Source organism: Kribbella sp. NPDC031520 (assembly GCF_055580825.1).
This window is the reverse complement of record NZ_JBVIKS010000001.1, coordinates 112998-1006265: the sequence shown is the minus strand read 5'-3', so window position 1 is coordinate 1006265 and position 893268 is coordinate 112998. Positions and strand designations below refer to the sequence as shown.

The 893268-nt window shown below is 68.5% G+C and carries 888 protein-coding genes, 5 tRNA genes and 3 pseudogenes (2 of these 896 running past the window's edge); 491 read left to right on the top strand and 405 right to left on the bottom strand.

What is annotated here, in order from left to right; all coding sequences use genetic code 11:
* On the bottom strand, positions 1-111 hold the beginning of the coding sequence (locus ACZ5BU_RS04985; protein ID WP_465695636.1) for a class I SAM-dependent methyltransferase. The gene continues 1059 nt to the left of window position 1, outside the view; only the first 111 of its 1170 coding nucleotides appear in the window; the start codon lies at positions 109-111; the stop codon falls past the left edge of the window.
* A gap of 9 nt (positions 112-120) precedes the next feature.
* Positions 121-702: a peptidoglycan-binding domain-containing protein gene (locus tag ACZ5BU_RS04980; RefSeq protein ID WP_465695635.1), complete on the bottom strand. Its 582-nt coding sequence runs from the start codon at positions 700-702 to the stop codon at positions 121-123.
* Between the two features lie 214 nt (positions 703-916).
* On the opposite strand from ACZ5BU_RS04980, the gene groES reads away from it, so the two are divergent.
* The 9 genes from groES (at position 917) to ACZ5BU_RS04935 (ending at position 9693) form a co-directional block, all read left to right on the top strand.
* Positions 917-1213 (top strand): co-chaperone GroES, encoded by a 297-nt coding sequence (gene groES, locus ACZ5BU_RS04975; protein ID WP_133782216.1) that lies wholly within the window; start codon positions 917-919, stop codon positions 1211-1213.
* A gap of 123 nt (positions 1214-1336) precedes the next feature.
* On the top strand, positions 1337-2956 hold the full coding sequence (gene groL, locus ACZ5BU_RS04970; RefSeq protein ID WP_465695633.1) for a chaperonin GroEL: 1620 nt from the start codon (positions 1337-1339) through the stop codon (positions 2954-2956).
* Between the two features lie 120 nt (positions 2957-3076).
* Entirely contained in the window at positions 3077-3541 is a 465-nt protein-coding gene (locus tag ACZ5BU_RS04965; protein ID WP_465695632.1) for a GNAT family N-acetyltransferase, read from the top strand.
* Between the two features lie 57 nt (positions 3542-3598).
* On the top strand, positions 3599-4276 hold the full coding sequence (shbA, locus tag ACZ5BU_RS04960) for an RNA polymerase sigma factor ShbA (protein WP_465695631.1): 678 nt from the start codon (positions 3599-3601) through the stop codon (positions 4274-4276).
* Positions 4269-5732: a hypothetical protein gene (locus ACZ5BU_RS04955; RefSeq protein WP_465695629.1), complete on the top strand. Its 1464-nt coding sequence runs from the start codon at positions 4269-4271 to the stop codon at positions 5730-5732. Before shbA ends, ACZ5BU_RS04955 begins: the two co-directional genes overlap by 8 nt.
* Before the next feature lie 134 nt (positions 5733-5866).
* Entirely contained in the window at positions 5867-7381 is a 1515-nt protein-coding gene (gene guaB / locus ACZ5BU_RS04950) for an IMP dehydrogenase (protein WP_465695627.1), read from the top strand.
* A gap of 27 nt (positions 7382-7408) precedes the next feature.
* Entirely contained in the window at positions 7409-8515 is a 1107-nt protein-coding gene (locus ACZ5BU_RS04945; protein ID WP_465695625.1) for a GuaB3 family IMP dehydrogenase-related protein, read from the top strand.
* Positions 8512-9240, top strand: coding sequence for an acyl-CoA thioester hydrolase/BAAT C-terminal domain-containing protein (locus tag ACZ5BU_RS04940; protein WP_465695623.1), 729 nt, complete (start codon positions 8512-8514; stop codon positions 9238-9240). Before ACZ5BU_RS04945 ends, ACZ5BU_RS04940 begins: the two co-directional genes overlap by 4 nt.
* A 51-nt stretch (positions 9241-9291) precedes the next feature.
* Positions 9292-9693 (top strand): hypothetical protein, encoded by a 402-nt coding sequence (locus ACZ5BU_RS04935; RefSeq protein WP_465695621.1) that lies wholly within the window; start codon positions 9292-9294, stop codon positions 9691-9693.
* Positions 9694-9696: 3 nt separating this feature from the next.
* Here the strand turns inward: ACZ5BU_RS04935 and ACZ5BU_RS04930 are convergent, their stop codons facing one another.
* Together ACZ5BU_RS04930 and ACZ5BU_RS04925 are read right to left on the bottom strand one after the other, a co-directional pair.
* The gene (locus ACZ5BU_RS04930) at positions 9697-10602 is read right to left on the bottom strand and encodes a TIGR03086 family metal-binding protein (RefSeq protein ID WP_465695620.1); all 906 of its coding nucleotides are present in this window, start codon (positions 10600-10602) and stop codon (positions 9697-9699) included.
* 97 nt (positions 10603-10699) lie between these two features.
* The gene (locus ACZ5BU_RS04925; protein WP_465695618.1) at positions 10700-12148 is read right to left on the bottom strand and encodes a hypothetical protein; all 1449 of its coding nucleotides are present in this window, start codon (positions 12146-12148) and stop codon (positions 10700-10702) included.
* Between the two features lie 91 nt (positions 12149-12239).
* Between ACZ5BU_RS04925 and ACZ5BU_RS04920 the strand changes: the two genes are divergently transcribed.
* From ACZ5BU_RS04920 to ACZ5BU_RS04880, 9 genes are all read left to right on the top strand, one after another.
* Positions 12240-13832: a succinic semialdehyde dehydrogenase gene (locus tag ACZ5BU_RS04920; RefSeq protein ID WP_465695616.1), complete on the top strand. Its 1593-nt coding sequence runs from the start codon at positions 12240-12242 to the stop codon at positions 13830-13832.
* Positions 13829-15529 carry a GMC oxidoreductase gene (locus tag ACZ5BU_RS04915; protein WP_465695615.1) on the top strand — a complete coding sequence of 567 codons (1701 nt, stop codon included), beginning with the start codon at positions 13829-13831 and terminating at the stop codon, positions 15527-15529. The genes ACZ5BU_RS04920 and ACZ5BU_RS04915 overlap by 4 nt, the downstream gene beginning before the upstream one ends.
* Positions 15530-16147: 618 nt before the next feature.
* Positions 16148-17143 (top strand): biotin synthase BioB, encoded by a 996-nt coding sequence (bioB, locus tag ACZ5BU_RS04910; RefSeq protein WP_465695613.1) that lies wholly within the window; start codon positions 16148-16150, stop codon positions 17141-17143.
* Positions 17140-17310 carry a biotin synthase auxiliary protein BsaP gene (bsaP, locus tag ACZ5BU_RS04905; protein WP_465695611.1) on the top strand — a complete coding sequence of 57 codons (171 nt, stop codon included), beginning with the start codon at positions 17140-17142 and terminating at the stop codon, positions 17308-17310. The genes bioB and bsaP overlap by 4 nt, the downstream gene beginning before the upstream one ends.
* On the top strand, positions 17310-18599 hold the full coding sequence (locus ACZ5BU_RS04900) for an adenosylmethionine--8-amino-7-oxononanoate transaminase (RefSeq protein ID WP_465695610.1): 1290 nt from the start codon (positions 17310-17312) through the stop codon (positions 18597-18599). The genes bsaP and ACZ5BU_RS04900 overlap by 1 nt, the downstream gene beginning before the upstream one ends.
* Positions 18599-19720 carry an 8-amino-7-oxononanoate synthase gene (locus ACZ5BU_RS04895; RefSeq protein WP_465695609.1) on the top strand — a complete coding sequence of 374 codons (1122 nt, stop codon included), beginning with the start codon at positions 18599-18601 and terminating at the stop codon, positions 19718-19720. Before ACZ5BU_RS04900 ends, ACZ5BU_RS04895 begins: the two co-directional genes overlap by 1 nt.
* A complete protein-coding gene (gene bioD / locus ACZ5BU_RS04890; RefSeq protein WP_465695607.1) occupies positions 19717-20373 on the top strand; it encodes a dethiobiotin synthase in 657 nt (218 codons plus the stop codon). The genes ACZ5BU_RS04895 and bioD overlap by 4 nt, the downstream gene beginning before the upstream one ends.
* Positions 20374-20388: 15 nt before the next feature.
* Positions 20389-20643, top strand: coding sequence for a hypothetical protein (locus ACZ5BU_RS04885; RefSeq protein ID WP_465695605.1), 255 nt, complete (start codon positions 20389-20391; stop codon positions 20641-20643).
* A 45-nt stretch (positions 20644-20688) separates the two neighbouring features.
* Positions 20689-21759 carry a cytochrome P450 family protein gene (locus ACZ5BU_RS04880; RefSeq protein ID WP_465695603.1) on the top strand — a complete coding sequence of 357 codons (1071 nt, stop codon included), beginning with the start codon at positions 20689-20691 and terminating at the stop codon, positions 21757-21759.
* On the opposite strand, the gene ACZ5BU_RS04875 is transcribed toward ACZ5BU_RS04880, so the two are convergent.
* A complete protein-coding gene (locus ACZ5BU_RS04875) occupies positions 21731-22396 on the bottom strand; it encodes a hypothetical protein (RefSeq protein WP_465695602.1) in 666 nt (221 codons plus the stop codon). The genes ACZ5BU_RS04880 and ACZ5BU_RS04875 overlap by 29 nt on opposite strands.
* Positions 22397-22595: 199 nt before the next feature.
* On the opposite strand from ACZ5BU_RS04875, the gene ACZ5BU_RS04870 reads away from it, so the two are divergent.
* Positions 22596-22793 (top strand): hypothetical protein, encoded by a 198-nt coding sequence (locus ACZ5BU_RS04870; RefSeq protein ID WP_465695600.1) that lies wholly within the window; start codon positions 22596-22598, stop codon positions 22791-22793.
* Positions 22794-22802: 9 nt separating this feature from the next.
* Positions 22803-24353: a glutamine-hydrolyzing GMP synthase gene (gene guaA, locus ACZ5BU_RS04865; protein ID WP_465695599.1), complete on the top strand. Its 1551-nt coding sequence runs from the start codon at positions 22803-22805 to the stop codon at positions 24351-24353.
* A gap of 27 nt (positions 24354-24380) precedes the next feature.
* Here guaA and ACZ5BU_RS04860 read toward each other — a convergent pair whose 3' ends face one another.
* The gene (locus tag ACZ5BU_RS04860) at positions 24381-25145 is read right to left on the bottom strand and encodes a TetR/AcrR family transcriptional regulator (RefSeq protein WP_465695597.1); all 765 of its coding nucleotides are present in this window, start codon (positions 25143-25145) and stop codon (positions 24381-24383) included.
* 68 nt (positions 25146-25213) lie between these two features.
* Between ACZ5BU_RS04860 and ACZ5BU_RS04855 the strand changes: the two genes are divergently transcribed.
* The 3 genes from ACZ5BU_RS04855 to ACZ5BU_RS04845 are packed head-to-tail and all read left to right on the top strand — an operon-like array spanning position 25214 to position 27676.
* Positions 25214-26053: an SDR family oxidoreductase gene (locus ACZ5BU_RS04855; protein ID WP_465695596.1), complete on the top strand. Its 840-nt coding sequence runs from the start codon at positions 25214-25216 to the stop codon at positions 26051-26053.
* Between the two features lie 8 nt (positions 26054-26061).
* Positions 26062-26628 carry a DinB family protein gene (locus ACZ5BU_RS04850; RefSeq protein WP_465695595.1) on the top strand — a complete coding sequence of 189 codons (567 nt, stop codon included), beginning with the start codon at positions 26062-26064 and terminating at the stop codon, positions 26626-26628.
* A 31-nt stretch (positions 26629-26659) separates the two neighbouring features.
* The gene (locus ACZ5BU_RS04845; RefSeq protein ID WP_465695593.1) at positions 26660-27676 is read left to right on the top strand and encodes an Rv2578c family radical SAM protein; all 1017 of its coding nucleotides are present in this window, start codon (positions 26660-26662) and stop codon (positions 27674-27676) included.
* Positions 27677-27693: 17 nt separating this feature from the next.
* Here ACZ5BU_RS04845 and map (ACZ5BU_RS04840) read toward each other — a convergent pair whose 3' ends face one another.
* Entirely contained in the window at positions 27694-28461 is a 768-nt protein-coding gene (gene map, locus ACZ5BU_RS04840; RefSeq protein WP_465695591.1) for a type I methionyl aminopeptidase, read from the bottom strand.
* 100 nt (positions 28462-28561) lie between these two features.
* Between map (ACZ5BU_RS04840) and ACZ5BU_RS04835 the strand changes: the two genes are divergently transcribed.
* Together ACZ5BU_RS04835 and ACZ5BU_RS04830 are read left to right on the top strand one after the other, a co-directional pair.
* A complete protein-coding gene (locus ACZ5BU_RS04835) occupies positions 28562-29692 on the top strand; it encodes a CapA family protein (protein WP_465695589.1) in 1131 nt (376 codons plus the stop codon).
* Positions 29693-29752: 60 nt separating this feature from the next.
* The gene (locus ACZ5BU_RS04830) at positions 29753-30295 is read left to right on the top strand and encodes an rRNA adenine N(6)-methyltransferase family protein (protein WP_465695588.1); all 543 of its coding nucleotides are present in this window, start codon (positions 29753-29755) and stop codon (positions 30293-30295) included.
* 30 nt (positions 30296-30325) lie between these two features.
* Here the strand turns inward: ACZ5BU_RS04830 and ACZ5BU_RS04825 are convergent, their stop codons facing one another.
* Positions 30326-32062 carry an ABC transporter ATP-binding protein gene (locus ACZ5BU_RS04825; protein WP_465695587.1) on the bottom strand — a complete coding sequence of 579 codons (1737 nt, stop codon included), beginning with the start codon at positions 32060-32062 and terminating at the stop codon, positions 30326-30328.
* Positions 32059-33780, bottom strand: coding sequence for an ABC transporter ATP-binding protein (locus tag ACZ5BU_RS04820; RefSeq protein ID WP_465695585.1), 1722 nt, complete (start codon positions 33778-33780; stop codon positions 32059-32061). The genes ACZ5BU_RS04825 and ACZ5BU_RS04820 overlap by 4 nt, the downstream gene beginning before the upstream one ends.
* 87 nt (positions 33781-33867) lie before the next feature.
* On the opposite strand from ACZ5BU_RS04820, the gene ACZ5BU_RS04815 reads away from it, so the two are divergent.
* Positions 33868-34470 (top strand): lysoplasmalogenase, encoded by a 603-nt coding sequence (locus ACZ5BU_RS04815; RefSeq protein WP_465695584.1) that lies wholly within the window; start codon positions 33868-33870, stop codon positions 34468-34470.
* Between the two features lie 63 nt (positions 34471-34533).
* Positions 34534-35499 carry a glycerophosphodiester phosphodiesterase gene (locus ACZ5BU_RS04810; protein WP_465695582.1) on the top strand — a complete coding sequence of 322 codons (966 nt, stop codon included), beginning with the start codon at positions 34534-34536 and terminating at the stop codon, positions 35497-35499.
* Here the strand turns inward: ACZ5BU_RS04810 and ACZ5BU_RS04805 are convergent.
* The gene (locus tag ACZ5BU_RS04805) at positions 35489-36028 is read right to left on the bottom strand and encodes a hypothetical protein (RefSeq protein ID WP_465695581.1); all 540 of its coding nucleotides are present in this window, start codon (positions 36026-36028) and stop codon (positions 35489-35491) included. The genes ACZ5BU_RS04810 and ACZ5BU_RS04805 overlap by 11 nt on opposite strands.
* A 216-nt stretch (positions 36029-36244) precedes the next feature.
* Here ACZ5BU_RS04805 and ACZ5BU_RS04800 point away from each other — a divergent pair, with 216 nt between their 5' ends.
* Complete coding sequence (locus ACZ5BU_RS04800; RefSeq protein ID WP_465695579.1) at positions 36245-36442, top strand: hypothetical protein; 198 nt, start codon at positions 36245-36247, stop codon at positions 36440-36442.
* A 400-nt stretch (positions 36443-36842) separates the two neighbouring features.
* Here the strand turns inward: ACZ5BU_RS04800 and ACZ5BU_RS04795 are convergent, their stop codons facing one another.
* Positions 36843-37178 carry a PspC domain-containing protein gene (locus tag ACZ5BU_RS04795; protein WP_465695578.1) on the bottom strand — a complete coding sequence of 112 codons (336 nt, stop codon included), beginning with the start codon at positions 37176-37178 and terminating at the stop codon, positions 36843-36845.
* Between the two features lie 136 nt (positions 37179-37314).
* On the opposite strand from ACZ5BU_RS04795, the gene ACZ5BU_RS04790 reads away from it, so the two are divergent.
* From ACZ5BU_RS04790 to groL (ACZ5BU_RS04770), 5 genes are all read left to right on the top strand, one after another.
* Positions 37315-38088, top strand: coding sequence for a PASTA domain-containing protein (locus tag ACZ5BU_RS04790; RefSeq protein ID WP_465695577.1), 774 nt, complete (start codon positions 37315-37317; stop codon positions 38086-38088).
* Between the two features lie 56 nt (positions 38089-38144).
* Entirely contained in the window at positions 38145-38636 is a 492-nt protein-coding gene (locus tag ACZ5BU_RS04785) for a SigE family RNA polymerase sigma factor (RefSeq protein ID WP_465695576.1), read from the top strand.
* The gene (locus ACZ5BU_RS04780; RefSeq protein WP_465695574.1) at positions 38633-39448 is read left to right on the top strand and encodes a PASTA domain-containing protein; all 816 of its coding nucleotides are present in this window, start codon (positions 38633-38635) and stop codon (positions 39446-39448) included. Before ACZ5BU_RS04785 ends, ACZ5BU_RS04780 begins: the two co-directional genes overlap by 4 nt.
* Before the next feature lie 36 nt (positions 39449-39484).
* Entirely contained in the window at positions 39485-39820 is a 336-nt protein-coding gene (locus ACZ5BU_RS04775; protein WP_465695573.1) for an MmcQ/YjbR family DNA-binding protein, read from the top strand.
* Between the two features lie 223 nt (positions 39821-40043).
* Complete coding sequence (groL, locus tag ACZ5BU_RS04770) at positions 40044-41669, top strand: chaperonin GroEL (RefSeq protein ID WP_465695571.1); 1626 nt, start codon at positions 40044-40046, stop codon at positions 41667-41669.
* 119 nt (positions 41670-41788) lie between these two features.
* Here groL (ACZ5BU_RS04770) and ACZ5BU_RS04765 read toward each other — a convergent pair whose 3' ends face one another.
* Both ACZ5BU_RS04765 and ACZ5BU_RS04760 read right to left on the bottom strand, forming a co-directional pair.
* Entirely contained in the window at positions 41789-42739 is a 951-nt protein-coding gene (locus tag ACZ5BU_RS04765; RefSeq protein ID WP_465695570.1) for a glycoside hydrolase family 6 protein, read from the bottom strand.
* 45 nt (positions 42740-42784) lie between these two features.
* Positions 42785-43183, bottom strand: coding sequence for a guanyl-specific ribonuclease (locus ACZ5BU_RS04760; RefSeq protein ID WP_465695568.1), 399 nt, complete (start codon positions 43181-43183; stop codon positions 42785-42787).
* A gap of 214 nt (positions 43184-43397) precedes the next feature.
* Here ACZ5BU_RS04760 and ACZ5BU_RS04755 point away from each other — a divergent pair, with 214 nt between their 5' ends.
* The 4 genes from ACZ5BU_RS04755 (at position 43398) to ACZ5BU_RS04740 (ending at position 46349) form a co-directional block, all read left to right on the top strand.
* The gene (locus ACZ5BU_RS04755; protein WP_465695567.1) at positions 43398-44327 is read left to right on the top strand and encodes a GNAT family N-acetyltransferase; all 930 of its coding nucleotides are present in this window, start codon (positions 43398-43400) and stop codon (positions 44325-44327) included.
* 74 nt (positions 44328-44401) lie between these two features.
* The gene (locus ACZ5BU_RS04750) at positions 44402-44857 is read left to right on the top strand and encodes a hypothetical protein (RefSeq protein ID WP_465695566.1); all 456 of its coding nucleotides are present in this window, start codon (positions 44402-44404) and stop codon (positions 44855-44857) included.
* 25 nt (positions 44858-44882) lie between these two features.
* Positions 44883-45458: a Crp/Fnr family transcriptional regulator gene (locus tag ACZ5BU_RS04745; protein ID WP_465695564.1), complete on the top strand. Its 576-nt coding sequence runs from the start codon at positions 44883-44885 to the stop codon at positions 45456-45458.
* A 45-nt stretch (positions 45459-45503) separates the two neighbouring features.
* Positions 45504-46349 (top strand): NADP-dependent oxidoreductase, encoded by an 846-nt coding sequence (locus ACZ5BU_RS04740; protein WP_465695563.1) that lies wholly within the window; start codon positions 45504-45506, stop codon positions 46347-46349.
* On the opposite strand, the gene ACZ5BU_RS04735 is transcribed toward ACZ5BU_RS04740, so the two are convergent.
* The 12 genes from ACZ5BU_RS04735 to ACZ5BU_RS04680 all read right to left on the bottom strand — a co-directional run bounded on the left by ACZ5BU_RS04735 (position 46346) and on the right by ACZ5BU_RS04680 (position 60022).
* Positions 46346-47128, bottom strand: coding sequence for an FHA domain-containing protein (locus ACZ5BU_RS04735; RefSeq protein WP_465695562.1), 783 nt, complete (start codon positions 47126-47128; stop codon positions 46346-46348). The genes ACZ5BU_RS04740 and ACZ5BU_RS04735 overlap by 4 nt on opposite strands.
* Positions 47125-48402 carry a vWA domain-containing protein gene (locus tag ACZ5BU_RS04730; protein ID WP_465695560.1) on the bottom strand — a complete coding sequence of 426 codons (1278 nt, stop codon included), beginning with the start codon at positions 48400-48402 and terminating at the stop codon, positions 47125-47127. Before ACZ5BU_RS04730 ends, ACZ5BU_RS04735 begins: the two co-directional genes overlap by 4 nt.
* Before the next feature lie 16 nt (positions 48403-48418).
* Complete coding sequence (locus ACZ5BU_RS04725; protein WP_465695559.1) at positions 48419-49495, bottom strand: PP2C family protein-serine/threonine phosphatase; 1077 nt, start codon at positions 49493-49495, stop codon at positions 48419-48421.
* Positions 49480-51843: a serine/threonine-protein kinase gene (locus tag ACZ5BU_RS04720; protein WP_465695558.1), complete on the bottom strand. Its 2364-nt coding sequence runs from the start codon at positions 51841-51843 to the stop codon at positions 49480-49482. Before ACZ5BU_RS04720 ends, ACZ5BU_RS04725 begins: the two co-directional genes overlap by 16 nt.
* Complete coding sequence (locus ACZ5BU_RS04715; RefSeq protein ID WP_465695556.1) at positions 51840-52955, bottom strand: hypothetical protein; 1116 nt, start codon at positions 52953-52955, stop codon at positions 51840-51842. The genes ACZ5BU_RS04720 and ACZ5BU_RS04715 overlap by 4 nt, the downstream gene beginning before the upstream one ends.
* Positions 52952-53929: a transporter substrate-binding domain-containing protein gene (locus tag ACZ5BU_RS04710; protein ID WP_465695555.1), complete on the bottom strand. Its 978-nt coding sequence runs from the start codon at positions 53927-53929 to the stop codon at positions 52952-52954. Before ACZ5BU_RS04710 ends, ACZ5BU_RS04715 begins: the two co-directional genes overlap by 4 nt.
* Positions 53926-55254, bottom strand: a complete 1329-nt coding sequence (locus tag ACZ5BU_RS04705; RefSeq protein WP_465695553.1) for a hypothetical protein — start codon at positions 55252-55254, stop codon at positions 53926-53928. The genes ACZ5BU_RS04710 and ACZ5BU_RS04705 overlap by 4 nt, the downstream gene beginning before the upstream one ends.
* A complete protein-coding gene (locus ACZ5BU_RS04700) occupies positions 55251-56720 on the bottom strand; it encodes an AAA family ATPase (RefSeq protein ID WP_465695552.1) in 1470 nt (489 codons plus the stop codon). Before ACZ5BU_RS04700 ends, ACZ5BU_RS04705 begins: the two co-directional genes overlap by 4 nt.
* Positions 56717-57358 carry a hypothetical protein gene (locus ACZ5BU_RS04695; protein ID WP_465695551.1) on the bottom strand — a complete coding sequence of 214 codons (642 nt, stop codon included), beginning with the start codon at positions 57356-57358 and terminating at the stop codon, positions 56717-56719. The genes ACZ5BU_RS04700 and ACZ5BU_RS04695 overlap by 4 nt, the downstream gene beginning before the upstream one ends.
* A 25-nt stretch (positions 57359-57383) precedes the next feature.
* Positions 57384-58658 carry a toxic anion resistance protein gene (locus tag ACZ5BU_RS04690; RefSeq protein ID WP_465695549.1) on the bottom strand — a complete coding sequence of 425 codons (1275 nt, stop codon included), beginning with the start codon at positions 58656-58658 and terminating at the stop codon, positions 57384-57386.
* Between the two features lie 120 nt (positions 58659-58778).
* Positions 58779-59234: a dihydrofolate reductase gene (locus ACZ5BU_RS04685; protein ID WP_465695547.1), complete on the bottom strand. Its 456-nt coding sequence runs from the start codon at positions 59232-59234 to the stop codon at positions 58779-58781.
* Positions 59231-60022 carry a thymidylate synthase gene (locus ACZ5BU_RS04680; RefSeq protein WP_465695546.1) on the bottom strand — a complete coding sequence of 264 codons (792 nt, stop codon included), beginning with the start codon at positions 60020-60022 and terminating at the stop codon, positions 59231-59233. The genes ACZ5BU_RS04685 and ACZ5BU_RS04680 overlap by 4 nt, the downstream gene beginning before the upstream one ends.
* Before the next feature lie 33 nt (positions 60023-60055).
* Here ACZ5BU_RS04680 and ACZ5BU_RS04675 point away from each other — a divergent pair, with 33 nt between their 5' ends.
* Positions 60056-60763, top strand: coding sequence for an aminoacyl-tRNA hydrolase (locus ACZ5BU_RS04675; RefSeq protein ID WP_465695545.1), 708 nt, complete (start codon positions 60056-60058; stop codon positions 60761-60763).
* Here the strand turns inward: ACZ5BU_RS04675 and ACZ5BU_RS04670 are convergent.
* From ACZ5BU_RS04670 to ACZ5BU_RS04625, 10 genes are all read right to left on the bottom strand, one after another.
* On the bottom strand, positions 60742-61332 hold the full coding sequence (locus tag ACZ5BU_RS04670; RefSeq protein ID WP_465695543.1) for a dihydrofolate reductase family protein: 591 nt from the start codon (positions 61330-61332) through the stop codon (positions 60742-60744). The two genes, ACZ5BU_RS04675 and ACZ5BU_RS04670, sit on opposite strands and share 22 nt — an antisense overlap.
* A gap of 2 nt (positions 61333-61334) precedes the next feature.
* Positions 61335-61940 carry a dihydrofolate reductase family protein gene (locus ACZ5BU_RS04665; protein WP_465695542.1) on the bottom strand — a complete coding sequence of 202 codons (606 nt, stop codon included), beginning with the start codon at positions 61938-61940 and terminating at the stop codon, positions 61335-61337.
* 2 nt (positions 61941-61942) lie between these two features.
* On the bottom strand, positions 61943-62413 hold the full coding sequence (locus ACZ5BU_RS04660) for an SRPBCC domain-containing protein (protein ID WP_465695540.1): 471 nt from the start codon (positions 62411-62413) through the stop codon (positions 61943-61945).
* A complete protein-coding gene (locus ACZ5BU_RS04655; RefSeq protein WP_465695538.1) occupies positions 62410-62739 on the bottom strand; it encodes an ArsR/SmtB family transcription factor in 330 nt (109 codons plus the stop codon). The genes ACZ5BU_RS04660 and ACZ5BU_RS04655 overlap by 4 nt, the downstream gene beginning before the upstream one ends.
* Positions 62740-62808: 69 nt before the next feature.
* Entirely contained in the window at positions 62809-64323 is a 1515-nt protein-coding gene (locus ACZ5BU_RS04650; protein ID WP_465695537.1) for a multicopper oxidase domain-containing protein, read from the bottom strand.
* A gap of 2 nt (positions 64324-64325) precedes the next feature.
* Positions 64326-64754: a hypothetical protein gene (locus tag ACZ5BU_RS04645; protein WP_465695535.1), complete on the bottom strand. Its 429-nt coding sequence runs from the start codon at positions 64752-64754 to the stop codon at positions 64326-64328.
* A complete protein-coding gene (locus ACZ5BU_RS04640) occupies positions 64751-65107 on the bottom strand; it encodes a hypothetical protein (protein WP_465695534.1) in 357 nt (118 codons plus the stop codon). The genes ACZ5BU_RS04645 and ACZ5BU_RS04640 overlap by 4 nt, the downstream gene beginning before the upstream one ends.
* A gap of 57 nt (positions 65108-65164) precedes the next feature.
* Positions 65165-65509 (bottom strand): hypothetical protein, encoded by a 345-nt coding sequence (locus ACZ5BU_RS04635; protein WP_380198127.1) that lies wholly within the window; start codon positions 65507-65509, stop codon positions 65165-65167.
* Between the two features lie 115 nt (positions 65510-65624).
* Entirely contained in the window at positions 65625-65837 is a 213-nt protein-coding gene (locus ACZ5BU_RS04630) for a hypothetical protein (RefSeq protein WP_465695532.1), read from the bottom strand.
* A gap of 73 nt (positions 65838-65910) precedes the next feature.
* On the bottom strand, positions 65911-66948 hold the full coding sequence (locus ACZ5BU_RS04625; RefSeq protein ID WP_465695531.1) for a LacI family DNA-binding transcriptional regulator: 1038 nt from the start codon (positions 66946-66948) through the stop codon (positions 65911-65913).
* 110 nt (positions 66949-67058) lie between these two features.
* Here ACZ5BU_RS04625 and ACZ5BU_RS04620 point away from each other — a divergent pair, with 110 nt between their 5' ends.
* Complete coding sequence (locus ACZ5BU_RS04620; protein WP_465695529.1) at positions 67059-67763, top strand: copper homeostasis protein CutC; 705 nt, start codon at positions 67059-67061, stop codon at positions 67761-67763.
* The gene (locus tag ACZ5BU_RS04615) at positions 67760-68026 is read left to right on the top strand and encodes a DUF4031 domain-containing protein (RefSeq protein WP_465695528.1); all 267 of its coding nucleotides are present in this window, start codon (positions 67760-67762) and stop codon (positions 68024-68026) included. The genes ACZ5BU_RS04620 and ACZ5BU_RS04615 overlap by 4 nt, the downstream gene beginning before the upstream one ends.
* Positions 68027-68125: 99 nt before the next feature.
* Here ACZ5BU_RS04615 and tuf read toward each other — a convergent pair whose 3' ends face one another.
* The 4 genes from tuf to ACZ5BU_RS04595 form a co-directional block, all read right to left on the bottom strand.
* On the bottom strand, positions 68126-69313 hold the full coding sequence (tuf, locus tag ACZ5BU_RS04610) for an elongation factor Tu (protein WP_465695527.1): 1188 nt from the start codon (positions 69311-69313) through the stop codon (positions 68126-68128).
* Between the two features lie 349 nt (positions 69314-69662).
* Positions 69663-72044, bottom strand: coding sequence for a hypothetical protein (locus tag ACZ5BU_RS04605; RefSeq protein ID WP_465695526.1), 2382 nt, complete (start codon positions 72042-72044; stop codon positions 69663-69665).
* Positions 72045-72248: 204 nt separating this feature from the next.
* Complete coding sequence (locus ACZ5BU_RS04600) at positions 72249-74498, bottom strand: outer membrane protein assembly factor BamB family protein (RefSeq protein ID WP_465695524.1); 2250 nt, start codon at positions 74496-74498, stop codon at positions 72249-72251.
* 67 nt (positions 74499-74565) lie between these two features.
* Positions 74566-74877 (bottom strand): ArsR/SmtB family transcription factor, encoded by a 312-nt coding sequence (locus ACZ5BU_RS04595; protein WP_465695522.1) that lies wholly within the window; start codon positions 74875-74877, stop codon positions 74566-74568.
* Positions 74878-74965: 88 nt separating this feature from the next.
* On the opposite strand from ACZ5BU_RS04595, the gene ACZ5BU_RS04590 reads away from it, so the two are divergent.
* Positions 74966-76153 (top strand): MFS transporter, encoded by a 1188-nt coding sequence (locus tag ACZ5BU_RS04590; RefSeq protein ID WP_465695521.1) that lies wholly within the window; start codon positions 74966-74968, stop codon positions 76151-76153.
* Here the strand turns inward: ACZ5BU_RS04590 and ACZ5BU_RS04585 are convergent.
* The 4 genes from ACZ5BU_RS04585 to ACZ5BU_RS04570 form a co-directional block, all read right to left on the bottom strand.
* A complete protein-coding gene (locus ACZ5BU_RS04585) occupies positions 76134-78149 on the bottom strand; it encodes a HelD family protein (protein WP_465695519.1) in 2016 nt (671 codons plus the stop codon). The two genes, ACZ5BU_RS04590 and ACZ5BU_RS04585, sit on opposite strands and share 20 nt — an antisense overlap.
* A 70-nt stretch (positions 78150-78219) precedes the next feature.
* A complete protein-coding gene (locus ACZ5BU_RS04580) occupies positions 78220-79107 on the bottom strand; it encodes a carbohydrate ABC transporter permease (RefSeq protein ID WP_465695518.1) in 888 nt (295 codons plus the stop codon).
* On the bottom strand, positions 79104-80048 hold the full coding sequence (locus ACZ5BU_RS04575) for an ABC transporter permease (protein WP_465695517.1): 945 nt from the start codon (positions 80046-80048) through the stop codon (positions 79104-79106). Before ACZ5BU_RS04575 ends, ACZ5BU_RS04580 begins: the two co-directional genes overlap by 4 nt.
* Complete coding sequence (locus ACZ5BU_RS04570; RefSeq protein ID WP_465695515.1) at positions 80048-81670, bottom strand: type 2 periplasmic-binding domain-containing protein; 1623 nt, start codon at positions 81668-81670, stop codon at positions 80048-80050. Before ACZ5BU_RS04570 ends, ACZ5BU_RS04575 begins: the two co-directional genes overlap by 1 nt.
* Before the next feature lie 47 nt (positions 81671-81717).
* Between ACZ5BU_RS04570 and ACZ5BU_RS04565 the strand changes: the two genes are divergently transcribed.
* From ACZ5BU_RS04565 to ACZ5BU_RS04550, 4 genes are all read left to right on the top strand, one after another.
* Entirely contained in the window at positions 81718-82761 is a 1044-nt protein-coding gene (locus tag ACZ5BU_RS04565; RefSeq protein WP_465695514.1) for a sialidase family protein, read from the top strand.
* Positions 82762-82771: 10 nt separating this feature from the next.
* Entirely contained in the window at positions 82772-83707 is a 936-nt protein-coding gene (locus ACZ5BU_RS04560; protein ID WP_465695513.1) for a dihydrodipicolinate synthase family protein, read from the top strand.
* 28 nt (positions 83708-83735) lie between these two features.
* The gene (locus ACZ5BU_RS04555) at positions 83736-84446 is read left to right on the top strand and encodes a FadR/GntR family transcriptional regulator (RefSeq protein WP_465695511.1); all 711 of its coding nucleotides are present in this window, start codon (positions 83736-83738) and stop codon (positions 84444-84446) included.
* Positions 84447-84988: 542 nt separating this feature from the next.
* The gene (locus ACZ5BU_RS04550; protein ID WP_465695510.1) at positions 84989-85162 is read left to right on the top strand and encodes a hypothetical protein; all 174 of its coding nucleotides are present in this window, start codon (positions 84989-84991) and stop codon (positions 85160-85162) included.
* Positions 85163-85267: 105 nt separating this feature from the next.
* Here ACZ5BU_RS04550 and ACZ5BU_RS04545 read toward each other — a convergent pair whose 3' ends face one another.
* Complete coding sequence (locus ACZ5BU_RS04545) at positions 85268-86908, bottom strand: DNA repair helicase XPB (RefSeq protein ID WP_465695509.1); 1641 nt, start codon at positions 86906-86908, stop codon at positions 85268-85270.
* A gap of 90 nt (positions 86909-86998) precedes the next feature.
* Between ACZ5BU_RS04545 and ACZ5BU_RS04540 the strand changes: the two genes are divergently transcribed.
* Complete coding sequence (locus tag ACZ5BU_RS04540; RefSeq protein ID WP_465695507.1) at positions 86999-87661, top strand: hypothetical protein; 663 nt, start codon at positions 86999-87001, stop codon at positions 87659-87661.
* Here ACZ5BU_RS04540 and ACZ5BU_RS04535 read toward each other — a convergent pair.
* Positions 87658-89943: a helicase-associated domain-containing protein gene (locus tag ACZ5BU_RS04535; RefSeq protein ID WP_465695506.1), complete on the bottom strand. Its 2286-nt coding sequence runs from the start codon at positions 89941-89943 to the stop codon at positions 87658-87660. The genes ACZ5BU_RS04540 and ACZ5BU_RS04535 overlap by 4 nt on opposite strands.
* 79 nt (positions 89944-90022) lie before the next feature.
* A complete protein-coding gene (locus ACZ5BU_RS04530) occupies positions 90023-90805 on the bottom strand; it encodes a GNAT family N-acetyltransferase (RefSeq protein ID WP_465695504.1) in 783 nt (260 codons plus the stop codon).
* 108 nt (positions 90806-90913) lie between these two features.
* Between ACZ5BU_RS04530 and ACZ5BU_RS04525 the strand changes: the two genes are divergently transcribed.
* Complete coding sequence (locus ACZ5BU_RS04525; RefSeq protein ID WP_465695502.1) at positions 90914-91681, top strand: alpha/beta fold hydrolase; 768 nt, start codon at positions 90914-90916, stop codon at positions 91679-91681.
* Here ACZ5BU_RS04525 and ACZ5BU_RS04520 read toward each other — a convergent pair.
* Positions 91671-92021 carry a DUF427 domain-containing protein gene (locus ACZ5BU_RS04520; RefSeq protein ID WP_465695501.1) on the bottom strand — a complete coding sequence of 117 codons (351 nt, stop codon included), beginning with the start codon at positions 92019-92021 and terminating at the stop codon, positions 91671-91673. The genes ACZ5BU_RS04525 and ACZ5BU_RS04520 overlap by 11 nt on opposite strands.
* A 68-nt stretch (positions 92022-92089) precedes the next feature.
* On the opposite strand from ACZ5BU_RS04520, the gene ACZ5BU_RS04515 reads away from it, so the two are divergent.
* Positions 92090-92959, top strand: coding sequence for a LysR family transcriptional regulator (locus ACZ5BU_RS04515; RefSeq protein ID WP_465695499.1), 870 nt, complete (start codon positions 92090-92092; stop codon positions 92957-92959).
* A gap of 87 nt (positions 92960-93046) precedes the next feature.
* Positions 93047-93229: a 4-oxalocrotonate tautomerase DmpI gene (gene dmpI, locus ACZ5BU_RS04510; RefSeq protein WP_465695498.1), complete on the top strand. Its 183-nt coding sequence runs from the start codon at positions 93047-93049 to the stop codon at positions 93227-93229.
* 12 nt (positions 93230-93241) lie between these two features.
* Here dmpI and ACZ5BU_RS04505 read toward each other — a convergent pair whose 3' ends face one another.
* From ACZ5BU_RS04505 to ACZ5BU_RS04485, 5 genes are all read right to left on the bottom strand, one after another.
* Positions 93242-94009 carry a metallophosphoesterase gene (locus ACZ5BU_RS04505; protein ID WP_465695496.1) on the bottom strand — a complete coding sequence of 256 codons (768 nt, stop codon included), beginning with the start codon at positions 94007-94009 and terminating at the stop codon, positions 93242-93244.
* A gap of 19 nt (positions 94010-94028) precedes the next feature.
* Positions 94029-95264 carry an Nramp family divalent metal transporter gene (locus tag ACZ5BU_RS04500; RefSeq protein ID WP_465695494.1) on the bottom strand — a complete coding sequence of 412 codons (1236 nt, stop codon included), beginning with the start codon at positions 95262-95264 and terminating at the stop codon, positions 94029-94031.
* A gap of 60 nt (positions 95265-95324) precedes the next feature.
* Positions 95325-95927 (bottom strand): SIMPL domain-containing protein, encoded by a 603-nt coding sequence (locus ACZ5BU_RS04495; protein WP_465695492.1) that lies wholly within the window; start codon positions 95925-95927, stop codon positions 95325-95327.
* 201 nt (positions 95928-96128) lie between these two features.
* Positions 96129-96758 (bottom strand): nucleotidyltransferase domain-containing protein, encoded by a 630-nt coding sequence (locus ACZ5BU_RS04490; RefSeq protein ID WP_465695490.1) that lies wholly within the window; start codon positions 96756-96758, stop codon positions 96129-96131.
* A 56-nt stretch (positions 96759-96814) separates the two neighbouring features.
* The gene (locus ACZ5BU_RS04485) at positions 96815-98278 is read right to left on the bottom strand and encodes a restriction endonuclease (protein ID WP_465695489.1); all 1464 of its coding nucleotides are present in this window, start codon (positions 98276-98278) and stop codon (positions 96815-96817) included.
* A gap of 186 nt (positions 98279-98464) precedes the next feature.
* Here ACZ5BU_RS04485 and ACZ5BU_RS04480 point away from each other — a divergent pair, with 186 nt between their 5' ends.
* Positions 98465-100087: an AMP-binding protein gene (locus ACZ5BU_RS04480; RefSeq protein WP_465695487.1), complete on the top strand. Its 1623-nt coding sequence runs from the start codon at positions 98465-98467 to the stop codon at positions 100085-100087.
* Here ACZ5BU_RS04480 and ACZ5BU_RS04475 read toward each other — a convergent pair whose 3' ends face one another.
* Positions 100088-100966 carry a LysR family transcriptional regulator gene (locus ACZ5BU_RS04475; RefSeq protein WP_465695485.1) on the bottom strand — a complete coding sequence of 293 codons (879 nt, stop codon included), beginning with the start codon at positions 100964-100966 and terminating at the stop codon, positions 100088-100090.
* Between the two features lie 89 nt (positions 100967-101055).
* Between ACZ5BU_RS04475 and ACZ5BU_RS04470 the strand changes: the two genes are divergently transcribed.
* Positions 101056-102222 carry an MFS transporter gene (locus ACZ5BU_RS04470; RefSeq protein ID WP_465695484.1) on the top strand — a complete coding sequence of 389 codons (1167 nt, stop codon included), beginning with the start codon at positions 101056-101058 and terminating at the stop codon, positions 102220-102222.
* Here ACZ5BU_RS04470 and ACZ5BU_RS04465 read toward each other — a convergent pair.
* From ACZ5BU_RS04465 to ACZ5BU_RS04455, 3 genes are read right to left on the bottom strand one after another with little or no spacing between them, the layout of a single operon-like run.
* Entirely contained in the window at positions 102196-103146 is a 951-nt protein-coding gene (locus ACZ5BU_RS04465; protein WP_465695483.1) for a R2-like ligand-binding oxidase, read from the bottom strand. The genes ACZ5BU_RS04470 and ACZ5BU_RS04465 overlap by 27 nt on opposite strands.
* A complete protein-coding gene (locus tag ACZ5BU_RS04460) occupies positions 103143-103736 on the bottom strand; it encodes a TetR/AcrR family transcriptional regulator (RefSeq protein ID WP_465695482.1) in 594 nt (197 codons plus the stop codon). Before ACZ5BU_RS04460 ends, ACZ5BU_RS04465 begins: the two co-directional genes overlap by 4 nt.
* A 55-nt stretch (positions 103737-103791) precedes the next feature.
* A complete protein-coding gene (locus ACZ5BU_RS04455; protein WP_465695480.1) occupies positions 103792-104721 on the bottom strand; it encodes a TauD/TfdA dioxygenase family protein in 930 nt (309 codons plus the stop codon).
* 111 nt (positions 104722-104832) lie between these two features.
* Here ACZ5BU_RS04455 and larE point away from each other — a divergent pair, with 111 nt between their 5' ends.
* Together larE and ACZ5BU_RS04445 are read left to right on the top strand one after the other, a co-directional pair.
* Positions 104833-106308: an ATP-dependent sacrificial sulfur transferase LarE gene (gene larE / locus ACZ5BU_RS04450; protein WP_465695479.1), complete on the top strand. Its 1476-nt coding sequence runs from the start codon at positions 104833-104835 to the stop codon at positions 106306-106308.
* 127 nt (positions 106309-106435) lie between these two features.
* Positions 106436-106819, top strand: a complete 384-nt coding sequence (locus tag ACZ5BU_RS04445) for a cold-shock protein (protein ID WP_465695478.1) — start codon at positions 106436-106438, stop codon at positions 106817-106819.
* 6 nt (positions 106820-106825) lie between these two features.
* Here the strand turns inward: ACZ5BU_RS04445 and ACZ5BU_RS04440 are convergent, their stop codons facing one another.
* Complete coding sequence (locus ACZ5BU_RS04440; protein ID WP_465695476.1) at positions 106826-107557, bottom strand: TetR/AcrR family transcriptional regulator; 732 nt, start codon at positions 107555-107557, stop codon at positions 106826-106828.
* A gap of 122 nt (positions 107558-107679) precedes the next feature.
* Here ACZ5BU_RS04440 and ACZ5BU_RS04435 point away from each other — a divergent pair, with 122 nt between their 5' ends.
* Positions 107680-109230: an MFS transporter gene (locus ACZ5BU_RS04435; protein ID WP_465695474.1), complete on the top strand. Its 1551-nt coding sequence runs from the start codon at positions 107680-107682 to the stop codon at positions 109228-109230.
* A gap of 67 nt (positions 109231-109297) precedes the next feature.
* On the opposite strand, the gene ACZ5BU_RS04430 is transcribed toward ACZ5BU_RS04435, so the two are convergent.
* The gene (locus ACZ5BU_RS04430) at positions 109298-110968 is read right to left on the bottom strand and encodes an MFS transporter (protein ID WP_465695473.1); all 1671 of its coding nucleotides are present in this window, start codon (positions 110966-110968) and stop codon (positions 109298-109300) included.
* Between the two features lie 508 nt (positions 110969-111476).
* Between ACZ5BU_RS04430 and ACZ5BU_RS04425 the strand changes: the two genes are divergently transcribed.
* Positions 111477-112259, top strand: coding sequence for a DUF3027 domain-containing protein (locus tag ACZ5BU_RS04425; protein WP_465695472.1), 783 nt, complete (start codon positions 111477-111479; stop codon positions 112257-112259).
* 330 nt (positions 112260-112589) lie between these two features.
* Here ACZ5BU_RS04425 and ACZ5BU_RS04420 read toward each other — a convergent pair whose 3' ends face one another.
* Entirely contained in the window at positions 112590-112901 is a 312-nt protein-coding gene (locus tag ACZ5BU_RS04420) for a DUF2530 domain-containing protein (RefSeq protein ID WP_465695470.1), read from the bottom strand.
* A 267-nt stretch (positions 112902-113168) separates the two neighbouring features.
* On the opposite strand from ACZ5BU_RS04420, the gene ACZ5BU_RS04415 reads away from it, so the two are divergent.
* Positions 113169-114641, top strand: a complete 1473-nt coding sequence (locus ACZ5BU_RS04415) for an NCS2 family permease (RefSeq protein WP_465695469.1) — start codon at positions 113169-113171, stop codon at positions 114639-114641.
* A 5-nt stretch (positions 114642-114646) separates the two neighbouring features.
* Complete coding sequence (locus tag ACZ5BU_RS04410) at positions 114647-116716, top strand: prolyl oligopeptidase family serine peptidase (protein ID WP_465695467.1); 2070 nt, start codon at positions 114647-114649, stop codon at positions 116714-116716.
* Here the strand turns inward: ACZ5BU_RS04410 and ACZ5BU_RS04405 are convergent.
* Entirely contained in the window at positions 116643-117740 is a 1098-nt protein-coding gene (locus tag ACZ5BU_RS04405) for a hypothetical protein (RefSeq protein WP_465695466.1), read from the bottom strand. The two genes, ACZ5BU_RS04410 and ACZ5BU_RS04405, sit on opposite strands and share 74 nt — an antisense overlap.
* 82 nt (positions 117741-117822) lie before the next feature.
* On the opposite strand from ACZ5BU_RS04405, the gene ACZ5BU_RS04400 reads away from it, so the two are divergent.
* Together ACZ5BU_RS04400 and ACZ5BU_RS04395 are read left to right on the top strand one after the other, a co-directional pair.
* Positions 117823-118272: a MarR family winged helix-turn-helix transcriptional regulator gene (locus tag ACZ5BU_RS04400; protein WP_465695465.1), complete on the top strand. Its 450-nt coding sequence runs from the start codon at positions 117823-117825 to the stop codon at positions 118270-118272.
* Entirely contained in the window at positions 118269-119570 is a 1302-nt protein-coding gene (locus ACZ5BU_RS04395; protein ID WP_465695463.1) for an MFS transporter, read from the top strand. Before ACZ5BU_RS04400 ends, ACZ5BU_RS04395 begins: the two co-directional genes overlap by 4 nt.
* On the opposite strand, the gene ACZ5BU_RS04390 is transcribed toward ACZ5BU_RS04395, so the two are convergent.
* Positions 119567-120268: a DUF4429 domain-containing protein gene (locus ACZ5BU_RS04390; RefSeq protein WP_465695462.1), complete on the bottom strand. Its 702-nt coding sequence runs from the start codon at positions 120266-120268 to the stop codon at positions 119567-119569. The two genes, ACZ5BU_RS04395 and ACZ5BU_RS04390, sit on opposite strands and share 4 nt — an antisense overlap.
* Before the next feature lie 64 nt (positions 120269-120332).
* Between ACZ5BU_RS04390 and ACZ5BU_RS04385 the strand changes: the two genes are divergently transcribed.
* Entirely contained in the window at positions 120333-121736 is a 1404-nt protein-coding gene (locus tag ACZ5BU_RS04385) for a mycothione reductase (RefSeq protein WP_465695460.1), read from the top strand.
* Positions 121737-121913: 177 nt separating this feature from the next.
* On the opposite strand, the gene ACZ5BU_RS04380 is transcribed toward ACZ5BU_RS04385, so the two are convergent.
* Together ACZ5BU_RS04380 and ACZ5BU_RS04375 are read right to left on the bottom strand one after the other, a co-directional pair.
* Complete coding sequence (locus tag ACZ5BU_RS04380) at positions 121914-123374, bottom strand: LLM class flavin-dependent oxidoreductase (protein ID WP_465695459.1); 1461 nt, start codon at positions 123372-123374, stop codon at positions 121914-121916.
* A 20-nt stretch (positions 123375-123394) separates the two neighbouring features.
* Complete coding sequence (locus ACZ5BU_RS04375) at positions 123395-124564, bottom strand: MFS transporter (RefSeq protein WP_465695458.1); 1170 nt, start codon at positions 124562-124564, stop codon at positions 123395-123397.
* A 204-nt stretch (positions 124565-124768) separates the two neighbouring features.
* Here ACZ5BU_RS04375 and thpR point away from each other — a divergent pair, with 204 nt between their 5' ends.
* The 4 genes from thpR to efeB (ACZ5BU_RS04355) are packed head-to-tail and all read left to right on the top strand — an operon-like array spanning position 124769 to position 128628.
* Positions 124769-125347, top strand: a complete 579-nt coding sequence (gene thpR, locus ACZ5BU_RS04370) for an RNA 2',3'-cyclic phosphodiesterase (RefSeq protein ID WP_465695456.1) — start codon at positions 124769-124771, stop codon at positions 125345-125347.
* A gap of 30 nt (positions 125348-125377) precedes the next feature.
* Positions 125378-126226, top strand: a complete 849-nt coding sequence (gene efeU, locus ACZ5BU_RS04365; protein ID WP_465695455.1) for an iron uptake transporter permease EfeU — start codon at positions 125378-125380, stop codon at positions 126224-126226.
* Positions 126227-126241: 15 nt separating this feature from the next.
* Complete coding sequence (gene efeO / locus ACZ5BU_RS04360; protein WP_465695454.1) at positions 126242-127381, top strand: iron uptake system protein EfeO; 1140 nt, start codon at positions 126242-126244, stop codon at positions 127379-127381.
* Positions 127378-128628: an iron uptake transporter deferrochelatase/peroxidase subunit gene (gene efeB / locus ACZ5BU_RS04355; RefSeq protein ID WP_465695452.1), complete on the top strand. Its 1251-nt coding sequence runs from the start codon at positions 127378-127380 to the stop codon at positions 128626-128628. Before efeO ends, efeB (ACZ5BU_RS04355) begins: the two co-directional genes overlap by 4 nt.
* 120 nt (positions 128629-128748) lie before the next feature.
* Here the strand turns inward: efeB (ACZ5BU_RS04355) and ACZ5BU_RS04350 are convergent, their stop codons facing one another.
* From ACZ5BU_RS04350 to ACZ5BU_RS04335, 4 genes are all read right to left on the bottom strand, one after another.
* The gene (locus ACZ5BU_RS04350) at positions 128749-129588 is read right to left on the bottom strand and encodes a carbohydrate ABC transporter permease (protein WP_465695451.1); all 840 of its coding nucleotides are present in this window, start codon (positions 129586-129588) and stop codon (positions 128749-128751) included.
* Entirely contained in the window at positions 129581-130546 is a 966-nt protein-coding gene (locus tag ACZ5BU_RS04345; RefSeq protein ID WP_465695449.1) for a carbohydrate ABC transporter permease, read from the bottom strand. The genes ACZ5BU_RS04350 and ACZ5BU_RS04345 overlap by 8 nt, the downstream gene beginning before the upstream one ends.
* Positions 130547-130548: 2 nt before the next feature.
* Positions 130549-131865, bottom strand: coding sequence for an ABC transporter substrate-binding protein (locus ACZ5BU_RS04340; RefSeq protein ID WP_465695447.1), 1317 nt, complete (start codon positions 131863-131865; stop codon positions 130549-130551).
* Positions 131866-132002: 137 nt separating this feature from the next.
* Complete coding sequence (locus ACZ5BU_RS04335) at positions 132003-133088, bottom strand: LacI family DNA-binding transcriptional regulator (RefSeq protein WP_465695446.1); 1086 nt, start codon at positions 133086-133088, stop codon at positions 132003-132005.
* 107 nt (positions 133089-133195) lie between these two features.
* Here ACZ5BU_RS04335 and ACZ5BU_RS04330 point away from each other — a divergent pair, with 107 nt between their 5' ends.
* Positions 133196-134752: an acyltransferase gene (locus ACZ5BU_RS04330; RefSeq protein WP_465695444.1), complete on the top strand. Its 1557-nt coding sequence runs from the start codon at positions 133196-133198 to the stop codon at positions 134750-134752.
* Between the two features lie 180 nt (positions 134753-134932).
* Positions 134933-136015 carry a hypothetical protein gene (locus ACZ5BU_RS04325; RefSeq protein WP_465695443.1) on the top strand — a complete coding sequence of 361 codons (1083 nt, stop codon included), beginning with the start codon at positions 134933-134935 and terminating at the stop codon, positions 136013-136015.
* Here the strand turns inward: ACZ5BU_RS04325 and ACZ5BU_RS04320 are convergent.
* Together ACZ5BU_RS04320 and ACZ5BU_RS04315 are read right to left on the bottom strand one after the other, a co-directional pair.
* Complete coding sequence (locus tag ACZ5BU_RS04320) at positions 135963-137222, bottom strand: MFS transporter (protein WP_465695441.1); 1260 nt, start codon at positions 137220-137222, stop codon at positions 135963-135965. The genes ACZ5BU_RS04325 and ACZ5BU_RS04320 overlap by 53 nt on opposite strands.
* Positions 137219-137803: a helix-turn-helix domain-containing protein gene (locus tag ACZ5BU_RS04315; protein WP_465695439.1), complete on the bottom strand. Its 585-nt coding sequence runs from the start codon at positions 137801-137803 to the stop codon at positions 137219-137221. Before ACZ5BU_RS04315 ends, ACZ5BU_RS04320 begins: the two co-directional genes overlap by 4 nt.
* 174 nt (positions 137804-137977) lie before the next feature.
* Here ACZ5BU_RS04315 and ACZ5BU_RS04310 point away from each other — a divergent pair, with 174 nt between their 5' ends.
* The 5 genes from ACZ5BU_RS04310 to ACZ5BU_RS04290 all read left to right on the top strand — a co-directional run bounded on the left by ACZ5BU_RS04310 (position 137978) and on the right by ACZ5BU_RS04290 (position 147035).
* Positions 137978-138370, top strand: a complete 393-nt coding sequence (locus ACZ5BU_RS04310) for a hypothetical protein (RefSeq protein ID WP_465696711.1) — start codon at positions 137978-137980, stop codon at positions 138368-138370.
* A 633-nt stretch (positions 138371-139003) separates the two neighbouring features.
* A complete protein-coding gene (locus ACZ5BU_RS04305; RefSeq protein WP_465695438.1) occupies positions 139004-139702 on the top strand; it encodes a hypothetical protein in 699 nt (232 codons plus the stop codon).
* Positions 139703-139951: 249 nt separating this feature from the next.
* On the top strand, positions 139952-145210 hold the full coding sequence (locus ACZ5BU_RS04300; protein WP_465695436.1) for an RHS repeat-associated core domain-containing protein: 5259 nt from the start codon (positions 139952-139954) through the stop codon (positions 145208-145210).
* On the top strand, positions 145174-145596 hold the full coding sequence (locus tag ACZ5BU_RS04295; RefSeq protein WP_465695435.1) for an SCO4402 family protein: 423 nt from the start codon (positions 145174-145176) through the stop codon (positions 145594-145596). The genes ACZ5BU_RS04300 and ACZ5BU_RS04295 overlap by 37 nt, the downstream gene beginning before the upstream one ends.
* Before the next feature lie 1052 nt (positions 145597-146648).
* Positions 146649-147035, top strand: a complete 387-nt coding sequence (locus tag ACZ5BU_RS04290; protein WP_465695434.1) for a hypothetical protein — start codon at positions 146649-146651, stop codon at positions 147033-147035.
* A 1084-nt stretch (positions 147036-148119) separates the two neighbouring features.
* On the opposite strand, the gene ACZ5BU_RS04285 is transcribed toward ACZ5BU_RS04290, so the two are convergent.
* Positions 148120-148350: a type II toxin-antitoxin system Phd/YefM family antitoxin gene (locus tag ACZ5BU_RS04285; RefSeq protein ID WP_465695433.1), complete on the bottom strand. Its 231-nt coding sequence runs from the start codon at positions 148348-148350 to the stop codon at positions 148120-148122.
* Between the two features lie 717 nt (positions 148351-149067).
* On the opposite strand from ACZ5BU_RS04285, the gene ACZ5BU_RS04280 reads away from it, so the two are divergent.
* Together ACZ5BU_RS04280 and ACZ5BU_RS04275 are read left to right on the top strand one after the other, a co-directional pair.
* Positions 149068-150159 carry a class I SAM-dependent methyltransferase gene (locus tag ACZ5BU_RS04280; RefSeq protein ID WP_465695431.1) on the top strand — a complete coding sequence of 364 codons (1092 nt, stop codon included), beginning with the start codon at positions 149068-149070 and terminating at the stop codon, positions 150157-150159.
* Entirely contained in the window at positions 150156-151256 is a 1101-nt protein-coding gene (locus ACZ5BU_RS04275; RefSeq protein ID WP_465695430.1) for a hypothetical protein, read from the top strand. The genes ACZ5BU_RS04280 and ACZ5BU_RS04275 overlap by 4 nt, the downstream gene beginning before the upstream one ends.
* 212 nt (positions 151257-151468) lie before the next feature.
* On the opposite strand, the gene serC is transcribed toward ACZ5BU_RS04275, so the two are convergent.
* Together serC and ACZ5BU_RS04265 are read right to left on the bottom strand one after the other, a co-directional pair.
* Complete coding sequence (serC, locus tag ACZ5BU_RS04270; protein WP_465695429.1) at positions 151469-152593, bottom strand: phosphoserine transaminase; 1125 nt, start codon at positions 152591-152593, stop codon at positions 151469-151471.
* A 97-nt stretch (positions 152594-152690) separates the two neighbouring features.
* Positions 152691-153545, bottom strand: coding sequence for a phytanoyl-CoA dioxygenase family protein (locus ACZ5BU_RS04265; protein ID WP_465695427.1), 855 nt, complete (start codon positions 153543-153545; stop codon positions 152691-152693).
* A gap of 127 nt (positions 153546-153672) precedes the next feature.
* On the opposite strand from ACZ5BU_RS04265, the gene ACZ5BU_RS04260 reads away from it, so the two are divergent.
* The gene (locus ACZ5BU_RS04260; protein ID WP_465695426.1) at positions 153673-154401 is read left to right on the top strand and encodes a helix-turn-helix domain-containing protein; all 729 of its coding nucleotides are present in this window, start codon (positions 153673-153675) and stop codon (positions 154399-154401) included.
* Here ACZ5BU_RS04260 and ACZ5BU_RS04255 read toward each other — a convergent pair.
* Entirely contained in the window at positions 154398-155510 is a 1113-nt protein-coding gene (locus ACZ5BU_RS04255) for a citrate synthase 2 (RefSeq protein ID WP_465695424.1), read from the bottom strand. The genes ACZ5BU_RS04260 and ACZ5BU_RS04255 overlap by 4 nt on opposite strands.
* Before the next feature lie 156 nt (positions 155511-155666).
* Here ACZ5BU_RS04255 and ACZ5BU_RS04250 point away from each other — a divergent pair, with 156 nt between their 5' ends.
* The gene (locus tag ACZ5BU_RS04250; protein WP_465695423.1) at positions 155667-156227 is read left to right on the top strand and encodes a hypothetical protein; all 561 of its coding nucleotides are present in this window, start codon (positions 155667-155669) and stop codon (positions 156225-156227) included.
* A 16-nt stretch (positions 156228-156243) separates the two neighbouring features.
* A complete protein-coding gene (pdxH, locus tag ACZ5BU_RS04245) occupies positions 156244-156882 on the top strand; it encodes a pyridoxamine 5'-phosphate oxidase (RefSeq protein WP_465695422.1) in 639 nt (212 codons plus the stop codon).
* Here the strand turns inward: pdxH and ACZ5BU_RS04240 are convergent.
* Positions 156834-159011 carry an MMPL family transporter gene (locus tag ACZ5BU_RS04240; RefSeq protein ID WP_465695420.1) on the bottom strand — a complete coding sequence of 726 codons (2178 nt, stop codon included), beginning with the start codon at positions 159009-159011 and terminating at the stop codon, positions 156834-156836. The two genes, pdxH and ACZ5BU_RS04240, sit on opposite strands and share 49 nt — an antisense overlap.
* A gap of 112 nt (positions 159012-159123) precedes the next feature.
* Here ACZ5BU_RS04240 and ACZ5BU_RS04235 point away from each other — a divergent pair, with 112 nt between their 5' ends.
* The 3 genes from ACZ5BU_RS04235 to ACZ5BU_RS04225 all read left to right on the top strand — a co-directional run bounded on the left by ACZ5BU_RS04235 (position 159124) and on the right by ACZ5BU_RS04225 (position 161367).
* Entirely contained in the window at positions 159124-159828 is a 705-nt protein-coding gene (locus ACZ5BU_RS04235) for a TetR/AcrR family transcriptional regulator (protein ID WP_465695419.1), read from the top strand.
* 271 nt (positions 159829-160099) lie between these two features.
* Complete coding sequence (locus ACZ5BU_RS04230) at positions 160100-160390, top strand: hypothetical protein (protein WP_465695417.1); 291 nt, start codon at positions 160100-160102, stop codon at positions 160388-160390.
* Positions 160390-161367, top strand: a complete 978-nt coding sequence (locus tag ACZ5BU_RS04225; RefSeq protein WP_465695416.1) for an SPFH domain-containing protein — start codon at positions 160390-160392, stop codon at positions 161365-161367. The genes ACZ5BU_RS04230 and ACZ5BU_RS04225 overlap by 1 nt, the downstream gene beginning before the upstream one ends.
* Before the next feature lie 12 nt (positions 161368-161379).
* Here the strand turns inward: ACZ5BU_RS04225 and ACZ5BU_RS04220 are convergent, their stop codons facing one another.
* The gene (locus ACZ5BU_RS04220) at positions 161380-162090 is read right to left on the bottom strand and encodes a hypothetical protein (RefSeq protein WP_465695414.1); all 711 of its coding nucleotides are present in this window, start codon (positions 162088-162090) and stop codon (positions 161380-161382) included.
* 238 nt (positions 162091-162328) lie between these two features.
* Between ACZ5BU_RS04220 and ACZ5BU_RS04215 the strand changes: the two genes are divergently transcribed.
* The 5 genes from ACZ5BU_RS04215 to ACZ5BU_RS04195 all read left to right on the top strand — a co-directional run bounded on the left by ACZ5BU_RS04215 (position 162329) and on the right by ACZ5BU_RS04195 (position 166935).
* Positions 162329-162982 carry a TetR/AcrR family transcriptional regulator gene (locus tag ACZ5BU_RS04215; RefSeq protein WP_465695413.1) on the top strand — a complete coding sequence of 218 codons (654 nt, stop codon included), beginning with the start codon at positions 162329-162331 and terminating at the stop codon, positions 162980-162982.
* A 127-nt stretch (positions 162983-163109) separates the two neighbouring features.
* Positions 163110-164060: an ROK family protein gene (locus ACZ5BU_RS04210; protein WP_465695411.1), complete on the top strand. Its 951-nt coding sequence runs from the start codon at positions 163110-163112 to the stop codon at positions 164058-164060.
* Entirely contained in the window at positions 164057-165187 is a 1131-nt protein-coding gene (gene nagA, locus ACZ5BU_RS04205; protein ID WP_465695409.1) for an N-acetylglucosamine-6-phosphate deacetylase, read from the top strand. The genes ACZ5BU_RS04210 and nagA overlap by 4 nt, the downstream gene beginning before the upstream one ends.
* Positions 165175-166089: a 1-phosphofructokinase family hexose kinase gene (locus ACZ5BU_RS04200; RefSeq protein ID WP_465695407.1), complete on the top strand. Its 915-nt coding sequence runs from the start codon at positions 165175-165177 to the stop codon at positions 166087-166089. The genes nagA and ACZ5BU_RS04200 overlap by 13 nt, the downstream gene beginning before the upstream one ends.
* 9 nt (positions 166090-166098) lie before the next feature.
* Positions 166099-166935, top strand: a complete 837-nt coding sequence (locus ACZ5BU_RS04195; protein WP_465695406.1) for a class II fructose-bisphosphate aldolase — start codon at positions 166099-166101, stop codon at positions 166933-166935.
* On the opposite strand, the gene ACZ5BU_RS04190 is transcribed toward ACZ5BU_RS04195, so the two are convergent.
* On the bottom strand, positions 166932-167294 hold the full coding sequence (locus ACZ5BU_RS04190) for a hypothetical protein (protein ID WP_465695404.1): 363 nt from the start codon (positions 167292-167294) through the stop codon (positions 166932-166934). The two genes, ACZ5BU_RS04195 and ACZ5BU_RS04190, sit on opposite strands and share 4 nt — an antisense overlap.
* Before the next feature lie 44 nt (positions 167295-167338).
* On the opposite strand from ACZ5BU_RS04190, the gene ACZ5BU_RS04185 reads away from it, so the two are divergent.
* The 3 genes from ACZ5BU_RS04185 (at position 167339) to ACZ5BU_RS04175 (ending at position 169817) form a co-directional block, all read left to right on the top strand.
* Positions 167339-167896 (top strand): hypothetical protein, encoded by a 558-nt coding sequence (locus tag ACZ5BU_RS04185; protein ID WP_465695402.1) that lies wholly within the window; start codon positions 167339-167341, stop codon positions 167894-167896.
* A 75-nt stretch (positions 167897-167971) separates the two neighbouring features.
* Positions 167972-168496: a hypothetical protein gene (locus ACZ5BU_RS04180; protein WP_465695401.1), complete on the top strand. Its 525-nt coding sequence runs from the start codon at positions 167972-167974 to the stop codon at positions 168494-168496.
* Between the two features lie 127 nt (positions 168497-168623).
* The gene (locus ACZ5BU_RS04175) at positions 168624-169817 is read left to right on the top strand and encodes an APC family permease (RefSeq protein WP_465695400.1); all 1194 of its coding nucleotides are present in this window, start codon (positions 168624-168626) and stop codon (positions 169815-169817) included.
* On the opposite strand, the gene ACZ5BU_RS04170 is transcribed toward ACZ5BU_RS04175, so the two are convergent.
* The 3 genes from ACZ5BU_RS04170 to ACZ5BU_RS04160 are packed head-to-tail and all read right to left on the bottom strand — an operon-like array spanning position 169783 to position 172108.
* Complete coding sequence (locus ACZ5BU_RS04170) at positions 169783-170838, bottom strand: ABC transporter permease subunit (RefSeq protein ID WP_465695398.1); 1056 nt, start codon at positions 170836-170838, stop codon at positions 169783-169785. The two genes, ACZ5BU_RS04175 and ACZ5BU_RS04170, sit on opposite strands and share 35 nt — an antisense overlap.
* Positions 170835-171716 carry an ABC transporter ATP-binding protein gene (locus ACZ5BU_RS04165; RefSeq protein WP_465695397.1) on the bottom strand — a complete coding sequence of 294 codons (882 nt, stop codon included), beginning with the start codon at positions 171714-171716 and terminating at the stop codon, positions 170835-170837. The genes ACZ5BU_RS04170 and ACZ5BU_RS04165 overlap by 4 nt, the downstream gene beginning before the upstream one ends.
* Positions 171713-172108 carry a GntR family transcriptional regulator gene (locus tag ACZ5BU_RS04160; protein WP_165546354.1) on the bottom strand — a complete coding sequence of 132 codons (396 nt, stop codon included), beginning with the start codon at positions 172106-172108 and terminating at the stop codon, positions 171713-171715. Before ACZ5BU_RS04160 ends, ACZ5BU_RS04165 begins: the two co-directional genes overlap by 4 nt.
* A 100-nt stretch (positions 172109-172208) precedes the next feature.
* Here ACZ5BU_RS04160 and ACZ5BU_RS04155 point away from each other — a divergent pair, with 100 nt between their 5' ends.
* From ACZ5BU_RS04155 to ACZ5BU_RS04125, 7 genes are all read left to right on the top strand, one after another.
* Positions 172209-172922: a metal-dependent transcriptional regulator gene (locus ACZ5BU_RS04155; protein WP_465696710.1), complete on the top strand. Its 714-nt coding sequence runs from the start codon at positions 172209-172211 to the stop codon at positions 172920-172922.
* A gap of 75 nt (positions 172923-172997) precedes the next feature.
* The gene (locus tag ACZ5BU_RS04150; RefSeq protein ID WP_465695396.1) at positions 172998-173774 is read left to right on the top strand and encodes a class I SAM-dependent methyltransferase; all 777 of its coding nucleotides are present in this window, start codon (positions 172998-173000) and stop codon (positions 173772-173774) included.
* 17 nt (positions 173775-173791) lie between these two features.
* A complete protein-coding gene (pabB, locus tag ACZ5BU_RS04145; protein WP_465695394.1) occupies positions 173792-175141 on the top strand; it encodes an aminodeoxychorismate synthase component I in 1350 nt (449 codons plus the stop codon).
* Positions 175134-175832, top strand: coding sequence for an aminotransferase class IV (locus ACZ5BU_RS04140; RefSeq protein ID WP_465695393.1), 699 nt, complete (start codon positions 175134-175136; stop codon positions 175830-175832). Before pabB ends, ACZ5BU_RS04140 begins: the two co-directional genes overlap by 8 nt.
* A gap of 87 nt (positions 175833-175919) precedes the next feature.
* On the top strand, positions 175920-176834 hold the full coding sequence (locus ACZ5BU_RS04135; protein WP_465695391.1) for an SPFH domain-containing protein: 915 nt from the start codon (positions 175920-175922) through the stop codon (positions 176832-176834).
* Positions 176835-176846: 12 nt separating this feature from the next.
* Positions 176847-177056 (top strand): type II toxin-antitoxin system antitoxin, encoded by a 210-nt coding sequence (locus tag ACZ5BU_RS04130; RefSeq protein WP_465695389.1) that lies wholly within the window; start codon positions 176847-176849, stop codon positions 177054-177056.
* On the top strand, positions 177049-177777 hold the full coding sequence (locus tag ACZ5BU_RS04125) for a GOLPH3/VPS74 family protein (protein ID WP_465695387.1): 729 nt from the start codon (positions 177049-177051) through the stop codon (positions 177775-177777). Before ACZ5BU_RS04130 ends, ACZ5BU_RS04125 begins: the two co-directional genes overlap by 8 nt.
* A 481-nt stretch (positions 177778-178258) precedes the next feature.
* Here ACZ5BU_RS04125 and ACZ5BU_RS04120 read toward each other — a convergent pair whose 3' ends face one another.
* The 4 genes from ACZ5BU_RS04120 to ACZ5BU_RS04105 form a co-directional block, all read right to left on the bottom strand.
* Positions 178259-180913, bottom strand: a complete 2655-nt coding sequence (locus ACZ5BU_RS04120) for a glucosidase family protein (protein WP_465695386.1) — start codon at positions 180911-180913, stop codon at positions 178259-178261.
* A gap of 41 nt (positions 180914-180954) precedes the next feature.
* A complete protein-coding gene (locus ACZ5BU_RS04115) occupies positions 180955-181962 on the bottom strand; it encodes a LacI family DNA-binding transcriptional regulator (protein ID WP_465695384.1) in 1008 nt (335 codons plus the stop codon).
* A gap of 72 nt (positions 181963-182034) precedes the next feature.
* On the bottom strand, positions 182035-182811 hold the full coding sequence (locus tag ACZ5BU_RS04110) for an LLM class flavin-dependent oxidoreductase (protein WP_465695382.1): 777 nt from the start codon (positions 182809-182811) through the stop codon (positions 182035-182037).
* Between the two features lie 40 nt (positions 182812-182851).
* The gene (locus ACZ5BU_RS04105) at positions 182852-183592 is read right to left on the bottom strand and encodes an SDR family NAD(P)-dependent oxidoreductase (protein WP_465695381.1); all 741 of its coding nucleotides are present in this window, start codon (positions 183590-183592) and stop codon (positions 182852-182854) included.
* Between the two features lie 143 nt (positions 183593-183735).
* Between ACZ5BU_RS04105 and ACZ5BU_RS04100 the strand changes: the two genes are divergently transcribed.
* The 7 genes from ACZ5BU_RS04100 to ACZ5BU_RS04070 all read left to right on the top strand — a co-directional run bounded on the left by ACZ5BU_RS04100 (position 183736) and on the right by ACZ5BU_RS04070 (position 191073).
* Entirely contained in the window at positions 183736-185262 is a 1527-nt protein-coding gene (locus tag ACZ5BU_RS04100; RefSeq protein WP_465695379.1) for an AlkA N-terminal domain-containing protein, read from the top strand.
* A 12-nt stretch (positions 185263-185274) separates the two neighbouring features.
* Positions 185275-185829, top strand: coding sequence for a GNAT family N-acetyltransferase (locus tag ACZ5BU_RS04095; protein ID WP_465695377.1), 555 nt, complete (start codon positions 185275-185277; stop codon positions 185827-185829).
* Positions 185826-186317 (top strand): methylated-DNA--[protein]-cysteine S-methyltransferase, encoded by a 492-nt coding sequence (locus tag ACZ5BU_RS04090; protein WP_465695376.1) that lies wholly within the window; start codon positions 185826-185828, stop codon positions 186315-186317. Before ACZ5BU_RS04095 ends, ACZ5BU_RS04090 begins: the two co-directional genes overlap by 4 nt.
* A gap of 26 nt (positions 186318-186343) precedes the next feature.
* Positions 186344-186901: a YdeI/OmpD-associated family protein gene (locus tag ACZ5BU_RS04085; RefSeq protein ID WP_465695374.1), complete on the top strand. Its 558-nt coding sequence runs from the start codon at positions 186344-186346 to the stop codon at positions 186899-186901.
* 80 nt (positions 186902-186981) lie between these two features.
* Positions 186982-187524 carry a PadR family transcriptional regulator gene (locus ACZ5BU_RS04080; protein ID WP_465695372.1) on the top strand — a complete coding sequence of 181 codons (543 nt, stop codon included), beginning with the start codon at positions 186982-186984 and terminating at the stop codon, positions 187522-187524.
* Positions 187521-189527, top strand: a complete 2007-nt coding sequence (locus ACZ5BU_RS04075; protein WP_465695370.1) for an oxidoreductase — start codon at positions 187521-187523, stop codon at positions 189525-189527. The genes ACZ5BU_RS04080 and ACZ5BU_RS04075 overlap by 4 nt, the downstream gene beginning before the upstream one ends.
* 313 nt (positions 189528-189840) lie before the next feature.
* The gene (locus ACZ5BU_RS04070) at positions 189841-191073 is read left to right on the top strand and encodes an FAD-dependent monooxygenase (RefSeq protein WP_465695369.1); all 1233 of its coding nucleotides are present in this window, start codon (positions 189841-189843) and stop codon (positions 191071-191073) included.
* Here ACZ5BU_RS04070 and ACZ5BU_RS04065 read toward each other — a convergent pair.
* Entirely contained in the window at positions 191023-191613 is a 591-nt protein-coding gene (locus ACZ5BU_RS04065) for a TIGR03086 family metal-binding protein (RefSeq protein ID WP_465695367.1), read from the bottom strand. The genes ACZ5BU_RS04070 and ACZ5BU_RS04065 overlap by 51 nt on opposite strands.
* A gap of 134 nt (positions 191614-191747) precedes the next feature.
* On the opposite strand from ACZ5BU_RS04065, the gene ACZ5BU_RS04060 reads away from it, so the two are divergent.
* The gene (locus ACZ5BU_RS04060) at positions 191748-191903 is read left to right on the top strand and encodes a hypothetical protein (protein WP_465695365.1); all 156 of its coding nucleotides are present in this window, start codon (positions 191748-191750) and stop codon (positions 191901-191903) included.
* 12 nt (positions 191904-191915) lie between these two features.
* Here the strand turns inward: ACZ5BU_RS04060 and ACZ5BU_RS04055 are convergent, their stop codons facing one another.
* Positions 191916-192494 (bottom strand): HhH-GPD-type base excision DNA repair protein, encoded by a 579-nt coding sequence (locus ACZ5BU_RS04055; RefSeq protein WP_465695363.1) that lies wholly within the window; start codon positions 192492-192494, stop codon positions 191916-191918.
* Between the two features lie 121 nt (positions 192495-192615).
* Here ACZ5BU_RS04055 and ACZ5BU_RS04050 point away from each other — a divergent pair, with 121 nt between their 5' ends.
* From ACZ5BU_RS04050 to ACZ5BU_RS04040, 3 genes are read left to right on the top strand one after another with little or no spacing between them, the layout of a single operon-like run.
* Positions 192616-193629, top strand: coding sequence for a GntR family transcriptional regulator (locus tag ACZ5BU_RS04050; RefSeq protein ID WP_465695362.1), 1014 nt, complete (start codon positions 192616-192618; stop codon positions 193627-193629).
* Positions 193626-194060, top strand: a complete 435-nt coding sequence (locus ACZ5BU_RS04045; RefSeq protein ID WP_465695361.1) for a hypothetical protein — start codon at positions 193626-193628, stop codon at positions 194058-194060. The genes ACZ5BU_RS04050 and ACZ5BU_RS04045 overlap by 4 nt, the downstream gene beginning before the upstream one ends.
* A 44-nt stretch (positions 194061-194104) precedes the next feature.
* On the top strand, positions 194105-194980 hold the full coding sequence (locus ACZ5BU_RS04040; protein ID WP_465695360.1) for a hypothetical protein: 876 nt from the start codon (positions 194105-194107) through the stop codon (positions 194978-194980).
* Between the two features lie 87 nt (positions 194981-195067).
* Here the strand turns inward: ACZ5BU_RS04040 and ACZ5BU_RS04035 are convergent, their stop codons facing one another.
* Positions 195068-196027 carry an NAD-dependent epimerase/dehydratase family protein gene (locus tag ACZ5BU_RS04035; protein ID WP_465695358.1) on the bottom strand — a complete coding sequence of 320 codons (960 nt, stop codon included), beginning with the start codon at positions 196025-196027 and terminating at the stop codon, positions 195068-195070.
* 177 nt (positions 196028-196204) lie between these two features.
* On the opposite strand from ACZ5BU_RS04035, the gene ACZ5BU_RS04030 reads away from it, so the two are divergent.
* The 4 genes from ACZ5BU_RS04030 (at position 196205) to ACZ5BU_RS04015 (ending at position 199819) form a co-directional block, all read left to right on the top strand.
* Positions 196205-197668, top strand: coding sequence for an LCP family protein (locus ACZ5BU_RS04030; protein ID WP_465695357.1), 1464 nt, complete (start codon positions 196205-196207; stop codon positions 197666-197668).
* An 88-nt stretch (positions 197669-197756) separates the two neighbouring features.
* Positions 197757-198134: a YciI family protein gene (locus ACZ5BU_RS04025; protein WP_465695355.1), complete on the top strand. Its 378-nt coding sequence runs from the start codon at positions 197757-197759 to the stop codon at positions 198132-198134.
* 35 nt (positions 198135-198169) lie between these two features.
* Positions 198170-198979 (top strand): alpha/beta fold hydrolase, encoded by an 810-nt coding sequence (locus ACZ5BU_RS04020; protein WP_465695353.1) that lies wholly within the window; start codon positions 198170-198172, stop codon positions 198977-198979.
* Between the two features lie 213 nt (positions 198980-199192).
* Positions 199193-199819, top strand: coding sequence for a superoxide dismutase (locus ACZ5BU_RS04015; RefSeq protein WP_465695351.1), 627 nt, complete (start codon positions 199193-199195; stop codon positions 199817-199819).
* Between the two features lie 90 nt (positions 199820-199909).
* Here ACZ5BU_RS04015 and ACZ5BU_RS04010 read toward each other — a convergent pair whose 3' ends face one another.
* Positions 199910-200692 (bottom strand): alpha/beta fold hydrolase, encoded by a 783-nt coding sequence (locus tag ACZ5BU_RS04010; protein WP_465695350.1) that lies wholly within the window; start codon positions 200690-200692, stop codon positions 199910-199912.
* Positions 200693-200842: 150 nt separating this feature from the next.
* Between ACZ5BU_RS04010 and ACZ5BU_RS04005 the strand changes: the two genes are divergently transcribed.
* Both ACZ5BU_RS04005 and ACZ5BU_RS04000 read left to right on the top strand, forming a co-directional pair.
* A complete protein-coding gene (locus ACZ5BU_RS04005; RefSeq protein WP_465695348.1) occupies positions 200843-201295 on the top strand; it encodes a phage holin family protein in 453 nt (150 codons plus the stop codon).
* Positions 201292-201696, top strand: coding sequence for a DUF3618 domain-containing protein (locus tag ACZ5BU_RS04000; RefSeq protein WP_465695347.1), 405 nt, complete (start codon positions 201292-201294; stop codon positions 201694-201696). Before ACZ5BU_RS04005 ends, ACZ5BU_RS04000 begins: the two co-directional genes overlap by 4 nt.
* Before the next feature lie 3 nt (positions 201697-201699).
* Here ACZ5BU_RS04000 and ACZ5BU_RS03995 read toward each other — a convergent pair whose 3' ends face one another.
* From ACZ5BU_RS03995 to ACZ5BU_RS03985, 3 genes are all read right to left on the bottom strand, one after another.
* Positions 201700-202956, bottom strand: a complete 1257-nt coding sequence (locus tag ACZ5BU_RS03995) for an RNA polymerase sigma factor (protein ID WP_465695345.1) — start codon at positions 202954-202956, stop codon at positions 201700-201702.
* A gap of 240 nt (positions 202957-203196) precedes the next feature.
* Positions 203197-204156 (bottom strand): methyltransferase, encoded by a 960-nt coding sequence (locus ACZ5BU_RS03990; protein WP_465695343.1) that lies wholly within the window; start codon positions 204154-204156, stop codon positions 203197-203199.
* Positions 204157-204275: 119 nt separating this feature from the next.
* Positions 204276-205196 (bottom strand): TIGR03564 family F420-dependent LLM class oxidoreductase, encoded by a 921-nt coding sequence (locus tag ACZ5BU_RS03985; protein WP_465695342.1) that lies wholly within the window; start codon positions 205194-205196, stop codon positions 204276-204278.
* Positions 205197-205286: 90 nt separating this feature from the next.
* Here ACZ5BU_RS03985 and ACZ5BU_RS03980 point away from each other — a divergent pair, with 90 nt between their 5' ends.
* The 7 genes from ACZ5BU_RS03980 (at position 205287) to ACZ5BU_RS03950 (ending at position 214803) form a co-directional block, all read left to right on the top strand.
* Positions 205287-205823, top strand: coding sequence for a TetR/AcrR family transcriptional regulator (locus ACZ5BU_RS03980; RefSeq protein ID WP_465695340.1), 537 nt, complete (start codon positions 205287-205289; stop codon positions 205821-205823).
* 34 nt (positions 205824-205857) lie between these two features.
* Complete coding sequence (locus ACZ5BU_RS03975) at positions 205858-208866, top strand: glycine--tRNA ligase (RefSeq protein WP_465695338.1); 3009 nt, start codon at positions 205858-205860, stop codon at positions 208864-208866.
* Positions 208863-209834, top strand: coding sequence for a pyridoxal-phosphate dependent enzyme (locus ACZ5BU_RS03970; RefSeq protein ID WP_465695336.1), 972 nt, complete (start codon positions 208863-208865; stop codon positions 209832-209834). Before ACZ5BU_RS03975 ends, ACZ5BU_RS03970 begins: the two co-directional genes overlap by 4 nt.
* Positions 209827-210735, top strand: a complete 909-nt coding sequence (locus ACZ5BU_RS03965; RefSeq protein WP_465695335.1) for a ribonuclease Z — start codon at positions 209827-209829, stop codon at positions 210733-210735. Before ACZ5BU_RS03970 ends, ACZ5BU_RS03965 begins: the two co-directional genes overlap by 8 nt.
* 101 nt (positions 210736-210836) lie before the next feature.
* Positions 210837-211958, top strand: a complete 1122-nt coding sequence (locus ACZ5BU_RS03960) for an EfeM/EfeO family lipoprotein (protein WP_465695333.1) — start codon at positions 210837-210839, stop codon at positions 211956-211958.
* A complete protein-coding gene (efeB, locus tag ACZ5BU_RS03955) occupies positions 211958-213151 on the top strand; it encodes an iron uptake transporter deferrochelatase/peroxidase subunit (RefSeq protein ID WP_465695331.1) in 1194 nt (397 codons plus the stop codon). Before ACZ5BU_RS03960 ends, efeB (ACZ5BU_RS03955) begins: the two co-directional genes overlap by 1 nt.
* A 23-nt stretch (positions 213152-213174) precedes the next feature.
* Positions 213175-214803, top strand: coding sequence for a phospholipase C (locus ACZ5BU_RS03950; protein WP_465695329.1), 1629 nt, complete (start codon positions 213175-213177; stop codon positions 214801-214803).
* Positions 214804-214839: 36 nt separating this feature from the next.
* On the opposite strand, the gene ACZ5BU_RS03945 is transcribed toward ACZ5BU_RS03950, so the two are convergent.
* Both ACZ5BU_RS03945 and ACZ5BU_RS03940 read right to left on the bottom strand, forming a co-directional pair.
* Entirely contained in the window at positions 214840-215652 is an 813-nt protein-coding gene (locus ACZ5BU_RS03945; protein ID WP_465695327.1) for an alpha/beta fold hydrolase, read from the bottom strand.
* Positions 215653-215668: 16 nt separating this feature from the next.
* Positions 215669-216613 carry a helix-turn-helix transcriptional regulator gene (locus tag ACZ5BU_RS03940; protein ID WP_465695325.1) on the bottom strand — a complete coding sequence of 315 codons (945 nt, stop codon included), beginning with the start codon at positions 216611-216613 and terminating at the stop codon, positions 215669-215671.
* A 61-nt stretch (positions 216614-216674) separates the two neighbouring features.
* On the opposite strand from ACZ5BU_RS03940, the gene ACZ5BU_RS03935 reads away from it, so the two are divergent.
* Positions 216675-217817, top strand: a complete 1143-nt coding sequence (locus ACZ5BU_RS03935; protein WP_465695323.1) for an epoxide hydrolase family protein — start codon at positions 216675-216677, stop codon at positions 217815-217817.
* 33 nt (positions 217818-217850) lie between these two features.
* Here ACZ5BU_RS03935 and ACZ5BU_RS03930 read toward each other — a convergent pair whose 3' ends face one another.
* Positions 217851-218681, bottom strand: a complete 831-nt coding sequence (locus ACZ5BU_RS03930) for an oxidoreductase (RefSeq protein WP_465695321.1) — start codon at positions 218679-218681, stop codon at positions 217851-217853.
* A gap of 97 nt (positions 218682-218778) precedes the next feature.
* Between ACZ5BU_RS03930 and ACZ5BU_RS03925 the strand changes: the two genes are divergently transcribed.
* From ACZ5BU_RS03925 to metH, 5 genes are all read left to right on the top strand, one after another.
* Entirely contained in the window at positions 218779-219333 is a 555-nt protein-coding gene (locus tag ACZ5BU_RS03925; RefSeq protein WP_465695319.1) for a TetR/AcrR family transcriptional regulator, read from the top strand.
* 81 nt (positions 219334-219414) lie between these two features.
* Positions 219415-221058 (top strand): S1C family serine protease, encoded by a 1644-nt coding sequence (locus tag ACZ5BU_RS03920; protein ID WP_465695317.1) that lies wholly within the window; start codon positions 219415-219417, stop codon positions 221056-221058.
* 200 nt (positions 221059-221258) lie between these two features.
* Positions 221259-222656, top strand: a complete 1398-nt coding sequence (locus tag ACZ5BU_RS03915; protein WP_465695315.1) for an MFS transporter — start codon at positions 221259-221261, stop codon at positions 222654-222656.
* A complete protein-coding gene (locus ACZ5BU_RS03910) occupies positions 222653-223186 on the top strand; it encodes a TetR/AcrR family transcriptional regulator (protein ID WP_465695313.1) in 534 nt (177 codons plus the stop codon). The genes ACZ5BU_RS03915 and ACZ5BU_RS03910 overlap by 4 nt, the downstream gene beginning before the upstream one ends.
* Positions 223187-223354: 168 nt before the next feature.
* Positions 223355-226957 (top strand): methionine synthase, encoded by a 3603-nt coding sequence (metH, locus tag ACZ5BU_RS03905; RefSeq protein ID WP_465695311.1) that lies wholly within the window; start codon positions 223355-223357, stop codon positions 226955-226957.
* On the opposite strand, the gene ACZ5BU_RS03900 is transcribed toward metH, so the two are convergent.
* The gene (locus ACZ5BU_RS03900; protein WP_465695309.1) at positions 226857-227678 is read right to left on the bottom strand and encodes a hypothetical protein; all 822 of its coding nucleotides are present in this window, start codon (positions 227676-227678) and stop codon (positions 226857-226859) included. The two genes, metH and ACZ5BU_RS03900, sit on opposite strands and share 101 nt — an antisense overlap.
* Before the next feature lie 278 nt (positions 227679-227956).
* Here ACZ5BU_RS03900 and ACZ5BU_RS03895 point away from each other — a divergent pair, with 278 nt between their 5' ends.
* Positions 227957-228808: an HAD family acid phosphatase gene (locus ACZ5BU_RS03895; protein ID WP_465695308.1), complete on the top strand. Its 852-nt coding sequence runs from the start codon at positions 227957-227959 to the stop codon at positions 228806-228808.
* Here ACZ5BU_RS03895 and ACZ5BU_RS03890 read toward each other — a convergent pair.
* On the bottom strand, positions 228796-229470 hold the full coding sequence (locus tag ACZ5BU_RS03890) for a TetR/AcrR family transcriptional regulator (protein ID WP_465695306.1): 675 nt from the start codon (positions 229468-229470) through the stop codon (positions 228796-228798). The two genes, ACZ5BU_RS03895 and ACZ5BU_RS03890, sit on opposite strands and share 13 nt — an antisense overlap.
* 100 nt (positions 229471-229570) lie before the next feature.
* Here ACZ5BU_RS03890 and ACZ5BU_RS03885 point away from each other — a divergent pair, with 100 nt between their 5' ends.
* Positions 229571-230497 (top strand): SDR family oxidoreductase, encoded by a 927-nt coding sequence (locus ACZ5BU_RS03885; RefSeq protein ID WP_465695305.1) that lies wholly within the window; start codon positions 229571-229573, stop codon positions 230495-230497.
* Positions 230494-231270, top strand: a complete 777-nt coding sequence (locus tag ACZ5BU_RS03880) for a class I SAM-dependent methyltransferase (protein WP_465695304.1) — start codon at positions 230494-230496, stop codon at positions 231268-231270. Before ACZ5BU_RS03885 ends, ACZ5BU_RS03880 begins: the two co-directional genes overlap by 4 nt.
* On the opposite strand, the gene ACZ5BU_RS03875 is transcribed toward ACZ5BU_RS03880, so the two are convergent.
* Positions 231218-231775, bottom strand: coding sequence for a GNAT family N-acetyltransferase (locus ACZ5BU_RS03875; RefSeq protein ID WP_465695302.1), 558 nt, complete (start codon positions 231773-231775; stop codon positions 231218-231220). The genes ACZ5BU_RS03880 and ACZ5BU_RS03875 overlap by 53 nt on opposite strands.
* Positions 231776-231835: 60 nt before the next feature.
* On the opposite strand from ACZ5BU_RS03875, the gene ACZ5BU_RS03870 reads away from it, so the two are divergent.
* Complete coding sequence (locus ACZ5BU_RS03870; protein ID WP_465695301.1) at positions 231836-232129, top strand: YciI family protein; 294 nt, start codon at positions 231836-231838, stop codon at positions 232127-232129.
* Positions 232130-232136: 7 nt separating this feature from the next.
* Here the strand turns inward: ACZ5BU_RS03870 and ACZ5BU_RS03865 are convergent, their stop codons facing one another.
* Positions 232137-232676: a dihydrofolate reductase family protein gene (locus ACZ5BU_RS03865; protein WP_465695299.1), complete on the bottom strand. Its 540-nt coding sequence runs from the start codon at positions 232674-232676 to the stop codon at positions 232137-232139.
* Between the two features lie 195 nt (positions 232677-232871).
* On the opposite strand from ACZ5BU_RS03865, the gene ACZ5BU_RS03860 reads away from it, so the two are divergent.
* The gene (locus ACZ5BU_RS03860; protein ID WP_465695297.1) at positions 232872-233738 is read left to right on the top strand and encodes a hypothetical protein; all 867 of its coding nucleotides are present in this window, start codon (positions 232872-232874) and stop codon (positions 233736-233738) included.
* On the opposite strand, the gene ACZ5BU_RS03855 is transcribed toward ACZ5BU_RS03860, so the two are convergent.
* Complete coding sequence (locus ACZ5BU_RS03855; protein ID WP_465695296.1) at positions 233696-234451, bottom strand: SDR family oxidoreductase; 756 nt, start codon at positions 234449-234451, stop codon at positions 233696-233698. The two genes, ACZ5BU_RS03860 and ACZ5BU_RS03855, sit on opposite strands and share 43 nt — an antisense overlap.
* A 156-nt stretch (positions 234452-234607) precedes the next feature.
* Between ACZ5BU_RS03855 and ACZ5BU_RS03850 the strand changes: the two genes are divergently transcribed.
* The 3 genes from ACZ5BU_RS03850 to ACZ5BU_RS03840 all read left to right on the top strand — a co-directional run bounded on the left by ACZ5BU_RS03850 (position 234608) and on the right by ACZ5BU_RS03840 (position 236776).
* Positions 234608-234985, top strand: a complete 378-nt coding sequence (locus ACZ5BU_RS03850) for a YciI family protein (RefSeq protein WP_465695295.1) — start codon at positions 234608-234610, stop codon at positions 234983-234985.
* A 123-nt stretch (positions 234986-235108) separates the two neighbouring features.
* Positions 235109-235690 (top strand): adenylate kinase, encoded by a 582-nt coding sequence (locus ACZ5BU_RS03845; protein ID WP_465695293.1) that lies wholly within the window; start codon positions 235109-235111, stop codon positions 235688-235690.
* A 36-nt stretch (positions 235691-235726) separates the two neighbouring features.
* Positions 235727-236776, top strand: a complete 1050-nt coding sequence (locus ACZ5BU_RS03840; protein WP_465696708.1) for a lipoate--protein ligase family protein — start codon at positions 235727-235729, stop codon at positions 236774-236776.
* Here the strand turns inward: ACZ5BU_RS03840 and ACZ5BU_RS03835 are convergent.
* The 3 genes from ACZ5BU_RS03835 to ACZ5BU_RS03825 are packed head-to-tail and all read right to left on the bottom strand — an operon-like array spanning position 236760 to position 238364.
* Positions 236760-237581 carry a PhzF family phenazine biosynthesis protein gene (locus ACZ5BU_RS03835; RefSeq protein WP_465695292.1) on the bottom strand — a complete coding sequence of 274 codons (822 nt, stop codon included), beginning with the start codon at positions 237579-237581 and terminating at the stop codon, positions 236760-236762. The two genes, ACZ5BU_RS03840 and ACZ5BU_RS03835, sit on opposite strands and share 17 nt — an antisense overlap.
* A 4-nt stretch (positions 237582-237585) precedes the next feature.
* Complete coding sequence (locus tag ACZ5BU_RS03830) at positions 237586-237783, bottom strand: hypothetical protein (RefSeq protein ID WP_465695290.1); 198 nt, start codon at positions 237781-237783, stop codon at positions 237586-237588.
* Positions 237780-238364, bottom strand: coding sequence for a helix-turn-helix domain-containing protein (locus tag ACZ5BU_RS03825; RefSeq protein WP_465695289.1), 585 nt, complete (start codon positions 238362-238364; stop codon positions 237780-237782). Before ACZ5BU_RS03825 ends, ACZ5BU_RS03830 begins: the two co-directional genes overlap by 4 nt.
* A gap of 55 nt (positions 238365-238419) precedes the next feature.
* On the opposite strand from ACZ5BU_RS03825, the gene ACZ5BU_RS03820 reads away from it, so the two are divergent.
* On the top strand, positions 238420-238803 hold the full coding sequence (locus ACZ5BU_RS03820; RefSeq protein WP_465695288.1) for a VOC family protein: 384 nt from the start codon (positions 238420-238422) through the stop codon (positions 238801-238803).
* On the opposite strand, the gene ACZ5BU_RS03815 is transcribed toward ACZ5BU_RS03820, so the two are convergent.
* The 7 genes from ACZ5BU_RS03815 to ACZ5BU_RS03785 all read right to left on the bottom strand — a co-directional run bounded on the left by ACZ5BU_RS03815 (position 238791) and on the right by ACZ5BU_RS03785 (position 243203).
* Positions 238791-239444 carry a DUF1707 SHOCT-like domain-containing protein gene (locus ACZ5BU_RS03815; protein WP_465695286.1) on the bottom strand — a complete coding sequence of 218 codons (654 nt, stop codon included), beginning with the start codon at positions 239442-239444 and terminating at the stop codon, positions 238791-238793. The two genes, ACZ5BU_RS03820 and ACZ5BU_RS03815, sit on opposite strands and share 13 nt — an antisense overlap.
* A complete protein-coding gene (locus tag ACZ5BU_RS03810) occupies positions 239441-240160 on the bottom strand; it encodes a PadR family transcriptional regulator (protein ID WP_465695284.1) in 720 nt (239 codons plus the stop codon). The genes ACZ5BU_RS03815 and ACZ5BU_RS03810 overlap by 4 nt, the downstream gene beginning before the upstream one ends.
* A 75-nt stretch (positions 240161-240235) precedes the next feature.
* A complete protein-coding gene (locus ACZ5BU_RS03805) occupies positions 240236-240946 on the bottom strand; it encodes an LmeA family phospholipid-binding protein (RefSeq protein WP_465695283.1) in 711 nt (236 codons plus the stop codon).
* Positions 240936-241844 carry an NAD-dependent epimerase/dehydratase family protein gene (locus ACZ5BU_RS03800; protein WP_465695282.1) on the bottom strand — a complete coding sequence of 303 codons (909 nt, stop codon included), beginning with the start codon at positions 241842-241844 and terminating at the stop codon, positions 240936-240938. Before ACZ5BU_RS03800 ends, ACZ5BU_RS03805 begins: the two co-directional genes overlap by 11 nt.
* A gap of 77 nt (positions 241845-241921) precedes the next feature.
* A complete protein-coding gene (locus ACZ5BU_RS03795; protein ID WP_465695280.1) occupies positions 241922-242458 on the bottom strand; it encodes a P-loop nucleotide/nucleoside kinase family protein in 537 nt (178 codons plus the stop codon).
* A gap of 1 nt (position 242459) precedes the next feature.
* A tRNA-Arg gene (locus tag ACZ5BU_RS03790) sits at positions 242460-242535 on the bottom strand.
* Between the two features lie 14 nt (positions 242536-242549).
* The gene (locus tag ACZ5BU_RS03785) at positions 242550-243203 is read right to left on the bottom strand and encodes a TetR/AcrR family transcriptional regulator (protein ID WP_465695279.1); all 654 of its coding nucleotides are present in this window, start codon (positions 243201-243203) and stop codon (positions 242550-242552) included.
* 43 nt (positions 243204-243246) lie between these two features.
* Here ACZ5BU_RS03785 and ACZ5BU_RS03780 point away from each other — a divergent pair, with 43 nt between their 5' ends.
* Both ACZ5BU_RS03780 and ACZ5BU_RS03775 read left to right on the top strand, forming a co-directional pair.
* Complete coding sequence (locus tag ACZ5BU_RS03780) at positions 243247-243684, top strand: nuclear transport factor 2 family protein (protein ID WP_465695277.1); 438 nt, start codon at positions 243247-243249, stop codon at positions 243682-243684.
* Entirely contained in the window at positions 243681-244526 is an 846-nt protein-coding gene (locus tag ACZ5BU_RS03775; RefSeq protein ID WP_465695276.1) for an SDR family oxidoreductase, read from the top strand. Before ACZ5BU_RS03780 ends, ACZ5BU_RS03775 begins: the two co-directional genes overlap by 4 nt.
* Positions 244527-244532: 6 nt before the next feature.
* Here the strand turns inward: ACZ5BU_RS03775 and ACZ5BU_RS03770 are convergent, their stop codons facing one another.
* The 5 genes from ACZ5BU_RS03770 to ACZ5BU_RS03750 all read right to left on the bottom strand — a co-directional run bounded on the left by ACZ5BU_RS03770 (position 244533) and on the right by ACZ5BU_RS03750 (position 249154).
* Positions 244533-245822 (bottom strand): chymotrypsin family serine protease, encoded by a 1290-nt coding sequence (locus ACZ5BU_RS03770; protein WP_465695275.1) that lies wholly within the window; start codon positions 245820-245822, stop codon positions 244533-244535.
* A gap of 92 nt (positions 245823-245914) precedes the next feature.
* Positions 245915-246523 (bottom strand): META domain-containing protein, encoded by a 609-nt coding sequence (locus ACZ5BU_RS03765; protein WP_465695273.1) that lies wholly within the window; start codon positions 246521-246523, stop codon positions 245915-245917.
* On the bottom strand, positions 246520-247014 hold the full coding sequence (locus tag ACZ5BU_RS03760; RefSeq protein WP_465695272.1) for a SigE family RNA polymerase sigma factor: 495 nt from the start codon (positions 247012-247014) through the stop codon (positions 246520-246522). Before ACZ5BU_RS03760 ends, ACZ5BU_RS03765 begins: the two co-directional genes overlap by 4 nt.
* A gap of 94 nt (positions 247015-247108) precedes the next feature.
* On the bottom strand, positions 247109-248395 hold the full coding sequence (locus ACZ5BU_RS03755; RefSeq protein WP_465695271.1) for an alpha/beta hydrolase: 1287 nt from the start codon (positions 248393-248395) through the stop codon (positions 247109-247111).
* A gap of 141 nt (positions 248396-248536) precedes the next feature.
* Positions 248537-249154: a hypothetical protein gene (locus ACZ5BU_RS03750; protein WP_465695269.1), complete on the bottom strand. Its 618-nt coding sequence runs from the start codon at positions 249152-249154 to the stop codon at positions 248537-248539.
* Between the two features lie 328 nt (positions 249155-249482).
* On the opposite strand from ACZ5BU_RS03750, the gene ACZ5BU_RS03745 reads away from it, so the two are divergent.
* The 4 genes from ACZ5BU_RS03745 to ACZ5BU_RS03730 are packed head-to-tail and all read left to right on the top strand — an operon-like array spanning position 249483 to position 251583.
* Positions 249483-250271 carry a hypothetical protein gene (locus tag ACZ5BU_RS03745; RefSeq protein ID WP_465695268.1) on the top strand — a complete coding sequence of 263 codons (789 nt, stop codon included), beginning with the start codon at positions 249483-249485 and terminating at the stop codon, positions 250269-250271.
* A gap of 37 nt (positions 250272-250308) precedes the next feature.
* Complete coding sequence (locus tag ACZ5BU_RS03740) at positions 250309-250449, top strand: hypothetical protein (RefSeq protein ID WP_465695267.1); 141 nt, start codon at positions 250309-250311, stop codon at positions 250447-250449.
* Positions 250446-251066: an alpha/beta fold hydrolase gene (locus tag ACZ5BU_RS03735; RefSeq protein WP_465695266.1), complete on the top strand. Its 621-nt coding sequence runs from the start codon at positions 250446-250448 to the stop codon at positions 251064-251066. The genes ACZ5BU_RS03740 and ACZ5BU_RS03735 overlap by 4 nt, the downstream gene beginning before the upstream one ends.
* Positions 251067-251070: 4 nt before the next feature.
* Entirely contained in the window at positions 251071-251583 is a 513-nt protein-coding gene (locus ACZ5BU_RS03730) for a GNAT family N-acetyltransferase (RefSeq protein WP_465695264.1), read from the top strand.
* Between the two features lie 31 nt (positions 251584-251614).
* Here ACZ5BU_RS03730 and mscL read toward each other — a convergent pair whose 3' ends face one another.
* The 3 genes from mscL to ACZ5BU_RS03715 all read right to left on the bottom strand — a co-directional run bounded on the left by mscL (position 251615) and on the right by ACZ5BU_RS03715 (position 253134).
* Complete coding sequence (gene mscL / locus ACZ5BU_RS03725; RefSeq protein ID WP_465695263.1) at positions 251615-252001, bottom strand: large conductance mechanosensitive channel protein MscL; 387 nt, start codon at positions 251999-252001, stop codon at positions 251615-251617.
* A 119-nt stretch (positions 252002-252120) separates the two neighbouring features.
* Positions 252121-252738: an SAF domain-containing protein gene (locus ACZ5BU_RS03720; protein WP_465695262.1), complete on the bottom strand. Its 618-nt coding sequence runs from the start codon at positions 252736-252738 to the stop codon at positions 252121-252123.
* A 57-nt stretch (positions 252739-252795) separates the two neighbouring features.
* Complete coding sequence (locus ACZ5BU_RS03715) at positions 252796-253134, bottom strand: FmdB family zinc ribbon protein (protein ID WP_465695260.1); 339 nt, start codon at positions 253132-253134, stop codon at positions 252796-252798.
* A gap of 187 nt (positions 253135-253321) precedes the next feature.
* Here ACZ5BU_RS03715 and ACZ5BU_RS03710 point away from each other — a divergent pair, with 187 nt between their 5' ends.
* Positions 253322-255868 (top strand): penicillin acylase family protein, encoded by a 2547-nt coding sequence (locus ACZ5BU_RS03710; protein WP_465695259.1) that lies wholly within the window; start codon positions 253322-253324, stop codon positions 255866-255868.
* Positions 255869-255871: 3 nt separating this feature from the next.
* Here the strand turns inward: ACZ5BU_RS03710 and ACZ5BU_RS03705 are convergent, their stop codons facing one another.
* From ACZ5BU_RS03705 to ACZ5BU_RS03695, 3 genes are read right to left on the bottom strand one after another with little or no spacing between them, the layout of a single operon-like run.
* Positions 255872-256927: a serine hydrolase domain-containing protein gene (locus ACZ5BU_RS03705; protein ID WP_465695257.1), complete on the bottom strand. Its 1056-nt coding sequence runs from the start codon at positions 256925-256927 to the stop codon at positions 255872-255874.
* Positions 256927-257802 (bottom strand): aminoglycoside phosphotransferase family protein, encoded by an 876-nt coding sequence (locus ACZ5BU_RS03700; protein WP_465695256.1) that lies wholly within the window; start codon positions 257800-257802, stop codon positions 256927-256929. The genes ACZ5BU_RS03705 and ACZ5BU_RS03700 overlap by 1 nt, the downstream gene beginning before the upstream one ends.
* Positions 257795-258355, bottom strand: a complete 561-nt coding sequence (locus tag ACZ5BU_RS03695) for a 5-formyltetrahydrofolate cyclo-ligase (RefSeq protein WP_465695254.1) — start codon at positions 258353-258355, stop codon at positions 257795-257797. The genes ACZ5BU_RS03700 and ACZ5BU_RS03695 overlap by 8 nt, the downstream gene beginning before the upstream one ends.
* A 107-nt stretch (positions 258356-258462) precedes the next feature.
* Here ACZ5BU_RS03695 and ACZ5BU_RS03690 point away from each other — a divergent pair, with 107 nt between their 5' ends.
* The 8 genes from ACZ5BU_RS03690 to ACZ5BU_RS03655 all read left to right on the top strand — a co-directional run bounded on the left by ACZ5BU_RS03690 (position 258463) and on the right by ACZ5BU_RS03655 (position 264266).
* Positions 258463-259848, top strand: a complete 1386-nt coding sequence (locus tag ACZ5BU_RS03690; protein ID WP_465695253.1) for a UTP--glucose-1-phosphate uridylyltransferase — start codon at positions 258463-258465, stop codon at positions 259846-259848.
* Positions 259845-260330, top strand: a complete 486-nt coding sequence (locus ACZ5BU_RS03685; protein WP_465695252.1) for a GNAT family N-acetyltransferase — start codon at positions 259845-259847, stop codon at positions 260328-260330. Before ACZ5BU_RS03690 ends, ACZ5BU_RS03685 begins: the two co-directional genes overlap by 4 nt.
* Before the next feature lie 57 nt (positions 260331-260387).
* Complete coding sequence (glp, locus tag ACZ5BU_RS03680; RefSeq protein ID WP_465695250.1) at positions 260388-261614, top strand: molybdotransferase-like divisome protein Glp; 1227 nt, start codon at positions 260388-260390, stop codon at positions 261612-261614.
* Positions 261611-262126, top strand: coding sequence for a cyclic pyranopterin monophosphate synthase MoaC (moaC, locus tag ACZ5BU_RS03675; protein ID WP_465695248.1), 516 nt, complete (start codon positions 261611-261613; stop codon positions 262124-262126). The genes glp and moaC overlap by 4 nt, the downstream gene beginning before the upstream one ends.
* On the top strand, positions 262123-262611 hold the full coding sequence (locus ACZ5BU_RS03670) for a MogA/MoaB family molybdenum cofactor biosynthesis protein (protein WP_465695246.1): 489 nt from the start codon (positions 262123-262125) through the stop codon (positions 262609-262611). Before moaC ends, ACZ5BU_RS03670 begins: the two co-directional genes overlap by 4 nt.
* Positions 262611-263228: a GNAT family N-acetyltransferase gene (locus ACZ5BU_RS03665; protein WP_465695245.1), complete on the top strand. Its 618-nt coding sequence runs from the start codon at positions 262611-262613 to the stop codon at positions 263226-263228. Before ACZ5BU_RS03670 ends, ACZ5BU_RS03665 begins: the two co-directional genes overlap by 1 nt.
* Before the next feature lie 97 nt (positions 263229-263325).
* A complete protein-coding gene (sepX, locus tag ACZ5BU_RS03660; RefSeq protein WP_465695243.1) occupies positions 263326-264120 on the top strand; it encodes a divisome protein SepX/GlpR in 795 nt (264 codons plus the stop codon).
* A gap of 73 nt (positions 264121-264193) precedes the next feature.
* Positions 264194-264266: transfer RNA gene (locus tag ACZ5BU_RS03655), tRNA-Ala, on the top strand.
* Positions 264267-264589: 323 nt separating this feature from the next.
* Here ACZ5BU_RS03655 and ACZ5BU_RS03650 read toward each other — a convergent pair.
* The gene (locus ACZ5BU_RS03650; RefSeq protein ID WP_465695241.1) at positions 264590-265162 is read right to left on the bottom strand and encodes a TetR/AcrR family transcriptional regulator; all 573 of its coding nucleotides are present in this window, start codon (positions 265160-265162) and stop codon (positions 264590-264592) included.
* An 85-nt stretch (positions 265163-265247) separates the two neighbouring features.
* Here ACZ5BU_RS03650 and ACZ5BU_RS03645 point away from each other — a divergent pair, with 85 nt between their 5' ends.
* The 3 genes from ACZ5BU_RS03645 to katG all read left to right on the top strand — a co-directional run bounded on the left by ACZ5BU_RS03645 (position 265248) and on the right by katG (position 268845).
* The gene (locus ACZ5BU_RS03645) at positions 265248-266129 is read left to right on the top strand and encodes an SDR family oxidoreductase (protein ID WP_465695239.1); all 882 of its coding nucleotides are present in this window, start codon (positions 265248-265250) and stop codon (positions 266127-266129) included.
* Between the two features lie 63 nt (positions 266130-266192).
* On the top strand, positions 266193-266609 hold the full coding sequence (locus ACZ5BU_RS03640; protein ID WP_465696706.1) for a Fur family transcriptional regulator: 417 nt from the start codon (positions 266193-266195) through the stop codon (positions 266607-266609).
* Positions 266610-266646: 37 nt separating this feature from the next.
* Complete coding sequence (gene katG / locus ACZ5BU_RS03635; RefSeq protein ID WP_465695237.1) at positions 266647-268845, top strand: catalase/peroxidase HPI; 2199 nt, start codon at positions 266647-266649, stop codon at positions 268843-268845.
* Positions 268846-268898: 53 nt separating this feature from the next.
* Here katG and ACZ5BU_RS03630 read toward each other — a convergent pair whose 3' ends face one another.
* Together ACZ5BU_RS03630 and ACZ5BU_RS03625 are read right to left on the bottom strand one after the other, a co-directional pair.
* The gene (locus ACZ5BU_RS03630; RefSeq protein WP_465695235.1) at positions 268899-269537 is read right to left on the bottom strand and encodes a hypothetical protein; all 639 of its coding nucleotides are present in this window, start codon (positions 269535-269537) and stop codon (positions 268899-268901) included.
* Positions 269534-270019 carry a hypothetical protein gene (locus ACZ5BU_RS03625; protein WP_465695234.1) on the bottom strand — a complete coding sequence of 162 codons (486 nt, stop codon included), beginning with the start codon at positions 270017-270019 and terminating at the stop codon, positions 269534-269536. The genes ACZ5BU_RS03630 and ACZ5BU_RS03625 overlap by 4 nt, the downstream gene beginning before the upstream one ends.
* A 172-nt stretch (positions 270020-270191) precedes the next feature.
* On the opposite strand from ACZ5BU_RS03625, the gene ACZ5BU_RS03620 reads away from it, so the two are divergent.
* Together ACZ5BU_RS03620 and ACZ5BU_RS03615 are read left to right on the top strand one after the other, a co-directional pair.
* On the top strand, positions 270192-271631 hold the full coding sequence (locus ACZ5BU_RS03620) for a GuaB1 family IMP dehydrogenase-related protein (RefSeq protein WP_465695232.1): 1440 nt from the start codon (positions 270192-270194) through the stop codon (positions 271629-271631).
* Between the two features lie 321 nt (positions 271632-271952).
* Complete coding sequence (locus ACZ5BU_RS03615; protein ID WP_465695231.1) at positions 271953-272936, top strand: helix-turn-helix transcriptional regulator; 984 nt, start codon at positions 271953-271955, stop codon at positions 272934-272936.
* 13 nt (positions 272937-272949) lie between these two features.
* On the opposite strand, the gene proS is transcribed toward ACZ5BU_RS03615, so the two are convergent.
* Positions 272950-274359, bottom strand: coding sequence for a proline--tRNA ligase (gene proS, locus ACZ5BU_RS03610; RefSeq protein ID WP_465695230.1), 1410 nt, complete (start codon positions 274357-274359; stop codon positions 272950-272952).
* A gap of 134 nt (positions 274360-274493) precedes the next feature.
* Between proS and ACZ5BU_RS03605 the strand changes: the two genes are divergently transcribed.
* Together ACZ5BU_RS03605 and ACZ5BU_RS03600 are read left to right on the top strand one after the other, a co-directional pair.
* Positions 274494-274838, top strand: a complete 345-nt coding sequence (locus ACZ5BU_RS03605) for a metallophosphoesterase (RefSeq protein ID WP_465695228.1) — start codon at positions 274494-274496, stop codon at positions 274836-274838.
* The gene (locus ACZ5BU_RS03600; RefSeq protein ID WP_465695227.1) at positions 274835-275506 is read left to right on the top strand and encodes a hypothetical protein; all 672 of its coding nucleotides are present in this window, start codon (positions 274835-274837) and stop codon (positions 275504-275506) included. The genes ACZ5BU_RS03605 and ACZ5BU_RS03600 overlap by 4 nt, the downstream gene beginning before the upstream one ends.
* 49 nt (positions 275507-275555) lie before the next feature.
* Here the strand turns inward: ACZ5BU_RS03600 and ACZ5BU_RS03595 are convergent, their stop codons facing one another.
* From ACZ5BU_RS03595 to ACZ5BU_RS03585, 3 genes are read right to left on the bottom strand one after another with little or no spacing between them, the layout of a single operon-like run.
* A complete protein-coding gene (locus tag ACZ5BU_RS03595; RefSeq protein ID WP_465695225.1) occupies positions 275556-277772 on the bottom strand; it encodes an NADP-dependent isocitrate dehydrogenase in 2217 nt (738 codons plus the stop codon).
* Positions 277773-277823: 51 nt separating this feature from the next.
* Positions 277824-278486 carry a pentapeptide repeat-containing protein gene (locus tag ACZ5BU_RS03590; RefSeq protein ID WP_465695224.1) on the bottom strand — a complete coding sequence of 221 codons (663 nt, stop codon included), beginning with the start codon at positions 278484-278486 and terminating at the stop codon, positions 277824-277826.
* 40 nt (positions 278487-278526) lie between these two features.
* On the bottom strand, positions 278527-279363 hold the full coding sequence (locus ACZ5BU_RS03585) for an ROK family protein (RefSeq protein ID WP_465695223.1): 837 nt from the start codon (positions 279361-279363) through the stop codon (positions 278527-278529).
* A gap of 115 nt (positions 279364-279478) precedes the next feature.
* Between ACZ5BU_RS03585 and ACZ5BU_RS03580 the strand changes: the two genes are divergently transcribed.
* From ACZ5BU_RS03580 to ACZ5BU_RS03515, 14 genes are all read left to right on the top strand, one after another.
* Positions 279479-279994 (top strand): hypothetical protein, encoded by a 516-nt coding sequence (locus tag ACZ5BU_RS03580; RefSeq protein ID WP_465695222.1) that lies wholly within the window; start codon positions 279479-279481, stop codon positions 279992-279994.
* 48 nt (positions 279995-280042) lie between these two features.
* Positions 280043-280708: a YcnI family copper-binding membrane protein gene (locus ACZ5BU_RS03575; RefSeq protein WP_465695220.1), complete on the top strand. Its 666-nt coding sequence runs from the start codon at positions 280043-280045 to the stop codon at positions 280706-280708.
* A 2-nt stretch (positions 280709-280710) separates the two neighbouring features.
* Entirely contained in the window at positions 280711-281220 is a 510-nt protein-coding gene (locus ACZ5BU_RS03570; protein ID WP_465695219.1) for a copper resistance CopC family protein, read from the top strand.
* Entirely contained in the window at positions 281217-282236 is a 1020-nt protein-coding gene (locus ACZ5BU_RS03565; protein WP_465695218.1) for a copper resistance D family protein, read from the top strand. Before ACZ5BU_RS03570 ends, ACZ5BU_RS03565 begins: the two co-directional genes overlap by 4 nt.
* Positions 282237-282274: 38 nt before the next feature.
* The gene (locus ACZ5BU_RS03560; protein WP_465695216.1) at positions 282275-282757 is read left to right on the top strand and encodes a MarR family winged helix-turn-helix transcriptional regulator; all 483 of its coding nucleotides are present in this window, start codon (positions 282275-282277) and stop codon (positions 282755-282757) included.
* 118 nt (positions 282758-282875) lie between these two features.
* The gene (locus ACZ5BU_RS03555) at positions 282876-284399 is read left to right on the top strand and encodes an ABC transporter substrate-binding protein (RefSeq protein ID WP_465695214.1); all 1524 of its coding nucleotides are present in this window, start codon (positions 282876-282878) and stop codon (positions 284397-284399) included.
* Positions 284400-285338, top strand: a complete 939-nt coding sequence (locus tag ACZ5BU_RS03550; RefSeq protein ID WP_465695212.1) for an ABC transporter permease — start codon at positions 284400-284402, stop codon at positions 285336-285338.
* A complete protein-coding gene (locus ACZ5BU_RS03545; protein WP_465695210.1) occupies positions 285335-286162 on the top strand; it encodes an ABC transporter permease in 828 nt (275 codons plus the stop codon). Before ACZ5BU_RS03550 ends, ACZ5BU_RS03545 begins: the two co-directional genes overlap by 4 nt.
* Positions 286159-287676 (top strand): ABC transporter ATP-binding protein, encoded by a 1518-nt coding sequence (locus ACZ5BU_RS03540; protein ID WP_465695208.1) that lies wholly within the window; start codon positions 286159-286161, stop codon positions 287674-287676. The genes ACZ5BU_RS03545 and ACZ5BU_RS03540 overlap by 4 nt, the downstream gene beginning before the upstream one ends.
* Positions 287673-288713 carry a pyridoxal-phosphate dependent enzyme gene (locus ACZ5BU_RS03535; protein ID WP_465695207.1) on the top strand — a complete coding sequence of 347 codons (1041 nt, stop codon included), beginning with the start codon at positions 287673-287675 and terminating at the stop codon, positions 288711-288713. The genes ACZ5BU_RS03540 and ACZ5BU_RS03535 overlap by 4 nt, the downstream gene beginning before the upstream one ends.
* Positions 288710-289504, top strand: coding sequence for a Rossmann-like domain-containing protein (locus ACZ5BU_RS03530; protein WP_465695206.1), 795 nt, complete (start codon positions 288710-288712; stop codon positions 289502-289504). Before ACZ5BU_RS03535 ends, ACZ5BU_RS03530 begins: the two co-directional genes overlap by 4 nt.
* Positions 289501-290700 (top strand): MFS transporter, encoded by a 1200-nt coding sequence (locus ACZ5BU_RS03525; protein ID WP_465695204.1) that lies wholly within the window; start codon positions 289501-289503, stop codon positions 290698-290700. The genes ACZ5BU_RS03530 and ACZ5BU_RS03525 overlap by 4 nt, the downstream gene beginning before the upstream one ends.
* 237 nt (positions 290701-290937) lie before the next feature.
* Positions 290938-291609 carry a DUF1707 SHOCT-like domain-containing protein gene (locus ACZ5BU_RS03520; protein ID WP_465695202.1) on the top strand — a complete coding sequence of 224 codons (672 nt, stop codon included), beginning with the start codon at positions 290938-290940 and terminating at the stop codon, positions 291607-291609.
* Positions 291610-291654: 45 nt separating this feature from the next.
* Complete coding sequence (locus ACZ5BU_RS03515; RefSeq protein WP_465695201.1) at positions 291655-292110, top strand: GNAT family N-acetyltransferase; 456 nt, start codon at positions 291655-291657, stop codon at positions 292108-292110.
* Here ACZ5BU_RS03515 and ACZ5BU_RS03510 read toward each other — a convergent pair.
* Complete coding sequence (locus ACZ5BU_RS03510) at positions 292094-293656, bottom strand: dolichyl-phosphate-mannose--protein mannosyltransferase (protein WP_465696704.1); 1563 nt, start codon at positions 293654-293656, stop codon at positions 292094-292096. The two genes, ACZ5BU_RS03515 and ACZ5BU_RS03510, sit on opposite strands and share 17 nt — an antisense overlap.
* Positions 293657-293851: 195 nt before the next feature.
* Here ACZ5BU_RS03510 and rsmI point away from each other — a divergent pair, with 195 nt between their 5' ends.
* From rsmI to ACZ5BU_RS03450, 12 genes are all read left to right on the top strand, one after another.
* Positions 293852-294694 carry a 16S rRNA (cytidine(1402)-2'-O)-methyltransferase gene (gene rsmI / locus ACZ5BU_RS03505; RefSeq protein WP_465695200.1) on the top strand — a complete coding sequence of 281 codons (843 nt, stop codon included), beginning with the start codon at positions 293852-293854 and terminating at the stop codon, positions 294692-294694.
* 29 nt (positions 294695-294723) lie between these two features.
* Positions 294724-296289: a methionine--tRNA ligase gene (gene metG / locus ACZ5BU_RS03500; RefSeq protein ID WP_465695199.1), complete on the top strand. Its 1566-nt coding sequence runs from the start codon at positions 294724-294726 to the stop codon at positions 296287-296289.
* 88 nt (positions 296290-296377) lie between these two features.
* A complete protein-coding gene (locus ACZ5BU_RS03495) occupies positions 296378-297295 on the top strand; it encodes an NADP-dependent oxidoreductase (RefSeq protein ID WP_465695197.1) in 918 nt (305 codons plus the stop codon).
* A gap of 81 nt (positions 297296-297376) precedes the next feature.
* Positions 297377-297793, top strand: coding sequence for an SRPBCC family protein (locus ACZ5BU_RS03490; RefSeq protein WP_465695196.1), 417 nt, complete (start codon positions 297377-297379; stop codon positions 297791-297793).
* Positions 297794-297838: 45 nt separating this feature from the next.
* Positions 297839-298753, top strand: coding sequence for a TatD family hydrolase (locus ACZ5BU_RS03485; protein WP_465695195.1), 915 nt, complete (start codon positions 297839-297841; stop codon positions 298751-298753).
* The gene (locus ACZ5BU_RS03480; RefSeq protein WP_465695193.1) at positions 298747-299637 is read left to right on the top strand and encodes an ornithine cyclodeaminase family protein; all 891 of its coding nucleotides are present in this window, start codon (positions 298747-298749) and stop codon (positions 299635-299637) included. Before ACZ5BU_RS03485 ends, ACZ5BU_RS03480 begins: the two co-directional genes overlap by 7 nt.
* Positions 299638-299748: 111 nt before the next feature.
* A complete protein-coding gene (locus tag ACZ5BU_RS03475; RefSeq protein WP_465695192.1) occupies positions 299749-300057 on the top strand; it encodes a hypothetical protein in 309 nt (102 codons plus the stop codon).
* Between the two features lie 21 nt (positions 300058-300078).
* Complete coding sequence (locus ACZ5BU_RS03470; protein WP_465695191.1) at positions 300079-300693, top strand: nitroreductase family protein; 615 nt, start codon at positions 300079-300081, stop codon at positions 300691-300693.
* 217 nt (positions 300694-300910) lie between these two features.
* Positions 300911-302032: a ubiquitin-like domain-containing protein gene (locus tag ACZ5BU_RS03465; protein WP_465695190.1), complete on the top strand. Its 1122-nt coding sequence runs from the start codon at positions 300911-300913 to the stop codon at positions 302030-302032.
* Positions 302033-302051: 19 nt separating this feature from the next.
* Entirely contained in the window at positions 302052-302924 is an 873-nt protein-coding gene (gene rsmA, locus ACZ5BU_RS03460; protein ID WP_465695188.1) for a 16S rRNA (adenine(1518)-N(6)/adenine(1519)-N(6))-dimethyltransferase RsmA, read from the top strand.
* A 10-nt stretch (positions 302925-302934) separates the two neighbouring features.
* Positions 302935-303867, top strand: a complete 933-nt coding sequence (locus ACZ5BU_RS03455; protein WP_465695187.1) for a 4-(cytidine 5'-diphospho)-2-C-methyl-D-erythritol kinase — start codon at positions 302935-302937, stop codon at positions 303865-303867.
* 146 nt (positions 303868-304013) lie between these two features.
* Positions 304014-305897, top strand: a complete 1884-nt coding sequence (locus tag ACZ5BU_RS03450; protein ID WP_465695186.1) for a GTP-binding protein — start codon at positions 304014-304016, stop codon at positions 305895-305897.
* On the opposite strand, the gene ACZ5BU_RS03445 is transcribed toward ACZ5BU_RS03450, so the two are convergent.
* Complete coding sequence (locus ACZ5BU_RS03445) at positions 305881-306729, bottom strand: fructosamine kinase family protein (RefSeq protein ID WP_465695184.1); 849 nt, start codon at positions 306727-306729, stop codon at positions 305881-305883. The two genes, ACZ5BU_RS03450 and ACZ5BU_RS03445, sit on opposite strands and share 17 nt — an antisense overlap.
* A 213-nt stretch (positions 306730-306942) precedes the next feature.
* Between ACZ5BU_RS03445 and ACZ5BU_RS03440 the strand changes: the two genes are divergently transcribed.
* The gene (locus ACZ5BU_RS03440; RefSeq protein ID WP_465695183.1) at positions 306943-308769 is read left to right on the top strand and encodes an ABC-F family ATP-binding cassette domain-containing protein; all 1827 of its coding nucleotides are present in this window, start codon (positions 306943-306945) and stop codon (positions 308767-308769) included.
* A 376-nt stretch (positions 308770-309145) separates the two neighbouring features.
* Here the strand turns inward: ACZ5BU_RS03440 and ACZ5BU_RS03435 are convergent, their stop codons facing one another.
* The gene (locus tag ACZ5BU_RS03435; RefSeq protein ID WP_465695181.1) at positions 309146-309637 is read right to left on the bottom strand and encodes a MarR family winged helix-turn-helix transcriptional regulator; all 492 of its coding nucleotides are present in this window, start codon (positions 309635-309637) and stop codon (positions 309146-309148) included.
* Positions 309638-309735: 98 nt separating this feature from the next.
* Here ACZ5BU_RS03435 and ACZ5BU_RS03430 point away from each other — a divergent pair, with 98 nt between their 5' ends.
* A complete protein-coding gene (locus ACZ5BU_RS03430; protein ID WP_465695180.1) occupies positions 309736-310515 on the top strand; it encodes a methyltransferase domain-containing protein in 780 nt (259 codons plus the stop codon).
* 3 nt (positions 310516-310518) lie between these two features.
* Positions 310519-310866 (top strand): VOC family protein, encoded by a 348-nt coding sequence (locus ACZ5BU_RS03425; RefSeq protein ID WP_465695178.1) that lies wholly within the window; start codon positions 310519-310521, stop codon positions 310864-310866.
* A gap of 40 nt (positions 310867-310906) precedes the next feature.
* Here ACZ5BU_RS03425 and ACZ5BU_RS03420 read toward each other — a convergent pair whose 3' ends face one another.
* The 6 genes from ACZ5BU_RS03420 to ACZ5BU_RS03395 all read right to left on the bottom strand — a co-directional run bounded on the left by ACZ5BU_RS03420 (position 310907) and on the right by ACZ5BU_RS03395 (position 317882).
* Positions 310907-313372: an ABC transporter permease gene (locus ACZ5BU_RS03420; RefSeq protein WP_465695176.1), complete on the bottom strand. Its 2466-nt coding sequence runs from the start codon at positions 313370-313372 to the stop codon at positions 310907-310909.
* A gap of 1 nt (position 313373) precedes the next feature.
* Positions 313374-314153, bottom strand: a complete 780-nt coding sequence (locus tag ACZ5BU_RS03415; protein ID WP_465695174.1) for an ABC transporter ATP-binding protein — start codon at positions 314151-314153, stop codon at positions 313374-313376.
* A gap of 98 nt (positions 314154-314251) precedes the next feature.
* Entirely contained in the window at positions 314252-314920 is a 669-nt protein-coding gene (locus ACZ5BU_RS03410; protein WP_465695172.1) for a response regulator, read from the bottom strand.
* Positions 314921-316099: a sensor histidine kinase gene (locus tag ACZ5BU_RS03405; protein ID WP_465695171.1), complete on the bottom strand. Its 1179-nt coding sequence runs from the start codon at positions 316097-316099 to the stop codon at positions 314921-314923.
* A gap of 74 nt (positions 316100-316173) precedes the next feature.
* Entirely contained in the window at positions 316174-316815 is a 642-nt protein-coding gene (locus ACZ5BU_RS03400; protein ID WP_465695169.1) for a TetR/AcrR family transcriptional regulator, read from the bottom strand.
* 71 nt (positions 316816-316886) lie between these two features.
* Positions 316887-317882, bottom strand: a complete 996-nt coding sequence (locus ACZ5BU_RS03395; RefSeq protein WP_465695168.1) for an acyl-CoA desaturase — start codon at positions 317880-317882, stop codon at positions 316887-316889.
* A gap of 122 nt (positions 317883-318004) precedes the next feature.
* On the opposite strand from ACZ5BU_RS03395, the gene ACZ5BU_RS03390 reads away from it, so the two are divergent.
* A tRNA-Gln gene (locus tag ACZ5BU_RS03390) sits at positions 318005-318076 on the top strand.
* 16 nt (positions 318077-318092) lie between these two features.
* On the opposite strand, the gene ACZ5BU_RS03385 is transcribed toward ACZ5BU_RS03390, so the two are convergent.
* Together ACZ5BU_RS03385 and ACZ5BU_RS03380 are read right to left on the bottom strand one after the other, a co-directional pair.
* The gene (locus ACZ5BU_RS03385; protein WP_465695166.1) at positions 318093-318557 is read right to left on the bottom strand and encodes a hypothetical protein; all 465 of its coding nucleotides are present in this window, start codon (positions 318555-318557) and stop codon (positions 318093-318095) included.
* Between the two features lie 42 nt (positions 318558-318599).
* Entirely contained in the window at positions 318600-319055 is a 456-nt protein-coding gene (locus ACZ5BU_RS03380; RefSeq protein WP_465695165.1) for a hypothetical protein, read from the bottom strand.
* Between the two features lie 391 nt (positions 319056-319446).
* On the opposite strand from ACZ5BU_RS03380, the gene ACZ5BU_RS03375 reads away from it, so the two are divergent.
* Entirely contained in the window at positions 319447-319854 is a 408-nt protein-coding gene (locus ACZ5BU_RS03375) for a hypothetical protein (protein WP_465695164.1), read from the top strand.
* Between the two features lie 165 nt (positions 319855-320019).
* On the opposite strand, the gene ACZ5BU_RS03370 is transcribed toward ACZ5BU_RS03375, so the two are convergent.
* Entirely contained in the window at positions 320020-320181 is a 162-nt protein-coding gene (locus tag ACZ5BU_RS03370; protein ID WP_465695163.1) for a hypothetical protein, read from the bottom strand.
* 156 nt (positions 320182-320337) lie between these two features.
* Between ACZ5BU_RS03370 and ACZ5BU_RS03365 the strand changes: the two genes are divergently transcribed.
* A complete protein-coding gene (locus ACZ5BU_RS03365) occupies positions 320338-320685 on the top strand; it encodes a hypothetical protein (RefSeq protein ID WP_465695162.1) in 348 nt (115 codons plus the stop codon).
* Positions 320686-320756: 71 nt separating this feature from the next.
* On the opposite strand, the gene ACZ5BU_RS03360 is transcribed toward ACZ5BU_RS03365, so the two are convergent.
* Genes ACZ5BU_RS03360 through ACZ5BU_RS03350 form a run of 3 tightly spaced genes read right to left on the bottom strand, consistent with a single transcriptional unit; the run spans position 320757 to position 323168 of the window.
* Positions 320757-320999 carry an NUDIX domain-containing protein gene (locus tag ACZ5BU_RS03360; protein WP_465695161.1) on the bottom strand — a complete coding sequence of 81 codons (243 nt, stop codon included), beginning with the start codon at positions 320997-320999 and terminating at the stop codon, positions 320757-320759.
* Complete coding sequence (locus ACZ5BU_RS03355; RefSeq protein WP_465695159.1) at positions 320999-321961, bottom strand: threonine ammonia-lyase; 963 nt, start codon at positions 321959-321961, stop codon at positions 320999-321001. The genes ACZ5BU_RS03360 and ACZ5BU_RS03355 overlap by 1 nt, the downstream gene beginning before the upstream one ends.
* A 10-nt stretch (positions 321962-321971) precedes the next feature.
* Positions 321972-323168 carry an MFS transporter gene (locus ACZ5BU_RS03350; protein WP_465695158.1) on the bottom strand — a complete coding sequence of 399 codons (1197 nt, stop codon included), beginning with the start codon at positions 323166-323168 and terminating at the stop codon, positions 321972-321974.
* 163 nt (positions 323169-323331) lie between these two features.
* Between ACZ5BU_RS03350 and ACZ5BU_RS03345 the strand changes: the two genes are divergently transcribed.
* Complete coding sequence (locus ACZ5BU_RS03345) at positions 323332-324147, top strand: phosphotransferase family protein (RefSeq protein ID WP_465695157.1); 816 nt, start codon at positions 323332-323334, stop codon at positions 324145-324147.
* Here the strand turns inward: ACZ5BU_RS03345 and ACZ5BU_RS03340 are convergent.
* The gene (locus tag ACZ5BU_RS03340) at positions 324137-324463 is read right to left on the bottom strand and encodes a VOC family protein (RefSeq protein WP_465695153.1); all 327 of its coding nucleotides are present in this window, start codon (positions 324461-324463) and stop codon (positions 324137-324139) included. The genes ACZ5BU_RS03345 and ACZ5BU_RS03340 overlap by 11 nt on opposite strands.
* A 72-nt stretch (positions 324464-324535) precedes the next feature.
* Here ACZ5BU_RS03340 and ACZ5BU_RS03335 point away from each other — a divergent pair, with 72 nt between their 5' ends.
* The 3 genes from ACZ5BU_RS03335 to ACZ5BU_RS03325 all read left to right on the top strand — a co-directional run bounded on the left by ACZ5BU_RS03335 (position 324536) and on the right by ACZ5BU_RS03325 (position 327791).
* Positions 324536-324832 carry a putative quinol monooxygenase gene (locus ACZ5BU_RS03335; protein ID WP_465695152.1) on the top strand — a complete coding sequence of 99 codons (297 nt, stop codon included), beginning with the start codon at positions 324536-324538 and terminating at the stop codon, positions 324830-324832.
* Positions 324833-325288: 456 nt separating this feature from the next.
* On the top strand, positions 325289-326776 hold the full coding sequence (gene glmU, locus ACZ5BU_RS03330) for a bifunctional UDP-N-acetylglucosamine diphosphorylase/glucosamine-1-phosphate N-acetyltransferase GlmU (protein WP_465695151.1): 1488 nt from the start codon (positions 325289-325291) through the stop codon (positions 326774-326776).
* Between the two features lie 34 nt (positions 326777-326810).
* Entirely contained in the window at positions 326811-327791 is a 981-nt protein-coding gene (locus ACZ5BU_RS03325) for a ribose-phosphate diphosphokinase (protein WP_465695149.1), read from the top strand.
* Between the two features lie 51 nt (positions 327792-327842).
* Here the strand turns inward: ACZ5BU_RS03325 and ACZ5BU_RS03320 are convergent, their stop codons facing one another.
* Complete coding sequence (locus ACZ5BU_RS03320) at positions 327843-328322, bottom strand: hypothetical protein (protein WP_465695148.1); 480 nt, start codon at positions 328320-328322, stop codon at positions 327843-327845.
* 132 nt (positions 328323-328454) lie between these two features.
* On the opposite strand from ACZ5BU_RS03320, the gene ACZ5BU_RS03315 reads away from it, so the two are divergent.
* The 7 genes from ACZ5BU_RS03315 (at position 328455) to ACZ5BU_RS03285 (ending at position 347436) form a co-directional block, all read left to right on the top strand.
* The gene (locus ACZ5BU_RS03315; protein WP_465695147.1) at positions 328455-329216 is read left to right on the top strand and encodes a DUF1932 domain-containing protein; all 762 of its coding nucleotides are present in this window, start codon (positions 328455-328457) and stop codon (positions 329214-329216) included.
* Positions 329217-329754: 538 nt separating this feature from the next.
* Positions 329755-330399, top strand: a complete 645-nt coding sequence (locus tag ACZ5BU_RS03310) for a 50S ribosomal protein L25/general stress protein Ctc (protein ID WP_465695146.1) — start codon at positions 329755-329757, stop codon at positions 330397-330399.
* Positions 330400-330444: 45 nt separating this feature from the next.
* A complete protein-coding gene (gene pth, locus ACZ5BU_RS03305) occupies positions 330445-331020 on the top strand; it encodes an aminoacyl-tRNA hydrolase (protein WP_465695144.1) in 576 nt (191 codons plus the stop codon).
* Positions 331017-334646, top strand: coding sequence for a transcription-repair coupling factor (gene mfd / locus ACZ5BU_RS03300; RefSeq protein ID WP_465695143.1), 3630 nt, complete (start codon positions 331017-331019; stop codon positions 334644-334646). The genes pth and mfd overlap by 4 nt, the downstream gene beginning before the upstream one ends.
* Positions 334647-334674: 28 nt before the next feature.
* A complete protein-coding gene (locus ACZ5BU_RS03295; RefSeq protein WP_465695142.1) occupies positions 334675-335301 on the top strand; it encodes a SurA N-terminal domain-containing protein in 627 nt (208 codons plus the stop codon).
* Between the two features lie 9 nt (positions 335302-335310).
* Positions 335311-336300 carry a nucleoside triphosphate pyrophosphohydrolase gene (locus ACZ5BU_RS03290; protein ID WP_465695140.1) on the top strand — a complete coding sequence of 330 codons (990 nt, stop codon included), beginning with the start codon at positions 335311-335313 and terminating at the stop codon, positions 336298-336300.
* A gap of 144 nt (positions 336301-336444) precedes the next feature.
* Entirely contained in the window at positions 336445-347436 is a 10992-nt protein-coding gene (locus ACZ5BU_RS03285) for a hypothetical protein (RefSeq protein ID WP_465696703.1), read from the top strand.
* A 49-nt stretch (positions 347437-347485) separates the two neighbouring features.
* Here ACZ5BU_RS03285 and ACZ5BU_RS03280 read toward each other — a convergent pair whose 3' ends face one another.
* Entirely contained in the window at positions 347486-348073 is a 588-nt protein-coding gene (locus tag ACZ5BU_RS03280; protein ID WP_465695138.1) for a dihydrofolate reductase family protein, read from the bottom strand.
* Positions 348074-348189: 116 nt separating this feature from the next.
* Here ACZ5BU_RS03280 and ACZ5BU_RS03275 point away from each other — a divergent pair, with 116 nt between their 5' ends.
* The 6 genes from ACZ5BU_RS03275 to ACZ5BU_RS03250 all read left to right on the top strand — a co-directional run bounded on the left by ACZ5BU_RS03275 (position 348190) and on the right by ACZ5BU_RS03250 (position 355399).
* The gene (locus ACZ5BU_RS03275; protein WP_465695137.1) at positions 348190-351039 is read left to right on the top strand and encodes a helix-turn-helix transcriptional regulator; all 2850 of its coding nucleotides are present in this window, start codon (positions 348190-348192) and stop codon (positions 351037-351039) included.
* A 42-nt stretch (positions 351040-351081) separates the two neighbouring features.
* The gene (locus ACZ5BU_RS03270) at positions 351082-351924 is read left to right on the top strand and encodes a phosphotransferase enzyme family protein (RefSeq protein ID WP_465695135.1); all 843 of its coding nucleotides are present in this window, start codon (positions 351082-351084) and stop codon (positions 351922-351924) included.
* 176 nt (positions 351925-352100) lie between these two features.
* Positions 352101-353381 carry a phosphopyruvate hydratase gene (gene eno / locus ACZ5BU_RS03265; RefSeq protein ID WP_465695133.1) on the top strand — a complete coding sequence of 427 codons (1281 nt, stop codon included), beginning with the start codon at positions 352101-352103 and terminating at the stop codon, positions 353379-353381.
* A 17-nt stretch (positions 353382-353398) separates the two neighbouring features.
* Positions 353399-354004, top strand: a complete 606-nt coding sequence (locus ACZ5BU_RS03260) for an FtsB family cell division protein (RefSeq protein WP_465695132.1) — start codon at positions 353399-353401, stop codon at positions 354002-354004.
* Entirely contained in the window at positions 354001-354483 is a 483-nt protein-coding gene (locus ACZ5BU_RS03255; protein ID WP_465695130.1) for a DUF501 domain-containing protein, read from the top strand. The genes ACZ5BU_RS03260 and ACZ5BU_RS03255 overlap by 4 nt, the downstream gene beginning before the upstream one ends.
* Positions 354476-355399: a Ppx/GppA phosphatase family protein gene (locus ACZ5BU_RS03250; RefSeq protein ID WP_465695128.1), complete on the top strand. Its 924-nt coding sequence runs from the start codon at positions 354476-354478 to the stop codon at positions 355397-355399. Before ACZ5BU_RS03255 ends, ACZ5BU_RS03250 begins: the two co-directional genes overlap by 8 nt.
* Before the next feature lie 7 nt (positions 355400-355406).
* Here the strand turns inward: ACZ5BU_RS03250 and ACZ5BU_RS03245 are convergent, their stop codons facing one another.
* On the bottom strand, positions 355407-355979 hold the full coding sequence (locus ACZ5BU_RS03245; RefSeq protein WP_465695127.1) for a TetR/AcrR family transcriptional regulator: 573 nt from the start codon (positions 355977-355979) through the stop codon (positions 355407-355409).
* 132 nt (positions 355980-356111) lie between these two features.
* Between ACZ5BU_RS03245 and ACZ5BU_RS03240 the strand changes: the two genes are divergently transcribed.
* The 4 genes from ACZ5BU_RS03240 to ACZ5BU_RS03225 all read left to right on the top strand — a co-directional run bounded on the left by ACZ5BU_RS03240 (position 356112) and on the right by ACZ5BU_RS03225 (position 359908).
* A complete protein-coding gene (locus tag ACZ5BU_RS03240; RefSeq protein ID WP_465695125.1) occupies positions 356112-357542 on the top strand; it encodes an MFS transporter in 1431 nt (476 codons plus the stop codon).
* A gap of 74 nt (positions 357543-357616) precedes the next feature.
* Complete coding sequence (locus ACZ5BU_RS03235; protein ID WP_465695124.1) at positions 357617-358462, top strand: uracil-DNA glycosylase; 846 nt, start codon at positions 357617-357619, stop codon at positions 358460-358462.
* Positions 358463-358511: 49 nt separating this feature from the next.
* Entirely contained in the window at positions 358512-359255 is a 744-nt protein-coding gene (locus ACZ5BU_RS03230) for a hypothetical protein (protein WP_465695123.1), read from the top strand.
* Complete coding sequence (locus ACZ5BU_RS03225) at positions 359252-359908, top strand: DUF4190 domain-containing protein (RefSeq protein WP_465695122.1); 657 nt, start codon at positions 359252-359254, stop codon at positions 359906-359908. The genes ACZ5BU_RS03230 and ACZ5BU_RS03225 overlap by 4 nt, the downstream gene beginning before the upstream one ends.
* A 17-nt stretch (positions 359909-359925) precedes the next feature.
* Here ACZ5BU_RS03225 and ACZ5BU_RS03220 read toward each other — a convergent pair whose 3' ends face one another.
* Positions 359926-360651 carry an SDR family NAD(P)-dependent oxidoreductase gene (locus ACZ5BU_RS03220; protein ID WP_465695120.1) on the bottom strand — a complete coding sequence of 242 codons (726 nt, stop codon included), beginning with the start codon at positions 360649-360651 and terminating at the stop codon, positions 359926-359928.
* Between the two features lie 105 nt (positions 360652-360756).
* Between ACZ5BU_RS03220 and ACZ5BU_RS03215 the strand changes: the two genes are divergently transcribed.
* Both ACZ5BU_RS03215 and ACZ5BU_RS03210 read left to right on the top strand, forming a co-directional pair.
* On the top strand, positions 360757-361125 hold the full coding sequence (locus ACZ5BU_RS03215) for a LysR family transcriptional regulator (RefSeq protein WP_465695119.1): 369 nt from the start codon (positions 360757-360759) through the stop codon (positions 361123-361125).
* Positions 361125-361652 carry a LysR substrate-binding domain-containing protein gene (locus ACZ5BU_RS03210; protein ID WP_465695117.1) on the top strand — a complete coding sequence of 176 codons (528 nt, stop codon included), beginning with the start codon at positions 361125-361127 and terminating at the stop codon, positions 361650-361652. The genes ACZ5BU_RS03215 and ACZ5BU_RS03210 overlap by 1 nt, the downstream gene beginning before the upstream one ends.
* Here ACZ5BU_RS03210 and ACZ5BU_RS03205 read toward each other — a convergent pair.
* Positions 361649-362233, bottom strand: a complete 585-nt coding sequence (locus ACZ5BU_RS03205; RefSeq protein ID WP_465695115.1) for a hypothetical protein — start codon at positions 362231-362233, stop codon at positions 361649-361651. The genes ACZ5BU_RS03210 and ACZ5BU_RS03205 overlap by 4 nt on opposite strands.
* A gap of 418 nt (positions 362234-362651) precedes the next feature.
* Between ACZ5BU_RS03205 and ACZ5BU_RS03200 the strand changes: the two genes are divergently transcribed.
* The gene (locus ACZ5BU_RS03200; RefSeq protein ID WP_465695114.1) at positions 362652-363017 is read left to right on the top strand and encodes an AAA family ATPase; all 366 of its coding nucleotides are present in this window, start codon (positions 362652-362654) and stop codon (positions 363015-363017) included.
* Between the two features lie 49 nt (positions 363018-363066).
* On the opposite strand, the gene ACZ5BU_RS03195 is transcribed toward ACZ5BU_RS03200, so the two are convergent.
* From ACZ5BU_RS03195 to ACZ5BU_RS03185, 3 genes are all read right to left on the bottom strand, one after another.
* Positions 363067-363149, bottom strand: a tRNA-Leu gene (locus ACZ5BU_RS03195).
* A 21-nt stretch (positions 363150-363170) separates the two neighbouring features.
* Positions 363171-363713 (bottom strand): peptide deformylase, encoded by a 543-nt coding sequence (gene def / locus ACZ5BU_RS03190; protein WP_465695113.1) that lies wholly within the window; start codon positions 363711-363713, stop codon positions 363171-363173.
* The gene (locus ACZ5BU_RS03185) at positions 363710-364216 is read right to left on the bottom strand and encodes a glycine cleavage system transcriptional repressor (RefSeq protein WP_465695112.1); all 507 of its coding nucleotides are present in this window, start codon (positions 364214-364216) and stop codon (positions 363710-363712) included. Before ACZ5BU_RS03185 ends, def begins: the two co-directional genes overlap by 4 nt.
* An 88-nt stretch (positions 364217-364304) precedes the next feature.
* Here ACZ5BU_RS03185 and ACZ5BU_RS03180 point away from each other — a divergent pair, with 88 nt between their 5' ends.
* Complete coding sequence (locus ACZ5BU_RS03180; protein WP_465695110.1) at positions 364305-365414, top strand: sensor histidine kinase; 1110 nt, start codon at positions 364305-364307, stop codon at positions 365412-365414.
* Positions 365411-366070 (top strand): response regulator, encoded by a 660-nt coding sequence (locus ACZ5BU_RS03175; RefSeq protein ID WP_465695109.1) that lies wholly within the window; start codon positions 365411-365413, stop codon positions 366068-366070. The genes ACZ5BU_RS03180 and ACZ5BU_RS03175 overlap by 4 nt, the downstream gene beginning before the upstream one ends.
* Here ACZ5BU_RS03175 and ACZ5BU_RS03170 read toward each other — a convergent pair.
* Positions 366067-366528, bottom strand: coding sequence for a nitroreductase/quinone reductase family protein (locus tag ACZ5BU_RS03170; protein WP_465695108.1), 462 nt, complete (start codon positions 366526-366528; stop codon positions 366067-366069). The genes ACZ5BU_RS03175 and ACZ5BU_RS03170 overlap by 4 nt on opposite strands.
* A 114-nt stretch (positions 366529-366642) precedes the next feature.
* Positions 366643-367950, bottom strand: coding sequence for an NAD(P)/FAD-dependent oxidoreductase (locus ACZ5BU_RS03165; RefSeq protein ID WP_465695107.1), 1308 nt, complete (start codon positions 367948-367950; stop codon positions 366643-366645).
* Between the two features lie 252 nt (positions 367951-368202).
* Between ACZ5BU_RS03165 and ACZ5BU_RS03160 the strand changes: the two genes are divergently transcribed.
* Positions 368203-368970: a DUF4118 domain-containing protein gene (locus ACZ5BU_RS03160; RefSeq protein ID WP_465695105.1), complete on the top strand. Its 768-nt coding sequence runs from the start codon at positions 368203-368205 to the stop codon at positions 368968-368970.
* Between the two features lie 16 nt (positions 368971-368986).
* On the opposite strand, the gene ACZ5BU_RS03155 is transcribed toward ACZ5BU_RS03160, so the two are convergent.
* Positions 368987-369898: an NADP-dependent oxidoreductase gene (locus ACZ5BU_RS03155; protein ID WP_465695104.1), complete on the bottom strand. Its 912-nt coding sequence runs from the start codon at positions 369896-369898 to the stop codon at positions 368987-368989.
* A 66-nt stretch (positions 369899-369964) separates the two neighbouring features.
* Between ACZ5BU_RS03155 and ACZ5BU_RS03150 the strand changes: the two genes are divergently transcribed.
* Positions 369965-370354, top strand: coding sequence for a winged helix-turn-helix transcriptional regulator (locus ACZ5BU_RS03150; RefSeq protein ID WP_465695103.1), 390 nt, complete (start codon positions 369965-369967; stop codon positions 370352-370354).
* 121 nt (positions 370355-370475) lie between these two features.
* Positions 370476-371300 (top strand): Bax inhibitor-1/YccA family protein, encoded by an 825-nt coding sequence (locus ACZ5BU_RS03145; RefSeq protein WP_465695101.1) that lies wholly within the window; start codon positions 370476-370478, stop codon positions 371298-371300.
* Between the two features lie 53 nt (positions 371301-371353).
* On the opposite strand, the gene ACZ5BU_RS03140 is transcribed toward ACZ5BU_RS03145, so the two are convergent.
* Both ACZ5BU_RS03140 and ACZ5BU_RS03135 read right to left on the bottom strand, forming a co-directional pair.
* Positions 371354-372385: a DUF2252 family protein gene (locus ACZ5BU_RS03140; RefSeq protein ID WP_465695100.1), complete on the bottom strand. Its 1032-nt coding sequence runs from the start codon at positions 372383-372385 to the stop codon at positions 371354-371356.
* Positions 372382-373533, bottom strand: a complete 1152-nt coding sequence (locus ACZ5BU_RS03135) for a cation:proton antiporter (protein ID WP_465695098.1) — start codon at positions 373531-373533, stop codon at positions 372382-372384. Before ACZ5BU_RS03135 ends, ACZ5BU_RS03140 begins: the two co-directional genes overlap by 4 nt.
* 115 nt (positions 373534-373648) lie before the next feature.
* On the opposite strand from ACZ5BU_RS03135, the gene ACZ5BU_RS03130 reads away from it, so the two are divergent.
* Positions 373649-374623, top strand: coding sequence for a VOC family protein (locus ACZ5BU_RS03130; RefSeq protein WP_465695097.1), 975 nt, complete (start codon positions 373649-373651; stop codon positions 374621-374623).
* Between the two features lie 54 nt (positions 374624-374677).
* On the opposite strand, the gene ACZ5BU_RS03125 is transcribed toward ACZ5BU_RS03130, so the two are convergent.
* On the bottom strand, positions 374678-374908 hold the full coding sequence (locus ACZ5BU_RS03125) for a DUF4287 domain-containing protein (protein ID WP_465695096.1): 231 nt from the start codon (positions 374906-374908) through the stop codon (positions 374678-374680).
* Positions 374909-375044: 136 nt separating this feature from the next.
* A complete protein-coding gene (locus tag ACZ5BU_RS03120) occupies positions 375045-376076 on the bottom strand; it encodes an SGNH/GDSL hydrolase family protein (protein WP_465695094.1) in 1032 nt (343 codons plus the stop codon).
* A gap of 78 nt (positions 376077-376154) precedes the next feature.
* Between ACZ5BU_RS03120 and ACZ5BU_RS03115 the strand changes: the two genes are divergently transcribed.
* Positions 376155-377528 carry a cystathionine beta-synthase gene (locus ACZ5BU_RS03115; protein WP_465695093.1) on the top strand — a complete coding sequence of 458 codons (1374 nt, stop codon included), beginning with the start codon at positions 376155-376157 and terminating at the stop codon, positions 377526-377528.
* 409 nt (positions 377529-377937) lie between these two features.
* On the opposite strand, the gene ACZ5BU_RS03110 is transcribed toward ACZ5BU_RS03115, so the two are convergent.
* Entirely contained in the window at positions 377938-379275 is a 1338-nt protein-coding gene (locus ACZ5BU_RS03110) for a helix-turn-helix domain-containing protein (protein ID WP_465695092.1), read from the bottom strand.
* Positions 379276-379444: 169 nt separating this feature from the next.
* On the opposite strand from ACZ5BU_RS03110, the gene ACZ5BU_RS03105 reads away from it, so the two are divergent.
* The 4 genes from ACZ5BU_RS03105 to ACZ5BU_RS03090 all read left to right on the top strand — a co-directional run bounded on the left by ACZ5BU_RS03105 (position 379445) and on the right by ACZ5BU_RS03090 (position 381422).
* Positions 379445-379633 (top strand): hypothetical protein, encoded by a 189-nt coding sequence (locus ACZ5BU_RS03105; protein WP_465695090.1) that lies wholly within the window; start codon positions 379445-379447, stop codon positions 379631-379633.
* A 249-nt stretch (positions 379634-379882) separates the two neighbouring features.
* On the top strand, positions 379883-380143 hold the full coding sequence (locus tag ACZ5BU_RS03100) for a hypothetical protein (RefSeq protein ID WP_465695089.1): 261 nt from the start codon (positions 379883-379885) through the stop codon (positions 380141-380143).
* Between the two features lie 65 nt (positions 380144-380208).
* A complete protein-coding gene (locus ACZ5BU_RS03095; RefSeq protein WP_465695088.1) occupies positions 380209-380946 on the top strand; it encodes a DddA-like double-stranded DNA deaminase toxin in 738 nt (245 codons plus the stop codon).
* 8 nt (positions 380947-380954) lie between these two features.
* Positions 380955-381422, top strand: coding sequence for an Imm1 family immunity protein (locus ACZ5BU_RS03090; protein ID WP_465695086.1), 468 nt, complete (start codon positions 380955-380957; stop codon positions 381420-381422).
* A gap of 158 nt (positions 381423-381580) precedes the next feature.
* Here ACZ5BU_RS03090 and ACZ5BU_RS03085 read toward each other — a convergent pair whose 3' ends face one another.
* The 3 genes from ACZ5BU_RS03085 to ACZ5BU_RS03075 are packed head-to-tail and all read right to left on the bottom strand — an operon-like array spanning position 381581 to position 384892.
* Entirely contained in the window at positions 381581-383032 is a 1452-nt protein-coding gene (locus ACZ5BU_RS03085) for a flavin-containing monooxygenase (RefSeq protein ID WP_465695085.1), read from the bottom strand.
* 35 nt (positions 383033-383067) lie between these two features.
* On the bottom strand, positions 383068-384294 hold the full coding sequence (locus tag ACZ5BU_RS03080; RefSeq protein WP_465695084.1) for a lactate racemase domain-containing protein: 1227 nt from the start codon (positions 384292-384294) through the stop codon (positions 383068-383070).
* 13 nt (positions 384295-384307) lie between these two features.
* A complete protein-coding gene (locus tag ACZ5BU_RS03075) occupies positions 384308-384892 on the bottom strand; it encodes a TetR/AcrR family transcriptional regulator (protein ID WP_465695082.1) in 585 nt (194 codons plus the stop codon).
* A 77-nt stretch (positions 384893-384969) separates the two neighbouring features.
* Between ACZ5BU_RS03075 and ACZ5BU_RS03070 the strand changes: the two genes are divergently transcribed.
* Both ACZ5BU_RS03070 and ACZ5BU_RS03065 read left to right on the top strand, forming a co-directional pair.
* Complete coding sequence (locus ACZ5BU_RS03070; protein ID WP_465695081.1) at positions 384970-385692, top strand: SDR family oxidoreductase; 723 nt, start codon at positions 384970-384972, stop codon at positions 385690-385692.
* A gap of 72 nt (positions 385693-385764) precedes the next feature.
* Complete coding sequence (locus ACZ5BU_RS03065; protein ID WP_465695080.1) at positions 385765-386904, top strand: FAD-binding oxidoreductase; 1140 nt, start codon at positions 385765-385767, stop codon at positions 386902-386904.
* On the opposite strand, the gene ACZ5BU_RS03060 is transcribed toward ACZ5BU_RS03065, so the two are convergent.
* The 5 genes from ACZ5BU_RS03060 to ACZ5BU_RS03040 form a co-directional block, all read right to left on the bottom strand.
* Positions 386867-387616: a hypothetical protein gene (locus tag ACZ5BU_RS03060; protein WP_465695078.1), complete on the bottom strand. Its 750-nt coding sequence runs from the start codon at positions 387614-387616 to the stop codon at positions 386867-386869. The genes ACZ5BU_RS03065 and ACZ5BU_RS03060 overlap by 38 nt on opposite strands.
* 89 nt (positions 387617-387705) lie before the next feature.
* Complete coding sequence (locus ACZ5BU_RS03055) at positions 387706-388728, bottom strand: NADPH:quinone reductase (RefSeq protein WP_465695077.1); 1023 nt, start codon at positions 388726-388728, stop codon at positions 387706-387708.
* Between the two features lie 10 nt (positions 388729-388738).
* A complete protein-coding gene (locus ACZ5BU_RS03050) occupies positions 388739-389245 on the bottom strand; it encodes a GNAT family N-acetyltransferase (protein WP_465695076.1) in 507 nt (168 codons plus the stop codon).
* 87 nt (positions 389246-389332) lie between these two features.
* Positions 389333-391063 carry a sialidase family protein gene (locus tag ACZ5BU_RS03045; RefSeq protein WP_465695074.1) on the bottom strand — a complete coding sequence of 577 codons (1731 nt, stop codon included), beginning with the start codon at positions 391061-391063 and terminating at the stop codon, positions 389333-389335.
* A 213-nt stretch (positions 391064-391276) separates the two neighbouring features.
* Complete coding sequence (locus ACZ5BU_RS03040; RefSeq protein WP_465695073.1) at positions 391277-392101, bottom strand: alpha/beta fold hydrolase; 825 nt, start codon at positions 392099-392101, stop codon at positions 391277-391279.
* Positions 392102-392263: 162 nt separating this feature from the next.
* Between ACZ5BU_RS03040 and ACZ5BU_RS03035 the strand changes: the two genes are divergently transcribed.
* The gene (locus ACZ5BU_RS03035; RefSeq protein WP_465695072.1) at positions 392264-392785 is read left to right on the top strand and encodes a DinB family protein; all 522 of its coding nucleotides are present in this window, start codon (positions 392264-392266) and stop codon (positions 392783-392785) included.
* Positions 392786-392975: 190 nt separating this feature from the next.
* Positions 392976-394937: a heparinase II/III domain-containing protein gene (locus tag ACZ5BU_RS03030; protein WP_465695070.1), complete on the top strand. Its 1962-nt coding sequence runs from the start codon at positions 392976-392978 to the stop codon at positions 394935-394937.
* Here the strand turns inward: ACZ5BU_RS03030 and ACZ5BU_RS03025 are convergent.
* Positions 394922-395110, bottom strand: a pseudogene (locus tag ACZ5BU_RS03025) (phosphotransferase-like protein); the annotation flags it as partial. The gene ACZ5BU_RS03030 and the pseudogene ACZ5BU_RS03025 sit on opposite strands and share 16 nt — an antisense overlap.
* A 73-nt stretch (positions 395111-395183) precedes the next feature.
* The gene (locus ACZ5BU_RS03020) at positions 395184-395543 is read right to left on the bottom strand and encodes a YciI family protein (protein ID WP_465695069.1); all 360 of its coding nucleotides are present in this window, start codon (positions 395541-395543) and stop codon (positions 395184-395186) included.
* Positions 395544-395718: 175 nt separating this feature from the next.
* On the opposite strand from ACZ5BU_RS03020, the gene ACZ5BU_RS03015 reads away from it, so the two are divergent.
* Positions 395719-396480, top strand: a complete 762-nt coding sequence (locus tag ACZ5BU_RS03015; RefSeq protein ID WP_465695068.1) for a class I SAM-dependent methyltransferase — start codon at positions 395719-395721, stop codon at positions 396478-396480.
* A gap of 24 nt (positions 396481-396504) precedes the next feature.
* Here the strand turns inward: ACZ5BU_RS03015 and ACZ5BU_RS03010 are convergent, their stop codons facing one another.
* A complete protein-coding gene (locus tag ACZ5BU_RS03010; protein ID WP_465695067.1) occupies positions 396505-398787 on the bottom strand; it encodes a CDP-alcohol phosphatidyltransferase family protein in 2283 nt (760 codons plus the stop codon).
* On the opposite strand from ACZ5BU_RS03010, the gene ACZ5BU_RS03005 reads away from it, so the two are divergent.
* The 3 genes from ACZ5BU_RS03005 to ACZ5BU_RS02995 all read left to right on the top strand — a co-directional run bounded on the left by ACZ5BU_RS03005 (position 398788) and on the right by ACZ5BU_RS02995 (position 401301).
* Positions 398788-399972 carry a lysylphosphatidylglycerol synthase transmembrane domain-containing protein gene (locus ACZ5BU_RS03005; RefSeq protein WP_465695065.1) on the top strand — a complete coding sequence of 395 codons (1185 nt, stop codon included), beginning with the start codon at positions 398788-398790 and terminating at the stop codon, positions 399970-399972.
* 391 nt (positions 399973-400363) lie between these two features.
* Positions 400364-400534 carry a hypothetical protein gene (locus ACZ5BU_RS03000; protein ID WP_465695064.1) on the top strand — a complete coding sequence of 57 codons (171 nt, stop codon included), beginning with the start codon at positions 400364-400366 and terminating at the stop codon, positions 400532-400534.
* Positions 400531-401301: a hypothetical protein gene (locus tag ACZ5BU_RS02995; RefSeq protein WP_465695063.1), complete on the top strand. Its 771-nt coding sequence runs from the start codon at positions 400531-400533 to the stop codon at positions 401299-401301. The genes ACZ5BU_RS03000 and ACZ5BU_RS02995 overlap by 4 nt, the downstream gene beginning before the upstream one ends.
* A gap of 63 nt (positions 401302-401364) precedes the next feature.
* Here ACZ5BU_RS02995 and msrA read toward each other — a convergent pair whose 3' ends face one another.
* Positions 401365-402012, bottom strand: coding sequence for a peptide-methionine (S)-S-oxide reductase MsrA (msrA, locus tag ACZ5BU_RS02990; RefSeq protein WP_465695061.1), 648 nt, complete (start codon positions 402010-402012; stop codon positions 401365-401367).
* A 284-nt stretch (positions 402013-402296) separates the two neighbouring features.
* A complete protein-coding gene (yczR, locus tag ACZ5BU_RS02985) occupies positions 402297-403736 on the bottom strand; it encodes a MocR-like transcription factor YczR (RefSeq protein WP_465695060.1) in 1440 nt (479 codons plus the stop codon).
* Positions 403737-403799: 63 nt separating this feature from the next.
* Here yczR and yczE point away from each other — a divergent pair, with 63 nt between their 5' ends.
* Positions 403800-404459 carry a membrane protein YczE gene (gene yczE / locus ACZ5BU_RS02980; protein ID WP_465695058.1) on the top strand — a complete coding sequence of 220 codons (660 nt, stop codon included), beginning with the start codon at positions 403800-403802 and terminating at the stop codon, positions 404457-404459.
* 202 nt (positions 404460-404661) lie between these two features.
* On the opposite strand, the gene ACZ5BU_RS02975 is transcribed toward yczE, so the two are convergent.
* Positions 404662-406458: a hypothetical protein gene (locus ACZ5BU_RS02975; protein WP_465695057.1), complete on the bottom strand. Its 1797-nt coding sequence runs from the start codon at positions 406456-406458 to the stop codon at positions 404662-404664.
* A gap of 7 nt (positions 406459-406465) precedes the next feature.
* The gene (locus tag ACZ5BU_RS02970) at positions 406466-407047 is read right to left on the bottom strand and encodes a hypothetical protein (protein ID WP_465695056.1); all 582 of its coding nucleotides are present in this window, start codon (positions 407045-407047) and stop codon (positions 406466-406468) included.
* 179 nt (positions 407048-407226) lie between these two features.
* Here ACZ5BU_RS02970 and ACZ5BU_RS02965 point away from each other — a divergent pair, with 179 nt between their 5' ends.
* The 3 genes from ACZ5BU_RS02965 (at position 407227) to ACZ5BU_RS02955 (ending at position 411141) form a co-directional block, all read left to right on the top strand.
* Positions 407227-408381 (top strand): cystathionine gamma-synthase, encoded by a 1155-nt coding sequence (locus ACZ5BU_RS02965; RefSeq protein ID WP_465695054.1) that lies wholly within the window; start codon positions 407227-407229, stop codon positions 408379-408381.
* Positions 408382-408551: 170 nt separating this feature from the next.
* Positions 408552-409919, top strand: a complete 1368-nt coding sequence (locus ACZ5BU_RS02960; RefSeq protein WP_465695053.1) for a glutamate mutase L — start codon at positions 408552-408554, stop codon at positions 409917-409919.
* 22 nt (positions 409920-409941) lie between these two features.
* Positions 409942-411141, top strand: coding sequence for an AI-2E family transporter (locus ACZ5BU_RS02955; protein WP_465695052.1), 1200 nt, complete (start codon positions 409942-409944; stop codon positions 411139-411141).
* 62 nt (positions 411142-411203) lie between these two features.
* Here the strand turns inward: ACZ5BU_RS02955 and ACZ5BU_RS02950 are convergent, their stop codons facing one another.
* From ACZ5BU_RS02950 to ACZ5BU_RS02925, 6 genes are all read right to left on the bottom strand, one after another.
* A complete protein-coding gene (locus tag ACZ5BU_RS02950) occupies positions 411204-411938 on the bottom strand; it encodes a hypothetical protein (protein WP_465695051.1) in 735 nt (244 codons plus the stop codon).
* 10 nt (positions 411939-411948) lie between these two features.
* Positions 411949-412530: a hypothetical protein gene (locus ACZ5BU_RS02945; RefSeq protein WP_465695049.1), complete on the bottom strand. Its 582-nt coding sequence runs from the start codon at positions 412528-412530 to the stop codon at positions 411949-411951.
* A 170-nt stretch (positions 412531-412700) separates the two neighbouring features.
* Positions 412701-413009 carry a hypothetical protein gene (locus tag ACZ5BU_RS02940; protein ID WP_465695048.1) on the bottom strand — a complete coding sequence of 103 codons (309 nt, stop codon included), beginning with the start codon at positions 413007-413009 and terminating at the stop codon, positions 412701-412703.
* Positions 413006-413599 (bottom strand): hypothetical protein, encoded by a 594-nt coding sequence (locus tag ACZ5BU_RS02935; protein ID WP_465695047.1) that lies wholly within the window; start codon positions 413597-413599, stop codon positions 413006-413008. The genes ACZ5BU_RS02940 and ACZ5BU_RS02935 overlap by 4 nt, the downstream gene beginning before the upstream one ends.
* Before the next feature lie 173 nt (positions 413600-413772).
* Positions 413773-415380: an MDR family MFS transporter gene (locus ACZ5BU_RS02930; RefSeq protein ID WP_465695046.1), complete on the bottom strand. Its 1608-nt coding sequence runs from the start codon at positions 415378-415380 to the stop codon at positions 413773-413775.
* Positions 415377-415982, bottom strand: coding sequence for a MarR family winged helix-turn-helix transcriptional regulator (locus ACZ5BU_RS02925; protein ID WP_465695045.1), 606 nt, complete (start codon positions 415980-415982; stop codon positions 415377-415379). The genes ACZ5BU_RS02930 and ACZ5BU_RS02925 overlap by 4 nt, the downstream gene beginning before the upstream one ends.
* Before the next feature lie 154 nt (positions 415983-416136).
* Here ACZ5BU_RS02925 and ACZ5BU_RS02920 point away from each other — a divergent pair, with 154 nt between their 5' ends.
* A complete protein-coding gene (locus ACZ5BU_RS02920; protein ID WP_465695043.1) occupies positions 416137-416865 on the top strand; it encodes an SDR family oxidoreductase in 729 nt (242 codons plus the stop codon).
* Here ACZ5BU_RS02920 and ACZ5BU_RS02915 read toward each other — a convergent pair.
* Complete coding sequence (locus ACZ5BU_RS02915) at positions 416847-418427, bottom strand: amidohydrolase family protein (RefSeq protein ID WP_465695042.1); 1581 nt, start codon at positions 418425-418427, stop codon at positions 416847-416849. The two genes, ACZ5BU_RS02920 and ACZ5BU_RS02915, sit on opposite strands and share 19 nt — an antisense overlap.
* A gap of 57 nt (positions 418428-418484) precedes the next feature.
* On the opposite strand from ACZ5BU_RS02915, the gene ACZ5BU_RS02910 reads away from it, so the two are divergent.
* Genes ACZ5BU_RS02910 through ACZ5BU_RS02885 form a run of 6 tightly spaced genes read left to right on the top strand, consistent with a single transcriptional unit; the run spans position 418485 to position 423995 of the window.
* Positions 418485-419282: a MerR family transcriptional regulator gene (locus ACZ5BU_RS02910; protein WP_465695040.1), complete on the top strand. Its 798-nt coding sequence runs from the start codon at positions 418485-418487 to the stop codon at positions 419280-419282.
* Positions 419283-419292: 10 nt separating this feature from the next.
* Positions 419293-420231, top strand: a complete 939-nt coding sequence (locus ACZ5BU_RS02905; protein ID WP_465695039.1) for an ABC transporter ATP-binding protein — start codon at positions 419293-419295, stop codon at positions 420229-420231.
* 1 nt (position 420232) lies between these two features.
* A complete protein-coding gene (locus tag ACZ5BU_RS02900; RefSeq protein WP_465695038.1) occupies positions 420233-421015 on the top strand; it encodes an ABC transporter permease in 783 nt (260 codons plus the stop codon).
* Positions 421015-421818, top strand: a complete 804-nt coding sequence (locus tag ACZ5BU_RS02895; RefSeq protein WP_465695036.1) for an ABC transporter permease — start codon at positions 421015-421017, stop codon at positions 421816-421818. Before ACZ5BU_RS02900 ends, ACZ5BU_RS02895 begins: the two co-directional genes overlap by 1 nt.
* 36 nt (positions 421819-421854) lie before the next feature.
* Positions 421855-422904 (top strand): hypothetical protein, encoded by a 1050-nt coding sequence (locus ACZ5BU_RS02890; RefSeq protein ID WP_465695035.1) that lies wholly within the window; start codon positions 421855-421857, stop codon positions 422902-422904.
* Between the two features lie 56 nt (positions 422905-422960).
* Positions 422961-423995 carry a hypothetical protein gene (locus tag ACZ5BU_RS02885; RefSeq protein ID WP_465695034.1) on the top strand — a complete coding sequence of 345 codons (1035 nt, stop codon included), beginning with the start codon at positions 422961-422963 and terminating at the stop codon, positions 423993-423995.
* A 35-nt stretch (positions 423996-424030) separates the two neighbouring features.
* Here ACZ5BU_RS02885 and ACZ5BU_RS02880 read toward each other — a convergent pair whose 3' ends face one another.
* A complete protein-coding gene (locus tag ACZ5BU_RS02880; RefSeq protein ID WP_465695032.1) occupies positions 424031-425146 on the bottom strand; it encodes an aminoglycoside phosphotransferase family protein in 1116 nt (371 codons plus the stop codon).
* 48 nt (positions 425147-425194) lie between these two features.
* Positions 425195-425650, bottom strand: a complete 456-nt coding sequence (locus tag ACZ5BU_RS02875) for a MarR family winged helix-turn-helix transcriptional regulator (protein WP_465695031.1) — start codon at positions 425648-425650, stop codon at positions 425195-425197.
* A gap of 118 nt (positions 425651-425768) precedes the next feature.
* On the opposite strand from ACZ5BU_RS02875, the gene ACZ5BU_RS02870 reads away from it, so the two are divergent.
* Both ACZ5BU_RS02870 and ACZ5BU_RS02865 read left to right on the top strand, forming a co-directional pair.
* Positions 425769-427232: an MFS transporter gene (locus tag ACZ5BU_RS02870; protein WP_465695029.1), complete on the top strand. Its 1464-nt coding sequence runs from the start codon at positions 425769-425771 to the stop codon at positions 427230-427232.
* A gap of 131 nt (positions 427233-427363) precedes the next feature.
* A complete protein-coding gene (locus ACZ5BU_RS02865; RefSeq protein ID WP_465695028.1) occupies positions 427364-428407 on the top strand; it encodes a PT domain-containing protein in 1044 nt (347 codons plus the stop codon).
* Here the strand turns inward: ACZ5BU_RS02865 and ACZ5BU_RS02860 are convergent.
* The 3 genes from ACZ5BU_RS02860 to ACZ5BU_RS02850 form a co-directional block, all read right to left on the bottom strand.
* Positions 428394-429638 (bottom strand): MFS transporter, encoded by a 1245-nt coding sequence (locus ACZ5BU_RS02860; protein ID WP_465695026.1) that lies wholly within the window; start codon positions 429636-429638, stop codon positions 428394-428396. The two genes, ACZ5BU_RS02865 and ACZ5BU_RS02860, sit on opposite strands and share 14 nt — an antisense overlap.
* A 158-nt stretch (positions 429639-429796) precedes the next feature.
* A complete protein-coding gene (gene greA / locus ACZ5BU_RS02855) occupies positions 429797-430309 on the bottom strand; it encodes a transcription elongation factor GreA (RefSeq protein ID WP_465695025.1) in 513 nt (170 codons plus the stop codon).
* Between the two features lie 210 nt (positions 430310-430519).
* Entirely contained in the window at positions 430520-430960 is a 441-nt protein-coding gene (locus ACZ5BU_RS02850) for a DUF4307 domain-containing protein (protein WP_465695023.1), read from the bottom strand.
* A gap of 58 nt (positions 430961-431018) precedes the next feature.
* Between ACZ5BU_RS02850 and mca the strand changes: the two genes are divergently transcribed.
* From mca to ACZ5BU_RS02825, 5 genes are all read left to right on the top strand, one after another.
* Positions 431019-431882 carry a mycothiol conjugate amidase Mca gene (mca, locus tag ACZ5BU_RS02845; RefSeq protein WP_465695022.1) on the top strand — a complete coding sequence of 288 codons (864 nt, stop codon included), beginning with the start codon at positions 431019-431021 and terminating at the stop codon, positions 431880-431882.
* Between the two features lie 31 nt (positions 431883-431913).
* Positions 431914-432204 (top strand): hypothetical protein, encoded by a 291-nt coding sequence (locus ACZ5BU_RS02840; protein WP_465695021.1) that lies wholly within the window; start codon positions 431914-431916, stop codon positions 432202-432204.
* Between the two features lie 126 nt (positions 432205-432330).
* Entirely contained in the window at positions 432331-433356 is a 1026-nt protein-coding gene (locus ACZ5BU_RS02835) for a CopD family protein (protein ID WP_465695019.1), read from the top strand.
* 79 nt (positions 433357-433435) lie between these two features.
* Complete coding sequence (locus ACZ5BU_RS02830; RefSeq protein ID WP_465695018.1) at positions 433436-433993, top strand: type IV toxin-antitoxin system AbiEi family antitoxin domain-containing protein; 558 nt, start codon at positions 433436-433438, stop codon at positions 433991-433993.
* Positions 433994-434041: 48 nt separating this feature from the next.
* Positions 434042-434848, top strand: coding sequence for a nucleotidyl transferase AbiEii/AbiGii toxin family protein (locus tag ACZ5BU_RS02825; protein WP_465695017.1), 807 nt, complete (start codon positions 434042-434044; stop codon positions 434846-434848).
* 12 nt (positions 434849-434860) lie between these two features.
* Here the strand turns inward: ACZ5BU_RS02825 and ACZ5BU_RS02820 are convergent, their stop codons facing one another.
* Entirely contained in the window at positions 434861-435388 is a 528-nt protein-coding gene (locus ACZ5BU_RS02820; RefSeq protein WP_465695015.1) for a nitroreductase family protein, read from the bottom strand.
* A gap of 44 nt (positions 435389-435432) precedes the next feature.
* On the opposite strand from ACZ5BU_RS02820, the gene ACZ5BU_RS02815 reads away from it, so the two are divergent.
* Together ACZ5BU_RS02815 and ACZ5BU_RS02810 are read left to right on the top strand one after the other, a co-directional pair.
* Complete coding sequence (locus ACZ5BU_RS02815) at positions 435433-437454, top strand: thioredoxin domain-containing protein (protein WP_465695014.1); 2022 nt, start codon at positions 435433-435435, stop codon at positions 437452-437454.
* Between the two features lie 290 nt (positions 437455-437744).
* The gene (locus tag ACZ5BU_RS02810) at positions 437745-439289 is read left to right on the top strand and encodes a M4 family metallopeptidase (RefSeq protein WP_465695012.1); all 1545 of its coding nucleotides are present in this window, start codon (positions 437745-437747) and stop codon (positions 439287-439289) included.
* Positions 439290-439405: 116 nt separating this feature from the next.
* Here the strand turns inward: ACZ5BU_RS02810 and ACZ5BU_RS02805 are convergent, their stop codons facing one another.
* Together ACZ5BU_RS02805 and ACZ5BU_RS02800 are read right to left on the bottom strand one after the other, a co-directional pair.
* On the bottom strand, positions 439406-439873 hold the full coding sequence (locus tag ACZ5BU_RS02805; RefSeq protein ID WP_465695011.1) for a hypothetical protein: 468 nt from the start codon (positions 439871-439873) through the stop codon (positions 439406-439408).
* Positions 439874-439963: 90 nt separating this feature from the next.
* On the bottom strand, positions 439964-441121 hold the full coding sequence (locus ACZ5BU_RS02800) for a phosphotransferase (RefSeq protein ID WP_465695010.1): 1158 nt from the start codon (positions 441119-441121) through the stop codon (positions 439964-439966).
* A gap of 54 nt (positions 441122-441175) precedes the next feature.
* Here ACZ5BU_RS02800 and ACZ5BU_RS02795 point away from each other — a divergent pair, with 54 nt between their 5' ends.
* A complete protein-coding gene (locus ACZ5BU_RS02795; protein ID WP_465695009.1) occupies positions 441176-441631 on the top strand; it encodes a MarR family winged helix-turn-helix transcriptional regulator in 456 nt (151 codons plus the stop codon).
* 214 nt (positions 441632-441845) lie between these two features.
* Here ACZ5BU_RS02795 and ACZ5BU_RS02790 read toward each other — a convergent pair whose 3' ends face one another.
* From ACZ5BU_RS02790 to trhA, 3 genes are all read right to left on the bottom strand, one after another.
* Positions 441846-442781, bottom strand: coding sequence for a nucleotidyl transferase AbiEii/AbiGii toxin family protein (locus ACZ5BU_RS02790; RefSeq protein WP_465695007.1), 936 nt, complete (start codon positions 442779-442781; stop codon positions 441846-441848).
* Between the two features lie 90 nt (positions 442782-442871).
* The gene (locus ACZ5BU_RS02785; RefSeq protein WP_465695006.1) at positions 442872-443558 is read right to left on the bottom strand and encodes a type IV toxin-antitoxin system AbiEi family antitoxin domain-containing protein; all 687 of its coding nucleotides are present in this window, start codon (positions 443556-443558) and stop codon (positions 442872-442874) included.
* 234 nt (positions 443559-443792) lie between these two features.
* Positions 443793-444491 carry a PAQR family membrane homeostasis protein TrhA gene (gene trhA, locus ACZ5BU_RS02780; protein ID WP_465695005.1) on the bottom strand — a complete coding sequence of 233 codons (699 nt, stop codon included), beginning with the start codon at positions 444489-444491 and terminating at the stop codon, positions 443793-443795.
* 261 nt (positions 444492-444752) lie between these two features.
* Here trhA and ACZ5BU_RS02775 point away from each other — a divergent pair, with 261 nt between their 5' ends.
* From ACZ5BU_RS02775 to ACZ5BU_RS02765, 3 genes are all read left to right on the top strand, one after another.
* A complete protein-coding gene (locus tag ACZ5BU_RS02775) occupies positions 444753-445532 on the top strand; it encodes an isoprenyl transferase (RefSeq protein WP_465695004.1) in 780 nt (259 codons plus the stop codon).
* A 1430-nt stretch (positions 445533-446962) separates the two neighbouring features.
* Positions 446963-448294, top strand: coding sequence for a PhoH family protein (locus tag ACZ5BU_RS02770; RefSeq protein WP_465695002.1), 1332 nt, complete (start codon positions 446963-446965; stop codon positions 448292-448294).
* A gap of 172 nt (positions 448295-448466) precedes the next feature.
* Positions 448467-449171 (top strand): aggregation-promoting factor C-terminal-like domain-containing protein, encoded by a 705-nt coding sequence (locus ACZ5BU_RS02765; protein WP_465695001.1) that lies wholly within the window; start codon positions 448467-448469, stop codon positions 449169-449171.
* Here ACZ5BU_RS02765 and ACZ5BU_RS02760 read toward each other — a convergent pair whose 3' ends face one another.
* The 3 genes from ACZ5BU_RS02760 to ACZ5BU_RS02750 are packed head-to-tail and all read right to left on the bottom strand — an operon-like array spanning position 449172 to position 453446.
* A complete protein-coding gene (locus tag ACZ5BU_RS02760; protein WP_465695000.1) occupies positions 449172-450719 on the bottom strand; it encodes an alpha-L-fucosidase in 1548 nt (515 codons plus the stop codon).
* Between the two features lie 7 nt (positions 450720-450726).
* Complete coding sequence (locus ACZ5BU_RS02755; RefSeq protein WP_465694998.1) at positions 450727-453039, bottom strand: glycoside hydrolase family 3 C-terminal domain-containing protein; 2313 nt, start codon at positions 453037-453039, stop codon at positions 450727-450729.
* Complete coding sequence (locus tag ACZ5BU_RS02750; protein ID WP_465694997.1) at positions 453036-453446, bottom strand: hypothetical protein; 411 nt, start codon at positions 453444-453446, stop codon at positions 453036-453038. Before ACZ5BU_RS02750 ends, ACZ5BU_RS02755 begins: the two co-directional genes overlap by 4 nt.
* Before the next feature lie 131 nt (positions 453447-453577).
* Between ACZ5BU_RS02750 and ACZ5BU_RS02745 the strand changes: the two genes are divergently transcribed.
* The 6 genes and pseudogenes from ACZ5BU_RS02745 to ACZ5BU_RS02720 all read left to right on the top strand — a co-directional run bounded on the left by ACZ5BU_RS02745 (position 453578) and on the right by ACZ5BU_RS02720 (position 458431).
* Complete coding sequence (locus ACZ5BU_RS02745) at positions 453578-454786, top strand: sensor histidine kinase (RefSeq protein ID WP_465694996.1); 1209 nt, start codon at positions 453578-453580, stop codon at positions 454784-454786.
* 4 nt (positions 454787-454790) lie between these two features.
* Positions 454791-455450, top strand: a complete 660-nt coding sequence (locus tag ACZ5BU_RS02740; RefSeq protein WP_465694994.1) for a response regulator — start codon at positions 454791-454793, stop codon at positions 455448-455450.
* Positions 455450-455980, top strand: a pseudogene (locus ACZ5BU_RS02735) (spermine/spermidine synthase domain-containing protein); the annotation flags it as partial. The gene ACZ5BU_RS02740 and the pseudogene ACZ5BU_RS02735, both read left to right, overlap by 1 nt.
* A 168-nt stretch (positions 455981-456148) precedes the next feature.
* On the top strand, positions 456149-457549 hold the full coding sequence (locus ACZ5BU_RS02730) for a class II fumarate hydratase (RefSeq protein WP_465696701.1): 1401 nt from the start codon (positions 456149-456151) through the stop codon (positions 457547-457549).
* Positions 457546-458211, top strand: coding sequence for a DUF402 domain-containing protein (locus tag ACZ5BU_RS02725; RefSeq protein ID WP_465694993.1), 666 nt, complete (start codon positions 457546-457548; stop codon positions 458209-458211). Before ACZ5BU_RS02730 ends, ACZ5BU_RS02725 begins: the two co-directional genes overlap by 4 nt.
* A 58-nt stretch (positions 458212-458269) precedes the next feature.
* Entirely contained in the window at positions 458270-458431 is a 162-nt protein-coding gene (locus tag ACZ5BU_RS02720) for a hypothetical protein (protein WP_465694992.1), read from the top strand.
* Here the strand turns inward: ACZ5BU_RS02720 and ACZ5BU_RS02715 are convergent.
* Both ACZ5BU_RS02715 and ACZ5BU_RS02710 read right to left on the bottom strand, forming a co-directional pair.
* A complete protein-coding gene (locus tag ACZ5BU_RS02715; protein WP_465694990.1) occupies positions 458428-460089 on the bottom strand; it encodes a fumarate hydratase in 1662 nt (553 codons plus the stop codon). The genes ACZ5BU_RS02720 and ACZ5BU_RS02715 overlap by 4 nt on opposite strands.
* Positions 460090-460188: 99 nt before the next feature.
* Complete coding sequence (locus ACZ5BU_RS02710; RefSeq protein ID WP_465694989.1) at positions 460189-460497, bottom strand: hypothetical protein; 309 nt, start codon at positions 460495-460497, stop codon at positions 460189-460191.
* A 92-nt stretch (positions 460498-460589) separates the two neighbouring features.
* Between ACZ5BU_RS02710 and ACZ5BU_RS02705 the strand changes: the two genes are divergently transcribed.
* Genes ACZ5BU_RS02705 through ACZ5BU_RS02695 form a run of 3 tightly spaced genes read left to right on the top strand, consistent with a single transcriptional unit; the run spans position 460590 to position 461998 of the window.
* Positions 460590-461288, top strand: coding sequence for a DUF1707 SHOCT-like domain-containing protein (locus ACZ5BU_RS02705; protein WP_465694987.1), 699 nt, complete (start codon positions 460590-460592; stop codon positions 461286-461288).
* Between the two features lie 55 nt (positions 461289-461343).
* Positions 461344-461697 carry a type II toxin-antitoxin system RelE/ParE family toxin gene (locus tag ACZ5BU_RS02700; RefSeq protein ID WP_465694985.1) on the top strand — a complete coding sequence of 118 codons (354 nt, stop codon included), beginning with the start codon at positions 461344-461346 and terminating at the stop codon, positions 461695-461697.
* A 1-nt stretch (position 461698) separates the two neighbouring features.
* A complete protein-coding gene (locus ACZ5BU_RS02695) occupies positions 461699-461998 on the top strand; it encodes a helix-turn-helix domain-containing protein (RefSeq protein ID WP_465694983.1) in 300 nt (99 codons plus the stop codon).
* Here ACZ5BU_RS02695 and ACZ5BU_RS02690 read toward each other — a convergent pair.
* Positions 461995-462504, bottom strand: coding sequence for a hypothetical protein (locus ACZ5BU_RS02690; RefSeq protein ID WP_465694981.1), 510 nt, complete (start codon positions 462502-462504; stop codon positions 461995-461997). The genes ACZ5BU_RS02695 and ACZ5BU_RS02690 overlap by 4 nt on opposite strands.
* A 172-nt stretch (positions 462505-462676) precedes the next feature.
* Here ACZ5BU_RS02690 and ACZ5BU_RS02685 point away from each other — a divergent pair, with 172 nt between their 5' ends.
* Positions 462677-463207, top strand: a complete 531-nt coding sequence (locus ACZ5BU_RS02685) for a hypothetical protein (protein WP_465694980.1) — start codon at positions 462677-462679, stop codon at positions 463205-463207.
* Here the strand turns inward: ACZ5BU_RS02685 and ACZ5BU_RS02680 are convergent.
* Together ACZ5BU_RS02680 and ACZ5BU_RS02675 are read right to left on the bottom strand one after the other, a co-directional pair.
* The gene (locus tag ACZ5BU_RS02680) at positions 463149-463937 is read right to left on the bottom strand and encodes an ABC transporter ATP-binding protein (RefSeq protein WP_465694979.1); all 789 of its coding nucleotides are present in this window, start codon (positions 463935-463937) and stop codon (positions 463149-463151) included. The two genes, ACZ5BU_RS02685 and ACZ5BU_RS02680, sit on opposite strands and share 59 nt — an antisense overlap.
* Complete coding sequence (locus tag ACZ5BU_RS02675) at positions 463925-465253, bottom strand: 2-isopropylmalate synthase (protein WP_465694977.1); 1329 nt, start codon at positions 465251-465253, stop codon at positions 463925-463927. The genes ACZ5BU_RS02680 and ACZ5BU_RS02675 overlap by 13 nt, the downstream gene beginning before the upstream one ends.
* A 294-nt stretch (positions 465254-465547) precedes the next feature.
* Between ACZ5BU_RS02675 and ACZ5BU_RS02670 the strand changes: the two genes are divergently transcribed.
* Positions 465548-466216, top strand: coding sequence for a FadR/GntR family transcriptional regulator (locus ACZ5BU_RS02670; RefSeq protein WP_465694976.1), 669 nt, complete (start codon positions 465548-465550; stop codon positions 466214-466216).
* 6 nt (positions 466217-466222) lie between these two features.
* Here ACZ5BU_RS02670 and ACZ5BU_RS02665 read toward each other — a convergent pair whose 3' ends face one another.
* From ACZ5BU_RS02665 to glpX, 3 genes are read right to left on the bottom strand one after another with little or no spacing between them, the layout of a single operon-like run.
* Positions 466223-466699 (bottom strand): hypothetical protein, encoded by a 477-nt coding sequence (locus tag ACZ5BU_RS02665; protein ID WP_465694974.1) that lies wholly within the window; start codon positions 466697-466699, stop codon positions 466223-466225.
* Positions 466700-466701: 2 nt separating this feature from the next.
* On the bottom strand, positions 466702-467646 hold the full coding sequence (locus ACZ5BU_RS02660; RefSeq protein ID WP_465694973.1) for a carbohydrate kinase family protein: 945 nt from the start codon (positions 467644-467646) through the stop codon (positions 466702-466704).
* The gene (gene glpX, locus ACZ5BU_RS02655; protein ID WP_465694972.1) at positions 467643-468677 is read right to left on the bottom strand and encodes a class II fructose-bisphosphatase; all 1035 of its coding nucleotides are present in this window, start codon (positions 468675-468677) and stop codon (positions 467643-467645) included. Before glpX ends, ACZ5BU_RS02660 begins: the two co-directional genes overlap by 4 nt.
* Before the next feature lie 69 nt (positions 468678-468746).
* On the opposite strand from glpX, the gene ACZ5BU_RS02650 reads away from it, so the two are divergent.
* Both ACZ5BU_RS02650 and ACZ5BU_RS02645 read left to right on the top strand, forming a co-directional pair.
* Positions 468747-469382 carry a DUF4245 domain-containing protein gene (locus tag ACZ5BU_RS02650; RefSeq protein ID WP_465694970.1) on the top strand — a complete coding sequence of 212 codons (636 nt, stop codon included), beginning with the start codon at positions 468747-468749 and terminating at the stop codon, positions 469380-469382.
* Positions 469383-469502: 120 nt separating this feature from the next.
* Positions 469503-470150: a nucleotidyltransferase family protein gene (locus ACZ5BU_RS02645; RefSeq protein ID WP_465694969.1), complete on the top strand. Its 648-nt coding sequence runs from the start codon at positions 469503-469505 to the stop codon at positions 470148-470150.
* Positions 470151-470291: 141 nt separating this feature from the next.
* Here ACZ5BU_RS02645 and ACZ5BU_RS02640 read toward each other — a convergent pair whose 3' ends face one another.
* Together ACZ5BU_RS02640 and ACZ5BU_RS02635 are read right to left on the bottom strand one after the other, a co-directional pair.
* Entirely contained in the window at positions 470292-470612 is a 321-nt protein-coding gene (locus ACZ5BU_RS02640) for a DMT family transporter (protein WP_465694968.1), read from the bottom strand.
* A complete protein-coding gene (locus ACZ5BU_RS02635) occupies positions 470612-471205 on the bottom strand; it encodes a flavodoxin family protein (RefSeq protein ID WP_465694966.1) in 594 nt (197 codons plus the stop codon). Before ACZ5BU_RS02635 ends, ACZ5BU_RS02640 begins: the two co-directional genes overlap by 1 nt.
* Positions 471206-471247: 42 nt before the next feature.
* Here ACZ5BU_RS02635 and ACZ5BU_RS02630 point away from each other — a divergent pair, with 42 nt between their 5' ends.
* Positions 471248-471874, top strand: a complete 627-nt coding sequence (locus ACZ5BU_RS02630) for a TetR/AcrR family transcriptional regulator (RefSeq protein WP_465694965.1) — start codon at positions 471248-471250, stop codon at positions 471872-471874.
* An 8-nt stretch (positions 471875-471882) separates the two neighbouring features.
* Here the strand turns inward: ACZ5BU_RS02630 and ACZ5BU_RS02625 are convergent, their stop codons facing one another.
* From ACZ5BU_RS02625 to xseA, 3 genes are all read right to left on the bottom strand, one after another.
* Complete coding sequence (locus ACZ5BU_RS02625; protein WP_465694964.1) at positions 471883-472806, bottom strand: hypothetical protein; 924 nt, start codon at positions 472804-472806, stop codon at positions 471883-471885.
* A gap of 80 nt (positions 472807-472886) precedes the next feature.
* Positions 472887-473081, bottom strand: coding sequence for an exodeoxyribonuclease VII small subunit (locus tag ACZ5BU_RS02620; protein WP_465696699.1), 195 nt, complete (start codon positions 473079-473081; stop codon positions 472887-472889).
* A gap of 14 nt (positions 473082-473095) precedes the next feature.
* Complete coding sequence (gene xseA, locus ACZ5BU_RS02615) at positions 473096-474313, bottom strand: exodeoxyribonuclease VII large subunit (RefSeq protein WP_465694963.1); 1218 nt, start codon at positions 474311-474313, stop codon at positions 473096-473098.
* Positions 474314-474561: 248 nt separating this feature from the next.
* On the opposite strand from xseA, the gene ACZ5BU_RS02610 reads away from it, so the two are divergent.
* Positions 474562-475578 carry a 4-hydroxy-3-methylbut-2-enyl diphosphate reductase gene (locus ACZ5BU_RS02610; RefSeq protein ID WP_465694961.1) on the top strand — a complete coding sequence of 339 codons (1017 nt, stop codon included), beginning with the start codon at positions 474562-474564 and terminating at the stop codon, positions 475576-475578.
* On the opposite strand, the gene ACZ5BU_RS02605 is transcribed toward ACZ5BU_RS02610, so the two are convergent.
* The 3 genes from ACZ5BU_RS02605 to ACZ5BU_RS02595 form a co-directional block, all read right to left on the bottom strand.
* Complete coding sequence (locus ACZ5BU_RS02605) at positions 475571-476212, bottom strand: hypothetical protein (protein ID WP_465694960.1); 642 nt, start codon at positions 476210-476212, stop codon at positions 475571-475573. The two genes, ACZ5BU_RS02610 and ACZ5BU_RS02605, sit on opposite strands and share 8 nt — an antisense overlap.
* Before the next feature lie 3 nt (positions 476213-476215).
* Positions 476216-476740, bottom strand: a complete 525-nt coding sequence (locus tag ACZ5BU_RS02600) for a SigE family RNA polymerase sigma factor (RefSeq protein ID WP_465694959.1) — start codon at positions 476738-476740, stop codon at positions 476216-476218.
* Between the two features lie 177 nt (positions 476741-476917).
* On the bottom strand, positions 476918-477271 hold the full coding sequence (locus ACZ5BU_RS02595) for a winged helix-turn-helix transcriptional regulator (RefSeq protein ID WP_465696697.1): 354 nt from the start codon (positions 477269-477271) through the stop codon (positions 476918-476920).
* 88 nt (positions 477272-477359) lie between these two features.
* Between ACZ5BU_RS02595 and ACZ5BU_RS02590 the strand changes: the two genes are divergently transcribed.
* Positions 477360-477974: an NAD(P)-dependent oxidoreductase gene (locus ACZ5BU_RS02590; RefSeq protein WP_465694957.1), complete on the top strand. Its 615-nt coding sequence runs from the start codon at positions 477360-477362 to the stop codon at positions 477972-477974.
* 212 nt (positions 477975-478186) lie between these two features.
* On the opposite strand, the gene ACZ5BU_RS02585 is transcribed toward ACZ5BU_RS02590, so the two are convergent.
* The 8 genes from ACZ5BU_RS02585 to ACZ5BU_RS02550 all read right to left on the bottom strand — a co-directional run bounded on the left by ACZ5BU_RS02585 (position 478187) and on the right by ACZ5BU_RS02550 (position 485033).
* Positions 478187-479302, bottom strand: a complete 1116-nt coding sequence (locus ACZ5BU_RS02585; protein WP_465694956.1) for an aromatic ring-hydroxylating oxygenase subunit alpha — start codon at positions 479300-479302, stop codon at positions 478187-478189.
* A 7-nt stretch (positions 479303-479309) separates the two neighbouring features.
* Positions 479310-479759, bottom strand: a complete 450-nt coding sequence (locus tag ACZ5BU_RS02580) for an SRPBCC domain-containing protein (RefSeq protein ID WP_465694955.1) — start codon at positions 479757-479759, stop codon at positions 479310-479312.
* Positions 479756-480094: an ArsR/SmtB family transcription factor gene (locus tag ACZ5BU_RS02575; protein ID WP_465694953.1), complete on the bottom strand. Its 339-nt coding sequence runs from the start codon at positions 480092-480094 to the stop codon at positions 479756-479758. The genes ACZ5BU_RS02580 and ACZ5BU_RS02575 overlap by 4 nt, the downstream gene beginning before the upstream one ends.
* Before the next feature lie 41 nt (positions 480095-480135).
* Positions 480136-481302, bottom strand: a complete 1167-nt coding sequence (locus ACZ5BU_RS02570) for a glycoside hydrolase family 64 protein (protein ID WP_465694952.1) — start codon at positions 481300-481302, stop codon at positions 480136-480138.
* Between the two features lie 95 nt (positions 481303-481397).
* Positions 481398-481940 (bottom strand): DinB family protein, encoded by a 543-nt coding sequence (locus ACZ5BU_RS02565; RefSeq protein ID WP_465694951.1) that lies wholly within the window; start codon positions 481938-481940, stop codon positions 481398-481400.
* Between the two features lie 79 nt (positions 481941-482019).
* On the bottom strand, positions 482020-483189 hold the full coding sequence (locus tag ACZ5BU_RS02560; RefSeq protein WP_465694949.1) for a DNA recombination protein RmuC: 1170 nt from the start codon (positions 483187-483189) through the stop codon (positions 482020-482022).
* Positions 483190-483291: 102 nt separating this feature from the next.
* Complete coding sequence (locus ACZ5BU_RS02555; protein ID WP_465694948.1) at positions 483292-484092, bottom strand: polysaccharide deacetylase family protein; 801 nt, start codon at positions 484090-484092, stop codon at positions 483292-483294.
* Between the two features lie 74 nt (positions 484093-484166).
* Positions 484167-485033: a DUF817 domain-containing protein gene (locus tag ACZ5BU_RS02550; RefSeq protein WP_465694947.1), complete on the bottom strand. Its 867-nt coding sequence runs from the start codon at positions 485031-485033 to the stop codon at positions 484167-484169.
* A 67-nt stretch (positions 485034-485100) separates the two neighbouring features.
* Between ACZ5BU_RS02550 and ACZ5BU_RS02545 the strand changes: the two genes are divergently transcribed.
* Positions 485101-485622 carry a GNAT family N-acetyltransferase gene (locus ACZ5BU_RS02545; RefSeq protein ID WP_465694945.1) on the top strand — a complete coding sequence of 174 codons (522 nt, stop codon included), beginning with the start codon at positions 485101-485103 and terminating at the stop codon, positions 485620-485622.
* A 45-nt stretch (positions 485623-485667) separates the two neighbouring features.
* Positions 485668-486744, top strand: coding sequence for a redox-regulated ATPase YchF (gene ychF, locus ACZ5BU_RS02540; RefSeq protein WP_465694944.1), 1077 nt, complete (start codon positions 485668-485670; stop codon positions 486742-486744).
* A gap of 23 nt (positions 486745-486767) precedes the next feature.
* Here the strand turns inward: ychF and ACZ5BU_RS02535 are convergent, their stop codons facing one another.
* Positions 486768-487601 (bottom strand): RCC1 domain-containing protein, encoded by an 834-nt coding sequence (locus ACZ5BU_RS02535; protein WP_465694943.1) that lies wholly within the window; start codon positions 487599-487601, stop codon positions 486768-486770.
* A 5-nt stretch (positions 487602-487606) separates the two neighbouring features.
* Complete coding sequence (locus ACZ5BU_RS02530) at positions 487607-487867, bottom strand: helix-turn-helix domain-containing protein (RefSeq protein ID WP_465694941.1); 261 nt, start codon at positions 487865-487867, stop codon at positions 487607-487609.
* Positions 487868-487912: 45 nt separating this feature from the next.
* Between ACZ5BU_RS02530 and map (ACZ5BU_RS02525) the strand changes: the two genes are divergently transcribed.
* A complete protein-coding gene (gene map, locus ACZ5BU_RS02525; RefSeq protein WP_465694940.1) occupies positions 487913-488683 on the top strand; it encodes a type I methionyl aminopeptidase in 771 nt (256 codons plus the stop codon).
* Positions 488684-488692: 9 nt separating this feature from the next.
* Here the strand turns inward: map (ACZ5BU_RS02525) and ACZ5BU_RS02520 are convergent, their stop codons facing one another.
* On the bottom strand, positions 488693-489628 hold the full coding sequence (locus tag ACZ5BU_RS02520; RefSeq protein WP_465694939.1) for a helix-turn-helix transcriptional regulator: 936 nt from the start codon (positions 489626-489628) through the stop codon (positions 488693-488695).
* A 62-nt stretch (positions 489629-489690) separates the two neighbouring features.
* Between ACZ5BU_RS02520 and ACZ5BU_RS02515 the strand changes: the two genes are divergently transcribed.
* The 4 genes from ACZ5BU_RS02515 to ACZ5BU_RS02500 all read left to right on the top strand — a co-directional run bounded on the left by ACZ5BU_RS02515 (position 489691) and on the right by ACZ5BU_RS02500 (position 493057).
* On the top strand, positions 489691-490659 hold the full coding sequence (locus tag ACZ5BU_RS02515; protein ID WP_465694937.1) for an ABC transporter ATP-binding protein: 969 nt from the start codon (positions 489691-489693) through the stop codon (positions 490657-490659).
* Entirely contained in the window at positions 490656-491411 is a 756-nt protein-coding gene (locus ACZ5BU_RS02510) for an ABC-2 family transporter protein (RefSeq protein WP_465694936.1), read from the top strand. The genes ACZ5BU_RS02515 and ACZ5BU_RS02510 overlap by 4 nt, the downstream gene beginning before the upstream one ends.
* Positions 491408-492187, top strand: coding sequence for an ABC transporter permease (locus ACZ5BU_RS02505; protein WP_465694935.1), 780 nt, complete (start codon positions 491408-491410; stop codon positions 492185-492187). The genes ACZ5BU_RS02510 and ACZ5BU_RS02505 overlap by 4 nt, the downstream gene beginning before the upstream one ends.
* A gap of 147 nt (positions 492188-492334) precedes the next feature.
* On the top strand, positions 492335-493057 hold the full coding sequence (locus ACZ5BU_RS02500) for a class I SAM-dependent methyltransferase (protein WP_465694933.1): 723 nt from the start codon (positions 492335-492337) through the stop codon (positions 493055-493057).
* On the opposite strand, the gene ACZ5BU_RS02495 is transcribed toward ACZ5BU_RS02500, so the two are convergent.
* The 3 genes from ACZ5BU_RS02495 to ACZ5BU_RS02485 are packed head-to-tail and all read right to left on the bottom strand — an operon-like array spanning position 493044 to position 495335.
* Positions 493044-493931 (bottom strand): aminoglycoside phosphotransferase family protein, encoded by an 888-nt coding sequence (locus ACZ5BU_RS02495; RefSeq protein ID WP_465696696.1) that lies wholly within the window; start codon positions 493929-493931, stop codon positions 493044-493046. The two genes, ACZ5BU_RS02500 and ACZ5BU_RS02495, sit on opposite strands and share 14 nt — an antisense overlap.
* A gap of 45 nt (positions 493932-493976) precedes the next feature.
* Entirely contained in the window at positions 493977-494651 is a 675-nt protein-coding gene (locus tag ACZ5BU_RS02490) for a hypothetical protein (RefSeq protein WP_465694932.1), read from the bottom strand.
* A 33-nt stretch (positions 494652-494684) separates the two neighbouring features.
* The gene (locus ACZ5BU_RS02485) at positions 494685-495335 is read right to left on the bottom strand and encodes a LysE family translocator (RefSeq protein ID WP_465694931.1); all 651 of its coding nucleotides are present in this window, start codon (positions 495333-495335) and stop codon (positions 494685-494687) included.
* A gap of 146 nt (positions 495336-495481) precedes the next feature.
* Between ACZ5BU_RS02485 and ACZ5BU_RS02480 the strand changes: the two genes are divergently transcribed.
* The 6 genes and pseudogenes from ACZ5BU_RS02480 to ACZ5BU_RS02455 all read left to right on the top strand — a co-directional run bounded on the left by ACZ5BU_RS02480 (position 495482) and on the right by ACZ5BU_RS02455 (position 501101).
* Positions 495482-495658, top strand: coding sequence for a DUF5302 domain-containing protein (locus ACZ5BU_RS02480; RefSeq protein WP_465694929.1), 177 nt, complete (start codon positions 495482-495484; stop codon positions 495656-495658).
* 79 nt (positions 495659-495737) lie between these two features.
* Positions 495738-496439: a GntR family transcriptional regulator gene (locus ACZ5BU_RS02475; RefSeq protein WP_465694928.1), complete on the top strand. Its 702-nt coding sequence runs from the start codon at positions 495738-495740 to the stop codon at positions 496437-496439.
* Between the two features lie 192 nt (positions 496440-496631).
* On the top strand, positions 496632-497726 hold the full coding sequence (locus tag ACZ5BU_RS02470; RefSeq protein ID WP_465694927.1) for a TIGR03364 family FAD-dependent oxidoreductase: 1095 nt from the start codon (positions 496632-496634) through the stop codon (positions 497724-497726).
* Positions 497723-498355: pseudogene (locus ACZ5BU_RS02465) on the top strand (HAD family hydrolase); the annotation flags it as partial. The gene ACZ5BU_RS02470 and the pseudogene ACZ5BU_RS02465, both read left to right, overlap by 4 nt.
* Before the next feature lie 50 nt (positions 498356-498405).
* The gene (locus tag ACZ5BU_RS02460; protein WP_465694926.1) at positions 498406-499413 is read left to right on the top strand and encodes a 2-aminoethylphosphonate ABC transporter substrate-binding protein; all 1008 of its coding nucleotides are present in this window, start codon (positions 498406-498408) and stop codon (positions 499411-499413) included.
* Positions 499410-501101 (top strand): ATP-binding cassette domain-containing protein, encoded by a 1692-nt coding sequence (locus ACZ5BU_RS02455; RefSeq protein ID WP_465694925.1) that lies wholly within the window; start codon positions 499410-499412, stop codon positions 501099-501101. The genes ACZ5BU_RS02460 and ACZ5BU_RS02455 overlap by 4 nt, the downstream gene beginning before the upstream one ends.
* A gap of 4 nt (positions 501102-501105) precedes the next feature.
* On the opposite strand, the gene ACZ5BU_RS02450 is transcribed toward ACZ5BU_RS02455, so the two are convergent.
* Both ACZ5BU_RS02450 and ACZ5BU_RS02445 read right to left on the bottom strand, forming a co-directional pair.
* Positions 501106-501525, bottom strand: a complete 420-nt coding sequence (locus ACZ5BU_RS02450) for an SRPBCC family protein (RefSeq protein ID WP_465694923.1) — start codon at positions 501523-501525, stop codon at positions 501106-501108.
* Entirely contained in the window at positions 501515-501832 is a 318-nt protein-coding gene (locus ACZ5BU_RS02445) for an ArsR/SmtB family transcription factor (RefSeq protein ID WP_465694922.1), read from the bottom strand. Before ACZ5BU_RS02445 ends, ACZ5BU_RS02450 begins: the two co-directional genes overlap by 11 nt.
* A gap of 54 nt (positions 501833-501886) precedes the next feature.
* On the opposite strand from ACZ5BU_RS02445, the gene ACZ5BU_RS02440 reads away from it, so the two are divergent.
* From ACZ5BU_RS02440 to ACZ5BU_RS02430, 3 genes are all read left to right on the top strand, one after another.
* Positions 501887-503068 carry a cytochrome P450 family protein gene (locus ACZ5BU_RS02440; RefSeq protein ID WP_465694921.1) on the top strand — a complete coding sequence of 394 codons (1182 nt, stop codon included), beginning with the start codon at positions 501887-501889 and terminating at the stop codon, positions 503066-503068.
* Between the two features lie 64 nt (positions 503069-503132).
* The gene (locus tag ACZ5BU_RS02435) at positions 503133-503762 is read left to right on the top strand and encodes a DedA family protein (protein ID WP_465694919.1); all 630 of its coding nucleotides are present in this window, start codon (positions 503133-503135) and stop codon (positions 503760-503762) included.
* Between the two features lie 75 nt (positions 503763-503837).
* A complete protein-coding gene (locus ACZ5BU_RS02430; RefSeq protein ID WP_465694918.1) occupies positions 503838-504995 on the top strand; it encodes a polysaccharide deacetylase family protein in 1158 nt (385 codons plus the stop codon).
* Here the strand turns inward: ACZ5BU_RS02430 and ACZ5BU_RS02425 are convergent.
* The gene (locus ACZ5BU_RS02425) at positions 504990-505814 is read right to left on the bottom strand and encodes an acyltransferase domain-containing protein (protein ID WP_465694917.1); all 825 of its coding nucleotides are present in this window, start codon (positions 505812-505814) and stop codon (positions 504990-504992) included. The genes ACZ5BU_RS02430 and ACZ5BU_RS02425 overlap by 6 nt on opposite strands.
* Positions 505815-505864: 50 nt before the next feature.
* Here ACZ5BU_RS02425 and ACZ5BU_RS02420 point away from each other — a divergent pair, with 50 nt between their 5' ends.
* Both ACZ5BU_RS02420 and ACZ5BU_RS02415 read left to right on the top strand, forming a co-directional pair.
* Entirely contained in the window at positions 505865-506698 is an 834-nt protein-coding gene (locus ACZ5BU_RS02420) for a helix-turn-helix domain-containing protein (RefSeq protein ID WP_465694915.1), read from the top strand.
* 10 nt (positions 506699-506708) lie between these two features.
* Entirely contained in the window at positions 506709-507056 is a 348-nt protein-coding gene (locus tag ACZ5BU_RS02415) for a VOC family protein (RefSeq protein ID WP_465694913.1), read from the top strand.
* 54 nt (positions 507057-507110) lie between these two features.
* On the opposite strand, the gene ACZ5BU_RS02410 is transcribed toward ACZ5BU_RS02415, so the two are convergent.
* A complete protein-coding gene (locus ACZ5BU_RS02410; RefSeq protein WP_465694912.1) occupies positions 507111-508355 on the bottom strand; it encodes a glycosyltransferase in 1245 nt (414 codons plus the stop codon).
* A gap of 38 nt (positions 508356-508393) precedes the next feature.
* Between ACZ5BU_RS02410 and ACZ5BU_RS02405 the strand changes: the two genes are divergently transcribed.
* Positions 508394-508912 carry a MarR family winged helix-turn-helix transcriptional regulator gene (locus tag ACZ5BU_RS02405; protein ID WP_465694911.1) on the top strand — a complete coding sequence of 173 codons (519 nt, stop codon included), beginning with the start codon at positions 508394-508396 and terminating at the stop codon, positions 508910-508912.
* Here ACZ5BU_RS02405 and ACZ5BU_RS02400 read toward each other — a convergent pair.
* The 9 genes from ACZ5BU_RS02400 to ACZ5BU_RS02360 form a co-directional block, all read right to left on the bottom strand.
* Positions 508860-509930 (bottom strand): WD40/YVTN/BNR-like repeat-containing protein, encoded by a 1071-nt coding sequence (locus ACZ5BU_RS02400; RefSeq protein WP_465694909.1) that lies wholly within the window; start codon positions 509928-509930, stop codon positions 508860-508862. The genes ACZ5BU_RS02405 and ACZ5BU_RS02400 overlap by 53 nt on opposite strands.
* A gap of 75 nt (positions 509931-510005) precedes the next feature.
* Entirely contained in the window at positions 510006-510293 is a 288-nt protein-coding gene (locus tag ACZ5BU_RS02395; RefSeq protein ID WP_465694908.1) for a 4a-hydroxytetrahydrobiopterin dehydratase, read from the bottom strand.
* Between the two features lie 4 nt (positions 510294-510297).
* Positions 510298-511683: an MFS transporter gene (locus ACZ5BU_RS02390; RefSeq protein WP_465694907.1), complete on the bottom strand. Its 1386-nt coding sequence runs from the start codon at positions 511681-511683 to the stop codon at positions 510298-510300.
* 34 nt (positions 511684-511717) lie between these two features.
* The gene (locus ACZ5BU_RS02385; RefSeq protein WP_465694905.1) at positions 511718-513745 is read right to left on the bottom strand and encodes an ABC1 kinase family protein; all 2028 of its coding nucleotides are present in this window, start codon (positions 513743-513745) and stop codon (positions 511718-511720) included.
* Positions 513746-514050: 305 nt separating this feature from the next.
* A complete protein-coding gene (locus ACZ5BU_RS02380) occupies positions 514051-514800 on the bottom strand; it encodes a succinate dehydrogenase/fumarate reductase iron-sulfur subunit (protein WP_465694904.1) in 750 nt (249 codons plus the stop codon).
* A 76-nt stretch (positions 514801-514876) separates the two neighbouring features.
* Positions 514877-516754: a fumarate reductase/succinate dehydrogenase flavoprotein subunit gene (locus ACZ5BU_RS02375; RefSeq protein ID WP_465694903.1), complete on the bottom strand. Its 1878-nt coding sequence runs from the start codon at positions 516752-516754 to the stop codon at positions 514877-514879.
* A 7-nt stretch (positions 516755-516761) separates the two neighbouring features.
* Entirely contained in the window at positions 516762-517562 is an 801-nt protein-coding gene (locus ACZ5BU_RS02370; RefSeq protein WP_465694901.1) for a hypothetical protein, read from the bottom strand.
* Positions 517562-517849 carry a hypothetical protein gene (locus tag ACZ5BU_RS02365; protein WP_465694900.1) on the bottom strand — a complete coding sequence of 96 codons (288 nt, stop codon included), beginning with the start codon at positions 517847-517849 and terminating at the stop codon, positions 517562-517564. Before ACZ5BU_RS02365 ends, ACZ5BU_RS02370 begins: the two co-directional genes overlap by 1 nt.
* 108 nt (positions 517850-517957) lie before the next feature.
* The gene (locus tag ACZ5BU_RS02360; protein WP_465694899.1) at positions 517958-518584 is read right to left on the bottom strand and encodes a hypothetical protein; all 627 of its coding nucleotides are present in this window, start codon (positions 518582-518584) and stop codon (positions 517958-517960) included.
* Positions 518585-518632: 48 nt separating this feature from the next.
* Here ACZ5BU_RS02360 and ACZ5BU_RS02355 point away from each other — a divergent pair, with 48 nt between their 5' ends.
* From ACZ5BU_RS02355 to mshB, 3 genes are all read left to right on the top strand, one after another.
* Positions 518633-519001 carry a (deoxy)nucleoside triphosphate pyrophosphohydrolase gene (locus ACZ5BU_RS02355; protein ID WP_465694897.1) on the top strand — a complete coding sequence of 123 codons (369 nt, stop codon included), beginning with the start codon at positions 518633-518635 and terminating at the stop codon, positions 518999-519001.
* A gap of 138 nt (positions 519002-519139) precedes the next feature.
* Positions 519140-519436, top strand: a complete 297-nt coding sequence (locus ACZ5BU_RS02350; RefSeq protein WP_465694896.1) for a response regulator transcription factor — start codon at positions 519140-519142, stop codon at positions 519434-519436.
* A gap of 49 nt (positions 519437-519485) precedes the next feature.
* Positions 519486-520397 (top strand): N-acetyl-1-D-myo-inositol-2-amino-2-deoxy-alpha-D-glucopyranoside deacetylase, encoded by a 912-nt coding sequence (gene mshB / locus ACZ5BU_RS02345; RefSeq protein WP_465694895.1) that lies wholly within the window; start codon positions 519486-519488, stop codon positions 520395-520397.
* Here the strand turns inward: mshB and ACZ5BU_RS02340 are convergent.
* Positions 520336-521280, bottom strand: a complete 945-nt coding sequence (locus ACZ5BU_RS02340; RefSeq protein ID WP_465694893.1) for a DMT family transporter — start codon at positions 521278-521280, stop codon at positions 520336-520338. The genes mshB and ACZ5BU_RS02340 overlap by 62 nt on opposite strands.
* Positions 521281-521372: 92 nt before the next feature.
* Between ACZ5BU_RS02340 and ACZ5BU_RS02335 the strand changes: the two genes are divergently transcribed.
* Together ACZ5BU_RS02335 and ACZ5BU_RS02330 are read left to right on the top strand one after the other, a co-directional pair.
* Positions 521373-521891: a flavin reductase family protein gene (locus ACZ5BU_RS02335; protein ID WP_465694892.1), complete on the top strand. Its 519-nt coding sequence runs from the start codon at positions 521373-521375 to the stop codon at positions 521889-521891.
* Between the two features lie 99 nt (positions 521892-521990).
* Entirely contained in the window at positions 521991-523742 is a 1752-nt protein-coding gene (locus ACZ5BU_RS02330; RefSeq protein WP_465694891.1) for a VanW family protein, read from the top strand.
* Here ACZ5BU_RS02330 and ACZ5BU_RS02325 read toward each other — a convergent pair.
* Positions 523739-524170 (bottom strand): type II toxin-antitoxin system PemK/MazF family toxin, encoded by a 432-nt coding sequence (locus ACZ5BU_RS02325; RefSeq protein ID WP_465694889.1) that lies wholly within the window; start codon positions 524168-524170, stop codon positions 523739-523741. The genes ACZ5BU_RS02330 and ACZ5BU_RS02325 overlap by 4 nt on opposite strands.
* Before the next feature lie 32 nt (positions 524171-524202).
* Entirely contained in the window at positions 524203-525129 is a 927-nt protein-coding gene (locus ACZ5BU_RS02320) for a GNAT family N-acetyltransferase (protein ID WP_465694887.1), read from the bottom strand.
* Positions 525130-525246: 117 nt separating this feature from the next.
* Here ACZ5BU_RS02320 and fdxA point away from each other — a divergent pair, with 117 nt between their 5' ends.
* Complete coding sequence (gene fdxA, locus ACZ5BU_RS02315) at positions 525247-525573, top strand: ferredoxin (RefSeq protein ID WP_012923087.1); 327 nt, start codon at positions 525247-525249, stop codon at positions 525571-525573.
* Between the two features lie 52 nt (positions 525574-525625).
* On the opposite strand, the gene ACZ5BU_RS02310 is transcribed toward fdxA, so the two are convergent.
* From ACZ5BU_RS02310 to dapD, 3 genes are all read right to left on the bottom strand, one after another.
* Complete coding sequence (locus ACZ5BU_RS02310; RefSeq protein ID WP_465694885.1) at positions 525626-526141, bottom strand: hypothetical protein; 516 nt, start codon at positions 526139-526141, stop codon at positions 525626-525628.
* Positions 526142-526184: 43 nt separating this feature from the next.
* Positions 526185-527162, bottom strand: a complete 978-nt coding sequence (locus ACZ5BU_RS02305) for a VldE C-terminal domain-containing protein (protein ID WP_465694884.1) — start codon at positions 527160-527162, stop codon at positions 526185-526187.
* A gap of 88 nt (positions 527163-527250) precedes the next feature.
* Positions 527251-528180: a 2,3,4,5-tetrahydropyridine-2,6-dicarboxylate N-succinyltransferase gene (dapD, locus tag ACZ5BU_RS02300; protein WP_465694883.1), complete on the bottom strand. Its 930-nt coding sequence runs from the start codon at positions 528178-528180 to the stop codon at positions 527251-527253.
* A gap of 53 nt (positions 528181-528233) precedes the next feature.
* Here dapD and ACZ5BU_RS02295 point away from each other — a divergent pair, with 53 nt between their 5' ends.
* Together ACZ5BU_RS02295 and ACZ5BU_RS02290 are read left to right on the top strand one after the other, a co-directional pair.
* Entirely contained in the window at positions 528234-529082 is an 849-nt protein-coding gene (locus tag ACZ5BU_RS02295; protein ID WP_465694881.1) for a phosphotransferase family protein, read from the top strand.
* Positions 529079-529972, top strand: a complete 894-nt coding sequence (locus ACZ5BU_RS02290; protein WP_465694880.1) for a Rossmann-fold NAD(P)-binding domain-containing protein — start codon at positions 529079-529081, stop codon at positions 529970-529972. Before ACZ5BU_RS02295 ends, ACZ5BU_RS02290 begins: the two co-directional genes overlap by 4 nt.
* 313 nt (positions 529973-530285) lie before the next feature.
* On the opposite strand, the gene ACZ5BU_RS02285 is transcribed toward ACZ5BU_RS02290, so the two are convergent.
* From ACZ5BU_RS02285 to ACZ5BU_RS02275, 3 genes are all read right to left on the bottom strand, one after another.
* Complete coding sequence (locus tag ACZ5BU_RS02285) at positions 530286-531287, bottom strand: LacI family DNA-binding transcriptional regulator (RefSeq protein ID WP_465694879.1); 1002 nt, start codon at positions 531285-531287, stop codon at positions 530286-530288.
* 69 nt (positions 531288-531356) lie between these two features.
* Positions 531357-532289: a ribokinase gene (locus ACZ5BU_RS02280; RefSeq protein ID WP_465694878.1), complete on the bottom strand. Its 933-nt coding sequence runs from the start codon at positions 532287-532289 to the stop codon at positions 531357-531359.
* The gene (locus tag ACZ5BU_RS02275) at positions 532286-532948 is read right to left on the bottom strand and encodes a KpsF/GutQ family sugar-phosphate isomerase (protein ID WP_465694876.1); all 663 of its coding nucleotides are present in this window, start codon (positions 532946-532948) and stop codon (positions 532286-532288) included. The genes ACZ5BU_RS02280 and ACZ5BU_RS02275 overlap by 4 nt, the downstream gene beginning before the upstream one ends.
* A 200-nt stretch (positions 532949-533148) precedes the next feature.
* On the opposite strand from ACZ5BU_RS02275, the gene ACZ5BU_RS02270 reads away from it, so the two are divergent.
* From ACZ5BU_RS02270 to ACZ5BU_RS02255, 4 genes are all read left to right on the top strand, one after another.
* Complete coding sequence (locus tag ACZ5BU_RS02270; RefSeq protein ID WP_465694875.1) at positions 533149-534510, top strand: ABC transporter substrate-binding protein; 1362 nt, start codon at positions 533149-533151, stop codon at positions 534508-534510.
* A 65-nt stretch (positions 534511-534575) separates the two neighbouring features.
* A complete protein-coding gene (locus ACZ5BU_RS02265) occupies positions 534576-535463 on the top strand; it encodes a carbohydrate ABC transporter permease (RefSeq protein ID WP_465694874.1) in 888 nt (295 codons plus the stop codon).
* Positions 535453-536250, top strand: a complete 798-nt coding sequence (locus ACZ5BU_RS02260) for a carbohydrate ABC transporter permease (protein WP_465694872.1) — start codon at positions 535453-535455, stop codon at positions 536248-536250. The genes ACZ5BU_RS02265 and ACZ5BU_RS02260 overlap by 11 nt, the downstream gene beginning before the upstream one ends.
* A 12-nt stretch (positions 536251-536262) precedes the next feature.
* On the top strand, positions 536263-538296 hold the full coding sequence (locus ACZ5BU_RS02255; RefSeq protein WP_465694871.1) for a DUF4185 domain-containing protein: 2034 nt from the start codon (positions 536263-536265) through the stop codon (positions 538294-538296).
* A gap of 54 nt (positions 538297-538350) precedes the next feature.
* Here the strand turns inward: ACZ5BU_RS02255 and ACZ5BU_RS02250 are convergent, their stop codons facing one another.
* On the bottom strand, positions 538351-538587 hold the full coding sequence (locus tag ACZ5BU_RS02250) for a maleylpyruvate isomerase N-terminal domain-containing protein (RefSeq protein WP_465694870.1): 237 nt from the start codon (positions 538585-538587) through the stop codon (positions 538351-538353).
* A gap of 68 nt (positions 538588-538655) precedes the next feature.
* Between ACZ5BU_RS02250 and ACZ5BU_RS02245 the strand changes: the two genes are divergently transcribed.
* From ACZ5BU_RS02245 to ACZ5BU_RS02220, 6 genes are read left to right on the top strand one after another with little or no spacing between them, the layout of a single operon-like run.
* Positions 538656-539120, top strand: coding sequence for a CGNR zinc finger domain-containing protein (locus ACZ5BU_RS02245; protein WP_465694868.1), 465 nt, complete (start codon positions 538656-538658; stop codon positions 539118-539120).
* Positions 539121-539130: 10 nt separating this feature from the next.
* Positions 539131-539817, top strand: coding sequence for a VOC family protein (locus ACZ5BU_RS02240; RefSeq protein ID WP_465694867.1), 687 nt, complete (start codon positions 539131-539133; stop codon positions 539815-539817).
* The gene (dapE, locus tag ACZ5BU_RS02235; protein ID WP_465694865.1) at positions 539818-540885 is read left to right on the top strand and encodes a succinyl-diaminopimelate desuccinylase; all 1068 of its coding nucleotides are present in this window, start codon (positions 539818-539820) and stop codon (positions 540883-540885) included.
* 37 nt (positions 540886-540922) lie between these two features.
* Positions 540923-541768 (top strand): LOG family protein, encoded by an 846-nt coding sequence (locus ACZ5BU_RS02230; protein WP_465694864.1) that lies wholly within the window; start codon positions 540923-540925, stop codon positions 541766-541768.
* A 54-nt stretch (positions 541769-541822) separates the two neighbouring features.
* On the top strand, positions 541823-542584 hold the full coding sequence (locus ACZ5BU_RS02225) for a DivIVA domain-containing protein (protein ID WP_465696694.1): 762 nt from the start codon (positions 541823-541825) through the stop codon (positions 542582-542584).
* Entirely contained in the window at positions 542581-543141 is a 561-nt protein-coding gene (locus ACZ5BU_RS02220) for a DNA-3-methyladenine glycosylase I (RefSeq protein ID WP_465694863.1), read from the top strand. The genes ACZ5BU_RS02225 and ACZ5BU_RS02220 overlap by 4 nt, the downstream gene beginning before the upstream one ends.
* Positions 543142-543348: 207 nt before the next feature.
* On the opposite strand, the gene ACZ5BU_RS02215 is transcribed toward ACZ5BU_RS02220, so the two are convergent.
* Both ACZ5BU_RS02215 and ACZ5BU_RS02210 read right to left on the bottom strand, forming a co-directional pair.
* Positions 543349-544140, bottom strand: coding sequence for an enoyl-CoA hydratase/isomerase family protein (locus tag ACZ5BU_RS02215; protein WP_465694862.1), 792 nt, complete (start codon positions 544138-544140; stop codon positions 543349-543351).
* 43 nt (positions 544141-544183) lie between these two features.
* Positions 544184-545002: a PaaX family transcriptional regulator gene (locus tag ACZ5BU_RS02210; protein WP_465694860.1), complete on the bottom strand. Its 819-nt coding sequence runs from the start codon at positions 545000-545002 to the stop codon at positions 544184-544186.
* 167 nt (positions 545003-545169) lie between these two features.
* On the opposite strand from ACZ5BU_RS02210, the gene ACZ5BU_RS02205 reads away from it, so the two are divergent.
* Entirely contained in the window at positions 545170-545337 is a 168-nt protein-coding gene (locus tag ACZ5BU_RS02205) for a DUF3117 domain-containing protein (protein ID WP_012923066.1), read from the top strand.
* A gap of 142 nt (positions 545338-545479) precedes the next feature.
* Complete coding sequence (locus ACZ5BU_RS02200; protein ID WP_465694859.1) at positions 545480-546994, top strand: leucyl aminopeptidase family protein; 1515 nt, start codon at positions 545480-545482, stop codon at positions 546992-546994.
* A 16-nt stretch (positions 546995-547010) separates the two neighbouring features.
* Here the strand turns inward: ACZ5BU_RS02200 and ACZ5BU_RS02195 are convergent, their stop codons facing one another.
* Positions 547011-547985 carry an alpha/beta hydrolase gene (locus ACZ5BU_RS02195; RefSeq protein ID WP_465694857.1) on the bottom strand — a complete coding sequence of 325 codons (975 nt, stop codon included), beginning with the start codon at positions 547983-547985 and terminating at the stop codon, positions 547011-547013.
* Positions 547986-548048: 63 nt separating this feature from the next.
* On the opposite strand from ACZ5BU_RS02195, the gene ACZ5BU_RS02190 reads away from it, so the two are divergent.
* Positions 548049-548600 (top strand): TetR/AcrR family transcriptional regulator, encoded by a 552-nt coding sequence (locus tag ACZ5BU_RS02190; protein WP_465694855.1) that lies wholly within the window; start codon positions 548049-548051, stop codon positions 548598-548600.
* Between the two features lie 53 nt (positions 548601-548653).
* Here ACZ5BU_RS02190 and ACZ5BU_RS02185 read toward each other — a convergent pair whose 3' ends face one another.
* The 4 genes from ACZ5BU_RS02185 to ACZ5BU_RS02170 form a co-directional block, all read right to left on the bottom strand.
* On the bottom strand, positions 548654-549508 hold the full coding sequence (locus tag ACZ5BU_RS02185) for an oxidoreductase (protein WP_465694854.1): 855 nt from the start codon (positions 549506-549508) through the stop codon (positions 548654-548656).
* Positions 549509-549579: 71 nt separating this feature from the next.
* Positions 549580-550818: a dienelactone hydrolase family protein gene (locus tag ACZ5BU_RS02180; RefSeq protein ID WP_465694853.1), complete on the bottom strand. Its 1239-nt coding sequence runs from the start codon at positions 550816-550818 to the stop codon at positions 549580-549582.
* A 69-nt stretch (positions 550819-550887) separates the two neighbouring features.
* Entirely contained in the window at positions 550888-552045 is a 1158-nt protein-coding gene (gene glgA / locus ACZ5BU_RS02175) for a glycogen synthase (RefSeq protein WP_465694851.1), read from the bottom strand.
* A gap of 19 nt (positions 552046-552064) precedes the next feature.
* Complete coding sequence (locus tag ACZ5BU_RS02170) at positions 552065-552613, bottom strand: GNAT family N-acetyltransferase (protein ID WP_465694850.1); 549 nt, start codon at positions 552611-552613, stop codon at positions 552065-552067.
* Positions 552614-552677: 64 nt separating this feature from the next.
* Between ACZ5BU_RS02170 and glgC the strand changes: the two genes are divergently transcribed.
* Genes glgC through ACZ5BU_RS02130 form a run of 8 tightly spaced genes read left to right on the top strand, consistent with a single transcriptional unit; the run spans position 552678 to position 560599 of the window.
* Positions 552678-553937, top strand: a complete 1260-nt coding sequence (glgC, locus tag ACZ5BU_RS02165) for a glucose-1-phosphate adenylyltransferase (RefSeq protein ID WP_465694849.1) — start codon at positions 552678-552680, stop codon at positions 553935-553937.
* Positions 553934-555169, top strand: a complete 1236-nt coding sequence (gene kynU, locus ACZ5BU_RS02160; RefSeq protein ID WP_465694847.1) for a kynureninase — start codon at positions 553934-553936, stop codon at positions 555167-555169. The genes glgC and kynU overlap by 4 nt, the downstream gene beginning before the upstream one ends.
* The gene (locus ACZ5BU_RS02155) at positions 555166-556464 is read left to right on the top strand and encodes an FAD-dependent oxidoreductase (RefSeq protein WP_465694846.1); all 1299 of its coding nucleotides are present in this window, start codon (positions 555166-555168) and stop codon (positions 556462-556464) included. Before kynU ends, ACZ5BU_RS02155 begins: the two co-directional genes overlap by 4 nt.
* Positions 556465-556514: 50 nt before the next feature.
* Positions 556515-557963, top strand: a complete 1449-nt coding sequence (locus ACZ5BU_RS02150) for a 2-hydroxymuconic semialdehyde dehydrogenase (protein WP_465694845.1) — start codon at positions 556515-556517, stop codon at positions 557961-557963.
* Positions 557960-558373, top strand: coding sequence for a RidA family protein (locus ACZ5BU_RS02145; protein ID WP_465694844.1), 414 nt, complete (start codon positions 557960-557962; stop codon positions 558371-558373). The genes ACZ5BU_RS02150 and ACZ5BU_RS02145 overlap by 4 nt, the downstream gene beginning before the upstream one ends.
* The gene (locus tag ACZ5BU_RS02140; RefSeq protein WP_465694842.1) at positions 558373-558888 is read left to right on the top strand and encodes a 3-hydroxyanthranilate 3,4-dioxygenase; all 516 of its coding nucleotides are present in this window, start codon (positions 558373-558375) and stop codon (positions 558886-558888) included. Before ACZ5BU_RS02145 ends, ACZ5BU_RS02140 begins: the two co-directional genes overlap by 1 nt.
* Positions 558885-559880 carry an amidohydrolase family protein gene (locus ACZ5BU_RS02135; RefSeq protein ID WP_465694841.1) on the top strand — a complete coding sequence of 332 codons (996 nt, stop codon included), beginning with the start codon at positions 558885-558887 and terminating at the stop codon, positions 559878-559880. Before ACZ5BU_RS02140 ends, ACZ5BU_RS02135 begins: the two co-directional genes overlap by 4 nt.
* On the top strand, positions 559877-560599 hold the full coding sequence (locus ACZ5BU_RS02130; RefSeq protein ID WP_465694840.1) for an alpha/beta hydrolase family protein: 723 nt from the start codon (positions 559877-559879) through the stop codon (positions 560597-560599). The genes ACZ5BU_RS02135 and ACZ5BU_RS02130 overlap by 4 nt, the downstream gene beginning before the upstream one ends.
* 8 nt (positions 560600-560607) lie before the next feature.
* On the opposite strand, the gene ACZ5BU_RS02125 is transcribed toward ACZ5BU_RS02130, so the two are convergent.
* Entirely contained in the window at positions 560608-561297 is a 690-nt protein-coding gene (locus tag ACZ5BU_RS02125; protein ID WP_465694838.1) for an O-methyltransferase, read from the bottom strand.
* Between the two features lie 148 nt (positions 561298-561445).
* The gene (locus ACZ5BU_RS02120) at positions 561446-562228 is read right to left on the bottom strand and encodes a DeoR/GlpR family DNA-binding transcription regulator (RefSeq protein WP_130384025.1); all 783 of its coding nucleotides are present in this window, start codon (positions 562226-562228) and stop codon (positions 561446-561448) included.
* A gap of 101 nt (positions 562229-562329) precedes the next feature.
* Between ACZ5BU_RS02120 and ACZ5BU_RS02115 the strand changes: the two genes are divergently transcribed.
* Positions 562330-563214: an SIS domain-containing protein gene (locus ACZ5BU_RS02115; protein WP_465694836.1), complete on the top strand. Its 885-nt coding sequence runs from the start codon at positions 562330-562332 to the stop codon at positions 563212-563214.
* A gap of 10 nt (positions 563215-563224) precedes the next feature.
* On the opposite strand, the gene ACZ5BU_RS02110 is transcribed toward ACZ5BU_RS02115, so the two are convergent.
* Positions 563225-564382, bottom strand: a complete 1158-nt coding sequence (locus tag ACZ5BU_RS02110; RefSeq protein ID WP_465694834.1) for an MFS transporter — start codon at positions 564380-564382, stop codon at positions 563225-563227.
* An 89-nt stretch (positions 564383-564471) separates the two neighbouring features.
* Between ACZ5BU_RS02110 and ACZ5BU_RS02105 the strand changes: the two genes are divergently transcribed.
* The 5 genes from ACZ5BU_RS02105 (at position 564472) to ACZ5BU_RS02085 (ending at position 569245) form a co-directional block, all read left to right on the top strand.
* A complete protein-coding gene (locus ACZ5BU_RS02105) occupies positions 564472-565002 on the top strand; it encodes a CGNR zinc finger domain-containing protein (RefSeq protein ID WP_465694833.1) in 531 nt (176 codons plus the stop codon).
* Positions 565003-565244: 242 nt separating this feature from the next.
* Positions 565245-566618, top strand: a complete 1374-nt coding sequence (locus tag ACZ5BU_RS02100) for an extracellular solute-binding protein (RefSeq protein ID WP_465694831.1) — start codon at positions 565245-565247, stop codon at positions 566616-566618.
* Positions 566619-566652: 34 nt separating this feature from the next.
* Entirely contained in the window at positions 566653-567495 is an 843-nt protein-coding gene (locus tag ACZ5BU_RS02095; RefSeq protein ID WP_465694829.1) for a carbohydrate ABC transporter permease, read from the top strand.
* Positions 567492-568385: a carbohydrate ABC transporter permease gene (locus ACZ5BU_RS02090; RefSeq protein ID WP_465694827.1), complete on the top strand. Its 894-nt coding sequence runs from the start codon at positions 567492-567494 to the stop codon at positions 568383-568385. Before ACZ5BU_RS02095 ends, ACZ5BU_RS02090 begins: the two co-directional genes overlap by 4 nt.
* Positions 568382-569245, top strand: coding sequence for an NAD-dependent epimerase/dehydratase family protein (locus ACZ5BU_RS02085; RefSeq protein WP_465694826.1), 864 nt, complete (start codon positions 568382-568384; stop codon positions 569243-569245). Before ACZ5BU_RS02090 ends, ACZ5BU_RS02085 begins: the two co-directional genes overlap by 4 nt.
* On the opposite strand, the gene ACZ5BU_RS02080 is transcribed toward ACZ5BU_RS02085, so the two are convergent.
* The gene (locus tag ACZ5BU_RS02080; protein WP_465694824.1) at positions 569218-570216 is read right to left on the bottom strand and encodes a LacI family DNA-binding transcriptional regulator; all 999 of its coding nucleotides are present in this window, start codon (positions 570214-570216) and stop codon (positions 569218-569220) included. The two genes, ACZ5BU_RS02085 and ACZ5BU_RS02080, sit on opposite strands and share 28 nt — an antisense overlap.
* Before the next feature lie 100 nt (positions 570217-570316).
* On the opposite strand from ACZ5BU_RS02080, the gene ACZ5BU_RS02075 reads away from it, so the two are divergent.
* The 7 genes from ACZ5BU_RS02075 to ACZ5BU_RS02045 all read left to right on the top strand — a co-directional run bounded on the left by ACZ5BU_RS02075 (position 570317) and on the right by ACZ5BU_RS02045 (position 577780).
* Entirely contained in the window at positions 570317-573082 is a 2766-nt protein-coding gene (locus ACZ5BU_RS02075; RefSeq protein WP_465694823.1) for a sugar-binding protein, read from the top strand.
* Between the two features lie 87 nt (positions 573083-573169).
* Positions 573170-573391: a biotin/lipoyl-binding carrier protein gene (locus ACZ5BU_RS02070; protein ID WP_465694821.1), complete on the top strand. Its 222-nt coding sequence runs from the start codon at positions 573170-573172 to the stop codon at positions 573389-573391.
* 150 nt (positions 573392-573541) lie between these two features.
* Positions 573542-574195: an RNA polymerase sigma factor SigE gene (gene sigE / locus ACZ5BU_RS02065; protein ID WP_465694820.1), complete on the top strand. Its 654-nt coding sequence runs from the start codon at positions 573542-573544 to the stop codon at positions 574193-574195.
* Positions 574192-574794, top strand: a complete 603-nt coding sequence (locus tag ACZ5BU_RS02060) for an anti-sigma factor family protein (protein ID WP_465694819.1) — start codon at positions 574192-574194, stop codon at positions 574792-574794. The genes sigE and ACZ5BU_RS02060 overlap by 4 nt, the downstream gene beginning before the upstream one ends.
* 3 nt (positions 574795-574797) lie before the next feature.
* Positions 574798-575850, top strand: a complete 1053-nt coding sequence (locus ACZ5BU_RS02055; RefSeq protein WP_465694817.1) for a sigma-E factor regulatory protein RseB domain-containing protein — start codon at positions 574798-574800, stop codon at positions 575848-575850.
* Positions 575851-575934: 84 nt separating this feature from the next.
* A complete protein-coding gene (locus ACZ5BU_RS02050; RefSeq protein WP_465694816.1) occupies positions 575935-577383 on the top strand; it encodes a S1C family serine protease in 1449 nt (482 codons plus the stop codon).
* 58 nt (positions 577384-577441) lie between these two features.
* On the top strand, positions 577442-577780 hold the full coding sequence (locus ACZ5BU_RS02045) for a sec-independent translocase (protein WP_465694815.1): 339 nt from the start codon (positions 577442-577444) through the stop codon (positions 577778-577780).
* Between the two features lie 28 nt (positions 577781-577808).
* Here the strand turns inward: ACZ5BU_RS02045 and ACZ5BU_RS02040 are convergent, their stop codons facing one another.
* The 6 genes from ACZ5BU_RS02040 to ACZ5BU_RS02015 all read right to left on the bottom strand — a co-directional run bounded on the left by ACZ5BU_RS02040 (position 577809) and on the right by ACZ5BU_RS02015 (position 583043).
* The gene (locus ACZ5BU_RS02040; RefSeq protein ID WP_465694814.1) at positions 577809-578954 is read right to left on the bottom strand and encodes an Mrp/NBP35 family ATP-binding protein; all 1146 of its coding nucleotides are present in this window, start codon (positions 578952-578954) and stop codon (positions 577809-577811) included.
* A 205-nt stretch (positions 578955-579159) separates the two neighbouring features.
* Positions 579160-579723: a PspA-associated protein PspAB gene (gene pspAB, locus ACZ5BU_RS02035; RefSeq protein WP_465694812.1), complete on the bottom strand. Its 564-nt coding sequence runs from the start codon at positions 579721-579723 to the stop codon at positions 579160-579162.
* A 4-nt stretch (positions 579724-579727) separates the two neighbouring features.
* Positions 579728-580627: a zinc metalloprotease HtpX gene (htpX, locus tag ACZ5BU_RS02030; protein ID WP_465694811.1), complete on the bottom strand. Its 900-nt coding sequence runs from the start codon at positions 580625-580627 to the stop codon at positions 579728-579730.
* A gap of 42 nt (positions 580628-580669) precedes the next feature.
* Positions 580670-581230, bottom strand: coding sequence for a DUF1003 domain-containing protein (locus ACZ5BU_RS02025; RefSeq protein ID WP_465694810.1), 561 nt, complete (start codon positions 581228-581230; stop codon positions 580670-580672).
* Positions 581220-582503, bottom strand: a complete 1284-nt coding sequence (locus ACZ5BU_RS02020; protein ID WP_465694808.1) for a magnesium transporter MgtE N-terminal domain-containing protein — start codon at positions 582501-582503, stop codon at positions 581220-581222. The genes ACZ5BU_RS02025 and ACZ5BU_RS02020 overlap by 11 nt, the downstream gene beginning before the upstream one ends.
* Before the next feature lie 30 nt (positions 582504-582533).
* Positions 582534-583043, bottom strand: a complete 510-nt coding sequence (locus ACZ5BU_RS02015) for a hypothetical protein (RefSeq protein ID WP_465694807.1) — start codon at positions 583041-583043, stop codon at positions 582534-582536.
* 125 nt (positions 583044-583168) lie between these two features.
* On the opposite strand from ACZ5BU_RS02015, the gene ACZ5BU_RS02010 reads away from it, so the two are divergent.
* Positions 583169-584131 carry an HpcH/HpaI aldolase/citrate lyase family protein gene (locus ACZ5BU_RS02010; protein ID WP_465694806.1) on the top strand — a complete coding sequence of 321 codons (963 nt, stop codon included), beginning with the start codon at positions 583169-583171 and terminating at the stop codon, positions 584129-584131.
* Positions 584132-584137: 6 nt separating this feature from the next.
* Here ACZ5BU_RS02010 and ACZ5BU_RS02005 read toward each other — a convergent pair whose 3' ends face one another.
* Together ACZ5BU_RS02005 and ACZ5BU_RS02000 are read right to left on the bottom strand one after the other, a co-directional pair.
* Complete coding sequence (locus ACZ5BU_RS02005; protein ID WP_465694804.1) at positions 584138-584743, bottom strand: VOC family protein; 606 nt, start codon at positions 584741-584743, stop codon at positions 584138-584140.
* A 40-nt stretch (positions 584744-584783) separates the two neighbouring features.
* Complete coding sequence (locus tag ACZ5BU_RS02000) at positions 584784-585434, bottom strand: peptidylprolyl isomerase (RefSeq protein ID WP_465694803.1); 651 nt, start codon at positions 585432-585434, stop codon at positions 584784-584786.
* Between the two features lie 120 nt (positions 585435-585554).
* On the opposite strand from ACZ5BU_RS02000, the gene ACZ5BU_RS01995 reads away from it, so the two are divergent.
* Together ACZ5BU_RS01995 and ACZ5BU_RS01990 are read left to right on the top strand one after the other, a co-directional pair.
* Positions 585555-587000 carry a serine/threonine-protein kinase gene (locus ACZ5BU_RS01995; protein WP_465694802.1) on the top strand — a complete coding sequence of 482 codons (1446 nt, stop codon included), beginning with the start codon at positions 585555-585557 and terminating at the stop codon, positions 586998-587000.
* 105 nt (positions 587001-587105) lie between these two features.
* Positions 587106-588296: an acyl-CoA dehydrogenase family protein gene (locus ACZ5BU_RS01990; protein ID WP_465694801.1), complete on the top strand. Its 1191-nt coding sequence runs from the start codon at positions 587106-587108 to the stop codon at positions 588294-588296.
* A gap of 72 nt (positions 588297-588368) precedes the next feature.
* Here the strand turns inward: ACZ5BU_RS01990 and ACZ5BU_RS01985 are convergent, their stop codons facing one another.
* Both ACZ5BU_RS01985 and ACZ5BU_RS01980 read right to left on the bottom strand, forming a co-directional pair.
* Positions 588369-589409 (bottom strand): ArsR/SmtB family transcription factor, encoded by a 1041-nt coding sequence (locus ACZ5BU_RS01985; RefSeq protein ID WP_465694800.1) that lies wholly within the window; start codon positions 589407-589409, stop codon positions 588369-588371.
* A 117-nt stretch (positions 589410-589526) separates the two neighbouring features.
* A complete protein-coding gene (locus ACZ5BU_RS01980) occupies positions 589527-590633 on the bottom strand; it encodes a magnesium and cobalt transport protein CorA (RefSeq protein WP_465694799.1) in 1107 nt (368 codons plus the stop codon).
* Between the two features lie 77 nt (positions 590634-590710).
* On the opposite strand from ACZ5BU_RS01980, the gene ACZ5BU_RS01975 reads away from it, so the two are divergent.
* Positions 590711-591241 (top strand): YflT domain-containing protein, encoded by a 531-nt coding sequence (locus tag ACZ5BU_RS01975; protein ID WP_465694797.1) that lies wholly within the window; start codon positions 590711-590713, stop codon positions 591239-591241.
* A gap of 91 nt (positions 591242-591332) precedes the next feature.
* Positions 591333-591839 (top strand): MaoC family dehydratase, encoded by a 507-nt coding sequence (locus tag ACZ5BU_RS01970; protein ID WP_465694796.1) that lies wholly within the window; start codon positions 591333-591335, stop codon positions 591837-591839.
* Here ACZ5BU_RS01970 and ACZ5BU_RS01965 read toward each other — a convergent pair whose 3' ends face one another.
* From ACZ5BU_RS01965 to ACZ5BU_RS01945, 5 genes are all read right to left on the bottom strand, one after another.
* Positions 591840-592127, bottom strand: a complete 288-nt coding sequence (locus ACZ5BU_RS01965) for a hypothetical protein (protein WP_465694794.1) — start codon at positions 592125-592127, stop codon at positions 591840-591842.
* A gap of 142 nt (positions 592128-592269) precedes the next feature.
* Positions 592270-593568 (bottom strand): alpha-L-fucosidase, encoded by a 1299-nt coding sequence (locus tag ACZ5BU_RS01960; RefSeq protein ID WP_465694793.1) that lies wholly within the window; start codon positions 593566-593568, stop codon positions 592270-592272.
* Positions 593569-593590: 22 nt separating this feature from the next.
* Positions 593591-594436 carry a carbohydrate ABC transporter permease gene (locus tag ACZ5BU_RS01955; protein ID WP_465694792.1) on the bottom strand — a complete coding sequence of 282 codons (846 nt, stop codon included), beginning with the start codon at positions 594434-594436 and terminating at the stop codon, positions 593591-593593.
* Complete coding sequence (locus tag ACZ5BU_RS01950; protein ID WP_465694790.1) at positions 594429-595376, bottom strand: carbohydrate ABC transporter permease; 948 nt, start codon at positions 595374-595376, stop codon at positions 594429-594431. Before ACZ5BU_RS01950 ends, ACZ5BU_RS01955 begins: the two co-directional genes overlap by 8 nt.
* Positions 595376-596644 (bottom strand): ABC transporter substrate-binding protein, encoded by a 1269-nt coding sequence (locus tag ACZ5BU_RS01945; RefSeq protein WP_465694789.1) that lies wholly within the window; start codon positions 596642-596644, stop codon positions 595376-595378. Before ACZ5BU_RS01945 ends, ACZ5BU_RS01950 begins: the two co-directional genes overlap by 1 nt.
* Positions 596645-596822: 178 nt before the next feature.
* On the opposite strand from ACZ5BU_RS01945, the gene ACZ5BU_RS01940 reads away from it, so the two are divergent.
* Positions 596823-597584 (top strand): FadR/GntR family transcriptional regulator, encoded by a 762-nt coding sequence (locus ACZ5BU_RS01940; protein ID WP_465694788.1) that lies wholly within the window; start codon positions 596823-596825, stop codon positions 597582-597584.
* Here ACZ5BU_RS01940 and ACZ5BU_RS01935 read toward each other — a convergent pair.
* The 6 genes from ACZ5BU_RS01935 to ACZ5BU_RS01910 are packed head-to-tail and all read right to left on the bottom strand — an operon-like array spanning position 597490 to position 604983.
* Complete coding sequence (locus ACZ5BU_RS01935) at positions 597490-599289, bottom strand: GH39 family glycosyl hydrolase (protein ID WP_465694787.1); 1800 nt, start codon at positions 599287-599289, stop codon at positions 597490-597492. The genes ACZ5BU_RS01940 and ACZ5BU_RS01935 overlap by 95 nt on opposite strands.
* Positions 599290-600846: a glucoamylase family protein gene (locus ACZ5BU_RS01930; protein ID WP_465694785.1), complete on the bottom strand. Its 1557-nt coding sequence runs from the start codon at positions 600844-600846 to the stop codon at positions 599290-599292.
* Between the two features lie 10 nt (positions 600847-600856).
* Positions 600857-601669, bottom strand: coding sequence for a carbohydrate ABC transporter permease (locus ACZ5BU_RS01925; protein ID WP_465694784.1), 813 nt, complete (start codon positions 601667-601669; stop codon positions 600857-600859).
* A complete protein-coding gene (locus tag ACZ5BU_RS01920; protein ID WP_465694783.1) occupies positions 601669-602610 on the bottom strand; it encodes a carbohydrate ABC transporter permease in 942 nt (313 codons plus the stop codon). The genes ACZ5BU_RS01925 and ACZ5BU_RS01920 overlap by 1 nt, the downstream gene beginning before the upstream one ends.
* Entirely contained in the window at positions 602610-603905 is a 1296-nt protein-coding gene (locus ACZ5BU_RS01915; protein WP_465694781.1) for a sugar ABC transporter substrate-binding protein, read from the bottom strand. Before ACZ5BU_RS01915 ends, ACZ5BU_RS01920 begins: the two co-directional genes overlap by 1 nt.
* Before the next feature lie 19 nt (positions 603906-603924).
* Complete coding sequence (locus tag ACZ5BU_RS01910; protein WP_465694780.1) at positions 603925-604983, bottom strand: LacI family DNA-binding transcriptional regulator; 1059 nt, start codon at positions 604981-604983, stop codon at positions 603925-603927.
* Between the two features lie 104 nt (positions 604984-605087).
* Here ACZ5BU_RS01910 and ACZ5BU_RS01905 point away from each other — a divergent pair, with 104 nt between their 5' ends.
* Positions 605088-605663, top strand: coding sequence for a histidine phosphatase family protein (locus ACZ5BU_RS01905; RefSeq protein WP_465694778.1), 576 nt, complete (start codon positions 605088-605090; stop codon positions 605661-605663).
* 5 nt (positions 605664-605668) lie between these two features.
* On the opposite strand, the gene ACZ5BU_RS01900 is transcribed toward ACZ5BU_RS01905, so the two are convergent.
* Both ACZ5BU_RS01900 and ACZ5BU_RS01895 read right to left on the bottom strand, forming a co-directional pair.
* Positions 605669-606625, bottom strand: coding sequence for a hypothetical protein (locus ACZ5BU_RS01900; protein ID WP_465694777.1), 957 nt, complete (start codon positions 606623-606625; stop codon positions 605669-605671).
* A 142-nt stretch (positions 606626-606767) separates the two neighbouring features.
* Positions 606768-607322 (bottom strand): TetR/AcrR family transcriptional regulator, encoded by a 555-nt coding sequence (locus tag ACZ5BU_RS01895; protein WP_465694775.1) that lies wholly within the window; start codon positions 607320-607322, stop codon positions 606768-606770.
* 89 nt (positions 607323-607411) lie between these two features.
* On the opposite strand from ACZ5BU_RS01895, the gene ACZ5BU_RS01890 reads away from it, so the two are divergent.
* Positions 607412-607819, top strand: a complete 408-nt coding sequence (locus ACZ5BU_RS01890) for a DUF4267 domain-containing protein (RefSeq protein ID WP_465694774.1) — start codon at positions 607412-607414, stop codon at positions 607817-607819.
* Here the strand turns inward: ACZ5BU_RS01890 and ACZ5BU_RS01885 are convergent.
* Positions 607783-608544, bottom strand: coding sequence for a GNAT family N-acetyltransferase (locus tag ACZ5BU_RS01885; protein WP_465694773.1), 762 nt, complete (start codon positions 608542-608544; stop codon positions 607783-607785). The two genes, ACZ5BU_RS01890 and ACZ5BU_RS01885, sit on opposite strands and share 37 nt — an antisense overlap.
* Positions 608545-608560: 16 nt before the next feature.
* Entirely contained in the window at positions 608561-609367 is an 807-nt protein-coding gene (locus tag ACZ5BU_RS01880) for an NAD(P)H-binding protein (RefSeq protein WP_465694771.1), read from the bottom strand.
* 86 nt (positions 609368-609453) lie between these two features.
* Between ACZ5BU_RS01880 and ACZ5BU_RS01875 the strand changes: the two genes are divergently transcribed.
* Positions 609454-610155, top strand: coding sequence for a helix-turn-helix domain-containing protein (locus ACZ5BU_RS01875; RefSeq protein WP_465694770.1), 702 nt, complete (start codon positions 609454-609456; stop codon positions 610153-610155).
* Here ACZ5BU_RS01875 and ACZ5BU_RS01870 read toward each other — a convergent pair.
* Entirely contained in the window at positions 610152-610550 is a 399-nt protein-coding gene (locus tag ACZ5BU_RS01870) for an NUDIX hydrolase (protein ID WP_465694768.1), read from the bottom strand. The two genes, ACZ5BU_RS01875 and ACZ5BU_RS01870, sit on opposite strands and share 4 nt — an antisense overlap.
* A gap of 68 nt (positions 610551-610618) precedes the next feature.
* Here ACZ5BU_RS01870 and ACZ5BU_RS01865 point away from each other — a divergent pair, with 68 nt between their 5' ends.
* The 7 genes from ACZ5BU_RS01865 to ACZ5BU_RS01835 all read left to right on the top strand — a co-directional run bounded on the left by ACZ5BU_RS01865 (position 610619) and on the right by ACZ5BU_RS01835 (position 616761).
* Positions 610619-611539 (top strand): PHP domain-containing protein, encoded by a 921-nt coding sequence (locus ACZ5BU_RS01865; RefSeq protein ID WP_465694767.1) that lies wholly within the window; start codon positions 610619-610621, stop codon positions 611537-611539.
* Positions 611536-612153: a MarC family protein gene (locus ACZ5BU_RS01860; RefSeq protein ID WP_465694766.1), complete on the top strand. Its 618-nt coding sequence runs from the start codon at positions 611536-611538 to the stop codon at positions 612151-612153. The genes ACZ5BU_RS01865 and ACZ5BU_RS01860 overlap by 4 nt, the downstream gene beginning before the upstream one ends.
* A gap of 14 nt (positions 612154-612167) precedes the next feature.
* Positions 612168-613037, top strand: a complete 870-nt coding sequence (locus tag ACZ5BU_RS01855; protein ID WP_465694764.1) for a RecB family exonuclease — start codon at positions 612168-612170, stop codon at positions 613035-613037.
* Positions 613038-613113: 76 nt separating this feature from the next.
* Positions 613114-613953, top strand: coding sequence for an alpha/beta fold hydrolase (locus ACZ5BU_RS01850; protein WP_465694763.1), 840 nt, complete (start codon positions 613114-613116; stop codon positions 613951-613953).
* 248 nt (positions 613954-614201) lie between these two features.
* Positions 614202-614999 (top strand): ABC transporter permease, encoded by a 798-nt coding sequence (locus ACZ5BU_RS01845; protein ID WP_465694762.1) that lies wholly within the window; start codon positions 614202-614204, stop codon positions 614997-614999.
* Complete coding sequence (locus tag ACZ5BU_RS01840) at positions 614992-615807, top strand: ABC transporter permease (RefSeq protein WP_465694760.1); 816 nt, start codon at positions 614992-614994, stop codon at positions 615805-615807. Before ACZ5BU_RS01845 ends, ACZ5BU_RS01840 begins: the two co-directional genes overlap by 8 nt.
* Positions 615808-615810: 3 nt before the next feature.
* The gene (locus tag ACZ5BU_RS01835; protein ID WP_465694759.1) at positions 615811-616761 is read left to right on the top strand and encodes an ABC transporter ATP-binding protein; all 951 of its coding nucleotides are present in this window, start codon (positions 615811-615813) and stop codon (positions 616759-616761) included.
* A 9-nt stretch (positions 616762-616770) separates the two neighbouring features.
* On the opposite strand, the gene ACZ5BU_RS01830 is transcribed toward ACZ5BU_RS01835, so the two are convergent.
* From ACZ5BU_RS01830 to ACZ5BU_RS01810, 5 genes are all read right to left on the bottom strand, one after another.
* A complete protein-coding gene (locus ACZ5BU_RS01830) occupies positions 616771-617700 on the bottom strand; it encodes a hypothetical protein (protein WP_465694758.1) in 930 nt (309 codons plus the stop codon).
* A 14-nt stretch (positions 617701-617714) separates the two neighbouring features.
* Positions 617715-618632: a hypothetical protein gene (locus tag ACZ5BU_RS01825; RefSeq protein ID WP_465694756.1), complete on the bottom strand. Its 918-nt coding sequence runs from the start codon at positions 618630-618632 to the stop codon at positions 617715-617717.
* A gap of 122 nt (positions 618633-618754) precedes the next feature.
* Positions 618755-619036: a hypothetical protein gene (locus ACZ5BU_RS01820; RefSeq protein WP_465694755.1), complete on the bottom strand. Its 282-nt coding sequence runs from the start codon at positions 619034-619036 to the stop codon at positions 618755-618757.
* Positions 619037-619069: 33 nt separating this feature from the next.
* Positions 619070-619381 carry a hypothetical protein gene (locus tag ACZ5BU_RS01815; protein WP_465694754.1) on the bottom strand — a complete coding sequence of 104 codons (312 nt, stop codon included), beginning with the start codon at positions 619379-619381 and terminating at the stop codon, positions 619070-619072.
* Positions 619378-620178 (bottom strand): hypothetical protein, encoded by an 801-nt coding sequence (locus tag ACZ5BU_RS01810; RefSeq protein WP_465694752.1) that lies wholly within the window; start codon positions 620176-620178, stop codon positions 619378-619380. Before ACZ5BU_RS01810 ends, ACZ5BU_RS01815 begins: the two co-directional genes overlap by 4 nt.
* A 198-nt stretch (positions 620179-620376) precedes the next feature.
* On the opposite strand from ACZ5BU_RS01810, the gene ACZ5BU_RS01805 reads away from it, so the two are divergent.
* Together ACZ5BU_RS01805 and ACZ5BU_RS01800 are read left to right on the top strand one after the other, a co-directional pair.
* Positions 620377-620883, top strand: a complete 507-nt coding sequence (locus ACZ5BU_RS01805; protein ID WP_465694751.1) for an RNA polymerase sigma factor — start codon at positions 620377-620379, stop codon at positions 620881-620883.
* A gap of 16 nt (positions 620884-620899) precedes the next feature.
* On the top strand, positions 620900-621958 hold the full coding sequence (locus tag ACZ5BU_RS01800) for a hypothetical protein (RefSeq protein ID WP_465694750.1): 1059 nt from the start codon (positions 620900-620902) through the stop codon (positions 621956-621958).
* Between the two features lie 3 nt (positions 621959-621961).
* Here ACZ5BU_RS01800 and ACZ5BU_RS01795 read toward each other — a convergent pair whose 3' ends face one another.
* On the bottom strand, positions 621962-622837 hold the full coding sequence (locus tag ACZ5BU_RS01795) for an alpha/beta fold hydrolase (protein ID WP_465694749.1): 876 nt from the start codon (positions 622835-622837) through the stop codon (positions 621962-621964).
* Between the two features lie 72 nt (positions 622838-622909).
* Between ACZ5BU_RS01795 and ACZ5BU_RS01790 the strand changes: the two genes are divergently transcribed.
* Positions 622910-623662 carry a ParA family protein gene (locus ACZ5BU_RS01790; RefSeq protein WP_465694747.1) on the top strand — a complete coding sequence of 251 codons (753 nt, stop codon included), beginning with the start codon at positions 622910-622912 and terminating at the stop codon, positions 623660-623662.
* On the opposite strand, the gene ACZ5BU_RS01785 is transcribed toward ACZ5BU_RS01790, so the two are convergent.
* On the bottom strand, positions 623656-624567 hold the full coding sequence (locus ACZ5BU_RS01785; RefSeq protein WP_465694746.1) for a DUF4349 domain-containing protein: 912 nt from the start codon (positions 624565-624567) through the stop codon (positions 623656-623658). The two genes, ACZ5BU_RS01790 and ACZ5BU_RS01785, sit on opposite strands and share 7 nt — an antisense overlap.
* Positions 624568-624682: 115 nt before the next feature.
* Positions 624683-627442 (bottom strand): DEAD/DEAH box helicase, encoded by a 2760-nt coding sequence (locus ACZ5BU_RS01780; RefSeq protein ID WP_465694745.1) that lies wholly within the window; start codon positions 627440-627442, stop codon positions 624683-624685.
* A 315-nt stretch (positions 627443-627757) separates the two neighbouring features.
* Here ACZ5BU_RS01780 and ACZ5BU_RS01775 point away from each other — a divergent pair, with 315 nt between their 5' ends.
* Entirely contained in the window at positions 627758-628438 is a 681-nt protein-coding gene (locus ACZ5BU_RS01775) for a ferritin-like fold-containing protein (RefSeq protein WP_387651857.1), read from the top strand.
* A gap of 183 nt (positions 628439-628621) precedes the next feature.
* On the opposite strand, the gene ACZ5BU_RS01770 is transcribed toward ACZ5BU_RS01775, so the two are convergent.
* The 6 genes from ACZ5BU_RS01770 to ACZ5BU_RS01745 form a co-directional block, all read right to left on the bottom strand.
* Positions 628622-628897: a GlsB/YeaQ/YmgE family stress response membrane protein gene (locus ACZ5BU_RS01770; RefSeq protein WP_465694743.1), complete on the bottom strand. Its 276-nt coding sequence runs from the start codon at positions 628895-628897 to the stop codon at positions 628622-628624.
* A 171-nt stretch (positions 628898-629068) separates the two neighbouring features.
* Positions 629069-629296, bottom strand: coding sequence for a DUF3107 domain-containing protein (locus ACZ5BU_RS01765; protein ID WP_465694742.1), 228 nt, complete (start codon positions 629294-629296; stop codon positions 629069-629071).
* 120 nt (positions 629297-629416) lie between these two features.
* The gene (locus tag ACZ5BU_RS01760; protein WP_465694741.1) at positions 629417-630046 is read right to left on the bottom strand and encodes a TetR/AcrR family transcriptional regulator; all 630 of its coding nucleotides are present in this window, start codon (positions 630044-630046) and stop codon (positions 629417-629419) included.
* Positions 630047-630207: 161 nt separating this feature from the next.
* Positions 630208-630423 carry a hypothetical protein gene (locus tag ACZ5BU_RS01755; protein ID WP_465694739.1) on the bottom strand — a complete coding sequence of 72 codons (216 nt, stop codon included), beginning with the start codon at positions 630421-630423 and terminating at the stop codon, positions 630208-630210.
* Between the two features lie 16 nt (positions 630424-630439).
* A complete protein-coding gene (ligD, locus tag ACZ5BU_RS01750; RefSeq protein ID WP_465694738.1) occupies positions 630440-631369 on the bottom strand; it encodes a non-homologous end-joining DNA ligase in 930 nt (309 codons plus the stop codon).
* A 42-nt stretch (positions 631370-631411) separates the two neighbouring features.
* Positions 631412-631858, bottom strand: coding sequence for a hypothetical protein (locus tag ACZ5BU_RS01745; RefSeq protein ID WP_465694737.1), 447 nt, complete (start codon positions 631856-631858; stop codon positions 631412-631414).
* Between the two features lie 40 nt (positions 631859-631898).
* Between ACZ5BU_RS01745 and ACZ5BU_RS01740 the strand changes: the two genes are divergently transcribed.
* From ACZ5BU_RS01740 to ACZ5BU_RS01725, 4 genes are all read left to right on the top strand, one after another.
* Entirely contained in the window at positions 631899-632831 is a 933-nt protein-coding gene (locus tag ACZ5BU_RS01740; RefSeq protein WP_465694735.1) for an alpha/beta fold hydrolase, read from the top strand.
* A 37-nt stretch (positions 632832-632868) separates the two neighbouring features.
* Complete coding sequence (locus ACZ5BU_RS01735) at positions 632869-635622, top strand: Calx-beta domain-containing protein (protein WP_465694734.1); 2754 nt, start codon at positions 632869-632871, stop codon at positions 635620-635622.
* A gap of 121 nt (positions 635623-635743) precedes the next feature.
* A complete protein-coding gene (gene moeZ, locus ACZ5BU_RS01730; RefSeq protein ID WP_465694732.1) occupies positions 635744-636934 on the top strand; it encodes an adenylyltransferase/sulfurtransferase MoeZ in 1191 nt (396 codons plus the stop codon).
* Between the two features lie 82 nt (positions 636935-637016).
* The gene (locus tag ACZ5BU_RS01725; RefSeq protein ID WP_427889793.1) at positions 637017-637283 is read left to right on the top strand and encodes a DUF2277 domain-containing protein; all 267 of its coding nucleotides are present in this window, start codon (positions 637017-637019) and stop codon (positions 637281-637283) included.
* A gap of 162 nt (positions 637284-637445) precedes the next feature.
* Here the strand turns inward: ACZ5BU_RS01725 and ACZ5BU_RS01720 are convergent, their stop codons facing one another.
* Positions 637446-637634: a hypothetical protein gene (locus ACZ5BU_RS01720; protein WP_465694731.1), complete on the bottom strand. Its 189-nt coding sequence runs from the start codon at positions 637632-637634 to the stop codon at positions 637446-637448.
* 627 nt (positions 637635-638261) lie between these two features.
* Between ACZ5BU_RS01720 and ACZ5BU_RS01715 the strand changes: the two genes are divergently transcribed.
* The 4 genes from ACZ5BU_RS01715 to ACZ5BU_RS01700 all read left to right on the top strand — a co-directional run bounded on the left by ACZ5BU_RS01715 (position 638262) and on the right by ACZ5BU_RS01700 (position 645947).
* Complete coding sequence (locus ACZ5BU_RS01715) at positions 638262-639101, top strand: TIGR03560 family F420-dependent LLM class oxidoreductase (protein WP_465694730.1); 840 nt, start codon at positions 638262-638264, stop codon at positions 639099-639101.
* A gap of 31 nt (positions 639102-639132) precedes the next feature.
* Entirely contained in the window at positions 639133-639429 is a 297-nt protein-coding gene (locus tag ACZ5BU_RS01710) for an MGMT family protein (protein ID WP_465694728.1), read from the top strand.
* 78 nt (positions 639430-639507) lie between these two features.
* Positions 639508-642726, top strand: coding sequence for an ATP-dependent helicase (locus ACZ5BU_RS01705; RefSeq protein ID WP_465694727.1), 3219 nt, complete (start codon positions 639508-639510; stop codon positions 642724-642726).
* Positions 642726-645947, top strand: a complete 3222-nt coding sequence (locus ACZ5BU_RS01700; RefSeq protein ID WP_465694726.1) for a UvrD-helicase domain-containing protein — start codon at positions 642726-642728, stop codon at positions 645945-645947. Before ACZ5BU_RS01705 ends, ACZ5BU_RS01700 begins: the two co-directional genes overlap by 1 nt.
* 23 nt (positions 645948-645970) lie before the next feature.
* Here the strand turns inward: ACZ5BU_RS01700 and ACZ5BU_RS01695 are convergent, their stop codons facing one another.
* The 7 genes from ACZ5BU_RS01695 to ACZ5BU_RS01665 form a co-directional block, all read right to left on the bottom strand.
* Positions 645971-646513 carry a Uma2 family endonuclease gene (locus ACZ5BU_RS01695; protein ID WP_465694724.1) on the bottom strand — a complete coding sequence of 181 codons (543 nt, stop codon included), beginning with the start codon at positions 646511-646513 and terminating at the stop codon, positions 645971-645973.
* A 125-nt stretch (positions 646514-646638) separates the two neighbouring features.
* A complete protein-coding gene (locus ACZ5BU_RS01690; RefSeq protein WP_465694723.1) occupies positions 646639-647136 on the bottom strand; it encodes a Uma2 family endonuclease in 498 nt (165 codons plus the stop codon).
* A 253-nt stretch (positions 647137-647389) separates the two neighbouring features.
* Positions 647390-649075: an IucA/IucC family protein gene (locus ACZ5BU_RS01685; protein ID WP_465694722.1), complete on the bottom strand. Its 1686-nt coding sequence runs from the start codon at positions 649073-649075 to the stop codon at positions 647390-647392.
* Complete coding sequence (locus ACZ5BU_RS01680; RefSeq protein ID WP_465694720.1) at positions 649075-649662, bottom strand: GNAT family N-acetyltransferase; 588 nt, start codon at positions 649660-649662, stop codon at positions 649075-649077. The genes ACZ5BU_RS01685 and ACZ5BU_RS01680 overlap by 1 nt, the downstream gene beginning before the upstream one ends.
* Before the next feature lie 88 nt (positions 649663-649750).
* A complete protein-coding gene (locus ACZ5BU_RS01675) occupies positions 649751-651316 on the bottom strand; it encodes an acyl-CoA synthetase (RefSeq protein ID WP_465694719.1) in 1566 nt (521 codons plus the stop codon).
* Positions 651316-652440 carry a DUF5938 domain-containing protein gene (locus ACZ5BU_RS01670; RefSeq protein ID WP_465694718.1) on the bottom strand — a complete coding sequence of 375 codons (1125 nt, stop codon included), beginning with the start codon at positions 652438-652440 and terminating at the stop codon, positions 651316-651318. The genes ACZ5BU_RS01675 and ACZ5BU_RS01670 overlap by 1 nt, the downstream gene beginning before the upstream one ends.
* Positions 652440-653246: an SDR family NAD(P)-dependent oxidoreductase gene (locus ACZ5BU_RS01665; protein ID WP_465694716.1), complete on the bottom strand. Its 807-nt coding sequence runs from the start codon at positions 653244-653246 to the stop codon at positions 652440-652442. The genes ACZ5BU_RS01670 and ACZ5BU_RS01665 overlap by 1 nt, the downstream gene beginning before the upstream one ends.
* 156 nt (positions 653247-653402) lie before the next feature.
* On the opposite strand from ACZ5BU_RS01665, the gene ACZ5BU_RS01660 reads away from it, so the two are divergent.
* The gene (locus ACZ5BU_RS01660) at positions 653403-654038 is read left to right on the top strand and encodes a TetR/AcrR family transcriptional regulator (protein ID WP_465694715.1); all 636 of its coding nucleotides are present in this window, start codon (positions 653403-653405) and stop codon (positions 654036-654038) included.
* Between the two features lie 4 nt (positions 654039-654042).
* Here the strand turns inward: ACZ5BU_RS01660 and ACZ5BU_RS01655 are convergent, their stop codons facing one another.
* Together ACZ5BU_RS01655 and deoD are read right to left on the bottom strand one after the other, a co-directional pair.
* Entirely contained in the window at positions 654043-654447 is a 405-nt protein-coding gene (locus ACZ5BU_RS01655) for a hypothetical protein (protein ID WP_465694714.1), read from the bottom strand.
* Between the two features lie 161 nt (positions 654448-654608).
* Entirely contained in the window at positions 654609-655322 is a 714-nt protein-coding gene (deoD, locus tag ACZ5BU_RS01650; protein ID WP_465694712.1) for a purine-nucleoside phosphorylase, read from the bottom strand.
* 39 nt (positions 655323-655361) lie between these two features.
* On the opposite strand from deoD, the gene nudC reads away from it, so the two are divergent.
* Positions 655362-656285: an NAD(+) diphosphatase gene (nudC, locus tag ACZ5BU_RS01645; protein ID WP_465694711.1), complete on the top strand. Its 924-nt coding sequence runs from the start codon at positions 655362-655364 to the stop codon at positions 656283-656285.
* Here nudC and ACZ5BU_RS01640 read toward each other — a convergent pair whose 3' ends face one another.
* Positions 656286-658643, bottom strand: coding sequence for a Vgb family protein (locus tag ACZ5BU_RS01640; protein WP_465694710.1), 2358 nt, complete (start codon positions 658641-658643; stop codon positions 656286-656288). It lies immediately after the preceding gene.
* A gap of 89 nt (positions 658644-658732) precedes the next feature.
* Positions 658733-658972: a mycoredoxin gene (locus tag ACZ5BU_RS01635; protein WP_465694708.1), complete on the bottom strand. Its 240-nt coding sequence runs from the start codon at positions 658970-658972 to the stop codon at positions 658733-658735.
* Positions 658973-659072: 100 nt separating this feature from the next.
* Between ACZ5BU_RS01635 and ACZ5BU_RS01630 the strand changes: the two genes are divergently transcribed.
* From ACZ5BU_RS01630 to ACZ5BU_RS01615, 4 genes are all read left to right on the top strand, one after another.
* Entirely contained in the window at positions 659073-661190 is a 2118-nt protein-coding gene (locus tag ACZ5BU_RS01630) for an ATP-dependent DNA helicase UvrD2 (protein WP_465694707.1), read from the top strand.
* Positions 661191-661545: 355 nt separating this feature from the next.
* A complete protein-coding gene (locus ACZ5BU_RS01625; RefSeq protein ID WP_465694706.1) occupies positions 661546-661743 on the top strand; it encodes a hypothetical protein in 198 nt (65 codons plus the stop codon).
* A 151-nt stretch (positions 661744-661894) separates the two neighbouring features.
* A complete protein-coding gene (locus tag ACZ5BU_RS01620) occupies positions 661895-662182 on the top strand; it encodes a WhiB family transcriptional regulator (RefSeq protein WP_131285495.1) in 288 nt (95 codons plus the stop codon).
* Positions 662183-662215: 33 nt separating this feature from the next.
* The gene (locus ACZ5BU_RS01615; RefSeq protein WP_465694705.1) at positions 662216-662434 is read left to right on the top strand and encodes a hypothetical protein; all 219 of its coding nucleotides are present in this window, start codon (positions 662216-662218) and stop codon (positions 662432-662434) included.
* 60 nt (positions 662435-662494) lie between these two features.
* On the opposite strand, the gene ACZ5BU_RS01610 is transcribed toward ACZ5BU_RS01615, so the two are convergent.
* Positions 662495-663016, bottom strand: a complete 522-nt coding sequence (locus tag ACZ5BU_RS01610; RefSeq protein WP_465694703.1) for an NUDIX hydrolase — start codon at positions 663014-663016, stop codon at positions 662495-662497.
* A 19-nt stretch (positions 663017-663035) separates the two neighbouring features.
* On the opposite strand from ACZ5BU_RS01610, the gene ACZ5BU_RS01605 reads away from it, so the two are divergent.
* Positions 663036-663200, top strand: a complete 165-nt coding sequence (locus tag ACZ5BU_RS01605) for a hypothetical protein (protein ID WP_465694702.1) — start codon at positions 663036-663038, stop codon at positions 663198-663200.
* Positions 663201-663267: 67 nt separating this feature from the next.
* Positions 663268-664731: an MFS transporter gene (locus ACZ5BU_RS01600; RefSeq protein WP_465694701.1), complete on the top strand. Its 1464-nt coding sequence runs from the start codon at positions 663268-663270 to the stop codon at positions 664729-664731.
* Here ACZ5BU_RS01600 and ACZ5BU_RS01595 read toward each other — a convergent pair.
* The gene (locus ACZ5BU_RS01595) at positions 664718-666031 is read right to left on the bottom strand and encodes an ABC1 kinase family protein (RefSeq protein WP_465694699.1); all 1314 of its coding nucleotides are present in this window, start codon (positions 666029-666031) and stop codon (positions 664718-664720) included. The two genes, ACZ5BU_RS01600 and ACZ5BU_RS01595, sit on opposite strands and share 14 nt — an antisense overlap.
* A 160-nt stretch (positions 666032-666191) precedes the next feature.
* Positions 666192-666350 (bottom strand): DUF5679 domain-containing protein, encoded by a 159-nt coding sequence (locus tag ACZ5BU_RS01590; RefSeq protein ID WP_012922897.1) that lies wholly within the window; start codon positions 666348-666350, stop codon positions 666192-666194.
* A 524-nt stretch (positions 666351-666874) separates the two neighbouring features.
* On the opposite strand from ACZ5BU_RS01590, the gene ACZ5BU_RS01585 reads away from it, so the two are divergent.
* Together ACZ5BU_RS01585 and ACZ5BU_RS01580 are read left to right on the top strand one after the other, a co-directional pair.
* Entirely contained in the window at positions 666875-667411 is a 537-nt protein-coding gene (locus tag ACZ5BU_RS01585) for a YgjP-like metallopeptidase domain-containing protein (protein ID WP_465694698.1), read from the top strand.
* Positions 667412-667609: 198 nt separating this feature from the next.
* Positions 667610-669811 (top strand): MMPL family transporter, encoded by a 2202-nt coding sequence (locus ACZ5BU_RS01580; protein ID WP_465694697.1) that lies wholly within the window; start codon positions 667610-667612, stop codon positions 669809-669811.
* Positions 669812-669883: 72 nt separating this feature from the next.
* On the opposite strand, the gene ACZ5BU_RS01575 is transcribed toward ACZ5BU_RS01580, so the two are convergent.
* Complete coding sequence (locus ACZ5BU_RS01575) at positions 669884-670480, bottom strand: CGNR zinc finger domain-containing protein (protein WP_465694695.1); 597 nt, start codon at positions 670478-670480, stop codon at positions 669884-669886.
* 118 nt (positions 670481-670598) lie between these two features.
* On the opposite strand from ACZ5BU_RS01575, the gene ACZ5BU_RS01570 reads away from it, so the two are divergent.
* Positions 670599-671762 (top strand): MFS transporter, encoded by a 1164-nt coding sequence (locus ACZ5BU_RS01570; protein ID WP_465696692.1) that lies wholly within the window; start codon positions 670599-670601, stop codon positions 671760-671762.
* A 7-nt stretch (positions 671763-671769) separates the two neighbouring features.
* The gene (locus ACZ5BU_RS01565) at positions 671770-671997 is read left to right on the top strand and encodes a hypothetical protein (RefSeq protein WP_465694694.1); all 228 of its coding nucleotides are present in this window, start codon (positions 671770-671772) and stop codon (positions 671995-671997) included.
* Positions 671998-672002: 5 nt separating this feature from the next.
* On the opposite strand, the gene ACZ5BU_RS01560 is transcribed toward ACZ5BU_RS01565, so the two are convergent.
* Complete coding sequence (locus ACZ5BU_RS01560; protein ID WP_465694693.1) at positions 672003-674255, bottom strand: FdhF/YdeP family oxidoreductase; 2253 nt, start codon at positions 674253-674255, stop codon at positions 672003-672005.
* Positions 674256-674401: 146 nt separating this feature from the next.
* On the opposite strand from ACZ5BU_RS01560, the gene ACZ5BU_RS01555 reads away from it, so the two are divergent.
* The 4 genes from ACZ5BU_RS01555 (at position 674402) to ACZ5BU_RS01540 (ending at position 678810) form a co-directional block, all read left to right on the top strand.
* Positions 674402-675130 carry a 3-hydroxybutyrate dehydrogenase gene (locus tag ACZ5BU_RS01555; protein ID WP_465694691.1) on the top strand — a complete coding sequence of 243 codons (729 nt, stop codon included), beginning with the start codon at positions 674402-674404 and terminating at the stop codon, positions 675128-675130.
* 176 nt (positions 675131-675306) lie between these two features.
* A complete protein-coding gene (locus ACZ5BU_RS01550; protein WP_465694690.1) occupies positions 675307-676608 on the top strand; it encodes an MFS transporter in 1302 nt (433 codons plus the stop codon).
* Between the two features lie 3 nt (positions 676609-676611).
* Positions 676612-678378, top strand: a complete 1767-nt coding sequence (locus tag ACZ5BU_RS01545) for a helix-turn-helix domain-containing protein (protein ID WP_465694688.1) — start codon at positions 676612-676614, stop codon at positions 678376-678378.
* A gap of 39 nt (positions 678379-678417) precedes the next feature.
* Positions 678418-678810 (top strand): hypothetical protein, encoded by a 393-nt coding sequence (locus ACZ5BU_RS01540; RefSeq protein WP_465694687.1) that lies wholly within the window; start codon positions 678418-678420, stop codon positions 678808-678810.
* Between the two features lie 15 nt (positions 678811-678825).
* Here the strand turns inward: ACZ5BU_RS01540 and ACZ5BU_RS01535 are convergent, their stop codons facing one another.
* Together ACZ5BU_RS01535 and ACZ5BU_RS01530 are read right to left on the bottom strand one after the other, a co-directional pair.
* Positions 678826-679260, bottom strand: coding sequence for a hypothetical protein (locus ACZ5BU_RS01535; RefSeq protein ID WP_465694686.1), 435 nt, complete (start codon positions 679258-679260; stop codon positions 678826-678828).
* Between the two features lie 29 nt (positions 679261-679289).
* Positions 679290-679475, bottom strand: coding sequence for a hypothetical protein (locus tag ACZ5BU_RS01530; RefSeq protein ID WP_465694684.1), 186 nt, complete (start codon positions 679473-679475; stop codon positions 679290-679292).
* Between the two features lie 382 nt (positions 679476-679857).
* Between ACZ5BU_RS01530 and ACZ5BU_RS01525 the strand changes: the two genes are divergently transcribed.
* The 10 genes from ACZ5BU_RS01525 (at position 679858) to ACZ5BU_RS01480 (ending at position 689834) form a co-directional block, all read left to right on the top strand.
* Entirely contained in the window at positions 679858-680619 is a 762-nt protein-coding gene (locus ACZ5BU_RS01525; protein ID WP_465694683.1) for an AAA family ATPase, read from the top strand.
* A 48-nt stretch (positions 680620-680667) separates the two neighbouring features.
* The gene (locus ACZ5BU_RS01520; protein WP_465694681.1) at positions 680668-681018 is read left to right on the top strand and encodes a type IV pilin protein; all 351 of its coding nucleotides are present in this window, start codon (positions 680668-680670) and stop codon (positions 681016-681018) included.
* Between the two features lie 85 nt (positions 681019-681103).
* The gene (locus ACZ5BU_RS01515) at positions 681104-682198 is read left to right on the top strand and encodes a type IV pilus twitching motility protein PilT (RefSeq protein WP_465694680.1); all 1095 of its coding nucleotides are present in this window, start codon (positions 681104-681106) and stop codon (positions 682196-682198) included.
* Positions 682195-683832 carry a GspE/PulE family protein gene (locus tag ACZ5BU_RS01510; protein WP_465694679.1) on the top strand — a complete coding sequence of 546 codons (1638 nt, stop codon included), beginning with the start codon at positions 682195-682197 and terminating at the stop codon, positions 683830-683832. The genes ACZ5BU_RS01515 and ACZ5BU_RS01510 overlap by 4 nt, the downstream gene beginning before the upstream one ends.
* Before the next feature lie 3 nt (positions 683833-683835).
* Complete coding sequence (locus ACZ5BU_RS01505) at positions 683836-685041, top strand: type II secretion system F family protein (RefSeq protein ID WP_465694677.1); 1206 nt, start codon at positions 683836-683838, stop codon at positions 685039-685041.
* Positions 685038-685496 (top strand): type IV pilus modification PilV family protein, encoded by a 459-nt coding sequence (locus ACZ5BU_RS01500; protein WP_465694676.1) that lies wholly within the window; start codon positions 685038-685040, stop codon positions 685494-685496. The genes ACZ5BU_RS01505 and ACZ5BU_RS01500 overlap by 4 nt, the downstream gene beginning before the upstream one ends.
* The gene (locus tag ACZ5BU_RS01495) at positions 685490-686131 is read left to right on the top strand and encodes a PulJ/GspJ family protein (RefSeq protein ID WP_465694675.1); all 642 of its coding nucleotides are present in this window, start codon (positions 685490-685492) and stop codon (positions 686129-686131) included. Before ACZ5BU_RS01500 ends, ACZ5BU_RS01495 begins: the two co-directional genes overlap by 7 nt.
* Positions 686128-688245 (top strand): hypothetical protein, encoded by a 2118-nt coding sequence (locus tag ACZ5BU_RS01490; protein ID WP_465694673.1) that lies wholly within the window; start codon positions 686128-686130, stop codon positions 688243-688245. The genes ACZ5BU_RS01495 and ACZ5BU_RS01490 overlap by 4 nt, the downstream gene beginning before the upstream one ends.
* A complete protein-coding gene (locus ACZ5BU_RS01485; protein WP_465696690.1) occupies positions 688242-689021 on the top strand; it encodes a prepilin peptidase in 780 nt (259 codons plus the stop codon). Before ACZ5BU_RS01490 ends, ACZ5BU_RS01485 begins: the two co-directional genes overlap by 4 nt.
* Before the next feature lie 147 nt (positions 689022-689168).
* Positions 689169-689834: a response regulator gene (locus ACZ5BU_RS01480; RefSeq protein ID WP_465694671.1), complete on the top strand. Its 666-nt coding sequence runs from the start codon at positions 689169-689171 to the stop codon at positions 689832-689834.
* On the opposite strand, the gene ACZ5BU_RS01475 is transcribed toward ACZ5BU_RS01480, so the two are convergent.
* The gene (locus tag ACZ5BU_RS01475) at positions 689831-690754 is read right to left on the bottom strand and encodes an NADP-dependent oxidoreductase (protein WP_465694670.1); all 924 of its coding nucleotides are present in this window, start codon (positions 690752-690754) and stop codon (positions 689831-689833) included. The two genes, ACZ5BU_RS01480 and ACZ5BU_RS01475, sit on opposite strands and share 4 nt — an antisense overlap.
* A 104-nt stretch (positions 690755-690858) precedes the next feature.
* On the opposite strand from ACZ5BU_RS01475, the gene ACZ5BU_RS01470 reads away from it, so the two are divergent.
* Positions 690859-691263 carry a winged helix-turn-helix transcriptional regulator gene (locus ACZ5BU_RS01470; RefSeq protein WP_465694669.1) on the top strand — a complete coding sequence of 135 codons (405 nt, stop codon included), beginning with the start codon at positions 690859-690861 and terminating at the stop codon, positions 691261-691263.
* Positions 691260-691868 carry a DUF2064 domain-containing protein gene (locus ACZ5BU_RS01465; protein WP_465694667.1) on the top strand — a complete coding sequence of 203 codons (609 nt, stop codon included), beginning with the start codon at positions 691260-691262 and terminating at the stop codon, positions 691866-691868. Before ACZ5BU_RS01470 ends, ACZ5BU_RS01465 begins: the two co-directional genes overlap by 4 nt.
* A 449-nt stretch (positions 691869-692317) precedes the next feature.
* Here ACZ5BU_RS01465 and ACZ5BU_RS01460 read toward each other — a convergent pair whose 3' ends face one another.
* Positions 692318-692863: an NUDIX hydrolase gene (locus tag ACZ5BU_RS01460; protein ID WP_465694666.1), complete on the bottom strand. Its 546-nt coding sequence runs from the start codon at positions 692861-692863 to the stop codon at positions 692318-692320.
* A gap of 42 nt (positions 692864-692905) precedes the next feature.
* A complete protein-coding gene (locus ACZ5BU_RS01455; protein ID WP_465694665.1) occupies positions 692906-694207 on the bottom strand; it encodes a zinc-dependent metalloprotease in 1302 nt (433 codons plus the stop codon).
* A 304-nt stretch (positions 694208-694511) separates the two neighbouring features.
* Between ACZ5BU_RS01455 and ACZ5BU_RS01450 the strand changes: the two genes are divergently transcribed.
* From ACZ5BU_RS01450 to ACZ5BU_RS01430, 5 genes are read left to right on the top strand one after another with little or no spacing between them, the layout of a single operon-like run.
* Complete coding sequence (locus tag ACZ5BU_RS01450; protein ID WP_465694663.1) at positions 694512-694937, top strand: molybdenum cofactor biosynthesis protein MoaE; 426 nt, start codon at positions 694512-694514, stop codon at positions 694935-694937.
* Between the two features lie 30 nt (positions 694938-694967).
* Entirely contained in the window at positions 694968-695240 is a 273-nt protein-coding gene (locus ACZ5BU_RS01445) for a hypothetical protein (RefSeq protein WP_465694662.1), read from the top strand.
* Positions 695237-696274, top strand: coding sequence for a YlbL family protein (locus ACZ5BU_RS01440; RefSeq protein ID WP_465694661.1), 1038 nt, complete (start codon positions 695237-695239; stop codon positions 696272-696274). Before ACZ5BU_RS01445 ends, ACZ5BU_RS01440 begins: the two co-directional genes overlap by 4 nt.
* A gap of 43 nt (positions 696275-696317) precedes the next feature.
* On the top strand, positions 696318-696935 hold the full coding sequence (locus tag ACZ5BU_RS01435; protein WP_465694660.1) for a PPA1309 family protein: 618 nt from the start codon (positions 696318-696320) through the stop codon (positions 696933-696935).
* Entirely contained in the window at positions 696932-699916 is a 2985-nt protein-coding gene (locus ACZ5BU_RS01430) for a UPF0182 family membrane protein (protein WP_465694658.1), read from the top strand. The genes ACZ5BU_RS01435 and ACZ5BU_RS01430 overlap by 4 nt, the downstream gene beginning before the upstream one ends.
* 85 nt (positions 699917-700001) lie before the next feature.
* Here ACZ5BU_RS01430 and ACZ5BU_RS01425 read toward each other — a convergent pair whose 3' ends face one another.
* Positions 700002-700571 carry a hypothetical protein gene (locus ACZ5BU_RS01425; protein WP_465694657.1) on the bottom strand — a complete coding sequence of 190 codons (570 nt, stop codon included), beginning with the start codon at positions 700569-700571 and terminating at the stop codon, positions 700002-700004.
* Positions 700572-700689: 118 nt separating this feature from the next.
* On the bottom strand, positions 700690-701655 hold the full coding sequence (locus ACZ5BU_RS01420; protein ID WP_465694655.1) for a GNAT family N-acetyltransferase: 966 nt from the start codon (positions 701653-701655) through the stop codon (positions 700690-700692).
* 104 nt (positions 701656-701759) lie between these two features.
* On the opposite strand from ACZ5BU_RS01420, the gene ACZ5BU_RS01415 reads away from it, so the two are divergent.
* From ACZ5BU_RS01415 to ACZ5BU_RS01405, 3 genes are all read left to right on the top strand, one after another.
* Positions 701760-701833 (top strand) — tRNA-Met (locus tag ACZ5BU_RS01415).
* Positions 701834-702005: 172 nt separating this feature from the next.
* A complete protein-coding gene (locus ACZ5BU_RS01410; protein ID WP_465694653.1) occupies positions 702006-702233 on the top strand; it encodes a hypothetical protein in 228 nt (75 codons plus the stop codon).
* A gap of 4 nt (positions 702234-702237) precedes the next feature.
* Positions 702238-703464 carry a M20 family metallopeptidase gene (locus tag ACZ5BU_RS01405; RefSeq protein WP_465694652.1) on the top strand — a complete coding sequence of 409 codons (1227 nt, stop codon included), beginning with the start codon at positions 702238-702240 and terminating at the stop codon, positions 703462-703464.
* Here ACZ5BU_RS01405 and ACZ5BU_RS01400 read toward each other — a convergent pair.
* On the bottom strand, positions 703450-704295 hold the full coding sequence (locus ACZ5BU_RS01400) for a M55 family metallopeptidase (protein WP_465694650.1): 846 nt from the start codon (positions 704293-704295) through the stop codon (positions 703450-703452). The two genes, ACZ5BU_RS01405 and ACZ5BU_RS01400, sit on opposite strands and share 15 nt — an antisense overlap.
* A gap of 272 nt (positions 704296-704567) precedes the next feature.
* On the opposite strand from ACZ5BU_RS01400, the gene ACZ5BU_RS01395 reads away from it, so the two are divergent.
* The 11 genes from ACZ5BU_RS01395 (at position 704568) to speB (ending at position 720670) form a co-directional block, all read left to right on the top strand.
* Complete coding sequence (locus tag ACZ5BU_RS01395) at positions 704568-706040, top strand: PucR family transcriptional regulator (RefSeq protein WP_465694649.1); 1473 nt, start codon at positions 704568-704570, stop codon at positions 706038-706040.
* A gap of 148 nt (positions 706041-706188) precedes the next feature.
* Positions 706189-707742 carry an ABC transporter substrate-binding protein gene (locus tag ACZ5BU_RS01390; RefSeq protein WP_465694648.1) on the top strand — a complete coding sequence of 518 codons (1554 nt, stop codon included), beginning with the start codon at positions 706189-706191 and terminating at the stop codon, positions 707740-707742.
* A complete protein-coding gene (locus ACZ5BU_RS01385) occupies positions 707739-708701 on the top strand; it encodes an ABC transporter permease (protein WP_465694646.1) in 963 nt (320 codons plus the stop codon). The genes ACZ5BU_RS01390 and ACZ5BU_RS01385 overlap by 4 nt, the downstream gene beginning before the upstream one ends.
* 143 nt (positions 708702-708844) lie before the next feature.
* Positions 708845-710575, top strand: coding sequence for a dipeptide/oligopeptide/nickel ABC transporter permease/ATP-binding protein (locus ACZ5BU_RS01380; RefSeq protein ID WP_465694645.1), 1731 nt, complete (start codon positions 708845-708847; stop codon positions 710573-710575).
* A gap of 101 nt (positions 710576-710676) precedes the next feature.
* The gene (locus ACZ5BU_RS01375) at positions 710677-711402 is read left to right on the top strand and encodes an ABC transporter ATP-binding protein (protein WP_465694644.1); all 726 of its coding nucleotides are present in this window, start codon (positions 710677-710679) and stop codon (positions 711400-711402) included.
* Positions 711399-714710: a serine hydrolase gene (locus ACZ5BU_RS01370; protein ID WP_465694642.1), complete on the top strand. Its 3312-nt coding sequence runs from the start codon at positions 711399-711401 to the stop codon at positions 714708-714710. Before ACZ5BU_RS01375 ends, ACZ5BU_RS01370 begins: the two co-directional genes overlap by 4 nt.
* A complete protein-coding gene (locus ACZ5BU_RS01365) occupies positions 714707-715501 on the top strand; it encodes a GNAT family N-acetyltransferase (RefSeq protein WP_465694641.1) in 795 nt (264 codons plus the stop codon). Before ACZ5BU_RS01370 ends, ACZ5BU_RS01365 begins: the two co-directional genes overlap by 4 nt.
* A gap of 2 nt (positions 715502-715503) precedes the next feature.
* Positions 715504-716643, top strand: coding sequence for an o-succinylbenzoate synthase (gene menC / locus ACZ5BU_RS01360; RefSeq protein WP_465694640.1), 1140 nt, complete (start codon positions 715504-715506; stop codon positions 716641-716643).
* A 1-nt stretch (position 716644) separates the two neighbouring features.
* Entirely contained in the window at positions 716645-718186 is a 1542-nt protein-coding gene (locus tag ACZ5BU_RS01355; protein WP_465694638.1) for a GMC family oxidoreductase, read from the top strand.
* A gap of 41 nt (positions 718187-718227) precedes the next feature.
* A complete protein-coding gene (locus ACZ5BU_RS01350) occupies positions 718228-719655 on the top strand; it encodes an aldehyde dehydrogenase family protein (RefSeq protein WP_465694637.1) in 1428 nt (475 codons plus the stop codon).
* 34 nt (positions 719656-719689) lie between these two features.
* Positions 719690-720670 carry an agmatinase gene (gene speB, locus ACZ5BU_RS01345; RefSeq protein WP_465694636.1) on the top strand — a complete coding sequence of 327 codons (981 nt, stop codon included), beginning with the start codon at positions 719690-719692 and terminating at the stop codon, positions 720668-720670.
* Positions 720671-721225: 555 nt separating this feature from the next.
* On the opposite strand, the gene ACZ5BU_RS01340 is transcribed toward speB, so the two are convergent.
* Positions 721226-722299 carry a serine hydrolase domain-containing protein gene (locus ACZ5BU_RS01340; protein ID WP_465694635.1) on the bottom strand — a complete coding sequence of 358 codons (1074 nt, stop codon included), beginning with the start codon at positions 722297-722299 and terminating at the stop codon, positions 721226-721228.
* Positions 722300-722488: 189 nt separating this feature from the next.
* On the opposite strand from ACZ5BU_RS01340, the gene ACZ5BU_RS01335 reads away from it, so the two are divergent.
* Together ACZ5BU_RS01335 and ACZ5BU_RS01330 are read left to right on the top strand one after the other, a co-directional pair.
* The gene (locus tag ACZ5BU_RS01335; protein WP_465694633.1) at positions 722489-722902 is read left to right on the top strand and encodes a pyrroline-5-carboxylate reductase family protein; all 414 of its coding nucleotides are present in this window, start codon (positions 722489-722491) and stop codon (positions 722900-722902) included.
* Positions 722903-722950: 48 nt separating this feature from the next.
* A complete protein-coding gene (locus ACZ5BU_RS01330) occupies positions 722951-723289 on the top strand; it encodes a pyrroline-5-carboxylate reductase dimerization domain-containing protein (RefSeq protein WP_465694632.1) in 339 nt (112 codons plus the stop codon).
* A 17-nt stretch (positions 723290-723306) separates the two neighbouring features.
* Here the strand turns inward: ACZ5BU_RS01330 and ACZ5BU_RS01325 are convergent, their stop codons facing one another.
* Positions 723307-723756, bottom strand: coding sequence for an Lrp/AsnC family transcriptional regulator (locus tag ACZ5BU_RS01325; RefSeq protein ID WP_465694631.1), 450 nt, complete (start codon positions 723754-723756; stop codon positions 723307-723309).
* A 158-nt stretch (positions 723757-723914) separates the two neighbouring features.
* Between ACZ5BU_RS01325 and ACZ5BU_RS01320 the strand changes: the two genes are divergently transcribed.
* On the top strand, positions 723915-727544 hold the full coding sequence (locus tag ACZ5BU_RS01320) for an indolepyruvate ferredoxin oxidoreductase family protein (RefSeq protein ID WP_465694629.1): 3630 nt from the start codon (positions 723915-723917) through the stop codon (positions 727542-727544).
* Positions 727545-728036: 492 nt separating this feature from the next.
* Here the strand turns inward: ACZ5BU_RS01320 and ACZ5BU_RS01315 are convergent, their stop codons facing one another.
* The 6 genes from ACZ5BU_RS01315 to ACZ5BU_RS01290 form a co-directional block, all read right to left on the bottom strand.
* Positions 728037-728450 carry a PIN domain-containing protein gene (locus ACZ5BU_RS01315; protein ID WP_465694628.1) on the bottom strand — a complete coding sequence of 138 codons (414 nt, stop codon included), beginning with the start codon at positions 728448-728450 and terminating at the stop codon, positions 728037-728039.
* Positions 728447-728671: a type II toxin-antitoxin system VapB family antitoxin gene (locus tag ACZ5BU_RS01310; RefSeq protein ID WP_465694626.1), complete on the bottom strand. Its 225-nt coding sequence runs from the start codon at positions 728669-728671 to the stop codon at positions 728447-728449. Before ACZ5BU_RS01310 ends, ACZ5BU_RS01315 begins: the two co-directional genes overlap by 4 nt.
* Before the next feature lie 374 nt (positions 728672-729045).
* The gene (locus ACZ5BU_RS01305) at positions 729046-729792 is read right to left on the bottom strand and encodes an ATP-binding cassette domain-containing protein (protein ID WP_465694625.1); all 747 of its coding nucleotides are present in this window, start codon (positions 729790-729792) and stop codon (positions 729046-729048) included.
* The gene (locus tag ACZ5BU_RS01300) at positions 729789-730397 is read right to left on the bottom strand and encodes a hypothetical protein (protein WP_465694623.1); all 609 of its coding nucleotides are present in this window, start codon (positions 730395-730397) and stop codon (positions 729789-729791) included. Before ACZ5BU_RS01300 ends, ACZ5BU_RS01305 begins: the two co-directional genes overlap by 4 nt.
* Positions 730394-731668, bottom strand: coding sequence for a hypothetical protein (locus ACZ5BU_RS01295; RefSeq protein ID WP_465694622.1), 1275 nt, complete (start codon positions 731666-731668; stop codon positions 730394-730396). Before ACZ5BU_RS01295 ends, ACZ5BU_RS01300 begins: the two co-directional genes overlap by 4 nt.
* 31 nt (positions 731669-731699) lie before the next feature.
* Positions 731700-732131 carry a hypothetical protein gene (locus ACZ5BU_RS01290; RefSeq protein ID WP_465694621.1) on the bottom strand — a complete coding sequence of 144 codons (432 nt, stop codon included), beginning with the start codon at positions 732129-732131 and terminating at the stop codon, positions 731700-731702.
* A gap of 196 nt (positions 732132-732327) precedes the next feature.
* Between ACZ5BU_RS01290 and ACZ5BU_RS01285 the strand changes: the two genes are divergently transcribed.
* The 3 genes from ACZ5BU_RS01285 (at position 732328) to ACZ5BU_RS01275 (ending at position 734589) form a co-directional block, all read left to right on the top strand.
* Positions 732328-732756 (top strand): hypothetical protein, encoded by a 429-nt coding sequence (locus tag ACZ5BU_RS01285; RefSeq protein WP_465694619.1) that lies wholly within the window; start codon positions 732328-732330, stop codon positions 732754-732756.
* Between the two features lie 45 nt (positions 732757-732801).
* Positions 732802-733233: a hypothetical protein gene (locus ACZ5BU_RS01280; RefSeq protein WP_465694618.1), complete on the top strand. Its 432-nt coding sequence runs from the start codon at positions 732802-732804 to the stop codon at positions 733231-733233.
* A 585-nt stretch (positions 733234-733818) separates the two neighbouring features.
* Positions 733819-734589: an SDR family NAD(P)-dependent oxidoreductase gene (locus ACZ5BU_RS01275; protein ID WP_465694616.1), complete on the top strand. Its 771-nt coding sequence runs from the start codon at positions 733819-733821 to the stop codon at positions 734587-734589.
* Between the two features lie 22 nt (positions 734590-734611).
* Here the strand turns inward: ACZ5BU_RS01275 and ACZ5BU_RS01270 are convergent, their stop codons facing one another.
* The 7 genes from ACZ5BU_RS01270 to ACZ5BU_RS01240 all read right to left on the bottom strand — a co-directional run bounded on the left by ACZ5BU_RS01270 (position 734612) and on the right by ACZ5BU_RS01240 (position 740446).
* Positions 734612-734944: a putative quinol monooxygenase gene (locus tag ACZ5BU_RS01270; protein ID WP_465694615.1), complete on the bottom strand. Its 333-nt coding sequence runs from the start codon at positions 734942-734944 to the stop codon at positions 734612-734614.
* A 49-nt stretch (positions 734945-734993) separates the two neighbouring features.
* Entirely contained in the window at positions 734994-735950 is a 957-nt protein-coding gene (locus ACZ5BU_RS01265) for a proline racemase family protein (RefSeq protein WP_465694614.1), read from the bottom strand.
* A 78-nt stretch (positions 735951-736028) separates the two neighbouring features.
* On the bottom strand, positions 736029-736226 hold the full coding sequence (locus ACZ5BU_RS01260) for a hypothetical protein (RefSeq protein ID WP_465694612.1): 198 nt from the start codon (positions 736224-736226) through the stop codon (positions 736029-736031).
* Positions 736227-736565: 339 nt separating this feature from the next.
* Positions 736566-737201 carry a nucleoside/nucleotide kinase family protein gene (locus tag ACZ5BU_RS01255; protein WP_465694611.1) on the bottom strand — a complete coding sequence of 212 codons (636 nt, stop codon included), beginning with the start codon at positions 737199-737201 and terminating at the stop codon, positions 736566-736568.
* 37 nt (positions 737202-737238) lie between these two features.
* The gene (ligD, locus tag ACZ5BU_RS01250; RefSeq protein ID WP_465694610.1) at positions 737239-738201 is read right to left on the bottom strand and encodes a non-homologous end-joining DNA ligase; all 963 of its coding nucleotides are present in this window, start codon (positions 738199-738201) and stop codon (positions 737239-737241) included.
* A 34-nt stretch (positions 738202-738235) separates the two neighbouring features.
* Complete coding sequence (locus ACZ5BU_RS01245) at positions 738236-739372, bottom strand: branched-chain amino acid aminotransferase (RefSeq protein ID WP_465694608.1); 1137 nt, start codon at positions 739370-739372, stop codon at positions 738236-738238.
* Positions 739373-740446 carry a helix-turn-helix domain-containing protein gene (locus ACZ5BU_RS01240; RefSeq protein WP_465694607.1) on the bottom strand — a complete coding sequence of 358 codons (1074 nt, stop codon included), beginning with the start codon at positions 740444-740446 and terminating at the stop codon, positions 739373-739375. It abuts the gene before it with no gap.
* 166 nt (positions 740447-740612) lie between these two features.
* On the opposite strand from ACZ5BU_RS01240, the gene ACZ5BU_RS01235 reads away from it, so the two are divergent.
* The 6 genes from ACZ5BU_RS01235 to ACZ5BU_RS01210 all read left to right on the top strand — a co-directional run bounded on the left by ACZ5BU_RS01235 (position 740613) and on the right by ACZ5BU_RS01210 (position 748568).
* Positions 740613-740981, top strand: coding sequence for a hypothetical protein (locus ACZ5BU_RS01235; RefSeq protein ID WP_465694606.1), 369 nt, complete (start codon positions 740613-740615; stop codon positions 740979-740981).
* 144 nt (positions 740982-741125) lie between these two features.
* Positions 741126-743540 (top strand): Ig-like domain-containing protein, encoded by a 2415-nt coding sequence (locus ACZ5BU_RS01230; protein WP_465694605.1) that lies wholly within the window; start codon positions 741126-741128, stop codon positions 743538-743540.
* Positions 743541-743627: 87 nt separating this feature from the next.
* Positions 743628-746477, top strand: coding sequence for a S8 family serine peptidase (locus ACZ5BU_RS01225; RefSeq protein ID WP_465694603.1), 2850 nt, complete (start codon positions 743628-743630; stop codon positions 746475-746477).
* A gap of 57 nt (positions 746478-746534) precedes the next feature.
* Positions 746535-746789 (top strand): hypothetical protein, encoded by a 255-nt coding sequence (locus ACZ5BU_RS01220; protein ID WP_465694602.1) that lies wholly within the window; start codon positions 746535-746537, stop codon positions 746787-746789.
* Between the two features lie 94 nt (positions 746790-746883).
* Complete coding sequence (locus tag ACZ5BU_RS01215) at positions 746884-748107, top strand: MFS transporter (protein ID WP_465694601.1); 1224 nt, start codon at positions 746884-746886, stop codon at positions 748105-748107.
* Entirely contained in the window at positions 748107-748568 is a 462-nt protein-coding gene (locus ACZ5BU_RS01210; protein WP_465694600.1) for a winged helix-turn-helix transcriptional regulator, read from the top strand. The genes ACZ5BU_RS01215 and ACZ5BU_RS01210 overlap by 1 nt, the downstream gene beginning before the upstream one ends.
* Positions 748569-748610: 42 nt before the next feature.
* On the opposite strand, the gene ACZ5BU_RS01205 is transcribed toward ACZ5BU_RS01210, so the two are convergent.
* Positions 748611-749387 carry a class I SAM-dependent methyltransferase gene (locus tag ACZ5BU_RS01205; RefSeq protein WP_465694598.1) on the bottom strand — a complete coding sequence of 259 codons (777 nt, stop codon included), beginning with the start codon at positions 749385-749387 and terminating at the stop codon, positions 748611-748613.
* A gap of 184 nt (positions 749388-749571) precedes the next feature.
* On the opposite strand from ACZ5BU_RS01205, the gene ACZ5BU_RS01200 reads away from it, so the two are divergent.
* Positions 749572-751233, top strand: coding sequence for an FAD-dependent oxidoreductase (locus ACZ5BU_RS01200; RefSeq protein WP_465694597.1), 1662 nt, complete (start codon positions 749572-749574; stop codon positions 751231-751233).
* Complete coding sequence (locus ACZ5BU_RS01195) at positions 751233-752699, top strand: ATP-binding protein (RefSeq protein ID WP_465694596.1); 1467 nt, start codon at positions 751233-751235, stop codon at positions 752697-752699. The genes ACZ5BU_RS01200 and ACZ5BU_RS01195 overlap by 1 nt, the downstream gene beginning before the upstream one ends.
* Here the strand turns inward: ACZ5BU_RS01195 and ACZ5BU_RS01190 are convergent.
* The gene (locus ACZ5BU_RS01190; protein ID WP_465694595.1) at positions 752696-753598 is read right to left on the bottom strand and encodes an alpha/beta hydrolase family protein; all 903 of its coding nucleotides are present in this window, start codon (positions 753596-753598) and stop codon (positions 752696-752698) included. The genes ACZ5BU_RS01195 and ACZ5BU_RS01190 overlap by 4 nt on opposite strands.
* 55 nt (positions 753599-753653) lie before the next feature.
* Here ACZ5BU_RS01190 and ACZ5BU_RS01185 point away from each other — a divergent pair, with 55 nt between their 5' ends.
* Positions 753654-754184 (top strand): helix-turn-helix domain-containing protein, encoded by a 531-nt coding sequence (locus ACZ5BU_RS01185; RefSeq protein ID WP_465694593.1) that lies wholly within the window; start codon positions 753654-753656, stop codon positions 754182-754184.
* Positions 754185-754187: 3 nt separating this feature from the next.
* Here the strand turns inward: ACZ5BU_RS01185 and ACZ5BU_RS01180 are convergent, their stop codons facing one another.
* The 6 genes from ACZ5BU_RS01180 to ACZ5BU_RS01155 are packed head-to-tail and all read right to left on the bottom strand — an operon-like array spanning position 754188 to position 759151.
* Positions 754188-755129 (bottom strand): sugar kinase, encoded by a 942-nt coding sequence (locus ACZ5BU_RS01180; protein ID WP_465694592.1) that lies wholly within the window; start codon positions 755127-755129, stop codon positions 754188-754190.
* A gap of 12 nt (positions 755130-755141) precedes the next feature.
* Entirely contained in the window at positions 755142-755762 is a 621-nt protein-coding gene (locus ACZ5BU_RS01175; RefSeq protein ID WP_465694591.1) for a bifunctional 4-hydroxy-2-oxoglutarate aldolase/2-dehydro-3-deoxy-phosphogluconate aldolase, read from the bottom strand.
* A 32-nt stretch (positions 755763-755794) separates the two neighbouring features.
* Positions 755795-756574 (bottom strand): hypothetical protein, encoded by a 780-nt coding sequence (locus tag ACZ5BU_RS01170; protein WP_465694589.1) that lies wholly within the window; start codon positions 756572-756574, stop codon positions 755795-755797.
* Positions 756568-757713: a galactonate dehydratase gene (gene dgoD, locus ACZ5BU_RS01165; protein WP_465694588.1), complete on the bottom strand. Its 1146-nt coding sequence runs from the start codon at positions 757711-757713 to the stop codon at positions 756568-756570. The genes ACZ5BU_RS01170 and dgoD overlap by 7 nt, the downstream gene beginning before the upstream one ends.
* The gene (locus tag ACZ5BU_RS01160; protein WP_465694586.1) at positions 757710-758417 is read right to left on the bottom strand and encodes a FadR/GntR family transcriptional regulator; all 708 of its coding nucleotides are present in this window, start codon (positions 758415-758417) and stop codon (positions 757710-757712) included. The genes dgoD and ACZ5BU_RS01160 overlap by 4 nt, the downstream gene beginning before the upstream one ends.
* 11 nt (positions 758418-758428) lie before the next feature.
* Positions 758429-759151, bottom strand: a complete 723-nt coding sequence (locus ACZ5BU_RS01155; RefSeq protein WP_465694585.1) for an SDR family NAD(P)-dependent oxidoreductase — start codon at positions 759149-759151, stop codon at positions 758429-758431.
* A gap of 180 nt (positions 759152-759331) precedes the next feature.
* Between ACZ5BU_RS01155 and ACZ5BU_RS01150 the strand changes: the two genes are divergently transcribed.
* Genes ACZ5BU_RS01150 through ACZ5BU_RS01130 form a run of 5 tightly spaced genes read left to right on the top strand, consistent with a single transcriptional unit; the run spans position 759332 to position 765781 of the window.
* Positions 759332-760675, top strand: coding sequence for an ABC transporter substrate-binding protein (locus tag ACZ5BU_RS01150; RefSeq protein WP_465694584.1), 1344 nt, complete (start codon positions 759332-759334; stop codon positions 760673-760675).
* Positions 760676-760700: 25 nt separating this feature from the next.
* On the top strand, positions 760701-761597 hold the full coding sequence (locus tag ACZ5BU_RS01145; protein ID WP_465694582.1) for a carbohydrate ABC transporter permease: 897 nt from the start codon (positions 760701-760703) through the stop codon (positions 761595-761597).
* Complete coding sequence (locus ACZ5BU_RS01140) at positions 761597-762517, top strand: carbohydrate ABC transporter permease (RefSeq protein WP_465694581.1); 921 nt, start codon at positions 761597-761599, stop codon at positions 762515-762517. The genes ACZ5BU_RS01145 and ACZ5BU_RS01140 overlap by 1 nt, the downstream gene beginning before the upstream one ends.
* Positions 762518-762541: 24 nt before the next feature.
* A complete protein-coding gene (locus ACZ5BU_RS01135) occupies positions 762542-764530 on the top strand; it encodes a glycoside hydrolase family 2 protein (protein WP_465694580.1) in 1989 nt (662 codons plus the stop codon).
* A gap of 3 nt (positions 764531-764533) precedes the next feature.
* On the top strand, positions 764534-765781 hold the full coding sequence (locus ACZ5BU_RS01130; protein ID WP_465694578.1) for a cellulase-like family protein: 1248 nt from the start codon (positions 764534-764536) through the stop codon (positions 765779-765781).
* Here ACZ5BU_RS01130 and ACZ5BU_RS01125 read toward each other — a convergent pair.
* A complete protein-coding gene (locus tag ACZ5BU_RS01125; RefSeq protein ID WP_465694577.1) occupies positions 765771-767354 on the bottom strand; it encodes a beta-N-acetylhexosaminidase in 1584 nt (527 codons plus the stop codon). The genes ACZ5BU_RS01130 and ACZ5BU_RS01125 overlap by 11 nt on opposite strands.
* A 69-nt stretch (positions 767355-767423) precedes the next feature.
* Here ACZ5BU_RS01125 and ACZ5BU_RS01120 point away from each other — a divergent pair, with 69 nt between their 5' ends.
* A complete protein-coding gene (locus ACZ5BU_RS01120; RefSeq protein WP_465694576.1) occupies positions 767424-768098 on the top strand; it encodes a GAF and ANTAR domain-containing protein in 675 nt (224 codons plus the stop codon).
* On the opposite strand, the gene ACZ5BU_RS01115 is transcribed toward ACZ5BU_RS01120, so the two are convergent.
* The 7 genes from ACZ5BU_RS01115 to ACZ5BU_RS01085 all read right to left on the bottom strand — a co-directional run bounded on the left by ACZ5BU_RS01115 (position 768099) and on the right by ACZ5BU_RS01085 (position 776414).
* Positions 768099-769469 carry a GH1 family beta-glucosidase gene (locus tag ACZ5BU_RS01115; RefSeq protein ID WP_465694574.1) on the bottom strand — a complete coding sequence of 457 codons (1371 nt, stop codon included), beginning with the start codon at positions 769467-769469 and terminating at the stop codon, positions 768099-768101.
* Positions 769470-769479: 10 nt separating this feature from the next.
* Positions 769480-770478: an ABC transporter ATP-binding protein gene (locus ACZ5BU_RS01110; protein WP_465694573.1), complete on the bottom strand. Its 999-nt coding sequence runs from the start codon at positions 770476-770478 to the stop codon at positions 769480-769482.
* On the bottom strand, positions 770475-771506 hold the full coding sequence (locus ACZ5BU_RS01105) for an ABC transporter permease (protein ID WP_465694571.1): 1032 nt from the start codon (positions 771504-771506) through the stop codon (positions 770475-770477). Before ACZ5BU_RS01105 ends, ACZ5BU_RS01110 begins: the two co-directional genes overlap by 4 nt.
* A 1-nt stretch (position 771507) precedes the next feature.
* Entirely contained in the window at positions 771508-772488 is a 981-nt protein-coding gene (locus ACZ5BU_RS01100; RefSeq protein ID WP_465694569.1) for an ABC transporter permease, read from the bottom strand.
* Positions 772485-773498, bottom strand: a complete 1014-nt coding sequence (locus ACZ5BU_RS01095) for an ABC transporter ATP-binding protein (protein WP_465694568.1) — start codon at positions 773496-773498, stop codon at positions 772485-772487. The genes ACZ5BU_RS01100 and ACZ5BU_RS01095 overlap by 4 nt, the downstream gene beginning before the upstream one ends.
* A 57-nt stretch (positions 773499-773555) precedes the next feature.
* A complete protein-coding gene (locus ACZ5BU_RS01090) occupies positions 773556-775238 on the bottom strand; it encodes an ABC transporter substrate-binding protein (protein ID WP_465694566.1) in 1683 nt (560 codons plus the stop codon).
* 150 nt (positions 775239-775388) lie between these two features.
* Complete coding sequence (locus ACZ5BU_RS01085) at positions 775389-776414, bottom strand: LacI family DNA-binding transcriptional regulator (RefSeq protein ID WP_465694565.1); 1026 nt, start codon at positions 776412-776414, stop codon at positions 775389-775391.
* A 225-nt stretch (positions 776415-776639) separates the two neighbouring features.
* Between ACZ5BU_RS01085 and ACZ5BU_RS01080 the strand changes: the two genes are divergently transcribed.
* On the top strand, positions 776640-777815 hold the full coding sequence (locus ACZ5BU_RS01080; protein ID WP_465694563.1) for an ROK family transcriptional regulator: 1176 nt from the start codon (positions 776640-776642) through the stop codon (positions 777813-777815).
* On the opposite strand, the gene ACZ5BU_RS01075 is transcribed toward ACZ5BU_RS01080, so the two are convergent.
* Positions 777812-779038 (bottom strand): lectin, encoded by a 1227-nt coding sequence (locus ACZ5BU_RS01075; RefSeq protein WP_465694562.1) that lies wholly within the window; start codon positions 779036-779038, stop codon positions 777812-777814. The genes ACZ5BU_RS01080 and ACZ5BU_RS01075 overlap by 4 nt on opposite strands.
* A gap of 224 nt (positions 779039-779262) precedes the next feature.
* Here ACZ5BU_RS01075 and ACZ5BU_RS01070 point away from each other — a divergent pair, with 224 nt between their 5' ends.
* Genes ACZ5BU_RS01070 through ACZ5BU_RS01055 form a run of 4 tightly spaced genes read left to right on the top strand, consistent with a single transcriptional unit; the run spans position 779263 to position 783690 of the window.
* Positions 779263-781119, top strand: a complete 1857-nt coding sequence (locus tag ACZ5BU_RS01070) for a lectin (RefSeq protein ID WP_465694560.1) — start codon at positions 779263-779265, stop codon at positions 781117-781119.
* Positions 781116-782477, top strand: a complete 1362-nt coding sequence (locus ACZ5BU_RS01065; protein WP_465694559.1) for a lectin — start codon at positions 781116-781118, stop codon at positions 782475-782477. The genes ACZ5BU_RS01070 and ACZ5BU_RS01065 overlap by 4 nt, the downstream gene beginning before the upstream one ends.
* Positions 782478-782520: 43 nt before the next feature.
* Positions 782521-783336, top strand: coding sequence for a MerR family transcriptional regulator (locus tag ACZ5BU_RS01060; protein WP_465694557.1), 816 nt, complete (start codon positions 782521-782523; stop codon positions 783334-783336).
* Between the two features lie 6 nt (positions 783337-783342).
* Positions 783343-783690 carry a VOC family protein gene (locus tag ACZ5BU_RS01055; protein WP_465694556.1) on the top strand — a complete coding sequence of 116 codons (348 nt, stop codon included), beginning with the start codon at positions 783343-783345 and terminating at the stop codon, positions 783688-783690.
* Here the strand turns inward: ACZ5BU_RS01055 and ACZ5BU_RS01050 are convergent.
* Positions 783687-784436 (bottom strand): AlkZ-related protein, encoded by a 750-nt coding sequence (locus ACZ5BU_RS01050; RefSeq protein WP_465694555.1) that lies wholly within the window; start codon positions 784434-784436, stop codon positions 783687-783689. The genes ACZ5BU_RS01055 and ACZ5BU_RS01050 overlap by 4 nt on opposite strands.
* A 119-nt stretch (positions 784437-784555) precedes the next feature.
* Between ACZ5BU_RS01050 and ACZ5BU_RS01045 the strand changes: the two genes are divergently transcribed.
* Positions 784556-785179 carry an antibiotic biosynthesis monooxygenase gene (locus ACZ5BU_RS01045; RefSeq protein WP_465694553.1) on the top strand — a complete coding sequence of 208 codons (624 nt, stop codon included), beginning with the start codon at positions 784556-784558 and terminating at the stop codon, positions 785177-785179.
* 56 nt (positions 785180-785235) lie between these two features.
* On the opposite strand, the gene ACZ5BU_RS01040 is transcribed toward ACZ5BU_RS01045, so the two are convergent.
* The gene (locus ACZ5BU_RS01040) at positions 785236-785979 is read right to left on the bottom strand and encodes a 6-phosphogluconolactonase (RefSeq protein WP_465694552.1); all 744 of its coding nucleotides are present in this window, start codon (positions 785977-785979) and stop codon (positions 785236-785238) included.
* Positions 785980-786094: 115 nt separating this feature from the next.
* Here ACZ5BU_RS01040 and ACZ5BU_RS01035 point away from each other — a divergent pair, with 115 nt between their 5' ends.
* Complete coding sequence (locus ACZ5BU_RS01035) at positions 786095-786715, top strand: DedA family protein (protein ID WP_465694550.1); 621 nt, start codon at positions 786095-786097, stop codon at positions 786713-786715.
* 59 nt (positions 786716-786774) lie between these two features.
* Positions 786775-787380, top strand: a complete 606-nt coding sequence (locus ACZ5BU_RS01030) for an NADPH-dependent FMN reductase (RefSeq protein WP_465694549.1) — start codon at positions 786775-786777, stop codon at positions 787378-787380.
* On the opposite strand, the gene ACZ5BU_RS01025 is transcribed toward ACZ5BU_RS01030, so the two are convergent.
* From ACZ5BU_RS01025 to ACZ5BU_RS01015, 3 genes are all read right to left on the bottom strand, one after another.
* Complete coding sequence (locus ACZ5BU_RS01025) at positions 787377-789839, bottom strand: ABC transporter permease (RefSeq protein ID WP_465694548.1); 2463 nt, start codon at positions 789837-789839, stop codon at positions 787377-787379. The two genes, ACZ5BU_RS01030 and ACZ5BU_RS01025, sit on opposite strands and share 4 nt — an antisense overlap.
* A complete protein-coding gene (locus ACZ5BU_RS01020) occupies positions 789836-790621 on the bottom strand; it encodes an ABC transporter ATP-binding protein (protein WP_465694546.1) in 786 nt (261 codons plus the stop codon). Before ACZ5BU_RS01020 ends, ACZ5BU_RS01025 begins: the two co-directional genes overlap by 4 nt.
* A gap of 187 nt (positions 790622-790808) precedes the next feature.
* Positions 790809-791405 carry a TetR/AcrR family transcriptional regulator gene (locus tag ACZ5BU_RS01015; RefSeq protein WP_465694545.1) on the bottom strand — a complete coding sequence of 199 codons (597 nt, stop codon included), beginning with the start codon at positions 791403-791405 and terminating at the stop codon, positions 790809-790811.
* A gap of 108 nt (positions 791406-791513) precedes the next feature.
* On the opposite strand from ACZ5BU_RS01015, the gene ACZ5BU_RS01010 reads away from it, so the two are divergent.
* The 6 genes from ACZ5BU_RS01010 to ACZ5BU_RS00985 all read left to right on the top strand — a co-directional run bounded on the left by ACZ5BU_RS01010 (position 791514) and on the right by ACZ5BU_RS00985 (position 797349).
* Positions 791514-792515 (top strand): ABC transporter permease, encoded by a 1002-nt coding sequence (locus ACZ5BU_RS01010; RefSeq protein WP_465694544.1) that lies wholly within the window; start codon positions 791514-791516, stop codon positions 792513-792515.
* A 190-nt stretch (positions 792516-792705) separates the two neighbouring features.
* Positions 792706-794109, top strand: a complete 1404-nt coding sequence (locus ACZ5BU_RS01005; RefSeq protein ID WP_465694542.1) for an extracellular solute-binding protein — start codon at positions 792706-792708, stop codon at positions 794107-794109.
* A 96-nt stretch (positions 794110-794205) separates the two neighbouring features.
* Positions 794206-795051 carry a carbohydrate ABC transporter permease gene (locus ACZ5BU_RS01000; protein ID WP_465694541.1) on the top strand — a complete coding sequence of 282 codons (846 nt, stop codon included), beginning with the start codon at positions 794206-794208 and terminating at the stop codon, positions 795049-795051.
* Positions 795048-795875 carry a carbohydrate ABC transporter permease gene (locus ACZ5BU_RS00995; RefSeq protein WP_465694539.1) on the top strand — a complete coding sequence of 276 codons (828 nt, stop codon included), beginning with the start codon at positions 795048-795050 and terminating at the stop codon, positions 795873-795875. The genes ACZ5BU_RS01000 and ACZ5BU_RS00995 overlap by 4 nt, the downstream gene beginning before the upstream one ends.
* A 328-nt stretch (positions 795876-796203) precedes the next feature.
* Positions 796204-796737, top strand: coding sequence for a helix-turn-helix domain-containing protein (locus tag ACZ5BU_RS00990; protein WP_465694538.1), 534 nt, complete (start codon positions 796204-796206; stop codon positions 796735-796737).
* Positions 796738-796749: 12 nt separating this feature from the next.
* Positions 796750-797349 (top strand): PIN domain-containing protein, encoded by a 600-nt coding sequence (locus ACZ5BU_RS00985; RefSeq protein ID WP_465694537.1) that lies wholly within the window; start codon positions 796750-796752, stop codon positions 797347-797349.
* A gap of 208 nt (positions 797350-797557) precedes the next feature.
* Here the strand turns inward: ACZ5BU_RS00985 and ACZ5BU_RS00980 are convergent, their stop codons facing one another.
* Together ACZ5BU_RS00980 and ACZ5BU_RS00975 are read right to left on the bottom strand one after the other, a co-directional pair.
* A complete protein-coding gene (locus ACZ5BU_RS00980) occupies positions 797558-798211 on the bottom strand; it encodes a hypothetical protein (protein ID WP_465694536.1) in 654 nt (217 codons plus the stop codon).
* Positions 798208-799419 carry an MFS transporter gene (locus ACZ5BU_RS00975; RefSeq protein WP_465694535.1) on the bottom strand — a complete coding sequence of 404 codons (1212 nt, stop codon included), beginning with the start codon at positions 799417-799419 and terminating at the stop codon, positions 798208-798210. The genes ACZ5BU_RS00980 and ACZ5BU_RS00975 overlap by 4 nt, the downstream gene beginning before the upstream one ends.
* Positions 799420-799540: 121 nt before the next feature.
* On the opposite strand from ACZ5BU_RS00975, the gene ACZ5BU_RS00970 reads away from it, so the two are divergent.
* The 3 genes from ACZ5BU_RS00970 to ACZ5BU_RS00960 all read left to right on the top strand — a co-directional run bounded on the left by ACZ5BU_RS00970 (position 799541) and on the right by ACZ5BU_RS00960 (position 802220).
* Positions 799541-800899 carry a sensor histidine kinase gene (locus ACZ5BU_RS00970; protein WP_465694533.1) on the top strand — a complete coding sequence of 453 codons (1359 nt, stop codon included), beginning with the start codon at positions 799541-799543 and terminating at the stop codon, positions 800897-800899.
* Positions 800893-801540, top strand: coding sequence for a response regulator (locus tag ACZ5BU_RS00965; RefSeq protein WP_465694532.1), 648 nt, complete (start codon positions 800893-800895; stop codon positions 801538-801540). The genes ACZ5BU_RS00970 and ACZ5BU_RS00965 overlap by 7 nt, the downstream gene beginning before the upstream one ends.
* A 254-nt stretch (positions 801541-801794) precedes the next feature.
* Complete coding sequence (locus ACZ5BU_RS00960) at positions 801795-802220, top strand: CBS domain-containing protein (RefSeq protein ID WP_465694531.1); 426 nt, start codon at positions 801795-801797, stop codon at positions 802218-802220.
* Positions 802221-802271: 51 nt separating this feature from the next.
* Here ACZ5BU_RS00960 and ACZ5BU_RS00955 read toward each other — a convergent pair whose 3' ends face one another.
* Together ACZ5BU_RS00955 and ACZ5BU_RS00950 are read right to left on the bottom strand one after the other, a co-directional pair.
* Positions 802272-803618, bottom strand: a complete 1347-nt coding sequence (locus ACZ5BU_RS00955; protein ID WP_465694529.1) for a M16 family metallopeptidase — start codon at positions 803616-803618, stop codon at positions 802272-802274.
* A complete protein-coding gene (locus ACZ5BU_RS00950) occupies positions 803615-804901 on the bottom strand; it encodes a M16 family metallopeptidase (protein ID WP_465694528.1) in 1287 nt (428 codons plus the stop codon). Before ACZ5BU_RS00950 ends, ACZ5BU_RS00955 begins: the two co-directional genes overlap by 4 nt.
* Before the next feature lie 115 nt (positions 804902-805016).
* Between ACZ5BU_RS00950 and ACZ5BU_RS00945 the strand changes: the two genes are divergently transcribed.
* On the top strand, positions 805017-805364 hold the full coding sequence (locus tag ACZ5BU_RS00945; protein WP_465694527.1) for a YciI family protein: 348 nt from the start codon (positions 805017-805019) through the stop codon (positions 805362-805364).
* A 29-nt stretch (positions 805365-805393) separates the two neighbouring features.
* Positions 805394-806548: an RNA polymerase sigma factor gene (locus tag ACZ5BU_RS00940; protein WP_465694525.1), complete on the top strand. Its 1155-nt coding sequence runs from the start codon at positions 805394-805396 to the stop codon at positions 806546-806548.
* Here the strand turns inward: ACZ5BU_RS00940 and hisN are convergent.
* A complete protein-coding gene (gene hisN / locus ACZ5BU_RS00935; RefSeq protein WP_465694524.1) occupies positions 806532-807311 on the bottom strand; it encodes a histidinol-phosphatase in 780 nt (259 codons plus the stop codon). The two genes, ACZ5BU_RS00940 and hisN, sit on opposite strands and share 17 nt — an antisense overlap.
* 134 nt (positions 807312-807445) lie before the next feature.
* Between hisN and ACZ5BU_RS00930 the strand changes: the two genes are divergently transcribed.
* Positions 807446-807925, top strand: coding sequence for a DUF2231 domain-containing protein (locus tag ACZ5BU_RS00930; protein WP_465694522.1), 480 nt, complete (start codon positions 807446-807448; stop codon positions 807923-807925).
* 41 nt (positions 807926-807966) lie between these two features.
* Here ACZ5BU_RS00930 and rsgA read toward each other — a convergent pair whose 3' ends face one another.
* Genes rsgA through ACZ5BU_RS00910 form a run of 4 tightly spaced genes read right to left on the bottom strand, consistent with a single transcriptional unit; the run spans position 807967 to position 811700 of the window.
* Positions 807967-809010 carry a ribosome small subunit-dependent GTPase A gene (gene rsgA, locus ACZ5BU_RS00925; protein WP_465694521.1) on the bottom strand — a complete coding sequence of 348 codons (1044 nt, stop codon included), beginning with the start codon at positions 809008-809010 and terminating at the stop codon, positions 807967-807969.
* Positions 809010-810281 (bottom strand): 3-phosphoshikimate 1-carboxyvinyltransferase, encoded by a 1272-nt coding sequence (gene aroA / locus ACZ5BU_RS00920; protein ID WP_465694520.1) that lies wholly within the window; start codon positions 810279-810281, stop codon positions 809010-809012. Before aroA ends, rsgA begins: the two co-directional genes overlap by 1 nt.
* Positions 810282-810331: 50 nt before the next feature.
* Positions 810332-810910 carry a DoxX family protein gene (locus tag ACZ5BU_RS00915; RefSeq protein ID WP_465694518.1) on the bottom strand — a complete coding sequence of 193 codons (579 nt, stop codon included), beginning with the start codon at positions 810908-810910 and terminating at the stop codon, positions 810332-810334.
* Positions 810911-810968: 58 nt separating this feature from the next.
* Complete coding sequence (locus ACZ5BU_RS00910) at positions 810969-811700, bottom strand: DsbA family oxidoreductase (RefSeq protein ID WP_465694516.1); 732 nt, start codon at positions 811698-811700, stop codon at positions 810969-810971.
* Positions 811701-811782: 82 nt separating this feature from the next.
* Between ACZ5BU_RS00910 and ACZ5BU_RS00905 the strand changes: the two genes are divergently transcribed.
* The 5 genes from ACZ5BU_RS00905 (at position 811783) to ACZ5BU_RS00885 (ending at position 817526) form a co-directional block, all read left to right on the top strand.
* Positions 811783-812631: an aminoglycoside phosphotransferase family protein gene (locus ACZ5BU_RS00905; protein ID WP_465694514.1), complete on the top strand. Its 849-nt coding sequence runs from the start codon at positions 811783-811785 to the stop codon at positions 812629-812631.
* 42 nt (positions 812632-812673) lie between these two features.
* Positions 812674-814971 (top strand): ATP-binding protein, encoded by a 2298-nt coding sequence (locus tag ACZ5BU_RS00900; protein WP_465694513.1) that lies wholly within the window; start codon positions 812674-812676, stop codon positions 814969-814971.
* A gap of 93 nt (positions 814972-815064) precedes the next feature.
* Positions 815065-815505, top strand: a complete 441-nt coding sequence (locus ACZ5BU_RS00895) for a hypothetical protein (protein ID WP_465694511.1) — start codon at positions 815065-815067, stop codon at positions 815503-815505.
* Between the two features lie 113 nt (positions 815506-815618).
* The gene (locus ACZ5BU_RS00890) at positions 815619-816281 is read left to right on the top strand and encodes a DUF4097 family beta strand repeat-containing protein (RefSeq protein WP_465694510.1); all 663 of its coding nucleotides are present in this window, start codon (positions 815619-815621) and stop codon (positions 816279-816281) included.
* Positions 816282-816299: 18 nt separating this feature from the next.
* Complete coding sequence (locus ACZ5BU_RS00885) at positions 816300-817526, top strand: serine hydrolase domain-containing protein (protein WP_465694508.1); 1227 nt, start codon at positions 816300-816302, stop codon at positions 817524-817526.
* A 44-nt stretch (positions 817527-817570) separates the two neighbouring features.
* On the opposite strand, the gene ACZ5BU_RS00880 is transcribed toward ACZ5BU_RS00885, so the two are convergent.
* From ACZ5BU_RS00880 to ACZ5BU_RS00870, 3 genes are all read right to left on the bottom strand, one after another.
* A complete protein-coding gene (locus ACZ5BU_RS00880) occupies positions 817571-818275 on the bottom strand; it encodes an alpha/beta hydrolase (RefSeq protein WP_465694507.1) in 705 nt (234 codons plus the stop codon).
* 115 nt (positions 818276-818390) lie between these two features.
* Positions 818391-820925, bottom strand: a complete 2535-nt coding sequence (locus ACZ5BU_RS00875) for an ATP-binding protein (protein WP_465694506.1) — start codon at positions 820923-820925, stop codon at positions 818391-818393.
* 12 nt (positions 820926-820937) lie between these two features.
* Entirely contained in the window at positions 820938-822161 is a 1224-nt protein-coding gene (locus ACZ5BU_RS00870) for an ArgE/DapE family deacylase (protein ID WP_465694504.1), read from the bottom strand.
* Positions 822162-822284: 123 nt separating this feature from the next.
* Here ACZ5BU_RS00870 and ACZ5BU_RS00865 point away from each other — a divergent pair, with 123 nt between their 5' ends.
* The 4 genes from ACZ5BU_RS00865 (at position 822285) to ACZ5BU_RS00850 (ending at position 826237) form a co-directional block, all read left to right on the top strand.
* Positions 822285-822722: a hypothetical protein gene (locus tag ACZ5BU_RS00865; RefSeq protein ID WP_465694503.1), complete on the top strand. Its 438-nt coding sequence runs from the start codon at positions 822285-822287 to the stop codon at positions 822720-822722.
* Positions 822723-822825: 103 nt separating this feature from the next.
* On the top strand, positions 822826-823950 hold the full coding sequence (locus ACZ5BU_RS00860) for a COG1470 family protein (RefSeq protein ID WP_465694501.1): 1125 nt from the start codon (positions 822826-822828) through the stop codon (positions 823948-823950).
* Between the two features lie 2 nt (positions 823951-823952).
* Positions 823953-825041: a hypothetical protein gene (locus ACZ5BU_RS00855; RefSeq protein WP_465694499.1), complete on the top strand. Its 1089-nt coding sequence runs from the start codon at positions 823953-823955 to the stop codon at positions 825039-825041.
* Positions 825041-826237, top strand: coding sequence for a hypothetical protein (locus ACZ5BU_RS00850; RefSeq protein WP_465694497.1), 1197 nt, complete (start codon positions 825041-825043; stop codon positions 826235-826237). Before ACZ5BU_RS00855 ends, ACZ5BU_RS00850 begins: the two co-directional genes overlap by 1 nt.
* On the opposite strand, the gene ACZ5BU_RS00845 is transcribed toward ACZ5BU_RS00850, so the two are convergent.
* The 3 genes from ACZ5BU_RS00845 to ACZ5BU_RS00835 all read right to left on the bottom strand — a co-directional run bounded on the left by ACZ5BU_RS00845 (position 826230) and on the right by ACZ5BU_RS00835 (position 830881).
* Entirely contained in the window at positions 826230-827078 is an 849-nt protein-coding gene (locus tag ACZ5BU_RS00845) for a phosphotransferase family protein (protein WP_465694496.1), read from the bottom strand. The two genes, ACZ5BU_RS00850 and ACZ5BU_RS00845, sit on opposite strands and share 8 nt — an antisense overlap.
* Positions 827078-828361, bottom strand: coding sequence for an aspartate--tRNA(Asn) ligase (gene aspS / locus ACZ5BU_RS00840; RefSeq protein WP_465694495.1), 1284 nt, complete (start codon positions 828359-828361; stop codon positions 827078-827080). The genes ACZ5BU_RS00845 and aspS overlap by 1 nt, the downstream gene beginning before the upstream one ends.
* Positions 828362-828610: 249 nt before the next feature.
* Positions 828611-830881 (bottom strand): sigma-70 family RNA polymerase sigma factor, encoded by a 2271-nt coding sequence (locus ACZ5BU_RS00835; RefSeq protein ID WP_465694493.1) that lies wholly within the window; start codon positions 830879-830881, stop codon positions 828611-828613.
* Between the two features lie 302 nt (positions 830882-831183).
* Here ACZ5BU_RS00835 and ACZ5BU_RS00830 point away from each other — a divergent pair, with 302 nt between their 5' ends.
* The gene (locus ACZ5BU_RS00830) at positions 831184-831996 is read left to right on the top strand and encodes a hypothetical protein (protein WP_465694492.1); all 813 of its coding nucleotides are present in this window, start codon (positions 831184-831186) and stop codon (positions 831994-831996) included.
* Between the two features lie 88 nt (positions 831997-832084).
* Here ACZ5BU_RS00830 and ACZ5BU_RS00825 read toward each other — a convergent pair whose 3' ends face one another.
* From ACZ5BU_RS00825 to ACZ5BU_RS00810, 4 genes are read right to left on the bottom strand one after another with little or no spacing between them, the layout of a single operon-like run.
* A complete protein-coding gene (locus ACZ5BU_RS00825) occupies positions 832085-833083 on the bottom strand; it encodes a D-alanine--D-alanine ligase family protein (RefSeq protein WP_465694491.1) in 999 nt (332 codons plus the stop codon).
* Positions 833084-833111: 28 nt separating this feature from the next.
* A complete protein-coding gene (locus tag ACZ5BU_RS00820) occupies positions 833112-833585 on the bottom strand; it encodes a universal stress protein (RefSeq protein ID WP_465694489.1) in 474 nt (157 codons plus the stop codon).
* A 4-nt stretch (positions 833586-833589) separates the two neighbouring features.
* Positions 833590-834024 carry a MarR family winged helix-turn-helix transcriptional regulator gene (locus ACZ5BU_RS00815; RefSeq protein ID WP_465694488.1) on the bottom strand — a complete coding sequence of 145 codons (435 nt, stop codon included), beginning with the start codon at positions 834022-834024 and terminating at the stop codon, positions 833590-833592.
* A gap of 51 nt (positions 834025-834075) precedes the next feature.
* Complete coding sequence (locus ACZ5BU_RS00810) at positions 834076-834822, bottom strand: SOS response-associated peptidase (protein ID WP_465694487.1); 747 nt, start codon at positions 834820-834822, stop codon at positions 834076-834078.
* A 60-nt stretch (positions 834823-834882) separates the two neighbouring features.
* Here ACZ5BU_RS00810 and ACZ5BU_RS00805 point away from each other — a divergent pair, with 60 nt between their 5' ends.
* The 3 genes from ACZ5BU_RS00805 (at position 834883) to rsrA (ending at position 836548) form a co-directional block, all read left to right on the top strand.
* Positions 834883-835524 carry an alpha/beta hydrolase family protein gene (locus ACZ5BU_RS00805; RefSeq protein WP_465694485.1) on the top strand — a complete coding sequence of 214 codons (642 nt, stop codon included), beginning with the start codon at positions 834883-834885 and terminating at the stop codon, positions 835522-835524.
* A gap of 104 nt (positions 835525-835628) precedes the next feature.
* Positions 835629-836273, top strand: a complete 645-nt coding sequence (locus ACZ5BU_RS00800; protein ID WP_465694484.1) for a sigma-70 family RNA polymerase sigma factor — start codon at positions 835629-835631, stop codon at positions 836271-836273.
* Positions 836270-836548, top strand: coding sequence for a mycothiol system anti-sigma-R factor (gene rsrA / locus ACZ5BU_RS00795; RefSeq protein ID WP_465694483.1), 279 nt, complete (start codon positions 836270-836272; stop codon positions 836546-836548). The genes ACZ5BU_RS00800 and rsrA overlap by 4 nt, the downstream gene beginning before the upstream one ends.
* Before the next feature lie 10 nt (positions 836549-836558).
* Here the strand turns inward: rsrA and ACZ5BU_RS00790 are convergent, their stop codons facing one another.
* Together ACZ5BU_RS00790 and ACZ5BU_RS00785 are read right to left on the bottom strand one after the other, a co-directional pair.
* Complete coding sequence (locus tag ACZ5BU_RS00790) at positions 836559-839027, bottom strand: ATP-binding protein (RefSeq protein WP_465694481.1); 2469 nt, start codon at positions 839025-839027, stop codon at positions 836559-836561.
* A 283-nt stretch (positions 839028-839310) separates the two neighbouring features.
* The gene (locus tag ACZ5BU_RS00785) at positions 839311-839385 is read right to left on the bottom strand and encodes a 50S ribosomal protein bL37 (protein ID WP_369759046.1); all 75 of its coding nucleotides are present in this window, start codon (positions 839383-839385) and stop codon (positions 839311-839313) included.
* Positions 839386-839645: 260 nt separating this feature from the next.
* Here ACZ5BU_RS00785 and ACZ5BU_RS00780 point away from each other — a divergent pair, with 260 nt between their 5' ends.
* Complete coding sequence (locus tag ACZ5BU_RS00780; RefSeq protein WP_465694480.1) at positions 839646-841007, top strand: HD-GYP domain-containing protein; 1362 nt, start codon at positions 839646-839648, stop codon at positions 841005-841007.
* On the top strand, positions 841004-842284 hold the full coding sequence (locus ACZ5BU_RS00775) for an HD-GYP domain-containing protein (RefSeq protein WP_465694479.1): 1281 nt from the start codon (positions 841004-841006) through the stop codon (positions 842282-842284). The genes ACZ5BU_RS00780 and ACZ5BU_RS00775 overlap by 4 nt, the downstream gene beginning before the upstream one ends.
* Here ACZ5BU_RS00775 and ACZ5BU_RS00770 read toward each other — a convergent pair.
* The 4 genes from ACZ5BU_RS00770 to ACZ5BU_RS00755 all read right to left on the bottom strand — a co-directional run bounded on the left by ACZ5BU_RS00770 (position 842246) and on the right by ACZ5BU_RS00755 (position 845999).
* A complete protein-coding gene (locus ACZ5BU_RS00770) occupies positions 842246-842893 on the bottom strand; it encodes a DUF5317 domain-containing protein (protein ID WP_465694477.1) in 648 nt (215 codons plus the stop codon). The two genes, ACZ5BU_RS00775 and ACZ5BU_RS00770, sit on opposite strands and share 39 nt — an antisense overlap.
* A gap of 150 nt (positions 842894-843043) precedes the next feature.
* A complete protein-coding gene (gene mctP / locus ACZ5BU_RS00765; protein ID WP_465694476.1) occupies positions 843044-844690 on the bottom strand; it encodes a monocarboxylate uptake permease MctP in 1647 nt (548 codons plus the stop codon).
* On the bottom strand, positions 844687-844953 hold the full coding sequence (locus tag ACZ5BU_RS00760; RefSeq protein WP_387651420.1) for a DUF3311 domain-containing protein: 267 nt from the start codon (positions 844951-844953) through the stop codon (positions 844687-844689). Before ACZ5BU_RS00760 ends, mctP begins: the two co-directional genes overlap by 4 nt.
* Before the next feature lie 143 nt (positions 844954-845096).
* Positions 845097-845999 (bottom strand): DUF2785 domain-containing protein, encoded by a 903-nt coding sequence (locus tag ACZ5BU_RS00755; RefSeq protein WP_465694475.1) that lies wholly within the window; start codon positions 845997-845999, stop codon positions 845097-845099.
* Between the two features lie 105 nt (positions 846000-846104).
* Between ACZ5BU_RS00755 and ACZ5BU_RS00750 the strand changes: the two genes are divergently transcribed.
* Positions 846105-847583: a sensor histidine kinase gene (locus ACZ5BU_RS00750; protein ID WP_465694473.1), complete on the top strand. Its 1479-nt coding sequence runs from the start codon at positions 846105-846107 to the stop codon at positions 847581-847583.
* A 51-nt stretch (positions 847584-847634) separates the two neighbouring features.
* Here the strand turns inward: ACZ5BU_RS00750 and ACZ5BU_RS00745 are convergent, their stop codons facing one another.
* On the bottom strand, positions 847635-847886 hold the full coding sequence (locus ACZ5BU_RS00745; protein ID WP_130383822.1) for a WhiB family transcriptional regulator: 252 nt from the start codon (positions 847884-847886) through the stop codon (positions 847635-847637).
* 463 nt (positions 847887-848349) lie between these two features.
* Between ACZ5BU_RS00745 and ACZ5BU_RS00740 the strand changes: the two genes are divergently transcribed.
* Complete coding sequence (locus ACZ5BU_RS00740) at positions 848350-848685, top strand: hypothetical protein (RefSeq protein ID WP_465694472.1); 336 nt, start codon at positions 848350-848352, stop codon at positions 848683-848685.
* 12 nt (positions 848686-848697) lie between these two features.
* Here ACZ5BU_RS00740 and ACZ5BU_RS00735 read toward each other — a convergent pair whose 3' ends face one another.
* From ACZ5BU_RS00735 to ACZ5BU_RS00700, 8 genes are all read right to left on the bottom strand, one after another.
* Positions 848698-849477, bottom strand: coding sequence for an RNA polymerase sigma factor SigF (locus ACZ5BU_RS00735; protein ID WP_465694471.1), 780 nt, complete (start codon positions 849475-849477; stop codon positions 848698-848700).
* Positions 849474-849866, bottom strand: coding sequence for an ATP-binding protein (locus tag ACZ5BU_RS00730; protein ID WP_465694470.1), 393 nt, complete (start codon positions 849864-849866; stop codon positions 849474-849476). Before ACZ5BU_RS00730 ends, ACZ5BU_RS00735 begins: the two co-directional genes overlap by 4 nt.
* A gap of 95 nt (positions 849867-849961) precedes the next feature.
* Positions 849962-850732 carry an amino acid ABC transporter ATP-binding protein gene (locus tag ACZ5BU_RS00725; RefSeq protein ID WP_465696688.1) on the bottom strand — a complete coding sequence of 257 codons (771 nt, stop codon included), beginning with the start codon at positions 850730-850732 and terminating at the stop codon, positions 849962-849964.
* A gap of 5 nt (positions 850733-850737) precedes the next feature.
* Positions 850738-851715, bottom strand: a complete 978-nt coding sequence (locus ACZ5BU_RS00720) for an amino acid ABC transporter permease (RefSeq protein ID WP_465694468.1) — start codon at positions 851713-851715, stop codon at positions 850738-850740.
* 5 nt (positions 851716-851720) lie between these two features.
* The gene (locus ACZ5BU_RS00715) at positions 851721-852632 is read right to left on the bottom strand and encodes an ABC transporter substrate-binding protein (protein WP_465694467.1); all 912 of its coding nucleotides are present in this window, start codon (positions 852630-852632) and stop codon (positions 851721-851723) included.
* Positions 852633-852807: 175 nt separating this feature from the next.
* Positions 852808-853557 carry an amino acid ABC transporter ATP-binding protein gene (locus ACZ5BU_RS00710; RefSeq protein ID WP_465694465.1) on the bottom strand — a complete coding sequence of 250 codons (750 nt, stop codon included), beginning with the start codon at positions 853555-853557 and terminating at the stop codon, positions 852808-852810.
* Positions 853557-854372 (bottom strand): amino acid ABC transporter permease, encoded by an 816-nt coding sequence (locus ACZ5BU_RS00705; RefSeq protein WP_465694464.1) that lies wholly within the window; start codon positions 854370-854372, stop codon positions 853557-853559. Before ACZ5BU_RS00705 ends, ACZ5BU_RS00710 begins: the two co-directional genes overlap by 1 nt.
* On the bottom strand, positions 854369-855208 hold the full coding sequence (locus ACZ5BU_RS00700) for an ABC transporter substrate-binding protein (RefSeq protein ID WP_465694462.1): 840 nt from the start codon (positions 855206-855208) through the stop codon (positions 854369-854371). Before ACZ5BU_RS00700 ends, ACZ5BU_RS00705 begins: the two co-directional genes overlap by 4 nt.
* 200 nt (positions 855209-855408) lie before the next feature.
* Between ACZ5BU_RS00700 and ACZ5BU_RS00695 the strand changes: the two genes are divergently transcribed.
* The 4 genes from ACZ5BU_RS00695 (at position 855409) to ACZ5BU_RS00680 (ending at position 858562) form a co-directional block, all read left to right on the top strand.
* Positions 855409-856611 carry an NAD(P)-dependent malic enzyme gene (locus ACZ5BU_RS00695; RefSeq protein ID WP_465694461.1) on the top strand — a complete coding sequence of 401 codons (1203 nt, stop codon included), beginning with the start codon at positions 855409-855411 and terminating at the stop codon, positions 856609-856611.
* Between the two features lie 71 nt (positions 856612-856682).
* Positions 856683-857651, top strand: coding sequence for a zinc-binding dehydrogenase (locus tag ACZ5BU_RS00690; protein ID WP_465694460.1), 969 nt, complete (start codon positions 856683-856685; stop codon positions 857649-857651).
* On the top strand, positions 857652-858155 hold the full coding sequence (locus ACZ5BU_RS00685) for a GNAT family N-acetyltransferase (protein WP_465694458.1): 504 nt from the start codon (positions 857652-857654) through the stop codon (positions 858153-858155).
* Between the two features lie 107 nt (positions 858156-858262).
* The gene (locus ACZ5BU_RS00680) at positions 858263-858562 is read left to right on the top strand and encodes a WhiB family transcriptional regulator (protein WP_465694457.1); all 300 of its coding nucleotides are present in this window, start codon (positions 858263-858265) and stop codon (positions 858560-858562) included.
* Positions 858563-858608: 46 nt separating this feature from the next.
* On the opposite strand, the gene ACZ5BU_RS00675 is transcribed toward ACZ5BU_RS00680, so the two are convergent.
* Positions 858609-859838 (bottom strand): sodium:proton exchanger, encoded by a 1230-nt coding sequence (locus tag ACZ5BU_RS00675; protein ID WP_465694455.1) that lies wholly within the window; start codon positions 859836-859838, stop codon positions 858609-858611.
* A 114-nt stretch (positions 859839-859952) separates the two neighbouring features.
* On the opposite strand from ACZ5BU_RS00675, the gene ACZ5BU_RS00670 reads away from it, so the two are divergent.
* A complete protein-coding gene (locus ACZ5BU_RS00670) occupies positions 859953-860303 on the top strand; it encodes an ArsR/SmtB family transcription factor (protein ID WP_465694454.1) in 351 nt (116 codons plus the stop codon).
* An 89-nt stretch (positions 860304-860392) separates the two neighbouring features.
* A complete protein-coding gene (locus ACZ5BU_RS00665) occupies positions 860393-861184 on the top strand; it encodes an alpha/beta fold hydrolase (RefSeq protein ID WP_465694453.1) in 792 nt (263 codons plus the stop codon).
* Between the two features lie 3 nt (positions 861185-861187).
* Here the strand turns inward: ACZ5BU_RS00665 and ACZ5BU_RS00660 are convergent, their stop codons facing one another.
* Together ACZ5BU_RS00660 and ACZ5BU_RS00655 are read right to left on the bottom strand one after the other, a co-directional pair.
* A complete protein-coding gene (locus tag ACZ5BU_RS00660) occupies positions 861188-861364 on the bottom strand; it encodes a DUF6104 family protein (RefSeq protein WP_387651354.1) in 177 nt (58 codons plus the stop codon).
* 1 nt (position 861365) lies between these two features.
* The gene (locus ACZ5BU_RS00655) at positions 861366-865172 is read right to left on the bottom strand and encodes a multifunctional oxoglutarate decarboxylase/oxoglutarate dehydrogenase thiamine pyrophosphate-binding subunit/dihydrolipoyllysine-residue succinyltransferase subunit (RefSeq protein WP_465694451.1); all 3807 of its coding nucleotides are present in this window, start codon (positions 865170-865172) and stop codon (positions 861366-861368) included.
* Positions 865173-865643: 471 nt separating this feature from the next.
* Here ACZ5BU_RS00655 and ACZ5BU_RS00650 point away from each other — a divergent pair, with 471 nt between their 5' ends.
* From ACZ5BU_RS00650 to ACZ5BU_RS00635, 4 genes are all read left to right on the top strand, one after another.
* Positions 865644-866315 carry a FadR/GntR family transcriptional regulator gene (locus tag ACZ5BU_RS00650; RefSeq protein ID WP_465694450.1) on the top strand — a complete coding sequence of 224 codons (672 nt, stop codon included), beginning with the start codon at positions 865644-865646 and terminating at the stop codon, positions 866313-866315.
* 16 nt (positions 866316-866331) lie between these two features.
* Positions 866332-866538, top strand: a complete 207-nt coding sequence (locus ACZ5BU_RS00645) for a DUF6343 family protein (RefSeq protein ID WP_465694449.1) — start codon at positions 866332-866334, stop codon at positions 866536-866538.
* Between the two features lie 149 nt (positions 866539-866687).
* On the top strand, positions 866688-868268 hold the full coding sequence (locus tag ACZ5BU_RS00640; protein WP_465694447.1) for an ABC-F family ATP-binding cassette domain-containing protein: 1581 nt from the start codon (positions 866688-866690) through the stop codon (positions 868266-868268).
* A gap of 87 nt (positions 868269-868355) precedes the next feature.
* On the top strand, positions 868356-870536 hold the full coding sequence (locus ACZ5BU_RS00635; RefSeq protein ID WP_465694446.1) for a heavy metal translocating P-type ATPase: 2181 nt from the start codon (positions 868356-868358) through the stop codon (positions 870534-870536).
* Here the strand turns inward: ACZ5BU_RS00635 and ACZ5BU_RS00630 are convergent.
* Entirely contained in the window at positions 870513-871055 is a 543-nt protein-coding gene (locus ACZ5BU_RS00630; protein ID WP_465694445.1) for a TetR/AcrR family transcriptional regulator, read from the bottom strand. The genes ACZ5BU_RS00635 and ACZ5BU_RS00630 overlap by 24 nt on opposite strands.
* Before the next feature lie 54 nt (positions 871056-871109).
* On the opposite strand from ACZ5BU_RS00630, the gene ACZ5BU_RS00625 reads away from it, so the two are divergent.
* On the top strand, positions 871110-871406 hold the full coding sequence (locus ACZ5BU_RS00625; RefSeq protein ID WP_465694443.1) for a DUF2218 domain-containing protein: 297 nt from the start codon (positions 871110-871112) through the stop codon (positions 871404-871406).
* A gap of 12 nt (positions 871407-871418) precedes the next feature.
* Here the strand turns inward: ACZ5BU_RS00625 and ACZ5BU_RS00620 are convergent, their stop codons facing one another.
* Together ACZ5BU_RS00620 and ACZ5BU_RS00615 are read right to left on the bottom strand one after the other, a co-directional pair.
* Positions 871419-871943: a DUF305 domain-containing protein gene (locus ACZ5BU_RS00620; protein ID WP_465694442.1), complete on the bottom strand. Its 525-nt coding sequence runs from the start codon at positions 871941-871943 to the stop codon at positions 871419-871421.
* Between the two features lie 141 nt (positions 871944-872084).
* The gene (locus tag ACZ5BU_RS00615; RefSeq protein ID WP_465694441.1) at positions 872085-872504 is read right to left on the bottom strand and encodes a DUF6153 family protein; all 420 of its coding nucleotides are present in this window, start codon (positions 872502-872504) and stop codon (positions 872085-872087) included.
* Positions 872505-872585: 81 nt separating this feature from the next.
* Here ACZ5BU_RS00615 and ACZ5BU_RS00610 point away from each other — a divergent pair, with 81 nt between their 5' ends.
* The 6 genes from ACZ5BU_RS00610 to ACZ5BU_RS00585 all read left to right on the top strand — a co-directional run bounded on the left by ACZ5BU_RS00610 (position 872586) and on the right by ACZ5BU_RS00585 (position 880637).
* Positions 872586-873935, top strand: coding sequence for a purine-cytosine permease family protein (locus ACZ5BU_RS00610; RefSeq protein WP_465694439.1), 1350 nt, complete (start codon positions 872586-872588; stop codon positions 873933-873935).
* A gap of 12 nt (positions 873936-873947) precedes the next feature.
* Positions 873948-875519, top strand: a complete 1572-nt coding sequence (locus ACZ5BU_RS00605; RefSeq protein WP_465694438.1) for a hydantoinase/oxoprolinase N-terminal domain-containing protein — start codon at positions 873948-873950, stop codon at positions 875517-875519.
* Between the two features lie 160 nt (positions 875520-875679).
* Entirely contained in the window at positions 875680-876753 is a 1074-nt protein-coding gene (locus tag ACZ5BU_RS00600) for a DUF917 domain-containing protein (protein ID WP_465694437.1), read from the top strand.
* Positions 876750-877859 (top strand): DUF917 domain-containing protein, encoded by a 1110-nt coding sequence (locus ACZ5BU_RS00595; RefSeq protein ID WP_465694435.1) that lies wholly within the window; start codon positions 876750-876752, stop codon positions 877857-877859. Before ACZ5BU_RS00600 ends, ACZ5BU_RS00595 begins: the two co-directional genes overlap by 4 nt.
* Positions 877860-878043: 184 nt before the next feature.
* Complete coding sequence (locus ACZ5BU_RS00590; RefSeq protein ID WP_465694434.1) at positions 878044-879114, top strand: DUF917 domain-containing protein; 1071 nt, start codon at positions 878044-878046, stop codon at positions 879112-879114.
* Between the two features lie 155 nt (positions 879115-879269).
* Positions 879270-880637, top strand: a complete 1368-nt coding sequence (locus ACZ5BU_RS00585) for a PucR family transcriptional regulator (protein ID WP_465694433.1) — start codon at positions 879270-879272, stop codon at positions 880635-880637.
* Here ACZ5BU_RS00585 and ACZ5BU_RS00580 read toward each other — a convergent pair.
* The 3 genes from ACZ5BU_RS00580 to ACZ5BU_RS00570 are packed head-to-tail and all read right to left on the bottom strand — an operon-like array spanning position 880627 to position 883648.
* Positions 880627-881589, bottom strand: coding sequence for an aldo/keto reductase (locus ACZ5BU_RS00580; RefSeq protein WP_465694431.1), 963 nt, complete (start codon positions 881587-881589; stop codon positions 880627-880629). The two genes, ACZ5BU_RS00585 and ACZ5BU_RS00580, sit on opposite strands and share 11 nt — an antisense overlap.
* Positions 881586-882338 carry an SDR family NAD(P)-dependent oxidoreductase gene (locus tag ACZ5BU_RS00575; RefSeq protein ID WP_465694430.1) on the bottom strand — a complete coding sequence of 251 codons (753 nt, stop codon included), beginning with the start codon at positions 882336-882338 and terminating at the stop codon, positions 881586-881588. The genes ACZ5BU_RS00580 and ACZ5BU_RS00575 overlap by 4 nt, the downstream gene beginning before the upstream one ends.
* Positions 882335-883648, bottom strand: a complete 1314-nt coding sequence (locus ACZ5BU_RS00570; protein WP_465694429.1) for an L-fuconate dehydratase — start codon at positions 883646-883648, stop codon at positions 882335-882337. The genes ACZ5BU_RS00575 and ACZ5BU_RS00570 overlap by 4 nt, the downstream gene beginning before the upstream one ends.
* A gap of 183 nt (positions 883649-883831) precedes the next feature.
* Between ACZ5BU_RS00570 and folP the strand changes: the two genes are divergently transcribed.
* Genes folP through ACZ5BU_RS00545 form a run of 5 tightly spaced genes read left to right on the top strand, consistent with a single transcriptional unit; the run spans position 883832 to position 887684 of the window.
* The gene (gene folP / locus ACZ5BU_RS00565; protein ID WP_465694427.1) at positions 883832-884707 is read left to right on the top strand and encodes a dihydropteroate synthase; all 876 of its coding nucleotides are present in this window, start codon (positions 883832-883834) and stop codon (positions 884705-884707) included.
* A complete protein-coding gene (locus ACZ5BU_RS00560; RefSeq protein WP_465696686.1) occupies positions 884707-885432 on the top strand; it encodes a pyrimidine reductase family protein in 726 nt (241 codons plus the stop codon). Before folP ends, ACZ5BU_RS00560 begins: the two co-directional genes overlap by 1 nt.
* A 3-nt stretch (positions 885433-885435) precedes the next feature.
* On the top strand, positions 885436-886119 hold the full coding sequence (locus ACZ5BU_RS00555) for a class III extradiol dioxygenase subunit B-like domain-containing protein (RefSeq protein ID WP_465694426.1): 684 nt from the start codon (positions 885436-885438) through the stop codon (positions 886117-886119).
* A complete protein-coding gene (locus tag ACZ5BU_RS00550; protein WP_465694425.1) occupies positions 886116-886712 on the top strand; it encodes a TetR/AcrR family transcriptional regulator in 597 nt (198 codons plus the stop codon). Before ACZ5BU_RS00555 ends, ACZ5BU_RS00550 begins: the two co-directional genes overlap by 4 nt.
* Positions 886713-886745: 33 nt before the next feature.
* A complete protein-coding gene (locus ACZ5BU_RS00545) occupies positions 886746-887684 on the top strand; it encodes an alpha/beta hydrolase (protein WP_465694423.1) in 939 nt (312 codons plus the stop codon).
* Here ACZ5BU_RS00545 and ACZ5BU_RS00540 read toward each other — a convergent pair.
* Positions 887681-888325, bottom strand: a complete 645-nt coding sequence (locus ACZ5BU_RS00540) for a hypothetical protein (RefSeq protein WP_465694422.1) — start codon at positions 888323-888325, stop codon at positions 887681-887683. The two genes, ACZ5BU_RS00545 and ACZ5BU_RS00540, sit on opposite strands and share 4 nt — an antisense overlap.
* A gap of 61 nt (positions 888326-888386) precedes the next feature.
* Here ACZ5BU_RS00540 and ACZ5BU_RS00535 point away from each other — a divergent pair, with 61 nt between their 5' ends.
* On the top strand, positions 888387-888803 hold the full coding sequence (locus ACZ5BU_RS00535; protein ID WP_465694421.1) for a hypothetical protein: 417 nt from the start codon (positions 888387-888389) through the stop codon (positions 888801-888803).
* Here the strand turns inward: ACZ5BU_RS00535 and ACZ5BU_RS00530 are convergent, their stop codons facing one another.
* Positions 888804-889796 (bottom strand): ABC transporter substrate-binding protein, encoded by a 993-nt coding sequence (locus ACZ5BU_RS00530; RefSeq protein ID WP_465694420.1) that lies wholly within the window; start codon positions 889794-889796, stop codon positions 888804-888806.
* 73 nt (positions 889797-889869) lie between these two features.
* Between ACZ5BU_RS00530 and ACZ5BU_RS00525 the strand changes: the two genes are divergently transcribed.
* The 4 genes in view from ACZ5BU_RS00525 to ACZ5BU_RS00510 are tightly spaced (at most 3 nt apart) and all read left to right on the top strand, a layout consistent with a single transcriptional unit that may run on beyond the window.
* A complete protein-coding gene (locus tag ACZ5BU_RS00525; RefSeq protein WP_465694418.1) occupies positions 889870-890931 on the top strand; it encodes a FecCD family ABC transporter permease in 1062 nt (353 codons plus the stop codon).
* Positions 890928-891956, top strand: coding sequence for a FecCD family ABC transporter permease (locus ACZ5BU_RS00520; protein ID WP_465694417.1), 1029 nt, complete (start codon positions 890928-890930; stop codon positions 891954-891956). The genes ACZ5BU_RS00525 and ACZ5BU_RS00520 overlap by 4 nt, the downstream gene beginning before the upstream one ends.
* A gap of 3 nt (positions 891957-891959) precedes the next feature.
* Positions 891960-892733 (top strand): ABC transporter ATP-binding protein, encoded by a 774-nt coding sequence (locus ACZ5BU_RS00515; protein WP_465694416.1) that lies wholly within the window; start codon positions 891960-891962, stop codon positions 892731-892733.
* On the top strand, positions 892730-893268 hold the 5' portion of the coding sequence (locus tag ACZ5BU_RS00510) for a (2Fe-2S)-binding protein (protein ID WP_465694414.1). Its footprint extends 121 nt past the window's final position; only the first 539 of its 660 coding nucleotides appear in the window; the start codon lies at positions 892730-892732; the stop codon falls past the right edge of the window. Before ACZ5BU_RS00515 ends, ACZ5BU_RS00510 begins: the two co-directional genes overlap by 4 nt.

Here is an 893268-nt window from a genome sequence, read left to right as displayed (position 1 = left end):
CTGGCGCCTGAGCTTCTCCACGAGCTGTAGCTCGTTGCCCGGGCGGAACTCGGTGCAGGCCGCGGCCAGCACCTCGGCGCCCGGCCCGTCCAGCAACGCGGTGACAGTCACGCGGCAACTTTAGAGGGGGCTGGAACAGCCCCCGCTCCAGCTGCGGGTTGCCATCGAGTACAGGCGCCAGTTCATCGCGGAGCGGGTCTTGGGACCGTAGATGCCGTCCACCACGAGGTGATGCTTGCTCTGGACCGCCTTGATCGCTGCCCGGGTCTTGCTGCCGTAGATGCCGTCGACGGCGAGTTTGGTGCCGTAGCAGAAGTTCAGGTTGCGCTGGAGGACCAGGATCGCGGTCTCGGGGTCGCCTGTGCGGTTGGATCCGCGGAACGGGTCGTCGCCATACATGAGGTTGCACGTAGTGCTGGAGCTGCCGAGAAGCGACGGCACCGGGATGCCCCAGCTGCGGTTGACCGGTACGAGCCTCGCCGACCTGCACTGCGGTAGCGCGGCTGCTGCCTTCAGCTCGGCCGCGGTCGCGTCGTGAGAGACGGGCTGATCCTTCTGAGGCGTGCTCGGTGCTGCCGCAGGCGCGCCGGACGCAGCGGGGGACTCGTGCTTCGAAGCGTTGGCTGCGACGGCTCCCACAGCGACCGCACCGACCGCCGCGAGCACGGCGATGGTCTTACCGGACAGCTTGGGTAGCCGCATAGCAACATTCTGTACTGGTGCCGTCACCCGGGCCAGTACGTCCGCTGCTGAGATTCCTTTGGCACTCGAGTTGACCGAGTGCTAATCGCGGCCTAGATTCGGTGTTGGCACTCTCGGTGTGAGGGTGCCAGCGGTCCGGCCTCTGACCCCCGCGACGGCAGGGGAGCGCGACCACATGCCACAGACAAGCGAAATCGACCGTGGAGGTCAGCAAGTGTCGGTCACGATCAAGCCGCTCGAGGACCGTGTCCTCGTCGCGCCGCTCGAAGCCGAGCAGACCACGAAGTCCGGTCTGGTGATCCCGGACACCGCCAAGGAGAAGCCGCAGGAGGGCGAGATCCTCGCCGTCGGCCCGGGCCGGATCGACGACAACGGCAACCGCGTCCCGCTGGACGTTTCCGTCGGCGACAAGGTCATCTACTCCAAGTACGGCGGTACCGAGGTCAAGTACGACGGCCAGGACTACCTGATCCTGGGCGCCCGCGACATCCTCGCAGTCGTCAGCAAGTGACGTCCGCCCGCTGTTCCTGACTGACACCGCCCCGGGGCCTCTGGCACCGGGGCGGAGTGGGTCCGGGGCGGAGTGGGTCCGAGCCTGCAACGAGAGATATTCAGAAAAGGACTGGTTTTCTTCATGCCGAAGATCCTCGAGTTCGACGAGAACGCACGGCGCGCGCTGGAGCGCGGCGTCGACAAGCTCGCGAACACGGTGAAGGTGACGCTGGGGCCCAAGGGCCGCTACGTCGTCCTGGACAAGAAGTGGGGCGCCCCGACCATCACCAACGACGGTGTCACCGTCGCCCGTGAGGTCGAGCTGGACGACCCGTTCGAGAACCTTGGTGCGCAACTGGCCAAGGAGGTCGCCACCAAGACCAACGACATTGCCGGTGACGGCACCACCACCGCGACGGTGCTGGCGCAGGCACTGGTGCACGAGGGCCTGCGGGCGGTCGCCGCCGGGGTCAACCCGATGGGCCTGAAGAAGGGCATCGAAGCGGCCATCGAGGCCGTGTCGGCCAAGCTGATCGAGACCGCCCGGCCGGTCGACGACAAGGGCGACATGGCCCACGTCGCCACCATCTCCGCCCGGGACGCCGAGATCGGCACCCTGATCGCGGACGCCTTCGACAAGGTCGGCAAGGACGGTGTGATCACCGTCGAGGAGTCGAACACCTTCGGTACCGAACTCGAGTTCACCGAGGGGATGCAGTTCGACAAGGGCTACATCTCGCCGTACTTCATCACCGACGCCGAGGCCGGCGAAGCGGTGCTGGAGGACCCGTACATCCTGATCCACCAGGGCAAGGTCTCCGCGATCGCGGACCTGCTGCCGCTGCTGGAGAAGGTCGTGCAGTCCGGCAAGGCGCTGCTGATCATCGCCGAGGACGTCGAGGCCGAGGCGCTGTCCACCCTGGTGGTGAACAAGATCCGCGGCAACTTCACCTCGGTCGCCGTCAAGGCGCCGGGCTTCGGTGACCGCCGCAAGGCGATGCTGGAGGACCTGGCCGCGCTCACCGGCGCTCAGGTCGTCGCCCCCGAGGTCGGGCTGAAGCTCGACCAGGTCGGCCTCGAGGTGCTCGGTTCGGCCCGCCGGATCGTCGTCTCCAAGGACAACACGACCGTCGTCGAGGGTTCCGGCAAGGCCGAGGACATCGAGGGCCGGGTCAACCAGATCAAGTCCGAGATCGAGCGCACCGACTCCGACTGGGACCGCGAGAAGCTGCAGGAGCGGCTGGCCAAGCTGGCCGGTGGCGTCTGCGTGATCAAGGTCGGCGCGGCCACCGAGGTCGAGCTGAAGGAGAAGAAGCACCGCATCGAGGACGCCGTGTCGGCGACCCGTGCGGCGATCGAGGAGGGCATCGTCGCCGGTGGCGGCTCCGCCCTGGTGCACGCGGCAGCCGTGCTGGACAAGGGCCTGGACCTGGAGGGTGACGAGCTCGCCGGTGTCCGGATCGTCCGCAAGGCGATCGTCGAGCCGCTGCGCTGGATCGCCGAGAACGGCGGCTACGAGGGGTACGTCGTGACCGCCAAGGTCGCGGAGCTCGAGTCCGGCAGCGGCTTCAACGCCGCCACCGGTGAGTACGGCGACCTGCTGGCCCAGGGCGTGCTGGACCCGGTCAAGGTGACCCGGTCCGCGCTCGCCAACGCCGGCTCGATCGCCGCACTCCTGCTGACCACCGAGACCCTGGTGGTCGACAAGCCCGAGGATGAAGAGCCCGCCGCAGCCGGCCACGGCCACGGCCACGGTCACTGACCCTCAGGGCAGTAGTTCCACAGCACCCCAGCACCGCCCGGCAGCCCCGCTGCCGGGCGGTGCTCTGCATGTACGGTCCCGGCTTTGGGTGTGCGGGGTGGGATCTGGTGGGATGGGTGGGTGCTGATTCGTGAGCGGCGTGACGGCGACCTGGCGGTGTGTGTCGAGCTCTTGCGCTCCGTACACGAACGAGGCGGCTATCCGATCAACTGGCCGGCTGAGCCGGGGCGGTGGTTGACGCCGGAGGATGCGCTGGGGTGCTGGGTTGCGGTCGACGGGGAGCGGGTTCTCGGGCATGTGGTGTTGACTGCTGTCGGGGAGCGGGCTGAGGTGGAACGACTGTTCGTGGATCCGGAGCTGGGCCGGCGGGGGATCGGGCGGGGATTGCTCGAGCATTGCGTCCGTACGGCGGCCGAGCTCGGGCGGGAGTTGTCGCTCGAGGTGGTGGACAACCGCGGGCCCGCGGTACAGCTGTACCGGCGGGCCGGGTGGGCCGAGGCCGGTCGTACGCCGATCGACTGGGGCGGCGAATCCGCCACCGAGCTGATCCGATTTACGGCACCGGCGAACCTGACTCGTCAGTAGTGACAGATTGTGATCAAAACAAGGGTTTGACCATGGTTCTCCACTAGGCAAGGAGAGTTGAGCGCTGTACCGTCTGTCAGGCTGACCGGTCTGAACACGAGGGGGCGAGGGGTGACAGAGGTCAAAGTGCCTGACACCCACGACCGGGTCGAGCTCAGGGATCTTGCCGCGCTGGCCGGCGACGGGGACCGCACAGCTCTCAACGACCTGCTCACGAGGGTGCGCGCTGTGGCGCACCGTTACGTACGGTCCCGTCTGTGGACCTATCCCGGCGGCGCCGACATGGTCGACGACGTCGCGCAAGAGGTTTGTGTCGCGGTGTTCGGCGCGCTCGGCCGGTATCGTGACGAGGGGAGGCCTTTCGAGGCTTTCGTCTACGGCATCGCGGCCCGCAAGGTCGCCGATGCCCAGCGTGCGTTCGCGGTGGCCGACGTCTCGACGCCGGACCTGCCGGACGGCGCGGACGAGTCACCGACGCCGGAGGAACGTGCGGTTCGGCAGTCCGAGGTCCAGCACATCTGGGGCCTGATGGACAAACTGCCGGAGAAGCTGCGCGAGATCCTCCGTCTTCGCGTCGTTGCGGGGATGTCAGCCGAGGAGACCGGCCGGGCACTGGGGATGACACCGGGGGCGGTGAGGGTCGCACAACATCGGGCGTTGAACACGCTCAGGGGGTTTGTGGGGCATGAAGCACAATTGGAACGAGGAGCAGCTGGGGAGGGGCATCATGGCTGACCGTTTCGATCTCGACGCGATCGAGGCCGATGACGCACTGCTCGATCTGCTCGCTGCCGGTGGGGAGTCCGCCCGCGCGGCGGGCGAGCACGACCCGGCCCTCGCGTTGCTGGCCGAGCTACGGCTGGCCGTGGAGGTCGAGGACGAGCTCCCGGTGGAAACCATCGACGATCCGGAGAGTTTCCTGGCCCGGTGCGCCGCACTGAACCCGATCACCGACCCGTTCGCCCGCAAGGTGGCGACGCGTGGTCTGGCGTTCGGGGTCGCCGCGGTCGCCGCGCTGTCGGTCTCCGGGGTGGCAGCGGCGGTCAACGGTGACCCGCTGTCGCCGTACGAGAAGGTCATCGAGAAGATGGTCGACGCGGTCCGCCCGCAGACCAGCTTCCCGAAGGAGGACCTGGACGGCCTGCCCGTGGTCGACCGGTCGAAGATCGTCAAGGTCGGCAAGGACTTCGAGAAGAAGGCGAAGTCCGGGGAGCTCGGGACCGACGACTCGAGCGACGGCCCCGGTGACACGCCGCAGGCGCGGAAGGTCGTCACACCGCCGGCGGTGTACCCGCCGGTCGGGGACAAGCCGCTGGTGACCCAGCTGCTCCCGACGCAGCCGGACAAGACGCAGGAGCCGACCGGCACCAAGTCGACCGAAGAGCCGACGAGCGGCACGACGACGCCGCCGGACACCAAGACGACGGAGCCGCCGCCGACGACGCCGACGGAGCCGCCCGCCACGACTCCGACCGATCCGCCGTCGACGCCGACCGACGATCCGACCAGCACCACCACCACGACGCCGCCGTCGGATCCGACGACGGATCCGACGACACCGCCGGCGGTGGAAACCGGGACCGACAACGGTACGCAGACGGACCCGAGTGCGGGCAACCCGACGTCCGCGCCGGCCGGCGACTCGAACGGTTCGACGGACTCGACCGGCTCGGGTAACGGCGGCGAGACCACAGCGCCGACGGACGGTGGCACCGCCAAGCCGCCGGCCGATGACACGGGCTCGACCACCGGGAGCACCACGGGATCGACCACGCCGGGTGACCAGACGCCGACGGGCGACGCCACGGCGGTCCAGACTGTCGTCGACAACCTGCTCGCGCTGACGCTCGACTCGGTCGCGAACCAGGTCGTGCTGCCGACGCCGACCGGTGAGCCGGCCCAGTCGGCCACCGCCGAGCAGTACGTCGGCAAGCCCGCGCCGGCCGTTCAGCCGGAGGCGGTCAAGGCTGCGAAGGGCAAGTCGGCCGCGGCGAAGCATGCCGGGAAGCACTCGAGCGGCAACGTCAGCACGGGCTCGGTCCGCAAGACGTACGCCAAGGGCAAGCACTCCACGGGCGCCTACCCGGAGGGCAAGCACGCGGCGATCGCCCGGACCCACGGTTCCACCGACGACGTGAGCCTGCTCACCATCCTCAGCATCCTCAACGCATCGATCGACCCGAACAAGTAACAAGGTCCTGTCACCGACCGCCCGCCGCGAGGTTCGTGGCGGGCGGTTGCCTGTGGACGGCGGATTCGGGGCCTGGTAAGGGCGCGGATAGGATGGGGTTCCGTTCTCGCCGTACAAAGGTGCTCGTTTTCCCCATGGACATCACCCCCGCTGGAGTTCCCGACAAGTTCGCCGTCCTCGGCCTCACCTTCGACGACGTCCTGCTGCAGCCGAACGAGTCCGACGTCATCCCGTCCGAGGCGGTCACCCGGTCCCGGGTGAGCCGCAACGTCTGGGTCAACATCCCGCTGGTCTCCAGCGCGATGGACACCGTCACCGAGGCCCGGATGGCGATCGCCATGGCCCGGCAGGGTGGCCTCGGCGTCCTGCACCGCAACCTCTCGCTCGAGGACCAGGCCCAGCAGGTCGACCTGGTCAAGCGTTCCGAGTCCGGGATGATCGCGCAGCCGATCACCATCGGCCCGGACGCCAGCATCGGCGAGGCCGACGCGCTCTGCGGCCAGTACCGGATCTCCGGCGTCCCGGTGGTGGACGACGCGGGGGTCCTGGTCGGCATCGTGACCAACCGTGACATGCGCTTCGAGACCGACCTGACCCGTCCGGTCCGCGAGGTGATGACCAAGCAGCCGCTGATCACCGGCAAGCAGGGCATCGCCGCCGACGACGCGATGGCGCTGCTCAGCAAGCACAAGGTGGAGAAGCTGCCGCTGGTCGACGAGGCCGGCAAGCTCACCGGCCTGATCACGCTGAAGGACTTCGTCAAGCGCGACAAGTTCCCGCTGTCCACCAAGGACGCCACCGGCCGACTGATGGTCGGCGCCGCGATCGGCTTCTTCGGCGAGGCGTACAAGCGGGCCATGACCCTGGTCGAGGCCGGCGTCGACGTGCTGGTCGTCGACACCGCGCACGGGCACTCCAAGGCGCAGATCGAGATCATCCGCAAGCTCAAGGCCGACCCGGCGACCCGCGGCGTGGACATTGTCGGCGGCAACGTCGGCACCCGGGCCGGCGCACAGGCGCTGGTCGACGCGGGCGCCGACGGCGTGAAGGTTGGCGTCGGCCCGGGGTCGATCTGTACGACGCGGGTCGTGTCCGGTGTCGGCGTACCGCAGGTGACCGCGATCTACGAGGCCTCGCTGGCGTGCAAGCCGGCCGGTGTCCCGGTGATCGGCGACGGCGGCCTGCAGTACTCGGGCGACATCGCGAAGGCGCTCGTCGCCGGTGCGGACACGGTCATGCTGGGTTCGCTGCTCGCCGGGTGCGAGGAGTCGCCGGGCGACCTGGTGTTCATCAACGGCAAGCAGTTCAAGGCGTACCGCGGGATGGGTTCGCTCGGTGCGATGTCCTCGTCCGGCGGCCTGCGCAAGTCGTACTCGAAGGACCGCTACTTCCAGCACGACGGCGGGACCGACGAGAAGCTGATCGCCGAGGGCGTCGAGGGCCAGGTGCCGTACCGCGGCCCGCTGTCCGCGGTCGCCCACCAACTGGTCGGCGGCCTGCGCCAGTCGATGTGGTACACCGGCGCCCGCACCATCCCCGAGCTGCAGGAAAACGGCCGCTTCGTCCGCATCACCTCCGCCGGCCTCCAGGAGTCCCACCCCCACGACATCCAAATGACAGTAGAAGCCCCGAACTACTCCGGCCGCTGACACCGTCTGCACCAGAAGAGGAACCAGATGACCGAGATCGAGATCGGCCGCGCGAAGCGGGGGCGGCAGGCGTACGCGTTCGACGACATTGCGATTGTGCCGTCGCGGCGGACGCGGGATCCGGAGGAGGTCTCGGTCGCCTGGCAGATCGACGCGTACCGGTTCGAGTTGCCGATCCTGGCCGCGCCGATGGACTCGGTGATGTCGCCGGCGACCGCGATCGCGATCGGCAAGGCCGGCGGTCTCGGGGTGCTCAACCTCGAAGGGCTCTGGACGCGGTACGAGGACCCGACCAGCCTGCTCGAGGAGATCACCGGCCTCGACCAGAAGCAGGCCACGCACCGCCTGCAGGAGATCTACGCGGCGCCGATCAAGCCCGAGCTGATCTCCCAGCGGGTGCAGGAGATCCGCGACTCCGGCGTGACCGTGGCCGGGGCGCTGTCGCCGCAGCGCACCAAGCAGTTCGCCAAGCACGTCGTGGACGCGGGCGTCGACCTGTTCGTCATCCGCGGTACGACGGTGTCCGCCGAGCACGTGTCCGGGCAGGCGGAGCCGCTGAACCTGAAGCAGTTCATCTATGACCTCGACGTACCGGTGATCGTCGGTGGCTGTGCGACCCATCAGGCGGCGTTGCACCTGATGCGGACCGGCGCGGCCGGCGTCCTCGTCGGGTTCGGCGGCGGCGCGGCCCACACCACCCGCAAGGTGCTCGGCGTTGCCGTACCGATGGCCAGTGCGGTGGCCGACGTGGCGGCGGCGCGGCGCGACTACATGGACGAGTCCGGTGGACGGTACGTGCACGTGATCGCGGACGGGTCGGTCGGCCGGTCCGGTGACGTGGCGAAGGCGATCGCCTGCGGCGCGGACGCGGTGATGGTCGGTTCGCCGTTGGCCCGCGCGAGCGACGCGCCCGGCGGCGGGTACCACTGGGGTGCCGAGGCCTGGCACCAGGACCTGCCCCGCGGCGAGCGCGTCGAGGTCGGCGTGACCGGCACGATGGAGCAGATCCTGTTCGGGCCGTCCTGGGTCCCGGACGGCACGATGAACTTGGTCGGCGCGTTGAAGCGGGCGATGGCGACCACCGGCTACACGGAGCTCAAGGAGTTCCAGCGGGTCGAGGTCGTCGTCGGTTGAGTACGGGCGTACTGCTCCTGCACGGTTCGAGCGGTACGCCGGACCTCGAGCGTGCTCGGCTGATCGAGGCCGAGGGGTACGACGTGGTCGCGCCGCAGTGGTTCGACGGGAAGATCAGCGAGATCCCGCTGGAGTCGTTCCCGCTCGGCGGCCTGACCGCGCGACATGATCGGGTCGTGGTGATCGGCGTCTCCCGGGGCGCCGAGGCCGCGTTGCTGCTCGGCACCGTGGACCCGCGGATCGACGCGGTGGTCGCGATCTCGCCGAGCGCGTACGTCTGGCCGTGGATCGAGGACGAGCTGCAGACGTCGGCCTGGACCTGGAAGGACCAGCCGCTGCCGTACGTACCGTTCGACCTCGCCTGGGAGCCGGACGACGACCCGCCGAGCTACACCGAATTCTACCGGCAGAGCCTGTGGGCGTACGGCGCGGACGTGGAGACCGCGCGAATCCCGGCGGAGCGGTTCGCGGGCGAGCTGCTGCTGATCGCGGGTGGCGACGACCGGGTGTGGCCGTCGGCCGATTTCGCCGAGGAGATCGCCGACGCCCGCGAGGACCTGCCGACCCGGACGATCACGGTCGCGGCCGCCGGGCACCGTCCGCTGTTCCCGGGCGAGCAGCCGAAGACCGGCGGGCAACGGATGGCCCGCGGCGGTTCGGAGGCCGCCGACCGCGAGCTGGGTGAGCTCGCCTGGCGCGACATCCTCCGGTTGCTCGCCGGCTGAGCGACTGGCCGAGAGGGCGCCCGGTTTGAAGGGTTCTGGAAGGATTGCGGCATGGGATGGTTCAGCCGACGGAGCAGCAGCCAGGACACGGACAATGTTGCCCTCGCCGCGGCGCGAGGTCAGCTGTCCCCGGACGACGTGGACCAGGTGCGCTTCCTGATCACCACCAAGAAGGCCGTACATGCGGTGAAGCTCATCCGTGACCGCACCGGCCTCGACCTGAAGCAGTCGAGGGAGCTGGTCGACGACATCCGCCTGGGCCGGTACGTGCCGCCGACAACCGGCACGCCTCTGGTGCGCCGGCCGGGCACGAACCTGGCCGAGCGTACGCGTGCTCTCAAGGCGGCCGGCGAGCTCCACCAGGCGACCGCCCTGGTCGTCTCCGAGACCGGCATGACCGAGGCCGAGGCCGGCCTGTTCGTCGGCGCCCTCCGCACCGACTCGACCGAGTGAGTTCTAACCCTTCACGTAGGACAGTTTTTCCGCGATCTTCCCGTCCCGGAGCCGGAAGATGTCGACGCCGCGGATGTGCCCGCGCTCGCCGGACGGCTCCGCCCACGAGTACCGCCACCGCACCAGGGCGCGTTGGCCGAGCATCACGGTCTCCTCGACCTCGAACTGCGGGCCGGTGGTCTCCGCGAGGATCCTCGTCCACTCCGCCCGGACGGCGTCCGCACCCTCGAAGCGCCCACCGTCCGGCGGAGCCGTCGATTCGAACACGATGTCGTCGGTGACGAGCGACATCACGGTGTCCAGATCCCCCGCGGCGAACGCGTCCCCGAACCGCTCGACGACCGACAGCTCCGGCGTCCAGTGCGGATCCCGGCCGGAGGCGGCGAGCAGTGCGTCGGCGGGTTCGGTGTACCCGTCGAGGTGCTCGCCGATGATGCCGGCCGAACGGTAGAGCTCCTCGCGCTGCGCGAACCACGTCCCGACCTCGTCCACCAGTTCCGGTTCCAGCCGCGGCGGTACGCCGATCGCGACGGCCAGGTCCCACCCGTGGATCAGGTGATCCGCCGCCAGCTGGCGCAGGTACTCAGCCGGGTCCTCGTCGCCGTACGACAGGTGCACCTTCTCGACGGCCAAACCCGCCGCGCCGGTCGCCTCGCGGGCCGCGGACGACGCCGCGGCGGCCGGGTCGTCCCCGAGCAGATCGCCGTCGAGGGCGTCCCCGACCTCGGCGATCGTCTTGCCCTCCATCAGCGGCGTCGTCCAGCGCTCCTCGCCGACGACATGGTTCACCAGCGCGCGGACGTTCCATTCCGAGCACGGCGTCGGCCCTGACCATTGATCGGTTGCCACCCCGGATACCAGCTCCGCGAAGTTCGCGACCGTGCGGTTGTGTAGTTCAACGACATCCATGACCGCACCCCCTCCCAGCCGCCAGCGTCCGTCGCCGGGAAGGGCGCGTCAAGCGCGAGCACCCTTACCGTCCTTCAGCGGCCGACCCGCCGGTACGTCAACGGCCGAGCTGGAGTTGTTCCGCGGCCTCGTGGGCGTGGTACGACGCGGCCAGGTCGCCGGTCGCGGCGAGCAGGTTGCCGTGGTGCCGGTAGCAGGCGCCGGCCAGGTCCTTCATCTTCTCGTTGTCGTCGGCGTACGGGATCAGCGCGGTCGCGACCTCCGCGCACCAGCCGCCGAGGTCGAGCGCGATCTCCATCCGGCCGGCCTGGAAGTACGCCTCGGAGATGTCCAGCAGCAGCTGCGCCCAGATCGGTACGTACGTCGCGGTCTGGAACCGCATCTTGTGCGATTCGCGCTCGGACGAGATCGCGAACAGGTAGTGCGCCTCCAGCCCGAGCGTCAGCGCGGTCTCGCCGTCCTGGGTCAGCAGCGGACGGACCAGCTCGGCCAGCTCGGTCGCCCGGACCGCCGCCGACTCCGGGTCGGTGCGGCCGGACACGGTGGCCAGCGTCATCCCGGGCGCGGGCTCGCTCAACGCGACGAGCCGGTAGTACTGCTCGAACGGCCCGAGCTTGATCTCGGCGTTCTCCAGCGCCGCCACCAGCGTCAGCGGCAGGCCCCGGTCGAGCTCCTCGACCACGCGGGCCGCCGTCTCGGCGTCGGTGTCGTATGCGGTTCGCAGACAGGCCTCCCCTTCGAGACGGCCGACGCTGCCGAGGTGTTTGCCCTTGCGGACCAGCGCGGCGACGAGCGTACGCATGTCGGTCGCGGAGTCGGAGTCGGCGAGGGTGTCGGCCGTGGTCAGCCCGATCTCGTCCGCTTCGAGTGCGAGGTCCATCCGGCCCTCGGCGGCGTGGACGTCGGCGGACACGGCGGTCGCCGTACACAGGTAGCGGGCGTACGACAGCGACTGCGGGCTCTCGTTGATCTGGTCGGCGAGCTGCAGGAACAGCTGTGTCGCGGCGTCGGCGGACGCGACCGCGAGCGCGGGGTCGCCGTACCGGCGCAGGATCAGCGCGTTCATCGCGAGCACCCGAGCGAAGTCCGGCTGGTGCTTCAGCCCGTCCTCACCGCCAACGAGCTGGCCGTACGCGATCACCGCGCCGTCCATCTCCAGTACGGCGGTTGCGCCGTGACCCCGGTGCGCCTGGGTCATGGCGCGGCGCGCGCGGACGTCGGCGAGGAAGCAGGTGGCGTCGAGCACACCGGCGTCCTGGAGTTCGGTGTAGCCGAGCTGTGCCTCGTGCAGTGCGGCCAGTGCTTCCTCGTGCCGGCCGGACGCGTTCAGCGAACCGGCCAGCTCGTACTGCGTCGCGGCCATCAGGTGCTTGGCCTCGTAGTGGTTCGGGCGTGCTTCGGCACGCTCCCTGGCCAGCTCGATGACGCGCTGCTGGTACGGCCCGGCTTCGTCGGCACGGCCCTCTTCGATCAGCACCTGGGCTGTCTGCAGTGCCTCACCGAGCTCGTCCTCAGGAGGCGTCCAGAGCCCCCCGCTGTCCACCATCTTTACTTTCCACCCCTTCGCAGGTTCAGCGGATCAGCTTAACCATTCTCTGATACTGACAGCGGCTATTACCGGCAGGTAGCCTTCGAGTATGAGCGAGCAGACGTCGATTCCCGCGGATCCGGAGCTCGACCCGACCGCGTCGTACGCGACCGACCAGTCGGTCATCCGCCGGTTGTCGGGGTTGCTGCGCGCGACGGCCGGCACCCGGACGTCGTACGCACCGGCCACCGGGCAGCCGATCGCGGACCTGCCGACCTCCAGCGAGGACGACGTGGTCGCGGCCGTCCGGGTGGCCCGGAAGACCCAGCAGACCTGGCGCCGGGTGCCGCTCGAGGAGCGCGCCGCGATCCTGCTGCGGTACCACGACCTGGTCCTCGACCACCGGCACGAGCTGGTCGACCTGATCATCCGCGAGTCCGGCAAGGCCCGGAAGCAGGCGTTCGAGGAACTCGCGCACGTCGCGCTGACCGCGCGGTACTACGGCCGCAAGGCCTTCGAGCTGCTCGAGCCGCGCCGCAAGCTGGGGATCTTCCCGGTACTGACCCGGGCCGAGGAACGCTTCGTCCCGAAGGGTGTCGTCGGCATCATCTCGCCGTGGAACTACCCGCTGACGATGGCGATCTCGGACGGTCTGCCCGCGATCCTGGCCGGCAACACGGTCGTCCACAAACCCGACAGCCAGACCCCGCTGACCGCGCTGCGCGGTATCGAGCTGCTGTACGAGGCCGGTCTGCCGCGGGAGGCGTGGCTCGCGGTGAACGGCGACGGCCCGACCGTCGGCGGCGCGCTGATCCAGAACGCCGACTACATCTGCTTCACCGGCTCGACGAAGACCGGCCGGCTGGTCGCGAAGCAGGCCGGTGAGCGGCTGATCGGCTGCAGCCTCGAGCTCGGCGGCAAGAACCCGATGCTGGTGCTGCGGGACGCCGACATCAACCGCGCCGCCGAGGGTGCGGTCCGCGCTTGTTTCGCGAACGCCGGCCAGCTGTGCGTCTCGATGGAACGGCTGTACGTCGCCGACCAGGTGTACGACGCCTTCGTCACCGCCTTCGTGGACCGGGTGAAGAAGCTCCGCCTGAGCGCCGGCACCGGCTGGGACGTCGACATGGGCTCGCTGATCTCGAAGGCGCAGCTGGAAACGGTCACCCGGCACGTCGAGGACGCCCGCTCTCGCGGTGCGACTGTTCTGGCCGGTGGGAAGCCGCGTCCCGACATCGGTCCGCTGTTCTACGAGCCGACAGTGCTGTCCGGCGTCACGCCGGCGATGGAGTGCTTCGACAACGAGACGTTCGGCCCGGTCGTCTCGATCTACCGGTTCTCCGACGAGTCCGAGGCGATCCAGCGCGCGAACGAGGGCGAGTACGGCCTGAACGCGAGCGTGTGGACCCGGGACGGCCGGCGTGGTCGTGCGGTCGCCGCGCAGCTGATGGCCGGCACCGTCAACGTCAACGAGGGGTACGGCGCGACCTTCGGGTCGATCGACACCCCGATGGGCGGCATGCGTTCGTCCGGTCTCGGCCGTCGGCAGGGCGTCGAGGGCATCCGCCGGTACGTCGAACCGCAGGCGATCGCGACCCAGCGGCTGATCCCGATCGCGGCCTCGCACGGCATCTCCGACGAGAAGTTCGCCGAGCTGATGACCGGCGCACTCCGAGTACTGAAGAAGATCGGCCGCCCGTGAGTTTCGACTACGACGTCGTCGTCATCGGGTCCGGCTTCGGTGGGTCGGTGTCGGCTCTGCGGTTGACCGAGAAGGGGTACCGGGTCGCCGTACTCGAGGCCGGTGCGCGGTTCGACGACGCGTCGTACGCGAAGAACTCGTGGGACACCAAGCGGTTCCTGTTCGCGCCTCGGTTGGGGATGTACGGGATCCAGCGGATCAGCGCGCTGCGGGACGTGATCATCCTGTCCGGCGCGGGCGTCGGCGGCGGCAGCCTGGTGTACGCGAACACCTTGTACGAACCGCTGCCCGCCTTCTACACAGACCGCGCCTGGTCGCACATCACCGACTGGAAGGCCGAGCTCGCGCCGTACTACGACCAGGCGAAGCGGATGCTCGGCGTCACGACGTACCCGGGGTTCACGCCGGCCGACAAGGTGATGAAGCAGGTCGCGGAGGACATGGGCGTGGGGGACACGTTCCACCCGACGCCGGTCGGCGTGTTCTTCGGTGAGCCCGGTGTCGAGGTCGACGATCCGTACTTCGGTGGCGCCGGACCGCGGCGTACCGGCTGCATCGACTGCGGTGAGTGCATGACCGGCTGCCGGCACAACGCGAAGAACACGCTGACGAAGAACTACCTCTACCTGGCCGAGAAGTCCGGCGCCGAGGTCTACTCGCTGACCACGGTCACGTCGGTCGAGCCGCTGGCTGACGGCGGGTACGCGATCGACACCCGCCGTACGACTCATCGGAAGGTGACCCGGCGCTTCACCGCTCAGCAGGTGATCTTTGCGGCGTCGGCTCTCGGTACGGCGAAGCTCCTGCACAGGCTGCGCGACGAGGGGAAGCTGCCCAAGCTGTCGGACCGGCTCGGCCTGCTGACCCGGACGAACTCGGAGTCCCTGCTCGGAGCGATCTCGCGGGAGACCGACGTCGACTACACGCGCGGCGTCGCGATCACCTCGTCGTTCCACCCGGACGACATCACCCACATCGAGCCGGTCCGGTACGGGAAGGGCAGCAACGCGATGTCGCTGCTGCAGACCGTGCTGACCGACGGCGACGGCGACAAGCCGCGCTGGCGGACCTGGCTGCGCGAGCTGGGCGTGCAGCGGAAGAACATCCGCCGGCTGTACGACCTCAAGCACTGGTCCGAGCGGACCGTGATCGCGCTCGTCATGCAGACCGCGGACAACTCGATCACGACGTACGGCAAGCGGGACCGGCTCGGCCGCTGGAAGCTGACGTCCAAGCAGGGCCACGGCGCCCCGAACCCGTCCTGGATCCCGGTCGCGAACCAGGTGGTCCGGCGGATGGCCAAGCTGATGAACGGGACCCCGGGCGGCACGATCGGGGAGCCGTTCAACGTACCGATGACGGCGCACTTCATCGGCGGCTGCGCGATCGGGGACTCGGCCGCGACCGGTGTGGTGGACCCGTACCACCGCGTCTACGGGTACGACGGCCTGCACATCGTGGACGGGTCGACGATCTCCGCGAACCTCGGCGTCAACCCGTCGCTGACGATCACTGCCCAGGCCGAGCGGGCGCTGTCGTTCTGGCCGAACAAGGGCGCGGCGGATCCGCGGCCGGCGATCGGTTCGGCCTACCAGCGGATCCAGCCGGTGAAGCCCGAGCGTCCGGTCGTACCGGACGATGCGCCGGGGGCGTTGCGGCTGCCGATCTTTCCGAAGCAGGCTGTGACGGAGTCGTAACAGAACGGCGGAATTCGACGCAAATGAAAAAGCCTCAGCAGTAGGTTGCTGAGGCTTTCCGAATTGCCCCAGGCTCTTCTGAAAAGGTTCAGAAAAGGGAGCAGGTCCCTCGGGAACGTTTCCGCCCAAATCGTTTCCCGAGGGACCCACTCAAGCCGGGGTGAGGCGCCCGGCGCTTTGGGATCGGGTCACCAACCACAGCTGGCGACCCGAGCTCTTGGTCACTACCTTACATCCGATTTCCAGGGGCTTCGGGCCTTGTGACCACTCTGCGTGCTGATCGTAATGATCGGCCTTTGTAGCTCTTGGTAATCGGGTGGCGGTCTTCCTTGCGGTAACCGCCTCTGCACACATCAACGAGCCCATCTACGGGGGGTTACGAGGTTCCACAGAAAAATCCAGAAACTTTTCCGGGGGAGTGCGGAGAGTGGCGGTGATGCACTTCGGCCGGATGTGTTCCACGTGACGCCCGCCGCAGTACCCGCGTACCCGGTTGTCCTACTGTGAGCCGGACCGTTCTGATGAGGCAGGAGAACTCGTGAGCGAGCGAAGCGAGCGAACAAATAGCAGAGTCGAGCTTCTCGGTCACGCCGGAGCCGAGCGAAGCGAGGCGGAGGCGTGAGCGAGATCCTGGACGTGGCGCGTGAGCAGGTTCTGGAGCAGGGCATCGGGCTGAGCCAGGAGCAATTGGTCTCGGTGCTCGGGCTGCCCGACGAGCGGCTGCCGGAATTGCTCGCGCTGGCGCACGACGTCCGGGTGAAGTGGTGCGGTGAGGAGGTCGAGGTCGAGGGGATCATCTCGCTGAAGACCGGCGGCTGTCCCGAGGACTGCCACTTCTGCTCGCAGTCCGGCCAGTTCACCTCGCCGGTCCGCGCGGTCTGGCTGAACATCCCGGAGCTGGTCGAGGCGGCCAAGGAGACCGCGAAGACCGGTGCCACCGAGTTCTGCATCGTGGCCGCGGTCCGCGGGCCGGACGAGCGGCTGATGTCCCAGGTCAAGGCCGGGATCGACGCGATCAACGCCGAGGTCGACATCAACATCGCCTGCTCGCTGGGCATGCTCACCCAGGCGCAGGTCGACGAGCTGAAGTCCTGGGGTGTGCACCGCTACAACCACAACCTCGAGTCGGCTCGGTCGTATTTCGGGGATGTCGTCACCACGCACTCGTTCGAGGAGCGCTGGGAGACCTGCCTGATGGTGCGTGAGTCCGGGATGGAACTCTGCTGCGGCGGTCTGGTCGGGATGGGCGAGTCCTTGGAGCAGCGCGCCGAGTTGGCCGCGCAGCTCGCCGAGCTCGACCCGCACGAGGTCCCGCTGAACTTCCTCAACCCGCGGCCGGGGACCCCGTTCGGCGATCTCGACGTGATGGACGGCAAGGACGCGCTGCGTACGATCGCCGCGTTCCGGCTGGCAATGCCGCGGACGGTCCTGCGGTACGCCGGCGGCCGCGAGCTGACCCTCGGCGACCTGGGTACCCGCGACGGCCTGCTCGGCGGCATCAACGCGGTCATCGTCGGCAACTACCTGACCACCCTGGGCCGCCCGGCAACCGCCGACCTCGACCTGCTCGCCGAGCTGAAGATGCCGGTGAAGGAGCTGCAGAAGACCCTATGACGTACTGCGGACGATGTGGGCTCGAGGGGCGTCACGAGGTGTGCGTCCAGGCCTTGGCGTTGGAGCCGCCTCGGTACTGCACGGAGTGCCGGCGGCGGATGATCGTCCAGGTGCATCCGATGGGGTGGACGGCCCGCTGTTCGGTTCACGGTGAGGTTGCCTCCTGATGTCCGACCTGCTTGCTCATGACGCGGAGCTGCTCTGGCATCCGTACTCGTCGCTGAGCTCGCCGTCGCCGGTGCAGCTGGTCACGGGCGCGTCCGGCGTACGGCTGCAGTTCGACGGCGGAATCGAGGCCATCGATGCGATGGCTTCGTGGTGGTGCATGATCCACGGTTACCGGCATCCGGCACTCGACTCTGCTGTGAAGCGGCAGGTGGACTCGTTCAGTCACGTGATGTTCGGTGGGCTGACCCACGAACCGGCTATCCGGCTCGCGGAACGGCTGGTCGAGATCACGCCTGCACCCTTGCAGCATGTTTTCTTCTGCGACTCGGGCTCGGTCTCGGTCGAGGTCGCGATCAAGCTGGCGCTGCAGTACCAGGTCGCCCGCGGCCGGGTCGGGCGGACGCGGATGCTGACCGTACGCGGCGGGTATCACGGCGACACCTTCGCCCCGATGAGCGTCTGCGACCCGGTCAACGGCATGCACTCCCTCTTCACCGGCGCGTTGAAGGATCAGGTCTTCGGCCCTCAGCCGCCGGGCGACTTCGATCGGCCGCCCGATGATCCGGAACTGGTGGCGTGGGCCGACGCGATGGCTGCGCTGGCCTCGTCGCATTCGGATGAGATCGCGGCAATCATCGTCGAGCCGGTGTTGCAGGGCGCCGGCGGCATGTACCCGTACAGCCCCGCCTGCCTCCGCGTACTCCGCGAACTCGCCGACCGCCACGGCTTCCTGCTCATCTTCGATGAGATCGCGACCGGCTTCGGGCGGACCGGCACCTTGTTCGCGTCCGAGCACGCAGGCGTCGACCCGGACATCCTCTGCGTCGGCAAGGCCCTGACCGGCGGCTACTTGTCGCTGGCCGCGATGCTCTGTACGTCGGACGTCGCTTCCGCTGTTTCGAACGGTCCCGGTGGCGCACTGATGCACGGGCCCACCTTCATGGCCAACCCGCTCGCCTGTGCTGTCGCCCTCGCTTCCCTCGATCTTCTGCTCTCCCAGGACTGGGCTGCTCGGGTTCGTTCTATCTCCGCGGGGCTTTCGTCGGGGTTGGCTGCGGCGCGGGAGTTGTCCGCGGTGAAGGATGTGCGGGTGATCGGCGCGGTCGGCGTCGTACAACTGAACGGACCGGTGGACCTACCAACGATGACTGCTGCGGCTCTGCGGCGCGGCGTGTGGGTGCGGCCGTTCCGCGACCTCGTCTACACGATGCCGCCGTACGTCTGCACCGACGACGACATCACCACCATCGCCACCGCAATCACCGGCGCGGTCGAGGAGGCCGGCTGATGCTCGAGGACTGGCTCGCTCCGAAGGCCGCGGCTCTGGAAGCCCGCGGCCTGACGCGCCGGCTCCGCGCCCGGGCCGCCGCAGACGACCTGATCGACCTGGCAGGCAACGACTATCTCGGGCTCGCCCGCGACCCACGCGTGATCGAAGCGGCTGCCGAGGCAGTCCGCACCTGGGGGACCGGATCGACCGCGTCCCGCCTGGTCACCGGTACGACGGAACTCCACGAGCAGCTCGAATCCGCGCTGGCGGCGTACGCCGGGCAGGAGTCGGCGCTCGCGTTCTCGTCCGGGTACCTCGCCAACCTCGGCGTCGTCACTGCCCTCGGCGGCCCCGGCACCCTGCTGATCTCCGACGAACACATCCACGCCTCGCTCGTCGACGCGTGCCGGCTCTCCCGGTCCCGCGTCGAGGTCTTCCCGCACAACGACGTCGGCGTGGTCGAGAAACTCCTTGCCGAACGCAACGAACCGCACGCCCTGGTGATGACCGAGTCGGTCTTCTCCGTCCTCAGTGACGAGGCCCCGCTGACCGCGCTCGCCGCCACCGCCGCGGCCCACGATGCCGTACTCCTCGTCGACGAGGCCCACGGTCTGGGCGTGACGGGCGACGGCCACGGCTCGGTCCACGCGTTGGGCCTGGCCGGCCTCGACCACGTCATCGTTACCATGACCCTCTCGAAGTCGATGGCTTCGCAGGGTGGCGTCGTACTCGGACCGTCCCTGCTGCGCGACCACCTGATCAACCGCTCGCGTCCGTTCATCTACGACACCGGCCTCAACCCAGCCGCCTGCGCCGCCGCCCTCGCCGCCCTCCAGATCCTCGCGGCCGAGCCCGACCGCCCGTCCCGCATCCACGCCGCGACCGCCCGCCTTGCTGATGCGACGGGCGTCCCGCCTGCCGCGGGGCCTGTCGTCTCGATCCCGATGCCGGGGCCCCGCGAGGCGGTGGCCGCGGCCGAGGTGTGCTTCGGCAACGGTGTCCGGGTCGGCAGCTTTCGCCCGCCCTCAACCCCCGACGGCGTCAGCCGCCTCCGCCTCACCGCGCACGCCGGGTTGTCAGCAGCAGATCTCGATCGCGCCGTGGCCGTGATCGTCGATGCGATCGGTCAGGTTTCATGATCACTTTCGTCACCGGTACGGACACCGGTATCGGTAAGACGGTCGTCACTGCCGCGCTCGCGGTGCTGGCCGGGGATTCGGTCGCGGTCGTGAAGCCGGCGCAGACCGGCGTGGCGCCGGACGAACCAGGTGACCTCGCCGAGGTCGAGCGGCTCAGCGGCGTGACCACGTTGCACGAAGGCGTCCGGCTGCCGGAGCCCCTGGCGCCGACCACCGCGGCCCGGCGGGCGGGGATCGACCTGCCGTCGGTCGAGCAGTGCGCCGCGTCGATCGACGAACTGGCCCGCAGCTACGACACCGTGCTGGTCGAGGGCGCCGGCGGCCTCCTCGTCGGCCTGGATGCCGACGGCAACAACCTGGCCGACCTCGCGGAACACCTCACCAACCCGTTCCGCTTCGTGGTCGTGACCCGGGCCGGCCTCGGTACCCTCAACCACACCGGCCTGACCGTCGACGCGCTGCGATCCCGCGGCCTCCCTGTCGAGGGCCTCGTCATCGGCTCCTGGCCGGCAGCCCCCGACCTGGCCGAACAGTGCAACCTCGAAGACCTCCCCGCCACCTCCGGAGCGCCCGTCCTCGGCAAGATCCCCGCCGACGCCGGAAAGTCCTCCCGAGAGGAGTTCCGCTCCGCCGCCCCAGGCTGGTTCGAGTGAGCCCTTCCAGGCGGGATGAGCGTGGCCGAGCCGTGGCGGGTGCTCGCGGAGCCTGCGTACCGGCCGCGCGGGCCGCACACCTGCGACCACCGCCTGCGCGAGCAACACACCCGCAGCGACCGGCTGCGCGGGCTGCAACCCGCGGCGACCGGCTGTGCGGGCTGCGCACCCGCGGCGACCGGCTGTGCGGGCTGCGCACCCGCGGCGACCGGCTGTGCGGGCTGCGCACCCGCGGCGATCGGCTCGGGGTGCTTCGGTGAGCCGGTCTGAGTGCGGTCTTGGTGTGCACGCCACGGCGGGCCTGGGGTGGCTTGCGTGAGTGGGTGTCCGGCCCGGTTCGACGAGGGGCTCGGGTATTGGGTGGTGGAGGATCCCGTGGTGGTGCGGGACGTGCTGCTGCAGCCGGAGCTGTTTCGGCCGGACAACGCCGTGCTGGCTCATACTCCGCTGTCGGTGAAGGCTCTCCGGGTGCTGTCGTCGGTCGGGTTTGCGTTGCCGCCGACGCTTGCGAACAACGCGGGCGCGTCACACCGGCCGATCCGCGCGGCCGTTGCCCGGTTCTTCAGCCCGGCCCGGGTCGCCGCTGTCGAGCCCCTGGCCCGCGAGCTCAACATGTCCCGCGTCACCGCCGCGGCCGAGGCTCTCGCGACCGGCGCCGAGGTCGACCTCGTCCAAGCGATCGCCGCCGAGCCGCCGGCCCTCGTACTGCTCCACCTCCTCGGCCTCGAGAATGTCGACGTACCAGCCCTGAAAGCCTGGAGCCTCGACTCCCTCGAACTCTTCTGGGGGACTCCCGGCGATGACCGCCAGCTCGAGCTAGCGCACAGCGCCGCCGAGTTCTACGCCTGGCTCCGAACCCGTACGACGGCCGCCCGCCAAACCGCCACCGCCGACCTGTTCGGCGTACTCGTCCAGCTCGGCCTGACCGACGAAGAGGTCTGCGCCGTCGGCTACTTCCTCCTCATCGCCGGCCAGGAGACGACCACCCAACTCATCTCCACCGCCTTCCACCACGCCCTGGGCAAACCGATCACCCCGGTCGAGCTCGTGGAGGAAGTCCTCCGAACCGCCTCCTCTGTCCCCACCTGGCGCCGAACCACCGCCACCCCCACCACCCTCGGCGAGGTCGACCTCCCCGCCCAGGCGCCCCTCCTCCTCACCCTCACCAAACAGGGTGGCCCAGCCGACCTAGCCTTCGGCCTAGGCATCCACCGCTGCCTGGGCGCCGCCCTGACCCGCCTAGAAACCCGAGTCGCCCTGGAATGCGCCCAACACCTACTACCCGACCTGCACCTGACAGAGCCCCCACCACTGATCGACCTGCTGTCCTTCAGAGCCCCCAGGCGCCTCCGAGTGACTAAGGCTTCGCCTTCAGCATCGTCGTAACGCGCTGCCGCGACACGAACCACGTCTCGAGCACCGGGTCGATCGCGAGGAGCACAGTCCGCATCCGCCCCAGCCGATCGGCGACCATAGCCGAGTTGAGCAAGGGCTCGAGATGGGCAACGCGGTTGCGCAGCTTGTAGATGTGGTCGACGTGGTCCACCAGATCCGACGGGACGCCGGCCAGGCGCGGGAACGCGGCCGCCAGCGCCTTGTTCCACAGATGCTGTCTGCCCGGATCGTTGTCGGGGAGCAGGAAGCGCCAGGTGCCGAAGCTCAGCTGCGCGAGTACGTCGGGGTGCCCGGGTGCCCTGCCTGTACCTCGGAGTGCGGTGTGCGCCCGCCGGGTCGCTTTGCGGATGTCGTCGCCGGCCAGCCGGCGGAGCAGGCGTGCTGGGTCCAGCAACCAGTCGGCCGAGTGTGTCCGGCCGGTCTCCCGATCGCGTTGAGCGGAGTTCCAGCTGCAGAGTTGTTCGTCGAGCGCGTTGCGCACCACGACCTCGAACCGGTGCAAGCACTCGTACACCGCACCGGACAGCTCGACGCTCCATTGGTACAGAGTCAGCGCCCGGCGGACGTTGTTGTCCGTCGCCGCCAAGTACGGCGCGAGACGTGGGGTACTCAGCTTTCGGGCGACCACCGTGTGATCGCGGGGGGTTTGATTTGCAGGGGGCATGTTCCTAAACTTCTTCGTGAAGGCGGAGGCAGGTCTCTCCGTTACATGAACACCTGAGGGCTCGTCGGTCTGCACCGACGGGCCCTCAGCATGTTTCGTAGTGTCTCAGGGTTGTAACCGGCGGTAACACTGGGGACAACTGGCGTCGCTAGCGTCTGGGGTCGTGAGCTCTTCCTCTCGGCGCCGGGTGCGGCTGTGGTTCGGGCCGAACCAGATTGCGGACTACATCGGCGAGCCGGCCTCGGCTGCCCGGCACGAGGCGAAGATGCGGCGGCGGTTTCCGGGGCTGGAGGTGACCAACGAGCCGCTGCCGGTGAGTGCGCGTCCGGCGGATTACAGCCCTGCTGACCTGCACCGATAGGCTTTGGGCGTGGCGGAACATGAGCTGGTACTGGTTGTCGACTTCGGGGCGCAGTACGCGCAGCTGATCGCGCGGCGGGTGCGCGAGGCGAAGGTGTACTCCGAGATCGTGCCGCACTCGATGCCGGTCGAGGAGATGCTGGCGAAGGGCCCGAAGGCGATCATCCTGTCCGGCGGGCCGCAGTCGGTGTACGCCGAGGGCGCGCCGCGGGTCGACTCGGGGCTGTTCGAGGCGGGCGTTCCGGCGTTCGGGATCTGCTACGGGTTCCAGGCGATGGCGCAGACGCTCGGCGGGGAGGTTCGCCGTACCGGGCTGCGTGAGTTCGGCCGTACGCCGGTCACCGTCAGCACGGCGGGGACGCTGCTCGCGGGCATCCCCGAGGACCTGAACGTGTGGATGTCGCACGGTGACGCCGTCCACGCCCCGCCCGCCGGTTTCGCCGTACTCGCCGGGTCCGAGGGTGCGCCGGTCGCGGCGTTCGAGGACCTGGACCGCAGGCTCGCCGGGGTGCAGTGGCACCCGGAGGTCCTGCACTCGCAGGCCGGGCAGACCGTGCTGGAGCACTTCCTGTACGAGATCGCCGGCTGCAAGGGCGACTGGACGACGACGAACGTGGTCGACGAGCAGGTCGCGCTGATCCGCGAGCAGGTCGGCGACAAGCAGGTGCTGTGCGCGCTGTCCGGCGGCGTCGACTCAGCGGTGGCGGCCGCGCTGGTGCACAAGGCGATCGGCGACCAGCTGACCTGCGTGTACGTCGACCACGGCCTGCAGCGGGCCGGTGAGTCCGAGCAGATCGAGAAGGACTTCGTCGCCGCGATCGGGATCCGGCTGGAGGCGATCGACGCGGAGGACCAGTTCCTGACCGCGCTCGCCGGCGTCACCGACCCAGAGCAGAAGCGGAAGATCATCGGCCGCGAGTTCATCCGGACCTTCGAGGCGACCGCGCGGAAGGTGGACGCCGAACGGCACATCGAGTTCCTCGTTCAGGGCACGCTGTACCCGGACGTCGTCGAGTCCGGCGGCGGCGCCGGCGCGGCCAACATCAAGTCGCACCACAACGTCGGCGGCCTGCCGGACGACCTGCAGTTCAGCCTGATCGAGCCGCTGCGGACGCTGTTCAAGGACGAGGTCCGCGAGCTCGGCCTGGCGCTCGGGCTGCCGGAGACGATGGTCTACCGGCACCCGTTCCCGGGCCCCGGCCTGGGGATCCGGATCATCGGTGAGGTCACCCGCGAGCGCCTGGACATCCTGCGCGCCGCGGACCTGATCGCCCGTACCGAGCTGACCGCGGCCGGGCTGGACCGGGACATCTGGCAGTTCCCGGTCGTGCTGCTCGCCGACGTCCGCTCGGTCGGCGTCCAGGGCGACGGCCGCACGTACGGTCACCCTGTCGTACTGCGCCCCGTCACCAGCGAGGACGCGATGACCGCGGACTGGGCCCGCCTGCCGTACGACGTGATCGAACGCATCTCGACCCGCATCACCAACGAGGTCGACGAGATCAACCGGGTCACCCTCGACGTGACCAGCAAGCCCCCGGGCACCATCGAGTGGGAGTGATGCGTCGCAGCTTGTTGCTGTGACGGGCTAGGGCTGGATGCCGTCGAGCAGACGGTCCAGCCCGTACCGGTACGCGTCGTGGGCGGTCGACTTGTACCCGTTGGCGTGCCAGATCGTCGTCATCGCGGGGTGCTGTTCGACGTCGAAGTACGTCTCCCACAGGTCGTTCCGCTCGTACCACCAGGCGTCGTTGGTCTGTCCGGTCGCCTGCTCGACCAGTCGGCTCTCTGCCTCCAGGCTGGCCGCTGAGTCGACGTACGTCGTGATCGCCAGCGCTGCCGTGTTCGTCTCGGCCGGTGTGAGTCCTAGACCGAGCAGCACGGACAGGAGGTACTCACGGCCCGCCAGCATGCCCGGGCCGACCGGAGGGCGGATCGTGGAGACCTGCGACAGCCACAGGTGCTTCTGGAACATCTGACGGGTCTCGACGGAGTACACCTCGACTTGCTCGCGCCAGTCCTCCGGCCGTGGTTCGCCCGGGCCGGGCAGACGGCGCTCTCCGAGCACCTGGTCGACCATGAGGTCCAAGAGCTCTTCTTTGGACGGTACGTACGTGTAGAGCGTCATCGTGCCGACGCCGAGCTCCTTCGCGAGCCCACCCATCGACGCCGCCGCGAGACCTCGTTCGTCCGCGAGCCGGATACCCGCCTGGATGACGTCGTCGATGTTCAGCGACGGGCGGCGTCCGGCACCACGTTTCCGCTCCGGGTCCGCGGCCGGTTGACGGTGGTTGCGCCACAACAACGCCAGCGTCCGGTCCGGCTGCCCCTCACCACTGCGCCGCTCACTCACCCGGCCTACGATAGGCGCTCAGTTGAATTATCGTATACCCTACGAGAATTCTTCGAGAGGAGCTGGGCATGATCTTGGTGACGGGTGCGACGGCGAATGTCGGACGATTGCTGGTCGACGAGCTGGTCGCGGCTGGGGCGCCGGTGCGGGCGCTGACGAACGATCCGGTGCGGGCGGCGCTGCCGGAGGGCGTGGAGCTGGCCCGCGGGTACCTCGGGAAGCCGCGGACGCTGCCCGCGGCGCTCGCCGGTGTCGACACGGTGTACCTCGCGCCCCTTCCGGCGTACGTCGACGAGTTCGTCCGCTGCGCGCGGGACGCCGGCGTGCGGCGGGTCGTCGTACTGTCGGGGGAGCCGGCCGAGTACGAGGCGCAACAGGATCCGGCGACGTGGCACTACTACCGGCTGGAGCGGGCGATCGAGGCCGGCGGTTTCGAGTGGACGTTCCTGCGGCCCGGGCAGTTCATGAACAACACGCTCGGCTGGGCGCCGTCGATCAAGGCCGAGGGGGTCGTACGGGCGCCCTACCCGAACGCCGTCCAGACGCCGATCGACCTCGCCGACATCGCCGCGGTGGCGCGAGTGGTGCTGCTGTCGGAGCGGTACGGCGGGCAGAAGATCGTGATGAGCGGTCCGGAGGGGATCACGCCGCCGGAGCAGGTTGCGCAGATCGCGGCGGCGATCGGGCGGGAGGTGCGCTTCGAGGAGCAGACGCCGGCTTCATACCTGGAGGCGTTGGCGCCGGTGATCGGGTTGGAGACCGCGCGGTGGCTGCTCGACGGCTTCCGGATGATGGCGGAGCACCCGATGAAGCCCGAGCCGGCGGTCTTCGAGCTGACCGGTCGTGCGGGCACGACGTACGCCGAATGGGCGAAGGCGAACGTGGAGGCCTTCCGTGGACTGGCATGATCGCGGATGTGAAGGATCTGATGCACGACTACCTCCGCAAGGTCCGCGAGACGATGCTCTGGAAGCTCGACGGGCTCGGTGAGTACGACATCCGGCGGCCGCTGACGCCGACCGGGACCAACCTGCTCGGGCTGGTCAAGCACCTGTCGATCGTCGAGGCCTGGTACTTCGGCCAGACCTTCGACCGCCCGTTCCCGGAGGAGATGACCTGGTGGGACGACGACGCGGAGCCGAACGCCGACGCGTGGGTCACCGCGGACGAGTCCCGTGCGGACATCGTCGGCCTGTACCGGCGGGTGTGGGCGCATGCGGACGCGACGATCGAGGCGCTGCCGCTGGACGCGCCTGGCGTGGTGCCGTGGTGGCGGAAGCCGGACACGACGCTGCACGGGATCCTCGTCCACGTGATCGCGGAGACGAACAGGCATGCCGGTCACGCGGACATCCTGCGTGAGCAGCTCGACGGCGCGGCCGGGATGAGTGCCGGGAACTCGAACCTGCCGGAGCAGGACGCCGAGTGGTGGGCGGCGTACCGGGCCCGGGTGGAGGAGGCTGCGCGGGCTGCCGCGGTTTGACCGTGGATCGAACATGTGTTCGACTATAGACATGAGATGGGCGGGTCAGCAACTCGATGTGGAGACCCCGGGCACGTTGCCGGGGCTCGGGTCGATCGCGGGGCTGGTCCGGTCGGTGACGACACCTGAGTTCCAGGGGATCACGTTCCATGAAGTGCTGGCGCGGTCCGCGCTGAACTCGGTCCCTGGTACGGCGCTGCCGTTCAACTGGACCGTGAATCCGTACCGCGGTTGCACGCATGCCTGCCGGTACTGCTTCGCCCGCCCGACCCACAAGTACCTTGAGCTCGACGCCGGGCAGGACTTCGACCGGCAGATCGTTGTGAAGACCAACGTCGCCGAAGTTCTGCGCCGCGAACTCGCCCGCCCGTCCTGGTCCCGCGAACCGGTTGCCCTTGGCACCAATACGGATCCGTACCAGCGCGCCGAGGGGCGGTACAAGCTGATGCCCGGCATCATCGTGGCGCTCGCCTCCTCCGGCACGCCGCTGTCCATCCTCACCAAAGGCACACTGCTCCGCCGCGACCTCGGTCTGCTGTCCGCCGCCTCCGCTGATGTGTCGGTAGGCATCGGCGTCTCGCTGGCGCTGGGAGACGAAGTGTTGCGCCGGCGGTTGGAGCCCGGCGTACCGTCGGTCCGCGGCCGCCTCGACTTCATCCGCACCATCCGCGACGCCGGCCTACCATGCGGCGTGATGGTCGCCCCCGTCCTCCCCTGGCTGACCGACTCGACCGAGCAACTCGACCACCTCCTTGGTCTGCTGTCCGAGGCCGGCGCCACCGGCGTCACCCCACTGGTCCTCCATCTGCGTCCCGGGGTGAAGGAGTGGTTCATGAAGTGGCTCGCCTACGACCACCCCGCCCTGGTCTCCCGCTACGAGTCCCTCTACGCCCACGGCTCGTACGCCGCCCCGAGCTACCAACGATCCTTCGACACCAAGGTCCGTCCCCTCCTCACCAAGCACGGCTTCGCCCGCCGCTCCCCCCACCGCTCCGAACCCATCCGCGGAAGGCACCCAACACCCCCACCCCAAGACCCATTGTTCTGAAGGGGGTTGGCGCTGGTTTACGGGAGGGTGAGGATTTGGGGGCCGTTCGGGGTGATGGCGACGGTGTGTTCGGCGTGGGCGCCTCTGGTTTGGTCAGCTGAGCGGAGGGTCCAGCCGTCTTCGTCTATGCGGTAGGTGGAGCTCGGGCCGGTCCAGAACCAGGGCTCGATTGCGAAGACGTGGCCTGGTTCGAGTCTGAGGCCTCGGCCGGGGCGGCCGTTGTTGGGGATGTGGGGGTCCTGGTGCATGCGGCGGCCGATGCCGTGGCCGCCGAAGTCGAGGTTGGTGCCGACGCCGGCTTGCCGGCCGACTCGGCCGATGGCGGCGCCGATGTCGCCGATGCGGTTGCGGGGGACGGCGGCCGCGATGCCGGCGGCGAGGGCCTGCTCGGTGGTTGCGATCAGCTCCAGGTCCTCCGGGCGCGGCGTACCGACGCAGAAGCTGATCGCCGAGTCCGCGCACCAGCCGTCGACGGACGCGCCGCAGTCGACGTTCAGCAGGTCGCCGTCCTGCAGGCGCAGCTCGTTCGGCAGGCCGTGGAGTACGGCGTCGTTCACCGACGTACAGATCACACCGCGGAACGGCGATGTCGCGAACCCGGGCTGGTACCCGTCGAACAGCGACACCGCCCCGGCGGACCGCAGTACGTCCCGGGCCACCTCGTCGAGCTCGAGCAGTGAGACACCGGCCGTGGCGTGTTTCTTCACGGTCTGCAAGGCGGTCGCCACGACGCGTCCGGCCGCGCGCATCTGTTCGATCTCCGCGGGCGTCCTCAGCTCGACCATGGCTCACTTCCTACCACAAGACCTTTGGACACGATCAGATCTCTGTCCCAACCAACGTGGCGAATCGGGCGTCTTCAACGACGACAAAGGGGGCTGGGGAATGGCTGTTCGACGACGCGCGGTACTCGGGGGAATGCTCGCCGGAGCAGCGGCGCTGGCGACGACCGGTTGTATGGCGGACACCTACGCCGACACCGGCGATCGACCCACCGAGGCGCCGAAGCAGGGCAAGAAGGCCGACCGCGTCACAGTGGTCGCGACCGGCGACGTACTGCTGCACGAACGTCTCTGGACCACCGCGAAACGCGACGGCAACGACGGGCAGTGGGACTTCGCGCCGCTGATGGCGAGCGTCAAACCCCTTGTGCAGAAGGCGGATCTCGCCATCGCGCACCTCGAGACCCCGCTCGCGAAACTCGGCGGTCCGTACCACGGCTACCCGCTCTTCCAGGGTCCGCCGCAGATCGCGACTGCGCTCAAGCAGACCGGCTACGACCTGTGCACCACCGCCAGCAACCACAGCTTCGACGGCGGCGCGGCCGGTGTGGACCGTACTCTCGACACCCTCGACAAGGTCGGTCTCAGGCACGCGGGTACGGCGCGGACGCGGTCCGAGGCCGAGGGGGTCACGATCGTCGACGTACACGGCGTGAAGGTCGCGTCGCTGAGCTTCACGTTCGGGTTCAACGGGCTGCCGTACCCGAACGGCGAGACGTGGCGGGCCGGCAAGATCAGCACGAAGTCGATCCGGCTCAAGGCGCAGGACGCCCGCGACCGGGGCGCCGACCTGGTGATCGTCAGCTGCCACTGGGGTACGGAGTACTCGGACAAGCTGAACGACCAGCAGCGCGAGGTCGGTCCGGAACTGCTTGCCGACAGCAACGTCGACCTGGTGATCGGGCATCACGCGCATGTCGTGCAGCCGATGCAGGAGATCGACGGGAAGTGGATCGCGTACGGGCACGGCAACCTGGTCGCGGCGCATCGGGAACCGGACAGCACCAAGTCCGAGGGACTGCTGACGCGCTTCACCTTCACGCGGAACGGCGGCGGCTGGACGACCCAGGCCGAGTACGCGCCGCTGTTGATGACCGACGACCTGCCCGTGCGGGTTCTCGACGTACGGCGCGAGCTCGCGAAAGGCACCGCTCGGCGTCAGCGGCTCGAGTTGGCGCAGCGTCGTACGACCGAGACCGTGACCGCGCTGGGGGCTTCGCCGAAAATGCTTTGAGCCGGACGGGTACGCGGTTCTAGGGTCGTCGCATGATTACGTACTTCGTGATGGTCCGTCGTGCCCGCCTCCGGGCAGGCGCGGGGTGCCTGGGGATGGCATCCGCTCGATAGTCGTTGGGCCCAACGGGTTGTGGACGCGGCCGGGATCGAACCCGGCGAACTCGTCCTCGACGTCGGGGCCGGACTCGGTGCGCTGACCGCACCGCTCGTCCGGGCCGGCGCCCAGGTGGTCGCGGTCGAACTCCATCCTGGTCGTGCCGACCGGTTACGCCGGCGGTTCGCGGACGCGCCGGTGACGGTGGTCCGGGCCGACGCCGGTGACCTTCGGTTGCCGTCGCGGCCGTTCCGGGTGGTGTCGAGCCCGCCGTACAACATCTCTACGCTGTTGCTGAAACGCTTGCTGTCACAGGGCTCTCGCCTGGTGTCGGCTGATCTGGTGCTGCAGCGACAGGTGGCGAACCGGTGGGTCCGCGGCGAAGCACCCGGTGCGAACCGGTGGCTGCGTCACTACACCCCAACCCTCGGCCTACGCCTTCCGCGCGAAGCTTTCACCCCACCACCCCACGTAGATTCCGCAGTCCTCCTACTACGCAAACGCTAAGAGAACCCCCACCAACCGGTGGGGGTTCTCTTAGCCGTGCCAGGAGTTCCACAGGGCGGCGTAGGAGCCTTGGCGGGCTACCAGTTCGTCGTGGCTGCCCAGTTCGGTGATGCGGCCGTCTTCTACTACGGCGACGCGGTCCGCGTCGTGGGCGGTGTAGAGGCGGTGGGCGATTGCTATCACCGTGCGGCCCTCTAGTACTGCGGCCAGGGAGCGCTCCATGTGTCTGGCGGCTCTCGGGTCGATCAGTGAGGTTGCCTCGTCCAGCACCAACGTATGCGGGTCAGCCAGCACCAGCCGGGCCAGTGCGAGTTGCTGGGCCTGTGCAGGTGTCAGCGACACCTGCCCCGACCCGACGCGAGTGTCCAGGCCGTCTGGCAAACCCTCCGCCCACTCGCGGGCGTCTACTGCGCCCAGCGCATCCAGCAACTCCGCATCGGTTGCAGAGGGACGTGCCATCGACAGGTTGTCCCGCAGCGTCCCCACAAACACATGGTGCTCCTGCGTCACCAGAGCGACCTGCTTGCGCAGCTCGTCCAACGGGAGCTCCGTCATGCCCACACCGCCGACCGTCACCGACCCGGTGCGCGGCGGGTGAATCCCCGCGACCAACCGGCCGAGCGTCGACTTGCCCGCGCCCGACGGCCCGACCATCGCGATCCGCTCACCCGGCCGGATCGTCAGGTCGACGCCGTGCAGCACGTCGCGACCCTCGACGTACGAGAACCGTACGTCCCGCGCCTCGACGAGCTCACCGGCAGGCGCCTGCCCGGACGGCGTGCGGTCGTCGGGTACGTCGCTGATCCCGAGCAACCGGGCGAACGCCGCACCACCCGATTGCAGCTCGTCCAGCCAGGACAGCAGCCGGTCGACCGGGTCGATCAACTGGTTCACGTAGAGCACTGCCGCGGTCACGGCGCCCAAAGACGCGTGTCCGTTGAGATGCAGCCAGCCACCGAACAGCAGCGTGCCCACGACCGGTACGAGATACCCGAGCTCAGCCGCCGGGAAGTACACGGTCCGCAGGAACAACGTGTACCGCTCGGCCAGGAAGCTGCCGCGGATGTCCTCGTCCCCGCGCCGCACGCGGTCGTCGTACCGCCGGAGCGCCTCGACCGTCCGCGCACCTTCGACCGTCTCGGCGAGCGAGCTGGTCATCTGCGCGTACGCCGCGTTCTCCCGCAGGTACCCGTCCTTGGCGCGACGCAGGTACCACTTCGTGCTCAACCACAGCAACGGCACCATCGCCACCAACGGCACGATCACCCACACTCCGACCAGCAGCGTGGCGACGGCGGTGAACACCACGGTCACGAACGCGATGATCGTCTCGGGTACGGCGAACCGCACCGTGCGCGACAGCGTGTCCACGTCCCGCGAGGTCCGCGACAGCAGGTCACCGGTGCCGGCCCGCTCGACTGTCCCGATCGGCAGTGCGAGCGCGTTGTCGACGAACTCCTCGCGCAGCTCGGCCAGCACCTGCTCGCCGAGCGCGAACGACTTGTACCGCGCCCAGCGGGTGAGCAGCGACTGTGCGACGATGAACCCGGCGATCACGACGATCACCAGGTTGACCTTGACGGCAGTCGTTCCGTGCTGGACGTCCTCGACGAGATTGCCGATCAACCGCGGCGCCGCGAGCCCCGACACCGCCGCGAGGCCGTGCAACAGCAGCGCGACCAGCAAGGTCCGCGGGTGGCGCCGCGCGAGCCTCCGGGCGTGCCGCCGGATCTCTACCGGCCCGGCCACGGGCAGGATCTGCCTCATCGCAGGACCTCCTCTGCTTCGGTCTGGCGGGTGACGGTCCGGCGGTACGCCGGGGTGGACGCGAGCAGCTCACGGTGCTTGCCAGCGGCAACGACCCGCCCGGCGGCGACGAAGATCACCTCGTCGACGCGGTCGAGCAGCAGCGGGCTGGCGGTCAGTACGACGGTGCTCCGGCCGGCCCGGTGGTCGCGCAGCCGGTCCGCGATCCGCGCCTCGGTGTGCGCGTCGACAGCGGACGTCGGCTCGACCAGGACCAGTACGGACGGGTCCGCGAGCAGGGCCCGGACCAGTACGAGCCGCTGCCGCTGGCCGCCGGAGAACGACCGTCCCTTCTCCTCCACCTCGGAGTCGAGCCCGTCCGGCAGCGCGATCAGCACGTCCTCGGCAGACGCCGTACGAATCGCGGCCATCAGCTCGTCGTCGGTGTGGCGGCCTGCTGGATCCAGCTCCGTACGCAGCACGCCCGTGAACAGCTGGGCGCCGGTGTCGCTCACGAGGATCCGCTCGCGGATGTCGGTCCGGGTAGCGCTCGCCAGCGTCACGCCGCCGTACCTGACCTCGCTCGCGTTCTCGTAGCGACCCAGACGGTCAGCCAGTGCGCCGTAGCTGTCCGGCTCGGCGGAGACGATCGCTGTGAGCAGCCCGTCGCGGGCGCGGACGCCGGAGACGGGGTCGACCAGGTCGCCGTGCTCCGGCAGCCGTACGGGCGTCTCCGGGTCGGTGACGTCCGGCTCCAGCTTCAGCACCCGGATCACGCGCCCGGCGGCAACGAGGCCGCGCATCAACTGGTTCGCGAACTCGGTCGCCGTCCGCAGGGGCAGCACCAGGAACGTCGCGTAGCCGTAGAACGCCACCAGCGAACCCGCGCTCAGATCGCCGCGCAGCGCGAAGTGCGCGCCCAGCCCGACGACGAGTACGACGAAGACGCCCGGGAGCAGCACTTGCGCCGCGTCCAGCACCGACTGGATGCCCGCGACCCGCACACCGGCCTTCCGTACCTGCTGCGACTCGCTCCGGTACCGCCGGGAGAACGACTCCTCGCCGCCGATCCCGCGCAGCACCCGCAGACCGGCCACGATGTCGGAGCCCAGCGAGTTCAGCTCGCCGACCGCCTCGCGCTGCGCGGACTGGCGCTTGTGCAGCGGCCGCAGCATCGGGCCGAGCGCGAACAACATCACCGGTACGCCGATCAGCACCACCAGGCCGAGCACGGTCGAGGACGACAGCAGGATCACCGCGACCACGAAGAACGCGACGATCGCGCCGGCGAACCGGGCCGAGATCTCCATCAGGTTGCCGATGTAGGACAGGTCGCCGGCGCCGATGCTGACCACCTCACCGGTGGCCAGCTGCTTCGGCAGCGTCGCACCGAGGTCGGCCGACTTCCGGATCACCGCCTGGACCGTCCGGTACGCCGCGGTCAGCCAGTTGGTGACCGCGAACCGGTGCCGCATGATGCCCGCCGTCGCCTGCACCACGCCGACCACGAACAGCAGCGCCGTCCAGCGCAGCAGCCGCTCGCCGTCCCGCGCCGCGATGCCCTCGTCGATCGCCCGCCCGAGGATCGCCGGGATGAACGCCTGCGCGGCCATCCAGAGGATGCCGAACGTCATCCCGCCGGCGAGCGTGCGGGCCTGACCGCCCGCGACCCACCACAGGTAGCGGGTCGGTGAACGGTGATCCGGGACGCCGGGGTCGGCGAGGGGCAGTTGTCTCATGGCTCACTCAGGCTAGGTCCCCGCTCCGACAGTTCGCATGCGAATTAATCGCACCTGTGGACCCTCCGAACCGGCACCATCTACGACATGAACAGGGGACGGGGCTGGCTGATCGCGTACGCCGTACTGACCGTGGTGCATCTGGTCACGATCGCGATCGGTGAGACGTGGTCGCAGCTGATCACCAAGGTGCTGCTGATGCCGGTGCTGGCCGTGTGGGTACGGCTGAACCGCGGTCCGGCGACGCTGTTGGTCGCGCTGGTCGCCTCGTTCGCCGGGGACTTCCTGCTGCAGGTGGACCAGCTTCTACCGGGCATGGCTGCGTTCGGTGTGGCTCATGTCTGCTACGTGATGCTGTTCGCCCGCCGTGCGCGTAAACGGTCGCTAGTAGTCGTAGCGGCGTACGGCGTGGTCTGGCTGGGGGCACTGGTCCTGCTGTGGCCGGGTCTGGGCGACAACCGGATCCCTGTGGCTGTCTACTCGTTGCTGGTCACTGCGACGGCTGTCACGAGTGCCTGGAACGGCTGGCGCGCCGGGGTGGGCGGAGCGCTGTTCTTGATCTCGGACGGGCTGATCGGCGCAGGTTTGGCAGGATATGACTTCGCGGGACGTGACTATCTGGTGATGGCGACCTACTGCGTCGCGCAGTACCTGCTCTCCAGCGGCGTGCTGCGTGGTGACAGACGGTAGACCTTCACCTTGCGTTGGGCAACGGGTTCCCGTCGGGCAATGTCCGACCCCTGTCCTGGATCCATGTTCGTGATCGCGCATCGGGGAGCGAGTGGCTACCGCCCGGAACACACACCGGCGGCCTACCGGCTGGCCGCGGTCCAGGGAGCCGACTACCTGGAGCCGGACCTGGTCGCCACGCTGGACGGCGTCCTGGTGTGCCGGCACGAGAACGAGATCTCCGGTACGACGGACGTGGCGGAGCACCCGGTCTTCGCGGACCGGAAGATCACCAAGATCGTCGACGGGACCGCTGTCACCGGCTGGTTCGTCGAGGACTTCACCTACGCCGAGCTGCGTACGTTGCGGGCCCGGGAGCGGATGCCCGCGCTCCGGGCGAACAACACGGCCTACGACGGGCTCGAGGAGATCCCCACGTTCGACGACGTGGTTGCGCTGGCGCGCCGCGAGTCGGCGCGGCTCGGCCGGCCGATCGGGGTGATCCCGGAGATCAAGCATCCGGCGTACTTCCGGCGGCTCGGGCTGCCGCTGGAGGAGCTGCTCACGGAGCGGATTCTGGAGCTGCGGCTGCGCCCTGAGGAGATCATGGTGCAGTCGTTCGAGCCGACGAGCCTGCGGCGGCTCGCGGTGATGGCACAGGTCCCGCTGGTGCAGCTGGTCGATTCCGAGAGCGCACCGAACGACTTCCTGCGCACAGGGGACGGCCGTACGTACGCCGACCTCATCGAGCCGCGGGGGCTCCGGGAGATCGCGACGTACGCACAGGTGCTGGCGCCGCACAAGGACCTCGTCGTACCGCGTACTGCGGATGGCTGCCTGGGTGAACCGACCCATCTCGTCGACCATGCGCACCGCGCCGGGCTGGAGGTTCAGGTGTGGACGTTCCGCGCAGAGCGTCGCTTCCTGCCGACTGCGACCGACTTCGCGACGGAACTGACCCGCTTCGCCGCACTGGGGCTGCAGGGCGTCTTCACCGATCACCCGGACCAGGCGGTCGCCGCACTCCGCAAGCCGGCACTCAACGTGTAGCTGCAGCAGCCCGTGCGAAGACGTGGCGGGCGAGATCGGCCAGTTCGCGGTCGATGGCCTGGCTCTGGGCAAGGGACAGGGTCACCCGTGGCGCGGTCGCGGGCCTGGTACGGAGGAGTTTGGTACGCAGGTAGGTCGGGGGATGGGTGGAGTCGGTTCGCGTCTCGCGGGACCGGCTTGCGCGGACCCGGCGTTCGATCTCCCGCGCCGGGACCTCGGTGACCGCCCGCCGTACCGCTTCCAGCGGCTCGATCCCGGCGGGCCGGCGCAGCGCGCGTTCCATCGCGCGATACGCGGTGTCCGCCAGCAGAGTGCGCTCCAGGGCCTGCGCCGTCGGCTCCGAGCCGGCGATCTCGGCTGCCGCCAGGTCGGCGAGGTACTCGGCGCGCTGACTGCTCCGCAGGTACAGCCGCTCGTGTAGCCAGCCGACCGCGCGGACCAGTGCACCGACCACGAAGTTGAGCATCCGGCTGACGAGCGTCGTACCGCTGCGATCGCGGCGGCCGAGTTGGCGCCGCAGCCGGTCCAACGGCTGCTCGCTGAACGTCCCCCCAGCTCGTCGAGGACAGACTGCGCGCTCCGGATCAGCCAGCTACTCGCCACGTCTCCGTGCCGCCCGTGCCCGAACTCATGAGCAAGGATCGCGACCCGCTCTTGCGGGGACAGACCGGTCCACAGCGGCAGCCCGAGGCCGACGACCGGACGTAACCGCCAGCCGACCTGCAGATACCAGACGTTGGCCGCTGTGGTGACAGCGACGGCAGTGACCCGCTTCGTCCCGACTGCGTCGGCCAGCTGGTCGAGTACGGCGTACAAGACCGGAGCCTCGGGCGGGCGCAGCACGTGGATGTCCGGCGACAGGCGCGGCACCCGCGGGCGGAGCAGCAGCGCGAGGCTGAAGGCGACCACCGAGAACACGATGCTGAGCCAGAGCGGCCGGTAGAAGACGAGCAGAGCGATTCCGCCCAGGAACCCGAGAACCGGCAGCAAGAGGATCAGAACAGAGAGGGCATGCGCACCGACACGCGCGGCGTCCCAGCGCGGTGGGCGTACGGCGCCCTTCGCAAGCTCGCCGTACAGGGACTCGGCGAGGCGGTGCTCGATGCGGAGCCGCCAAGCCGGTGTCTGGTCGTTAGGGGGCGATGGGTCGACGTTCCAGTCGCACTTGTCGCACCAGGTGACGTAGCGGCGGTCGACGGGGATCACGTGCCCGCAGTGGGGGCAAGAGGTGCTCTCCTCGGTGCTCTGCACGGAAGCAGTGTGGCACTGCGGCGGCGGCAGGGCGACGGAGCGTCACCCTGCCACCGGGTCCGGGCGGCTGCGCCAGTCGGGCGCAGTGCGAATCACGCCGCCGGGGGCTTGTTGTTGGTGTCGTCGTAGATGCGGGAGGCGATGTCGTGCTCGGTGGTGTCCTGGTTCTGGTTCACCGAGTGCTGGACGTTCTGCCAGACGGCCTTGCCGTCGGACTCGGGGATCACGATCCAGGCGACCGCGTACCCGATCAGCGCGGCGCCACCGGTGATCAGCGTGAGGCCGACCCAGCCGAGACGGACCAGGGTCACGTCGACGTTCAGGTATTCGGCGATGCCGCCGGAGACGCCCGAGAGCATCCGCTGGTTCGAGGAGCGACGCAGGGTCTTGCCGGAGAGGTTCTGGAACGGTGCGTTGGAGTTCGTCATGGCTCTACTGTCCCGTTCCGGCACCTCTCGGCACATCAGGATCGGTACCGACCGACCCCTGACCCGCCCCTGACGACTTTCGTGGGCACCGGTGGTCGCGGGCATCAGAAGCGCCCAGACTGTAAGGGTCGACGAAGTGCGAGATGCGATGGAGATCCTCGAGCGCACCAGTGCCCCCAGACCGCCCGGCCGCGTCCGTGAGCGGCTGGCGACGGCTGCGGCTGTGGCCACAGTGGTGGCCGCGATCGGCGTGACCAACGTCCTGACGTCCGGCCGCGGCTCAGGGACCGGCCCCTTGCCCGGCCCCGAGCCGGCCCCGATCGTGATGCGGCTGGTCGGCTACGGGCACGCGGCGATCTCCGTACCGAAGGTGTGGGGCACGAACGTCAGCCGCTGCGGGGTTCCGCGCCGGGACACCGTCCTGATCGACGATCCGAGCGCCGTGGGGGACTGTGACCTGCCCCGTCCGACAGGCGTCAGCAGTGTGGAGCTGGACACTGCGCCACCGGTCGGTTTCCGCGACGACGAGACGTTCACCATCAACGGCGTACCGGCGGAGCGCAGCTGGACCGAATGCGGTGACGACGACGTGTGCTGGGGCGCGGTCGGCCTGCCGTCCCTGAACGTCTGGTTCCGCGCCTCCTCGTCCAAGAGCGCCGCCGACGTCGACCAGATCCTCACCCGGATCGAGATCCTGCCGGACCGGGTCGGCGTACCCAGCACCCGATCGCTGGACGAGGCCAGGGACGGCACGGCGTACGCAGTCCTCCTGCAGCGGCTGGGTCTCGAGGTGGAGTTCCGCAGCCGTACGTCGGTCGTCTACAGGCCGGGCCGTGTCGTCAGCGTTTCGCCTGGCCCCGGGACCGTGCTGCAGCCTGGCGACACTGTCACCCTCACGGTAATCAAGTAGACCTACCGGGAACCTCGCCCACCCGCCAGCCTGTCTCTAAGGGTGTGGAGGGGGACATGGACGAGTTCACCGAGTACGTCACCGCGCGCTGGCCAACACTCGTGCGGTCGGCCGTGCTGCTTGGGTGTACGCCGTCCGAAGCGGAGGACCTCGTGCAGTCCGCGCTGGAGCGTTGTCTGCTCAAGTGGAACCGGGTGCGTGTGGCTGAGGACCGGGACGCGTACGTTCACCGCGTACTGGTCAACTGCTTCCGCTCCTCCCGCAGACGTCGCTGGCATGGGGAGCTGCCGTCTGAGTCTCTCCCGGAGACCACGGGCACCGACCAGACCACAGGAGTCGACGACACCGACGCCATGATGCGCGCACTGGACAGACTGCCCGGCGACCAGCGCACAGCCGTCGTACTGCGGTACTACGCGCACCTGAGCGAACAGCAGATGGCAACCGTACTGGGAGTAGCCGCAGGCACAGTCAAAAGCCGCCTGTCCCGCGCCGTGAAGGCCCTCTCCCAGGACCCGCACCTGGCAGAACTGCGAGAACCCCGATGACCGACCTGACGGACCTCCTGGAACGCACCGCCGCGAAGACCCCCGTGGGCCCACCCCCACTGGAAGCCCTTCACACGGGCGCCACGAGACGCCGCAGACGCCGTACTGCGGCGTTCTCGGGCCTCGCCGTAGCAACAGTCGCGGCTGCGATCGGTGCGACCACACTCCTCGCACCTCACCCACCGACTACGCCCGCCGCGCCACCCCCGACCCGCTTGGCAGGCTTCGGCCACGCCGCGATCGCGGTCCCAGCGGACTGGCCGCTCAACAAGGCGGGCTGCGGCACGCCCAGCCAGGACACCCTCCTGATCGACGACCCGAGCGCTGCGCACCTCTGCCTGAGCCCCAGGCCCGACGGTGTGGACAGCGTTCAACTGAGCGGAACACCGACCATCGAGTTCCACGCCGACAAGACGGTCGTCATCGACGGAGTGCAGGCTCAGCGTCAGCAAACGAGCTGCGAGAGCCGGCAGGAGAACAGAGTCTGTGTCGGTGCGGTAGGCATCCCGTCGCTCAAGGTGTGGTTCCGTGCGGAGTCGTCCGCTGGTCCAGCTGAGGTCGACCGAATGCTCAGCTGGATCCGGATCGTGCCGGACAAGTCCGGCGTACCCAGCTACTTCGCGTTGGGTGGCGCGCCGACTGGCCCGGTCGTGGGCGCCTACACGCCGCGACTGACGGCTGTCGGACTCAAGGCGCAGACCAAGCGGGTGAAATCGCCTAGCTATCCGGCCGGGACGATCCTGGGTGTCTCGCCGGCGGTCGGGACGATGTTGCCGGTCGGCGCGACGGTCACGGTGACGGTTGCGGGATGAGGAAACTGTCGGTGGGGGTGCTTAGCGTTCTTGGGTATGGATGCGGCGGCGGTGGTGAAGGTGATGCTGGGGTTGCCGGGGGTGGAGGAGCAGGAGGGGTGGGCCGGGCAGCCGGTGTTCAAGGTGCGGAACAAGAGTTTTGCGTACCTGTCCGAGGACCAGAGCCGGATGCACCTGAAGGCGCTCCGTGAGGAGCAGGAGGCGCTCGTCGCTGAGAACCCCGAGGTCTACGAGCCGTCCTGGGAGAGCGGCCGCTTCGCGTGGCTCCACATCCAGCTGGAGCTCGCCGACGACGAGGAGCTGAGCGAGCTGATCACGGAAGCCTGGCGGTTGACGGCGCCGAAGTACCTGATCGCGCAGCTCGACGGCTGACGGGGGGCTGGCTTGCACTCGTTTGGGGCGAGTGCTAATACTTGGTTAGCACTCCAAGGGCGAGAGTGATAAGTGTTCGCGCCCGGCCGGGGTGTGCAAGAAGACGGCCTCGATGAGGTGCCTGGCAGCGGCGGGACATGAGCGTCGCGGTCCAGGTGCCGTCCGTCGCGGGCATCGGAGCCGGCTGAACCACCAGAACTCGACGCGGGAGGACTCGCGGAGAATGCCCAAGCTGATTGCTTTCGATGAAGAGGCGCGCCGCGGCCTCGAGCGGGGAATGAACACCCTCGCCGACGCCGTCAAGGTGACGCTCGGCCCGAAGGGCCGCAACGTCGTGCTGGAGAAGAAGTGGGGCGCACCCACGATCACCAACGACGGCGTCTCCATCGCCAAGGAGATCGAGCTCGAGGACCCGTACGAGAAGATCGGGGCCGAGCTCGTCAAGGAAGTTGCCAAGAAGACCGACGACGTCGCGGGTGACGGTACGACCACCGCCACCGTGCTGGCCCAGGCTCTCGTCCGCGAGGGGCTGCGCAACGTCGCCGCCGGCGCCAACCCGATGGGCCTGAAGAAGGGCATCGAGAAGGCGGTCGAGGCGGTCAGCGAGCAGCTGCTCAAGCTGGCCAAGGACGTCGAGACCCGCGAGCAGATCGCGTCGACCGCGTCCATCTCGGCTGCCGACAACCAGGTCGGCCAGATCATCGCCGAGGCGATGGACAAGGTCGGCAAGGAAGGCGTCATCACCGTCGAGGAGAGCAACACCTTCGGCCTCGAGCTCGAGCTCACCGAGGGTATGCGCTTCGACAAGGGGTACATCTCGCCGTACTTCGTGACCGACACCGACCGGATGGAGGCCGTCCTCGACGACCCGTACATCCTGGTCGTGAACAGCAAGATCGGCAGCATCAAGGACCTGGTCCCGGTGCTGGAGAAGGTCATGCAGACCGGCAAGCCGCTGGCGATCATCGCCGAGGACGTCGAGGGCGAGGCCCTGGCCACCCTGGTCGTCAACAAGATCAAGGGCACCTTCAAGGCCGTCGCCGTCAAGGCGCCGGGCTTCGGTGACCGCCGCAAGGCCATGCTGGTCGACATCGCGGTACTGACCGGCGGCGAGGTGATCTCCGAGGAGGTCGGCCTGAAGCTGGACACCGTCGACCTGGAGCTGCTCGGCCAGGCCCGCAAGATCGTCGTCACCAAGGACGAGACGACCATCGTCGAGGGCTCGGGCGACGCCGACCAGATCACCGGCCGGGTGAACCAGATCCGCGCCGAGATCGAGAAGTCGGACTCCGACTACGACCGCGAGAAGCTGCAGGAGCGGCTGGCCAAGCTGGCCGGTGGCGTTGCGGTGATCAAGGTCGGCGCGGCCACCGAGGTCGAGCTGAAGGAGCGCAAGCACCGCATCGAGGACGCCGTTCGGAACGCGAAGGCGGCCGTCGAGGAGGGCATCGTCGCCGGTGGTGGCGTCGCGCTGCTGCAGGCGTCCGTCGCGGCGTTCGAGAAGCTTGAGCTCGAGGGTGACGAGGCGACCGGTGCGCAGATCGTGCGGCACGCCGTCGAGGCCCCGCTGAAGCAGATCGCCGTGAACGCCGGCCTCGAGGGCGGCGTCGTGGTGGAGAAGGTCCGCAACCTCGAGCCGGGCTGGGGCCTCAACGCCGCGACCGGTGAGTACGTCGACCTGATCAAGACCGGCATCATCGACCCGGCCAAGGTGACGCGCTCGGCGCTGCAGAACGCGGCGTCCATCGCGGCCCTGTTCCTCACCACCGAGGCCGTCATCGCCGACAAGCCGGAGAAGGCCGCGGCCGCTCCGGGCGGTGCGCCCGACATGGGCGGCATGGACTTCTGAGTCAGTAGTCCGTTGGTTCGACAGCACAAAAGCAACAAACACAAAGGTCCCGGGCCGACGCCCGGGACCTTTGTGTTTGTGGAGGGGAGCCCAGCAGCCGGCGGTACGGGGCGGTTGGTTCAGGTGCCGGTGATTAGGTGGTGGGCCAGGAGGGGGGAGAAGGTTCTGGTGGGGAGGGTGGGGGTCAGGCCGCAGGGGCCGTCGGATTCGCCGGGGGTGCGGAGCCAGAGGTGGAGGTCCACCGGGGCCTGAGCAGGCGCGGGCGGGGTGCCCAGTTTGCGGGCGGGTGGGTTGCAGGAGCTGCCGTCGGAGCCGTTGCCGTTGCGGCTGGTGTCGACGACGTAGTGGCTGCCGCCGCCCAGCGCGGCCAGGATCTCGTTGCCGCGAGCAACCGACTGCTCGGTGCCGAAGTAGTTCGCGGTGTTCAGCGCGAACCCACGGATCTTCCCCACGTCCGCGAGCCGCAACCGCCGGGCGATCTCCTTCGCGTCACCGGATCCCACGTTCCCCGCGTCGAGGTACGTCCAGGTGTTCGGGTTCTTCGCCGCCAACAACCCCACCGCATACTTCACCAACGCGATCCGCCCGTCCCACTCCGACGTCGGATAGCAGTCCAGCCGGGCCAGCGCATCCGGCTCCAGCACCACGACCGCCGGCCGCGCCGCGATCCCGTCCGACACCGCGGAGATCCAGGTCCGGTACGCCTCATCCGACGCGGCCCCGCCACCGATCCCGCACTGCCGCCCCGGGAGGTTGTCCGTCACGAGCGCAGGCAACTTGTCCGCCTTAGCGGCGGCCGTCGTGTACGCCGTGACGCCCGCCTTCACGTCCCCGCTCCAGGACCCGACCCAGCGCGCCGACGCCTGCGCGGCGATCGTCGACGCCAGCGCGGTGTCCTCGGGATGACGTCGTACGTACGCCGCCACGTCCGAGGCGGGATCGACGTACAGCCCGTTCGTCAGCTTCAGCGGGTCGCCGGTGGCTTCGGCCAGCCCGGACTCGGGCCGGCCGAAGACCAGCAGTGCGGCGGTCAGCAACAGGCCGGCGGTCACCGGACGCAGGGTCGGCATCGCGAACAATCCTCCCGATCACTCAACGTGCCGACCACACTACCCTCAGCTGTTCTCGTCGACCTCGCAGAACGAGGCGTAGTGGTCGCCGGTGTAGTAGACGTGGACGGGCGTGGTCTTCGCGCCGCCGCCGATCAGCCGGCGGGCGCCGCGGTCGGGGGAGCCGGGCGTGATCACGGTGTACTCGTGGTAGTAGCCGGAGGACTCCGACGGGAGGATGCCCTCCCGGTTGGAAAAGACGGTGCCGTCCTGCCGGTACGGGAACGGGCCGCCGGAGTGGATCAGGTCGAGGGTGTCGGCAGCCTGCGACGGCAGCGAGCTGAGCGCGCAGGTGTCGATCGCGGTTGCGCTGTAGGGCGCAACGTAGGTGGTTGGGGCGGCGTACGCCGTGGACCCGAGGACAGCGGTGGATGCCAGGGTCACGGCAGCGATGAGGATTCTCATGCCCGGTACCTTCCCCGCCGGAACCAGCGCGGTACATCCCAGCTGTGAATAACAGCTGGACTATGACCCCGCCGTTCCTCTAATGTCTGGCGCGGCGAGAAGGATCCCGGAGCGGAAGGAGCGACCGATGAACACACACACCTGTTTCCCGGCGCGTCCGATCCGCTCGCACAACTCGCACTGAGCGGAGCTCGCGCCTCCTGCTGGAGGATTCGTGAACATCCGCACCACCGTCGAGGCCGACCTCGACACCATCTTTGCTCTGATCGAGCAGAAGTCCGTCAACACCGTCACCGCCGAGCGGTTCCGCGAGTACGTTGCCGCCGGCTACTACAAGCACGACTGGATCTGGGTCGCCGAGGAGAACGGCGAGATCCGGGCGCTGGCGATCTGGTGGGGCGTACCGGGTGAGCAGCACCCGTACAGCATCGACGGCCTGTACTACGTCGGCGACGACGACCCGGTACCGACCTGGACCGAGTTGCTGAAGCACGCCGTCGCGTCCCGCCCGGACGGCCAGGAGCCGCCGGAGTATCACTTCTTCCTGGACAGCGACTGGGAGGATCACCCGGACGTGGCCGCGGCGCTCGAGCCGCGGATGCGGGCGGCGGCCGCGGTCGGGCTGACCGAGATCACCGACCGGCTGCGGTACGAGTGGAAGCCGGCGTACGGTCTGCCGTCGCGCTCCACCCGGCTGCGGTTCGAGCCGGCTGACGACGAGGCGTTCGTCGGTGTGTTCATGCAGGTCAGCCAGGGCAGCCTGGACGCCGGGACCGCACGTGAGATCTCGCGGGTCGGGGTCGAGGGTGCGGCTCGGGAAGAGCTGGCGATCTACAAGTCGATGCCGGGCGACCGGGACTTGTGGCGGCTCGCGTACGACGGCGACGACCTGGTCGGGTTCGCGATACCGTCGGCGAACGCCGGCGGGCCGGTCGTCGGGTACCTCGGCGTTGTACCGGAGCACCGTGGGCGTGGGCTGAGCGACGACCTGCTGGCCGAGATCACGCACCTGCTCGCGGAGACCGGCGCCGAGCAGATCCGGGCCGACACCGACTTCGGGAACGTCCCGATGGCGAAGTGTTTCGAGCGTCTCGGGTACCGGAGGTTCGCCGTCCGCCGGGTGCTGTCGTTCCCGGAGAACTGACCGGCCCGAACTAGAGACGTGCAGGACGGAACTCCCTATGCTCCCTGACATGTCAGGGAGGCCCCGGGGTTGCGATGCGTGACATCGCGCTGATCCTGCACGTCTTCGCCGGTCTCGTCGCCGTCCCGTTCGGTCCGTTGGCGATCGTGCTCACGCTGCGCCGCCGCGGGCTGAACTGGGCCGGCGAGGTCTACCACTGGTCGATCGCGGTGGTGTGCCTGACCGCCCTCGTGATGGTCCCGTACGACTGGGCCCGGCTCTGGTACTTCTGGCCGATCACGATCGCCTCGTACCTGTTCGTGTACTTCGGCCAACGCGCAGCCGAGGCCCCCGGCGGCCTCTGGTACCGCGGCGTACTCCGCGGCTACGGCGGCGGCTGGGTGGCCCTGTGGACCGCAATCGCCATCGTCATGCTCCCCGAAACCCCTTGGGTGTGGGCGATCCCGGTAGTCGTAGGCCTCGCCCTGATCGAATGGCTGTGCGTACACCCGTCTCCCGGTTGGACCCAACAACCCCAGCCCGGCGGGTGAGACGTACTGCGGCGACAATGGGCGGGTGAGCGAGTTCGAGCGCTTCCTGCAGCAGTTGGCCCCCGAGGAAGCTGAGCGCGCCCGGCGGCTGTTCCGGCCGGTGCGGGTCGAGCGCGGCGAATTGTTCGTACGGCAAGGGGATCCACCGAACCGGGTCGCGCTGATCGAACACGGGCTGTTCCGCCTGTTCGGCAGCGACGACGCCGGGAACGAACGGACGCTGGCGTTCCGCGCCGAAGGCGAACTCGTCTGCTCGTACAGTGCCGCGCTCCGGCAGGAACCGTCGCGGATCGCGATCGAGGCACTCGAGCCGTCCGCGCTGATGGTCGCCGAGCGGCCGGCCTACGACGTTCTCGTCGCCGAGAACCCCGGCTGGCAACAGCTGATCGCGAAGCTGACCGAGGCGCTGTACCTCCGGCTGGACCAGCGGCAACGCGAACTCCTGCTCGACGACGCGAGCACCCGGTACCAGCGCTTCCTCGCCGACCACGGCGCGCTGGCCTCGCGGCTCACGCAGCGGCACATCGCGTCGTACGTCGGTGTCACGCCGGAGGCGATCAGCCGGATCAGGAAACGGCTTGCGGCGCTTCCGGTGGATTGATCTCGATCAACGACAGCCGGTCCGGCGCCGCCTAGCGTGAAGCGCATGACGACGATGCGAGCGATGGCGACCGATCGGGTAGGCGAGGGGGCGACGCTCCGGGCGCACGAGCTGCCGGTACGGGAACCGGGTGCCGACGAGGTCCTGATCAAGGTGATGGCGGCGGCGATGAACCCGGCCGACGTCGGCATGGTGGCCGGGAAGTACCGCTGGTACGACGAACTGAGGCTGCCGCTCGTGCCCGGGTACGACGTGGCCGGTGTGGTCGAGGCGGGTGCGCTCGAGCCTGGTACGGCGGTGATCGCGAGCACCGGGCACTCGCGGACCCAGATCGGCGGGTACGCCGAGTACGTGACGCTGCCGGCGTCGTACGTCGCGCCCGCGCCCGCGAACCTCGACTGGGCCGAAGCGGCCACCCTTCCACTCGCCGGTCTGACAGCTCACCAGGCGCTGGAGTTGCTCGATCTGAAACCGGGCCAGTCCCTTCTGGTGAACGGCCCGCGCGGCGCTGTCGGCCGATTCGCCGTGGAACTCGCCCGCGCCTCGGGCATCACTGTGACCGAGACAGGCCCGGTCGATGCGGCGCTCGACGTCGTCGGTGGGCCGAGGGCGCGGCAGGCGTTCACTGCTGTACGTGACGGTGGCATCTACGTCACCACGGTTCCGGAGTTCTGGGTGCCCGGCGGACAGTTCACGGCCGCGCGCGGCATCACCCCGCAGCTCGTCCGCGCCGAGCCGAGCGGTGCCCGGCTGGCCGCGCTCAGCCGCGCGGCGGAAGCCGGTGAACTCACCGCCAGCGTCGGCAAGACCCTGCCTCTGACTGACGCGCAGCAGGCGCTCGACCTGCTCGCTGCCGGTGGTGTCAGAGGAAAGATCGTGCTGCTGCCCTAGGCCTGGCCGGCGAGTTCCTCGGGCGTGGCTCTGCGGACCACCAGGCGGGTCCAGGCGCCGACGTAGATGCGGTCGTCCGGGTTCAGTTCCTGACGTTGGCCGGGGATGATCGGGGTTTCCGGGAGCGGGCCGGCGGCGGAGGCGACGTACGTACCGTTGGACGACTGCAGGTCCTCGACCCACCAGCGCTGGCCGTCGGTGGTCAGCTGGGCCTGACGGCGGCTGACGCCGGTGTCGTCGCCGCAGTCCACCTCGGGCGAGATGCCGCGGCTGCGCGACGGGCGCCCGATCAGCAGGCTCTTCTCCACCAGCGGGATCACGGCCGGCAGACCGGGCGACGGACACGGGTCGTCACTCTGCTGTACGGCGTACCAGTCCGGGTCGACCCAGCGCTCCACCACCCACTCGGCCGTCGCCGCCGGCGCCGGCGGGGAGGGCGGAGCCGCGGCCGTACCGGGCAGATCGAGCGAGGACGCGGCCCGGGGCATGGTCCCGGTGGTGAAGTCATACCCACAGTTCTCACAGAACAACGCGTCGGCCGACGCAGGGTCTGAGCAGTTCGGACAGGTCTGACCAGCCACGGTGCCGGGGATCGGGGCGTCCGGAGCGCCCGGCGTCGGACCGCCCGGGGTGCCGGGAGCCGTCGGCCCCGGAGCCGGAACGGCGGGAGCCGGCATCGCCGAGCCGGCGGGCGTGGCCGCGGCGCCGATCGGGAGGCCGCAGACATCGCAGTAGTCGGTGGAGGTGGAGGGGTGTCCGCTGGGACAGTTCACGGTCATTTGCGTACCCGGGTCGTCTTGGTGGAGGCCGTGTCGAGGGCCATCTCGTCGGCTTTCTCGACGGTGCGCTTGAGCCGCACCGTACCCGTTTCCTGGTCGTCGATGTCGACAACCTTCCGGAGCCGGGTGGTCGCCTCCTCGTTCCCGGTCGCGGCGGCGAGCTGCACCGCGCGGCCGAGCTTGGTCGTCGCGGTCGCCGTGTCGCCGGCGGCCTTCGCGGCCAGGCCGTCCTGGATCGCCTGCGCCAGCTCGGTCTGCCCGGTGTAGTGCGCGACCTCCGGGCTGATCCGCGTGGTGAGCGCGTCGTCCGCGGACCACAGCGCCTTCACCAGGCCCTGCGCGACCGTGTCGTTGCCCAGTACGAGCTGCACGCGCGCGGCGAGCTGCTCCTGTCCGATCGCCTTCGCGGCCAGCCGGATCGCGACGTGGTAGTCGCGGGACTCGTCACCCCAGGACCCGGTCGGGTACGACCCGGTCAACGGGTTGACCGCCGTCCGGCGGGACGTCAGGTCCTCGACCGTCGGCGCGACCTGCCGGACGAACAGCACCTCCGCGCCCTGCGGCGCCCACACCCGCAGGTCCGCCTGCGCGACCCCCCGGCTCATCGCGTTCTGGATGAGCTTGGCGAACTCGGCGGCCAGCTGGTCCGGCGCCGGGATGATGTCGACGGTACCGAGCAGCGCCTGCGCGATCCGCCGTACCTCGTCCACCTGCCAGGCCACGCCGACGCCGCGGGTGTCGCACTGGAACTGGCCGGTGACCGACTCGATCGCCTGGGTCAGCGCCTCCGGCGTCTCGTGCTGGTTCTCGCCGTCGGTCAGCAGGATCGCGTGCTTCTGCGACAGCGACGGTACGGTCGCGAACACCCGCGACGCCAGCCGCAGCCAGGTGCCCATCGCGGTACCGCCGTCGGCGTAGAACCGGGACACGGCGTCCTTCGCGGCCTGCCGGGTGTACGGGTCCATCTTGACCATCACCGGCTCCGCGGACGGCGGGAACGCCAGCTGCGCGCGGTCGTTGCCGGAGATGACCGCGAACCACACCCCGTCGAGGATCTGGTCGAGCGCGGTCTGCGCGGCGTACGCGGCGGCCTGGACGCCGTCGCGGCCCATCGAGCCGGAGGTGTCGACGATGATGATCTCGCCCGCGTCGCCGCTACCGGTCTGTCCGGCGGCGCCGGCGCCCGTGCAGGTCACGGTGACGATGGCGTGTACGTCGGTCCCGCCGTCCGGCAGGAACTCGTTCTGGTAGACGGTGGCGGTGAAGTCGGCCATCTCGGGTTCCCTTTCCTCAGATCCGTGCGAGCGCGACGGTGATGTTGTCCTGGCCGCCCTGGGCGTTGGCCCAGTCGACCAGGGCGGACGCGGTGGCCTTCGGCTCGCCGGTGTGGTCCGCAGCTGTCTGACGTACGAGGTCGGCCAGCGGTGCCGCCTCGGAGCAGTAGTTCCACAGGCCGTCGGAGCAGACCAGCAGCCAGCCCGGCCCGGCGACCTCGAGGGTCGTGGTCCGCGGCGTGTGGTCCGGCGCGTCCTTGCCGAGCCAGCGGGTGATCGCGTGCGCGTGCGGCCCGGACTCGGCCTCCTGGCGCGACACCCCGCTGGCGATCAGCTCGGCTGCCCATGAGTCGTCCGTGGTCAGCGAGACCGGTTCACCCGCGTCCGGGAACCAGTACGCACGGCTGTCGCCGACGTTGCCCGCGACCAGCAGCCCCTCCTCGAGCACCGCTGCCACGAACGTGCAGGACGCAGGGTTCGGGCTGTCCGGACTGGTGCTGTCGAGTACGGCGTCACTCGCGGCGTCGGCCGCCGCCCGGAGCCGCGCCGCGATCGCCCCGGCCCGGGACGACTCGGTACCCAGACCCTGCGCGTGACCTGCCACCAGCACCTCACGCGCAGCCCGGGCCGCCGCCAGCGAGGCGACGTCGGAGTCGAGTGAGGAGCTGACGCCGTCGCAGACCACGAGCAGCGCGCGGCTGCCGGGCTCGGCGTCGGCACCCAGCGCCATCGCGTCCTCGTTGCGGCTGTGCCGGATGCCGCGATCGCAGACGCCGGCCACCCATGGAGCAGGCTGCTCGGCGAAATGGTCCCGGGGCTTGGCGGCCTTGGTGCCGCAGGTCTCGCAGTACCCGTCGGCGCCGACAGTGCCGCCGCAGGACGCGCAGGGACCGACGTACTCACTGCCCGGGCTGGTCACCGCGGTGATCTCCACGGTCGGCTCGGTGTCGGTGTCCAGCGCGGGGGTGGCCGGTGTCGCGGCGGCTGGTTTCAGCGAGGCGCCGCAGGCCTCGCAGAACAGGTCGGCCTCGGCCACCGGCCCGCCGCAGCTGGGGCAGGCCGTGTCGGTCGTACTCGTCATCGCAGCGTCCATCCTCGAACCTCGTTGGCCTGGTCGACCAGGGCGATCCGTTCCGGCCGGGTCTGGGCCTGGTCGGCCAGCAACCGGTAGGTGGCCTCGAGCCCGTCCCGCAGGGAGGCCTCGGTGGCTGCCCGTCCGTCGATCCGCAGAGCCTCCTGCGGACCGGTCTGCCGGACCTCGGTCAGCGCGGTCCGGAACACGTTCGCGGCCAGGTTGGCCCGGTCCACCGGGTCGATGGTCAGCGTCGCGATGCTGTTCATCGCCTCGGCGAGCGCGGGGAGGCCACGCCCCGATCCTGCCAGCAGTCCGGCTCGCTGGCGACGAGCACGTACGTACTCACCGCTCGTTCGTGGTACCAGGTCGAGCGCGTTCAGCGCTCCGTCGAGGTCGTTGCGCTGGCTCCGGATGTTCGCCAGACCGAAGGCGGACGGCGCTATGTAGTTGGCGTCAGTCCGGGCGCAGGCCAGGTAGAGGCCCTCGGCAACGTCGAACTCACCGCTGTGCTCACAGGCGATCGCCAGGGCGAGTTTTGGTGCCAGCTCACCCGGGACCTGGCCGTAGACAGCGTTGAACGCCGACTGCGCGCTACGGAAGTCACCGCGGGCAAGAGCCACCAGACCGGACATCCAGACCGCTCGCCATTCCCACGGGTCCGCGCTGAGCAGGTCGTTCACCGCGGTGTCGACCAGGTCGTAGCGCTCCGGCCCGACCTCCAGTGCGGCCTCGGAGACCTCCAGCAGCGTCTGAGCGGACTGCTCGGGCGCGTCGACCAGCAGTTCCAGCCGCTTGGCCGGGTCCGGCACGCTCACCGTCTTCAGCCAGCCGGCCATCTTGTCGCCGTCGTCCGGCGCCAGCGACGGGAGCTGCTGCCACGGCGCGGCCGCCTCGCCCAGCCCGGCCGCCCTGTCGCCCGGGGAACCGAAGAGCAGCGACGACGCCGAGTGCTGCGCCGCCTTGACGCCCTGCTTGTCTGCCACAACCTCACGCAGTACGCCGAGGAGCTGCACGCGGAACTCGTCCGCCGTTTGGAAACGGTCCGCCGGGTCCTTCGCGCACGCCTTCGCGAGCAGGCGGTACACCGCGTCGTACTGCTGGAAGAGCGGTACCTCGCTGACCGGCGGCAGCGAGTCGACGTACCGGCTCTGGTACCCGCGGAACTCCATCGCGAGCACGCACAGCGTCCGGCCGAGCGTGTAGATGTCGGACGCGATCGACGGGCCGACCTCGGCGACCTCGGGAGCCTGGAAGCCGACCGTGCCGTAGATCGCCGAGTCGAGGTCGTCGGTCCGCCGGACGCCACCGAGGTCGATCAGCTTGACCGCGTCGCCGACCTGGATGATGTTGTCCGGCTTGAAGTCGCAGTACACCAGGCCGAGGTCGTGCAGGTACGAGAACGCCGGCAGGATCTCCAGCAGGTACGCGATCGCCTGGTCGATCGGGAGCGCGTCGTACCGGCCGTTGTTCGCCGCCATCCGCTGCTTGAGCAGGGACTTCAGCGACGTACCGCCGACGTACTCCATCACGATGTAGCCGGCGCCGTCGTGGGTGACGAAGTTGTAGATCTCGACGATCAGCGGGTGCTCGACGCGGGCCAGGAACTGCTGCTCCGCGATCGCCGCCGCGACCGCGTCCGGGTCTTCGGAGTTCAGCAGGCCCTTCAGGACCACCCAGCGGTCGGACACGTTCTTGTCCTGGGCCAGGTAGATCCAGCCGAAACCACCGTGGGCCAGGCAGCCGCGGACCAGGTACTGCCCGCCGACCAGGTCGCCGTCCTTCAGCTTCGGCGCGAACGAGAACCGGCTCCGGCAGTTCGGGCAGAAGCCTTCGGTACGGCCCGGCTGGCCGTTGCGCGACCGGCCGACCGAGTGACCGCAGCTCGGGCAGTTCCGGCGGTCCTCCGGGACCATCGGGTTCGCCAGGATCGCCTTGCTCGCGTCGATCGCGGGGATCGACGGGACGTGCGTCAGCCCGGCGCCGAGGCGGGCGCCGCGCAGCCGGGTGGACGACGTTCCGAGCTTGCGGGTCAGCTTCGAACCGGCCTGCGCGGCGCGGGCCGAGCCGAGCGGCGTGGACGCGAGCCTGTTCGACGCGCGGGAGACGGTCGACACCGTGCTGATCGGGTCCGCCTCGTGGACGACGGCCGGCGCTCCGGTGATGGCCGACCGGCTGCTGGTGCCGTCGGGCGCCGGCGATCCGCAGACGTCGCAGTACCCGTCGACGTACGTGCCGGTGCAGCCTGGCTGGGTGCAGGCGCCCGCTGTCGTGGCGGACGGAGCGCTCGCGGCCGCGGGGGAGCCGCAGACGTCGCAGTACCCGTCCACGATCGAGCCGGTGCAGCCCGGCTGGGTGCAGGTCGTCATCTCGTTCCTTCCAGGTAGGCCTGGTAGGCCGCTACCAGTGCACCGAGGCGAGCCAGGTCCACCGGCTCGGTGTCGATCACGGCTCGGCCGCGCCGGTACAGCTCGGCGAGATCTTCGTTGCCTGCGGCAACACTTGCCGCCTTCACCTGATAGGCGTCGAGCAGTTGCGCGAGTTCGTCCCGGCGGCCGAGCGCGGCGCCGTACGCCGCCTGCGCCTGTCCGAGCGCCCGCCGTACGGCGTCCAGCCGGGTCAGGTACTGCGCCAGCTCGGCCGAGGTGTTCGGCACCGGCCCGAGCGCGGTGACATCCGGTACGGCGAGCCGCGGGGCCGGAGTGACCGTGCTGACGGCTTTGTCCGCGAGGGCGCGTACCGCCGTACCTTGTGCCTCGAGCTCACCGCGCAGGGTGTGGGCGCGGGCCACGTCGGCGGCACGCTCCTTGCGGGTGGCGGCGCCGACGATCAGGTCACGTTCCGCTTTCGCGGCGTCGAGTTCCAGCGGACCGATCAGACCGCCGATGTCGGCGCCACGTTTGTTGCGGTCGGCAATATCCACCAGGCGCCGGTCGAGGTCGTGGTGCTTGGCGAGCGCGTCGTTGCGTACTCCTGCCGGCTCCTGCTTGACCAGGTCGCTGATCCGCTCCACCTGCGCCCGCAGTTGCCGGAGCCTTGCGGCGAGGTCCGCGTCACCGGGTTCGAGCGCAAGCTTCGCCCGCAGGCTGGATGCCAGCGCATCCGACAACTTGCATGCCTCCGGCAACGAAACGGCGAGGGAGCCGCCCGCGCCGCCCGCGTCCAGGCCGCCCCAGATCAGGCTCGAGATCCGCTCGAGCTCCTGCTGCCCGACCCGCCCGGAGTCCCAGGTGACGAGAATCAACTCGTACCGATCCGAAACTGCCTTCCAGACCGTCATGCTGAGCACGACGTCCGGACTCAGCGCGTCCCCGTCGGCCGAATGCAGCGCAGCCTGATCGAGCTCGTCCAGCTCCGCCTTTCGCCGATCCCGCCACTCCCCGAGCGCGCTGAGGAACGAGAGCAGTTCCGTCGCCGGAACACTGCTCCCCATCTTCCCCGGCGGCGCCGGAGCCGACACCGTCGGCGTACGAACGGTCATTGGCGGCCGTACTCAGGTGCGGGCGGTGTCTTCAGCGGGCCGAGAGCCTTGCCCAGCCAGTTGTTGTAGGAGTTCATCCATTCGGACGTCCCGTCGGCCTTGGGCTGCTTCATCTGTGCCAGCACGCCGTTCACGAACCGGACGAAGTCGATGTTCTCCTTGTTGATGCCCAGACCGTACGGCTCCTCGCTGAACCGCTCCTTCGGAATCACCTGGGCGTAGGGATCCTGCGCGGCGTCCCCGGCCAGCACGGTGTCGTCGCCGGAGATCCCGTACGCCTTGCCCTGCTGGAAGAGGACCAGGCAGCCGGTGTCGGTGTCGGCCGTGATCGGTTTGACCGCCGGGTTCTTCTTCATCAGGTTCGCCAGGCTGGTCGATCCGGCCGGAGCGCAGATCGTCTTGCCGGACAGTTGCATCACGCTGGTTTCCTTGGCGTCCCGCGGTACCAGCGTCTTCTGGCCCGAGCGGTAGTACTCGGCGGAGAACGCGATCAGCTTCCAGCGGGCGCAGTTGATCGTCATGTTGCGGGCAACGATGTCGACGCTGTTGTTCTGCAGCGACGGGATGCGCTGCGGGCTGGAGATCACCCGCAGCTCAAGGTGGCCTCTCCAGGTGCCGAAGATCGCGGTGGCGACAGCCTTGACCATGTCGATGTCGAAGCCCTCGATCTGACCGTTCAGCGGGTTCCGCGACCCGAGGTGCAAGCTGTCCGCGGAGACGCCGGCGACCAGGCGGCCCCGTTTCTGGATCTTGTCCATCGTCGTATTTGCGGGCATCGCTCCGGGCGCCGGCAGCGGACCCTGGGGCGCGTACGACTGCAGCTCGGTGGTCTTGTCGCACGGCTCCGCGGGAGCTGCGGGGGATGAGGTTGTGGGTGCCGGCTCGGGCGGGATCTGGGTGGCCGCGTAGTTGCCGGAGCTGCAGGCTGTGAGGAGTAGGGCCGTCGCGACGGCGAATGGGATCAGCTTCTTCATCGGTACTCCTCCAGGCGCTGCGACATTCCCCAGGCAACCAGCAGGGCGGCGGCGATGCCGATCGGTATGCCGAGCCAGCCGATCGGTGGCAGGCCGTCGCGGGCGCTCTTCAGTTGACTCTGTACCGCGCTACTCGTCGTGGTCAGCTGCTGGTTGGACGAGTTGTCGAAGGCGCCGAACGTGTCGACCGAGTTGTTGGTCTTGTCATTGCCGACGGCCATCGCCACGGCACCGTCCCAGTTGCCGTCGACACCGTCGGTCTTCCGGACCTGGGCGTGGACTGCCTGGTAGTTGGTCCACTGCTGCTCCAGCTCGGCGCCGTCGGTGCCGAGCTTGCCGAGTTGATGGACGACTTCGTCGGCGGCATCACCGTACGCCTTGTCGAACGAGGCGCCGGAGCCGCGGGCGATCAGGGTGAGGCTTTCGTTGGAGCGGGCGTCGTACGCGGCGATGCGGGCGCGGGAGAGGGCCAGCGTACGTTCGTACTCAGAGTTGCGGGTGTCCTTCGCGGAGCCGGAGGCGCTGGCCAGGGCGATGCCTCCGACGACGGTGGTCAGGAGGACCAGTACGGCTCCGGCGGCGATCGGGACGTTGAGGTAGCGGTGCGTACGGCGGGCCAGCCAGCGGAGGGTGATACCGAAGAGGACCAGGGTCAGGAGGCCGCCGACGACCACCCAGATCGTGCCGTAGCTGATCCCGTCGAACTCGGTGTCGACGCGCTTCTCGTTCGCCTCGACGAGAGCCTTCACCAGCGGGAGCGAGTCGTCCTGGAGGACCGAGTTCGCGTCCTTCAGGTACTGCGAGCCGATCGGCAGGCCCTGGCGGTTGTTCGCGCGGGCCTGCTCGATCAGGCCCTCGTACGTGATCAGGGTCTTGTTGAGCGCGCCGAGTACGTCGCGGTCCGCCGGCTGGGCGGTCGCGGCCTCGGCGATCAGGCCGGCGGCCGCGGCCATCGAGTTGACGAAGTGGGCACGCTGCTCCGGCGGTTCGAGGCCACCGACCAGGAAGGCATTGGTGGCGTCTGCGTTCGCGCTGACCAGGTTGGTGTGGATCGCCTGGATCCGGACCAGCTGGGCGGCGTTCGCCTGTGCCCGTTCGAGGGCGCCGCCGGACTGGCTGAAGCCCTGCGCGGCGGCCACGCCGAAGACCACGCTGATCGCCGCGGCCACGATCAGGAACGCGCGCATCCGGCCCGGCGTACCTTCGAACCACTGCGCGATCGCGCCGCGCCGGGTCGGCGCGTGCCCGGCCGGTGGCTGCAGCGCCGTACCGGATGCGGCGGCCGGCGCCAGGGCGGCGGGCGGCGCACTCTGAGTCTGGGTCACGCCTCTACTCCGTCCTGCTCCTGAGCTACGTCGTCAGTTAGGTCCTCTGAGAGGATCTGACGCAGTTGGTCGGTGGTCGGTGCCGTCACGTCGCGCAGCCGCCAGGCCTGCCGGCCGATCGCGGCTTCCAGTACGTTGCGCGCGAACCGCCCGTTGCCGAAGGAGCTGTCCCGTGGGGTGTCCGCGAGGATGCCTTGGAAGGCGTCCAGCGCGTCCGGTACGAGTTCGTAGTCCGCGGCTTCGGCGAGCCCGGTGAGGATGTCGGTCAGCTCGTCGTCGGTGTAGTTCTCGAACTCGATCGTGGTCCGGAACCGACTGGCGAGTCCGGGGTTCGCGGCGATGAACGCCCGCATGGGTTCGGGGTAGCCGGCGACGATCACGACGAGGTCGTCGCGCCGGTCCTCCATCTCCTTGACCAGTGTGTCGACGGCCTCGCGTCCGTACTGGTCGGCACCGTTGTCGCCGGCGGTCAGGCTGTACGCCTCGTCGATGAACAGCACGCCTCCGGCCGCCGACGCGACCACCTCGGCGGTCTTCGTCGCGGTCTGGCCGAGGTACCCGGCGACCAGTTCCGACCGGTCCACCTCGATGAGCTGCCCCTTGGAGAGCAACCCGAGCGCCTTGTAGATCCCACTCACCAACCGCGCAACGGTCGTCTTCCCGGTCCCCGGATTCCCCACGAACACCAGATGCCGGGTGATCGTCGCACTCTTCAACCCGGCCTCGGCCCGCAACTTCTCCACCCGCAGAACCGCAACCTGCCGATGCACTTCCCGCTTCACCCGGGCCAACCCCGTCAGCTCATCCAACTCCGCCAGCAATTCCTCCACCGACTTCGCCGGCTCCGCCGCAGCAGCAGCCGAGGCGGCGGCAGCAGCTGCACCCGCCGCACCCGCCGTACCCACGCCTGCGTCCGCCGCACCCGGGCCCGTCGCACCCGGCCCGGCGCCGGTCCGGCCCGCAGCGCCGCCCCGGTCCGCAGTAGCGGTCCGGTCGGCGCCGGTGGCGGCCCAGGGGTCGTCGGCCGACGGCCTGGCTGGTGTTCTGGGATCGCCGACCTGCAGCGTCCGCACCCCCGCGGCTTGCAGCTGCGCAGCAGCTGCCACCGAGGCGTTCCCGATGACCCGCATCGTCGGCTCACCGAGCGTGCAAGCTGCTGACGCGAGTTCCGCGAGGGCTTCGGCGTACGGCGCCTTCTCGGGGGAGCCGTTGGCGATGAGCTCGGTGAGTACGGCGGTGGGGGCGCCCCGCCAGCGCCGGCCGCGAACGGCTGCGTCGAAGAAGTCCTGGGTTGTCCCACCCGGGACTGCTTTACCCCAGTCGGCTGGTGCGCCTGGTGCGGACTCGGCCAGTGCGGCTGCCAACGCGAGCGCCTCGGACCGGGCGGTTTCCTCGGCGACACCGGCGCGAGCGGCGACGGTGAGCAGCGCCGACAGCGCTTCCGGTAGTCCCCCCGTGCCGCTCATGACCCTCCTCGTCCAGGTGGTGGTGTAAGTGGCCCCGCGGTGCCGGTGCTCGGGCCTGCCGGGCCGGTGCCGGTGCTCGGGTGCGGCGAAGTGGTGTCTGTGGTGGGCGACGGGGGTGGCGTTGACGGGGTCGGGCCGAGGGCCAGGGTGCCGCCGGTGGAGGCGGTGCCGAACTTCTCCTGCAGGAATCTGCCGTGGGTGATCAGCGCCGCCGCGTCGGCCCGGTTCACCGCGTCGAACACCTTGTCCATCGTCGCGGCCAAGAGGTCCAACTGGTCGATCAGGATCATCAGCGACGTCTTGCCCCGGTCCACCGGCCGGGTGTCCGCCCACTGCCGCGGCAACCGCAGGTACCCACCGATCGCATCCGGCAGATAGTCCGTACACGTCGCCATCACCGAGTACGCCTGAGCGCTGCCGCCGAGGTTCCCGAGCCGCGGAATCGTCTCCCGTACGACCCGAACCACCCGCCCGACCCGCGACGCGACCACCGCCGGTACGGCTCCGCCCGCAACCAGCTGCTCGACCCGGACGAGCGCCGCCAACAGGTCGTCGTTGGTCGGCGGCGCAGGCACCGGGGCAGGCTCGGGCTCCTCCTTGCGGCCGGTCAGCCGCGCGAAGAAGTCACCGAGCGCCATGCAGTCCCCCGTCTCCAGGTGTGGGTCAGCGACCCAGGTTCAGGTCGAGGCTGCCGTGCACGACCTGCTGGTTCTGCTGGGCGACGCGGTCCAGGTACGAGCGGGACTTGGTCACCTCGGTCTCCAGCGTGCCGATCGTGGCGGCCATGTTGTCCAGGGCCTCGCTCTTGAACGTGTCGATCGCGTCCATGGTCGCGTAGATGTTCGCGAACGCGGCCTGCAGCTGCGGCAGCCCGATGGTCGCCGACGCGGCCTGCTGCTGGATCGCGACCGAGTTGTCCTTCAGCATCTGCGAGGTGCGCTCGATCATGCCGCTGGTGGTGCTGTTCAGCGCGGTGATCTGGTCGAGTACGAGCTTCTGGTTGCCGAGCGCCTGCGCGACGATGACCGCCGTACGCAGCGCCGACACCGTGGTGGTGGACGCGCGGTCGACACCCTTGATCAGCTCGATGTTGTTCTTGATCACGATGTCGATGGCCAGGTAGTTCTGAATCGACACGGCCAGCTGGGTGAGCAGGTCCTGGTGCTTCTGCCGGACGTAGAACAGCACGTCCTCACGGAACGCCTTCGCCTTCTCCGGGTTCGTCGCGTCCAGCTCGGCGATCGCCGCGGACAGCCGCGCGTCCAGGCGCTCGGCGACGTACACGTACTGGTTGAGCCGGGTCATCGCATCCCAGAGCTGCTGCTTCTCCAGGTTCAGCGCGGCGTTGTCCTTGCCGAGCTCGTCCTGGCCGTTGCGCAGGCTGTGCAGGATGCCCTCGAGGTGACTCTGCGCGGTCTGGTACTTGCGGAAGTAGTCCTCGATCTTGTCGCCGAAAGGGATCATCCCGAGCAGTTTCTTCGGCCCGGTGGCTTCCTTCGGGTCGAGGTCCTCGACGGTACGGCGCAGTTCGAGCAGCGTCTTGCCGACCGTCGAGCCCTCCGACAGGCCACCGCTCTGCAGCGCCCGCACCGGCGACTGCAGCAACCGGTTCGAGCTCTCGGCGGCGGCGCGGATGTCGACGTCACCCATGCTGCGTACGTCGGCCGCCCGGGTGGCGAACTCCGGCGAGCGCGGCTCGGCCGCCATCAGCGAGGTCAGGAACGTGTCCACCTTGCTGTCCAGCCCCGGCAACGCGGCCGGGTCGACGGCCGGCGCCATCGTCGGAGCCGCGGTGGCCGCAACAGGCTGTGACGGCGGCGGGGCGGTCAGTATCAACCCCGGTGCGGTCGCCGTCGGGGGCTGCAGCGGCATCGCCTGCGCTGCGGGCTGCGCGCCTGCGGCGCCCGCTCCACCTGCTGCGTTGTCTGCTTCGGTCATCGTCGTTCCCCTCCGGTGGCGTCCGCGAGGCGTCCCCTCGCCGCGCGCTGTCTCCTCCGTGACGCGCGCCCAATCTAGTCGGTTCCAGGTCCCCACGGGGTCCCTGTTCCCTACTCGTTGTTAGCTGCGACGGTAACCAACGAAGTCAAAGCCGTCGTGGGGTTCGCGGGCTGTCTCGGTCCAGTCGGCCGGGGTGATCTTCGGGAAGGTGACGTCGCCGTCAGGGGACTGGTGGACCTCGGTGAGTTCGAGGGTGTCGGCGTACGGGAGGGCCTGGCGGTAGATCTCGCCGCCGCCGGCGACGTACAGGGTGCCGTCGTACTTCAAGGCGTCCTCGAGGCTGTGGACGACCTCGACGCCGTCCGCGGACCAGTCGGTCTGGCGGGTGACGACGACGGTACGGCGGCCCGGCAGCGGGCGGCCGATCGAGTCGTACGTCTTGCGGCCCATCACGAGCGTGTGGCCGAGGGTCAGCTGCTTGAAGTGCTGCAGGTCCTCACGGATCCGCCAGGGCAGGTCGTTGTCCCGCCCGATCACACCGTTCCGTCCGACCGCGGCGATCAGAATCACGCTCATACCGCGATGGGCGCCTTGATCCCGGGGTGCGGGTCGTACCCGACCAACTCGACGTCGGCGATCTCGTAGCCGTCGATCGAGTCGCGCTTGTTCAGCTGCAGCGTCGGCAGCGGGCGCGGATCGCGGGTGAGCTGCAGGCGGGCCTGGTCCAGGTGGTTCAGGTACAGGTGCGCGTCGCCCAGGGTGTGTACGAAGTCGCCGACCTCGAGCCCGGTCTGCTGCGCGACCATGTGGGTGAGCAGCGCGTACGACGCGATGTTGAACGGCACACCCAGGAAGATGTCCGCCGACCGCTGGTACAGCTGGCAGGACAGCCGGCCGTCCGCGACGTAGAACTGGAACATGGTGTGACACGGCGGCAACGCCATGTCGTCCACGTCCGCGACGTTCCACGCGCTGACGATGTGCCGGCGCGAGTCCGGGTTCTGCTTGATCGACTCGATCAGCTTCGCGATCTGGTCGACATGCCGGCCGTCCGGAGTCGGCCAGGAGCGCCACTGGTACCCGTACACCGGGCCGAGCTCGCCGTCGGCGTCGGCCCACTCGTCCCAGATCGAGATGTTGTTCTCGTGCAGCCACTTGATGTTGGTCGAGCCGCTGAGGAACCAGATCAGCTCCCCGATCACCGACCGCAGATGCAGCTTCTTCGTCGTCACCGCCGGGAACCCGTCCCGCAGGTCGTACCGCGACTGGTACCCGAACACACTCAGCGTGCCGGTCCCGGTACGGTCACCCTTCTCCGCCCCGTTGTCCAACACATGCCGAAGAAGGTCCAGGTACTGCTGCATGGTGCCAACCTACAGCCCTGGCAGACTCGCGACGTGGAACAAGTGCTTACTCTGGTGGTGCGAGTCGAGAAGAACGCGCGACCCGCGCAGACCGATGCGCTGGAGACGGCGGCTCGTGCGGTGCTGGCGATCCTGGCGGACGAGCGTTCGTACGGCGAGGGCGAGTGGGCCGAGGCGATGGCGGCCTGGCAGGACAACCGCATCCGGAAGATCGCCAAACGCGCCCGCGGTATCGAATGGCGCCGCGCCGAGGCCCTCCCGGGCATCACGATGACCGGCACCGGCGCGGGCGCGCAAGCCGGCGAGGACCGGGGCGAGGAAGCGGGCGCGGGGGCGGTGCGGGCCGAGGTGCGGGTGTTTCCGCCGACGGCGGTGGACGACGTACCGGTGGAGCTGTTCAAGCTCCAGGTCAGCGGCACCGACTTCGAGGACACCGAGGAGCTCCCGCCGCTCGAACCCGGCGTACCCGTCCTCTGGATCAACCCGGAACTGGAAATGTCCAGCGGCAAAGCAATGGCCCAGTGCGGTCACGCCGCCCAGCTGGCGTGGTGGGCCCTCCCTGACGAGGCCCGCAAGGAATGGCAGTCAACCGACTTCGCCCTGGCAGTCCGAACGGCCACCCCCACGGACTGGGCCACCCTCCTGAAGACGAACCTTCCGGTGGTCCAGGACGCCGGCTTCACCGAAATTGCCCCCGGCTCCAAGACCGTGATCGCCGATCACCCTTTGCTGACGCGGTAGTGCAGGTGGGTGACGCGGTCACCTTCGACGACGCGCGGGTTGTCGAGGAGAACCTCGGGTCCCACGTAGTCGCCGAAGAAGGGGCGGCCGCTGCCGAGCAGGGCGGGCACCAGGCTGTAGGCGATCTCGTCGACCAGGCCCGCGGCGATCGCCTGGCCGGCGATGTTGCCGCCGGTGATCGTGACGTTGCCGTCACCGGCGTGTGCCTTGGCCTGTGCGACCGCGTCCTCGACCCCGTCGACGAAGGTGAACGGCGCGTCCGGGAACGGCCAGTCCGTGGGCGGCTCGTGGGTGACGACGAACACGTGGTCGCCGACCGCCGGCACGCCGTTCCAGCCATTGGTGAGGTCGAACAGCCGCCGGCCGATGACGCAGGCGCGGATCTGCGGCCAGGTGGACTTCATGTACTCCGCACTCGCCTCGCTCACGTGGAACGGGCGGCCCTGGTCGGTTCCGTACACCTCGACCGGCCCGTTGTTGTACCAGTCGAACAGCGGCCCGACCTGGTCCTCGGTGTCCGCGACGAACCCGTCCAGCGACACCGCGGCGGCGACGACAACGTTGCCCATGGCTACTTCTCCTTCAAGACTCGATAGGTGAGGTGCTGCGCCGCCGGAGTGGACACGGCCTCCGCGAGCTCCACTGCGAACCCGGCGGACGGCCCCGGCGGGAACAGCGGTGTGCCGTCTCCGAGTACAACGGACGCGACGTGCAGCCGCAGTACGTCGGCGAGGCCTTCGGTCAGTACGGCGTGGCAGATCTGGCCACCGCCCATCACGACGACATCCTTGTCTCCGGCAACTTCCAGTGCCTGGGCGACCGCCTCGGCGGGAGTGCCGACGAAGTGGAAGCGATCACCGAGCCGAGTCTGCGACGGCGGCGTATGCGTGACGACGAAGATCGGCGGATTGACCTCACCGGTCGGCTTGGCGCCGTACCCCATCTCGTCGCTCCACCCGCCCGGCCCGTCGATGACATCGAAGAGGTTCCGCCCCTGGACGACAGCGCCGGTCGCGTCGAAAGAGGACTCCAGCACGGCCCGGTCCGCGTCCGTTCCGTTGAACACCCAGTCGTGCACCGGCTCGCCGCCGTCCCCGAGCCCGTTGCCGACGCCGGCGTTGGGCCCGGTGACGTAGCCGTCCAGCGACACCGAGATGTCGACGACGACCTGGCTCATGATCAGGACTCCTTCGCCAGCAGTTCGGCCAGGCGGTCCATCGAGTCGTGGATGCCGCTCTCCATGCCGTGCTCGATCGACTGGTCGCGGGCCTCGACCGACGGGAACACTGACCGCGTGTGCAGCCGGACGCCCTTCTCGGTCGGTTCGAGCGTCATCTTCTCGATGCACACCTCGCCCGGCGCGCCCTCCCACTCGAACGTCTGGATGACCAGCTTGTCCGGCACGACGGTGTGGAAGACGCCGCGGAACGCGGCCTCACCGAAGTCGCCGCGGTGGATGTAGCGGTACTTTCCGCCGGTCCGTACGTCGTACTCCTCGACGGTCGCCTCCAGGTCGCGCGGGCCGAGCCACTGGGCGACCAGGTCGCGGTCGGACATGATCCGGAACAGCTGCGCCGGGGTGGCCTCGAACTCCCGTGTCACCTCGACGAACGGGGTCCCGGCCGGTGTGTTGATGGTGGTGCCAGTCATTTCGTCTGCTCCTTCAGTAGTGCTTCCATCCGGCGGAAGCGGCGTTCGGTCTCGAGCCGGTACTCGTCGATCCAGCTCGTGAGGGCCTCGAGGGCGGCCGGTACCAGGTGGCACGGGCGGCGCTGGCCGTCCCGGGTCCGGGTGATCAGCCCGGCGGCCTCGAGCACCTGGATGTGCCGCGACACCGCTTGCTTGGTGATCGGGAAAGGCTCGGCCAGCTCGTTGACCGTGGCCGGACCGCGCGACAGCCGCGCGATCATCGCCCGCCGGACCGGATCGGCCAGCGCCGCGAACGACCGGTCGAGCTGATCCTCGTCAACCGTCATCTTTATCAACCATTCCCTTGATCAACCGATGTGTTGACTATAGGAACGGCTCGCCGCCGGCGTCAAGGGTCAGATCGTTTCGAAGCCCGCCATCATCGCCATGTCCTCGTGCTCGAGGTTGTGGCAGTGGATCAGGTACTTGCCCTTGTGCGCGCTGAACCGGACCAGCACCTCGACCACCTCGGCCGGCCGGATGTCCACGGTGTCCTTCCAGCCGTGGTCGTACTCCGAGAGCTTGCTCTTCCCGCCGCGGCTCAGCACCTGGAACGGCGCGAGGTGGACGTGCACGGGGTGGTGTACGTCGGTCACGAACGTCCAGATCTCGTACTGGCCGAGCGGCACCTGGGCCTGCATCACCGTCGGGTCGAACGCCTTGCCGTTGATCGTCCAGCCGCGATGGTCGCCGGCGCTCCCGCGGCGGAACCGCCACTCCCGACGGACGGCGCCGCTCGGCCGCGGCGTCACGGCGTACGACGAGAGCTTCGCCGGGATGTTGGTGTCGTCGACGGCCTTGCGCGCGATCTTGAAGCGCATGACGTTGGCGTTGCCATCAAGTTTGTCGACGAGCGTGACCTCGTCGCCCGGCTGGTACGGCGAGAAGTCCACGACGACGTCGAAGCGTTCGGCCGGGGCGATGACGAGCGTCGTGTGGTCGATCGGCTTGTCCAGCAGGCCGCCGTCGCTGCCGATCTGGACGAACTTCGCCGGACCCTTGTCGAAGACAAGCTCGTACCGGCGGGCGTTGCTGGCGTTGAGGATGCGCAGGCGGTACCGGACCGCGTCGACCTCGTGCACCGGCCACGGTGCGCCGTTGACGAGCGTGACGTCCGCGATCACGCCTTCCATGTACGTGGACTCGACGCCGGGTCCGTCCTTCGCGGCCGGGTACAGGAAGGAGCCGTCCGCGTCGAAGGCGCGGTCCGCGATCACGAGCGGGATCTCCCGATCGCCCTTCGGGAGCGGGAGGTTGTCCTCCTCGTCGTCCCGGATGAGGTGCAGTCCGAACAGGCCGCGGTACACCTGTGGCGCGGTGTAGTCCATCGTGTGGTCGTGGTACCAGAGGGTCGCGGCGCGTTGGGTGTTCGGGTACGTGTACGTGCGTTTGCCCATCGCCATATCGCCGCCGCCCATCATGTGGTGACCACCGTGGTCGCCATGTGCGGGCATGATCAGGTCGAGCGGCCAGCCGTCGCTCGGGGCAGGCGTGTGGCCGCCGTGGAGGTGTACGACGGTGGACACGTCGAGCTGGTTGACCTGTTCGACGATCGTGGTGCGTCCGCTGCGTACGTCGAAGGTCGGTCCGGGGAGCAGGCCGTCGTACCCCATGACCTCGGTCTTCAGGCCAGGCAGGACCTCCAGGCTCGCGTTGCGTTGGATGACTTGGTAGTAGTCGGCTTTCGCGTCGGATCTGTGTGGCTTCTTGGTGGGCGGGATCGGGAGCGGGACCTGGAACGGCGGCGGGAGTTTCGCCTTGCTGCGAAGGAGTTCTCCGGCTTGGGCGGGCTTGGCCTCCTGGCCGCAGCTGGTCAGGGTGAGTGCGGCACCGGTGCCTCCGGCAACGGCCAGGAATCCTCGGCGGGACATCGTCATTTCTTCGCCTCCCGGCGGTTCAGGCGTGCGGACTTGCGGAACGACCAGACCGTCATCCAGGCGACGGTGCCGACGATCGCGGTGCCGAGCGGGACGTGTACGGCGAAGTTCTGCAGGTAGCCGAAGGTGAGCTGGACGAACTCGGCGACCACGAGTACGGCGGACAGGATCGCGGGCCAGCCGCGGCCGCCGCCGACGATCGCGTAGCAGGTGGCGACGATCGTCTGCAGGAACGCGATCATCCAGACGGAGCCGCCGATCGTCGCGTGGATGTCGTTCATCGCGTCGACGTTGCCGGACAGGAAGTAGCCGGCCGCGATCGGCTGGGCGACGACGAGGAGCGCGTGCAGGACAAGGGTTATCCGGAGCGCGTACAGGCTGAGGCGCGGCCGCCGTACGGCGGTCTCCGGCTCGAGGGTGATCATGCCGGCCTCCGGTTGACCCAGAAGGCGAAGCTCACCGTGCCGGCGACGAGCGCGACACCGAGTGGGATGTGGATCGCCAGTTGACGGCTGTAACCCATCGAGACCTGGACGACCTCGCCGGCAACGATCAACAGGCTCGCCGCAGGTGCGGCCCCGCGACCACCGGTGCGCCACCAGAACGTTGCTGCCAGCAACTGTGCGAGGCCGAGAAAGACCAGCGCCAACCCGGTCGGCTCATGTAGCCGCATCCCGGCCGGGGAGCCGTTCAGGTAGACCCCCGCGAACACCGGTTGCAGACAGATCGCCACCGCGTGCAGCCAGGCCGTGGCTCGGAGTGCGTAGATAGCCTTCATGTAGACAGACAATAGTAGGCTGCCTACATGTAGCTCAATCAGGTATCCCCCGGAGGGTCAGGTAAGGCCTCCCAGGGGTGCGACGGAGATGCCGGCTCGTTCGCAGACCCAGTGGGGGTCGGGGCCCAGTTCGGGTTCGATGCGGAGTTCGTGGTCGTGGAGGTCGTCGCAGGCGGTGCAGCGGGGCCAGCGGATCCTGTTGTCGACCAGGCGGTCCTGGACGTCCTGGGCCACCAGGCCGGCGATGTGTTCGGCGCCGTCGGGCCATTGGTCCAGCCACCATTGGCGCTCGGCGATGGCGTCCTCCAGCAACGACACCATCGCCGCGTCGTTGAAACCGCGCGCGGCGAGGTCGTGGAGCACCATCGCCCGCGCGGTCAGTAACACCCCTGGCTCGTTCATCGTCCTTCAGAGTGCCAGACCGCGCCGACAAAACCACGCCCGCCGAAGCGATCTTTGAGTACCCACCAACCAGATTTCCTTCCCGGAAACGGTTGGTGGGTGCTCAAAGTGTGGCTCAGCCGCAGCTGGGGGTGGGGTCGATGCGGTTGGCGAGGCGGACCTCGCGTTCGGCGGCGGAGCGCAGTACGGCGCCGATCCGGGCGCGGACGGCGAAGGGCCGGCGCGGTGCGGGCTCGTCGTACGGCTGCTGGGGAGCGTTGGGGAGGGCCGACTGGCTGAGGCTGCGGGCGTTGTCTACCGCGGTGTTGGTGGCGATGAAGTACGTCATGATCTGCTCCCTCCTGAGAGCGTGGTCGAGCGACCCGGGAACCGAATGCGCCCGGGTGAGTGTGTGTGAGTTGTCAGTGCCGCGGAGCGGGACCGCTGGTGGAGCGGACGATCAGCTGGGTCGGCATCAGTTGCTGGCGGACGGTCGTGGCCGGATCCAGCAGGATCCGTCCGACCGCGCGTCCTTTGTCCTTGATCGGTTGCCGGACCGTCGTCAGCCCGGCGGCGGCCGCGGCCGGGATGTCGTCGAAGCCGGCCAGTGACAGATCGCGACCGGGGGTCAGTCCCCGGACCTTCATCGCTTCGAGTGCGCCGAGCGCCTGTACGTCGCTCAGCCCGACGATCGCCGTCGGCCGGTCCTGCGAGTCGAGCACGTACTCGGCTCCGCGTAGTCCGGAAGCGAAGGCATTGTGCCCGCCCGAGACGATCCGGAGCCGGGCGTCGGGCATCGCCTTCTGCAGGCCCTGGATCCGCAGTTCGCAGTCGGTGTAGCCGACCTCGTCGATGCTTAGTTCCACCGGCCGTCCGCCGGCGGCCTGGGCGTTGTCGACGAGTACGACGACGTCGCGGTGACCGAGCCGGGCCAGGTGTTCGCCCAGTTGCGCGGCCGCCTCGACCTCGTCGATCGCGACCCAGGACAGGTCGGGGTGGTCGCCCCGGTCCGTGGACACCGCGGGGATGCCGCGGTTCGCGAGGATCTCCAGTGCCGGGTGGCCGCCCGGCACGCAGAAGATCGCCGCCGCGTCGATGGCGGCCTGCTGTACGGCGTTGCTGCCGCCGGTGATGTCGGTGGAGCTGAGCGGCATCAGCAGCAGGCTGGTCGAGAACTCCTCGGCGACCTCGGCGAGACCGGCGAGGAAGCCGACCGCGTACGGGTCCGAGAAGGCGTAGGCCAGCTTGTCGGTGAACAGCACCCCGACTGCGCCGGCCTTCCCGCTGCGCAGGGCGCGGGCGGAGGCGTCGGGTCCCGCGTACCCGAGCTCCTGGGCGGTGGCCAGGATGCGCTCGCGTAGCGCGGTGGAGAGCTGGTCGGGCTTGTTGTAGGCGTTCGAGACCGTCGACGGCGACACGCCCACGGCCTTCGCCACGGTCTTCAGCGTCACGCCCGCCATCTCTCCCACCTCTTCTGTATCGTTCTTCTAAATCGTTCTAGAAAAACGATACAGAAGCCATCCGTGGAGCGCAACCCGAATTGGGACGCGAGTGCGAGAAGATGTACGGCATGGGTTCGTTGCTGGAGATCATCGCGTTGCATCCGGCGGATGCGGAGGCGGCTCAGGAGGGTGGGGCGGACCGGCTGGAGCTGTGCGCCTCGATGGAGGCGGACGGCCTGTGCCCGTCGGTGTCGACGGTCAGCGCGATCCGCCGGGTCACCGACCTGCCGCTGCGGGTGATGCTGCGGCTGGAGAACTCGTTCACCACGAACGGCGCCGACCTGAACCGGCTGACCGCGATGGCGCAGTCGTTCCTGGCCGCAGGGGCCGACGGGTTCGTCCTCGGGTTCCTGACCCCGGACAACCAGGTCGACGTCGACTCGGTCACCCAGCTGGTCAGCACCTTCGCCGGTACGCCGTGGACGTTCCACCGCGCCATCGACGCCGTACTCGAGCAGCAGCCCGCCTGGCGCGCACTCCGTACCCTGCCCGGCCTGGACTGCGTACTCACCGCGGGCTCGTCCATCGGCGTCAGCCACGGCCTCGACGACCTGTGCAGGCTCGCGAAGGACGACCCCGCAGTGGCCGGCGTGATGATGGCGGGCGGCGGCCTGCAGCCGGAGCACGTCCCGTGGCTGTACCAGAGCGGCGTACGGCGTTTCCACGTCGGTACGTCGGTCCGCCAGGACGGCTCGTGGACGAAGGCGTACGTCAACTCGCGGTTCGTCCGCTCCTGGCGCAACCTGCTGGACGCGCAGGACGCCCGCGAATGATCCTCATCGATCCGCCCGCCTGGCCGGCCTGGAACCGGATCTGGTCGCACCTGGTCAGCGACGAGTCCTACGAAGAACTCCACGCGTTCGCGAAGGCTGCCGGCATCCCGGCCCGCGGCTTCGACCGCGACCACTACGACGTTCCCAGCGACCGGTACGACGACCTCGTGAAGGCCGGCGCCTTACCGGTCTCCAGCCGCGAGCTGGTCGAGCGGCTGATCGCATCAGGCCTCAGACACAGGAAACGGCCCTCAACGGGTTGAGGGCCGTTCCTGATAAGGCCCTGTCTGGCAATCCATCGCCTGCTGCGGGGCACTCGGCACGGCACCTCCTCGCTACGGCGCTGGATTACCAGACAGGACCTAGTCGAGCAGTTCGGTCACGGTGCCGGCGGCGACCGTGTGGCCGCCTTCGCGGACCGCGAAGCCGAGGCCGACCTCGATCGCGATCGGCTTCTCCAGCTCCACCCCGAGCTCGATCGTGTCGCCGGGCATCACCAGGGCGATGTCACCCAGGTCGATCCCGCCGGACACGTCCGTGGTGCGGAAGTAGAACTGCGGCCGGTAGTCCGCGGCGAACGGCGTGTGCCGCCCGCCCTCGGCGGTGGACAGCGCGTGCAGGTTCGCCCGGAACCTCCGGTGCGGCCGTACGCTGCCCGGCAACGCCACCACCTGGCCGCGACGGACCTCGTCGCGCTTCACGCCACGCAGCAGCACCGCCGCGTTGTCGCCCGCGTCCGCGGACTCCAGCGACTTGCCGAACGTCTCCATCCCGATCGCCGTACTCGTCACCGTCGGGCCGAGGCCGACCACCTCGACCGCGTCGCCGAGCTTCAGCGAACCGCGCTCGACCGCGCCGGTGACCACTGTGCCGCGGCCGCTGATCGTGAGCACGTTCTCGATCGGCATCAGGAACGGCTCGCCGAGCTCGCGGTCCGGTACCGGCACGTAGTCGTCGATGGCGTCCAGCAGCTCGCCGATCGCGGCGGTCCACTGCGGGTCGCCCTCGAGCGCCTTCAGGCCGGACACGCGCACGACTGGTACGTCGTCGCCGGGGAAGCCGTACTCCGAGAGGAGTTCACGGACCTCCAGCTCGACCAGGTCGAGCAGCTCCGGGTCGTCGACGGTGTCGGACTTGTTCAGCGCGACCACGAGGTACGGCACACCGACGCGGCGCGCGAGCAGTACGTGCTCCCGCGTCTGCGGCATGGCGCCGTCCTGCGCGGAGACGACCAGGATCGCGGCGTCCACCTGGGCGGCGCCGGTGATCATGTTCTTCACGTAGTCGGCGTGCCCGGGCATGTCGACGTGCGCGTAGTGCCGGGTGGCGGTCTCGTACTCGACGTGCGAGATGTTGATCGTGATCCCGCGCTGCATCTCCTCGGGAGCCCGGTCGATGCCGTCGAAGGCGACGAAGCGGTTCACGTTCGGGTCGCGCTCGGCGAGTACCTTGGTGATCGCGGCGGTCAGGGTGGTCTTGCCGTGGTCGACGTGACCCATCGTGCCGATGTTGAGGTGCGGCTTGGTCCGCACGAACTGGCTCTTGGCCATCAGAAATCCCTTGCCTGTCAGAAGATCGGTGTGAGCCAGGACCCTCCGGCAAGCCCTCACAGCGCTGTCACCGCGTGGAGGGGGCCGGTTCGGGCCACCCTCCTCCGCGGGTCCTGCTGAGCAGGAGGAGGGTCAGCTTCGAGCGCCGGTGCAATCGACTGACGGTGCCCACGTGGGAGCGCCCGTCAGGCCCTTGCCTGACAGGTCGAACTCGAAAACCACGCGGAACATGCGAATCACGGTAGGTAGTAACCGAGCGAGGAGCAACAGAATTCCCGCGCTGCGCGCGGGGAAGGGAAGGAAGGAAAGAGGGGTGGGAGGGGGTGGGGCAACGGAATTCCCGGCGTGCTCAGTTGAGGGCGAAGAGCCGGGAACCGTCGGAGAAGATCGGCCGCGCGGCGGCCACGGTGACGGCCGGCCGGTCGCAGGTGACCGCTTCGGACTTGGCCACCGTCTGAGTGTTTCCGCCGGACAGGATCGGCCGCGACTGGATGCCCGTGGACCCGATCAGTACGGGTGAGCACCTCCCGTCGGTCTGCGGCATCAGTGTGACGACCCGGCCGTCCGGCAGCAGCCCGAACCCGTCCCGCGGGTACTCCGGGTGCTGCAGCTTCGGCGGTACCTGCAAGAGGTGGTGCCACTGCGGCGTACCGTCCGCGGGGCTCGACGAGGAGACGTCGTACGTCTGCGGCTGTCCGGAGTCGTTGCCGGTCCGGCAGGCGATCAGTACGAGCGAGGCGTGCGTGGCGGCGAGCTGTGCGTCGCAGGACGAGGAGCCGAGGCGTGGCCGTGGTGTACCGGGCAGAGGCGTCGTCCAGAGGACGTTGCCCGTGCCGGTGTCCACCGACCACTGGTAGAGCGTGCCGCCGGCGGCGCCGGTCCAGATCAGCCCGGAGACCTCACGGGTGTCCGGTACGGTGACCAGCTCGCCGACCCACGTCGCCGGGTCCAGCTCCGCACTCAGGTCGATCCTGGCACCAAGATCAACCTCCCACTTCTGTGCGCCGGTCTTGAGGTCGAGACCGCGTACGACGGCGCTGTTGCCGGCGCAAGCGTCGACGACGACGGCCTGGTCGCCGACGAGCTGGCCCTGGGTCACCGTGCAGCGCACCTGGGTTCGCCAGTGCGTGGGACTGCTCACGCCGTGCGAGACGATGTAGTTCCCTTCAGCCACGAGCAGCTGGTCGGAGTCGACGGCCAGCGCGGTGCCGTCGGTGTCGACCTCGGTCAGCACCTGTCCGGTCACGGCGTTCAGTACGGCGTACGTCGGCAGGCTGATGCCCGCCGGCTCGCGGTACTCGGACCGGGGGAGGTGTGCAGCGAGGATCTGGCCGTCCGCCGACACCACGAGGCCCCGAGAGCCGCTGGAGTCGGCGTCCTGTACGTCGGCCCGCGAGTACCGCCAGCGGATCTGGCCGGTGGCCGCGTCTGACATCACCACACCGTCAGGGCGCAGCTCCGCGACGCCACCCGCCGTACCGGTGATGGCGCCCATCGCCGGGACCTCACGGCTCCAGGCGAGCGTTCCGTCGAGCTGCACCGGCTGCTGCGTCGGCTGGATCGTAGTGGTCGTGCTGACCGTGTTCGCCGTCTCCAGTCGAGCCTGTACGAACGGCTCACCAGCAGAGACCACGATCCACGCCAGCAGGGCTCCACAGATAGCAGTCGCGCCAACACCCAGCCAGCGCGGAGGAGCCTGTGCGTACGGCGGCGCGAGTCGTAGCCGCCGCGCCAGCGCCAACAGCGCACCGGCGAGTACCAGGGCTACCGAAGCGAGCAGGAGGTACGGCCAGCGTTCTGACATGGCTGCGCCGGGCTGTGCCGCCGGCCAGCGCCACCAGCACACACCGATTGCGATCAGGCCGACAGCCGCGAAGACGATCGCAGGGATCGTCACCAGCCGCTGCTGCGATCTGCGGAACCAAGCGCAGGTCAGAGCGGCCGCCACCGCAGTGCCGGCGATCGGGGCCCATGCGGGAAAGCCGCTGATGTCGGACGGTTCGGCCGGCCACTTCGCGGCGGCGCCGAGACCGCGGCCGAGCAGGACGGACGACGCGACGATCGCACCGAGGGAGGCTCCGAAGTAGATGACCGGGATCAGCCCGCCGATCTTCCGGGCCGCCCTAGGGCCCAGGGAGCCGACCTCCCGCGTGAGATTGTCCCGGGCAGGACTCTCCCACTCCTCATGACCTCTGGGCGTCACGTACAACCGCGTCTCGCTCAGCGTCTGCAGGAACGACATCCGGCCACGGGCGAAGTCCCGGTCGGCGACGTGCTCGTACTCCTGCCGGATCCCGGCCGCGTATTCGTCGTACCGCGCCTGCGGCAGGCTGAGGATGCGCAGGTCGGCGTCGCACAGCACGGCGCCGTTGCGGTCGTCCTCGGCGCAGTTGTGCTTGGCGGTCAGCCGGACCAGCCGCCCGATCTCCGCGACCCGGTCGGCGTCCACGCCGTACGCCGCCAGCTCGAGCTCGGCCAGCTGGGCCGAGACCTCCTCGTTCTCGCCGGGGTCGGCCCGCGGATCGTAGATCGCGTCGTGGAACCAGGCCGCCAGCCGGACGTTGTCCGCGTCCTCGGCGTACTCGGCCAGCTCGTCGATCGTGGTCAGCACCTCGGTGAGGTGCTGCTGGTCGTGATAGTGGCGATGTTGCTCTGCGTAACGACCCAGCAGGTCCTCGCCCAACGGCTGCGCGTGCGGCAGCAGGCGATTCCACTGGTCGCGCAGGTCCATGGCTATGGAGTCTGGCACCCGTTGGGAGCCTGGACGGACGGATCGGGCATTCCCGGATCGGTCCGTGGCCAAAGGGTTATCGGCTCGTCACCTGACTGCCAGGACCGGTGCGTTCCGCAACGAATTGCAGCCATGGAACTGCGGTCCATGTCACACTCCGGCGTCAATCGCCAGGCGCTGCCACACCCTGACTACGGGGCGTCACTAGCGGAGGGCGATCACCGTACCGGCGCCGGACGTCAGGACCAGGTTGCCGACGGCCCGCGGGTCGCGGCCGCAGACGATGCCGGTCGGTAGCCGGACCTGGCGGTAGCCGGCGCTGCTGATCACGTTCACGGCGCAGCCGGTGGCCGCACTGCTGAGCGAGATCACCCGGCCGTCGGCCGTCACCGTGACCTTCGTCCGCGGGTTCACCGGCGCGACGGTCTGCCAGGCGGTCAGCCCGGTGTTGGCGTCGATCGCGGTGACCACGGTCTCGCGGTTCTCCCGGCTGCTCGGCCCCGGACAGTCCACGACGATCAGGTACTTCCCGGCCGCGTTGAGCAGCGTGCGGCACGCCCAGGACGCCGGCACCTTCCAGGTCCAGCGGATGTCGCCCGTACGGGGCTCGATCGCGGTCAGCGCCGCCGGTACGTCGGAGTCGCCGCCGGGCTCGGCCACGACGACCAGGCCGGCCACGACGACCGGGCGGCGGTAGCTGGTCGTGGAGGTCCTCGTCCACAGCTCCTTACCGGTCTGGACGTCCAGGGCGGTCAGCTCGTCCGGCTGTTCGTCGCAGGTGTGGGTGACGAAGGCGAGCACGGTCTCGGCGGTGGCGATCGCGCCCAGGTCGGTGCAGGCTCCGGACTCGTACGTCCAGCGTTCGTGGCCGCTCGGGTCGACCCCGTGCAGCTTGCCGTCGCGCTCGCCGGTCAGCAGCGGCATGGACTGCTGGACGAACCTGTCCCGCGCACGGCTGGGCCAGGCGGCCTTGCGCTGACCTGTGTTCGCGTCGAGCAGCAGGTACCCGACGTCAGCGAACAGGGCGAGGACGTACTCGCCGCTGCCGGTCGCGGTGATCACCGGCTTCTCGTCGGAGTCGGAGCGGCTGTAGCGCCACCGCAGCGCGCCCGTGGCCGCGTCGAGCATCTCCACGACCCCGTCCGGGCGGGGGATCGCGATGCCGTACGCCGTACCGATCGCTTCCTCTGCGCCGCTACCGACGACCGAGTCGCTCACCCAGGCGACCGTACCGTCGAGAACCGACGGACTGGCCCGGCCGGCGTCCCGGGGCGCCCCTTCCACGCGTTCGTTGGAGGAGAGCACGTAGCCGCGTGAGAGCGGCTGGACGATCAAGAGGAGCGCGAGAGCGATAGCAACCGGCGCCGCGAGCCATGCGAGTTGCTGGCCCAGGTTCCGTGCCGGCAGGAAGCGAGCGGTCCGCGTACGCAGGAGAGAAGCCACGAGAGCGGCCGCGCTGGCTACCAGCAGCAGGATCAGTGCCGAGATGACCAGCGGCACCCGGAGGCCCACGCCGACGGCTTCGTTCGTCTTGGGCGTTTGAGCCCAGGCAATGAGCAGTCCGGTAACGGCGATAGCCAGGACTGTGCCTGCGATCAAGCGAGCGCGCTGGCTGGCGCTGCGGGCGCAGCGGAACAGCACTGGTGTGCTGAAGAACGAGACAACGGCCAGAGCGACAGTCGGCCAGCCGGCCTCATCCTGTGCGGCTGGTATCTGCCAGGACGCACCGGAGGCGGCTATCGCGACCACAGCGGCCGAGATGGCAGCGAACGTGGCCGTTGCGGTCAGACCGGCCTGCTGCCAGCCTCGCCACGGTGCGGGCAGCTCGCTGTCCAGTCCGGCGAGCTCTGATTCCAGGTTGAGCCGTGCGACCTGGCCGAGTCGCTGACGTGCCAGTTGAGTGCGGTACAGGTGACCGTCGAGGAGGTCGCCCACCTCGTCGTACCGGTGCTCGAGCGCGGCCTTCCGCTCGCCGGCGTCGCGCCGTACCTCGGCCGTGTGAACGGCGTACCGGGTCGGGTCGGAGGCGAGGATCGCGTTCACGGCGTCGAGCAGTACGTCGCCGTTCGCGTCGCGGCGGGGCGGCGCGTAGGAGTCGGGCGGGGGTGCGGCGAGGTCACCGGTCAGGCGGATCAGCCGCGCGACCTCGGCGATCCGGATCGACGGCACGCCGTACTGCGGGAGCAACTGCTCGGCCAGCCGGGCGGAGGCCTCCGCGTCCTCGGGCGGGGTGCCGCCGGGTTCGTGGACGGCGCGATGGAACCAGGCCGCCAGCCGGACGCTGGTCGGGTCGGTGGACAGCTGGATCAGCGAGTCCAGCGCGGTCAGGACGATGTTCAGGTACTGGTCCCGGTACGCGCGCCGGTTGCGGTCGACGTACCTGCTGACCAGGTCGTCGGCCAGCGAGGCAGACCCGGGCAGCAGGTCATCCCAGCGCGCCCGAAGTTCCACCACCGCTTCAGTCTGCCAGCCGCACTACTGCAACCGGCCCACGATCACCCCACCGCCACCTTGCGGTTCGCTACTGCTTGGCTGACAGCACCCCGGTGAGCAGGCCCGGGTACAGGTCCTCGAGGTCGTCGCGGCGGAGCAGGCTGACCCGGCGGGTGCCGTCGGTATGGGTGGAGATCACCCCGGCCTCGCGGAGAGTCTTGAGGTGATGGGCCCGGGTGGAGGCGGTGACCGGGAGCTCCAGCTCGCCGCAGCAGACGCCGGCCGGGTTGTCGGCGAGCGCACGGACGATGATCAGTCGGACCGGCTCGCCCAACGCCTGCAGAACCGCGTCGACGCGGATCTCGTCCCGCTCCGGCTGCGGGAGAACCTTGGTGGCCATGGATCCATAGTACGACGCTTGTCGAAGTTCGATGAACTTCGTAGTACGATAACCGTCGAACTACTGATCCTCTCCGGAAGGCTCTTCGATGTCCGCACGGATCTACCTGCTCGGCGCCGGCGCGTTCGCGGTCGGCACCAGCGCGTACGTCGTGTCCGGGGTGCTGCCCGACGTCAGCTCCGAGCTGCACGTCTCGCTGACCGCCGCGGGCCAGCTCGCCACCGCGTTCTCCCTGTCGTACGCGATCGGTGCGCCGATCCTGTCCACGCTGACCGGCCGGTGGGAGCGTCGTACCCTCCTGATCGCCGCACTGGTCCTGGCCGCGCTCGGCAACCTCATCGCCGCGTTGGCCGTCAACTACCCGATCCTGATCGTCGGCCGCGTCGTGGCCGCGTTCGGCGCCGCCGTGTACACCCCGGCCGCCACACTGTTCGCCACCAGCCTCCTGCCTGAAGAACGAGGCAGGGCAGTAGCCATTGTCTTCGGCGGACTCACGTTCGCCCTGGTTCTCGGCGTGCCCGCAGGCACGCTGCTAGGACCGACACTCGGCTACAAGGGTGTCTTCGCACTCATCACTGCTGTAGCTGTACTGGTCGCGATCGTCGAGCGGGCGGCACTGCCGAAGGTCGACGCACCACCCGTGGTCAGCCTGCGTGAGCGCTTCGCCGGGGTGACCGACCGGCGCGTGCAGATCGTGCTGGCGATGACAGTGCTGGCCGTACTGGCTGCGTTCAGCGTGTACATCTACATCGTCCCGCTGCTCAAGCACACCGCTGGCCTGACCGGCAACGTCACCGGCCTGCTCCTATTGCTGTACGGGGTGGGCGCTGTCATCGGCAACTTCCTGGGCGGTCGTATCACCGACCGGTTCGGCAGCCTGCGCACGCTGGTAGTGCTGATGCTCGGCATCACCGCGGTCCTGGCCACGCTCGACCTGACGCTGACGACTGAGGTCGGCGCCGGAGCAGCTCTGGTCGTGTGGGGCATGCTGACGTGGGCCTTCAATCCGCCGATCCAGAACCTCCTGCTCGAGCTCGGCGGTGGCCTGTTGATCTCGCTCAACGCCTCTGCGATCTACCTGGGCGCCGGCCTGTCCGCGGTAGTCGGCGGGCTGGTCATCCAGACGCTCGGCGTCGGCTACCTCCCCGTGCTGGCGTCCGCGCTCTCCCTGGTCGTGCTCGGCCTCGTCTACGTGCTGTGGCGCGACCCCTCGCTCCAGCGGGTGGAGGAACTCGAGGGGGACGAGGACATCTACCTCACAGCTGCGGCTGACTGAGGACCGCAGGAACGTCCTCACTGTGCAGCACCACCAGTGAGGTCACAGCACGAGTCAGACAGACGTACAGGCGCCGGAGCCCGGTCCGCTCGTCGGCCTCACCGGCCACGATCCCGGCGGGCTCCACGAGCACCACGTGGTCGAACTCGAGACCCTTCGCCAAAGAAGCCGGTACGACGTCGAGGTGCGCCTCCACGTCGTCCTCATCGCCCAGCACCGAGAACGCGATGCCCTGCAAGGCCTTACGAGTCGCGGGTACCAGTGCATCCGGCACGATCAGCCCGATCGACCCGAGCCGCTCTGACACCTCCCGTACGGCGGTCACCGCAGCAGCCAGGCTGTCCGGTACGCGGGTGATGGTCAGCTCACCACGTGCCCGCCGTACCGCTGTGGGCGGTTTGAGGTGTGGAGCGATCGACGGGAGCAGACGGGCCGCGTACTCGATCACCTGACCCGGGACACGGAAGCCCGCGGTCAGCTCTTCGGTGTGGGCGCTGGCCTTGCCCAGGTGCTTCAGGGCCTCGTCCCAGGACGGTGTGGACCACGGTGTGGTGCCCTGCGCGATGTCACCGAGCACGGTCATCGAACCGGTCGAGCAGCGCCGCCCGACAGCCCGTAGCTGCATCGCTGACAGGTCCTGTGCCTCGTCCAGCACCACGTGTCCGAGGGACGGCGTACGGTCGACCAAGTCGGCGATCTCGTCGATCAGCGTGGCATCAGCAACGGACCACTTGGCCGCGCCCGCGGACCGCGGCACCTTCTCCCAGAGCAGCAGCGCCTGCTCTTCTTCAGTGAGGATGCCCTCGGCGTGCGCCGCCAGCAGTTCGGGCTCGGTGAAGAGGCGGAACAGCAGCTTGGCCGGGTCCACAGCCGGCCAGAGCGCCTCGGCGTACTGCTTGACCGGACGGCTCCTGGCCACCGAGTCCTGGACGCGGTCGTCGGGGGAGTCGCCGGCCGCCTCCATCCGGAGCAGCACCGCGTGGGCCAGCCGTTGCGGCAGCATCGCGCGGCCGGCGCCGTACCGGATGCCACGCGTCCGCAGCTCGTTGACGAGCTCTTCGGCCTGGTACGTCGGTACTCGCCAGCGGTGTGCCCCGCGCGGTACGACGAGCGCGTGGCCGGGCTGCCGTACGTGCGCCCACACAGCCCGGTGCAGAACCTCGGCCATCCGGGCGTCGCCCTTGAGTACGTCGACCGGCGCGGAACCCGGCCCGGCGATCTTGACCCGCCCGACGAGCTCCTCGACCGTCGTCTGCTTCGCCTCGATCTCACCGAGCGCCGGGAGGACGTCCCCGATGTACCGCAGGAAGCTGGCGTTCGGACCGACCACGAGGACACCGGCCCGGCTGAGCTGGTCGCGGTACGCGTAGAGCAGGTACGCCGCCCGGTGCAGCCCGACCGCGGTCTTACCGGTACCGGGGGCGCCCTGGACGCAGATGGTTTCGTCGACGCCGGCCCGGACGATCACGTCCTGCTCCGGCTGGATGGTGGCGACGATGTCGCGCATCGGGCCCGAGCGCGGGCGTTCGATCTCCGCGTCGAGGATGTCGCTGTGCTGTTCGACCGCACCGCCCGCGGTCAGGTCCTCGTCCTCGAAGGCCGTCATCTCGCCGTGCGTGAAGCCGAACCGGCGGCGTACCCCCACGCCCATCGGCTCGGTCTTGCTGGCCCGGTAGAACGGTACGGAGATGTCTGCTCGCCAGTCGACCACCAGCGGCTCACCCAGCGCGTCGTTGACGTGCCGGCGACCGATGTGGAACGTCTCCTCGGTCGGCTCGAGGTAGTCCAGCCGGCCGAAGAACAGCGGTACGTCCGGGTCGTCCTCCAGCTCCTTCATCCGCTGGAAGATGGCGGCCTGCAGGAACTCCTGGTTGACCCGGTCCGCGCTGTGGATCTCCAGCGCACCGGTCTTCTCCCGCATCAGCGCCAGCGCCGCCCGGGAGGCCTTCAGGTAGTCCTTCTCGGCCTGGAGGGTGTCGGACGTGTCTGAGGGCATGCTGAAACCTCCGGCGAGTAGGGGGAGCCCAGCCACGTTACTTGATCACCTTCCGTGACGGAACCGAATTTCATCCCTTCACCGCGCCGGTCAGTACACCCTTCGCGAAGTGCCGCTGCAGGAACGGGTAGACGATCAGGATCGGCACGATCGACACCACCAGGATCGCCATCTGGATCGACGCCTGCGGTGGCAGCAATTCGGTACCGAGTTCCGCGCTGCCCAGCTGCGTGTCGTTGATGACGTACGTCCGCAGTACCAGCTGCAACGGCCACAGCTTCGAGTCGTTGAGATACAGCAACGCGGAGAAGAACGCGTTCCAGTACGCCACCGCGTAGAACAGGCCGATCACCGACAGTACGGCCTTGGACAGGGGCAGCACGATGTACGAGAACGTCATCAGCTCACCCGCTCCGTCGATCCGGGCGCTCTCGGTGATCTCGTTCGGCAGGTTCATGAAGAACGCCCGCAGTACGACCACGTTGAACGCGCTGATCATCGTCGGCACGATCAGCGCCCAGATGCTGTCCAGCAGCCCGACGCCCTTGACCGTGAGGTACAGCGGGATGATGCCGGGGGAGAACAGCATGCTGAACAGCACCACCAGCAGGATCGGCCGGCCCGCCGAGAACCCGGGCCGCGACAGCGCGTACGCCAGCAGGCACGACACGGTCAGGCTGAGCAGTGTGCCGACGACCGTGACGAAGATGCTGACGAACAAGGCCCTGGTCACCACACCGCCGGCGAACAACGACTCGTATGCCCGGAAGTTGACCGACTTCGGCAGCAGCACCAGCCCGCCGGACTCGTTGATCTGCTTGTTCGGCGCGACGCTGGTCGAGATCACCCCGACGAACGGGACGATCACGACCGCGCAGAAGACCAGGAGTACCAGTCCCTTGAAGATCCGCATCGGCCAGCCGGGCATCGGTACGCCCTGAACGATCTTGCGACTCATCGCTGGTACACCCCCTGCTCGCCGAAGATGTGCGCGACCTTGTTCGCGGTGAGTACGAGGATCACACCGACGATGCCCTTCACCAGGCCGACGGCCGCCGCGACACCCCAGGCGCCACCGAGTACGCCGTTGTTGTAGACGTACGTGTCCAGTACTTCGCTGACGTCCCGCCCGACCGCCTGCTGCTGCAGGATGATCTGCTCGAACCCGACCGTCAGCGAATCGCCCAGCCGCAGGATGAACAGCAGGATGATGATCCCGCGCAGCCCCGGCAACGTGACGTGCCAGAGCTGACGCATCCGGGTAGCGCCGTCGACGCTCGCCGCCTCGTACAGCTGCGAGTCGATCTGGGACAACGCGGCCAGGAACAGGATCGTCGCCCAGCCGGTGTCCTTCCAGATGATCTGCGACGTCAGCAGTACGTGGAACAGCTCGGAGTTCCCGATGATGTTGATCGTCGACAGGTCGTGCGAACGCAGGTAGTTGTTCAGCAGCCCGCTGCCGCCGAGCATCTGCTGGAACAGCGCGACCACGATCACCCACGACATGAAGTGCGGCAGGTACAGGATGCTCTGTGCGATCCGCTTGATCCGCTCGGAGAACAACGAGTTCAGCAGCAGCGCGAGCAGGATCGGCGCCGGGAACACGAAGACCGACTGCAGGCTGGTGAGGATGAGCGTGTTCTTCAACGCCCGCAGGAACGCCGGGTCCCCGTTGAAGATCACACTGAAGTTCTCCCACCCCGACCAGTCGCTGCCGCCGATCCCGAGGAACGGCTGGTAGTCCTTGAACGCGATGATGTTCCCCAGCAACGGCACGTAGTGGAACGCGATGATCAACGCGGTCCCCGGCAACGCGAACAACAGCAGCACCCGGTCCCGCAGCAGCCGCCGGCCGAGGCTCAACCGCTGCTTCGGACGCTTGGAAGACCTTTGCAGCATTACTTTCCTGCCGTGTCGGAGTGCGCCTGCTCGAGTTCGGCGCGCATCTTGTCACCGCCGGACGACTTCCAGGTCTGTACCGCCGCGGCCCAGTCGGACACCGGCTTCTTGCCCTGCACGATCTGGTTCTCCAGGTCGTCCATCGTCTTCTTCAGCTGCGTCTGCTTCTTCGACGCAGTGTCGGAGTAGAGGCCGTACGACGCGTCGTACACCAGGCGCTTCGCGATCTTGTCCTGGATCGCGTGCTGCTTCTGCGGAACGTCCGGCTTGCCGGCCCAGTACAACGCGAGCGTCGAGTCGCTGATGTACTGCAGGCCGATGCCGGTCTCCACGGTGCCGGTCTTGGTCGGCACGGGATCCGTGCCCTGCAACGTGTAGTGCCGGCCGGCGACACCGTACTTGCGGAACATGTACTCCTCGGTGCCGAACGGCGCTGCCATCCAGTTCGCGATCTTCAGCAGCGTCTCCGGCGTGTGTTTGCTGTCCTTGTTGAAGGACGTGACGTTGTTGAGCGCCGCCCCCATCCACGGGGCGCCCTCGCCGCCGTCGAAGCCCGGTACGTCGAGCATGTTCACCGCGAACGCGTCACCGGCGGTGTTGTCGGAGTAGTACTGGTTCCAGGCCACGAAGCTGTCGTAGTCGAAGGCGGCGATGCCACCGTTGAACCACTGCTTCCGGGCGCTGGCCTTGTCGTTGAAGGCGTCCGGGTTCACCACACCGGCGGCGACCATCTTGCGGCCGGCCTCGAGGGCCTGCTGCTGCGCCTCGTGCTCGTACATCGAGGTGAACTTGCCGCCCTCCTCCTTCCACACGTTCGGGATCCCCAGCATCATCCGGATCGTCGACATCGGCACCCGCGTCCAGGCCCACCTGTTCTGCTTGGCGGCGGTCATCTCCTTCGCCAGGTCGAAGAACTCCTGGAAGTTCTTCGGCGCCGGGTTCTTGATGCCCTTCGCGGCGAGCAGATCCTCGCGGTAGAGCGCGAGCGACGTACGGGACATGCCGCGCGGGACCGGTACGCCGTAGATCGCGCCGTTGAAGACGCAGCCCTTCCAGAACTCGGTCGGGAGGTTCGCGAGGAACGGGTACTTGTTCACGGCGTCGCCGGACAGGTGCTCGGTCAGGTCCATGCACTTGGACTTCACCAGGCCCGGGATCTGCGGTGTGTCGGGCGGGATGTTCAGGATGTCGGGCAGGTCACCGCCCGCGATCCTGGTGGCGAACTTGTCCTTGTACTCGTCGTTCGACGCCATGCTGATCTGCAGCTCGGAGCCGAGGCGTTTGTTCACTTCCTGCCAGAACTGGTTCTGGTCGGCGGCGGGCGGGATCGCGCCGGGGATGTTGGTCATGAACGTGATCGGCTTGCCGTCGCCGGGGACTTCGGTGATCGCCTTGACCGGGTTCGCCGGGTACTTCAGGAAGCCGTCCAGCACCACGTCGGTGCCGGGCAGGTCGGGTTTGATCTCGCCGTACTTCGTGTACGTCGGCAGCTTGACGGCCGCGTTCGCCGCGGCGGTGTTCTTCTTGCCGGACGCGCACCCCGCCAGCAGCGGCGTACCCGTGACCGCGACAGCGGCGGCAGCCAGACCGCCGCCGAGGAATGTTCTTCTGCTGACCGGCATGAGGCCTCACTTCCATCGGAGGCCCACACCATGACATAGTACGTCCTATGTCATCAAGGGTCGGCGCTCTGGAAATCTTCGATCCGGCGGGGAGCGGCTATCACACGTTCCGCATTCCGTCGGTGCTGGCGCACGGCTCTTCGGTGCTCGCGTTCTGCGAGGGCCGGCGGCACGGAGCCGGTGATACCGGCGAGATCGAGGTCGTCCTGCGGCGTTCGCTCGACGGCGGGCGGACCTGGCTGCCGTTGCAGGTGGTGTCTGCGGCGCCGGGCAAGACCTGTGGAAATCCGGTGCCGTTGGTCGATCCAACGTCTGGCGACATGGTGCTCCTGACGGTGCAGAACGGCGCGGACGCAGGCGAGCTGTCGCTTGCCCGAGGCACCGATCCGGTCGACGGGCGGCGGGTGTTCGTGCAGCGTTCGTCCGACGACGGGGCTTCGTGGAGTGCTCCTGTGGAGATCACTTCGCAGGTGAAGCCGGCGGACTGGGGCTGGTACGCGACGGGTCCGTGTCACGGCGTCACGCTGCGCTCCGGGCGTCTCGTCGTACCCGCCAATCATTCGTACGTACCGGCGGAGGGTCTCAACGGTGGCCACTGCATCTACAGCGACGACGGTGGTGGCTCCTGGTCCGTCGGCTTCGTGGATCGCAACGATGGTGATGAGATCAACGCCAACGAGACCACCGTGGCCGAGTTGCCCGACGGACGGTTGTACTTCAACGCCCGCAACCACCAGGGCACCGGGCAGGCTCGCGTGCACGCCTGGTCGTCGGACGGCGGCCGCACGCTCGATGCCCCGTACGCCGGGATTCCCGAGATCACCGCACCGGGGACCCAGGGCAGCGTGCTCTGCCTGCCCGACGGGCGGCTGCTGCTGTCCACGCCGGTGAACCCCACGTCCCGCCGGGAAATGACCGTTCTCGTGAGTTCCGACGACGGTGCGTCATGGAAGCCGGCTCTGGTCGTCCACGAGGGCATGGCCGGGTACTCCGATCTCGTACTTCTCGCCGACGGCTCGGTCGGGATCTTCTACGAGGCCGGTGAGACCTCGTCCTTCGCGACCCTGCGCTTCGCCACATTCGCCCTATAGAGGAGCTGTTTTGACCGAGTCCGCCCACCTGACCGGCGTCGTACCGCCGCTGGTCACACCGCTGACCTCGTCGTACGACGTCGACACCGCATCGCTGGCCCGGCTGATCGAGTACCAGCTGACCGGGGGTGTGGACGGGGTCTTCGTACTCGGCACCTCCGGCGAGGGCACCTTCCTGACCGACGACCAACGCCAGGCCGTCCTGGAGACGACGGTCGCCACCGTGGCCGGCCAGGTACCGGTCCTGGCCGGGGTGATCGACACGTCTACCAACCGGGTCGCCTCGCACATCTCAGCTGCGTTGAAGGCCGGTGTGGACGCACTCGTCGCCACAGCTCCTTTCTACGCAGCCACGCACCCCGCCGAGATCGAGCGCCACTTCAAGCAGTTGGCAGCTCACGCGGACGGCACACCCCTGTACGCCTACGACATCCCTGCTCGGGTGGGCACCAAGCTCCCCGCCTCTCTCGTCACCTCCCTGGGCGAACAGGGTGTGATTGCCGGCGTAAAAGACTCGTCCGGGCAGGAACCGTCGCTCCGGGAACTGGTCATCTCCCGCCGCGAGAATCAACTATCGAACTTCGCGATCATGACCGGCTCCGAGGTGACGGTCGACTCCTCGCTGGCCTTCGGCGTGGACGGCGTCGTACCCGGACTGGGCAACGTGGACCCGGCCGGCTACGCGCGGCTGTTCAAGTCGGCTGTGGGTGGTGACTCGGCGGCTGCGCGGGCGGAGCAGGACAGGTTGTTCCGCCTGTTCGACATCATCAACGTGGCGGACCGGTCCCGGATGGGGGCCAGCTCGGCCGCACTGGGCGCGTTCAAGGCCGGCCTGTACCTGTTGGGCGTGATCGCCTGCCCGCTCACGGCGTACCCCAGCATCGCCCTGAACGACGCGGAGATCGCCGCGGTCCGTCCGCTGCTGGACCGCGCCGGATTACACTGAGCGATCCGACAAAAGGGGGAGGCCGGCAGTGACAACGGGTGGGCTCAGCCGGGCACGCGGTGCGGCGGGGAACCAGTCCTTCATCCGCGACGCGATGAAGTCGTACATCCTGGAACGCGGACTGAAGGCGGGCGACCCGCTGCCGAACGAGCAGGAGCTGATGGCTCAGCTGGGCGTCGGCAGGCACCCGCTCCGCGAGGCGATGAAGGCGCTGCAGGCGGTCGGCATCATCGAGATCCGCCACGGCTACGGGACGTACGTGGGCGACGTGAACCTCCAGTCCCTCGAAGACGGTCTCGCCTTTCGCATGTCCCAGTCGATGGCCGGTGACCTCCGCGACGTCCAGAACGTCCTCGAGGTCCGCCAGGCCATCGAGGTGGGCCTCGCCGACGACGTGGTCCAGTACTTCAAGCAGCACGGGTACGACGCACTGGAACCCATCGTTGGACGGATGGAGGCGAAGGCCGCCGAAGGCCAGTACTTCCCCGAAGAAGACTGGGCTTTCCACCAGGCGCTCTACGAGCCGTTGGGCAACGCCCTGGTGATCGACCTACTGTCGGTCTTCTGGAGAACCTTCGCCCAGGTCGACGCCCGCCTCCCCGGCGCCCGCTATACCCCTTCGGACGCCGCCGCGTGGCACCGAGACCTCCTGAACGCCCTCGAGTCAGGCAATCCCACCACCTACGCCACCTCGATGAAGTCCCACTTCAACGGCATCCACACCCGCCTCGGCGACTAGCTGTCTGCAGCTCGACAGGACGTATACGTACACCGTCACATGTCTGCGGCCTCGGCCACGCGGGAAGCCGGTTAGCGGAGGGCCATACCTCCTGTCGAGCTGCAGCCTGTGGATGAACAAAAGCACCATATGGCTCGATGAGGCACCATCCCTTGGTGCAAAGAGTCGAGCAGGTCCTGGCTCTCCGGGGTGGTTGGTCTACTGCATCCGAGCTGACAGGCCTCACGTCGCGACACGCAGTCGCGAAGGCGCTCGCTCGTGGTGAGATCCAGCGGATTGCCCTAGGAATCTACGCTCTGCCCGGTCTGCCGGCTGATACGACGGCGGCACTCGCCTATGACGGTGTCCTGTCGCACGTGAGCGCTGCGGCGGCTCGTGGCCTACCTCTGTTCGTGCGCCCCGAGAAACCTCATGTGATCGTCCCGCCGAAACGGCGTCCACGCCCAGGCCCACCTGCTGTTCTGCATTGGGCCGAGGTCAGTACCGCGGAGCGCCGCGACCGGATCACGTCCGTTCCCCGGACGGTTCTCGACTGTTCGCGGATGCTTCCGTTCGCTGAAGCTCTGGCTGTTGCCGATGCGGCCCTCGCCACCCGCCGGCTGCTTCCGGAAGAACTGCTGTCCGAGGTGACGGCAATGCGGGGCGCGATCATCGGCGATCCGGCCTGGGTGGTTGCCACCGTCCGAGCCGCCCTGGCCCAGCGGCTCGTCGGCTGAAGCCCTGCAGCCCGACAGGACGTATACATCCACTTCGCCCGATCCGCCCCGCCGCTGAGCGTGGCCGTGCGACCAGTGGGGATATATGTCCTGTCGAGCTGCAGATTAGGCGAACAGGTTTTCGGCGTCCACGATGGTGTAGGCGTAGCCCTGTTCGGCCAGGAAGCGTTGGCGGTGGGCGGCGAATTCGGCGTCGATGGTGTCGCGGGCGACGATCGAGTAGAAGCGGGCGGTCCGGCCGTCACTCTTGGGGCGGAGGACCCGGCCGAGGCGCTGGGCCTCTTCCTGGCGGGAGCCGAAGGTGCCGGAGACCTGGATGGCGACCGACGCCTCGGGCAGGTCGATGGAGAAGTTGGCGACCTTGCTGACCACCAGACGGTTGATCTCGCCGTGCCGGAAGGCGTCGAACAACCGCTGGCGTTCGCGGACGGTGGTTTCGCCCTTGATCACCGGGCATTCGAGGCGTTCGCCCAGTTCGTCCAGCTGGTCGATGTACTGGCCGATGACGAGCAGTGGTTCGCCGGCGTGGTGCTCGGCGATCCGCCGTACCAGCTTGGACTTCGCCGGTGTGGACGCGGCCAGCCGGTAGCGGTCCTCGGGTTCGGCTGTCGCGTAGACGAACCGCTCGGTCTGCTCCAGGTCGACCCGGACCTCGACGCAGTCGGCCGGCGCGATCCAGCCCTGCGCCTCGATGTCCTTCCACGGCGCGTCGTACCGCTTCGGTCCGATCAGCGAGAACACGTCGCCCTCGCGGCCGTCCTCGCGGACCAGCGTCGCGGTCAGGCCGAGCCGCCGGCGGGTCTGCAGGTCGGCGGTCATCCGGAAGATCGGCGCCGGCAGCAGGTGCACCTCGTCGTACACGATCAGGCCCCAGTCGCGGGCGTCGAACAGCTCCAGGTGCGTGTACACACCCTTCCGCCGCGTCGTCATCACCTGGTACGTCGCGATCGTCACCGGCCGGATCTCCTTGCGCGAACCGGAGTACTCGCCGATCTCGTCCTCGGTGAGCGTCGTACGTCGGAGGAGCTCGTCCTTCCACTGCCGCGCGGACACCGTGTTCGTGACCAGGATCAGCGTGGTCGCTGACGCCTGCGCCATCGCGGCTGCGCCGACGATCGTCTTGCCGGCGCCACAGGGGAGTACGACGACACCGGAGCCGCCGTGCCAGAACGAGTCGGTCGCCTGCTCCTGGTACGGCCGTAGCTCCCAGCCGTCCGTCACCAGCTCGATCTGGTGCGCCTCACCGTCGACGTACCCGGCCAGGTCCTCAGCGGGCCAGCCCAGCTTCAGCAGGGTCTGCTTGAGGTGTCCGCGCTCGGAGGGGTGCACCAGAACGGTGTCGTCGTCGATCCGTGCGCCCAGCATCGGCTTGACCTTGTTGCTGCGCAGCACCTCCTCCAGCACCGGCCGGTCGGTCGTCACGAGAACCAGCCCGTGCTGCGGGTGCTTCTCGAGCCGCAGACGTCCGTACCGGTCCAGGGTCTCCGCGATGTCGACCAGCAACGAGTGCGGAACCGGGTAGCGGCTGTAGCGCAGCAGTACGTCGATGACCTGCTCTGCGTCATGCCCCGCGGCCCGGGCGTTCCACAGGCCGAGCGGGGTCAGCCGGTACGTGTGCACGTGCTCCGGCGCTCGCTCCAGCTCAGCGAACGGCGCTATCGCCTTCCGGCACTCGTTGGCGTCCGCATGCGCCGTCTCCAACAACAAGGTCTTGTCCGACTGCACGATCAGAGGACCGTCCGTCACTACAGCTCCTATCCACGACACCCGACCCTCCATTGTGCCTGTTCCTGCCAAATACTGTCCGTTGCTTCGGCAAACCCCTACCGTGACCGCATGGAATGGTTGCTGGCCGCGCTGGGCGGCGGCGGGATCGCTGTGCTCGGGCGGTACGTGTGGGACCGCCGGGCGGCCCGCCGCGGGCAGTTGGAGGAGCTTCGCCAGATGAAGACGCTCCTGGACGAGGACATCACGCTGCTCGGCGAGGAACTCACCCGGCTCGGGGAGCAGGCAGACGGAGCTGCGTTGCCCGCTGAGACCCGCCAGGACTACCAACGGGCGTTGGATGCGTACGAGTCCGCCCAACGTGCCGTACCGGGTATCAAGGCGCCGGATGCGATCACCACAGTCGCGGACACGCTCGCAACAGGCCGCTACGCCATCGCCTGCGTACGAGCACGCCTGGCCGGTGAGCAGGTCCCGGAGCGCCGGGTGCCGTGCTTCTTCAACCCGCAGCACGGCCCGTCAGTCAAGGACGTCCTGTGGAATCAGCCCGCCTACGGCACCCGCAAGATCCCTGTCTGCGCCCAGGACGCCGCACGCTTGGCCGCAGGCGACGAGCCCGCGGTCCGCTACGTAATCCTGGGCAACCGCCGCCTCCCGTACTGGGAAGCAGGTAGAGCCGTGGCCCCCTACGCCCACGGCTACTTCCCCTCCACCGAATCCACGAGGGCCGTACTCGACGCCCAGACCAAGAAGCTCCGCAACCTAGGGCTCTAGTCCTGCACCGGTCGGGCGGCTGAGATGCGGTGCAGGGCGTAGGTGCGCGGGGTTTCGGTGGTGTCGTCGTAGGCGGTGAGCCAGCCGTCGGCTACTCGGGCCGGTTCTACGATACGTTCGGAGGAGTGGCCGTTGTGGTCCACGTACGCGATCCACGTGCGGGTGTGGGCCTCGGCTGCGTTGGTGAGTACGGCGATGGTCGCGGCGGGGGCGGCTGGTTCGACCAGCCCTTCCTCGCCAGGGCGTTCGGCGGCTATGCGATCGCCGGCGCGGACCTTTTCGATGACGGCCTTCACCTGGTCGTCGGTGAGGTCGAACGCGCTCTCGTTGAAGTCCCGGCTGGTACGGCGGCGTGGCGCCTCACCGCGACGCGGCGTACCCGTCACGTGCAGCGCACCGTCGAACGTCTCCGCCAGCGGCGCCAACCCCGCGTCGCGTAGCCGGCTGAGCACCATGTCCGGCGGCGACGGCGACACGACGACCGTCGGCGCCAAGCGGCGGAAGCGCACGCCGGGCAGGTTCGAGCTGAGGAGCTGGGTCAGTACGTCCTCGTCGTCACACCGCAGGTACGTCGACGCCGTACCGAGCCGCAGTACGCCGTGCCTGCGGGCCACGTCGTCGATGAGGTACGCCAGCGGCTGCGGGACTGGAGTACGCGAGTGTTCCGCCAACCACGTGTGCAACTGCTCCGCGGTACGTCCCAGGTCGAACGCACGTCGTACTGAGCTCTCGCTGAACCTGTAGACGCCGGCACCACCGTCCGACTCCACGTCGGCCATCGCTGACAGCTCGTCCTGTACAGAGCGCACCAGCGGACCAGGAGCAACCGCGGTGAGGTCAGCCTGCAGCAGCACCTCTGACACCGGCTCCGGCATCAGCGGGCTGATCGCCTCGGCCAACTCATCAGCCGTCGGCTCAGGACCCAGCAACGGCTGCGCGTGCTTCGCCAACGCACCAAGGCCGGTCAGCCCGAGCAGAGCCGCCTCAGACACGCTCCACTCGACCAGGTCGTCCCGGAACTGCCCGCCGCGTCGCGGACGATGCCACGCAACCCACGTCACCACGGTCTCCGGAGCAGGCGCCGTACCCGTACCGGCCTCCGCCAGCGCCCGCAGCGCCAGCAGCCGGATCTCCGGCGCCAGCAACCGCTCCAGGTCCGGCGACAACGCGTTGATCAGCCGCTCGCGCGCGGCCGCCGTACTGCCGGTGCTGTCCCGCCGTCCGATCAGCCCGATCGCCCGGAGCCCTGAGAACCACGCCATGACCAGCTGAGCCCACCGGTGCGCAAGATCATGTTCCAGCCAGTCGTCGTAGGCACTGGTAGGCAGCCACAGCTCAGTGGTACCAACCTCGACCGCAGCAACCAGTCCGGCCGCGTACGCGATCTCCAGCACAGCGGCAGCAATCTGCTCGTCCGCACCGATCTTCCCGGCGAGGCTGCGCAGCTCACGAACACCAACACCACCGGTGCGCAGCACAGGCGGCGGCTCGGTCCCCAGCTGTTCCAGAGCACGGTCCACAAGCCGCACCATGTCCAGCGCCGCGCCGGCCGCGGCCCGCTCGGCGATCGCGGCAGACACCTTCTTCCCGTCGAGCGGCGGCGGGGCCGGCCGCGTCGACGGCAGCACTCGTCCAGCCCGCAGATGCAGCCCGATCTGCCGTGGCAGTACGACGGTGTTCGCGTCCTTCGGTACGACGAGTCCGCGCGCCAGCAGGCGTTCCACCGGAGTACGCGCGGAAGCGATCGTCACCGGCCGGTCCGCCTTCTCCACGGACCCTGTCGGCGGACCCCAGGTCAGCTTGTCGAGTACAGCACGTGCGTCCGGACCCGCCTCTTCGATCAGCTTGTCCAGATCGCCGAAGTGCCGCGTGGTACTCGGACCGAGCCCGGCCGGAGTCGGACCGAGCAGCTCGTGTACCGCGCGGATCAGCCGCAGGTCGTCCTCGGTCCCCCACACCAGAGCGAGCTCCAGCAGCTCGGCGATCCGCGGCCGGACCACCTCCTGCGGCTGGCCGACGCCTTCCGCCAGCGCTTCGAGGTCGACCGGCTCGGGCAGCGCGGACAGCGCCTCCAGCAGGTCCACGCCGAACTCGTCCAGCCGGTTGATCGCGCGTGCCGCCGACGCGTTGCTCGTCGCTCGTGCCGCCAACTGCCCCGTGTCGGCAGGGATCGGCAGCGCGAGATCGGGCCGCCGGCGGAGCAGTTCGCCGAGCGCGGCGTCGCCCCATCCCCGTAACGCCTCGGCGAGGGTACGGGGGCGGATCGGCTCGGTCGTGCTCATCCCTCCAACGGTACGGGATCCCGCCCGAGGTCGCTCAGGATCCGCCCCACGGTCTCGCCCAGCGTGCAGCCCGGCTCGGCTACTCGGCTGCTCCGGCGCTTCCGATTCGGTGGAAGCCGACGCGTTCGTAGACGGCGGCTACGGCGTCGGACTCGGCTGAGAGCAGTACGAGGTCCACACCGTTGTCCAGGGCGTGCTCCACGAGTGCAGAGGTGACCGCGGCGCCAAGACCGCGCCGCCGCATCGCGGGCAGTGTGCCGACGCCGACGATCTCTGTGACCGAGTCAACCGGCTGGTGCGTACCACCCGCGACCACGCCGTCCTCTGTGAACGCACCGGCGTTCACGGACACACCACGGCGCATGCGGTCCAGCAGCGTCGCCACCAGGTCGTCAGCCAGCTCAGCGGCCGCAGTGTCTCTCTCAGCCGGTCCTGCGTTGCCAACAGCAGTACCGGACTCACCGAACGCCAGGTTGACCACCGCGCGCGACTGCCGGATCACGGCTTCGTCGGCCGGCAGGATCTCGCAGCGAGCGTCAGCCACGGCAGGACGGAAGTCAGCGCGCTCAAGCACCAGCAGCGGATGCTGGACCACGGAGAGACCAGCCGCCTCAGCAGCCGGACCTAGCGACGGGCAGGTCTCCACGACCCACTCGAAGCTCAGTGGGATCTCCAGCTCGGCGCAGCGTTTCCGCACGAGCTCTACGTCGCTTGGCTCGATCGTGACCCCCGCTCCGGGCACGGGGCGCGCGTAGTACGGCCAGATCGTCGTACTGCGGAACAACGTGAACGGACCGACCTCTTCAGCTACCGAACCGGAAAGCGGCACGCTGTGGAGGTAGTCGTCGACTCTGGTAATCATCGCCAAGCAGTGAACCACCCTGACGGGTCGTCTGCCACCGGTTATGTCGAAGTACCGCATTTGGTTCCGACATCCCGTCCGACAGCAGCAACCGACAAGGAGTCCCAGATGGAGACAGTGACGTCCGCGGACGGTACGACGATCGCCTACGACCGCCTCGGCAGCGGCCCGACGGTGATCCTGGTCGGGGGAGCACTGTGCGACCGCAACTCGTTCCGCCCGCTGGCCGACGCGTTGGCGGACCAGTACGACGTGATCACGTACGACCGCCGCGGCCGCGGCGACTCCGGCGACACGCCGCCGTACAGCGTCCAGCGGGAGGTGGAGGACATCGCCGCGCTGCTGAACGCAATAGGAGGTACGGCGGCCATCTACGGGCACTCGTCCGGCGCAGGGCTCGCTGTCATCGCCTCCAACACGCTCCCGTTCACCAAGGTGGTGCTGCACGAGCCGCCGTACGGACCTGACGACGTGGACCCGTCGGACGACGGCGAGCAGGTGCTGGAGCGGATCCGTGAGGGCAAGAACCAGGAGGCGGTCGAGCTGTTCCTGCTGATGACGGGCATGCCGAAGCAGGACGCGCTACAGGTCGCCGCGACGCCTGGCCTGGCGGACCGCGCCCCCACCTTGCCCTACGACTTCGTGGTGATGGAACACGGCCTTGACCAGGGCGCGACACCAACAGCACTGCTCCGGACCGTCACGCCGGACACGCTCGTCCTGGCCGGGACCGCCACCGCGCCGTTCTTGATCGACACCGCACACCGCATCGTGAAGATCCTGCCCAACGCGACCTTCACGGAGCTCCCCGACCAGGCCCACGCCGTACCGGCCGAGGTGCTCGCCCCGGTCGTCACCGAGTTCCTCAGGCGATGATCTCGATCGACACCTTGTCCGGGTAGAAGGCGACGTGATCGCGGATGTCCGCGACCGCGTCGTACGGCTGCTCGTACGTCCAGACGGCGTTCTCCGCGTCCGGGAGCACGGTGTAGTAGGAGGCGTCGCCCTTGTACGGGCAGTACGTCTGGTGATCGGTGCGCTCGAGCTGCGTGAAGTCGACGTCCTCGCGCGGGATGTACTGCACCGCGGGGTAGTTCGCCTCCTGCAGCGACAGCGCGTCCCGGGTGTCCGCGATGACCCGGTCACCGACCTTCACGACGACACGGTCCGGGTTCTTCATCACGGTGATCGGGTGGTCCGGCCCAGGAATCTTCACAGTCTTCTCCGCCATAACCAGGCACAACCCCACGCGGCCGCGCACCATTCCCGCGCGATGATCGAGGCATGGAGTTACGCCAGATCCGGTACTTCGTCACGGTCGCGGAGGTACTGAACTTCGGCCGCGCCGCCGAGCAGCTCGGTATCGGCCAGCCCGGTGTCAGTCAGCAGATCGCCCGCCTCGAACGCGAGCTCGGCGTCCAGCTCTTCGACCGCTCGGCCCGCGCCATCCGCCTGACCGAACCCGGCCAACGCTTCCTCCCCGCCGCCCGCGCCGTGCTGGCCTCCGTGGAAACCGCCCGCGCCGCAGCAACCGGGCCGAACCGAACACTCCGTCTCGGCACCAGCACCGGAATGGGTGAACGGCTGGAGACGGTGGTGGCGGAACTCTCCTCCGAAGGCCTGCAGGTGGAGCTGGTCAGTACGTCGACCCGCGCCAGGCTCGACCGCGTACGGGCCAAACAACTCGACGCCGCCTTCGTCCGTGGTACCGACGAAGCAGCCGGCCTGGAATTCCTCCCGGTCTGGGAGGACGCCCTCCTGATCGCCCTCCCCAGAACGATCGCCCCGGACGGCGACGTCCCTCTCAAGGACCTCGAGCAGCTCCCACTGAGAATCACCCAACGCCGCACCAATCCGCCACTCGTCGATCTGGTCATGTCCGCCTGCACCGCCGAGGGCTTCGAGCCGGTCCTCGGCCCCCGCTCCGGCAGCCTCCACGACACCCACGCCGCGATCGGCGCCGGCGACCCGAGCTGGACGGTCATCTACGAATCGCACGCCCGCCTGCTTCGCGAGGGTCGCGTGGTCTTCCGTCGGCCACGCCCGCGGCTGGCGCTGACGACCAGCCTCGCGGTCCGCGCAGGTACGACGATCGGCGGCGATCTCGTCGTACTCCTGGCGGCTTGCCGGAAGGCGTCCGATCAGTTCGAGTGATGGGAGCAGATCGGAACTGCGTCTCGTTCGCCGCGACCGCAACGGCTGGAATGGGGTCAGAACCCCAACGAACGAAAGGAAATCCCGATGCCCATCGTCACCGTCCTGCAAGGCCCGCGGACTCCGGAGCTGAAGCGCGAACTGGTCCAGAAGGTCACCGACGCGTTCGTCGACAGCCTCGGCGTACCGGCCGAGTCTGTACAGGTGTGGATCCAGGAAACCCCACCGGAGAGCTGGGCGATCGGCGGCACCCTCACCGCCGACAAATAACCGCCCAGGTATTTAGTCGGCCGAGACGTCGGCGACCAGGCACGGGCCGCCGTCGAAGGTGCCGCCGTCGATGCCCAGGACCAGGCCGTCGGCGTACAGGTGGGGGCTGGTCAGGAACTGGGGATCGATGTGCAGCAGGTCGGCGATGATGCTGTGGCCGTGCACGATCCGCCGGCCGCCGAGATGCTGGAGCATGATCCGGGCGACCTCCGGGCCGCTGTCGCCACGGAACGCGTACCGCGACGTCATCCGGCGCCAGATCTCCCACCACACCTCGATGTCGTCGGAGTGCAGCTCGGCCCGTGCCGCGGTGTTGATCTGGTCGAGCGTGTCGCCCCACTCGACGTACTCCGCGGTGTCGGAGTGCATCAGCAGCTGGTCCGCGTCCAGGGCGAGCAGCGGCTGGTCCAGCAGCCAGGCCACGTCGTCGTCGGTGAGCAGCTCCTGGTCGCGGTCCTGGCCGCCGTTCAGCGCCCACGACCGCTCGAAGCTGCGCAGCGTGATGCCCTCGTGCGGGACGAACGTGTCGCCGAACTTGTACATCCCGAGCGCGAGGATCTCGTGGTTGCCGAGCAGCATCCGGATCGCCCCGTCCGGTGCCTGCCCGATCAGCTTGCGGACATAGCGCAGTACGCCGATACCGTCCGGGCCGCGGTCGAAGAAGTCGCCGAGGAACCACAAGCGGGCGTCCGTACCCGTCCAGTTGCCGTCGGCATCGGTGAGGCCCGCCGTCTGCAGCGCCGGGATCAGCTTCTCCAGGTGGCCGTGGATGTCGCTCACGGCGAACACCCGGGTCACGTCATCCCCGAACGGTCAGCACGATCAGTACGACGTTGAGGGCCGTGACGGCGGTCGCTACCAGGCATGCCGTGAGAGTAGTCGCACGGCGGTTGACGAAGTCGCCCATGACGCGCCGGGATGCGGTCAATCTCACCAGCGGCCACAGCGCGCACGGGATGCCGAAGCTCAGCACCACCTGCGAGACCACCAGCGCCCGGCTCGGGTCGATGCCGATCGCAAGCACCAGCAGCGCGGGCACCAGCGTGACGAGCCGGCGTACGGCGAGCGGGACCTTCTTCTGCCAGAAACCGTCCAGGATGACGGATCCGGCGTACGTCCCGACCGAGGAGGAGGCGAACCCGCTGGCCAGCAGGGCGAGCGCGAACAGCAGCGCCGGGAGCTGGCCGAGCCGGTCGCCGATCGCGAGATGCGCCGCGTCGAGCGAGTCGGCACCTGTGCCCTTCAGGGCAGCCGCGGCCAGCACGACCATGGCCAGGTTGACCGCGCCGGCCAGCGCCATCGCCACGGCGACGTCCAGCCGGGTGGCCCGCAGTACGCGGGATTTCCCACCGTCGGAGCGGATCGTCTTCCAGTGCCGGTCGGTGACCAGGGCGCCGTGCAGCCAGATCGCGTGCGGCATCACGGTCGCGCCGAGCATGCCGGCCGCGAGGACGAGCGACTGCGCGCCGTCCAGGTGCGGTACGAGACCGCCGAGCACGCCGGCCGGCGACGGATCGGACTTCGCGGTGGAGACGACGAAGCCGATCAGGACGACCGCGAGCAGGCCGATGATCGCCGCCTCGAACGGCCGCTGGCCGCGCTTCGACTGGTAGATCAGCAGCCCGAACGAGACCGCGCCGGTGATCGCGCCGCCGAACAGCAGCGGCACGTGGAACAGCAGGTTGAGCGCGATCGCCCCGCCGACCACCTCGGCCAGGTCGGTCGCGATCGCCACCACCTCGGCCTGTGCCCACAGTCCGGTCGAGGTCGACCGTTTGAAGTGGTCACGGCACAGCTGCGGCAGGGTCCGCCCGGTCGCGATGCTCGCCTTGGCCGCCAGGTACTGCACCAGGACGGCCATCAGATTCGCGCCGACGACCACCCAGCACAGCAGGTAACCGTACGTGGCACCGGCCGCGATGTTGGTCGCGAAGTTGCCCGGATCGACGTACGCGACCGCCGCAACGAACGCCGGTCCGAGCAGTAACAGCCCGGACCGGTTCAGTTGCCGCCGTAGCGGAGCCGGTGCGTACATGAGAGAAGTCTCTCTGCCTGTACCCACCGCGCAACCCCTGTGCAAGATTTGAGACACGCATTACGCCCAGGCGAAGTTCACCTGGAGGGAAACCTCGACCGTGTGCTCACCTGGTGTGAGGTTCAGGTTCGACTCGTAGGGCTTCGACGCCAGCATCCGGACCCCCGGGATCCCGTCCGCGCTCTGGGTTTCGGAAACCGCTGTCACCCCGCCGAGGGAGTACCCGGCGAGTGCGGCCAGGTGCGCGGCCTTGGTCCGCGCCTGCTGGAACGCCAGCTCGCGCGCCTGGGCCAGCAACTCGGCCTTGTCCTCGATGTCGAACTGCACCCCGTGCAACCCGAGGCTGTTGCCCGCGGCACCGACAGCCGCATTCAGCAACACACCGAACCCGGTCAGGTCCTTCGACTCCAGCTGGATCGTGTGCGCAGCCCGATACGCCGTCGGTGCGCCCGGCTCCCGGTAGTCCTGGTAGACGTTCACCGCACTGGTCGCCAGCTGCGACCTCTCAACGCCGTTTGCCCGCAGTGCTGCGATCACTGCGTCCGTACGCTCGCCCACCGTCGCTACAGCAGCCGCGACGTCCGGCCCACCGTGCTCCACCGTGAACGTCACCCGCAGCACGTCCGGCGTACCACTGACCTGCCCCGACCCGACAACACTCACCCCTGTATCCATAACGGCCAGTCTGGCAGCACCAGCAAGTCACTTGGACGACAACAACACTCAAGGAGTCGTCACGCCTACCCGAGGTGACGGCGTTTGACGCCGCGGCGTTGTAGAGCTGGAGGTCATTGGTCAATTCGGCGGCCTCGAGAAACTCCCGGGCCTTCGCCAGGTGCGCCCGGGCGTCGTCGAGTGCGGGCACTAGCCGGCCTTTCGGTTGAGGAGTTGTCGGGGTGTGCTGCCTGCGATGGGAACGGCGTCGCGCCGTAGTTCGGCTACCAGGCGTTCGCCGTGGCTGATGAGGTCGCGGACCTCTTGATCGCTGTATTCGACGACCTCGCACGAGTTGCCCGACCACAGGCTCGCGTGTGCAGACAGGGTTTCGAGCTGTTCCAGCCAGCGCGGGTCGGAATCGTCGACGTCGTCAGGCCGGACGATCAGCAGGTCGAGATCGCTGTCCGGCCCGCCCTGACCGCGTGCCGAAGACCCGAACAGCCAGATCGCCTTCGCCGGAACTGCCCAGGACTTGGCCTCGGCCTTGATGCGATCGAGCAACAGCTCCCGAAGTCGCGCGAGCTGGTCGATCGCCTCGTACGCCACGTGCTGCCTGTTGAGGGTGTACAGCCGGGCTCGGCCGGCAGGCTCCGCAACCACTACGCCGTTGGTGACAAGGTCGTCCAGCACCCTCTGCACGCCGCTCGGACTCGCGGGCGAACGCAGCAGCCCCGCGACGGCTCGTCCGGTCAGCGGGCGTTCGGTGCGCGCGAGCACGCCGAGGACGCGACCGTGCAACCCTGGAACGACGCTCGACACCGGCTCCGGGAACTCCACCACGAACACCTCCAATGCCCACTATAACAGGCATATGCCCATTTTTCAGAACATAGTCAGCTCGCTCTCGGGATGATGCGGGCCGGGATGTTGTGGTGGTGGCAGAGGGAGAGGAGGGCGGTGCCGTCGATGAGTTGGAGGGGTTTGCCGTTGGCGAACTGGTAGCTGGTGGGGCCGAAGCCGGAGGTGGTGATGAGGATGCCCTTGGTGGCTCCGGCGTCGACGACGGTGCCGAAGAGGTCGCGGACGGCCGACGGTGGGACCGTACGGGTCCAGAGCTTGGCCTGTACGACGAACTTGCCGCCGGTGATCGGACGGGGATCGTAGGCGACGCAGTCGATGCCGCCGTCGGTGCCTCGGCGGAACAGCCTTGTTTCCAGGCCCATTCTGGTGAGCAGGTTGTGTACCAGGTGCTCGAAGGACTCGGGGCTGAGGTCCAGCAGGTTCGGGCGGGCGTCGATCTCGCTGATCACGTCTACGGCCTCGACGATGCGTGGATCGGTCAGATCGAACTCGAGAACGGGCTCCACGGGCTGCAGTTCCTCCGGGTGCCGCGAGACCTCCGCGGCGAAGTAGTGCCGTACGCAGGCCACCGGGTCGAGCTGATCCAGTACGAGTGCCTGGTACTGCTCCCGGGTCGCCCGCAGGGTGATCAGACACGGCCGTACGGTCTGGCCGGTCGTGAGGTCCACCGACTCCACCATGCCGTTGAACACGACCGTTTCGACCACGCCGTACCTGTCGCTGCCGAACACGAAATGCAGCGCCCGCAGCGCGAGCTGAGCGACCAGCTGCTGGTACAGCCGTCGCAGCTCCATCGGGTCCCGCGGTACGGCTTGTACGGCGTCAAGCGCGCGGTCGTACCGGGCCGATTCCTCGGCCGGTACGACGCTGACGTCGGGCAGGTCCCATTCGAGCGCGAGCAATGTCGACTCGGGCACGTACCCGACCTTGCGCCGCTGCGGGAAGTCCAGCGGCTCCGGGAACCGGTCCAGCGCCTTCGTGAAGTAGCGCGTCACGGCCGCCCGGTCGCGGTTCTCCACCGCCAGTTCGTAGGCGTCGATCCGCGCGTGCTGTTCCGCGGTCGCCTCGTCGAGCCGGCGCTGTTGCTCCGCCTGCTCCCGCAGCGCCTTGGCCACCCGCTCGCGGCGGGTCTCCTCGACGGCCCGGTGCCGTTCGATCGCCTCCGCGAACCGGTCCTCCGCGTCGGCGAGTCGACGCGCGAACCTTCGCTCGGCACCCCACCAGCGGAACGTGCCCGGCGGCTGGGGCACGAACGCATCCCAGACAGGTCCGGGATGCGCCTCGAGATCGGCCGGCGACACCGTCGGCGGAGCCCGTCGCGGCGCCCGTTTCAGGGTCTGCAGGTCGGTGCCGTGGACATCCGTCGCCAGGGCGTCGGCCAGGAGGTTCTCCAGAACCAGGACGTGTTCCTGCACCGCAGCGGTACGTTGCGCCGCCTCGGCAGTGCGCCCGGGCGGTCGGTCGCTGCGGCCATGACCTTCGAAAGATCGGCCCATCGCCTCACACCTCTCCGATCCAATGTAACGGTCCAAACACGCTGTGCGACCGAATGTGACGGAGAGTTGGTAAGGACATTGCTTGCCGTCCACCCCCTGTTTCCTGCTGCACGTGCAGGTTCACAAGTGGTTGACGGGCCGCGCGTGGTCTTGCCGGTGCGGGCCGGTCGCGTGACGATGACAGGCATGAGCCTTCCGTCGTACGCATCCGGGGTGTCCGAGGTTGCCTTGCTGGGGGAGACGATCGGCGCGAACCTGAGACGGACGATCGCGACGTACGGCGACCGCGAGGCGCTGGTGGAGGTCCAGACCGGAAGGCGCTGGACGTACGACGAGTTCGGCGCCGAGGTCGAACTCGTTGCCCGCGGCCTGATTGCGCGCGGCATCGCGAAGGGCGACCGGGTCGGGATCTGGGCACCGAACCAGGCCGAGTGGACGATCACGCAGTACGCCACCGCGCTGATCGGCGCGATCCTGGTGAACATCAACCCGGCGTACCGGACCCACGAACTCGCCTACGCGCTGAACCAGTCCGGCGTCCGGCTGCTCGTCTCCGCAACCGCCTTTAAAACAAGCGACTACCGGGCGATGGTCGAGGAAGTGAAGCCTGACCTTCCGGCGCTAGAGGAGATCGTCTACCTCGGCACCGGCGACTGGGACACGCTCCGCGACGACGCGGCCCGGGTCAGCGTCGACGAGCTGAACGCCCGCGAGGCCGAGCTGTCCTTCGACGACCCGATCAACATCCAGTACACCAGCGGCACGACGGGATTCCCGAAGGGCGCGACGCTCAGCCACCACAACATCCTGAACAACGGGTTCTTCGTCACCGAGACGATCGCGTTCACCGCCGACGACCGGCTCTGCATCCCGGTGCCGTTCTACCACTGCTTCGGCATGGTGATGGGCAACCTCGGCTGCACCACGCACGGCGCCTGCATGGTGATCCCCGGGCCGGCGTTCGACCCGGCGGCAACGCTCAAGGCTGTCCAGGACGAGCGGTGCACCGGGCTGTACGGCGTACCGACGATGTTCATCGCGGAGCTCGGCCTGGCGGACTTCGCGTCGTACGACCTCACGAGTCTCCGGACCGGCGTGATGGCCGGCTCGCCGTGCCCGGTCGAGGTGATGAAGCGGTGCGTCGCGGACATGCACATGGCCGAGGTCGCGATCTGCTACGGAATGACCGAGACGTCGCCGGTGTCGACGCAGACCCGGCGCGACGACGACCTGGACCGCCGTACGTCGACCGTCGGCCGGGTGATGCCGCACGTCGAGGTGAAACTCGTTGACCCGGCCACCGGTCTCGTCGTCGAGCGCGGCGAACCCGGCGAGCTGTGCACCCGCGGGTACTCCGTGATGCTCGGCTACTGGGACGAGCCGGAGAAGACCGCCGAGGCGATCGACCAGGCCCGCTGGATGCACACCGGCGACCTCGCGACGATGCGCGACGACGGGTACGTGAACATCGTCGGCCGGATCAAGGACATGGTGATCCGCGGCGGCGAGAACGTGTACCCGCGGGAGATCGAGGAGTTCCTGTACACGCACCCGTCGATCGCCGACGTCCAGGTCGTTGGCGTCCCCGACGAGAAGTACGGCGAGGAGCTGTGCGCCTGGATCAAGCTGAAGTCGGGCGCCGAGCCCCTCGACGCGGACGGCGTACGGGCCTTCGCGAACGGCAAGCTCGCACACTTCAAGATCCCGAAGTACGTCGTACTCGTCGACGACTTCCCGATGACGGTCACCGGCAAGATCCGCAAGATCGAGATGCGCGAGAAGTCCGTCGAGCTCCTCGGCCTGAGCTGACTAGCTCTTCAGGTGTTCGGCGAACGCCCGTAGCGCCGGGGTTTCCTCGCCGCGGCGCCAGACCAGGCCGAGTGCCGAGTCGGGGAGCCCGGTGATCGGGATGTTGACGATGCCGTTCCAGCCGTTGCGCTCGGCCGTGGGACGGCAGATGAGCATGGCGCCACGCCCGGCGGCGATCAGGGACAGGCCTTCCTGCAGGGTCCGGACGTCGGGGCCGCGACGGATCAAGGCGCCCGCGGGCGTCTGGGTCGGCGCCTGGGTCTGGCGCCAGTAGCCGGGAGCGGGTCCGGCGATCGCGATCAGGGTCTCGCCGGCCAACTGCTCGGCGTCGATCGACGAACGGGAGGCGAGCCGGTGACTGGAGCAGACCGTCAGCGTCTGCTGTTGGTGTGAGAAGACGGGGCCCAGGACCAGGTCGTCCTCCGCGACCGGCAGCATCACCACGGCGGCGTCGACGCTGTCGCGGCGAAGCGCGCCGAACGGGTCGTTGAGCGGAAGTTCACAGACGTCGATCAGGCAGTCCGGATGCCGGGCCTGGAAGTCCGCCACCGCGCGCAGGACGGTGTCGTTCGCGGCTCCCTGAAACCCGATGCGCAGTCGCCCGGCAGCGCGAGCGGCGTACTCGCGGGCGTTCTCGACAACCCGCTCCAACGCCGCGTACGCCGGCCGTAGCGACGTCAGGAACTCCTTGCCCAGAGGGGTCAGCGCCACCCGCCGGCTGGTGCGTTCGAACAGCGGTCCGCCGATCCGCCGCTCCAGCGACTGCAGCAGTTGGCTGACCCGGCTCTGCGACAGGTAGAGCCGCTCCGCAGTACGTCCGAAGCGCAGCTCGTCGGCAAGGACGAGGAAGCACTCGAGTTCCCGGATCTCGACGGCCATGCCTCCAACCATGATCGATTAGCTCAGCTAATACAAGGATGATCAGATCGCCGTTGTTCGGGACCACTGCGCAGACGCTCACTGGTGACATGACAACGATCTGCGCCGACCAGCCGGCCACCACCGATGCGCGGGCCTGGGCCGCTTCCGTCACCATGGCGGCCACGGTCTTCGCGGTGGTCACCGCCGAGATGCTGCCGGTCGGCCTACTCACTCCGATGGGCGAATCCCTCCACGTGACGGAAGGAACCGCGGGCCTGGCGCTGACAGCAACGGGCGTGGTCTCAGCAGTTGCGGCGCCAGTCCTCCCGTTGGTGCTGGGCCGGCTGGACCGCCGGACAGTCCTGGGCGGGCTGATGGTGCTGCTGGCTGCGGCTGCGTTCATCGCCGCTGTCGCAGCGGTCTACTGGATCCTCATGCTTGCTCGCGTTTTGATGGGTGTCTCGATCGGCGGCGTCTGGTTGCTCACGGTCAGTTCCGCCCGCCGGGTCGTGCCGCAGTCTGCCGCCGGACCGGCCACCTCGCTCATCTTCTCCGGCATCGGAATCGCTTCTGTACTGGGGATTCCCGCCGCTGCGTACGTGGGTGAGCTAGCAGGCTGGCGCTGGGCGTTCGCCGGCGTCGGCGTGCTCGCGCTGGCGCTGGCCGTTGCCCTCAGCATCTTCCTGCCGAACCTCCCACCGGAGCAGGCCGTACGACTGCACGACGTACGAGAAGTCCTGAAGATCCACCAGGTCCGCGTAGGGCTGGTCCTCGTCGCGCTGATCGTGACCGGCCACTTCGCGGCGTACACGTACGTCCGTCCGCTCCTCGAGCCGCACGTCGCTCCCGCGTTGATCGGTGCCTTCCTGCTCGCGTACGGGGTAGCCGGTGTCCTCGGCAACTTCCTCACCGGCGCCCTCCGCCCGCACCGAGCCCTGACTGCCATTGCAGCAGGGATCGCCCTCACAGCATTGGCGATGCCCACAATCGGCGCCACCGCAGCAGGAGCCCTTGTCCTGCTGGTGATCTGGGGTCTGGCGTACGGCGGCACGACGGTCAGTACACAAGCCTGGCGGCGTGACGCAGCGCCCAATGCCCCCGAGGCGTCGTCGGCTGTCCTCGTCGGAGTGTTCAACGGATCGATAGCACTGGGCGCCTTCACCGGCGGCCAGGTCGCCGACCACTTCGGTACGGCAACCGTCACCTGGGTCCCCGCAGTACTCGCAGCGGCAGCTCTCGTCGTACTGCTAACGAACCGCCGCCAGGGCGGCTGAGTCCTCGTCGCCGAAGTCGTCCTCGAGTTTCTCCGGGGAGTAGTCGAGGTCGATACCGGCCACGTCCGCGCCGACCGCCGACTCGATCGCGCCGAGGCGGCGGGTGGCGCGGTCGCCGGCGTACGTCATCAGTGCCGTCGGGTTGATCTCCGGCGGGAGTTCGGGGGAGTTGTCCATGGCCCACTGGATCTGCGTCAGCGCGTGCGGGAGGAGCTCCTCCATCGTGTCGGTGACGACCTTCCAGTTCGACTCGTCGGCGGCGACGTGCCGGCGGCAGGTGAACGTACCCCAGGCCATGTGCCGGCGTTCGTCGTCACCGATCCGGCGGATCAGCTCCTGCATGCCGGGCAGTACGCCGCGGGACGTGCAGAGCAGGTTCCACGCGTGGTAGCCGGTGAGCGCCAGCGTTCCCTCGACGACGTGGTTGTACGTGATCGAGGCGCGGACCTGATTCGACGGCGACGGGTCGTCGGCGAGCGACTTCAGCGCGACCGGCAGCGCCTCGTAGAAGATCGCGCGGTAGCCGGGGTTGTTCTCGACGTACCGGTGCAGGTCCTCGGTGACGCCGACCGCGTCCAGCCAGAGCCGGAAGACCGCGGTGTGCTTGGCCTCCTCGAAACAGAACTGGGTCAGGTACATCTCGTCACCGAAGCGCCCCTCGGCAGCCATCGCCTGCAGGAACGGCTGCAGGTCCTCGGTCACCGCCTCCTCGCCCGCGATGAACTGCGAGCAGAGCATCAACGCGTTCTCCTTGTCGTTGTCGCTCAGCTCCTGCCAGTCCTTGGCGTCCTGGCTGAAGTCGAGGTCGCGCGGGTTCCAGAACTTGCGGTTGCCCTTGTCGAACAGCCGCAACGGCAGCGCGTCCCAGTTCAGCCCGCCGGCCTTCAGTGAGCTGAAGCCCTGGCGGTGTAGGGGATTCGTCATACGCGCAGCCTCCTGGATTCGCTGAGGAAGGGTGAGAGGACGCGAGCCAGCTGCGCCGCCACCACCGCCGGGGGAGGGCCCGGGGTGACGATGTGGCTGATGACGACGCGCAACGCGACGTCGACGCAGCTGGTCGCGTCCTCTGCTGGAACCTCCGGCCAGTACTCCCTGACATGGGCATCCAGCCGGAGGTGTGCCAGCTCCAGCACCTGCTGCCCCCGTGTCGTCAGCAGCTGGCTGGCCTGGTCGGATCCCGGCTGGCTCAGCGCGGCCTTGACCAGCGGACTCTCCGCGGCCAGCGTGAGCGCCCGCTCGACCGCGGCCCGGAGGCCGTCGATCGGGTCGGACTGCTCGGCGAGCGCTGCGTTCACATCCAGCAGGAACCGCTCGGTCTCGCGCCCCGCGACGGCCTCCAGTACGCCCCACTTGTCCCCGAACTCGTTGTAGACGGTCTGCCGGGACACCCCGGTCCGACGAGCGACCTCGGCCATCCGAAGCCCGTCGTACCCACCTGTTTCGACGGCGTCCTGTGCAGCGTCCAGCAACTCGTCACGAAGCCGGCGTTTGGTCCGATCGGCAAACGAGTCCATGCCGATGAGGGTTTACAAAATGACTCCGGATGTCAAGAGCTCGGACATCGTGTCCTCAACTGTCAAGTGCGGAGAAGTGTGACGCGTCCCCGGTACGTGGCGTACTGCGGACGCCGTCGACGCTGATCGGTACGTCCCCGGCAAGCGTGATCCGGTGCAACCGGCGAGGCAGGTCGTCGTAGTCGGCGACGCCGTAGTGCTGGGTCGCGCGGTTGTCCCAGATCGCCAGGTCGCCCGGCTGCCAGTGCCAGCGGACGGTGTTGTCCGGGTTGGTCACCCGGTTCTGCAGCAGCTGGAACAGCGCGGTCGTTTCCGCGGAGCTCAGGCCGACGAACCGCCGTACGAAATGACCGAGTACCAGCGAGCGCTCGCCGGTCTCGGGATGTACGCGGACCACCGGATGCTCGGTCTCGAACAGCCTCGACACGAACTGCTTGCGGTGCTCCTCGACCTTCACGTCGACCCCGCCGATCCGCCCCTCGTCCGCGTGGCCGGCATAGTCGTACTTGTTGCTGTGCACCGCCCACAGCCGATCCACCAGCGCCTGCAACGCCTGGGGGAGATTCGCGTACGCCCTCACGGTGTTCGCCCAGGTGGTGTCGCCGCCGTACGCCGGAAGCGTGACCGCCCGGAGCAGGCTGATCGCGGGGATCCGGTCGACGAACGTCACGTCGGTGTGCCAGCTGTTGGCCTTGCTGTAGTCGGAGTCGATCGGTAGCATGTTCGCCGCGCCGTCGAGGCTCTTCGAGGTCGGGTGCGCGAGCGTCGGCGTACCGAGCAACTTCGCGAACGCGAGCTGCCCGGCGTCGTCCAGGTGGTGCTGCTCACGGAGGAAGATCACCTTGTGGTCGAGCAGGGCCTGACGGATCGCGGCGACGGTCTCCGGCGCCAGGTCGCCGCCGAGGCGGATGTTGCCGATCACCGCGCCGATCGCGCCGCCGGCCTTGCTGGCGGTGATCTCCGGTGCTTGCAGTTGCGCTGTCATGACAGCTCCTTCACGGTCGGTTAACTTCTATAATCCGACTGAATTAGTAGACTTTGGGGTTGTTTCGGGATGCGAGACCGGCCGGCGCGCGGGTCACGTAGGGTTGGGGACGTGTCAACCGCCGCTCTTGAACCCGCCCCCGATACCGCCGACGTGCCGGAACTGGTGGTCGGGTTCGACCTGGACATGACGCTGATCGACTCGCGGCCGGGGATCCAGGCCGTCTGGGACCTGCTGGCCGCGGAGACCGGCGTCGAGATCGACACCGACCTGGTGGTCAGCCGGCTGGGGCCGCCGTTGACCTGGGAGATGGCGAACTGGTTCCCGCCCGAGCAGGTCGACGCGATGGTCGCGCGGTACCGCGAGCACTATCCGTCGCACGCGATCGGCGGCAGCCTGCCGCTCCCGGGCGTGGCCGAGGCCCTGGCCGCGATCCGGGCGCTGCGCGGGCGGACGATGGTCGTGTCGGCGAAGTACACGCCGTCGGTCCGGCTGCACCTCGAGCACCTCGGCCTGGACGTCGACGAGCCTGTCGGTGACCTGCACGGAGCCGAGAAGGGTACGGCGCTGCGCGAGCACCACGCGACGGTCTTCGTCGGCGACCACACCGCGGACATCGACGGTGCGCATGCAGCGGGCGCGGTCGCGGTGTCGGTCGCGACCGGTCCGTTCACGGCGGACGAGCTGCGCGCGTACGGCGCTGACGTCGTACTGAACGACCTGACCGAGTTCCCCGCCTGGCTCGAGGAGTACGTGCTCGAACAGCGGCTCGAGGCGCTCATGCGGCGGCTCTCGTCGTACGACAAGATGGTCGTCGCGTTCAGCGGCGGCGCCGACTCGGCGTTCCTGCTGGCGGCCGCCGCGCGGGCGATCGGGCCCGCGAACGTGATCGCCGCGACCGCGATCTCGCCGTCGCTGCCGGCGGCCGAGCTGGAGCCGGCGTCGCGGTTCGCGGACAGCCTCGGCGTCCGGCACGTCACCCCGCACACGCACGAGATGGAGCGCGAGGGGTACCAGGCCAACTCGGGTGCCCGGTGCTACTTCTGCAAGGCCGAACTGATCGAGACGCTGCAGCCGATCGCCGACGAGTTCGGCATCACCGCGATTGCCACCGGGACCAACGCCGACGACGCGATCGCCGGCTTCCGCCCCGGTATCAAGGCCGCGTTCGAACGCGGCGCGCTGACCCCGCTGCGGGACGCCCGCCTGACCAAGGCACAGATCCGTACCGCCTCGCGCAGCTGGGGCCTGGAGACGTCGGACAAGCCGGCCGCGGCGTGCCTGTCGAGCCGGATCGCGTACGGCATCCGGATCACCCCGAACCTGCTCGCCCGGGTCGACCGCGCCGAGCAGGCGATCCGCGCGACGTTGTCGTCGTACGGCGTCGAGAACGTCCGTGTCCGCGACCTGGGCGACAGCGCCTCGATCGAGATCGACGCCGATCTGCTCGATCGCGTCGACCAGCAGGAACTGGTCGCCGCGGTCGTGGCCGAAGGGTTCGCGACCGCGCAGGTCGACCCGCGCGGTTTCCGCTCCGGCTCGATGAACGAACGCCTCACCCAACCGGAGAAGTACCGGAACCTCTGAGGGGTGCGGAGAGGCTGCCCCATCAGGTAGTTTCCCGGAGGCGCCGTCGCGCGGTGTCACGTACGCTGGGTTTCCTGATCGGGCTTCACGGCCTGATTGCTTCCGACGATCGACTGAAGAGGTTCCCGTGCCCGTTGGCAAGGTGAAGTGGTATGACTCCGACAAGGGGTTCGGATTCCTCAGCAAGGAGGAGGGCGGGGACGTCTACGTCCGCGCCGAGGCCCTGCCGTCGGGCGTGACCAACCTGAAGCCGGGTCAGAAGGTCGAGTTCGGCGTCGTCGAGGGCCGCAAGGGCGAGCAGGCCCTGCAGGTCCGGCTGATCGACCCGCCGCCGTCGGTGGCGAAGGCGATGCGCCCGAAGCCCGACGAGATGCAGGTCGTCATCGAGGACCTGATCAAACTCCTCGACCGCCTCGGCGAGGGCTACCGTCACGGCCGCCAGCCCGACAACAAGTCCGCCCGCCAGGTAGCAACCGTCCTCCGCGGCGTAGCCGACAAACTCGACGTCTGAGGTCGCTCAGTCCTCCAGCCGATCGATCCGGGACGCGATGCCGTCCAGGACGGTGTCCAGGCCGAAGGCGAACTCGGCGGCGTCGAAGTCGCCGGCGTACGTCTCGTCCTCGGGTACGAGTGTGGCCGCGATGCCGGGGAAGCGGTCCGGGGTCGCGAGCATCGTCAGGCGCTCGGTGTACAGCCGGTCGCCCGCGCGGATCTCGTCCGGCTCCGTAGGCATGTTCGCCGTGAGTTGCGTCGTTCCGCGGATGTAGATGTTCACCAGCAGCATCGCGGACAGCTTCTCGGCCGGGCTCAACGGCGTACCGTCGAACGCCGACAGCCCGGCCTCCATCCACGCCAGCTGGTTCGGTGACAGCGGCGGGTCGACGACCGGGATCTGCAGTACCCACGGGTGCCGGCGCAGCCCGTCACGGAACGCCGTCGCCCAGGCGGAGACCCGTTCGCGCCAGCTCTGCGCCGGGTCGAGCACGGGCGGTTCGGCGAAGGCGTGCTCGAGCATCACGACGTACAGGTCGTCCTTGGCGTCGATGTACCGGTAGAGCGACATCGTGGTGAAGCCGAGCTCGGCCGCCACCTTGCTCATCGAGACCGCCGCCAGCCCGCCCGCGTCCGCGAGTTTGATCGCGGCCCGCGCGATGTCGCTGATGTGGAACGCCGGCTTCGGCCCCGGCCGGCTGCGCCCCTCCACACCCCACAGCTGCTGCAACACCCTCGGCAGATCGTGCTCGTCCATGGACACCATCCTCTCCTCATCTTTCTTCGACCTTATCTGTTTACAGCATAGACAGTCTCGTCTATGGTTTGTGTATGGCGCATACAGTGTGCGGCATAGACAGATAAACCGGAGGGGTTGTCATGGGTCCGAACGAACGGGCGGGACGCAAGGAGTGGATCGCGCTCGGCGTGCTCGCGCTGCCGCTGCTGCTGGTCTCGATGGACGTGTCGGTGCTGTACTTCGCGGTCCCGTTCATCAGCGCGGACCTCGGCGTGAACGCGACCGAGCAGCTGTGGATCTTCGACATCTACGGGTTCGTGCTCGCCGGTCTGCTGATCACCATGGGTTCGCTCGGTGACCGGATCGGCCGCCGCCGGCTGCTGCTGATCGGTGCGATCGGCTTCGGGCTCGCGTCCGTCGCCGCGGCGTACGCGCAGAACCCGGAGCAGCTGATCGCCGCCCGCGCCGTACTGGGGATCGGCGGCGCGACCCTGATGCCGTCGACCCTGGCGCTGATCCGGAACATGTTCCACGACCCGAAGCAGCGGTCGAAGGCGATCGCGTTCTGGAGCGCGGTGATGATGGGCGGGATCACCCTCGGGCCGGTGCTCGGCGGGTTCCTGCTGGAGCACTTCTGGTGGGGTTCGGTGTTCCTGATCAACACCCCTGCGATGGTGCTGCTCCTCGTCCTCGCGCCAGTGCTGCTGCCGGAGTTCAAGGCGCCTGTGCGCGGGCGGTTCGACCTGCTGGGCTCGGTGCTGTCGCTGGCCGCCGTACTGCCCGTCATCTGGGGGATCAAGGAGCTGGCCGCGAACGGTTGGTCGGTGCTGCCGGTGGTGGCGATCGTGGTGGGCCTGGTGTTCGGAGTGCTGTTCGTACAGCGGCAGCGGACCGCGGAGCACCCGATGGTGGACCTGTCGATGTTCCGCAACCGTGCGTTCAGTGGGTCGCTGGCGGCGAACACCATCGGCACCCTGGCGCTGGTCGGCAACGCGGTGTTCCTCACCCAGTACCTGCAGCTGGTCCACGGGCTCTCGCCGCTGAAGGCCGCGCTGTGGTCGCTCGCTCCGTCGGTGCTGGTCGGCGGCGCCGCTCCGCTGGCGACCGCGCTGGCCGGGAAGTTCGACCGCGCTTACGTGATCGGTGGAGCGTTCGTCCTCGCGGCTTCCGGGTACGGCGTACTCACCCAGGTCCGGGTCGACTCGTCGCTGGCCGTACCGCTCGTCGGAGCCGGCCTACTGGCCGCCGGCCTGGTGATGGTGATGACCTTGGTGACCGAAGCGGTTGTCGGCTCGGTCGCCCCGGAACGAGCCGGCTCGGCGTCCGCGGTGATGGAAACCTGCTCGGAGTTCGGCGGCGCCCTGGGAATCGCCGTACTGGGCTCGATCGGCACCGCGGTCTACCGGTCGGACGTCCCGTCGACTCTCCCAGCCGGCGTCGCAGCCCCCGTACGCGAAGGCCTCCCCGCAGCCACCGCCGCAGCCGCCCACCTCCCCACCCAACTGGCCGACGCCGTCCTGACCACAGCCCGCCACGCCTTCACCCACAGCATGAACGCGGTAGCCCTGGTAGGCACCCTCCTCCTGCTGGCCACCGCGGTAACCACCACCTTGGTCCTCCGCGGCACCACCCCGGCAGCTCCGGCGGAGGAGCCCACCACCGAGGGGGCCGACTTAGTTCCTGCAGCGTGAGAGCTGAGGTGGGGAGGACTTCTTCCCGATCCGGGACGAACATCCTCCCCAGGTTGGGCGGAGCAGCTCAGCGGGGTGGGCGGCGGGGGTTGCCGGGGCGGCGTTTGAAGGGGGAGGGGTTGCGTTCCTCGGTGGGTTCTTCGGACCAGGGCGCCGGTTCTTCGGTGGTGTTCTCGTCGTCCTCGGTCTGGCCGCTCCACCAGCGGCCTACGGGTTGTTCCGGGGGAGTGGGGCCGCCGGAGCGCCACTCGACGGTTGGTTCGTCGTGAGTGTTGGAGCGGCCGGCCCGGTTGGCGCGCTGTTCGGCGACGCTGAGGATCGTCCGGGTGGTGCTCTCGGAGGGCCGGTCGTACGTCGGCCTGCGGTCCGGGTCGCCCGCGTGGTGTGGGTGCTGCCCGCCGGCGCGTGGGCCGCCCAGTCCGCCGGGACGCAGCGGCCCCTGGGTAGGACGTGGCGCCGGGCGCATCCGCAGTACGAGGAAGACCACGATCAGCAGCACACCCGCGAGGAAACCGAAGCCGAGGCGCGGGATCAGCGGCAGTACGATCCCGCACCCGCCACCGAGGACCCACGCGAGCTGCAGCACCGTCTCCGAGCGCGCGAACACCGACGTACGTACGGATTCCGGGACGTCGCGCTGGATCATCGCGTCCAGCGACAGCTTCCCGAGCGAACTGCACAACCCGGCCACCAGGCCGAGTGCCACGAGTATCGGCAACCCGTAGAGCACCGCGACCGCAACCGCCACCGCGGCGTCGGCGAGCAGTACGACCAGTACGACACCTTCCGGTTTACGTGCCTTGAGCAACGATCCGAGCAGGGTGCCGAGGCTGTTCCCGATGCCGGCCGCGGCGACCACCGCGCCGGCCGCGACCGCGCCCTTCACCCCGCTCACCGGCTGGTCACGCAGCAGGAACGCCAGGTACATGGTGAGGAATCCGGACACGAACCGCAGCCCGAGGTTGCATCGGATCCCGCGCGACACCGCAGCCGTGATCGCCCGGCGCCGCGCGTCACGTCCCGCCGTACCGGTGACTTCCTCGTCGGCGGGGGAGTCGACCGCGCTCGGCAGCCGGATCGCCAGGATCAGGCCGACGATGTACACCACCGCGGCCCAGCGCAGCGACCACTGCGGGCCGATCGCGGCGAACGCGCCCGCGATACCCGCGCCGATCGTCGCACCGGCGACACCCGCGAGCGAGATGCGCGAGTTGGCGGTGACGAGCGTGATCTGTCTGGGGAGCAGACGTGGTACGGCGGAGGCGCGCGTGACGCCGTACGCCTTGGAGGCCACGAGGCAGCCGAGCGCGGCCGGGTAGAGCCAGACCGAGTTGTGGCTGGTGACCGTGGACGCCAGCCCCCAGACGAGGAACGCGCGGGCGCCGAGCGTCGCGCCGATCGCCCAGCGGCGGCCGTGCCGGAACCGGTCGAGGATCGGGCCGATGAGCGGCGCCATCAACGCGAACGGCGCCATCGTCAGGAGGAGGAACAGCGCGACCCGGTCCCGCGCCTGGCCGCTCGGAACGGTGAAGAACACGGTGCCGGCCAGCGATACGGCGAACGCGGTGTCGCCGGCGGCGTTGACCGCGCCGAGCTCGATCAGCCGCGACAGGCCGGACTCGCCAGCCCCTTGCGCGCTCGTGAGCCCCCGGATCCGCCGCCCGGTCGCCCGGCCGAACCGCCCCCCGACCTCAGCCGCCTTCCGCGAAGCCGACGCCACCCCTTCAGCACCGACCATCGAAGCGTGCCCGACCTTCTTACTCGCGCTCCCAACCTTCTTACTCGCGCTCCCAACCTTCTTGCTCGCGCTCCCTACTTTCTTCCCCGCACTACCAACCCGCTCCCGAGCCTCCCCCAACCGCTCCCCGGCCGACTTCCCCTTCCCCCCAGCCCCATCGGCAGCCCCAGCACTCGTCTGCCCGCCCCGTGCACCGCCGGCCGAGGGCGCGCCGAGTCCGTTCCGTGGTGCGCCGGTTGGTTGTCCGCCACCCCGTACGTTCTTGTCCCCCACCTCACCACCTGACCGCTCGCCACCGGCGTGACCGCCCGGCGTACCGCCGTTTCCCGGGTCCTGTCCACGACCGGCGGACGCGCCGCGGTTCTCGCGGGCGTTCGGGTCGGACGGGTCGGGGGAGTGCATGCAACCATCCTGCCTCTTACCGGGGACAGACCGCAGGTACCGCGCGTACGAACCTCCGCCCAGGGCGGTTCGGCGTACGGCGGGAGGCGTGCGAGAATGGGCGATTGTGACTCCCGTCAAAGCACCGGAACCGGTCCGCGCGAAGCCCGACGCCCTCTGCGTCGCGGCAGTCGAACCGGCGCGGGAGGCCGCGATCGCCGAGGCCGGCGCCGCACAGATCGGCGAGCACCTCGGTCACTTGGTCGAGGGCGAGCGCCTCGTCACGCACTATTTCGCGTCGACCCACCCCGGGTACCGCGGCTGGCGCTGGGCGGTCACGCTGACCCGCGCCTCCCGGGCGAAGACCGTCACGGTGAACGAGGTCGTCATGCTGCCCGGCGACGACGCGGTCGTCGCGCCGGAGTGGGTCCCGTGGTCGGATCGCGTACAGCCCGGCGACCTGCGTCCGGGCGACCTGTTCCCGACGCTCCCGGACGACCCGCGGCTGGAGCCCGGCTACACCGACACCGCCGACGCTCCCGAGGACGTACTCACGGTCGTCGAGGAACTCGGCCTCGGCCGCGAGCGGGTGCTGTCGCCGTTCGGCCGCGAGGACGCCGCCGAGCGCTGGTACTCCGGCGACTTCGGCCCGTCGTCCGCGATCGCCCAGGCGGTCCCGTACAAATGCCACTCCTGCGGCTACTGGATCCGCCTCGCCGACAGCCTCGGCCAGGCCTTCGGCGTCTGCGCCAACGAAATGGCCCCCGGCGAGGCCCGCGTCGTCGCCTACGACTACGGCTGCGGCGCCCACTCCGACGCCACCATCGAATCCCCCGACCACCCCACCTCAGAACACGCCTTCGACACCACCGGCTACGACACCCTAGAACTGGCCCACCCCGAGGACTGACCCCGCCTCAATCGGACACCGCCTTGGCGGCGGTGGCAGTTCTTCGGAGCCTCGCCGTTCACGCAGGCACGTCTTCCGCCGCCTTCGGCGGACCCGGTCTGGTACCACGGGCCGAGCTCACCGCCGCGGAAGGCGGCGCGGGCGTCGGGCCGAGGCTGCAGCGCGGGTGTCTGGCCGAGGTCGTGGTGCGGGTGCCGATGTCTGGTTCGGCTACGTGGCAGCGCCGGCGTGGGTGGGCGGTATCGGGGCCCGCCGGAGGCGGTCAGGGGGCTGTGGCCGCCGGGGAGGGGATTGTCGTCGCCGCCGGCGAGGCAGGTGCGATCGGGTAGGTCAGTCTTCAGTGGCGGGGCGGTGGCCGGCTTGGATGGCGGTCCAGCGGCGTTTGCAGTACCAGAGGCCGATCAGACCGAGGGCGAAGCCGGCGACGGGGACCCAGAGCCACCAGTCGAGGCCGTTGTCGGTGAGGCGGCCGCGGAAGAGGAACAGGACCACGCCGGCGACGACCCACAGCACGATGCCGGTGATCACGCTGGGGATGCCGGACAGGTCGAGCGGCTTGACCTCCGCGTGCACCAGTTCACCGCGTGCCAACTGGCTCGTCGGGTCACTGCGCTTGCGGGATACCCCCTGCTCCTCGGTCACGGACCTAGCTTAAGACATACCTCCCGGCCCCACGCCTGCTGCGCGGCACTCGCCCCGGCACCTCGCTCGCACGGGTGCAACGGCCACGATGCTCCGAGTCCTTCGCCCCGCATGCCGACGCACCGCGCCGGCGTCTGTTCGCGGTGGTGGCGATGCGTCGTGCCGGGGTCTGCTCGCGGGCGGCCGCGGCGGGAGATATGACTGAGCGGGCAACGGTTTGGCGTAAGTGCTCGCACGGGGCTGGTGGGAACTGGCACTATGCGGGGCATGAGCTCGTCCCAGGCCGCTCCGGCCCGCTCCCTGCACGGTCCGCTGGACTCGTTCTTCAAGATCACCGAACGCGGATCCACGCTCGGCCGTGAGATCCGTGGTGGTCTGGTCACGTTCTTCACGATGGCGTACATCGTCGTGCTGAACCCGTTGATCATCGGCACCGTGAAGGACGGTGCCGGCCAGTTCGTCGGCGGTGGTACCGATCCGGCGGCCGCGATCGCGAAGATCGCCGTGGCCACCGCCCTGGTGGCCGGCGTGGTCACGATCCTGATGGGTGTGGTCGCGAACTTCCCGCTCGCGCTCGCCACCGGCCTCGGCCTGAACGCGTTCCTGGCGTTCTCGGTCGCGACCAAGATGACCTGGGCGGACGCGATGGGCCTGGTGGTGCTGGAGGGCCTGATCATCCTGGTCCTGGTGCTGACCGGCTTCCGCAAGGCGGTCTTCGAGGCCGTACCGCTGCAGCTGAAGGTCGCGATCAGCGTCGGCATCGGCCTGTTCATCGCGTTCATCGGTGTGATCGACGCGGGCTTCGTACGGCGTCCCGCCGCGCTCAGCGGCCCGCCCGTCGAACTCGGTGTCGGCGGCAACCTCCGCGGCTGGCCGGTACTGGTCTTCGTGTTCGGCCTGGTCCTGATCGTCACGCTGTACGCCCGGAAGGTGAAGGGCGCGATCCTGATCGGCATCCTGGCCGCGACCGTGGTGGCGATCGTGATCGAGTCGATCGCGAACATCGGCGCCCGGACCGACAAGAACCCGGGCGGCTGGGGCCTGAGCGTGCCGAAGCTGCCGGACCAGTGGTTCACGAAACCGAACCTGGACACGATCGGCGAGTTCAACCTGTTCGGCTCGTTCGGGAAGGTCGGCGTGGTGTCGGCGATCCTGCTGATCTTCACGCTGATGCTCGCGGACTTCTTCGACACGATGGGCACGATGACCGCCATCGGCGCCGAGGCCGGCCTGAACGACAAGGACGGCATCCCGCCGAACTCGCAGCGCATCCTGATCGTGGACAGCCTCGCGGCCGCGGCCGGTGGCGCCGCGTCGGTGTCCAGCAACACGTCGTACATCGAATCCGCGTCGGGCGTCGGTGAGGGCGCGCGCACCGGTCTGGCCAGTGTGGTGACCGGGATCTGCTTCCTGATCTCGATGGTGGTCGCGCCGCTGGTCACCCTGGTGCCGTACGAGGCCGCGACGCCGGCGCTGATCCTGGTCGGCTTCCTGATGATGACGCAGGTCAAGGGGATCGACTTCGACGACCTCGAGCTCGCGTTCCCGGCGTTCCTGACGATCGTGCTGATGCCGTTCACGTACTCGATCTCGGCCGGCATCGGCGCCGGGTTCGTGTCGTTCGTGATCCTGAAGCTGGTCCGCGGCAAGGCCCGCCAGGTGCACCCGCTGATGTGGGTCGTCTCGGCGCTGTTCGTGGTGTACTTCGCGATCGGCCCGCTGACCGACTGGCTAACCTGAGCAGAGTGGATCTGATCGAGGACTTCCCGGCCCAATCCGCCCGTACCGGCCGCTTCACCCACGGCCTGCCCAGAGCCTTCACCCTCGGTACCGAGCACGTGCTGTTCCTCCGGACCACCGGCCCGGAGGACCGCACCAGTTGCCTGTGGCAACTCACCGCGGACGGCACGGAGGAGCTCGTGGTCGCGCCGGAGGACCTCGATTCCGGCGGTCCGCTCCCGGAGGCGGAGCGAGTACGGCGGGAACGCGGCCGCGAGCGTACTTCGGGAATCGTTGCCTACTCGACCGACCGGTCCGCCCGCCAGATCGTCTTCGCGCTTCAGGGCGTGCTGTACCACCTCGACGGTCCGGAGGCGCTGCCGCGCGAGGTCTGGACCGCCGGCCGGGTGGTCGACCCGCGCATCGACCCGACCGGGCGCCGGGTCGCGTACGTCACCGGCCGGCAGCTGCACGTCGTCGACCTTGCCAGCGGCAACAACCGGGCCGTTGCCGTGGACGACGATCGCGAGGTCAGCTGGGGCCTCGCCGAACACGTGGCCGCCGAGTCCATGGGTCGTACCCGCGGGCACTGGTGGTCCCCGGACGGTACCCGTCTGCTCGCCGCCCGCGTCGACCAGACCCCGGTGCAGCGCTGGTGGATCGCCGACCCCGCGAACCCGGAACGACCGCCCCGCGAGGTCGCGTACCCGGTCGCGGGTACGGCGAACGCGATCGTCACGCTGCACGCGTTCGACCTCGACGGCGGCGCGGTCGAGCTGCGCTGGGACCGTCCGGCGTACGAGTACCTGACGGCGGCGACGTGGGATACGCACGGCCCGCTGTTCGCCGTACAGTCCCGCGATCAAGGCACCGTCCAGGTGCTCGCGGGCGATCCCGACACCGGCGAGACGAAGCTGTTGCACGAGCAGCGGGACCCGGCGTGGGTCGAGCTGATCCACGGCACCCCGGCCCGGACCGCGTCCGGCAAGCTCGTGCACACCGCCGACGTGGGTGAGACCCGGCACCTGACGATCGACGACGTACCGGTTACGCCCGAGGGTCTGCAGGTCCGCGGCGTACTGCAGGTCGACGGCGAGGCGATCCTCTTCGAGGCGAGCGACGAGCCGACCGAGAAGCACCTCTGGCTGTACGACGGTGAGCTCCGCCGGCTCACCGACGAACCAGGTACGCACAGCGGGGCACGCGCCGGCGACGCATTCCTCCTCGAGTCGAACACCGAGGCCGGCCGGTCCTTCGTCGTACGCCGGACGGGCCAACCTGATCGGACCGTCGAGTCCCGGGCCGCTGAGCCGGTCGTCACGCCGCGGATCACCTGGCTGCGCGCGGGCGACCTCGAACTGCGGACCGCCGTACTCCTCCCGTCCTGGTACGAAGAAGGCAAGCTCCCGGTGCTGATGGCACCGTACGGCGGCCCTGCGGCGCAGCTCGTGATGCGGCAGACGAGTGGCGCGTTCGCGGCCGCGCAGTGGTTCGCCGAGCAGGGGTTCGCGGTCGTGATCGCGGACGGTCGCGGTACGCCGGGACGCGGGCCTGCGTGGGAGAAGACCGTGTATCTCGACTCGCTGACGGCGCCGCTCGAGGACCAGGTGACCGCGCTGCACGCCGCCGCCGAACAGACCGGCGCGCTCGACCTCAGCCGGGTCGGGATCCGCGGCTGGAGCTTCGGCGGACTGCTCGCCGCGGCCGCCGTCATGCTTCGCCCCGACGACTTCCACGTCGCCGTCGCAGGCGCCGCACCGGCCGACCAGCGGCTCTACGACACGCACTGGCGCGAGCGCTTCCTCGGCCATCCCGGCAAGAACCCTGAGGTGTACGACCGCCTGTCGCTGATGACGTACGCCGCTGACCTCCGCCGGCCGCTCCTGCTGGTCCACGGCCTCGCCGACGACAACGTCTTCGCCGCTCACACCCTGAGGCTCTCCGCCGCCCTGACCGCGGCCGGCCGCCCCCACCAGGTCCTGCCGCTGTCGAACGTCACCCACATGGCAGACACCTCAAGCCTTACGCACTACGAGTTGGGTTTCCTGTCAGCCCACTTGACTCCCGCAGCGCCAGGTACTCCCTCCGTGCGGTGAAGAGGTCGCGGAGTTCCGCACTGACGTTGTCGAGGAAGTCGGTGCGGAACGTCGAGTCGGTGAGCAGCGCGATCGAGTAGTACAGGCCGGTGAAGTTCGCGATCCCGATGGTGACCTTGACGAGCGACGCGCTGAGGACGAGTGGGTGGTGCAGCAGGGTGAAGTTGTACGACCAGGAGCCGGGCGTGACGCCCCACTGGTCGTAGACGTGTTTGCTGATCGCAAGCATCCCGAACCCGATGAAGAACAGGCCGACGCCGGCGCTCACCACCAGGACCTGCATCCACTGGCGGATCACCAGGCTGATGCTCAGGTTCATCCGTTGGCTGCGGCGCAGCGGCGGCCCGGAGCCGGCGTCGCGCTCGATCGCGTCGACCTCGCGCGGCAGCCGGAGCAGCAGGAACAGTGTGCTCAGCGCGGTGAAGGCGACCATCGAGAGCACGATGAACGATGTCGGCATCCCGGCGAAGACCTGCCACATGTCCGCGGTCACGAACAGTACGAGTGAGAAGACCAGCAGCAGCGGGAGGGCGCGGACCAGGCTGGCCACCGAGTTCCCGAGCTCGCTCGCCAGTCGGCGCACACCCCAGTACGTGGTCGCGATCAGGCCGTAGCCGATTACCGCGTACACAATGCCGACCAGCACCAGGTTGCCGATCGCGATGCCGAAGAACTGGCGGAGCTGGTCCTGCGTGACCACCGGCAGCAACGCCGGCAGGAACACGAACACGGCCAGCTCGGGGATCCCGAAACGGGTCGGCAGCGAGAAGAACGGCCGTCCGCGGAACCTGTTCAGCAGGCCGAACCCGACGACCAGCGCGACCAGCCCGCCGAGCGCGGCCAGCAGGTTCTGCCACCAGTGCCAGTCGAGTGAGGTCGCGCCGAGCATCTCGATCAGGAACACCACCACGAGCAGCGGCGCCGCCCGCGTGAAGATGTCGTGCGTCGGCGAGAAGTCCTCGATGAACAGCGGCAGCCCCGCCCGCCGGAACCGCTGCTCGTACCGCTCCAGCTGCGCACTCATGCGCCGAACTCTAGCGACCCGCGGAATACCAGCCCGTGGTCGGCGGTTTTAGTTAGCAAAGGTAATGAGTTAAGGTAAAGACATGCCCGAAGTCGTAGCCCAGCAGGTGAAGAGTGACGTCGGGCTGGCCAGCGCCCTCAGATCGTCGACCCTGCGGCTGTCCCGGCAGATCCGCCGGCAGCGCGAACCCGGTCACGACCTGACCGCGAACCAGCTCAGCGTGCTCGGCGCGCTGTCCAAGCACGAGGCGATGACGATCGGCGAGCTGGCCGCCCACGAGCAGGTCAAGCCGCCGTCGATGACGCGGATCGTGACCAACATGGAGGAGGCGGGCCTGGTGGTCCGCCGCCCGCACCCGACCGACAAGCGGCAGATCGTGGTCGAGCTGACCGAGCGCGCCGACGAGCTGATCCTGGCCAACCGGCGCCGCCGCGACGAGTGGCTGCAGACCAAACTGAAGCAACTGACCCCCGAGGAGCGCGACATCCTGCGCAAGGCAGCACCTGTTCTCGAACGACTGGCGGCTCGATGAGCCCCACCTTCCGCGCGTTCAAGGTCCGTAACTTCCGGCTCTACGCCTCCGGTGCGATCGTCTCGAACGTCGGCACCTGGATGCAGCGGGTCGCCCAGGACTGGCTGGTCCTGGAGCTGACCCACTCCGGCGTCGCGCTCGGTATCGTCACCGGCCTCCAGTTCCTCCCTGCACTTCTCCTCGGTCCGTACGCGGGCCTGCTCGCCGACCGCCTCTCGAAGCGCCAGCTGCTCACCTACACCCAGGTCGCGATGGGCTCCGTCGCGCTGGTCCTCGGCGGCCTCACGGTCGCCGGGGTGGTGCAGCCGTGGCACGTGTTCGTGCTCGCCCTGCTGTTCGGTGCCGGTACGGCGTTCGACGCGCCCGCGCGGCAGGCGTTCGTGGTCGAGATGGTCGGTCGTGACGAGCTGGCCAACGCGGTCGGACTGAACTCCGCGTCGTTCAACGCTGCCCGCCTGTTCGGCCCGGCGCTGGCCGGTGTGCTGATCAGCTGGATCGGCACCGGCCCGGTGATCATGATCAACGCCTTCACCTACATCGCGGTGATCGTGTCGCTGCGGATGATGCGGGTCTCCGAGCTGTACACGCCGAAGCCCGCCGCCCGGGAGAAGGGCATGATCCGGGACGGTATGCGGTACCTGTGGCGCCGGCCGGAGCTGATGATGGTCCTGGTCACGGTGTTCTTCGCCGGGACCTTCGGGCTGAACTTCCAGATGACGTCGGCGCTGATGGCGACCGAGGCGTTCCACAAGGGCGCGGGGGAGTACGGCCTGCTCGGGTCGGTGCTCGCCGTCGGGTCGCTGTCCGGCGCACTGCTGGCCGCCCGGCGGGTGCGGATCCGGGCCCGGCTGGTGATCGGCGCGACGATCCTGTTCGGCCTGTTCGAGATCGTCAGCGCGCTGATGCCGACGTACCTCACGTTCGCGCTGGTGCTGCCGCTGGTCGGGCTGACCTCGCTGACCATGCTGACCTCGGCGAACGCGACCATGCAGCTGAGCATCGAGCCGACCATGCGCGGCCGGGTGATGGCGCTGTACATGACGCTGCTGATGGGTGGTACGCCGATCGGCGGCCCGTTCATCGGCTGGGTCGGCCAGGAAATGGGCGCGCGCTGGTCGCTGATCGTCGGCGGCGGTCTGACCGTGCTCGGCGCGGTCGGTTCGGTGCTGTACTTCTCGCACAAGCGCGGCCTGGCGATCCGTCCGCGGCTGCTCCCGCGCCCGCACCTCGAAGTACTGCCCCAGACCGAGCTGCTCGCCGACAAGGCAGCCGTCGACGCGAGCCCTCGCGTTGCTTAGGGCTTGATCCGGGTCAACAGGCGGGCCGCGAAGAACAGTACGTCGACGTCGGCGTTCCGGGCGCTGACCATCGCGGCCGGGTCGTGCTTCGGCTTCGGGCGGTCGAGCGGGGTCCGGTCCGTACTGATCCGCAGGTAGCCGCGGCCGCCGATCCCGCCGTGCTCGGGGCGCCACTCCACGTCGAGGATGGTGTCCAGCGGCACCGACCACGGGTTGCCGTACGCCTTCTTCCGGCGCCCGGCGCGCGGTTCGTAGCTGAACGTGAGCTGCCCGTTCGCCACCGACAGCGTCGCGTCCCGCCCGGCGATCCGGTCCGGCGCGGGCGGTGGCGCGAGCAGCCAGCGCGCGGCGGCCGCCGGTACGTCGCGGCGGGCGAGGGTACGGCGGATCTCCCCGGCGACCTGCTCCGCGAGCGCCGGGTCGACGCCCGGGAAGTCGTAGAGGTCACCAGGGACGTCGACGCCGGTCACGGCGAGCAGGGGATCGGCCCCGTCACGGAGCACCAGCCCCAGGCCGCCGTCGTACACCTCGACCGACTGCAGCGCCTCCACCGGCAGGATCCGTTCGCCCAGCCGGGTCCGCAACGCCGCGGTCAGCGGATCGAGCCCCGGCTGCGTCCCGTCGTACCGGATCCGCAAGGTCCCGACGCCGTCCCAGACCACCGTGCTGTTCGCGCTCGCCAGCTCACCACCTGCCACCCACCTATCCTCCCTGGTGACCAGGTCCACCGCAGGTTCTGGGGGGTAACGCGCACAATGGGGTGTGACCAATTACGACCTCGTCGTCATCGGGACCGGATCCGGGAACACGATCGTGAACCGGCGGTTCGCGGACTGGAAGGTGGCGATCGTCGAGCGCGGGACGTTCGGCGGCACCTGCCTGAACTTCGGCTGCATCCCGACCAAGATGTTCGTGCACGCCGCCGACGTCGCCGCCACCCCGTCGGTGAGCTCGCGGTACGGCGTCGACGAGCAGCTGCTCGGCGTCCGCTGGACCGACGTCCGGGACCGGATCTTCGGCCGGATCGACCCGATCTCCGCGGGCGGATCGGAGTACCGGCACCACAACGCGGACAACGGCAACGTGCACATGTACGACGGCACCGGGCGGTTCACCGGGTTCAAGGAACTCACGGTGGACAACAAGGACGGCTCGACCAGCGTGTTCAGCGCCGAGCGGTTCGTGATCGCCACCGGCAGCCGGCCGATCGTGCCGCCGATCCCGGGGCTGGAGGAGACCGGGTACCACACCTCGAACACGATCATGCGGCTCGACGAGCTCCCGCGCCGGATCGCGATCATCGGCAGCGGGTTCGTCGCGGCCGAGTTCGCGCACGTGTTCGCGGCGTTCGGCGTCGAGGTGACGATCGTGGCCCGGTCGAAGGAGCTGCTCCGGCCCGAGGACGGCGCGATCGCGGCCCGGTACACGGAGATCGCGCAGGACAAGTACGACGTACGCCTGCAGCACGAGACGGTCCGGGTGGCCCGGCGCGACGACGGCTCGATCCTGGTCGCGATGCTGAACCCGGGCGGCGCCGACGAGCTGATCGTCGACGAGATCCTGGTCGCCGTCGGCCGCGAGCCGAACTCGGACCTGCTGAACCTGGACGCCACCGGGGTCGAGGTCGATCGCGACGGCCGCGTGGTCGTGGACGCGTACCAGCAGACGAACGTCGACGGCATCTACGCGCTCGGCGACGTGACGAACCCGCACCAGCTGAAGCACGTCGCGAACCACGAGGCGCGGGTAGTCAAGCACAACCTGCTGAACCCGGACGACCGGATCGAGGCCGACCACCGCTTCGTGCCGCACGCGGTCTTCAGCTCGCCGCAGATCGCCTCGGTCGGCCTCACCGAGGAGGAGGCGCAGGAGCGCGGAATCCCTTATGTGGCGGCGGTTCAGGCGTACGCCGACATCGCGTACGGCTGGGCGATGGAGGACACCACCGGGTTCGCCAAGGTACTCGCGGACCCGGAGACCGGGCAGATCATCGGCTGCCACGTCATCGGCCCGCAGGCGCCGACCGTGATCCAGCCGGTGATCCAGGCGATGAGCTTCGGGCTGGACGCGTACACGATGGCGCGCGGGCAGTACTGGATCCATCCCGCGATGCCGGAGCTGATCGAGAACGCCCTGCTCAAGCTCGACCTACACCCTGAACGCTGAGGGGAGATCGAGAAACCGCGCGTGGGGAGTATTTCTTGCCGATCCGGGCGGGAAATCCTCCCCAACCCTGCCGTGACCGACGGCGTGACCGCCGAGTCGTGGCGAACGGCTGCAGACCGGTTCGCCGAGTCGTGAGAGGTGGCTGCCGTAGACCGCCAGAATCCACGACTCGAGGACTTATACCCTGAAGGCTGAGATCACGTCGGCGACGGTGTCGATCGTGTCGGGGTCGGGGAGGCTGAGCATCACCTCGGTCACCCCGGCCTCGGAGAGTTCGCGGAACCGTCCGACGTGATCGTCCACCGTTCCGGCGTTGACTGTTGCGGCGTACTTCTCCGGGTTCACGTTCCGCGGACGGAGGGTCCGAATCAGCTGGTCGAGTTGCTCGCGGTCCTTTCCCACAAGGGTTGTGGAGAGGTGCGTGACCTCGAGCGGCCTTGAACTCACCTGCCGCAGGTACGCTGTCCGCTCACGTACTGCTGTCATGTCGCCGAAGACGTTGACCGCGTCCGCATACCGGCCGGCCAGGCGGAGGGTTCTGCGACCGCTCCCGCCCACCAGTAACGGCAAGTGCTCCTGCAGAGGTCGTGGATAGCAGGTGGTGTCCGGTACGTCGAGGACCTTGCCGTGGAACGGTTTGTTGCCTGGTCCCCATAAAACCGGCAGCAACTGAAGAGCGTCCTCCAGTAACGCATACCGTTCGTTGACGGGAGCAAACGGCCACCCGTACGCCTTGTGCTCGGCCTCGAACCACGCCAGCCCGATCCCACACACGGCCCGCCCGCCACTCAACACGTCAAGCGTCGCCGCGATCTTCCCGAGGTGGGCAACGTTGCGGTACGTGATGCCGGACACCAACGTGCCCAAGCGGACGCGAGTCGTGCAGGAGGCCAGGTACGCGAGCGTGGTCCAGCTCTCCAGGAAGTCCTCCCACGCCCGACCCACCTGCGGGATCTGCCGGAAGTGATCCATCACGTAGAGGGAGTCGAAGCCAGCCGCCTCCGCCCGCTCCGCCACTTCCCGGAGCCACGCCGCCGTCGCCGCCCGGCCGCCGGGATGCGTGTAGCTGCTCACCTGCAGCCCGAACCGCAGCCCCACTGGAGCCTCCGACTGACGGGTCTGCGCCGCAGTCGACTCGACGAACGCGTTCGGCACCACCCGAGCAGCAGCCGGCTCGAGTACGTCGTCGTACCCCTCATCGGCCAGCTCCTCCTTCACCCGCCGCCAGGCCCTGAGCTGAGCCGTCAGAGCATCAGCCGGAATCCGCTTCGCCGCCCGCTCCCGATTGCGCCGCCGGCACTCCTCGGCCGGCGTGTCGAACCCCACCGCGACACAAGCCATCCCAGCCTCACGCGCCGCCGCCAACCACCGCAGCCGCCGCTCGCGGTCCAGCCCGAGAGTATCGATGACAGTCGTCAACCGGCGGCCGATCCGTTGCCGCACCACCACATCCAGCAAGGCAAAGGCATCCGTACTGGCCGCGATGTCGTCCTCGCCGGAACCCACCAACGCCCGCAACCGATCACTCGAAACGATCAGGTCGGCGCCGAAGTGCTCCGCCGCCCAGGTCGACTTCCCGGCCGCACCGGGGCCTACCAGTACGACGACACAAGGCGACGGCAGCTTCAGCTCGGACACAACGGCAGTCTGACCTGACATCAACCGAAGACGGAAGGCACCCGCCGCCGGACCACCACAACCACCCCCGCGGCGAGCCCGACCGCGACCGGCGGTAACGCGAACGCGAGCACCGGTCCACCGCGGTCGACCAGGGCCCCGCCCGCCCACGCTCCGACCGCGGTGCCGATCGCCAGACCCGTCGACTGCCACGCGAACGCTTCAGTACGGCACTCGGCAGGCGTCGTCCGCTGGATCAGCAGGTACGCCGACGTGGCCAGCGGAGTCGCCAGCAGACCGGTACCGGCCAGCGTGATCGCGAGCCCGACCAGCCCGGCCGGCGAGCCGATCGCGCCGAACAGCGAAAGCGGGACCAGACAGCAGGCGAACCGCGTCAGCAGCCGGAGATAGGCCGCGGGTCGGTGGAACATACTGCCGATCACCCCGCCGAGCGTCAGCGTCGCCTGGACGACTCCGGCCGCGGTCGGCGCACCGGCCCGGGTCGCCGCCGCCACCAGCGCGATCGGGAGTACGCCGTACGTCAGGCTCTGCAGCAACGTGGTCGCGCACAACACCCGTACGGCGGGAATCCGAAGCGCACCACGGCCGCCGCCGCTCTGCCGGGACCGTCGGACCGGGCCGGCCGCGACCACGACGCCAAAGGTGCCGCCGGCAACCAATGTGGCGGCCGCCGCCGCGGTCAGTGCAGGCGTGGTGAGCGAGATCAGCCCGGTGGCCAGCAATGGTCCGACGAGGAAGAAGCTCTGCTGCAGAAGGGCTTCCATCGCGAACGCGACCGGCATCCGATCGTCCGGGACCAGCTCCGCGAGCCGCGCCTTCACCGCCCCCGAGATCGGCGGTACGCCGAGTCCGGCCGCGACAGCCAGCAGGCAGAGTGTGGTCGGTGAGCCGGTCACGAGCATCCCGAGGGTCGCCGCCACGTGCAGGACGGCGATCGGGACCAGCACCCGCGCGTACCCGAACCGGTCGACCAGTCGCCCCTGCCAGGGAGCTGTCAGCGCGTCACCCAGCGAGAACAGTGCGGTCACGGTGCCGGCGAGTGCGTACGACCCCGTCTGCCGGCTGATCAGCAGCACCAGCGTCAGCGGCATCATGCCCTTCGGGAGCCGGGCGAGCAGCGAACTCACGGCCAGTGGGCGGACGCGGGGCAGCGCGAGAACGGAACGGAACGCGGAAACAGCACGGAACATCGGGCATCACCTCGGGCGTTCGACGGCACGGTCAAGTGCGCCGACGTCGCCCTACCAGGCTTTTGCCCCTTCAGATGCCCACCGTCGCGGTGGGTCGTGGCGCTCGGACCAGCCCACCCGCAGGTGGCGGAACCCTAGCCACGTCCAGTCGATCGACCTCAAATTAGCACGCAGGGTGCCTCCGCGACCCTCTAATCTCGGGGGATGCGATTGTTCGTGGCTGTGGTGCCGCCAAGTGACGTTGTGGAGGATCTGAGCAAGTTCGTCGAGCCGCGCCGGGAGCATCCGGACGACGACATCCGCTGGGCGGCGGACGACCACTGGCATCTGACGCTGGCGTTTCTCGGCGACGTACCGGACTGGAAGACCGAGGAACTCGAGGAGCGGCTGGAGCGGGCCGCCAAGCGGCAGAAACCGTTCGAACTGCAGCTCAGCGGGGCCGGCGCGTTCCCCGGCGTGCCGGACGCCCGGGTGCTGTACGCCGGAGTCCGTGACGACACGGAGGCACTCAAACACCTGGCGATGACGACCCGCGCTGCGGCCAACCGGGCCGGGATCGAGGTCGAGGGCCGCAAGTTCACACCGCATGTGACGCTGGCGCGGTTGCGGCGGCAGATGGACGTCACCAAGTGGGTGCGGATCTTCGAGAACTACCAGAGCCCGCCGTGGACCGCGGGCAGTCTGCAGCTGATCGAGTCCCGGCTCGGCGAGGGCCCGGGGCACAGTGCGGCGTACGTCACGATAGGCGAATGGGACTTCTTAGGCTACCCTCATCAAGGTTAGCCGTACCTAAGAAGACGAAAGTGTCCCGCCATGCTCGCGAACTATCTGATCGGACTCCGTGAAGGACTCGAGGCATCGCTGGTGGTCAGCATCCTCGCGACGTTCCTGGTCAAGTCCGGGCATCGGGATCGGCTCAAACTGGTCTGGATCGGCGTCGCGACCGCCCTCGCCGTGGCGGCCGCCGCCTGGGGTCTGCTGCAGTTCGTCACCGCGCTGACCGCGAAGTCGTTCACCACGCAGGAAACCGTCGGCGGCGTGATGTCAATCCTCGCGGTCGGCTTCGTCACCTGGATGATCTTCTGGATGCGTAAGGCGTCCCGCAGCATCGCCAAGGAGCTGCGCGAGCGGATGGGCCAGGCCCTCGAGGTCGGTTCCCGCGCGGTGGTGATCCTGGCGTTCCTCGCGGTGTTCCGGGAGAGCATCGAGACCGCGTTCATCGTGTACGCGTCCGCGGCGACGGCGACCACCGCCGTACCGCTGGTCGGCGTACTGCTCGGCCTGGCGACCTCGGTGCTGCTCGGCGTCGCGATCTACAAGGGCGCGGTGAAGGTCAACCTCGCGGTGTTCTTCAAGTGGACCGGCGCGGTGCTGGTCCTGGTCGCGGCTGGCATCTTCGCGTACGGCTTCCACGACCTGCAGGAGGCCGGCATCCTGCCCGGCATCGGTCACCTCGCGTTCGACATCTCGCACGTGATCCCGCCGGCCAGCTGGTACGGCGTACTGCTGAAGGGCATCTTCAACTTCAACCCGGCGCCGACCGTGCTGGAGGCGACCGCCTGGGCCGTCTACCTGGTCCCGGTGCTGTTCCTGTACTTCCGCCCGGTGAAGGCTTCCACCTCGCCTGCCGTGCCGGCGACGACCGCCCACAAAGCGGCCTGAATCCCAGGAGAAACATTGTCTGCGTCACTCGGCCGCAAGGCCTCAATCGTTGGTGTCGTCATCGGTCTCGCCGCTTTGGCTGCTTGTGCGAAGGACGAGCCGGCTGCCACGGGCGACGGCACCGGGCCGGTGTCGGTGAAGGCGACCGACTCCGGCTGCGACCTGAGCCGCCGGGACGTGAAGTCCGGCACCAGCACGTTCTCGGTGTCGAACGGTGGCAGCAAGGTCACCGAGTTCTACGTGTACGCCGACGGCGACCGGGTGATGGGTGAGGTCGAGAACATCGGCCCGGGTCTGAAGCGGGACCTGATCGTCGAGCTGCCGACCGGGAAGTACCAGGCGGTCTGCAAGCCGGGGATGGTCGGCGACGGGATCCGCGGGGATCTCACCGTCACCGGCGACGCTCCGTCGCAGACCTCCGAGGACGCGCTGCTGAAGCAGGCGACCGAGAGCTACCAGCGGTACGTGAACTCACAGGCGGTCGCGCTGGAGCAGAAGACCACCGAGTTCGTCACCGCGGTGAAGGCCGGCGACGTCGCGAAGGCGAAGGCGCTGTACCCGGTGTCGCGGACGTACTGGGAACGGATCGAGCCGGTCGCGGAGTCGTTCGGCGACCTCGACCCGAAGATCGACGCCCGCGTGAACGACGTCGAGGCCGGCACCGAGTGGACCGGGTACCACCGGATCGAGCAGGCGCTCTGGGTCTCCAACTCCACCAAGGGCATGGAGAAGTACGCCGACCAGCTGCTCACCGACGTGAAGACGGTCGTGGCGAAGGCGAAGGTCGTGAAGCTCACGCCGCTGCAGCTCGCGAACGGCGCGAAGGAGCTCCTCGACGAGGTCGCCACCGGCAAGGTCACCGGCGAAGAGGACCGCTACTCGCACACCGACCTCTGGGACTTCGAAGCAAACGTCGAAGGCTCCCAGGCCGCCATCCAAGCTCTTCGCCCCGCGCTCCAGACCCGCGACGCCGCGCTCGTCACGACGTTGGACACCCAGTTCAAGGCCGTCTTCGCCGCCCTGGACAAGTACCGCGTAGGCGACGGCTTCAAGCCCTACACCGCCACTGAACCCGAGAAGAAAGCCCTCGGCTCAGTAGTAGACGGCCTAGCCGAACCAGTCAGCCAAGTAGCCGGAGCAATCGCCAAGAAATGACTGAACGCAAAGGGATCTCACGCCGCGGCCTGTTCGGGGCCGCGGGAGCTGCGGTTGCCACTGGGGTAGCCGGATACGCCGCGCACTCGGCTCTGGCAACTGAGCCGTCGCAGGCGGCTGATGACAACGGGCCGGTCGACTTCCATGGGGTGCATCAGGCGGGGATTACTACGCCGGTGCAGGATCGGCTGCACTTTGCTGCGTTCGATGTGACGACGACGAAGCGCGAAGAGCTGGTCGCGCTGTTGAAGGAGTGGACGGCCGCCGCCGCGCTCCTCACCGCCGGGCGGGACATCGGGCAGTACGGCGCGGTGAACGGACCGGACGAGGCTCCGCCCGAGGACACCGGTGAGGCGGTCGGGCTGCCGCCGGCGCGGCTCACCATCACGGTCGGGTTCGGACCGAGCCTGTTCGACAAACGGTTCGGCCTGGAAGCGAAACGGCCCAAGGCGCTGGTGGATCTGCCGCACTTCATCGGCGACGACCTGGAGGAGGCCCGCTCCTACGGCGACATCGCCGTACAAGCGTGCTCCGACGACCCCCAGGTCGCCGTCCACGCGATCCGCAACCTGGCCCGGATCGGCTTCGGGCGGGTCGCCGTACGGTACTCCCAGCTCGGCTTCGGCCGTACGTCGTCCACGTCGCGCGCGCAAGCCACGCCGCGGAACCTGTTCGGCTTCAAGGACGGTACGAACAACCTCAAGCTCGAGGACGCCGACAAGCTCGAGCAGCAACTGTGGGTGCAGCCCGAGGACGGCCCGGACTGGATGGTCGGCGGCTCGTACCTGGTGTCGCGCCGGATCCGGATGCACATCGAGACCTGGGACCGTACGTCGCTCGGCGAGCAGGAAGGCGTGATCGGCCGCGGCAAGGGTACCGGCGCCCCGCTCGGTAAGGCCGACGAGTTCGACGCGATCGACTTCGCCGCCAAGAACTCCGACGGCGAGCCGAAGGTGCCGACCCGCTCGCACGTACGGCTGGCGCACCCGCAGTTCAACAACGGCGCCGAACTGCTCCGCCGCGGCTACAACTTCGTCGACGGCTCCGACGGTCTCGGCCGCCTCGACGCCGGCCTGTTCTTCCTCGCCTACCAGCGCGACCCGCGCAAACAGTTCATCCCGATCCAGACCCAACTGGCCAAGAACGACAAGATGAACGAGTACATCCACCACGTGGGCTCCGCCATCTTCGCCTGCCCACCCGGCGTAACCCCCGGCTCCTACTGGGGCGAAAAACTCTTCAGCTGACCGGCGGCGGACCGCCACCACTCACCAACCTCGGCTCTGGACCCGACCACACGCTCAGCAAGCCCCCCGACCGGCGTCCCCGCCGGACTTGGTGAGTGGTGCAGGTCCACCTAGGGCGTCCTATTTGACCGCACCGGCGGTGACACCGGCGACGAAGTGTCGTTGGGCCAACAGGAAGCCGATGACGACCGGGACGCTGACGACCAGCGCGGCGGCCATGATCTGGTTCCAGTAGATGTTGGTCTGCGTGGAGTACTGACGCAGACCGACCGACAACGTGCGGTTGGCCTCGGTCGTCATCACCGAAGCGAACAGCACCTCGCCCCACGCCGTCATGAACGAGTAGATCGCGACCGCGATCACCCCAGGCCGGGCAGCGGGAAGTACGACCCGCCACAGCGCGCCCATCGGACCGCACCCGTCCACCAGTGCGGCCTCGTCCAGCTCCCGCGGAATGCTGTCGAAGTACCCGGCCAGCATCCAGATCGAGAACGGCAGGCTGAACGTCAGGTACGTGACGATCAACCCGAGCCGCGTCCCGACCAGCTGCAACCCGAACGAGTTGTTGATGTTCACGAAGATCAGGAACAACGGCAGCAGGAACAGCACCCCCGGGAACATCTGCGTCGACAGCACCGTCGTCGTGAACACGGTCCGCCCACGGAACCGGAACCGCGACACCGCGAACGCGGCGAGGATCGCGATCGCCACCGAGAACACCGTCGCGGACACCGACACGATCGTCGAGTTCACGAAGTACTTCGCCAGCGGCACCGTCTTCCACATGTCCACGAACGGCGCCAGCGTGAGGTTCGACGGCCACCAGGTGAACGCGCCCTGCACGTCCTTCAACGGTTTCAGCGACGACGTCGCCATCACGTACAACGGGATCAGTACGAACAGCCCGAGCACCGTCAACGTCACACCGCGGTAGATCTTGAAGCCTCTGGTCTCACGCACGACGGGACCTCCTTCCGGTGACGAGCAAGTACGCGCCGGTGACGATCATCAGGAAGATCAGCAGCAGTACGGACATCGCCGCACCGGTGCCGAAGTTCCAGGTCAGGAACGACGCGTTGTAGATGTGGAACGTGATCAGGTCACCGGCCGGCGGCTGCGCCGTACCGAACAGCACGTACGGCGTGTTGAAGTCGCTGAACGTCCACAGGAACAGCACCAGCACCAGCACGAGGTTCACCGGACGCAGCGACGGCAGCGTGATGTTGCGCCACTGCCGGATGTTGCCGGCGCCGTCCACCGACGCGGCCTCGTACAGGTCCCGCGGAATGCTCTGCATACCCGCCATCAGCGTGAGGAACGCGAACGTCCACAGCTTCCACCCGGCCACCGTGATCAGCGAGACCAGCGCGTTGCCGCCGATCAGCCAGAACGTCTTGCCGTCGCTGAGGTGCAGCTGGTTCAGCACGTGGTTCACCGCGCCGGTGTCGCGCTGCAGCATGAAGTTCCAGGTCAGGATGCCCGCGTACGCCGGGAGCGCGTACGGCACCAGGAACAGCGTCCGTACGATGCCCCGCCCGCGGAACTCGGGCTGCAGCGCGACCGCGGCCGCCATCCCGAGTACCCACGAGAAGGCGACCGTGATCAGCGAGAACGCGACCGTGACCCCGAACGACTTCAGCAGGCCCTGTCCGACCGCGTTGTCGAAGTCGAGCGCGACCTTGTAGTTGTTCAGCCCGGCGCCGGGCGCGGCGGACCAGTTCGCGATGAAGAACTTCGTCAGCTTCACGAAGCTCATCCAGATCCCGACCAGCATCGGGACGATGTGGATGAGCAGTTCCAGCAACACCGCCGGGGCCAGCAGTGCGTACGGCAACCACCGGTTCAGCCCGGGCCGGTGCTCGGGGCGGCCCCGGCGCTTGGTGGGCGCCGGAGCCGCGGTTTCGGTTGCGACGGCCATCGTCAGCTGCTCGCCGCCACCTGGTCCTGGGCGGTCTTCAGTGCGGCCTTCACGTCGTCGGCGGTCACCGTCCCGCCGGTCGCGATCTTGGCGAACATCGCGTTCATCGCCTTGCCGACGGTGCTCTCGAACTGGTCCTCGGCCGGCACCAGCGGCAGTGGCTTGGACTTGGTGTTGTAGACGTCCTGGAAGGTCGCGGCCTCGGTGGCGTCGGTGGTGAAGTTCGGCTTCGCGTCCTTCAGTACCGGCAGCGCGGCGAACGGCTTGTCCAGCGTGCTCTGGGTCTCCGCGGACGTCATGTACTTGACGAACTTGAGCGCCGCGTCCTTGTGCTTGGTGTTCTTGAACACCGACAGGTTGATACCCGCGACGTGGCTGGCGACCTGCTCGCCACCGGCCGGTGCCGGGAACGGTACGACGCCGTACTCGCCGGCCTTCATGCCGTTGGCAACGATCGAGGAGTCGGCGTTGTTCTGGTTGATCACCATCGCGACCTTCTTGGTCGCGAAGTCGTTCACGGACTTGGTGCCGTTGTCGTACTGCGCGTTCGACGGGTTCGCGACCTTGTCCTTCTGCATCAGGTCGAGGTACCGCAGCACGCCCTGGACGTTGCCGTCACCGGTGAAGGTCGGCTTGCCGTCGCCGCCGAACCAGTCGGCCTTGTTCTGCGCGCCGTTGATGAACGCGAAGTGCACGTTCTCGGTGTAGCTGCCGGCCGCGATCGCCATCCCCCACTGCTTCTTCGCCGGGATGGTCAGCTTCTTCGCGTCGGTGACCATTTCCTCCCAGGTCTTAGGCGGCTGCAGACCGGCCGCGGCGAACATCGCCTTGTTGTAGTACAGGCCGTACGCGAGACCGTAGAGCGGGACGGACGTCGGGTCGGTCCCTTCCTTGCCGCCGGTCGCCAGAGCCGTCGGCACGAACTTGTCCTTGCCGCCGATCGCGGTCATCGCGTCGCCGTCGAACGGCAGGAACGCGTCGGTGGCCTGCAGCGAGGCTGCCCAGGTGTTGCCGATGTTGACCACGTCGGGCGCCTGGCCGGAGGTGATCGCGGTCTGGATCCGGGTCTGCAGGTCGTTCCAGCCGATCACCTCGAGGTTGACCTTGATGCCGGTGTCCTGGGTGAACTTCTGCAGGACCGGCGTCAGCACCTCCTTGTCGTTGTCCAGGCTGGTGCCCTGGTTGCTGGCCCAGTAGGTCAGCGTCTGGTCCCCGGAACTGCCGCCGGAGGAGTCGTTCTTGTCGCCACCACCACAGGCGGCGAGGCTGATTCCCATGGCGGTCGCAGCCACCGCGGCTACAAGCGATCGCAGTCTCACGTCGGACTCCCTCGTCCCGTTTCGAGCCCCCGCGGACCTGCGGGGGCGGATCGGGCCCATCCTGACCTAACCGGTTAAGTTTCGAAACCCTAACCGGTTCAGTAACAGCCTGTTCGTTACGAGGATGTGATCTGTGGTCAGCTGCGCGCGGGGCCGGACGACTCCCGCGGGCGGAGCTCGCCGGCAGGCGCCTCCTCGTGCACGACGGTGCCGGCGGTGACGATCCGGAGCAGCAGGTCGGCGGCCGCGCGCCCGCGTTCCATCGTCTTCTGGTCGACCGCGGTGATCCCGGGGCGCGCGAGTTCGCACAGCGGCGAGTCGTCCCAGGCGATCACCGACACCTCGCCGGGTACCGCCGTACCGAGGTCCATCGCGACCCGCAGCGCCGCGACCGCCATCAGGTCGTTCCCGAGCACGATCGCGGTCGGCGGATTCGGCCCGGTCAGGAGCCGGCGGGTCAGTTCGGCGCCGTCGTCGTACCGGTACGTGCCCTCGAGGTGCCGTACGGCGATCCCGCGCCGCTCGGCCTGCTCGCGCAATGTCTGGACGCGCAACCGCTCGTGGATGAACGTGAACGGCCCGCTGACGTGCGCGATGTCGGTGTGCCCGAGCTCGGCGAGGTGATCGAGCAGCAGTTCGACGGTCTCCGTCGGCGAGCTGATCAACCGTCCGACGGTGTCGTCCAGTTCGTTCGAGCTGACCACCACGCACGGCACCCCGAGCTCCTCGAGCAACGGGATCCGCGGGTCGTTCTCGAGCTCGTCGAACAGGATGAAACCGTCCACGCGACCTTGGCGCGACCAACGACGCAGTACGTCGAGATCCTCGCCGTGCTCACCCGTCAGCCGGAGCAGCAGCGACGAGTCGACCTCGTTCAGGTACTGCTCGATGCCGACCAGCGTGCGCATGTAGAACGCCTCGGTGGAGATCAGCGTGGGGTCCCGCGCGATCACGATGCCGATCGTCCGGGTCCGGCTCGCGGACAGCGCGACCGCGGCGGAGTTCGGGTGGAAGCCCAGCTCTTCGGCCAGGTCGAGGACGCGTTGCCGGGTCTCCTCGCTGACACCGGCGCGGCCGTTCAGGGCGTACGAGACGGAGGCCTTCGAGATGTGCAGGCGGCGCGCGAGGTCGCTGATCGTGACCCGATGGGTTCGGCGCGTGCCGCCCGGGCCGTCGTTGTCCCCGCTGTCGTCGCCGTCTGCCACCGGTCCGCTCGTGGTCATCGCCCGGCCGCCCCTCGCGCCGACGAAAAAGTGTTCATGTCAGACGGGAGGTTAGCAGCGGCTTCCCGGGGCTAGCCTGAGTGGCGAGATTTGGATAGCGTTTTCCCATGTTGCCGAACGAGCCGTTGCGCCTCGATTTCCTGCCGTGGGAGTACAAACGGACCGCGTCGGAGGAGGAGCGCGAGCGGCAGGCCGAACGGCAGGCGCGGCTCGGCGGGTCGGTCGAGCTCGCGGACGACGTGTACGTCGCGGAATCGGCCGCGGTGTACTGCGACGAGCTCCGGATGGGCGAGCGTTCCTACATCGCCGCCCACGCGTACGTCACCGGCCGGATCACGCTCGGTGCCGACTCCACGATCAACCCGTTCTCCGCCGTGCGGGGCGTGGTGACGATCGGCGACGGCGTCCGGATCGGCGCGCACACGTCGCTGCTCGCGTTCAACCACGGCACCGCGCCGGGCAAGCCGATCTTCACGCAGCCGCACACCGCGCTCGGCATCACGATCGGCGACGACGTCTGGATCGGCTCGAACGTCACGATCCTCGACGGGGTGACGGTCGGCCCGCACACGATCATCGGCGCCGGCGCGGTGGTCACGAAGGACGTTCCGGCCAATTCGGTGGCAGCCGGCAACCCCGCCCGCATCCTCCGCTCGCGGACAGGAGCCTCCGTGTCAGGTGACCTTCGGACCCAACTGGCCGACTTCGCCGCGAAGGCCCGCGGCCAGGTGGACGACGTACTCGCGCGCTGCTGGGACGGTACGCGGTTCGTCGACCGGCCCGGCCTGGACCGCGAACCGGAGATCCGGCCGTGGTGCGACGCGATCGAGATCGCGGACCTGCTGGTACGCCGTACGCCGGCGGGTCATACTCGCGACGACCTGGTCCACTTTCTTCGCTCATCGTCAGGTCGAATCACTGTGCTGGAAGGCCCTACGAGCTATCACGTTCTGTGCGTCGGCTATGCGCTCCAGCTCCTCGGCAGCAGCTTCTCTTCTCCGATCGACACCTCCTTCGAGCTTGCCGAGCTCGACAAGTTGCCCTGGGCAAGAAGGGCGTGGTCGGCGGGCGCCGGAATCGATGCTCTCGGTACGGCGCTCGCTCTGCAGGACGGTGGCGATCCGGGTCAACTGGAACTGCTGCTGGGCTGGCTGCTCACGCACGTCGATCCCGCGACCGGGATGTGGGGTACGCCGCATCCCGACGACGGACTGCTGCAGGTCGTGAACGGCTTCTACCGCCTGACCCGCGGCACGTACGCGCAGTTCGGCCTGCCGCTCCCGTACCCCGAACAGGCCGTCGCCACGGTTCTTGCCCACAGCAACGACCGCCGGATGTTCAGCGGCGACAACTACAACGCCTGCAACGTTCTCGACGTCATCCACCCGTTGTGGCTGGCCCGCAAGCAGACCTCGTACGGCGAGGCGGAGGGGCGCCGGTGGGCCGAGGAGCGGCTGCGCGCGATCCTGCCGCGCTGGGTCGACGGTTCCGGTTTCGCCTTTGCGCCCGACGGTACGGACGACAGCGCGGTCCCCGGCCTGCAGGGTACGGAGATGTGGTTGGCGATCATCTGGCTGCTGTCCGACTACCTGGGCGTATCCGACGCACTCGGCTACCGCCCCCGCGGCGTACACCGCCCGGAGCCACTCGTCAGCTTGCGCTGACCCACGCTGAGGTACAGCTCCGAGGAGGTTTGGGTAGGACCCCGATGGCACCTTCGTGGGGAACTTCGGCCTACCCTGGCCACGTGGATCCCCGCACGCGCCGCCTGGTGACCTCCCTCGTACTGGCCGCCCTGGTCGTCATCGTCGTGGTCGCCGCCTTCTTCCGCTAACGTCTGGCGTATGACCGCCGCCGGTGAACGTTCGTCGTACCTGATGCGGGCCGGGATGGTCCGGAACGTGCGGTCGGGGGAGCACCTGACGACGTTCGTGGTCTCCGGGGTGGCGACGGTGCTGCTGACGCGGCTGATCCTCAGCCTGAGCGGGTACCCGCAGATCGGCGGCAAGGGTCTGCACATCGCGCACGTGCTGCCGGGCGGCCTGCTGATGTTCATCGCGATCTCGCTGCTGCTCGGGTACGTCGGCCCGGTGGTGCGGCCGGCCGCGGCGACGATCGGCGGGATCGGGTTCGGGCTGTTCATCGACGAGGTGGGGAAGTTCGTCACCTCGGACAACAACTACTTCTACAAGCCGACCGCGGCGATCGTGTACATCGTCTTCGTACTGATCGTCCTCGGCTTCCGCTTCCTCACCACCAGACGCCCGATCGACCCGCGGGAGGAGCTGGCCAACGTCATCGACCATGCAGTCGAGGGCGTCTCCGGCGGCCTGTCCCGCCGGCGCCGGGCCGAGGCCTCGGAGCTGCTGCGAACCGTACCGCCGGACGTGGGTGGACGGCGTGAGACCGCCGAGCTACTGGCTGCCTGCCCGCCGGACGAGGTCGAACTGGCCGCTCCGGTCGACGCGGCCTGGCAGGCGATCCAGCGCGGGTTCGAACGGCTTGCCACGCACCCGAAGGCGCCGACGGTCGCGGTCGCCGTACTGGCCGTTCAGGTCGTCGGTGAGCTGGTCATCGCCGCCGTACTGGGCGACGGGCTGAACCACCTGCCGGTGATCGGCGTGACCGCCAGCAGCTTGCTGTCGGCAACCTTCACGGTGCGGGGCGCACTGGCGTTGCGGAAGGGCAACCGGGCCCGTGCGGTCCGGCTGTTCGAGCTGGCTGTGCTGGTGTCGTTGCTGATGACCCAGGTCTTCCAGTTCGCCGCCACGCAGTTCGCTGCTGCCGGCGGCATGCTACTGGACCTGGTGATGCTGGGCCTGCTGCGCGCGGAGCGGGAGCGCATGCGTACCGCACGGGATGCTGCTGCGAAGGCTAAGACGCACGGACTGCCTCCCGAGCCGTCGTTTCCGGAGAAGCCGGCGTAGCCTTCCAGCTCTCGTGGCGACCGATCAGCACTGGTGACATGGTCGCGATGAGGTAGATCGCACCTCCCGCGAGCAGTGCAGGCGCGAGACCGATGCCGGCGATTGCTGCACCGGCTACGACGCCTCCCAGTGGTACGCCGGTCCAGCAGGCCGCGTTCGACAGCGAGTTGACCCGGCCGAGCAGGTGACCGGGGATCCGCTCGACGCGGATCGCACCGAGCACGGGGTTGATGAAGCCCGCGCCGATGCCGCCGACGGCGTACACCGCCATCAGCGCCCAAACCGGCACGTCGGTCGCCATGGCGATGAAGCGCGGAGCTCCCGCGATCAAGAACGCCACGGTGAAGACCAGCTTGCGCGGGATGCGGTCGCCGATGGCCGACGCGAGCAGGGCGAACGCGGTGGCGGTCACGCCGAACGACGTGAGGATCAGACTGGTGTGGCCGGGGCCGTAGCCGTGTTCCCTGATCCAGACGGGCAGCAGTACTGTGCCGATCGCGGCGTCGAGCAGGTTGGTGACGGCGATCATCGCCACGAGCGGGAGTAGGAGCCGGTCCTGGCTCAGGAAGTGCCAGCCCTCGCGAAGCCGGTGGCCGTAGCTCTCCTCGCTCTCGTTGTGCGTCGGTTGCCTGTCCTGCTTGGGGATCCAGCGGGCGATCAGTACGGCGCAGACGCCGAACGACGCTGCGTCGATCCAGAGCGCGTTGACTGCTCCTACCAGCGTGATCAGTCCGCCGGCGAGTGCGTACGCGAAGAAGCCGGCCAGGCGTTCCGTCGTACTCTCGAGGCCTGTCACTCGTTCGAGCGGGACCTTGGCCGCTCGGGCGATGTCTGGGATCAGGGTCTCCTTCGCGGAGTCGCCTGGTCCGCGGAGTGCGCCGGCGATAGCTACCAGCACCAGCAGGGTGGGGAAGTGCAGTAGGCCGAGGGTGTGCAGGAGAGGTACGAGCGCGACGATGCCGGTGCTGGCGGTGTCTGCCAGGACGCTGATGCGACGGGCGCCGACCTTGTCGATGAGCGGGCCGCCTACGGCCTTCACGATGACCAGGGGCGCCATCTCGGCTAGTGCGACCAGGCCTGTTTTTACGGGGGATCCTGTGGTGATCAGTACGAACCAGGGGATGGCGATCGCGCTGACCTTGGTACCGCAGATCGAGACGACGTTCGCGACCAGGAACGCGACGAGCGGGGCGCGATTCCTGGTCATCGTGTCTCGCGAGGAAAAGCCTGGATCTGCACGGTGACCTGCTCGGCGCCTTCCGGCAGGGGAGCTGTCAGGTCGTCCGTCTTGTACTTGTCGAGCACCGCCATCACCTCGTGCATCATCGCGTCGAGCTGATCTGCCCGCAGGTGAAAGAAGTAGTCGGACAGCACGCTGGCGTCCCGCCAGTCCTCAGGCATCGTCTGCATCGCGTCGATGAACGCGAAGATGTTCTGGGCGTACGTCTGCCCGACCCCGTGCAGGAAGCCCAACGCCAGCTCGGGCTCCTGGTCCAACAGCTCGGCCTTGTCGAACTCGGTCCCCTGGTGCGCCGCCTTCCACCACCGGTCGCGTGCGTTTCCCCGGCTGTCGTCCTCGACAACCAGCCCCGCCTCCGCCAACTGCCGCAGGTGGTAACTGGTCGCTCCCGTATTCACCCCGAGCCTGCCGGCGAGTGAGGTCGCCGTCTGCGGCCCGTACACCCGCAGCAACCCCAAGATCCGATTCCGCATCGGATGCGCCAACGCCCGCACCAGCTCCCGATCCAGCCGGACTGTACGCGATTGGTTGCTGCTCTCGTCGCTCATGCTGTCGATCTTAGGACTGCACACGCTCTTTGCAAAGACTCTTTGCAAACAATCTGTGCGATCAGTTGTCCACAGATCCCAAGTCGCCGCGCGGCGGCGGGCCGGATCGCGGCATCTTCTCTGTCGACCACAGGTCCATACCGATGGAAGCGAGAACCAACGATGATGCGAGTGATGCTCGACGAGGCCGACTACTGCGACGTCCCCGCCGACCTGATGACCTTCGACGATGGCGCAGTGATCTTCTGGCAGAAGGGCGAAGAGGTAGGCCGGCACCGCCAGTCCCGGATCCGCTCCCTGGAGCCCATCAACCCCAACTCCATGACCCGGCGAATCCAGAAGGCCCGTAGAACCGCCCCGAACGCCTTCCGCCGCTGGACCCCCGAAGACGAGCAGCTCCTCATCGAGGGCTTCCACAACGGCACCCCCTACGACGACCTCGCCGCATCCCTGGGCCGCCAGGAAGGCGGCATCATCAGCCGCCTGAGAGACCTACGCCTCCTGGACGAAGACTCAAACCCAACCACCCCCGACCCAGAAGACCCCGACCCCACCGACCAACCCTGACCCGCCCACCGCAAGCACGCACAAGGGCCGCCACCTGGTGCGCTGGGCTTGCCGTCGAACGTCAAGCGCTTGCGGCCTGACCGGAGCGGCGCCGGTGTTGCTGGCCGCCTTCGGCGGCGCGCGGGGGGTGTTGGGGGGTGCGGGTGCCGGCGAAGCTGAAGGTGGTTCGCGGAGTGCGGGTGGAGAGGCCGCCGCCTGGTGTGCGGGCCTGTCAGAGAGGTGAGGTGCTTGTGGGGTGACGGCCGCGGCGACTGTATTGCCGGTTCGAATGCAAGCCGGCCGCGGCGAACCTTCGTCACCCGGCCCGCCTACGACGACATGACAACCTGGTGTACGCGCAGTCGAACAGCGATCGCGCGCGGCCGCTGGTACGACCTTCAGGGAGGCTGCGGAGTGTCCGAAGAGGTTACCTATACTGATGCGATATGCGGCGAAACGATCTCATTAGCAGACGACTATCTCCTGCTCACGGTGTCGCGAAAAGGTAAAGGCGGTGGACAGGAATTCGTCGTCCATCGCGATTGTCTTGTCCGTGTCTTGCGCCCAGGAACGCAACTCGGTGAGGTCTTCGACATATAGGCTGGGCCTTTCCGTGGATCCGGATACAGCGATCGGGTTTCGATGCTCGTTTCCGTGACGAATCCCCGGGTTCGCTGTGGTGCTGCCGGGATTATGTCGGCCCGTCGGCGTCTGGGCAGCCAGCTGCGACGCTGCCCGAGGTGTCAGGCCACCTACAATCAGCGGCAGTTCCCATCTGGCACGCTCTACGACCGCTCGGTCCCGGGAGAATCGATGGCAGAGATATCGGAGTCCCCTGACTGGGGTGGGCTGCGTTCGGTGGTGGGTGGAGCTGACTTTGTACCAGCAGCAGTGACGCGATTGGTGAATGCGGCAACCGCAGAAGAAGCAACCTCGGCATATTGGGAACTCGACAACCGTGTGGTCGTGCAGGGGCAGCTGTTCGAGTCAGCGATGTGGACAGCAAGGGTCGTCTCGTACGCCATCTGTGATGGCGAGCCGTCCGAGTTCGGTCTGAGCGGAGCACTCGATCTCCTGGTAGAAATCGCGGCGGGCGAGTCGGACCAATCCGAGTTGGCTCTCGGAAACAAGGACCTCGGCGATATATGCCGACGTGAGCTCAGGCGATTCCTGCCCTGCTTTCGTGGGTTGGCGGGAAGCGACATCGATCAGATCTTGCTCGGAGTATTGGATCTCCTGGACCTTCTCGAGGTCGAGCGTGAGCAGGTGCGTGAGATTGCCAGGGCCATCCTCGAGCGGACAGTCGGTCCAGCGGTCGAGCGGCGTGCTCGCGAACTGATCGGAAATGATTGAGCTGCCGGCTAACCCAAACCTGGCGGCGCTCAGTCGTCGTGTGTGTTCTCCGCCAGGGGAAGCGGCCAAGTTGTTCTGGGAGCACCACGAGAGTGGCTGGAGCTCTGAGGTACTTAGCCCCGGCCGCTCGACCTCTGACCTGGGGCACTCACTCACTCCCAGTTCTGGGTTGACGAGGTCCCGGTCTGTGGGCCAGTCGGTGTCGGCGCGGGTCGAAGGACGCTGGCTATCTCGTCGAACTGTCGCCAGGTGTCTGCGCCGCTGGGTGAGGACACGCGTCAGCCGCCAACTGCAGGCACAACGCAGCAGTGGCCGGATCTCACCGGATATGGGGACCGCACCTACACCCACGACGACACCGGCCAGCTCATCGGAGTGACCAGCGAGTCGGGTGGTGAGGTCACCATGAAGTACGACGATCGCGGCAACGTGACGCAGACGACGACGTGCCGCGGCGCCGGGGGAACGGACTGCCATACCGCGTACAACACCTACTTCGCGAACGCCTCCTGGCCGGCCTTGGACCCGCGATGGGACAAGCCCTGGGAGACGCGTGACGCTCGCTCGTCGGGTCCGACCGACGACACCTACAAGGTGAACCGGAATCTGACGGTCTCCGGTGATGTGGCCTCCGAGTTCAGCCCCAACGGCGGGTTGAAGACCTACACCTATACCGACGGTGTGCAGACGGGCCCGGACGGGCAGCCGATGCCGCCGGGGTTGTTGCAGGCCGAGTCGGTGAAGGTGAATGCGTCGACGACGGCGGTGACGCAGTACTTGTACGACCAGTACGGCGATCTTGTGCAGACGACCGCGCCGTCCGGACTGGTGACGAAGTACACCTATGACGAGGTGGGGCGGAAGAAGACCGAGACGCAGATCTCGGACACCTACCCGAGCGGTGTGACGACGACGTACGACTACGACAAGATGTCGCGCGTCACCGCGGTGACAGGCCCGGTGACGACGGATGCTGTGACGGGTGAGCAGCACCAGCAGAAGGCTGAGCTGGAGTACGACGCCGACGGCAACGTGGTGACGGCAACCGCGCGGGATCTGAAGACGTCGGACGAGCCGCGGGTCACGACGATGACCTACGACGACCGGAACCGGCTGGCGTCGACGGTCGATGCCGATGGCAAGGAGTCGCAGCAGGGGTACGACGAGTTCGGGAACCGGACGTGGTCCGAGGACGCGAACGGGAACCGGTTCGAGTACAAGTACTCCGACCTGAACATGCTGACCGAGGTCTGGGACATGAACCTCCCGGCCGACCCGAACAATCCGCCGACCGACGGGCCTCGGGAGGGGATCGACTACGCGGTCCGTTCGAAGACGCAGTACGACCCGGCCGGCCGCAAGGTCGCCGAGGTCGACGCGATGGGCCGGGTCGTCAGCTACGTGTACAACCTGGACGACACGCTAAAGACCAAGACGCTCGCAGCATTCCATAACCCGGACGGATCCACGCGGCCGTACGTGCTGGAGGACAACACCTACGACGGCGCCGGGAACCGGACCCAGTCCAAGACCGACAACAGCAAGACCACGACGACGTACACGATCGACGCGGCTGGCAGGGTCTCGGCCCAGGTGGTCGACCCGGCAGGTTTGCAGCGGACGACGACCTACGACCACGACCTGGCCGGCAACGTCACCAAGCAGACGGACACCGGCAAATGGTCGAACGCTGACATCGCCGGACCGACGACGGTCACGGACACGACCAGTTATGTGTTCGACGCTTCCGGGCGACGGGTGTCGCAGACCGTCGAGAACCCGTCCGGGGCGATGACGACCTCGTGGACGTACGACCAGCGGGGTCTGGCGACGTCGATGACAACGCCGCGAGGTAACGCGAGCGGTGCGGTCAAGGCGGACTTCACCACGAGCTATGTGAATGACGAGCTCGGCCGGCTGGTGAAGACGGTCGCGCCGAAGGTGAAGGCTGAGCAAGACGGCGGTACAGCGACAGACGTGCAGCCGACGGCGGCGGTCGGGTACGGCGCGTTCGGGCAGGCGACCTCGTCGAAGGATGCGCTCGGCAATGTCACCAAGTCGACGTTCGACAAGCTTGGCCGGACCACCGAGGTGACTGCGACTTCGTATACGCCACCGGGTGGTGCAGCGCTGACGCCCAAGACGAGCTTCAGCTACGACGCGGTCGGCAACCTGTTGCAACAGGTCGACGAGCGCGGCAACACCACCAACTTCACCTACGACCACCTCAACCAGCAGGTGCAGGTCGACGCACCCGGCACGACGAACACGGAGCGGGCGATCACGAAGATCACCTACACGCCGAACGGGGATGTCGCCTCGACGACCGATCCGTTGGGTGCGGTGAAGCAGTACACCTACGACGACCTGGACCGGGTTGTCACCTCGACGGACGTCGAACGCAAGCCGACCGCGGCGAACTTCGTCACCCGGCTGGCCTACGACGACATGGACGACGTGGTGACCGCGCAGACGCCGTCGGGTGCGGTGGCGCTGAGCAGCTATGACTCGCTCGGACAGCTGACCAAGTCCACGGACCCGAACAATGTGGTCACCCAGTTGGGCTACGACTACGCGGGCCGTCAGGTGGTCTCTACCGACGGCATGGGACGCAGCAGCGTCGCGGCGTATGACCAGGCCGGGCAGTTGGTCGCGTCGAAGACGCTGAACGCGTCGAACGTCGCGCTCGGCACCACTGCGCTCGGGTACGACCTGGACGGCAACCTGGTCTCGTCGAGACCCGCATCGGGGAACCGCGCATCGACGTACACCTACGACGCGCTCGGCCGGCTGATCACGCAGACCGATCCGGTGTCGGCGACCGATCGGGTGAGCATCTCGTACGGCTACGACGCCGCGGGCAACCGCACCCGCTACACCGACGGCCGCGGCAACTCGACCACCTACACGGTCAACACGCTCGGCCTGCCCGAGAAGGTCATCGAACCCTCCACGACAGCTCATCCGGTGCTGACGGATCGGACCTGGACCGCGTCGTACGACGCGGCCGGGAACCCGGTCTCGCTGCTGTCGCCGGGCGGTGTCACGCGCACCCGGACCTTCGATGCGGCCGGACGGCTCCAGACCGAGACCGGCGCGAACGCGGAAGCGCCGACCGCGACCCGCAACCTGACCTACGACCTCGACGGACGGCTCGCGACCTCGAGCACGATCGACACTGCCGGCACAGCTGGCAGCTCCAGCGGGGTCAACACCTACACCTACAACGACCGCGGAATGCTCCTGCGCGCCGACGGCCAGTCCGGCACCTCGACCCAGGGCTATGACCCCGACGGTCAACTCACCCAACGCATCGACGCCGCCGGCACCGCCGACTTCACCTACACCAACGGCAGGCCGGCAACGGTCACCGACCCGGTCACCCGCGTCCTACAGACCCTCGGCTACAACGCTGCCGGGCAGCTCGCCTCGATCGACTACGGCTCCGGCCGGGTCCGCACGATCGGGTACGACGCCTACGGCCGGATGAACTCCGATGTGCTGAAGGCAGGCACGACCTCCGTGTCGTCCATCACCTACGGCTACGACGCAGACAACAACATCACCTCCAAGAACACCACCGGCGTCGCAGGCGCCGGCAACAACACCTATGCCTACGACCAACTCGGACGGCTCACGTCCTGGATGAAGGGAACTGCGACCACCACCTACGGGTGGGACGCCGACTCCAACCGCACCAAGGTCACCACGACCGCCGGCACGAAGCTCGCGTCGTACGACGAACGCAACCGGCTCCTGGACGACGGCACCTCCACCTACACCTACTCACCCCGCGGCGCGCTGCTGACCCAGACCACCGGGACAACCACCGAAGCGTTCAGCTTCGACGCGTTCGACCGGATGATCACGCGCTCCGCCCGCGACTTCACGTACGACGCCCTTGACCGCCCGGTCCAAGCCGGCACCGCGCGGATGCGCTACGACGGGTTCAGCGACGAGGTCGTCTCCGACGGCACCCAGTTCTTCGGCCGCTCCGCCTCCGACGGACTCCTGGCAGTCAGCTACGACACCACCAAACGCCTCGTCCTGGCCGATCGCCACGGTGACGTCTTCGCCGGCTTCGACCCCACAGACACCACCCTGTCGGCAGGCCTACCCGACTCCCGCACCTACGACCCGTTCGGCAACTCCACCAGCGCCACCGGCCTGAAGTACCGAGTCGGCTACCAAGGCGACTGGACCGACCCCCGCTCCGGCGACGTCAACGAGGGCGCCCGCTGGTACAACCCCGGCACCGGGAGCTTCAACTCCCAAGACTCCGTCAACGCAGCAGCAGGAGCCTCCAGCTCGGTGCTCAACCTGTACGGCTACGCCGGTGGCAACCCCCTCACCTACAACGACCCCGACGGCCACAGCCGCGTCGACCCCGAAGGCCCGAGCTCCAGCCACTGCTACCACGACCCGAAGAAGCCGATCACCGGCCCCGAGATCGACCCGCGCTACGGCATAACCTGCGACCCGCCACCAAACAAACCGAAGTGCACCAAGCCCGGCGGCGGAAAAGACTGCCCGCCGAAGCCCGACCCTTACTGCAAGCGGCACCCGAAGAGGTGCGATGGCGGGGGACATGACGGCGGTGGCGGCGGTGGCTGCAAGAAGAACTGCAACCCGCCATGCAAAACGCACCACTGCGGTCCCAAGCCCCCGCCCCCGCCGGTCTGCGACCCTCAGTGTCAGCTCAACAAGAAGATCAAGGCAGAACACGACGATCTTGAGCAGAACGCCAAGACGGTCGTACAACCACCACCTGGCAACCCTGCCTGCGCTAGCGGCAACCCTCTCTGCCCAGGCAACCCAGCCCAGCCGGCCACCGTCGTCACCTCTGGCGGCGACCTCACCGACGAAACGTCCGCCTGGTCCAACCAGCAGTACGAAAACGCCCTCAACTCCGGCGCCTCCGTCATCCAAGACGTCACCACAACCGGCACCTATAACTGGTTCACGCTTCCCATGGCAGATAACGGCCGGACCGGCAGCGTCGGCGGCGTCGGCGGCGGCGGCGGCGGTATCCCGGCGAGCGGCGGTTGGGGCATCACGCTAGGCGACCTGATCAGGGGCGGCATCGGGATCACAAGTCTTACTGGCATCCTGGTGACACTCGGCAACGATAAGACTGACGACGGAGAGAATGCGTCCTCCAGCGGGAGTGGCGAAGAATCATCAGATCCTGCCAGTTGGCTTGATGACCCTGACGCGCGAGGTAAGGTTCCGGAATCTTGGGGTGCGGGGCAGCCGAACAAGAAGGGGATCGGAACACGATGGGTTGATCCCGAAAACAAGAAGGGTAATTCAATTCGGATTGATAAGGGCGATCCCAATAACCCACAAGAAGCTCAGCAGCAGGATCATGTAGTGATTAGTCATGATGGCAAGCAGATTGGTCGGGACGGAAAGCCGTTGCCGGGCAGTTTGAAGGATAACTGGGAACAGGGTCACATTCCTCTCGATGAGTGGAAGACGTGGAAGAATTGGTGGAGCCCAAATTGAGTGAAATTCAGTTTCCGCGTATGCGACGTGACGTGATGGATACGCTTGCAGTCTTGTCGGACACTGAGTATCAAGAGCGGGCGTGGATTCGCAGGGAGGGTTTCCGGCCTGGGCAATACGACACTTTCGACTACCATGTTCACGTCTTGTATGACGATGCGGCCGTCCTCCCGGATCCGTCTGACTCTGTTGGGACCATCCTGCTCTCCGGTGATGAGATCGAGCGCCTTCGTGCTCTCGATCGAGTGCTAAATGTTCTACTTGATGATCATGGCGATGTCGGGCCTGAGATCTTCATGACCGACCCGCGATGGTCTGAGGTTGTGCGCTTAGCGGCGCTCGCGCTGTCCTCGATGGTTCGTCGCTGGGGTTTCGATATTCCGTAGGTCGATTCGGGTCTGCCAACGACGGGCATTGATGGCCGGAGTGAGTGTGCGGGACATCGTTCGACGCCTACTCGCTCACCCACGCAGTAACTATGAACGGCCGGGTTCATAACGAGGTCAAGGATGCGGTCATGCCACCGCGGGAGGTGATTGTGCAGCGCCTGTCGCTGCTCGACGGTGTGCAGCGTTATGTTTGAGCCTAGGGGGCTGCCGGGGGGCGCCGTTCGATCGGGTTGATCTTGCGGTTTGGCTGCGGGAGTAGATCCAGGTGGCCGGTTCGGCGGACGGGATGACGGTGGAGGTCCGTCGGGCCGAGCAGTCGGGACGCGGCATTACATCGTCGGCCGCGGCGCGTGAGGCTTCGGGTCCGGCGGTCGAGGTAGTCATTCCCTCAGACTGTTATCAGGTGCGGGTGTCGTCGTTCGAGGTGGTTTCTGCGGCGGAGGCCGCTGAGGTTTTCGGCCAGTACTACGAGACCGGCCAAGTCCCGGATGCTTTCCACCTCCGACAACTGTTTCTCTAGACACTGATCAGCTGCGATTCGTCCCTCGAGCTTCCGCGAGGAATGCATATTGGCTGGCCGTCGTCAAGAGGGTTGTCGTCGGGCTGCTAAACCCCAACCACGACAGACTCGCCGTTCTTCACTCAGATGGCAGCAGTTGGTACATGGCGGCTGGGCGCGGGCGATATCTGGAGTAGCCAGGCTCGACGTCGCTGACCCGCTCCGGGGTGGCTTCACAGAGGCGATCCGTCCACGCCTCGGCAAGCAGGTTCCGATCTGCCCGAGGTTTCAGGCCATCTAGAACCAGTGGCAGGTTCCCACTTGGCACGATCTACGACCCGCTCGGGCCCTGGGAGGATCGATGACAGAGATACCTGAGTCGCCTGAGTCGCCTGAGTCGCCTGAGTCGCCTGAGTCGCCTGATTGGAGTGGTCTGCGTTCGGTGGTGGGTGGAGCTGACTTTGTACCAGCGGCAGTGACGCGATTGGTGCATGCGGCAACCGCAGAAGAAGCAACTTCGGCATATTGGGAACTCGACAACCGTGTGGTCGTGCAGGGGCAGCTGTTCGAGTCAGCGATGTGGACAGCAAGGGTCGTCTCGTACGCCATCTGTGATGGCGAGCCGTCCGGGTTCGGTCTGAGCGGAGCACTCGATCTCCTGGTAGAGATCGCGGCGGGCGAGTCGGACCAATCCGAGTTGGCTCTCGGAAACAAGGACCTCGGCGATATATGCCGACGTGAGCTCAGACGATTCCTGCCCTGCTTTCGCAGGTTGGCGGGAAGCGACACCGATCAGACCTTGCTTCGAGTATTGGATCTCTTGGACCTCCTGGAGGTCGAGCGCGAGCAGGTGCGCGAGACGGCTAGGGCCATCCTCGAGCGGAGAGTCGGTCCAGCGGTCGAGCGGCGTGCTCGCGAACTGATCGGAAGTGATTGAGCTACCGCCTAACCCGCAACTTTGCCGGCGCTCAGATGCGCTCTTCGGGGGCATAGTCGCGCCGCGAGCTATCGATCAGGACTGTCGTTCTGCCTGGCGCTGGCCGTGACTTTCCGAAACAGCAGTCAAGGCTTCGAGATTGTTGGTAGAAGGCAACAAGGGTAACCAGAGTTCGGTAATCGGTAGCCTGACGGAACTGTATAAGAGGTGAACATTGTATACGAGAGATGGTCATGGTTTTCGGCTGCGGCTACTGCTTGAGGATGGAGAGTCGCCTGAATCGGTCTGCAATGTTGATGGGTGGATAGATACTTCAGATCGCGGATCGTGGGCTGCAACGTTCCTAACTTTGGCCGAGGTTGGCCGTCTGATGGAGCGATGGAGAGAAACGGGCGAGAATGCGTCCGGCGCCTACTTCGCCTGTGTCGATGGCATTATTATTCGTGAACCCGGAGTGGAAACGATAATGGCTGCTGCGCAGGACCTGGTGACCACCGGTGACTTTGAAACCTTTCTAATACGGTCTGAGGATGTTGAATTGTGAAATGGGCGGTGATTGAACGTTGGAACATCGCCGAGTTAGATGACCTACTCAATCGCCTCTTCACTTTCTTCTTATGCTCGCCGTCGGGGATCCGTAGTTCGTCGACACAACTCGGTGGTGGCTTGACGACTCGGTGATGTCGCCGCGGAGGTGGCTGAGCGTCGTCTCGACTTCGTCGACGGTGTGGTTCGGTACTCGGCGAGCCTTCGGAGTCCGTCTGAGGTCCCGTTCGATCGGAGCACCTCTGCGGTTCTGGCTGCGGGAGTGTATTCAGATGGCCGCCTCGGCGGACGGAAGACGGTGGGCGTTCGGTCGGTCGGAAGAGTCGGGCTGGGTCACTGCGTAGTGGGTCGAGCGGTGCGCGACGCGTTGCGTTAGCCGATGGACGTTGTGGTTCCCTGGGGGACGCTACGGCTGCGGGTGGCGTCGTGTGAGGTGTTCTCCGCAGGGGAAGCGGCCAAGTTGTTCTGGGGGCACCACGACAGCGGCTGGGGCTCTGAGGTGCTTAGCTCCCTCTGGCTCGACCTCTGACCTGGGCACTCACTCCCAGTTCTGGTCGATGAGGTCCCGGTCTGTGGGCCAGTCGGTGTCGGCGCAGGGTCGTAGGACGCTCGCTACCTCGCCGAAGTGACGCCAGGGGCTCTGCGTCGGTGGGCCGAGGACGGCTGCCGGCCTTCCGGCGACTGTGATTGTCAGTTGTTCGCCGGCCTCGGCTCGGCGGAGCAGTTCGTGGGCGTGTTGTTGGAGCTCGCCAATGTCCACGCTGGTCATGTCCCCAAGGTCGCACGAAGATCGCCGCCACCGTCAGGCGCCACGCCATCAGTCGGCTCACGCCCGACCGAAGGCCCGGAGGTCCGCTGACCCCACGGCGCGGTGAGGACGATCGCGGGGTTTGTAGATCGTCGAGTCGTGGGGATTGGTTCTGGTTTCGTCGTTTGAGCGGCCAATTTTCACGACTCGGCGGGAATCGGGCCGGGCAGCAGGCCTCGGGCGCGTCGGTCGAGCGGGCAGGCCGTGGGGTGAAGCTGGGCGAGCGGGGCTGGGCTGGGCCGGGAGTGGCGAGCGGGGCTGGGCTAGGCCGGGCGTGCGGAGGGGGGGCGGGCGTGGGAAGCGAGGTATTGGCAGCGGGCTGGAGAACGGCGGGTGGAACGGGGTGGAGAAGATGGAGTGCGTCTGGCCGGCGTTGCGGGGGTGGGCGAGACCCTTTTGTGATCTCGGGTGGGGGTCGGGGACAATGGCGCGGTGCAGGAAGAGGTGCGGTCGGGTGAGCCGGCGCGGCCGGAGGAGTCCGGGGCGCTGGATGTTGTGCGTGGTGCGTTGCTTGATCGGGGTGGTCTCGTACGGGGGCTGGCCTCGGGGCGGCGGCGGGGGAGTGGGGCGCCGGGGTACCTGCGGGTTGAGGTGCGGTATGTGGATTTGAAGGGGGAGCGGCACCTTCAGGTCACGGAGTTTGATGAGCGGCAGGCTCATACGCGGAATGTGCCGGACGTGGGCGTCGAGAAGGTTGTCGACGAGCTACTGGGTGCGGGGTACGGGTCTTGGCATGTCGAGACTACGAGTGAGACGTTGCGGCTGCGGTACACCAAGAAGGGTAAGGAGCTGCTGCACCGGCAGGATGATGTGCGGGAGCAGGAGACTGGTCACGATCGGGTGAAGCAGCGGGTGCTTGATCCTGCGGCGCCGTTCTTGATCGAGCTGGGGATCAGTGATCACCAGGGGCGGGTGAAGCCGTCTCGGCAGGCGAAGTACAAGCAGATCGAGGAGTTCTGCAAGCTGCTCGCGCCCGCGGTCGACGAAGCGATCGCCGCACGGCGGATCGTCGTCGAGAGCGGGTCTGCAGGCGGCAGCGAGCGTGCGTCCGCGGGTGGCGATGAGCGTGGGGCTGCGGGCGGCAGTGAGGGTGACGCTGGGGGTGGGCTGGGGCGGCCGTTGGAGGTTGTGGATCTGGGGTGTGGGAATGCTTATCTGACGTTGGCGGCGTATCACCTGTTGACGGCGCGTGGGTATGACGTGCGGATGACTGGTATTGACCACAATCCGGCGGCGCGGGCGCGGAATACGCGGGTGGTGGAGGCGCTCGGGTGGCAGGAGCATCTGCGGTTCCTGGATGCGACCATTCAGGGTGCGGAGCTGGACGTGCAGCCGGATGTCGTACTGGCGCTGCACGCCTGCGACACCGCGACCGACGATGCGCTCGCGCGGGCCGTGGGATGGGAGGCCGCGCTGGTTCTCGCGGCTCCGTGTTGTCATCACGACATCCAAAAGCAGCTGAAGAGCGTCACACCACCGGCGCCTTATGCGCTGATGACGAGATATGGCATCGTTCGTGAGCGGTTCGCCGACGTCCTGACGGATTCCCTGCGGGCGGCGGTGCTCCGACAGGTCGGTTACCGGGTGGAGGTGGTGCAGTTCGTGGACAGTCAGCACACGCCGCGCAATCTGCTGCTGCGCGCTGCGCGGACCGGTGCCAAGCCGACCGCGGAGTTGCAGGCCGAGTACCAGGCGATGGTCACCGAATGGCAGGTGACGCCGCGGCTGGCGCAGCTCCTGCTCCCCCGAGGTGCTGAGGTGGTTTCGTGAGACAGCTCCGGACGGTAGTCGCCCTGCTGGGTGCGACGCTCTGCACCCTGGCGGGTGTCGCACTGCCCGCCTCGGCGAGCGGCAGCGCGGACCCGGCGTCGCCGGCGCCGCAGAAGCTGTTCTCGATCAAGGACGACCGGATCCATCAGCCGACCGGGCTGGCCAAGAGCGCCAAGCACCAGGGCACTTATTGGGCTGTGAGCAGCTCTGGGGACACCGGGCGGGTGTTCGCACTCGACTCGTCCGGCAAGGTGCAGGCCGTGTTCAGGTTCGGCGCGAAGGTCAAGGACGTCGAGGCGCTCGGTATCGACCGGAACGGCACGCTGTACATCGCCGACATCGGTGACAGCCAGGCGAGCCGGGACCAGATCGAGATCTACACGATCCCGGAGCCGGAGAATCTGCAGGACTCGTCCAACGTGAAGTACCACCAGTACGACTTCAAGTACCCGGACGGCGCGCACGACGCCGAGACGCTGCTGATCGATCCCGAGACCAGCCAGCTGTACGTCGTGACGAAGTCGTCCAAGGGCGCCGGCGCGATCTACTCCGCGCCGGCCTCGCCGACCCGGCAGGGCACGAACGATCTCAGCAAGCTCGCGCCGGCGCCGACCGGCGTGATCACCGACGGTACGTTCCTGCCGGACGGCCAGCGCGTGGTACTGCGGACCTCGACCGACCTCGCGACCGTGGCCTGGGGTGACGACCCGAACGCCATCGCCCGCAGCGCCGCGCTGCCCGGCGAGGGCGACAGCATCGCGCTCGGCGGCACCGCCGGCACCGTGGTCTTCGGAGTGAGCGGCGCGAACCCGGGCGTCTACCAGCTGGCGGTGCCCGCCAAGGCGACGACCGGTACGAAGACGCCGACGGCCGGCGCCACCCCGAAGGGCGCGACGACGAACGACAGCAACAACTCGGACAGCTCCGGCAAGAGCCACAACCTGATGTGGATCATCATCGGCGCTGCCGTGTTCGCGCTGATCGTCACGATCTTCACGTTCCCGCCGGGCCGCCGCGAACGCCAGGACCGTCAGGCCGAGAACGACCGCCTGACCGGCCAGTCCCCGCCCACCCCGCACCGCCGCCAGCACTCCTGACCCCGCTCCCCGGTCCGATCCCGCTCCCCGGTCCGACCCGATTTGCTGGGTCGGCCAGGCAAATTGCTGGGTCGGCAAGGCAAACGCGGGGTCCCGGACCCGGATACGGGGTGGGGAACCCACAAGCTCGCTGGCTTACCCAGCAAATTGCGGGGCGCGGATGAGCGAGAACAGCCGCCGCCCCAGGGGACGGCGGCTGCGGACGGGGCGGGTTACTTGAGGTTCTCGACCACGTAGTCGATCGCCTGGGTGAGCTTCTCGACGTCGTCCGGGTCGACCGCCGGGAACATCGCCACCCGGAGCTGGTTGCGGCCGAGCTTGCGGTACGGCTCGGTGTCGACGATGCCGTTCGCGCGCAGCGTCTTCGCCACCGCGGCCGCGTCGATCGAGTCGTCCAGGTCGACGGTGCCGATGACCAGCGAGCGGGCGTCCGGGTCGGTGACGTACGGCGTCGCGTACTCGGACTTCTCGGCCCACGTGTACAGCCGGTTGCTGGAGTCCGTCGTACGTCCGACGCTCCACTCCAGGCCGCCCTGGCTGTTGATCCAGTCGGTCTGCTCGGCCATCAGGAACAGCGTCGACAGCGACGGCGTGTTGTACGTCTGGTTCTTGCTGGAGTTGTCGATCGCGGTCGCCAGGTCCAGGAACGCCGGGATCCAGCGGCCGGACGCAGTGATCTCCTCGACCCGGGCGAGTGCCGCCGGGCTGAGCAGCGCGATCCACAGGCCGCCGTCCGAGGCGAAGCACTTCTGCGGGGCGAAGTAGTACGCGTCGACCTCGTTGAGGTCGACCGGCAGGCCGCCGGCGCCGGAGGTGGCGTCGATCGCGACCAGCGAGCCCTCGTCGGCGCCCTCGACCCGCTTGGCCGGCGCCATCACACCGGTGGAGGTCTCGTTGTGCGGCCACGCGTACAGGTCGACGCCGGCCTCCGCGACCGCGACCGGGCGGGTGCCGGGGTCGGCCTTCACGATCGTCGGGTCACCGAGGTGCGGCGCCTGCTGGGCGGCCTTGGCGAACTTCGAGGAGAACTCACCGAAGCTCAGGTGCTGGCTCTTCTCCCGGATCAGCCCGAACGTCGCGATGTCCCAGAACGCGGTCGACCCGCCGTTGCCGAGCACGACCTGGTACCCGTCGGGCAGCTGGAACAGCTCGGCGACGCCCTCCTGGAGCCGCTTCACCAGGTTCTTCACCGGCGCCTGCCGGTGGGAGGTGCCGAGCAGCTTCGCGCCCTCGGTCGCGAGCGCGGCGACGGCTTCGGGGCGGACCTTCGACGGACCCGCGCCGAAGCGGCCGTCACGAGGCTTGAGCTCTGCAGGAATCTGAATTTCGCCGGTCACCAGCGCATTCCCTTCGTCGTCTGCATTCAGAAAGCCGACGACGCTGTCAGCGCGTTCTATCCTCGCACACCCCGTCCAACCGACACGCCGGGGTGTCTCATTCGTGCTTCCGGATGGTTCGTTCGGTGCCGGTCAGGAGGGCAACGGGGCCGTCGGCGGTGTCGGTCCACTCGCCGCAGGCGCCGCCGCCCTTGGCAACCTCCAGCACCAACTCGGTGCCGTCCATCCGCAGCGCCGGGTGGTAGTACTGCGCGACGCGCTCCGCCTCGCCCTGGATGTAGTGGCCTATCAGTGCCCGCCGGAAACGGTCGGTCGTCACGTTCGGGTTGCTGCCGTGCACCAGTGCGCCGTGGAAGAACAGCACGTCGCCGGGTTCCATCTCGATCGGTACGGCGGCCTCGGCCGGCGGCAGCGGTACCGTCACGTCGGTGAAGCTGACGGTGGTGTCGGCCTTCTCCGTGCACAGGATCGGCCAGCGGTGCGAGCCCGGTACGACCTCGAGGCAACCGTTCGCGACGTCGACGTGGTCGAGCGCCATCCAGGCCGCGACGCACGTACCGGGGTCGGCCTTCAGGTAGAAGTTGTCCTGGTGCAGCGCCTGCCCACGCGAACCGGCGGGCTTGAAGTAGACCATCGTCTGGACCGCGTACGGCGACCTGCCGAGCAGCGCTGTCAGCACCTCGTCGATCCGCGGGTCGATCAGCCACCGCAGCGACGCGTCGTCCCAGCGGTGCATCTGCGCCATCCGCGGGTACCGCTTCAGCGGGTCCCGGTCGGTCGAGTCGAGGCCCGCGAAGTCGTGCGACCGCGGCCCGCGCTGCCGAACCTCCATGTAGTGGTCGCGCAGCCGCTCGGCCTCGTCGGTGGAGAACAGCCCGCGAACCAGCGTGTACCCGGTCTGCTCGAACTCGTCCCGGCGCAACTCGGCGTCCAGGTTGTATGAAACGCTCATGCACGACTCCCGCGTAGGTGCTCTAGGCTGTCAACAACCTCAATTTTCCTGCCAACCAACCGCGCAGGACCACGGACGATTCACGCGAGGACTTGAACTTTTGTTGCACCCAGTCGACCTCGAACGGATGTCCGCCCCGACCTTCTGGCGGTGCGAACCGAGCTGGTCCTGGACCTCGCCACGGCTCGCGGACCACCTGCTCTGGTGCGTCGTCGACGGGCGCGGCGCCCTCGAACTGGACGGCCGCCGCCAGGAGCTCCGTCCCGGCGTCTGCGCCGTGTTCCAGCCCGGCGACGCGCCCCGGGCGACCCACGACCCGCACCGCCGGCTGCTCGTCTTCGGCATGCACTTCGTGACCACGCGGACGGTCGCGCCGGAGCCGCGCTGGGGTGAGGTGATGGATCGCGAGCTGCTCGGGGTCCTCGCCCGCACCAGCGATGCGGCGTACCGGCGCGGTGATCCGATCGGGCGGCGGCAGGCCGAACTGTGCCTCGAGCAACTGATCGCGCTGGTCTGGGACGCCGTCCACAACCCCGGACGTGGTGGCACCGACGTGGCGGTCGACGAGATCGCCCGGCAGCTCCGGGAGGACCCGGGCCGCGACTGGACCGTCAGCCAGATGTCACGCGGCGCCGCGCTCAGCCGGGCGCAGTTCACCCGCCGCTTCGTCAAACAGTTCGGGATGTCGCCGGCGCAGTACCTGATCCAGGCCCGGATCGACCGCGCGCACCAGCTTTTGACCGAGAGCGGCATGACCGTCACCGAGACGGCCACCGCCCTCGGCTACACCGACGTCCCGTACTTCAGCCGCCAGTACAAGCAACGGACTGGGCGAAACCCGAGCCAGGACCGTTAGGCCCAGGATGGGTTCCAGCCCTCGATCGAGTCGGCGGGGCGGGAGGCCGGGCCGGAGTAGATCGCGGACGGGCGGATCAGCCGGCCGGTGCGCTTCTGCTCCAGGACGTGCGCGCTCCAGCCCGCGGTCCGCGCACAGGTGAACATCGACGTGAACATCGGCGGCGGTACCTCCGCGAAGTCCAGTACGATCGCCGCCCAGAACTCGACGTTCGTCTCCAGTACGCGGTCCGGCCGGCGCTCGCGCAGCTCGGCCAGCGCGGCCTGCTCCAGCGCCTCGGCCACCTCGTACCGCGGGGCGGCCAATTCACGCGCCGTACGGCGAAGGACCCGGGCGCGCGGGTCCTCGGCCCGGTACACGCGGTGCCCGAAACCCATCAGCCGCTCGCCCGCGTCCAGCAGACCCTTCACGTAAGACCGTGCGTCACCAGATCGCTCGACACCCTCGATCATCGTCAGCACTCGCGCCGGCGCACCGCCGTGCAGCGGACCCGACATCGCGCCGACTGCGCCCGACAACGCCGCCGCCACATCCGCACCGGTGGACGCGATCACCCGCGCGGTGAACGTCGACGCGTTCATCCCGTGCTCGGCGGCCGACGTCCAGTACGCATCTACCGCGCGGACGTGCTTCGGGTCGGGCTCGCCGCGCCAGCGGATCATGAACCGCTCGGTGATCGTGTTCGCCTTGTCCACCTCACGCTGCGGCACCATCGGCTGCCCGATCCCGCGGGCCGCCTGCGCGACGTACGACAACGCCATCACCGCCGCGCGGGACAGGTCGTCACGGGCCTGCACGTCGTCGATGTCGTACAGCGGCCGCAGACCCCAGGCCGGTGCCAGCATCGCCAGCGCGGACTGTACGTCGACCCGAATGTCGCCGGTGTGCACCGGCAGCGGGAACGGCTCGGCCGGCGGCAGACCGGGTGTGAACGCACCGTCGACCAGCAGGCCCCACACGTTCTCGAACGGCACCCGGCCGACCAGATCCTCGATGTCCACACCGCGGTAGCGGAGGGCCGAACCTTCCTTGTCCGGCTCGGCGATCTGCGTGTCGAACGCGACCACGCCCTCCAGCCCGTGCTGCACCTCGGTCCTCGGATCAGACATACGGCTCCCTTGTCCAAATGGTCAGGGCGCAGGCTCACCAGGAGAGCCGGCGCACCTGGGCGCTCAGGCAGCATAGTTCTCCGCGCCGACGACCGGACAGATTTGTGACCGGTTCGGCCGGCCGCAATGCACCGGACAGGGGTCTAGTCTCGGTGCATGGCAAAGCCCCTCCCCGCCCTTGGGCTCGTGATCGGCGTTATCGCCACCTACGTCGCACTCGGCACTTCGTCCTACGCGACGTCCCGGCTGATGCTGCGTCTTCAGCTGTATCGCAACGACCTCGGACACTCGCTGCCTTGGCTCGCGTTGCTGATCGCGATCGCGGTCGTGCTCGGGTTGCTGATGATGGCGCCCGTGATCGGCGCAGGAGTGACGACGGGGACGGGCCTGATGCTGACCGTCACTGGATTGGCAGTCATGGTGCTGCCGCTGCGGCAGACGTTCGATCTGGTGAAGCTGTTCGAGTTCCCGGGGTCGCGCTATGGCGCGTCATACCTGTTGTTCGACGGGTCGATCGTGTTGTTGGGCATACCACTGTTGCTCGTGGGTATTCGCCGGTGGGCGCAGGACGCCAAGCTGGCCAAGGGGTTGCCAGGGCCGCAACAACCGCAGCAGTGGGGCGGCTACCCGGGCCAGCAACCGTTGCCGCCATGGCCGGACCACCAACAGCAGCAGTACCCGCCGCCGCAGTACCCGGGCCAGCAGCCGCCTCGGTGACACGTAGGCTCGGCCTGTGGATCTAGGCGAGATGCGGGAGACGTACGGCCTCGGGGAGCTGCTCGAGAGCCAGGTGGATGCCGACCCGTTCGTGCAGTTCCAGACCTGGCTGGAGCAAGCGCGCCAAGCCGGCCTGGCTGAGCCCAACGCGATGGTGCTGGCAACGGCCGATGCGAACGGTCGCCCGTCGGCTCGGACCGTGCTGCTGAAGCGCCTGGACGAGCGTGGCTTCGCGTTCTACACCAACCAGCAGTCCCGCAAGGCGGAAGACCTTGCCGCGAACCCCCTCTGCGCTCTGGTGTTCCCCTGGCATGCCATGGAGCGACAGGTTCGCGTAGAAGGCACCGTCACCAAGCTCCCCACGGACGAGGTCGACGAGTACTTCGCCAGCCGTCCCCGTGGTTCGCAGCTAGGGGCCTGGGCCTCACAGCAGAGCCAGCCGGTCGAGTCGCGCGAAGAGCTCGACCTGCAGTACGAGTCGTACGAGCGGCAGTGGCCGGACGGCACCAAGATCTCCACCCCGTACTTCTGGGGCGGCTACCTCGTCGCCCCGGAGGTGTTCGAGTTCTGGCAGGGCCGTACCGGCCGGCTGCACGATCGCCTGGCCTACCGCCGTACCAACTCGTCCTGGGTGCTCTCCAGGCTCCAGCCCTGATCGTCGGACTCCCGGAAGCCGTGCCTCTTCCACCAGCGCACCAACGGCCGCGGCGCCCACCAGTTCGCGCGGCCGAGTAGCCGCATCGTTGCCGGTACCAGCAAGGCCCGTACGATCGTCGCGTCCAGGGCGATCGCGATCACCAGCCCGACGCCGATCATCTTCACGAACACGATGCCCGACGTAGAGAACGCGGCCACCACGATGATCAGCAGCAACGCCGCGCTGGTGATGATCCCGCCGGTGCGCTGCAGCCCGAGCGCGACGGACTGGGTGTTGTCGCCGGTCCGGTCGTACTCCTCCCGGATCCGGCTGAGCAGGAACACCTCGTAGTCCATCGACAACCCGAACAGTACGGCGAACAGCAGCACCGGGTTCGTCGCGTCCAGGAACCCGGCCGGGGTGAACCCCAGCAGCCCGGACAGATGTCCGTCCTGGAAGATCCAAACCATCGCCCCGAACGCCGCGGACAGCGACAGTACGTTCATCACCAAGGCCTTCAAAGGCAACGCGAAGGAGCCGAAGGCAACGAACAGCAGCACGAACGTGACGATCACGATGAACCCGGCCATGTACGGCGCGCGCTCCTTCAACACGTGCAGCAGATCGATCACGGCCGCTGTCTCCCCACCGACCTGCACGCTGGTGCCGCTAGGTGCAGGCACCGCCCGCACCCCGTGGACGACGTCCCGCGCCGGCAACTCCTGCCCGGTGTAATGCGTGTGTACGACGACCGACGCGACACCGTGCGCATACCCACCGAGCCGCACGTCCTGCACGTCCCGCACCTGCCTCAAGCCGGCGATGTACGGCGCCAACGCCGCGGACGGATCTGCCGGAGGAGAAGAGAACTGTACCGCCGCGTAGATGTCGGAGCCGCCCGCACCCGGGAAGTCCCGCTGCAGGGTCTCGGTCACGGTCCGCGAGGTAGCGCCCGCAGGCAACGACCGGTGGTCCACTCCGCCGAGTTGCGCGTTCAGGAACGGGATACCCAGCACGAGCAGTACCGGGACCAGGATCACGACGTACCGCACCGGCCGCTGCATCACGCTGTGTGCCAGGCGGTACCAGGCACCATGCCCGGAAGCGGAAGCCTTGCGGGGCTTGAAGATCCGCAGGTTGTTCACCCGGTGCCCGAGCACCGCGAGCAGGGCGGGCAGCGCCGTCAACGCCGCGACCATCGCGATCGCGACCGCCGCCGCGCCGCCGTACGCCATCGACTTCAAGAACATCACCGGGAACAGCACGAGGCTGCTGATCGCGACGCCGACCGTCACCCCGGAGAAGGCCACCGTGCGTCCGGCGGTCGCCATCGTCGCGGTCAGCGCCGTCTCGACATCGTTGCCGTGCGCAAGCTCCTCACGGAACCGGGTGACGATGAACAACGCGTAGTCGATCGCGAGTCCGAGCCCGATCATCGTGACGATGTTGATCGAGAAGATCGACACGTCGGTGATCGCCGACAGCCCGCGGAGCAGGACGAACGCGCCGAGGATCGCGAGCGCGCCGACGAACAACGGCAGCGACGCGGCGACCAGACCACCGAAGACGACGACCAGCAGCACCAGCACGATCGGCGTCGAGATCGACTCGGCCTTCACGATGTCGTGCTCGGTCTGCGTGTTCACCTCGTCGAAGACGGCCACCTCACCGCCGACCTTGGTGTCCAGTCCGTGTGCCTGTGACCGGAGTTGCTCAGAGACTTTGTGGAAGGTCGTCAGTCGGTCTTCCTGCGTCGCGCCGGCCAGCGTCAGTACGGCGTACGTACTGTGCTGGTCCTTCGACACGAACGCCGGCGACTTGGTGCTCCAGTACGTCGCAACGCCGGTCACGTCGGCGGACGGCAGGCCGGACAGGTGCTGCTCGACCGACTGCCGGAACGCCGGATCGGCGACGGTCGACGACGGGCTGCGGTAGAGCACGATCACGTCGGTGCCGGTCCGGCCGACGTTCTGCTCGATGGTCTTGACCGCGTTCGCGGCCTCGGTGTTCGGCGCGTCGAAGCCGCCGTTCGCCAGCGAGCCGAACACCCCGGTGCCCCAGGCGAGGCCGAGGACGACGAAAACTCCGGTGAGGGCGAGCACCAGCCGGCGCCGCCGGTACGTGAAATGGCCGAGCGTCTCGAACACGAGCTCTCCCGAAGGGCGTAGATTGAGCGGAAGGCGTCAAGTGAACAGTGTTAACTGTTAACGGTGTTCACTCTAGGCGTCGCCCCCATGCCTATGTCAAGGAGTGTTCGGAGTGGAGAGCCGGGACCGGCGACGTGCGGCAACGCTGGCGGAGATCAAGACGGCCGCCCGGCGGCTGCTGATCTCGGGTGGTACGCCGGCCGTCGGCCTGCGTGCGGTCGCCCGCGAACTCGGCCTCACTCCGCCGGCCCTGTACCGGTACTTCCCGAGTCACGAGGCGCTGATCAGCGCGCTGATCGCGGACCTGTACGACGAACTCACGACCGCGCTGATGAGCCTGCAGACCGGCGACATCGACCTGGGCAACCGGCTGTTCCTGCTCGCGAACGGGCTCCGGGACTGGGCGCTCGCGCATCCGGCGGAGTTCGGGCTGGTGTTCGGCACCGCCGTACCGAATCCGGACGACGAGGACCACGAGGCGACGCCCGGGCATCAGGCGGCGATGCGGTTCGGAGGACTGTTCAAGGAACTGGTCGCGCAGATCTGGCACCAGCAGCCGTTCCCGCATCCGGCCGACGAGGACCTTGGGCCGGCGCTGGCCGAGCAGCTGGCCGCCGAGTCGGAGCACTTCCACGGGATGCCGCCCGGCGCGATCTACCTGTCGCTGAACTACTGGACCAGGCTGTACGGCCTGATCTGCATGGAGGTCTTCGGCCAGCTGCACTGGGTGCTGCCGGACGCCGCCGCGTACTTCGAGGCGCAACTACGGGAGATCGGCGAGGCGCTCGGGCTGGACTGCCCGCCGCCGGAGGAATAAGGAAGCCCGCGGGCGCTTCCAGAGACACGACCGGGTGGCCGAACTCAGGGTCAGGCGGACTACCTGACTGCCCGCGGGCCCGGTGGCTGGCGTTATATTGGCCGACCACTTGCCCCACTTAACTGTGGTTGGCGGGTTAGCCCGCCGCCACCTCACGAGTCCGATAGCAATTCATGCGTTGGACCACCTCCCTTCGCGTGTACCAAAAACCTATCGCCGGGCGGATCGCCGTTCAACCCGTTTTCGCCCAGGGATGAACGAGAATCGGGACATGATCGAACTGGGCCTGATTCCGCTGCTGCTGCTGATCGGAACCGGCTGGATCGCGTGGGCGTCGTACCGCCGGGCGGACCAGGCCGAGCGGGCGCTGGCCGCGGCCAACGCCGAGCAGCGGGCGCTGATGCAGGAGGTCAGAGCGCTGGAGCGGGCGGTCGCGGCGGCCGAACAAGGCCTGCGTACGCTCAGCTCGCATCCATCGGTGCCGCGTGACGTCGCGCTCACCGCAGACCTGACCATCGCCGACGTACGGCGAATAGTTGATCGCAAGGAGACCGACGACTGATGGCAAAACTGGGGAACGCTGCGGCGGCGATCAAGCCCAAGGGGGGCGGCAGCGTCAAGGTGAAGGTGATCGGGGGGCTGATCGTCGGTGTGATCGCGCTGATCATCCTGTTCAACGTCTTCAACTTCGCGAACACCGACACCAACCGGATCGGCCTGCACTACGGCGGCGGTGTGATCGAGGACAAGAAGTTCAAGTCGATCATCCCGCCGGGTTCGACGAACAAGCTGATCGGCCCGGGCGACACCGTCTACACGTACCCGATCGACCAGCGCTCGTACATCATCGGCGGCGACGGCGCCGACACGGATGCGGCCGACGAGGTCACCGTGGTCAGCAAGGACAACGTCCGCCTCGGGGTCCGCGTCCAGGTGTACTTCACGCTGAACCGGGACAAGGACGTGATCAAGTCCTTCCACGAGCGGATCGGCCTGAAGACCGAGGCGTACGAGGAGCGCGGCTGGAAGGACATGCTGCAGAGCTACTTCCGTCCGCAGATCGACCGGGCGCTGTCTGCGGTCGCGACCAACTACGGCTGGGCGGAGCTGTACAACAACGAGGCGAAGAAGTCCGCGTTCCAGACCGCCGCGGCCAAGGAGTTCACCCGGCTGCTGCCGGCCGCGGTCGGTGGCGACTACTTCTGCGGCCCCGGCTACAACGGCAGCAACGACTGCGGCGAGCTGTCGTTCACGATCCAGAAGCCGATGCCGCTGGACAAGGGCATCATCGACGGGCTCGAGGCCAAGCAGCGCGCCGAGCTGGCGAAGGCCACGCAGGAGCAGAAGAACCAGCAGGTCCAGGTCGAGCTGCAGTCGGTCCAGCAGCAGGTCAAGCTGCTCGGCGCGAACGGCTACCTGCTGAAGTCCGCGATCGAGTCGGGCAAGATCCAGTTCATGGTGATCCCGCAGGGCGGCAACGTCAGCATCCCGGTGCCGACCACGGCACCGACGACCCAGCCGACCGAGCCGGCCAGGTAACTTCGGGAGCGCCTAGTTGAAGGCACCTGGATCGACCGTGATCCAGGTGTGCTTCGCGCGGGCGAGCACGCGGCCGTCGGCGTCGTACAAGGTGCTCGCGGTGAACGTCTTGCGGCCGTCCTCGCCGAGGTAGCGGCCGAGCGCGACGCATTCCTCGCCGACCTGCGGGCGTGCGTCGATGCACGCGGTCAGCTGGCCGAGGACGGACGGGCGTCCTTCGAGGTCGATCGTCCAGCCGCCGGGGCAGTCCAGCGCCGCCCACAGGAACACCTCGTCGACGAGCCCGTCGGTTGCGAGCTCCGCAGCGGGCCGCCAGGTGCACGCCGTACGGCCGCTGCCGATCGGTCCCGGCTTCAACTGCAGGCCGCGCTGGTTCGCCGGTCCGCAGACGAAGCAGGCCGGGAACGGGTGGTCGTGCAGCCCGCGGTACGACGCCTCGGCGGCGCGTGCCTCTTCGGGCAGTACTGGATCGATCGTCGCGTCGGCCAGGAACTCGTCGTCGACCGCAACGCCCTCAGCCACCACAACATCACCGTCCGTGAGCTTGCCGGACGTGAGTTCGAGGTCCTTCTCCAAGGGCGGCGGCATCCGCAAGGTCACCTTCGGCACCTGCGATCCGTCCAGTTCCGCGGCCACCGCCGTCCCGACCAGACCGGCGACGTACCCGCCGTTGCCCGACCGCTCCGGCCCCCGGAACTGCCGCTCGACCCGCACCAAAGTCATGGCTCGCGAGCCTAACCCACTAACGGATTTCACCCGTTCGCGCACGGCCTGTGGTGGAGGTGTGAAAGGAGAGGTCGATGGGAAGGAAAGGGTTTCAGGGAAATCTGAGGATTTCTCGGAGATAACCGAGCTGAGCCCTCTCGTTCAAACGACCGTTTGAACTATGCTGACTGCAGGCTACTGCGCGTGAGCAGGTGGGGTGCCTGCGCGTGCGGTAGCCGGGGGGAAGGAGAACTCTGTGGAAACACCGGTCGAAACGACCAGGGAGAGGTTGCTCAACGTCGCCGAGCAACGGTTCGGCGAAGGGGGCTACGAGGGGACGTCGCTGCGCGCCATCACGGTCGCGGCGGCCGCGAACATCGCGGCGGTCAACTACCACTTCGGCTCGAAGGAAGCCTTGCTGCGCGCCGCGGTCGGGCGCGCGATGGCGCCGGTCAACACCGAACGGCGGCGCCGGCTGGACCAGTTGGAAGCGGGCGGCGAGCCGACGCCCGAGGAACTCATCCGGGCGTTCGTCGAGCCCGGGCTGGAGCTGGTACTGCGTCGTGGTGAACGCGGCGCGGTGGTGGCACGCTTCATCGGCCGGATCGCCTTCGATCCGAGCCGCCGGATCCGGGAGCTGTATGCGGCCGAGTCGGATCCGGTCGAGAGCAGGTACCTGGCCGCGCTCCGCAAGGCGCTGCCGCAGGCGTCACCGGAGGCGGTCGCCTTCGGGTACGTCAACATGCAGGGCCTGCTGGCACTGCACCAGTCCCAGGCCCTCTCCCCGCCGCCGGGTGCCGCCGGCCCGGGGAACCCGGGAAGCCTGGGCAGCACTGAGGACCCGAGCAAGCTCGCCGAGAACCTGGTGGCCTTCCTGGTCGCCGCGTTCGACCGCGGTCTGCGCTCCTGACGTCTGGAAACCGTGGATTCCCTGCCCACGGTTCTCAGGCCGCACCGCGCAGTGGTCCGGGTGAGTTTTGTCCGTGTTTTGCTCATGGATGTTCGGACCCAGGGGTAACGCTGCATAATGGCGCTCCGTGGACCCCTGTGAAGTCGTGGTTGCCGTCGACCTCGGTGGAACCCGGATGAAGTGCGGCCTGGTCGCCGCCGACGGTGCCGTGCTGCACCGCGAGACCAGGCCGACGCCCCGGGCCGATCCGCGGGACGGCGGCCGCGCCGTGCTCGACGCCTTGCTGGAAACCGTCGTCGAGCTCGGCCAGAAGGCGACCGCCGAGGGCCACCGGGTGCGCGCGATCGGCGTCGTCGTACCGGGCGTGATCGACGCCGAGCACGGCACCGTCGGCGCCGAGAACCTGGAGTGGGTCGGTACGCCGGTCCTCGCCTCGTTGCAGGCAGCGGTGGCCGAGGACGTGCCGATCGTGCTGGCCCACGACGTCCGCGCCGGCGGGTACGCCGAGTTCCGCCAGGGCGCCCTGGCCGGGACCACGAACTCGATGTTCCTCCCGCTCGGTACCGGGATCGCGGCCGCGATGATCGTGGACGGATCGCTGGTCAGCGGCGACGGGTACGCCGGTGAACTCGGTCACTCGAAGTTCGTCCACGGCGACGCCGCCGAACTCTGCGCCTGCGGCCAGTGGGGCTGCCTCGAAACCGTGGCCTCGGCCGCGGCACTGGCCCGCCGGTACGCGGCCCGCACCGGACGGACCGTGGACGGCGCCCGCGAGGTGATGGAGTTGCTCGCCGCCGGCGACCCGGACGCCGCGTCGGTGTGGAAGGACGCGCTGACCGCGCTGATCGACGCCTTGGTGCTGTACACGACACTGGTGGCGCCGACCCGGATCGCCATCGGCGGCGGCCTGATCGGCGCCGGCGAGACGCTGTTGCAGCCGCTCCGCGAAGGTGTGCACGCGCGGCTGACGTTCCAGCGCGAGCCGGAGATCGTGGCGGCCGTGCTGGGCGAGGAAGCCGGCATGCTCGGCGCCGCGCAGATGGCCTGGGACCGCGCGCACGAGGAGGAGGCGGTATGACGACCTATCGGGTGGGCCGGGTGGTGACGCCGGACGACGTACTGGAGAACGCCTGGATCCAGGTCGAGGGGGAGGACATCCGGGCGTTCGGCCGCCGGTCCGAGGGGATGCCCGCCGACGGCAAGCGGCCCGAGGACCTCGGCAATGTGACCGTCGTACCGGGGTTCGTCGACATCCACACCCACGGCGGCGGCGGGTCCACGTACTCGACGACCGACCCGGAGGAGGCGCGCAAGGTCGCGGCCTTCCACGCCAAGCACGGTACGACGACCACGATGGCGAGCCTGGTGACCGGGCCGCTCGACGAGCTGGTCGCGCAGACCGCGTGCCTCTCGGAGCTGATCGAGGACGGCGTGATCGCCGGGGTCCACCTCGAAGGACCGTTCCTGTCCGAGGCGCGCTGCGGTGCGCATGAGCCGACGCTGCTGCGGCCGCCGCTCAAGGACGATGTCGCGACGGTGCTCAGCGACGCGGTGAAGATGGTGACGATCGCGCCCGAGCTGGAGAACGGGCTGGACGCGATCCGCCAGGTGGTCGACGCCGGCGCGGTCGCGGCACTCGGGCACACCGACGCGACGTACGAGCAGATGGTCGCCGGTGCCGACGCCGGCGCGACCGTCGCCACGCACCTGTTCAACGGGATGCGGCCGTTCCACCACCGCGACCCGGGACCGGTCGGCGCCGCGCTGAACGACGAGCGCCTGCTGCTCGAGGTGATCAACGACGGCATGCACCTGGACCCGCAGGTCGTCCGGGTCGCGCTCGCCGCGGCCGGAGTGGACCGGATCGCGCTGATCACCGACGCGATGATGGCGACCGGTATGCCGAACGGCCGGTACCACATCGGCAGCCTCGAGGTCGACGTCAAGGACGGCCTCGCGACCCTCGCGCACGGCAGCCACTCGATCGCCGGGTCCACGCTGACCATGGACGTCGCGTTCCGGAACGCGGTCAACGCCGGCACCTCGCTGGTGGACGCGTCCCGGATGGCGTCGACGACTCCGGCGCAAGCGTTCGGCTGGTACGACGTGGGCTCGATCGAGACCGGGAAGCGGGCGGACCTGGTGCTGCTCGACGACTCGTACGCCGTCCAGAAGGTGATGCGGGCGGGGTCGTGGCTGGACTGATCGGAACCGTCACTCTCAACCTCGCGCTGGACGTGACGTACGAGGTCGACGAGCTGCGGGTCGGCGGGAGTCATCGCGTCGACCGGATCCGGCGGCGCGCCGGCGGCAAGGGCGTGAACGTGGCGCGGGTCGCCGCGACGCTCGGGCATCAGGCGCTGGTGCTGGGCTTCGTCGGTGGCGTGACGGGCGAGCTGGTCGCGGAGGAGCTGTTCGACGCGGGGCTGACCGCGCTGCTCACCCCGATCGCCGGCGAGACCCGCCGTACCGTTGCCATCGTCAACGATGTGGACGGGGATGCGACGATCTTCAACGAGGCCGGGCCTGTAGTGAGTGCCGACGAGTGGCGGGCCTTCGGCGATCGGATGCCCTGGGGCCGGCTCGGAGTGCTCGCGTGTTCGGGGAGTCTGCCGCCGGGGATCCCGGCCGACGCCTATGCGGAGCTCGCGGTGCGGGCGCGGCATCACGACGTACTGTCCGTGATCGATGCCGGGGGAGACGCGCTGAAGACCGCGGCCGGTGCCGGCGCAGTGGTGCGGGCAAATGCGGCCGAACTGCGTGCTGCCGTTGGGGATCTGGACGTCGAAGACGGCGCGGCGGAGCTCGTCGCGCTCGGTGCGACCGCGGCCGTGATCACGGACGGACCGCGCGGGATGGTTGCTGCCAGCAAGAAAGGCGTCTGGCGGGCGATGCCGGTCGAGACCGTGCGCGGAAACCCCACCGGTGCAGGGGATGCGTGTACGGCGGTGGTCGCGGCTGCTGTTGCAGAAGCGCCCGAGCCGGACTGGTCCGTCGTACTCAAATCTGCTGTCGCGGCATCCGCTGCCGCCGTTCTGACGCCCGTTGCCGGAGACATCGATCTCGCTGCGTACCGGCGTTGGCAGCCTCAAGTGACCGTAAATTAAGGAGTTCTCATGCCGTTGGTTTCCGGTGCCGAGGTTGTCTTGGCTGCTGCGAAGGCCGGTCGTGGGGTCGGTGCGTTCAACGTGATCCAGCTGGAGCACGCGACCGCGCTGATCGCGGGCGCCGAGCAGGCCGGTGCGCCGGTGATCCTGCAGATCAGTGAGAACGCGGTGAAGTACCACGGCGCGCTGAAGCCGATCGGGGTCGCAACGCTGGCCGCCGCGGCCGCCGCGTCCGTGCCGGTCGTCGTCCATCTCGATCACGCGATGGACCGCGACCTGGTGACCGAGGCGGTGTCGCTCGGGTTCACGTCGGTGATGTACGACGCGTCAAAGCTCGAGTACGCCGACAACGTTGCGGCGACCACCGAGGTGACGGCGTTCTGCCACGACCACGGGGTCTTCGTCGAGGCCGAGATCGGCGAGGTCGGCGGCAAGGACGGCGTCCACGCACCGGGCGCGCGAACCCGCCCCGACGAGGCCGTCGCGTTCGCCGAAGCCACCGGTGTGGACGCGCTCGCGGTTGCGGTCGGCTCGTCGCACGCGATGACCGAACGGACGGCGACGCTCGACTTCGACCTGATCACCCGGCTGCACGAGGCGGTCGCCGTACCGCTCGTCCTGCACGGCTCGTCCGGTGTCGCGGACCCGGACCTGACCCGCGCGGTCGAGGCCGGCATGACCAAGGTGAACATCGCGACTCACCTCAACAACGTCTTCACCGACCGGGTCCGCCAGGTCCTCGCGGACAACCCGAAGCTGGTCGACACCCGCAAGTACCTCGGCCCCGCACGAGACGCCGTCGCTGTCGAGGTGGCCCGCCTGCTCGCCGTACTGAAGGCTGTCTAAAGCGTCGCGGCGCCGCGGATCCAGTGGGCGCGGAGGTTGTCGCGGGCGCGCTGGACCTGCTCGCGGGCGGCCGGGTCCGGTACTTCGAAGTCGTCGATCAGGCGGGTGAGCGCGAGTTCGAGCGCGGCGACCAGCGCGTCCTCTTCGGAGAGGTCGGACTCGGCTACTCCGCGAAGGCCGGCGGCGAGCGCGGTCAGCCCGGCCCGCTCATGCTCGGTGAACTGCATCCGCACCTCGGTCTTGTCCGCGCCATCGACTCCGCCCCGCACTCGCCCGTCCACTCCGCTGTCCTCCCCGACTGTCAACTGCACCGGCTGGTCCGCCGAACACTCCGACGTCTTCAATGTTGGTACAGTCATGGTGCAGTGCAACGACCGTGTTGCACAAGAGTGAGGTGTCGCGGATGACGGTGGCGATGGACGAGGCCCTGCGTACGGCGACCATCGCCGTACTGTCCGAGCACGGCTGGAGCGGCGTGACGCTGGAGCGGGTCGCGGAGAAGGTCGGCCGGTCCCGGGTGACGTTGTGGCGGCAGGGGCTGACCGTCGAGTCGTTGCTGAGTTCGTTGCTCGACGCGCTGGCGGACGACTACCGGGACACGATGTGGCCGGTGCTGGCCGGCTCGGGGACCGGGCGGGACGGCCTGGTCCGCACGCTCGAGGCGTTGTTCGACGTGATCGACCGGCATCTGCCGTTGATGTTGTCGTCGGACCTGGTCTTCCACCAGGAGCAGGCGCGGAACGGGCCGGTGTCGTTCCTCGATCCGTTCGAGCGGTTCCTCCGGGAGGGGGAGGCGGACGGGACGCTGCACCCGCACGGCCGGATCAGCGACGTCGCCGAGGTGCTGTTGGTGTCGGCGGCGTTCACGTACGTCCACATGCGCGGGCGGCACCACTGGTCGCGCTCGCGGGCGCGACGGTTGACCCTCGACCTGGTCCTTCGCGGGGTCGTCGAAGTTTGAAACATGCCTGTTGCATTTTCTGCAACGGACGTGTTTCACTGACGGCATCATCACCGTCTTGCGCAGGAGATCGCCATGACCCTTCCGTACGCCGAACCGCTGGTCGTCCTCGAGCCGCAGCCCCGGGTCGTTCCCGAACCGCCGCGCGTCGGCGAGCCCGGCGGCGCACCTTGCGGCCTGTGTGACTGGCTGGCCGACTTCGAACAGTCCGAACACGATGCGCCGCTCTGGTACGACGACAACTGGGCGCTGTGCCGGGCGACCGGCGTCACCATCCCCGGCGTGGTCTGGCTGACCAGCCGGAGCCACCACGACTCGTTCGCCGATCTGCCGGACAAGCTCGCGCAGAGCTACGGCCCGGTGGTCGGCCGCATCGAGCGCGCCATCCTGGGACTCGGCGACATCGCCCGCGTCCACGTCTACCGCTGGGGCGACGGGAACGCTCACTTCCACGTGTGGTTCTACCCCCGCCCGCTGGGCATGCTCGAGGCCAAGCGCGAGATGCTGGCCGTGTGGGCGAACGTCCTACCCGAAGCCCCCAAGGAGGTCGTCGCCGATGCCGAAGCGAAGATCGCCGCGGCCATGGCGGAGAGCAACTGACATGAATGAACCCGACCCGACCGCGCCGACAGGTGGAGCAGGCGGCGCAGCCTCCCCGCGCTCTGCTTCGCCGTCGCCCGTCCCCGTAGGGGGCGGGTTGGCGCGGCGGTTGGGGGTTGGGGATGCGGTGGTGATCGGGCTCGGCTCGATGGTGGGGGCCGGGGTGTTCGCCGTCTGGTCCCCGGCTGCTCGGGCTGCTGGTTCCGGTCTGCTCGTGGGGTTGATGATTGCCGCGGTTGTTGCTTACTGCAACGCGGTTTCCTCAGCTCAGCTGGCTGCTGTGTACCCGGTGTCGGGTGGGACATATGTGTACGGACGGGAGCGCCTGGGGGAGTGGTGGGGGTTCGCGGCCGGGTGGTGTTTTGTCATCGGCAAGACCGCCTCCTGTGCCGCGATGGCGTTGACGTTCGCGACCTATGTGGTACCGAATCACTGGGCGCAGCGGGTGGTTGCGTTGGCCGCGGTTGTGGTGTTGGCGGGGGTCAACTACCGAGGCGTGACGAGGACCGCGCGGCTCACCAGGATCCTGGTCACCTGCACCCTGGTAGTGCTGGCGCTCGTGCTCGTCCTGCTCTACTCGGCTCCGTCGAGCCACCACACGACAGCGAGCACCTCGGCGTACGGCGTGCTGCAGTCCGCCGGGCTGCTGTTCTTCGCCTTCGCCGGCTACGCGCGGATCGCCACCATGGGAGAGGAGGTCCGTGAACCCGCCCACACCATCCCGCGCGCCATCGGCATCGCCCTGGTGATTGCCATCGGCATCTACCTCGCGGTCGCCTTCGCGCTCCTCAGAACGAGCGATCCCGCGTCGACCGCGGCGCCCCTCGCGTCCGCGGTCGACGGGGCCGGTGCGGCCTGGGCGGTCCCGGCGGTCCGGATCGGTGCCGCCCTGGCCAGTCTCGGTGCGCTGCTCGCGTTGATCGCCGGCATCGGCCGGACGACGCTCGCGATGGCCCGCAATCGCGACCTGCCGTCCTGGCTGGCCGCCGTACATCCCCGCTTCCAGGTCCCGCACCACGCCGAGCTCGCGCTCGCCGTGGTGGTCGGGATCCTGGTCCTGACCACCGATCTCCGGGGAGTGATCGGCTTCTCCTCGTTCGGTGTCCTGCTGTACTACGCGATCGCGAACGCCTCCGCGTTCACCCAGCCGGCCGACCAGCGCCGCTGGCCCCGCGCCGTCAACGTCCTCGGCCTCACCGGCTGCGTCGTCCTCGCGGTCTCGCTGCCATGGACGTCCGCGGTGGTCGCCGCGGCCGTCCTCGCCGCCGGCCTGCTGGTACGCCGGTTCACGACAGGTCGCGCCGGATCCGCCAGAAACTGAACCCGGCCAGCAACGACGCGAGTACGAAGAAGAACCCGAACTCCCGCCACTGCAACGCCCAGAACCGGTCCGCTGTGAAGTACTTCAGGCGCTGGCGATATCCGTCGCCGGCCAGCCGCTGGTAACAGGCGGCAGCCTTCGGCGACACGTTGCCCTGGAAGGAGACCCTGTCGCTGCCCGGAGGCGGAGCTGCCGGGGCGCAGTCGATCACCCAGTCCGGCAGCGAGCTCACCGGTTTGCCGGCCTTGTCGACTGTCCGGTCGTAGAACTTCCAGGCGCCCACCGCCCCGGATGCCACCTCTATCTGCAGGATCCTGCCGTTCGGGCCAGTCATCCCGAAGCCGCGGATGTTGTCCTGCGACACGGTGAGGTACGACTCCGTCGGCGCCAGCAGATGCGGCCGGATCAGCGACGGCGTCAGGATCTCCACGAGGATGACCACGGTCAGCGTGACTGCGAGGGCGACCACAGTACGGCGAACGACGAGGCCCATCGCGACACCGAAAGCGAACGCGAAGGCGGCGTAGCCGACCGGGACCAGGCCGCGCGCACCGAACGGCAGCGGGAACATCCGCGGCATGTAGGTGTTCGAGTCCTGACCGGCGTTGATCGCGTCGTCGATCGGGGCCGACCACTTGGTTACGGCGAAGCTGAGCAGACCGGCGATACCGACCGCGGCCAGGCCGGTGAGGCCCAGCTTGGTGGCCAGCCAGCGCCACCGGGAGATGCTCTGACTCCACACCAGCCGGTGAGTGCCGGTCTCAAGTTCGCGGGCGATCAGCGGCGCGCCCCAGAAGGCGCCGATCACCGGCGGTACGGCGTACAGCAGCACGATCCCGACCTGGTACAGCAGGGGATTCAGCCGCTGGTAGCCAAGGTTCTGGAGGAAGCCGGTGGTCCACCGGTGGTAGTCGTCGAGCAGTCCGGGACCGGTTGCGGCGAAGAAGATCGCGGCGGCCAGGATCACCGTCGCCACGACCAGGAACTGGACGCGGAACTGCCGCCAGGTCAGCCAGATCATCGTTGCACCTCCAGTGCCGGGCGCTCGGCCGGCTGCACGTCGCGGCCCATGTAGGCCAGGACGAGGTCCTCGAGCGTGAGTTGGGAGACCGTCCAGGCCGGGTCGTGAATCGGCTGTTCGGTCCGGATCAGGTATGTCGACTGCCGGTCGGTATGGCTCGCGGTCACCACGTGCTGATCTCGCGGCAGGTCCTTCGGATCGCGCCGTGGACCGACCAGACGGAAGTGCGTCGCCAGCAGGTCGTCGATCTCGCCGCTGACCTGAACCCGGGAATCGACGAGCACGATCAGGTAGTCGCACGCGCGTTCCACATCGGACACGAGATGCGAGGACAGTACGACGCTGAGCTCCTGGTCGGCGACGGCCTCCATCAGGTCCTGCAGGAACTCGCGCCGGGCCAGCGGATCCAGTGCCGCCACCGGCTCGTCGAGGATCAGCAGCTCGGGCCGTTTCGCCAGCCCGAGGGTCAGCGCGAGCTGTGCCCGCTGACCTCCGGACAGCCGCCCGGCCCGCTGCTTCAGGTCCAGCTTCAGGTGCTGAACCCGTTGCTGTGCAAGGGATTCGTCCCACGCCGGGTTGAGCCGCGCACCGAGCTTCAGATGGTCGCCGACGCTCAGTCGTCCGTACGTCGGCGTGTCCTGCGCGACATATCCGACCTTCGCCTGCTGCGTCCCGGCCGCCGCCCCGAGCACCTCGACGGACCCCGCACTCGGCGACAGCATGCCGACGGCGAGATTCAGGAACGTACTCTTGCCGGCCCCGTTCGGCCCGACAAGCCCGACCACGTGCCCGGCCGGAACCTCCAGATCACAGTCGGTCAACGCCCAGCGCCGCCCGTACTTCTTCCCCAACCCGTGGGCCTGCAGAACGCTTGTCATGCTATGTGCTCCTCCTGAGAGGCGGACCGAAAGGTGGTCAGGAACAACGCCTCGATGCTCTCGTCGTCGAGGCCTGCCTTGCGGGCCTTCGCCAGCCAGCGGCGGAGGTCCTGGCGGAGCGGGCCGTGGGCGGCCAGCGTGTTGTCGGTGAGGGTGCGGGTGACGAACGTGCCGCGCCCGGGGCGGGCCTGCACCAGCCCTTCGTGCTCGAGTTCGCGGTACGCCTTGAGCACGGTGTTCGGGTTGATCGCCAGCGCAGCGACGACGTCCTTCACGGTCGGCAGCTGGTCCCCCTCACGCAGCAGTCCGAGCCGCAACGCGTTCCGGACCTGCTGCACGATCTGCTGGTACGGCGAGACCCCCGACCGGCCGTCCAGATGGAACTCGATCATCAGTTACCTCATTCATCTAGGTAACTAGCACTATAGAGCTATGGACCAAGCGGCCGTCAAGAGGCCGGGAATTGGGTAAGGCTTGCCTACATAGGTGAGAATGGTTGTCGTGAGCGACCTGATCGATACCACCGAGATGTACCTGCGGACCGTCTACGAGCTCGAAGAAGAAGGCATCGTGCCGCTGCGGGCGCGGATCGCCGAGCGGTTGCACCAGTCCGGTCCGACGGTCAGCCAGACGGTCGCCCGGATGGAGCGGGACGGTCTGATCAAGGTGGAGGGCGACCGCCACCTGGAGCTCACCGACGTCGGCCGCAAGCAGGCGGTCCGGGTGATGCGCAAGCACCGCCTGGCCGAGCGGCTGCTGGTCGACGTGATCGGGCTCGAGTGGGAGGACGTGCACACCGAGGCCTGCCGCTGGGAGCACGTGATGAGCGACGCGGTGGAGCTGCGGCTGCTGCAGCTGCTCGGTAACCCGACCGAGTCGCCGTACGGGAACCCGATCCCCGGTCTGGAGGAGCTGCAGAAGGACCACCAGGTCAGCGACATCGGGGAGTTCCGGATCGGTGTCGAACCGCTCGACCAGGTGCTCGACGCCGCGACCGGGGAGAGCGTACGGGTGCTCGTCCGCCGGATCGCCGAGCCGGTGCAGACCGACGACGGCGCGATGGCGGTGCTGCGGAAGGCCGGGGCCCTGCCCGGTCGCGAGGTGGACTCGACCCTCGACGCCGAGGGTGTGCTGGTCGGCAGCCGCGAAGCCGGCGGCGTGATCAGCGACGAGACCGCCGGCCACATCTTCGTCAGCCGCGTCTGACTGACTTCAACTCTGCGTTAACGCACCGCACCCGATGCGGTACATCGGGTGGTCTGCCGGTAGCGTCGGTCCGCGATGTCTGAGAATCCTGTCGATTGGCCGCAGTACCTGCGGGAGTTCCATACCGCCGCACCCGGGAGCACGGAGGCGTTGCTGTCCCGTGCGGTGGCGGGCGATCACACGCCGTACCGCTGGCTGGTCCGCGCGGTGTCCGGCGAGGCGCGCCGGATCCTCGACCTGGCCTGCGGCAACGGGCCGGTCGCGCGCGAGCTGTACGGGCGCTGGGTGGTGGGGGTCGACAACAACGCGGCCCAGCTCGACAGTGCGCCCGGTCCGAAAGTGCAAGCCGACGCTCTGCACCTGCCGTTCGCGAACGAGGTCTTCGACGTCGTTACCTGCTCGATGGGGCTGATGGTGCTGCAGCCACTGCCGGACGTGCTGCACGAGGCGGCCAGGGTGCTGCGGCGAGGCGGCGTACTGGCCGCGATCGTGCCCGCCGTACGGCCACTGCGGCGCGGGGACATCCGGACGCTGAGCGGGCTCACGACACGCCTGCGGTCGACGCCGCAGTTCCCGGCCGGTGGCGAGATCACCGAGCTGAAGGACCAGCTCAAGCACGCCGGGTTCGACGTGATGGAGAGCCAGCGCGAGCGGTACGTGTACATGATCCGCAGCCGCGACGACGCGCTCCGGCTGGTCAACGCGCTGTACCTGCCCGGTACGCCCGGCGTACGGCGCGACACCGCCGCGGCCTGGCTCGCGGACCGTGCCGAATCCAAGGACGGCCTCGAGGTGGCGATCCCCATCCGCCGGATCACCGCAATGCGAACCAAGGTGGCCCTGACAGTCTGAGTCGGTAACGTGTGCATGTGAGTGCGCTGCGCTGGTCTGTCCGGACGCTCGACCGGGCGCTCGACGGTGAGACGGTCTACCGCGAGCTGCTGGCCGCTGAACCGGTCGCGTACTGGCTCGACGGCAGCCTGACAGACCGCTCACCCCGCCGCGTCTCAGTTCTCGGTACGACGGCCGATGCCGAGGTGATGGTTCGCGACGTCGCCGACGGTGACGTGTTCGCCGAGCTGAACGACCTGCTCACGGAGCGCGCCGCGGAGCCGCCACCCGAGCTCGACGGGCTCTTCTGCGGCGGCTACGTCGGGTACTTCGGCTACGAGCTGAAGGCCCTCACCGGGGGCGTGGCCGCGCACCAGGCCCCAACACCCGACGCGCTGTGGATCTGGGCGAACCGGTTCGTCGTCATCGATCACGACCGCGACCGCACCTACCTGGTGGCGCTCGACGGGTGCGAGGACTGGCTGGACCGCGCCGAGGAGGCAGCGTCGAACTGGTGGATGGGGTGGGTCGACGCGCCCGCGATCGCCCGGCTCGACCTCGAGGCGCACCTGGAGCAGGACCGTACGACGTACCTCGCCGGCATCGCGCGGATCCTGGCCGAGCTCGAGGCGGGGGAGACGTACGAGGTCAACCTGACGAACCGCGTGCGGCTGCCCGCCGTACCGGATCCGTTCGAGTTCTTCCGCTGGCAGCGGTCCGCGAACCCGGCGCCGTACGCGGCCTTCCTCCGGTACGGCGACCTCGCGGTGGCGAGCTCCTCGCCCGAACGGTTCCTGACCGTGGACGCCGACGGGTGGGCCGAGTGCCGTCCGATCAAGGGCACCGCACCGCGGGACCCGGACCCGGTGCAGGACCAGCTGGCCGCGAAGGCGCTGGCCGAGGACGACAAGACCCGCGCCGAGAACCTGATGATCGTCGACCTGATCCGCAACGACCTCGGCCGAGTGAGCGAGCCCGGGACCGTGAACGTCCCGCAGTTGATGCAGGTCGAGAGCTACCGGACCGTGCACCAGCTGGTGACGACGGTCCGCGGCCGGCTGCGGGACGGGGTGACCGCCGTGGACGCCGTACGGGCATGTTTCCCGCCGGGGTCGATGACCGGGGCGCCGAAGATCCGCACCATGCAGATCATCGACGAGCTCGAGTCGAGTGCGCGCGGGGTGTACTCGGGGGCGCTGGGTTACCTGACCGTGGACGGGCGGGCGGACCTGAGTGTGGTGATCCGGACGGCGGTGCTGACCCCGGACGCGACCGTGATCGGGGCCGGGGGTGCGATCGTGCTCGACTCGGACCCGGTCGCGGAGTACGACGAAATGGTGCTGAAGGCAACGGCTGCCGTCGGCGGAAAGGCTGGGGGAGATGGTTGACCTGCTGGTGGCGGACTCGTTTCTGGTTGCCAATGGCAAGGTTCGGGGGCTGGAGCTGCACCGGGACCGGTTCGTCCGGTCGTGCGCCGCGGCCGGGGTGGCGGCGGAGCGGTTCTGGGACGACCAGGTGACGCGGCTGCCTGGCTTCGGGCGGTGGTTCCCGCGGTTCGAACTGCGTGCGTCGGGCGAGCTGGCGGTGCAGCTGCGGCCGGCGCCACCGATCGGCGGGCGGGTGCGGGTCGCCGTACACGACGGTCCGGATCCGCGGACCGCGCCGCGGGTGAAGGGGCCGGATCTCGAGTTGCTCGGCAAGCTTCGGGAGAGCGCTCCGGACCGCGCGGACGAGATCCTGCTCCTGGACACGGACGGCACGGTCCTCGAGGCGGCGTACTCCGCCGTCGCCTGGTGGGAGGACGACACCCTCTGCTTCCCGGCGTCCGACCGCCCGATCCTCCCGTCCGTCACCGCGAACCTCCTGCGCCGGATCGCCGGCGCCCAGGGCGTCGAGGTCTCCGAACACCCGATCACCCCGGCGGCCCTGGAGAACTCCACCGAAGCCTGGCTCCTCAACGCCCTGCACGGCATCCGCCCGATCCACGCCTGGGGCCCGTCCCCGATCGACCCCCTCCCCAACTCCCACTCCACCGACTGGCAGTCCCACCTCGAAGCCCTGGCCACCCGCCTCCCCTGACCCACCTCACCCTGGCACTTGTGCGGGACGGGCTTGCTAAATATGATATCACTTTGCTACCTTGGAGCTATTCGAGAGGAGCTTGTGATGGCGGATGTCGTAGTGGAGATGCCGGCGCCGAAGGTGACCGAGCGGGCCGGCTGGGAGCGGAACGGGTGGCCGTTCGCGGTGCTGGCGTTCGTGCTGGCGGTGGCCGGGGTGGTCGTGTTCGTTCTCGCCGCCCGCGCCGGGAACGGGTGGATCGTCGGCCTCGGGATCCTGGTGTTCATCGCCGCGGTGATCGTCGCCGGCGGGCTGACCGCGGTGTCGCCGGGCCGCGCCCGGGTGCTGCAGCTGCTCGGTCAGTACTCCGGAACCGTCCGGACCACCGGTCTGCGCTGGGTGGTGCCGATCGCGACCCGGCGCGAGGTGTCCACCCGGATCCGCAACCACGAGACGGCCGTTGCCAAGGTCAACGATCTTGACGGCAACCCGATCGAGATCGCCGCGGTGGTGGTGTGGCAGGTGGAGGACACCGCGCAGGCGATGTTCGAGGTGGACGACTTCGTCGAGTTCGTCGCGATCCAGACCGAGACCGCGGTCCGGCACATCGCGAACAGCTACCCGTACGACGTGCACTCCGAGGAGGAGGAGGAGGAGGTGCTGTCGCTGCGGGACAGTACGGACGAGATCACCGAGAAGCTGTCCGCGGAGATCGGTGCCCGGGTGCACGCGGCCGGCGTACGGGTGATCGAGTCCCGGATCACGCACCTGGCGTACGCGCCGGAGATCGCCCAGGCGATGCTGCGCCGTCAGCAGGCGGGTGCGGTGGTCGCGGCCCGGCAGCGGATCGTCGAGGGTGCGGTCGGCATGGTCGAGCTGGCGCTGGACCGGTTGTCCGAGCACGAGGTGGTCGAGCTCGACGAGGAGCGCAAGGCGGCCATGGTCAGCAACCTGATGGTGGTGCTGTGCGGCGATCGGGACGCGCAACCCGTCGTCAACACCGGCTCGCTGTACCAGTAGGCGCGGTCCGACGTGGCCGTCGAACGGAAGAAGATCCTGCTCCGGCTGGATCCCGCGGTGCACGACGCGCTCGCCCGCTGGGCGAACGACGACCTGCGCAGCACCAACGCCCAGATCGAGTACCTGCTCCGCCGTGCCCTGGCAGAAGCCGGCCGGCTCCCGACCGGCGTCACCAGACAACGCCGCCCGGGCCGCCCGTCCAAGGAGGAAGACGATGCGTAGAGCTGTGGTCACGCCGCTGCGGCGGCCGGAACGCTCGACGCCGGCCAGGCAACCCGCCCGGCCGCGCAAGACAGTTGCACTCGGCAACGCAACTGCCCCGGAGTCCTTGGCAGCAAGGGTTTTCCTGTTGGCGTACGACCCGGAACGGTCCCAGCTGACGGCTCGTTCCAAGCTCGGGAAGGTGTTGCGGGCGGCGATCCTCGTGGACCTGCAACTGGGTGGGAACATCGTGGATGACGCCGGCCGGGTCCGGGTGGCGGCTGGGGTGGTGCCGGGGGATCCGGTGGTTGCCTCAGTATTCGAGGAGTTGCGGGCGGTAGGCCCGCGGCGGTGGCGGCACTGGATCGATCGCCGAGGTGGCGCGACCGTACGGCAGGTACGCGACGAGCTGGCCCGTGATCGGCTCATCAAGGTCGAGCCGCACCGCGTACTCGGCGTCTTCCCGGCCGACCGCATCACGCTCCGGCAACCATTGGTACGGCGTCAGCTGCTGCAGAGTGCGCGTGACACCCTCAGGCCGTCGCGTCTCGTGTCCCGGGTCGACCTCCGCGACGCGTCCGTCGTCGTCCTCGCGGCGACCGCCGACCTCCGGACCGTCGTCACCAAGGAGCAGCGCACCCGCCACAAGGATCGCCTCGCGCAGCTCGCGGTCCGCGTCGGTCCGGCTGTACCGGCCCTGAAGAAGTCACTCCAGCAGTCCCAGTACTCCGCCGCGGGATGATCGCCCCGGTCATCGGTGCACCCGGTCTGTACGCCGGCTGTCGCATCCTGCAACCGTTGGGTACTCAAACCACCTGAGGACTAAGAGACCTTATACACACCCCCTGTGCATAACCGAGGCCATTCCTGTGGATGGTTGGGCGATCTGTGTGGACGACCGAATCTGTTGCCTGGAAAGGCTTGTGCCGACCCTATCGGCGGCGGTAGAACTGGCGACACGCTGCTTCGGATCGGGGCGGCGGGTCGAACGGAAACCGAGAGCCCTCGCGGTGGGGATCCCCACCGAGGTAGACCGGTGACGGGGTCTGCCGGCCTCTACGGACCCGTATCGGGAAGCTGGAGACGTCACTTTCCTTCAGCTGCGCGGGCCCCTCCGACTCATACTCGGAGGGGCCCGCCCTTCTGTGTTCAGCGGAACTGGTGAGTGCAGAAAGCAGAACCCCGAGGACGCGGAGCGACCTCGGGGTTCTGGTGGGGATCTCTCAGCCGAGCATGATCTTCAGCTCGGTCTGAGAGCCTGTACCGGCCACCTGCACCTGCGTGCCGCGGCTCGTGCTGACCAACTTGTACTGCGCCGCGTGACCGTTGACCGTCACGCTCTTCACCGTCGTGCCGGACGGCAGCACCGCACCGACCGTGAGCGCCGCACGGACGCCCTTGATGGTCACGTCGGTCGACAACGCCTTACCTGCAAGGCGTGCGGACACGTCGACGGCACCGCCGCCGACCCGGATGTTGCTACCGGCCACCTTCGGCTGGCCGGCCGGGAGCTGCGGTACGACGGAGATCCGCCCGTGGCCCAGGTCCGGGTCGACGCCGAGCTGCTGGTGGATCACCGGCCAGAGGATGCCGTACGTACCCCACGCCTGGAGCGCCATCGAACGGTCGTAGAACGCCCGGCCGATGTTCGCGGGGGAGTCCGGCGAGGGGGCGATCTCCGGCATCGCGCCGGGCACCTCCCACACCGACGGGTCGAGCTGGATCCGCGCGTTGCCGGTGGTGTAGACCCGCTGCTGGTTCGCACCCAGGCGGCCGAAGTTGCCCTCCGCAACCGCCATGATCGACGTGTTCAGGCCGAAGATGCTGCGTTCGCTCGGCACCTGCGACACCACTGCGTCACAGGACGGGCCGGGGTTGCCCTTCGGGTCCGAGGTCGGCCCGGTACCGGTGTGGAAGAGGCCGAATTCGCTTGTGTAGCAAGGCTTCTCGCGCTGGTCGAGGGCGATGTTCGCGTGTTCGGTGGACGCGAGTGGCGACGTCCCGTCCGGGCGGGTCAGCTCGGCCTCCATCGGCGTCACGCCGGTCCAGTGCCGTTGGAAGATCGGGGTGTTGTCGTTCGCCGGGTCGGCCGGGTCGTCGATCGAGTCGGCGTACCCCATCGCCTGCGGTACCCACCACTGCGTCTCGAAACGGGACTCGAGGTCGTTCGCCTTACCGGTCGCCCACTTCTCGATCTTGGTGTCGTGCTTCGACGCGGCGAGGTCGGCCAGGTCTCGTAGTCCGCGGATGAGATAGACCGTGTTGTCGAGCTTCTCCACGCCCATCCCGGACCGCTCGACGTTCCCGAGGCCCTCCGGCCAGCCGTCGCCGTCCTTGTCCAGCGTCTTGTAGACGTACTGCAGGTTCCGTACGGAGAAGTCGTACATCTCGTCGCGGAACTTGTTGTCACCTGTCCAGCGCCACAGCAGCGCGACTGTACTCGGGAACTTCACGGTCTCGTCGGTGTTGCCGGCGCTCTGGTTCGAGCCGAAGTACACGTCGCCGGTCGGCGTCACCTCGTGGGCGACCTTGCCGCTGTGGTTGTTCAGGAGATCGCTGACGTCGCGGAGTGCGCGCAGGTGCGCCTTCACGGTGTCGAACTGACCGGCCGCGACGGCCGCGAACGCGGTGTACTCGCCGTCGGTCGCGAACAGCCACGGGTAGTCCGGGAAGCCCGCCCCGAACCAGCGGGCGGTCGGTACCGTCCCGACCGGTGCCGGGTAGTCCTTGCCTTCGTTGACGTCGCGGATCCGCAGGTTGTTCGCCTGCTGCACCGAGTCGGCCAGGTTCTGCTTGCTCCACTCGACGCTCTGCTGCAGCAGACGGTCACCAGGAAGGTCCACTGCGGACTGCGAGTCGATCTGCTGCCGCGCCGCTGTCTTTGCCCGCAGCAACATGTCCGGGTCGCTCAGTGCCTTGCGGTACTCGCTCTCGGCGGCCTCGCTGCCCTGGTCCGACCCGGCCACGGCGAACCAGATCGTCTTCTGCTCGCCGGCCTTCAGCGGTACGTCGTACGTGAGTCCGCCGCCGGTGCCCTTACCGGTGAGGGAGTCGTCGCAGCGGGCGGGCGTCGTACCGTCCTTGGGACAGATCACCGGCGGGCTCTGCGGGCCGCGGTGGTCCGCGCCGGGCTGGTAGCTCGCCGGATGCAGGGACGATCCGACGAAGGCGGCGAAGTCGTGCGGCTTCGCGTTCGGGTATGACGGGGTGCCCTGCTCGCGGAACCGGAGCGCGCCGTCCACGAAGTCGCCGGTGTCGGGCAGGTTGGCGTCGATCGCGTTCGGGGTGGTCCAGTCCCACGGGTACGGCTGCATCAGCTCGGAGTGCGCGTCGACGTTCAGCTTGACGGTCTTCGTCGTACTCGATCTGAACGTGAGGCCGACGAGTGTCGCGCGGATGCCGTCCGGGACGAAGTCGGTACGGCGTACGTCGACCGCGCCGGGGTAGTCGATCCGGCTGTAGCCGTGGCCGCTGGTGTACTTCGCGGCCGGGACCTGCGTGCCGAGCCAGTTCCCGTCGAGGCCGAACCAGATCCCGTCGAGCAGCTTGATCGGCTGTGACCAGAACCCGCCCATCTCACCACGCACATGCCAGCCGGCGGCGGGATACAGGCCGGTCTCGTCACCCATCGCGTACGCACGATCGCCGACGACCAGCGACCGCCGATCGGCCAGCCGAGTGGTCTCGGAGAGCTCGGACGGTGCGGTTGCCGTCGTCGACGTGCTGGTGGTTGTCGACGTGCGGGTGGTTGTCGACGGACCTGCGACGGCCGACGCGGTGCCGGCCAGGACGGTTGCGGTGGCGAGCAGCGCGACGCCTGCGGTACGTCGTGCTCGCCGGCGTGGGGGCTTGGTACTTCGGGTCGGATAGGGAGTCATGGCGGTTCCTCCTTCTCGCGGCGCCGGGGGGAGCGCCGAAATCAGCCAGGGGCGGAGCTGCCCCTGATCACCAGTTCTGGCAGCAGCAGGCATTCGGCCGGGGAGCCGTCGCCGGGGCCGCCGGTGAGGATCGCGATCAGTTCCTCGGCGATCCGGTCCATCGGTTGCCGGAGGCTGGTCAGGCCGGGCGAGACGACCTCGGCGAGCGGCGAGTCGTCGTACCCGACGACGCCGATCTGCCCGCCGGCGGCGATCCCGCGGGCGGTCAGCTCGCGGAGCGCGCCGAGGGCGAGAATGTCGCTCAGGGCAACGATCCCGTCGATGTCCCGGCCGGAGTCGAGCAGCCGCGCGGTGGCCGCGGCGCCTTCGTCGATACTGTCCGCACGGCAACGGACGGACAGGCCGACGGTCGGCAGATCGAGGCTCTTGCAGGCGTTCCGCCAACCGGCGAGGCGGTCCTCGGCGAGACCGGACGACTTCGGCCAGCCCACGAAGGCGATCCGTCGGCGGCCGGTCTCGTACAGGTGCCGGACCGCGATCGCGGAACCGGTCGCGCCGTCGACGTCCACCCACGGGCCCGGCTGCGTGGACTCCTTCCACACCCGGCCGAAGCTGACGAACGGGATGCCCTGTTCCTTCAGCCACCCGTGCCGCGGGTCGTGCGTCTCGGTCTGCGACAGGACGAACCCGTCGACCATCCGGCGGGCGTGCAGATCGTCGTACGTCGGCATACCGTCGACACCGGGCGGTGCGGTGAACAACAGGATGTGCCGGCCGCTCCGTTCCGCGGCGGCGCAGAGCGCGTGCAGGAACTGGTCCATCACCAGGTGCGTCTGGTTCGGCCAGTTCGGCACGCAGTACCCGATCAGCTCGACCGCACTGGTCCGCAGACTGCGGGCGTTACGATTGGGCCGGTAGTTGAGCAGTTCGATCGACCGGTTCACCCGCTCGAGCGTGTCCGCCCGCAGCCGATGCGGTGCGTTCAACGCGTTCGACACGGTCTGCACGGACACATCAGCGTGGGCGGCCACCTGCTTCAACGTAGCCATCCGACCTCCCACGGGGTTTGAACGTTCAAATCCCCCGCAGTCTCTCCCCACCCCCGTCGCCCTGTCAACGGTTCAGCACACCGGCGGGCCCTGCCGCACGATCGCCAGCGTGTCTTCGGCCGGACCTGGTGGGATCCACCGGCCCCACCAGGTAGCACCTGCTTCGGCGAACGCAGCGGGGTCGCCCCCGCTCACCTTCACGTCGAGCTCCCGCGCGTCCCGCAGCCGCCGTACATCCTCCGGCATGATCTGCTGCGGCGCATCCGTGCTGCCTTTGTACGCACACGATCCGTCCCAGCGCAGGATCCTCCGACGGACCGCAGGAACCAGCATGTCCCCACCCACCCAGACCGGCACCCGCGGCCGCTGCACCGGCCGCGCCGTGAGCTGTGCGTTGTCGAGCGTGTAGTGCTTGCCGTGGAAGGTGACGGGCTGCCCGGTCCACAGCTGGTCGATGATCGCCAGCCCTTCGTCGAGCATCTCCGCGAGCACCCGCGGACTCCGGCTTTCCATGAACGGATCCCCGGGGTCGCCGATCCCGACGCCGAGGATCATCCGCCCGTTCGACAGCTGATCGAGCGCAACCACCTCGGCCGCCACCTTCCACGGCCTTCTGCGCGGGAGCGGGGTCACCGTGGTCCCGAGCCGGATCCGCTCGGTCGACATCGCCATCGCCGCCTGGCAGATCCACGGGTCGTACGTCGGCTCGCTCGCATCGCCCTGGTAGACGAGGTAGTCCTCCAGGAACATCCCGTCCCACCCGGACTCCTCCACTATCCGCGCCAACTCCGCCAGCCCACGCGGATCGCGGCCAACACCCACCGCCCCTACCGTCACCGAGAACTTCATGTGTTGACGGTAGGGGCGGTGTCGGACAGTTTCAGGCGGTTCAGGCGGTGTGGCCGCCGTCTATGGTCAGTTCGGTGCCGGTGAGGTACGACGCGTGGGGGCCGGCCAGGTAGGTGATGGCGGCTGCTACCTCGGTGGGGGTGCCGAAGCGTTGGATGGTGAGGTTGGTGAGTTGGGGGTCGGCGCCGGGGCCGTCGGCGGGGTTCATGTCGGTGTCGGTCGGGCCGGGCTGGACGACGTTCGAGGTGATGTTGCGGGGGCCGAGTTCGCGGGCGAGGGCCTTGCTGAGGCCGGTGAGTGCGGACTTGCTCATCGCGTACAGCGTCATGCCGGCGAACGGGACCCGCTCGGCGACGCAGCTGCCGAGGTGGATCAGTCGCCCGCCGTCGGACAGCAGTGGTACGGCGGCCTGTGTGGTCGCGTACACGCCCCGGACATTCACCGCGAGGACCCGGTCCACGTCCTCGAGCGACAGGTCGCCGATCGGTGCGATCGCGCCGACACCCGCGTTGTTGACCAGGATGTCCAATCCACCAAGGGTTTCCGCGGCCCGTCGTACGCCGTCCCCGGCCGCCACCGCGTCACCCGCGTCGATCGCGAACGCGTACCCGCGCCGCCCCAATCCCTCGATCTCCTTCACCACTGTCGCCGCGGCCTCCGCGGACGTGCTGTACGTGATCGCGACATCAGCCCCACGTTCCGCGAGTGCGATCGCGGTCGCCGCGCCGATCCCGCGGCTGCCACCGGTCACCAATGCCTTCTTGCCAAGTAGTTCGTTCATGTTTCAAGTTCACCGGCCCGGCAACGACGAAGCTGGCGAGAATCCGCCACCGGATCCTCCCGTCGCAAACCCGCGAATCCCGCCCCACCTCCATGTCGTAAAACCGCTAGTGATTGTCGGTGGCGGCAGGGATGCTGGAGGGCGTGTACGAGTGCAGGGAGCGGTGTGTTCGCGCGGTCCAGTCGAAGGACGCGCGATTCGACGGATGGTTCTTCACGGCGGTGCTGACGACCAAGATCTACTGTCGGCCCAGCTGTCCGGTGGTGCCGCCGAAGGTCGAGAACATGCGGTTCTACCCGAGCGCCGCGGCCGCTCAGCAGGCCGGGTTCCGGGCCTGCAAGCGGTGCCGGCCGGACGCGAGTCCTGGGTCGCCGGAGTGGAACGATCGCGCGGACCTCGTTGCCCGGGCGATGCGGCTGATCGCAGACGGCGTGGTCGACCGGGACGGTGTACCGGGGCTGGCCGCGCGGCTCGGGTACAGCGTGCGGCAGGTGCAGCGGCAACTGCTTGCCGAGCTGGGTGCCGGTCCGCTCGCGCTCGCCCGCGCGCAGCGTGCGCAGACCGCGCGCCTGCTGATCGAGACGAGTGAGCTGCAGATGGCGGACGTCGCGTTCGCCGCCGGCTTCTCGAGCGTCCGTACGTTCAACGAGACCGTGCAGGAGGTCTTCGCGCTCGCCCCGACCGAGCTGCGCCGCCGAGCCCGCAGAGGTACGACGTCCGCCGTGCCCGGTACGATCTCGCTGCGCCTGCCCTTCCGTGCGCCGTTGACGCCGGACAACCTCTTCGGCCACCTGATCGCGACCGGCGTACCAGGTGTGGAGGAGTGGCGCGACGGCTATTACCGCCGTACGCTCCGGCTCCCGCACGGCCACGGTGTCGTCGCGCTGAAGCCGATGCCGGACCACATCGCCTGCCAGCTCTCGCTCACCGACCAGCGCGACCTTGCGATCGCGATCAGCCGCTGCCGCCGGATGCTCGACCTGGACGCGGACCCGGTCGCCGTCGACGACCTGCTCGGCTCCGATCCCGTACTCGCACCGCTGATCGCGAAAGCACCCGGCCGGCGCGTACCGCACACCGTCGACGGCGAGGAGTTCGCCGTACGCGCCGTCCTCGGTCAGCAGGTGTCGACCGCGGCCGCCCGCACCCACGCGCATCGACTGGTCCTGCAGCACGGCGAGCCGATCGAGGACCCGGCGGGTGGACTCACGCACCTGTTCCCGACGATGCAGGCGCTGGCCGGGCTCGACCCGGAGGCGCTGGCGTTCCCGAAGTCCCGCCGTACGACGTTCACCACGTTGATCGGCACGCTGGCGAACGGCGACATCGACCTCGGCGCCGGCGCCGACTGGGACCGGGCCCGCGAGCAACTGACCGCGCTTCCCGGCATCGGTCCGTGGACCGTGGAGTCGATCGCGATGCGCGCGCTCGGTGACCCGGATGCCTTCGTGGCCAGTGATCTCGGTATCCGCTACGCCGCGCGTGACCTAGGCTTGCCCGAGGCCCCCAAATCACTGACCGTCCACGCCCGCGCGTGGCGGCCTTGGCGTGCGTACGCCGTGCAGTACCTGTGGGCCATCGGCGACCATCCGATCAACAAGATCCCGGCTGCCGACGACGTGACGTATCAGGTGATCCAACCTCCCGCGAAGCGGGCACAAGAGAACTGACGCGGAGTGAGTATGACTGAGCTGTCCACCGACCGTCTCCTGCTGCGCCAATGGCGTGATTCCGACCGCGAGCCCTTCGCCGCGCTGAACGCGGATCCGGCGGTGATGGAACACTTCCCGGCGCCGCAGACCCGGGAGCAGAGCGACGCGCTGATCGACCGGAACCTGCCGCTGATCGACGAGCGGGGCTGGGGGCTGTGGGCCCTCGAGGTGAAGGAAACCGGTGAGTTCATCGGCTTCACCGGTCTGTCGGTGCCGAGCTTCGAGGCGCACTTCATGCCGGCCGTCGAGATCGGCTGGCGGCTCGCGAAGGGGGCCTGGGGCAACGGGTATGCGACCGAGGCGGCCCGGGCGGCGCTCGCGCACGGGTTCGGCCCGGCCGGGCTGGACGAGATCGTCTCGTTCACCACGACCACGAACGTGCCGTCGCAGCGGGTGATGCAGCGGATCGGCATGTTGCACGACGAGGCCGGCGACTTCGACCACCCGCGGATCGAGGACGGGCACCGGCTGAAGCGGCACGTGTTCTACCGGATCGACCGCGCGCAGTGGGAGTCCACTCAGTGACGTACGCCGTCGTCGACAGCCCGGTCGGTCCGCTCACGCTCGTGGGCACCGACGCGGGCGAGTTGACCGGGCTGTACATGGACGAGCAGCGGTACCGCCCCGATGAGGCGACGTTCGGCGATCGCGACGACACGGTCCTGCCCGCGGTCGCGGAGCAGTTGGACGAGTACTTCCACCACGGGCGGACCACGTTCGACGTACCGCTGCACCTGAACGGGACGGCGTTCCAGCGGCAAATCTGGACCGCGCTGCAGGACATCCCGTACGGCGAGACCACGACGTACGGCGGGCTCGCCGACGCGCTCGGGTTGAAACCGCAGTCGGCGCGCGCGGTCGGGCTGGCGAACGGGAAGAACCCGATCAGCATCATCGTCCCGTGTCATCGGCTGGTCGGGTCGACCGGCAGCCTCACCGGGTACGGCGGCGGGATTGAACGCAAGCGCGCGCTGCTTGATCACGAAGCTGGGGACAAACTGCTCACTTGGTGAGCACTTGTCAGGCGCATGCTGGGTCCATGAACGACGACGACGCGCTGATCTGCGCCGGGGTGGACGAGTGGCGCGACTGGCTGGAGGCGAACGGGCGGCGTGAGCGGTCCGTCTGGCTGGTCGTGCACCGGGAGCCGGACGGGTTGAACCTCGAGGCGGCCACGGAGCATGCGGTGTGTTACGGCTGGATCGACAGCAAGACGGTACGGCGGGACGAGCGGACGACGTACCAGTGCTTCACGCCGCGGAATCCCCGGAGTACGTGGAGCAAGTCGAACCGGGAGCGGGTGGAACGCCTCGCCGCGGCCGGGTTGATGCGACCGGCCGGGGAGGAGCTGGTGGCGGAAGCCCGGCGTACCGGTGTGTGGGACCTGCTGGCCGACGCCCAGAACCTGATCGTCCCGCCCGACCTGCAACTCGCCCTGAAGAACGAGCCCCAGGCCGACGAGAACTTCCGCGCCTTCCCACCCTCCACCCGCCGCACGATCCTCGAATGGATCACCCTCGCCAAGCGCCCCGAAACCCGCGCCCAGCGAATCGCCGACACCGTCACCCAGGCGGCCCGCGGCGAGCGGGCGCGCTGAGCGCGCACCGCCCCGGCAAACGATGTGACGTGGGATGCAATCAGGTGCAGTGCAACGAGTTGCATAGGTAGGCTCCGGTTATGGCGCTGGAGCACGCGATCCTGGTCTCGTTGACCGAGCGGGCCGGTTCCGGGTACGAGCTGGCCCGGCGGTTCGACCGTTCGATCGGGTACTTCTGGCCGGCCACCCATCAGCAGATCTACCGGGTGCTGCGGCGGATGGACGAGGCCGGTTGGGTGAAGCACACCGAGATCGCGCAGTACGGCCGCCCGGACAAGAAGGTGTACCGGATCGCTGCGGCCGGCAAGGCGGAGCTGACCCGGTGGCTGGCCGAGCCGGAGGACCCCGCGGTACTGCGCGACGGCCTGGGCGTGAAGCTCCGCGGCGCCTCGATCGGCGATGTCGATGTCGTACTCAAAGAGGTCGAGCGGCACCGGGCCGAGCACGCCATGCGGCACGAGGTGTACCGCGGCATCCAGAAGCGCGACTTCCCGAAGCCGGCCACGCTGCACGGCCGCGACCTGCACCAGTACCTCGTACTGCGCGGCGGCATCCGCGCCGAGGAGTCCTTCGTCGCCTGGTGCGACGAGGTGATCCACGCTCTCCGGAAGGACAACCGATGACCGCGTATCCGCACCTGTTGGAGCCGCTCGACCTCGGCCATGTCGTGCTGCCGAACCGGGTGATCATGGGGTCGATGCACACCGGGCTCGAGGACCGGTTGAGCGACCTGCCCAAGCTCACGGCGTACTTCGCCGAACGGGCGCGCGGCGGCGTCGGCTTGATGGTCACCGGCGGCTACGCGCCGAACTGGCAGGGATGGCTGACCCCGTTCGGTTCCAAGCTGACCAGCAGCCGGCAGGCACGCGCCCACCGGCAACTGACGGACGCGGTCCATGCCGAAGGCGGCCGGATCGCGTTGCAGATCCTGCATGCCGGCCGGTACTCGTACCACCCGTTCAGCGTCTCGGCCTCCGCGCTCAAGGCCCCGATCAACCCCTTCAAACCGCGTGCGCTCTCGGATCGCGGCGTGCTGCGGCAGATCGAGGCGTACGTCGACTGTGCGGCGCTCGCCCGCGACGCCGGGTACGACGGTGTCGAGATCATGGGCTCCGAGGGGTACTTCATCAACCAGTTCCTGTCCGAGCGGACGAACAAGCGCACCGACCGCTGGGGCGGTAGCCCGGAGAACCGGCGCCGGATCGCGGTCGAGATCGTCCGGCGCACCCGCGAACGCGTCGGCCAGGACTTCCTGATCATCTACCGGTTGTCGATGGCGGACCTGGTCGAGGGCGGTCAGAGCTGGGACGACGTGGTTGCGCTGGGCAAGGAGATCGAGGCGGCCGGGGCGTCGATCATCAACACCGGGATCGGCTGGCACGAGGCGCGGGTGCCGACCATCGTGACCTCCGTACCGCGGGCTGCCTTCACGTCGGTGACCGCCGCGTTCAAGCCGCATGTGAGCATCCCGGTCGTCACCTCGAACCGGATCAACCTGCCGCAGGTCGCCGAGGAGGTGCTGGCCCGTGGCGACGCGGACCTGGTGAGTATGGCCCGCCCGCTCCTGGCCGATCCGGAATGGGTGCTGAAGGCAACGACAGACCGGGCCGACGAGATCAACGTCTGCATCGCCTGCAACCAGGCGTGTCTCGACCACGTGTTCGCGAAGCAGAAGGCGAGCTGCATGGTCAACCCGCGGGCCGCGCGCGAGACCGAGCTGCAGTTGCTGCCGACCCGCCGTACGAAGAAGGTCGCAGTGGTGGGGGCCGGTCCGGCCGGGCTGGCGGCCGCGGTGACGGCGGCCGAGCGTGGGCACCGGGTCGAGCTGTTCGAGGCGGCGGACGAGATCGGCGGGCAGTTCGGGATCGCGCAACGGATCCCGGGCAAGGAGGAGTTCGCCGAGACGGTCCGGTACTACCGCCGGCGGCTCGACCTCACCGGCGTGAAGCTGCACCTCGGCCGGAGGGCAGGCGCCGAGGACCTGGCCGGGTTCGACGAGATCGTGCTCGCGACCGGCGTCGTACCGCGGGTGCCCGCGATCCCAGGAATCGACCACCCGAAGGTGCTCTCGTACGTCGACGTGGTCCGCGATCGCAAGCCCGTCGGGGATTCCGTCGCGGTGATCGGGGCCGGCGGGATCGGAGTGGACGTCAGCGAGTTCCTGACCACCACGTCGCCGGATCTCGCGGCGTGGAAGGCGGAATGGGGTGTCGGCGATCCGACCCAGCTGCCCGGCGGCCTCGCCGTACCGCGGCCCGAGCCGTCGCTGCGGAAGGTCTACCTGCTGCAACGCAAGCCCGGCAAGATCGGCGCCGGCCTCGGGAAGACGACCGGTTGGGTGCACCGCGCCGCCCTCAAGAACAAGCAGGTCGAGCAACTCCGCGGCGTCAACTACGAACGCATCGACGACGAAGGCCTGCACATCACCTTCGGCCCGAAGCGCGAGAAGCCGCAGGTCCTCCCGGTCGACAACGTGGTGATCTGCGCAGGCCAGGAGCCGCTCCGCGAGTTGGCCGACGCCTTGACTGGCCGGCCGGTGCACGTCATCGGTGGCGCGGACGTGGCGGCCGAGCTGGACGCCAAGCGCGCGATCGAGCAGGCGACCCGGCTCGCGCTCACGCTCTGAGGCGGACCTGCACCACTCACCAACCGGCGGGCTGCACGCCGCCTCACGCTCAGCGCCGGCTCGAAGGCTGCCGGGTGCCGGGGTTGCTGAGTGCTGCAGGTCCGGCCGGCCCGGATCCCCAGGCCATCACAATCGGCTGTCCGCGGGCGCCGCGAGCGGGCGATCCGCCCGGAGGGCGCGATTGTGATGGCCTGGGCGTCCGGCCCCCCGTCCTAGTGCACCTCGACGCGGTGCACTAGGACGCGCTGGCGCGCACCCCTCGACCTAGTGCACCGTGTACGGCGTACGCGCACTAGTCATGAGGGAGTGAGAGATGAAGACTGTGTTGATCTCCGGTGGTGGGATTGCCGGGCCGGCGTTGGCGTTCTGGTTGCGGCGGTTCGGGTTCGTGCCGACGATCGTCGAGGTCGCGCCGGGGCCGCGGCCGGGTGGGCAGACCGTGGACCTGCGTGGGGTGTCGCGGGTGGTCGCCGAACGGATGGGGTTGATGCCGGCGGTCGCCGAGCGGCAGGTGCACGAGCGGGGGCTCGCGTACGTGAAGGCCGACGGGCGGACGGCCTCGGCGATGCACATGGAACTGCTCGACGGTGCCGGACCGGTCGCCGAGATCGAGATCCTGCGCGGCGACCTCGCCGAGATCCTGACCGCGGCGGTGAGTGATGTCGAGTTCGTGTACGGCGACTCGATCGCCGCGCTCGAGCAGGACCCGGACGGCGTCGACGTGACGTTCGCGAGTGGCACGCGGCGGCGGTTCGATCTGGTGATCGGGGCGGACGGCGTGCACTCCCGGGTCCGGCGGCTCGCGTTCGGGCCGGAGGAGGAGTTCGTGCAGCACCTCGGCGGCTACACGTCGTACTTCACGATCGAGACGCCGGAGAACCTCGACGACTGGATGAAGATCTACACCGCGCCCGGCGGTCGCTGGGTCGCGCTGCGGCCGGATCGCGACCCGCGGTACGCGAAGGCGCTGCTGAGCTTCCGGTCGCCGATCCTGACCTACGACCGGCGCGACGTCGAGGCCCAGAAGCGGATCGTCCGCGAGCGGTTCGAGGGGCTCGGCTGGCACACCCCGCAGGTCCTGAACGGCCTCGACGCGGCGGACGACTTCTACCTCGAGACCCTCAGCAAGGTCGTCGTACCGCAGTGGTCGCGCGGCCGGATCGCCCTGGTCGGCGACGCCGGGTACTGCGGTTCGCCGATGGCCGGCCACGGTACGGCGCTGTCGATCGTCGGGGCGTACGTCCTGGCGGGGGAGCTGGCCGCCGCGGCGGGCGATCACGTCCAGGCGTTCCCGGCGTACCAGCGGCGGATGCAGGCGTACGTCGCGCAGCGGATGGAGCTGCCGCCGGGCGGGATCAAGATGGCGATGCCGATGTCCGCGTTCGGGATCGGGTACCGCGACTTCGTGCTCCGGGTGATGACGTCGAAGATGATGTCCGGTGCGCTCAAGAAGATGGCGGGCGGTACCCCGGACAAGATCGAGGTGCCGGACTATTCAGTCCAGCGGGGAGACCCACTCCGGGTTGCGGCCGAGGAGGCCGAGTAGCTGGTCCAGGTCAGGAGCTGTGCCGGAGACCTTGACGCTGCGCTCGAACGCGTACCCGGGGCCGCGGTTCGCGTCGGTGTCGGGGATCCGGCGGGCCAGCGTGAGCGCCATCTCGACCATGTCCGGCGGCGGGTTGTACGGGACGTCGATCGCGCGGGCCAGGTCCCAGGCGTGCACGACGCAGTCGAGCTGGTGGAAGGTCAGCGCGATCCGGCGCGGGAACGAGCCGAACTCCCGGACCTCCACCAGCCGGTCGAGCGCACCGCCGTCGGCGAAGGCGTCCGCGACCCGCACGTTCGAACGGCGGTACGCACCGGCCGGGTTGTCCGCGAGCCGGCCGCCGTTCCAGGCGTGCACGGAGGCGGACCCGTTCAGCGCGGCCGCGGCCAGGCCCTCGTTCTGGCTGACCAGGTGGCGCATCAGCCCGCGTACGGTCCAGTCCGGGCACGGCGTCGGAAACCACAGGTGCTCGGGCCGCACCTGCATCACGACCTCTCCGAGCACCGCCCCGGCCCTGCGATCCAGATCCCGGATGTCCATCCGCGGCTCCTCCCGTGACCTGTAGCAACCATAAGGCGGTACGACAGACTTCGCAGGGAATCGCTGGAGCACAAGGGACATCCCGCACGGTTGTCGGGCACACTGGTGTCCTGCCCGTACCCGTTGGAGGTCCGATGGACGAGTCCCGTGATCACAGGTTCCGTAAGCTCCCTGAGCCGATCCGGCTCGAGGACACGGTCGTGTCCGTCCCCGCGAGTACGCCGGACGACCCGGAGGCCGGTCGGAACGTCGCCCAGGATCAGGCCGTCGGCGTCCGCGAGACCACCTGACCCGCGGCTCGGTCAGGCCTTGGCGGCGGCTTTCGCGGCCTTCTTGAAGTTGCGGACCTGCTGCAGCGACGCGGCATCGGTGACGTCGGCGATCGAGCGCCGGGAACCGCGGTCGCCGTAGTTGCCCGCGGCCTCACGCCAGCCCTTCGGGGCCACGCCGCGCTGCTTGCCGAGCAGGGCCAGGAAGATCTTCGCCTTCTGCTCGCCGAACCCCGGCAGTGCCTTCAGCCGCTTCAGCACCTCGGCGCCGTCCGGCTTCGGGCGGCCGGAGAGCCAGATGTTCGCGACGTCGCCGTCGTACTTCTCGATGATCTCCTGGGCGAGCGCGTGCACCCGGCGGGCCATCGAGCCGCCGTACCGGTGGATGGCCGGCGGGGTGACGCAGAGCTCGACGAACGTCTCCAGGTCGGTCGCGGCGATCTTGTGCAGGTCGAAGCCGTCCATCCGGTTCGCGATCTTCAGCGGCCCGGAGAACGCGTGCTCCATCGGGTACTGCTGGTCGAGCAGCATCCCGACCAGCAGGGCGAACGGGTCGTCGTTCAGCAGTTTGTCGGCGTCCGGATTGCCCGTGAGTTGCAGTTCGCGCAGCATGGCGCCCATCTTGACACGGGCCCGGCGCGCCGGGCACCGGTTCGGAGAGCTGCTTGCCGGTGGCAACAGCGCGGTGGTACTAGTGCGCGTACGATGTACGTGCACTAGCTAGGAGGGGTGGATGAGCGAGGCGCCGTACCAGGTGATCGCCGCGGAGTTGCGGCGGCGGATCGAGGTGGGGGAGCTGCTGCCGGGGGATCGGGTGCCGTCGACCCGTGCGCTGGTGCGCGACTTCGGGGTCGCGATGGCGACCGCGACGAAGGCGTTGCAGGCGCTGCAGGCCGAGCGGCTCGTGCACGCCTCGCCCGGGGTCGGGACAGTGGTCGGCCCGCCGCCGCGGTCGCGCCGTACGGCCACCGCAGCACCGAACGGGTCGCGCAACGCCGCGGCACCGGGCCGGTCGCGCAATGCCGCTACTGGAGTGCCGAGCGGGTCGCGCCGTGCTGGTGCCGGCGTACCGGACGGGTCACGTGGTGCCGCGGCTGTACCGGACGGGTTGGACCGGGACGAGATCGTCCGGATGGGGATCGCGATCGCGGACGCCGAAGGGCTCGCGGCCTTGTCGATGCGGCGGATCGCGAGTGAGCTCGGGGTGTCGACGATGGCGCTCTACCGGTACGTCGGCGGCAAGGAGGCGCTCGTCGTACAGATGGTGAACGAGGCGATCGGGGAGTTCCCGCTCGGGGAGATTCCGGAGCACTGGCGGGATGCGGTGGCGTTGGTCGCGCGGGTGCACTGGGCGGCGTACCGGCGGCATCTGTGGCTCGCCAGTGCGATCAGCTTGAGCCGGCCGCAGTTGGTGCCGCGGTTGTTGCCGCATACCGATGCGGTGCTCGGGGCGCTGCGGGGGTTCGACAAGGGTGCCGCGCTGTCGACGATGATCAGCCTGTTCGCGTACGTGCGGGGGATCGCGTTGGTGATGGAGGCCGAGGCGCAGGCCGAGCAGGACACCGGCGTGACCGCGGACGAGTGGGCGACGCAGCAGGGCGAACAGTTGGCGGCGATGATCGCGGCCGGCAACCTGACCGCGTTCCGGGAGTTGCTGGCGGACGGGTTCGACTACGACTACGACCTGGACCAGTTGTTCGAATTCGGGCTCGGCGTGTTTCTCGACGGGCTGGAGGCGCGGCGGTGAACCCGACGCGACCGGTCGCCGGTACGGCCGTCGTGCAGCAGCGGCTGCGGAGCTTGAAGGGTGCGAAGAAGCGGCGGCTGGACGACTTCGGGTACCCGGTGGAGCGGCTCGCCGAGCTGGCCGGGCGGGGTGATGCGGACGCCGATCGGGTCGATGCCTTGCTGGCGATCGTACTCAACCGGGCCGGTTACACGCATGACGACGATGACGTGGCGGCGGCCGAGAAGGTTGCCCGGAAGGTCGGTGCCCGGATGACACCGCACGCGTATCTGGTGGCTCGGCACAAGACGAAACCGTGGCCGGTCGTCTACGGGCGCTTCAGCAGCCCGCCGGGGGTGAAGCCGATCTCCTGGCTCGGGGTGGCGGGGGTCTTCGGGTTCGTGTTCGGGGTGATCGTGCTGGTTGCGGTGATCGCCGTACTGGTGCGCTGATCCACCCACTACGCTGAGTGCTGACGACTTCTCCGGAGGTGGCGATGGAGCCTGTGTTCGCGCCGGGTGTGCCTGCTGGCGTACGGCGGTTGTACGAGCGCAGGCCGGAGTTGTTCGTGTCCGCCGACGCGCCGCGGCCGAAGCGCGAGACGTCGTGGTCGGTGGCGCCGGGGAACACGTTCGGCACGTTGCTGGTGTGGATCGCGGTGTGCGTCGGCGGGTGGATCCTGGCGCTGATCGTGTTGGCGGCGACGTTGCCGACCGCGGTGGCGGCGTGGGCCGCGCTCGTGCTGGCCGGCGTCGCGGTGGTGGCGACCGGCGGGATCCTGGCGAAGACGATGGGCGAGGACCGCGGTCACAAAGCGGTCCGCCGGCAACACGGGAAGTACCTGCTGCCGGAGGACTTCGACAGCGAGTCCGGGCGGTTGCTCGGTCGGGCGCAGCGCGCAGTGAAATCGGTGCTAGAGGCAACGGTCACCAAGCGCGGGCTGCTCGACGAGGTGAAGAACGAGCTGGTCCTCCCGGAGCAGCTGTGGGACATCGCGCAGGTGCTTCGCGAACAGACGGTACTGCGGGCGCGGCAGAAGGACATTGCGCGTGGTACGAAGTCCGCCGAGCTGGACGTGGTACTCGGTCCGCAACGCCGGGCGCTGGCCCTGTCCGTCGAGGCGATCAAACGCAAGGTGGACCTGTTGGACCAGTACGCCGACCGGGTCCGCTCCGCCGACGCCGCCCTCCGGGCCGAGGCCGCCCTCGAGGACGGCGACCGCTACATAGAACTCCTCGCCCGCACCGAACCGGCCGGCGACACCTCAGTAGTACAAGGCTTCACCGACGAAGCCACCGCGCTGAAGGACACCCTCACGCGCTCCATCAACGCAGCCCGCGACGCCGGCAGAACACTCGCCCTACCCGAGTAGCCCACCCCGACCGCATTTGGTGGGTAAGCCAGGCGAATGGGGGGTCCTACACCCGGAGTCACGGTGTAGAACCCCTTACTTGATGGGTCAGCCAGGGAAATCGTGCTTGGCGAGGAGAGTGGTCTCCTGGTCGGGGGTGAGGCCGATCTTCAGGTCCGGCTCGCCGCGGAGTTTGTCCCAGTGGAGGACGTCTTCGACTGTTGTGCGGAGCGGCGTTACCGGCATGCCGGCGGCGCGGGACTTGGTGGGGTTTCGGCGGCGTTCGCCCCATTCGGACTCGGGGTCGATGAGGGGGAAGCGGGGTGGGACGGCGTCGAACGGGACGGGGACGAGGTCGACCGTGGTGCCGGAGAGGTCGGCGGCGGTACGGATGAGTTCGGCGATGGTGCTGTCGGGGCCGACCGCGTTGAACGCGCCCGAGCGGTCGTCGGCGACGAGCTGGGTGATGAGGCGGGCCACGTCGCGGCTGTCGATCAGCTGGAGCGGCGCCTCGGGCTTGGTCGGGAGGGCGACCCGCCCGCCGCGGGCGCCGCGGCGGATCCAGTAGAGCGCCGTACCGGACGAGTTACCGGGGCCGGTCACGCGCCCGGGACGGATGAGCGTCGCGCGTTCGCCGTACCGTTCGACGACCGCGTCCTCGCACGCGACCTTGCACGGGCCGTACGTGTCGTTCGTCAGTACGTCGGCGTCCCGCATCGGCTCGCGCCGCGGCGCGCTCTCGTCCGTCCCGGCGGGCAGGTCGCGCACGTACACCGCGTGACTCGACACGAACACGTACCGCCCGATCCGGTCCCCGAGGACGCCCATCGCCTGCTCGACTTCGCGCGTCCGGAACCCGCTGGTGTCGACGACCGCGTCCCACTCGCCACTCCTGAGCGCCGAGTAGTCACCCGCAGTACGATCCCCGACGAGCTGCGTCACATCGGGCGGCAGCGGCGTACCGCTCACCCCGCGACTGAACGACGCGACCTCGGCGCCTCGCGACAGCGCGTCGTCCACGACCGCACGCCCGACAAACCCGTTCCCGCCCAGCATCAGAATCCGCACAACCGCCCAACCTAGCCGCGTCCAGGCCCTGCCGCGACCGGATTGTTCGACAACCGATTGAGCCTGTAACACGTCTGAACAGATAACGGCGCGGGTACTTGACGCACACTTGAATCAAGCGGGGTGACAGGGGGCCACATGGGGAGTGCGCGCGCGACGGTGAGGCGGCCGCGGTCGATGCCGAAGTTGCTGGGGTTCACCCTGTTGGGTGCACTGCTCCCAGGACTCGGGCTGATCGTCGGCGGGCGCCGGAAGATCGGTGCGTTCGTCCTCACGGTGTTCCTGGCGCTGGCCGGCCTCGGCGTGTACGTCGGTCTGACCCGGCGCGACGAGGTGCTTGCCGCGGCCGTCGTACCGAGCCGGCTGCTGATCACGTCGGTCGTGATCGGCCTGCTCGGGTTCCTCTGGATCGTGGTGATCGTTGCCTCGCACCGCTCGTTGCGCCCGGCAACGGGTGGGGCCGGCGGGCGGGTGGCCGGCGCGCTGCTGGTCGGCGTGCTGTGCTTCGCGATCGCGGCCCCGTCGGCGATCGGCGTACAGACCGTGCTCGCCCAGCGGACCCTGGTCCAAGACGTGTTCCAGGGGCAGAGCGAGAGCAAGAGCGCGACCAGGCCGACGACCGTCAACGTCAAGGACCCGTGGGAGGACCGTCCGCGGCTGAACCTGCTGCTCCTCGGCGGCGACGACGCGCCGAGCCGCGAGGGGGTCCGTACCGACACCGTGATCGTCGCGAGTATCGACACCAAGACCGGCAACACCGCGTTGATCTCGATGCCGCGGAACCTGACGTTCATGCCGTTCCCGGCGGACTCGCCGCTGCACAAGATCTACCCGGACGGTTTCGGCAAGGAAGGGCTGAGCCTGGACGGACGGCTGGAGTGGATGCTGACCGCGATGTACCAGAACATCCCGGACGCGCATCCCGGCATCCTCGGCCCGTCGGACAACGAGGGCGCGGACGTGGTCAAGCAGTCGGTCGGCGAGGCGACCGGGCTGAAGATCGACTACTACCTGCAGGTGAACCTGACGAGCTTCCCGGAGATCGTCGACGCGCTCGGCGGGATCACCGTGAACGTGAACGAACGCGTCGCGATGGGCGGCATCAGCAGCGCGGGCATCCCGCCGAAGGAATGGATCGAGCCGGGTCCGAAGCAGCACCTGGACGGGCGGCACGCACTGTGGTTCGCGCGCGGGCGGTACGGCGCCGACGACGACCAGCGGCAGATCCGGCAGCGGTGCGTGATCAAGGCGATGGTGGACGCCGCGGACCCGCAGACGCTGATGACGAAGTACAAGGCGATCGCGACGGCGGGCCGGCACCTGCTGCGGACCGACATCCCGCAGGAGCTGCTGCCCGCGCTGGTCCAGCTCGCGCTGAAGGTGAAGTCGGCAACGGTCTCGAACGTCACGCTCGACACGCAGAAGCTCCGCCTCAAGTACCTGCATCCCGACTACGAGGCGCTCCGCGAAACCGTCCAGAAGGCCCTCGACGCCAACCCGGCCCCCGCGACCACACCGGCCCCCACGCCGGTCACCACCCGCAAGCCGACCACGACCACAACCACGACCCCGCCCCCAGGCCCCACGCAGAACCTCGCCGACGCCTGCGCCTACAACCCCTCGGGCGACCAACCGAACTAGAAATGTTCTGACCCAGGGTGTCGATCCGGTGGTGACCCGCTCGACGTGAGAGTAAGTGATCGACCGACACGACGAGGGAGCAGCAGCGATGCGCTACATGATCATCAACAAGGCCGACGCCGACAGCGAGGCGGGGAAGTTCCCGCCGCCGGAGGTCGGTGAGGCGGTCGGCCAGGTCATCGAGGACCTGTCGAAGGCCGGCGTACTGCTGTTCGCCGAAGGCGTGCACCGCAGCGCGCTCGGCGCCCGGGTGAAGGTCGACGGCGGCAGGCGGACGATCACCGACGGCCCGTTCGCGGAGACCAAGGAGCTGGTCGGCGGCGTGATAGTCGTCGAGGTCCGGAACCGCGACGAGGCGATCGAGTGGGCGGCCCGGCTGGCCGAGGCGCTCCGCGACGAGGTCGAGGTACGGCGGGTCGTCGAGGAGGCCGACTTCGGCCCGGACTCGGACGTGTTCACGAGCTGATGTCCATACCTGCCCCTCCCGTTCGTGGGAGAGGCATGAACAACACCCTGAAGGTTTCCGACGCAGAGCTGTACTACGAAGTGCGCGGCCACGGACCGCTGGTGGTCCTGGTCGGCGCACCCATGGACGCGGACTCGTTCGCCCCGCTGGCCGACCTGCTGGCGCCGGGCTACACCGTCCTGACGCTGGACCCGCGCGGCGTGAAGCGCAGCACACTGAACCCGGGCGGTACGTCGCGACCCGACCAGCGCGCCGACGACCTGGCCGCGCTCATCCGGCACGTCGACGCCGGGCCGGCCGTCGTCCTCGGATCGAGCGGTGGAGCGGTCAGCGCGCTGGCGCTGGCGCAGCACCACCCCGAGGTCGTACGGGCCGTGATCGCGCACGAGCCGCCGCTCGACCGGCTGTTGCCGGACGCGGACGAGCTGCTCGCGCTGGCCGAGAAGCAGATGGCCGACTACCTGGCCGGCGACGTGATCGGCGCCTGGAAGCAGTTCTTCCGCGGCGCGAACATCCCGATCCCCGACCAGGCCGTGGAGATGATGTTCGGCGGCGACCGGGACCCCGTCCAGGTGGCGGCGGAGCGGTTCTGGTTCGGCCACGAGATGCGCGAGACCATCACCTGGCTCCCGGACCTCGACAAGCTCCGCGAGGCCGACGTGGTGGTCGGTATCGGCGAGGAGTCCACCGGCCAGCTCTGCGACCGTACGTCGACCGCCCTCGCCGACCGGCTGGGCATCGAACCGACCCGCTACCCCGGCGGCCATACCGGCTTCGCCGACGTCCCGGAGGCGTTCGCGAAGGTGTTGCAGGCCGAGCTGGAAGTTATCTACAACGCGAGGTGAGACTCGCGCGTGGGTCGTCGGGTGGAGTATGTGAAGCTGGGGGTGTTCGGTGGGTGCGCGGTGGTTCGACGCGGTCGCACCGGGCACCGGGCAAGTGCCGCGTCGCCCGCGTGGCTACTTGACCTCAACCGTGGTTGAAGTTTCAAGCTGGTGTCGCTGACTTGGGCATCGGAGATATCGGCCCCCGGGCGGGGCCCCGACGAAGGAGCAGAGTTGACCACGTACACGCTTCCCGATCTTCCTTACGACTACAGCGCGCTCGCGCCGAGTATCGCCGGCGAGATCATGGAGCTGCACCACGACAAGCACCACGCGACCTACGTGAAGGGTCTGAACGACACCCTGGACAAGCTGGCCGAGGCCCGCGACAAGGGTGACTTCGGCGCGATCGTCGGGCTGGAGAAGACGCTGGCCTTCAACCTCGGCGGGCACGTCAACCACTCCATCTTCTGGAAGAACCTGTCGCCGGACGGTGGCGACAAGCCGGACGGCGAGCTGGGCGCGGCGATCGACGAGTTCTTCGGCTCGTTCGACGCCTTCCAGGCCAACTTCACCGCGAGCGCGACCACCATCCAGGGCTCCGGCTGGGCGATCCTCGGCTGGGACGCGCTGGGCGGCAAGCTGCTGATCCACCAGCTGTACGACCAGCAGGGCAACCTGCCGGCCGGGCAGATCCCGATCGCGATGCTGGACATGTGGGAGCACGCGTTCTACCTGCAGTACAAGAACGTGAAGCCCGACTACGTCAAGGCGTGGTGGAACGTAGTGAACTGGGCCGACGCCCAGGCCCGCTTCGACGCGGCCCGCTCCGGCGCCGCCGCGCTCATCGCCGGCGCCTGACAGCGGTTCTGCACGCCATCGCAATCACTCGCGCCCGCCCGGTTCCCGCTCACGCGGGGCGGGCGGGCGCGATTGTGATGGCGTGGCGGTTCACTTGCACCAGTCCGCGATCACCGGAGCGATCGCCGACGCCTTGATCACGTGGTTCTGGCCCGGGACCTCGGTGTGCTGCCCGCCCGGTACGGCGTCCGCGAGCGCGCGGGTCGAGGTCTTCATCCAGCCCGGGCTCTTCCCGCCGTTGACCACCAGCACGGGCTGGTCGATCGGCGCCCACTGCGCCGCGTCCATCGGGTCCCCGAAGCAGTTCGTGCCAAGCACCTGAGCGTCGTACGGCAGCGTGTGCGCGATCGCCTTCATCGGCTTCCAGGCCGGCATCAGCTTCATCATCGTGACGAACGCCGCCGGCAGCCCGATGCCCTTGGTGAAGAAGTACTTGATCGCGGCGGCCGGCTCCAGCGCCTGCAGGTCCGCGACCCAGGTCCGCGGGATCTGCTTGCGGCTGTCGTCGACGACGTACGGCGGCTCGAACGCGACCAGCTTCTCGATCGGCAGCCCGGCCGCGGTGGCCCGGAGTGCGAGCGCCGCACCGGACGACGAGCCGTAGACGTACGCCGAACCGCCGGCCGCCTCGATCACCGCCGCCAGGTCCTCGATCTCGCGGTCCACGGCGTACTCGCCAGTGTCGCCGGAGTCGCCGCGTCCGCGCCGGTCGTAGTTGTACACGGTGAACCGGTCCGCGAGCGCCTCGGCGAGCTCGGGCATCGGTCCCTGTGCGCGGGAGCAGAGCGCCCCGTCGACCAGGACCAGGGCGGGGCCCTCGCCACGCCGGTCGTACGCGATCGTCGTGCCGTCCTTGGAAACCACTGTGTTCATTTCGTGCCTCCTGTCGAAGTGTTCACCCGTGCGTCGACTGTTCCGGGCACCCCTCGACATGGTGTGACCCAGATCACTTCGATTCGTACACTCGCGCGTGCCGGAACGTGATCTGGGTACCGGGCGTGAAGCCGAGCACGGGAGGCGGTCATGACGACACGTCCGGAAGTCGTCCGGCACCGGGCCGGACCGATCGAGGAGAGTACGCACGCGCACGTCGGAGCGCTGGTTAGTCAGGCGACCAGCGACCTGAGCCGACTGGTTCGTGACGAGCTGGAACTCGCCAAGGTCGAGCTCAAACAGAAAGGCAAGGAGGCCGGCGTCGGCGCCGGGTTGTTCGGTGGAGCCGGCACGCTGGCGCTGTACGGCCTCGGCGCGCTGATCGCCGCCGCGATCCTCGGGCTCGCGACCGCACTGCCCGGCTGGCTGTCGGCGCTGATCGTGGCCGCCGTCCTCTTCGCCGCCGCGGCCGTGGCGGCGTTGCTCGGCAAGCGGCACGTTTCGCGTGCCACTCCGCCCGTTCCGCAAGGTGCCGTCAACGGCATGCACGAGGACCTCGAAGCACTCAAGGGACACCAGTCGGAAGGGAAGGTCATTTCGTGACTACCACCAAGAACGGAGCGCACCGCGAGCCGATGTCGGAGAGTGAGACCCTTCGGGTCGACCTCGAACAGACCCGGCAGCACCTCGCCGAAACCGTGCAGGAACTCAGTCGGCGCCTCGACGTACCGCACCGGATGAAGGAGACCGCAGGTCACGCCGGGCAGGCGGTCAAGCAGATGCCTGCCGCGATGAAGGAGACTGCGGGTCACGCGATGGAGCACATGCCTGCCGCGATGAAGGAGAGCGCGGGGCACGCCGGGCAGGCAATGAAGCAGATGCCTGCCGCGATGAAGGGCCTCCCGGCGGTCGGCAAGCGGCACCCGAAGGCAACCGCCGCCGTCGGTGGTGCGGTCGCTCTCGGCGTCGGAGCGGCGGCCTGGATGGCGCGCCGCCACAGGTAGCAGTCAGCAGGCGGCGGCGCGTTCGAGGAGGAGTTTGCGTTCGCGCTCGTTGCGGGTGAGCGCGGCGGCCTTCTCGAACTCGGCGCGGGCCTCGTCCAGGCGGCCGAGCTTGAACAGCAGGTCGCCGCGGACGCTCGGGAGCAGGTGGTAGTCCTGCAACGACGGGTCGTCGGCGAGCAGGTCGACCGCCTGTAGTCCGCGTTCGGGGCCGAACGCCATCGAGATCGCGACCGCCTGGTTGAGTTCGACCACCGGCGACGGCGTGACCTGTGCGAGTACGGCGTACAGGCCGGCGATCCGGGCCCAGTCGGTGTCCTCGGGGTCGGCGGCGCGGGCGTGACAGGCGGCGATCGCAGCCTGCAGGAGGTACGGGCCGGGTGGTTTCTCCAGGGCCCAGGCGCGGTCGATGCCTTGGAGGCCGCGGCGGATCAGCAGGCGGTCCCAGCGGCGGCGGTCCTGTTCGAGGAGCAGAACCGGTTCGCCGTCGGGGCCGGTGCGGGCGTTGGCTCTCGAGGACTGCAGTTCCATCAGGGCGAGCAGGCCGAGTACCTCGGGTTCGGTCGGCATCAGCTCGACCAGCAGGCGGCCGAGGCGCATCGCCTCGTTGCACAGCGCCGGGCGCATCCAGTCGTCGCCGGCGGTGGCGGAGTACCCCTCGTTGTAGATGAGGTACACGACTTCGAGGACGGACTGGAGGCGGTCGAGCAGGTCGGGGCCGGACGGTACTTCGAACTCGACGCCCGCCTTCGCGAGGTTGCGCTTCGCGCGGACGATGCGCTGGGCGATCGTCGCTTCCGGGGCGAGGAACGCGCGGGCGATCTCGTCGGTCTTGAGGCCGCCGAGCAGCTTGAGCGTCAGCGTCACGCGGGCGTCCATGGTGAGGACCGGGTGACATGCGGTGAACACGAGCCGGAGCAGGTCGTCCTCGATGTGGTCCTCGAGAATCGCTTCGACGTCGTCCTCGACGGAGTCGCCGTCGATCTCGAGTTCGTGGCCCAGCTCGGCGAGCTTGCGCTGGTACGTCTCCTTGCGCCGGATCAGGTCGATCGCCCGCCGCTTCGCGATCGCCATCAGCCAGGCGCCCGGGTTCTTCGGCACACCCGATTCCGGCCACTGCTCCAGCGCCGCCACCAGCGCGTCCTGAGCCAGTTCCTCCGCCAGCCCCACGTCCCGCACGATCCGCGCCACACCCGCGACAATCCGCGCCGACTCGATCCGCCAGACCGCGTCGACGGCCCCACCCGCGTCAGTAACCGTCACCCGCCGATAGTAGACACCAAGGCGGCGGACACGCCCCACTCACCAACCAACCCAGCGGCGAGCGCCGTACCCGCGCTCCCCGCGGGGATCCGTCCGGACTGGGTGGCGATGTGGCGGATGGTGAGTGGTGGTGGTCCGCCAGGCCATCACAATCGGCGGCACGGCCGCTTCCCGGGCGGGAGCCGGCGTCGGATCCGCGGTTGTGGTGGCCTGGGCGTCCGGTGCCGACGTCGGCCGGGGCTACTGCAGGCGCCAGAGGGAAGTTGTTTCCCGGGCGCGGGCTCGGGGGTGGTGAGGTGTCGTGTTGGTGCGGCCCAGCACCTGCAGTCCGCCGGATCGGATCAGCTCCAGCAACTGGTTCCGGGATCGCAGCTCGAGGTGCTCGGCCAGGTCGGACAGGATGAGCCAGACCTCGCCGCCCGGCCGGAGGTGCCGACGGGCGGTCGCGAGGAAGTCGCAGAGCATTCGGCTGTTCTCGTCGTAGACCGCCCGGTCGAGCGGCGTGAGCGGCTTGGCGGGGATCCACGGTGGGTTGCACACGATCAGATCCGCCGCACCCGGCGGAAACAGATCGGTCTGCAGCACCTCGGCGTTTAGTTGGAGGCGCTGCAGGTTCTCGCGGGCGCAGGCGACTGCTCGTGGGTTGTTGTCGGTGGCAATTACCTGCGGGACGCCCCGCCGGGCGAGGATGGCGGCCAGTACGCCGGTACCGGTTCCGATGTCGAAGGCGGTGCGGGCCGGTGGGAGCGGCTGTTGTGCCACCAGGTCGGCGTACTCCGATCTCGTTGGGGCGAAGACGCTGTAGTGCGGGTGGACGCGGTCGCCGAGGGCGGGGACGTACACCCCGCGGAGGCGGAGTTGGTGGGCGCCGACGACGCCCAGCAGTTCCCGCAGCGGCACCCAGCGAGTACCGGCCGGTGATCCGTAGGCTTCCGCACACGCCGCGCGTACGTCCGGCGCTCGCCGCAGGGTGATTCGGTGATCGGTCAGCGGGATCAGAAGTGAGTTGAGGACTCGGGTGCGTTCGGCCTGTGCCCGGCGCTGAGCTTGGAAGGTGCCGGTTCGGTTGGGTGGGAGCCGGCGGCCGAGCGCGGCCAGGAGCTGCTTGGCGTTGTGATAGTCGCCTTTCCAGAGAAGGGTGGTGCCGCGGTTGATCAGGCGTAGCGCGTGGTCCGCGGAGATCGTGTCGTCGACATGCATAGGTCGTCCCTGCCGGGTGTTGACGAAAGATGGGCAGCACGGCTCGACCCGTACGCCGGGAGCGGCGCCGGGGAGCGGACGACGGAACTAGCGAACTACAGCCGCATGTCTGGGCGAGATCACCGGACCACTGTAGACAGGAACTCGGTCGTACGACGTTGCTCGTCTGCCGTCCCGACCGGTGCCAGCATCGCGTCCGTGGCACCGGTGTCGCGGATCTGGTCGAGCTGCTTGGTGATCGCCGTCTCGTCTCCGGCCAGCAGGACGTCGGCCGGCCCGGTGACACCTTCGCGGTCGAGCATCGCGCGGTATTCGGGTACCTGCCCCGCCAGCGCGAACTGCTCGGCGAACCGGGCCCGTACGCCTTCCTCGTCTGACGTCAGGCACACCGCGAACCCGGCCACGACCCGCGGGACCCGCCCAGCGGCCGCGCGGGTGATCGACGGCACCACGTGGTCGCTGAGCGTCCGCGGCCCGGTCATCCAGGTAATCGTCCCGTCCGCCAGTTCGCCCGCCGCCTTCAACATCACCGGCCCGAGCGCCGCCACCAGGACAGCTGGAGCTCTTACACCCACGGAGATGCTGCCGACGGCGGTGTAGTACTCGCCGTGGTGGTCGACCGGTTCGCCTCGGAGGAGCGGTCTGAGTACTTCGAGGTACTCGCGGAGGCGACGGGCCGGGTGGTCGGTGGGAAGGCCGTACATCGTGCTGACCATCCGGCCGATGCCGGCGCCGATGCCGAGGGTGAGGCGACCGCCGACCGCGGCCTGCGTGGTGAGAGCCTGGCGGGCGAGCTGTAACGGATGCCGCTGGGGGAACGGGACAACCGCGGTGCCGAGCTCGATCCCCGACGACGCTGCGCCGAGCGCAGCCGGTGACGGCGGGCCGACGGCGGCGAGTGCGGTCAGGGCGTCCCAGCCGACCCCGTCCGAGATCCACGCGGACCTCACCCCGGCCGTGGCTGCCTCGTGGATCTGCCGGGTGATCTCGGGTAGCGGGCTCGGTCCTCGGACATCCCCGAATGCCATGCCGATGCGCATCGAACAGTCTCCTCAGCTTAAGTGGGGTGGCACCCCGTTTACCTCCGCTAAAATATGGGGGACCACCCCACTTAGGCAAGGGATCCGAGTATGCGAGCCGACGCGCAGCGCAACCGGGAACGCCTGGTCGCGGTCGCGGCCGACGTGATCGGGGAGTCCGGCGCGGATGCCTCGCTGGAGGAGATCGCCCGGCGCGCCGGCGTCGGTTCGGCGACGCTGCACCGGCACTTCGGCGGCCGGATCGCCCTGCTGGAGGCGGTCTTCCGGAGCAGTATCGACACGGTCTGCGCACAGGCGACCGAGCTGCTCGACGACCCGGATCCCCTGCAGGCGTTGACGACCTGGCTGCACGCGATGGTCAGGCACGCGACCAGCAGCCGCGGTCTGGCGACGGCGCTGGTGATGAGCGGGGACTGCGGTTCGGACGCCCACGCCCGCCTGCTGACCGCCGGCCGAAAGCTCCTCGACCGTGCTCGGAACGAGGGCGCCGTACGAAGCGACACCCGGATCGAGGACCTGCTCAAGCTGGTCAACGGCATCTCGCTGGCCAGCGGCGAGGACCCGGCACAGGCCGCCCGGCTGCTCACCCTGGCGATCCGGGGAATAGCACCAGCACGGAGCGAATAGACTTCGTGACCGGAAACCCCCCTTGGACGATGGCATGAGGTTTGCTGTGCTCACCATGCAGGACGCGCTGCTCGCGCTGACGAAGTACTGGACCGATCGGGGCTGCATGGTCGTGCAGCCGTTCAACACCGAGGTCGGTGCCGGGACCCTGAACCCGGCGACGATCCTGCGGGTGCTCGGTCCCGAGCCGTGGCGGGTCGCGTACGTCGAGCCGAGTGTCCGGCCGGACGACAGCCGCTACGGCGAGAACCCGAACCGCCTGCAGACGCACACGCAGTTCCAGGTCGTACTGAAGCCTGACCCGGGCAACCCGCAGGAGCTGTTCCTGGACAGCCTCGAGGCGCTCGGGATCGACATCGACGCGCACGACGTACGGTTCGTCGAGGACAACTGGGCGAACCCGGCGACCGGGTCCTGGGGGCTCGGCTGGGAGGTCTGGCTGGACGGCCTGGAGATCACCCAGTTCACGTACTTCCAACAGGCCGGCGGCATGACGCTGGACCCGGTGTCGGTGGAGATCACCTACGGCATCGAGCGGATCATGATGGCGCTGCAGGGCGTCTCGCACTTCAAGGACATCGCCTACGCGCCGGGTATCTCGTACGGCGAGGCCTTCGGCCAGGCGGAGTACGAGATGAGCCGGTACTACCTCGACGACGCGGACGTGGAGTCGCAGAAGCGGCTGTTCGAGGAGTACGCGAACGAGGCGCGCCGGATGATCGACGACCGCCTCCCGGTGCCGGCGCACATCCAGGTGCTCCGCTGTTCGCACACGTTCAACGTCCTCGACGCCCGAGGTGCCGTCAGTACGACGGAACGCGCGAAGGCGTTCGGCCGGATGCGGACGCTGGCGCGCGAGGTGTCGCGGCTGTGGGCGGAACGCCGCGCGGAGCTGGAGCATCCGCTGGGTCTCGCGGAGCTGCCGCCGGCCGCGCCGGAGCCGACCGAGTTCCCGGTGATCAACGGCACCCGGCAGCTGACCTTCGAGATCGGTACCGAGGAGATGCCGCCGTCCGAGGTCACCAAGACGGCCGCGGCCGTGCAGGCCGCGCTGGAGGAGAAGCTGGCCGCGACGCGGTTAGAGCACGGCGCGATCACCACGTACGCGACTCCGCGCCGGGTGGTTGCGTTCGTCGCCTCGGTCCACGCCGGTGAGCCGGACGCGGAGCGCGTCGTCCGCGGTCCGCGCAAGTCGGCTGCGTACGACGCCGACGGCAACCTGACGAAGGCCGCCGCCGGGTTCGCCCGCGGGCAGAAGGTCGACGAGAGCGAGCTGCACGACCTGGAGGTCGACGGCGTCGAGTACGTCGCGGTCACCAAGCCGGACCCGGGTCGCGGCGGGGCCGAGGTGCTCAGCGGCGTACTGAGCGAGATCGTCGCGGGCTTGCGCTCCGACAAGAACATGCGGTGGAACGACGCCAAGCTGTCCTTCACCCGGCCGATCCGCTGGCTGGTCGCGCTGCTCGGCGACGAGATCGTCCCGGTTTCCGTGTCGAGCTTGGCCGCCGGCCGGACGACGCGGGTGCACCGGACCGCCGCGCAGCCGAAGGTCGAGATCGCGTCCGCCGAGGGGTACCTGGACCTGCTCCGGATCCACGGCATCGAGGCCGATCCGGCGCGCCGCCGCGCGACGATCGTGGAGGCGGCGGCCGACCTGGCCGCGAAGGTACAGGGCACGGTCGACGTGGACGGCGAGGCCGCGCTGGTCGACCAGATCGTCAACCTGATCGAGGAGCCGACCCCGATCCTCGGCGGGTTCGCGCCGGAGTACCTCGACCTGCCGAGCGAGATCCTGACCACCGTGATGCGCAAGCACCAGCGGTACCTGCCGGTCCGGGACGCGGACGGGAAGTTGCTGCCGCACTTCGTTGCCGTGGCCAACGGTTCGGTGGACGAGGACCTGGTCCGGGCGGGCAACGAGGCGGTACTGCGGGCCCGGTACGAGGACGCCGCGTTCTTCTGGCGGGCCGACCTCGAGACGCCGCTGGAGTCGATGAAGGGCGAGCTGGAGAAGCTGGCGTTCGAGGAGCGGCTCGGCTCGATGGCCGACCGGGCGGGGCGGATCGGGCGGATCGCGCTTTCGCTGGCTGCCGAGGTGGAGTTGGACGCCGACGAGCTGGCCACGTTGAAGCGGGCCGCCGAGCTGGCGAAGTTCGACCTCGGGTCGCAGATGGTGGTGGAGCTGACCAGCCTGGCCGGCACGATGGCGCGCGAGTACGCCAAGCGTGCGGGGGAGAGCGACGCGGTCGCGCAGGCGCTGTACGACATGGAGCTGCCGCGGTCGGCCGGTGATCCGGTCCCGTCGACGACTCCCGGTGCGCTGCTGGCGCTGGCGGATCGGTTCGACCTGCTCGCCGGGCTGTTCGGTGTCGGTGCGAAGCCGACCGGTAGCTCGGACCCATTCGCGCTGCGGCGGGCAGCGGCCGGTGTGGTCGCGATCCTGCGGGAGCACCCGGGGCTGCGGGTGATCACGCTGCCGGTCGGGTTGCGGGCGGCCGCGGACGAGATCGGTGCCCAGGGCATCGACGTACCGGCGGAGTCGCTCGACGAGGTCGTCGAGTTCACCGTACGGCGGTACGAGCAGCAGCTGCTCGACCGTGGGGACGACCACCTGCAGGTGGCCGCGGTGTTGCCGCTGGCAACTGCTCCGGCGGCCGCCGACGAGACGCTGAAGGCGTTGCAGGAGCTCGTCGGGAATGATGAGTTCGCCGGCCTGGTCGCAGTGCTGCAGCGGGTTCGTCGGATCGTGCCGGAGGGCACGGAGGCGGAGTACGACGCGAGCAAGCTGACCGAGCCCGCCGAGGTCGCGCTGCACGAGGCCGTACAGAAGGTCGGCCAGGCGCCGGCGGGTCTGTCCGACTTCGTCACCGCCACGTCGGTGCTGGTCGACCCGGTGAACGCGTTCTTCGACGACATCCTCGTGATGGCGAAGGAGCCGGACCTCCGGGCAGCCCGCCTCGGCCTGCTCGCAACCATCAGCCAACTCGCGGCTCCGGTCCTCGACTGGCAGGCCCTGGGCACCAGCCTGAGCCCCACGGAATGACCAGTCCCGCAGAGGTTGCCGAACGGGCCGAGCACCTCGCGCCGGCCCTTCGGCAGCATCTGACGTTGACACCGTTCGTCCGGTACGACGCGTTCAGCGAGGCCGTCGGTGCCGAGGTGCTGGTGAAGTGTGAGCATCAGCAGCGGACCGGGTCGTTCAAGGCACGTGGGGCGATGGCGAAGGTGCTCACGCTGACCGACCAGCAGCGCTCGACCGGCGTGGTGACTGCGTCTACGGGTAACCACGGGCTCGGGGTCGGGAATGCGTTGGCGACGCTCGGTGGGCGGGGGATCGTCTATCTACCGGAGAACGCGGCCCCCGGAAAGGTCGCCGCGCTCAAGCGGTTCGGGCTCGAGCTGCGGGCCGAGGGCAACGACACCGGTGCGCTGGAGTTGAAGGCTCGCGCGTACGCCGCGGAGAACGGGCTGACGTACGTGCCGCCGTACAACGACCCGGAGATCGTCGCCGGGCAAGGAACCGTCGGTGTCGAGATCGTCGAACAGCTCGCGGGACAGCAGTTGGACGCTGTCGTGGTCTCGGTCGGTGGTGGCGGGCTGATCAGCGGTGTCGCCGCGGTGCTGAAGAAGCACCTACCGCAGATCAAGGTGTACGGCGCCCAACCAGCCGTCGACGATGCGATGGCGGCGTCGGTGAGGGCCGGCAAGGTCGTTCAGGTCGATGCCGAACAGACCTTGTCGGACGGTACGGCGGGCAGTGTCGAGCCCGGGAGCATCACCTTCGACCTGTGCCGTGAACTGGTCGACGACTGGGTCCTGGTCACCGAGGACGCGATCCGCGAAGCGCTCCGACTGGTGATCGACACCGAACACCAGTTGATCGAGGGCGCCGCCGCGCTGGCATTCGCCGCCGCGTGCGAACGCCGTACCGAACTCGCCGGGAAGCGGGTCGCGGTCGTGTCCTGCGGCGGCAACATGTCCTCCTCGACCTTGGTAGCAGCGCTTGCGTGAGCTCGTCGTACTCGGGACCGGCAGTCAGGTGCCGTCCCGGGAACGTACCCAGAACGGGTACTTCCTGCGCTGGGACGACGAGGGGTTCCTGTTCGATCCGGGCGAGGGCACTCAGCGGCAGATGATCTTCGCCGGCGTCTCGGCCGGTGCGATCACCCGCCTGTGCGTGACGCACTTCCACGGCGACCACTGCCTCGGCGTACCGGGCGTGGTGCAGCGGCTCTCGCTCGACGGCGTACCGCATCCGGTGCACGCGCATTACCCCGCGTCCGGGCGGACGTACTTCACCCGCCTGCGGTACGCCGCGTCGTTCTTCGAGCGGGCCGAACTGCTCGAGGAGCCGGTGGAGGAGGACGGCCTGCTCTCGGTCGGCTCGTTCGGCCAGCTCTGGGCGCGGCGTTTGGAGCACCCGATCGAGTCGTACGGGTACCAGCTGGTCGAACCTGACGGCCGGCGCATGCTCCCCGACAAGCTCACGGAGTACTGCATCACTGGCCCGGACGTCGGGCGGTTGCAGCGGACCGGGGCGATCGAGGTCGGCGGACGGACTGTACGGATCGAGGACGTCAGCGAGGTACGCCCCGGCCAGCGGTTCGCGTTCGTCATGGACACGCGCCTGTGCGAGAACGTACTACGCCTGGCAGACGGCGCCGACCTGCTGGTGATCGAGTCGACGTACCTGTCCACGGAAGCGGAGCTGGCGCGCCGGTTCGGGCACCTGACGGCCCGGCAGGCGGCGCGGGTCGCGGCCGAGTGCGGCGTACGGAAGCTGGTTCTCACCCACTTCTCGCAGCGCTATCTCGAGCCCGAACGCTTCCACGAAGAAGCGGCCGCGGAGTTCGGCGGAGAGGTCGTCGTGGCCTCGGATCTCAGCAGAATCTCAGTTCCAACCCGTCGCTAGCGAACATTGCGTGACAGGCTCGCGAACAGGGCTGCACCCTGGCAACGGCAGGATTAGCATTGCCCGCGGATACAAACCGCCGACCCCAGGAGCAAGTTCTCGTGCGCACTCCCCGTCTGTTGCCGGCGGCAGTGGCACTGGTTGTTCTCGGCGTGGCCGCAACGGTGACGGTGTGGCGCCCCTGGGAAGGCCCGGCCGACGCCGCCGGGGGACCGACCGGTATCAGCGTGTCCCGCAGTCAGTGCGGTCAGGGCTGGACCAACGCCAAGACCGGGCGGCAGACGCTCTACCTGCACAACACCGGTGACGCCGCCGCGGAGGTCGACCTGGTCGATGTCGCCGGCAACAAGGTGTACGGCGAGATCGAGGGCCTCGGGCCGAACACGACGGCCCCGATGGACGTACAACTCGGCGCCGGCAAGTACGCGATCCGCTGCCTGATCGAGGACACCGACCCGATCACCGGGCCGACCGTCACCCTGACCGGCACCGACCAGGGCGGACCGGCCGTGGTCGCCGTGACCAAGAACGACCTGCTCCCACTGGTGAAGAAGTACCAGGCCGGCATTGCCCGCGGGGTCGCAGACCTCGCCGCGAAGACGGACAAGCTGAACGCCGACGTTGCCGCCGGCAACCTGACCGCCGCGCGCACCGACTGGCTGGCCGCGCACCTGGCGTACAACTCCCTTGGTGCGGCCTACGATGCGTTCGGCGACTTCGCCGACAAGATCGACGGCTCCGACGCCGGGTTCCACCCGCTGGAGAAGGGCTTGTGGCACAACGCGTCCGCCGCGACCCTGAAGCCGATCGCGACCCGGTTGGCGGCCGACGTACACGCCCTGCAGAAGGATCTGCCGAACGAGCAGATCGATCCGAACGACCTCGGCCTGCGCGCCCACGAGATCATGGAGAACGCGCTCCAGTTCGAGCTGACCGGCGAGAACGACCAGGGCAGCGGTACGTCGCTGAACACCGCGCTGGCCAACCTGAACGGTACGGCAACCGTCCTCGCCATCCTCGACCCGGTGCTGAAACCGCGGTACGCCGACCTGCCGCAGGTGCAGAAGTGGGAGACCCGCGTCCGCGTGCTGCTGACCGCGCACCAGAACACGCCTGTTGACAAGCTCGACCGCACCACGCGCGAACAGCTGAACGGCGCGGTCGGTGAACTGCTGGAAAACCTCGCGCCGGTGGCCGCGATCTGCGAAGTCCGGAGGTCCTGATGAGTGGTTTCGACAGGAGATCCTTCCTTCGCGGTACGCTCGCCGGCGCCGGCGCGGCGGCCGTGACGGGTCTGACGTTGAACGCCGATGCGGCAGAGCCGACCTCCGTACCGTTCCACGGCGTACATCAGGCAGGTATCGACACACCGCAGCAGGCGCAGGCGATCTTCGCGTCGTTCGATGTGATTGCCGTAGGCAAGAATGAGCTGACCGACCTGTTCAAGACCCTGACCGAACGAGCGCGGCTGCTCACCACCGGCGGCGCGTTGCCACCGTTGGGGATCACGGCCCCGCCGGCCGACTCCGGCGTACTCGGGCCGGACATGCCCGGCGACGACCTCACGGTCACGGTCGGCGTCGGCGCATCGCTGTTCGACGACCGGTACGGCTTGAAGTCACTCAAGCCCGCAAAACTCACGCCGATGAAGACGTTCCCGAACGACAGCCTCGACGAAGCCTTGTGCCACGGGGATCTGAGCCTGCAGCTGTGCGCGACCGAGACCGACACCGTGCTGCATGCATTGCGCGACATCGCCCGGCACACCCGCGGTGCGATGCAGCTGCGCTGGCGGGTCGACGGGTTCCGGAGCAAGCCGCGGCCGGCCGGTGCGCCGCGCAACCTGATGGGCTTCAAGGACGGAGTCGTCCGCCCGGCGTCGGCCGATCACGACAAGCTCGTGTGGGTCGGCGAGGGCAACGGCGAGCCGGCCTGGACCGAAGGCGGCAGCTACCAGGTACTGCGCCAGATCCGGATGCTGGTCGAGTTCTGGGACCGGGTGTCGGTCGGCGAGCAGGAGAACATGTTTGGCCGCCGCCGGGACTCCGGCGCGCCGCTGGACGGCAGCAGCGAGACCGACCTGCCGGACTACCCGGCCGACCCGACCGGCGCGGCGATCCCGCTGACCAGCCACATCCGCAAGGCGAACCCGCGGACGCCGGACACCGCGTCCAGCCAGTTCCTGCGCCGCGGCTACAACTACGACAAGGGCACCGACGCGGTCGGTGACCTGGACATGGGCCTGTTGTTCTGCGCCTACCAGCAGGACATCGCCCGGCAGTTCGAGGCCGTCCAGACCCGGCTGACCGACGAGCCGCTCGTCGACTACATCCGGCCGGTCGGTGGCGGCTATTTCTTCACGCTTCCCGGTGTACGGGACGGCAACGACCACTTCGCGCGGTCGTTGCTCGCATGAGGTATTCATCAGGAGGAGAAGGCATGCGCGCAAGACTCCCTGTCGCCGCCACGGCCGTTGCGGCCGCGACGGGCTTGTTGCTGGCCGCCTGTGGCGCGCCCGGCGCCGCCCAGCGGGTGACCAACGCCGGTGCGGCGTTCACGGCGACCGACGCCGCGTCGTACCGTCCGGCTGGGACGACCACGCCGATCAAGCACGTGGTGGTGATCTTCGGCGAGAACATCTCGTACGACCACTACTTCGGTACCTACCCGAAGGCCGCCAACACCGACGGCACGCCGTTCCAGGCCGCGCGGCACACGCCCAAGGCGAACGGTCTGACCAACGAGCTGTTGACGAACAACCCGAACGTGTACAACCCGAAGCGGCTGTCGCCGTCGCAGGCCATGACGTGCGACCAGAACCACGGCTACTCCGCGGAGCAGAAGGCCGTCAACGGCGGCAAGGACGACAAGTACGTCGAGTTCACCGAGACGTCCAAGTGCACCGGGCAGCCCGTCCTGTTCGGTGAGCCGGGTCTGGTGATGGACTACTACGACGGCAACACCGTCACCGCGCTGTGGAACTACGCCCAGCACTACACGATGAGCGACAACTCGTACGGCACGGTGTACGGGCCGTCCACCCCGGGCGCGCTGAACCTGATCTCCGGGCAGACCCACGGCGGCCAGGCGTACGACCCGAAGACGGGGCAGCCGACCACCGACGCGTACGCCGTACAGTCCCCGGACGCGAACGGCATCGGGACGATCACCAACGACCCCGACCCGATCTACGACGACTGCTCGAACGGCAACGGCAAGTCCAGCAACAACCTGGCGGGCATGCACGGGCAGAACATCGGTGACCTGCTGAACCGGCAGAACGTCACCTGGGGCTGGTTCCAGGGCGGCTTCAAGCCGACCTCCTCGGCCAACGGCAAGGCTGTCTGCGGTGCGTCGCACACCAACGTCGGCGGCAACACGGTGAACGACTACAGCCCGCACCACGAGCCGTTCCAGTACTACAAGTCGACGGCGAACCCGAAGCATCTGCCGCCGTCGTCGGTGGCCGCGATCGGTCACACCGACCAGGCCAACCACCAGTACGACACGTCGGACTTCGACGCGGCGCTCGCGGCGAACAACCTGCCGGCGGTCAGCTTCCTGAAGGCCGGCGAGTACCAGGACGGCCACGCCGGGTACTCCGACCCGCTGGACGAGCAGGCGTTCATCGTCAAGGAGATCAACGCGCTGCAGAAGTCGCCGGAGTGGAAGTCCACCGCGATCGTGCTGGCCTACGACGACTCCGACGGCTGGTACGACCACGTGACGCCTCCGAGCGTGAACGGCTCGAACGACGCGGCGCTCGACCAGGCCGCGCTGTGCGGTCAGAAGCCCGTCGCCGGTGGGTACGCCGACCGGTGCGGCTACGGCCCGCGGCAGCCGCTGCTGGTCGTCTCTCCGTACGCGAAGACCAACCACGTCGATCACGCGCTGACCGACCAGACCTCGATCCTGAAGTTCATCGAGGACAACTGGCGGACCGGCCGGATCGGTGACCACTCGTTCGACGAGCGGGCCGGCAGCCTGAACAGCATGTTCAGCTGGTGGGCGCACCCGAACTGCAAGCCGCTGATCCTGGACCCGAAGACCGGGGCCGTCGTCAGCTGACCACCGCACACCCCGCCGAGCGAAGCGAGGCGGTGCTTATTGAATGCCTTGATCGGCGAGGAAGTCGTCGATCAGGGCATTCACCTCGTTGGGGGACTCGAGCGCCGCCAGATGCGCGGATTGTTCGAGTACGACGAAGCGCGCATCGGGGATCGAGTCGGCCATCTCCTCGGTCTCGGCGACGGGGAACGTCTTGTCCTCGGCGCCGGCGACGACCAGCACGGGCGTCCGGATGCGACCGAACAGCGCACGTTGGTCGGGGCGGCTCGGGACCACGCTGGTGACGGCGTGCATGCCGGAGCGGATGTTCACCCGGCTCGCCAGTTCGTTGACCTTGGCAACGGCCTCGGGTTTCTCGCGTTTCGCCGTCGGGCCGAGGAACGCGTCCCGGACCGGGCCCTTGAGCGGCCCACGGATCCCGCCGAGCAGTCGGGCAGCTTGCACGAGCATGCCGTACTCGAACTTCTGCCGGCGCCCGGCCGGTGACGCCGTCGCGTTCAGCAGTACAGAGATCCCGACCCGCTCCGGGTGCAGCGCCGCGAACGTGCCACCGATCATCCCGCCCCAGCTGTTGCCGATGACATGTACTTTGCCGACCTTCAGCTCGTCGGCAATCTGATCGATCACCTCGGCGCACTGCTCGAAGGTGAAGGGTCCCGTCAGCGGCTCGCTCGCGCCGTGTCCCGGTGGATCGACGATGATCACCTGGAAACGGTCCTTGAAGTGCGCGGCCTGGGCCGACCAGAGGGTGCCGTCCATCAGGAGGCTCGGCCAGAAGAGCATCGCGGGACCCGACCCGTCGACACGCAACCGGATCCGGCCCAGCACGGTCTCGACGTAGCGATCCATGTCTGAACGGTAGCGGTCAGGGCGTCGCGATCGCGGCGTTGAGGCGCGTCGCCAGCGCACGGATCGCGTCGATCAGCTCGGGCGGGTCCTGCACCTCGAACGGCAGCCCGAGCAGGCCGAGGTGCGCCGCGATCTGGTCGAGCGAGTGTGCCCCGGTCTCCACCAGCGTGCTCGCCGCGTCGATCGGTGTCACCGACGCGACGTTCGGGCCGAAGCGGTCGGCCACCTCCTCGGCCGGAGCGTGGACGAGGATGCGTGCCTGGTAGCGGTAGCCGCCGTACGCGACCCCGCGGTTCGTGGAGGCCAGCTCGGGTACCTCGCGCGGTGTGAACCGCGGCCCGGTGGGGATCCGGGGGTGGAGGCGGTCGACGCGGAACGTACGCCAGTCGTCGCGGTCCAGGTCCCACGCGACCAGGTACCACCGGCGCCCGGTGTGCACGAGCCGGTGCGGCTCGGTCGTCCGCGTGGTCGTCGTACCGTCGTGGTTGCTGTAGTCGAAGCGCAGCCGGTGGTGGTCGCGGCAGGCCGCGGCGACGGCCAGCAGTACGTCGGGCTGCACGGACGGGCCGCCTGCGGGAGTGACGGCGACCTGCTGGAGCAGCTCGATCCGGTAGCGGAGATGGGACGGCAATACCTGCTCGAGCTTGGTCAGGGCTCGTACGGACGCCTCTTCGGTGCCTGCGACGGTGCCGTTGGCCGCGGCGCGCAGGCCGACCGCGACGGCGACGGCCTCCTCGTCGTCGAGCAGCAGTGGTGGGAGCGCGGCGCCGGCGCCGAGGCGGTAGCCGGCCACCCCGGGTACGGCGTCGACCGGGTAGCCGAGGTTGCGCAGCTTGTCGACGTCGCGTCGTACCGTCCGGACCCCGACGCCGAGCTCGCCGGCCAGGGCGGCACCGCTCCACTCCTTGGGTTGCTGCAGCAGGCTGAGCAGCTTGAGCAGTCGTGCGGACGTCTCGATCATCTTCTGATTCTGGCATTTGGTTAGGACCGAAGCTGTCCTAGTTGATGCTCAGACTGGAGACATGATCAAGGAATTCAGCATCGACATCCCGCAGAGCACCCTCGACGACCTCGCCGTGAAGCTGGCGAGCGCCCGGTTCCCCGCCCCGCTGCCGGGCGACGACTGGGACACCGGAGTCCCGGTCTCGTGGCTGTCCTCGCTGGTCGAGTACTGGCGGACGTCGTACGACTGGCGGGCGGCCGAGAAGGAGCTGAACTCGTACCCGCAGTTCACCGCGGAGATCGAGGGGCAGCGGATCCACTTCATCCACGTTCGCTCGGCTTCGCCGGACGCACTGCCGCTGCTGCTGACGCATGGCTGGCCGGGTTCGATCGTCGAGTTCCTGGACCTGATCGGGCCGCTGACCGATCCGGTGTCCTATGGCGGGCAGGCTTCGGACGCGTTCCACGTGGTGATTCCGGCGCTGCCCGGGTTCGGGTTCTCCGGGCCGACCGCGGACGACGACTGGACGTTCGAGCGGATCGGGCGGGTGTGGGCGGCGCTGATGGACGAGCTGGGGTACGAGCGGTACGGCGTCCAGGGTGGGGACCTGGGTGGATCGGTGTCGCCGGAGGTGGGGCGGGCGGCGCCTTCGCGTGTCGTCGGCGTGCACACGAACGGCGGGACGAACCTGCCGCCGTTGCAGATGTCGGAGGAGGAACTGCAGACACTGACGCCGTTGGAGCAGGACAAGATGGCGCGGATCGCGCAGTTCATGAAGGACGAGTTCGGCTACATCTCGATCCAGTCGACCCGGCCGCAGACGCTGGCGTACGGACTGGTCGACTCGCCGGTGGCGCAGCTCGCCTGGATCATGGACAAGTTCAAGGCCTGGACCTGGCCGGCCGATACGTTGCCAGAGGCAATCATCAGCAAGGACCGGCTGCTCACCAACGTGATGATGTACTGGCTGACCGGCACCGGCGGGTCGGCCGCGTACATCGGCTACGCCCAGCCACGCTCGTGGGCGCCCCGCCCGAACTCCGGCGTCCCGACCGCTGTGTTGGCGGCCGCCCACGACGTCGCGATCCGCCGCTACTGCGAAACCTCCAACAACATCACCCGCTGGACCGACCTCGACCACGGCGGCCACTTCGCCGCTCTCGAGGTCCCAGAGGAACTGGTGGCAGACGTCCGCACCTTCTTCCACGACCTGCGAGCCTGATCCGTCGCTTCTCGGATGCCCACCCGCCAGTTGTCAGCTGTAGTCGGTTGACCTGGTGAGGTAGGCCCAAGCGGCCGCCTCGTCGGCGCGGGAGCGCGAGGAGCTCTCGGCCAGGGCCAGTGCGTCGCTGCCGAGTAGTAGGCGCAGTGGCGGGTTCTCGAGGTCTACCAGCGCGAGGATTGCCTGCGCGGCCTTGGTCGGGTCGCCGGGCTGCTGGCCGTCCATCTCGAGCCGGCGGCGGTGCATCTCGCCGACCGTGGCCTCGTAGTCGGGGTGCACCTCGTGGAGCTGCATCGACGAGCCACCCCAGTCGGTGCGGAAACCACCCGGCTCGACGATCGTCACCTTCACGCCGAACGGCCGGACCTCGTTGTTCAGCACCTCGGAGAACCCTTCGACGGCGAACTTCGCGGTCTGGTACGCACCCATCCCCGGCGTCCCACCCGCCCGTCCACCGATCGACGAGAACTGCAGGAAGTGCCCGCCACGCTGCTCCCGGAAGACCGGTAGCGCGGCCTTCGTCACGTTGACCACCCCGAACAGGTTGGTCTCGATCTGCGCCCGGAAGTCCTCGTCCGGCATCTCCTCGATCGACGCACTGTTCGCGTAGCCGGCGTTGTTCGCGACCACGTCCAGCCCACCGAACTCCTCGACAGCCGTCCGTACGGCGGGACGCGCCGCGTCGGCGTCCGTGACGTCGAGAGCGACCGCCCGGAGTTGGTCGCCGTACTTCGTGACCAGGTCGTCGAGCTGCTCGGGCTTGCGAGCCGTGGCGACCACACGGTCGCCGGCCGCCAGTACCGCCTCGGTCAACGCCCGGCCGAGGCCGCGCGAGCTGCCGGTGATCAGCCAGATCTTGCTCATCTTCAGTTCCTAACTAACCGTTTGGTTGGATACGACTTCTATCTAACCAACCAGTTGGTTAGAAATCAACCAACCGGTTGTTTGGTAGGCTCAAGGCATGGAACGGAACGCAGACCGGACCCGGGCGCGGATCCTGGAGGCGGCCACCGAGGAGTTCGCCGCCCGCGGGATCGGCGGCGCGCGGGTCAGCCGGATCGCCGAGGTGGCCGGGTGCAACAAGGCCATGCTGTACGCGTACTACGGCAACAAGGACGAGCTGTTCGACGCGGTGTTCAGTGCCTCAGTGGACAAGTACCTCGTCGAGGTCGGGTTCGACGTCGACGATCTCCCGGCGTACGCGGGGCGTGTGTTCGACTACTTCGAAGCGCACCCGGACCGGCTCCGGCTGTCGGTCTGGTACCGGCTGGAGCGGCCGGACGGACAGCCGCTGGAGGCGATCGTCGCGGTCAACCAGCGGCGGCTGGAGGCGATCCGGCGGGGAATGCGGCGGCGGGCGGTGCCGCGCGACTTCACGCCGGTCAGCCTGTTGTCGCTGATCCAGGCGATCGCGACCAGCTGGTCGTCGATGAATCCGGAGTACGGCGTGGTGCTACCGGCCGCGAGTCTGCGGCGACAGGCCGTGGTGCTGGCGGTGGAGCGGATTCTCAGCTGATTCATTGGTTGGCCGGATGGAGTTCTCAGTCTGGCGCGCTCTACTCGTAGGCAGAGGGAACTGGCCGAGGAGGGCAACGCGATGAACGAGAGCGCTGGAGCGGGACCGAACAACGGTGACCAGGCGGAGCAGCCCGCTGCACAGCCGCAGCAGGCTGCGCAGTACCAGCAGGCTTCGCAGAACGAGCAGGCCGCCGCCGGTCCGCAGTACCAGCAGGCTTCGCAGAACGAGCAGGCCGCCGCCGGTCCGCAGTACCAGCAGGGGCAGTTACAGCACGGGCCGCAGTACCAGGCGGGGCCGTACGGGCCGCAGTACCAGGCGGGCCAGCACGGGCCGCAGTACCAGGCGGGGCCGTACGGGCCGCAGTACCAGGCGGGCCAGCACGGGCCGCAGTACCAGCAGGGGCCGCAGTACCAGGCGGGACCGTACGGACCCTACGGGCCGCAGTATCCGTTCGGGATGCAGCCGCAGCCGCCGAAGAAGCGTGGGCGGCGGTTGCTGGGTGCGGGAGCGCTCGGGCTGGCTGCGGTGCTCGTCGCCGGATCGGTTGCCTGGGGCATCGACCAGCGGCACGGCGGGAGCAACTCGACGCTGTCCCAGACCGCGTTCGCCCCGTCGTCCGTCGCGGCGAAGGTGTCGCCGGGGCTGGTCGACGTGAACACGGTGCTCGGGTACGAGAACGCGCGGGCCGCCGGTACCGGAATCGTGCTCAGCTCCGACGGCGAGGTACTCACCAACCACCACGTGATCGAGGGCGCGACGTCGATCACGGTCACCGATATCGGCAACGGGAAGACGTACACGGCGAGCGTCGTCGGGTACGACGAGTCGCACGACCTCGCCGTACTGAAGCTGAAGGACGCCTCCGGGCTGCAGACCGCGAAGACCGGGAACTCCGACCAGGTGAAGCTCGGCGACCAGGTCGTCGGCGTCGGGAACGCGGGCGGCACCGGCGGTACGCCGAGCTACGCCGCCGGCAAGGTGACCGGGCTGAACCAGTCGATCACCGCGACCGACGAGAACGGGCAGGACCCGGAAAACCTGGCGAACCTGATCCAGACCGACGCGAACATCCAGGCCGGCGACTCAGGTGGGCCGCTGGTGAACGCCAACGGCGAGGTCGTCGGTGTGGACGTCGCCGGGAACGGCGGGAGCAACGGCGGCCAGGGCCGTCCGGGGCAGACCGCGACCTCCACCGCGTCGGCGGCCACGGCGACCCTCGCGGGCTGGGGCGACGGGAACTGGAATGGGAACGGCGACGGCAACGGCTTCCCGTTCGGCAACGGCGACGGCTCGGGCAACGGGTCCGGTGACGGGTCGGGCAACGGGAACGGCGGCGGGTCCGGGAGTGGGGTCACGACCGAGGGGTACGCGATCCCGATCAACCAGGCGCTCGGCATCGCCAAGGACATCGAGAACGGGAAGTCCTCGAGTACGGTGCACATCGGCGACTCGGCGATGCTGGGGATCTCGGTCGTCAGCAGCACCGGGACCAGCGGCGCGGTTGTCGGCGACGTGGTCGCGAACGGTCACGCGGACGAGGCCGGCATCCAGCCCGGCGACGTGATCACCTCCTTCGCCGGACACGCGGTCACCTCACCCGACACCCTCTCCGAACTGCTGAACAAGCAGCACCCCGGCGACAAGGTCGACGTCGGCTGGACCGACCAGTTCGGCCAGACCCACAAAGCCACCATCGAACTCATCACCGGCCCGGTCCGCTAGTTCCAGCGCACCCCCTCGCAACTGGCGGACCGCCCGATCGGGCCCGCGCGCTCCCTCCCCCTCGAGCGCCGGGCCCGATCGCCTTGCCCGCGGCACGAACGCTTCAGGGTCGCCGAGTCGCGAATCCATTTCCGGTGGGGTGAACAAGCGTTTACGATGCCTGGGTAAACGGCCGTTCACCCACCCCTGTGAGGCTCCGCTTGATTCCCCGCCCGCGTCTGATCCTGTTCGCGCTCGCGTTCTGTGGCGTGCTTGTCTCGATCAGTCAGACCATCGTCGTACCGCTGCTGCCCGCGCTTCCCGCGATCACGCACAGCCCGCCGTCCGACGTCAGCTGGCTGATCACCGTGACGCTGCTGACCGGCGCGGTCTTCACCCCGCTGCTCGGCCGGGCCGGCGACATGTACGGCAAGCGCCGGGTCCTGCTCATCGCGCTGTCCTCGATGATCATCGGCTCGCTGCTCTGCGCGACCAGTTCGGACCTGACTGTGCTGATCGTCGGCCGCGCGTTCCAGGGTGCCGCGGTGGCCGTCGTACCGCCCGGCATCAGCATCCTCCGCGACGAGCTCCCGCAGCGCCGGGTGATCCCGGCGATCGCGATCATGAGTTCGACGCTCGGCATCGGCGCGGCGTTCGGTATCCCGGCCGCGACGCTCGTGGTCGAGTACGCGAACTGGCACACGATGTTCTGGATCAACCTCGGCCTCGGCCTGCTCGACGTCGTCCTGGTGCTGCTGATCGTCCCGGAGTCCGCCGTCCGGACCAGCGGCCGCTTCGACGTCGTCGGCGCGCTCGGCCTGAGCGCGTTCCTGGTCTGCCTGCTGCTCGCGGTCTCGAAGAGCAGTGCCTGGAGTACGCCGACCCTCGCCGTTCTGTACGGCGTCGCGGTGCTGCTGGTCCCGATCTGGGGGTGGTACGAGCTGCGCACCGCCGGCCCGCTCGTAGACCTCCGGGTATCGGCGCGGCCGGCCGTACTGTTCACGAACCTCAGTGCGTTGCTGATCGGGTTCGCGTTCTACGCCAATTCCTTGTCGACGGCGCAGTTGGTCCAGGAGCCGACGTGGACCGGCTACGGGCTGGGCGAGTCCATCGTGGTCAGCGGACTGTGCCTGCTGCCCGGTGGCATCGCGATGGTCCTCCTCTCGCCGGTGTCCGCGCGCATCTCCGGGGCGCGCGGGCCCCGGTTCACGCTCGGGATTGCATCGCTGATCATGGCGGCGGGGTACGTCGTACGGCTGTTCACGAGCGGGAGCGTCGCCGGAATCGTGATCGGGGCGACGGTCGTCAGCGCCGGAACGGCCGTGGCGTACTCGGCGCTGCCAGCCCTGATCATGCATGCTGTGCCGGTGACGGAAACCGCCGCGGCCAACGGGCTGAACACGCTGATGCGGACGATCGGGCAGGCGATCTGCAGCACGATCGTCGCCACCGTGCTCGCGAACGTGACGATCGCCCAGGCCGGCAAGATCGCGCCCGCGCTCTCGGCGTACCTGATCGTCTTCGTGATCGCAGGCGTCGCTGCTCTCGCCGCTGCCGGGTTCGTGCTGTTCATCCCGGTACGGCGGCCCGCGCCGGCGTACGAGGTGACGACGACGTGATCGATCCGGGGCGGACCGCGATCCTCCGCGCGGCCCGGAAGGCCTTCGCGCGCGAGCCGTACGACGCGGTCACGCTCCGCGGGGTCGCCGCGGACGCGGGCGTCAGCGCCGCCCTGATCGTCAAGCACTTCGGTGGCAAGGAAGCGCTCTTCGAACGGGTCGCCGACTTCACCGAGGCGGCCCAGCTGCTGCTCGCCGCCCCGAACGAGCGACTCGGCGAGCATGCCGTCCGCACCCTGGTCGATTACCGCCGCGAGAACGACCAGGACCTGCTTGTCCGGGTCGTTTTCGCGGTCGGCAAGGGCGACGAACGCGCGCTGATCCGCGAGCACTTCCGCGATCAGGTGACCCGCGCCTTCGCCGCCCGCCTGACCGGACCGGACGCCGAGTTGCGCGCCGGCCTGATCACGGCCCAGCTCCTCGGCCTCGGCGCCGTGCTCGCGATCGACAAGACCGGACCGATCGCCACCGCGGCCCCGGACACGGTCGTCGCCCTCTACGCCCCAGCGATCCAAGATCTTATCCACTGATTGAACACCTGTCCTAGAATGTGGACGGAGGGCTTGGCTCAGGATGTGACGCCACTAACATGGAGCATCCAGGCCGAGAGGCGCTGCAACGGGCCCAGGTCCGCCACGCTCGACCTGGGCACCGACTGCAAGGGCGCCTCCGGAGAGTCTTTCTGGAGGGGTTGGCAGATGAGTGAAACCGCGCTGCGGGAGCTGCTGGATCAGCGGATCGCAATCCTCGACGGTGCGTGGGGCACGATGCTGCAGGGAGCGAAACTGCAGCCCGCCGACTTTCAGGGCGACCGCTTCGGCGACCACACGCACGATGTCACCGGCGACCCGGACCTGCTCAACCTGACCCGTCCGGACCTCATCCTCGACGTCCACCGGCAGTACCTGGCGGCCGGTGCGGACATCACCACCACGAACACCTTCACCGCGACCAGCATCGGGCAGGCCGACTACGGCCTGCAGGAGTACGTCCGGGAGATGAACCTGGCCGGCGCCCGCTTGGCCCGCCAGGCCGCGGACGAGGCCGGCAACAAGTTCGTCGCCGGTTCGATCGGCCCGCTGAACGTGACGTTGTCGCTGAGCCCGCGCGTCGAGGACCCGTCGTACCGTGCGGTGTCCTTCCAGCAGGTGAAGGACGCGTACGCCGAGCAGATGGCGGCGCTCGCCGAGGGCGGCGTCGACCTGCTGCTGATCGAGACGATCTTCGACACGCTGAACGCGAAGGCGGCGGTCGCCGCGGCCCGTGAGGTCGCGCCGCACCTGCCGCTGTGGATCTCGGTGACGATCGTCGACCTGAGCGGCCGGACCCTGTCCGGGCAGACCGTCGAGGCGTTCTGGAGTTCGGTCGAGCACGCCGACCCGCTCGTCGTTGGCGTCAACTGCTCCCTCGGCGCCGCCCAGCTCCGCCCGCACGTGGCCGACCTCGCGCGGTTCGCCGGCACGTACGTCGCCTCGCACCCGAACGCGGGCCTCCCGAACGCGTTCGGCGGGTACGACGAGACGCCCGAGGAGACGTCGGCGCTGCTGCGCGAGTTCGCCGAGTCCGGCCTGGTCAACATCGTCGGCGGCTGCTGCGGTACGACGCCCGCCCACATCGCGAAGATCGCCCAAGCGGTGCACGACCTGCAGCCGCGGACCGTCGTACCGGACGATCACACCACCCGGTTCTCCGGGCTCGAGCCGTTCAAGATCGGCGCGGACACCGGGTTCGTGATGATCGGTGAACGGACGAACGTCACCGGGTCGGCGAAGTTCCGCCGGCTGATCGAGGGCGACGACCACCAGGCCGCGGTCGACGTGGCGCTGGAGCAGGTCCGCGGCGGCGCGAACCTGCTGGACGTGAACATGGACGCCGACCTGCTGGACAGCGAGCAGGCGATGACCACGTTCCTGGACCTGATCGCGACCGAGCCCGAGGTGGCCCGGCTCCCGATCATGATCGACAGCTCGAAGTGGTCGGTACTGGAGACCGGCCTGAAACACGTGCAGGGCAAGGGCGTGGTCAACTCGATCAGCCTGAAAGAAGGCGAGGAGGAGTTCCTCGAGCGCGCCCGGCGGATCCGGGACTACGGCGCCGGCGCGGTCGTGATGGCGTTCGACGAGCAGGGCCAGGCGGACACCGTCGAGCGCAAGGTTGCGATCTGCGGCCGCGCGTACGACCTGCTGACGGGCATCGGGTTTCCGGCCGAGGACATCATCTTCGACCCGAACGTACTGGCCGTCGCGACCGGGATGTCCGAGCACAACAACTACGCGAAGAACTTCATCGACGCATTGCCCTTGATCAAGCAGCGCTGTCCCGGCGTCCATATCAGTGGCGGCATCTCGAACCTGTCGTTCTCGTTCCGGGGTAACGACATCGTCCGCGAGGCGATGCACTCGGCGTTCCTGTACCACGCGGGTAAGGCCGGGCTGGACATGGGCATCGTCAACGCGGGCCAGCTCGCGGTGTACGAGGACATCCCGAAGGACCTGCTCGAGCTCGTCGAGGACGTGATCTTCAACCGGCGCGACGACGCCACCGATCGGCTGGTCTCGTTCGCCGAGAACGTGAAGGGCAAGGGCACACAGCGCGAGATCGACCTGACCTGGCGCGAGGGCTCGGTCGAGGAACGGCTGTCGCACGCGCTCGTGCATGGGATCGTCGACTACATCGAGGACGACACCGAGGAGGCACGGCAGCAGTTGCCGCGGCCGCTGGACGTGATCGAAGGCCCGTTGATGGACGGGATGAAGGTCGTCGGCGACCTGTTCGGCGCGGGCAAGATGTTCCTCCCGCAGGTGGTGAAGAGCGCGCGGGTGATGAAACGCTCGGTCGCCTACCTCGAGCCGTTCATGGAGGCGGAGAAGGAGCAGGCCCGTCGCGAAGGCCGCGCGGAGATGGTCCGCGGGCAGGGCAAGGTCGTACTCGCCACCGTGAAGGGTGACGTGCACGACATCGGCAAGAACATCGTCGGGGTGGTGCTCGGCTGCAACAACTACGAGGTGATCGACCTCGGCGTGATGGTGCCGGCGGCAAGGATTCTCGACACCGCGGTCGCCGAGGGCGCGGACGCGGTCGGGCTGTCCGGGCTGATCACGCCGTCGCTGGACGAGATGGTGTCGGTGGCCGAGGAGATGCAGCGGCGCGGGCTGAAGCTGCCGTTGCTGATCGGCGGCGCGACCACCTCGAAGCAGCACACCGCGGTCCGGATCGCCCCGGCGTACGAGAACACCACCGTGCACGTGCTGGACGCGTCCCGGGTGGTCGGCGTGGTGTCCGACCTGCTCGACGACGACCGTGCCGAAGAGCTTGCCAAGAGCAACAGTATCGAGCAGGAGCGGCTCCGCGAGCAGCACGCGAACAAGCAGCGCGCGCCGATGCTGACGCTGGAACAGGCGCGCGCGAATCGGGAGCCGGTGGAGTACGGCGAGCTGCCGGTGCCGGCGTTCACCGGAATCAAGCGGGTGTCACCGAGTATCGAGACGCTGCGCGAGATGATCGACTGGCAGTTCCTGTTCCTGGCCTGGGAACTGAAGGGGAAGTACCCGGCGATCCTCGAGCAGCCGGTCGCGCGGGAGCTGTTCGACGACGCGAACGCCTTGCTGGACGAGATCATCGCGAACGGGTCCTTCACCGCCGAGGGCGTGTACGGGTTCTGGCCGGCGCACAGTGATGGCGACGACATCGTCCTGGACGGGCTGGACCGGTCGTTCCCGATGCTGCGGCAGCAGACCGAGAAGCCGGCCGGACGGCACAACCGCTGCCTGGCCGACTACATCGCGCCGTCGGGCGACCATCTCGGTGGCTTCGGCGTCGCGATCCACGGTGCCGAGGCGCTGGCGAAGTCGTACGAGGAACTGGGCGACGACTACAAGGCGATCATGGTGAAGGCGCTGGCCGACCGGCTGGCGGAGGCGTTCGCGGAGTGGATCCACCTGGAGGCCCGCCGCGCCTGGTTCGAGCCCGACGTACAGCCCGTACTGGAGGACCTGCACGCGGAACGCTTCCGCGGCATCCGCCCGGCGCTCGGCTACCCGGCGAGTCCGGACCACACCGAGAAGAAGGACCTCTTCGAGCTGTTGGAAGCGGACAAGGTCGGCCTGGCCCTCACGGAGTCGTACGCGATGACGCCGGCCGCCGCGGTGAGCGGCCTGATCTTCGCGCACCCCGCGTCCCGCTACTTCAGCGTCGGCCGCCTCAACCGCGACCAGATCGAAGATTACGCAGTGCGCCGAGGACTCCCGACTTCCGAGGTCGAACGCTGGCTCCGTCCGAACCTGGCGTACGACCCGCAGTAACCGCCTCGGGCGGCGCCATCGCAGGATCGCGGTTGGCGTTGCGCTCGCCGGTCCAGCCGTTGGCCTTGGCGGCCTTCTGGATCTCGGCCGCCGTCCTCCGGACCGCCTGGGCGGCGGCCGACTCGGGGGCCATGGCCGGCCAGCGATCCTCTGGCGGCAGGTCGATGAGCTCGACGGACCGTGCGGCGAAGTCCTCGCGACCCGGATCCCGGCCTTCCTGGCGGGCGAACTCGGCGAAGGTGTCGCGGGTTGTCGAGGTCGCCGGATCCCCAGTGAGCGCGGGGTTCTCCGGAGGCTCGTCGGTGTTGAGCAGCTCGGCCGCACCGCTCGCCCGCCAGACGTCGGTACGGCGGGCTTGGGTCCAGGCGCCACCCAGCCCTGCGTTGAAATCGGCCTCCGGCTGCTGGACGGCGCCGAAGTTGTTGTAGACCGGTCCGGCCATCGGGAAGGCTTGAACCGCGAGGAGATCGGTTGCCTCGGCCAGTTGTGCCGGGTCGACCTGCTCGTGCGCCGTGGCCCGCACGATCACGTCCGCGTGGGCGCGGGTCGTGATCAGCGGATCGAACGCGGAGAGCAGCGGCTCGTGCCGGCGCGGCGGCATGCGATCCTGGATGCGGACCGGGTACCGGTAACGCTCCAGCGGGCGGTTCGCGAGATTTTCGACGGAATCGACAACCTTCAGCGCGAACTGTACGACAGCGTCCTCGGGTTCGGTGGCCATGACTCCTCCATCGGCGGCGGCATCAGCGTAGGGGCCTGGCGGGTCTTAGGCAGACCGCATGACGGTGAGGCCTGGCGGTTCTACGAGCGGAACGGCTGGCGCGACGGCGGTGCGTTCGACTATCCGGCGTCGGTCGGCGACGGAACGTTGCCCGTTCCGTGCCATCGCTACCTGAAGCAGGTGTGAACACCCGCAGGATTCCCCTTGACCTGCAGCCGAACAGCCGGTGACGGGGTTAGCGTGCCCTGGCAAGCATTCCTGTTCCGAAGGGGTCACCCATGGCATTCCGTTCCTGGCGCCGGCCGTCCCGCCGGATGGTTCTGACCGGCGTCGCCGCGGTCGCGATGACATCGGTCGTCGGCGGGGTCGCGTACTCAGCCGGTGCCGCCACCCAGCAACCCGCGATCCAGACGTCCACCCCGAACCGCGCGGACGACGTCACAAACATCGACGTACTGCGGCAGCAGCTGCGCAACTACTACGGCGACCCGCTCGGCACCGGCACCTTCGCTGCCGACAGCAACTACGCGAAGGAGGCGCAGAAGGTCGCCGCGGCCGGCACTCGCTGGCTCTCGGTCCCGCACCACACCGGCAAGCAGAAGGCGATCCTGCTGGACGTCGACGACACGTCGCTGGCCACCTGGAACTACGAGATCGCCAGCAACTGGGCGTACAACCCGACCTCGAACGCCGACTACGTGCTGAACCAGAAGTTCCCGGCCGTGCCCGGCATGGTCGACATGGTGAAGGTCGCCGAGCGTGAGGGGTATGCGATCTTCTTCCTGACCGGCCGCGGTGCCGCGCAGGAGCAGGCGACGCTGGGCAACCTGACCGCCGACGGTGTCGGCGTCGACGCCGGCTTCCCGAAGCCGACCGCGCTGACCAACGGTGAGGACGGCCTGTTCACGAAGCCGGACGTCGCCAACTACCCGGACTACCTGAAGCAGGCCTGTGCGGACGATCCGAACGGCAAGTGCACGACGATCCACTACAAGTCGGCGACCCGCGCCCACATCGAGTCCCTCGGCTACGAGATCGTCGCGAACTTCGGCGACCAGTTCTCCGACCTCAAGGGCGGTTTCGCCGACCGCACCTTCAAGCTCCCCAACCCGAACTACTACCTGCCCTGATCCCGCGGCATCTCGCCGTACAGCAGGGTCCGTAGGCCGTCGGTCAGCGACGGCTCGAAGTTCATCCTGATCGCCTCGAGGGACGGGTCGGCCTCGTAGGCGGCCAGGATGGCCGGTACCGGATGGGAGTGGGTCCAGATCGCGCCCGCGAGCAGGCTCGCGGCCGCGATGAAGCGGCCCGCCCCGTCCCGGCCGAGCTCCGGCAGGACGCCGGCCACCACCTCGATCATCTCCTGGTACGCGACCGCGGCCGAGCGCTTGAAGGCCAGCGCGGTCTCCGTCGTGATGTTCCGCTCCAGCACCGCCGCCTGCGCACTCAGCAGGTCGCAGAGCACCGGCCGCTCCGCCAGCGTGCCGACGACCGCGGTGATCAGCCGTTCGCCGCGCTCCGCACTCGGCAGCGCCGGTGAGATCCCGGACAGGGCCGCGGACAGGTCCTGCACCCACGCCGACAGCTCGCTGCCCGACAGCTCGAGCAGGACGGCCTCGCGGGAGTCGAAGTAGTTCAGCACGTTCGACTTCGCCAGGCCGACCCGGCGGCTCAACTCGTTCAGGCTGACATCGGCGACCGGCATCTCGGTCAGCATCGTGGCCGCGGTCGCGAGGATCGCCCGCCGCCGCTCGGCCCGCTGCTCGGCGCTCCGGGCGCGCTTGAAGTTCATCTCACCCATTCTACAGACCGACGGTCTGTTGTTATCGGACCGCTGGTCTGATAACGTCGGAGCCATAACAGACCACCAGTCTTTTAACGGAGAGTGCAGCATGTACGACGTCCCCGACCAGACCGGCAAGCTCGTCGTCGTCACCGGCGCCAACAGCGGTACCGGCAAGGAGGCCGCCAAGCGCCTCGCCGCCGCCGGAGCCCGCGTGGTGATGGCGGTCCGCACCCCGTCCAAGGGCGAGGCCGCCCGCGCGGAGATCCTCGCGGAACACCCGGACGCCCAGCTCGAGGTACGCCGGATCGATCTCGCCGACCTCGCCTCGGTGCAGGAGTTCGCCGAGCAGCTGTCCGCCGACGAGTCGCACCTCGACGTGTTGGTGAACAATGCCGGCGTGATGACGCCGCCGAGCCGGCTGACCACCAAGGACGGCTTCGAGTTGCAGTTCGGGTCGAACTACCTCGGCCCGTTCGCGCTCACGGTCCGGCTGCTGCCGCTGATCCTGGCCGCCCCGGCCCCGCGGATCGTGACCATGTCGAGCGGCGCGGCGTACCTGGGCAAGATCGGCTTCGACAACCTGCAGTGGGAGCGGGGCTACCGTCCGACCTCTGCCTACGCGCAGTCCAAGCTCGCCGACCTGATGCTCAGCAACCACCTCGCGAAGCTCTCGGTCGACCACGGCTGGGGCCTGGTCAGCGTCGCGGCTCACCCGGGCTACACCCGCACCAACCTGCAGACCGCCGGTGCTTCACTGGGCCCGCAGTCGTCGCTCAACAAGTTCTTCATGCGCCACAACCCGCTGCCGAAGCAGGACGTGGAGACGGGTACGGAGCCGCTGCTGTTCGCGGCCGCCGACCCCGCGGCCAAGTCCGGTGAGTACTACGGACCGAACGGGATCTTCGGCCTGGTCGGCAAGACGACGCTGGTCCGCAACCCGAAGAGCGCCACCGACCCGGCGACCAACGCCCGGCTCTGGCAGGTTTCCGAGACATTGACGGGAGTCGCGCTGCCCGCCACCCTGCGAAAGTGACTGAGTGGTCGAGCGGGGGAATCTACGAGTCGTACGTCGGCCGCTGGAGCCGGCTGGTCGCGGCCGAGTTCATCGACTGGCTGGACCAGCCGCCGGGGCTGCGCTGGCTGGACGTCGGCTGCGGTACGGGCGCACTGACCAGCACGATCCTGCGGACGGCTTCGCCGGCATCGGTGCTCGGGGTCGACCCGTCGGAAGGCTTCGTCGGGTACGCGAAGCAGGCCGTCGACGATCCGCGGGCCGCGTTCGAGGTACGGTCCGCCGCGGAGCTGCCGGACGGTCCGTACGACGCCGTGGTCGCCGGCCTGGTGCTGAACTTCGTCCCGGAACGGGTCGCGGCGTTGCGCCGGATGCGGGAGATCGGGACCACGGTCGCCGTCTACGTGTGGGACTACGCGGGCGGCATGCAGCTGATGCGGTACTTCTTCGACGCGATGCTCGACGTACGTCCGCAGGACCGTGAGGTCGACGAGGGCCGCCGGTTCGCGTTCTGTACGGCGGAAGGCCTCGACGGGCTGTTCCGCGAGGCCGGGTTCGCCGACGTGCGGACCCGGGAGATCGTCGTACCGACGGTGTTCTCCTCGTTCGACGACTACTGGCAGCCGTTCCTCGGCGGGCAGGGCGTGGCGCCGGCGTACCTGCGCGGTCTGGAGCCGGCGGACCAGGACGCGATCCGGAACGCCGTACGGGAACGGTTGCCGATCGAGGCGGACGGGTCGATCAGGCTGACGGCGCGGGCGTGGGCGGCTGCTGCCGGTCGCGGTGCGGGTTGAGGTACCCGTACAGCAGGTCGTCGGTCCACTCGCCCTTGATCCACGTGTGCGAAAACCGCAGCCCCTCGCGGGTGAAGCCGACCCGTTCGAGCAGCCGAGCCGACGCGGTGTTGCGGGCGTCGCACTCCGCGGACACCTTGTGCAGTTGGCGATCCACGAACAGGTGCTGGAGCAGCCCGCGGACCGCCTCGGACGCGTAGCCCTTGCCCTGGTACTCGGCCGCGAGCGTGAACCCGAGCTCAGCCTGCATCAGGTTCTCGTGCAGGTTCAGCCCGAGGTCCCCGATCAGTACGTCGTCCAGCGCGACGGCGTACTGGAACCAGCCGGGCGCCTCCGGATCGCCCGCCGCGAACCGTTCGACCGTCTCGTACGCGTCGGCGAGCGCGAACGGAGCGGTCCAGGACTGGAAGCGGGCGACGTCCGGATCCGAGCGGTACGCCGCGAACCGCTCGGCGTCCGCGGCGGTGAAGCGGCGCACGCTCAGCCGCTCGGTACGTACGAACATCGGCCCATCATGTCAAAACCCAGGCCTCGGCTCCGTCTTGTTGACGAGAGGAGAGCGCCGATGAAGTTCCTACTGATCCTGCAGGGGGCCGGTGACCCACGCCTGCCCCGCGACGAGTTCGAACGCACCGCGCGCGACGCGGGCGAACTGGTCACCGGTGAGCTGCTCGCCGACGCCCAGCTGTCCGTCCAACTCCCCGCGAGCGAACCGGCGCGGATCGACGGCTACTACGTGATCGACGTCGAGAGCCGCGACCGCGCCGTCGAGCTCGCCCGCCTGCTCCCCGACGCCCGAGCCGCCGACCGCTCCGTCGAGATCCGCGCCCTGATGCATCCGGCCGCCGCCGACTGGTGAGACAGTCCTACACCACGTCGAACCACAGGCTGGTCGCCAGTGGGGTCGGGGTGACGCTCTTGCGGTGGAGACGGACGGTGCGGCCGCCTGGATGCTCGAAGAGGCGCGTGCCGTCGCCGAGCATCACGGGGGCGTAGAGGACAAGGACCTCGTCCAGTTCGCCCGCCTCGATGCACTGCTTGGCGATGCTCGCGCCCATCACGTTGACGTACTTGTCGCCGGCCGACTCCTTTGCGGCGGCCAGGGCCTTGGTGAAGTCGTCGACGTATGTGACGCCGGGGGACGGGTCGATCGGTGGGTGGTGCGTGACGACGTACTCCGGTCCGTCGAAGCCGCCGCCGAACGCCTGGCCCTCGTTCGGGTCGCCCTTGTGCGGGTCGTCGCCGTCGTGGGTCCGGCGGCCGACCAGGATCGCGCCGATCCGCGGGACCAGCTCGTCGACCTCCGGGTTCGGTCCGAGGTACGGGCGCATCCACTGCATGTCGCCGTTCGGGCCGGTGATGAAGCCGTCGACGGACATCGTGACCGAGTACAGCACTTTCGCCATGGTGGTTCCTCCTTTCCTGTTGAGACGAGCGAGCCCGGAAAAACTCATCGCCATCCGCCAACCGCCCGGCGATGATGGGTTGCATGTCCGCTGCTCCGGCTGCTGCCGCTTACTGATCGCACCGCTCGCGTCCGATCAAGCCCGTCGTCCTCGACGGGCCCAGAAGTGTGCAGTTCTTCAGCTTTTGGAGCTTTGATGACCTTTGAGATCGCCTGTGACGAGTCGGGGTTCTCGGGAACGAATCTGCTCGATCCTGCCTCGCCCGTGATCACCCATGCCAGCACCGACCTCGACGTACCGGCGGCCGCCGACCTGATCGGCGTACTACGGCACCGCTTACATCGGCGTACGGAGTACAAGTCCAACCAGTTGTTACGTCCCGAGCAGCGGCCGGCGCTCGAGTGGTTGCTCGGGGAGCTCCGCGGGCATGCCCACGTTCATGTCATCGACAAGACCGCGTACGTCGCCGCGCGTGTGTTCGAGCTGTTCACCGAGGAGCCGTCGTACGGCTGGGGTACGAGCCTCGGGACGGACCACTTCGAGGCGGTCCAGCTGCTGCGGCACCGGACCGGGTTCCTCGCGGCGTTCGTGGACCTGACGCGGACGAAGCGGGTGCGGCTGATGGATCACGCGGCCGTGGACCGGTTCTTCGCGACGATGCCGGCCGACGTACCCGCGCTACGGGCGCTGACCCGACGCCGGGTCGAGGAGGTGATGCAGCGGCTGATCGACGAGGATCCGGAGCTTCCGCCTCCGCTGGAGCCGCTGGTACCGGCGCTCGCCGCCACGGTTCTGCAGTGGAGCGCCGGTGGTCGTTCGGTCGCCGTGGTGCACGACGAGCAGAGCGCGCTGACGCCCGGCCGGGTCGCGCGGCTCGGCGTGTTCCTGGCAGCGCGGCTGGACCCGCCGCCGCTGCGGTCGTTCGTCCAGGTCGATTCGCGGGACGATCCGCGGGTGCAGGTCGCCGACTTCCTGGCCGGGATCGCCCGCCGCCGTACGCCGGACCTCGATGAGCTGCTTCAGCCCTTCACCTGCGCGGCGACGAACTCGTCCCAGGTGTGAGTGCCGACCGTGGCGCCGGACAGCGTCAGGTTGCCGCCCGCCCGGTACACCTTGCCCGCCTTGCCGGGTACGCGGATCGGGAGCGACAGCCGGCGCTTGCCGGTGGCCCGCAGGTAGTCGTGGGCCAGCTCCGCCAGCGTGTAGACCTTCGGCCCGACCAGGTCGGCGACCAGGCCCTGCGGCTCACCGAGCGCGAGTTCGGCGAGCCGCGCGGCCACGTCGCGGCGGTCGACCGGCTGGAACCGGATCCCGCCCGGCACCGGCAGCACCGGCAACTTGGCCATCACCCGCACCGTGTTCCAGGCGAACTCGTTCAGCTGGGCGACCCGCAGTACGGTCGACGGAACTCGTGCTCCGAGGACTGCTTGTTCCGCGCCGAGCTTGGATCTGAAGTAGGTCAGCGGCAGTTTGTCGACCGCGGTCACCGAGATGTGCACGAGGTGACCGACCTTCGCCTGCTCGGCGGCCGCGACCAGGTTGCGGGTGCCGACGTCGTCGCCCTTCGGACCGCCGGCCAGGTGCAGGATCACGTCGACGCCCTCGACCGCCGCGTCCAGCCCGTCGCCGTTCAGCAGGTCGACGGCCAGGTACTCGACACCGTCGCCGCGGTCGCCCGGGTGCCGACTGAGGACCCGGACCTTCGCGCCGGCTTCCTGCAGTAGCGGGACCACCTCTCGGCCGATCGTTCCGGTACCGCCAGTCACCAGAATCATGAGGTTCGCTCCGTTCTTGGGGTTCTGTAGCGCTGACGGAGCCCGGTGGGCTGAGTGTGACCGGATGTGAGCTGGAATACATCGAGGGAAAATGTCGAGGGCCCGCGAGCGCCTCCGACGTCCGGGGTGTATCCGCACAACACAGGAGGTTCTGAGATGAAGTACGTGGTCCTGATCCACTCGAACCCGCAGCCGTGGGGGCACCCGACGATCGACTTCACCGAGGTCGGCCGGGCGATCCCGGCGGACGAGCGGGCCGCGATGGGCAAGGAGTTCGACGAGATGCTCGCCGAGCTGTCCGCGTCCGGTGAGCTGGTCAGCGGGCTCGCGCTGGACGCCCCGTCGACGTCGCGGGTGTTCCGTTGGGAGGGGAAGAAGCCGGTCAGCACGGACGGCCCGTACGCCGAGTCCAAGGAGCAGCTCGCCGGGTTCTTCGTCCTCAACTGCGCGACCCAGGCCCGCGCGGAGCAGCTGGCCGCCAAGTTCGCCGGTCCGGGTGATGTGATCGAGCTTCGTCCGGAGATGGAATTCTGACCGCGCTTGCGGACAGTTCTGCGCGGATGTGACATACGTCCGGGAACTGGAGTGATGTACGCCGTACCGCAGCGGCGGAAGGTCCCATAATCTATGGTCCTTACCGAGAGTCAGGAGTGCGCCGTGACGACTGTCTTGCTGATGGGGCCGCCCGGAGCGGGTAAGGGCACGCACGCGGGCCTGCTGGCCGGACATCTCGGAGTACCCGTCATCTCCACCGGTGACCTTTTCCGCCGGAACATTGCGGAAGGGACCGAGCTCGGGCGGACCGCGCAGCGCTACCTCGACGCCGGTGAGTACGTACCCGACGAGGTCACCAACGACATGGTCCGCGACCGCCTCGCGGCGCCCGACGCCCGTCCGGGCTTCGTCCTGGACGGGTACCCGCGGACCCTCGACCAGGCCGGCGTCCTGGACGACATCCTCAGTGCTCAAGGCCGTTCGCTGGACGCGGCCGTCGTCCTTCAGGTGCCGGTCGACGCGCTCGTCGACCGGCTGCTGAAGCGCGCCGAGATCGAGCACCGCAGCGACGACACCGAAGAGGTCATCCGCCGGCGGTTCGAGGTGTACCACGAGCAGACCGCGCCGCTGATCCACTTCTACCTCGAACGCGGTATCCACCACGAGGTCGACGCCTCACCCGGCATCGAAACGGTCCGCGCCCACGTCCAGCGCGTCGCCGTACAGCTCAAGCTCGCCGCCTGAGGAACAACCGCGGCCCGGCACCGGTTGTCGGTGGATATGCATGGTGAGTACAAGGTTCCCGGCGGGAAGCTCGTCGTAGCCGATCTGGACGTCGTGGACGACCGGGTGCGGTCAGCGCAGATCTCGGGGGACTTCTTTCTCGAGCCGGACGATGCGCTGGAACGGATCAACGGCGCGCTCGCCGGGCTTCCGGTCGGCACCGCGGCGGCGCAGCTCGCGGCCCGGGTGCGTGGTGCGCTCGGCGATGGCGTCGAGATGCTGGGGTTCTCACCCGAGGCCGTCGCGGTCGCCGTACGGCGTGCGCTGACCGGGGCGACCGGTTGGCGCGACCACGAGTGGCAGTTCGTGCACGACGTCCCGCGGGAGCCGGCGCTGCAGATGGCGCTCGACGAAGTACTGACCGAACAGGTGGGTTCGGGGGAGCGGCCGCCGACGCTGCGGGTCTGGGAGTGGGCGTCGAACGCGGTCATCATCGGCAGCTTCCAGTCCGTCCGCAACGAGGTCGACCTGGACGGCGCGGCCCGTCACGACGTCACCGTGGTACGGCGGATCAGCGGCGGCGGCGCGATGTTCGTGGAGCCGGGCAACACGATCACGTACTCGCTGTACGTCCCGGAATCGCTCGTCTCCGGGTTGTCGTTCGTCGATTCGTACGCGTTCCTCGACGACTGGTTCGTTGGTGCGCTCAACGATCTCGGGATCGCCGCGACGTACCAGCCGATCAACGACATCACCTCGCCGGCCGGCAAGATCGCCGGCGCCGCGCAGAAGCGGTTCGCCGGCGGCGCCGTCCTGCACCACGTCACGATGGCGTACGACATGGACGCCTCGAAGATGCTCGAGGTACTGCGGATCGGCCGGGAGAAGCTGTCCGACAAGGGCACCACGAGCGCGAACAAGCGGGTCGACCCGCTGCGCAGCCAGACCGGCCTCGAGCGCGCGGACGTGATCTCGCGGATGGTCGGGACCTTCCGGAACCGCTACGGGCTCACCGACGGCACGATCTCCGCGGACACGGTCGCGCTGGCCGAGGAGCGGGTGGCGGCGAAGTTCGGTACGGAGGAATGGCTCACGCGGGTGCCGTGATCGGTACGGCCGTACCGCTCACCCGCACGCGCCGGTCGTCCGGTCGCAGTTCGACCGTGATCAGGCTCGGCCGGCCGAGGTCGTCGCCCTGGTGCAGCGTGATGGTCGGCTGGTCCTTGCCGAGCTCACGCAGGTACGCCCCGAACGCGGCCGCGGCGGCACCCGTCGCCGGATCCTCGACGACGCCACCGACCGGGAACGGGTCGCGTACGTGGAACACCGTAGGCGACTCCTGCCAGACGAGCTGCAACGTGATCAGGTCGAGGTCGAGCATGTACGCGAGCAGACCGTCGAAGTCGTAGTCCAGGTCCGCCAGTCGTTGCCGCGTCGACGTACTCAGGACGAGGTGGCGCGCACCGGCGTACGCGATCCGCGGCGGGAGGTCCGGGTTCAGGTCGTCGGGGGACCAGCGCAGGATCTCGAGAACGTGGCCGACGTCGCCGGCGTCCTCGACCGACGGCTCGACGCTCGTCAACGTCGCACGCAGGTCGTCGTCGACGCTCACCGGAACCAGACCGGCCTGCGTCGAGAACACGATCTCGCCCGGACCGTTGCGCTCGGCAAGCGCCACCGCGGTCGCGACCGTCGCATGCCCACAGAACGGGACCTCGGCCTGGGGCGAGAAGTACCGCACCGGCTGCACGTCGGTCGCCTTCGTCAGGAACGCGGTCTCGGAGTATCCAACCTCCGCCGCGATCGCCTGCATCACAGCATCGTCGAGCCCGTTCGCGTCCAGAACCACCCCGGCAGGATTACCGCCAGCCGGATCGGACGTGAAGGCCGCATAGCGGAGCACGGTCGTCATACCCTCATCCAATCATCACGCCCAATCCAGCTGCGCCTCGGGAATCCGCAACCCCCGCCCGGAGATCGTGCAGGGCGAGATACGAGCCGCCGACCACGACCAGGCGGCAGACCTGCTTCCGGGCTGCGAGCTCGTCGGCCACCTCGCGCAGATAGCCGAGGATCTGGCGCTTGCCGAGGACGGTAGGTCCGAGCTGGTTCATGCAGCGTTCCGCCAGAGGTCGTGCTCGGCCAGCCAGATGTTCCGGGCGGCCAGTTGGGCAGGAGCTTGCGCGCGGGCGCGCCGGACGCGCGTCGGCGTACCGGGCGCTTCCCATGGAACTGGTGCGGGTGGCACAGACCTGGTCCACCTGGGCCGGCGGATCCCGGCGTCGTCGGCAAGCTTCTCGGCGATGCCGGCCAGCAACGCGTCGAACGCGGCGTCACCGGTCCGGCGCGGTGGTGACTCGATCGCCTCGGCCGTGAGCTCGGGATGGGTCAGTAGCTGGTCGAGGAATCCCCGCAAGTGTGACCAGTTGACCTTTCGCACCTGGTTGCCCGGGGCGTAGGCCTCGGTGAGGTCTTCGATCGCCGGTCCGTGCGACGGTGCGGCGGCCGTGACTGTGACGGACAGCTGACGGCCCGTGGCCGTAATCAAGCGAGCCAGCATCGTCAGAGTCGGATCGGTCGTCCCCGCCTCGATGCGCGAGACGGTTGACGTCGGAACGCCGGCCCGGGCCGCGAGTGCGCTGCGCGACAAGCCGGCGTCCTGTCGCGCGCGGCTCAGCATCTCGCTCGCATCCATGACTTGTAGCATATATGCAACACCCGCTGGCGGCAATCGGCGTAGCCTCCGGTGGATGGAGATCGGGTACGTCATCTTGTATGTCGGTGACCTCGGCGTGTCGGTGGGGTTCTACCGGGACGTGGTCGGGTTGGCGTACAAGTTCACGGATGCGGGGTATGCGGAGTTCGACGCGGGTGGGGTGCGGTTCGCGTTGTACGAACGGCGGCGGGCGGAGTGGTTGGTCGGGCGTGAGGTGACGCCGGGCGCGGGTGGTGAGGTGGTGGTGACGGTGCCGGACGTGGACGCGGTGTTCGCGCGGTTGCGGAGCGCCGGCGTGGACGTGCTGAGCGGGCCGGTGGACCGTCCGTGGGGACACCGGACGGTCCACGTCGCCGACCCGGACGGGTTCGTCGTGGAGTTCGCGGAGGAGATTCCGCGGGCTCGTCAGCGGCGGTAGTACCAGCGGCGGCGGGAGATGCCGCTGACCATCACGACCCAGAACACGCCCCAGAGCAACCACGGCGCGGCCAGCGCGACCGAGCTGATCACCAGCCCCATCATCAGGAACGGCGCGATCATCATGAACGCCGGCGGAGGACCTGGTCGGCGCCTCAGCTGAGCGCTTGGCACCGGCTGCAGTTCGCGAGAGGTCGGCAGGTCGTCGAAGAGCGGCTCGAACTCGTCCGAGTACCGCGCCTTGGTCGCCTGCTCACTCCGCTCCTCGAACTCCGCCTGCGTCAGCCGGCCGGCGACGAAGTGATCACTGAGCTGCGAAACCGCCTGATCCCGCTCCGCGTCACCGATCCGCACCCGCTTCCGCGGTACGTCGCCCCGCGCCGAGCCCCCGCCCGAGGAGGGCCGACCGTCGTACGAGGAGCCGGTCCGTCGGTCGTCCCACGAGTTGCCGTCGGCCTCGTTCCAGGCGGCGGCTCGCCAGTCGCCGCTCCAGCCGCGGGCGTGCCAGTCGCCGCCCCAGTTGTGCCGGCGGGAACGCGGGTCGTCGTACCAGCCTTCGTTCCAGTTCGGGCCGTTCCAGCCCTGCCAGTCGCGACGGCCGGCGGAACCGGCGCGCCGCCGGCGGTCCCGGTCGGTCGTCATGACTGGTCCTGTTCGGTGCCGTCGTCCTCCTCGGCGAGGATCCCGTACAGCTTCCGGCGCAGGTCGGCGACCGCGTCCCGCGCCTTCGCCTGCTGCTCCGGCGTACCGCTCGCCATGATCTGCCACATCGCCGTCGCGACCTGCCCGAACAGCGGCTTGAACCCGTTCTCGTCCTCACCGGCCGGCGGCGCGCTCATCGCCTCCCACGGCGCGGACACCTCGTCCTGGTGCTCGGCGACGTACGTACGTCCCTCGTCGGTCAGCCGGAACGTCCGCCGCCCGACCTCCGCGTCCGCCGTCACCAGGCCCTCGTCCTCGAGCTGCTGCAGCGTCGGGTAGATCGAGCCCGGGCTCGGCTTCCACCCGCCACCGCTGCGCTCGGCGATCTCCTGGATGATGCCGTACCCGTTCATCGGCTGCTCGGCGAGTACGGCGAGGATCGCCGCACGGACGTCGCCGCGCCGAGCCTTCGGCCCCCGCCACTTCGGCGGCGGCGGGCCCCACGGCGGCGCGAACATACCGCCGCCACCGAACATCCCCCACTGCGGCCCGAAGTGCTGCTGGGACCTGCCCTGGTGCCCGCGGCGGCCGGTCATCGCCGCGCGCAGCTCTTCCTTGATGTCGTCGAAGGCGGCACAGTTCCGCCCGAGCTGCCGCTCGAACTGCCGCACGAAGTCCTGCCACGGAAACCCCGCGGTGTACGCCGATCCGGTCATCTCGACCACCCGTCCCTACGAAAGTGATTGCGATAGTTCGACGATATATCGCGAACTACCGCAACCCAAGGGCCGTCAGTGGTTGAAGGAGAGCTCCGGCACGGTCGCCGCCAGCACGACCGCGTTGTCCTGGATGTCGACCGACGTGAGCTGGGCGTTGAACGGCAGCTGTGGCAGCTCGACCCCGCTCGCGAGTTGGGACTTCAGCGCGCTCGGCATCGAGCCGGACAGCTCGCCGATGTCCAGCGAGACCTTGCCGTCCTGGAGCTTCGGCACCACCGGTACGTCGAGGTTGATCCCGTTCGCCGCGTACTTCACGTGCAGCTTCCCGCCGACGACCTCCATCGACAGGCCCTGCAGCCCGGTGGTGTTCTTCACCATGAGCCTGCCGAGTTCCCGCGGCGACAGCCGTACCTGCATGTCGGTCTTGTCGACCGTGACCGTGCCCGACTGCTTGAACAGCAAGGACCGCGGCACGTGTACGTCGGTCATGTCGACCTTCAGGTTCTCGCCCGGGACCTTCGAGAACGCGGGCTTCCCCATCGTCAGCGTGACCTTGGAGAACTTCTCGTTGAACAGCTGCGGGAAGAACCCGAACCCGCCGATCTTCACCGACGTGTCGGCGGAGCGTACCTGGTACTTCGCCGCCTCCTTCTGCGCCATCGACGCGAGCTGGTTCTGCGCGACGGCGGCCGCGATCCGGTCGGCGGCCACGGCCAGGAACGCCAGCACCAACAGCGTCACGATCAGCCGGCGCAAACCCCGGCCCTGCCTGCTAGGACTCATTACTGCCCTTCCCGATCATTTCCTTGAGTGCGTCGTCGGTGGCCGCCGGTTCGAGGCCGAAGGCAACGGTCGCGGCGGAGGAGTCGACGACGAACGGACGCTGCCACTGGTACTGCATCTCCACCATCTCCCGGGCCGCCGGATCGACCAACCCGGCCAGCCGGAGTACAGCCTTGGGCATCGCTGTCACCCGTGCGGGCGGGGCGCCGGCGAGTACGGCGGCCCGCGTCGCGAGCTGGCGGACCGACAGCGGTTCCGGCGTCGGCACGTGCCACGCCCGGCCCCACGCCTTCTCGTCGTCGGCGACCGCGATCAGCGTCCGCGCGACGTCCCCGACGTACGTCCAGCTGTGCGGCGCGTCGAGTTCACCCGGCATCATCCCGCGCTTCCCGGCGATCACCTTCGGTAACACGGTCACGCTGAACGGCGACACCGCGCCCGCGCCCAGGTAGTCGGACCCGCGTACCTCGGCCGTCCGGATCCGCCCCGCCTCGTGTGCCTGCAGAGCTTCGTTCCACAACCTGGCCCGGACCTGCCCCTTGACCGTGTTGGGCTGCAGCGGCAAGTCCTCCGTCATCACCCCGTCGACCGGCCCGTACGCGTACAGGTTCCCCGTGGTGACGAGCACTGCGCCGGACGCCTCAGCCGCCGCGATCAGCGCGGCGTTCAGCGGAGGCCACTCCGTAGTCCACTTGTCGTACGCCGGTCCCGCACACGAGTAGATCGCCGTGGCGCCCTCGACGTACTCCACCAACCCCGCCTTGGCGTCGGCCGCAACACGGTCCGCCCCGTCCGGCCCAGCACCGGACCGGGTGATCACCCGAACCTGCTCACCCCGCTCGAGGAGTAGCCGAGCAACCACACTGCCCACCGCACCAGCACCCACGACGACGTGCACGCGCTTCCTTTCGAGCTGACCAGCCCACCACAGTACAGATCAAATGGCTTTGCGCATCTCGCAAGCTGAAGACGCTCTCAGCTGACCGCCGGTGGCCACCGCCAAGCGATCCACTCGTGCCAGTCGGTGAACCCCTCGGGCGGATCCTCGATCGGTCCACTCCCGTCGACCTCACCCTCGGTCGGTACGTCGAACCTGGCAGCCCACGAGTCGAGTTCCGCGTCGGAAATCGGCCAGGTGTCGTGCGGCCGCTCCGCCAGCCGCGTGTCGAGCCGCCGCCGCTGCTCGTCCCGCGGAAGTTCGCAGTACAGCATCACGACCGTCGCCCCGACGTCCGCCCCCGCCCAGCGCAGGGCCGACCGCTCTTCCCGGCTCCACAGCCCGAAGTCGATGACGACGTTCGTACCGAGTTCGAGGGCACGCAACCCGATCCGGATCAGCCGCCCCTCGACCACCCAGGACACGTCCGTCGGATTCTCTCGCCCGTACAGGGCTTTCATCCACTCGTCCTTGGTCAGCCGCAGCGCCCCGACCTCAACCTCGACCCGCCGCGCCGCCGTCGTCTTCCCAGTCCCCGGCAACCCGACCGTAAGGAACAACGTAGGCCTGTTCATCTGGTGCCCCCGGCAGGATTCGAACCTGCGACGCACGGTTTAGGAAACCGACGCTCTATCCCCTGAGCTACGGGGGCGCACGCGGGACAGCTTAGCGGAGGTCGTGGTCGAGCAAGGCGGCGGCGAGGGCGGTGGAGATGAACTCGCCGTATGCCGGGAGTTCCCAGCCAGACTTGAGTACGAGGAGCTCGTAGAGCTCTGCCGAGGTGTAGGTCCACAGGATGTCGGTTGCTCGGTCGACCTCGAGGCCGGGCCTCAGCCAGCCTCGGGCTGCGAGGCGCTCGGCGTTGTGGCGCATGCGGTCGCGGCGCTGCTGATCCACCTCGGCGAGCAGTGCCGTCAGTTCAGGGTGGTGAGCGGTTGCGTCCCTGATCAGCAACGCGATCGGGGAAACCTCCGGGGAGACCTCCGCCGCGAGTCGCCCCCAGCCGAGAAGAAGGGTCCGCGGGTCCTGCTCGGTGGCGCTGAGCCGGTCGCTGCGGTCGGGCGCCGGCTCCGGCCCGCGACCGGCGAGGCCGCGTTCCCAGAGCGCCCGGACGAGCGCGGGCTTCGGCCCGAAGGCCTTGTACACGGTCTCGTTGGAGACACCGGCCGCGCTGGCGATCGCGGGCACCGTGGTCTTGGCGTACCCGTGCTCGACGAACAGCCGCTGGGCGGCGTTCAGGACCGCCTGGCGGTTTGCCTCGGCCTGTCGGCGGCGGGCCGACGAATCGTAGCTACGCGAGGTCTTGACGTGTCGTGGCATTCGGTTCCATAGTCCTGTATTGAATACGAAGTAGTGTAACCAAATGGGGCGGGCGATGGAAACCATCGCAGGGAGGTTCGTCGCCGAACTCGTCGAGGCGGTCAACCGCCACGAGTTGGACACGCTGACGGGGCTGTTCGCTCCCGACTACGTCAATGAGACGCCGGTGCATCCGGCGCGCGGCTTCACCGGCAACGATCAGGTACGCCGCAACTGGACGTCGATCTTCGCGGCCGTCCCGGACCTCGCCGCCGAGGTCACGGCGCTCGCGGTCGCGGGCGACACCGTGTGGACCGAGTGGAAGATGGACGGCACGCGTCGCGACGGCGCCGAGCATCACATGCGGGGCGTCGTTGTGTTCACCGTCGACAGCGGCCGCGCGACGGCGGCCAGGTTCTACCTCGAGCCTCTCGATACCAGCAGCGCAGACGTCAATGCCGCGATTGCCTCGGCGCTGCGATCGCCCGGGGAGCCGTCGTGATACTCGTTGCCGGAGGCACCGGTCGGCTCGGCTCGGTCCTGGTGCGGCGGCTCGCCGATCGCGGTGAGCAGGTCCGGGTCCTGAGGCGCGGCCCGAGTTCCACGCCGGCCGATCACGAGGAGGTCATTGGCGACGTACGTTCGCGTACGGCTGTCGCTGCGGCCCTCGAGGGCTGCGACACCGTCGTGTGGTGCGTCCATGGTCTGCTGGGCGGACGCGGTGCCGGGCCGGACGCGGTCGATCGGGAGGCGTGCATCGCGACGATCGACGCCGCGCGCCAGGCGGGAGTCCGGCGCTTCGTCCTGGTGTCGATCAAAGACGCGGCGCCCGATCACCTGTCGTCGTTGTTCCGGGCGAAGTACGCCGCCGAGCAGCATCTGCGCGCCACCGACCTGGACTGGACGATCCTGCGGCCCGCGTCCTTCCTCGAGTTGTGGCTCGAGGTCGTGCGCGGCAAGCTCGACAAGCGTGGACCGGCGGTCGTACTCGGCCGCGGTGAGAACCCGATCAACGTCGTGTCGGTGGCCGACGTCGCGGCCGTCGTTGACTACTGCCTCGTCGAACCGTCGACGATCGGCCAAGTGCTCGATGTGGCAGGCCCGGAGAACGTCACCCTCGTCGAGTTGGCTCGCGCGCAGGGCGCGACCGCGATCAAACGGGTGCCGCTCGGCGTGCTGCGGGTGATGCGCTATCTCGCCGTCCCTGTGGCTCCCGCCTTCGCGCGGCAGGCGGCACTGGGCGTGATGCTGAACACGCACGATCTCACGGCGACGGCGAGCCCCAGCGAATGCCTTCCCACGCGGACCGTGCACGCGGTGCTAACCGATCAAGCCATGCACTGAAGGGGATCAGCCGGTCAGGGCGGTGACGCCGAGGTGGCCGGTGATGGAGTTGTAGCGTTCGGCGTAGAGGGTGGTGCAGCGGGAGGCGGCGCAGCCGGCGCCGGCGAAGGCGATGCCGCGGATGGTGGCGGAGCTGCTGCCGCGGCGGCTGTAGACGGGGCCGCCGGAGTCGCCGCCGATGATCGCGACCAGGCCGTCGCGGGTGGCGCGGATGACGTACGTCGTGCAGCCGTCGGCGTCGCAGTACTTCGCCGACGTCGAGCGGACCGTGAGGCCGCACGTCGACGTACTGAAGCTGCCCGACTGACAGACGACCGTACCGACGCCGGGGTCGCCGCCGCCGGTGACCGTGCGGGTGTTCGCGGTGTCGCCGGGGCCGTCCGTCCAGATCTTGGCGCCGTACGCGCTGCCGGTCACCAGGGACTGGTCGTAGTCCGGGTAGTCCGTGCGCAGCGACGTCGTGCCGTAGTAGTTCGTGCCGGACTTCCAGATCGTGCCGGGCGCACCGCAGTGGCCCGCGGTGACCGATCCACGCTGGCCGTTCGAACGCCGTACGACGGAGAAGCCGGCGGAGCAGTTCTTCAACGCGGAGGTGATCCGCGCGCCGCCCCAGTGACCGCCGTTCGGGGTGTCGCTCAGCCGCGACGTCCGGGCGAGCGAGTCGGCGACGAGTTGTACGCCGGTCAGCTTGCGAAGGCCCGCGAGCGAGGCGTGGGACGTGGTCGCCTGGTCGTACGTGACGACGACGTTCTCGGTGGACGGGTCCAGGTCGGCGGCGAACGTCGTGCGCGACGCGTCGGAGGACCACGAGCGTTTGCCGACCGTGTTCCAGGTGTCGGCGATCGCCTGCGCGGATCGGCAGCTGTGCGTCACCTTCATCATCGGCTTGCCGGCGGCCGGGACGCGGCGGGCCATCGCGGACTCGTACTTCTTGGTGTCCACCTTCGCGGCGTCGACCACCACCTCGTACCCGGTCGCGGCCGAGCCGACCACGCCGATCACGCCCTGGCTCAGTCCGTACGGCAGACCGGACGTCGGGCGGCCGGTCGCGTCGACCGGTTCCAGTGAGCGGATCGCGGTCGAGATGCCCTCGCCGAGCGACTCGCCGAGTGGGCGCGCGTCGGACTTCGAGGTCGGCTGCGCGAGCCGGGTCGCCTCGGTCGAGCTCGCACCCGGTCGCGCGTGGGAGCACGCCGCGGCGCCCGCCACCGCGCCCGACGAGGGTGCGGTGAGGGCGACTGCGAAGAGTGAGACTGAGCCGAGTGTGACCAGCGGGACGGTAACGGAGAGTCGCACAAAGCTCCCAAGATCGGTGGACCAACCACTAGATGGTCCGGTCAGGAACTCCGTTCCGTCAAGAGCTGATCACCGTCCGCGAACAGAAACGACTACCGTGCGCGAGCGTAACTCGCAAGTCGAGTCCCGTCGGCGCCGAAGAACTGGAGCGTGTCGCCGGCGATCGCGACCCGCTTCGCGGCGGTCAGTACGCCGGTGTTCGGGACGTTGTCGCAGCCGATCATGTGCTGGGCCCCGGAGGCCGCGGTGAACGCGCCGTGCTCACCGATGCTGAACGTGCCCTGCAGCCCGTTGCAGCCGTCGGAGCCCGTCCAGGTGCCGTTCGCCTTGAACACGAGCACTGGATCGTCCGGCCAGGACTGCTGCTTCAGCGTCTTGAAACCGTTGATCTGCAGCGGGCGCCAGGTGCCGGACACCGTCTGAGCCGAGACCACCGGCGGCGTCGGTGTCGGCGTGGCCGGCTGGGAGCTGCCCGCGACCGGTGGCTGGACCGGCCTGTTCTGCGAGCCGGCCAGGCCGAAGCCCGCCACGGCGACTGCTGCCACTGCGACAGCGGCCGCGCCCGAGACGATCCAGGTACGGCGCTGTGCACGGCGGGCGCCCGTGGTGGCGCGCTCGGTCAGGGCCGCGCTCTGCGGCACGGTGGCCGCGGCGCGTTCGAAGGTACCGCGCAGGTCATCCTCGAGATCGGTGTCGCTCACTTCAGCCTCTCATCGACGCGATGGGATTCTTGGGTCTTCCGCAGCGCTGCGAGCGCGCGGCTCGCGGTCGCCCGCACGGAGGACGGTTTGATGCCGAGCACGTCGGCGATCGTCTGGTCGTCGAGGTCCTGGTAGTAGCGCAGGACCAGCACGACCCGCTCACGGGCGGACAGCGTCGCCAGCGCTCGCCACAGGCCGTCGGAGTTCGCGATGCCGGCGGCGTGGTCGGGCACGCTCTGCTGCGGGTCCAGGTCGGCCGTCGGTGCCTCGCTGAACGAGCGCCGCCGGGTCATCGACAGGTACTCGTTCACCAGGATCCGGCGGACGTAATGGTGCGGGTCGTCCGCGTTGCGCACCTTCCGCCACTTGCGGAACGCCTGCATCAACGCGATCTGGGCCAGGTCCTCCGCTCGTTGGTAGTCGCCGGAGACGGTGAACCCGAGCCGCACCAGTTCCTGTCCACGGGCGGACACGTACTCCTCGAACTCCACTCGCCACTCCCTGGCTGGGCGTACAACTCCTCACACCTATTAGACGCATCGAGCCGCGCGGCTGCTGCAACCGTTCCCGCACAGTTCGATCTCTCTACTGAAGCAGGAACTTGCGGACCGCCTCCTGGCCTCGTGGATCGCGCTGCACGCTGTGGCCGCTGCCCGGTATCACGACCAGCTGGGCCGCCTTCGCGTGCGCCTGTTCCCATCTGGACCAGTCCAGTGGGCAGAAAAGGTCGTTGCTCCCGTGCAGGATCAGCGTGCGTGGCAAGAGTTCCTGGCTGGGTGGGTACGTCGACACGCGGCCGGCCGGCCAGCGAAGGCAGCCCTGGATCATCAGCTGCTTGCTCGCGGTTGCCACGTTGTACGGGTACAGCCGCTTCGGGTCCAGGCGTCGTACTGCTTCGTTGAGGGCGGCCTGGCGGTCGGGCTTGCCGGTCCACGGGAAGTGGAGGTCTGAGCAGAGCGTGGCCATGTGCAGGCCGGCGGAGAGCTCGTCGTATGGCAGGCCCTTGCTGGTGGTGCGCTGGATGAGCTGCTTCAACACCGTGTCGTCGCCGTTGCGGGCGGAGTGCAGGGCGGCTGGGATCCCTTCGAGCGTTGGGTTGACCGAGTTCAGGCTCGACACGGCCAGCAGCTCCATCAGGTCGGTGCCGCTCGTACCGTGCTCGACGAGCCACGCCAGATCCGCCACGGGATCCGTCGTACACGGCTGGCACGCGGCCCGCAGTACTCCTCCCGTCGCAGCCACCAGGTCGACGCCCATCGGGTCGAAACCCTTGTGCGGTACGACGGAGTCCAGCACGAGCGCCCGTACGTGGTCCGGGTACTTCAGGCCGTACTGCTCGGCGGTGAAGCTCCCGTACGACGTACCGTCCAGCGTCAGCCGGTCCACCTTGAGGTACTGGCGCAGTTGCTCGATGTCGTCGACGGTGTCGGGCGTGCCGTAGTACCCGGCGCTGGTGCCGAGCTGCTTGGCGCACTCGTCCACGGCCTCCGCCGGCGGGGTGAGGAAGTCCGAACCGCCCACAGTCTCTTGCAGCGCAGGGCAATTGATGCCGTTTGCGCCGGTGCCGCGCTGGTCGAACATCACCAGTCGGTACTCGCGAAGTACGTCCGGCTGCACGTTCTTGCGCAGCGTGGGGATGGCCGGCTGACCGGGTCCTCCGGTGAGCAGCAGGAGTACGCCGCGCGGTGCGTTGACGTTGTCGGCCGCGATGACCCGCAGGTCCAGAGTGGTGCCGCCGGAGTGCTGGTGGTCGAGGGGTACGTGCAGCGTCGTGCAGGTGAATCCTTCGGCGCAGGAGGCACTCGCAGGTTGTTTGTTCGAGCAGGCCGCGCACGCCAGGAGCAGCACGCACAGCAGGCGGATCGTTCGCATCGGCCCCTCCCTCAGGCCGAGGGTCCTGTACGGCGCCGAACGCCGCAACCTGCCTCGCGGGTCGACCTCGGAAGGGACCCGCGAGGCAGGCGCGGGTTGACCCCACTGCGGACGGCTTCGGGGGGCGCGTCCGCTATGGAGTCAGCGCAGACCGAGCGACTTGGTCAGCTCGGCAGTCACCTGGCGTGGCGCCGGCAGGACGCCGGGCTTGCCCTTGCCCTCCAGGGAGGTCGCCACCAGGCGGCGGCAGCCGAAGGCCTCGGCGGTGAACGACAGGACGCCTCGGTCGTTGTCGGTGAACCGCAGCACGTACGTCGGGCCGAGTTCCTTGGTGCAGATGCCCGGCTTCTTCGCGACGGGTTTCGCGGCGTTCACCAGCGCGAACAGGTCGGTGGCCTGCTTGCCGTTGCGCTTGGTGTCGACGGTCGCGTAGTCCTGTCCGGTCGCCTGGGCGTCGTACTGGCAGATGGTGACGCTGACCGGGTTGAACGCCGAGGTGGCGACACCCTGGCCCCAGACGACCTTGTCGGTGGCGGCGCGGACGGCCGCGATCGTGCTCGGGCAGTCCGTGCTCGGCGTACCGCTGGGGTTGCTGCTCGGGGTCGGCGACGGGGTATCCGACGGGGTGGCTGACGGCGTGGCTGTGGGCTGGGCGGCGGGCGGGGACGAGGCGTTCTCGTTGCCGCAGGCGGCGGCGATACCGAGGACAGCCACGACGAGCGTCGCACCGATCAGGCCCCGTGTCCGTTGTGCACTCACGACTCGGTCCTTCCGGGTTGGCAAGGGCAACATGATGGTGGACCGGAGTCTCACCCGGCGTGCCGGAACATCACGGCGGCGCGTCTATCCGGTCACGCCGCCCGATCGAGCCCCAACCGAGGCACACCTGTAACCTCCGCGCACTGGCCACCCACCCCAACCCCCGGCCCGCCGCACTGCCCCACTCGGCCCGCGGCCCCGCCGGCCAACGACCCGCGCACTCGGCCCCGCGCCCCGCCCCGGCCCGGACGACCCGCCCGCTCGGTCCGGGTGGACGCCTCGCCCGGGCGGCTGCCGGTGTCCCTGGGGCGACCTAGGATGCTGTGTCGTGGGCAGGAAGAGGGCGAAAGCGGACGCCGCCGCGCAGCGCGAGTGGGAACTCGGGATCGACTGGGCGCGCTGGTTGCTCGACGGCAACACCCCACAACCGCTGCAGGTGTACGGGGTGGTGCTCGAGCCAGGCGAGGTCGCCTATCTGCAGACCACCGCGCAGTACTCGCGGATGTACGGCGGGAGCGGCCGCTACCGGCAGAGCGGCGGGTTCTTCATCGGGAATCCGACCCTGGTGGTCGGAATGATGGCAGCCAACGCCGCGGTGAACGCGGGCCGCAAGGCGGCCGCGAAGCGGGACATGCAGCCGTCGTGGCGTGACCTCCAAGAGCTTCCGGTACTGGCAACGAACCTGCGGCTGATGTGCAACCTGCCGCAGAAGGGCTGGATGAGCTTCTACTACAGCGCCGTCCAGGAGTTCTATCCCGATACGCAGAACTGGATGATCACCTTCGGCTTCCAGAACGCCGTACCGCTGCGGATCGCCGGACTGACCACGCCGACGCTGGCCGTGCTGACGGCGTGGTGCCTGCACGGAAACGGCCGCTGGCAAGGCGAACCCGGGATCGCGCCGCTGATCCAGGCAGCCCTCGGCCCGCACCGCCCGGACCCGGCGACCGAGGTCCAGGACAGCTACCCCGGCGAGCTCCCCAACGAGCCGTCCGCCGCCGACGACCCGCAGGCTCACCACCCGACCGGCCACTACGTGTCCGACGGCCCGCAGGATCCCTACCCGACCGGCGACTACGTGTCCGACGACTCGTCCTATCGAAAGCCGTTCGACTGACTCCCGTTCCGCCTCGCGCACTCGGTAATCTGGACGCATGACGAGCCCGTACGAAGACGACGAGCCGCTGCTGCCCGACCAGACCCGTGACGACGACCCGCGGACCTGGGGTGACACCGACTTCGATGGCGACGACGACGATCGCATCCTGAACGAAGTCCCCCCGCACCACGGATGACCGCCCAGGTGTTTCTCGTCCACGGCGGCCTCTGGGACGCCATGGACTCCGCCGCTTTCTGGGGTACGACCGGAGTTGTCGCCGGCCTGTCCGAACATGTGGACCTACTCGCACCCGATCGCCCGCGGCAGGCGAGTGGTTGGGACGTCGAGGTCGACGCGCTCGGTGAACACCTGGCGAAACGTTCCGGTCCGCTAAGAATCGTTGGGGCCTCCAATGGATGTACGGTCGCGGTCCTGCTCGCTCTGAGGTATCCGGAACTCGTCGATCGCCTCCTGCTGGCATGGCCCGCCACCGGTGACGACACCGCCTCGAACGAACGGGCGCGGGCCGGAATGGTGAACCGTGGTTGCCCGCCTGAGGCCGCCGACGGCCTGCTGACAGGTGGAATTCTGCGTGGGGTGACGGACGCGGAACTGGCTTCGCTGACGCGTATTCGGGTGGCGGTCCTGCCGTCGGTACCGGAGAATCCGTCGCATCAGCGGAAGACGGTCGACGCGTTGCTGAGGTCGATCCGGGGGAGTCGTGAGCTGGCCGGGTGTCCCGAACCGCCGACGCCGGCCTTCCCGCCGTACCTGGATCAGCTGGTGCGAACGATCGTGGAGTTCGTCAACTGAGGGGATGAGTGTGGAGCTTCGGGGGTTCGACGACGGGTACGGCGCGCTGGTCGCGGGGTGGGCCGTGGACGAGAAGGAAGTCGCACTGCTGTCCGGACGGGTGGTCTACCCGTTCCCGGAGGACCTTCGGGGGAGTTGGCGCAAGGCGGAAGCGGACATCCACTCCTATCTGTTGTTCGACGGCGATCGGCCGGTCGGGTACGGCGAGGTCTGGCTGGACGACGAGGAGGACGAGGTCGAACTCGCCCGGATCATCGTGGACCCGGAGGTCCGTGGCCGGGGAATCGGTGCTGAACTCGTGCGGGCCCTGCTCGGTCCGGCGCTGGATGCCGGCTATTCGGAGGTGTTCCTGCGGGTTCGTCCGGAGAACGCTCCGGCGATCCGGGCGTACCACGGCAGTGGCTTCGTCGACGTTCCCGACGCCCTGATGGAGGAGTGGAACGACGGCCAGCCGGTGCCGTACCGCTGGATGCGTTATGCGGGTGCGCAGGTGAGCGCCGGCGAGCTCAGCGGCTGAGGATGATGCGCCCACCTGCTGGTTGCAGGTGTTACCGGCGGGCGCGCAGCAGGTCGCGGATCTCGGTCAGCAGCTCCTGGTCGGTCGTCAGCGGGTCGGGCTCCGGCTCCACGCCGCGCTTGCGCCGCTCGGCCAGCTTGTTCAGCGGCATCACGATGAAGAAGTAGACCGCCGCGGCAACGAAGAGGAAGTTCAGCGCTGCCTGCAGGATCAGCCCGATCGAGAACTTCGCGTCGTTGACGTAGAAGACCCAGACGCCGCTGATGTCGGTCTTGCCGAAGATCGCCGCGATCAGTGGGTTGATCAGGCCGTCGACGAGTGCAGTGACGATCTTGGTGAATGCTGCGCCGATGACGACGGCGACCGCGAGGTCGACGACGTTGCCACGCATGATGAATTCCTTGAAGCCCTTGAGCATTGTGTGGTGCCTCCACGAAGCGGGTGGTTGTACCCGGACAAGGTAGGGCTGCAGGGTCGTCCATGCGAGGGACCGCGCCGCGTCGCGACACATCGTGCCGTGACAAGTTCGGAGTGTGATCATCCCGTGTCCGGGGTCAGAGCCACGGTGATGCGTGAATTCGTACTGGCCTGGGCGAGCCGGGTCGCGACCTCGGGTGCGGTGGCGACGACGATCAGCGCTCCCGACGTACTCGATCGGGGCTCCGGTAGCGCGACCACCTGAACGGCGCGGGCGAGCAGTCTTGCTGCGTCGGCGCTCGTGCTGCCCGCGGCGTACAGGTTCAGGCGGTCGCCGACTCGCAGGAGAGTACTGACGTCGGCGTCGTCGACGCGGAACGGGTAGGCGACCGATCCGGAGGGCACGGCCGGTGGCGCCAGGAATCTGGCGTCGGTGAGTGGTTCGCCGGCTCTGACCGGGCCGCTGAGCACACGTTTGGTGAGCTCGCTGCCGGGTCTCAGAGCGCCGGCAGGCACGACGCCGGGCGGTAGCTCGACGGTACGCAGGTCGCCGCGGTCGAGCGTCACGCCGCCGGTCAAATCGTGCGCGGCGGCCAGGATCTTGACCGTCGGCGGTGGTGCGGGGGAGAGGGCCAGGAGTCCGAAGTACACAGCGGCGGCCGCGGCAGCGCCGGCCAGGAGCCGACGATGCCAGCGGGAGGCGCGGATCAGGTCACGAAGCAGAGAGCGAGTTGTCATGCCGGAGAAAGTACGAGTTTCGCCGGCGACCGCCTCTCAGTTATCCACAGGCGGCGGTCAGGCCGCGCTTGTCCCCGACGAGGTCGACGACGAGTTGCTGGACGAAGAGCTGCTCGACGACGAAGACGAGGAAGTCGAGGAAGTCGAGGAGTCGGACGACTTGGCCGACGAAGAAGACGAGGAGTCGGAGGATGTCGCCGGCACCGAGCCCTTGCCGGAGGACCGGCTGTCGGTGCGGTAGAAGCCGGAGCCCTTGAACACCACGCCGACGGCGTTGAAGACCTTGCGCAGGTTTCCCTGGCAGTGCGGGCACACGGTCAAAGCGTCGTCCGTGAAGCTCTGGCGCACCTCGAGCGCTTCGCCACAGTCGGTGCACTGGTACTGGTACGTCGGCACGGTCGGATCCCTTCAAGCCGCTGGCACTCCTACTACCCGACTGCTAATAATGCGCCAGCGGCCCGGAGTATTCCAAACCCGGCCCCGCTTACCTCAACTCTGCGTCCATGTCCAGCGAACGCAGAGCAACGCAAAGTTGTGAGGGACCCCATTTGGGGAGGGCGAGCGGATTCTCTACGGTTGGTCCGTGCGTCGCCTGTTTCGAGTCGTCATCGCCAGCGGAATCGTGCTTGCCACGGTCCTCCTGGTGATCGCCGGTACCCTCGTCTACGTCGTCCGCCACTCGTTCCCGACGTACGAAGGAACGATCGACCTGGAGGGGCTGGACGGCGACGTCAGCGTGGTCCGGGACGCGAACGGCATCCCGCAGATCTACGCGGACACCCCGGCCGACCTGTTCGCCGCGCAGGGCTACGTGCACGCGCAGGACCGGTTCTTCGAGATGGACTTCCGCCGCCATGTGACCGCCGGGCGGCTGAGCGAGCTGTTCGGCAAGAGCGCGCTGGAGACGGACAAGTTCGTCCGGACGCTCGGCTGGCGGCGCACGGCCGAGGCGGAGCTTCCGCTGCTCAGTCCGACCACCCGGCAGTACCTCGACGACTACGCACGCGGCGTCAACGCGTACCTGTCCACGCACGGCGGCTCGGGCCTCAGCCTCGAGTACGGCGTACTGTCCCTGCAGCCCGGCGGTCCGAAGAACTACACGCCGGAACCGTGGACCGCAGCCGACTCGCTGTCCTGGCTGAAGGCGATGGCCTGGGACCTCGGCGGCAACCTGGACGAGGAGATCACCCGCACCAAGCTGCTCGCGGCGTTCCCGGCGCGCAACATCGAGAGCCTCTACCCGCAGTACCCGTACGACCGGAACCAGCCGATCATGGCGGCCGCCTCGATCGGCAAGGACGGCAAGTTCAGCTCGACGCCAGGGCCGAGCACCGAGGTCCGGCGCAGCATGCTGACCAAAGACCTGCTCAAGTCGCTGGACTCGGTGCAGAGCGTCGCCAAGGGCCTGCCCCAGCTGCTCGGCCAGGGCGACGGCGTCGGCTCCAACTCGTGGGTGGTCTCCGGTGACCACACCACGACCGGCAAACCGCTGCTGGCCAACGACCCGCACCTGGGCGCGACCATGCCGGGTATCTGGACGCAGGTCGGTCTGCACTGCAACAACGTCGGGAAGAGCTGCCCGTTCGACGTCTCCGGTTTCAGCTTCTCCGGACTGCCCGGTGTGGTGATCGGTCACAACAACGCGATCTCGTGGGGCTTCACCAACCTCGACCCCGACGTCCAGGACCTCTACCTGGAGCGCATCGACGGCAACAACGTCCTCTACAACAACAAATGGCGGGCGATGGCCACCCGCGAGGAGACGTTCAAGGTGGCCGGCGAGGACACGCCGGTGAAGATCACGGTCCGCGAAACCCGGCACGGTCCGCTGATCTCGGACGTCGGCGAGGACGAGCAGAAGGTCGGCGAGATCGCCGCGTCGCAGGCGAAGGATCCGAAGGCGTACGGCGTCGCGCTGCAGTGGACCGCGCTGAACCCGGGCAAGACAGCCGACGCCCTGTTCGCGATCAACACCGCGCAGAACTGGACCGAGTTCCGCGCCGCCGCGCAACAGTTCCAGGTCCCCTCGCAGAACCTGGTGTACGCCGACACCGACGGCCACATCGGCTACCAGTCGCCCGGGCTGATCCCGATCCGCGCGACCGGCCGCGGCGACTGGCCGGTGCCGGGCTGGGATCCGAAGTACTACTGGAAGGGCTACATCCCCTTCGACGCGCTACCGACCGAGTTGGACCCGCCGAGCGGGATCATCGTCACCGCGAACCAGGCCGTCGTCCCGAACACGTACTCGTACTACCTGACCAACTCCTGGGACTACGGCTACCGGAGTCAGCAGATCCTGGACCGGATCAAGGCCGCCGGGAAGCTGGACGTGAACGCGATGGCGTCGATCCAGCTGGACACGAAGAACAAGGCCGCCGAGATGCTGGTGCCGTACCTGCTGCGGATCAGCATCGACGACGCGTTCGACAAGCAGGGCCAGGACACCCTGCGGAACTGGGACTTCACCTCACCGCCGGACTCCGCCGCCGCGGCGTACTTCAACGTCGCCTGGCGCAACCTGCTCGCGCTGACGTTCCACGACCAGCTCCCCGAAGGCACCTGGCCGGACGGCGGCTCCCGCTGGTTCGAGGTGATCCACGTGCTGCTCGGCCAGCCGAACAGCGGCTGGTGGGACGACATCCGGACTCCACAGCGCGAGAGCCGTGACGACATCCTCCGTGAAGCTCTGGTCAACGCCCGGACCGAGATCACCCAGAAGATGGCCCGTGAGCCGGCCAACTGGCAGTGGGGCAAGCTGCACAAGCTCACGCTAGCCAACCAGAGCCTGGGGAGCCCATCCAGCCCGAGCCTGGTCAGGAAGATCTTCAACCGTGGCCCGTACGAGCTCGGCGGCGGTGAGTCGATCGTCGACGCCACCGCCTGGGACGCCTCCGAGGGGTACGCCGTGACCGCGACGCCGTCGATGCGGATGGTCGTGGACCTGTCGGACTTCGACAAGTCGCGCTGGATCAACCTGACCGGTGTGTCCGGCCACGCCTTCTCGTCGAACTACACCGACCAGACGGAACTGTGGGTCAAGGGCGAGACCCTCCCGTGGGCGTACACCAAGGGTGCGGTCGAAGCGACCCGCAAGCATTCGCTGACGTTCACCAAGCCGGACCGGTAGCGGCTACCAGGCGGGCGCGCTGGCCTCGGCGAACAGCTCTTCGGGCCAGGTCCAGAGCGCCCGCTGTGTCATCAAGATCGAGATGGTCCCGTCAGAGGTCGTCGACCAGAGCGTGCCCAGCCCGCCGGCCCAGCCGTACCGGTCCTGGCTCACGGACAGGCCATAGCCCCACCCGGTGTCGGGCCCCAGAAAGCCGGCGGCTGCCGCACGCTGCCGTGCGGTGAGGTGGTCGGTCGTGAGCTCTGCGATCGCGGCAGGTGACAGCAGACCGCCGTCCCGCAGCATGCGTGCGAACGCGTGGAAGTCGTCCACGGTCGACACCAGCCCGCCGGCCGCGTCCGGGAACGGTGGCGGCGTCAGCCACTGACTGTCGGCGGCACCGTCGAGTACGTCGTCCCCGACGTACGCCGTGGTGAGCCGTGCTGGGTCGGACGCCGTGAACCCGGTGTCACGCATCCCCAGCGGTTCGAACAACCTCTCGCGCAGGAACTCCTCCAACGGCTGCCCGGCGACCCGTGAGATCACGACGCCGAGCAGATGTGACCCTGTGGCGTACAGCCAGCGCTCACCCGGCTGGTACTGCAGCGGCAGCGTCGCGAACCGGCGCATCCACTCGTCGGGCTCCAACGGAGTACGGGGAAGCGGCGGCCCGAACGTGTGCAGCCCCAGCTCGGCCTCACGTTCCCGCAACGGCGGGTGGTCCGACTCGCCCAGACCGAGCCGGAACGTCAGCAGGTCCCGTACGGTGATCGCCCGCTCGGCCGGCACTGTGTCCTCGATCGGCCCGTCCGGATCCCGCAGTACGACGGGGTTCGAGAGCTCCGGTAGTACGTCGGACACGGGCGCGTCCAACGACAGCCGTAGCTCGTCGACCAGCAACATCGTCGCGGCCGCGGTGATCGGCTTGGTGAACGACGAGATCCGGAACAGGCTGTCCCGCTCCAGCTCCGGGCCGTCGTACGCCGTCGTGCCATGGATCTCGACACGCGTCTCGTCGCCGCGGCTCATCAGGCTGATCAGGCCGGGCACCACTCCGTTGTCGACGTACGTCTGCAGCATCAGCCCAGTCCAGCAGCGAACGACATGCTCCGCCACTGGTCCGCGCACATGCGGATTCCATCGGCCAGTGCTGGGAACTGCGGGACCAGCGGAGTACACACAAGCACCTGCAGCGCCCGCGCATGGTCCATCAGCTGCTGCACCTCTGGATCGAGACGAGCGCCGTACGCGCGGCACAGGTCCGGGCCCAAGCCTGCGAGGTCCCATTCCCGCGGACCAATGGTCACGTCCTCGAAGTCGGCCCAGAGCGGGCCGTCGACGGTGTTGATCAGGTTCCATGACGGGGCATCGCCGTGGATCGGCTGCACGACGGTGTCCTCGAAGGTTGCCTGGAACCCAGCCTGGCTGGTCAGGATCGGCTGCAGCACCTTCCACTCGGCTCTCGCGCGGTCCAGGTCCTCCTGCTCGAGCAGGCCCGGCACGGCCTCGGTCGTTGCCAGACTGGACCCGATCAGCCGCAGTGGTGTCATCCAGGGCAGGTCGCCCGGGTACGTCGCCAGCTGGGCGTGCAGCTCTGCCACGCGAGCTGTCGCGCCCACGTAGTCGGGTTCTGCGGCCTGGTCGACTTCTACGTACTTCCAGAAGGTCATGCAGAGCCCGTCCTGCTCAACCGGGACCGGGTGGCTCGGCTGGACCACGGGTACACCCTGTGCGTGCAGCCAGGTCATCACGTCGATCTCGCGCTGCTGGCGTTGCACGGCGGGCTCTGGTTCCTGTAGCGCTTCTGGGAGGTTCATCGGCACCCGGGCGACGACCGGTGACGGTTTGAGGTGCACCACGGTCGAGAACGCTTCGTACAGGACGGTCGGATCGGTCACTGTCAGGCCGAGGGAGCGTGCGGCTGTGGCTGCTGCTCGAACAGCGGTCTCAGTCATCCACCGATCCTCGTAGAGGGATCAAACGGGTAGGCGTGAGCGCTGCGTCTACCGGCCTGTCGTGGGCGTCGCACGGAAGCGTGTCGACGATCTCGTTGTCGTACACGGCGGCCCAGACCGGCGTACCGGGGCGGACGCGGGCAATCGCCCGGTCGTACGAACCGCCGCCACGTCCGAGCCGTACGCCGTCACGCGCCACCGCCAGGGCTGGGCAGATCACCAGGTCAGCGGTGGCGATCGCGTCGGGGCCCAGGTCGACCGGGGGCTCCGACAGACCGAGGCGCCCAGGTACGAGGTCCGCTGCACCCGGGGCGACGCCCCAGCCCAGGTCGTTGTCGGCGTACAGGATCGGCAGCAGCACCTCGTGGTGCGTCGCGAGCAACCAGTCGATCAACGCGCCGGTCTGCGGCTCAGGGCCCATCGACACGTAGAGAGCGATCCGGTACACGTCCGGTAGCACCTGTTGGGCGCTCGCCAGCAGTCCCTCAGCCCGGGGCCGAGCACCCCGCGCTTCCAGGAACTGCCGCCGCGCCACGGCCTTCGTCAGGAACACCTTCTGATCCTAGGGCTCCCGCGCAGCCCCGCCAGGAACCACGGAGGGAACCCTGGAGCGTGACGCGGGCAACACTGGGATCACCGTCCGTCCCCTAGGGTTGGTCCATGAGTGAGGTGGGTCTCAGACAAGCGCAGGAGAAGATGCGCGCGGCCGGTGCGGCCGACGTGGCAATACGCGTCTTCACGCACTACTACCGGCTGCTCGAGTCCGGGCAGCAGGGGAAGATCCCCGAGGACGACATCGAGCCGGTCGGGGAGTTGCCGCACCTGGACCACCTGGACACCGATCCGGAGGCGATGCGCGCCGCGCTCGCCGAGACCGTGGTGATCAAGCTCAACGGCGGCCTCGGTACGTCGATGGGCGTGACCGGCCCGAAGTCCGCGCTGCCGGTGAAGGACGGGCTGAGCTTCCTCGACATCATCGCCCGGCAGATCCTGAGCACCCGGCGCAGGTACGGCGTACCGCTGCCGCTGGTACTGATGAACTCGTTCCGCACCAAGACCGAGTCGCTGCAGATTCTCGCCGAGTACGACGGCCTCGCGATCGACGGCCTGCCGCTCGACTTCCAGCAGAACATGGAACCGAAGCTGCTCGCCGACGACCTGACGCCGGCCGAGTGGGACGCCGACCCGGAGCTTGCCTGGTGCCCGCCCGGCCACGGCGACCTGTTCACCGCGATGGTTGCCTCCGGCACCCTCGACGCCCTCCGCGAGCACGGCTTCCGGCACGCGTTCATCTCGAACGCCGACAACCTCGGTGCCACCCCGGACCCGCGGATCGCCGCCTGGATGGCGGAACATACCGTACCGTTTGGTATGGAGGTCTGCCGGCGCACCCGCTCCGACCGCAAGGGCGGCCACGTCGCGGTCCGGAAGTCCGACGGGCGGCTGATCCTGCGCGACAGCGCACAGGTCGCGGACGAGGACACGCAGTACTTCCAGGACATCACCCGGCACAAGATGTTCAACACCAACAACCTGTGGATCGACCTGGACCGGCTGGCCGAGCTGATGGACGGGCACGACGGCGTCCTCGGCCTGCCGATCATCGTGAACCGCAAGACCGTCGACCCGGCCGACCCGTCGTCCCCGAAGGTCATCCAGTTGGAGACCGGGATGGGGACCGCGATCGAGACCTTCGAGGGATCGCAGGCGGTGATCGTGGACCGCAGCCGGTTCAAGCCGGTGAAGACGACGAACGACCTGCTCGTGCTGCGCTCCGACGTGTACGAGCTGGACGAGTCCGGCGACCTGACCACGACGCACGAGGGCGACGAGCCGTACGTCGACCTCGACCCGGAGTACTTCCGGATTCTCGCCGACTTCGAGTCCCGGTTCGCGGGCGGGCCGCCGTCGCTGGTCGCCGCCGACCGGCTCGCCGTTCGCGGTGACGTTGCCTTCGGCAAGGAAGTGGTGGTGGTCGGGGACGTCGAGGTGATCGCGCCGGCCGGCGAACGCGTGGTGATCGCGGACGGGACCGAACTGCGTTGACCGACGACCTGCTGGTCCGTCCGCTCGAGCCGTCCGACACCGCCGAGGCCGCCGCGGTCTGGTGGCGGTCGCGGCACGCCGACGGGTCACAGGTGCCGCCGTCGATCCACACCTCGGAGCAGGTCGCCGGCTGGTTCGCCGACGTACTGCTGCCGGACGGGCAGACCTGGGTGGCGCTCGACGAGGACCGGATCGTCGCGGTCCTCACCCTGGACGGCGACGACCTCGACCAGTTGTACGTCGCCCCGGAAGCGGCCGGCAAGGGCGTCGGCTCGCTCCTTGTCGACCTCGCCAAGGACCTCCGCCCCGGCGGGCTGGCGCTGTGGACCTTCCAGACCAACCTCCGCGCGCAGGCCTTCTACCGGCGCCACGGCTTCCAGGAGGTACGCCGTACCGACGGCACGGCCAACGAGGAACGCCTGCCCGACGTGCGGATGACGTGGGGCAAACACCCCGAATCGGAACCCGACCGGACTTCTTGACGCACCCTCCCGGAACTATCGCCTGAAACCCCCGATCCGTCGATTAAGGTCGAGCTCGTGAGACGGAGTGTGGATGAGCATCTGGAGGTCGTACTCGGACGGGTGGCGGCCCTGCCGGCGTTCGATCAGCCGTTGATGGACGCGGTCGGGCTGGTGCTCTGCGAGGACATCGTCTCGGGGGTGAGCCTTCCGGGGTTCGACAACTCCTCCATGGACGGGTACGCAGTGCAGGCCGCGGACCTGGCCGGTGCCTCGGACGAGAACCCGATCGGTCTGCCGGTGGTCGGGGAGTTCCGGGCCGGGCGGAGCGAGCCGATCGTGGTCACCCCGGGGACGTGTGTGCGGATCATGACCGGTGCGCCGATGCCGCGGGGTGCGGACAGCGTGGTTCCGGTCGAGTGGACCGACGGCGGGACGGTCACTGTGCGGATCACCCAGCAGCCGCCGGTCGGCGGATCCGTGCGGCACGCGGGCGAGGACGTGACGGCCGGGGCGCAGGTGCTCGACCGGGACACGATCCTCGGGCCGCGGCAGATCGCCGTTCTCGCGGCGGTCGGCCGCGCGCGGGTGAAGGCCAGACCGCGACCACGCGTCGTGGTGATCTCGACCGGGGCCGAGCTGCGGGAGCCGGGTAGCCGGCTGGGCGACGGGCAGATCTACGACTCGAACAGCTACACCCTGGCCGCCTGCGCGCGGGACGCAGGAGCGGTGGCGTACCGCGTCGGCATCGTCGACGACGACCCGAAGCGGATCATGGACACACTGTCCGACCAGCTGGTCCGTGCCGACCTGGTGATCACGACCGGCGGCGTCAGCATGGGCGCGTACGACATCGTCAAGGAGGAGCTGTCCAAGCTGGGCACCGTGGACTTCCCGCAGGTCGCGATGCAACCGGGGAAGCCGCAGGGATTCGGGGTGATCGGTGAGGACGAGGTGCCGATCTTCACGCTGCCCGGCAACCCGGTGTCGGCGTACATCTCGTTCGAGGTCTTCGTCCGGCCGGCGTTGCGCAAGATGATGGGGCAGATGCCGTACCGGCGGGCGCTGGTTCCGGGCGTGACGCTCGACGGGTTCAGCTCACCAGCGGGCCGGCGGCAGTTCGTCCGCGCTGCGGCCAGCCCCGGCGACGAGGGCTGGATGGCCAGTACAGTCGGCGGGCACGGCTCGCACCTGCTCGGCGGGCTGAGCCGCGCGAACGCCCTGATCGTGGTGCCGGAGGACGTGACTTCGGTCCGGGCCGGCGATCCGATCGAGCTGATGCTGCTGGACAAGGAGACCGGATGACGCAAGACCCGGGTGTGGTCCCCGGCACCGGTACGCCGGGGTCCGGCGGCCTGACCCATGTCGACGAGACCGGGGCCGCGCGGATGGTGGACGTGTCCGCGAAGGACGCCGGTGCCCGCCGGGCCGTTGCCAGCGGCAAGGTTCTGGTCTCGGCCGAGGTGGTGACGGCGCTGCGTGGCGACGGCGTACCGAAGGGGGACGCGCTCGGTGTCGCCCGGATCGCCGGGATCATGGGTGCGAAGCGGACCCCGGACCTGGTGCCGTTGTGCCACCCGATCGCGATCACTGGCGCGAAGGTCGACCTCGAGGTCGCGGACGACGCCGTCCTGATCCGGGCCCAGGTGAAGACGAACGACCGGACCGGCGTCGAGATGGAAGCACTGACCGCGGTCGCGGTCGCTGGACTCGCGGTCATCGACATGGTGAAGGCACTGGACCCGGCGGCCGTGCTGACCGACGTACGGGTCGAGCTGAAAGAAGGCGGTAAGACCGGCCACTGGGAGCGGTCGTGAGGGCTCTTGTCGTCAGCATTTCCAACCGAGCGGCCGCAGGTGTCTACACCGACACGACCGGACCGCTGATCGCGTCGCGCTTGTCCGACTGGGGTTTCGAGGTGTCGGGTCCGGAGGTGGTTCCCGACGGCGCGCCGGTCGGTGAGGCGCTGCGTGCCGCGGTCGAGGCGTCGTACGACGTCGTCCTGACCACCGGTGGTACGGGGATCTCGCCGACCGACGAGACGCCTGAGCAAACAGCCGCGGTCCTGACGAAGGTCGTTCCGGGTATCGCTGAAGCGATCAGGGCGTACGGCATCGCCAACGGCGTACCCACGGCGGCGCTGTCACGGGGACTGGCCGGAGTCGCGGGTTCTACGGTCATCGTCAACCTGCCCGGTTCGCGGGGCGGCGTGAAGGACGGCCTTGCGGTGCTGGAGCCGCTGCTGCGGCACGCGGTCGAGCAGGTACGCGGCGGCGACCACGTACGGACGGACACCGACTGATGGCCATCGTTCAGTGGCCCGTCGAACTGAAGCACGGACAGGTCGGGCTGAGACCGCTGCGTGCCGGCGACGGTTCCGAATGGGCCGCCGCGCGGCAGCGGAACGTCAGTTGGTTACGGCCCTGGGACGCGACCCAGCCGCCCGGTGCCGAGGACGGCGCGCGGACGTTCCGCGCGATGGCCCGCGACTGGAACCGGCAGGCACGGTTCGGCCGGATGCTTCCGTTCGTCATTACGTACGGCGGAGCCGCCGGGGCCGGTGCCCGTTCGAAATGGCCGCTCGTCGGACAGCTCACGGTGTCCGGGATCACGTACGGCTCCGCCCGCTGGGCGAACCTCGGCTACTGGGTCGACGAGCAGTACGCCGGCCGCGGCATCGTGCCGACAGCGGTCGCGATGGCCGCCGACCACTGCTGGTTCACCCTCGGCCTGCACCGCATCGAAGTCGCGATTCGCCCGGAGAACAAGGCAAGTCTGCGCGTCGTCGAGAAGCTCGGCTTCCGGTTCGAAGGTGAACGGCCGCGGTTCCTGCACATCGACGGCGACTGGCGCGACCACCGGATCTTTGCCCTGAACATCGAAGAGGTCGGACCCGGTCTCGTAGCGCGACTGCCCTGACTACGGTGCGTGCTATTCACATCAGTCACACGAGTCTTCTTGCGACACACCGCGCCACGTACCCCATCTGGCCCCCGCCGCGCCTTAGCGTCATCGCATGGGGACGACAGGCTTGATCTATGTGGCGATCGTCGCCGCGTGGGCTGCCTATCTGGTCCCGATGTGGCTGAAGCGCGGCGAGGAGAAGCGGCGCACGCCGGTCGTGCCGTCGTCCGACGAAGCGCGCGTACTCTCCCGTGATCCGTCCCGGACGCGGTACGTCGTACGCCCGGCCGGATCCGCCGCCGCCGACGACCCGTCGCCGCCGAAGCGGTACATCCCCAACCGAGCCCGCCGGGTGGCCGCGATGCGCCGTCGGCGGGTGCTGTCGATCCTGACCCTTTCGCTGCTGTCCGTCGTCGCCCTGGCCGGTCTCGCGATCGTGCCGTGGTGGTCGGTCGCGGTGCCCGGCGCCCTGATCGTCGGCTTCGTCGTACTCACCCGGGTTCAGCTGCGGCACCAGGCCCGGGTACGGGCAGCGGCCGCGGCGGAACGTCGTACCCGCGACCAGTCCAAGCACGACCGCGGCCCCGCCGGCAAACCTGCGCCGACGCCCGACGAGGAGATGACCATCGAGGTCAAGCTCCCCGCCGAGCCCGCGCCGGCGCCCGCCCCGGCCCCGGTCGGCAAGCCCGCTGCCGAAGGGCTGTGGGACCCGGTCCCGGTCACGCTGCCGACGTACGTGATGAAGGAGAAGGCGCCCGACCGTACGGTCCGGACCATCTCCCTCACCGACGACGAGGTCTTCTCCAGCGCCCGTACGACGGACCCGTCCGAGAAGCCCGCCGCCACCGAAACCCCGGCCCCGAAGCAGGTCGAAGAACCAGAGGTGAAGCGGGCCGTCGGCGACTGATATCCAGTTTTAGATACCGAGCCTCTACGTGTTAGAGTTTCGCGGTCGCCAGGGAAACCAGGCGGCCAAGCTCGGGGCTGTGGCGCAGTTGGTAGCGCGCTTCGTTCGCAACGAAGAGGCCAGGGGTTCGAATCCCCTCAGCTCCACGAGGGCGATGGGCGACGTGTGTCGCGCACTTACGTGCGCTGACCGCGTCGCCCTCGTTATTTGTGCGGCTGCGCTTCGCTTGCCGCGTTGCGGGGGCTTCGCCACCCGCACCCCCTGCGCCTTCGCTTCGCTCGGCGGCCTTCGCTTCGCTCGGCTCCTGGGTTGGGTCGCGCGGTTAGGTGACCTGCTGGGGTTGGGTTGGCCTGCTGCTCGCCATCCGGGGTTGGTGGTCCTGCTACTCGCCGTCCCGTGGTCGGTTGGCCTGCTGCTCGCCGTCCGGGTGATGTGCCGCCCGGGGCCTTCGCTTCGCTCAGTTGTTGGGTCAGGTTAGGGATGTTGTTGCTGCTTTTAGGTCTTCTAAGGCGGCTCGTGCGTGTTCTGCCAAGTCTGTGTCGTCCTGCGTGGCTGTCCAGGATTCGTAGCCTTGTTTGAAGGCTAGGAGGCCTAGCTCGGCTGCCAGGTGGGCTGTGGGGGCTGGGACGCCTCTGGCTTGTAGGGCGTCGGTCATGGCTTTGGACAGGCCTACCGATTTGAGGGCGTCGCGTGCTTGGAGTTCTGTGCTGGCGGCTATGGCTGCCTTGAGGCGGGGAGCTAGTTCGCGGTTCAGGGGGCCCATGGCGGAGGAGGCTCGTTCCAGGCCGGCGGCTACTGCCTCGAGGGGGGTGGCGGTGGCGGGGGCGTCGGTGATGCCTTCGGTGAGGAGGGTGCTCAGGGCGTCTTGGCCGGCTACCAGGAGTTCTCGTTTGTCGGGGAAGTGGCGGAAGAAGGTGCTCTTGGTGACGCCCGCGCGTTCGGCGATCTGGGTGACGGTGGTGGCGTCGTAGCCGTGTTCGGCGAAGAGGTCCACGGCGGCCAGGACCAGTCGTTCGCGGGCTCCGGGTTGCCATCTCGCCATGAAGGACAGTGTAGGTGATGAGACCTTTGTCCCATGAGGTGCTACGGTGATGGGACAAAGGTCTCATCATGTGAGGAGCGGGTTCATGCGGGTTTTCGTTACCGGGGGTACTGGGCTGATCGGGTCGGCCGTCGTACGGGAGTTGCTTGACGGCGGGCACGCGGTCGTTGGGTTGGCGCGGTCCGAGGCGTCGGAGGAGGCGTTGCGGGGTGCTGGGGCGGAGGCGGTTCGAGGCGGGCTTGCGGATCTCGACGTACTGCGTGCCGCGGCGGACGGCGCCGACGGGGTGATTCATCTTGCCTTTAGCAACGACTTCAGCAGTCCGGAGGCGTTGGCCGCGGGGGTTGCCGAGGAGGCCGCTGCGCTTGCGGTGATGGGGGAGGCGCTGGTGGGGAGCGGGCGGCCGCTCGTCACGGTTTCGGGTACGCCGTGGGTCCCGGGCCGGGCGTCCACGGAGGCTGATCCGTTGCCGCTCGACGGACCGGTTGGTGGACGGGGGCGTTCGGTGATGGCGGCGTTGGGGTTGGCGGAACGGGGCGTGCGGAGTGCGGCCGTACGGATGCCTCGGACCGTGCACAACCACGGGGAGGGCGGGTTCGCCGGTTTGCTCACGCAGATAGCGCGTCAGTCGGGCGTCTCCGGCTACCCCGGCGACGGTACGCAGCGCTGGCCCGCGGTGCATGCGCTGGACGCGGCGGTGCTCTTCAGGCTGGTCCTGGAGAACGCACCGGCTGGTACCGCCTGGCACGCGGTCGCCGACGAGGGCGACGCCGTACGAGACATCGCCACCGTCATCGGCCGCCGCCTCGACCTGCCGGTCAAGCCAGTGCCCGAGGAAACGTACGGCCCCCTCGGCCCGATCTTCGCCACCGACCAGCCGGCGTCCAGCACCTACACCCGCAAGAGCCTCAACTGGCAACCGCGGCACCCGAGCCTCCTCGAAGACCTGGAGCACGTTCGGCCGTAGGAATCGCCGCAGCTAATCTTGACTCATTCCAGAAAACGCGGAAGACTGCGGGACGTGCCGACGGTGGATGAGCTCCAGGAGTTGTTGCGTGGGGTCTCGTTGCGGGTGACGCGGCCGCGGCTGGCGGTGCTGGCTGCGGTGTACGGGCATCCGCATGCGGACACGGACTCGATTATCGGTGCCGTACGCAACGAACTGCCGCAGACGTCGCACCAGGCGGTGTACGACTCGCTGCAGACGTTGACGGCGGCGGGCCTGGTGCGGCGGATCCAGCCGCTGGGCTCGGTGGCGCGGTACGAATCGCGGGTGGGCGACAACCATCATCATGCGGTCTGCCGGTCGTGCGGCGCGATCGCCGATGTCGACTGTGCGGTCGGGCACGCGCCCTGCCTGACCGCGTCCGAGGACCACGGTTTCGTCATCGACGAAGCCGAGGTCATCTATTGGGGCCTGTGCGCGGACTGCGCACGACGTACCTGAACTTCCTTTGAAACGTCCAGTCCTGGAAGGAATCTTGATGTCCGAGAACCACGAGCCGCTGCCCGGTGAGGCATCCGCCGAGAGCCGCGGCTGTCCGGTCGACCACGGTCAGGGCGTACACCCGACCAGCGGGAACGCGAACCGCGAGTGGTGGCCGAACCAGCTGAACCTGAAGATCCTGGCCAAGAACCCGGCCGTGTCGAACCCGCTCGGTAAGGAGTTCGACTACGCCGCGGAGTTCAAGACGCTGGACCTGGCCGCGGTCAAGGCCGACATCGCCGAGGTACTCACCACCTCGCAGGACTGGTGGCCGGCCGACTTCGGCAACTACGGCCCGCTGATGATCCGGATGGCCTGGCACAGCGCCGGTACGTACCGGATCCACGACGGCCGCGGTGGCGCCGGCGCCGGGCAGCAGCGGTTCGCGCCGCTGAACAGCTGGCCGGACAACGGCAACCTGGACAAGGCCCGGCGGCTGCTCTGGCCGGTCAAGAAGAAGTACGGCCAGAAGATCTCCTGGGCCGACCTGATGATCCTCACGGGCAACGTCGCGCTGGAGACGATGGGCTTCAAGACGTTCGGCTTCGCCGGCGGCCGCGAGGACGTCTGGGAGCCGGAGACCGACGTGTACTGGGGCCCGGAGACCACCTGGCTCGACGACAAGCGGTACTCCGGTGACCGCGACCTCGAGCGCCCGCTCGGTGCGGTCCAGATGGGCCTCATCTACGTGAACCCGGAAGGCCCGAACGGCAACCCGGACCCGGTCGCCGCGGCCCGCGACATCCGCGAGACGTTCGGCCGGATGGCGATGAACGACGAGGAGACGGTCGCGCTGATCGCCGGCGGTCACACGTTCGGCAAGACCCACGGCGCCGGCCCGGCGGAGAACGTCGGCGCGGAGCCGGAGGGCGCGCCGATCGAGGCGCAGGGCCTCGGCTGGAAGAGCACGTACAACACCGGCAAGGGCAAGGACGCGATCACCAGCGGCCTCGAGGTCACCTGGACCACGAAGCCGACGCAGTGGTCGACGGACTTCTTCGACATCCTGTTCGGCTACGAATGGGAGCTGTCGCAGAGCCCGGCCGGCGCGAACCAGTGGGTGGCGAAGGATGCCGAGGCGATTATCCCGGACGCGTACGACGGCCCGAAGAAGCTGCCGACGATGCTGACCACCGACCTGTCGCTGCGGTTCGACCCGATCTACGAGCCGATCTCGCGGCGCTTCAAGGAGGACCCAGCGGCGTTCGCGGACGCGTTCGCGCGGGCCTGGTACAAGCTGACGCACCGCGACATGGGCCCGATCGTCCGGTACCTCGGCCCCGAGGTTCCGAGTGAGGTGCTGATCTGGCAGGACCCGTTGCCCGCGGTCGACCACGAGCTGGTCACCGACGCGGACGTGACCGCGCTGAAGGCCGCGATCGCCGCCTCCGGGCTGAGCGTCTCGCAGCTGGTCTCGACCGCGTGGGCGTCCGCGTCGACGTTCCGCGGCAGTGACAAGCGTGGTGGCGCCAACGGTGCCCGCATTCGCCTGCAGCCGCAGGCCGGCTGGGAGGTCAACAACCCCGACCAGCTCGCGCAGGTACTGCGTACGCTCGAAGGCATCCAGCAGTCCTTCGGCAAGCCGGTCTCGCTCGCGGACGTGATCGTCCTGGCCGGCGGTGTCGGTGTGGAGATCGCCGCGAAGAACGCCGGGTACGACGTCGTCGTACCGTTCACGCCGGGCCGTACGGACGCGACGGCGGAGCAGACCGACGCCGACTCGTTCGCCGCGCTCGAGCCGGTCGCGGACGGCTTCCGCAACTACTACGGCAAGGGCAACCGGCTGCCGGCCGAGTACCTGCTGCTCGACCGTGCGAACCTGCTCAAGCTGAGCGCTCCGGAGCTGACGGTCCTCGTCGGTGGTCTGCGGGTCCTCGGTGCGAACTACGACGGGTCGAAGTACGGCGTACTCACCGACAACCCCGGCACGCTGACGAACGACTTCTTCGTCAACCTGCTCGACCTCGGCACCGAGTGGCACGCCTCCGACGACAGCCAGGAGACCTTCGAGGGCACCGTCGACGGCAAGGTCAAGTGGACCGGCACTCGCGCCGACCTCGTCTTCGGCTCGAACTCCGAACTCCGCGCCGTCGCCGAGGTGTACGCAAGCGACGACGCCAAGGAGAAGTTCGTGAACGAGTTCGTCGCCGCCTGGCACAAGGTCATGGAGCTCGACCGCTTCGACCTGCACCGCTGACCCACCCGACCAACCGGCTCCCCCTGTCTGGAGGGGGAGCCGGTTCGTTTGGTCTACGAACGGCGTTCGGGCCAGCCCGTCGGTCCGGGCCGACCGTGCGCTGTGTGTTGAGACCTCGTGGACGACGGGCCGCTCGCGGGTCTGGCTGATACGCCGCCGACGATTGGTCGTGAGGTACTGAGTGGCTGCTGACCTGCCCAGGCATGCGCGATCGCACGCTTGGCGTCCAGCTCGGCCTGCCGGTTTGTGCCGCGGGCCGGCGCCCAGTCGTCGAACCGGTTGAGGCCGGGTTGGCGGTCGGACGGGTGACGGTTGAGCCGCGCGCAGACCTGGGCGTAGACGTTGTTCGTTCCGCGACGAGGCTTGATCGCGAGCAGCTCGCGCCTCGGGAGTCCGCCGGCCTCAGCTGGGCCGATCTCACGGAACACCAACCGGACGTCTGCGGGCCGCTGCGGATCAGAGCGAAGGTACGCGGTCACGCAGTCACGCAGGTCGCCCTTGCCCGGCGCGTACTTCAAGGCGTGATGCCCGTTGGACTTGCCGCTGGCGAGTTCACGCATCGTTCGCACGACTTCGCGCCTCAGAGCCGCCTCCGGACCGAGCGGGTTCTTCCTGGCCGCGGCCGCGATCCGGCGATAGTCGAGGTCGAACTCAGGTCCTGCCACGAGCCGGTACCCGATGGGCGCCGTCACGTGTCCCCGCGGTCCTCGCGGCGTAGTTCCTCGAGGATCTCCTGGGTGTCAGGTCCCATCCGGGCGGCCCATTCGTCCAGGTCGAGGGGGCGGCTGGTCGGGAGGGGCTCGGTGACATAAGTGCGGACAGTCGGGTCGTCGATCACACCGGCCGGCGGATGGTCGTCGCCGCGGAGGTCGCGGTACTGCGCGGTCGACATGACGACGGCCTCCGGTACTCCGTCAACACCCCACACCACGGGCAGCTCGTCCCCGCGCACGAGCGCCGCCAGCCGCTCGCCGAGCACCTCCACGTCCAGCACCTCGCCGAGGTCGGCGAACTGCTCCGGACCGTCGAGATCCTCGAACTCGTCGTACGTCAGAACGACCGCCTCAGGCACACCGCCACCGAAGCTGAACGAGCGGGTCCGTCCGGCCCGAAAGCGGTTGAGGACGTTCTCCAGATCGGACCGAATCTCGTCCACCGACGGCCAGTTGGGCATACTCGAATCTGTCCCTTCAGCAACTCTGAGGCGCGAATGATGACGTAAGCCTGGCATACGAAGGGCGTTCGGAGAGCCGTTATCCACAGGACTTCACGGTATTGGCGGCTTGGCTGGGGGGTCCGGGCGTGGCAGGCTGGCTGGGTTTGGATTTGGGCGGAAGGGGTCTGTCATGCGGTTTCATCATGATCGGGAGCCGGCGGGTGATCTGACCTTCAGTGACGTGTTCCTGGTGCCGAACCGGTCCGGAGTCGCGTCCCGGCTGGATGTCGACCTGTCGACGTCGGACGGGACGGGCGCGTCGATCCCGATCGTCGCGGCCAACATGACCGCGGTGTCGGGGCGGCGGATGGCGGAGACGATTGCCCGGTGTGGTGGGCTGGCGGTGATCCCGCAGGACATCCCGGTGGACGTGGTCGCCGAGGTCGTTGCCTGGGTCAAGCAACGGGACCCGGTACACGACACGGCGCTCACCCTGCCGCCGACGGGTACGGTCGGTGAGGCGCTGAACCTGCTTCCGAAGCGGAACCACGGCGCCGTGGTCGTCGTCGACCGAGGCCGTCCGGTCGGGGTGGTGACCGAGGCGGACTGCTCCGGAACCGATCGGTTCACGCAGCTCGACGCGATCATGTCGCGTGAGCTGCTGACGTTGCCGACCGGCATCGACCCGGAGGCGGCGTTCAACCAGCTGCACGACGGCCGCCACCGGCTCGCCCCGGTCGTCGACGCGCAAGGTCAGATCGTCGGCATCCTGACCCGCGAGCGCGCACTGCGCGCCACGCTCTACGACCCCGCGCTCGATGCGAACGGCAAGCTCCGGGTCGCCGCCGCGATCGGGATGAACGGCGACGCCGAGCAGAAGGCGAAAGCCCTGCTGGACGTGGGTGTCGACGTACTCGTCCTGGACACCGCGCACGGTCACCAGGAACGCATGCTCGAGGTCGTCGAACGCGTGCGCGCCCTCGGACCACAAGTGCCGATCGTGGCCGGCAACGTGGTGACCGCCGAGGGCGTCACCGACCTGGTCGACGCGGGCGCCGACATCGTGAAGGTCGGCGTCGGCCCGGGCGCGATGTGCACGACCCGGATGCAGACGGCCGTCGGCCGCCCGCAGTTCTCCGCCGTACTCGAATGTGCGACCCGGGCGCGGGAGCTCGGCAAGCACGTCTGGGCCGACGGCGGCGTACGGCATCCGCGGGACGTCGCGCTGGCGCTCGCGGCCGGGGCGTCGAGCGTGATGATCGGCTCCTGGTTCGCCGGTACGTACGAGTCGCCCGGCGACCCGCACCGCGACAGCCAGGGCCGCATCTACAAGGAGAGCTTCGGGATGGCGTCCGCCCGTGCGGTGAAGTCCCGGACCGCCGACGACTCGCCGTTCCAGCGGGCCCGGAAGAGCATCTTCGAGGAAGGGATCTCGACCGCCCGGATGTACCTGGACGCCGAGCGCCCGAGCGTCGAGGACCTGCTGGACTCGATCGTCTCCGGCATCCGGAGCTCCTGCACGTACGTCGGGGCCGGCAACCTGACCGAGTTCCACGAACGCGCCGTGGTCGGGCTGCAGACCGCCGCCGGGTACGCCGAGGGCAAGCCGCTCGACACCAGCTGGTTGTGATCACCCCGCGGGTGAGGTGGCGGCCCGGGAAGATCATGCGCCGGGCGATGGTCACGCACGGCGATCAGTGACACTGTGTACTCAACAGGGGGGAAGGGCACCGAACAACCGTCGGGGGGTCGGGGAACCGCTGGGGGAAGCGGATTCCGATCGACGCGGGGGCGCACAGTTGCCAGGTGTCCTGCTCGAGGTTGCGGGCGGTGGAAGAGTACGGCCGAGGCTTGGGAGGGCGACTCGGCGGCTCATCCATCGCCCGTAACTGCTTGCTCCGGGCGACGTACGGCGGCATAGTCGCAAGTGTTGGATTGCTGGGGTGCCGCTGTGGACGCAGACAAGGCTGCCCCGCTGCGGGTTGACGCCGAGACCGCCATCATCCTGCGCGAGGCGTACCACAAGATCGAGGCTTTGTTCCGTTCCGATCACTACGGTCTGTACGACTACGTGCGGGTAGTGGCCGGGAAGGTGTCGCACGTCGACGCGTTCTTCGTCGGCTTCCTGCAGGGCACCACGCGGGTGCGGTACCCGTACGGGTACGACGACGGCGAGTACGTGAACCCGGACACGCACAACTTCGGCCCGGACGGCCAGACGGCGTGGTTGCTCAAGCACCGGCAGACGTACCGGTATCCGTACGACAACGGAGCCGCCTTGCACGCCGGCGTACCGGTAGGTGATCTCGGGCGACGATCCGCGGACGCGGTGACGGTGCCGATCTTCCGGCCTGCGAAGGACGGGCCGGACCAGTTGTTCGGAATGCTGTCGATGCAGAGTTACAAGCCCAGCTCGTACGACGACAACGCGGTGCGGGCGTTCGAGTGGTTGTGTGCTGTGGTGCAGCGGGTGCTGACCCGGGAGGGCGAGGACCGTGAGGCGTTGCGGCTGCTGCCCGCGGGAGACGTCGGGCCGAACCTGCTGACGTCGGACCACGTGATGGAGTACCTGACGCACCGGGTCGCGTCGATCCGGGAGATCGCGGCCGAGGCGCTGCGCGAGCCGGACGTGAGTACCGCCGTACACACGCACCTGGAACGGATCGTCGACGCTGCCGAGCACATCCAGTCCGAGCTGATCGAGATGCTGATGGAGACCGATGAAGGGCCGGAGCGCCGCTTCATCAGTCTCACCAAGGCGCAGCAGGCGGTCGCCGTACTGCTCACCGACGGTCTCGACAACGACCAACTCGCCGCGGAACTGGGTGTCAGCCTCAACACCGTCAAGACCCACCTGAGCGCGATCCTCCGCAAATACGGCTTCCGCTCCCGCGCCCAGGTCGCCGACGACGTCCGCAAGTACCTGGCCCGCTAGTGTCCTCAGGACACTAGTACGAGCGGGCGACGTACGCCGTCAGTCCTCGTTCGTCGTCCTCGATCGGGAGCGAGCCGTCCGGGCGTTGCAGGCAGCGTACGGTGATACCGGACTCGGCCAGGCGGTCCTCGCCCTCCTCGCCGACCGCGTCGTACGGGCCAGCCGCCCAGCCGGACGCGGCGGCTTCGATCGCTTCGTCGACTGTGGACACGTCGGCGATGCGCGCTTCCTGATGCGCAGTTGCCTCGGCCAGTAGGTGTGCCTGGTCGGCGTCCAGGGCTGCTACTACGGTTGCGGTCAGGTCCGTCAGAGCGACGGCCGATTTGGTGGAGCGGAGACGGCGTACGACGGTCGCGGCGCCTGCGGCCAGGTCGCGGGGGCCCACCTCGATGCGGATCGGGACGCCCTTGAGCTCCCAGTTCACCGCGCGGCGGCCGAACGGCTGGTCCGCGCGGTCGTCGACGGTGACGCGCACACCGGCGGCCTGCAACTCGTCCGCGATCCCACGACACGCGGTGATCGCCGCGTCTTTGACGGCGAGTACGACGACCTGCACCGGGGCGACCGCGGGCGGTACCCGGAGGCCGTTGTCGTCGCCGTGGACCATGATCAGGCCGCCGACCATCCGGGTGCTGGTGCCCCAGGACGTCGTCCACGCGAGTTCGCGCTGTCCTTCGCGGGACAGGTACCCGATGTCGAACGCGCGGGCGAAGTTCTGCCCGAGCTCGTGGGACGTACCCATCTGCAGGGCTTTCCCGTCGGCTGCCATGGCCTCGAGCGTCATCGTGTTGACGGCACCGGCGAACCGTTCGCGGCGGGTCTTGCGGCCGGCGACGACCGGGATCGCGAGTACGTCGACCATCACCTCCCGGTAGACGTCGTACAGGATCTTCGTCGCGTACGCGCGGGCGTCCTCGGCGGAGACGTGGGCCGTGTGCCCCTCCTGCCAAAGGAATTCCGTACTCCGGAGGAACAGGCGCGGGCGGAGTTCCCAGCGGACGACGTTCGCCCACTGGTTGAGCAGCAGCGGGAGGTCGCGGTAACTCTGGATCCACTTCGCCAGGTATTCGCCGACAACGGTTTCCGACGTCGGCCGGATCACCGCGGGCTCCTCGAGTTGCTTGCCGCCGGCATGCGTCACCACGGCGAGCTCGGGGCTGAACCCTTCGACGTGCTCGGCCTCGCGCTGCAGGTAGCTCTCCGGGATCAGCAACGGGAAGTACGCGTTCGAGGCCCCGGTCGCCTTGATCCGCCGGTTCATTGCCTCCTGCAACAGTTCCCAGATCCCGTACCCGTACGGTCGCACGACCATGGTCCCCCGGACCGGCCCGTTCTCGGCGAGCTCGGCCTTGGCGATCACGTCCTGGAACCATCGGGGAAAGTCCGTCGCCTGCGACGCAAGCACGGAACGGGAAGCTGTCATGACGGTCAGTGTAGGAAGTTCGCACGATGCGCTGCCACGCATTTCTCAGTTGTCAAAGTTCACATGGGAGTGCCCGGGTGTTCACCACCGGGCCGAAAAGTTGGCCTGTACCCCGCTCGGATCTTGGAGGACTTGTGAGAGTACGTCGTGCGCCTGTGATCACCGCGTGCCTGGCCCTGCTCGGGCTCGCGGTCGGTGTCCCGAACGCCGCCGCGGACCGCGGCCCGGACCCGTACACGTTCGCCGTCATCGGCGACATCCCGTACGGCTCCGCCCAGATCGCCCGGTTCCCGAAGGTGGTCGACCAGATCAACGCGGACCAGCAGGTCAAGCTGGTCACCCATCTCGGCGACATCAAGGACGGCTCATCGGTCTGCAGCGACGAGTACTTCGCGCAGGTGAAGACCCAGTTCGACCGGTTCGTGGATCCGCTCGTCTACACGTCGGCGACAACGAATGGACCGACTGTCACCGGGTGAACAACGGCGGGTACAACCCGCTGGAGCGGCTGGCGAAGATCCGGCAGCTGTTCTTCCCGCAGCCGGGCCGCACGCTCGGGCAGCACTCGGTGAGGGTCGCCAGCCAGGTCGCGCAGGGCATCCCGGAGGACGTCCGGTTCACCCGCGGCGACGTCGCGTTCGCGGCCCTGCACATCGTTGGCAGCAACAACAGTATGGCGCCGTGGACCGGTCAGACCGCGCCGACGCCGGAGCAGACCGCCGAGGTGCTGAACCGTACGTCGGCCGTCATGCAGAGCATCCACGACACGTTCGCGCAGGCGCGGGCCGACCGCGACAAGGCCGTCGTACTGCTGACGCAGGCCGACATGTTCGACCCGACGGTGGCGAACCCGTCGTTCGCGGACTACTACGCGTTCCAGCCGATCGTGCAGGAGATCGCTCGCGAGTCGGCGAACTTCGGCGGCCCGGTGTACCTGTTCAACGGTGACAGCCACGTCTACAACAGCGACCAGCCGCTGGCTGCCGGCTCGAAGTGGCTCAGCTTCTACGGCGTGACCACGCCGACGGACAACCTGTCGCGGATCACCGTCGACGGCTCGACCAAGGACAACGACTACCTGCGAGTGACGATCGACCCGCGCGACCCCGCCGTACTGAGCTGGGTCCGGGTGCCGTTCACGTCCTGACCCCAACGCAAAGGGCGCCCGGGAAGTCCCGGGCGCCCTTTTCACACGGTCAGAGTGAGGCGAGTGCGTCGTTCCAGGTCTTGGACGGGCGCATGATCGCGGCCGCCTTGGCCGGGTCGGGCCGGTAGTAGCCGCCGAGGTCGGCCGGGCTGCCCTGGACGGCGAGGAGCTCGTCGACGATCGTCTGCTCGTTGGCGGCCAGTGTCTCCGCGAGCGGGGCGAACGCCTTCGCGAGGTCGGCGTCGTCGGTCTGGTTGGCCAGCTCCTGCGCCCAGTACAGGGACAGGTAGAAGTGGCTGCCGCGGTTGTCGATACCGCCGACCCGACGGGTCGGGGACTTGTCCTCGTTCAGGAACGTGGCGGTCGCCCGGTCCAGGGTGTCGGCGAGGATCTGCGCCCGCGCGTTGCCGGTCGCCTGCGCCAGGTGCTCGAAGCTCGCGGCCAGCGCGAAGAACTCGCCGAGGCTGTCCCAGCGCAAGTAGTTCTCCTTGACGAGCTGCTGCACGTGCTTCGGCGCCGAGCCGCCCGCGCCGGTCTCGAACAGGCCGCCGCCGGCCATCAGCGGTACGACCGACAGCATCTTCGCGCTGGTGCCCAGCTCGAGGATCGGGAACAGGTCGGTCAGGTAGTCGCGCAGCACGTTGCCGGTCACCGAGATCGTGTCCTCGCCGCGACGGATCCGCTCCAGCGAGAACTTGATCGCGTCCACCGGCGCGAGGATCCGGATGTCCAGTCCCTCGGTGTCGTGGTCGAACAGGTACTTCTGGACCTTGGTGATCAGCTGGGCGTCGTGCGCGCGGGTCTCGTCCAGCCAGAACACCGCCGGGTTGCTGGTCGCGCGGGCCCGGTTCACGGCCAGCTTGACCCAGTCCTGGATCGGGGCGTCCTTGGTCTGGCAGGCGCGGAAGATGTCGCCGGCCGAGACGGCCTGCTCGAGGACGACGTTCCCGGCCTGATCGACGAGCCGGACGGAGCCGGTGGTCTGGATCTCGAACGTCTTGTCGTGCGAGCCGTACTCCTCAGCCTTCTGCGCCATCAGGCCGACGTTCGGCACCGAGCCCATGGTGGCCGGATCGAACGCGCCGTGCGCGCGGCAGTCGTCGAGAACGGCCTGGTAGATCCCGGAGTAGCTGTGGTCGGGCAGTACGGCCAGCGTGTCGTGCTCGGCGCCGTCCGGGCCCCACATGTGGCCCGACGTACGGATCATGGCCGGCATCGACGCGTCGACGATCACGTCCGACGGGACGTGCAGGTTCGTGATGCCCTTGTCCGAGTCGACCATCGCGAGCTTGGGGCCGGCGGCGAGCTCGGCGTCGAAGGAGGCCTTGATCTCGGCGCCCTCCGGCAGCGAGGCGATCCCGTGCAGGATGCCGCCGAGGCCGTCGTTCGGGGTCAGGCCGGCCTTCGCCAGGACGTCGCCGTACTGCGCGAAGGTCTCCGGGAAGAACGCGCGTACGACATGGCCGAAGATGATCGGGTCGGACACCTTCATCATGGTGGCCTTCAGGTGCACCGAGAACAGGACGTCCTCGGCCTTCGCCCGCGCGACTTGCGCGGTCAGGAACTCCCGCAGCGCGGCCACATGCAGGACGGAGGCGTCGACGACCTCGTTGGCCAGTACCGGGATCGACTCGCGGAGCACGGTGGACGTGCCGTCGTCACCGACCAGCTCGATCCGCAGCGACCCGTCGGCCTCGATCACGGCCGACTTCTCGGTCGCGCGGAAGTCGTCGGTGTCCATGGTGGCGACGTTCGTCTTCGACTCGGGAGACCAGGCGCCCATCCGGTGCGGGTGGGTCTTGGCGTAGTTCTTCACCGAGGCAGGTGCGCGGCGGTCCGAGTTGCCCTCGCGGAGCACGGGGTTCACCGCGGAGCCCTTGATCTTGTCGTACCGGGCCTGGACGTCGCGCTCCTCGTCGGTCTTGGGCTCGTCCGGGTACTCCGGGAGGGCGTAGCCCTGGGACTGCAGCTCGGCGATCGCGGCCTTCAGCTGCGGGACGGACGCGGAGACGTTCGGCAGCTTGATGATGTTCGCCTCGGGCGTCTTCGCCAGCTCGCCGAGCTCGGCGAGCGCGTCCGCGATCCGCTGGTCTTCCTTCAGGTACTCCGGGAAGACCGCGAGGATGCGGCCCGCGAGTGAGATGTCCCGGGTCTCCACGCCGACACCGGCCTGGCCGGCGTACGCCTGGACGACAGGGAGGAACGAGTACGTGGCGAGCGCCGGAGCCTCGTCGGTGTGGGTGTAGATGATCGTCGAGTCAGTCACGGGCCCACCTTATCCGGCGTACGACGTACTCCTTCGTGGCCCGGATCACGCTCACTCCAGGTCGTCGGGATGCGCGAGCGTGATACCGGCGGCGACGGTGACCGCGCTGGTGAACGCCAGGGCGTCGATGGGGGAGGACGAGGCGACTGTCGCCCCGGCCAGCGAGGCGAGGCCCTTGGCGCCGTCCCAGGTGCAGTCGACGAAGACCGCCTTGGCCGCCTTGACCTGGGAGAACTCGACGCCGGACAGGTCGCAGCCGCGGAACACGGCGCCGGTCAGGTCCGCGGACACGAAGTCGGCGTTCTGCAGCCGGCAGTCGGTGAACCCGGTCCTGACGAACTTCGCGAACCGGAACGAGGCGAAGTCGAGCACGGTGTCGCGGACTGTGACGTGCTGGAAGGTCGCGCCGGGGCCGGCGAAGCCGATCATCCGGGCGCCGGAGACGGCGACCCGGGTCAGGGCTGCGTCGGCCCAGCGGGAGTTGGCGAGGTCACACTGGGTGAGCTCGGCGTCCACCAGGATGAGCTTCTCCAGGTCGGAGCCGGCCAGCTTGGCTCGCGTCAACCGGCAGCCGCTGATCTCGACGTGCTCCGCCTCGACGTCGCTCAGGTCCACGTCTTCCAGCTGAAGGTCGAGCAACCGCTCCTCGTCCTCCAGCGCCTGAGGAACTGCGGAGTCGAGTTGAGCACGAAGGCGAGGCGCGGCGATCTTCACCCCACCGACCGTAGCCGGGACCACGGACAGCCGCGGTTCGTCAGGTGGTGCGGAGGTAGTGGGCGGCGGCGCCTATGAGGGCTGAGTGTTCGGTGTCGTGGGTGGCGGAGGCGGGGAAGTTGAGGGACGAGTGGATCAGGTCGAAGGCTCCTGCTATCGAGCCGCCCAGGACCGTGTGGGTGACCCCGAAGCGTTCCAGCCAAGGGGTCAGGGCTTTGGCCAGGTCGGTGAAGCAGGCAATCAGGACTTCGTGGGCGGTGGCGTCGCCGGCTCGGGCCAGGTCGGCTATTTCCTTGACGCCGGGGGCTTCCTGGTCGGTCTGGTCGGTGTAGCGGCGGAGGATGGCCCGGGCGGAGATCGCGTCCTCGAGGGGCTTTCCGGCGTACTTCGTCCTGTACAGCTCACCGCCCGGTGGGACGGTGTCGCCGTCGCGGACCACGCGGCCGTCGGCGAGGAACGCCGTACCGATGCCGGTGCCGATCGTCACCCCGACGCAGCGTTCCACCCCGCGGACCTCGCCGGCGGTCCACTCGCCGACCGCGAACGCCTCGGCGTCGTTCATGAACAACAGCCGGTCGATACCGAGTTCGTTGCCCAGGGCAGCGCCCAGGTTGAACCCGTACAGCTGATCGAACTTTCCCTGGTCGCGGTACCAGGCGACGCCGGTCGCGAAGTCGAACGGTCCCGGCAGCGCCACCGCCAGACCGTTTGCCAGCGGCAACTTCCGGGCCGCGTCCGCGAGCTGCGAAACCACCTCGGCTGCCGCCGCCTGGGACTCGAGCTTGGCCCGGTCCACCTCGGTCACGTCCCACGTCCCCGGCGCCACCACGGCCGCGGTCACGTGACTTCCCCCGATCTCCAGCACCGCTACGTCCATCCGCACATCATCGCAGCAGCGAACGAGTGACCAGGAACCACGGACAGTGAGTCCGGTGGACCAGGGGAACCTGGACGCGATCCTGTCCGTAGAGTGACAGGAGCGAGGGGATCGAATGCCGACCGAGAGCAGGACCACGTCCGCGGTCGCGGCGCTGAGCGTCGCGGTGGCAGTGATCGGTCATGCGCTCGTCGGGGGCGGTGGCGTGCCGTTGGGCGTCGTACCTCCGTTGGCCGCCCTCGCCGGGGTCTGCTGGCTTCTCGGGGAGTACCTGGCCGGGGAGCGGCTGCTGACCGGGTTGGTGCTGGCTGCGGTCCAGTTGTTCGTCCACGTCACGTTGGACTCGGCAACCATGCACCACGGGATGTCGATCACGGACAGCCTGGTGATGACCGGCGCGCATCTCGCCGCGCTGCTTGCGGGCGTTCTCGCGGTCAGCCGGGCGCACCGATGGATCCATCGAGTACGGCGGGTCCTCGCGTGGCTCCTGCCCGAACTGCCGGTACTGCGTCCCGTACAGATCCCCACCGCACCCCGTTGCTTCAGTGCGTGGACGCCGACCGGCGACAGGCACGGTACGAGCGTCACCGAGCGCGGGCCTCCCGGCGTACGAGTAGCTGCAGCTGTCTGAACCCGGTGCCTCGCGCCGGACTACTCGTATGCCTTGAAAGGTTCTCTCATGCCCAAGAGATATGCCCTGCGCGCTGCAGGGATCGCCGCGGCGTCCGTGCTCGTGGTGGTCGGCGCCGCGAGCTCGGCATCGGCGCACGTCACCGTGTCGTCGCCAGATGCCAAGCCCGGTGGGTACGGCAAGCTCGTGTTCCGCGTGCCGACCGAGTCGGACAACACCAGTACGACGAAGCTCGTCGTCTCGCTGCCCAAGGACCACCCGTTCGCGCATGTCGGTGCGCAGCTGAAGGACGGGTGGAAGGTGGAGAAGAAGGAAGAGAAGCTGCCGGCTCCGGTGAAGGTCGGCGATGTGACGCTGACCAAGGCGATCACGACGGTAACCTGGACCGCGACCGCGGGCGGCATCCCGCCGAACGACTTCGACGAGTTCGCGTTGTCGGTCGGGAAACTGCCGGACGGGGTGGACTCGCTGAGCTTCCCGACCGCGCAGACGTACAGCGACGGTGAGGTGGTGAAGTGGGCGGACGCCGCGAAGGACGGCGCCGACGAGCCCGAGCATCCCGCGCCGACGCTGAAGCTCGCTGCTGCAGTCATGCCTGTCTCCACCGACTCTTCGGATACTTTGGCCCGGTGGCTGGGCGGTGGTGGGTTGCTGGTCGGACTGCTCGGTCTGGCGTTCGGTCTGCGCCCACGCAGGGTTGCCGAGGCCAAGTAGTCATGCGACGACTGTTCGCAGTACTGGCCGCGTCGCTGCTCATGCTGGCGGGCTCCGCCGGCGTGGCGGCGGCGCACGCCAAGCTCGAGTCGATGACGCCCGGCGACGGTACGTCGATGGCCGCGCCGCCGACGAAGGTCGTACTGACCTTCAACGAACCCGTCGGCTCCAACGGCACGCAGGTCCAGGTGAACTCGCCCAGCGGCAAGAACGTCGCGAACGGCGACGCCCAGGTGGTCGACAACACGGTCACGCAACCGGTCGGCGCGATGGTCGAGGCCGGCAAGTACACGGTCGAAGCCCGCGTGGTCTCGGACGACGGCCACCCGATCACGATCTCGGGCTCGTTCACCGTCACGCACGCCGGTCATCCCGCCACCGATCCGAACGCGGCCGGCGCAGCGCCGTCCGAGGGCAACTCCAGCACCGTGACGATCGTCGCGATGTGCCTGGTGATGCTCGTGGTCGTCGCGCTCGCCGTGGTGATCGTCCGCCGCCGCCCCGCGTCGTGACGAGCGAGCAATCCGCACCAGGCGGGCGGCTGCCGGCCCGCCTGGTCGTTCCGGCGATGGTTGCCGCCGGCATCGTTGCGATGGTGGTCGCGCTGCTGGCCGCCGGCGGTGCTCCGAAGCGTGCCGCCCACGGGCTGCTCGGCGCGGGCCTCGGCATCTCGTGGGCCGTTCCGGTACTACGGATCCTCGCCGACGGCGCCGCCGTCGCGACCGGTGGTGCCGTGATTGCGGTCGTCCTGTTCCTGCCGGCGAAGGACGGGAAGCTCGGTAGTAAAGCGATTCGCGCCTGCCAGGACGCCGCGCTCGCGGCCGGGATCTGGGCGGTCGCGAGTGTCGGCGGCCTGATCGCGACGGCGACCGTCATTCTCGGTATTCCGCTGTCGCACCTGGCGGAGCATGCGGGACCGGCCGGCCAGATCAGCCAGGTGCGTGCGCTGGCGGTTGCCGTGGTGCTGACCGCCGTACTCGCCGTCACGCTCAGCGGTACCAAGACATTGCGTGGCGCACGGGTGGCCGCCGTACTGACCATCGCCGCGCTGATCGGTCCGCTGCTCACCGGCCACGGTGCGATCGATAGAACCAACGTGTGGTCGGTCCTCGCCACCACGTCGCTCCTTGTCCATGTCGTCGCCGCGACCGCCTGGGTCGGCGGGCTGGCCGCTGTACTGCGGTACACCCGATCGCGGGAGGCGGTCGAGCTCTTCAGCACGCTCGCGCTCGTGTGTGCCGTGACGATGGGGATCACCGGGCTGCTGACCGCGGAGATCCACCTCGACGGGCGGCAGGGCGGGTGGGGGCTGATCACGCAGTGGGTGACGAGCGGGTACGGCGCCCTCGTGTTCGCGAAGACGGTGGCGTTCGCGTCCCTCGTGGCAGTCGGCTGGTGGCACCGCCGTACGACACTGCCCGAGCTGTCGACCGGCAACCCGGCCGCGTTCCGCCGGCTCGCCGCGGTCGAGCTGGTGATCATGGCCGGCACGATCGGCCTGGCCGTGGCACTTTCCCGCACGCCATGACTCGGTGACATGTCAACGTCCGTCCGTACAATAAGCAGATGACGGAACAGCGGTGGCTCGACGAGCGTGAGGCGCGACTGTGGCAGTCGTACCGCGACACGCATCGCGAACTGATGCGCGCGCTCGAGGCGCGGATGATCACCAACTCGGGCCTGTCCGGCGCCGACTACGCCCTGCTGCACCCGTTGTCCGAGGCCGAGGACGGCGTACTGCGGACCCGTGACCTCGGCCGCTCCGTCGGGTGGGAGCGCAGCCGGCTGTCGCACCAGGTCAGCCGGATGGAGAAACGCGGCCTGGTCTGCCGCGAGGAGTGCACGTCGGACGCCCGCGGCTCGATGGTCCGCCTCACCGAACTCGGCCGCAAGGCGATCGCCGCCGCCGGCCCCGACTACGTCGACGCCGTCCGCGCGTACTTCTTCGACCGCCTCAGCCCCGACGAACAGACTCAACTGACCACCCTGCTCGAGCGGATCGCCGCCGACCTCCCGATCACCTGCGCCACCCCGGACTGCGTGGACTGACGCCCGGACACGCCGTTACGGAGAGCGATCGGAGCCAAGCCCCGGAAAGAATGATGGCGTCTCGTTCAGATGCGCGCTGGATTTGACAATCGTTTTCACTAACGTGAGGATGTGGCGCGTGGCCGAGGCATGGGGTAGGCGTGGGTTCCTGGGGGTGGCCGGTGCTGCGGGACTGGCTGCGATCGCCGGTTGTGGGGCTGCGGCGGCGGAGCCGAAGCAGGGTGGGCGGTTGCGGGCCGTGTACGCCGGCGGCGGGGCGAAGGAGGTGCTCGACCCGCACGTGCAGAGCCTGTTCGTGGACATCGCGCGGCACAAGGCGATCTACGAGAAGCTCGTCGAGCTCGGTCCGGACCTGAAGCCGGTACCGCGGCTCGCGTCCAGGTGGGACCACGACAGGACGGCGACCACCTGGCGGTTCACCTTGCGGGACGCGACGTTCCACGACGGCGCCAAGCTCGTCGCCGACGACGTGCTGTACAGCCTCAGCCGGATTGTGGATCCCGCCGTACCGGAACGGGTCGCACAGTCCTCGTTCGCGACGCTGGATCTCAAGCGCAGCAAGGCGATCGGCCCGTCGACCGTCGAGCTGGTGCTGACCGAGCCGAACGCCGAGTTCCCGGCTTTGCTCGCCGGCATCGGCACACAGATCGTCCGCAACGGGTTCAAGGATCCGGCGAAACCCGTTGGCACGGGCCCTTTCCGGTACGTGTCCTTCGAGGCGGGTCGTTCGATGGTCGCCTCTCGGTACGCCGACTACTGGGACGGCCCGGCGCGGATCGAGGAACTGCACATCCTGTCCGCGGACTCCGAGGCGCGCGCGAACGCCGTCCAAGGCGGCCAGGCGGAGTACGCGAACGACATGACCGCGACGTTCGCGCGGACCGCCGAGGCCGGGAAGACGGTACGGATCGTGGCCGCGAAGGCGAGCACGATGCAGGCGTTCGTGATGAAGGTCGACCAGCCACCGTTCGACAACCCCGACGTACGGCTCGCGTTCAAGCTGCTCGCGGACCGGCAACGGCTGGTCGACGTCGTACTCGCGGGCCGCGGCGAGGTCGGGAACGACCTGTTCGGCAAGGGATATCAGTACTATCCGGCCGAGCTGCCGGCTCGTGAGCGGGATGTGGACCGGGCGAAGTCGTTGCTGGCGAAGGCCGGTCTGGTGGGGCGCGAGGTGGAGATCTTCACCGCGGAGGCGTCGGCCGGGTTCGTCGAGGCGGCGACGTTGTTCGCGGAGCAGGTCGCGGAGGCCGGGGTGCGGTTGAAGGTGACGACCGGCAGCCCGCAGACGTACGCGAAGGACCTGCTGACGAAGGGGGCCATCGGCAACCACCGGTCCGGGGCGATGCCGATCCCGCAGTACATCACCGACCGGCTGCTGTCGCGTTCGCCGTTCAACGTGACGCATTGGCGGCGGCCGGCGTTCGACGCCGGGTTCGCGGCGGCGCGGGCGGTGACGGACGAGGCGGAGCGGTCCCGGCGGTACGGCGTACTGCAGAAGACGTTGCGCGACGAGGGCGGGATCCTCGCGTGGGGCCTGCCGGACTACCTCGTGGCGGTTTCGGCGAAGGTGCAGGGGGTGCAGGCGGTGCCGCCGAACACTCTGGACCAGGGCCGGTTCGACAAGGTGTGGCTGGCCTGAATGCGGTCGTACGTCGGCCAGCGGGCCTTGCTCGCGGTGGCTCAGCTTGCCGTGCTGTCCGTTCTCGTGTTCGTGCTGACGTCGTTGCTGCCGGGGGACGCGGCTGAGCTGCGGTTCACCGAGACGCTGACGCCGTCGCAGGTCGCCGCGTTGCGTGCCGAGCTGGGGCTGGACCAACCGCCGGTCGAGCGGTTCGTGCACTGGTTGGGGAACGTGCTCACTGGTGATCTCGGTACGTCGTTGATCAGCGGCGGTCCGGTCGCCGGCATCGTACGGCACTCGATCGGGGCGACGCTGGTCCTGACGCTGGCCACGCTCGCGGTCGTCGTACCGCTGGCCGTTGCCCTGGGCATCGTGATGGGCACCCGCGAGAACGGGCGGGTCGACCGGACGATCACGTCGATCACGTTGGCGTTGTCGGCGATCCCGGACTTCGTGATCGCAGTGGTGCTGGTGGCGGTGTTCTCGTTGAAGCTCGGGTGGCTGCCGGCGACCTGGATCGGCGGCAACCTGCTCGGCTCGCCGGGGTTGCTGATCCTGCCGGTCGCTGTGTTGTTCGGGCGGACGGTGTGTCTGCTGTCGCGACAGGTTCGGGCCGGGACGGTGGCGGCCTTGCACGCGGAGTACGTCACGCAGGCTCGCCGGCTTGGGGTGCCGCGACGGCAGTTGCTGCTCCGGCACGTGCTGCCCAACGCTGCAGTTCCGGGGGTGCAGGAGTTGGCTCGCACCGGCGACACGCTGCTCGGTGGGGTGCTGGTGGTCGAGGCGATCTTCGCGATTCCAGGGTTTGCGACCGCGCTGGTCGATGGGGTGGAGACCCGCGATGTGCCAGTGGTCCAGGGGCTCACACTGGTGTTGGCGGTCGCCGCGCTGTTGATCAACCTCGCCGCAGACCTCGTCTGCAACCGCCTGGTTCCTCGGTCGGAGCTCCTCCGATGAGCACGCTTGGTGCTGGCAGCAGCCCGCTGCGTGGAGCAGTTGGTGGTGTGGTTGCGATCGGGCTGGTCTTGGTGCCGTTGGTCGTTGCTGTGTTCGGGCCGTTGGTGCCGTACGACGCTCGCCACGGGCTGCCGTACTCGCCTGGAGGTTTGCTGGGGACGGACGGGTTGGGGCGGGACGTCTTCGGACTGTTGCTTGTTGGCGGGCGGTCGGCTCTGGGGATGGCGCTGGGGGCGGTGGTGCTGGCGTACGTGGTGGGTGGGCTGATCGGGCTGACGGCTGCCTCCACCCGGCATCGGTGGTTGGACGAGGGCTTGATGCGGCCGCTCGACGTACTGCTGCCGTTGCCGTCCCTGCTTGTGATCAGTGTGGTTGCTGTTGGTTGGCGAGCGTCCGCGTTGGCGATCACAGTGGCTGTCGCGATGGTGAACGTACCGACGGTGGCTCGGCTGGTTCGGGCGGCTGCGTTGGATGCGGCGAGCGGACCTGTCGTCGAGGCGCTGCGGATGCAGCGGGAGTCGTGGGTCCGGATCCAGCTCGGGTACGTGGGACGCTCGGTGCTCGGGCCGGTCGCGGCCGATCTCGGGACGCGGATCACGCTGGCCGTGTTCCTCGTTGCTTCGGTCAACTTCCTCGGGCTCGGGTTGAGCCCGACCGCGCCTGATTGGGCCGTCAGCGTTTCCCGCAACCGCGAGGGTTTGCTCCTGCAGCCGTGGTCGGTACTCGCACCAGCTCTTCTGCTCGTGTCCTTCACCCTCGGTTTCAACCTCCTCGCCGACCGCCTCGTGCACAGATCGCGTCGCCTGGTCGAGGTGTCCAGATGAACCTCGTACGAGTCGACGGGCTGTCTGCGACCGCGGGGGACATGGTGCTGGTGGATGGGGTGTCGTTCGAGGTTGTTGCGGGGGAGGTGACGGCGCTCGTCGGTGCGTCCGGCGCGGGGAAGACCACGGCGGCGTTGGCGGTGTTGGGAGAGAGTGGGGACGGCGTGCGGTTGGAGGGGTGCGTCGAGGTTGCTGGTCTCAAGGTTGTCGACGGCAACGGTGTGACGGGAGTCGACGTACGTGGGCGAGTGGTCGCCTACATGCCGCAGCATCCGGGGAGTGCGCTGAACCCAGCCCGTCGGATCGGTACGACGCTGCGCGAGCTGGCCAAGCTCCACGACGGTGACCCGGCCGCGGCGCTCCGGGCCGCGCAGCTGCCCGCGGAAAACGCAACCCTGAGACATTTTCCGCATCAGTTTTCCGGTGGCCAACGGCAACGGATCGCCCTCGCCCAGGCCCTCACCTGCCGGCCGCAGGTGCTCGTCCTCGACGAACCGAGTACCGGCCTCGACTCCATCACCCGGCTGCGACTGGTCCACGAACTCCGCGAGCTCGCCGCGACCGGGCTCGGCATCTTGCTGCTCAGTCACGATCTCGATCTGGTCCGCGCGCTCGCTACCCGCATCGTCGTGCTCGACGCCGGCCGAGTGGTCTCCGGCGTACTGCCCGAGACCACCGGCCTGCCGACCCTGGGAACCTCCAGCGAAGGTCAACCGTTGCTCAGGGCAATGAACCTGTCAGCCTCGCTGCGGCCCCGCGGCCGCGACCTCGTCCTGCACGAGGTCGGCCTCGCCGTGCGTGCGGGCAGCTGTCTCGGTGTCGTCGGCCGTTCCGGCAGCGGCAAGACCACGCTCGCCCGCTGCCTGGCCGGCCTGCACGAACGCCACACCGGCACGATCCACCTCGACGATCGGCCACTCCCGGTACTGCGCAAACGCACCCGCGAGCAACACCGCCGGGTGCAGTACGTATGGCAGGAGGTCCGCGGCTCCTTCGACGAGCGGCGCCCCGTCGACCAGCAGGTCGCCCGTACGGCGGAACGCCTGCGCGGCCTCGCCCCGCAACAGGCCCACGCGGAGGCCGTCGCGACCCTCGCCCGCCTCGGCGTCGCCGCGATCACCGCCGCCCGCCGACCGAGCAGGTTGTCCGGCGGCGAACTCCAGCGCGCCGCTCTCGCCCGGGCCGTCCTTGCGGACCCCGACGTCCTGATCTGCGACGAGATCACCACCGCGCTCGACGATCGCGGTACGGCGCTCGTCCTCGAGCTGCTCGGCGACCTGAAGGCTCGCGGTACCGCGCTGATCTGGATCGGCCACGACCTCGGACTGGTTGCCGCCGTCGCCGACGAGGTGCTCGTCCTCGACGCCGGCCGCGTGGTCGAGCAAGGTCCGCCCGCGACCCTCACGACCGAACCGCGGCACGACCTGACCCGGCAGCTGGTCGCGGCCGGCCGGATCGGTACCCCCGACTCTCCGCCCGCACCCATCGACATGAGGAGCGAACCGCGCCGATGACGCGACTGCACGACCACCTGGCGGAGGCGATCAAGGATCCGGACCCGATCCGGGTGGACGACCTGATCTGCCTGCGGTTCGAGACGATGAAGGTGTACTCCGCCCTCGGCGCCGTCCGGCATCTCCTGGAGACCGGCCGGGTCAGCCCCGGTGACACGCTGATCGACAGCTCGAGCGGGATCTACGCGCACGCGCTCGCGCTCGCCTGCCACCGGTACGGGATGAAGTGCCACATCGTCGGCTCCACCACGGTCGACCGGACGCTGCGGATCCAGCTCGAGATCCTCGGCGCGACCGTCGAGCAGGTGCCGTCGTCGAACAACCTGCAACTCGACCAGAACCTCCGGGTCCGCCGGATCGGCGAGATCCTTCGCGCCAACCCGACGTACCACTGGATGCAGCAGTACCACGACGACATCCACTACCTCGGGTACCGGGCGGTCGCGGACCTGGTCGCCTCGCTGGTGCCGTCCGGGCCGCTGTGCCTGGTGGGTGGTGTCGGTACGGGCGCCTCCACCGGCGCGATCGCAGCGTACCTGCGCGACAGCGGGCGGGACGTGAACCTGGTCGGCGTCCAACCCTTCGGGAGTGTGACGTTCGGGGCCGGGCACACGCAGGACCCGGAGATGATCATCGCCGGAATCGGCAGTTCGATCGAGTTCCGGAACGTGCGGCACGCGCTGTACGACCGGCTGCACTGGATTTCCTTCGAGTACGCGATGTCGGCGGCCGTGGATCTGCTCCGGACGTCCGGCGTTTTCGCGGGGCTGTCGGCCGGGGCGGCGTACCTGTCGGCGTTGTGGGAACACGGTTGCGACCGCGACAGGAAACACGTCTTCCTGGCCGCGGACACCGGGACCCGGTACGTCGAGTCCGCGTTCGCCCGGCATGCCGAGGCGCGGCCGATGGCGTCGATGCGGCCGCGGGAGATCGACTCGCTCGACGACCTCGCGGTGCCGTGGTCGGCGATGTCCTGGGATCGACGCGAGTCGGAGCAACTCCACACTCTCCACTACACCCCTGAAAGGCTGCCATGACCGTTGCTGAGCTCACCGCGTCTGTTCTCGCCGGTTCACCTTCACCTGCGGACTTCGACATCACCAGCGCGTTCTGGCTGCACCACACGACCCGCCTACCCGGCGCCGACGTCACCTATCGGAACTACTACATACTGCTGAGAGTTGGAGAGGTCTTCGGCGCCTGTTCGTTCGAGGCCGGTGAACTCGACCCGGAGTACTGCGCCGACACCTCCGGCCACACGATCGCCGACGTACTCACAGACGGCCCGCTCCCACTGCGAATCGCCGCCCTGGACGCCTACCTGGCAGCGGTCGAGCCGCACCACACCTCGCCGTACGCCGAGGAGATCGTCCTCCCCGCCGGTACGCCGGACGTCCGCGCGAAGGCCCGCGACGCCGCCGTGGCCGGCCTGCTGGATGTTGCCGACGGCACCAAGGTCGCCCTGATCGGCGTCGTCAACCCCCTCGTCGACGCGATCACCGCCCGCGGCGGCAGCTGCCTGCCCTGCGACTTCAACCTCCGCGAGACCGCCTCCGGTCTGCCCGTCTCGAAGGACATGACGGAGGTGATCGACGCGGCCGACGCAGTGGTGGCCACCGGGATGACGCTGTCCAACGGCAGCTTCGACGTCCTCCTGCAAAGTTGCCGGGAGCAAGCGAAACCGCTCGCGATCTACGCCCAGACCGGCAGTGCCGTCGCCCGCGCCTTCCTCGGAAACGGCGTTACCGCGCTGTCCGCAGAACCCTTTCCGTTTTCCCAGTTCAGCTCCCGCCCGAGCAGCCTCTACCGCTACCGGACGGACACATGAGCACCCAGCAACTCACCGCCGAAGTCCCCGGCGATCTCCGGATGGCCAAGCGTTTGTGGCCGTTCCTGCTCGCCTCGACCGTGAGCCTGATCCCGTTCACGGTCTTCGGGATGTACCTGGTGCCGATCTCCGACGCCGCCGGTGGGAGCGTTGCGGAGATCGGTGGACTCCGTGGGCTCGGCGGACTCGCGGCGCTCGCGGTCGGCGTACTGCTGGCGCCGCTGATGGACCGCGCGCCGCGCGAGCTGGTCGCCGCGGCCGGTCTCGCGTTGCTCGGGGTCTCGGCGGCGTTAGGTGCGGTGGGCAACGTGTTCGCGCTGGCTGCCTTCTGCCTGCTGATCGGTGCCTCGACGTCGATCCTCGCACCGTCGATCGGCGCCGCCGCGGCGGACCGGTTCCGCTCTCCGGCCGCCGCGGGCCGGGCCGCCACCCTCGTATCGGCCACCACGAGTGCGATGGCGATGCTCGCCGCGCCGGTGCTCGCCGGACCGGGCCTGATCTGGGGCTGGCGCGGCAACCTCCTCGCCGCCTCGGTGATCGCGCTCGTACTCTCGGCCGCCTTCTTCGTCCGCGGACGGGGACGCAAGGCGCCGGTCGCCGGCAAGGAGCGCGTGAGCTACCTGGCGACGTACCGCGAACTCGCCCGCATCCCCGGCGCGGTACCGCTGCTCGCGGTCGCGATGCTGAGGACGGCGGCCTTCATGGGGTACCTCGCGTACCTAGCCGCGTTCTACGACGAGAAGTTCGACCTCGCGCCGGGGTGGTTCGCGCTGGTCTGGTCGCTCAGCGGAGCAGCGTTCTTCCTCGGCAACCTGCTCTCCGGCCGCTACCTCGCCACCGGCCGCGCCCGGACCGAACGGTTCCTCCTCGTCGGCATCACCGTCGCGCTGATCGCCGTCGGCGCGTTCTACTTCTCGCCGCCCCTCCCGCTCACGCTGTTCCTGACCGCGGTCATGGGCGCGAGCCACGCGACCGTCGCGGCCTGCGTCACCACCCTCCTGGTCCGCCGCAGCGGCGACCTCCGCGGCTCGGCCCTCAGCGTGAACGCCGCCGGCATGAGCCTCGGCACCTTCCTCGGCGCCGCCGTCGGCGGCCTGGGTCTGGCCCTCGGCGGCTACCCCGGCACGGCACTCACCTTCGCCGTACTCACCCTGGTTGCCACCGTCTGCGCACTCCGCGTCCACCGCACCCCCTGACACCGCCCCGCCTTTCGTGGGCTCACCCACGAGCTGCAGGGTTCGCCCATCGGATTCCCAGTCCCAAACCCCACCTCTCGTGAGTCCACCCACGAGAGGCGGGGGCCGGGTGGTGTCGTGGGTTGGTGGGTTGGTGGGTTGGTGGGTTGGTGGGTGCTGGTGAGGTGTGGGTCAGGGGTGGGTTCGGGGGTTTTCCGGAGTCCGCATCGAGCCTGCGGCGATATATCGTTCAGAGTTATGGAGAACCTGCCCGACCGCCCGCACCCGCACGCCCATCTGCGGGCGTCCGACATCGACCGTGACCAGGTCGTCGACGTACTGCGGGAGGCCCTGATGTCGGGCCGGTTGACGCAGGACGAGCACGCCGACCGGCTGGAGCAGACCCTCCAGGCGAAGACCCTCGGCGAGCTCGAGCCGATCACCCGCGACCTGGTCGTCCCGGGGCAACCGGCGCCGATCCCGTCGCCGATCCCGTCCAGGTCGACCGGCCTGGTGCCGATCGAGGAGCCGGCCGACCCGAGCGCCAGCGTCGACAACCTGGTGGCGATCTTCGGCGGCGGCGAGCGGAAAGGCCGCTGGCGGGTGAAGCGGCGGACCAACGCGTTCGCGATGTTCGGCGGCCACGACCTGGACATGACCGACGCTGTGTTCGAGGGCCGTGAGGTGACGATCTATGCGGTCGCGGTGTTCGGCGGGATCGACATCACCGTGCCCGAAGGCGTGAGCGTACGGAACGAAGGCATCGGCATCTTCGGCGGGTTCGCCGCGCAGGGCTCCGCCGACCCGGACCCGAACGCGCCGACCGTCGTGATCAAGGGCCTGGCCCTGTTCGGCGGCGTCGGCGGCCAGTCCTCGGCGAAGCGGCACGGCAAGAAGAACAAGCACAGGAACCGGCACGAGCTGCACTGAGGAAATGCGGGTGCGGTCCGCGGCACGTACTCGTAACCTGCGGTCATGGCCGACTTCGTTCCAGCCGACTTCGACGTACCTCGCGAGCTGATCACCCCGCGCTTCCGGCTGGAACCGCTGGGACCGGAGCACAACGAGCCGGACTACGCCGCCTGGACCGGCAGCATCGAGCACATCCGCTCGACGCCTGGATTCAGCGGGAGCTGGCCCCCGGTCGGCGGGATGTCGCCGGAGGCCAACCTGGGCGATCTCCAGCGGCACGCGGACGACTTCGTCGCGCGCCGCGGGTTCACGTACACCGTGATCGAGACCGACGGGGACGTGATCGGCTGCGTGTACATCTACCCGTCGCGCAAGGACCCGGCCGTCACCGACGTACGGTCCTGGGTGAGCGCGGAGCGGGCGTCGCTGGACGTCGCGTTGTACGACGCCGTGTCGGAGTGGCTGGCTACGCGGTGGCCGTTCGGCACGGTCGACTACGCGGTCAGATCCAGGACTTGAACCACATCCGGCTGAGCCAGTCCTGGTGCGGGAGCACCTTGTCGGTCAGGACCGGCCAGATGTAGGCGAAGTTCAGCACCACGAGTACGACGAACGCGCCGACCACCGCGCTGCCGATCAGCCGGCGCGGGGTCGCGGTACTCAGCGCTGAACCCAGCGCCGTCCGGGCCGGTCCGAGGACCTTGCCGAGGATCAGTGCCAGCGCCATCACCGTGAACGGGATCATCGTGACGGCGTAGAAGAAGAAGATCGGTCTCTGGTCGTACGCGAACCACGGCACCCAACAGGTCACGAACCCGATCACCGGGACGCCGAACCGCCAGTCGCGGGTGCTGATCCACAGCACCAGCGCGGCGATCAGCGCGAGCGCACCACCCCACCACAACAGCGGTGTGCCGAGGGCGGAGATCACCTGCAGACAGGTGTCGCCGGCCGGGGCGTTGCAGCCTGGCGTACCCGGCTTGATGTCGTTGACCGCGTCGAAACCGATCGGCCGCGCGATGATCGGCCAGCCCGCCGGGTTCGACTGGTACGGGTGGGTGGCGTGCTTGATGTAGTCGCCGGTGTGGAACGCGTACACCTCTTTGTGGTACTCGAGCAGTGACCGGAAGTCGTCCGGCACCAGCTTCATCACCCCGTGCGCCGGGTTGCTCGCCGCCCAGTTGTGGTCGTACGCGTTGTCGTGCAGCAGCCAGCCGGTCCAGGTCGCGAAGTACGTGACGACGGCGACCAGGATGAGGCTGATGAACGCCGGGATGCCGTCCACCAGCGCGGACTTCACGAACGCGAACCGGACCCCGAGCGAACGGCGGGCGCCGTAGTCCCACGCGAACACCAGGACGCCGAACGCGGCCAGCGTCCAGACCGCCGACCACTTGGTGCCGAGCGCGAGGCCGAAGCAGACACCCGCGGCGATTCGCCACGGGCGGACCAGCAGCCAGCGGCCCATCGTCCGGCGTTCGCCGTTCTCGACCGGCTTGTCCAGGGTCTCGGCGTGCCGGCGGCGGGTCCAGTCGCGGTCGCAGACCAGGCAGGAGACGGCCGCGACCAGCCAGAACGCGAGGAAGATGTCGAGCAGCGCGACCCGGGACATCACGAAGTGCAGGCCGTCGACGGCGAGCAGCAGGCCGGCGATGGCGCCGATCAGGGTCGACCGGGTCATCCGGCGTACCGTCCGGATCAGCAGCAGCACCGTCAGCGTGCCGAACAGGGCCGGCATGAACCGCCAGCCGAACGTGTTCATCCCGAACAGCTGCTCACCGGCCGCGATCATCCACTTGCCGACCTCGGGGTGCACGGTCAGGCTCGGGGTCGGCTTGAAGACGTCCAGGTTGCCGGCCAGGATCGCCTTGTCGGCGGCGCCCTCCGGCTGGTCGATGAACTGCCGCGCGTACCCGAACTTGAGCAGGCTGAACGCGTCCTTGGCGTAGTACGTCTCGTCGAAGACGAACTTCACCGGCGTACTCAGGTGCCAGAACCGCAGGATCCCGGCCACCAGCGTGATCGCGAGCGTCGCGATCCAGCCGCCGTCGAAGTCCCGGGGCATGGCCGGGTACAACCGCTCCTTGAGCGGCGGCAGCCGTCTCCCGAGCACGTCCCGCCCGAGCAGCTCTCGCTCGCCATCAGCCTCGCTACGCCGGACAGTCCCGTCCTCGATCACAGCAGCCACGCCCGCCATCGTACGGACGCCCCGGTCCGCCCGCCTCCCCCCGTCGGCCGGAACGGCTGGGATGATGTCTGGATGACCGGGCGATTGGTGTTGGCGGGGACGCCTATTGGGGATGTTTTGGATGGGTCGCCGCGGTTGGGGAAGGTGCTGGCTGATGCTGATGTGGTGGCTGCGGAGGATACGCGGCGGTTGCGGCGGCTGACCGGTGAGCTGGGGATTCAGGTGAGCGGGCGGGTCGTCTCGTACTTCGAGGGGAACGAGCGGGAGCGGACTCCGGAGTTGTTGCAGGCGCTGACCGACGGGTTGACCGTGGTGGTGGTGACGGACGCGGGGATGCCGAGCGTGTCGGATCCGGGGTACCGGCTGGTGGCGGCGGCGATCGAGGCTGACGTGGTCGTGACCGCCGTACCGGGGCCGTCGGCCGTGTTGACGGCGCTGGCGCTGAGTGGGTTGCCGGTGGACCGGTTCACGTTCGAGGGGTTCCTGCCGCGGAAGCCGGGGGAGCGCGGGCGGCGGCTGGCGGAGCTGGCGGACGAGCCGCGGACGATGGTGTTCTTCGAGGCGCCGCACCGGCTGACCGCGTCGCTGGAGGCGATGGCCGAGGCGTTCGGCGCGGATCGTCGTACGGCGGTGTGCCGGGAGCTCACGAAGACGTACGAAGAGGTCAAACGTGGACCGCTCGCGGACCTGGTGACGTGGTCGAAGGACGGGGTTCGGGGTGAGATAACCGTCGTCGTGTCGGGCGCGGACCCGGACAAGGTGATGACGCCGGAGGACCTCGCCCGGGAGGTCGCCGTGGACGAGGAGGCGGGGACGCCGCGCAAGCAGGCGATCGCCGACGTCGCGAAGCGGTTCAACGTGCCGAAGCGGACCGTGTACGACGCGGTACTCGCCGCCCGGGACCCCGGTAAATAGCACTGGCGTACGGCACTACCCTTGAAACCATGTCCGAGAAGGCCTATTACGTCACCACCCCGATCTACTACGTCACGGCCGCGCCGCACATCGGCAGCGCGTACACGACGGTGGCCGGGGACGTCCTGACCCGCTGGCACGCCCAGCGCGGCGAGCGCAAGTGGTACCTGACCGGTACCGACGAGCACGGCGAGAAGGTGATGCGCAGCGCGCAGGCCCAGGGCATGACCCCGAAGGAATGGACCGACAAGCTCGTCGAGGAGGCCTGGAAACCGGCCTGGGTGGACGTCGACATCGCGTACGACGACTTCATCCGGACGACCGAGCAGCGGCACACCGAGCGGGTCCGCGAGTTCTGGCAGAAGCTGTACGACAAGGGCGACGTCTACAAGGGCGAGTACGAGGGTCTGTACTGCGTGGGCTGCGAGGAGTTCAAGCTCCCCGCCGACATCCGCACCGACGAGGACGGCACCCAGCGGTGCATGATCCACGGCACCGAGCTGGAGACGGTCTCGGAGACGAACTACTTCTTCCGGCTCTCGGCGTACGCCGACAAGCTGCTCGAGCTGTACGAGTCGCAGCCTGACTTCGTGGCGCCGTCCAGCGCGCGCAACGAGGTGATCGCGTTCGTGAAGCAGGGCCTGCAGGACCTGTCGATCACCCGGTCGACGTTCGACTGGGGCATCCCGGTTCCGTGGGACGAGGACCACGTCCTGTACGTGTGGATCGACGCGCTGCTCAACTACGTGACCGCCGCGGGCTACGGCACCGACCCGGAGCGGTTCGAGGAGCTGTGGCCGGTCGACGTCCACCTGGTCGGCAAGGACATCCTCCGGTTCCACGCGGTGATCTGGCCGGCGATGCTGATGGCCGCCGAGGTCGCCGTACCGAAGCAGGTGTTCGCGCACGGCTGGCTGCTGGTCGGCGGCGAGAAGATGAGCAAGTCGAAGCTGACCGCGATCGCGCCGCACGAGATCACCGACCACTTCGGCTCCGACGCCTTCCGGTACTACTTCCTCCGGACGATCCAGTTCGGATCCGACGGCTCGTTCTCGTGGGAGCACCTGAGCGCGGTCTACACGTCCGAGCTCGCGAACGGCCTGGGCAACCTGGCCAGCCGGATCGCGGCGATGGTCGGCAAGTACTTCGACGGCGCCCTGCCGGAGCCGACCGACCATGGACCGGCCGAGCAGGCGCTGGCGGACAAGCTCGCGCAGACCGTCGCGACCGCGGACAAGGCGCTGGACACGCTCGCGTTCCAGGATGCGCTGGCCGCGATCAACGAACTGGTTGGTGCGGTCAACGGGTACGTGACCGAGCAGGAGCCGTGGAAGGTCGCCAAGGACGAGTCCCAGCAGGCCCGGCTCGCGACCATCCTGTACTCGGCCGCCGAGGTGCTGCGCGCGGTCGCCGTACTGCACAACCCGACGATGCCGAAGTCGTCGGCGAAGCTGTGGGAGCTGCTCGGCGCCGAGGACAAGCTCGGGGCGCTGGCCGACCAGCGGGTGCAGGACGCCGGCGCCTGGGGCCAGCTCCCGGCCGGGGCGAAGCTCACCAAGGGCGACCCGCTGTTCCCGCGTCTGGAAGAGAACTGATCGCAACAAACTGACGCCGCCGTCCGGGAATGCCGGCCGGCGGCGCAGCCTTTTCTTGTAGCAACAACCAATTCGAGGAGGCTGTCGCATGCGAGCTGTGGTGTTCGAGGAGTACGGCGATCCCGAGGTACTCGAGGTGCAGGACGTGCCGGAGCCGCACGCGGGCCCACGGCAGGTCCGGCTCAAGGTGCACGCGGCCGGCGTGAACCCGTACGACACGAAGATCCGCCGCGGCTTCACCAAGGCCTTCGCACCGGCCAAGTTCCCCGCGATCCCGGGTTTCGAGGTCGCCGGTGTGGTGGACGAGGCCGGTGACGGTGCTGCCTTCGCGGTCGGCGACGAGGTCGTCGGCTGGTCGCAGGGCGGCTCGTACGCCGAATACGCGATCGCGGGCAACGTGACCCGCAAGCCGGCCGGCCTGAGCTGGGAGCAGGCTGTCGCCCTCCCGGTGGCCGGCGAGACCGCGCAGCGGGTGCTGAACCTGCTCGGGGTGACGTCCGGCGAGACGATCCTGATCCACGGCGCGGCCGGCGCGGTCGGTTCGGTCGCCGTACAGCTGGCGGTCGCGGCCGGTCTCACGGTGATCGGTACGGCGTCCCCCGCGAACCACGACTACCTCCGCTCGATCGGCGCGGTTCCGGTCGCGTACGGCGAGGGCTTGGTCGAGCGGGTCCGCGCGGCGGCTCCGCAGGGCGTCGACGCCGTACTCGACACCGCTGGCAAGGGTGGCCTGCAGGAGTCGATCGAGCTGCGCGGCGGCACCGACCGGATCATTACCATCGCCGACTTCGCCGCCGGCGAACTCGGCATCCAGACCTCCTCCGGCGGTACCGCGACCCCCGAAAAGGTCCGGGCTGCCCTCGACGCCCAGCTCCAAGCCGCCGCGGACGGCAAGCTCACACTCCGAATCGCCGACGCCTTCGGCCTGGCAGACGCCGGCAAGGCCCAAGAACTCAGCGAGTCCGGCCACGCCCGCGGCAAGATCGTCATCCTCCCTCAGGCATAAACCGACCGCGCCCGGCTGACGCTTTTCTACAAGCGCATGTCGGCGGGGAACCGTACGGTCAGGGGGAGAGAGGAGTTCATGATGACTGGGTATGTAGCGGTGGCTGAGGTTGATATTGATGCACCGGCTGAGCGGGTATGGGAGGTCCTGACCAGTCCGGAGCGCCTGAAGGAGCTGTGGTTCGGCGCCGAGGTCGAGACGGACTGGCAGGTGGGGAGTCCGATCACCTGGAGTGGTGAGTGGGAGGGCAAGCCGTACCAGGACAAGGGCGAGATCCTCGCGATCGAGCCGGGGCGGTTGTTGCGGCTGACGCATTTCAGCCCGCTGACCGGGCAGCCCGACGTACCGGAGAACTACCACACGCTGACCTACACCCTGACCGGCAACACGCACCTGAAACTCGAGCAGGACAACAACGCCAGCGAGGACGAAGCCAAGCACTCCCAAGGCATGTGGGAAACACTCGTCGCCAAGGTGAAGGAAGCGGCGGAGGGATAGCCGCTGGTGAAAAGTAGGTGGCGGTGACTCAGTAACCTGGCACCTATGGGTGTTGATGGTGTCGAGGTGGATCGGCCGACGCGGGAGCGGGCGGCGGTGGGGGAGGACGGGCGGTCCCGGGATCGGAGCCGGCCGGCGGTGCCGGATCCGTTGCCGATGAGTGTGGTGGACGCGCACTGCCACCTGGACATCGCGGACGGGGAAGACGGAGCCTGGCTGAGTCCTGCCGAGGCGATCAAGCTGGCGGCGTCGGTCGGCGTGACGCGGATCGTGCAGGTCGGGTGCGATCTGCCGGGTGCGCAGTGGGCCGTCGAGGCGGCCGCGCAGTACCGGAACGTGATCGCGGGCGTCGCCCTGCACCCGAACGAGGCGCCGAAGCTGAAGGCGGCCGGCGAGCTCGAGAGTGCGCTGGCGGAGATCGAGCGGCTGGCGTCGAGTTCGGAGAAGGTGCGGGTGATCGGCGAGACCGGGCTCGACTACTTCCGGACCGGCGCGGACGGGCAGGCGGCGCAGCACGAGTCGTTCGCCGCGCACATCGAGCTCGCGAAGCGGCTGGGCAAGACGTTGATGATCCACGACCGGGACGCGCACGATGACGTACTGCGGATCCTCGATCGCGAGGGCGTACCGGACCGGCTCGTGATGCACTGCTTCTCCGGCGACACCGAGTTCGCCCGCGAATGCGTGAACCGCGGCGCGTTCCTGAGCTTCGCCGGGGTCGTCACGTTCAAGAACGCCCAGTCCCTGCGCGACGCCCTCGCGACCACCCCGCTCGACCGCATCCTGGTCGAGACCGACGCGCCATACCTCACCCCGTCCCCGTACCGCGGCAAGCCCAACGCGTCGTACCTGATCCCGCACACCGTCCGCAAGATGGCCGACGTCCTCAACATCTCCGTCCCCGAACTCTGCGAAGCCCTCAACACCAACGCCAACAACGCCTTCGGTGGATCGTGGTAACTGTTCTCACCGACGCCGATATCCGGGCGCGGCTGCGGCCGGCGCAAGCGGTGGGGTGGATGCGGGAGGCGGTCCTTGCTGCTCATCACGGGCGGTTGCGTACGCCGCCGCGGGTCTCGACCGATCTCGGCAACGGGCGGCTGGTTTTCACGACTGGAGCATTGGAGGGGGAGTGGTTCGGGTATCGGTCGTACGACTCGTTCGATACCGAGCCGGGGCAGCAGGTTGTCGTGCTTCACGACTGGCGCAGTGGTGCGGTGCGGGGGATTGCTGTGGGCAACGAACTGGGGCCGCGGCGGGTGGGTGCGATCGGTGGTGTAGCTGTCGATGCGCTGGCGAAACCAACCGCCGAGACCCTCGCGTTGATCGGGACGGGCACGCAAGCCTTCACCCAGCTCTGGGCGATTTCGGCGGTGCGACGGTTGTCCGGCGTTCGGGTGTTCAGCCGGGATCCGGAGCGGCGAATCGCCTTTGCCAGAAGGGTTTCGCAGGATCTGGGACTGCCCATCACTGCGGTCGGGTCAGCCCGGGAAGCCGTCGAGGGGGCGGACATCGTCGTGTTGGCGACCAACAGCCCTACGCCGGTGATCGACCCGGCGTGGGTCAGCGATGGGGCCTTCGTGACCACGCTCGGCCCGAAGCAGCATGGTCGCGCCGAGTTCGGGCCGGAGTTGATCGATCGGGCGGATCTTGTCGTCACGGACTCGATCGCGCAGACCCGGGCGTACGAACCGCCGTTCATCCTGTCCGGCACCCCGCAACACGATCGCCTGATCAGCCTGGGGACGGCATTGAGCGGCAATGTGACGGGCGGGACCGTGCTGTTCTGTTCGGTCGGGCTCGCGGGGACGGAGGCGTATCTGCTCGCGCGGCTCGTTTCGTGACCGGCCGCACGCCGGCGGTGAACGTTGCCGCCGGCCGTTGCGGGATGCACCGGACGGGCGCAGTCTGAGGATGCCGGCCCCGGCCGGGACCGGTCGTCAAGGGGAGGGTCAATGAGCGTCTTGATGACGATGCGAGTGACTGGGGATCCGAAGGCGATCGAGAAGTTGGGCGCGGACAACGGTGCGCTCTTCCAGGGAGTGATGGCGGACGCGACCAGCCGCGGACTGATCTCCCATCACTTCTACGGCAGCAAGTCCGAGGTTCTGGTCGTCGACGAGTGGCCCGACGAGGGAGCGTTCCAAGGATTCTTCGAGCACTCCGGATCGCAGATCCAGGAGATCATGGCGAAGGCCGGTGTGACGGCCGAGCCGAAGCCGGAGTTCTGGCGGCACCTGGAGGTCGGCGACGACGTCGGCTGAGGCCGCTGGTAGACACACCTCATGGAGTTCGGTGAGGTGGTCCGCAGGCGACGGATGGTCAGGAACTACGACCCGGACCTGGCGGTGCCGGAGGAGGTTCGCGAGCGGATCCTCGAGAACGGTCTTCGGGCGCCGTCGGGCGGGTTCAGCCAGGGGTGGGCGTTCCTGACCCTGGAGGGGGAAGAGCGGGAGCGGTACTGGCGGATCTCGGCCGCGGATCCGGACGAGAAGTATGTGGAATGGATCACAGGGCTGCGCCGCGCACCGCTGCTGATCCTGGCGTTCGCGCACAAGGACGCGTACCTCGATCGGTACACCGAACCGGACAAGGGCTGGACCGATCGGGACGAGGGTCGCTGGACCGCGCCGTACTGGTTCGTCGACACCGGGATGGCCGTGCTGCTGATGCTGCAGACGGTGGTCGACGAAGGCCTGGGAGCCTGCTTTTTCGGGCCTCCCGCGGAAAAAGTGGGTCTGCTGCTGAAGGAGTTCGGCGTGCCCGAGGGGTTCGATCTGGTCGGAGTGCTGTCGGTCGGGTACCGGGCCCCGGACAGGCGGTCGCCGTCCCTGAAACGGGGCCGCCGGACGACCGCCGAAGTGGTGCATCGGGGGCACTGGGGCAATCACACGGCGTAAAGCGGCCGTTACACCTTTTTACGACTCGCCGAACAGAGGATTGGCGCTTCCGCTACTTCTTCGTTATGGTCCCGTGATGTTGGCCGGGATCGGGGAAGTTCCCGGACGAGCACAACCCCTCGGCGGGGCAACCGAATCTGGGCAGCCAGTCCAGCGGCGGGTGCCGGTGCCTGTGCTGTCCCACCCCGTGCCCGGGTAGCCCTACCTGGGAGCGTTAGTGCGTAAGTCCATCATCGTGGCCGTCGGTGCGACGGCTGCGCTAGCCGTCGCGGGTGGCTCCGTGGCATATGCCTCGAAGAGCAAGACCGTGAGCATCTCCGTCGACGGCCAGGTGCGGAAGGTACACACCTTCGGCTCCACCGTGGCAGACGCCCTGAAGGCCGAGAAAGTTCAGGTCGGTGACCACGACAACGTCGCGCCGTCCCTGAACTCGAAGCTGCAGGACGGCCAGGAGATCGCCGTGCAGTACGGTCGCCAGCTGACCGTGAACGCCGACGGCACCAAGAAGGCCTACTGGACCACGGCCGACAGCGTGAACGAGGCGCTCGCCGACCTCGGCCTGCGGTACGACGGTGCCCAGCTGTCCACCAGCCGGAGCGCGCCGCTCGGCCGCCAGGGGCTGGAGCTGACCGTCACCACGCCGAAGACCGTGCAGATCGTGCACCTCGGCAAGATCGTGACGATCAAGTCGGTGGCGAGCACCGTCGGTCAGGCCCTCACGCAGGCGAAGATCGCCTGGGACGCCGACGACCGGATCACCCCGGCCGCGACGACCCCGTTGAAGCTCGGCGTGAACAAGATCGGTTTCGTGCAGGTCCTGCAGAAGACCGTCACCAAGACCGTGGCCGTCGCGCACGGCACCGACAAGACCGCGTCGGCGACGCTGCTCGAGGGCACCACGAAGACCACGGCCAAGGGCACGAACGGCTCGAAGACCGTCACGTACCTGTACACCTACCTGGACGGCAAGCTGTCGACCACGAAGGTGGTCGCGTCGAAGGTCGTCACGCAGGCGGTCGACGAGCAGGTCCTGGTCGGTACCAAGCCGAAGCCGGCCGAGACGACCACCTCGACGGACACCCCGGCGCCGACCGGCGGCACGGGTGCCTGGGACCGGATCGCCGCGTGTGAGTCCGGCGGCAACTGGGCCGCGAACACCGGCAACGGGTACTACGGCGGCCTGCAGTTCGACCACGGCACCTGGGCGGCCTACGGCGGTACGGCGTACGCCAACAACGCCAACGGTGCGTCCAAGGCGCAGCAGATCGCGATCGCGGAGAAGGTCAAGGCCGACCGCGGTGGCTACGGCGCCTGGCCGGTGTGCGGCAAGAAGGCGTGAGGCTGACACACTGGCTCACGTGAGCTCGTCTGATTCATCCACCTCAGCCGGACCGAGACTTCTCGGTCCGGCTGAGGTGCGTTCGCTGGCCAACGCGCTGGGAGTACGCCCGACCAAGCAGCGCGGCCAGAACTTCGTCATCGACCCGAACACGGTCCGCCGGATCGTCCGCGCGGCCGGCCTCACCGAGGGCGAGCACGTGCTGGAGATCGGCCCGGGGCTCGGTTCGCTGACGCTGGCGCTGCTCGCCGACGGGCACCCGGTGACCGCGGTCGAGATCGACCCGCTGCTCGCGCAGGCGCTGCCGTCGACCATCGGCTCGTATGCGCCGGAGCAGGCCGCCAAGCTCATCGTCGTCGAGGCGGACGCGATGGACGTCGGTCCGGATCAGATCGGTACGCCGACAGCCTGCGTCGCGAATCTCCCGTACAACGTCGCCGTACCGGTCCTGCTGCACCTGCTCGAGGTCTCGGACTCGCTGCGGCACGGGCTCGTGATGGTGCAGGCCGAGGTCGCCGACCGGCTGGCGGCGCCGCCCGGCTCCCGGACGTACGGCGTACCGTCCGCGAAGGCCGCCTGGTACGCCGACGTACGCCGCGCCGGGCCGATCGGGCGGAACGTGTTCTGGCCGGCCCCGAACGTGGACTCCGGGCTGGTCTCGTTCGAACGCCGGGACCCGCCGGCGACCGCCGCGACCCGGGAGGAGACGTTCGCCGTGATCGAGGCGGCGTTCTCGCAGCGCCGCAAGACCGTCCGCTCCGCGCTGGCCCGCTGGCTGCCGGACCGCGCCCGCCTCGACGAGATCTTCAAGAGCACCGGCATCGACCCGCAATTACGTGGCGAGATGCTCGGGATTGAGCAGTTCGCAGCACTGGCCGGTGCAAGGCACTAGCCTGTCCGACGTGCCACCTTCTGCTGAGGTCACGGTGCGGGCGCCGGCCAAGATCAATCTGGGTCTGTCCGTCGGTCCGCCGCGCCCGGACGGGTTCCACCCGCTTGCCACGGTGTACCAGGCCGTTGCCCTGTACGACGATGTGACCGCGGTACTGCGCGACGACGACGGCGAGGTCTCGGTGGAGATCTCCGGCGACTTCGCGGACGACGTACCGACCGACGAGACGAACCTCGCGGTCCGGGCGGCGCAGCTGCTGCAGGCCGAGTACGACGTGGACGAGGGTGTCGACCTGACGATCCGCAAAACCATCCCGGTCGCGGGTGGGATGGCCGGCGGGTCGACCGACGCGGCCGCGACGCTGGTCGCGTGCAACCGGCTGTGGGGCCTGCAGCTGACCCAGACCGAGCTGCAGCACCACGCGGCCGAGCTCGGCAGCGACGTTCCGTTCTGCCTGGTCGGGCACACCGCGCTCGGTCAGGGCCGCGGCGAACAGGTCACCGAGGTGATGTCCCGCGGGACCTTCCACTGGGTGTTCGCGATCGCCGACGGCGGGCTGTCCACGCCGGAGGTGTACGGCCAGCTCGACCGGATGCGGCCGCTGCGCCGGGTCGAGCCGCCGCACGTCCGTCCGGAGTTGATGTCCGCGCTGCTGTCCGGGCAGCCCGGCGCCCTTGCGGTTGCCCTCAGCAACGACCTGCAGGCGGCCGCGCTGGCGCTCCGCCCGGAGCTCGGCGACACCCTCCAGTTCGGCCTGGACCACGGCGCGCTGGCCGCCCAGATCTCCGGCTCCGGTCCGACCTGCCTGTTCCTCGCCGCCGACAGCCGCAGCGCCGTCGACCTCGCCGTCGACCTCGCCGAGTCCGGACTCTGCCGCATGGTCCGCCAGGCCGAAGGCCCCGTCCCGGGCGCCCGCATCCTCCCGGCGATCGTCAGCCGTTAATTCGCTCGTCCCCGCGCCCGGGCGGTGTTACCGTCCGGGTGAGTACTCACGAGACTGACAGGAGACCGGGATGCGCCGCGGATCGATCTACCGCATCGGTACTGATCGTTTCGACGCATTCGCGAGGACTCTTGAAATCTCTGACGATGGGCATTGTTGCGCATGTCGACGCCGGTAAAACCAGCCTGACCGAGCGGCTGCTGTTCGCCGCCGGGGTCGTCGACCGGGTGGGCCGGGTCGACGACGGGAACACCCGGACCGACTCGATGGAGCTCGAGCGGAGGCGCGGGATCACGATCCGCTCCGCGGTGGTGGCGTTCCGGCTCGGCGACCTGCCGGTGAACCTGATCGACACGCCCGGCCACTCGGACTTCATCGCCGAGGTGGAGCGGGCGCTGTCGGTACTGGACGGCGCCGTGCTGGTGATCTCCGCGGTCGAGGGCGTGCAGCCGCAGACGCGGTTGCTGATGCGCACGCTGGACCGGCTGCGGATCCCGACGCTGCTGTTCGTGAACAAGGTCGATCGGCTTGGCGCGCGGTACGACGACCTGCTCGCCGACATTCGCCGCCTGCTGACGCCGGCCGCCGTACCGATGGCGACGGTCGCGGAGCTGGGTACGCGAGCCGCCGCGGTCGAGCTGCTCCCGCTGCACCGTCCGGAGCTCGGCGAATTGCTTGCCGAACGCAACGACGAGTTCCTGGAGCGTTATCTGCAAGGCCCCGTCGACCAGGCGGCGGAGTTGCAGCGGCAGGTCGCGAAGGCCGAAACCCACCCGGTGTACTTCGGATCCGCGATGACCGGCGTCGGGATCACCGAGCTGATCGACGGCATCCGTACGTGGTTGCCTCGCGCCACCGGATCGCCGGCCGACGAGCTCCGGGCCCGGGTCTTCAAGGTCGAACGCGTCGCCGCCGGCCAGAAGCTCGCGTCCGCGCGGATCGTCTCCGGCACGCTCACCGCCCGTACGCCGGTCGCGATCCACCCGGTCGACGGCCCGGAGTACCAGACCCGCCCGAGTGGCGTCGAGGTGTACGCCGACGGCGCCCGGCAGCCGGCCGAGCGCGTCGAGGCCGGGCAGATCGTGGCGCTGCGGGGCCTGAAGAGCATCCGGATCGGTGATCAGCTCGGCGTACGTACGTCGTACACGCAGCGGCTGTTCGCTCCGCCGACGCTGGAGACGGTGGTCAGCGCACGCGACCGGGTCCGCCTGTTCCAGGCGTTGACGCAGCTCGCCGAGCAGGATCCGCTGATCCGGGTCCGGAAGGCCGACGAGATCGGCGAGATCACCGTCAGCCTGTACGGCGAGGTGCAGAAGGAGGTGATCGCCTCGTTGCTGGACTCGGAGTACGGCGTCGGCGTCACGTTCAGCGAGACGACACCGATCCACGTCGAGCGGCTGAACGGCACCGGCTCGGCGCTGCGCGAGATCACCGAAGGCCCGTGGGCGGCCGGCGTCGGGTTCCGCGTCTCACCAGTTGCCGAGGGCATCGAGTACAACCTGGAGGTGGAGCTCGGTGCGCTGCCGCGGGCGTTCCACACCGCGATCGAGGAGACCGTACGGCAGACGCTGCACCAAGGCCTGTACGGCTGGGAGATCCCGGACATCCGGATCGACCTCACCCACACCGCGTACTGGAGCCCGGTGACGGTCGCCGCCGACTTCCGCCGCCTCGTCCCGCTGATCCTGATGCAGGCGATCGCCGAGGCAGGTACGACGGTGCTCGAGCCGCTGAACCACTTCGAGCTGGACGTCCCGCCGGACACCGTCGCGCGGATGATGGCGCACGTCGCCGAACACCGCGGCGTCGTCATGCAGGTCACGCAGACCCGTCTCGAGGGCACGATCCCGGCCGCGAGCACCTACGCGTTCGAGGCCCAGCTGCCGCACCTCGGCCGCGGCGAGGCGCTCCTCGCGACCACCTTCGACAGCTACCGCCCGGTCCCGGCCCCGCCGCCGATCCGGAACCGGACCGACGGCAACCCCCTCAACGAGAAGCAGTACCTCCTGCACCTCAATCAAAGTCTTTGAGGATGGTGTGGATCTCGGCGACCGTGTCCGGGACATTCGCGGTGTGGGCGGTGATGCAGAGAAGTTCGCGGAGGTGCAGCAGTGGGAGGCGGTCGCGCCAGCCCGGCGTCAGCGGGTGGACCTCCTCGTACGCGGTGAAGAGTGTCGGGGAGAGGTTGTTGTAGATGAGGAGGGTGGCGAGATCGGCCTCCGGCCAGCCGTAGTACACCGCCGGGTCGATGAGGGCGGGTCCTCCGGCAGGTGACGGCAGCAGGTTGCCGTGCCAGAGGTCGCCGTGCAGCAGGGTCGGCGCCTGGGGTGGAACGAGTTCGTGCAGACGGTTGGCGACGCGTTCCAGGCGGCGGCGATCCTCGAAAGAGAGCTGGTGGTGGCAGTTCGGTTCTTCGAGGTAGCGCAGCAGCCGGTGCTCGGCGAAGAACGCGTGCCCGTCGGTCGTCCACGGGTTCCGCTGCGGCAGTACGCCGAGGTAGTTGTCCCGGTCGTACCCGAACTTGTCCGCGGTCCGCAGGTGCTGCAACGCCAGCGCCCGGCCCGCGTCCTCCCAGTACGTCGGCGACGGTTGCGCCGTACCGAGATCGGTCATCACGATGTACTGCGCTGTGACCCGCAACACCTCCGGTACGGCGAAGCCGCCGGGCGTGCGGAGTGCGTCGAGGCCGTCGGCCTCCAGAGCGTACAGGTCCGGCGGTACGTCGTCCTGCGTCTTCACGACCACCGAGCGGCCGCGCGTCGTCCGGACGCGGAAGGTCTTGCTCGCGTACCCGCCCTCCAGCGGATCGGCGGTGATCGGTTCGCCCAGGGACAGGCCATCGAGCCAGGCAGCAGTCAGCACTTTGTGTCCCGTGAGCGATGTAGGTTGGCGCTATCGGCGCCCAGGCACGCACCTCGGGGCACTTGCTCAGCGCCCACGATGCTCCGCATCGAGGCCACTGACCAAGCACCCCGATGCACGCACCTGGACACCGCTATCGCTCAACCTACATCGCTCACGGGACACGAGACGATCCTGGCATGAGGGTCGGCGTCGGCTACCCTTGGGCGCGTTATGGCGGTAGCTAACTTGGTCAATCTGGAAGCTGTTTCGAAGGGCTTCGGGACCCGCACACTGCTCGACTCGGTCAGTCTCGGCGTAGGCCGTGGTGAGCGCATCGGCGTGGTCGGGCGTAACGGCGACGGCAAGTCGACGCTGTTGCAGGTCCTGGCCCGACGTGAACAGCCCGACAGTGGGCGGATCACCCACAATCGCGACCTGCGGCTCGGGTACCTCGGGCAGGGCGACGACCTCGACCCGGAGCACACCGTGCTGCACGCGGTCCTCGGCGAGGTCGAGACCTACACCTGGGCGGCCGATCCGCGGGCACGCACGGTGATGGAGCACTTGCTCGGCGAGATCGATCACCAGGCGTTGGTCGGCAGCCTGAGCGGTGGTGAACGCCGGCGCGCGTCGCTCGCCCGGCTGCTGCTCATCGAGGTCGACCTGCTGATCCTCGACGAACCCACGAACCACCTGGACATCGAGGCGGTCAGCTGGCTGGCCGAGCACGTCGTCGACCGGGCCGGTGCGCTGATCGTCGTCACCCACGACCGCTGGTTCCTCGACGCGGTCTGCACGGACACGTGGGAGGTCCAGGGCGGCCGTGTCACGTCGTACGACGGCGGCTATGCGGCGTACGTCCTGGCCAAGGCCGAGCGGACCCGGAGCGCCCAGGTCAGCGAGGAGCGGCGGCAGAACCTGCTGCGCAAGGAGCTGGCCTGGCTGCGCCGCGGCGCACCGGCCCGGACGAGCAAGCCGAAGTTCCGGATCGACGCCGCGAATGCCCTGATCGAGAACGAGCCGCCGCCGCGCGACAAGCTCGCGCTGTCCCAGCTCGCGACCTCGCGGCTCGGCAAGGACGTGTTCGACGCCGAGGACGTCAGCTTCAGCTACGGCGATCGCACGATGCTCGACCACGTCACGTTCCGGCTCGGCCCGGCGGACCGGATCGGGCTGCTCGGCCCGAACGGTGCCGGCAAGACCACGTTCCTCAGGGTCCTCACCGGGCAACTCCCGCCGGACCACGGCGTGGTGAAACAGGGCAAGACGGTCCGGGTCGCCAACCTGTCGCAGAACCTCGAGGAGATCGACGACACGGTCACGGTGCTCGACCACATCACCGCGATCCGCCGTACTGCGGCCCTGGCCGGCAAGGGCGGTGAGCTGACGTCGTCGCAGCTGCTCGAGCGGTTCGGGTTCACCGGCGACAAGCTGACCACGCGGATCTCGGACCTGTCCGGCGGCGAGCGGCGCCGCCTGCAGCTGCTGCGGATCCTCCTGGACGAGCCGAACGTACTGATCCTGGACGAGCCGACCAACGACCTGGACGTCGAGACGCTGACCGTGCTGGAGGATTTCCTCGACGGCTGGCCGGGCGTCGTCGTCACGGTCACCCACGACCGGTACTTCCTGGAGCGGGTCAGCGACATGGTTTACGCGATCATGGGCGACGGCCGGGTCCGGCACCTGCCGCGCGGCGTCGATCAGTATCTCGAGGAACTCGAAGCCGGAATTCCGCGGCGGGCCACGTCCAATGCATTGACACCGGCGGCGGAAGTGTCCACGGATTTGCCGGGAACCGTCGTTAATACCCAGGTGGTTGAGCGTCCGACGGCTGACGCGGCAGTGGCGCGCGCGGCGAAGAAGGAGCTGAACCGGATCGAACGGCAGCTCGCCAAGCTCACCGAGACCGAGGCGAAGCTGCACGACCAGCTGGCCGCGAGCGCCAGCGACTACGAGCGGCTGTCCGAGCTGGACGCCGAGCTGCGCAAGCTCGCGGACGAACGCGGCGAGCTGGAAACGGCCTGGTTCGAGGCCGCGGAACGCGCGGAACAGTAGCAGTTCGAGGGAAAAGCGCGCGGCGCCCCCTCCGATCCCCTGTTGATTCGGAGGGGTACGCCGAGCTGCTGGGTGAGCGGGCCCCGAGTCGGCCGGCGTTGTTCGGGCCCCGAGCCCCGGACACCGCGCGACCATCTTTCGGCGGACCACCTCTTGCCGCCGAGAGTCACCTTGTGTTCGATCGACTACTGACTGTGATGACGATAGTGCGGGTCGGGAGTTGTGTCGGCTACAGCAGTCTCTCGATCTTGTTGCAACTAGCAACGATCGAAACAGGGCGGAAGTGACGTTCGTCTTTTCGGATAATTCCGGAACAATTCAACTTTGCCGAACTGGACCGGCCGCTTTGTCGGAGCCGGCAAAGGGTTTGTTCGGATCAATCATTTTCGAACGGGCGGACCAGTTCGCGGAGTGCGCCGGCGATCTGTTGCTGGTCGCGGTCGCTGAGACCGCCCAGCAGCGTGCGTTCGTGGGTCAGCAGGCCTGCCATGGCGGCGTCGACCTTGTCCCGTCCGGCCGGGGTCAGCTGGACCAGTACGCCGCGCCGGTCATTCGGATCCGGGAGCCTTTCGACCAGTCCGCGCGCAGTCAGGCGGTCGACCCGGTTTGTCATCGTGCCGGATGTGACAAGCGTTTCCTTGAGTAATTTCCCGGGCGACAACCGGTACGGCGTACCGGCCCGGCGGAGGGCGGCGAGAACGTCGAACTCCCAGGACTCGAGCTGGTGCGCGTCGAACGCCTGGCTGCGGGCGCGGTCCAGGTGCCTGGCCAGCCGGCTGACCCGGGACAGCACCTCCATCGGTGCCACGTCGAGGTCGGGGCGTTCCCGCCGCCAGGCCTCGATCAGCCGATCGACCTCGTCCTCCATGGCTCCGAGCGTACCGATCAAGACTCTTGACATCAAGACAACTGCGAGGTCTAGAGTATCTCGATGTCAAGATAAATCGTTGAGGGAAGGTGGACGTCATGCGCAGGTCACCGGTGTGGAGTCCGGAGCAGTACGGAACGTACGCCGACGAGCGCGCGCGGCCGTTCCGGGACCTGGTCGAGCGGGTCCGGGCCACCGACGTACGGACCGTCGTCGACCTCGGCTGCGGTCCGGGGGCGTTGACCGCGACGCTCCGCGACGTCTGGCCGGACGCGACCATTCGCGGGATCGACAGCTCGCCGCAGATGCTCGACGCGGCCGCGCAGTACGCCGACGACCACCTGAGCTTCGAGCTCGGTGACGTCCGGGAGTGGTCCGGCTCCGACCTCGACGTGATCGTCACCAACGCGACGCTGCAATGGGTCCCGGAGCAGCTCGACCTGCTGCCCGGGTTCGTCCGGGCGCTGCGGCCGGGCGGGTGGCTGGCGATCCAGATCCCGGGCAATGGGAATGCGCCGTCGCACGCGATCCTCCGCGAACTGGCGAACACCCCGCCGTACGCCGAGTACGCAAAGGACGCGTCGCTGCGCCCCGACGTACCTGGGCCGGCCGAGTACGTCGAGGCGCTCAGTGCGGAAGGCTGTGTGGTGGACGCGTGGGAGACGACGTACTTCCATGTACTGTCCGGCGACAACGCCGTACTCGAATGGGTGAAGGGGACCGGGGCGCGGCCGGTGCTGCAGTCGCTGCCGGACAACGTACGGCCGGCGTTCGAGGCGGAGTACGGTGCGCGGCTGGCGGAGGCGTATCCGCAGAAGGAGTACGGGACGCTGCTGCCGTTCCGGCGGATCTTCGCCGTTGCGCAGAAGAAGGGGTGACCGATGCGACTCGATCATGTGCAGGTGTCGTGCCCGCCCGGTGGCGAGGACGTGGCGCGGGCGTTCTACCGCGATGCGCTCGGGATGACCGAGGTGGAGAAGCCGGAGCTGCTGAAACCGCGCGGCGGGTGCTGGTTCAAGGCCGACGCCGCGGAGATCCACGTCGGGGTCGAGAAGGCGTTTGCTCCGGCGAAGAAAGCGCATCCGGCGTTGGCCGTCGACGATCTGGATGCGTTGGCGGCAAGGCTTGCCCGGCTTGGTTATCCGGTCCAGTGGGACAACGAGACGATTCCCGGCCGCCGACGGTTTCACACCGCCGACGGACACGGGAATCGCGTCGAGATTGTGTAAGCGGCTCGCCCGGCCCCCTCAAGCCGGGCGAGCCGCCGGCTCATTCGGTGGCCAGCGCGCCGGCCGGAGCGACCTTCGCGGCGCGCCGGGCCGGCAGCACCGAGGCGAGCAGGCCTGCCACCGCGGCGACCGCGGCGATCGCGATCAGCAGCGTCCCGGGTACGGCGTACTCGACACCACCGGTGACCGTCTGCCCGCCCATCAGCGCACTCGTCCCGGTCCAGCCGTAGACCAGCCCGAGGACGATCCCGAGACCGGCCGCGACCAGCGCCATCATCAACGATTCGAAGGCGAGCATCCGGCGCAGCTGACGGCGGGACAGGCCCATCGCGCGGAGCAGCGCGTTCTCCCGGGTCCGCTCGAGGACCGACAGGCTGAGCGTGTTCCCGACGCCGACCAGCGCGATCAGTACCGAGACCCCGAGCAGCCCGATCCCGACGATCAGCAGTACGTCGAAGATCTTCGTGTACGTCGACCGCTCGGCCAGACCGCCGTCGACGCCGAGGTCCTTCACGCTCGGGATCGACTGCTGCACCGCGTCGATCACGTCCGGACCGTTCGCCTTCGGGTCCGACGCCAGCCAGTACCCGGTCGTCGCCGCGTTCGGCGCCAGCTTCGTGAGATCGGCCGAGGTGATCGTGATCGGGTCGAGATGCCCGACCGACATCCGTACCGTGAGGCTGACCTTGTGCTGCCCGGACACCAGCGTGAGCTGCGAGCCCTCGGTCAGCTTCAGTCCCTCCATGGTGCGGTAGGCGACGAGCGCCGTACCGGGCTTGAGCTGCCCGGCAAGGCTTTGGTTGTGGATCACCGAACCGGCCTTGTCCTGGTCGATCCCGGTGACCGACATGTCCTGGCCGCCCGCCTTGACGTCCACCGAGCTGACCGGGACGACCTGGGTGATGCCCTTGATGTCGCGGAGCTGCTGCTCGGCGGAGGCCGGCATCTTCTCCTTGTACGCCGTCACCACCAGGTCGACCGGGTACTGCCCGTTCATCGACACGTCGAACGTTTTCTGCACCGAGGCGATCCCGACGCAGGTCAGGCTGATCAACGTCACGCCGATCAGCAGCGCCGACGTGGTGGCCGCGGTCCGCTTCGGGTTCCGGATGGCGTTCGCGACCGCGATCCGGGCCGGTACGCCGCCGGCGCGGGCCGGGAGTGCGCCGATCAGGCGGATCAGCGCCGGTACCAGCAGCGAACCGAGCGCGAGGATGCCGAGGAACGAGATCGCGCCGCCCGCGGCACCGATGATGACCTGGTGCATCGCCGCACCGGCTGCGAGCAGGACACCGCCGCCGGCGAGGAACAGGAAGCCGGCGAGCAGACGTAGTACGCCGGCCCTCGACCCGGCCGCCGGAGCGACCTCCGGCCGAAGCGCGGCCAGCGGCGCCACCTTCGTCGCCCGCCGCGCCGGTACGACGGCCGCGATCAGCGTGGCCACCGTACCGAGCAGGAGCGGTACGAACACCGACACGACGTCGAGGTGCAGCGGTACCCGCGGGATGCCCCAGTCGAACTCGCGGAACAGCGTCAGCGCCAGCGCGGACAGGGCGACGCCGAACACGACGCCGATCGCGGACGCGACCACACCGACGATGCTCGCCTCGGCGAGGACCGACGTGAACACCTGCCGCCGGGACGCGCCGACGCAGCGCAGCAGCGCCATCTCGCGGGTGCGCTGGGCGATCACGATCGTGAACGTGTTGCCGATCACGAGGCAGGCGACGAACAACGCGATCAGCGCGAACATCCCGAACACGCCGCCGAGCACGTCGATACCGTGGGTGAAGCTCTCCACCTCGTGCTGGACGAACTCCGCACCGGTGTACACCAGCAGGCCGTCCGAGATCACGCCGCGCGCGGCGTCGGCGAGCTGCGTCTGCGAGACGCCGGGCTTGGCCGCGAGACCGATCCCGCCGACGAACGCGTCCGGTGCGAAGGTCTTCACGGCGGCGGCGGTGGCGACCGCGGACGCCGGGCCGACCGAGTTCGTGTCGTTGACCAGGCCAACGATCTTCAGCGTCCAGGACTTGCCGTCGAACGAGCTGATCCGGAGCTGGTCGCCGATGCCGAGCTTGTGCTTGGCGGCCAGCCGGGACGGCAGCGCGATCTCGTTCGTTGCGGTGGGCAACCGGCCGGACGACGTAGTGGGCCCGGCGATCACGCTGGTGTCGTAGAGCGCGTCGATCTGGGTACCGACCGGGCGGACCAGGTCAGGGAACGCCATGTTCATGTACGCCGTGCTCAGCGTCACCACCGACGACGCCTGCGGGAGCCGCTGCGCCGCGGCGATGTCGGCCGGGGAGATCGTCGCGTTCTGCGGGGAGACGACCGCGTCGACCCCCTTGTACTGCGCACCGATCGTCTCGTCGATGCCGTGCGACGCGGACGAGTGCACGATCATCGCGAGCGCGCCGAACCCGACCCCGAGGACGATCGCCAGGCAGGCGGCGACCAGGCGGCCCAGGTGGGCGCGCAGCGAGGAGAGGAGTGAACGTCGCACGTCAGGCCCCCAGCTGCCGCAGCGCGTCCAGGACGCTCTCCGGGGTGGGCTGCTGCAGTTCGCCGGCCAGCTTGCCGTCGGCCAGCATCACGACCCGGTCGGCGTACGACGCGGCCAGCGGGTCGTGAGTCACCATCACCACGGTCTGGCCGAACTCGCGGACCGAACGGCGCAGGAAGCCGAGCACCTCGGCGCCGGAGCGGGAATCCAGGTTGCCGGTCGGCTCGTCGGCGAACACGACCTCCGGCCGGCCGACCAGCGCCCGAGCCACCGCGACCCGCTGCTGCTGACCGCCGGACAGCTCCGACGGGCGGTGCGTGAGCCGGTCGCCCAGGCCGAGCACGTCGATCAGCGTGTCCAGCCACTGCTGATCAGGCTTGCGGTTGCCGAGCTCCAGCGGCAGCAGGATGTTGTCCTTCGCGGACAGCATCGGCAGCAGGTTGAACGACTGGAACACGAACCCGATCCGGTCGCGGCGGATCTTGGTCAGCTCCGCGTCGGCCAGCTGGGTCAGCTCGGTCTCGCCGAGCAGCACCTGCCCGCTGGTCGGCGTGTCCAGCCCGGCCAGACAATGCATCAACGTGGACTTGCCGGACCCGGACGGGCCCATGATCGCGGTGAACCGGCCGACGCCGAAATCCACGCCGACGCCGTCCAGCGCCGCGACCGCGGTGTCGCCCTGCCCGTACACCTTGCGCAGCTCGTGGGCCCGGATCGCGGTCCGCGGCTCCCCGTCCTGCCGCAACCGCCCCACCGCCGGCTGCCCGGTCTGCAAACTCATGTCACTCCTCAGCTCAACTGAACGTTGCTGAAGAAGTTACTGAGCGGCGCGCCGGATCTCGTCGGACCGCAGACTGCAGTGTGCGTACGACCTGGGTATTACTTGGTCGGTCTCACCAGGCCGGTCTCGTACCCCAGGACGACCAGGGCGACCCGGTCGCGGAGCCCGGTCTTGGCCAGGATCCGGCCGATGTGGGTCTTGACCGTTGCCTCGGACAACGTGAAGAGCTTGGCGATCTCGGTGTTCGACAGGCCGCGGGCGACCTCGGTCAGCACCTCGCGTTCGCGGGCCGTCAGGTCGGCCAGGTCCGGGCGCTCGGTCTGGGTGTCGGGCAGGGCGCCGGCGAAGTGTTCCAGCAGGCGTTTGGTCGTACTGGGGGAGACCACGGCGTCCCCGGAGTACACCTGGCGGATCGCGGTCAGCAGGTTCGCAGGCGGGGTGTTCTTGAGCAGGAAGCCGGCGGCGCCGGCCTTGATCGCGGCGAACGCGTACTCGTCCAGGTCGAAGGTGGTCAGTACGATCACTTTGGGTGCTTCCGGCAACGAGTTCAGCAGGCGGGTGGCCTCGACGCCGTCCAGGCGCGGCATCCGGACGTCCATCAGGACGACGTCGCACGTGGTGACCTGGATCTTCTCGACCGCCTCGCCGCCGTCACCGGCCTGCCCGACCACCCGCATGTCGGCCTGCGAGTCCACCAGCATCGTGAACCCCGCCCTGACGAGTTCCTGATCGTCCACAAGGAACACCCGGATGACGTCGTCTGTCACTTACCCTCCGTTGGGCAGGTTGTACGGCAGCCGGGCGATCACCTCGTAACCGCCGCCGGCCTTCGGTCCGGCGTTCACCGTACCGCCCGAGACCGAGACGCGTTGCCGCATCCCGACCAGACCGTGACCGGGATCCGTGCTCGGCGCGACCCCGGCTCCGCGGCCGTCGTCGGTGACCACCACGGTCAGCATCTCGCGCCCGAAGTCCAGCGTGACGGACGTACGCGCACCCGGCCCGGCGTGTTTCAGCGTGTTGGTCAGCCCCTCCTGCACGATCCGGTACGCCGTGAGCCCTAGCAGTGCGGGCAACTCGCGGGGCTGACCGGTCACCGTGTACTCGACGGGGAGCCCGGCCGCGCGGACGTTCTCGATCAGCTCCGGGAGGCTGGAGACGCCGGGCTGCGGACGCGGCTGGTGCGGGCCGAGGTCCGACTGCTCGTCCTGCTTCAGCAGACCGAGCATCTTGCGCATCTCGGTCAGGCTCGCGCGGCCGGTGTCGCCGATCGTCGCGAGCGCCTTCTTCGCGGCCTCGGGGGACTGGTCGGCGGCGTACAACCCGCCGTCGGCCTGGACGATCATAATCGAGAGGCCGTGCGCGACCACGTCGTGGATCTCGCGCGCGATCCGGGTCCGTTCGTTGCTCACGGCCAGTTTCGCCTCGCGGTCGCGATCCCTCTCGAGCTGGGCGGCCCGTTCCTCGAGCTGGGCGACGTACAGGCCCCGGGTCCGGCGGCGCTCGCCGAACGCCCAGACGCCGAAGACGAGCGCGGCCAGCCCGCCCATCGTCGTGACCTGCTGCTTCCAGTCCGAGTTGGCCCAGTAGCGCGAGACCGCCATCAGTACGCCGAGACCGCCGATGCCGAGGGCGATCCGGCTCAGGCGTACGTCGCCGTACACGGTGATCGCATACAGCGCGACCAGCAGGCCGACGTTGCCGGGTTGCAGCTCCACCCCGACCAGCCACTGCAGGGTGGCGACCGCGCAGACGGTGAAGAACACCAGTTCCGGGTGGGTCCGGCGCCAGATCAGCGGGACCAGCATGCCGAACGCGAGCAGGCCGCCGAGATGTGCCTGGGCCAGCGACACGAAGCCGAACACCATGCAGAGACCGCCGGCCAGCAGCAGGTCGAACGCCTTGCTCCGGGCAGGCAGCGGCCGCGCGGTCAACATCCCCGTCATGCCCGCCAGGGTACGGGCTGGCTCGCTGGTGGGGGTCATGCCGCGGGCTGATGTCGGCGTACGACCGGGGTCGGTTACTTGTGCGGTCTCGTGGAGAGGACGGGCTTGGCTTCCAGGCCGCTCAGGCCGTTCCAGGCAAGGTTGACCAGGTGGGCGGCGACGTCCTGCTTCTTCGGTTTGCGGGCGTCCAGCCACCACTGGCCGGTCAGCGCGACCATGCCGACCAGCATCTGCGCGTACATCGGGGCGTTCCTCGGTTCCAGGCCGCGGCGCTTGAACTCCTCGGCCAGGATGTGCTCGACCCGGGTCGCGACGTCGCTCAGGATCGAGATGAACGAACCGGTCGACGACCCGACCGGCGAGTCCCGGACCAGGATCCGGAAGCCGTCGGAGTTGTTCTCGATGTAGTCGAGCAGCGCGAGCGCCGCCTGTTCGACGAGTTCGTGCGCGCGGCCGGCCGTCAGCGACCGCGTGACACCGTCGAGCAGCGCACGGACCTCGCGGTCGACGACGACGGCGTACAGACCTTCCTTGCCGCCGAAGTGTTCGTACACGACCGGCTTGGAGACCTCGGCGCGGGCCGCGATCTCCTCCACCGACGTGCCCTCGTAGCCCTTCTGCGCGAACAGGCCGCGGGCGATCGTGATGAGTTGCTCGCGACGTTCGGCACTGGTCATCCGGATCCGGCCGGACCGCCGCGGTTTGGGTTCCGTCACGTCGTGATCACGTCAGCATCATGCCGTACTCAGGGTGTTGCCGGTGGGAGATTTTCCGGTCCGGCCGCTTCTCACGCTGCCTTGAGCGTGCGCGGTGTCGCGTCCGTACGACGGGCCTCGAGCCGCTCGCGGACCGGCCAGCGGACGTCGCTCGCCCAGCCGCGCTGCTCGAAGAACCAGATGCAGCGGGCGGAGGTGTCGAGCTGGCCCTTCAGTACGCCGTGGCGCGCGCAGGTCGGGTCCGAGTGGTGCAGGTTGTGCCACGACTCGCCCTGGCTCAGGATCGCCAGCCACCACACGTTGCCCGACTTGTCCCGGCTCTTGAACGGCCGGTCGCCGATCGTGTGGCAGATCGAGTTGATCGACCAGGTGACGTGGTGCAGCAGCGCGATCCGGACCAGGCTGGCCCAGAAGAACGCAGTCAGCGCACCGGTCCACGACCACGACCAGAGGCCACCGATGACGGCCGGCGCGAGCAGGCTCACGGCTACCAGCAGCGGGAACATCCGGGACACCTGGACGACGTCCTTGTCCCTCAGCAGGTCCGGCGCGTACTGCCGCTGCGGAGTCTGCTCGGTGTCGAACAGCCAGCCGACGTGCGCGTGGAAGAAGCCCTTGGTCAGCGCGCCCAGCGTGTTCCCGTACTTCCACGGGCTGTGCGGGTCGCCGTCGCGGTCGGAGAACTTGTGGTGCTTGCGGTGGTCCGCCACCCAGCGGATCACCGGCCCCTCGATCGCCAGCGAGCCGGCGATCGCGAGCGCGTACTTCAGCGGCCGGTTCGGCTTGAACGACTTGTGCGTGAACAGCCGGTGGAATCCGATCGAAATGCCGTGGCCGGCGATCGTGTAGAAGACGACCGCGAGTACGACGTCGTGCCAGCCGAGGAACCCGCCCCACGCGATCGGCACCGCTGCCAGTACCGCCAGGAACGGAATCCCGATGAACAGCGCCAGCGCAACCTGCTCCCAGGGCTTCTTCTGCTCACCCCCCAGCGTCCCGGTGTCGACGTCGTCGACGGACACGGTGCGGGTGGGCGCGTCCGGCAGGGTCGCGGTGGGTGGAGTCATAACTGTTCTTCCCTCGCTCAGCGGTCCTTACCTACGCCACCGTAACCTACGGCCCCGTAGGTAAGGAACCCCTCAGGCGTGTCATCCACCCCACTCATGGCAAACTGTCCCGGCAACCACGATCCCCCGTGGGGTAATCGGCAGCCCGCGAGACTTTGAATCTCGAAGACCAGGATCGAAACCTGGCGGGGGAGCAACAAGAACCCCAGGTCAGACCGTTTCTGACCTCGGGGGTCCGTACGTAATGTCCTGAACCCCGCGGAACTCGATCGGCACCGCGCTTTGCGCCCTGAGCGCCGCCAGCGCCGTCTCCGGTGCCTTGGAGCTGAGCGTGATCCCCACGCCGGAGAAATCATGGTTCGGCCCGGCCGAGCTGATGACGCCCTTGTTGGCCTCAATCAGCGATCTGGCAGCGGCCACCAGCTCGGCCCTGCTGTAGGCAGCCTCGCGGATGCTCACCGGCACTGGTTGCCCTGCCACGAATTGCTCCAACTCAGCCGGCGGATCGCCTTTCCAATAGACCACCACGGTCTTGTGGTCGCCGAGAATCCGAACGCTGCCGGCGTTGGTACTGGGGTTCTCGTCCAGCCACCGCCTCACCGCCTGAGCCGCCTCATCTTCAGCCGTCGGCCAGACCTCCCCCAACACCGGGCCATCAGGATCCTTCGGAACCATGACACTCACCTCCACCCGAGCTATCACTCATGGCCTCAGACCTCACCAGCCTGAGTCGGGTCCGTGATAGGTAACGCCGTGCCGTCGGCAAGCGTCTGCCAGAGACTGATCAGCCGCCTGGAGCTGGGCGCTATCGATGATCATGACCTCAGCCAAATGCCGGAGGCCAGAGGGCGGTGGATCGGCGCGAGAATCGACGAGAACAAATGGGAACGGGCCACCTGACTTTGGGCCAACCGCCCATACAAGCTGACGTGCCCACCGCTGGAGCAACACATGCCGCAGGTCGGCCCAGGCCACGGCTTCGCGGCGATCGCCCCGGTACATCCACACCAAATGCTTGCCGTCGTCGACGAGCTGGCTTGTTGCGCACACTTTGGCCCACCACCACGCTCGGAGGAGCCCGGCGAGCACGACCGCGACACCGAAGACCACCAGGCCGAGGGTCTCGACCGCGATCCCAACCGTGAGGAAGACAAGCCCGACCGACGAGAGCATGACAGCTCCTCGCCAAGTCCCACGCGCAGATGCCGAGACGAGGATCAAACCAGGTCCGGCGTCACCAGGTCGATCGCTCATGGAACCAACTATGCCGCCCTGGTTGCTAACGGATTTGCTAACGGAACGCGTGGACGGCCGCGGACAGGGTCCGACGATCCGGAGATTCGTAGGCTCGGAGGTGCCTCCACGGACAGCTAACCCATACCTGAGCCGCCGCGTGCTCATTCTTCTCCCACACACCACCAGGCGCCGCCCGGACCCACTCAGGCAGCTGTGGCGATCCAGACTCTGCTCGAACGTGACCCCGGGAGCCTGCTCCGCGAACGCCGTCGACGGCGCATCAGGATCTTCGTGCTCGACCGACACTCGTGGGCCCCATGATGGATGCGTGGGGCACAAGCGGAAGATGGAGCAGCCACCGGCATTTGCTGACGTGGTCGAGGAGGTCCGCGCGTCCGGAGAACCCGGCAGACTGCCGATGGAGATCCGGTCGCCGATCCGGGACCTTCAGTTGATCGACGAGAGCGGCACACTTTGGCAGATGCGAGGCGATGGGTTGCGGTGGAGCCGCCTCGAGCACTTGATCCGGGACCCGGCTGTGCCTGTGCTGCACATCTATCCAAACAAGGTCAGGGAAGTACCGACCGCGGAGCGGGAGAACCTCCTGGCGAGGATCCGGCCCTACCTCAAGCCCGCAGGCGGTAGTCCCCCGACTGACGATCAAACCGACTTCGCGGCCGCCGAATTCAAATCGAACGACCACCGCTCAATACTCGTCATCGAGGAATCGTGCTAGGCACCGGCCCGGCAGCATCGTGGCGCGCGCTCAGCGACCGATGATGTGTGCGCCCGGCTTCCGGGCCCGTCCCGCACGCCATCGTCTTGTGACCCGCCGAGTCGTGGATTCTGGTCGGTCGCAAGCGGAAATCATGACCTCTATCCACGACTCGACGCCGCAGCTTCACGACGATTCGGTGTCGTCGGCGTAGACGATGGTGAAGGTGCCGCGGAAGGTCGCGTCGGCTCTCAGTTCGGTCTCGAAACCTACCGCGATCAGGTCATCCATGCTGATCGGATCGTATTCGGCCAGTTTGTCGGCAACGTGCTTGAACAGGGCGGTCAACGACTGGTCCTCCGCAGCATCCGGCAGACCGATCGAGAAGTGCTTGCAGGGGAATCCCGGTGTCATCTGCGGATGCTTACACACAAGTATCTCTCGTCGGTACGCCGTGGCCGACATGCGGTGCGGGAGTCGTACGTGACGTGTAGGACTGGCGTTGTGGACGATCAGGTTGTGGTTCAGGATCCACCGCGGGACTGGGCGTATGTCGTTGACGTCGTGTTCAAGCGGCTTGGGATGTACGTGGGGCGGGCTACGTACGAGCAGGCGGTGGCGTTGGTGAGTGGTTTCGATCTTGCGCAGGCGGAGAGTATTCACCCGCGGTTGCAGGCCCAGGTGGTCGAGCGGCACGACAGCGGGTCGGTCTGGTGGCCGCGGGTTCTCTTACTGGAGGCGTTGGGGGATGAAGCGGAGAACATACGGGGCCTTGGGCCGCTGACGCCGGAGCAGGACCAGCGCGCGATCGAGCTGCTGGCGGCGGAGATCCGGGCGACGGTCGCGAGTTGACCGGGATCACGGTTCGGCGGCTGCGCGGCGGGGTGCACGATCGTGGGGGAGCGGTGTACGGCGAGGTGCGGTTATGCATGCCGGTCGTCGTACTCGTAGGTGTGATCGCGCGACCACACGTGGATGCCTTCAGGAAGGTTGCGGAGGCCGGTTTCCTCGTGGGCCTCTCGGGTGGCGGCCCGTTGCACGGATTCGCCGGGTTCGATTCCGCCGCCGACCGGGTACCAGACCTCGCCGCCGGTGTTCCGGGAGTGGATCAGCAGGACGCGGTTCTGCTCGTCCAGTAGGAGGAGTTTCACGGCTTGGCGGGGCATCAGGTGGTGAGCCATTCCCGGTACTTGGCCTGGTCTACGTTGCTGCCGCAGATGACGGTGGTGATGGGGCGGTTGGTGAAGCGGGCGGGGGATTCGAGGATTGCGGCTACGCCTAGGGCGGCCGACGGCTCGACGATCAGGCCGGCGTGGTCGTGGAGCAGGCGGATGGCGGTGAGGATCGAGGATTCTTGGACCAGTACGGCGTCGTCGGCGACCATGAGGAGGTCGTCGAGGACCTCGGGGATGGGGCGCCGGCCGGCGACACCGTCGGCGATCGTGTCGATTGTTTCGGTGGTGACGACGCGGCGCTGGTGCCAGGAGCGGGTCATCGCGGGCGCACCGTGCGGCTGTACGCAGATCACCTGGACGTGTGGGGCCAGCATCTTCAGTACGTAGCCGATGCCGGTCGCCATCGCCCCGCCTCCGAGCGCGATCAGTACGGCGGCGTTCGGCGCCAAGGAGTCGACGAGTTCGAGGCCGATGGTGGCGGCGCCTTCGCAGGTTTCCAGGTCGAGGCTGTCCTCCAGGAGGCGGATTCCGTTGTGGTGGGCGATTGCGGCGGCTCGGTCGCGGGCCAGTTCGTGGTCGCCGTCCACGAGTTCGAGCGTGGCGCCCAGCGCGCGGATGCGGTCCAGTTTGGCAGGGGTCGCGAAGCGGGAGGCGACCACCGTGACGTCCAAGGCGCGGTGCCGGGCGGACCAGGCCAGGGCTTGGCCCAGGTTGCCGGCGCTGGCACAGACGACCGCGCTCGAGTTGGTGCGCATCAGGTGATCGGCCACGACCTCGGTGCCCCGGCCTTTGAAGCTACGTACGGGATTGGCGGTCTCGAGCTTGATCGTGAGCTCACAGCCGAGCAGCGGTTCCAGCGCCTCGCACCGGTACGACGGGGTGTCCAGGAACACCGGGTCGATCACCTGTCGCGCCGCACGGATCCGGTTCAGGTTGAGGCGGGTCTCTTGCACGGGGCGGATCCTATGTGGCGTTGCGTCGGCGGAAGACGGAGGCGCTGGTGGTTGCTGCTAGCAACCCGATCACGGGGAAGAGGCCGGCGGCGGTCAGCCAGCCGTGACCATCGGGGCGTGACGCGATCCAGCCGGCGAGGACCGGGCCGAGTGCGGTGGCGACTGTGAAGGCGCTCGAGTAGACGGCTTGGTACGTACACTCGCGGCCCGGCGGTGGAGCCGAGAACGACATCGACCAGCCGCCCGACGTCTGCAGGAGTTCGCCGAAGAGTCGTACGGCGCTTCCAGCGCACAGCAGCACCAACGCCGCCGTACGCCCTGCACCCGCGGACGTCATGTAGATCAGACAACCCGATCCGGCCAGCACTCCAGCAGCAGCCGTACTGCGTACCGCCCCGCGCGGGCTGTCCGCGAGGCCGCTGACCGGCACTTGCAGGAGGATGCCGAGCACGGTCGAACCGCCGATGAGGAGGCTGATCGTCGCGTTCGGGACTATGCCGCGCGTGACGATCCACAGCGGCAGCGCGACGGTCAGCAGTGTGCTGTTGATCGACAGCAGGCCCTGCGACAGGCTCGCGGTGAGGAAGGCCCAGTTGCCGACCACGCCACGAAGTCCTCCCGGAGCCGAACGCGTACGGCGGTAAGGGATCCGGCTGACCACAACTGCCACGATCACGAACGTCAGCGCATCCCCGACCAGCAGCACCCGCAGCTGCACACCCGACGATCCGAGTAGCGCCAGCCCGCCGAGTCCCGCGCCGATCGCGGTGCCGGTGTTGTTCACGGATCGCAGGTACGCACGGACGCGCAGCCGTTCGGCACCAGTCGTCAGCTGCGCGATGAACCCGTTCCGCACACCGGCTGTAGCCCGCGTCGCCGTCACCGCGAGCGCGGCAACGACCAGGAACGACCACCAGTCCGCGACCACGCCGTACGCGAGGACCGCGCACCCCTCGACCAGGCACAGCCCGACGAACACCGGCCGCGCACCGACCCGATCAGCGAGCATCCCCAGTGGTACGCCGACCAGCAGCGCGACCGCCCCGGCGACGGTCAACCCGAGCGCGATCTCGTGAGCCGAAAGTCCGGCGTACCGCACCAGATAAACAACGCTGACGGTCGCAAACGCGCCGTCGCCGATGTTGTTGAACAGCCCGGCCGCGGCCAGTGATCTGACCGGACCTTCGGGCAGGCCGAAACGTCCCACGAAATCATCTCCTTCTCGTGCCTCACAGGACACACACCGCCTCACCGGACGGCCGGACAAAGAGAACAAAGTTCCGCAGATTCTCAACGGCGCCGCGGTGTCGCGCCACTGGTTTTCAGGCGGCGAGGTTGCACCACGCACGAACTGACCCAATGCGCGGAGCATGTCAGGGCCGACCGACAGAAAGGAGCCGGAGCTGCGGACTTTGCAGGAGCTGTACGACGAGATCGCGGGGCAGCTGCCGTACGCGACGCCGCGGATTCTCGAGGTACAGCGGCCGGAAGCGCATTGGGTGACGATCGAGGACGAGTTGCCTGGGGTGCCGTTGCACACGGTCGCGGTCCCGTACGGCGAGCCGGGGTGGGAGCGGGCGCGAGACTGCGTGGTCGAGGTCGTCGAGGCGCTCTCGCAGGTCCAGGCGCCGGAGGTGCGGATGGCGGTGCTGGACGAGACCGATCCGTTCCGGCCGGCGAACATGTCCTGGGTGGAAGCGCTCGCTGGGCTCGTGCGCAGGCGTACCGAGCGGTTCTGGGATCAGCTCGCGCCCGTCATCGACGACTTCGACACGAAGGTCAGCACGCTGCTGAAGCTGATCGAGGAGATGAAGGAGCCCGCGGCGTGGCTCGTCCACGGGGACGTCACGAGCGGCAACGTCCTCGTCGACGAGGACCTTCGCCCGGTGAGCCTGCTCGATTTCGGGCTGCTCACGATGGCCGGCGACCCGGTGTTCGAGGCGGCCGCGACCGCGAGTGTCATCGACCTGTGGTCACCGCGAGCCCGCGAGATCGAGGCGGCGTACGACGCGGCGTTCGTGAACAGGCTCGGGTACGACGCCGTACAGCTGCTCGTCTACCGCTGTGCGTACTTGTTGCTCATCGCCAACGCCCACGACGACGACCCGTACGGCCGCGACAGCCACGTACCGCTGACCGCGAAGCTCTTCAACACGCCCGAAGTGACCGCGCTGCTCACGAGATGACGCAGAAGACCGTCCCGTCGGGAGCCTTCAGTACGACGAAGTCGGCGGCTGGTGGGTAGGTCCACTCGATTCGTTCGGCGCCTAGGTCGATGAGGCGTTCGACCTCGGCTTCTTGGGTTGAGTTCTCGACCCAGAGGTCGAGGTGGGTGCGGTCGGTCTCGTCGAGGTGGAGCCGGGTCGGGCGTGCGTTCGCTGGTGGGAGTAAGAAGTCGGGGTTGCCGGCCTGGGCGGTGAAGCCGAGTGCCTCGCGCCAGAATGCGGCGGCGGGTCCGTTGGCGGGGACGTTCAGGACGATTGCTCCGAGGGTGAGTGCCATGGTTTCCAGGTTGGCAGAGATCGCCCCCTCGGGTGCTGATACTGGATCGGTCCGGTTTCGCTAGGAGGGTTCATGGCTGTTCGTCACGTCATCACTATCCAGGTCGCGCCCGGGCGGGCGGCGGACTTCCGTACGGCGTTCGGCGTCGTACAGCAGACCGTGCTCGCCGAAGAGGGCTGTGAACAGTACGAGCTGTTCCAGAGCCTCGACGACCCCGACATGGTGCTGCTCCTGGAGCGCTGGACCACCCAGGCCCTCCTCGAACAACACATGGCCGCTGAGCGCACCCGCAACGCGGAACCGCTCGAGCGCCTCATTGCTCTCTGGGCACCCGGTACCACCCCCACCCTCGAACGCTACGAGACCTGACCCGAACCCGGACCGGGAACACCCGTCGGGGTCGCGCGACAACCAATAGCTTGTCGTCCGACCCCGGCGGGTGTCGTCAGTTCGCCGTACGGCGGGCCGCGGCGAGGCGGGCGTGCCGCGGGCGTCGGCGGGCGAGGCGGGCGTACGGCGGGCGGCGGGCGCGACGGGAGTGCGGTGGGGCACGGCGGGCCGACGCGGTGCGGGCGCGGTGCGGTGGGGGCGCGGTGCGGTGCGGGCGGAGTGCGGGTGCGGCGCGTGCGGCGGGCGGCTGGCCGGCGCGGTGCGGGCGCGGCGGGGGCGCGGTGCGTGCGCGGGTGCGGTGGGGCGTGAGATCGGTCTCGGGTGGGGTGGGGGGTGGTGGTTCTGGGGAGCAAGTAGGCTTGCGCGGGCGCTGTTTCGGGTGCCTGTGCTGATACTGGTTGAAAGAACTCGCAGGGAACTCGAGGAGAAGACCGCGTGACTTCCCATCGTCCCGCGGCGGTCGTCATCATGGCCGCCGGTCTGGGTACCCGGATGAAATCGGCGACCCCGAAGGTGTTGCACGAGATCGGCGGGCGCAGTCTCGTCGGTCATGCCGTGCTCACCGCCCGGGCGCTCACCCCCGAACATCTCGTGGTCGTGGTCGGCAACGGCCGCGAACTGGTCGAGGAGCACCTGAAGAGCGTCGACCCGGAGGCCCGGACCGCCGTTCAGGAGCAGCAGCTGGGTACGGGCGACGCCGTACGGGCCGGTCTGACCGCCGTACCGGACAGCTTCGACGGCTCCGTGATCGTCACGTCGGGTGACGTCCCGCTGCTCGAGGCGGAGACGCTGCACGAGCTGGTGGCCGCGCACGACAAGGACGGGAACGCGGTCACCGTACTGACCGCCCAGGTCCCGAACCCGACCGGCTACGGCCGGATCATCAAGAACGAAGACGGTACGGTCGCCGCGATCGTCGAGCACAAGGACGCGACCCCGGAGCAGCGGGCGATCGACGAGATCAACGCAGGCATCTACGTCTTCGACGCCGCCACGCTGCGTGACGGCCTGAGCCGCCTCACCACCGACAACGCGCAGGGCGAGCTGTACCTGACCGACGTCCTCGGCATCGCCCGGAACGACGGCAAGCGGGTCGGCTCGCACGTCACCGACGACGCGATGCAGACCGAGGGCGTGAACGACCGCCTCCAGCTCGCCACGCTCCGCGCCGAGATGAACCGCCGTACGCTCGTCAAGCACATGCGCGAGGGCGTCACGATCGTCGACCCGAACACCACCTGGGTCGACCAGACCGTCGACCTGGCCCGCGACGTCACCCTGTTGCCGAACACCCAGCTGCACGGCGCGACGGTGGTCGGCAGCGGTACGTCGATCGGCCCGGACACCACGCTCACCGACGTAGAGGTCGGCGAGAACGCCACGATCATCCGGACCCACGGATCCCTCGCGGTGATCGGCGACGGCGCGTCCGTCGGCCCGTTCGCGTACCTGCGCCCGGGCACGAAGCTCGGCGTGAAGGGCAAGATCGGCACCTTCGTCGAGACCAAGAACTCCACCATCGGCGACGGCGCCAAGGTCCCGCACCTGACCTACGCCGGCGACGCGACCATCGGCGAGGGCGCGAACATCGGCGCCGGCACGATCTTCGCGAACTACGACGGCGTCGCGAAGCACCCGACGCACGTCGGCAAGTACTCGTTCATCGGCAGCAACTCGGTGCTGGTCGCACCGCGGACGATCGCGGACGGCGCGTACCTGGCGGCCGGTACGGCGCTCACCGAGGACGTCGGCCCGGGCGAGATCGCGGTCGCCCGCGGGCGGCAGCGCAACATCAAGGGCTGGGTCGCGCGCAAGCGGGCCGGTACGAAGACCGCCGCGGCCGCCGAGGCGGCGCTGACGGATCAGCCGGACACCAAGCCGGACACTCAACCGGACGCCGTGCCGGACCAGCAGCAGGCCTGAGCAGGACAGCGAAGGACAACGGGAGGCGCGGGCGATGAGCGGGATGAAACGAACCACCGAGAAGAACCTGATGGTTTTCTCCGGCCGGGCGCATCCCGGTCTCGCCGCGGAGGTGGCGACCGAACTCGGGTCGGGTCTCGTCCCGACCCAGGCGTACGACTTCGCCAACGGTGAGATCTACGTCCGGTTCGAGGAGTCGGTCCGGGGCAGCGACGCGTTCGTGATCCAGAGCCACACCTCACCGATCAACGAGTGGATCATGGAGCAGCTGATCATGGTCGACGCGCTGAAGCGGGCGTCGGCCAAGCGGATCACGGTCGTGCTCCCGTTCTACGGGTACGCCCGGCAGGACAAGAAGCACCGCGGCCGGGAACCGATCTCGGCCCGGCTGATGGCCGACCTGTTCAAGACCGCGGGTGCGAACCGGCTGATCTGCGTCGACCTGCACACCTCGCAGATCCAGGGCTTCTTCGACGGCCCGGTGGACCACCTGATGGCGCTGCCGATCCTCAGCGACTACGTCCGGCAGAAGTACGGAGACCAGCAGTTGGCTGTGGTCTCGCCGGACGCCGGCCGGATCAAGGTGGCCGAGCAGTGGTCGGCCCGGCTGAACAACGCGCCGCTGGCCTTCATCCACAAGACCCGCGACATCGACCGACCGAACGAGACCGTCGCGAACCGGGTCGTCGGCGAGGTCAAGGGCCGGGTCTGCATCCTGGTCGACGACATGATCGACACCGCGGGCACGATCACCAAGGCCGCCGACGCGTTGTACGCCGAGGGTGCCGCTGGTGTCGTGATCGCGGCCACGCACGCGATCCTGTCCGGTCCCGCGGTGGACCGGCTGAAGAACTGCCAGGCCAGCGAGGTGATCGTCACGAACACGCTGCCGATCGCCGAGGAGCGCCGCTTCGACAAGCTCACCGAGCTGTCGATCGCGCCGCTGATCAGCCGGGCGATCCGTGAGGTCTTCGAGGACGGCTCGGTCACCAGCCTCTTCGACGGCCGCGCCTGATCCCAGCGTCACCCGGCGCCGGCTCCGAGAAGACCGGCGCCGGGGACATCCTCAGGCAGTGATCCGGCGCCCGCTCACCTTCCCGGTGCCGGAGGCCAGGACCTGGGTCGAGCTCATCGGCGCGAACACGGTGAACCGGTACTTCGCCGTGAGCTTCCCGTGCGACACCGAGCCCCACACCCGCACCCGGATCGTCGGTCCGACCGAGTCAGGACCCTGGTCACCGGGGGTTCCCGTCCACATGGTCACGCGGAACGACTTCCCCTGCGACGACCAGGTCCCGGTGAACGGCGCCGAGGCCGGGCTGATGTCGTGCGACACGATCACCCCGCCGCCGGCGAAGCTCAGTACCAGCTGGATCTTGTCGGTCGTGCCGTCGTCCTGCCGTACGCAGAACCAGCTTCCGAGCAACCCGCCGCCGCTGTCGGCCGCCGCCGGCGTGGCCGTCGCCAGACCGGCGACCGCGACACCACCTGCGGCAATTCCTGCACCCCTCAGCGCCTGACGGCGCCCGAACGCGTTCTCGCTCATGGAACCCTCCCCCTGAGAGCCGCTGTTCCTTCCACGCTGCACCCGGATACGGCGAGCTGGCAACGGTTCGATCCGCACCGTCACTGACATAGGTTTGGCGGTGACAGACCGGATCGAACGATCGGATGCCGCATGCGGATCACTGTGTTCCACCCCGGTGCGATGGGGTCGAAGCTGGCTGCCCAGCTGGTCGTGGCCGGGCACGAGGTGCACTGGGTCCCGGAGGGTCGCAGCGAGGCCACGAAGGCGCGGGCCGAGGAGGCCGGTCTGATCGGTACGCCGTTCGCGGAAGCGATCGCTCAGGCGGAGGTGGTGCTCTGCTCGTGTGCGCCCCAGGGCGCCGTCGACATCGCGAAGCAGGTCGGGCGTGCGGGCTTCAAGGGCCTGTACGTCGAGGCGAACCCGCTGTCGCCCATTTCGCTCCGTGAGGCGCAGTCCGCCGTACCCGAGGCGACCTTCGTCGACGCGGGCGTGGTCGGGCCGCCGCCGACCGGTGGGCCGAGTCCGACCCACCTGATGCTGTCCGGTACGGCGGCCGACCAGGTCGCGGCGTTGTGGGCCGGTACCGCGGTGACCCCGATGGTGGTCGGCGCGGAACCGGGTGCGGCCAGTGCGGCGAAGTCGTCGTACGCGCTCTACAACAAGGGCAAGGCGGCCCTCGCCGTCCTCGCGTTCCAGCTCGCCGAGAAGCACGGCGTCACCGATGCCCTGGTCGCCCAGCACACCCGCGCCGACGCCAACTCCCTGAAGGACCCCAACCTCCCGGACCAGCTCCGTACGGTCGCCTGGCGCTGGGGCCCCGAGTTCGACGAACTAGCCGAAACCCTCGCCGACGCCGGCCTCGAAGGTGACGCAGCCCGCGCCCTGCGCCAGATCTGGACCAAGCTCACCTGACCCCGAAGCCCCGCCGAGTCGTGGCGAATGGCTCCGCCCCCTTCGTCGAGTCGTGAACAGAGGCGCGAATTCTCCGCCATTTTCCACGACCCGGCGGCTGCTGGGCCGGTGGCGGCAGTCAGGTGTGTCAGCACGACCAAGTTGCCGGTGTGCGTCGACTGGGAGTTGCCGTTGCTGACCACATAGTTGTAGTCGAGCACACACATCCCGCGACCGTTGTGGACACCGGCCTAGGGGATGTACGGCGAGATCACCCCGGCAACGTACCGAACGGGCGGCGGAAACGGGTCACTTCCGCGGCGCCGGACCGGGAGCAAAGATCCGTCGTGCGACGGATTTCCCGTCTGGGCGGGCTCGTGGGTAGACTGTTTTGGTTGCCTCGGCGAGGGACGCCCCCCGAGAACTGTTGGGCGCGGCTCCGTGATCGACGCGGTGGTTCGTTGCCTGACGCCTTCTCCGGGGTCAGCAGGCGCCCGCTGAGGCCGCAGCCGAGTTATCCAGACAACAGATCACCGCAACGCTTTTGAGGAGTTCAGTCGTGGCCGAGGTCAAGATCCAAGCCGAATCACGTACGGAGTTCGGCAAGGGGGCTGCCCGCCGAATCCGCCGGGAGAACAAGGTTCCCGCCGTCCTCTACGGCCACGGCAGTGACCCCGTGCACATCACGCTGCCCGGTCACGACACCATGCTGGCCCTGAAGACCGCCAACGCCCTGCTGATGATCGAGGTCGAGGGCGGAGAGTCCCACCTCGCGCTGCCGAAGCAGGTCCAGCGCGACCCGCTGAAGGGCTTCATCGAGCACGTCGACCTGGTCATCGTGCGGCGCGGTGAGAAGGTCCACGTCGACATCGCGGTGCACCTCGAGGGCGAGGCCGTCAGCGACGCGCTGGTCGTGCTCGAGGCGCCGAGCATCCTGGTCGAGGCCGAGGCGACGCACATCCCCGACGGCGTCACCGTGTCGATCGAGGGCCTGGAGATCGGCGCCCAGCTGCACGCCTCCGACCTCCAGCTCCCGACCGGCACCACGCTGGCCATCGAGCCGGACACCCTGGTCGTGAACGTGACCGCCCAGCCGACCGCCGAGCAGGTCGACGCGGAGATGGCGGAGGCCGAGGCCGAGGCCGGCGTGCAGCGCGACGAGCCGACCGCAGCCGAGGAGCCGGTGACCGCAGCGGCCGAGTAGTCTGCACTCGGCATCAGCAGCCGAACTTCAGGAGGGCCGGGATCCGTGGCGGACGACGTGTGGTTGGTCGTCGGACTAGGGAATCCCGGCCCTTCCTATGCCCGCACCCGGCACAACATCGGGCACCTGGTCGCCGACGAGCTGGCCGCCCGGACCGGTGCGAAGTGGAAGCAGAGCAAGCAGGTCAAGGCCGAGGTGATCGAGACCCGGATCAGCGGCCTGCGAACGGTGCTGGCCAAGCCCCGTTCGTACATGAACGAGTCCGGCGGCCCGGTCTCCGGGCTGCTGAAGTTCTTCAAGCTGGACCCGGCCAACCTGGTCGTCGTGCACGACGAGCTGGACATCGACTTCGGCGTCCTGCGGTGCAAGTTCGGTGGCGGCGACAACGGCCACAACGGGCTGAAATCGGTACGGAAATCGCTTGGCACCGGTGAGTACTATCGAGTCCGGTTCGGTGTGGGTCGTCCGCCGGGCCGGCAGGCGCCCGCCGACTTCGTCCTCAACGAGTTCTCCGCGGCCGAACGCAAGGACCTCCCGTTCGCCGTGGACCGGACCGCGGACGCCGTCGAGTCCCTGCTCACCGACGGCCTGGAGTCAACCCAAGGGAAGTACAACTCGTGAAACTGAGCGGTCTGGTCGACACCCTGATCACCGATCCGGTGGTGTCCGAGGCCGTTCGTGACGCCCGCGCCGAGGGCGCCACGACCCTCGACCTGAGCGCGCCCGGCCCGGTGCGCCCGGTCCTGCTGGCCGCGATCGCCGCGGCCCAGAACGGCGCCGACCGGCCGGTCCTCGCTGTCACCGCCACGTTCCGCGAGGCCGAGGAGCTCACCGAGGCGCTGCAGTGCCTCGTCGAGGAGCCGGGCACCGTCGCGTACTACCCGGCCTGGGAGACCCTTCCGCACGAGCGGTTGAGCCCGCGGTCGGACACGGTCGGCCGCCGGCTCGCCGTACTGCGCCGGCTGGCGCACCCGGATCCGTCCGACGAGACGACCGGGCCGATCCGGATCCTGGTCGCGCCCGTGCGGTCCGTCCTGCAGCCGCAGGTCGCGGGCCTCGCCGACCTGAAGCCGGTACAACTGCACGTCGGCGACTCGGTCGAGCTCGAGGACGTCGTCGAACGGCTGGCCGGCGCGGCGTACCACCGGGTCGACCTGGTCGAGCGGCGCGGCGAGTTCGCAGTCCGCGGCGGCATCATCGACGTGTTCCCGCCGACCGAGGAGCACCCGCTGCGGGTCGACTTCTTCGGCGACGACGTCGAGGAGATCCGGTACTTCGCGGTCGCCGACCAGCGTTCGCTGGAGATCGCCGAGCACGGTCTGTGGGCGCCGCCCTGCCGTGAGTTGCTGCTCACCGACGAGGTCCGCGCGCGTGCCGCCGTGCTGGCGAAGGAACATCCCGAGCTGGCCGAGCTGTTCGAGAAGCTTGCCGAGGGTCATGCGGTCGAGGGCATGGAGTCGCTCGCGCCGGTGCTGGTCGACGACATGGAGCTGCTCGTCGACCTGATGCCTGCCGGTACGCACGTCGTCGTCAGCGACCCCGAGCGGGTCCGCGCCCGGGCGCACGACCTGGTCGCCACCAGCCAGGAGTTCCTGGAGGCGTCGTGGGCCGCGGCCGCCGGTGGCGGCGAGGCTCCGATCGACCTGGGCGCGGCGGCGTACATGTCGCTGGGAGACGTCCGCTCGCAGGCCCTCGGCAGGGGTCTTGCCTGGTGGAGCCTGTCGCCGTTCGCGGCCGCGCCCGTCGACGCCCCGGAGCTGCGGGACTCGATGGGCGAGCGGGTCGCGTTCGACATCGACACCGAGACCGGCGCGGTCACCAGCAGGATCCTCGCGGTCCACGAGGTCGATCCGTACCGCGGTGAGACCGCGCAGGCGGCCGAGGACATCCGCGGCTGGCTGCGCGACGGCTGGCGGGTCGTCTGTGTGACCGAAGGTCATGGTCCGGCCCAGCGCCTGGCCGAGGTGTTCTCCGAGGCGGAGCTGCCGGCGCGGGTGGTCGAGGGGATCGAGGAGATCCCCGACCCGGGCGTCGTACTGATCTCGCAGGGGCAGCTCGAGCACGGGTTCATTGCCGACGGCATCAAGTTCGCCGTACTCACCGAGAACGACCTGGCCGGCCAGCGGTCGGTGGCCGAACGCCGTTCCCAGCAACGGATGCCGTCGCGCCGGAAGAAGACGATCGACCCGCTGGAGCTGCAGCCCGGCGACTTCGTCGTGCACGAACAGCACGGCGTCGGCCGGTACGTCGAGATGATGCAGCGGACCGTCGGCACCGGGTCGCAGCGGGCCACCCGCGAGTACGTCGTGATCGAGTTCGCGGCGAGTAAGCGGGGCCAGCCGGGCGACCGGTTGTACGTACCGACCGACCAGCTCGACCAGGTCACGCGGTACGTCGGCGGCGAGCAGCCGACCCTCGACAAGATGGGCGGGGGCGACTGGGCCAAGCGCAAGGGCCGCGCCCGCAAGGCGGTCCGCCAGATCGCCGGCGAGCTGATCAAGCTGTACGCGGCCCGCCAGGCGACCAAGGGACATGCGTTCGCGAAGGACACCCCGTGGCAGCGCGAGCTCGAGGATGCGTTCCCGTTCGTCGAGACGCCCGACCAGCTGGCCACCATCGACGACGTCAAGCACGACATGGAACGCGTCATGCCGATGGACCGGATCGTCTGCGGTGACGTGGGGTACGGAAAGACCGAGATCGCCGTACGGGCCGCGTTCAAGGCGGTGCAGGACGGCAAGCAGGTCGCCGTACTCGTGCCGACGACGCTGCTCGTCCAGCAGCACTTCGCGACCTTCAGCGAGCGGTACGCCGCGTTCCCGGTGAACGTCGCCGCGCTGTCGCGGTTCCAGACCGACCGTGAGGCCAAGGACGCGCTCGAAGGGCTCGCCGACGGGTCCGTGGACGTCGTGATCGGTACGCACCGGCTGCTGTCCGGCGAGGTGCAGTTCAAGGATCTCGGCCTGGTGATCGTCGACGAGGAGCAGCGGTTCGGCGTCGAGCACAAGGAACAGCTCAAGCGGCTCCGTACGGCGGTCGACGTGCTGACGATGTCCGCGACGCCGATCCCGCGGACGCTGGAGATGTCGATCACCGGCATCCGCGAGATGTCCACGATCGCCACCCCGCCGGAGGAACGGCACCCGGTGCTGACGTTCGTCGGCGCGTACGACGAACACCAGGTGACCGCCGCGATCCGGCGCGAACTGCTCCGCGAGGGTCAGGTCTTCGTCGTCCACAACCGGGTGAACACGATCGAGAAGGCGGCCGCCCGGATCCGTCAGCTGGTCCCCGAGGCGCGGGTGTCGGTCGCGCACGGCCAGATGAACGAGCACACGCTCGAGAACGTGATCCAGGGCTTCTGGGAGAAGCAGTCCGACGTGATCGTGTGTACGACGATCGTCGAGTCCGGCATCGACATCTCGAACGCGAACACGATGATCGTCGAGCGCTCCGACCTGCTCGGCCTGTCCCAGCTGCACCAGCTGCGCGGGCGGGTCGGCCGGGGCCGCGAGCGCGCGTACGCGTACTTCTTCTTCCCGCCGGAGAAACCGCTCACCGAGACCGCACACGACCGGCTGGCGACGATCGCCCAGCACGCCGACCTCGGCGGTGGCATGGCGGTCGCGATGAAGGACCTGGAGATCCGCGGCGCCGGCAACCTGCTCGGCGGCGAGCAGTCCGGGCACATCGCGGACGTCGGCTTCGACCTGTACGTACGGCTCGTCGGCGAGGCGGTCGCGGAGTACCGCGGCGACACCCAGGCGGAGGAGCCCGAGGTCAAGATCGAGCTGCCGATCGACGCGCACCTGCCGCACGACTACATCCCGTCGCAGCGGCTCCGGCTGGAGATGTACCAGCGGCTGGCCGCCGTACGCGACGAAGCGGGCATCGCCGAATTGGTCGAGGAGTTGCACGACCGGTACGGCGACATCCCGCAGCCGGTGCTGAACCTGATCGAGGTGGCGAAGTTCCGCAACCACGCCCGCCGGGCCGGGCTGCACGACGTCACGCTGCAGGGCAACCTGATCCGGTTCGGGCCGGTCGAGCTGCCCGACTCGAAGGTGCTGCGGCTGAACAGGCTGTACCCGAAGAGTCTGGTGAAGCCGCAGTTGCATACCATTCTGGTGCCGAGACCTGCCACCCGGCAGATCGGCGGGCAGCCGCTCCGCGACCAGGAGCTGCTGCAGTGGTGCACCCGGTTGATCGACGACGTGATCGCCGAACCTATTGTGGTGCCGGCGTAGGACCTTTGAGAGATACGAGGAGATTTCGGTGAGCACACGGCTTCGGGCACTCGGTGCGGTGGCGGCGATCGTGCTGCTGACCGGTGGTTGCGCGGCGGGCACGCACCCGGGCGCGGCGGCCGTCGTCGGCAAGACCGAGATCAGCGTCAAGGACGTCGACAGCACCTCGCGGGCGGTCACCACGGCCCTCGGGCAGAACTTCGACGCGACCGCCGCACTGAACACGCTGGTCAGCAACGCGCTGGTCGCCGAGGTCGGGCAGCAGAAGTCGATCACGGTCACCCCGGCGGAGACCGACGCCGCGGCCCTGAACGCGGTCGGCGAGGACCGGGCGATGTTCTCGAAGTTCCAGAGCGACCCGAAGACCCGCGACTTCCTGAATGCGATCGGCACCGCGTCGGTCGTGACCATCAAGCTCGGCGGTGGCACGATCGCCGACCTGAACAACCAGGAGACGCAGAAGGCGGGCGTGCTGGCTGTCCGGGACGCCGCGAAGAACATCGACGTCTCGATCGCGCCGCGGTTCGGCAAGTGGAGCGACGGCACCCTCGACAGCAGGATCTCCGGGTCGCTGTCCAAGGAGTCCGACCAGACCGCCGCCAAGCGCAAAGCCGCCGACGCCGCCCAGCAGGCCCAGGGCCAGGGCCAGGGCTGAGTCGGCGCGGTGCCCGACGACGCAGTTGAGGCCGGCCGGATCACGATCCTGCTGACCACCCCGCGGGTGGCCCCCGGCCTGCTCACCCGGGCCGGCTGGCGGTCCCTGGAGACCGCCGACGAGGTCGCCGCCGCGGGTGGTCCGGAACGGGCCGACGTACAAGCGGTCATCGGTTCCGGTCTGGTCGTCGCGCAGATCGAGGGCGGGGACGACGCGGCCTGGTCCTGGCTGGTGGCTGCGGCCGCAGCTGGTCGTCAGGTCGTCTGGCTGACCGGCAGCGACGGCGAGCCCGGTCTGCTGCGGCTGGTCGCGGACGCACGGATGCGTGATCCGCAGGCGCCGTACGAGGTGGAGGTCCTCACGGGCTCGTACGACGTACCCGGGGCGCGGCTGATCGACCTGGTGACGGTGATGGACCGGCTGCGGCGGAACTGCCCGTGGGACCAGGAGCAGACCCACGAGAGCCTGGCGAAGTACCTCCTCGAGGAGACCTACGAGACCCTCGAGGCGATCGACACCGGCGACCGCGACCACCTCCGCGAGGAGCTCGGCGACCTGCTCCTCCAGGTCGCCTTCCACTCCCGCGTCGCCGAGGACGCCGGCGAGGACGGCTTCACGATCGACGACGTTGCCGGCGGCATCGTCGAGAAACTCGTCCGCCGCCACCCACACGTCTTCGGCACCGTCGACGCAGCCGACGCCGCCGCGGTCGAAGCCAACTGGGAAACCATCAAGGCCGCCGAGAAACAGCGCTCCTCGGTCCTCGAAGGTATCCCGCTCGCGCTTCCGGCACTGGCCCTCGCCGACAAGGTTCTGGCCCGCGCCGCCAAGGTGCTCCCGTCCGAACTGCCCGTCGTCGGCGATTCGGACATCGGCCGGCAACTCCTGGAGCTGGTGAGCGAGGCGCGCGCCCGGGGCATCGACGCCGAGCAGGCTCTGCGGGCCACCGTGCACGACCTCGCCGCCGAGGTTCGCGCCGCCGAGTCGACCGCGGACTAGACCAGCCACCTGCGGAAATTACACGGTGTGAACATGTTGCCACCGGCCAGTACTCGGTCTACCGTCTGGTAGCGATGCGGCCTGGGGGTCGATGCTACGGCGGGGGTGCCGTGCCATCCGGGTCGCGGGGGGTGGGGGTTCGTGATGCGTACACGGCTGTCCCGGCGTGCGATCTCGGCGCTGACAACGCTCGTTCTCGGCAGTTCCGTACTGGTCGTACCGGCCGCCTCGGCCAGTCCATTGGCCACGCCGGACGTCGACGGGATCCGGACCGCGATCTCCGGCGGGTCCGGCCTGCAGAAGTTCGTCGGCGATCTCGCCACGGTCGGGGCCTTCGGCAAACAGGTCAACGGCCTGACGCTGGAGCCCGGCAGCGCGGACGCGCTCGGGCTGGGCAACCTGCTCCAGGGTGCGATCGGAGCGGTCGGCGGGTACGCCGGCGCGACGTCGGTCGACGGCCTGGTCGACGCGTTCAACGCGACCGACGCAGACTACGCCGGTGACTCCGGGGCCAAACGGCACGTGAAGTGGACGGCGGCCCGGCTGCCGGACGACGCGGTGACCCGGGTGCGCCTGAACGCGGTGATCACCCGTACGGTCGGTACGGGCATCCGGTTGTCGACCAAGACCAAGCCGTTCGACTTCACCTCGGCGGCTGGGCTGCAGGCGACGCTGACGTTCAGTACGACCTTCGTCGTGAACTTCGACAACACCTCGAAGGACACCTGGCTGGACGCCGATCCGGCGATCGCCCTGCGGATCAACGGCGTACAACTGGTCAAGCCGGTACCGCCCAACGCCACCCACACGCTGCCGGACGTGGACGCCGCGATTGGGATCCTCGGCGTCACGCTGACCGACACCAGCAGCTACGCGGAGGACGTGACCCTCAACGCGACGATCCGCGACCCGAACAACGACCACCGGCTCACCGTCGGGCAGCAGAACAGCGAGCTCGGTGCCCAGGGCGCGGCGGCCGGTCTCACCACGGTGGCGCTCGCACCGGGCGGCACGCTGTCCGGAACGCTGCACATCGTCCCGCGGCCGTCGTCGACGATCGCCGGGCTGCCCGGGGCCGACGTCGACGTCACGGTCGGTCCGAGTGATCCGGCGGCGGGCGATCCGGCCGTCGACTATCGCGATCACGGGCTGGACCCGGTGGCGGCGTTCGAGACGCTGACCCCGTTCGACCTGGCCCAGGGCGTCAACCAGCTGGCCAGTACGGTGTCGAAGCTCCAGCACTCCAGGCCGGCCGCCTCCACGGTCGACCTCGATCTGCCCTTCCTGCACGGCACGGTCGCAGACCTCGTCCCCGCGACCGAGGCACTGCAGCAGTTCCTCGTCGACCACGTCTCGAAGCCGTCGACGCCGGACACCACCGGGGTGCCGGACTTCGCGTCGGTGCAGCAGTTCCTCGACGAACTGGCCGCCGAGAAGGGGCCGGGTTCGAAGTACACGGTGACCGTGACCGGTGCTGGGTTCGACAACAGCGATCCGCTCCATCCACGGCTGAAGTTCACCATCGGCGTACATCGTGATCCGTCGGACCAGGCGGCGGACCCGATCGCCGATCTGCTGTCCGGTGGACCGGCCGGCGTGACCTACGAAGACCGGAAGGTGACCGACAGCAGCAAGGACTGGAACGCGTTGCGGGCGGACAAGGCGACCGCGGCGATCATCGACGGTCTGGCCGGGCGGCAGATCTCGGTGGGCAGCCACACCGCCGCGATCAAGTCCGTCGGTGGTACCGATCCGCACGCGATCATCCTCGATGCCGATCCGCTCGGTGGAGCCACCGCACCGGCCTCGCTGTGGACCGGTGGTACGCCGGCCAACGGCACGGCCGGGTACTCGATCGCGGCCGGGAACTCGAAGGCCGGCAACGTCGAGCTCGGGAACCTGCTCAAGGACGCTTCGCACCTTCGGGACGCGAACGCCGTCCGGCCGCAGGCCACGATCACCCCCGGGTACACGATGACCCTGCCGGTCGTGCTCGACCTGCAGCCGGCCGCCACGCTGGGCGCCTGCGCAGCGCTGAACCCGGGCGGCCTGGCCTGCCCGTACGTCGAGAAGACCGGTGCCGACGGCAACGGTCCGCAACGGGTCGTGACCGAGCTCCCGCTGCGCGCTGACCGGATCATGCTGGCCACCGGTGGCCAGCTCCTGACCGCGTCGACGACGCTCAGCACACCGGTCGACCTGCTCGCCTCGGTCGGCTACGTCCCGGTCCGGATCGGCGGCACCATCGCGCTCTGCCCGTCGACCGGGTACGACAGTTCGTGCACCAAGACCGGGAACCCGGGGCCGCTCCAGCAGCTCACGCTCAAGGGGACAGGTACGCCGGTTCCCGTCGGCACGTTGTTCGACGAAGCGCGCGACCACCCGGACCAAGTACTCACCGGCCTGCCCGCCGGCACGATCGCCCACGCACACGGCGCGCTCAAGCTGCTCGCCGTCGCCGGGACCACGACGTACTTCCACGACGACGGGACGCCGGGCGCCGCCACCCTGGACGCCGACCTGTCGAGTACTCCGGCGACCCCGACGGTGACCGACACCAACGGCGATCTGGCGAAGCTGCTGCCGCTGGACGTGAAGCCGGACCCGAAGGACGCGTACGCGAACGCGCTGTTCGGTATGGTCCTGGCCGACCTGTCCGCGGTGTCGAACCAGCTGTCGTCCGCCCCGACCGCGGGTGGCCTCAGTACGCAGATCCCCTTGCTGGGCACGAGTTTCGGCCAGTTGGCGGCCGACGGCGAGCGCGGCACCGCGTCGTACGCGATCAGCGGTGGCTTCCTGAACCTGACCGACTCGACGCGCACCTTCACCGCGGACCGGTACGTCGGACGCCGCGTGCTGATCGGAAGCGCGCAGTTCCCGGTCGCGGGTGTTTCGCCGGACGGGCACACGTTGACGCTGGCGACGCCGCCGGCGGCCGCACCGGCGACCGGCACTGAGTACCGGATCGGCGACGAGCTGGTGTGGGCCGTCGACGCGATGACCGCCCTGCAGCCGCCGGATCTCGGCGCGCTGCTGGCAGACCTCCAGCGGCGGCTCGGCAACGGCAGCGCCGTGTCGTTCACTGTCGACCCGACGGCCAAGGTGCTGCATCTGACCGTCGACTGGAAGCGCTCCTTCAGCACCCGCTCCGCGATGGGCCTGCACCTGACCCTGCCGGGCAGCGGCGGCGTCGACCTCTTCGGCGCCAGCACCGGCGGCACCGTGGACATCGGCGTGACCGGTGAAACCGTTGCCAAGCTCAACATTCCGCTGGACGCGACCGGTCTCGCGGACCCGGCCGGCAAGCTGACCGTCGACCCTGGCTCCTCGATGTCCGTCGAGGCCAAGGTGAGTACGCCGGCCGCCCAGCGGACCGGATCGGTCGGTGCACTGCCCGTCGACCTCGGCAACTCCGGCGACGACCCGGGGATGCAGCTCAACGGCGACCTGGCGGTGACGGCCAAGGGCTCGGCCGGCACGCTCGGCAGCTGGTGGTCGAGCCTGAGCGCGACGACGCTGAACGGCGGTACCACTCCGAAGACCTGTACCGGGGTGTCGAGCTCCGCCCCGATGTCCCTGTGCGCGAAGATCCCGCTGCACAAGCACGGTGACTCCGCGGTCCTGGACACGATGACTCTCCGGCTCCCGCAGACTGCTTCGAGCCTGGCCGACGCGTTGGCCCTGTCGCCGGACTTCGGCGGTGGACCGCGGCTGTCCGCGTTGCCCGGTCTCGACGGCGCGCTGGCCGCGAACACGATCAGCCTGCACCCGCTGGCGGACGGCCTGGTCAAGTACGTCGACAACGCGAAGAGCGCGCTCGACCTGGCCAGCGCCGGCGGCAAGGTGCCGCTGATCGGCAAGGACCTGCAGGCCGGCAAGGACTTCCTCGGTCAGCTGCAGCAGAACCTCGCCGGCGGCGTCAACGGCATCGGCAGCTTCGCGACCTTCGGCGACCTGCAGAACGCACTGCAGGGCATCTTCGCCGCCGACCCGCTCAAGTCGCTGACCAAGGGTCCGGTCACCGTCTCGGGCGTGTGCTCCGGCGTCCCGGTGCCGCCGCCCAGCGGAGTGACCTTCACGGTCGCGACCGAGTCCGGCAAGACCGCCACCATCGACTACAAGTACGCCGTACTCGCCCACGGCCCCGATCCGGACAAGGCACCCACGGCGCTGTCGGCTCCGTCAGCGGCGCAGAAGAACGCCGCGCTGGATGCCAAGAGCACCAACGCGGTCTCCTGGACCGGCTCGGGCAGTCACGTGACCGGGTACGACGTGTTCCGGCAGGTGAACAACGACGGCAAGTGGCTGTTCGTTGGGTCCACCACCGACACGCACCTGACCGACACAGGACAGGGGTCCGGTACGCCCCCACCGCCGGCCGGCAACCCGACGTACAGCGGGCCCTGCTCGCCCTCCGACGGCGCTGGATACGTCCAGAGCGTCACGCTGAACGCGAGCTTCGGTTCGGCCGGCAAGGTCGACAGCGCCGGCTGCACCGACGTCAGTGACACCGACAAGTGCCTGTCCGCGACCCTGCCGCTCGACCTCGGTCTGCCCGGACTCTCCTTGCACGCAATGAAGAACGCCGACGGCAGCATCGACCAGGGACTCACCGCGCGGCTGGGCTGGCGGCTGAACCTGTCGGTCACCCTGGACAAGACGCAGGGCGTGGTACTGGAAACCGCGCCGAAGGACGAGTTCCAGGTCGGCGCAGCCGTACAGATCCCGAAGGAGATGGATGCCGGACTGGCATTCCTGCAGGTGCACCTGAAGAACAACAAGCCGGACGCGAACCAGTTGGCGGCGCTGTTCTCGATCGATCTGCAGGGCGGAACGGGTGGCCATTTGCCGCTGGCCGCGTTGCTCGGATCCGACCCGGCCACCCTGTTCCACCCAACCCTGTCGGCCAATCTCGACATCGATCTGGGCCTCAACACCGGCCTGACCGGTGACGACGCACACGTGCTGCCGGGGTTGTCCGCGACGTTCAAGTTCAAGGCGTCGTGGAGCAGTTCCGCGCCCGCGGACATCGGGATCAGTACGCTCGAGTTCGACAACGTGACGGTCGATCCCGGCGTCTTCCTGTCCAGCACGATCAAGCCGATCGTCGACGACATCGTCAGTACGCTGAAGCCGATCCAGCCGATCCTGGACACGATCAACGCGCCGATCCCGGTGCTCAGCGACCTGTCCCACCTGGCCGGTGGCGACGACGTCACGATCCTCACCCTGGCGCAGGCCTTCGGCGGCGGCGGGGACAGCGTGAAGACGGTCACCGACGTGGTGACGACGGTGACGAAGCTGTCCGCCGCGCTGGCCTCGCTGAGCAGCGCCGGCGGTATCCCGCTCGGCTCGTTCCAGCTCGTGCAGGACAAGGTGAAGAGCACCACGACCTCCCCGGCGTCGGCCGACGGCCTGATCGGCAAAGTCACCGACAAGGACGGCAACGAGATCGCGGACGGCAAGCCGGGCTCGATCATCGGCGCCCTGAACGGCAGCATCACGGGTGGCACCAAGCTGTCGGACGACGACAGCGGGCCTGGCATCACGTTCCCGGCGCTGAAGAACCCGCGGCAGCTGTTCGGCCTGATCGCCGGTGGTGACGCTACGCTGGCGCAGTTCGACAGCGGCGTGCTCTCGGTCGGCTTCTCGATGAGCGAGTCGTTCGGTCCGGTGTACGCGCCGCCGCCGGTGCTGGTGGTGATCTCCGGCAGCGCGTCGGTGAGCCTGCACGTGGTGGCCGGCTTCGACACGTACGGGATCCGGCAGGCGGTCGAGACCGCGAAGCCGGTACAGATCCTGAACAGCCTGTTCTTCGTCACGGTCGACGACAAGGGCGCGCCGATCCCGGTGGTGTCCTTCCACGGTGAGCTGGCCGCCGGTGCGGCGGTGAGTGCCGTCATCATCACGGCCGGCGTGGTGGGCGGCATCGCGCTCACGGTGAACTTCAACTGGAACGATCCGAACAACGACGGCAAGTTCCGGTTCAGCGAGTTCCTCGCCGCGGCGGTGAAGAACCCGATCTGTCTGTTCAACGTGGGCGGCGAGTTGTCGCTGTTCCTCAAGGTGTTCATCACGATCGGGTTCTCGCCGTTCGACGTGTCGTTCGACTTCACCCTGGTCAATCTCAAGCTGCTCGACTTCTCGGTGACGCCGAACTGCGCGCCGCCGCCGCCTCGGCTCGGCGGCACGAAGGACGGCGTGCTGTACCTGTTCGCCGGCCGGCTCGGCACCGACACGGCCCGCGGCGACCCCCTGTGGAAGGCGAACAACGCCGACGAGACCTGGATCGTCCGCGAGTCCGGTACGACGATGACCGTGCAGGCGCTCGGGATCACGCAGACCTTCGAGGGCATCAACACCGTCGTCCTGGACGGGCGTACGTACGGCGGTCAGCTGAAGCTGATGCTCCAGGGCAAGGACGCGACCTCCGCGTTCACCGCGAAGGCGATCGTGTACGGCGGCAGCAAGGCCGACGTGATCCGGACCGGTCAGGGGCCGGCCTGGGTGGACGGCGGTGGTGGCGACGACACCCTGACGACCGGCGACCGGCCGAACGTCACCCAGCCGGCCGTACCGGGAGTCGTTGTCGCGGGCAACGGTGGTGCCGACCGGATCACGGTCGGCAACGACAACGACGTCGTGGCCGGGGACGGCCACCTGAGTACGGCGTCGACCGCGCTCGACCTGGCCTCGCCGAAGACCGGTGACGGACAGGCCGACCCGGTGCCCGTCACCGACGTGATCGACGTCGCGGCGGTGCAGACCGCGGGTCTGCCCGAGACCAAGGTGCCGTCGGAAGGTGATCCGGGCAACGACACCGTCGTGCTCGGGCTCGGCCGGAGCACGGCGTACGGCGGGGACGGCGACGACAACATCGCCGTCGCGGCGGACAGCCCGTTGCTGGGCACCCCGGGTCAGGACCCGAAGGGCCTCAGCTCGGCGGGTGTGATCGTGGTCGGTGGCGCCGGAGCGGACTCGATCTCCGGCGGCAGCGGCAACGACACCCTGTACACCGGCGAGGTCCCGGTGAAACTGGACCAGGACGACCCGGGGCAGGGGGACAAGTACGACCCGAGCGACCCGCTGAACCGCAAGGAGGCGACCGAGACTCCGCACGTCCGGCACACCGACGTCAACCACGTCGACACCGGCAAGGGGGCGGACTACGTCTGGGGTTCGAACTCGACCGACTTCGTCACGGGCCACTCCGCGCCCGGCACCGTCGACCACCTGTACGGTCTGGGCGGCAACGACGTCCTGGCCGGCGCCGACGGTGCCGACGAGATCTACGGCGGTCGCGGCGACGACTACGTGATCGCCCAGCCGTCCTCCGTGGACACCGGTGCGAACCTGACCGACCAACTCGGCACGGGTGCGTACCGGGTGACGCCGCTGCCGGATCCCAACCCGGCGGCGAAGAAGACGCTCGTCGGTGGCGGCGGTCGCGACCGGATCTACGGTGGTGACGGCGACTCGACGATCTACGGCGACCACTCGACCGTTCCGGGTACGTCGACGGCGGACAGCTGTGCGAGCCCCGGACCTGACCCGTCCGACCCGCCGGCCGAGCACCCGCGGGACACGAGCAACGAAAGCGACCCGGCCAACCGTGACGACGCCGACCTGATCCTCGGCGGCAACGGCGCCGACACCGTGCAGGCGGGCGGCGGCAACGACTGGGCGTTCACCAACGGGGGAGAGGACCTGGTCTGCGCCGAAGGCGGCGACGACCACGCGTACGGCGGAGACGGCCTCGACACCGTCTTCGGCGGCAGTGGCGACGACGTCGTCCAGGGCGACGCCGGGAACGATCACCTGTACGGCAACACCGGCGACGACACGGCGTACGGAAACGCCGGGCAGGACCGGATCCAGGGCAACGCCGGTGCCGACACGCTGTTCGGCGGCGAGGACGACGACGTGCTGATCGGTGGTACGAGTACGGCCGGGCGCAACGACGCGGCGGCCACACCGTCCGGTGAGTCGGCGGCCCGCGGCGACATCATCAGCGGCGACATCGGCAAGGACAGGATCGTCGGCGACAACGGCAACCCGGACGATCCGGCCGGACCGGTCTACGACCTTGCCGACAGCACCAATGCGGCACTCGGCGGCCCGGACACGATCTACGGCGGTGCCGACGACGACACGATGTACGCCGGCCTCGCGGACGACCAGGTGTTCGGCGGCGCCGGACACGATGTTGCCGAAGGCAACCCGGGGGCCGACCACCTGTACGGCGAGGCGGGTGCCGACGGCCTGATCGGCGGCAGCCACCAGACACCGGGCGACCCGGCGGCCAAGGACGCGGCCGGCTACCCGGACGCCGGGGACGCGATCTCCGGTGGTACCGAGGACGACGTGATCGCGGCCGACAACGCCGTCGTCACCGACTCGGCCGGCGCCGACAGCGGCGATCCGGTCACGCGCGGACGCGGGTTGTCGTTCGGGCGGCACGTCGTACTGTTCGATCTCGGCTACAGCCCGGCCCCGGCGAACTCGGGGGCGGATGCCGTGAACGGTGACGCGGGCAACGACGTGATGTACGGCCAGGGCGGTGGCGACACCGTGCACGGCAGTACCGGCGACGACTACGCCGAGGGCGACCAGGCTGTGGACTTCCTGTACGGCGACGCCGGGCAGGACGATCTGGCCGGCGGTTCCTCGTACGCCGAAAGTGGCACTGGGCAAGCAACCGCGGGGCAGCTCGACACCGGCGACACGATCTCCGGTGGCAGCGACGCCGACGTGGTGCTGGGCGACAACGGTCTGCTGACCCGCGACTCCGGGATCGCCAAGAGCGCGATCACCCAGGGCCGGGCGGACACCGACGCCGGCGGGCAGATGACCGAGCGCAGCATCCAGCCGTACGACCTCGGCGACACCCCGGTGGCGAACACCTCGGGTGGCGACGACATCACCGGCGACGGCGGCTGCGACGCGATCCTCGCCCAGGGCGGCAACGACCGGCTGAAGGGCAACGACGACGCCGACTACGCCGAGGGCGGTCCCGGACGGGACTGGGTCGAAGGCAACGTGGGCGCCGACGACCTGATCGGCGGCAGTTCCACGCTCTTCGGCTCCGACACCGCGGTGACGACCCAAGGCCAGCCGGACACCGGCGACGCGGTCTTCGGTGGGCTCGGCGACGACCTGATCACCGGCGACAACGCGGTGACCACCCGGGTCGGTACGCCGTCGCCGTACCTGAACCGGGTCGGCAGCGACGGCCGGTTCGACGTACAGCGGTCGCTGCGGTTGGTCGACCTGTCCTGGAGCAACGGGTACCTCGGTGCGCCGACGCGTCCGGTGGCCGGTGACGACCAGTTGTCCGGTGGTGGCGGCGTCGACGTGGTCTTCGGCCAGGACGGGAACGACGCGATCTCCGGTGGTGGCGGTGACGACTACGCCGAGGGCAACGGCGGCCACGACACGGCGTACGGCGATCGCACGCTGGCGGAGGCCGGCATCGCCATCCCGGCTGCGGTGCCCGGCTGGCCCGGTACTGCGTCGGCACCGGCGGACCTCGGCGACGTCAGCGCTCCGCAGGGTCAGGACGACCTGATCGGTGGCTCGTCCCTGCAGGTGTTCCGGGACACCGACGACGATGTGCACGGTGACGGCGCGGCCGACTTCGTGCTCGGCGACAACGGTACCGCGGTACGTGACATCGTCGACCAGACCGGCAAACCGGTTGCCTTGGGCGACGACCTGTCCAAGGTGAGCCTGCCGTTGACCAACCGGGTGTACGCGGGCCGCTACGATCCGGCGCACCTGCCGGCGGATGGCGCGTACGTCCGGCACGGGGTCGGCAACGCGCCGACCAGGTTCTGCACCACGACGCAGGCCACCTGCGAACCGACCGGTGCCTCGGGCAACGATCATCTGTGGGGCGATGCCGGAGAGGACACGGTCTACGGACAGGACGGCGCCGATCTGGTGTACGGCGATACCGGCTCGACAGCCGGCGCCGACGACGGCGGGACGTTGACTGCCGGAGCTCGCAACGACGACGACCTGTACGGCGAGCTCGGCGACGACCGGATGTGGGGCGAGTCCGGCGCGGACGCCATGGTCGGCGACCGTGGTGGCATCGTCGACACGTACCAGGACGGCTCGAACCACTTCGTGATCGACAACAGCCAGGTCCCGCAGATCCATTACGAGGGATTCCTGGCCGGCTCGGTCACCCGGAAGATCGACCTGCAGCACGATGTCAACGGCGACGTCTTCGCGGCCACCGGAACCGCGGCGGCGATGCCGCACCGCGGTGACCTCGAGGGTGGGAACGACCGGCTCCGCGGTGGCGACGGCCACGACTCCGTGCACGGCGGTTTCGGGGACGACCTGCTCAACGGTGACAGCGGCGGAGACACCGTCTTCGGCGACGACGGGGCCGACCTGGTCTGGGGTGGCAAGGGGTGCGACGCGCAGATCGACGCGGCCACGCCGGACTGCCTGACCAACGGCGCCTTCGATCCGAATGCCCGCGGCACGAACGACCGGATGGTCGACTACCTGTTCGGTGGCAAGGGCGCCACCTCGGGACCGTCGGTCGATCCCGGCACCGGCGCGCTCGGGTCGGACATCATCGACTGGCACCCGCGCGGGACGTACGGCCTACCGGGTTCGACGACCTGTTCGGCGAACCCGTGGCCGCAGACGTTCGGCAGCGGCAAGAACGCTGTCACCGTCGATCCGTGCGCGTGGTTCGAGATGACCGACCTGGCCGATGCGACGGTGGCGAACAACCAGCACCACCAGGGCATCGACTGGATGTACGGCGGCTGGGACCGCGACGTACTACAAGGCGACGTCGCGGACAACGGCCCGAACCTCGGCGACCGGATGCTCGACTGGGGCGGCGCGTACAACCTCTACACGCACTGCAACGCCGCGTACGGAGGCTTCAACGATGTCCGGCAGTGGAGCCCGACGATGCAGGACTTCCTGCAGCGCTGGGCGACCTCGGTCGGCGCGGGTCAGGTCACCGGCGACGTCACCACACCCGGTACGTCGGCGTACGACGAGCTGGCCCTCGTCTACCAGAGCGACCTCTCCACCCACGGCGCCGGCCCCGCGTTCCCGTCCACCCCCGGCCACTTCGACAACCCGAACGCCTGCGCCCCCTGACCCCACTCACCCCGGCGGGCGAACCTGCCCGCCGGGGTGAATCAGGGGGTCAGGCTGTCCGGTCGTACAGGAGGCAGAGGGCGCCGCTTTCGGTCCGGGTGCAGTCGGTCAGGGTCCACGACGAGGCTGCGGTGGTCTCGTCGAAGAGGGGTACGCCGCCGCCGACCAGTTCGGGGCAGAGCGTGATGGAGAGGCGGTCGAGCTCGCCGGCCGCGAGCAGCGTACGGATGATGCTGGAGCTGGCCAGTACGACGATGTCGCCGCCCTCCTGCTGACGGAGTTCCTTGACCGTGGCGACCGGGTCGGTGGCGGCGATCCGGCTGTTCTGCCACGGCGCCTCGTCCAGCGTCGTCGAGAAGACCACCTTTTCCACCTCGTTGAGCCAGCGCGAGAACGTCCGGCTCTCGGTCGGCGCGGTCTCGTCGTCGGCGACGGTCGGCCAGTACCCGCCGAAACCTTGGTAGTTCTTCCGGCCCAGCAGCGCGGTGGTCGCCGGCGACGTCACCCGGATCATGTGCGCCAGCGACGTGGGCGTGACGGCGTGCGGGGCGATCCAGCTCATGTCGTAGTCACCGCCGGGGCCGTTGACGCGGCCGTCGAGGGACAGCGAGATGTTGCCGACCACAGTGCGATTCATGGTGTTCTCCTCGGGAGTTCGAATGTGCCTCAAACTCTCGCCGCCGACACCCGTCCGGGTCGTCACCAGATCTGACGACTTCTCGTCCGGGACCCCGAGGATGCGAGGATGGCCGGATGGGGGCCGTCGTCAGTCCGGTGTTGATCAACCGCAGGGCGGAGCTCGCGGCTCTGCGCGGAGCGTACGAGCGCGCGTGTGCCGCTGAGCCGGTCACGGTACTGGTCTCGGGCGAGGCCGGGATCGGCAAGTCACGCCTCGTCACAACCGCGCTCACCAGCTTCGGCAATAGCGGTGGTGGCTTCGGTGGGGAGCCGATGGTTTTGAGCGGTGGTTGCCTCGAGCTCGGGGCGGAGGGTACGCCGTGGGTGCCGTTCCTGGCGATCCTGCGCAACCTGCTGCGCGAGTGGGGCCCGGACCGGCTCACCGAGGCGCTGCCGTCCGGCGGTACGGCGCTCGCCGGATGGCTGCCGGAGCTGTCCCTGCCGGAGGGACCGGCGGGTCATGTCCGGTTGTTCGGCGAGGTCCTCGGCCTGCTCCAGCGGGCGGCGGCGGAGCGCCCGCTCGTTGTCGTGGTGGAGGACCTGCACTGGGCGGACGCGTCCAGCCGAGAGCTTTTCGTATACCTCGTGCGCAACCTCAGCGCGTCCGCTGTGCTGCTGATCGCGACGATGCGGACCGGTGAGCTGCCCTCGGGCCACCCCACCCGGCAGTTGCTGTCCGAGCTCGGCCGGCGCGCCGAGGTGGTTCGGCTCGAGCTGGAGCCGCTCGGCCGCAAGGAGGTCAGCGAGCTGCTCACAGCGCTCGACGGTCGCGCGCCGCATGCCCTGGCCAGTAGCGAGATCCACCGGCGCAGCAGCGGGAATCCGCTCTACGTAGAGGCTCTGTACGCATCCGGTACGGACTCCTCCGAAGGGCTCACCGAGCTGCTGCTAGGCCGGGTTACCGACCTCTCGCCGGCCGCGCGAAAGGTACTCACCACGATCGCGGTAGCCGGCGGCGCGGTCTCGGACGACCTGCTGTCCGAGGTGTCGGACGAGCCCGTGGACGACGCCGTCCGTGAGCTGATCGAGCGCAACCAGGTCTCGGTGTCGGACACCGAGTACGTGATCCGGCACGCCCTGATCCGCGAGGCGGTGTACGGCGCCCTGCTGCCCGGCGAACGTCGGCGCCTGCATGCGCGGTTTGCCGCAGCGATCGAGGCCGGACCCGGATCGCAGGCGGCGCTGGCCGAGCACTGGACGGTAGCGGGGCAACCCGGCAAGGCGCTGGTGGCAGCGTGGCGGGCCGCTGCGACGGCTGAGCGGCAGTTCGCGTACGACGAGCAGCTCAACATGCTCGACCGGGTCCTCGAGCTGTGGTCCGAGGTCGACGCGGCCGCTGACCTGATCGGGGTGAGTTACGCGGCTGTGCAGGAGGTGGCGGCCGCCGCGTCGTACACCACCGGCCGCTCACGAGCCGGCGTGGACCACGCGACCGCGGCGCTGGCGGTCCTCGATCCGGACACCGAACCGCTCCGGGTCGCCGGACTCCTCCGGCTGCGCGGTCTGCTGCGCTGCCGGATCGACGGCACCGGGAGCGACGACCTGGACCACGCGGTGCAGCTGGTACCGCCAGGAGCCGACGACGTACTGCGCAGCCGTCTGCTGTCCGGTCTGGCGTTCACCGAGCTGGTCGGCATGCCCGGACCGGAGATGAGCAATCACGCGGCGCAGGCGCTCGACCTGGCGGAAACCACCGGTGACGATCAGGCGCTCGCCGATGCGCGGCTGGCTGTCGGTGGCATCGCCTTGCACGGCGACGGCGGTCCCGCAGTGGTTCAGGAGCACATGCAGGACGCGCGGCGGGCCGCGGAGCGGTGCGGCGATCAGCACACGTACCTCACGTCGCTGCAATGGGAAGGACGGGCGATCGCGGACGCCGGGCACCCCGAGGAAGCGGCTGTTCTCCTCGAAGCGGCCGAGCAGCAGGCGGAGCAGTGGGGCCGGATGCGGGCCAGAGGCTCGATGCTGGCGCAGAACCGGGCGGAGGTGCTGATCTCGCTGGGGCGCTGGGACGAGGCCCTGGAGCTCGTGGACAACGCGCTCGCGGACGGTCCACCGCCGTGGTACGAGGCGGCGCTGCGGATGGAGGTCGCGGTCATCGCCGTACGGCGCGGCAGGTACGACGAAGCGGCCGGCCAACTTGCGCAGATGGCCGTGCCACCGTCAGGGGTGGCCAGCGAAGTCGGTCTGCAGCGCCTGCCGGTCCAGATGGCGCTCGCCGTCGGCACCGACGACGTACCCACGGCCGACCGGCTGCTGGCCGAGGCGCTCGACGTGATGCCGGACTGGCCGGTAGCCGACGTGGTGGTCACGGCGCGGCTCTACCTCGCGGCGCTTCAGCTGGAACGTACCGCTGCCGGGCGACGGCGGCAGGTGCCGGCGCGATCGGAGCTGCTGCGGAAGGGACTGCCCGGCCTGGATCGGTGGCCGATCGTCGCTGCGGTGTTGCGGACCGGGGATGCCTTCGAGGCCGGGACCGTCGGAGCCTGGGACACGGCAGCCGACGCCTGGCGCGTGGTCCACGACGTGCACGAGCTGGCTCAGGCGTTGGTCGGAGGCGCCGCCGCCGCGATCCGTTCGAACAACAAACCCGGCGCCCGGCGCCGCCTGGACGAGGCCCGGGAGATCGCGACCGGCTTGGCGGCCGTGCCCTTGCTGAGTGACATCGACGACCTCACCCAACGCGCCGGCCTGTCCTCGGCGGCCCGGGAAGAGCCCGCGGCGTACGGGCTGACCGAGCGCGAACTCGTCGTACTGCGAGTCCTCGCCCGCGGCCTGTCCAACGCCGAGATCGCCCGCGAACTCTTCGTCTCACCGAACACCGTCGCCACCCACGTCGCCCGCATCCTCCGCAAACTAGGCGTCTCCACCCGCACCGAAGCCACCGCCGTCGCCCACAACACCGGCCTGATCTCCACCAACTGAAATTCACCGGCGCGACCAGCCGTCGGCTGACAAGGTACGGATATGGACGTCGCCGAGGTGCTGGGGGAGTGGTGGGACCTGAAGGTGTCCGGGGTCGAGGTTCTGACCGGTGGGATGAACTCGGCCACCTGGCTGGCGACCTGTGGTGTGGATCGGGTTGTGTTGAAGGCGGTTGACGTCGACGATGCCGCGTTCGAGCCCGGGCTGGAGTTGGCGGTACGGCTGGACGATGCGGGCGTGATCACCGGGCGGCCGCGGACGAGCAAGCGGGGGCGGCTCGTGGAGCGGGTCGACGGGCGGCAGGTCGCCGTACTGGAGTTCGTCGACGGTCTTGAGCTGGAGCCGACCGACCAGGCCGAGATCGGTGACGTACTCGGTCGCGTGCACTCGGCCGCGCCGCTCGAGTCGGGCGACACCGCGGACTGGCTCCGCTTCCTCCTGCCGTTCGAGGAGTCGCTGGATCTCGAGCCGTGGATCCGACCGGCGGTCGAGGGCGCTGTGGCGGACGCGATAGCGCTGGGCCCCGTGTCCTGGGCGTGGCTGCACGGCGACCCCGCCGCGGAGGCCTTCCGGCGCCAGCCCGACGGCCGCGTCGGCCTGATCGACTGGGGCAGCGCGATGCGCGGCCCGATCCTGTACGACGTCGCGTCGGGGGCGATGTACGTCGGCCGCGACGTCGTACCGGCGTACCTCCACCGCCGCCCCGACCTGACCGCTGAGGTGGACCGAGGTCTGGACGTCTTCCTCCGCGTCCGCTACGCCGTCCAGGCCGGCTACTTCGCCTGGCGCATCACCACCAACCTCCTCACTGGCATCTCAAGCCCAGCCGACAACCACAAAGGCCTAGCCGACGCCCGCCGCTCGTTCAAGAACATGCGAGCGTAGAAGTCTTGCTGGGTGGGGATTGCGGGGATTTGGCGGTGTATCGGGCGTCCGACGGAGTGTTACTGACGCGCGAGGTACTTCCGGATGCGATCGTTAGGGGCGACGCGGTCCACTGAGCGTGGTGGTCTGGGGACTAGGCTCAGGAGCGATTCGTCATCGAGAACTTGGGAGTCAATGTGGCCACCATCGAGGCCGTCGGCGCGCGCGAGATCCTCGACTCGCGCGGCAACCCCACTGTCGAGGTCGAGGTTCTGCTCGACGACGACACCATCGCCCGTGCGGCCGTCCCGTCGGGCGCGTCCACCGGCCAGTTCGAGGCCGTCGAGCTGCGGGACGGCGACAAGGAGCGGTACGGCGGCAAGGGCGTGCAGAAGGCCGTCACCGCCATCCTCGAGGACATCGACAAGGAGATCGTCGGGTACGACGTCCACGAGCAGCGGCTGATCGACCAGGCGCTCCTCGACCTGGACGGCACCCCGAACAAGGCCAAGCTCGGCGCGAACGCCATCCTCGGAGTCAGCCTCGCGGTCGCCAAGGCCGCCGCGGACAGCTCCGGCCTGCCGTTGTTCCGGTACGTCGGCGGCCCGAACGCGCACGTCCTTCCGGTGCCGATGATGAACATCCTGAACGGCGGCGCGCACGCGGACAGCAACGTCGACGTCCAGGAGTTCATGATCGCCCCGATCGGCGCCGCGACGTACGGCGAGGCGCTGATGCAGGGTGCGGGTGTCTACCACGCGCTGAAGGCGGTGCTGAAGGAGCGCGGCCTGTCCAGCGGCCTCGGCGACGAGGGCGGTTTCGCGCCGAGCCTGCCGAGCAACCGGGACGCGCTGGACCTGATCCTGACCGCGATCGAGAAGGCCGGCCTGCAGCCGGGCAAGGACATCGCGCTGGCGATGGACGTCGCGGCGAGCGAGTTCTTCACCGAGGGTGTGTACGCGTTCGAGGGCGGCAAGAAGTCCGCGGACGAGATGATCGCGTACTACGCCGACCTGGTGGCGTCGTACCCGATCGTCTCGATCGAGGACCCGCTGAACGAGGAGGACTGGGACGGCTGGAAGAGCCTGACCGGTCAGCTCGGCGACAAGATCCAGATCGTCGGCGACGACCTGTTCGTCACCAACGTCGAGCGGCTGGGGCGCGGTATCACCGAGAAGTCGGCGAACAGCCTGCTGGTCAAGGTGAACCAGATCGGCTCGCTGACCGAGACGCTGGACGCCGTCGACCTGGCGCACCGCAACGGGTTCACCTGCATGATGAGCCACCGTTCCGGTGAGACCGAGGACACCACGATCGCCGACCTCGCGGTGGCGACCAACTGCGGCCAGATCAAGTCCGGCGCCCCGGCCCGGACCGACCGGGTCGCGAAGTACAACCAGCTGCTCCGGATCGAGGAGGAGCTCGACGACGCGGCGACGTACGCCGGTCGCTCGGCCTTCCCGCGCTTCCAGGGCTGACCTTCGGAGGATCAGGTATGCCGTCCCGTCGGGATTCCGGTGCACGCCCCGGCTCGCGTCCGTCGAGCCGGACCCAGTCGCGTCCACCGGCCCGGCGGGGCGAGACCCCGAAGCGCCGGACGGCGGGGACACCGGCCGAGCCCGCACGGACCAGGGGGTCGCGCAACCTGACCGGCCGGGCGGCCGTCGTACTGCTGGTCCTCGGCGCGTTGATCGTGTCGTACGCGCAGAGCCTGCGGGTGTGGTTCGACCAGCACCAGCAGATCAGCGCGCTGAACCAGGAGATTCGCGACCGGCAGAAGCGGGTCGGCGAGCTGAACGACGAGATCACCCGCTGGGGCGACGACGCGTACGTGAAGGCGCAGGCCCGGCAGCGGCTCGGCTGGGTGATGCCGGGCGAGGTCGGGTACCGGGTGATCGGCGCGGACGGCAAGCCGCTCGGCGCCCCGCCCGAGCCGACCACGCCCACGGACGGTACGGCGGACACGCAGAAGCCGACCTGGTACACGAAGCTGTGGGGGAGCGTGCAGGGCGCGGGCACCCCGCCGGCTCCGGCTGCGAAGCCGACCCCCACGCCCACCCCGGCGGAGCTCATCACCCCGTCACCTAAGGTGACCAGGTGAGCGTCAGCCCCTCCGATCAGGAAGCAGTCAGTAAGCAGCTGGGCCGGACCGCCCGCGGCATCCGTTCGATCGCGCACCGCTGCAGCTGCGGCCTCCCCGATGTGGTCGAGACCGAGCCGAGGCTGCCGGACGGTACGCCGTTCCCGACGACGTACTACGTGACCTGCCCGCGGCTCGCGTCCGCGATCGGGACGCTGGAGTCGTCCGGCCTGATGAAGGAGATGACCGACCGCCTGGCCGACGACGAGGACCTGGCGGCCCGCTACCGCGCGGCCCACGAGTCGTACCTGGCCCACCGCGAGTCGATCGAACACGTCGACGAGATCGCCGGCATCACCGCCGGCGGCATGCCCACCCGAGTCAAATGCCTCCACGTCCTGGTAGGTCACTCCCTGGCTGCCGGCCCCGGCGTAAACCCCCTGGGCGACGAGGCCCTCGAAGCCCTCGAGGACTGGGGCTGTAAAGGCCCCTGTGTCTGAGCGGGTCGCCGCGGTCGACTGCGGTACCAACTCGATCCGGTTGCTGATCGCCGACCTCGTCGACGGACAGCTTCGCGAGCTCGACCGCCGGATGACGATCGTCCGCCTAGGTCAGGGTGTCGATGCCACCGGCGCCTTCGCCCCGGAGGCGCTGACCCGTGTCTTCAAGGCCGTCGAGGACTTCGCATCCGTCATTCAGTCCCGGGACGTCAGCAGGATCCGCTTCGTCGCCACCTCCGCCGCCCGCGACGTCAGCAACCGCGAGGCGTTCTTCACCGGTATCGAGCAGCGTCTCGGCGTACGTCCGGACATCATCTCCGGCGAGGAAGAGGCCGAGCTCAGCTTCCGCGGCGCGACCACCTCGCTCGACCTGCCTGCGCCGTACCTCGTCACCGACATCGGCGGCGGCTCCACCGAACTCGTCCTCGGCGACGCGAACGGCGTACGAGCAGCCCAGTCGCTCGACATCGGCTCCGTCCGGCTGACCGAGCGCCACGTCACCACCGACCCGACCACCCCCGCGGAACTGGCAGCGATCACGCACGACATCGATGCCCTGCTCGACACCACCACGGTCCCGCTACGCGACGCCCGCACCCTGATCGCCGTCGCCGGCACCGCCACCACCGTCGCCGCGGTAGCCCTGAACCTCCCGGAGTACGACCGAACCGCCGTACACCACGCCCGCCTCACCACAACCCAGCTCCGCGAAACCACCACCTGGCTGACCACCTCGACGCACGAAGAACGCGCCAAGGTCCGTTCCATCCACCCAGGCAGAGTGGACGTGATCGGCGCCGGCGCCCTCATCCTCCAACGCCTCGTCGACCGCCTCCCGATCGAAACCCTCACCATCTCCGAACACGACATCCTCGACGGCGCCGCGCTCTCACTCGGCCAGCGCGGACGTACCTAGCGCGGACTTACCTGGCGCGGACGCCGTCCAAGGCGATGTTCAGCACCCGGTCGCGCTGGTCCTGGTCGACGAACCCGGCCGCTGTCAGCCCGCTGACCATCCGTAGCAGGTCGTCGAACGACAGGTCCTTGCGGGCCTCGCCGGCTTCCTGGGCGCGGACGAACAGCGGCGTACCGGCCGCGTACATCGCCTCGCGCGCAGCCTTGAAGCTGTCGGTCTCGCGGTTCAGCGACTCCCAGATCGCGCGCTTGGTCGCGGCGTACCCGACGAAGCGCTGCAGCCAGGTCGTCAGCGCCTCCCATGGCGGCAGATCGGCGGCTTCGTCGGCGGCGATGCACAGCTCCTCGATCTCGCCGAAGTACACCGCGTTGAGCAGGTCCTGACGGGTCGGGAAGTTCCGGTACAGGGTGCCGATGCCGACGCCGGCCTGGCGGGCGATGTCCTCCAGCGACGCCCCGACGCCCTTGGTCGCGAACGCGTCCCGGGCGGCGGCGAGCAGCGCGTCGAAGTTCCGCCGCGCGTCCGCCCGCTGCGGCCGCCGTACGTCGACCTGCAACGCCGGCCTGTTCTCGCTGACCATCTACTCACCCTAACCAGGTTGATACCGGAGGTATCCCTCCGCTATAGTGGAGGCATACCTCGACTTTATCAGGCCGGGGAAACCCGCGCCGGGTCCCGGCGTGAGCACATCCCTCTCCGAAGGAACTTCCGCATGCCTGTCATCAGGTCTGGAAACCCCCGGGTGACCCTGGCGGTACTCGCCACCGTGGTCGCCTCGTTCGCCATGCTGCAGTCGCTGGTCAGCCCGGCGCTGCCTGTCATCCAGCACGACCTGCACACCACCCCGGGCACGGTCACCTGGGTGTTCACCGCACTGCTGCTCTCGGTCTCCGTCGCGACCCCGCTGCTCGGCCGGATCGGCGACATGGCCGGCAAGGAGCGCACGCTGTTCGTGGCGCTGGCCGCGCTCGTCGTCGGCTGCCTACTCGCGGCCCTCGCGCCGAACATCGGCGTACTGATTGCCGCCCGCATCTTCCAGGGAGTCGGCGGTGCCGTGTTCCCGTTGGCGTTCGGGATCATCCGGGACGAGTTCCCGGCCGAGCGCGTTCCGTCCGTGGTCGGCGTGGTGTCGGCCATCATCGCCGCCGGCGGTGGGCTCGGCATCGTACTGGCCGGGCCGATCGTGGAATGGCTCGGTTGGCGCTGGCTGTTCTGGATCCCGATGGCGGTGGTCGCGATCGCCACGGTTCTCGTACGGCGCTACGTCCCGGAGTCCCCGAACCGCGTCCCCGGCCGGATCGACTGGCTGGCCGCCACGTTCCTGTCCGGGTGGCTGATCGCGCTGCTGCTGCCGTTGAGCACCGGCCGCTCGTGGGGCTGGGGTTCGTTGCGTACGACGGGCCTCTTCGCGCTGGCCGCCGTACTGTTCGCCGGCTGGATCGCGGTCGAACTGCGGTCGCGGAACCCGCTGATCGACATGCGGATGATGCGCCGCCCGGCGGTGTGGACGACGAACCTGGTCGCGCTGCTGTTCGGTGCCGCGATGTTCGCGGTGTACGCGTTCGTCCCGCAGTTCCTGCAGATCCCGAAGGCGGCCGGGTTCGGCTTCGGCGCGAGCGTGACGCAGGCCGGTCTGTTGATGCTGCCGATGCTGATCACGATGGCCGTCGCCGGATCGTTCAGCGGCGCGCTCGCGGCCCGGTTCAGCGCCAAGACGCAGGTGGTGTCCGGGTCGTCGATGATCCTGATCGCGGCGTTGATCTTCGCGCAGTTCCACCACGCGCAGTGGCAGGTCGCGTTGTCGACCGCGCTGTTCGGCGTCGGGCTCGGCCTCGCGTACGCCGCGATGACCAGCCTGATCGTGCAGAACGTCCCGCGCGAACAGACCGGTGCCGCGACCGGCATGAACACCAACATCCGTACGATCGGCGGCTCGATCGGTACGGCCTTGGCCGGCTCGATCATCACCGGCCACGTGCAGCCCTCCGGTCTGCCGACCGAGGCCGGCTTCACCAGCACCTTCTACCTGCTGTCCGCCTTCGCGGCTGCGGCCGTCGTACTGGCGCTCGCCATCCCGACCGCCCGTCGTACGGCCGCCGTTGTGATCGAGCAGCCGACGGCGGAAGAGCAGCTGGCCGCCTGACAGCCGGGGTTGGGGAGGACTTCCGTCCGAATCGGGTAGACGATCCTCCCCAACTGCCGCACTAGGCTGGACGGATGAAGCTGCGGCATCCGTTGACGGGGGAGTTTTTCGAGAGTCCGGTGCCGCCCGGGACGGGCTGGCCGGAGGATCCGGCGGCGCCTGACACACCGGTGGCGCACAACCGTGGCGAGGTCGTGGACCTCGCTGCGACGGACGACTTGCGGGAGTTGGACGCTCGGGTGTCGGTCTGCCGGGCCTGCCCGCGGCTGGTGGAATGGCGCGAAGATGTTGCCGTAGGCAAGCGCAAGTCGTTCGCGGACCAGCCGTACTGGGGCCGCCCGATCGCGGGCTGGGGCGTGGCCGAGCCGGAGATCCTGATCGTCGGCCTCGCCCCGGCCGCGAACGGCGGGAACCGTACCGGACGCGTCTTCACCGGCGACCGCTCCGGCGACTGGCTGTTCGCCTCGCTCCACCGGGTGGGCCTGGCGAACCAACCCACCAGCGAACACGCCGGTGACGGCCTGCAACTGATCCGCACCCGGATGATCGCCGCCGTTCGGTGCGCCCCGCCCGCCAACAAACCAACGCCGGAGGAGCGCGACACCTGCACTCCCTGGTACCGCAGCGAACTCGAGCTCGTCCTTCCCAGTACGCGGGCGATCGTCTGCCTCGGCAAGTTCGGGTACGACGCCCTGCTCGCCGGACTGATCGCGCTGGGAGCCGACGTACCGCGGCCGCGGCCGAAGTTCGGGCACGGCGTCGAGTACCGGATCCCGACCCCTTTCGGCGAGGTCACCGTGCTCGGCTGCTTCCATCCCAGCCAGCAGAACACCTTCACCGGCAAGCTCACCGAGGACATGACGGACGCCGTACTGACCCGTGCGAAGGAGTTGTCCACAGATACGCCGAACGGGAGTTGACCGTGCCCCCTGAGGTGTTGGAGGCTCTCCACTATGCATGCGGGCGCCGATGAGTCGTGAGAATCTTCCCGAGCAGTCTCGGGGCTTCCCGGCCGCGCAGCGGCCCGCGGGTGGTGGCGTCGAGCGCTCGCACGGCGGCGGTCCGGCGATGCCCGGGGCACACGAGGCGCGGACGCTGGGGTTCGTCCCGAGCCCGGATCGGTACCACTGGTGGGGCGAGCTGTCGAACGACGTCAAGGCGTACCTCGAGCGCAAGGTCGGACCTGCCGTCGAGTGGTGGGCGGACCTGCACGAGCGCGAACGCGACCGCCCGTACGCCGTCGTCCTCGGGCCGAACGGGCTCGCCGTGACCACGCCGAAGGTCAACCAGCACGGGCAGAAGACGCAGAGCGTCCACATCGACGCGTTCATGCCGTCCAGCCTCAAACACGCCGTCGTACAGCAGCAGCCGACCCGGCCACGGGCCGGCCTGCGGTCGCTGGTGTCCCGCGGGAAGGGCGAGCAGCCGCCCGCGGCGCCACAGCTTGAGCTGACGTCGGACATGCGCGGTGTCCTCGGCAACCTTCCGCTCGAAGCGCAGCAGCGGCTGCAGACGCCGTTCCTCGGGTCGCAGCCGATCAAGCACTACAAGTCGTACTACTACGGCAACGAGGAAGACCTCAACATGTGGCTGTACCTGGCCGGCGACCGGACTGTCACGTTCGCGTCCGGCCACCGCACGCTGCCGGCCGGCACCGACCCGCAGCACGCCGCCTGGCATCTGGTCTGCTACCAGGCGGACATCGCTCGATGAGCTCGAGCCGGGACTTCCGGGACCTCGACGGCGCCGACCCCTGGACGCTGCTCGGCGTCCGCCGGGACGCAGACGCCGACGAGATCCGCCGCAGCTACCGCCGCCTGTCCCGCAACCACCACACCGACGTCGGCGGCGACGCCTCCCAACAGGCCAAGCTGAACCGCGCGTACGAGATCCTCTCCGACCCCGCGCGCCGCGCCGACTACGCCCAACTCCTGGACGGCCCACCCGCCCCGCCTCCCACCGCGGAACCGGCCCCCGAAGAACCCCCGGCCGACCCCTTCGAATGGACCTCCGGGCCCACGCCGACCTACACCCCACCACCGAGGCAGCCCTACACCGACCCGTTCATAGCCCCGCCGTACCAGCAAACCCCGTACCAACAGCCGACGTACCAGGACATCCCAGACCCGTACGTAGCCCCGCCCTACCGCGGCCCCTACACCGAGCAACACCTGAAACGCGGCGTAAACGCCAGGGCAATAGCAGCCCTTCCCACGGCCCTGCTCTGCATGCCCCTCTCAATAATCCTCGCCATCCAAGCCCTGAGAACAATCCGCCAAACCGGCGAACGAGGCAAAACCCTCGCCTGGCTAGCCCTAATCCTCGACGCCCTCGTCATGGCCTACTTCATCGGCCTCTTCCGCTGACCAAACCGGCGCGACCGTTACCAGGGCACCGTTCCCGCGTCGTCGAAGAATCCGCCGGTGGGGCCGTCGTCGGCCAGGGTTGCGAGGCGGATCACGATCGCAGCACCCTGTTGTGGTGTACGGGCGCCGCGAAAACCGTTGAGGTCGGTGGCGGTGAAACCGGGACAGGCCGAGTTGATCAAAATGTTGGTATCACCCAGTTCCTTGGCGTACTGGACAGTGAGGGCGTTGAGGAAGGTCTTCGAGGCCAAGTAGGCGGCGGGAACCTGGCCCATGTCGATGCCGGGTGTGGTTTGCAGGGTGAGCGAGCCGACGCTGCTGGACATGTTGACGATTCGCGGTGCGGCCGAGGCGCGCAGCATCGGCAGCATCGCGTTGGTCACCCGGACGACCCCGATCACGTTGGTTTCCACGACGATTCGCACGGTCGCGGGATCGACCGTGGTCGGTGTCTGCGGCATACCGCCGGTGATCGCGGCATTGTTGACCAGAACATCGAGCCCTCCGGCATGGTCGGCGATCAACTCGGCCGCCGCGGCCGCACTTGCGTCGTCGGTCACGTCGAGCGGCACGCCGAACGCATCGGTCCCGGCCGCGCGCAGCTTCTCCACCGCGGTGTCGCGGCGTTGCCGATCACGCGCGCCCACACCGATCCGCCAGCCGAGCGCGCCCAGGCCCGCCGCGATCTCGTACCCGATTCCCTTGTTCGCGCCGGTCACCAGCGCGATCGTCTGTTCACTCACATCGCCGATCCTGCTGCGATTCCGGGTGCGGCGTCCAAGACCGATCGGGTGCGCGGCGATACCGCACGGGTATTGGTCGTGGTGGTCGCCGGATACCATGACCCGGTGGAGACTCGGGAGCTGCGATACTTCGTCGCCGTCGCCGAGGAGTTGCACTTCGGGCGCGCGGCACAACGGCTCGCGATCGCGCAACCACCACTGTCGCGAGCCATCCAGCAGCTCGAACGGCGGCTCGGAGTCGACCTGCTGCACCGCACCCCTCGCGCAATCGCCTTGACCGAGGCCGGATCTGTGCTTCTGCAGGAGGCTCGGCGCGCTCTCGAGGCGGTCGAAGCCGCCGAGCGCCGCACCCGCCGCGCCGCTGCCGACCGGCCCGGTGTGGTGCTGGCCACGAAGGCAGGAGCGTCCAGAGAACTGTTGTCGAAGCTGCTGGCGCCTACGCCGCCGACCCCTCCGCTGTCGCGGTCGAGGTGATGCTCTGCGGGCCTAGCGAACCGGAAGGCCTGCTACGCAACGGGCGTGCCGACGTTGCTCTGCTCCAGCGGCCCTATGACACGACGGCCGGATTCGACACCGAGGAACTGCACACCGAACAGCAGGTCGTGGTCCTGCCGGCGGGGCATCCGCTGGCCAACCGATCCCACCTGTCGATGGCCGAGGTCAACGCCCTGACAGACCTGCCCCTGCCACGCTGGCCTCGACGGGACGGGAGCTATCCCGACGGGCCTGGCCCGCAGGTTCGCGACCAAACCCAGCTGACCCAACTGATCACCCTCGGCCGAGCCTGCGCCCTCATGCCCGAGTCACACCGAGCCCACCTACACAACGATCACGCCATCGTCCCCGTCCCGGACGCCCCACCCGTCACAACCGTCATAGCCTGGCCACCCCACACCAAATCCCAAGCCGTCGCCGACCTCGTACGTACGGCCATCCAGCTCGTCAGGACCCGCAGGTTGGACGCTCCTGGACCGCGTCGAGCACCGGGTTGCCAGACTTAGCTGGTCCAGATAGCGGGGTCGTACATTGAGTCGTCGTTGGCGTACCCAGGAGAGACCTCGAGGACAATGTCCTTCGGGTTGGCGACACCGAAGGCCGCCTTGAACTTGGCCTGTCGACCGTTGAGGAGCTTGGTCTCGGGGCCTCCCATGAAGCCTCCGTCCGTGTCGAAGATCTGGTCACCTTCAACGTCTCCGCTCTGAATGGTCATGGAGAAGGATGAAGGGTCAAATGCCTTCCCTGTCTTGTTCACGATCGTGATAGTGAACTGCACGGCGGACTTGAACTTCTCGCCACCCGAAGCATACTCGCCTCGCTTCGCCGCCTTGGGTGCAGTGACAGTTACCGAGAGATGGTCCTCCCACTCATTGGTCTCGTTCCACTTCAGCGTGGCCGGCTCTGTCGATGTAGGCGTCGGTACCTCCGTTTCTGTCTCGTCCGGTGTAGTTGGTTGGGATGACGTCTCGGTTGGTGTTGCTGCGTTGGTCCCAGTAGGTGTTGAAGCAGAAGGACTGCCTCCTGTAGAGCTGCATCCCGCGACAGCAAGTGCTGCCAGGGACAGTGTTGCTAGGAACTTCTTCATTCGCATAGTTCCCCCGTTGCATGTAGATCGCGCGCCCCCCAGCGAGCGTTATCTCGCGATTTGTGCGAAGGCCATAGTTGACGATTACGTGATAAGTGGACAGGTAGTCCTCCCGCATCGCCCCGATAGCTGCGACTTTAGGCGCGGTGCGGTGCGAGTCAAGGGCCGAAGGTCCCGAAGGAACGCCGTAGGCGTCCTTGACGCGTGCCGTGGCGGGCAGGCGTCCCGTCCTGTGGTGGCGGCGCGCTTTCGGGCCCTGGAGGGGCCCGTCTTGAAGACGTAGAGAACTTGTCAGACGTCGCAGACGTAGTCCGGATCAGGCTAGTCGTACGGGCGGTAGCATCACTCGGTGACGCTAGGCTATTCTGCGTCGCGCTATGGGGTGCGGATGTGCAGGCCGAACTAGGTTCGGGGGGTCATGCGAAGCGAGATCAGAGATAGCGAGATCGACGCACTTAGCGAGCGCGTACGCAAGCGGGCTTACAATAAATACCTAACGGCGATGCGGTTGGTTAAGCTGCGAGGGTTCCGAGATAAAGAGATTCGATTCGACTTCCCTGTCACTGCCCTGGTCGGTCCGAATGGAGCCGGAAAGACGACCATCATAGGTGCGGCTAGTTTGATCTACGAGTCTGTTGCTCCTAGGCGCTTCTTTGCCAAGAGTGGTGCATACGACGACAGCATGAAGGACTGGCGGGTCGAGTACGAGCTCGTCGATCGCGATCGGCCATCGTCGCCGCTCGGCGAACTGCAACCGCCGGTGCAACTATTGTCGAGTTGTTGAAGGTGTGCCTTATATCGCGGTTCACTTATCTACGCTGGTCAGAGCGCGGTGCCCGGGACGGGATTCGAACCCGTATGCCCTTGCGGGCCGCGAGGTTTAAGCTCGCTGCGTCTGCCGTTCCGCCACCCGGGCTTTCGGGGACGAGAGTACTCGTTACTGGTACGTCTTCCGCGGGTACACGGCGTGGGCGCCGGCGACGCGGTCCAGGAACAGTTTGCCGCTGCAGTGGTCGATCTCGTGTTGCAGGGCCCGGGCCTCGAAGGCGTCGGTGGTGATTGTGACCTGTTCCGTCGTACCGGGAAGGACTCCGGCGACGGTCAGCCGGGTCGCGCGTTTCACGTCGCCGGTGAAGTCCGGGACCGACATGCAGCCCTCGCGGGCCTTCTCGTTGCGGGAGGCTTCGACGACGACCGCGTTGCACAGTACGAAGACGCCGTGGCACGTGCGCGTCTTCGGGTGACCGCTGACGTCCAGCGAGAACATCTGCGCCGCGACACCGACCTGCGGTGCGGCGAGGCCGACGCAGCCGGGGGAGACGCGCATCGTCGCGATCAAGTCGGCGGCGAGCTGGATCATCTCCGGGTCGAGCGGATCGACCGGCGCGCTCTCGGTCGCGAGCACCGGGTGCGGTGCCCGGACGACCTCGAGGATCGTACCTTCGACGGCCAGCCGGGCGGGGGACCAGTCGGTGATCACAGGTCGTCGCTCTCCGCCGGTCGCAGCGTCACGCCGACGCCGAGCTCCTCGGCGGTGATCTCCAGCGCCCGGTTCAGCATCTCCAGCTCGGCCGACGGCGGCAGCTCGACCTCGGCGGTCAGTACGTACAGCCCGCCGCTCAGCCGGGTCGACAGGTCCGTCACGGTCCCGCCCGCGGACGCGATCATCCGGGTCACCGCGGCCACGATCCCCGGCCGGTCCGCGCCGTGCACGCTGAGCATGTACGGCGCACCGATCGGCGCGTGCTCGTGCTCGGGACCCATCTTCCGGACCGTGATCACCAGCTCGCCGCGCAACGGCTCGAGCGCGGCCTTCACCTCGTCGAACGGTCCGGCGCAGACGATCATCATCGCGAAATGACCGCGCAGCAGCGTCATGGTGGAGTCCTCGAGGTTGACCCCGGTACCGACCAGGGCCTCGGTGACGTCCGCGATGATGCCCGGACGGTCCGGGCCGATGACGGTGACTGCGAGCTGACTCATGCCCGGCAACCTACCGGGCGACCTAAGTACCCCACGAAGCGACTTCGGTATCCGGACACCCACGCTCACCCACCGCTACATTCGTCCCATGAGCCCGAAGCGCAGCACCCGCGACTGGGTCGTGGACAGTGTGGCGTTCGTTCTGGCGATCCTGATCGCGCTGTTCACCTACAGTGACGGCCAGTCCGACCCGGTGCCGCACCTGCTGCTCGCGTTCGACTTCTGGTCCGGTACGGCGTTGTGCCTGACGCTCTGGTTCCGCCGCCGCTGGCCCGTCCAGCTCGCCTTGGTCGCGGCCGTGATCTCGACGTACTCCGATGCCGCCGGCGGGCCGACGCTGGTGCTGATCATGACCGTCGCCGTCCACAAGCCGTGGCGGACGTCGATCTGGGTCTTCGCGGCGAACTTCCTCGCCACGGTCGTCTACGTCAAGGTCCGGCACACGACGGACTGGAAGACGCTCCTCATCATCGCCGTCATCCTGTACGTCGCACTGGCCGGCTGGGGGCAGTACATCCGCTCCCGCCGGCTGCTCCTGCAGACGCTGCGGGACCGGGCCGACCGGGCCGAGACGGTGGCGACGCTGCAGGCCGAGCAGGCGCAGCTCCGGGCGCGGGAGGAGATCGCGCGCGAGATGCACGACGTACTCGGTCACCGCTTGTCGCTGCTCAGCGTGCACGCCGGCGCGCTGGCGTACCGGCCGGACGCGTCCACCGAGGAGGTCGCCGGCGCCGCGGAGATCATCCGGGCCAGTGCGCATCAGGCGTTGCAGGACCTCCGCGAGGTGATCGGCGTACTGCGGGCACCGGTCGGTGAGCTGCCACAGCCGGCGTTCTCGGACCTGCCCGGGCTGGTGGAGGGTTCGCGGGAGGCGGGGATCCCGGTCGAGCTGACTCTCGACGCGGCCGGCCCGATGCCCGAGCATGTCGGGCGGACGGCGTACCGGATCGTCCAGGAGGGACTGACGAACGCGGTCAAGCACGCACCGGGCGAACCGGTGACGATCAGCGTGGTCGGTGCCCCGGGCAACGGATTGTCCGTGGAGCTGCGCAACCCGGCACCGGACCGGCGGCGCGGCGACGGGCAAGGATTGAAGGGACTCACCGAACGCGCCGCCCTGGTCGACGGCCGCCTCGAACACGGCCGCACCCCCGAAGGCGAGTTCCGCCTTCACGCCTGGCTACCGTGGCCCGCATGACCATTCGGGTACTGATCGTCGACGACGACCCGCTGCTGCGTGCGGGGTTGAAGCTCATGCTCGGTGGCGCCGAGGACGTGCGGGTGGTCGGCGAGGCAGGTGACGGGTCCGGGATCCACGGGCTGATCGAACGGCTTGCCCCGGACGTGATCCTGATGGACATCCGGATGCCCGGTACCGACGGTCTGACCGCGACCGAGGCGGTCCGGCGCCGTCCGGGCGCGCCCGAGGTCGTCATCCTGACCACCTTCGACGCCGACGAGCACGTACTGCGGGCGCTCCGCGCCGGCGCGGCCGGGTTCGTCCTCAAGGACACGCCGCCGGCGGAGATCGTCGAGTCGGTACGGCGGATCGCGGCCGGCCAGCCCGTCCTCTCGCCGGCCGTCACGAAACGGCTGATCAAGCGGGTCGCGGACACCGGCCAGGACAGCCGCAAGGCCAAGGCGGTCGCGCGGCTCGAGCAGCTGAACGAGCGCGAACGCGAGATCGCCGTCGCGGTCGGGGAAGGCAAGTCGAACGCCGAGATCAGCGCGACGCTCTACCTCAGCGTGCCGACCGTGAAGACGCACGTGTCGCGCATCCTGACCAAACTCAACCTGAACAACCGCGTCCAGATTGCGCTCCTGGTCCACGACGCCGATCTGCTGCACGGCTAACGCGGCCCGAGAACCACCACCTGCGTCGGCTTGGAGCGCCGGGCGGCCCAGCCGTCCATTCTCTTGTCGATCTCCTGCCAGCGCGCCCACAGGCGGTCGCGCTCCGCGCCCTCGGCCGCGTGGCCGCGCACCGGCAACTTCCCGCCGGCAACCACGACGTCGGCGTCCGGATTCGCCTGCAGGTTGAGCCACCAGGCGGGTTCCGGCTCCTCCCAGCCGTTCATCGCCATCGTGACCAGATTCGCCCCGTCCTCGTAGTACCCGAGGATCACGCTTCGGGGCTGACCGGTACGCCGGCCCGTGACGGTAAGGCGCATGGTGCCGTAGCGCCGCCGGTCGCGTGGTGGCGACAGGCCGAGCCGGCCGCCGCTCACCTTGTAGATGCCGCGATGGATCTTCCAGGCCAACCACTTCACCCAATGCGGTGGCAGCCAAGCCGCCCGTTCTGCACTGCTCATGTCCCCCTCCAGGTACTCCTGGGCTCACAGTGTCAGAGCAGGACGGGAGAAAGAAGGCCGGGCCTCCGGCGAGTTGGAGGCCCGGCCGATCAGGTGGTGTTGCTCAGGACTGCGTTACGACCGGATGGCCCGGCGGAACTCCTCGTTCGGGGTCTGCAGGCTGCCCAGGCTGGTCACCTCGCGCCGGAAGAACAGCGCCAGCGTCCAGTCCAGGATCACCCGGGCCTTCCGGTTCAGGGTAGGCACGCGGGACACGTGGTACGTCCGGTGCAGGAACCAGGCCAGCCAGCCCTTCACCTTCACGCCGTACAGCTGGGCGACGCCCTTGTGCAGGCCGAGGCTCGCGACCGAGCCGACGTACTTGTGCTCGTAGTCCTGCGGCGGCTGCCCGTCGACGACCCGGAGGATGTTCGCAGCGAGGCGGCGCGCCTGGCGGACGGCGTGCTGCGCGTTCGGGGCGCAGTACGCACCGGTCTTGCTGGTCAGGTCGGGTACGGCGGCGTTGTCGCCGGCGGTCCAGGCGTCGTCGACGCCCTCGATCCGCAGGTTCGCCAGCGTCGTGACCCGGCCCTTCTCGTCCAGCGGGAAGTCCGTCGCGGCGAGCGCCGGGTTGGCCTTCACGCCGGCCGTCCAGACGATCGTGTCGGCGTCGAACTCGTCGCCGTCGCTGAGGATCACGTGACCCTTCTCGCAGGACTCCAGCCGGGTCTCCAGCTTGATCTCCATGTTGCGCTTGCGGAGCTGGTCCACCGTGTACTTGCCGAGGTCGTCACCGACCTCCGGCAGGATCCGCCCGGTGGCCTCGACCAGTACCCAGCGCATGTCCTCGGGCTCGATGTTGTCGTAGTACCGGGTGGCGTAGCGGGCCATGTCCTCGAGCTCGGCGAACGCCTCGACACCGGCGTACCCGCCGCCGACGAAGACGAACGTGAGCGCGGACTTGCGCAGCGCCGGGTCGGGCTGGGACGACGCGACGTCCAGCCGGTCCAGCACCTTGTTGCGCAGGGCAATGGCCTCTTCGACGTTCTTGAACCCGGTCGCTTCCTCGGCCAGGCCGGGGATCGGCAGCGTCCGGGCGATCGAGCCGAGCGCGACCACGATCTGGTCGTACGCGAGTTCGTACTCGGGGCCCTCCTCGGGCATGACCCGGGCCACCTTGTGCGCGTGGTCGATACCGGTCACCCGGCCGGTCACCACCCGGCAGCCCTTGAGGGTCTTGCGCAGCGGCACCACGACGTGCCGCGGCTCCACCGATCCGGCCGCGGCTTCCGGCAGGAACGGCTGGTAGGTCATCACCGACCGCGGGTCGACCACGGTCACGCGGATCCGGCCCTGACGGGCGGCGCGACGCAGGCCGTACGCGGTGTACATCCCGACGTAACCGCCTCCGACGACGAGGATGTGCGGCACCTGGGCTGTCATGCGGTTCACTCTCCCTGAGTGGTTCTCCGACTTCATGTCCACTTCAACGCTAAACGCTCGTGAAAGATTTCACAAACCCTCTACCGAGTGATCTCACCTACCGAACATCCCCCACCCGAGGGACCTCCGCAACCGTCAGACCGGCCGGTAAACGGTTACGTTGCGCGAACGCCTGCTCTTCTGAGGGGCCGCTCAGCTAGTGGCGGCTGGGGTGACAGACTCCTGTGAGAAGTGTTGATCCGGCGTGGGTGGATGCGCGTCAATAGGTGGGTGGAGAACTACCGCAACTGGGTACTGGCCGGGTCGCTGCTCGTTCCGCCGGCGGTTTGTGCGGTGCTGGCGCCGCTCCGGGGCAGCTTCGACAACGCCAATGCCGCGCTGCTACTGGTCGTCGTGGTGGTGGCGGTCGCCACCTTCGGCATCCGGCTGCCCGGTGTGCTCGCCGCGGTGGGAAGTGCGGTGTGGTTCGACTTCTTCCTGACCGAGCCGTACAACACGTTCACGATCAACAGCCGGGACGACATCGAGCAGACCGTACTGCTGCTGGTGATCGGCGGCGTCGTCACCGAGCTCGCGATCTGGGGCCACCGGCAACAGTCCCGGGCCTCCCAGCGCCGTGGGTACCTGGACGGCGTCATCACCACCTCGCAGGCGGTGGCGGCCGGCGGCTCGATCGACGACCTGATCGAACAGGTCCGCGCGGAACTCACCGCCGTCCTGGGGATCGACGGCGCCAAGTTCGTTGCTGGCGGCAACCAGGGCAGCGGGCCGAGGCTGAACCCCGACGGGTCGGTGACCCGCGGATCGCAGCTGCTGAAGGTCGACCGCGACGGCCTGCCGACGAACGCCGAGATCGAACTGGCCGTCCAGCACGCCGGCGAGACCCGCGGCCGCTTCCTCCTCACCGCCGCCACCCGAATTGCCCGCCCCGACCTCGAACAACGCCTGGTAGCCATCGCCCTCGCCGACCAGGTAGGCGCCGCCCTCTCCACCACCCGAGCCGCCGACCCGCACGTCTGATCCTGGCGCGACGCCGTCAGACCGTGAGGACGATCTTGCCCTTCACGCGGCCGCTCTCGCTGAGTGCGTGGGCCTTGGCAGCCTCCTCCAGCGGATACACCTGATCGACAGACACCCGCAGCGTGCCGTCGTCCACCAGTCGCGCGATCGCGTCGAGGTCCGCGGTGGCCGGCGCCATCCCGAACTCCTCGTACCGGATCCCGAGCGCCGCGGCCTTCGCGCGTACCTCGTCACGGTCCGGCCCGGTACCGCGGACATCCAGCAGGATGCCGTGCGGCTGGAGGACGTCGAGGGATCGTACGGCGTACTCGGCGCCGATCGGATCGAGGACGACGTCGACGTCGCGGACCGCAGTCGTGAAGTCCGTCGTGGTGTAGTCGATGAGTTCGTCGGCCCCCAGTCCGCGGAGGAACTCGTGCTTCGCCGCGCGTGCCGTTCCGATCACGTAGGCCCCACGTTCCTTGGCGATCTGGACGGCGAGGTGGCCGACGCCGCCCGCGGCGGCGTGGATCAGGACCCGGTCGCCCGGCCGGGTCTTCGCGACATTCACCAACGGCTGGTACGCCGTGAGCCCGGCGGTCGGGAGCGCCGCGGCCTGGACCCAGTCGACGCCGGCCGGCTTGTGCGCGAGGCGTTCGGTGGCGGCGACGGTGTACTCGGCGTACGCGCCCCGCGGCGGGTACACGACGCCGTACACCTCCTCGCCGGTGTCCTCCCGGGTACCGGCGAAGTCCAGGCCGAGCACGAACGGCGGCTGTCCGAAGCGCGGCAGCAGCCCTGACCGGATCTTCCAGTCGCTCGGGTTCACGCCGGCGGCCCGCACCCGGATCAGGGCCTCGTCCTCGCCGGCAACGGGTCGCTCCAGGGCGGCCGGCTCGAGTACCTCGGGGCCGCCGAACGTGTACTGCGTCATCGCACGCATCGTCATAGGGATCATGGTGGGCGACCAGGTATCTCTTGTGAAGAAGGCACTTGTTTGGTACCTAGGTACCTCATGGAAACCACCATCTTCGAGGACTGGGTCGCGACGTACGGCCGGACCTGCCCGTCGCGCACGGTGATCGAGGTGCTCGCGAACAAGTGGGCGCTCTACGTCCTCGGTGCGCTCCGGCGCTTCGACCGGCCGCTCCGGTTCAGCGAACTGCGCAGGCTGCTCGACGGCGTCACCCAGAAGGTGCTGACGCAGACGCTGCGGTCGCTCGAGCGGGACGGGCTGATCACCCGGACCGTCTATCCCGAGGTGCCGGTGCGGGTGGAGTACGCGCTGACCGCGCTCGGTGAGGACGCCGGTCAGCTCACCTCGGCGATCGCCGAGTGGTCGGTGTCGCACGCCCGGGAAATCCACGCCTCCCGCGCCGGTTACGACGCCCGGAACGAGCAATGAATTAGCCGCCGATTGATTTCCCTGTATTTCTACGGGTTTCGCTCGGGGATTCTCAGATTGTGTTCAGGATGGGGCCGTAGGATCTCGATACGGCCCCGGATGTGGGTCATCAGGAGGAAACATGCAGAGCAGTAACCCGGTGCTGAACCGGTCGAGTGCGTTCGCGCCTGGCCACGGGCAGGCCTATCCGGGGGCCGCTCCGTACGGTCAGCAGGCTCCTTACGGCTACGGCGGGTCGGGTATGCCTCCGCAGTACCAGGGGGCGCCCGCCGCGAGCCGGCCCATGACGCTGGACGACGTGATCGTGAAGACCACGATCACCCTGGGCGTGGTCGTGGCGGCTGCCGCGGTCGCGTGGTTCACGATTCCGGTCGCGCTGGTCACGCCGGCGTTCCTCGCGGGTGCGCTGGTCGCGTTCGCGATCGCGATGGTGCTGTCGTTCTCCCGCAAGGTGAACCCGGCGCTGGTGATGCTGTACGCCGCGGCCGAGGGTGTGTTCCTCGGGATCGGCAGCAAGTTCATCGCCCACTGGGTCGGTGGCTCGGGCATCGTCGTGCAGGCGATCCTGGCCACGATGGTGACAGCCGGACTGACGCTGGCGACCTACAAGTACTTCGCGATCAAGGTGACGCCCAAGTTCACCAGGATGGTCGTGATCGGCACGATGGGCTTCGCCGGCGTGCTGCTGATCAACCTGCTGCTCAGCTTGTTCGGCGTCAGCACCGGTATCAGCAGCTTCGGTCCGATGGGCCTGCTGTTCGCCGCGATCGGCGCGGGCCTCGCGGTGTTCAACCTGATCCTCGACTTCGACCTGGTCGAGCAGGGCATCCGCCAGGGCGCCCCGCAGAACGAGGCCTGGCGCGCGGCGTTCGCCCTGACCGTCACGCTGGTCTGGCTGTACTGGAACATCCTGCGCATCCTCGCCATCCTCCGCGGCGGCGACTGATCCAGCAGAGCAACGGAAGGGCCGGTCCAGGTGGGCCGGCCCTTCCGTCGTTCTCACCCGGCTGCGTACTGCTCGTACTGCGCCTTCGTGTCGTCCACCAACCGCTGCGTCACCTCGAGCAGCCAGCCGTCCGGCAGCGCTCCGACGTACTGCCGCGCATCCTTCAGGTGATGCGGGAGCGCTCCGTGGACGTCGACGGCGGCCTGCGCCATCGAAGTCAGGACCAGCTCGACGGCCCGCGGGCGGAGCGACTCGATCGTGATCCGCTCGACGTCCGGCGACAGCGCGCGCAGCTGCCAGCCGTCGATCCGGCGCATCGGATCCGGCCCCCGGACGGTGCTCAGGATTCGCCCGTACAGCAGGTCGTCCGGCTGCAGTCCGACGTCGACGAACGCAACGGTCGGCGGCCCGACGGCCTTCACCTCGCGGGCGATGTCGTCGCCGACGGCGACCAGCCGCGGATGCCCGAGCGACCCGGTCCCGGCGCGCCGCCGGTGCCAGGACGGGTCCGGTACGTTCACGGCCTTCCGTACGGCGGCCGGAAGCACGGACGGATCCGCGGGCGGCCCGTCCTTGAGCTTCCCGTAGTACCGCTCGGCGCTGACCGGCTTCGGGACCAGCGCCCGCAGGTGCTTGGCGTCCGGGTCGGCGAGATCCGTTGCGCGGCCGGGCTTGGCGGTCAGCCACTCGTCGAGCAGCACGCGGCAGATCCGCTTCGGGCTGATCGCCACCTCCGGCGTCAGTACGGCGGACACGGCGAGCCGGAGCAGGTCGATCGCGGGCGGCCCCCACGCCAGCTCGTCGAAGTCGTTCACACCCCAGCGCCGTACGCCGCGGTGGTCGAGCCAGGTCCCGAAGTTCTGCACGTGGAGGTCGCCGACCGCCGGCACCTGTGGCCCTTCCAGTGCGGACGGAGCGAGTACGGCGACCCGCTCGAGCCAGAGGTAGTACGTCCCGCGCAGGAAACGCAGCGGATCCGCCGCGAGCTCCTTGTGCTTGACCGCCAGATCCTCCGGTACGACGGGGATCCGCGCCTCCAGCCATTTCTCGTACGCAGCCGTCTGCGCTGCAGCCGTACCGTTCATTTCGCCGCCGCCTTCTCGGCCACCAGACCACGTCGTACGGCAATCCCGCCCGCGACCGCGCTGACCGCGATCGTGACGAGCGCGCCGAGGATCAACGCCGAAGGTTCACCCGGCTGCAGGACGTGCAGCGACGTACCGACCGTGGCCGCGGCGACCGGGACGCCGAGCTGCGCCGACGCGAGCGCGCCGAGGCTGAGCGGCTGCCGGGTGAGCTTTCCGGAGAGGTGGCTGATCACGGCGCCGAGACCGAGCGCGGCGCCGAGGCCGATGAACTCAGGTTTCGTCCCGAGCTCCCGCAGGTCGAGCGACGCACCGAGCCAGACGAAGAACACCGGTCCGAGGAAGCCCTCGGTCAGCGCGAACAGCTGCCGCGCCAGCCGCCGCGGCTCGCCGACCGCCGCCACAGCGAGGCCGAGTACGAACCCGGCCAGCATGATCGAGACGTGTGTCGCCGTTGCGAGCCCCGCCAGCGCGAACAGCACCACCAGGCTGATTCGCAGCTCCACTGCGAACCGCCGGTCCTCGGACACGTCGTGCACCCGGTGCCGTAGGCCGGACGTCTCGGCCTTGTTCAGCAGGAAGAACACGACCACGCCCGCCGCGAGGACGGCGAGCGCGCCGAGCGCTGCGCGGCCCGCGTGCGGGGGGTCGATCGCGAGCGGCAGCGCAACGATGCAGGCAGCGTCCGCGATCGCGACCTGGGGCAGCAACTCCACGACAGGACGTCCGCCGAGGCCGAGCGAGTCGACGATCGGCAGGATCAGCGCGGCGGAGGACGAGGCCATCAGTACGGCGTACAAGGCGATGTGGCCGGTGTTGAAGACGGCGTTGAGCGCGTACGCGAGACCGGTGGCGACGACGCCGGTGATCACCGCGCGAAGCAGGCCGGGCCGGATCGCCCGCCGCAGACTGTCGTCCCGCACCGGAACGTGGGTGCCGGCAACGAACATCACCAGCCCGAACCCGATCTCGGCGAGAAACGCGAACCGAGGGTCGGAGGCGGTCAGGTACCCGATCCCGGTCTTCCCGAGAATCACGCCGGCAATCAGCTCCCCGAGCACGACCGGAATGTGCCAGCCGCGCCGCAACGCGAGCACGGGACCGGCCAGACCGACCGCGACAACTACCGCCAGCATGGTGAAACTCACCCGCAGCTCCTTTCCCGAGATCGCCATTGTGCATCCGCGGCGCCGAGGAACTCGGGCGACGCGACCTGCGGGTTCCGGACGGAGCCTGTCCGGTTCCGGTTCTACGGTGGTGACCATGACGACTGCTTGGTACGACGCACCCTCGCACGCAGCCGGTGCCGCCCTGGCGGCTGCCGTTGCCGCGGACGTCGACGTACGGGCGCGCGGGGTGCGGGTGTGGGCGGACGACCCGACCGTCGCGGAGGCGGCGCGGGAGCTCGGCCTGACCCCAGGGACGCTCCAGACGCTTGACGTCGTGATCGAGGCGGCGGACCCGGCCGCCGTTCAGGAGTTCTGGGTCCGGGTACTCGGCGGGGACACGCTCCGACGGCACCCGACCTTCTCGGTACGGCGTCTCGACGAGCCGCGGCCGCTCCGGAACCGGATCCACGTCGACGTGGTGCGCCCGGAGGAGCAGGTGATCGCGGCGCGGGCAGGACGCGAGCCATCCGGGCCGTTCGGGGTGATGCTGGCCGACAGCGAAGGCAACGAGGTCGACCTGGTGCCGGGGGAGCGGCTGCCGGGGACCACCGACTGGTACGCGTTGTTCAGCGCGATGGTGTTCTACCCGAACGCGCCGTCGCAGTTCGTGATCGCTGCCGCCGAGCTGGCCGACCGCGCGGGCATCGGGCTGCAGATCGACGTACGCCGCGAAGGCGTGACGATCGCGAGTGCCAAGGACGCTTGGGAGGGCGAAGATGGTGGCGCGGATCCGGGGTTCGTGGGGCTCGCGCAGCAGATTGAGGGTGCGGCCAAGGACCTCGGGCTACAAGCCGATCCGACGCCGCTGCGTTTCGTCCAGTTCGGCGTCGACGCGCTCAACATCCCAGCTGTACGGGCGTTCTGGATCGAGCTCCTCGGCTACGAACAGGACCCGCGGCCGAACGTCAACGACATCTACGACCCGCGCGGCCTCAACCCCGTGCTGTTCTTCCAGCAGTTGGATGAACCGCGCCCGCAGCGCAACCGCATCCACTTCGAGCTGACCGGAGAGAAGTCCCGCCTGATCACCGATCCGGAGGGAAACGAGGTGATGGTGACGGAAACGTGAAAGACCTGCCCCTCCACCTGAAAGGGCAGGTCTTCGCGTTGTCTCCTTTGCGGCTCAGCTCATTCGCCGATGCGCCTTGACCAGGTCGTACTCGTGGACGATGGCGGTCGCGTGCCCGTGCGCGAGTGCGTACTCGCCGGCAAGCCATCTCACTCTGTCGTCGAAGCGCAGGAACGACGGTCCGTCGTTCATCAGCCGGAACCACTCGGTCATAGCGCGTCCGGTGCATCTGGGCACGGCCTCCACCAAACGCTGATGCGTCTCCTCGGAGTGGTTCAAGCCCATCTTCGCCTCCCGTCATCGGGGTACCGCGTAGTTATCGACTGTGCACCACCTGGCTGCCCGGAGGCAAGACTCCCTCCATCAAAATGAGGCAGCACAGTATGAAAGTCCCCGCTCAGCGGACGCACAACCCCAACAACTATTGACCGACCGGCACGCTTTCCGAATTTTCCGACAGCGTCTCGCCGTCGACCCGGTCGACCTCGGCCTTGGGATGGCGACGGCGATGCCGGAGGGCGGCCCAGCGGCCACGGGGACCACGTTCGCGACCGGCGACCTCGGTGGCGGCGACCTCCGTACCCGGACTGCGAGCGGCCTGTACGGCGGCCTGCGCGACCGGGAGGATCGCCTCGCCGCGGAACGATTCGGGGTGTACGAACGAGTCCGACCCGATGCCCATCGCGGCCGCCACCGACGGCAGCAGCGCCGCGGAGGCGGCGGCGTACCCGGTCGCGGACGGGTGGAAGTTGTCCCGGCCCCACATCGACGGGTTGGTCCGGAACACCTCGCCGAGCAACGAGCCCAGAGACACGGAGCGGCCGCCTGCTTCGACGACTGCGATGGTCTGAGCGGCGGCCAGCCGGTGGCTCCAGGACCGGGCGACCCACCGCAGCGGCGGCACGATCGGCCGGACCACGCCCAGGTCCGGGCAGGTACCGACCACCACCTCACAGTTCGCGGCGCGCAGCCGGCGGACGGCGGCGGACAGCAACCGGACCGACGTGGACGGCGGCATCTTCGCCTTCACGTCGTTGACGCCGATCAGGATGACGGCGATGTGCGGTCCGGCCTGCAGGGCAGTGTCCACCTGACCGGCCAGGTCGGTCGACTTCGCCCCGGTCTTCGACACGTCGACCAGTCGCACCGGACGTTCGGCGAGGTCGGCCAGCCCGGAGGCGAGCAACACCCCCGGAGTCTCGTCCGGCGAGTCGGTGCCGTACCCCGCGGCGCTCGAGTCGCCCAGCATGGCGAAGGTGATCGGATGTCCTGGATACCGGCCGTACAGACCGTTGCCCGGAGTGGGGTAGTACCTCGTCGGTCCGATCACGCGCTTCGCGTACTCGGCCTCAGCGGTCAGTACGCCGTACAACGTGGCACCGATGAGTCCGAGTCCCCCGCCCCCGAAGGCTGCGGCCTGGGCCAGCTTCTTGGCTGCCCTGGCTCTACTCATAAGGACAAGGATTACACGCAGTTACGTCGACGCAAGTGAAAATAGGGCAAAGCGTCTCGTATCACTACAGTAAAGATCGTGCGCTACGCAGAATCACTCCTGGACCTCGTCGGCAACACCCCGCTGGTGAGGCTGACCAAGACAACCGACGGTGCCAAGCCGCTCGTCCTCGCGAAGGTCGAGTACTTCAACCCCGGCGGCTCGGTGAAGGACCGGATCGCGGTCCGGATGATCGAGGCCGCGGAGGCCTCGGGCGAGCTGAAGCCCGGCGGCACGATCGTCGAGCCGACCTCCGGGAACACCGGTGTCGGGCTCGCGATGGTGGCCCAGCAGAAGGGCTACAAGTGCGTGTTCGTCTGCCCGGACAAGGTCAGCGAGGACAAGCGCAACGTGCTCAAGGCGTACGGCGCCCAGGTGGTCGTCTGCCCGACCGCGGTCGCACCTGAGCACCCCGACTCGTACTACAACGTCTCCGACCGGCTGGTCCGCGAGATCGAGGGCGCCTGGAAGCCGAATCAGTACGCCAACCAGAACAACCCCCGCTCGCACTACGAGACCACCGGCCCGGAGCTCTGGGAGCAGACCGACGGCAAGATCACGCATTTCGTCGCGGGTGTCGGCACCGGCGGCACGATCAGCGGCACCGGCAAGTACCTCAAGGAGGTCTCGAACGGTCGCGTCCAGATCATCGGGGCCGACCCGGAAGGCTCGGTGTACTCCGGCGGTACCGGCCGGCCGTACCTGGTCGAGGGCGTCGGCGAGGACTTCTGGCCGGAGACGTACGACCGGGAGATCTGCGACCGGGTGATCGAGATCTCCGACGCGGACTCGTTCGCGCTCACCCGGCGGCTCGCCCGGGAAGAGGCGATGCTGGTCGGCGGCTCGGCCGGGATGGCCGCTGCGGCTGCGATTCGGCTGGCCCACGAGCTGGACGACCCGGACGCGGTGATCGTCGTACTGCTGCCGGACGGCGGCCGCGGCTACCTGACGAAGGTGTTCAACGACGACTGGCTCGCGCAGTACGGATTCCTCGCACATGCGAGGCAGGGCACTACGCTCGGTGACGTACTGGCCGGCAAGGACGGCAGCCTGCCGCCGCTGGTGCACACGCACCCGCACGAGACGATCGCCGAGGCGGTCGCCATCCTGCGCGAGTACGGCGTGTCCCAGATGCCCGTGGTCCGGGCGGAGCCGCCGGTGATGGCGGCCGAGGTGGCCGGCGCGGTGTCGGAGCGGACGCTGATGGACGCGTTGTACTCCGGCAAGGCGCGACTCGCCGATATGGTCGAGCTGCACATGGACCCGGCGCTGCCGTCCCTGGGCGCCGGCGAACCGGTGACCAAGGCGGTCGAGCTGCTCGAGGGTCGGGACGCCCTGATGGTGCTGGACGACGGCAAGCCGGTGGGCGTACTGACCCGGCAGGACCTACTGGTCCATCTGTCCGCCGACTGAGGTCTTTAGCGGTCTACGACTGACGGGATGATGGCGATCAGCGCGGTGATCACGATGCCGATCACCACGACTGCCGCGCCTGCGATCTGAAGAATGTCCATGTCCCAAGAGTCCTTCACCTGAAGCCCTGAGACATCGGCCCCGGGATCGGTCTTCCACTCATCCCAAGGTCGTACGCCTAGTCGCCCGGACTCCTACTCCAGGAGTCCGGGTCGTCCCCTAGTGGACGACGCCTCCGCGCGCAAAGGACACCGCTGCGCGGCGGCCGTCTGTTGGCCGCCTCCGGCGGCGTGCTACCGCTGAGGAGCGGAACGTTTACGCCGTGGGCAACTGTTCCCGTGGCGTCGTGGTTCGCGGCCAGGATCGCCGGCACGAACGCCAGATGGCGGCGATGCAGGCCCCTCGATGTTCAGAGCGTGCCGATGCGGCCGGCGAAGTCACGTACGCCTGGAAGGCTGTTGCTGCGGTCGCCGGAGAGCAGATCGCGGGTCAGTTGCTGCGCCCAGGGACGGAAGCGGATTTCTTGTGGGGTGTCTCGTTCGGCGGTGAGGAGCGCTTGGAATGCGGCTTGCCTGTTGCCACGGCCGTGGAGGGCGAGGGCGGTGTCTTCCCAGTAACGGGCACGACGTTCGGGGGCGGTGATGCCGGCCGGGTCGACCAGGCGGGCGTAGTCGACGGCCGTGCCGAAGTCACCGAGAACCCGCGAGACGCTGATTTTGTAGACGGCGAGTTCGAGCATGTTGAAGCGGTCGCTCTTGGTGAGGCGCGTTCGGCGTACGGCGGTCTCGGCCTCGCTGAGCAGTGTCCAGGCGCTGTCGCGGTCGTCGCGCAGCGCGGCTGTGTAGGAGGCGGCGGCGAGCAACTGGCCGTACGTGGCGGCGGTTCCGGAATCGGTCAGGCCGGTATCGGCCTGTAGCTGCGTTGCCGCGTCGAGCATGAGCCGCTGTGCACCGTCGCGATGGTGGGTTCGCCGCATCACGGTGGCCGCCCAGCGCCGGGCCTCGGCCAGCGTCAGCGGGTCGTCGCCGGCTCGGGCGGCCTGTACTGCGCGGTCCGCGGTGGCCCATGCCATCCCGTCGTCATGCAGTTTGACCAGCAGCTCGGTAGCAAGGCTGTAGGCCTGCGCCAGCCGAGTGGACGCGGGTCCGATATTGCTGGTCGAGGCGGAGTCACGGCCGGCGACTGCCTGTGCGAGCAGCCTGGGCAGGCGACGGGCCAGTTGGCTGTAGCGGGTGGCGCGGAAGTCGGCGCGGGCTGCGGCGATCTGCGCCGCCAGCTGGTGATCGGGAATGGGTGCGGCGGTGGCCCGCCCGAACAGCACGTCCTCGATGGTGTCGACCATGCCGTGCGCGGCGGCCGCCTGGCCCAGAGGCAGCACTGCTGCGCCGGTCACGACCGCGGCGGTCGTCGCGAGCAGCTCGCGTCGGCGCATCGAATCACCATCCTCATCGACACCTGCGCTCAGGCTAGCGGTGCTCATGCTGGAGATCGGTCGCGACAGTCCGAACAGATGCTCAGGGATCCCGAACACCTCCGCGAGGCGGCGCAGATCGCGCACGTCCCAGGCCCGGCCGGCCTTGGTCTCCATCCGGCTGAGCGTCGAGGCGGAGATCCCGGCCAGGCGGGCCGCGTCTTTCAGAGTCAGTCCGGCGGCCGCGCGGGCGGTGCGCAGGACGGTGCCGAAGTCGCCGCTGTTGGCTGCCTGTGTGACGGCCGACATCGTGGTCCAGGCGGAAGGAGCGTTCACCGGTCACCTCGATCCACGGCAGCTGGAATTCGAGCGTGACCCATGTTTGCAGGTTGTGCAAGCCGGTTGCACTCTGAGTGGTCACGTCTACATCCCGGCGCTCCCCGGCTGGTGTTCTGGAGGCATGCGAATCGCATACCTGACAGGTACAGACAGGGAGGACGCAGACGTGAGCGAGCTGGGTGAAGATGTGGACGGCATGCGCTCGGTTCAGGTCTGGTTCGGCGGCCACCTGATCATCGAGAACACGTTCCCCACGGCCAAGGCGGAGTGGTTCGAGGACGCGATGCGTCGGCAGTGGAAGTCCTGCCGGGTGACCAGCGCGCCGGTGCCGACCGAGCAGCTGGTGGGGCGATGAGGCGCGGCGAGTTGTACCGATTCCGCGGCCCCGATCTGTTCGATATGGACGGTCGGACCTAACAGACCGGCGCGGCTGACGTACCGATATGCCCCTGAATCTGCGTCGGTCGCGCCTTCCAATCTCCCGCTCGCACTGTCCTCTCTGATCCCTCAGACGGAGACGTAGCTGCGGACGTGATGGCGCTGATCTTGCGGAGGCGTTCGATGCCTGCCCCACGGTGACCCTCCCAATAGTGAGGAAGCAGTTATGTCTGATGTGCAACGTCTGAAGGAGCAACTGCACCAGATCGCGACGGACGCCAAGCAGGCCGGAGGCGGCCTGCAAGGATTCAAGCTGCGCTTCGCCCAGAACTCGCAGCAGGTTCAGGCGCTGATCGCGGGTACGTCGACCGGCGTCGACCGGTCGATTTCGGAGATCCTGGACGCGGCCGGGAGGGCGGTCGAGCAGGCGGCCGAGTCCCTGGCGATCGCATCGGACGCCTGTGCCCGCTACGCCGATCAGATCTAGGCGCGTGCGGCGTGGCATCCGAACTTCAACGGGTTGCCCAAGGTCTGGTCGATACGCTCGACGAGGTGCCCAGCGTGGTGGCGCATCTGCAACGGACGGCGGCAAGGTGTCGCGAGAACGCGGCGCTGGTCATGCAGCTGGCGGGCAGCCGCGGATCCATGGCCGCCCAGCAGTTGGACGCCGCCGCTCGTGCATGTGACCAGGCTGCGCAGTACCTGTCGATGGCGCCACCGAACGCGCTCGGATGGGCTCAGGGCCTCGTGGGCAGCACTCCTGATGGAGCTGGTGCGCCGGGCCCGCGCTCAGTCGACCGGAACCCGCTCACCGCTGGCGGCCGATCGTCGACCGACGCCCGCCGTAGCCCGACCAGTCGCAGCCCGGAAGTACCCGAGGAGCCTGCGCCGTTCATGGAGGAGATCTTCAAGCGTCTCCCGACGCGGCCGAACAACGTGGGTCCGACTCGGGGCATCCTGACCAGGACGGACGGCAGAGGACAGATTCATCTGGTGAGCGGATCCAAGGGGCCAGGAGGACAAGGCCCCGGCCTCACCGGCTGGCTGGCCAGACTGTCGGTCGCGAGGGACCACGTCGAAGGACATGCGGCGGCGCTCATGCGCCGATCGGGTGCGCCACGGGAGGCGACGCTCTACCTGAACAACAAGCCGTGCGGCCTGGATGACGAAGACCAGCCACTAGGCTGCGACAACACTCTGAAGTACCAGCTTCCGCCAGGAGCGAAGCTGACTGTGTACTGGCCAGGTGGCCGCAAGATCTACATCGGAGACGAGGGCGAGCCCGAGTGAGCGCGAGCGTGAAAGCAAACTACCAAGTCGGTGACCATGAGGTACGCCAGACCGTCGAGGTACGCGAGCAGCTCGAAGCCCTGATGGACAAGGCTGCCACGCACGGTCGGCCGATCTGGCTGGAACTGGTCATCAGGGGCGAGTCGGACTCGCCGTACGCGGCAACCGTTATGTGGGTTGGGCTCGGCGCGCCCTTCAGCTCCCTGGTGTTCCACGAGCCAGGCAAGGGTGGCGAGCGGTACGACTCGGCGGGGACCCTCGCAAGCCCCCAGAACGCGGAGTTCGACTACGGGACCGTGCCTACCGCGATGGCCACTGACAGTGCGATCGCCCTAGAGGCGGCGCGCGATGCCGCCATCGAGTTCCTGGCGACCGGACAGCGCCCCGGCTGCGTCTCGTGGACGCGGTATGAGTCACAGACGAACGACGAGCCGCAGCAGGTTGAAGGCTGGGATGCCTTCGCCGACCCGAGCTGAGCCGGGTTGCCCGTGAGGCTGTTGATCGACGTGCCCTGGATGCGCCGGGTTGCTTCGCCGGCGGCTTGGTGCTCGGCGGGGGACTTGGCGCCCCGCCGAAGGCGGCAATAGGACTGCCGCCGCGAAGCGGTGTCCTTTCGCCGGGAGCGGTGTTGTTTCTAGTGGACGATCGCGAAGTCGGAAGGGTCGAGTTTTCTGGTGCGGCGCCAGTAGGTGAAGGTCCATTCGGGCCAGATGGTGGAGTTTCGGCCGTTGGCGTCCAGGTACCAGCTGGTGCAGCCTGAGTGCCACACCGTGGTGTCGAGTTCGCGTTGGACGTTGTCGACGAACTGGTCCTGGGCCTCCTCGCGGACCTCGACGTACGTCGCGTTGCGGCGGCGGAGGAGGTGTAGGGCCTGCAGCACGTACCGGACCTGGGCCTCGATCATGAAGACCATCGACGAGTGGCCGAGTACCGTGTTCGGGCCGACCAGCAGGAACAGGTTCGGGTACCCGGCGACCGTGATGCCGAGGTGTGCGCCGATGCCGTTGCGTTTCCAGTGGTCGGCGAGGTCGACGCCGTCCTTGCCGAGGATCGGCATCCGGGTGAGGTTCGCGGAGACGTCGAACCCGGTGCCGAGCACGATCGTGTCGCAGGCCCGCTCGGTGCCGTCGGCCGTGACCACGCCGGTCGGGGTGACCCGTGCGATCGGCGTGGTGACCAGGCCGACGTTCGGCCGGGTGAGCGCCGGGTAGTAGTCGTTCGAGATCAGGATCCGCTTGCAGCCGATCTGGTAGTCCGGGGTCAGCTTCGCGCGCAGTTCCGGATCGGTGACCTGCTTGTGCAGGTGCCGTTTCGCCTGTATTTCAAGGCCTTTCATCAACTTCGGGTTCCCGGCGAAGCCGGCGCCGCGACCTTCCAGACCCCAGTAGACGGCGTTGCGGATCGCGCGCTGGCCGGCGGGGAACCGTTCGTGCAGTTTGCGTTCCCATCCGGTGATCGCGCGGTCCGGTTTCGGTGTGACCCACGGTGGCGTGCGCTGGTACACGTCCAGTTGCGCGACCTGCGGCGCGATCTGCGGTACGAACTGGATCGCCGACGCGCCCGTCCCGATCACCGCGACGTTCCGCCCGCGCAGGTCCTGGCTGTGATCCCACTGCGCCGAGTGGAACGTTGTACCGGTGAAGGAATCCAGGCCCGGGATGTCCGGGAGCTTCGGGCGGTGCAGGCTGCCGACACCGGTCACGAGCGCCTGCGTCTCGATCGTCTCGTCGCCGTTGACCGTGACGGTCCAGCGCCCGCTCGCCTCGTCGAAGACGGCCTCGGTCACCTCGGCGCCGTACCGGATCTTGTCCGCGATGCCGTACTTGTCCGCGCAGTGGCGCAGGTACGCGAGGATCTCGTCCCAGGGCGCGAACATCCGGCTCCAGCGCGGGTTCTGCTCGAACGAGAACGAGTAGAGGTACGACGGGATGTCGCAGGCGCAGCCCGGATACGTGTTGTCCCGCCAGGTACCGCCGAGGTCGCCGGCCTTCTCCAGGATGACGAAGTCCTCGCAGCCCGCCTGCTTGAGCTTGATCCCCATGCACAAACCGGCAAACCCGGACCCGATGATCACGACCTCAGCCATACCAGCCGAGGTTACCGGCGGGTCAGGTGCAGCGGCTAGGCCTTGAGGCGGTAGAGGGTTTCGCCGGCGTTCGGGACGACGAACGTGTCGGGGTCGTCCTCGTACGTCTTGAGATCGACGGTCGCTGGGTCGAGGTAGTCGAGGTTGGCTGCGCGTACGACCTCCTCGTCGATGCCGGTCGCCAGCGTGACCTGGACGCGCAGGTGCTCGCCGGTCGCCGGGTCCCAGGTGCCGGCGCCGCGCAGGTGCGTCGAGTGCGCGAGGACGCCCCAGTGCAGATCGCGGAACTTCTCCCACTGGCCGAGGAAGTAGTCGCGGCAGTGGTACCCGATCTCCTCGATCTCCGGGTGCATCGCGGCGAGCTGGGTGACATGCGGCGCGTACAGGATCACCTCGCCACCGTCCGCGACCACCGGCTCGAGCTTGTAGAACCCCTTCGCCGCGGTCCAGATGTCGGCGTACTTCGGCGGCATCACCGACACCACGCGCTGCACCGGGTGGTCGAGGTAGCGGACGTGGGTCAGCGCAGAGATCTCGGCGGCCGCCCGCCACGACTCGCTGGTGTCGCCGAACGCGACCGCGTGCAGCTTGTCGGTACCGGACTGGGCGACCACCGACAGCGCGAGCTTCTCGGCCGGGATCAGCGCGGCGGCCTCGTCGATCAGCGCCCGAACCGGGGTGATGCCCGGCGTACCGATGATGTTCGAGCTGGTGATCAGCGCGCCGAGCCAGTGCGAGAAGTCGATCACCTCCTGGCCGGCGACGCCGGGGAAGAAGTACTTGTTGCCGCCCGAGAAGCCGACCACCTCGTGCGGGAACACCGGCCCGACGACCAGCGCCACGTCGTGTTCGACGACCGCTCGGTTCAGCCGTACCGGAACCTCGTCGCGGAGCATCTCGTCCGAGATCTCGCCGACCCGGTCCGGGCTGATCGTTCCCAGGTCGGCGAACGTGTCCGGCTTCCACCACTCGTGGTTGAGCACGTTCGGGTAGTCGCCGCCGAGGTGTGTGCGGAGCTGCTCCGGGGTCATCTCCGCATGGGTGCCGAGGGCAACCAAGATCGTGACCTGACTGCCCTTCAGAGCTTGCGTGACAGCCTTCAGGAGCAGAGGAAGCGGGCAGCTGCGGGTGGCGTCCGGAATGATCACGCAGACGCTGCGGCCCTCCAGGCCCGCACCGGCCAGGGCGTCCCCGATGAACGCCGTCACCTCGTCCTCGGTCAGAACCTGACCCGCTCCACCGATCACCGCCGTCTTGGTCACGCTCCGACCCTACCTACCTCCAGGCATTGAGGGCAGTCGTGGCGACGGCCATGAGCTCGTCCTGCGTCGCGCCGTCGCGCGCCTGCTGGGACATGCCTTGGATGGTGGCCGCGAAGAAGGTCGCCAGCGCGTCGGCGTCGGTTCCGTCAGGGAGCAGTTCGGCGTTGATGTCCTGCTGGATGCGGTCGCGCAGTACGTCGCGGTTGTGCCGGCGGATGGTCCGCAGGTGCTCGGCGACCTCGTGCGACGCCGGGACGGTGTTCTGGGCGGCGCTGATGATCAGGCAGCCGCGGCCGACGTACTCCGAGGCGGCCTCGCGGAGGATCCGCTCGATCGCACGGCGGGCCGTCGGTTCCTCGGCGAGGGCGCGGGAGGTGAACGCGCCGTGCGTGTCCTGGTAGCGGTGCACGACCTCGTCGAAGAGCTTCCGCTTGTCGCCGAACGCGGCGTACAGGCTCGGGGCGCCGATGCCGAGGGCCGTGGTCAGGTCGGTGACCGAGGTGGCGTCGTAGCCACGGTCCCAGAAGGTCTGCAGCGCCTGCTCGAGGGCTGCCTCCCGGTCGAAGGAGCGCGGCCGGCCGCGGCGTGGTTCGGTCATGGCGGACATTCTATAGCGATCGTTAGAGAATGTGTTACCGTCCTTTCTGTAGTGATCATTAGAGAAAGGATGACGGGATGCGGACGGCGTTGGTGACGGGTGGCAGCCGGGGGATCGGGCGGGCGATCGTGCTCCGGCTGGCGCGGGACGGCGTACGTGTCGGAGTGCACTACGGGCGCTCGGATGCGGAGGCTGCCGCGGCGCTGCGGTCGGTCGAGGCGGCCGGCGGAGAGGGGTTCCTGGTGAAGGCGGAGCTCGGCGAGCCGGTGGACGCGTTGTGGGCGGAGTTCGACCGGCATGCCGACGGGTTGGACATCCTGGTCAACAACGCGGGCATCGGGCGGCACCTGCCGATCGCCGAGGTGACGCCGGAGTGGTTCGACCGGTTGTTCGCGGTGAACGCGAAGGCGCCGTTCTTCCTTGTCCAGCAGGCGATTCCGCGGCTGCGGGACGGCGGGCGGATCATCAACATCGGGTCCGGCGTGACCCGGATCGCGTTCCCGGAGGATACGGCGTACTCGATGACGAAGGGCGCGTTGAACACGCTGACGCTGGCGCTGGCCAAGGAGCTCGGGCCGCGTGGGATCACCGTCAATACCGTTGCCCCAGGCATCATCGACACCGCGATGAACGGGTGGCTGGCGGATCCTGCCGCGGCACGGGCGGCTGCGGCGTACTCGGTCTTCGACCGGGTGGGTGAGCCGGAGGAGGTCGCGGACGTGGTGGCGTTCGTCGCCTCCGACGACGCGCGCTGGGTAACCGGGCAGACGCTGGACGCTACCGGCGGCTCCCAGTTGTGACGCGGCTGTTGACCAAACCCCTTGCAGGGCTCACGATCGGGGCATCACTGGGGGAGTGAGGGGGATGTCGCCATGCGTCCACGGGGGTTCGGGGGTGTGCTGCTCGGGACTGTGCCTTCGCTGGTTGCACAGTGCGAGACGGTTGCCGACGTACAAACCGCGGTCGAGTACGCCGTGGAGCACGAGCTGGGAGATTCCCTGCGGCTGGATCTCCAGCGGATGAACAGCGTCCAGCTCGACCTGGACGCGCGTATCGCGCGAGTCGGCGGCGGCGCGACGTGGCGCGACCTGAACCGCGCGGCGCAACCATTCTGCATGCTGACGCCCGGCGGCCGGGACTCGTCGGGTGGTGTCGCGGACACCGCTCTCGCCGGCCGCTCGGGCTGGCTGGAACGCAAGCTCGGCCTGGCCGCCGACGCACTGATCTCGGTCGAGCTGGTCACCGCGACCGGTGAGTTGCTGATCGCCGACGAGACGAGGAACACCGAACTGTTCTGGGCCCTGCACGGCGGAGGCGGAAACTTCGGCGTGGCGTCGGCGCTGACGTTCCGGCTCACGCCGGTACCGACCACGACTCTGGCGGTTCTGACCTGGCCGGCCGCCGCCGCTCCGACGGTGATCCGTACTTATCGCGACCTGATCGAAGCGGATGCATCGGCTTCCTTGGATGGCGGGGTGCTGCTCGTGACGGGCCCCAGCTACCTTCCGGAGCCTCTTCGCGCCCATCCGGTGGTGATGGCTGTTGCCGTGTATGTCGGCGATCCGGACGAGACTCGTCGCGCCTTCGCCCCGATGTTCGCGCTCTCCCCGGAAGCCACGCTGGTTCGCGAGACACCGCCCGCCGACGTGGCGACCGCTGTCGGGGTGGGCGGCTGGAAAGCGTGTTCGGAACGGTACTTTCCGGCGTTTCCGGATCCGGAGGTGCTGGCGTTGTGCGACGGCGCCCGGGAGCTGGCGGCGGGGACCTGGTTGGCGTTGTGGCCGCGCGGCCGGGTCGGGGACTGGCCGTTGCCGCATCGGGAGGCGACCTGGGTGGTCGAGGCGTACGGGGCCGGCCTGGACGACCCGTGCGTACCGGCGGGACAGGCGCGGCTGGTGGCGGAGTACGGCGCGGCGAACTACGAGCGGCTGGCCCGGGTGAAGTGTCAGTACGATCCCGAAAACGTGTTCCGGGTCAGCCGGAATGTTGAACCTGCGTGGCGGTGTTCGTAGCGCGCGACCACTGCACGGCCACGATCACGGCGTACGCGATCCCGCCGAGGGGAACCGCCCAGAAACGGAAGAACGGGAGCTGCCCCGACAGCGCGGTCGCCGCGAACACCACGCCGTACGTCGCCACGCCCGCGACCGTCCCGCGGCGGCGCGACTCCAGCGCCGTACTCGGCAACGGACCCATGTGCCGATCGAGGATCGTGCCGAACGCGCTCAGCCCGGCGAGCGCGGTGACGATGTTCAGGAACCCACCGGGCAAACCGCCGAAAACGATGGCGAGCGCGTTCAGAAACGTGAGGAACGCGAACGCGACAGCCAGATCGAGCGCGCCGAACACCAGGTGCGACCGCCGCCGGCGTTTGAGGTCGACGTCCTCGGCGGTCCGCGTCGGTCCGGGCTCGCCGATGAGCCGCCGTACGAACAGAACCAGCCCGATCACGAGGCTGATCAGCAGCAGGACGCCGACCACGGACAGGACCACCGATTCGGTCCTCGACATGTACTGATGGTCCTCGCCGCCCGACACACAGCTCGCCGACGGCGGGAACCAGCTGGTCCGCGGTACCGCGTCAACCACACCGAGCTTGCGCGCGCAGGCCTCGCCCGGGTCGTACCAGTTCGGCTGGGACAACGTGACAACCGCCGTCCACACCAGCCCGCCGATCAGCCCCAGCCCCAGCAGTGATCCCGCCCGCCGCCGCACCCGCTCCACGCCCCTACCCTCTCACCCGTGGACTCCCACCTAACCCAACTCCGCCGCCTGCGGCTGGGCAGCTGCAGGCGAGCGGCGCGGGGCCGTGGTCAGCTGACGTCGATCAGGACCTTGCCGACGACGGACTGTTCGACTGCGGTGTGGGCTGCGGCGGCTTCTGTGAGGGCGTAGTGGTGCAGGGGGATTCCGGCTTCGGGGCCTACTCGGATGGCGGTGGTGGTGACGGCGGCTGTGAGGTCGGTGAGGGCTCGGGGGCGCCAGGAGTCGGGGGCTGTGTAGAGGAGGACGAACTGCCAGCGGGCGTTCGGGATCATCGAGGCCCGGACCGGGAGTTCCATCGTTTCGCCGCCGTCGGTTGCGTAGACGGCTACCGAGCCGTGCCTCGCGATCACCGCCGCGTCGATGGCTGCGTTCGCCGCGGGTGACACCTCGACGATCGTGTCGACGCCGTGCGGGGCGATCGCTCGTACCTCGGCGGCCACGTCCTGCTGCCGGTAGTTGATGACGTGGTCCGCACCGGCGAGGCCGGCGAGGTTGCCCTTCTCCGGGCTGCTCACGGTGGTGATCACCGTGGCGTCCGACCACCGCGCAAGCTGGATCGCCGCGTTGCCGACCGCGCCGGCGCCGCCTGCCACCAGTACGGTCCGTCCAGCGAGCTTGCCCGGGCCGAGGTGGTCCGGCCCGTCCTCCGTCACGGTCAGGCACCGATGAGCGGTCAGGAACGGTACGCCGAGCGAAGCCCCGAGGTCGTACGACGCCGAGTCCGGCAACTCCACCACGTGCCGCACGGGCACGACTGCGTACTCCTGCGCCGTACCGCCCGACGGTCGCTGGTACGCCGCCTCCCAGATCCACACGGGCTTCCCGGCCAGCGCCGCGTCGACCCCTTCGCCGACCGCGTCGACGTCGCCGGAGCCGTCCTGGTTCGGCACCTGGGCGGGCTGTACCGGCGTACCGGCAGCAGCGCCCCGGCGCGACTTCCAGTCGGTAGGGTTGACGCCCGACCGGCGGATCCGGACCCGTACCTCCCCGGGCCCCGGCTCGGGCATCGGCCTGTCCACCAGGGTCAGGACATCGGGCTCACCGGTCACGGAGTACTCGACGGCACGCACGTCCCCGACGCTACCTCAAGGTCTTGGTAAACATCAGCGTCGCGGAATCGTCGTTCCGGATCATTTCCATCGGCGCCACCTGCCGGCCGTCGTAGATCAGCCCGCGCCCGTCCGGCAGGTACCCGCGGCGGACGTACATCCGCTGGGCCTGCCCGTAGTCCGGATACAGCCCGACCCCGATCCCCACCACGGCGGACCGCTCCGCGACCAAGGCCTCGGCCGCGTCCATCAACGCCGACCCGATGCCACGCCGCCGCAACTTGGGCAGCACGTTGAAGTCCTGGATCTCCGGAATCCCGGAGAACGGTTCGTACGGCGATTCCCACCGCACCGTGACGTATCCGGCGTACACCCCGTGCAGCGTCGCGACCAGCACGTCCCGAGTCCCGGCGGCCTGCTCCTCGAGATACCGCCGGTACTGGCTTTCCGGCTTCGGCCAGCCCAGGTCCTCGAACGCGGCCGCGATCACCGGCGGATCGTCGTCCCGCAGCGGCCGGATCTCCAACCCGTCGATCATGCTCGCCAGCCTGCTGGAGGCCGTTCGGCCACGCAACCGGTTTACCTCCGTGGAGGGCGCCATGGTCGGCGCCCTCCACGGCCCTGATCAGGGTGTCGGGTCCGCGTAGGCGCCACCGAGGATGTCGGTGTTGCCGAAGGTCCCCGGGCAACCGCTCATGTCCGGTGCGGTCGCAGGCCCGGCGTACAGCGCCGCCCGATAGGCGTTCACCGCGCCGCAGACCGTCGCGGCGTGGGCGTCGTTCCAGACCGCGACCGCCGAGTCGTTCGTCGCCGCGGCGTACACGTAGTCGCCGAGGAACTCGTCGGTCAGCGCGTTCGCGCTGCTACCGCGGGGATCGCCGCCAAGGCTGCGTTCGAGCGGCAAGAAGGCCCCCGGTACGCCGCCCGCGACGCTCGCGTGCAGTACCTCGCCGACGAGACCGCGCGGATCGGTCGTGTTGTCCCGGTACGTATTCGTGAACGAGTTGTGTACGACGTACAGATCGGTGCCGTCCGGGGACACCGCCGGTGCGGTGTACACCGGCCGATCTCCGGCCGTGAGCTTGAGCGGGGTCGCCATGGCCCAGGACGTCCCGCCGTTCCGCGACCAGGTGAGCAGCAGTTGCTCCTTGTTCAGGCCCATCCGGCCGTCGGACCAGGTCATGAAGATCTCGTTGGTCGCGCCAACACCAGTTGGGCGGCCGTTCGCGATGTCGACACTCGGAGCGCCGGCCAGGTCGACGCGGGCGCCGCCGATCCCGTCCATCACCGGACGGCCCTGGACCGGGTCGATCACGCCGGGCTCGACCACAGACGCGACCGCGGTCGGACCAGTGAAGTGAGCGCCGCCGTCGGTGGACTTGTACATCAGCTGCAGGCTCTGGCCATTGCGCACGCCCACGCCGAACACGTAGACGTTGCCCGTGCTGTCCGTACGTACGGTGCAACCGTCGGGCTGCTGGTTGATGCCGTTGGCGGTAGCGGGTCCGACCTGGCTCGTGGTCCACGTACGGCCGCCGTCAGCCGACCGCCCGACAGTGAGCGGAACCGGGAACGCCTGGCCGTGGCTGTTGCTACGGAAGCTGGCCCAGCACACGTACACGTGGCCGAAGAAGCGGCTGCTCGATGCGTTGTCGGCGTACACCTGCTCCTTGTCGGAGAAGGTCGTCGACGACTGCCTCGAGATGATGACCGGTGCGGTCCAGGCGGTCGCGTCGTCGTTCGCTGCGGCGCGCACGTTGTCGCTGGTCGACACCGCGATCGCCTCGAAACCCCGGAACGTCTCGAGTTGCCGTACGGCGGAGAGGTTCGCCGTCAGGTTGGCGTAGTACAAGCGGGAACCGTTCGACCACGAGAACTTGCCGTCCGGGCCGGGGCGCGGTCCGAACGCGACCGCCGGGTCACCGTCCGACACCAGACCCGCCTCGTAGTAGCGCGGCAGGGTCCCGATCTTGCCCACCTTCGGGGTGCAGACCGCGGGGCCGAGGCAGTCACGGGCGGTCAAGCCGGTGTACGTCGGTTGCTGCCAGTCGTGACCGCCGTTGAACGAGAAGTACACGCCGGACACGCCGATGCCCGGGGTGAACGGGCACGTGTTCCGGGCGCCGGCGGCACACGATTCCATGTCGATCTCGTCGTTCGCGCCGGCGACGACGACCGCCGGATCGTGCGCGTCGATCGCTACCGCGGGCTCGTTCTGCTTGTTCTGCGAGAACGGCGACGGCGGGCTTCCGATGGTGACTTCGGTGGCCGGTGCCGCATAGGCCGCGACCGCGGCGCCACAGAGGGCGGCTGCGAAGGCAGCGACGGAAGCGATGACAAGGCGTGGTCTGCCCATGATCCCTCCCCAGGACATCCGCCGGATCGGGACCGTCTCCCGATCCGAGTGGGCGTTTCGACCTTGCACCCACACCCTGGACCGCACAACACCTCGTCACACGCGGTGACTGCCTGCGAAGATCCGCGTACGAGCCGTCATCGACCTTCGACGGAGGATGGCGGAGTGGTACGGCGTCCCGGAGTACGCCGTACCGCGCCGCGAATCAGGACGTCAGGACTGGAAGAACTCCAGCAGATCGGGGTTGAGCACGTCGGCGTGGGTCGTCGGCAGGCCGTGCGGGAGGTCCTTGTAGGTCTTGAGGATCCCGTTCTTCAGCAACGCGGCCGACTTCGGCCCCGAGTCGGCGTACGGGACGATCTGGTCGTCCTCGCTGTGCACGACCAGCACCGGGATCGTGATCTGCTGCAGGTCCGCGGTGAAGTCGGTCTGGGAGAACGCGACGATGCCGTCGTAGTGCGCCTTCGCGCCGCCCATCATGCCCTGGCGCCACCAGTTCTCGATGGTCGCCTCGGAGGACTCGACGCCGGGGCGGTTGAACCCGTAGAACGGGCCGGCCGCGAGGTCCCGGTAGAAGCCGGAACGGTTCGTCGCCACCTGCTCCTGGAAGCCGTCGAAGACCTCCTTCGGTATGCCCTCGGGGTTCGCGTCGGTCTTCACCATGATCGGCGGTACGGCGCACAGCAGCGCGGCCTTGGCGGCCCGCTCCTCGCCGTGGCGGGCGAGGTAGTGCACGACCTCGCCGCCGCCGGTCGAGTGGCCGACGTGGATGGCGTCGCGCAGGTCGAGATGGTCGACGACCGCCTTCAGGTCGTCGGCGTAGTGGTCCATGTCGTGACCGTCGCTCGTCTGCGTCGACCGCCCGTGCCCACGGCGGTCGTGCGCGACGACGCGGTAGCCCTTCGACAGGAAGTACAGCAGCTGGGTGTCCCAGTCGTCGGCCGACAACGGCCAGCCGTGACTGAAGACGATCGGCTGACCCGATCCCCAGTCCTTGTAGAAGATCTCCGTACCGTCGCCGGTCGTGATCGTACCCACGATGAACCCCCTCAAGTCCGGATGCGGCGGTGCTCGCCGCCCGTTGCCACGCTAGATCGGCGTCGCCCGGCTGACGATATCTCGGACACCGCAACCCACCCAGCGCTAACGAGATTTCGTAGAGGTCAGTACCTGGCCGCTACTGCCGTTTAGAGTCTGGGCATGACGACAAACGAGCAGACCGTCTCCGGTGAGCGGGCGGACCTCCTGGACCTTCTCGCCACCCGGCGGGGCTTCCTGCGGCACACCGCGCAGGGGCTGACCGACGAGCAGGCGAGCACTCGCAGTACGAAGAGCGAACTGACGGTCGGCGGGCTGATCAAGCACGTCATGACCGTCGAGCAGCACTGGGCCGACTTCGCCCAGGGCAAGGGGGAGACGGCGGCCGCCGAGTTCACGCCGGAGGTGATCGCGGCCTGGCAGGACCAGTTCCGCCTCGTCGAGGGCGAGACGCTGGCCGACGTACTCGCGCAGTACGAGAAGGTCGCCGAGGCCACCGCGGAACTGGTCCGCACCCTCGACCTCGACGCCAAGTACGAACTCCAGGCCGCCCCGTGGCAGCCGCCGGGTGTCTTCTGGACGGTCCGGATGGCGTTCCTGCACATCGCCTCGGAGACCGCCCAACACGCCGGCCACGCCGACATCATCCGCGAGTCCATCGACGGCCAGAAAACAATGGGCTGACGTTCGATCGCAACATTCGGTCAGCTCACCGCATCGAGGTTGGTAAGGGGAGAACCAAACCTCGGTGAGCTGACCGCCCCCACGGGACTCCGCGAGCCGCCGATGGTCCGGTGTGCCGCCATGCGGCGTGCCAGTCCGCTCAGGAGGCCGTCGTCGGTGTCCGGGGACGGTGGGGGAGAGGTACAACTTCATGCGATTCAATCGAACGGCCGCATTGGTCGTGGGAATCGCTGTTCTGTCGCTGGGGGTTGGGACAGCACACGCGGGGACGGCCGACAATCCAGCCAATCCAGGCAATCCCGGCATCCGGATCGTGCCGGGGCCGGAGGAGCCGGGGGGCGCGGAGTTCGTGCCGGGTGCGAGCAACGTCGTACCGGCGACCGCGCCGCCGGCGACGGACATCGGTACGACCCAGAACCAGGCGCTCGTGGCACCGTACTGCGCGTGTCCCGGGTTCAGCGGGCTCGAGGCAACGAACCCGCTGGCGAACCTGTACGCCGACAAGTTCGCGTGGGGACCGTACGCGCCGTACAAGGTCGGGAACGGCGGCGGCAACATCAACTGGTCGCTGAACCCGTACAAGAACCCCAGCTGGTACATGTGGTTCCACTCGTTGCGCTGGCTCGGCCAGGGGATCGTTGCCGCCGGCAAGGGTGATCTGACCGCGCTGACCCGGGTGAACACGATTGCGTACGACTGGTACCGCGACAACCCGTACTCGTGGAAGGCGAACCTCGGCGCGTGGGAGTCGACCATGCACCGCACCAACGTCCTGATCTGCCTACGCCAGGCGATCCTGACCGGGTTGCAGGTCACCACCTTGCCGACGCGTTATGCGTGGCTGGATGCGGCGCTGCTCAGTCATGCGCGGTTCCTCACGAACTACTGGAGCGGCGCGTCGAACCACGGCACCGACGAAAGCATCGCCCTGTTCGGCGTGGGTTGCACGCTCGGCCGGACCGACTACAAGAACCTCGCCCAGCAACGCCTAGCGGCCGGGGTCACCACGTCGATCGACGCGCAGGGGTCGACCAACGAACAGTCGACCGGATACGCGGCCTTCAACTACTCGCTCTGGGGCCGCGCGATCGCGGTGCTGCAGAACTGCGGCGTCAATCCCGGTACGACGATCTCGACCCGGCGCGCGCTACTCGCCAAATGGTTGACCCTGGCAACGAACTCGCTCGGCAAGCTCCACCAGCTCGGGGACACCGAAGTACAGTCGACGTATCCGTGGACCGGGACGCCGCTGGAGTACGCCGGTTCGCTCGGCACGTCCGGTACGGTGCCGCCGTGGCGGGTCGGGGTCTACTCGGCCGGGTACGTGTTCGGGCGGACGGGGTGGGGGACGGATCCGGCGCGCGGGTTCGCGGGCGAGTCGACGTACAGCATCAGGTACGGTCCGGCCCGCGCGTTCCACGGGCACCTCGACCACATGAGCATCACGTACACGGCGCGTGGGCGGGACATCATCGTCGACGGCGGGTACGCGGCGTACACCGCCGGGGCGTACCGGACCTGGGCCGTCAGCCCGAGCGCGCACAGCGTACTGACGACGCCGCTGTCGGCGCCGCTGAATCCGGTGACGCGGCTGACTGCATATGCCGTTCGCGCCGACTCGGAGGCCTACACCTTCGCCGACGCGCCCGGGAGCGGGATCAGCCGGGTTCGCTCGGTGCTGGTGCTGAAGGACCCGGATCTGCTCGTCGTGTGGGACCGTGCGTCGGCGAAGACCGCGCAGGCCTTCCAAACGCTGTGGCACCTCCCGCCGGATCAGCGCGCGACCGTCTACTCACGGACGACCGCGACGGCGATGGCGCCGGGCGACTCGACCCGGACGATCCTGTTCCAGGTGCCGTTCAAGCAGGCGCTCCCGGCCGGCGCGATCCTGGTCAAGCAGGCCCGGACCAACCCGATCCAGGGCTGGTACTACCCGACCACGTACCGCCGCCAGTCAGCTCCTACCTTGATGCTGGCGCGCTCGGGCAGGACCGCGTCGATCCTCTCGTTCGTCGTCCCCGTCCGCTCGACCGGCACGGTCACGTACTCCGTACGCCAGTCCGGTACGACGTTCATCGTCAACCTGAATGTGGGCGGCCTGCGTGCCGCGATCGCCATCTCCGGCGGAGGCTCGCTCTACCGCGCCGGCTGACGCGAGGCCCTGAGTTGGGCGAAGGCTGTCGGAGGCCCGTCGTTCAAGCGGGCCCCGACGGCCGCGGCGCACTCGGCCGGCGACAGCTCCTCCGAGTCCACTTCCACGTCGTACGTACCGTGGTCGTGGACGAGGGGAAACTGCAGCGCGGCCGGCCCGATGGCCCGATTGCCGCGGGCCCGGTCGGGGTTTCTGGGGTCAGCTCATGCGTTGCGGCAATCGACACCGCCCCATCATCGCCTTCGGTTACGCCTGGCGCCTCCGCGGGACCTGGAAGCGGTGCACCTCTTGTGGCCAGCCGCACGCGATCGCGATCTTTCCGGCCCAGTGCCGCGCCGCCTCCTCGTCGGCCACATCCAGTACGGCGAAGCCGCCGATGTGCTCCTTCGTTTCGACGTACGGCCCGTCGCTGAACAACGGCGTACCGCTGGAAGCATCCACATGGAACACCGGCGCATCCGGATCCAGCCCACCGGTGAAGATCAACACCCCGGCCGCCCGCATCTCCTCCAGCAACGGCCGGAGCGCCGTCGACTTGGCCGCCAGCTCCTCGTCCGTATGCTCCGGCACCCACTCGTCGTTGAACGCAACGAGGTACTCAGTCATGACTCCTCCTAACCAGGCACGACCACACCAGCCGCCCCTCTACCTCCACCACGAACAACGCAAGCCCGATCCGACAACTCCCCCAGATCTTCTTTTCGCGAACGCTACCGCGCGTGTCGCGCTTCGGGCGGGAAAAGAGCAGGCGGTGGGGCGTGGAAGCTGCCAGGATGCCCGCATGGTTGAGCGCGCGCTGAGCTTTGGGGCGGTGGCGGAGGCGTACGAACGGTTCCGGCCCGCATATCCGGTGGAACTCCTCGAGCTGGTGATGGCGTACGCCGATCAGCCGATTCGGACCGCCCTCGAGATCGGCGCCGGGACAGGTAAGGCGACGCGGTTGTTCGCGCAGGGAGGGATCGCGGTCACGGCGACCGAGCCTGACGCGGCCATGCTCGCCGAGCTGCGCAAACACCTGCCGGCAAACGTCACCACCGTGCAGGCCGCGTTCGAGGACCTGCCGCTGGATTCGTCGTACGAGCTGGTGTATTCGGCTGCCGCGCTCCATTGGACGAACCCCGAAGGCCGCTGGGACCGCATGGCCGCACTCGTCCGGCCGGGCGGCGTGTTCACCTCGTTCGGTGTACCGATCCAGCTGGCCGACCCGGCCCTCACGGAGGCCGTACGCGCGGCCCGCGCGCCGTACCTCGAGGACGACGGCGTCCCGTCGCCCGACGGCACCCTCGCGGATCGCCCGATGCGGTGGCCCGGCACGGAGCTCCAGCAGTCCGAATGGTTCACCGATGTCCGGCAGGCGGTGATCGAACGACGCCTGCCGATCAGCGCCCAGGACTACATCGGACAACTCTCGACGGTCTCGGCGTACGTGATGCTCGATGCGGGAGACCGGGACGAGGTCTTCCGCCGGGTCCTCCAGGTCCTCCCCGAAACCGTCGAACTCGACGCCCAGATCCACGTCCATCTCGCCCGCCGCCTCCGGTAGCCGTTCGGGTCTTGTGGAGTACTGCTAGCGGCCGTAGGTGGTGAGGAAGCGGTCGCGGAAGGTATCCATCGGCCAGACCGGGGCGTCGGCGTCGGGTCGCAGCCCGGTCTGCCAGCCCCAGGCTGCTGTTCGGTTCGTGACGGCTGGGTCGGCGGCGATGATGCTCACCGGTACGTTGTGGCTTGCCCCGTTGCCCGAGACGATGCTCGCGGGCTGGTGGTCGCCGAGGACGACGAGTACCAGGTTGCGGTCGTGGAGCTGTTGGACGAACGAGGTCAGTGCGTCGAGCGAGTAGGCGATGGACTGTGCGTACGCGGCCCTGACCCGCTCGGGCTGCCGCCAGACGTCTTCCGGGGAGTCGCCCTCCGCCGGCATCCGGTCGAAGATCGAGCCGTCGCCCACCTGGCTCCAGTCGACCAGCCGGGGGAGCGGCGCCCAGGGCGTGTGGCTGGAAACCAGGTCGACCTCGGCCATCACGGGAGCGCGGTTCGGCTTGTCCAGCTCCAGCCGCTGGAAGGCGGCCAGGGTGTACTGGTCAGGCATCGAGGCATAGCTGAACGACGGCCCGGCGTACCCCACGTTCCGGCGGTCGTACACCATGTCGTAGTGGTAGTACGTCTTCGCCACCGACCAGTCCTCGTCGTTGGACGGTACGTCGGCGACCGTCCGCCAGCCGGCCCGGCCGAACGCGTCGGTGAGTGTGACCCGGTCGAGGGTGACGAGGTGGTCGTACCGCTGCTGGCTGTTCACCCACAGCCCGGACTGCAGCGTGGAATGCGCCAGCCAGCTGATGCCGCCGAACGTGGGCGAGGTGAGGTAGCCGCTGCGCGAGGAGAAGCCGGCCTGCTGCAGCCGCCGGTCCCCGGCCTCGAGCGCCGACCCGACCACGGGGGAGTCGAGCGCCGTGCGTCCGTAGCTCTCGACGAAGACCAGGAGTACGTCCTTGCCTCTTAGGCTGGTCAGCAGCTCGTTGCCCGGGGTGTCGCGGAAGGGATCCTGCTCGAGCGCCTGCGCGAACTCCTGCCGGTCGCGGAGGTCGGCACGGACCTGCGTGGCGAGCCGAGCTGCTGCGGTGGAGGCGACCGGCCGTACGGGCTCCGCCCCGGCATCGACGAGGCCGAGTACGAGCGAGATCGCGGCCAGGACGGCGACGATCCGGATCGTCGGCCGCCGGTGGCCCGCCACGAGCCGGGCCACCCGTACTGCCGACAGCGGCAGCAGTACGAGCAGCAGGGCCACGCAGAGCAGACCGGCTCCGATGAAGACGGCGAGCGCGCCGACTCGGCCGATCGAGTCGCCGAGCAGGCTCAGCGCGGAGCCGGCGTACGCCGCGTCGTACACGGGGTGGAAGGCGCGGTCGAAGGCGAAGTAGAACCCGCGGTCGAGCAACCGCAGGATCATCAGCAACCCGACGAGGAAACCGCCGATCGGTGCGAGGATCCGCGCGAGTCCCGCCGGCAGGATGCAGACGAGTACGACGAACACCAGGCCCTCGAGCGGGATCCGGAGGAAAGCGAGCGGCGAGAGGTCGCCGGTGTGGTCCGGCACGAGGAGCGCGGCCCAGACCAGGAGCACCGCCAGCGCCGACATCACGGTGGTGCGCGTGGCGCGCGGGCTTCCGGCCTGGCGCCAAAGCCCCCAGATGCTGTTGCCGAACGACTCGGTCAATAAGGCCAGCGCGATCAGCACCACCACCGTGGTCACGGCATCGGGCAGGACTCCGGCTGCCGCAGCGGTCAGCGTGATGCCCTGGATCGCGGCGACCACCTTGGCCCAGTAGCGAGGCGGGAGCGAACCGCGCAGCCACGGCCACACCCAGCCGGCGGCCACGAACGCGTAGCGAGCCGCACCGATGGCAAGTACCCACCAGCCCGTCGTACGGGCCACGTACACGCTCAGGATCAGGATCAGGAACGCGTCGACCTCCATGTCGAACCGTGCTCCGAACGCCGATGCAGTGCCGGTCCGCCGAGCGACCTGACCGTCCACCCCGTCGAGGATCAGCGCGATCGTCGAGAGCACCACGAGGATCGCCACCGGCGCCGGGTCGCCGAACGAGTCCGCGGTGAGCGCCGCGACCCCGCAGGCGAGGACGGCGCGAGTCAGTGTCACTCTGTCCGCAGGCCCCAGCCGGTCACGACGATGCCCAGCCATCGCGCGGGCGAGCAGCGTGGCAAGGCCGGCTCCGGAGACGACACCGGTCACCCAGCCGGCGACGTCGAGGCCGGCGACCCCTGCGAGTACGCCGAGGAGCACGAGCAGAGCAGCAAAGCCGATGAGCGGGCCGGCCAGGACGCGGCTGCGCATATGTCCTCGAACCAGACGCACAGTGCCTCCGTATCTCCGGGTACGACGGTCATACGAGAACAGCGTCGCACCGGTTCATCCGAACGAACCCGCGGCAGGCGATGGCCGTGTTGTCCGGTACGAGACCCCGTCTGCGAGATTGGAACCGTCATCAACCGAAGCATCTGGACCTGGGCGCGCGTCGCAGCCGGCGCCGCGATCCTCGCCGTCCTCGTATGGCGGGTAGGCACCGGCCCGTTGGTCGACGGGCTCCGACTGACGAGTGGTTGGTCGCTCGCCGCTGCTCTCGCCATTACGTCGCTGACCACGTTGTGTTGTGCTTGGCGATGGAGGCTCGTCGCAGGCGGGCTCGGGGTCGAGCTGCCGCTGCGGACCGCGGTCGCTGCGTATTACCGGTCTCAGTTCCTCAATGCCACGTTGCCTGGCGGGGTGGCGGGCGACCTACACCGCGCAGTACGTCACGGGCGCGAACTCGGCGACCTGGGCCGGAGCCTGCGGGCGGTCGCGTGGGAGCGGACGTCCGGATTTGCGGTACAGACGGTGCTGACGGCCGGCGTGCTGTTCCTGGTGTCCTGGCCGGCCGGCACCTTTGTTCCATCGACGGCCGTGACGGTCGTGGCCGTCGCCGTTCTGGTGCTGATCGCCGTACTCCTCTGGCTGAATCGACGTCGCCTCACGTCGCGGATCATCAGCGACCTCCGCAACGCGGTCCTCGCGCCGCGGGCCTGGCCGGGCATCCTGCTCGCTTCCACGGTGGGCGTCCTCGGCCACGTCGCCGTCTTCCTGATCGCGGTGCGGGCGACCGGGGCCGACGTGTCGACGGCCCGGCTGCTGCCTGTAGCACTGGTCGTGCTGACTGCCTCGGCGGTGCCGACCAACATCGCGGGCTGGGGCCCGCGCGAGGGCGCGGCCGCCTGGGCGTTCAGTTCCGTCGGGCTGGGCGCTGCGCTGGGCCTCACCGTAGCGGTGGTGTACGGCGTACTCGCGCTCGTCGCAACGCTGCCCGGAGCCGTCGTCCTGGTAGTCGCGCGTCGGTCAGCCAGGCTTGACTACTCGTCGCCTGAGTCCACAACCGAGTCGAAGTACGGCCATCCGTCGACCTCGGTGTCCTGCTCGGGTAGGGAGGAACCCATAGCCGCGTCCAGGAGCCGGCGAACAGTTCCTGGCTCGAAGAGGTTGAGATAGCTGCGATCCGACAGGCGCATCAAGGCCCCGGCATCGAAGTACGTGCTCGAGACGACCCGATCCGGGCCGGGCCGGAACACGAAGACCAACCGGCGCCGCGTGCCCTCGGGAAACAAGGAGAGCGTCAAGCAGCAGTCCTCGTACGTGGGCTTCACCCGCTGTCGGACCGTCCAACGCCAAGTGACGTCACCCACCACCAGCCGGCGCAGGCGGCGGTCGTCGTTCTTCACCCGGACACCGTAAAGCACGACCGCTCGGCGGCCGGGCGTCCGGTACGCACCGAGTACGCCCTGCCCTGAGCGATTGTCGTTGCCAACGCCCTGGTGCAGCATGGTGATCGGAGCGGGGAGAGCTCCGATTCGATCTGCGTTTGACTTGGAGGGGGAACAGGATGTCTGAACCGGATGTGGGTGTCCCGGAAGGGCCGCCGGAGGTGGAACTCGTGGAGACCGGGAACTACCCGGACGCCGAGGACGGTCCGCTGGACGATGTGCCGCAGACCCAGGAGCCGCAGTTCGACGACGACCTCGTCGATGGCGGGACGCTGGAGGCCGAGTCATGAGCGGCACGGCGCGCGACCTGCTGACCTGGGCGGCACGCCAGGTCGGAACGCTGGAGGAGCCGGCCGAGTCGAACAACAATCCGTACGCTGCCATCGCCCATCACGCGAACGGTCAGCCGTGGTGTGCGACCTTCGTCGTAGCGGGCTGGAAGGCGAACGCCGTCCCGTTGGTGGGGCATACGGACACCGCGTTCACGCCGTCGATGCACGACGCCTTCAAAGCAGCCGGCCGGCTGTTCGACATCCCGCGTGCGGGCGACGTCGGGTTCAAGTTCTACGCCGATCTCGGTCGGATCGGGCACGTCTTCTTCGTCGAGAAGGTCGTCGGCGACTTCGTGAAGACGATCGAGGGGAACACCAACACCGACGGTAGCCGGACGGGCTTGGGTGTGTTCCGGCAGAGCCGCCGGTGGCGCAACGGCACCACGAGCCTGCGCGGCTTCGGCCGGCCTCTGTATGCCGCGGCCGCGGCCGTTCCGACGGTGAAGCTCTCGAACCTGAAGCAATCCGCGATCCTCAATGCCCCAGGCCCGCCGGGCAGTACTTCGCACCCCGCGGACGTTCGCATCGTCGAGGCCGCGCTGGTCGCCGAGGGACTGCTGTCGGCGAAGTTCGCCGGCGACGGCTCGTTCGGCACCGAGACGATCAGCGCCTACAAGCGTTGGCAGCGCAGCCTGGGATTCAGCGGGGGCGACGCCGACGGTCACCCAGGGATGGAGTCCCTGACCAAGCTGGGACGCCGGCACGGATTCGCCGTCGTCGCCTGAGGACCAGTCGTCCCACCATGCAGTGAGCGCCCGACCGCTCGGCGGCCGGGCGCTCATCTGCGTCTACAGCTTGTCCGCGGGGAACTTGGCCCCGGTGTTGCTGTGGCAGCGGTAGCCGTTCGGGTTCTTGTGGAGGTACTGCTGGTGGTAGCCCTCGGCGTAGTAGAAGGTGGTGGCGGGGGCGATTTCGGTGGTGATGTCGCCGTAGCCGAGGGGCTTGATGACGGGGGCGTACAGGTCGCGGGTGCGCTCGGCCTCGGCGCGCTGGGCGTCGGTGGTGTAGTAGATGGCCGAGCGGTACTGCGAACCGAGGTCATTCCCCTGGCGCATGCCCTGTGTCGGGTCGTGGGTCTCCCAGAAGACCTTCAGCAGATCCGTGAAGGTGGTCTTGGTGGGGTCGTACACGACACGGACGGCCTCGGTCTGGCCGGTGCGGCCGGTGCAGACCTCTTCGTACGTCGGGTTCGGGGTGTAACCGCCCGCATAGCCGACGGCCGTGGTGTACACGCCGGGCTGCTGCCAGAAGATCTCCTCGGTACCCCAGAAGCAGCCGGTGCCGAACCAGACCTCCTCGAAGCCCTCGGGCGCGGCGGCGGTCTGCGGCGTGTGCAGGACGATGTTCTCGTCCGGTACGGCGAAGCCGGGGGTGGGCCGGCCGGGCAGCGCAGCCTGGGGCTCGACCATGGCGGTTTTGCGGGTGAACATCGACATTCTCACGCCTCTCGCAGTGTGACTCTCATAGTCTCCCAACGCCCCCGCCAGGGCGAACCTTCCCCGCGCCGCTTACGGCACGATGACGTGAAAAGCGGACGCGCAGCACTCACCAACCGCCACGAAAGGCCGCCTGGCGGCGCCAGCTGAGCGTGAACCGGACCGCCCGGGCGAGCTTGGTGAGTGGTGGCGGTCCGCCAGGCCATCACAATCGCCTCAGCGACGGCGCCCCCGGCGGGAGATCGAGCGGGGCGCCCGATTGTGATGGCCTGGGCGTCCGCGCCTCACGCGATCATGACCCCGGTCCGTCGCGGAGGAGCGCCGGTGGTGAGGGAGTCGTACGACGCCGCCAGCCGCCGTACGCCGTCGCGCAAGGCGTCTTCCTCGAGTGTGAAGGGGAGGCGGATGAAGGACTCGAGGCCGCCGTCGGGGGAGAAGCGGGACCCGGCGACGAGCAGGGCGCCGTTGCGTTGGGCGACGCCGACGAGGCTGGAACCGACCGGTTCGGGCAGCTCGCACCACAACGACAACCCACCCGACGGCAGCCGGAACCGCCACGACGGGAGCTCCGCCGTGACCGCGGCCGCCAACGCGTCCCGCCGGCGCGCGAGCGAGGCACGCCGCTCCGGCAGCAGCGTCGACCGCCGCCGCAACAGATCCGCGACCACCAGCTGCTCCAGCACCGGCGCTCCGAGGTCCATCGACGCCCGCGCGTCCAGTACCCGGGCCACCAGCGCCTCCGGTACCCGCATCCACCCGATCCGCAGCCCGCCCCAGAACGACTTGCTCACCGACCCGACCGTGATCACCCCGTCCGGGTCGTACGACGCGAACGGCGGCGGCAGCTCCTGCCCGTCCAGCGACAGCTCGAACAGCGTCTCGTCCACGATCGCCGTCGTCCGCGACCGCGCGAACGCCCGCGCCAGCCGCTGCCGGTCCGCCGCCGGCATCAGGAAACCGGTCGGGTTCTGGAAGTCCACCACCAGCCAGGCGGCCCGCGGCGCCGTCTGCCGAATGGTTGCCTCCAGCAACGGCAGGTCCCAGCCGCCGGGTGACATCGGTACCGCGACCACCCGGCAGCCGCTGCGCCGGATCGCGTCCACCGAGTTCGGGTGCGTCGGGCTCTCGGTCAGTACCCGGTCGCCGATCTGGGTGATCGCCCGGACCGCGATCGACGTCGCCGCGAGCGCCCCGGCGGTGACGACGATCTGGTCCGCCGTCGTCGGCAACCCGCGTTCGCAGTACGCCGCCGCGATCTCGGCGCGCAGTACCGGCAACCCCTGCGGGTGGTACCCCGGCGTCACCAGATGGCGCGGCAACTCGTCGGCCGCAGCCGCCACCGCCGTACCGATCCCTGGTACGGCGGACGGCGCCGCGCAGGTGAAGTCGTACAACCCGTCGGTGTCGATGCCTGGCGCGTGGTGCCGCCCGAGCTCGGGCTCGACCTTGGACGGCAGTGCGGTCACGCTCCCGGACCCCCGCCGGCTGGTCAGGTACCCGCTGTCGCGCAGCTCGCGGTAGGCCGAGGCCACCGTCGTACGGCTGACGCCCAGCGCGTCGGTCAGTTCCCGCTCGCTGGGCAGCCGGGAGCCGGGCATGATCCGCCCGTCCGCGATCAGCAGCCGGAGCCGCTCGGCCAGGATCCGGTACGCCGGACCGGTCCCGTCGGCCCACTCGCCGAGCAGGCCGGTCAACGTACTGGCGGGGAGATAGCGCGCTTGCATGCAGTCCACTATCCCGCAATTGGCTATCGAATACCAGGCCACTTGCTCCGGACACTGGAGTACGTGACCGCCACCTCCGATGCCCCGCCGCGCCAGCTCGCCCCGATCAACCCGATCCAGCAGCTGAAAGCAGGCCACCTGCCGCGCCGCCTGGTCCAGCTGTACGTGGGCCTGACCCTGTACGGCGCCTCGATGGGCCTGATGATCCAGGGCAACCTCGGCCTGGATCCGTGGGACGTGTTCCACTCGGGCATCACGAAGCACGTCCCGGTGAGCTTCGGGACCGTGGTGATCGCGGTCAGCTTCGTCGTACTGCTCGCGTGGATCCCGCTGCGTCAGTGGCCCGGGCTCGGCACGATCAGCAACGCGATCGTCATCGGCCTGGTCACCGACCTCACGCTGGCGACGGTCGACCGTCCGCACGCGCTGTGGCTGCGGATCGTGTTCATGCTGTCCGGTGTCGTACTGAACGCCCTGGCCGGCGCGCTCTACATCGGCGCGCAGTTCGGCCCCGGTCCGCGCGACGGCCTGATGACGGGGCTGGTACGCCGTACCGGCCTCAGCGTCCGCCTGGTCCGTACGTCCCTCGAGCTGACCGTCCTCGCCACCGGCTTCCTGATGGGCGGTTCGATCGGCGTCGGCACGGTCGTGTACGCCCTCTCGATCGGCCCCCTCGTCCACATCCTGCTACCGATCTTCACCGTCCGCCTGAAACACAAGTAGCCGCCCGGCCGGCCGCAGTTCGTGCTCGTCCTCCGGTGAACCTGCATCGGCGGGCTGCCGCGGTCCAGAACGATGAACGCCGCCGGAGATTGTCCGACGGCGTTCATCAACTACTGCGTTGCCCGGTGCGCTGCGATTCCTTGGTTGATGCGAGCGCCGCAGCTGGGCAGCTGCGGCGCTCGTCAGGTCGTGCGGTTGGTGATCAGCGTTCGGTCGTCGTCCGCGTTGTGGTGCCCTTCGCAGCCTGGCCAGGGCGCTCACGCGTCGCGTTGTCGTTGGTGCCGGGATTGGCCGCGTTTTGGACGTGATCGGACGAGACCTTGCCCAGCGGCTTGTCGCCGCCGAACGCTTTTGCGTGAGCGAACTTGGCGGCAAAGTCCGCGTCGGACTTCCCGGGCACCGGCCCTTCCTGACGAGCCCCAGCAAGCGCGTCAGGGTCGTTCAGCTGCTCCCCCGCAGCCTGCTGTTGCCCCGCAGCCTGCTGCTGCCCGGCGACCTGCTGCTGCCCCGCGACCTGGGGCTGTCCGTTGACCTGGGGTTGCGGCTGTCCCGCGGTTTGGTCGACGCCGGGTTGTTGGGTGGCGGCGACGGGTACGGCGGGTGTGACAACTGGTTCCGCGGTGCCGGTCTCAGGTTGGGTCGTCGCGACGTCGGCGGGGTTGAACTCGTGACTGCCGCCCTGTGCCGCAGCTGTCCATACTTCGGCCCTCGATGGCTGAGGCTGCTGCTCGCCCTCGCCGACAACCGCAGGTCCGCCGGTCTCAGCCCCGCCAACCGTCTGCCGCTCCCCCTCGCCGGCAACCCGCTCGCCTGTCTCGGCCTCGCCGACGGCTTGCTGGTCGCCTTGGCCGACAGCGGGCTGGCCGGCGGTTTGTTGGCCGGATTCGCCGACCGCGGGCTGGCTGGCGGCTGGCTGGTTGCCTTCGCCAACGACGGGCTGGGCGTTTTCGGCTTCGCCGCGGGCGGGTTGGTTGTCGCCTGGCTGTTGTGCGGGGGCCTGGTTCTCGGGGGCGACCGGGTTGTTGAGCTGAGCGTTGTCGTTGTTCACCGCCGGCGCTTGCTGGCGGTTCTGGTCGAGTTGGGCGGGCTGCTGGTTCTGCTGGCCGGTCGCCTGCTGGACCTGCGCCGCCTGCGACTGCAGCGTCTGCTGCATCGGCCCCTGCAGCTGGACGACCTGCTCCCGCAGCGAGCTCTCTCGGGCCGTGAGCTCGGTGATCTGCTGTTGCAGGGCGCTGATCTGCTGTTGCAGTGCCTCGACCTGCTGTTGCAGTGCCTCGACCTGCGAGTTCGCCTGCTGCGGACCCTGCCCGGTGACGTTCTGAGGCTGGATCGTCTGCGACTGCCCCTGCGGCTCCTGCACCCGCCCGGCACCCTGCTGCTGACCCGGCCCCTGCTGCTGACCAGGTTGCTGCCACATACCCGGCCGGCGGAACACCGACGCGACGCGCCCGGACGCCAGCGCCGCGAGCTGCAGGCTGTCGAAGTTCGAGCGCCCGATCGCGGCCGCCACGGCCGGGTCGACCCGCTTCGCGTCCCGTGCCGCCTGCGTGAACGCCTGCTTGAGCGCCTTCGTCCCGGCCCGCTGGTTCCGGTTCCAGCGCGACAGCGGGTTGGCCCGGGTGATGAAGTTGTTCCGCGGCGCCGGCCCGGCCTGGGCGATCCTGGCCTGGACCTCCTGGACCATTGCCTGCGCGTGCTGGTCGTAGCGAGCCGGCTGAAACTCAGAGTTGACGGCGGCGTTCGCCAGCACCTGCAGATCGGCGGCGTTGAGACCGGCCCGCCCGATCCGCTCGCGGATCGCGGGATCCATGCGCTGTACGTTCGCCGCAGCGAGCGCGTATCCCGCCTTCAGCCGCTTCTGGCCAACACCGGCGGCCTTCCGGGTGGCCTTGGCCTCGGCTCGCACCGCTCGGCGCTCCGCGCTCGCTTCGCGGCGTGCCTCACGCTCGGCGCGGCGCTGGGCCCGACGGCTCAACGGCTGTGGTGTCGTGTCGCTCATCGGTCTCCTAGTCGATGTAGACCGCGTAGTTGACCCCGACCGCCGTCGTCAGCGGGTCCTTGGTGGGCTTGGTGCTGTACAGGTGGAACTCGGCGCCGTCGCGCAACCAGACCGCGAGATGACGCCGTCCGGCGCCGGCGCCGACCTCCCAGCCGTCCACGAAGTCGGGGAGGCTGTCGTCACCGACGTAGTCGGGCTCGCCCCAGTGCCGGGTCGCGAGCGCCAGGTGGTCGGGCCAGTGCGCGTCGAGGCCGGCCTCGGCGGCGGCGATGTCGTCCGGGCCGATGTCGTACGCCGACCAGCCGCTGTCCGGGCAGTCCGGAAAGGCGAGCCCGTCGAAGACGATCATCGTCGTACCCCGCGGGGTGGTGAAGCCCCAGGAGACCATTTCCGCGTCGATGATCTCGCCGGGCTGCAGCGGCCAGGGCTGCCAGTTGGTCCGGCCCATCACCCGGTACACCAGCGCGCGCACGACCTCCGGACCGGACTCGTCGCCGTCCGGGCCGGCGAGCGCGGTCCAGTCCGGAATCTCGGCGAGGTCCGCCATCGCCAGGTCGTCCTGGTCGAGCGGCCTGTCCTGCGTCTTCATCCGGCCTGGTCGTCCTTCCTGCCCGGTTACTGGCGGAAATCGTCTCTGCGCAAACTTAGGTGCTGACCTGGGTCATTTGCCAGCTGATCCGACGCGGTTGTGGACAACTCGGTTCCGCTGGGTACGCGGGCTGTGGACGGGCGTGCGGGCTCCAGCAGACCAGGCCGTACGCTGGTTCGGTGAACAAGGAACACCAGTACGGTTTCGAGACACTTGCCATCCACGCCGGGAACGAGCCGGACCCGACGACCGGGGCGGTGGTCCCGCCGATCTACGCGACCAGCACCTACAAGCAGGACGGCGTCGGCGGGCTGCGCAACGGTTACGAGTACTCCCGGTCGGCGAACCCGACCCGGACGGCGCTGGAGGAGTGTCTGGCCGCGATCGAGGCCGGTACGCGCGGCTTCGCGTTCGCCAGCGGCCTGGCCGCGGAGGACACGCTGATCCGGTCGGTGTGCGCGCCCGGCGACCACGTGGTGTTCCCGGACGACGCGTACGGGGGCACGTTCCGGCTGTTCTCCCGGGTGCTGAGCAACTGGGGCGTCGAGATGACCCCCGCCGCGGTCACCCACCCGGAGGCGATCCGGGCCGCGATCCAGCCGGGCAAGACCAAGGTGGTCTGGCTGGAGACCCCGACGAACCCGCTGCTGAACGTCGCGGACATCGCGATCGTCGCGCAGATCGCGCACGACGCCGGCGCGCTGCTCGTGGTCGACAACACCTTCGCCTCCGCGTATCTGCAGCAGCCGCTCGAGCTCGGTGCGGACGTGGTCGTGCACTCGACGACCAAGTACATGGGTGGCCACTCCGACGTGGTCGGCGGTGCTCTGATCGTGCGGGACGCCGAGCTCGCGGACAAGATCGCCTTCCACCAGAACGCGATCGGTGCGGTCGCCGGCCCGTTCGACTCGTGGCTGGTGCTGCGCGGCATCAAGACTCTCGGCGTACGGATGGACCGGCACAGCGACAACGCCGAGAAGGTCGTCGAGTTCCTCCAGCGGCACAAGTCCGTCAGCCAGGTGCTGTACCCGGGGATCGACGGGCACCCGGGCCACGAGACCGCCGCGAAGCAGATGAAGCGGTACGGCGGCATCGTGAGCTTCCGCGTCGCCGGCGGCGAGGCGCAGGCGCTGGACATCTGCAACAAGGCCGAGGTCTTCACCCTGGGCGAGTCCCTCGGCGGCGTCGAGTCGCTGATCGAACACCCCGGCAAGATGACCCACGCCTCGGTCGCCGGTACGCCGCTGGAGGTCCCCGCCGACCTGATCCGCCTGAGCGTCGGCATCGAAACCGCAGACGACCTCCTCCAGGACCTGGAACGCGCCCTCGGCTGACCTCCACCCATCGTCCCGGCGAGTTTGCTGGGTCAGCCAGCCGAATGTGGGGTTCCTGACCCTGAGTGCCGGTCACAAACCCCCAACCTGGCTGGTGTGCCCAGCAAATCTGGGTGGGTGGGTGAGGGCTGGATGGGGAGCGGTTGGGTCGATCGAGAGGCGGGGTGTGTGTGAGTCTCGTGGTGGCGGTCGACTTCGGGTCGACCTTCACGAAGGCGGTCGCGGTGGATTCCGGTTCGGGCGAGCTCGTCGCCCGGGCCGAGCACCGGACGACGATCGGGACCGACGTGATGGACGGGTGGCACGCGTGCCGGGCCGTGCTCGAAGAGGCTGATCGTGGGGTGCGGGACGCTGAGGTGCTGGCTTGTTCCAGTGCGGGTGGCGGGCTGCGGATCGGTGTCGTGGGCAACGAAGAGCTGGTCACCGCGGAAGCGGGCAAGCGGGTCGCGTTGTCGAGCGGCGGCCGCGTCGTCGCGGTCGTCAGCGGCGGCCTGACCGCGACCGGCCAGAAGGAACTGCGCAAGGACCGCCCGGACGTGGTTCTGCTGCTCGGCGGCACCGACGGCGGCAACTCCGCCGTACTGCTCAACGCTGCCGAGACGCTGGCGAAGTACAGGTGGCGGAAACCGGTCGTTGTCGCGGGCAACGTCGACGCGCGGAACGAGATCGCCGAGACGCTGACGGCGGCCGCCGTACCGCATGTGCTGGCGGACAACGTCGTACCGGAGATCGGGGTGTTCGCGCCGGACAGCGCCCGGGCGGCGATCCGGGAGATGTTCCTGCAGCACGTGATCGGCGGGAAGAACCTATCCCGGGATCCGGCGTTCGCGCGGATGGTCCGCGCCGCGACGCCGGACGTCGTACTGCGGGGCGTCGAGGTGCTCGCCGGTCTGCACGGGGACGTCGCGGTGGTGGACATCGGCGGCGCGACCACCGACGTGCACTCGGTGATCGAGCTCGACCCGGAGGACGCGAACCTCGGGCGCGAGGTAGTCGCCACGCATCCGGTCACCCGTACCGTCGAAGGCGATCTCGGCATGCGCTGGAGCGCGGTACCTGTGGTGGCCGCGGGCCTCGAGGCCGGACTGGTGGACGACCGCGAGCTCCAGGCTGCCGCCGAGCGGCGGCACGCGGATCCGCCGTACCTGCCGGACAACGAGCAGGAGAGCCGGTACGACGAGACGCTCGCGAGCGTGGCCGCCACCGTCGCGCTCCGGCGGCACGCGGGACGGCAGCGGATCGTGTTCGGGCCCGGCGGGCGGGTGATCGAACGATCCGGCAAGGACCTGCGCGAGGTCGACCTGCTGGTCGGTTCCGGGGGAGTACTGCGGCACAACCCGCCCGAGGTGGCATCGCGGATCCTCGGCGCGATCGGGACGAACGCCCAGGAGGAAGGCTGGCTGGTACCGCAGCGCGCCGAGGTGTGCGTCGACGCGGACTACGTACTCGCAGCCGTCGGGCTGCTCGCCGACGACGACCCGAAAGCCGCGGAGGGTCTCGCGTCCCATATTCATGGATCGGGTCTCCCCGGGCACTAGTCTCATGACCCAGGGAGGCCGCATGAGCGATGTCGGGCGGGACGAGAACACCGAGACCGAGGAGAGCCCGGTCGCGGACAACGAAGTGCTGGACGAGGTCAGCGAGTCCGCGGCAGCACCTGGGCCGGTGAGGGTCGACCACGGGGTGACGCCGGCGATGGAGATCGCGAGCGCGTGGGCGTGGCGATTCCTGGTGATCGTGGCGGCCGTCGGTGTGATTGGGTACGCGATGCGCTACCTGTCCGAGGTCTTCGTACCGGTGACCGTCGGCGTACTGCTCACCGCGCTGCTGGTACCGATCACGAACGGCCTGCAGAGGCTCCGTCTTCCGCGCGGTCCCGCGGCGGGTCTCACGGTGATTTCGACGATCGTCGTGGTCGCCGGCCTGCTGACACTGGTCGGAACGCAGATCGCGGGACAGTTCGAGGACCTGTCCAACCAGGTCGGCGAAGGTGTGCAGAAGCTGCGGGACCTTGCCCGGATCAACTTCGGTCTGACCGACGCGGACATCTCCAACCTCTTCAAGCAGATCCAGAAGCAGTTCACCTCCGGCGGCGCGATCGGTCAGCAGGCGGCAGCGGTCGGTACGACGGCAACCCATGTGGTGGCCGGGCTGTTCATCTCGCTGTTCTGCCTGTTCTTCTTCCTGTACCAGGGCGAGCAGATCTGGTCGTGGCTGGTGCGGCTGTTCCCGCGGCGTGCCCGCGACAAGACGGACTCGTCCGGGCGGAAGGCGTGGGTGTCGCTGACGGCGTTCGTCCGCGCCACGGTTATCGTCGCCTCGGTCGACGCGATCGGGATCTCCCTCGGCGCCGCGATCCTCGGGCTGCCCCTGGTCAGCGCGATCGGCATTCTGGTATTCGTCAGTTCCTTCATCCCGGTGGTCGGCGCGCTGGTCAGCGGCGTCGTCGCGGTCCTCGTCGCACTCGTTGCCAAAGGCCCCTTCATCGCGATCGTGATGCTGGCGGTCGTGATCGGCGTGCAGCAACTGGAGGCGCACGTCCTGCAGCCGTTCCTGCTCGGCCGGGCCGTCAGCGTCCATCCGCTCGCGGTCATCCTCGCCATCGCCACCGGCGTCGTCATCGCCGGCATCGTCGGCGCCCTGGTAGCCGTCCCGACAGCCGCCGTCCTCAACGCGATCGTCAACCACCTGGCCGGCAACGACGTAGATCCCGAGCCCCCGAGATCCCGGCGCCGCGCCCAACCAAGCCCGACCGACTGAACGAAACCGGCCGCCCTTCGCATTCGCGAGGACGGCCGGTTTCGTAGTGCTCGGGAAACAACTCAGCGCTGAACCTCGTTGTTGTTCTGCTTGGTGACGTTGGCGCCAGTCTGCTGCTGGGCGCCGTGCTCGGCGGACTCCTGACCAGTGGCGGCCGAGGTCGAAACGGCCTGTGCCGCCGGCGCCTGCGCGGTGCCGAAGTTGATGTTGTTCTTGTCGATCTGCGCCTGAAGGGCGCTCATCAGGTTCTGGGTAGCAGCCGCGTACTCCTCCGGAGTCTGTGCCGCGAGCATGGCAAGGGCGCGGTCGCCCAGATCGAGCCGGTCCTGCGCAGACACCCGCGGCGAGTTCGGGTTCCTCCGGTCCTCGGTGAAGGCTACCCGGCCGGCCTCGGCCGCAGCAGTCGTTCGGCTCCATTTATCCTGGACCCAGCGTCCGAGCCTGCTGTTCGCGATACTGCGTCCGGTCGCGGCGAGTCCCCGCTCGCCGGCGTCAACGGCGTTGTTGAACGTCTGGCGCGGGTTCGTTGCGGCGGTCCACGTGGCGCGCCCCGCCGTGCCGAGTGCCTTACCGGTAGCCGCGCCCGCATCGACGGCAGCGATGCCGGCGAGCCGGGCCCGGATACCCGGCTGCGAGTTCCACGCCTCCTGAGCCGTCTTCACGGTCGCGTTGTACATGCGCTTCAACCGCGGCTGATGGTTGAGCATCTTGTCGAAGTTGGCCCGCTGCTGAGGGTTCATCTCGGCCCGGAGCGCGTCCAGCCTCGGGGTGGCGGGCGGAGCTGAGGTGTCTGACATATCTGGACTCCTAGTTGATGTAAACCGCGTAGTTGACACAGACGGCCTCGGTCAGCGGCTCCGCTGTCGGCCTGTCACTGAAGAGGCGGAGCTCCGCGCCCGGCCGCACCCAAACGGCCAGATGGCGCTTGTCGGCAGCAGCTCCGGGGGCCCAGGCGTCATCGAAGTCCGGGTCGTTGTAGTCGCCTACGTAGGTCGGCTCACCGAAGTGCTTGCGAGCCAGCTCGAGGTGATCGGGCCAGTGCGCGTCCAGACCGGCCTCGGCATCGGCCAGGTCGTTCGGACCGATCTCGTACGCCGACCAGCCGGAGTTGCGGGCATCCGCGAACGCCATTCCGTCGTACACCATGATCGTGCTGCCGCGCGGGGTGCTGAATCCCCAGCCGGCGCTGTGCGGGCCGACGTCGTCGGGCCTCGTGAGCGGCCAGGGCGTCCAGTCGGTCACCGCGGTGACCCGCTCGACGATGCCCTTGATGGTGGCCGGACCGGTGCTGTCCGAGTCCGGACCGGCGATCGGGGTCCAGTCGGTGATCGCGGCGAGATCTGCCAGCGCCAGGTCGTCCTCCTGGAGCGGCCTGTCCTGCGTTTTCATTCGGGGCTCGTTCCTTCCATCGCTGCTCAAGCCGTCGTCGGCCAGCGTAGATTGCCGTCAGGGTCAAGATCCACGGCCTTCCGGCCGCCTGTGGACAACTGCTCCGGCTCCGGAATGGTCTACTCCGGCAGCCGGTTCTCGGCGTGGGGTGGCGTACCGAGTGGACCGCTTCAGCGGCCGTCGCGGCCGGCTGGGCGGTCGCGGCCGGACGAGGGTTTGGCGGCGTCGGGACGGGCGCCGGCGTCGCCGACCGCGCGAGTCGGGCCGGCCGGGTTCCGGCCGGCCCGGAAGTTTGGGTCCGTGGCGGGGTTCTCGGGGAGGGCTGCCCGGACGGTGCGGGCGCCTTCGGCAAGGCGGTGTGGGGCCACGGTGCTGTTCTCGCCGGTGCCTGGACGCTGGTCGCTGTTGGCGATCCTGTCGTCGCGAAGTTGCTCGCGGGCATGGCGAAGGGCGGTCAGCTCTGGGGCGGCTTGGGTCATGTCCCCTCCTCGTTGAGGTACACCACGTAGTTGATGCCAACCGCTGTGGACAACGGGCGGGCGGTCGGCTTGTTGCTGTACAGGTGGATCTCCGCGCCCGGTGGCGTCCAGACGGCCAGGTGCCGGCGTCCGATGCCGGCACCGGGTGCCCAGTCGTCCTCGAACCCGGTCTTGCTCTCCACTCCGACGTACGAAGGCTGTCCCCAGTGCCGGCAGGCGAGGTCGAATTTCTCCGGCCAGTGCTCGTCCAGCCCTGCGGCCGCCTCGGCGACGTCGCCGGGCTCGATCGCGAACGCGACCCAGCCGCTGAACGGGCTGTGCGGCAGGATCTGGTCGTCGTACACGGCGAGCTCGGTGTTCCGCTTGGTCAGGAAGCCCCAGCCGTCGAGCTGGTCGTCGATCACGGTCCGGCGGTCGATCGGCCACGGCTTCCAGTTGGTCGCCGACTTCACCCGCTTGATCAGCCGGCGTACCGGAACGGGGCCGGTCAGGCCCGCCTGGGGTCCGCCCAGGCGTCGCCAGTCGCGCACCTCGGCGATGTCGGCCATCGCGCGGTCGTCGTCGTCCAGCGGCCGGTCAAGTGTCTTCATCCGTGCGGCAGTCCTGTCGTTAGGTACGTGACGAAACTAAGTCCCAGGGAGGGTCAGCCGGCCGTCCGGATGGTGTACAGGAGTCGAACAGCCGCCCTGGAAAGCTTTCCAGGGCGGCTGTCGGGTAGGTCAACCGAGGTTTGGTATCGGTTCGGTCAAGCGATCAGCGCAGGTCAGTGCATGGCCGCCGCGGCCGAGGCCTCGACCGACTCCTCGCCCTCGGCCTTCGGGGCGTCGTTGCGGCCGGCCAGCCGCTGCTCCGGGGTGATGATCGCCAGGACCAGCGCGATCGCCAGGAACGGCAGCGAGACCAGGAACACGTCGTCCATCGCGTCGACGAGACCGTGCAGGGCGAAGCCCTTCAGCGGCTCCTTCAGCGAGTGCAGGGCCTGGACGCTGTTGGCCGCCTTGGCCAGTCCCTCGACCATCGAGTGGGTGGCGTTCGGGATGATGTCGCCCAGGTGGACCTTCAGCCGGCTGGTCAGTACGGCGCCGTAGACCGCCGTACCGATCGCGCCGCCCATCGAGCGGAAGAACGTCATCGTGGAGGTCGCGCTACCCATGTGCTGCCGGGGAACGCTGTTCTGCGCGGCGGTGACGGTGATCTGCATCGACAGACCCAGACCGGCGCCCATCACGAACATGTAGATCGCGAGCTGCCAGTACGGCGTGCTCAGGCCCAGCGTGGACAGCAGCACCATCGCGCCGGCGACCAGGACCGCGGAGATGATCGGGAAGTGCTTGTACCGGCCGCTCTTGCTCATCATCTGGCCGCTCGGGATCGAGGCGGAGAAGATACCGACGATCATCGGCAGCAACGCCAGGCCGGAGCGGGTCGGCGACAGGTCCTTGACCGCCTGCAGGTACAGCGGCAGGAAGATCAGCGCACCGAACATCGCGAAGCCGAGCAGGAACGCGAACCCGGCGTACCCGGAGAAGATCCGGCCCTTGAACAGGTCCATCGGGATGATCGGCTCGGCCACTCGCAGCTCGATGACGACGAACGCGACGGCCAGTACGACGGCCGCGACCAGCAGGCCGATCGTGGTGCCGGTGCCCCAGCCGTTGGTCGGACCGCTCCAGGAGATGGCCAGCAGCAACGAGGTGACCGCGGCAGCGATCGTCGTGGCGCCCAGGTAGTCGATCTTGTGCGAGCGCTTCACGTGCGGCAGCCGGAGCACGGCGGCGACGATGCCGAGGGCAACCAGGCCGATCGGCAGGTTGATCCAGAAGATCCAGCGCCAGCCGGGACCGTCGGTGAGCAGACCGCCGAGCAGCGGGCCGGCCACCGAGGAGAGGCCGAAGACGGCGCCGAAGTACCCCATGTACTTACCGCGCTCGCGCGGCGGGATCACGTCGCCGATGGTGGCGAACGCGAGCGACATCAGACCGCCGGCGCCCAGACCCTGGACGGCGCGGAAGCCGATCAGCTGCTCGATGTTCTGCGACAGCGCGGACAGCACCGAGCCGCCGAGGAAGGTGACGATCGCCGCGATGAACAGCGGGCGGCGGCCGTACAGGTCGGAGATCTTGCCCCACAGGGGGGTCGAGGCGGTCGACGTCAGCAGGTACGCCGTGACCACCCAGGACAGCTTGTCGAGGCTGTTGAACTCGCTGACGATGCGCGGAAGGGCCGTACCCACGATGCTCTGGTCGAGCGCAGCCAGGAACATCCCGGCCATCAGGCCGCCGAGAATCACCAGGATCTGCTTGTGGGACAGGTAGCTGGGACCGCTATCAGGCGCAGCGCCGCCGGCGGTGGCAGGCTCTGTGGTGCTCATTTGGTGCTCTCCAGGTTCTTGTCGGTGTTCTTGCGGGGGGCGGGATCGCCGCCGGCCGCGAAGTCTTGGTCTGTACTGCGCTCTGCCCGGGCGGGCTGGTGCAGCCGCGGTGCGACCGCGGCCCACCCCTTGTCGGCCCAGGCGGCGCTGCTCGGGGCTTCGGTGAGGGCGGCGACGCCGTCCGCGAAACGGGTCATCAGCCGCTCGAAGGTCTGCACGTCCTCCTCGGACCAGCCCTCCATCGCGGCGCTCAGCAGCTCCATCCGGCGCCGGGCGCTGGTTTCCCATTGCTCGACGCCCTGCTCGGTCAGCTCGACCCGGAAGGCCCGGCCGTCGTCGGGGTCGGGGGAGCGCCGGACCAGGCCGAGCTGCTCCAGGGACCGGACGTGCCGGCTGGTGGTCGAGGCGTCGAGCTCCAGCCGGGCGGCCAGATCGGACAGCCGCAGTGCGCCGTTGCACCGCAGGGCGAACAGCACGACGTGCGCGCTGTGGTCGATCGTGTCGCCGGGTTGCTTGGCCTTCAGCCGGCGCCCGATCCGGGTGAACGCGTGCATCACACCCTCGATCGGGGTCTGTGGAGCGTACGCGTCATTTACTTGCATGCTGCAAGCATATACATGCTTGCGTGATACACGCAAATGAGTTTCCAGATTATTCAAGTGAGCCGCCACTCATTTGCTCTCGGTCGTCATCTCATCACTCTCCGTGCTGGGGGAGAATCTGTCCCATGCTTTCGACGGCGGAAGGGTGCGTTCTGTGACGCGGGTTGCGGTGGTGACCGGAGGCGGGTCGGGGCTGGGCCGGGAGATGGCGCTGGCGCTGGCTCAGGCGGGGTTTCAGGTGTGGGTGACGGGGCGGACCGAGGAGAAGCTGAAGGAGACCGTTGCTCTCGGTGGAGAACAGGTGCGGTATGCCGTGCTGGATGTGGCTGACGGTGGGGCGGTGCGCGAGTTCTTTGCGGGGCTCGAGCGGGTTGACGTCTTGGTCAACAACGCTGGGACCGGGTCGCCGGCGGCTGGGGTGGAGGACGTTAAGGAGGAGGACTGGCGGCGGGTGGTGGACACCAACCTGACCGGGTCGTTCCTTTGTGCACAGGCGGCGTACGACCTGATGTTGCGGCAGGAGCCGAAGGGTGGGCGGATCATCAACAACGGGTCGATCTCGGCGCACGTGCCGCGGCCGCAGGGAATCGCGTACACGGCGAGCAAGCATGCGATCAGCGGGTTGACGAAGGGGCTCGAGCTGGAGGGGCGGGCGCACGGGATCACGGCGTGCCAGATCGACATCGGGAACGCCGCGACCGCGATGACCGCCCGGATGGAGCAGGGGGTGCTCCAGCCGGACGGATCGATCGCGGTCGAGCCGACGTTCGATCCGAGGATCGTCGCGGACTTCGTGGTCCGGATCGCCGAGCTGCCGACGTCGGTCGCGGTACCGACGCTGACCGTGATGGCGGCGGGCATGCCTTATGTGGGCAGAGGCTGACGGGACAGGTCGATGTCGATGACGTCGTACCACTGACCTGCCGCGGGTTGTTCGCGTAGCGGGTCCTTCCAGCGCAGCCGGACGCGGTCCGGCTGCGCTTCCATCAGTACTGCCTCTTCCCAGTCCGGCCCGTCCGTCCGCGCCCACCAGGTCTCGGTGAGGCTCGCCAGCCCTTCCTTCTCCAGTACGTCGACAGCAGCGTCCCTGTCACTCGCAGGACCGAGGGCTGCACCGAAGACGGTCGTCGGCAACCACCCGCCGGCCACGGGCACCACGCGACCCAGCAGCTCACCGTCCTCGCGCACCACGTCCTCTGGCGACGGCAGCCCGGGCCACAGCTTCTTCAGCGTGCTGACGATCCGCTCTGTGGTCTCACCGAGGAAGCGGATGGTCGCCAGCTCCGTCGCAGTGCCTGCGTACCCGGCCGGAGCCTCTCCGCCGACCCAGACTTTCAGAATCCGTTGTGTGGCAGCGATATCGACCAGCGGATCCCCCTCTACCAGCAGAAGGTCCGCACGAGCACCTACCGTCAGTCGCCCACGGTCAGTCAGCTTGAACACCTCGGCAGGAGCATTGGTCGCAGCAACGAGCGCCTCCGCCGGACTGAGGCCGGCACGCACCAGGTGAACCAGCTCGTTGTGCAGCGAAGCCCCGAACACCAGCCCTGGGTTAGGCGCGTCAGTCCCAGCAAGAACCCGTACGCCGGCCCGCAGCAACGCCAGGGTGTTCGCCCGAGCCCCTGCGCCGTCAGGTGGCTGCGGTGGCATCCAGCGACGTGACTGTGCGTCCAGTACGCGCCGCCAGCGTGCAGGCATCCGTGCCATCAGCTCCGGCTCGTCCAGCAACGGCAGGCGACCGGACGGCCCGTTGAACCCGTCGACGATGCCCAGCGTCGCAATGACGGCCACACCGGCAACAGCCTCGATGTCCGCAGGAGACATGAGGTTCGACGGTGCGTGCGCCAGTACGTCGACTCCGCACTCAACCACCTCGACGGCAGCAGCAGCGGTCGACACGTGTGCGACGACCGTCAGCCCGTGAGCATGTGCCTCGGAGGTCAGCGCCTGGACCGTCTGCAAGTCCAGTGTCGGCATGCGCATCCCAGCGCCGGCGCCGTCGTCGTAGATCAGCTTCAGGTGGTCGGCGCCCTCGGCGATCCGGTCCGCGACGAACTGCTTCGCGTCATCAGGCCCTGTCACGTAAGGAAGCGGTGGGAACGCGATCGACGGGTGCCCGCCCGGCGCCGTCGCCCCGATGCTCGACGCGAAGAAAGCTGACCGTGGCGTCTCCGCGCCGATCACCTCGGGCATGCTGAACATGTCGAGCTGCGTCGTCACGCCGTACTTCGCGGCCAGTCGCGTACTACCCGGCGCGAGGTGGACGTGTGCGTCGATCAGCCCGGGGAGAAGAGTCGTACCGGTGCCGTCGACGAGTACGTCGTCCGGCCGCGCGATGTCCGGGCCGCCGATCGCCACGATGCGACCGTCCGCGACCCGCAGACAGTCCGCGGGCAGCGCCGTACCCCGGTCGACCAGCCGGGTGTGCAGGATCGTGAATGCCATGCCGCGGACGCTAAGGGGTGACGTAACGTCAGACTCAACCCGATTGCCGGAGGTGTTGTGGAACGTACGGTCAGCGAGGTCGCCCGGCTCGCCGGTGTCTCGGTCCGGACGCTGCGGCACTACGACGCGATCGGGCTGCTCCCGCCCGGCCGGGTCGCGCCGAACGGATACCGGTACTACGGACGTCCCGAGCTGCTCCGGCTGCAGCGGATCCTGCTGCTCCGGGAGCTCGGCGTACCGCTGCCGTCGATCGCGCGGATCCTGGCCGAGCAGGACGACGAGGTGGTCGCACTGCAGGGGCATCGGGAGCAGTTGCTGGCGGAGCGGAAGCGGTTGGACGACATGCTCGGGGCGGTCGAGCGGACGATCGCCGGGCTGTCCGGGGACGCCGGCGTCGCGGACGAGGAGTTCTTCGTGGGGTTGAGCGATGCGCGGGCCCGGCTTCGTGTGGATCTCGCCGAGCGGTACGGGGCGGCGGCCGCGGAAGGTTTCGAGAAGGCGGTGCGCGAGGCCGACGGGTGGACACGGGAGGACTACGAACGGCTGGGGGACGAAGGGCGCCGCCTCTTGTTGCGGATGGCATCCGCCCGGGACCGTGGTGTCAGCCCGGACTCCAAGGAAGGACTGGAGTTGATCGAGCAGCACTATCTGGGGGTGCTCGAGGTTTGGCCGGCCACGCCGACCACCTATTACGGGCTGGCGGATCTGCTGGTGGAGAACGCGGACCAGCGGGCGATCGTCGCGATGGTCGACGCGGAGTTGCCGGAATGGCTGGCGGCCGGTGTGCGGGCCTACGCGGTGCAGCGGCTCGGGTACGTCGTCAACGAACAGGAAACTGTCCGACGCTCCGTCTAGTGTCGGGTGGGTGAGCGATTCTCTGGTGCACGTCCGTGGCCTGCGGAAGTCGTACGGCGCCTTCGAAGCGGTCCGCGGGATCGACCTGGACGTGTGGCGCGGCGAGGCGTTCGGGTTCCTCGGGCCGAACGGCGCGGGCAAGTCCTCGACGATGCGGATGATCGGCGCGGTCTCCCCGACCAGCGGCGGCACGCTCCGGATCCTCGGGATGGACCCGGCCACCGACGGCCCCGCGATCCGCGGCCGGCTCGGCGTCTGCCCGCAGGACGACACGCTCGACACGGAGCTGTCCGTCCGGGAGAACCTGACCATCTACGGGCGGTACTTCGGCCTCAGTCGCGCGGAGTGCCGGCTGCGCGCCGACGAGCTGCTCGAGTTCGTCGCGCTCACCGACAAGGCGAAGGTCAAGGTCGACGAACTGTCCGGCGGGATGAAGCGCCGGCTGACGATCGCGCGCTCGCTGGTCAGCAAGCCGGACCTGTTGCTGCTCGACGAGCCGACCACCGGCCTCGATCCACAGGCACGGCATCTGCTCTGGGACAAGCTGTTCCGGCTCAAACAGGCCGGCGTCACGCTGATCATCACCACCCACTACATGGACGAGGCCGAGCAGCTGTGCGACCGGCTCGTGGTGATGGACGGCGGGCTGATCGCGGCCGAGGGATCGCCGGCCGACCTGATCCGGGACTACTCGACCCGTGAGGTGACCGAGCTGCGGTTCGGGCCGGACGTGATGCTCGCCGACCACGACGCGTTGGCCGGCAAGGTCGAGGACCTGGCCCAGCGAATCGAGGTGCTGCCGGACCGCCTGCTGCTCTACACCGACGACGGTGAGCGTGCGGTCGCCCAGGTGCACGAGCGCGGCCTCGAGCCGGCCGCGGTGCTGGTACGACGCTCCACCCTGGAGGACGTCTTCCTCCGGCTGACCGGCCGGACGTTGGTGGACTGACATGGCTGTTGCTGTGGAGAACGGTCGGCGGATGTTCGACTACTGGCTGACCGTCTACAAGCGGACCTGGAAGGGCACGATGATCAGCAGCTTCCTGCTGCCGATGCTCTACCTGGCCGCGATGGGGATCGGGCTCGGATCGTTCGTCGACAGCAACGGGACCGGCGCGCTCGGCGGCGTCAGCTACCTGCAGTTCATCGCGCCGGGGCTGCTGGCCTCGACCGCGCTGCAGATCGCGGTCGGCGAGGCGACGTACCCGGTGATGAGTGGGCTGAAGTGGCAGAAGTTCTACCACTCGATGATCGCGACCCCGCTGCGGCCGGCGGACGTGGTCTACGGGCAGCTGGCATTCATCGCGTTCCGGGTGCTGAGCTCGTGCACGGTGTTCCTGATCGTCATCGCGGTGTTCGGCGGGCTGCGGTCGCCGCTCGGGATCCTCGGGTTGCCGGTCGCGCTGCTGGTCGGGATGGCGGTGGCCGGACCGATCGCGGCGTACGCGACGATCCTGGACAACGACTCCGGGTTCGCGATGGTGTTCCGGTTCGGCGTCGTACCGGCGTTCCTGTTCTCCGGGGCGTTCTTCCCGGTGTCGCAGTTGCCGGACTGGATCGAGTGGCTCGCGTACGTGAGTCCGCTCTGGCACGCGGTCGACCTGTCCCGCAACCTGAGCCTCGGCACGGTGAACCCGTGGCTGGCGCTGCTCAACATCGTCTATCTGCTGGCGTGGTTCGTCGCCGGCACCTGGCTGGCCGTCCGCGGCTTCACGAAGAGGCTGATCAGCTGATGGCGACGATTGCTGCGCGGGTGGTGCCCGTGCCCGTCCGGCTCGGTGGGGGACGGCACCTCGTCGAGCGGAACTTCATGCTCTACCGCCGCTCCTGGGTGGTGTTCCTCTCGGGCTTCTTCGAGCCGGTGTTCTACCTGCTGTCGATCGGCGTCGGCGTCGCACACCTGGTCGGCGCGTTCACGCTGTCCGACGGCACGAAGATCGCGTACGCCGCGTTCGTCGCGCCCGCGATGCTCGCCAGTTCGGCGATGAACGGCGCGATCTTCGACTCGACGTACAACATCTTCTTCCGGATGAAGTACGCCAAGCTCTACGACTCGATCCTCGCGACGCCGATGCGGCCGTGGGACGTGGCCACCGGCGAGGTCACCTGGGCGTTGCTGCGCGGGGCGATCTACTCCGCGATGTTCGTCGTGGTGATGCTGATCATGGGGCTGATCTCGTCCTGGTGGGCGCTGCTCGCGTTGCCGGCCTCGGTGCTGATCGGGTTCGCGTTCGCCGGTGCGGGGATGGCGCTGACCACGTTCATGCGCAGCTGGCAGGACTTCGAGTTCGTGCAGCTGGCGATCATGCCGATGTTCCTGTTCTCGGCCACCTTCTACCCTGTCGAGACGTACCCGGACGAGATCCGCTGGCTGGTCGAGCTCACCCCGCTCTACCAGGGCGTCGTCCTCGAGCGTGCGTTCAGCACCGGCACCGTCAGCTGGTTCCTGCTCGTCCACGCGATGTACCTGGCCGCGATGGGAACCTTCGGGATGTACGTCGCCTCCCGCCGCCTCGGCAAGCTCCTGCTCAAGTAGCCGGAACCCGCCACGCACCGGGACCGTCCGACCGGCATGACTGATCTGGTACGGGGGCCCAAGGTCCCGCTGCCCGGTGGGCCACGGCGGTGGGTCGAGGACTCGTTCCGGTTGCTGGTCGAGCACTTCGGGACGGAGCCGTTGCGGCGGCCGGTCGTCCTACCGGCCGAGTTCGTGCCGCCGGGGTACGACGGGTCCGAGGCGGCAGCGCGCGACGTCTGCGCGAGGGTCTGCGAACACCTGGGGATCCCGGTCGAGCGGGTGCACTTCAGCTTCCGGCTGGAGACGGTGACCGAGGCGGCCGAGCTGCTCGGGTCGGCGATGCTCGACGGCTACCTCGACCCCGGACACCCGCTGTCGCAGGGTGCCGCGCCCGGCGATCGCGCTGCGGTCCGGGCCCACTCGGCCAGGTTGGGTACGGCGTCGTTCGAACAGGTCGACCGGATCGTCGAGGCGGAGCTGGCCGACGACGAGGACAACCTGGTGCCGTTCCTGGTCCAGCGGCTCGGTGCCGAAGAGTTCGGCGCGGAGGTGGTGCGGTGCTTGCTCGCGGCATCCGATCCGGGACGTCCCAGTGCGGCGAACAGTGCCGTACAGGCCGGACCGGCGCTCGGGCGGTGGATCGATCTCGGCGCGGAATCCCCTGGTATCGAACCGATTCCCGGGCACTGCGCGGTCCTGCTGCGGTCCGATGTCGCCGCCGATCCGTTGAAGCTGCTCGCCACGTTGTCGCACGAGCTGAGCCACGAGCTGCTGTCGAGACCCGCACCCACATGGTCGACCGGGCCGCTCGAAGAACCGTTGACCGACCTGTGCGCGTTGTTCCACGGGTTCGGTGTCGTCCTCGTCAACGCCGCCGTCGACGAGAACACGCTCGACGACGAATGGGTCCACACCTCCGGCTACCTTGGCGAACACGCAGTAGCCGAGGCGCTCGCGCTGTACCGCTTCCGCCAGCATCAACTGCTCCGCGACGGCCCACTGCTACCGCCTTGGCACCTGGCGCTCGATCCGGAGCCGCGAGTACGTTTCACCGCCCGTCTGGAGGAACTCCTCGGCGGCCCGCCGACTGTGTTGGGTTGGTGATGCAGCTGCAATATTCCTGATGGAACGCGGACCTGAGTGGCCGCGTCAGTTCCGGTATGAATCTGATCGGTGCGTGGCGCCGTCGGCAACGTGATCGCGACCTGCTCTACGGGCCGAAGGTCCTGCTGCCCGGTGGACCCGAGCAGTGGATCGAGGACACGCTGGACTGGCTGATCGGCCGCTTCGGCGTCGAGCCGATGCGCCGCCGCCCGGTGCTGCCCAGCGCCTTCGTCCCGGCCGGGTACGACGGTTCCGAGCAGGCCGCCCGCGAGCTGTGCCTGAAGGTCTGCGCCTGGATGGAGATACCGGACGACCGGATCCGGTTCAGCTTCCGGATGGAGGACGTCCGCGCCGCCGCCCGCAGCGCTGCCGTTCACCGCCTGCACGCCGGGCACCGCGAGCTGCTCGCGGTTTCGGGGCTTCAGGCAACGATGACGCCGGCTGAGGTGAAAGCGCTCGCCGCGTACGAGCCCGAGATCGCCGTGCTTACCGAGCGCGAACTCGCGGCCGAGGTGAAGCGCAGTACGGCGATCCTGCACGAGACCGATCCGGTACGGCGTACCGAACTGATCCAGCAGGCCGAGGCGATCTGGTCGACGCCGGCCGGTAGCGGTTCGCGCGCGGCCTGGCTCGACCTGCGCACCGGCGGCCAGGAGGGTACGGCGGTGATGCTGGCCGCGCTGACCCGGGCCGACCCGGCCGCGGTGGTCGCGGCGACCGCGCACGAGCTCGGTCACGAGGTGCTCTGGGGATACCACCTGATGGAGCGTGGTCGGCCTGACGCCGAGGCGGTGACCGACCTGTTCGCGGTGTTCCACGGCTTCGGGATCTTCCTGGCGAACCAGGCCGTCGAACGAGTGCCCGGGCGACGCTCGATCCGGCAGAGCCTCGGGTACCTGGGGGAGCGTGGCGCGTCGGACGCGCTGGCGGCGTACTCGTTCCGCCGGTACCTGCTGTGGCCCGAGTCGCTCTTCCCGGTGATGCCCACCGAGCTCGACCGCGCGGTACGGATCCGTACGTTCGCCCGCCTCGCGGCCCTGGTGAAGGACGCCGAGATCGACTCGATCCAGGAAGGCGCGCCACTGCGCTGAGTTTCACCGCGGCGCCGGCAGCCCGTACGCCGAGGCTAGCCGTCCTGCATCGCCAGGAGTTTCTCCATCCAGATGGAGCCGCCGCGGAAGAGCGAGTCGAGGGTCGGGCCGGTGACGTGGTCCACCAGGTGCAGGTAGGTGATCGTCTGGTAGAGGGTGCCGAGTTCCTCCGCGAGCGTCAGCGCACGGCGGAGGTCGGCCGGGGTGGCGTACTCCTCCCACTCGGCCAGGTACGCGTCCCGCACCCGCGGGTCCGCCGACAGCGGCGACCGTTCCTCGACGAACGTCACGAGGTCGAGGAACGGATGCGCCAGCGCCACGTCGGTCCAGTCGAACGCGAGCACCTGTCCGTCCCGCACCGCGAGGTTCCGCGGATGCAGATCCCCGTGCAACAAGGTCTCCGGTACGCCGAGGCCGGCCAGCTCGGTAATTGCCTCATGCAACTGTTTCGCCCGCACCGGCAACTCCGCGAGCTGCCTCGGGTCGAGGCGTCGGGTCAACTTGTTCGGCTCGAGCAGCCGGTCGAGCTGTTCGGAGAGTACGGCGAGCCGACGGTCCGCGCAGCTGTAGCCCAGCAGCCGTGAAGGTTCGCCGGCGTAGCTCCGCTGCAGCCGCGCATGGTTGCGTACGGCATCGATCCAGAGGTCCACGTCCCCCGATGCGGCGAGCGGCGTACCGAGGTCCGGCAGCAGCACCCACACGCGTTGCTCGTCGATCGCGATCGGAGCCGGCACCTGACCGGGCCGATCCGCGGACGCGAGCTGCAGGAACCGGGGCTCGTGCGCGAACAGGAACGGCAATGCGTCCGGGTCGGTCGACGCCTGCGAGATCGCCTTGAAATACACGGCTCCGCCAGCAGTCGGGATCCGCAGAACGTTGGACAGACCCCAGGACTTCACCTGCGCCCACGGCCCGGTCGCCTGTACCTGTGACCCGATCCACCGCAGCATCTGGTCGAACGACTCCGGCAGCTCGTCGACCGGGTCCATCAGGTACGTGATCGGGTCCTCGGACACACACGTCCGTACGACGGCCTCGACACCGAACCGTTCCCGCAACGCCCGCAGCACCGGCTCCACGTCGGGGAACCAGAAGTCATCGGACAGCTGGAGCGTGAACACCTGCTGTGCGACGTGTGCCCTGACCTCCATGGACTGAAGCGTATGTTCCCGCCGCAACCGCTTTACGTGGCGAAGGTTTCACTCAGCCAGTGAAGGTACGGGCTCGCAACTCTTCACGAGTGGGGCGTGCAGGCGCTGCGCGAGCACCTTCCGCTGGGTCGGCTGCGCCTCGGTCTGACGCTTCAGGCCTTCGTCGGTCAGCCGGACGTTGATCGCGCGCCGGTCCTCCGGGCACATGTGCCGCTCGACCAGGCCGGCGACCTCGAGGCGGCCGATCACCCGGGACAGCGCGCTCTGGCTGAGGTGCACGGACTTGGCGATCGTCGCCACCTTCGCGGAGTGCTCCGCGAACTCGGCGAGCCGCTCGAGCACCTCGTACTCACTCATGCCCAGCGAATGGCCGGCCTGCAGGGCCCGGTCGAGGGCGCAGGTCAGGTCGGCGTGGCGAGCCAGCAGCTCGCGCCATTCCCTCACGTCAGCACTGGCATCGGCGGTGGTCTCACCAGGTCCACCGCTGACCTTCGTAGCGGTCATGCTGAGGAACATAGCATGCAGACGCAATGAATGCAAACGCATTTAATGCCTAGACATTAGATGCATGCGCATGCAATAGTCTCTTCTCGTGACTACGCAAACCACATCACCTGCCCGCATGACCTGGGACGCGCGCCTCTGGGGGGCCCTCCTGGTGGTCTGCGGTGTGATCTTCCTCGACGGCCTGGACGTCTCCATGGTCGGCATGTCCCTGCCGTCCATCGGCGCCGACCTGGGCGTCTCCCTCGCCTCTCTGCAGTGGGTCGTGACCGGCTACGTGCTCGGGTACGGCGGTCTGCTGCTCCTCGGCGGCCGGACCGCCGACCTGCTCGGCCGGCGCCGGGTCTTCCTGATCGCGCTGGCCGTGTTCGCCGCGGTCTCGATGCTGAGCTCGCTGGCCACGAACCCCGAACTGCTCATCGCCGCGCGGTTCGTCAAGGGCGTCGCCGCCGCGTTCACCGCGCCGGCCGCGCTCTCCATCATCACCACGACCTTCCACGAGGGCCCGGACCGGAACCGTGCCCTCAGCATCTTCACCACCTGCGCCGCCAGCGGCTTCTCGATGGGCCTGATCCTCGGCGGCGCGCTGACCGAGGTCGGCTGGCGCTGGACCTTCCTGATGCCCGGCCCGGTCGCCCTGATCGTGCTGCTGTTCGGCATCAAGCTGATCCCGAACAGCCCGCGGGACGACGCCGCCGGCGGGTACGACGTACCGGGTGCGGTCACCGTCACCGCCGGCATGCTGTCCTTGGTGTACGCCGTCGTCGGTGCGGAACACGCCGGCTGGGTGTCGGTGCAGACCATCGGCCTGTTCGCGCTGGCCGTCGTACTGCTGGCCGGCTTCGTCGCGATCGAGCTGCGTACCAAGCACCCGCTGGTCCGGCTCGGCATCCTGCGGAACGCGTCCCTGCGGCGCGCGAACCTGGCCATCCTGACCGTCTTTGGTTCGTACGTCGCCTTCCAGCTGATCGGCACCATGTACCTGCAGAACCTGCTCGGCTGGTCGTCCTTCCAGACCGCGCTGGGCTTCCTCCCGGCCGGCCTGCTGGTCGCTACGCTGTCCCCGAACGTCGGCAAGATCGTCGACCGGGTCGGCACCGAGAAAATGATCATCATCGCGATGGGGCTGTTCGTCGCCGGGTACGCGCTCTCGCTCCGGATCGGTCCGGAGTCGGCGTACTTCTCGACGGTCTTCCCGACCATCATGCTGCTCGGTCTCGGGTTCGCGCTCGGGTTCCCGTCGCTGAACATCCAGGCCGTGTCCGGGGTCCCGGACCACGAGCAGGGGCTGGCGTCGGGGCTGTTCAACACCTCGAACCAGGTCGGCGGCGCGGTCGTGCTGGCGATCGTGACCGCGGTGATCAGCGGTCAGACCGAAGGTGTCACCGGATCGGCCGGCGTGCTCTCGGCGTACAAGTCGGGGCTCGCGGTCGTGACGGGGATCGCCGCGCTCGGTCTGGTCATCGCGCTGACCGGTCTGCGGGGCCTCCGGGCCCGGCGGGCGGCGGAGGACGCTGAGGCGGCCGAGCTGGCCGCCGTACAGAACGAGCTGGCGGAAGAGGAGATGACGCCGGCAGCGTGACAACAACCAGCCCGTTGCGGGCTGTGCGGTGATAGAGAGCGGACGGTGCGGACTCCTTCGGGGGTCCGCACCACCGCATTTCGGGGGATTCCCCGATTGGTTTCGACCCGGCTGAGTGCTGGACTGGTCGCATGAGCAACCAGAGCTACGACGAGAAGGTCAAGGACATCCTGGACCGCGTCGCCAAGGGCCACCTCTCCACCGAGGAAGCCACCACGCTGATCGCCGCCCTCAAGACCGACGGCACGGCTGACGCCGGAGAGCCGTCCGGCGCATCTCCGGTTGCCGAGGACACCCAGAAGACCGCCCAGGGCGACCGGACCGGCTGGCCGGCGGCCGAGGACCTCACCTCTCCGGAGGTGTGGGCGGACGCGGTCGATTCCCCGACCGCCGAACCGAGCGCCGAGCCGGCAGCCGGGCCGACCGTGGCGCCGGCAGCGGAACCGACCGTGCAGCCGACCGTGGAGCCGACGGTCGAGCCGCGTGTGCAGGATGTCGTACCGGATGAGGTTGCCGAGGAGGATGTACACAGCAACGTGCCGATTCCGTCCGGCGTGCAGCGGGTGACGGTGCGGGCGATCGGGCGGCGGGTCCGGCTGATCGGCGAGCCGGCCGTGAACGGCGTCGCCGTCGACGGGCCGCACGTGATCAAGCGCGACGGCGACACCCTCGCGATCAGCAGCGAAGGCGACATGGGCGTGTCGATCGACGGGTTCAGCATGCTGCGCAACCCGACCGACCTGAAGGCACACGTGAACGGCCTCGCCAAGGAGCTCTCGATCCGCGTCAACCCGATGCTGCAGGTCGAGGTCGAGGTCACCGGCGGCAGCGTGAACGCCGAACGCCTGCCCGGCCTGACCCGGGTCCGCGTCACCGCCGGTACGGCGAAGGTTGCCGACGTCGACGGACCGATCGACGTCCTCGTCCAGGCGGGTTCCGCGCAACTCGACGCCCAGATCACCAAGGGCCGGTCCCGCGTCCGGGTCGAGTCCGGTACGGCGCAGGTCCAGCTCCGTCGCGGTTCCGACGTCCACGTCCACACCGAGGCCCAACTCGGCCGCGTCACCTGGTCCGGCGCCGTCTCCGGCCAGTCCAAGGACGTAGAAATCGGCCGCGGCCGCGCCGCCCTGGACGTAGAGGTCCTGGTAGGCACCGCCCAGATCACCTCGGACTGATCCGCTCGGCCGCCTCGGCGGGGATCGAGCGCAGCCTGCGGAGTGGGGAGAAGTAGAGGGCGGCGTTTCCGGCGAGAGTGCCTATGCCTGCGATCCACAGTGTGGTGTGCAGGCCGAACGCCGTACCCAGTGCACCGCCGAGCAGGCTGCCGACCGGCGCGGCGCCCCAGCTGACGAAGCTCATCGTGGCGCTGACCCGCCCCTGCAGTTCCGGCGGGCAGAGCTGCTGCCGGGCGCTGACCTGCAGGATGTAGCTGACGATGATGCAGAAGCCTGCGAGCAGCGTGCCGACGACGAACCAGCTCACCTGCCAGCCGGGGGCGGTCAGCGCTTGAACGGTGAACGCGACGCCGATGCCGGTCGACGAGAGCAGCAGCGTGCGCGCATCGCCGTACCGGCTGCTGAGTTTCTCGGTGACTGCCGACGCCACGATCGCACCGAGCAGGCCGATCATGCTGAGGATGCCGATGGTCGCGGGTTGCAGGTGTACGCCGCGGACCAGGTACACGACCATGATCGCGCCGGCGGCCGCCTGGAACAGCATCGTCGTCATCGTGTTGAGGGCCAGCGGGCGTAGCAGTGGGTGCTTGAAGACGTAGCGCATTCCGTCGCCGATCTCGCGGCGGAGGTCCGGGCGTTCGAGTTTGACCGGCGCGGCTTCGGGCGTACGGATGCTGCGCAGCCAGATCGCCGACCACAGGAAGCTCAGCGCGTCGAGGCCGATCGTCAGCGCGGCGCCGAGCCATTGGACGAGCAGGCCGCTCGCGCCGGCACCGATCACGGCGGCGATCGAGTGGTTCGCGGCCAGCTTCGCGTTGCCCGGGAGCAGACCGTCCCGGTCGAGCATCCGCGGCAGGTACGAGTTGTGCGCGACGTCGAACAGCACCGCGAGGACGCCGGCCGGGACGAGTACGACGTACACCTGCGTCAGCGTGAGTACGCCGAACCACCAGGCGATCGGGATCGACGCGAACAGCAGCGCGCGGAGCAGGTCGGCGTACACGAGAACCGGGCGGCAGCGGATCCGGTCGGCCCGGGCGCCGGCGAACAAGCCGAGTACGAGCCAGGCAGCCGTCTCGCAGGTCCGCAGCAGCGAGACCTGCAGGGTCGACGCGTTCAGGGTGAGAACGGCGAGCAGCGGGATCGCGCCCATGCTGAGCCGCGACCCGAGCTGACTGAGCAGATCGGCGGCCCACAACCGGCGGAAATCGTGATGGCGGAGGATGCCCATTCCGCGACCGTAAACGCCAAGTTGAGCGCTGTCGACTCAAGTATCAACAAAGTTGAGTCGACAACGCTCAAGTCTGACGAAAGACGGTTCCAGCCAGCCCCCACAACAGCAAGCGCCCCGGTGGTTCGTCCACCGGGGCGCTCGAAGCTGTGGTGGAGTCAGCCGGTGAAGGGTTCCGCGGCGACGACCTCGACGGTGACGGGCTTGCCGTTCGGGGCCTCGTAGGTGGCCCGGTCACCCTTCTTCTTGCCGAGGATGGCGGCGCCGAGCGGAGACTGCGGCGAGTAGACGTCGATGTCGACCGACGCGTCCAGGGCGAGCAGCTCCCGGGAGCCGAGCAGGAACGTCTCGACGTCGTCGTCACCGGCGAACTTGATCGACACCTTCATCCCGGGCTCGATCTTGCCGCCGGCCTTCGGGGTCTCGCCGACCCGGGCCCGGCGGAGCATGTCCTCCAGTTGCCGGATCCGCGCCTCGATCTTGCCCTGCTCGTCCTTGGCGGCGTGGTAGCCGCCGTTCTCCTTGAGGTCGCCCTCGTCCCTGGCCTCGCTGATCCGCTGGGTGATCTCGGCACGGGCTGGGCCCTTCAGGTGCTCGAGCTCGGACTTCAGCTGGTCGTAACCGTCCTGCGTCAGCCAGACAACGCTGTCCTCGTCGATCTTCTGCGTCACGGGCTGCTCCTTGTGTCGGTGGGATGGGCAGGAAAATACTGCTGGCCGCCGTCGTCGACGGCGACCAATCCATCGAGCGTAGCAAGAGACCGCCGATCACGCAGGTGTTCTGACTGGTTACTTACGCCTGGAAAACGTTTGCTACCACGGTTTTTCCGCCCTCGGCGGACAGCCGGCGGCAATCGGTTGCCGTGGCAACGAGTTCGTGGGTCAGCGCGGCCGGTGCTGGTCGGCCGTCGTACAGCCGACCAGGACGACCGAGGTCGCCGAGCGTTGCGTTGTCAGCGTCACCGGCACGGTCTGGTGACGGGGCGAATCGGCCTTGATCGTGACCGTCACCTCGCCGACGATCGAGAAGTCCGCGGCCTTCGCCTGCAGCCGGCAGCTCGCCTCGACCGACTTGTTCCGGTCCACCGTCATGGTCGCCGTCGCGCTGGTCGGCGAGACCACCGTGAACCCCTGGAGCTCGGACCGCACCGGCGGGTTCGACTGCACCCAGGCTGCCCAGACCAGCCACGCCAGCCCGGCCAGTACGACGACGCCCAGTACGCCGATCACCAGCGGCCGCCAGGACCGCCCGGCACGCCCGTACCGCGCGTTCAGGTCGGTCGTCGGGGTGGCCGCGGTCGGCCCGGTCGATTGCTCGGTCACAGGTTGTCCAGGGGGTCGGTCGTGGGTTTTGCGTGGGCTTGGAGGACCATTGTGTCTTGTGAGTGGAGATCTTCGGTTGTTGCATGTGCACGCCCACCCGGACGACGAGTCGAGCAAGGGAGCCGCGTCGACCGCCCGGTACGTCGCCGAAGGCGTCGAGGTCATGGTCGCCACCTGTACCGGTGGTGAACGCGGATCGATCCTGAACCCGAAGATGGATCGCCCCGAGGTGCTGGCGAACATCACCGAGATCCGCCGCAAGGAGATGGACGCGGCGCGCGAGATCCTCGGGATCCGGCAGGAGTGGCTGGGCTGGGTGGACTCCGGCTTCCCCGAGGGAGACCCGCTGCCGCCGCTGCCGGAGGGCTGCTTCGGGACGCTGAAGGTGGAGGACGCCGCCGCCCCGCTGGTGAAGCTGATCCGCGAGTTCCGCCCGCAGGTCGTCACGACGTACGACGAGAACGGCGGCTACCCGCACCCGGACCACGTGATGTGCCACCAGATCACCGTCGCGGCGTTCGAGGCGGCCGGTGACAAGGACGCGTACCCGGAGCTCGGCGAGCCGTGGCAGCCGCTGAAGCTGTACTACCACCACACGTTCCACTACGAGCGGATGAAGGCGCTGCACGACGCGATGGTCGAGCGCGGCCTGGAGTCGCCGTACACCGAACGCCTGAAGGACTGGAAGCCGGATCCGGAGAACGAGCGCCGGATCACCACCCGGGTCGAGTGCGCGGAGTACTTCGCGGTCCGGGACCGGGCCCTGCTCGCCCACGCTACCCAGATCGACCCCGACGGCCCCTGGTTCGCCGTACCGCTGGAAGTTCACCAGGCGGCCTGGCCGACCGAGGACTTCGAGTTGGCGCGGAGTGTGGTCGAGTCCGAGCTGCCTGAGAACGACCTGTTCGCGGGGCTGCGCTGACGGGCGGCGCGGACAATGAGAGAATGGTGGCGTGACAGCGATGATCTCCCTTCGGACGGCCGAGATCGACCCCAACGTGGTGAAGCCGGGCTGGGTCGCGCTGCTGATCGTGCTGGCGCTCGGTGCCGCCACGTTCCTGCTGTGGCGCAGCATGGGCAAGCAGCTGAAGCGGATCGACGTGGACCGCGCTGGTGCGGACGACCGAGCACCGTCCGGCGACCCAGCGAGTCCGGACGACTCGCAGTCCCCGGATGGCGATGCGGCGCCGACGACTTCGGAGCAGACCCCGACGACTGAGGAAAAACACCACTCTCCGCACTGACGACGTATCAGTGCGGTAACCGTTCCTGGTCGGCCGATCACGACATGGTGTCGGACTGGGCTGCCCACCTCTGGCTGACCCTATAGTGAGCCCCGTGCTGACAGGCCCTCACGACCGTACCCGCCGGTGACCGCGACCCGCGCGGCCCGGCATCGCATGCCCGGGCGACTGGTCGTGGGAGGGTTCGCCGCTGTCCTCGTGGCGGCGCTCGGGTTGGTGGTCGCGGTGTACGCGGCCGGCTCGGAGCCGCAGAACGCCGGCGGGATCGGCGGGCCGGGTGAGTTCTGGTCCTGGTTGCTGCCGCTGCTCCGGCTGATCTCCACGCTGGCGACCGTCGGTTGTGCGGGTGCGTTGCTCGCCGCCGTCGTACTGCTCCGGATCGAAGGTGGATCGCTCGGCGTCCAGGGCCGGCGCGCGGTCCGGGACGCCAGCAACGCGGCGCTGATCTGGGCGGTGTGCGCGTTCGCGTCCTCGATCGTGACGGCGGCGTTGCTGCTGAACACGCCGGTGCGACTGCTCCGGCTCCAGGTCGACGACGCGCTCGGCGTACCCGAGGTGAAGTCGCTGCTGATCACCGGCATCCTCGTCCTCGCCCTGGCGATCGGGATCCGCCGGGTCCAGACCTCGTCGGCCGCGGGCCTCGGCGTCCTGGTCGCGATCGCCGCGCTGGTCCCGACCGCGGTCACCACCTATCCGAGGAACGAGTCGTACGTCGTACTCGCCGGCGCCGCGCTGGTCATCCACGTGATCGCCGCGACCACCTGGGTCGGCGGACTCGCGGGCCTGGTGCGGTACGGACGGGCGAGCCGGAGCGGGCTGCCGATCGTGATGGAACGGTACGGGCAGGTCGCGGTCATCTCGGCGGTCGCCGTCGTCGCCAGCGGCCTGATCAGCGGCGCCGGCCGCCTCGCCGCGAAGGGCGGCGGCTGGGGCTCGATCCTCGACGAACTCACCGGCGACGCGTACGGCGCCCTGCTGATCGTCAAGGTCATCGCCTTCCTCCTCCTGATCGCCCTGGCCGCCTTCCACCGCTCCCGAGCCACCGGCGACCTCCTCAACTCCGGCCGCCCCTTCTGGCGAGTAGTAGCCGCAGAACTCCTCACCATGGCTCTAACCCTCGGCCTCTCCGTAGCCCTCTCCCAAACCGCCTAGTCCGAACCACCCTCCTCGCGCAAGAAATCGTGTACAGGTAGAGTTATCTGTAGACGTATTGGACCGGAGGAGGTGAATCGTGGAAGCAGTGCAGCCCAAGGGTGCAGACGCTGTCGGCCTGTCCAAGAGCGCCCTCTACCGTGCGGCGCGCAGAGGGGAGTACGACCGGATCGCGCGCGGCATCTACCGGCCGGCACGTGCCCCGGCCGCGGACTGGGACTGGATCGAAGCCGCGACCCGTCGCGCGGACGCGACCATCTGCCTGACTTCCGGACTCGCGATCCATGAGCTCACCGACACGATTCCCGACGCGCTCGACGTTGCCATCCCCCGCGGTGCCCGGATCCCGGCTACCCAGGCCGCGATCAAATGGCACCTGTTCGCCACGGCGACCTTCGAGCTCGGCCGGACCCAGATCCTGATCCCTGGATCGAAGCTCCGGATCGGGATCTACTCTCCGGAGCGGTGTATCGCGGACGCGTTCCGTCTCCGTGGCGAGCTTGGATACGAGCTCGGACGAGAGGCGCTGCGCGAGTGGCTCCGCCGCGGCGGCAAGCCGGCGCAACTCATGGCTGTTGCTGCCCGTCTCCCAAGGGCCAAGGGGCCGGTGCTACAGGCATTGGAGCTGCTCGCGTGATCGACGGCGAGACCGTCTTCCGGCGGATCCAGAGCAAGGCACGCTCAGATGGTGCGAGGGCCGACGCCGACGTCCGAGTACCTCACACGTCATGCGCTGGATTCGTTCCTGGACCGGCTGACCCGCACGGAGCACAGAGACGGCTTCATCCTGAAGGGCGGCATCCTGCTCGCGACCTATGGCGTACGCCGGCCGACGAAGGATGTCGACGCCGAGGCTGTCGGCGGCAGCCTGTCGTCGGAGCGGATCGCTCGGGTAGTGGGTGACATCGCTGCCGTCGAGGCCGAGGACGGCCTGCGGTTCGATCTCGGGACGATGAGTCTCCAGGAGATTCGCGACGATGCCGAATATCCGGGTCTGCGGATGCGGGTCGACAGCTACATCGGCCCTCAGAAAGTCATGGTCGCCTGGGACATCTCGACCGGGGATCCGATTGTTCCGCCGCCGCAACCGGTACGGATCCAACGTCTGCTCGGCGGAGAGATCGAGATCCTCGGTTACGCACCGGAGACCACGATCGCCGAGAAGGGCGTCACGATCCTGGAGCGTGGCATCACCAGCACTCGCTGGCGCGACTACGTCGACATCGTCCAGCTGGCTGAGCGCCATGGCGTCGATCAGCAGCAACTCCTGGATGCGGTGGCCGCCGTCGCTCGGTACCGCAAGGTCGAGCTCGGCCCGATCGGCCCCGTGGTCCTTGGGGACGGCGCCGTTGCGCAGGCCAAGTGGGCAGCCTGGCGACGCAAGGAACGTGTCGAGGACATCAGCGAGGCCGACCTCGACGAACAGCTGATGAAGGTGGCGGCCGTGCTCGATCCGGTGTTCGCGCCCGAAAGCACAGACAGGCGCAGCTGAGGTACCTCTGCATCATGTCCAAGGCGCGGTGCGGAGTTCAGTTGTGGTGCGGCGGGCGCGGTTTGGGGGGCGGTCTTCGGTGGGGCGGCCTACGGCGATCATTGAGACTATGTGCCAGCCGGGGGCGGGGTTTAGGTCGTTGGTGAGGGCTCCTAGGTCGAAGGCTCGGAACTGGCGGCAGGCGAGGTTCATGGCGTGGGCCTGGAGGGTGAGGTGGGCGACCGACTGGCCCAGGTCGTAGTCGGCGAAGTCGGAGTAGGCCCAGTCGGTGTCCTCGACGTACCGGTGCGCCATCGTCACGATCAGCAGCGACGCGGTCGGTGCCCAGCGGGCCGAGCTGCGGGCGAGGTGCCGTACGACGCGCTCGTGCTCGGGCTGGTCGCGGCGCGCCACGAAGTACGCCCAGGGCTGCGAGTTGCCGGCCGACGGCGCCCAGCGGGCGGCCTCGAGCAGCAGGTCGACGTCCTCCTCCGTGACGGTCCACCCGGCGTCGAACCAGAGCGGACTGAAACGGCTGGCGAGCAGCGGATGTACCGGCATACACCCATTCAACGAGCCAGGACGGGAGCACCTACGGTTGGGGTATGGCGAACGAGCTCGGGCGATCGACCAGTCCGTACCTGCGGCAGCACGCGGGGAACCCGGTGGAGTGGCGGGAGTGGTCCGAGCGGGCGTTCGCGGAGGCGCGCGAGCGGGACGTGCCGGTGTTCCTCTCGGTGGGGTACTCCGCCTGCCACTGGTGTCACGTGATGGCGCACGAGTCGTTCGAGGACGCGGGTACGGCGGCGTACCTGAGTGAGCACTTCGTCAGCGTGAAGGTGGACCGCGAGGAGCGGCCCGACGTCGACGCGATCTACATGGCGGCGACCGTCGCGATGACCGGGCAGGGCGGGTGGCCGATGTCGGTGTTCCTCACGCCGGCGGGGGAGCCGTTCTTCTGCGGCACGTACTTTCCGAAGGACGCGCGCGGCGGGATGGCGTCGTTCCGGCAGGTGCTGGAGGCAATCACCGACGCGTGGCAGACCAGGCGCGACCAGCTCGACGGGATCGGGAAGCGGGTCGTCGCGCAGCTCGGGGCACAGCAGCCCGTGGTTGAGGAGGCTTTCGATCTGGCGGGTGCGGTGCAGTTGCTGAAGGCGGACTTCGACCCGGTGGACGGCGGGTTCGGGCGGGCGCCGAAGTTCCCGCCGTCGATGGTGCTGGACTTCCTGCTCCGGCATCACCGACGTACCGGCGACGAGGACGCGTTGGCGATGGTGGCGCAGACGTGTTCGCGGATGGCGCGCGGCGGGATGTACGACCAGCTGGCGGGCGGGTTCGCTCGGTACTCCGTCGACGGGCAATGGGTGGTGCCGCACTTCGAGAAGATGCTGTACGACAACGCGCTGCTGCTCGATGTCTATACGCAATGGTGGACGGTGTCGGGGGAGCCGCTTGCCCGGCGGATCGCTTCCGAGACAGCTGACTTCCTGCTGGCCGAGCTGCGTACGCCGGAGGGCGGGTTCGCGTCCGCGCTGGACGCCGACACGGAGGGCGAGGAAGGCAAGTACTACGTCTGGACACCAGATCAACTGCGGTCGGTGCTGTCGCCGGACGATGCTGCGTGGGTGATCTCGCTGTGCGACGTCACAGGAACGTTCGAGGAGGGCTCGTCGGTTCTCCAGCTCCGCGAGGATCCGGCTGACGCGGACCGTTGGCACCGGATCCGACGGGCGCTGCGGGAGGCGCGGGACACGCGGACGTACCCGGGGCGCGACGACAAGGTGGTTGCCGCGTGGAACGGTCTGGCGATCACCGCGTTGACCCGCGCCGGGGTGGTTCTGCAGAGGCCTGAGTACGTCGAGGCAGCTGTCGCCGCGGGGCGGTTGATCCGCGACGTACATCTGGATCACGGGCGGTTGTACCGGACGTCGCGGGACGGGGTGCGGGGGAGTGCGGACGGCGTACTCGAGGATTATGCCGCGTTTGCCCACGCCTGCCTTGCGTTGCTGGGTGCCACCGGTGACGGCGACTGGTATCAGACCGCTGTCGGCCTGCTGGACCGCGTACTGGAGCAGTTTGTTGCCGATGGCTCCTATTTCGACACTGCTGCGGATGCGGAGCAGTTGGTATGGCGCCCGCAGGACGCGACCGACAACGCGACCCCGTCCGGCGTGAGCCTCGCCGCCGAAGCCTTCACAACCCTCGCCAGCCTCACCGGAACTGATCAGTACTCCGTGGCGGCCGAGCAGGCGCTGAATGCCTCGTCGGCCATCGCCGCACGAGCACCCCGCTTCGCGGGCCGCGCCCTGGCCGTAGCCGAGACAATCGCCGGCGGCCCTCTGGAAATCGCCATCGTCACCAACGCAGAGCCCCCGTCACCCGCTCCCGCTGCCGCCTCCGCCGTCTCTGACGGTGTTGGTGGCGCGCTTGTTCGGGTTGCCTTTGGCAACGCGCCTTGGGGGACCGCGATTGTTGCTGGTGCGCCCGATCTGGGGGTGCCTCTGATGGAAGGGCGCGGGCTGGTGGGCGGGCGGCCGGCGGCGTACGTGTGTCGGAAATTCACCTGCAAGCTGCCCGTCACGTTGCCGGAAGACCTTCGGGACCTCTTGCGTCCTGCGCAATGACCGCCTGCGCGGGTGCGGGTTTTCCCTCAGCTTTCACTCAGTTCTCTTGACTCTCGGCGATCGGGCGGCAACAGTCAGTCCTCACGTCGGATGTAACGGATCTCGTATGTACCGACACGAAGTGTCACAAATGAGGCAGTGGCACCTTTGCGTCAGCATCCGGCGCGTCCCCAACTGAATTCGGTCGCTGCGCCCAAACAGCGACCACACCGTGAGGAGATGTTGTCTTGAGACGACTGACATCAGCAGGGGCGGTGGCCATCGTCGCGGCCGCGGGTCTTGCCACTGGTATGACTTCGACCGCGGGCGCCGCCGCCCGCTCGGCCCCGCTCCCGGCGTCCGGCTTCGACCAGGCGGCCGCCGTCAGGGCCGAACAGGCGCTGGCCCCGCAGACGGCCGCCGCTCTCGGGCTCGGCAAGGGCGAACAGCTCAAGGTCCACGACGTCGTCAAGGACCCGGACGGTACGGAGTACGTCCGCTACGACCGTACGTACAACGGCTTGAAGGTCGTCGGCGGTGACCTGATCGTCAAGCAGCAGGGCGAATCGATCGGGCAGGTCACCTACAACCGCGGCGCCAAGGCCGTCGAGGTCTCCACCAAGCCGGCTCTGTCCCAGTCGGCCGCATTGACCAAGGGCGCGAAAGCAGCGAAGTTCAGGGCCACCGGCAACAAGGGCCAGCTGGTCGTCTTCGTGACGCCGACCAAGCCCGTGCTTGCCTACGAGGTCGTCACGACCGGTGTGAAACCCGACCAGACCCCGTCGGTGCTGCACTCGTTCATCGACGCCAAGACCGGAGCGATCCTCGCGCAGGACGACGAGATCAAGGCCGGTACGGGCAACTCGATGTACGCCGGCAAGGTCACCATCGGTACGTCGGGCTCGTCCGGCAACTTCTCCCTGACCGACCCGACCCGCGGCGGCAACTACACCACCGACCTGAAGGGCAGGACGTCCGGGAACGGTACGACGTTCACCGACGCCGACGACACCTGGGGCAACGGTGCCGCCTCGGACCGCGCGACCGCCGCGGTGGACGCGCACTACGGCGCCCAGCTGACCTGGGACTACTACAAGAACGTCCACGGCCGGAACGGCATCTTCAACAACGGCCAGGGCGCCCGTTCCCGGGTGCACTACGGCAAGGCGTACGTGAACGCGTTCTGGGACGGTACCCAGATGACGTACGGCGACGGGATCAGCAACACGCACCCGCTGACCGCGATCGACGTGGCCGGTCACGAGATGAGCCACGGTGTCACCGAGGCGACCGCCAACCTGAACTACTCCGGTGACGCGGGCGGCCTGAACGAGGCGACGTCGGACATCTTCGGCACCATGGTCGAGTGGTACGCGAACAACGCGAGCGACCCGGGTGACTACCTGATCGGCGAGAAGATCGACATCAACGGCGACGGTACGCCGCTGCGCTACATGGACAAGCCGTCGAAGGACGGATCCAGCGTGGACTGCTGGTCGACCAGCACCGGCGGTCTGGACCCGCACTACTCGTCCGGCCCGCTGAACCACTGGTTCTACCTGGCCTCGGAGGGCACGGGCAGCAAGACCATCAACGGTGTCAGCTACAACAGCACGGCCTGCAACGGTACGACGTTCGCCGGTGTGGGCCGCGACGTCGCCGCCAAGGTCTGGTACCGCACGCTGAGCACCAAGCTGAGCTCGGGCAGCACCTACAAGGACGCACGCAACGGTGCGATCACCTCCGCGATCGAGCTGTACGGCGCGGGCTCGGCGCAGTGCAAGGGCATCGAGGCCGCGTTCAGCGGCATCGCGGTCCCGGCCGGCTCGGCCGCCTGCGGTGGCACAGCTCGCTGACCGTCGGCTGAGAAACGTCCGGGGCGCGCGGAGCCTCCGCCCAAGGCCCGCGCGCCCCGGATTCCCTGGTGGACAAGATGATTCTGGTCGCGTCGGCTCCGCCCCCGTCGACGCGGCTAGATCTTCGTGCAGCGCTTGCCCGGTGGGATGGCGGCTTCGGTGAGGAGTTCGGTCACCGGAGTCGCCAGCGGCTTGAGTTGCGGGTCCTCGAGCCGGGCCGTCTTCCCGTTCGCGGTGACGGCGACGATCAGGTCGTCGGGATGCCGTGCGGTCGGCTTCGTCACGACGATGCTTGCCCAGTCGACCTTCTGCGCGGCGGTACTGATCATGGTCAGCAGGCTCGGGTCGAGCTTGCAGCGGATCGTGTCCTTGCCGCGTGCGGTGACGGTCGCGACGCCGTCCGCGGCGACCTGCACCTGGTCACTGAGGCCCGCGAACCCGCCGGTTCTGGACACGGTGAGGGGCAGGCCTGCGCCGACCGGCGCGGACTGGGTCACCGAAGGCAGCGTCGGGGCGCTGGGGGACGGCGTACTCCCGGTACCGGCTTCACTGCCACACCCGGTCAGCACGAGTCCTGCGATCACGGCCACTGTGGTGTATCTGCTCAGGTTCCTCACGAACAATGGATACACGTAAGGACGCCGTTCGTTGCAGCTGTGACACGACTGAAATGTTCAGACCACCTGTGACACCAGGTCCACCAGTGCGCGCGTCAGCAGTACCCGCTCCTCGAACAGTTCCGGTGACGCCTCTGCCTTGCCGAACAGCTCAAGCGGTAGCGCAGTGAACGTGGCCCGGATCAGCAGCGAGCCCAGGTAGCCGTACAGGATCTCGTCCTCGCTCACCTGCATGCCGTCTGCGGCCAGGCCTTCCTGGAACGCCTTGAGGATCGTCTTGTGTACGGCGGGCAGCGCCTCCGGCGTGAGCTCGCCGGCGTGCGCCAGGCCGATCAGGAGTTGCCCCAGGTCGAACCCGACCGCCTGCGGGCAGTCAAAGCCCCAGTCGATCACCACGAACTCGTCAGGACTGTCGTGGGGGACCAGCAGGTTCTGTGGGCTGGCGTCACCGTGCTGGTAGCACTGGGGGAGCGCATCCAGCGCGTCGAGCACCGCGGGGACCCGTTCGCCGAGGTCCAGCAGGTCGTCCTTCAGACGATGCTCGCTGAGGTTGCAGACGGCTGCCGCGAGCATGGGGTGCCGCCAGGTGCTCGGGTCGGCCAGCGCCGGCAGGGCGGCCTTCTGTACGCGGCCGTTCGCGTAGTACCGCAGGCCACTCCCAGGGATGCTGGAGACCTCACGGTCGAGCAGCGGCCCGACGAGGTGCGGCTGCCGCCGCGCGGACAGCCGGCCGAGCAGGTACGCCGCCCGTTCGAAGCGGGCGATCGGCCACGGGCCCCACTCCTGGACGACGTTCTCCATCCAGACCGTGCCGCGATCGTCCTCGTCGTACAGGTCGATCCGGTACGCCTTCGGGAGCCGCATCCCGTCCGGCATCAGGTCGCCGACGCCGCTGCGGTGGACGGCGATCTCCAGCTGCCACGGCATGTAGTCGATGAAGCTCTGCCGGAACGCCTCCGGTACGAGCTCGATGATCGGCGAGTGCCGGACCGACTGGAGCTTCTTCACGAAGCACGACCACTCCGCGCCGGCGGTCGTCGTACCGAACACCCGATGCAGCGACTCGGTACTCGGCGTACCGATCGGGTAGTCCACCGCCTCGACCCGGACCGCGCCCGCAACGGCCGCCGGATCCCCGGTGATCGTCCGCACGAGCGCGGTCAGGTCCTCCTCCCCCAACGCGTCCCGCCCCAACGCAGCCAGTGCTGGCCCCATGATTTCCCCCACAGAAGTAAAGCAGCCTTACTATCTGGATAGTAAAGTGGCCTTATGACTTCCGTCAACGACCTTTCGGGCCCTCCGGCCGGTGCGTGGTCCGAACACGTCGCCGGTTTGCTCGCCGCCGCGCTGAAGCGCGTCCGGGCGGAGATCCTGGCGACCTCCGAGGATCATTTCCCCGGCCTGCGGGTCTCGCACTACCGACTGCTCGAGTTGATCCCGCCCGAAGGCGCTCGGATCACCGATCTGGCTGAGGTCGCGGTGATGACGAAACAAGGGCTCGGCCAGCACGTCGACTACCTGCAGCGACTCGGGTACGTCGAGTCCGACCGCCTCCGCGAGGATCGCCGCGTCCGGCTGGTCCGCCGTACCCCCAAGGGCGAGGACGCGGCCGCCTTCAGCCGCGCCGCGATCGACCGCATCGAGTCACTCTGGACCGCCCAACTGGGCCCCGAACGCTACGCCCAGCTCCGCCAAACCCTCCAGGAACTGGCCCTCACGCCGTAGCCACGCCTTCGGCTCGGCTGTCTGTTAGCCGGCTTCGCCGACGCGAGGTGCCGTGTGGCCGCGGTATCCGCCGGGGTGCAGCCCGGTGCCGAGGAAGACGGAAAGCTGACCCAGGCACGACGCTCGGCTGATCCGGTCTGGAACCTAGGCGCTTCGACGGGACGAGTCTTCGGGCTGGTTGGAGGGTGCGCGTTTGCGAGTGGCGTGGTTGTTCCTACTGCCACGATTGATGATTCGGGTCCCATCTGCCGATCGTTCGGCTGCCGGCGAGGATCTCGTTCAGGCAGATGCCGCAGTAGGCCAGCGCCGCGTCCAAGTCCCAGTATTCCCGTGGATATTCGGCGAAGTTGGCGGCTGCGCGAGGAAAGTCGGCGATCCAGTCGACGCTTGGCGCTTCGACCTTGCTCGGCAGCGTCCTCCGGCGCCGCCCGGCCTCTCGTTGCAGGACGGTGGTCAGCCGGGCTGCGTCGAACGGGATCGCTGTAACGATCCGAACGACGTCGGCGAGGTCGCGGTAGCGGCTTGACGCCTTGGCTCCGGTTGGGCCGTGTCGTTCGTACAGGGCGCAGATCTTGTCGGCGAGATGGTGCTCGATCGGGGTGGTGTGGACCGACGGCAGATCCTGCAGGGTTTCGTGCTCGATGACCGGCTGGAGCGGCACTTGATCGACCGGTACATCGAGATGGCGGCGCGTGGTCAGGTCGATGCTGAAGGTCTCGAAGATGCGCCCGCCGAGCAGTGCACAAGCCTTGAGCTTGGCGGTTTCGGCGCCGTAACCGTAGGAATACACTTCCCGGCGGATGGTCGCTGCATCGAGTTCGAACTCGAACGGATCGTCGTAGTGCGGCCGTCCGGAGAGGTCGCGGAGTTCGGACACGGCGGCCTCCGGGCTCGTCCACGGCGTTTCGCGGGCCAGGTCGACGTCCTGGGTGAAACGGCCACGGCCGATCCGGATGAGCAGCGCGTTGCCGCCCAGCAAGACCCACGGAGCGTCCTGGTTCTGGAAGATGCGGCTCAGGAAGATCGTGAAGATGTACTGCTTGCGTACCGGGTCGGCGACGACTCCACGGTTCCTCGCCTCTTGGGCGAGCTTGGTCGTCAGAGATGCTCTGAGGCGGTTGGCTTCCAGTTGAGTCAGTGGTTGTGCCATCGTCGGCATCTCCGTCCTGCCGACTACCGGCATTTCAGGTGGGGACAGCTCCGCGACGGCCTGGCTGGGGCGGTCTTGGAGCGGGGGGTGCTAGTGCCTAGAGGTGTCTGTCCGGCAGTTCCGGGTCATCAGCTCGAGGATGCGGGTGTCCGGTCGGTAGCCGGTGGCTCTTAGCGCGGAGGCGAGCAAGGTGTCGCCGTCTGGGAAGCGGAATCGTGCCACCGCCGGCTCTAGTGCGTGAACGAGGGCGTCCGGATCTACGTCCGTGCTCGTGACGGCGTCGCGGACCGCGACAGCTAGGTGGTCGAAGTCGATGCTGCCGGTTGCCAAATCCTTGAGCGTGCGAGCCACGCCGGTTACAGGCAGCCCATTGAGCCAGGTGACGTCTTCGTCTGCTAGGTCCCGTTTGCGGTAGCGGGTATCCGGCTGCGTTGTCTGTCGACGCACCGCGGTGGTGAATTCGTACTTGGAGGGGAGGAGATCGCCGATGCTGTGTAACGCGGCGGCTGACTCACCTGACACCGCGGCGAGCGGCTGGTTTCCGGCAGGTCGGCTGCCTGTGGCCAGCCAGGCTGCTCGGAGCCCCTGTAGCGGGCCGGTGTCGGCAGAGGGGAGCGCGTAGACGCCGTGGCGGACACGCTGGACGGTGCCGCGCTCGACCAGGCGAGACAGCTGCATCTTGGATACGCCTGCCTCTTGCGCTTGTGCCGTAGTCACCAGTCCCCACTGACTGGAACCAAGAAGCTCCAGTGACTCCAGGACATCTAATGCACGCATGACATCACCTCCCTGATGCTTTGAGAGTAACGGCTAGTACGTTACTTTCAAAGCTCGGCGAAGGTGTCTCCATCGATCTTCCATGCTTACAGGTCGTCTGGCATCGGGGTCCGGGCATCGCTTCGCCCTCGCCGAAGACCTCCGCCGGTAGCGCCCTCCGCGCGCCGGCGAAGCCGGCCAGAAGAGCAGCCGCGCCGAAGGCGTGTCCGTTTCGTGTTGTCCGGGGTGGTCGGGTCAGCCGGCGCGGTAGGTGGCGATGCTGACGGCGATGTAGTGGCAGATGAAGGCGGCCACCGTGAAGGCGTGGAAGATCTCGTGGAAGCCGAACCAGCGGGGGGACGGGTTGGGCCGTTTGGTGGCGTAGACGACCGCTCCGAGGGAGTACAGGCCACCGCCGACCGCGATCAGCGTGACGACCGCCGCGCCGCCGGTGTGGTAGATGTCGCCCATCCAGAAGATGGCCACCCAGCCGAGCGCCAGGTAGATGGGCGTGTAGATCCAGCGCGGGGCGCTCAGCCAGAAGATGCGGAACAGGATGCCGGCGGTGGCACCGCCCCACACCAGGCCCAGCATCAGCAGGCGGTCCTTGCCGTGCAGGAGCACCATGCCGAGCGGCGTGTACGTACCGGCGATCAGCAGGAAGATGTTGCTGTGGTCGAGCCGGCGCAGGATCGCCTCGCCGGTCGGGCCCCAGTAGAAGCGGTGGTAGAGCGCGGAGATGCCGAACAGCAGCATCGCGCCGACCGTGTAGACGGCTGCGGCCAGCCGCGCGTTGGCGTGCGGTGCCAGGCAGATCAGGACGATGCCCGCGGCGGTGGCGAACGGGAACGTACCGGCGTGCAACCATCCACGGAGCTTGGGCTTCAGTGGTCCTAGCCGGCCGGAGAGCCGGTGGTGACCGAGTTCCTGGGGTTGGGCGCTGGAAGCGGTCATCGCCGTCCTTTCGAGGGGAGATCCGGGCGGTTCGTACCTACGCAACCGTAACCTACGGCACCGTAGGTTGCATCGGTCAGAAGGATGAAATGTAGGCGAAGTCCCCCAGGTGACGCAGCTCGCCCGCGGTTTACGATGCGCGAAGTTCCACAAAAGTTCGACCTTACTGGCAGCTTTCTGAGAGTCACTCCTGGGCCTCTCGTGCGGGGCCTTTCTGGGCTAGCCTCGTGACCGAGAGTCTTTGAGGAGAGCACCCTGCCCATGCGGACACCTGGCAAGCAGAAGCTGCGCGACGCGGTCTACGGCCTGTACGAACGCCGGCTGATCAGATCGCTGTCGCCGGACCGGATCCCGCGGCACATCGGCGTCATTATCGACGGCAACCGGCGCTGGGCCCGGCAGGGCGGCGAGGCGGTGTCGCGCGGTCACGAGGCCGGCGCGAACAAGATCTCCGAGTTCCTGTACTGGTGCGACGACGTCGGCGTGAAGGTCGTCACGGTGTGGATGCTGTCCACCGACAACCTCACCCGCCCGGCCGACGAGCTGGAGCCGCTGCTCCGGATCATCGAGCAGGCGGTCGAGGAGCTGACCGCGATCGGCCGCTGGCGGATCCACCCGGTCGGCGCGCTCGACCTGCTGCCGGGCAGTACGGCGGAGACCCTGAAGGCGGCCGAGACCGCGACCCAGGACGTCAACGGCATGCTCGTGAACGTCGCCGTCGGGTACGGCGGCCGCCGCGAACTGGCCGACGCGGTCCGCTCGCTGCTCCTGGAAGAGGCCGCGAAGGGCATCTCGATCGAGGAGCTGGCCGACCGGGTCGACGTCGAGCACATCGCCCGGCACCTGTACACGAAGGGCCAGCCCGACCCGGACCTCGTCATCCGTACGTCGGGGGAGCAGCGCCTGGGCGGTTTCCTGCTCTGGCAGAGCGCGCTGAGCGAGTTCTACTTCTGCGAGGCGCTCTGGCCGGACTTCCGGCACGTCGATTTCCTGCGCGCCATTCGGAGCTACGCCCAGCGAGAACGTCGCTTCGGGACGTAGCACCCCGGCCGCACCGCCCGCAGGTCGTACGGCGGCGCAGGTAGTACGCGTACGTCGCTGCGGCGAGCGCGACGCCCCATACGGTCCAGAGCATGCCCGGGGCGTTGATTGCCCAGTTGTCGCCGTCGAGCGGCAGCTGGGCGTTCATCAACCCGGCCGGGATCAGTACGACGGCCACCAGCGACGCCGGGACGATCGCCAGCAGAGGTGGTACGCGGCGTCCCGCCTTGAACCAGATCCAGCGGGGGTAGACCTCGCCCCAGCGGTGCACGAGCCCATGGGTGAGGACACCACCGCCGAGGCCCATCATGGCCAGTCCGAGACCCATTTCGAGCATCCCGGGCGTGTCGGCCATCATCCGGTGGAAGTCGTCGCTGATGCCGACGGACCAGCCGAAATACCAGGCGATCCGGGTGAACTCGTACGGAAGGTTCGCCACCACCGCGACGGCCACGGCCCACCTGCCCCACCGCAGCGCCGACGACGGGCTCTGCCACGCACGCTCGGTCCGTCCCCGGCCGCACGACACACAGGCGTTTCGGGTGCGACGGTGGTACGCGATCGCGGTCGCCGCCCAGAGCAGGCCGCCGACGAACAGGATGATCAGGTTCACGCGGTGCCAGTACAGGATGTCTCCGACGCCACCCTGCGGGCCTGGTACGCCGGTGAACGCGAAGACGACCAGCGCGGGTGCAAGAGCCAGCACCGCGATCAGTGTGTAGTCAGGAATCACCAGTGCGAGGCTGATCGCGAGTACGGCTGCGATTGCCTGCAGCACCCACCCGCGCGGCCTTGTCCGCGTCATCACGAGCGCCAGCACAGCACCGCCCAGCCCGATCGCTGCCATCACGGGAGCGACCAGGTGGTACGACGTACCCTCCAGGATCGAGCCAGTCGCGCGGTCGTTCGGCACCTGCGCGAACGGGAAGCCCGAGCCGCCGTAGGACCAGTAGAGCCCGAGTACGCCGTACACGAAGGACCAGAGCGCGGTGGCGTAGCCGGTCCACGCCGGCCAGTTCTTTCTCATCTGCCGAGCGTCGCCGCATGACACCGGGTACCGGATCACCTACAGGAGTGATCATGTTCCCTCGGGCGGTTGAAGGTGTAACGCCGTGTTAACCCCGTGGCCGGGCGTGTCGGGCTGCGCCGTTTGCAGGGGACTTCTACTCTGGCAGAGACGGTCGGAGGGGAAGCCGGCTGTCACGGGAGGCCCGATCAGTTTGAGAATCTCGTTCCAGCCGGTTGCCCCATGAGGGGCCGAACGGAGTCCCCGAGACCTGAGGTCTCGAACTCACTGATCGCCGTTGCCGCGACTGCGGCGGCGCGGACGGGGTCAACACCGGACCCCGAGGGCGGCACCCGACCCATCACCTAACCACTGGCGGGCCGGGGCGAGGGTGTACGTCACGGCCTAGAAGAGGACGTGCGACATGGCCATCCACGCCAAGGCGTCAAGTACCTCATCCACACCGGACCAGCGCACCTTCGTGCTGGACACCTCGGTGCTTCTGTCGGACCCGCACGCGATGCTGCGGTTCGACGAGCACGAGGTGGTCGTTCCGGTGGTCGTCGTCACCGAATTGGAGGCCAAACGGCATCACCCCGAGCTCGGCTACTTCGCCCGCACCGCGCTGCGACTGCTCGACGAGCTCCGGATCCTGCACGGACGTCTGGACGCGCCCCTGCCAGTGGGGGAGAAGGGTGGAACTCTCCGGGTCGAACTGAACCACACCGACCCCGAGACACTGCCGGCCGGTTTCCGGCTCGGCGACAACGACAGCCGGATCCTGGCCGTGGCCTGCAACTTCATGGCCGAGGGCAAGGACGTGACGCTGGTCTCGAAGGACCTGCCGATGCGGGTCAAGGCGTCGGCGTGCGGCCTGCAGGCCGAGGAGTACCGGGCCGAGCTGACCCTGGAGTCCGGCTGGACCGGGATGGCCGAGCTCGAGGTCGAGACGCACGTCGTGGACGACCTGTACGAGAACGGCTCCGTGGAGCTGCCGCAGGCGGGCGAGTTCCCGACGCACACCGGTCTGGTGATGCTGTCCGACCGCGGCAGCGCGCTCGGCCGGGTGATGCCGGACAAGCGGATCCGGCTGGTCCGCGGCGACCGGGAGGCGTTCGGGATCCGCGGCCGGTCCGCCGAGCAGCGGGTCGCACTCGACCTGCTGCTGGACCCCGACGTCGGGATCATCTCGCTCGGCGGCCGCGCCGGTACCGGTAAGTCCGCGCTCGCGCTGTGCGCCGGCCTGGAGTCGGTGATGGAGCGCCGGCAGCACAAGAAGGTGGTCGTGTTCCGGCCGCTGTTCGCGGTTGGCGGCCAGGAGCTCGGGTACCTGCCCGGCTCGGAGTCGGAGAAGATGCAGCCGTGGGCACAGGCCGTGTACGACACGCTCGGCGCGCTCACCAGCGGTGACGTGATCGACGAGGTGATGGACCGGGGCATGCTCGAGGTGCTGCCGCTGACCCACATCCGCGGCCGGTCGCTGCACGACGCGTTCGTGATCGTCGACGAGGCCCAATCGCTGGAGCGGAACGTACTGCTCACGGTGCTGTCCCGGGTCGGCGCGAACTCGCGGGTCGTGCTCACCCACGACGTGGCCCAGCGGGACAACTTGCGGGTCGGCCGGCACGACGGCGTGGTCGCAGTGGTCGAGCAGCTGAAGGGACATCCGCTCTTCGCCCACGTCACGCTGACCCGCTCGGAGCGCTCGCCGATCGCGGCGCTGGTGACGGAGATGCTGGACGACCTGCAGCTGTAAGGAGTATCGGCGTAGTTAGGTCATAGCTTTCTGTAAAGCGAAGGTAAGAACGGTGCGGTCGCCACGCGGCGGCCGCACCGTTGTATCGTGACCTGCTTGTGATCACGGACGGTTTACGCCAGAGTATGTTCTCGTTGCAGCCGACGGGGGTCGGGTTTTCTCGGAAGGACAGATGAAAGCGAAGCGCTCCGTCGCGGTTCTCGCAGTTACCGGAATCGCCGTGGTCTCCGTTGTCGCAGGTATCGACCTCTTCAGCACGCCTGGGAGCAGCAGTGCGTCGGAGAAGGTGTCGGGACGAGCCGAGATGGCTGTCCTGAACAGCGGCAAGGTGATCGCTCAGGACGACAAGCCGTCAACCGTACCGTTGGCCTCCGCCGACGCCGCCGCTGCCGACGCGATCCGGATGCGGAACCAGGTCGAGGCCATCGCGCAGCAGCAGGTCGCCCTGCAGAACGCCGCCGACCAGAAGATGGCCGCCAAGAACGCCGCCCTGCGCCGCTACGAGGCCCTGGAGCGCGCCAACCGGTCGTCCAGCGAGGAGCGCGCCAGCCGGGACGCCGAGCGGAAGAAGTACGAGGGCACGCCGAAGGAGGTCGCGATGAACCTCCTCCCCGACCACGGCTGGAGCGAGAGCCAGTTCAGCTGCCTGGAGAAGCTCTGGAACAAGGAGTCCCGCTGGAAGGTCAGCGCGGCCAACCCGACCTCGTCCGCGTACGGCATCCCGCAGGCGCTCCCCGGCAAGCGGATGGCGGCGTACGGCTCGGACTGGCGCACCAATCCGGTCACCCAGATCAAGTGGGGCCTCGACTACATCGAAGCCACCTACGGCTCCCCGTGCTCCGCCTGGGGCCACTCCCAGGCCAAGGGCTGGTACTGATCACCCGATCCTGAAGACGGGGGCGTAGCTCCCGTCTCCTGCTGCCTTCAGTACGTTGCCGCCGGCCAGCGCGACCGCGCCTCCGCCCAGGCGCCGAACGGCTCCGGTCAGTACGACGTCCTTGAGGACGATGTCGCCCTTCGGCCGGCCCAGTACGACGGCGTACACGGTCCTGCCCTTCCGAGTGAACATGACCTGGTCTCCGGCCGCCGTACGGGCCGAGGAGCGCGTCCAGGGACGCGTACCGTCCAAGGCCTCCCGGTTGACCTTCAGCCAGGCTCCGATGTCCGTGAGGCGGCTCAGCTGCTCCGGGACGATCGCACCGGCACCTCCGCTCGGCCCGACGTTGAGCAGCAGGGCCCCGTTGTTGGCAGCGGCCTTGACGAGCGCTGCGATCAGGTCGCTCGACCTGGCGTAGTCCTGCTCCGTCTCGGTGCGGTTGTAGCCGAACGAGCCGCCGATGCCTCGATCCTGCTGCCAAAACTTGTCCTGGACGGTATCGAACTCCGTGTACTCCGGCGTGCGGAAGTCGCTGTGCTTGACGGGCTTCTGGACGTTCACGGCCTCCGCCGCACCAGGCTGCTTGAGCAGAGGTTTCATCAGCTGGTCGAAGCCCCAGCGCACCGGCTTCCAGCCCATCACCTGCCGCCCGAACGACGCAGTGTTCCACCGGTCGTCGACGACTCCGTCCGGAACCGTGTTGTAGTAGTCCGCCAGGAGCGCGTAGAGGCGCTTGGAGCCGGTCGGCCAGGAGATGTCGTTCCAGAGGATGTCGGGCTTGTAGCGCTCGATCAGCTCGCGCACCTGCTGGGTGGCGTACTCGCGGTAGTCCTCGCCGTAGTGCAGGTACGCGTAGTCGCCCAGGGTCTTCACCGTCTTGCGCTGAAACGTCCAGTCCACGCCGCCTGAGTAGTACACCCCGAACTTGAGGCCCTGCTTGCGTACCGCGGCCGCCAGTTCGCCCATCAGGTCCCGCTTGGCGTGGAAGTCCGGCGCGTGCGGGTTCCGCACCTCGGTCGGCCACATCGAGTACCCGTCGGCGTACTTGGCCGTGACCACGATGTACGACGCACCGGCCGCCTTGAACTGCGCGGCCCAACGGTTCGGATCCCACTTGGCCAGCCCCGCGTCGAACGGCTTGGTGAAGTCGCTGTACGGCGCGTCGCCGTAGTGCTCGCGGTGGTAGATCCCGGTCGGCGAGTTCGGGTCCTTCATCGAGTTCGCGTAGTCCTCGGCGTACGGGTTGTGCGTCATCGCGTGCCCGTACTCCGAGGCGATCAGCTGCGGGAACGTCTTGCCCTTCGGTGCGAACCCGGGGACCGAGTAGAGCCCCCAGTGGATCATCACGCCGAACTTCGCGTCCTGGAACCATTTCGGCAGCGGGTGCTTGTTCAGCGACTCTAGATCGGCTGTGTACGGCCCACTGGTGGTCAGATTCGCCTTGCTGTTGTCCCGCGCGGTCCAGATCTTGGAGGCGACCACGAAGGCCAGCGCCAGCACGACGACCACGGCCACGAACCGCAGCAGGAATCTCCCTAGCCGTTTCATCAGGTCCTCACATCACAGTCAGTGCGACGGTGTGCGGCAGTGTGGTGGCGGACGTGCCGATGCGGAGGGTGAAGGTGCCTGGCTCGACCACTCGGCGCATCGTCGAGTCGACCAGGGCCAGGTCCTCGGCTCGTAGCGGGATCGTCACGGTGGCGGTCGCACCTGCGGCGAGCGCGATCTTGGTGAAACCGCGCAACTGGATCTCCGGTACCGCGACGCTCGACTCGTCGTCGGTGACGTACAGCTGCACCACGGCGGTTCCGGTGCGCTGACCGGTGTTGCGGACTTCGGCCCGGACCTCGGTGCGGCCGTTCCGGGAGATCTTCCCGGCGCTGAGCCGAACGTTGCTGATGGCAAACGACGTGTAGCTGAGACCGTGGCCGAACGGATAGAGCGGACTTGACGGGCTGTCGACGTACTTGTCGGCCTCGGTACGGGCGCTCTTGAAGTTGTAGTACATCGGCAACTGGCCGACGCTGCGCGGTACGGTGATCGGCAGCCGGCCGGACGGATCGACGACGCCGGTCAATACGTCGGCCACCGCCTGCGCGCCTTGTTCGCCGGGCAGCCAGGCCTCGAGGATCGCGGGGACGTGCTCCGCGGCCCAGGTGACCGACAGCGGGCGGCCGTTGACGAGCACCAGGACCACCGGCGTACCCGTCCGGTGGACGGCCTCCAGCAGCTCCTGCTGAACGCCGGTCAGGTCGAGCGTCGCGATATCGGCCAGCTCGCCGTTCGTCCGACCGGGGTTGAGGTAACCGCCCTTGAGCTCCTCGCCGAGGACGACGACCGCGACGTCGGCGTCCTTGGCCACCTCGACCGCGGCGGCGATTCCGGACCGGTCGGTGCCGGTCGTCTCGCAGCCCCTGGCGTACGTGATCGGGTGACCGGTGGCCTTCAGCCGATCCAGGATCGTCGGTACATCGTGGAACGTCGGCCAGGCGGAGTACTCGCCGAGCAGGTTCCGGGCGTCGTCGGCGTTCGGGCCGATCACGGCGAGCCGGGTCTTCGGCTTCAGCGGGAGCAGGCCGCCTTCGTTGCGGAGCAGAGTCATCGACTCCTGGGCCGCCTGGAGAGCGATCTTGCGGTGCGCCGGCCGGTTCACGACCGCCTGCGCGCGGACCGGGTCGGCGTACGGGTTCTCGAAGAGGCCGAGGCGTTCCTTGAGAGTGAGGATGCGGCGGACGGCCCGGTCGACCAGTGCCTCGGAGATCAGGCCGCTGTGCACGGCCTCGGCCAGGCCGGTGAGGAACGCTTCGTGCCAGGCGAGACCGATGTCGACGCCGGCGGTCAGGGCGAGCATGCCCGCCTTTGCCGGAGTGGCAGCGATCCGATCGGTCAGCATGCTCGCGAAACCGTTGGCGATCACCACGCCCTCGAAGCCGAGCTCGTCGCGCAGAACACCGGTCAGGTACTTCGGCGATCCGTGCACCGAGATGCCGTCGATGGTCTGCTCACTGGCCTCGGTCATCAGCGAACCGGCCGCGAAACCGACCTGCCACGGCGGGAGGTGGACGTTGCGGAGCTCGCGCTCGCCGAGTTCGATCGAGGAGCCTTCGAGACCGCCGACGTTCGGGGACTCGGCCGGAAAGGTGCAGAGCGAGACGACCACGCCGGTCCGGGGGTCGGCCTGCGCGGCGGGGACGAGGGATTCGACGTAGCGGGAGACCAGGTAGGGGTCCTCGCTGAACGACCAGATGGAGCGGCCGTAGCGCGGATCGCGGTTCAGTTCGGCGGTGATCGTGCTGACCGCGTGGATACCGACCGCGCGCGCCTCCACGCCGACGACGCCGTACACGCGCCCGACGAGCTCCGGCGACCAGGTCGCGCCGAGGCCGAGGCCTTCGGGAAAGATCGTCGAGCCGGGCCCGATCGAGCCGTGCGTCCCCTCGCTGATCTGCAGCATCGGGATCTGGTTCCTGGTGCCCAGCGCCAGCCGCTGCAGCGCGTTGTGCCGCTCGGCCTGCTCCTTCGGCGACTTGGGGTGTTCCGGATCGAAGCTGCCGAACAGCGACTCGTTCACCAGGCCGAAGAAGCCGCCGCCCGGACCGAGTACGAGATCCACGTGCTTGCAGCCGCCGCGCGCGTACTGATCCTGGTCCGCCGGGGACGCGACCGGCGAGGAGCCGGGCTCACCCGGGATCACGACCGGCATGTTCAGCTGCGCGATCTTGTCCTCGAGGGTCATTGCACCGAGCAACCGCTCGACCCGTGCCGAAGCTCTCCGCTCACCTCGGCTCGCGGTCGCCGGCGGCTCCGGCACCCCGGTCGCCGCAGCCACCGCGGCCGCGCTCGCGACGAATCCCCGCCTGCTGATCACGCCTTCGCCTCCCGGTCGGTGGCGAGCCACTGGCTCAGCCGCCCGAACCACTGCGCGTTGTCGGTGCGCTCGGTGAACCAGCGGTGGTTGGTCAGCAGGTAGATCGTCGTACCGCCCTTGAGCTCGAGGGTCAGCGGTCCCCCGATCGTCTTCGACCCACCCCCGAGGAACCGTCCGTACAGGTCGGTGAACTCGTTCCGGACGGCGACCAGCTCACCCGGGTGCACGGTGATGTCGTGCCCGTGCTGCCAGTTCGTCAGCTCGAGCCGGTTCAGGTGCAGCCGGACGGTCCCCGCACGCGGAAAGACCGCCCGCTGGTCGATCGCGGTCTTGAACGAATCCCAACGGGTCCGCCCGGCCAGCTCGGCCGCCGTCGTCCCGCGGTAGGTGCTCTCGGCAAGGATCATGGAACCGACTCTGCCGAGAAACTTCGGCACCCGGATCCACCCGGGAGAGCTTCCGCACCGTCGATCGGGGGAGAGCGTCCTCCACCGAAAGTCTTCTGCTGCCGGAGCCGGCGGGAGGTACCGTCGGTCGGGTGCAGAGGAAGTCGGAGGACTCGGGGATCCTCGCCGCGCTGATCCAACCGGGGTCGCGGGCGGCGCCGGGGTACGACCGGCCGACGCCGCGGGACCGGGTGGTCGACGTCGCGTGTGTGCTGATCGGTTTCGCGGTGAGCCTGCCGTGGCTGGGGAAGGCGGATCCGGTCCCGCGGTTCGGGCAGTTGCCGTACTGGCTGACGCTCGCGGCTGCGCTTGGGGCGGCGCTGGCGTTGTTGGTACGGCGCCGGTGGCCGGTCGGGTTGACGGTGGTGTTGATCGTGGCGTCGACGCTGGTGCCGCCGGTGGGTGGCTCGGCGGGGATCGCGTTGTTCAGCGTGGCGGTGCACCGGCGGCCGGCGGTGAGTATCTCGCTCGGGGCCGCGGCGATGGCCTCCGGCCTGCTGCAGTTCTGGTTGTATCCGATGACCGGCGTCCCGCACGGCTACTCGATCGCGGTCACGGTGACGGCGTCACTCTGCGCCGCGGTCGTTGCCTGGGGCATCGTCGTACGCACGCGGCGGCAGCTGATGGCGTCGCTCACCGAACGCGCCGTGCGGGCCGAGACCGAGCAGAAGTTGCGGGTCGAGCAGGGGCAGCGGCAGGAGCGGGAGCGGATCGCCCGGGAGATGCACGACGCGCTCGGGCACCGGTTGTCGTTGCTGAGCGTGCATGCCGGTGCGCTGGAGTTCCGCCCGGACATGCCGTCCGACGAGCTGTCCCGAGCGGCCGGCGTGATCCGGACCAGCGCGCGCGACTGTGTCGACGACCTGCGCGAGATCGTCGGCGTACTGCGCTCACACGGCACCAGCGACGGTCCACGCCGGGGCATCGCCCAGCTCGACGAGCTGGTCGCCGAGTCGCGGCAGGCGGGCATGGTGCTCGATCTGACCGTCCGCGCCGACCTGGCCGACGTACCGGAGCCGATCGGCCGGCACGCGTACCGGATCGTCCAGGAGGGGCTCACGAACGCCCGCAAGCACGCTCCGAACCAGCGCGTACGGCTGACCGTGGGCGGTGGGCCGGAGGAGGGGCTGAAGGTCGAGTTGACCAACCGCCTCGAATCGGGTGCGGGCGGGCCGGGCTCGCGGGTCGGCCTGATCGGGCTGACCGAACGCGCCTCGCTGGCCGGCGGGCGGATCGAGTACGGACCAACCGTCGACGGTGAGTTCCGGTTGGCGGCGTGGCTGCCGTGGACCCTACGATGACGGCGTGAGTGCTCCCATCCGGCTGCTCCTGGTGGACGACGACCCGATCGTTCGTGCGGGGCTGGTCAGCATGCTGGGCGGGACGCCCGCGGTGGAGCTGGTCGGCGAGGCCGGCAACGGTCGCGACGCGGTCGACGCGGTCCGCGACCTGAGGCCGGACGTCGTCCTGATGGATATCGGCATGCCGGTCCAGGACGGTGTCGCCGCAACGGCCGCGATCCGCCGCCGCCCGGGCGCGCCCGAGATCATCGTGCTCACCACGTTCGGCTCCGACGAGTACCTGCTGCGCGCCCTCCGCGCCGGCGCTGCCGGCTACTTGCTGAAGGATGCGGCCCCGGCGGAGATCGTGGACGCGGTCCTCAAGGTCGCCGCCGGTGAGTCTGTGCTTTCGCCGCAGTCCACCCGTCAGCTGATGGACTACGTCGGCGAGCCCGACAGCGATTCCCGCCGTACGACGGCACAAAAGGCGCTCGGCCGATTGACCGAACGCGAACGCGACGTCGTACTGGCCGTGGCCGAAGGCAAGAGCAACGCCGAGGTGGCCGCCGCATTGCAGCTGGGGGTCGCCACCGTCAAGACCCACCTGGCCAACTCGCTGACCAAGCTGCAGCTCACCAACCGTGTCCAGCTCGCCATCCTCGCGCACGACGCGAACCCGGTCTGATGGAGATCGCGCGGGCGCGGTCGGAACGCGGGGAGCTGCTGCTGCGGCGCAGAGAGGACGGTGCGCTGGAGCTGCGAGTGAACGGCGTCTTCGTGATGGATGACGTGGAGACCTCGAGCGAGGAGCTGCTGGCGTCGGCGGCGCTGGAGACGGTACGGCGTCCGGATCGGGTGCTGGTCGGTGGACTCGGCCTCGGCTACACGGTGCGCGCGCTGCTTGGCGACGACCGGCTCGGTGAGGTGGTGGTCGCCGAGATCGAGCCGGACCTCGTCGCCTGGATGCGGGCAGGCCTGGTCCCTTCCGTCCTCGACGATCCACGCGTCGCGGTGGTCGTCGGTGACGTCCGCGCGGTGGTGGCCGATCTCCCCGACGCGTCCGTGGACGCGATCCTGCTGGACGTCGACAACGGTCCGGACTTCCTTGTGTACAACGAGAACTCGGCGATCTACACGTCCGGTTTCCTAGGTGTCTGCCGGGCCAAGCTGAGACTGGGCGGCGTCCTCACCGTCTGGTCGTCGTCGGCGTCACCCGCGCTCGAGTCGGCTGTCATCGCGGTCTTCGGCGCCTGCGACGTGAAGTCCGTCCCGGTCGAACTCCAGGGCCGGGACGAGCTGTACTACGTCTATCAAGGCATGGCGTTGTCCACAGAAGGTCGATCAGGACGTTCCGGCAGTGGGCGATCGACGTACTCTGCAGGTATGGGTGATGACGCAGAGTTCAGGATCGAGCACGACACGATGGGCGAGGTGAAGGTACCTCGGGACGCGTTGTGGCGGGCTCAGACGCAGCGTGCGGTGGAGAACTTCCCGATCTCCGGGCGGCCGCTGGCGCCGGCGCTGGTGCACGCGCTGGCGGAGATCAAGGCCTCGGCCGCGGTCGTGAACACCTCGCTCGGCGTGCTGGACGCGGACCGGTCGGCCGCGATCGTGGCGGCCGCGGACCAGGTGGCGGCGGGGGAGTTCGACGCGGAGTTCCCGATCGACGTCTTTCAGACCGGCTCGGGTACGTCGACGAACATGAACGCCAACGAGGTCCTCGCCACCCTCGCCACCCGCGCGCTCGGCGCGGACGTACACCCGAACGACCACGTCAACGCGTCCCAGTCCAGCAACGACACCTTCCCGTCCGCGATCCACGTCGCCGCCACCGCGGGCGTGGTGCGGGAGCTGCTTCCGGCGCTCGAGCACCTCGCGGATTCCCTTGCCCGTAAAGGATCCGAGTTCGCCGAGGTGGTGAAGTCGGGGCGGACGCACCTGATGGACGCGACCCCGGTCACCCTCGGCCAGGAGTTCGACGGGTACGCCCAGCAGATCCGCCGGGGCGCCGCGCGGGTCCGTACGACCTTGCCGCGTGTCGCCGAGCTGCCCTTGGGCGGTACGGCGGTCGGCACCGGGATCAACACCCCGCCCGGGTTCGCGGCCGCGGTGATCACCGAGCTCAACCGGCGGACCGGGCTCGAGCTGACCGAGGCCGAGGACCACTTCGAGGCCCAGGGCGCCCAGGACGGTCTGGTCGAGCTGTCCGGGCAGCTGAAGACGGTCGCGGTCAGCCTGACGAAGATCTGCAACGACCTGCGCTGGATGGGTTCTGGGCCGCGCGCCGGGCTCGGCGAGATCGCACTGCCCGACCTGCAACCGGGTTCGAGCATCATGCCGGGCAAGGTGAACCCGGTGATCTGCGAGGCGACGCTGATGGTCGCCGCGCAGGTGATCGGCAACGACACGACGATCACCGTGGCCGGTGCCGGAGGCAACTTCGAGCTGAACGTGATGCTCCCGGTGATCGCCCGCAACCTGCTCGAGTCGATCACCCTGCTGGCGAACAGCTCACGGCTGCTGGCCGACCGCTGCGTCGACGGCATCACCGCGAACGTTGGTCACGCCCGCGAACTGGCCGAGTCGTCGCCGTCGATCGTCACCCCGCTCAACCGGTACATCGGCTACGAGAACGCGGCCGCGGTCGCCAAGAGTGCTTTGAAACAAGGGAAAACGATCCGCGAGGTCGTGCTCGAGAACGGCCACGTCGAGAAGGGCGACCTCACCGAGGAGCAGCTCGACGCGGCGCTCGACGTACTGTCGATGACCCGGCCCGGCTCGTGACGGGGTACTGGGAGCCGGGTACGGCGATCGAGTGGGTGTACGAGGGCACCGGTAGACACGCCGACCTGCCGAACGTACGGCCGATGACGGTCGTGCGGGACGACGCGGACGGGCTCGTGGCGTGGCTCGCGCCCGGTACGCCGTTGCTCAAACCGGTGCTGACCGACGGACGCGAGACGCGGCACGCCGGTCCGGTGGCGATGTTCACCGAGGACCGGGTGCTGAAGCTCGACGTCTGGCGCGGGACCGGGATCCTGAAGGTGTCCCCAGCGGCCAAGCCGTGGTCGGTCTGGTACTTCTGGGCCGAGGACGGGACGTTCCGCGGGTGGTACGTGAACCTCGAACGCGAGCACGTACGGGACCAGGCAGCCCGGCGTACCAGCACTGTCGATCATGTGCTTGACCTGTGGATCAACCCGGACCGCACGATCGAGTGGAAGGACGAGGACGAGCTCGCAGGGGCGGTCGAGGCGGGCCGGTTCACGCCCGCCGAGGCGGACCGGATCGTCGCCGACGCGCACGCCGCGATCCGGGACGTCGAGGCGTGGACCGCGCCGTTCTCCGACCGGTGGGAGACCTGGACGGCGCCGGCGGACTGGCGGGTGCCTGCGGCGCCGACGACCCACCAGCCGGAGCTGATCGCGGAGGAGCTGCACAGCTGACCACAACAGCTGGGTCACGAGCGGTTGTAACTGGCGGGTACGGGATTAGCTTGGAGGTATGTACACCATCGAGCTGCAGGCCGACGAGCTTCAGATGCTGCGCTCGGCCCTTGGGTGCTACCTGCAGGCATTCGGCCACAACGAAGCAGACCTGGTGAAGGCCGCCAGAGCCCTGCTCCTCAAACTCCCGGAGGAGGCCACCGAAGCAAAGGCCGGCTAGCTTCTCGGGCGCACCGTCAGGGGGACCGGCTTGCGAGTATCCGTGAAGAAGTCGTTGCCTTTGTCGTCCACGACGATGAACGCCGGGAAGTCCTCGACCTGGATCTTCCAGATCGCCTCCATGCCGAGCTCCGGGTACTCGATCACGTCGACGGACTTGATGCAGTCCTGCGCCAGCCGCGCCGCCGGTCCGCCGATCGACCCCAGGTAGAACCCGCCGTGCTCCTTGCACGCCGCCGTCACCTTCGCCGACCGGTTGCCCTTGGCAAGCATCACGAACGAACCACCGGCCGCCTGGAACTGGTCCACGTACGCGTCCATCCGCCCCGCCGTTGTCGGCCCGAACGACCCCGACGCGTATCCCTCCGGCGTCTTCGCCGGCCCCGCGTAGTACACGGCGTGATCGCGCAGGTACGACGGCATCGGCTCGCCCGCGTCCAGCCGTTCCTTGATCTTCGCGTGTGCAATGTCGCGCGCCACCACCAGCGGACCGCTCAGTGACAGCCGCGTCTTCACCGGCAGCTTCGACAGCTCCGCGCGGATCTCCGACATCGGCCGGTTGAGGTCGATCCGGACGACCTCGGCGTCGTCGAGGTGCTCGTCGGTGGTGTCCGGCAGGAACCGCGCCGGTTCCTTCTCCAGCTGCTCCAGGAACACCCCCTCCGGCGTGATCTTCGCCAGCGCCTGGCGGTCCGCCGAACACGACACCGCGATCGCGACCGGGCAGGACGCGCCGTGCCGCGGCAGCCGGATCACGCGGACGTCGTGGCAGAAGTACTTCCCGCCGAACTGCGCACCGATCCCGAACTCCTGGGTGAGCTTGAAGACCTCCTCCTCCAGCTCCACGTCCCGGAACCCGTGGCCGACCGGCGATCCGGTGGTCGGGAGGGTGTCGAGGTAGTGCGCGGAGGCGTACTTCGCGGTCTTCAGCGCGTACTCCGCGGAGGTGCCGCCGACGACGATCGCCAGGTGGTAGGGCGGGCAGGCCGCGGTACCGAGCGAGCGGATCTTCTCGTCGAGGAACTCGATCATCCGCGCCGGGTTCAGGACCGCCTTGGTCTCCTGGTACAGGAAGGACTTGTTCGCGGAGCCGCCGCCCTTGGCCATGAACAGGAACTTGTACGCCGGGTCGCCGTGTTGAGGTGTCGAGTACAGCTCGATCTGCGCGGGGAGGTTGGAGCCGGTGTTCTTCTCGTCCCACATGGTCAGCGGGGCCATCTGCGAGTAGCGCAGGTTCAGCTTGGTGTAGGCGTCGTACACGCCGCGGCTGATCCACTCCTCGTCCACCGCGCCGGTGAGGACGCCCTCGGACTTCTTGCCCATCACGATCGCGGTGCCGGTGTCCTGGCACATCGGGAGGACACCGCCGGCCGAGATGTTCGCGTTCTTCAACAGGTCGAGCGCGACGAACCGGTCGTTCCCGGACGCCTCCGGGTCGTCGATGATCCGCCGCAGCTGCTCCAGGTGCGCGGTCCGCAGGTAGTGCGAGATATCGTGCATCGCCTCCGCGGTCAGCGCCTGCAACACCTCGGGCTGCACCTGCAGGAACGTCCGGTCGCCCGCCGTGAACGTACTGACACCTTCGGTCGTCAGCAGCCGGTACTCCGTGTCGTCGCTGCCCAACGGCAAGAGCTCGGAGTAGTTGAAGTCCGCAGACACGCAATACCTCCACACAAACTGGACTGAACGCCCCCAGCCTAGTTCTCCCGGTACGCCGCCCCGACGCGACCTCCGTCTCACCGCTGGCTGAGGCAATCCTCACCCACGCACGGCCCGCCAGGCTCCCGGCAGCTCCAGCCCCAGCGCGAGCCGGTGGTACAGCCGCTGGTACCCGGTCGCCGTCTTTGTCAGCCGGTTCTTCGGCGCCGGCGCCCGGTTGCGGAGGCCGACTGCCATGCCGATGATCGTGAAGGCACCGCCGAAGAACAGGATCCCCGCCGGGACGACAGTCGTTTCCGACGTCCATTGCAGGATCAGGAGCCACACGACCCCGGCGACCAGCATCGCGAACGCCGCCAGGTACACGCCCGCGAGAAGCCTTCCGTTGCGTACCTCGCCCCAGTTCATGCTCGACAGTATGCGGGTCAGGGATGGGGTCAGGGGTGAATCGGGGGAGAAACCTGGCGGCGGTGGGTGCGTGCGCCGCGTATGGTTTTGGGGTGGCTCAGGATGACGTTCCCCAGCAGAACCGCCCGCAGGACGTGGTGCCGGCGCAGACCGAGGATCCGGTACTGCGGCGGCGGGTGTCCGACCTCGAGCGGGAGGAGGTCGCCGACGTACTGCGCGACGCCGCCGGCGAGGGCCGCCTGTCGTACTCCGAACTCGAGGAGCGGCTGGAGACGCTGTACGCCTCCAAGACGTACGGCGAACTCGTCGAGCTGACCGCCGACCTGCCGAACGGCCCGCGGGCGCCGGGTGCACCGCAGGGCGTGCCGGCCACCACCCCGCAGTACAGCGGTGCGATGGTCGAGTCCGGCCCGGTGATGAACGTGTTCCTGTCCGACACCAAGCGGATGGGCACCTGGCTGGTACCGCAGCGCCAGGAGGTGAACGCGGTCCTCGGCGACGTGACGCTCGACTACACCGAGGCGGAGATCCCGTTCGACGACATCCAGATCGACGTGAAGTCGATCCTCGCCGACGTGAAGATTCGGGTACCGCAGAACGCGATCGTCGTCCTGGACAGCAACCCGATCCTGGGCTCCGTCTCCGAACAGGAAGCCGGCCTCAAAGCCGTCCCCGACCCGAACGCCCAGCCCGCCACCCCCAAACGCTTCCACATCCGCGGCACCGCCATCCTCGGCGAAATCAAAATCAAACGAGGCCCCCGCCTATCCAAACGCCTCGGCCTCACCTGACACCCTGTGGAAATCCGGCGACGCAGAGTAGCCGGATCGTTATAGCATTCTTGCTATGCCGTGGGGTACCGTTGAACTCGAAGCCGAAGTGCGCACCTGGCTCGAAGCGCTGCCGACCGACCTGTTCGCCCGGGCCGCCTTCTACGTGGATCTGCTCGCCGAGCGGGGTCCGCTGCTGGGGGAGCCGTACACGAAACAGATCGACGGAAAGCTTCGTGAGTTGCGGTTCTGGCTCGAGCAGGACGCACTGCGGATCACCTACTGGATTGCGGCTGATCGGCGGATCGTCCTGCTGACGGTGTTCCGGAAGAGCCGGATGCGGGAGGTACGGGAGATCGACCGGGCGGTGCGGGCGTACCGCAGGTGTGTGCGGGAGGCGCACGGCGTCTCTGGGACTGAGGAGGACTGAGGTGACTGACCGGAGTGGATGGGAAGGTTTGCGGGGGCGCCGGATGTCGGAGCCGGGCGCCGTGGACGCGTACGACGCCACGCGCCGTGCGTTCGAGCTCGGGGCGGCTGTGCGGGCGATGCGCGAGCAGCGCGGTTGGACGCAGACCAGGCTGGCGGAGGCCGCCGGCATGACCCAGTCCGCCCTGGCCCGCTTCGAGGCAGGCGGGACCGTACCTACGCTCGCCTTACTGGAGCGCATCGCCCACGCATTCCACGCCCAACTCGTAGTCCGCTTCGACGAGACGACCCCAGCCGCCTAGTCGTGCGAGGCCGACATGCGGCGCTGCTCTTCGAGGACCTCTTCGAGCCAGGTGCGGAAGGACTGGAGGTCGTTGACGTGCTGGCGGCTGACTGCGAGGTCCTTGGCCCAGACGTTCTTCGGATGGATCGGCAGTCGCTTGAACGGCCCTGAGCCGGTGATGAGGCCGGTCGAACCGATGTCGGCCCAGGGCATGGAGCGGCGTCCCTGGTGGATGCCGGTTCGGTCGACGACGAGGTACGGGCGCTGGGTGACGAGTTGCCAGACGATCAGGACCGCGACGCCGAGGTAGACGACGATCAGCGAATAACCGAGAAAGCGTCCCTTGTCGTCGGCGAGCATGTCCGGAAGGTGGCCGAGCGGCCCCAGGACCAGCAACAGCAACGGGAACTGCAGGAACGACCGCCGGCGCACTGGGAACTCGACGCGTTGGTTGTGGTGCCACTCGACGATCCAGGCCTCGGGGAGGCGTTCGCCCATGACTGCCATGTCGCCCCCAGCTCTCACGACTCCGTCCCCGGAGCAGGATCACTGTAATGCACCACACTTGATGTATGGGGAGAGTTCGGCGCGTACTGGGGTGGGCGTTCGTCCGCGGGCCGGCGGCGGCTTATGCCCTGGCGGATTCCGGGTCTTCGTTGGTGGGGGTTCGCGGGGATCGGTGCTGTGGGTGCGAGGAGTGAGTCCGGCACAGGTCGCGACCGGGAAGCAGCCGGTGGGACGGCATGCGGCGGCGAGCGACGGCTGGCGGCAGCGGGGACAGCGGCTGGTGCCGGGGAGTCTGGTGGCGTTCTTCGTGTTGATCTCGATCCCGTTCGGGGCGTTGGGGTTCGAGGCGCGGAGTGCGGCGCGGCCCGCGGAAGGTCCGACGGCGCTGACGAACGGGACCGTCACCGCGGTGCACGAGCCGGGGTGGTTCCAGAAGGCGTCCGGTTCGGTGGAGATCCAGTACGTCGTGGACGGTACGGCGCACACGTTCGAGGCGACGCGTGATCCGGGTGAGCACTTCTTCCGGCTCGGGGACGTCGTACCTGTCGAGTACGTCGTCGCCGAGCCGGCGAAGGGGCGGAGTACCTGGGTGGTCGAGTCGGCCCGCTCGGACCAGGCGTTCTGGTTGTGGAACGCCGGTATCTGCGGCGGACTCGGGGTACTCAGTGGTGCTGCTTACCTCGTTGGGCGGTTGCGATCCAGCGGCCGGCGTGACGGTTGATCGCGATCGGGTGGTCGAAGGTCGACGAGATCAACGGGGTGGTGACGACGTCCTCGACCGGACCGGCCGCGAGGATCCGGCCGTTGCGGATCAGGGCGGCGTGGGTCGTACAGGTGGGGAGTTCTTCGAGGTGGTGGGTGACCAGGATCCAGGCCAGGTGGGGGTGGCTGGTGTGGATGTGGTCGAGGGTTTCCAGGAGTTGTTCGCGGGCGGCTACGTCGAGGCCGGTCGACGGCTCGTCCAGCAGCAGCAACCTCGGGTCGGAGATGAGGGCGCGGGCGATCAGGGCGCGGCCGCGTTCGCCTTGGGAGAGGGTTGTCCAGGGGGAGTGGGCCAGCGCGCTGATGCCGAGCAGGTCGATCAGCTCCAGCGCCCGCGCGGACTCAGCAGCGGTGGGTTCCCAGCGGGGCATGCGTTCGATGGTGCCGGTCAGGCCGGTGAGGACGATGTCGACGATGCTCAACGGCGACCGCAGCGGGTGGCGCGGGTTGACGTGGCCGATGGACTCCCGCAGCGTACGGATGTCGACCGTACCGAGTCGCTTCCCGAGGATCTCGACCGTACCGCGGGTCGGATGGGTGACCGCGCCGCACAACCCGAGCATCGTGCTCTTCCCAGCCCCGTTCGGCCCGAGCAGCGCCCACCGCTCGCCCTCGCCGACGGTCAGCGACACCCCGGACAGCAGCAGTTTGCCGTCCCGGACGAAGTCGACGTCCTTCAGTTCGAGCACCCGTAAACCTCCTCGTACAACGCCTTCAACTCCGAAGCACTCGCTTCCCGCCCGGTCGCATCCGTCCGCCGCTGCACGTGCCGCGCAAACTCACGTTCCTGCGACGAAGACAGCCGGAGACCGTACACAGACTCCAGCACATGCGCGATCCCACCCTTGCCCGACTGGCTGTTCACCCGTACGACGGCCTCGTACCCGCGCCCCACATCGGCCGGATCGATCGGCAGATACGGCACCTCCCACAGCCCGTCCCCCTGCACGGCGAACCCCTTCCGGATCGCGTCCTGGTGCGTACCGGAGAAGGCCGTGTACACGAGCTCCCCGACGTACGGGTGCCGCGGATGGATCGGCATCCGCGTGCAGTACTCCACCACCGAACGGATCCCGTCGATGTCGGAGAAGTCGATCATCGGGTCGACGCCCTGCGCATGCAGGTTCAGCGCGAGCGTGGCGATGTCGACGTTCCCGGTCCGTTCCCCGTTTCCGAAAACGCATCCCTCGACCCGCTGAGCACCGGCGAGTACGGCGAGTTCGGCGCAGGCGATCCCGGTACCGCGGTCGTTGTGCGGATGTACCGACAGGATGACGCCGTCGCGGCGCGGCAGGTTCTGGTGCATGTACTCGATCTGGTCGGCGTACACGTTCGGCGTCGCGGCCTCGATCGTGGCGGGCAGGTTCAGGACGACGGGCCGCTCCGGCGTCGCGTCCCACTGCTTGGTCAGGTGGTCGGCGAGCTCGAGGACGTAGTCCGGCTCGGTCAGGTTGTACACCTCGGGCGAGAACTGGAACCGTACCGAGTCCCCGGCCAACCGCTGGATCTCCTCCGACCCGGCGTAGATCATCGCCGCGAGGTCGTCCCGCGACTTGCGCAGTACGACGTCCCGCCACACCGGCGCGGTCGCGGCGTACATGTGGATCACGACGTCGCCAGGCATCCCCGCGACCGACTCGACCGTCCGCGCGATCAGGTCGGGACGAGCCGGCGTGAACACCACGATCGTGACGTCGTCAGGTACGAGATCCGAAGTCGCCAGTAACCGGACGAAGTCGAAGTCGGTCTGCGACGCGGACGGATACCCGACCTCGATCTCTTTGTAGCCGATGGCAACCATCAGCTCGAAGAACTTGCGCTTGCGCTCCGGGTCCATCGGCTCGGCCAGTGCCTGGTTGCCGTCGCGGAGGTCGACCGGCACCCACAGCGGTGCCTGGGTGATCCGGCGGTCCGGCCAGGTCCGCTCGACCGGCGCGACCGGGACCTTCGCGAAGATGTCGCGGTACCGGTGGCTGGGCATCGGGGAGGGCTGCTGACGGTTCATGCGAGAGGTCCTTCCAGGGTGTAGGAGGACCGGCGGACGACTGCACTCCACGAAGGGAGCGCCGGTCGATCAGCTCCCGCCGTGGCGGCGAAGAAGGAGGAGACCCGGGAGCAAACGCATGCCGAGCACCGTACCAACTCCTCAGACAAGCTGACAACTCCACCCTCAGCCTCGCACCGCGCAACTTTGGGAAGCCACCAACCAGAAATCGACCGCGGAAATGGTTGGCAGCTTCTCAAAGTTGGGGTTTTGCGGCGGGAAGGTGGGGGTGGGGGCGCGTTTAGACTGGCGCGCATGATTCGCCGACACCCGCTTGCCGAGCAGGCCGCCGAGGAGCTGCTGCGCCGGATCGGCAGCGGCGAGTTCACGCTCGGCGCCAAGCTCCCGGGGGAGACCACGCTGGCCGCGCAGCTCGGCGTCGGCCGGTCGACGATCCGCGAGGCGGTCCGCGAGCTGGCCGGGCGCCGGGTGCTCGAGAGCCGCCAGGGCGCGGGCGTGTTCGTGATCGCGCTGCAGGCCGCCGAGGACTGGGACAAGGTACTGCGGAAGGCCGACATCACCGACGTACTCGAAGGCCGGCTGGCGATCGAGACCGAAGGCGCCCGGCTGGCCGCGTCCCGTCGTACGCCGGGGGACCTGAAGAACTTCCGCTACACCCTCGCGGACCGCAAGCGCGCCGCGGTCAACGCGCCGGACGACTGGTACATCGAGGCGGACCTCGCCTTCCACCGCGCCGTCGTCACGGCCGCGCACAACGCCGTACTGACCGAGCTCTTCGACACGTTCGTACCGCGGATCCGCCGGGCGATGATCGACATGCTCAAGCTCGACGAGGAGCACCGGCACCGGCACGACCAGGCGGCGCACGAGGCGATCGCCGAGGCCATCCGCGCGAAGGACCCGGAGCTCGCGGCAGCCCGCGCCCGCGAGCACCTCAGCGCGGTACGGAGCTCAATCCGTTAGGGACCATCAGACACCCCCTAGGTGCTGCTGATGTAGCGACCGCAGCCAGGGCGTCAGCGCGTCGAGGTCCTCGACGTTGTCCTGGGAGATCGAGATCGGTCGCGTACGGCGGTCCGCCGGGCGCACCTGTACCGCGCGCGCGAGCGGCAAGCCGACCGGTTCGTCGATGCTGGTGATCCGCGACCACTCCAGGCTGTGACCGCGGCTGATGCCCTCGGCGTTCACCGTCACCACCGGGCGGTTCGTGACCAGCTGCCACGCGGTCAGCCCGGTGCCGTAGACGAACGCCGCGAGTGCGGTCAGCCGCAGTACGCCGAGAGTGCCGGAAACGCCGTCCGCGCGCAGGTGGTCGACGTTCGTCCACAACGACAGCAGCATCAGGAAGCCGAACCCGGCCAGCCGCACCATCAGCCGGCTGCGGCGCGGCGGGAAGTCGACGCTGCCCTTGGACTCCAGTTCGGACGTCCAGGCCTCGACGGACACCGTCACGAACCCCAGGTCGCGACGTGCTCGGCCGCGGTCGGCGGGTCGGCGCCGTGCCGCGTACACGTGATCGCGGCTGCCTTCACCGCGTAGTCCACGACGTCGTGCAGGTCCTGTTCCGTCAGCCCAGCCAGCCGCCGCTCGCCGAGCAGCCCGCGCTTCTCCAGCCCGGCGATCAACGCGGACATGAACGAGTCTCCGGCGCCGACGGTGTCGACGACCTCGATCGCGGGCGCGGTCACGTCGACCTGCGCGTCCCGGCTGACCCCGAGCGCACCCTTGCCGCCGCGGGTGATCACCACGCACTGCGTCCGCTCCGCGGTCAGCAACTCGGCGGCGATGTCCACCGGCTCGATGCCGGGGCGGAGGAACTCGCAGTCCTCGTCGCTCAGCTTCACCAGGTCGCTCGACGCGGCGAGCTTCCGTACGGCGGTCCACGTCGAGACCGGGTCCGGCGTGATGCTCGGGCGGGCGTTCGGGTCCAGCGTCACGGTGACGGGCTGGTCGGCGACCGACTCCAGGAAGGCCCGGATCGCCGCGGCTCCGGGCTCGAGCACGGTCGCGATCGACCCGGTGTGGATCGCCGGGCAACCGCGGGACAGCGACAGCGCCGGCGGTTCCCAGGTGATGTCGAACTGGTACGTCGCGACGCCCTCCGCGTCCAGCGTCGCGGTCGCCGTACTGGTCCGGAAGTTCGGGTCGACCGACCCCGGCGCGAGCTGGACCCCGTTCCCGAACAGGTGCGCGCCGAGCTGGTCGCCGTACGCGTCCGTCCCGAACCTCGTCACCAGCTCGGTCGGTACGCCGAGCCGCGCGAGCCCGACCGCCACGTTCGCGGGCGAGCCGCCCGGAGTCGCCTTGGTCTTCCCGTTGCCGTTCCGCGGCCTGCTCGCCGAACTCACGATGTCCACGAGAGCCTCGCCGATGACGAGAACAGGTGCGCTCATCGGGCGTGCTCGAAGTCGATCGCGGAGTACGCGCGGAGCTTCTCCAGTTGGTGGACGCTCTCGATCGAGCGGATCGTGCCGCTGCGCGAACGCATCACGAGCGAGTGCGTCCGCGCGGTCGAACGGCCGTACCGGACGCCGCGGAGCAGCTCGCCGTCGGTGATGCCGGTGGCGACGAAGAAGCAGTCGTCACCGCTGACCAGGTCGTCGGTGTCGAGCACCCGGTCCAGGTCGTGGCCCGCGTCGAGCGCCTTCTGCCGTTCGGCGTCGTCACGCGGCCAGAGCTTGCCCTGGATCTTTCCGCCCAGGCACTTCATGGCGCAGGCGGCGATGATGCCCTCAGGCGTACCGCCAATGCCGAGCAGCATGTCCAGACCGGTGTCCGGGCGGGCGGCCTCGACCGCGCCGGCCACGTCCCCGTCGGAGATGAACTTGATCCGCGCACCGGTGGCCCGGATGTGCGTGGCCAGCTCGGCGTGCCGCGGCCGGTCGAGCAGGACGACGGTGACGTCGTCGACCGACGAGCCCTTCGCCTTCGCCACCCGCCGGATGTTCTCCGCGACCGGGAGCCGGATGTCGACCACCTCGGCCGCCTCCGGCCCGACGACCAGCTTCTCCATGTAGAAGACCGCGGAGGGGTCGTACATCGAGTTCCGCGGCGAGACCGCCATCACGGCGATCCCGTTCGCCATGCCCTTCGCGACCAGCGTCGTACCGTCCACCGGGTCGACCGCGACGTCGCACTCCGGTCCGAAGCCGGCGCCGACCTGCTCGCCGTTGAACAGCATCGGGGCGTTGTCCTTCTCGCCCTCGCCGATCACGACCACGCCGTTCATACCGACGGTGCCGATCAGCGTACGCATCGCGTTCACCGCCGCGCCGTCGGCGCCGTTCTTGTCGCCGCGGCCGACCCAGCGCCCGGCCGCCATCGCCGCGGCCTCGGTGACCCGCACCAGTTCGAGGGCGAGGTTCCGGTCGGGCGCATGCGCGTCGACCTCGAGGTGGGCCGGTGGCGATGTCGGGTCGGTCATGTCCACGGATCGTAGCCAACGCGTCTGACCGGTGTTCGGGCGGATTGCGCCTCGCGAGACACTGTGGGCATGAGTTCGACAGGTCAGGACGCTTCCGGGGGCGCTGCAGCTGACGAAAAGGCCGAGGCGGCGGCCCGGGAGAAGGCGCAGACCCTCGCGGAGGCGAACGAGTACCGGCAGGCGTACCGGCGGGACAAGGCGAAGTCGCAGACCGTCGGCAACATGGTGGGCGCGCTGGTGATCTGCCTGGCCGTGGTCGCGTTCCTGATCCTCGTCACCTGGCGGCCGAAGCACGAGCAGGTGAACGCCGTCGAGTACACCGCGCAGCTGCAGGACGCCCGCAAGGCCGCGCCGTGGGTCCGTGGCCCGGAGCCGATGCCGACCGGCTGGACCGCGACCAGCGTGGAGTTCCGCGCGCCGCAGCAGGAGCCGATCACCTGGCACCTCGGCATCGTCACGAACGAGAAGAAGTACGTCGGCCTCGAACAGTCGAACGTGACGACTCTGAAATTCCTTGCCGACAAGCTCGGCCGGACGTCCGACGACGGTACGTCAGCGGTCGCGGGCGTGACCTGGCAACGGAAGGTTCTGCTCGACCGAAAAGGCGAGAACGCCTTGGTTCTGGTGGGTTCCGGAGTGACCACGATCGTCACCGGAAACGCCGGCTATCCCTCGCTTGAAGCGTTCGCTTCGGTTCTGCGCTGATTTCCGAAGCCCTTGACACCCGGCCAGAGAACTTGGTCTGATCGAAACTCGGCTTACACGCTCGGGGAAAAGCGAAAGGGCCTCGGATGGTCACGCCGCGGCAGGGGAGTTGACCCGCCGATGTTCATCACCGGGCTTCTCCTGGGTGCCGACAGCTCTCCACATCTGGGTGCGCCGTGGCAGTTGCTGGCCTTTCGCGGCGGCACGTTGTTCGGGGCGGCGCTCGACGGGGCGCGCGACTGTGGGTTCGACCAACTGGTCGTGACGCTGGGCAGTGCGTCGGAGCAGATCCGCGACCGGATCGACCTGGACGGCGTACGGGTGGTCGAGTCGCCGCACGCCGACACCGGCAGCGCGTCGATCGTGCCCGCGCTGGACGCGGTCGACCGGCGCGCCGACGGGATCGTCGTACTGCTCGGTGACCAGCCCGGGATCACGTCGGCCGCCGTCTGGTCGCTGGTCGCCGAGGTCGCCACCCCGATCGGCGTCTGCCGGTACGACGACGGCGAGAGCTACCCGTGCTGGTTCGGCCGGGAGCTGTTCGGCGAACTCCGCGAGTTGCGTACCGACGCCGAGCTGTGGAACCTGATCGACGTGGGCTCCCACCCGGTCACCAGAGTCGATGCCATCGGCAACTTGCCGCCGCGGGCGACCACCTGGTCGGCGTACCACCAGCTACTCTCCGGCAGACCCGTCCTGTCCGACGACCTGCTGCACCCGGTCCGCGCCACGTCGTACGCCCGCCGTCGCCGCCGTACGAACACCTGACCCGGCTCCCCCCTCCCCGGCGCATTTGCTGGGTAAGCCAGCCAGATTGGGGGTTCTTGACCCATTGTCAGGGTGTGGAACCCGGCATTTCGCTGGCTTACCCAGCAAATGCGGGAACGGGGGCGGCGGCGGCAGGGTGCGTCAGTCGGCGCCGGCCAGCCGGAGGCCGACGACGCCGGTGACGATCAGGGCGATACAGGCCAGCCGGGCGGGCGTGACCGGCTCGTGGAACAGGACGATGCCGAGCGTCACCACGCCGACCGAGCCGACGCCGGTCCAGATCGCGTACGCCGTACCGACCGGGAGGCGGTCGAGCGTCTTCGCGAGCAGGGCGACCGAGATCACGCCGAACACCAGCACGCCGAGCGTCGGCCAGAGCCGGCTGAACCCTTCGCTCGGTTTCAGGCTGAGCGCGAACGCGATCTCGAATGCCGCCGCGGCGAGCAGGATGAGCCACGCCATCAGGCCGCCTGTGCTCCTCGCAGGTGCCGGTGCGTCACGGTCGCGACCCGGGCGCCGAGTGCGGCCGCCGTACGAAGATCCGTCGCCGGCGGCGCCTTCTCCGCCGAAAGGTCCGCGTCCGACTGCGCCATCGCGCCCATCCAACTGCCCAGCCGGTTGAGGTCCTCGATGCTCGCGGTGCTGTCCGCCCAGCCGGGGTAGATATCCAGGCCGACCCAGATCATCCCGTGCTGCGCGGCGAACACGGCCAGGTCGACGAGGCTGTTCAGCTTGTCGCCGGACATCGCCTTCGAGTTCGTGAAGCCGGCCGCGATCTTGTCCCGCCAGCCGAGGTCGGCGGCCCAGATCCGGACGCTCTCCTCGGCGAACTTCTTGAACACCCAGCTCGGGCTGCCCATGTAGGTCGGAGCGCCGAAGATGATCGCGTCCGCCGCGGTCAGCCGGGCCCAGACGTCCTCGGTCAGCTCGTCGAGCGGGACCAGGTCGGTCGTGGTGTCCGGAACCGACGCCGCGCCGGCGGCGACGGCCTCGGCCTGTTTCGCCGTGTGCCCGTACCCGGAGTGGTAGGCGATGGCGATCCTGGCGTTGCTCATGTGTGCTTCCTCCTGAGACGTTAGCGGACTACAGTCCGTCTTATGAACGACAGTACCGGACCGCGGTCCGCTTCACAACGGGGTCTCCCGGTCGTGGGTGAACCACGCCCGGAGCGAGCCGATGCCCGGCGCAATCGGCTGCGCGTGCTGGAGGCGGCCGACCGGCTGTTCACCGAGCACGGGGTGAAGAACGTCTCTCTCGACGCGATCGCTGCGGAGGCCGGGGTCGGGAAGGGAACTGTGTTCCGCCGGTTCGGGGATCGCGCGGGGCTCGCTGTCGCGCTGCTCGACGAGCGCGAGCAGGAATTGCAGGCGAAGATCCTCCACGGACCGCCCCCGCTCGGACCGGGCGCGCCACCGGTCGTGCGGGTGCTGGCGTTCCTGGACGCGTATCTCGAACTGCTCGATCGGCATGTGGCGCTGTTCATGGACAGCGAGAACGCGTCGGACGGCGCGCGGTACCGGATCGGCTCGTACCACCTGTGGCACCGGCACCTGTCGCACCTGATCGAGTCCGCCCACGCGGACCTTGACGCGGACTACACCGCGCACGTGTTGCTGGCGCCGCTGGCGGCCGACCTCCACAATGCCCTGCGTACACAGGGATTCGAGCTCGATCGGATGAAGGCCGGCCTCACCGCGGTCGCCAAGAACCTGCTCAGCGCCTGAAGCTGTTGTCAACCTCGATTGCTGAGGATTGCGAGTGCCAGGTCGTGCTGCTCCTGCGACGGCGGGCGCGTCCACGTGCACCCGGCCCGGCCGTCTTCCAGCATGCGGGCCATCACGACGGACAGTACGTCGCGCGGTTCGGCGTACTGCATCTCCGGCCGCGCCTCGTGGTACCGCTTCACGACGCGCTCGAAGCAGAACACCAGCGTGTTGATGTACTTGCTCTTCTCCGCCTCGGCCCGGTCGAAGGCGTTCGCGTAGTCCGGGTTCTCCGGCTTCATCACCTCGCGCAGGACGTCGAAGCGGTTTTTGAGTTCCCGCTGCGGACCGGCGACGGCGTGCGCCTCGTCGTACATCCGGGCGACGTGCGCCGGGTTCTTCGCCAGCACGCCCATCGTCACGAACCCGTTGTCCTCGTCGGCGTACCCGCCGGCGAACTCGTGGTCGACGGACCCCGCGCTGGTGGCGTCCATGATCGCGCTGGTGAACGCGTACTTGTCCAGGCCGTCGATCTGCTCGACGCCCTCGCCCATCCACTCGTCGTCGTTGTAGAGCACGCCCGGGATCTCGCCGTCCGCGGCCTGACTGAGCAGGTGCTGTACTGCGCCGGCCGGGTCCTGGACCGCGCCCGGACCCATCGCGGCGAACTGCTCGGTCAGCCAGAACAGCGAGACCAGCATCATCGGGCGGTACACCCGCAGGATGCCCTGCTCGCGCATCGGGTAGCAGCCGCGGTCGTCGTCGTACGCCTCGAGGCCGGCCATGAACGCCTTCTCCTGCTCCGGCGACAGCGTCAGCTCCCACGCCCACTTCTGCTCGGCGTGGAACTTGTAGAAGTCCGCGCCCTTCAGCGGGTCGCGGAGCTTCAGGAACCAGAAGACGAATCCGCCGAGCCCGAGGACGATGACGCCGAGCACGATGAGCACGATCATGGGGTGTAAATCCTCCACGCGAGTGAACCACTTTCAGGAAAGTGGTTCACCATAGTGAGGGACCAGGTCACCGCACGGGCTCAGTCGGGCTTTTCCTCGTGGGCGGCCTGGGCTTTGGTCAGGCGTTCGCGGGCGCCGTCCAGCCAGCGTTGGCAGGTGGTGGCGAGTTCTTCGCCGCGTTCCCACAGGGCCAGGGACTCTTCGAGGGTCGTGCCGCCTGCTTCCAGCTTGCGGACCACCTCGACCAGCTCCTCGCGAGCCTGCTCGTACGTCATCTCAGGTCGGTCGCTCACGCGTTGTCCTCCTCGGACTTGACTTCGACCGCGAACCGGCCGTCGCTGACCCGCGCCTGCAGCAGGTCTCCCGGCGCCACCTGCGCCATTTCCCGTACGGCGGTCCCGTCCGCCAGCTGGAGCACCGAGTACCCCCGCTCGAGCGTCGCCTTCGGGGACAGCGCCCGTACGCTCGCCAGCCGATGCGCAAGATCGTCGCTCGCCCGGTCGAGCCGATGCGTGAGCGTACGACGGTTCCGCTCGACCAGGCCCGTGATCTCGTCCGACCGCCGCTGCAGATCACTCACCGGCGCCGCCAACGCCGGCCGACTCCGGATCGCAGCCAGTGCGTGCGACTCGCGGTCCAGCCACGACCGGATCGCTCGCAAACCACGCTCACGCAGCAGATGCACCCCGTCGAGCTCTTCCCGTACGTCGGGCACGATCCGCTTCGCCGCATCCGTCGGCGTCGACGCGCGCAGGTCCGCGACCAGGTCGAGCAGAGGCGTGTCCGGCTCGTGCCCGATCGCGCTGACCACCGGCGTACTCGTCTTGGACACCGCCCGGATCAGCCCCTCGTCGGAGAACGGCAGCAGATCCTCCAGCGAACCGCCGCCGCGCGCGATCACGATCACCTCGACCGAGTCGTCCGCGTCCAGCTTCCGCAGCGCGGTCATCACCTCGCCGGCCGCCGACGGCCCCTGGACCGACGCGTACTCGATCCGGAATGCGACCGCGGGCCAGCGGCGCTTCGCGTTCTCCAGCACGTCCCGCTCGGCGGCGGAGTCGCGCCCGCAGATCAGCCCGATCGTGTGCGGCAGGAACGGCAGCTTCTTCTTCCGGTACGGCTCGAAGAGACCTTCGGCGCCGAGTAGTTGCTTCAGCCGCTCGATCCGCGCCAGCAGCTCACCGATCCCGACATGCCGGATCTCGCTGACCGCGAGCGCGAGCGTGCCGCGGCGGGCGAAGAAGTTGGGCTTGGCGTGCACGAGCACGCGGGAGCCGTCGCGTACCTCGACGGTCTCGAACACGCGGCGGTTGCAGGTGAACCGCAGCGAGATGTCCGCGTCGGTGTCGCGGAGCGTGCCGAACACCGTCGTCGTACCGCGCCCGATCGAGACGTCCGTCAGCTGCCCCTCGACCCACACGGCCCCGAGCTGGTTGATCCAGCCCGCGATCCCGTTCGCGATCGTCCGAACGGCCGCAGGCGCTTCCGGCGACGTCTCCAAAGCCACGCCCAGACCCTACGACCCCCCACCGACAATTAGCTAACGTTGCGTGATGCCCCCACTCCTGCTGCTGGACCGGCGGCGGGGAAAATCCTTTGCGGACAAGGGTTTTCCCGGGCATTCTTGAGGCCGGAAACACCTCCCGACGGGGGAGCCGTCCGGACAGGGCGGACGGCTCCTCGACGTTCGTTCGTGGTGACGCTGCTCACTACGCCTGAGGTGGGCGTGTCGATCGCGGCCCGTACCATGGGGGCGTGACTTCCCAGCCTGATGACGCCCGTACGACGAAGCGCGTGCTGCTCGCGGCGCCCCGTGGGTACTGCGCGGGTGTGGACCGGGCCGTGGTCGCGGTGGAGAAGGCCCTCGATCTGTACGGTCCGCCGGTGTACGTGCGCAAGGAGATCGTGCACAACAAGTACGTCGTACAGACCCTGCAGAAGCGCGGCGCGATCTTCGTCGACGAGACCGCCGAGGTGCCGGAGGGGGAGACCGTGATCTTCTCCGCGCACGGTGTCGCCCCGGTCGTGCACCAGGAGGCGGCCGCGCGGCAACTGAAGACGATCGACGCGACCTGCCCGCTGGTCACCAAGGTGCACCACGAGGCGAAACGGTTCGCCGCCACCGACTTCGACATCCTGCTGATCGGCCACGAGGGCCACGAGGAGGTCATCGGCACCTCCGGCGAGGCCCCCGAGCACGTCCACCTCGTCGACGGGCCGGACGACGTACCGAACGTCACCGTCCGCGACCCCGAGAAAGTAGTCTGGCTGTCCCAGACCACGCTGTCCGTCGACGAGACGATGGAGACCGTACGCCGCCTGCGCGAGCGCTTCCCGCACCTGCAGGACCCGCCGAGCGACGACATCTGCTACGCCACCCAGAACCGTCAGGCCGCGGTGAAGAAGCTCGCGCCCGAGACCGACCTGATGCTCGTCGTCGGCTCCCGCAACTCCTCGAACTCGGTCCGCCTGGTCGAGGTCGCCATCGAACACGGCGCCAAGGCCGGTTACCTGGTCGACTTCGCCGACGAGATCGACGAAGCCTGGCTGGAGGGCGTCGACGCGGTAGGTGTCAGCAGCGGCGCCAGCGTCCCCGAGGTCCTCGTCCGCGACGTCCTCCGCTGGCTGGCCGAGCGCGGCTACGCCGACGTCCAGGAAGTAACCACCGCGGAGGAGAGCCTCACCTTCGCCCTCCCCCGCGACCTCCGCACCGACCTGAAGGCCGCCGGCCTCCCCACCACCGGCACCTCCGACCACGCCTGGACTATTTGATCACCAGCTGCGTGGTCGCGGTCGTGGGAAACCAGCCCTTCGTTCCGCAGTACCTGATCGTGTAGGTGAACTTGTAGGTGCCCGGCTTCTTGAACGTGTGCGTCTCCGGGATGACGTACGTCTCGGCGCCGGTCGTCAACTTCTTCGTGGTGCAGTCGATCGAACCGCCGTCGGAGCCGCTCTGGTAGCCGTCTCCGAAGTAGTAGTCCGTGCCGCCGGACAGGTCCACGAAGCCCTGGTTCGCCGGCAGCAGCGTGCCTTCGGGGATTGCCGTCGGGATGAACGCTTTGCCGGCGACCGTGACCGTCATACCGACGGTGCGCCCCCTGATCGACGGTTTCAGTGCGACCTTGATCGGGCCCGGAGGTTTCGGTGCCGCCGTCGGTGGGCCCGTGACGGCCGTTCTCGGGGCGCCTGGGGTGTTGGTGATGGGCGGCGCGCCGCCGATGTTGGTGACGTTGCCTAGGGCAAGGGCTATGGCGACGACGCAGGCTGCGGCGAGCGTCATCGCGCCGACCGTACGGCGGCGGCGTACCTTCCGGACGCGGGCGAAGACAGCTTCGCTCGGTGGTGCGGTCGGCGGCGGTGGGTCCGCGACGAGCTGGGCGAACCGGTCCTTCAGTTCATCGGTCATGGCTCAGGCCTCCTTCTGGGCGGAGACGGCGGCGACCAGGTGGTGTTCGCGGAGTTTGGCGAGGCCGCGGGAGACGTTGCTCTTCACGGTGCCGAGGGAGCAACCCATGATCTGGGCGATCTCGGCTTCGGGCAGGTCCTCGAAGTACCGCAGGACGAGGGTCGCACGCGTACGGCGGGGGAGCGTGGCGAGGGCCCTGAGCAACAGGTCCCGGTCGTCGACCACCCCGTACTCCGACTGTCCCGACGCGTGCTGATGCGGCTCGGGCAGATGCTCGGTCGGCGTCTCGCCCTTCCACTTCCGCCGCCACCACTGGGTGCTGGTGTTCACCATCACCGTCCGGGTGTAGCTCTCCAAGGCGTTCGAGCTGCGCAACGAGTTCCGGTGGAACCACACCTTCGTGAGTGAGGTCTGTACGAGGTCCTCGGCCAGATGCCACTCACCCGTCAGCAAGTACCCGAACCGCTGCAACGCCGTGAACCGCCCGTCCACGAAGTCCGCGAACTCCCGATCCCGTCCTGGATCCATCCCAACCCCCAGCTCGTATCCGACCAGGAGTGTGATGAGCCCAAGCCGCCGAAAGGTTGAGCCGTAACCCGACAGAGCAAAGGTTGTGATGTTCACGCCCTGTGGATAACTCCAGCTGCCCAAGGCCGCCGGCTTGTACGCTTAGGACAAAGGAAGAACGCGCGCCGCCATCCGCGCTCAGCTGACCGCGTCGTAGTGCTGCTGGGACTTGGTGATTGCCGGCATGTGGGACTCTGCCCATTCGGTGAGGACGCTGATGGGGTCGATGAGTGAGGCGCCCATCGGGGTGAGGGTGTAGACGACGCGGGGTGGGATCTCCGGGAAGACCTCGCGGGTGAGCAGGCCGTCGCGTTCCATCCGGCGGAGGGTCTGGGTGAGGACCTTGGGGGCGACCCGGCCGATGCCGTCGCGGAGCTCGGTGAAGCGGAGCGGGCCGGAGCGCAGGCACAGGACGACCAGGACCGTCCACTTGTCGCCGAGCCGGTCCAGGATCAGCCGGGTCGGGCAGTTCGGGTCGAACACGTTTCCCATGGTTACCACGAGGTACTTATAGCACGTTGAAGTAGCCAGTTACCAATGGATACCGTCAAGGTCGAACCTACAGAGAGAAGGAGCAGGGATGAAGATCGCGGTGTTCGGGGCCAGCGGGATGGTCGGCAGCCGGGTGGCGGCCGAGGCGGTGAACCGGGGTCACGAGGTGACCGGGGTGACCCGTTCGGGTGGCGAGCTGCCGGCCGGCGTACGTGCGGTGCAGGGCAGCGCGAACGACGCCGCGACCGCGAAGGAGCTGGCGGCGGACGCGGACGTACTGGTCGCGGCGATCGGCCCGAGCCGGACCGGTGGCGACCACCAGGAGTACCTGGACGCGATCGGCAACCTGATCGCGGCGGTGCGCGGTACGGCGACCCGGCTGTTCGTGGTCGGCGGCGCCGGCAGCTTGGTTGTCAACGGCAACCGTGTGGTGGACGGCCCGGACTTCCCGGCCGAGTACAAGAACGAGTCGCTGACCGTCTCCCAGGCGCTCGAGGACCTCCGCGCCACCGGCGAGGACGTGAACTGGACGATGCTGTCGCCGGCGTTCGTGATCGCCCCTGGCGAGCGCACCGGCACCTTCCGGCTCAGCGGCGACGAGCCGATCGGCGACCACATCTCCGCCGAGGACTACGCGGTCGCCCTCATCGACGAGACCGAGAAGCCGGCCCACAACCGCAACCGCTTCACCCTCGGCTACTGACCCGACGACCATCAGGTTGCTCGGCTTGATGTCGCGGCTGAGCATCCCGGCCCGGCTGAGCTTCCCCCGGTGGGTTTCCGTCCGCAGCCGAGAATGCCTCGCCGAGTCGTGGCGATTGGTTCAGGGCAGGTTCGCCGAGTCGTGAGAATTGGCTCTCGCCGGGCGCCGAATTCCACGAGTCGGCGAAGCCTCGTCGGTGGAGCTGGTGGAGGTCAGGTGCTGAGTGGTTTGCCGAGGTAGCCGCGGGCGAGCATTGTCACCCATTGGTAGACGGCGTCCTCCGCGGGCGCCAGGGGGCCGGGGCGGAAGTGTGGGGACTCGGCGCCGCGTTGTACGGACTCGCACGCCGCCCAGTCCTCGCGGTTCGTGATGTCCCAGAACTCCACGGCGTACGACGGATCCGTCACCTCGGGCCGGAAGTACCACGAGCACTCGATCGTGGTCAGCCCCGGAGCGCGCGGCTCGAGGCGATGGGTCATGACGTAGTCGGGGTGCAGCGAGAGCAGCAGGTTCGGGAACAGGCCGAGGTAGTTCACCCGCCGCTGGTCCACACCGTCGAGCAGCACCCCGAAGGACCGGCCGTCGAGCGACATCGTCTCGGCGTCCGGGCGGAGGTCCATCAGTCCGCCGACCCAGGCGCCGGGCAGGCTCCAGTTGTCACCCGACGTCGGCGGCGACACCTTGCACAGCTCGGGATGGATCAGCGGACAGTGGTAGCACTCGTGGTAGTTCTCCACGATCGTCTTCCAGTTCGCCGCGACGTCGTACGTGTGCCGCGCCTTCAGGGCAAGGGTTTCCGGCGCGTACGGCGCGACGAGCTCGGTGATCCCGCCGAGGTGTTCCGCGAACGACGTCGCCGTACCGGTCGCATTCACGAACAGCCACCCGTGCCACACCTCGGCGGGCAGCTCGACCAGCCCGTACGGCGTGGTGTCGAACCCGTCGCCCATCCGCGGCGCGCCCTTCACCGACCCGTCGAGCTCGTACGACCACCCGTGGTACGGGCACACGACCGCCCGTCGATCACTGGACTCCTCCCGCTGCAGCAGCTCGTGCCCGCGATGCCTGCACACGTTGGCGAACGCCCGGGGCCGGTCGCCGAACGTCAGCACCGTCGCGATGTCGCCGACGGTCGCCTCGCGGTACGTCGTACCGTCCGACAGCTCGTCGACGCGGCCGAGGCACGTCCACGTGCCGGCGAAGAAGTGCCGGCGTTCCCACATGAGCACGTCAGGATCGACGTACGCCGCTCGCGGGAGCATCACGGATTCGCCGTGCGGCCGGAGCGATGCTTCCAGGGCGCGGGCGTCGACGGGTGGGTTCGCCATCCACCTACTATCGGCTGAATTCGACGTACTTGCCCAGCACGTAGTCCCAGCCCGTGTCGTAGCTGAGCCGCGCCTGGCCGCCGTCGCCGCGGCGCTCCCACCCGGCGTGCACGAGCTTGACCTCGGTGCCGTCACCGGTCGGGGTGAACGTGACGGTCACCTGCCCGGCGCCCGCGGGATCCTGCCCCGGATGCCAGCTGAAGCTCAGCGACGCCGGCGGGTCCCATTCGGACAGCGTTCCCCAGGTGGCGATGGCACCGTCGGCGCCGTACTCGACGATCTGTCCGCCGACCGCGCCCTCCAGCCGCACGCCGCGCGCAGCTGCTTCGCCGACCGAGTGACCGAACAGCGGCCACCACTTCGACGTTTCCGCGGTGAACGCCTCGAACGCGCGGTCGACGCCGACCGGTACCGTCACCGTCTTCACCAGCGGTGAAAGGTCTTGTTCCGCAGTCATTTCCGTTCCTCCTCGGTCCGTCGAACGTGGTCCGCGTACGCCTGCAGCGTGTCGCCCCAGAAGTGGTCGAGCCAGTTGCGCAGCTGGTCGAGCCCGGCCTGGTGGACGCGGTAGATGTTCCGCGTCCCGCGCGATTCGTGCTGCACGAGCCCGACCGCGCCGAGCACCTTCAGGTGCTGGGAGATCGCGGGCCGGCTGACGGGCACGCGCTCGGCCAGCACGCCGACCGAGCACGGCCCGCCGGTACGCAGCGTCTCGAGGATCGCCCGCCGGGTCGGGTCCCCCAGTGCGTCCAGCACCGGCCCGGCCGCCTCGAGCGATCCGTAAGTCTCCACGAACGGTAAGTTGCCACTAACGGATTAAGGAGTCAAGACCGTCAGCTGAACGGATCGAGGATCAGTGCGGCCTGCTGCGGGTTGTCGTCGTGGACCAACGCCTCGTGGTTGCCGACGTCGTCGAACGCGAACCCGTACGCACGGCCGTCGGCCATCTGCGCGTGGATCGCCTTCGAGTACTGGTTCGTGACGGCGTCGGCGTAGAAGTTCGCGTCGTCGGCGTCCGGCTGGTTCGGGTTCGTCAGCAGCGTGGAGCGGTTGTACCCGGCGCAGAGGGTGCGCGAGATCGGGCCGCGGACCTGGTCGTTCGGTGCGTCGAGCAACTTGAAGCAGCCGAAAACACTGGCGGAGTCGGGTTTCTGGAACGACGTGACGACGGCGCCCGCGCTGTCGGTGAAGTTCATGACGTCGCCCGAGACGCGACCGAAGTACTTCGTGCCGGGCTGGTCGCCGAACGGCGTGACGGTCAGCGTCTCGGAGCTGTACTTCGACCACACGCGATTGATGTAGTCGTCCATCGCGCTCGCCGGCAGTGCACCGGTCTCGACGCCGTACAGCGGCGAGAGCGCACGTAGTACCGAACCGTCGGGGGCTGTCTGGATCAGGCCGCCCCAGTTCGCGGCGCGGAGTCCGTTGTAGACGGCGTCGTATCCGCCGGACTTCAGGTGGCCGGTGGTGCTGGAGTTCACGCTGACGGCGTACGGCGCGGAGAACATGTCGACCTGGGTGCTGTTGATCCACAGGCCGCCGTCGTTGAGCGTGTACTCCGACCAGTTGAACAGGATGTTCCGGTTCGGGTCGGACGGGTTCTGTACGGCGGGCTGCACCAGGCCGCCGGTGGTGAGTTTGAAGACGAGCTTCTGGCCGTACGAGAAGTAGACGCGGCCGGAGAACTTCGGCAGCTGGATCGTCACCGACTGACCGTTGGCCGGACCCGCGATCGAGGCGTCCGGCGCCGGGGTGGGCGGGTCGCCGCCGGCCGGCCAGGCGTGGAAGGTGCCGGACGCGTCGGCCCAGCCCTGCTGGCCGGTCGCCAGGTTGGTGCCCAGGTCGTAGATGTAGACGGCGTCGCCGCGGCCTGAGTTGTTGGTGATCGTCAGCGGGATGGTCGCCGGTACGGCCGCGTCCGCCGGCCGATCCGGTCCGGCCGTCAGCACGCCGGCGACGGCCACCACCGCCGCGATGATTCCCACGAGTCTGATGCGCATCAGTTTCTCCTCACGTCCGCCTGAGAGAGCGCTCTCATCGTTGCGTGAGCAGACCACCGACTGTCAACAACTCATCACTGTCGGCTTTCCGACAACTACTCCGGGATGCCCTCGCCGGTCAGGCCGTCGATGGATTCGCGGATCAGGTCGGCGTGGCCCGTGTGCCGGGCGTACTCCTCGATCAGGTCGACCAGGATGTAGCGGAGGCTGGGGGATTCGCCGGTCCGGCCCTTCCAGTTCGCGAGCTGGTCCACGCCGCCGGTCGCGAGAACCTCGGCCAACGCGGCGCGGGAGCGCTCGACCGACGCCTCCCACAGGGCCATCAGTTCCTCGGGCGAGTCATCAGCCGCGCTGTGCCATTCCCACTCGGGGTCGGCGTCCCAGTCAACCGCGTCCCAGGGCGCGCCGTACTCCTTGCCGAGCAGCCGATGGGTGAAGTACTCCTCCTCGACCAGCGCGAGGTGCTTGAGCAGGCCGCCGAGGGTGACGGTCGACGGCGGATGCTGCTTGTTCAGCCCGGCCGCGTCGAGGCCGCCGCATTTCCAGGCGAACGTTCGGCGGTTGCGTTCGAGCGCCCCGATCAACGTGTCGGCCTCGGAGCCGGCAACCGGCGGTCCCGTCAACGGTGTGTTGTCCATGTCGAGCACGCTATCCCGAGTTCCGGACGATCCTCGTCCGGAACGGAACCGCCGGTCTTGGGCAGTTCGGCCGGCTCGGTCAGCCCGCCTGCGACGGCGGCCATCTTCGGGTGGTCGGTGGCTCGTCGAGGGCGAGGAACTCGGGTGCCGTGAGCGGGCGGACCGAGGCCTCGATCGACTCCATCGCGGTCAGTTCGGACTCGGTGACGTGCAGGTCGCGGAGCTTCCGCGCGGTGATGAACACCCGCCGCTCGAACGACCCGACCGTACCGTTGTACGCCTCGACCGCCGACGTCAGCGACCGCCCGACCCGGCTCAGGTGGTCGCCCATCGTGCTCAGCCGCTCGTACAGCTCCCGGCCGAGCTCGAACACTTGCTGCGCGGACTCGGTCAGCGCCGACTGGTTCCACGCGTACGCGGCCGCGCGCAGCGTCGCGATCAGGGTTGTCGGCGTCGCGAGGATCACCCGCCGCTCAGCCGCGTACTCCAGCAAAGACGGCTCGACATCCAGTGCCGCGGACAGGAAGGACTCACCCGGCACGAACAGGATGACGAACTCGGGCGACGGCGACAGGCGGGTCCAGTACGCCTTCGCCGCGAGCTGATCCACATGCGTCCGCAGATGCCTCGCGTGCGCCCGCAGCCGGTCCTCCCGGAACGCGGCGTCGTCGGACTCGCTGGCCTCCAGGAACGCGGCCAGCGGCACCTTCGAGTCGACGACCAGATTCTTGCCCTCGGCAAGCCTCACGACGAGGTCCGGCCGCAGCACGCCGTCCTCGCCGAACGTCGTCGCCTGCTCGGTGAAGTCGCAGTGCGCGACCATCCCGGCCAGCTCGACCGTGCGCCGCAGGTGCAGCTCGCCCCACCGCCCACGAACCTGCGGCTTGCGCAATGCGGTCGACAGTGACGCGGTCTCCCGGCGTAACGCCTCGCCGCTCATCCGCACCTCGTTCACCTGCTGATGCAGCTGGCTCTGCCACGCGGCCCGTCCCTGCTCGAGCTGATTCAGCTGCGCATGCAGGCGATCGAGCGCCTCCTTCACCACCGCCTGGCCGCCCAGCTGCTGCCCGACGCTGGTCCGCTCCTGCGTCAACTCGACGACCCGGTCCTCGGCCGCATCCCGCTCGGCCGTGATCCGGGCAAGCTGCGCCCCGTCCCGCCCCCGCACCCAGAGCACCCCGAAGACAGCCCCCAGCAACAGCCCCACCACGAGGAAGAGCAGGATCAGCAACACCGTCGTACCCGTCATGTCACCGATAGTGCCCAACCCCACCGACAGTTTCGGTGAGGTTGAGCGAGGAGTTCCGGAAAAGTGCCGGAAGAGGTCCGGTTCAGTTCCGGTACAGCAGGGTCAACGCGGCTGGCAGTTCATCGCCGGGAACGTGTAGCCCTGGGCCTTCAGGATCGGGAGGACCTGCTTGAGGGCCGCCACGCTCTGCGCGCGGTTGCCGCCGCCGTCGTGCATCAGGATGATGCGGCCGCTCTTGGCGTAGGTCAGGATGTTGTGCGCGATCGCGTTGACACCCGGGCGGGCCCAGTCGCGGGGGTCGACGTCCCAGAGGACCTGGACCATCCCGGCAGCCTTGATGTCGGCGCGCACCTTCGCGTTCGTGGCGCCGTACGGCGGGCGGAAGCAGGTGGACCGCGGACCGTCGAAGATCTGGTGGTGACGCTGGGCCGCCGACAGCTTGGTCAGCTGCGGGTGGCTGATCGAGTGGCTGCCGATTGTGTTGCCTGCGGCAAGCACCTGGTCGCGCAGGCCGGGGTGCGCGTCCTGCATCTGGCCCAGCTCGAAGAAGGTCGCGTGTGCGCCGTACTGCGCCAGCGTCGCCAGCACCTGCGGCGTCCAGGTCGGGTCCGGTCCGTCGTCGAAGGTGAAGAACAGCACCTTCTTGCTGGAGGCAACGGACGTCGTCGGGTCCGGCGGCACCGGGTTGCCGGTGGCCGAAGGGGTCGTGCTCGGCGTACCGGTCGGAGTGGGAGCACTGGTAGGGGTCCCGGAAGGCGCTGCGGACGGCCGAGTGGACGGCTGAGTGGTCGCGGCGGCCGTGTGCGGACGGTCCATCTGTGCAACGGCCGAGGCCATCATCCAACCGCCGACTGCGGCCAGTGCGACCATCGTCGTGATGAATGCAGCGAACTTCCGGGTCATGGCGTTTCCCCTTGTATTTCAGGCGGTTTCCCCAGTGCTCCCCCTCAGGAGCGCCTCACACCACTAGAGACGCCTTACCCCGCAGGTTGGTTGGCGCTGCCATGTTGCGGTGAGATCTCGACTGTTGCGGCCGCGCCGCGGTGGTACAGCCGGCCCTCGAGCGACTTCACGCTCGCGACCAGTACGAAGGACATGCTGACCAGCAACGACCACGCCCCGAACTTCGCCGGATGCACGATCCGCCAGACACTCACCTGGTCGGGGTAGTTCCACGCGTCCAGGAACGTTCCGAAGTTCTCCGCGATCCACAGGAAGAACCCGATCAGCGCGAACGACAACGCCAGCGGCATCCGGTACCGCCGTACGCCGACCGTGAAGAACACCCACGTACGGCGCAACACGACGAGCAGGCCGATCGTGATCGGAATGCGCAGATCGGGGATCCAGTGGTGGGTGAAGAAGTTCGCGTAAATGAGTACTGCGAAGACGGTGGTGAGCAGTGGCCGGTAGTTGCTGACCCGCAGGTCGAACCGGCGCCACGCCTGGCAGATGTAGCTGCCGACCGCCGCGTACATGAACCCGGCGAACAACGGCACCCCGGCGAACTTCGTCACCGCGTCGCCCGGGTACTCCCACGAGCCGACATGCACCTTGAACAGTTCCAGCCCGAGTCCCACGAGGTGGAACCCGAAGATCACCGCGACCTCGCGCCACGTCTCCAGCCGGACCGCCCAGAACAGGAACGTCAGGACGAGGCAGTAGATCAGCAGGGCGTCGTACCGCGCGATCGGCAGCTCGACGTACTTCGAGATCGCCAGGCCGGCGAACACCAACCCCGGGAACAGCGACGACAGCACCTCCAGCCACCCGAACCGCAGGAGCTGCACGCAACCGGACACGAGGCGTGAAGGAATTCCGGCGCGGTCGGTCCAGGTGGTCACAGACTGGAGACGTTGCTTGCGATCACCTGGTTGGGAGAAATATGAACTGGCTCAGGAGGTGGTGGGGATGGTCGTCTTCGAGACGGATCGGCTGGTCGTTCGTGACTGGACGGACGCGGACGGTGATCGCGTGTTCGACATCTACCGCCGCTGGGAGGTGGCCCGCTGGCTGGGCGCCGAGCCGCGGGTGATGACCGACCGGGATACCGCGTCGAAGGTGATCGAGCGGTGGAACGAGCGCAACCGCGAGACGCCGTACGGCGTGTGGGCCGTGGAGGAGCGCGCTACGCGCACGATCGCGGGGACGGTACTCCTGGTGCCGCTGCCCGACCCGTCGGACGGCAGTGCCGGGCGCGGCGAGGTCGAGGTCGGCTGGCACCTCCACCCGGACGCATGGGGGCGTGGGCTGGCGACGGAGGCGGCGCGCGGGGCGATCGAGCACGGGTTCAAGTCCGGGATCGGCGAGATCTACGCGGTGGTCCGGCCGGACAACGTCGCCTCGCTCGCGGTCTGCAACCGGCTCGGGATGCGGCCCCTCGGCCGTACGGCCCGCTGGTACGGCGCCGAACTCGAGGCGTTCCTGATCTGACGCGGATTGGGGTACGGCGGGGTAACCCGCGTACCCTTGCCTCCCGTGGCACTCACCATCGGAATCGTCGGGCTCCCGAACGCGGGCAAGTCCACCCTGTTCAACGCGCTGACCAAGAACGACGTGCTCGCCGCGAACTACCCGTTCGCGACCATCGAGCCGAACGTCGGCGTGGTCGGCGTACCGGACGCGCGGCTGCCGAAGCTGGCCGAGCTGTACGGCTCCCAGAAGGTGATCCCGGCCACCGTGCAGTTCGTCGACATCGCCGGCATCGTCCGTGGCGCGTCGGAGGGCGAGGGGCTGGGCAACAAGTTCCTCAGCCACATCCGCGAGTCCGACGCGATCTGTCAGGTCACCCGGGTGTTCCGCGACGACGACGTCACCCATGTCGACGGCAAGGTGTCGCCGGCCGACGACATCTCCACGATCCAGACCGAGCTGATCCTCGCCGACCTGCAGACCGTCGAGAAGGCGATCCCGCGGCTGGAGAAGGAAGCCCGGCTGAAGAAGGAGAGCGCGGTCGTGCTCGAGGCGGTCCGGGAGGCGCAGAAGCACCTCGAGGCCGGTACGCCGATCGTCGCCACGAACGTGGACCGGGACGCGATCCGCGAGCTGATGCTGATGACCGCGAAGCCGTACCTGTACGTCTTCAACTGCGACGCCGACGAGCTCGCCGACGAGGACCTCAAGCAGAAGATGCGGGACCTGGTCGCGCCGGCCGAGGCGATCTTCCTGGACGCGAAGTTCGAGGCCGAGCTGGTCGAGCTCGGCGACGAGGACGAGGCCCGCGAGATGCTGTCCGAGATGGGTATCACCGAGCCCGGTCTCGACGTACTCGCCCGGGTCGGTTTCGACACCCTCGGCCTGCAGACGTACCTGACCGCGGGCCCGAAGGAGTCCCGCGCCTGGACGATCAAGCGCGGCGCGACCGCCCCGGAGGCGGCCGGTGTCATCCACACCGACTTCCAGCGGGGCTTCATCAAGGCCGAGATCGTCTCCTTCGACGACCTCATGTCCGCCGGCTCCATGCCCGCCGCCCGCGCCGCCGGCAAGGTCCGCATGGAAGGCAAGGACTACATCATGCAGGACGGCGACGTCGTCGAATTCCGCTTCAACGTGTAGTCGAGACCTGTTCGTGCGGCTGGTCAGCGGAGCACGTTCCAGGTGGCGACCTTGCACTGTCCGTCCGTGTTGCGGCCGGCTGCTATGACGGTTCCATCGTTCAGCAGCCCGATCGTATGCGTCGATCCGGCTGCGATCGCGGTCACGCCGGTCCACCCGTGGATGTCGATCTGACCGAACTCGTTGTCGCCGACCGCGCAGAGCGTGCCGTTGTCGCGGAGTGCCACGGTGTGGTAGCTGCCCGCGGCTATCGCCGTGACTTGGCTCCAGCTCTCGACGTCGCACGCGCCGGTGCGGTGTTCGCCCGTGGCGGTGACCGTGCCGTCGCTTCGCAGGCCGACGGTGTGGAGGTAGCCGGCCGAGATGGCGGTGAGGTGTTTCCAGGTGCCGATGTCGCATTGCCCGCGCAGATTGTTTCCGGTGGCGAGAGCAGTTCCGTCGGCGCGAACCGCAACAGAGTGCCAGTCTCCGCATGTGATCGACGTGATGTCTCGCCAATCGTCGACGGCACACTGGCCCTCGCCGTGACGTCCGGCGGCGACCACACTTCCGTTCTCTCGTAGGCCCAGGGTCGTTCGCCATCCGGCGGCAACAGCGGTGATGCCACTCCATTTGGCCACGTCGGTCTGTCCGTCACCGTTCCATCCGGTGGCGACGACCGTTCCATCGGCGCGGAGGCCGACAGTGTGGGAACGGCCGGTGTTGCGGGCCGTGTGCACGTTGCCGGCCGCTACTGAGGTGACGGCGGACCACGCGCTCACGTCGCACTCGCCGGCCCGCCCATCGCCGCAGGCGATGACCGTGCCGTCTTGGCGGAGCGCCACTGAGTGTCTGCGACCTGCGGCCAGTGTTGCCATGCCGTCTAGGAGACCAGGCGTTGGGGTTGGTTGACTTCGGTCCAGAGGGTGTCGAGGGAGAGGCCTAGGACATCGGCTATGGCGGCGATGGTGGGGAAGGCTGGGGTGGCTACTCGGCCGGACTCTATTTTGCGGAGGGTTTCGGGGGACACGCCGGCGTCCAGGGCGGTCTGGAGCATCGAGCGGGTGCCGCGGGCGCGGCGTAGTACGGCGCCGAGGCGTTCGCCGCGCTCGACTTCCGCAGGGGTGAGCGGGAGCCTGACCATGATCCGATAATAGTACCGGGATAATATGGCCGGTATAGTTATTGCATGATCGAGATCTTGGACGCCAAGGAGCTGGCGCAGGCGAAGGAGACCGGCGCGCTGGTCGGCGGCATTCTGCAGGACCTGAAGCGCCAGACCGCCGTCGGTACGAACCTGCTGGACATCGACCAGTGGACGAAGACGCTGATCACCGACGCCGGTGCGAAGTCCTGCTACGTCGACTACGAGGCGTCCTTCGGGCGCGGGCCGTTCGGGCACTACATCTGTACGGCGGTCAACGACGCCGTGCTGCACGGCAAGCCGTCCGACTACCGGCTCGCCGACGGGGATCTGCTGACGCTCGACCTCGCCGTGTCGCTGGGCGGGATCGCGGCGGACGCGGCGATCAGCTTCATCGTTGGGGAGACCCACGCTCCGGAGGATGTCGCGATGATCGACGCGACCCGGCGGGCGCTGGCCGCCGGCATCGAGGCCGCCGTACCGGGCAACCGGATCGGCGACATCTCCCGCGCGATCGGCACCGTGCTGAGCGCCGGTGGGTACCCGATCAACACCGAGTTCGGCGGCCACGGCATCGGCTCGACCATGCACCAGGACCCCCACGTCTCGAACACGGGCCGCCCTGGCCGCGGCTACCAGCTCCGCCCCGGCCTGCTGCTCGCTCTCGAGCCCTGGATCATGCAGGACACCGCCGAACTCTTCACCGACGACGACGGCTGGACCCTCCGCAGCGTCACCGGCTGCCGCACCGCCCACACCGAACACACCATCGCCATCACCCCCGACGGCCCCGAGATCCTCACCCTGCCGAGGTAGCCGCCCGGGTCACGTCCGGCGGTGTGAGTGCGCGAGTTCCTCGGCGGCTTCGTGGACCAGGGTGATGAGCTCTGGCGGGGCGATCACCCGCGCGGCGCCGGCTTGGGCGAGTACGGCGGCCTGGGCCTCGTGAGCGTTTTCGAGGTCGGCGTGCACGATCCACCAGCCGTCCTCGGCCGGCACCATCGGCTCGATCGGCCGGAAACGGCGTACGGCGTGATCGCGCACCTTGAGCACGATCGGGTAGGACGGGCGCGAGGCCTGGAACTCACGCTGGGATTGGGCCCAGTACGTCGCGAGGTCGAAGCCCGCCGGTCGGGTGAACGGGTCGGTGGTGAGCTCCGCTGACGTGACACGCGACAGCCGGTAGGTCCGCAGCCGTCCGTCGCTTCGTGCGGCGACGAGGTACCAAGTACGTGCTTTTGCCACCAACCCCAATGGGGAGATGGAAAACGGTTTGGTTCCGTCGCCGTACGTGATGTTCAGGTGGAACTCTTCCCAAACTGCTTCGCGGCAGAGGTCGAGCCAGCGGGGGGTTTCGCGCCGGTCGTCCCAGCCGGCGTGGTCGATCAGGACGCGCTGGCGGGCGTACTCGGCCTCGCGACGGGTGTTCTCCGGGAGCGCCGCGATCAGCTTGGCGACAGCCTGTTCGCTGGAGGCGTCCAGGCCGAGGTCGGCGAGTACGTGTGCGGTGGCGCCGACGAACACCGACATCACCTCGGACGGCGTCAGCCCGGTCAGCCGGGTGCGGTACCCGGGCAGCAGCGCCCAGCCGCCGCCGCGACCGCGGATCGAGTACACCGGTACGCCCGCCAGGCTCAGCACCTCGAGGTCGCGCTGGATCGTCCGTGGCGACACGTCCAGGGCCTGCGAGAGCTGGTCGACCGTCGTCTGACCGCGCGTCTGGAGGTGCAGGAGCAGCCGGAGGAGGCGTTCCGCGCGCATCGTCCGAGTATCGCAGGAAAATAAGCCAGGAACGGGCGTCTTTTCTTCCTACGGTCGGCGTCATGACTGCTGTCGAGGTGGAGAACCTGTCGATGTCCTACCGCGCTCCCGTCCGCAAAGGCGGGTTGCGGGCCGCGTTCCGGTCGCTGGTTCGGCGCGAGTACAAGACCGTCCAAGCGCTCGACGACGTCTCGTTCACGATCGCCCGCGGCGAGGTGGCCGGGTTCATCGGGCCGAACGGCGCCGGCAAGACCACGACGATGAAGATCCTGTCCGGCATCCTCTACCCGACCGCCGGCACCGTCCTTGTCCTCGAATCGACCCCGTGGCGGCGGAAGTCGCCGTTCCTGAAGCGGATCGCGTTCGTCCGCGGCAGCCAGCCCGTCGGCGGTTCGCAGGAGCTGACCGTCATGGACTCGCTGGAGTACCAGCGGCTGCTGTACGAGATCCCGCGCCCGGCGTTCCGCAGTACCCTCGCCGAACTCGAGGCACTCCTCGATCTCGAGCCCCTGCTCGAGCGGCAGCTCCGCGCCCTCAGCCTCGGCGAGCGGATGCGGGTCGGCCTCGCGATGGCGCTCAGCTACCGGCCGGAGGTGCTGTTCCTCGACGAGCCGACGATCGGGCTGGACGTCAGCGCCGCGAGCCTGATCCGGGAGTTCGTCCAGCAGTACGTCGAGCAGACCGGTGCGACCGTACTACTGACCAGCCACTACATGGCCGACGTGGCGTCGTTGTGCCCGCGGCTGATCCTGATCGACAAGGGCAAGGTCCAGTACGACGGCCCGCTGGCGGAGCTGTCCGCCCGGTTGTCGCCGTACAAGCTGATCCGGATCTCGACGCCGGGGGATCCGTCGGGCTTCGGTGAGGTGGTCGAGAAGGCAGACGGGCAGTGGGTACTGCGGGTGCCGCGGGACGACATCGCCGGTACGACGGGCCGCTTGCTGCAGGCGTTGGACGTGGTCGATCTCGCCGTCGAGGAACCGCCCCTGGAGAAGGTCATCGACCAGGCGTACCGGAAGGGCCTGCGATGAGGACCGCAGTACTGCTCGGGTTCCGGTTGCGGCAGGAGGTGCTGGAGTGGTCCGGCGCGTGGTGGTTCCTGCTGACGCTTGTGGTGCAGGCTGTCGTCGCGCCGTTGATCGGGTTGTTCGTGTGGTCGGCGGTGTACCCGGACGATCCGGCGATCGGGCGGTACTACGTCGCGGTCATTCTCGTCACGTTGATGACGGAGTCGTTCGAGCAGCACACGTTCTCGGAAACGATCTACAACGGAACGCTGAGCCACGAGTTGCTCCGGCCGCAGCCGGTCGTGCTCGGCGTACTCGGGACGAACCTGGCGATCCGCGGCTGGTTGACGTTGCTCGGGGCACCGATCGTCCTGCTCACCGCGGTCTGGTTGCGGGTCGGGTTCGACTGGTGGGCGGTGCTGCGTTCGGTGCCGTACCTGATGCTCGCGGCGGCACTCGCTTTTCTGTGGACGTTCCTGTTGTCGCTGACCGCTTTCTGGACGGATCGGGTCCATGCGGTGGTGGGGTTCGGCGGGCAGGTGATGTTCCTGCTCGGTGGTACGGCGGCGCCGATCGGGGTGCTGCCGGAGGGGTGGCGGCGGGTCGCGGAGGTGTTGCCGTTCTACGGGATGAACGGGTTGCCGGCCTCGGTCGCGGCCGGGACCTCGGCGGGCGGATCGCTCGGGTATCAGCTGGTGTGGGTGATCGTTCTGGTCGGCGTGGTCGTGGTGCTGTGGCGGGCCGGCGTACGGCGGTACACGGCGGTGGGATCGTGAAGCTGCTTCGGCTGTTCGGCGCGGGCTTCTCGATGTCGCTGCGCCGCAGTATCGCGTTCCGCGTCAACCTGGTGTTCGACGTACTGCTGGCGTTCACCGGTCTCGGCACGGCGATCGCGGCCGTGCTGATCGTGTTCACCCGGGCGGACACGCTGGCGGGCTGGTCGAAGGCGGAGTTCCTGGTGTTGATCGGGACGTACCAGTTGATCACCGGGCTGCGGACGACGTTCGTCGATCCGAACCTGTCGTGGTTCCCGGAAACCGGCATCCGGAACGGAAAGCTCGACGCGTACTTGTTGCAGCCGGCATCGAGTTTGTTCCTGTCCAGTCTGTCGCTGTCGTCGCCGCTGCAGCTGATCCAGGTCGTCCTCGGCTTCGCTGTCCTCGGCTGGGGGATCGCGGACCACCCACCAACTGTGGGCGGGGTCGCGAGTTGGCTGGTGCTGGTCGTGGCGGGGATCGTGGTGACGTGGGCGTTGAGCGTACTGCTGGCCTGCTTGGCGTTCTGGGCGCCGAAGCTGCAGCTGGACGTCTTCTACCACTCAGCGTGGCAACTCGGGCGCTACCCGACCGACGTCTTCGCCCGCCCGCTCCGCATCCTCCTCACCTATGTTCTCCCGATGGCATTGATCGCGAGCGTCCCCTCCACGGCCCTACTCCGCGGCCCAGAGCCAGGCGTGCTCGCCGCCGGAGTTGCAGCCGCGGGTGGTGCGGCCGGGCTTGCGGTGTTTGCTTGGCGCGCCGGGTTGCGCCGGTACAGCGGCGCGACTTCGTGAGGATCTGCAGGACGACAGGAGGTGTGGCCTCATCGCGGGGTCCGCAGGACCTGCTGCGGCGTGCGGGCGGCTGTGCATAGAGGTATACGTCCTGTCGGGCTGCAAAATCAGTCGCCGGACCACGGGGGGGCGGATAGCGTCCCCGACATGGTTGATGCCTTGTTCGGAGAGCCTCGGTTGGTGGCGTTGTACGACGTGCTCGAGACGGGGAGGGAGGATCTGGAGCACTACGCGGCGATGGTCGGTGAGTTCGGCGTGCACCGGGTGCTCGACGTGGGGTGTGGGACGGGGGAGTTGGCCTGCCTGCTCGCGGGTGCCGGGGTGGATGTGACCGGGGTGGATCCGGCGGCGGCTTCGCTGGAGGTTGCTCGGGGCAAGGAGTTTGCTGAGCGGGTGACGTGGATCCACGGGGACGCGACGACGTTGCCGCCGATGCAGGTGGAGCTTGCGTTGATGACGGGCAATGTGGCCCAGGTGTTCCTGACCGCAGACGAGTGGGCGGCGACCGTACGCGGGGTGCATGCGGCGCTCGAGCCCGGTGGGCGGTTCGTGTTCGAGACCAGGGTCCCGGCGCGGCGGGCGTGGGAGGAGTGGACCCGCGAGCACACCCATCAGGTACGGCGGATCGGTGACGAGACGGTCGAGGTGTGGACCGAGTTGGTCGAGGTCAAGTTGCCGTACGTGACCTTCCGCGCCAGGTACGTCTTCTCGTCCGACGGTGCCGTGCTCACGTCCGACTCGACGCTGTGGTTCCGCGAGCGGGACGAGGTCGAGCAGTCGCTGACCGCGGCCGGGTTCGCGGTCGACGACGTACGGGATGCTCCCGACCGGCCGGGCAAGGAGCTCGTGTTCGTGGCTAGGAAGCTTTGAGCAGTGCGGTCAGGGTCTCGTGGGCGGTGCGGGACATGACCGGGTTGGTCTCGACGTAGTACCAGAGGCAGCCGATCGCCTGCGCGAACGACCAGCCCATCCCGCGGCGCCACTCGTCGTCGTCAGCGCCGAGCGCCGCGCGGAACGCCGTACGCGCCGTCGGGTCGAGCAGGTTCCACGCGGGCTGCAGGTCCATCGCGGGGTCCGACACCGTGAACATGCCGACGTCGATCACTCCGGCCAGCCGGCCGTCCTTCACGAGCAGGTTGCCCGGCATCAGGTCGCGATGGGTCCACGCGTCCGGCTCGGTTCGCGGCGTCGTGCGCAGGTCGGCCCACAACTTGGTGAGTCCGTCCACGTCGATCATCCCGCGACTGCGGTCCAGGCACTCCGCGACCCACTCGTCCTGCGACGGCAGCATCCCACCGCGCCACTGGCCGTTGAACGTACGTCCTTCGGTCGGCTGCGACCGCAGCGCGAGCACGAACCGCGCAAGATCCTCGGCGAACCCGGTGGCCCCGGCGACATCGGCGTCGTACGCGATCGTGCCGTCCACCCACGTCTGCACCGCCCACGGCAGTGGAAAACCCATGCCGGGTGCACCGATGGCGACCGGCTCCGGCGTCGGGTACGTCGACATCGCGCGCAACCGCCGCGCCGCCTCCGCCTCGTCCTCGAGCTCCTGCCGGACCGCCGCCGGATCGCCGGGCTGAATCGGAAGCCGCGCGGTGAATTCTTCGCCGATCCGGAACACCGCGTTGACCGTCCCGTGCGACGGTACGGAGCGGACCGCTAGCGCGCTCCACTCCGGGAACTGCTCCTTGACCAGCCCTTCGACCAGTTCGACCGTCACGTCCAATTGACCCTCGTGCATCACGCCCAGCAGTATCCCGGGACCACCTGGCACCCCGCACACGATTTAGACCCGCACTGCAGGGGCGACTCGAGCTGAGCCGATTCCGCGGTCCGGCTTGCCCAGGCGGAAGCGGACCTTGCCCTTCAGTACCGTCCCGGACTCGGCCTGGCTGTCGACGAGTTCTTCACCGGGAAACAGCGTGAACGTCCACCGCTCGTTGTGTTCGCAGTCGGGCGGCGTCGCTCCGCACTGCAGCACCCGCGCACCCCACAACTGCCGCGTCATCCACGTCCGCGTGTCCTGCCCGTCGACCACGCAGCCGTTCGAGGCCTTGACGTCGTTGTAGCTGCCGAGCGACGGACCGTACGATCCGATCACGCTCACGACGAGGTGCCACGGGTCGTCGCCGGGCAGCGTGACCCCGGCCGGCAGGCGCTCGTCGAACACATCCGGCTCCGGCGTCGGGCGGACGTCGAGCGGAAGTGGCGCCCGGGTGTCGAGCTTCGACGGATCGGGGACGAGGAGTACGCCGTACTCGACCTCGTCGGCGAATCGGGCCGCCGCGAAGTGCGAGGTCAGCGCACGGACGGCCTGCTCCGCGCGCGACCAGGGGAAGGTGTCGCGCAGGTATTCCTCGGTGATCGGGGGCAGATCGCGCTCGGCGACGAGCGCGGCGACCGGCCCGGTGTTCCAGGCAGCGACCAGCCGGCCGACGGACGAGGCAACGAAATCGTTCATCCCGCGCAACGGTAGTCAGCGGGTCCGACGGTGCTAGTGCGAGGCGAGTGGGCGGGCCCGATCGGTGGCGAGGCGGAGCGCGAAGACGGCGAGCGCCGTACCGGTCAGGTAGCGGTGGATGCGCATCCAGGTCGGGCGGCGGGACAGGAACACCGCGACCGAGCCGGCGGTGATCACGAAGACCCCGTTCATCACCACGCCGACGGTCAGCTGGCCGAGGCCGAGGATCAGGCTCTGCAGGCCTAGGTGACCGCGGGACGGGTCGAGGAACTGCGGGAGCAGCGAGATGTAGAGGATCGCGATCTTCGGGTTCAGCAGGCAGGTGAGCAGGCCCATCCCGAACAGCTTGCGCGGGCGGTCCGGTTCCAGCTCCTGGGTCGCGAACACCGACGTACCGCCGGGACGGAAGGCCTGCCAGGCGAGCCAGAGCAGGTACGCCGCGCCGGCCAGCTTCAGCGTCAGGTAGATCTCCGGGACCAGCGCGAACAGGGTCGCGAGCCCGGCGCTTGCCGCGAGCAAGTAGGTGAGGAAGCCGAGACCGACGCCGGCCAGCGAGATCAGCCCGGCGCGGCGGCCCTGCGCGATCGAGCGCGAGATCAGGTAGATCATGTTCGGCCCCGGCACGATCACCAGGCCCAGCTCGACCAGCGCGATCCCGAGCAGCGCCTCGTTGCTCACCAGCATTGTGTCTCCCCTCCTCGGCGGTACGGCGAACCTAACATCGCGGCTCGCCCGGGCCCGGAGGTTTTCCACAGGCCGGTATTCGCTCGCCGTCGGTGCTCACCCTCGGTTAGGTTGGGTCCGTACGCCTACGGTTTGAAGGAGACGGTATGAGCGAGAAGTCCAGCGAGCCGGCGGACGATCTGCAGAAGAAGTTTCGGGAAGCGCTCGAGAAGAAGAACGCGGGCAACCACTCGCACCCCGGAAGCGGGGCCCGCGGTCAGGGTGTCGGCGAAGCGCACAACGACAAGCAGAAGCGCCAGTTCCGGCGCAAGTCCGGCAGCTGAAAAGCCGTCCACCCATCCGATTGAGGTCGCCCCGGGTTGCCGCCCGGGGCTCGACCTTTGTGCGGATATTGTCGGTTGGGTGAGTGAGCCGCTGCATTTTGTCGTCAAGACCCGGTTGATCGAGGTCGTCGAGCGGCTGGGGGAAGGGGCCGCGCTGCCGCCGGAGCGGGCGCTGGCGAAGGACTTCGGGGTGTCGCGGTGGACCATGCGGCAGGCGATCCGGGAGCTGATCGCGGACGGCCGGTTGCGGGCGCGGCAGGGGCAGGGGACGTTCGTCGCGACGCCGAAGCTGGTGCAGCCGCTGGCGCTGGTCAGCTATACGGAGGCGCTGCGGGCGCAGGGGCATACGCCTGGGCGTGAGGTGGTCGCGTTCGACGAGGTGGTGGCGGACGTCGAGCTCGCGGAGCAGTTGAAGATCGCGGAGGGTGATCCGGTCCACCGGCTCGAGCGGGTGTTGTTCGCGGACGGGCAGCCGATCGGGCTCGAGACGACGTACCTCTCGATCGCGCGTTTCCCGACGCTGCGCGAGGTGCTGGAGCCGACCGGCTCGCTGTACCGCTGCCTGACCGATCAGCTCGGCGTGCAGTTCGGCGAGGGCGAGGAGCTGGTGGAGACCGTCATCGCCACCCCGCGCGAGGCCGAGCTGCTGAAGGCCACCCAGTCCCTTCCGATGCTCCTCCTGCACCGCAACAGCCGCGACGTCGCCGGCGACCCGATCGAGGTCGTCCGCTCCCTCTACCGCGGCGACCGCGTCGGCTTCCGGGCGATCCTCCGCCCCTGAGGCGGACCGCCAGGCCATCACAATCGCGCCTCTCGGCGCACTCGCACGCTGCGGCACGTCAGGCCGGCCGGATTGTGGTGGCCTGGGCGTCCGCCATCCGACTGTTTGCCGACGGTTTACCCGTAGGACGGCTGTCCCGCATGCGCTCTTCATTGGTCCGGACCAATCTTGGTCCCGACGAGAGGAGCGGATGTGCGGGTGGTTGTGGTGGGTGGTGGCGTGCTGGGTACGTTCCACGCCTGGCAGGCGGTACGGCGTGGGCACGACGTCGTGCACCTGGAACGAGAACTCGAGGCGCGCGGCGCGAGCGTACGGAACTTCGGCCTCGTCTGGGTCAGCGGCCGCGCCGACGGTGCCGAGGTCGAGCTGGCGCAGCGCGCCCGGGACCTGTGGGCCGACGTACCCGGGATCAGCGTCCGGACCGCCGGATCGCTGACGGTCTGCCGCAGCGAGCCCGAGCTCGCGGTCGCCGAGGAGGCTGCGGTCCGGCCGGACGCTGCGGCGCGCGGCTTCCAGCTGCTCGACGCGGAGCAGACCCGCGAACGCAACCCGGCCTTGCGGGGTGACCTGCGGGGTGCGTTGTGGTGCTCCCGGGACGCGATCGTCGAACCGCGTGAGGTACTGCCGGCGCTCCGCGCCGAGCTGCACAAGTCGAACCGCTACCAGTTCCTCGGTGGACGGGAGGTGCGCAACGTCCGCACCGGCCAGGTCGTCGACGACCACGGCGACGTCCACGCGGGCGATCTGGTCTTCCTGTGTACGGGCGCGTGGCACGGCGGGCTGATCCGCGAGCTGACCGACGACCTGCCGGTACGGCGGGTGCGGCTGCAGATGATGCAGACGGCCCCGCTCGACGACACGCTCACGACGGCGGTCGCGGACGGGGACAGCTTCCGGTACTACCCGGCCTACAACAGTCCCGCGCTTGCTGAGCTGCCGCCGCAGGAGCCGATTGCGGCGGAGCACAGGATGCAGTTGCTGATGGTGCAGCGGACGCACGGTGGGCTGACGATTGGTGACACCCACGAATACCAGGAGCCGTTCGGGTTCGACGTACAGAGTGATCCGTACGACTACCTGCGGGAGGTCGTCGAAAGCATTCTCGGACGGGACCTGCCGCCGATCACGCGCAGATGGGCCGGGGTGTACTCGCAGGCAACCAGCGACGAGGTGGTTGTCCGGCGGGAAGTTGCCCCGGGCGTGCATCTCGTCACCGGTCCGGGTGGACGCGGGATGACCATGTCGCCGGCGATCGCTGAGGCTTCGTTCGAAGGGATCCCGGCATGATTCAGCTGGCTGTGCTCGACATGGCGGGGACGACCGTTGCCGACGACGGGCTGGTCGAGCGGGCGTTCACGGCCGCGATAGGGGCCCAGGGCATCGAGGTGGGGACGCCGCGGTACGACGAGATGATCGCGCATGTGCGCGCCACGATGGGCGAGTCCAAGATCACCGTGTTCCGCGCGCTGCTCGGCGCCGAGGACGCGGCGCAGCAGGCCAACGCGGCGTTCGAGGCGGCGTACGGCGAACTGATCGAGGACGGGCTGGCACCGATCGACGGTGCCGCCGACGCGATCCAGAACCTCCGGGACGCCGGGATCAAGGTCTGCCTGACCACCGGCTTCTCCGGGACCACCCAACACCGGATCCTGACCGCCCTCGGCTGGCAGCAGTTGGCCGACCTCACTCTCTGCCCGGCACAGGCGGGCCGCGGCAGACCGTACCCGGACATGGTGCTGAAGGCGCTGCTCGAGCTGCGCGCCGACGGCGTCCAGAACGTGGCCGTGACCGGGGACACCGCCTACGACATGACGACCGGGATCCGGGCCGGCGCCGGGATCGTGGCCGGCGTCCTGACCGGTGCCCACGGCAACGAACAGCTCAGCGCCGCCGGCGCCACCCATGTACTCGAGTCGGTCCGGGACCTGCCCGGCCTGCTCCTCGACCGAAGGCCCTGCTCCCTGGTTTGCTCACTGCCGCCCTGGTACTCGCCGCGACCGCCGCCTGTGGCGGAACAGGCGCCGCGTCCACCGGCGACGGAGCCAAGAAGACTGTCACCGTCTACACCGCGGACGGTCTCGCCGACTGGTACAAGACCCGGTTCGACGCGTTCACCCAGAAGACCGGGCTCAAGGTCCAGACCGTCGAGGCGGGCTCCGGTGAGGTCGTGTCGCGCCTGCAGAAGGAGAAGTCCAACCCACAGGCCGACGTCGTCGTCACGCTGCCGCCGTTCATCCAGAAGGCGGACAAGGACGGGCTGCTGCAGAAGTACGACGTACCGGGCTCGGACCACGTGAAGGGCGTCAAGGGCGACGACTACGTCACGGTCGTCGACAACTACCTGTGCTTCATCGCGAACGCCCAGGCCGGTACGCCGAAGACGTTCGACGACCTGCTCGACCCGAAGTTCAAGGGCAAGCTCCAGTACTCGACGCCGGGTCAGGCCGGTGACGGTACCGCCGTCCTCCTGCTGCTCCAACACCTGCTCGGCAAGGACGGTGCGCTCGACTACCTGAAGAAGCTCGAGGCCAACAACGTCGGACCGTCCGCGTCGACCGGCAAGCTGCAGCCGAAGGTGAGCAAGGGCGAACTGCTGGTCGCGAACGGCGACGTGCAGATGAACGCGGCGTCGATCGCGAACGACAAGTCGGCGTTCAGCATCTTCTTCCCGGCGACCAAGGACGGGAAGCGCACGACGCTGGCGCTGCCGTACGTGATGGGGCTCGGTGCGGGTGCGCCGAACGCCGACGGCGGCAAGCAGTTGATGGAGTACCTGCTGTCGACGGACGCGCAGCAGACGATCTCGCAGGACGCGTTCGGGTTGCCGGCGCGGGACGACGTGAAGCCGACCGATGCGAACTTCACCTCGGTGCAGAAGGCGACCGCAGGTGTCGAGGTGTGGCAGCCAGACTGGGCCGCGGTGCTGACCGACCTGGATGCCGATGTCGCGGCGTACACCAAGGCTGTGGGATGACGGTTCAGCTCGAGGACGTGACGGTGCGGTTCGGCCGTACGATCGCGCTGGAAGGACTGGACCTGAGCGTCGCGGCCGGTGAGACGGTCGCGTTGCTCGGGCCGTCCGGGTCCGGGAAGTCGACCGCGCTGAAGGCGGTGGCCGGGTTCGTCCGGCCGTCGCGTGGGCGGATCCGGCTGGGCGGTCGCGACGTCACCGAGCTGCCGCCGGCCCGGCGGGGGATCGGGGTGGTGGTCCAGCAGTACGCGTTGTTCCCGCATCTGCGGGTGTTCGACAACGTTGCTTTCGGCTTGCGGGCGGCACGGAAGCCCAGGTCGGAGGTGGCGGCGCGGGTTGCCGAGATGCTCGAGATGGTGGGGATGACGGCGTACGCGCGGCGGTTCCCGCGGGAGTTGTCGGGTGGGCAGCAGCAGCGGGTGGCTATCGCGCGGGCGCTCGCCATCCGGCCGCCGGTGTTGTTGCTGGACGAGCCGTTGGCGGCGCTTGATGCCCAGCTGCGTGCGGACATGCTCGGTGAACTGCAGAAGCTCCGGCGGGAGGTGCCGGACATCGCGATCGTTTACGTGACCCACGATCAGGCGGAGGCGCTCGCTCTCGCCGATCGGATCGCCGTCATGCGAGACGCCAGGCTGGTGGATGTGGCGCCTGCCGCCGAGTTGTACGCCGCTCCGCCGTCGGCGTTCACCGCGTCGTTCCTAGGCGGGGCGAACCTGCTGCCCGCCGAGGTCACCGGCGGCGCCGTCAAAGTCGCAGGCCACGAGATCCCAGGCCTACAAGCAGAACCGGGCAAGACCCTGCTGTGCATCCGGCCGCACGCAGTCCGGCTGGGGGCGGCTGAGGGCTTGGCCGGCCGGGTGATCGGAGTGCAGTGGCGGGGGGACTCCAATCGGGTTTCCTGTTCTGTGGATGGGTTGGCGGGTGTGGTGGTGCGGGTTGATCTGGTTGCCGTGGTCTTCGGCGTACTCGTGCTGGCCCCGTTCCTGGTGGTGATCGCGGCCGCGTTCGCCGGCTCGTGGAACGGCGTACTCCCGTCACACCCGACCACCAGCCATCTCCAGCAGGCCCTCTCCGGCGACGAGCTCGCCTCGCTCTCGGTGAGCCTGCAGACGGCGTTCATGGGCGGGCTGCTCGCGGTCCTCTTCGGGACCTGGGGTGCACTCTCGGCCGCGAACACCCGCTTCGCCAAGCTCGCCGATGCGCTGCATCACCTGCCGAGCGCCGTACCGTCGGTGGTCGTCGGGCTCGGTCTGCTGGTCGCGTTCTCCCGGCAGCCGGTCATGCTGAACGGCACCAAGTGGATCGTGGTGATCGCCCACCTCGTCCTGATGGTTGCCTTCAGCTACGGAACTGTATCGGCGGCGCTGCAGCGCATCGATCCGTCGTACGCCGATGTCGCCGCATCCCTCGGCGCGTCGCCGGCCCGCGTCCTGTGGCGGGTCCGGATACCGATGCTGCTGCCCGCGATCGCCTCGGCCGCCGGGCTGTCGGTGGCGCTGTCGATGGGCGAGGTCGGCGCGACGATCATGGTCTACCCCGCGTCCTGGCGGACGTTGCCGGTGAGCATCTTCGCGCTGACCGACCGCGGGCAGGCGTTCGTCGCGGCGGCCGAGGCGGTGGTGTTGCTCGCGGCAACCGTCGTGCTGGTCCTGGTGCTCGACCGCTTCCGGGGGCGGGCCGCGGAACGCTGACCGGCTACGGCGACACCGGCGCGAGCAGGTCGGCGAGCCGGTCGAGCTCCGGGTCCCAGGCTGTCCGGTGGTTCGCGGCGTCCTCGGCGGTCGCGAACCCGGTGTGGCTGAGCTGCATCCGGGTGCCCTCCGGTACCTCGGTCAGCTCGACCTCGACCCGGGTCGGCGCGTCGTCGGTACCGTCCCACTTCCAGCTGAACACCAGCCGCGTCGGCGGTACGACCTCCAGGTACGTACCGCGCACCACGTGCGGCCCCATCTCGACGACGTACGACCCGCCCGCGCGAACGTCGGCCCGCACCTTCAGTTCCAGCTGTGGGTTCGGGCAGTACCACCGGACGAGCAGATCGGTCCGCGTCCAGGCGTCGTACACCCGGGTGATCGTTGCCGGGAGCACCCTTTCGATCCGGATCTCAGTGTCCATCGTCATCCTCTCGCAGGAGCTCTTCCAACCGGTCGACGGTGCTGTTCCAGTACGACGTGAGGTCGCCGAGCCACTGCCCGACCTCGGAGATCGCCTCGGTCCGGAGCGTGCAGACCACGGTCCGCCCGCTCCGCCGCCGGCTCACCAGCCCCGCGTCGACGAGCACCCGGACGTGCTTGGTGATCGCGGGCAGCGTGACCTGGTGCGGCGCGGCGAGCTCACCCATGGTCGCCTCGCCGCGGCTCAACCGGCCCACGATCGCCAGCCTGGTCGGATCCGCGAGCGCCCCGAACGTCGTCGTCAGCACGGGTAACACTTCACCAACTGGTTAAGTGTTCTGTCAAGCCCGTACGCTGGCGAGATGCGTCAGCCGTTCACCGAGACCAGCGGAATCGCCCGGCACTGGGGCTTCGAGGACCTTGCCTCCACCGGTCCCGTCCAGCGCTTCACGATGTTCACCGGAGTACCCGTCCAGCTCGTCACCGGGTACGCCGAAACCCGCGAACTGCTCGCGCATCCGGACGTTGTCCGTTCGGCGATGGAGGGTCCGCACCGGGACGCCGTGATGGACGACCTGATCGCGAGCACCGAGCAGCACATGCTGAACCTCAACCCACCCGATCACACCCGGTTGCGCAAGCTCGTCGCCGCCGCGTTCACCCGCCGCCGGATCGAGGCCCTCGAACCACGGATCCGCGAGATCGCCGCCGGTCTGCTCGACCGGATGGAGGGCGCGGACGGGCCGGTGGATCTGGTGGACGCGTACAGCTACCCGCTGCCGATCACCGTGATCTGTGAGCTGATCGGCATCCCGGCGGTGCGCCGCGACGACTTCCGCCGCTGGTCGGCGGTGCTGGTCAACGCGGCCGTGCATACGGAGCAGGAGTACGTCGAGGCGGTCACGCTGATGCTCGCGTTCGTCCACGACCTGATCGCGCAGAAGCGCCGGTCCCCGACGGACGACCTCCTGTCCGGGCTGATCGCCGTACAGGAAGACGGCGATCGCCTGAGCGAGGATGAGCTCACGTCGATGGTGTTCCTGCTGCTCGCGGCCGGTCACGAGACGACAGTCAGCCTGATCAGTAACGGAGTGAACGCTCTGCTGCGGCATCCGGAGCAGCTCGAGCTGCTGAAGGCCGAGCCGGAACGGCTGCCCGCCGCCGTCGAGGAGCTCCTGCGGTACGACGGCCCGCTGCAGGCCGCGATTCCGTACGTCGCCCGCGCGCGGATCGACATCTCCGGGCGGCGGATCGAGGCCGGCGACGTGATCGTGTTCGCGCTGCTGCCGGCGAACCGGGACGTCCGGAAGGTGGAGCGCGCCGACGAGCTCGACATCACCAGGTCCGACTCGGCGCATCTCGCCTTCGGGCACGGGATCCACCACTGCCTCGGAGCTCCACTGGCCCGGTTGGAGGGGCGGATCGCGCTCGGGATGCTGTTCGAACGGTTCCCGCGGCTGCGGCTCGCCGTACCCGAGCAGGACCCGCCGCGGCACCCCAGCCTGCTGATGAATGCGATCCGCGAACTGCCCGTACTGCTCTGAACATCGGGTGAAATGACATCGATGGGATTGCGGCGATCTTGACTTGCAATGGCATCCTTTCGGGGTGACGGAGTTGATGGAGGTCGCGCGACACCTGCTGAGCGCCGCAATGACCTCGCATTGGCTGCTGCTGATCCTGTTTGTCGCCGCTGCGGTCGACGCGGTGTTCCCGGTCGTGCCGAGCGAGGGCATGGTGATCACCGCGGGGATGGCCGCGGCCGCCGGCCACCAGAACCTGCCGCTGGTGATCGCGGTCGCGATGGCCGGATCGGTGATCGGTGAGTCGTTCTGCTATCTCCTCGGCCGTGGCTCCGGTCCGGCGCTGCACCGCTGGATGAAGCGCCAGGAGCGCCGCCAGCAGCTTTACGAGCGGGTCTCCACGACACTCCACAAGCGCGGCGGTCTGATTCTGATGACGGTCCGCTACGTCCCCGGCGCGCGGATGGTCGCGACGCTGACCGCCGGCGCGACGCGGTACTCGTTCAAGAAGTTCCTGGTGTTCACGTTCTTCGGCGTGACGATCGCGTACACGTACGTCGCGATGCTCGGATATCTCGGTGGTGACGCGTTCGCGCACGACCAACTGAAGGGGCTCGCGTTCAGCCTGAGCCTGGCCGCGGTGATCGGACTCGCCGTCGAGACCTCCCGCCGGATCATGAACAGGCGCCGCGCGGCGAAGGTCACAGGGGCTTAACGATCACCGCTCCGGTTTCCGTGCCGGGGCGTGTCCCAGGACAACCTTTCGGGGCTTCTGTGCGTCAGTAGACGCGTGGTTAGGCCTGGGGCAAACCTCGCGGCCGTTGCGGTTGTCTTCGCGGCGGTCCTGGCCGGATGTGCCGACGTACCACTAGAAGGTGCTCCGACGCCGACCAGTGCGAAACCCACAGGTAAGCCGTCGAGGAAGCCGTCCACACCTCCCTCGACGACTCCAACGACGCATCCACCTGAGAGCCTTCCTGCCGCGGCTCCGGTCCTGCGGTCGTTCCCGGGCCGGCTGCCCAACGGCAAGCCGCCGCTCTTCGTCGTCGTCTCGTTCGACGGCGCCGGCGACCTCGGCCTGTGGGCGCACTGGCGAGCCGTCGCCAAGCAGGTCAACGCGCGGATGACGTTCTTCCTCTCCGGCCCGTACCTCTACCCGCAGAGCCACCGCAGCGACTACAAGCCGCCGTACCAGCAGCCGGGCGCGTCCGACATCGGCTGGGGCGACACCCCGAACATCCTCGGCCGTACGAAGGTCCTGCGGGACGCGATCGCCGAGGGCCACGAGATCGGTACGCACGCCAACGGCCACTTCTGCGGTACGAACGGCATCGGCCGCTGGACCACCGCGCAGTGGACCGCCGAGCTGAGCGCGTTCGACCAGATGGTGCGGACCGGCCCGTCGCTGGCCGCGGGCAGGACGGTCGCGCCGCCGTTCGACCCGTCGACGGTGAAGGGCATGCGGACGCCGTGCCTGGAGGGCAACCGGGCCGCGTACCGGCTCGCGATGGCGCAGCGCGGGATGCTGTACGACGCGTCCGCGCCCGGGTACATCGCCTGGCCTCGGAAGGCGAACGGCGTGTGGAACTTCCCGCTCGAATCGGTGACGCTGGCGGGCACCGCGAAGAAGACGCTGACGATGGACTACAACCTCTGGTACGCGCAGACACAGGCGCGGAAGGCCCCGATCGCGCAGGCACCGGCGATGAAGGCGCAGGTGCTGGCGACGTACCGGGCCGCGCTGGCCGTCTCACGGGCGAGCGGCAACCCACCGCTGTTCCTCGGAAACCACTTCAATCACTGGAACAACAGCGTGTACTCCGACGCGCTTACCCAGTTCGTACTGGAGACGTGCAGGCAGCCCGACGTCCGGTGCGTGTCGAACATGGAGCTGGCAGGCTGGCTGGCGAAGAACGGCGTACCGGGTCCGCAAATCCGGCCGTCATAGGGTCAGGTAGCCGAAACCGCTCTGCCAGGTGCCGCCGTCCTTGATCCGTTGGACGACGAGCCGCTGCAACGTGGTGTCCTGCGGGAGTTCGTCGAGGTGGTCGGTGCCGTGCGTACGGAACGTGAAGAAGATCGCGCTGTCCTGGCTGTCGACCGGCGTACCGTACGGCGTGAACCGGCGGCCGAACTTCACCATGTTCGAGTCCTGCGGCAGGTGGTCGAGCAGGTACGGGTCGATCAGCCACGACCACAGCGTCGCGATCCGCACCGGGTGCTCCGGGAAGTACCGCGGGAAGAACTCACGCGCCTGCTGCAGGCTGTCGTCGACCAGTTCCGGCGTCAGCGGGCCGGTCTCCGGGATGTGTACGCCGATCACCCACTCGCCGGTCTCGACGCCCGGGACCGGGTCCATCTCGGTGACCTCGTACAGCATGTACTGCAGCCGGCCGAGCCAGTAGATCTGCCCGTTCCAGAAGTGCCGCAACCACCAGTGCGTCTCGAGGCCGTAGTCACCGTGCGTACGGCGGTTGACCTTGAGCTGCTGGCCGAGGTCCGCGAGCGAGGCCCAGCTGATGTCGTCCGGGATGCCGCGCTCGCTGTGGAACCGGCGGATGTCCGGCACCGTGTCGAGGTACGCCTGCACCGAGTTCCGCGGGTCCTCCGGAAAGGTCGGCTCGGGTTCGCTTCCGAGCTTCCCGACCGCGGCCCGGAGCTGGTCGGCGAGTTCCTTCACCGCCACCGGATCCGGCGTGAACGCCTCCGCCGCCTCCCGATCGAGCTCCGAAAACCCCAGCAGCCGGTACTCCTCAGCAGTTGTCACTGGTCAACGGTAACCGATGTAACGGCCGCCAGAACCTTACGATCTGAGGTGTGAACTACCAGCGGTTTCCGGTGCCGGAACGGTTGCGGGCAGTGGTCGAGCATGTGTGGCTGGTGGAGTCCCCGCCGCTGACCGAGGTACGGCGGGACATCCTGATCCCGGACGGGCGGCCCGGGCTGGCCGTGGCGTTGGCGGACCCGGGGACGCGGCACGATCCGTTGACGGGCGCGGAGTGGGTGAACGCGGCAGCGGTGTTCGGCGTGATGACGCGGCCGCAGGTGCTCGGGCAGGTCGGTACGTCGAGTTATGCGGGGGTCGAGTTCACGCCGTGGGGGCTCGCGGCGTTCGGGTTGCCGGCGTTGGTGGACTCGGTGCGGGAGCTTTCGGACTGGGTCGGCGCGGAGGCGGTGGCCGGGTTGGTGGGGGAGTTGCGGGCAGTGCCGTTCGGGGAGGGGCGGGCTGAGCGGTTGGCCGGGTTCCTCGCGGCGCGGTTGACGGACGTCGACGTACCTCCGGTCGTTGTCGAGGCGGTACGGGCGATCGACGAGTTGCGCGGGCAGGTCGCGGTGGCGGAGGTCGTACGGCGGTGCGGTACGTCGTACAGCACCTTGTACAGGCTGTTCCGTCGGAGCGTGGGGATCGCACCGAAGCAGTACGCCGAGATCCGCCGGTACTACCACTTCGTCGGCGACCTGCTGGGCGGTCCGGCGGATGCGGCGGCGACGTTGTCCGCGTTGCACGGGTACTACGACCAGGCGCACGCGGCCCGGGACTTCAAGAAGTACACCGGCGTCAGCGCGACCACGTTCCGCGCCGTACAGAACGGGATCGCGGCGCTGATGCATGGAAGATCCGTCCAAGACGAGCGCCCTGGGGATGCGTGACGATCAGGGCATGGGACGAATCATCCACGTCGAGATAGTTGCCGAGGACCACGATCGGGCCGCCGGGTTCTACCGGGAGGTCTTCGGGTGGAAGGTGACGCCGGCTCCCGTACCGGACGGTTACCTGCTGGCGCAGACCGGCCCGGGCCAGGGCATCGACGGCGCGATCATGAGCAACCGCTACCAGTCACAGCCCACGATCGCCTGGATCGAGGTCGACGACGTCGCGGCGACCTTGGAGGCCGCCCGCGCAGCAGGCGGCACTCCCGTCGGCGAAATCCAGGAACTCCCCGGCATCGGCCACCTCAGCTACCTCCGCGACAGCGAGGGCGTACTGATCGGCATACGCGAGGCGTGATCTTCGGAAAGAATCCGGCAAATACCGCCGGAAATGTTCCGGAAAGGCGGCTGCTCAGAGGTGTCGGGTGATTAGGGCGGCGGCTTCGGATGGGCCGTCGACGGCGGCGTACAGCTTCTGGATTCGTTCGGCGGCTTCGCGGTGTCCGGGGTCGGTGAGCATGCGCGCGGCCAGGTCGGCCAGGTTGCCGGTGCGTGCGCGGCGGGCTGCTCCAAGGCGTTCGACGAGGTCGACGTTCAGGTCCTGCTCGAGGTGCAGTGGGATGCCGAGGAGCGGTGTACCGGTGGCCATGGCTGTCTGGACGCTGCCTTGTCCGCCGGTCGTCACGGCGAGGTCGACCTGAGGCATGACCAGGTGACTGGGCAGGACACCCTCGATCCGGATGCGGTCGGTGGCCAGATCGCCGAGCTCGTGAACGGTGCCGGCGACCAGGATGCGTACGTCGAGCCGGCTGAGGTCGGCGATCGCCCGCCGGAGCTGCTCGGCCGGGGTCGACGTAAGCGCGAGGTAGATCGTGGGACCGGGCCGGTCGAGGAACCTCTGCGCCTCCGCGGGCATCGGGATGTCCAGTTGTGCGAACAGCGGTCCGACCGTCGCGAGTCGTGAGCCGGGCCGGTAGCCCCTGCCCGGCCGCCAGGCTGCGAGCTCGCCGGCCTGGACTCCGAGCACTTCGGGTATCTCCGGGACGAGAGCGAGGTCGCCGAGCAGGAGCGCTGCCAGGCTCGGGACACCTTCCACACCGAGCCGCGTGGCCACGCGGTTGAAACCGCCGCCGTACGCGGTCGTCCGTTGAGGTATCCGGTTGACGAGGAAGCGTGTCAGCCAGTCAGGGGCGTGCTTCAAGCGCGGGTCGACCGGCTGGGCCGGCGCCGGGAGCAGGCGACGTTCGAAGATCGGCGGTACGAAACTGCCGGCATGTTCGGTGATCAACCGGACCCCGGCCAGTCGGGACGACAGCAGCGTCGTCACGGTGAAGCCGGTCACGGCGACGGTGATCCGGTTGGCCCGGAAGTACTCGGCCTCCGCTGCGACGTACCTGTGGATCTCAGAGTCGTCGTACATGCTCTGCCGAGGATCCCCGAGGCCGACTGCCGACGCCACGAAGCGTGCCGCCCGCGCCGGCGTCATGCCCGGTCCGAGGACGTCGTACGAGACACCGGCCGCGGCCAGCAGGCGTTCGTGAGGTCCGCCGTGCGTGGCGACGCGGACCTCCACACCGGCGGCGGTGAGGGCGCGATGCAGCTCGAGCATCCGGGAGGTCTCGGACAGATAGGCGCAGTGCGGCAGCAGGCAGATCACGGTTGCCTCCTTCGACAGTAAAAGGCAATATATTGCCTATGGTGTCAGGTGACAAGAACGAGAAGTTGTTCGGGATCGGCCCGCGGTCTGAGCTGGCGGCTCCGGTCCGCGCCTTCCGGACGACGCTGGTGCTGGCCCAGAAGCTGCGCGGCGAGATGGACGAGCGCCTTCGTACGGATGGGCTGACCACGCAGCAGGCCGCGCTGATCACCGCCGTCAAGGCGTTGGGGAAGCCGTCCCTGGCCGAAGCCGCCGCCGCCCTGGGGAGTACGCATCAGAACGTCGCCCAGATCGTGGCGGCCCTGCAGCGCAAGGAACTTCTGCAGGTCGAGCCCGATCCCGCGGACCGCCGCCGCAAGTTGCTATCGGCAACGGACCGCGGTACGGCCTACTGGCGGCAGCGCGACGCCGGTGACGTCGCCGCGGTGTCGGACTGGTTCGCCGACCTGAGTCCGGCCGAGCTCGAGACGTTCTGCGACCTGGCGGACCGCGTGATCACAAGACTCAGCGCTCCTCGGCCAGGCCCAGGTAGAGGATTTTCGGGTTCGCGGGATTGAAGGCCAGGGAGGGGATGCCGTCGTTGGGGTTGTGGTGTTTGGTGAGGGTGCCGGTGGAGGGGATGAAGCGGTAGAGGTCGGCGCCGTAGTTGGCGAAGGACGTGCCGTAGCTGAAGTAGAGGAGGTCGGGGTCGGTCGGGGACGCCCAGAGGTGGTTGCCGTTGATCAGGTCGGCCCGGGTCTGGTCCAGGACCTCGTGGAACTTCAGGCCGCCGTCGTCGGACTGCCAGATGAAGCGGGTCGAGCGGTCGCGGTCGTACCCTTCCAGCCACACCTTCGACGGGTCGGCCGATGAGATCGTCAGGCTGAACGCGTTCACCCGTTCGACCGCGCGCGACCGCGTCCAGCTCAGGCCGCCGTCGTACGTCGTGTAGACGCCGTCCGACATCACCCCGATGACGATGTGGTCCGGGTTCTGCGGATCCACCACAGCGTCGTACAGGAAGAGATCCTGAGCAGCCGGTACGCCGACGCGCTGCCAGCTCGCACCGTCGTCGGTGGAGTCGTAGATCTGCCCGTTGGTCGACACCACCCGCAGCCGCCCGGGCCGCGCGTCGAGGGTGGCGAGCCCGTTCCACTCCACCGGTCCGAGGACTGTCGTGACCTGCGTGCCGTGGACGCGGTGGATGGGCTGGTCGTTGATGCTGTAGATGTACGCCGAGTCGCCCGGTCCGGCCTGTACGTCGTACGCGCTGAGGTCGTCAGGCGCCTTGCCGAGCAACTGCCAGCTGCAGCCGGCGTCGCTCGAGCGCTGGATGGACCGCTGGCCGATGCTGATCAGCGTGTTCGGTTCCGGCAGGGCGGCGACCTTCGCGTACGTGACGGCCTGCAGCGTGCCGGTGGTGTTCGCGAGAACCTGGCCGTCGGTGTCGGTGAAGGTCACCGAGCCGTCGCCGTACACCTTTCCGCAGTGCGGCCGGTTCCAGAACCAGCCGGGGTCGGCGGCGTCGGCGTACGTGGGGAGGAGCGTGAGGAGGGCGGTCAGGGCGCTGGTGATCGCGAGGCGGCGTGAGGTCATCCCTTAGGTGTAAGGGCTTCCGGGCACCCGGAACCAGCACTTGCCGTGGCCGACGAGCGCCATGGCGGAAAGCGGTCAGCCGGCGGCGGTGTCGATGTGGCGGGCCAGGATCAGGTCGTCGTCGGTGATGCCGCCCGCGTCGTGGCTGCTGACCCGGAAGGTGATCGTGGTGTAGCGGATGTCGATGTCCGGGTGGTGGTTCATCGACTCGGCCAGCTGCGCGACGGTCGCGACCAGGCGGATGCCGTCCAGGAAGTTGTCCCGCTTGACCGTCCGGACCAGCTCGTTGTCCACGACCTTCCAGTTCGGCAGGTGGTCGCGCAGTGCGAGGTCGATCTGGTCGTCGGTCAAAAGGTCAGCCATGCGCTCACTCTAGACCTACTCGCGCGGTGGCCAGCAGGCCCGCGGCCGCGGCGGCCGCACCAGCTGTGATGATCACGCCGAACACCCACGGCCGCGGGTTGTCGGCGTTGAACGCGAGCAGTGTCCCGCTGATCGCGAGCGTCGTCGCGATGCTCATCGTGGCGGCCATCTGACCGGCGCTGCTGTTCCGCCCGGAGTTGTTCTGGTCCGACAGATCGAGGGTCAGCACCGACAGGCTCGACGAGCTGAGGCCCATGCCGATCCCCGCGAAACCCCAGCCGATCAGGCCGAGCCAGGTGGTCGCATCGGTCCACGCGAGCAACGACGTCGCGAGCAACCCGGCCGTCATGAACGCGAGCCCGGTCCGCAGTACGGCGACCCGCACGAACCCGTGCTCACGTCCCTGCAGCCACGACCCGAACGCCCAGCACACGCCGGTGATCGACAACGTCACGCCGGCCTTCGACGGGCTGAAGTTGTGCTGCAACGTCAACAGCAGCGGAAGGTACGCGCCGACCCCGGCGAAGGCGGCACCGCCGAGTCCGCGAACGGCAACCACAGCAGGGAATCCACGCCGCGCGGTGAACGTGCCCGCGGGCATCACCCGGACGGCGGCCCGTCCGAGCACCACCAGCGCGACGAGTACCGCCGTACCGGCAATCACCGGATGCGCTTCGAGATGATCACCCGCAACGGTCATCGTGAACAGCGCAACGGATGCGGCGAGCGCCCACGGCAGGGCGGCCCGCCACGCCTCGAGCTCGGCCGCGTCCTCGGCCGTACGCTCGGGCGCCGGCACGTCGGCGGTCTGGCGCATCGCCGGACGCAACAGCAACCAGCTCGGTACGAGGAGTACGACTGCACCGAGGAACACCCAGCGCCAGCCGAACTCCTCCGTCACCACCCCGGTCAGCACCGGCCCGAGCACCGACGGCAGGATCCACATCGCGGCGAACAACGAGAACATCCGGGGCCGCAGTACGGCGGGTAGCGCCCGCGCGACGAGCACCATCAGCGACACGTCGAGCAGGCCCTCCGCGAGGCCGCTGAGCAGCCGCCCGGCGATCACCATCGGCATCGCGGTCGCCGTACCGACCAGCAGTTGGGCGAGCGTGAACGAGATCGCGCCGGCTCGCAGCGTCGGGATCGGGCCGCGGCGGTCCGACCAGAGTCCGGCGACCGCGAGCGAGATCAGGTAGCTCGCGTTCGGGGCCGCGTTGGCGAGGCCGAAGCTGCCGAGCGCGTCGAACTCGCGGACCATCGTCGGCAGCGCCGTACCGACGGCCCGGTTCTCGAACGCGCCAAGCGTGACGAGCCCGATCACCCCGAGCACGAGCGGCAGGTGCTGTCCGGTGAAGAGCTTGGGGCGGGCCTCAGTCGTCGTGGTCATGCCCGCTATGGTCGAAGTTCAAGTGAGGTTGAAGTCAAGCCTTGCCGGGCAGCCGGAAGATCAGCACCAGGACGCGGAGCACGAGCACCGCGCAGATCACCAGCAGGTTGTAGCCGAACAGCTGGAACAACGTCATCGTCTCGGTGATCCGCGGACCGCCCGGTGTGCCGAGCAACAGGACGGCCATGATGCCCGCGGTCGCGCCGAGGATCACGAGCAGCGCCTGGTGCAGCAGGGCCGTCACGTGCCGGCGGTCGCGTTCGTCCGCGAGCAGCCGTACGTTGACCCCGAGCCGCCCGCTCTCCGCGGCCGCCGCGATCCGGTCGATCCGGCGAGGGAGGCGGCGCAGCATCGGCAGGAGTTGCGCGAGTTCCTCGGTCGCCGTACGTCGGATCGCGTCCGGCGCGAGCCGGTCGGTGACATGCGCGGTGGCGAACTGCCGCGACGCGGCAACGAGATCGAACCCGGGGGAGATCCGCGAGATCGTGCCCTCGATCGTCGCCAGCGCGCGGAACACCGCGGCCACCTCGGGCGGTACGCCGAGTTCGTGCGAGGTGATGATCTTGAACAGGTCGTTGAACATCGCCGGTCCGAGGGAGACCCCGGCCGCAAGATGCCTGGTCATGAACCGTCCGACGGCACGTTCCAGCGAGCGTTCGTCGATCACGTCGGGGCGGTAGACGATCTCGAGCAGCGCGTCGGTGGCGGCCACCGGGTCGCCGTGGTCGATCGCGAGCAGGAACCGCTGCAGGGCGTCCCGGGTGGCCGGGTCGAGGCGGCCCACCGAGCCCAGGTCGAGCATGCCGATCCGGCCGTCGGCGAGCAGCAGGAAGTTGCCCGGATGCGGATCCGCGTGGAAGACGCCGTCGATCGCGACCTGGCCGAGCAGACACTCGAAGAGGGTTCGTCCGAGGCGGGCCGGGTCGAGTCCGCGGTCGGCGATCGCCTGCTGGGCGTTCCCGAGGCCGATGCCGTCCAGCCGCTGCATGGTCAGCACGCGGCGGGTGCTGCGTTCCGGGTGCAGCCGCGGTACGACGAGATCATTGCTGGCGGCAACGGACCGGCCGGCCGCCACGGTGGTCATGTTGCCGGCCTCGACGGTGAAGTCGAGCTCCTCGCGCATCGCGTCCGCGAACCCGTCGGCGAGGGCCCGGACCCCCATCGCCCGACCCCAGTCGGCGTTCCGGTCCAGCAGCCGCGCGAGCCGCCGGACGATATCCAGGTCCCGATCCACCAGAGCCGCGATCCCCGGCCGCTGTACCTTCACCACCACATCGAGCCCGCCTCCGGCGGGCGTGGAGGGTGGGGAGGACACGGCGGGGAGTGTGGGCGAGGCCGAGGCGTGCAGTCGGGCCGTGTAGACCTGGGCGACGGAGGCGGCCGCGAGCGGCTTCGTCTCGAACTCGGCGTACAGCTGGGCGATCGGGCCGCCGAGTTCCTCTGTGAGGACCTGTTCGATCTGCGGCCACGGCGCGGGTGTGACTTGGTCCTGCAGGCGGCTGAGCTCGTCGGCGACCGAGGCGGGGATGATGTCGCCGCGGGTCGAGAGCACCTGGCCTAGCTTCACGAACGTGACACCGGCCTCGTCGAGGGCGAGCCGCAGTGAGCGGGCGAGCTCCGCCTGGCCGGCGGCGTTCTCCCGGCCGGGGCGCCGGCGGCCGCGCAGGTACGGGCCGAGACCGTGCTTGATGGCGATCCGGAGGATCTGCAGGTACCGCCGGGTGCGGGCGATCCGGCCGCTCAGGTCGCGGCGCAGATCCCGTGCCCGCGGCAACGATCCGGTCGGTACCAGCGCCTCCGCCAGCACCAGGAACACCAGCCCGGCGAGCATCGAGGCCAGCGCGATCAGCACCATGAACGCGACCGCGGCGCCGTTCGACCCGGTCCACGGCGGCGTGCCGATCATCGCGATCGCCAGTGGTCCCGAGACGCTCAGCGTGATCAGCGCGCCGATCGTCAGCCGGCCGAACCCGAACCGCACCCCTAGCAGCCGCTGCGAGATCGGTACGAAGATCAGCATGAACACGACCAGATTCCCCAGCCGCAACACCACAACGTCCATGCCCGGAACCCTAGGCGTCGCCTACCCCGCACCGACTCCCCCGCGCGGGTGACCTCACCCCCAGCCGACCCACCCCCAGCCGACCCACCCCCAGCCGACCCACCCCCAGCCGACCCACCCCCAGCCGACCCACCCCCAGCCGACCCACCCCCAGCCGACCCTGCCCCCATTTGCCCGGCTGACCAGCCAAGTTGGGGGTTGTGGACCCTGAATACGGCTCCAGAACCCACCATTTCCTTGGTCAGCCAGGCAAATGGGGAGCGCCCCCGGCGGGTGGGCCAGGGGCGCTCGACGGGTGGGTGCGGTCAGGCGCGGCGGCGGATCTTGTTGCCGAGCCAGACCAGCGGGTCGTACTTGCGGTCGACGACGCGTTCCTTCATCGGGATCAGCGCGTTGTCGGTGATCTTGATGTGCTCGGGGCACACCTCGGTACAGCACTTGGTGATGTTGCAGAAGCCCAGGCCGTGCTGCTCCTGCGCCGCGTGCTGCCGGTCGGCGTCGTCGAGCGGGTGCATGTCCAGCTCGGCGATCCGCATCAGGAACCGCGGACCGGAGAAGTTCTCCTTGTTCTCCTCGTGGTCCCGGATCACGTGACAGGTGTCCTGGCACAGGAAGCACTCGATGCACTTGCGGAACTCCTGCGAGCGTTCCACGTCCTGCTGCTGCATCCGGTACTCACCCGGCTTGAGGTCCGCCGGCGGCTTGAAGGCCGGCACCTCGCGGGCCTTCTGGTAGTTGTACGAGACGTCGGTGACCAGGTCCCGGATCACCGGGAAGGTCCGCATCGGCGTCACCGTGACGACCTCGTCCTCGGCGAACGTGTTCATCCGGCACATACACATCAGCTTCGGCATGCCGTTGATCTCGGCGCTGCAGGAGCCGCACTTGCCGGCCTTGCAGTTCCACCGGACCGCCATGTCCGGGGTCTGGGTGGCCTGCAGCCGATGGATGACGTCGAGGACGACCTCGCCCTCGTTCACCTCGACCTCGTAGTCCTTGAGCTCCCCGCCCTCGGAGTCCCCGCGCCAGACGCGGAATTTGCCCGTGTAGCTCATCGACGTCCTCGCTTCGCTCCGGGCGCCGATGAGGCACGAAACACGCTGTGTTGTTTGATGCCCTCGCTTCGCTCGGTCATGCGCTCGGCAGCTCCTCTTCGGTCAGGTACTTCTTCAGTTCGTCGATCTCGAACAGCTCGAGCAGGTCCTCGCGCATCGGGATCTGCTGCTTCTCGGTCACGTTCACGTGGCCCTCGGCGTCGAGCTTGCAGACCAGCAGCTTCTTGCGCCACTCCGGCGACATCGCCGGGAAGTCGTCGCGGGTGTGACCGCCGCGCGACTCCTGCCGCAGCAGGGCCGCGCCGGCCACGCACTCGGACACGGTCAGCATGTTCCGCAGGTCGAGCGCCAGGTGCCAGCCCGGGTTGAACTGCCGGTGACCCTCCACCGTCATCTTGGCGATCCGGCCGCGGAACTCGGCCAGCCGGCCGAGCGCGCGCTCCATCTCCTCTTCCTTGCGGATGATGCCGACCAGGTCGTTCATCGACTGCTGCAGGTCCTGGTGGATCGAGTACGGGTTCTCGCCGCCCTCGAGCTCGAACGGCGCCAGCGCCTCGGTCGCGGCCGCGTCCACATCGGCCTCGTCGATCTTCGGCCGCTCCGGCAGCCCGTCGACGTACGTCGCGGCGCCCATCCCGGCCCGCCGTCCGAAGACGAGCAGGTCGGACAGCGAGTTGCCGCCGAGCCGGTTCGAGCCGTGCATCCCGCCGGCGACCTCACCGGCCGCGAACAGACCGGGCACCGTCGACGACGCGGTGTCCGGGTCGACCTCGACGCCGCCCATCACGTAGTGACAGGTCGGACCGACCTCCATCGGCTCCTTGGTGATGTCGACGTCGGCCAGCTCCTTGAACTGGTGGTGCATCGACGGCAGCCGCCGGGTGATCTCCTCGGCCGGGAGCCGGGTCGACACGTCCAGGAAGACACCGCCGTGCGGCGTACCGCGGCCGGCTTTCACCTCGGAGTTGATCGCCCGGGCGACCTCGTCGCGGGGCAGCAGCTCCGGTGGGCGCCGGTTGTTGTCGGGGTCCTTGTACCAGCGGTCCGCCTCGTCCTCGGTCTCGGCGTACTGCGCCCGGAACACGTCCGGGACGTACTCGAACATGAACCGCTTGCCCTCGGAGTTCTTCAGCACGCCACCGTCACCGCGGACCGACTCGGTGACCAGGATGCCCTTCACCGACGGCGGCCAGACCATGCCGGTCGGGTGGAACTGGATGAACTCCATGTTGATCAGCGTCGCGCCGGCCCGCATCGCCAGCGCGTGCCCGTCACCGGTGTACTCCCAGGAGTTCGAGGTGACCTTGAAGGACTTGCCGACGCCACCGGTCGCCAGTACGACGGCAGGCGCGTCGAACAGGATGAACCGGCCGGACTCACGCCAGTACCCGAAGGCACCGGAGATCGCGTCGCCGTCCTTCAGCAGCTCGGTGATCGTGCACTCGGCGTACACCTTGAGGTTGGCCTCGTAGTCGCCGGTGGCCTCGAAGTCCTCCTGCTGCAGCGAGACGATCTTCTGCTGCAGCGTCCGGATCAGCTCCAGGCCGGTGCGGTCGCCGACGTGCGCGAGCCGCGGGTAGGTGTGGCCGCCGAAGTTGCGCTGGCTGATCCGGCCGTCCGGCGTCCGGTCGAACAGCGCGCCGTACGTCTCCAGCTCCCAGACCCGGTCCGGGGCCTCCTGCGCGTGCAGCTCGGCCATCCGCCAGTTGTTCAGGAACTTCCCGCCGCGCATCGTGTCGCGGTAGTGGACCTGCCAGTTGTCGTTGGAGTTCGCGTTGCCCATCGCGGCCGCGCAACCGCCCTCGGCCATCACCGTGTGCGCCTTGCCGAACAGCGACTTGCAGATGATCGCGGTCTTCTTGCCCTGTTCGCGGGCCTCGATCGCCGCGCGCAGACCGGCGCCGCCGGCCCCGATCACGACGACGTCGTACGAGTGTCGTTCCAGCTCAGTCATGAAATCCTCAATTGATGATGCGCAGGTCGGAGAACCAGCCGGCGGAGACCGCCATGATGTAGAAGTCGGTCAGGATCACGGTGAACAGCGACGTCATCGCGAACGTGCCGTGCTTCGGGTTCAGCTTGGACACGAACGTCCAGTACCGGTAGCGCATCGGGTGCTTGGAGAAGTTCTTCAGCCGGCCGCCGACGATGTGCCGGCAGGCGTGGCAGGACAGCGTGTACAGCCACAGCATCACCAGGTTCACCCAGATGATCAGCGTGCCCAGGCCGATACCGAAACCGCCGCCCTTGCCGTGGAAGGCCTGGATGCCGTCGTAGATGTTCAGCAGACCGAAGAGCAGCGCACCGTAGAAGAAGTAGCGGTGCAGGTTCAGGGCGATCAGCGGGAACTTCCGCTCACCGGTGTAGTTCTTGTGCGGCTCGGGCACCGCGCACGCGGCCGGCGCGAAGAACAGCGACCGGTAGCCCGCCTTGCGGTAGTAGTAGCAGGTGCCGCGGAAACCGGCCAGCACCACGAACGTGATCAGGCTGAACGGCAGGAAGCGCGGGAAGTTGCCGAACCAGGTGCCGAGATGGCTGGAGCCCTCGACACAACTGCTGGTCAGACACGGCGAGTACAACGGGGTCAGGTAGTGGTACGCACCGACCCAGTAGTACTTGTTCATGAAGATCCGGATCGTCGCGTAGACGATGAAGAACAGCAGGATCACGCCGATGCGCAACGGCGCGAGCCACCAACGATCCGATCGTGCGGTCTTGAGGCCTACTTGAGCGCGGCCCGGTGCGCTTACACCAGTAGCCATCAGGGGGCATGCCTATCTGGGGCGCCGAAGCCTTCTTGCTCCGCGTCGGTCCACATGGACGCGTCATACTCCACGTCGGGAATCTCCTCGAGTTCCTCCGGAACTGGTCCGGGCCTGTGCCTGGGGTCGGGCGGGCCGAGCTCTGCGAGATCGTCGCTCAGCCGGGCCACGTCGGACACCAGGCGGCGGATGCCGAGGGTGTCACCGTACTCCTGGCTCAGCCGGCCGACGGCGGCGTGCAGCCCTTCGAGCGCGCGGACGACTGCGGCAACCTCGCTGTTGCTCATGGCAGACTCCAGTGATGGTTGTGTAGCTGTCAGTATGGGCACACTTTGCCCCTGCCGAGCGCCCAACGGAAGACCCCTCGGTACGGCGTGTTCCCAGTTAGGCTTACCTCAGTTGCGACCTGCCGACGGGTGGAGTAATGGGGCGAATCCGCCCTGCAGCACAAGAAGATTCGCGGGCGGCGTCAACGTCTCGACCAGCTCGAGTCCGCGCGGCGCGAGCGGTACGCCGTACCCGTCCCATGCCCAGGGCAACACCCGCCCGCCGAGCACCAGCGCGGGCGATCCGTCGAACCGCACCATCGCCCCGTCCGGCAGTTCGGAGAGGTTCTGGATCGTGGTCCGTTGCCGCCGGGTACGGGATTCGACCCGCTGGTAGTGCAGTACGGCATCCATCTCAGGCGCCCGCGGGCGCTCGGCCAAGGAGTTGGCAGCAGCCCAGGCCCCGGCGTACAACAGGAAATCCCTGCGCCTGCAGTAATGACAAGGACGATGACCGGCCGCCAGCGCGACCGCCTCGTCGAAGAAGAACAGCGCGGTCCACCGCCCCGGTGGCATCGGGTCGCGACGGATCCCCTTCCAGTCAAGGACGCAGCAGATCCACGCCTTCGAGCGCCACCGTGTGGTGCCGAGCGTGCGATCGGGGTGATGGATGCTGCCGCGGTTGCCCATCAGCAGACCGCGGCCTGGATCGGCCACGATCTCCTGGGTCGGCAGAACCCTGTTCTGCAAGGGCATAGGGGGATAGTGCCGCACACCTCGGACAGTTTCTGGCAGAGTCGCGCCATGAAGACGGTCGTAGGCGTGGCGGTACTAGAGGACGGCCGGGTGCTGGCGGCGTACCGTCCTGGTCCCGAGGGTGGGTGGGAGTTCCCGGGCGGGAAGGTGGAGCCGGGGGAGACCGACGAGCAGGCGGCGGTCCGGGAGATCCGCGAGGAGCTGGACCTGGAGATCAAGGTCGGCGAGTCGCTCGGGCCGGGTGTGGACATCTCGGCCGAGTACCGGCTGCACGTCTATCTCGCGTCAGTACTTTCCGGCGACCCGGTACTGCGGGAACACTCGGAGCTCCGGTGGTTCACCGCCGCCGAGCTCGACGAAGCGGACTGGCTGGTGCCCGACCGTCCGTTCGTCCGGGAACTTCGTACCAGGTTGTAAGTGGTACACATCACACTGCCGCCCGGCGCCGAACGCTCACGCAGCGAAACTGTATGGGTCGTTTGTATGGGTTGTACCTGGTGAGTGGTCTAACCCCGGGACGAGAATCCTTGCCTGACTCTTGGGGAGGAGTGACGTATGTCGGTGTACCCGGCAGTCCCGGTGCTGCGGCGAGAGGACTTCGCGCCGGAGGTCGTTTGTGAGGTGTACGAGCTCGGATCGCATCGGCGGACGCCCGCCGCGGTCAAGGAGCTGACCAGCCGCCAGATCGCCATCGGCCGGATGATGTCGACCGGTGCGAAGGACGCCGCGATCGCCCGCGACCTCGGGCTCTCGCTGCGGACGGTGCGCGCGGAGATCAGTTCGCTGATCAAGGGCCTGGGCGCGAAGTCCCGGTTCCAGGCCGGCTGCCTGCTGGTCCGCCGCTTCGGCTGAGCCGGAAACGGGCGCGAAAACTGTCCGGGGGCCGACGTAGGCTTTCGGCATGGTTGAGCTTGCTGAGCGCCGGCTGCTGCTGGTGCACGCCCACCCCGACGACGAAACCATCAACAACGGTGTGACGATGGCGCGGTATGTCGCCGAGGGAGCGCACGTCACCCTGATCACCTGCACCCTCGGCGAGGAGGGCGAGGTCCTCGTCCCCGAGCTCGCGCACCTGGCCGCCGACCAGACCGACGGCCTCGGCCGGCACCGGATCGGTGAGCTGGCGAACGCGATGGCAGAGCTCGGCGTCACCGACCACCGGTTCCTCGGTGAGGCCGGGAAGTACCGCGACACCGGCATGATCTACAACGACGAGGGCAACGCGGACGTCCCGCCGGAGACCCGCAAGGACAGCTTCTGGCAGGCCGACCTGCTCGACGCGGCGAACGACCTGGTCCCGGTCATCCGCGAGCTCCGCCCGCAGGTCCTGGTCACGTACGACCAGTTCGGCAACTACGGCCACCCGGACCACATCAAGGCGCACCGGGTCGCGACGTACGCAGCCGACCTGGCTGCCGCCCGGTCGTACCGGGAGGATCTCGGCCCGGCCTGGGAGATCCCGAAGATCTACTGGACGGCGATGGCCGAGTCGCGGATGCGCGAGCAGTTGCGGGCACTCCGCGAGTCCGGCGACACCACGACGTTCGAGGGGATGGACCCGGACGGCCCGCTGCCGTCGATGATCACCCCGGACCGGCTGATCGACTGCGTGATCGACGGCGAGGAGTTCCTCGACCGGAAGATGAACGCGATGAAGGCGCACGCCACCCAGATCACCGTCGACGGCCCGTTCTTCGCGCTGTCCAACAACAACGGCAACCAGATCTGGGCCTCCGAGCCGTACCGCCTGGTCAAGGGCACCGCGGCGCCTGACGAGGACGGTCTGGAACACGACCTCTTCGCCGGACTCTGAGCCGGTTGCCGGACAAGTAGGCACCGGCGACGATCAGCACACAGCCGGTCAGCTGGAGCCAGGTCGGCCGCTCGTGCAGCACCACTGTGCCGAGCACGAGCGCGCCGACGGGTGTCAGCATCAGGAGCGCCGCTCCGACGTGGCTCGGCAGCAGCGGTGAGTTCGTCGCCACCAGCAGCCAGCCGATCACCGTGCCGGCAACGGCTACGCCGACGAGCCACCCGATCACCCGCCAGCCAGGCGTGAGGTCGACTCCGCGCCAGAACCAGCCGGCGACCAGCGACACGACACCGGCCGATGCGATCACGACGAAGTAGTTCTGGATCGGCTGCCCGGTCGTGCCGTTGCGGCGGAGCAGGTAGAGGAAGACCGAGTAGCAGGCAGCGGCGAGAACGGCGTGGACCGTGCCTCGGACCGGGTCGGTGCCGGCAGTGCCGCCGTCGATCAGACCCGCCGTTAGCGCGACACCGGCGAGCATCATCGGTACCCAGGCGACGAATCGCCGGGGGACGGTCTCGCCGTCGATCGCCCAGGCGAGCAGCGGTACGCCGATCACCTGGACGTTCACGACCACGGTCGACAGTCCGGCGCCGACCTCCTCGATCGCGCGGGTCCACAGCAGCATGTCGCCCGCGAAGAAGACGCCGGCCACCAGTCCGATCAGTAGCTGGTCGCGGCCGAGTGGGCGACGGCGGTGTCGTTCGACGGCGGCGACGACGGCGAGCAGTGGAAGCGACAGGGCGCAGCGGTAGAAGCTGGCGGTTCCGGGCGTGGTGCCGGCGAGGTCGATCAGTACCGACGAGACCGAGACGAACAGCGCTCCGGCAGCGAGCCGGACCCCCGGCCCGGCCCGGTGCCCGGAGCGCTGCTGGTCACCAGACATCGCTCTCCCGGTACCCCAACGACCAGCGGTGAATCAGCTTGCGTGACCGTTCCCACACCTTGAGTTGGGGGTCGTAGGCATAACCTGCTGACGTGTCCTCGACCGAGCCCAGTGGGAGCGTGCCTGCAGCGGAGTTCCGGGCTGCGCTCGGGCGGTTCGCGTCCGGGATCACGATCATGAGCACGCTGCAGGACGGTGTCGCGCACGCGATGACCGCGAACGCGTTCACGTCGGTGTCGCTCGATCCGCCGCTGGTGCTGGTCTGCGTCGACAAGGGCGTCCGGATGCACGCCGCCGTACTGGACTGCGGGTTCTGGGCGATCTCGGTGCTCTCCGGGGACCAGCAGCCGATCGCGGAGCGGTTCGCCCGGTCCGGCCGGGACCTGTACACGCAGTTCGACGGCATCGGTACGACGCCCGGCCCGAAGACCGGCTGCCCGACCGTCGACGGGGCCTCGTCCTGGCTGGAGTGCCGCACCTGGGCGACGCACGACGGGGGCGACCACACCATCGTGGTGGGTGAGGTGCTCAGCCTCGGAAGCGGCCCGGCGGCCGATCCCGGAGCGTTGCTGTACTACTCCGGTAACTATCGGGAACTGCCCGGAAACTGACCGTTGTCGCGGCTGCCCCGACGGGCGGTGAGGCCTTACACGTCCCGTAGGATGTCCGCTTGTGCCCTGACCAAGGCTCGAGCAGGAGGACTCTGTCCGGTGGGGAGAAAGCAGCTCGCGGGGATCATCGCCGCCGCGGGGCTCGGTGTGATCGTCGTCGGGTACGGCGCGGCGTTCGCGTTCGCGGGCTCCAAGATCCCGTCGGACACGACGGTGCTCGGGATCGGTATCGGTGGGCTCTCCCAGGACGCCGCGCAGGCCAAGCTGACGGAGGGTCTGAAGGACCGGGTGGCCGCGCCGATCGCGCTGACCGCCGGCGGGTCCAAGTTCCAGGTGGTACCGGCCGACGCCGGGCTGTCCGTCGACGTCGCGAAGACCGTCGAGACGGCCGGCGCGGGCCGCAGCCTGTCCCCGGCCCGGATCTGGCACGCACTCACCGGCGGTGGCGCGGTCGACCCGGTGGTGACCAAGGACGACGCGAAGCTGAAGGCCGCCGTCGACAACCTGGCCGCCCAGGTGAACCGCAAGGCCACCGAGGGCACGATCACCTTCACCGGGACCAAGCCGGTCACGCACGAGCCCGCGGAAGGCCTCGAACTCGACACCGCGAAGGCGGCCGGCACGGTCGTCGCCGCGTACCCCTCGGACGGCAAGGCCGCGGAGCTGCCCGTCAGTACGACCAAGCCGCAGGCCGCCTCCGACGCGATCGACAAGGCGGTCACCGAGTTCGCCGAGCCGGCGATGTCCGGTCCGGTCCGGTTGAGCGTCGGGTCCAAGTCGGTCGACCTGGAGCCGGCCGAGCTGGCTCCGGCGCTGTCGGCCACGGTCCAGGAGGGCCGGGTGATCCCGGCGCTGGACACCAAGAAGCTGGAGCCGCTGTTCCAGGCGCGATTCAAGACCCTGGAGACGCTGCCGAAGGATGCCACCGTGCAGATCGTCGGCGCCGGCCCGAAGGTGGTCCCGGCGGTCGACGGGGTGGTCGTCGACCGTGCCAAGATCGGTCCGGCCATCCTCGCGGTGCTGCCGAAGCCGCAGGGCGAGCGGCGGGCCGTCGTACCGCTGACGCCGACCAGGGCGACGTTCACCACGGAGCAGGCGGCCGCCCTCGGGATCAAGGAGAAGATGGGCGAGTTCCAGACCGAGTTCCCGGACGCGGCCTATCGCAACATCAACATCGGCACGGCGGCGCGCAAGATCAACGGCACCCTGCTCAAGCCGAACGACATCTTCAGCCTGAACAAGATCGTCGGTGAGCGGACCAAGGAGAACGGGTTCACCGAGGGCTACATCATCAGCGGCGGGAAGTTCGAGAAGGACCTCGGCGGTGGTGTCTCGCAGTCGGCGACCACGACGTTCAACGCGGCCTTCTTCGCCGGGGTGAAGATCCTCGAGCACAAGGCGCACAGCGTCTACATCAGCCGCTACCCGGTCGGCCGCGAGGCGACCGTGGCGTGGGGCTCGGTGGACCTGAAGTTCCTGAACGACTCGGGCCACGGCATCCTGGTGCAGACGATCTTCACGCCGTCGACGCCGGGCTCCAAGGGCGCCATCCGGGTGATCCTCTGGGGTACGAAGTTCTGGGACGTGACCGCGGGGCAGTCCACCAAGACGAACATCCGGCAGCCGAAGGTCGTCTACAACACCGCCGCCAAGTGCGAGCCGCAGGCGCCGACGCCGGGCTTCGACATCACGATCTACCGGTACATGGCGCGCAACGGCGTCCGGCTGAAGACCGAGCAGTTCACGACCAAGTACAACGCGGCCGACGACATCCGCTGCGGCCCGAAGCCAGGCACGACCGTGACACCGCCGCCCGGCACCACGACACCACCGGGCCGCAAGCCCAACTAGTGCAGCTTGTGTAGCTCCGCCGCGACCTGGTCGAAGAGGGGTTCCTCGATGACCGCGCCCTCGCGGCGGACTTGCCGTGGGTCGATCCGCAGCACCCGGTCCAGGCGGACCTCGCTGCGGCGGTGTTCCTTGTCCCACGGGCCGCGGCCGATGTCCATCCAGACCCGGCCCCAGCGCGCCTCGTCGGCGGCGTCGCGGTCGTGGTCCTTGCTGGTCAGGATCAGCGCGAGCAGGTACGGCTCGTCCCAGCCCACCACCAGCACCGGCCGGTCCTTGCCGCGGGTGTGGTCCTCCTCGAACGGCACCCAGGTCCAGACGATCTCGCCCGGATCCGCCACCCCGTCGTCGGGATGCGGCGTGTACTGCACCCGCACGGTGCCCTCGAAGTCCCCCGCGTACTCCGGCCGCCCAACCACAGGATCCGCCATAGTCGGCGAGCCTAGCGGGTCGGAGCCGCGGCTCAGCGGTTGGTGAGGTACCGGTAGCGGTAGGCCTCGTGGTAGCCGAGGCGGGTGTAGGTCGCCATGGCGGAGGTGTTCTCCTGCAGGACTTCCAGATAGGTACGGCGGGCACCGTGCGGTCCTGCCCAGCGCGCGAGGCCTTGTACGACGGCCGTACCGAGCCCGCGCCGCCGGAACCCTTCGGCCACGCGGATCGAGTCCACGCCGAGCCAGTGCCCCGTCATCGACCCGCGCCCTACGGCAACCACGGCGTCGTCCAGCACGACCGACGCGAACACCGCCTTCGCCGCGCCTTCGAGCACCTTCGGAGCAACTTCCGGTACTGGGCCGTCGAAAGCAGCCGCGTACCACGCCTCGTTCGGGGCCTCGGTCAGCTGTACGTCGTACCCAGGTGCCGCATTCACGTGATCGAGGGTGGTGTGAAGGACGAGTACGTCGGATTGCCCCGGGCGGGCGTCCACCCACCCGAGGGCCCGAATCTCCTGGTCCTGGGGGCTGCCGACGCGTACCTGCGCCTGTGGACGAAGGCTGCGCTCCTGGTAGAACCGCTCGGTTTGCTGCAGGGCGTCGGCGACCGGGACGCCGGGGTCGCCGGCGGGGAGGAGGGAGTTGGCTCGGCCGGTCCAACCTGCCGATGCGCGGAGCAACCAGTGGCCGAGGTGCGACGTCTCCGCGGCGGGGCGGCCGAGGGCGGTGGTCAGGAACAGCTGGTCGACGTCGACCGGACGGAGCGGCATTTCGGGGATCTGCTTGGCCGCGGTCACGTCGGCGGACGGGATCTCGTACCGGGTGCTGTCCGCGTGCCGGACGGTGACGAGGTCCGGCGTACAGGCCTGCAGGACGCCGATCACGTCGGTCAGGCCGCCGGGAATCCGGTGCCGGACGACGACACGGTGGCCGATATCACGGACACCAAGGCCTGACACGATCCGGACTCCTGGCAAAGTGGTCGAGGTACTACCGTGATACTAGAGATACTTGCATCACCGCATCGCAGCACCCCGAACTCAGCGCTGCGCGTGCCTGCCATAGGAGGAGTAGCAGTGACCTACGTCATCGCGCAGCCGTGTGTTGACCTGAAGGACCTCGCGTGTGTCGAGGAGTGCCCTGTCGACTGCATCTACGAGGGCAACCGGATGCTGTACATCCACCCCGACGAGTGCGTCGACTGCGGAGCCTGTGAGCCGGTCTGCCCGGTGGAGGCGATCTACTACGAGGACGACACCCCGGAGCAGTGGAAGGACTACTACACCGCGAACGTCGACTTCTTCAACGACCTCGGCTCGCCGGGAGGTGCGTCCAAGCTCGGCAAGATCGACAAGGACCACCCGTTCATCGCCGCCCTGCCCCCGCAGGAACACGACGAATAAGTAACCGACTGCAGCACGAAGCGGGGTGTCCGAGCAGACGCCCCGCTTTGTCTTAGCCCTGCTCGATCTTGTAGTTGATCGACCCGGTCGCCTCGGCCTTCGCGAGGGCCTTCTCGTTGGCGAGCTTGAAGCCGATACCGGCGAGCAGCGAGCCCGGGAGTGCCCAGGCCGCGATCGTGACGAGTGTCCTCACCAGCACCGGCCCGCCCGACCCGCTGTCCGTCCACAGGCCGGTCGCGGAATGCAGCCCGGTGTCGAGGCCGACGCCGAGCAACAGATACCCGGCGATGATCAGCAGCCGCCCGAACCGGTCCCGCGCGCCGCGTCGCCGCGCCCCACGCCAGAAGTACCGCCCGATGGTGAACACGATGATGCCCCAGAACACCGTCGCCAGCGCGTCGGAGATCCGTACCGGCGGCCCGTCACCGTGCAGCGGGTCGAACGCCTGCAGGACCCCGGCTGCCGCGACGAGGCCGTAGATGGTCAGGCCGATGCCTGCCACGATCAACACCACACCGGCCAGGTTGAACAGTACGTTCGGCCGGTGCCTTACCCCCAGATCCGTCATGTACCCAGAGTGAGCCCAAGACTCCAAGCGGTCTACAGTGCTACTACTGCTCCTGGACGTCCACGTGGACGTGGTCGAGGTGGCGGAGGATCTTCGGGTCGCCCGAGCGCTCCGGCGGGGTGTACGGCCGCCAGCCGTCGTCGGACTGGTTGCCGGCGGTCCAGATCTTGTCGCTGAAGATCACCGTCTTGATGTTCAGCAGCTTCGCCCGGGCGACCAGGTACTGCGCCATCGCCCAGCCCTTGGTGGTGTTCGACGCCGAGATCGGCCGGACGAACACGTCGATCGCCCGCCCTTCGTAGTGCGCGGACCCCTCCATGTGCCCGGTCCGCACGCCGCCGGGTTGGTACCCGCCGGTCGAGAGCTTCCCGAACGTCCGGAGCAGGTCCTTCCGGACGGCGTCCGCGCGTGGGGTGAGCCCGTTGCTGCCCATCGGCTCCTGCGCGACGTCCTCGCTGTTCACGGTGCAGCTGAACACGCTCTTCGACTGTCCGGTGAACGCTGACGCCAGGACCCGCGCGTCGGCCTCGTGGTCTGCGTACGCGTTCGGGAACGCGCTGCGCTGCACCTTGTCCGCGGCGACGGTGATCGCGAGCTTCTGGTAGTTCTTGATCTTCACGAGGGCGTCGTAGAACTTGCCGGTCGCGTAGTACGGGTCCTGGACCTGTTTCGCCGTACCCCAGCCCTGTGACGGCCGCTGCTGGAACAGCCCGAGCGAGTCGCGATCGCCGTGCGCGAGGTTGCGCAGGTTCGATTCCTGGTACGCCGTGGCGAGCGCGATCGTCGCTGCCCGCGCCGGGAGCCCACGGCGTACCGCGATGCCGGCAATGATCGCCGCGGACTCGGCCTGCTCGAAGTCCAGCACGACCGTCTGCTCGTTCACCGTCGCGGTGCACTGCTCCGGCGGCGGCAGGAGGTTGCCGATGTGCTTACCACCCAGCCACGCGATCCCGGTCCCGATCGCGAGGCTGAGCACGCCGATACCGCCCAGGACCACGACGGCACCACGCTTGATCGGCATACCGCTCCCAACGGACAAGGGCGGGTGACAGGTTCCTGTACGACGTGGGCAGCCCCACGTTGGTTGGCGAAGTCATACTTTCGGATGGTCAGGCGTTGGCGTGCAACGCCTCGTTCAGCGTGATCCCCTCACCCTTGCGCGGGCGGGCCTCGACCGCTCCGGTGACCGAGTTGCGGAGGAACAGCAGGCCCGGCTGCCCGGACAGGTCGCGGGCCTTGACCACGCTGCCGTCCGGCAGGGTGACCTTCGTGCCGGCGGTGACGTACAGCCCCGCCTCGACCACGCAGTCGTCGCCGAGCGAGATGCCGGTACCGCCGTTCGCACCGAGCAGGCAGCGCTTGCCGATCGAGATGACCTGCTTGCCGCCACCGGACAGCGTGCCCATGATCGACGCGCCCGCGCCGATGTCGCTGCCGTCGTCGACCACCACACCGGCGACGATCCGCCCCTCGACCATCGACGTACCGAGGGTGCCGGCGTTGAAGTTCACGAACCCCTCGTGCATGACCGTGGTCCCCGACGCCAGGTGTGCGCCGAGGCGGACCCGGTCCGCGTCGCCGATCCGGACGCCGGACGGTACGACGTAGTCCGTCATCCGCGGGAACTTGTCGACGCTGGTCACGCTGAGGTGCTGCCCGGCGGCGCGGGTCCGCAGCCGGACGTTCTCGATCTCGTCGACCGGGACCGGGCCGAGCGACGTCCACGCGTTGTTCGGGAGCGCGCCGAAGATGCCGTCCAGGTTCACGCCGTGCGGACGGACCAGGCGGTGGCTCAGCAGGTGCAGCCGCAGGTACGCGTCCGCCGTACCGCTCGGGGCCGCGTCCAGCGCGATCTCGGTCGCGACGACCGTACGCCGTACCTGCCGGAGGTCGTCGTTGCCTTCGGCGGCGACCAGTTCGGCCGGGGCCTTGGCGTCGTCCGGCCGGGACCCGAGCGCGGGCGCCGGATACCAGACGTCGAGGACGTCACCTGCGGTCGTAACGGTGGCGAGGCCGAAGCCCCAGGCGTTGTCGGTCATGTACACACCCTAATTCGGCGACGCGCTCGCGCTCATCGTGGTCTACTTTTCGGATGCTTCCCGCCTGGCTTGGTGTCGTGTCGGATCCGGTTCTCGAGGTCACCACGGCGCCTGGCGTGGGCGATCTGCACGGCGAGTTGCTGCGGCAGTGGGGGTCGTCGGAGGTATGGCGGTTGTCATTCGGGCTGAACAGCGTGATCGTCAAACGAGGCACCGACGGGCAGGCCGACGAGGCGGCGGTGTACGAGCGGCTCGTCGTACCGCTCGGGCTGCCGGGGCCCGCGTTGCTGCACCAGCAGCGCGACGGGGACGCCGGATTGCTCGTACTGGCGGACGTCGGCCGGGTGACCCTGGAGCAGGAGCCTACGGCGGAGGGGTTCGCGGCGAGCGCTGAGCTGCTCGCGACGATCCGGGGACGGTCGGTGGACGGTCCGAGCGAATTTCCGCCGGAGCGGGTCAAGGAGCTGGCCGATCGGATCGGGCGGATCGACTTCGATCTCGCTCCGTTCACCGAGGCGCTGGCCGGACTGCACCGGGACGTGCCGACGGGCGTTGTACACGGCGACTTCGTACCCAAGAACCTGGTCACCGACGGGACGCGCTGGACGGCGATCGACTGGCCTGGCGCGTATCTGGCACCCCATCTGAGCGACCTCTACACTCTCGTCCGCGACGCCGTTGCCCTCGGCCACGACCGCGAGCAGATCGTTGCCCACTTCATCGATGCCGCCGGCACTGATTCCGCGGTGGTGGAGCGGCAGATGCTGGTCGGTGGCGGATGCTTCTACCTGGTGGCGTTGAGGTTCATCGTCGAGGAAGGTCTGCGGACGATCCCGGAGTCCGTGGACTGGATCGACGGTCTGCTGACAGAGCTCGAGGACGTCGTCGGAGCGTTGTCGTGAAGCTGCTGGTCCTCGGCGGCACCAAGAACCTCGGGCGGCATGTGGTCGAGGCTGCACTTGCCGCCGGCCACGAAGTCACTCTGTTCAACCGCGGACTGACGAATCCATCGCTGTTCCCGTCTGTACGACGGATCGTAGGTGATCGTTCTGCGCCTCAGCTGCTGGGGACGGGGGACTGGGACGGCGTGATCGACATGTCGGGCTTCCTGGTCCGCGACGTGGCGTTGAGTGCCGCCGTATTGCGGGATCGTTGCGGTCACTACACGTTCATGTCGTCGATCGCGGTCTATGCGCGCAAGACGATGCCCGGGATGACCGAGTCCGCGGACTTGCTGCCGTGGCCGGATGGTGCGCCCGAGGACGAGTTCACGATGGATCTTTACGGCCCGTCCAAGGTCCGATGCGAATCGTTGCTCACGGCCACCTTCGGCGCCCGCACCGCCGCCGTACGCTCCGGCTTCGTCATCGGCCCGTACAACCCCGACTTCGGCAACTGGGGCTGGGCGCTCGCCCACGACGTACCGATGGAATGCGCCGCCCGCCGCGACCAACCCGTCCAGTACATAGACGCCCGCGACCTCGCCGCCTTCCTCCTCCACCTCACCGCGAACGGTATCCCCGGCCCGTACAACGCAGTGGGCCCCATCCACCTCCTCTCCGACCTCGCCGACACCTGGCGTTCCGTCGTACCCAACCCACCGCCGATGGACTGGTCACCCGCCGTCGACCGCTTCCACCTCCCCCACGACGGCTCCAACGACGGCACCTTCCACCTCTCCAACGCCCAAGCCGTAGCCAACGGCCTGACCCTCCGCCCACCCGAGCAAACCGCCCGCGACTACATCACCTGGATCCAAGCCGGCAACACCCCACCCGCCCCACCCCACTGATCGCCGTGTCCACCCCGGCATACGCACTCGGCTGCTCGCCCGGCTCATGGGTCCGCACCTGGTCCGTAGTCCAGGTCGGAGCTGATCATGCCCTTCACGATCCATGCTTTGGTCGAGGCCGGCGGCTGCCGGCTTGGCGGTGTGGCAACGGGTGCGTGCCGGTGTGGTCGACGTGGAAGCGGAAGCCGTGGGGGCTAGTCCATTCGATGGCGCCGCTGGGCAGCCGTCGGTTCCTCCATCCGCCGAAGGTTTTGGCGCGGTGGTGGAGTCGGCCCTGCGGTATGAGGTTGTTGGTGTTGGTTTGGCCGGGTGGTTACTTCTTCTTCGGGGCGGAGGTGGCGCGGATGTGGAGTTCGGTGCGGAGGGTGACTGTGGAGGGTGGGCGGCCGGGGGAGGTGGTTCGGTCCTTGAGGAGCATGCCGGCGGTGCGGCCCAGTTCGTACGTGGGCTGGGCGACGGTGGTGAGGCTGGGGACGACCAGGTCTGCCCACGGGATGTCGTCGAAGCCTACGATGGCGATGTCGTCGGGGGCGCGGAGGCCCTTGCGGGCAAGGCACTCCAGGGCGCCGACGGTCATCAGGTTGTTGGTGGCGAAGAGCGCCTCGGGTGGGTTCGGCAGCTCGAGCAGGCTTTCCATCGCGGCGTACCCACCCGCCTCGCGGAAGTCGGCGTGCCGTACGAGGTCCTTGTCGTAGCGGATCCCGCCCGCCCGCAGCGCCGACCGGTACCCGGCCAGCCGGTCCATCGCGGTGGAGACCTTCCGCGGCCCGGTGATACAGGCGATCCGCTGGTACCCGCCGTCGATCAGGTGTTTGACGCCCTCGAAGGCGCCATGCTCGTTGTCGACCAGTACGGTGTCCGCCTCGACCCCTTCGACCCGACGGTCGATCATGACGAGCGGGATCTTCGCGTCCGCGAGCAGTTGCACACCTTCCGCGGTAGACGTCGGCGAGATCACCACCCCGGCCATCTGGTCGGTCAGGACCGCCGACGCGTACGCCGCTTCCTTGGCCGGGTCCTCGTCCGAGTTGCACAGTACGACGTGGTACCCCTCAGTCTGTGCGACGTCTTCCAGGCCGCGCACCAGAGAAGTGAAGAACGGGTTCTCGATGTCGGAGATGACGACCGCCCAGAGGTTCGTCGACGACTTGCGCAGGTTCCGGGCGACGCCGTTCGGGCGGTACCCGAGCTCGGCGACCGCGGCGCGGACCTTCTCGGACAGCTCGGGATCCACGTTCCGCCGGCCGCTCAGTACGCGTGAGACCGTCGCCGGAGACACCCCCGACCTACGCGCGACGTCGTAGATCGTCGTCATACCCGCTCCCCGCTGGAGATCCGATGGTCGTCTGGATCGCACTCTAACTCCGATCCGAACCAAAGGATCTCACGACGCAGCCGACTCCAGGAGGGCGACGGCGGCCGCGCGGACGGGCGCGGAGTCGGCGGCGCCGTTGACGGTGGTGGAGAGGGCGCCGGCGGCGTTGGCGAGGCGTACGGCGTCGACGAGGCCGGCTCCGTCCGCGAGGGAGGCGGCGAGTGAGCCGCAGAAGGCATCGCCCGCGCCGACGGTGTCCACGGTGTCGACGGCGTACGGTGCGATCCGTTCCTCGAAGCCGCCGGCCCGGTCGAGGACGTACGCCCCGCGGGCGCCGAGGGTGACGACGCAGCCGCGCAGGTCCCAGTCCTCGGCGAGTTTGCGCGCGATCATCGGTACCTGAGACTCGTCGTCACAGTCCAGCCCGGTCAGCGCCGCGGCCTCGACCTCGTTCGGAACCAGGATGTCGACGTACGACGCCAGCGCCGGACCGACCGGTCCGACCGGTGCCGGCGTGAGGATCGTCGTGACGCCCGCGGTCGAGGCGAGCCGGAGGGCGGCGTGGCTCGCCTCGACCGGGAGTTCGAGCTGCACGCTGAGCACCTTGCAACCCGTCAGCACCTCACAAGCGGCCTCGACGTCCACCGTGGTGATCGCCGCATTGGCACGGGACACGATGATGATCGAGTTCCCGCCGTCGGGCAGTACGAGCGGCAGCCCGACCCCGGTACCGAGCGACGGGTGCCGTACAACCCAGGACGTGTCGACCCCGTTCGACGCCAGCAGTTCGAGGAACTCCTCGCCGTACCGGTCCGCGCCGATCGTGCCGACGATCGCGGTCCGCGCACCCATCCGCGCCGCCGCGATCGCCTGGTTCACGCCCTTCCCGCCGAGGAACTCCGCGAACCCGGTCCCGTGCAGCGTCTCGCCCGGTAGCGGCCGCCGCTCCGCCGACGCGACCAGATCCTTCATGAACGATCCGAGGACGCAGACATCCTTCATGCCTGGCCCTCCAGGAGACGCTTGCCCAGGGCACCGGATGGGTGGAACTGCGCGAAGTCGTGATGACTGAAAGATCGCAGTACGACGAGAGCGCAGGCGAGCGCATCGCCCATCGCCAGCGACGCCGTCGTCGACGCGGTCGGCGCCAGGTTCAACGGATCCGCCTCGCGCAGCACCATCGTGTCCAGCGTGTACGTCGCCAACCGCGCCAGCGTCGACTCCTCCCGCCCGGTCATCGCGATCACCGGGATCTCCCGGTCGCGTAACATCCGGGCGAACGCGCACACCTCGGCGGTCTCGCCGGACGCGGACAGCGCGAGTACGAGGTCGCGGGACGTGACCGCACCGGAGTCCCCGTGCAAGGCGTCGCTGGAGTGGATGAACGTGGCCGGCGTACCGGTACTGGCGAGCGTGGCGGCGATCTTCCGGCCGACCAGACCGGACTTGCCGAGACCGGTCACCACCAGGTGACCTTCGCACCGCGCGACCGCGACCAGTACCTCCAGGAAGACTCCGTCGAGCCGGTCGGCGAGGGCCGAGACGGCTGCTGCTTCGGTCTCGATGGCGTCGCGCGCCGCCTGTAACCCCCGTGCCACCAGGTCTCTGGACAGCTCGTCGGCCGTGCGGTGGGCGGACGCACGGTTCGGCACAACTGGCATCCCAGCGCCTCTCGTTCAGAAATCGATTTCCGCAGATTAGGCAGTGGAGTGAGCTGGTGTCAACGTCTACCGCCACCCAGAAACCCTGTGTGTAGACGGGAATCGGCGGACTTGATCAAGTCGTCACGCGGTCCGCCCTTGACCGGCCGAGCGCTCGCTCGTACATTGCGAGAAATCGATTGCCCTTCGAGGAGCACCTGATGGCCGTAACACCTTCCCCTGCCCGGTTCAGCCGCCGCACCGTCCTCCGCGGCGGGCTCGGGGCCCTCGCCGCCGCCACGGCCGGCGTACCGCTGCTGTCCGCCTGTGGCGGCGGCAACTCCTCCGGCGGCAGCGCCAAGGAGCTGTCGTTCTGGAACTTCTACGGCCCGTCCGACGACCGGGGTCCGCAGAGCAAGTGGTTCGTCGACACGGTCGCGGAGTGGAACAAGAACAACGACGTCCAGGTCAAGCTGCGCTACGTCCCGAACAAGGACTACATGAACGGGTCGACACTGCAGACCGCGTTCCAGTCCGGCCAGGGCCCGGACATCTTCCTGATCAGCCCCGGCGACTTCCTCCGTTACTACAACGGCGGCGTACTGCAGGACCTCGGCTCCGCGTTGTCCGACGAGTCCAAGAAGGACTATCTGCCCGGCCTGCTCGAGGCGCGCAGCGTCGACGGCAAGGTGTACGGCCTGCCGATGGAGATCGAGCCGCTCGCGCTGTACTACAGCGAGGCCGCGTTCGAGAAGGCCGGCCTGTCCGAGGCTGACCTGCCCAAGACCTGGGACCAGACGATCGCCGTCGCGCAGAAGCTGACCAGCAAGGACCGGTACGGCGTGATGTTCGAAACCGCACCCGGCTACTACCAGAACTTCACCTGGTACCCGTTCCTCTGGCAGGGCGACGGCGCCGCGATCAAGGACGGCAAGGCCGTCTTCGACTCCCCGGCCGCCGTCCAGGCGCTGAAGTTCTGGGGCGACACCATCAAGACCAAGGTCGCTCCGCGCAAGGCGCTCGGTGGTGGCGGCGGTGACGTGCTGTCGAACCTCGGCTCCGGCGCGGCCGCGATGCAGCAGAGCGGGATCTGGGCCGTCTCCGACATGCGGACGAAGGCGAAGACCTTCAAGTACGGGATCATCCCGCTGCCGACCCCGGCCGGCGGGCAGCCCTCCACCGACCTCGGCGGCTGGGCGTTCGTCGCGAACTCCAAAGGCAAGAACCCGGAGGCGGCGGCCAAGTTCATCGCCTGGGCGCTCGGCTCCACCGACGCGGCCGGCGTCGAACGGCAGCGGCAGTGGAACACCGTGGTGAAGACCAACCTGCCGGCGCGCAAGTCGGTGCAGGAGGCCGCGGACGCCAAGGGTGCGTTCGCCGACGGCGTGCTGAAGAAGTTCGCCACCGAGATCGCGCCGACCGGCAAGCCCGAGCCGCGGTTCCCACCGGAGGTGTACCAGCCGATCGCGGACGCGATCCAGGCCTGCCAGCTGAACGGTGCCGATCCGGGCAAGGCTGCGGCCGACGCCGCGCAGAAGATCGACACGTTCCTGAAGACCTACCAGGGTGCGCCGATCAGCTGATGGTGACCACGACAGCCCCTCCGTCCAAGCCTGCTGTGAGAGCGCGAGCGAAGCCGAAGGCAGGCATGTCGAGGAAGCGGCGCGAGGCTCTGGCGGCGTACGCCTTCCTCGCGCCGGACACCATCGGCCTGCTGATCTTCGTCGCGATCCCGATGCTGCTCGCGTTCGGGGTGGCGTTCTTCAAGGTCGATGGGTTCGGCAACTACCGGTTCATCGGACTCGGCAACTACCGGCTGATGGCCGGCGACGACCAGCTCTGGGCCTCGCTCAAGGTGACGGCGACGTACGTGGTGTCGTTCGTGCCGATCGCGTTCGTGGTCAGCTTCGCGCTGGCGATGCTGGTCCGCAACCACTTCAAGGGCATCGGCTGGGTACGTTCCGCGTTCTTCCTGCCGAACGTCGTCAGCCTGGTGGTGGTCGGCCTGATCTGGCAGTTCCTGCTGGTCGACAAGCGCGGTGCGTTGTCCAGGCTGCTGGCGCCGTTCGGCCTGGGTGATGTGTCGTTCCTCGGTACGCCGTCGCTTGCCCTCGGCACCTATGTGGTGATCAGCGTCTGGTTCCTGATGGGGTACCAGATGCTGGTTTTCCTGGCCGGGTTGAAGGACGTACCGAAGGAGCTCGAGGATGCCGCCGCGATCGACGGTGCGGGCCCCTGGCAACGGTTCCGATACGTGATCTGGCCGCTGCTCCGGCCGACCAGCTTCTTCGTCGTGGTGAACTCGACGATCGGCGCGGTCACCGGCCTGCAGGCGTTCGACCTGGTCTACGTACTGACCAAGGGCGGCCCGGCCCGCGCGACCAGCACGGTCGTGCTCTACATCTACGAGCAGGCGTTCACCTTCAACAACATGGGGTACGCCGCTGCGCTGACGACTGTGGTGGTGGCGTTGCTGATCGTCTGTACCGGCCTGATGTTCGGCTTCACCCGAGGAGGCCGCTTCGATGAGGATTAGGTTCTTCCCGATCCTGGCCCACGTGCTCGCGATCGTCGCGGTCCTGCCGCTGCTGTGGATCCTGATCAGTGCGCTGAAGCCTGCCGAGGAGGTGTTCAACTTCGGCTGGCCGCAGCGCTGGACGCTGAGCAACCTGCAGTACGTCCTGCTGAAGATCCCGATGCCGCGGTTCATGCTGAACTCCGCGATCGTGTCGGTGACGGTCACCGTGGTCGCACTGTTCTTCCACTCGATGGCGGCGTACGCGCTGGCCCGGCTGCGGTTCCCGGGGCGCGGCATCATCTTCTCCGGGATCATGTCGACGCTGCTCGTGTCGCTGCCGGTGATCCTGGTTCCGCTGTTCCTGGTCGCGAAGCAGCTCGGTCTGCTGGACAGTTACGCGGGGCTGATCGTGCCGAGCATCTTCCACGCGTTCGGGATCTTCCTGCTCCGGCAGTACTACCTGAACATCCCGCGGGAGCTCGAGGAGGCGGCCGACCTCGACGGCTGTGGGTACTGGCGCCGGTACTGGAGCGTCATCCTCCCGCTCAGCCGGCCCGTCCTCGCGTCGCTGTCGGTGCTGTTCTTTCTCGCCAACTGGAACGCCTTCCTCTGGCCGCTGACCATCACCCGGAACCCGGACCTGCGCGTCATCCAGCTCGGCATCTCAGGCATGCAGGGGCAGTACGCCGCCGCCTGGAACCTCATTCTCGCGGCCGCGGTGATCGCGGCCATCCCGACGGTCGTGGTGTTCGTCGCCGGCCAGCGCCGCCTGGTCGACGCGATGAAGACAACCGGCCTCAAATGAAAGGGATAGCTCATGAAGCGTGGGGCCTTGCTTGCTGTCCTGCCGCTGGTCTTCGGAACGGCGACACTGCTCACCCAATCCTCGGCTAGTTTGCCGTCGGCAAGTACCACTCCGATCGGCACCGTCCAGGTCGAGTCGAAGGGAACGCCCAGCAAGAGCGACGGCGACCTCTGGCCGTCCTGCTGGGCGGGCAACGACAAGCTGTACGCCGCCAACGGTGACGGCAAGGGCTTCAGCGTCGACGGGGACTTCGCCGACGTCGCGGTCAGCGAGATCACCGGTACGCCGGGAAACTTGTCCGGGGCAACTGTTGCGCGCGGTGAACAGCTGGGGTCCATCTGGAGCGGCGGCGGGTACAACCGGAAGCCGACCGGGATGGTGTGCGTCGGGGACACGCTGTACCTCGCCGTCCAGGACCTGGCGTTGGACTTCAACGACGTACCGGCGGCAACGATCCTGAAGTCGACCGACCACGGCCGGACCTGGACATGGGACAAGTCGAAGCCGATGTTCTCGAACCACGTGTTCACGACGATCTGGTTCGCGGACTTCGGTCGCGGTGGGGCGTCGGCGCCGGACGGGTACGTCTACGCGTACGGGCTGGACGGGAACTGGCGGGACTCGTTCGACGACACGGTCGCGGATCCGCAGTCGGTGTACCTGGCGCGAGTGCCGCGTGACCAGGTGCAGGATCGCGCCGCCTGGAAGTTCTACACCGGGTCCGGGTGGTCGTCGAAGCTCGTGGACCGGAAGCCGGTGCTGACGGACGCGCGGCGGCTGTACGCGCAGACGTACGGGACGAACGCCTCGAACCTGAGCGTGATCAGCCAGGGCGGAGTCACGTACCTCCCGGCGCAGAAGCGATATGTCTACACGTCGTGGACGGAGTACACCTTCGAGTTCTACGAGTCGCCGACGCCGTGGGGTCCGTGGAAGCACTTCCTGTCCAAGGACTTCGGCGGGTATCCGTGGTCGACGTCGAAGTACGGCGGGTACGGCGTGACGATCCCGTCGAAGTTCGTCCAGCCGGACGGCCGGACGATGTACCTCCAGGCGAACGTCTGCCCGTGCGGCGGCGGTGGGATCGGTACGTCGGTGTACAACTTCAACCTGCGCAAGCTGGTGCTGACACCGTCTTCCGATGCGCCCGCGGTCGATCTGCCAGGTACGGACAACCTGGCTGCTCCCTCCACTGGGGCGGTCGCGATCTCGAAGTCGTCGCAGTCGGGCAGCCTGGCGCTGCTGAACGACGGGGCGCGGACGGGGAGCGAGTCGGACTTCGACGACGAGGTGAAGGGCGCGTCGTGGTGGGGGTACGAGTGGCCGGCGCGGCACAAGGTGAACAACGTCGAGTTCACGTCCGGCGCGGTGTCGGCCGAGGGTGGGTACTTCACAGGTCGTCCGCGGGTTCAGGTCAAGCGTGACGGTTCGTGGGTCGAGGTCGGGTCGCAGACCGTGTCGCCGGCGTACCCGGGTGATGCGTCGGCCGGAGCGAACACGACGTACACGATCACGTTCCCGACGCAGGAGACGGACGGCGTACGGGTGATCGGGCTGCCGGGTGGCACCCGTTCGTACACAACGGTCTCCGAGCTGGCGGTGCGGTTCGTGTCGCAGTTGGCCGACGGCGGCTTCGAAGGTACCGGCGGCGGCAAACCGGCGTGGCTCTTCGAAGGTAGCGCGGCCAACGGCGTCGACCGCGGCCTCGGCTTCGCCCACTCCGGCGCCAACAACGGCTGGATCCGCTGCACCTGCACAGGCTTCAGCGACCTCTACCAGAACGTCCCGGTCGTCCCCGGTACGACGTACACCTTCGGCTCCTGGATCAACGCCTCCGCCAACCTCCCCGCCGACCAAGGCCGCTTCGGAGTCCGCACCGGCACCACAGACCTGGCCACCACAACCTTCGGCGCCGGCACCGGCTACGTCCACCAGGAGGTCACGGTCAAAGTCCCGCCAAACGTCCACGAACTAACCGTCTACGCCGGCTTCAACGCCCCCAACAAAGACACCTGGATCCAACTGGACGACTTCACAGTGAGCTGACCGGCTGTTTGCGGAAAGAAGTTTGCGGATAGTGCGAACTTCTTTCCGCAAAGGTCAGGGCCAGGGGAGGAGGTCGGGGGTGGGGCCGACCTTGTCCCAGGACTCGATCAGCGTGGTGACGGCTCCGGTCAGGTGGGTGCGGAGTTCGGCGGCGGGGCGGTCGGCGCCGGCCTCGATGGCGGCGTCCCGGGCGGGGCGGCCGCCGTCGTACACCTCGATCAGCCGGCCCTGGAGCGCCTCCTCGACCTGGCGGGTCATCGCCTCGGAGAAATACGCGATGTGGGTGATCACGTGGCCGCGGGTCCAGCCGGGAGACCCTTGCCTGGCTGCGCGTCAACGAGTCCGACCTGGGGAGGTTTTTGCCCCCGAATCGGGAAGAAATCCTCCCCGGACCGGACGGGCCCCGCGCGTGGCGCGAGCTGGTGCGGATTCGGGGGGCTGTACGGGCCTTGTTCGCGCGGGCGGTCGCGCCCGAGGCGCCGAGCAAGGCCGATGCGGATCGGTTGATGGAGGTGGAGGAGGCGCTGCGGGTGGTGAACGCGGCGGCGGGGCGGTTGGGGACGACGTACCTGGAGTGGGACGAGGAGCCGGGCGTGAGGTGGGTGTACGCGACCGAGGACCCGGTGGAGTTGCTCGTCGGCGCGGTGGGGCGGTCGGCGATCGAGTTCTTGGTCGGGCCGTGCCGGCATCGGCTCAGGGCATGTCCGGCGGCGCGGTGTGTGAAGTACTTCCTGCAGGACGATCCGCGGCAGACCTGGTGTTCGCCGTCCTGCGGGAACCGGGAACGGGTGAACCGTCATTATCGGAAACGGACTGCCGGATAGCCTTTGGGGTATGACTGTTGCGCGGTTCAAGGATCTGTGTGTGGACGTGGGGTCGCCGAGTGAGATGGCGACGTTCTGGGGCCGGGTGCTCGGCCTGACCGCGCCCACCGACAACCCGAACGTGCTGGTCGGCGACGTGCCGGAGAAGACCGTCTGGATGTGCCTGGTCCCGGAGACCAAGACGGTGAAGAACCGGGTCCACCTCGACGTGATCACCGGTGGCATCGCGGAACTGGAACGCCTCGGCGCCAAGGTGCAGTTCCCGGAGACGGACGATCAGCCTTGGACCGTGCTGACCGATCCCGACGGCGGCGAGTTCTGCGGATTCGTCCGCGACACGGTCCCGGCGTACCGGCTGATGGAGCTGATCGTCGACTCGGCCGCCCCGGAGGCGCAGGCGCGCTGGTGGGCGGACGTGGTCGGCGGCGACGTCTGCAGCCGTGAGGGTCGCCCGTACTACTGGCTAGAGAACGTCCCCGGGCTGCCGTTCCGGTACTGGGTCTTCAACCCCGTCCCGGAACCGAAGACCGTGAAGAACCGCGTCCACTGGGACGTCAGCGCGCCCGCCCTGCAGCCGGTCCTGGACGCCGGCGCGACCCTGCTCCGCCCGAAGGACGACGAGATCGGCTGGCACATCTGCGCCGACCCCGAGGGCAACGAGTTCTGCGTGTTCCTCCCACCCTCCAAGGAAGCCTGAATGACCAAGCTGGACCTGACCACGAGCGCCGCGGATCTGACCGAGGCACTCGTCAACATCTCCTCGGTCAGCGGTACCGAGGAGAAGCTCGCGGACAAGGTGGAGAAGGCGCTCACGGCGTACCCGCACCTGAAGGTGTTCCGGCACGGCAACACCGTCGTCGCGCGTACCGACCTCGGCCGCGACGAACGGGTCGTGCTCGCCGGTCACCTCGACACCGTCCCGCTGAACGACAACCTCCCGGCGCGCCGCGCCGACGGGCTGATCCACGGTCTCGGCGCCTGCGACATGAAGGGCGGTGTCGCGGTCGCGCTCCGGCTGGCCGCGACCCTCGACGAGCCGAACCGGGACGTCACGTACGTGTTCTACGACTGCGAGGAGATCGAGGCCGAGCGTAACGGTCTGTTCAAGCTGACCCGCTCCAACCCGGAGCTGCTCGAGGGTGTGTTCGCGGTCGTGATGGAGCCGTCGAACGCGGTCGTCGAGGCCGGCTGCCAGGGCACGATGCGGATGGAGGTCACCACCCGCGGCGAGCGCGCGCACTCGGCCCGCTCGTGGATGGGTTCGAACGCGATCCACGCCGCGGGCGAGGTGCTCGCGCGCCTCCAGGCGTACGAGCCGCGCCGGGTGCCGATCGACGGGCTCGAGTACCGCGAGGGGCTGAACGCGGTCGCGATCACCGGCGGCGTCGCCGGGAACGTCGTACCGGACCTGTGCACGGTGACGATCAACTACCGGTTCGCGCCGAGCCGCTCCGAGGCGGAGGCCGAGGCGCACCTGCGGGAGGTGTTCGAGGGGTACGACGTGGTCGTCATGGACTCGGCGCCCGGCGGACTGCCCGGGCTGGAACGGCCGGCCGCGGCCGCGTTCCTGCAGGTGGTGGGCGGCGAGCCGCAGCCGAAGTTCGGGTGGACGGACGTGGCGCGGTTCACGCTGCTCGGCGTACCGGCGGTGAACTACGGGCCGGGCGACCCGCTGTACGCGCACAAGCAGGACGAGTTCGTGCCGGAGGCCGAGATCGAGCTGTGTGAACAGCGCCTGAGGACTTGGTTGACAGACCGCGCGTGAGCGGGCCGGGTTACCGGTCAGGCAATAACCTGGAGGCATGTCAGAACCATCGATCCACCCCGACCGCCCGGTCGGCCAGCAGCAGCGCGGGCCGATCATGATGCGGCGCAAGCAGGTGCAGCAGTCCACCTCCGAGCAGCGGCTGCTGGACAGCCGGGGCCCGTCGGACTGGGTGCACACCGACCCGTGGCGGGTGCTGCGGATCCAGTCGGAGTTCATCGAGGGGTTCGGGATGCTGGCCGAGCTCGGGGCGGCGATCAGCGTGTTCGGGTCCGCCCGGACCAAGGTGGACGACCCGATGTACGCGGCCGCCGAGAAGGTCGGCCGGAAGCTGGTCGAGGCCGGGTACGCGGTGATCACCGGTGGCGGGCCGGGCGTGATGGAGGCGGCGAACAAGGGCGCCTCCGAGGCCGGCGGCGTGTCGGTCGGCCTCGGTATCGAACTGCCCTTCGAGAACGGCCTGAACGAGTGGGTCGACATCGGCATGAACTTCCGGTACTTCTTCACCCGGAAGACGATGTTCGTGAAGTACGCCCAGGGCTTCGTGGTGATGCCCGGCGGGTTCGGCACGCTCGACGAGCTGTTCGAGGCGCTCACGCTGGCGCAGACCCGCAAGGTGACGTCGTTCCCGGTCGTCCTGTTCGGTACGTCGTACTGGGGCGGCCTGGTCGACTGGCTGCGGACCACGATGCTCGAGGACGGGAAGATCTCGGCCGCCGACCTGGAGATGTTCGTCGTCACCGACGACGTCGACGAGGCGATCAGCTACATCGTCAAGTCCGGTGAACTCGCCGACGCCGCCGCCGACGAGGCCGCTGAAGCAGCCGCCGGCGACGCCGAGGAAGCCTCCACCACCCGCCGCCTCGGCTCCGACGGGAGCTGAAACCCTGGGCATCTGTGCGGTTGACTCGTGCGGCATGGCACGATCGGACCCGTGATGTGGTTCTTCGGGCTGATCGTGGTGCTGTTGATCGGGGCTGTCGCTGTCGTCGCCTCGGGTCGTTGGGGTGCCATGGCTACGGCGTACGACGACCGGCCGGACATGACGGTGCCGGCCCGGCAGGCGCTGACGTCCACCGACATCGAGGGCGCCCGGTTCGCGGTCGGGGTGCGCGGCTACCGGATGGACGAGGTCGACACGCTGCTGGAGCGGGTCGCGCGGGAGGTCGCCGAGCGCGACCGCCGGATCGCGGACCTGGAGCGGGCGGTCGCGCCGATCGTCGAGTCGCCGGAGGGGCACGGGTTCACGTCGGGTCCGTACGACGAGGACGAGTTCGAGGACACCGGCACGCAGCAGCCGATCCTCGTCGGCGGCGACTTCCCGGAGCCTGCCGCTGAGCCTGCCCCCGAAGCGGCAACCGATGAGGCAACCAACGAGCCGGACGAGCCGGACGAGCCGGAGACCCGGGAGCTGCCCCGGGCGATCCAGCGGGCCCAGGACGAGTACGAGCGCCTCCAGGCCGAGGCCCGCGCCGTACTGGAGGCCCGGTCGCAGCCCGTCACCCCACGCCGCACCCCGGCCCCCCAAGCAGCTCCTCAAGAGGCCGCCGAACCGGCCCCGCAGGAGCCCGAGCAGGCGCAACCCGAGCAGGCGGAAGAGGAACAGCCCAAGCCGGCCCGGCTGACTCCCGCGCAACAGTACGACCGCCTCCACCTCAGCCAGTCCAAGGCCGATCAGTCGTCGCCGGACTCGCAGTGACGGTCGTCGGGCCGGACGGGCAGCCGCGGTGCGGGTGGGCGACCTCCGCGCCTGAGTACATCGAGTACCACGACACCGAGTGGGGCAAGGAGATCCGCAACGACGTCGGGCTGTTCGAGCGGATGACGCTCGAGGGATTCCAGTCGGGGCTGTCGTGGATCACGATCCTGCGGAAGCGCGAGAACTTCCGGAAGGCGTTCGCGTCCTTCGATCCCCAGGTGATCGCGGCGTACGGCGACGCGGACTTCGACCGGCTGATGGCGGACGCCGGCATCGTCCGCAACCGGCTGAAGATCAACGCGACGATCTCGAACGCGCGCGCCCTGCTCGAGTTGGCCGACGGCGAGTTCACCGAGCTGCTCTGGTCGTTCCGGCCAGCGAACCACCAGGCGCCGGAGACGCTCGCCGACGTACCGGCCACGACCCCCGAGTCGGTGGCCATGTCGAAGGCCCTGAAGAAGAAGGGTTTCGTCTTCGTCGGACCCACCACGGCGTACGCGTTGATGCAGGCCACCGGCATCGTGAACGACCACGTGAAGAGCTGTATAGCCCGGTAAATCTCGTGCACGTGCATCTGCAAAAGGCAGCTGCAAAAGGCACTTTTCCGAATTCCAAAGACAAACGGCTGAACGAGTTGTGCTCCGGGTACGGAACGTGATGAGGTGTTCAGCGGGCTCCCCGACTGTCAGGTGGTTGTCCGGCCGTGACTCGCCCGGCCGGAACGCGGTCGTGGAGCCCACCAAACGTTTACGGGCAGTTCGAAGTCACCGCCCGGTGAAGGTCGGCTTCTGCTTCGCGACGAACGACGCGACCGCGTTGTGGTGGTCCTCGGTGGCGCCGGTTTGCTGCATCTTGCCGGCTTCGAAGGCGAGGGATTCGGCCAAGGTGTGGCTGGCGGAGTAGCCGAGGGACTGCCTTACGGCGCCGTACGCCACAGTCGGGCCGGCCGCGAGTTTGCCGGCCAGGTCGGCGACCGTCTGCTCCAGGTCGGCCGCCGGTACGACGGACGACGCCAGCCCGAGGTCGAGCGCCTCCGCGGCCGGGATCGTGCGCGGGAAGTACAGCAGCTCGAGGGCCTTCGCGTGGCCGATCAGCCGCGGTAGCGTCCAGGAGATGCCGGTGTCGCAGGACAGCGCGATGCCGGTGAACGCGAGGTTGAAGCCGGCCGTGTCCGCGACCACCCGGAAGTCGCACGCGAACGCCATCGACGCGCCGGCCCCGGCCGCCACGCCGTTGACGGCGGCGATCACCGGCTTCGGCATCTCGGCGAGCGCCAGCGCGATCGGCGCGTAGTGGTCCGGCACCGTGCTCCACAGTGCGGCCTGGTCGTTCGCCTGCAGCAGCCCGATGTGCTCCTTCAGGTCCTGCCCGACGCAGAACGCCCGGCCGGTCCCGGTCAGTACGACGACCCGTACGGCCGGGTCGTCCGCGGCCGCCTGGACGGTGTCGCGGAGCAGCACCTTGGTCGGCGTGTCGAGCGAGTTCATCGCGTCCGGCCGATTGAGCGTGATGGTCGCGACGCCCTCGGACGCGGCGTACAGGACGGAATCACTCATCGTGGTCAGCTCCTTGACTTTCAGTGAGAATTTCAGTGTTGCGTCAGGCATGTGACAGACAGGCATCGACGAAACGCCCGGCCGCGGGGCCCAGTCGTTCGGCGTGGAAATCGAAGAACGCGGCCGCCTTCGTCCCGGCCCAGCCGGCCGGCAACAGCTCGTCCGGCAGCCCCGGATCGCGGAACAGGAACTTCCGCCATTCGTGCACCAGTTCGGAGCGTACGGCGAACGCCTGCTCGTCGCTGGTGTCCGGGCCGGCGGCGTCGACCAGCGCCTTCGCCTCGATCAGCCAGGCGTCGTACGACGCGCCGAGCTCGTCGAGTTTCCAGACCCGCCGGGCGAACTCGACCGCGCCGTCGTCGACCGGCGCGCGGAAGCGGTCCGCGGCGATGCCCTCGACGCCGAGGATCTGGTCGACCTCGGCGTCGTTGCGCAGCCCGACCCAGGCGCCGTCGGACAGCGGAGCCCAACCCAGGAAGGAGAGTTGGCTCGCCAGCTGTTCGCGGCGGCGGGCGTTCGGGACCTCGCGGAGGATGCCCAGATGCCAGTGCCGGTCCCAGTCGCCCGGGCCCTCGGATCCGGTCGCCGCCGGGGTGCCGTCCGGGGCGGTCCGGTAGATCCGCGCGGCGGCGTCGTCGAGCCGGCGACGCGCCCGGGACGTCAGTCCGTATCCGGGCTGTCCTTCGATCCGGACCGGCTCCAGCCAGCCCTGCCGGACCATCCGCGACACGGCGGTCCGGACGGCCGGCGGGTGCACGCCCAGCGGGGCGAGCAGCCGGACGAGGGCCGCGACCGGGGCCTGCGCACCGCGGGCGCGCAGGTGGTCGCCGTACAGGTCGAAGAGGGCTGAACGGGCGTGCACAAGACTCGAGTCTGCCGTATGGTGCACGGCCTTGGCCTGGGATCGGGAATAATGGGGTCCGATACACACTGCGATACGCGCCGACGGCGCATCACCGCAACGGCGCCGGCGACGGTTTCCCTGCGCGGTGTCGTCGCTCAACACCGACACTGGGAAGGGGTGCGCGCATGGCGGCGATGAAGCCGCGGACGGGCGATGGTCCGCTCGAGGTCACCAAGGAGGGCCGGGGGATCGTGATGCGGGTTCCGCTCGAGGGCGGCGGACGGCTCGTCGTCGAGCTCAACGCGGACGAGGCGACCGAGCTCGGCAACGCACTGAAGGCCGTCGTCGGCTGATCACATCCTCCGGGGGTGTCTGCCCGCCCCCTGACTGTCATTCCGACCCCGGTGGGTGCCCGTTTACGGCACCGGCCGGGGTCGTTACGGTTTGCCTGTTCGCGAAACTGCCCCGTCTGATCAAACCAGTGAGGTCGTCCTAGTGGCTCGCCGCAGCAGCTCGTCTCCGTTCCCCAGTCTTCCGGTCGTCGCCTGGCAGCCCGGTCTGCCCGTGCACGGCTCGTCGACCTGGGTGGTCGTCGTCGGTGACGAGTTGCCGGCCGCCGCGAAGGAGGCGGGGGAGCGGCTCGGTGTCGACCTCGGCCGGCTGCTCGAGGTGCAGCGCGAGACCGGCTTCACGCCGACCGCCGGCGCCACCGCGGCGTACCCGCTGCTGACCGGCGACGTGACCGAGGTGCTGCTGGTCGGCGCCGGTGACGGCAGCGCGAAGGACCTGCGACACGCCGGTGCGGCGATCGCGCGGTTCGGCCGCGGCAAGGACGAGCTCACCACCGTCGTTGCCGAGGGCATCGATGACGCGGCGCTCCAGGCGTTCGCCGAGGGTGTCGTGCTCGGCTCGTTCTCGTACACCCAGAAGACCGTCGATCCGGGCGAGCCCGCGGTCGGCACCGTGACGCTGACGGACGGGTCGGACGCCGTACGGCAGGACGTGCTCGACCGCGGCGTCGTGATCGGCCGGACCGGCTGGCTGGCGCGGCAGCTCGCGATCACCCCGTCGAACGAGAAGGACCCGGCCTGGCTGGCCGAGCGGGCGACCGAGATCGCCGCGGCGACCGGTCTGGTGGCGACGGTCTGGGACGAGAAGAAGCTGGCCGCCGACGGGTTCGGCGGCATCCTCGCGGTCGGCCAGGGCTCGACCCGCCCGCCGCGGTTCATCCGCCTCGACTACGCCCCGGCCGGTGCGACCAAGACGACCCCGTACGTCGTGCTCGTCGGCAAGGGCATCACGTACGACACCGGCGGCCTGTCGCTGAAGCCGCGCGAGGGCATGGTGTCGATGAAGCGTGACATGACCGGCGGCGGCTCGGTGATCGCGACCATGTCGGCGCTGCGCGACCTCGGCGCGAACGTCCGCGTGACCGGGCTGGTCTGCGCGGCCGAGAACATGCCGTCGGGTTCGGCGTACCGTCCGGACGACGTGATCCGGCACTTCGGCGGCCGTACCACCGAGGTGAAGAACACCGACGCCGAGGGCCGGCTCGTCCTCGCCGACGGCCTTGCGTACGCGGTCCAGGAGCTGAAGCCGGACGTCCTGGTCGACATCGCCACGCTGACCGGCGCGATCAAGGTGTCGCTCGGCGCGATGCTGTACGGTGGCATGTTCGCCACCGACGACGCGCTCGCGGACAACCTCGCCGACGCCGGCCGGGTGTCCGGCGAGGAACTGTGGCGGATGCCGCTGCCGGCCGAGTACGAGGACCTCATCTCGACCCCGATCGCCGACTCGGTGAACAGCTCGAAGGGCCCGGGTTCGATCACTGCCGCCCTGTTCCTCAAGGCCTTCGCGGGCGACGTCCCGTGGGCGCACCTGGACCTGTCGTCGATCGCCGAGTCGCCGGCCGACAACTTCGAGTACTCGATCGGCGCCACGGGTGCCGGCGCCCGGCTGCTCAGCACCTGGCTGGCCTCCGGGACGCCGACGTCCGGCATCGGCTGAAGCGTGCCCTCGGCAACTACCTGAACTGCTCGCAGAGGAACTGCACGATCCGGTCCCGGGCCGGTCTGGCCTGGGGGACCAGGCCGGGCATGCTGATGAAGGCGTGTCCGGCCTTGGGGTGTTCGGTGACCTCTACGGGGACATCGGAAGCGCGGAGGCGTTCGGCGTAGACACGCCCGTGGTCGGCCACCGGGTCGAGCGTCGGGATGACGACGAGGGTCGGCGGGAGCCCTGTCAGGCTGTCGGCGTACAGCGGTGAAAGCGGGCGCGGGTCAGTGCCTTCGGGTACGGCGAGGCGGCGGAAGAAGTCGATGCCCTCACGGGTGAGGGTCGGCGTGTCGGGGTACTGCGTCACCGAGTCGTAGTCGAGCGCGGTCGAGGTGACGTCGACGCACGGGTTGACCAGGATCTGCGCGCGGAGCGACATCCCTGCGTCGCGGGCGCGGAGGGCGGACAGCGCCGCGACCATCGACCCGGCGCTCTCGCCGGCGACCGCGACCCGGGACGGGTCGACGCCCCATTCGGCGGCGCGCCGGTATACGTGCCGCAGTACGTCCCAGCCGTCGTCGACGATCGCGGCGAGCGGGGTGACGTGGTCCATCAGCCGGTGCTCCACGGACACGACCAGCGCGGAGGCGCGCGCGGCGACGTGGCTGTTGATCCAGTCGCACTGCACCGCCGTACCGACGTAGCCGCCGCCGTGGACGTGCAGTACCAGCGGGAGCTTGCCCGCGCTCCGAGGGCGGTAGACCCGGACCCGGAGCGTGCGGTCGGCGAGCTCGACCTGCTGCCAGGTGATGGTCACGCCGCTGTGCGGGAAGCCCGTCAGCAGGTGAGCGAGCGGGGAGGTGACGATCCGGTGCGCGGCCTCGCCGAAGGCGGCCAGGTCCGCGGGCGACATCGTGCGGTAGTCGGGCTCCTTCCGGAGCGAGTAGACCAGGCGAACGCCCAGCGGCGGCTGGTGCGTCGTGGTGGCAGCGGTCTTGAGCATCGGGCACCGTCCTGCGGTTTCGCTACGAGTAGTATCGATACCGAAGGTAGCATAATGGACCGCATGGCACCTAGTACGCGGCCACCAGGCCGGCCCCGGACCAGCGTCGACGCCGAGGTGTTTGCGGCGACCCTGCGGACGATCCACGAGCTCGGCTACACCCGCGCCACCGTCGACCGGATTGCCGCGGCGACCGGGATCGCGAAGACGACGATCTACCGCCGCTGGCCGACGAAGGGCGCGCTGGTCACCGCGTGCCTGGTGGACTCGTTCGGGCCGCTCCCGCTGACCGGCGAGGACCGCGAGCAGGACGTCGCGGCCGCGATCCGGTACGGCGTCCGCGCGATCGGAGAGCCCGGGGTGGCGGCGGCGTTCGCGGGCGTGTTCACCGACGCGATCGGGGATCCCGCGCTGCGGGACATCCTCGCGACGCAGCTGCAGGATCCCTACCGCAAGGTCCTGATGGAGACGCTCGGCCTGCCGGAGCAGCGGGTGCTGTTCGTGATCGACGTGGTGATCGGCACCCTGCTGCACCGGATGGGCATGACCGGCGAACCGATGGTCGAGGCGGATGTCGAAGCCCTGATCCAAATGCTCCAGCGCGAACTGCGCTAGCTTTCCGGAACCTTTCCTGCAGATAGCGGCAGAATGTTCCGGAAAGGCGCGGCTCAGGCGGCGATTGCGTCGAGTTCGGTGACGACGTCCGCTGGGAGGACCAGGTCGCGGGCGGCGACGTTCTGGCGGAGGTGTTCCACCGAGGACGTGCCCGGGATGACCACGCTGGTGGCCGAGCGCTGCAGCAGCCAGGCGAGGGCGACCTGGTACGGGGTGGCGTCCAGCCGGGCCGCGACCTTCGACAACGTCTCGGACTGCAGCGGGGTGAAACCGCCGAGCGGGAAGAACGACGCGAACGCGATGTTGTGCTCGGCCGCGTAGTCGACCACGTCGTCGTCCTGGCGCTGGACCAGGTTGTACAGGTTCTGCACGGTGACGATCGGCGCGATCGCCTGCGCCTCGCGGATCTGCGTGATCGTGACGCCGCTCAGACCGAGATGCTTGATCAGGCCCTCCTGCTGCATCTCGACCAGGGCGGTGAACGACGCGGCGATCGATTCCGCACCGCCGCCGTCGTGGGTCATGCTCCGCAGGTTGACCACGTCGAGGACGTCGAGGCCGAGGTGTTCGAGGTTCCCGTGCACCTGCTGCTTCAGCTCGTCCGGTGCCATCGCCGGGAGCCAGGAGGCGTCGTCACCGCGGCGGGCGCCGACCTTCGTGACCAGGTGCAGGTCCACCGGGTACGGGTACAGCGCCTCCTTGATGATCTCGTTGACCACGGTCGGGCCGTAGAAGTCGCTGGTGTCGATGTGCGTGATGCCCAGGTCGACGGCCTCCCGCAGTACGGCGATCGCCTGGTCGCGGTCCTTCGGCGGCCCGAAGACGCCGGGACCGGCCAGCTGCATCGCGCCGTACCCCATCCGGGTGATGGTGAGGTCGTCGGCGAGGGTGATGGTCGAGTTCGTCATGTCCTCAGTCTTCGTCGGCCGGTACGGAACAGGGAGTACCCCGCCGTTCCTGGTAATGACAGGACACAGGATCACGCTCGGCGAGCGTAAGCCCGAATGATCTGCGGGTAGGCGGCGAATGCGGTCCCGGTGTGGTCCACGGCGCCCATCGAGTGGACTGTCACGTCCGCACCGCGTCGGCGCAGTGACGCCGCGCACGAGTCCGCGTTGGCAGCTGTCACGTCGGTGTCCTTCGTGCCGCTGTAGAGGTGCACCGGCACGCGCGGTGTCCAGTCCTGACACACCTGGTCGGCCGCCTGGATCGCCTTCAGGAGCCGGCCGGTCGGATGCTGCAGCATCGCCGCGAACTCCGGCGTGAACAGCTTGTCCGGCGAGTCCGGCAGACTCGCGACGATCTGCTCCTCGGTGTGCGACCCGTCGAACAGCCCTTCGACCGTCGACGCGTACGGTGCCCGGAACGCCTCACGCGGATCGTCGTACAACCCGACCGTCCGGTTCCACGCGGTCACGAGGTAGCCGAGGTAGTACGCCGCCGTCGGCGGGAGTAGCCGCCCGTCGAAGGCCGCGGGCAGTTCCTCGCCGAGCAGGTCGTACGGCCCCGCGACCGCCTGGATCGCCCCGAGCCGGAACGGTCCGGCCTCGCCGCGGCTCAGCGCCCGCCCAAGCGCGAGCGACGCCCGGCCGCCCTGCGAGAACCCGGTCACGAGCACGTCCCGCTTGAACGCCACCCCGTGCTTGGCCGCGAACGTGCGCGCCGCGAGCAGCAGGTCCGCCGACGCCGAGGTCTCGGTCTTGGTGTCCACGTACGGATGCGGCCCCGGTCCCAGCCCGAGCCCGAGGTAGTCCGGCGCGATCCCCACCAGCCCCTGCCCGGCGAACAGTGCCGTGACCAGCCGGTCCGTCGACGTGTCGTCCACGGAGGCGGCGTCCGCCTTGGTCGCGTTCGTCCCGTGCAGGTACTCCGCCACCGTCAGCGCACCGCGGCGCCCGTCGGGGAGTACGACGATCCCGCTCGCGGTCGTCGGCCGTCCGTGGGTGTCGACGGTGCGGTAGATCAGCCGGTACGCGGTGACGCCGTACGACGAGTGCGGCGTACCGGGGAACTCGGCGGCCGCCGCATCCAGCTGAGCTGCTGTCAGTTGGGCGACGGGTACTGCGGACACGAGGGCGCCGCGTTGCGCGTGCACGCCGACCACGGCGGCTTCGGACAGCGTCGGCTGGTGGACGGCACCGACCGCGGTCAACGGGAACGCGAGCAGGGCAGCGGTCGCGAGCGTGGCGGCGACGGCTTTCGTCAGGCGAGAAGTCATGTCTCAACCCAACCGCCGTACGCCGCCCCGAAGAATGGTGCGAGGTCCCTGACCGAGGTGGGGTTTCTCCTACCCGAGCAGGTTGTTGTACAGCTCCACCGTGCGCTGTGCGACCGCGTCCCAGCCGAACTCCGAGACCGCGCGCGCCCGTCCTGCCTTGCCCATCGCCTCGGCGCGGGCGCGATCGTCGACCAGTGCGTTGATCCCGTCCGCGAGTCCGCGTTCGAACGTGTCCGGGTCGTTCTCGTCGTACGGCACGAGGATCCCGGTCACGCCGTCGTCGACGACCTCGGGGATACCGCCGACAGCGCTCGCGACGACCGCGGTCTCGCAGGCCATCGCCTCCAGGTTGACGATGCCGAGCGGCTCGTAGATCGACGGGCAGCAGAACGCCAGCGCGTGCGTGAGCACCTGCCGGACGTCCTCCCGCGGCAGCATCTCCGAGACCACGAACACGCCGTCGCGTGCCATCCGGAGGTCCTCGATCAGGGCATCCGTCTCGGCCTTCAGCTCGACCGTGTCGGCCGCGCCGGCGAGCAGGACGAGCTGCACCGACGGGTCCAGCCGCAGGCCCGCGCGGAGCAGGTGCGGTACGCCCTTCTGCCGGGTGATGCGGCCGACGAAGGTCACGTACGGCCGGCTGAGGTCGACGCCCAGCCGCTCCAGGACGGCCGTCGACGGATCCGGGTGGTAGAAGTCGGCGTCGATCCCGTTGGAGATCACGTGCACGCGGGACGGGTCGATCGACGGGTAGCAGTCGAGTACGTCGTCCCGCATGCCGCGGCTGACCGCGACGACCGCGTCGGCCGCCTCGTACGCGGTCCGCTCCGCCCAGCTGGACAGCCGGTACCCGCCGCCGAGCTGCTCGGCCTTCCACGGGCGCCGCGGCTCCAGTGAGTGCGCGGTCACCACGTGCGGTACGTCGTACAGCAGCTTGGCCCAGTGGCCGGCCATGTTCGCGTACCAGGTGTGTGAGTGCACGAGGTCTGCCGCACCGACGGCCGCGGTCATGGTCAGGTCGGTCGACAGGATGCGCAGCGCGGCGTTCGCGTTCGGGATCCGCGGGTCGTCCTCGGAGTGCGCCGTCGCGCCCTTGCGGGGCTCGCCCATGCAGTGCACGTCCACGTCGATCAGCCGGCGCAGCTCGCGGACCAGGAAGTCCACGTGCACCCCCGCCCCGCCGTACACGTCCGGAGGATACTCACGCGTCAGGATGGCGACCTTCATACCGCCCGACGATAGGTCATCAGGCCACGCGTGTCGGCACCCAGAAGCGCAGCTTTCCGTGTCGTTCGTCTTCCAGTTCGCCACCAGCTGCCTCGATCACCTTGCGCGATCCGGTGTTGTCCACATCGCAGGTGACCAGGGCCGGGTCGATGCCGAGTGCGGCCGCGATCGGCAGCGACTGGGCCAGCATCTGGGTCGCGTAGCCCTTCCGGCGCGCCGACGGGCGTACGCAGTACCCGATGTGCCCGCCGACCTCGGTCAGGGCCGGCGTCAGCTCGTGCCGGATCGACAGCCGGCCGAGGAACTCGACGCCGTCGGCGAACCACAGCACGGTCTGGTGCACAATGCCCGGCGGCATGACGGTCTCCGGTTCCGCCTCGAGCCGGATCCCGGCGACCAGCCGGGCGAACTCCGCCGGGTCCGCGGCCTGGTCCCGGGTCCAGTCCTCCTCGGCTCCGGCGGCGTGGGCACGCGCGCCCATCCACCGGTCGTGATCCGGACCGAGCTCGTCCCAGGCCGCGAGGAACGAACGGTGAACGGCAACGGTCGGAACGATGAGGATCGGCATCTCCCCAGTGTCGCGACGCGCACAACTGCTTATGCACGGGGGTTCTCGGCGCTAAGGTGCGGACATGGCAAAGGCGCCCAGAGTTCTCGGAATCGTGCTGGCCGGTGGCGAAGGGAAGCGGCTGATGCCGCTGACGGCGGACCGGGCCAAACCGGCCGTGCCGTTCGGCGGTAGTTATCGCCTCATCGACTTCGTGCTGTCGAATCTCGTCAACGCCGGGTATCGCAACCTGTTCGTGCTGACGCAGTACAAGTCGCACTCGCTGGACCGGCACGTGACAGTCACCTGGCGAATGTCCACCCTGCTCGGCAACTTCGTCAGCTGCGTCCCGGCCCAGCAGCGGCTCGGCCCGCAGTGGTACCAGGGCAGCGCGGACGCGATCTACCAGTCGATGAACCTGATCGACGACTTCGAGCCCGACATCATCGTGGTCTTCGGCGCCGACCACGTGTACCGGATGGACGCCTCCCAGATGGTCGCCGCGCACCTTGAGCGCGGGAACGGCGTGACCGTCGCCGGTATCCGGGTGCCGCGGGTCGAGGCCTCCGAGTTCGGCGTGATCAAGACCGGGGCGGACGGGCACGTGATCGAGGAGTTCCTGGAGAAGCCGGCCGACCCGCCCGGGCTGCCGGACTCGCCGGACGAGACGTTCGCATCGATGGGCAACTACGTGTTCAGCCGGGGCGTGCTGGTCGAGGCGCTGCGCAAGGACGCCGCCAACCCGGCGTCGCGGCACGACATGGGCGGCGACATCGTTCCGATGCTCGTTGCCGAGGGCAAGGCCGGTGTCTACGACTTCCAGGAGAACGACGTACCCGGCGCGCTCGACCGGGACCGGTCGTACTGGCGCGACGTCGGCTCGCTGGACTCGTACCACGAGGCGCACATGGACCTGGTGTCGATCCAGCCTGTGTTCAACCTGTACAACCACGACTGGCCGATCTTCACCTCGCACCCGCAGCTGCCCGGCGCGAAGTTCACCGACAACGCGACCGTCGGCGAGTCGATCGTCTGCCAGGGCTCGATCGTGTCCGGCGCGCACGTCGACCACTCGGTGCTCGGGTCGAACGTGATCGTCCGAGCCGGCGCCGACCTGCAGCACTGCGTGATCATGGACAACTGCAAGATCGGCCGCGACGTCGTGCTGAAGAACGTGATCCTGGACAAGAACATCGTGGTCCCGGACGGTACCCAGATCGGCGTCGACCCCGACTACGACCGGCAGCGCGGCTTCACAGTCTCCAAGGGTGGCGTGACCGTGCTCGGCAAGGGGCAGGTGATCGAGGCCCCTGCAGCTGTCGTCGAGGAGGTCGCCGAAGCGTGACGCTTTCCGAGGCGGATGCGCTGGAGCTCGATGCTGCGGATCCCGGGCATCGGGAGCTGTTCGACATACCGCCGGCCCAGGGCGGTGACTACCCCGAGGTTGCGTACTTCGCCGGGAACTCGCTCGGCCTGCGCCCGAAGGCGACCCGGACCGAGCTGCTCGAGGACCTGGACGCGTGGGCCGCGCTCGGCGTCGAGGGGCATCTGGACGCGGCCCGGCCGTGGTTGCCGTACCACGAGCTGCTGACCGGTCCCGCGGCGCGGCTCGTCGGCGCGCTGCCGAGCGAGACCGTCGTGATGAACTCGCTGACCGTCAACCTGCACCTGCTGATGGTGTCGTTCTACCGGCCGACGCGGTCGCGGCACCGGATCGTGATCGAGGACGCGGCGTTCCCGTCGGACAGCTACGCCGTACGGTCGCAGGTTCGGTTCCACGGGTACGACCCGGAGGATGCGGTGATCCGGTTGCGGCCGCGGCCGGGGGAGGACAGCCTGCGGACGGCGGATGTCGTCGAACAGCTCGGCGGCGACGTGGCGCTCGTACTGCTCGGTGGCGTGAACTACCTGACCGGTGAGTTGATGGACATCCCCACGATCACGAAGGCCGGGCATCTCGCCGGGGCCGTGGTCGGGTGGGATCTCGCACATGCGGCCGGGAACGTGCCGCTGTCCTTGCACGACTGGGACGTGGACTTCGCGGCCTGGTGTTCGTACAAGTACCTGAACTCGGGGCCGGGTGCGTTGGCCGGTGCGTTCGTGCACGAGCGGCATCTCGGCGGGGATCTGCCGCGGTTCGAGGGCTGGTGGAGTACCGAGGCGTCGACGCGGTTCGAGATGACGCCGGAGTCCCGGCCGCCCGCGACCGCTGACGCGTGGCAGGTGTCCAACCCGCCGATCTTCTCGATGAGCCCGGTGCGGACGTCGCTGGAGCTCTTCGACAAGATCGGTATCGACGTACTGCGGGAACGGAGTGTGCGGTTGACCGCGTGCCTTTCGGAGTTGCTGACCGAGTTCGACGTGATTACCCCGGCGGATCCGGCGCGGCGGGGTGCGCAGCTGTCGGTACGGGTGCCTGGCGGTGCCGGTGAGTTGTCGCGACGGCTGCGGTTCGGGTACGGCGTGATCGCGGACTCGCGGGAGCCCGACGTACTGCGGCTCGCGCCCGTACCGCTGTACTCGACGTACCACGACTGCTGGCGGGCTGCGACGGCGTTGACCGAGGTGATGGCATGAAGGTCGCGATCGTCGGCGCCGGGCTGACCGGTTCGCTGCTCGCGTGCTTCCTCGCGCGGCGGGGGTTGTCGGTCACGCTGTACGAGCGGCGCGCCGATCCGCGGGTCGCCGAGGTCGAGCGTGGCCGGTCGATCAACCTGGCGATCTCCGAGCGTGGGCTGGACGCGCTCCGGCGGATCGGTCTCGTCGACCAGGTGATGGCGGATGCGCTGCCGATGAAGGGGCGGATGATCCACCCGGTCGCGGGCGAGCTGGACTTCCAGGCGTACTCGGCGTCGGGGGAGCGGGCGATCAACTCGATCAGCCGGGGTGCGCTGAACAACGCGTTGTTGTCGGCGGCAACTGCTGCCGACGGGGTGACGGTGGAGTTCGAGCACCGGCTGGTGGAGCTTGACTCGGCTGCCGGACGGCTGGTGTTCGCGACGCCGGCGGGGAAGGTTTCCGCGTCGGCCGAGGTGGTGCTGGGCGCCGATGGTGCTGGGTCCGCGGTCCGCGAGCAGTTGCTTGCCGAGGGCATCGTTGCGGAGAAGGTGGACTTCCTCGACTACGGGTACAAGGAGCTGTCGATCCCTGCTGCTGCCGGGGATTTCGCGCTGGATCCGGGCGCGTTGCACATCTGGCCGCGTGGTACGTCGATGATGATCGCGCTGCCGAATCCGGATCGGTCCTTCACCTGCACGTTGTTCTGGCCGGCCGGGTCGTTCGACGCGCTGACCACGGCGGGTGCGATCTCGGCGCACTTCGCGGAGCACTACCCCGATCTGTTGCCGCTGGCCCCTGATCTCGTCGACGACTACCTCAACAACCCGGTCGGGGTGCTGGGTACCGTGCACACCCTGCCGTGGCAGGCGCACGGTCGTACCGCGTTGCTGGGCGACGCCGCCCACGCGATCGTCCCGTTCTACGGCCAAGGCGCCAACTGCGCCTTCGAGGACGTGGTGGAACTGGACCGCTGCCTCGACGACACCGGCGGTTCCTGGGCACGGGCGCTGCCGTTGTTCGAGGCGCGCCGTCGCGAGAACACCGAAGCCATCGCCGAAATGGCCCTGGCCAACTTCGTCGAAATGCGCGACAAGGTCGCCTCACCCGTCTTCAGATTGCAGAAACAGCTGGAGCACACCCTCGAACGGCTGCTCCCGGGCAAGTACGTCTCCCGCTACGAACTGGTCTCCTTCTCCACCACCCCGTACGCCGAGGTCCAACGCCGCGTCCGCCGCCAGCATCAACTCCTCGGCGCGGGCGCTGTTGCAGCGGGCGGCGTCCTGATGGGTCTCATGCGGAGGCGACGGAAATGAGTCTGTGGTCTCCTGAGCTGCTGACTGGGCAGCCTTCGAATGTTGGGCTCTTGCGCCACTTTGTCGGCGGCTCGTTCGTGGAGAGCGCCTCCCGGTTCGCGAAGGTTTCGCCGGTGACCGGGGAGCAGATCTTCGACGTGTGTGAGGCCGACTCATCGATCGTGGACGCCGCGGTCGGCGCTGCGCGGGCGGCGTTGACTGGTCCCTGGGGCCGGATGAGTGAGCAGGAGCGGGCCGTCGTACTGCGCCGTGTGGCGGACGGGTTGGAGCGGCGGTTCGAGGATCTGGTGGCGGCCGAGGTCGGCGACACCGGGAAGTCGATCAGCCAGGCGCGGACGCTGGACATCCCGCGCGGTGCGGCGAACTTCCGTGCGTTCGCGGACTTCGCGACGACCGTGCCGGCCGAGTCGTACACGACCGTGCTCCCGGACGGACGGCGGGCGCTCAACTACGCCGTACGGAAACCCGTCGGCGTCGTCGCGATCGTCGTACCGTGGAATCTCCCGTTGCTGTTGCTCACCTGGAAGGTCGCGCCGGCGCTTGCCTGCGGCAACGCGGTGGTGGTCAAACCGTCCGAGGAGACCCCGTCGTCGGCGACCGTACTCGCCGAGGTGATGGCGGAGGCCGGCGTACCGGACGGCGTCTTCAACCTGGTGCACGGCTTCGGCCCGTCGTCGGCCGGCGAGTACCTGACCCGCCACCCCGGCGTCGACGCGATCACGTTCACCGGCGAATCGGCCACCGGTACGGCGATCGCCAAGGTCGCCGCGGACCGCGTCAAGGCGGTCTCCTTCGAGCTCGGCGGCAAGAACGCCGGCCTGGTCTTCGCCGACGCCTCGCTCGACGACGCCGTCGAAGGCTCGGTCCGCTCGACCTTCACCAACGGTGGCCAGGTCTGCCTCTGCACCGAACGCCTCTATGTGCAGCGACCGGTGTTCGACGAGTTCTGCACGCGTCTGGCCGCGCGCGCCGCGGAGCTCACGTACGGCTGGCCCGCCGACGAGGCCACGACGAACATGCCGCTGATCTCGAAACAACACCGCGACAAGGTCCTCTCGTACTACGACCTCGCCCGCTCCGAAGGTGCCGAGGTACTGACCGGCGGCGGCGTACCCACCTTCGGGGACGCCCGCGACGGCGGCTTCTACGTACAGCCGACCGTCGTCACCGGCCTGCCTGCGGATGCTCGTACGAATCGTGAGGAGATCTTCGGGCCGATCTGTCATGTCGCGCCGTTCGACACCGACGAGGAAGCGTTCGCCCTCGCGAACGACTCCGACTACGGCCTGGCGGCAACCGTCTGGACCCGCGACGTCGGCCGCGCGCACCGGGCAGGTGCCGCCCTCGACGTCGGGCTGTGTTGGGTGAACACCTGGTTCCTTCGCGACCTGCGTACGCCGTTCGGCGGGGTGAAGCTGTCCGGTATCGGTCGTGAGGGTGGGCGGCATTCGGTGGACTTCTACACCGAGACCACGAACGTTTGCGTGGAGTTGTCATGACGCTTGTGCCTGGGAAGGCGGTGCCGCGCGGACGGTTTCCGCATGTGCAGGTCCGCGGTGGGTTCGCGTTCGTCTCGGGTACGTCGAGCCGGCGTCCCGACAACTCGATCGCCGGCGCCTCGGTGGACGAGCTGGGTACGGTGTCGCTGGACATCCGGGTGCAGACGCGGGCCGTACTGGAGAACCTCCGGGACATCCTCGGCGCGGTCGGCGCGGGGCTCGAGGACCTGGTGAGCGTGACGACCTACCTGGTGTCGATGAACGACTTCGGGGGGTACAACGAGGTGTACGGCGAATTCTTCGACGAGTCCGGGCCGGCCCGGACCACGGTCGCAGTCCATCAGCTGCCGCATCCCCAGCTGCTGATCGAGATATCCGGAATCGCGGCGATCCCGCAAAGGAGCGAGTGATGGTCAACTTGGAGTCGACGAACTTTCCGCAGTGGATCGAGGAGAACAAGCACCTGCTGAAGCCGCCGGTCGGCAACAAGCAGATGTTCCCGACCGGGGACGACTTCATCACGATGGTGGTCGGCGGTCCGAACCAGCGGACCGACTTCCACGTCGACCCGTACGAGGAGTTCTTCTACCAGATCTCCGGTGAGCTCAAGGTCAACGTGATGACCGACGACGGCCCGGCGACCGTCGCGGTGAACGCCGGTGAGATGTGGGTGCTGCCGCGGAACATGCCACACTCCCCGCAGCGCGGCCCGAACTCGATCGGCCTGGTGATCGAGCGAGTCCGGGAGCAGGGGACGCTGGAGAAGTTCCGCTGGTACTGCGCCAACTGCAACGGGATCGTGCACGAGGTCGAGCTGCAGGTCACCGACATCGTCGCCGACCTGCCCCCGGTCTTCAAGGCGTTCTACGACAGCGAGGAAGCCCGCACCTGCCCGTCCTGCGGCACGGTGCACCCGGGTAAATGACCGTCGACGTCCACACCCATCTGGTTCCGCGCGGCTGGCCGGATCTCGCCGCGGCGTGCGGCGGGGACGGCTGGCCGTGGCTGCGGATCGACTCGGAGCGGGCTGCGACGATCATGATCGGATCGACCGAGTTCCGCCCGATCGGACCGCAGGCCTGGGATCCGGCGGTCCGCCGTACCGACATGGATGCCGACGGCATCGACGTACAGGTGGTGTCGCCAACGCCGGTCTTCTTCGGCTACGAGCGGCCTGCCAAGCAAGCGGTCAAGCTGGCGGAGATCTTCAACGACCTGACCTTGGAGACGCTGGCGGGGGATCCGCGGTTCGTGCCGTTCTGCCAGGTGCCGTTGCAGGACCCGGACCTCGCGTGTGCCGAGCTGGACCGGGCCCGCGCGGCGGGGCACGCCGGCGTCGAGATCGGCAACCACGTCGGTGACAAGGACCTCGACGACGCCGGGATCGTTGCCTTCCTCAAGCATTGCGCGGAGACCGGTACGCCGGTGCTCGTCCATCCGTGGGACATGCCGGGCGGCCCGCGGCTGGATCGTTGGATGGCCCGCTGGCTGACCGGGATGCCCGCCGAGACGCACCTGTCGTTGCTGGCGCTGATCCTCGGCGGCGCGTTCGACGTACTGCCTGCGAACCTGCGGATCTGTTTCGCGCACGGGGGCGGGAGTTTCGCGTTCTGGCTCGGCCGGCTGGAGAACGCCTGGCACCGCCGCGGCGACCTCGTACGTGGTTGCTCCGAGCATCCACCGTCGTACTACCTGGACCGGATCCTGGTCGACACGGTGGTGTTCGAATCAGCGCCTTTGCGGCTACTTGTCGATACCTTGGGGGAAGACCGCGTTCTGGTCGGCAGTGACTATCCCTATCCACTGGGTGAGCGGCCGGTCGGGGAGGTGGTACGGAAGTCCGGCTTCCTGACCGCGGAACAGCAGCACAAACTGCTGACGGCCAATGCCCTGCGCTACCTCGGGAGGTCTGAATGAGTGAGGACCGGTCGGTACTGTCGCGCAAGGCGCCCGAACCCGATCAGGAGCTGCGGTACGGCGACCACGCGGACCACGTCATCGACTACTGGCACGGGCGTGAGAGCCGCCCGCTGCTGGTGTTCATCCACGGCGGGTTCTGGCGGCCCGAGTACGACCGGGTGCACGCCCGTTCGCTCGGCGCCGCACTGTCCGACCTGGGCTGGCCCGTGGTGTCGCTGGAGTACCGCCGTGAGCCCGGGAACCCGGACACGACCACAGGAGACATCCGCACGGCGCTCGAGGCGCTACCGGACCTGGTGGACGTCCACGCGGGCTACGTACTGATGGGCCACTCCGCAGGCGGCCAGCTGGCTCTCTGGGCCGCGGCTACGCTCAACCCGGTCCGCCTGCGCGCTGTGGTCGCTCTGGCACCCGTAGCCGACCTCTTGATGGCAGACCAGCAACACCTCGACAAGGGCGCCGTACAGTCCTTCATCGGTGGCGGCGTACGCAACGACCTGGACCCTGTCCACCTGCCGGCCTCGATCGCACCCGTGACCCTCCTCCACGGCGTCAACGACACGGTCGTCCCGATCGCCCTCACCGAGTCGTACTTCGCGGCTCACCCCACAGCCCATTTCCACCGCATCGACCACTGCGGCCACTACGAACTGATCGACCCGCAGTCCGACCCCTGGCACGACGTAACCACCGAACTAACCCGCCTCACGACCTGAGGCGGCGGTTACTTCAGGCGTTTGGCGGCGGTGAGGAGGCCCTCGGAGGTGGGGAGGAGGGCCGAGACCAGGTTGTCGTCGTCGCGGACGGCGCGGATCAGGTCCCGCAGCGCCATCGTGTCGGGGTCGCGGTGCGCGGGGTCGGCGACCTTGCCGCCGGTGAGGATGCCGGCGAAGGCGACCAGGCCGCCGGGGCGGAGCAGCCGGAGGGCCTCGTGCAGGTAGGCCGTGTTCTCGCGGCGGTCCGCGTCGCAGAAGACCAGGTCGTAGTGACCGTCGGTGAGCCGGGTGACGACGTCCAGCCCGGCGCCGGCGATCAGGCGGAACCGGTTCGACGCGACGCCGGCGTCGAGGAACGTCTTGCGGGCCAGTCGCTGGTTCTCCGCGTCGATGTCGACCGTGGTCAGGGTCCCGTCGGCGCGCATGCCGCGCAGCAATGCCAGACCCGAGACACCGGTACCGGTGCCGATCTCGACGACCGCCTTCGCCCCTGCCCCGGCCGCGAGCATGCTCAGCGCGGCGGCCGTACCCGGTCCGATCGGGGCGACACCACTGTCCGCTGCGCTCGCCCGCGCACCGGTGACGACTTCGTCCTCACCGGTGTAGTCCTCGGCGTACGCCCAGGACGTCGGGTCGATGCCGGTGGCGATGGCGTCCTCCCAGTGGTCGGCTGGCTGATGTGCGGCTGCGGTACCCATGCTGAACCGAAGCCTAGCGGTTCAGGGTCCGCTTTCCGTGCTGCACGCGCTGAGGATGCGCAGTCTTGCTCATAAGGGCCTTGCCCTGATCAGATATGATCGTCTCATCGAGACGTGACTCACCTGATGAGGGAGGTGTGGAGTGCGGTCAGGCGCGGATGACGTCGATGCCGGCTTCCTTGAAGACGGCCAGCTGGCTCTCGTCGGCCTGGGCGTCGGTGACGAGCGTGTCGATCTCGCTCAGCTCACAGATCCGGGCGAACGCGCGCTGCCCGAGCTTGGACGAGTCGGCCACCACGACCACCTTCGCGGCCCGGCTGACGATCAGCTGGTTGATGTTCGCCTCGCCCTCGTGGTGCGCGGTGGCGCCGGTCTCGTCGATCCCGTCGACGCCGATGAACGCGATGTCCAGGGACAGGTCGGACAGGATCCGATGCGACAGCGGCCCGATCATCTCGTAGGACTGCGGCCGGGCCACACCGCCGGTCAGCACCATCTTCACGTGCGGCCGGACGATCAGCTCGTTGGCGATGTTCAGTGCGTTCGTCACCAGTGTGAACGCCGGCTCGCCGTGCTCCGCGGACAGCTCCGGGCGGGTCGCCAGTGTGCGCGCCACCTCGGAGATCGTGGTCCCGCCGTTCATCCCGATCACCATGCCGCGACGGACCAACGTGGCCGCCGCTTGCGCGATCCGCTGCTTCTCGGACGCGAAACGCGCAGTCTTGTAGCGCAGTGGCAGGTCGTACGACACCGCGTTGGCGACCGCGCCGCCGCGGGTCCGGGTGAGGAGCTGTTGCTTGCCGAGATGGTCCAGGTCACGCCTGATCGTGGCCGCGGACACGTGCAACTGCTCGGCGAGTTCGTCGACGTCGATGGCGCCTTTCTCGGCGAGCGACTCGAGCAAGGTGTTGAGGCGTTCATAACGCTTCACCCGGGGCTCCTCCTTCACACAATCGGTCAGCCGGGTGGCGGCTGGTTGGCACCATTCGATCACGTTCGAGCAGTTTCGACCATGACAAGTGCGGAGACGACATGACCCAGACGCCATTCGTGAGCAGTGAGATCGCCACTCAGCCGGACCTCTGGCGACAGGTCTCGGACGGTTTCGCGCAGTACGGCAGTGCACTTCCGACGGCCGGTCAGCGCGTCGCGGCGGTCGGCTGCGGTACGTCCTGGTTCATGGCAATGGCGTACGCCGCGCTGCGCGAGGACCTCGGTCAGGGCGAGACCGACGCGTTCGCCGGATCCGAGTTCCCGGCGGACCGGACGTACGACGCGATCGTCGTGATCAGCCGCTCCGGTACGACCACCGAGGTGCTCGACCTGATCCGTACCACCGACCTGCCGACCGTGGCGATCACCGCGACCGTCGGCTCGCCGATCTTCGACCTGGCCGACCAGACCATCCTGCTCGACTTCGCCGACGAGCAGTCCGTGGTACAGACCCGGTTCGCGACCACCACGCTGGCGCTGCTGCGCGCGTCGCTCGGTGAGAACCTGTCGAAGGCCGCCGCGGACGCTCAGACCGCGCTGACCGTCGACGTCGACGACCTCGCCAAGCTCGAGCAGCTCACGTACGTCGGCACCCGCTGGACCATAGGCCTGGCGCACGAGGCCGCGCTGAAGCAGCGGGAGGCCGCGTCGGCGTGGACCGAGGCGTACCCGGCGATGGACTACCGGCACGGCCCGATCGCGATCGCGCAGCCTGGCCGCGGCGTCTGGATCTTCGGCGAGCCGCCGGCAGGCCTGCTCGACGACGTCGCCGCCACCGGCGCCACCATCGTCCACCACCCCGACCTCGACCCGATGGCATCCCTGGTCGTCGCCCAGCGCGTCGCCGTCGCCAAGTCCCTAGCCCTAGGCCTCAACCCCGACCAGCCCCGCAGCCTCACCCGCTCCGTCATCCTCGACGCCTGACCTGCCCCGATCAGGCTCGACGACTGAGATAGCCCGCGCCGGCTGCGGCCACCAGACCACAGCCGGCAATCACCAGCGCGTTTCCACTCCCCGCCGCCGGAACAAGTACTCCGGCGGTGGCCTGCCCCAGCGCCGACGTGCCCACTCGGAGGCTGGCTGCTGTGGTGCTGACTCGGCCCTGGAGTTCCGGTGGACTGTACTGCTGGCGGGCCGCGAACATCGCCGGCAGTGTCGGTCCCTCGGCCAGGCCTGCCGCGACGGCCAGGGCGAGTAGTACGACGAAGGTCGGTGCGAGCGCCCACGTGCTGAGTACGAGACCGTACGCCGCGACCGACAGCATCACGATGTACTCCGGGCGGAGCTTCAGGCGGCTGAGCAGGAGGGCTGTCGTGACGCTGCCGGTCTCGACCGCTGTCCACAGGTAGCCGGCGGCTGATCTGGGTTGGCCGAGGGACGGCATGTGCAGCGGCAGCGCGATCAGCAGGATGCCGGTGAAGCCCATCAGCAGGGTGGTCGTCACGGTGGACGCGCGCAACGGTGGCGTACGGGCGAGATGCCGGAGGCCGCCGACGACCGCGGCCAGGAACGGTTCGCCGGACGCGCCGACCGGCGGAAGGGCGGGGAGGCGGGTGATCGCAGCGATGCTCAGCGCGGCGGCGGAGACGATCACCACGACGGCGGCGTCGACCGAGACGACGGCGGCCACAGTGGCCGCGGTGGCGGGGCCGGCGATCGCGGCGGCGCTGAAGCTGACGGACTCGAAGGCGTTGGCCCGAGCCAGCCGTCGCTGGTGGAACAGGCTGGGCAGCATGCTGGTGAACCCGCCGCTCACCATCGGCAGCGTCGCGCCCGCGACCGCTGCGAGCACGGGGGCGAGCCAGTCGGCGTTGTGGCCGACGACCATGAGCAGTACGAGCATGACCGCGGCCAGCGTGGCCTGGTTGACGGCGAGTCCGCTGCGCCGGTGGGACGTACGGTCGAGCCAGGCGCCGAGCAGCGGGCCGGTGACGATCGCGGGCAGTGCGTACGCCGCGCCGGTGAGGCCGGCGAGGGCCGGGCTGTCGGTCCGGTCCAGGACCAGCAGGACGAGTGTGAACGCGACCATCTCGTCGGCGAACCGGGCCAGCGTCGCCGCGAGGTAGTAGCTAGGCCCTGTCTGGTGATCCATCGGACAGGACCTAGGCACGCCGATCCCTCCTGTAACGCGATATAATCTGTTACGCGTTACGGTAGCAAATGCGTTACGGGAGGGGCCTAGTGGAAATTCAGTCCCCGGAGCGGCTGATCCGGCTGGCCGTCGATCTGGTGAACACCCGCACTCGCGAGCCCGAGAAGCTGACCTCGTCGGCCGACGTCCGGGACTTCTTGCTCGCGCACGGTGAGCCGGAGCCCGTCGAGGTGGACGCGCGTGACCTCGAGCAGGTCCGCGCGGTGCGTGAGCGGTTGCGTCCGGTCTTCGAGGCGGACCCGGGTACGGCGGCGCGGACGTTGAACGGGGTGCTGGGGGAGTACGCCGTACGTCCGTACCTGTCGGATCACGACGGGTTGCCGTGGCATCTGCACGTCGCGGAGCCGGACGCCTCCTGGGCGGAGTGGCTGGCGGCGACGACCGCGCTCGGACTGGCTACGTTCGCCGCCGGCCACGGCTTCGAAGCGCTCAGCGTCTGCGCCGCCGCCGACTGCGAGCAGGTCTTCGCCAACCCCGCCGACAACCGGCCCCGCCGCTTCTGCACCCCCCGCTGCGCCACCCGCACCCGAGTAGCCGCCCACCGCGCCCGGCCCCACTAGGCCCTGGCCCTGGCCGCAGCCGTGACGGGTTGGGGGAGGATTTCATCCCGATTCAGGAGGGAAATCCTCCCCGACCTCGCCGACCTCGCCGACCTCGCCGACCTCGCCGACCTCGCCGGTAGGAGCGGCGAGGCTGAATTGTTGCGAAAGCAGTTTCGGGTGAGGTCTGGTGTTTGCGAAAGCGCTTGCGCTACCGTGCGGAAACGGTCGCCTGCTGACCGACACCCCGCAGAGGAGTTCCGATGAACAGGTTTGCAATCCGTTGTGCTGCAGGGCTTTCCGTACCGTTCCTGCTGGCGGCCTGCTCGAGTGCGCCGTCGTCGGGCGACGGTTCGGGGACCGGTGCCAGTCCCGGCGGACCGGTCACGATCACCGTCGGCGACCGCCCGAGCAGCTCCGACCCGGCCAACCGGGCCAACTTCGACAAGCGGGTGGCTGACTTCCAGAAGGCCAACCCGGACATCAAGCTGAACCCGGTCGAGACCATCTGGGACGCGACCACCTTCCAGGCCCAGGCGGCCGGCGGCCAGCTGCCCGACGTACTGAACGTACCGTTCACCGAGCCGCAGGGCATGATCGCCCGCCGGCAGGTGGCCGACCTGACCCAGGTGCTGAAGGACCAGGGCCTGATGGACAAGTTCAACCCGAACGTCCTGAAGATCGCGCAGGACAAGTCCGGCAACGTGTTCGCGGTACCCACCGCGGCGTACTCGGTCGGCCTGGTCTACAACCGGGACCTGTTCAAGAAGGCCGGTCTGGACCCCGACAAGCCGCCGGCGACCTGGGACGAGGTGCGCGCGGACGCGAAGCAGATCGCCCAGAAGACCGGCCAGGCCGGCTACGCGCAACTGACCACGAACAACACCGGCGGCTGGATGTTCACCACCCAGACGTACGCGTTCGGCGGTTCGATCGAGAACGAGGACGGCACCAAGGCGACGTTCGACGACGCGCCGTCGAAGGCCGCGCTGCAGCTGCTGCACGACATGAAGTGGACCGACAAGTCGATGGGCCAGGCGGTGCTGTACGACATCCCGGGGATCTCCAAGGCGTTCGCGGCCGGGAAGATCGGGATGTTCATGGCCGCGCCGGACGCGTACCGCACGCTGGTGCAGCAGAACGGCCTGCCGTCGTCGGCGTTCGGCATCGGTCCGATGCCGCAGCAGGGCGGTGACCACGGCACGCTGACCGGTGGCAGCGTCCAGATCGTCAGCCCGAAGGCGACCGACGCCGAGAAGGTGGCGGCGGTCAAGTGGATCAAGTTCAACTACCTCAACAAGTACGTCGACCAGGACGCCGCGGTCACGAGTGCCAAGGCCGGTGTCGCGGCGAAGCTTCCGGTCGGGACCCCGGGCCTCCCGGTGATCTCGGCGGACCAGTGGTCGACGTACCAGTCCTGGATCAAGCCGTACGTCAACGTGCCGCTGCAGCAGTTCGCGCCGTACACGAAGGTCGCTGCCGACCAGAAGATCATCGCTGAGCCGCCGGTGAAGGCTCAGGAGGTGTACGCCGCTCTGGACCCGGTGGTGCAGACCGTGCTGGGGAACGAGAAGGCCGACGTCGGGTCGCTGCTGACGAAGGCCGCCGGCACCGTGAATGCCAAGCTCGGGCGCTGACTTGCTCCGGCGCCTGCGCAACGGAGTACCGGCAGTGCTGTTCGCGCTGCCGGTCCTCCTGGTCTTCCTGGTGTTCTCGTGGGGCCCGATCGTCAAGGGCCTCGTGATGAGCGTGCAGCAGACCAACCTGGTCGATCCGGTGAAGTGGGTCGGGCTGGACAACTTCCGGTACGTGCTGACCGATCCTGGCGTCGGTCAGGCCGCACTGAACACGCTCTGGTTCACCTTGCTGGCCTTGCTGTTCGGCTTCCCGGTACCGGTGCTGCTGGCGATGTTCTTGTCCGAGCTGCGCGGCAAGTCCTGGCTGTACACCACGCTGGCGTACCTGCCCGTCATCACACCGCCCGTGGTCGCCATCCTGCTCTGGCGGTTCTTCTACGACCCGTCGCCCAGCGGGATGTTCAACACGATCCTCGGCACGGTCGGGCTCGGACCGTACCCGTGGCTGGACAGTCCGTCGTCTGCGATGCCGTCGATCGTGCTGGAAGCGACCTGGGCCGGCGCGGGCAACGCAGTCATCATCTACCTGGCCGCGCTGACGTCTGTACGTGCAGACCTGTACGAAGCGGCCGAGCTCGACGGTGCAGGCGTCGTACGGCGGGTGTGGCACGTCATGCTGCCGCATCTGCGGAGCGTGTTGCTCTTGATGCTGCTCCTGCAGGTGATCGGGACCATGCAGCTCTTCACCGAGCCGCTGCTGTTCACCGGCGGTGGACCACAGGGGTCGACGATGACGATCCTGTTGCTCATCTACAACTACGCCTTCGTCAACGGGGACTACGGCGCCGCTACCGCGCTGAGTGTCCTCCTGGCGATAGCGCTCGCCGTACTGTCCGCCGTCTTCCAGTTGGCGACCCGTGGTTGGAGTACTGAATGAGCGCTGCAAACACCGAACGTGGTGCGCTGTCGGACGCGGACCGGAAGCTCACACGAGTACGGGTGCCGTTCGTGATCGGACAGGTCCTCGTACTGATCGGTCTGCTCATCGCGGGTCTCGGTCCGATGCTGTGGTTGCTCAAGGCAGCTATCTCGCCGACGCAGGACAGCATCCGCTCACCGCTCGGTTGGTTCCCGTCCGGCCAGGTCCAGTGGCAGAACCTTGCTACAGCGTGGCAACAGGGCCACATCGGCTACTACCTCGGCAACACCGCCTACATCGCAGCAGGTACAGCGGTCGTGTCACTGATCGTCTGTACGACGGCCGGCTACGTCCTGAGCGTTCTACGGCCACGCTGGGGCTCACTGTTGTCCGCACTGATCCTGGCGACGCTGTTCGTCCCACACATCGTGTCGCTGGTCCCGCTGTACCTGACCGTACTGAAGCTCCCGCTCGTGCACGCCAACCTGACCAACACGTTCTGGGCGGTCTGGCTGCCACCCGCGGCCAGTGCGTTCAACGTGCTGATCGTGAAGCGCTTCTTCGACAGCATCCCTCGTGAGTACTTCGAAGCGGCGCGGATCGACGGCGCCGGGTCGATCCGGGTGTTCACGTCGCTCGTGCTCCCGCTGTCGCGGCCGATCCTCGGTGTGGTCGTGCTGCTCAGCATCATCTCCTCCTGGAAGGACTACCTGTGGCCCCTGCTGGTGCTGACGAATCCGGATCTGCAGCCGGTCTCGGTGGCGTTGCCCAAGATCGCGAAGGTGACGGAGCTCAACATCCAGTTGGCAGGCCTGTTCCTGGCGCTGCTGATCCCGGTACTGCTCTTCCTGGTCTTCCAGCGAGCATTCCTGCGTGGCGTGGGCCTGTCTGGGGGAATCAAGGCGTGAAACGCGTCCTGGTCACCGGTGCGGACGGCTCGATCGGCCGTGCCGCCGTCACCGGCCTGCAAGCAGCCGGGTACGACGTCACGGGCCTGTCCCTGCGCTACGACCACACCAGTACGGCGGACCGCACAGTCGTCGGCGACGCGCGGTCAGCGGCGGACGTGACGGCCGCACTGGTCGGCGTAGACGCAGTACTGCATCTGGCGGCCATTCCGCATCCCAGTTTGGGTACGCCGGAGGAGGTGTTCGAGAACAACGTCGCTGCGACCTTCAACGTGCTCGCACAGGCGGGACAGCTCGGAGTACGGCGTGCCGTGATCGCGAGCAGTATCAACGCGTTCGGCGTACCGATGAACGTGAACGACGTGGAGCCGGCGTACTACCCCCTGGACGAGGAGGTGGAGGCGGACATCGCCGACCCGTACTCCTTGTCCAAAAGCGTCGACGAGCAGAGCGCACGGATGGCGTGGCGGCGCTGGGGGACCGACGTGATCGCACTGCGGTTCCCGCTGGTCAAGACTCGTGAGGACCTGCTTAAGTTCGCGGCGAGGACCGAGAGCGATCCAGCGACGATGGCCCGGGAAGGCTGGGCGTACCTGGACCTGCGGGACGGCGTACGCGCGATCATCGCCGCGCTGGAGTCGACCGCGCCTGGTGTGCACGTCGTGGGGCTCGCGGCCGACGACATCCTGATCGATCGGAAGACGGACGAGCTGCTGCGTGAGTACGCGCCCACGGTCCCACTCCGACGACCTGTGGAAGGACGTGCCTCACTGGTCGACACCACGCGGGCGCAGCAGCTGCTGGGTTTCCGCCCGCGGCACTCGATCCACGATCAGGCGGTGTCCGCGATGACCACCTGAGGTTCGACGTACTCGACGCCGGGCTCGAGGTCGCCCTCGAGCAGCCGGTTGGCGACCCGGCGGCCGATCTCCTCCAGGCCGACGTCGATCGTGGTCAGGTGCCGGGTGCCGCGCTGGTCGTGCATCAGGCTCTCCCAGTTGTCGACGCCGATCAACGCGACGTCACCGGGCACCTGCCGGCCGCTGGCCCGGACGACCCGTTCCACACCGCGGCCGATCGCGTCGCTGCCGCAGAAGATCGCGTCCACGTCGGGTACCTCGGACAGCAGTTCGGTGGCGGCCTGCTCGCCCCACTCCTCGCGCCAGCGCCCGAACCGGACCGGTGCCGCCCACTCGAGGCCGGCCTCGGCGAGCAGCAGCGCGGCGCCCTCGGCCCGGCGTTGCGCGGCCATGTCGTGCGGCTCCGCCGTCAGGTGTGCGATCTTGCGCCGGCCCTGCGACAGCAGGTGGCTGATCGCGAGCCGCCCGATCGCGTAGTCGTCGGCCGTGATCGTGGTGTCCTGCGGATCCTCCGGAACGGTGAACGCGTTGATCACCGGGACGTCGAAGCGGCTGGTCAGCGAGGGCGTGCGGAAGGACGTACTGGTACCGATCACGATCACGCCGTCGATCCGGCGGGCCCGGAGCTGCAGGATGCTCTCGTCCACGTGGTGCTGCTCGTCCATCCGGGCGTCGTACAGCAGGATGGCCCGCTCCTTGGCGCCGAGCTCGGTCGCGGCGGTGGCCAGCACCACGCGGGTGAACGGGTTCGACGAGCGGTGGGTGAGTACGCCGATCGTCTGGCTGCGGCCGCGGGCGAACGAACGGGCGAGGGCGTTGTGCCGGAAGCCCAGCCGGTCCGCGGTCACGCGGACGTGCTCGCGCGTCGCCTCGGAGATCCGGTCGGTGCCGTTCAGCGCCTTGGACGCCGTCGACAGCGAGACCCCGGCCGCGGCGGCGACGTCGGAGAGCGTGATCACCTGGTCGGCCATTTCTCCATCGTAGTCAGCTTCGAGCCGTTGACAGCGCGCCGGACCGCGTATCAGGGTGTGATTTGCGAAACCGCTTTCGCTTCCCTGGGAGGAGAACTCGATGACCCGTCGCCGCTCCGGCGCAGTCAGTCTTCTCACGGCCGGCTTGTTGCTGGCCGCCGTACTGCAGTCACCCGCCCGCGCCGCGAGCACCGCGGCGCCTTCGCTCACCATCACGCCGACGACCGTCGGCAATACCTTTACCGTCGGTGAGCCGGTGAAGCTGGACTTCAGCACCGACGCGGCGACCGTCAGCTGGACGGTCCGGGACGCCGGTGGCACCGAGGTCGCCAAGGGCTCAGCGCCTGCAGCCTCGCTCAACGGCCAGCTCTCGTTGACGATCAGCACGCCCGGCTGGTACCAGACCGACCTGTCCGCGGTCGCTGCGGACGGTACGACAACGCTCGGCGGCACGGACTTCGCCGTACTGACGCCGCACGACTTCTCCACCTCCACCGACACCCGGATCGGTGTCGCCGGCGCCCTCGGGTTCGGTAGTGCCGCCAACCCGGGGCTGGAAGCCGTACCGCTGATGGCCAAGGGCGGTATCTCCACCGACCGCGACGAGGCGTTCTGGGCGGCCGCAGAGACCACCAGGGGCGTCATCGAGTTTCCACAGCGCTACAAGGACTACAAGGCCGCGCTGGACGCGAACAACGTGGACTTCCTCAACATCCTCGACTACGGCAACACCCTGTACTACCCGGAGGAGGCCCCGGCGACGGACGAGCAGCGGGAGGCCTTCACGCGGTACGCCGTTGCTGCCGTGGACCAGTGGGGTACGGAGCACACGACGTACGAGCTCTGGAACGAGTGGAACCTGCGCGACCCGAACGGCGCCGCCAAGGCCAGCCCGGAGAACTACGTCGCGCTCCTGAAGATGGTGAGCGCCGCAGTACGGGCGAAGCACCCGGACGTGAAGCTGACCGGCCCTTCGCTGGCAGTCATCAACGACTGGCAGGGCTGGTTCACGAAGTTCGCCGACCTCGGTGGACTCGACTACGTGGACGCGGTGACCATCCACCCGTACGTGCAGCCGCTGGACCCGGAGGCGTCCGTCACGTACGTCAACACGATCCGCAGCATCATGGCGGCCCACGGCTCCACCAAGCCGATCTACATCAGCGAACAGGGCTGGGCGACCGGTACGAACCCCAGTGCGGTGTCGGAGCCGGCGCAGGCGCGTGACCTGGTGCGCGGCAACCTGCTGGCGTACGGCAACGGGGTGGCACGCTACAGCTCGTACAACTTCATGGACTCGGGCAACGACCCGTCGAACGTCGAGCACCGGTTCGGCCTGGTGCGCAACCGGCTCGACGCGCGCGGGGCGTTGGTACCGAAGCCGTCGTACGTCGCGACCGCCGTACTGGCCCGGCAGATCGACGAGCTCCCGCTGATCGGGCAGACCCGCTTCGGTACCAACGGGTACGACGTGGCCTTCAACGCGGGTGGTGGGCAGAGCGTTCACGCCGTGTGGTCCGCCACCCCGGGTGTCGTGGCAGCAACCGCACCAGCCGGCTCGACCGTCCAGGTGACGAACCTGTACGGAGTCGAGACCACGCTGACCGCGGATCCGGGCGGACACGTGTGGGTGACCGCCGGACCGGACCCGGTCTACCTCAGGGGCGCCGTCAGCGGACCGATGCTCCCGTCGGGCCGGCTCGCGTTGTCGGTAGCCCCCGAGATCGCCGGCGACCCGGCGACCGGCACGATCACCTACACGAACCCGGATGCGGTCGCGCACACGTTCACCGTCTCCGCGGGCGGCGCCGAGACCAGTCGCTCGGTGGCTGCAGGTGCAACCGCCACCGCACCGGTGAGCTACCCGGCACAGGACTCCACCGGGCCACGCACGTACACCGCCCTGGTGACGGTCGACGGCCGCGCGGTGGCCCTGCTCTCTGCGACAGGCACAGCCACCCCGCCGCTGTCCGTGACGGCGTCACATGTGCTCAACGGGAGCGGGAAGGACCTGCTGCGGTTCCGGGTCACGAATGCGTCCTCACACGCTCTGCCTGTCGACGGGCTGGACTGGGTGTCCGGTACGGCGTCCGGGACCTTGCTGACCGGATACACAGTCGGTGCGAATGCCACAGCAGAGGTAGATGTGCCTATTGCCCTGACAGGTCCTAGTACCTGGTCCGCCAGTTTGCGGCGGGTGGGGGAGCCGGACATTCGGGTTTCCGGGAGCTTGAACCCGGTTACCTCGCCTACCGTTGCGACCCGGCACACGGTTGCTCTGGATGGGGTTGTCGACCCGGAGATTGCTTCGCAGCCGGCCATTGCGCTGGAAGGGACTGGTACGCCGCCGGTGACTGGATGGGGTGGGCCGAGCGACCTGTCCGGGAAGCTGTGGCTTACGCACGACGGCCAGAACCTGTACCTGTCGGCGCAGGTCACCGACGACGTGTTCTCGCAGCCGAACCGGGCCGGCAACATCTGGGGCGGTGACGGGATCCAGCTCGGGATGACGGCGGGTGCGCCTGGTGAGGCCACGACGACGCAGGAGATCGGTGTGGCGCTGACCGACGCCGGGCCGGTCGACACCTGGCGGTGGACCCCGACCAACCAGACCGGTACGCCGCCCGGCGTCCAGGCGAAGGTCGTACGGGACAACAGCGCGCACACCACGACGTACGAGATCGCGGTGCCGTGGAGCACGCTCGGGTTCGCGGCGAAGGACCGGCTGCTGTCGGCGACCGTGGTGGTCAACGAGAACGACGGCACCGGCCGGCGTGGCTGGCTGACCTGGGGCAAGGGCGTCGCGGAGACGAAGAACCCGGCGCTGTTCAACGCGATCCGGCTGGACCCGGCTGCCGACCGGTAGCCGGAGCAGAACTCGGCGTAGGTGCCCTGGAACGCTGCCCGAGGGGCACCTACGCCGGACCCTTCCGCGTCCGCCTAGGATCAGGGCATGAGTCACACCGTGCTGGCCGAGCTGGTGGCGAACGTGCTGAAGGTCACGGCCAAGGCCGGGGACACGGTGGGTCCGGACGACACACTGGTCATCCTGGAGTCGATGAAGATGGAGATTCCGGTACTGGCCGAGGTGGCCGGCACCATCGCCGAACTGAAGGTCGCCGAGGGCGAAGTCGTCCGCGACGGGGATCCCATCGCCGTGATCGAGGAGTACTGATTCAACCGAAATGCCCTCCAGCGCGTCTTTACCGGTGAAGGCACCGGGCGGGAACTTCCGGCCGGGGTGTCACGTTGAGCCGTCGTACGAACAAACCAGGGTCCGGCCCGGGTTTTCCCGACGTGCGCAGAGGACGGTGACCGCGGCACCATGGCCTTCACGCTTGTTGCCGAGAAGACCCAGGGAGGCGTCGCGGTGAAGCCGTCGACGGTGCAAGTGGCGCCCGAGGTGCTGCCGTCGTGGGACGAGATCGTCCGGACCCACTCGGCCCGCGTCTACCGGCTGGCCTACCGGCTGACCGGTAACAAGCACGACGCCGAGGACCTCACCCAGGAGGTCTTCGTCCGGGTCTTCCGCTCGCTGTCGTCGTACACGCCGGGCACCTTCGAGGGCTGGCTGTACCGGATCACCACGAACCTGTTCCTCGACGGCGCCCGCCGCAAGCAGCGGATCCGCTTCGACGGCCTGCCCGAGGACGCCCACGACCGGCTGCCGGCCAAGGGCGAGGGCCCGGCCGAGAAGCTGGACTCCGACCTGTTCGACCACGACGTGCAGGGCGCGCTCGACGCGCTGCCCGAGGACTTCCGCGCCGCCGTCGTGCTCTGCGACATCGAGGGCATGACGTACGACGAGATCGCGGACGTGCTCGACGTGAAGCTCGGCACCGTCCGGAGCCGGATCCACCGCGGTCGGTCGATGCTGCGCAAGCACCTCGAGCACCGGGCCCCGCGGTCCGGCCAGACCCGCGTCGGCGGCCCGCCGACCGACGGCGGGCTGTTCGCCGACGGGGGTGACCTCGGATGACGCACCCGCTGGACAAGCTGAGCGCCGTCGTCGACGGTGCGCTCGACCACGACTCCCGCGACAAGGTGCTGAGCCACCTGGTCGGCTGCGACACCTGCCGTACCGAGGTGGACGCCCAGCGCCGCCTGAAGGCGCGGATCGCGGCGTTGGAGTCGCCGGACGTCTCCACCGACCTCATGCAGCGCCTGATGGGCGTCTCGTCGTTCTCGACCGAGCCGCGGGAGGAGGTCCGCCCGGTCCTCACGCCGGCGGTCAGCCTGTTCCCGCAGCGGTCCGCGTTCCCGGCCGGGCGCACAGGTGGCACCCGGCCGGGAACCACTCGCACGCGCTCCCGCCGCCGCGCCGGTGTGCTCGGCGCAGCCGGCTCGGCAGCCGCCGTGGCGTCCCTGCTCGGTACGGCGTTCGTCGTCGGCGACCCGTCCCGCTCGGAGCAGCCGCCGGCCCTGCAGCCGCCGGTGGCGACGTTCTCGTCCGACCACGCGACCACCAGCGGCGGAGCGCCGTTCGCGGACCCGGTCGCGCTGATGAGCTCCTACAGTCCGACGGGCTATGCCGGACTGAGCTCGTCGCTGCGGCCGGTGGCCCTGACAGGACGCTGACCGGTGAGCCTGTCCCGGCTCGCCGTTCTGGTCAGCACCGCCCTGATCGGCTTCGGCCTGCCTGCCTCCGCTGCCGCCGTACCGACGGTTTCCGAGGCCGACTCGCCGACCGCGGTCAGCTGGCTGCGCAGAGCGGCCGCGGCACCGAACCACGTCTCGTACCACGGCACCCAGATCATCACCGCCTGGGGACCGCAGGGTGCCAGCTCGGCGATGTTCGACATCGTGCACGCGGCGTCGCAGGGTTCCGAGATCAGTGTGCTCGGGTCGTCCGCGCCCGGAGCGAAGGCGTTCGTCCAGCGCGCGACGACCACGGACGCAGCCGTCGACGGCGGGCCGCTGGCGTTGCTGCAGGCGACGTACGAGCTCGTCGACAAGTGCTGCACCGCCCTGGTCGGCCGGACCGCTGTGCTCGTGGAGGCGTTGCGGGACGACAAGACACTGGCTGCCCGGTTCTGGATCGACAAGGCGACCGGGCTGCTGCTGCAGCGCCAGCTGTTCAGTGCGGACGGCAAGACGATGGTCCGGGCCACGGTCTTCACCGAGCTGGAGATCGAGAGCTCCGAGTTCCTCGGCCACCTGCCGCCGATGCTGCCGAGTGGCGTGGAGTCGCTCGGTATGGGCAAGGTCGACAACCTCCGCTCGCAGGGCTGGATGTGCGCCCCGGAGCTGCCCGCGTCCCTCAGGCTGTACGACGTCCACCAGGACACCAGCAACGGCTCCCTCCAGTTCTCGTACTCCGACGGTCTCTTCAACGTGTCGCTGTTCGAGCAGCGTGGCGCACTGGACCCAGCTGCGGTGGCAGGGTTCACCAGCACCGACAGCCCTGGCGTCTACCTGCGCTACGGCATGCCGTCGTACGTCGTCTGGTCGTCCGGCGGGATCGTCTACACGCTGATCGGGGACCTTCCGGCGGAGCAGCTCGGGCAGGTGGTCCGGGCTTTTCCGCACGACCTCCCGGAGAAGCTTTCGGCGATCCAGCGGCTGGGTACCGGACTGGCGAAAATCGCGACCTGGCTCACTCCGATGGGTGCACTCTCACCGAAGCTGGGATAATCGGATCTGGAAGTCCCTCCGGCGACCCCGGCACGGGGGCTCCCGACACACGACCACGACGACGACGTGAGGCGGGGACCGTCAATGAGTGACGAATCCGAGCCGACAGTTCCGAATCCGGCAAGCGCGGAACCGACCGCGGTACAGCCGACCGTGCCTGCGTCCCCTGGACCCGAGGGTCCGCCGCTGTCCGCGCTGACGCCGCCGCCTCCCGGAGCCGGCAGCCTGCCGCTGCGCCCGCCGGGCTCCGACTCCGCGTACCGGCAGACGAACAGCGGCCGCTCCACCACCCAACGCAGCTTCGGGCGTCCCCAGCCGCAGGAGCCGAGCTTCCGCCCGGTCTACCCGGGGCAGGCCTGGCCGACCGAGCAGCCGCAGTACCGCCCGTCGTACGTCCCGCCGCCACCGGCCGACTGGCACCAGCAGCAGGCCCGTTCGTACACGTCCGAGCCGCCCAGGGTGAACCGGGTCGTCACGATCGCCGCGCTGGTCGCGCTCGTCATCGGCGTCGTCGCCGGTGCGGGTGCCGCCACGGCGGTCGTCGCGCTGGACGGCCGGAACGCCCCGGTCGCCACCCAGCCCGACCCGCCGGTCGGTACCGGCGCGGACCCGAAGATCCGTACCGGCTCTGTGTCCGCGGTCGCCGCGACGCTGCTGCCGAGCGTCGTCCAGCTGAAGGTCGAGGGTTCGGACAACTCCAGCGCCACCGGTTCCGGGTTCGTGATCGACAAGGTCGGCCACATCCTGACCAACAACCACGTCGTCGAGGGCGCCGCCAAGGGCGGCTCGATCCAGGTCGTCACCAACGACAACAAGACCGCGACCGCGCGGCTCGTCGGGCGCTCCCCGGCGTACGACCTGGCCGTCGTCCAGGTGACCGGGCTGACCGCGCCGTCGGTGCAGTTCGGCCGGTCGGAGTCGGCGGTCGTCGGGCAGGACGTGGTCGCGATCGGTTCGCCGCTCGGCCTGGCCGGCACCGTCACCTCGGGCATCATCTCGGCGAAGAACCGCCCGGTGACCACCGGCGACGACCCGAGCCAGGCGTCGTCGTACATCAGCGCGCTGCAGACCGACGCGGCGATCAACCCGGGCAACTCGGGCGGTCCGCTGGTCGACATGAACGCGCGGGTGATCGGGGTCAACTCCGCGATCGCCACCGTGCCCGGCGCGGGCGAGGGGCAGAGCGGCAGTATCGGGCTCGGGTTCGCGATCCCGATCGACCAGGCGCGGCGGACCGCCCAGCAGCTGATCGCCACCGGCCAGGCGTCCTACCCGGTGATCGGGGCGAGCGTGGACATGACGTTCGAGGGCGGCGGCCGGGTCAGCGCGATCAGCCCGAGTTCACCGGCCGCGCGGGCCGGCCTCCGGGTCGGTGACGTGATCACCGCGATCAACAACCAGACCGTGGACAGCGCCGAGGTACTGATCGTGGCGATCCGCACGCACCAGCCGGGTGAGGCCGTGCGGCTCGCGTACGAGCGGAGTGGACGGTCGAGGACGGTTACGCTGACGCTCGGCCAGCAGATCGGCTGACGTGGTGTGGCCGGGGTGGAGATAGGCTGGCCCGGGACGTACGGAGAGGTGTGAGGACATGTTCGGCATCGGACCGCTTGAACTGGTCGTGATCGGGATCGTTGCCGTACTCGTCTTCGGGCCGGACCGGCTCCCGGAGTTCGCCCGTACGGCGGGCCGGCTGCTCCGGCAGGTCCGGCAGATGGTGAACAACGCGCAGAACGACCTGCGCAACGAGCTCGGCCCGGAGTACGCCGATCTCGAGCTCCAGGACCTGAACCCGAAGAACTTCGTCCGCAAGCACCTCCTCGACCCGATCGAGGACGAGGTCAAGTCCGTCACCGAGTTCGGCGCCGACACCACCCCGCAACGCCTTCCGGCCGGCGCCAAGCCCCCCTTCGACCCCGAGTCGACCTGATACGGCCGACCTGATCCGGCCGGTCCGGTCAGCGGCCGACGGGGGAGAGGCCGAGTTGGCGGCCGAGCAGGCCGCGGGGCTTGCCGCCGAGGGTCGAGGCGATCTTGTCGAGCATCTGCGCCGCCGGGGTGTCCGGGTCGGCCATCGCGAGCGGCTGACCGAGGTCACCGCCGGAGCGGAGCCGCTCGTCCAGCGGGATCTCGCCGAGCAGCGGGATCGGGTAGCCGAGCCGCGCGGACAGCGTCTGCGCGACCCGGGTGCCGCCGCCGGAGCCGAAGATCTCGATCCGGTGTTCCGGACCGCAGTGCGGGCAGGGCAGGTACGACATGTTCTCGACCACGCCGGCCACCCGCTGGTGCACCATCTGCGCCATCGTCCCGGCCCGCTCGGCCACCTCGGCGGCGGCCTCCTGCGGGGTGGTCACGACGATCACCTCGGCGCTGGTCAGCCGCTGACCGACCGAGATCGCGATGTCGCCGGTACCGGGCGGCAGGTCGAGCAGCAGTACGTCGAGGTCGCCCCAGTACACGTCCGCGAGCATCTGGACGAGCGCGCGGTCCAGGATCGGGCCGCGCCAGGCGACCACCTGGTCGCGCTTCGGCTTGAGCATGCCGATCGAGATCACCTTCACGCCGTGCGCGGGCACCGGCATGATCATGTCGTCCACCGCGGTCGGCCGCTCGTCGGCGACGCCGAACATGGCCGGCACCGAGTGGCCGTAGATGTCCGCGTCCAGAACGCCGACCGACAGGCCCTGGCGGGCCATCGCGACTGCCAGGTTGACGGTCACCGAGGACTTGCCGACGCCGCCCTTGCCGGACGCGATCGCGAACACCTTGGTCAGCGAGTCCGGCCGGGAGAACGGGATCTCCTTCTCGGCCACGCCGCCACGCAACTGGGTCTGCAACGCCGCCCGCTGCTCGGCCGACATCACCCCGAGGTCGATCTCGACACCGGTGACACCGTCGAGCTTGCTCACCGCTGCCGTCACGTCACGCCGCAACGTGTCCTTCATCGGACAGCCGGCGACGGTCAGGAGGACCCGGACGGCGACGACGCCGTCCTCGCGCACGACGACGGACTCGACCATGCCGAGCTCCGTGATCGGTTTCTTGATCTCGGGGTCCAGCACACCACCGAGCACGGTGGTCACCTGATCAGCAGTGGGAGCCATGCCCCAAGGCTACGTGCTCAGCCCAGCCCGCCCGACCACGGTCCATGTGACCTAGGCCCGGGAAGGCAACCCTTACCCGTCGACGGGGGCGGCAGTCGCAGGTGAGGTGGCGGGTGGGGAGGATGTTCTGCCCGATTTGGGAAGAGATCCTCCCCGGTCCACAGTTCGCGTGGGGAAAGCACAGCGGTCGGACCACCCGGGGGAGTTAGAGGCCGGGGGCGCCGTAGATGGGGAACCAGCGGGCGAGGTCTGGTTCGAAGTTCAGGTCGGCGCCTACTACTGATTTGATCTGGAGTTCTTTGGCGTTGTCGCGGCGGTCGGTGCCTACGGGGGCGAACGGGTACCAGGAGCCGCGCTTGTAGAGGTACACCAGGCCCAGGGGCTGGGTGCCGTTGGTGAAGGCGACCAGGGTGCACAGGAGTGCGCCGCCGAAGCCTGCGTCGACCAGGGACGTGTTCACGGCGTGCAGGTCGGTGACGAGCGTTTCCAGGTCGTCGGGTGCGGTCTGCCGGACGATCCAGGTGAATCCGTACGAGTCCGTCGTGCTGGTGAACTTGCCGTCGTCGAGCGCGAGCAGCTTGTCGACCTCTTCGCGGAGCGTGGAGAAGCCGCCGCCCTCGGCCGCCTTGAAGCAGACCGAGCCGCTACCGGTCGGGCGGTAGTCGGCCGCGGTCTCCAAGGTGATCGCGGCCGACGGAAGCGAGAACAACTGATCGAGGTTCGGCGGAACCGCTTTGCTCCGGCCGAGCAAGATATCGAGGAGGCCCATAGGTCTAAGCTTGCTCGCCCAGCTCGCGGGAGAGGGTACCGAGGCGCTCGAGGCGTGTCTCCAGCGACGGGTGCGTCGAGAACAGCGCCGACAGGCTCTTGCCGCCGGAGATCGCCGGAGCGAAGAAGAATGCGTTGAACGCCTGCGCCTGGCGCAGGTCGCGCGACGGTATCCGGGCGATGTCCCCGCTGATCTTCGTCAGCGCCGAAGCCAGCGTGGACGGTCTGCCGGTGAGCATCGCGCCGGCCCGGTCGGCGGCCAGCTCGCGGTACCGCGAGAGCGCCCGGGTGAGCAGGAACGAGATCGCGTAGACGGCGACCGACACCGCGATCACGGTCAGCATCACGAGCGCCGCGTTCTGGTCCCGGTTGCCGCGGCCGAGGCCGCCGTACAGCCCGAAGCGGGTGATCAGGCCGGCCAGTACGCCGAGGAACGACGCGATCGTCATCACCGCGACGTCGCGGTGCGCGACGTGCGAGAGCTCGTGCGACAGCACGCCCTCGAGCTCGTCCTGGTCGAGCCGGCGCATGATGCCGGTCGTCACGCAGACGACCGCGTTCTTCGGGTTCCGCCCGGTGGCGAAGGCGTTCGGCAGGTCGACGTCGGCGATCGCGACCCGCGGCTTCGGCATGTCGGCCAGCGCGCACAGCCGGTCGATCGTGCCGTGCAGCTCCGGAGCCTCCTCCGGCGTCACGATCCGACCGTGCATCGCGTACAGCGCGATCTTGTCGGAGAACCAGTACTGCACGAACAGCATGCCGCCCGCGATCACCACGGCCAGGACCGCGCTCCGGGTCAGCGCGATCAGCACGCCCACGAACGCGACGTAGAGCAGTCCGAGCAGGAAGCTCGTGATCACCATCCGGCTGGACAGCCCCCGGTCGGGCGCGAATCGAGTCTTCATCCCACGTCCTTTTCCTCACCTGATAGTGAGCCTAGCTCGGGGTCAAACCCGGTCGTCCTCGCGAGTGTCGAGATCGGCCAGCAGCGAGCGGAGTTCGGAACGCAGGAAGTCGCGGGTGGCGACCTCGCCGACAGCCATCCGCAGCGACGCCATCTCGCGGGCCAGGAACTCCATGTCCGCACGGGTCCGGGCGTCCACGTCGCGGTCCCGTTCGTACTGCACCCGGTCGCGGCCCTCCTGCCGGTTCTGGGCGAGCAGGATCAGCGGAGCGGCGTACGACGCCTGCAGGCTGAGCGCGAGCGTGAGGAAGATGAACGGGTACTGGTCGAAGCGCAGGCTCTCCGGCGCGAAGATGTTCCAGCCGATCCAGAACAGGATCGTGACGGTCATGTAGACCAGGAACTGCCCGGTGCCGAGGAAGCGGGCGATCCGCTCGGACAGGCGCCCGAACGCGTCCGAGTCGTACGCCGAGCGCAGTGCGATCGTGCGGCGCAGCTCGCGCGGGATGTCCAGCCGGTTGGTGTTGCGCAGCCGCCGGCGCTCCTCGGCGGCGCTGCTGCCACGCTGGCGGCGGTCGTCGGCGCTGCGGTCGTCACGTGGCATCGTGGCCCACCTCCTGCGAGTTGTCCGGCGTATCAGGGTGGTCGTGTTCTCGCCAGTCGTCGGGGAGCAGGTGGTCGAGTACGTCGTCGACGGTGACCGCACCGAGGAGCCGGCCCTCGTCGTCGAGCACCGGTGCGGCGACCAGGTTGTACGTCGCCAGGTACTTGCTGACGGTCTGCAGGCTGTCGTCCGGCCGCAGCCCGTCCAGGTCGGTGTCGAGTGCTGCGGACACCAGTTCGGACGGTGGCTCCCTGAGCAGCCGCTGGATGTGGCCGATGCCGATGAACCGGCCGGTGGGTGTCTCGAGAGGTGGACGGCAGACGTAGATCATGGCGGCCAGTGCTGGGCTGAGGTCGGCGTTGCGTACGTGGGCGAGCGCGTCGGCCACTGTGGCGTCTACGGGCAGGATGACCGGCTCCGACGTCATCAGACCGCCTGCAGTGTGCTCCTCGTACGTGAGCAGCCGCCGGACGTCTTCTGCTTCCTCTGGCTCCATCAGCGTCAGCAGGCGTTCTGCTGTTTCTGTGGGCAGCTCGGCGATCAGGTCGGCCGCGTCGTCGGGGGACATCTCCTCCAGCACGTCGGCAGCACGTTCGGTGTCCAGCCCGGCCAGGATCTCGACCTGGATGTCCTCGGGCAGTTCTTCGAGTACGTCGGCCAGCCGCTCGTCGTTCAGCGCAGCCGCGATCTCCTTACGCCGCTTGGGGTTCAGGTCGTGCAGTACGCCGGCGAGGTCGGCCGCACGCATCGACTCGAACGCGGCCAGGATGTGCGTGGCGCCCTGGCCTTCCTCCACCTGCGTGAACCCCGTGACGTCGCCCCAGTCGAGTACGTGCGTCTGTCCGCGCCGGCGGAACCGTTTCGAACCCTCCCGTACCGCTACCTTCGTCAGCATCCAGTCGCGGGCTCTCCACTGCTCCATGGCCATGTCGAACACGACAGCGGTGGCACCGGTGTCCGCGATCGTGACCGTCCGGTCCAGGAGTTCGCCCAGGACGAGTACTTCGGTCGCACGCTGCTCGAAGCGCCGCATGTTGACCAGGCCGGTGGTGATCACGTGGCCGACGTCGACCGAGGTGACCCGGGTCATCGGGAGGAAGATCCGGCGCCGGGTGAACACCTCGACGACCAGGCCGAGGACGCGCGGCGGCTGGTCGCCCTGGCGCATCATGGCCACGACGTCCCGGACCTTGCCGACCTGGTCCCCGTTCGGGTCGTAGACAGGCAGACCGGCCAGCCGAGCGACGTACACCCGCGACGGTGATCCACTCATGTCCGAAGGCTAACCCGCCGCCCTCGGTAACTAGCTGAGTTTGGGGCGGCGGCGCACCGGGCGGTGCAGTGTCTTCGGTGGCTTGCCCCGGGTCGTGGCTCTGGTCGGTACCGGGGACTCGGCGTGGGGTGAGTCGTCGTACGGTCCGGTGGACTCGGTCGGGGTCAGGACGAGGATGTCCGCCTGGGTACGCCAGCGGTCCAGCTGGGTGTCGAGGTCGGCCGCGTTGAGGCGTTCGGTACGTAGTACCTGCGCGGCGGCCGTCCATTCGTCGGTGCCGGGCTGCAGGCGCCTGACTGTGGCCTTCCAGCCGGCCAGGCGGTTCGTGGCGGGCTTGGCCGGTACGACGACGTCGACCGAGGTGGCTGTGGCGAGTCCGGGGAGGGGCTGTTCGGCGCCGTCGGTGTCGTCGGTGTCGGCGAGTACGACGTACTGCCCGTCGACGTTCGCGAACCACGCCGGGACCGGCTGGCGGCCGTCCCAGGCCAGCCAGACGAGTCCGGCCTTCTTCATCACGCCGGCGATGTCCTCGATGCTCACAGGTCCAAGTGTCACACGGTGAATCGGGACACACTCGGAACGGAAGTGAGCCGGGTCACCGGGGCACCGGCGGCGGACGCCGTACGCTGCCGGTGACCGGTGGGTAACCGAGTGGAGGTCGGCTGATGACGGACAAGGGTTTGCGGAGCAGGCGGTCGTGTTTGGCCACGCCCGGGTCGAACCCGCGGTTCCTGACCAAGGCGAAGGGGCTGGACGCGGACCAGGTGTTCCTGGACCTGGAGGACTCGGTCGCGCCGCTGGCCAAGCCGGACGCCCGGAAGAACGTCGTCGCCGCGCTCAACGAGGGCGGCTGGGGGAACAAGCTCCGCGTCGTCCGGGTGAACGACTGGACCACCGAGTGGACGTACGCCGATGTGATCGAGGTCGTCGGCGGCGCCGGTGCGAACCTCGACTGCATCATGTTGCCGAAGGTGCAGACGCCCGAGCAGGTGGTCGCGCTCGACCTGCTCCTCACCCAGCTGGAGAAGGTGCACGGGTACGAGCCCGGCCGGATCGGCATCGAGGCGCAGATCGAGAACGCCCTGGGCCTCACGAACGTGAATGCGATCGCGACCGCCTCGCCGCGGGTCGAGACGATCATCTTCGGCCCGGCCGACTTCATGGCGTCGATCAACATGAAGAGCCTGGTGGTCGGCGAGCAGCCGCCCGGGTACGACGTCGGCGACGCGTACCACTACATCCTGATGCAGATCCTGATGGCCGCCCGCGCCCACGGCAAGCAGGCGATCGACGGCCCGTACCTGCAGATCAAGGACGTCGACGGCTTCCGCCGCGTGGCCGGCCGCTCCGCCGCCCTCGGCTTCGACGGCAAGTGGGTCCTGCACCCCGACCAGATCGCCGCCGCGAACGAGGTGTACTCGCCGCGTCAGGACGACTACGACCACGCCGAGAACATCCTCGACGCCTACGACCACTACACCTCGGCCGCCGGCGGCGCCCGCGGCGCAGTGATGCTGGGCGACGAGATGATCGACGAGGCCAGCCGCAAGATGGCCCTGGTGATCTCCGCCAAGGGCCGCGCTGCCGGTCTCACCCGCACCGACGTCTGGCAGCCCCCGGCCGACTAGACGTGCTCAGACCTGCGCCATGATCGCCAGCAGTTGACCGTCGGGGTCGGAGAAGAACGCCATCCATTCCTCGACCCCGACGTCGTGTTTGTGGATCAGATGCGGGGCGCTTTCGAAGGCCACGCCGCGGTCGCGGAGTTCGTCGTACGCGGTGTTGATGTCGTCGACGCGGAAGTACAGGATCGACTGCTCGGCGCGGTCCTCGGTGGCGCGCAGGAACAGCCGGGTGCCGCCGCAGTCGAAGAACGCCAGGTCGCCGAAGGTGTACAGGTGGGGGAGGCCCAGTACCCCGCCGTAGAACTCGGTCGCGGTGCCGATGTCGCTCACCAGCCGCGCAATCTGCCCGATCGCACCCAGCTGCACCATGCCTGCGCCTCCCTGCGCTCGTAGCGGACTGTCCACGGGGATCCCACGCCAGGTGCGGAGCTCGGCCCGCCGGCTCAGGCCGAGCTTTCGTACCGCGTTCGTGACGTGGAACTTCACGGCGTCGAGGCTCACCCCGCGCCGCTGCGCGATCTCCCGGTTCCGCATGCCGTGCCGGACCGCGTCCACCACCTGCCACTCGGCGGGTGTCAGGACGTCGGGGTGCCGGGGGCGTCCGCGGGTTCCCACCTGATCAAGTTAGCGGTGTGGCCGCGGAATTACCCTCCCCCTACCGCGCCCAGACCTTGTAGATGCGGATCGGCTTGGCCGGCGGGCCGTCCTGGTCGGGGTCGGCGATACCCGCCGCGACCATGCGGTCGAAGGTGTCCATGCCGGCGATGACGTGGCCGAGGACGGTGTAGTTCGGGGCGATGTGCGCGAAGGAGTGCACGACGAAGAACTCCGAGCCGTTCGTCCCCGGACCCTGGTTGCCGTAGGCAACGGTACCGCGCGGGTAGGTCTCCTTGCCGGTGACCTCGTCGGGGAACTTGTACCCCGGCCCGCCCTCCTCCTGGCGGTAGATGTCGCCGCACTGCAGGACGCCCAGGCGGGAGGAGTTCGTCAGCCGGAAGCACTGCGTCGCGTCGTAGAACCGAGACTTCACGAGGTGGACGAAGTTGTGCACGCCGCAGGGCGCGTTCGCACGGTCCATCCGGACCACGAACGGCCCGTAGTTCGTCACGAAGTACACGTCGACGGTGCCCTTCGCGCGGGCGTTCGCGGACGGGATCCGGACCGGCTTGGCGGCCGGGTTCTCCGGCGTCGGGGTGAACTCGCATTTCACCACCGGCCGCGGATGCGGCGCCGGCGTGGCGGAGGCAGTGGTCGTGGTCAGCGTCGTCGCGACCAGTACGGCCGCGATCAGGGCGGGAAGCTTCATCCACCCACCGTAGTACCCCGGTCGCTGTCCGCAGAGGTTTCTGAAGCTTTTCCCCGTGGACTCGATCATCCGGCGCTTCGCCGCCTAAGGTGGGCCGGTCCGCTGCGGAAGGTGTGTTGTGTGAACGGCGAGGTACTGGCAGGTCGGTACCGGTTGCTGACCCTGTTGGGCAGGGGCGGTGCGGGTGAGGTGTGGCAGGCCGAGGACACGGTCCTCGCCCGTCAGGTGGCGGTCAAGCTGCTGCGCAGCCTCGACGGTGACCCGATGGACGCGGTGGAGCGGTTCCGCGCCGAGGCTCAATCAGCCGCTCGATTGACGCATCCGAACGTGGTGGCGACCTACGACGTCGGCACCGAGGGCGACCACGTGTTCCTGGTGATGGAACTCGTACTGGGTCCGGACCTCGCCAAGCTGATGCGTACGTCGGGACTCCCGACCGCGAGCCTGGTCGAAAACATCGCCACACAGGGCGCCCGTGCGCTGGACGCCGCCCACGAGGCCGGCATCGTGCACCGCGACATCAAGCCCGCGAACCTGCTGATGGCACCGGACGGCACGGTCAAGATGACCGACTTCGGGATCGCGAAGCGCGCCGGCAACGAGACGACGGGCTTGGGTGTCCTGCTCGGTACGGCATCGTACGTATCGCCGGAGCAGGTCCGCGGCGAGCCCGCGACCCCCGCCAGCGACTGGTACTCGTTCGGCTGCGTGCTGCATGAGCTCCTGACCGGTACGCCGCCGTTCACCGGGCCGACCGCCGACGTGGTGATGCGGCAGCACCTCGACTCACCACCTCCGCCGATCACGCGTACCGACGTACCGGCTGAGCTCGCCGGGCTCGTGACGCACCTGCTGGCGAAGGACCCCGCCGAACGACCCTCGTCGGCCGCTGATGTGACCGCGCTGCTTTCGCCGGCCAACCAGACCCAGGTGCTGGCCTACACGCCGCCTGCGGTGGCGGACGTAGTCGGCGTTGGACGCTGGGAGGACGACTCCGCCGAGCCGGAGGCCGCTACCCATCGCGCGCCAGGCGCAGGCTTCCCCCGGGCCAAGGCCGCCGTAGCTGCGGCCGTGGTCGTGGTTGTCGCTGTGGTGGGGGCGCTGCTGTTGCGGGCGGGCGTGTCGAACGATCCGCCGGCGCAGGCGGGCGGCACTCCGTCTGCTCCCGTCAAGAAGGCCACGGCCGCGCCCAAGACGACGCAGAAGCCTACGCCGACGCCTACCCCCACCAAGACGACTCCCACCACGAAGCCGAAACCCAAGCAGACGCAGAACCCGCAGGCGCTGCTGGTACAGCGGCTGCGGACCCTGGCCGCACAGGTACGGGCAACGCAACAAGACAGCCACAGCAAGGCGCCACGTGATGCAGCGGACCAGCTGGACCAGGCAGCGCAGGCAGTGGATCAGGGTGACCTGCAGTCCGCGGCACAGCACTTCTACACGGCCAGGCAGCGTCTCGCGGAGGCACAGCAGCGCAACCGCTGGCAGGCCACGCAGCAGATCGTCTCGCTGTTCTCGACCATCGCGCAGACGCTGCCACGGCCGGACGGCAACAACCACGAGTGAGCCACGCGACCTCCCGCAGGTGGCCGGTGTCACAGCGGGTGTCCTCTCGTCCCGGGATGCTGTGAACCGCGATACTCGCTGGTAAGCAGGCCAAGGAGGCGCAGGATGAGCAGGTTGCAGCAGACCGACGGGCTGACCGACATTCAGGAGGAGATCCTGAAGACGGTCCGGGCCTTCGTCGAGGCGGAGATCCTCCCGGTCGCCACCGAGCTCGAGCACCGCGACGAGTACCCGACCGAGATCGTCGAGGGCCTCAAGGAGCTCGGCCTGTTCGGCCTGATGATCCCCGAGGAGTACGGCGGCCTCGGCGAATCGCTGCTCACGTACGCCCTGTGCGTGGAGGAGATCGCCCGCGGCTGGATGAGCGTCTCCGGCATCATCAACACGCACTTCATCGTCGCGTACATGCTGCTGCAGCACGGCACCGACGAGCAGAAGCAGAAGTACCTGCCGCGGATGGCGACCGGTGAGGTGCGCGGCGCGTTCTCGATGTCCGAGCCGGGCTGCGGTTCCGACGTGGCCGCGATCAAGACCAAGGCCGTCAAAGACGGCGACGACTACGTCATCAACGGCCAGAAGATGTGGCTGACCAACGGCGGCTCGTCGAACCTGGTGGCCGTACTGGTCAAGACCGACGAGGGCGCGGACTCGGTCTACAAGAACATGACGACGTTCCTGGTCGAGAAGGAACCCGGGTTCGGCGAGGTCGACAAGGGCCTGACGGTGCCGGGCAAGATCGAGAAGATGGGCTACAAGGGCGTCGACACCACCGAGCTGGTGTTCGACGGGTACCGGATCGACGGCGCGCAGATCCTCGGCGGCGTACCGGGCAAGGGTTTCTACCAGATGATGGACGGCGTCGAGGTCGGCCGGGTGAACGTCGCGGCCCGCGGCTGCGGCGTGGCGCGACGGGCCTTCGAGCTCGGGATCTCGTACGCCCAGCAGCGCGAGACGTTCGGCAAGAAGATCGCCGAACACCAGGCGGTACTGTTCCGGCTCGCCGACATGGCGGTGAAGGTCGAGGCGGCGCACGAGCTGATGGTGAAGGCGGCCCGCAAGAAGGACAGCGGGTCCCGCAACGACTTCGAGGCGGGCGTCGCGAAGTACCTGGCCAGCGAGTACTGCTCGCAGGTCGTCGAGGACTCGTTCCGCATCCACGGCGGCTACGGGTTCTCCAAGGAGTACGAGATCGAGCGGCTGTACCGCGAGGCCCCGATGCTGCTGATCGGTGAAGGGACCGCCGACATCCAGCGGATGATCATCGGCCGGCGCCTGCTGGAGGACTACAAGCTCTGAGCTGAACTGCCCGGCGCGCTGGGTCGACGGGCGGGGCGGTGCCAGTCGGCCCAGCGCGCATTGGGGCAGGGGCTAGGAGGGGGCCCGGTTCGAGCCGTGGCCGGAGAGCAGCCAGATGCCCAGCTGGGTGATCTCGTGCCGCACCGAGGCGCCGGACCGGCGGGTGGTGATCAGCCCGGCCTCACGCAGCACCGTCGCCTGGTGGCTGGCCGCTGCCGGGGAGATGTGGCAGCGTTTCGCCAGCTCCGTCGTCGTACAGCCGGAGACCGCGGCCTCCAGGGCGGCGGCCCGGGTCGACCCGAGCAACGAGCCCAGCGGATCACTCGAGGGCGCAGGCTCCACCGACGTCTGCCGCAGGATGCCCGGCGCGTGCTGGATCGGGTACACCAGGATCGGTTTCAGGTCCGGGTCCCGCAGCTTGGTCGGTACCTGCCAGCAGAACGCCGAAGGCTGCAACTCGATTCCCCTGCCATCGAGATACAGATCGCGGTCGTTCAGGTCCAGCACCTGCAGGACCGGTGCGACCCACCGGACCCGCGGGTGCAGCGACGACAGCAGCTGGTGCACGCCGTGCCGGGCCAGCGCCTCCCCACGATGGGCGTGGTCGGCGGACACGTGCGTGCCGATCGACTTCCAGTACGGCGCGATCGCGGCGTCGTAGTACGTCCGGATCGCCCGGCCCAGCTTTGCCATCGACGTACGGCCGCCCTGGGCCAGCTCCCGTGTCCACGGTGAGGCGGGGCGGTACTGCGCGAGCAGGTCGAGCTGGCTACGCAGCTGCTGCCGCGGGGTCGCCAGCGCCTGCTCCAGCGCGGTGTCGAAGTCCGGTGCGGACCCGGCCGGGGTCAGGAAGTCCGGGGAGTACCCCTTGGGTGGGGTCAGCTCCAGCAGCAGGCGCATCTGGTCCGGCGCGACCGTGGTCCGTACGTGCCGGCGCCAGTCCTCGAAGATCAGCCTGCCCTCGGACTGCTGCAGCATGTGCAGGCTGAGCAGCACTTCCCACAGCGGTGCCGGCGTGGTGGCCACCGTGACCCGGGTCAGGTCGCGCGGCGTGAAATGAATTCGCAGCACCGCGATCCCTCCCAGCTTCTGTCGATCACGGAAAGTGTCCATTTCCTGACCGAACGCGACGCCAGAATTCAATCAAAGCAGCGGAGCAGGCGACAACTGTTTGAACATTCCAATCCGGGAGTAGTCCCGGCCATGGCAAAAGGTTGCCAACTCACTCGATCAGAGCCAGTGATTGCGCTTGAACAGCCGGTAAAGCGTGAAACACGCGCAGACCATCACGCCGAGCACCACGAAGTACGCGTATTTCAGCCGCAGTTCCGGCATGTAGTCGAAGTTCATCCCGTAGATTCCGGCGATCATCGTCGGCACCGCGAGAATGGCGACCCAGGCGGAGATCCGGCGCATGTCCTCGTTCTCGGCCACCTGGACCTGGGCCAGCCCGGCCTGCAGGATCGAGCTGAGCAGTTCGTCGAACGAGATCACCTGCTCCTTCACCCGCTGCAGGTGGTCGTCGACGTCTCGGAAGTAGTTCCTGGTCTCCTCGGCGATCAACGGGTGCCGCAGCGTCGCGAGCGCCCGCATCGGGCCGGTCAGCGGGGCCACGGCCCGTTTGAGCTCCAGGACCTCGCGCTTGAGCTGGTAGACCCGATCGATGTTGCGCCAGCCGCGCGGCGTGAACATGTCGGTCTCGATCAGGTCGATGTCGGCCTGGACGGCGTCCGCGACCTCCAGATACCGGTCGACGACATGGTCGGCGATGGCATGCAGTACGGCGCCGGGGCCGGTCGCGAGGCGATGCCGCTCCTTCTCGAGGTCCTGGCGCAGCCCTGTCAGCTCACTATGTTCACCGTGGCGCACTGTGACCACGAAGCCGCGGCCGCAGAACACCATGACCTCACCTGTCGCCACGACTTCGCTGGTGGCGGTCAGGTCGCGGTGCGGTACGTACGTGACCGTCTTGAACACTGCGAACAGCGTCTCGCCGTACCGCTCCAGCTTGGGGCGCTGGTGCGCCTCGGAGGCGTCCTCGAGTGCCAGCGGGTGCAGCCCGAACTCCGCGCCGATGATGGCGAGCTGGTGGGCGGTCGGCTCGAACAGACCGATCCAGACGAACCCCTGTCCGTGTTGCGCCCGGTCAAGCGCCTCCGTGTACGAGTCGACCCGGTGGTCGCGGACACCGTCGCGGTACAGGCCCCAGTCGACCAGGGCACCCTCGAGCTTCCCGGTGACCACCTCGTCCGACGGGCGTCCGCCAGCGCCGCCACGCCGGGCGAAGACCCGTCCCACGCGGCGTGTCGCGCCCATGTCCCATCGTCGCCCGGCCATCACCGGCGAGGCTATCAAGACGTGGTAACCAGCCGTCGGCAATGATGGGGGGTGGAAGCACGTGGAGAGGAACGACGATGACCGCGCAGGGCATGCCCTCGATGGACCCCAGGCCGACCGGCCTGACGATCGGGACGTACGACACCTACCGGGAGGCGCAGCGAGCAGTCGACTACCTCTCGGACGAGAAGTTCCCGGTCGAGCACACGACCATCGTCGGCAACAACCTCCGTCAGGTCGAGAAGATCACCGGTCGGCTCACCTGGAGCCGGGCGCTGACCGCGGGGCTGGCCAGCGGTGCCTGGTTCGGTCTGTTCGTCGGTCTGCTGCTCGGGCTCTTCACTACCAACAACATGCTTGCCGCGCTGCTCACAGGCGTCGTGCTGGGCGCCTTCTTCGGACTGGTGTTCGGTGGGCTCAGCTACGCGCAGTCCGCCGGCCGGCGGGACTTCACCTCGCGGACGGCGGTCGTCGCCACGACGTACGACGTACTCTGCGACTTCAAGTTCGCCGAAGAGGCGCGCAACCACCTGGCCAAGCTGGCGCTCAAGGGCGAGGTGCACCCGTTGTTGCCGCAGCAGTCACACCCGCAGCAGGACCGGCCGTGACCTATCTCTCCTCCTGGTGAGAGCCAGACCACGGCCAGGACGTGGCCGGACCCGGCAGCATGGGGAATCCAGGAGCTGAGGAGGAGCCGGGATGCAGTTCGGGCGCAGTTACGAAGAGTTCGAGGTCGGGGCGGTCTACAAGCACTGGCCGGGCAAGACGGTGACGGAGTACGACGACCACCTGTTCTGCCTGCTCACGATGAACCACCATCCGCTGCACCTGGACACGAACTACGCGGAGCAGACCACCCAGTTCGGCAAGAACGTTGTGGTGGGCAACTACATCTACTCGATCCTGCTCGGGATGTCGGTACCGGACGTGAGCGGCAAGGCGATCGCGAACCTGGAGATCGAGTCCCTGCGGCACGTCGCGCCGACCTTCCACGGCGACACGATCTACGGCGAGACGGTCGTCCTGGACAAGTGGGAGTCCAAGTCCAAGGACGACCGTGGCGTGGTGTACGTCGAGACCAAGGGCTACAAGCAGGACGGCACCGTCGTCTGCCTGTTCCGCCGCAAGGTCATGGTCCCGAAGAACAACTACCTGGAAGCCCGGGGCGGGGAACAGCCTGGCCGTCCGATCCCCGCGGGCGACTGATCAACCGCCGATCTCGGCGGCGACCGGGAGGACGGTGAGCACAGGCTCCGCGCCGACCGACCTGAACAACGCCGGTGCGGCGGGCGGTTCGGGCGCGCTGCGCATCGCGTCGAGCGCAGCCTGGTCGCGCCAGAGGGTCTGGATCCGCCAGTGCTCGTCGTCCTCCCGCAGCAGCCACGACCGCACGAGCCCGTCCGGCACCGGCGCTTCGGCCAGCTTCCGGTAACCGTCCAGCACTTCCTGTTCCCCAACGACCGGAACTGTCGCGCGTACCTCGGTCAAGATCATGATTCCCCCTCAGGAGCCGTGCCTTCAGAATGGCACCGTTTGCGGGTTGGAGCGCCGTACGGTCACCGACTTGTCAGCGGACGAGCGGCCCGTCCGGGGAGGGGAACCCGGGCGGACCGCTCGCTTACCGCGGACCGATGGTCTAGAGGAACAGCTCGATCACCGGGACGAGTACGTTCGGCTTCTGGATGGGGAGCTTCAGGGTCAGCGTGTCGGCGCCGACTCCGCCCATCGTGGTGTTCTGGGCCTGCTGGTGTGGGTCGTTGACGATGCGCTTGATCTCTGAGGCGTCGTTCAGGAGCTGGGCGTACTTGACCTTGCCGGCCAGGCCCGGCAGGTGGATGTGGCCCATCGGCCAGGAGAACAGGTGCAGGTAGAGCCGGTTGCCCTTCTGCGTGAACCGGCAGTCGGCCGGCGCGGTGTACTCCGAAGGCCGCGCCCCGCGGATCGAGCGTTCGTGCAGCCGCATCCACTCGCCGATGGACGCCAGCGTCGCCAGTGCCCGCGGGTCGAACTCGCCGCGGCCGGTCGGGCCGACGTTCAGCAGCAGGTTGCCGTCCTTGGAGACCGAGTCGACGAGCATCTTCACCAGCGTCTCGGGTGACTTCCAGTCCAGGTTGTCCCGGTCGTACCCCCAGCTGCCGTTCAGCGTCTGGCACGCCTCCCACAGCACCGGTACGCCGTCGCGCTGCATCGGGGCGTCCGGCTGGTACTGCTCCGGCGTCACGAAGTCGCCCGGGATGTCCAGCCGGTCGTTGATCAGGATGTCCGGCTGCAGCTCCCGTACCATCGCCATCAGCTCGACGGACCGCCAGTCGTCGCGTCCCTTGCCGTGGCCGTCCCGCCCGTCGGGGTACTTCCGGCCGGGGTAGGAGAAGTCGAACCACATGATGTCGATCGGCCCGTAGTTCGTGAGCAGCTCGCGGGTCTGGGCGTGCAGGTAGTCGGCGTACACCTGGACGTCCCGCCCGGCCGCCTTCGCGATCGCCTCCTCGTCGTCGCGCTGCGGGTGCACCAGGTCGATCGGGAACTCGGGGTGGTGCCAGTCGATCAGTGAGTGGTAGAACCCGACCCCGAGGCCCTCGGCCCGGCACGCCTCGACGAACTGCTTGACCAGGTCCTTGCCCGCACCCCAGGCGGTGTGCGCGACCGTGTAGTCGGACACCTCGGAGTCCCACAGGCAGAAGCCTTCGTGATGCTTGGTTGTGAGTACGGCGTACTTCATCCCGGCCTCACGCGCCGCGCGGGCCCACTTGCTCGGGTCGTACAGGTCCGGCTCGAAGTGGTCGAAGTACGGCTGGTAGTCCTCGTCGGTCAGCCGTTCGTAGTTCTTCACCCACTCGTGGCGGGCGGGCAGCGAGTACAGCCCCCAGTGGACGAACAGGCCGAACCGCCAGTCGCGGAACTTCTCGACGGAATGCGCGGGAGGCGCGTCGGTCATCTTTCAACACTCCTTAAAGGTTTTAGCGGCCGCCCAGGCCGGTGACGAGCAGGCCGCGGACGAGATGCTTCTGGAGGAGTACGACGAGCAGGATGGTCGGGACCATCGCCATCACCGACGCCGCCATCATCAGGTTCCACTGCGTTCCCTGCTGGCCGACGAACTGCGCCAGACCCAACGGCACCGTGCCCTTGTCCTCGACGCTGTTGATGATGACCAGCGGCCACAGGAAACTGCCCCAGAAGCTGATGAACGTGAAGACGGTCAGTACGGCGATGGCCGGCCGCGCGAGCGGCAGCATGATCCGGAAGAACGAGCCGAACGGCCCGCACCCGTCCACTCGGGCCGCTTCTTCGAGCTCGGCCGGTACGGTCAGGAAGAACTGCCGGAGCAGGAACGTGCCGAACGCGGTGAACGCCCACGGCAGGATCAGCGCCCAGTAGCTGTCCACCCAGCCGAGCGACTGCATCAGCCAGTACATCGGCACGATCAGCACTTCCTGCGGCACCATCAACGTGCCCAGGAACAGGACGAACAGTTGCTCCCGGCCCCTGAACTGCAAGCGGGCGAAGGCGTACGCCGACATGCTCGAGGCGATCACCACGATCAGCGTGCCGGCGATCGCGACGAACAGGCTGTTCAGGAAGTACCGCCCGAACGGCGCGAACGAGAACGCGTCGGCGTAGTTCTGCCAGCGGATGTGCGAACCGAACAGGTGCGGCGTCGCGGTGAACACCTCGTCCGCGGGCTTCAGCGACGTCGAGGCGGCGTACACCAGCGGCCCGAGGAACAGGATCGCGACAATGATCAGCAGGATGTGCGAGGCGCCGTTGCGGACACGGCGTACGGCAACCGAGGCTTCAGACATCGTAGTTCACCCACTTCCGCTGGCCGACGAACTGGATCGCGGTGATGCCCATGATGATCACGAACAGCACCCACCCGGCCGCCGACGCCAGCCCCATGCTGAGGAACTGCCAGCCCTGGTTGTAGACGTACATCACGATCGTCTGGGTGGACACGCCCGGACCGCCCTGGGTCAGGATGAACGGCTGCGCGAACACCTGGAACGACGTGATCAGCGTCATCGTGGTGGCGAAGAAGATCGACGGCGTGATCATCGGCCAGGTGATGTGCCGGAATCGTTGCAGCGGACTGGCACCGTCGATCTCGGCCGACTCCAGCTGCGACTGCGGCACCTGGTCGAGGGCCGCCGAGAAGACCAGGAAGTTGTACCCGAAGCCCTGCCAGATCGACATCGCGACGATCGCGGGCATCGCCCAGTTCGACGAGCCGAGGAAGTTCGGTGCGTTGATGCCGAACCAGGTCTGCAGCCCGCTGTCCAGCAAGCCGCCGGGCTGGAACAGCAGCCGCCAGACCATCACGTTCGCGACCATCGGCGTCATCACCGGGATGAAGAACAGCACCCGGAACGCCTGCCTGCCCTTGATCTTGGGCCCCAGCCAGGTCGCCAGCCCGAGCGATACGACCACGTTCAGCGGTACGTACAGCACCACGAACAGCGCGGTGTTCAGGACCACGCGGCGGAACACCGGATCGCCCAGCAGGTGCGAGTAGTTGCCGAAGCCAAGGAACTTGCGGTCGCCGAACACCGGCCAGTCGAACAGGCTGATCCCCAGTGCCATCGCGGTGGGGAACAGCGTGAACAACGCCAGGCCGCCGAGACTCGGAGCGAGGAAGACCGAGGCGTACCGGCCGTCCCGCCGCAGCGCGGGCCGGCGCCCCGCCCGGCGCGCGCCTGCAGGCGGCGAGCCGGACGGGGCGACGGTGGTGGTTTCAGTGGCCATCAGGAACCTGCGCCTGCCTGGTCCTGGATGGTCTTGAGCGCCTGGTCGGGCGGGACCTCACCGTTCAGGGCCTGGGTGCCGAACCGGGTGAGCAGGTCGGCGACCTGGACCCAGTTCTTCGTGGTGACGAGGGCGATCGAGTGCTCGGAGGCGTAGTCGATGACCTCCTTGGCCTCCGGGATCTTCGCGGCGGTGAACCACGCCGGGTGCGCGACGGTCCGCGCCGGGTACGCCCGGCCGGCCTGGGCCAGTACGGTCAGCGGCTTCTCGCTCGTCATCGACATGATCGCCTGGAAGGCCGCGTCCGGCGTCTTGCAGGACCGGGAGATACCGAAGCCCGAGCCGGCGGTGTACGTCTTCGAACCGTCCGGGCCGGCCGGGATGGTCGCGATGCCGAGGTTGAACTTGACCTTGCCCATGGTGTCGATCAGCGACCAGGGGCCGTTCAGTTGCATCGCGGCCTTGCCGGAGACGAACGTGGTCGTCTCGAAGTCGCTGTTGCCGGACGGCACCTGCGGGGCGATCTTGTCGGTGCGGACGAAGTCGGTGTAGCCCTTGAAACCGTCCGCGAACTTGGAGTCGGTGAAGTTGAGCCTCCCGTCGGCGGTCGGCTCCGCGCCGGTCATGGTGCGCACCCAAGAAGTCACGCCGAGGTCGCCGGGGGACGTCACCAGGCCGTACTTGCCGGCGGCCGTCAGCTTCTTCGCGTCGGCCTTGAACTCGTCCATCGTCCAGCCCGGCTTCGGGTCGGCGAGGCCGGCGGCCTTGAACGCGTCCTTGTTGTAGAAGATCACCATCGGGCCGGAGTCGTACGGGATCGCGATCTGCTTTCCGTCGGCCTTCAGGCCGTCCATGATCGGCTTGTCGAAGTCCTCGGCCTTCAGCCCGTACTTCTTCATCAGGTCGTCGAGCGGGAGCATGGCGTTCGCGTACGAGGCCAGCCGCAGGCTCTGCATGCCGATGATGCACGGCGCTTTCCCACTGGCCAGCAGGGTGCCGATCTTGGACCAGTAGTTGTCCCAGGGGGCGCCCTGGAGCTTCACCGTGATACCGGAGTGGTCGGTATGCGCCTGGTCGGCGACCTTCTGCCAGGCGGCCTGGTCCTCGGCGCCGGCGACCCAGAACGACCAGGTCAGATCTGCCTTGTCGGCCGAGCCGGAGCTGCCGCTGCTGCCGTTGTTGCCCCCACAGGCGGCCACAGCAGTCAGGGCCAGTACCGACGTTGCGGTGATGGCCCAGCGGCGTACCCGCGCTGGTGTTGCTTTCATCGCTGACCTCCAGGGGATGTACTAGTCATCCGATCTATATGCCGAAGCCTTGACATGCGTCAACAGCTCGTGTCCTTAATTCAGGGTCGAAAGTCATCATTCAGTCTGAATTGACCCCTAGACATCCGATGTATTGTCGAGGGACATCCGATGTTTCGAGCCGAAGGAGGAGGGGTGCGTGCGGGTTACCGACGAAGCGATCGACCGGATCAAGCAGATGATCGTGGCCGGCGAGCTGCGGCCGGGTGACCGGTTGCCGCGCGAGGCCGACCTCGCGGCGCGCCTCGGGCTGTCCCGGAGCTCACTGCGCGAGGCGGTGAAGGCACTCGCGCTGATCCGGGTCCTGGAGGTCCGGCAGGGCGACGGGACCTACGTGACCAGCCTCGACCCGTCGCTGCTGATGGAGACGATGGGGTTCGTCCTGGACCTGCACCAGGACGCCTCGGTACTGGAGTTCTTCGAGGTACGACGGATTCTCGAGCCGGCCGCGGCGGCGCGGGCGGCGTTACGGATGCCGGAGGCCGACATCGCCGGGCTGCGCAAGCTCCTCGACGACCTCGGCCCGCAGCCGTCGGTCGAGGACCTGCTGGCCAGCGACGTGGAGTTTCACAAGGTGGTCGCGCTCGGCAGTGGCAACCGGGCGCTGGCGTCGATCATCGACAGCCTGCGCCAGCCGACGTACCGAGCCCGGATCTGGCGCGGGCTGACCCAGGACGACGCGGTCGCCCGTACCCTCTCCGAACATCGGGCGATCCTGGCCGCGATCGAGGGCCGGGAACCCGAGGTTGCGAGGGCATGGGCGACCGTGCACATTGCCGGGGTGGAGCGCTGGATCCAGGAGGCGGTCAATCTCGACGAGGACGAAGTTCGACCAAGATTGCGGACGGCATCGGGAGGGACAGTTCGACCGCTCCGCCGGATAACTCCAGTGGAGTACTGACCAGCTTCGTCTGCCCGGCGAGATCTGCGAGCTGTTCGTCGGTCGGCCACTCACCGAGGCCGGAGGCGGCCGTCGCCAGGTCGCCGACCCCGATGGCCAGTGTGGTGGCAGTGGCCTGCCAGGACGGATCCACGCCGGGCAGCTGCACGTGGACCGTCCTGGACAGTTCGGGGGCGCCGTCTGCCTTGGTCTGATCGAGGGTCAGGTTCCACAGCAGTACGGCGATCCGGTCGCGATCGCGGGACGCCCACGCTTCGACAAGGCTCCCAGCGCCGTCGCCCTCGTACGCCACCGGCAACTCGACCGGGCCGAGACGGCTGAGCAGCGTCATCGCGTGGTAGCGCGGTTTCGCCAGCCCACCAACGGTTTGCAGGCCGAAGCCGCCGTGCAGGAAGCGCGGCGGGCGGCCGAGCTCCTCGAAGTGGTCGGACGCGACCCAGTACGACAGCGCATCGATCCGGCCGGCCGCGGACCGCATCCCGCGGAGCAGGAAGACGCCGGAGAAGACCGAGTCGTTGATCGGGTTGAAGTGCGTCGGCGTGACGCCCCACTCGGTCCAGAGGATCCGCGCGTCGCCGAACCCGTGCCGCTCCAAGGACGCCCGCAGGTCGAGGGGCGGGCTCCCATACGTATGCGTTGACACGAAATCGACCGGTGTGTGGTGCTCGGCCGCATGTGCCAGCAGGTCGTCGACCCAGCCGGCCGCGGCCGACGACGGGCCGCCGACCTGCAGGCGGGGATCGACGGACTTCACGGCGGCGGCGGACACGTCGTACAGGTGCAGGTACTCGGCCTTCGTACCGGACCAGAACACCTCGAGATTCGCCTCGTTCCAGGCCTCGAAGTCCCAGGTCAGCACCTCGTCCAGCCCGTACCGGTCGACCAGGTGCAGGACGAGCGCCCGCACCAGGTCGTACCAGCGGTCGTAGGACGCCGGCGGCGAGATGATCGCGCCGTACGCGAACACCGTCTTCGCCGGGTCGCTCGCCAGCTCGCGCGGCATGAACCCGAGCTCGACCACCGGCCGCAGCCCGATCCCGAGCAGCTTGTCGTAGATCTGGTCGACCGTCGAGAAATCGTAGGTGTCGCCATCGATCACGTGCGTGTCATCGTGGAAGATCGCGTGCGCACGCACGGTCCGGACCCCGATCTCGTCGTGCATCCGGCGCAGCGCGGCCTCGAGCTCGACGCCGATCTCGTGACCGCCGGTGAGGTCCTTGCAGAGCAGCTGACTGAGTCGCTCGCTGCCGATCATCGGCTCCCACGGCCGCGACAGCTCGGTGCCCGCGGCAACCAGGTCGACGGTCACCGTGACGGTCGGAGCGATGCTGCCGGCAACCAACGGTACGGCGCCGACGGTGTGGCTCGGCCGCCCGTGCGCGGTCACCTCGGGCACGCTCGCGACCGCGTAACGGTACGGCGTACCCGGGGTGCACGTGGTGTCGACGTACGGCGGCGACGGCACCAAGAGTACGTCGCCGCTGTGGTGGTCGACCGGTTCCAGCGGACCGTGCTCGCCGGCTCCCCGGAAGATCAGGTAGCCGGCCGCGCCGTCCACCGGCGACCAGTCGATCGTCACCTGGCCGACGCCGCCGACCGCCCTGACCTCCTTCGGCGGATCGAGCTCCGGGAAGGCGAACTCGCGCTCCTCGTCGCTGCGAAGAGCGATCCGTTCGTCCCAGTCGGTCTTGGCGTCCTCCGGCATCTATGCGACTCCCGATCCGAACTGTTCCATCGCGATCAACGGCCGGATCCGTTCCTCGACCGTCCGGCTCGCGAAGTTCCGCCGGATCAGGTCGTTGCCGAACACGTTGCCGATGGCACCCATCACCATCGCCTGGTCGAGCGACAGGTACCGCTTCGCGATCAGCCCGGACTTCGTCGCCACCGAGTCGTAGAACCCGCCGGCGCCGTACGCGTGCAGTGTGTTCTCGATCTTGCTCAGGTTCTCGATCGCCTGCGCCGGTGCGTACGCCATCCCGAGGAAGGCCGCGTGCGGGGTGACCACGCCGTCGCCGTACGTCGGGTTCGGGTTGGTGCCTTCGCGGCAGCCCTCGAAGCCCGCGTCGTAGTTGGTGCCCTCGAGGTCGGACGGGTAGCCGCCCGGGTCCATCCCGATCGGCTCGACGCCGTAGACGGAGTACCCGCCCTTGGGGTTCGAGGCGGGGGAGAAGCCCCAGTAGCCGTACTTCGCGTCGTCCAGGCCGTGCTCGATCTGGGCGCGCACCGTCAGCGGGTGGTTGATGCCCCAGCTCCGTGGCGCCCAGGTCGCCTCCGGTACGAACAGGTCCGGCATCAGCGACTCGAACATGTCGCCGCCCCAGGACGGCACCAGCCGCATCCCGCGGTACTCGTACGTACCCTCGAAGATGTCGAGGCCGAGGTACGTCCGGTGTACGCCCTTCGGCCTCTGCTCCACCCACGACCAGTCGCACGTGTCGGGGAAGGTGCGGTAGGTCGCGAAGTACTGGGTGTGCGGGACCTGGTTGAGCGCGAACCCGACGTACCCGGCGATCCGGGCCTCGGTGTTGCAGGTGTCGTAGTGGAACTTGCGGTAGTACACGTCCGGGCCGACGCCGGCGTGGTTGCCTTTGTCGGTCTCCTCGTCCGGCGGCGGCGTCTCGAAGAAGCCGCCGCGCATCAGGCCGCCCGGGCGGGCCGCGGGGTTGTAGTAGTACTTGAAGTTCATCCGGTCCAGCAGCAGGTCCGCGAGGGCGCGGGCGCGCGGCTCGGCGTTGCGTACCACCATCAGCGCGCAGGCGAACCATGCGTTGTCGACGCTGGACACGAACGGCGTGATCGCGCGGGTCCCGTCCGGATCGACGTACCGCACCTCGCCGGTCGCTTCGTCGTACCAGTTGAAGTACATCCCACTTGGCACGTGGTGTACGGCGTTCTTCATTGTCGTCAGCGTCTGCGTGATCCGCCGCAACGACTCCTGCGGCGAGATGATCCCGAGGTGCTTCGCAACCACCGTGCTCCACAGGTAGCCGCCGATGTTGGTGGGGGAGGTGTAGTTGCTTCGGACCGGGCTGCTGACCGACTCTCCGATGTTGTCGGCCGGCAGTCCGGTGTGCTCGTCCGTCATCGCGACGATGCTGCGCCAGGTGTCCCGGGCCCACCGTCCGACAAGAGCCCGATCGGCAGGGCTGGGAACCCAAGGGCTGTTGGTTGTTCCTCCGAATGCGGGTGATGCGACCCCCGCAAGTCCAATCGCTCCGGTGGAGGCGAGCAAAGTACGGCGACTGATGAAGGCGGTCATCTGAGGTCTCCTACTTGAGTCCGGTAATGGCGATGCCCTTGGTCACATGCCGCTGGAACGCCAGGAACATGACCAGCACCGGTACGACGACCACGACCGCGCCGGCCATCAGCAGGCCGTAGTTCTGCGCGTTCTGGCCGGTCGAGTACAGGGCGAGGGCGACGGGCAGGGTGTACTTGTCCTCGGTCTGGGCGATCACCAGCGGCCAGAGGAAGTTGTTCCACGATCCGAGGAACGTGAGGATGCCGAGCGTGGCCAGCGCCGGCCGGGTGAGCGGCAGCATGATCCGCGCGAAGATCCCGAGCTCGCTGGTGCCGTCGACCCGGCCCGCGTCGATCAGGTCGTCCGGCAGGCCGAGGAAGAACTGCCGCATCAGGAACACGCCGAACGGCGAGACCAGGAACGGCAGGATCAGGCCTGGGTACGAGTTCGCGAGGCCGGCGTTGGTGACGAGCACGAACAGCGGGACGAACGTGACCATGCCCGGGATCATCAGCGTCGCCATCACCACGACGAACAGCGCGTTGCGGCCCTTGAAGCGGAGCTTGGCCAGCGCGTAGCCGATCATCGAGCAGAACACCAGGTTGCCGGCCGTTACCGCCAGCGCGACGCCGGTCGAGTTGACGAAGTACCGCGGGAAGTTCGCCTTGCTGAACAGGTCGCCGTAGTTCTGCGTGGTCGCGTCCTGCGGCCACCACGTCGGCGGGACCCGGAGCAGTTCGCCCTGGGTCTTGAAGCTGCCGAGCACCATCCACAGGAACGGCGCCGCGACCGCGACCAGACCGAGCACCCCGATCAGGTAGATCCACCAGGTACGGCGCATCACTTCTCCCTCAGGAGCCGGAACTGGATGAACGTGATCACCGCGATGACGACGAACAGGATGTACGCCATCGACGTCGCGAGACCGTAGTTGCCGAAGCCGAACTGGTCGTACGTCGCCATCGACACCGAGACCGTGCTGTCCAGCGGGCCGCCCTGGGTCATCACGAACGGTTCCTCGAAGAACTGCAGGTAGCCGATGCCCGTGGTGACGCTGGTGAACAGGACGGTCGGGCGGAGCAGCGGCAGGATCAGGTACCGGAACCGTTGCCAGGAGCCCGCGCCGTCGATCTGGCCGGCCTCCTCGACCGACTCCGGGATGCCCTGCAGACCGGCCAGGAAGATGATCATCGCGGAACCGAAGTTCCGCCAGACCGCCATCGCGATCAAGCTCGGCATCGCCCAGGTCTTGGACGCGAGCCAGTTGGGTCCGTCGATGCCGACCCAGCCGAGCACGGTGTTCAGCAGGCCGTTGTCGGGGGAGAGTACGAACCGCCAGATGACGGCGATCGCGACGATCGAGGTCACCACCGGGAGGTAGTACCCGACCTTGAACAACGCCTGGAACCGCTTCACGCCCCGGTCGAGCAACACCGCCGCCGCCAACGCGACCACCAACGTCAACGGCACGCCGACGACGACGAAGTACGCCGTATTGAACGCCGCCTTCCGAAACGTCTCGTCGCCGAGCGCCTTCACATAGTTGCCGAACCCAACCCCGTTAACCGAAAACGGCGTCCGCAAATCCCGCTGCTTGATGTCCGTGAACGACATCCCCAAAGACCCCAGCACCGGGCCTGCCGTAAACGCAAGGAACAACACGACGAAAGGCAGTGCGAGGGTCCAGGCCGCGACAGCTTCACGGCTGATCTTCCGGCGCGGACGCCCGGGCGGCGCGGACCGCCGTACCGCCCGGGTCTCCGACTCGGTGACGACCGTCATCAGCTACCGCCGGTGCCGATCTGGGATGCCTTGGTCTGGATGGCTTTGGCGGTGTCGGCGGGGGACTGGCCGGACTTCGTCAGCTTCTCGATCTCGGTGTCGAACGCCTTCGCGACCTGTTCCCAGTTCACGATCGCCGGCGGTGCCTTCGCGTCCTCGAGCTGCTTACCGAACACCGGCAACAGCGGGTCGGACGCGATGCTCGGGTCCTGCCACGCGCTCTTTACCGCCGGCAGGTCCGACGACATCTTGAACCACGACGCCTGCGTCTTCGCGTCCGACAGCCACTTGACCAGCTTCCACGCACTGTCCTTGTTCTTCGACGACTTGAACACCACGAAGTCCGACCCACCCACGAACGATGTCGACGTCTTGTTCTTCGGCAGCTGGAAGACGCCGATGTTCGGCTTGATCGCGTCACCGCCGGCCTTCGCCACCGAGCCCGCCATCCACGGACCGGAGATGAACATGGGCACCTGCCCGTTCACGAACTGCGCCTCGGTCTGGTTCGGCGGCAGGTCGGTGCCGGCCAGCTTCTCGGTGAAGAACGACTGGTAGTACTTCAGCCCCTCCTGCATCTCCGGCGTGTCGAACGTGAACGACTTCTGGTCGTCCCCGGTGATGTTCGCGCCGGCCGACCACGCGAACGGCATCACCGTCTGCCAGGACCCGTCACCACCCGGCTGCAGGTTGATCCCGTACTTCGCGCCGGCCTTCTCCTTCATCGCCTTGGCCATCGCCTTCAACCCGTCCCAGTCGGTCGGCGGCGTACTGAAACCGGCCTTCGCGGCGAGATCCTTGCGGTAGAACACCAGCCGCGTCTCGACGTACCAAGGAACGCCGTACTGCGTCCCGGCAACCTTCGTGGTGTCCAGCGCGCCCGGGTAGAACCCGGAGTTGTCGAACCCCTGCGGTGTCGGGTCGAGCGCGCCGAGGTCGGCGAACTCGCCCATCCAGGTGGTACCGACCATCGCCGCGTCCGGCAGTGTGTTCGCGGTGATCGCGGTGGTGAGCTTGTTGTGCGCCGCGTCCCACGGGATCGGGGTGACGGTCACGTTCACGCCCGGGTTGGCCTGCTTGAACTGCTCCATCAGCTTGGGCAGGTTCTCGCCTTCGGTGCCCATCGCCCAGACGGTCAGGTTGCCTGTCGCGGGTCCTTGACTGACCGTCGTCGTGGCTTGTGACCCGGTGCTCGGTGTATCGCTCGACCGTCCACAACCGGCGAGCGCCAGCGCTGTGGCGGTCAGTGCAGCGCTGCCGATCACCAGCCGGCGGCGGATGCTGTGGGTGAACATTGATTGTCTCCTCACTCGGTTACTGCTTCTTTGCATCCCCCGGGTGCGTGCCACAGCTGTCCCGCAGCACCAGTTGTGTTGCCAGTACGTCGTTCCGTGCCCGGGTACGGGTCCCGGTCACGCGTTCGTGCAGCCGCTCCGCGGCCACCCGCCCCAACTCGGCCATCGGCTGCCGCACAGTCGTCAACCCCGGCGACACGTACCGCGCCGCCATCACGTCGTCCCACCCCGTCACCACAATCTCGCCCGGCACCCCGACCCCGTTCGCGACAAACGTCGCCAACGCAGCCAACGCCAACTCGTCGTTGGCACAAACCAACCCGTCCGGCCGGACGGCCTCACCCGCCGCCCCGTGCCGGCGGATGGTTGCCTGAAGCATCTTCTCGGCAACGGCCCGGCCGGCCTCCTCCGTCAGCGGGACCCGGATCGGCTTCGGCACCTGCAGCCCGCGGAGTTCGTGTGCTTTCGCGAATCCCGCGTACCGCTCGGACACGTCGTACGAACTGGAGGGGTCACCAACGAACAGGAGATTCCGACGACCGTGGTCGAGCAGCCGGGTGGTGAGCTGCTCGGCACTGGCCGCACTCTCGCTCCGGACCGAGTCGCACCCGGTGACCGGCGGATGCGCGATCAGCACCACCGGTACGCCGGCCTTCCGCAACCCCTGCACGGTCGGCAGTTCCAGAGCGTTGCCGTGGACAACGATCCCGTCGACCCGCCCGGCCAGGTCCATCACCGTTCGGCGTGGATCCGGGTTGCCGTGCGTCACCGTGATCACGACGCTCTGCCCGTGCTCACCGGCCCACCGCTCGTATCCCATCAACAGGTCCCCGTAGAACGGACCCGCGAGATCGGGCAGTACCAGACCGTGTGCCTCGTGGCGCTGTACGGCGAGACTCCGGGCGGCCCGCAGCGGTACGTAGTTCAGCTCCTGCGCCGCTTGGTCCACCCGCGCCCGCGCCTTCGCCGACACGGGCCCAGTCCCTTGCAGGACACGCGAAACCGTCGCGATCGACAGCTTCGCGCGGGCCGCGACGTCGTAGATCGTCGCCGGCCGCCCGGTGGGTCCGGAAGGCACTGGATCACTCCTGAGCAGAAAGTGGAAGCGCTTACAGTTTCGATACCCTGCCCTGGATCGTTCAAACGGTCAAGACCTCGCGGCCGGTCTGAGAGGATGCAAGCGTGACCACAGAGGAGCGAGAGGACCGGGTCTTCCTGGTCCGGCACGGGGAGACCGAGTGGAGCAAGTCGGGGCGGCACACGTCCGTCACCGATCTGCCGCTGACGCCGGACGGTGAACGCGTCGCCGCGGGTTTGAAGGAGCGCCTGGCGGGGGAGTCCTTCGACCTGGTACTGACCTCACCACGGCAACGCGCCCGCCGTACCGCCGAACTGGCCGGCTTCCCGGACGCCGAGGTCGACGACGACCTGGTCGAGTGGGACTACGGCGACTACGAAGGAATCACCACCGCCGAGATCCGCAAGTCGGTCCCCGGCTGGACTGTCTGGGACAACCCGGTCCCGAACGGCGAGACCCCTTCGCAGGTCGCGGCCCGCCTCGACCGCGTCAACGCCCGCCTCGCCGCCGTCCCCGGCGACGTACTGGTCTTCGGCCACTCACACGCCCTCCGCGCCCTGACAGCCCGCTGGCTGGAACTGGCCGTCACCGAAGGCCGCCACTTCGTCCTCAACACCGCCACCATCTCCACCCTGGGCTGGGAACGAGGCTCCCCCGCCATCCTCCACTGGAACAGCTGACCCGATCATCGGACCGGGCAGCCGGGACCGCACGGCTTGGCCACGAGACCGGACTCCGTACGGCGAAGTACCTGGAGCACCTGTACGGCGGCCTCGCACGGCCGGCTGGTGACGTCGAACCAGCCGTAACGCAGCGTGGATTCGGCGCGCAGTGTGGCGCGGTTGTCCCGATCGAGATCACGCCAACGTTGGTGTGGGACCAGGTGCAATCGCCCATCGAGCTCGACCAGCAGTGCGAAGCCGGCGTAGAACACATCGGTGAACTCCCGGTCGACGGCGCGCTGCCGGATGCCGGACGGCAACCCGTGGCGACGTTCCACGTCGCGCAGATAGCGCAGCTCGAGCAATGAGTGAGTTCCGGCGGCGACATCGGACAGGATCGGCCGCAGCAACCGGCGATAGCGCAGGCGCGGGCGGGCGTCCAGCGACCGCAGGATGTCGGCCGGAGCGATCCGGCCGCTCTGGCAGGCCTCGGCGATGACGGCGGCCGCTTTGTCCAGCGACGGTGCCGTGCCGACGATGTCCAGCACCGCGTCCACGGCCGTCCGCCGCGGTGGCACCACCGCTGCGAGGCGGTCGGCCCAGTGTTCGTCGCGATGAATGATCAGCCGCGGTCGCGGCTGGACCTTGCGATGCTTCGGAATCGTCACGTGGACGGGCCGTGCGTGATCGGGTTTCAGCAGGCCTAGTTGCTCGGCGGCCGTGTAGTGGCTCCATGCCGCGTCAGGACCCGCATACAGCAGTGCGGCCACGAGATGTTCGTCGTACCCGATCGGACCGGTGTGCGTGGTGTAGACGCCCGGGTGGACGACCTGCCAGCGACGCCCACGTAGCCCTCGCCGGATCCGGGACTCGGACCAGCCGGCGGCCTGCAGCTGCACGCGGGACACAACCCGGAACTGGGTGTGGATCAGCACGTGGATGCCTTCGTCGGCGAGTTGCCGTCGCCACCACCAGTCCATCCACCCAACCCTGGCACATCCGCCCCGACCCCGGCCCGCCCCCTGTGGACAACTGCCCGGACCCTCAGGACGAACCGGTTTGTGGAAGAAAATAGCCGCCAGGCGTGCATTTTCTACCACAAACCAGCAATGCCGGGCGCGGTCAGCGGGTTAGTAGCTCGACCAGCAGCTCTGCGCGGGCCTGGCGAAGCGTGGGGCGGAGGCGGTTCGTGCGGTTCAGGACGGCCTGGCCGTGGAGGGCGCTCCACAACACCTCGGCGAGCGTCTCCGGATCGTCGTCGGCAAAGGGCTCTACAGCGGCGACGAACTCGTCGAAGGCGGCTTTCAGGGCGGCGGGGCTTTCCGGACTGCCGAAGGCGAGGTTCGTGGGGCGGACGAACATCGCCTCGTAGGCGGCTGGGTGTTCGGCGGCGTAGTCGAGGTACGCCTGCGCCAACGCGTGCAGGCCACCGGTCTCGCGCGCTTCGCGGAGTACCGCGGTGAGTTCCTCGACGCCTTGCAGGGCGATCGCGTCGGCGATCGCGTTCATGTTCTTGAAGTGGCCGTACAGGACGGGCTGGCTGTAGTCGACGGCCTCGGCCAGGCGGCGGGTGGTGACGGCGTCCCAGCCGTCGGACTCGGCGAGCTCGCGGGCGGTACGCAGGATCAGGTCACGGCGCTCCTCGCGAGCCCGCTCCCGGCGTGACTGGGTCGGCATGAGCAAAGACTAGCACCGCTAGACAATCTAGCGATGACCGGGTTAGCATCGCTAGGAAAGTTAGCGCTGCTAGTTCGAGGAGTCCTCCCATGCGTCGTTTCACCACCGTCCTGACCGTCCTGCTGGGCGTCTTCCCGCTCACCTTCGGCTCCCAGTTCCTGTTCGCGGGGCACACCGCCGCCCCGAGTTTCGGGATCCCCGAATGGCCGACCGGCGTTGCCGCCGGGTACTTCGCGGTGAAGGGGATCCGCGACATCGTCCTCGGGCTGAACGTGCTCGCGCTGCTCGCGCTCCGTCAGCGCCGCGCGACCGGCGTGATGATGGCGATCACCGCGCTCGCACCGATCACCGACATGATCACCGTCTTCTCGCACGGCGGTCCGGCCGCGACCGCGCTGGGCGTACACGGTCTGACGGCCGCCGTCATGCTGGTCGACGCGTTCCTCCTGCTGCGCGAGCGTCAGCCGGCCGAGGTGCTCGAGCCCGTCCACTCGTAGAGGTCGATCGTGCAGTACTCGCGGAACCCGAGCGCCTCGTACACCGGACGCCCGGCCGCGGACGATCCGAGTACGGCGTACTCCAGGCCTGCGTGGCGGAGTACGCCGTACGTGATCGCCGCGCCGATGCCGCGCCGGCGCATCGGCGGGACGGTCATCACGAAGTACAGCCCTGCGACGCCCGCGCCGAGGAAGACGGTCGCCGTTGCCACCGGAGTACCGTCGAGCCGGCCGATGAAGTGCCGCCACGGTTCGCCGTACCCGAGGGTGCGGTACGTCGACGCGACCCACCGCGCCTCCCACTCGCCCTCACCGAACCCCTGCCCGAGCGTCGCCTCCCACACCGCCAACGCCTCGTCGTCAACGACCCGCGTGATCGTCAACCCCGGTACGCCACGCGGCGCGATCAACTCCGGGATCCGCACGGCCATGCCGGGCTCCGAGCCGGCGGCCACGAAACCGGCCGCCGTCAGCGCCGTACGATCGATCCGCATCGACGGGCCGACATGCCACGTCCCGGGTACGTCGTGTTTCCTCAACTCTGCAAGGGATTCCGCGACCACCTCGGCGTCGGACGCCCGGACGACGGCGTTGTGGTAGTCGATCGGCGACCCACCGATCGTCCACTCCGCGCGGTCGTCGACGCGCTGCGAACCGCCGCCCGCTTCACCCATCGCCATCAGCAGTTCGGCCGCGTTGTCCTCGATCGCGCGTACGAGATCCATCCGGCCAGTCTGGCGCTCAGGTGAAGTAGGCGCGAGCCCATTCCTCGAAGGTATGCGCCGGCCGGCCGAGTGCGCGCTCGACGTCGTCCGTCACAGTCTGCTCGCCGCCCGACCGGATCAACTCCGCACCCCGCAGCGCGACCGACACGACCGCCTCGTCCAGCCCCGCCTGCCGTAGCTGCTGCGCATAGGTGTCGAGTGGTACGTCGACCACGGTCAGCTGGGACCCAAGTACCTCGGACAACACGGCGGCTTGGTCCGGAACGCTCAGCAGTTCGGGGCCTGTCAGCGTATAGATCTGGTCGTGGTGGTCGGAAACGAGTGCCTCCACGGCGACCGCGGCGACGTCTCGCGGGTCCACGAACGCGTGCCGGCCGAGACCTGTCTGGTTGGGGATCGGCTGGCCGTCGCGGATCGCCGGCAGCCAGCGCAGTACGTTCGACGCGAATCCGGCCGGGCGGAGGATCGTCCACGCCAGGCCGCTCTCCCGGACGGCGCGTTCACCGGCGGCATGCCAGCTCCCGGGCGTGTCTTCCGTCGTCCCGATGGCCGATAACTTGACGATCTTCTGTACGCCGGTTTCGCGAGCGGCGTCCACCAAGGCCTGGTCGTGCGCCGGGACCCACGGGCCGGGCGCGGTGAGGAGGAACACCGTCTCCGCCCCGTCGATTGCCTTTCGCAACGATTCGGGGTCGTCGAAGTCCGCCTGTACGAAGGAGTCGTGCGGCCTGCGCGTCATCCCGCGGAACGGGATGCTGCGGGCAACCAACTGCCGGACGAGCTCACTGCCGATGGTGCCGGTCGCACCGGTAACGAGAATCATGCCGCCACTCTGATCGCCTCGTGAACCCCCGGGATAGGAACTTTCGGTACTACGGAACCCGCCGGCAGACGGCTACGCTCGAAGCCGTGCACCCGTGGATCGAGACCGTCACCCTGACGCCGGCGACGACGCCGATCACCGTCCTCGCGCCGGATCCGGCAACCACGGTGGTCTGGCGGATGACGCCCGCCGGCGAGAGCGACGTACTGGTCGCAGGCCCGCGCACCAAGGCGACGTACCACGCAACGAAGGAACTACCGGTCTGCCTACGCCTCCGAATCCGCCCCGGCGGCGTCATCCCCCTACTCGGCACGGAGCCGGACGACCTGGTCGACCGGGTCGTACCGCTTCCCGACCTGTGCGGGCGTTCGGCAACCGACCTCGCCGAACGCCTCGTCACCCACCGCGACGACCTCGAGCGAGCAGCGGACATGCTCCATGACTACCTCGTCGCCCGGCTGCCGCCGCGCCTTCCGAGCCGCCTCAACCTCGTCCGCACCGCAGCGACGGACCTGACGGAGCGGCGGGTGGATGAGGCCGCCTCCAAGCTGGGAGTGAGTGAGCGGTATCTGCGGCGGGTGTTCCGGCAGGCGGTCGGGGTCTCGCCCAAGCATTTCGCCCGGATCAGCCGTGTACGTAGCGTGCTCGGGCAGGGCAGGTCGTGGGCCGACACGGCGGCGTACGCCGGGTACTCCGACCAGTCGCACCTCATCGCGGACTTCCGCGCGCTGATGCACGTCACCCCGAAAGCCTTCGCCGCGGGCAACGTCCCCCTCAGCGCCTGCTAACCAGGCAGTGCGTTCCACTGGTCCAACGTGGAAACGAGCAAGGTCGTCGTCGGCAGGGCTGTGATCTCCGAGCGGGTGACGAAGCGTGCGTCCGTCGCGTCGTCACCTGGCGTCAACGTCCCGCCGACCGCCGTCGCCTCGTAGTCGCGGATCACGTACAGCTGTCCGCGCGGACCCGGCCGCTCGACCTCACCGACCAACGCACCGACGGCGACGGTCAGACCGGTCTCCTCCGCGACCTCGCGGGCGACCGCCGACGGGTCGTCCTCGCCGGGTTCGACCCGGCCGCCCGGGATCGACCACAGACCACGGCCCGGCTCGTTGGCCCGCCGGACGACCAGAAGCCGGTGCTGCTCGTCGTACACCAGGGCACCCACACAGTCGACGCGCTCCATGCACCCCGAGGATAGAGCGTCTGTGCATAAGTGCCAGGGCAGACGGGTGAACGCGGATAGCATCAGCGGTGACAGATGACCCGGCGAAGGGACTAGGCCAGCTCGTGCGCATCGACCTGCACACCCACTCGAACCGTTCGGACGGCACCGACCCGGTGGACGTCCTGATCCGGCATGCGCACGAGGCGGGGCTGGACGTGATCGCGCTCACCGACCACGACACCGCCGACGGCTGGGTGGAGGGCAGGCGGGCCGCGGAGGAGCTCGGGATCGGGTTCGTGCCGGGCCTGGAGATCTCCTGCAAGCTGAACGGGATCAGCGTCCACCTGCTCGGCTACCTGCCCGATCCGTCGTACCCGCCGCTCGCGAGCGACCTGCAGATCGTCCGCGAGGGCCGTACCGACCGGATCCCGACGATCGTCGCCCGGCTGAACAGCATCGGCGTACCGCTCACCGTCGACGAGGTGCTCGCCCAGGCGACCGGTACGCCGTCGGTCGGCCGCCCGCACGTGGCCGACGCCCTGGTCGCGAACGGCACGGTCGCGAACCGGAGCGAGGCCTTCGACAAGTACCTCGCCGACGGCCGCGCCGGGCACGTCCCGCACTACGCTCTCGAGCCGGGGCACGCGATCGACCTGGTACGTGCGGCTGGCGGCGTACCGGTGATCGCGCACCCGTGGGGCCGGTCGAGCTACAAGGTGATGACCGAGGAGACCCTCGGCCGGCTGGTCGACGACCACGGGCTGGCGGGGATCGAGGTCGACCATCAGGACCACTCGCCGGAGTCCCGGGAGGCGCTGCGCGCGATCGCGCGGAACCTCGGCATCATCTACACCGGCTCCAGCGACCACCACGGTCTCGGCAAGATCGACCACGACCTCGGCGTGAACAGTACCGAGCCCGAGCAGTTCGACCGGTTGCTCGAGATCGCCAAGGCCAACGCCGCCGCCTCCGACGATGCCGCAGTACCAGAGGCCTACCTCCCGTGAACAGCGTCATCAACGCGGGCCTGTTCAGCTCGGTCTTCGTCACGCTGTTCGTGATCATGGACCCGCCGGGCACCGTGCCGCTGTTCATCTCGCTGACCGCGGGGCAGTCCCGCGCCGTCCGGAAGAAGGCGGCCTGGCAGGCGGTGCTGGTCGCGTTCGGCGTGATCGTGGTGTTCGCCGCGTTCGGGCAGCAGATCCTCAAGCACCTCGGCATCACGCTCCCCGCGCTGCAGTGCGCGGGCGGTCTGCTGCTCCTGCTGATCGCGCTGCAGTTGCTGACCGACACCGCCGAGGACCCGGTTCAGACCAAGAACGTGAACATCGCCTTCGTTCCACTCGGTACGCCGCTGCTCGCAGGCCCCGGCGCGATCGTCGCGACGATGGTGTTCGTGCAGCGCGCGAACGGATCGTTGCCGGACGTGGTTGCGATCTCGGCCGGGATCGTCGCGATCCACCTGGTGATGTGGCTGACGCTGCGCTTCTCCGGCATCATCATGCGGATCCTCGGCGAGAACGGCGTCCTCCTGATCACCCGGATCGCCGGTCTGCTGCTGAGCGCGATCGCCGTACAGCTGGTGGCCGGCGCGGTCCGCGACTTCATCCGGGCAGGTTGATCGTGCTTCCTGGAATGCCCACCCGATTGTTCGTGGCGACGCCGACGAAGCTGCTCACGTTCGCCGACTGCAAACGCAAGTACCGCTATACCTACCTCGAGACGCCGCGGCCGCCGAAGGGTCCGCCGTGGGCGCACAACACGGTCGGCGCGATCGTTCACGAGGTGCTCGCGGACTTCTTCGGCCGCTGGCCCGCCTCCCGCCGTACCCCGGACGAGGTGGTCGCGAAGATGCGTTCGAGCTGGCGCAGCGAAGGGTTCCGCGACGAGCAGCAGTCGCTCGACTGGCGGGAACGCTCGACCGAAATGGTCCTCGGGTACCTGCGCGACTCCGATCCGTACTACGAACCGCGCGGGGTCGAACGTACCGTCGCCTTCACCACGGCGCGGGCGTCGCTGCGCGGCCGGGTCGACCGGATCGACGAACGCCCGGCCCGCGACGGCAGCGGCGGTACCGAGCTCGCGATCGTCGACTACAAGACCGGCCGCCGCCCGCTGACCTCGACCGACGCACGGTCCTCGCTCGCGATGGCGCTGTACGTACTCGGCGCCCGCCGCGTGCTGCACAAACCGTGCACCCGCGTCGAGCTGCACCACCTGCCGACCAACACCGTCGCGGCGGCGGACCACGACGAGGCGTCGCTCGCCCGGCACCAGAAGCGCGCCGAGTCGATGGCCGACGACGCGGCCGCCGCCGAGGCACGCTGGGCCGAAGGCCTCACGCCCGCCGAGGCCGACGAGGCGTTTCCGCCGGAGCCCTCGCCGCTGTGCGGCTGGTGCGACTTCGCCAAGATCTGCCCGCAGGGGCGCCGCGAGGCCCCGACCCGCGATCCGTGGGCCGGTCTCGACGAGCCTGCCGCGATCCCGCTGGAGGACGTCAGCTGACAGGCGTGCCAGCGCCGTGTGCGTGCGGTGCCAGCGGGTTGGGTGAGCCTGAGGGTGGATGAAAGGGGCTCGCCTGATGGGTGCGAAGACTGTGAACAAGCTGGCGGTTCCGGGGGCCGTGCTGCACTACGAGGTCGCCGGCTCCGGGCCGGTGCTGCTGCTGATCGCCGGTGACGGGACCGACGCGGGCGTGTACTGCGGGATCGTCGGACAGCTTGCGGCGGAGTACACGGTCGTCACGTACGACCCACGCGGCAACTCCCGCAGCGGGTACGACGGCGACCCGGCGGACGAGTCCGTCGAGCAGTCGGCCGCGGACGCGCTCGCTTTGATCGACGCGGTCGCTGGGGACGAACCGGCGTACGTCTTCGGCAGCAGCTCCGGCGCCATCACCGGGCTCGAGCTGATCACCCGGTACCCGGACCGCGTACGGTTGCTGGTCGCGCACGAGCCGCCGTGCACCGAGGTACTCCCGGACGCCGCCGACGCGCGCGCGTTCTTCGAGGAGGTCTACAGCACGTACCACCAGGACGGGCTGACCGCGGCCGATGTGGTGTTCATGATGGGCACCGGGATGGACCGGGACGCGATGCCGCCGCTGGAGGACCTGCTGCCGGAGTACCGCGAGCTGGCCGAGCGGATGCAGGCGAACGCGGCCAACTTCTACGAGCACAAGCTGCTGCCGTTCACCCGGTACGTCCCGGATCTGTCAGCCCTGAAACGCGTTGCGGATCGGGTGGTGCCGGCGGCCGGGCTGGAGTCGTACGCGCATCTGCCGGCTCGGCCGGTCGAGATCATCGCGGACCACCTCGGCTGGCCGGTGGTGATGTTCCCGGGCGGCCACGGCGGATACTCCAGCCGCCCGGCGCCGTTCGCCACCCACCTCGCCCATCTGCTGAAGACCGACACGCTGTAGCTTTCCCCGGGCACCGGTCCGGGCGCGGGTCTGAGGGGTCCCGCGCCCGGACCGGTTATTCGTGTTGACGGTTGCTCGTACGGCGGCGTACCGTCCCACTTCTGCCTTTGACAATCGGCGTGGTTCGACCATGCCTTCACAGTGGTGTCCGAACCCCCGGGTCCTCTTGGATTCGGGGCGGTTCCGCGTGCCGCTGTGCCTGTCGGACACCACCTTTCCGTGCTTTGCGTGTGCGAGAGGAGGTAGTGGTGGGTGTCTACTGGGCGATCGCCGTACGGTCCTTCCGGCGGTTCTCGACGTACCGGATCGCCACCGTGTCGGGCATCTTCACCAACACGGTCTTCGGGTTCATCCTCTGCGGCGTGTACCTGACGCTCTGGCGCGAGCGGCCCGGGCTCGGCGGGTACGACGTACCGGACGCGCTGACGTTCGTCTGGTTGCAGCAGGGGTTGCTGGTGCCGGTCGGGATCTTCGGCGCGACCACGACGAACGAGCTGGGGGAGCGGGTCCGCAGCGGCGCGATCGCGGTCGACCTGTACCGGCCGACGCAGCTGTTGCTGTGGTGGTTGTCGGTCGACCTCGGGCGGGCGACGTTCGAACTGCTCGCCCGCGGCGGGGCGCCGCTACTCGTTGGTGCACTGGTCTTCGACCTCAAGTTCCCTTCAAGCGTGGCCCTCTGGCCGCTGGTCGCCCTCGGGCTGGTGCTCGGGATCATGGTCAGCTTCGCGATCCGGTACCTGGTCGCGCTGTCCGGGTTCTGGATCACCGACTCGCGTGGGATGGAGCAGCTCGCGCTGGTGCTGTCCCTGTTCTTCGCCGGGACGATCCTGCCACTGGTCGCGTTCCCGGGCTGGCTCGGCGTGATCGCCCGCGCGACGCCGTGGGCCGCGACCATGCAGGTGCCGATCGACATCTGGCTCGGGCGGAACCCGGGCGGCACCGGCGCGGCGCTGCTGTTCCAGTTCGGATGGCTGCTCGTGCTGGTACTGGCCGGCCAACTCGCCACCACCCTGGCGACCCGGAAGGTGGTGATCCAAGGTGGTTGAGCGTGTGTTGAGGGCGCCGGCGCAGTACTGGCTGCTGATCGTGATGTGGATCCGGTCGGTGCTGGCGTACCCGGCGTCGTTCGTGCTGATGCTGGTCGGCTCGACGCTGGTCACCCTGACCGACTTCGTCGCGGTGCTGATCATGTTCAGCCACATCACCGCGTTCGGAGGGTTCTCGTTCGGCGAGATGGCGTTGCTCTACGCAACGTCCTCGACCGCACTGGGGATGGCCGACCTGCTCACGGGTTCGATCGAACGGGTCGGCGAGCGGATCCGGACCGGGGCGTTCGACGCGTACCTGATCCGGCCGGTGCCGGCGTTCCTGCAGGCGGCCGCCGACGGGTTCGCGCTGCGCCGGCTCGGTCGCCCGTTGCAGGCCGGTACCGTCCTGGTGTTTGCCCTGAGCAAGGTCGACATCGACTGGACGGTTGCCCGCGGCATCATGCTGGTGGTCGCGCTGATCACCGGATCGGTGATCTTCGGGGCGCTGTTCGTAGTCGGTGCTGCGTTCCAGTTCGTCGCGATCGACTCCGCGGAGCTGGCGAACTCGGTCACGTACGGCGGGCAGGCGCTGACCCAGTTCCCGCTGACGGTCTTCGGCAAGGAGATCGTGCGGGCCGTGACGTTCGTCGTACCACTTGCCTTTGTCAACTACTACCCGGTGCTCTTCGTACTGGGTAAGCCGGCGCCGCTCGGGTTGCCGTCCTGGATCGGGGTGCTGTCGCCGGTGGTGGCCGCACTCATGGTCGCAGTGGCGTCGCTCGCGTGGCGGGCCGGTCTTCGTCGCTATCGCAGTACAGGGAGCTGAGCTGTGTCTGTCATCGAGTTGTCCGACGTGACGCGATCCTTCACGGTGCGTTCGCGCACCGGGTTCCGCCGTACCAGCCGGGAAGTGCGGGCGGTCGACGGGTTGTCGTTCACCGTCGAACGCGGGGAAGTCGTCGGCTACATCGGCCCGAACGGAGCCGGGAAGTCCACCACGATCAAGATGCTGACCGGCATCCTGGTCCCGTCCGGCGGCACGATCCGGGTCGCCGGCGTCGACCCGTCGCGTCATCGCCTGAAGCTCGCGAAACGCATCGGAGTCGTCTTCGGTCAACGTACGACGCTGTGGTGGGACCTCCCGCTGAAGGACTCGTTCGCCGTCCTGCAGAAGATGTACGGCGTACCGCTGGAACGGCACCGCGAGAACCTGGCCACCTTCGTCGAACTGCTGGACCTGGGCGACCTGCTCGACGTCCCCGTCCGGCAACTCTCGCTGGGGCAAAGGATGCGCGGCGACATCGCGGCCGCCCTGCTGCACGACCCCGAGATCGTCTACTTGGACGAACCAACGATCGGCCTCGACGTGATCAGCAAGGCCCGGCTCCGCGAGTTCCTGGCCGAGGTGAACGCGAACCGCCGTACCACCATCATCCTCACCACCCACGACCTCGACGACATCGAAGCCCTCTGCACCCGGGTCATGGTCATAGACCACGGCCACCAAATCTTCGACGGCACCCTGGACCAACTCAAAGCCGGCCAATCCGCGCCCCGCACCCTGGTAGTCGACCTGGCGACGTCCCTGCCGCCCATCGACATCACCGGCGCCACGGTCGTGAAGGTCGACGGCCCCCGCCAGCACCTGACCTTCCCCACCACAACCAGCGCCGCGCCCCTGCTCACCCAACTGGCCGCGAACTACCCCCTCGTCGACCTGTCCATCTCCGAACCAACCATCGAGTCCGTCATCACCCAGCTCTACACGCCCGCCACCTGACCGGGCCGCTCAGCCACGGGCCAGTCCACCGCCGCGGTTCAGCGCCTTCGGCGCCATTCGCTCGGTGCCTGCGTCGACGACGGGCCGGTCGGCCGGCGGTGCCGGGATCCGCAACTGCTCCCGCATCACCTGGTTGAACGCCTCCTGCCCGCGGACCATCCCGTCCAGGTCGATTGCCTGCGGCAACACCGGCGCCACGTCGAACACCCGGGTGTGCGCCGCCACCAGGAACGTGCGCATGATCGCATCACTGCCGCGCTCCATCTCGGGCGCCTGGATCAGGAAGTAGGCGGCATCGATGAACTTCTGCCGCAGCTCGGGGTCGTGCGGATCCAACCGGCCCTCGTCAGCACGCTGCGCCTCCAACTCAGCGAGCGTCTCGAACGAGGCCTGCCGTAGCACTTCCCGGTCCGCGAACGTCGCGGTCTCTGTCGTGACGGTGAAGTGGTAGATCGACCGGGTCAACCGGTTGCCGTTGATCGTCCGGCCGTCCCGCAGCGTCACGATGTTCTGCAGCACGGAGTGGCCCATCAGCCGGCCGATGGCAACCTGGTTCAGTTCCGTGAGCAGCAGGACGGCGGGCGACGTGGGCTCGAACGCATCCGCCGGCGGTGTGATCGGGTAGCGCATCGAGATGCCGGGCGCGATCGCGGTGCGGAACTCCTCGACCTCACTGGTGGGCCGGGGCCAGCGCCCGCCCGCGGCCACCTGGTACCGCCACGCGCTCACGTGCCGGAACGCCGCCTCGAACGCCGCCGCCCGATCCCCCGCACTGTCAGCCGTCGCGAGCCGCTCGGCCAGCAACTCCAGCGCCGCATTAGCCTCGGCCGCCTGAACCTGAGCGAACCCGGCAAGCTGATCCCACGCCGCCGGATTGTTGCTCCACTTCAGCACATCCGGCGTCGGAAAACTCCGCGCCGTGATCCGCTCAGCACCCATATCCGGTGACTCTACTAACGGGCGATTCCACCGGATCGGCGTACGGCGGGGTCATGCCGAGCCCTGTCCGATTCGGTTGCCGCTGGCCCCGATTCATTGGCCGGTAGGATCACGCGCAGCTGGTCCTGCATCACTTGGTTGAACGTCTCCTGCCCGCGAACCATCCCGTCCAGGTCGATTGCCTGCGGCAACACCGGTGCCGCGTCGAACACTCGGGTGTGGGCGGCCACCAGGAACGTGCGCATGATCGCATCACTGCCGCGCTTCATCTCGGGCGCCTGGGTCAGGAAGTAGGCGGCATCGGTGAACTTTCCCCGCAGTTCCGGGTCGTGCGGATCCAGCCGGCCCTCGTCGGCACGCTGCGTCTCCAACTCGGCGAGCGTCTCGAACGAGGCCTGCCGCAGCAGTTCCCGGTCCGCGAACGTCGCGGTCTCCGCCGTGACGATGTAGGCGTAGATCGACCGGTTCAACCGGTTGCCGTTGATCGCCCGGCCGTCCCGCAGCGTCACGACGTTCTGCAGCTCGGAGTGGTCCATCAGCCGGCCGAGTGCGACCTGCTCCAGTTCCCTGCGCAGCAGGAGGGCGGGCGACCCGGGCTCGAACCGACTCGCGGCCGGCGTGACCGTGTACGGCATTGAGTTGCCAGGCTCGATCGCGGTGCGGAACTCCTCGACCTCACTGGCCGGCCGGGTCCAGCGCCCCGCCGCGGCCACCTGGTAACGCCATTCGCTCACGTGCCGGAACGCCGCCTCGAACGCCGCGGCCCGATCCCCCGCACTCTCGGCCGTCGCGAGCCGATCGGCCAGCAACTCCAGTGCTGCATTAGCCTCGGCCGCCTGCACCTGGGCGAACCCGGCGAGCTGATCCCACGCCGCCGGATTGTTGGTCCGCTTCAGCAGATCCGGCATCGGAAAACTCCGGGCGGTGATCATCGGCCCAGTCCTTCTTTGCGCTGCGACGACGAAGTCATCACCACAGGTGTCGGAAAACAACCCCGAGAGATCCACTCCACCCCACCAAGCTATCGGCTGGCAGTATCACCCACCCTGAGACGCTAGGCGAGATCCGCGGCCATCGAGGCGAAGACGACCTCTGGGTCCATCCCCTTCGAGTCTTCCCGCCACCGCCGTACAGCGTCCGGAAGCTCCTCCTCGTCGACGGTACCGACGCCGGCCCGGATCAGCCGTTTCGCCTCCGCGATACCGATGTCGACGTACTGCATCCCGTTGAGGAAGTAGTAGTCATGCCGCGCGCCGTCGTTGTAGTGGAACTTCCCGGTGTTCCCCACATAAGTCCAGATGTCTTCCTCCACCAACGCAGCCACCCACAACTCCACGTCCCCATCCTTGACCAAGAACAATCGTGGCATCTACTCGTTGGAGCCGGCGGCCATCGAGAGTACGTCGGCCGGGGCGAGTGGATTCGGGTCGGAGCGCCACTTGGCAAGGGCGTCGGGGTGGTCCGTGTCGTTCAGGGTGCCGACGCCCTGCGCGATCAGCCGCCGCGCCTCGGCGGTTCCGATCTCTTCGTAGGTGAAGTTCCGGACCATGTAGAAGTCGTTGCGTAAGGCATTGTTGTTGTGAAACTTCCCGGTGTTCGCCACGTACGTGTACATCACCTCGTGAGCCAACGCGGCCACCCATACCAGGCGCTCGTCTTGCGTCACCAAGTAGAGCCTCATCGCGCGATCCCACCAGTCTTCTTGTCGAGAGTTGTCGAGCGTGGCATCCGCTGCTCGCTGGGTGCCTTGCTGCGCCGAGTGTCCGCAGCGTTCTGCCTGGAGTCACTGTAGTTGTTGACGGCGACGCGGGTTCCGCCCAGTTCGGTCAACTTGTTGATCCCGTCCGGGGCCTTCAACCCCTTCGAGGCCTCGGCGCACTGACGCCGTGCTTCGGCACGTTCCTCGAGCGTGGCGGTCGCGCTCCGCTCGACCTCGTACCACGGAGTCGTCGCCTCCTTGACCTTCGCCGACGGGGCCGAGTGGAACTGGACCTCGACGCGAGGACACCCGTCGATGATCATTCCGGCGTGAATGCCCTTGTACCTCGAACCATCGGTGTACGAGTGCATTGCCGTTCGGACCCGCCAGTCGTGATCGTTCAGCGCATCGACCGTACGTCGTGCCGCCGCGACCAGCTCATCTGGATTCTCGGTCAGCACGGTGTAGCGCAGCAGGTCGTCGATCGGGCGACTCGAGTCGGCCGCCTGCCAGTCCACGAGTTTGCGGGCCAGGGACTCCGGGGACTTTACCCGGCGGTCCAGTTGGTAGGGCGTGGTGCCGGTTGGGAGGGAGTTGAGGAACTGGTCGGTCACGGTTGGCTCGACGGTGGCGGCTTGTTCGAGTAGTTCGAGGCTTCGTTGGGTGGCTCGCGCGCCGTGACGCCGGGTGATCTCGGCGGTGGAGGGTGGTTTGTCGCCCCAGTTGAGGGGGCGGGAGGCCTCGAAGGCCTGTTGGAGGGCGGCGCAGGTGGGCGGCATGTGGTTCTCCCTGGAACTGTCGTTCTTCGACCGTAGGGAGTTCGGTGGGGGCGGTGGGGTGGGAATTTGGATCTGTGGATAACTCGGGTGGGTTACGGAATGGGGTGGTGGGGTGACGTTGGGGTGGTGGGGTCGTTGAGATGCGGGTAGGGACCCAACCGGATGGGGTGGAGCGGGGGTAGAGAAGGTATGCCGACGATGACGGGTGAGCCGGCGGTCGGGGTGCAGGGGCCGCCGGGGGACGAGCGTGCGTTCGTCGACTGGGTGCGGCCGCATCTGCGGGCGATGGCGCGGTTGGCTGGGCGGCTCGCCGTGGGCGCGGACCGGGACGACGTCGTACAGGAGGCACTCGCGCGAGCCTGGGCCAAGCGGTCGCAGTACGACGAATCGCGCGGTACGCCGTCCGCCTGGCTGCTGGCGATCACCGCGGATCAGGCCCGCAAGGCGGTACGCCGTACCCATCGCGGCCTCGTACTCCTCCCGGACGACGAAAGCCGCCGCCCGGATCTGGACGCCCGGATGGACGTCGAGGATGCCGTCCAGGCGTTGCCGGCGCGGCAGCGGCTCGCGGTGGATTGCTACTACTTCGCCGACCTGTCGATCGCCGAGACGGCCGCGGTGATGGGGTGCTCCGAGGGCACCGTGAAGTCGACGCTGTCCGACGCCCGGGCCCGGCTCCGGGTCGTCCTGGAAGTCAGCGAATGAACGTGGAGGCTGTGCGATGAACCCCGTTGACGAGATGGACGACCTGCTCCGCCGTGCCGGCGCCCGCTGGCGCGCCGACCAGGAACCACCGCCCGAGCCGGACCTCGAGCACATCGTCCACGGCAAACGGAAGAGCTGGATCCCAGCGCTGGCCGCCGCAACCGTCGCCCTGATCGCCGCCGCCACTCTCGCCGTACTCCCGAACCACAACACGCCCACCGCAAGCAGCACGAGCGGCCCGGACAAGGCGAAGGGCGGGGCGACCCCGCAGTCGTTAGGTCAAACCACCAGCAACCAGTCCCTCCTGGTGAACCCGGGAGACCGGGTCCAGGCGAGTGGTCTGGTGATCGCGGCACCAGGAAAGACACCCGTGTTCTGCACGGTCGAGGGCGGGCCCGAGGTCGGCTACCCGCCGGGACAGGAACCAGCTCCGACCTGCGCACCGGAGTTCGCGGTGACGTTGCACGGGGTGGATCTGGACCGGCTCAGCGACCCGAAGACGACGAAGGGCGTCCGGACCGGCCGCGCGAAGCTGACCGGGATCTGGGGCGACCGCTCGATCGAGGTACAGGAGCAGACTCCGCCGGACGCACCGGTACGGTGGATGTTCCCGAAGCTGCCGTGCGCGGCACCGGCCGGGGGCTGGGTGTCGAAGCCGAGCAACATCAACTCGCCGGCCGTGACCGCGTTCCTCGCGGCGCACGCGGACCAGATCTTCGGCCCGGTCATCCACTATCCGAACGGTATGTCGCGCAACGCCCCGGTGGTGATCATGGTCGGTGTCGCGCACGGTGACCTTGCGGCGCTCCGGCTGGCGTTCGAGAAGGTGTACAGCGGGAACCTGTGCGTCGTCCCGGTGCTGCTGAGTCGCGCCGACAACACCCGGATCGTCAAGGCGGTCTACGGACTCCTGAGCAACAAGGCGCTCGGCATTCTGGGCGCCGGTGGCTCGGACCCGGACGGCGGCCGCGCGAAGATCTCCGTGATCGCGTACACCCCGCAGGTCCGGACGGCCTTCGCCCCGATCGGCCTGGACGACCTGGAGATCATGCCGGTCGTGAAACCGGCCGGCTAGCGCTCAGACCGTCCGGAAGTTCGGGTAGTCGTGGAAGAAGTCGACGAGCATGCGGGCGGTCTTCGCGGGCTGGTCGATCGCCGGTGAGTGGCCGGCGTCGGGGACGACCTCCGCCTCGACGCCGAGTACGGCCGCCATCGCCTGCTGCGCCTCGATCGGCCAGCCGTCGTCGGTCTCGCCGTACAGCACCTGTGCGCGTACGCCGGCCTTGGCGAGCTGCTCCGTCTTGTCCTCGGCGTCCGTCAGCCGACGGGTGATCTCGGCCAGGCTCGTCGGTACGTTGCTGGTGAACCGCTTCCGCAGGAACGACGCCACGTCCGACGGTGGTGCGACGTACCCGGGAGCCTTGCTGTCGTGGTCCAGCTTCAGGTCGTACACCTGCTCGATCGGGAGGTTCTCCAGACCGAACGCGAGCATCTGCAGGCTCTGCACCGTCGCCTCGTCGGCGAACGCCGCAGGGCCAGAGCACATCAGGCTGATCGACGAGAACACCGACGGGTCGGTCAGTACGGCCTCACGCGCGACCAGTCCACCGAACGAGTGCCCGACGAGCTGGCTGTAGCCGCCGAGCGCCTTGCTCATCGCTACTACGTCCTTGCCGAGCTCTGCCAGCGAGTACGCGGTCTTGTCGGCCGGACCGGCGGTCTCGTACTGCCCGCGCTGATCCACGGCGACCGTACGCCACCCGTACCGGCACAGGTGGTCGACGAGCGGCGTGAAGTCCTCCTTGCTGCCCGTCCATCCCGGAACTAGCAGCACGGTACCCAGCGGCGTACCGATGGAGGGTACGGCGGTCAGCGTGGCGAACGCGCCCCGCTCGGTCTCGAGGGTCTCGGGGTGCACCCCGTCGGGCAGCGTCAACGTACGCGGCGTACTCACAAGTAAAGAGGGTAACCGCTCGCCCGGACCACAGGTGGCAGGCACCGTCGCTTGGTACGGCACAATGGCCGGGTGCCTCGCACTCTCGCGGTCGCCAATCAGAAGGGCGGCGTGGCCAAGACGACCACCGTCGCCACCCTTGGTGCAGCCCTGGCCGAGCGCGGCCAGCGGGTGCTGCTGGTCGACCTCGACCCCCAGGCCTGTCTGACGTTCTCGGTCGGCATCGACCCCGAGGACCTGGACAAGTCTGTCCACCACGTGCTGCTCGGCGGCGTCCGCGCCCGCGACGTACTGATCGAGTTCGAGGACGCGCCGGACCTGCTGCCCGCGACGATCGCGCTCGCCACCGCCGAGGTGCAGCTGGCCCGGGAGAGCGGGCCGGAACAGGTCCTGCGTACGGCCCTGCGCCCGCTGCGGACGTCGTACGACTGGATCCTCGTGGACTGCCCGCCGACGCTCGGGCTGCTCACCGTGAACGGTCTGTCCGCGGCGTCCGACGTACTGATTCCCTTGCAGTGCGAGACGTTGGCGCATCGTGGCGTAGGGCAACTACTTGACACCGTGCACGACGTACAGCGGCTGACCAACCCGGGACTGCAGGTACTCGGGGTGCTTCCGACGCTGTACGACGGACGTACGACGCATGCGCGCGCCGTCCTGGAGACGATCGCGGACACGTACTCGCTGGACGTGCTGCAGCCGGCGATCCCGAAGTCGATCCGGTTCGCGGAGGCGCCGGCGATCGGGGAGACCGTACTGAGCACGGCGCCGGCCTCGCCCGGCGCGAAAGCGTACCGGGCGTTGGCCGACGCCTTGCTTCACTGACCAGCTGGTTGCCTGCGCAGCTTGTGGCGGAAGCGCCAGAGCGGCAGGACGATGATCGCCAGCAGGATGATGAAGGGGAGTAGTGCGCCGAGGGCGGTCGCCAGGCCGGAGAAGACCGCAGTGAAGGCGTGCCAGCCGCCCTTGAGGCCTGCCAGGAAGCCTGTGTCCTTCTTGGGCTCTGTTTTCACCGGGGGCTTGCCCTTTTGGGTGAGAGTCAGCGTGAGGGTTGCCAGGTCGGTCTGCAGGGCGAGGTCCTTCTGCTTGGCCAGCAGAGCTTCCAGGTCGGCCTCGCGGCGGGTGAGCTCGCTTTCTACCGAGACGATGTCGCTGATGGTGTTGGCTTTTGTCATCAGTACGCGCATGCGGTCGAGGCTGGCTCGTTGGGACTCGACGCGGCTGGCCACGTCGACCACCTGCTCGGTGACGTCCTCTGAATCCTGGTGGATCTGGAGGCGTTTACCCAGCTCCGAGAGTTGGTCGATGGCGGTCTCGAAGGACTTGGTGGGGACCTTGAGTACCAGGTTGGACTGGGTGATGTTGCCGTCCGGGCCGCTGCCGGTGTCCTCGGACGCCACCTGTCCGTCGAGTCCGGCGATCGCGGTGACAGCCTTCTGACGCATCGCGGACACGTCGTCCCCTTCGACGGTCAGCGAGCCGGTCTTGATGATCGCCCGCGTGATCGTCGGGTCGTCGCCGGTCTGACCTGCCGACTTTCCTTGCCCCGCCGTTCCTGCTGACTGCCCGACCGCGGGTGCCTGCGGTTTGGAGACCGCCGCTCCGGAGTCCTGCTTGGCCGCGCCACTCGTGCCGCTGCTCTCGTGCTGGTTGTTGGACGCCCCACACCCAGCGAGCCCCAACACCCCGACCACGACCACCGCGGCAGCCACTGCCCTGATCCGCCCCATCACCCAGCCCCTCTCTCGTGGTTACCGCCCTAGGACGGTCCACGAGGGGCTGGGTGTTGCAGGCTCAGATCACCATTAGGAAACGTTCGGAGCTCAGAAGACGGACCTCACAGCCCTACGACCGAGCCACCCGCTTCCCACCCACAGCCTTCTTAACCGCCGCAGTCTTAGCCGGCGCCTTCTTAGCCGTGGTGGTCTTGGAGGCAGCCTTCTTAACCGCGGTGGTCTTTGCCGGTGCCTTCTTCGCCACGGTGCTCTTGGCAGATGCCTTCTTGACCGCCGTGGTCTTGGAGACAGCCTTCTTAGCCACAGCGCTCTTGGCTGGCGCCTTCTTGGCGGTGGCGGTCTTGGCGGGTGCCTTCTTTGCCACGGTGCTCTTGGCCGGTGCCTTCTTGGCGGTGGCGGTCTTGGCGGGTGCCTTCTTTGCCACGGTGCTGTTGGCAGGCGCCTTCTTGACCGTGGCCGTCTTCGCAGGCGCCTTCTTGGCCGTGGTCGTCTTGGCCGGGGCCTTCTTAACCGCGGTGCTCTTGGCTGGCGCCTTCTTAGCCGGCGTGGTCTTGGCAGCCGCCGTCTTTGCCACGGTGCTCTTCGCGGCAGCCTTCTTGACCGTGCTGGTCTTAGCTGGTGCCTTCTTAGCCGTAGCGGTCTTCGTGGCAGCCTTCTTAACCGCCGCGCTCTTGGCTGGCGCCTTCTTGGCCACCGTGGTCTTGGCGGCAGCCGTCTGAGTCGCCGCGCTCTTGGCCGGTGCCTTCTTAGCCGTCGTGCTCTTGGCGGCGGCAGCCTTCTTGACCGTGGCGGTCTTGGCTGGCGCCTTCTTAGCCGTCCCGGTCTGCGCAGGAGCCTTCTTGGCGGTGGCGGTCTTCGCGGGTGCCTTCTTGGCCGTCGTGCTCTTGGTCGTGGTGCTCTTCGCCACCTCAGCCTTCGCGGCCTCCTGCACCGGAGCTTCCGGCTCCGGCTGAGCAGCGGCAGCCTTACGAGCCGACGCCCGCTTGGCAGGCGCCTCAGCAGCTACCTTCGCAGCGCTCGGCTTCCGAGCAGGTGTCCGCTTCACCGGCGCCTGCGCAGCGGCAGGAGCCTCAGCGGCCGGCTCGGTTGCCTTCGCTGCAGCCGCCACAGGCGCGGCAGCCGGTGCAGGTGCCTCCGACGTCGTTGCGCCCGCCTGGGCGGCCGGTGCACTCGGTACGTCGCCACGTGCGCTCGGCGTGCTCGGCGCGGAGGTGTGTGCGTTCGGCTTGGTAGTCGTGCTCGGCTCAGCTGCCCGCGCGCTCGGCCCAGCTACCGGTGCGCTCGGCTCGGTGGCTGGTGCGGCTTGATCGGGGGTCAGGTTGGGGGTGCCGGGCTGCAGCGTGCTTTGGTTGGCGCCGGGCCTGCGGTTGCGGTTGCGCTTCCGTTTGCGGGGCTTGCGGGCGGGCGTCTCCTCGGTGGACTCCGAGACCACGGCGGTTACTTCGGTGTTGGTCGTGACGTCGGCGAGTTCCTCGACCGGCTGACCCGCGCGGGTGCGCTTCCGGGTGCGGTTGCGCTTCCGGCCGCGGCCCGAGCGCTCGCCGTCCTGCTCCGGGCGGCCGTCACGCTCGAAGCGCTCCGTACGGTCCGAGCGCTCCGGGCGGCCGTCACGCCCCGAACGCTCCGAACGGCCCGCGCGCTCCGAACGGTCAGAGCGGCCCGCGCGGTCGGAACGATCCGAGCGCTCGTGACGACCACGGGAGTCGCGGGAGTCGCGGGACTCGCGTGGTTCGTGGGACTCGCGGGCGGGGCGGATCCGGCCCTTGGCCTCGGACGGGATGCCGAGGTCGTGGTACAGCTCCGGCGACGTCGAGTAGATCTCCTGCGGCTCGTCGTACGGCAGGTCGAGCGCCTTGTTGATCACCTTCCACCGGGTCAGGTCCGGCCAGTCCACGAAGGTGACCGCGATACCGCTGGCCCCGGCGCGACCGGTACGGCCGATCCGGTGGATGTAGGTCTTCTCGTCCTCGGGGCAGGTGTTGTTGATGACGTGGGTGACACCCTCGACGTCGATACCCCGGGCGGCGACGTCAGTACAGACCAGTACGTCGATCTTGTCGCCGCGGAACCGCGTCAGCGCCCGCTCGCGCGCCTGCTGGTTCAGGTCGCCGTGGATCGCGGCCGCCTTGAACCCGCGGTCCTGCAGGTCCTCGGTCAGCCGGGACGCCTCGCGCTTGGTCCGGCAGAAGATCATCACCCGGCCGCGGTCGTCGGCCTGCAGGATCCGGGCGACGACCTCGGGCTTGTCGAGATCGTGGGCGCGGTAAACGAACTGTGCCGTGGTCGGCACCATCTGGGTGTCCTCGTGCGACTCCGCGCGGATGTTCAGCGGGTGCCGCATGTGGGTGCGCGCCAGGCCGATCACGGCCGACGGCATCGTTGCCGAGAACAACATCGTCTGGCGCAGCTCCGGCGTCTTCCGGAGGATCCGCTCGACGTCGGGCAGGAAGCCCAGGTCGAGCATCTCGTCGGCCTCGTCGAGGACCAGCACCTTGATGTGGCCGAGGTCCAGGACACCGCGGTTGGCCAGGTCCAGCAGGCGTCCGGGCGTACCGACGACGACGTCGACGCCGTTCTTCAGGGCGTCCAGCTGCGGCTCGTACGCGACGCCGCCGTAGATGGTCAGGACCCGCACGGTGCGGACGGTGGACGCGGTCACCAGGTCCTTGGCGACCTGGATGGTCAGCTCACGGGTCGGCGTGACGACCAGCGCCTGCGGCTTCCCGGGCGCGGCCAGTTCCTCGTAGTCGGCCTCGCCGGGGGAGATGGTGCGCTGCAGCAGCGGGATGCCGAAGCCGAGCGTCTTGCCGGTGCCGGTACGGGCCTGCCCGATCAGATCGGTGCCCATCAGGGCGACCGGGAGCGTCATCTCCTGGATCGGGAAGGGTTCGACGATGTTGACGCGGTCGAGCGCGTCACAGATCTCGGGGAGTACCCCGAGCTCTCGGAAGGTGGTCAGGCTGATCGCCTCTCACATGCTTGTGCGGACAGATGCTCTGTGGCCGGGCGCCTGGGGCCGGACAGCCCCGTCGTGAGGCGCGGGGACACTGTGCAAGCACCTCGCACCAGCTTGCCCATGTGGGCGCGTCACCGGCGAATCGCCCACCAGTGTAACCGCAGCTGCTGTCAACGCCGCCCCGTGTGGCATCCGCCACTGCCCGGAAGTCCCGATAGGGTGCCGGGCATGGAGCAGACGGCCTTTGATGATCCCGCCTACCGGGCCGCGGCGGTGGATCTGCTGGGTGTGCTCGCGTACGGCGAGCTGACCGCCTTCGAACGGATGGCCGAGGACGCGAAGCTGGCGCCGACGCTGGACGACAAGGCGGAGCTGGCGGCGCTCGCGACCACCGAGTTCGGGCACTTCCAGCAGCTTCGCGACCGGCTGGTCGAGCTCGGCGTGGACCCGATGGACGCGATGCGGCCGTTCGTCACGCCGCTGGACGCGTTCCACGACCACACCGCGCCGTCGGACTGGCTGGAGGGCCTGGTGAAGGCATACGTCGGGGACGGCCTGGCGAACGACTTCTACCGGGAGATCGCGTCGTTCGTGGACGCGGAGACGCGGGCGCTGGTGCTGGAGGTGTTCGCGGAGTCCGGTCAGGCCGAGTTCGTGGTAGACCGCGTGCGGGCCGCGATCGAGGAGGACCCGAAGCTCGGCGGCCGGCTGGCGCTGTGGGGCCGCCGTCTGGTCGGCGAGGCACTCAGCCAGGCGCAGCGGATCGCCGCGGACCGTGACTCGCTGGCGGCCCTGCTGGCCGGCAGCGTCGACCGTCCCGGCCTCGACCTGGCCGCCATCGGCCGGATGTTCACCCGGCTGACCGAGGCCCACACGGCCCGGATGACCGCCCTCGGCCTCCAGGCCTGACCCATTTGCCTGGCTGACCCAGCAAATGCGGGGTTCCCCACGCCGAGTCAGGGTCAGGAACCCCGAAGCTCATGGGTCTGCCAGCCAAATTGGTGGGTCTGCCAGGCAAACGGGCGAGCTTGGGCAGGGCAACGGCCGCCTGCCCCGGCGAGGGGTGGCGGCCGTTTGGTGGTGCTGCCTGCGTCAGGCTTTGGCTTTGCTGCTGTTCCGGGACGAGATGATGGCGACGACGATCGCGGCGCAGACGATCTGGATCAGGTACTGGATCCAGTCCGGGCCGGACGTGTCCTTGACTCCGAGAAGTTTCGCGATCAGACCACCGATGAAGGCGCCGATGCCGCCGCCGAGGATGGTCCAGCCGAGGCTGATGTTCTGCTTGCCGGGGAGCACCAGCCGGGCCAGCGGCCCGAAGATGATGCCCGCGATGAGGCTGACGATGAGCATCCAGACCCAGTACACGGTTCCTCCTTGTGAGGGATGGCTGACCTGCGCCACGTCTGGTGCCCCGTAGCAACCAGACCAATCGGACGCAGGTCTACCCGCCATCGTGCCCGCTCAGCGGTCCCGTGCAACCAGGACACGCGCGACTGTGTCCGGAACGCGATCAGTTCGCGGGTGTCCCCAACGCGGTCAGATCGCGCCGAAGCCGACCTTGCGGGTCGAGACCTCGCCGATCTCGACGTACGCGAGCCGATCGGCCGGGACGATCACCCGGCGGCCCTTGTCGTCGGTCAACTGCAACAGCTGGGTCTTGCCGTCGAGCGCGGCGGCCACCGCCGCATACACCTCGTCCGGAGTCTGGTCGCTCTCCAGAACCAACTCACGATTGGCGTGCTGTACGCCGATCTTGACCTCCACGAAACCCTCCGGGACGTTCTCGCCGGCGGCTTTCGCCGGTCACGGTTCGAGCCTATCCGCTCGGATCCGCCGACTCGCACCCGTCCGCCGACAGCAGAACCTCGCAGACCTGGTACGGCGTCAGCCGTCGGTACGCGGGAAGCCGCGGATGCCGCGCCAGGCCAGCGAGGCGACCAGGTCGGCGGCGTGTTCCTGGGGCAGCGACGGGTTGCCGGCGCCCAGCCAGTACCGCGCGCTGACCTGGGCCATGCCGACCAGGCTGACCGCGAGCACCATCGACTGGTCGCGGCTCAGGCCGGCGTCGGCGCTGATCACCTCGGAGACCGCCTCGGCGCAGGCGTGGGTGACCCGGTCGACCCTTTCCCGGACGGCCGGCTCGTTGGTCAGGTCGGACTCGAACACCAGCCGGAAGGCCCCCTGCGCGTTCGCCACGTAGTCGTAGAACGCGTGCATGGTGGCCGCGACCCGGAGCTTGTTGTCCTCGGTCGACTTCAGCGCGTCCTGCACGGAGGCCACGATCGCCTCGCAGGACGTGTCGAGCAGCGCGAGGTACAGCTCGAGCTTGCCGGGGAAGTGTTGGTACAGGACCGGCTTGGAGACGCCGGCCCGGTCGGCGATGTCGTCCATCGCGGCGGCGTGGTACCCGTTCGCGACAAAGACTTCCTGGGCCGCCTCGAGCAGTTGCGCGCGACGCGCCAGCCGGGGCAGGCGGCTGCCGCGCTTGGGTGCGGTCTCCGGTGTCGTCGACACGTCGGGCTCCTTCGGTGGTGCGCTCCGGCGGCGATCGGGGTCCGCCACCGGGTCGTTCCACGAATCCTACCCAGCAGTCCTCCCGGCCAGTAGCTTCCCCGCCGTCTGATGTTCCATCGTGGTAGAGCGAAAGTGTTCCAACGTGGTAACGATCCGGTCGCTCAGCGGTAGTCGTCCTCGCCCTCGTCGGCGTCGCCGACCGGCCGGCGCTGCTCCTCGACATCGGCCGGATCGGCGTCGTCCGGGAGCGGTTCGTCCGCGGACCGGTCGCCCACCTCGGTGGACGCCAGGCGCTGCTCGAGGACATCCGCCTCGGGCGCGTCGTCGGGCAGGTTCTCGGAGTCGCCCGGGCCCTCGTAGTCGGTCTCGCTGGTCATCCGGCTCTCCTCTCGGTCAGCCCTGCGGTAGCGGTTGCGGGTCGTCGTACAGTTCCCCGAGTACGTCGCCGTACTCCTCGATCCGGGCGAGGACGTCGTGCGGGAGGAACTTCAGGTCCTCCGGCGCCGTGGCGGAGGCCACTTCGTCCCAGTCGATCGGGGTGGACACCCGTGGCTCGTCGGCGCCGCGCAGGGAGTACGGCGCGAGCGTGGTCTTGGCGCTGGCGTTCTGGCTCCAGTCGATGAACACCTTGCCCGGGCGTAGCGCCTTGGTCATGTTGGCGGTCACGTTCTCCGGCAGGGCCTCGGCCAGCTGCTCCGCCAGGAGTTTCGCGAACGCACTGGTCTCTCTGGACGACGCGGGCTCGATCGGTACGTACAGGTGCATGCCCTTGTTGCCGGAGGTCTTCGGCCATCCCTCCATACCGAAGTGGTGCAGCAGCTGCCGGAGCGCGAGTGCCACGTCGCAGCACTCGACAATCGAAGCTCCCGGACCAGGGTCCAGGTCGAAGACGATCAGATCGGCCTGCGGGTCCCTGCCCTGGTCGGACAGCCTGATCCGCCACTGCGGGACGTGCAGCTCGAGCGCGGCCAGGTTCGCCAGCCACACCACGGTCTGTACGTCGTCGCAGACCACGAAGCTCATCTCGTCGCGTCCGGTCGAGCTACCGGGAGTGGGCAGCGTCTCCGTCCGCACCCAGGCCGGCGTACCACGGGGAGCGTTCTTCTCGAAGAAGAACGCCGCGTCCGTGCCGTCAGGCCACCGCTTGCGGGTGAGCGGCCGGTCGGACAGATGCGGCAGCAACACCTCCGCCACCTGGTGGTAGTAGTCGATCACCTCGGCCTTGGTGAACCCGGACTGTGGATACAGCACCTTGCTGAGGTTGGTGAGCTTCATCGTCTGCCCGTCCACCTCGGTCGTCAGCTGCTGCTGAGCACCCGCCATGTGCTCCAGTCTGCACCTCCGGTGACCTGTCCGGCCGACGCGTCAGGGCATGTGCGTACAGTTCGCGGCCAGCGACAGGCCGGGATGGGCCGTCTCAGGATCGTCCTGCTCGACCAGCTTTCCGTCCACCCAGATCTCGCACCTGACAGGGCCTGCGCCGTCGACCTGCGGTATGACAGAGACGGACAGGACCTGGCTTCGTCCCTTGACGATGATCGTGTTGCTCTTCCACGGCAGGGTCGCGTGTGACTCCTTCGTAATGTGCCCGTGGCCGTTGCTGCTGTAGAGGATGTCGGGTCCCTTGGCTGAGCCCGTGACCTTGTAGACGACCTCATGACGCTCGCGGTCGGCTATGGCCGTCCGCACCGCGGTGTAGCCGGCGGTGACCGCCCAGAGCGCGGGCAGTGCGAGGACTGCGCAGGCCAGGACGATCAGCAGGACGGTGCGTGTTGTGTGTTTCTGCCTGGCCGGAGGTTCGTACTGCGTCATGGCGACGAGTGTTCCGGATCGGGGGTTCTACCATGGGAGCGTGGAGAGTTACGGGCCAGTAACCGGGGATGCCGTACCCGTGGAGTTGAAGAAGTGGCCGGAGCGGCGGGTGCCGGTCGCTGGAGTCGAGTTGCTGGTCAGGGACGTGCCTGGTGCCGCGAACGACTTGCCGCCTGCACTGTTCGTCCATGGGCTCGGCGGGTCCTCGTTGAACTGGACCGCGCTCGGTTATCTGCTCAGCGACACTGTCCGCGGCGTTGCGCCCGACCTTCCCGGTTTCGGGCGTACGCCGCTGTCCGGTGTGACCGGGATCTCCGAGCAGGCCGAAGTACTCGTCCAGTTGCTGGAGCGGGAGTACGACGAGCCCGTGCACGTGTTCGGGAACTCGATGGGCGGGGCCGCGTCGGTGGCGCTGGCCGCGCAGCGTCCGGACCTGGTGAAGTCGCTGACCCTCGTGTCGCCCGCCTTGCCGCATCCGCGCGTCTCGGCGAGCGCCCTGTGGTTCACCGCGCTGGCGACGCCGCGGCTCGGTCCCGCGGTACTGGAGCGCACGCAGCGGTTGCCGTTCGACCAGCGGTTCGAAGCGTCGTTGGCGATGGTGTTCGGGGATCCACGTGCGCTGGCGCCGGAGGTGCGCGCAGCGTACGAGCAGGAGCTGCACCGGCGTGACACCGACCCGTGGGGCCGGCAGGCGACTCTTGACGGTGCACGCAGCATCCTGCGTTCGTCACTGGCCAGACCGCGCCGTTCGTTGTGGGCGGACGCTGCCACGATCGAGTGCCCGGTGTTGTTGATCTACGGCGGTAAGGACCGTCTCGTCGACGCACGGATCCGTACCAAGGCGCAGCGCACCTTCCCGAACGCGCACCTGCTCTACCTGCCGCGGTCGGGGCATGTCGCCCAGATGGAGCACCCGGAGGAGGTCGCCTGTGCGTTCCGGCAGCTGATCGAGTCGAAGCCGACGCCCGACTGAGACACGATCGAGCGGAGCGTCGGGTCAACTTGGGCGCGTGATTGGCAGAACCGCCCGAAATCTGTCGTTGGGGATCGCCGTACTGCTGGGGGTGGGGTCGCTGCCGGCGACCGCCGCACCCCCAGTTGTTGCTCAAAGCAACCAGTGGGACGTGCGACCGCTCGCAGTCGGCTATCAACTGACCCTGCACCTCGACGCGCCCGCACAGATGCGCGCGTCCCTTCCGCTGTTGGAGGTCGACGGCAATCCCTTAGGCGTCGCCAAGCAGTCCCCGGACCGCAAGACCCTGACCCTGGTCACTACCGACCCGTCTGTCGTCACCGCGCACGACGTACGGCTGGTGTGGTCCGGTGATCTCGGTAAAGAGTCCAGCAAGAGCCGCAACATCACAGCGGCCGCGGGGCCGACCGACGCCGACTGGTTGAAAGCACGGCGCGGCCCGTTGCTCCCGTCGGACCCTGGAGCGCTGGGCAAGTACCAGGTGGACACGGCTGAGTACAACCTCGGTGACGAGGCCGTCTACCTGCCTGGTCTAGCGCATCGGTCCGAGCTGCGCGGCAAGGTCTACTCACCGCACGGTGCTGTCGGTCCGCGGCCCGTGGTCGTCTTCCTGCACGGCCGGCACGAGGCCTGCTACGGCGACCCCGCTGGTCCCGGAGACGACCAGAAGCCCTGGCCATGTCCGCCAGGGGAGAAGCCGGTCCCCAGCTACCGCGGGTACGACGGGCCGGCGACAGCGCTGGCCAGCAACGGGTACCAGGTCATATCGATCAGCGCGAACGCCGTCAACGCCTGGGACGGCGACGCGTACGACGCGGGGGCCCAAGCGCGGGCCGAGCTGATCCTCGACCACCTGGCGCTGTGGCGTAAGTGGTCGACCGGCGGCGGTGGACCGTTCGGGACACGCTTCGTCGGCAAACTGAACCTCCAGGACGTGGGCCTGATGGGGCACTCCCGCGGTGGTGAAGGCGTCGCCAGAGCTGCCCAGTTGAACGCGGACCGCGGTGGCCAGTTCGGCATCCGCGCGGTACTACCCCTCGCTCCTACCGACTTCGCACGCTCCACCGTTCCGGGCGTCGCCATGAGCGTCGTACTGCCGTACTGCGACGGTGACGTGTCCGATCTGGAAGGGCAGCTGTTCTACGACGACACCAGGTACGCCGTTGACGGTGACACCGCGCCCCGCTCGACCGTGCTGGTGATGGGCGCCAACCACAACTTCTTCAACACCGAGTGGACTCCTGGGCAGTCGACTGCGCCGTCGATCGACGACTGGTTCGGCGACGAGAAGGCGTCACCCTGTGGAGCGAAGTACGCGGGCAGGTTGACCCCGAAGCAGCAGCAGGCTGTGGGTACGGCGTACGTCGCGGGCTTCTTCCGCTTGCACTTGGGGCACGAGACGCAGTTCCTGCCACAGTTCGACGGCTCCGACTCGCGGGCCGCGTCTGCTGGGAAGGCCGTCGTACGTGTGACCTCTCAGGCACCGTGGACGTCGCGGGAGGATCTGAACCACTTCGACAAGGCCCTGCCTGCTGGAGCGGTCAGCGGGAAGGCTACGGCGACGGTGTGCGCCGGTGTGACCAGTACTGCGGTCAGAGCTGCTCTACCGACCTGCATGACCACGGACGACTGGGCAAACGCACCTCACTGGACCACGGCCTGGTTCGCCTCCAAAACACCGACCACGGCTGTCACCAGGCTCAAGTGGACCGGCACGGATGGAGTAGTGCGCGTCAACGTACCCGCCTGGCAGCGGGACGTACGGCGGTTCGCTGCACTCACGTTCCGCGCCGCACCGGACCCGGCTGGTGCGCCGAAGACCGACCTGACTGTCCGTCTCGTCGACGGGCACGGCAGAGCTGCCGCCGTACCGGTGTCAGCTGTCAGCGACGCACTCGTGCGGATGCCCGGTGCCAACGACAGCGGTCTACCCAAGAACCTGCTGCGGACAGTACGTATCCCCGTGGCATCGCTGAAGGGCGTAGATCTGAGCGATGTGCGGACCGTGGAGCTGAGGACAGACCGGGTCGCCAAGGGATCGGCGTACGTGAGTGACTTGGCCTTCTCGTCGCCAGGGCTCGGGCTGTCGGCACCTGCGGTCCTGCTGCCGAAGTTGTCCGCGTCGAACGTCACCGTGAAGGAGGGGGACAAGGGGACGCACACAGCGGACTTCTGGGTCCGCCTGTCGCGGCCGTGCATTCGACCGGTCAGTGTGTACGCCGAGACGAACGGAGACCTCGGTACGTCCGTCGGCGAGGTAGCGCAGCACCTGGTGTTCAAGCCGGGACAGGTACGCCAGAAGGTGACCGTACCGATCGTCGGGAACACCCGGGACAGCTACGACCTGCCGTTCAGCCTGGTGCTGTCCGTACCGCACGACGCGCTGCTGGACCAGTCCTTCGGGCACGGGCTCGTCAAGGACGACGACCCGACACCGAAGCTGACCCTCGGCAACGTCAAGACCGTGGAGAAGAACGGTGTGGTCGACTTCCCGGTCAAGCTGTCCGCGCCGAGCGACAAGTACGTCACGTTCGCCGGCGTGCTCAAGGACGGTACGGCGGTGATCCGCAAGGACTACCGCAGCGTCAACGACGGCGGCACCGGCCCGGTGGACCGCGCCATCGACGGGTACGTCGAACCCGGCAAGACCACGGGTGAGCTCCAGGTGCGGATCCTGGACGACCGGGTCAAGGAGCCGGCCGAGACCTTCAGCGCGCTGATCAGCACGGTCGACGGCGCCGTACTGAAGGTCCCGAGGACGCTCACCGTCACGATCACCGACAACGACTGAGACGCGGGTACCGGGATGTGGACTCTGTCGGGGGTGCTTGAAAGAGTGCGGGAACATGGAGGCGGGACGGATGGTTGAAAACCATCACACCCCGTCCGATGTCTTCCTGAGGAGCCGACACGTGTCTTTGCCACCGCTGGTCGAACCGGCCGACGAGCTCACGATCGACGAGGTGCGGCGGTACTCGCGGCACCTGATCATCCCCGAGGTCGGGATGGCCGGGCAGAAGCGGCTGAAGAACGCCAAGGTGCTGGTGATCGGCGCCGGCGGTCTCGGCAGCCCGGCCCTGCTCTACCTGGCCGCGGCCGGGGTCGGCACGCTCGGCATCGTCGAGTTCGACACCGTCGACGAGTCCAACCTGCAGCGCCAGGTCATCCACGGTCAGTCCGACGTGGGCAAGTCCAAGGCGCAGTCCGCGCGCGAGTCCATCCTCGAGGTGAACCCGTACACGAACGTCGTCCTGCACGAGACCCGGCTGGACAACGACAACGTGTTCGAGATCTTCGAGCCGTACGACCTGATCGTCGACGGCACCGACAACTTCGCCACCCGCTACCTGGTGAACGACGCCGCGGTGCTGCTGCACAAGCCGTACGTCTGGGGCTCGATCTTCCGCTTCGACGGCCAGGTCAGCGTGTTCTGGGCCGACAACGGCCCGTGCTACCGCTGCCTGTACCCGGAGCCCCCGCCGCCCGGCATGGTCCCGTCCTGCGCCGAGGGCGGCGTCCTCGGCGTGCTCTGCGCGTCGGTCGGCGCCGCGCAGGTCACCGAGGCGATCAAGCTGCTCACCGGCATCGGCGACCCGTCGCTGGGCCGGCTGAACATCTACGAGGCGCTCGACCTCAACTGGCGTTCGCTGAAGGTCCGCAAGGACCCGAACTGCGCCATCTGCGGCGAGAACCCGACCGTCACCGAGCTGATCGACTACGAGAGCTTCTGCGGCGCGATCACCGAGGAGGCGGCCGACGCGGCCGTCGGCTCGACGATCTCGGTCAAGCAGCTCAGCGAGTGGATCAAGCTCAAGGAGAACGGCGAGAAGGACTTCGTCCTGATCGACGTCCGGGAGCCGAACGAGTACGAGATCAACCGGATCCCGGGCTCGGTGCTGATCCCGAAGGCGGACTTCCAGACCGGGGTGGCGCTGGAGAAGCTGCCGCAGGACAAGCAGCTGGTCTTCCACTGCAAGTCCGGCGTCCGCTCCGCCGAGGTCCTCGCCATCGCCAAGGGCGCCGGCTTCTCCGACGCCGTGCACGTCGGCGGCGGCGTGGTCGCCTGGGTCGACCAGATCGACCCGAGTCAGCCTTCTTACTGAACGGAAGCGATCGCCTCGGTGGCTACAGGATCACCTGTAACCACCGGGGCGCTGCTACTGACGGCGCGTACTGTCTTATGGCATGTGCAGAAACATCACAGTGCTCCGGGGACTCGAGCCGTCCGCGACCTCCGAGGAGATCTACGCGGCCGCACTGCAGTACGTCCGCAAGGTGACCGGCGTCGGCTCGCTGAGCGCGACCACCCGCGGCCCGATCGAACGTGCCGCCACCGAGGTCGCCCGCATCACCGAACAGCTCCTCGACGAAATGCCGGCCCGCCGCACCCCACCCCAGACCGTGCCGCCGCTGCGCCGGCCGGAGGTCCGCGCACGCCTCGGACTCGACTAAGGCCCTGTCTGGCAATCCAGCGCCTACTGCGGGGCACTCGGCACGGCACCTCGCCGCACGGGTGCAAAGGCCACGATGCTCCGCATCGAGACCTTCGCCCCCGCACGCCGAGCTACCGCACCGAGCACCTCCTCGCTACGGCGCTGGATTACCAGACAGGACCTAGTTCGCGATCTCCGGCAGGAACGCCGCCAGCGCGCTGACGGCGAGCGGTGCCAGGACGCCGACCAGCGTCAGCGGATTCCGTACGAACGGTACGTCGAGGTGCAGCAGGTGCTCGATCCGCGCGCGTTCCTCGGCCCACTCGACGGTCGGCCGCCCGGTCTTGGGCAGCGGGCACACGTGCTCCACGAACTTCCGCGCGGCACTCGGCGTGTGCGAGCCAGACGACGGCGAGCCAGGGGACCGCGGCGACCAGCGCGGCGATCAACACGAGATCCGTTCGGGTCTGCAGGTAATGCACCGGCACGACCGGCCCGCGTGTGTGGACGGTCAGCCGGTACACGGCGATCGCCGTCGCGCCGGCTCCGGCCGCGAACGGGTAGTTCCGCCGGCGTAGCGCCTCGGGGCGGAAGCCCCAGTTGTGCGGGAGTTGCAGGATGCGGATCGCCTGCACTGTCAGCAGGATGAAAAGGACCAGCGCCGCGGCGCTGACGGATCGCCATACCGTCCACGGCACACCCGCGACGAACGTTTTGCTCTGTTCGGTGCCCTTCGCGTCGTCGACGCCGAGCAGGAACTCGAAGACGAACGCGAGCCCGATGATCAGGACGCTGAGCAGCGGCGGCGGCAGCTTCGTCCAGAGGCGTCCTCGGCCAGCTCTCGTGGCAGTTCACCGAACATGCAGCCCCCTCGCCCCAGACCCTGGTCCAAGTCTCCCGAGCGGACGGGGTCTTCGCCTGCTGGTCCCGGCGAGCCGTTCGCAGGGACGGGGTAATGTCTGCCTCCGGGAAACGGTTGCCTTCAGGGAGGCGCGGGATGCGGTTCGCGATCAAGACCAGGCCGGAGCACACCACCTGGCAGCAGATGCGGGACGTGTGGGTGGCGGCGGACGACTTCGAGATCTTCGAGTCCGCCTGGCACTGGGACCACTTCTACCCGCTCACGGGTGACATGCAAGGCCCGAACTTGGAGGCCTGGACCACGCTCGCCGCGCTCGCGGAGGCGACGTCGCGGATCCGGCTCGGCTGCCAGGTGACCGGGATGATCTACCGGCACCCGGCCGTGCTCGCGAACATGGCCGCGACGACCGACATCATCTCGGGCGGCCGCCTCGAGCTCGGCATCGGCGCCGGCTGGAACGAGATGGAGACCGCGGCGTACGGCATCGAGCTGTACGGGCTGAAGGAGCGCTTCGACCGCTTCGACGAGGGTACGCAGGCGATGATCGCGCTGCTCACCGAGAAGGTCGCGAACTTCGACGGCAAGTACGTCAAGCTCACCGACGCGTACTGCAACCCTAAGCCGGTGCAGACGCCGCACCCGCCGATCACCATCGGCGGTAAAGGCCCGAACCGGACCCTCCGCGCGGTCGCCAAGTGGGCGCAGCAGTGGAACGTGATCGTCCCGAACCCGCAGGAGTGGAAGGCGCTCAAGGACGTCCTCGTACAGCGCTGCGAGGAGGTCGGCCGCGACGTCGACGAGATCACCTGCTCGGTGAACGTCCGGATCGACGCGGACGGCCCCCTCGACAAAGCGGTCGCCGAGGCCGCTGCGTACGGCGAGGCCGGCGTCGACCTGGTGATCATGAACCTTCCGCTGGACGCCCCGCCGTCCGTCCTCGAGCCGCTCGCGAAGGCGCTCGCCCCGCTCGCCTAGATCGTCCCCGGCTGCGTTTAGATTGGGCCTCGTGGAGCGGGAGGAGTACGTCGAGGCGGTGCTGCAGGCCGTGGAGTCGATCCCGGAGGGCAGCGTCGCGACGTACGGCGACATCGCCGAGTACGTCGGCCAGGGCGGACCGCGGCAGGTCGGCGCGATCATGCGCGAGTACGGCGCGAGCGTGCCGTGGTGGCGGGTGATCCGTGCGTCCGGCGTACCGGCCGACGAGGTCGGGGACGAGCAACTGCACCGGCTCCGGTCGGACGGTGTACGGATCACCAACGGCCGCGTCAACCTCCGCGAGGCGCGATGGGATCCGCGGGTCTGACCGTCCGGTTTCCGACGATCTGTGGACCGGGCGGGGTGCCCGTCAGGTTTTGTCGGTGGGGTCTGCTGGGATAGGGCGATGGTCGGCAGACAGGGTTCCCGGTACCGGTTGGTGCGGGAGGTGGCGCACAAGGCGGAAACGCCTGTCCTGGATGCCGATCAGCAAGCCGTCGTGGATCACGCCGGCGGGCCGCTCCTCGTTCTCGCGGGCCCGGGCACGGGGAAGACGACGACGTTGGTGGAAGCCGTCGTCGACCGCGTCCGCAACCGTGGGCTCAGTCCGGACGAGGTGCTCGTGCTGACCTTCGGGCGGAAGGCGGCGACCGAGCTCCGCGACCGGATCACCGGGCGGCTGGGGCGGACGACGCGGGTGATGCCGTCGATGACCTTCCACTCGTTCTGTTACGCGTTGCTGCGCCGGTTCACTCCAGCAGATGCGTTCGACGTACCGCTGCGACTGCCTTCCGGACCGGAGCAGTCGTTGCGGTTGACGGAGGCGTTGTCGGGCAGCCGTGAGGTCGGGGCGGTGCACTGGCCGGGCAGCCTGCATCCGGCGTTGAAGACGCGCGGTTTCACCGACGAAGTGCAGGCGGTGATCGGCAAGGCTCGGCAGTTGGGACTCGACCCGGAGGACCTGTCCGAGATCGGGCGGTCGGCGGAGCGGGCCGAGTGGGTCGCGGTCGGCGACTTCTTCGAGGAGTACCTGCAGGTTCTCGACGCGGAGCAGGTGCTGGACTACTCGGAGCTGATCCATCGCGCGGTGATCCTGGCGCAGCAGCCGTCGGTGCAGGCGAAGTTGCGGACCGAGTTCAAGGCCGTGTTCGTGGACGAGTACCAGGACACCGATCCGGGGCAGACCAAGCTGTTGCAGGCGATCGCCGGCGACGGGCGCGACCTGGTCGTGGTCGGCGATCCGGATCAGTCGATCTACACGTTCCGCGGCGCGGACGTACGCGGGCTGCTGCGGTTCACCGACGAGTTCCGCACCCGCGACGGTGCGGAGGCGGCGCAGATCGCGTTGGGTATGACGCGACGCTTCGGCACCACCCTGCAACGCGTCTCGCGGAACGTCGTCAACCGGCTCGGCGTACCGGGTTCGCTGGACCGGGACACGTTCGAACGGTTCCGCAACCCGGACGCGTCGTCGTGTGTGTTCGGCCCGGGAAAGGTCGAGGCGAATCTGTACTCGACCAGCGGGGCCGAGCTCGAGCACATCGCGGACCTGCTCCGGCGGGCGCACGTTCAGGACGGCATCGGCTGGAGCGAGATGGCGGTGCTCGTCCGCTCCGGCAGTCGTTCGATTCCGCCGTTGCGCCGGGCGCTGGCGGCGGCCGGTATCCCGGTCGACGTCGCGGGTGACGAGTTGCCGCTGTCGCGTGAGCCTGCGGCCCGGCCGATGCTGCTCGCGCTGCGGGCGGTGGCGGATCCGGAGACGCTTACCGTCGACGTCGTACGGGCGCTGGCGCTGTCGCCGTTGGGGGCGATGGATGCTGGGCAGTTGCGGCGGCTGGCGCGCGTACTGCGTCGGCGGGACAGGGATGCGGCGGGTGGCCAGCGGTTGCCGCGGTCGTCGGACGAGCTGCTGCGGGAGGCGATGCTGAACCCGTTGCTCCTCGACGAGGAGGCGTCGCCGGCCGAGGCGCGGTTCGCGGCGCTCGGCGAGCGGTTGCTCAAGGCAAGGAACATCGTGACCGCGGGCGCGGCGCCGGACGAGGTGATGTGGTCGCTCTGGGCGGACTCGCCGTGGCTGCGGCGGCTGCGCGGTCAGGCCGCGTCGGGCGGCGAGACCGCCCGGACCGCGAACCGGGACCTGGACTCGTTGTGCGCGTTGTTCGACGCCGCCGGGCGGGCCGAGGAACAGGTTGGTTTCAAAGGGGTTTCGGCGTTCCTGTCGGAGTTGGAGTCGCTGGACATCGCGGGCGACAACCGGTTCGACGGGACCTACCGCGAGGCCGGCGTTCAGCTGATGACCGCGCACCGGTCGAAGGGCCTGCAGTGGCGGCTGGTCGTGGTCGCCTCGGTGCAGGAGGGGCAGTGGCCGGACCTGCGGCGACGCGGGTCGCTGCTGGAGCCGGACCGGTTGGGTCCCGACGGGCTGATCGATCCGTTGTCGGCGGGTGCGCTGCTCGCCGAGGAGAGACGGTTGTTCTACGTGGCGATCACCCGGGCACGTGAGCGGTTGATCGTGACCGCCGTACAGGCGCCCGAGGCCGACGGCGATCAGCCTTCCCGATTCCTTGCCGAGCTGGACATTCCTTTGAAACTGGTGGCGGGAAGGCCGCGGCGGCCGCTGTCGCTGCCGGGCCTGGTCGCGGATCTGCGCTGTGTGCTGGCGGATCCGGCGTCGTCGCCCGCGTTGAAGCGGGTCGCGGCGGATCGGCTGGCGCAGCTGGCGTCGGCGGTCGACGACCGCGAGGAGGCCCTGGTGCCGACGGCGGATCCGGCGCGGTGGTGGGGCGTACGGGAACGGACCGAGTCGGTGCGGCCGATCGCGGATCCGTCGCAACCGGTGCCGCTGTCCGGGAGTGCGTTGACGACGATCGTGGACTGTCCGCTGCGGTGGTTCCTGACCCGGCGCGCGGGTGGCGAGACGCCGAGCACGTCGGCCATCGGGTTCGGCATGGTGCTGCACACGTTGGCCGATGCGGTCGCGACCGGGACGTTGCCGCCGTCGGTCGACGAGCTGAACGGGTGGCTCGACAAGGTGTGGACGCAACTCGAGTTCGAGTCGGCGTGGATCTCGGACCGGGAGCGGGTCGAGGCGGAGCAGGCGCTGCGCCGGTTCGTCGCCTGGCACCAGGGGCGGCCGGATCGCACGCTGGTCGGCACCGAGGTCGACTTCGACGTACTGCTCCCCGACGAGGAACACCCGGCGGTTCGGGTGAAGGGGCGGATGGACCGGATCGAGAAGGACGCCGAGGGTACGGTCCGGGTCGTCGACCTGAAGACCGGGCGGACCGTTCCGACCAAGCCGGCGCTGGCGCGGCACGTGCAGCTGGCGATCTACCAGCGCGCGATCAACTCCCGCCAGCTGAAGAAGCTCGGCGAGGACGCGGTCGCCGGCGGTGCCGAACTGGTGCAGCTGCGGCACGACGACAACGGCGGCTTCCCGAAGGTCCAGCACCAGGGCCCCCTGGAGACCGACGAGGACGGCAGGACGTGGCTCGACGAGGCCGTCGACGACGCCGCGCAGTTGATCCGCTCCGAGGATTTCGTTGCCAAACGCAACGATGGCTGCACCCGTTGCGAGGCCCGCGCGCTCTGCCCCATCCAACCCGAAGGCCGGGAGATCGTCTGATGGCTGTCGAGCTGCGGACCACCGCCGACCTCTGCGACCTGCTGGGGATCCCGTTCTCCGATCAGCAACTCGCCGCGATCACCGCACCGCTCGCGCCTGGAGTGATCGTGGCGGGGGCCGGGTCGGGGAAGACGACCGCGATGGCCGCCCGGGTGGTGTGGCTGATCTGCACGGGGCAGGTCAAGCCGGAGGAAGTGCTCGGGCTGACGTTCACCAAGAAGGCCGCGAACGAGCTGGACGTACGGATTCGTGACGACCTGACGAAGGCCGGCGTCCTCGGATCGACGTTGCCGAAGGACCAGCACCCGATCCTCGCCGCGCACCTGCGCAGCAACATCCCGAACTGGGAGCCCGAGGAACCAGGCGAACCGGTCGTCTCGACGTACCACGCCTTCGCCGGCACGCTGATCGCGGAGCACGGGCTGCGGCTCGGCCTCGAGCCGGATTCACGCGTGCTGGCCGACGCGACCCGGTTCCAGCTCGCCGGCCGAGTGGTACGGCGGTCCGCCGGGCCGATCCGGTTCGCGTCGCACCACGTACCGACGCTCGTGAACAGCCTGCTCGCGCTCGACGGTGAGCTCGCGGACCACCTGCTCCGGCCCGACGACATCCGCGACCACGACGACGCCGTACGGCAGGAGGTCGCCGCGGCGCGGAAGCAGACCGTCGAGGTACGCAAGCTCGCGGAGACCGCCTTGAAGCGTGGGGAGATCCTGCAGCTCGTCGAGGAGTACCAGGTGTACAAGGGGGAGCGCGGCGTCGTCGACTTCGCCGACCAGATGGCGCTCGGGGCCCGGCTCGCGGAGGAGTGCCCAGAGGTGGCCGCGGTCGAGCGCGGTCGGTACAAGGTGGTGCTGCTGGACGAGTACCAGGACACCTCGGTGTCGCAGCGCCGGATGCTCACCGCACTCTTCGCCGCGGGTGATGGGCGCGGGCATCCGGTCACCGCCGTCGGGGATCCTTGTCAGGCGATCTACGGGTGGCGCGGTGCTTCGGTGGCGAACCTGGACGAGTTCCCGACGCATTTCCCACAGGCCGACGGTTCACCCGCCCAGCGGTACGTACTGAGCGTCAACCGCCGGTGCGGCAGCCGGATCCTTGCCGCGGCGAACCAGCACGCGGCCGAGCTGTACGAACAGCATCCCGGGGTGATCCCGCTCGAGGCTCCCGCGGATGCGCCGGAGGGCGCGATCACGGTCGGCTTGTTCGAGACGCGCTCGCAGGAGGTCGAGTGGGTCGCCGACGCGATCGTCGCCGCGCACCGGACCCGGAACCGCCGGTGGAAGGACATCGGCATCCTGATGCGCACGAACGTCGACCTCAGCGCGGTGCACGAGGCGCTGATCGCGCGCAAGGTCCCGGTCGAGGTGGTCGGCCTCGGCGGGCTGCTCGCGCTGCCCGAGGTCGTCGACGTGGTCGCGACGCTGCAGGCCGTCAACGACCTGACCGCGAACGCGGCGATGCTGCGGATCCTGACCGGTCCGCGGTACCGGATCGGTCATCGCGATCTTGCCCTGCTCGCGAACCGTGCCCGGATGCTCGCCGACGCGGGATCGCATCAGGCGACCGATCTGGTGTCCGCGCTGGACGCTGCCGTCGCCGGCATGGACTCGACCGAGGTCAGCTCGCTCGCCGAGGCTGTCGACGACCCCGGTCCGTTGGAGTACGCACCGGAAGCGCTGGTGCGCTTCAAGGAACTGTCGACCGAGTTGCGCGAGCTCCGCGCGCACGCGGGCGAGCCGCTGCTGGACCTGGTCCGCCGGGTGATCAGCACGATCGGCCTGGACGTCGAGCTGACCGCGACACCGGACCACGTCGACGCCGGGCGCCGCGACCACCTCGCCGCGTTCCTCGATGCCGTCGGCAACTTCGTGTCGACCGAGTCCGACGGGTCGCTCGACGGTCTGCTCGCGTACCTCGCCGCCGAGGAGGAGTACGCCGCCGGCCTCGACCTCGCCGTACCGAGTGAGGCCGACTCGGTGAAGCTGCTCACCACGCACCGGTCGAAGGGCCTCGAATGGCCGGTGGTGTTTGTACCGACCCTGGTGTCGAAGGTGTTTCCCTCGGACCGCGGGCGGGCCAAGTGGACGACGAACGCGAAGGTGCTGCCGTGGCCGCTGCGCGGTGACGCCGACACGCTGCCCGACATCCACGACCTCACGAATACCGGGCTGAAGGCGTTCGCCGACGAGTGCAAGGAGATGAACGCGCTGGAGGAACGGCGGCTGGGGTACGTCGCCTTCACCCGCGCGAAGGAGTTGCTGGTCGCGACCGGGCACTGGTGGGGGCCGACGCAGAAGCGGCCGCGCGGTCCGTCGTCGTACCTCGAGACCCTGAAGAAGCACGCGGGGGAACGGGTGATCGCGTGGGCGGAGCAGCCCGAGCTCACCGACGAGAACCCCGAGCTCGCGGAGCAGACCCAGGCGCCGTGGCCCACGCCGTACGACCGGGACTCCTTCCAGCGCCGGCTGGAAGCGGTCGCGCTGGTCGAGCAGGCACGCTTGGAAGGTCCGTCGGTTGAGGCGGAGGAGTCGCTGCTGCTCGACGAGCAGGCGACGGTCGCCCGGTGGGACTCCGAGCTCGAGCGGTTGTTGTCCGAGGCAAAGGAAAGCCGGAGCCGGAAGGCGTACGACGTAACGCTTCCGGCCGCCCTATCCGCGACCCAGCTGATGCGCCTGGCGAAGGACCCGGACGGCCTCGCCGCGGAACTCGCCCGTCCGATGCCGCGCAAGCCCAACCGGGCGGCGCGGTTCGGCACCCGCTTCCACGCCTGGGTGGAGAGCTACTTCGGCCAGCAACTACTCCTCGACCCCGACGACCTCCCCGGCGCCGCGGACGAGGACATCGTCGACGACACCGACCTCACCGACCTGATGGACGCCTTCCGCGACGGCCCGTTCGGCGACACCACCCCGTACGAGATCGAGGCCCCGTTCGCCCTGGCCCTCGACGGCCGCGTCATCCGCGGCCGGATCGACGCCGTCTACCAGGCCGTCCGCCCCGACGGCTCCCGCGGCTACGACGTCATCGACTGGAAAACCACCCGCGGCGAAACCGCCGACCCCCTCCAGCTGGCCATCTACCGAGTCGCCTGGTCCGAACTCATGAACATCCCCCTGAACCAGATCACCGCCGCCTTCTACTACGTCCGCACCGGCGACATCATCCGCCCCGACAACCTCCCCGACAAACAGTCCCTCACCACCCTCCTGAACGGCTGACCGACGCTCGTGGCACTGGGCGGCTAGTGGAGACGGAACAGGTCGGCCGGCACGATGCGCACCGGGAACGGTGACGTCGCGTCGAAGGCGTTGTCGCCGTGAACGACATCTCGCTCGACGTATGCGCCGTCCACCAGTTCGAGCACGGTGAGGCTTTCCTTGTCCGGATCCAGGATCCAGTAGGAGCGAACTCCCGCCTGCTCGTAGACTCCCCGCTTCAGCAGCAGATCGATCATCCTCGAACTCGGGGAGAGGATCTCGACCGCGAGCAGCAGCGGCCTCTCAGCATGCTGCGGATTGGTGTCGCCCGGACCGCAAACGAGAACGTCAGGCTGCAACGAACGCGTGGACGTCGGCCGGTAATCGAACGGCGCTTCGAAGATGTCCAATCCGCCAGGCGACGCAAGTCTCAGTTGGAAGTGAAGTTCTGCGGCGGCTCGCTGGTGAATCCGGGAAGGTCCAGGAGTCACGAACAGCCCACCATCGATGATCTCGCGCCGCCGACCGTCTTCGGGCGCGGTGTCGAGGTAAGCCAAGCTATAAGCCCCTGACTCGAGTTGTTCCACGGACACAATGGTGCCTCCTTCTCGGCCACCGGACCAGCATGGCCGCACGTGGTGGCTGTTCGGTGCCGTTTTGGCGATCTGCCCCGGGCTGCCCCGCAATCTGCCCCGGGATGCCCCGGTTCGCGTCATTTTGTGAGGGTTGCGGGGGCGAGGGTGATGGGGAAGGGGTGGGTTGTTCGGAAGGACTCCTCGGATTGGACTACGGCTTGGCAGGTGTAGCCGTTCGGGGTCAGTTCGAGGATGGTGAGTTCTTGGGCGGTGGGGTCGAGGAGCCAGTACGACGGGACACGGTGGGTCTCGTAGAGAGTGCGTTTGAGGACTACGTCGGTGGTTCGCGTGGCGGGGGAGAGGACCTCCACGGCCAGGACGGGTGGGGTGGTCAGGAGCTGGGCGTCGGTGCGGTGGCAGACCAGGAGGTCCGGGCGCAGCGACGTGTTCACGGTGGGTCGGAAGTCCAGGGAACCGACGGCGACGAGCAGGTCCGGTGGGCAGGCGTGTTTCAGCTGCACCATGAGGGCGATCAAGGCCGCGTGGTGGGCGGGTGGTTGTGGTCCGGTGACGAGGAGGCGGCCGTCGACAACCTCGTACCGCCGCCCGTCACGTGTGGCTTCCGCTGTCGGCACCACCCCAGCGTGACCTATTTCGTCGTACCCCCGCGGAAGTTGTCCACAGCCCCCCGCACCCCGCCGGCCTCTGCGTGCCGCGCCGATCAGGACTCCTTCGGGGCATCTTTGAGAAGCCACCAACCGTTTCGGTGGTCTTGGAATGATCGGTGGCTTCTCAAAGTCGCCGGGGTCGCCGGGGTCGCCGGGGTCGCGGGGGTCGCGGGTGCGGTCGCGGCCGTGGACAGTTCGACGCGCTGGCGGGCGCACGTTGTCAGTGGGCCAGTGGGTTGTCCAGGGTGCCGGCGAACTGGAGGGAGCCGGCGACGTCGGTGAGGTCGACCATTTGCTGGTTGTTGCGGAGTTGCAGGCGGTTCAGGCAGGACAGGGCGAACGACGGCGCGAAGATGTCGTACTTCGCGAACGCCTCCGCCAGCTCCGGCGTCGCCGCCTGGTAGTCGCGCACCGCCGTCCCGACGACCGACCAGAACTCGGAGACCGTCAGCAACCCTTCCCGATCCAGCAGCGGCGCGAGGAACCGGAAGATGCAGTCGAACACGTCGGTGAAGATCGACAGCAACTTCTCGTCGTCCGGTACGTCGGCCCGCACCCGCTCCGCCTCCGGCGGCAGGTCGGTCGACGGACTCAGTACGGCGATCTCCTCCGCGATGTCCTTCATGATCACCCGGACCGGGATCGCGTCGCGCAGTACGAGGATCAGGTTCTCGCCGTGCGGCATGAACACCAGCTCGTACGCGTAGAAGCTGTGCAGCAACGGGATCAGGTACGCGTCGACGTACGCACGCACCCAGTCCGCCGGCGCCAACCCGGACGCGCGCACCAACGCCGCCGCCAACGAGGCGCCATGCCGATCGACGTGCAGCAACGACGCCATCGTCGCGAGCCGCTCGCCCGGTTCCAGCGACGGCACCGGGCTCTCCCGCCAGAGCGCCGACAACATCTTCCGGTACGGCGATGTCTGGTCCGTCGCGTTCTCGTAGTACCGGTTGTGGTACCCGACCGCGGCGATCTCCCGCAGTACGGTGAACCCGTACCGCTTGAAAACAAGGTCGTTCGACACGACCGAATGAACCCAGTCGTTGATCGCCGGCGTCGCCGCCATGTACGACGGCGACAACCCACGCATGAATCCCATGTTCAGCACCGACAACGCGGTCTTCACATAACACCGTGATGGTGCCGACCGGTTGAAGAACGTCCGGATCGACTGCTGCGGCTGATAGACGTCCTCCGTCGACCCGAGGTGGACGATATGCCCCAAAGCGATGTCGGCCGCAAAGGTGATGGAGGTCTTGTTGTCCCACTGCCACGGATGCACCGGCAGGTAGACGTACTCCGCCGGATCGGCAACGGCCGCGAACCGCTCCAACACGCCGGACCCCAACTCCAACCGCATCAACTCGTCGAAATTCACCGACGAACTGCAGGACACGGTGGCTCGGTCCCGACGGACAGCGATCCACGTCAACCGCACACCCGCACCGGTCTCCGGCGCGTACGCCAGATAGTCCGACAGCCCGAACCCGAGCCGCCCGTTGTTCGCGACGAAACACGGATGCCCCTCCGTCATTGCGGCCTCGATGGTCTGGAAGTCTGCGCCGACCAGCTCCGCGGCGGTCAGATCCGGTTTCGACAACTTGTACGCCGCCGACGCCAACGTGCTGCTGATCTCCTCGAGGTACACAGGCAGCATCTCCCGCCCGATCCCGAGCTGCTCGTGGAACTCGGTGACGAACTCCAAGGCGTCGACCGGCAACCCGTCGGAACGCATCACCGACGAGATATCCCAATGATTCAAGGGATAACGTCGCGCCGCGAACCGGTAACACCCGACGACGTACTCATTGCCATCGGCAACCGGCTGCAGAATCCGCTCGTGCGTGAACTCCGCCAGCGCTTTCCGTACCAGCGCCTGACTGACCACAGCCCACGAATCCATCAGCCCGCCTCGTTCGTCCGCAACGCGTTGGCGTACTGGTCGCGAGTACAGAAACTCAACCACGCCTGCTTGTCCGGCAACGACACGATGCTGTGCTTGCGGAATCCCATCCGGGCGTTCAGCGCCTGGATCTTCGTGTTCCGTACGTCGGGCTCGACCACGACCCGGTCCACCAGCGGATCGCTGAACAGGCAGTCCATGATCGTCTCGAGCACCGCCCCGGTGAACCCGGCGAGGCGCACCACCGGCGCCCCGACCAATACGTGCATCCCGATATCGCCCGGCGCGACGTCGTACACCTGCCCGACCGCGTCGTACGCCGGCAGGTATCGCTCCACCAGGAACGCCGCCCGCCCGTCGTGCTCGCCGAGAAGGGTCTGGTGGTGCGCAGTCGAAGCGATCCGCTCGTACTCCGCGCGGACGTCAGCGACGGACGCCCGCAGCAGCCCCCAGTACTGCGCGTACGGCTGAGTGACCCAGCTGTGCACGACCTCCACGTCGGCGTCGAGGTCGAACGGCCGGAGGCTGAGGGCGCCGAGACCGGGGACGAAACGCCGGTACGTCGGCTCGGGCAGTGCTCTGGTCATAGCAGACTCCAAGGGCGGCGGGGTTAGCTAAGCCTTACCTTACTCACCTTGGAACTGGACCCCGCAAGTAGTCCGTGCGACGGATACGTCACATCGCTGCTAGGCGGGCCTTGATGTCCGGCTTGACCACCTTGCCGACCTTCGAGCGGGGCAGGTCCGGCCAGACCAGGACCTCCTTCGGGGCCTTGACGCTGCCGATGCGTGCCTTCGCGAACGCGATCAGCTCGGCAGCGTCCACCGACGCCCCCGGCTGGAGCTGTACGACGGCGACCACCCGCTCGCCCCACTTCTCGTCGGGCTGCCCGATCACGGCACAGTCCTGTACGGCGGCGTGCGCCATCAGGGCCTGCTCGACCTCGGTGGAGTACACGTTGAAGCCACCGGTGATGATCATGTCCTTGGCCCGGTCGACGATGTACAGGTAGTTGTCGTCGTCCAGGTAGCCGATGTCGCCGGTGTGGTGCCAGCCGTACGCCGAAGCCGCTTCGGTCGCCTCGGGGTTCTGGTAGTACCCCTTCATCACCAGCGATCCGCGGACCACGATCTCGCCGCGTTCCCCGTGCGGCAGCAGTGTGCCGTCCGCGCCCATGATCGCCACCGTGACGAGGGGGGACGGCCGTCCCGCGGATGACAGCCGTCCCCGGGCGATGTTGCCGCCGGCATCGAAGTGTGCGGCGGGCGGCAACATCGAGATCATCATCGGCGCCTCGGTCTGCCCGAACAGCTGCGCCATCACCGGACCGATCCGCTGCAGCGCCTCTTCGAGCCGGGCCACCGACATCGGCGCGGCGCCGTACCAGAAGCACCGCAACGACGACAGGTCGGTGGAGTCGAGCTCCGGCGCCGCCAGCACCATGTAGATCAGCGTGGGTGGCAGGAACGTGTGCGTCACCCCGTGTCGCGGTATGAGCTCCAGGAACGTGTGTACGTCGGGAGTGCGCATGATCACGATCTCGCCGCCGGACGCGAGCACCGGGAAGCACAGCACACCCGCTGCGTGTGTGAGCGGCGCCAGCGCCAGGTACACCGGGCGTGAACCGAACGGGTAGCCCATCAACGTGAGCGCGGTCATCGCCTCCAGGTTGCCGTTGCCGAGCATGACCCCCTTCGGGCGCCCGGTCGTCCCTCCGGTGCCGACGATCATCGCCAGGTCGTCGGGGGAGGTGAGATCGGGTGCCGGCTGGGACGCGCCCCCGCAGAACGCGTCCCAGCCGACGGTGCTCCGGCCGTTGGGGTGGGGGTCTTGGCCGGAGCGGGAGGGCTCGCTGTCCAGGCAAACGAAGGTGTGCACCTTGGGCAGTGAGTCCCGTATGCGGTCCACCAGGGGCGCGAACGCCGCCTGGTAGATGAGTACTTCACAGTCGAACTGGTCGAGCAGTTCCCGGTTCTCGGCCGCCTCGTTGCGCGGGTTGATCGGGCACCAGACCGCACCGGCCCGGCTGATCCCGAACACGCAACCGAACGCCACCGGGTCGTTCGCGGACAGGATCGCGACCTTCCCGCCGGGCCGTACGCCGGTCGCCGCCAGCGCACCCGCGACCCGGTACGAGAGCTGCTGTACGTCGGCGTACGTCAGCGTCTCGCCGTCCGTGGTGAGACAGGGGGCGTCCGGCGCCAGCGACGCCCCCTTGTCCAGATACTCGACCAGTCGCATCAGCGATACACCGTGATTTGTGGCTCCGACACCAGCCCGAAGCTCCGCAGTACGCCGAGCAGTTCGCGGTGACCGAACGCCTGGCAGCCACTCGCGAACCCGACCCGCTTCGGAGGTGTCTGCAGCAACGAGTACGCCGCGTACGCCTGCAGCAGACCGGTCTGCTGGTAGTTGCTGTTGCCGTGGATGACGCAGTGCGCCCGCCCGAGCGGACCGGACGCGTGGACAGAGTCCAGCGTCTTGTTGACGCGCGGGTTCTCCCGCGGCGGCATCTCGTTCATGACCTGGCGCGCAGTTGCGGTCAATGCCTCGTTGCGCTCGTCGGGCGCCATGTCCTTGGTCGCCTCCAGCGCCGCGGCAACGATCTGCGGTACGCCGTTCATCAGTGCAGCGTTGAAGACACCGCCCTGCGCTTTGCAGTTCGCAACGCGTGGATCGCGCTTGAACCACACAGGGTGTGACATGCCACCCCAGGGCAGCGACAGGGCCAGCTCGTGCTGTCCGGGAACGACCAGCTGGACCAGCCCTTGCGTGGTGAACTCGGTGTACTGGTTGTTCTCCAGATAGTGCGCCTTCGACGTCGCAGCGTTCACCAGGATCGTGCGCGTGGAGGCGATTGTCGGGCTGCCGCCCCAGAACACCGCGATGTCCAACGTGTCCAGCCCCGGCTGCTCGAGACACAGCTGCGCAGCGATCTCGCTGGTCGTGTACATCTGCGCGATCCCGGGCGCCAGCAGCAGACCGGCCTCGGCGAACTGCGGACCGTACTTCTCGTCGCAGGTCATCAGCCAGTCCTGCTCACCGGTCGTGTCGGTGTAGTGCACGCCGGCGGCCAGTGCGGCTTCTACCGCGGCCGAACCGAGCTCGCTGAACGGTCCGACGGTGTTCAGGACGACAGATGCGCCTTTGAACAGGTCGGTCAGCGACGCCGTGTCGTGGTCGACAGTGGCAATCTCGTAATCGGCCGTCTCGATGCCCGGGACATGCGCCTCCATCGAGGCCTTCAGCTTGGCCTCGTCGCGACCGGCGGCGACGAACGGGACGTGGTACTGGCGGAGGTACTCACACACCAGCCGGCCCGTGTAGCCGGAAGCTCCATAGACGACAACAGGCTTGGTAGCCATCACATCCCCATTCCGCCGTCGACCGGGAGGCCGATGCCAGTGATGAAGCGGGCCTCGTTGGACGCCAGGAAGACGACCGCGTCGGCCATGTCCGAGACCTCGCCCAGCCGGCCGGACGGAGTCAGTCCGATCACCGCGGCCACCGCGGCCTCGGGCGACTCGAACAGGCCGAGCTGGGCGACGTCGTTCGCCAGGCCGGCGCCCATCGCGGTCGGGACCAGGCCGGGGTAGATGCAGTTGACGCGGACGCCGTACCCGAGCTTGCCGGACTCCATCGCGGCCACCCGGGTGAGCCGGTCGACCGCGGACTTGGTCGCGGAGTACACCGCGATGCCGGGGAACGCGATCGTGGCCGCGACCGACGCGACGTTGATGATCGCGCCGCCCTGACCGGCCAGACCCTCGGGCCGCATCGTCCGCAGGCCCCACTTGATGCCGAGCGTGGTGCCGAGGACGTTCACCTCGAGCATCTTGCGGATCTGGTCCGCGGTGACCTCGGTGAGCAGGCTGGTGATCTCCACCCCCGCGTTGTTCACCAGGATGTCGAGACCGCCGAGGATGTCGTTGGCGGCGACCACCGCGTTCTCCCAGTCGCCGTCGTCGGTGATGTCGTGGGCGACGAAGCCGTTGCCGCCGCCGTACTCCTGGTCGAGCGCGTCCGCGACCGCTTCGCCCAGGTCCTTCTGGATGTCGCTGATCACGACTTTCGCGCCGGCCGCCGCGAGGGCGCGCGCCATGCCCTCGCCGAGACCCTGCGCGCCGCCGGTGACCAGGGCCTTGCGGCCGGTGAGATCGAGTGAACCCATCTGAAGCTCCCTTGCTCGTACGGGTGACCACAGCCTGGCCACGCTTTTGACACTCGTCAAGACTTTGTTTGACACTTGTCAAGAAAATCTCCCGCGCCGGGACGCGCCTGGCCCGGCGCGGGGTACTCTGACGCAACGAGTCGAGCAGAAGAGTGGGTGAGTGCTGTGGTGTCCGCCGCTGAGGAGCGACCTGCCCGCGTCTCGGGGATCGACAAGATCGAGCGCCGCCGGGTCGCGCTGGCCGAGTCCGCGCTGAAGACCCTCGGCGAACTCGGGTACGCCCGCACCAGCCTGCGCGAGATCGCGAACAACTCCGAGTTCACGCACGGCGTCGTGCACTACTACTTCCGCGACAAGATCGACCTGATCAGCTACTGCGTGCGCTACTACAAGACCAAGTGCGCCCGGCGGTACGACGAGGTCGTGGAGACCGCGACGTCCGCGGAGGACCTCGCGACCGGCTTCCTGGGCAAGATGACCCAGACGCTGGTCGAGGAGACCCCGATGCACAAGCTCTGGTACGACCTGCGCGCGCAGAGCATGTTCGAGGAGCAGCTGCGCCCGGACGTCGAGGCGATCGACAAGCTGCTCGAGGACATGATCTGGCGGATCCTCTCCCGGTACGCCGATCTCACCGAGACGATCCCGACCGTGGACGCGCCAACCGCGTACGCCCTGGTCGACGGCCTGTTCGAACAGGCCGTGGTGGGCTACGCCGCGAACCCGGACAAGGCGCCGGCACTACTGACCGACCGCATCCTGCAGGTGCTGCCCAAGTTGGTCGCGGCGTAGCTCGTCACTCCGCTCCGCAGTCGACCTTGCAGAGCTTGTCGGTCAGCGTGAGGATCGCGCCGGGCTGATCGGTGTCGGACTCGGTGGAGTACTCGACGGTCCAGTTGCCGGCCGTGGTGGTGCCGGCCTTCTTGCCCGACTGCTGCTTGAGCCAGTCGACGATCTTCCCGCGTGGGTTCACATGCGCGACTTCCAGCGCCTGCGGTGCGAACTCGGTCAGTGCGGACGTCGCCTCTGCCGCTGCTCCGGTCGCCTGGAGCGAAAGGACAGCTGGGCGCGGCTGCGTGCCGATCAGTACCTGCACCGACGTCGTGCCCTGGGTGCAAGTTTGGTACGCCTCGTCGGTGCCGCACTTGTAGCCCTTGCCGGCGAGCGCAGTTACGACCTGTGCCGCTGTGAGGTCGGGCAACGTCTCCTCAGGTCCTGAGGTCGTGGTGTTGCTGGTCGTCGCTGATGGTGCACTGGTGGATGTGCTCGGGCTCCCCGAGGACGACGGCGACTTGCTGCCCGAGCAGGCCGCCGTACCGAGGAGGAGCACGGCGCAGGCGAGGGCCGCGCCGAGCCGGCGGTTCAGACCGGCACCTCGATCGCGGCGTCGAGCGCGATCGTGATCATTTCGGAGAACGTCGTCTGGCGCTCCTCCGCGGACGTCACCTCGTGCGTGATCAGGTGGTCCGACACGGTCATGATGCCGAGTGCGCGGCGGCCGAACTTCGCGGCGAGGGTGTACAGCGCGGCGGCCTCCATCTCGATCCCGAGGACGCCGTACTCCGCGGTCCGCGAGACCAGGTCCGGGCGGTCGTTGTAGAACAGGTCACCGGAGAACACCTGGCCGACGTGCACGTTCAGCCCGGCCGCTTCGGCCGCGTCGACGGCCGCGCGGAGCAGCTTGTAGTCCGCGGTCGGCGCGTAGTCGATGCCGTGGAAGCGCAGCCGGTTCATCTGCGAGTCGGTGCTCGCGGACATCGCCACGATCACGTCCCGGACCCGGACCGCCTCGGTCAGCGCGCCACAGGTACCGACCCGGATCAGGGTCTGTACGTCGTAGGACTCGAACAGCTCGTGCGCGTAGATCGAGGCGGACGGCTGGCCCATGCCGGAGCCCTGGACGGAGATGCGCTCACCCTTGTAGGTGCCGGTGAACCCGAACATGTTGCGGATCTCGGTGTAGCAGATCACGTCGGACAGGTAGGTCTCCGCGATCCACTTGGCCCGCAGCGGATCCCCCGGGAACAGCACCCGCGGTGCGATCTGCCCCTTCTCGGCGGCGATGTGAATACTCATGCGGGGATGCTCTCATGGGGCCGGGGTAGGTTGAGGCCTGTGGCCTACTCCATCACTCCCGGTTCGTTAGCCCTGTCCCGTTCCGTCCTGGACCGTGCCGCCGATCGCCGCCGTGACGACGACTGGCTGGAGAAGGCCTGGGCCTCGCCGGAGACCCAGGTCGTGGTGGTGGCCGGCGACCAGATCCAGGTCGTCGACGACCGCTCGGCGCTGCGGTTCGTACCGCCGGCCGAGGCGCCCGACGGGATCCGGGTCTTCCTCGGTATCGACCGCGAGTCCGGGGCCGGGATGACTGCGGAGGGCCGGGCGGTGTTCGGCGTGATCGTCGACGGCGCGGCCGACGAGTCGTACGGCGGGCTGCGCGAGCTGGGCGCGCTGCTGAACGACCGCGAGGCCGGCATTGCGGTGCACCTGATCGGCCTGTCGAACTGGCACGGCGTCCACACGCACTGTGCGAACTGTGGCGAGCACACGGAGGTGGTGGACGCCGGGCACGTTCGTCTCTGCCCGGTGTGTGGAAAGAGCCACTTCCCGCGCAGCGACCCGGCGATCATCGTGCTGGTCACCGACGACCAGGACCGGGCGCTGCTCGGCCGCAACGAGGCCTGGCCCGTGGGGCGGTACTCCACGTTGGCCGGCTTCGTGGAGCCCGGCGAGTCGCTGGAAGCCGCCGTACGGCGTGAGGTCCTGGAGGAGACCGGCGTGATCGTCGGGCCGGAGATCGAGTACGCCGGCAGCCAGCCGTGGCCGCTGCCCGCGAGCCTGATGCTCGGGTTCTACGCGAAGGCGACCGGCTTCGACATCGACGTGGACCAGGACGAGATCGCCGAGGCGAGATGGTTCACCCGGGAGGACCTCCGCCAGCTGGTCGAAGCCGGCACGATGGCCCTCCCGGGTGCAATCTCGATCTCCCGCCGCCTGATCGAAGGCTGGTACGGCGAGAGCCTCAGCGGCAGCTGGTGATCACCGGCCCACGTCCGACCGGGCTGCGGCCACCACGATGAGTGTGCCTTCCCAACGCTCGATGGAGCCGTCGGCCTGGAGCTCCCGCACCTTCGTCACCACCGCACTGACGTAGGCGCTGTGGCTGGGCCAGTTGGCCTTCGCGCTGGGTAGTACGTCGGTCAGCGTGCAGCCGTACGTCAAGAAGCGGTTCTGGACGTAGCTGTCGATGTTGCCGGTCCACACCGTCGGCCGTAGGTCGGACTGCGGGCACGGGTCGACCGGTGGGGTGTACGACGCCAGGTTGGTCGGGTTGACGTACCCGTCCGGTCGCAGCAGCGTGTAGTAGGTGCCGTCCGGTGTTTGGGTGAGCCGGTTGAGGCCGTGGTCGCGCAGTACGATCGTCTGCCCGCTCAGGATGTCCAGTACGAACAGCCGTCCACCTGCGACTCCGTACAGGTAGCCGTCCCGCCAGGACAGTGCGCCGTCCTGTGCGCCGGTGAACCCGCTGAACACGGGCAGCAGTCGTTTCACCACACCGGTCACCGGGTCGACGGCGAACACGATGCCGTCCGCCAGGCCCCAGATGTTGCCGTCCGGTCCGGTGATCAGCTCGTTGATGCTGGCGGCACCGGACACCGGAACGATGTCGGTGAGCACCTGTCCGGTAGCCGGGTCCACCTTGACCAGGTGGGCTTCACTGGCCTTCGGCTCGGTGCCCTGGCCGCCCTCGATGCTGGAGCCGAGCCAGACGTCGTTCCCGTCCGGCACGATCGAGGCGATCGTCTGATCGGCCACCAGGTTCCGGTAGACCGTGTGAGCTCCGGTCGGTACGTCGTACACGGTCAGCGCGCCGCCGTACTCGCCGTACGCCGGGGTCGTACCGACGTACACGTGGTCGCCGTCAGGTACTACAGCGACCGGTCTGTTCTGGTGGTCGCTGTCGACGAGGCTGAACAGCTCCTTCGGGTTGGTCGGGCTGTCCGGCTGTGTCGGGTCCCAGAGCGAGAGCCTGCCGTACGGGTAGATACCGACGTACATCTTGCCGTGGCCGTCCCACGCCCAGCCCTCCACTTGCCCTTGCCGGGTGGTGATTGCCGACTTACCGGTCGCGGGGTCGTAGATCGCGGTAGAGCCGTTCAGATAGACGTTGACGAAGACCTTGCCCGTACTGGGATCGGCCAGCTCGTGCATGAGCGGAGAGGGCACGTACTGGAACGGAGAGCTCCACTGAGCGAGCGTGCCGTCCGCAGGGTTGTAGCGGAACGTGCCACCGGAGTAGTTCCCCGCGAGGCCGTACAAGACAGGTACGCCGTTCTCTGTCACCCAGCCGTACCCGATGGAGGCTCCACGGGTCATAGTGCGGACCGGCGTCACCGGGCCGACCGTGTTGGTGTCCAGGTCGTAGTGCGTGAGCTTGAGCGTGTTGTCGGTGAAGTAGACGCCACCTGGCCCGGCTGCGGAGACACCGCGCGCAGCGATCGGGTAGTCCATCACCTGCTGGCCCGTGGTCGCGTCGGTGTACTTGATCTGCGCCCCGGTGACGGCGTCCACCACGACCAGCCGGCTGCTCGCGTTGGCGAACACCCTGCCGCCCGCGTAGTCCAGGTCGATGAAGTCCTTGGCCGTAGTACCCGGGGGAGTGATGTCTTCGACCGCCTTGGTCGCTATGTCGATACGGAGCAGCCGGGCGTTCGGAGTGGAGACGCCGACGAACAGTTTGTTGTGGTCGGGGTCGTAGACCGTGGAGCGCGCGTACTGCTGCACGGGGTCCAGCGAGCCGTAGTCGGTGACCTCACCGGTCGTGGCGTCGTACTTGAATGCGTGGGCGTTCGGGTACGTACCGGCGTACACGTTGCCATCCGGGTCGGACGTGAGGCCGTAGATCTGCGACTGGCCCGGGATCGGCTGGCCCAGGTCGGTCACTTCGCCGGTGACGGGGCTGTAGCGGTAGAGGTGCGCGTTGGCGTACGTACCGAGGTACACGTCGCCGTTCGGTACGACGACGATCGCCCAGCCGCCGGCCGCGCCGGGCAGCGGAACGGTGCGCAGCAGTTCGCGCGAGTGCAGGTCGACGACGTTCAAGCGGGCGTTCTCACCCGCGGGTACGGCGTACACGACGTCGCGACCGTCGGGGGTGCGGCCGACCGCGCCCTCCATGATCGTGAGCGAACTGACCGGTGAGCCGAGGTCCTTGATGACATCTGGCGACGGCGCGAACGGTCTGATCGCCGGGCCGAGCGGCCAGTTCTCGGACGGGAACGGCTCCGGCAGATCATCCGGCGGGGCTGCAGTGGCGTGCAGACCACCCGTGGCGAGCAGGCCGAGCGTTGCGGCGAACGTGATGACGGCATGGCGGAATAGACGGCGCGAGAACATGGGCGGACCCCCTGCGACGTGGTTCATCGCAAGGTATAACGGTCATGACCGTAAAGTCCATAACTCAGGCAATATGGCCTGAGCCGAAATTACGCGACGAGCTTCTCCGCGACCTGGGCGAGCGACGGGTTGGTCATCGCGGTGCCGTCCGGGAAGACCACCGTCGGCACCGTCTGGTTGCCGTTGTTGATCTTCTCGACGATCTCCGCGGCCCCCGGGACCTGCTCGATGTCGACCTCGGTGAACTCGATACCGGCCCGCTTGAGCTGGCCCTTGAGGCGGTGGCAGTAGCCGCACCACGGCGTCGAGTACATCGTGAAAGCTGACATCGGCGGACTCCTTGTGGAGCTGGGAGGGGTTTTGTCGGGCGTCCCGTCTAGGGTTGCCTTCGACGTATTCGAACCATGGTCCAGGTGGTGCTGTTCCCGTATGTCTCAGTCCGTGAGCGACTTCACACGACCCGGCTCCGCAGATGACCTCCTCGAGGCCCTCGACCCGGAGCAGCGGGCGGTCGCGACCGCCTTGCACGGGTCGGTCGTGGTGATGGCCGGCGCGGGCACCGGGAAGACGCGGGCGATCACCCACCGGATCGCGTACGGCGTGCGCACCGGGACGTTCGACCCGGTCCGGGTGCTCGCGGTGACGTTCACCCAGCGCGCGGCGGGGGAGATGCGCGGCCGGCTCGCGCAGCTCGGGGTCCAGGGCGTCCAGGCCCGCACGTTCCACTCGGCCGCGCTCCGCCAGGCCCGGTTCTTCTGGCCCAAGGTGTACGGCGGGGAGCTGCCGCCGATCGTGGACCGGAAGTTCCCGCTGCTGACCGAGGCCGCGTCGCGCTGCCGGATCCGCGTCGACACGCCCGCGCTGCGCGACCTGGCCGGTGAGGTCGAGTGGGCCAAGGTGAGCAACGTACGCCCGGACGACTACGCGAAGCTGGCGCCGAAGTCGGGCCGGACGCTCGCGGCCTTCGACCCGCCGACGATCGCCCGGATCTTCGCGGCGTACGAGGACGTCAAGCTCGAGCGCGGCCGGATCGACCTGGAGGACGTGCTGCTCTGCGCGGTCGCCCTGCTCGCGGAGGACGAGCGGGTCGCCGCGGAGATCCGCCGGCAGTACCGGACGTTCGTCGTGGACGAGTACCAGGACGTCTCGCCACTACAACAGAGCCTGCTCGACCTGTGGCTGGGCGGCCGCGAGGACGTCTGCGTGGTCGGTGACCCGGCGCAGACCATCTACTCGTGGGCCGGCGCCGAGCCGGAGAACCTGGTCCGCTTCGCCTCCCGGCACCCGTCGGCGACGCTGATCAAGCTGGTCCGGGACTACCGGTCGACCCCGCAGATCGTCGACGTGGCGAACAAGATCCTCGACGCGGCCGGTCCGACCGGTCTGCCCGGACGGGTCACGCTCCGCTCGCAGAAGGAAGCCGGTCCCGTTCCGGTCTACCGGGAGTACTCCGACGAGGTCGCGGAAGCGGACGCGGTCGGGCGGGCCGTCGTCCGGCTCCGGGACGAGGGCGTGGCGCTGCGCGACATCGCCGTACTGTTCCGGACCAACGCGCAGTCGGAGAACTTCGAGCAGGCGCTGGCCGAGCGGAAGATCCCGACCGTACTGAAGGGCGCGGAGCGGTTCTTCGAACGGGCCGAGATCCGGCAGGCCGCCGTACTGCTGCGCGGTCAGGTGAAGGCCGGCGACGTGTCGGACGACCTGCTGTCGACGGTGACCGGCGTACTGGCCGGCGCCGGGTGGACCGCGGAGCCGCCGACCGGCACCGGTGCGGTCCGGGACCGGTGGGAGTCGCTGAGCGCGCTGGTGACGATGACGGCCGACTTCGCCGCGGAGCACCCGTCGGCGCGGCTGCCTGAGCTGATGGCGGAGCTGGACCGGCGCGCGACGATCCAGCACGCGCCGCTGGCGGAGGGTGTCACGCTGGCGACCCTGCACGCGGCGAAGGGCCTGGAGTGGGAGTGCGTGTTCATCGTCGGGGCGCATGAGGGGACGCTGCCGATCAGCTACGCCCAGACCCCGGCCCAGGTGGAGGAGGAGCGCCGGCTGTTCTACGTCGGCGTGACGCGGGCGAAGCAGCAGCTGTTCGTCAGCTGGGCCACCTCCCGCTCGCCGGGCGGCCGGGGGACGCGCGGGCCGACGCGGTTCCTCGACCCGATCGGCGTCCGTACGGCGCGGTCCGAGTGGACCCCGTCGACACCCGTCGGCTGGGAGCGCCCGGCGCGCTCCCAGCGCTCCGACCGGCCGATCCCGAAGTGCCGGGTGTGCGGGAAGGGGCTGCTGGAGCCGGGCGCGCGCAAGCTCGGCCGCTGCGAGGACTGCCCGTCCACGATGGACCAGAAGCTGTACGACGCGCTCGTCGAGTGGCGCACCGAGCAGGCGGAGTCCGAGAAGATGCCGGCGTTCGTGATCCTCACCGACGCCACGCTGACCGCGATCGCGGAGACCCGGCCAGCGGACGCGCAGGCGCTCCGGCAGATCCCGGGGATCGGGCACACCAAGATCAGCAAGTACGGCGAGCAGATCCTCAACCTCTGCACGCGCTGAAATCTGTTGCCAGGCACGCGAAGCGCGGCGCATGCTGGACGACAGGCCGTGTTCTGCTCCTGGCAGACGTGGCAGTTAGATGACAGAGGCAACGATCCCGCAGCGTGCGGACGACGTCCCGGAGCGTGCTGGAAGTATCGGTTTCGGCTACGTCGGGCCGGTCCCGACGGTCAGATCCGGTCGTCGGAGCGGCAACTTCCGGCCAACTTCGCGAACTGGCGATAAATAGTTTGCGGGCTCCGACGCGGACGGCGTACTGTTCTTTCTGCGGCCGAAGCCTGGCCGAAAACTTCAAACCACCATAGCGATCGAGCTAACCGCCCGCTTCGCCACAACGAGAGGAGGTGCCCTGGAAATGATTACCAACACGGTCAAGATGCCGTTCAGCGACGCTGCCGCGCTGCCGTGCGCCCACATCCCGGGTGCCTCGCCGCGCCTGCACGTCGCGACCGTTGTGCTCATGGCTTCCGGCGCTGTCCAGTTCAAGGGCGGAGCTGTCGGCGATGTGAAGTACGGCGGTTCGGGTTCTCGAGCATGGAGTCCACCGGTCTGACAAGCGTCAGAGCCGGCACCTCCAGGCCGCGGAACCCACCAAGGGTCCCGCGGCCCTTTTGTTTGTCAAACACAGATTTGGCGGCCATCAACCGGTGGCCGTCAGGGACGACAAGAGACCAGCAACAAACAGTCACTGGGAGGTGACCGGAATGAGCGTTAGCTTCCTCGATGTCTTCACCGAGGTGGCAACGTCGCAGGACCTGCCCTGTCGGTCCTACGCGCCAGAACTCTTCTTCGCCGAATCGCCGGCGGACGTCGAGTACGCGAAGTCGCTCTGCACGACCTGCCCACTGAAGGCCGAGTGCCTGGCCGGAGCGCTCGAGCGTTCCGAGCCGTGGGGTGTGTGGGGTGGCGAGCTGTTCGTCCAGGGTGTGGTGGTTCCGCGCAAGCGGCCCCGTGGGCGTCCCCGCAAGAGCGACACCGTAACCGCTGCCTGACGACGACAACCCTTGAGAAAACGAGTCCGAACGATGACTACCCAGACTTTCAACAGGAGCACCGAAATGCATTTACTCAATGAAGATCTCGCCCGTGCTCATTGTCGTGCTTCGCTGCAGGACGCAGAGCAGAACCGGCGCTTCCACTTCGCTCGTCAGCTCGAGCGGGCGCAGAAGCATGCCGAGCGGGCCGGCCGGCGAGCCGAGAGGGCCAGCGCACGCGCGCGCCTCGCACTCGCCCGCCTGGTCTGATCCACCCAGCCTGACCAGCTGAAACATCGAGGGGCGGCACCCACCGGGGGTGCCGCCCCTTCAGCTGTGGACCACCAGCTGGAGCAGCCCGATCAGCGTGATCCCGCTGACGATCTCGTGCCGGGCGATCATCCCGGTAAGGTCCGCGATCGGGATCCACTCGATCTGATCGGACTCGTTCCGCTCCGTCGGCTCACCGGCGTACGTTGCACTCGTCGCCCGGAACACGAAGTGCCGCGAGTCCATGATTCCGGCCGCCGGCTCGGACCGGATCAGCTCGGTCAGCCCGTCCGCCCGCCACCCGGTCTCCTCCAGCAGCTCCCGTGCCGCCGCGTCCTCCGGGGTCTCACCCGGCTCGATGATCCCCATCGGAAGCTCCCAGGCCCATGTGTCGGTCAGGAACCGGTGCCGCCACATCAACAGCACGTGCTCGTCCCGGGTGACGACGGCCGCGGCGATGTCCTTCAGCCGTACTGCGTGGTAGTCGAACCGCCTCCCGTCGGGCTGCTCGACGTCCAGCCGCCGTACGCTCAGCCACTGATTGCCCCAGACCTCACCCTCGCCGTGAACTGTCCATCGCACGCAGTGCACACTAGGACACGTGAGAGCTACCTGTGCGCTGTGTGGTCAGCAGGCGGAGTCGGAGGACGCGCCGCTGACCTGGATGACGTCGATCGAGGACGGCCGGAAGCTGCTGTACTGCGACCGCTGTGCCCGCGAGAACGTCCGCAGCATCGAGGGCAAGCTGGACTCCGTCTACTGGTGATCTGTCGATACCGGGCCCGGTCGTTCGACGCAGGGGGTGAAGACACCCCTCTGGAAGGACCCGGATCATGACCCCCACGCTCGGACCGAACTCCGTGGCGAGCGGCAGGCGTCAGTGGATCGCGCTGGGCGTGCTGTGCCTCGCCACCCTGCTGGTCTCGCTGGACCTGTTCGTGATGCTGCTGGCGATCCCCCCGATCACCAAGGCGCTCGGCGCCACCAGCACTCAGCAGCTCTGGATCCTGGACGTGTACGGGTTCATGGTGGCCGGCCTGATGATCACGATGGGCAACCTCGGCGACCGGCTCGGTCGCCGGCGCCTGCTGCTGATCGCGGCGGCCGTGTTCGGCGTCGCCTCGATCGTCGCGGCGTACTCGGTGAACCCCGGGATGCTGATCGGCGCCCGCGCGGTGCTCGGGATCGCCGGTGCCGCGATCGCGCCGTGCACGCTGTCGCTGATCTCCACGCTGTTCCCGGACGAGCGGCGCCGCGCGACGGCGCTCGGCGTCTGGGGCGGTTGCTTCACGATCGGCGCCATCGTCGGCCCGATCGTCGGCGGCATTCTGCTGAACCACTTCTGGTGGGGCTCGGCCTTCCTGATCGGCGTACCGGCGATGGTCGTGCTGCTGGCGGTCGGGCCGGTGCTGCTGCCGGAGTACCGCAACGAGCAGGCCGGGCGGATCGACGTACCGAGCGTGCTGCTGTCGCTGGCCGCGATCCTGCCGGCCATCCACGGGCTGAAGCACCTCGCGGCGCACGGTGCCGATCTCCAGGCGGTAGGCGCGCTGGTGGCCGGGATCGTGTTCGGTTGGATCTTCGTACGGCGGCAGGCGCGGCTGGACGACCCGCTGGTGGACGTACGGCTGTTCACGCGGCGGACGTTCAGCGTGACGCTCGGGAGCATGACGGCGTACTCGATGCTGTCCGGCGGCGTGATGGTGTTCGTCGCGCAGTACTTCCAGCTGGTCAAGGGGATGACGCCGCTGCAGGCGGGGCTGGCGCTGGTACCGGGCATGATCACCTCGACGATCGGGTTCCAGCTCGCGCCGCGGCTGGCGCACCGGATCCGTCCGGGCATCCTGATCCCGGCGGGTGTCGCCTTCACGGTGGCCGGGATGATCGTGGTCGCGCTGGCGACGTCGACGACCGTGCTGGTGATCGCCTTCGCGGTGGAGGCCTTCGGGCCGGGCGCGCTGGTCATCCTCGGTACGAACCTGGTGATCGGCTCGGTCCCGCCGGAGAAGGCGGGCTCGGCGGGTGCGCTGACCCAGACCGGCAACGAGTTCGGGTACTCACTCGGCATCGCTGTACTCGGCAGCGTGGTCACCGCGGTCTACCGCGGCCGTACGGGCAGCAACTCGCTCGGCGAGACGATCGCGTCCGGCGCGACGGGCGACGTACTGGACCACGCCCGCGACGCTTTCACCTCGGGCCTCCACCTGGCCGCCGGGATCACCGCCGCTGCGCTTGCCGCGATGGTGGTCCTGCTCGCCGTCACGCTCCGGGCGCTGCCGGTCCTCAGCCGTCGGTGAAGCCCGGCAGCAGCTCCTCCAGGACCGACCGGAACGGGGCCTCGGCCTCGAGCTGGGAGAGCACGGCCATGCCACCGATCCACACCCGGTGGATCAGCAGGTACGACGGCGGCATGTTCAGCCGCAGGGCCAGCGAAGCGTTGGGCGACCGGAAGTCACTGGTCCGGTTCGCCTGCGCGCGCATCCAGGCCCGGCTGAACTGGAACGTCGCGTCCCGGGCCGGTTCCGCGAACGGCGCCAGGTAGTCCATCAGCTGCTCCGGATCGATCTCCATCCGGGGCTTGATGAAGCCCTCGGCCTTCAGGCCGTCCCGGACCGCGAGCCCGTCGCCCAGCAGCGAGATCCGCAGCAGCCTGCCGATCGCGGGCGGCAGCCCGTCCGGCAGCCGTGCGCAGAGGCCGAAGTCGACCACGCCGAGCCGGCCGTCGGCCAGTACCCGGAAGTTCCCCGGATGCGGGTCCGAGTGCAGCAGGCCGGCGTACTTCGGCCCGCTGAACATGAACCGCGCGTACTTCAGCCCGATCGTGTCCCGCTCCTGTTTGCTGCCGTCGGTGATGTACGACGACAGCGGCCGGCCCTCGATCCACTCGGACACGATCACCATCGGGGAGTGCTTCACCACCCGCGGTACGACGAACTCGGGATGGTCCTTGAAGGCGTCGGCGTACTGCTGCTGCGCCTGCGCCTCGCGGTCGTAGTCCAGCTCCTCGCCGATCCGTTCCTGCAACTCGGCGACCAACGGCTTCACGTCCAGGCCGGGGATCATCGTGCCGATCGTGCGGCCCAACCGGCCGAGCTGGCGCAGGTCCGAGCGGAGCGCTTCGGCGGCGCCTGGGTACTGCAGCTTCACGGCGACCTCACGGCCGTCCTTCAGCCGCCCACGGTGCACCTGACCGATCGACGCGGCCGCCGCCGGTACTTCGCCGAACTCGTCGAAACGGTCCCGCCAGCGCTTGCCGAGTTCCCGGGACAGGATCGTGTCCACGGTCGCCATCGGCATCGGCGGAGCGGAGTCCTGCAGCTTGGTCAGGGTCGCCCGGTACGGCGCCGCGAACTCCTCCGGCATCGCCGACTCCATCATGCTCAGCATCTGCCCGAACTTCATCGCGCCGCCCTTGAGCTCACCCAGGACGGCGAACAGCTGGTCCGCGGTCCGGCGCTGGAACTCGGCGAACACGGCCTCGGCGGGCGCGCCGCCGATGCGCTTGCCGAGACCGACCGTCGCCCGCCCGGCGGCACCGAGGGGCAGGCTGGCAAGTTTCGCGGTCCGGCTCAGCGCCTTACGAGGAAGGTCCGACACATACCCATTCTGTCGGGTCACCCAAGCCCGGGCGCCGCGGGGTGCCGGGTGTCGCACTCATCGATGCGATCACGACGAGAGGCGGTGCCCGGCGAGCTGCCGGGCACCGCCTCCGCGGTGCTACTGGTGTTGCTCGGTCCTACTGGTGCTACGTGGTGCGTCAGGCCTTGCCGAGGATCCGGTTCAGGTTCGTACCGCACTCGGGGCACTTGGCCTTCGCCATGCGCGTGCCCTTGTCGTTGACCTTGACCTCGCCGTCGGCGGTGCGCTTGGCCTTGCACTTGACGCAGTAGAACTCGCCGCTCCAGGTCTCTGCCATGAGGGCCCTCTCCTTGCTCTGAATTCCAGCCCGGGGGTCTGGCCCCGGGCAGTCGTTGGATGCTAACGGCAGACCTTCCTGCCGTAGGCCGTTCGGCCCAGTCGGGATTCACCCTACGGCAGCTTTCCGCACGCTCAAGCGCACCTGGCGGTCCGCGTGCCGCCTCAGGCCGCCTGGGAAAACCTTTACCGAAACTTTCGGCGGCGCGGAACAGGCTCCCGGTGATCCGCCTCCGGAGCCACTCGGCTTCCCCTCCGAGCAGCCCCGGAGGCGATCCGGGAGCCTGTTGCAGACGACGCTAAGAGGCTGCGACGGCGGTGGCAAGTGCAGGTTGTCCACGCCTGTGGATAACTCTGTGCGCAACCTGTGGGACGCGCCGCCGGGCGCTGTGGACGAGCGGGGGAACACGGTGTGAACAACCGGGGTCGGTGGGTTCAAGATCTGGCGTCTGACCTGCGGAAACGCCGATCCACAGGCTGTGCGCGGAAGAAAGTTGTCGGATTCGGGGGGTACATTTCTGAGCCATGGCCGACTCTCCACCGCGCCCGATCCCGCCGTACGTGGACATCCGTCGCAGCAAGCGCCGCAAGCGCACGGTCAGCGCGTACCGGGACGGTGAGCGGGTGGTCGTGCTGATGCCCGACCGGCTGTCGGCCGCCGAGGAGGCGCGCTGGGTCGAGACCATGCTCGCGCGGCTGGAGAAGCAGCGCAGCAGATCGCGCGTGTCGGACGAAAAATTGTTGGCCAGAGCACACGAACTCGCGTGTCGTCACCTCCCCGAAGTGCCCGAACCTGCGTCGGTGAGATGGGTTTCGAACCAAAACAGGCGGTGGGGATCCTGCACTCCGGCGGACCGATCGATCCGGCTGAGCACCCGGCTGCAGTCGATGCCGGCGTGGGTCGTGGACTACGTCCTGGTCCACGAGCTGGCCCATCTGATCGAGCCGACGCACAACGCGAACTTCTGGGAGCTCGTCCACCGCTACCCGAAGGCGGAGCGCGCCGAGGGCTACCTCGAGGGCGTCTCGGCCGCCGCCTCGCTCGACGTCGAGGACTTCTGACGCCCTCTCGCGGACATCCGATCACCGGGTGCGTACGCCGTACGGGAAAGGGTGGGGTGGGGCCTGCCCCAGGGGTGAGTCGGGGGTCTCCTGCATAGTCGCGGCCGGTGCGCTCCGGCGAGGCTTTGTCCCGTAGCCAGCGCCACGCCAGGTGCGCTGGGTGGGGCGCCGGTGGGGGCGCAGAGGGGCAGGGAAGGTATGGCCAGGGGACAGATCACGGTACGGGCGGCGCGCTGGAGCGCCACCCATCCGTGGCGGGCGATCGCGATGTGGGTGGTCGTCGTGGCCGCATGCTTCGCGCTCGGCTCGGTGACCGGTACCAAGAAGTCCACCGACCAGGGCAACATCGGTGAGGTGAGCCGGGCGGACAACATCGTCAAGTCCGGCAACTTCGACGACCCGGACGTGGAGAGCGTGCTGATCACGACTCCGTCCGGAAAGCTCGACCAAGCCGCCGCGACGAAGGCGGCCGGCACCGTGATCCAGCAGATGCGCGCCCTCGGTGGGGTCGCGGAGGTCGCTCAGCCGATGCCGTCGCCGAAGAACGACGCGGTGATCGTCCGGGTGACGCTGAAGGACGCGCCGGACGGTACGGACGACAACGCCCGGGTCCAGCCGCTGCTCGACGCCACCGCCAAGGTGCAGCAGCAGTACCCGGACCTCCGGATCGAGGAGGTCGGTGGACTGTCGATCGACAAGGCGCTGAACGAGACGCTGGGCAAGGACTTCAAGCGAGCCGAGATGTTCAGCCTGCCCGTGACGCTGGCGATCCTGCTGATCGCTTTCGGCGCACTGATCGCGGCGTCGGTACCCGTACTGCTCGCGCTGTCCGCGGTCGCGGCCGCCATCGGTCTCTCGGCCGCCGCATCGCAGCTCGTACCGGCGGTCGACGCGGTGAACAGCGTCATCCTCCTGATCGGTATGGCGGTCGGCGTCGACTATTCGCTCTTCTACCTCCGCCGTGAACGCGAGGAACGCGCGAAGGGCCGCGGCCACGTCGACGCGGTGGAGATCGCCGCGGCGACCTCGGGGCACGCGGTCGTGGTGTCCGGTACGGCCGTGATCATCTCGATGGCCGGCCTGTTCCTCGCCCGGGACGTGGTGTTCTCGTCGTTCGCCGTCGGCTCGATCCTCGTCGTCGCGGTGGCCGTGGTCGGTTCGCTGACCGTACTCCCCGCCGTACTCGCGAAGCTCGGCCGCTGGGTCGATCGCCCGCGGATCCCGTTCCTGTGGCGACTGACCGCGAGCAACCGTAAGCCGCGGTTCTGGCCGACCGTGCTGAAGCCGGCCCTGAAGCACCCGATCGCCACGCTGCTCGTCGCTGTCACCGCGCTGCTCGCTGTCGCGTCGCCGGCGCTGGGCATGACGCTGAAGTTCCCCGGAACCGAGGACCTGCCGCGGACGACGTCGGTGATGAAGGCGTACGACCGGTTGACCGCCGCGTTCCCGAGCACGGGCACGAGCCACGAGGTCGCCGTACGGGCGCCTGCGAACGAGCAGCCCGCGGTGAAGGCCGCGCTGGCGGAGCTCCAGGAGAAGACCAAGGGCGACAAGCTGTTCGCGTCCGACGGTCTGGAGAAGCCGCGCTTCTCGAAGGACGGTACGGTCGCGACGCTCGAGGTTGCCACGCCGTACGAGGGCGGCAGCCAGCAGGCGCGGGACTCCCTGGCCAAGCTGCGCAAGGAACTGATGCCGGAGACGGTCGGGAAGGTGCCTGGGGCGTCGTACGCGGTCGGTGGATTTGTGGCCGCCGACGTGGACTACGCAGCACACACCCGGGCCAAGCTCCCGTTGGTGATCGGCTTCGTACTCCTGCTGACGATGATCGTGATGATGGTGACGTTCCGCTCGGTCGTCGTAGCCGTCACCGCAATCGTCCTGAATCTGCTGAGTGCTGGGGCGGCGTACGGCGTCGTCACCGCGGTCTTCCAGAACACCTGGGCCGAGGGTTTACTCCACTTCCGCTCCAACGGGGCGGTAGTGAGCTGGCTCCCACTCTTCCTCTTCGTGGTCCTCTTCGGCCTCTCGATGGACTACCACGTCTTCGTAGTAAGCCGAATCCGCGAGGCAGTCCTCCGTGGCGTACCAACCCGCCAGGCGGTCGCCGAGGGCATCACCGGCTCGGCAGGCGTGGTAACCAGCGCAGCCGCCGTCATGATCGGCGTCTTCGCAGTCTTCGCCACCCTGAGCACCCTGGACATGAAGCAGCTGGGCGTAGGCCTGGCCGTAGCCATCCTCATCGACGCAACCATCATCCGCGCAGTAGTCCTCCCCAGCATCATGACCCTCCTAGGCGAAACCAACTGGTGGGCCCCCAAGTGGCTCCGCCCCAAGACCCCGAAGCACTCCACCCTCCCGCCAGCCCCCGAACAAGAACGCGAACTAACCCCGGTCGGCTGACCGAAGCACGTACCGCGGCCCACTCGAATCCATTCGGGTGGGCCGCCGTGTGCTTGGGTACGCCACGCGGGGTCAGGTGGTGGAGTGGCGGGCTCGGTGGGTGGCGGCTTTTACTCGGCTTTGGCATTGGGGGGAGTGGAAGCGGCGTTGGGCGTTCTTGGAGACGTCTACGAAGACTCGGTCGCAGTTGGGGGCCTCGCAGACGCCTAGGCGGCCGGCTAGGTCGCTGCCTACTGCCAGGGCGAGGCCTGCGGCGCAGCCGGCTGCCCAGCCATTGGCGAGTTGTTCGTCGGGGCCGTGGAAGTGGAGGCTCCAGGGGCGGTCGCGGCCCCGGTCGAGTTGGGGGCGCGCGTTGGTGTCTCGGAGCAGGGCGTTGATTTCGGTGGCGGCGGCGTCGAGGTCGCCGGCATGGGCGGCTTCGAAGACGATCCGCATGCGTTGTGCGAGTTGGACGAGCCGGCGCGAATCGTCCACGGGAGGCCGGGACTGCGGCGGGTAGCCGATTGCGGTCAGGGCGTCGGCTACTGCGGACGTGACTGATTCCGGGTCGTTGGTCGGCGCGGCGTACGGCGTACCGCCTGCGTAGCCGGGGGTGAGGCGGTTGACGTACTCGACCGCCGCCGCCAGCACACTGCGGGCATGACTATCAAAAGACACTTGACCAGTCATGCGATACCTCCGTAGGCTCAGGCGTGCGTGACCGATCATAGCCACTTAGACAGTCATGGGGTTCGGTGTGAGCGTTGTCGCCGCGACGAGAGGACTCTCGCGAGCTGTCTGGATCTTGGTGCTCGCACGGGCGGTCAACAAGATCGGGGCGTTCACACTGCCGTTCTTCGGGGTCGTGCTGACGGTTGAGTTCAAGGCGTCGTTGAGCGAGACCGGGGTGATCATCGCGGTCTTCGGTGCGGCGACGATTCCGTCGCGGCTGCTCGGCGGGCAGTTGGCGGATCGGCTCGGCCGGCGGCGGACGATCGTACTCGGCCTGGTCGGGTGTGCGATCGCGCAGTTGTGGATCGCGGCCAGTCACGTGCTGTGGTCCGCCGTACTCGCCACGGTGCTGCTCGGGTTGGCGTTCGAGATCTACGAGCCGCCGAGTCAGGCGATGATCGCCGACGTCACCGAGCCGGAGGATCGCCCCGCAGCGTACGGCTTGTACAGCGCCGCTCTCGCCGGTGCGGGAGTTCTCGCGGGCCTCCTCGCCGCCGCGATCAGCCACTTAGATCTCCGCTGGCTCTTCGTAGCCGATGCCATCACCTGCCTCTCCTGCGCAACTCTCGTCGGTCTCGCGTTACCAGCCGACGTACGACCGCATCGGAACAGCCAGGACGTCCGTGTAGGCAACAAAAAGCATTCGGCCTGGCGGGACGGGCGGTTGTTGTTGCTGCTGGCAAGTGGCACCGTTTTCGCGACGATCTACATGCAGCTCGTCGTCGGCATTCCGCTGACGCTGCTCGAGCAGGGCATCCCCAAGTCGGGCACGGGTGTGATTCTCGCGGTCTCCGCCGTCGTCCTCATCGTCGCCCAGCGCGTTCTTCGAAGAGTCCAGAACCTCGATGACTTCCGGTCGATCGCCATCGGCTACGTACTACTGGCCTGCGGCCTGGTGACCAGCGCGTTCGCCCACACGTTGCTGGTCTTCGTACTGGCCGCCGTCCTGTGGAGCCTCGGCGACCTCTTCCTGCTGACCCGCTACCTCACCCAGGCATCCGGACTCGCCCCCGGCAACCAGCGCGGCCGCTACCTCGCGATCTTCGGCCTGTGCTGGGGTATCGCAACCACGATCGCGCCCATCACCGTCACCCAACTCCTCGAAACCGCCGGCCCCAAAGGCCTCTGGCTGACAAGCGCCGCGGTGGCCCTCGCACTCGCGATACTTCAACCATGGGTCAGGCGACGGCTCGATCCGGATCGGAGGAATGGTGACCGACGCATCGCAACCGACGGGTGACCTGGACGTGGAAGCCGTCATTCAGGAACTGACGGAGATCGGCAAGGCCGGGAAGTACCTCGACGACGGCCCCGGTGAGGCCCGTGCCCGCGAGCTCGGCGGCCAGCTGGAGACCCACGGCGGGGTCCAGGGGATGCGTGCAGCGCTCGCCCAGGTCGCATCCCGGCTGCCGGATCCTGGCGCCGCCCGTGAACTCGAGTACGCATGGGACGGTATCGGCTCCTGGTTGGGCTGACGCCCTCAGCTGCGCGGCTCCAGCCTGACTGTCAGGCCTTTGGCAACAGGCGTGTTGCTGCCCTTCGCGAGGTCGTCGGCCGACATCAGCACGTTGGTCTCGGGGTAGTACGCCGCCACGCACCCACGAGCCGTCGGATAGGACACCAGCCGGAAGTGCGAAGCCCGCCGCTCGACCCCCTGGAACTCGCTCACGATGTCGACGTACTGACCGTCCTCCAGACCGAGCTCCGCGAGATCATCCGGATGCACGAACACAACTTCACGCGTCCCATGCACCCCGCGATACCGATCCTCCAACCCGTAGATCGTGGTGTTGAACTGGTCGTGGCTGCGCAACGTCTGCAGCAACAACCGACCAGGGGCCGTAGGCAACCAAGTCAGGTCGTTCGCCGTGAATTGCGCCCGCGCGTCCGACGTCTTGAACTCGCGCTTGTCCCGCGCCGCATGCGCCAGCAGGAACTTGCCGTCACCGTCCCGCAACCGGTCCTCGTAGTTCTCGTACCCGTCCGCGACCCGCCCGATCCGCTGCCGGATCAGGCTGTAGTCGTCGGCAAAGTCTGCCCACGGAATCAACCCGACATCCGGTACGACGGCCTGCGCCAGCCCGCACACGATCCCGATCTCGGACTTCAGCTCCGGCGCCGGCGGGATCAGGTTCCCCTTCGACAGGTGTACGGCGCCTTGTGAGTCCTCGACCGACACCGACTGCGGCCCCGCCGCGGTGTGATCGTGGTCCGTACGCCCGAGCGTGGGCAGGATCAGCGCCTCGCGACCGGTGATCGTGTGCGACCGGTTCAGCTTGGTCGACACGTGCACGGTCAGGTCGCACGCCCGCAGTCCGCGATGCACGACCTCGGTGTCCGGCGTCGCGGACGCGAAGTTCCCGCCCATCGCGAAGAACACCTTGACATCCTCGTCCCGTAACCGCTTGACCGTCGCCGCCGCATCAACACCGTGTGCGCGCGGAGAGGTGAACGAGAACTCGCGATCAAGCTTGTCCAGGAACGCGTCGGGCATCTTCTCCCAGATCCCCATGCTGCGGTCGCCCTGGACGTTCGAGTGGCCGCGCACCGGGCAGGGGCCGGCGCCCGGCTTGCCGATGTTGCCCTGCAGGAGCAGCACATTGACGATCTCGCTGATCGTCGCGACCGCCTCGCGGTGCTGCGTCAGCCCCATCGCCCAGCACACCACGGTCGCCTTCGACTTGATGAACCGTTGTGCGAGCTCCTCGATCTCGGAGCGCCGCAGCCCCGTCGCCTGCTCGACGGCCGGCCAGTCGACCTCGGCGTTGTGTTTGGCGTACAGGTCGAAGCCGCTGGTGTGCGACCCGATGAACGACTTGTCCAGCACGGTGCCGGGGTTCGCCGCCTCGGCCTCGAGCAAAAGGTGGCCGAGGGCAAGGAACAGTGCCTGGTCGCCGCCGATCCGGATGCCCAGGTGCTGGTCGGCGAGTTGGGTTCCCTTGCCGACCAGGCCGCGCGGCTTCTGCGGGTTCATGAACCGCATCAGGCCGGGCTCGGGCAGCGGGTTGACCGAGACGATCGAGGCGCCGTTGCGCTTGGCGATCTCGAGGTGGGTGAGCATCCGGGGCGCGTTGGTACCCGGGTTCTGCCCGACGATCACGATCAGCTCGGACTCCTCGAGCATCTTCAGTGTGACCGCGCCCTTACCGCTGCCGATCACCTTCGACAGCGCGGTTCCGGAGGACTCGTGGCACATGTTCGAGCAGTCGGGCAGGTTGTTCGTCCCGTACGCCCGGACGAACAGCTGGTACAGGAACGCGGCCTCGTTGCTGGTCCGGCCGGAGGTGTAGAAGACGGCGTCGTTCGGGTCGGCGAGGGCCTTCAGGTGCCGGGCGACGACCTGGAACGCCTCGTCCCAGCCGACCGGCTCGTAGTGCGTGGCGCCGGCCCGGAGCAGCATCGGCTCGGTGATCCGGCCGAGCTTGCCGAGGTCGAACTCGGGGATCCGGTCCATCGCCGCGACCGAGGTGGACGCGAAGAACTCCCGCGGTACCCGTTTCCGGGTCGCCTCCCAGGCCACCGCCTTCGCGCCGTTCTCGCAGAACTCCGCGGTGTGCTTGTGCTCCGGGTCCGGCCAGGCGCAGGAGGGGCAGTCGAACCCGCGGTCCTGGTTCATCTTCAGGAAGACGCGGCCGGTACGGACCGCTCCCAGCTCGCGGAGGCCGAACTTGAAGGACGACAGCACGGCGGGCACGCCGACGGCCTTCTGTTTCGGCTGTTCGATATCGACCATGTTTCAACAATAGATCCAGCGATCGTGGCGCGCTGACGTGACAGCCCCGGTTGTGGATAAGTGGCGCTCACTCCCACCTGAAAGCTTGCGGATATGTGGTCCGATCACATAGTCGCGGCAGAGCCTGATTCCTACAGTCGTCCGCCATGGAGACTCGTCGAGCCCTCGTCACCGGTGCAGCGTCCGGTATCGGCGCCGCGTGCGCCCAGCGCCTGGCAGCAGACGGCGTCCATGTGGTGGCAGTCGACCTCGACCAGGCCGGTCTGGACGCTCTGGAGGGTGTCGAGACGGTAGTAGCCGACCTGTCCGACCTGGAGCGTCTGCAGGAGCTTCCTGCTGACGTAGACATCCTCGTGAACAACGCAGGCGTGCAGCAGGTCGCGCCGGTCGAGCAGTTCCCGCCGGAGCGCTTCAGCTACCTCATCCGGCTCATGCTGGAGGCTCCGTTCCGGCTGATCCGCCAGACGCTGCCACACATGTACGGCGCCGGCTGGGGCCGCGTCGTCAACATCAGCTCGGTCCACGGGCTCAGGGCCAGCCCGTTCAAGGCGGCGTACGTCGCTGCGAAGCACGGGCTGGAAGGCCTCAGCAAGGTCGTCGCACTGGAGGGTGCGGCGCACGGAGTGACCAGCAACTGCGTGAACCCCGCGTACGTGCGTACGCCGCTCGTCACCGCGCAGCTGGCGGACCAGGCCGCGACCCACGGCCTGTCCGAGTCAGAGGTGCTGGACAAGGTCCTGCTCGAGCCGGTCGCGGTGAAGCGGCTGATCGAACCGGCCGAAGTGGCGGAGCTCGTGGCCGTGCTGTGCGGCCCCGCGTCCGCCTCCATCACGGGGAGCTCGTTCGTACTCGACGGCGGCTGGACCGCCCACTAGTGCTCGGTGGTGGGTGTGCTTCGGCGCTTACGGCGCCCAGGCACGCACCTCGCCGCACTCGGCGAGCGTCCACGATGCTCCGCATCGAGGACGCTCCCCGAGCACGCCGATGCACGCACCTGAACACCGTAATCACTCGAACCACACCCACCACCGAGCACACTCAGGAGCCCGCCATGACGGCAACACAACCAGTCCAGACACGTACGTCGATCGTCCGGGTGGTCGGCGCGAGCCTCGTCGGTACGACGGTCGAGTGGTACGACTTCTTCCTGTACGGGGTCGCCGCATCGGTGGTGTTCGGCGACCTGTTCTTCCCGAAGGGCGAGCAGCTCACGGGAACGCTGCTGAGCTTCGCCACCTTCGCGGTCGGCTTCTTCGCACGCCCTATCGGCGGTGTGGTGTTCGGGCACTTCGGCGACCGCTTGGGCCGCAAGCAGCTGCTGGTGCTGTCTCTGCTGATGATGGGGCTCGCCACGTTCGCCATCGGGTTGCTCCCGACGTACGCACAGGTCGGTGCACTCGCCCCGGTCCTGTTGACCGTACTGCGGCTCATCCAGGGGTTCGCACTGGGCGGGGAGTGGGGCGGGGCCGTACTGATCGTGTCGGAGCATGGTGATCCGGCACGGCGCGGTTTCTGGGCCTCCTGGCCGCAAGCGGGTGCTCCGGCGGGCCAGCTGATTGCGAACGGCGTACTGGCCGGGCTGGCTGCGTTCCAGTCGGACGCTGACTTCAATCGGTGGGGCTGGCGCATTCCGTTCCTCCTGTCCGCAGTACTCGTCCTGGTGGGTCTGTGGGTGCGGCTGCGGATCGAGGAGTCCCCGGTGTTCAAGCAGGCACAGGCCAAGCGAGAGCCGGCTGACAAGATGCCGTTGCTTGAGGTGCTCACGCGATACCCGCGCGAGGTGCTGACGGCGATGGGCGCACGGATGGCGGAGAACGTCAGCTACTACATCTTCACGATCGTGATCGCGACGTACGCCAAGGAGCACCTCGGGATGGGGAAGTCCTTCGCACTGAACGCAGTACTGATCGGTGCGGCAATCCACTTCTTCGCGATCCCGCTGTGGGGTGCTCTGTCGGACCGCATCGGCCGGCGGCCTGTGTACTTGATCGGTGCGGTCGGTGTCGGCGTCTGGGGCTTCGTGTTCATCACGCTGGTAAACACGAAGAACTTCGCTCTCGCGGCTCTCGCTGTGACGGTCGGCCTGGTGCTGCACGGTGCGATGTACGGACCGCAGGCGTCCTTCTTCACGGAGCTGTTCGGGACGCGGGTGCGGTACTCAGGTGTCTCTGTGGGGTACCAGCTTGCGTCGATCATCGCGGGCGGCCTGGCCCCGTTCATCGCAGTCGCCCTGCTCAAGACGTACGACTCCGGGTACGCCATCGCCGTCTACGTCGCGGTCTGCGCGGTCATCTCGATCGTCGCGGTCACGTCGTACTCCGAAACGCATCGCCGGGACCTCACTACTCTGTAGCTCATGGAGGAGCTCCTGCGCCTGCTGGCCGAGGATGCGCCCGGGAGCGAGCTGGCCCGGGCGGCGGGCGAGGACGCGGTGGCACGCGACCTTGCCCTGCGCATCCGGGCCGGCATGGACGCCAGCAAGAAGCGTGAGGCCGAGCTGTCGGCCTTGGTCGACGTAGCGCGGGAGCTGGCGTCTGTGCGCGACCCGGGCAGCGTGCTGCACACCATCGTCCACCGTGCCCGCACTCTTGTCGGTACGGACGTCGCCTACCTGACCCTGTACGACGAGACCCGCGGCGACACCTACATGCGGGCTACGGACGGCTCCGTGTCGGCAGCGTTCCAGCAGCTGCGGCTGCCCCTGGGCGCGGGGCTGGGCGGACTGGTCGCAGAAACGTACAAGCCGTACTGGACCGCGGACTACCCGTCGGACCGGCGTTTCCGGCACACCCTGCCGATCGACGACGCTGTCGGCGAGGAGGGGCTCGTAGCAATCTGCGGTACACCGCTTGTGGTGGACGGGGCGTTTGTCGGCGTGCTGTTTGCCTCCAATCGGACACGTAGGCCGTTCAGCCGTGATGAGGTGTCACTGCTCGGTTCACTCGCTGCGTTGGCCGCTGTGACGATCGTCCAGGTGCGAGCGGCTGCGGAGACCGCGGCGGCCCTGGAGCAGCTCTCCGCGGCGCATGCGGGCGTGGAGCACGCAGCTGCCGCGCACGACCGTTTCGCTGAGATCGTCTTGTCCGGTGGAGATGTAGACGCCATCGCCGCCGCGTTGGCCGAGCTGCTGGACGTGTGGGTCGTACTAGTCGATGCCAGCGGCAACGAGCTGGCCAATGCCGGACAGGTCCCTGTTACCTCAGTCCCGTGGCAGGAGTCGGTGTCTGGTCGTTTGACTCGCAGCGGTGACTGCTGGGTCGTGGCAGCGACGGCCAAAGGAGAAAGGCTCGGCGCACTGGTCATTGGTGGTGCAGACGACCTGTCCGGTGCTGACCAACGCATTGTGGAGCGCGCGGCTGTTGTCACAGCGCTGGTGCTCCTCTTCCGGCGACAGGCCGCTGAGCAATCCCAACGTGCACAGGCGGATCTACTGGCCGACGTACTGAGTGGAAGCACCGACCCGCGCACCCTGACCGATCGACTCCGTTTGCTCGCGCCACAGCACCGGCATGACCGTCTTGTCGTTGCAGTCTGCCGCGGCGACCACTCCGGCGTACGTGCGCGGCTGTCTGCTCCGTTGGAGGACCGACTGGTGCTATCTGGTCCGTACGGCGGGGACTTGGTGCTGCTGTTCGCCCGTACGAAGTCCGTGTCCGCTGCGCGGGACCTGTCCGAGTTGGCGAAACGTACTGGTGTCACCGTCGCAGTGACAGGCCCTGCGGCGTGGGGAGAGCCGCTGGTGGAGGCACACCGCCAGGCGGCGCGGCTGGTCACCACGATGGTCCGGCTGGGGCGTACAGGTGAGGCAGCGACTCCCGACGACCTAGGTGTCGCAGGACTCGTCGGCGCGTCCGAGGTCGACGTACACACCCACATGCAGCACGTACTCGGCCAGGTGCTCGACTACGACACCCAACGCGGCACCGACCTCATCGGCACTCTGCAGGCGTACTTCGCCGCCGGCCAGAGCCCAACCCGTGCCGCAACCTCCCTCCACATCCACCCGAACACCGTCCAACAACGCCTCGACCGCATCACCGCCCTCCTCGGCGACGGCTGGCAGTCACCAGAGCGAGCCCTGGACATCCAGGTAGCCCTCCGCCTCCACACCGCCCTCGGCTGACGCCAACCGACCAGAGCCCCTCCCCATCAAAGGAACCGCATGAAGAACGACGACATGGTCGGCGGGGAACGTTCTCGGCGACGTTGGATCGGGGGAGGGAACGTGCCCAGCACCGGCGGATGGCGAGTCAACGCGTCGGGACCGTTCGCCGAACTCATCCTGGACGACAGGTACGTCGAACTGCGGCTCCGCGGCCCACTCCCTCGACTGTTGCGCGTGGAAACTCTCAGCGCGAAGCCAACCGATCTGACCGAAGCCTTCCCGATCCGGTCGATGCTTTTCCGCGGAGTAGGGTTACGGCGGCCAGACGGTCGCGAATACTACTTCGGAACCTACCGGATCGACGACATCCTCGATGCTTTGAAAGACCGGGGCTTTACAGTCTCGAGGCTCAATCAACCGGCTTCGCAGAGATGGCGGCTCAAACCTTAGAACGGACAGACGAAGTCAAAGATCGCCGAGCCTGACGCGGGGATTGGCGCGCCGAATCTCGACCACCAGCTCGATGAGCCCGCGCATTCGACCGGATGTACGCACGGTCCCGTGTGTCGACGTCATGAAAAGGACCGGGCCCATCCGATTGAAATCTGTGCGTTGTCTACGTATTTCCGTGATGTCGGCGACCGGCACCGACACCATCTTCCGCGACGCGAAAACCACCGAGTCACCTTCCAGGCGCACGGTCCGTGCCTGGTTCCGACCGACGAGCACAGCCAGGACGCCGATCGCCAGCCAGCCACCGCCAAGGACGACCAGCGCGATCGCCGAATCGTTGTGAACGATGGCCGCGAGCGCAAGCATCACAATGCCGCCCCCAATGGCGAAGGTTATTGCGGCACGTTGATACCACCGCCAGATGGGGCTTTCTTCCGCTGTCACCACAGTGTCAATCCTCGCTCCGACGAGCGGACTCAGTGGCCCGAGGCAACTGACACGGCTACGACGACGATCATCAGCACGATGCCGCCCAGGACGACCACCAGGAGGGCCTTGGCGGCCTGCTCACCCAGGGACGGCGGGACGATCCTCACGTACTGCGGCTGGGGAGGCATGGTCGGGGCCCAGCCGGCTCCGTTCCACCACCACCTGCCGTCCATACTGAACCCCGGACCGACTCCAGGGCCGCCCTGTGGCACGGGACCGACCGCGCCTTGCGGGGCTGTGAATCCGGCCCGCGTCCTCGATGCGACCGGCTTGCCTGGTCCGGGTGGATGTGGTGGCCGGCCGTCTGGACCTGCGTTCTCGTTGGACATGCTTCCCCCGTTCGCCCGGAGCTGCGCGAGCCCCTATCAGATGCCGGCGACTCAGCTTGCTTGATTGCGGGAGGTCCGTCTGTCGGCCGTTCGGCTGACGGGACGTCACCCGAACGATCTGGTCTGTCATCCGTTCACCCGCTGTGACGATTTCCCGGTGAACACCACTCTTTAGGCAGTGTCATCGCGGAGAGCGGTGACAGAGAGTGGCGCCGGGGGTGGGGAAATGTCGAGGGGACGCGTCATCACGGTCTTTGCAGCCAAGGGCGGCTGCGGAAAGACGACCGTCGCCACGAATCTCGCCGTCACCTTGTGCGCCCTCGGCACCCGGCGCGTTTGTCTCGTCGACCTGGACCTGCAGTTCGGTGACGTCGCGTGCGTACTCGGCCTCCGCGCCGAGCGCGGCCTGTCCGACGCCGTCCAATGGGCGGGCGCTCTGACCGCCGAGCACACAACCGGCCTGATGACGCCGTTCCGCCCGAACTTCGACTGTCTTCTCGCCCCTACCGGGCCAGGAGCCGCGGCGCAGATCCCGCACACGCTCATCGACGAGCTGCTGGAGGTGCTGCCGGATGTCTACGACTACGTGGTCGTCGACACCCCGGCACGATTCGACGCATTGGTACTGGCTGCGCTCGACGCGGCCGACCACCAGGTACTGGTCGCGACGCCGGAGCGGCCGTCGCTGAAGAACCTGCGACTGACCCTCGACGTCCTCGACCTGCTGTACGACGCGAGCGCACGGTCGGTCGTCGTCAACCGCTGCGACAACCGCGCCGGCCTCACCGCCGCCGACGTGGACCAGCTGCTCCGCAGCCCGATCAGCGTTCAACTCCCCAACTGGACCGACGTACCCGCCTCGATCAACCGCGGCGAACCGATCACCCTCGGCTACCCCGACCACCCCGTCAGCGTCGGCATTCACGACCTGGCCGACGCCCTGGCCGCAACCGACGGGAGGTGCAGCCGCGACCCGCCCTCCGCGTAGCACCACCGCAAAACCATCAAACCCTTTGTACAGAAAGAGAAACCCATCATGCTCAACCGACTCCACAAAGCCCGCAAGAACCAGTCCGGCTTCACCCTGATCGAACTCCTGATCGTCATCGTCATCCTCGGCGTCCTCTCCGGCATCGTCGTCTTCGCTGTCAGGGGCATCACCGACCGTGGTGATCTCGCCGCCTGCAAGGAAGAGGTCAAGACCATCGCGGTGGCCGAGGAGGCCAACTTCGCCAAGACCACTCCGGGGGCGTACACCGACCTCGCGGGGCTCGTGACCAACGGACTGCTGCGGCCCGGCACGCCGGAGTACGTCCTCAGCGCAAGCGCCACCGACGGCTCTCTGACCATGAAGGCCGGCGTTCCGGCCGGCTGCGTCGCCGGCTGATCGTCTGAACTCCGGTGGGGAGGGGGTCCCCAAGGCCCTTCCCCACCGGTTCCATGCACGTTTCCTTCACTACCTGGAGAGCACCATGATCAGTCTTGCTCGTGGCAGCCGGGTTGACCTGCTGCTCGAAGAGCTTTGGAAAGCGGGCGGCACGGACTTGCTGCTGACCGCGGGCTTGCCACCGCAGATCCGCGTCCACGGCCGCCTGCACGGCGTACACGGCCTGGACGCCCTGACTCGCGACGACACCGACAGCCTGCTGGGCGAGGTACTGACCGCCGAGCAGACCGCGGAGTGGAACACCAAGCACGAACACGACTTCTCGTTCTCCTGGCGCGATGAGGCCCGGATCCGCGGCAACGCGTTCACCCAGCGCGGCGACACCGCGGTGGCACTCCGGATGATCCCGCGCCAGATCCCGACGATGGACGAACTCGGCCTGCCGCCCGTCCTGTACGACTTCGCCCGCAAACACCAGGGCCTGGTCCTGGTCACAGGGCCGACAGGCTCCGGCAAGTCGACCACCTTGGCCGCGATCATCGGCAAGATCAACACCGAGCGCGCCTGCCACATCATCACGATCGAGGACCCGATCGAGTACGTCCACGACCACAAGCTGTCCGCGGTCAACCAGCGCGAGGTCGGCAGCGACACCGCGAGCTTCCCCGACGCACTGCGCTCGGCGCTCCGCGAGGATCCCGACGTACTACTCGTCGGTGAGATGCGCGACCTGGAGTCGATCCGCTTCGCCCTCACGATCGCCGAGACCGGCCACCTGGTGTTCGCGACGCTGCACACCAACGACACCGCGCAGTCCCTCGCCCGCATCGTCGACGTCTTCCCAGGGGAGCAGCAGGCCCAGGTCCGGGTCCAGCTCGCGGCGGCTCTGACCGGTGTCGTGTACCAACGGCTGATCCCGCGGATCGGCGGCGGCCTGATCGCCGCGTACGAAGTGATGGTTGCCGACGCCGCCATCCGCAACCTGATCAAGGAAGGCAAGACCCACCAACTGCGGAACTCGGTCGTCACCGGCCAGCGCGACGGCATGCTCACCTTGGAGCAGTCCCTGTCGACGCTGGTGCAGAACGGCGTCGTCACGTACGACGATGCGGTCGCGCGCAGCCTCTACCCGAAGGACATCGAGGCGCGGCCGCGGCTGCGGGCGGGGGTGCCGGCATGAAGCTCCGCAAACCCAACCAGCCCGAGCCCCGGCACGCCGCGACGCCACCGCGGGCCGAGGTTCTCCCGGCCGCGACCGAGCAGGACCTGCACATCGAGCGCACCCGCGCCCGTCACCTGGCCGAGCAGTACGACCTGGAACTGGTCGACCTGCGCAGCGTCAGCCCGGATCCCGCCGCGGCAACATTGCTCGACGAACAGACCGCGCGCAACCTGGTCGCCGTACCTCTCGAGTTCCGCGACGACGTAGTCACCGTCGCGGTCGCCGACCCGTCCGTCGCCGCGGAACTACGAACCGCGCTGGGTCGGCAGCTGAGCCTCAAGCTTGCGGCGCCGACGGACATCCTGCACGCGATCGGTACGGCGTACCGCGCGCTGACCGGGATCGACGACCGGGTCAAGGTCTTCGAGGCTCGTGACGCGGTCCGCAGGGACCTCCGCGACGACGCACCGGGCGCCAGCGACGACGCACCCGTGGTCCAAGTTGTGCAGCTGGTGATCACCCAGGCGCTGCGCGACCGCGCCTCGGACGTGCACATCGAACCGCACGGCGACCGTGTCCGGGTCCGGTACCGCATCGACGGCGCGCTACACGACGTACTCGAACTGCCCGGGTCGATCGGTCCGGCGGTGGTCAGCCGGATCAAGATCCTGTCCGACCTCAACATCGTCGAGCGCCGCCGGCCGCAGGACGGCCAGATCAGCATGGACGTCGAAGGCCGGCCGGTTGACATCCGGGTCTCCACGACGTCCGTGGTCGGCGGCGAGAAAGTGGTGCTCCGGTTGCTCGACAAGAGCCGCCCGCTCTTCCGGCTCGAGCAACTCGGGATGCCGAACCAGATGGCTGCGACGTACTCGAGCCTGCTGAGGGCGCCGTACGGCATGGTCATCTGCGCCGGGCCGACGGGCAGCGGCAAGACCACGACGCTGTACGGGTCGCTCGGCGAGATCAACAGCCCGGAACGCAACATCATGACGATCGAGGACCCGGTGGAGTACACCTTCGACTCGATCAACCAGATCCAGATCAACGAGGCGGCCGGTATCACGTTCGCCGGTGGTCTGCGGTCGATCCTGCGGCAGGACCCGGACGTGATCCTGGTCGGCGAGGTACGGGATGTCGAGACCGCGCGGATCGCCGTACAGTCCGCTCTGACCGGGCACTTCGTACTCTCGTCGCTGCACGCGACCGACGCGGCGACCGCGCTGCATCGCCTGCTGGACATGGGGATCGAGACCTTCCTGATCGCCTCCTCGGTGACCGCGGTGGTCTCCCAGCGCCTGGTACGGCGGGTCTGCACGAACTGCCGCGAGTACTACGAACCGAAGGCCGAGGAGCTCGCGTTCCTTGCCACCGCGGGTGGAGGCAGCCCGGTCGACGGCTTCGTCCGTGGTGCCGGCTGCAACTTCTGTGCGCACACCGGGTTCCTGGAGCGGACCGGTGTGTACGAACTGATGCCCGTGTCCGACACCATCCGCGAGCTCGTCGTGGACCGCGCGTCACACGACGAGATCCGCAAAGCCGCACGTTACGAGGGCATGCGCACGCTGACCGAGGAAGGTGTCCGCCTGGTCGAACAGGGCGTCACCACCATCGGCGAGGTCATGCGATCCATCTACATGGTCGGGAGCTGACCGATGACCAGATACGCGTACGTCGCGGTCGCCCCGAACGGCCAGGTGGCCAAGGGCACCACCAAGGCGGAGAGTCGTGAAGACGCCGAGCTGGCGCTCTACGAACGTGAACTGCGCGACATCCGGGTCACCGAGAAGCGCAGCATCCTGCAGTTGGAGGTCACTCCGCGCCGCGTCAAGCGCGAGGAGGTCATGCACCTGTCGCGCCAGCTGGGCGCCTTCATCAAGGCCGGCCTGCCGCTGATCGACGCCGTGCACTCCCTCGGCGAGGAAGCGGACAACGCCTCGGTACGACGGATGATGAACGAGGTCGAGCACGGCCTGCGGGGTGGTGAGAAGCTCTCGGACTGCTTCGACCGGCACCCGAAGATCTTCCCCGAGTTCTACCGGGGCATCCTCCGCTCGGCCGAGTTGAGCGGGCAGCTGGACACGGTACTCGGGCAACTGGCGAAGTACCTCGAACGCGACCTGGAGGCACGGCGAAAGATCAAGCAGGCCATGATCTACCCGACGATCGTCGCGATCATGTCGCTGGTCACAGTCGTCGTGCTGTCGGCCTTCGTACTGCCGCGGTTCAAGGACTTCTTCGCCAGCCTGCACGCGACGCTGCCGCTACCGACCCGGATGCTGCTCGCGGTCACGGACTTCTTCACCGCGTGGTGGTGGGCGGTCGGCGGGGGCTTCGTCGTACTCGCTCTGCTGGTTCTCGGCGTCCTTCAGACCCATGGCGGCCGCTACCTGCGCGACCGGCTGTTCCTCGCGCTGCCAGTGCTCGGCAACACCATCCAGTTCGCACTGGTCGAACGCTTCTGCCGCATCCTGTCGTCGATGGTAGGTGCGGGTGTGCAACTCCCAGAGGCCCTCCGGGTCGCCACCGGCTCACTGCCGAACCTGGTGTTCAGGCGTTCCCTCGGCGTGGCGGGCGAGGCACTGCTGGAGGGGGAGGGCCTCGCCCGTCCACTTGCCGCGACCAAACTGTTCCCCAAGACGGCAGCGCAGATGATGCGCGTCGGCGAGGACACCGGAACGCTCGACACCCAGCTCGAGGTGACAGCCCAGTACTACGAGGGCGAGCTCGACTACAAACTCAAGAAACTCATCGGCCTCTTCGAACCCCTCGTCATCATCGTCATGGGCGTCATCGTCGGCTTCGTCGCGGTAGCCCTGGTCTCCGCCATGTACGGCATCTTCCGCCAGGTCCAAACATGACCCGGCCCCGCGGAGAGCAGGGCGAATCGCTACTCGAACTCCTGATCGCGGTAGCCATCATGGGCATCGCAGTGGTCGCGATCATGGCCGGCCTGGTGACGAGCGTGCTGATCTCGGACGTCCATCGCAAGGAAGCCACCGCAGGGACGGCGGTCCGCGACTACGCCGAAGCGATCCAGACCTCGGTGGCCGCCGAGCACTACGTCGCGTGTGCGACGTCCGCCTCCTACAAGCCGGACGCCTTGACGCCGGCCTTCGCCGCGCCATCGGGCTACGCCGCATCCGTTGTGACCGGCTCGATGCGCTACTGGACGGGCAGCGCCTGGACGACAAGCTGCGCCACCGACAGCGGCCTGCAGCAGTTGACGATCCAGGTCGCCAGCAACGACGGCCGCGCTACCGAGCGCGTGAACGTCGTACTGCGGAAACCGTGCGGACTGGACACGTCATGCTGACCCGCCGACGCCGTACGGAGGCGGGATTCACACTGGTCGAGCTGCTGGTTGCCGTGGCGATTCTCGCGGTCATCACCGTTCCGCTGGCGAATGTGGTGATCGGCGCCTTCCGCAACACCACCGACACGGCCGATAGGCTCGAGCTGTCGCACGACAGCCAGATCAGCTCGTCGTACTTCGCCCGCGACATCGCCGAGCTCGGTCTGCGGGACTGGGCCAACATCAACTCGAACGAGGTGCCGTTCAAGCCCTCCGTGCAGCTGAACGCCGCTTACAACGCAGGCGGATACACGTGTGGGTCGTCGGGTACTCCAGCAGCTGTCGTCAGGCTGCTCTCGGACGCCTGGGACCCGAACGTGTCCATGAAGGACGCGGCGACGAACGTGGTCGCCTACTACCTGAAGCCGGTAGGCGCGGTCAGCGAGCTGCACCGGATCAAGTGCCTCGGCCCGTCGACCACGGGGACCGATGTCGTACTCGCACACAACGTCAAGCCGGGCAGTGTGTCCGTGACCTGCTCGAGCGCGTGCGAACTCGCCACCGTACCGGACGAGATCACGATGACGTTCCAGGTCACCAGGGCATCCGTCGGCGACTACCCGATCACTCTCCAAGGCCAGCGGAGGCAGCAATGAGGAGCCGTTTCGCCCGCGCTCGTGGCGAGGAGGGCGCCGCCCTCGTCCTCGTCCTGATCGTGATCACCGTCATCGCACTCAGCCTGTCCGCGCTACTCACTCTGTCCGACACCAGCGTCCGTACGACGGTCGGCCTTCGTTCCCAGGTTGCCGACACCTACAAAGCCGACGGCGCCATGCAGGCCGCGATCAACAACCTCCGCAACAGCAACTACAACCACAACGCCGGCCAAAACTGCTTCGGCTCCAGCGACACCCTTCAGCTCAGCAACTTCTACGGGTCCAACTCGGCCGCCGTAACCTGCACGGCCGACCCCAAGCAGGTCCTGATCCACTGTGAGTCACTGGGCCACTGCAACCGCCCGAGCAACGCCATCCTCACGCTCGGCAACATCGCCGGCGAGGACGGCCTGAACATCCAGCAACCGACCGGCTCGACGTTCCGGGTCCACGGCAACGTCTTCTCCAACTCGAACATCAACGTCGTCAACGGCGCGCTGAACACCAACGCCAACGCCTGGGCCCGGGGCAGCTGCGCCGGCACGATCCAGGCGGTTCCGGCGCCGTCCTGCAACATCGGCAGCGCGAACAACCCTCTCGGTGACGACCCCGGATATGCGCCCAAGGCGACGATCGCCGATCTGCCACACCGCAAGCTCCCGGCGTGCACCACGCCGAACTCGGTGATCAGGTTCGAGCCGGGGTACTACGACGACGCCTTCGGTCTGTCGGACATGATGAGCAGCAGCAGCCGTTGCAAAGGCAGCACGTTCTGGTTCCCACCCGTGTACGACGGCAGTGGCAAGCCCGTGGCGACCGGCGTGTACTACTTCGATTTCCACAACGCCGGGACCAACGCCAACCCGATGCTGAACTCGTCCGGTAACGACGTCTGGACAGTCGACAACGGCTATCTGGTTGCCGGGACTCCGGTGAACTCCGCCGGCGCGATGATCTCGTCGCCGCCGGTGCGGCCCACCATTCCAGGCTCGTGTGACAACCCGATCAACAACCCGAGCGCGATCGGCGTGCAGTTCATCTTCGGCGGCGAGAGTCAGTTCGCCGTCAAGTCCGCGCAAGCCGAGCTGTGCGGGACCTACGACTCGAACGTGGCTCCTGTCGCCCTCTACGGGTTGTCATCCGGATCGGAGACCACGACCGCGTGGAGCGGCACGAATGCCCTCAAGTTGGCCACGGTCACCCGAGGGGGCGGGTTCGGCGCCGTGGATCCTGCGGTCATCTCCAACATCGACAACACGACCGCGCCCTGGACGACCAAGACGAAGGGCGATTCGACCACGCTGACGGTCGACGGGTTCGTCCCACCGAGCGCCATTCCGGAAGGATCGGTCCTGCAATCCGCCCAGGTCAAGATCGTCCACAGTCACACCGATCCCACGTCGAGGGAGGACTTCGCGGTCACGCTGAAGGTCAAGCCGTCCAGCCTGACGGTCGGAGGCTCGATCAGCGTGCCGACCAACAGCGGAGCCTTGCGTACGGACGTGATTCCGCTCGACCCCGCTCGAACGGGCGCGATCGCGGATGCTGTCTACAAAGGCACCTTCACTGGCGCGACGCTCGACTTCAGCCCGACCCTGAGCAATCCGAACAAGAACGACACGCTGGCTGTCGACGCGCTCCAACTGGAGTTGACCTTCACCCCGCCCGGTTTCCGCGCAGGCAGCGGTTGCGTCAGCACCGGACCGTACACCGGCGTGGGCAGCGTGAGCTGCGCTCTTGTCTCGACGCCGAACAACGCCGGCAACCAGTTCTACGTCCAAGGCACGACGTACGCGCCGAAGGCCGCGCTTGACGTCACGCTCAACAACGCGGCCGAGCAGGTCTTCCGGTTCGGCGTGATCTCCAGATCGCTGTGGATCAAGGAGACCGGCAGCTTCTCGTACGGCGGGGTGGTCATCGAGGTACCTGATGACTCGCCCGGGTTTGTGTTCAGTCTCTATCTGTCGGCATACATCTGCTCTGGTGCCGGGCCTTGCTCGACAGGTGGCTCGCCGGTGTTGCGGTCGAAGGTTGCGTTGGTGGACAGCAATCCGATGGCACCGAGTCCCGGCCACCGACAGGTGACCGTGCTCAGTTGGTCCAGGCCAGGGTGAGTGCGTACGTCGCGGTCCTCGCCGGGCTGCTGGGGCTGGCCGTCGGGTCGTTCTTGAACGTGGTGGTGTATCGGGTGCCGCGGGGGGAGTCGGTGGTCAGGCCGGGGTCGCATTGTCCGCGGTGCGGGCGGCCGGTGCGGGGGCGGCATAACGTTCCTGTGGTCGGGTGGGTGGTGCTGCGGGGGCGGTGTGCGGACTGCAGGTTGCCGATCAGCGTGCGGTATCCGCTGGTGGAACTGGCGACCGGATTGCTGTTCGCTGGGGTCGCCCTGCGCGTCGGAGGGACGGCGGCGCTTCCGGCGTACCTGTGGTTCACCGGTGCAGGTATAGCGCTGGCGTTGATCGATCTCGACGTACGGCGGTTGCCGAATGCGATTGTGGTGCCGTCGTACCCGGTCGTGTTGGCTTTGCTGGCCGGTGCTTCGGTGTGGGAGCACGACTGGTGGGCGCTCGGCCGGGCTGTGATCGGCGGAGCGGTGTTGTTCGCGTTCTACTTGGCGCTCGTGCTGGCGTATCCGGCCGGTATGGGGTGGGGAGACGTCAAGCTGTCTGGTCTCGTCGGCGGTGTGCTGGCGTTTCTGTCGTGGCAGGCGTTCCTTGTCGGCGCCTTCGCTGCGTTTGTGCTCGGGGCGATCGTCGGCGTCGGGGTGCTGGCCTTCGGGCGTGGCGGGCGGAAGTCCGCGCTCCCGTTCGGGCCGTTCATGATCGGCGGCGTCCTGCTGGCGGTGTTCGCGGCGGCCCCGCTGGCGGGCTGGTACGACGCCCTGCTTGGTTGAGTTCGCAACTTGGTAACCAGGTGTTTAGGTCGTTTAGATTAAAAACACCCAGCGTGATCGGCGTAACAACCTGTTACCTAGGCCCGATGATCATTACAGCAGGTGATAGTCGTCACGCTGCGCTGGGGCTTTCACGGGGGGCAGAAAATGAGTGGACCGATCACTGTCGTGGTTGTCGACGGGCACACCTTGACCAGATACGGGCTGGTGGGGCTCGTGAGCGCCGATACGGACATCACCGTCGTCGGCGAGTGCGGCCTCGCCTCCGATGCGCCCGCCTGCATCGCAGCCGCTCACCCCGACGTCGTCGTACTCGACGTGGTACTGCCGGACGCCGATGGGCTGCGGCTCGCCCGGGAATTGCGTGACCGGCAGCCGTCGCTCGGCATCGTCGTACTGACGTCACATGACGAGGACGACGTCCTGTTCCGCGCTCTGGAGAACGGGGTGTCTGCGTTCGTGGCCAAGACGGCCCCGAACGCCGAGGTACTCGGGGCGATCCGGCACGCGGCTGTCGCGGCCGCGTCCTTCACTGCGACAGGTCTCGCTTCGGCTCTCGCCCGACGCGGACAAGCGCCTCTGTCGGCGGTCGCAACTCTCGCGCTCAGCCCGAGGGAGCGCGAAGTCCTTGCGTTGCTGGCGACCGGACAGTCGGTGCCGGCGATCGCAGGCTCGATGTTCGTGAGCCTCTCGACCGCGAAGACGTACGTGTCGCGGCTCTACGACAAGCTCGGCGCCACGAATCGAGCCAACGCGATCATGGCCGGCCTCCGCCTCGGTCTGATCAAGCCCGACCTTAAGGCGACCGCCTAGGGCACAAGCACGAGTCGCCCGCGGACCCCTCCCTCCGCGAGTCGCTTGTAGGCCTGCTGAGCGTTGCTGAGCTCGTAGATGTCCGCGACCCTCGTTGAGATCACCCCCGTTTCTACGAGGCGCGTGAGTTCCGCCAGCTCGTTGCGATTCGCGTGGATGAAGAGTTGCTCCACGGTGATGCCTCTCAAGTGAGGCGGTCGCGGACCGCCCTGCAGGTGTACGTGCCGTCCGCCGTTGCGCACGGCCTCCTGTGCACCGATTCCGGCGACCGCAGCGTCCACGACACCGTCAACGCCGGTCGGCGCGATTCGTCGTACAGCTGCTGCCAGGTCTTCGTTGCGGTCGACGAAGTGGTCCGCGCCGAGTCGTCGTACCAGCTCTTCGTCTGCTGCTGCGGCGCTGGCGATCACGGTCTTGTTGAGGTGCTTCGCCAACTCCACGGAGTACCCGCCGACACCGCCTGCGGCTCCAGTGATGAGTACGGTCTCGCCACGAACCGCCTTGACCGCCTGCAAGGCTGTGAGGCCGTTCAGCCCATAGGTTGCTGCTCTCTCGAGCTCCACGCCCTGCGGGGCTTGGATGACGGTGTCAGCGTCGAGGACGACATACTCCGCGTGTGTCTTGAGGGTCTGTGCCAGCAGGTCCGCCACGCCGACCACCGGCGTACCTATTTGTAGGTCTGTTTGCGCACCTGCAGCGTCCACCGTGCCGGCAACGTCCCAGCCGAGGCCGAACTGTTCCCGTGCCGCCGTCAGACCGACCTGGACCAAGGCCCCAGTGCTGACTGCGAGATCCACCGGGTTGACCGCTGCGGCGGCCACCTTGATCCGTACCTGACCAGCGGCCGGCTCCGGTACGGCGGTCTCGATCAACTCGATCGCCTCCGGCCCGTCGAGCCGCCGGGCCACCAGTGCGCGCATATCGTTTCTCTCCTTGGTTCGTGGGTTTGGACACCACTGTGGGAGAGCTACTCTCTGGTGGGAAGTACGTACTTCGGAGTGCGTACCGCACGAGAAGGAGAGCCATGCCGACCCGTACCGCCACCCAGCGCCGCGAGGAAGCGGCCCGCGAGTACGACGCGTTCCTGGCGACCTGTCCCGCACGGCAACTCCTGGACCGGATCAGCGACAAGTGGGTGACTCTGATCCTGACGGCCCTCGCCGACGGCCCTCAGCGGTACTCCGACCTGTCCCGCCGGATCGCCGGTGTCAGCCAGAAGATGCTCACCCAAACCCTCCGCTCGCTCGAGCGTGACGGCCTGCTGACTCGCTCGGTCACGCCGTCGGTGCCGGTCCGCGTCGACTACGAACTCACGCCGTTGGGCCGGACGCTGATGCCGCTCATCTCCGCCATCAAGTCCTGGGCCGACGGCCACATGCCTCAGGTTGCCGCGGCTCGCGCCGCGTACGACTCGAGTACTCCCGCATGACGGATCGCCGGGTGGTCGTTGTCGTCGTACCGGGCGTTGGCACCTGGGCGCCGCCCGGCCGGGACGCCGAGGCGTGGCGGCTGGCGATGGCCGAGGACACGTACGAAGTACTCGCCGCTCTGGATCGGGTCGACGTTGCGGTCGCGGTTGCCGGTGACGAGGCGGCCGTTGCCGAGCTGAGCGCACTGACCTGGCCCGGGACGCCGACGTACGCCGTCGATCCCGCGCGGCCCGTCCTGCACGCGGTGGAAGTCGCCGGGCCGGCCGCGGCGGTCGTTGCAGTGTCGTACGACGTACCCGACCTGCCGGGGCTCCTGATCGGCAAGCTGTTCCGCGCGCTTGCGCACGCCGACATCGCCGTGACTCCCGCTGAGGACGGCACAATGGCGGCGATCGGTGTCAACGTGCCGGCCGCGGACTGGGTCGGCGAACTCGCGCCCACGTTCGACATGCCACTCACCGAAGTCGAAGCCCGCAAACCTCGTCGCCATGCCGTTGCTGTCGGCCCCGGTTGGCACCGTCTGCGATCGAATGCTGACCTAGCGCGACTGGATCCCGGGCTTGAGGGCTGGGACGCAACAAGATCCATACTTCGTCACTCCTGAGCCGTCACCTTCTTTCCATCCGCTCGTTCACCATGCAGCAGGGACTTCGGGGGAAGCCCAGCACTCTTCGCCGATGCCGTTCAGGGGCGGTACCCGACGAACCCAACCGCATCGGGGGGATGCGGCGGGGACCAGCACAGATGAGGCAAATCGCGCGGCCGGGGGACCGCGCCCACCCTGAACCGCCACATCAACCGGACGCACGGGGACAGCAGGACGGCACGGTCAGGTGACCACGCCGAGGGGCACGGGGATGCAGTACCCATGGGGGAGCTATCAACGGGGATCACGGGGGCGCATTACCAACGGGGGAATTAGCACCAACGGGGACACGGGGATTTAGTACCAGCGGGGACACGGGGATCTAGTGCTACGGGGGAAGCAGAGCTGGGGTGGGGTGCTCTGTGGCGGAGAGGTGGGCCGGCTGACTTGGGCCGGCCCACAGGCATTTAGGTTTGTGATGCGTGCGGAAGTGCGCGCGCTGCGAGGGCCTGGACGCTCGTGTCCGTATCCGGTGGAAGAGCGTCGAGCGGGAACCAAGCGAGGTCGTCCGACTCGTCGCTGACGACGTACTGCATGTTCGTCGTTGCTGTCACCAGGAACTGGACGTCCAGGTGATACGCACCAGCACATCCACCCGCCGCGAGCAGATGACGCGAGAGCTGAAGTGGTTGCGGGCTGACCGTCAGCCCCGTCAGACCCGACTCCTCAGTTGCTTCGCGAAGCGCCGCCCCGGCGAGTGTCGTATCACCCGGCTCGCAGTGTCCGCCGAGCTGAAGCCAACGCCCCACGGTCTTGTGCAGTGTCAGCAGCGTCTTCTCACCGAGCGCATCGACGACCAACGCACTGGCCGTCACATGCTCCGGTCGGCACGACCGCCACATCCCGTCCGCGTGCTCAGCCAGATGCCGCAGATAGTGCCGCCGCAACTCCTCCTGCTCCGCATCCGGCGCACTCCACCGCTCCAACAACGCAACCGCATCCGCACGAAGCATGCGCCCAGTCTCCCAACCCCCCGGGGCGGGGAGGGCGTCGGGCTACTTGGGGGTGTCGCCGGTGTCGTCCTGGGGGTCGGTTGGGGTGTCGAGGAAGTCGGTGATGTCGATGTTGGAGAGTTCGCCGGCGTGTTGGGCGAAGCCGATGGGGTCGTCGAGGTCGCCGGTGCTGGGCATCAGGTCCGGGTGGGACCAGAGGTTGTCGCGGCCTTCGACACCGCGGGCGTCGCGGACGGCGGCCCACAGGTTGGCGGCGTCGCGGAGGCGGCGGGGACGGAGTTGAAGGCCGACGAGGGTCGCGAACGTCTGTTCGGCGGGGCCGCCGGCGGCGCGCCTGCGGCGTACTGTCTCGGCGAGTTGGACGGCGGCGGGCATCCGGTCCTTGGTGGCTTGACGTACGACGTCGTCGACCCACCCTTCGACCAGAGCCAGCGTGGTCTCGAGGCGGACCAGGGCTGCCTTCTGCTGCTCGGAGTCCTCGGGCTCGAACAGGCCACCGGCGAGGGCTTCCTGCATGGCTTCCGGGTTCTGCGGGTCGATGTCGGCCATCGCGCGCTCGATCTTGCCGCTGTCGACCTCGATTCCGGCCGCGTAGTCGGCGACCGCGGCGAGCAGGTGCTGCCGCAGCCACGGGACACCTGCGTACAGCCGCTGGTGGGCGACCTCGCGGAGCGCCAGGTACAGCCGGACGTCCTCGTCGGTCAGCCCAAGTCCCTCCGCGAACTTCGCGACGTTGTCGGGCAGCAGGATCGCCTGACCGGTCGGGCCGAGCGGCAGACCGATGTCGGAGGAGCTCACGACTTCACCGGCGAGCTCGCCGAGGCCCTGCCCGACCTGGGCACCGAACACCGAACCGCCCAGCTGCCTCAACATTCCGGCCATCGGGCCGGCGAACTGCTGTGCCTCCGCGGGCAGTGCGTTGCCCATCGCGCCGGAGACGTGCTCGGCCACCGGGTCGACGACGGTCTGCCAGACCGGGAGCGTGTTCTCGACCCACTCGGCGCGGCTCCAGGCCTGAGAGGTCGCGGAGACCTCGGGCAGAGTGGTCGCGTCGTCCAGCCAGTGCTCGGCGAGCCGGACCGCGTCGGCGACCCGGTCGCTGTCGGTCGCGTTCATCGACCGGTCCCCGGCGGCGGAGACCGTCTTGCGGGCGATGTCCTTGGCCAGGTCCCAGTTCACCGGTTTGCCGTCGGCCGAACCGCTGAGCAGTTGCTGGACCTGCGCGAAGATCGCGTTCAGGTCCGGGGCGCCGCCCGCGCCGGCCGCACCGGAGAACTGCTGGAACATGGCCTCGAACGGCGTGCCCTTGAAGGGGTTGTCCGGGTTTTCCGGTTCGTCGCTCATCGGAGGGCCTTCCTGTGCGGGTGGGGCGTACTACTCCAAACGTACTGGTTCGATCCACGAGTTCCGCCCCCGGTGAACCGTTCACGCCTGGTGTTCGCCGCGGGCAGAGCCGGTGGGCTGCCCGGGAACTAGGTGAGCAGGGCAACAGTCTCTCCCGGTGCACGCCGGGACACGCAGCGCAGCGCCCGGGAACGGCGAAGTGGGAGGTGATGTCGGCGAAAGCCGGGGTCGGAGGGAGAATCGTGGTCTGGGGGATGGAATGGTGTGGTCTGCAGGTGTGGGACCCGGCGGGAATGAGGAACGGATGAGCGACGCGATCAGGCTGCTGGACATTCGCGACGGCGCGTTGTCCAGTGACGAGGTGCTGGCTGCTGTCGCCGATCCGACGGCGGGTGGAACTGCGCTTTTCATCGGTACTGTGCGCAACCACGACCAGGAGAAGCCGGTCGACCGGCTCAGTTACGAGGCGCACCCGGACGCGTTGGAGCACCTGCGGAAGGTCGCGCAGCGGGTTTGTGACGACCCCGCGGTGACCGCTCTGGCAGCCGTCCACCGGACCGGGGACCTCGTGATCGGGGATGCCGCGGTGATCGTGGCGGTGGCCGCATCGCACCGCGACGTCGCCTTCGTGGCCTGCCGGCGGCTGATCGACGACCTCAAGGCAGAGGTCCCGATTTGGAAACACCAGCAGTTCACCGACGGTGGCAGCGAGTGGGTCGGCGCTCACTGACCCGTACGCTGGGCGCATGAAGGTGGCCGGATGAAGGTTTTGGCGTGGCTGGCGTTCCCGCTGGCCGCCACGCTGCTCGCGATGTGCTGGGCAGCCTGGCGCGGGTGGCGCAGCCGTGAGCCGCGCCGGTCCGGTGGCCCCTTCGCGTCGGTGGACGAGTTCCGCCGGTTCAGCGCCGCACTCGCCGCACCGGGGCCGCGGGCCACTCCGGAACGCCGGCGGGGCCTGGGTCGTCGTAATCATCAGCCGGTCTCCGAGGACCGTGGCTCCGGCTCCACCAAGATCGCAGGGCAGGGTTCGTGACACGTCGTACCGCCACATTGGTCACCTCGATCGTCGTCCTCGTCGTCTCGTTGGGGCTGGTGACCGCGTTCCCGGTGCCGTTCGTCTCGTTCAGCCCCGGGCCGGTCAAGGACACCCTCGGGAGCGCGAAGAGCAAGCCGGTCATCGAGATCACCGGGCACGAGACGTTCCCGACCTCGGGCCAGCTGGACCTCACCACGGTGTCGGTGACCTCGCCGGACCGGCAGTTGACGCTTCCGCAGGCGATGCGGAACTGGCTCGACCCGCACCACGACCTGTTCCCGCGCGACATCATCTATCCGCCGAGCCAGAGCGCCGACGAGGTCGAGCAGCAGAACACCGCGGAGATGACCGGCTCCCAGGACAGTGCGGTCGCGGCCGCGCTGCAGGCGGCGAACGTCCCGTTCCACACGAAGGTGTCGACGGTCGCGGACAAGTCGCCGGCGCAGGGCAAGCTGAAGCCCGGTGACCTGATCCTGGCCGTGGACGGCCGGACCGTGACGCAGGTCCCGCAGGTCGGTGAGCTCGTGCGGAAGCACAAGATCGGTCAGAACGTCATCTTCCTGATCCGGCGCGGTACCGCTGAGCAGACCGTCGAGCTGAAGACCGCCGCGACTCCCGGCGACGAGACCCGCCCGATGGTCGGGATCACGATCGGCGTCGACTCCCAGGTGAAGGTGTCGGTCAACCTCGGCCAGGACATCGGCGGCCCGAGCGCGGGGACCGCGTTCGCGCTGGCCATCTACGACAAGCTGACGCCGGGCGCGCTGCTGAACGGCAAGCACGTCGCCGGCACTGGCACGATCGACGCGCTCGGCCAGGTCGGCGCGATCGGCGGCATCCAGCAGAAGATCGCCGGTGCCAGGAACGACGGCGCCACGATCTTCCTGGTCCCGGCGCCGAACTGCGGGGCCGCACTGCATGCCGACGTCAAGGGCATCCAGCTGGTGAAGATCAGCACTCTGAAGGACGCGATCAGCGCCCTGCAGGCGGCCACCACCGGCAAGGGAGACGTCCCGTCGTGCAGCCAATGAGCAACCTGAACGAACCGGCGAACCGAAGGGAAGATCTGCCGGCATGGATGTCGTAGGCATGCTGCCTCCTGACGCGCTGAGCCGCGCGGTGGTCGAGATCGAGAAGCACGTGAGTGGCGCGGGCTGGGACCAGCCCGCCCAGTTGTTCGCGCTGGTCCCGACCGCCGAACTGCTCCGCGCCGAACCGCACCTGGCCGCCCAGCTCGGCGCCGAGGACGCGTCCCAGCCGCTGACCCCGGTGGCACAGGGCGAGCTCCCCGGCGGCGTCGACGACGCGAACCTGGCCGACACGCTGGGCCGGATCGAATGGCCCGACGGTGTCGCCGGCTGCGCGCTGGCGATCGAGCGGATCGTGCTGCCCGCGGCGGCCGAGTCCGGCCTGTCCACTGCCGAGTCGGACGCCGAGCTGGCTCGGATGGCCGGCAGCGATCCGCGCCGGCACGAGGTCCGGATGGTCGCGGCCGTGCTCCGCGAAGGCGACCGTTTCGGCGCGGTCCGGCTGCGTGCGCACGACGAGGACAGCGCTGTGCTCACCGGTGCCGACTTGGTCCCCACGCTGTGCGAAGTACTGTCATTGACATTCGAACCTTCGGCCGGCAGCCGGTCGGGTGAAGGTCCTGGGGTCGACGGCGTGAGCGACGACGAGGAGAAGCGACCATGAGCGACGGCGTCTACGACATGCCCGAGGAGCCGCCCGCCCGGAGGATACGGCGGCCAGGCGGCCGTCCGCGCGCGCTGCTGCCGACGATCGCGACCCTGATCGTCCTGCTGATCCTCTTCAGCGTCTTCACCGACGTCTGGACCCAGCGACTCTGGTACCGATCGGTCGACCTCGGCTCGGTGTTCAGCACGGTGCTCGGCACCCGGGTGCTGCTGTTCGTGGTGGTCGGCCTGCTGATGGCGGTTGCCGTCGTCGCGAACGTCGTCGTTGCGTTCCGGACCCGTCCGCGGGTCGCGCTCGCACCGTCGCCGAGCCCCGGTTTCGAGCGATACGGGGATCTGCTGCAGCAACACGGGAAGATCGCGGTCGGCGCGGTCGCCACGCTGATGCTGATCTTCGGCGGCTCGGCAGCGTCGGGGGAGTGGAAGACCTTCCTGGCGTGGAAGAACCGGACGCCGTTCGGTGTCACCGACCAGCACTTCAACAAGGACATCTCGTTCTTCGTCTTCGACTACCCGTGGCTGCGGGTGCTGCTCGGCTTCGGCTACTCGATCGTGCTGCTTTCGCTGGTGGCCGCGATCATCACCCACTACCTGTACGGCGGGTTCCGCCCGTCGGCCAAGGGGCAGAAGGCCTCCGGTGCGGCGCAGGTGCAGTTCTCGGTGTTGCTGGGGCTGCTCGTGCTGCTGAAGTCCTTCAGCTACTGGCTCGACCGCTACGGCCTCACCACCTCCGACGGCAGGCTCTTCACCGGTATCTCCTACACAGGTGACAACGCGATCCTGCCGAGCAAGGAGATCCTGGCCGTCATCGCGGTCCTCTGTGCCGGCCTGTTCTTCGCGAACGTGGTCCGCCGGACCTGGCTGCTTCCCGGCGTCGGCACTGTCGTGCTGATCCTGTCGGCGATCCTCCTCGGCGCGCTGTGGCCGGCCGCCCTGCAGCAGCTGCGCGTTCGTCCGAGCGAGCCGGTGAAGGAAGGGCCGTACATCAGCAAGAACATCGCGGCCACGCGCCAGGCGTACAACCTGGAGAACACGCAGATCACCGAGTACCAGGCGCAGAGCACCGCCAAGCCGAACGAACTGACCGCGGACGCGGACGTGCTGCCCGGCATCCGGCTGATCGACCCGACCGTCATCGGTCCGACCTTCGAGCAGTTGCAGCAGGTCCGCGGTTTCTACTCCTTCCCGACCGATCTCGACGTCGACCGGTACCGGCTCAAGAACAAGTCCCAGGACACCGTGATCGCGGCCCGGGAGGTGCAGATCGACAAGCTGCCGGCCGGTCAGCGGAACTGGAACAACGACCACACGGTCTACACCCACGGCTACGGTGTCGTCGCCGCGAACGGGAACCAGCGGGCCCCCGACGGTACGCCGGTCTGGACCGAGAAGGACCTGCCGCCGCAGGGTCAGCTCGGCGACTACGAACCGCGGATCTACTTCGGCGAGCAGTCGCCGGACTACTCGATCGTCGGTGCCCCGGACGGGTCCGGTCCGGTCGAGCTGGACACCCCGGAAGGAACCAAGGGCGGCGACCCGACGCTGAACACCTACAAGGGCAAGGGTGGTGTCAAGGTCGGCTCGTTCTTCAACCGGTTGCTCTACGCAACGAAGTTCCGGGACGCGAACATCCTGCTGTCCAGCCGGGTGAACGCGGACTCGAAGATCCTCTACGACCGCACCCCGCGCGAGCGGGTCGAGAAGGCCGCGCCGTGGCTGACGCCGGACGGCGACCCGTACCCGGCGGTCGTGGACGGCCAGGTGGTCTGGATCGTCGACGGCTACACCACTTCGGACAACTACCCGTACTCCGAGAAGGTCGGCCTGGACACCAGCACCCGCGACACCACGACCGGCCGCGGCACGATCGCCCAGCAGCCGAGCGAGAACATCAACTACATCCGCAACTCTGTCAAGGCGGTCGTCAACGCCTTCGACGGCTCGGTCGAGCTGTACGCGTGGGACGAGAACGACCCGGTACTCAAGACCTGGATGAAGGCCTTCCCCGGCACGGTCAAGCCGCGCTCCGACATCTCCCCGGCGCTGATGGCGCACTTGCGCTACCCGGAGGACATGTTCAAGGTGCAGCGCGACTTGCTCGCGAAGTACCACGTCCAGGACGCGGGCACCTGGTACCAGAACAGCGACCTGTGGCGCGTTCCGGCCGACCCGACCGCGGTGGCGACCGGTAGCGACTCGTCCAGTCAAGTCAGCCAGCCTCCCTTCTATCTCTCGTTGCGGATGCCGGATCAGAGCGATCCGAAGTTCTCCCTGACATCGGTCTACGTACCGAACGGTGAACGGGAGAACCTCACCGCGTTCATGGCTGTCGATTCCGAGGCGACCTCCCCGGACTACGGCAAGTTCCGAATACTGCGATTGCCGGCGAACCTGCAGGTGCCTGGTCCGGGGCAGGTGTACAACAAGTTCCAGACCGACGAAGGCATCAGATCGGCGCTGCTACCGATCAACCAGCAGAACAGCGGTGCCAGAGCCCAGTTCGGGAACCTGCTGACGTTGCCGCTCGGCGGTGGTCTGCTCTACGTCCAGCCGGTCTACTCGTCGCGGACCAGCGGACCGGGTAACTACCCCGTTCTCCGGTACGTCCTGGTGTCCTTCGGGGACAACGTCGCCTTCGGGTCGACGCTGCAGGAAGCCCTCGAGAAGGTGTTCAAGACCAACGTCGACACGGGCGAGAACCCGCCGGGTACCAAGACACCACCGACACAGACGAACCAGACGGTCAAACAGGCGCTCGCCGATGCACAGGCTGCCTGGACGCGGGCGCAGGACGCTCTCAAGAACGGCAACCTCGCCGAATACCAGAACCAGCTGAACCAGATGAAGGCTGCACTTGACCGCGCTACCGCTGGTGCAGCGGTGACGCCAACACCGACGCCGACACCGTCCGGCAGCCCGTCGACACCGGCGGCCCCGTCGACAACACCGTCTACCCCGACGGCATCACCGTCCGGCTGACCCGCAGGGCGATTCCCGGGGCGGCGACACCGACAGCAGTCGGGTCGCCGCCCCGTTCGCCTGTCCGGGGTGGTTGCCTACGGCATCAGGAGGCTTCCGGGTGGAACCCGGCCGCGGTGTCGAGCACGTCCTCGTCGGTGAAGCGGTCATGGTCGATCGTCACCTCGGCTGCGACGCCCGGCTCGATGAAGTAGAACACCTCGTCGCCGGCGAACAGCGCGTCGTACCCACCGACCTTGACAGGGGTGAGCTGCCAGCCCGGATCCTTCTCCTCGTACTCCACGAGGAAGTTCTTCAAGGTCTCGAGGTCGGTGAGCTTGTCGCCGCGGATCGTCTTCACGGTCAGGTCGACCTTGAACGCGCCGTTCGAGTCCGGCCCGGTCTCCCAGACCCGGCTGTGGAAGGACACGTCTTCCCACTCGTAGGTGAAGTCGCTCGGCGTGCCGATGCCGTCGGGAAGGTTCTCGATCACGAAGCCGTCCAAGGTGCCAGCCCTCTGCTCGGTCGATGGGGATCCGGATACATCGGAGTACGCCGCTGCGGTTGCGGCGTCGGCCGTGGTCGCGAGGCCGAGAGTGGCCAGGACGACCGCGCTCCCGGCCACGATACGACGGGCGGACGGCAGGACTCGGAAACGAAGCGATGAACGCGACATGACAGCCTCCTCAGAATGCGGGCGCCGCGCCTGCTGCGAGACGCCCTTCGTGTCCAAGAAGGTGCACCGATCGGACCTCGTCCGGACCGGCGAATCCGAACCTGTGGACAACAGGACGTCAGTGCCCGATCAGCCGGTGCAATCGGTGGAACGTCTGCTGGAACCCGAGCCGCGGCCAGGTCCGCGAGGACAGCAGGTTCGTCACCCGCCAGTCGGTGACCACCGAGGTGTACCCGGTCTCGGCCGACCACTGCAGTACGGCCTCACCGAGCGCGCGTCCCGCGCCGAGCCCACGCGCCGAAGGCAGCACGGCCGCGAACCCGAGGAACCCCGCGTTATCCGGCTTCGCCAGCCCGCTGTGCGCGCTCGACTTGTCCAGTGAGCAGCCCACCGACGAGCCGATGACCTTACCGTTGTACGAGGCAACAAACGTGGTGTAGTCCTGGTCGTCGATCGACTCCTCCCAGTCCGCCACCGCCTCCTCGAGCGTCGGCACCTCGGCCGACGAGAACACCGGCGACTGGCCTTGGTGCTGAGGCAGTACGAGATCGAGCTCCGCCAGTACGGGGATGTCGGCGCGGGCTGCCCGACGTACGACGAGATCCCGCGGCGGAGTGGACGGCGTCGTCGGCACCGGGCGGACCGCGTGCACGTGCTGCGCGCCGAATGCGAGCCGGAACCAGGCGTCGATCAGCTCGGCGTCGTCGGGCACGAGGACGTACTGCGCGATGCGGCCGGAGTCGACCCAGCCTTCAGCGGCGGCGCCGTACAGGTCACGGATGTGTTCCGGCTCACGTACGGCGTGACCGGCGGCCTCGACCCAGATGTTCGGACCCCAGGCCGGCGACGGTTTCGGTGCTGCGAGCAAGTAACCGGTGACCTCGCCGTCCTCCACCATGACGGCTCCGGACGCACCTTCGGTCTCCCAGGCCGCAGTGACCTCGGTCAGCGCCAGGCGCTCGTCCTCGTAGTCGGCGGGAAGCAGTGGGTGACGCTTGCGATGCACCCGGTGCCGCTGTGCGAGCAGGCCGGCCGCGGCCGGCAGATCCGCCTCCTCGAACGGGCGGACGACGTGTCGGGACATACTCGGACGGTACGCCGCGGAGCCACCCGCCGACACGGGTTTACGCCGCACCGGGAACCGATTTGGTTGCTCGGCCCGGATCCTCTAAACTAAAGACACAACGACGCGGGGTGGAGCAGCTCGGTAGCTCGCTGGGCTCATAACCCAGAGGTCGCAGGTTCAAATCCTGCCCCCGCTACTTGGAAAGGCCCTCTGACCAGGGAAGCACTGGTCAGAGGGCCTTTGTTATTCGCATCAGATCAGCGTGACTACGGTCTAGGATCGCGTTACTGGTCCTCACTGAGGCTGACCTGAGGGTGACATGCTCACCTTGATCCGCTCCGATCCACGTTCAGCATGGCTGATTTGACGTGCTGTACACGAGGATCTTTCGTCGTAGGGCCACCCAGATCCGCACGCCGAGCCCACTTGCCATCGCGCCCGAGGACGTCGCCCAGTTCCTGGTCTCGTCCCTCGGCGACGAAACCCTCGTCAAGCAGCACGTCGTACTCAGCGGAGCCCCCAGCGGCCGCGACAGGGAGCGCGGCATGAAAGCCATCGGGGTCGAGTGGGCTGATGTGACCGATCCAGCACCTTAGCCGCATGGCAGAAGTGGATCGACCATCTTTGTTCGAACGAACGGGTACTTCGCGGCGGTCCCCCTGGAGACTGATGGGGTTGTGTCCGACCCAGGTGCGGAGGCGCCCCGTGCAGCTATCGCTTCTCCTCGAGGATCTGAGCAGGCTCGTTCGTACTGAGTCGCCGTCGGCGGATCTGGACGCTGTCAGTCGGTCTGCGCGAGAGGTTGCGCACTTGATTGAGGAGCGTTTGGGCCGTCGGCCAGAGATCCTGAGCGTCGACGGTGTCGACCATGTGCTGCTGCGCGGAGCGAACCCGAAGGTCATGCTCCTCGGGCACCACGACACCGTGTGGCCGCTCGGTACGCTGCGCGAGCTGCCCTACACCGAGTCTGACGGCGTCGTCCGTGGCCCGGGATGCTTCGACATGAAACTCGGCCTCGTGCAGGCGATCCATGCCCTGGTGTGGCTGCAGCAGCATCGCGGCGCCGACGTCCTCGATCAGGTGACGCTGCTCGTCACGGGCGATGAGGAGTTGGGCTCCACGACGTCACGAGCGCTGATCGAGCAGGAAGCAGCCAAGTGCCAGGCAGCCCTCGTGCTGGAGGCGGCCGGTCCGGGCGGCGCCTTGAAGACGGGACGCAAAGGCGTGTCCCGCTACGAGATCGAGGTGCTCGGTCGTGCCGCACACAGCGGTCTCGATCCGGAGAAGGGCGTAAATGCGACGATCGCAGTCGCCGAGGCCGTCCTGGCGATCGCTCAGCTCGCTGACTCAGCGGCCGGTACGACGGTCACCCCGACCGTGATGAGTGCCGGCACGACGCCCAACACTGTGCCTGCGATGGCCACTGTTGCTGTCGACGTTCGGGCGGGCAGTGTCGCGGAGCAGGAACGCGTGGACCAGGCGATTCGCGATGTGAGGCCGGCGCTGGCCGGGGCGGATATCCGGGTGCGGGGCGGAATCAACAGGCCGCCGATGGAACGGGGCACGGCTGCTGAGTTGTTCGTGCGCGCGCAGCGAATCGCACGACGCCTGGAGATCCCGCAGTTGGAGGAGATCGCGGTTGGTGGCGCATCGGATGGGAACTTCACGGCGGGTATGGGCGTGCCGACCCTGGACGGGCTGGGGGCCGTGGGTGGCGGGGCGCACGCCCGGACCGAACATGTGGAGACAGCGTGGATCGTCCCGCGCACTCAGTTGCTCGCTGCTCTCGTCGAGGAGATCACGAGCGAGGCTTCAACGGCGGTCTGAGATCACCTGACGCGCCCGTTCGCTGCCCGCCGCGAGCTCATACAGGACGGTGATGAATCCGAGGAGGTCCGTTGACTCCGTGAGTACGGTCGACACCGTCCGATCGCCATTCCGGACGCACCCCGGGATGCATGCAGCGAGTTCGGCGGCTACAGGCGACGGCATGTCCACCTCGACCTCGAACGACGGCGGTGGCGGCGGACAGCTCAATGCCGATGCACGTCCTACGGCGTCGGCCGCGCCCTCCCGGACAAGGTCTCTTGCCACGCTGGGCGCGACGGAGTCCGTGGCGGAGAATCCGTGGGTCTTCTTGACGGTCACGATCGTGGCCTCGGGAAAGACGTTGGTTGCGATCGCGCCGATGACGTCATCCCCGGTGATGAGGCCTACTGGGACTCCGAGCGACGCGGCGTAGAGGGCGTTGACTTCGGCCTCTGACACCGGTGATCCGTTGACTCTGACTTCGGCGAAGTAGGCGGAGAACGTGTGCGCAAGGAGTCCCGGAGTACCGGCCGGTGCGTGGTAGCCGATGAAGAGTGCGACGTCGCAGTCTTCGGTCAGGCCTTCGGCCATGCACTGGGCCTTGGGTTTCCCGAAGATCACTCGTGCCCTTGGGTCGAGTCGCTCGTGGATCAGGTTGTCCATCGTGCCGTGGGAGTCGTTGACGATCACGCTGGTGGCGCCGCCGTCGAAGGCGCCCGCGATCGCGGCGTTGGCTTCGTCGGTCATCAGCTCCTGGGCGCGGGGATAGCCGAAGCCGCCGCGCACTATTTGGTCGAGGGTCGCGATGCCGGCGATGCCCTCCATGTCGACTGAGATGTACGCCTTCATCGCTGACCCTCTCCTGATCGTTGCCTGCCACGCCCATTCTGGTCGTGAGGTACGCGCCGGAACTGGGGCGATCGCCCAAACAAGGCAAGGGTCAAATGTACGATCGCACAATGGATGACGCTTTGAGTGGCTCGGCGGACCTCGGCCGATTGGTCGAGCGGCTGGGTACGACCTTGTTGACGCTCAAGGCGGGGCCACGGCAACCGGACCGTGCCGTGACGAGTGTCGTCCTCCACGATCCTCTGGACCAACCCGATGTCCCACGAGATGCAGTGGTGCTGGGCGTCGGCGTTGCGGTCGACGACAGCTTGGTCACCCTGGTCAGAGCGTTGGGGGAAGCCGGGGCCACTGCCCTCGTGGTGCGGGAGCCGTTGATCGTCGATGAGGCGGTCGCCCGCGAGGCGGAGGCCGGCCACGTGTCCGTCATCGGTCTGGTGCAGGGCGCGTCGTGGATCCAGGTGGCGACCTTGCTCAGCGGCGCTCTGCATCTGGGTGCCGATGGCGATCCCGCTGTCGGGGGCGACGCGAATCGAGATCTGTTCGCCTTGGCGAACTCGCTCGCGGCCCTCATCGACGCGCCGGTCACCATCGAGGACCTGTCCTCGCGGGTCGTCGCCTTTTCGGCTGATCAGGCCGGGGCCGACGAGCCGCGCCGGCTGACGATCCTCGGGCTTCAGGTTCCGGAGCTCTACAGCGGGTACCAAAGAGAGAAGGGCATGTTCCGCCGGGTGTATTCCTCGGAGCGACCGGTGTTCATGCAGAATCCCGCCCCCGGCGTACTTCCCCGAGTGGCCATCCGGGTCCAGGCCGGCGACGAGGTCCTCGGGTCCATCTGGGCAGCGGTGTCGGAACCGCTCACGCCTGAGCGGGAAACTGCCATGATCGCGGCCGCGCGGGTGATCGCGCTCGAGATGCTGCGGGCCCGGGTCAGCGCCGACGCCTCGCAACGACTCGGGGTGGCGCTGCTGTCGATGCTGATCGGGGGCGGGACCGGTGCGCGTGACGCCGCCCAGCAGTTGGCGTTCGGAACGTCGCCGGCCTGCGTCCTGGTGTTCGGACCTCGGCATTCCGACGAAGAGGTCCGTACGACGGCCGACATCCAGCGCGCCGCCTTCACGCTTCGGGCCCACCTCAGGCCGACCTACCCCCGCGCCATCGCGGCCCAGTTAGGCGGCGCAATCTATGCCGTGGTCCCCGTGCGCGCCACGGTGGCCACGGCCCTCGCTTCGCTGAAGGATCTGGCTGCCGAGTTCATCACCCGTCTGGATACTACGACCGAGTTCTGCGCCGGTCTCGGGGGCATCGTCGAGGACGTCGGCGAACTGGCCTCGTCCCGGCGCGATGCCGACGCCGCGCTGCGGGTGCTGACAACCAATCCGCGCGAGGGCAGGCGGGTTGCGGCGCTGGCGGATGTGGCGATCGAGTCCATCCTGCTGCGTCTGAGGGACCTGATGGCAACGGACCGCATCGAGCTGGCCGGACCACTTGCCGTCCTGGCGAAGTACGACGCCGAACACGACACCCAGCTGGTGTTGACGCTCGAGAGTTGGCTGGAGCATTTCGGGGACGTCGTCGACGCGGCTCGTGCCATCCACGTGCACAAGAACACCTTCCGCTACCGGCTGGGCCGGATCGAGGAGATCGGAGGTGTGGATCTGGCCGATCCCGATGAACGGTTCGGTTTGATGCTGCAACTCCGCCTCGGTACCGGTCGACGATCACCGGGACAGGAACCGCCGCGGTAGACCATCCGGCGGTTCAGTGGGTTGGTCGATAGTTCAAGGTCCAGGCGTACGGATCGGACGGTCGCACGATGCACTGGCAGCCTGCCGGGGTGAATCTGGGTGCTCGGCCTCACACCCTGTTCTGACCCCGACCTAAGGCGGTTCTGCCATGAATCGACGCGCCGCTGCTTCTGCAGCCCTGGCCCTCGCGCTTCCCGCGCTCCTGGCTTCTTGCGGTGGCTCGCGTTCGGCCGGGGGCCAGCCCGACTTTGCGACCGACGGCACCTTCGCGGTCGCGATCGACTCGGATCCCGGTGACCTGAATCCGCTCGTCACCAACCTTGTCAACGCGCAGATCGCCGGCATGTACTCCTACGACACGTTGATCTTCTTCGACCCCGCGACGGGCAAGCCCGCGCCATTCCTGGCAAAGAGCTGGACCGAAAGTCCGACCAAGGTCACGTACACGCTGCGAGAGGACATCACCTGCGCCGACGGTACGCCTTTCACCGCGCAGACCGCCGCGGACAATCTGAACTGGATCGCCGATCCGGCCAACAAATCGCCGCGGCTGGAGTCCGTTGTCCCTGCCGATGCGAAGGCGAGCGCGAAGGGAAACGTGCTGACCGTCAGCACCGCCAAGCCGAGGCCGTTCATGCTGGCCGACCTCGGTGGGCAGCAGTTGGTGTGCGAGCGCGGGTTGAAGGATCCCAAGACTCTCTCGGCGGGTAGTGACGGAACTGGACCGTTCGTCATCGATCACGTCGTCGCCGGCGACTCGATCACGCTGAACCGCAGAACGGGCTACACCTGGGGACCCAAGCAGAGCAGCTCGGACACGCCAGGGTTGCCGAAGTCGGTGACCATCAAGATCGTGCCGAGCCCGTCGACCAGGGCGAACCTGTTGCTGTCAGGCCAACTCAACGCAGCGATGGTGAGCGGCCAGGACGAGGCACGCCTGAGCCAACTCAGCTCGCTGCCGTCACCGGCCATGTCCGGGATGATCACCTACAACCACCTTCAAGGTCTACCGACTGCCGACGTCCGGGTCCGGCGCGCACTGACCCAGGCCATCGACCTCGACACCCTGACGAAGATCCTGACCAGCGGCAAAGGCGAACGAGCGAAGTCGCTGCTGTCCGAGACGAGCCTCTGCAACTACGACACCGTCAAGGGCACCCTACCCTCCTACGACGCAACCGCTGCCGGTCAGGCTCTGCGTGCGGTGGGCGCGCCGATCAAGATCACGCTGGTCTACGACAACACCACCGACACCGGCAGTGCCGCTGCGGAGTACGTCGCGAAGCAGTGGGAGGCTGCTGGTGTCACGGTGAAACTCGACGGTGGTGACGAGAACTACATCATCAGCCGGACCTTCGCGAGCAAGGATCCGTCAGGCTGGGCGGCATCGCTCGGGCTGAACCTTCAGTCCGGCACACCAGCCATCTTCCCGCAGTACCTCTCGGGACCGGCCGCTCCCGCCGGAACCAACTTCGCATCGATCGCCAACAAGGACTACAACAGCCGCGTTGCCGCGGCGGCGGGCCTGGCCGGCGACGCGGCGTGCAAGGCCTGGGCCGGGGCGGAGCAGGCGCTGATGACAAGCGCTGACCTGATCCCGGTGTCCATCACGCCATACAAGATGTACTTCAACAAGGCGGAGGCGCTGTATCCGCCGGTCGGTGGGCAGCTGCCCGGGTCGGCGATCCGGGTGCTGAAATGACTACGGCACCGGCTGCCACGCTGAGGGCTTTCGTCGCGCGGCGCCTGGTGCGGCTGGCGTATTCGGTGGTCGTGCTGGTGACGGCTGTCTTCCTGATGGTCCGGCTGATCCCGGGGGACCCGGTTCGCAACGCCCTCGGTACCCATGCGACGGCCGCGGTCGTGGAGGCGCAACGCGAGAGCTTGGGGCTGAACGACCCGCTGTGGATGCAGTACGTGAACTTCTGGACGGGACTGTCCACGTGGAAACTCGGAGACTCGTTCGCCCTTCACTTGCCGGTGACAACGATCATCGCGCAGCGCCTGCCGGCGACCTTGGAACTCGCGTTCCTCGCGCTGGTGGTGGTGCTCCTGGTGTCGGTACCGCTCGGCATCGCCGCGGCAGCACTCACCCGAGGTGGCCGCAGACCAGCGGTCGACCTGACTTACACCTCGGTGAGCGGTCTGCTGGCTGTCGTTCCCGAGTTCCTGATCGGAGTCGGTTTGGTGTACCTGTTCGCCGTACGGAGCCATCTGCTTCCCGTCGCCGGGCGTGTCGGTCCGAGCTCGTATGTGCTGCCGGTCCTGGCGTTGTCGATCGGAGTTGCCGCTGGTGTCTCGAGGATTGTCCGGGTCGAAGCGCTGACCGTGTTCGAGCAGGACTACATCCGGACAGCGCGTGCGAAGCGCATGCCGACGTGGCGCCTGTACTTCCGCCACGCTTTGCCGAACCTGCTGACCCCCTCGCTGACCATCGCCGGAATCGTGCTCGGTTCGCTGGTCGCGGGCACGGTGCTGATCGAGACGATCTTTTCGTGGCCTGGGCTGGGCATGACGATCGTGGATGCGGTGCGGAGCAAGGACTTCCCGCTCGCGCAGGGGATCGTTCTCGTCTACGGCCTGATCGTCCTCGTCTCGAACCTCCTGATCGACATTGTGCTGGTCTGTCTTGACCCGCGTTCAGCCCTGAAGGACGGGTGATGGCGTTGACAACCATGTCCTCTCCCGACACAGCCGTCGCGGATCCCGCCGCCGTGACGTCAACCGGCGCACAGGTGCCAACGGCGGTCGCGCCGCGACGAAGGTTCCTTGCTGTCCTGTCTTCCCCGCCCGGAATCTGTGCGGTGGCTGCTTTGATCCTGGTTGCGTTCTTCGCGATTCTAGGACCGGTGCTCTGGGGTGATGCTGCGCGGCAGGCGGATCTGACCCAGTTGTCGGCGCGGCCCACTGCCGACCACCTTCTCGGCACTGACGCCGGCGGCCGGGACGTTCTCGCTCGGGTGCTCAGCGCCACCCGGCTCTCGATCCTCACCGCCCTGCTGGCCGCCGCCCTCGGCGTCGTGGTCGGTGTTGTCATCGGCCTGCTGCCGACGATCGCGCCGCGGTGGCTCGGGCGACTGATCAACAGCGCCACCGGAATCGCGCTCGCCTTTCCGGCGCTGCTGCTCGCGATCGTCGTCTCAATCACCCTCGGCGTGGGCGCCGTCAGCGTCACGCTCGCGATCGGGCTGGCCATGGCGCCGTCATACGCTCGGCTCGCACAGACCCTCGGTGCGTCAGTGACCGGACGCGACTTCGTGGCGGCTGCTCGCATCCTCGGCGTCAGCCGGCCGCGGATCCTGATGCGCCACGTCCTGCCCAATGTGCGCGACCCGCTCATCGTCAATGCCAGTATCGGTGCCGGTACCGCGCTCGTGGCGGCCACCGGGCTCTCCTTTCTGGGCCTCGGGGTCCAGGCGCCGAACTACGACTGGGGCCGCATGCTCAACGAGAGCGTAGGTGCCATCTATGTGAACCCCGCTCCGGCGCTCGGCCTGGGCGCTGCCATCGTGTTCGCCGGCGTGACATTCGCGCTCGTCGGCGAGGTGCTTGCCCGAGCGTTCGGGCTGCACCGGCCGTCCGGCCGGCGCCGGAGCCGGCCAACCACCACCGCGACCGAGACCTCCGCCGTACTGCAGATCGCAGACGACCCGATCCTGAGGGTGCGAGATCTGCGGGTGGAGGCGCCGCAGGCAGACGGCTGGGCGACGCCTGTCCGTGGTGTCAGCTTCGACATCGGTCGCGGCGAGATCGTCGGCATCGTCGGTGAGTCAGGTTCCGGCAAATCGCTGACCTGTATGGCGGTCGCGTCACTCCTGGAAGCGCCGCTCCGGGTGGCAGCTTCGTCGATCCGGTTCGACGACACAGAACTTGTTGCCAATGGCAAGGTGCCCGACGGTCCGCGCTCCAGGTCGCTGGCCCACCAGCTCGGGACCCGACTGGCATTCGTCTTCCAAGATCCCTCGACCTCGCTCAACCCCGCCCAGCAGGTCGGTACGCAGGTCGCGGAACCCGGCATCCTGCACGGCGGCCTCAACCGCAAACGGGCACGCCAGCGGGCAGTCGACAGGCTTGCCGCTGTACGGATCTCCGACCCGGAGCGTCGTGCTCGCCAGTATCCGTACGAGTTCTCCGGCGGCATGCGCCAGCGCGCCATGATCGCGACGGGGCTCATGGGCGAACCGGCGCTGGTGATCGCCGACGAACCGACGACGGCCCTCGACGTCACCGTGCAGCGGGAAGTCCTGGCACTGCTGCACAAGGTGAACCGCGAGCACAGCACGGCGGTCATGTTCGTGTCCCACGACATCTCGCTGGTCTCGTCGTTCTGCACCCGGGTCCTGGTCATGTACCGGGGAGTCGTCGTGGAGAGTCTGTCCGCTGACGATCTCGCGAACGGGCGCGCGAAGCACCCGTACACCCAAGCCCTGACAGCAGCCGTGCCGCACCTGGATGCCGTTCCGGGCACGGCGTTCGTCACGATCCCCGAAGACGCCGAGTTTCCCGCCGAGACAGTCAGGGAGGGAACGGCATGAGCGAGCGTAGCGAGCGAACAGAAAGCAGAGGCGACCTCGTCTTCGAGAACGTGAGCGTCAGATACGGGAGTGGGCACTCGGCCCTCGAAGCGGTTCGCGGAGTGAGCTTCACCGTGCCGCACGGCCGGACAGTGGCGCTGGTCGGCGAATCCGGATCGGGCAAGTCGACGCTGGCGCGTGCTGTCGTCGGCCTGCACGAAGCGCACGCCGGCCGGATTCTGGTCGACGGCACCGATGTCGTCCGTGCCCGGGGGAGTGCGGCATCGGTTCGCCGCACCGCGCAGATGATCTTCCAGGACGCGAACTCCTGTCTGAACCCCCGGATGTCCATCGGCGCCTCGCTCGAGGAGGCGCTTGCGATGCGCGGAACAACGAGCAGGCGCGATCGTGCCCAGCGGCGCACGGAGGTAGCCGCGCTGCTCGAGATGGTCGAGCTCGACCCGGCCCGGGCCGGCGACTTCCCGATGCAGCTGTCGGGGGGACAACGGCAGCGCGTCGCGATCGCTCGGGCGCTTGCCGCCAGGCCCCGGGTGCTGCTGGCTGACGAGATCACTTCCGCGTTGGACGTCTCGGTCCAAGGGACGGTGCTGAATCTTCTGATGCGTGTCCAGCAGGAGCTCGATCTGACGGTTCTGTTCATCAGCCACAACCTCGCCGTCGTCAGGCAGCTGTGTGACGACGTCGCGGTCATGAAGGACGGCGAGGTCGTCGAGGCCGGGACCGCCACTCAGGTGATCGACCGGCCGGAACACCCCTATACACGCGAGCTGATCGGGGCCGTTCCCCGGATCGGCGTCCCCATCTTCGGCGAAGGAGAAGTTTTATGACGTCTCGCCCGTTCGGTCTCGACGACGTACGCCGGATCGTCAATGTTCCCGAGACTGCGATCACGGCGGACGGCGGACGAGTCGTCTTCACGCGGCGCCAGGTAGCGGGCCGCCGTACAAAGACTTCGCTGTGGGCTGTGTCGAGCGGTGGCGACCCGCAGCAGCTGACCCAGGGGCCGGCAGATCGAGCGCCTGCGATCCTCGCCTCGGGCGTTATCTTCCTGCGGAATGTCGTTGACGTTCCACAGCTGCATCTCCTGCCGCCCGTGGGTGAGCCGATCCGGTTGACCGGGCTGCCGCTGGGGGCGGGCGCCCCAGCGGTCAGCCGAGATGGCCGGCGCGTCGCCTTTGCCGCACCCGTGGACCGTGCGCCTGGTCGAGCCGATTCGCCGATCGTCGTCGACACGCTCGACCAGAAGTCGGACGGGATCGGCTGGATCGGCAGCATCCGTCGGCAGATCTTCGTGCTGGACCTGGACACGAGGCAGGTCAGGCAGATCACCGACGGCGACTACGACACCGGCGACCCGGCCTGGTCGCCTGACGGCAAGTACCTTGCCTTCGCGGCCTCCATGGCACCTCTTGCCGACGTTGACCTCGAGCGCCGCGCCTATGTGGTCGAAGTCGATGACCCGCTCGCCCCCATACAGGTGTACGGACACGCGACCGGGATTTCCGGTCCGGTCTCGTGGGCTCCTGATGGCGGGTCGCTGGTCGCGGTCGGAGCACCGGTGATGGCGGCCGGCCACGCCAGGATCCTTCGCCTATACGCCGACGGCACACCTGACGTAGCCATCACGGCCGAGTTGGATCGCAATGTGATGCCGGGCGCGACCGGCTATCCAGGTGGCCACCCGGCGTGCAGCCACGACGGCAGCGAGATCGTCTTCTGTCTGCGTGATCGCGGCTGGACCCATCTCTACGGCGTTGGTCCGGATGGTGGAGCAGGGCGGCCGATCGTCGCGGAGCCGCATCACGTCGTGTCCGCGCTGTCGGTTGCCGCCGACGTAGATCGTGCCGCGATCGTCCTGACCACTCCCGAGTCGTTTGCCGAAGTGGCGATCGTCGACCTGGACACCGGAAAGCTCGAGGTTCTCACCTCGCTGATGGAAGACAGTCTCCCCGGGGTGCAGCTCCATCGACCGGAGCCGCGGGAGTTCACGATCAGCGACGGCACTGTCGTGCACGGGTGGTTGATGGCGGCACCGGACACGACCGGAGCCGCCCCACTCCTACTCGATATCCACGGCGGCCCGCACAACGCCTGGGCCGGTGTGGCCGACGAGATCCACCTGTACCAGCAGCTTCTCGTCTCGCGCGGGTGGCGGGTCCTGACCCTGAACCCCCGCGGATCGGATGGGTACGGCGAGAAGTTCTATCGAGCCGTCGACGGCGGCTGGGGACAGGTCGACGTACCTGACTTCCTCGAACCGATCGATCAGCTGATCGCCGAAGGGATCGCCGACCCGGATCGACTCGCTGTCACCGGCTACAGCTACGGCGGCATCGCCACCTGTGCGCTCACCGCCAACACGGACCGGTTCGCGGCAGCCGTGGCCGGCGGCCTGATCTGCGACTTCGCCTCGATCGCAGGCCAGCGCCTGCTGCCGGACGGCTACTTCGCATTGGCGACGGCCGGCACCACACCAACGGACGTAGCCCGGCTCATCGAGAGCTCTCCGATCGCCCGTGTCGATCAGGTCAAGACACCCACGTTGGTCCTGCACGGTGCGGCTGACGACATCTGTCCGGTCGGGCAGGCGCAGCAGTGGTTCTCCGCACTGCGGATCCGGGGCGTGCCGACGCGCATGGTGGCCTATCCAGGAGGGAGCCACCTGTTCATTGCCGAAGGCAACATCGACCATCGCATCGACTACCACGCCCGGGTCGTCGAATGGGTCGAGCAGCACACCCGCGCCGCACCACGTCCGGCGGCGCTGTCCCCGGCCGCACGTGCGCCGGAGTACTGGCACCGTCGTCTGGACCTCCTCCGGGAGCGCCACGGCGTCGTCGGTGCGCAACTCGGGATCGTGCAACTCGACGACAACGGAACGGCTTTCGACCGGACCACGGTGAGTTCCGGGGTGCTGGACGTCTCGACCCAGGAGCCGGTCATCGACGACGCCATGTTCCAGATCGGGTCGATCACGAAGGTCTGGACGACGATGCTGATCATGCAACTGGTCGATGAGGGGCTGCTCGACCTCGACGCTCCGGTGCGTACAGTGTTGCCGGACTTCAGACTGGCCGATGACGAATCGCCCTCGGTGACGGTACGGGCGCTGCTCAACCACACCAGCGGCATCGACGGAGACGTCTTCACCGACACCGGAACGGGAGACGACTGCGTCGCGCGCTACGTAGAGAATCTTGCAACCGTCTCCCACATCCACCCGCTCGGAGAGCGGTTCTCCTACTGCAACGCCGCGTTCGTCATTGCGGGTCGCATCGTCGAAGTGCTCCGTGACATGACCTGGGACGAAGCTCTCGTTCATCATTTGATCGAACCGATGGGTCTGCAGCACACGATCACTCGGAGCGAGGACGCACCCAGGTTCGCCGTGGCGACTGGCCACACCGGTTTCGGCGATCAGTCCACGCCGGTACCCAAGTGGTCGATCACCCGGTCCATGGGGCCCGCTGGGCTGATCGTGGCCAGCATCGGCGATCTGCTGACGTTCGCCGAAACCGCGCTGCGCGGCGGGGTGACTCCCGCCGGCGTCCGGGTACTGTCCGCCGCAAGCGCTCGCCTGATGACCATCGAGCACGTCGATCTGCGACAAAGTGTCGCCACGGTCCACGGCTGGGGGCTGGGTTGGTTCCTCGAGGACTGGCACGGAACCTTCGTGTACGGCCACGACGGCGGCACGATCGGCCAACGTTCGTACCTGCGCCTCATCCCGGGCACGAACTACGCGGTGGCGATGCTGACGAGCGGCGGCCAACCAGACGGACTCTTCTACGAGCTGTTCGCAGACGTCACGTCGTCGATCGACGGCAGCCTGCCGCCAGATCGGGTCCGTGCAGACCTGTCACGTCCACCCGAGCCGATCGAGGGCACCTGGGAATGCGCGGGGTATCAAGCGCAGATCTCTCCGGACGCAGAGGGCCTCGAACTGACGCTGGTGGATCGAATGGCGCCCGTGCACGGCGAGCCGGAGGAGCCGAAGGCCTTCGCGTTGCACGCATCGAACATCCCGGGTGCCTACGCCTACACCACACCCGATATCGCGGGATGGCAGCAGTTCCGTCCAGTCGTCGGTGGTGCCTACAACGGCTCCCGCTTCTTGCGTGAGGAGCGCTCGTGACGGCCACGAGCGCTGCATCGGAGGCGATGGAACTGCGGCTGTTGCACGGGCCAGAGGAGATGACCGCCGCATCCGAGCTGCTGGCAAAGATCTGGAAGATGGACAACGACCAGTCGCATGTCAGCCCGGAGCTGCTCACGGCGTTCGCGCACGCGGGCAACTACGTCGCCGGTGGTTTCCGTGGCGATGAGCTCGTGGCGGCGTGCGTCGGGTTCTTCTACCCGCCCCGACAGAACGCGTTGCATTCCCACATCGCCGGCGTCCGAGCCGACGCGGCAGGGACCGGGTGGGGCCAAGCCCTCAAGTTTCACCAGCGGGACTGGTGCCTGGAACGCGGCGTCACTCGCGTGACATGGACGTTCGACCCGCTGGTGGCGCGGAATGCGTACTTCAACATCCACAAGCTCGGTGCCGAGGTCGAGGTCTATCTTCCGGAGTTCTACGGGCCGATGGGTGACGGCGTCAACCAAGGCCAGCACAACGACCGGGTCCTGGTGGCCTGGCAGATTGAGCAGGCCACGGCGCCGTCGCGAGCAGAGCAGGACCGTGGCCCCGCCGTACTGACGTCGGTGGACCGCCGACCCGAGCTCGACCTCGGCCGGGCAGACTCGCTGACTCGATGCGTCGTCGAGATCCCCTCCGACATCGAGGCCCTGCGGCAGCAGGAACCCGAACTCGCGACCTCCTGGCGGCTCGCGCTGCGGCGGGCGCTCGGTGGATTGCTGCACAACGGATGGACGGTCGTCGACTTCGACCGCCAGGGTCACTACTGCCTCACGAGGAGCATCTGACAATGCACATCGAGCGCGTCGAACTCATCACGGTCCGGATGCCGCTGGTTCACCCCTTCACCACCTCGTTCTCCACCCAGACCGAGCGGCGTCCGCTCCTGATCCGGGTCACGGCGTCAGTCGGCAGCCGTACTGTGACGGGCTGGGGTGAGTGTGTTGCTCTCACCGAGCCGTACTACTCCCCGGAGTACCTCGAAGGCGCACGCGAGATCCTGCGACGATTCCTCGTACCCGCGCTGTTCGAATGGCAGGCTGCGGGCAACGCCGTCGCGGCGGCGACGGTCAGCGTGGCCCTCGAGCACGTGGTGGGCCACCGCATGGCCAAAGGCGCCTTGGAGATGGCGATCCTCGATGCCCAGCTGCGTCTGCGGAACACGTCGTACGCAGCGCATCTCGGGGTGACCCGCGCCTCGGTGCCGTCAGGTGTCAGCGTCGGGATCGAGAAGTCGATCCCCGACCTGCTCGAGCGAGTCGGTGACTTCGTCGGCCAGGGCTACGCGCGCATCAAACTCAAGATCAAGCCCGGCTGGGACTTCGAGCCGGTCAAGGCGGTGCGGGAGCGGTTCGGCGACATCGCGCTACAGGTCGACGCGAACACCGCCTACCGCCTCTCAGATGCCCATCTGCTGCGCAAACTCGACCCGTTCGAACTGCTGCTGATCGAACAGCCCTTGGGAGAGGAGGACCTCCGGCAGCACGCGTTGCTCGCGGGCATGATCAGTACGCCGATCTGCCTCGACGAGTCGATCGTGTCCGCGCAGTCCGCCGCCGACGCGATCGCGCTGGGAGCGGCCAGTGTCATCAACATCAAGCCCGGACGAGTCGGCGGGTATGTTGAGGCGGTACGCATCCACGACCTCGCACTTGCGCACGGCGTCGCGGTCTGGTGCGGCGGCATGCTCGAGACTGGAATCGGCCGAGCCGCCAATGCCGCCCTGGCGGGGCTGCCGGGCTTCACTCTCCCCGGCGACGTCTCCGGCTCCGATCGGTTCTACGCCCGCGACATCACCGAGCCGATCGTGATGAAGGACGGCGCGGTCTCGATCCCCAGCGGACCCGGTCTGGGGGCGGAGCCGATCCCCGACGTGCTCGCCGAGCACACCGTCGACACCGTCGATGTCACCGGGCGGCGGTGGGTTTGACGTGGACGCTGAAGTTGTCGTCGTCGGCGCCGGCTCGGCCGGTGCGACGCTGGCCGCACGATTGGTGCGTGCCGGTCGGCAGGTCCTGTTGCTCGAGGCTGGACGCGATTACCCGGCAGCCGAGCTCGCGGAGTCCTGGCGCTCGCCCAACCCGCTTGCCGCCATCCTGGACCCTGGTTCCGAGTCACTCCTGTGGGAGGACCACCTCGCGTCCCGGACCGCCGTCCAGGAACCGTCGTTGTACTGGCGGGGCAAGGGCCTGGGCGGCAGCTCAGTCGTCAACGGCCAGATCGCCATCCGTCCGCCTGTCGAGGATTTCGACGACTGGGCCGCCGCCGGATGCACCCGGTGGTCGGCGGCCGAGGTCCTTCCCTACCTTGCGGCCATCGAGACCGACCAGGAGTACGGATCGGACCCGCACCACGGTTCTTCCGGGCCGATCCCGGTGCACCGCTACCCAGTCGAAGAGTGGGGCTCGGTCGACCTGGCGCTGCGCGACGCGGCACTCGCCGCGGGCCGTCCGTGGGCGCCGGATGTCAACGCCCCCGGTGCGAGCGGCGTCTCGCCGTACCCGGTGAACTCCCGCGACGGCCGGCGGGTGTCGTGCCACGACGCCTACCTCGAGCCACTTCGCCACGACCCGCGCCTGACGATCCGCGGCAATACCCTCGTGGACCGGGTGGAGCTCGACGCCGGTCGCGCAGTCGGCGTACGACTGGCCGACGGTGAGATCCTCCGTGCCGACCAAGTCGTGCTGAGCGCCGGCGCGACCGCGACGCCGTCCATCCTGCTGCGATCGGGGATCGGGCCCGCGCGCCACCTCCGAGAAGTCGGGATCGCAGTCCATACGGACCTACCGGTCGGCGAAGGCATGCAGGACCACCCGATGGCGCTGATCGGGATCCCGCTCACCCTGCAGGCGACCGCCGGTCCACGGGATCGGCACACCAACTGTTGCGTGCGCTACTCGAGCGGAATGACCCCCGACCCGCTCGACATGATGATGGCTGCGCTCAACCAAAACGCGCTGGCGATGGCGTCTGCCGTACCGCGGGCGGGTGCCGGTGCTGTCGGGGTGTTCTTGAACCGCACGTACTCCCGCGGCACGCTCCGCCTGCGGGGTACGGACCCCCGCCGTCAGCCGGAGTTGGCGTTCAACATGCTCGACCACGACCTTGACGTCGACCGCCTTGTCGCCGGTGTCCGGGAACTCGCCGAGCTCGTCGAGCATCCGGCCTTCGCGCGCATCGTTCAGGCCGACGTGTGGCTGGCCAACGCGGAGTTGCGGGCCGCTCTGGACGGTCCCGAGGATGCCCTTCGCGAGCATCTGCGTGCGACCGTCGTCGACACCCAGCACGCCACCAGCACGTGCCGCATGGGCGATCCGGCCCACCCCGCGACGGTGGTCGACCCGGACTGTCGGGTGCTCGGGGTCGACGGTCTCCGCGTCGCCGACGCCTCGGTCTTCCCGTTCGTGCCACGCGCCAACACTCACCTCGCCACCATGCTGGTGGGCGAAGTCGTGGCAGCCCGGATGACGTGAGCAGCCGACCGATCGATCGTCCCTGCCCTCAAGGAGATGCTGTGAAGGATCTGCACCACGTCATCGACGGCGTCGCCGCCGGGTCCAGCGACCCAGGGATGCGCGAGATCATCGATCCCGCCACGGAGGACGCGGTCGCCCGCATCCCGGTCGGCACAGCGGTCGACGCCGACGCGGCCGTGCAGTCGTGCCTCGCCGCGCAACCGGAGTGGGCGGCCATGAACCTAGCCGACCGGCTGGAGGTCCTGGCGCACGTGGCCGACGTCGTCGAGGAGCACACCGGTGAGCTCGCCGCCCTCGAGAACATTGAGATGGGCAAACCGGTGGCGCTGGCTCAGCAGATGGTGCGTGCCGGCGTCGTGGGCTGGCGCAAGGACGTCGAACGTGCGCGGACCTACCCGTTCGTCGCCGACGTGACCGTGCCTGGCGAGCCGGGCCGCACGATCGTCGAGCGTCGTGCGCTCGGCGTCGTCGGCCTCATCATCCCGTGGAACTTCACGGTGGCGTCGATCCTCGGCAGCCTGGTGCCGCTGCTCGCCGCGGGAAACACCGTCGTCCTCAAGCCCTCCGAGAAGGCGCCGCTGTCTGCCGCTCGGTTCGTCGAGCTGATGGACCTCCGGCCGGGCGTCGTCAACCTGCTACTCGGAGACGCCCGGGCAGGACGCCCGCTAGCCGCGCACGACGACGTCGCGCTCCTGCACTTCACGGGCTCGGTCGAAGTCGGACGTACGGTGGGCGTCGCCGCCGCGCAACGGCTGCAGCGCTCGGTACTGGAGCTGGGCGGCAACGACCCCGTGATAGTCGACGCGGGCGTCGACGTCGTCGCGACGGCGCAGGCGGTGGCATTCTCGTCCTTCGTCAACAGCGGCCAGAGCTGCACCTCGTCCGAGCGTGTCTTCGTGCACCGTGCCGTGGCTGACGACTTCATCGACGCACTCGTCGAGGCCGCTGCGGCATACGGGTTCGACGACCGAGACGGGAGTGCGAGCGCCACCGCATTGGGCCCCATGGTCGACGAGGCGCAGCGCAGTCTGGTGCACGCGCACGTCACCGACGCGCTGGCCCAGGGCGCAATGGTCCGCTGTGGCGGGGAGGTCCCCGATCGACGTGGCTTCTACTACCCGGCCACGGTGCTCACCGGCGTCACCGACGACATGCGAATCATGCGTGAGGAGACCTTTGGCCCCGTCGCGCCGGTCGTCGTTGTCGACTCCTTCGACCAAGCCGTCGAGCTCGCCAATGGCACCGGGTTCGGTCTCGCCGCCACCGTCTACACCACCGACCCGGACCACGAGCGCCGCGCCGGCGACATCCGTGCTGCTCTCGTGTGGATCAACGCGTGGCAGCAGGGCGGAGCCAACGCGACCTACGAGCCCTGGGGCCTGAGCGGCATGGGCGCCGCCGGCGCTGACGCCTCCTTCGACGCTGCGACCCGGCCTGTGTCACTGCTAGTCGCTCCGGCGTCCTGAAACACCCGCCCGACCCGACCAACCAGGAGGACAAATGTCCGAGGCCGAGCCTTCCCAGCGCACGATTATGGGGCCACCAGACGCTCTGCTCGAGATGCCGAGGTACGCCGGGGGGTCGACGTTCGCGCGACTACCGCGACTCGACGAGGTCGGCCGAGCCGATGTCGCGATCCTCGGTGTGCCGTTCGACGCCGGCACGACGTACCGACCCGGGGCTCGCTTCGGGCCCGAGGCCGTCCGCGCGGGGTCCAAACTTCTGCGGCCCTACCACATCGGCCTCGAGATCGAACCCTGGACGCAGATGCAAGTGGCTGACGCCGGCGACGTGGGCGTCACGCCCTTCGACATCGAAAAGGCAGTGGGCCAGGTGGAGCAGGCGGCACGTGGCTTGGCGGTCACAGCCGATCGCATCGTCACGATCGGCGGCGACCACACGATCGCCCTGCCGATGTTGCGAGCGCTCCACGCCCAGCGCGGTCCAGTTGCCCTTGTGCACTTCGACGCCCACCTCGACACCTGGGACAACGTGTTCGGGGCCCGGATGGTCCACGGAACGCCGTTCCGTCGCGCGGTCGAGGAGGGTCTGATCGACGGCAACCACTCGGCCCACGTCGGCATCCGCAGCACGATGCCGTCTGCCCATGACTTCACCGACGACCGCGAGCTCGGCTTTGCGACAATTACGACATTGGACGTGGCCCGGCGAGGTGTCGACGAGTCTGTCGACCGGATCCGCCACCGGGTCGGAGATCGCCCCGTGTACATCAGCGTGGACATCGATGTCCTCGACCCGGCACATGCCCCCGGGACCGGTACTCCCGAACCTGGTGGCCTCACGGTCCGCGAGATGCAGATGCTGCTCTACGGCCTCGCCGACCTCGATGTCGTCGGCGCCGATGTCGTCGAGGTCGCTCCGGCATACGACCACGCGCAGATCACGGCGTTGGCAGCTGCAGGGCTGGCATTCGATCTCGTCGCCATGATGGCTCGGCCAACCCCGCTCCGCGACCGGTAGTAGCCATCGTCGGTCTGCCACAGAACACGGGGGCGATGCGACCGCGCTTGCGGCGGCGATGACTTTGAAGAACACCTTGGCTGGCATTCCGTATGGAAGGCAATGCGGTCATCTTGGCTCGCGGCGACGTGGATCGGGCCAGGCTGATCGCCCGGTTCGGTGAGTTCGTGGCTGACCTTGGTGGTTGCTACGTACCTGGTGTTGACATGGGAACCAGCCGGCTGTCAGGCGATGGCGGCGGTCGGTGCCCGGACTCATTGTTCTGAGCAGGATCCTTCTCCTTGGACCGCTCCTGGCGTGTTCTCTGCGATCGAGAGCGCGGTCAGATCCCACCTCGATACGGAGCTGGGTGGCGTTCGGGTACTGGGTTCAGGGCGCCGGGCACATCGGGGCCGCGCTCGCCCGCCAACTGAAGGTGCAGGCGCCGCGGTCGACGTGGCCGATGCTGACCTCGTCGCAGGGCGGGGCGGCGCTGCGGCTTCGTTCGACACCGCCACGCGCCCGGCGTCACAGTTCCACGCGTCCGCGAACCGCTCGTAGCCCGGAGCCCCTTCTTCAGGTGGGGGTGGGGGTGTTCGCGGGGGCGATCGCGAGCTTGCTGCGCAGGAAGCCGGCTAGGAGATCTGCGGAGTCGTCGTCGAGGTTGGTGAGGACGACGATCGTTGTTGCGGTGGTCGGGTCGTGGCCGGCAAACGCCTGGAATCCGGGGAGTTCGCCGTTGTGGCCCCACAGGCCGTCGAAGTTCGCGATGCCGAGGCCGTAGGCGATGGTGCTGTCGGGCACGGGGCTGGTTCGCATGCGCTCGCGGTGGGTCTGCTGCTGGAGGAGGTCGCCGCGCACCGATGCCTCGATGAGCAGTCGCAGGTCGCCCACGGTGGAGACCGCGTTCCCGGCCGTCCATGCCCAGGACGGGTTGATGCACGTCGCGTCGACGAGTTCGCCGTCCCGGCGGTGGTAGCCACGGAGCCGAGGATCCGGCAGGGCCGTCGCGCCGAGCGTCAGCGGCGGGAGCTCGGTCTGCCGCATGCCGAATGGGTCGAAGACCAGTCGGTGCGCGACGTCCTCGACTCGTGCGCCGGTGACGTGCTCGATGAGCATCCCCAGCACGATGTAGCCCGCGTTGCAGTACGCCCAGGACGTGCCGGGCTCGAACTCCTGCGGGTTCCGCAGGGCGACCTCGATCAGCTCATCGGGAGTCCAGAGCCGGTTCGGCTCGGTGAGCAAACCGGCGACGAACTCTTCCGAGGTGTAGTCGGGCAGGCCAGAGGTCATGTTGAGGAGACGGCGAACGGTGACTCCGGCCGGGACCTGCAGCGCTGGCAGATGGACCTGGATCTCATCGTCAAGGGCAAGGTGCCCAGCGTCGACCAGGCGGAGGACGATCAGCGACACGATCGTCTTCGTGAGGCTGCCGATCCGCATGCGGCTACCCGCGGTGAGCCTCCTGTTGGTGGCCAGATCGGACACGCCGAACGCACGGGTCCAGCTGTACGACGGGTTACTGACCTGGACGATGGCGCCTGGGATGCCCAATCGCTCGCGCTCTGCGTCCAGGGCCTCGAGCAGGTCGTCATCCGGAGTCGAGGATGCAGATGCAATAGGTGCGTTCGCGGGCAAGGGAACCCCCATTCGTGGATGGCTACGACCTTCGCATGATGGTCCTCCTCCGGGTCCGGACGCCTGGTGCTGCAGGCCGGAAGTGATGTCAATCCCTCGTGCGATCGACCGAATGCCCTGCAGGGAGGGGCCACTACGATCAGTCACGTCGATCTTCTCGCCATGGTTTCCAGGGGAGGTAGCGATCGGTATCCCCACGGTGTGGGCCGCGATTCTCGTCGTCGGGGACTGGGCGAGGCGCCCGTGGTCGCGCTGCTGGACGCGACCCGGCATCTCGACGCTCTGATGCTGAGCGACGACCGGCCCGCGCGGGCGCGTGAGATTTCGGAGCGGTACGACATCATGGTCGGCTTGAGCCCGGACGCGGCCGGCGACGCCGAGGTGATTGTGCTCCTCGCCGACGCGTCCAACGTCGTGGATCTGCTCACCGAGCTCGACCCGGTGCTGCGGCCAGGTCAGCTGGTGGTCTCTGTGTCTCCTGATGTCACGATCGACTCCATCGAGAGCCACGTGCCCGCAGGGATTGCGGTGGCGAGAGCGGTCCTGAGTTCGTCGACACCGGGGAGGTGTCCGCCTTGCCGCGGTCGCCACCGGCTCGTGCTGCAATACGTCTGATCTCGCGCGAGTCGACCTGCTGTTCGCGTCAGCGAGCGGGTTCTGCGAATGTCCGAAAGTCAGCTGAACATCGTCGCTGCCCTCGCCGATGCAGGGCCGGCCTATCTGTGCTTACTGGTGGAATTGATGATCGACGCCGGTGTCTACCTCGGCCTCGCCCGCCCGGTCGCGGCAGACCTCGTCGTCCAGACCGTCGCGGCGACGGCTGTGCGGTTGCGTGAGACAGGTACGCACGCTGGGATGCTCCGCGAGCAGGTGACGTCTCCCGGCGGTCCGGCCGCGGCCGGGTTGCGCGAACTGGAACCTCGCGGGATCCGCGCTGCTGTCATGGCAGCCACCGAGTCTGCCCGCGACCGCATGCGAGGCCAGTCATCGCTGTTGGGCTGAACCTCTGCCCGGCCCGGTCATCCGCGGCGGGTCCACTGCTCGAGCACGACGAGCGTTTTCGTGCTGGCAACAGCCTCGCCGGAACGGAGCAGGCTGACGACCCGGCGCAGGTCCTCGACGCCCTCGACCTGGATGCGTACGAGTGCGTCGGGGTCGCCGGCGAGGGTGAGGACTTCCTTGACCTCGGGGACCTGGGCGACGAATTCCATGATCTGGGCGAGGTCGAGGTCGTCGGCGAAGTGGAGTTCGGTCATCGCCTCGATGCCGCCGGCGATCCGGCCGTGGTTGATCGTGACGGTGTAGCGCTCGATGACGCCGAGCTTCTCCAGCCGGGTGATCCGGCGCTGGACCGGCGCGACCGTGAGGCCGACCGCGGTCGCGATCTCACGGAGCGGGCGACGGGCGTTGTCGCGGAGCAGGTCCAGGATCGCGCGGTCGGTGTCGTCCAGGCTGGCTTGTTCGGGCACGCAACGAACTCTACGCCGGACCCAGGATTTGTTGCGCCCGGCCAGGCCTTCAGCAGGTGACGATTGCGGATCGTCGCCAAACTCGACGACAGTTCTTGTGACCCGGCGCACCCAGCCCGCACGCTCGGGAGAACTGCCGCGGACACCTTGGAGAGCCGATGACTGCCATCGCCCCCGCCGAGAGCCCTGCCGGAATCCCTGTCGAGGTCACCGCGGAGCGGCTCGCTGCCGCGCCGCCGTACGACCTGAACGACCGGTTCCGGCCGTCCGGTCCGCCGACGCTGCTGACCGGCGTCCAGGCGATCGCTCGGCTGCTGGTCGAGCATCGCGCGCTCGACCGGCGCCGCGGGATGCGGACGGCGTCCTTCGTCTCCGGTTACCAGGGGAGTCCGCTCGGCGGACTGGACCGGCTGCTCGCGGGCCTGAAGGACGTGCTCGACGAGAACGACATCCGTTTCGTGCCCGGGTTGAACGAGGAGCTCGCCGCGACCTCGGTGTGGGGCAGCCAGATCGAGTTGCCGCTGGGCAGCGCCACCCATGACGGCGTCACCGGTTTCTGGTACGGCAAGGGTCCTGGTGTGGACCGCGCGACCGACGCGCTGCGGCACGCCAACATGTACGGCGTGAACCCGCGCGGCGGCGCCGTTCTGCTGGTCGGCGACGACCCCGCGTCGAAGTCGTCGACCGTACCGGCGGTGAGCGAGCGGTCCCTGGCCGCACTGGGGATCCCGGTCCTGTTCCCGCGCAACGCGGCCGAGATCGTGACGCTCGGTCTGCACGCGATCGAGATGTCGCGGGTGACGGGGTGCGTCGTCGCGCTGAAGATCGTCGCGGACGTCGCCGACGGTGCGTGGACGGTAGACGCCGCCGCGGGGGAGGTCCTGCCGGTCACGCCAGCGATCGAGTGGGAGGGCAGGCCGTACACGTACGAGCAGCGCCCGATGGTCGTCCGGCCGGACGCGATCGTGCGGGCCGAGGCGGATCTGGTCGGGCCCCGGACCGAGCTGGTTCGCGCGTACGGCGTCGAGAACGGCCTCGACGTGGTCGACGTCGACCCGGCCGGCGCGCGGGTCGGATTCGTTGCCGCGGGCAGCTGCTACGACTCGATGCGGCAGGCGATGACCGATCTCGGTGTCACCGACGAGGCGCTCGCGCAGGCGGGCATCCGGGTGTTGCGGCTCGGCCTGATGAGCCCGGTCGCGCCCGGGACGATTCGGTCGTTCGCCGAGGGCCTGGACCGGATCGTCGTGGTCGAGGACAAGACAGCGTTCGTCGAGACCCAGATCCGGGAGATTCTGTACGGTACGCCGGACGCGCCGCAGATCGTCGGCAAGCGCGACTCCAGTGGCCGGCTGCTGATTCCCGCCGACGGCGAGCTCACGTCGGGCCGGTTGCTCGCGCCACTGCGGTACCTGCTGCAGGACCTGGTCGCGATCACGCCGCCCCCGCCGCGGCGGAGCCAACTCCCGTTGCTCTCCACGAGCCGCTCGGCGTACTTCTGCAGCGGCTGTCCGCACAACCGCTCCACCGCGCTGCCCGAGGGGTCGATGGGCGGCGGCGGGATCGGCTGCCACGCGATGGTCACGATCTCCGACCGGCAGGACAGCGCCGTCACTGGAGTCACGCAGATGGGCGGTGAGGGCGCTCAGTGGATCGGCCAGGCGTGGTTCACCGACGCCGGCCATATCTTCCAGAACGTCGGCGACGGCACGTTCTTCCACTCCGGGCAGCTCGCCGTACAGGCCTGTATCGCCGCCGGCGTCAACATCACGTACAAGGTGCTCTACAACGACGTCGTCGCCATGACCGGCGCCCAGGACGCCGAGGGCGCGCTCACCGTGCCGCAGCTGACCCACAAGCTGTACGTCGAAGGCGTGCGCAAGATCATCGTCTGCGCCGACGAGCCGGAACGCTACCGTCGCCGCGACCTCGCGCCCGGCACTCCGCTCTGGAGTCGCGACCGTCTCGACGAGGCACAGCGGATGCTGCGGGACATCCCCGGGGTGACGGTGCTGATCTACGACCAGCACTGCGCCGCCGACGCCCGGCGTCAGCGCAAGCGCGGCAGCCTGCCCGCCCGTACGCAGCGCGTCGTCATCAACGAGGCGGTCTGCGAGGGCTGCGGCGACTGCGGTGTGAAAAGCAACTGCCTGTCGGTGCAGCCGGTCGAGACCGAGTACGGTCGCAAGACCCGCATCGAGCAGACCTCCTGCAACAGCGACTACAGCTGCCTCGACGGCGACTGCCCGTCGTTCGTAGTCGTGGAGACGGCGTCCCGTCGTACCGCGCCTCGTCGCAAGGCTGCGTTCCCCGCTCCGCCGGCGGTCGCGCCGAGCAGTGCCGAGGAGCGGGTCACCGGTACTCAGAACGTCTTCCTGGCCGGCATCGGCGGGACCGGCATCGTCACCGTCAACCAGGTGCTCGCGACCGCCGCGCTTCGTGCCGGGTACGCCGTCGAGTCGCTCGACCAGACCGGGCTGAGCCAGAAGGCGGGACCGGTGACCGGCCATCTGCGGTTCGCCGACGGCGAGCTCGAGCCGGCCAACCGGCTGACTCCCGGGTCCGCGGACTGCTTCCTCGGCTTCGACCTGCTGACCCTCGCCGAGGACCGAAACCTTGCCTACGGCAACGGTGCCGCGACCCGGACTGTGGTGTCGACCAGCCGGACGGCGACCGGCGCGATGGTGTACGACCCGGCCGTCCAGCACCCTGCCGAGGCCGGCCTGCTGGAGCGGGTCCGGACCGCGAGCGTGGAGCTGTTCGACTTCGACGCGCTGGAGGCCGCGGACCGGATCTTCGGGGACACGATCGCCGCGAACTTCCTGCTCGTCGGCGCCGCGTACCAGACCGGCGCCCTCCGGCTCCCCGCCGCGGCCATCGAGGAAGCCATCACGATCAACGGCACCGCGGCCGCCGCGAACATCGCCGCGTTCACCTGGGGACGCGTGGCAGTCACCGACCCAGCCGCCTTCCGCGCCGCCGGTACGACGCCGGCCCCGGCGGTGCGCCGCGCCGTACCGGCTTCGGTCGCGGCCGCCGGCCTGGAGGGCGAGGTACTGCGCCTCGTCGCCCAGCGCGCCACCGATCTGGTCGCCTATCAGAACGTCGAGCTCGCGGACTTGTACGTCGATTTCGTCGCGCGGATCGTCGCCGCTGAGCGAGCCGTGACTCCCAAGACCCGGTTCAGCGAAGCCGTTGCGCGCAACCTGTTCAAGCTGACGGCGTACAAGGACGAGTACGAGGTCGCCCGCCTGCTCACCGACCCGGCGTTCCTCGACTCCACCGGCGAGTCGTTCCCCGGTGGCGTGGTCTCCTTCAAGCTGCACCCGCCCGTACTGCGTGCGCTGGGCCGCAAGAAGAAGATCTCCTTCGGCCCTAAATCCCACGGCACCCTGCGTGTCCTCGCACGGCTGAAGTCGCTACGCGGCACCCGCGCCGACCTCTTCGGCTACGCCCACCTCCGCAAACTCGAGCGCGGCTTGCGGGACCACTACCGCGCACTGATGACCGAACTGGCCGCCGACCTGAACCCCACGTCGTACGACCGCGCAGTGCAACTGGCCGAACTCCCCGACCTCGTCCGAGGCTACGAGTCCGTCAAACTCCGCAATATCGAACACTACGCGGATGCGCTTCGCGACCTGGGCGTCGAGCCGCCACGATCATGGAGCCGGTTTGGCATCATCCACCAGTACCACGCGGTCGCGAGCGCCACGAGCGGCCAAGACGTACGTCGTCGAATTGCAGGACCGCGCCGAACGGAGCTGCGCCGTCGAGATGCCGGTTGAGGGACGAGTAGGCGTCTTCGGGGGCCTGGCCGGGTGCCCAGCGGATGTTGATGGCAGTGCCCGAGGCAGGCAGCGACGTCGTCGCCCCAGCGGATTGCAGCCCCGGGACGGTCACGGAGCTGTTGCCGTCGTACGGCGACGTGATGAGCCTCGCGGCGACCATCATCGCGTCCGGAGGCAGTCCGATCATCACAGTAGCCGCGCGACGAGCCGGCGACTCCACTCTGTATCTGCGTCGATCGAGGGGGGAGGTAGGTGATCACCGCAAGGGTGTTGTAGGTGCCTAAGACTCCCTTGGCGGCCTCTGGTCACGGACGTGGCCGAGAACGGCACCTGCCGCGCCTTGGGCGGGTGCGGGAGATGCTGGAGCTTTCGATTGAGCCGTCGGGCGTGGTGCGCCGATCGTGGCGACCCCGAGCGTGTTGCGCACGCTCCCTCTCCTTCCCGAGGTCAGGCGTTCAGGAGTCGCGCTCGCTGTTGGCAACGCGCTATTCATGACGACGGTGCGATGTACTCGTGCTGCAGTTCACTTACTTTCGCGATGTGGTCGAAGTCGTGGTCTGCGGTCAGTACGGTTGCGTCGTTCGCGATGGCGTAGCCGGCGATGAGGATGTCGAGTGAGCCCGCTGCGCGGACGAGGCCGGAGTTCCACAGGGCGCTTTGGATGTCGAGCACCAGTGACTCGTCGGGTGCGTGCTCCAATGGGAATCCGAGGGAGATCTGCTGTCGGTGGCGTGCGTGTTCCTCGGGTGTCCGGGCGCTGTGGCAGAACTCGAGCACCTGCGGTGGGCAGGTGACGAAGAGATCGGCCGGTGCGCGCTCGATGCGCCGCAGCCGCGCGGTGATGCCGGTGTCGCCGGATGCCAGTCTGGCCCAGACGGAGTTGTCGACCAGGTAGTCGGTCACGAGGCCCGGGGTGCGGCCGGAGGGGGAGGGGTCACCGGCGCGCCGAGCTCGGCCTCGAGGTCAGGCAGCGCCGCGATGCCGTCGATCATCGCGCCCTTCTGCTTCGAGGCGATGAGACGGCGCAACGCGAGATCGAGGACGGCACGGTTCGACCGCTCGCCGGTGAGCGCCCGGGCGCGCTCGATCAGCTCGGGGTCCAGGTCAACGCTGGTCATTGCCATGATGGCTCCTCTCGGCATATGAGTGATTATATAACGAGATCGAGGCGATCACGAGCCGAACTGTCCGAGACGGTACGAGGTCAGCTATACCGACATCAGGGCGGTGACGGCGGCCTATCGAGTGCGCCGCGCGTCGATACGGAATCTACGGTCAAGACTACGGTCTACAACAGGAATCTCTGGTCAAGAGCAGTGATCCGCAGTGGTGATCAAGCTGCCCTAAGACCAGGTGAGACATCGGTCTGACCAGGGCGAGTGGATGCCACGCCATCCGGACCCAGAGGTCGCAGGTTCAAATCCTGCCCCCGCTACGGAAGAAGGCCCGGACCATTAGGTCCGGGCCTTCGTTTTTCGCGGCAGATAAGGTCGTGTTCTTAGCCGCTGACTGCGACCGTCCCTTCCAGGAGCGCGCTGTACGCCGCTTCGGCGGCGCGTCCTGTGGCGACGCCGACAGGGGTGTGCGCGAGGAAGGAGTCCGTCGACCCGCTGTGCACGATCCGGCCCCGGTTCAGGACGGTGACGTGGTCGGCTTCCTCGGCGAGGTCGGCGACGTCGTGGGTGGACAGCAGCACCCGCACGTCGCCGGTGACTTCCGCCAGCAGGTCGCGGAAGATCCGGCGCTGCCGCGGGTCCATACCGGCGGTCGGCTCGTCGAGCAGCAGGACACGCGCGTCGTGGACCAGCGCGGCAGCCACCCCGACCCGGCGCAGCTGCCCGCCGGACAGCTCGCTCGTCTTCGTCCCAGCCCGGTCGGTGAGCTCGACCCGGGCGAGGGCCTGCTCGGCGCGGTCCCACGCGTCGCGCCGGTTCATGCCCTTCAGCCAGCCGACGTAGGAGACATAGTCGCGCGCGGTCAGCCCGGTCATCGGGAAGACGGTCTGTGGCATCCAGGCCACCGCCCGCCGGTAGCCGGCGGTCCCGGCGGTCAGCCCGTCCAGATCGACCGTGCCGCGGCGCGGCCGGGTGACCGACGCGGCCAGCCGGAGCAGCGTGGACTTTCCCGCGCCGTTGGGGCCGAGTAGCACGGTGAGCCCGTCGGGCAGCTCATAGTCGAAGTCGCGCAGGACCGGCGGCCGCCAGGGCCGGTAGGTGTAGGTGCAGTCGTGCAGACGCAGTGTCATCTGGCTTCCGCCGTTCGGGGGTTCGGTGGAGTGAGCAGCAGGGCAGTGAGCCCGGCGGCGAGCATGAGGGCGGCGGCGAGCGCGGCGTGCGGGGCGCTGGTCGGCTCGGGCAGGATGGTCCACGGATAGGGGTCGTTGCCGGCCCGGAACCCGACGAACATCACGGTCAGCAACCAGCCCACCGGCGCCATGATCGCGGTCTGGCCGGCGACAGCCCGCACGGCGAGCATCAGGCCGGTCAGGAAGGCGGTGTTGCGGACCACCGCACCCGCCCCGGACAGGCCGATCGAGCCGATGAGCGTGCCAACGGCCAGGGCGAGGACCGCGCAGGCGGCCAAGGTGGTGACGGCCAGGGCGGCGTCCAGGGACCGCACCGGCCGGATGCCCGTCGCCTCCTGGGCGGCGAGCCGCGACTCCAGACACAGCATCAGTGCTGACAGCACCGGCACGGGCACGAACAGCAGCAGCGCCACTTGCTGGGTGCCGGTGAACGCGGACGGCAACGCCGCAGTGCCGTTCTGCACCACCACGAGGAGCACGGTGAACAAGAGCAGCGCGGCGGGGAGCACAGTGTGCGCGCGGCGGGCCTGCACCCACCACCTCACCGGGCACCGCACGCGTCGGCCAGGGTCTGGTGGAACCAGGCGGCCTGACGGTCCTTCGGCTGTTTGAGGACCTCCGCGACCTCGGTCTCGACCTGAGCCTGCCCCTCGAAGGGGTAAGACTCGGCCTTGACCGCGCGGCGGTAGCGCTCGTCTTCGCCGACGACGGTGGCGGTCCAGAGGTTGAGCGCGCGGGCGGTGGCGAGGTCGACGCGGTCGCAGTCGTAGCGGACGACCGCGCCGACGAGCAGGTATCGCAGGGTGCCGGCGTCGTGGCCGCGGGTCAGACGCGCGTGCCAGACCTCCCCGGTGGAGTGCTGTATGAAGCGGCCCTCGTTGATGCTGTCGGTGACCAGCTCGGGGTGTTCGTCGACGCCTGCGGCACGCAGGTCGGCGAGGACGGCCAGGACGTCCGCGCGGACCGCCGGCAACTCGTCGTCCACAACGCTCGGCACACACACCTTCGGGCCGGTTCCAGCGCAGGTCATGGGGGCACGGCCGGTGGCCAGCGGCGGGTTGTGGCCCCAGTCGCGGACCATCAGGTACCCGCCGATGGTGCCGGAGAGCGCGACGGCGCCAGCGGTGACGACGACGGCCACCCGCAGTGCGAGGGTGCGGACGGGAAGCCAGAGCAGAGCAACGCCGGCCGCAACCGCCCCGGTGAACAGCACGTGCGGGATCAGCCCGCGGAACGTGAACTCCTCGCCGAACATCAGCCGTTCGGCGGGCTGACCGGAGATATGCCGCAGCCAGAACGGCGTGGTGGCGCGGGAGAACGCGACCAGTACCCATACCCCGGCGGCGAGCAGCGGCGCGACGACGACCCGGGGCAGCCGCAGCCCGACGCTGAACCCAAGGGCGGCGTGCGCGCAGCACACCGCCATGCCGACCGGCAGTGGGGCGAGGCTCGCAAGGGTGGGCCAGACACCCGCGACGGCCAGCGACGTGGCAACCGGAACGATCATCATCAGCCAGGCGAGTCCGACCACGGGAGCCAGCGCGTGCATCGCGACCCGGTAGCGGGACCGCGCCGGAGCGAGGGTCCACACCCCCTCGCGGCGCAGCCGTCCGCTCTCCCAGGCGGCCAGGGCGGAGGCGACCGCGTACGCGAAGGGGTAGGCGAAGGCGAGGGGGTAGGAAGTAAGGGTGGGGGCGTAGCCGTGGTTGCCGTTCGGCGGCATGCCAGGGCCGAGGTAGTAGTAGAGCGGCAGGCCGAGGGCGAGCGGCGCCGCCCACAGCGCGCTGCTCGCGCGGAGCCGCGAGATGGTCTTCATGGGTACGGGTCTCCGGGTGCGGCTCGGCGCGTCAGTCGGCGAGGGTGGTGTCCACGTTGACGCTGCTCACGTCGACCTTGAACACGCCTCCGTCCCTGGTGCCGTCGATCGCCCTGATCTCAAAGTAGTACGCGCCGGCCGGTAGCCCGGACTCAGTGCCCGTGCTGGTGCCGCCGTTGAAGCACTTGGTGAAGGTCTTCTCGCCGTAGCCGTAGTCGGGCCAGTTGTTGATGTCCTCGTAGATCTCGATCGTGACGCTCTCGTCGCGAAGTGTGTCGTTGCAGCCCTTGAAGTTGACCTCGGTGTACGACTCGTCGGCCCAGCGGCGCGACTCGAAGCCGATGTCGCCGTTGATGATGTAGCTGCTCCAGTTGGCGAGCGCCGACTGGGCGAAGAAGAACGGGAACGCGGTGGCGGCGATCGCGAAGGTGGCCGCGCGACGGAGCTTGGGGCGGGACGGCACAGTGGTACTCCCTTGTTGGGCGGTGGAATGGATTCGGGTGATTAGCTGAGCAAGATTTTAGGTGACAGCAGAGCAAGATTTTGGGTGATTATCTGAGCAAGATTTGGGCGATAGCTGGGCAAGACTGGGCGGACTGCGGGAAGGGGCGCAAGATCAACATCCCGTTAGTTCCCGTCCCGCCACAGGAGAATTGCCCATGCCATTGATTCGCGGTAAACACAAGATCGCGGCCGTTGCCGCCGGCGCCACGGCGCTGACGATTCTGCTCGCACCCTCCGCCTGGGCCAACTGGAGCAGTTACATCTACGGTGCCGACATCGGCTTCGAGTCGCGCCGCTGGGCCGACGAGTCGTACACCGAGGTCAACTTCAAGGGCTGCAAGTCGGAAGTGAACGAGTCCGTCGGCATCGAGATCTTCCAGGACATCAACAACTGGCCCGACGACGGCCACGGCGAGAAGATCTTCACCAAGTGCTTCAACGGCGGCACCAGCACGGGAACCGAGTCCGGGTTGTCGCCCGGAGCGTACTACTTCAAGATCACCTCGATTGACGGGACCTATCAGTCGCGCATCGACTGGGTGAGCGTCTCGTCCGTCTCGGTCGACACCACCCTCGCCGACTGATTCGGCACATTGCACTGTTCCCGCCCACGACAGGAGTGCATTTTCGTGCTGTCCCCCAGAAAGTTCCGCCGCGCGGCCACCGTCGCGGTCGCCGCCACCGCCCTGCCGTTTCTCTTCGCCCAGCCGGCGCTCGCCAACTGGAGCGGCTCCCTGTCCCGCGTCGACATCGACTACGAGTCGCGCCGCTGGGCCGACGAGTCGTACACCGAGGTCAACTTCAAGGGCTGCGGCAACACCCGCCAGAACATCAGCGTCGGGATCGAGATCTTCGAGGACATCAACAACTGGCCCGACGACGGCTACAGCGAGAAGACCTTCACCAAGTGCTTCAACGGCGGCACCAGCACGGGCACTGAGTCCGGGCTGCCGGCCGGCTCGTACTACTTCAAGATCAAGGCGCATGACGGCGTCCGTTACTGGAACCTGTACACGGTCAGCGTGAGCAGCGTCAACGTGGACACCACCCTCGCCGACTGACGGCACCTCCAGACGCAAAACCGAGCCGCCGGACCATCCATCCTCCGAACGGACGGTCCGACGGCTCGTCCCCCGTCGTCGACCGACCAGCGAGCCGACCTTCCCCCAGTGACAAACCTGCGGGTTTGGTTGCCTTATTGATAGGCCGAGGCTTGGAGGTTGAAGAGTTCGGCGTACTGCGTGATTCGTCGTTTACCGGCAGAACGAACGGATTCCAGCGATCGATCGGTAGGCGCTGGGAGCGAGAACTGGCGTTGAGGTTGAGTTGACCGAGGACTACTTGGGAAGGCCCTCTGACCAGAGGAAACACTGGTCAGAGGGCCTTCGTCATTCATGCCAGATCGGGACGGCTACGGTCTAGCGGTCGCGTTGCTGATTCTGACTGACCTGCCGGAGTGCTCGCCTGTCAACGTCGGCCCCCTGCCCACAAGGCCCGCGTGTCCTGGCATCACTACGAGTGACCCTCGTATCCTGCCGGTTGGGGGTGGGCGATGTCGCAAGCGGCGAGTGGGACTGTGCCGGGGGCGTCGGGGTCGTTTGCCGAGGCCGTCGCAGGCACCAGCGGTAACCCGTGACAATGGTGCGATGGGCATCTTGGACAAGTTCTGGTTGGGTGGGCGTACGGCGTTGGTGACCGGTGGGTATCGGGGGCTTGGGCTCGCGTTTGCGACCGGGTTGGCCGAGGCCGGGGCGGACGTGGTGATCGGCGCGCGCGATGCGGCCGCGTCGAAGCACGCGGCTGAGAAGCTCGCCGGTGCGACCGGACGGACCGTCGTTGGTGTCGGTCTTGACGTGAACGATCGGACGTCGGGGCGGGCCGCCATCAAGGCGGCGCTGGAGGCGACCGGTCGGTTCGACATTCTGGTGAACAACGCCGGTGCCTGTGTTCACCGGCCCGCGCTCGACGTACCGGATGACGAGTGGGACGCGGTGTTCGCGACGAATGTCGACGGTCTGTGGAAGCTCAGTCAGGAAGCGGCCCGTCACTTCACCACGGTGGGTGGCGGCTCGATCGTCAACGTGGGATCGATCTCGGCGCAGATCGTGAACCGACCGCAGTGGCAACCGGCGTACAACGCGTCCAAGGCGGCGGTGCACCAGCTCACCAAGTCGCTGGCCGCGGAGTGGGCGCCGTTGAACATCCGGGTGAACGCGGTTGCCCCCGGCTACGTGAAGACCGAGATGGCGCCGGTCGACGAGCCACAGTTCAAGGCCCGCTGGATCGACGACGCCCCTATGCAGCGGTACGCCGCGCCCGAGGAAATCGCGCCGACGGTCGTGTACCTCGCCTCCGACGCCTCCAGCTTCATGACCGGCTCAGTGGTCGTGATCGACGGCGGTTACACCCTCCACTGAGATATGCGTTCCGGCTGGGTTGTCAGCCGGGTCGCTTGACGGCGAGTTCTCCGAGTTCGGACCAGTCGTTCTGCGGGAGCTTGAAGTTGACGATGCGGGGTGTCTCGACCAAGTGCGGCGGCAGGTGCTGCTGGGCGGCCTTGAAGTGGTCGGACGTGACGTGGTGGGTGGCTGCCTCGTCGTCGGTGAACGCCTCGACCAGCACGTACTCGTGAGCGTCGTCGAGCGAGCGGGACCAGTCGAACCACAGGCAGCCCGGCTCCGCGCGGGTCGCGGACGTGAAGTCGGCGGTGATGGACGGCCAGTCGTCGGCGTGCTCGGGCTTCACACGGAACTTCGCGGTGATGAAGATCATGAGGATCAACCTAGCGATCACCCACCGCAAGGGCAGTCGCAATCTGAGATCAGCGCAGTACGAACCCGGTGCCCAGCTCGTCGCGCGGATCGAGGGTGAAGGTCGCGGTCCCGGTGCGGTACGCGTTGCCGTGGACCTCGGTGATCACACCCTCGGACGTCTCCGCGACGACCCTGCCGCGGAAGGTCGTACCGACGATGGAGTCGTGGCGGAGCGTCTGTCCCGGGCCGAGCCGGCCCTCGTCGTGCAGCAGCGCCAGACGGGCCGACGTACCGGAGCCGCACGGTGAACGGTCAGCCTCACCGTCGGCGAAGACCGCGAGGTTGCGCTGGTACGGGCCTTCCGCCCAGGAGCCGAGGTCGTCGTACAGGATCGTGCCGTACAGCCCGCTCAGCCGCGGGTCGGTCGGGTGTACGGCGATCGGGTCGAGCGCCCACTTGATCTCGCGGCCGATCGCGATCAGGTCCGCGTACGACGTGGGCGTCACCGAGAGACCGACCGACGACGCCGGCACCGATGCGTAGAACGCGCCGCCGTAGCTGATATCCGCCAGCACCTCACCACGGGACGTCGACACCGGCACGTCCCTGCGCAGCACGTACGACGGAACGTTGCGGAAGGCAACGCCGTCGTCGGAGACGTGCGCAGTGACCCGCCCGGACGGCACATCGATCACCACGTCGCCCGGCGAGACCAGACCGGTGGCGACGGCCCAGGTCGCGAGCGCGATCGTCCCGTGCCCGCACGCGGTGGAGTACCCGTCCTTGTGCCAGAACACCACGCCGAAGTCAGCGCCGTCGTCGTCACCCGGTACGACGAACCCGCCGTACATGTCGGCGTGACCGCGCGGCTCGTTCACGAGCAACCGCCGTACGGCGTCGACATCCGGGGACGACTGCGCCGCGACCCGGCGGTCCGCCACCGAAGCACCCGGGATCTCCACCGACGTCACGATCCGGAACGGCTCGCCGGCCGTGTGATAGTCCACAACGCTGACATCGTCCACGCGCCCACCCTAAACATGACGAAACCGCTGCTCCCCGGCGAAGGGGCAGCAGCGGTTCGAGCGACCTGAGCGACGAGGTCAGGCGGCTTGCGGGATCCGGTTCCGGGCGGCCCAGACGGCTCGGCGCAGTTTGGCCTTGTCGGGGTAGCCGGCCTCGCGGCCGATCACGTACACGTCGTGGCTGCGCATGTTGACCATTCCGGCCACGTACCAGACCGGGCTGCCCTCGGCGAGCATGGTGACGATCATGTTCCGGGTGTCGGCGGTGGTGTTCATTCTGACCCTCTCCTTTGGTCGCTCTTACTGATACGTCGAACCAGGAGAGCCGGATTCGACACCAGCGTGAAAGAAAAGAAACCCGCCCCTCCGCTCCGCTCCGGGGCGGGGGGCGGGGAAAACAGAGCGCCCCGATCGATGATCGGGGCGCTTGTCCGTGTGTGTCCCGGGGGGATGGGACCACCACACGTTGGGGGGGACTTTGACGTTAACCCGACCAAGGGGTCACGCTCGGTCGATTCGGTGCGTGTCCGCCGATCACCTGCCGGTGCGTCGTCGGTACAGCGAAGTCACCAGAACGATCTAGAACAGGAGCAGACCAGAACGGGGTGGCCGCGTTCATCGAGCGGGTTGGATGATCGCATCGGCCGCCGGTGCGGTGGCCGCGATCAGGTGCGCGTTGCGTTCGTCCGAGCCGAAGGTTCGTTCGTGTGCTTCCTCGGGTGATCGGCCGTACGCGCGGTGCCTGGCCTCGAGTCGTTCGTGGCGTACGTCCTCGGGTACTTCGACGTACCAGCACTCGTCGAGCAGCGTCCGTACCGCCGACCAGGGCGCCTCGTCGAACAGCAGGTAATTGCCCTCGGTCAGTACCAGCGTGACCTCGGGCGCGACGCCGATGCTCGCGGCGATCGAGTCCTCGATGCGGCGGTCGAACCGAGGCGCCCAGATCTGTTCGTCCGGGCTCTCCTTCAGCCGTCGCAGCAGGGCGACGAAGCCGAAACCGTCGAATGTGTGCGGTGCACCCTTGACGTCGCCGAGTCCCAGTTCCTCCAACACCGACTGCGCGAGGTGGTACCCGTCCATCGGAACGAGCGCGACCCGGTGACCGTCGGCGGTGAGTTGCGCGGTGAGCTGCTCGGCGTACGTCGACTTGCCCGCCGCCGGCGCTCCGGTGATCCCCAGGATCTGCCGCCGCCCCCGCGTCGCCAACCCGACGGCACGCCGATAGGCCGTGGCTGAGTCCAAGGTCTGCACCTGGGGATCCTAAGCGAGTTCGACCCCTGGGCCGCGGTCAGTCCTCGGGTGGCGCCTCGGCGCCTTCGCGTTCGTCGCGGTCGGCCCACTCGATAAGGGTGTCGAGTGAGTAGACGTTGTCGTCGATCGTGGCGTGCAGGTCGCCGAGTTCGGCGTACCGCTGGGGGACGGTCGCGATCGTGAAGTCCTTCGGGTTCACGGCGTCGACCTCGTCCCAGTGGATCGGGGTCGACACGGTGCCCTCGGGGTTGCCGCGGACCGAGTACGCCGCGGCGATCGTGTGGTCGCGGGCGTTCTGATTGAAGTCGACGAAGACCAATCGAGGGTCCCGGTCCTTGCGCCACCAGGTGGTCGTCACGTCTTCGGGCGCGCGTCGTTCCACCTCCCGCGCGAAGGCGAGCGCGGCCCGCCGTACGTCGGTGAATCCGTACTCCGGCTCGACCCGGACGTAGACGTGGATACCGCTGCCGCCTGACGTCTTCGGGTAGCCGACCGCGCCGAGCTCGTCGAGTACTTCGTGCACGGTGTGGGCGACCCGCCGCACCCGGTCGAACGGGCAGTCGGGCATCGGGTCGAGGTCGATCCGCCACTCGTCGGGCTTCTCGGTGTCGGCACGCCGCGAGTTCCACGGGTGGAACTCGACGGTCGACATCTGAACAGCCCACGCGACGTGCGCGATCTCGGTGACACAGAGCTCGTCAGCGGTCCGGTTGTACCGCGGGAACTTCACCCGAACGGTCTCCATCCACGGCGGCGCACCGTGCGGCAGCCGCTTCTGATGCACCTTCTCGCCCGAAACCCCCTCCGGAAACCGATGCAGCATGCAAGGCCGCTCCCGCAGCGCGTTAACGATGCCGTCTCCGACCGACAGGTAGTACTTCACCAGGTCGAGCTTGGTCTCCCCCCGCGCAGGAAAGTACACGCGGTCCGGGTTCGACACCCGGACCGTCCGCTCACCGACCTCCAGCTCGACCGCCGGAGACTTTGTGTTCCCTGCCATGTCCCCAACCTAACGGCCGCCGGGGAAAACGGCATCAGACCAGGCGGGTGAGCCAGCCGCGGGTGTCGGGGGTGCGGCCGTACTGGAGGTCGAGGAGGGTGGTGCGGAGCTTGGCGGTGACGGGGCCGACGCCGTGGTCGACCGAGTGGTCGCCGATGGTGAGGTCGCCGTCCGGCCAGGCGAGGCGGCCGATGGGGGTGATGACGGCGGCGGTGCCGGAGGCGAAGACCTCGGTGATCTCGCCGGAGCGGACGCCGTCCTTCCACTCGTCGGCGGCGATGCGGCGTTCCTCGACCGGGTGGCCGAGGTCCGCGGCGAGTTCGAGGACGGAGGCGCGGGTGACGCCGGCGAGGAGCGAGCCGGACAGCTCCGGCGTGGCGATCCGGCCGTCGGCGTACACGAAGAACATGTTCATGCTGCCCATCTCCTCGAGCCACTTGTGCTCCGTGGCGTCGACGAACGCGACCTGATCGCAGCCGTTCGCTACCGCCTCTGCCAGACCGGCCAGGCTGGCGGCGTAGTTACCGCCGCACTTGGCAGCCCCCGTACCGCCTGGGGTGGCACGGATCGTGGAGGTGGTCAGCCAGATCGAGACCGGCTTGGGGCCGGTGTTGAAGTAAGGACCAGCGGGGGATGCGATGACGCCGAACAGCACCTCCTTGGAGGGCCGCACGGCCAGGGCGGCCTCGGTGGCGATCATGTACGGCCGCAGGTACAGGCTGGTCTCGCCGTCCTCCGCCGAAGGCACCCAGGCCTCGTCAACGGTCACCAGTGCGCGCAGCGCCGCGACGAACTCCTCCTCAGGCACCAGCGGCAGCGCGAGCCGCTCTGCGCTCGCAGTGAACCGCGCGGCGTTCCGGTCCGGGCGGAACGCCCAGATCGACCCGTCCGCGTGCCGGTACGCCTTGAGGCCCTCGATGATCTCCTGCGAGTAGTGGAAGACGGCAGCCGCGGGGCTGAGCTTGAGCGGTGCGTACGCCGTGACCTTCGAGTCGTGCCAGCCGCGGTCCGCGGACCAGTTCGCGATCACCATGTGGTCCGTGAAGGACTGACCGAACGCAGGGTCCGCGAGTACGGCAGCCCTGGCCTCTGCACTGGCCGGGTCGCTCCGGAGCTCGACCGCGAAGTCCCATGCGTCTGTCACTACCGTCGCCTGCTGTTCAACCGTCACTCACCGCACGCTACTCCGGCCGTCACCTCCACCTCGACCTGCTGCCCACACTTCGGCCATCAGCCGCCGTAGCTCGGTTGCACCAGGCTCTGTCTGTACGACGCGCAGCACCCGGTCGGCAGCGTCGTACACCAAAGCGTCGCGCCACTCGTCCGGAAGCTCCACCAGCACGCGGAGAGCCGTGGCCAGGCCGGCCGCGGACTCTCCGGCCACCACGAGACACTCGGCGAGGCACAGCTCGAGTCTGGCGCGGTCACCGATCCAGCTCGCTGGGCAGAGCTCTCGGGCGCGCTCCAGCAGTACACAGCCCGCGACGCCGTACCCAAGCAGCGTGCAGATGCGCCCCTCGACCCAATGCAGCTGGTACGTCGGAGCGAGCTCGTCGCCGATGCCGATCAACTCCTGCAGGGCGCGGTGGGCCTCCTCGGCCTGTCCGAGCTCAGCCAGGACCAATGCGCGTGCTGCCCGCGGCAGGTAGCTCTGCTGATCGAGACCAACCGCTTCCTCTGCCAGCTCCTGCAGCTCTGGCAACGGTCGTCGCTCGGCCAGCCCGCTCATCACCTCTCTCGCACGCGCGACGGCTCCGCTACCGACACCGTCCGCCGTTGCCCGGGCGGCCCACCACCAGCGCCGCGCAGTACTGCGGTCGTCGAGCCGTGTCAGCGTCTCCGCGATCAGCACGCTCAGCTCAGCCGCCTCCGGCCGATCCGCGCCCGACAGCTGCCGAACGAGGGCCGGTAGCAACGAAGCCGGAGGAACAGTGTGGAAGTCCTTGAACAGCTGGGCATCCGCAGCACCCACCAGGCCCCGCCACGCCGACTCCAACGCGTCGGGCTCGGTACGCACCTGAGCCATGCGTGTGGGCTGCCGGTCGAACGTCGCGGTCAGCCGACCGTCCGTGCCGAGCTCCCGGTCGCAGAGCCGCGCCAACTCCGCGGAGCCCGGCCGTTGACCGCGCTCCACCTGCGACAGGTAGCTGTGGTCGTACCCGACCTGCGCTGCCAGTTGCCGCAGGCTCAGGCCGACGGCCTGCCTGTGCTGCCGTAGCAGTTGACCAAAAGGTGTCTCGGTCACCTGATCACCCCGTTCGCGCTTCGAGCTCATGTGGTGCGTGCCGGCAAAGCTACAAGCCCTCGCCGACAAAAACCGTGCAAAACAAGGCCATGTGGGCTGTGGGCTGTTCCCACAGCCCACAGCAAACACCTGTTGTCCGCAGTGCGTTCTGGGCAATTCTGAAGAGGTGAACCCGCTGCAGCCCCAGGCCCGCCTCTTCCGTCTGGTCCGCCACACCAACCCCACCGCGATCCTCGCCGAGGGCGTGGAGTGGTCCGACGGCGCAGCCACCCTCCGCTGGCGCGGCCCCTGGCCCAGCACCACCACCTGGGACGCCGGCATCGAGGCCCTCCTGGCCACTCACGCCCCCGACGCCCGCACCCAACTCCACTGGACCCAACAACCCCGCCTGACCCCAGCCGGCGACACCACTCCACCGGAAGACACCACACCACCCACCAAGCCGACCCCCACCATCTGGCTACCACCCCCGACCCCCGAAGGCCTCTGCACCCGCTGCGGCCAACCCTGGCCCTGCCTCAGCTGCGGCCCGTAGACGTCCGGGCAGGTATAGGTCCTTCGGCTGTTTGCAACTAGCTGCAGCAGGGTTGCCCTCGAACACCTTCGAACGATACAAATCAGTCTGACCTTCGCCGGTGTCGCTCGGGGTGCGCCGGATCCGCCCAATCCTGGAGAGTTGATGCGTCGCGCCCGCCTGATGCTGACGTCTGCCCTTGTCCTGTCCTTACCGTTGGCGGTGGCCGTCCCGGCTGCCGCTCAGCCGCTGTTGTCCGACGGCCCGCACACCGCATCGCTGGTGCAGGTGGCTCCTGTCGCGGTCCAGGCCTTCCCGGTCCTCGGTGGCCTTGGGGTCGCCTGGACGCCTGCAGCTGGAAGCACCGTCGACGGCTATGTGGTCCAGTCGCTGCGATCCAACGGTGCATGGAGCGACGCGTCGAAGATGCTTCCCGCTGGTACGACCAGTTGGGTGGACTCGCACGTCAAGGCCGGGGCGAGCGCAACCTACCGCGTGGTCGCCGTGAGTGCTGCCGGAGAGAGCGAGCCGAGCGCCGCGACAACTGGCACCAGGCCGGCGACTGATCCTGCCCTCGGGACGAACGACGTACTGACGGTCGACGCGGACCCAGGGGGTTCGCCGACCTGGCTCGCCGACGAGGTGTCCACGCAGGTCGCCGACGCGCCGTCCGACTCGTCGCGATCGCTGTCAGCAGGAAACGTGCGGCTCACCTTGCCGCGACTTCTGACCGGGCCCGGCACGGTCGTTCTGGGCGCGAGCGGACAACCGTTCGTCGTTCGTCAGAACGGCTCCGACTGCAGCCTCGAAGGAACGCTGAAGGTCACCGAACTCGCCTACACCGCGGACCTTCGGATCGCGACGATGAGCGCGACGTACTCCGGATCCTGCGCCGGTGCGCCGTCGGTCTACGGCGAGATCCGGGTGAAGAGCACCGCCCCGTACTCGGCCGTCGTCGTCGACACCCCTCGGGTGGACTTCGGCCAGGTCTACGCCGCTTCGCAGCGACCGAGCCGCAAGGCAACCCTGACGAACGTAGGGACGACGGACCTGACGTTGTCGGTTCAACCGCTGAAGGGCGGTTTCGGCTGGCAGCTCGGAAACGCGCCGTGCGGCCTGGTCCGACCTGGCGACAGCTGCGACGTCGGCATGAGCCTTACTGCGACCAGTGCTGGCGATTACCGGCAGAGCGTCGAGATTCTGGACGGGACGTCGCGAGGTACGCACCATGTCTACTTCAGCGCCAGCGTGTACAGCCGCCCTGATACGCCGCAACGGATCACGGCAGTCGCGACCTACAGCGGTGTGGACCTCTCGTGGACGCCCGGCTCGTGGGGCAACGCCACGCCGGTCGGGTTCGTGATCCGGCGGAACCTCGACGGGATCGACACCACGTTCAACGTGGCGCCGGACCAGACACACTGGACCGAGCCGCGGACCGCAACGTCCGGGCGGGTGTCGTACACGATGTGGGCCGTCAACGAGTTCGACCCCAGTCTGGAGAGCAACCCGGTGACGCCGATGCCGGCGGGCGAGCAGATCGCGGCATTTGTCGCACCGTCGTCCGGTGGGACGGCTGTGCTCGGGAGTATTGCTGTACCGAAGGGGACGCAGGTTGTCCCCGTCGCGAATGCTCCCGCGGGTGATGGTGCTGAGGTGACGAGTGGGCCGAACGGGATCGACCTTGCGTACGTGCTCGCCGATGGCCTGTGGACCCGGCGGGACGGCGTCGACGCGCTCGTTCGTCCGGGGACGGGCATTGCGCACCCGGCCTGGTCGCCGGACGGCACCCGGATCGCGTTCAGTAGGCCAGGCGGCGATGGGACCAACTGCGTTGACGTCCTGACGCTGTCCGACGCTTCCGTGGTCACGGTCGGCTGCAATCTGGACCATCCGATCTGGTACGCCGACAACCACTCCCTGATCGTCAACGACACAAGCCTCACCGGGGCGCCGCTGACGCGCGTCGAGGCGGTGGAACAGGGTGCGCGGATCGCGACCATCGAGGGCTCCGAGGGGGCGACGCAGGCGGTGCTGTCGCCGACCGGGAACCTGCTGGCCTTCGTACCGGCGGGGACCGTCGGTCAGGTGGCCTTCCTGTCGCCCCAAGGTGGAACCGCAACCGTGGCGGACCTCGGCTTCGTAGAGGGGACGAGCATTGCCGGGATCAAGTGGGACACGGTTGGCAGGCAGCTCGCTGTTCTGGTCAGGCGTGACGGACGCGACATCCTCGAGTCCTTCAATGCGGCGGATTTCCTCGGCGGTGGCGGTCTCGGGTTCGATGTCCCGCTGTACAACACGACGACCGAGCGTCTTGGCGACTTCGTGTGGCAAGGCCACAACGTCGTCATCGGCGACACGCCGGCCGGTATGGGTCCGGACGTGTCGATCCCGTTCGACACAGCTGCGCTGAGCGGCGAATGGACGCAGTGCATCCTGGACGGCGAGTTCCTCGGTAACTGCACCTCGCCCTTCACTGCGAGCGGGCTGTCGAGTGGAACACACGTCCTCGAGATCGAGCCCGCCCTTCCAGGCAGTAATTACCACGCCCACGCGACCCGCATCTTCACGGTTCAGTAGCCACTAGGAGTTCTGTTGTCTGTCCGTCCTGCGCAACTGTTGCGCCTTGGCCTTCCGGCCGCCATGGTGGCGGCTACCTTGGTGGCGGTGACCGGGTCATCCGGCAGTGCCGACGTTGCCGCTGTACCGCACCCGTTCAAGGCGAACGCTCGTGTTGAACGGGGAGCGACCAAACCTGTGTACGACGCGAAGTCTGTGATCGTGCAGTTCAAGGCGAAGGCGACTTCGTCGGCTCGTAAGGCTGCGTTGGCGAAGGTCAAAGGTACGCCAAAGGCATCCATCACCGCGGACGTCGTCACGGTGACTGGCGACGTGCCGGCTCCGGAGTTGTTGAAGAAGGTGAAGGCTGATCCCGCGGTCGCGGCGGCCTCGCTCAACTACATTCGGCGGAAGACTGCCACGCCGAGCGATCTGTACTACACGAACTACCAGAAGTACCTGCCCACCGTTCGGCTCAACGAGGCCTGGGATCTCAGCAAGTCGGCCGGTACGCAAACCGTCGCCGTACTGGACACCGGCGTCGACGCCGGGCATCCGGATCTGGTGGGTCATCTCCTTCCTGGTTACAACACGTTCAACACCGCGTCGGCGCCGACTGACGGCGACGGGCACGGTACGGCTGTGACCGGCATCATCGCGGCCGGGACCGGGAACTCGATCGGCATCTCTGGTGTGGCGTGGAACGCCAAGGTGCGCCCGGTGAAGGTTCTCGACGACAACGGCGAAGGCAGCGACGCCAACGTCATCAACGGGATCAACTGGGCGGTCAAGAACGGTGCCCGCGTGATCAACATGTCCCTGGCAGGGGACGGTGACAACCCGATCCTGCACACCGCCATCCAGAACGCAGTGGCCAAGGGTGTGGTGCTGGTCGCCGCGGCGGGCAACACGGGCGCTTCGGCGCCGCAGTACCCGGGTGCGTACGACGAGGTGCTGTCCGTTGGTGCCACCAACTGGTACGGGGCGCTGACCGACTTCAGCACGTACGGCAACACCGTCGACATCGCCGCGCCAGGCTTCAACATCACCAGTACGGCACTGCGATCCAAGACGCCGCCCGGCTACGACCCGTACGTGATGGGCCTGTCGGGTACGTCGTTCTCGTCCCCGATCGTTGCTGGTGTGGCGGCACTTGTGCGGAACAAGTGGCCGTCGTACACCCCGGCGCAGGTGATGGCGCGGCTGAAGTCGACTGCGCGAGACGCGGGACAGCGCGGCATCGACCCGTACTTCGGTGCGGGCATCCTGGATGCCAACTCTGCGCTCGGGGGCCACTGGACCACCGACTTCCCGGTGACCGCGCCCGATGGCAACGACCAACCCGTCAGGGCCACCGCCTTCCCCGCGACACCTTCATCGGTTACCGGCACGATCGGTGTGGAGGGCGAGGTCGACTGGTACCGGGTCGATACGACGGCACCGAGCAGTCTCAGCGTCGCCCTGTCGGGGCCGATGTTCGACTGCGCCTACTCGTCGAACTTCGCTCCGCGCCTTGATGTCTATGACCGGAACCTGCAGCCGCTGGGGCATGTAGTGACTCCCTACCCGACGACCCAGATCGATCCGCTCACCGGCTGCCCACAGCCGACTGCTCTGCTCGCGATGGTCAACGTCAGCGCACAGTCCGGCGGCACGTTCATTGCCGTGCGCAACGACAACGGATCGCGAGACACGCGTCCGTACAAGCTGACCGCCAGCATTGAGGGCATCGCAGACACGCGGACAGGTGTGGCGTACCCCGTGATGGACGTACAGCCGGCCGAGCAGGCGTCGAATGTGCCGGTGAGTGCCAAGCCGACGGTGACGTTTGCTCGTCCGGTTCTTGCCGACAGCGTCACCGCGACAACGGTCCGGCTGCTCAACGGCCAGACGGGCGCGCCGGCCCCCGCCACTGTCACCTACGACGCGGCGACCGGCCAGGCGGTGCTCAGCCCGGACTGGCCACCGTCCCCCGCAACCCCGTCGACTCCCGCGACGCTGCTCGACAACACGCCGTACCGGATTCAGGTCAGCGGTGTGCAGGAGGCCGACGGTACATCGATGGCGCCGTTCACCAGTACCTTCCGTACGGAGGACACTGCGCCGCCGGAGGTGGCGCCGTTCGACGCCTTGGGCGCGTACCTGGCCGCGAACCTGTCGTGGACCATCCACCCCACGACCGACCTGGGCCAGGTTGTAGTACGGCGGAACACGGGGAGCACCGTCCCGACGCCGACCACCGGCACGCTCGTCTACGCGGGTACGGGGAACGCCGTGAAGGACACCGGTCTTGCGCAGGGCGTCACCTACACCTACGCCGTCTGGGCGCGGGACCGCTCCGGGAAGTACAGCCTGCCGAACGTGAAACGGCTGCTGGGGATGAAGACGGGGATCAGCACGACGTCGACGCTGATCACCAATGGCGGGACCATCACGCTGCGCGGAAGCCTGTTGCGAATCGACAACAAGGCGTACTACGGGCTTCCGGTCAACGTGTACGTGCGACCGAAGACCTCGTCGAAGTTCACCCTGCTCGCGACGCCGAAGACGAGTGTGGGCGGGACAGTCGCGGTGCCGGCCAAGCCTGGTCTCTCGTCGGTGTACATGATGACGTTCCCGGGGAACGGTGAGCTGATGGGGACGCGGACCGCGGACATCACGGTTAACGTTGCGCCGACGGTTTCGGCGGCGTTGGCGCCGGCTTCTATCAAGCTTGGGCAAGCGAGTGCGTTCAGCGGGTATGTTGCGCCGGCCCATGCTGGGCAGACCGTGTATCTGCAGCAGTACGGGAGCAAGGTGTGGAAGTCGGTTGCTTCGGTGAAGCTGAGCGCTTCGGGGAAGTATGCGTTCGGGATCAAGCCGGCGGTGCGGGGGCAGATTGCGTATCGGGTCTGGTTCCCGGGGGATGCGGATCATGCGCAGGCGTTCAGTGTGAACAAGATTCTGACTGTCAGCTGACACGCCGGTGAGGGGCTGAGTTGCGGGGGGCCGGTGCTGGATGGGAGTCAGGTTGAGTTGGTCGAGGACGGGCCGACGTTGCCGGCGGCGTACGAGGCGATGCAGCGCAGTTGTCAGGTGCAGATCCGGGCGCTGGATCGCGGTCCGTACTCGGCGCCGCCGGCTTCGCAGCAGGAGCTCGAGTTGGAGCGGTTGCGGGACGGGCTGGCGTACCGGGCGATCTACGGGTTCGAGGTGTCCGAGTCCGGTGAGGTGATGGCGGTGCTGCCGGAGCTGCGGGCGGCGGGGGCCGCCCGGTGGCGCTGGATTTGAGATGTGACCGGGATCACTTTCTGATCTGGATTGCATGGAGCAACTCAGGTGTTCTGGGTTTCATCGTGCAATTCAGCTCTGGAAGGAACCTGGCGTGACCACCAGCACTCTCGAACTGACAACGGCACCGCGCACTCTCAATCGGCGAGCAAGCTTCTGGACGGCCGCCTCCGTAGCTGGGCTGAGCCTGTGGACCAGCGCAGCCCCGACCACGACGTACCCGCTCTACGCCGCGGCCTGGCACTTGACTCCTACTGCGACTACCGCGATCTTCGCCGTCTACCCAGTTGTGCTGGTCGCGTTTCTGTTGGTCTTCGGCCAGCTGTCCGACTACATCGGACGACGGGCGACGATGCTGTACGGCGTCGGCGCGCTGCTTGCCGGTGTTCTGCTCTTCGCGATCGCGCCGTCGGTCGCGTGGGTGTACGCCGGGCGTGCGCTGATGGGCGCCGGTGTCGGGCTCGCGCTGACTCCGGCGACGGCCGCGGTCGTCGAGTTCAGCCCGGTCGGCAAGGCGGCGCGTGCCTCGTCCGTGACCACAGCTGCGACCGCGGCCGGCCTCGCACTGGCGACGATCGTCGGCGGAGGTCTGATCGAGTACGCGCCCCAGCCGCTGCACCTGGACTTCTGGGTACTGCTGGCCGTGGCCGCGGTCGTCTTCGGATTCGTCTGGCGGCTCCCGCGCCACACCAAGGACGAGAGCCGCGGGGCGTGGCGGCCGCGGCCGATCTCCGTACCCAGGAGTATCCGGGCGCTGTACGTCGCGTCGGCCCTCGCTGTGACGACCGCCTACGCGTTCGGCTCGGTCTTTCTCGCGCTGGGCGCGCAGATCGCCCATCAGCTGATCGGGACCGCGAACGTCTTCGTCATCGGTCTTGTGCTCGCGATCATGTCGATCACGATCGGCGTCACGGCGATTGCCGGACGGCGCTTCCAGCCCGGCCGGTTGGTTCTGGTCGGCGCGGTGGCCACGCTGGTGGATCTGACCGTTCTTGAGACCTCGGCCCAGCTGCACTCGCTGCCGCTGTTCATGACCGCGACCGTGCTCGGCGGCATCAGCTACGGTCTGCTGTTCTCGGGCGGCCTCGGGCTGATCACAGCGCACGCGCCTGCTCATCACCGCGGTGGCACGGTGGCGGCCGTTTACCTTGTCGCGTACGTGCTGCAGGGAGCGATCGCTCTGACCCTCGGTCTGGTGGCGACAGCGTCTGGTCTTGGTACGGCGTTGCTCCTGGGGACGATCGTCATCGCTAGCCTGGCGTTGCTCGTGATTGCCGGCGCCGGGGCCCTGGCAGCGAAGAAGGTCCAGGAGGTCTGATGACAATGCCGAACTGCTCGATCGCTCGCGCGCTCGAGCTCGTCAGCGACCGCTGGACCTTCATGATCCTGCGTGAGGCGCATCTCGGCACCACGCGGTTCGCTGACTTCCGTGGCTTCCTCAAGATCGCGCCGAACATCCTGACGAACCGACTGACCACCATGGTCGACGCCGGCCTGCTGGAGAAGCGTGAGTACCGGGAGGAAGGCGAGCGGACACGGTCGTCGTACCACCTGACGCCTGCGGGTGCGGACCTCAAGATCGTGCTGGCGGCGTTGCAGCAATGGGGCGACGTGCACGTGCCGCGCGCGGACGGTCCAACTGTGCTGCGGCGGGACACGCGGTCCAAGGGCCTTGTGGATGTGGGTTTTGTGGACAAGAGCGGTCAGCAGGTTCCGGACGAGGACGTGGTCTTCGAGCCGGTTCCAGGAAGCTCGGCGGATCGCAGTACCTGGCGTTGATGTACGGCCGGCCCGCAAGCACGGGCCCGCACTGGTTACCGGTCAGCGCACGGCTGTTGCGAGGAGGTACTGCGCCGGCAGGTTCACCTGGCCGTTTGGCGTGGTCCAGTTGTCGGTCAGGGTCTTGAGGAACCGCTCCCGTACGTCGTCGAGGCGGCCTGCTTGTTCCAGGAGCGGGAAGGTCGTCACCCCGAGCGGGTGGTTGGCGAAGCGGGTCTCCCAGTACTCCTCCGGCGAGGCCGCGGTGACGGTGAGCTCCAGCGTTGTCGTAGTGACCTGGTAACCGTGCCGGGAGAAGAGGGTGGACAGCGCCTTCGGGTCGTGCCAGTCGATGGTGCCGGTCGGGCCGTCGGCGCCGGTGACCTCGCGTGCGGCGCCGGCGATGATGCCGACGAGTTTGCCCATCACGCCCGGCAGCCAGCTGGTGAGCAGGATCCGGCTCGCCGGTTTGGTGACCCGGGCGAGCTCGGCCGCCGCCGCGGCGGGGTCGGGCGCGAAGATGATGGCGAAGTTGGACAGGACCGCATCGGCCGAAGCGTCCGGGAGCGGGATGTCTGCCGCGGTGCCGTCGACGACGGTCAGGTCGCGGGCGCCGGCGGTTTCCGCGATCACCTCGCGCAGCCGGGCGGCCGGTTCGACAGCGGTCACGCGGGCGCCGAGGTCGGCGGCCAGCAGCGCGACGTTCCCGGTTCCGGCCCCGACGTCGACGACGTGCTCGCCGGGTTGGATCGCGGCCGCCGCGACCAGTTCGCGGGCTGCGGGTCGCAGGTCCGCCGCCGTCGTTTCGTACGTTCCCTTGCCCCAGTCGATGTCACTCACCCGGCAACCTTAGGCCGGTTCCCGACAGCGTCGGGTTCCCGCCGTCACGACGCATTGACCGCTAGTTATGGAACGTCTCTACTAAATGGTTGTCGGTCCGGCTCGCGCGCCGCCCCCGTGAGCCGGGCCGGACCCTGTGGATTACCGATGCCGGTTTGTAGGCATCCGCTGGTATGAAGGAGGCATGACAGCGTCAACGACCCGTGCGGTGATCCTCACCGTGGACGACGATCCCGGCGTTTCCCGGTCGATAGCCCGTGACCTCCGCCGCCGGTACGGCGAGGACAACCGCATCGTCCGGGCCGAGAGCCCGGCCCAGGCGCTCGAGGCGCTGAAGGAGCTGAAGCTTCGCGGCGAGCCCGTCGCGCTGCTGCTGGCCGACTACCGGATGCCGCAGATGTCCGGCATCGAGTTCCTCGAGGCCGCGATGGACCTGTTTCCGCTCGCGCGGCGGGTCCTGCTGACCGCGTACGCCGACACCGATGCGGCGATCCAGGCGATCAACGTCGTCGACCTCGACCACTACCTGCTCAAACCGTGGAACCCACCGGAGGAGAAGCTGTACCCGGTGGTCGACGCGATGCTCGACCTGTGGAGGGCGACGCCGGAGTCGACCGGCGACGAGACCCGGGTGATCGGCCACCGTTGGTCCGCGCCGTCGTTCGCAGCCCGCGACTTCCTCGCCCGCAACGCCGTGCCGTACCGCTGGCTGAACGTCGACGACGAGGAAGCCAAGCGTCTCCTCGACGCGGCCGACGTGGACGGTACGACATTGCCGGTCGTGATCACGCCCGATGCGACCGTCATGATTGCGCCGTCCGAGGCGGAGCTGGCCCAGAAGGTCGGCCTGACCACGGCACCGGCCAAGGACTTCTACGACCTGGTCGTCGTCGGTGGCGGGCCTGCCGGCCTCGGCGCGGCGGTGTACGGCGCCAGCGAGGGCCTGCGGACCGTCCTGGTCGAGCAGTTGGCGACCGGCGGTCAGGCCGGCCAGTCCAGCCGCATCGAGAACTACCTCGGCTTCCCGGACGGAGTGTCCGGGGCGCAGTTGACGGACCGCGCACGGCGGCAGGCGGTCCGGTTCGGGGCCGAGCTGCTGACCACCCGCCAGGTGGTCGGGCTGGAGACGCTCGGCAACGCCCGGCGGCTGGTGTTCGCCGACGGCAGCGAGATCTCGGCGCACTCGGTGATCCTCGCGACCGGCGTCTCGTACCGGACGCTCCAGGCGCCAGGTGTCGACGACCTGTGCGGCCGCGGGATCTACTACGGCTCGGCCACCACCGAGGGGCCGGCCTGCGCCGGTGCCGAGGTCTACATCATCGGCGGGGCGAATTCCGCCGGTCAGGCCGCGGTCTATTTCTCCAGGCATGCCAAACGTGTGCATATGCTGGTAAGAGGACCATCGCTCACCGCGACGATGTCGTCGTACCTGATCGACCAGATCCATGGCATCGACAACATCGAGGTGCACACCTGCACGCAGGTCGTTTCCTGTATGGGCTCGGAGCACCTGGAACATCTCACCCTGCTGAACAGCGAGACCGGGGAGAAGCGTGAGGTGGACGCGGAATGGATGTTCGTGTTCATCGGCGCGGCGCCGCGGACGGACTGGCTGCCCGGTGACCTGCTCCGCGACGAACGGGGCTTCGTACTCACCGGGCCCGACCTGCACGGCAGACCGCCGGGCTGGCCGCTCGACCGCGAGCCGTACCACCTGGAGACGAGCATGCCGGGCGTGTTCGCCGCCGGCGACGTACGGGCCGAGTCGGTGAAGCGCGTCGCCTCCGCGGTCGGTGACGGGGCGATGGCCGTGACACTGGTGCACCGATACCTGGAGATGCTGTGATGACCGATCAAGCTGTGGAGCCGCGACGCCTGACTCCCGACGAGCTGCGTACGCTGTTCCTCTTCGAGAGCCTCAACGAGGAGCAGCTGCGGTGGCTCTCCGAGGCGGGGTACGTCGAGGAAGTGCACGACGGGACCGTGTTCAACGAGGGGGACGAGGCGACCTGCTGCTACGTCCTGCTCAGTGGCGAGATCCGGCTCTGCAAGCTCTCGCACGGCGAGCTGGTCGAGATCAACCGCACCGGCCAGCGCGGGGTGTACTCCGGGGCGTTCAACGCGTTCTTCGGTGCGAACGATCACAAGTCGTACACGGCGACGATGCAGGTGACGCAGCCGTCGGAGTTCTTCGTCATCGGCGCGGAGACGATGGCGTCGATGATGAACACGTGGTTCCCGATGGCGGTGCACCTGATCGAGGGCTTCGTGATGGGGATGCGCCGGACCAACGAGACGCTCGGCGAGCGCGAACGGCTGCTCGCGCTCGGCTCGCTGTCCGCGGGTCTGACCCACGAGTTGAACAACCCGGCCGCGGCGGCGGTCCGGGCCGCGGCGACCCTGCGCCAGCGGGTGTCCGGGATGCGTTCGAAGCTGGCGATGCTAGCCGACGGGACGCTCGACGCGACCAAGCTGCACCAGATCGTCGCGTTGCAGGATGACGCGGTCGAGCGGCTGGACAAGAACAAGGACAAGGACATCCCGCCGATGGAGCTGTCCGACCGCGAGGACGCGCTCACGGACTGGCTCGACGACCACGACGTCCGGGCGAGCTGGGACGTCGCGCCGGTGCTGGCCCAGGCCGGCCTCGACGTGCCGTGGATGGAGGAGGTGCTGACGGCGGTCGGCCCGAAGTACCTCGAAGGTGCCGTGCGGTGGTTGATGTACACGATCGACACCGAGTCCCTGATGAACGAGATCGACGACTCGGTGACCCGGATCTCGACGCTCGTCGGTGCTGCCAAGCAGTACTCGCAGATCGACCGCGCGCCGTACCAGACCATCGATCTGCGCGAGCTGCTGAAGTCGACGCTGGTGATGATGTCGGGCAAGCTCCAGGGGTACCAGGTTGTCAAGGACTTCGATCCCGAGCTGCCGGCCATTCCGGCGTACGCGGCCGAGCTCAACCAGGTGTGGACGAACATCATCGACAACGCGGTCAGCGCGATGGGCGGTTCCGGGACGCTGACGATCCGGACCCGGCGCGACGGGGCGTACGCGGTGGTGGAGATCGGCGACACTGGGCCGGGCATCCCGGAGGAGATCCGGCGGCGGATCTTCGAGCCGTTCTTCACCACGAAACCGATCGGCGAAGGCACCGGCCTCGGCCTGGACATCTCCTGGCGGATCGTGGTCAAGAAGCACCACGGCGACCTGCGGGTCGAGTCCGAGCCGGGTCGTACGGTCTTCAAGATCGTGCTCCCACTCGAGCCCGAACGCGAACTCGAGTCCGACCCAGCTCTTCTTGCTTAGGGCAACCAGTCGATGATGGTGGTGACGACTGCCGGGTCCACGTGGCCGGGGATCTGGTAGTCGGCCATCGTGGACGGGCCGGTGCCGGGGAAGAAGTAGTGGTTGTCGGCGTCCAGAACCTTAATGGTGGCCTCGGGTACGCCCTCGCGCCATCCGGGGAGATCGTCGGCGACGGTGACCTGGTAGTCGCGACCGCCTTGCAGGACAAGGATCGGTACGTCGAGTTTGGCCGCGGTGGCGACCGGGTCGTACGCCCGCAGATCCAGCCAGAACGAGGCCGGCAGGCCGAACGGGAGCTCGGTCGACGGAGTGTTCGGGGACAGTTCGGGGCTGTCGACCACAGCGGCCTGGCGTTCGAAGAGCTCGACCGTTTCCGGCGGAACCTGTCCCAATTCCACCAGGTAGCGCATCACCCGGACGGCGGCGTGCTGCATCGGCTGGGTATCGCCCGCCATGATCACGACCCCGGCGACGAGCGGTTCCTCGGCGGCGATCTTCGGAGCGACCTTTCCACCCATGCTGTGGCCGACGAGAAACACGTTGTCCACGTGCTGCTTCAGGGCATGGACCGCGGCGATCGAGTGTGGGACGTACTCCGATGTCATCGTGTACCCGGGTTCGGTCATCGCCTCCGGGCGGTTCGCGGTCGACTTGTCGAAGCGCAGTACGGCGACACCCTTGGTGGCCAGGCCCCAGGCCAGGTCCTTGATCGGTTTGTTCGGGCCGCTGGTGCCGTCGCGGTCGAACGGGCCCGCGCCGGCGAGCAGTACGACGCCGTGGCCGGTCGGCCGGGCGGGCAGCGTGAGCGTGCCGGGCACCGTCCGGCCGGCTGCGTCGAGGGTCAGGTCGTGTTCGGTGAACGTGGCCGGGTCGGCGTACGGCGGGGGAGTCCAAGTCATCGGCTTACCTTTCTCATTGTTTGAGAAAGGTAGCACGGCGTGAGATCGTTGCGCCATGGGTCCGTTGGAGTTGCTCGGTCATCCGGTGCGGTTGCGGATCGTGCACGCGTTGCGCGGCGGGCGCGAGCTGACCACGGCCGAGCTCGGCGCGCGCATCACGGACGTGTCGAAGGCGACGCTGTACCGGCACGTCGAGCTGCTCACCGAGGGCGGGATCCTCGAGATTGCCGAGGAACGCCGGGTGCGCGGTGCGGTCGAGCGACGCTTCCGGTTGCGGGCCGAACGGGCCTCGATCACGCCGGAACAGCTGGCTGAGCTGACGGTCGAGGACCACCGGCGCGGGTTCGTGACGGCGATGGCGGCGCTGGTGGCGGAGTTCAACGCGTACTTGGACGGGGACGACGCGGACCCGCTCAGGGATCTGGTCGGGTATCGCCAGCACGGCATCTGGTTGAGCGAAGCCGAACTGCATCAACTGATCGAGGGGCTGCGCGCCGCGATCCTGCCGGTGCTGTCGAACGACGCGACGCCCGAGCGCAGTCGCTACCTCCTCAGCCCGATCCTGTTCCCCACGGAGCCCTACTGAGGCTCAGCGGAGGGCGGTGCCCTGGGTGTGGGTCAGGAGGGTCAGGTCTTCGCGGGTGGGGAGGGATTCCCAGTCGCCGTACGCGGTGACGCAGAAGGCGCCGGAGGTGGTGGCGCGGTCGAGGCGCGCTTCGGGGGAGAGGTTGTCGAGAGTGGCGGAGAGATAGCCCGAGACGAACGCGTCGCCCGCGCCGATGCTGTCGACGACCGTCACGGGAAGGGCGGGGCGATGGATGGTGAGCACCTCGAGGCTCGAACCAGCCCCGCGTGTGTGGGACCAGGCGCCTTTGCCGCCGGCTGTTACGACGACGGTTTGGACGGCGCGCAGCAGGTCGGTGATGGGGTCTTCGGCGTCGGTCAGGAGGTCGAGTTCGTCGTCGGAGGCGAACACGGTATGCACGTGGGGGAGGAGTTCGCGGAGGGTGACCGCGGCATCGGCGCGGGACCAGAGGCGGGCTCGGTAGTTCACGTCCAGGGACACCTGGGCGGTGGTCGTGCGTACGGCGGCCAGTGTCGCGGCTCGGGCCGTGTCGGAGAGCGCCGGGGTGATGCCCGTGACGTGGAGGAGCGTCGGCGACAGCTCGGCGACGGCAGCAGTGGTCTCGGACGGGGTCAGGGTCGAGGCGGCGGATCCGCGGCGGTGGTAGCTGACCCGGGTGATGTCGTGGGACGGCTGGTCGAACGCGATGAACCCGGTGAAAGCCTCGTCGGAGAAGCGGATCCGGGTATGCACGTTCTCCGCGCGCAGGGTGCGCTGGATCATCCGGCCGGGCTCGTCGTTGCCCACGGCACTCAACCAGGTGACGTCGTGACCGAGCCGCGCGACCCCGATCGCCACGTTGCTCTCGGAGCCCGCGATCGACAGGTGTGCGTCTCCGCCCAGCCGCATCGGCCGCCCGGTCCGCACCGAGACCATCGTCTCGCCAAACGTGAGCAGATCTGTCATGCGCGGGCTCCGTCAGATGTCGAGTTCGGTCCGGAAGGTACTGGCCCGGATGGCCAGCTCGGCCAACGGACCGCCGGTCGCGGCGTCGCCCAGGAGAGGTGAGCCGACGCCGACGGCCACGGCACCGGCGGCCAGGTACTTGGGGGCGGACTGGGCGTCCACTCCACCGACGGCGACGAGAGGCGCGTCGGGCAGCGGAGCGAGGAGTTCGGAGAAGTAGCTGGGGCCGTAGACCTTGGCGGGGAAGATCTTGGCCGCGGTGGCGCCCAGGTCCAGGGCGGCGACCACCTCGGTCGGGGTCAGCGCGCCGCAGAGCAGCGGGAGGCCGAGCTCGACGGAGCGGTGGGCGCCACGGGTGATGGCCGGGGTGACGGTGAAGTCTGCCCGGGCGTCGGCGACGGCAGAGGCCTGGTCAGCGGTGACGACGGTACCGGCGCCGATCAGGATGTGCGGGTCGTACAGCGAGCGCGCCTTCGCGATCGCCTCGACGCCGCCGGGGGTGGTGAGCGAGATCTCGAGGGCGGTGATACCCGCTTCGACGAGGGTCTCGACGCAGTCGAGCGCGGTGTCCGCGCGGTCGGCGCGGATGATCGCGAGCAGTTTCCGGCTCCGGAGTTCGGCAAGCAGATCCATGATCCCCAACCTATGTGATCGAGCTAGTGACATCAGACCGGCCTGGCGGAGAGGGTCAGCCGCCAGGTCAGTTCACCGCTAGCCGGTACTACGGCGGTGTCGCCCGGACCGGCTTCGGCGAGGTCGAACACCTTGCCGAGCATCGGTTCGACGCCGAGGCTCCGGTACGGCGAATCCGCGGGGAAGCCGCCTTGGTTGCGCCACAGCGCGGTAGAGATCGGTTGCTCCGGGCAACTCAGTGTCATGGTGAGCTCGGCACCGCGGTCGCGGACGGAAACCGTTGGGCAGTCCACCACAACCGCACCGACCGCCGTCCCGTCCGTGGGGCCGTAGGTCGTCAGGTCGAGTGGGGTCGGCCAGGTATCGGCCACCCACGGAGCGCCGGGCGGCCAGACGTCCTGCAGTAGGCCGGCTGCCTCGGGGTACAAGCGGCACTGCGTACCCGGGTGGGCGGAGATGGTTGCTCCGACGGAGCAGTCGAGTAGTGCGTGGGCAGCCCACACGAATTGGTAGCCCGCGACACCTGAGAGGTGGTAGTCGACGGTGATCGTGTCGTCCCCGGTGGAGAACACGCGCGAGAGGACGGCGCCGTCGTACGCCACAGACTGACCCCAACGCTGGTTCCAGAGGCCGCCGTGGTCAGGGGTACCGCGGACGGTGGGGAAGCATTCGTCGACACCGCCCGCGTCGACGAAGGCCGTCAGGCCGGTCCGGGGTCCGTCGATCAGGCCCGGTCCCTCCCACAACCACTCGCGGCCGGCGAGTTTCAGCGAGGTCCAGCGTCCGCCATCAGCAAGGTCGACGGTTACCATTCTGCGAACGAGCCGTCGTCGTGGGTCCACACCGGGTTGCGCCAGGCGTGCCCCGTACGATCGGCGGAACGTACGGCTTGCTCATCGACCGTGATTCCCAAGCCTGGCAGGGGATTCCACTCCGCGTGGCCGTCGACCCAGGTGAAGGGTGCCGGGTCCACGACGTACGACGTCAGATCGGTCGTGGCGTTGTAGTGGATGCCTCGGCTCTGTTCCTGGATCAGGAAGTTCGGCGTGGCGAAGGACACCTGCAACGAGGCCGCGAGCGAGATCGGCCCGAGTGGGCAGTGCGGGGCAAGCAAAGCGCCGTGGGTGTCGGCGAGTACGGCGATCCGCCGCAGTTCGGAGATCCCGCCGGCGTGCGAGACGTCGGGCTGTACGACGGCAACGCCCGCGTTCAGCGGCGCCAGGAAATCGGAACGGTGGTACAGCCTTTCGCCCAGCGCCACCGGGACCGTGGACGTCGCGACGACCTCGGGAAGGTGGGCCATCTGCTCCGGCAGCACCGGCTCCTCGACGAACATCGGCTGCAGCCCCTCGACGGCCCGGAGGATGCGCCGCGCGCCGGCGACGCCGACCCGCCCGTGCAGGTCGATCGCGACATCGCGGGTGTCGCCCAGAACCGAACGCGCCGCGGACAGCCGCGTGACAACGTCGTTGATCTCGGCAACGGACGGCGCGACCTGGATCCGCCCGCTGGCGTTCATCTTGACGGCCGTCATCCCGGCCTCGATCTGCTCCGCGACGGCCTCGCCGATCGCCGACGGCTCGTCGCCGCCGACCCACGCGTACACACGTACCCGGTCCCGCACCCGTCCGCCGAGCAGCGCCGCGACAGGGGCGCCGTACACCTTCCCGGCGATGTCCCACAGCGCGTGGTCCAAGCCGGCGACCGCACTGCTGAGCACCGGTCCGCCGCGGTAGAAGCCGCCCTTCGTCAGCACCTGCCAGTGCCGTTCGATCTGCAGCGGGTCCTGGCCGATCAGGTATTCCGCGAGTACGTCGATCGCCGCCCGTACCACCTCGGCACGACCCTCGACCACCGGCTCGCCCCACCCGACGATGCCGTCGCTCGTCTCGATCCGGCAGAACAACCAGCGGGGTGGAACGAGGAACGTCTCGATCCGCTCGATCTTCACCGGCGCCCCTTGGAGCCACGTACCTCGGTCAGGTCCTCGGCGGCCTTCGCCAACAGCTGTCGCATCGCGAGCTCGGCGGCCTCCGGATCGTGTGCACGTACGGCGTCCACGACCCGCCGGTGGCTCGGCACCGGGTCGCCGGACGGTTTCACCTTGTGTACCAGCCGGTCGCGGTCGGCGAGCCCGGTTTCCATGATCACTTCCATCTTGGTCAGCAACTCGTTACCCGTTGCCGCGAGCAACGCCCGGTGGAACGCCAGGTCGGCGGCCACCGCAGCCAGGTCGTCACCCGCCGACTCCATCGCCGCGAGCGCCTCGTCCAGCGCAGCCAGGTGCGAGTCGTCACCACGTACGGCGGCCAGCCGGGCAGCGGCCGGCTCCACGATGCCGCGTACCTCGTGCAGCTCCTCGAGCAACTCGGGCCGGGCGTCGGCGTCCTTGAAGTGCCAGCGGATCATGTCGGCGTCCAGCAGGTTCCAGTCCGACCGCGGCCGGACGAACGTGCCACGCTTCTGCCGCGCGTCGACGAGCCCCTTCGCGGTCAGTACCTTCAAGGCCTCGCGTACGGCGGTGAGGCTGACGCCGAGGTCGGCCTGCAGTTCGGTGACACTGATCGTCGCGCCCTCGGGGATCGTTCCGGACAGGATGCGTTGCGCCATCTCCTCAACGATCTGCCCGTGCAGCCCGCGTTGAATCCCCGTCACCCTGCTCTCCCTCACGCCGAGTCCTTCACTGCCGACCAGCCGCCGTCGACCACCAGGCTGGTCGCGGTCACGAACGACGCCTCCGACGAGAGCAGGAACGCCACCGCCTGCGCCACCTCGTCGGGCTGACCGAGTCGCTTGAGCGCGGTCGCCTGCGCGCTGCGCTCACGGCCTTCGGCGTCGACCCGGTCCCACATCGCCGTTACGACCGGACCTGGCAGGACGGTGTTCACGCGGATGTCCCGACCGTACTCGACCGCGAGCTGCCGTCCGAGCGATACCAGTGCGCCCTTCGTCGCGGCGTACGCCGGATGACCGGGGAGCCCGGCGATCGCGTGCACCGAGGACACCAGTACGACGGAGCCCGCGCCGGCCACGAGGTCGTCGTACAGCGCTTGGAATCCAAGGAATGCCGCGGTCAGGTTGACGTCGAGCTGGCGTTGCCACGACGCGGGGGAGAGTTCGTGCGCGGGTTTGACCTCGAGGAAGACCGCGTTGCTGACCAGGCCGTCGATCGGGCCGAGTTCGTCCCGGCCACGGGACCGGACCTGCGCCCAGGTGTCCGGTGACGCGACGTCACCAACGACGCTGATCGCCTTGCTCGGCAGCTCCTTGCAGGGCTGGATGTCCACCTGGACGACCTGCGCCCCCTCGGCCAGCGCCCGTTCGGCACACGCCGCACCGATCCCCGACGCGGCTCCCGTCACCACGATCACCCGCCCAGCCAGCCGCACGTGCGCCTCCTCAAGTCCAGTAGGGCAATCAGTTCACCGTGACGGCGCTGTCCGGTCAAGCGATTTGCTCGTAATTTACGAATTAATATTGACACCTGCGAACGGCCGCCGCAAGATCGTCCGCAACACACCACTCACCCGACCGGCCTCGCCGGGCGGGCAGATCTCAGGAGTTCACCCATGACGGGTCTGACAGCGGATCGGCGGACTTTCCTCAAGGGACTCGGAGTGCTCGGGGCGGCAACGCTCGTCCCCGGGTGCGGGGCGTCGACGAGTCCGGGCAGCGCGGGCACTGGGGCGCAGCGGACCCCGGGGCAGAAGGTGCAGCTCGTCTTCTGGTCGTGGGTGCCCGGTGTGGACAAGGCCGTGGCCCTGTGGAACTCACAGAACCCGGACATCCAGGTGACGCTCGAGAAGATCCCAGCCGGCAGCAATGGCGGCTACGCCAAGATGCACGCCGCGCTGCAGGCCGGCAAGGGAGCGCCGGACCTCGCGCAGGTCGAGTACCAGAACATCCCCGAGTTCTTGCTCGACGACGGCCTGGTCGACCTGTCGAAGTACGGCGTCAAGGACAGCCAGAGCAAGTTCGTCGACTGGCAGTGGCACCAGGTCGCGTTCGGCGACGGCGTGTACGCCGTACCGCAGGCCTCCGGGCCGATGGGGTTCTTCTACCGGGCTGACCTGTTCAAGCAGTGGGGTATCAACCCGCCGAAGACCTGGGCCGACTACAAGTCCGCCGCGGCGGCGATCCGGCAGCAGAATCCGAAGGCGTACATCGGCACCTTCCCGCCGGGGAACTCGGCCTGGTTCACCTCACTCGCCTGGCAGGCCGGGGCCAAGTGGTTCTCGATCGACGGCGACACCTGGGTGGTGAACATCGATACCCCGGAGACGGAGAAGGTCGCGAACTACTGGGACGGCTTGGTTCGCGACAAACTGGTCGCGACCGAACCCGACTTCGCGAACGCCTGGTACAAGCATCTGCAGGACGGTGAGATCGTCGGCTGGGTGAGCGCCCAGTGGGGTGACGCGATCCTGTCCGGCAACGCGCCGAAGACGGCCGGTAAGTGGGCGGTGGCGCCGATGCCGCAGTGGGAGGGCGCGCAGTTCGCGTCCGCGAACTGGGGCGGCTCGTCGACGGCCGTGCTGAAGGGCGCGAAGTACCCGACCGAGGCCGGGAAGTTCGCGGTGTGGCTGAACACCGACCCGAAGAGCATCGACCTGCTGATCCAGGGCGGGTACGGCTGGCCCGCGGCGAAGGACGCCCTGCAGGGATCCGCGCTGGACAAGCCCTACCCGTTCTTTGGCGGGCAGAAGATCAACGATGTGTTCGCCGCCGCCGACAAGGCGATCGACAAAGACTGGGCATGGCTGCCCACCACGCCGGCCGTGTACCAGCACCTGAACGACGGCTTCCAGCGGGCGATCACCGGCAAGGGAACGTTCGTACAGGCGGTGAAGGACGCGCAGGCCGCGACTGTCGCCGACCTGAAGGCCAAGGGCCTGAAGGTCCGCGCCGACTGACCACGACGACTTGCGGAGTATCTCCATGACGACGACCAGCGGTACGCGACGCCGGGCGGTGACCGGCTTCCTCGCGCCGTTCCTGCTGCTGTACGCGGCGTTCTTCATCCTGCCGATCGGCTACGCGGTCTATCAGAGCCTGCTGAAGGTCGAGCGCTCCGGGCCGCTCGGCCTCGGCGGCTCGCACCGGGTGTTCGCCGGATTGTCCAACTACACGGAGGTCCTGACCGATGCGGGCTTCCTGCACAGCCTGGCCCGGGTGCTGGCGTTCGCCGTGATCCAGGTGCCTTTGATGATGGTGATGGCCACGGCCCTCGCGCTGTTGCTCGAGGCAGCGTCGGCCCGCGGTGTGCGCTTCTTCCGCGGCGCCTACTTCCTCCCGTACGGCGTCCCCGGGGTGATCGCCTCGATCCTGTGGGGTTTCCTGTACATCCCGGGCGTCAGCCCGATCGTCGACGTCCTCGGCAGCATCGGGATCCACGTCGACTTCCTCGGCTCCGGATCCGTGTTGTGGTCGATCGTGAACATCGTCACCTGGGAGTTCGCGGGCTACAACATGCTGGTCGTGGTCGCCCAACTCAAGGCCATCGACTCCGACCTCTACGAGGCGGCGCGCATCGACGGCGCGAACGCCTGGCAGGTCGTCCGGTACGTCAAGCTCCCGTTGATCCGGCCGGCGATCGTTCTCACCACGGTCTTCACGATCATCGGGAGCCTGCAGTTGTTCGCCGAGCCGTTGGTCCTGCGACCGATCAGCACCGCAATCAACACGTCGTACACGCCCAACCTCGCCGCCTACACACAGGCCTTCGTCAACAACAACTACGGTCTGGCCGCGGCCCAGGCAGTCATCCTGGCGGCGGTCGCGTGTGTGCTCTCGTTCGGCTTCCTGCATCTTGTCGGACGGCGGGGTGACCGCTGATGACCACGCTCACCGAGAAGCGAATGCGGCCGACAGATTCCGCGACCCAGCCGGGTGCGCAGCGGAGCACGCGAGCGGGACGGCCGGCGCTCGGCTGGCGGATCCTGGTCGTCGGACTGCTCACGGTGTTCGCGTTGTACTTCTTGCTGCCGGTCTACTGGCTGGTCGTGGCCGCTACCAAGAGCACCGGTGACCTGTTCGGCAGCTTCGGCTTGTGGTTCACGCGGCCGCAGTTGCTCCACAACCTGCACAACGTGCTGACCTACGACCACGGCATCTATCTCCGCTGGACCTTCAACAGCGTCCTGTACGCCGGGGCCGGCGCCGCCATCGCCACGCTTTTGGCGGCGATGGCCGGATACGCCCTGGCGAAGTACGAGTTCGGTGGTCGCGAATCGGTCTTCAACCTGATCCTCGCCGGGGTGCTCATTCCGGGTACCGCGCTGGCGCTGCCGTTGTTCCTGCTGTTCTCGCAGCTCGGTCTGGCCAACACGTACTTCGCGGTACTGCTGCCCTCGGTGGTCAGCCCGTTCGGTGTGTACCTCTGCCGGATCTACGCCGCTGCCGCCGTACCGGACTCGCTGGTGGAGGCCGCCCGCATCGACGGCGCCGGCGAAGCACGCATCTTCGGCGTACTCGCCTTCCGGATCATGGCACCGGCGCTGGTCACGATCTTCCTGTTCCAGTTCGTCGGGATCTGGAACAACTACTTTCTGCCGCTGGTCATGCTGTCCGACCCGAAGCTGTACCCGATCACGCTCGGGCTCACGTCCTGGCAGTCGTTCGCCGATCGTCAGCCGGATCTCTACCAGCTCACCGTCGGCGGCGCCTTCCTGTCCGTTATACCGCTCATGATCGCGATCCTCGTGCTGCAGCGCTTCTGGCGCAGCGGCCTGACCGAGGGAAGCGTCAAGGGTTGATCCGCCTCCCCCATCGGAGCCACCATGCCTTCTCGCAGAACCGTCCTGAAAGCCGGCATACTCACCGCGGCCCTGCCAGGCCTCACACTTCCGCGGGCCTACGCCGATACCACACCTTCTTTGCCTGCCCACGGCGACCGTGAACCCGCGGGTACGCGGATCGAACAGCTCGCCGGGACCGGCGTGCTGTTCCAGTACGGCGAGGTCGTGCCGTCCTTCGACGGATGGGCACACCAGGAGCCGACGCGGTCCTACCGCAGCCTCGACGGCTCCTGGGCGTTCCGCTTCGACCCGGACGGCGTCGGCCAGTCGGACGGCTGGCAGTTGCCCGGCGCCGACTTGTCAGGCTGGGACCGGATCGCCGTGCCTTCTTCGTGGGATCTGAAGGACGAGCCCGACTGGGGCAGCTACGACGGAACGGGATTCGGCACCGGTGCGGCGTTCCAGGACGGGTACGCGTGGTATCGCACGGAGATCCGGGTACCGGGCGCCTGGGTGGGGAAGCACGTCCGGCTGATGTTCCTCGCGGTGAACTACCGCGCGGACGTGTGGGTGAACGGCCACTTCGCAGGAGCGCACGAGGGTGGGGCCACGCCGTTCGCGCTACCGGTCGGGTCCGCGCTGCAACCCGGCTCCACAGCTCTCATCGTGGTCCGGGTGCACCGGCGCGCCGACTTCACGGACTACCGGACAGGCACCGGGCCGCTGAACGATCCGCTCGCCGTCCCGTGGAAGCCCGTCGACTACTGGCCCTACGCGGGCATCACCCGATCGGTCTGGCTGGAAGCCGTTCCGGCGGTGACGATCGCAAAGGTGCTCGTCTCCGCACGGGACAGCCGCTTCGACGCCCGCGTGGTCGTCGCCAACCACGGTACCCGGCACTTCAGCGGCCAGGCGGTGGTGCGTGCGGGCTACGGCGCCGCGTCGGACACCGTGCCGGTGAGCCTCGCGCCGGGAGAAACGACGGTCGTCCTGTCGACGATGGACATCGCCGGAGCCCCGCGCTGGCAGACCGATCGACCGCGGTTGCTCAGGGCAACCGTGCAGCTGCGCGCCCCGGGCGTCCTCGACCAGCTGTCCACGACGTACGGCGTACGCGCAGTGGACGTGAACGGTTCGTTGCTCGAGGTCAACGGTGAACCGCAGTTCCTGAAGGGGTTCAACTGGCACGAGGAGACCGCGGCGGACGGCCGGTCGATGACGATCAGGGAGTACGACCACGAGCTCGGCCACGCGCTGGAGACCGGCGCGAACCTCCTCCGCAACTGCGTCTACAACCGGCATCCGTACGTGTACGACTGGGCCGACCGGCACGGCGTGTTCGTCATGGACGACATCGACAACATGTGGATGAACACCGATCAGGAACGCGTCCAGACCGAACGCTACGGGCTGTCCAGGGCGCTGGCCGCGGCGATGGTGTGGAACCAGCACAACCGGCCGTCGGTGATTCTGTGGTGCCTGCAGAACGAGTCCGAGATCGATGCGAACAGTGCGCCCGTCTACCGGGCCTGGTTGCAGGACATGAAGGATGCGGTCAAGGCCCTCGATCTCCAGCAACGGCCGGTCACGTGGGCGTCGGCGACGTCCTGGGATCCGGCGTTCGACATCGCCGACGTCGTCGGGTTCAACGAGTACTTCGGCTACTTCTACGGCAGGAACGAGGATCTCGGGCCGACCATCGACGCCGTCCACCGCAATCACCCGGACAAGCCGATCCTGATCACCGAGAACGGCTCTTGGTCGTTCCTCGGTCAGCACGGCCCGGACACCGAGCAAGGTAACGAGGAGTGGCAGGCGGCCGGGTTCCGGTCACACTGGCAACAGGTCACAGATCGCCCGGACTACGTGGCCGGCTATCTGTTCTGGGTGCTGAAGGACTACAAGGAACGGCTGGGTTACAACATGCAGTACAACGGCCTGTCGACGATGGGCATGCTCGGTTTCGACTCGACCACCCGGCGGCTGGTGTTCGACGCTTTCGCCGCCGCCACTCTTCCGGAAGGCCGCTGACCTGTGACTCGCTCTCACCTGCCGCGCCGGCTCACGATCACCCTGTGGGATTTCACCTGGTACACCCAGACCACCGCGGGCGAGCCGTTCCACGACCTCGACACCGCCTTCGACGAAGCCGTCGAGCGTGGGTACAACACCGTGCGCATCTGCGCCATGCCCTACCTGCTGTTCGGAGACCACGGTATCGACACGACCCGGCTGCGGCTGGTTGGCATGGGCGGCTCGGTCGGCGCTCGCACCCGCTGGTACGACGTCCGCGGTGGTGCCGTCGTCGACGGGCGCCGTCGATTGCGCGAACTCTTCGAGGCGGCGCGGCGCCACGACTGCTACGTGATCCTCTCGTCCTGGGAGTACCAGCAGAGTCCCGCGTTCCTGGAGACGCGGGAGTGGTACGACGCTCTGACCGGGATCGCACCGGAGGAGCGTCACCGGACCATGGCGCTGGCGATGTCGGATCTCGTGCAGTACCTCAAGGACTGCGACCTGGCCGATCGGATCGCGTACGCCGAACTGCACAACGAGGTCGACCTCAGCCGGCTGCGCGACGTCGGCGACGACCCGTACTGGGGACAACGCGGTCACGTGGCGGAGGCCGTCGACCTGATGCGCCGGCGCCACCCCGACATCGTGTCCACCTCCTGTTACGGCATCACACCGTACCTCGACATGGACGCCGTACCGGACAACGGCCAGGTCGCACACTTCCACGTCTACGTGTACGGCGTACTGGCGGCCATCGAGGAGTGGGCCGGGGTGCGGTTGCCGCCTCCGGAGTTCCCGCGCGCCGCCTTGCGGTCGCTGTTGCGAGACGACGCTCCGGACTTCGACGTGTACGCCAAGGCGGCCGAGCCGTGGCGGCTCGAGGCGACCGGTGTCTCGGCGAGCATGTTCTACAGCTACGACTGGGTGGACCCGGTCAAGTGGGACCGCTGGCTGTACGAGAACTATGGCGGCTACCGGGTCGCGATGCGACAGGCGATCGACGACCGGCTCGAGGTGATCGCTCGCTGGGCGCAGCGTCACGACGTACCGACCGTCATCGGTGAAGGCTGGATCGGCTACACGCCACTGCCGGCCGAGTTCGAGGATGGGCCGGTCGGGCAGGGTATCGCCGAGCACGCGGTCGAGAAGTGCATCGAATACGGCTTCTGGGGCACGGTTCTCGGCTCGAACTCCGCACCCCATCACCCCGGCTGGCGTAACGTGGCCTGGCAGCGTCGCTGGAACGCCCGCATTCTCAACGCTTGATCCGCCAATCGACCTCGACGGATTTCAGCCAGGTCCAGGTGCGGTTTCGCCAGGTGGGGGAGTGTTGGGCGAGGCGGGAGGCGTACTCGGGCCAGCCCGTGGTGGTCTGGTGGGACCAGGCCTTCTCGGCGAGGCCGGGGAGGCGGGGGAGGAGTAGGAGTTCGAGGTCGTCGGAGTTGGTGATGGTTTCGCACCAGATCGCGGCCTCGACGCCGGCGATCCGGTCCGGGCTCACCACGTCGGCCGGGTCCCAGGTGACGCCGTGTTCGAGGGAGGCCGCGCCGTAGAACTTGAGGCCGAGGCGCTCGCGGGCCTTCTCCTGCTCGGGTTCCGCGGAGGCGTCGGCGTGCGGCCGGTCGAAGTACAGCCAGGTGACCGGCGAGACGATCAGCTTGGCGCCTTGTTCGAGGGCCTTCGGGGCGTCGTACTTCGCCTTCCGCAGCGCCTCGACCAGGACGGGCAGCAAGTCCGCGGGCGGTGTCGGCGCGTCCGGGTTGTCGCCCAGGTTGTCGATGTCGAGGTCCAGCCAGTACTGCACGACGTCGTTCGGGGCGAGCTTCGCGCGGGCGATCTCCTGCCAGCCGACGACGCGCTTGCCACGAGACCGGACCAGTGCCGATGCCTTCTCCACGAAGGCGGCGTGGTCCTCGTCGGCCATGCCCCAGGTCTCGTCGCCGCCGATGTGTACGTAGGCACTGCCCTGGAACTGCGGGATCACCGCGTCCAGCACGTCCTCCACGAACGCCCACGTCTCGTCCCGCGCCGGATCCAGCGTGCCGAGGTGGAGCTGGTCCCCGTTGCCGAGGTCGATCGTCTGCTTCTCCGTCGGACCCAGTTCTGGATACGCCTTGAAGACGGCGGCGGTGTGCCCGGGCATGTCGATCTCGGGTACGACGGTGATGTACCGGTCGGCGGCGTACGCGACGAGCTCGGCGAGCTCGGCCCGGCTGTAGTACCCACCAGGCCGATCCCCGATCGCGCCGGCCGCTCCTACCTCGGTCAGCGCCGGCCGCGACGGAACCTCGACCCGCCAGCCCTGGTCGTCCGTCAGGTGCAGGTGCAGCACGTTCAACTTGTACAGGTCGAGCATGTCGATGATCCGGCGTACTTCATCCGGCCCGTGGAACGTCCGTACGACGTCGAGCGACAACCCCCGCCACGCGAACCGCGGCCCGTCGACGAACCGAACCGCCGGCAGGACCGCCGTACCGTCCTGCAGCTGCGCGGAGATCAGCTGCCGCAGAGATGTCAGCCCCCGGTGGACTCCCTCGGGCGTCGGCCCCCACACCCGTACGCCCTCGGCGGAAACCTCCAGCCCGTACCGCTCGTCCACGTCCGCACCGTCGGAGCGCAGGCCGGCGGCCGGAGGTACCTCGTCCACTTGGCCGAGCTCGACGGTGATCCCACCATCGCCGGTCAGGGTGAGACCGGTGTCGACCGCGACGGCTTCGACGAAGCGGGCGACCGGCCCAGCCAGTTCAGGCGGTGCGGTGACTCCGGAGGATGCGGCGAGAGTGAACGTGCCGTCGCCGGGAGTGGTCGTCGCGGGGGCGGGAATCACGGGAAGGCTCATCCCACGAGTTTGCGGCAATGCAGCCGTCGGCACGGCATCGGGGGCGCCGGGTATGGGTACCGGGCGGGGATGGATACGCGAGGCCTGCTGGAGCGGGCAGAACATCTGTCGAAGGCGCTTACGCCCGGTGACCTCGACCATACGCTTGCGCAGATCACGGCCGCGGCTGTCGAAGTTCTGCCCGAGGTGGACTACGCCAGTATGACGATTCTGCACTTCGACGGACGCCTGGAGACGGTCGCGCCGACCGATGAGTTGCTCTGGGGTGTCGACGCGGCCCAGTACGAGCTGCGGGAAGGACCCTGCTACGACGCCGCGGCCGACTCCGTCCACGTGATCTCGCCGTACCTGGACGGTGATCCACGCTTCCCTCGGTACGCCGCGACCGCGGTCGCCGCCGGGGTCCAGGCCCAGGCCGGTCTGCGGCTGTTCGAGGCGCCGAAGTCACGGGGTGCACTGAACCTGTACGCCCGCCGGCCCGGCGCGTTCAGCGACCTCGGAGCGCTCGGCCAGCTGTTCCAGCACCAGGCCGCGATGGCGATCGGGTACGCCCGGGAGATCACCAACCTGCAGGAGGCCGTACGCACCCGCGGCCTGATCGGCAGCGCGGTCGGGATCGTGATGGAGCGCTACCACCTGACCGACGACCGCGCTTTCGCCTTCCTCACCAGACTCTCCCAGGACGGCAACGTGAAGCTCCGCCTGGTAGCCGAACAAATAGTCGCCTCCAGAACCAAGGAATAGCTAGGCAGTGCGGTGCTGTTGCGCCAGCGCCTTCAAGTAGTGGGCGCTGGCTTTGGGAGTGCGCGTTTGCGTTTCGTAGTCGACTCGGACTATGCCGAAGCGTTTGGCGTAGCCGTAGGCCCATTCGAAGTTGTCCAGGAGGGACCAGGCGAGGTAGCCGCGGATGTCGGCGCCTTGGGCGATGGCGTTCGCTACCGCGGTCAGGTGCGAGGTGAAGTACGCCGTACGGTCGGTGTCGTCGACGAATCCATCAGAGTCGGGGACGTCTTCGAAGGCGGACCCGTTTTCGGTGATGACCATGGGGAGGTTGGGGTAGTCGCGGGCGATGCTGACCAGCAGGTCGGTGAAGCCTTCGGGGACGATCTCCCAGTCCATCGCGGTGCGGGGTTTGCCGAGGGGTACTTCGCGGCTGACCGGAAGACCGTTCGAGTCGAGAGTGCTGCCGTCCTCGGCGTAGCCGGTGAACTTCTGGCTGAAGTAGTAGTTGACGCCGAGTACGTCGATCGGGGCGGAGATGATGTCGAGGTCGCCGTCCTCGATCGGGAGCTGGACCCCCTCGCGGGCCAGGTCGGCTACCACGTCCGCCGGGTAGTGGCCGTGGACCAGCGCGTCGAGGTAGATGCGGCGGCCCATCCCGTCCGCCCGGCGTGCGGCATCGACGTCGGGTGCGGCGTCCGAAGCCGGGTACGCCGTGGCGACGTTGAGCGTGATGCCGATGTCCAGCTTGCGGGGTGACGCCTCGCGCATCGCCTGCGTTGCCAGGCCGTGCCCGAGGAGCAGATGGTGTACGGCGTCCAGCGCCGCCGGGTACTCGCGCCGGCCCGGAGCATGTGCGCCGTACGCGTACCCGAGCATCGCCGAGCACCACGGCTCGTTCAGCGTTGTCCAAGTGTCGACGCGGTCCTTCAACGCGTCGAACACGAGCATCGAGTACTCCGCGAACCGGTACGCCGTATCGCGCTCCGGCCAGCCACCCGCGTCCTCGAGTTCCTGCGGGAGGTCCCAGTGGTACAACGTGACCCACGGGTCGATGCCCTGGGCAAGCAGTTCGTCGACGAGCCGGTCGTAGAAGGCGAGCCCGGCCGGGTTGGCCGGGCCTTTGCCGCGGGGCTGGACGCGTGGCCAGGCGATCGAGAACCGGTACGTGTCCAGGCCGAGATCCTTGATCAGGGCAACGTCGTCCGGCATCCGGTGGTAGTGGTCGCAGGCGAGGTCACCGGTGTCGCCGTTGTCGATCGCGCCTGGTACCTGGCAGAAGGTGTCCCAGATCGAGGGGGTGCGGCCGTCTTCGTCGACGGCGCCCTCGATCTGGTACGCGGAAGTGGCGACGCCCCAGCGGAAGGTGGCGGGGAGTCCCTCGGGCAGGGTCATAGGTGCCTTTCTAGGCGGTGCGGCCGGGGAGCCAGCACGCGACGGAACGGTTGGGGTCGTTGCGTGCGGACGGGACACCCAGCACAGGAATGTCGACGGAACAGCGTTCGAAGGCGTGCGGACATCTCGGGTGGAAAGAGCAACCCGAAGGCATGCCGCGCAGATCAGGAGGCGAACCAGGGATCCCGGAGAGCTCGCGCCGTTCGCCTCGGAGTGCGGGGAAGGACTTCAGGAGGCCTTCGCTGTAAGGGTGCAGGGAGTCGGTGTAGAGCGACTTGGACGTCGCCTCTTCGACGATGCGACCGCCGTACATGATCGCGATGCGGTCGGAGAACTCGACCAGGAGGGAAAGGTCGTGGGTGATGAACAGGACCGAGAAGTCCAGGCGTTCGCGCAGTTCCACGAGTTGGGCCAGGATCTGGCGTTGCATGACCACGTCCAGCGCGGTGGTCGGCTCGTCCATGATCACCACCTGTGGCTCGAGGACGAGCGCCATCCCGATCATCACCCGCTGGCGCATGCCGCCGGACAGCTGGTGCGGGTACGCGTCCATCCGGTCCGCGGAGATGCCGACGAGTTTGAGCAGATCCTGAGCGCGCGCGGTCCGGGCCTGGGGAGAGAGCCCGGGCTCGTGGGCCTTGATCACGTCGAGCATCTGCGTCGAGACCTTGTGCACAGGGTTCAGCGAGTTCATCGCCCCCTGGAAGACGATCGACGTCTCCGCCCACCGGAACTTCCGCAGCTCCGCGTCGGTCAGGGCCATCACGTCGTACGGATCACCCGACGGCGGGTGATAGACGACCGATCCGCCGCTGATCACCCCGGGCGGTGGCAGCAGTCGCGTCACGCCGTACGCCAGCGTCGACTTCCCGCTACCGCTTTCCCCGGCGAGTCCGAGCACTTCGCCACGGTGCAACGTCAGCGTGACGTCCCGTACGGCTTGTACCGCTTCCGAGCCCAGCCCGTAGTCGACGTGGAAGTTCTTGATCTCCAGCACCGGCGTCTTCACGCGACCTCCTCCTGCTGCCGTACGACGGGGGTCACCGGCTCAGCCTTGGACGAAAGGACCGGTGTGAACCCGACCCGCATCCGCACGGTGTGCCCGTCCTTCGTCTTCACCCGGGTGTGACCGCTCGACCGCAGCCGCGGGCTGACGAACTCGTCGATGCCGAAGTTGATCAGCGACAGCGCCGTACCGAGGATCGCGATCGCCAGGCCCGCCGGGACGAACCACCACCACGCACCCTGGGCCAGCGCCTGCTGCGACTGCGCCCAGAACAGGATCGTGCCCCAGTTCCACTCGGAGATCGTCGAGATACCGATGAACGCCAGCGTGATCTCGGACATCACCGCGAAGATCACCGTGCCGACGAAACCGGACGCGATGATCGCGGTCAGGTTCGGCATGATCTCGAACGTGATGATCCGCCACGTACTCTCACCGGTCGCCCGCGCCGCCTCGACGTAGTCCCGCCGCCGCAAGGACAACGTTTGCGCTCGCAGTACCCGAGCGCCCCACGCCCACGAGGTGAAACCGATGACCAAGGCAACCATCAGGTCACCCGCGGAGGGGATCGTGGACGCCACGATGATGATCAACGGCAGCGCCGGAATCACCAGGAAGACGTTCGACAGCGCGGAAAGGCTGTCGTCCGCGGCGCCGCCGAGGAAGCCGGCGCTGACCCCGATCAGGATCGACAACGTGGTCGCGACCAACCCGGCCAGCAGCCCGACGAACATCACGCCGCGGGTGCCGACGAGCACCTGGCTGAAGATGTCCTGCCCGAGGTGCGTCGTACCGAACCAGTGTTTGCCGGACGGTGCCTGGATCAGGTCGCTGCTGCGCGCCGACGGGTCGTACGGCGCGATCCACGGGCCGATGATCGCGATCAGGCAGAAGAACGCGAGCACGATCAGACCGGTCGCGGCCTTCGGGTTCGCGACGAACCGCAGCCGCCGGCGCCTGGCCGGTGAGCTGACCGGGACCTCCGGACCTTCCGGCGTGATCGCCGTGATGGTGGTGGCTGGTGCGGACACGTCAGCCCTCCTTCCGGGTGCGCGGGTCGAGGAGCAGGTACGCGACGTCGGCGAGCAGGTTGGCCACCAGGACCGACAGCGTGATCACCAGGAAGACGCCCTGCATCAGCGGGTAGTCCTTGGCGCCGACGGCCTGGAACAGGTTGTAGCCGATGCCTGGGTACGAGAACACGATTTCGACCAGCAGCGTGCCGCCGACGATGAAACCGAGCGACAGAGCGAAACCGGAAACGTTCGGCAGCAACGCGTTCCGCGCCGCGTAGCTGACCATCACCCGCCGTTCCGGCAAACCCTTGGCATGGGCAACAGTGATGTAGTCCTCGGACGCGACCGTCACCATCATGTTCCGCATGGTCAGGATCCAGCCGCTGACCGACGAGATCAGGATCGTGATCGCCGGCAGAACGCTGTGCAGTACGGCACTGCCGATGAAGCCGGAGCTCCACGACGGAACCAGACCCGGCTCGTACCCACCCGACGACGGGAAGAAGCTGTCCGGTCCGGCGAGCAGCGCGATCGCGAGCAGGCCGAGCCAGAAGTACGGGATCGAGGACAGAAACGTTGTCACCGGCAACAACCCGTCCATGATCGACCCACGCCGCCAGCCCGCGATCACGCCGAGCGACGTACCGATCATGAAGCTGGCGAAGGTCGTGATGCCGACCAGCGCGATCGTCCACGGCAGGCTTTGCTTGAGAATTTCCGAAACCGGTGTCGGGAAGAACGTGAACGACAACCCGAGATCGCCGCGGAACACCTGTCCCCAGTAGTCGACGTACTGGCTCCACAGCGACGCGTGCTTGTCCAGGCCGAACAGCACGTACAGCGACTGGATCGCGTCGGTGCTCAGCTGGCCCTGGAACTTGTTGATCAGTGACGTCACCGGGTCGCCCGGGATCAGCCGGGGGATGAAGAAGTTGATGGTCAGCGCGGCCCACGCCGTGAAGACGTAGAACGCCAACCGCTGCAGGAGAAACTTCATCGCGCGGCCTCCTCCTCGTAGAGCCAGCACGCGGCCCAGTGACCGGCGACAGGCAGTTCGAAGCGCGGCGGAAGGTCGGTCGAGCACTTCGGCATCGCGTGCACGCAGCGCGGGTTGAAGCGGCAGCCGCTCGGCGGCGCGATCAGGCTGGGTGGTTCGCCGCCGGCCTGGTCCTCCGGCGTACTCAGCTGCCCGAGCCGGTCGGGGTCCGGCGCGCTCTCGATCAGCAGCCGCGTGTACGGGTGCGCCGGGTTCTGGGTCACGGTTTCCGAGTCGCCACCCTCGACCAGGCGGCCGGCGTACATCACCAGGGTCTCGTCGGCGAAGTACCGGGCGGACGCGATGTCGTGGGTGATGTACAGGATGGCGAGGTTGAGCCGCTCCTTCAGGTCCCGGAGCAGGTTCAGGACGCCGAGCCGGATCGAGACGTCGAGCATCGACACCGGCTCGTCGGCGAGCAGCGCCTCGGGGTCGGCGCCGAGCGCGCGGGCGATCGAAACTCGTTGCCGCTGGCCACCTGACAGTTCGTGCGGGAACTTGTCGAGATAACGCTCCGGCGGAGTCAGCTGCACCTGCTCCAGCAGCGCGCGGAGGTTCTCCGCGAGATCACCGGCACGCCCGTGGATCTTCAGGGAACGGGTCAGGTGGTACCGCACGGTGTGCGTCGGGTTCAGCGAGGCGAACGGGTCCTGGAAGATCATCTGGACCTTGCGCGCGTACGCCCGGAACTTCCGGCCGCCGCGCACCGTGACCGGCGTGCCGTGCAACCGGATCTCGCCGGCCGTCCGCCCGTACAGCTGGGCCATCAGCCGCGCCACGGTGGATTTGCCCGAGCCGGACTCGCCGACCAGCGCGGTCACCCGGCCCCGGCGGAGCGTTAGCCGTACGTCGTCCACGGCGTGCACTGCCTTCTCCGAGCGGGACAGCAGGTCGCGGACTCCCCGCCGTACCGGGAAATGCTTGGTGAGGCCCTCGGCCTCCAGAACAACCTCGGTCTCGGTGACCGTCATCAGTCTCTCCTCAAGGCGACGGCGCCAGGCCCAGCGGCCTGGCGCCGTCCACCACGGTTACTGGCTGCCGGCCGGCTTCAGGTTCAGGATGATCTGCAGAGCGTTCTGCTGGGTCGGCTGCGCCGGCCCGTACTGGTTCTGCTCGTCGGGCCAGCCGACCCAGTTCTTGGTGCTGTAGAGACCGCCGACGTTGGACGCCGAGGTGGGGATCATCGGCATCTGCTCGACCATGATCTTCTGCAGCGTGTTCAGCGCGCTGGTGCGGGTCGCGTCGTCCGCGGCGTTCGCGTACTGGTCGAGCGCCTTGGTCGCCTCCGGGCTGTTGAAGCGCCCGTAGTTGCCGCTCACGCCGCCCTTGCCGACCGGCTTGAGGATCTTGCCGTCCATGATGTTCTGGTAGATGTCGTACGGCGTCGCGCCGCCGTTCGTCCAGTGCATCGCGGCGTCGAAGTTGCCGGTGTCGATGTTCTTGAACCAGGCGTCCTGGTTGGCCTTCTCGACGGTTGCCTTGATCCCGATCGTGGACAGGTTGTCCTTGATGATCTCCAGGTCGGTCTGGTAGTCGGACCAGCCGGCCGGGTCGGTCAGCGTGAGCGTCACCGGCTTGCCGCCCGGGTCCTTCAGCGTGTCGCCGTCGAGCTTGAAGCCGGCGTCGGTGAGTTCCTTCTTCGCGCCGTCGACGTCGACCTTGTGGGTCAGGTCCTTGTACTGCGGGGCGATGAAGGACTCACCGGCCGGCGTCGGGATGCCGGTCATCGAGTCGACCTTCGGGTAGAAATACCCGGCCTCGCCCTGGTTGAAGATGTCGTCGCGGTTGATCACCAGGTTCATCGCCCGCCGCAGCGCCGGGTTGTCGAACGGCTTCTTGGTGGTGTTGATCCACAGCCCGTGGATGCCGAGGTTCGCCGGGAACCACAACTTGTGGTGCGCGGGGTCCTTGGCCTGGTAGACGGCCTTCACGTTCGGCACGAACACGAAGCTCCACTCCGACGAGCCGTTCGCCAGTGCGGTGGTCTGCGCGTTGTTGTCGTTGTACGAGGTGTACCGCAGCTCCTTGACCTTCGGGAGGGCCTGCCAGTACGAGTCCCGCAGCGTCAGCGTGGTGGTCTGCGGGGTGAACGACTTGACCGTGTACGGGCCGGTGCCGATCGGGTTCTTCAGGGTGTCCTGGCTCGGGTCCTTGATTGTCGACCACTGGTGCTTCGGGATCACGAACACGGTCAGGATCTTGTTCTGGTTGGTGAACTGCGACCGGGTGAAGGTCAGGTCGACCTTGTTCCCGGACGCGGTGATCGTGCCGTACGGGATCGCGTCGGAGTTCAGCGCCTCGTTGTCCTTGCGGATCTGGAACGAGTACGCCACGTCGTCGGCGGTCATCGGCTGGCCGTCGGAGAACTTCACGCCGTCCCGGATCGTCAGCGAGAGCTTGGTGTAGTTGGCGTCCCACTTCCACTCGGTCGCCAGCCAGGGCTTGCCCGGCTCGGTCGGCTTGATGCCGTTGATCATCACCAGCGGCTCGAAGATCATCCAGCGGTACCCGAGCGAGGCGCCCGAGGAGGAGCCGAGGAACGGGTTGTGGTTCTCGGTCTGCGGTCCGTTCGGCATGCCGATGTTGAGTACGGTCACGCCGCCGCCTGAGCCGTTCCCGGCGGCCTTCCCGTCCCCGTTACTACAAGCAGCCAAGGTGGCTGCCGCGAGCAGGCCTGTGACGGCCAGCGCGACAAAGCGTCGTGCTCGCATCGTTCCTCCTGTGTTTCCGTTGGCGGTGGCCCACCCTGAGCCGGTGGGCCAGTGCATAGTGGCGTGAAAGCGCTCTCATGGGAAGAGCTCACGCCGGTCGAGCGAGTACGCCGGCGGCGGAGCAGGGGCAGCTGCCCCGCCGCCGGAGCTCTAGCGGGACCTCGTCCGGGTCCGGGATTTCGGGGCGGTGGAACTGCGGACGATCAGCGTCGTCGGCAGTACTTGGGGGGTGTCCGGCAGCGGCGTGCCGCCGAAGTACCCGATCAGCATCCGGGCCGCGGCCTGACCCATCTGGCGCATCGGCTGATGCACCGTGGTCAGCGGCGGCTCGGTGTGTTCGGCGTACGGGATGTCGTCGAAGCCGACCACCGAGACGTCGCTCGGCACGTTCCGCCCGGTCTCCCGGACGGCTTGGATCGCGCCGCCGGCGGACAGGTCGTTGTGGGCGAAGACGGCGTCGAACTCGAGCCGTTCGCCGAGCGCGTGCTGGACGCCGCGGCGGCCGCTGTCGTGGGTGAAGTCGCCTTCGAACACGAGTCTCGGGTCGAGCTCGATGCCGGCCGCCGCGTAGGTGTCGCGGAAACCGTCCAGGCGTTCGTGCGTACAGCCGAAGCGTTCGACGCCGGTGATCACCAGTGGCCGGCGGCGGCCGAGCTCCAGCAGGTGCCGGGCGGCGGACTCGCCGCCGGCGTAGTTCGTGGTGGCGACGGACGGGAACTGTGGGCGCTTGTCCCGGTCGTCGATCAGGACCACCGGGAGGCCGCGCGCGTGGAGTTGCTCGATGTAGGTGAGCGTGCCCTCGGGCTCGATCACCAGCAGGCCGTCGAACGACTGCGCCGAGACCTGCGAGGCGAACTGGTGCATCGACTCCTCACCCCGGTTGAAGGTGAACAGCAGCAGCCCGTACCCCTCGCTCTCGACCACGTCGACGGCGCCCTGCAGCACCTCGCCCATCCACGGCCAGGTGAGCGACGGGACCAGCATCCCGACGATCCGGGTCCGGCCGCGGGCCAGGCCGACGGCCCGGGCGCTCGGCACGTACCCGAGCTCGTCGATCACCTGCCGGACCCGCGCGGCGGTCCGCAGGTCGAGCTCACCCTTGCCGTTGAGGACGCGCGACACGGTGGTCTTGCTGACGCCGGCACGAGCCGCGACATCGGCGATCGTGATGGACACGCTGAATCTCCCCTCGGGCGGTCGGGGCTGAGCTGGCCGGAACCGGTATCGGAAGCGGTTCCGTAGATCAAAGCCGAGACCGCGACCGGCCGTCAATCACGGAGCGGTAACGAATCGCTGCTTAGTTCACGACCTGGAAGAAGGGAGCCCTTCCGCCGATCGGGGCGGCATGATGAACTCGGGGACGAGCGGCCTGCGCGGGGCCGGGCAGGGTGAGGTTCGAGGATGGAAGTACGCCGGACCACGGTGCGCGACATGCGCCGGTCCAACCGCTCGGTGATCCTCACCAGCATCTACCGCGAGGGTCCGCTGAGCCGCCAGGAGCTGACCGTCCGGACGTCCCTGAGTGCCGCGAGCGTGAGCAACCTGGTCGCCGAGCTGATCGCCGAGGGCGTGGTCGAGGAGGCCGGTTCGGTCGAGTCCGAGGGTGGCCGGCCGCGGGTTCTGTTGCGGGTGGCACCGACCTTCCGGTACGTCGTGGGCGCCGAGGTCGGGGAGACCCGGGTCCGGGTGGAGCTGTTCGACCTGGCGATGAACGTGCTCGCGCGGGCCGATCACCCGATCAGCTCGCCGACACCCGAAGAGGTGGTGAAGCACGTACTGGAAGGGCTTTCGGCCGTCGTCGCGTCGTCCGGCGTGCAGCCTTCGCAGGTGCTCGGACTCGGGGTGGCGGTGTCCGGTGTGGTCGAGGACAACGCGGTCGTCGACGCGCAGACGCTCGGCTGGGACGCCGTACCGCTCGCCGCGATGCTTGCCGAGGGCACCGATATTCCGGTGCACGTGGACAACGGCGCGAACATGCTCGGTCAGGCCGAGATGTGGTTCGGCGCGGGCCGTGGCGCGACCGACGCGGTCGTCGCACTGGTCGGTTCGGGGGTCGGATCCGCTTTGGTGGCAGGCGGATCGAGCTACCGCGGCGCGCGCAGCAGTGCGGGCGAGTGGGGCCACATGACCATCGTGTACGGCGGCCGGCAGTGCCGGTGTGGAGCGCTCGGTTGCCTCGAGGCGTACGTCGGCGCGGAGGGCGTCCTGGACCGGTACCGGCTGGCCGGCGGCACGGTGGTCAAAGACGAAGAGGCTGCCTTCGTCGAGCTCTTGGAGTCGGGCGAGGAGCCTGCGGCAACTGTTGTGGCGGACACGATCGGCTACCTGGCGGCGGGATTCGCGAACCTGGTGAACCTGGTCAACCCCGAGCGGATCGTGCTCGGCGGCTGGGCCGGGCTGCTGCTGGGGGAGAAGTACCTGGACGAGCTGCGCGCCGAGGTCGGCAAGCACGCGCTGCGGCGGCCGTACGCCCAGGTCTCGATCGTCCTGTGCGAGTTGGGCCGCGACGCCGTTGCTCTCGGCGCGGCGACCCTTCCGGTGGTACGGCTACTGCGCGACGGAGGCGCGGTACGTTAGACGATCCACTTCTGGTTGGCTGTGCCGGCGCAGGTCCAGAGCTGGGTCGGGGTGGCGTTCGCGGAATTGTTGCCGGTGACATCGAGGCACTTGTTCGCCTGTGGATTCACCAGGTCCTGGGCGGCGCTGTACGTCCATTGTTGTGCTCCGGTCCCGTTGCAGGTCCAGAGTTGTACCTTCGCACCGTCGGCCACCGAGCCGGCGTTCACGTCGAGACACTTGCCCAGGGCCCGGATCGTGCCGTCACCGGGACGGGTCCACTGCTGCGCGTTCGTACCGTTGCAGTCGTACAGCTGCACCGGCGTACCGTCGGCGGAGTTCGCGCCGGCGACGTCGAGGCACTTGCCGGCCAGGCCCGTGATCTGCGAGCCGCCACTGCCGGTGCTGCCGAGCGTGGAGACCCGCACGTAGTCGACGGTCATGGTCTGCGGCATCACTGTCGTGCTGTCCGGGTTGCCCGGCCAGCCGCCGCCGACCGCCACGTTCATGATCATGAAGAACGGGTGGTTGAAGACCCAGGTGTTGCCGCCGAGGTCGGCCGGCGTACGGCGCTCGTACTGCACGCCGTCGACCGACCAGGTGATCGAGTCCGGCGCCCAGTCGACCGCGAAGGTGTGGAAGTCGTCGGCGAACGACCAGCCGTTCGGATGGTTGTACGCGGCACCGATCCCGTTCGCGCCAGAGTACCCCGGGCCGTGGATCGTGCCGTGCACGGTGGCCGGCTCCCGGCCGATGTTCTCCATGATGTCGATCTCGCCGTCGTTCGGCCAGTTGGTGCCGCCGAGCATCCAGAACGCCGGCCAGAGCCCTTGGCCGCGGGGGATCTTGATCCGCGCCTCGAACCGGCCGTACGTCTGGGTGAAGGTCTGCGCGGTCAGCAGCCGCGCCGAAGTGTACTGGCACGGGCCGTACCAGCACTGGAAGCCGCCGCTCTCCTGCCGCGCGGTGATCACCAGGTTGCCGTTGCCGTCCAGGGCGGAGTTCCGGGTGCTGTTGGTGTAGTACTCCAGTTCACTGTTGCCCCAGCCGCCACCGCCGATGTCGTACCGCCATTTGTTGGGGTCGGGGGCCTGGCCGGCCGGGCCGTCGAAGTTGTCTTCCCAGACCGTCGCCGTGGTCGCGGCAGCGGCCTGTTGGTGCGCCGTGGCGGCGGGTTGGAGGAGGGTGGTGCCGACGAGCGCGGCACCGATCGCGAGGAGCGCGAGCATGCGGGGATGCTTCATGAAGGACCTCATTTCGGGGGCGTCTGAATGAGGACAGCGATTGGCCCGCAGCGTGCCGTGAGAACGCTCCCACGTCAACCCCGGGACTAATTAAAAGATCTGAAAAAAGTCTCGGCTCCGGCGTTGACACGGCACTTCACCGATGGTTATCTCGTGGTGACCACCAGTTGCGGCGCGGGCAGACGCCGCCATGAACTCCTTTAAAACAAGGGAGAACCGCCCCCATGAAACGCTTCCTGCCGCCCGTGGTCGCTGCGCTCTGCGTGGCCGCCGCCGGGCTCGGCGTCGGCACCGCCGCACCGGCGCAGGCCGCCGGAGAACAGGTCAACGTCTGGCTGACCACCACCAACGACTCCGCCGGCCGCAACGTGACCCGTGGGCTGCAGCAGCAGACCCCGGTGAACTTCGGCCCGGCCGGCGGCTCGGCGGACCAGACGATCACGGTCAACGACAACACGACGTACCAGTCCTTCGAGGGCGGCGGTGCGTCGTTCGCCGACAGTTCGGCGTGGCTGCTGAACAGCAGCGGGGTCATCTCGACGGCCACCCGCGACCAGGTGATGAAGGACCTGTTCGACCCGGTGAACGGGATCGGCCTGTCCTTCGTCCGGAACCCGATGGGCGCCTCCGACCTCGCCCGGTTCAACTACTCCTACGACGACACGTGCTGCGACCTGAACGACTTCAGCATCCAGCACGACCTGGCGGACGTCGTACCGCTCACCAAACAGGCCCGTCAGCTGAACCCGAACCTGAAGGTGATGGGCTCACCCTGGAGCGCACCTGCCTGGATGAAGGACAACAACGACTTCGTCCACCGCGGCTGGCTGAAGTGGGAGTACGCGCCGATGTACGCGCAGTACTTCGTCAAGTACCTGCAGCAGAACGAGGCCCAGGGCAACCACATCGACTACGTCTCGGTGCAGAACGAGCCGACCTGCTGCGGTACCGACAGTACCGGGTACGCCTCGATGAACTGGAACGGCTCCGGGCTGCTCGAGTTCACCAAGAACAACCTGCTGCCGGCGTTGCACGCGGCCGGGCTGACGACCAAGGTCCTGATCCTCGACTACAACTGGGGCAACTACGACGACCTCGGCTCGGTGCCGATCGCCGACGCCACGTTGCGGAACGACCCGAACTTCGGCGGGATCGCCTGGCACGGGTACGGCGGTGACGTGAACCTGCAGACGCAGGTCCACAACCAGTACCCGTCGGTCAACGCGTACATGACCGAGCACTCGGGCGGTACGTGGATCGGGAACCAGCAGACCGAGGACATGAACAACCTGATCGACTACACCCGCAACTGGGACAAGTCCTGGGTCAAGTGGGGCATCGCGCTCGACGAGAACCACCTGCCGTACGTCGGTGCCGGGTGCAACGTCTGTACCGGCCTCGTCACGGTGCACCGCAACGACAGCCAGCGCGGGCAGGTGACCAAGACCGTCGAGTACTACACGATGGGCCACCTGACCAAGTTCGTGAAACCGGGAGCGTTGCGGATCGACTCGACCGCGAACAACTCGGTGAAGAACGTCGCCTGGAAGAACCCGGACGGTTCGAAGGCCCTGATCGCCTACAACACCACGGGAAGCTCGCAGTCCGTACGGGTGAACTGGGGCTCGCAGTCCTTCGTCTACACGCTGCCCACGCAGACGTCCGCGACCTTCACTTGGTCCGGCTCCCAGAGCACTGGTGGCGCCGGGCAGATCACCGGGCTTGCGGGTAAGTGCATGGATGTTGCCGGTGCTGGGACCGCTGACGGTACGGCGGTTCAGCTGTACGACTGCAACGGTACTGCTGCGCAGCAGTGGCAGCGTCCTGGTGACGGGACGGTCCGGGCGCTTGGCAAGTGTCTGGACGTCTCTGGTGGTTCCGTCGCCGATGGTGCACGGGTGCAGCTGTGGACGTGTAACGGGTCCGCCGCCCAGCAATGGACCTATACGAGTGGGAGTGATCTGGTGAATCCACAGGCGAACAAGTGCCTCGATGTGACCGGCAACAACTCTGCCAACGGGACCCCGCTGCAGCTGTGGACGTGCGCGGGTACCGCCAACCAGAAGTGGATCGTGTCATGAGGCGCGTGGCTGCGGCCGCCGCGGCGTTGGTGCTGGGTGGCGGCTTGCTGATGGTTGCCTCGCCGGCACAGGCAGCCACGGGTGCTGTCACCGGGTTGGCTGGGAAGTGCATGGACGTTGCCGGGGCCAACAGTGCCGATGGGACGCAGGTACAGCTGTACGACTGCAACGGTACGAACGCCCAGCAGTGGACGCGGTCGACCGACGGTTCGTTGCGGGCCCTGGGCAAGTGTCTCGATGTGTCGGGCGGTTCCGTCGCGGATGGTGCGCGGGTGCAGTTGTGGACGTGCAACGGGTCGGGGGCGCAGCAGTGGACGTACACCTCCGGGCACGACCTGGTGAACCCGCAGGCGAACAAGTGCCTCGATGTCACGGGCAACAACTCCGCCAACGGCACTCCGCTGCAGCTGTGGACGTGCGCAGGTACGGCCAACCAGAAGTGGAACGTTCCGGCCGTTGACGGCGGTACGAGTGGTGCGCCGATGGCGGCAGCTCCGTACCTGTACGAAGGCTGGGGTGACCCGCCGAATCCGGCGACCGTGATGAACGCGACCGGGGTGAAGTGGTTCACGATGGCGTTCATCCTCTCCAACGGGTACTGCAACCCGCAGTGGGACGGCAGCCGGGCACTGACCGGAGGGGTCGAGCAGCAGGCGATCAACACGATCCGCTCGAACGGCGGCGACGTCGTGGTGTCGTTCGGCGGCTGGTCCGGGAACAAGCTCGGCCAGAGCTGCGGTACGGCGAGTGAGCTGGCGGCGGCGTACCAGAAGGTGATCAACGCGCTGTCGCTGAAGGCGATCGACATCGACATCGAAGACCAGGAGATGGCCCAACCGGCCGTCCGCCAGAAGGTCGTCGACGCGCTGAAGATCGTCGAGCAGAACAACGCGGGGGTCACGACGTACCTGACCTTCGGTACGACGACCAGCGGGCCGGACGGTGACGGGCAGGACCTGATCAACCGCGGTGCGGCGTCCGGGCTGGACCTGGACGGCTGGGTGATCATGCCGTTCGACTTCGGCGGCGGCTCGACGAACATGGGTGCGCTGACGCAGCAGGCGGCCGACGGGCTGAAGAACGCGGTCAAGTCGGCGTACGGGCTGAGCGACGACGCGGCGTACCGCAAGATCGGCATCTCGTCGATGAACGGCCTCACCGACAACGCCGGCGAACGCGTCAACCTGTCCGACTTCGAGTCGAACCTCGCGTACGCCTCGGCGCACCACCTGGCCCGCTTCACCTTCTGGTCGGTCAACCGCGACCGCCCCTGCACGGGTGGCAGCGCCGATAGCTGCTCCGGCATCTCCCAGAACCCCTGGGACTTCACCAAGGTGATCGCTCGGTATCAAGGCTGACCGCGTTTGACCCTCCGGTTACCGGAGGGTGGAAGCTTGTCGCATGACGGCGACGGTGACGGTGGGTGAGTTCTCGCGACTCACCCACCTGAGTGTGAAGACCCTGCACCACTACCACGAGATCGGACTGCTCGCGCCGGTCTCGGTCGACTCAAGTTCCGGCTACCGACGGTACGGGACGAGCCAGGTGGAGACCGCGCTGCTCATCCGCCGGCTCCGCGAGCTGCGGATGCCGTTGGCCGACGTACGTGCCGTGGTCGAGGCGGGCGACGGAGCAGCACGCGAGGAGACGTTGAAGGCACACCTCGAGCGGATGGAGCAGGAGCTCGCGCACACCCGCGACGTCGTCACCTCACTCCGCGAGCTGCTCACCCCGGGCCGCCCGGTCCTCGACGTGCACTACCGGTACATCCCGCCGTTCCGTGCGTACGGCGTCCGCGGTCACGTGCCGCGGTCCGAGATCGGGCCGTGGTGCGAGTTCGCGTACGGCCGGCTCGACGGCGTGACCGGCGACCTCCCCGGCACCTCGGGCGCGACGTACAGCGACGAGTTCTTCACCGAGGACGAGGGCGAGGTCGTCGCGTTCCACCCGGTCCCGCTCGACCAGGAGCCGGCCGCCGGCGTGGAGCTGGTCGACCTGCCCGGCGGCTACTTCGCGATCGCGGTACACGCCGGCCACATGACCGATTTCGACCGGACGTACGCCGCACTCGGCACCCACGTCGCGGAGTACTGCGAGGTCGCCCCCGGCCCGATCCGAGAGCTGTACCCCATCGGCCCCGGGGACGTCCCGGACCCGGCCGACTACCGCACCGAGGTCTGCTGGCCGATCCAGCAGATCCCTGTCCTGAAAGGCTGAACCCCTGTGTCTGTCACTCTTGAAAACATCGCCGTGGACTGCTCGAACGCCAAGCGCCTGGCCACTTTCTGGGCCGCCGTGATGTCGTCGGAAGTAGATGCCGACGCCAACGAGTTCTTCGCGACCGTCAAGACCGCGGCCGGCCCGACCCTGATGTTCCTGCAGGTCCCCGAGCAGCGGAACGGCAAGAACCGCCTGCACCTCGACCTTGCCACCGCTGACTGGTCCACCGAGGTCGACCGCCTCGTCGACCTCGGCGCCAAACGCCTCGACGAACACACCGAGTACGGCGCCCACTGGATCACCCTCGCCGACCCCGAAGGCAACGTCTTCGACCTCGCCGAGCACCACTAGGGGATTCGGTACCGGCCTCCGTCGTACGTCGCCCGGCCGTCCTCCGCCAACTCCTCCAGGCGGGCTCGTGCCTGCGCCACCGGCCACCGGAAGGCGCGGCCGAGCTCGCCTGGCGTGGTCTCCAGCATCGTGTCCAGGAATCGCCGGGTCGCGAGTGCGTGGTCGGTGCCGCCGCCGACCTCGAACTGCTCGCAGGTGAGGGCGATCAGCGCCGCGGGCCAGCCGGATCCGCTTTCGTGGACGCCGGCTGTGGTGACCAGGAGATTGCGTTGGAGCTCGGTGATCGCGCGCTGGTAGCGGCTCCGGTCACCGATCAACGCGCGGAGCGTCGCACTCGGCAGCGGTTCGTCCGCGATGGCCTTGGCGATCTCATGGGCCGCCGGCGACAGCTCCAGCGACTGGTGGTCACTCGGGTCACCTGCGGCCGGGTAGAGCGCGCGGAGGAGCTCCGGGGACAGGAACGAACCCCGTCCGCCGAGGTACGCGCCGTACCAGGCGAGGCCGCGGCGGGGCAGTTCGTCCTTCCATGTCCAGACGCGTTGCTCGTTCTTTCCCATCCCTGAGCCGAACGGCTCCTCGTCCTCGCCCGCGACCGCCTCCCACAGTGACGGTACGACGGCACGCGGTGCCGGGAACAACAACGCGAACCCGACGTCGTCGACGAACGCGCCGGCCCGCTCGATCGACCCGACACGCCGGCCTCGCACCCACCACCGGGTCGCCCGCGCCCGCCCGAGATCTGTCATCGGGACAGTCAATCACCGGCGGCGTGCGTGGGGCATTGCCAGGTGGGCAGCAGCGGAGCAATGTGGGTTGCGACCGGCGGCGCCGCCGGGGCGCTGCCCCGAGGGTAAGGGGGTGGATCGTGTACGCGCGTTCCACCACAATCACGGCCGCACCGGCGTCGATCGACGCCGGCATCGCGCAGATGCGCGACGAGGTGATGCCCACGCTGGTGGAGATGGACGGTTGCATCGGACTGTCCATGATGGTCGACCGGGAGTCCGGCCGGTGTATCGCCACCAGCGCCTGGCAGTCGGAGGAGGCGATGCGGGCCACCGACGAAGCACTCCGCCCGATCCGGGACCAGCTCGCGCAGACCATGGGCGGGAAGAGCCCGGAGGTACAGGAGTGGGAGATCGCGGTTCTGCACCGTGACCACCGTTCGGTCGCCGGCGCGTGCGTCCGGGCCACCTGGGTGAAGGCGGATCCCGGGGACATGGACCGGGCGATCGACGTCTACAAGCTGGCGGCGCTACCGAGGCTCGAGGACCTGGCGGGCTTCTGCAGTGCCAGCCTGCTCGTCGACCGGGCGTCAGGGCGTTCGGTCTCGTCGGTGACGTACGACAGCCGGGAAGCGATGAGCGAGACCCGCGAGGCGGCCGCCTCGATGCGGTCCTCGACCGCGAAGGAGGCCGGCGCCGAGGTTCTCGACGTCTGCGAGTTCGAACTGGCGATCGCTCATCTGCGGGTTCCTGAACTGACCTGAGCCCCTCACCACACCGGAGTACGAACCCTGGGCCGTGCTCCGGTGTGCGCCCGGCGTCAACCTGGGTTCGACTCGGTGTCGAGGAAGAGTTGTACGTGCGGGTGGGTGCGGAGTGCCGTGCCGGGATAGGCGGGGCTGATCGGCTTGGTGAGGGTGTCGTGCACGGCCTGGCGTTTGACGCTGCCGGGGACCGAGCCGATCAGGGCGTAGGTGTTGAGGAGGCGGGGGATGGTCACCGTGATCGCGTGCGTTGGTACGTCGGTCATGGTGGGGAAGTTGCCCTCGTCGACCTGCTGGCGGCGGCTCGTCTCGTCCAGGGCGACGAGCTTCACCGACAGTGGGTCCTCGAAGTCGGCGGGCGGGTCGTTGAAGGCGAGGTGGCCGTTGACGCCGAGCCCGAACAGTACGACGTCGAAGGGCTCGTCGCCCATCAGTTCGGTGTAGGCGCGGGCCGCGGTGTCCGGTGCGTCGCCGGGGTCCATCGAGTGGAACGTTGCCTGCGGCACCTTGTCGAGGAAGCTCCGGCGCAGCCAGTTCCGGAACGCCTGCGGAGCGGCCGGCGGCAGGCCGACGTACTCGTCCATGTGGAACGCCTCGACGTGGCTCCAGTCCAGGTCCGGTGCGACGGCGAGCGCGGCGAGAGTCTCGGTCTGGCTCGGAGCGGCGGCCAGCATGATCCGCGCCCGCCCGGTCTGTGCGATCGCCCGTCGGATCTGCTCGGCGGCGCGGGCGGCGGCCGCGCGGCCCAGGTCGGCACGGGTCGGATACGTGCTGACTTGCGGAGCGTGCTCAACAGTCATGAGCAGAAGGCTCGCACAACGTGCCGCCGGGGGATTTCCCCAGGTGGTTCGCCGGAAGCCGGTCCGGTGGCTGACTCCAGTGCGTGACTTGTCCCGGGTCAATAGTTTCTTGGGCATGACAACGAGTGGTGTGGCTGGATGGGCGATCGGTCTGATGGAGAGTCTCGGGCCGGCGGGCGCTGGGCTTGCGGTGGCGTTGGAGAACCTGTTTCCACCATTGCCGAGCGAGGTGATCCTGCCGCTCGCCGGGTTCGCGGCCGCACGCGGCGACCTCAGTCTGGTCAGCGCGATCGTGTTCACCACGCTGGGGTCGGTCGTGGGTGCGCTCGCGCTGTACGGCGTGGGCGCGGTGCTGGGGCGGGACCGGACGCGGGCGATCGCCGCGAAGGTTCCGCTGGTGAAGTTGCGCGACATCGACAAGGCCGAGGGGTGGTTCGTACGCCACGGTCCGAAGGCGGTCTTGATCGGACGGCTCGTCCCTGTGGTGCGCAGCATGATCTCGGTACCGGCCGGGGTGGAACGGATGCGGGTCGCGGTCTTCCTCCCGCTGACCGCGCTCGGCAGCCTGGTGTGGAACACGCTGCTGATCCTGGCCGGCTACCAGTTGGGTGAGCGGTGGCACCTGGTCGAGGCGTCGGTCGGGATGTTCCAGAAGGTCGTGCTGGCCGGTGCGGTCGCGGCGGTGATCTGGTTCGTCGTGGTCAAGCTCCGTTCGAATCCTGAGAAAGTCAAGTAGGCGGCTCGACTTTGACTACCCTCGACGGTAGTTGCTTCCAAGGGTTCAGGAGATGGGTCATGGCGTCAGTCGCGTTCGAGTCGCAGGTCGTACCGGACGGGCCGGTGTGGCCGCAGTCCGTGGTCACCGTGGTCGGTAACCCGCGCGCCGGTTCACGGACGGCCGCCGCCGCTGCTTCCGTCGCGGAACTGCTCGCCTCCGAGCTCGGTACGCCGTACCGGATCGACGAACTGATCGACCTGGTGACGTTCGCGCCGGCGATCTTCCACGCGGATCAGGCCGGCAGCGAGGAACTGGCGAGCGCTGTCGACCTGGTGTCGTCCGCCTCGGTGATCGTCGTCGCGACCCCCGTCTACAAGGGCAGCTACACAGGGCTGTTGAAGAGCTTCCTGGACGTACTTCCGCCCGCGGCGCTGGCCGGCTCCGTGGTCGTCCCGGTGACGGTCTCCGCCGCCCCGAGCCACAAACTCCTGGCCGACCAGCACCTCCGCCCGGTGCTGGCCGAACTCGGCGCCAGTGTCCCCGTCCCCGGCGTCATCCTCGAGGAACGCGACCTCGAGGACCTGCAGGTAGTGCTCTCCACCTGGATCCGCACGAACGCCGTCATCATCCAGGCGACCACCATCGCCCTCCAACCCACCCCCGAGCCGACACCTGCGCACTAGTCGGTGTGGGTCGGTTGGGTGGGGGAGTGGCGTAGAGCGGTGGTTGCGGGGATCAGCGTGGACAGGAAGGTCAGAGCGGCTGCTGCCGCGGCGATGGCCAGGTAGATCGAGATCGGACCGGTGGGGACGGCACTGCCGGAGACCTTGGAGGAGTACGGGAGAAGGCAGGCAAGAGCTACGGCCGTACCGAGCGTGATGCCGGTGAGGGTGACCAGAGTGCTTTCGGTGATGAGCATGCGGAGCACCTGGAAGCGTGTGGAGCCCGTCAGCCGTTGGAGGGCGAACTCGCGGCGGCGGCGGAGCGTGGTCGAGACCAGCGTGTTGACGACCGAGACCGCGGTGTAGGCGATGAGCATTCCTACCAGCATGTAGTTCACCCAGGCCTGGGTTTGCAGGTCCTCGACGTTCGTTGCGACGAGGGCGTTGCGGTCTGCGACCTGGACGCCGGGGTGGGCGGCCGCGAGTTTCGCGAGGGCCGGGCGTACGTCGGCGTTCGGCGCGGCTCGGACCAGGAGCTGTTTGGTGAGGCCGTCGGTTGTGTGGGCGGCGACGAGGGTGGCGGGGAGCATGATCGTTTCGTAGCCGCGTTCGGCTGAGAAGGTTGCTACGACCTTCAGTTTGACGGTGGTTCCGTCGCCGAGGGTCATGGTGATGTCGGAGCCGACACCGCGGTTCGTCTTGGCGGCCATGCTTTCCGGGATCGCGGCGGTCAGGCCGGACAGGCCGGTGAGCGAGCCGGCGGTCAGCCGTACGGGCGCCGTACCGTTCGTGCCTTGAGCGTCAACGCCGACCACCGGGGCGCCGTCCTCGTCGAAGGGGGCGTTGCGAGGGTCGTCCACCGCTCCCATGCTTCGTACGTACGCCGAGGCGCTTGCTACGCCTGGGGTTGCCCGTACCTGGTCGAGGAGCTTCGAGGACAGGCCGGCATCTGAGACCAGTACTGCGTCTGCTCTGAGGTCGCGGGTGAACGCTGTGGAGGAGGCATGGACCTGGGTGGTCTGCATGTACAGGTTGGCGGTGGAGATGCCTACGGCGAGCATGACAGGGGTGACGGCTGCTGACAGGGCTACGGATCGTGCAGAGAGGTTGCGGATCGCCAGGCGGCCGTTGACTCGGGTGAGGGCCTGTACTGGCCAACGCCAGAACGCTAGGACCAGCTTCGTCCAGAACGGACCCAGCAGGGCTACGCCGATGGCCCAGCAGAGTACGGAGGGGCCTGCGGTGGCCGCGGCTAGTGGGCCGCTCATGACTGTTGCTGTGACGATCAGCAAGGCCAGGCCGCCGCCGAGCGCCGCCAGGCCGAAGAACAGGCGGATCCAGCTGAACCACTTGCGCTGCAGGGAAGCCTCAGCAAGGGCTTCTACCGGGCGGATCTTGGCCGACTTGCGGGCGGCGATCAGGGCGGCGCCGATGGCCGCGAGTACTGCTGCGCCGGCGCCGGCCGCGAAGGGGATCAGGCCTTGGTAGAACTCGACCACGGGGGAGGCCACGCCGTGGGAGGCCAGTTGGTCGAAGAGGAACCGGCCCAGGAAGAAGCCGGGGACTGCGCCTAGGGCTACGGCGGGGAGGGAGACGAGGAGGGCTTCGCCGAGGATCATTCGGCGGACCTGGCCGGGGGTCGTGCCGATACCGCGGAGCAGGGCGAACTCGCGCTCCCGGTGCTGAGCGGCGAGGGCGAGGGTGGAGGCGACGACGAACATCATCGTCATGGTGGCGATGCCCCCGAACGAACCCGCGATCGAGATGAGCGCCGTACGGTGGGACTCGGCGTCCGGGTGCTCGGCCAGGCCGCGGTCCACACCGGCACGGACCGTCAGGTTGCCGAGCTTCTCCAATTCCTTCTTCACCGCATCCAGATCGGTGCCGGGGGCAACTTGTACGCCGATGTCGGCGAAGCGCTCCGGATTCTGTACGAGGCGTGCGGCGTCGCGGTCGTTGAAGAACGCGTGTGCCGCTGGGCCGTTGGCGACTCCGCTGACGGTGAAGGCCCTCGGCTCCCCGTTGATGAGGAAGGTGAGGTGCTGTCCTACCTTGCCCGACGAAACCACTACCTGGCCGGGCCGCGGCGTGTGCCCGGAACTGAGGTGGTACGAGCCGAGGACGGCCGAGGACCAGTTGTGGCCCTCGGCAACTGACGGGCCGATTGCGGTGAAGGTGTAGTCGCCGACCGCGGAGGTCACGCCTTGGGTGGACCGGATTTTGGCCAGCAGAGTGGTGGGGACGCCTACTCGTTCGGGGAGGGGAGTGGCATCCTCGGCGCCGGGGCGAAGATGCGACTGCTTGCCGGTGACGACCAGCGAGGCCGCTGCCAGGCGCTGAGGCTCTACGTTGGACCGGATGCCGGTTTCCATCAGGCCACCACAGGCCATCACGATCGCCGTACCGAAGACGACCGCGACGAACGTGGCGAGGAAGCCGCTCTTGCGGTAGCGCAAGGTGCGAAGGGCCAGGCGCATCATCCCGCCACCGCCTGCAGCTTGGATCGCGCACCGAGGTGGGTCATCCGGTCGGCGACCTGTTCGGCGGTCGGCGCGGTCAGGCTGCCGGCCAGCACGCCGTCGGCGAGGAAGACGACCTGGTCGGCGTACGAGGCGGCGACCGGATCGTGGGTGACCATGACGACCGTTTGGCCCTGGGTCCGTACGGGTTCGCGGAGCAGTTCGAGAACGTCGGCAGCGGTCTGGGTGTCGAGCGCACCGGTCGGCTCGTCGGCGAAGATGACGGCGGGACGGGCGACCAGGGCGCGGGCGATCGCGACGCGCTGCTGCTGGCCGCCGGACAACTCGCCAGGGCGGTGCTTGTACCGGTCGCCGAGGCCCACGCGCTCCAGGACCTGCCGTACGGCAGCCTTGTTCGCGCGGCGACCGTCGAGTTCCTGCGGGAGGCAGACGTTCTGCCAGACGTTCAGCGTCGGCAGCAGGTTGAAGGACTGGAACACGAACCCGATCCGCTCCCGCCGCAGCTCGGTCAGCTTGCGCTCACTCAGCCCGGCCAGCGGCAACCCGTCGATGTGCACGCTGCCGGACGTCGGGCGGTCGAGCCCCGCGGCGCAGTGCAGGAACGTACTCTTGCCCGACCCGGACGGCCCCATCACCGCGGTGAACGTTCCAGGCGCGAACTTCATCGAGATCCCGTCCAGGGCGATGACGGCGTTCCCGCCACGGCCGTAGACCCGTCGTACATCCTGCAAGACGACCGAGTACCCGGTCCCGTCGACTGCTTCCCGCGCACGTTTCCTCATGCCGCCGACGCTACGGACGTACGCCGTGCCCGCCGAGGGTGCTGGACCGCCACCTCAGGTGGACGAAAGTCCACCTGGACGCTCAGCACCTCGACAGGTAGTGCACCAGCGAGACGACGTACGCGCGGGAGCGATCACGCTCAGGTGCACTACCCCGCCGGTGCACACCTCCTGTCGAGCTGCAGACTCACGAACGCAGGAGTGCTCGCAGCCCCGCCTTGTAGGTCGCCGGGGTGACGTCGCCGATCAGCAGTCGTTGCAGGACGAAGCCGGGGATCATGCTGAACATGACCTGCGCGACGTGCTCGGGATCGACGTCCGGGTCGAGCGTGCCGTCGGCCTGCGCGCGCCGGGCGATGGCCAGGAAGCGGTCGCGGAGCAGGCAGTACTTGCCCTTCGCGACCTCGCGGATCGCCTCGTTGCGCAGGGCCTCGGCCCAGGCCTGCACCGCGACCCGGGTCACGTCGCCGCCCGGTCGTTGGGCGACCAGCACCACATGGTCGATCGTGGCCTCGAGCGCGGCCAGAGGGGTCAGCGGCTGCTCGGACGCGAGCAGGTCCTCGAAGAGCTCGTCGACCGTGCCGAGCGCGTCCTCGGCGATCGCCGCGACGATCTCCTCCTTGCTCTTGAAGTAGCCGTAGACGGCGCCCGCGGACAGACCGGACTCGCGGATCACATCGGCCATCGTCGTCTTGTGGAAGCCCTCCGCGTTCATACAGGCGCGCGCCGCCGCGACGATCTGCTCGCGGCGGGCCAGGCGGTGCTCCTCGGTGACCTTCGGCACGCCCGCAACATAAAACGAATGTCCGTTCTTGACAAGTCGGCGCACCCGTTGCCACCATCGAAACGATAAAGAACGATCATTCGGTTTTCACTCGAGGGAGTGTTCGCCATGACCACTGAGGCGCACGCGGCCGAACGTCGCCGGCCGCCCCTGATCGCCGTCGTCACGCTGCTGACCGCGGTCCTCACGGTGTTGCTGATCGCGTTCGCCTGCCCGTCCGCGCGCTCCGCACCGCGGGACGTCCCGCTCGCGGTGTCCGGTCCGGCGCCGGCCGTCGCGCAGGTGCGGACCGCGCTCGACCAGGCGTTGCCGGGCGGTTTCGCGATCACCGCCGTACCGGATCGGCAGGCGGCGGTGCAGCGGATCAAGGACCGGGACGCGTACGGCGCGATCGTGCTCGACACGGGGCAGCCCGAGGTACTGACCGCATCGGCCGGCGGGCCGGCGGTCGCGCAGATCCTCACCCAGCTCGCCGGCCGGATGCACCCGGACGGCGCGGCGAAGGTGACCGACATCGTCCCACTGCCGAAGGACGACCCGCGCGGCGCGGGCCTGGCCGCCGGAGCGTTGCCGCTGGTCCTCGGTGGGATCATCGCCGCCGCTGCGCTGACCCAGTTGGTGCGGTCCGGATCGAAGCGGATGATCGGTGCGGTCACCTTCGCGATCACCGGTGGGCTCGCGCTGGCCGCCGTACTGCAGTACTGGCTCGGCTCGTTCGAGGGCAGCTACCTCGGCAACGCGGGCGTGATCGCGATGTCGATCGGCGCGATCAGCCTGACCCTGCTCGGCCTCGAGTGGCTGATCGGTACGGCGGGGCTCGCGCTCGGTGGCGCCGTGATGATGCTGCTCGGCAACCCGCTGTCCGGGATGACGAGTGCGCCCGAGATGTTGCCGAGCGGCTGGGGCACGCTCGGGCAGTTCCTGCCACCAGGAGCAGCCGGTACTGCGCTACGTTCGGTGAGCTTCTTCGACGGCAACGGCGCCGGCCGGCCACTCGTCGTACTGAGCTGCTGGCTGCTCGCTGGCGTACTCCTCTGCGGACTCGGCGCACTACGCGGCCGGGGACGCGCCGTACACGCCCGCCACGAGGCGTCAGCGCTGGCAGCCTGACAAAGTAGGGGTATGACAACGCGGTGATCGGATCGTTACCTGCCGGTCACCGCGTTACTGCGCTACTGGGGCGACAACGTTGTCTGTCAAGCATTGACTTCGCTTGCCGGAGCCTCCTACGGTCACGGGAAAGCCCGCAGGATTTGGGCCGTGGTACCGGGATGACAACGATTGCCCGAAGGTGGACGTGATGGTGAAGAGGAAACGTTTCCAAGCGGCGGCCGCACTAGGTGCCGCACTGCTGCTGGCGGTCTCGGCCTGTAGCCAGGGCTCGACGACGAAGCAGCCCGACGCCGGCAGCTCGCAGAGCTCCGGTCCCGCGCACATCAAGATCGCGTACCAGCAGTGGGGTCCGGGCGTGGTGATGAAGAACTTCCTCACCGGCGTCAAGTCCGAGTACGAGTCCGCGCACCCGGGATCCCAGGTCGAGATCGTTCCGGTCGTTGCCAGCGAGAACGACTACTACACCAAGATCCAGTTGATGATGCGGTCGCCGAACACCGCGCCGGACATCGTCTACGAGGACACCTTCCTGATCAACTCCGACATCACCGCGGGGTACCTGAAGCCGCTCGACGACTACATCAAGAACTGGGACCAGTGGAGCCAGTTCGAGGACACCGCCAAGGGTGCGGCGCGCGGCCAGGACGGCAAGACGTACGGCATTCCGGACGGCACCGACACCAGGGCCCTTTGGTACAACAAACAGATCTTCGCCAAGGCCGGCCTGCCGGCCGACTGGAAGCCGAAGTCGTGGGACGACGTGCTCAGCGCGGCGCGCACGATCAAGCAGAAGGTGCCGGGCGTGATCCCGTTCAACATGTACTCCGGCAAACCGATGGGTGAGGCCTCGGCCATGCAGGGCTTCGAGATGCTGCTGTACGGCACGAAGGACACGCTGTACAACTACGACCAGAAGAAGTGGGTCGTCGGCAGTCAGGGCTTCAAGGACGCGCTGAACTTCGTCAAGACCGTCTTCTCCGAGGGCCTTGCGCCGTCGCCGAAGGACGCGCTCAGCCCGAACATGGGCAGCAAGGTCGGCACCGAACTGCTGCCCCAGCAGAAGCTCGCGATCGACCTGGACGGCTCCTGGATCTACGGCAACTGGCTGAAGTCCGGTGCGAAGCCGTGGCCGCAGTGGAGCACCGTGCTCGGCCAGACCGCGATGCCCACGCAGGACGGTAGCGGCAAGGGCAAGGTCAGCCTCTCCGGTGGTTGGACCTGGGCGATCCCGGCCAAGTCGAAGAACCCCGACGCGGCCTGGGACTTCATCAAGACCCTGCAGACGCAGAAGAACGCGGCGAAGTACGCCACCGACGGCGCGCAGATCGCCGTACGCAAGGACGTCGCCTCGGACGCGGCGTACAAGTCCTCCTCGGCCAGCACGCAGTTCTTCACCGACCTGGTGTCGGTGACGGTCTACCGGCCGGCGCTGCCGGAGTACCCGAAGGTGTCGAACGAGATCATCACCGCGATGGAATCGGTGATGACCGGGCAGTCCTCGCCGGACGACGCCGCGAAGAACTACGACCAGGCGGTTGAGGGCATCGTCGGCGGCAAGGACAGTACGACGACCAAGAGCACTGGCCAGTAGTTCGGAGGATTCTCCCCTGTGACGACGACAGTCGCTCCCTCCACGGCCGCCACTGGTACACCCAGCCGGCGGCCGCGGGGGGCCAAACTCGTCCGGATGCTGCCGCTGTCGCCGGCCATCGGACTGATGCTGGTCTTCCTGGCCGGCCCGATCCTGTACTGCGTGTACGCCGCGTTCACGAACATGGCGCTCACCGGGACCGGCGCCGCGAACGTGAAGTTCGTCGGCCTGGACAACTTCCGTAAGGCGTTCTCCAGCGGCGCGTTCACGAACTCGATCTGGCTGACGCTGGTGTTCACGCTGATCTCCGCGATCATCGGCCAGAACACCCTCGGCCTCGGTCTCGCCCTGCTGATGCGCAGGTCGACGAAGGTCGTCCGCAACTTCGTCGGTACGGCGGTGATCGGCGCGTGGGTGCTGCCCGAGGTGGTCGCGGCGTACCTGCTGAGCGCGTTCTTCAACGACGACGGCACGCTGAACGTGATGCTGCACTGGGTCGGCCTGCCCGGTCAGGACTGGCTGTACGGGGCACCGATCATCGCGGTGTCGGTGGCCAACATCTGGCGCGGTACGGCGTTCTCGATGCTGGTGTACTCCGCCGCGCTGAGCGAGATCCCGCGCGAGATCGAGGAATCCGCCGAGATGGACGGCGCCGGCGGGTGGCGGCGGCTCATCTTCGTGACGATCCCGATGATCACCCGAGCGATCATGACCAACCTGATGCTGATCACGCTGCAGACGCTGAGCGTGTTCGGCCTGATCTACGCGATGACCCGCGGCGGGCCTGGTACGAAGAGCCAGACGTTGCCGCTGTACATGTACGAGCAGGCGTTCAGCTTCTCCCAGATCGGCTACGGTACGGCGATCGCGCTGGTGATGCTGGCGATCGGCGCGGTGTTCTCGCTGATCTACCTGCGTGGACTCAACTCGGAGGCAGCGTGATTGCGCGCGACCGATTTAGCAAGGTGACGTCGAACCTGATCCTGCTGGCCATCGGCGTGATGTTCGTGCTGCCGCTGCTCTGGGTGCTGTTCGCGTCGATCAACCGGACGGCCGGGTTGCGGGTCGAGTTCCCGACGCATCCGACGCTGGGGAACTTCAAGGCGGTACTCAACACGGACACGACGTACCGTCCGGTGCTGAACGGGATCATCCTGTGTGGTGGATCCGCCCTGCTCACCATGATCTGTGCTGTGCTGGCGGCTTATCCGCTGTCGCGGTTCCGTACTCGGTTCAACCGGCCGTTCCTGTTGACCGTACTGTTCTGCACCGGGTTGCCGATCACCGCGGTGATGGTGCCGGTCTACGGGTTGTTCGTACAGCTGAACCTGGTGGACACCATTGGTGGCACCATCATGTTCATGGCGACTTCGGCGTTGCCTTTCGCGATCTGGCTGACCAAGACGTTCATGGACGGCGTACCGCTCTCGCTCGAGGAAGCCGCCTGGGTGGACGGTGCCGGGAACATGCGGGCGCTGTGGGCGATCGTCCTGCCGTTGATGTGGCCGGGGATCGCGGTCGTACTGATCTTCACGTTCATCGGCATGTGGGGCAACTTCTTCGTCCCCTTCATGCTGCTGCTCTCCCCGGAACGGTTGCCGGCGTCGGTCAGCATCTTCACCTTCTTCGGCCAGTACGGCGAACCCAACTACGGCCAGCTGGCGGCATACTCCCTCATCTACACCACCCCCGTACTCCTCCTCTACCTCCTCCTGAGCCGCAAACTAGGCGGCGCCTTCGCCCTAGGCGGCGCCATCAAAGGCTGACCCGCGCGACAGCCGGCCCCAAAGGACACCGCTCCGCGGCGACTGTCTCTTGACCACCTTTGACGGTGTGCGCCGACGAGCATCGGGCGGCGAGTCGTGGAATTTGGCTGGCGACACGCCGTCGGCAAGAGCCACAATCCACGACTCGACTCCCGCGCACTGACCACCGGCGTCGCGGTTCTGGATGGCCGCCGTGGAGGCGTGCTCGGCGGATGCGTTTCGACACGATCGTCGGGTGCAGGCTTGCGAGCTTGCGGGCTCGATGAGAGAGTGAGAGACTATTCGAACGTTTCGAAAGTGGCTTCGTATCGTTCGTTTGGAGGTCGTCGTGGCTGCTGAGTTGCTCGAGTCGCAGACCTATCTGCCGGAGGAGCAGGAGCAGATGGCGGCTGTCGCCAGCTTCCTCGAGGCTCATCACAGCAAGGTGGGTGAGCGCCCCGAGCGGCGCTATCTTCTGGTAGGTGCTGACGAGCACGAGCAGATCGAGGTTCCGGAGGCACTGCACAGGGTGCTGGTGCAGGCCGTGACGGCGCTACAGGCCGGCCGTGCCGTGACCATCTCGCCGACGACGCCGAAGCTGACCACTCAGCAAGTCGCGGATCTGCTCGGGGTCAGTCGGCCGACAGTGGTTCGGCTGATCGACGCCGGCGAGCTCCCCTCCGAGCGGATCGGAAATCGCCGGAAGGTTCTGCTGAGAGATGCGCTGAAGTATCGCGATCTCCGACGGACGCGGCAGTACCAGGCAATCGCCGATACCGCTGTTGATGTCGCCGAGGACGAGGATCCGGCAGTGGTGAATGAAAGACTCGCAAGGGTCAGGCGACAGCGTGCCGAGCACAGACGGTCAGCAAACAATCTCTGACAGTATTGGACGATGTTCGCCGCTCTCCTCGACACCTGCGTGCTGTGGCCCAGCAAGCAGCGGGATTTCCTGCTCAGCCTGGCCGTTGTGAACCTCTACAGGCCGCTGTGGAGCAGCGCGATTCTCGATGAGCTGCAGTACTGCGAGGTCGACAAGCTGGTCGTCAAATTCGGTGCGTCGCAGGAAGAGGCGGAGGCGCGCACTGCTCACCTCATCGAGATGATGCGGAGCAACTTCGATGACGCCGAGGTCCAGAATTGGGAGCCGTACGAAGGTACCTTCGGGCTGCCGGATCCGGACGACGAGCATGTGATCGCCGCGGCGGTCGCAGGTCATGCGGGTGCGATTGTGACCAGCAACCTCAAGCACTTTCCGGCGGCGAAGGTGCCGCGGGGGATCGAGGTTCTCTCTCCAAGCGAGTTCGCCGCGAACACCGTCGCGGTGGCTCCGGAGCTCGCACTTGAGGCGGTTACAACGCTTACTGCGCGCTTGAAGAAGCCGCCGATGAGCGTCGATGGATTCCTTGCCGTTCTCCGGGAGAGATACGGGATGACTGAAGCGGTTGCTCTGATCAACGATGTTGGCCTGGACGCCGGTGGCGTGAGGCGGTGACGAGTTGCCCTGGATCTTGGGTACGTGGGCGCTGGAGGTTGTGCGCTCTCGAGGCGGTCGCGATCGCGAGGACGTTGTTGCAGCCGGCGCGAATCGGCGTGTTGTCATGCGAGTTGCGTGACTACAGCAACCGGCGCGATTGACCTCGGCCCCGGGATCGCCTTCTGCGCACAGCGCCGAAGGGGCTGGCGCCGTGGAGCGGTGCCCTTCAGGGGGTGAGGGTTTGTTTCCAGGTGGTCAGTTTTTGCTCGAAGGTTTTGTTCCATTGGGGGTCTGGGAGGGCTTGGGCGTAGCGGGAGAGGGCGAGGGGCGTGAGGGTGGCGGTTGAGTCGGGGGCGGCTTCTACGGCTACTGCCAGGCGGATGGTGAAGGTTGACAGGCGGGTCAGTCGGTCGTGGTCGGCGGAGTTTGCCAGGTCCTTCAGGTTGGATCGGAGTTGTTTGAGGGTGCGAACGGCGGTGCGGTGATCGCCGCGGCTGGGCGGGGCGCCGAGGTCTTCGGTCGGGATGCCTAGGAAGCCGGCGATCTCTGGGTCGGCTGTGGTGGGGGTGGGTTTGCCGAAGAGGCTGGGTTTGCCTAGGTGGGCGGTGATGTTGGTGAGGAGGGTGTCGAGGGACTCGACTACCGCGGGGACTGCGCGGTCGGCGGTTTTGCGGCGGTTGGTTTCGAGGGCGGTGAGGCGGGTGTGTTCGGCTTCGACCGCCAGCCGGAGGGCGTCGGGCCAGTCGTCCAGGCCGGTCAGTTCTTCGTGACGTGGGGCCGACGGGTTGAGGGTGCTCGCGTCGAGGGGTTTGGCGCCGGAGCGGGCCGCGGTGATTTCTTCCTCGAGCTTCTTCTTGGGTCCCGGGACGATTGAGCTCACGTGTCCAGCCTACGCAGGTTCCAGACGGAGGGGACGACGAGTGTCAGTACGGTGATGACGATGAAGAGGGCCGCGCCGTACAGCTCGACGGCCTTGGCGCTGATCGCGACCGCGACGTATCCGACGGTGAGTTGGCCGACCGGGCCGGCGATGAAGGAGCCGAGCATGTCGTACGACGAGACGCGGGACAGTTTGTCGATCGGGACGTGCTGGCCGAGGGCCGTTTCCCAGCTGATGCCGAAGATGTCGAAGCCGACACCGAGTACGAAGGCCGCGATCGCGACCGCCCACAGCTGCGGTAGCAGGGCCAGGCACAGCATGATCGGGACGGTCAGGAGCATGCCCAGCATCCCGGTGCGCAATGGGTGGCGGGGTTTGAGCCGGAGCATGATGATGCCGCTGGCAACGAGTCCGGCGCCGAAGCAGGCGCTGACCAGACCCCAGCCGGTACGGCCGAAGGTCTTGTCCGCGATCACCGGTCCGAGGACCTGGTAGCAGGCCGTGTAGATCAGGTTGAGCAGTGCGAACGCGAGTACGATCGCCCACACCCACTGGCGGGACGCGAACTCGTGCCAGCCCTCGCGCAGGTCGCTCAGCACCGAACTGGCCGCGCGCTCGATCCGCGGGATCGTCAACCTGGACAGCAGGAAGGCCCCGATCAGGAACGTCAGGCCGTCGACCGCCAGCCCGATGCCGGGGCTGGTCAGGCCGACGATGACGCCGGCGACCGCGCCACCGCCGATCATCGCGGCGGAGCGGGCGAAGCCGGCGATCGCGTTCGCCTGCGGGAGTTCGGCGCGGTCCACGATCGACGGCAGGATGCCGGTCATCGCGGGCATCACGAACGCCGACGCGATCCCGTTCACCGCTTCGATCGACGCGAGCTGCCAGATCGTCGCGTGCCCGGACAGTACGAGCGCCGCCGCGAGCCCCTGGGTGAGTCCGCTGATCGTGTTCGCCGTGACGAGGACGAGGTGCCGCGGCAACCGGTCCGCGATCACGCCGCCGATCAGCAGGAACACGATGTTCGGGATGCTCCGGGCCGCGAGTACGGTGCCGACCGCGCTCGCGGAGTCGGACACGTCGAGTACGGCGAACACCAGCGCCACCGGGGCGATCGACGACCCGAGGATCGAGATGAACCGCGCGGACACGAACAGCCGTACGCCGCGATGCCGCAGTACGGCCAGATCCTGCCGGAACCCCACCCCGTCCACCCCTCTCCCGAACCCGAGGAGCCTACCGGACCGTGGTGCGCCCAAACGGCGACAGTGGCTTCCGCGACGACCGCGTGCGGCCGGGGGCGGGCCTGGCGTACGGTCTGTGATTGTGAGACGTCAGCGGGTGGTTGGAGGCTTCTGGGCGGCGCGTGGCAGCGTGGCGCTCGCGGTCCTCGTCGCCTGCCTCGCCGCATTGGCGCTGGTCGTGGGGAAGTGGGAGCGCCAGTTCGGGTACCAGAGCCCGGCCGCGCACCTCGTACTGGAGACCGTCAACGCGTGCGTGGCGATGCTGCTGGCGTACCTGGTCTACGGGCGTTTCCGGCGTACCAAGACCTGGCAGGATCTTCTGCTACTTCAGGGACTCGTCGTTCTCGGTACTGCGAACGCCCTGCTGAGCATCACGCTGATGAAGAGCGAACCGGTCGGCCCGTTCGGCAGCTGGCTCCCGCCGTGTCTGCGGATCGTCGGCACGTTGCTGATCGCCGTGTCCGCCCTGGTACCGGACAGGCAGGCACGGCGTCGCGTCTGGCGGCACTGGGCGCTGGCGCCCGCGGTTGCCGGCATGCTGCTGCTCGGCGTGCTCCTGTACTGGCGGAAGGACTCGCTACCCGCAGCCTCAGCAGCCACGTCCGACGCGCTCCTGGTCCCACAGCTCCTGACGCTCGCCTTCTTCGCAGTAGCGGCCGTGGCGTTCACCATGCAGGCCCGTAGCCGCGACGACGTCCTTCTGCGCTGGCTGGGCCCTGCGTGCGCAGTAGGCGCTTTCGCGCGGTTGAACTACCTCGTGTTCCCACCGCAACGCCCCGACTGGCTGTACTCGGGTGACGTACTGCGGACCGCGTCGTACCTGCTCCTGCTCATCGCAGCGAGCCGTGAGATCAGCAGGCACTGGGCACTCCAGGCGGAAGTCGCTGTGGTCGAGGACAGAAGAAGGCTCGCCCGCGAGATGCACGACGGCGTACTCCAGGAGCTCGGCTACATCCGCTCGGAGATCTCCACCTTCGACGGCCCGAAGGTGGACCGGATCCTCGGCGCCAGCGATCGCGCGCTGGACGAGGCGCGGCAGATGCTCGAGGCGCTCGGCCGTTCGGACGACGAGCCGCTCGGGTTCGTCCTGCACCGCGCCGTCGAGCAGCTGGCCCAGCGGTACGGCGTGACGCTCGACCTCGCGCTGGACGAGTCGATCGTGGTGGACCGCCCGCAGCGGCACGCGCTGGTGCGGATCGCCCGCGAGGCCGTGCTGAACGCCGTACGGCACGGCAAGGTGGACCGGATCAGGGTCGAGCTGGCCCGGGACGGCGACGGGAGCATGCTGCGGATCGCCGACGACGGGCCCGGGTTCGACGCGACCGAGCGGCAGACCGGGTTCGGGCTGATCAGCATGCGGGAGCGCGCGGAGGCGCTGCCCGGTACCTTCGTACTGACGACTCGGCCGGACGAGGGAACAACGGTGGTGGTCAGGTGGTGACTGGGGAAGCGCGCCGGGTGGTGATGGCCGACGACCACCCGCAGCTGCGCGCGCACATCCGGCAGGCCCTCGAGGTAGGCGGTTTCGACGTCTGCGCCGAGGCGGGCACCGGGCCGCAAGCGGTCCGGCTGGCCGAGGAGCACCGGCCGGACGTCGTACTGCTCGACATCCACATGCCCGGCGGCGGGATCCGGGCCGCGGCCGAGATCTCCCGGCTGCTGCCGGACGTCGCGATCGTGATGCTGACCGTGTCCCGCGACGACAACGACCTGTTCGACTCGCTCCGCGCCGGTGCGTCCGGCTACCTGCTCAAGGACACCGATCCCGCCCGGCTGCCCGAGGCGCTGCGCGGTGTGCTGTCCGGTGAGGCGGCGATCCCGCGGTCGCTGGTCGCGCGGATCCTCGACGAGTTCCGCGAGCCGGGCCGGCGGCGCACGGCCCGGCGGTCCAAGGCGGCCCTGCTGACGTCCCGCGAGTGGGAGGTGATGGGCCTGCTCGGCGAAGGCCTGTCCACCGACGAGGTGGCCAAGCGGCTGTTCCTGTCGCCGACGACGGTCCGCGTCCACATCTCCACCGTCCTGCGCAAGCTGCGGGTCAAGGACCGGCAGGCGGCCATCGAGCTGCTCCGCGACGAAAGCTGAACCGGTCGTGCGGGAGGTCCCCCCTCACCACCGCCCGCACGACCGGTCCAGCCCCTTGTTGCGTGCCGTGTGCGATCCCCCCTCGCCCACGACTTGGTGTCACCCTAAGTAGCGGTGCCCCGGAGAGCCAGCCTTTGAGCGTTCAAACCGCTAAACGCGCTCGGGCCGGAGCGGTTGTCCGTCGTTGTCACCGGGGGTGATCGGGGGATTGCCGTTACCTTGGGGTATTGGTCCTTCGATCTGCAGGAGGCTCCGTGAAGATCAACGACATATTGCGCGGCAAGGGCAACCAGGTCGTCACCATCTCCCCAGAAGCCACTGTCACCGAACTGCTCGCCCTCCTGGCCGAACACAACATCGGCGCGGTGGTGGTCAGTGTGGACGGTTCGTCGGTGGCCGGGATCGTCTCCGAGCGCGACATCGTCCGGCTCTGGAACGGTACGCCGGACGCCGGCGACGTCCGGGTGAGCGCGATCATGACGTCCGAGGTGCACACCTGCACACCGAACGACCTGATCGACAATCTGATGCGGATGATGACCGACCGCCGGATCCGGCACGTCCCGGTCGTTGTCGACGGCAACCTTGCCGGCCTGGTCAGCATCGGGGACGTGGTCAAGTCCCGGATCGGCGAACTCGAGTTCGAGCGTGAACAGCTGTCCAACTACATCACCAGCTGACCGGCGGCTGCCCCCGGCCCGGCTCGGGAACAGCCGGGGGCAACCGGTCGGCTATCCGACGATCAGTTCGCCGAGGTCGAGACCCTCGAGCTGAGGACGGACGTCCTTGGCCTCTCCGACCACGACCACGAGCAGCCCGTCGGTGCCGACGTACCGCCGGTAGGCCTCGGTCGCCTCGGCCGCGGTCGTGGCGGCGATGTTGGTCAGGTACGTGTCGGCGAAGTCGATCGGTACGCCGTTCGCGATGTTGCTGCCGACCTGCTGGGCGACCGAGTCGGCCTGCTCGTAGCGCAGCGGCGCGGTCCGGATCAGGCTGTCCTTCGCCTCCTGGACCTCCTGCTCGGTCAGCCCGTCGCGGGCCTCGCGCAGGATCCGGAGCGCGTCACCGATCGCGGCTCCGGTGACCTCGGTCCGTACGGCGCCACCGAGGCTGAAGGTCCCGCCCTTGCGCGGCGCCGCGAAGCTCGTCCGGGTCCCGTACGTGTAGCCCTTCTCCTCGCGCAGAACCGTGTCCACGCGGGAGGTGATCGTTCCGCCGACGACATGGTTCGCGACCGCGGCCGCACCCCACGCCGGGTCCCGCCGGTCCGGGCCGGCGCAGCCGATCAGCAGCTGGCTCTGCACCGAGCCGGGCCGGTCGACCAGGACGATCCGGTTGCCGGTCAGGTAGATCGGCTCCGGCGTCTCGAGCGCCGTACCGGCCTTCGACGTCCAGTTGCCGAACGCCGAGTCGATGATCCCGGCGACGTCCACGCCGGTCGCGTCGCCGGCGAACAGGATCTCCGCCCGCTCCGGACCGATGTTGTTCCGGTAGAACTCCGCGACCTCGACGTTCGTCAGCGGCCGGATGGTGTCCGGCGTACCGGCCGTCGGCCGGGAACGCCGCGTCGCCGGGCCGAACAGGTGCGCCGCGAACGCCTCCCGCGCCCGGTAACCGGCGTTCGCCCGTTCCTGGTTGATCTCGCCGAGCCGGATCGTCACGTGCCGGCCGACGTCGGCCTGGTTGAACGCCGGCTTGGTGATCGCCTCGGCCAGCAGCTCGACCGCCGGCGCGAGGTGCGACACCGGTACGGAGATCTCGACGTGCAGCGCGTCCGAGCTGACGTCGACGCCGTACGCCGCTCCGTGCCGCTCCAGCGCGGCGGCGAACTCGTTCGCCGAATGCAGCTCGGTGCCTTCGTCGAGCGTCCGCGACATGATCGTCGCGACTCCTTCGAGCTCGCGCGGTTCCGCGATCAACGGCATCGCGATCGTCACCCGGACGGTGGCGACGTACTGCCCGGGACGGTCGAAGACGTGCACCGGCGTACCGACGCCGGTCCGGGTGGTGGTCGCCTCCGGGAACTTCCACGGCCGCGGCGCGCCGACCGGCGGTGGGGTGGTCAGCACCTGGTTCATTCCTGTTCTCCTGCCGTCTCGATGCGGCGGTAGGTGACCTGCACCCGCCCTGATGCACGGATCCATTTCGCGGCGGCGGCCTGGACCTGGTCGACCGTGACGGCCTTGACCTGGTCGATCCGGGTGTTGATCCGGTTCGGGTCGCCGAACAGCAGGGCGTGGTGCGAGATCTCGTCCGCACGTCCCGCACAGGTCGCCAGCTGCTCCAGCCAGTCGCGTTCGGCCTGCGCCTGCACGGTCGCGAGCTCGTCCTCGGTGGCGCCGTCGGTGGCGAGCTTCTCGATCTCCTCGAGCAGCGCGTCCTCGACCTGCTGCAGGTCCACGCCGTCCGACGCGATCCCGGTCAGCGTCCCGAACGACACCCCGCCGATCAGCGGCAGCGCGCCACCGGACACCGACTGAGCGATCTGCTCGTCGCGGACCAGCCGCCGGTTCAGCCGGCCGCTCTGCCCGGCGGCGAGGATGTCGAGCGCGAGCCCGGCCGCGTCGAGCTCCGGCGTACCGTCCACGGGCAGCCGGAACATCATCGTGATCAGGTCGGACGGTACGTCGGACGTCACGTCGTCGCGTTGTACGCCGGTCATCGGGCCGATCGTGCCGTCCGGAGCGGGCGGCGGCGTGGGGATCGCGGGCAGGTGGCCGAAGTACCGCTTGGCGGCGTCGAACGCATCGTCGGTGGACACGTCGCCGACGATCGTCAGGACCGCGTTGTTCGGCCCGTAGTACTTGCGGAAGAACGCGTGCACGTCCTCCAGCGACGCCGCGTCCAGGTCGGCCATCGACCCGATCGTCATGTGCGCGTACGGGTGGTCCTCGGGGAAGGCGAGTTTCACCAGCCGCTCGTACGAGTCGCCGTACGGGCGGTTGTCGTAGCTCTGCCGCTTCTCCTCCTTCACCACGTCGCGCTGGTTGTCCAGGTTCTCCTGGTTGACCGCGTCGAGCAGGTAGCCCATCCGGTCCGCCTCGAGCCAGAGCGCGAGGTCCAGGCCGCCGCTGGGCAGCGACTCGAAGTAGTTCGTACGGTCGAAGAAGGTGCTCGCGTTCAGGCTCGCGCCGGCCGTCTCCAGCAGGCTGAAGTGCTGACCGGAGGCGACGTTGCGCGACCCCTGGAACATCAGGTGCTCGAAGAGGTGCGCGAACCCGGTCAAGCCCGGCGGTTCGTGGCGCGAGCCCACGTCGTACCAGAGGTTGACGGCGACGATCGGGACGGCGCGGTCCGAGCTGACGACGACCTGCAGGCCGTTGTCGAGCGTCTGCTCCGCGATGGGGTACGTCAAGGGCATACCGGCCACCTTACGTGGTCACGAAATTCCCGGCGGGCGATGTCGATTCCTGGCCGGGTCGCGCATCGGGATGGTGAATGCTGGAAACGGCGAACGACGAGAGAGGTGACCCGGAGTGGGCAAGTACCTGGTGATGATCTACGACGACGAGGCGAAGTGGGCCGCGGACGACGGGTCCGTGATGGAGCAGAACCACAAGAACCACCGGGCCTTCGCCGAGGCGAACGGTGCGGCGATCCGCGGTGGCGGGCAGCTCGACGACAGCACCACCGCGACCTCGATCCGCTCCGACGGGAACGGCGGATACGTCGTCACCGACGGGGTGTTCGCGGAGACGAAGGAAGTGATGGGCGGGTACTACATCATCGAGGCCGCCGACCTGGACGAGGCGCTCGCGATCGCGAAGCAGGTCCCGTCGCCGATGGGCGGCGTCGAGGTCCGGCCGCTGGTCAACAGTGACTGATCTCCGGTCGTACGGCGGGTCCGCGCGCCGTGGGTGACCCGGTCGTGGAGGCGGTGGCGGCGGCTCACGTGTCGGAGTGGGCCGCCGTACTCGCCGCGACTGCCCGGGTCGCGGCCGATCTCGATCTGGCCGAGGACTGTGTGCAGGACGCGTACGCGAAGGCGCTGGTGCACTGGCGGTCCGAGGGCGTGCCTCAGCGGCCGGGGGCCTGGTTGACGACGGTTGCGACGCGGCGGGCCCTGGAGCACCGTCGTCGTGCGGATGTGGCTCGGCGGAAGTTGCCGCTGCTGATCCCGTCCGACGACGTCGTCGACGAGACCTTCCCCGACGACCGTCTCCGCTTGATCTTCACCTGCTGTCACCCGGCCTTGTCGCAGGAGGCGCAGATCGCGCTCACGCTGCGGTTGGTCTGTGGGCTGTCCTCGGCCGAGATCGCACAGGTGTTCCTGGTGAAGGAAGCCACCATGCAGGCCCGCATCACCCGGGCCAAACAGAAGATCTCCCGCACCGGCATCCCGTACCGCATCCCACAGCTCTCAGAGCTGCCGGAGCGTATCGACGCCGTGCTCGACGTCGTTCATCTCGTGTACACGGCGGGGAACGAGCGGGGGATCGATCTGGCGCGGATGGTTCGGCTGCTTCTGCCGGGGAGTGCTGAGGCGGCTGGGCTGCTCGGGCTGTTGTTGCTGACCGAGGCTCGGCGGCCGGCTCAGGTGGGTGACGAGTTGGTGTTGATGGAGGATCAGGATCGGCGGTTGTGGGACCGGGAGTTGATCGCCGAGGGGCTGGCCTTGGTGCCGGAGGCAGTCCCCTCGGGTGGGCGGTTCGGCTTGATGGCAGCGATCGCCGCGGTGCATGCGGAGGCCGGATGCTGGGAGGACACCGACTGGTCCGAGATCCTGGGACTGTACGACTTGCTGGTCGCCAGGTGGCCGTCGCCTGTGGTCCGGTTGAATCGGATCGTGGCAGTCAGCTACGTGGAGGGTCCCGCGCCGGCGCTCGAGCAGTTGCCCGACGACCCGGCGCTGGCGACGTATCCGTACCTGTACTCCACACGCGCTGAACTGCTGAGGCGGCTCGGGAGGTCGGCGGAGGCACGGGCGGCGTACGAAGAAGCGCTTGCTTTCACGAGTGATCCGGCGCAGGCCGCGTTCCTGGAGCGGCGGCTCACTCGAGGCGTTTGAGGACCTCGTCGTGGAGGCGGCCGTTGGTGGCGACGGCGTTGGGGCCGTTCGGGCCGGGGGTGCCGTCGACGGAGGTGAACTTGCCGCCGGCCTCGTCGACGATGATGGCCAGGGCGGCCATGTCGTAGAGGTTGAGCTCGGGCTCGGCGGCGATGTCGACCGCGCCCTCGGCGACCAGCATGTACGACCAGAAGTCGCCGTACGCGCGCGTCCGCCAGACCGAGTCCATCAGCTCGGCCCACTGGTTCTTCTTGCCGAGCTTCTCCCAGCCCTTGAGCGACGCGTACGACAGCGAGGCGTCCTCGATGCTGCTGACGTCGCTGACCCGGCACGGCTGCGACGAGTGCAGCGCGCGGCCGGTCCAGGCGCCGTCGCCGTACGACGCCCACCAGCGCTTGCCGAGCGCCGGCGCCGAGACCACGCCGACGACGACCTGGTCCTCGATCATCAGGCTGATCAGCGTCGCCCAGACCGGGACGCCGCGGATGTAGTTCTTGGTGCCGTCGATCGGGTCGACCACCCAGCGGCGGACGCCCCAGCCGCTGGTGCCGTCCTCCTCGCCCACGAACGCGTCCCGCGGACGGGCCCGGGCGAGCGTCTTACGCATCACGTCCTCGACCTTCTTGTCCGATTCGCTCACCGGGGTGAGGTCGGGCTTGGTGGCCACGTGCAGGTCGAGCGCCTTGTAGCGGTCCATCGTGGTCGAGTCCGCGTCGTCGGCCAGGATGTGGGCGAGCCGCAGGTCATCCGTGTGCGAAGGCATGCCGGAAGGCTAGCCTGAACTGCCCCCGAGCGCGCCGGGTGTCCGGGACAAGTTGGACCGGGATTGAACCGAATCGGGTCGTCGAACGTGCCATGGGTGTCTGACCACGACCTCAAGACTGCCGGGAGGCGTCAATGTTCGAGCGCTTCGGGAATCTGCCGCTGCACGTGCTGGTGATCCATCTCGCCGTGGTGGTGCTGCCGGTGAGCGCCCTCACCGCGATCGCCTTCGCCGCGGTGCCGAAATGGCGCTCGTTCCTGCGCTGGCCGGCACTGGTGCTCGGCGTCGGTGCGCTGGTGTGCGCGTTCGTGGCGAAGAAGAGCGGGGACGCGTTCGTGGCGGCGCTTCCGCAGCTGCAGCAGCTGGTCCAGGTGCACCGCTCGCGCGGCAACCTGCTGCTCTGGTTCGCGCTGGCGTTCGCGGTCCTGGTCGTCGCTGCGTTCCTGTTGCTGCCGACAACCGAAAGGGGTGCGGTGGCAATCAACAGCCGTCCGCTCCAGCTCGTCGTGACCGCGGCAGTCGTCGTGATGGCGGTCGTGATGATCTACCAGACCATCCGCACCGGCGACGCCGGCGCCCGCGCAGTCTGGGGCGGCACGCTGCCGAAGAAATAGCGGACCTCCACCACTCATCAACAGCGCCGAACCGGCAGCGCCTACGCCTGCCGAGGCGGCTCGGCGGCTCCGCCGGATGGGTTGGTGAGTGGTGCAGGTTCGGTCCTGCCTTCGCGGGAGGCGAGCAAGCGGCGGAACGACGCGACCCGGACGGGATCGGCCTGTCCTTTGGCGACTGCTTCGTCCAGGGCGCAGTCGGGGGCGTCGGCGGTGTGGGTGCAGCCGCGGGGACAGTCCTCGGCGATCTCGGCCAGGTCCGGGAACGCGTGGATCAGCTTGTCCGGGTCCACGTGCGCGAGCCCGAACGAGCGGATGCCGGGCGTATCGATCATCCAGCCGCCCTCCGGCAGCCGCAGTACGACGGTGTTCGTCGACGTATGGCGGCCGCGGCCGGTGACCTCGTTGACGACGCCGATCGCCCGGTCCGCGCCGGGGATGATGCCGTTCACCAGCGTGGACTTGCCGACGCCCGAATGCCCGACCAGGACGCTCGTACGGTCGTGAAGCTGCTCGCGGAGCTCGGTCAGGTCGCCGCCCTGGTGCGTGGCGACCGACTCGACCCCGAGCGGCCGGTAGATCGACAGCAGCGGGTCCGGATCGGCGAGATCGGTCTTGGTCAGGCAGAGCAGCGGCCGCATGCCGGCGTCGTACGCGGCGACCAGGAACCGGTCGATCAGGCCGGTGCGGGGCTCGGGGTTCGCGACCGCGACGACGATCACCAGTTGGTCCGCGTTCGCCACCAGCGGGCGCTCCACCGGATCCTCGTCGTCGGCGGACCGGCGCAGCAGCGTCGTCCGCGGCAGGACGTCGACGATCCGGGCCAGCGTCCCGCCGCCGCCGCTCGCATCGCCGTCCAGCTTGACCCGATCGCCGACGATCACACTCGTGCGGCCGAGCTGACGCGCCTTCATTGCCGTCACCTGCCGGCCACCGTGCGGGTCCTCGACCCAGCACGAGTAGCGCCCGCGGTCGCGGGTGAAGACGAAGCCGATGGCGGCGTCGTCGTACGAGGGGCGGTCCTTGGTACGCGGCCGGGTGTGCCGCCTGGGCCGGTCGTACCGGGCCTCCTCGTCGTACCGCGACATCAGTGCACGAGCCCCGACCACATGTCCGGGAACTCGGGCAGGGTTTTCGCGGTGGTGCCGATGTTCTCGATCCGCAGGTCGTCGACGAGCAGGCCGAGGACGGCGGCGGCGTGCGCCATCCGGTGGTCGTCGTAGGTGTGGAAAAGCCCACCGCGCAAGGGTTTCGGGCGGATCGCGAGCCCGTCCTCGAGCTGCGTCACGTCACCACCGAGCGCGTTGAACTCGGTCTCCAGCGCGGCCAGCCGGTCGGTCTCGTGGTTGCGCAGGTGCGCGATGCCGCGCAGGTACGACGGGCCGTCGGCGAAGGCCGCGACGGCGGCGATCACCGGCGACAGCTCGCCGACCTCGCTCAGGTCGAGGTCGCAGCCGTGGACGTTTCCGGTGCCGCGTACGGTCAGGCCGTCCGTGTCCCGGGTGACCTCGGCGCCGAAGCGGGTGAAGATCTCCGGCAGTTGGCCGCCGGGCTGCGTGGTCTCGGCCGGCCATCCCGTCACGGTGACGGTGCCGCCGGTGATGACGGCTGCGGCCAGGAACGGCGCGGCGTTCGACAGGTCCGGCTCGATCACGGTGTCCAGCGCCTGAATGGGGCCGGGGGCAACGACCCACCGGTTCGGTTCCCCGTCGTCGACCTGGACGCCGCGCTCGCGCAGCATCGCCACCGACATGTCCAGGTGCGGCTGCGACGGCACCGGCTTCCCGTCGTGGCGGATGTCGACGCCCTCGTCGTACCGCGCGCCGGCCAGCAGCAGCGCGGAAACGAACTGGCTCGATCCGGACGCGTCCAGCGTGACCTTGCCGCCGCGCACCGACCCGGTGCCGGACACGGTGTACGGCATCCGTCCGGTGCCGCCGTCGTCGATCTGTACGCCGAGCGCGCGCAGGGCGCCGAGGATGACGCCCATCGGCCGCTCGCGGGCGTACTCGTCGCCGTCGAACGCGACCACGCCGTCGGCCAGCGCGGCGACCGGCGGGACGAACCGCATCACAGTGCCGGCCAGGCCGCAGTCGACGTCGGCCGGTCCCTTGAGCGAGCCCGGGGTGACGGTGACCGTCGTACCGTTCTCGCTGATGCCGACGCCGAGGGAGACCAGCGCGGACCGCATCAGGGAGGTGTCGCGGGCCTTGAGCAGGCCGGTCAGGTTCGACGGGCCGTCGGCGAGCGCGGCGAGGATGAGCGCGCGGTTGCTGATCGACTTCGATCCGGGCACCGTGACACGGCCCGAGACCGCACCTTCAGCGCGCGGCGCCGGCCATCCCTGCTGCTCAGTCATGCGACTCCCTCGACTCAGGTATCTACCACCCTGAGCCTAGGGCATCGCGCTCAGCCGAGGTGGAGCTCGGCCTTCGCGAGCTTCGCGGCCTGCTTCGCCTCATGGGCGAGCTGCTTCGCCTCCCGCTTCGCCGCCTTCGCGCCGCGCTTGGTCTCGCGCTTGGCCGCCTTGGCGCCGTGGGTGGCCCGCCAGGCCACGCCCGGCTTGCCCTCGGTGTCGACCGCGGCGAGCAGCAGGCCGCCGAGGATACCGAGGTTCTTCATGAACTGGATGCGCTGCTGATTGCGTACGTCCTTGTCCTTCTCCTGCCAGAAGGAGTGACCCGCGAGGGTCGTCGGTACGAGCGAAGCGGCCAGCAGGGACGCGCCGAGCCGGCGGCCCTTTCCGCTCGCGAGCGCGAGCCCGCCGACCACCTGGACGGCACCGTTCAGCCGGACGAGGTTGGCGGTCGTCTCGGGGATCCGGTCGCTCACCTGCGGCGGTGCGACCTTCTTCATCATCGGCACGAACCGGTCGGTCACCGGCTGGGCCTTCGGGACCAGCGGCTCGGGGTTGCGGATCGCGTTCGCGCCTTGCACGACGAAAATGACGGACAGCAACGGCCTGGCCAGTGCGCGCACGACAGTCATGCCTCCTTCATACACCACGTTGCGTACGAGTTCCGGTACCCACCGCTGAACCCTGTGATCAGATGGGGCAGCCGTCGGGGCCGCACTCGACCTCACCGTCGGCCGTCGCGCCCGGCGCGGTGATCAGCGTGACCGGCTGACGGTCCGCGTTCGCCCGCCGCAGCGCCTCCTGGAAGACCTCCACGGGCTGTGCACCGCTGACGCCGTACTTCTCGTCGATGACGAAGAACGGTACGCCGTTGGCGCCGTACGCCAGCGCCTGTGCCTGGTCTGCGGCGACCTCATCGGTGTACTCCGACTCCGCCAGCACCTCACGCACCCGCTCGGCAGGCAGGCCGGCCTCTGTGGCCAGTTCGGTCAGGGTGGCGTGGTCACCAACCGGAAGTCCGTCGGTGAAGTAGGCCTTGAGCAGGCGCTCCTTGAGGCGGCCCTGCGTGTCCGCGGGAACCTCGCCGGCCTCTGCCAGTTCACGGGCCAGGTGGAGGACGCGGTGCGCGTCCACGGTGTTGGCAGGCTTCGCCTGGTCGAGGTGGTACTCGAGACCGACCTCAGCCGCCACCTCGGTGACGTGCGCGTTCGCCTGCAGGCCCCACTCGCGGCCGCGGCCGTACTTCTCACCCAGCCGGGTCGCCAGGTCCCGCGGGTCGTCGTTCGTCGAGGACGGGTCGAGCTGGAAGCTGTGCCAGACCACCTCTGCCGTGTCACCACTGCCGGCAAGAGCCTCTTCGAGCCGGCGCTTGCCGATGTAGCACCAGGGGCAGACGACGTCGGACCACACATCAATGCGCATAACAGGCGGCAACTGACCACTGTGTGTACCTATTCCCAACCAGCCGCCGGTGTGACGCGTCTGACGCACCATGAGCTTCGAAATGGACGAGGAACTCCTGCGGACCCTGTTGAAAGAGCAGCACCCCGACCTGGCCGATCTGGAGCTCGAGGAGGTCGACGGCGGCTGGGGCAACCAGATGTGGCGCCTGGGTGCGGACCTGGCCGTCAGAGTGCCCCGCCACGACCCCGCGAACCGGCTCCTCATCGAGCACCGCTGGCTTCCGCAGATCGCAGCCCGGGTCCCACTGCCCGTTCCGACCCCGGTCCGGCTCGGCAAGTCGTCGGACCGCTTCCCCAGCACCTGGCTGGTCACCACCTGGGTCGCCGGCGAGCCTGCGGACCGTACGCCGATCAGCTCGGAGCAGGCCGCCGACACTCTGGCCGCTTTCCTGCACGCCCTGCACACCGAGGCGCCTGCCGACGCGCCGAAGAGCTTCGGCCGGGGAGGCCCGCTGCGCCGGCACACCGAGGGCTTCGAGAAGTGGGCGGACGAGTTCGCGGTCGAGGACGCCGTACGGGAGATCTGGGCCGACGGGGTCGCGGCGCCGGAGTACACGGGTACGCCGGTGTGGCTGCACAGCGACCTGCATCCGGCGAACGTGGTCGTTGCCGACGGCACGCTCAGCGGCGTGATCGACTTCGGCGACCTGTCCCACGGCGACCCGGCCACGGACCTGTCCGCCGCCTGGCTGCTCCTCCCCGACGGCACCGTGGACCGCTTCTTCGAGTCCTACCCCGTGGACGACGCCACCTACCGACGCTCCCGCGCCTGGGCCGCCGCCCGCGCCCTCTCCCTGATCGCCATCGGCACAGCCGGCATCAACGGCCAACCCGGCGGCAAACCGACCTGGCTCCCGGCCGGGCATGCGGCGATGAAGCGGCTGCTCTGAGGGCCCCTAAACTCGGCGACGCCGAGAGGAGGCCGGGAGAGTATGCGGGACGAGTTGGCGGGGCACCTGTCGCAGCTACGTGACCTGACGGGCAGGAGCTTGCGTGAGCTGGCCCGTGACGTCAACGCCAGCAGCTCTTCGCTCTCGCGGTACTTCTCCGGACAGGCCGTACCGCCGTGGTCGACGGTGGTGGCTCTGTGCAGGGCAGCCGGCCGGGATCCGCGCCCACTTCGGGAGGCGTGGGAGCGCGCCAAGGCCGGGCCGCGGACCGAGCCGTCGGCTGTTCCACAGGTACGCAACGACCTGCCGCACGACGTCACAGCCTTCACAGGCCGCCACGCGGAGTTGGACCTACTTCGCGACGCAGCACGCCGTACGTCGGTCGTAGCGATCGACGGGATGGGCGGTGTGGGCAAGACCGCCCTCGCCGTACGTGCAGCGCACCTGCTGACCGGTGACTACCCGGACGGGCAGCTGTACCTGGACCTGCACGGCTTCACGCCCGGACGGGAGCCGGTCGAGCCAGGCGAGGCGCTCCGGGTATTGCTGACCGCTCTTGGCCTGCCACCGGCCCGCATCCCGGACGGACTGGTCGAGCGGGCCGCGCTGTGGCGCTCCGAGCTGGCTCCCAGGCGCGCGATCGTGGTGCTGGACAACGTGGCCGACGCCGCACACGTCCGCGAGCTGCTACCCGGTGCCGGCCACAGCTTCGTCGTGATCACCAGCCGCCGGCGGATGGTCGATCTGGACGGTGTGCATCCGATCTCGCTGGACGTCCTCCCGGACGAGGACGCCGTACAGCTGCTGATCGAGTCCGCGGGTGGCCGGCGGGCCGGGGACATCGACGAGGTACTGCGGCGCTGTGGAAACCTCCCGCTCGCGATCCGCGTCGCCGCGGCGCGGCTGCGGCACCGCCCCGCGTGGACGCTCGACACCTTGGTGGAGCGGCTCCGGGACGGCGAGCTCGCGGTGTCGGACGTGTTCGAGATGTCGCTGCGGCAGCTCGACCCCGCCCAGCGGAGGATGTTCCGGCTGCTGGGCCAGGTACCGGGCGAGGACGTCGACGCGTACGGCGCGGCCGCTCTGGCGGGCATCCCGCTGGCCAACGCTCGTTCGTTGCTGGAGGACCTGGTCGATGCCCACCTCGTCCAGGAGCCGGCAGCGGGCCGGTACCGCATGCACGACCTGCTCCGCCAGGCCGCCCGCGCGGACGATCCCGATGCGGACCCTGTGCCCGCCATCACCCGGCTCGGCGACTGCTACCTGACCTGCTTGATCGCTGTGAAGCAGCTGATCAAGATCCTGGTCCCGCTCCCGGTCGTCGTGTCGCATCCACCGACGGCGCTGCCTGACCTGTCCAGCCACGACAACGGCACCAGCTGGATGGACACCGAGTGGGACAACCTCGTGGCCACGTTCGCGCTCGCCGTACAGCTGCGGATCGACATGCTCGCAGTCGGGCTCGCACAGCTGATGGGGATCGATCAAGGGCGCCGCGGTGGATCAGCCCAGTTGCGGGACGCGCTCGAGGCCAGCATGCCGGCTGCTGAGCGGCTCGGCGATCGCCGCATACTCGCCTCACACCGGTACCTGCTGGGCGTACAGCTGATGCGGAGGGGCCGTCCGGCCGACGCAGCACGAGAGCTCGAGGCGTCCCGTGCATTGATGGACGGCGACCGGATCGGCGAGGCGATGGCCCTGTTTCAGCTGGGAGAGCTGTACGAGCACAGCGACACCGCACGGGCTCTGGACCTCCTGAAGCAAGCGGTAGCTGTCCTCCCGCCGGATGAGTCGGCCGTTCGGCCACGGGTGCGCACTACGCTCGCCCACGCGTTGGTACGCCAGGGGCAGTACGACACCGCCTCCGAGATCGCGGCCGACGTACTCGAGACCATCCGGGACAGCGACCGTCAGACGGCGCGCATGTGTCTGGACGTGCTCGGCCGCGCGGCACTTGGCCTCGGGGATCTACACGGAGCGCTCGACTACGCCGAGCAGGCGGTCGCTGTCAGCCAGGCAACCCAGCACGCGATCTTCGAGGCGAACAGTCTCACAGACGTGGCCGTGGCCTTGCTGCACCTAGGCCGTGGGGACGAAGCGGAGGCGCGACAAGCCGAAGCAGTTCGCATCCTCGAACAGGCAGGTGAGCCGGACCGCCTCGTGCGTGGTCTCCTGCCGTACGCCGAGGCGTGTCTGTCCACAGGCGACGAGAAGACGGCGGCGCGGGACTTCCAGGCGGCGCTCGAGGTCGCCACTGCGAACGGCCTCGACTACCTCGTGCCGGCGGCGCGTGCGGGCTTGGCCCGGGTGTCCCGTCCCGTCCCGGGACACCTGTCGTAGCAGCACGAATTCGCAGGTCAGCCGCTCCCTGGACGTCCCGGGGACGTGCGGTGTCGATTGCTCCGCGGGTGACCGGCGCCGAAGCTTCCGGTCATGGACCTGTGGACAGTGGAAGGAACGGTGGCCGCGCCGGTCGCAGCGGTCGCCGGACTGTTGCTCGCCGTCTCCGAGGGCCGCGTCGGTCACGACAACCTGCTGGTGCTGGCCGGAGCCTCGGCTGCCCGTCAGGGAGCCATGACCGTCGTAGCAGGTCGTGGTCCCGGCTCGTACCGCGCTGAGCTGGCCGGACGGGTCGAGCCGGTCGAGATCCGGGTCGACCTCACTCGCAACACGCTGGCCGTTCAGAGCTGGTACGCCGGGGTGTACGCCGTGACCGCATGCGCGGTCGGCGCGTTGGTGACCCACGGCGTCCACCGGGTGGTTCCCGGCCATCCGGGCTTCGTGGATGGTCTCGCAGAGCTCGGTCTGCACGCCCGGATGCGGCGCGACCTGGACGAAGTCCTGGGTGTCGTGGCAGACCGGCTCGGCTGCTGACACCCCTCCCGTCACCACCTCCAAGGCCGTGTCAGTGCCACGGCGGTCCGGTGTCAGCCCGGCCTTCCAGAGTGGTGGCAACAACAACGAAGAAACCATCGAAAGGCACCACAATGTCTACGTTCAACACCCCGCAGGCCATCTCCGCAGTCCTGAACATCCCCGCCGGGCGCATCCAGTTGGTCGCCGCCGACCGGGCCGACACCGTGGTTGAGGTGTTGCCGGCTGACCCGTCGAAGGGGCGGGACGTGAAGGTTGCAGAGGAGGCTCAGGTCGAGTACGCGGACGGCGTACTGCGGATCACGGTCGCCGCCAAGAACCAGTACTTCGGCCCGAGCGGCTCGGTCGCGGTCAAGGTGGAACTGCCCGCCGGATCGCAGGTCGAGGTCAAGGCCGCAAGCGCGGAACTGCAGTCCACCGGACTGCTCGGCGACGTGGTCGTCGAGAGCTCGCACGGTTCGATCAACCTGGCCGACGTCGCGAGCGCCCGCCTCAGCACCGTCGCCGGTGACGTCTCGGTCGGCCGCCTGAACGGCCCCGCCGAGATCCGCACCAGCAAGGGCGACATCCGGATCGCCGAGGCCGTGCAGGGCGCGCTCGTACTGAAGACCGACGTCGGCGAGATCGAGGTCGGCGCCGCGACCGGTGTCTCGGCCTCGCTCGACGCCGGCACCACCACCGGCCGGATCAGCAACTCGCTGAAGAACTCCGAGGCCGCCCAGCTCACCATCCGGGCGACCACCACCGTCGGCGACATCGTCACCCACAGCCTCTGATCGAAGGAGCACACGCCAATGTCAACGAACGGAATCTCCGCGGCCGGCGAGAAGCGGCTGCACGAGGTCCTGGCCCGGTACGTCGACTCCGGGAAGATCCCCGGGGTCGTCGCCCTGGTCGGCCGCGGTGACGCCGAGCCGTACGTCGCAACCCTCGGGACGATGCGCCACGACGGCGGCCCGGCGATGCAGCGCGACACCATCTTCCGGATGGCGTCGACGTCCAAGCCGGTCACGGTCGCGGCCGCGATGGTGCTGCTCGACGAGTGCCGGATCCGGCTCGACGACCTGGTCGAGACCTGGCTGCCGGAACTTGCCGACCGCAAGGTGCTGCGCACGATCGACTCCGAGTTGGACGACACCGTGCCGGCGAAGCGGCCGATCACCGTCCGGGACGTACTGACCTCGACCTTCGGGCTCGGTATGGACATGACCTCGCTCGGTACGCCGATCATGAACGAGGTCTTCGCCCAGGGCCTCACGCCCAACCTGCCCGAGCCGATGCCCGAGCAGGACGAGTGGATGCGCCGCCTCGGGACCCTGCCGCTGATGCACCAGCCCGGTGAGCTGTGGCAGTACCAGATCAGCAGCGACCTGCTCGGCGTACTGGTCTCGCGGGTCTCCGGCCAGTCGTACGGCGACTTCCTGCAGGAGCGGGTGTTCGGCCCGCTCGGTATGAAGGACACCGGGTTCTACGTACCGTCCGAGGACCTGCACCGGCTGCCACCGCTGTACGTGCCGGACCCGGCGAGCGGTGAGTTCCACGTATGGGACGAGGTCGAGGGCGGCCGGCACAGCACCCCGCCGGCGTTCCAGGGCGGAGGCGGTGGACTGAACTCCACCGCCGACGACTACTACTCGTACTTCCGGATGCTGCTGAACCTGGGCAAGCACCGGGGCGAGCGGATCCTGTCCCGGCCGGCGGTGGAGCTGATGACCACCAACCGGCTCACCGCGGAGCAGCTGGCCTGGCGGGAGGCGATGGCGCGGGACAACGTGCACATCTCGTTCGGCCAGGGCCAGCAGGGCGGCTGGGGCTTCGGGATGACGGTCCGGACGTACCGGGGCGACTACGCGCCGGTCGGCCAGTTCGGCTGGGACGGCGGCTCGGGTACGTCGACGTACGCGGACCCGACCAACCAGGTGGTGGGCATCCTGCTGACCCAGGTCGGCGCGTCCACCGCGACGCCGATGCAGATCATGCAGGACTTCTGGACGACGATCTACCAGTCCCTCGACGACTGACACCTGCTGCCCGGCTCAGGAAATCCTGAGCCGGGCAGGATCGTTCAGAGGACGGCCTGGGCGATGAAGTCGGCGACCGCCTTCGGCTGCGAGACGGCTACGGCGTGCGAGCCGTCGACCTCGATCGTGGTCGCGTTCGCGCGGGCGGCCATCTTCCGCTGGCCGTCCGGGTGGATCGCCTCGTCGTGGGTGGCGACCAGGTCGTAGACCGGGAGGCGCTTCCAGCTCGCCGTACCGGACTTCTCGTCGAAGGCCGCGGCGGCGATCGGGCGCTGGGTCCGGCCGAGCAGCTCGGCGTCCTCGACGTCCGCGGCGAACAGCGCGTGGAACTTGGACCGGTCGATGCTCAGCCAGGTCTCGTCGGCGCCGTCGCCGTTCGGCAGCTGGTGCGGCACCAGGCCGGAGCCGAAGTCGTTGGCGGGGAAGCTGCCGAGCAGGTCCTGCAGGCTCTCGCCCTCCTCGGGGACGAACGCCGCGACGTACACCAGCGCGGACACGTTGTCGGCCAGGTTCGCGGCCGCGGTGATCACGGCACCGCCGTACGAGTGCCCCACCAGCACGACCGGGCCGTCGATCTCCCGGACCTGGGCGGCCACCCGGCTGCCGTCGAGGGCCGGGCCGCGGAGCTCGTTGGCGACCGCGATCGCCGGGATGCCGCGGCGGGTCAGCTCGGCGATCACACCGGACCAGCTGGAGTTCTCCGCGAACGCGCCGTGCACCAGGACCACTGTGGGGGTCTTGTCAGTCATTTCGCTGTTCCCTTCTCGGTTGCTTGGTAGAAGGAAACCGCTGACGGCCGTTCCGGCGGATCGGGTGAACACATGAATTCCGTCGTGCAGCCCGCGGTCGCGGTGCACCCAGAACTCATGCGTTCGGGGGAGGAGCGAACCGCTCCAGCACCAGCCGGGTCAGCTGGACCCGGGAGTTCACCCCCAGCTTGCCGAACACGGCCCGCAGGTGCGTCCCGACCGTACTGGCCGACACCACGAGCTCCTCCGCCGCCGACCGGTTGGTGTGGCCTTCCGCGACGAGCAGGGCGACCCGCCGCTCCATCGGCGTGAGCGCCTCCCATCCCTGCTTAGCCCGTGGCGGTACGGCCGCCCAGCGACGTCGCCGTACTCCGGCTGCCTGCAAGACCGCCTGGATCCGCCCCGACGGAGCCGTCGCGCCGAGAGCGGTGAGACTGTCCAGCGCTCGCTCCAGCGCCGGTACGCCGTTCTTGCGGTCTCCTGCCTCCAGAGCGGCCCGCCCGTACCGCTCCTCGGCCTGTGCTAGCAGCAACGGCCTGTCTGCTTCACGGACGAGCTCTACCGCGGCAGCCAGCTTCTCGACGTCATCGCCCGCTGCCACGACGGCTAGCGCGCCACGGCCCGCGGCTGACGGCTCAAGTCGCTCCAGCTCCGGTCGTGCGTTGGCCTGTAGTAGTACGCCGATGCGTTCTGGGAAGTCATGTGGCGTTGCGGCCAAGCGCTCCACTGCATGAGTGTCGCCATCTGCGAGGGCTAGTAGTGCGCTGACGGTGGGGTCGGCGCCGGCGAGCTTCCGTGCTTGGGACAGGTGGCCGCGCAGGAGTGCTACCAGTGCGAGGATCTGGTCTGCGGCCGGAGCCAGCGTGCGGTCGTGCAATTGGTCCATCCAGCGCAGGCCGGCTTGTGCGGCGTCCTCGGCTTCCTGCAGGTGCCCAGAGGCGTACTCGAGCCGTGCGAGCAGCACACCCAGCTGCGGAGCGGCCCAGGAATCACCTGCGGTCATCAGGTCTCGCACACGCACCAGGGCGGCCGGCAGGTCGTCTGTCTCGGCACGGCAGTACAGCTCGCCCACCTCAACCAGCGTGGGCTGCAGACTCCCCAGCCCGACCGGCACCCGCCGTGCCGCGGCATACAGCTCCTGCGCCATGCGGTACCTGCCCTCAGCTCGCGCCTGCTCCGCGTCAGCCACCTGCTGCAGTCCCTGGGCGATCGGGTCGGTTGCCAATGTCGGAGGTTCCGCACCAGCGAGAGCGCGGTAGGCGGTGAGCCGTTCCGTCAGGTGTTCTGCCGCCCCTGGAACGGTCAGCTCGTGCAGCGCGAGCCGCCGAAACGGTGCGAGATACAGCCGCAGCGTCGCCTGCTGATCCGGCGTCGCACTGCGCATCAGGTCGTCCGCGAAGGCCTTGGCGCGGTCGTACTGCCACGCAGCGACGAGAACGCTCACCACGTCCAGCCCGACCTCCACCCGGAGCGGATCGTCCACGGGCGTCAGGTCGAACGCCTGCTGGATCACCTCGGCCGCAGTCGTCGACATGGTCGCCAACAGGTCCCGCGCGGCCTCCCGCAGGGTCGCAACAGCCGCAGTGTCGCCTGGCTGCGCAACAGCCAGCACATGCGGCGCAGCCGCCGCAGCACCACGCCCCGCGGACATCAGCTGGTTCGCGATCGCGCCGTGCAGTGCTCGCTGAGCAGACGGAGGTACGTCGGCCAGCGCAGCCGACCGCAGCAGCTCGTGCCGGAACCGCAGTACTGAACCGCCGTCAGCGAGCAGCCCCGCCTGGATCGCCTCCTCCAACGGCGCCGCCAGCCGCGCTACCGGCGCAGCCATCAGTACGGCGACGTCCTCCAGCCGGAACTCGCTCCCGAACACGGCCGCGGTCCGTACGAGCTCCCGGGCCGTCTCGGACAGCTCGCTCGTACGACGACGTACACCCTCCACCAGCCCCGCGGACAGGTCGTTGTCGCTCAGGTACAACCCGGCGATGAGCTGCTCAGCGAGGAACGGGATGCCCTGCACTCCTGCGAGCTGTACGGCGAGCGCCGGGTCCACCGCGCGATGCAAACGGTCCGCGGCTAGGTCCTGGATCGCGTCGGCGCTCAGGGGCGTCAACGGGATGCGGTGGACCGGTACGTTGACCGCCTCCACCAGTTGGTCCGTCGTACCGCCAGGAGCAGGCCGTGTCGCCAGCAGCCACAGGACCTGCGCAGCCGGGAGCCTGTCGATCATCACCCGGAGTGCGAACCCCGTCAGCGGGTCCGACCACTGCGCATCGTCCAGCACGATCAGTGCGCGTACCCCAGCCAGCCGTCGCCCGATGAGGTCAGCCAACCGCTCAGCCAGCCACAAGGGCTGCGTGTTGAGCCCAGCCAGCTCAAGGAACTGCTGTGTGTCGATCAGCGGCTCTGTGCCCGCTCGCAGCGCAGGAGCGAGTGAAGCGAGCGGACTGATGTTGTCGGTCTGGTGAGCGACCGCGCTGGCCACCAGAAAGCCTTGACGCTCAGCCTGCTCCACAGCAGCTGCCAGCAGGGCTGACTTGCCGATCCCCGGCTCGCCACTGACAACCGCCAGCGACGCCCTGCCGTTGCCTGCCGCACGCAATGCGTCCAGGAGCTTGCCCAGCTCCCCAGATCGTCCTCGCAGCGGCACCATGGTGGATTTGTATCAACCGCAGCGACGTACAGCCAGCAAGGCATACACCCGGGCAGCCTGGAGTACGTCGGCCAGTACGACGTGCTCGTCCGCCGCATGCGCGTACCGGACATCACCCGGTCCGCACTGCAACGTGGGCACACCCGCCGCCGCGTACTGCCGCAGATCGGACCCGTACGGCGCTCCCCTGACGGCAGGGACCTCGCCGGACACGTCGGCTACCGCCTGGACCGTGTCGGTCAGCAGTGGATCATCCTCCGCCAGCAGACCCGACGCGAACGCACCACCCGGCCAGGTGACCCTTACCGGATGCTCTCGCAACCAGTCGTCCTTCGCACACGCGTCAGCCACAGCCGTCTCGAAGGCAGCCCGTGCTTCCGCAAGACCCTCACCCAGGCGTACGCCGTACCGGCCCTCCGCCACCAGCCGATCCGGCACCGTGCTCGCCCAGTCGCCTGCGGCGATCGTGCCGACCGAGAGTGGGTTCGCCAGGTCGAGGTGGGCGAGCAGCGGATGCGGGTCCCGGTTGCGCTCCCGTTCGAGCTCCTGCAACGCCGTCTGGATCACGGTGAACTTCTCGATCGCACTCACCCCACGGCTACGGGTCGAACCGTGCGTCGCGAGCCCCGGTACCTCCAGGCGGAACGTGAGCGAGCCCGCGTTCGCCGGAATCACCGTGCCCGCGGTCGGTTCGGCGATCAGGCACGCCTCGCCGCGATACCCGCGCCGCAGCGTCGCGAACGTGCCGGCGCCGCCGTCCTCCTCGCCGATCACCGTGTGCACCGCCAGCGGCTTCCGCAACCGGATGCCGGAGGCAACGATCGCCGCGACCGCCCCGAGGATTGCCGCGACGCCGCCCTTCATGTCGCAGGTCCCGCGTCCCCACATCACGCCGTCCTCGACCCGCGCCTCGAACGCGTCGCCCGGCACCACGTCCACATGCCCGTTGAGGATCAGCCCCGGCGTCGCGGGACCACCGAATACGCCGACGCAGCCCCACGCCTCGGCCCGATCGACCTCCATCCCCGGGAACCCGGGATCGTCGGCCGCCAGGTCGAGCCGCCAGTGATCGACCTTCAGCCCCAGCGCCCGCAACCGCGCCGCACACCAGGCCTGTACGTCGGCCTCGGCCGCGGTCCCGTCCACGCTCGGGATCCGTACCAGCTCGCGCAGATCGTCGACAATCCGATTGTCGTCGATCGCGGCCAGAACGGTCTGTTCGGTCTCGAAATCCACAGCACCTTGAATACCACCGATCGGCCGACAAGATCTGACCGTTCGCCCGACAGACCGCCCGGCGCCAGGCTGCCAAAGTTCCTGGGGACGGCCCACCCGGGGCCGGGGGGAAGGGAAACCGCCATGCACCGCAAGAAGAAGATCCTGATCGCCGCAGCCGCCACACTCGTCATCGGCGCCGGCTCCGCATTCGCCTACTGGAGCACCACCGGCTCCGGCACGGGTGCGGGGACGAACGCAGCCTCGAACGGCAACATCGTCCTGCACGCGAGCTTCGCCAACGGTCTGACGCCGGGAGCCAGCACGCCGGTCACGTTCACGGCCGACAACCCGGGTTCGTCGAGCCTGCGCATCGGCACCGTGACCTCTGTTGTATCAGCCTCGGGCACCTGTGACGCCAGTTGGTTCACCATCCCGGCTGTGCTCGAGGACCAGACCATCGCCGCCGGTGCGACCGGTGTCACGCTGGCCGGCCCCGGCACGCTGACCTTCGCCGACAGCGCAGCGAACCAGGACGCCTGCAAGAGCGCCACCATCACGCTCACGCTGTCCAGCAACTAGTAGGTCATCGCGGTTTCCCGGGTTCCCGGGCGGGGCGCTTCATCGACCCAGCGCCTCGTCCGGGCCGGGACCGCAGCAGTTCTTGGGGGGGAGTGAGCAACGGATGCGAGGCACGCGTACGACGCCGCGCCGGCTGATCAGGTTCGTGATCGCCGGCCTGTGCCTGGTGCTCGCCGTGGCAGGCCTGGCGTACGCCGCCCAGCCGGCGAAACCCGGCCTCACGCTGGGTATCTCACCGGCCGGCCAGTCGGTGACCCGCGGCCAGCCCGCGACGTACACCGTCAGTGTGACCTCGACCGGAGGTTTCACCGGAGCGGTGTCGCTCAGCGCCAGCGGTTTGCCGAGTGGCGTGTCGGCGACGTTCAGCCCGCCGTCGGTGACGCTCACTTCCGGCAGTACGGCGCAGACGACCCTGACCGTGAACACCGCGTCCACAACACCGACCGGATCGTTCACCTTCACCGTCCAAGGCACCGGCGGCAAAGTCAGCGGGACCGTTTCGGCCGGCCTGACCGTCAATGCGCCGGTCTCGAGTTCGATCGCGCTGTCCGCGACTCCTGCGTCGGTGACGCTCGCACCCGGGTCCACCGCGGTGTACACCCTGCAGCTGACCCGCACGAACTTCCCGGGTCCGATCACGTTCGGCGTCGTCGGCGGCCTGCCCACGGGCGCAACCGCGGTCTACACACCGAACCCGGCAACCGGCAGTTCGTCGACATTGCAGATCACCACACCCGCAACGGCGAACGACGGCACGTACACGCTCTACCTGACCGCATCCGGTCAGAGCCCGTCCGGCACCACGCTGTACGCCTACGCGAGCGTGCAACTCGTCGTACAGACCACAGGGAAGCCGTTCACGATCAGCGGCAACCTGTCCGGAGCACTCGCGCCCGGAGTCTCCCGGCCGCTCGACCTCACGCTGACCAACCCGAACAAGAAGCCGATCTCCGTGACGAACCTGACCGTCGCCCTCACCTCGGTGACGCGCACGCCGTACGCGATCAGCCACAACCAGCCGTGCGGACCGGCCGACTACAAGATCACGCAGTACGCCGGCACGTATCCGCTGACCGTCCCCGCGAGCAGCAGCTCGACACTGTCCGGTCTCAACATCGCTACCTCCGCCTGGCCGCAGGTAGCGATGCTCGACACAGCCTCGAACCAGGACGGCTGCAAAGGCGCGACAGTCTCGTTCACCTATTCGGGCGCCGGACAGGGGAGCTGACCATGACTCGACGCCTGTTGCTCATGCTCGCCGTCGCCGTCCTCGCGCTGACCGGTGGTGGAGTCGCCTGGGCCTTCTGGTCCGCGGCCGGCGCCGGTACCGGTAGTGCCGCGACCGGCACGCTCAACCCGCCGACAAACCTCAGCGCGGTGACGACGCCCGGCCTCGGCACTGTCCACCTCAGCTGGACCGCGTCCGCGCAGGCGAGCGGCTACTACGTCATCCGGGTGCGAAACAGTGACAGTACGACGGCCGCCGCGTGTGGCACGTCCCCGTCGCAACGGACCACCAGTACGTCGTGCGACGACCTAGCAGTGGCCGACGGCACGTACCACTACACGGTCACCGCCGTCCTCGCCACCTGGACCGCTACGAGTGCGTCGAGTGCGAACGTCACGGTGAACAACACGCGGCCATCGGTCACGGTCAACCAGGCCGCCGGCCAGGCCGATCCGGCCTCGACCTCGCCGATCAACTTCACCGCGGTGTTCAGCGAGACCGTCGCCGACTTCACCAGCTCCGACGTGACCGTGACCCCGGCAACCGCGACGGCGACTGTCACCGGCAGCGGTACTACGTACAACATCGCGATCAGCGGGCTGACCGCGACCGGCACGGTCACCGTGTCGATCGCCGCGAACGTCGCCCACGACGCGGCAGGCGCCGGCAACACCGCCTCGACCAGCACCGACAACACGGTCCTGTACGACGTAACCGCACCGACGGCCCCTGCTCCGGCCGCGATCGCCGCAGTCACCTTCGGCACCTTCGTCAACAACGAGGTCGTCACACTGACCGACGCCCCCACCGACGCGAACTCCGCCGTCGCCTCAGTCGCGTACTACTACTGCCCCGGAACCACCGGCTCCTGCACCAGCACGAACTGGACCGCGATCGGCTCGTCCACCACAGCATCCACCAACTTCCCGGTCAACTCCCCCGCCCCACTAGCCGCCGACGGCCCATACCGAATCGTCGCCGTAGCCACCGACACCGCAGGCAACATAAGCGGCCCGAGCGCCGCGACCCAGCTGACCGTAGACACCACCCCACCAACCGTCTCGCGCCCAACTGTGAACGGACATCCGTGATGAGCATCTTCAGAAACGTGCGGAAGGGCGTCGGTGCCGAGAGCCGAGCGACGAGCCGTACGCCGCGTCGGGCAACCTGGTGGCGCCGGGGAGCAGTTGCCGCGCTGACGCTGGTTCTCGCCGGACTCGGCTTGGTCAACGCAGGGCCGGGCTTCGCTGTCGGCAGCGCCAACAGCGGCGACGGGACGATGACCGTCTCGCCGTCGGCGGTGGTTGCCGGGTCCACCGGCAACTCGTTCACCTTCACCTTCACGGCACCGGCGAATGGCAAGTTCAGCACCGGCTCGTTCGTCACGTTGACCGTGCCTGGCGGATGGACAGCGCCGTCGACTACCTCAGGAACACCTGGCTACACGACAGCAACAAATGCAGGTACCTGCGGGGCGACAATCTCTTCGATCACCGGTACCGGGCCTTGGACGATCACTGTCGGCCAGACCTGCAACGCCGGAGACGGGTTCACGCTGACGTACGGCGCAAGCTCCGGCGGCACGAAGGTCGCGGCGCCGACCACGGCGCAGACCGCATCCTTCGCGGCAACGTCCCGGTCGGGTAACAGCGGCGCCGCAGCCAACCTGGCGGTCTCGCCGCAGGTGACGGTGACTCCCGCCGCGGCCTCCAAGCTGGTGTTTGTGCAGGGGCCATCCAATGGGTTTGCTGGTACGGCTTTGACTCCGGCGATCACGGTGCAGGTGCAGGATCAGTACGGTAATGCGGTTTCCGCGTCGGGGGTCGTCGTTACGTTGGCGCCGTCGGCTGGGGGGATTGATTCCGGGGCGAGTGCGACCACCAACAGTTCGGGGCGAGCCACCTTTAGTGGTGTCGTGATCAACACCGCCGCGCTTGGGCTCACGCTCACCGCGTCCGCGTCCGCAGCCGGACTGACTGCGACCGCGCCGTCAGCGTCCTTCAATGTCACCGTTGCGGTCAGCAGTGGCGCAACGCTTACCGACACAACGTCTGACGGTAGCGGGGCCGGGGTGAAGGTGGTTTCGTACTACTACTGCGCCGGTTACTCCGGAAGCTGCACGAGTGCGAACTGGACGTTGATCGGCTCGTCGACCACCGGCGCCAGCTACCAGGTCAGCTGGGCGTCCACGCCTGCGGCCGGTGCTTACCGGGTCGTTGCTGTCAGCACCGACAACGTGAGCAACGTCAGCCAGCCGAGTGTGAGCATGCCCGTTACCGTCAGCTGAGCAGTTCCAGCAGGCGGCTGCCTCCCTGGTTCACCAGTTCCTGGGGGTACGTACCGCGATCGTGGACGAACTCCGCGACCGACGCGAACGCAGCCCCCGCGCACACCGCGACGGCGGCCGGGCCGCTCGCGTGCAACGCCGCCTCGAGGAACAGTTCGTCGACGCCGGGTGCAGCGCCGTCCCGCGCCGCCGACGCAGCCAGGGACACCAGGTCGTAGCCCCGGGCGCCACTGCCGGCGGCTTCGATGTCGACGATGCCGGTGATCCGGCCATCGAAGGCCAGCAGGTTGCCCTTGTTCAGGTCGCCGTGTACGAAGTCGTGCTGGGGCAGTACGGCGTCGCGGTACGGCCGGCACAGCTCGCCGTACAAGCGCACCAACTCGGACGCGTCGTCGCCGTACCCGAGCACGCGCTCCCAGGCGCCGTCCCAACCCTCGAAGACGACGCCCTGTGCCCAGGTGGACCAGGTCACGTCGTGGTCCTCGGGGATCAGGTCCTGCTGGAGTTCGCAGATCCCGATCAGCTCCCGCGCCAGCGCCTCGTCGAGTACGGGCACGCTGCCGGGGACGAGTTCCTGCAGCTGGTACGGCGACCCGGCCGCGGTCGTACCGACTGCCAGCCACTCGGGCGTCGGGTAGCCGACCGCCCGGGCGCGGCGCACGAGCTCGGCCGCCCGCTGGACGCGTGGTGTCCACGAAGGATTGTCGGTCCACTTCAGCACGACGCCGCCGGTGAGCACGTACGCGGTCGACTGCAGACCACCGGTCAGTTGCCGCACCACCTGATAGTCGGTGCCCAGGGCAACGTTCAGTTCGGCGACAACCGACTCGGTGGTCTCCATCAGGGCGTCAACCGGTGCAGGTCGCGCGGGAACAGCGCCACCTCGCGGACGTTCTCGGCGCCGGTCAGCCGGGCCACGAACCGCTCCAGCCCGATCGCGAACCCGCCGTGCGGCGGCATCCCGTGCTTGAACGCCTGCAGGTACGAGCTGTACGCCGGCGCCTCCGCCGACTCGCCGCGCGCCGCGAGGGCCGCGACGTAGTCGGAGTACCGGTGCAGGCGCTGGCCGCCGGTGACCAGCTCCATACCGCGGAACAGCAGGTCGAACGAGTTCGACCAGCGCGGGTCCGACGGCTGCGGATGCGTGTAGAACGGCCGCTTCACCATCGGGTAACCCTCGACCGCGACGAAGTCGCTGCCGTGCTCCTTCAGCGCCCACTCGCCGATCGCACGCTCGTCCGCCGGCGCCAGGTCCGGCTCGTCCGGCGAAGCACCGGCGATCCTCAGCGCCTCGCTGAAGTGCAGCACCGGTACGTCCACCGGTATCTCCGGCAACTCCACCCCGAGCCGTTCCAGCGCCGACGAAGCCCGCGAACCGACCGAGGACAACATCCCGGCAATAGCCGTCCGCAGCATCGCGAGCACGTCGCGGTGGTCGGTGATGAACCCGAACTCCGCGTCGAGCGACACATACTCGGCCAAATGCCGCACCGTGTCGTGCGGCTCCGCCCGGAACACGGGACCGACCTCGTAGACCCGCTCGAACACGCCGACCAACTGCTGCTTGTAGAACTGCGGAGACTGCGCCAGGTACGCCGGCCCGCCGAAGTAGTCCAGCGCGAACACGTTCGCCCCGGACTCGGTGGCCGTACCGACGATCTTGGGCGTCTGGATCTCCGTGAAGCCCTGACCGTTCAAGGCCTCGCGGAATCCGTAGAGAGCGGCCGCCGCGATCTCCCACCCCGCACGGACGACGGGATGCCGCAGCGCGACCGGTGCGTTGTCCAGTACGACGGGCAGCCCCGCGCCCACGGCCGGACGCCAGAGCTCGATCGGCGGCGTCGCGGCCGGCTCGGTCAGCGGCGTGATCACCGGGTCGACGATCTCCGCGCCACCGGGCGCCTGCGCGTTAGCGGCGACCGTACCGGTCACCTCAACGACAGTTTCCTCGCCCAACGAGTCCAGCTGTTCCTGTGATCCCTTGACGACGATCTGGGTCAGGCCGGACCGGTCCCGCAGGATCAGGAAACTGACGGCGGCGAGCCGTCGTCTTCGGTGCACCCAGCCGGCCACCGTGACGGTCTGGCCTACTGCTGAGGGGATCTCATGGCTGAGAATGCGCATTGCTGTTCACCTCCAGGTCATTTCTCGAACCCCGGAGGTGTGGGCGAAGGGGAATCTCGCGGTGCCACCACACCTTCACCAAGCCCGAAGGGCCTGGCCTCTTGCACAGCAGTCGCTCGGGAGTGTCTTCGCCACCGCTGCACGTATCGCCTTCCCAGCTACCGGCGACTCTCTCCGACGTGCAGTACGGCGCTACTTGGTTCCGTCAGCGCGAACACAACCAGGATAAGGGACTACGGCAACCCGGTTTCAGCGGCGGGACTCTGACGGCGGGATCTGGGCGCTGTCGGTGTCCTCGCGGCCGCCGAGGCGGGCGTGCACGGTGAAGACGTTGTTCGGGCTGGTGCACGGGAACCAGGCGTTCCACTCGGAGTTCAGCGGCCTCTGGTAGTTGTTCGTCCAGCAGGTCGCGCGGCGGATGTCGCTGGTCCGGTCGCAGGTCCAGCCGAGGTCGAACGACGGCAGGAACACCAGGTTGCGGCCCCACGAGATGTCGAGCTCGACCCGCCGGCCCTGCGCACCGTTCACCTTCAGGAACCTGTTGTAGACAAAGGGATTCGGGTCCTGGGAAGGCGTCGGCGTGATGATCTGCAGCAGCGACTCGTCCTGCTGGACGCCGGGCAGCACCTCGGAGTCGGTGTCGCTGACCAGGTCCGCCTGCGCCGTCACAGTGAACGTGCGCGCCGCGGCCGACGCGTCGTCGGGTACGTCGAAGTCCGCCGCCAGCGGGGCCGGCTTGTCCGGATTGGCCGCCGTACAGGTCGCGGTCGCCTCCGAGCACTTCCAGCCGGCCGGGTTCGCGGCGATCGGCCACTCCAGCGCCTTGCCGTACGTGATCTTCAGCGTGACCTTGGTGCGGTTCGCCCGCGGAGTGACGGTGAGGATCCGATGGTGCACGTCCGGGTCGGTCCTGCCGTCGAGGATCTTCAGCAGGTTCTCGTCGGTGCTCGGCGTGGCGTCCAGGGTGCGTGACGCGTAGTCGTACAGCCGGCCGGTCTTCGCGTTCACGGTGAAGGTCCGGTCGGCGACCGTCCCGCCGGTCGGGGCGTCGAAGGTGATCGTGATCGGTGCGGGCTTCGCCGGGGTGGCTGCCGTGCACATCTCAGTCGTCTTGACGCAGGTCCAACCCGGTGGGTTGCCGTTGATGGGCCACTCCAGCTCCGCGCCGTACTTGAACGTGATCATCACCGGATTCGCGTTGCCTGCCGGGGGCTTGATCGTGATCACGAACCGGACCCCGGCGGCTGCCGCCGACCGGGTTCCCTCGGAAGCCGGGGCGCCGCCACCGCTCGGTGGCATCGTGATCGTCACCATGCCGGGGTACCGGATCGGTGTCGTCGGCGTCGGCTTGGGCGGGGTCGGCGTACTCGGGGGCGGCGTCGTCTGGGTCGGTGTCGGTGTGGTCGGCGCGGTCGTAGGTGCGGTGGTCGGAGCCGTCGTCGGGTTGGACGCCGGCGGCTGCGTCGGCTGCACCGTGGGCGGTTTCACCGTCGGTGGCTTGACCGGCGGAACGGTCGGGTTCGCCGGCGGTTGGGTCGGCTGGGTCGCCGACGGCTTCGGCTGGTCGATCGCGGCCGGGGGAGTCTTGTTGCCGGTGAGCGCCATCGCGGCGAGTACGGCGGCGACCGCGACCACGACGACCGCGCCGGCGCCGACCGCGGTCCGCGTGCTGTTCTCGGTGACCTTGCGCCAGCCGGTGACGACGAAGCCGACCAGGCCGACCTTCGCGCCGGAGGCAGCGGCCAGGTATCCGAGGCCGGCGGTGCCCAGGAGGGCCGGGGCGAGCAGCGCCGGCAGCGCGCTGTTGACCTCGACGAGCTCGAGGTACACCGCGGTGCACTTCGCGCAGTCGTCCAGGTGCTCGCGGACGTTCCGGTTCTCGCGCTTGGTCAGACCGCCGCGGACGTACGCGCCGAGGCGCTCGGTCGTCCAGCGGCAGCGGTCTCCGGCGACGTCGGCCAGGTGCTGTTGCAGGTACGCCTGCCGCAGACCCTCGCGCGCCCGGTACGCGAGCGCGGAGACGCCGTTCGCGGTCAGGCCGAGCAGCGGCGCGATCGCGGCCGGCTTCTCGCCCTCGACCTCGGTGTGCCAGAGCACGGCCTGCCAGCGCTCGGGCAGGCTCGCGAACGCCTTCGCCGCGGCACCGCTCTCGAAACCGGTGACGGTCGGGTCGTCGAAGCCCTCGGGTTCCCGCTCGTACGCCGCGATGTCGTCGGTGGACTGCACCTTCTTGCCGGAACGGATCCGGTCGACGTGCACCCGCCGTACGGTCGTCAGCAGGTACGCGCGGAACGAGATGTCCGGGCCGCCGCCGGCCCGCAGCGCGTCCAGCACCTTCGCGAACGCGTCGCTGGCCAGGTCGTCGGCGTCGTTGGCCGGGACCAGCTGGCGGGCCATCCGCTCGGCGGCGTAGTGGTGCCGCGCGTACAGCTCGCCGTACGCCTCCAGGTCACCGTTGCGCACGCGCGCGATCAGTTCCGCGTCGCTCGGCGCATCCGGCTGGCCGTCCGGCGTCTCCATTCCATCTCCCCCGTGGGCTCTGTGACAACTCTCAGTGCGGCAACGTGACAGTGAGTCACATGTAGTTGCCGAGGACAAGGCTCCCACGTGTGACGGGCTGTGCGCATCATTTGGCGCATCATCTCTGCCGCGGAACTGCCGAGAGTGTGCCCCTTTCCTTACGAGATCGCCAGTGCGGAAGTTACGCGAAAAAAAGTTCTGCGAATCCGCGTCATGAATCGTCACCGGGTCGGTCTCTTCGGCGTACGACGCTTCCGGCCGACCGGTCGGGAGACTGACGGGGCTGTTTTTCGAGGAGGACCATGTCGCTGTTCGCGGATATCCGTCGACGGCTCGACCTGCGTCCGGCCAAGTCCCTGAACCTGGCGGGGTCGCCCGCCCGGCTCGTGCCGGAGGCGTCGTCCATCGATCAACCGTGCGGTGGGAGGGATCCGCACGGCACAGCTGGCATCGACCACAGCGCCTATCTCGCGATCGCCGAGGCGCTTCGGGACGGTGCCGATGTTGTGCCTGCATCGGACGAGACCGGACGCCGCCTTGCGGCCGACGGTGTCTCGCTGGTGGAGGCACTTGATGGGCTGAGTGCGTTGTACCGCTCGATCGCCGGGGGCGAGCCGGCTTTCGCAGCGGTACGCGCACTCAGTTCCAGCTGGGCCGAGGCATCTCTGGTCTACCTGCACTCGCTGTCCTGCGAGGACCCGCTGACCGGGCTGTCCAGCCTGGCGCACCTGCGGTCAAGGCTGGGCGAGCTCTACCGAGAGGCGGAATTCCGTGGAACTTCCGTACCGCAAACCCATGCACTGGTGGTTGTCGAACCGCTCAATCCGCCGGGCACCTCGCCGTTCGACCGCGAGCTCCGGCTCGTCGACGTCGCGGAATGCCTGCGGATCGTCTTCTGCGGGGGTGACGTACTGGGCCGCATCGGCTCACGCCGCGCGGCGGCGCTCGTCGGCCGCGAGCCGAACCTGCCGGAGCAGGTCGCGACGGTACGAGCCCTGATCACGCAGTGGCGGCTGGACACCGACGTACCGCAGCTGGCCCGGATCTGGATCGAGGGCCTGCCCGGTACTGACGCAATGGCCGGCCGGCTCCTCGACGAGCTGGCCAGACCGTAGAACTTGCGCCCGGACGCCAACAGGGGGGCGGCCGGGCGCATCGATCCGGCGGCGGATCGCCTAACACGGGGTGGGCGATCCGCCGCCGCTACGTCTGCAGCAGTTGCTCGACGAGTTCGGCGTACCCGATGCCGGCGCCCTTCGCGGCGACCGGGACCAGGCTTCCCGGCGTCAGCCCGGGCAGTGCGTTCACCTCGAGGCAGTACGGCGTACCGGACGCGTCGCAGCGGAAGTCGGCCCGGGAGTACGACGTACCGAACCCGAGGGCCCGGTGCGCCCGGAGCGCCAGCTCCTGCAGCTGCTCGGCGAAGTGCGCCGGGATGTCGGCCGGGCAGATCTCCCGGACCGCGCCCGGCTGGTACTTCGCCTCGTAGTCGAACACGGCCGTGGTCAGCTCGATCTCGACCACGGGCAGGGTCGTCGTACCGATCACGGCGACGGTGAACTCCCGGCCGCTCAGGAACGGCTCGACGAGTACCTCGCCCTCGGCGCGCAACGCCTCCAGCGAGTCGACCTTGCGGACGGCCACGCTCGACCCGTCCGCGACCGGCTTCACCACCACCGGTCCGCGGGCCAGCAGGTCCTTGACCGCGACCGGAGGCTCGGGCTGCTCCGCCGAGTTGTAGAGCACCCGCGGCGGCACAGGCACGCCGGCGACTTCCAGCACGGCCTGGCAGCGACCCTTGTGCCAGGCAACGGCGCAGACGTCATGGCCCGCGCCGGTGAACGGCACCCCGGCCAGTTCGAGCAGGGCCTGAATGTGTCCGTCCTCACCCCAGCCGCCGTGCAGTGCGATGAACACGCGATCGGCCCGGCGAAGCTCCTCCAGGACAGGGCCGCCGGTGAGGGCGGCATACATCCGTTGCCGGAGTGCGGCGCGCTCCGACGGTGACGGAGGTACGGACGGCACGGGTACGGCGGCATCGTCGGCCGACACGCGTACCGAAAGGACTGGCTGCTCGGCCGCCGGGTCGATCAGCATCACCTCGTGGCCGCGCTCGGTCAGCGCCTTCGCGACTGCCCACCCCGACGACCGGGACACGTCCCGCTCCGAGCTCTCGCCGCCACACAGCACCACGACTCGCATGACATCAGAGTCTGCCAGGCGGTGGTCCTCAGGGAACGACCACGACGACCGGGGCGTCCTTGCGGCAGGTGAGGCGGTGGCCGAGCGAGCCGGTCAGGCGGTGCCGGCGTTTGGCGGAGCGGCCGACCACGAGAAGGCGGGCGTCGACCTGGCGGGCGACGTCGGACAGCGTGCCGATCGCGTCGCCGAACTCGCCGACGAAGCTCAGCTGTACGCCCGCCTCGTGCGCGCGGCGTACCGCCTCAGCCTCGATCTCGGCGGCCAGTTCCTGCTGGTTGTCCTGGGCGGCGGCGTAGTCGTACGGAACGCCGAGCGCCGCGGTCGGAGCGGAGAACGGCATCACGTAGACCGCTACCAGTTGGCCGTTCGTCCGCAGCGCCTCGCCGGCGGCCCAGGCGAAGGCGTCCCAGCTGGTGTCCGAGCCGTCGAGGCCGACGACGATCGCCGGTGATCCGAGGTTCTGGGGGATCGAAGTGCGCCGGGCTTCGGCTTCGTGGTTCATCAGGTCACCTCAACGGGGTGCGGCTGTCTTGGTCCTCGCCGGCCAGCTCGACCAGGCGGAGGATGGCCGGCGCCGCCGCGCGCAGTGCGGCGGCGTCCTGGTCGTCCAGCTTGTCGATCAGGTCGGTCAGCGTCGACGCACCGTCGGCCCGAAGATCACGGAGCCGGCGGGTGCCGGCGTCGGTGACGGCAACGAGTACGACACGGGCATCGGCGGGGTCCCGACGGCGCTCGGCCAGACCTTGCTCCACGAGCTGGGTGACCAGCGCGGTCATCGACGGCTGCGTCACCTCCTCGCTGACGGCCAGGTCGGTGAGCCGGCGCGGACCGGTGCGTTCCAGCGTCGAGAGTACGGACGCAGCGGTCAGGCTCAGCGTCCGCGGCCGCCGGCGAATCGCGACCGCGGCCAGCCCGAACAACGCCTCGCCAACCGTGCTCATACGATAAGTATAGGCACAGTTATATAGATTGCCCTATGTGATCTGCGCGGCTTACTCGGCATCCGCGAGTGGTTCGAGCAGCTCGGGGCCGTTGTTCTTCACGCTGTTGACGGCTGTGGTGATCGCGTAGATGTCGAGGCTGCCCTGCGGCGGTGGCGCCATCAGCGCGCGGATGTCGTCGACCTCGTTGAGCCGCGGGTCGAGCCACGCCTCCCAGTCCTTCTTCGCCACCGTCATCGGCATCCGGTCGTGGATGTGGCCGACGTCGTCGGTCGCCGTGGTGGTGATGATCGTGAACGTGATCAGCCACGCGCTGTCGTCGTCCGGCTCCTTCTCCTTGTCCCGCCAGAACTCGTACAGACCGGCCAGCGCCAGTACGTCGTCGTCCTTGCGGTGCAGGTAGAACGGCTGCTTGAGCGGCTTACCGCCCTTGCCGAGCTGCTGCGTCGGGAACCACTCGTAGAACCCGGAGATCGGCACGATCAGCCGCCGGCTCGCGAACGCCCGGCGGAACGACGGCTTCTCGTGGACGGTCTCGGCGCGGGCGTTGATCATCCGGCCGAGCTGCGGCGTCTTCGACCACGACGGTACGAGACCCCACTTCAACTGTCGGAGCTGCCGGACCGGCTCGCCCTCTTTGTCGTCGCGGGGCGGTCGCGCCAGCACGACCGGTGACAGTTTGGTCGGGGCGACGTTGTAGTCCGGTTCGATGGCCTGCTCGTCGACGTTCGTGGCGTCGATCTCGAACTCACCGAGCAGGTCTTCCCGGCTCCGGGTCGAGGCGTAGCGTCCGCACATTGCTTCAGTGTGCCCGTGTTCCGGGTTTCGTGCCCGCGCAGCACCGGTCCGGATGACAGGATGGGGCGGGTGACCGACGAACGGATTGTGGGAACGCCGCACGGCGAGGCCCGGATCGTGGCGCACCGCGCCCGGCGCCCGGTGGCGACGCTGGCGCTCGGTCACGGTGCCGGCGCCGGAATCGAGTCCGGTGACCTGGCCGCGCTGGCCGCCCGGCTGCCCAAGCAGGACATCAACGTGTTCCTGATCGAACAGCCCTGGCGGCGGGCCGGCAAGAAGCTGGCGCCGGCGCCGAAGGTGCTCGACGAGGCGTGGATCGCGATCGTCGGGCAGCTCCGGGTCCGTACTCCGCTGGTGATCGGCGGGCGGAGCGCCGGCGCCCGGGTGGCGTGTCGTACTGCCAGCAGCTTGGGAGCTTCCGGCGTACTCGCCCTGGCCTTTCCGCTGCACGCGCCGGGCAAACCGGAGAAGACGCGGGTCGACGAGTTGCAGGGCACCGGGCTGCCGACGCTCGTCGTCCAGGGCGAGCGGGACCCGTTCGGTACGCCGGACGAGTTCCCGCCGCTGACCGAGATGGCCGTCGTCCCGGACGCCGATCATTCGTTCAAGGTGCCGAAGCGGGCCGAGCTCAGCCAGCAGGAGACGTACGACCTGCTGGTCGAAGCTGTGTTCGAATGGGTCGGCCGCGAAGTGTCCGGCTGACGGTCGGGAATGCCCCTGTGGCCGGTCGTGTTGTGACGAACATGATGGCGACGAGGGAGGCTCCGGCGAGAACCACGGGGAAGACCCCGGTATTCTCGATCACGATGCCCACTCCCACCACGACCGAGACTCCCGAGCAGCGCACCGCGCGGTTCGAGCGCGAAGCGCTGCCCTTCCTGGACCAGATGTACGCCGCGGCGATGCGGATGACGCGGAACCCGTCCGACGCCGAGGACCTCGTACAGGACACCTTCGCGAAGGCGTACAGCTCGTTCCACCAGTTCACGCCCGGCACCAACCTGAAGGCGTGGCTGTACCGGATCCTGACGAACACCTTCATCAACGGGTACCGGAAGCGTCAGCGGCAGCCGACGCAGTCGCCGACCGAGGAGATCGAGGACTGGCAGCTGACCGCTGCCGAGTCGCACACTCCCGGTGGGCTGAAGTCGGCCGAGGCGGTCGCGCTCGAGCACCTGCCCGACTCCGACATCAAGTCCGCCCTGCAAGCCATCCCGGAGGACTTCCGGCTGGCCGTGTACCTGGCCGATGTCGAGGGCTTTGCGTACAAGGAGATCGCCGAGATCATGGGTACGCCGGTGGGTACGGTGATGTCACGGCTGCACCGCGGCCGGCGCCAGCTCCGCGACCTGCTCGGCGACTACGCCCGCGACCGCGGCCTGATCCCGGACGACAGCACGGACGCGGCAGCGTCGAGCACCGGCGAAGCTGCGGAGAAGGAGGAGTCGTGAGCTGCGGCGAGCACCACGACGTCGACTGCGGAGAGATCCTGCAGCGGGTCTACGTCTTCATCGACAACGAACTCGAGGACGCCAGTTCCGAGGAGATCCGCCAGCACCTCGAAGAGTGCGCCCCCTGCCTCGACGAGTACGACCTGGAACGCTGCGTCAAGAAACTGGTCCACCGCTCCTGCGGCTCCGACCACGCCCCCGACGCCCTCCGCCAGAAGATCCTCCTCCGCCTAACCCAAATCCAAATAGAAACGACGATCACGACCACCGACTGACCACCACCGGTCAGAGCGAGTAAGGGATGACCTCGTAACCGCCGGTTTCGCCACGGTGCAGTTTTTCTAGTAAGCGGCGGGCATCCGCCCGATAAGGCTCGGGCGCATTCTGGAGCAGCGTGAATGCGATGTTCAGATGTTCGCCGGCTGCGCGCGGATCGTCACGGGCCGCGTCGATTCGAGCCAGCTCGAGATACAGCCGCCCTTCCCGCTCGGTATCCCGGGCGATTCGCGTCGTCAGCAGACCCGCCGCAACGTGTTCGGCGGCGGCGTCGAATTCGCCGCGGGCGGCGTGCGCGACCGCGAGAGTGTGATGACACTCGGCTTGAAACGTCGCGTCGCCGGTCTGCTCGACGATGCGCAGGCCACGTCGTGCCAGCTGGATCGCGTCTTCGTGCCTGCCCACCTGAACATGTGCGAACGCCGCGTTGATACAGCGTTTGAAGACGGATCGCGTGTCACCGTTCTGCTCGGCCAGCGCGATGCCTTCCGCAAACGCCTCGTCAGCCAGGCCGAAGTTGCCTGAGCGGTCGTAGAGCACCCCCACCGCGGTCAGTGCGACTCCCTCCAATGTCGTGTCACCCAAGGTGCGGCTCAGCGAGAGAGCGATCCTGCCGTAGGCCAGCGCGTCGTCGATCTGCCCTTCGAGACCGAGCAAATACGCCAGGGACGAGCAGCAGCGTGCCTGGCCGGCGGAATCGTCGATCTCGGAGAACATCCGCAGGGCTGTGCGGATGGTGCCGATCGCGGTGCTGACGGCGTCGTTCTCCGCGTCCGGGATCGCGCTGTCGTGCTGTAGCCAGGCGGCGGTCGCAGGCCGGTCATGCCGTTGCGCGAGTGCGGCCGCGCCGACACTGAGCTCACGCATCTCCTGCCAGCGCCGCCGGGACTCGTTGTAGCCGAAGAGGGCAAGCGGCAGCTCGGCAAGCAGCACACTGTCCGAGTGGCCCGACTGACGTATCTGCCGGAAGCGGTCCATGAGGTTCCGCTGCTCTGCGTCCAACCAGCGCAGAGCCGACTCCCTGCGTCCGAAGCTCGGGACCAGGCCGCTGACTCCGGTCGTTGCCAGTGGCAGTCGTGGATTGGTCGGATGCGTGAGGGTCTGTACACTCCAGCCTGCCTCGGCGTAGTACCGGAGAACCCGGAGCAGAGCGTCTTCCCGCTCGACGGGGGAGGTGCTCTGCTCGGCGATCTCCCGGCCGTACGCGCGGATGAGATCGTGGAAGCGATAGCGCGAGGGGGCAACGGACTCGAGCAGGTTGAGATCGACGAGGCGCTCGACGACGGCATCCGTCTGCCGCAGCGGGACATCGAGTAGCGCCGCGGCGACCTGGGTCGTGATGTCCGAGCCGTCCGGGACCGTCAGCAGCGGCAACGCGCCGGCGGCCTGCCGGTCGAGTTCGCGGTCACTGGTTTCGAGGAAGTGCACCGAGCTGGCGATGCTGGCGCGGACCCCGGTCTCGTCGGAGCCGAGGCCGTCCAAGCGCCGTTCCTCATCCTGCAGCAGATCGACGACGTGCTGGATGGGCCACGTCGGGCGGGTGGCCAGACGGCCTCCGACGAGACGGATGGCCAGCGGTAGCCGGCCGGAGTACGAAGCGAGGCTGCGGGTGGCGTCGGGCTCGGCTGCTACCCGGCTCGCGCCGATGACACCGGCCAGCAGGTCTACGGACTCCGACTCCGAGAGTGCGTCGAGGAGGATCTGCCTGGCGCCGTGCAGGTTGGCCAGGGAGCCGCGGCTGGTGATGATTGCCGCGGAGCCGGCGTGGCCGGGCAGCAGGGGCAGGACCTGGGCTACGTCGGCGGCGTTGTCCAGCAGCAACAACACGCGGCGGCCGGCCAGCTCGGAGCGGAGCAGTGCGGTGGCTTCGTCGACGTCGTCCGGGATCGAGCTGACGTCCGATCCGAGTGAGCGCAGTAGATGGCGTTGCGCGTCGACAGGGGAGACCGGTTCGCCCGGGCCGTAGCCGCGGAGGTTGAGGTAGAGGTTGCCGTCCGGATAGCTGCCGGCCAGTTTGTGCGCGGCATGGACGGCCAGAGTGGTCTTGCCGATTCCGCCCATGCCGGTGATGGTCACCAGACCGACGGTCGCGGGGCCGTCGCCGGTCGAATCGCGAAGTACCGAAAGGATTGCGTCCACCTGGGCCGCGCGGCCGGTGAAGTCCGGCGCGGCCGGAGGTAGTTGCCATGGGGTCGGAACCTGATCGGTGGCCGGATCCTTCGAGGCGGTCCGCGGGGTGCCGAGTTTGCCCCTGGCAACGGTGCGGAACCGGTCGGCTTCGGCCGGTGTCAATGCAAGCGCTTGGGTGAGGGCGCGGACCGTGTCGGCGCGCGGCCGGCTGCGGGTGCCGCGTTCGAGGACGCTGATGGCTTGTTCGCTCAGGCCGGCCCGCTCGGCGAGGGCGGCTTGGGTGAGGCCGGCGCGAGCACGGAAGGTACGGAGCAGCTCGCTCAGTGTCGGCGCTGCCGGCTCGCTCACTTCCCACCCTCCTCGGACCCGGATATCGGTCAGTACCGGAAACTTCCGGAGCCAACTCTAGGGGGATCCGCCGACGGGCGTCGGCAGTTGTCCACAGCCCTGCCGAGATCCAGGCGGAGCAGTTGCCGAGCCGGCCAACGAACGTTTGAAATATAGCGTTCGGTGCGCGGCCGGAAACTCTCCGAATACAAACCTCTGATATGAGTGGTCTGCTGTAAAGCTGTGACCAAATCGCAAAGACCCCGGATTTCTCCGAGGTCCTCGCTGTCTGTAGCCGCCTGGGTCAGGCGTTCGGGCGCTTGCCGTGGTTAGCGCCCTTCTTCTTGCGTGCGCGGCGCTTCCGGCCGGTCTTTCCCATTCCTAAGCCTCCTTGAAACAACTGCAAAGAGTCACAGTCTCTCATACCATGCCGGGTTCCCTCAGATGGCCCGGCGGGTCACGGTTGGGCTTACAGTGTTTCGGCGCAGCTTGCGTGAGCAAAATTCAGACGAGTCAGTATTGCGCTGTCTGCCCCCCTGGATCCGCCTCCCGGCGGTTCCAAGACTACGCCGCTGATCGGAGGTGGCCTATCATGCATGGAGACGACTGGGAGTGGTGACCCTGACCTGAAGGCGCGGGATGACGAAGACGCTGCACCGTTCGGCGCTACGCCTGTTGGTTTCGGTTGTCGCCATCATTGCCCTTGCCGTCTGGGTTTACGCGCTGAGCCACTTGACGGACTATTCCACGGTTGTTCAGTTGTGCGTCGTCGTCCTGGCGGCGAGCACTCTTCGCTTTCCACATGGTCCTGCGCGCGGTGCCACGCTGGCATCCATCGTGACCAAGTCCGTGTACGTTATTGCCGGCCCGGCGGCTGCTGTCGTGGTTGCCGGTGTAGGTGCTCTGATGCAGCCGCGAGACGTTCCGCTGATGAAGCGGGTTCACAACACATCGCAGCGGATTCTCTCGGCAGGCGGCGGTGCTGTTGCTTACCTGATACTCAACGCCCCGACCGGCGATGCCGCGCTCGCCCATGCTCCGCAGGCGATCCTCGGTGTGACCGCCGCGGGCATTGTGCATCAACTGGTGAATGCCGTGTTGATGTGCATGGTGCTCAGCCTCGAGCGCGGCGTGAAAGTTGTGGTCTCGTTCTTCCGTGAGGTCGTCGCGCCGACCGCGCTGCCGATGCTCGGTTACGGGCTGCTCGGGGTCCTGATGGCCGTCGTCTGGCTGGGCGGGCTCGGCATCCTGGCCGGCCTGCTCGTGATGGTGCCACTGATCGTCGCGCGATGGGCGCTCACGCAGGACGAGGCCGAACGCGCGGCGCAGGCGGCCGCGATGCGGGCCTTCATCGAAGTCATCGAGACGAAGGACCTCTATACGCGCGGTCATTCGGAGCGGGTCAGTCGCGGCGTGGGCATGCTGGGACGCCACCTGCGACTGCCTGCGGACCGGCAGCAGGCGCTTGAGCATGCCGGGCTGCTGCACGATGTGGGCAAGGTAGGCGTGCCCACCAGCATCATCCGCAAGCCCGGCCGTCTCGACGACACGGAGATGGACGCGATCCGGCTGCATCCGGCGCGGGGCGTCGAGCTGATCGGGAACATCCCGTTCCTGGAAGAGGTCAAGTCCGCGGTCCTGCACCACCATGAGAAGTACGACGGCACCGGCTACCCGGCAGGTCTCAGCGGATCCAAGATCCCGTACTTCGCCAGGATCATCGGAATCGTGGACGCCTTCGACTCGTTGACCTCGACCCGCTCCTATCGACCGGCGCGGAGCGTCGAGGAGACGCTCGCGATCCTCGTGCAGGATCGCCTGACCCATTTCGATCCCGCTCTTGTCGACGAGTTCGTGCAGGTCATCAGAACGCGCGGATGGCTGGCAGCGGCCGAGGAGCAGCCGGCCCCGGACAGCAACGTCGATGCCACGATCGACCACGACGACCTGAGTCTGGGCAGCGGCGGCGGTGCGTCCGGCTCAGCGGCGGGGCCGAGATGAGCGAAGCAGCGGAAACAACCGGTGACTCAAGGGGACTCGGTACCGGCGTGGTGATCATCGGCGCGGGCACGGTGCTCGGGTTGATCGCGCTGCTGATGACGGTGCGTCGCGGTGTGACCGACTGGCCGTACGTCGCAACGTTCGGGCTGCTGATCGCGATCGGCGAGATGGTCCAGTTCAAGGTCGACCGCAGCCGCAACCGGGCGCCGATCGCGACCAGCGCGGCGCTCGCCTATGCATTGCTGCGCGGATCGACGCTCGATGCCGTTCCTCATGTCGCGCAGGTGATGGCGGTCACCTGGTTGGCCACGACGGCCGGATTGGTACCGCGCGCGATTGCCGGACTGTCCGCGGACCTGGTCGTCGGCAACCGCCGGTTCATCTCGGTTGCCTGCGCTGCGGTGGTCTTTGCCGGAGTCCTTCCCGACGACCTGAACTGGGACCACTCCTGGCAGCATGCTGTCCTACTGCTGCTGGCGATGCTGCTCGCTGTGCTGAGTGCCGGTGTGATCGATGCGCTTGTCGGTGCCGGTCAGACGACCGAGCGACTCGGTATGTCGTTCCCAGCAGCGCTCCGCGACGAGTTGGTCATGATGGGGCAGATCGGTATGGCCATGGCCCTCGGAGGCGTGCTCCTCGCGGCAGGTGCCTCGTTGATCGGGTTGTGGGCCGTGCCGCTTGTGGTGGTGCCGCTGTTGTTGACGCAGTTTGCGTTTCGGCGGTTTGCTTCGGCTCAGCGGACTTATCGGACGACGGTTCGGTCGATGGCTCGGAGTACGGAGATTGCCGGGTTCAGTAGTCCGGGGCAGAATGCGCGGACGGCTGCGCTGGCGGTGGCGATCGGCAACGATCTGGGGTTGACGCCGGGGCGGATGGAGGCGTTGGAGTATGCGGCGTTGTTGTCGGGGGTGGGGCAGTTGGCGTTGGCGGATCCCAGTCCTGGTGGGGCGTCGCTGCTCAGGACTCGGGAGGAGCGGCGGCGGGCGGCGGAGATCGGGGCGGCGGTGATCGAGCGGTCCGGGGTGCTGGATCATGTGGCCGAGATCGTCCGGCACTCCAACGATCCGTACCGGCACGGGCGGGCCAACGACGCGTCGATTCCGGTGGAGAGCGGGATCGTGAACGTTGCCCTGGCCTACGAGCAGCTGGTGGGGGAGGGGTCGGGGCAGTCGCCGGACAAGGCGATGGAGTCGATCGGGCTGGGCATCGGCGCGGAGTACGACCCGGTCGTGGTCGAGTCACTCCGGCGGGTCGTCGGGCGAGGGTTCAGGTTCTGAGAGTTCGCGGCTGGCCTTCTCCGACAGGTGCAGCAGGGCGGGAGTACCGGCGCACGGCTCGAGGTCGTCCCAGATCGGCGCGGTCGTTGCCGGTACGCGGCCCTGCGCGCCCATCCCGGCGTACAGCAGGAGACCCGCGCCGGCGGCGATCAGTACGTCGCCCGGGCTGATCGCCTGCCCGAGTCCCGGAAGCGCCACGGGTACGACGTCTCCCAGCCAGGGCAGGCGCGTCGTCGCGTCGGCGAGCTCGTGCCGCGCGTCGGTGATTGCGGCATCGCCTACACCGGCGCGTTCCAAAGCTTTCAAGGACACCGGCATCGCCCCGTTCAGGGCGACGACGACCGCGTTGCTGAAGAACCCCAGGGCCAGCAGGCCGACGCCCGGGTGCCGCAGGTTCATCCGCAGGAAGACCCCGATGCAGACCGCGGATCCGATCAGCCCGACCGGGTACGCCGCACCGCCGAAGAGCGAGCCGAGCAGCTGGCCGATGGCGGCCGCGGCCAGCCAGTGCACGCCGGTCAACGTGTTTCCGGCCAGGTTGCCGAGCCGGCCGCCGGTCGCGAGGGCCGCCCCGGCGGCGAGCACCATGACGAGGAGGACCAGCAGCACGTGTGCGATTCTGCCCAATCAGTAGTCCGAAACCGGGCAAGCTGACCCCGCAGCGTGTCGACGTAACCGCAAAACGTAACGCTGCCGGAACAAAGGAAGGGCGGCGGCCCCGAAGGACCGCCGCCACCGGAACTGCCTGCCACGAAGGCGTCAGGGCTTGACCGCTGCCGCCCCGCCCTCCTCGATCACGTCCGCGACCCCGGGGTCGCCCCGGTCCGCGGTGTAGTCCGACGGGTGCGTGGTGTCCTGCCCGTCCGCGACCTTCAACGCCCGGAGCACCAGCGTCAGCACGACCACGACGATCACGTTCAGCACGAACGCGGTCAGCGCGATGTACGCCTGCGTGTCGGTGAACGGGATCTTCGCCAGCGAACCACCGAAGTGCTTCTTGGTCGCCGGGTTCACCACGTTGTACGCCGAGATCGTGCCGAACACCATCGCCACCGCCCAGCCGCCCAGCAACGCGTACTTGTGGAACCAGCGGGTGTACAACCCGACCACGATCGCCGGAAACGTCTGCAGGATCCAGATCCCGCCGAGCAGCTGCAGGTTCAGCGCGATCGTCTTGTCCATCGCGAGCACGAACACCAGAGCGCCGACCTTCACCAGGAGGGAAGCGATCTTGGAGACCTGGGCCTCCTGCTTCGGTGTCGCCGACGGCTTGATGAAGGCGCGGTAGATGTTGCGGGTGAACAGGTTGGCCGCCGCGATCGACATGATCGCCGCCGGTACCAGCGCGCCGACCGCGATCGCCGCGAACGCGATCCCCGCGAACCACGACGGGAACTCCTGGTCGAACAGCCGCGGGATCGCCAGCTGCGGGTTCGCCAGCCCGTCCAGGCCCTTCACGTTGACCTTCGCCTTGATCGCCATGAAGCCGAGCAGTGCGAGCAGACCCAGCAGCAGCGAGTACGCCGGGAGGATGGCGGCGTTCCGCCGTACGACGTTCCGCGTCTTCGTGGACAGTACGGCCGTCACCGAGTGCGGGTACATGAACAGCGCCATCGCGGAACCCAGGCCCAGCGTCCAGTAGGACACGTAGCCCGCGTTGGCCGGGATGAACGACCCGGTCGGCTTGCCGGTCACCGGGTTCGGCTTGGCCATCTTCTCCTGGGCCGCGCCGAAGATCCCGTGCCAGCCGCCGAGCACGTGCGGCAGGTAGAAGATCGCGACCAGGATCACCACGTAGATCAGGAAGTCCTTGACGAACGCGATCATCGCCGGCGCCCGCAGACCCGACGAGTACGTGTACGCCGCCAGGACCGCGAACGCGATCAGCAGCGGGAGGTCCTTGGCCAGCGTGTTGTTGCCGCCGAGGCCCATCGTCTCGAAGACCGCCTGCATACCGACGAGCTGCAGCGCGATGTACGGCATCAGGGCCAGGATGCCCGTCAGCGCCACCGCCAGCGAGAGCGCCTTGCTGCCGTACCGGCCTTGGACGAAGTCGGCCGGGGTCACATACCCGTGCCGGTGCGAGACCGACCACAGCCGAGCCATGAAGATGAACACGATCGGGTACGCCACGATCGTGTACGGCACCGCGAAGAACCCGCTGATCGCGCCGGTCGCGTACATGGCGGCCGGTACGGCGATGAAGGTGTACGCGGTGTACAGGTCACCGCCGAGCAGGAACCAGGTGATGAACGTACCGAACCCGCGGCCGCCCAGACCCCACTCGTCGAGGTTGTCGAGCCGGCCGGCGCTCCGCCAGCGGGCCGCCATGAAGCCCATCACGGTGACAGCGGCGAAGATCACCACGACGATGATCAACTGCACCCAGTCGACCTTGGTGTTCACTGGTCACCCTCCTTCTCGGGGTCACCGAGTCCCTGGGCCGCGCGCCGTTTACGCTCCTCGGCTCGGACCAGGCGGTAGCTGATACTGACCAGAATCGCGGACAGGAAGACCCAGAGCAGCTGATACCAGTAGAAGAAGGGGAACCCCCACAGGTGCGGGTCCTTCTTGGCGTACGTCGGCACCAGCAAGGGCACCACGATCGCCACCAGCAGGAGTACTCCGGAGATCCAGTACGCGGGTTTGACCGCGGACAATCGGGACACAGCAAACCTCCTCGGGACACAGCAGGCGCACCGGAGCACGCTACCGTTCGTCCGCACGAGCGACCAGACCAACGGGGCAGTGCACGGATAACGAAAAGGCACGGTTCGTTGCCCGAGGCACAGGCCGACGTCGCGCCGGCGCCCTAGGTGGTCGCTGCGGGGCGGTAGATGTACGGCTGTGAGGCCTGTACCGCCTCGGTCAGCATCAGCAGCATGTCCGCGCGGGCCTCGATCGGGCGGCCGAACAGTTCGTCGTCGCCGGGGATCGGGAAACCCTTCACCCCGATCGCGAGCTGGCTCAGCAGGACGTGCAGGACGCCGCGGGCGTTGAAGACGTTCGGCGACGGCCACTCCGGCAGCGTCTCGTGCATCAACGGCTGCTGGCCGGCGGTCGCGGCGATCGGCTTCAGCCAGCGCTCGAGCTCGTCGCTGGTCAGCATGTTCCGGTGCAGGATCGTCATCACCGCATGCGCGACCCGGTCATGTTCCTCGTGCACCCAGCGGTACGGCGTGTCCTTGACGATCCGGTCCGCGAGCACGTCGAGCAGAGCCCGCAGGACGCCGGCGTCGCAGTGCCGGGAACGCGCCAGCGCACCGATCGCGTCGGCGCCGTGGGCAACGGCATGCGCCCAGCCGCAGTCCTTCACGTAGCCACGCAGGTCGCGCTCGCGCAGCAGCCAGGTGGCGAGCCGGTCGCCCCAGCGCATCACCACCTCGTCGTGCACCAGAAACTCAGCGTTGTCGCGGTGGATCACCTCCGCCAGCGTCAGCGCAGTGAACGAGCGGCGGAAGACTGTGTCGGTGCCGTCCTCACCGAGCCCGTAGTTCAGCCCGGCGCAGAGGCCGTCACCGAATCCCGGCAGGAGGTCGTCGTACACCCCGCGCTCCAGCCAGGTGGCCAGCGTCGGGTAGGCCAGGGCGTCACGCACCTGGGGGTTGGTGCTGGCCAGACCGCGGACGAGCTCCTCGGTGAGTTCGGTCAGCGTACGGTCGTGCGGTACCGCGTAGTCCGCGGCCATCACGTCCTGCCAGTACGTCGACTCCACCCGAGCATCCTTTCACTAGTCGCTGATCAATCAACACCCACACCCACCCACTTGTCGAGCGAACCACCGCAGCGGCTGGTATAAGCCAATCGATACGATCGACCCGTGCCGTCTTTGACCGATGTGGCGCGCAACCACACCACGCTCGACCAGGCCGACCTGGACCGCCTGCAGCTGCTCGTCTCGGACTGGCAGATGCTCGCCGACCTGTCGTTCGCCGACCTGGTGCTCTGGCTCCCGGACACCGAGGGGCTGGGGTTCTGGGCCGGTGCGCAGATGCGCCCGACCACCGGACCGACCGCGTACCTCGACGACATCGTCGGCAGCTTCATCCCGCGCGGCCGTCGGCACCTGCTGGACCAGGCGTACGACGGCGGCCGGATCTGCCGCGAGGGCGACCCGGAGTGGCGCGACGACGTACCGGTCCGGGTCGAGACCATCCCGGTCCGGCGGGGTTCCCGGGTGATCGCGGTGATCGCGCGGAACACCAACCTGCTCGGCGTCCGGACCCCGTCCCGGCTGGAGATCGCGTACCTGCAGAGCGCGACGGACCTGGCCCGGATGATCACCGACGGGGTCTTCCCGTACGGCGGGGAACGCCTGCTGTCCACCACCCCACGCGTCGGTGACGGCTGTATCCGGGTCGATCGGCACGGAATGGTGACGTTCGCCAGCCCGAACGCGTTGTCGGCGTACCGGCGGATGGGGCTGGTGACCGACCTGGTCGGCTCCCGGTTGAAGGACGTCACCGCCGAGTTGCTGCAGTCCGGGCACAAGGTCGACGACGTACTCGCGTCGGTGGTCACCGGACGGGCCGCCAAGGAGATCGAGATCGAGAACTCCGACGCGACCCTGTTCCTGCGCGCGATCCCGCTGCGCTCCGACGGCCAGCACGTCGGGGCGCTGATCCTGCTCCGGGACGTGACGGAGCTGCGCAGCCGGGAACGGGAGCTGGTCACCAAGGAGGCGACCATCCGGGAGATTCATCATCGCGTCAAGAACAACTTGCAGACGGTCGCCGCGTTACTCCGGATGCAGGCCCGGCGGATCACCGTTCCGGAAGGACAGGACGCACTGGCCGAGGCGGTCCGCCGGGTCGGCTCGATCGCGATCGTGCACGAGACGCTCTCGGAGTCGTTCGACGAGCACGTGGACTTCGACGACGTCGCCGACCGGGTCGGTGCGATGGTCGCGGACGTGTCGACGGTCGCGACCGTGGTCGAGACGCGGCGCAGCGGGTCGTTCGGCGTCCTCGACTCGGAGATCGCGACGCCGCTGGCGATGGTGCTCACCGAGCTGATGCAGAACTCCGTCGAGCACGCGTTCGGTGGCCGGGACACCGGAGCGGCCAGCGGTTCGATCGAGCTGATCGCGGAGCGTTCGGTCGGCCGGCTGCACATCGACGTGGTCGACGACGGTCTGGGCCTGCCGGACAACTTCGACTCCGAACTGTCCGGCAACCTCGGCCTGTCCATCGTCCGCACGCTGGTGATCGGCGAACTGGACGGAACCCTGGAGTTCGGCCCCCGCCACGACGGCAAGCCCGGCACCCAGGTGATCCTGGACATCCCAGTAAAAGACTAGAAACACAAAGGCCCCGCGGTGCTTTCCGCGGGGCCTCGAAGGAGGACTTGCTCAGGCGGTGCGGATGCGTTGGCGGGCGTTGCGGCGCTTCAGAGCGCGACGCTCGTCCTCGCTCAGGCCGCCCCAGACACCGTGGTCCTGGCCGGCTTCGAGCGCCCACGCCAGGCACTGCTCACGCACGTCGCAGCGTCGGCACACCTGCTTGGCCTCCTCGATCTGCATGATCGCGGGCCCGGTGTTACCGATGGGGAAGAACAGTTCCGGGTCCTCGTCGAGGCATACGGCCCGGTGGCGCCAATCCATGGCGGATCCCATCTCTCTCAGTAGTTGACGTATGCTGACGGGTAGGTCTGTGCCCAATCAGCGGTGCTGTACTCGTCGGTTCGTGGGGCACGGGGGGTTAGGTGCCGCGTCTGTTGTGAACGCTTTCACGAACGAGACCATGTTCCCAATCTTGGCGGACCGAAACAAGGGTTATGCAGTTGTCGATCCGATCACAACGCTTCCTTAACACTTCGAACCGGCGCGCAGCGGCGCTGCCCATCCGGTTATCGGACGAAGCGGCCCATCTGCGAGTACCCGTTCACTGCAGGTAACCGTTCCAACCATCTTTTGGTTACGCAGAACCTCAAATCCCTGTGGGGCCGAGGTTCGCGTCACCCCCGGGTCGCGGCACTAAGCTGGCGAAGTGCCGACCGACTCCCCAGTTGCCGCCGTCCCGAGACCGCTCAAGTTAGCTGCGGCAGTGGTCGCTGTGGAAGGGCTTGTGCTCATCGTTCTCGGAATTGCCCAAGCCTTGACGATCGACGGCTCCCGCTTGGTCCTCGGAGTGACCACGACCGCGTTCTTCTTGGTGTACGGCGTGGGTCTCGTCTTCGTCGCCGTACGTGGTCTGTGGAAGGCCGCGCGCTGGAGCCGCGGGCCGACGGTGTTCACCCAGCTGATCCAGCTGCTGGTCGCGTACAGCCTGTGGAGCGGCGGTACGAAGCCGGTCGCGATCGGCCTTGCCGCACTGGCCGTCGTGATCCTCGTCTGCATCTTCCAGAAGGCCTCCACCGAGGCCCTGACCGCTGGTGACTCCAACGATCACCCGGTGCTCTGAGCACCTACCTGCCTACTCCTTCAACAGCCCGGCCCGGAGTTCGGTGAGGGTGCGGGCGAGCAGGCGGGAGACGTGCATCTGGGAGATGCCGATCTCCTCGGCGATCTGGGACTGGGTCATGCCACGGAAGAAGCGCAGCGTGAGGATCCGCTTCTCCCGGGTGTCGAGCTGGGCCAGCAGTGGCTTCAGTGACTCCCGGTACTCGACACTCTCCAGCGCCTCGTCCTCGCCGCCGAGGCCGTCCAGGACCGTCGTGGCGTCGGTCTCGTTCTGATCAGGAGCGTCCAAGGACAAGGTGTTGTAGGCGTTCGCGGACTCCAGGCCCTCGATCACCAGGTCCGGCGAGAGCCCGAGCCGTTCCGACAGTTCGGCGACCGTCGGCGCACGGCCGAGTTCCTGGGTCAGCTCCGCGGTCGCGGCGGTCAGCGACAACCGCAGCTCCTGCAGCCGCCGCGGAACCCGGATCGCCCAGCCCTTGTCCCGGAAGTACCGCTTGATCTCGCCGAGGATCGTCGGGGTGGCGTACGTCGAGAACTCGACGCCGCGCTCGGAGTCGAACCGGTCGATCGCCTTGATCAGCCCGATCGTCGCCACCTGGACGAGGTCGTCGTACGGCTCGCCGCGGTTCCGGAACCGCCGGGCCAGGTGCTCGACCAGCGGCATGTGCAACGCGACCAGCGCGTCCCGCGCGGCCGGGTACGCCGGATCACGCGGACCACCCGCCATCTGCTGGAACAGGCCCGCTGTTCGGGTCCGGAGATCAGGAGATTCCTGAGTCTGTTCGTCGCTCACAGGATCTCCGTGGCGGTGGCGGTGGCCGTCACGGTGATGGTCAGCCGGCCGTCGATGGTCTCGGCGGCGGCCGACTCCACCAGCGCGGTCAGCACGGTCCAGCCGAACGACGTCGTGTCCGGACGCCAGCCGTTCGGCACGACGGCACTCGTACGCACGGTCAGCTGCGGCGGCGCGATCTCGAACACGCATTCCAGCACGCCGTCCGCCGACTGCGGCAGCAGCAGCGCACACGCCTCGTCGACGGCGATCCGCAGGTCGTCGATGGCGTCCAGGGTGAAGTCGTTGCGGGCCGCGAGGTTACCCACCACCGACCGCGGCACGGCGATGTACGCGCTGTCCGCCGGGATGCTCAGGCGAACCTCGGCGGCTCCTGCGCTGCTGCTCACGTCGTCTCCCTCGTATCGACCCACCACGCCGTACATCATCCAACCTCAACGCGATCGATGCACGGCGAACGGGGCCGACCGAGGGAGAAAACGTCCTAAGGGTGTTCGTGTTCCGAGCGGAGGCGGGTGAGGAAGGCCTGGGTGCGAGAGTGTTGCGGGTTGCCGAGGACGTCCTTGGGCGGGCCGGCTTCGACGACCACGCCGGCGTCCATGAACACGACCGTGTCCGCGACGTCGCGGGCGAACGCCATCTCGTGGGTGACCACGATCATCGTCATCCCGTCCAGCGCGAGCTCACGCATCACCGCGAGCACCTCACCGACGAGCTCCGGGTCGAGCGCCGACGTGGGCTCGTCGAACAACATCAGCTTCGGCTGCATCGCCAGCGCCCGGGCGATCGCGACCCGCTGCTGCTGACCACCCGACAACTGCGCCGGGTACGCGTTGCAGCGGTCCGCGAGGCCGACCCGGTCGAGCAGCTTCATCGCTCGCTCCCGGGCGCCCTTCTTGGCCTCACCCCGGACCTGTGTGGGCGCCTCGACGATGTTCTCCAGCGCGGTCTTGTGCGGGAACAGGTTGAACCGCTGGAACACCATCCCGATCTCGCGCCGCTGCGCCGCGATCTCCTTGTTCTTCAGGCGGTACAGCTTGCCGTCGCGGTCGGCGTACCCCATCAGCTGGTCGTCGACCCAGATCCGGCCGCCGTCGATCGTCTCGAGCTGGTTGATGCAGCGCAGGAAGGTGGTCTTGCCGGACCCGGACGGGCCGAGCAGACACACCACCTGGCCGCGTTCGACGTCCAGGTCGATGCCCTTCAGCACCTCGTTGTGGTGGAAGGACTTGGTCACGTTGACCGCATGCACCAGGGGCATCAGGCACCTCCCGCCCCGGCCGGCCGGGCAGGCCTCGGCTCTCGGGGCGCCTTGGTCCCGAAGCCGCGACCGAAGTGCCGCTCCAGGAAGTATTGGCCGACCATCAGCACACTCGTCGCGGCCAGGTAGTACAGCGTCGCCGCGACCGCGATCGGGAACGTCTTGTAGTACGTGCTGCCGATCGACTGCAGCTGGTAGAACAGCTCGCCGAGGACCGGAACGGCCAGCAGCAGCGAGGTGTCCTTGAGCATCGCGATGGTCTCGTTGCCGGTCGGCGGCACGATCACGCGCATCGCCTGCGGCAGCACCACCCGGCGCATCACCTTGCCGCTGCTCATCCCGAGCGCCTCGGCGGCCTCGGCCTGGCCCTTGTCGACGCTGAGGATGCCGGCCCGGGCGATCTCGGCCATGTACGCCGCCTCGGACAACCCGAGCCCGATCACACCGGCGGTGATGCCGGTGAAGACCTGGTTCGGATCCAGGTGCAGGAACCGCCAGTCGCCGGACAGCCCGAGCCAGTCGATGATCTTCCAGTCGAACGGAACACCGAGGTTGATTCCGCCGCTGTCGCTGAACAAGATCCCGAGGGTGCCCATCGTGAACAGCAGGATGTAGCGCGGGATCGCGCGGAAGAACCAGGTGAAGACCCAGGACACGCCGGCCAGGATCGGGTTGTCGGACAGCCGCATCACGGCCAGGACGACACCGCCCGCCACGCCGACGATCATCGACAGCACGGTGACCAGCAGCGTGCCCTTGAGGAAGCCGTTGATCACCGGCTGCTGGTTCATCGCCTGGAAGACGAAGCTCCAGTCGAACGCCTTGTTGGTCACCAGCAGGTGCACGAGCATCGCAGCCAGGATCGCGATCACGGCGATCGCGATCCACCGGCCCGGATGCCGGACCGGCACGGCGGCGATCGCCCCCGGCCGTTCGGCAGCCGGTTCGGCCGGGCGGGTTTCGGTGTCAGTAGCCATTCAGATCACGGGTTCACGGCGAAGGTGGTGATTGCGCCCGAGTCGTTGTTCCACCTCTGGAGCGTGCTCTTGTAGGTGCCTTCGGTGTTCAGCTCCTGCAGAGCCTGGACGATCGCCTGCGCGAAGGCCGTCTGCGCCTTCGGGATCACGTAGCCGTACGGCGCCGCGTCGTAGATCTGACCGGCCTGCTCGAGCTGGCCGTTGGTCTGCTTGATCGCGTACAGCACGACGGGGGAGTCGGCCAGCATCGCGTCGGCCTTGCCGCCGACGAGGTCCGCGGTCGCCTGGTCCTGCTTCTCGCGGACCACGAGGTTGATCGCCGGCTTGCCGGCCGCCTTGCACTTGGCCTGGCGCTTCGGCATGTCGTCCTCGAGCTGCGTCGTACCCTTCTGCACCGCGATGGTCTTGCCGCACGCGTCGTCGGGGTTGATGCCCTTCGGGTTGCCCTTCTTCGTCGCCCACAGCGTGCCGGCGTTGAAGTAGCTGACCATGTTGACCTGCTGCTTACGCTTGTCGTTGATGGTGAACGACGAGATGCCCATGTCGTACTTGCCGCCCTGGACACCGGTGATGATGGTGTCGAACCCGGCCGGCTGCCAGTCGACCGTGACGCCGAACTTCTGCGCCACCGCGTTGAACAGGTCGACGTCCATGCCGACGACGGTCTTGCCGCCCTGCAGGAACTCGTTCGGCGGGTAGCTGGCGTCCACGCCGACGACGATCTTCCCGGCGGCCTTGATCTTCGGCGGCAGCGAGCCGCTCAGGTCCGGTCCGCTGCTCGACGGTGCGCTGGAGGGGGCGCTCGACGGAGCAGTCGACGGCGACGAACCGCCGTTCTCGAGGGAGTTCGAACCGCAACCGGCGGCTGCCAGAACCAGGACGCCGGACAGCACCAGCGTCCTCCGCAGGACAGACATCTAAGTCCTCCAAAACCGGGCACCGGTCGGCCCGGTGCCGTGTGTCCGCATCTTGACACAACGACCTGCGGACAGCGCACGGACCAACCCGGAACAGAGACCTATTCGTAGTCTGACCGCAGCCACGCTGCGTATCCGTCGACCACCCGGACACGCAGCGTGACTGAGAGCGTCCTCAGGTGTCCACGTGCGTCGGGTCCAGGACCCGGCGCAGGAAGGTGCGGGTGCGCTCCTCCTTCGGGGCGCCGATCACGTCGGCGGGCGGGCCCTGTTCGACGATCACGCCGCCGTCCATGAACACGACGCGGTCCGCGACCTCGCGGGCGAACGCCATCTCGTGGGTGACGACGAGCATCGTCATCCCGTCCAGTGCGAGCTTGCGCATCACGGTCAGTACGTCGCCGACCAGTTCGGGGTCGAGCGCGGACGTCGGCTCGTCGAACAGCATCAGCGCCGGGTCCATCGACAGCGCGCGGGCGATCGCCACCCGTTGCTGCTGACCACCGGACAGCTGGGCCGGGTACGCGTCGATCTTGTCGCTCAGCCCGACCCGCTCCAGGTTCGCGCGGGCGACCCGGTCGGCGTCCGCCGTGGTCCGTTTCAGAACGGTGCGCTGGGCAACGGTGCAGTTCGCCAGTACGGACAGGTGCGGGAACAGGTTGAACTGCTGGAACACCATCCCGATCTGCTGCCGGGCCGCGTCCAGGTGACAGTCCGGGTCGGTAATGTCCTCACCGCGGACGATCACCTGCCCTTCCTGCGGCGTCTCCAGCAGGTTCACGCAGCGCAGCAGCGTGGACTTGCCGGACCCGGACGGGCCGATCACGCAGACCACCTCGCCCTGCTCGACGGTGAAGTCGATACCGCGCAGGACGTGGTTGCTGCCGAACGACTTGTGCAGGTTCTTGATCTCCACCAGTGCCATCAGCGGGTCCTCGCAGTACGGGCCTCGAGCCGGCGGGCGAGGATGCCCAGCGGCAGGGTGATCACCAGGTAGCAGAAGCCGCAGACCACGATCGGCGTCAGGTTCGAGTCCGTGTTCGCCAGGTCGCGGCCGAAGCCGGTGAGTTCGTACCTGTCCGCGGCGACGCCGATCATGAACACCAGCGACGAGTCCTTGACCAGCAGGATCAGGTCGTTGGTCAGCGGCGGCAGCACGATCCGGAACGCCTGCGGCAGCACGATCTTCCGCATCGCCAGCCCGGCCGGCATGCCGAGCGAGCGGGCCGCCTCGACCTGCCCGCGCGGTACCGCCTGGATGCCGGCCCGGATCACCTCGGCCATGTACGCCGACGCGACGATGCCGAGCGCCAGCCACACCACGCCGTACGGGTCCCAGGGGATCGTCAGACCCGGGAACGCCAGCGGCAACAGGCTGAACGCGATGAACACCACGATCGCCGGCAGCCCGCGGAAGAACTCGATGTACGCGGTCGCGATCCACCGGTACGGGCCGACCTGGCTGAGCTTCATCAACGCCAGCAACGTTCCGCCGCACAGGCCGATGACGAACGCACCGGCCGTGTACTCGAGCGTCTTCACCAGGGCCTGCAGTACGCCGTTCTCGAACGTCGACTTGATGAACTCCGGCCGGAAGAACACGCTGGCGATCTGGTGCCAGTTCGCCGTGAACACGGCGGTCACGACCAGGACGACGAGGATCGCGTACTGGATCCAGCGAGAGCGCTGGGCCCGCTGCCGCGGGCTCAGCCCCTTTCGCTCAACGGTTTGTGTACTCACTTCTTCGGCTCAACCCCGAACCACTTCTTGTAGATCTCGTTGTACTTGCCGTCGGACTTCGCCTTGGCCAGCAACTCGTTGAACTTGGCCACCAGTTTCGGGCCGCTGCCGTCCTTCAGCGCGCCGAACCCGTACTGCTCGCCGGTGTTGAACTCGGTGACCACGGCCATGTCCGGGTTGTCCTTGACGAAGTCGTACAGCACGCCGTTGTCGTTGATCGCGGCATCGACCCGGCCGGACTTCACGTTGTTCTCCTGCAGCGCGAGGTCGTTGAACGGGATCACCGTGTAGCCGTTCGCCTTGGCGTTCTCGTCGGCGTACTTCTTACCGGTGGTGTCGGCCTGCGCGCCGATCTTCTTGCCGCGCAGATCGGCCAGCGACTTGATCCCGGAGTCCTTCTTGGCCATCAGCACCTGGGTGGCATCCATGTACGGGTCCGTGATGCTGATCGCGGCCTGGCGGGTCGGCGTGATCGTCATCGCGCCCATGCCCATGTCGCACTTCTTCGCCTGGAACGCGGCGCCCGAGGTGATCTGCGACCACTCGATGTTCACGACGTCCTGCTGAACGCCCAGGTCCTGGGCGACCAGGTCGAGCAGGTCCACGTCGAAGCCGACGACCTTGCTGCCGTCCTTGAACTGGAACGGCTTGTACGGCAGGTGCGTGCAGACCGTCAGCTTGCCGGACTTGACCAGGGTGATCCCGGCGGCCTTGGCCTTGTCGTCTGATCCGCTGCTGCCGGAACCGCCGCCACAGGCGGACAGGGCGAGCGCAAGTACGGCGACCGAGGCAGCTGCCTGCACCCGGCGCTTGCGGAGAGTGGGGACGATGTTCATCGCGGATTCTCCTCGACAGGGGTTGTGAATCCCCGATCCTGACATACGCCGGGACGATGTGGGGCCTCTCACAGCAGACCAGTGGGGCATGTGGTTTACTCGTGCCAGACGGGTGACCCCCTGGCAACGGCGCCGTTCGACGCACCCTCATCGAACGCCCACCACTTCACGTTCCGCTCGATTTCCCGAAGGGTCCCCGCATGGTCGCCCAAGCTGTTGAGTCTCCCGTTCCCTCCGATCAGTACGCCGGTGACGCTGTCTTCGAGCTGCACCGCGGCGGCAAGATCGAGGTCACGTCGTCGATCCACGTGCGCGACGCCGACGATCTCTCCAAGGCGTACACGCCCGGCGTCGCCCGGGTCTGCACCGCGATCGCCGAGGACCCGTCGCTGGTCCGGCGCTACACCTGGAAGTCCAACGTGGTCGCGGTCGTCACCGACGGCACTGCTGTACTGGGGCTCGGTGACATCGGCCCGGCCGCGTCGCTGCCGGTGATGGAGGGCAAGGCGCTGCTGTTCAAGGAGTTCGGCGGCGTCGACTCGGTGCCGATCGCGCTGGACTGCACCGACGTGGACGAGTTCGTCGAGACGGTGGCGCGGATGGCGCCGACGTTCGGCGGGATCAACCTCGAGGACATCTCCGCGCCGCGCTGCTTCGAGATCGAGCGCCGGCTGAAGGAACGTCTCGACATCCCGGTCTTCCACGACGACCAGCACGGTACGGCGGTCGTCGTACTCGCGGCCCTCCGGAACGCGCTCCGGGTGACGGGCAAGCGGATCGAGGACATCCGCGTGGTGATCTCCGGCGCCGGTGCGGCCGGGGTCGCGTGTGCGCGGATCCTGCTCCAGGCGGGTGTCGGCGACCTGGCCGTGGTCGACAGCAAGGGCGTCCTGCACGAGGACCGCCCCGACCTGAACCCGGTGAAGCTGTCCCTCGCGCGGGACACGAACGCCGGCGGCCTGTCCGGTCGACTGGTGGATGCCCTGGCCGGTGCGGATCTCTTCCTTGGTGTCTCCGGCGGGACCGTGCCGGAGGAGGCCGTCGCGCAGATGGCCGACAACGCAATGATCTTCGCCCTGGCGAACCCGAACCCCGAGGTCCACCCGGACATCGCGCACAGGCATGCCGCGGTGGTCGCCACCGGGCGCTCCGACTTCCCGAACCAGATCAACAACGTGCTGGCGTTCCCCGGCATCTTCCGCGGCGCCTTCGACGCGAACGCGTCCCGGATCACGGAGGGTATGAAGCTGGCCGCCGCCGACGCGCTGGCGGGCCTGATCGCGGAAGCCGACCTCCGGCCGGACTACATCATCCCGTCGCCGTTCGACGAGCGCGTCGCGCCGGCGGTCTCGGCCGCGGTCGCCGCCGCGGCGGTGGCCGACGGCGTCGCCCGTCCTGCCTGACCTACACCTCAGAACGTCCCGGTGACGCTGGTTACTGAACATGCAGGTCTATGGCACCTAGGGTGGTTCGCATGCTTGCTGCTTATGCTGCGAAGTTCGACACCGAGAACCCGATCGCCGCGCTGGAGGTGGGGGAGCGGCCGGAACCGACGGCACCCGACGGGTGGGTGACGATCGACGTGAAGGCCACGGCGCTCAACCATCACGACCTGTGGTCGCTGAAGGGGGTCGGGCTGGCCGAGCAGAACCTGCCGATGATCCTCGGCTGCGACGCCGCCGGCGTCGACCCGGACGGCAACGAGGTCGTCGTCCACGCGGTCGTCTCGGACCCGGCCTGGAAAGGCGACGAGACGCTCGACCCGAAGCGGTCGCTGCTGAGCGAGCGGTACCAGGGCACGCTGGCGCAGAAGGTCGCGGTGCCGGCGCGGAACGTCGTACCGAAGCCGGCCGGGATGTCGTTCGAGCAGGCGGCCTGCCTGCCGACGGCCTGGTTGACGGCGTACCGGATGTTGTTCACGCAGTCCGGGTTGAAGCCGGGCGACACCGTGCTCGTTCAGGGCGCGGGCGGTGGGGTGGCGACCGCGCTGATCACGCTGGCGCGGGCCGCCGGGATCCGGGTGTGGGCGACGTCGCGCGACGAAAGCAAGCGGTCGAAGGCGCTCGAGATCGGGGCGCACGAGTCGTTCGAGTCCGGGGCGCGGCTGCCCGAACGGGTGGATGCGGTGATGGAGACCGTCGGCCAGGCGACCTGGTCGCACTCGCTGAAGTCGCTGAAGCAGGGCGGCACACTGGTGATCTCCGGCGCGACCAGCGGCCAGGCGCCGAAGTCCGCCGAGCTCAACCGGATCTTCTTCCTCCAGCTCCGCGTCCAGGGCTCCACGATGGGCACCCGCACCGAGCTCGCCGAACTGGTCCAGTTCATGGCGAACGCCGGCATCTCCCCGCACATCGACTCGGTGATGCCGCTCGCCGAGGCCCGCGACGGCTTCTCGCGAATGAATGCGGGCGACGTCTTCGGCAAGATCGTCTTTACTGTCTGAATGCAGCCCGAGATCAGGCCCGCCACGGTCGAGGACGCCGAGGCGGGCGCGTGGTGTCATGTGTTGTGCTGGCGGGAGGCGTACACCGGGCTGGTCCCGGACGACGTGCTGCTCGAGCGTACGTTGGACATCGACCGGCGGATCTCGCGCTGGGCGTCGCAACTCCGAGAGGGCTGGGATCGCTGGATCGCCCTGAACCCGGATCCCTCGGCGCCCACCCAGGACCGCGTGGTCGGGTTCGCCGGCACCGGGCCCGGGCGGGACGACGACTCCCCGGTGCCGCTCGAGCTGCAGACCATCTACACCCGGCGGGCGTACTGGAAGACCGGCCTCGGCAGCCGTCTGCTGAACGTTGCCGTTGGCAAACAGCCCGCGTTCCTCTGGGTCTTCGAGGGAAACGACCGGGCCCGGGCCTTCTACCAGCGGCACGGCTTCGAACCCGACGGCACCAGCAAGCACGACCCGTACTTCGACCTGTCTGAGATTCGCATGGTCCGTCGCTAAGTTTCATGCCTGAAACATTGGCGTCGCATCGGGGCAACGCGGCCGAGTCACTCTGTTCCTACGATCCGCCCGATCGATGAGGAACAGGGGAGCAGATGAGGCCTACTTTGACGGTCATCGTTGACCCGGCCGACAACTGGATGGCGAAGGCAGCGTGCGTCGGCCACGCGCCGTCGTACGACGAGACGGCCAGCCAGTGGGAGCAGCGCAAGGCGCAGGCGATCTGCCTCACGTCCTGCCCGGTGATCGACCAGTGCCGGGAGTGGGCCCGCCGTACCAAGTTCACCGGCACCGCCGCCGGCGAGAAGTTCCTCTCCGGCCGCCGCCGCGGCCGCCCCGGCCCGCAGGAACGCCGCAACCGCCCGGTGCTGACGCCGGACGTCATCGGCGAACAGCAGGCCAGCTAGCTTTTCGGAACTTTCCCGGCACCAGGCGCCGGAAAAGTTCCGATGATCAGGCGTTGACCAGTTCGCGTTCCGGCTCGGTGACGTCGGCCGCCCGGCGGAACGGGGCGGTGATCGTCTGCGTCAGGTGCTTGCGGTTGTGGATCGCCGCGCCGACCGCGAGCACCAGGTAGACAAAGCTGATCACGTACCGGCCCGTCTGCCCAGGTACGGCGAACTGGACCGCGAACAGCGCGAGCAGAGCGAAGGCCGCCCAGCGGGGGAACCGCAGGTTCAGCAGGATCGCGATACCGAGCAGGGTCTGCGTGGCGGTCAGTAGGAACTCCTCGACCTGCCGGCCGTCCAGGTGCAGCGCGGCCCCGCCGCCACCGATCCCGTACGCGATCGGCAGGCTGCCGATCAGCAGGGTCCACTGGTTCACCTTCGCGGAGATCAGCAGGCCGAGCGCCGCCGCGCCCTTGCCCCGCCAGGCGAACAGGATCGCCACGATGAACTCCGGCGCCTCGGACGCCAGCGGCGCCAGCCACTGCACCAGCAGGAACTGGTCGATCCCGAGCGCCTGACCACCCTGTACGAGCGAGTCGGCGAACGGCTCCGCGGCCGCCAGGATCACCCCGGCCGAGACCAGGAACATCGCGGTCACGACGATCCGGCGCTGCAGTTGCGGTAGCGCACCAATGGTCGCCGCCGGGCCGATCAGCTCCGGCTCGTCGTCGTGGTCCGAGGTCGCCGCGCGGTACAGGTAGAAGGCGAAGAACGCGAGTAGCAGGATCCCGAGCAGCAGGTGGATCTGCCCGGTCACCGGGATCACGAACGCGACCACACCGGCGACCGCGAGGAAGCCGAGCTCCCGCCGGTACCCCGAGTCGAGGACCAGGGACCTCACGGTCCGCCCGCTGCGCCGCGACGCGACGTACAGGCTGATCAGGACGACGGCAGACCAGCCGAGGCCGAGCAGCAACCGGTTCGACCCGGTCATGTTGGCGGCGGCGTACTGCACGTAGTCCGGGTTGGAGCCGGCGGTGTGGGCGAAGTACAGGTCGACGGCGTACTCCGGAAGAACCGCGATGACCGCCAGGAGTGTGATCGCCAGACCGCCCGAGATGTCCATCTCCGCGGCCTCCGCCGCCCAGGCCAGCACGAACGACGCCGCGACCACGGCGAGGCCGAAGATCGCGATCGACGCCAGCGCCGGGGGATGGGTGCCGAGTGCCCGGAGGACGACCGCGGGGATCGCCACCAGGAGCAGCAGCAGAACAGGGCGGAGCGCTCGGAACATGGTTCCAGCCTGCCACCGTTTTGATACTTTCGCAATTGCGAAAGTATGAGACCGTGCTCACCCCGGCCCGGCGCGCTGTCCGCGGACCGGTCCAGCGGTCACAATGACTGCGCGATGACCAACCCTGAACCGACGAAGGCGCAGCTCGTATCCGCCGCGGGCACCTTCGCCATGCTCTCCGCTCCGGTCCGGCTGCACCTGGTGTCGCTGGCCGCCCAGGGGGAGTACGACGTCGGCACCCTGGCGGAACGCGTCGGCGTGAGTATCGCCACCGCCAGCCAGCACCTCGGCAAACTCCGCCTCGCCGGCATCATCACCGCCCGCCGCGAGGGCCGCCGCCACATCTACACCGTCGACGACCCCCACGTCCTCAACCTCGTCGACCAGATCTTCGAACACATCGCCCCCGACGGCTCCCTGGCCCCCGACCCACCGCGCCGCACCCGGCCGCCGCATACAGACTGACCCTCGGGGACTGCGTCACGGGTCGGTAAGGTGCCGGGGGTTTCGCCTGGGTCCGCCGCGTCCTACCTTCAGGGCAGGGGGAGGTAGCGATGAGGGAAGCCTGGGAGTTGTTGACCGCGGGTCCTGACGATGCCGAGCGCGCGGTCCTGCTGTTACCCGGCGGAGCCAACGCGGCTCGTTCGTTCGACCTGGTGATGGCCGAGCCGGCGCTGGCCGGTGTCCGTCTGGTGGCCACGACGCTGCCGGGCATGGCGGGTGCTCCGGTCGTGGGCGACGTGTCCGTTCCGGGCCTGGCACGTCGGGCCGGCGAGTTGGCCAAGCTGCACCGGTGCGACGTGGTCGTCGGCTTCTCGCATGGCGCCACGGTTGCCGTGGAGATGCTGCTGGGCGGTCATTTCCACGGCCCGGTGGTGCTCTTGGGTATCAGCCTGACGACCGAGGACGAAGCCGGGTTCTTCCGCGCCGTCGTGTCGGCGTCGCAGAAGGTGGGCAGGTGGCCGATGGCCGTCCTGTTCAGGCTGCTGCCGCTGATGGCCAGGTCTGCCAAGACAGCGGCCCGGCACAAGCGGGAGCTGATCGAGGACCTCAAGCAGAACAGCGCCGCCGATGCGCTCCGGCTTCTCAGCCCGTACTTCGAGTACCTTGCCGCCGACCGTGACTATGCCGCCGAACTGGCCGCGTCAGGCTGCCCTGTCTGGGTGGTCCACGCCGAGAAGGGGGACGGCAGCCTCACCACCGCCGAGCGGGCCACCCTCGAGACGGCCCCCAACGTGACCGTGGTGACAATCCCCGGCGCAGTGTTCTTCCTCCCGGACGAGGCACCCCAGCAGACCGCCGCAGTGGTCGCCGAGGTCCTCGCACAGGTCAAGTGGACTGGTTGATAACTACTCGTCCTCGTCGTCCAACCGGGCCAGCCAGGTGGCGAAGCGCTCGATCGGGGTCTCGAACTCGGGGTTCAGGTCGACGAACTCGCGGAGCCGCTCGGCGACCCACGCCAGCGTGACATCCTCCTCGCCACGCCGCTTCTCGAGTTCCTCGATCCCGCGATCGGTGAAGTACATGTCAGCTGAAGGCCTGCTTCAGCAGCGTCGCCTGCTCGGTGCCGTGGACGCCGTGCGAGCCGACCGCCGGAGCGGACATCGCCGGCCGGGACACCCGGTAGAACGGCTTGCCGCCCAGGTGCTCGGTCAGGTTCAGCGCCATGAACGGCCACGGGCCCTGGTTCGCCGGCTCGTCCTGCACCCAGCGGATCTCGGTCGCGTTCGGGTACTTCGCCAGCTCGGCGACGACCTCCTCGTGCGGCAGCGGGTACAGCTGCTCGACCCGGAGGATCGCGGTGCCGATCGTGTCCGGCTCGACCTTCTTCCGCTCGGCGAGCAGGTCGTACACGATCCGGCCGGAGGCCAGGATGACCCGCTCGACCGCCGCCGGGTTCGCCTCGGCCTCGGCGTCGCCGAGTACCGGCCGGAAGGTGCCGTGGGTCAGCTCCTCCGGCTGCGACACCGCCTCCTTGCGCCGCAGCAGCTGCTTCGGCGTGAAGACGACCATCGGTACGTGCTCCTCGCCGAGCGTGTGCCGGCGGAGCAGGTGGAAGTACGACGCGGGGGTCGACGGCTGCGCAACGGTCATCGCGTCCTCGGCGCAGAGCTGCAGGAACCGCTCGATCCGGGCCGAGGTGTGGTCCGGGCCCTGGCCCTCGTAGCCGTGCGGCAGCAGCAGCACGACACCGGACTTCTGGCCCCACTTCGCCTCACCGGACGAGATGTACTCGTCGATGACCGACTGGGCGCCGTTCACGAAGTCGCCGAACTGCGCCTCCCAGAGCACCAGCGCCTCCGGGCGGGCCACGGAGTACCCGTACTCGAAGCCGAGCGCGGCGTACTCGCTCAGCAGCGAGTCGTACACGTAGAAGTTCGCCTGGTTGCCCTCGTCGAGGTGCTGCAGCGGGACGTGGTCCTGCCCGTTGACCCGGTCGATGACGGCGGCGAACCGCTGTACGAACGTCCCGCGGCGGCTGTCCTGACCGGCCAGCCGGACCGGCCGGCCGTCGAGCAGCAGCGAACCGAACGCGGTGATCTCCGCGCTGGCCCAGTCCAGCGGGCCCTCGGTGATCGCGTGCGCCCGGCGCTGCAGCTGCGGCTGCACCTTCGGGTGCACGGTGAAGCCCTCGGGCAGCGTGGTGTACGCGTCGGCGATCTTCTTCAGCGTCTCGCGGCTGATCGCGGTCGCGTCCGGGCCTTCCGGCTTGTCCGGGTAGACCGGGACGGTGACGTACGGCGCCGGCGTGTCGGGCTCGTTCTTCGCGTCCCGGACCTCGGCGAACACCCGCTCCAGGCGCTGCTGGAAGTCCTGCATCGCCTGCTCGGCCTCTTCGATCGTGATGTCGCCACGACCGATCAGGGCCTCGGTGTACAGCTTGCGGACCGAGCGCTTCTGCTCGATCAGGTCGTACATCAGCGGCTGCGTGAAGCTCGGGTCGTCGCCCTCGTTGTGACCGCGGCGGCGGTAGCAGACCAGGTCGATGACGACGTCCTTGTTGAACGCCTGGCGGTACTCGAACGCGAGGTCCGCGACCCGGATGCAGGCCTCGGGGTCGTCGCCGTTCACGTGGAAGATCGGCGCCTGCACCATCCGCGCGACGTCGGTGGAGTACATCGACGAACGCGACGAGGCCGGCGAGGTGGTGAAGCCGACCTGGTTGTTCACGATCACGTGGATCGTGCCGCCGGTCCGGTACCCGCGCAGCTGGGACAGGTTCAGTGTCTCCGCGACCACGCCCTGGCCGGCGAAGGCCGCGTCACCGTGGACCAGTACGGGCAGCACCGGGAACGCGGCGCCGCGGTCCAGGAGGTCCTGCTTGGCCCGGACGATGCCCTCGAGCACCGGGTCGACGGTCTCCAGGTGCGACGGGTTCGCCGCGACGGAGACCTTGATCTTGTCGCCGAACTCGGAGACGAACTCGCCCTCGGCGCCCAGGTGGTACTTGACGTCACCGGAGCCCTGCACGGTCCGCGGGTCGATGTTGCCCTCGAACTCGCGGAAGATCTGGCCGTACGACTTGCCGACGATGTTCGCCAGTACGTTCAGCCGGCCGCGGTGCGCCATCCCGATCGCGACCTCGTCCAGCCCGGCGCCGGCGGCCTCCTCGCAGAGCTCGTCGAGCAGCGGGATGGTGGTCTCCGCGCCCTCGAGCGAGAACCGGCGCTGACCGACGTACTTGGTCTGCAGGAAGGTCTCGAACGCCTCGGCCTCGTTCAGCTTGGCCAGGATCCGCAGCTGCTCCTCGCGCGGCGGCTTGGTGTGCGGGCGCTCGACCCGCTCCTGGATCCACTTGCGCTGCTCGGGGTCCTGGATGTGCATGTACTCGATACCGGTGGTCCGGCAGTACGAGTCGCGCAGGATGCCGAGGATCTCGCGCAGCTTCATGAACCGCCGGTCGCTGCCGCCGAACGAGCCGGTGGCGAACTCGCGGTCCAGGTCCCACAGCGTCAGGCCGTGGGTGGCGACGTCGAGGTCCGGGTGGCTGCGCTGCTTGTACTCCAACGGGTCGGTGTCGGCCATGATGTGGCCGCGCACCCGGAACGCGTGGATCAGCTCGAGGATCCGGGCCTGCTTGCTGATGTCCTCCTCGTGGCTGTGCGGGAGGTCGGCGGCCCAGCGGATCGGCTCGTACGGGATCCGCAGGCTCTGGAAGATCTCGTCGTAGAAACCCTCCTGGCCGAGCAGCAGCTGGTGGATCCGGCGCAGGAACTCACCCGACTGGGCGCCCTGGATGATCCGGTGGTCGTACGTCGAGGTCAGCGTCATCACCTTGCTGACCGCGAGCTTGGCCATCGTCTCCTCGGCCGCGCCCTGGTACTCCGACGGGTACTCCATCGCGCCGACGCCGACGATGCAGCCCTGGCCGGTCATCAGCCGCGGCACCGAGTGCTGGGTGCCGATCGTGCCGGGGTTGGTCAGGCTGATCGTGGTGCCCTGGAAGTCCGGCAGCGCGAGCTTGTTGTCGCGGGCCCGGCGGACGATGTCCTCGTACGCCATCCAGAAGTCGGCGAACGTCATTTCGTCGGCGCCCTTGATCGACGGCACCAGCAGCTGCCGGGTGCCGTCCGGCTTCTGCATGTCGATGGCCAGGCCGAGGTTGATGTGGGCCGGCTGGACGTGCGTCGGCTTGCCGTCGGTCTCGTCGTACGACGCGTTCATCTCCGGCAGCGTCTTCAGCGCCTTGACCAGCGCCCAGCCGATCAGGTGCGTGAACGACACCTTGCCGCCGCGGGCGCGCTTCAGGTGGTTGTTGATGACGATGCGGTTGTCGATCAGCAGCTTGACCGGCACCTGGCGGACGCTGGTCGCGGTCGGGACCGAGAGGCTGGTCTCCATGTTCTGCGCGGTCCGCGCCGGGGCGCCGCGGAGGATCTGCCGCTGGGTGTCCGTGCTGGTCGCGGGTGCGGCCTTGGGCTGGGCGCTGGGCGGCTGGTTCACCGTGCCTCCGGTCGGGGCTGCCGTCTTTGCAGGAGAGCTCTGTGCTGGGGCGGCCTGCGCAGGGGCCGGTGCTGCGGGGGCCTGACCGGCCGGGGACTGCGTCGCCGCGGCCGCGGCAGGAGCGTTCGAGGCGGGCACGGACGGCGCGCTGCCGCGGCTCGGCGCCTCGGGCGTCTTGTTCTCGGAGACCGCGTCGGGCCGGGGAGCGTCGGCCGGGGGAGTCGTCACCGGCTTCGCGTCGCCATCAGGGTGGTACGTCTTGAAGAAGTCGAGCCACGCCGGATCCACCGAATTCGGGTCCTGCTGGTACTTCTCGTACAGCTCGTCGACCAGCCATTCGTTCGCGCCGAAGGCTGCTAGGGGATTGGTGTCTGATGGCTCGGTGGCCACTTGGCAGTTCGCCTCTTCCGATTTCGGGTCCGGTACCGCAGTGCCTAATGCTGATGTTATGGGTGGTGCCCCAAGCAAAGGCTAATAGCACCGGGACCACTTCCACAGCCGGGGACCACCGGACCAGTGTGTCGAGTGGTCGGGCTCCGGCGAGTCGATCCGCCGGCACCTGAAACACTGCCCACAAAGGTGTTTCAGGCCACACGCCTCCGGTTCAGGCCGACCGGATGCGGAGAGCAACCGCCGTAGCTCCGAGACCCCTTGCAGTTGTGGATTTCCGGCGACCTTTCCGGCCCCGTCCGGATGGCCCCGCTGAGCGCGACCGCCCACTGTATGCAGTTGTGCACTCGCCGCCGGTGATGATCAGCACCGCGCAGAAGTGTGGCCAACGTCACGCTACGAATCAGTCCACCTGGGCATGATTGGCCTTCAGCCCTCCTGCGGTGGCACGCCTGGCGGCATACTTGCGAGATGGCGTTGACGGACGAGGCGATCGTCAAGATCAAGGGGATGATCACCTCGGGGGAACTCGGGCCGGGGGATCGGCTGCCGAAGGAGGCGGACCTGGCCGCCCGGCTGGGCCTGTCGCGGAACTCGCTGCGGGAAGCCGTCAAGGCACTCACGCTGGTGAACGTGCTGGACGTCCGGCACGGTGACGGTACGTACGTGACCAGCCTCGACTCGGCGCACCTGCTGGACGCGCTGAGCTTCATGGTCGACCTGCACCGCGACGACTCGGTGCTGCAGTTCTTCGAGGTACGGCGGCTGCTCGAGCCGGGCGTCGCCGCGCTGGCCGCGACCCGGATCACGCCGGAGAAGACCGCCGAGCTGCGACTGCTGTGCAGTGACCTGGCCGCCGACGCAGGCGTCGAGGAACTCGTCGCGAACGACCTGCAGTTCCACCGCGGCATCGCCGAGGCGACCGGGAACCAGGTGGTCTGCTCGCTGCTGGACGGCGTCTCCGGCGCGACCCAGCGGGCCCGGATCTGGCGCGGCGTCACCCAGGCCGGCGCGGTCGAGCGGACGCTGTCCGAGCACGCCGCGATCCTGGACGCGATCGAGAGCGGCGACGCGGAGGCGGCCCGCGCCTGGATGACCGCCCATATCGCCGGCGTCGAGACCTGGCTCCGCAAGGCTCCCTAGGGGTTACATCGGAGGTATGTACGAACCGCCTCCACCGCGTAGCGCGTTGACGCTGCGGATCGTGCTGTCGGCGTTCGGGGTGGTGCTGTTCGTGGCGTCCACGGTGCTTTCGATCGTGTACGACCTGCCCGGCGGGTGGGTGATCGTCTTCGGGCTGCTCACCGGGGTGGCCCTCGTCGATCTGGTGGTCGTTGCCTGGCGCAAGTACTCGGAAAGTGGTTGATCGGCCCGGCCGGACTCCGTAAGCTTCAGGAGTCACATTCCCGACGACAGGGGTTCGAGTTGTCGAACTGAGGTTCTCTCCGAAGCCGATCGATCGCCGCCGTTCTGGTGCGCGGTCTCGTCCGAGACCTCAGCTGGAGTCGACAACTCATGAGCTTTTCCCTGTCCTGTACCGATCTCTTCTTCGCCTGGCCCGACGGCGAGGTGCTGTTCGACGGCCTGACGTTCGTGGCCGGCCCGGTCCGCTCCGGGCTGGTCGGCCGCAACGGCGCCGGCAAGTCGACGCTGCTCAAGCTGATCGCCGGCCGGCTCACCCCGCAGCGCGGGGCGATCCGGGTCAGCGGCGAGCTCGGCTACCTGCCGCAGGACCTGACCCTGGACATCTCGTTGCGGGTCGACCAGGCCCTCGGCATCGAGGCCGTACGGCGCGCCATCGTCGCGATCGAGTCCGGTGACGCCTCGGAGCAGAACTTCGCGGTCGTCGGCGACGACTGGGACGTCGACGAACGCGCCGAGGCGCTGCTCGGCAAGCTCGGCCTGGGTGCGATCGGCCTGGACCGCAGCGTCGGCGAGCTGTCCGGCGGCGAGACGATCCTGCTCGGGCTCGCGGCCGAGCTGCTCCGGCGTCCCGACGTCCTGCTGCTCGACGAGCCGACCAACAACCTCGACCTGCGGGCGCGGCGGCACCTGTACGACGCCGTCGACCAGTTCCGCGGCGCGCTGCTGATCGTGTCGCACGACCGGGAGCTGCTCAACCGGGTCGACCAGATCGGCGACCTGCGCAAGGGTGACGTCACCTGGTACGGCGGCAACCTGACCGCGTACGAGGAGGCGGTCGCGGTCGAGCAGGAGGCCGCGGAGCGGATGCTCCGGGCTGCGGAGGCCGACGTACGCAAACAGAAGAAGGACCTGATCGATGCGCGGATGAAGATGGATCAGCGCCAGGCCCGTGGCCAGCGGGCGTTCGAGAAGGGCGGGATCCCGAAGATCGTCGCCGGGAACCTGAAGCGTGGTGCGCAGGTGTCGGCCGGGAAGCATATCGGGATGCAGTCCGAGCGGCTCGAGTCCGCACAGGAGGCGCTCGCGGACGCGGAGGAGAAGGTCCACGACGACGAGACGATCCGCGTCGACCTGCCGAAGACCGCCGTACCCGCGGGCCGCGTGGTGCTGAAGCTGGAGGACCACGTACTGCGGACCGGGGCGCAGGTCGACCTGGAGATCCGGGGACCGGAGCGGATCGCGCTGACCGGGCCGAACGGCGCCGGGAAGACCACGTTGCTGCAGTCGGTCGTGGACGGGGAGCTGCCGGTGGTGCCGTACCGGTACCTGCCGCAGCGGCTCGACCTGCTGCGCGACGACCTGTCGATCGTGGACAACCTGGCGCTGCTCGCTCCGGGGACGGAGAACCAGGAGCGTCGGTCCCGGCTGGCGCGGTTCCTGTTCCGTGGGAGGGCCGCGGATCAGCTGGTCAGTACGTTGTCGGGTGGTGAGCGGTTCCGGGCGACACTGGCGGCGTTGCTGCTGGCGGAGCCGCCGCCGCAGTTGCTGATGCTGGACGAGCCGACGAACAACCTCGACCTCGGCAGTGTGGCGCAGCTGAAGGATGCGTTGGCGTCGTACAACGGGGCGCTCGTGATCGCCAGTCACGACGTACCGTTCCTGCGGGAGATCGGGATCACGCGCTGGGTGGAGCTGACGCCGGAAGCGCTCACCGACATCGATCCGCTGTAGGCCGTTGCTGTCTGCCCCGTCACCTTCGGGTGGCGGGGCTTTTCCGTGCGCTTGAAATTGATACCCCCTAGGGGTATGGTCTGCGGCATGGACGAGCACGAGCAGCATCAGCACGGCGGTCACGAGGCGCACGGTGCCCAGCTGGAACACGGCGGGCACGCGAGTCATGACGCGCACGGTGCGCATGATGCACATGGGGGTCACAGTGGGCCTGGTGGGCACGGGGATCATGCGGCGCAGTTCAAGGACCGGTTCTGGATCAGCCTGGCGCTGGCGGTGCCGGTGGTGTTCTTCAGTCACATGTTCGCGGACCTGCTCGGCTACATGCCGCCGGAGTTCCCGGGCTCGGGGCTGATCGCGCCGGTGCTCGGCACGGTGATCTTCGTGTACGGCGGGCAGCCGTTCCTGACCGGCGGCTGGAGCGAGCTGAAGACGCGCCGCCCCGGGATGATGTTGCTGATCTCGATGGCGATCACGGTGGCGTTCGTCGCTTCGTGGGTGACCACGCTGAAGCTCGGCGGGTTCGACCTGGACTTCTGGTGGGAGCTCGCGCTGCTGATCGTGATCATGCTGCTCGGGCACTGGCTGGAGATGCGGGCGCTCGGCGCCGCGTCCGGTGCGCTCGACGCGCTGGCCGCGCTGCTGCCGGACTCGGCCGAGAAGGTGACCGACGACGGTGTGGTCGAGGTCTCGCTGCAGGAGCTGCAGGCCGGTGACGTCGTACTCGTACGGTCCGGCGGGCGGGTGCCGGCGGACGGCACGGTGGTCGACGGGCAGGCCGAGGTGGACGAGTCGATGATCACCGGCGAGTCCCGCCCGGTGTCGCGCGGCGTCGGCGACCAGGTCGTCGCCGGAACCGTTGCCACCGACAACGCTCTGCGCGTCGAGATCACCGCGGTCGGCGACGACACCGCGCTGGCCGGTATCCAGCGACTGGTCGCCGAGGCGCAGGCCTCGTCGTCGCGGGCGCAGGCGCTGGCCGACCGGGCGGCGGCGTTCCTCTTCTACTTCGCGTCGATCGCGGGCCTGATCACGTTCGTGGTGTGGGCGTTGCTGGGCAAGCTCGACGAGGCCGTGACGCGAACCGTGACGGTGCTGGTGATCGCCTGCCCGCACGCCCTCGGGCTGGCCATCCCGCTGGTGATCGCGATCTCCACGGAACGGGCCGCGAAGGCCGGCGTACTGGTGAAGAACCGGTTGGCGCTGGAGCGGATGCGGACCGTCGACGCGGTGCTGTTCGACAAGACCGGCACGCTGACCAAGGGCGAGCCCGCCGTCACCGGAGTTGCCGCGGTCGAGTCGGTCTCGGAGGACGAGTTGCTGGCGCTGGCCGCGGCGGTCGAGGCGGACAGCGAGCACCCCCTCGCCAAGGCCATTGTCAGGGCCCACGCTGCCCAGCGCGTCGGTGCACGGGTCGGCGGGGGAGCTGCGGATGGTCCTGCGGCCGGGGCTGCTGCCAACTCAGTTGCCGGTGGCAAGGTTGTCGCTTCGGAGTTCCGGTCCTTGACCGGGCGTGGGGTGCAGGCGGTCGTGAACGGATCGGAGGTCGCGGTGGGCGGTCCGGCGTACCTGCGGGAGAACGGGCTGGCCGAGCCGGACGTGCTGGAGACCGAGGTCGCCGCGTGGAAGGAGCGCGGTGCCGCCGTACTGCACGTGGTCCGGGACGGGCAGGTGCTGGGGGCGATCGCGCTCGAGGACGAGGTACGCGAGGAGTCGCGGCAGGCCGTCGCCGCGCTGCACAAGCGGGGCGTGAAGGTCGCGATGATCACCGGTGACGCGCACCAGGTCGCCGACGCGGTCGCGCGGGAACTCGGGATCGACGAGGTGTTCGCCGAGGTCCTGCCGCAGGACAAGGACGCGAAGGTCGCGGAGCTGCAGGCGCGTGGGCTGAAGGTCGCGATGGTCGGTGACGGCGTGAACGACGCACCCGCGCTGGCCCGGGCCGAGGTCGGGATCGCGATCGGCGCCGGTACGGACGTCGCGATCGAGTCGGCCGGCGTGGTGCTGGCCGCGGACGACCCGCGGGCGGTGCTGTCGGTGATCGACCTGTCCAAGGCGAGCTACCGCAAGATGTGGCAGAACCTCGTCTGGGCGACCGGGTACAACGTGATCACGGTCCCGCTGGCGGCCGGCGTACTGGCCTTCGCCGGGGTGGTGGTCTCGCCGGCCGCCGGTGCGCTGCTGATGTCGATCTCGACGATCGTGGTCGCGCTCAACGCCCAGTTGCTGCGGCGGCTCGACCTCTCACCGAGCCGGCTCGCTTCGTAGACCACTGAGCGTCACCGCCACCAGGCGCCGTACCGCCGCTTTCGACGGTACGGCGCCTGCGGCGTTGAGGGCATGTACGGCGTACGCGGCGAGCTCCTTCTTCGGTACGTCGCTCCGTACGTCGCCGAGCCGCTCCGCGACGAAGTCGATCAGGTGCGCGCGGGCGTGATCGACGTGCTGTTCCCGGTGCAGCGACGGCGCCGCTGTCGGCGGGTGCTCGTGGCAGATGAACGCGTACGCCTCCAACACGTCGTCGATCCGGTGCGTGCGTTCCCAGACGTCCTCGAGTTGTTGCAGATGCGCAGTCACCTGGCGCCGGTGCCACGCGGACAGCACCGCGTCGACGTCCCCGAAGTACTTGTACAACGTCGCGCGCCCAACGCCTGCCCGCTGCGCAACTTCCGCCATGCTCACCCCGGTCAACCCACGCTCATCGACCAGCCCGGCCGCCGCGTCAAGGATCGCCTCCTGAACGGCGGACCGGTGCGAGGCGATCGTGTGCTCCCACAACTTCGGCATTCCTTGAGTGTATGCCTATGATCGAGACACAGTGTCTCGAAAAAGGAGTCCGCCGTGCCTGCTCTCGAAGCCCACCTGGAAACCCCACGCGCCGCCCGCTACCTGACCCAGCTCACCAGCCACCTCTCCCACGGCCCCGGCGGCCTCCAGGTCCTGTCCGAGTCCCCGGACCGGCTGGTCGTCGACCTGGGCACAGCGACCTGGACGATCCGCAGCACTCCGGAACAGCTGATCCTCCACCTCGAGGCGGACGACCCAGGCACCCTCGAACAACAGAGCACCCGGGTCGCCCATCGAGTAGAACAACTCGGCCGCCGCGACGACCTCCGAGTCATCTGGCAACCGTTCTGACCGCCGCAAGCGTCAGGCTGCTGGGAGTCTGCCCAGTAGGCGTTGCATGGTGGCGATCTCAGTTGTTTGCGCGGCCTGGATCTTCTTGGCGAGGGCGATTGCTGCTGTGTCCTTGCCGGTCGACTGTTCGGTCTTGGCCATCGTGACCGCGCCCTGGTGGTGCTTGATCATCATCGTGACCCACATGCGGTCGTACATGCTGCCGGACGCCTTGGACAGGTCGTCCATCTCCTGCGGGCTCATCATCCCGGTCATCGTGTGACCGGCGTGTTCGCCGGGCGTCGGGACCGGCTTGCCCCAGCTGGTCAGCCACCCGGACATCAGCTTGATCTCCGGGTCCTGCGCCGCCTTGATCGCGGTCGCCAGCTGCTTGACCTCGGCGGTCGTTGCCTTCTGCAACGCCGAGTCCGCCATCTCGACGGCCTGCTGGTGGTGCGGGATCATCTGCGACGCGAACATCACGTCCGCGTCGTTGTAGCTCGACGATGAGGCAGTCGGTGAGGCCGACGATGAGGCCGACGGACTCGAATGGTTCATCCCCGGCATGGATCCGGAGTCCGAGCTGCCACAGCCCGCTGCGGCGGCCAACAGGAGAAGTACTGCGCTAGTGCGGTAGACGTGCGTCATCACATTCCTTGGTTCGTTGTGTGGGTACGGCGGAAGAAGGCGCACGTCGGCCTATATCCGCAGTACTCCCAAGGAAGACAGCACCAGCCGCGGCGGCGACCGTTCGCCCAGGATGCGCCGCGCGCCGTACACCGGCACACCAACCGCACGCCACACCAGCAGACTGCGCAACCCGAGCAGGAGCGACAGCAGCAGCACGAGCCCGGTCAGCACCGCCATACAGGCGCCGCCCATGTCGTGCATCTCGTCGGCAGGCATCACGTGGACCTCGGCCGGATGCTCCATCACGACGGCTGGCGTCCCGGGCATGGCCATCGCGGCGTCGTGGTGGGAGGTGAGGCCGTGCATCGCGAACACCCCGGCGACCACGGTGAGTACGCCGAGGATGCGCAGCAGTCGCGCTCCGCGATTGGGTATGCGTCCGGCCATCGCGACAAGAGTACCGACCTGGGCGAGATGCACAGTCAGCACGCGCCGGGTGTGCACAGTGGACGGTGAGGCACGCGGCCGCCAGACGTACGTTCGGTGAAATCCCAGAGCTGGAGGTCCACCATGGCCGGTACTTCTGTTGGTGCTGACGACTACGCGCTTGCCCGGGTCCCCGAGCATGCGAGGTACTCCTGGTGGTCCGTCGCGACGCAGCGGTTCGGGCAGATCTCGGCGCTCAGCCAGTTCCTGCTCGGCGCGACGCTCGGGTTCGGGATGAGCTTCTGGCACGCGTTCTGGGCGCTCACGCTCGGCGCGGTGATCCTCGAGCTGGTCGCGATCCTGATCGGCGTGATCGGCGCCCGCGAGGGTCTGCAGACGTCGGTGATCGCGCGCTGGACCGGGTTCGGCCAGGCCGGGTCGTCGCTGATCGGGCTGGCGATCGGGATCAGCCTGATCGGGTGGTTCGGGATCCAGTCCGCGGTGTCCGCGGCCGGTCTGAGCCAGTTGATCGGCGTACTCCCGACGTGGGGCTGGTCGCTCGTCTTCGGTCTCGCGGTGACGCTCGTCGTACTGCGCGGCTTCCACTCGATGGCGTGGGTCGCGTACGTGACCGTACCGGCGTTCCTGCTCCTCGTCGGCTGGTCGATCATCAGCGAGCTGTCCGACCACAGCCTCGGAACGCTGGTCAGCTCGGCGCCGCCGGGTCCGCATCTGAGCCTGTTGCAGGGTACGACGCTCGTCGCCGGCGGATTCATCGTCGGTGCGGTGATCACGCCGGACATGACCCGCTACAACCGCAGCGTCGGCGACGTGGTCAAGCAGACCGTCCTCGGCATCACCCTCGGCGAGTACGTGATCGGCCTGGTCGGCGTACTCCTCGCGCATGCCGTTGGTTCGGCCAACGTGATCACGATCGTCACCTCGTCGGTCGGCTGGGTCGGCACGCTGGTGATCATCCTCGGCACGATCAAGATCAACGACTGGAACCTCTACAGCTCCGGCCTCGGCGTCGTGAACTTCATCGGCACCGTCTTCGGCCGGCGGGTCAACCGGGCGGCCGTCACGCTGGTGGTCGGCGTCCTCGGCAGCGTGCTCGCGGCCGGCGGGATCCTGGACAAGTTCACCGACTTCCTGATCTTCCTCGGGGTCGCGTTCCCGCCGATCGCCGGGATCATGGTCGCGGAGTACTTCGTCGTGAAGCGCTGGCGCCCCGACCTGGAGGCGACCCGGGCCGACGGGACCCTGCCCGCGACCGCGCCGACCTGGGTACCGGCGACGATCGTGATCTGGGTCGGCGCCGCGCTGATCGGCAAGTACGTCACCTGGGGCCTGCCGAGCATCAACTCGCTCGTCGTCGGCTTCGCCGCGTACGTCGTGGTAGGCAGACTCGGACTGATCCGCGGCATCGGCACCAGCCGCACCATGGAACCCGAGCCCACCACCGGCGTGAGCGCCCTACCTGCCACGAACTGAGAGGAACCCCGAATGCGTATCGGTATCGATGTCGGTGGGACCAACACCGACGCCGTGCTGCTCGACGGTGAGGGTGCCGACGTCAACGTGCTGGCGGCGAACAAGTCCGCGACCAGTGCGGACGTGACGGCCGGCATCATCGACACCCTGGACCGGTTGCAGGCGGAACGATCCTTCGACCCGGCGCAGGTGCGGGCGGTGATGATCGGCACCACGCACTTCATCAACGCGCTGGTCGAGGCCCGGCGGCTCGCGCCGACCGCGGCGCTGCGGCTCGGTCTCCCGGCGACGGCCTCGCTGCCGCCGCTGGTGGACTGGCCGGAGCGGCTGGTCGAGGCGATCAGCGGACGCAGCTACCTGGCGCACGGAGGGCACGAGTTCGACGGCCGGCACATCGCCGAGCTGGACGAGGACGAGCTGCGCCGGCACGCCGCGGACATGGCCGCGCACGGCGTACGGTCGGTCGCGATCTCGTCGGTCTTCTCGCCGGTGAGCAACGAGTTCGAGTTGCGTGCCGCGGAGATCCTGCGCTACGAGCTCGGCGACGACGTGGCGATCTCGCTGTCCCACGAGATCGGCCGGATCGGCCTGCTGGAACGCGAGAACGCGACCATCATCAACGCCGCACTCCGCGAGCTCGCCGCTTCGATCGTCGACGGATTGGCCGGCGCCGTCGCGGGTCACGGCATCTCCGCGCCGCTGTACCTGAGCCAGAACGACGGCACGCTGATGGACGTCGACTTCGCCCGCCGGTACCCGGTCGCCACGTTCGCGTCCGGCCCGACGAACTCGATGCGCGGCGCGGCGCTGCTGTCCGGCCTGGACACGTGTGCGGTCGTCGACGTCGGCGGTACGACGAGCGACGTCGGCGTCCTCACCCACGGGTTTCCGCGGGAGGCGACCACCGAGGTCGACGTGGCCGGCGTACGGACGAACTTCCGGATGCCCGACGTGCTCAGCCTCGGCATCGGCGGCGGCAGTTTGGTTGCTGCGGACAACGACCAGGTGACGGTCGGCCCGCGGTCGGTCGGGTACCGCCTGACCGAGGAGGCGCTGGTCTTCGGCGGCAGGACGCTGACCGCGACGGACATCGCGGTCGCGGCCGGCCGGGCAGACGTAGGGGACGGCGCTGCGGTGGCCGACCTGGATCCGACGCTCGTGAAGGCCGCGCTCGCCCGGGTCGCCGCGGATATCGCGGACGCGGTCGAGCGGATGCGTACCTCGCCCGACCCGCTGCCGGTGGTCGCGGTCGGCGGCGGGTCGATCCTGCTCCCGGACGACCTGCCCGGCAGTCTCGCCGTCCACCGGCCGGAGAACTTCGCGGTCGCGAACGCGATCGGCGCCGCGATCGCGCAGGTCGGCGGCGAGGTCGACCGGGTGTACGCGATCGACCCGGGCCGCCGCGACGCGGTCGTCGACGAGGCACGGCAGGAGGCCGTCGACCGGGCGATCGCCGCCGGCGCCGACCCCGCCGCCGTCCGCATCGTCGACTTCGACGAGGTCCCGATCCCGTACCTCCCCGGCAACGCCACCCGCATCCGCTGCAAGGCAGTCGGCGACCTCCGCCTGGGAGAAACCCGATGAACACGAACCCGCAGCTCCCGTCCCACGCGTCCGCTGCCGATTTGCCTGGCTCACCCACCAAATCGTGGGTTCTTCACCCTGACTCAGGGTGTGGAACCCAGCACTTCCTGGGTAGGCCAGGCAAATGGGCGGGCGCTGTCGCAGGAGTGGAGTGGTTGCGATGAAGTTGCGGGCTGAGGATCTGGGGGCGCTGGCTCGTGGGGCGGCCGTGCTGGGGACCGGGGGTGGGGGTGATCCGCATATCGGGCGGTTGCTGGCGCAGCAGGCGGTGAAGGAGCACGGGCCGGTGGAGATCGTTGCCGTCGGCGACCTTCCGGACGATGCCTGTGTGTTGCCGGTGGCAATGATGGGCGCACCAACGGTGATGGTGGAGAAGCTGCCGTCGGCCGACCAGATCTCGGTCGCCGTGCAGACGCTGGCGAAGTACGTCGGGAAGACGCCGACGCACCTGGCCTGTATCGAGGCCGGCGGCGTGAACTCGACCGTACCGGTGATCGCCGCCGCACAACTCGGGCTGCCCCTGGTGGACGGCGACGGGATGGGTCGGGCGTTCCCCGAGCTGCAGATGGTGCTGCCGACCCTCGCCGGCATCGAGGCGACCCCGATGTCGATCGTCGACGAGAAGGGCAACCGCGGCGTCTTCGACACGGTCAGCAACGAATGGGCCGAACGCCTCGCCCGCTCGGCCACCGTCGACATGGGCTGCTCGGCGATCGTCTCGCTCTACGCGATGACGGGTGCCGAGGTCCGCGGCTCGTTCGTCGCCGGCACGCTCAGCAAGTGCGTCACGATCGGCCGGGCGATCGAGAAGGCCCAGCGGGTGCACGGCGATCCGGTCGCGGCCGTCGTGGACGAGCTCGGCGGGCGGTTGCTGCACGTCGGCAAGGTCGTCGACGTACAACGCCGTACGACGACCGGCTTCGCGCGTGGTGATGCGGCCGTCGACGGGCTGGACGCGTCGCACGGGCAGTTGCTCGTACTCCGGTTCCAGAACGAGCACCTCGTCGCGGAACTCGACGGTACGGCGGTTGCCACCACACCGGACCTGATCATCGTGCTCGACACCGAGTCCGGCGAACCGATCACCACCGAGGCGCTGCGGTACGGCCACCGCGTCAGCGTGCTGGCCGCGCCGGCCGACGAACGCTGGCACTCACCCGAAGGCATCAAGTTGGTCGGCCCGCGGTACTTCGGCTACGACCTCGACCCGATCCGCGCGCTGGAGACCGTATGAGCTGGCAGCTGGGAATCGAACACCTGAGGGATCTCGCCCGCGGTGCGGCCATCCTCGGGACCGGCGGTGGCGGCGATCCGTTGATCGGGCGGCTGCTCGTCGAGCAGGCGATCCGCGAGTACGGGCCGGTGACCGTACTGGATCCCGACGAGCTCGACGACGACGCGTTCGTGATCCCGACCGCGCAGATGGGCGCGCCGACCGTGATCGTCGAGAAGATCCCGCGCGGCAGCGAACCCGTCGGCGCGCTGCGGGCGCTGGAGAAACACCTCGGCCGGCGCGCCGACGCGACGATGCCGATCGAGTGCGGTGGTATCAACTCGATGATTCCGCTGCTCGTTGCCGCCCGCACCGGTCTGCCGGTGGTCGACGCGGACGGGATGGGCCGGGCGTTCCCGGAACTGCAGATGGAGACGTTCTCGGTATACGGCGTACCGGGCTCGCCGATGGCGATCGCGGGTGAGCACGACGAGACCGTGGTGATCGATACCAGTACGGACAACAAGCAGATGGAGTGGCTGGCGCGCGGGATCACGATCCGGCTCGGCGGGGTCGCGCACATCGCGGAGTACTCGATGACGGGCGCCGAGGTGAAGCGGACCGCCGTACCGCGGACGCTGTCGCTCGGGCTGTCCATCGGGCGCGCGGTCCGCGAGGCGCGGGCGACGCACACGGACCCGGTCGAGGCGATCCGGGACGCGTTGGCGCCGACGCTGTACAGCCACCTGCGGGTGCTCTTCCGCGGGAAGGTCGTCGACGTGGAACGCCGTACGCTCGAGGGCTTCGCGCGCGGGCGGGCGCGGTTCACGTCGTACGACGGGACGTCCGAGCTGGAGCTGCGCTTCCAGAACGAGAACCTGGTCGCGGAGGTCGACGGCGCGGTGGTGTGCACGGTGCCGGACCTGATCTGCGTACTGGAGGCGGACACCGCGGAGCCGATCACCACCGAGGGCCTGCGCTACGGCCAGCGGGTGACGGTCGTGGGTATCTCGACGCCGGACCTGATGCGTACCCCCGAGGCGCTGGCGGTCTTCGGGCCGTCGTGCTTCGGGCTCGACGTCGAGTTCGACCCGGTCGAGCGACACACGGACGTCCTCATCCCCTGACCCCCGGGCCCCTTAACCCTCGGCCCGCCGTGCTGACCCCTCCGCGGCGGGCCGGGGTTCGACCCGGACGTGGAGCACTCACCAACGTCGGGGCGCGTGCCCTCGTCACGCTCAGGTGAAGGGCGGCGCGGCCGGTTGGGTGCGGTTGATGAGTGCTGGAGATCCGCGGTGGGAGGATCTGCTCATGAGCACGGTCGTCCGCGAGCGGGACCTGGAGGCGCTGGTCGTCGGGGTCACGTTGCTCGGCTCCGGTGGTGGGGGTGATGCCGGAGCGTTCGGGCGGATGTTGCGGCGGCGGCTCGGGGCGGGGGAGCTCGTACTGCGGGACGCGGCGGACCTGCCGGGTGTGTCGGTGAGCCCGATCGGGGTGGTCGGGGCGACCAGCGTGTTGATGGAGAAGCTGCCGAGCGGCGGTGAGTTCGAGACGGCGGTACGGGCGGTCAGCCGGTGGACCGGGGTTGACGTGACAGGGCTGATGTCGCTGGAGGCCGGCGGGCTGAACGGACTGACGGCGTTGATCGCCGCGCTGGACCTGGGGCTGCCGGTGGTCGACGCGGATCTGATGGGCCGGGCCTTACCGCGGCTGGACCAGTTCTCGTGGGCGGTGGCGGGGCGGTCGCTGACACCGTGTGCGCTGAGCGAGCCGAGCGGTCAGGTGATCGTGGTCGACAACGTCGACGCTGCCGGGTTGGAGCGGGCCGTACGTAGCTTTGTCGCTCACACCGGTGGCTGGGCAGTACTTGCCTTGGCGCCGACGCCGGTCGAGGCCGCGGCGGTTGATGCGGTCGAGGGGAGTCTCACGCGGGCACTGGGGCTGGGACGCGCGCATGCTGCCCTGGAGCCTGGTGCTGGGCCTTCTGAGGTTGCGGACGGCTTGGGCGGGCGGTTGCTGGGCAGCGGTCGGGTGGAGGAGGTTGCTCGGCACGTGATCGCTGACGGTGGTGCTGCGTTCGGCCGGGGCAGCCTCTGCGTGGTGGACTCGGCCAGCCGGGCAGTGATCCGCATCGAGACCGAGAACGAGTACTTGCTGGCGCTGGTCGACGGCGTGGCCGTGGTCACCACACCGGACCTGCTATGCGTCCTGGACCGCCGTACTCTCCAACCGATCGCAGTGGATGCCGTACGCACCGGCGACGAGGTAGTAGTCGTCGCCCTTCCTGCCCCGACCTGGTGGCACCACCCGGACCGCCTCCTCCACGTGAGCCCCCAAGCCTTCGGCCTCTCCTGCCAGCCTCAACTCCTGGAAGCCTCATGACCACCCTGGCCGCCATGCTCTCTTCCCCAGGCTGGCGCGACGTAGTCGTCCTAGCTGGACCAGAGCAGGACACCGCTCGGCTTACTGGGTCTTCTGTCGTGTTGGGGGTGGGGGCTCAGCCCGAAGGCCTTGACGGGCGGGTGTTGGTGGTGTTGGTGGTTGATGATCACCGGGACTGGCGGGTGGATGCTCTGATCAGCCGGGCGGCCGCTGCGGGGGCTGGAGCCTTGTTGCTGGCGGGGACTGAGCGCTTGGGGCGTGGGGCCGAGCTGCTGGCGGAGCGTTTGCGACTGCCGGTGCTGGGGTGTCCTGATCCGTTGGCGGCGCACGAGTATCTGCAACGCGTGACGGCCGAGCCTGAGGTGCTGCGATCGGACCTGGTGTTGCGGGCGGTTGCCGCGCTCCGACGGGCCGGTGGGGATCTCACGTCGGTACTGCGGACAACGTCCGCGGTGCTGGACCGCCCGGTGACGCTGGCGGGTGCTGACGGCGGCACGCTTGCCGGTGACCCGCTGGAGGCGGAGGACCGGGCCGCGCTGGTGGCTGCGCTGCCGCAGGTGCCTGTGGCGTGGGCTGCGCCGTACCGGGTTGATCTTGAGAGCGGGGCCGTTCTGTTGGCCGTGGCGGTCCTCAGCGTGGGGCCTGTCTGCTGGCTGGTGGCGCGGTTGCCCGGTGTGGTTCCGGCTGAGGTTGCCGCCGTACCTGAGGTGCTGACCGTGGTCGCACCGGCTGTGGGGGAGCGGTTGGCGCTCAGACGGCTTGAGCTGGAGCGGGACGCACGGCAGCGTACGTCGCTCCTCGGTGAGCTCCTGCACGGTGAGCCGTCCGAGGCGACCAGGCGGCGGGCCGTAGACCTCGGCTGGCAGCTCGACGGCTGGCACACCGGCATCCGGATCGGTGCTGACGGTCAAGTGGATGTGGCTGGTCGACGTACGGACGTGGTGGAGGCGTTCGACGCGGAGGGGCTGCAGGCGGTCGTGGTGGAGCAGGGCGACGGCTGGTCCGCGTGGATCACCGCTGTACGTGAGCCGACCGCCACCGAGGTACAGCAACAAGCAGCCGCGATCCGCCGGGTCCAGCGGCGTCTGGTGCAGACGGTCGACACGTACGTCGGTGTTGGCCGCGTACAACCCGGTCCAAGCGGTATCGCCACGACGCTCGCCGAAGCAGGCGACGCAGCCGGCCTGGCCCGCGGTCGTGCCGAGACCGGCCGCTTCCTCCACGTAGACCGTCTCGGGCTCGCTCAGCTCCTGCTTGCTTGGACCCGCACCGACACGTTCCAGCCCGCCGCGCAGGCACTCCTCGCCCCGATCAAGGACCAGCCCGGCGACCTGGTCACCACGCTGGCCGTCTACCTCGACACAGAGTCGTCGCTGGCCGAGACCGCCGCGGTGTTGGGTATCCACCGCAACACCGCGTCGGCCCGCATAGCCAAGATCCAGCACCTACTGGGCGTTGACCTCACAAACCCAGACGAACGCCTAGCCCTCCACCTAGCCTCACGTACGACGCCTACGGAGTAGGAGCGTCTTCGCGGAGTAGGCCGGCTGACTTGAGGTCGGACCAGAGGGCCGGCGGGATCTCAGCGCGGGTCAGGGCTGCGTTGGTGTGGACCTCGTCGGGGGTGCGGCAGCCTACTGCGATGCCTGCGACGGCTGGGTGCGCCAGCGGGAAGGCCAGTGCTGCTGTGGGGAGGGTGGTGTTGTGGGATTCGCAGATGTCGGCGATCTTGTTCGCCTTGTCCACCAAAGGCTGGGCCGCGGGTTCGTAGTTGAAGGTGGCGCCGGCCGCCGGGCGGGGCTGGGACAGGAGGCCGGAGTTGAAGATGCCTACAGCAACTACCTGGACGTTGTTCTCGACGCAGGCGGGGAGTACGTCGTCAAGGCCGTCGGGGTCGATCAACGAGTACCGGCCGGCCAGCATGATCACGTCGATGTCGATCTCCTGCACGAAGCGGGTCAACATCGCGGACTGGTTCATACCGGAGCCGATCGCGCCGATCACACCCTGGTCGCGGAGCTCGATCAGCGTCGGGAACGCGGTCGCGACCGCCTCCTCGTAGTGGTCGTCCGGGTCGTGCACGAACACCACGTCCAGCCGGTCCGTCCCGATCCGCCGGAGCGAGTCCTCGATGCTCTGCAGTACGCCGTCCCGCGAGAAGTCCCACCGCCGGCGACGCGTCGTACTGACGTTGAAACCCTCGTCATCGTTCGCGGCGGTGTCCGAGGAGTAGATGATCCGCCCGACCTTGCTCGACAGCACATAGGAGTCCCGCGGCTTGCCCTTCAGCCCGACACCAAGTCGCTCCTCGGCGAGACCGAGCCCGTAGTGCGGCGCGGTGTCGAAGTACCGCCAGCCCTCGTCCCAGGCGGCGTCGATCGTCGCGATCGCGTCGGCCTCGTGGACCTCGCCGAGGAGGTTGCCCAGCGGCGCACTGCCGAGCCCGACGCGCTGACCCTCCGGGAAGAGCTTCATGAGCGGACCGCCGGGAGCCGCAGGTTCTGCATGCCGCCGTCGACCGCGAGCGCCGTACCGGTCGTCGAGCCCGACAGCGGACTCGCCAGGTACGCGATCGCCGCGGCGACCTCGTCCGCCGACACCAGCCGGCCCATCGGCTGCCGGGCCTCGAGCGCGGCGCGTTCCGCGGCCGGGTCGGCCGCGACGTCGAGCAGGCGCCCGACCCACGGCGTGTCCGCAGTACCGGGGTTGACGCAGTTCACCCGGATGCCTTCGCGGACGTGGTCGGCGGCCATCGCCATCGTCAGCGCGAGGACGGCGCCCTTGCTGGCGGAGTACAGCGCGCGGTTCGGCAGGCCCGCGATCGCGGCGATCGAGCAGGTGTTGACGATCGCGGCCGCGGACGACTTCCGCAGGTACGGCAGGGCGGCCCGGGTCACCCGGGCGATCCCGACCACGTTCACGTCCAGCACCCGGTGCCATTCGTCGTCGTCGTTCGCGGTCACGTCACCCTGCGCGCCGATCCCGGCGTTGTTCACCAGGATGTCGATCCCGCCGAGCTGCAGCGCCGCCGCGGCCACCGCGGCCTTGATCGAGGCGTCGTCGGTGACGTCGGCGGCGATCCCGGTCAGCGGCGCGTCGACGTCGGGCTTCAGGTCGAACACGACCACCTGGGCGCCCCGGGACGCCAGCAGCCGAGCCGCCGCCAGCCCGATCCCGGACGCACCGCCGGTGACAACAGCCCGCAGGCCGTCGAAGTCGCTCACGAATTCTCCTTGAGGTCGGTCCAGATCTTGCCACCCGGGTACCGGAAGTCGGTCAGCGTCTCGGCATCCATCTCCGCGCCGAACCCGGGCCGTCCCGGTGCCACGTAGTGCCCGTCCCGGATCGTCACCGGGTCGAGGAAGTGCTCGTGCAGGTGGTCGACGTACTCGATCACCCGGTCCTGCGTCGATCCGCTCACCGCGATGTAGTCGAACATCGACAGGTGCTGGACCAACTCACACAGTCCTACCCCACCCGCGTGTGGGCACACCGGGACGCCGAACTTCGCCGCCAGCAGCAGGTTCGCGATGTTCTCGTTGACGCCGGCGACCCGGGCCGAGTCGATCTGCAGGACGGACAGCGCCTCGGCCTGCAGGAACTGCTTGAACACGACCCGGTTCTGTACGTGCTCACCGGTCGCGACCCGGATCGGCGCGATCGCGCGGGCGATGGCGGCGTGCCCGAGGATGTCGTCCGGGCTGGTCGGCTCCTCGACCCACCAGACGTCGTACGGTGCCAGGGCCTCGACCCAGCGGATCGCCTCCGCGACGTCCCAGCGCTGGTTGGCGTCGATCGCGATCCGGATGTCCGGGCCGACCGCCTCGCGGGCGAGCCGCATCCGGCGGATGTCGTCGTCGAGGTTCGCGCCGACCTTGAGCTTGATCTGGGTGAACCCGTCGGCGACGGCCTCGCGGCACAGCCGGACCAGTTTCGCGTCGTCGTACCCGAGCCAGCCGGGCGTCGTGGTGTACGCCGGATACCCGCGCTCGCGCAGTACCGCCTCCCGCTCGGCGCGCCCGGTCTCCGCCTTGCGCAGGATGTCCAGCGCCTCGTCCGGGGTCAGCGCGTCGGTCAGGTACCGGAAGTCGACCAGGCCGACGATCTGCTCCGGGGTCAGGTCCGACAGCAGTTTCCACAGCGGTACGCCGGCCCGCTTGGCGGCCAGGTCCCACACCGCGTTGACGACCGCGCCGATCGCCATGTGCATGACGCCCTTCTCGGGCCCGAGCCAGCGCAGCTGCGAGTCGTGCACGAGCGACTTCCAGAACCCGCCGAGGTCACCGAGAGTGGCGTCCAGGTCGAGCCCGAGCACGTGGTCGCGGAGCGCCTCGATCGCCGCGGTCTCGACGTCGTTGCCGCGGCCGATCGTGAACGCGAAGCCGTGTCCCTCCAGCCCGTCCCCGGCGTCCGTCCGCAGGATCACGTACGCAGCGGAGTAGTCCGGGTCGGTGTTCATCGCATCGGAGCCGTCCAGGTCCAGCGACGTGGGGAAGCGGACGTCGTACGTCTCGAACTCGGTGAATCGTGCCATGCGGGAACCGTTCTGCGTGGGCGGGTCGTCGGGACGAGATCCTATAGGATATGGGGGGTTCGCGATAGGTGGGGCGGTCCGCCAGGCCATCACAATGCGTGCCCGCGCCCCGCCGCACGCGGGGCCGGACCGCCCGGGTGGTGACTGTGATGGCCTGGCGGACCGCCCCGTACAGTCGCCCTTGTGACAGGCGACGGCACTCTGAGGCTGGGGACCCGGTCGTTCGGGGCCGGCGAGTTCGCGCTGATGGCGATCATCAACCGGACGCCGGACTCGTTCTTCGACCGCGGGGCGACCTACGCGACCGACGCGGCGTACGCGGCGATCGACAAGGCGGTCGCCGAAGGTGCCGACCTGGTCGACATCGGCGGCGTCAAGGCCGGGTACGGCGAACCGGTCAGCGAGGCCGAGGAGCTCCGCCGGACCGTCGACTTCGTCGCCGGAATCCGCGCCCGGCACCCTTCGCTGGTCATCAGCGTGGACACCTACCGCAGCGCCGTCGCGCGCCGGGTCGCGGAGGCCGGTGCGGACCTGATCAACGACACCTGGGGCGGCGCCGACCCAGACCTCGTGAACGCCGCGGCCGAGTTCGGTACGGGCCTGGTCTGCAGCCACGTCGGCGGCCTCTCGCCGCGTACCGATCCGCACCGGATGGCGTACGACGACGTGGTCGCGGACGTGATCCGTACGACGACCGCGCTCGCGGACCGGGCGGTCGCGGCCGGCGTACGGCGGGACGGGATCCTGATCGACCCGACGCACGACTTCGGCAAGAACACGCTCCAGTCGCTCGAACTGACCCGCCGCCTGGACGAGCTCGCCGCCACCGGCTGGCCGGTGCTGGTCGCGGTCTCGAACAAGGACTTCATCGGCGAGACGCTCGAGCTCCCGCCGGGGCAGCGCGGCAACGGGACGCTCGCGGCGCTCACCGTCTCGGCCTGGCTGGGCGCCCGGGTCTTCCGTGTGCACGACGTACCGGCCGCTCGGCAGGCGCTCGATTTCGTTGCCGTACTGCGTGGCGCCGCGCAACCCGCTGGAACCCGAAGGAGTCTCGCGTGATGCAACAGCTCGACGACCTGTCCGACGAGGAACTGATCGCCCTGTACGAGGTCGCGGACCGGTCCGTGCCGCACCTGCGGGCGAACTTCGTCAGCAGCCTGGACGGCGCGGTCGAGATCGACGGGCTGTCGAAGACGCTGACGAGCGACTCCGACAGCCGGGTGTTCAGCATGATCCGGCGGCTCGCGGACCTGGTGCTGGTCGGGGCGGGGACGATCCGGGAGGAGGGGTACAACCCGCTGAAGCTGTCCGGGGCCGCCCGGTCGTGGCGGCTCGCGGCGGGGCTGGCCGAGAACCCGACGCTGGCGATCGTGTCGTCGCGGTTGGAGCTGAGTCCGGTGAACCCGGTGTTCAAGTCCGCCGTACGGCCGATCGTGGTGACGCACGCGGCGTCGCCGCCCGACCGGCGGGAGGCGCTCGCGGAGGTCGCCGAGGTGCTCGTGTACGGGGACGCCGAGGTCGATCTGCGGGCGGTGGTGGACGAGTTCAGCGCGCGCGGTATGACCCAGGTGCTGTCCGAGGGCGGACCGCATCTGCTCGGCTCGCTGACCGCTGCCGACCTGGTCGACGAGCTGTCTCTCACGCTCGCTCCGCTGCTGGCCGGCCCTGGTGCGGGCAGGATCACCGCCGGTGTGCCGTCCACGATCACCCGTCAGCTCAAGCTGAAGTCGTCGCTGGCCGCGTCCGACGACTACCTCTTCTTCCGCTACCTCCGAGAGGCCTGACCCGTGCCCGTCATCGCCGCCGCGGTCTGCCCCCACCCACCCCTCCTCGTCCCCGAACTAGCCACCGGCGCCACCCCCGACCTGGACAACCTGAGAGCCGCCTGCCTGACCGCAATCGACCAACTGTCGAGCGCCTCTTCGATCCTGGTTGTCGGCTCTGGAACTGAAGGCACCTATGACGGTGCCGCAGGCGGCTCGTTCGGCGCCTATGGTGCACCCGGGGTGCGGATCGGGTCGGGCCCTCCTGTGCTTCCGTTGGCATTGGCTGTCGGTGGGTGGTTGCTCGAGCAGACGAAGGCTGTTCACCTGCCGCGGACGTACCGGGCCTTGCCGGTTGATGCGGTGCCGGCGGATTGTGTGCGGCTCGGGCGGGAGATTGCTGGGGGCAACGAACGGATCGGGCTGCTGGTGATGGGTGACGGGTCCGCGCGGCGGAGCGAGCACTCGCCGGTCCACCTGCATCCGCGCGCCGAGATCTTCGACACGACGGTCGCGAACGCCTTCCAGAACGTCGATCTCGACGTATTGGCAGCACTCGACGTCGACCTCGCGACTGTGCTCCAGGCAGCCGGTCGGGCGCCGTGGCAGGTCCTCGCCGGCGCGCTCGCAGGTACGACGCTGAAGGGCGAGCTGCTGTACGACGCGGCGCCGTACGGCGTGGGTTACTTCGTCGCGAGCTTTACGTGACGGACGACCGGACCGGGTACCGCCGGTCGGCGAAGTCGCCGCGGGGGGAGGCGCGGCGGCGGGAGTTGCTCGACAAGGTCGCGGACGACCTCGGGGCGAACGGGCTGGTCGACTTCTCGCTGCGGCGCGCGGCGCGGGCGGCCGGTACGACGCACAAGGTGCTGCTGTACCACTTCGACGGCCCGGAGGACCTGCTGACGCAGGCGGTCCTGCAGTTGCGCGAACGGCGGATCACGCGAGCGGTCTCCGCCGCGGCCGAGCAGGGCGGGTCGCTGGCGGCGCGGGTGCGGTCGATGTGGCCGACGCTGATCGGCGAGGAGTCGTGGGTGCTCGACCAGGCGATCGGCCTGGCGATGTACGACGCCGGGCGGTACGCCGACCTGGCGCGGTCGGCGTCGCGGCAGTACCTGCCGACGTTGCTGGCGATGTGCCCGGAGGACTGGGACGAGCGGCGCCGTACCGAGGTGGCGGAGCTGATCCTCGCGACGTTGCGCGGGTTCCTGATCGAGTGGCGGACGAGCGGGGACGGGGCCGGGATCGAGGCCGGGTTCGCGGCGCTGACCCGCGCACTGGAGCGGGAGGAACAGGCGTAGACAGATTTGCGAACCACGTGGTTCACTTCTGGTATGCGCGAGAAAGTGGAGTTCACGAGTACCGGGGTTGCGTGCGCGGCCTGGCACTACCCGGGTACCAACGGCGGATGCGTGGTGATGACCGGCGGCTTCGGAGTCACGAAGGAGCCGGGGACGGATCGGTTCGCGGAGCGGTTCGCCGCGGCCGGATTCAGTGTGCTGGCGTTCGACCACCGGCACTTCGGCGAGAGTGCGGGCGAGCCGCGGCAGGTGGCGCGGATCCGCGACCAGCTGGACGACTGGCGGGCGGCGATCGCGTACGCGAAGACACTTCCCGGGGTCGAGCGGGTCGCGATCTGGGCGTTCTCCCTGCCCGGCGGCTACATCGTCCAGCTCGCCTCGGAGGACCTGGGTATCTCGGCCGCGATCGCCCAGTCGGCCAACGTCGACGGGCCCACTGTTACCCGCCATGCCTCCCGTTACCAGTCAACCGGCGGCGCTCTCCGTCTGCTCGGCCGCTCGCTGCTGGACATCGCCGGTAGCTGGTTCAACCGCCCACCGCGGCTGGTGGACCTGGCCGGGCCGAAGGGCGCGGTAGCGCTGCTCAACACCCCGGACGCCCAGCTAGGCAGCGAAATCCTCAGTCCCGCCAACCGCTACCCCGACTGGCAGCAGACGATCGCCGCCCGCTCAGTGCTCCCCGCAGCCCTTTACCGCCCGGCGAAGTACGCCCCGGACGCCCGCTGCCCGATCCTGTACGTCGTCTGCCAGGACGACAAGTCGGCGCTCGCCGCGCCGACCCTCAAGGCGGCGGCGACCACGGCGAAGGCGGAGGTCCTCCAGGTCCCGGGTAACCACTACGCTCCCTTCACCAACGCCCACGAGCAGGTGGTCGAGGCCGAACTGGGCTTCCTGAGCCGGCATCTCGGCGCGCCACCCGTTCTTTCCGGAAACAATTCGGCGCCTGGCGCCGAAAAACTTCCGGAAAGCTAGGCCACCTCGACCGGGACGTCCGGCCAGCGAGGCGCTGTGGCTGCGAGGTCATCGCGGCCGGCTGCTCCGAGTTGGGCGATCAGCTCCGCGCGGGCTGCCTGTACCACGGCCACGGCTTCGTCGGACGTGGTGTATGGGCCGGACCAGTTGCACACTGCGTCCCCGGCGTACCAGTCGCCGGCTGCGGATCGACGTACATGTGCTGTTGCCAACCGTGCAGCTGGCAGCGGTACGTCGGCGAGTTGTACGACGGCGTCGACGGCGACCACGTCTGCGTTCAGGTCGAGGAGCGGGCGGAGCTCGACGGCGTCGGTGAGTACGAACTCGTAGCCGGCCGGTGCGCGTTCGCCCAACCAGGCGAGGGCCTCCTGTGCGGTGTCGTGGAGGAGCTGGGCGTTGGCCGGATCCGCCAGTGTGTGCACCCCACACAGCCGTGTGTGCGTCGGCCGGAGCTCGTTCTGCCACAGCCGCACCTGCAGCTCGTCCCGCCCCGAAAACCGCCGCCCAAGAATCCGCGCCAGCCCGACGACGTCGAAGTACAACTCGTCCGTAGTCCGCCGCCGCCCCGGCACCGCCACCTCACCGGGCAGCGTCCCCCGGGTCGTCCACGGCCCGACATGCCACCGCGCAAGAGCCGCCATACCCCGCAGCCTAAACGCCGTCACTCTCCGCCATGGACGCGCTCACCGTTTTGGTCCATCGTTGACCGCTACCAGTACCGTGACCCAGACCGTGACCGAGTCGCCGGGTGTCCAGCCGACGGACTCCCAGGGCTCGAGCGTCCCGCTGGTCATTGCACCAGGCAGCCTCGCCATCACCCTGCAGATGAACTCCAACGGCAAGATCGGACCGGGAGAATATCGCGCCGGCACGACTGCGGCCGTCGTCGCCGAAGTGCTGGACGAGAGCGGGCACTACCCGAACACCGGCTGCTACCCGACCTGGGTACTCAAACGCGGATCGACCGTTCTCAAGACCGCACGAAGCGGGTCCTGCCAAGAAGCGTTCTACTTCGACACCAACTCACTGGAGATCCGCGGTATCTACCACGTGACGGTGTCGGCGTTGACCGATGCCGGTGCCAAAGGTACGCAGACCATGGACTTCAAAGTGACGTGATCACTCCGGCTTGACGGGTGCGGGTACGCCGAACGTCTTTGCCAGGTCGTTGAGCATCGACCAGGCGCCCTGGAGGCCTACGGCGGTCATCCAGGTGAGGTCGGGGACGTCGTGGACCTTCGGGGCGAGCGGCTTCCAGAGCGGGTTCGCCTTGAACTGGGCGGCGGTCTTCGCGCTCAGGCCCTTCTCGTCGGCGTACGTCGTGACGAAGATCGCGTCGGCGTCCGCGTCCTTAATCCGCTCCGGGCTGATCTCGAGCGCGAAGCCGTTCACGTCCTGGGACTTCGGGCGCTTCAGACCCGCGTCCTTCAGGACGATCCCGGAGTAGCTGGCGTTCTGGTACAGGCGGGTTGGCCCGTCGACGAAGCGGACCACGGAGATGGTCGGGTGGTTCGCCTTCGCGTTGATCGCGTCGCCGACCGTCTTCGCGGCCTTCTCGTACGCCGAGATCTCCTTCTCCGCGAGGTCCTCCTGGCCGAGCGCCTTCGCCTCCAGCCGGATGTTGTCCTTCCAGGTCGCACCGGTCGTCTCGGACATGATCGTCGGCGCGATCGCGGACAGTTGGTCGTACAGCTTCTCGTGCCGGACCTTGGCGGTGATGATCAGGTCCGGGTTCAGCGCGGCGATCTTCTCCAGGTTCGGCTCGGCGAGTGTGCCGACCGACTGGGCCTCGGAGCCGTACGTCTTCCGGGCGTCCCCGAGGTAGTCGGGGAGGTGCCCGTTGATCGTCCGGTAGTCGGTGTACCCGACGACCTGTGTGTCCAGGGCCAGGGTCGCGTCCACGTAGCTGGTGTCGAGAGCGACGACCCGCTTCGGCTTGGTCTTGATCTCGGTCTTGCCCATCGCGTGCTCGATCGTCCGCGGGAAGCCCTGGCCGGCCGCACCGGCGGCGGCCGGGTCGTCGCCGGATCCGGAGGATCCGCAGGCGGTCAGTGCCAGGGCGGCGGTGCTGACTGTGATGGCGAGCAGGGCGGCGATGCGGGGCAGGCGCACGGGTGTCTCCAGATCGGCACGAGTGGCAGGTTAAGGTGGCTCTCCACCTAAGAGGTAAGGCAAACCTAACCACATGTCCCCGCCCCCCGCGCAACCGACCGTGTCGCCGCCCCCACCACCGAACGTGTCGCCGGGTGGCGGGCGTCCCGCTGTGCGGCGCGCCGTTGGCCTGCTGGCGCTCGTGGCGGTTCTGGTGCTGGCGTTCACGGCCAGTCTTGCGTTGGGGTCGCGTTGGCTGGGGCCGGGAGCGCTGTGGCACGCGTTGACCGCGAACGACGGCTCGGACGCCGACGTCATCGTCCGCAGCCTGCGGTTTCCGCGAACGGTGGTCGCCGTACTGATCGGCTTCTGCCTCGGGATCGCCGGCACGCTGATGCAGGGCCACACGAGGAACGCGTTGGCCGAGCCCGGCACCTTCGGCGTGAGCTCGGGTGCCGCGTTCGCGGTCGTACTCGGGCTGCAGGTCGGCCTCGTCGACTCGGTGTCGTCAACAGTGTGGGTCGCGTTGCTCGGCGCGCTGATCGCGACGTTCGCCGTACAGCAGCTCGCGTCGCGCGGCAGCGGCGCGTCCCCGGTCGGCCTGGCGCTCACAGGCGCCGCGGTTGCGGCGATGCTTGGCGCGTTGACCTCCGCGATCGTCCTGCTCGACGCGAACACGTTGGACAGCTACCGCTTCTGGGCGGTCGGTTCGGTCGCCGGTCGCGGGATGGACGTGGCCGCTCAGGTATTGCCGTTCGCCGTACTCGGACTGGTACTGGCCGCCGTCAACGCGCGGGATCTGGACCTGCTTGCCCTGGGCGACGACGTGGCGGCCGGGCTCGGGTTGTCGGTGCGGCGGGCGCGGCTGGTCGGGCTCGGGGCGATCGGGTTGCTGACCGCGGCCGGGGTCGCGGCGTGCGGTCCGATCGGCTTCCTCGGACTGCTGTCCGGGCACGTCGCACGGCGGATCTTCGGCGCCCGCAACACCTGGCTCATTCCAGCCGCAGGCGTCATCGGTGCGACAGCGTTGGTACTCGCGGATCTCGTCGGCCGGCTGGTCGGAGGCGCCGGCGAGGTACAGGCCGGCGTGGTCCTCGGCGTCGTCGGCGCCCCGCTGTTCGTGCTCGTCGTACGGCGCCGGGCGGTGGCCCTGTGAGATCCCGGACCGTTGCCCTGAGCATCCTCTTCGCGGCGTTGGCGATCGCGGTCGCGCTGGTTTCGTTGAGCGTCGGCACGACGAAACTCCCGGTCGCGGACGTGATCGACGTACTGCTCGGCGGAGGCCGGCGCGGGACCCGGCTCGTCGTCCTCGAACTACGGCTGCCGCGGGTCGCGACCGGCCTGCTGGTCGGGATCGCGTTCGCCGTCTCGGGTGCCTTGTTGCAGACGTTGTCCCGCAACCCGCTGGCCAGTCCCGACATCGTCGGCGTCAACTCGGGCGCGTCCGCGGGCGCCGTCGCGGTGATCGTGCTCGCCGGTACGGGTGGCGGCAACATCTCCGGTGTCGCCGCGAAGATCGGGATCCCGGCGGCGGCCGTACTCGGCGGCCTGGTCGCGACGTTGATCGTCGGCGCGCTGTCGGTCCAACGTGGAGTGGTGGACGCGGGCAAGGTGGTACTGATCGGCGTCGGCGTCGCGGCCGCCGCGAACTCGCTGGTCGCCTGGCTGCTCGTGATCGGTGACGTGAACGACGCGGGTCGCGCGGCCGCCTGGCTCGCCGGCTCGCTCAACGCGCGGGCCTGGAGCGACGCGATCCCGGTACTGATCGCCGTCGTTCTACTGTTGCCGGTGGCAATGATGTTCAACCGGGACCTGTCCGCGCTGGTGCTGGGTGACGACGTGGCGTCGTCGCTCGGCGTACGGGTGGCGCGGATCCGGCTGGCGCTGCTGGTGATCGCGACCGTGCTGGCCGCGATGGCGACCGCTGGAGCCGGACCGATCGCGTTCGTCGCACTCGTAGCGCCACAGGTCGCGCTGCGGCTCACCCGGATGGAGCGGCCGCCCTTGCTGACCACTGCGCTGCTGGGCGCGCTCTTCGTGGTCCTCGCGGACCTGCTGGCGCGGAACGGGTTGCACTGGGCTCACGTCGGCCCGTACGAGCTACCAGTTGGTGTGGTCACGGCCGCCTGCGGAGCGCCGTACCTGCTTCACCTCATCGGTCGTCAGCAGAAGGGACGCTGAACCGTGCACGTCGAGAACCTGACCCTTGCGTACGACGCCACCGCGCCAGTCGTGGACGGTCTGACGCTGGACGTCCCGGCTGGTCGGCTGACTGCAGTAGTGGGTCCCAACGGGTCCGGCAAGTCCACCCTGCTGCGTGGGATGAGCAGACTGCTCACACCGCTTCGTGGGCAGGTGTTGTTGGACGGCAAGGACATCCACCAGCTGCCTGCACGTGAGCTGGCAAGAAGGCTTGGTGTATTGCCGCAGGGGCCTGTTACACCGGAGGGGATCACTGCGGCCGAGCTGGTATCGCGGGGACGCCATCCACATCGCGGGCTGTTCGGTCGGCTCACTGCCGAGGACGACGCTGCCATCGAAGAGGCTCTACGTGCTGTTGAGCTGATAGAACTCCGTGATCGTCCGGTGGACCAGCTGTCCGGCGGTCAGCGTCAGCGGGTGTGGATTGCGATGGTGCTCGCGCAGGGTACGCAGCACCTGCTGCTCGACGAGCCCACGACGTACCTGGACCTGGCACACGCTGTCGACGTGATGAACGTGGTCCACGGGGCGGCCGCGACAGGACGTACTGTCGTGGCAGTGCTGCACGACCTGACGCTGGCAGCGCAGTACGCCGAGCACCTCGTGGTGATGGGGGAGGGGCAGATCGCTGCGGAAGGGCGTCCGGCGGATGTACTCACGGCCTCGTTGCTGGACGAGGTGTTCGGGTTGAAGGCGACCGTGGTGGAGGTCGGCGGCGCACCGGTCGTCGTACCGGATCGTAGGCTGGCTGGGTGAGTTACACCGTGAGCCGTCTGGCGGACGTGCTGGCTGACTCGGTCAGCTGGCTGTCCGTGCGTACGGCGGACTCCGTTCCAGGCCCGGAGTGGGTCTCGTGTGCGGAGCTGATCGCGGCGCAGCAGGCTGGTGGTGATCCGACGCGGGAGTGGCGTGCTGCGGCGGCGGCCGATTACGCGCGGGACTATGCGATCGAGCCGCCGGTGCAGGTCGCGGCCATGTTCACGCTGATGTGGTACGTACAGGTGCCGTCTCTTGTCGCTGCGGTGAGTGCTGCGGTCACTGGGGTCTCGCCTGACGTTTCGCCTGAAGCGCTGGCTTTCAAGCGGCATCCGACGGCGCATTACCCGGCTGAGGTGGCGCTGCTGTCCGACCGGGTTGTTCCGCTCGAGGTTGCGGCTGCCCAGCACCAGGCGCATGTCGGTGACTTCCTCGACTCGTACGAGCCCGGGGTGAAGCTTGGCTCGTTGCAGCGGTTCGGAGCGGTGGGCGACGAGGTACGTGCTGCGCTGCGGCTGGCGGAGGGCGGGGCGTA

Excerpts from the sequence above, each read along its gene's own strand:
- ACZ5BU_RS02625 (WP_465694964.1), bottom strand. The coding sequence starts at position 472,806 with ATGATCGTGCTCATCGTGCTCGGCGTCATCGTCCTCGGGCTCGGCGGA.
- ACZ5BU_RS01390 (WP_465694648.1), top strand. The coding sequence starts at position 706,189 with ATGAATCGACGCGCCGCTGCTTCTGCAGCCCTGGCCCTCGCGCTTCCC.
- ACZ5BU_RS01900 (WP_465694777.1), bottom strand. The coding sequence starts at position 606,625 with ATGGACTGGTGGTGGCGACGGCAACTCGCCGACGAAGGCATCCACGTG.
- ACZ5BU_RS01480 (WP_465694671.1), top strand. The coding sequence starts at position 689,169 with ATGAGTGGACCGATCACTGTCGTGGTTGTCGACGGGCACACCTTGACC.
- htpX (WP_465694811.1), bottom strand. The coding sequence starts at position 580,627 with ATGAAGACTCGATTCGCGCCCGACCGGGGGCTGTCCAGCCGGATGGTG.
- ACZ5BU_RS03665 (WP_465695245.1), top strand. The coding sequence starts at position 262,611 with ATGGCCATCGTTCAGTGGCCCGTCGAACTGAAGCACGGACAGGTCGGG.
- ACZ5BU_RS02020 (WP_465694808.1), bottom strand. The coding sequence starts at position 582,503 with ATGAGTGGATCACCGTCGCGGGTGTACGTCGCTCGGCTGGCCGGTCTG.
- ACZ5BU_RS04080 (WP_465695372.1), top strand. The coding sequence starts at position 186,982 with ATGGCGCTGGAGCACGCGATCCTGGTCTCGTTGACCGAGCGGGCCGGT.
- ACZ5BU_RS03020 (WP_465695069.1), bottom strand. The coding sequence starts at position 395,543 with ATGACTGAGTACCTCGTTGCGTTCAACGACGAGTGGGTGCCGGAGCAT.
- ACZ5BU_RS02925 (WP_465695045.1), bottom strand. The coding sequence starts at position 415,982 with ATGCAAGTAAATGACGCGTACGCTCCACAGACCCCGATCGAGGGTGTG.
- sigE (WP_465694820.1), top strand. The coding sequence starts at position 573,542 with ATGGCCTTCACGCTTGTTGCCGAGAAGACCCAGGGAGGCGTCGCGGTG.
- ACZ5BU_RS04730 (WP_465695560.1), bottom strand. The coding sequence starts at position 48,402 with ATGGCCGACTTCACCGCCACCGTCTACCAGAACGAGTTCCTGCCGGAC.
- ACZ5BU_RS04075 (WP_465695370.1), top strand. The coding sequence starts at position 187,521 with ATGACCGCGTATCCGCACCTGTTGGAGCCGCTCGACCTCGGCCATGTC.
- ACZ5BU_RS04480 (WP_465695487.1), top strand. The coding sequence starts at position 98,465 with ATGAGCCTTCCGTCGTACGCATCCGGGGTGTCCGAGGTTGCCTTGCTG.
- ACZ5BU_RS02915 (WP_465695042.1), bottom strand. The coding sequence starts at position 418,427 with ATGGCATTCACGATCCTGCACACCCGGCTGGTCGACCGGGGTACGGCG.
- ACZ5BU_RS01465 (WP_465694667.1), top strand. The coding sequence starts at position 691,260 with ATGACGGATCGCCGGGTGGTCGTTGTCGTCGTACCGGGCGTTGGCACC.
- ACZ5BU_RS01780 (WP_465694745.1), bottom strand. The coding sequence starts at position 627,442 with ATGACGCTCCCGGTCGCCCTGATGGGCACCGATCTGATCGGGCAGGCC.
- ACZ5BU_RS00905 (WP_465694514.1), top strand. The coding sequence starts at position 811,783 with ATGGACGAGGAACTCCTGCGGACCCTGTTGAAAGAGCAGCACCCCGAC.
- ACZ5BU_RS04315 (WP_465695439.1), bottom strand. The coding sequence starts at position 137,803 with ATGAGCGACGAGAGCAGCAACCAATCGCGTACAGTCCGGCTGGATCGG.
- ACZ5BU_RS01420 (WP_465694655.1), bottom strand. The coding sequence starts at position 701,655 with ATGTCCCGACACGTCGTCCGCCCGTTCGAGGAGGCGGATCTGCCGGCC.
- ACZ5BU_RS03850 (WP_465695295.1), top strand. The coding sequence starts at position 234,608 with ATGAAGTACGTGGTCCTGATCCACTCGAACCCGCAGCCGTGGGGGCAC.
- ACZ5BU_RS00675 (WP_465694455.1), bottom strand. The coding sequence starts at position 859,838 with ATGTTCCGAGCGCTCCGCCCTGTTCTGCTGCTGCTCCTGGTGGCGATC.
- ACZ5BU_RS03510 (WP_465696704.1), bottom strand. The coding sequence starts at position 293,656 with ATGCCCCGGGACTTCGACGGCGGCTGGATCGCGACGCTCGCGATCACG.
- ACZ5BU_RS03815 (WP_465695286.1), bottom strand. The coding sequence starts at position 239,444 with ATGACGACCGACCGGGACCGCCGGCGGCGCGCCGGTTCCGCCGGCCGT.
- ACZ5BU_RS01980 (WP_465694799.1), bottom strand. The coding sequence starts at position 590,633 with ATGGCCGGGCGACGATGGGACATGGGCGCGACACGCCGCGTGGGACGG.
- ACZ5BU_RS04260 (WP_465695426.1), top strand. The coding sequence starts at position 153,673 with ATGTCCGCCCCGACCTTCTGGCGGTGCGAACCGAGCTGGTCCTGGACC.
- ACZ5BU_RS04580 (WP_465695518.1), bottom strand. The coding sequence starts at position 79,107 with ATGAGTCGCAAGATCGTTCAGGGCGTACCGATGCCCGGCTGGCCGATG.
- ACZ5BU_RS00860 (WP_465694501.1), top strand. The coding sequence starts at position 822,826 with ATGCGAGGCACGCGTACGACGCCGCGCCGGCTGATCAGGTTCGTGATC.
- ACZ5BU_RS01805 (WP_465694751.1), top strand. The coding sequence starts at position 620,377 with ATGACGGGTGAGCCGGCGGTCGGGGTGCAGGGGCCGCCGGGGGACGAG.
- ACZ5BU_RS03945 (WP_465695327.1), bottom strand. The coding sequence starts at position 215,652 with ATGGATCGCTACGTCGAGACCGTGCTGGGCCGGATCCGGTTGCGTGTC.
- ACZ5BU_RS04700 (WP_465695552.1), bottom strand. The coding sequence starts at position 56,720 with ATGAGCGGCACGGGGGGACTACCGGAAGCGCTGTCGGCGCTGCTCACC.
- ACZ5BU_RS02395 (WP_465694908.1), bottom strand. The coding sequence starts at position 510,293 with ATGGCTGACCTTTTGACCGACGACCAGATCGACCTCGCACTGCGCGAC.
- msrA (WP_465695061.1), bottom strand. The coding sequence starts at position 402,012 with ATGTCGATGTTCACCCGCAAAACCGCCATGGTCGAGCCCCAGGCTGCG.
- ACZ5BU_RS01295 (WP_465694622.1), bottom strand. The coding sequence starts at position 731,668 with ATGAAGACCATCTCGCGGCTCCGCGCGAGCAGCGCGCTGTGGGCGGCG.
- ACZ5BU_RS04255 (WP_465695424.1), bottom strand. The coding sequence starts at position 155,510 with ATGTCTGATCCGAGGACCGAGGTGCAGCACGGGCTGGAGGGCGTGGTC.
- ACZ5BU_RS03950 (WP_465695329.1), top strand. The coding sequence starts at position 213,175 with ATGCGCGCAAGACTCCCTGTCGCCGCCACGGCCGTTGCGGCCGCGACG.
- ACZ5BU_RS02945 (WP_465695049.1), bottom strand. The coding sequence starts at position 412,530 with ATGAAAACGCAGGACAGGCCGCTCCAGGAGGACGACCTGGCGCTGGCA.
- ACZ5BU_RS01850 (WP_465694763.1), top strand. The coding sequence starts at position 613,114 with ATGGGTGCGAAGACTGTGAACAAGCTGGCGGTTCCGGGGGCCGTGCTG.
- ACZ5BU_RS00570 (WP_465694429.1), bottom strand. The coding sequence starts at position 883,648 with ATGGCACGATTCACCGAGTTCGAGACGTACGACGTCCGCTTCCCCACG.
- ACZ5BU_RS01540 (WP_465694687.1), top strand. The coding sequence starts at position 678,418 with ATGAAGAACGACGACATGGTCGGCGGGGAACGTTCTCGGCGACGTTGG.
- ACZ5BU_RS01030 (WP_465694549.1), top strand. The coding sequence starts at position 786,775 with ATGGCGTCAGTCGCGTTCGAGTCGCAGGTCGTACCGGACGGGCCGGTG.
- ACZ5BU_RS02560 (WP_465694949.1), bottom strand. The coding sequence starts at position 483,189 with ATGACGGGTACGACGGTGTTGCTGATCCTGCTCTTCCTCGTGGTGGGG.
- ACZ5BU_RS03070 (WP_465695081.1), top strand. The coding sequence starts at position 384,970 with ATGCGGACGGCGTTGGTGACGGGTGGCAGCCGGGGGATCGGGCGGGCG.
- ACZ5BU_RS02405 (WP_465694911.1), top strand. The coding sequence starts at position 508,394 with ATGGTGTCAGGTGACAAGAACGAGAAGTTGTTCGGGATCGGCCCGCGG.
- ACZ5BU_RS00540 (WP_465694422.1), bottom strand. The coding sequence starts at position 888,325 with ATGGCGGCTCTTGCGCGGTGGCATGTCGGGCCGTGGACGACCCGGGGG.
- ACZ5BU_RS03495 (WP_465695197.1), top strand. The coding sequence starts at position 296,378 with ATGCGAGCTGTGGTGTTCGAGGAGTACGGCGATCCCGAGGTACTCGAG.
- ACZ5BU_RS01260 (WP_465694612.1), bottom strand. The coding sequence starts at position 736,226 with ATGAACACCACCGCCGACACCCGGAACATGATCGTCACCATGCTCGCC.
- deoD (WP_465694712.1), bottom strand. The coding sequence starts at position 655,322 with ATGAGTATTCACATCGCCGCCGAGAAGGGGCAGATCGCACCGCGGGTG.
- ACZ5BU_RS02565 (WP_465694951.1), bottom strand. The coding sequence starts at position 481,940 with ATGGACAACACACCGTTGACGGGACCGCCGGTTGCCGGCTCCGAGGCC.
- ACZ5BU_RS02605 (WP_465694960.1), bottom strand. The coding sequence starts at position 476,212 with ATGACCGATGAACTGAAGGACCGGTTCGCCCAGCTCGTCGCGGACCCA.
- ACZ5BU_RS03245 (WP_465695127.1), bottom strand. The coding sequence starts at position 355,979 with ATGGTCAGCGAGAACAGGCCGGCGTTGCAGGTCGACGTACGGCGGCCG.
- ACZ5BU_RS03980 (WP_465695340.1), top strand. The coding sequence starts at position 205,287 with ATGCGAGCCGACGCGCAGCGCAACCGGGAACGCCTGGTCGCGGTCGCG.
- ACZ5BU_RS03525 (WP_465695204.1), top strand. The coding sequence starts at position 289,501 with ATGAGCACCCAGCAACTCACCGCCGAAGTCCCCGGCGATCTCCGGATG.
- efeU (WP_465695455.1), top strand. The coding sequence starts at position 125,378 with ATGCTCGCGAACTATCTGATCGGACTCCGTGAAGGACTCGAGGCATCG.
- dapD (WP_465694883.1), bottom strand. The coding sequence starts at position 528,180 with ATGACCGACAACGCCTGGGGCTTCGGCCTCGCCACCGTTACGACCGCA.
- ACZ5BU_RS03470 (WP_465695191.1), top strand. The coding sequence starts at position 300,079 with ATGGAGTTCGGTGAGGTGGTCCGCAGGCGACGGATGGTCAGGAACTAC.
- ACZ5BU_RS04465 (WP_465695483.1), bottom strand. The coding sequence starts at position 103,146 with ATGACGAATCCCCTACACCGCCAGGGCTTCAGCTCACTGAAGGCCGGC.
- ACZ5BU_RS04750 (WP_465695566.1), top strand. The coding sequence starts at position 44,402 with ATGCGTGACATCGCGCTGATCCTGCACGTCTTCGCCGGTCTCGTCGCC.
- ACZ5BU_RS02115 (WP_465694836.1), top strand. The coding sequence starts at position 562,330 with ATGACCCAGACGCCATTCGTGAGCAGTGAGATCGCCACTCAGCCGGAC.
- ACZ5BU_RS04590 (WP_465695521.1), top strand. The coding sequence starts at position 74,966 with ATGTCCGCACGGATCTACCTGCTCGGCGCCGGCGCGTTCGCGGTCGGC.
- ACZ5BU_RS01895 (WP_465694775.1), bottom strand. The coding sequence starts at position 607,322 with ATGCCGACCCAGTCACGCCGGGAGCGGGCTCGCGAGGAGCGCCGTGAC.
- ACZ5BU_RS02390 (WP_465694907.1), bottom strand. The coding sequence starts at position 511,683 with ATGACCACGACGACTGAGGCCCGCCCCAAGCTCTTCACCGGACAGCAC.
- ACZ5BU_RS03875 (WP_465695302.1), bottom strand. The coding sequence starts at position 231,775 with ATGTTCGTACGTACCGAGCGGCTGAGCGTGCGCCGCTTCACCGCCGCG.
- ACZ5BU_RS03120 (WP_465695094.1), bottom strand. The coding sequence starts at position 376,076 with ATGAGTAGAGCCAGGGCAGCCAAGAAGCTGGCCCAGGCCGCAGCCTTC.
- ACZ5BU_RS00525 (WP_465694418.1), top strand. The coding sequence starts at position 889,870 with ATGTCCCCGCCCCCCGCGCAACCGACCGTGTCGCCGCCCCCACCACCG.
- ACZ5BU_RS00900 (WP_465694513.1), top strand. The coding sequence starts at position 812,674 with ATGCGGGACGAGTTGGCGGGGCACCTGTCGCAGCTACGTGACCTGACG.
- ACZ5BU_RS04375 (WP_465695458.1), bottom strand. The coding sequence starts at position 124,564 with ATGTTCCGTGCTGTTTCCGCGTTCCGTTCCGTTCTCGCGCTGCCCCGC.
- ACZ5BU_RS02040 (WP_465694814.1), bottom strand. The coding sequence starts at position 578,954 with ATGGCTCCCACTGCTGATCAGGTGACCACCGTGCTCGGTGGTGTGCTG.
- ACZ5BU_RS04185 (WP_465695402.1), top strand. The coding sequence starts at position 167,339 with ATGACGGTGGCGATGGACGAGGCCCTGCGTACGGCGACCATCGCCGTA.
- ACZ5BU_RS01815 (WP_465694754.1), bottom strand. The coding sequence starts at position 619,381 with ATGAGGCTCTACTTGGTGACGCAAGACGAGCGCCTGGTATGGGTGGCC.
- ACZ5BU_RS02870 (WP_465695029.1), top strand. The coding sequence starts at position 425,769 with ATGACCTGGGACGCGCGCCTCTGGGGGGCCCTCCTGGTGGTCTGCGGT.
- ACZ5BU_RS01925 (WP_465694784.1), bottom strand. The coding sequence starts at position 601,669 with ATGCGCCGTACCTGGTGGATCTACCTGATCGGGGTGCTCGGTCTGGTC.
- ACZ5BU_RS02700 (WP_465694985.1), top strand. The coding sequence starts at position 461,344 with ATGCCGTGGGGTACCGTTGAACTCGAAGCCGAAGTGCGCACCTGGCTC.
- ACZ5BU_RS02135 (WP_465694841.1), top strand. The coding sequence starts at position 558,885 with ATGACCGTCGACGTCCACACCCATCTGGTTCCGCGCGGCTGGCCGGAT.
- ACZ5BU_RS02400 (WP_465694909.1), bottom strand. The coding sequence starts at position 509,930 with ATGACCTCACGCCGCCTCGCGATCACCAGCGCCCTGACCGCCCTCCTC.
- ACZ5BU_RS04085 (WP_465695374.1), top strand. The coding sequence starts at position 186,344 with ATGAACGACGACGACGCGCTGATCTGCGCCGGGGTGGACGAGTGGCGC.
- ACZ5BU_RS01575 (WP_465694695.1), bottom strand. The coding sequence starts at position 670,480 with ATGACTGGTCAAGTGTCTTTTGATAGTCATGCCCGCAGTGTGCTGGCG.
- ACZ5BU_RS00775 (WP_465694479.1), top strand. The coding sequence starts at position 841,004 with ATGAGCGAAGCAGCGGAAACAACCGGTGACTCAAGGGGACTCGGTACC.
- ACZ5BU_RS03830 (WP_465695290.1), bottom strand. The coding sequence starts at position 237,783 with ATGAACCAGCTCGGACCTACCGTCCTCGGCAAGCGCCAGATCCTCGGC.
- ACZ5BU_RS00955 (WP_465694529.1), bottom strand. The coding sequence starts at position 803,618 with ATGAACCAGGTGCTGACCACCCCACCGCCGGTCGGCGCGCCGCGGCCG.
- ACZ5BU_RS02025 (WP_465694810.1), bottom strand. The coding sequence starts at position 581,230 with ATGCCACGTGACGACCGCAGCGCCGACGACCGCCGCCAGCGTGGCAGC.
- ACZ5BU_RS02050 (WP_465694816.1), top strand. The coding sequence starts at position 575,935 with ATGAGTGACGAATCCGAGCCGACAGTTCCGAATCCGGCAAGCGCGGAA.
- ACZ5BU_RS02285 (WP_465694879.1), bottom strand. The coding sequence starts at position 531,287 with ATGACGACGATCTACGACGTCGCGCGTAGGTCGGGGGTGTCTCCGGCG.
- ACZ5BU_RS02455 (WP_465694925.1), top strand. The coding sequence starts at position 499,410 with ATGACGGTTCAGCTCGAGGACGTGACGGTGCGGTTCGGCCGTACGATC.
- ACZ5BU_RS01680 (WP_465694720.1), bottom strand. The coding sequence starts at position 649,662 with ATGACCAGAGCACTGCCCGAGCCGACGTACCGGCGTTTCGTCCCCGGT.
- ACZ5BU_RS03325 (WP_465695149.1), top strand. The coding sequence starts at position 326,811 with ATGAGCGGGATGAAACGAACCACCGAGAAGAACCTGATGGTTTTCTCC.
- ACZ5BU_RS04250 (WP_465695423.1), top strand. The coding sequence starts at position 155,667 with ATGGCAAAGCCCCTCCCCGCCCTTGGGCTCGTGATCGGCGTTATCGCC.
- ACZ5BU_RS02060 (WP_465694819.1), top strand. The coding sequence starts at position 574,192 with ATGACGCACCCGCTGGACAAGCTGAGCGCCGTCGTCGACGGTGCGCTC.
- ACZ5BU_RS00600 (WP_465694437.1), top strand. The coding sequence starts at position 875,680 with ATGAAGTTGCGGGCTGAGGATCTGGGGGCGCTGGCTCGTGGGGCGGCC.
- ACZ5BU_RS04125 (WP_465695387.1), top strand. The coding sequence starts at position 177,049 with ATGCGTAGAGCTGTGGTCACGCCGCTGCGGCGGCCGGAACGCTCGACG.
- ACZ5BU_RS01975 (WP_465694797.1), top strand. The coding sequence starts at position 590,711 with ATGACCGCGCAGGGCATGCCCTCGATGGACCCCAGGCCGACCGGCCTG.
- ACZ5BU_RS04070 (WP_465695369.1), top strand. The coding sequence starts at position 189,841 with ATGAAGACTGTGTTGATCTCCGGTGGTGGGATTGCCGGGCCGGCGTTG.
- ACZ5BU_RS03990 (WP_465695343.1), bottom strand. The coding sequence starts at position 204,156 with ATGCATGTCGACGACACGATCTCCGCGGACCACGCGCTACGCCTGATC.
- ACZ5BU_RS01880 (WP_465694771.1), bottom strand. The coding sequence starts at position 609,367 with ATGATTCTCGTTACCGGTGCGACCGGCACCATCGGCAGTGAGCTCGTC.
- ACZ5BU_RS03795 (WP_465695280.1), bottom strand. The coding sequence starts at position 242,458 with ATGAACAGGCCTACGTTGTTCCTTACGGTCGGGTTGCCGGGGACTGGG.
- ACZ5BU_RS03275 (WP_465695137.1), top strand. The coding sequence starts at position 348,190 with ATGGGGGCCGTCGTCAGTCCGGTGTTGATCAACCGCAGGGCGGAGCTC.
- ACZ5BU_RS00805 (WP_465694485.1), top strand. The coding sequence starts at position 834,883 with ATGGGGCGGGTGACCGACGAACGGATTGTGGGAACGCCGCACGGCGAG.
- ACZ5BU_RS02415 (WP_465694913.1), top strand. The coding sequence starts at position 506,709 with ATGGGACGAATCATCCACGTCGAGATAGTTGCCGAGGACCACGATCGG.
- ACZ5BU_RS03045 (WP_465695074.1), bottom strand. The coding sequence starts at position 391,063 with ATGGGCAGACCACGCCTTGTCATCGCTTCCGTCGCTGCCTTCGCAGCC.
- ACZ5BU_RS00835 (WP_465694493.1), bottom strand. The coding sequence starts at position 830,881 with ATGGAGACGCCGGACGGCCAGCCGGATGCGCCGAGCGACGCGGAACTG.
- map (WP_465694940.1), top strand. The coding sequence starts at position 487,913 with ATGATCGAGATCTTGGACGCCAAGGAGCTGGCGCAGGCGAAGGAGACC.
- ACZ5BU_RS04115 (WP_465695384.1), bottom strand. The coding sequence starts at position 181,962 with ATGGCTACGTTGAAGCAGGTGGCCGCCCACGCTGATGTGTCCGTGCAG.
- ACZ5BU_RS02215 (WP_465694862.1), bottom strand. The coding sequence starts at position 544,140 with ATGAGTGATTCCGTCCTGTACGCCGCGTCCGAGGGCGTCGCGACCATC.
- ACZ5BU_RS01340 (WP_465694635.1), bottom strand. The coding sequence starts at position 722,299 with ATGGGGGTTCCCTTGCCCGCGAACGCACCTATTGCATCTGCATCCTCG.
- groL (WP_465695633.1), top strand. The coding sequence starts at position 1,337 with ATGCCGAAGATCCTCGAGTTCGACGAGAACGCACGGCGCGCGCTGGAG.
- ACZ5BU_RS00800 (WP_465694484.1), top strand. The coding sequence starts at position 835,629 with ATGCCCACTCCCACCACGACCGAGACTCCCGAGCAGCGCACCGCGCGG.
- ACZ5BU_RS04095 (WP_465695377.1), top strand. The coding sequence starts at position 185,275 with ATGACTGAGCTGTCCACCGACCGTCTCCTGCTGCGCCAATGGCGTGAT.
- ACZ5BU_RS02535 (WP_465694943.1), bottom strand. The coding sequence starts at position 487,601 with ATGGCAACACTGGCCGCAGGTCGCAGACACTCAGTGGCGCTCCGCCAA.
- ACZ5BU_RS02265 (WP_465694874.1), top strand. The coding sequence starts at position 534,576 with ATGTCGAGGAAGCGGCGCGAGGCTCTGGCGGCGTACGCCTTCCTCGCG.
- ACZ5BU_RS03155 (WP_465695104.1), bottom strand. The coding sequence starts at position 369,898 with ATGACGATGCGTGCGATGACGCAGTACACGTTCGGCGGCCCCGAGGTA.
- ACZ5BU_RS04885 (WP_465695605.1), top strand. The coding sequence starts at position 20,389 with ATGAGCGTGGCCGAGCCGTGGCGGGTGCTCGCGGAGCCTGCGTACCGG.
- aroA (WP_465694520.1), bottom strand. The coding sequence starts at position 810,281 with ATGACTGAGCAGCAGGGATGGCCGGCGCCGCGCGCTGAAGGTGCGGTC.
- ACZ5BU_RS04550 (WP_465695510.1), top strand. The coding sequence starts at position 84,989 with ATGCTTCCGTTCGCTGAAGCTCTGGCTGTTGCCGATGCGGCCCTCGCC.
- ACZ5BU_RS02935 (WP_465695047.1), bottom strand. The coding sequence starts at position 413,599 with ATGAAGACACTTGACCGGCCGCTGGACGACGACGACCGCGCGATGGCC.
- ACZ5BU_RS02785 (WP_465695006.1), bottom strand. The coding sequence starts at position 443,558 with ATGCGTGCATTAGATGTCCTGGAGTCACTGGAGCTTCTTGGTTCCAGT.
- ACZ5BU_RS01450 (WP_465694663.1), top strand. The coding sequence starts at position 694,512 with ATGAGCGACGCGATCAGGCTGCTGGACATTCGCGACGGCGCGTTGTCC.
- metH (WP_465695311.1), top strand. The coding sequence starts at position 223,355 with ATGAGTGAAACCGCGCTGCGGGAGCTGCTGGATCAGCGGATCGCAATC.
- ACZ5BU_RS04170 (WP_465695398.1), bottom strand. The coding sequence starts at position 170,838 with ATGATCTGGCTGACCTGGCGGCAGTTCCGCGTCCAGTTCCTGGTCGTG.
- ACZ5BU_RS01855 (WP_465694764.1), top strand. The coding sequence starts at position 612,168 with ATGCCCACCCGATTGTTCGTGGCGACGCCGACGAAGCTGCTCACGTTC.
- ACZ5BU_RS02955 (WP_465695052.1), top strand. The coding sequence starts at position 409,942 with ATGAGCGATGTCGGGCGGGACGAGAACACCGAGACCGAGGAGAGCCCG.
- ACZ5BU_RS03755 (WP_465695271.1), bottom strand. The coding sequence starts at position 248,395 with ATGCGAACGATCCGCCTGCTGTGCGTGCTGCTCCTGGCGTGCGCGGCC.
- ACZ5BU_RS02515 (WP_465694937.1), top strand. The coding sequence starts at position 489,691 with ATGACTGCTGTCGAGGTGGAGAACCTGTCGATGTCCTACCGCGCTCCC.
- ACZ5BU_RS01020 (WP_465694546.1), bottom strand. The coding sequence starts at position 790,621 with ATGAGGAAACGTGCGCGGGAAGCAGTCGACGGGACCGGGTACTCGGTC.
- ACZ5BU_RS04825 (WP_465695587.1), bottom strand. The coding sequence starts at position 32,062 with ATGAGGCAGATCCTGCCCGTGGCCGGGCCGGTAGAGATCCGGCGGCAC.
- ACZ5BU_RS02260 (WP_465694872.1), top strand. The coding sequence starts at position 535,453 with ATGAGGATTAGGTTCTTCCCGATCCTGGCCCACGTGCTCGCGATCGTC.
- ACZ5BU_RS02270 (WP_465694875.1), top strand. The coding sequence starts at position 533,149 with ATGGCCGTAACACCTTCCCCTGCCCGGTTCAGCCGCCGCACCGTCCTC.
- ACZ5BU_RS03425 (WP_465695178.1), top strand. The coding sequence starts at position 310,519 with ATGCGACTCGATCATGTGCAGGTGTCGTGCCCGCCCGGTGGCGAGGAC.
- ACZ5BU_RS04765 (WP_465695570.1), bottom strand. The coding sequence starts at position 42,739 with ATGCCGACCCTGCGTCCGGTGACCGCCGGCCTGTTGCTGACCGCCGCA.
- ACZ5BU_RS04605 (WP_465695526.1), bottom strand. The coding sequence starts at position 72,044 with ATGGACCTGCGCGACCAGTGGAATCGCCTGCTGCCGCACGCGCAGCCG.
- ACZ5BU_RS03585 (WP_465695223.1), bottom strand. The coding sequence starts at position 279,363 with ATGGACGTAGCGGTGCTGGAGATCGGGGGAAGTCACGTGACCGCGGCC.
- ACZ5BU_RS01095 (WP_465694568.1), bottom strand. The coding sequence starts at position 773,498 with ATGACGGTCACCGAGACCGAGGTTGTTCTGGAGGCCGAGGGCCTCACC.
- ACZ5BU_RS01125 (WP_465694577.1), bottom strand. The coding sequence starts at position 767,354 with ATGAGCCTTCCCGTGATTCCCGCCCCCGCGACGACCACTCCCGGCGAC.
- ACZ5BU_RS03820 (WP_465695288.1), top strand. The coding sequence starts at position 238,420 with ATGGAGATCGGGTACGTCATCTTGTATGTCGGTGACCTCGGCGTGTCG.
- ACZ5BU_RS02370 (WP_465694901.1), bottom strand. The coding sequence starts at position 517,562 with ATGGCTACTGGTGTAAGCGCACCGGGCCGCGCTCAAGTAGGCCTCAAG.
- ACZ5BU_RS00700 (WP_465694462.1), bottom strand. The coding sequence starts at position 855,208 with ATGAACATCGTCCCCACTCTCCGCAAGCGCCGGGTGCAGGCAGCTGCC.
- ACZ5BU_RS03085 (WP_465695085.1), bottom strand. The coding sequence starts at position 383,032 with ATGGCTGAGGTCGTGATCATCGGGTCCGGGTTTGCCGGTTTGTGCATG.
- ACZ5BU_RS01010 (WP_465694544.1), top strand. The coding sequence starts at position 791,514 with ATGACCACTGAGGCGCACGCGGCCGAACGTCGCCGGCCGCCCCTGATC.
- ACZ5BU_RS00950 (WP_465694528.1), bottom strand. The coding sequence starts at position 804,901 with ATGCCCTTGACGTACCCCATCGCGGAGCAGACGCTCGACAACGGCCTG.
- ACZ5BU_RS02355 (WP_465694897.1), top strand. The coding sequence starts at position 518,633 with ATGAAGACGGTCGTAGGCGTGGCGGTACTAGAGGACGGCCGGGTGCTG.
- ACZ5BU_RS02645 (WP_465694969.1), top strand. The coding sequence starts at position 469,503 with ATGTTCATCACCGGGCTTCTCCTGGGTGCCGACAGCTCTCCACATCTG.
- ACZ5BU_RS01600 (WP_465694701.1), top strand. The coding sequence starts at position 663,268 with ATGACCCCCACGCTCGGACCGAACTCCGTGGCGAGCGGCAGGCGTCAG.
- ACZ5BU_RS00855 (WP_465694499.1), top strand. The coding sequence starts at position 823,953 with ATGACTCGACGCCTGTTGCTCATGCTCGCCGTCGCCGTCCTCGCGCTG.
- ACZ5BU_RS02490 (WP_465694932.1), bottom strand. The coding sequence starts at position 494,651 with ATGAACGATTTCGTTGCCTCGTCCGTCGGCCGGCTGGTCGCTGCCTGG.
- ACZ5BU_RS04395 (WP_465695463.1), top strand. The coding sequence starts at position 118,269 with ATGAGCCCCACCTTCCGCGCGTTCAAGGTCCGTAACTTCCGGCTCTAC.
- ACZ5BU_RS04040 (WP_465695360.1), top strand. The coding sequence starts at position 194,105 with ATGGAGCCTGTGTTCGCGCCGGGTGTGCCTGCTGGCGTACGGCGGTTG.
- ACZ5BU_RS04900 (WP_465695610.1), top strand. The coding sequence starts at position 17,310 with ATGTCCGACCTGCTTGCTCATGACGCGGAGCTGCTCTGGCATCCGTAC.
- ACZ5BU_RS02275 (WP_465694876.1), bottom strand. The coding sequence starts at position 532,948 with ATGCCAGTTGTGCCGAACCGTGCGTCCGCCCACCGCACGGCCGACGAG.
- ACZ5BU_RS03690 (WP_465695253.1), top strand. The coding sequence starts at position 258,463 with ATGAGTGAGGTGGGTCTCAGACAAGCGCAGGAGAAGATGCGCGCGGCC.
- ACZ5BU_RS03345 (WP_465695157.1), top strand. The coding sequence starts at position 323,332 with ATGTCAGGGCCGACCGACAGAAAGGAGCCGGAGCTGCGGACTTTGCAG.
- ACZ5BU_RS03185 (WP_465695112.1), bottom strand. The coding sequence starts at position 364,216 with ATGAGTCAGCTCGCAGTCACCGTCATCGGCCCGGACCGTCCGGGCATC.
- ACZ5BU_RS02305 (WP_465694884.1), bottom strand. The coding sequence starts at position 527,162 with ATGCCGATCAAGCGTGGTGCCGTCGTGGTCCTGGGCGGTATCGGCGTG.
- ACZ5BU_RS04795 (WP_465695578.1), bottom strand. The coding sequence starts at position 37,178 with ATGACGAACTCCAACGCACCGTTCCAGAACCTCTCCGGCAAGACCCTG.
- ACZ5BU_RS02750 (WP_465694997.1), bottom strand. The coding sequence starts at position 453,446 with ATGATCCTTGCCGAGAGCACCTACCGCGGGACGACGGCGGCCGAGCTG.
- ACZ5BU_RS01705 (WP_465694727.1), top strand. The coding sequence starts at position 639,508 with ATGGTCGGCAGACAGGGTTCCCGGTACCGGTTGGTGCGGGAGGTGGCG.
- guaB (WP_465695627.1), top strand. The coding sequence starts at position 5,867 with ATGGACATCACCCCCGCTGGAGTTCCCGACAAGTTCGCCGTCCTCGGC.
- ACZ5BU_RS02255 (WP_465694871.1), top strand. The coding sequence starts at position 536,263 with ATGAAGCGTGGGGCCTTGCTTGCTGTCCTGCCGCTGGTCTTCGGAACG.
- ACZ5BU_RS01145 (WP_465694582.1), top strand. The coding sequence starts at position 760,701 with ATGACGACGACCAGCGGTACGCGACGCCGGGCGGTGACCGGCTTCCTC.
- ACZ5BU_RS03835 (WP_465695292.1), bottom strand. The coding sequence starts at position 237,581 with ATGACGACCGTGCTCCGCTATGCGGCCTTCACGTCCGATCCGGCTGGC.
- ACZ5BU_RS03150 (WP_465695103.1), top strand. The coding sequence starts at position 369,965 with ATGGAAACCACCATCTTCGAGGACTGGGTCGCGACGTACGGCCGGACC.
- ACZ5BU_RS04150 (WP_465695396.1), top strand. The coding sequence starts at position 172,998 with ATGTCTGAGAATCCTGTCGATTGGCCGCAGTACCTGCGGGAGTTCCAT.
- ACZ5BU_RS03165 (WP_465695107.1), bottom strand. The coding sequence starts at position 367,950 with ATGACAGCCCAGGTGCCGCACATCCTCGTCGTCGGAGGCGGTTACGTC.
- ACZ5BU_RS01150 (WP_465694584.1), top strand. The coding sequence starts at position 759,332 with ATGACGGGTCTGACAGCGGATCGGCGGACTTTCCTCAAGGGACTCGGA.
- ACZ5BU_RS03075 (WP_465695082.1), bottom strand. The coding sequence starts at position 384,892 with ATGACCGAACCACGCCGCGGCCGGCCGCGCTCCTTCGACCGGGAGGCA.
- ACZ5BU_RS04105 (WP_465695381.1), bottom strand. The coding sequence starts at position 183,592 with ATGAACGAACTACTTGGCAAGAAGGCATTGGTGACCGGTGGCAGCCGC.
- ACZ5BU_RS00850 (WP_465694497.1), top strand. The coding sequence starts at position 825,041 with ATGAGCATCTTCAGAAACGTGCGGAAGGGCGTCGGTGCCGAGAGCCGA.
- ACZ5BU_RS02075 (WP_465694823.1), top strand. The coding sequence starts at position 570,317 with ATGACCCGTCGCCGCTCCGGCGCAGTCAGTCTTCTCACGGCCGGCTTG.
- ACZ5BU_RS02100 (WP_465694831.1), top strand. The coding sequence starts at position 565,245 with ATGAACAGGTTTGCAATCCGTTGTGCTGCAGGGCTTTCCGTACCGTTC.
- ACZ5BU_RS04430 (WP_465695473.1), bottom strand. The coding sequence starts at position 110,968 with ATGGTCGGTGCTGAAGGGGTGGCGTCGGCTTCGCGGAAGGCGGCTGAG.
- ACZ5BU_RS01700 (WP_465694726.1), top strand. The coding sequence starts at position 642,726 with ATGGCTGTCGAGCTGCGGACCACCGCCGACCTCTGCGACCTGCTGGGG.
- ACZ5BU_RS01285 (WP_465694619.1), top strand. The coding sequence starts at position 732,328 with ATGCCATTGATTCGCGGTAAACACAAGATCGCGGCCGTTGCCGCCGGC.
- ACZ5BU_RS02760 (WP_465695000.1), bottom strand. The coding sequence starts at position 450,719 with ATGAAACGGCTAGGGAGATTCCTGCTGCGGTTCGTGGCCGTGGTCGTC.
- ACZ5BU_RS04665 (WP_465695542.1), bottom strand. The coding sequence starts at position 61,940 with ATGAGCCAGGTCGTCGTCGACATCTCGGTGTCGCTGGACGGCTACGTC.
- ACZ5BU_RS01665 (WP_465694716.1), bottom strand. The coding sequence starts at position 653,246 with ATGGGTTCACTCGATCTCACCGGCCGCAAGGCCCTGGTCACCGGCGGC.
- ACZ5BU_RS02360 (WP_465694899.1), bottom strand. The coding sequence starts at position 518,584 with ATGCCCTTGCAGAACAGGGTTCTGCCGACCCAGGAGATCGTGGCCGAT.
- ACZ5BU_RS00640 (WP_465694447.1), top strand. The coding sequence starts at position 866,688 with ATGAGCTTTTCCCTGTCCTGTACCGATCTCTTCTTCGCCTGGCCCGAC.
- ACZ5BU_RS00780 (WP_465694480.1), top strand. The coding sequence starts at position 839,646 with ATGACGAAGACGCTGCACCGTTCGGCGCTACGCCTGTTGGTTTCGGTT.
- ACZ5BU_RS01590 (WP_012922897.1), bottom strand. The coding sequence starts at position 666,350 with ATGGCAGAGACCTGGAGCGGCGAGTTCTACTGCGTCAAGTGCAAGGCC.
- ACZ5BU_RS04005 (WP_465695348.1), top strand. The coding sequence starts at position 200,843 with ATGACGACACGTCCGGAAGTCGTCCGGCACCGGGCCGGACCGATCGAG.
- ACZ5BU_RS03230 (WP_465695123.1), top strand. The coding sequence starts at position 358,512 with ATGAGTCGTGAGAATCTTCCCGAGCAGTCTCGGGGCTTCCCGGCCGCG.
- ACZ5BU_RS03560 (WP_465695216.1), top strand. The coding sequence starts at position 282,275 with ATGACGGAACAGCGGTGGCTCGACGAGCGTGAGGCGCGACTGTGGCAG.
- ACZ5BU_RS01330 (WP_465694632.1), top strand. The coding sequence starts at position 722,951 with ATGTCCGAAAGTCAGCTGAACATCGTCGCTGCCCTCGCCGATGCAGGG.
- ACZ5BU_RS01120 (WP_465694576.1), top strand. The coding sequence starts at position 767,424 with ATGGATACGCGAGGCCTGCTGGAGCGGGCAGAACATCTGTCGAAGGCG.
- ACZ5BU_RS03385 (WP_465695166.1), bottom strand. The coding sequence starts at position 318,557 with ATGGTTCCGAAGGATCCTGATGGCCCGGTGTTGGGGGAGGTCTGGCCG.
- ACZ5BU_RS03205 (WP_465695115.1), bottom strand. The coding sequence starts at position 362,233 with ATGAAGAAGTTCCTAGCAACACTGTCCCTGGCAGCACTTGCTGTCGCG.
- ACZ5BU_RS01745 (WP_465694737.1), bottom strand. The coding sequence starts at position 631,858 with ATGACGCAGTACGAACCTCCGGCCAGGCAGAAACACACAACACGCACC.
- ACZ5BU_RS04030 (WP_465695357.1), top strand. The coding sequence starts at position 196,205 with ATGCCGAAGTTGCTGGGGTTCACCCTGTTGGGTGCACTGCTCCCAGGA.
- ACZ5BU_RS02570 (WP_465694952.1), bottom strand. The coding sequence starts at position 481,302 with ATGCGCATCAGACTCGTGGGAATCATCGCGGCGGTGGTGGCCGTCGCC.
- ACZ5BU_RS02630 (WP_465694965.1), top strand. The coding sequence starts at position 471,248 with ATGAACGACAGTACCGGACCGCGGTCCGCTTCACAACGGGGTCTCCCG.
- ACZ5BU_RS03785 (WP_465695279.1), bottom strand. The coding sequence starts at position 243,203 with ATGCCACGACACGTCAAGACCTCGCGTAGCTACGATTCGTCGGCCCGC.
- ACZ5BU_RS01785 (WP_465694746.1), bottom strand. The coding sequence starts at position 624,567 with ATGGGGCGGATCAGGGCAGTGGCTGCCGCGGTGGTCGTGGTCGGGGTG.
- ACZ5BU_RS00635 (WP_465694446.1), top strand. The coding sequence starts at position 868,356 with ATGGACGAGCACGAGCAGCATCAGCACGGCGGTCACGAGGCGCACGGT.
- ACZ5BU_RS02635 (WP_465694966.1), bottom strand. The coding sequence starts at position 471,205 with ATGAGCAACGCCAGGATCGCCATCGCCTACCACTCCGGGTACGGGCAC.
- ACZ5BU_RS00630 (WP_465694445.1), bottom strand. The coding sequence starts at position 871,055 with ATGCCGAAGTTGTGGGAGCACACGATCGCCTCGCACCGGTCCGCCGTT.
- ACZ5BU_RS02155 (WP_465694846.1), top strand. The coding sequence starts at position 555,166 with ATGAAGGTCGCGATCGTCGGCGCCGGGCTGACCGGTTCGCTGCTCGCG.
- ACZ5BU_RS03530 (WP_465695206.1), top strand. The coding sequence starts at position 288,710 with ATGACCGTTGCTGAGCTCACCGCGTCTGTTCTCGCCGGTTCACCTTCA.
- ACZ5BU_RS01135 (WP_465694580.1), top strand. The coding sequence starts at position 762,542 with ATGCCTTCTCGCAGAACCGTCCTGAAAGCCGGCATACTCACCGCGGCC.
- ACZ5BU_RS03735 (WP_465695266.1), top strand. The coding sequence starts at position 250,446 with ATGACCGCCCAGGTGTTTCTCGTCCACGGCGGCCTCTGGGACGCCATG.
- ACZ5BU_RS03200 (WP_465695114.1), top strand. The coding sequence starts at position 362,652 with ATGCGAAGCGAGATCAGAGATAGCGAGATCGACGCACTTAGCGAGCGC.
- ACZ5BU_RS03885 (WP_465695305.1), top strand. The coding sequence starts at position 229,571 with ATGTACGACGTCCCCGACCAGACCGGCAAGCTCGTCGTCGTCACCGGC.
- ACZ5BU_RS04810 (WP_465695582.1), top strand. The coding sequence starts at position 34,534 with ATGTTCGTGATCGCGCATCGGGGAGCGAGTGGCTACCGCCCGGAACAC.
- ACZ5BU_RS03340 (WP_465695153.1), bottom strand. The coding sequence starts at position 324,463 with ATGGCACTCACCCTCGGAGCAATCGTCCTGAACGTCCCCGCCAACGGA.
- ACZ5BU_RS03970 (WP_465695336.1), top strand. The coding sequence starts at position 208,863 with ATGACCAGTCCCGCAGAGGTTGCCGAACGGGCCGAGCACCTCGCGCCG.
- ACZ5BU_RS03130 (WP_465695097.1), top strand. The coding sequence starts at position 373,649 with ATGACGACTGCTTGGTACGACGCACCCTCGCACGCAGCCGGTGCCGCC.
- ACZ5BU_RS04620 (WP_465695529.1), top strand. The coding sequence starts at position 67,059 with ATGGGTTCGTTGCTGGAGATCATCGCGTTGCATCCGGCGGATGCGGAG.
- ACZ5BU_RS04225 (WP_465695416.1), top strand. The coding sequence starts at position 160,390 with ATGGCAAAACTGGGGAACGCTGCGGCGGCGATCAAGCCCAAGGGGGGC.
- ACZ5BU_RS01625 (WP_465694706.1), top strand. The coding sequence starts at position 661,546 with ATGATTACCAACACGGTCAAGATGCCGTTCAGCGACGCTGCCGCGCTG.
- ACZ5BU_RS02770 (WP_465695002.1), top strand. The coding sequence starts at position 446,963 with ATGGCCATCCACGCCAAGGCGTCAAGTACCTCATCCACACCGGACCAG.
- ACZ5BU_RS04195 (WP_465695406.1), top strand. The coding sequence starts at position 166,099 with ATGCCGTTGGTTTCCGGTGCCGAGGTTGTCTTGGCTGCTGCGAAGGCC.
- ACZ5BU_RS03415 (WP_465695174.1), bottom strand. The coding sequence starts at position 314,153 with ATGAGTTTGCAGACCGGGCAGCCGGCGGTGGGGCGGTTGCGGCAGGAC.
- ACZ5BU_RS00885 (WP_465694508.1), top strand. The coding sequence starts at position 816,300 with ATGTCAACGAACGGAATCTCCGCGGCCGGCGAGAAGCGGCTGCACGAG.
- ACZ5BU_RS02890 (WP_465695035.1), top strand. The coding sequence starts at position 421,855 with ATGACTGATCTGGTACGGGGGCCCAAGGTCCCGCTGCCCGGTGGGCCA.
- ACZ5BU_RS04165 (WP_465695397.1), bottom strand. The coding sequence starts at position 171,716 with ATGACAAGCGTTCTGCAGGCCCACGGGTTGGGGAAGAAGTACGGGCGG.
- ACZ5BU_RS01445 (WP_465694662.1), top strand. The coding sequence starts at position 694,968 with ATGAAGGTTTTGGCGTGGCTGGCGTTCCCGCTGGCCGCCACGCTGCTC.
- ACZ5BU_RS02125 (WP_465694838.1), bottom strand. The coding sequence starts at position 561,297 with ATGGGTACCGCAGCCGCACATCAGCCAGCCGACCACTGGGAGGACGCC.
- ACZ5BU_RS01670 (WP_465694718.1), bottom strand. The coding sequence starts at position 652,440 with ATGGCTACCAAGCCTGTTGTCGTCTATGGAGCTTCCGGCTACACGGGC.
- ACZ5BU_RS01060 (WP_465694557.1), top strand. The coding sequence starts at position 782,521 with ATGACGGCGACGGTGACGGTGGGTGAGTTCTCGCGACTCACCCACCTG.
- ACZ5BU_RS04475 (WP_465695485.1), bottom strand. The coding sequence starts at position 100,966 with ATGGCCGTCGAGATCCGGGAACTCGAGTGCTTCCTCGTCCTTGCCGAC.
- ACZ5BU_RS04565 (WP_465695514.1), top strand. The coding sequence starts at position 81,718 with ATGTCATCAAGGGTCGGCGCTCTGGAAATCTTCGATCCGGCGGGGAGC.
- ACZ5BU_RS01310 (WP_465694626.1), bottom strand. The coding sequence starts at position 728,671 with ATGGCAATGACCAGCGTTGACCTGGACCCCGAGCTGATCGAGCGCGCC.
- ACZ5BU_RS02660 (WP_465694973.1), bottom strand. The coding sequence starts at position 467,646 with ATGAGCGCACCTGTTCTCGTCATCGGCGAGGCTCTCGTGGACATCGTG.
- ACZ5BU_RS04220 (WP_465695414.1), bottom strand. The coding sequence starts at position 162,090 with ATGACTTTGGTGCGGGTCGAGCGGCAGTTCCGGGGGCCGGAGCGGTCG.
- ACZ5BU_RS02800 (WP_465695010.1), bottom strand. The coding sequence starts at position 441,121 with ATGGGGCCAGCACTGGCTGCGTTGGGGCGGGACGCGTTGGGGGAGGAG.
- ACZ5BU_RS02530 (WP_465694941.1), bottom strand. The coding sequence starts at position 487,867 with ATGGTCAGGCTCCCGCTCACCCCTGCGGAAGTCGAGCGCGGCGAACGC.
- ACZ5BU_RS02795 (WP_465695009.1), top strand. The coding sequence starts at position 441,176 with ATGACTTCCGTCAACGACCTTTCGGGCCCTCCGGCCGGTGCGTGGTCC.
- pspAB (WP_465694812.1), bottom strand. The coding sequence starts at position 579,723 with ATGGGCCTCCTCGATATCTTGCTCGGCCGGAGCAAAGCGGTTCCGCCG.
- ACZ5BU_RS01960 (WP_465694793.1), bottom strand. The coding sequence starts at position 593,568 with ATGACCGACGCGCCTCCCGCGCATTCCGTCGAGAAGTTCCGCGACTGG.
- glgA (WP_465694851.1), bottom strand. The coding sequence starts at position 552,045 with ATGAAGGTCGCCATCCTGACGCGTGAGTATCCTCCGGACGTGTACGGC.
- ACZ5BU_RS01935 (WP_465694787.1), bottom strand. The coding sequence starts at position 599,289 with ATGCCGGAGGACGCCAAGACCGACTGGGACGAACGGATCGCTCTTCGC.
- ACZ5BU_RS03360 (WP_465695161.1), bottom strand. The coding sequence starts at position 320,999 with ATGCCCCGCCAAGCCGTGAAACTCCTCCTACTGGACGAGCAGAACCGC.
- ACZ5BU_RS04050 (WP_465695362.1), top strand. The coding sequence starts at position 192,616 with ATGAGCGAGGCGCCGTACCAGGTGATCGCCGCGGAGTTGCGGCGGCGG.
- ACZ5BU_RS01305 (WP_465694625.1), bottom strand. The coding sequence starts at position 729,792 with ATGACACTGCGTCTGCACGACTGCACCTACACCTACCGGCCCTGGCGG.
- ACZ5BU_RS02295 (WP_465694881.1), top strand. The coding sequence starts at position 528,234 with ATGCTTCCCGCCTGGCTTGGTGTCGTGTCGGATCCGGTTCTCGAGGTC.
- ACZ5BU_RS04615 (WP_465695528.1), top strand. The coding sequence starts at position 67,760 with ATGATCCTCATCGATCCGCCCGCCTGGCCGGCCTGGAACCGGATCTGG.
- ACZ5BU_RS01755 (WP_465694739.1), bottom strand. The coding sequence starts at position 630,423 with ATGACCAGCGAGACCGACTACGAGGGCCCGGGCGACTCCGAGAACCTG.
- bsaP (WP_465695611.1), top strand. The coding sequence starts at position 17,140 with ATGACGTACTGCGGACGATGTGGGCTCGAGGGGCGTCACGAGGTGTGC.
- ACZ5BU_RS03100 (WP_465695089.1), top strand. The coding sequence starts at position 379,883 with ATGTCTGATGTGCAACGTCTGAAGGAGCAACTGCACCAGATCGCGACG.
- ACZ5BU_RS01455 (WP_465694665.1), bottom strand. The coding sequence starts at position 694,207 with ATGAGCGACGAACCGGAAAACCCGGACAACCCCTTCAAGGGCACGCCG.
- ACZ5BU_RS03315 (WP_465695147.1), top strand. The coding sequence starts at position 328,455 with ATGCGGATCACTGTGTTCCACCCCGGTGCGATGGGGTCGAAGCTGGCT.
- ACZ5BU_RS04415 (WP_465695469.1), top strand. The coding sequence starts at position 113,169 with ATGAGCTCGTCCCAGGCCGCTCCGGCCCGCTCCCTGCACGGTCCGCTG.
- ACZ5BU_RS00660 (WP_387651354.1), bottom strand. The coding sequence starts at position 861,364 with ATGTACTTCACCGATCGCGGGATCGAGGAACTCGAGAAGCGGCGTGGC.
- map (WP_465695591.1), bottom strand. The coding sequence starts at position 28,461 with ATGGTCGAGCTGAGGACGCCCGCGGAGATCGAACAGATGCGCGCGGCC.
- ACZ5BU_RS01550 (WP_465694690.1), top strand. The coding sequence starts at position 675,307 with ATGACGGCAACACAACCAGTCCAGACACGTACGTCGATCGTCCGGGTG.
- ACZ5BU_RS03975 (WP_465695338.1), top strand. The coding sequence starts at position 205,858 with ATGAGGTTTGCTGTGCTCACCATGCAGGACGCGCTGCTCGCGCTGACG.
- ACZ5BU_RS02180 (WP_465694853.1), bottom strand. The coding sequence starts at position 550,818 with ATGACTTCTCGCCTGACGAAAGCCGTCGCCGCCACGCTCGCGACCGCT.
- ACZ5BU_RS01630 (WP_465694707.1), top strand. The coding sequence starts at position 659,073 with ATGTCTCAGTCCGTGAGCGACTTCACACGACCCGGCTCCGCAGATGAC.
- ACZ5BU_RS03435 (WP_465695181.1), bottom strand. The coding sequence starts at position 309,637 with ATGGAGGACGAGGTCGATCGGCTGATCGAGGCCTGGCGGCGGGAACGC.
- ACZ5BU_RS03015 (WP_465695068.1), top strand. The coding sequence starts at position 395,719 with ATGGTTGAGCGCGCGCTGAGCTTTGGGGCGGTGGCGGAGGCGTACGAA.
- ACZ5BU_RS02590 (WP_465694957.1), top strand. The coding sequence starts at position 477,360 with ATGAAGATCGCGGTGTTCGGGGCCAGCGGGATGGTCGGCAGCCGGGTG.
- ACZ5BU_RS02815 (WP_465695014.1), top strand. The coding sequence starts at position 435,433 with ATGGCGAACGAGCTCGGGCGATCGACCAGTCCGTACCTGCGGCAGCAC.
- ACZ5BU_RS02520 (WP_465694939.1), bottom strand. The coding sequence starts at position 489,628 with ATGCGCGCGGAACGCCTCCTCCGGCTGCTCCTGCACCTCCAGACGCGC.
- ACZ5BU_RS02190 (WP_465694855.1), top strand. The coding sequence starts at position 548,049 with ATGGCACCTAGTACGCGGCCACCAGGCCGGCCCCGGACCAGCGTCGAC.
- ACZ5BU_RS04285 (WP_465695433.1), bottom strand. The coding sequence starts at position 148,350 with ATGACCAGCGTGGACATTGGCGAGCTCCAACAACACGCCCACGAACTG.
- ACZ5BU_RS03575 (WP_465695220.1), top strand. The coding sequence starts at position 280,043 with ATGCCCAAGAGATATGCCCTGCGCGCTGCAGGGATCGCCGCGGCGTCC.
- ACZ5BU_RS02885 (WP_465695034.1), top strand. The coding sequence starts at position 422,961 with ATGAATCTGATCGGTGCGTGGCGCCGTCGGCAACGTGATCGCGACCTG.
- ACZ5BU_RS02375 (WP_465694903.1), bottom strand. The coding sequence starts at position 516,754 with ATGACTGAGCTGGAACGACACTCGTACGACGTCGTCGTGATCGGGGCC.
- ACZ5BU_RS01920 (WP_465694783.1), bottom strand. The coding sequence starts at position 602,610 with ATGACGGTCGTCACCGAGTCGGAGACCCGGGCGGTACGGCGGTCCGCG.
- ACZ5BU_RS02730 (WP_465696701.1), top strand. The coding sequence starts at position 456,149 with ATGGGTGATGACGCAGAGTTCAGGATCGAGCACGACACGATGGGCGAG.
- ACZ5BU_RS02495 (WP_465696696.1), bottom strand. The coding sequence starts at position 493,931 with ATGCACGAGGGTCAATTGGACGTGACGGTCGAACTGGTCGAAGGGCTG.
- ACZ5BU_RS01090 (WP_465694566.1), bottom strand. The coding sequence starts at position 775,238 with ATGCGAGCACGACGCTTTGTCGCGCTGGCCGTCACAGGCCTGCTCGCG.
- ACZ5BU_RS01885 (WP_465694773.1), bottom strand. The coding sequence starts at position 608,544 with ATGGATCTCGTACGCGCGATCGAGGACAACGCGGCCGAACTGCTGATG.
- ACZ5BU_RS03280 (WP_465695138.1), bottom strand. The coding sequence starts at position 348,073 with ATGAATCGCACTGTGGTCGGCAACATCTCGCTGTCCCTCGACGGCCGC.
- metG (WP_465695199.1), top strand. The coding sequence starts at position 294,724 with ATGTCCGAGAAGGCCTATTACGTCACCACCCCGATCTACTACGTCACG.
- ACZ5BU_RS02340 (WP_465694893.1), bottom strand. The coding sequence starts at position 521,280 with ATGTCTGGTGACCAGCAGCGCTCCGGGCACCGGGCCGGGCCGGGGGTC.
- ACZ5BU_RS02720 (WP_465694992.1), top strand. The coding sequence starts at position 458,270 with ATGTACACCATCGAGCTGCAGGCCGACGAGCTTCAGATGCTGCGCTCG.
- ACZ5BU_RS01715 (WP_465694730.1), top strand. The coding sequence starts at position 638,262 with ATGCGGTTCGCGATCAAGACCAGGCCGGAGCACACCACCTGGCAGCAG.
- aspS (WP_465694495.1), bottom strand. The coding sequence starts at position 828,361 with ATGCGCATTCTCAGCCATGAGATCCCCTCAGCAGTAGGCCAGACCGTC.
- ACZ5BU_RS02010 (WP_465694806.1), top strand. The coding sequence starts at position 583,169 with ATGACGGACAAGGGTTTGCGGAGCAGGCGGTCGTGTTTGGCCACGCCC.
- ACZ5BU_RS04345 (WP_465695449.1), bottom strand. The coding sequence starts at position 130,546 with ATGGCCGTCGCAACCGAAACCGCGGCTCCGGCGCCCACCAAGCGCCGG.
- ACZ5BU_RS01675 (WP_465694719.1), bottom strand. The coding sequence starts at position 651,316 with ATGCGACTGGTCGAGTATCTGGACAAGGGGGCGTCGCTGGCGCCGGAC.
- ACZ5BU_RS03855 (WP_465695296.1), bottom strand. The coding sequence starts at position 234,451 with ATGATTCTGGTGACTGGCGGTACCGGAACGATCGGCCGAGAGGTGGTC.
- ACZ5BU_RS03380 (WP_465695165.1), bottom strand. The coding sequence starts at position 319,055 with ATGCTCTCGTCGGTCGGGCTTGTCTTCCTCACGGTTGGGATCGCGGTC.
- ACZ5BU_RS04645 (WP_465695535.1), bottom strand. The coding sequence starts at position 64,754 with ATGATCACCCTCGAGCCGGAGACCGCCGTACGGCGGCCGCGCCTCAGC.
- ACZ5BU_RS00720 (WP_465694468.1), bottom strand. The coding sequence starts at position 851,715 with ATGGCTACTGACACCGAAACCCGCCCGGCCGAACCGGCTGCCGAACGG.
- ACZ5BU_RS03335 (WP_465695152.1), top strand. The coding sequence starts at position 324,536 with ATGGCTGTTCGTCACGTCATCACTATCCAGGTCGCGCCCGGGCGGGCG.
- ACZ5BU_RS02595 (WP_465696697.1), bottom strand. The coding sequence starts at position 477,271 with ATGGGAAACGTGTTCGACCCGAACTGCCCGACCCGGCTGATCCTGGAC.
- ACZ5BU_RS04945 (WP_465695625.1), top strand. The coding sequence starts at position 7,409 with ATGACCGAGATCGAGATCGGCCGCGCGAAGCGGGGGCGGCAGGCGTAC.
- ACZ5BU_RS04180 (WP_465695401.1), top strand. The coding sequence starts at position 167,972 with ATGACCCTTCCGTACGCCGAACCGCTGGTCGTCCTCGAGCCGCAGCCC.
- ACZ5BU_RS03450 (WP_465695186.1), top strand. The coding sequence starts at position 304,014 with ATGGGCATTGTTGCGCATGTCGACGCCGGTAAAACCAGCCTGACCGAG.
- ACZ5BU_RS03515 (WP_465695201.1), top strand. The coding sequence starts at position 291,655 with ATGGCCGACTTCGTTCCAGCCGACTTCGACGTACCTCGCGAGCTGATC.
- ACZ5BU_RS03860 (WP_465695297.1), top strand. The coding sequence starts at position 232,872 with ATGACCTTTGAGATCGCCTGTGACGAGTCGGGGTTCTCGGGAACGAAT.
- ACZ5BU_RS02450 (WP_465694923.1), bottom strand. The coding sequence starts at position 501,525 with ATGGACACTGAGATCCGGATCGAAAGGGTGCTCCCGGCAACGATCACC.
- ACZ5BU_RS00580 (WP_465694431.1), bottom strand. The coding sequence starts at position 881,589 with ATGAAGCTCTTCCCGGAGGGTCAGCGCGTCGGGCTCGGCAGTGCGCCG.
- ACZ5BU_RS03645 (WP_465695239.1), top strand. The coding sequence starts at position 265,248 with ATGCGGGTTTTCGTTACCGGGGGTACTGGGCTGATCGGGTCGGCCGTC.
- ACZ5BU_RS01115 (WP_465694574.1), bottom strand. The coding sequence starts at position 769,469 with ATGACCCTGCCCGAGGGACTCCCCGCCACCTTCCGCTGGGGCGTCGCC.
- ACZ5BU_RS00830 (WP_465694492.1), top strand. The coding sequence starts at position 831,184 with ATGTCGCTGTTCGCGGATATCCGTCGACGGCTCGACCTGCGTCCGGCC.
- ACZ5BU_RS04265 (WP_465695427.1), bottom strand. The coding sequence starts at position 153,545 with ATGAGCGTTTCATACAACCTGGACGCCGAGTTGCGCCGGGACGAGTTC.
- ACZ5BU_RS02130 (WP_465694840.1), top strand. The coding sequence starts at position 559,877 with ATGAGTGAGGACCGGTCGGTACTGTCGCGCAAGGCGCCCGAACCCGAT.
- ACZ5BU_RS03440 (WP_465695183.1), top strand. The coding sequence starts at position 306,943 with ATGGCGGTAGCTAACTTGGTCAATCTGGAAGCTGTTTCGAAGGGCTTC.
- ACZ5BU_RS02775 (WP_465695004.1), top strand. The coding sequence starts at position 444,753 with ATGCGGACACCTGGCAAGCAGAAGCTGCGCGACGCGGTCTACGGCCTG.
- ACZ5BU_RS04655 (WP_465695538.1), bottom strand. The coding sequence starts at position 62,739 with ATGACGGTTGACGAGGATCAGCTCGACCGGTCGTTCGCGGCGCTGGCC.
- ACZ5BU_RS00930 (WP_465694522.1), top strand. The coding sequence starts at position 807,446 with ATGTTCGAGCGCTTCGGGAATCTGCCGCTGCACGTGCTGGTGATCCAT.
- ACZ5BU_RS03235 (WP_465695124.1), top strand. The coding sequence starts at position 357,617 with ATGAAGCTGCGGCATCCGTTGACGGGGGAGTTTTTCGAGAGTCCGGTG.
- ACZ5BU_RS02070 (WP_465694821.1), top strand. The coding sequence starts at position 573,170 with ATGAGTCACACCGTGCTGGCCGAGCTGGTGGCGAACGTGCTGAAGGTC.
- ACZ5BU_RS01495 (WP_465694675.1), top strand. The coding sequence starts at position 685,490 with ATGCTGACCCGCCGACGCCGTACGGAGGCGGGATTCACACTGGTCGAG.
- speB (WP_465694636.1), top strand. The coding sequence starts at position 719,690 with ATGTCCGAGGCCGAGCCTTCCCAGCGCACGATTATGGGGCCACCAGAC.
- ACZ5BU_RS04570 (WP_465695515.1), bottom strand. The coding sequence starts at position 81,670 with ATGCCGGTCAGCAGAAGAACATTCCTCGGCGGCGGTCTGGCTGCCGCC.
- ACZ5BU_RS02195 (WP_465694857.1), bottom strand. The coding sequence starts at position 547,985 with ATGCTCAAGACCGCTGCCACCACGACGCACCAGCCGCCGCTGGGCGTT.
- ACZ5BU_RS01515 (WP_465694680.1), top strand. The coding sequence starts at position 681,104 with ATGATCAGTCTTGCTCGTGGCAGCCGGGTTGACCTGCTGCTCGAAGAG.
- ACZ5BU_RS00880 (WP_465694507.1), bottom strand. The coding sequence starts at position 818,275 with ATGACTGACAAGACCCCCACAGTGGTCCTGGTGCACGGCGCGTTCGCG.
- ACZ5BU_RS02385 (WP_465694905.1), bottom strand. The coding sequence starts at position 513,745 with ATGGACGTTGTGGTGTTGCGGCTGGGGAATCTGGTCGTGTTCATGCTG.
- ACZ5BU_RS04060 (WP_465695365.1), top strand. The coding sequence starts at position 191,748 with ATGGACGAGTCCCGTGATCACAGGTTCCGTAAGCTCCCTGAGCCGATC.
- ACZ5BU_RS01560 (WP_465694693.1), bottom strand. The coding sequence starts at position 674,255 with ATGGTCGATATCGAACAGCCGAAACAGAAGGCCGTCGGCGTGCCCGCC.
- ACZ5BU_RS01475 (WP_465694670.1), bottom strand. The coding sequence starts at position 690,754 with ATGCGCGCACTGGTGGCCCGGCGGCTCGACGGGCCGGAGGCGATCGAG.
- ACZ5BU_RS03940 (WP_465695325.1), bottom strand. The coding sequence starts at position 216,613 with ATGATCGAGACGTCCGCACGACTGCTCAAGCTGCTCAGCCTGCTGCAG.
- ACZ5BU_RS00645 (WP_465694449.1), top strand. The coding sequence starts at position 866,332 with ATGTACGAACCGCCTCCACCGCGTAGCGCGTTGACGCTGCGGATCGTG.
- ACZ5BU_RS03540 (WP_465695208.1), top strand. The coding sequence starts at position 286,159 with ATGAACCTCGTACGAGTCGACGGGCTGTCTGCGACCGCGGGGGACATG.
- ACZ5BU_RS02350 (WP_465694896.1), top strand. The coding sequence starts at position 519,140 with ATGTCGGTGTACCCGGCAGTCCCGGTGCTGCGGCGAGAGGACTTCGCG.
- ACZ5BU_RS03145 (WP_465695101.1), top strand. The coding sequence starts at position 370,476 with ATGCAGAGCAGTAACCCGGTGCTGAACCGGTCGAGTGCGTTCGCGCCT.
- ACZ5BU_RS01050 (WP_465694555.1), bottom strand. The coding sequence starts at position 784,436 with ATGACAGATCTCGGGCGGGCGCGGGCGACCCGGTGGTGGGTGCGAGGC.
- ACZ5BU_RS03825 (WP_465695289.1), bottom strand. The coding sequence starts at position 238,364 with ATGGATGCGAGCGAGATGCTGAGCCGCGCGCGACAGGACGCCGGCTTG.
- ACZ5BU_RS01190 (WP_465694595.1), bottom strand. The coding sequence starts at position 753,598 with ATGACTTGGACTCCCCCGCCGTACGCCGACCCGGCCACGTTCACCGAA.
- ACZ5BU_RS04715 (WP_465695556.1), bottom strand. The coding sequence starts at position 52,955 with ATGACCGTTCGTACGCCGACGGTGTCGGCTCCGGCGCCGCCGGGGAAG.
- trhA (WP_465695005.1), bottom strand. The coding sequence starts at position 444,491 with ATGACCGCTTCCAGCGCCCAACCCCAGGAACTCGGTCACCACCGGCTC.
- moaC (WP_465695248.1), top strand. The coding sequence starts at position 261,611 with ATGACGCAAGACCCGGGTGTGGTCCCCGGCACCGGTACGCCGGGGTCC.
- ACZ5BU_RS00595 (WP_465694435.1), top strand. The coding sequence starts at position 876,750 with ATGAGCTGGCAGCTGGGAATCGAACACCTGAGGGATCTCGCCCGCGGT.
- ACZ5BU_RS01615 (WP_465694705.1), top strand. The coding sequence starts at position 662,216 with ATGACTACCCAGACTTTCAACAGGAGCACCGAAATGCATTTACTCAAT.
- ACZ5BU_RS04895 (WP_465695609.1), top strand. The coding sequence starts at position 18,599 with ATGCTCGAGGACTGGCTCGCTCCGAAGGCCGCGGCTCTGGAAGCCCGC.
- ACZ5BU_RS02670 (WP_465694976.1), top strand. The coding sequence starts at position 465,548 with ATGATTCGCCGACACCCGCTTGCCGAGCAGGCCGCCGAGGAGCTGCTG.
- menC (WP_465694640.1), top strand. The coding sequence starts at position 715,504 with ATGCACATCGAGCGCGTCGAACTCATCACGGTCCGGATGCCGCTGGTT.
- ACZ5BU_RS01970 (WP_465694796.1), top strand. The coding sequence starts at position 591,333 with ATGCAGTTCGGGCGCAGTTACGAAGAGTTCGAGGTCGGGGCGGTCTAC.
- ACZ5BU_RS01510 (WP_465694679.1), top strand. The coding sequence starts at position 682,195 with ATGAAGCTCCGCAAACCCAACCAGCCCGAGCCCCGGCACGCCGCGACG.
- ACZ5BU_RS04855 (WP_465695596.1), top strand. The coding sequence starts at position 25,214 with ATGATCTTGGTGACGGGTGCGACGGCGAATGTCGGACGATTGCTGGTC.
- ACZ5BU_RS00815 (WP_465694488.1), bottom strand. The coding sequence starts at position 834,024 with ATGAGCACGGTTGGCGAGGCGTTGTTCGGGCTGGCCGCGGTCGCGATT.
- ACZ5BU_RS03160 (WP_465695105.1), top strand. The coding sequence starts at position 368,203 with ATGCGCGTCAATAGGTGGGTGGAGAACTACCGCAACTGGGTACTGGCC.
- ACZ5BU_RS00690 (WP_465694460.1), top strand. The coding sequence starts at position 856,683 with ATGCTTGCTGCTTATGCTGCGAAGTTCGACACCGAGAACCCGATCGCC.
- ACZ5BU_RS01405 (WP_465694652.1), top strand. The coding sequence starts at position 702,238 with ATGGCAGAAGTGGATCGACCATCTTTGTTCGAACGAACGGGTACTTCG.
- ACZ5BU_RS04065 (WP_465695367.1), bottom strand. The coding sequence starts at position 191,613 with ATGGACATCCGGGATCTGGATCGCAGGGCCGGGGCGGTGCTCGGAGAG.
- ACZ5BU_RS00710 (WP_465694465.1), bottom strand. The coding sequence starts at position 853,557 with ATGGCACTGGTGGAGATCAAGAACCTGCACAAGTCGTTCGGCAGCAAC.
- ACZ5BU_RS03035 (WP_465695072.1), top strand. The coding sequence starts at position 392,264 with ATGACGACAAACGAGCAGACCGTCTCCGGTGAGCGGGCGGACCTCCTG.
- ACZ5BU_RS01985 (WP_465694800.1), bottom strand. The coding sequence starts at position 589,409 with ATGGACACTTTCCGTGATCGACAGAAGCTGGGAGGGATCGCGGTGCTG.
- katG (WP_465695237.1), top strand. The coding sequence starts at position 266,647 with ATGTCCGAGAACCACGAGCCGCTGCCCGGTGAGGCATCCGCCGAGAGC.
- ACZ5BU_RS03700 (WP_465695256.1), bottom strand. The coding sequence starts at position 257,802 with ATGACTGAGACCGCTGTTCGAGCAGCAGCCACAGCCGCACGCTCCCTC.
- ACZ5BU_RS00745 (WP_130383822.1), bottom strand. The coding sequence starts at position 847,886 with ATGGATTGGCGCCACCGGGCCGTATGCCTCGACGAGGACCCGGAACTG.
- ACZ5BU_RS04760 (WP_465695568.1), bottom strand. The coding sequence starts at position 43,183 with ATGAGAATCCTCATCGCTGCCGTGACCCTGGCATCCACCGCTGTCCTC.
- ACZ5BU_RS01435 (WP_465694660.1), top strand. The coding sequence starts at position 696,318 with ATGGATGTCGTAGGCATGCTGCCTCCTGACGCGCTGAGCCGCGCGGTG.
- ACZ5BU_RS01270 (WP_465694615.1), bottom strand. The coding sequence starts at position 734,944 with ATGATCTTCATCACCGCGAAGTTCCGTGTGAAGCCCGAGCACGCCGAC.
- ACZ5BU_RS03895 (WP_465695308.1), top strand. The coding sequence starts at position 227,957 with ATGGCATTCCGTTCCTGGCGCCGGCCGTCCCGCCGGATGGTTCTGACC.
- ACZ5BU_RS01945 (WP_465694789.1), bottom strand. The coding sequence starts at position 596,644 with ATGAAAGCAACACCAGCGCGGGTACGCCGCTGGGCCATCACCGCAACG.
- ACZ5BU_RS04335 (WP_465695446.1), bottom strand. The coding sequence starts at position 133,088 with ATGACCACGAGCGGACCGGTGGCAGACGGCGACGACAGCGGGGACAAC.
- ACZ5BU_RS03005 (WP_465695065.1), top strand. The coding sequence starts at position 398,788 with ATGTCCTCGAACCAGACGCACAGTGCCTCCGTATCTCCGGGTACGACG.
- ACZ5BU_RS01530 (WP_465694684.1), bottom strand. The coding sequence starts at position 679,475 with ATGGACGGCAGGTGGTGGTGGAACGGAGCCGGCTGGGCCCCGACCATG.
- ACZ5BU_RS04155 (WP_465696710.1), top strand. The coding sequence starts at position 172,209 with ATGGTTGTCGTGAGCGACCTGATCGATACCACCGAGATGTACCTGCGG.
- ACZ5BU_RS01965 (WP_465694794.1), bottom strand. The coding sequence starts at position 592,127 with ATGATCTTGACCGAGGTACGCGCGACAGTTCCGGTCGTTGGGGAACAG.
- ACZ5BU_RS00865 (WP_465694503.1), top strand. The coding sequence starts at position 822,285 with ATGCACCGCAAGAAGAAGATCCTGATCGCCGCAGCCGCCACACTCGTC.
- ACZ5BU_RS02970 (WP_465695056.1), bottom strand. The coding sequence starts at position 407,047 with ATGAAGACGCAGGACAGGCCGCTCGACCAGGACGACCTGGCGATGGCG.
- ACZ5BU_RS02600 (WP_465694959.1), bottom strand. The coding sequence starts at position 476,740 with ATGGATCCAGGACGGGATCGGGAGTTCGCGGACTTCGTGGACGGGCGG.
- ACZ5BU_RS04680 (WP_465695546.1), bottom strand. The coding sequence starts at position 60,022 with ATGCAGCAGTACCTGGACCTTCTTCGGCATGTGTTGGACAACGGGGCG.
- ACZ5BU_RS01140 (WP_465694581.1), top strand. The coding sequence starts at position 761,597 with ATGACCACGCTCACCGAGAAGCGAATGCGGCCGACAGATTCCGCGACC.
- ACZ5BU_RS04020 (WP_465695353.1), top strand. The coding sequence starts at position 198,170 with ATGAACAACACCCTGAAGGTTTCCGACGCAGAGCTGTACTACGAAGTG.
- ACZ5BU_RS04635 (WP_380198127.1), bottom strand. The coding sequence starts at position 65,509 with ATGAACGAGCCAGGGGTGTTACTGACCGCGCGGGCGATGGTGCTCCAC.
- ACZ5BU_RS02865 (WP_465695028.1), top strand. The coding sequence starts at position 427,364 with ATGAGCAACCAGAGCTACGACGAGAAGGTCAAGGACATCCTGGACCGC.
- ACZ5BU_RS01545 (WP_465694688.1), top strand. The coding sequence starts at position 676,612 with ATGGAGGAGCTCCTGCGCCTGCTGGCCGAGGATGCGCCCGGGAGCGAG.
- ACZ5BU_RS02000 (WP_465694803.1), bottom strand. The coding sequence starts at position 585,434 with ATGAAGCTTCCCGCCCTGATCGCGGCCGTACTGGTCGCGACGACGCTG.
- ACZ5BU_RS02310 (WP_465694885.1), bottom strand. The coding sequence starts at position 526,141 with ATGACGGATCTGGGGGTAAGGCACCGGCCGAACGTACTGTTCAACCTG.
- ACZ5BU_RS01195 (WP_465694596.1), top strand. The coding sequence starts at position 751,233 with ATGACCGATCAAGCTGTGGAGCCGCGACGCCTGACTCCCGACGAGCTG.
- ACZ5BU_RS04460 (WP_465695482.1), bottom strand. The coding sequence starts at position 103,736 with ATGGACTCGTTTGCCGATCGGACCAAACGCCGGCTTCGTGACGAGTTG.
- ACZ5BU_RS03650 (WP_465695241.1), bottom strand. The coding sequence starts at position 265,162 with ATGGCGAGATGGCAACCCGGAGCCCGCGAACGACTGGTCCTGGCCGCC.
- ACZ5BU_RS01065 (WP_465694559.1), top strand. The coding sequence starts at position 781,116 with ATGAGGCGCGTGGCTGCGGCCGCCGCGGCGTTGGTGCTGGGTGGCGGC.
- ACZ5BU_RS00985 (WP_465694537.1), top strand. The coding sequence starts at position 796,750 with ATGTTCGCCGCTCTCCTCGACACCTGCGTGCTGTGGCCCAGCAAGCAG.
- rsmI (WP_465695200.1), top strand. The coding sequence starts at position 293,852 with ATGACCGGGCGATTGGTGTTGGCGGGGACGCCTATTGGGGATGTTTTG.
- ACZ5BU_RS03935 (WP_465695323.1), top strand. The coding sequence starts at position 216,675 with ATGATCAAGGAATTCAGCATCGACATCCCGCAGAGCACCCTCGACGAC.
- ACZ5BU_RS01025 (WP_465694548.1), bottom strand. The coding sequence starts at position 789,839 with ATGATGCGCCTGGCCCTTCGCACCTTGCGCTACCGCAAGAGCGGCTTC.
- ligD (WP_465694738.1), bottom strand. The coding sequence starts at position 631,369 with ATGGCGGGTGCTCAGCAGCAGCTGACGACCGAGGTGGACGGGCAGACG.
- ACZ5BU_RS01555 (WP_465694691.1), top strand. The coding sequence starts at position 674,402 with ATGGAGACTCGTCGAGCCCTCGTCACCGGTGCAGCGTCCGGTATCGGC.
- nagA (WP_465695409.1), top strand. The coding sequence starts at position 164,057 with ATGACGACCTATCGGGTGGGCCGGGTGGTGACGCCGGACGACGTACTG.
- ACZ5BU_RS04135 (WP_465695391.1), top strand. The coding sequence starts at position 175,920 with ATGGCGGATGTCGTAGTGGAGATGCCGGCGCCGAAGGTGACCGAGCGG.
- ACZ5BU_RS02240 (WP_465694867.1), top strand. The coding sequence starts at position 539,131 with ATGACTGTTGCGCGGTTCAAGGATCTGTGTGTGGACGTGGGGTCGCCG.
- ACZ5BU_RS04845 (WP_465695593.1), top strand. The coding sequence starts at position 26,660 with ATGAGATGGGCGGGTCAGCAACTCGATGTGGAGACCCCGGGCACGTTG.
- ACZ5BU_RS02205 (WP_012923066.1), top strand. The coding sequence starts at position 545,170 with ATGGCGGCGATGAAGCCGCGGACGGGCGATGGTCCGCTCGAGGTCACC.
- ACZ5BU_RS02895 (WP_465695036.1), top strand. The coding sequence starts at position 421,015 with ATGGCGACGATTGCTGCGCGGGTGGTGCCCGTGCCCGTCCGGCTCGGT.
- ACZ5BU_RS04455 (WP_465695480.1), bottom strand. The coding sequence starts at position 104,721 with ATGACAGCGCAACTGCAAGCACCGGAGATCACCGCCAGCAAGGCCGGC.
- ACZ5BU_RS00695 (WP_465694461.1), top strand. The coding sequence starts at position 855,409 with ATGGTCGCCCAAGCTGTTGAGTCTCCCGTTCCCTCCGATCAGTACGCC.
- ACZ5BU_RS02620 (WP_465696699.1), bottom strand. The coding sequence starts at position 473,081 with ATGACGTACGAGCAGGCTCGCGAGGAGCTGGTCGAGGTGGTCCGCAAG.
- ACZ5BU_RS02170 (WP_465694850.1), bottom strand. The coding sequence starts at position 552,613 with ATGCCGATCCTCATCGTTCCGACCGTTGCCGTTCACCGTTCGTTCCTC.
- ACZ5BU_RS03625 (WP_465695234.1), bottom strand. The coding sequence starts at position 270,019 with ATGCCCAACTGGCCGTCGGTGGACGAGATTCGGTCCGATCTGGAGAAC.
- ACZ5BU_RS03125 (WP_465695096.1), bottom strand. The coding sequence starts at position 374,908 with ATGGGCTTGAACCACTCCGAGGAGACGCATCAGCGTTTGGTGGAGGCC.
- ACZ5BU_RS02675 (WP_465694977.1), bottom strand. The coding sequence starts at position 465,253 with ATGAACCGTCAGCAGCCCTCCCCGATGCCCAGCCACCGGTACCGCGAC.
- ACZ5BU_RS00665 (WP_465694453.1), top strand. The coding sequence starts at position 860,393 with ATGAGGGAAGCCTGGGAGTTGTTGACCGCGGGTCCTGACGATGCCGAG.
- mshB (WP_465694895.1), top strand. The coding sequence starts at position 519,486 with ATGGTTGAGCTTGCTGAGCGCCGGCTGCTGCTGGTGCACGCCCACCCC.
- ACZ5BU_RS01685 (WP_465694722.1), bottom strand. The coding sequence starts at position 649,075 with ATGGATTCGTGGGCTGTGGTCAGTCAGGCGCTGGTACGGAAAGCGCTG.
- ACZ5BU_RS04955 (WP_465695629.1), top strand. The coding sequence starts at position 4,269 with ATGGCTGACCGTTTCGATCTCGACGCGATCGAGGCCGATGACGCACTG.
- ACZ5BU_RS00605 (WP_465694438.1), top strand. The coding sequence starts at position 873,948 with ATGCGTATCGGTATCGATGTCGGTGGGACCAACACCGACGCCGTGCTG.
- ACZ5BU_RS01580 (WP_465694697.1), top strand. The coding sequence starts at position 667,610 with ATGGCCAGGGGACAGATCACGGTACGGGCGGCGCGCTGGAGCGCCACC.
- ACZ5BU_RS03170 (WP_465695108.1), bottom strand. The coding sequence starts at position 366,528 with ATGAGCAGTGCAGAACGGGCGGCTTGGCTGCCACCGCATTGGGTGAAG.
- ACZ5BU_RS04785 (WP_465695576.1), top strand. The coding sequence starts at position 38,145 with ATGGACGAGTTCACCGAGTACGTCACCGCGCGCTGGCCAACACTCGTG.
- ACZ5BU_RS02325 (WP_465694889.1), bottom strand. The coding sequence starts at position 524,170 with ATGGCGGATCCTGTGGTTGGGCGGCCGGAGTACGCGGGGGACTTCGAG.
- ACZ5BU_RS01320 (WP_465694629.1), top strand. The coding sequence starts at position 723,915 with ATGACTGCCATCGCCCCCGCCGAGAGCCCTGCCGGAATCCCTGTCGAG.
- ACZ5BU_RS00545 (WP_465694423.1), top strand. The coding sequence starts at position 886,746 with ATGCGCGAGAAAGTGGAGTTCACGAGTACCGGGGTTGCGTGCGCGGCC.
- ACZ5BU_RS03210 (WP_465695117.1), top strand. The coding sequence starts at position 361,125 with ATGCTCTGCGGGCCTAGCGAACCGGAAGGCCTGCTACGCAACGGGCGT.
- ACZ5BU_RS04685 (WP_465695547.1), bottom strand. The coding sequence starts at position 59,234 with ATGAGCGTGATTCTGATCGCCGCGGTCGGACGGAACGGTGTGATCGGG.
- ACZ5BU_RS01210 (WP_465694600.1), top strand. The coding sequence starts at position 748,107 with ATGACAATGCCGAACTGCTCGATCGCTCGCGCGCTCGAGCTCGTCAGC.
- ACZ5BU_RS03900 (WP_465695309.1), bottom strand. The coding sequence starts at position 227,678 with ATGGCCACCGAACCCGAGGACGCTGTCGTACAGTTCGCGCTGAAGGTT.
- ACZ5BU_RS01640 (WP_465694710.1), bottom strand. The coding sequence starts at position 658,643 with ATGTTCTCGCGCCGTCTATTCCGCCATGCCGTCATCACGTTCGCCGCA.
- ACZ5BU_RS00825 (WP_465694491.1), bottom strand. The coding sequence starts at position 833,083 with ATGCGAGTCGTGGTGCTGTGTGGCGGCGAGAGCTCGGAGCGGGACGTG.
- ACZ5BU_RS03050 (WP_465695076.1), bottom strand. The coding sequence starts at position 389,245 with ATGATCGACGGGTTGGAGATCCGGCCGCTGCGGGACGACGATCCGCCG.
- ACZ5BU_RS04530 (WP_465695504.1), bottom strand. The coding sequence starts at position 90,805 with ATGATTACCAGAGTCGACGACTACCTCCACAGCGTGCCGCTTTCCGGT.
- ACZ5BU_RS02875 (WP_465695031.1), bottom strand. The coding sequence starts at position 425,650 with ATGACCGCTACGAAGGTCAGCGGTGGACCTGGTGAGACCACCGCCGAT.
- ACZ5BU_RS02185 (WP_465694854.1), bottom strand. The coding sequence starts at position 549,508 with ATGACGAACTCGACCATCACCCTCGCCGACGACCTCACCATCACCCGG.
- ACZ5BU_RS01000 (WP_465694541.1), top strand. The coding sequence starts at position 794,206 with ATGCTGCCGCTGTCGCCGGCCATCGGACTGATGCTGGTCTTCCTGGCC.
- ACZ5BU_RS02940 (WP_465695048.1), bottom strand. The coding sequence starts at position 413,009 with ATGACCCAAGCCGCCCCAGAGCTGACCGCCCTTCGCCATGCCCGCGAG.
- ACZ5BU_RS03320 (WP_465695148.1), bottom strand. The coding sequence starts at position 328,322 with ATGAGCGAGAACGCGTTCGGGCGCCGTCAGGCGCTGAGGGGTGCAGGA.
- ACZ5BU_RS04435 (WP_465695474.1), top strand. The coding sequence starts at position 107,680 with ATGGGTCCGAACGAACGGGCGGGACGCAAGGAGTGGATCGCGCTCGGC.
- ACZ5BU_RS03260 (WP_465695132.1), top strand. The coding sequence starts at position 353,399 with ATGCCGTCCCGTCGGGATTCCGGTGCACGCCCCGGCTCGCGTCCGTCG.
- ACZ5BU_RS00670 (WP_465694454.1), top strand. The coding sequence starts at position 859,953 with ATGACCAACCCTGAACCGACGAAGGCGCAGCTCGTATCCGCCGCGGGC.
- ACZ5BU_RS04815 (WP_465695584.1), top strand. The coding sequence starts at position 33,868 with ATGAACAGGGGACGGGGCTGGCTGATCGCGTACGCCGTACTGACCGTG.
- ACZ5BU_RS04935 (WP_465695621.1), top strand. The coding sequence starts at position 9,292 with ATGGGATGGTTCAGCCGACGGAGCAGCAGCCAGGACACGGACAATGTT.
- ACZ5BU_RS04190 (WP_465695404.1), bottom strand. The coding sequence starts at position 167,294 with ATGACTGTACCAACATTGAAGACGTCGGAGTGTTCGGCGGACCAGCCG.
- ACZ5BU_RS02825 (WP_465695017.1), top strand. The coding sequence starts at position 434,042 with ATGGTGCGAGGGCCGACGCCGACGTCCGAGTACCTCACACGTCATGCG.
- ACZ5BU_RS01620 (WP_131285495.1), top strand. The coding sequence starts at position 661,895 with ATGAGCGTTAGCTTCCTCGATGTCTTCACCGAGGTGGCAACGTCGCAG.
- glpX (WP_465694972.1), bottom strand. The coding sequence starts at position 468,677 with ATGACCGACCCGACATCGCCACCGGCCCACCTCGAGGTCGACGCGCAT.
- ACZ5BU_RS03225 (WP_465695122.1), top strand. The coding sequence starts at position 359,252 with ATGAGCTCGAGCCGGGACTTCCGGGACCTCGACGGCGCCGACCCCTGG.
- ACZ5BU_RS01990 (WP_465694801.1), top strand. The coding sequence starts at position 587,106 with ATGAGCAGGTTGCAGCAGACCGACGGGCTGACCGACATTCAGGAGGAG.
- ACZ5BU_RS03520 (WP_465695202.1), top strand. The coding sequence starts at position 290,938 with ATGGAGAACCTGCCCGACCGCCCGCACCCGCACGCCCATCTGCGGGCG.
- ACZ5BU_RS02140 (WP_465694842.1), top strand. The coding sequence starts at position 558,373 with ATGGTCAACTTGGAGTCGACGAACTTTCCGCAGTGGATCGAGGAGAAC.
- ACZ5BU_RS03405 (WP_465695171.1), bottom strand. The coding sequence starts at position 316,099 with ATGACGGGGATGTTGACCGCGCGGCCGCTGCCTGCCCGGAGCAAGGCG.
- ACZ5BU_RS01870 (WP_465694768.1), bottom strand. The coding sequence starts at position 610,550 with ATGGAGCGCGTCGACTGTGTGGGTGCCCTGGTGTACGACGAGCAGCAC.
- ACZ5BU_RS02860 (WP_465695026.1), bottom strand. The coding sequence starts at position 429,638 with ATGGGCATCCTCCGCCATCACGATTTCCGCCGGTTGTGGGCCGCCGAT.
- ACZ5BU_RS00560 (WP_465696686.1), top strand. The coding sequence starts at position 884,707 with ATGCAACAGCTCGACGACCTGTCCGACGAGGAACTGATCGCCCTGTAC.
- ACZ5BU_RS04310 (WP_465696711.1), top strand. The coding sequence starts at position 137,978 with ATGCTCGACGAGGCCGACTACTGCGACGTCCCCGCCGACCTGATGACC.
- ACZ5BU_RS04735 (WP_465695562.1), bottom strand. The coding sequence starts at position 47,128 with ATGACCGTGAACTGTCCCAGCGGACACCCCTCCACCTCCACCGACTAC.
- thpR (WP_465695456.1), top strand. The coding sequence starts at position 124,769 with ATGCGATTGTTCGTGGCTGTGGTGCCGCCAAGTGACGTTGTGGAGGAT.
- ACZ5BU_RS02485 (WP_465694931.1), bottom strand. The coding sequence starts at position 495,335 with ATGCTGGTGAGCAACGAGGCGCTGCTCGGGATCGCGCTGGTCGAGCTG.
- ACZ5BU_RS03430 (WP_465695180.1), top strand. The coding sequence starts at position 309,736 with ATGCGCAGGTCACCGGTGTGGAGTCCGGAGCAGTACGGAACGTACGCC.
- ACZ5BU_RS03720 (WP_465695262.1), bottom strand. The coding sequence starts at position 252,738 with ATGACAACTCGCTCTCTGCTTCGTGACCTGATCCGCGCCTCCCGCTGG.
- ACZ5BU_RS01490 (WP_465694673.1), top strand. The coding sequence starts at position 686,128 with ATGAGGAGCCGTTTCGCCCGCGCTCGTGGCGAGGAGGGCGCCGCCCTC.
- ACZ5BU_RS04775 (WP_465695573.1), top strand. The coding sequence starts at position 39,485 with ATGGATGCGGCGGCGGTGGTGAAGGTGATGCTGGGGTTGCCGGGGGTG.
- ACZ5BU_RS04710 (WP_465695555.1), bottom strand. The coding sequence starts at position 53,929 with ATGAAGAAGCTGATCCCATTCGCCGTCGCGACGGCCCTACTCCTCACA.
- glgC (WP_465694849.1), top strand. The coding sequence starts at position 552,678 with ATGGCAAAGGCGCCCAGAGTTCTCGGAATCGTGCTGGCCGGTGGCGAA.
- ACZ5BU_RS03580 (WP_465695222.1), top strand. The coding sequence starts at position 279,479 with ATGCCGACCGAGAGCAGGACCACGTCCGCGGTCGCGGCGCTGAGCGTC.
- ACZ5BU_RS00590 (WP_465694434.1), top strand. The coding sequence starts at position 878,044 with ATGAGCACGGTCGTCCGCGAGCGGGACCTGGAGGCGCTGGTCGTCGGG.
- ACZ5BU_RS02810 (WP_465695012.1), top strand. The coding sequence starts at position 437,745 with ATGACTTCGACCGCGGGCGCCGCCGCCCGCTCGGCCCCGCTCCCGGCG.
- ACZ5BU_RS01075 (WP_465694562.1), bottom strand. The coding sequence starts at position 779,038 with ATGAAGCATCCCCGCATGCTCGCGCTCCTCGCGATCGGTGCCGCGCTC.
- ACZ5BU_RS04920 (WP_465695616.1), top strand. The coding sequence starts at position 12,240 with ATGAGCGAGCAGACGTCGATTCCCGCGGATCCGGAGCTCGACCCGACC.
- ACZ5BU_RS03740 (WP_465695267.1), top strand. The coding sequence starts at position 250,309 with ATGACGAGCCCGTACGAAGACGACGAGCCGCTGCTGCCCGACCAGACC.
- ACZ5BU_RS03535 (WP_465695207.1), top strand. The coding sequence starts at position 287,673 with ATGACGCGACTGCACGACCACCTGGCGGAGGCGATCAAGGATCCGGAC.
- ACZ5BU_RS01400 (WP_465694650.1), bottom strand. The coding sequence starts at position 704,295 with ATGAAGGCGTACATCTCAGTCGACATGGAGGGCATCGCCGGCATCGCG.
- ACZ5BU_RS03490 (WP_465695196.1), top strand. The coding sequence starts at position 297,377 with ATGACTGGGTATGTAGCGGTGGCTGAGGTTGATATTGATGCACCGGCT.
- ACZ5BU_RS04440 (WP_465695476.1), bottom strand. The coding sequence starts at position 107,557 with ATGGACGAGCACGATCTGCCGAGGGTGTTGCAGCAGCTGTGGGGTGTG.
- ACZ5BU_RS02510 (WP_465694936.1), top strand. The coding sequence starts at position 490,656 with ATGAGGACCGCAGTACTGCTCGGGTTCCGGTTGCGGCAGGAGGTGCTG.
- ACZ5BU_RS04690 (WP_465695549.1), bottom strand. The coding sequence starts at position 58,658 with ATGACCGAAGCAGACAACGCAGCAGGTGGAGCGGGCGCCGCAGGCGCG.
- ACZ5BU_RS04780 (WP_465695574.1), top strand. The coding sequence starts at position 38,633 with ATGACCGACCTGACGGACCTCCTGGAACGCACCGCCGCGAAGACCCCC.
- ACZ5BU_RS01100 (WP_465694569.1), bottom strand. The coding sequence starts at position 772,488 with ATGAAGTTTCTCCTGCAGCGGTTGGCGTTCTACGTCTTCACGGCGTGG.
- ACZ5BU_RS03920 (WP_465695317.1), top strand. The coding sequence starts at position 219,415 with ATGAACGAGAGCGCTGGAGCGGGACCGAACAACGGTGACCAGGCGGAG.
- ACZ5BU_RS03570 (WP_465695219.1), top strand. The coding sequence starts at position 280,711 with ATGCGACGACTGTTCGCAGTACTGGCCGCGTCGCTGCTCATGCTGGCG.
- ACZ5BU_RS01830 (WP_465694758.1), bottom strand. The coding sequence starts at position 617,700 with ATGGGTGCTGAGCGGATCACGGCGCGGAGTTTTCCGACGCCGGATGTG.
- ACZ5BU_RS01035 (WP_465694550.1), top strand. The coding sequence starts at position 786,095 with ATGACAACGAGTGGTGTGGCTGGATGGGCGATCGGTCTGATGGAGAGT.
- ACZ5BU_RS01185 (WP_465694593.1), top strand. The coding sequence starts at position 753,654 with ATGGGTCCGTTGGAGTTGCTCGGTCATCCGGTGCGGTTGCGGATCGTG.
- ACZ5BU_RS03810 (WP_465695284.1), bottom strand. The coding sequence starts at position 240,160 with ATGACCGGATCGGCGTACACCGCGGGGTTTCCGTGGCAGGACTTCGTG.
- ACZ5BU_RS04625 (WP_465695531.1), bottom strand. The coding sequence starts at position 66,948 with ATGGCGGGCGTGACGCTGAAGACCGTGGCGAAGGCCGTGGGCGTGTCG.
- ACZ5BU_RS02545 (WP_465694945.1), top strand. The coding sequence starts at position 485,101 with ATGGTCGTCTTCGAGACGGATCGGCTGGTCGTTCGTGACTGGACGGAC.
- ACZ5BU_RS03545 (WP_465695210.1), top strand. The coding sequence starts at position 285,335 with ATGAGCACGCTTGGTGCTGGCAGCAGCCCGCTGCGTGGAGCAGTTGGT.
- ACZ5BU_RS01635 (WP_465694708.1), bottom strand. The coding sequence starts at position 658,972 with ATGTCAGCTTTCACGATGTACTCGACGCCGTGGTGCGGCTACTGCCAC.
- ACZ5BU_RS02380 (WP_465694904.1), bottom strand. The coding sequence starts at position 514,800 with ATGAGCTACACGGGCAAATTCCGCGTCTGGCGCGGGGACTCCGAGGGC.
- ACZ5BU_RS04120 (WP_465695386.1), bottom strand. The coding sequence starts at position 180,913 with ATGACTCCCTATCCGACCCGAAGTACCAAGCCCCCACGCCGGCGAGCA.
- ACZ5BU_RS02500 (WP_465694933.1), top strand. The coding sequence starts at position 492,335 with ATGGTTGATGCCTTGTTCGGAGAGCCTCGGTTGGTGGCGTTGTACGAC.
- sepX (WP_465695243.1), top strand. The coding sequence starts at position 263,326 with ATGGGGACGACAGGCTTGATCTATGTGGCGATCGTCGCCGCGTGGGCT.
- ACZ5BU_RS03175 (WP_465695109.1), top strand. The coding sequence starts at position 365,411 with ATGACCATTCGGGTACTGATCGTCGACGACGACCCGCTGCTGCGTGCG.
- ACZ5BU_RS02710 (WP_465694989.1), bottom strand. The coding sequence starts at position 460,497 with ATGAACTGGGGCGAGGTACGCAACGGAAGGCTTCTCGCGGGCGTGTAC.
- ACZ5BU_RS04500 (WP_465695494.1), bottom strand. The coding sequence starts at position 95,264 with ATGTACGCACCGGCTCCGCTACGGCGGCAACTGAACCGGTCCGGGCTG.
- ACZ5BU_RS04025 (WP_465695355.1), top strand. The coding sequence starts at position 197,757 with ATGCGCTACATGATCATCAACAAGGCCGACGCCGACAGCGAGGCGGGG.
- ACZ5BU_RS03805 (WP_465695283.1), bottom strand. The coding sequence starts at position 240,946 with ATGAGTCCTAGCAGGCAGGGCCGGGGTTTGCGCCGGCTGATCGTGACG.
- ACZ5BU_RS04470 (WP_465695484.1), top strand. The coding sequence starts at position 101,056 with ATGACAACGATCTGCGCCGACCAGCCGGCCACCACCGATGCGCGGGCC.
- ACZ5BU_RS02280 (WP_465694878.1), bottom strand. The coding sequence starts at position 532,289 with ATGAAGGATGTCTGCGTCCTCGGATCGTTCATGAAGGATCTGGTCGCG.
- ACZ5BU_RS01890 (WP_465694774.1), top strand. The coding sequence starts at position 607,412 with ATGCGTCGTTTCACCACCGTCCTGACCGTCCTGCTGGGCGTCTTCCCG.
- ACZ5BU_RS01425 (WP_465694657.1), bottom strand. The coding sequence starts at position 700,571 with ATGTCGCGTTCATCGCTTCGTTTCCGAGTCCTGCCGTCCGCCCGTCGT.
- ACZ5BU_RS02145 (WP_465694844.1), top strand. The coding sequence starts at position 557,960 with ATGACGCTTGTGCCTGGGAAGGCGGTGCCGCGCGGACGGTTTCCGCAT.
- ACZ5BU_RS02045 (WP_465694815.1), top strand. The coding sequence starts at position 577,442 with ATGTTCGGCATCGGACCGCTTGAACTGGTCGTGATCGGGATCGTTGCC.
- ACZ5BU_RS02080 (WP_465694824.1), bottom strand. The coding sequence starts at position 570,216 with ATGGCCGACCAGGTGATCACGCTCTCCGACGTCGCCGCCGCGGCCGGG.
- ACZ5BU_RS04160 (WP_165546354.1), bottom strand. The coding sequence starts at position 172,108 with ATGATCGAGTTCCATCTGGACGGCCGGTCGGGGGTCTCGCCGTACCAG.
- ACZ5BU_RS02090 (WP_465694827.1), top strand. The coding sequence starts at position 567,492 with ATGAGCGCTGCAAACACCGAACGTGGTGCGCTGTCGGACGCGGACCGG.
- ACZ5BU_RS02230 (WP_465694864.1), top strand. The coding sequence starts at position 540,923 with ATGTCAGAACCATCGATCCACCCCGACCGCCCGGTCGGCCAGCAGCAG.
- ACZ5BU_RS01430 (WP_465694658.1), top strand. The coding sequence starts at position 696,932 with ATGAGCGACGGCGTCTACGACATGCCCGAGGAGCCGCCCGCCCGGAGG.
- ligD (WP_465694610.1), bottom strand. The coding sequence starts at position 738,201 with ATGGCAGGGAACACAAAGTCTCCGGCGGTCGAGCTGGAGGTCGGTGAG.
- ACZ5BU_RS04820 (WP_465695585.1), bottom strand. The coding sequence starts at position 33,780 with ATGAGACAACTGCCCCTCGCCGACCCCGGCGTCCCGGATCACCGTTCA.
- ACZ5BU_RS04835 (WP_465695589.1), top strand. The coding sequence starts at position 28,562 with ATGGCTGTTCGACGACGCGCGGTACTCGGGGGAATGCTCGCCGGAGCA.
- ACZ5BU_RS04575 (WP_465695517.1), bottom strand. The coding sequence starts at position 80,048 with ATGCTGCAAAGGTCTTCCAAGCGTCCGAAGCAGCGGTTGAGCCTCGGC.
- ACZ5BU_RS01955 (WP_465694792.1), bottom strand. The coding sequence starts at position 594,436 with ATGTCTGAAGCCTCGGTTGCCGTACGCCGTGTCCGCAACGGCGCCTCG.
- ACZ5BU_RS02225 (WP_465696694.1), top strand. The coding sequence starts at position 541,823 with ATGTGGTTCTTCGGGCTGATCGTGGTGCTGTTGATCGGGGCTGTCGCT.
- ACZ5BU_RS00650 (WP_465694450.1), top strand. The coding sequence starts at position 865,644 with ATGGCGTTGACGGACGAGGCGATCGTCAAGATCAAGGGGATGATCACC.
- ACZ5BU_RS02650 (WP_465694970.1), top strand. The coding sequence starts at position 468,747 with ATGAGTTCGACAGGTCAGGACGCTTCCGGGGGCGCTGCAGCTGACGAA.
- ACZ5BU_RS02950 (WP_465695051.1), bottom strand. The coding sequence starts at position 411,938 with ATGTCAGACACCTCAGCTCCGCCCGCCACCCCGAGGCTGGACGCGCTC.
- ACZ5BU_RS04405 (WP_465695466.1), bottom strand. The coding sequence starts at position 117,740 with ATGAGTGCGCAGCTGGAGCGGTACGAGCAGCGGTTCCGGCGGGCGGGG.
- ACZ5BU_RS03065 (WP_465695080.1), top strand. The coding sequence starts at position 385,765 with ATGCGTCCACGGGGGTTCGGGGGTGTGCTGCTCGGGACTGTGCCTTCG.
- bioD (WP_465695607.1), top strand. The coding sequence starts at position 19,717 with ATGATCACTTTCGTCACCGGTACGGACACCGGTATCGGTAAGACGGTC.
- ACZ5BU_RS02585 (WP_465694956.1), bottom strand. The coding sequence starts at position 479,302 with ATGGCGAACCCACCCGTCGACGCCCGCGCCCTGGAAGCATCGCTCCGG.
- ACZ5BU_RS01005 (WP_465694542.1), top strand. The coding sequence starts at position 792,706 with ATGGTGAAGAGGAAACGTTTCCAAGCGGCGGCCGCACTAGGTGCCGCA.
- ACZ5BU_RS01525 (WP_465694683.1), top strand. The coding sequence starts at position 679,858 with ATGTCGAGGGGACGCGTCATCACGGTCTTTGCAGCCAAGGGCGGCTGC.
- ACZ5BU_RS04485 (WP_465695489.1), bottom strand. The coding sequence starts at position 98,278 with ATGGGCCGATCTTTCGAAGGTCATGGCCGCAGCGACCGACCGCCCGGG.
- ACZ5BU_RS01200 (WP_465694597.1), top strand. The coding sequence starts at position 749,572 with ATGACAGCGTCAACGACCCGTGCGGTGATCCTCACCGTGGACGACGAT.
- ACZ5BU_RS03140 (WP_465695100.1), bottom strand. The coding sequence starts at position 372,385 with ATGAACGGTACGGCTGCAGCGCAGACGGCTGCGTACGAGAAATGGCTG.
- ACZ5BU_RS04525 (WP_465695502.1), top strand. The coding sequence starts at position 90,914 with ATGGAGACAGTGACGTCCGCGGACGGTACGACGATCGCCTACGACCGC.
- ACZ5BU_RS03180 (WP_465695110.1), top strand. The coding sequence starts at position 364,305 with ATGAGCCCGAAGCGCAGCACCCGCGACTGGGTCGTGGACAGTGTGGCG.
- ACZ5BU_RS03485 (WP_465695195.1), top strand. The coding sequence starts at position 297,839 with ATGGGTGTTGATGGTGTCGAGGTGGATCGGCCGACGCGGGAGCGGGCG.
- ACZ5BU_RS03930 (WP_465695321.1), bottom strand. The coding sequence starts at position 218,681 with ATGAGCAAGATCTGGCTGATCACCGGCAGCTCGCGCGGCCTCGGCCGG.
- ACZ5BU_RS00910 (WP_465694516.1), bottom strand. The coding sequence starts at position 811,700 with ATGCGCATTGATGTGTGGTCCGACGTCGTCTGCCCCTGGTGCTACATC.
- ACZ5BU_RS03890 (WP_465695306.1), bottom strand. The coding sequence starts at position 229,470 with ATGAACTTCAAGCGCGCCCGGAGCGCCGAGCAGCGGGCCGAGCGGCGG.
- ACZ5BU_RS01915 (WP_465694781.1), bottom strand. The coding sequence starts at position 603,905 with ATGTTCACCCACAGCATCCGCCGCCGGCTGGTGATCGGCAGCGCTGCA.
- ACZ5BU_RS04650 (WP_465695537.1), bottom strand. The coding sequence starts at position 64,323 with ATGTCCCGCCGAGGATTCCTGGCCGTTGCCGGAGGCACCGGTGCCGCA.
- ACZ5BU_RS04535 (WP_465695506.1), bottom strand. The coding sequence starts at position 89,943 with ATGAGCACGACCGAGCCGATCCGCCCCCGTACCCTCGCCGAGGCGTTA.
- ACZ5BU_RS04010 (WP_465695350.1), bottom strand. The coding sequence starts at position 200,692 with ATGAACACAGTGGTTTCCAAGGACGGCACGACGATCGCGTACGACCGG.
- ACZ5BU_RS00810 (WP_465694487.1), bottom strand. The coding sequence starts at position 834,822 with ATGTGCGGACGCTACGCCTCGACCCGGAGCCGGGAAGACCTGCTCGGT.
- ACZ5BU_RS01775 (WP_387651857.1), top strand. The coding sequence starts at position 627,758 with ATGGAGCAGACGGCCTTTGATGATCCCGCCTACCGGGCCGCGGCGGTG.
- ACZ5BU_RS01230 (WP_465694605.1), top strand. The coding sequence starts at position 741,126 with ATGCGTCGCGCCCGCCTGATGCTGACGTCTGCCCTTGTCCTGTCCTTA.
- efeB (WP_465695452.1), top strand. The coding sequence starts at position 127,378 with ATGACTGAACGCAAAGGGATCTCACGCCGCGGCCTGTTCGGGGCCGCG.
- ACZ5BU_RS01500 (WP_465694676.1), top strand. The coding sequence starts at position 685,038 with ATGACCCGGCCCCGCGGAGAGCAGGGCGAATCGCTACTCGAACTCCTG.
- ACZ5BU_RS01370 (WP_465694642.1), top strand. The coding sequence starts at position 711,399 with ATGACGTCTCGCCCGTTCGGTCTCGACGACGTACGCCGGATCGTCAAT.
- dapE (WP_465694865.1), top strand. The coding sequence starts at position 539,818 with ATGACCAAGCTGGACCTGACCACGAGCGCCGCGGATCTGACCGAGGCA.
- ACZ5BU_RS03030 (WP_465695070.1), top strand. The coding sequence starts at position 392,976 with ATGCGATTCAATCGAACGGCCGCATTGGTCGTGGGAATCGCTGTTCTG.
- ACZ5BU_RS03705 (WP_465695257.1), bottom strand. The coding sequence starts at position 256,927 with ATGCTGCAGACGTACGTCGACAACGGAGTGGTGCCCGGCCTGATCAGC.
- ACZ5BU_RS04925 (WP_465695618.1), bottom strand. The coding sequence starts at position 12,148 with ATGGTGGACAGCGGGGGGCTCTGGACGCCTCCTGAGGACGAGCTCGGT.
- ACZ5BU_RS01385 (WP_465694646.1), top strand. The coding sequence starts at position 707,739 with ATGACTACGGCACCGGCTGCCACGCTGAGGGCTTTCGTCGCGCGGCGC.
- ACZ5BU_RS02440 (WP_465694921.1), top strand. The coding sequence starts at position 501,887 with ATGCGTCAGCCGTTCACCGAGACCAGCGGAATCGCCCGGCACTGGGGC.
- dmpI (WP_465695498.1), top strand. The coding sequence starts at position 93,047 with ATGCCCATCGTCACCGTCCTGCAAGGCCCGCGGACTCCGGAGCTGAAG.
- ACZ5BU_RS02995 (WP_465695063.1), top strand. The coding sequence starts at position 400,531 with ATGAGCGGCACGGCGCGCGACCTGCTGACCTGGGCGGCACGCCAGGTC.
- ACZ5BU_RS02365 (WP_465694900.1), bottom strand. The coding sequence starts at position 517,849 with ATGAGCAACAGCGAGGTTGCCGCAGTCGTCCGCGCGCTCGAAGGGCTG.
- ACZ5BU_RS02640 (WP_465694968.1), bottom strand. The coding sequence starts at position 470,612 with ATGGCGTGGCTCATCCTGCTCGCCGCGGCGGCATTCGAGATCGCGTTC.
- ACZ5BU_RS01520 (WP_465694681.1), top strand. The coding sequence starts at position 680,668 with ATGCTCAACCGACTCCACAAAGCCCGCAAGAACCAGTCCGGCTTCACC.
- ACZ5BU_RS03270 (WP_465695135.1), top strand. The coding sequence starts at position 351,082 with ATGGACGTCGCCGAGGTGCTGGGGGAGTGGTGGGACCTGAAGGTGTCC.
- ACZ5BU_RS00845 (WP_465694496.1), bottom strand. The coding sequence starts at position 827,078 with ATGGAGACCACCGAGTCGGTTGTCGCCGAACTGAACGTTGCCCTGGGC.
- ACZ5BU_RS02580 (WP_465694955.1), bottom strand. The coding sequence starts at position 479,759 with ATGACTGCGGAACAAGACCTTTCACCGCTGGTGAAGACGGTGACGGTA.
- ACZ5BU_RS02820 (WP_465695015.1), bottom strand. The coding sequence starts at position 435,388 with ATGCCGGTACATCCGCTGCTCGCCAGCCGTTTCAGTCCGCTCTGGTTC.
- ACZ5BU_RS01930 (WP_465694785.1), bottom strand. The coding sequence starts at position 600,846 with ATGACCGCCTTCATCAGTCGCCGTACTTTGCTCGCCTCCACCGGAGCG.
- ACZ5BU_RS04595 (WP_465695522.1), bottom strand. The coding sequence starts at position 74,877 with ATGGCCACCAAGGTTCTCCCGCAGCCGGAGCGGGACGAGATCCGCGTC.
- ACZ5BU_RS01810 (WP_465694752.1), bottom strand. The coding sequence starts at position 620,178 with ATGCCGCCCACCTGCGCCGCCCTCCAACAGGCCTTCGAGGCCTCCCGC.
- ACZ5BU_RS04540 (WP_465695507.1), top strand. The coding sequence starts at position 86,999 with ATGGAATGGTTGCTGGCCGCGCTGGGCGGCGGCGGGATCGCTGTGCTC.
- ACZ5BU_RS04720 (WP_465695558.1), bottom strand. The coding sequence starts at position 51,843 with ATGACGACCTGCACCCAGCCGGGCTGCACCGGCTCGATCGTGGACGGG.
- ACZ5BU_RS03840 (WP_465696708.1), top strand. The coding sequence starts at position 235,727 with ATGCATGGTGAGTACAAGGTTCCCGGCGGGAAGCTCGTCGTAGCCGAT.
- ACZ5BU_RS03730 (WP_465695264.1), top strand. The coding sequence starts at position 251,071 with ATGAGTGTGGAGCTTCGGGGGTTCGACGACGGGTACGGCGCGCTGGTC.
- yczR (WP_465695060.1), bottom strand. The coding sequence starts at position 403,736 with ATGCAAGCGCGCTATCTCCCCGCCAGTACGTTGACCGGCCTGCTCGGC.
- ACZ5BU_RS03780 (WP_465695277.1), top strand. The coding sequence starts at position 243,247 with ATGGGGCGGGCGATGGAAACCATCGCAGGGAGGTTCGTCGCCGAACTC.
- ACZ5BU_RS03620 (WP_465695232.1), top strand. The coding sequence starts at position 270,192 with ATGCGGTTTCATCATGATCGGGAGCCGGCGGGTGATCTGACCTTCAGT.
- ACZ5BU_RS02110 (WP_465694834.1), bottom strand. The coding sequence starts at position 564,382 with ATGGATCACCAGACAGGGCCTAGCTACTACCTCGCGGCGACGCTGGCC.
- ACZ5BU_RS04670 (WP_465695543.1), bottom strand. The coding sequence starts at position 61,332 with ATGGGCAACGTTGTCGTCGCCGCCGCGGTGTCGCTGGACGGGTTCGTC.
- ACZ5BU_RS04140 (WP_465695393.1), top strand. The coding sequence starts at position 175,134 with ATGGTTGACCTGCTGGTGGCGGACTCGTTTCTGGTTGCCAATGGCAAG.
- ACZ5BU_RS01180 (WP_465694592.1), bottom strand. The coding sequence starts at position 755,129 with ATGACAGATCTGCTCACGTTTGGCGAGACGATGGTCTCGGTGCGGACC.
- mscL (WP_465695263.1), bottom strand. The coding sequence starts at position 252,001 with ATGCTCAAGGGCTTCAAGGAATTCATCATGCGTGGCAACGTCGTCGAC.
- ACZ5BU_RS04695 (WP_465695551.1), bottom strand. The coding sequence starts at position 57,358 with ATGGCGCTCGGTGACTTCTTCGCGCGGCTGACCGGCCGCAAGGAGGAG.
- ACZ5BU_RS02930 (WP_465695046.1), bottom strand. The coding sequence starts at position 415,380 with ATGAGCACCACAGAGCCTGCCACCGCCGGCGGCGCTGCGCCTGATAGC.
- ACZ5BU_RS03870 (WP_465695301.1), top strand. The coding sequence starts at position 231,836 with ATGAAGTTCCTACTGATCCTGCAGGGGGCCGGTGACCCACGCCTGCCC.
- ACZ5BU_RS02480 (WP_465694929.1), top strand. The coding sequence starts at position 495,482 with ATGAGCGAGAAGTCCAGCGAGCCGGCGGACGATCTGCAGAAGAAGTTT.
- ACZ5BU_RS02900 (WP_465695038.1), top strand. The coding sequence starts at position 420,233 with ATGGCTGTTGCTGTGGAGAACGGTCGGCGGATGTTCGACTACTGGCTG.
- ACZ5BU_RS04660 (WP_465695540.1), bottom strand. The coding sequence starts at position 62,413 with ATGACTGGCACCACCATCAACACACCGGCCGGGACCCCGTTCGTCGAG.
- proS (WP_465695230.1), bottom strand. The coding sequence starts at position 274,359 with ATGACAGCTTCCCGTTCCGTGCTTGCGTCGCAGGCGACGGACTTTCCC.
- ACZ5BU_RS04515 (WP_465695499.1), top strand. The coding sequence starts at position 92,090 with ATGGAGTTACGCCAGATCCGGTACTTCGTCACGGTCGCGGAGGTACTG.
- ACZ5BU_RS00895 (WP_465694511.1), top strand. The coding sequence starts at position 815,065 with ATGGACCTGTGGACAGTGGAAGGAACGGTGGCCGCGCCGGTCGCAGCG.
- ACZ5BU_RS04330 (WP_465695444.1), top strand. The coding sequence starts at position 133,196 with ATGTTGCCGAACGAGCCGTTGCGCCTCGATTTCCTGCCGTGGGAGTAC.
- ACZ5BU_RS03925 (WP_465695319.1), top strand. The coding sequence starts at position 218,779 with ATGGAACGGAACGCAGACCGGACCCGGGCGCGGATCCTGGAGGCGGCC.
- ACZ5BU_RS03000 (WP_465695064.1), top strand. The coding sequence starts at position 400,364 with ATGTCTGAACCGGATGTGGGTGTCCCGGAAGGGCCGCCGGAGGTGGAA.
- ACZ5BU_RS03550 (WP_465695212.1), top strand. The coding sequence starts at position 284,400 with ATGCGGTCGTACGTCGGCCAGCGGGCCTTGCTCGCGGTGGCTCAGCTT.
- ACZ5BU_RS03985 (WP_465695342.1), bottom strand. The coding sequence starts at position 205,196 with ATGCGCATCGGCATGGCATTCGGGGATGTCCGAGGACCGAGCCCGCTA.
- ACZ5BU_RS03285 (WP_465696703.1), top strand. The coding sequence starts at position 336,445 with ATGCGTACACGGCTGTCCCGGCGTGCGATCTCGGCGCTGACAACGCTC.
- ACZ5BU_RS03010 (WP_465695067.1), bottom strand. The coding sequence starts at position 398,787 with ATGCGCAGCCGCGTCCTGGCCGGCCCGCTCATCGGCTTTGCTGCTCTG.
- ACZ5BU_RS04325 (WP_465695443.1), top strand. The coding sequence starts at position 134,933 with ATGACCGCCGCCGGTGAACGTTCGTCGTACCTGATGCGGGCCGGGATG.
- ACZ5BU_RS04230 (WP_465695417.1), top strand. The coding sequence starts at position 160,100 with ATGATCGAACTGGGCCTGATTCCGCTGCTGCTGCTGATCGGAACCGGC.
- ACZ5BU_RS02975 (WP_465695057.1), bottom strand. The coding sequence starts at position 406,458 with ATGAGCGACACGACACCACAGCCGTTGAGCCGTCGGGCCCAGCGCCGC.
- groL (WP_465695571.1), top strand. The coding sequence starts at position 40,044 with ATGCCCAAGCTGATTGCTTTCGATGAAGAGGCGCGCCGCGGCCTCGAG.
- ACZ5BU_RS04400 (WP_465695465.1), top strand. The coding sequence starts at position 117,823 with ATGCCCGAAGTCGTAGCCCAGCAGGTGAAGAGTGACGTCGGGCTGGCC.
- hisN (WP_465694524.1), bottom strand. The coding sequence starts at position 807,311 with ATGCCTTCGCACACGGATGACCTGCGGCTCGCCCACATCCTGGCCGAC.
- ACZ5BU_RS01175 (WP_465694591.1), bottom strand. The coding sequence starts at position 755,762 with ATGGATCTGCTTGCCGAACTCCGGAGCCGGAAACTGCTCGCGATCATC.
- ACZ5BU_RS01080 (WP_465694563.1), top strand. The coding sequence starts at position 776,640 with ATGGAAGTACGCCGGACCACGGTGCGCGACATGCGCCGGTCCAACCGC.
- ACZ5BU_RS04640 (WP_465695534.1), bottom strand. The coding sequence starts at position 65,107 with ATGAAGGCTATCTACGCACTCCGAGCCACGGCCTGGCTGCACGCGGTG.
- ACZ5BU_RS04980 (WP_465695635.1), bottom strand. The coding sequence starts at position 702 with ATGCGGCTACCCAAGCTGTCCGGTAAGACCATCGCCGTGCTCGCGGCG.
- ACZ5BU_RS03865 (WP_465695299.1), bottom strand. The coding sequence starts at position 232,676 with ATGGCGAAAGTGCTGTACTCGGTCACGATGTCCGTCGACGGCTTCATC.
- ACZ5BU_RS01950 (WP_465694790.1), bottom strand. The coding sequence starts at position 595,376 with ATGGCCACTGAAACCACCACCGTCGCCCCGTCCGGCTCGCCGCCTGCA.
- ACZ5BU_RS00875 (WP_465694506.1), bottom strand. The coding sequence starts at position 820,925 with ATGGTGCCGCTGCGAGGACGATCTGGGGAGCTGGGCAAGCTCCTGGAC.
- rsgA (WP_465694521.1), bottom strand. The coding sequence starts at position 809,010 with ATGTCGCGGTACGACGAGGAGGCCCGGTACGACCGGCCCAGGCGGCAC.
- ACZ5BU_RS00610 (WP_465694439.1), top strand. The coding sequence starts at position 872,586 with ATGGCCGGTACTTCTGTTGGTGCTGACGACTACGCGCTTGCCCGGGTC.
- ACZ5BU_RS01825 (WP_465694756.1), bottom strand. The coding sequence starts at position 618,632 with ATGATCACCGCCCGGAGTTTTCCGATGCCGGATCTGCTGAAGCGGACC.
- ACZ5BU_RS04585 (WP_465695519.1), bottom strand. The coding sequence starts at position 78,149 with ATGCCCTCAGACACGTCCGACACCCTCCAGGCCGAGAAGGACTACCTG.
- ACZ5BU_RS02790 (WP_465695007.1), bottom strand. The coding sequence starts at position 442,781 with ATGGCACAACCACTGACTCAACTGGAAGCCAACCGCCTCAGAGCATCT.
- ACZ5BU_RS01585 (WP_465694698.1), top strand. The coding sequence starts at position 666,875 with ATGGCCGACTCTCCACCGCGCCCGATCCCGCCGTACGTGGACATCCGT.
- ACZ5BU_RS01505 (WP_465694677.1), top strand. The coding sequence starts at position 683,836 with ATGACCAGATACGCGTACGTCGCGGTCGCCCCGAACGGCCAGGTGGCC.
- ACZ5BU_RS00890 (WP_465694510.1), top strand. The coding sequence starts at position 815,619 with ATGTCTACGTTCAACACCCCGCAGGCCATCTCCGCAGTCCTGAACATC.
- ACZ5BU_RS04740 (WP_465695563.1), top strand. The coding sequence starts at position 45,504 with ATGACGACGATGCGAGCGATGGCGACCGATCGGGTAGGCGAGGGGGCG.
- ACZ5BU_RS00915 (WP_465694518.1), bottom strand. The coding sequence starts at position 810,910 with ATGACTGTCGTGCGCGCACTGGCCAGGCCGTTGCTGTCCGTCATTTTC.
- efeB (WP_465695331.1), top strand. The coding sequence starts at position 211,958 with ATGAGTGGTTTCGACAGGAGATCCTTCCTTCGCGGTACGCTCGCCGGC.
- ACZ5BU_RS01800 (WP_465694750.1), top strand. The coding sequence starts at position 620,900 with ATGAACCCCGTTGACGAGATGGACGACCTGCTCCGCCGTGCCGGCGCC.
- ACZ5BU_RS02880 (WP_465695032.1), bottom strand. The coding sequence starts at position 425,146 with ATGGAGGTCAGGGCACACGTCGCACAGCAGGTGTTCACGCTCCAGCTG.
- ACZ5BU_RS04110 (WP_465695382.1), bottom strand. The coding sequence starts at position 182,811 with ATGAAGTTCTCGGTGACGGTAGGGGCGGTGGGTGTTGGCCGCGATCCG.
- ACZ5BU_RS01725 (WP_427889793.1), top strand. The coding sequence starts at position 637,017 with ATGTGCAGAAACATCACAGTGCTCCGGGGACTCGAGCCGTCCGCGACC.
- ACZ5BU_RS04930 (WP_465695620.1), bottom strand. The coding sequence starts at position 10,602 with ATGGATGTCGTTGAACTACACAACCGCACGGTCGCGAACTTCGCGGAG.
- ACZ5BU_RS00820 (WP_465694489.1), bottom strand. The coding sequence starts at position 833,585 with ATGAACCACGAAGCCGAAGCCCGGCGCACTTCGATCCCCCAGAACCTC.
- ACZ5BU_RS00685 (WP_465694458.1), top strand. The coding sequence starts at position 857,652 with ATGCAGCCCGAGATCAGGCCCGCCACGGTCGAGGACGCCGAGGCGGGC.
- ACZ5BU_RS04055 (WP_465695363.1), bottom strand. The coding sequence starts at position 192,494 with ATGCTGCGCGAACTGCAACTCACGGGCAATCCGGACGCCGACAAACTG.
- tuf (WP_465695527.1), bottom strand. The coding sequence starts at position 69,313 with ATGGCCAAGAGCCAGTTCGTGCGGACCAAGCCGCACCTCAACATCGGC.
- ACZ5BU_RS01070 (WP_465694560.1), top strand. The coding sequence starts at position 779,263 with ATGAAACGCTTCCTGCCGCCCGTGGTCGCTGCGCTCTGCGTGGCCGCC.
- ACZ5BU_RS02765 (WP_465695001.1), top strand. The coding sequence starts at position 448,467 with ATGAAAGCGAAGCGCTCCGTCGCGGTTCTCGCAGTTACCGGAATCGCC.
- ACZ5BU_RS00715 (WP_465694467.1), bottom strand. The coding sequence starts at position 852,632 with ATGTCTGTCCTGCGGAGGACGCTGGTGCTGTCCGGCGTCCTGGTTCTG.
- ACZ5BU_RS01040 (WP_465694552.1), bottom strand. The coding sequence starts at position 785,979 with ATGACTGTTGAGCACGCTCCGCAAGTCAGCACGTATCCGACCCGTGCC.
- ACZ5BU_RS01460 (WP_465694666.1), bottom strand. The coding sequence starts at position 692,863 with ATGCTTCGTGCGGATGCGGTTGCGTTGTTGGAGCGGTGGAGTGCGCCG.
- ACZ5BU_RS03395 (WP_465695168.1), bottom strand. The coding sequence starts at position 317,882 with ATGACTCCACCCACCGCGACCCTGCCGGACGCGCCCACCCGCACCGTG.
- ACZ5BU_RS02555 (WP_465694948.1), bottom strand. The coding sequence starts at position 484,092 with ATGACCCGGAAGTTCGCTGCATTCATCACGACGATGGTCGCACTGGCC.
- ACZ5BU_RS00620 (WP_465694442.1), bottom strand. The coding sequence starts at position 871,943 with ATGAACCATTCGAGTCCGTCGGCCTCATCGTCGGCCTCACCGACTGCC.
- ACZ5BU_RS01470 (WP_465694669.1), top strand. The coding sequence starts at position 690,859 with ATGCCGACCCGTACCGCCACCCAGCGCCGCGAGGAAGCGGCCCGCGAG.
- ACZ5BU_RS04630 (WP_465695532.1), bottom strand. The coding sequence starts at position 65,837 with ATGACGTACTTCATCGCCACCAACACCGCGGTAGACAACGCCCGCAGC.
- ACZ5BU_RS04725 (WP_465695559.1), bottom strand. The coding sequence starts at position 49,495 with ATGGACGCTGCGATGACGAGTACGACCGACACGGCCTGCCCCAGCTGC.
- ACZ5BU_RS03240 (WP_465695125.1), top strand. The coding sequence starts at position 356,112 with ATGCCTGTCATCAGGTCTGGAAACCCCCGGGTGACCCTGGCGGTACTC.
- ACZ5BU_RS03475 (WP_465695192.1), top strand. The coding sequence starts at position 299,749 with ATGAGCGTCTTGATGACGATGCGAGTGACTGGGGATCCGAAGGCGATC.
- ACZ5BU_RS04320 (WP_465695441.1), bottom strand. The coding sequence starts at position 137,222 with ATGACCAGGAATCGCGCCCCGCTCGTCGCGTTCCTGGTCGCGAACGTC.
- ACZ5BU_RS01170 (WP_465694589.1), bottom strand. The coding sequence starts at position 756,574 with ATGGTAACCGTCGACCTTGCTGATGGCGGACGCTGGACCTCGCTGAAA.
- ACZ5BU_RS01275 (WP_465694616.1), top strand. The coding sequence starts at position 733,819 with ATGGGCATCTTGGACAAGTTCTGGTTGGGTGGGCGTACGGCGTTGGTG.